The sequence below is a fragment of the Nocardioides sp. WS12 genome (genome assembly GCF_014108865.1).
Lineage (GTDB): Bacteria > Actinomycetota > Actinomycetes > Propionibacteriales > Nocardioidaceae > Nocardioides.
The window spans coordinates 2,544,779-3,457,064 of the sequence record NZ_CP053928.1 but is presented as its reverse complement, the minus strand read 5'-3'; the positions used below and the strand labels follow the sequence as shown (position 1 = coordinate 3,457,064).

900 protein-coding genes, 8 tRNA genes, 3 rRNA genes, 1 pseudogene and 3 riboswitches (2 of these 915 cut by a window edge) are annotated in these 912,286 nt (G+C 68.4%); of the genes and pseudogenes, 422 read left to right on the top strand and 490 right to left on the bottom strand.

The genetic code is table 11. The features are described 5' to 3' along the window. The 12 genes from HRC28_RS16870 to HRC28_RS16815 form a co-directional block, all read left to right on the top strand. A protein-coding gene (locus tag HRC28_RS16870; protein WP_182376613.1) for a DUF389 domain-containing protein crosses the window boundary here: on the top strand, positions 1-631 show its 3' portion. 332 nt of this gene lie to the left of the window's left edge; only the last 631 of its 963 coding nucleotides appear in the window; the start codon falls outside the window, past its left edge; it ends in the stop codon at positions 629-631. Between the two features lie 74 nt (positions 632-705). Continuing rightward, the gene (locus HRC28_RS16865) at positions 706-1,248 is read left to right on the top strand and encodes a DinB family protein (RefSeq protein ID WP_182376612.1); all 543 of its coding nucleotides are present in this window, start codon (positions 706-708) and stop codon (positions 1,246-1,248) included. Positions 1,249-1,255: 7 nt separating this feature from the next. Beyond that, positions 1,256-1,450 (top strand): DUF3046 domain-containing protein, encoded by a 195-nt coding sequence (locus tag HRC28_RS16860; protein ID WP_182376611.1) that lies wholly within the window; start codon positions 1,256-1,258, stop codon positions 1,448-1,450. After that, positions 1,447-2,730: an MFS transporter gene (locus HRC28_RS16855; RefSeq protein ID WP_182376610.1), complete on the top strand. Its 1,284-nt coding sequence runs from the start codon at positions 1,447-1,449 to the stop codon at positions 2,728-2,730. Before HRC28_RS16860 ends, HRC28_RS16855 begins: the two co-directional genes overlap by 4 nt. Positions 2,731-2,916: 186 nt before the next feature. Next, complete coding sequence (gene recA / locus HRC28_RS16850) at positions 2,917-3,963, top strand: recombinase RecA (RefSeq protein WP_182376609.1); 1,047 nt, start codon at positions 2,917-2,919, stop codon at positions 3,961-3,963. Positions 3,964-4,079: 116 nt separating this feature from the next. Beyond that, positions 4,080-4,625 carry a regulatory protein RecX gene (locus HRC28_RS16845; RefSeq protein WP_182376608.1) on the top strand — a complete coding sequence of 182 codons (546 nt, stop codon included), beginning with the start codon at positions 4,080-4,082 and terminating at the stop codon, positions 4,623-4,625. Then, positions 4,612-5,124, top strand: coding sequence for a phosphoribosyltransferase (locus HRC28_RS16840; protein ID WP_237111539.1), 513 nt, complete (start codon positions 4,612-4,614; stop codon positions 5,122-5,124). Before HRC28_RS16845 ends, HRC28_RS16840 begins: the two co-directional genes overlap by 14 nt. A gap of 9 nt (positions 5,125-5,133) precedes the next feature. Beyond that, positions 5,134-5,994, top strand: coding sequence for a PPK2 family polyphosphate kinase (locus tag HRC28_RS16835; protein WP_182376606.1), 861 nt, complete (start codon positions 5,134-5,136; stop codon positions 5,992-5,994). Beyond that, positions 5,991-6,767: a HipA family kinase gene (locus tag HRC28_RS16830; RefSeq protein ID WP_182376605.1), complete on the top strand. Its 777-nt coding sequence runs from the start codon at positions 5,991-5,993 to the stop codon at positions 6,765-6,767. Before HRC28_RS16835 ends, HRC28_RS16830 begins: the two co-directional genes overlap by 4 nt. Next, positions 6,764-7,174 (top strand): DUF3037 domain-containing protein, encoded by a 411-nt coding sequence (locus tag HRC28_RS16825; RefSeq protein WP_182376604.1) that lies wholly within the window; start codon positions 6,764-6,766, stop codon positions 7,172-7,174. The genes HRC28_RS16830 and HRC28_RS16825 overlap by 4 nt, the downstream gene beginning before the upstream one ends. 107 nt (positions 7,175-7,281) lie before the next feature. Continuing rightward, positions 7,282-7,563 (top strand): hypothetical protein, encoded by a 282-nt coding sequence (locus HRC28_RS16820; RefSeq protein ID WP_182376603.1) that lies wholly within the window; start codon positions 7,282-7,284, stop codon positions 7,561-7,563. Continuing rightward, positions 7,560-8,048, top strand: coding sequence for a hypothetical protein (locus tag HRC28_RS16815; protein ID WP_182376602.1), 489 nt, complete (start codon positions 7,560-7,562; stop codon positions 8,046-8,048). The genes HRC28_RS16820 and HRC28_RS16815 overlap by 4 nt, the downstream gene beginning before the upstream one ends. Before the next feature lie 11 nt (positions 8,049-8,059). Here HRC28_RS16815 and HRC28_RS16810 read toward each other — a convergent pair whose 3' ends face one another. From HRC28_RS16810 to HRC28_RS16790, 5 genes are all read right to left on the bottom strand, one after another. After that, positions 8,060-8,533, bottom strand: coding sequence for a hypothetical protein (locus HRC28_RS16810; RefSeq protein ID WP_182376601.1), 474 nt, complete (start codon positions 8,531-8,533; stop codon positions 8,060-8,062). Between the two features lie 91 nt (positions 8,534-8,624). Beyond that, positions 8,625-9,104 carry a group II truncated hemoglobin gene (locus tag HRC28_RS16805; protein ID WP_182376600.1) on the bottom strand — a complete coding sequence of 160 codons (480 nt, stop codon included), beginning with the start codon at positions 9,102-9,104 and terminating at the stop codon, positions 8,625-8,627. Positions 9,105-9,150: 46 nt separating this feature from the next. Beyond that, on the bottom strand, positions 9,151-9,894 hold the full coding sequence (locus HRC28_RS16800) for a sirohydrochlorin chelatase (protein WP_182376599.1): 744 nt from the start codon (positions 9,892-9,894) through the stop codon (positions 9,151-9,153). 37 nt (positions 9,895-9,931) lie between these two features. Continuing rightward, positions 9,932-10,678, bottom strand: a complete 747-nt coding sequence (locus HRC28_RS16795; protein ID WP_182376598.1) for a phosphoadenylyl-sulfate reductase — start codon at positions 10,676-10,678, stop codon at positions 9,932-9,934. Between the two features lie 187 nt (positions 10,679-10,865). After that, positions 10,866-12,584: a nitrite/sulfite reductase gene (locus tag HRC28_RS16790; RefSeq protein WP_182376597.1), complete on the bottom strand. Its 1,719-nt coding sequence runs from the start codon at positions 12,582-12,584 to the stop codon at positions 10,866-10,868. A 381-nt stretch (positions 12,585-12,965) separates the two neighbouring features. Here HRC28_RS16790 and HRC28_RS16785 point away from each other — a divergent pair, with 381 nt between their 5' ends. Continuing rightward, positions 12,966-14,426, top strand: coding sequence for a glycine hydroxymethyltransferase (locus tag HRC28_RS16785; RefSeq protein ID WP_182376596.1), 1,461 nt, complete (start codon positions 12,966-12,968; stop codon positions 14,424-14,426). 9 nt (positions 14,427-14,435) lie between these two features. Here HRC28_RS16785 and HRC28_RS16780 read toward each other — a convergent pair whose 3' ends face one another. Both HRC28_RS16780 and HRC28_RS16775 read right to left on the bottom strand, forming a co-directional pair. Beyond that, positions 14,436-15,128, bottom strand: a complete 693-nt coding sequence (locus HRC28_RS16780; protein WP_182376595.1) for a response regulator — start codon at positions 15,126-15,128, stop codon at positions 14,436-14,438. Beyond that, positions 15,125-16,717: a sensor histidine kinase gene (locus HRC28_RS16775; RefSeq protein ID WP_237111538.1), complete on the bottom strand. Its 1,593-nt coding sequence runs from the start codon at positions 16,715-16,717 to the stop codon at positions 15,125-15,127. Before HRC28_RS16775 ends, HRC28_RS16780 begins: the two co-directional genes overlap by 4 nt. A 137-nt stretch (positions 16,718-16,854) precedes the next feature. Here HRC28_RS16775 and HRC28_RS16770 point away from each other — a divergent pair, with 137 nt between their 5' ends. Further along, entirely contained in the window at positions 16,855-18,219 is a 1,365-nt protein-coding gene (locus HRC28_RS16770) for a cation:dicarboxylase symporter family transporter (protein ID WP_182376593.1), read from the top strand. Here the strand turns inward: HRC28_RS16770 and HRC28_RS16765 are convergent. Then, entirely contained in the window at positions 18,207-19,340 is a 1,134-nt protein-coding gene (locus HRC28_RS16765) for a phosphotransferase (protein ID WP_182376592.1), read from the bottom strand. The genes HRC28_RS16770 and HRC28_RS16765 overlap by 13 nt on opposite strands. A 91-nt stretch (positions 19,341-19,431) precedes the next feature. On the opposite strand from HRC28_RS16765, the gene HRC28_RS16760 reads away from it, so the two are divergent. Beyond that, complete coding sequence (locus HRC28_RS16760) at positions 19,432-20,418, top strand: YihY/virulence factor BrkB family protein (protein WP_237111537.1); 987 nt, start codon at positions 19,432-19,434, stop codon at positions 20,416-20,418. A 40-nt stretch (positions 20,419-20,458) separates the two neighbouring features. Continuing rightward, entirely contained in the window at positions 20,459-21,535 is a 1,077-nt protein-coding gene (locus HRC28_RS16755) for a potassium channel family protein (protein WP_237111536.1), read from the top strand. 508 nt (positions 21,536-22,043) lie between these two features. Here HRC28_RS16755 and HRC28_RS16750 read toward each other — a convergent pair. Continuing rightward, a complete protein-coding gene (locus HRC28_RS16750; protein ID WP_182376591.1) occupies positions 22,044-23,708 on the bottom strand; it encodes a patatin-like phospholipase family protein in 1,665 nt (554 codons plus the stop codon). A gap of 75 nt (positions 23,709-23,783) precedes the next feature. Between HRC28_RS16750 and HRC28_RS16745 the strand changes: the two genes are divergently transcribed. The 5 genes from HRC28_RS16745 to HRC28_RS16725 all read left to right on the top strand — a co-directional run bounded on the left by HRC28_RS16745 (position 23,784) and on the right by HRC28_RS16725 (position 38,653). Next, complete coding sequence (locus HRC28_RS16745; protein ID WP_182376590.1) at positions 23,784-25,391, top strand: AMP-binding protein; 1,608 nt, start codon at positions 23,784-23,786, stop codon at positions 25,389-25,391. 159 nt (positions 25,392-25,550) lie between these two features. Beyond that, positions 25,551-36,185, top strand: coding sequence for a calcium-binding protein (locus HRC28_RS16740; protein WP_182376589.1), 10,635 nt, complete (start codon positions 25,551-25,553; stop codon positions 36,183-36,185). A gap of 122 nt (positions 36,186-36,307) precedes the next feature. Continuing rightward, a complete protein-coding gene (locus tag HRC28_RS16735; protein WP_182376588.1) occupies positions 36,308-36,673 on the top strand; it encodes a helix-turn-helix transcriptional regulator in 366 nt (121 codons plus the stop codon). A 263-nt stretch (positions 36,674-36,936) separates the two neighbouring features. Beyond that, positions 36,937-37,278, top strand: a complete 342-nt coding sequence (locus tag HRC28_RS16730; protein ID WP_182376587.1) for a hypothetical protein — start codon at positions 36,937-36,939, stop codon at positions 37,276-37,278. 181 nt (positions 37,279-37,459) lie between these two features. Next, entirely contained in the window at positions 37,460-38,653 is a 1,194-nt protein-coding gene (locus HRC28_RS16725; protein ID WP_182376586.1) for a hypothetical protein, read from the top strand. A gap of 74 nt (positions 38,654-38,727) precedes the next feature. Here HRC28_RS16725 and HRC28_RS16720 read toward each other — a convergent pair. The 3 genes from HRC28_RS16720 to HRC28_RS16710 all read right to left on the bottom strand — a co-directional run bounded on the left by HRC28_RS16720 (position 38,728) and on the right by HRC28_RS16710 (position 39,036). Next, positions 38,728-38,799 (bottom strand) — tRNA-Val (locus HRC28_RS16720). Between the two features lie 26 nt (positions 38,800-38,825). Further along, positions 38,826-38,899 (bottom strand) — tRNA-Cys (locus tag HRC28_RS16715). Between the two features lie 64 nt (positions 38,900-38,963). Further along, positions 38,964-39,036, bottom strand: a tRNA-Gly gene (locus HRC28_RS16710). A gap of 146 nt (positions 39,037-39,182) precedes the next feature. On the opposite strand from HRC28_RS16710, the gene HRC28_RS16705 reads away from it, so the two are divergent. After that, on the top strand, positions 39,183-40,010 hold the full coding sequence (locus HRC28_RS16705) for an aminotransferase class IV (protein ID WP_182376585.1): 828 nt from the start codon (positions 39,183-39,185) through the stop codon (positions 40,008-40,010). 19 nt (positions 40,011-40,029) lie between these two features. Here HRC28_RS16705 and HRC28_RS16700 read toward each other — a convergent pair whose 3' ends face one another. Next, positions 40,030-41,199: a GAF domain-containing protein gene (locus HRC28_RS16700; protein ID WP_182376584.1), complete on the bottom strand. Its 1,170-nt coding sequence runs from the start codon at positions 41,197-41,199 to the stop codon at positions 40,030-40,032. 92 nt (positions 41,200-41,291) lie between these two features. Here HRC28_RS16700 and HRC28_RS16695 point away from each other — a divergent pair, with 92 nt between their 5' ends. The 28 genes from HRC28_RS16695 (at position 41,292) to HRC28_RS16560 (ending at position 68,299) form a co-directional block, all read left to right on the top strand. Beyond that, the gene (locus HRC28_RS16695; protein ID WP_182376583.1) at positions 41,292-43,127 is read left to right on the top strand and encodes an NAD(P)/FAD-dependent oxidoreductase; all 1,836 of its coding nucleotides are present in this window, start codon (positions 41,292-41,294) and stop codon (positions 43,125-43,127) included. 76 nt (positions 43,128-43,203) lie between these two features. Next, positions 43,204-43,275 (top strand) — tRNA-Val (locus tag HRC28_RS16690). 183 nt (positions 43,276-43,458) lie between these two features. Then, entirely contained in the window at positions 43,459-45,459 is a 2,001-nt protein-coding gene (gene thrS, locus HRC28_RS16685) for a threonine--tRNA ligase (RefSeq protein WP_182376582.1), read from the top strand. 2 nt (positions 45,460-45,461) lie between these two features. Continuing rightward, entirely contained in the window at positions 45,462-46,448 is a 987-nt protein-coding gene (locus HRC28_RS16680; RefSeq protein ID WP_237111535.1) for a hypothetical protein, read from the top strand. 97 nt (positions 46,449-46,545) lie between these two features. Next, the gene (locus HRC28_RS16675) at positions 46,546-47,274 is read left to right on the top strand and encodes a TetR/AcrR family transcriptional regulator (RefSeq protein ID WP_182376581.1); all 729 of its coding nucleotides are present in this window, start codon (positions 46,546-46,548) and stop codon (positions 47,272-47,274) included. A gap of 44 nt (positions 47,275-47,318) precedes the next feature. Continuing rightward, positions 47,319-47,807, top strand: coding sequence for an HIT domain-containing protein (locus HRC28_RS16670; protein WP_182380706.1), 489 nt, complete (start codon positions 47,319-47,321; stop codon positions 47,805-47,807). Positions 47,808-47,834: 27 nt separating this feature from the next. Then, positions 47,835-48,506: a phosphatidylinositol phosphate synthase gene (gene pgsA / locus HRC28_RS16665; RefSeq protein WP_182376580.1), complete on the top strand. Its 672-nt coding sequence runs from the start codon at positions 47,835-47,837 to the stop codon at positions 48,504-48,506. 31 nt (positions 48,507-48,537) lie between these two features. Then, entirely contained in the window at positions 48,538-49,431 is an 894-nt protein-coding gene (pdxS, locus tag HRC28_RS16660; protein ID WP_182376579.1) for a pyridoxal 5'-phosphate synthase lyase subunit PdxS, read from the top strand. A 236-nt stretch (positions 49,432-49,667) separates the two neighbouring features. After that, complete coding sequence (locus HRC28_RS16655; protein ID WP_182376578.1) at positions 49,668-50,252, top strand: alternate-type signal peptide domain-containing protein; 585 nt, start codon at positions 49,668-49,670, stop codon at positions 50,250-50,252. 11 nt (positions 50,253-50,263) lie between these two features. Continuing rightward, complete coding sequence (locus HRC28_RS16650) at positions 50,264-50,968, top strand: signal peptidase I (RefSeq protein WP_182376577.1); 705 nt, start codon at positions 50,264-50,266, stop codon at positions 50,966-50,968. 48 nt (positions 50,969-51,016) lie between these two features. Then, positions 51,017-51,685 (top strand): LPXTG cell wall anchor domain-containing protein, encoded by a 669-nt coding sequence (locus tag HRC28_RS16645; protein ID WP_182376576.1) that lies wholly within the window; start codon positions 51,017-51,019, stop codon positions 51,683-51,685. Continuing rightward, entirely contained in the window at positions 51,672-52,271 is a 600-nt protein-coding gene (locus HRC28_RS16640) for a SipW-dependent-type signal peptide-containing protein (RefSeq protein ID WP_182376575.1), read from the top strand. The genes HRC28_RS16645 and HRC28_RS16640 overlap by 14 nt, the downstream gene beginning before the upstream one ends. Beyond that, positions 52,268-53,293: a signal peptidase I gene (locus HRC28_RS16635; RefSeq protein ID WP_182376574.1), complete on the top strand. Its 1,026-nt coding sequence runs from the start codon at positions 52,268-52,270 to the stop codon at positions 53,291-53,293. Before HRC28_RS16640 ends, HRC28_RS16635 begins: the two co-directional genes overlap by 4 nt. A gap of 73 nt (positions 53,294-53,366) precedes the next feature. Beyond that, positions 53,367-54,050, top strand: a complete 684-nt coding sequence (locus tag HRC28_RS16630) for a hypothetical protein (protein ID WP_182376573.1) — start codon at positions 53,367-53,369, stop codon at positions 54,048-54,050. 1 nt (position 54,051) lies between these two features. Beyond that, the gene (locus HRC28_RS16625; protein WP_182376572.1) at positions 54,052-54,747 is read left to right on the top strand and encodes a hypothetical protein; all 696 of its coding nucleotides are present in this window, start codon (positions 54,052-54,054) and stop codon (positions 54,745-54,747) included. Next, on the top strand, positions 54,744-56,144 hold the full coding sequence (locus HRC28_RS16620) for a LamG-like jellyroll fold domain-containing protein (RefSeq protein WP_182376571.1): 1,401 nt from the start codon (positions 54,744-54,746) through the stop codon (positions 56,142-56,144). The genes HRC28_RS16625 and HRC28_RS16620 overlap by 4 nt, the downstream gene beginning before the upstream one ends. Beyond that, positions 56,141-56,959, top strand: a complete 819-nt coding sequence (locus tag HRC28_RS16615) for a hypothetical protein (protein ID WP_182376570.1) — start codon at positions 56,141-56,143, stop codon at positions 56,957-56,959. Before HRC28_RS16620 ends, HRC28_RS16615 begins: the two co-directional genes overlap by 4 nt. Positions 56,960-56,968: 9 nt before the next feature. Beyond that, positions 56,969-57,544, top strand: coding sequence for a pyridoxal 5'-phosphate synthase glutaminase subunit PdxT (gene pdxT / locus HRC28_RS16610; protein ID WP_182376569.1), 576 nt, complete (start codon positions 56,969-56,971; stop codon positions 57,542-57,544). 44 nt (positions 57,545-57,588) lie between these two features. Beyond that, complete coding sequence (locus HRC28_RS16605) at positions 57,589-58,356, top strand: YebC/PmpR family DNA-binding transcriptional regulator (RefSeq protein ID WP_182376568.1); 768 nt, start codon at positions 57,589-57,591, stop codon at positions 58,354-58,356. An 86-nt stretch (positions 58,357-58,442) separates the two neighbouring features. Then, positions 58,443-58,991, top strand: a complete 549-nt coding sequence (gene ruvC, locus HRC28_RS16600; RefSeq protein WP_182376567.1) for a crossover junction endodeoxyribonuclease RuvC — start codon at positions 58,443-58,445, stop codon at positions 58,989-58,991. Next, entirely contained in the window at positions 58,988-59,590 is a 603-nt protein-coding gene (ruvA, locus tag HRC28_RS16595; protein WP_182376566.1) for a Holliday junction branch migration protein RuvA, read from the top strand. The genes ruvC and ruvA overlap by 4 nt, the downstream gene beginning before the upstream one ends. Before the next feature lie 4 nt (positions 59,591-59,594). Beyond that, positions 59,595-60,674: a Holliday junction branch migration DNA helicase RuvB gene (ruvB, locus tag HRC28_RS16590; RefSeq protein ID WP_182376565.1), complete on the top strand. Its 1,080-nt coding sequence runs from the start codon at positions 59,595-59,597 to the stop codon at positions 60,672-60,674. Positions 60,675-60,815: 141 nt separating this feature from the next. Then, a complete protein-coding gene (yajC, locus tag HRC28_RS16585) occupies positions 60,816-61,193 on the top strand; it encodes a preprotein translocase subunit YajC (protein WP_182376564.1) in 378 nt (125 codons plus the stop codon). A 1-nt stretch (position 61,194) separates the two neighbouring features. Continuing rightward, positions 61,195-62,964, top strand: coding sequence for a protein translocase subunit SecD (gene secD, locus HRC28_RS16580; RefSeq protein WP_182376563.1), 1,770 nt, complete (start codon positions 61,195-61,197; stop codon positions 62,962-62,964). Beyond that, on the top strand, positions 62,964-64,238 hold the full coding sequence (gene secF, locus HRC28_RS16575; protein WP_182376562.1) for a protein translocase subunit SecF: 1,275 nt from the start codon (positions 62,964-62,966) through the stop codon (positions 64,236-64,238). Before secD ends, secF begins: the two co-directional genes overlap by 1 nt. Positions 64,239-64,282: 44 nt before the next feature. Continuing rightward, entirely contained in the window at positions 64,283-64,801 is a 519-nt protein-coding gene (locus tag HRC28_RS16570; RefSeq protein ID WP_202033429.1) for an adenine phosphoribosyltransferase, read from the top strand. 129 nt (positions 64,802-64,930) lie between these two features. Beyond that, on the top strand, positions 64,931-67,159 hold the full coding sequence (locus HRC28_RS16565) for a bifunctional (p)ppGpp synthetase/guanosine-3',5'-bis(diphosphate) 3'-pyrophosphohydrolase (protein WP_237111862.1): 2,229 nt from the start codon (positions 64,931-64,933) through the stop codon (positions 67,157-67,159). 168 nt (positions 67,160-67,327) lie between these two features. Then, positions 67,328-68,299, top strand: a complete 972-nt coding sequence (locus HRC28_RS16560; protein WP_182376559.1) for a type IV toxin-antitoxin system AbiEi family antitoxin domain-containing protein — start codon at positions 67,328-67,330, stop codon at positions 68,297-68,299. A gap of 108 nt (positions 68,300-68,407) precedes the next feature. Here the strand turns inward: HRC28_RS16560 and HRC28_RS16555 are convergent, their stop codons facing one another. Continuing rightward, positions 68,408-69,646: a DUF349 domain-containing protein gene (locus HRC28_RS16555; RefSeq protein ID WP_237111534.1), complete on the bottom strand. Its 1,239-nt coding sequence runs from the start codon at positions 69,644-69,646 to the stop codon at positions 68,408-68,410. Between the two features lie 46 nt (positions 69,647-69,692). On the opposite strand from HRC28_RS16555, the gene HRC28_RS16550 reads away from it, so the two are divergent. The 23 genes from HRC28_RS16550 (at position 69,693) to HRC28_RS16440 (ending at position 94,161) form a co-directional block, all read left to right on the top strand. Beyond that, on the top strand, positions 69,693-70,403 hold the full coding sequence (locus HRC28_RS16550) for an MBL fold metallo-hydrolase (protein ID WP_182376557.1): 711 nt from the start codon (positions 69,693-69,695) through the stop codon (positions 70,401-70,403). Positions 70,404-70,407: 4 nt separating this feature from the next. Beyond that, on the top strand, positions 70,408-71,841 hold the full coding sequence (gene hisS, locus HRC28_RS16545) for a histidine--tRNA ligase (protein ID WP_182376556.1): 1,434 nt from the start codon (positions 70,408-70,410) through the stop codon (positions 71,839-71,841). Continuing rightward, the gene (gene aspS, locus HRC28_RS16540) at positions 71,838-73,610 is read left to right on the top strand and encodes an aspartate--tRNA ligase (RefSeq protein ID WP_182376555.1); all 1,773 of its coding nucleotides are present in this window, start codon (positions 71,838-71,840) and stop codon (positions 73,608-73,610) included. Before hisS ends, aspS begins: the two co-directional genes overlap by 4 nt. A 173-nt stretch (positions 73,611-73,783) precedes the next feature. Continuing rightward, complete coding sequence (locus HRC28_RS16535; RefSeq protein ID WP_182376554.1) at positions 73,784-74,794, top strand: ABC transporter permease; 1,011 nt, start codon at positions 73,784-73,786, stop codon at positions 74,792-74,794. A 71-nt stretch (positions 74,795-74,865) separates the two neighbouring features. Next, complete coding sequence (locus tag HRC28_RS16530) at positions 74,866-76,587, top strand: ABC transporter substrate-binding protein (protein WP_182376553.1); 1,722 nt, start codon at positions 74,866-74,868, stop codon at positions 76,585-76,587. A gap of 191 nt (positions 76,588-76,778) precedes the next feature. Next, on the top strand, positions 76,779-77,828 hold the full coding sequence (locus tag HRC28_RS16525) for an ABC transporter permease (RefSeq protein WP_182376552.1): 1,050 nt from the start codon (positions 76,779-76,781) through the stop codon (positions 77,826-77,828). Positions 77,829-77,840: 12 nt separating this feature from the next. Next, entirely contained in the window at positions 77,841-78,926 is a 1,086-nt protein-coding gene (locus tag HRC28_RS16520; RefSeq protein ID WP_182376551.1) for an ABC transporter ATP-binding protein, read from the top strand. 50 nt (positions 78,927-78,976) lie between these two features. Next, entirely contained in the window at positions 78,977-80,173 is a 1,197-nt protein-coding gene (locus tag HRC28_RS16515; protein ID WP_182380705.1) for a dipeptide ABC transporter ATP-binding protein, read from the top strand. Positions 80,174-80,222: 49 nt separating this feature from the next. Continuing rightward, positions 80,223-81,608: a replication-associated recombination protein A gene (locus tag HRC28_RS16510; protein ID WP_237111533.1), complete on the top strand. Its 1,386-nt coding sequence runs from the start codon at positions 80,223-80,225 to the stop codon at positions 81,606-81,608. Positions 81,609-81,619: 11 nt separating this feature from the next. Then, positions 81,620-82,165 (top strand): hypothetical protein, encoded by a 546-nt coding sequence (locus tag HRC28_RS16505; protein ID WP_182376550.1) that lies wholly within the window; start codon positions 81,620-81,622, stop codon positions 82,163-82,165. Further along, a complete protein-coding gene (locus HRC28_RS16500; protein ID WP_182376549.1) occupies positions 82,162-82,467 on the top strand; it encodes a DUF6167 family protein in 306 nt (101 codons plus the stop codon). Before HRC28_RS16505 ends, HRC28_RS16500 begins: the two co-directional genes overlap by 4 nt. Continuing rightward, complete coding sequence (gene alaS, locus HRC28_RS16495; RefSeq protein WP_237111532.1) at positions 82,464-85,169, top strand: alanine--tRNA ligase; 2,706 nt, start codon at positions 82,464-82,466, stop codon at positions 85,167-85,169. The genes HRC28_RS16500 and alaS overlap by 4 nt, the downstream gene beginning before the upstream one ends. A gap of 7 nt (positions 85,170-85,176) precedes the next feature. Then, positions 85,177-85,674, top strand: coding sequence for a Holliday junction resolvase RuvX (gene ruvX / locus HRC28_RS16490; protein ID WP_182376548.1), 498 nt, complete (start codon positions 85,177-85,179; stop codon positions 85,672-85,674). Continuing rightward, positions 85,671-86,834, top strand: coding sequence for an endolytic transglycosylase MltG (mltG, locus tag HRC28_RS16485; protein ID WP_182376547.1), 1,164 nt, complete (start codon positions 85,671-85,673; stop codon positions 86,832-86,834). Before ruvX ends, mltG begins: the two co-directional genes overlap by 4 nt. After that, positions 86,821-87,669 carry a shikimate dehydrogenase gene (locus tag HRC28_RS16480; RefSeq protein WP_182376546.1) on the top strand — a complete coding sequence of 283 codons (849 nt, stop codon included), beginning with the start codon at positions 86,821-86,823 and terminating at the stop codon, positions 87,667-87,669. The genes mltG and HRC28_RS16480 overlap by 14 nt, the downstream gene beginning before the upstream one ends. A gap of 9 nt (positions 87,670-87,678) precedes the next feature. After that, on the top strand, positions 87,679-88,380 hold the full coding sequence (locus HRC28_RS16475) for an A24 family peptidase (protein ID WP_182376545.1): 702 nt from the start codon (positions 87,679-87,681) through the stop codon (positions 88,378-88,380). 21 nt (positions 88,381-88,401) lie between these two features. Continuing rightward, entirely contained in the window at positions 88,402-89,580 is a 1,179-nt protein-coding gene (aroC, locus tag HRC28_RS16470; RefSeq protein ID WP_182376544.1) for a chorismate synthase, read from the top strand. Then, positions 89,577-90,089, top strand: a complete 513-nt coding sequence (locus HRC28_RS16465) for a shikimate kinase (protein ID WP_237111531.1) — start codon at positions 89,577-89,579, stop codon at positions 90,087-90,089. The genes aroC and HRC28_RS16465 overlap by 4 nt, the downstream gene beginning before the upstream one ends. Continuing rightward, on the top strand, positions 90,086-91,195 hold the full coding sequence (aroB, locus tag HRC28_RS16460; RefSeq protein WP_182376543.1) for a 3-dehydroquinate synthase: 1,110 nt from the start codon (positions 90,086-90,088) through the stop codon (positions 91,193-91,195). The genes HRC28_RS16465 and aroB overlap by 4 nt, the downstream gene beginning before the upstream one ends. A 2-nt stretch (positions 91,196-91,197) precedes the next feature. Further along, positions 91,198-91,647, top strand: coding sequence for a type II 3-dehydroquinate dehydratase (locus HRC28_RS16455; RefSeq protein WP_182376542.1), 450 nt, complete (start codon positions 91,198-91,200; stop codon positions 91,645-91,647). Between the two features lie 74 nt (positions 91,648-91,721). Further along, positions 91,722-92,288, top strand: a complete 567-nt coding sequence (gene efp, locus HRC28_RS16450; RefSeq protein WP_182376541.1) for an elongation factor P — start codon at positions 91,722-91,724, stop codon at positions 92,286-92,288. A gap of 7 nt (positions 92,289-92,295) precedes the next feature. Beyond that, entirely contained in the window at positions 92,296-92,703 is a 408-nt protein-coding gene (gene nusB / locus HRC28_RS16445) for a transcription antitermination factor NusB (protein WP_182376540.1), read from the top strand. 72 nt (positions 92,704-92,775) lie between these two features. Continuing rightward, positions 92,776-94,161, top strand: a complete 1,386-nt coding sequence (locus HRC28_RS16440; protein WP_182376539.1) for an NAD(P)/FAD-dependent oxidoreductase — start codon at positions 92,776-92,778, stop codon at positions 94,159-94,161. 66 nt (positions 94,162-94,227) lie between these two features. Here the strand turns inward: HRC28_RS16440 and HRC28_RS25410 are convergent, their stop codons facing one another. After that, entirely contained in the window at positions 94,228-94,425 is a 198-nt protein-coding gene (locus tag HRC28_RS25410; RefSeq protein ID WP_237111530.1) for a hypothetical protein, read from the bottom strand. Between HRC28_RS25410 and HRC28_RS16435 the strand changes: the two genes are divergently transcribed. Both HRC28_RS16435 and HRC28_RS16430 read left to right on the top strand, forming a co-directional pair. After that, complete coding sequence (locus tag HRC28_RS16435; protein WP_237111529.1) at positions 94,424-95,356, top strand: hypothetical protein; 933 nt, start codon at positions 94,424-94,426, stop codon at positions 95,354-95,356. The two genes, HRC28_RS25410 and HRC28_RS16435, sit on opposite strands and share 2 nt — an antisense overlap. Positions 95,357-95,766: 410 nt before the next feature. Continuing rightward, positions 95,767-96,708, top strand: a complete 942-nt coding sequence (locus HRC28_RS16430) for a hypothetical protein (protein ID WP_182376538.1) — start codon at positions 95,767-95,769, stop codon at positions 96,706-96,708. A gap of 27 nt (positions 96,709-96,735) precedes the next feature. On the opposite strand, the gene HRC28_RS16425 is transcribed toward HRC28_RS16430, so the two are convergent. Continuing rightward, positions 96,736-97,218, bottom strand: coding sequence for a nuclear transport factor 2 family protein (locus HRC28_RS16425; RefSeq protein ID WP_182376537.1), 483 nt, complete (start codon positions 97,216-97,218; stop codon positions 96,736-96,738). Between the two features lie 157 nt (positions 97,219-97,375). On the opposite strand from HRC28_RS16425, the gene pyrR reads away from it, so the two are divergent. The 6 genes from pyrR to HRC28_RS16395 are packed head-to-tail and all read left to right on the top strand — an operon-like array spanning position 97,376 to position 105,787. Next, complete coding sequence (gene pyrR / locus HRC28_RS16420; RefSeq protein WP_182376536.1) at positions 97,376-97,972, top strand: bifunctional pyr operon transcriptional regulator/uracil phosphoribosyltransferase PyrR; 597 nt, start codon at positions 97,376-97,378, stop codon at positions 97,970-97,972. After that, complete coding sequence (locus HRC28_RS16415; protein WP_182376535.1) at positions 97,969-98,928, top strand: aspartate carbamoyltransferase catalytic subunit; 960 nt, start codon at positions 97,969-97,971, stop codon at positions 98,926-98,928. The genes pyrR and HRC28_RS16415 overlap by 4 nt, the downstream gene beginning before the upstream one ends. Then, a complete protein-coding gene (locus tag HRC28_RS16410) occupies positions 98,925-100,238 on the top strand; it encodes a dihydroorotase (protein WP_182376534.1) in 1,314 nt (437 codons plus the stop codon). The genes HRC28_RS16415 and HRC28_RS16410 overlap by 4 nt, the downstream gene beginning before the upstream one ends. Further along, positions 100,235-101,374: a glutamine-hydrolyzing carbamoyl-phosphate synthase small subunit gene (gene carA / locus HRC28_RS16405; protein ID WP_182376533.1), complete on the top strand. Its 1,140-nt coding sequence runs from the start codon at positions 100,235-100,237 to the stop codon at positions 101,372-101,374. Before HRC28_RS16410 ends, carA begins: the two co-directional genes overlap by 4 nt. Next, entirely contained in the window at positions 101,374-104,700 is a 3,327-nt protein-coding gene (gene carB / locus HRC28_RS16400; RefSeq protein ID WP_182376532.1) for a carbamoyl-phosphate synthase large subunit, read from the top strand. Before carA ends, carB begins: the two co-directional genes overlap by 1 nt. A 1-nt stretch (position 104,701) precedes the next feature. Then, a complete protein-coding gene (locus HRC28_RS16395) occupies positions 104,702-105,787 on the top strand; it encodes a quinone-dependent dihydroorotate dehydrogenase (RefSeq protein ID WP_182376531.1) in 1,086 nt (361 codons plus the stop codon). A 7-nt stretch (positions 105,788-105,794) separates the two neighbouring features. Here HRC28_RS16395 and HRC28_RS16390 read toward each other — a convergent pair whose 3' ends face one another. Beyond that, the gene (locus HRC28_RS16390) at positions 105,795-106,922 is read right to left on the bottom strand and encodes a M48 family metallopeptidase (protein ID WP_182376530.1); all 1,128 of its coding nucleotides are present in this window, start codon (positions 106,920-106,922) and stop codon (positions 105,795-105,797) included. Positions 106,923-106,993: 71 nt separating this feature from the next. On the opposite strand from HRC28_RS16390, the gene pyrF reads away from it, so the two are divergent. The 13 genes from pyrF (at position 106,994) to HRC28_RS16325 (ending at position 121,166) form a co-directional block, all read left to right on the top strand. Then, complete coding sequence (gene pyrF / locus HRC28_RS16385; RefSeq protein ID WP_182376529.1) at positions 106,994-107,824, top strand: orotidine-5'-phosphate decarboxylase; 831 nt, start codon at positions 106,994-106,996, stop codon at positions 107,822-107,824. Continuing rightward, positions 107,821-108,288: a hypothetical protein gene (locus HRC28_RS16380; RefSeq protein ID WP_182376528.1), complete on the top strand. Its 468-nt coding sequence runs from the start codon at positions 107,821-107,823 to the stop codon at positions 108,286-108,288. The genes pyrF and HRC28_RS16380 overlap by 4 nt, the downstream gene beginning before the upstream one ends. A 146-nt stretch (positions 108,289-108,434) precedes the next feature. After that, the gene (mihF, locus tag HRC28_RS16375; RefSeq protein ID WP_182376527.1) at positions 108,435-108,755 is read left to right on the top strand and encodes an integration host factor, actinobacterial type; all 321 of its coding nucleotides are present in this window, start codon (positions 108,435-108,437) and stop codon (positions 108,753-108,755) included. Continuing rightward, positions 108,748-109,314, top strand: a complete 567-nt coding sequence (gene gmk / locus HRC28_RS16370; protein ID WP_237111528.1) for a guanylate kinase — start codon at positions 108,748-108,750, stop codon at positions 109,312-109,314. Before mihF ends, gmk begins: the two co-directional genes overlap by 8 nt. Positions 109,315-109,325: 11 nt before the next feature. Beyond that, positions 109,326-109,640: a DNA-directed RNA polymerase subunit omega gene (gene rpoZ, locus HRC28_RS16365; RefSeq protein WP_182376526.1), complete on the top strand. Its 315-nt coding sequence runs from the start codon at positions 109,326-109,328 to the stop codon at positions 109,638-109,640. A 13-nt stretch (positions 109,641-109,653) separates the two neighbouring features. Continuing rightward, entirely contained in the window at positions 109,654-110,889 is a 1,236-nt protein-coding gene (gene coaBC / locus HRC28_RS16360) for a bifunctional phosphopantothenoylcysteine decarboxylase/phosphopantothenate--cysteine ligase CoaBC (protein WP_182376525.1), read from the top strand. A 128-nt stretch (positions 110,890-111,017) separates the two neighbouring features. Continuing rightward, positions 111,018-112,217, top strand: coding sequence for a methionine adenosyltransferase (gene metK, locus HRC28_RS16355; RefSeq protein WP_182376524.1), 1,200 nt, complete (start codon positions 111,018-111,020; stop codon positions 112,215-112,217). 154 nt (positions 112,218-112,371) lie between these two features. After that, positions 112,372-115,164 (top strand): M4 family metallopeptidase, encoded by a 2,793-nt coding sequence (locus HRC28_RS16350; protein WP_182376523.1) that lies wholly within the window; start codon positions 112,372-112,374, stop codon positions 115,162-115,164. A gap of 44 nt (positions 115,165-115,208) precedes the next feature. After that, positions 115,209-117,260: a primosomal protein N' gene (locus tag HRC28_RS16345; RefSeq protein ID WP_182376522.1), complete on the top strand. Its 2,052-nt coding sequence runs from the start codon at positions 115,209-115,211 to the stop codon at positions 117,258-117,260. A gap of 4 nt (positions 117,261-117,264) precedes the next feature. Next, complete coding sequence (gene def, locus HRC28_RS16340) at positions 117,265-117,810, top strand: peptide deformylase (RefSeq protein ID WP_182376521.1); 546 nt, start codon at positions 117,265-117,267, stop codon at positions 117,808-117,810. Continuing rightward, positions 117,807-118,733 (top strand): methionyl-tRNA formyltransferase, encoded by a 927-nt coding sequence (gene fmt / locus HRC28_RS16335; protein ID WP_182376520.1) that lies wholly within the window; start codon positions 117,807-117,809, stop codon positions 118,731-118,733. Before def (HRC28_RS16340) ends, fmt begins: the two co-directional genes overlap by 4 nt. Beyond that, positions 118,730-120,121, top strand: a complete 1,392-nt coding sequence (locus tag HRC28_RS16330) for a transcription antitermination factor NusB (RefSeq protein WP_182376519.1) — start codon at positions 118,730-118,732, stop codon at positions 120,119-120,121. Before fmt ends, HRC28_RS16330 begins: the two co-directional genes overlap by 4 nt. A 28-nt stretch (positions 120,122-120,149) precedes the next feature. Then, positions 120,150-121,166 (top strand): LLM class flavin-dependent oxidoreductase, encoded by a 1,017-nt coding sequence (locus HRC28_RS16325; RefSeq protein ID WP_182376518.1) that lies wholly within the window; start codon positions 120,150-120,152, stop codon positions 121,164-121,166. A gap of 38 nt (positions 121,167-121,204) precedes the next feature. On the opposite strand, the gene HRC28_RS16320 is transcribed toward HRC28_RS16325, so the two are convergent. Continuing rightward, a complete protein-coding gene (locus HRC28_RS16320) occupies positions 121,205-122,152 on the bottom strand; it encodes a hypothetical protein (RefSeq protein ID WP_182376517.1) in 948 nt (315 codons plus the stop codon). 72 nt (positions 122,153-122,224) lie between these two features. Further along, the gene (locus HRC28_RS16315) at positions 122,225-122,596 is read right to left on the bottom strand and encodes a MerR family transcriptional regulator (RefSeq protein ID WP_182376516.1); all 372 of its coding nucleotides are present in this window, start codon (positions 122,594-122,596) and stop codon (positions 122,225-122,227) included. A 70-nt stretch (positions 122,597-122,666) separates the two neighbouring features. Between HRC28_RS16315 and HRC28_RS16310 the strand changes: the two genes are divergently transcribed. Beyond that, entirely contained in the window at positions 122,667-123,863 is a 1,197-nt protein-coding gene (locus tag HRC28_RS16310) for an MFS transporter (protein ID WP_182376515.1), read from the top strand. On the opposite strand, the gene HRC28_RS16305 is transcribed toward HRC28_RS16310, so the two are convergent. The 3 genes from HRC28_RS16305 to HRC28_RS16295 form a co-directional block, all read right to left on the bottom strand. Further along, positions 123,847-124,647, bottom strand: coding sequence for a hypothetical protein (locus HRC28_RS16305; RefSeq protein WP_182376514.1), 801 nt, complete (start codon positions 124,645-124,647; stop codon positions 123,847-123,849). The two genes, HRC28_RS16310 and HRC28_RS16305, sit on opposite strands and share 17 nt — an antisense overlap. Continuing rightward, positions 124,644-125,210 carry a SigE family RNA polymerase sigma factor gene (locus HRC28_RS16300; protein ID WP_237111527.1) on the bottom strand — a complete coding sequence of 189 codons (567 nt, stop codon included), beginning with the start codon at positions 125,208-125,210 and terminating at the stop codon, positions 124,644-124,646. The genes HRC28_RS16305 and HRC28_RS16300 overlap by 4 nt, the downstream gene beginning before the upstream one ends. Positions 125,211-125,272: 62 nt before the next feature. Further along, complete coding sequence (locus HRC28_RS16295; protein WP_237111526.1) at positions 125,273-126,007, bottom strand: AAA family ATPase; 735 nt, start codon at positions 126,005-126,007, stop codon at positions 125,273-125,275. A gap of 104 nt (positions 126,008-126,111) precedes the next feature. Here HRC28_RS16295 and HRC28_RS16290 point away from each other — a divergent pair, with 104 nt between their 5' ends. The 6 genes from HRC28_RS16290 (at position 126,112) to HRC28_RS16265 (ending at position 131,015) form a co-directional block, all read left to right on the top strand. Next, positions 126,112-127,425, top strand: a complete 1,314-nt coding sequence (locus tag HRC28_RS16290) for an HNH endonuclease signature motif containing protein (RefSeq protein WP_182376513.1) — start codon at positions 126,112-126,114, stop codon at positions 127,423-127,425. A 251-nt stretch (positions 127,426-127,676) separates the two neighbouring features. Beyond that, the gene (locus HRC28_RS16285) at positions 127,677-127,925 is read left to right on the top strand and encodes a hypothetical protein (RefSeq protein ID WP_182380995.1); all 249 of its coding nucleotides are present in this window, start codon (positions 127,677-127,679) and stop codon (positions 127,923-127,925) included. Positions 127,926-128,410: 485 nt separating this feature from the next. Beyond that, positions 128,411-129,691, top strand: a complete 1,281-nt coding sequence (locus HRC28_RS16280) for a hypothetical protein (RefSeq protein ID WP_182376512.1) — start codon at positions 128,411-128,413, stop codon at positions 129,689-129,691. 221 nt (positions 129,692-129,912) lie between these two features. Beyond that, complete coding sequence (locus HRC28_RS16275) at positions 129,913-130,212, top strand: hypothetical protein (protein ID WP_182376511.1); 300 nt, start codon at positions 129,913-129,915, stop codon at positions 130,210-130,212. Positions 130,213-130,345: 133 nt separating this feature from the next. After that, complete coding sequence (locus HRC28_RS16270) at positions 130,346-130,501, top strand: hypothetical protein (protein ID WP_182376510.1); 156 nt, start codon at positions 130,346-130,348, stop codon at positions 130,499-130,501. A gap of 235 nt (positions 130,502-130,736) precedes the next feature. Next, on the top strand, positions 130,737-131,015 hold the full coding sequence (locus HRC28_RS16265) for a hypothetical protein (RefSeq protein ID WP_182376509.1): 279 nt from the start codon (positions 130,737-130,739) through the stop codon (positions 131,013-131,015). Between the two features lie 55 nt (positions 131,016-131,070). Here the strand turns inward: HRC28_RS16265 and HRC28_RS16260 are convergent, their stop codons facing one another. Together HRC28_RS16260 and HRC28_RS16255 are read right to left on the bottom strand one after the other, a co-directional pair. Beyond that, positions 131,071-131,601 carry a barstar family protein gene (locus tag HRC28_RS16260; RefSeq protein ID WP_182376508.1) on the bottom strand — a complete coding sequence of 177 codons (531 nt, stop codon included), beginning with the start codon at positions 131,599-131,601 and terminating at the stop codon, positions 131,071-131,073. A gap of 138 nt (positions 131,602-131,739) precedes the next feature. Further along, the gene (locus tag HRC28_RS16255) at positions 131,740-131,943 is read right to left on the bottom strand and encodes a hypothetical protein (protein ID WP_182376507.1); all 204 of its coding nucleotides are present in this window, start codon (positions 131,941-131,943) and stop codon (positions 131,740-131,742) included. Between the two features lie 101 nt (positions 131,944-132,044). Between HRC28_RS16255 and HRC28_RS16250 the strand changes: the two genes are divergently transcribed. Both HRC28_RS16250 and HRC28_RS16245 read left to right on the top strand, forming a co-directional pair. Next, on the top strand, positions 132,045-132,902 hold the full coding sequence (locus HRC28_RS16250) for a hypothetical protein (protein ID WP_182376506.1): 858 nt from the start codon (positions 132,045-132,047) through the stop codon (positions 132,900-132,902). Between the two features lie 1,016 nt (positions 132,903-133,918). Then, complete coding sequence (locus HRC28_RS16245) at positions 133,919-134,224, top strand: hypothetical protein (RefSeq protein WP_182376505.1); 306 nt, start codon at positions 133,919-133,921, stop codon at positions 134,222-134,224. Positions 134,225-134,359: 135 nt separating this feature from the next. Here HRC28_RS16245 and HRC28_RS16240 read toward each other — a convergent pair whose 3' ends face one another. From HRC28_RS16240 to HRC28_RS16230, 3 genes are all read right to left on the bottom strand, one after another. Next, the gene (locus tag HRC28_RS16240; RefSeq protein ID WP_182376504.1) at positions 134,360-134,848 is read right to left on the bottom strand and encodes a hypothetical protein; all 489 of its coding nucleotides are present in this window, start codon (positions 134,846-134,848) and stop codon (positions 134,360-134,362) included. A gap of 145 nt (positions 134,849-134,993) precedes the next feature. Next, positions 134,994-135,311 (bottom strand): hypothetical protein, encoded by a 318-nt coding sequence (locus HRC28_RS16235; RefSeq protein WP_182376503.1) that lies wholly within the window; start codon positions 135,309-135,311, stop codon positions 134,994-134,996. Between the two features lie 206 nt (positions 135,312-135,517). After that, on the bottom strand, positions 135,518-136,249 hold the full coding sequence (locus HRC28_RS16230; RefSeq protein ID WP_182376502.1) for a hypothetical protein: 732 nt from the start codon (positions 136,247-136,249) through the stop codon (positions 135,518-135,520). Between the two features lie 84 nt (positions 136,250-136,333). On the opposite strand from HRC28_RS16230, the gene ligD reads away from it, so the two are divergent. Beyond that, on the top strand, positions 136,334-137,290 hold the full coding sequence (ligD, locus tag HRC28_RS16225; RefSeq protein ID WP_182376501.1) for a non-homologous end-joining DNA ligase: 957 nt from the start codon (positions 136,334-136,336) through the stop codon (positions 137,288-137,290). Beyond that, positions 137,287-138,492: an aminotransferase class V-fold PLP-dependent enzyme gene (locus HRC28_RS16220; protein ID WP_182376500.1), complete on the top strand. Its 1,206-nt coding sequence runs from the start codon at positions 137,287-137,289 to the stop codon at positions 138,490-138,492. The genes ligD and HRC28_RS16220 overlap by 4 nt, the downstream gene beginning before the upstream one ends. Here the strand turns inward: HRC28_RS16220 and HRC28_RS16215 are convergent. The 3 genes from HRC28_RS16215 to HRC28_RS16205 all read right to left on the bottom strand — a co-directional run bounded on the left by HRC28_RS16215 (position 138,482) and on the right by HRC28_RS16205 (position 140,464). Further along, positions 138,482-138,682, bottom strand: a complete 201-nt coding sequence (locus HRC28_RS16215) for a hypothetical protein (protein ID WP_182376499.1) — start codon at positions 138,680-138,682, stop codon at positions 138,482-138,484. The two genes, HRC28_RS16220 and HRC28_RS16215, sit on opposite strands and share 11 nt — an antisense overlap. 70 nt (positions 138,683-138,752) lie before the next feature. Beyond that, entirely contained in the window at positions 138,753-139,937 is a 1,185-nt protein-coding gene (locus tag HRC28_RS16210; protein WP_182376498.1) for a hypothetical protein, read from the bottom strand. Beyond that, a complete protein-coding gene (locus tag HRC28_RS16205; RefSeq protein WP_182376497.1) occupies positions 139,934-140,464 on the bottom strand; it encodes a SigE family RNA polymerase sigma factor in 531 nt (176 codons plus the stop codon). Before HRC28_RS16205 ends, HRC28_RS16210 begins: the two co-directional genes overlap by 4 nt. A 113-nt stretch (positions 140,465-140,577) precedes the next feature. Between HRC28_RS16205 and rpe the strand changes: the two genes are divergently transcribed. Continuing rightward, positions 140,578-141,246, top strand: a complete 669-nt coding sequence (gene rpe, locus HRC28_RS16200; RefSeq protein WP_182376496.1) for a ribulose-phosphate 3-epimerase — start codon at positions 140,578-140,580, stop codon at positions 141,244-141,246. 63 nt (positions 141,247-141,309) lie between these two features. Next, complete coding sequence (locus HRC28_RS25650; protein ID WP_272902632.1) at positions 141,310-141,444, top strand: hypothetical protein; 135 nt, start codon at positions 141,310-141,312, stop codon at positions 141,442-141,444. 55 nt (positions 141,445-141,499) lie between these two features. Here the strand turns inward: HRC28_RS25650 and HRC28_RS16195 are convergent, their stop codons facing one another. Both HRC28_RS16195 and HRC28_RS16190 read right to left on the bottom strand, forming a co-directional pair. Then, positions 141,500-142,123: a hypothetical protein gene (locus HRC28_RS16195; protein WP_182376495.1), complete on the bottom strand. Its 624-nt coding sequence runs from the start codon at positions 142,121-142,123 to the stop codon at positions 141,500-141,502. A gap of 26 nt (positions 142,124-142,149) precedes the next feature. Continuing rightward, complete coding sequence (locus tag HRC28_RS16190) at positions 142,150-142,767, bottom strand: hypothetical protein (RefSeq protein ID WP_182376494.1); 618 nt, start codon at positions 142,765-142,767, stop codon at positions 142,150-142,152. A gap of 41 nt (positions 142,768-142,808) precedes the next feature. Between HRC28_RS16190 and HRC28_RS16185 the strand changes: the two genes are divergently transcribed. Next, on the top strand, positions 142,809-143,273 hold the full coding sequence (locus HRC28_RS16185) for an MOSC domain-containing protein (protein ID WP_202033095.1): 465 nt from the start codon (positions 142,809-142,811) through the stop codon (positions 143,271-143,273). Here the strand turns inward: HRC28_RS16185 and HRC28_RS16180 are convergent. The 3 genes from HRC28_RS16180 to kstD are packed head-to-tail and all read right to left on the bottom strand — an operon-like array spanning position 143,245 to position 146,337. Continuing rightward, positions 143,245-143,688 (bottom strand): OsmC family peroxiredoxin, encoded by a 444-nt coding sequence (locus HRC28_RS16180; RefSeq protein ID WP_182376493.1) that lies wholly within the window; start codon positions 143,686-143,688, stop codon positions 143,245-143,247. The genes HRC28_RS16185 and HRC28_RS16180 overlap by 29 nt on opposite strands. 41 nt (positions 143,689-143,729) lie before the next feature. After that, complete coding sequence (locus tag HRC28_RS16175; protein WP_182376492.1) at positions 143,730-144,611, bottom strand: MaoC/PaaZ C-terminal domain-containing protein; 882 nt, start codon at positions 144,609-144,611, stop codon at positions 143,730-143,732. A 1-nt stretch (position 144,612) separates the two neighbouring features. Continuing rightward, on the bottom strand, positions 144,613-146,337 hold the full coding sequence (gene kstD / locus HRC28_RS16170) for a 3-oxosteroid 1-dehydrogenase (protein WP_182376491.1): 1,725 nt from the start codon (positions 146,335-146,337) through the stop codon (positions 144,613-144,615). A gap of 35 nt (positions 146,338-146,372) precedes the next feature. On the opposite strand from kstD, the gene HRC28_RS16165 reads away from it, so the two are divergent. The 9 genes from HRC28_RS16165 (at position 146,373) to HRC28_RS16125 (ending at position 154,895) form a co-directional block, all read left to right on the top strand. Further along, complete coding sequence (locus HRC28_RS16165; protein WP_237111525.1) at positions 146,373-147,179, top strand: fumarylacetoacetate hydrolase family protein; 807 nt, start codon at positions 146,373-146,375, stop codon at positions 147,177-147,179. Between the two features lie 2 nt (positions 147,180-147,181). Beyond that, positions 147,182-148,084, top strand: a complete 903-nt coding sequence (locus tag HRC28_RS16160; RefSeq protein WP_182376490.1) for an acetaldehyde dehydrogenase (acetylating) — start codon at positions 147,182-147,184, stop codon at positions 148,082-148,084. Between the two features lies 1 nt (position 148,085). After that, positions 148,086-149,174: a 4-hydroxy-2-oxovalerate aldolase gene (gene dmpG, locus HRC28_RS16155; RefSeq protein ID WP_182376489.1), complete on the top strand. Its 1,089-nt coding sequence runs from the start codon at positions 148,086-148,088 to the stop codon at positions 149,172-149,174. A gap of 70 nt (positions 149,175-149,244) precedes the next feature. Continuing rightward, positions 149,245-150,432, top strand: a complete 1,188-nt coding sequence (gene hsaA / locus HRC28_RS16150) for a 3-hydroxy-9,10-secoandrosta-1,3,5(10)-triene-9,17-dione monooxygenase oxygenase subunit (RefSeq protein WP_182376488.1) — start codon at positions 149,245-149,247, stop codon at positions 150,430-150,432. A 2-nt stretch (positions 150,433-150,434) separates the two neighbouring features. Beyond that, positions 150,435-151,346, top strand: a complete 912-nt coding sequence (gene hsaD / locus HRC28_RS16145) for a 4,5:9,10-diseco-3-hydroxy-5,9,17-trioxoandrosta-1(10),2-diene-4-oate hydrolase (RefSeq protein WP_237111524.1) — start codon at positions 150,435-150,437, stop codon at positions 151,344-151,346. Then, positions 151,343-152,242: an iron-dependent extradiol dioxygenase HsaC gene (gene hsaC, locus HRC28_RS16140; RefSeq protein ID WP_237111523.1), complete on the top strand. Its 900-nt coding sequence runs from the start codon at positions 151,343-151,345 to the stop codon at positions 152,240-152,242. Before hsaD ends, hsaC begins: the two co-directional genes overlap by 4 nt. A 35-nt stretch (positions 152,243-152,277) precedes the next feature. Beyond that, a complete protein-coding gene (locus HRC28_RS16135) occupies positions 152,278-152,940 on the top strand; it encodes a flavin reductase family protein (RefSeq protein WP_237111522.1) in 663 nt (220 codons plus the stop codon). Between the two features lie 59 nt (positions 152,941-152,999). Continuing rightward, positions 153,000-154,352 carry a hypothetical protein gene (locus HRC28_RS16130; protein WP_182376487.1) on the top strand — a complete coding sequence of 451 codons (1,353 nt, stop codon included), beginning with the start codon at positions 153,000-153,002 and terminating at the stop codon, positions 154,350-154,352. Positions 154,353-154,388: 36 nt separating this feature from the next. Next, positions 154,389-154,895, top strand: a complete 507-nt coding sequence (locus tag HRC28_RS16125) for a hypothetical protein (RefSeq protein WP_182376486.1) — start codon at positions 154,389-154,391, stop codon at positions 154,893-154,895. Here the strand turns inward: HRC28_RS16125 and HRC28_RS16120 are convergent. Genes HRC28_RS16120 through HRC28_RS16105 form a run of 4 tightly spaced genes read right to left on the bottom strand, consistent with a single transcriptional unit; the run spans position 154,825 to position 159,360 of the window. Beyond that, positions 154,825-155,811: an acyl-CoA dehydrogenase family protein gene (locus HRC28_RS16120; protein ID WP_182376485.1), complete on the bottom strand. Its 987-nt coding sequence runs from the start codon at positions 155,809-155,811 to the stop codon at positions 154,825-154,827. The genes HRC28_RS16125 and HRC28_RS16120 overlap by 71 nt on opposite strands. After that, a complete protein-coding gene (locus tag HRC28_RS16115) occupies positions 155,808-156,719 on the bottom strand; it encodes an acyl-CoA dehydrogenase family protein (RefSeq protein WP_182376484.1) in 912 nt (303 codons plus the stop codon). The genes HRC28_RS16120 and HRC28_RS16115 overlap by 4 nt, the downstream gene beginning before the upstream one ends. Beyond that, entirely contained in the window at positions 156,716-157,891 is a 1,176-nt protein-coding gene (locus HRC28_RS16110) for an acyl-CoA dehydrogenase family protein (RefSeq protein ID WP_182376483.1), read from the bottom strand. Before HRC28_RS16110 ends, HRC28_RS16115 begins: the two co-directional genes overlap by 4 nt. Then, positions 157,891-159,360, bottom strand: coding sequence for a FadD3 family acyl-CoA ligase (locus HRC28_RS16105; protein ID WP_182376482.1), 1,470 nt, complete (start codon positions 159,358-159,360; stop codon positions 157,891-157,893). Before HRC28_RS16105 ends, HRC28_RS16110 begins: the two co-directional genes overlap by 1 nt. A 40-nt stretch (positions 159,361-159,400) precedes the next feature. Between HRC28_RS16105 and HRC28_RS16100 the strand changes: the two genes are divergently transcribed. The 5 genes from HRC28_RS16100 (at position 159,401) to HRC28_RS16080 (ending at position 163,466) form a co-directional block, all read left to right on the top strand. Next, a complete protein-coding gene (locus tag HRC28_RS16100; protein ID WP_237111521.1) occupies positions 159,401-160,615 on the top strand; it encodes an acyl-CoA dehydrogenase family protein in 1,215 nt (404 codons plus the stop codon). Further along, on the top strand, positions 160,612-161,415 hold the full coding sequence (locus HRC28_RS16095) for an SDR family oxidoreductase (RefSeq protein WP_182376480.1): 804 nt from the start codon (positions 160,612-160,614) through the stop codon (positions 161,413-161,415). The genes HRC28_RS16100 and HRC28_RS16095 overlap by 4 nt, the downstream gene beginning before the upstream one ends. Beyond that, positions 161,393-162,016: a TetR/AcrR family transcriptional regulator gene (locus HRC28_RS16090; protein WP_182376479.1), complete on the top strand. Its 624-nt coding sequence runs from the start codon at positions 161,393-161,395 to the stop codon at positions 162,014-162,016. The genes HRC28_RS16095 and HRC28_RS16090 overlap by 23 nt, the downstream gene beginning before the upstream one ends. Further along, the gene (locus HRC28_RS16085; RefSeq protein ID WP_182376478.1) at positions 162,009-163,175 is read left to right on the top strand and encodes an acetyl-CoA C-acetyltransferase; all 1,167 of its coding nucleotides are present in this window, start codon (positions 162,009-162,011) and stop codon (positions 163,173-163,175) included. Before HRC28_RS16090 ends, HRC28_RS16085 begins: the two co-directional genes overlap by 8 nt. A 93-nt stretch (positions 163,176-163,268) precedes the next feature. Further along, positions 163,269-163,466 carry a hypothetical protein gene (locus HRC28_RS16080; RefSeq protein WP_182376477.1) on the top strand — a complete coding sequence of 66 codons (198 nt, stop codon included), beginning with the start codon at positions 163,269-163,271 and terminating at the stop codon, positions 163,464-163,466. A 30-nt stretch (positions 163,467-163,496) separates the two neighbouring features. On the opposite strand, the gene HRC28_RS16075 is transcribed toward HRC28_RS16080, so the two are convergent. Then, the gene (locus HRC28_RS16075; protein ID WP_182376476.1) at positions 163,497-164,282 is read right to left on the bottom strand and encodes a PilZ domain-containing protein; all 786 of its coding nucleotides are present in this window, start codon (positions 164,280-164,282) and stop codon (positions 163,497-163,499) included. On the opposite strand from HRC28_RS16075, the gene HRC28_RS16070 reads away from it, so the two are divergent. After that, complete coding sequence (locus HRC28_RS16070; RefSeq protein WP_182376475.1) at positions 164,271-164,651, top strand: VOC family protein; 381 nt, start codon at positions 164,271-164,273, stop codon at positions 164,649-164,651. The genes HRC28_RS16075 and HRC28_RS16070 overlap by 12 nt on opposite strands. Beyond that, on the top strand, positions 164,648-165,499 hold the full coding sequence (locus HRC28_RS16065) for a hypothetical protein (RefSeq protein ID WP_182376474.1): 852 nt from the start codon (positions 164,648-164,650) through the stop codon (positions 165,497-165,499). Before HRC28_RS16070 ends, HRC28_RS16065 begins: the two co-directional genes overlap by 4 nt. Positions 165,500-165,503: 4 nt before the next feature. Here HRC28_RS16065 and HRC28_RS16060 read toward each other — a convergent pair whose 3' ends face one another. Continuing rightward, entirely contained in the window at positions 165,504-165,869 is a 366-nt protein-coding gene (locus tag HRC28_RS16060; RefSeq protein WP_182376473.1) for a hypothetical protein, read from the bottom strand. A 52-nt stretch (positions 165,870-165,921) separates the two neighbouring features. Here HRC28_RS16060 and HRC28_RS16055 point away from each other — a divergent pair, with 52 nt between their 5' ends. Then, a complete protein-coding gene (locus HRC28_RS16055; protein ID WP_182376472.1) occupies positions 165,922-166,911 on the top strand; it encodes a GNAT family N-acetyltransferase in 990 nt (329 codons plus the stop codon). Here the strand turns inward: HRC28_RS16055 and HRC28_RS16050 are convergent, their stop codons facing one another. Continuing rightward, entirely contained in the window at positions 166,912-167,166 is a 255-nt protein-coding gene (locus tag HRC28_RS16050) for a hypothetical protein (protein ID WP_182376471.1), read from the bottom strand. A gap of 88 nt (positions 167,167-167,254) precedes the next feature. On the opposite strand from HRC28_RS16050, the gene HRC28_RS16045 reads away from it, so the two are divergent. Both HRC28_RS16045 and HRC28_RS16040 read left to right on the top strand, forming a co-directional pair. After that, positions 167,255-167,563: a hypothetical protein gene (locus HRC28_RS16045; protein ID WP_182376470.1), complete on the top strand. Its 309-nt coding sequence runs from the start codon at positions 167,255-167,257 to the stop codon at positions 167,561-167,563. Between the two features lie 47 nt (positions 167,564-167,610). Further along, the gene (locus tag HRC28_RS16040; protein WP_182376469.1) at positions 167,611-168,243 is read left to right on the top strand and encodes a hypothetical protein; all 633 of its coding nucleotides are present in this window, start codon (positions 167,611-167,613) and stop codon (positions 168,241-168,243) included. A 4-nt stretch (positions 168,244-168,247) separates the two neighbouring features. On the opposite strand, the gene HRC28_RS16035 is transcribed toward HRC28_RS16040, so the two are convergent. Beyond that, complete coding sequence (locus HRC28_RS16035; protein WP_182376468.1) at positions 168,248-169,318, bottom strand: dipeptidase; 1,071 nt, start codon at positions 169,316-169,318, stop codon at positions 168,248-168,250. Then, a complete protein-coding gene (locus HRC28_RS16030; protein ID WP_182376467.1) occupies positions 169,315-169,716 on the bottom strand; it encodes a hypothetical protein in 402 nt (133 codons plus the stop codon). Before HRC28_RS16030 ends, HRC28_RS16035 begins: the two co-directional genes overlap by 4 nt. Positions 169,717-169,942: 226 nt before the next feature. On the opposite strand from HRC28_RS16030, the gene HRC28_RS16025 reads away from it, so the two are divergent. Beyond that, positions 169,943-171,427, top strand: coding sequence for an HNH endonuclease signature motif containing protein (locus tag HRC28_RS16025; RefSeq protein WP_182376466.1), 1,485 nt, complete (start codon positions 169,943-169,945; stop codon positions 171,425-171,427). A gap of 90 nt (positions 171,428-171,517) precedes the next feature. Here the strand turns inward: HRC28_RS16025 and HRC28_RS16020 are convergent, their stop codons facing one another. Continuing rightward, positions 171,518-171,817, bottom strand: coding sequence for a hypothetical protein (locus HRC28_RS16020; RefSeq protein ID WP_182376465.1), 300 nt, complete (start codon positions 171,815-171,817; stop codon positions 171,518-171,520). A gap of 691 nt (positions 171,818-172,508) precedes the next feature. Between HRC28_RS16020 and HRC28_RS16015 the strand changes: the two genes are divergently transcribed. Next, on the top strand, positions 172,509-172,910 hold the full coding sequence (locus tag HRC28_RS16015) for a hypothetical protein (protein WP_182376464.1): 402 nt from the start codon (positions 172,509-172,511) through the stop codon (positions 172,908-172,910). A gap of 116 nt (positions 172,911-173,026) precedes the next feature. Here HRC28_RS16015 and HRC28_RS16010 read toward each other — a convergent pair whose 3' ends face one another. Beyond that, a complete protein-coding gene (locus HRC28_RS16010) occupies positions 173,027-173,275 on the bottom strand; it encodes a hypothetical protein (protein WP_182376463.1) in 249 nt (82 codons plus the stop codon). A gap of 245 nt (positions 173,276-173,520) precedes the next feature. On the opposite strand from HRC28_RS16010, the gene HRC28_RS16005 reads away from it, so the two are divergent. Continuing rightward, a complete protein-coding gene (locus HRC28_RS16005; RefSeq protein ID WP_182376462.1) occupies positions 173,521-173,826 on the top strand; it encodes a hypothetical protein in 306 nt (101 codons plus the stop codon). Between the two features lie 21 nt (positions 173,827-173,847). On the opposite strand, the gene HRC28_RS16000 is transcribed toward HRC28_RS16005, so the two are convergent. From HRC28_RS16000 to HRC28_RS15985, 4 genes are read right to left on the bottom strand one after another with little or no spacing between them, the layout of a single operon-like run. Continuing rightward, positions 173,848-174,915 (bottom strand): nitronate monooxygenase, encoded by a 1,068-nt coding sequence (locus tag HRC28_RS16000; RefSeq protein ID WP_182376461.1) that lies wholly within the window; start codon positions 174,913-174,915, stop codon positions 173,848-173,850. After that, on the bottom strand, positions 174,912-175,694 hold the full coding sequence (locus HRC28_RS15995; RefSeq protein WP_182376460.1) for a CoA-transferase: 783 nt from the start codon (positions 175,692-175,694) through the stop codon (positions 174,912-174,914). The genes HRC28_RS16000 and HRC28_RS15995 overlap by 4 nt, the downstream gene beginning before the upstream one ends. Next, positions 175,694-176,593 carry a CoA-transferase gene (locus HRC28_RS15990; protein ID WP_237111520.1) on the bottom strand — a complete coding sequence of 300 codons (900 nt, stop codon included), beginning with the start codon at positions 176,591-176,593 and terminating at the stop codon, positions 175,694-175,696. The genes HRC28_RS15995 and HRC28_RS15990 overlap by 1 nt, the downstream gene beginning before the upstream one ends. Continuing rightward, positions 176,590-177,345 carry an enoyl-CoA hydratase family protein gene (locus tag HRC28_RS15985; protein ID WP_182376459.1) on the bottom strand — a complete coding sequence of 252 codons (756 nt, stop codon included), beginning with the start codon at positions 177,343-177,345 and terminating at the stop codon, positions 176,590-176,592. Before HRC28_RS15985 ends, HRC28_RS15990 begins: the two co-directional genes overlap by 4 nt. A 41-nt stretch (positions 177,346-177,386) precedes the next feature. On the opposite strand from HRC28_RS15985, the gene HRC28_RS15980 reads away from it, so the two are divergent. From HRC28_RS15980 to HRC28_RS15970, 3 genes are read left to right on the top strand one after another with little or no spacing between them, the layout of a single operon-like run. Continuing rightward, positions 177,387-178,157, top strand: a complete 771-nt coding sequence (locus tag HRC28_RS15980; RefSeq protein ID WP_182376458.1) for an SDR family oxidoreductase — start codon at positions 177,387-177,389, stop codon at positions 178,155-178,157. Next, positions 178,154-179,041, top strand: a complete 888-nt coding sequence (locus HRC28_RS15975) for an SDR family oxidoreductase (protein ID WP_182376457.1) — start codon at positions 178,154-178,156, stop codon at positions 179,039-179,041. The genes HRC28_RS15980 and HRC28_RS15975 overlap by 4 nt, the downstream gene beginning before the upstream one ends. Before the next feature lie 53 nt (positions 179,042-179,094). Then, positions 179,095-180,333, top strand: a complete 1,239-nt coding sequence (locus HRC28_RS15970; protein ID WP_182376456.1) for a cytochrome P450 — start codon at positions 179,095-179,097, stop codon at positions 180,331-180,333. A gap of 67 nt (positions 180,334-180,400) precedes the next feature. On the opposite strand, the gene HRC28_RS15965 is transcribed toward HRC28_RS15970, so the two are convergent. Next, positions 180,401-181,564 carry a steroid 3-ketoacyl-CoA thiolase gene (locus HRC28_RS15965; RefSeq protein ID WP_182376455.1) on the bottom strand — a complete coding sequence of 388 codons (1,164 nt, stop codon included), beginning with the start codon at positions 181,562-181,564 and terminating at the stop codon, positions 180,401-180,403. A 143-nt stretch (positions 181,565-181,707) separates the two neighbouring features. Here HRC28_RS15965 and HRC28_RS15960 point away from each other — a divergent pair, with 143 nt between their 5' ends. From HRC28_RS15960 to HRC28_RS15940, 5 genes are all read left to right on the top strand, one after another. Next, complete coding sequence (locus tag HRC28_RS15960) at positions 181,708-182,943, top strand: cytochrome P450 (RefSeq protein WP_182376454.1); 1,236 nt, start codon at positions 181,708-181,710, stop codon at positions 182,941-182,943. A 78-nt stretch (positions 182,944-183,021) separates the two neighbouring features. Next, entirely contained in the window at positions 183,022-183,699 is a 678-nt protein-coding gene (locus HRC28_RS15955) for a response regulator transcription factor (RefSeq protein WP_182376453.1), read from the top strand. Then, positions 183,692-185,068 carry an ATP-binding protein gene (locus HRC28_RS15950; protein ID WP_202033094.1) on the top strand — a complete coding sequence of 459 codons (1,377 nt, stop codon included), beginning with the start codon at positions 183,692-183,694 and terminating at the stop codon, positions 185,066-185,068. Before HRC28_RS15955 ends, HRC28_RS15950 begins: the two co-directional genes overlap by 8 nt. A 98-nt stretch (positions 185,069-185,166) precedes the next feature. Further along, positions 185,167-185,754: a PepSY domain-containing protein gene (locus tag HRC28_RS15945; protein WP_182376452.1), complete on the top strand. Its 588-nt coding sequence runs from the start codon at positions 185,167-185,169 to the stop codon at positions 185,752-185,754. Between the two features lie 48 nt (positions 185,755-185,802). Then, positions 185,803-187,560, top strand: a complete 1,758-nt coding sequence (locus HRC28_RS15940) for a DUF429 domain-containing protein (RefSeq protein WP_182376451.1) — start codon at positions 185,803-185,805, stop codon at positions 187,558-187,560. Positions 187,561-187,581: 21 nt separating this feature from the next. Here the strand turns inward: HRC28_RS15940 and HRC28_RS15935 are convergent, their stop codons facing one another. Genes HRC28_RS15935 through HRC28_RS15920 form a run of 4 tightly spaced genes read right to left on the bottom strand, consistent with a single transcriptional unit; the run spans position 187,582 to position 190,096 of the window. Beyond that, positions 187,582-188,148: an SMI1/KNR4 family protein gene (locus HRC28_RS15935; RefSeq protein WP_182376450.1), complete on the bottom strand. Its 567-nt coding sequence runs from the start codon at positions 188,146-188,148 to the stop codon at positions 187,582-187,584. Between the two features lie 14 nt (positions 188,149-188,162). Next, on the bottom strand, positions 188,163-188,921 hold the full coding sequence (locus HRC28_RS15930; RefSeq protein ID WP_237111519.1) for a GTP pyrophosphokinase family protein: 759 nt from the start codon (positions 188,919-188,921) through the stop codon (positions 188,163-188,165). A gap of 52 nt (positions 188,922-188,973) precedes the next feature. Further along, a complete protein-coding gene (locus tag HRC28_RS15925; protein WP_182376448.1) occupies positions 188,974-189,384 on the bottom strand; it encodes a hypothetical protein in 411 nt (136 codons plus the stop codon). 43 nt (positions 189,385-189,427) lie between these two features. Then, positions 189,428-190,096, bottom strand: coding sequence for a lysophospholipid acyltransferase family protein (locus HRC28_RS15920; protein WP_182376447.1), 669 nt, complete (start codon positions 190,094-190,096; stop codon positions 189,428-189,430). 106 nt (positions 190,097-190,202) lie between these two features. On the opposite strand from HRC28_RS15920, the gene HRC28_RS15915 reads away from it, so the two are divergent. Beyond that, positions 190,203-191,429: an MFS transporter gene (locus tag HRC28_RS15915; RefSeq protein ID WP_237111518.1), complete on the top strand. Its 1,227-nt coding sequence runs from the start codon at positions 190,203-190,205 to the stop codon at positions 191,427-191,429. Positions 191,430-191,442: 13 nt separating this feature from the next. Here HRC28_RS15915 and HRC28_RS15910 read toward each other — a convergent pair whose 3' ends face one another. Next, positions 191,443-192,237: a PIG-L family deacetylase gene (locus HRC28_RS15910; protein WP_182376446.1), complete on the bottom strand. Its 795-nt coding sequence runs from the start codon at positions 192,235-192,237 to the stop codon at positions 191,443-191,445. Positions 192,238-192,286: 49 nt separating this feature from the next. On the opposite strand from HRC28_RS15910, the gene HRC28_RS15905 reads away from it, so the two are divergent. Next, entirely contained in the window at positions 192,287-192,670 is a 384-nt protein-coding gene (locus tag HRC28_RS15905; RefSeq protein ID WP_182376445.1) for a hypothetical protein, read from the top strand. A gap of 12 nt (positions 192,671-192,682) precedes the next feature. On the opposite strand, the gene map is transcribed toward HRC28_RS15905, so the two are convergent. The 6 genes from map to HRC28_RS15875 form a co-directional block, all read right to left on the bottom strand. Further along, entirely contained in the window at positions 192,683-193,450 is a 768-nt protein-coding gene (map, locus tag HRC28_RS15900; RefSeq protein WP_182376444.1) for a type I methionyl aminopeptidase, read from the bottom strand. Positions 193,451-193,512: 62 nt separating this feature from the next. Next, positions 193,513-195,246, bottom strand: a complete 1,734-nt coding sequence (locus HRC28_RS15895; protein WP_182376443.1) for a helicase — start codon at positions 195,244-195,246, stop codon at positions 193,513-193,515. A gap of 54 nt (positions 195,247-195,300) precedes the next feature. Continuing rightward, positions 195,301-195,374 (bottom strand) — tRNA-Gly (locus tag HRC28_RS15890). 70 nt (positions 195,375-195,444) lie between these two features. Further along, the gene (locus tag HRC28_RS15885) at positions 195,445-196,608 is read right to left on the bottom strand and encodes a thiolase domain-containing protein (RefSeq protein ID WP_182376442.1); all 1,164 of its coding nucleotides are present in this window, start codon (positions 196,606-196,608) and stop codon (positions 195,445-195,447) included. After that, the gene (locus tag HRC28_RS15880) at positions 196,608-197,660 is read right to left on the bottom strand and encodes a thiolase domain-containing protein (RefSeq protein ID WP_182376441.1); all 1,053 of its coding nucleotides are present in this window, start codon (positions 197,658-197,660) and stop codon (positions 196,608-196,610) included. The genes HRC28_RS15885 and HRC28_RS15880 overlap by 1 nt, the downstream gene beginning before the upstream one ends. A 17-nt stretch (positions 197,661-197,677) precedes the next feature. After that, on the bottom strand, positions 197,678-198,637 hold the full coding sequence (locus HRC28_RS15875) for an OB-fold nucleic acid binding domain-containing protein (protein ID WP_182376440.1): 960 nt from the start codon (positions 198,635-198,637) through the stop codon (positions 197,678-197,680). 79 nt (positions 198,638-198,716) lie between these two features. Between HRC28_RS15875 and HRC28_RS15870 the strand changes: the two genes are divergently transcribed. From HRC28_RS15870 to HRC28_RS15855, 4 genes are all read left to right on the top strand, one after another. Then, a complete protein-coding gene (locus HRC28_RS15870) occupies positions 198,717-199,760 on the top strand; it encodes an LLM class F420-dependent oxidoreductase (RefSeq protein ID WP_182376439.1) in 1,044 nt (347 codons plus the stop codon). A gap of 51 nt (positions 199,761-199,811) precedes the next feature. Then, on the top strand, positions 199,812-200,198 hold the full coding sequence (locus tag HRC28_RS15865) for a hypothetical protein (RefSeq protein ID WP_182376438.1): 387 nt from the start codon (positions 199,812-199,814) through the stop codon (positions 200,196-200,198). A gap of 38 nt (positions 200,199-200,236) precedes the next feature. Next, positions 200,237-201,838 (top strand): fatty-acid--CoA ligase FadD8, encoded by a 1,602-nt coding sequence (gene fadD8 / locus HRC28_RS15860; protein ID WP_182376437.1) that lies wholly within the window; start codon positions 200,237-200,239, stop codon positions 201,836-201,838. 71 nt (positions 201,839-201,909) lie between these two features. Next, positions 201,910-203,286, top strand: a complete 1,377-nt coding sequence (locus HRC28_RS15855) for a cytochrome P450 (RefSeq protein ID WP_202033093.1) — start codon at positions 201,910-201,912, stop codon at positions 203,284-203,286. Here HRC28_RS15855 and HRC28_RS15850 read toward each other — a convergent pair. From HRC28_RS15850 to HRC28_RS15840, 3 genes are all read right to left on the bottom strand, one after another. Beyond that, on the bottom strand, positions 203,270-203,737 hold the full coding sequence (locus tag HRC28_RS15850; RefSeq protein ID WP_182376436.1) for a hypothetical protein: 468 nt from the start codon (positions 203,735-203,737) through the stop codon (positions 203,270-203,272). The two genes, HRC28_RS15855 and HRC28_RS15850, sit on opposite strands and share 17 nt — an antisense overlap. Beyond that, entirely contained in the window at positions 203,725-207,471 is a 3,747-nt protein-coding gene (locus HRC28_RS15845; RefSeq protein ID WP_182376435.1) for a hypothetical protein, read from the bottom strand. Before HRC28_RS15845 ends, HRC28_RS15850 begins: the two co-directional genes overlap by 13 nt. A gap of 169 nt (positions 207,472-207,640) precedes the next feature. Next, positions 207,641-208,456 carry a crotonase/enoyl-CoA hydratase family protein gene (locus tag HRC28_RS15840; RefSeq protein WP_182376434.1) on the bottom strand — a complete coding sequence of 272 codons (816 nt, stop codon included), beginning with the start codon at positions 208,454-208,456 and terminating at the stop codon, positions 207,641-207,643. Between the two features lie 46 nt (positions 208,457-208,502). Between HRC28_RS15840 and HRC28_RS15835 the strand changes: the two genes are divergently transcribed. The 4 genes from HRC28_RS15835 to HRC28_RS15820 all read left to right on the top strand — a co-directional run bounded on the left by HRC28_RS15835 (position 208,503) and on the right by HRC28_RS15820 (position 213,913). Next, a complete protein-coding gene (locus HRC28_RS15835) occupies positions 208,503-210,131 on the top strand; it encodes an acyl-CoA synthetase (RefSeq protein WP_182376433.1) in 1,629 nt (542 codons plus the stop codon). Further along, positions 210,131-211,237, top strand: coding sequence for a nitronate monooxygenase family protein (locus tag HRC28_RS15830; RefSeq protein WP_182376432.1), 1,107 nt, complete (start codon positions 210,131-210,133; stop codon positions 211,235-211,237). The genes HRC28_RS15835 and HRC28_RS15830 overlap by 1 nt, the downstream gene beginning before the upstream one ends. Positions 211,238-211,251: 14 nt before the next feature. Next, a complete protein-coding gene (locus tag HRC28_RS15825) occupies positions 211,252-212,685 on the top strand; it encodes a hypothetical protein (RefSeq protein WP_182376431.1) in 1,434 nt (477 codons plus the stop codon). A gap of 91 nt (positions 212,686-212,776) precedes the next feature. Further along, complete coding sequence (locus tag HRC28_RS15820) at positions 212,777-213,913, top strand: hypothetical protein (RefSeq protein WP_182376430.1); 1,137 nt, start codon at positions 212,777-212,779, stop codon at positions 213,911-213,913. Here the strand turns inward: HRC28_RS15820 and HRC28_RS15815 are convergent. Beyond that, a complete protein-coding gene (locus HRC28_RS15815; protein WP_182376429.1) occupies positions 213,903-215,330 on the bottom strand; it encodes a hypothetical protein in 1,428 nt (475 codons plus the stop codon). The genes HRC28_RS15820 and HRC28_RS15815 overlap by 11 nt on opposite strands. A gap of 87 nt (positions 215,331-215,417) precedes the next feature. Between HRC28_RS15815 and HRC28_RS15810 the strand changes: the two genes are divergently transcribed. Then, on the top strand, positions 215,418-216,071 hold the full coding sequence (locus tag HRC28_RS15810; protein WP_182376428.1) for an SDR family NAD(P)-dependent oxidoreductase: 654 nt from the start codon (positions 215,418-215,420) through the stop codon (positions 216,069-216,071). Positions 216,072-216,076: 5 nt separating this feature from the next. Continuing rightward, positions 216,077-216,997, top strand: coding sequence for an MBL fold metallo-hydrolase (locus HRC28_RS15805; protein ID WP_182376427.1), 921 nt, complete (start codon positions 216,077-216,079; stop codon positions 216,995-216,997). Here HRC28_RS15805 and HRC28_RS15800 read toward each other — a convergent pair whose 3' ends face one another. Then, a complete protein-coding gene (locus HRC28_RS15800) occupies positions 216,998-218,047 on the bottom strand; it encodes an acyl-CoA dehydrogenase family protein (RefSeq protein ID WP_182376426.1) in 1,050 nt (349 codons plus the stop codon). It lies immediately after the preceding gene. A gap of 9 nt (positions 218,048-218,056) precedes the next feature. Next, a complete protein-coding gene (locus tag HRC28_RS15795) occupies positions 218,057-219,244 on the bottom strand; it encodes an acyl-CoA dehydrogenase family protein (RefSeq protein ID WP_182376425.1) in 1,188 nt (395 codons plus the stop codon). 38 nt (positions 219,245-219,282) lie between these two features. Between HRC28_RS15795 and HRC28_RS15790 the strand changes: the two genes are divergently transcribed. From HRC28_RS15790 to HRC28_RS15780, 3 genes are read left to right on the top strand one after another with little or no spacing between them, the layout of a single operon-like run. Continuing rightward, positions 219,283-220,422, top strand: a complete 1,140-nt coding sequence (locus HRC28_RS15790; protein WP_182376424.1) for a Rieske 2Fe-2S domain-containing protein — start codon at positions 219,283-219,285, stop codon at positions 220,420-220,422. A 6-nt stretch (positions 220,423-220,428) separates the two neighbouring features. After that, positions 220,429-220,731, top strand: coding sequence for a hypothetical protein (locus HRC28_RS15785; protein ID WP_182376423.1), 303 nt, complete (start codon positions 220,429-220,431; stop codon positions 220,729-220,731). A 45-nt stretch (positions 220,732-220,776) separates the two neighbouring features. Continuing rightward, positions 220,777-221,883: a ferredoxin--NADP reductase gene (locus HRC28_RS15780; protein WP_237111517.1), complete on the top strand. Its 1,107-nt coding sequence runs from the start codon at positions 220,777-220,779 to the stop codon at positions 221,881-221,883. Here HRC28_RS15780 and HRC28_RS15775 read toward each other — a convergent pair. After that, positions 221,874-223,820 carry a GMC family oxidoreductase N-terminal domain-containing protein gene (locus HRC28_RS15775; protein ID WP_202033092.1) on the bottom strand — a complete coding sequence of 649 codons (1,947 nt, stop codon included), beginning with the start codon at positions 223,818-223,820 and terminating at the stop codon, positions 221,874-221,876. The genes HRC28_RS15780 and HRC28_RS15775 overlap by 10 nt on opposite strands. Before the next feature lie 245 nt (positions 223,821-224,065). Between HRC28_RS15775 and HRC28_RS15770 the strand changes: the two genes are divergently transcribed. Further along, positions 224,066-224,269: a cold-shock protein gene (locus HRC28_RS15770; RefSeq protein WP_056711996.1), complete on the top strand. Its 204-nt coding sequence runs from the start codon at positions 224,066-224,068 to the stop codon at positions 224,267-224,269. 38 nt (positions 224,270-224,307) lie between these two features. Next, the gene (locus HRC28_RS15765) at positions 224,308-224,922 is read left to right on the top strand and encodes a DNA-3-methyladenine glycosylase I (RefSeq protein WP_182376422.1); all 615 of its coding nucleotides are present in this window, start codon (positions 224,308-224,310) and stop codon (positions 224,920-224,922) included. A 24-nt stretch (positions 224,923-224,946) separates the two neighbouring features. Here the strand turns inward: HRC28_RS15765 and HRC28_RS15760 are convergent, their stop codons facing one another. From HRC28_RS15760 to HRC28_RS15750, 3 genes are all read right to left on the bottom strand, one after another. Then, positions 224,947-225,471 (bottom strand): hypothetical protein, encoded by a 525-nt coding sequence (locus tag HRC28_RS15760; RefSeq protein ID WP_182376421.1) that lies wholly within the window; start codon positions 225,469-225,471, stop codon positions 224,947-224,949. A 288-nt stretch (positions 225,472-225,759) separates the two neighbouring features. Then, positions 225,760-226,431 (bottom strand): MBL fold metallo-hydrolase, encoded by a 672-nt coding sequence (locus HRC28_RS15755; RefSeq protein ID WP_182376420.1) that lies wholly within the window; start codon positions 226,429-226,431, stop codon positions 225,760-225,762. A gap of 7 nt (positions 226,432-226,438) precedes the next feature. Then, on the bottom strand, positions 226,439-227,098 hold the full coding sequence (locus tag HRC28_RS15750) for a maleylpyruvate isomerase family mycothiol-dependent enzyme (protein WP_182376419.1): 660 nt from the start codon (positions 227,096-227,098) through the stop codon (positions 226,439-226,441). A gap of 141 nt (positions 227,099-227,239) precedes the next feature. Here HRC28_RS15750 and uvrA point away from each other — a divergent pair, with 141 nt between their 5' ends. From uvrA to HRC28_RS15680, 14 genes are all read left to right on the top strand, one after another. After that, positions 227,240-230,149 (top strand): excinuclease ABC subunit UvrA, encoded by a 2,910-nt coding sequence (uvrA, locus tag HRC28_RS15745; protein ID WP_182376418.1) that lies wholly within the window; start codon positions 227,240-227,242, stop codon positions 230,147-230,149. A gap of 33 nt (positions 230,150-230,182) precedes the next feature. Further along, positions 230,183-230,665 carry a Rieske (2Fe-2S) protein gene (locus HRC28_RS15740; protein WP_182376417.1) on the top strand — a complete coding sequence of 161 codons (483 nt, stop codon included), beginning with the start codon at positions 230,183-230,185 and terminating at the stop codon, positions 230,663-230,665. Next, entirely contained in the window at positions 230,662-231,066 is a 405-nt protein-coding gene (locus HRC28_RS15735; RefSeq protein ID WP_182376416.1) for a Rieske (2Fe-2S) protein, read from the top strand. The genes HRC28_RS15740 and HRC28_RS15735 overlap by 4 nt, the downstream gene beginning before the upstream one ends. Before the next feature lie 22 nt (positions 231,067-231,088). Beyond that, a complete protein-coding gene (gene nthB, locus HRC28_RS15730) occupies positions 231,089-231,733 on the top strand; it encodes a nitrile hydratase subunit beta (RefSeq protein WP_182376415.1) in 645 nt (214 codons plus the stop codon). Further along, on the top strand, positions 231,730-232,305 hold the full coding sequence (gene nthA / locus HRC28_RS15725) for a nitrile hydratase subunit alpha (RefSeq protein WP_182376414.1): 576 nt from the start codon (positions 231,730-231,732) through the stop codon (positions 232,303-232,305). Before nthB ends, nthA begins: the two co-directional genes overlap by 4 nt. A gap of 57 nt (positions 232,306-232,362) precedes the next feature. After that, the gene (uvrC, locus tag HRC28_RS15720; protein WP_182376413.1) at positions 232,363-234,333 is read left to right on the top strand and encodes an excinuclease ABC subunit UvrC; all 1,971 of its coding nucleotides are present in this window, start codon (positions 232,363-232,365) and stop codon (positions 234,331-234,333) included. Positions 234,334-234,345: 12 nt separating this feature from the next. After that, complete coding sequence (gene rapZ, locus HRC28_RS15715) at positions 234,346-235,215, top strand: RNase adapter RapZ (RefSeq protein WP_182376412.1); 870 nt, start codon at positions 234,346-234,348, stop codon at positions 235,213-235,215. Positions 235,216-235,222: 7 nt separating this feature from the next. After that, a complete protein-coding gene (gene yvcK / locus HRC28_RS15710) occupies positions 235,223-236,209 on the top strand; it encodes a uridine diphosphate-N-acetylglucosamine-binding protein YvcK (protein ID WP_182376411.1) in 987 nt (328 codons plus the stop codon). A 48-nt stretch (positions 236,210-236,257) separates the two neighbouring features. Further along, on the top strand, positions 236,258-237,244 hold the full coding sequence (gene whiA / locus HRC28_RS15705) for a DNA-binding protein WhiA (RefSeq protein ID WP_056712041.1): 987 nt from the start codon (positions 236,258-236,260) through the stop codon (positions 237,242-237,244). A gap of 99 nt (positions 237,245-237,343) precedes the next feature. Next, complete coding sequence (gene gap / locus HRC28_RS15700) at positions 237,344-238,342, top strand: type I glyceraldehyde-3-phosphate dehydrogenase (protein WP_182376410.1); 999 nt, start codon at positions 237,344-237,346, stop codon at positions 238,340-238,342. A 5-nt stretch (positions 238,343-238,347) separates the two neighbouring features. After that, positions 238,348-239,562, top strand: a complete 1,215-nt coding sequence (locus HRC28_RS15695) for a phosphoglycerate kinase (RefSeq protein ID WP_182376409.1) — start codon at positions 238,348-238,350, stop codon at positions 239,560-239,562. A gap of 1 nt (position 239,563) precedes the next feature. Next, entirely contained in the window at positions 239,564-240,376 is an 813-nt protein-coding gene (tpiA, locus tag HRC28_RS15690) for a triose-phosphate isomerase (protein ID WP_182376408.1), read from the top strand. A gap of 30 nt (positions 240,377-240,406) precedes the next feature. After that, positions 240,407-240,643, top strand: a complete 237-nt coding sequence (secG, locus tag HRC28_RS15685; protein WP_182380687.1) for a preprotein translocase subunit SecG — start codon at positions 240,407-240,409, stop codon at positions 240,641-240,643. A gap of 57 nt (positions 240,644-240,700) precedes the next feature. Further along, positions 240,701-241,060 (top strand): RNA polymerase-binding protein RbpA, encoded by a 360-nt coding sequence (locus HRC28_RS15680; protein ID WP_082573556.1) that lies wholly within the window; start codon positions 240,701-240,703, stop codon positions 241,058-241,060. Positions 241,061-241,079: 19 nt separating this feature from the next. Here HRC28_RS15680 and pgl read toward each other — a convergent pair whose 3' ends face one another. The 4 genes from pgl to tkt are packed head-to-tail and all read right to left on the bottom strand — an operon-like array spanning position 241,080 to position 246,793. Continuing rightward, complete coding sequence (gene pgl / locus HRC28_RS15675) at positions 241,080-241,829, bottom strand: 6-phosphogluconolactonase (RefSeq protein ID WP_182376407.1); 750 nt, start codon at positions 241,827-241,829, stop codon at positions 241,080-241,082. Beyond that, positions 241,826-243,523: a glucose-6-phosphate isomerase gene (gene pgi / locus HRC28_RS15670; protein WP_182376406.1), complete on the bottom strand. Its 1,698-nt coding sequence runs from the start codon at positions 243,521-243,523 to the stop codon at positions 241,826-241,828. Before pgi ends, pgl begins: the two co-directional genes overlap by 4 nt. A 3-nt stretch (positions 243,524-243,526) precedes the next feature. After that, a complete protein-coding gene (tal, locus tag HRC28_RS15665; RefSeq protein ID WP_182376405.1) occupies positions 243,527-244,645 on the bottom strand; it encodes a transaldolase in 1,119 nt (372 codons plus the stop codon). A gap of 51 nt (positions 244,646-244,696) precedes the next feature. Beyond that, complete coding sequence (gene tkt / locus HRC28_RS15660; protein WP_202033091.1) at positions 244,697-246,793, bottom strand: transketolase; 2,097 nt, start codon at positions 246,791-246,793, stop codon at positions 244,697-244,699. 142 nt (positions 246,794-246,935) lie between these two features. Between tkt and HRC28_RS15655 the strand changes: the two genes are divergently transcribed. Continuing rightward, positions 246,936-247,865, top strand: coding sequence for a heme o synthase (locus HRC28_RS15655; RefSeq protein WP_237111860.1), 930 nt, complete (start codon positions 246,936-246,938; stop codon positions 247,863-247,865). Position 247,866: 1 nt separating this feature from the next. Here the strand turns inward: HRC28_RS15655 and HRC28_RS15650 are convergent, their stop codons facing one another. Genes HRC28_RS15650 through HRC28_RS15640 form a run of 3 tightly spaced genes read right to left on the bottom strand, consistent with a single transcriptional unit; the run spans position 247,867 to position 250,468 of the window. Further along, the gene (locus HRC28_RS15650) at positions 247,867-248,763 is read right to left on the bottom strand and encodes a COX15/CtaA family protein (protein ID WP_237111516.1); all 897 of its coding nucleotides are present in this window, start codon (positions 248,761-248,763) and stop codon (positions 247,867-247,869) included. Then, the gene (locus HRC28_RS15645) at positions 248,754-249,536 is read right to left on the bottom strand and encodes an ABC transporter permease (RefSeq protein ID WP_237111515.1); all 783 of its coding nucleotides are present in this window, start codon (positions 249,534-249,536) and stop codon (positions 248,754-248,756) included. The genes HRC28_RS15650 and HRC28_RS15645 overlap by 10 nt, the downstream gene beginning before the upstream one ends. Then, entirely contained in the window at positions 249,533-250,468 is a 936-nt protein-coding gene (locus tag HRC28_RS15640; protein ID WP_237111514.1) for an ABC transporter ATP-binding protein, read from the bottom strand. Before HRC28_RS15640 ends, HRC28_RS15645 begins: the two co-directional genes overlap by 4 nt. Before the next feature lie 43 nt (positions 250,469-250,511). Here HRC28_RS15640 and HRC28_RS15635 point away from each other — a divergent pair, with 43 nt between their 5' ends. From HRC28_RS15635 to HRC28_RS15590, 10 genes are all read left to right on the top strand, one after another. Then, complete coding sequence (locus HRC28_RS15635; RefSeq protein ID WP_182376402.1) at positions 250,512-250,877, top strand: hypothetical protein; 366 nt, start codon at positions 250,512-250,514, stop codon at positions 250,875-250,877. Next, positions 250,870-251,280: a hypothetical protein gene (locus HRC28_RS15630; protein ID WP_182376401.1), complete on the top strand. Its 411-nt coding sequence runs from the start codon at positions 250,870-250,872 to the stop codon at positions 251,278-251,280. The genes HRC28_RS15635 and HRC28_RS15630 overlap by 8 nt, the downstream gene beginning before the upstream one ends. A gap of 77 nt (positions 251,281-251,357) precedes the next feature. Next, positions 251,358-252,050: a helix-turn-helix domain-containing protein gene (locus HRC28_RS15625; protein ID WP_182376400.1), complete on the top strand. Its 693-nt coding sequence runs from the start codon at positions 251,358-251,360 to the stop codon at positions 252,048-252,050. Further along, entirely contained in the window at positions 252,047-253,465 is a 1,419-nt protein-coding gene (gene sufB / locus HRC28_RS15620) for a Fe-S cluster assembly protein SufB (protein WP_182376399.1), read from the top strand. Before HRC28_RS15625 ends, sufB begins: the two co-directional genes overlap by 4 nt. Beyond that, positions 253,462-254,628 (top strand): Fe-S cluster assembly protein SufD, encoded by a 1,167-nt coding sequence (gene sufD, locus HRC28_RS15615; RefSeq protein ID WP_182376398.1) that lies wholly within the window; start codon positions 253,462-253,464, stop codon positions 254,626-254,628. Before sufB ends, sufD begins: the two co-directional genes overlap by 4 nt. Next, positions 254,625-254,960: a non-heme iron oxygenase ferredoxin subunit gene (locus HRC28_RS15610; protein WP_182376397.1), complete on the top strand. Its 336-nt coding sequence runs from the start codon at positions 254,625-254,627 to the stop codon at positions 254,958-254,960. The genes sufD and HRC28_RS15610 overlap by 4 nt, the downstream gene beginning before the upstream one ends. Further along, positions 254,957-255,727: a Fe-S cluster assembly ATPase SufC gene (gene sufC, locus HRC28_RS15605; RefSeq protein WP_182376396.1), complete on the top strand. Its 771-nt coding sequence runs from the start codon at positions 254,957-254,959 to the stop codon at positions 255,725-255,727. Before HRC28_RS15610 ends, sufC begins: the two co-directional genes overlap by 4 nt. Before the next feature lie 2 nt (positions 255,728-255,729). After that, positions 255,730-256,974, top strand: coding sequence for a cysteine desulfurase (locus tag HRC28_RS15600; protein WP_182376395.1), 1,245 nt, complete (start codon positions 255,730-255,732; stop codon positions 256,972-256,974). A gap of 2 nt (positions 256,975-256,976) precedes the next feature. Beyond that, the gene (sufU, locus tag HRC28_RS15595; RefSeq protein WP_182380683.1) at positions 256,977-257,456 is read left to right on the top strand and encodes a Fe-S cluster assembly sulfur transfer protein SufU; all 480 of its coding nucleotides are present in this window, start codon (positions 256,977-256,979) and stop codon (positions 257,454-257,456) included. A 122-nt stretch (positions 257,457-257,578) separates the two neighbouring features. After that, the gene (locus HRC28_RS15590; RefSeq protein WP_182380682.1) at positions 257,579-257,911 is read left to right on the top strand and encodes a metal-sulfur cluster assembly factor; all 333 of its coding nucleotides are present in this window, start codon (positions 257,579-257,581) and stop codon (positions 257,909-257,911) included. A 231-nt stretch (positions 257,912-258,142) separates the two neighbouring features. Here HRC28_RS15590 and HRC28_RS15585 read toward each other — a convergent pair whose 3' ends face one another. From HRC28_RS15585 to HRC28_RS15575, 3 genes are all read right to left on the bottom strand, one after another. Further along, positions 258,143-258,481, bottom strand: a complete 339-nt coding sequence (locus HRC28_RS15585) for a hypothetical protein (protein ID WP_182376394.1) — start codon at positions 258,479-258,481, stop codon at positions 258,143-258,145. Between the two features lie 97 nt (positions 258,482-258,578). Next, the gene (locus tag HRC28_RS15580; protein WP_237111859.1) at positions 258,579-259,079 is read right to left on the bottom strand and encodes a DinB family protein; all 501 of its coding nucleotides are present in this window, start codon (positions 259,077-259,079) and stop codon (positions 258,579-258,581) included. 72 nt (positions 259,080-259,151) lie between these two features. Beyond that, positions 259,152-259,649, bottom strand: coding sequence for an SRPBCC family protein (locus HRC28_RS15575; RefSeq protein WP_202033090.1), 498 nt, complete (start codon positions 259,647-259,649; stop codon positions 259,152-259,154). 42 nt (positions 259,650-259,691) lie between these two features. Between HRC28_RS15575 and HRC28_RS15570 the strand changes: the two genes are divergently transcribed. Beyond that, entirely contained in the window at positions 259,692-260,297 is a 606-nt protein-coding gene (locus HRC28_RS15570) for an acVLRF1 family peptidyl-tRNA hydrolase (protein ID WP_182376392.1), read from the top strand. An 11-nt stretch (positions 260,298-260,308) separates the two neighbouring features. Here HRC28_RS15570 and HRC28_RS15565 read toward each other — a convergent pair whose 3' ends face one another. Further along, positions 260,309-260,764, bottom strand: a complete 456-nt coding sequence (locus HRC28_RS15565; RefSeq protein ID WP_182376391.1) for a GNAT family N-acetyltransferase — start codon at positions 260,762-260,764, stop codon at positions 260,309-260,311. 106 nt (positions 260,765-260,870) lie between these two features. Between HRC28_RS15565 and HRC28_RS15560 the strand changes: the two genes are divergently transcribed. Genes HRC28_RS15560 through HRC28_RS15550 form a run of 3 tightly spaced genes read left to right on the top strand, consistent with a single transcriptional unit; the run spans position 260,871 to position 264,275 of the window. Next, positions 260,871-261,788 (top strand): ABC transporter ATP-binding protein, encoded by a 918-nt coding sequence (locus HRC28_RS15560; RefSeq protein ID WP_182376390.1) that lies wholly within the window; start codon positions 260,871-260,873, stop codon positions 261,786-261,788. Further along, entirely contained in the window at positions 261,785-263,359 is a 1,575-nt protein-coding gene (locus HRC28_RS15555) for a hypothetical protein (protein WP_182376389.1), read from the top strand. The genes HRC28_RS15560 and HRC28_RS15555 overlap by 4 nt, the downstream gene beginning before the upstream one ends. A 10-nt stretch (positions 263,360-263,369) precedes the next feature. Next, positions 263,370-264,275: a phosphotransferase gene (locus HRC28_RS15550; RefSeq protein ID WP_182376388.1), complete on the top strand. Its 906-nt coding sequence runs from the start codon at positions 263,370-263,372 to the stop codon at positions 264,273-264,275. A 40-nt stretch (positions 264,276-264,315) separates the two neighbouring features. Here the strand turns inward: HRC28_RS15550 and HRC28_RS15545 are convergent, their stop codons facing one another. Further along, positions 264,316-265,290: a neutral zinc metallopeptidase gene (locus HRC28_RS15545; RefSeq protein WP_237111513.1), complete on the bottom strand. Its 975-nt coding sequence runs from the start codon at positions 265,288-265,290 to the stop codon at positions 264,316-264,318. 77 nt (positions 265,291-265,367) lie between these two features. On the opposite strand from HRC28_RS15545, the gene HRC28_RS15540 reads away from it, so the two are divergent. Next, positions 265,368-266,966, top strand: a complete 1,599-nt coding sequence (locus HRC28_RS15540) for an ABC-F family ATP-binding cassette domain-containing protein (protein WP_182376387.1) — start codon at positions 265,368-265,370, stop codon at positions 266,964-266,966. A 1-nt stretch (position 266,967) separates the two neighbouring features. On the opposite strand, the gene HRC28_RS15535 is transcribed toward HRC28_RS15540, so the two are convergent. Genes HRC28_RS15535 through HRC28_RS15520 form a run of 4 tightly spaced genes read right to left on the bottom strand, consistent with a single transcriptional unit; the run spans position 266,968 to position 272,082 of the window. Next, positions 266,968-269,511, bottom strand: coding sequence for an FtsX-like permease family protein (locus HRC28_RS15535; protein WP_182376386.1), 2,544 nt, complete (start codon positions 269,509-269,511; stop codon positions 266,968-266,970). Between the two features lies 1 nt (position 269,512). Beyond that, positions 269,513-270,292 carry an ABC transporter ATP-binding protein gene (locus tag HRC28_RS15530; protein WP_182376385.1) on the bottom strand — a complete coding sequence of 260 codons (780 nt, stop codon included), beginning with the start codon at positions 270,290-270,292 and terminating at the stop codon, positions 269,513-269,515. Between the two features lie 31 nt (positions 270,293-270,323). Next, positions 270,324-271,397 (bottom strand): S-adenosylmethionine:tRNA ribosyltransferase-isomerase, encoded by a 1,074-nt coding sequence (locus HRC28_RS15525; RefSeq protein WP_182376384.1) that lies wholly within the window; start codon positions 271,395-271,397, stop codon positions 270,324-270,326. Then, positions 271,384-272,082 carry an SDR family oxidoreductase gene (locus tag HRC28_RS15520; RefSeq protein WP_182376383.1) on the bottom strand — a complete coding sequence of 233 codons (699 nt, stop codon included), beginning with the start codon at positions 272,080-272,082 and terminating at the stop codon, positions 271,384-271,386. The genes HRC28_RS15525 and HRC28_RS15520 overlap by 14 nt, the downstream gene beginning before the upstream one ends. 99 nt (positions 272,083-272,181) lie before the next feature. Here HRC28_RS15520 and glpK point away from each other — a divergent pair, with 99 nt between their 5' ends. Genes glpK through HRC28_RS15505 form a run of 3 tightly spaced genes read left to right on the top strand, consistent with a single transcriptional unit; the run spans position 272,182 to position 276,241 of the window. Continuing rightward, the gene (gene glpK / locus HRC28_RS15515) at positions 272,182-273,699 is read left to right on the top strand and encodes a glycerol kinase GlpK (RefSeq protein ID WP_182376382.1); all 1,518 of its coding nucleotides are present in this window, start codon (positions 272,182-272,184) and stop codon (positions 273,697-273,699) included. Then, positions 273,696-275,480 carry a glycerol-3-phosphate dehydrogenase/oxidase gene (locus HRC28_RS15510; protein WP_182376381.1) on the top strand — a complete coding sequence of 595 codons (1,785 nt, stop codon included), beginning with the start codon at positions 273,696-273,698 and terminating at the stop codon, positions 275,478-275,480. Before glpK ends, HRC28_RS15510 begins: the two co-directional genes overlap by 4 nt. Further along, entirely contained in the window at positions 275,480-276,241 is a 762-nt protein-coding gene (locus HRC28_RS15505) for an SDR family oxidoreductase (protein WP_182376380.1), read from the top strand. The genes HRC28_RS15510 and HRC28_RS15505 overlap by 1 nt, the downstream gene beginning before the upstream one ends. Here HRC28_RS15505 and HRC28_RS15500 read toward each other — a convergent pair. Continuing rightward, complete coding sequence (locus tag HRC28_RS15500; RefSeq protein WP_237111512.1) at positions 276,127-277,038, bottom strand: SURF1 family protein; 912 nt, start codon at positions 277,036-277,038, stop codon at positions 276,127-276,129. The genes HRC28_RS15505 and HRC28_RS15500 overlap by 115 nt on opposite strands. Positions 277,039-277,108: 70 nt before the next feature. On the opposite strand from HRC28_RS15500, the gene moaA reads away from it, so the two are divergent. Next, positions 277,109-278,101 (top strand): GTP 3',8-cyclase MoaA, encoded by a 993-nt coding sequence (gene moaA / locus HRC28_RS15495; RefSeq protein ID WP_182376379.1) that lies wholly within the window; start codon positions 277,109-277,111, stop codon positions 278,099-278,101. A gap of 80 nt (positions 278,102-278,181) precedes the next feature. Here moaA and HRC28_RS15490 read toward each other — a convergent pair whose 3' ends face one another. From HRC28_RS15490 to HRC28_RS15480, 3 genes are all read right to left on the bottom strand, one after another. Then, positions 278,182-279,105, bottom strand: coding sequence for a DUF559 domain-containing protein (locus HRC28_RS15490; protein ID WP_182376378.1), 924 nt, complete (start codon positions 279,103-279,105; stop codon positions 278,182-278,184). Between the two features lie 169 nt (positions 279,106-279,274). Next, positions 279,275-279,463, bottom strand: coding sequence for an acetone carboxylase (locus HRC28_RS15485; RefSeq protein ID WP_182376377.1), 189 nt, complete (start codon positions 279,461-279,463; stop codon positions 279,275-279,277). Next, a complete protein-coding gene (locus HRC28_RS15480; protein WP_182376376.1) occupies positions 279,453-279,746 on the bottom strand; it encodes a DUF3099 domain-containing protein in 294 nt (97 codons plus the stop codon). The genes HRC28_RS15485 and HRC28_RS15480 overlap by 11 nt, the downstream gene beginning before the upstream one ends. A gap of 37 nt (positions 279,747-279,783) precedes the next feature. On the opposite strand from HRC28_RS15480, the gene HRC28_RS15475 reads away from it, so the two are divergent. The 3 genes from HRC28_RS15475 to fabI all read left to right on the top strand — a co-directional run bounded on the left by HRC28_RS15475 (position 279,784) and on the right by fabI (position 281,609). Then, complete coding sequence (locus HRC28_RS15475) at positions 279,784-279,999, top strand: dodecin (protein ID WP_182376375.1); 216 nt, start codon at positions 279,784-279,786, stop codon at positions 279,997-279,999. A 94-nt stretch (positions 280,000-280,093) separates the two neighbouring features. Then, entirely contained in the window at positions 280,094-280,804 is a 711-nt protein-coding gene (fabG, locus tag HRC28_RS15470; RefSeq protein ID WP_202033088.1) for a 3-oxoacyl-[acyl-carrier-protein] reductase, read from the top strand. 1 nt (position 280,805) lies between these two features. Next, complete coding sequence (fabI, locus tag HRC28_RS15465) at positions 280,806-281,609, top strand: enoyl-ACP reductase FabI (protein WP_182376373.1); 804 nt, start codon at positions 280,806-280,808, stop codon at positions 281,607-281,609. Here the strand turns inward: fabI and HRC28_RS15460 are convergent. Next, on the bottom strand, positions 281,538-282,287 hold the full coding sequence (locus HRC28_RS15460; protein ID WP_182376372.1) for a TIGR02206 family membrane protein: 750 nt from the start codon (positions 282,285-282,287) through the stop codon (positions 281,538-281,540). The genes fabI and HRC28_RS15460 overlap by 72 nt on opposite strands. 29 nt (positions 282,288-282,316) lie before the next feature. Between HRC28_RS15460 and HRC28_RS15455 the strand changes: the two genes are divergently transcribed. After that, positions 282,317-282,832, top strand: a complete 516-nt coding sequence (locus HRC28_RS15455; RefSeq protein ID WP_237111511.1) for a histidine phosphatase family protein — start codon at positions 282,317-282,319, stop codon at positions 282,830-282,832. Here HRC28_RS15455 and serB read toward each other — a convergent pair. Both serB and HRC28_RS15445 read right to left on the bottom strand, forming a co-directional pair. After that, the gene (serB, locus tag HRC28_RS15450; protein ID WP_182376371.1) at positions 282,829-284,064 is read right to left on the bottom strand and encodes a phosphoserine phosphatase SerB; all 1,236 of its coding nucleotides are present in this window, start codon (positions 284,062-284,064) and stop codon (positions 282,829-282,831) included. The two genes, HRC28_RS15455 and serB, sit on opposite strands and share 4 nt — an antisense overlap. A gap of 29 nt (positions 284,065-284,093) precedes the next feature. Further along, positions 284,094-284,843, bottom strand: coding sequence for a hypothetical protein (locus HRC28_RS15445; RefSeq protein WP_182376370.1), 750 nt, complete (start codon positions 284,841-284,843; stop codon positions 284,094-284,096). A 32-nt stretch (positions 284,844-284,875) separates the two neighbouring features. On the opposite strand from HRC28_RS15445, the gene HRC28_RS15440 reads away from it, so the two are divergent. The 4 genes and pseudogenes from HRC28_RS15440 (at position 284,876) to HRC28_RS15425 (ending at position 287,922) form a co-directional block, all read left to right on the top strand. Next, positions 284,876-285,673: an ABC transporter ATP-binding protein gene (locus tag HRC28_RS15440; protein WP_182376369.1), complete on the top strand. Its 798-nt coding sequence runs from the start codon at positions 284,876-284,878 to the stop codon at positions 285,671-285,673. Between the two features lie 31 nt (positions 285,674-285,704). Further along, on the top strand, positions 285,705-286,169 hold the full coding sequence (locus HRC28_RS15435) for an NfeD family protein (RefSeq protein WP_182376368.1): 465 nt from the start codon (positions 285,705-285,707) through the stop codon (positions 286,167-286,169). A 10-nt stretch (positions 286,170-286,179) separates the two neighbouring features. Then, positions 286,180-287,064 (top strand): annotated as a pseudogene (locus tag HRC28_RS15430) (SPFH domain-containing protein); the annotation flags it as partial. A gap of 45 nt (positions 287,065-287,109) precedes the next feature. Continuing rightward, on the top strand, positions 287,110-287,922 hold the full coding sequence (locus HRC28_RS15425) for a sulfite exporter TauE/SafE family protein (RefSeq protein ID WP_182376366.1): 813 nt from the start codon (positions 287,110-287,112) through the stop codon (positions 287,920-287,922). An 8-nt stretch (positions 287,923-287,930) separates the two neighbouring features. On the opposite strand, the gene HRC28_RS15420 is transcribed toward HRC28_RS15425, so the two are convergent. Beyond that, the gene (locus HRC28_RS15420) at positions 287,931-288,296 is read right to left on the bottom strand and encodes a hypothetical protein (RefSeq protein WP_182376365.1); all 366 of its coding nucleotides are present in this window, start codon (positions 288,294-288,296) and stop codon (positions 287,931-287,933) included. A gap of 36 nt (positions 288,297-288,332) precedes the next feature. Between HRC28_RS15420 and HRC28_RS15415 the strand changes: the two genes are divergently transcribed. Then, on the top strand, positions 288,333-288,785 hold the full coding sequence (locus HRC28_RS15415) for a DUF4190 domain-containing protein (RefSeq protein ID WP_182376364.1): 453 nt from the start codon (positions 288,333-288,335) through the stop codon (positions 288,783-288,785). An 18-nt stretch (positions 288,786-288,803) separates the two neighbouring features. Here the strand turns inward: HRC28_RS15415 and HRC28_RS15410 are convergent, their stop codons facing one another. Next, the gene (locus HRC28_RS15410) at positions 288,804-289,760 is read right to left on the bottom strand and encodes an alpha/beta hydrolase (protein WP_237111510.1); all 957 of its coding nucleotides are present in this window, start codon (positions 289,758-289,760) and stop codon (positions 288,804-288,806) included. A gap of 104 nt (positions 289,761-289,864) precedes the next feature. Between HRC28_RS15410 and HRC28_RS15405 the strand changes: the two genes are divergently transcribed. The 4 genes from HRC28_RS15405 (at position 289,865) to HRC28_RS15390 (ending at position 293,621) form a co-directional block, all read left to right on the top strand. Further along, positions 289,865-290,614, top strand: coding sequence for a PP2C family protein-serine/threonine phosphatase (locus HRC28_RS15405; protein WP_182376363.1), 750 nt, complete (start codon positions 289,865-289,867; stop codon positions 290,612-290,614). A gap of 137 nt (positions 290,615-290,751) precedes the next feature. Continuing rightward, the gene (locus HRC28_RS15400; protein ID WP_182380676.1) at positions 290,752-291,828 is read left to right on the top strand and encodes an LLM class flavin-dependent oxidoreductase; all 1,077 of its coding nucleotides are present in this window, start codon (positions 290,752-290,754) and stop codon (positions 291,826-291,828) included. After that, positions 291,825-292,439, top strand: a complete 615-nt coding sequence (locus tag HRC28_RS15395) for an FMN reductase (RefSeq protein ID WP_182376362.1) — start codon at positions 291,825-291,827, stop codon at positions 292,437-292,439. The genes HRC28_RS15400 and HRC28_RS15395 overlap by 4 nt, the downstream gene beginning before the upstream one ends. A gap of 30 nt (positions 292,440-292,469) precedes the next feature. Then, a complete protein-coding gene (locus tag HRC28_RS15390) occupies positions 292,470-293,621 on the top strand; it encodes an acyl-CoA dehydrogenase family protein (RefSeq protein ID WP_182376361.1) in 1,152 nt (383 codons plus the stop codon). Positions 293,622-293,703: 82 nt separating this feature from the next. Here HRC28_RS15390 and HRC28_RS15385 read toward each other — a convergent pair whose 3' ends face one another. Beyond that, positions 293,704-294,231 (bottom strand): YbhB/YbcL family Raf kinase inhibitor-like protein, encoded by a 528-nt coding sequence (locus tag HRC28_RS15385; RefSeq protein ID WP_182376360.1) that lies wholly within the window; start codon positions 294,229-294,231, stop codon positions 293,704-293,706. Between the two features lie 70 nt (positions 294,232-294,301). Here HRC28_RS15385 and cobA point away from each other — a divergent pair, with 70 nt between their 5' ends. The 4 genes from cobA to HRC28_RS15365 are packed head-to-tail and all read left to right on the top strand — an operon-like array spanning position 294,302 to position 297,997. Continuing rightward, positions 294,302-295,534, top strand: a complete 1,233-nt coding sequence (cobA, locus tag HRC28_RS15380) for a uroporphyrinogen-III C-methyltransferase (RefSeq protein WP_237111509.1) — start codon at positions 294,302-294,304, stop codon at positions 295,532-295,534. A gap of 7 nt (positions 295,535-295,541) precedes the next feature. Then, complete coding sequence (locus tag HRC28_RS15375; protein ID WP_182376358.1) at positions 295,542-296,345, top strand: RNA methyltransferase; 804 nt, start codon at positions 295,542-295,544, stop codon at positions 296,343-296,345. 49 nt (positions 296,346-296,394) lie between these two features. Further along, positions 296,395-297,504, top strand: a complete 1,110-nt coding sequence (locus HRC28_RS15370; RefSeq protein WP_182376357.1) for a dihydrodipicolinate reductase — start codon at positions 296,395-296,397, stop codon at positions 297,502-297,504. After that, positions 297,488-297,997, top strand: a complete 510-nt coding sequence (locus tag HRC28_RS15365) for a carboxymuconolactone decarboxylase family protein (protein ID WP_237111508.1) — start codon at positions 297,488-297,490, stop codon at positions 297,995-297,997. Before HRC28_RS15370 ends, HRC28_RS15365 begins: the two co-directional genes overlap by 17 nt. A 16-nt stretch (positions 297,998-298,013) precedes the next feature. On the opposite strand, the gene HRC28_RS15360 is transcribed toward HRC28_RS15365, so the two are convergent. The 3 genes from HRC28_RS15360 to HRC28_RS15350 are packed head-to-tail and all read right to left on the bottom strand — an operon-like array spanning position 298,014 to position 301,078. Beyond that, positions 298,014-298,928, bottom strand: coding sequence for an alpha/beta hydrolase (locus tag HRC28_RS15360; RefSeq protein WP_182376356.1), 915 nt, complete (start codon positions 298,926-298,928; stop codon positions 298,014-298,016). A gap of 37 nt (positions 298,929-298,965) precedes the next feature. After that, on the bottom strand, positions 298,966-299,583 hold the full coding sequence (gene def, locus HRC28_RS15355) for a peptide deformylase (protein ID WP_182376355.1): 618 nt from the start codon (positions 299,581-299,583) through the stop codon (positions 298,966-298,968). Positions 299,584-299,617: 34 nt separating this feature from the next. After that, positions 299,618-301,078 (bottom strand): hypothetical protein, encoded by a 1,461-nt coding sequence (locus HRC28_RS15350; protein ID WP_182376354.1) that lies wholly within the window; start codon positions 301,076-301,078, stop codon positions 299,618-299,620. A 245-nt stretch (positions 301,079-301,323) separates the two neighbouring features. Between HRC28_RS15350 and HRC28_RS15345 the strand changes: the two genes are divergently transcribed. From HRC28_RS15345 to HRC28_RS15335, 3 genes are all read left to right on the top strand, one after another. Next, positions 301,324-302,904: a hypothetical protein gene (locus tag HRC28_RS15345; RefSeq protein ID WP_182376353.1), complete on the top strand. Its 1,581-nt coding sequence runs from the start codon at positions 301,324-301,326 to the stop codon at positions 302,902-302,904. Between the two features lie 68 nt (positions 302,905-302,972). Beyond that, a complete protein-coding gene (locus HRC28_RS15340; protein ID WP_182376352.1) occupies positions 302,973-304,337 on the top strand; it encodes an acyl-CoA dehydrogenase family protein in 1,365 nt (454 codons plus the stop codon). Beyond that, positions 304,337-305,551: an acyl-CoA dehydrogenase family protein gene (locus HRC28_RS15335; RefSeq protein ID WP_182376351.1), complete on the top strand. Its 1,215-nt coding sequence runs from the start codon at positions 304,337-304,339 to the stop codon at positions 305,549-305,551. The genes HRC28_RS15340 and HRC28_RS15335 overlap by 1 nt, the downstream gene beginning before the upstream one ends. Positions 305,552-305,629: 78 nt before the next feature. Here HRC28_RS15335 and galK read toward each other — a convergent pair whose 3' ends face one another. After that, the gene (galK, locus tag HRC28_RS15330; RefSeq protein ID WP_202033087.1) at positions 305,630-306,769 is read right to left on the bottom strand and encodes a galactokinase; all 1,140 of its coding nucleotides are present in this window, start codon (positions 306,767-306,769) and stop codon (positions 305,630-305,632) included. A gap of 41 nt (positions 306,770-306,810) precedes the next feature. Between galK and HRC28_RS15325 the strand changes: the two genes are divergently transcribed. Continuing rightward, entirely contained in the window at positions 306,811-307,368 is a 558-nt protein-coding gene (locus HRC28_RS15325) for a nucleosidase (RefSeq protein WP_182376350.1), read from the top strand. Further along, the gene (locus tag HRC28_RS15320) at positions 307,368-308,291 is read left to right on the top strand and encodes a hypothetical protein (RefSeq protein WP_182376349.1); all 924 of its coding nucleotides are present in this window, start codon (positions 307,368-307,370) and stop codon (positions 308,289-308,291) included. Before HRC28_RS15325 ends, HRC28_RS15320 begins: the two co-directional genes overlap by 1 nt. 22 nt (positions 308,292-308,313) lie before the next feature. Here HRC28_RS15320 and HRC28_RS15315 read toward each other — a convergent pair whose 3' ends face one another. Further along, on the bottom strand, positions 308,314-308,907 hold the full coding sequence (locus HRC28_RS15315) for a LysR family transcriptional regulator substrate-binding protein (RefSeq protein ID WP_182376348.1): 594 nt from the start codon (positions 308,905-308,907) through the stop codon (positions 308,314-308,316). Between the two features lie 37 nt (positions 308,908-308,944). Then, a complete protein-coding gene (locus HRC28_RS15310; protein WP_182376347.1) occupies positions 308,945-309,220 on the bottom strand; it encodes a Fe-S cluster assembly protein HesB in 276 nt (91 codons plus the stop codon). A 135-nt stretch (positions 309,221-309,355) separates the two neighbouring features. Between HRC28_RS15310 and HRC28_RS15305 the strand changes: the two genes are divergently transcribed. Beyond that, positions 309,356-309,441, top strand: a tRNA-Leu gene (locus HRC28_RS15305). 77 nt (positions 309,442-309,518) lie between these two features. Next, positions 309,519-310,850: an amidase family protein gene (locus HRC28_RS15300; protein WP_182376346.1), complete on the top strand. Its 1,332-nt coding sequence runs from the start codon at positions 309,519-309,521 to the stop codon at positions 310,848-310,850. A gap of 1 nt (position 310,851) precedes the next feature. On the opposite strand, the gene HRC28_RS15295 is transcribed toward HRC28_RS15300, so the two are convergent. Continuing rightward, entirely contained in the window at positions 310,852-311,526 is a 675-nt protein-coding gene (locus HRC28_RS15295; RefSeq protein WP_182376345.1) for a hypothetical protein, read from the bottom strand. Positions 311,527-311,664: 138 nt separating this feature from the next. Here HRC28_RS15295 and HRC28_RS15290 point away from each other — a divergent pair, with 138 nt between their 5' ends. The 4 genes from HRC28_RS15290 to HRC28_RS15275 all read left to right on the top strand — a co-directional run bounded on the left by HRC28_RS15290 (position 311,665) and on the right by HRC28_RS15275 (position 317,844). Next, on the top strand, positions 311,665-314,352 hold the full coding sequence (locus tag HRC28_RS15290) for a LuxR family transcriptional regulator (protein ID WP_182376344.1): 2,688 nt from the start codon (positions 311,665-311,667) through the stop codon (positions 314,350-314,352). An 88-nt stretch (positions 314,353-314,440) separates the two neighbouring features. Continuing rightward, positions 314,441-314,617 (top strand): hypothetical protein, encoded by a 177-nt coding sequence (locus HRC28_RS15285; protein ID WP_182376343.1) that lies wholly within the window; start codon positions 314,441-314,443, stop codon positions 314,615-314,617. After that, on the top strand, positions 314,614-316,497 hold the full coding sequence (locus HRC28_RS25645; protein WP_182376342.1) for a putative metal-binding motif-containing protein: 1,884 nt from the start codon (positions 314,614-314,616) through the stop codon (positions 316,495-316,497). Before HRC28_RS15285 ends, HRC28_RS25645 begins: the two co-directional genes overlap by 4 nt. Positions 316,498-316,515: 18 nt before the next feature. Beyond that, positions 316,516-317,844 (top strand): M20/M25/M40 family metallo-hydrolase, encoded by a 1,329-nt coding sequence (locus HRC28_RS15275; RefSeq protein WP_182376341.1) that lies wholly within the window; start codon positions 316,516-316,518, stop codon positions 317,842-317,844. Here the strand turns inward: HRC28_RS15275 and HRC28_RS15270 are convergent. Further along, positions 317,841-318,023 (bottom strand): DUF5703 family protein, encoded by a 183-nt coding sequence (locus HRC28_RS15270; protein WP_182380673.1) that lies wholly within the window; start codon positions 318,021-318,023, stop codon positions 317,841-317,843. The genes HRC28_RS15275 and HRC28_RS15270 overlap by 4 nt on opposite strands. A 47-nt stretch (positions 318,024-318,070) precedes the next feature. Further along, the gene (locus HRC28_RS15265) at positions 318,071-319,024 is read right to left on the bottom strand and encodes an aldo/keto reductase (RefSeq protein ID WP_182376340.1); all 954 of its coding nucleotides are present in this window, start codon (positions 319,022-319,024) and stop codon (positions 318,071-318,073) included. Positions 319,025-319,096: 72 nt separating this feature from the next. Between HRC28_RS15265 and HRC28_RS15260 the strand changes: the two genes are divergently transcribed. Next, on the top strand, positions 319,097-319,939 hold the full coding sequence (locus HRC28_RS15260; RefSeq protein WP_182376339.1) for an undecaprenyl-diphosphate phosphatase: 843 nt from the start codon (positions 319,097-319,099) through the stop codon (positions 319,937-319,939). Position 319,940: 1 nt separating this feature from the next. Here HRC28_RS15260 and corA read toward each other — a convergent pair whose 3' ends face one another. Beyond that, positions 319,941-320,921 carry a magnesium/cobalt transporter CorA gene (corA, locus tag HRC28_RS15255; RefSeq protein ID WP_182376338.1) on the bottom strand — a complete coding sequence of 327 codons (981 nt, stop codon included), beginning with the start codon at positions 320,919-320,921 and terminating at the stop codon, positions 319,941-319,943. 30 nt (positions 320,922-320,951) lie between these two features. Here corA and HRC28_RS15250 point away from each other — a divergent pair, with 30 nt between their 5' ends. Genes HRC28_RS15250 through mshC form a run of 4 tightly spaced genes read left to right on the top strand, consistent with a single transcriptional unit; the run spans position 320,952 to position 324,256 of the window. Continuing rightward, positions 320,952-321,665, top strand: a complete 714-nt coding sequence (locus HRC28_RS15250) for an MSMEG_4193 family putative phosphomutase (protein WP_182376337.1) — start codon at positions 320,952-320,954, stop codon at positions 321,663-321,665. A gap of 24 nt (positions 321,666-321,689) precedes the next feature. After that, a complete protein-coding gene (locus HRC28_RS15245) occupies positions 321,690-322,244 on the top strand; it encodes a DUF3090 domain-containing protein (RefSeq protein ID WP_182376336.1) in 555 nt (184 codons plus the stop codon). A 9-nt stretch (positions 322,245-322,253) separates the two neighbouring features. Beyond that, a complete protein-coding gene (locus tag HRC28_RS15240; RefSeq protein ID WP_182376335.1) occupies positions 322,254-322,997 on the top strand; it encodes an SCO1664 family protein in 744 nt (247 codons plus the stop codon). 23 nt (positions 322,998-323,020) lie between these two features. After that, positions 323,021-324,256, top strand: a complete 1,236-nt coding sequence (gene mshC, locus HRC28_RS15235; protein WP_182376334.1) for a cysteine--1-D-myo-inosityl 2-amino-2-deoxy-alpha-D-glucopyranoside ligase — start codon at positions 323,021-323,023, stop codon at positions 324,254-324,256. Between the two features lie 17 nt (positions 324,257-324,273). Here the strand turns inward: mshC and HRC28_RS15230 are convergent, their stop codons facing one another. Then, positions 324,274-325,119: a PAC2 family protein gene (locus tag HRC28_RS15230; protein ID WP_182376333.1), complete on the bottom strand. Its 846-nt coding sequence runs from the start codon at positions 325,117-325,119 to the stop codon at positions 324,274-324,276. 134 nt (positions 325,120-325,253) lie between these two features. On the opposite strand from HRC28_RS15230, the gene metH reads away from it, so the two are divergent. The 3 genes from metH to HRC28_RS15215 are packed head-to-tail and all read left to right on the top strand — an operon-like array spanning position 325,254 to position 330,081. Continuing rightward, the gene (metH, locus tag HRC28_RS15225) at positions 325,254-328,979 is read left to right on the top strand and encodes a methionine synthase (protein WP_237111507.1); all 3,726 of its coding nucleotides are present in this window, start codon (positions 325,254-325,256) and stop codon (positions 328,977-328,979) included. A 5-nt stretch (positions 328,980-328,984) separates the two neighbouring features. Further along, positions 328,985-329,434 carry a hypothetical protein gene (locus HRC28_RS15220; RefSeq protein ID WP_182376331.1) on the top strand — a complete coding sequence of 150 codons (450 nt, stop codon included), beginning with the start codon at positions 328,985-328,987 and terminating at the stop codon, positions 329,432-329,434. Beyond that, positions 329,416-330,081, top strand: coding sequence for an HAD family phosphatase (locus HRC28_RS15215; RefSeq protein ID WP_237111506.1), 666 nt, complete (start codon positions 329,416-329,418; stop codon positions 330,079-330,081). Before HRC28_RS15220 ends, HRC28_RS15215 begins: the two co-directional genes overlap by 19 nt. Here the strand turns inward: HRC28_RS15215 and HRC28_RS15210 are convergent. Next, complete coding sequence (locus HRC28_RS15210) at positions 330,050-330,952, bottom strand: RecB family exonuclease (RefSeq protein ID WP_182376330.1); 903 nt, start codon at positions 330,950-330,952, stop codon at positions 330,050-330,052. The genes HRC28_RS15215 and HRC28_RS15210 overlap by 32 nt on opposite strands. A gap of 68 nt (positions 330,953-331,020) precedes the next feature. On the opposite strand from HRC28_RS15210, the gene HRC28_RS15205 reads away from it, so the two are divergent. From HRC28_RS15205 to HRC28_RS15130, 16 genes are all read left to right on the top strand, one after another. After that, positions 331,021-331,764, top strand: coding sequence for a GTPase domain-containing protein (locus tag HRC28_RS15205; RefSeq protein ID WP_182376329.1), 744 nt, complete (start codon positions 331,021-331,023; stop codon positions 331,762-331,764). A 21-nt stretch (positions 331,765-331,785) separates the two neighbouring features. After that, positions 331,786-332,910: a site-2 protease family protein gene (locus HRC28_RS15200; protein ID WP_182376328.1), complete on the top strand. Its 1,125-nt coding sequence runs from the start codon at positions 331,786-331,788 to the stop codon at positions 332,908-332,910. A gap of 9 nt (positions 332,911-332,919) precedes the next feature. Further along, on the top strand, positions 332,920-333,873 hold the full coding sequence (locus tag HRC28_RS15195; RefSeq protein ID WP_182376327.1) for a tRNA (adenine-N1)-methyltransferase: 954 nt from the start codon (positions 332,920-332,922) through the stop codon (positions 333,871-333,873). Between the two features lie 118 nt (positions 333,874-333,991). Continuing rightward, complete coding sequence (gene arc / locus HRC28_RS15190; protein WP_237111858.1) at positions 333,992-335,746, top strand: proteasome ATPase; 1,755 nt, start codon at positions 333,992-333,994, stop codon at positions 335,744-335,746. Between the two features lie 32 nt (positions 335,747-335,778). Continuing rightward, on the top strand, positions 335,779-337,287 hold the full coding sequence (gene dop / locus HRC28_RS15185; protein ID WP_182376325.1) for a depupylase/deamidase Dop: 1,509 nt from the start codon (positions 335,779-335,781) through the stop codon (positions 337,285-337,287). 17 nt (positions 337,288-337,304) lie between these two features. Next, entirely contained in the window at positions 337,305-337,502 is a 198-nt protein-coding gene (locus HRC28_RS15180) for a ubiquitin-like protein Pup (protein WP_182376324.1), read from the top strand. A gap of 7 nt (positions 337,503-337,509) precedes the next feature. After that, complete coding sequence (gene prcB / locus HRC28_RS15175) at positions 337,510-338,379, top strand: proteasome subunit beta (RefSeq protein ID WP_182376323.1); 870 nt, start codon at positions 337,510-337,512, stop codon at positions 338,377-338,379. Position 338,380: 1 nt separating this feature from the next. Continuing rightward, positions 338,381-339,184 carry a proteasome subunit alpha gene (gene prcA, locus HRC28_RS15170; protein ID WP_182376322.1) on the top strand — a complete coding sequence of 268 codons (804 nt, stop codon included), beginning with the start codon at positions 338,381-338,383 and terminating at the stop codon, positions 339,182-339,184. A gap of 9 nt (positions 339,185-339,193) precedes the next feature. Continuing rightward, positions 339,194-340,555: a Pup--protein ligase gene (gene pafA / locus HRC28_RS15165; RefSeq protein ID WP_182376321.1), complete on the top strand. Its 1,362-nt coding sequence runs from the start codon at positions 339,194-339,196 to the stop codon at positions 340,553-340,555. A 58-nt stretch (positions 340,556-340,613) separates the two neighbouring features. Next, entirely contained in the window at positions 340,614-341,741 is a 1,128-nt protein-coding gene (locus HRC28_RS15160) for an FKBP-type peptidyl-prolyl cis-trans isomerase (RefSeq protein WP_182376320.1), read from the top strand. A 23-nt stretch (positions 341,742-341,764) separates the two neighbouring features. Further along, on the top strand, positions 341,765-342,727 hold the full coding sequence (locus HRC28_RS15155) for a WYL domain-containing protein (protein ID WP_182376319.1): 963 nt from the start codon (positions 341,765-341,767) through the stop codon (positions 342,725-342,727). Next, positions 342,724-343,743 carry a WYL domain-containing protein gene (locus HRC28_RS15150; protein WP_182376318.1) on the top strand — a complete coding sequence of 340 codons (1,020 nt, stop codon included), beginning with the start codon at positions 342,724-342,726 and terminating at the stop codon, positions 343,741-343,743. The genes HRC28_RS15155 and HRC28_RS15150 overlap by 4 nt, the downstream gene beginning before the upstream one ends. 58 nt (positions 343,744-343,801) lie before the next feature. Beyond that, the gene (locus tag HRC28_RS15145; protein ID WP_182376317.1) at positions 343,802-344,059 is read left to right on the top strand and encodes a Sec-independent protein translocase subunit TatA; all 258 of its coding nucleotides are present in this window, start codon (positions 343,802-343,804) and stop codon (positions 344,057-344,059) included. Between the two features lies 1 nt (position 344,060). Then, positions 344,061-344,900 (top strand): twin-arginine translocase subunit TatC, encoded by an 840-nt coding sequence (tatC, locus tag HRC28_RS15140; protein ID WP_237111505.1) that lies wholly within the window; start codon positions 344,061-344,063, stop codon positions 344,898-344,900. A 9-nt stretch (positions 344,901-344,909) separates the two neighbouring features. Then, positions 344,910-345,779: a diacylglycerol kinase gene (locus HRC28_RS15135; protein WP_182376315.1), complete on the top strand. Its 870-nt coding sequence runs from the start codon at positions 344,910-344,912 to the stop codon at positions 345,777-345,779. Then, the gene (locus HRC28_RS15130; RefSeq protein ID WP_237111504.1) at positions 345,776-348,511 is read left to right on the top strand and encodes a DEAD/DEAH box helicase; all 2,736 of its coding nucleotides are present in this window, start codon (positions 345,776-345,778) and stop codon (positions 348,509-348,511) included. Before HRC28_RS15135 ends, HRC28_RS15130 begins: the two co-directional genes overlap by 4 nt. A gap of 9 nt (positions 348,512-348,520) precedes the next feature. On the opposite strand, the gene HRC28_RS15125 is transcribed toward HRC28_RS15130, so the two are convergent. Continuing rightward, positions 348,521-348,901 carry a MarR family transcriptional regulator gene (locus HRC28_RS15125; RefSeq protein ID WP_182376313.1) on the bottom strand — a complete coding sequence of 127 codons (381 nt, stop codon included), beginning with the start codon at positions 348,899-348,901 and terminating at the stop codon, positions 348,521-348,523. A 173-nt stretch (positions 348,902-349,074) separates the two neighbouring features. Here HRC28_RS15125 and HRC28_RS15120 point away from each other — a divergent pair, with 173 nt between their 5' ends. Further along, entirely contained in the window at positions 349,075-350,160 is a 1,086-nt protein-coding gene (locus tag HRC28_RS15120) for a substrate-binding domain-containing protein (protein ID WP_237111503.1), read from the top strand. On the opposite strand, the gene HRC28_RS15115 is transcribed toward HRC28_RS15120, so the two are convergent. From HRC28_RS15115 to HRC28_RS15060, 12 genes are all read right to left on the bottom strand, one after another. Further along, entirely contained in the window at positions 350,157-350,891 is a 735-nt protein-coding gene (locus tag HRC28_RS15115) for an urease accessory protein UreD (RefSeq protein WP_182376312.1), read from the bottom strand. The two genes, HRC28_RS15120 and HRC28_RS15115, sit on opposite strands and share 4 nt — an antisense overlap. After that, positions 350,875-351,591 carry an urease accessory protein UreG gene (gene ureG, locus HRC28_RS15110; protein WP_237111502.1) on the bottom strand — a complete coding sequence of 239 codons (717 nt, stop codon included), beginning with the start codon at positions 351,589-351,591 and terminating at the stop codon, positions 350,875-350,877. The genes HRC28_RS15115 and ureG overlap by 17 nt, the downstream gene beginning before the upstream one ends. Then, the gene (locus HRC28_RS15105; RefSeq protein WP_202033086.1) at positions 351,584-352,243 is read right to left on the bottom strand and encodes an urease accessory UreF family protein; all 660 of its coding nucleotides are present in this window, start codon (positions 352,241-352,243) and stop codon (positions 351,584-351,586) included. The genes ureG and HRC28_RS15105 overlap by 8 nt, the downstream gene beginning before the upstream one ends. Before the next feature lie 7 nt (positions 352,244-352,250). Further along, positions 352,251-353,957 carry an urease subunit alpha gene (locus HRC28_RS15100; RefSeq protein WP_182376310.1) on the bottom strand — a complete coding sequence of 569 codons (1,707 nt, stop codon included), beginning with the start codon at positions 353,955-353,957 and terminating at the stop codon, positions 352,251-352,253. Next, positions 353,950-354,237 (bottom strand): urease subunit beta, encoded by a 288-nt coding sequence (gene ureB, locus HRC28_RS15095; RefSeq protein WP_346010505.1) that lies wholly within the window; start codon positions 354,235-354,237, stop codon positions 353,950-353,952. The genes HRC28_RS15100 and ureB overlap by 8 nt, the downstream gene beginning before the upstream one ends. Before the next feature lie 61 nt (positions 354,238-354,298). Continuing rightward, entirely contained in the window at positions 354,299-354,601 is a 303-nt protein-coding gene (locus HRC28_RS15090; protein ID WP_182376309.1) for an urease subunit gamma, read from the bottom strand. A 3-nt stretch (positions 354,602-354,604) separates the two neighbouring features. Continuing rightward, on the bottom strand, positions 354,605-355,285 hold the full coding sequence (locus tag HRC28_RS15085; protein WP_182376308.1) for an ATP-binding cassette domain-containing protein: 681 nt from the start codon (positions 355,283-355,285) through the stop codon (positions 354,605-354,607). After that, positions 355,278-356,033: an urea ABC transporter ATP-binding protein UrtD gene (gene urtD, locus HRC28_RS15080; protein WP_182376307.1), complete on the bottom strand. Its 756-nt coding sequence runs from the start codon at positions 356,031-356,033 to the stop codon at positions 355,278-355,280. The genes HRC28_RS15085 and urtD overlap by 8 nt, the downstream gene beginning before the upstream one ends. Next, positions 356,030-357,109 (bottom strand): urea ABC transporter permease subunit UrtC, encoded by a 1,080-nt coding sequence (urtC, locus tag HRC28_RS15075; RefSeq protein ID WP_182376306.1) that lies wholly within the window; start codon positions 357,107-357,109, stop codon positions 356,030-356,032. Before urtC ends, urtD begins: the two co-directional genes overlap by 4 nt. Next, positions 357,106-357,990, bottom strand: a complete 885-nt coding sequence (gene urtB, locus HRC28_RS15070; RefSeq protein ID WP_182376305.1) for an urea ABC transporter permease subunit UrtB — start codon at positions 357,988-357,990, stop codon at positions 357,106-357,108. Before urtB ends, urtC begins: the two co-directional genes overlap by 4 nt. A gap of 103 nt (positions 357,991-358,093) precedes the next feature. Then, positions 358,094-359,338, bottom strand: a complete 1,245-nt coding sequence (gene urtA, locus HRC28_RS15065; RefSeq protein WP_182376304.1) for an urea ABC transporter substrate-binding protein — start codon at positions 359,336-359,338, stop codon at positions 358,094-358,096. A 138-nt stretch (positions 359,339-359,476) separates the two neighbouring features. Next, positions 359,477-360,406, bottom strand: a complete 930-nt coding sequence (locus tag HRC28_RS15060; RefSeq protein ID WP_237111500.1) for a 5'-3' exonuclease — start codon at positions 360,404-360,406, stop codon at positions 359,477-359,479. Between the two features lie 70 nt (positions 360,407-360,476). Between HRC28_RS15060 and HRC28_RS15055 the strand changes: the two genes are divergently transcribed. The 4 genes from HRC28_RS15055 to HRC28_RS15040 all read left to right on the top strand — a co-directional run bounded on the left by HRC28_RS15055 (position 360,477) and on the right by HRC28_RS15040 (position 364,125). Then, positions 360,477-360,941: an Lrp/AsnC family transcriptional regulator gene (locus HRC28_RS15055; RefSeq protein ID WP_082574222.1), complete on the top strand. Its 465-nt coding sequence runs from the start codon at positions 360,477-360,479 to the stop codon at positions 360,939-360,941. A 425-nt stretch (positions 360,942-361,366) separates the two neighbouring features. Then, a complete protein-coding gene (gene lnt, locus HRC28_RS15050) occupies positions 361,367-362,884 on the top strand; it encodes an apolipoprotein N-acyltransferase (RefSeq protein ID WP_237111499.1) in 1,518 nt (505 codons plus the stop codon). After that, positions 362,877-363,632: a polyprenol monophosphomannose synthase gene (locus HRC28_RS15045; protein WP_237111498.1), complete on the top strand. Its 756-nt coding sequence runs from the start codon at positions 362,877-362,879 to the stop codon at positions 363,630-363,632. Before lnt ends, HRC28_RS15045 begins: the two co-directional genes overlap by 8 nt. Positions 363,633-363,651: 19 nt before the next feature. Next, entirely contained in the window at positions 363,652-364,125 is a 474-nt protein-coding gene (locus HRC28_RS15040; RefSeq protein WP_182376303.1) for an FxsA family protein, read from the top strand. Positions 364,126-364,140: 15 nt separating this feature from the next. Here the strand turns inward: HRC28_RS15040 and HRC28_RS15035 are convergent, their stop codons facing one another. From HRC28_RS15035 to HRC28_RS15020, 4 genes are all read right to left on the bottom strand, one after another. Further along, the gene (locus tag HRC28_RS15035; protein WP_056716677.1) at positions 364,141-364,530 is read right to left on the bottom strand and encodes an RNA polymerase-binding protein RbpA; all 390 of its coding nucleotides are present in this window, start codon (positions 364,528-364,530) and stop codon (positions 364,141-364,143) included. 99 nt (positions 364,531-364,629) lie between these two features. Next, positions 364,630-366,021, bottom strand: a complete 1,392-nt coding sequence (locus HRC28_RS15030) for an MFS transporter (protein WP_182376302.1) — start codon at positions 366,019-366,021, stop codon at positions 364,630-364,632. After that, positions 366,018-366,806, bottom strand: a complete 789-nt coding sequence (locus HRC28_RS15025) for a glycerophosphodiester phosphodiesterase family protein (RefSeq protein WP_182376301.1) — start codon at positions 366,804-366,806, stop codon at positions 366,018-366,020. The genes HRC28_RS15030 and HRC28_RS15025 overlap by 4 nt, the downstream gene beginning before the upstream one ends. 13 nt (positions 366,807-366,819) lie before the next feature. Beyond that, complete coding sequence (locus HRC28_RS15020; RefSeq protein ID WP_182376300.1) at positions 366,820-368,361, bottom strand: UDP-N-acetylglucosamine 1-carboxyvinyltransferase; 1,542 nt, start codon at positions 368,359-368,361, stop codon at positions 366,820-366,822. Positions 368,362-368,450: 89 nt separating this feature from the next. On the opposite strand from HRC28_RS15020, the gene HRC28_RS15015 reads away from it, so the two are divergent. After that, positions 368,451-369,467, top strand: a complete 1,017-nt coding sequence (locus HRC28_RS15015; RefSeq protein ID WP_182376299.1) for a zinc-binding dehydrogenase — start codon at positions 368,451-368,453, stop codon at positions 369,465-369,467. Positions 369,468-369,489: 22 nt separating this feature from the next. Here the strand turns inward: HRC28_RS15015 and HRC28_RS25640 are convergent, their stop codons facing one another. Genes HRC28_RS25640 through HRC28_RS15000 form a run of 4 tightly spaced genes read right to left on the bottom strand, consistent with a single transcriptional unit; the run spans position 369,490 to position 373,670 of the window. Continuing rightward, complete coding sequence (locus HRC28_RS25640; RefSeq protein WP_272902629.1) at positions 369,490-369,618, bottom strand: hypothetical protein; 129 nt, start codon at positions 369,616-369,618, stop codon at positions 369,490-369,492. Between the two features lie 31 nt (positions 369,619-369,649). Then, on the bottom strand, positions 369,650-370,477 hold the full coding sequence (locus HRC28_RS15010; RefSeq protein ID WP_182376298.1) for a methyltransferase domain-containing protein: 828 nt from the start codon (positions 370,475-370,477) through the stop codon (positions 369,650-369,652). 22 nt (positions 370,478-370,499) lie between these two features. Then, a complete protein-coding gene (locus HRC28_RS15005) occupies positions 370,500-371,870 on the bottom strand; it encodes an L-serine ammonia-lyase (protein ID WP_182376297.1) in 1,371 nt (456 codons plus the stop codon). An 18-nt stretch (positions 371,871-371,888) separates the two neighbouring features. Then, entirely contained in the window at positions 371,889-373,670 is a 1,782-nt protein-coding gene (locus tag HRC28_RS15000) for a peroxidase family protein (RefSeq protein WP_202033085.1), read from the bottom strand. Between the two features lie 196 nt (positions 373,671-373,866). On the opposite strand from HRC28_RS15000, the gene HRC28_RS14995 reads away from it, so the two are divergent. From HRC28_RS14995 to HRC28_RS14970, 6 genes are read left to right on the top strand one after another with little or no spacing between them, the layout of a single operon-like run. Next, positions 373,867-375,135, top strand: a complete 1,269-nt coding sequence (locus HRC28_RS14995; RefSeq protein ID WP_182376295.1) for a helix-turn-helix domain-containing protein — start codon at positions 373,867-373,869, stop codon at positions 375,133-375,135. Then, positions 375,135-376,454, top strand: a complete 1,320-nt coding sequence (locus HRC28_RS14990) for a cytochrome P450 (RefSeq protein WP_182376294.1) — start codon at positions 375,135-375,137, stop codon at positions 376,452-376,454. The genes HRC28_RS14995 and HRC28_RS14990 overlap by 1 nt, the downstream gene beginning before the upstream one ends. Then, a complete protein-coding gene (locus HRC28_RS14985) occupies positions 376,451-377,287 on the top strand; it encodes an SDR family oxidoreductase (protein WP_182376293.1) in 837 nt (278 codons plus the stop codon). Before HRC28_RS14990 ends, HRC28_RS14985 begins: the two co-directional genes overlap by 4 nt. A gap of 24 nt (positions 377,288-377,311) precedes the next feature. Further along, positions 377,312-377,812, top strand: coding sequence for a helix-turn-helix transcriptional regulator (locus HRC28_RS14980; protein ID WP_182376292.1), 501 nt, complete (start codon positions 377,312-377,314; stop codon positions 377,810-377,812). A gap of 5 nt (positions 377,813-377,817) precedes the next feature. Then, complete coding sequence (locus HRC28_RS14975) at positions 377,818-378,225, top strand: VOC family protein (protein ID WP_182376291.1); 408 nt, start codon at positions 377,818-377,820, stop codon at positions 378,223-378,225. Positions 378,226-378,258: 33 nt separating this feature from the next. Beyond that, positions 378,259-380,634: an excinuclease ABC subunit UvrA gene (locus tag HRC28_RS14970; protein ID WP_182376290.1), complete on the top strand. Its 2,376-nt coding sequence runs from the start codon at positions 378,259-378,261 to the stop codon at positions 380,632-380,634. A 6-nt stretch (positions 380,635-380,640) separates the two neighbouring features. Here the strand turns inward: HRC28_RS14970 and HRC28_RS14965 are convergent, their stop codons facing one another. Further along, positions 380,641-381,225, bottom strand: a complete 585-nt coding sequence (locus tag HRC28_RS14965) for a hypothetical protein (protein ID WP_182376289.1) — start codon at positions 381,223-381,225, stop codon at positions 380,641-380,643. A 163-nt stretch (positions 381,226-381,388) separates the two neighbouring features. Between HRC28_RS14965 and HRC28_RS14960 the strand changes: the two genes are divergently transcribed. After that, positions 381,389-381,850: a VOC family protein gene (locus HRC28_RS14960; RefSeq protein ID WP_182376288.1), complete on the top strand. Its 462-nt coding sequence runs from the start codon at positions 381,389-381,391 to the stop codon at positions 381,848-381,850. A 3-nt stretch (positions 381,851-381,853) separates the two neighbouring features. Here HRC28_RS14960 and helR read toward each other — a convergent pair whose 3' ends face one another. Then, complete coding sequence (gene helR, locus HRC28_RS14955; protein ID WP_182376287.1) at positions 381,854-384,013, bottom strand: RNA polymerase recycling motor ATPase HelR; 2,160 nt, start codon at positions 384,011-384,013, stop codon at positions 381,854-381,856. A gap of 234 nt (positions 384,014-384,247) precedes the next feature. Between helR and HRC28_RS14950 the strand changes: the two genes are divergently transcribed. The 6 genes from HRC28_RS14950 to HRC28_RS14925 all read left to right on the top strand — a co-directional run bounded on the left by HRC28_RS14950 (position 384,248) and on the right by HRC28_RS14925 (position 387,841). Beyond that, the gene (locus HRC28_RS14950) at positions 384,248-384,745 is read left to right on the top strand and encodes a SigE family RNA polymerase sigma factor (protein WP_182376286.1); all 498 of its coding nucleotides are present in this window, start codon (positions 384,248-384,250) and stop codon (positions 384,743-384,745) included. Further along, on the top strand, positions 384,742-385,641 hold the full coding sequence (locus HRC28_RS14945; RefSeq protein ID WP_182376285.1) for a hypothetical protein: 900 nt from the start codon (positions 384,742-384,744) through the stop codon (positions 385,639-385,641). The genes HRC28_RS14950 and HRC28_RS14945 overlap by 4 nt, the downstream gene beginning before the upstream one ends. A gap of 188 nt (positions 385,642-385,829) precedes the next feature. After that, entirely contained in the window at positions 385,830-386,117 is a 288-nt protein-coding gene (locus HRC28_RS14940; RefSeq protein WP_332643857.1) for a YciI family protein, read from the top strand. Between the two features lie 8 nt (positions 386,118-386,125). Then, positions 386,126-386,506: a TraR/DksA C4-type zinc finger protein gene (locus tag HRC28_RS14935; RefSeq protein ID WP_202033084.1), complete on the top strand. Its 381-nt coding sequence runs from the start codon at positions 386,126-386,128 to the stop codon at positions 386,504-386,506. Then, complete coding sequence (locus HRC28_RS14930) at positions 386,503-387,051, top strand: sigma-70 family RNA polymerase sigma factor (protein WP_202033083.1); 549 nt, start codon at positions 386,503-386,505, stop codon at positions 387,049-387,051. Before HRC28_RS14935 ends, HRC28_RS14930 begins: the two co-directional genes overlap by 4 nt. Next, entirely contained in the window at positions 387,044-387,841 is a 798-nt protein-coding gene (locus tag HRC28_RS14925) for a hypothetical protein (RefSeq protein ID WP_182376283.1), read from the top strand. The genes HRC28_RS14930 and HRC28_RS14925 overlap by 8 nt, the downstream gene beginning before the upstream one ends. Before the next feature lie 65 nt (positions 387,842-387,906). Here the strand turns inward: HRC28_RS14925 and HRC28_RS14920 are convergent, their stop codons facing one another. Genes HRC28_RS14920 through HRC28_RS14910 form a run of 3 tightly spaced genes read right to left on the bottom strand, consistent with a single transcriptional unit; the run spans position 387,907 to position 389,623 of the window. Continuing rightward, positions 387,907-388,209, bottom strand: coding sequence for a type II toxin-antitoxin system PemK/MazF family toxin (locus tag HRC28_RS14920; RefSeq protein ID WP_182376282.1), 303 nt, complete (start codon positions 388,207-388,209; stop codon positions 387,907-387,909). Further along, positions 388,209-388,427, bottom strand: coding sequence for a hypothetical protein (locus HRC28_RS14915; protein WP_182376281.1), 219 nt, complete (start codon positions 388,425-388,427; stop codon positions 388,209-388,211). Before HRC28_RS14915 ends, HRC28_RS14920 begins: the two co-directional genes overlap by 1 nt. 32 nt (positions 388,428-388,459) lie before the next feature. Beyond that, positions 388,460-389,623, bottom strand: a complete 1,164-nt coding sequence (locus HRC28_RS14910) for a sterol desaturase family protein (protein ID WP_182376280.1) — start codon at positions 389,621-389,623, stop codon at positions 388,460-388,462. 77 nt (positions 389,624-389,700) lie between these two features. On the opposite strand from HRC28_RS14910, the gene HRC28_RS14905 reads away from it, so the two are divergent. Then, positions 389,701-390,093 carry a VOC family protein gene (locus HRC28_RS14905; protein WP_182376279.1) on the top strand — a complete coding sequence of 131 codons (393 nt, stop codon included), beginning with the start codon at positions 389,701-389,703 and terminating at the stop codon, positions 390,091-390,093. A 2-nt stretch (positions 390,094-390,095) separates the two neighbouring features. Here HRC28_RS14905 and HRC28_RS14900 read toward each other — a convergent pair whose 3' ends face one another. Both HRC28_RS14900 and HRC28_RS14895 read right to left on the bottom strand, forming a co-directional pair. Further along, positions 390,096-391,739 carry an ABC-F family ATP-binding cassette domain-containing protein gene (locus HRC28_RS14900; protein ID WP_182376278.1) on the bottom strand — a complete coding sequence of 548 codons (1,644 nt, stop codon included), beginning with the start codon at positions 391,737-391,739 and terminating at the stop codon, positions 390,096-390,098. Positions 391,740-391,760: 21 nt separating this feature from the next. After that, positions 391,761-392,630, bottom strand: coding sequence for an LLM class F420-dependent oxidoreductase (locus HRC28_RS14895; RefSeq protein WP_182376277.1), 870 nt, complete (start codon positions 392,628-392,630; stop codon positions 391,761-391,763). Positions 392,631-392,681: 51 nt separating this feature from the next. Here HRC28_RS14895 and HRC28_RS14890 point away from each other — a divergent pair, with 51 nt between their 5' ends. Then, the gene (locus HRC28_RS14890) at positions 392,682-393,452 is read left to right on the top strand and encodes a peptidylprolyl isomerase (RefSeq protein WP_182376276.1); all 771 of its coding nucleotides are present in this window, start codon (positions 392,682-392,684) and stop codon (positions 393,450-393,452) included. On the opposite strand, the gene HRC28_RS14885 is transcribed toward HRC28_RS14890, so the two are convergent. Then, positions 393,439-394,320 (bottom strand): SDR family NAD(P)-dependent oxidoreductase, encoded by an 882-nt coding sequence (locus tag HRC28_RS14885; RefSeq protein WP_182376275.1) that lies wholly within the window; start codon positions 394,318-394,320, stop codon positions 393,439-393,441. The two genes, HRC28_RS14890 and HRC28_RS14885, sit on opposite strands and share 14 nt — an antisense overlap. Before the next feature lie 48 nt (positions 394,321-394,368). On the opposite strand from HRC28_RS14885, the gene pepN reads away from it, so the two are divergent. The 3 genes from pepN to HRC28_RS14870 all read left to right on the top strand — a co-directional run bounded on the left by pepN (position 394,369) and on the right by HRC28_RS14870 (position 398,884). Further along, positions 394,369-396,825 carry an aminopeptidase N gene (pepN, locus tag HRC28_RS14880; RefSeq protein WP_182376274.1) on the top strand — a complete coding sequence of 819 codons (2,457 nt, stop codon included), beginning with the start codon at positions 394,369-394,371 and terminating at the stop codon, positions 396,823-396,825. Positions 396,826-396,876: 51 nt separating this feature from the next. After that, positions 396,877-398,244 (top strand): DNA recombination protein RmuC, encoded by a 1,368-nt coding sequence (gene rmuC / locus HRC28_RS14875; RefSeq protein WP_182376273.1) that lies wholly within the window; start codon positions 396,877-396,879, stop codon positions 398,242-398,244. 73 nt (positions 398,245-398,317) lie between these two features. After that, on the top strand, positions 398,318-398,884 hold the full coding sequence (locus tag HRC28_RS14870) for a hypothetical protein (RefSeq protein ID WP_182376272.1): 567 nt from the start codon (positions 398,318-398,320) through the stop codon (positions 398,882-398,884). 11 nt (positions 398,885-398,895) lie between these two features. Here the strand turns inward: HRC28_RS14870 and HRC28_RS14865 are convergent, their stop codons facing one another. From HRC28_RS14865 to HRC28_RS25635, 16 genes are all read right to left on the bottom strand, one after another. Next, entirely contained in the window at positions 398,896-399,747 is an 852-nt protein-coding gene (locus HRC28_RS14865) for an acyl-CoA thioesterase domain-containing protein (protein WP_237111497.1), read from the bottom strand. Between the two features lie 26 nt (positions 399,748-399,773). Continuing rightward, a complete protein-coding gene (locus HRC28_RS14860) occupies positions 399,774-400,283 on the bottom strand; it encodes a hypothetical protein (RefSeq protein ID WP_182376271.1) in 510 nt (169 codons plus the stop codon). A gap of 38 nt (positions 400,284-400,321) precedes the next feature. Beyond that, entirely contained in the window at positions 400,322-401,608 is a 1,287-nt protein-coding gene (locus tag HRC28_RS14855) for a serine hydrolase domain-containing protein (RefSeq protein WP_182376270.1), read from the bottom strand. Between the two features lie 2 nt (positions 401,609-401,610). After that, on the bottom strand, positions 401,611-404,433 hold the full coding sequence (gcvP, locus tag HRC28_RS14850) for an aminomethyl-transferring glycine dehydrogenase (RefSeq protein ID WP_202033082.1): 2,823 nt from the start codon (positions 404,431-404,433) through the stop codon (positions 401,611-401,613). 83 nt (positions 404,434-404,516) lie between these two features. Continuing rightward, positions 404,517-404,606: riboswitch (glycine riboswitch) on the bottom strand. A 56-nt stretch (positions 404,607-404,662) separates the two neighbouring features. Beyond that, positions 404,663-405,268: a MerR family transcriptional regulator gene (locus HRC28_RS14845; protein ID WP_237111496.1), complete on the bottom strand. Its 606-nt coding sequence runs from the start codon at positions 405,266-405,268 to the stop codon at positions 404,663-404,665. Positions 405,269-405,410: 142 nt separating this feature from the next. Then, positions 405,411-405,899, bottom strand: a complete 489-nt coding sequence (locus HRC28_RS14840) for a bifunctional nuclease family protein (RefSeq protein WP_182376268.1) — start codon at positions 405,897-405,899, stop codon at positions 405,411-405,413. A gap of 19 nt (positions 405,900-405,918) precedes the next feature. Beyond that, positions 405,919-406,656: a MerR family transcriptional regulator gene (locus HRC28_RS14835; protein WP_182376267.1), complete on the bottom strand. Its 738-nt coding sequence runs from the start codon at positions 406,654-406,656 to the stop codon at positions 405,919-405,921. 2 nt (positions 406,657-406,658) lie between these two features. Next, a complete protein-coding gene (locus HRC28_RS14830) occupies positions 406,659-407,183 on the bottom strand; it encodes an FHA domain-containing protein (RefSeq protein WP_182376266.1) in 525 nt (174 codons plus the stop codon). A 49-nt stretch (positions 407,184-407,232) separates the two neighbouring features. Continuing rightward, on the bottom strand, positions 407,233-407,622 hold the full coding sequence (gene gcvH / locus HRC28_RS14825) for a glycine cleavage system protein GcvH (RefSeq protein ID WP_182376265.1): 390 nt from the start codon (positions 407,620-407,622) through the stop codon (positions 407,233-407,235). A gap of 10 nt (positions 407,623-407,632) precedes the next feature. Next, positions 407,633-408,382 carry a DUF881 domain-containing protein gene (locus HRC28_RS14820; protein ID WP_182376264.1) on the bottom strand — a complete coding sequence of 250 codons (750 nt, stop codon included), beginning with the start codon at positions 408,380-408,382 and terminating at the stop codon, positions 407,633-407,635. After that, positions 408,375-408,707, bottom strand: coding sequence for a small basic family protein (locus HRC28_RS14815; RefSeq protein ID WP_056716562.1), 333 nt, complete (start codon positions 408,705-408,707; stop codon positions 408,375-408,377). Before HRC28_RS14815 ends, HRC28_RS14820 begins: the two co-directional genes overlap by 8 nt. Then, entirely contained in the window at positions 408,704-409,549 is an 846-nt protein-coding gene (locus tag HRC28_RS14810; RefSeq protein WP_182376263.1) for a DUF881 domain-containing protein, read from the bottom strand. Before HRC28_RS14810 ends, HRC28_RS14815 begins: the two co-directional genes overlap by 4 nt. Then, the gene (locus HRC28_RS14805; protein ID WP_182376262.1) at positions 409,542-410,165 is read right to left on the bottom strand and encodes a CDP-alcohol phosphatidyltransferase family protein; all 624 of its coding nucleotides are present in this window, start codon (positions 410,163-410,165) and stop codon (positions 409,542-409,544) included. The genes HRC28_RS14810 and HRC28_RS14805 overlap by 8 nt, the downstream gene beginning before the upstream one ends. A 10-nt stretch (positions 410,166-410,175) precedes the next feature. After that, positions 410,176-411,243, bottom strand: a complete 1,068-nt coding sequence (locus HRC28_RS14800; protein ID WP_182376261.1) for a hemolysin family protein — start codon at positions 411,241-411,243, stop codon at positions 410,176-410,178. Continuing rightward, positions 411,236-412,576, bottom strand: a complete 1,341-nt coding sequence (locus HRC28_RS14795; protein WP_182376260.1) for a hemolysin family protein — start codon at positions 412,574-412,576, stop codon at positions 411,236-411,238. Before HRC28_RS14795 ends, HRC28_RS14800 begins: the two co-directional genes overlap by 8 nt. A 9-nt stretch (positions 412,577-412,585) precedes the next feature. Then, positions 412,586-413,254 (bottom strand): acyltransferase, encoded by a 669-nt coding sequence (locus HRC28_RS25635; protein WP_272902628.1) that lies wholly within the window; start codon positions 413,252-413,254, stop codon positions 412,586-412,588. An 80-nt stretch (positions 413,255-413,334) separates the two neighbouring features. Between HRC28_RS25635 and HRC28_RS14785 the strand changes: the two genes are divergently transcribed. Beyond that, positions 413,335-414,465: a CDP-glycerol glycerophosphotransferase family protein gene (locus tag HRC28_RS14785; RefSeq protein WP_182376259.1), complete on the top strand. Its 1,131-nt coding sequence runs from the start codon at positions 413,335-413,337 to the stop codon at positions 414,463-414,465. A 12-nt stretch (positions 414,466-414,477) separates the two neighbouring features. After that, entirely contained in the window at positions 414,478-415,818 is a 1,341-nt protein-coding gene (locus HRC28_RS14780; protein ID WP_182376258.1) for a DUF2786 domain-containing protein, read from the top strand. Here the strand turns inward: HRC28_RS14780 and HRC28_RS14775 are convergent. Next, positions 415,809-416,462: a hypothetical protein gene (locus HRC28_RS14775; RefSeq protein ID WP_182376257.1), complete on the bottom strand. Its 654-nt coding sequence runs from the start codon at positions 416,460-416,462 to the stop codon at positions 415,809-415,811. The genes HRC28_RS14780 and HRC28_RS14775 overlap by 10 nt on opposite strands. A 162-nt stretch (positions 416,463-416,624) precedes the next feature. Here HRC28_RS14775 and HRC28_RS14770 point away from each other — a divergent pair, with 162 nt between their 5' ends. Further along, positions 416,625-418,553 carry a hypothetical protein gene (locus tag HRC28_RS14770; protein ID WP_182376256.1) on the top strand — a complete coding sequence of 643 codons (1,929 nt, stop codon included), beginning with the start codon at positions 416,625-416,627 and terminating at the stop codon, positions 418,551-418,553. Positions 418,554-418,556: 3 nt separating this feature from the next. Here the strand turns inward: HRC28_RS14770 and HRC28_RS14765 are convergent, their stop codons facing one another. Next, entirely contained in the window at positions 418,557-418,934 is a 378-nt protein-coding gene (locus tag HRC28_RS14765) for a hotdog fold thioesterase (RefSeq protein ID WP_182376255.1), read from the bottom strand. Further along, positions 418,931-419,776 (bottom strand): NAD(P)-dependent oxidoreductase, encoded by an 846-nt coding sequence (locus tag HRC28_RS14760; RefSeq protein WP_182376254.1) that lies wholly within the window; start codon positions 419,774-419,776, stop codon positions 418,931-418,933. The genes HRC28_RS14765 and HRC28_RS14760 overlap by 4 nt, the downstream gene beginning before the upstream one ends. Positions 419,777-419,877: 101 nt before the next feature. Between HRC28_RS14760 and HRC28_RS14755 the strand changes: the two genes are divergently transcribed. Beyond that, complete coding sequence (locus tag HRC28_RS14755) at positions 419,878-420,606, top strand: PaaX family transcriptional regulator C-terminal domain-containing protein (RefSeq protein ID WP_182376253.1); 729 nt, start codon at positions 419,878-419,880, stop codon at positions 420,604-420,606. Here HRC28_RS14755 and HRC28_RS14750 read toward each other — a convergent pair whose 3' ends face one another. Together HRC28_RS14750 and HRC28_RS14745 are read right to left on the bottom strand one after the other, a co-directional pair. Next, positions 420,607-422,322, bottom strand: a complete 1,716-nt coding sequence (locus tag HRC28_RS14750) for an aldehyde dehydrogenase family protein (RefSeq protein ID WP_182376252.1) — start codon at positions 422,320-422,322, stop codon at positions 420,607-420,609. 6 nt (positions 422,323-422,328) lie between these two features. Beyond that, positions 422,329-423,903 (bottom strand): GMC family oxidoreductase N-terminal domain-containing protein, encoded by a 1,575-nt coding sequence (locus tag HRC28_RS14745; RefSeq protein WP_182376251.1) that lies wholly within the window; start codon positions 423,901-423,903, stop codon positions 422,329-422,331. 539 nt (positions 423,904-424,442) lie between these two features. Between HRC28_RS14745 and HRC28_RS14740 the strand changes: the two genes are divergently transcribed. Then, positions 424,443-425,156, top strand: a complete 714-nt coding sequence (locus HRC28_RS14740; protein ID WP_237111495.1) for a sigma-70 family RNA polymerase sigma factor — start codon at positions 424,443-424,445, stop codon at positions 425,154-425,156. Positions 425,157-425,602: 446 nt separating this feature from the next. On the opposite strand, the gene HRC28_RS14735 is transcribed toward HRC28_RS14740, so the two are convergent. Together HRC28_RS14735 and HRC28_RS14730 are read right to left on the bottom strand one after the other, a co-directional pair. Further along, positions 425,603-425,806: a hypothetical protein gene (locus HRC28_RS14735; RefSeq protein WP_182376249.1), complete on the bottom strand. Its 204-nt coding sequence runs from the start codon at positions 425,804-425,806 to the stop codon at positions 425,603-425,605. 27 nt (positions 425,807-425,833) lie between these two features. Next, the gene (locus HRC28_RS14730; protein WP_182376248.1) at positions 425,834-425,992 is read right to left on the bottom strand and encodes a hypothetical protein; all 159 of its coding nucleotides are present in this window, start codon (positions 425,990-425,992) and stop codon (positions 425,834-425,836) included. A 163-nt stretch (positions 425,993-426,155) separates the two neighbouring features. Here HRC28_RS14730 and HRC28_RS14725 point away from each other — a divergent pair, with 163 nt between their 5' ends. After that, complete coding sequence (locus tag HRC28_RS14725; RefSeq protein ID WP_182376247.1) at positions 426,156-426,830, top strand: GAF and ANTAR domain-containing protein; 675 nt, start codon at positions 426,156-426,158, stop codon at positions 426,828-426,830. Between the two features lie 45 nt (positions 426,831-426,875). On the opposite strand, the gene HRC28_RS14720 is transcribed toward HRC28_RS14725, so the two are convergent. From HRC28_RS14720 to HRC28_RS14655, 14 genes are all read right to left on the bottom strand, one after another. Continuing rightward, entirely contained in the window at positions 426,876-427,502 is a 627-nt protein-coding gene (locus HRC28_RS14720) for a hypothetical protein (RefSeq protein ID WP_182376246.1), read from the bottom strand. A gap of 5 nt (positions 427,503-427,507) precedes the next feature. Beyond that, positions 427,508-428,584, bottom strand: a complete 1,077-nt coding sequence (locus HRC28_RS14715; protein ID WP_182376245.1) for an MlaD family protein — start codon at positions 428,582-428,584, stop codon at positions 427,508-427,510. Next, the gene (locus tag HRC28_RS14710; RefSeq protein WP_182376244.1) at positions 428,581-429,663 is read right to left on the bottom strand and encodes an MCE family protein; all 1,083 of its coding nucleotides are present in this window, start codon (positions 429,661-429,663) and stop codon (positions 428,581-428,583) included. The genes HRC28_RS14715 and HRC28_RS14710 overlap by 4 nt, the downstream gene beginning before the upstream one ends. After that, the gene (locus tag HRC28_RS14705) at positions 429,663-430,733 is read right to left on the bottom strand and encodes an MCE family protein (protein WP_182376243.1); all 1,071 of its coding nucleotides are present in this window, start codon (positions 430,731-430,733) and stop codon (positions 429,663-429,665) included. The genes HRC28_RS14710 and HRC28_RS14705 overlap by 1 nt, the downstream gene beginning before the upstream one ends. 1 nt (position 430,734) lies before the next feature. Beyond that, positions 430,735-431,709: an MCE family protein gene (locus tag HRC28_RS14700; protein WP_182376242.1), complete on the bottom strand. Its 975-nt coding sequence runs from the start codon at positions 431,707-431,709 to the stop codon at positions 430,735-430,737. Further along, positions 431,706-432,740, bottom strand: coding sequence for an MlaD family protein (locus tag HRC28_RS14695; protein ID WP_182376241.1), 1,035 nt, complete (start codon positions 432,738-432,740; stop codon positions 431,706-431,708). Before HRC28_RS14695 ends, HRC28_RS14700 begins: the two co-directional genes overlap by 4 nt. After that, a complete protein-coding gene (locus tag HRC28_RS14690) occupies positions 432,733-433,782 on the bottom strand; it encodes an MCE family protein (RefSeq protein ID WP_182376240.1) in 1,050 nt (349 codons plus the stop codon). Before HRC28_RS14690 ends, HRC28_RS14695 begins: the two co-directional genes overlap by 8 nt. A 2-nt stretch (positions 433,783-433,784) precedes the next feature. Next, the gene (locus tag HRC28_RS14685; protein WP_182376239.1) at positions 433,785-434,660 is read right to left on the bottom strand and encodes an ABC transporter permease; all 876 of its coding nucleotides are present in this window, start codon (positions 434,658-434,660) and stop codon (positions 433,785-433,787) included. Further along, positions 434,660-435,487, bottom strand: coding sequence for an ABC transporter permease (locus tag HRC28_RS14680; RefSeq protein ID WP_182376238.1), 828 nt, complete (start codon positions 435,485-435,487; stop codon positions 434,660-434,662). The genes HRC28_RS14685 and HRC28_RS14680 overlap by 1 nt, the downstream gene beginning before the upstream one ends. A gap of 161 nt (positions 435,488-435,648) precedes the next feature. After that, positions 435,649-436,422 (bottom strand): hypothetical protein, encoded by a 774-nt coding sequence (locus HRC28_RS14675; RefSeq protein WP_182376237.1) that lies wholly within the window; start codon positions 436,420-436,422, stop codon positions 435,649-435,651. Then, positions 436,419-437,015 (bottom strand): TetR/AcrR family transcriptional regulator, encoded by a 597-nt coding sequence (locus HRC28_RS14670; RefSeq protein ID WP_182376236.1) that lies wholly within the window; start codon positions 437,013-437,015, stop codon positions 436,419-436,421. The genes HRC28_RS14675 and HRC28_RS14670 overlap by 4 nt, the downstream gene beginning before the upstream one ends. A gap of 96 nt (positions 437,016-437,111) precedes the next feature. Then, positions 437,112-438,365: a DUF445 family protein gene (locus HRC28_RS14665; RefSeq protein ID WP_182376235.1), complete on the bottom strand. Its 1,254-nt coding sequence runs from the start codon at positions 438,363-438,365 to the stop codon at positions 437,112-437,114. Beyond that, on the bottom strand, positions 438,362-439,039 hold the full coding sequence (locus HRC28_RS14660; protein WP_182376234.1) for an Abi-alpha family protein: 678 nt from the start codon (positions 439,037-439,039) through the stop codon (positions 438,362-438,364). Before HRC28_RS14660 ends, HRC28_RS14665 begins: the two co-directional genes overlap by 4 nt. A gap of 59 nt (positions 439,040-439,098) precedes the next feature. Next, positions 439,099-439,809: a MerR family transcriptional regulator gene (locus HRC28_RS14655; protein ID WP_182376233.1), complete on the bottom strand. Its 711-nt coding sequence runs from the start codon at positions 439,807-439,809 to the stop codon at positions 439,099-439,101. A gap of 110 nt (positions 439,810-439,919) precedes the next feature. Here HRC28_RS14655 and HRC28_RS14650 point away from each other — a divergent pair, with 110 nt between their 5' ends. Genes HRC28_RS14650 through HRC28_RS14640 form a run of 3 tightly spaced genes read left to right on the top strand, consistent with a single transcriptional unit; the run spans position 439,920 to position 442,906 of the window. After that, the gene (locus HRC28_RS14650; protein WP_182376232.1) at positions 439,920-441,059 is read left to right on the top strand and encodes an acyl-CoA dehydrogenase family protein; all 1,140 of its coding nucleotides are present in this window, start codon (positions 439,920-439,922) and stop codon (positions 441,057-441,059) included. Beyond that, on the top strand, positions 441,059-442,237 hold the full coding sequence (locus HRC28_RS14645) for an acyl-CoA dehydrogenase family protein (RefSeq protein WP_182376231.1): 1,179 nt from the start codon (positions 441,059-441,061) through the stop codon (positions 442,235-442,237). The genes HRC28_RS14650 and HRC28_RS14645 overlap by 1 nt, the downstream gene beginning before the upstream one ends. Positions 442,238-442,276: 39 nt before the next feature. Continuing rightward, positions 442,277-442,906: a hypothetical protein gene (locus HRC28_RS14640; RefSeq protein ID WP_182376230.1), complete on the top strand. Its 630-nt coding sequence runs from the start codon at positions 442,277-442,279 to the stop codon at positions 442,904-442,906. A gap of 19 nt (positions 442,907-442,925) precedes the next feature. Here HRC28_RS14640 and HRC28_RS14635 read toward each other — a convergent pair whose 3' ends face one another. After that, the gene (locus HRC28_RS14635) at positions 442,926-443,747 is read right to left on the bottom strand and encodes an oxygenase MpaB family protein (protein ID WP_182376229.1); all 822 of its coding nucleotides are present in this window, start codon (positions 443,745-443,747) and stop codon (positions 442,926-442,928) included. Positions 443,748-443,845: 98 nt separating this feature from the next. Between HRC28_RS14635 and HRC28_RS14630 the strand changes: the two genes are divergently transcribed. Further along, positions 443,846-444,769 carry an oxygenase MpaB family protein gene (locus tag HRC28_RS14630; RefSeq protein ID WP_182376228.1) on the top strand — a complete coding sequence of 308 codons (924 nt, stop codon included), beginning with the start codon at positions 443,846-443,848 and terminating at the stop codon, positions 444,767-444,769. 21 nt (positions 444,770-444,790) lie between these two features. Here HRC28_RS14630 and HRC28_RS14625 read toward each other — a convergent pair whose 3' ends face one another. From HRC28_RS14625 to HRC28_RS14555, 15 genes are all read right to left on the bottom strand, one after another. Then, positions 444,791-445,333 (bottom strand): hypothetical protein, encoded by a 543-nt coding sequence (locus HRC28_RS14625; RefSeq protein WP_182376227.1) that lies wholly within the window; start codon positions 445,331-445,333, stop codon positions 444,791-444,793. 3 nt (positions 445,334-445,336) lie between these two features. Continuing rightward, a complete protein-coding gene (locus HRC28_RS14620) occupies positions 445,337-445,876 on the bottom strand; it encodes a hypothetical protein (protein WP_182376226.1) in 540 nt (179 codons plus the stop codon). Positions 445,877-445,880: 4 nt separating this feature from the next. Next, positions 445,881-447,269 carry an MlaD family protein gene (locus HRC28_RS14615; protein WP_182376225.1) on the bottom strand — a complete coding sequence of 463 codons (1,389 nt, stop codon included), beginning with the start codon at positions 447,267-447,269 and terminating at the stop codon, positions 445,881-445,883. Beyond that, on the bottom strand, positions 447,266-448,408 hold the full coding sequence (locus tag HRC28_RS14610) for an MCE family protein (RefSeq protein WP_182376224.1): 1,143 nt from the start codon (positions 448,406-448,408) through the stop codon (positions 447,266-447,268). Before HRC28_RS14610 ends, HRC28_RS14615 begins: the two co-directional genes overlap by 4 nt. After that, positions 448,405-449,619, bottom strand: a complete 1,215-nt coding sequence (locus HRC28_RS14605; RefSeq protein ID WP_182376223.1) for an MCE family protein — start codon at positions 449,617-449,619, stop codon at positions 448,405-448,407. The genes HRC28_RS14610 and HRC28_RS14605 overlap by 4 nt, the downstream gene beginning before the upstream one ends. After that, positions 449,616-450,707 carry an MlaD family protein gene (locus HRC28_RS14600; protein ID WP_182376222.1) on the bottom strand — a complete coding sequence of 364 codons (1,092 nt, stop codon included), beginning with the start codon at positions 450,705-450,707 and terminating at the stop codon, positions 449,616-449,618. Before HRC28_RS14600 ends, HRC28_RS14605 begins: the two co-directional genes overlap by 4 nt. Beyond that, a complete protein-coding gene (locus HRC28_RS14595) occupies positions 450,704-451,771 on the bottom strand; it encodes an MCE family protein (RefSeq protein ID WP_182376221.1) in 1,068 nt (355 codons plus the stop codon). The genes HRC28_RS14600 and HRC28_RS14595 overlap by 4 nt, the downstream gene beginning before the upstream one ends. Continuing rightward, on the bottom strand, positions 451,768-453,081 hold the full coding sequence (locus tag HRC28_RS14590; RefSeq protein ID WP_182376220.1) for an MCE family protein: 1,314 nt from the start codon (positions 453,079-453,081) through the stop codon (positions 451,768-451,770). Before HRC28_RS14590 ends, HRC28_RS14595 begins: the two co-directional genes overlap by 4 nt. A gap of 2 nt (positions 453,082-453,083) precedes the next feature. After that, a complete protein-coding gene (locus tag HRC28_RS14585; protein ID WP_182376219.1) occupies positions 453,084-453,926 on the bottom strand; it encodes an ABC transporter permease in 843 nt (280 codons plus the stop codon). Continuing rightward, positions 453,926-454,699 carry an ABC transporter permease gene (locus HRC28_RS14580; protein WP_202033421.1) on the bottom strand — a complete coding sequence of 258 codons (774 nt, stop codon included), beginning with the start codon at positions 454,697-454,699 and terminating at the stop codon, positions 453,926-453,928. The genes HRC28_RS14585 and HRC28_RS14580 overlap by 1 nt, the downstream gene beginning before the upstream one ends. Before the next feature lie 47 nt (positions 454,700-454,746). Continuing rightward, positions 454,747-455,991, bottom strand: a complete 1,245-nt coding sequence (locus HRC28_RS14575; RefSeq protein WP_182376217.1) for an acyl-CoA dehydrogenase family protein — start codon at positions 455,989-455,991, stop codon at positions 454,747-454,749. 4 nt (positions 455,992-455,995) lie between these two features. Then, complete coding sequence (locus tag HRC28_RS14570; RefSeq protein ID WP_182376216.1) at positions 455,996-456,874, bottom strand: SDR family oxidoreductase; 879 nt, start codon at positions 456,872-456,874, stop codon at positions 455,996-455,998. A gap of 4 nt (positions 456,875-456,878) precedes the next feature. Continuing rightward, complete coding sequence (locus tag HRC28_RS14565) at positions 456,879-457,745, bottom strand: MaoC/PaaZ C-terminal domain-containing protein (protein WP_182376215.1); 867 nt, start codon at positions 457,743-457,745, stop codon at positions 456,879-456,881. A gap of 1 nt (position 457,746) precedes the next feature. Beyond that, complete coding sequence (locus HRC28_RS14560; protein ID WP_182376214.1) at positions 457,747-458,178, bottom strand: SRPBCC family protein; 432 nt, start codon at positions 458,176-458,178, stop codon at positions 457,747-457,749. Positions 458,179-458,298: 120 nt separating this feature from the next. After that, positions 458,299-459,501 carry a lipid-transfer protein gene (locus HRC28_RS14555; protein WP_182376213.1) on the bottom strand — a complete coding sequence of 401 codons (1,203 nt, stop codon included), beginning with the start codon at positions 459,499-459,501 and terminating at the stop codon, positions 458,299-458,301. A gap of 73 nt (positions 459,502-459,574) precedes the next feature. Between HRC28_RS14555 and HRC28_RS14550 the strand changes: the two genes are divergently transcribed. After that, positions 459,575-460,588, top strand: a complete 1,014-nt coding sequence (locus HRC28_RS14550; protein ID WP_182376212.1) for an AraC family transcriptional regulator — start codon at positions 459,575-459,577, stop codon at positions 460,586-460,588. A 2-nt stretch (positions 460,589-460,590) separates the two neighbouring features. Here the strand turns inward: HRC28_RS14550 and HRC28_RS14545 are convergent, their stop codons facing one another. The 3 genes from HRC28_RS14545 to HRC28_RS14535 form a co-directional block, all read right to left on the bottom strand. Then, the gene (locus tag HRC28_RS14545; RefSeq protein WP_202033081.1) at positions 460,591-461,427 is read right to left on the bottom strand and encodes an alpha/beta hydrolase; all 837 of its coding nucleotides are present in this window, start codon (positions 461,425-461,427) and stop codon (positions 460,591-460,593) included. Between the two features lie 236 nt (positions 461,428-461,663). Then, positions 461,664-463,169 carry an aldehyde dehydrogenase family protein gene (locus HRC28_RS14540; RefSeq protein ID WP_182376210.1) on the bottom strand — a complete coding sequence of 502 codons (1,506 nt, stop codon included), beginning with the start codon at positions 463,167-463,169 and terminating at the stop codon, positions 461,664-461,666. Beyond that, on the bottom strand, positions 463,166-464,038 hold the full coding sequence (locus tag HRC28_RS14535; protein WP_182376209.1) for an SDR family oxidoreductase: 873 nt from the start codon (positions 464,036-464,038) through the stop codon (positions 463,166-463,168). Before HRC28_RS14535 ends, HRC28_RS14540 begins: the two co-directional genes overlap by 4 nt. 134 nt (positions 464,039-464,172) lie before the next feature. Between HRC28_RS14535 and HRC28_RS14530 the strand changes: the two genes are divergently transcribed. The 4 genes from HRC28_RS14530 (at position 464,173) to HRC28_RS14515 (ending at position 469,338) form a co-directional block, all read left to right on the top strand. Next, on the top strand, positions 464,173-465,429 hold the full coding sequence (locus HRC28_RS14530; protein WP_182376208.1) for a helix-turn-helix domain-containing protein: 1,257 nt from the start codon (positions 464,173-464,175) through the stop codon (positions 465,427-465,429). A gap of 113 nt (positions 465,430-465,542) precedes the next feature. Beyond that, the gene (locus HRC28_RS14525; RefSeq protein WP_182376207.1) at positions 465,543-466,688 is read left to right on the top strand and encodes an acyl-CoA dehydrogenase family protein; all 1,146 of its coding nucleotides are present in this window, start codon (positions 465,543-465,545) and stop codon (positions 466,686-466,688) included. Between the two features lie 32 nt (positions 466,689-466,720). Beyond that, on the top strand, positions 466,721-467,779 hold the full coding sequence (locus tag HRC28_RS14520; protein WP_182376206.1) for a CaiB/BaiF CoA-transferase family protein: 1,059 nt from the start codon (positions 466,721-466,723) through the stop codon (positions 467,777-467,779). Then, complete coding sequence (locus tag HRC28_RS14515; protein ID WP_182376205.1) at positions 467,776-469,338, top strand: acyl-CoA synthetase; 1,563 nt, start codon at positions 467,776-467,778, stop codon at positions 469,336-469,338. Before HRC28_RS14520 ends, HRC28_RS14515 begins: the two co-directional genes overlap by 4 nt. Before the next feature lie 9 nt (positions 469,339-469,347). Here the strand turns inward: HRC28_RS14515 and HRC28_RS14510 are convergent, their stop codons facing one another. Next, a complete protein-coding gene (locus HRC28_RS14510) occupies positions 469,348-470,376 on the bottom strand; it encodes an AraC family transcriptional regulator (protein ID WP_182376204.1) in 1,029 nt (342 codons plus the stop codon). A gap of 122 nt (positions 470,377-470,498) precedes the next feature. Between HRC28_RS14510 and HRC28_RS14505 the strand changes: the two genes are divergently transcribed. Genes HRC28_RS14505 through HRC28_RS14485 form a run of 5 tightly spaced genes read left to right on the top strand, consistent with a single transcriptional unit; the run spans position 470,499 to position 474,824 of the window. Further along, positions 470,499-471,395: a MaoC/PaaZ C-terminal domain-containing protein gene (locus HRC28_RS14505; RefSeq protein WP_182376203.1), complete on the top strand. Its 897-nt coding sequence runs from the start codon at positions 470,499-470,501 to the stop codon at positions 471,393-471,395. Then, complete coding sequence (locus HRC28_RS14500; protein ID WP_182376202.1) at positions 471,395-472,606, top strand: lipid-transfer protein; 1,212 nt, start codon at positions 471,395-471,397, stop codon at positions 472,604-472,606. Before HRC28_RS14505 ends, HRC28_RS14500 begins: the two co-directional genes overlap by 1 nt. Before the next feature lie 25 nt (positions 472,607-472,631). Then, a complete protein-coding gene (locus tag HRC28_RS14495) occupies positions 472,632-473,063 on the top strand; it encodes an SRPBCC family protein (protein WP_182376201.1) in 432 nt (143 codons plus the stop codon). Further along, positions 473,063-473,941, top strand: a complete 879-nt coding sequence (locus HRC28_RS14490; RefSeq protein ID WP_182376200.1) for an SDR family oxidoreductase — start codon at positions 473,063-473,065, stop codon at positions 473,939-473,941. The genes HRC28_RS14495 and HRC28_RS14490 overlap by 1 nt, the downstream gene beginning before the upstream one ends. 4 nt (positions 473,942-473,945) lie before the next feature. Then, positions 473,946-474,824 carry an alpha/beta hydrolase gene (locus HRC28_RS14485; RefSeq protein WP_182376199.1) on the top strand — a complete coding sequence of 293 codons (879 nt, stop codon included), beginning with the start codon at positions 473,946-473,948 and terminating at the stop codon, positions 474,822-474,824. Between the two features lie 27 nt (positions 474,825-474,851). On the opposite strand, the gene HRC28_RS14480 is transcribed toward HRC28_RS14485, so the two are convergent. Beyond that, complete coding sequence (locus HRC28_RS14480) at positions 474,852-475,871, bottom strand: AraC family transcriptional regulator (protein ID WP_182376198.1); 1,020 nt, start codon at positions 475,869-475,871, stop codon at positions 474,852-474,854. A 92-nt stretch (positions 475,872-475,963) separates the two neighbouring features. Here HRC28_RS14480 and HRC28_RS14475 point away from each other — a divergent pair, with 92 nt between their 5' ends. The 3 genes from HRC28_RS14475 to HRC28_RS14465 are packed head-to-tail and all read left to right on the top strand — an operon-like array spanning position 475,964 to position 479,870. After that, positions 475,964-477,475, top strand: coding sequence for an NAD(P)/FAD-dependent oxidoreductase (locus HRC28_RS14475; protein WP_182376197.1), 1,512 nt, complete (start codon positions 475,964-475,966; stop codon positions 477,473-477,475). After that, entirely contained in the window at positions 477,472-478,359 is an 888-nt protein-coding gene (locus tag HRC28_RS14470) for an SDR family oxidoreductase (protein ID WP_182376196.1), read from the top strand. Before HRC28_RS14475 ends, HRC28_RS14470 begins: the two co-directional genes overlap by 4 nt. Then, a complete protein-coding gene (locus HRC28_RS14465) occupies positions 478,356-479,870 on the top strand; it encodes an aldehyde dehydrogenase family protein (RefSeq protein WP_182376195.1) in 1,515 nt (504 codons plus the stop codon). The genes HRC28_RS14470 and HRC28_RS14465 overlap by 4 nt, the downstream gene beginning before the upstream one ends. 81 nt (positions 479,871-479,951) lie before the next feature. Here the strand turns inward: HRC28_RS14465 and HRC28_RS14460 are convergent, their stop codons facing one another. Then, on the bottom strand, positions 479,952-481,319 hold the full coding sequence (locus tag HRC28_RS14460; protein WP_182376194.1) for a discoidin domain-containing protein: 1,368 nt from the start codon (positions 481,317-481,319) through the stop codon (positions 479,952-479,954). A 162-nt stretch (positions 481,320-481,481) separates the two neighbouring features. On the opposite strand from HRC28_RS14460, the gene HRC28_RS14455 reads away from it, so the two are divergent. From HRC28_RS14455 to HRC28_RS14425, 7 genes are all read left to right on the top strand, one after another. After that, positions 481,482-482,492, top strand: coding sequence for an AraC family transcriptional regulator (locus tag HRC28_RS14455; RefSeq protein WP_182376193.1), 1,011 nt, complete (start codon positions 481,482-481,484; stop codon positions 482,490-482,492). Positions 482,493-482,617: 125 nt separating this feature from the next. Beyond that, positions 482,618-483,799 carry a lipid-transfer protein gene (locus HRC28_RS14450; RefSeq protein ID WP_182376192.1) on the top strand — a complete coding sequence of 394 codons (1,182 nt, stop codon included), beginning with the start codon at positions 482,618-482,620 and terminating at the stop codon, positions 483,797-483,799. Between the two features lie 3 nt (positions 483,800-483,802). Next, on the top strand, positions 483,803-484,261 hold the full coding sequence (locus tag HRC28_RS14445) for a MaoC family dehydratase N-terminal domain-containing protein (protein ID WP_182376191.1): 459 nt from the start codon (positions 483,803-483,805) through the stop codon (positions 484,259-484,261). Continuing rightward, positions 484,258-484,656: a MaoC/PaaZ C-terminal domain-containing protein gene (locus HRC28_RS14440; protein WP_182376190.1), complete on the top strand. Its 399-nt coding sequence runs from the start codon at positions 484,258-484,260 to the stop codon at positions 484,654-484,656. The genes HRC28_RS14445 and HRC28_RS14440 overlap by 4 nt, the downstream gene beginning before the upstream one ends. Positions 484,657-484,670: 14 nt before the next feature. After that, complete coding sequence (locus tag HRC28_RS14435; protein WP_182376189.1) at positions 484,671-485,498, top strand: SDR family oxidoreductase; 828 nt, start codon at positions 484,671-484,673, stop codon at positions 485,496-485,498. Positions 485,499-485,509: 11 nt separating this feature from the next. Next, positions 485,510-487,057 carry a long-chain-fatty-acid--CoA ligase gene (locus tag HRC28_RS14430; protein WP_182376188.1) on the top strand — a complete coding sequence of 516 codons (1,548 nt, stop codon included), beginning with the start codon at positions 485,510-485,512 and terminating at the stop codon, positions 487,055-487,057. Between the two features lie 5 nt (positions 487,058-487,062). Continuing rightward, on the top strand, positions 487,063-488,238 hold the full coding sequence (locus HRC28_RS14425) for a TetR/AcrR family transcriptional regulator (RefSeq protein ID WP_182376187.1): 1,176 nt from the start codon (positions 487,063-487,065) through the stop codon (positions 488,236-488,238). Positions 488,239-488,763: 525 nt separating this feature from the next. Here the strand turns inward: HRC28_RS14425 and HRC28_RS14420 are convergent. The 6 genes from HRC28_RS14420 to HRC28_RS14395 are packed head-to-tail and all read right to left on the bottom strand — an operon-like array spanning position 488,764 to position 495,957. Then, positions 488,764-489,612, bottom strand: coding sequence for a PhzF family phenazine biosynthesis isomerase (locus HRC28_RS14420; protein ID WP_182376186.1), 849 nt, complete (start codon positions 489,610-489,612; stop codon positions 488,764-488,766). Positions 489,613-489,661: 49 nt separating this feature from the next. After that, positions 489,662-490,753, bottom strand: a complete 1,092-nt coding sequence (locus tag HRC28_RS14415) for a DUF917 domain-containing protein (protein ID WP_182376185.1) — start codon at positions 490,751-490,753, stop codon at positions 489,662-489,664. Position 490,754: 1 nt separating this feature from the next. Then, complete coding sequence (locus HRC28_RS14410; RefSeq protein ID WP_202033080.1) at positions 490,755-492,317, bottom strand: hydantoinase/oxoprolinase family protein; 1,563 nt, start codon at positions 492,315-492,317, stop codon at positions 490,755-490,757. A gap of 30 nt (positions 492,318-492,347) precedes the next feature. Continuing rightward, complete coding sequence (locus HRC28_RS14405; protein ID WP_182376184.1) at positions 492,348-493,340, bottom strand: ABC transporter permease; 993 nt, start codon at positions 493,338-493,340, stop codon at positions 492,348-492,350. After that, positions 493,337-494,902 carry a sugar ABC transporter ATP-binding protein gene (locus tag HRC28_RS14400; RefSeq protein ID WP_182376183.1) on the bottom strand — a complete coding sequence of 522 codons (1,566 nt, stop codon included), beginning with the start codon at positions 494,900-494,902 and terminating at the stop codon, positions 493,337-493,339. Before HRC28_RS14400 ends, HRC28_RS14405 begins: the two co-directional genes overlap by 4 nt. Positions 494,903-494,904: 2 nt before the next feature. Continuing rightward, positions 494,905-495,957, bottom strand: coding sequence for a sugar ABC transporter substrate-binding protein (locus tag HRC28_RS14395; RefSeq protein WP_182376182.1), 1,053 nt, complete (start codon positions 495,955-495,957; stop codon positions 494,905-494,907). 180 nt (positions 495,958-496,137) lie between these two features. On the opposite strand from HRC28_RS14395, the gene HRC28_RS14390 reads away from it, so the two are divergent. From HRC28_RS14390 to pdxS (HRC28_RS14345), 10 genes are all read left to right on the top strand, one after another. Beyond that, complete coding sequence (locus HRC28_RS14390; RefSeq protein WP_182376181.1) at positions 496,138-496,857, top strand: aspartate/glutamate racemase family protein; 720 nt, start codon at positions 496,138-496,140, stop codon at positions 496,855-496,857. A 22-nt stretch (positions 496,858-496,879) separates the two neighbouring features. Next, on the top strand, positions 496,880-498,454 hold the full coding sequence (locus tag HRC28_RS14385) for a hydantoinase/oxoprolinase family protein (protein WP_237111494.1): 1,575 nt from the start codon (positions 496,880-496,882) through the stop codon (positions 498,452-498,454). Positions 498,455-498,490: 36 nt separating this feature from the next. Beyond that, positions 498,491-499,531 (top strand): DUF917 domain-containing protein, encoded by a 1,041-nt coding sequence (locus HRC28_RS14380; RefSeq protein WP_182376180.1) that lies wholly within the window; start codon positions 498,491-498,493, stop codon positions 499,529-499,531. Continuing rightward, positions 499,528-501,036, top strand: a complete 1,509-nt coding sequence (locus HRC28_RS14375) for a helix-turn-helix domain-containing protein (RefSeq protein WP_182376179.1) — start codon at positions 499,528-499,530, stop codon at positions 501,034-501,036. The genes HRC28_RS14380 and HRC28_RS14375 overlap by 4 nt, the downstream gene beginning before the upstream one ends. A 122-nt stretch (positions 501,037-501,158) precedes the next feature. Next, positions 501,159-501,878: an aspartate/glutamate racemase family protein gene (locus tag HRC28_RS14370; RefSeq protein WP_182376178.1), complete on the top strand. Its 720-nt coding sequence runs from the start codon at positions 501,159-501,161 to the stop codon at positions 501,876-501,878. Continuing rightward, positions 501,875-502,603, top strand: coding sequence for an aldolase/citrate lyase family protein (locus tag HRC28_RS14365; RefSeq protein WP_182376177.1), 729 nt, complete (start codon positions 501,875-501,877; stop codon positions 502,601-502,603). Before HRC28_RS14370 ends, HRC28_RS14365 begins: the two co-directional genes overlap by 4 nt. 23 nt (positions 502,604-502,626) lie before the next feature. Further along, complete coding sequence (locus tag HRC28_RS14360; RefSeq protein ID WP_182376176.1) at positions 502,627-504,009, top strand: dipeptidase; 1,383 nt, start codon at positions 502,627-502,629, stop codon at positions 504,007-504,009. After that, positions 504,006-504,530, top strand: coding sequence for a RidA family protein (locus HRC28_RS14355; RefSeq protein ID WP_182376175.1), 525 nt, complete (start codon positions 504,006-504,008; stop codon positions 504,528-504,530). The genes HRC28_RS14360 and HRC28_RS14355 overlap by 4 nt, the downstream gene beginning before the upstream one ends. Continuing rightward, complete coding sequence (gene ilvA, locus HRC28_RS14350; RefSeq protein ID WP_182376174.1) at positions 504,523-505,491, top strand: threonine ammonia-lyase; 969 nt, start codon at positions 504,523-504,525, stop codon at positions 505,489-505,491. The genes HRC28_RS14355 and ilvA overlap by 8 nt, the downstream gene beginning before the upstream one ends. A 42-nt stretch (positions 505,492-505,533) precedes the next feature. Further along, positions 505,534-506,415 carry a pyridoxal 5'-phosphate synthase lyase subunit PdxS gene (gene pdxS, locus HRC28_RS14345; protein ID WP_182376173.1) on the top strand — a complete coding sequence of 294 codons (882 nt, stop codon included), beginning with the start codon at positions 505,534-505,536 and terminating at the stop codon, positions 506,413-506,415. A 330-nt stretch (positions 506,416-506,745) separates the two neighbouring features. Here the strand turns inward: pdxS (HRC28_RS14345) and HRC28_RS14340 are convergent, their stop codons facing one another. From HRC28_RS14340 to HRC28_RS14300, 9 genes are all read right to left on the bottom strand, one after another. Continuing rightward, the gene (locus tag HRC28_RS14340; RefSeq protein WP_182376172.1) at positions 506,746-507,933 is read right to left on the bottom strand and encodes a hypothetical protein; all 1,188 of its coding nucleotides are present in this window, start codon (positions 507,931-507,933) and stop codon (positions 506,746-506,748) included. A gap of 91 nt (positions 507,934-508,024) precedes the next feature. Beyond that, the gene (locus tag HRC28_RS14335; protein WP_202033079.1) at positions 508,025-508,783 is read right to left on the bottom strand and encodes a hypothetical protein; all 759 of its coding nucleotides are present in this window, start codon (positions 508,781-508,783) and stop codon (positions 508,025-508,027) included. A gap of 143 nt (positions 508,784-508,926) precedes the next feature. Beyond that, the gene (locus tag HRC28_RS14330; RefSeq protein ID WP_182376170.1) at positions 508,927-509,628 is read right to left on the bottom strand and encodes a nucleotidyl transferase AbiEii/AbiGii toxin family protein; all 702 of its coding nucleotides are present in this window, start codon (positions 509,626-509,628) and stop codon (positions 508,927-508,929) included. An 8-nt stretch (positions 509,629-509,636) separates the two neighbouring features. Further along, positions 509,637-510,155 (bottom strand): helix-turn-helix transcriptional regulator, encoded by a 519-nt coding sequence (locus tag HRC28_RS14325; protein ID WP_237111493.1) that lies wholly within the window; start codon positions 510,153-510,155, stop codon positions 509,637-509,639. Positions 510,156-510,307: 152 nt separating this feature from the next. Further along, a tRNA-Pro gene (locus HRC28_RS14320) sits at positions 510,308-510,381 on the bottom strand. 78 nt (positions 510,382-510,459) lie between these two features. After that, entirely contained in the window at positions 510,460-513,765 is a 3,306-nt protein-coding gene (locus tag HRC28_RS14315; protein ID WP_182376169.1) for an error-prone DNA polymerase, read from the bottom strand. A 9-nt stretch (positions 513,766-513,774) separates the two neighbouring features. Then, a complete protein-coding gene (locus tag HRC28_RS14310) occupies positions 513,775-515,115 on the bottom strand; it encodes a DUF222 domain-containing protein (RefSeq protein ID WP_182376168.1) in 1,341 nt (446 codons plus the stop codon). A gap of 389 nt (positions 515,116-515,504) precedes the next feature. Then, complete coding sequence (locus tag HRC28_RS14305; RefSeq protein ID WP_182376167.1) at positions 515,505-515,870, bottom strand: hypothetical protein; 366 nt, start codon at positions 515,868-515,870, stop codon at positions 515,505-515,507. After that, a complete protein-coding gene (locus HRC28_RS14300; RefSeq protein WP_182376166.1) occupies positions 515,867-516,208 on the bottom strand; it encodes a DUF2200 domain-containing protein in 342 nt (113 codons plus the stop codon). Before HRC28_RS14300 ends, HRC28_RS14305 begins: the two co-directional genes overlap by 4 nt. Positions 516,209-516,263: 55 nt before the next feature. Here HRC28_RS14300 and serA point away from each other — a divergent pair, with 55 nt between their 5' ends. After that, entirely contained in the window at positions 516,264-517,457 is a 1,194-nt protein-coding gene (gene serA / locus HRC28_RS14295; RefSeq protein ID WP_182376165.1) for a phosphoglycerate dehydrogenase, read from the top strand. Positions 517,458-517,466: 9 nt separating this feature from the next. On the opposite strand, the gene HRC28_RS14290 is transcribed toward serA, so the two are convergent. Further along, on the bottom strand, positions 517,467-518,081 hold the full coding sequence (locus HRC28_RS14290; protein ID WP_182376164.1) for a GyrI-like domain-containing protein: 615 nt from the start codon (positions 518,079-518,081) through the stop codon (positions 517,467-517,469). Positions 518,082-518,202: 121 nt separating this feature from the next. Here HRC28_RS14290 and HRC28_RS14285 point away from each other — a divergent pair, with 121 nt between their 5' ends. Further along, entirely contained in the window at positions 518,203-519,498 is a 1,296-nt protein-coding gene (locus HRC28_RS14285) for an ATP-binding protein (protein WP_182376163.1), read from the top strand. A 3-nt stretch (positions 519,499-519,501) separates the two neighbouring features. Here HRC28_RS14285 and HRC28_RS14280 read toward each other — a convergent pair whose 3' ends face one another. From HRC28_RS14280 to HRC28_RS14150, 27 genes are all read right to left on the bottom strand, one after another. Continuing rightward, entirely contained in the window at positions 519,502-520,173 is a 672-nt protein-coding gene (locus HRC28_RS14280) for a hypothetical protein (protein WP_182376162.1), read from the bottom strand. A 63-nt stretch (positions 520,174-520,236) separates the two neighbouring features. Beyond that, on the bottom strand, positions 520,237-521,901 hold the full coding sequence (locus HRC28_RS14275) for a DNA polymerase Y family protein (protein WP_182376161.1): 1,665 nt from the start codon (positions 521,899-521,901) through the stop codon (positions 520,237-520,239). Positions 521,902-521,914: 13 nt separating this feature from the next. After that, positions 521,915-522,520, bottom strand: a complete 606-nt coding sequence (locus HRC28_RS14270) for a hypothetical protein (RefSeq protein ID WP_182376160.1) — start codon at positions 522,518-522,520, stop codon at positions 521,915-521,917. A 47-nt stretch (positions 522,521-522,567) separates the two neighbouring features. Further along, on the bottom strand, positions 522,568-523,068 hold the full coding sequence (locus HRC28_RS14265) for a hypothetical protein (protein ID WP_182376159.1): 501 nt from the start codon (positions 523,066-523,068) through the stop codon (positions 522,568-522,570). A 1-nt stretch (position 523,069) separates the two neighbouring features. After that, positions 523,070-524,152 carry a hypothetical protein gene (locus HRC28_RS14260; protein ID WP_182376158.1) on the bottom strand — a complete coding sequence of 361 codons (1,083 nt, stop codon included), beginning with the start codon at positions 524,150-524,152 and terminating at the stop codon, positions 523,070-523,072. Further along, the gene (locus HRC28_RS14255) at positions 524,145-524,492 is read right to left on the bottom strand and encodes a hypothetical protein (protein ID WP_182376157.1); all 348 of its coding nucleotides are present in this window, start codon (positions 524,490-524,492) and stop codon (positions 524,145-524,147) included. The genes HRC28_RS14260 and HRC28_RS14255 overlap by 8 nt, the downstream gene beginning before the upstream one ends. Next, the gene (locus HRC28_RS14250; RefSeq protein WP_182376156.1) at positions 524,492-525,469 is read right to left on the bottom strand and encodes a hypothetical protein; all 978 of its coding nucleotides are present in this window, start codon (positions 525,467-525,469) and stop codon (positions 524,492-524,494) included. Before HRC28_RS14250 ends, HRC28_RS14255 begins: the two co-directional genes overlap by 1 nt. A gap of 92 nt (positions 525,470-525,561) precedes the next feature. Next, positions 525,562-526,941 carry a ribosome biogenesis GTPase Der gene (gene der / locus HRC28_RS14245; RefSeq protein ID WP_182376155.1) on the bottom strand — a complete coding sequence of 460 codons (1,380 nt, stop codon included), beginning with the start codon at positions 526,939-526,941 and terminating at the stop codon, positions 525,562-525,564. Continuing rightward, positions 526,934-527,632, bottom strand: coding sequence for a lysophospholipid acyltransferase family protein (locus tag HRC28_RS14240; protein WP_182376154.1), 699 nt, complete (start codon positions 527,630-527,632; stop codon positions 526,934-526,936). Before HRC28_RS14240 ends, der begins: the two co-directional genes overlap by 8 nt. Beyond that, positions 527,629-528,318: a (d)CMP kinase gene (cmk, locus tag HRC28_RS14235; protein ID WP_237111492.1), complete on the bottom strand. Its 690-nt coding sequence runs from the start codon at positions 528,316-528,318 to the stop codon at positions 527,629-527,631. Before cmk ends, HRC28_RS14240 begins: the two co-directional genes overlap by 4 nt. Before the next feature lie 10 nt (positions 528,319-528,328). Further along, entirely contained in the window at positions 528,329-529,402 is a 1,074-nt protein-coding gene (locus HRC28_RS14230; RefSeq protein ID WP_182376152.1) for a prephenate dehydrogenase, read from the bottom strand. Further along, the gene (locus HRC28_RS14225) at positions 529,402-530,169 is read right to left on the bottom strand and encodes a pseudouridine synthase (RefSeq protein WP_182376151.1); all 768 of its coding nucleotides are present in this window, start codon (positions 530,167-530,169) and stop codon (positions 529,402-529,404) included. The genes HRC28_RS14230 and HRC28_RS14225 overlap by 1 nt, the downstream gene beginning before the upstream one ends. Next, positions 530,159-530,797, bottom strand: coding sequence for an SMC-Scp complex subunit ScpB (gene scpB / locus HRC28_RS14220; RefSeq protein ID WP_182376150.1), 639 nt, complete (start codon positions 530,795-530,797; stop codon positions 530,159-530,161). Before scpB ends, HRC28_RS14225 begins: the two co-directional genes overlap by 11 nt. Continuing rightward, complete coding sequence (locus HRC28_RS14215; RefSeq protein WP_182380656.1) at positions 530,790-531,641, bottom strand: segregation/condensation protein A; 852 nt, start codon at positions 531,639-531,641, stop codon at positions 530,790-530,792. The genes scpB and HRC28_RS14215 overlap by 8 nt, the downstream gene beginning before the upstream one ends. A gap of 31 nt (positions 531,642-531,672) precedes the next feature. After that, on the bottom strand, positions 531,673-532,041 hold the full coding sequence (locus tag HRC28_RS14210; RefSeq protein ID WP_182376149.1) for a hypothetical protein: 369 nt from the start codon (positions 532,039-532,041) through the stop codon (positions 531,673-531,675). Continuing rightward, positions 532,026-532,901, bottom strand: a complete 876-nt coding sequence (locus HRC28_RS14205) for a ParA family protein (RefSeq protein WP_237111856.1) — start codon at positions 532,899-532,901, stop codon at positions 532,026-532,028. Before HRC28_RS14205 ends, HRC28_RS14210 begins: the two co-directional genes overlap by 16 nt. A gap of 300 nt (positions 532,902-533,201) precedes the next feature. Next, positions 533,202-535,760 (bottom strand): DEAD/DEAH box helicase, encoded by a 2,559-nt coding sequence (locus HRC28_RS14200; RefSeq protein WP_182376148.1) that lies wholly within the window; start codon positions 535,758-535,760, stop codon positions 533,202-533,204. Beyond that, positions 535,753-536,688 (bottom strand): site-specific tyrosine recombinase XerD, encoded by a 936-nt coding sequence (gene xerD / locus HRC28_RS14195; protein WP_182376147.1) that lies wholly within the window; start codon positions 536,686-536,688, stop codon positions 535,753-535,755. Before xerD ends, HRC28_RS14200 begins: the two co-directional genes overlap by 8 nt. Positions 536,689-536,692: 4 nt before the next feature. Then, entirely contained in the window at positions 536,693-537,808 is a 1,116-nt protein-coding gene (gene ald, locus HRC28_RS14190) for an alanine dehydrogenase (RefSeq protein WP_182376146.1), read from the bottom strand. Between the two features lie 109 nt (positions 537,809-537,917). After that, complete coding sequence (locus HRC28_RS14185) at positions 537,918-538,418, bottom strand: Lrp/AsnC family transcriptional regulator (protein ID WP_182376145.1); 501 nt, start codon at positions 538,416-538,418, stop codon at positions 537,918-537,920. A 5-nt stretch (positions 538,419-538,423) separates the two neighbouring features. Further along, entirely contained in the window at positions 538,424-539,023 is a 600-nt protein-coding gene (locus HRC28_RS14180; RefSeq protein ID WP_182376144.1) for an NUDIX hydrolase, read from the bottom strand. Then, the gene (locus HRC28_RS14175; RefSeq protein ID WP_182376143.1) at positions 539,020-540,759 is read right to left on the bottom strand and encodes a CTP synthase; all 1,740 of its coding nucleotides are present in this window, start codon (positions 540,757-540,759) and stop codon (positions 539,020-539,022) included. The genes HRC28_RS14180 and HRC28_RS14175 overlap by 4 nt, the downstream gene beginning before the upstream one ends. 32 nt (positions 540,760-540,791) lie before the next feature. Further along, on the bottom strand, positions 540,792-542,543 hold the full coding sequence (recN, locus tag HRC28_RS14170; protein WP_182376142.1) for a DNA repair protein RecN: 1,752 nt from the start codon (positions 542,541-542,543) through the stop codon (positions 540,792-540,794). Then, entirely contained in the window at positions 542,540-543,520 is a 981-nt protein-coding gene (locus tag HRC28_RS14165) for an NAD kinase (protein ID WP_237111491.1), read from the bottom strand. The genes recN and HRC28_RS14165 overlap by 4 nt, the downstream gene beginning before the upstream one ends. Further along, positions 543,517-544,350 (bottom strand): TlyA family RNA methyltransferase, encoded by an 834-nt coding sequence (locus HRC28_RS14160; RefSeq protein ID WP_182376141.1) that lies wholly within the window; start codon positions 544,348-544,350, stop codon positions 543,517-543,519. Before HRC28_RS14160 ends, HRC28_RS14165 begins: the two co-directional genes overlap by 4 nt. A 2-nt stretch (positions 544,351-544,352) precedes the next feature. Beyond that, entirely contained in the window at positions 544,353-544,529 is a 177-nt protein-coding gene (locus HRC28_RS14155) for a hypothetical protein (protein WP_182376140.1), read from the bottom strand. A 9-nt stretch (positions 544,530-544,538) separates the two neighbouring features. Next, positions 544,539-545,561: an HAD-IIA family hydrolase gene (locus HRC28_RS14150; RefSeq protein WP_237111490.1), complete on the bottom strand. Its 1,023-nt coding sequence runs from the start codon at positions 545,559-545,561 to the stop codon at positions 544,539-544,541. A gap of 49 nt (positions 545,562-545,610) precedes the next feature. Between HRC28_RS14150 and HRC28_RS14145 the strand changes: the two genes are divergently transcribed. Then, entirely contained in the window at positions 545,611-546,762 is a 1,152-nt protein-coding gene (locus HRC28_RS14145) for a DUF1015 family protein (RefSeq protein ID WP_182376139.1), read from the top strand. On the opposite strand, the gene HRC28_RS14140 is transcribed toward HRC28_RS14145, so the two are convergent. The 23 genes from HRC28_RS14140 to HRC28_RS14030 form a co-directional block, all read right to left on the bottom strand. Continuing rightward, entirely contained in the window at positions 546,722-547,114 is a 393-nt protein-coding gene (locus HRC28_RS14140) for a single-stranded DNA-binding protein (protein ID WP_237111489.1), read from the bottom strand. The two genes, HRC28_RS14145 and HRC28_RS14140, sit on opposite strands and share 41 nt — an antisense overlap. A 143-nt stretch (positions 547,115-547,257) precedes the next feature. Then, positions 547,258-547,374: ribosomal RNA gene (gene rrf, locus HRC28_RS14135) — 5S ribosomal RNA — on the bottom strand. 152 nt (positions 547,375-547,526) lie between these two features. Then, positions 547,527-550,660: ribosomal RNA gene (locus HRC28_RS14130) — 23S ribosomal RNA — on the bottom strand. Positions 550,661-551,125: 465 nt separating this feature from the next. After that, positions 551,126-552,643 (bottom strand): 16S ribosomal RNA (locus HRC28_RS14125). The 16S, 23S and 5S rRNA genes sit together here, the layout of an rRNA operon. A gap of 445 nt (positions 552,644-553,088) precedes the next feature. Next, on the bottom strand, positions 553,089-554,516 hold the full coding sequence (gene argH / locus HRC28_RS14120) for an argininosuccinate lyase (RefSeq protein WP_182376138.1): 1,428 nt from the start codon (positions 554,514-554,516) through the stop codon (positions 553,089-553,091). Then, the gene (locus HRC28_RS14115) at positions 554,513-554,986 is read right to left on the bottom strand and encodes an NUDIX domain-containing protein (RefSeq protein WP_182376137.1); all 474 of its coding nucleotides are present in this window, start codon (positions 554,984-554,986) and stop codon (positions 554,513-554,515) included. The genes argH and HRC28_RS14115 overlap by 4 nt, the downstream gene beginning before the upstream one ends. Further along, positions 554,986-556,416, bottom strand: a complete 1,431-nt coding sequence (argG, locus tag HRC28_RS14110; protein ID WP_182376136.1) for an argininosuccinate synthase — start codon at positions 556,414-556,416, stop codon at positions 554,986-554,988. Before argG ends, HRC28_RS14115 begins: the two co-directional genes overlap by 1 nt. Then, positions 556,413-556,952, bottom strand: coding sequence for an arginine repressor (locus tag HRC28_RS14105; protein WP_182376135.1), 540 nt, complete (start codon positions 556,950-556,952; stop codon positions 556,413-556,415). Before HRC28_RS14105 ends, argG begins: the two co-directional genes overlap by 4 nt. Further along, a complete protein-coding gene (gene argF, locus HRC28_RS14100) occupies positions 556,945-557,889 on the bottom strand; it encodes an ornithine carbamoyltransferase (RefSeq protein WP_182376134.1) in 945 nt (314 codons plus the stop codon). Before argF ends, HRC28_RS14105 begins: the two co-directional genes overlap by 8 nt. Next, a complete protein-coding gene (locus HRC28_RS14095; RefSeq protein ID WP_182376133.1) occupies positions 557,886-559,121 on the bottom strand; it encodes an acetylornithine transaminase in 1,236 nt (411 codons plus the stop codon). Before HRC28_RS14095 ends, argF begins: the two co-directional genes overlap by 4 nt. Continuing rightward, entirely contained in the window at positions 559,118-560,053 is a 936-nt protein-coding gene (gene argB / locus HRC28_RS14090; RefSeq protein ID WP_237111488.1) for an acetylglutamate kinase, read from the bottom strand. Before argB ends, HRC28_RS14095 begins: the two co-directional genes overlap by 4 nt. Before the next feature lie 14 nt (positions 560,054-560,067). After that, on the bottom strand, positions 560,068-561,225 hold the full coding sequence (gene argJ, locus HRC28_RS14085; protein WP_182376131.1) for a bifunctional glutamate N-acetyltransferase/amino-acid acetyltransferase ArgJ: 1,158 nt from the start codon (positions 561,223-561,225) through the stop codon (positions 560,068-560,070). A 26-nt stretch (positions 561,226-561,251) separates the two neighbouring features. Then, the gene (locus tag HRC28_RS14080) at positions 561,252-561,686 is read right to left on the bottom strand and encodes an ACT domain-containing protein (RefSeq protein WP_182376130.1); all 435 of its coding nucleotides are present in this window, start codon (positions 561,684-561,686) and stop codon (positions 561,252-561,254) included. Next, complete coding sequence (gene argC / locus HRC28_RS14075) at positions 561,683-562,732, bottom strand: N-acetyl-gamma-glutamyl-phosphate reductase (RefSeq protein WP_182376129.1); 1,050 nt, start codon at positions 562,730-562,732, stop codon at positions 561,683-561,685. The genes HRC28_RS14080 and argC overlap by 4 nt, the downstream gene beginning before the upstream one ends. A 51-nt stretch (positions 562,733-562,783) precedes the next feature. Continuing rightward, positions 562,784-565,267 carry a phenylalanine--tRNA ligase subunit beta gene (gene pheT, locus HRC28_RS14070; RefSeq protein ID WP_182376128.1) on the bottom strand — a complete coding sequence of 828 codons (2,484 nt, stop codon included), beginning with the start codon at positions 565,265-565,267 and terminating at the stop codon, positions 562,784-562,786. Next, on the bottom strand, positions 565,264-566,373 hold the full coding sequence (pheS, locus tag HRC28_RS14065) for a phenylalanine--tRNA ligase subunit alpha (RefSeq protein WP_182376127.1): 1,110 nt from the start codon (positions 566,371-566,373) through the stop codon (positions 565,264-565,266). Before pheS ends, pheT begins: the two co-directional genes overlap by 4 nt. A gap of 50 nt (positions 566,374-566,423) precedes the next feature. Beyond that, positions 566,424-567,020 (bottom strand): DinB family protein, encoded by a 597-nt coding sequence (locus tag HRC28_RS14060; protein ID WP_182376126.1) that lies wholly within the window; start codon positions 567,018-567,020, stop codon positions 566,424-566,426. Between the two features lie 15 nt (positions 567,021-567,035). Continuing rightward, positions 567,036-568,079, bottom strand: a complete 1,044-nt coding sequence (locus tag HRC28_RS14055) for a PAS domain-containing sensor histidine kinase (RefSeq protein WP_237111486.1) — start codon at positions 568,077-568,079, stop codon at positions 567,036-567,038. After that, positions 568,076-568,894, bottom strand: coding sequence for an RNA methyltransferase (locus HRC28_RS14050; RefSeq protein ID WP_182376125.1), 819 nt, complete (start codon positions 568,892-568,894; stop codon positions 568,076-568,078). Before HRC28_RS14050 ends, HRC28_RS14055 begins: the two co-directional genes overlap by 4 nt. A gap of 2 nt (positions 568,895-568,896) precedes the next feature. Beyond that, positions 568,897-569,283, bottom strand: coding sequence for a 50S ribosomal protein L20 (rplT, locus tag HRC28_RS14045; protein ID WP_182376124.1), 387 nt, complete (start codon positions 569,281-569,283; stop codon positions 568,897-568,899). Positions 569,284-569,321: 38 nt separating this feature from the next. Beyond that, complete coding sequence (rpmI, locus tag HRC28_RS14040) at positions 569,322-569,516, bottom strand: 50S ribosomal protein L35 (protein ID WP_182376123.1); 195 nt, start codon at positions 569,514-569,516, stop codon at positions 569,322-569,324. A 64-nt stretch (positions 569,517-569,580) separates the two neighbouring features. Continuing rightward, on the bottom strand, positions 569,581-570,300 hold the full coding sequence (infC, locus tag HRC28_RS14035; protein WP_237111485.1) for a translation initiation factor IF-3: 720 nt from the start codon (positions 570,298-570,300) through the stop codon (positions 569,581-569,583). A gap of 250 nt (positions 570,301-570,550) precedes the next feature. After that, on the bottom strand, positions 570,551-571,111 hold the full coding sequence (locus HRC28_RS14030; RefSeq protein ID WP_182376121.1) for an SseB family protein: 561 nt from the start codon (positions 571,109-571,111) through the stop codon (positions 570,551-570,553). Between the two features lie 34 nt (positions 571,112-571,145). Between HRC28_RS14030 and HRC28_RS14025 the strand changes: the two genes are divergently transcribed. Genes HRC28_RS14025 through HRC28_RS14015 form a run of 3 tightly spaced genes read left to right on the top strand, consistent with a single transcriptional unit; the run spans position 571,146 to position 573,877 of the window. Next, entirely contained in the window at positions 571,146-572,381 is a 1,236-nt protein-coding gene (locus tag HRC28_RS14025) for an amino acid deaminase/aldolase (RefSeq protein ID WP_182376120.1), read from the top strand. After that, positions 572,365-572,901 carry a 4-amino-4-deoxy-L-arabinose transferase gene (locus tag HRC28_RS14020; protein WP_182376119.1) on the top strand — a complete coding sequence of 179 codons (537 nt, stop codon included), beginning with the start codon at positions 572,365-572,367 and terminating at the stop codon, positions 572,899-572,901. Before HRC28_RS14025 ends, HRC28_RS14020 begins: the two co-directional genes overlap by 17 nt. Before the next feature lie 22 nt (positions 572,902-572,923). After that, positions 572,924-573,877 carry an aldose 1-epimerase family protein gene (locus HRC28_RS14015; RefSeq protein WP_182376118.1) on the top strand — a complete coding sequence of 318 codons (954 nt, stop codon included), beginning with the start codon at positions 572,924-572,926 and terminating at the stop codon, positions 573,875-573,877. Here HRC28_RS14015 and HRC28_RS14010 read toward each other — a convergent pair. The 7 genes from HRC28_RS14010 to ribD are packed head-to-tail and all read right to left on the bottom strand — an operon-like array spanning position 573,845 to position 578,885. Then, positions 573,845-574,237 (bottom strand): PH domain-containing protein, encoded by a 393-nt coding sequence (locus tag HRC28_RS14010; protein ID WP_182376117.1) that lies wholly within the window; start codon positions 574,235-574,237, stop codon positions 573,845-573,847. The genes HRC28_RS14015 and HRC28_RS14010 overlap by 33 nt on opposite strands. Positions 574,238-574,296: 59 nt before the next feature. Next, positions 574,297-575,139: an ATP phosphoribosyltransferase gene (hisG, locus tag HRC28_RS14005; RefSeq protein ID WP_182376116.1), complete on the bottom strand. Its 843-nt coding sequence runs from the start codon at positions 575,137-575,139 to the stop codon at positions 574,297-574,299. A 10-nt stretch (positions 575,140-575,149) separates the two neighbouring features. Continuing rightward, positions 575,150-575,413: a phosphoribosyl-ATP diphosphatase gene (locus tag HRC28_RS14000; RefSeq protein ID WP_182376115.1), complete on the bottom strand. Its 264-nt coding sequence runs from the start codon at positions 575,411-575,413 to the stop codon at positions 575,150-575,152. A gap of 58 nt (positions 575,414-575,471) precedes the next feature. Continuing rightward, positions 575,472-575,957 carry a 6,7-dimethyl-8-ribityllumazine synthase gene (ribH, locus tag HRC28_RS13995; protein ID WP_182376114.1) on the bottom strand — a complete coding sequence of 162 codons (486 nt, stop codon included), beginning with the start codon at positions 575,955-575,957 and terminating at the stop codon, positions 575,472-575,474. Position 575,958: 1 nt separating this feature from the next. After that, positions 575,959-577,212 (bottom strand): bifunctional 3,4-dihydroxy-2-butanone-4-phosphate synthase/GTP cyclohydrolase II, encoded by a 1,254-nt coding sequence (locus HRC28_RS13990; RefSeq protein ID WP_182376113.1) that lies wholly within the window; start codon positions 577,210-577,212, stop codon positions 575,959-575,961. Between the two features lies 1 nt (position 577,213). Next, on the bottom strand, positions 577,214-577,831 hold the full coding sequence (locus HRC28_RS13985) for a riboflavin synthase (protein WP_182376112.1): 618 nt from the start codon (positions 577,829-577,831) through the stop codon (positions 577,214-577,216). Between the two features lie 4 nt (positions 577,832-577,835). Then, on the bottom strand, positions 577,836-578,885 hold the full coding sequence (ribD, locus tag HRC28_RS13980) for a bifunctional diaminohydroxyphosphoribosylaminopyrimidine deaminase/5-amino-6-(5-phosphoribosylamino)uracil reductase RibD (protein ID WP_346010494.1): 1,050 nt from the start codon (positions 578,883-578,885) through the stop codon (positions 577,836-577,838). Positions 578,886-578,979: 94 nt separating this feature from the next. Beyond that, positions 578,980-579,109: riboswitch (FMN riboswitch) on the bottom strand. Positions 579,110-579,189: 80 nt separating this feature from the next. Here ribD and HRC28_RS13975 point away from each other — a divergent pair. From HRC28_RS13975 to HRC28_RS13960, 4 genes are read left to right on the top strand one after another with little or no spacing between them, the layout of a single operon-like run. After that, positions 579,190-579,330 carry a hypothetical protein gene (locus HRC28_RS13975; protein ID WP_182376111.1) on the top strand — a complete coding sequence of 47 codons (141 nt, stop codon included), beginning with the start codon at positions 579,190-579,192 and terminating at the stop codon, positions 579,328-579,330. A 21-nt stretch (positions 579,331-579,351) separates the two neighbouring features. Beyond that, positions 579,352-579,843 (top strand): cupin domain-containing protein, encoded by a 492-nt coding sequence (locus HRC28_RS13970; protein WP_182376110.1) that lies wholly within the window; start codon positions 579,352-579,354, stop codon positions 579,841-579,843. 3 nt (positions 579,844-579,846) lie between these two features. After that, positions 579,847-580,554 carry a DUF817 domain-containing protein gene (locus HRC28_RS13965; RefSeq protein WP_182376109.1) on the top strand — a complete coding sequence of 236 codons (708 nt, stop codon included), beginning with the start codon at positions 579,847-579,849 and terminating at the stop codon, positions 580,552-580,554. Then, positions 580,551-580,988, top strand: coding sequence for a hypothetical protein (locus tag HRC28_RS13960; protein WP_182376108.1), 438 nt, complete (start codon positions 580,551-580,553; stop codon positions 580,986-580,988). Before HRC28_RS13965 ends, HRC28_RS13960 begins: the two co-directional genes overlap by 4 nt. A 348-nt stretch (positions 580,989-581,336) precedes the next feature. On the opposite strand, the gene HRC28_RS13955 is transcribed toward HRC28_RS13960, so the two are convergent. Continuing rightward, positions 581,337-581,576 carry a hypothetical protein gene (locus tag HRC28_RS13955; RefSeq protein WP_182376107.1) on the bottom strand — a complete coding sequence of 80 codons (240 nt, stop codon included), beginning with the start codon at positions 581,574-581,576 and terminating at the stop codon, positions 581,337-581,339. Between the two features lie 64 nt (positions 581,577-581,640). Between HRC28_RS13955 and HRC28_RS13950 the strand changes: the two genes are divergently transcribed. Continuing rightward, complete coding sequence (locus HRC28_RS13950; RefSeq protein ID WP_182376106.1) at positions 581,641-581,949, top strand: antibiotic biosynthesis monooxygenase; 309 nt, start codon at positions 581,641-581,643, stop codon at positions 581,947-581,949. Between the two features lie 30 nt (positions 581,950-581,979). Here HRC28_RS13950 and HRC28_RS13945 read toward each other — a convergent pair whose 3' ends face one another. From HRC28_RS13945 to HRC28_RS13925, 6 genes are all read right to left on the bottom strand, one after another. Then, positions 581,980-582,534, bottom strand: a complete 555-nt coding sequence (locus HRC28_RS13945; protein WP_182376105.1) for a hypothetical protein — start codon at positions 582,532-582,534, stop codon at positions 581,980-581,982. 115 nt (positions 582,535-582,649) lie between these two features. Then, the gene (locus HRC28_RS13940) at positions 582,650-583,819 is read right to left on the bottom strand and encodes a lipid-transfer protein (protein ID WP_182376104.1); all 1,170 of its coding nucleotides are present in this window, start codon (positions 583,817-583,819) and stop codon (positions 582,650-582,652) included. Further along, complete coding sequence (locus HRC28_RS13935) at positions 583,816-584,202, bottom strand: MaoC family dehydratase (RefSeq protein WP_182376103.1); 387 nt, start codon at positions 584,200-584,202, stop codon at positions 583,816-583,818. The genes HRC28_RS13940 and HRC28_RS13935 overlap by 4 nt, the downstream gene beginning before the upstream one ends. Further along, a complete protein-coding gene (locus HRC28_RS25390) occupies positions 584,199-584,627 on the bottom strand; it encodes an OB-fold domain-containing protein (protein ID WP_237111484.1) in 429 nt (142 codons plus the stop codon). Before HRC28_RS25390 ends, HRC28_RS13935 begins: the two co-directional genes overlap by 4 nt. Continuing rightward, on the bottom strand, positions 584,624-585,109 hold the full coding sequence (locus tag HRC28_RS25385; RefSeq protein WP_237111483.1) for a MaoC family dehydratase N-terminal domain-containing protein: 486 nt from the start codon (positions 585,107-585,109) through the stop codon (positions 584,624-584,626). The genes HRC28_RS25390 and HRC28_RS25385 overlap by 4 nt, the downstream gene beginning before the upstream one ends. Further along, the gene (locus tag HRC28_RS13925; protein WP_182376102.1) at positions 585,106-587,256 is read right to left on the bottom strand and encodes an acyl-CoA dehydrogenase; all 2,151 of its coding nucleotides are present in this window, start codon (positions 587,254-587,256) and stop codon (positions 585,106-585,108) included. The genes HRC28_RS25385 and HRC28_RS13925 overlap by 4 nt, the downstream gene beginning before the upstream one ends. Positions 587,257-587,348: 92 nt before the next feature. Here HRC28_RS13925 and HRC28_RS13920 point away from each other — a divergent pair, with 92 nt between their 5' ends. Together HRC28_RS13920 and HRC28_RS13915 are read left to right on the top strand one after the other, a co-directional pair. Then, a complete protein-coding gene (locus HRC28_RS13920) occupies positions 587,349-588,206 on the top strand; it encodes a GTP-binding protein LepA (RefSeq protein ID WP_182376101.1) in 858 nt (285 codons plus the stop codon). A gap of 43 nt (positions 588,207-588,249) precedes the next feature. Continuing rightward, entirely contained in the window at positions 588,250-589,158 is a 909-nt protein-coding gene (locus HRC28_RS13915; RefSeq protein ID WP_182376100.1) for an alpha/beta fold hydrolase, read from the top strand. On the opposite strand, the gene HRC28_RS13910 is transcribed toward HRC28_RS13915, so the two are convergent. Beyond that, positions 589,124-590,551 (bottom strand): wax ester/triacylglycerol synthase family O-acyltransferase, encoded by a 1,428-nt coding sequence (locus HRC28_RS13910; RefSeq protein ID WP_182376099.1) that lies wholly within the window; start codon positions 590,549-590,551, stop codon positions 589,124-589,126. The genes HRC28_RS13915 and HRC28_RS13910 overlap by 35 nt on opposite strands. Positions 590,552-590,644: 93 nt before the next feature. Between HRC28_RS13910 and HRC28_RS13905 the strand changes: the two genes are divergently transcribed. Further along, the gene (locus tag HRC28_RS13905) at positions 590,645-591,910 is read left to right on the top strand and encodes an alpha/beta hydrolase (protein WP_182376098.1); all 1,266 of its coding nucleotides are present in this window, start codon (positions 590,645-590,647) and stop codon (positions 591,908-591,910) included. A gap of 3 nt (positions 591,911-591,913) precedes the next feature. Here HRC28_RS13905 and HRC28_RS13900 read toward each other — a convergent pair whose 3' ends face one another. Then, positions 591,914-593,956 (bottom strand): acyl-CoA dehydrogenase family protein, encoded by a 2,043-nt coding sequence (locus tag HRC28_RS13900; protein WP_182376097.1) that lies wholly within the window; start codon positions 593,954-593,956, stop codon positions 591,914-591,916. Positions 593,957-594,004: 48 nt separating this feature from the next. On the opposite strand from HRC28_RS13900, the gene HRC28_RS13895 reads away from it, so the two are divergent. Then, on the top strand, positions 594,005-594,679 hold the full coding sequence (locus HRC28_RS13895; protein WP_237111482.1) for a class I SAM-dependent methyltransferase: 675 nt from the start codon (positions 594,005-594,007) through the stop codon (positions 594,677-594,679). On the opposite strand, the gene HRC28_RS13890 is transcribed toward HRC28_RS13895, so the two are convergent. From HRC28_RS13890 to HRC28_RS13880, 3 genes are read right to left on the bottom strand one after another with little or no spacing between them, the layout of a single operon-like run. Beyond that, positions 594,650-595,780 carry a prenyltransferase gene (locus HRC28_RS13890; protein ID WP_237111481.1) on the bottom strand — a complete coding sequence of 377 codons (1,131 nt, stop codon included), beginning with the start codon at positions 595,778-595,780 and terminating at the stop codon, positions 594,650-594,652. The two genes, HRC28_RS13895 and HRC28_RS13890, sit on opposite strands and share 30 nt — an antisense overlap. A gap of 5 nt (positions 595,781-595,785) precedes the next feature. Beyond that, on the bottom strand, positions 595,786-596,535 hold the full coding sequence (locus HRC28_RS13885) for a class I SAM-dependent methyltransferase (protein ID WP_182376095.1): 750 nt from the start codon (positions 596,533-596,535) through the stop codon (positions 595,786-595,788). Between the two features lie 11 nt (positions 596,536-596,546). Further along, the gene (locus HRC28_RS13880) at positions 596,547-597,842 is read right to left on the bottom strand and encodes a glycosyltransferase family 4 protein (protein WP_182376094.1); all 1,296 of its coding nucleotides are present in this window, start codon (positions 597,840-597,842) and stop codon (positions 596,547-596,549) included. Positions 597,843-598,034: 192 nt separating this feature from the next. On the opposite strand from HRC28_RS13880, the gene HRC28_RS13875 reads away from it, so the two are divergent. Continuing rightward, complete coding sequence (locus HRC28_RS13875; RefSeq protein WP_182376093.1) at positions 598,035-598,646, top strand: TetR family transcriptional regulator; 612 nt, start codon at positions 598,035-598,037, stop codon at positions 598,644-598,646. Between the two features lie 16 nt (positions 598,647-598,662). On the opposite strand, the gene HRC28_RS13870 is transcribed toward HRC28_RS13875, so the two are convergent. Genes HRC28_RS13870 through HRC28_RS13800 form a run of 15 tightly spaced genes read right to left on the bottom strand, consistent with a single transcriptional unit; the run spans position 598,663 to position 612,339 of the window. Next, positions 598,663-599,418 carry a glucose 1-dehydrogenase gene (locus tag HRC28_RS13870; protein WP_182376092.1) on the bottom strand — a complete coding sequence of 252 codons (756 nt, stop codon included), beginning with the start codon at positions 599,416-599,418 and terminating at the stop codon, positions 598,663-598,665. A 15-nt stretch (positions 599,419-599,433) separates the two neighbouring features. Continuing rightward, positions 599,434-600,345 carry a 3-oxoacyl-ACP reductase gene (locus HRC28_RS13865; RefSeq protein ID WP_182376091.1) on the bottom strand — a complete coding sequence of 304 codons (912 nt, stop codon included), beginning with the start codon at positions 600,343-600,345 and terminating at the stop codon, positions 599,434-599,436. Next, on the bottom strand, positions 600,342-600,545 hold the full coding sequence (locus HRC28_RS13860; protein ID WP_182376090.1) for a ferredoxin: 204 nt from the start codon (positions 600,543-600,545) through the stop codon (positions 600,342-600,344). The genes HRC28_RS13865 and HRC28_RS13860 overlap by 4 nt, the downstream gene beginning before the upstream one ends. A gap of 5 nt (positions 600,546-600,550) precedes the next feature. Continuing rightward, entirely contained in the window at positions 600,551-601,018 is a 468-nt protein-coding gene (locus tag HRC28_RS13855) for a pyridoxamine 5'-phosphate oxidase family protein (protein WP_182376089.1), read from the bottom strand. A gap of 2 nt (positions 601,019-601,020) precedes the next feature. Next, positions 601,021-602,019 (bottom strand): NAD(P)/FAD-dependent oxidoreductase, encoded by a 999-nt coding sequence (locus HRC28_RS13850; RefSeq protein ID WP_237111480.1) that lies wholly within the window; start codon positions 602,017-602,019, stop codon positions 601,021-601,023. 19 nt (positions 602,020-602,038) lie between these two features. After that, positions 602,039-602,905, bottom strand: coding sequence for a hypothetical protein (locus HRC28_RS13845; RefSeq protein ID WP_182376087.1), 867 nt, complete (start codon positions 602,903-602,905; stop codon positions 602,039-602,041). Positions 602,906-602,916: 11 nt separating this feature from the next. Then, complete coding sequence (locus tag HRC28_RS13840; RefSeq protein WP_182376086.1) at positions 602,917-603,555, bottom strand: hypothetical protein; 639 nt, start codon at positions 603,553-603,555, stop codon at positions 602,917-602,919. Next, on the bottom strand, positions 603,516-604,787 hold the full coding sequence (locus HRC28_RS13835; protein WP_182376085.1) for an MlaD family protein: 1,272 nt from the start codon (positions 604,785-604,787) through the stop codon (positions 603,516-603,518). Before HRC28_RS13835 ends, HRC28_RS13840 begins: the two co-directional genes overlap by 40 nt. After that, positions 604,784-606,127, bottom strand: a complete 1,344-nt coding sequence (locus HRC28_RS13830) for an MCE family protein (protein ID WP_237111479.1) — start codon at positions 606,125-606,127, stop codon at positions 604,784-604,786. Before HRC28_RS13830 ends, HRC28_RS13835 begins: the two co-directional genes overlap by 4 nt. Beyond that, the gene (locus HRC28_RS13825) at positions 606,124-607,359 is read right to left on the bottom strand and encodes an MCE family protein (protein ID WP_182376084.1); all 1,236 of its coding nucleotides are present in this window, start codon (positions 607,357-607,359) and stop codon (positions 606,124-606,126) included. The genes HRC28_RS13830 and HRC28_RS13825 overlap by 4 nt, the downstream gene beginning before the upstream one ends. Next, positions 607,359-608,339: an MlaD family protein gene (locus HRC28_RS13820; RefSeq protein WP_182376083.1), complete on the bottom strand. Its 981-nt coding sequence runs from the start codon at positions 608,337-608,339 to the stop codon at positions 607,359-607,361. The genes HRC28_RS13825 and HRC28_RS13820 overlap by 1 nt, the downstream gene beginning before the upstream one ends. Then, complete coding sequence (locus tag HRC28_RS13815) at positions 608,339-609,445, bottom strand: MCE family protein (RefSeq protein WP_182376082.1); 1,107 nt, start codon at positions 609,443-609,445, stop codon at positions 608,339-608,341. Before HRC28_RS13815 ends, HRC28_RS13820 begins: the two co-directional genes overlap by 1 nt. Then, on the bottom strand, positions 609,442-610,764 hold the full coding sequence (locus tag HRC28_RS13810; protein ID WP_182376081.1) for an MCE family protein: 1,323 nt from the start codon (positions 610,762-610,764) through the stop codon (positions 609,442-609,444). Before HRC28_RS13810 ends, HRC28_RS13815 begins: the two co-directional genes overlap by 4 nt. 13 nt (positions 610,765-610,777) lie before the next feature. Beyond that, positions 610,778-611,617 carry an ABC transporter permease gene (locus HRC28_RS13805; protein WP_182376080.1) on the bottom strand — a complete coding sequence of 280 codons (840 nt, stop codon included), beginning with the start codon at positions 611,615-611,617 and terminating at the stop codon, positions 610,778-610,780. Continuing rightward, complete coding sequence (locus tag HRC28_RS13800; RefSeq protein WP_182380647.1) at positions 611,617-612,339, bottom strand: ABC transporter permease; 723 nt, start codon at positions 612,337-612,339, stop codon at positions 611,617-611,619. Before HRC28_RS13800 ends, HRC28_RS13805 begins: the two co-directional genes overlap by 1 nt. Positions 612,340-612,583: 244 nt before the next feature. Between HRC28_RS13800 and HRC28_RS13795 the strand changes: the two genes are divergently transcribed. Then, a complete protein-coding gene (locus tag HRC28_RS13795) occupies positions 612,584-613,270 on the top strand; it encodes an ion channel (RefSeq protein ID WP_237111478.1) in 687 nt (228 codons plus the stop codon). Positions 613,271-613,280: 10 nt separating this feature from the next. Here the strand turns inward: HRC28_RS13795 and uvrB are convergent, their stop codons facing one another. The 15 genes from uvrB to HRC28_RS13720 form a co-directional block, all read right to left on the bottom strand. Then, entirely contained in the window at positions 613,281-615,410 is a 2,130-nt protein-coding gene (uvrB, locus tag HRC28_RS13790) for an excinuclease ABC subunit UvrB (RefSeq protein WP_182376079.1), read from the bottom strand. Positions 615,411-615,444: 34 nt separating this feature from the next. After that, positions 615,445-615,993: a carboxymuconolactone decarboxylase family protein gene (locus HRC28_RS13785; protein WP_182376078.1), complete on the bottom strand. Its 549-nt coding sequence runs from the start codon at positions 615,991-615,993 to the stop codon at positions 615,445-615,447. Further along, a complete protein-coding gene (locus HRC28_RS13780; protein ID WP_182376077.1) occupies positions 615,990-616,886 on the bottom strand; it encodes an SDR family oxidoreductase in 897 nt (298 codons plus the stop codon). The genes HRC28_RS13785 and HRC28_RS13780 overlap by 4 nt, the downstream gene beginning before the upstream one ends. Before the next feature lie 9 nt (positions 616,887-616,895). After that, positions 616,896-618,158 (bottom strand): phospholipase D-like domain-containing protein, encoded by a 1,263-nt coding sequence (locus HRC28_RS13775; protein ID WP_237111477.1) that lies wholly within the window; start codon positions 618,156-618,158, stop codon positions 616,896-616,898. Positions 618,159-618,197: 39 nt separating this feature from the next. Next, positions 618,198-618,749 carry a hypothetical protein gene (locus tag HRC28_RS13770; RefSeq protein ID WP_182376076.1) on the bottom strand — a complete coding sequence of 184 codons (552 nt, stop codon included), beginning with the start codon at positions 618,747-618,749 and terminating at the stop codon, positions 618,198-618,200. After that, the gene (locus HRC28_RS13765) at positions 618,746-619,837 is read right to left on the bottom strand and encodes an MlaD family protein (RefSeq protein ID WP_182376075.1); all 1,092 of its coding nucleotides are present in this window, start codon (positions 619,835-619,837) and stop codon (positions 618,746-618,748) included. The genes HRC28_RS13770 and HRC28_RS13765 overlap by 4 nt, the downstream gene beginning before the upstream one ends. Next, positions 619,834-621,057 carry an MCE family protein gene (locus HRC28_RS13760; protein WP_182376074.1) on the bottom strand — a complete coding sequence of 408 codons (1,224 nt, stop codon included), beginning with the start codon at positions 621,055-621,057 and terminating at the stop codon, positions 619,834-619,836. The genes HRC28_RS13765 and HRC28_RS13760 overlap by 4 nt, the downstream gene beginning before the upstream one ends. Before the next feature lie 14 nt (positions 621,058-621,071). Continuing rightward, a complete protein-coding gene (locus HRC28_RS13755) occupies positions 621,072-622,109 on the bottom strand; it encodes an MCE family protein (protein WP_182376073.1) in 1,038 nt (345 codons plus the stop codon). Then, the gene (locus HRC28_RS13750) at positions 622,106-623,086 is read right to left on the bottom strand and encodes an MCE family protein (RefSeq protein WP_182376072.1); all 981 of its coding nucleotides are present in this window, start codon (positions 623,084-623,086) and stop codon (positions 622,106-622,108) included. Before HRC28_RS13750 ends, HRC28_RS13755 begins: the two co-directional genes overlap by 4 nt. After that, positions 623,083-624,099, bottom strand: coding sequence for an MlaD family protein (locus HRC28_RS13745; RefSeq protein WP_182376071.1), 1,017 nt, complete (start codon positions 624,097-624,099; stop codon positions 623,083-623,085). The genes HRC28_RS13750 and HRC28_RS13745 overlap by 4 nt, the downstream gene beginning before the upstream one ends. Next, positions 624,096-625,151, bottom strand: coding sequence for an MCE family protein (locus HRC28_RS13740; RefSeq protein ID WP_182376070.1), 1,056 nt, complete (start codon positions 625,149-625,151; stop codon positions 624,096-624,098). Before HRC28_RS13740 ends, HRC28_RS13745 begins: the two co-directional genes overlap by 4 nt. Before the next feature lie 9 nt (positions 625,152-625,160). Further along, complete coding sequence (locus HRC28_RS13735; RefSeq protein WP_237111476.1) at positions 625,161-626,030, bottom strand: ABC transporter permease; 870 nt, start codon at positions 626,028-626,030, stop codon at positions 625,161-625,163. After that, a complete protein-coding gene (locus tag HRC28_RS13730) occupies positions 626,030-626,854 on the bottom strand; it encodes an ABC transporter permease (RefSeq protein ID WP_182376069.1) in 825 nt (274 codons plus the stop codon). Before HRC28_RS13730 ends, HRC28_RS13735 begins: the two co-directional genes overlap by 1 nt. Continuing rightward, positions 626,854-627,810: an alkyl sulfatase C-terminal domain-containing protein gene (locus HRC28_RS13725; RefSeq protein WP_182376068.1), complete on the bottom strand. Its 957-nt coding sequence runs from the start codon at positions 627,808-627,810 to the stop codon at positions 626,854-626,856. Before HRC28_RS13725 ends, HRC28_RS13730 begins: the two co-directional genes overlap by 1 nt. Positions 627,811-627,892: 82 nt before the next feature. Then, positions 627,893-628,831, bottom strand: a complete 939-nt coding sequence (locus HRC28_RS13720) for a DNA-3-methyladenine glycosylase 2 family protein (protein ID WP_182376067.1) — start codon at positions 628,829-628,831, stop codon at positions 627,893-627,895. A 128-nt stretch (positions 628,832-628,959) separates the two neighbouring features. Between HRC28_RS13720 and HRC28_RS13715 the strand changes: the two genes are divergently transcribed. The 5 genes from HRC28_RS13715 to HRC28_RS13695 all read left to right on the top strand — a co-directional run bounded on the left by HRC28_RS13715 (position 628,960) and on the right by HRC28_RS13695 (position 632,042). Beyond that, complete coding sequence (locus HRC28_RS13715; protein WP_182376066.1) at positions 628,960-629,568, top strand: TetR/AcrR family transcriptional regulator; 609 nt, start codon at positions 628,960-628,962, stop codon at positions 629,566-629,568. Positions 629,569-629,580: 12 nt separating this feature from the next. Further along, complete coding sequence (locus tag HRC28_RS13710; protein WP_182376065.1) at positions 629,581-631,158, top strand: ATP-dependent DNA ligase; 1,578 nt, start codon at positions 629,581-629,583, stop codon at positions 631,156-631,158. A gap of 218 nt (positions 631,159-631,376) precedes the next feature. Further along, a complete protein-coding gene (locus tag HRC28_RS13705; RefSeq protein ID WP_202033078.1) occupies positions 631,377-631,649 on the top strand; it encodes a hypothetical protein in 273 nt (90 codons plus the stop codon). Positions 631,650-631,653: 4 nt separating this feature from the next. Further along, positions 631,654-631,818, top strand: coding sequence for a hypothetical protein (locus tag HRC28_RS13700; RefSeq protein WP_182376064.1), 165 nt, complete (start codon positions 631,654-631,656; stop codon positions 631,816-631,818). A 26-nt stretch (positions 631,819-631,844) separates the two neighbouring features. Further along, a complete protein-coding gene (locus tag HRC28_RS13695) occupies positions 631,845-632,042 on the top strand; it encodes a hypothetical protein (protein WP_182380993.1) in 198 nt (65 codons plus the stop codon). Here the strand turns inward: HRC28_RS13695 and HRC28_RS13690 are convergent. Continuing rightward, the gene (locus tag HRC28_RS13690; RefSeq protein ID WP_182376063.1) at positions 632,009-633,121 is read right to left on the bottom strand and encodes a DUF922 domain-containing protein; all 1,113 of its coding nucleotides are present in this window, start codon (positions 633,119-633,121) and stop codon (positions 632,009-632,011) included. The two genes, HRC28_RS13695 and HRC28_RS13690, sit on opposite strands and share 34 nt — an antisense overlap. Positions 633,122-633,248: 127 nt before the next feature. On the opposite strand from HRC28_RS13690, the gene HRC28_RS13685 reads away from it, so the two are divergent. Continuing rightward, positions 633,249-633,950, top strand: a complete 702-nt coding sequence (locus tag HRC28_RS13685; RefSeq protein WP_182376062.1) for a TetR/AcrR family transcriptional regulator — start codon at positions 633,249-633,251, stop codon at positions 633,948-633,950. Positions 633,951-634,028: 78 nt separating this feature from the next. Here HRC28_RS13685 and HRC28_RS13680 read toward each other — a convergent pair whose 3' ends face one another. Continuing rightward, positions 634,029-635,309 carry an acetyl-CoA C-acetyltransferase gene (locus HRC28_RS13680; protein WP_182376061.1) on the bottom strand — a complete coding sequence of 427 codons (1,281 nt, stop codon included), beginning with the start codon at positions 635,307-635,309 and terminating at the stop codon, positions 634,029-634,031. 165 nt (positions 635,310-635,474) lie between these two features. Between HRC28_RS13680 and HRC28_RS13675 the strand changes: the two genes are divergently transcribed. Then, complete coding sequence (locus HRC28_RS13675) at positions 635,475-636,821, top strand: 3-oxoacyl-ACP reductase (protein WP_182376060.1); 1,347 nt, start codon at positions 635,475-635,477, stop codon at positions 636,819-636,821. Between the two features lies 1 nt (position 636,822). After that, positions 636,823-637,668, top strand: coding sequence for a MaoC/PaaZ C-terminal domain-containing protein (locus HRC28_RS13670; protein WP_182380642.1), 846 nt, complete (start codon positions 636,823-636,825; stop codon positions 637,666-637,668). Here HRC28_RS13670 and HRC28_RS13665 read toward each other — a convergent pair whose 3' ends face one another. The 14 genes from HRC28_RS13665 to HRC28_RS13600 all read right to left on the bottom strand — a co-directional run bounded on the left by HRC28_RS13665 (position 637,669) and on the right by HRC28_RS13600 (position 655,996). Next, positions 637,669-638,532, bottom strand: coding sequence for an acyl-CoA thioesterase II (locus HRC28_RS13665; protein ID WP_346010492.1), 864 nt, complete (start codon positions 638,530-638,532; stop codon positions 637,669-637,671). It lies immediately after the preceding gene. Beyond that, positions 638,529-639,500: a PAC2 family protein gene (locus HRC28_RS13660; protein ID WP_182376059.1), complete on the bottom strand. Its 972-nt coding sequence runs from the start codon at positions 639,498-639,500 to the stop codon at positions 638,529-638,531. Before HRC28_RS13660 ends, HRC28_RS13665 begins: the two co-directional genes overlap by 4 nt. A gap of 29 nt (positions 639,501-639,529) precedes the next feature. Then, complete coding sequence (locus HRC28_RS13655; protein WP_182376058.1) at positions 639,530-640,780, bottom strand: hypothetical protein; 1,251 nt, start codon at positions 640,778-640,780, stop codon at positions 639,530-639,532. Between the two features lie 34 nt (positions 640,781-640,814). After that, on the bottom strand, positions 640,815-642,725 hold the full coding sequence (dxs, locus tag HRC28_RS13650) for a 1-deoxy-D-xylulose-5-phosphate synthase (RefSeq protein WP_182376057.1): 1,911 nt from the start codon (positions 642,723-642,725) through the stop codon (positions 640,815-640,817). Positions 642,726-642,734: 9 nt separating this feature from the next. Further along, positions 642,735-643,703: an SMP-30/gluconolactonase/LRE family protein gene (locus HRC28_RS13645; RefSeq protein WP_182376056.1), complete on the bottom strand. Its 969-nt coding sequence runs from the start codon at positions 643,701-643,703 to the stop codon at positions 642,735-642,737. Then, positions 643,700-644,128, bottom strand: coding sequence for an NUDIX hydrolase (locus HRC28_RS13640; protein WP_182376055.1), 429 nt, complete (start codon positions 644,126-644,128; stop codon positions 643,700-643,702). The genes HRC28_RS13645 and HRC28_RS13640 overlap by 4 nt, the downstream gene beginning before the upstream one ends. Positions 644,129-644,151: 23 nt before the next feature. Then, complete coding sequence (locus HRC28_RS13635; RefSeq protein ID WP_182376054.1) at positions 644,152-645,249, bottom strand: class I SAM-dependent methyltransferase; 1,098 nt, start codon at positions 645,247-645,249, stop codon at positions 644,152-644,154. Then, entirely contained in the window at positions 645,246-645,926 is a 681-nt protein-coding gene (locus HRC28_RS13630) for a hypothetical protein (RefSeq protein WP_182376053.1), read from the bottom strand. The genes HRC28_RS13635 and HRC28_RS13630 overlap by 4 nt, the downstream gene beginning before the upstream one ends. A gap of 86 nt (positions 645,927-646,012) precedes the next feature. After that, positions 646,013-649,255, bottom strand: a complete 3,243-nt coding sequence (locus tag HRC28_RS13625; protein ID WP_182376052.1) for an AAA family ATPase — start codon at positions 649,253-649,255, stop codon at positions 646,013-646,015. A gap of 18 nt (positions 649,256-649,273) precedes the next feature. Then, entirely contained in the window at positions 649,274-650,071 is a 798-nt protein-coding gene (locus tag HRC28_RS25630) for a DUF3105 domain-containing protein (RefSeq protein ID WP_182376051.1), read from the bottom strand. Beyond that, positions 650,068-650,367 (bottom strand): thiamine-binding protein, encoded by a 300-nt coding sequence (locus tag HRC28_RS13615; protein WP_182376050.1) that lies wholly within the window; start codon positions 650,365-650,367, stop codon positions 650,068-650,070. The genes HRC28_RS25630 and HRC28_RS13615 overlap by 4 nt, the downstream gene beginning before the upstream one ends. Before the next feature lie 23 nt (positions 650,368-650,390). Further along, complete coding sequence (locus HRC28_RS13610; protein WP_182376049.1) at positions 650,391-651,197, bottom strand: nucleotidyltransferase domain-containing protein; 807 nt, start codon at positions 651,195-651,197, stop codon at positions 650,391-650,393. A 95-nt stretch (positions 651,198-651,292) separates the two neighbouring features. Next, positions 651,293-653,971, bottom strand: a complete 2,679-nt coding sequence (gene acnA, locus HRC28_RS13605) for an aconitate hydratase AcnA (protein ID WP_182376048.1) — start codon at positions 653,969-653,971, stop codon at positions 651,293-651,295. A gap of 132 nt (positions 653,972-654,103) precedes the next feature. Next, positions 654,104-655,996, bottom strand: coding sequence for an ABC transporter ATP-binding protein (locus HRC28_RS13600; RefSeq protein ID WP_182376047.1), 1,893 nt, complete (start codon positions 655,994-655,996; stop codon positions 654,104-654,106). A gap of 148 nt (positions 655,997-656,144) precedes the next feature. Between HRC28_RS13600 and HRC28_RS13595 the strand changes: the two genes are divergently transcribed. Further along, positions 656,145-656,720 (top strand): dihydrofolate reductase family protein, encoded by a 576-nt coding sequence (locus HRC28_RS13595; RefSeq protein WP_182376046.1) that lies wholly within the window; start codon positions 656,145-656,147, stop codon positions 656,718-656,720. Here HRC28_RS13595 and HRC28_RS13590 read toward each other — a convergent pair. Together HRC28_RS13590 and HRC28_RS13585 are read right to left on the bottom strand one after the other, a co-directional pair. Then, complete coding sequence (locus HRC28_RS13590; RefSeq protein ID WP_182376045.1) at positions 656,702-657,856, bottom strand: TRAM domain-containing protein; 1,155 nt, start codon at positions 657,854-657,856, stop codon at positions 656,702-656,704. The two genes, HRC28_RS13595 and HRC28_RS13590, sit on opposite strands and share 19 nt — an antisense overlap. Further along, positions 657,853-659,904: an APC family permease gene (locus HRC28_RS13585; RefSeq protein ID WP_182376044.1), complete on the bottom strand. Its 2,052-nt coding sequence runs from the start codon at positions 659,902-659,904 to the stop codon at positions 657,853-657,855. Before HRC28_RS13585 ends, HRC28_RS13590 begins: the two co-directional genes overlap by 4 nt. Before the next feature lie 44 nt (positions 659,905-659,948). On the opposite strand from HRC28_RS13585, the gene HRC28_RS13580 reads away from it, so the two are divergent. Then, on the top strand, positions 659,949-660,614 hold the full coding sequence (locus HRC28_RS13580) for a TrkA family potassium uptake protein (protein WP_182376043.1): 666 nt from the start codon (positions 659,949-659,951) through the stop codon (positions 660,612-660,614). Positions 660,615-660,628: 14 nt separating this feature from the next. After that, complete coding sequence (locus HRC28_RS13575) at positions 660,629-661,303, top strand: TrkA family potassium uptake protein (protein WP_182376042.1); 675 nt, start codon at positions 660,629-660,631, stop codon at positions 661,301-661,303. A 41-nt stretch (positions 661,304-661,344) separates the two neighbouring features. Here HRC28_RS13575 and HRC28_RS13570 read toward each other — a convergent pair whose 3' ends face one another. The 4 genes from HRC28_RS13570 to dut form a co-directional block, all read right to left on the bottom strand. Next, positions 661,345-662,076: a DUF3159 domain-containing protein gene (locus HRC28_RS13570; protein ID WP_202033077.1), complete on the bottom strand. Its 732-nt coding sequence runs from the start codon at positions 662,074-662,076 to the stop codon at positions 661,345-661,347. Next, positions 662,073-662,360: an OB-fold nucleic acid binding domain-containing protein gene (locus HRC28_RS13565; protein ID WP_237111854.1), complete on the bottom strand. Its 288-nt coding sequence runs from the start codon at positions 662,358-662,360 to the stop codon at positions 662,073-662,075. The genes HRC28_RS13570 and HRC28_RS13565 overlap by 4 nt, the downstream gene beginning before the upstream one ends. 86 nt (positions 662,361-662,446) lie before the next feature. Beyond that, on the bottom strand, positions 662,447-663,091 hold the full coding sequence (locus tag HRC28_RS13560; RefSeq protein WP_182376040.1) for a DUF3710 domain-containing protein: 645 nt from the start codon (positions 663,089-663,091) through the stop codon (positions 662,447-662,449). 54 nt (positions 663,092-663,145) lie between these two features. After that, complete coding sequence (dut, locus tag HRC28_RS13555) at positions 663,146-663,607, bottom strand: dUTP diphosphatase (RefSeq protein WP_182376039.1); 462 nt, start codon at positions 663,605-663,607, stop codon at positions 663,146-663,148. 51 nt (positions 663,608-663,658) lie between these two features. Between dut and HRC28_RS13550 the strand changes: the two genes are divergently transcribed. Together HRC28_RS13550 and HRC28_RS13545 are read left to right on the top strand one after the other, a co-directional pair. Further along, entirely contained in the window at positions 663,659-664,129 is a 471-nt protein-coding gene (locus HRC28_RS13550) for a DUF3093 domain-containing protein (RefSeq protein ID WP_237111475.1), read from the top strand. A gap of 9 nt (positions 664,130-664,138) precedes the next feature. Then, positions 664,139-664,438 carry a DUF4235 domain-containing protein gene (locus HRC28_RS13545; protein WP_182376037.1) on the top strand — a complete coding sequence of 100 codons (300 nt, stop codon included), beginning with the start codon at positions 664,139-664,141 and terminating at the stop codon, positions 664,436-664,438. On the opposite strand, the gene HRC28_RS13540 is transcribed toward HRC28_RS13545, so the two are convergent. The 4 genes from HRC28_RS13540 to HRC28_RS13525 form a co-directional block, all read right to left on the bottom strand. Further along, on the bottom strand, positions 664,428-664,658 hold the full coding sequence (locus tag HRC28_RS13540; protein ID WP_182376036.1) for a hypothetical protein: 231 nt from the start codon (positions 664,656-664,658) through the stop codon (positions 664,428-664,430). The genes HRC28_RS13545 and HRC28_RS13540 overlap by 11 nt on opposite strands. A gap of 44 nt (positions 664,659-664,702) precedes the next feature. Beyond that, on the bottom strand, positions 664,703-664,993 hold the full coding sequence (locus HRC28_RS13535; protein ID WP_182376035.1) for a DUF4193 domain-containing protein: 291 nt from the start codon (positions 664,991-664,993) through the stop codon (positions 664,703-664,705). Between the two features lie 135 nt (positions 664,994-665,128). Further along, complete coding sequence (locus HRC28_RS13530; protein WP_182376034.1) at positions 665,129-665,920, bottom strand: inositol monophosphatase family protein; 792 nt, start codon at positions 665,918-665,920, stop codon at positions 665,129-665,131. Further along, the gene (locus HRC28_RS13525; protein ID WP_182376033.1) at positions 665,917-667,029 is read right to left on the bottom strand and encodes a ferrochelatase; all 1,113 of its coding nucleotides are present in this window, start codon (positions 667,027-667,029) and stop codon (positions 665,917-665,919) included. The genes HRC28_RS13530 and HRC28_RS13525 overlap by 4 nt, the downstream gene beginning before the upstream one ends. A gap of 32 nt (positions 667,030-667,061) precedes the next feature. Between HRC28_RS13525 and HRC28_RS13520 the strand changes: the two genes are divergently transcribed. From HRC28_RS13520 to HRC28_RS13500, 5 genes are all read left to right on the top strand, one after another. Further along, positions 667,062-668,288: an MFS transporter gene (locus tag HRC28_RS13520; RefSeq protein WP_182376032.1), complete on the top strand. Its 1,227-nt coding sequence runs from the start codon at positions 667,062-667,064 to the stop codon at positions 668,286-668,288. Beyond that, positions 668,248-669,576, top strand: a complete 1,329-nt coding sequence (locus HRC28_RS13515; RefSeq protein WP_182376031.1) for a D-arabinono-1,4-lactone oxidase — start codon at positions 668,248-668,250, stop codon at positions 669,574-669,576. The genes HRC28_RS13520 and HRC28_RS13515 overlap by 41 nt, the downstream gene beginning before the upstream one ends. Before the next feature lie 6 nt (positions 669,577-669,582). Further along, positions 669,583-669,984: a YchJ family metal-binding protein gene (locus HRC28_RS13510; RefSeq protein ID WP_182376030.1), complete on the top strand. Its 402-nt coding sequence runs from the start codon at positions 669,583-669,585 to the stop codon at positions 669,982-669,984. 185 nt (positions 669,985-670,169) lie between these two features. Continuing rightward, entirely contained in the window at positions 670,170-671,162 is a 993-nt protein-coding gene (sepH, locus tag HRC28_RS13505; RefSeq protein ID WP_182376029.1) for a septation protein SepH, read from the top strand. Positions 671,163-671,195: 33 nt separating this feature from the next. Next, the gene (locus HRC28_RS13500) at positions 671,196-673,241 is read left to right on the top strand and encodes an SDR family oxidoreductase (protein WP_182376028.1); all 2,046 of its coding nucleotides are present in this window, start codon (positions 671,196-671,198) and stop codon (positions 673,239-673,241) included. Here HRC28_RS13500 and HRC28_RS13495 read toward each other — a convergent pair. Continuing rightward, complete coding sequence (locus HRC28_RS13495; protein ID WP_182376027.1) at positions 673,222-674,052, bottom strand: sulfurtransferase; 831 nt, start codon at positions 674,050-674,052, stop codon at positions 673,222-673,224. The genes HRC28_RS13500 and HRC28_RS13495 overlap by 20 nt on opposite strands. Before the next feature lie 76 nt (positions 674,053-674,128). On the opposite strand from HRC28_RS13495, the gene HRC28_RS13490 reads away from it, so the two are divergent. Beyond that, positions 674,129-674,569, top strand: a complete 441-nt coding sequence (locus HRC28_RS13490; protein ID WP_182376026.1) for a hypothetical protein — start codon at positions 674,129-674,131, stop codon at positions 674,567-674,569. Between the two features lie 13 nt (positions 674,570-674,582). Here HRC28_RS13490 and HRC28_RS13485 read toward each other — a convergent pair whose 3' ends face one another. Next, on the bottom strand, positions 674,583-676,043 hold the full coding sequence (locus HRC28_RS13485; RefSeq protein ID WP_182376025.1) for a glutamate-cysteine ligase family protein: 1,461 nt from the start codon (positions 676,041-676,043) through the stop codon (positions 674,583-674,585). Further along, a complete protein-coding gene (locus HRC28_RS13480; protein ID WP_182376024.1) occupies positions 676,036-677,037 on the bottom strand; it encodes a DUF4192 domain-containing protein in 1,002 nt (333 codons plus the stop codon). The genes HRC28_RS13485 and HRC28_RS13480 overlap by 8 nt, the downstream gene beginning before the upstream one ends. 133 nt (positions 677,038-677,170) lie before the next feature. Here HRC28_RS13480 and HRC28_RS13475 point away from each other — a divergent pair, with 133 nt between their 5' ends. From HRC28_RS13475 to HRC28_RS13465, 3 genes are all read left to right on the top strand, one after another. After that, complete coding sequence (locus tag HRC28_RS13475) at positions 677,171-678,511, top strand: DNA polymerase IV (protein WP_182376023.1); 1,341 nt, start codon at positions 677,171-677,173, stop codon at positions 678,509-678,511. Positions 678,512-678,520: 9 nt separating this feature from the next. Next, the gene (locus HRC28_RS13470) at positions 678,521-680,704 is read left to right on the top strand and encodes a S9 family peptidase (protein WP_182376022.1); all 2,184 of its coding nucleotides are present in this window, start codon (positions 678,521-678,523) and stop codon (positions 680,702-680,704) included. Between the two features lie 187 nt (positions 680,705-680,891). After that, positions 680,892-681,851, top strand: coding sequence for a sigma-70 family RNA polymerase sigma factor (locus tag HRC28_RS13465; protein ID WP_182376021.1), 960 nt, complete (start codon positions 680,892-680,894; stop codon positions 681,849-681,851). 56 nt (positions 681,852-681,907) lie between these two features. Here the strand turns inward: HRC28_RS13465 and coaE are convergent, their stop codons facing one another. Then, on the bottom strand, positions 681,908-682,504 hold the full coding sequence (gene coaE / locus HRC28_RS13460; protein WP_182376020.1) for a dephospho-CoA kinase: 597 nt from the start codon (positions 682,502-682,504) through the stop codon (positions 681,908-681,910). Positions 682,505-682,526: 22 nt separating this feature from the next. Between coaE and HRC28_RS13455 the strand changes: the two genes are divergently transcribed. Then, entirely contained in the window at positions 682,527-683,843 is a 1,317-nt protein-coding gene (locus HRC28_RS13455; protein WP_237111474.1) for a class I adenylate-forming enzyme family protein, read from the top strand. Here the strand turns inward: HRC28_RS13455 and HRC28_RS13450 are convergent. Both HRC28_RS13450 and HRC28_RS13445 read right to left on the bottom strand, forming a co-directional pair. Further along, positions 683,818-685,188 carry a GDSL-type esterase/lipase family protein gene (locus tag HRC28_RS13450; protein ID WP_182376018.1) on the bottom strand — a complete coding sequence of 457 codons (1,371 nt, stop codon included), beginning with the start codon at positions 685,186-685,188 and terminating at the stop codon, positions 683,818-683,820. The genes HRC28_RS13455 and HRC28_RS13450 overlap by 26 nt on opposite strands. A gap of 4 nt (positions 685,189-685,192) precedes the next feature. Continuing rightward, positions 685,193-688,126: a PQQ-dependent sugar dehydrogenase gene (locus tag HRC28_RS13445; protein WP_182376017.1), complete on the bottom strand. Its 2,934-nt coding sequence runs from the start codon at positions 688,124-688,126 to the stop codon at positions 685,193-685,195. Between the two features lie 135 nt (positions 688,127-688,261). Here HRC28_RS13445 and HRC28_RS13440 point away from each other — a divergent pair, with 135 nt between their 5' ends. Further along, complete coding sequence (locus HRC28_RS13440; protein ID WP_182376016.1) at positions 688,262-689,665, top strand: wax ester/triacylglycerol synthase family O-acyltransferase; 1,404 nt, start codon at positions 688,262-688,264, stop codon at positions 689,663-689,665. A 69-nt stretch (positions 689,666-689,734) separates the two neighbouring features. On the opposite strand, the gene HRC28_RS13435 is transcribed toward HRC28_RS13440, so the two are convergent. The 10 genes from HRC28_RS13435 to HRC28_RS13385 form a co-directional block, all read right to left on the bottom strand. Next, positions 689,735-691,087: an IS110 family transposase gene (locus tag HRC28_RS13435; protein WP_202033076.1), complete on the bottom strand. Its 1,353-nt coding sequence runs from the start codon at positions 691,085-691,087 to the stop codon at positions 689,735-689,737. Positions 691,088-691,408: 321 nt separating this feature from the next. After that, a complete protein-coding gene (locus tag HRC28_RS13430) occupies positions 691,409-691,924 on the bottom strand; it encodes a DUF2442 domain-containing protein (protein WP_182376015.1) in 516 nt (171 codons plus the stop codon). A gap of 279 nt (positions 691,925-692,203) precedes the next feature. Further along, entirely contained in the window at positions 692,204-692,680 is a 477-nt protein-coding gene (locus HRC28_RS13420; RefSeq protein WP_182376013.1) for a hypothetical protein, read from the bottom strand. Between the two features lie 747 nt (positions 692,681-693,427). Beyond that, positions 693,428-694,246 (bottom strand): hypothetical protein, encoded by an 819-nt coding sequence (locus HRC28_RS13415; protein ID WP_182376012.1) that lies wholly within the window; start codon positions 694,244-694,246, stop codon positions 693,428-693,430. Positions 694,247-694,248: 2 nt separating this feature from the next. Then, complete coding sequence (locus HRC28_RS13410) at positions 694,249-695,295, bottom strand: DUF262 domain-containing protein (protein ID WP_182376011.1); 1,047 nt, start codon at positions 695,293-695,295, stop codon at positions 694,249-694,251. 533 nt (positions 695,296-695,828) lie between these two features. Further along, positions 695,829-696,653 carry a hypothetical protein gene (locus HRC28_RS13405; protein WP_182376010.1) on the bottom strand — a complete coding sequence of 275 codons (825 nt, stop codon included), beginning with the start codon at positions 696,651-696,653 and terminating at the stop codon, positions 695,829-695,831. A gap of 190 nt (positions 696,654-696,843) precedes the next feature. Then, on the bottom strand, positions 696,844-697,191 hold the full coding sequence (locus HRC28_RS13400; RefSeq protein WP_182376009.1) for a hypothetical protein: 348 nt from the start codon (positions 697,189-697,191) through the stop codon (positions 696,844-696,846). A 330-nt stretch (positions 697,192-697,521) separates the two neighbouring features. Next, positions 697,522-698,430 carry a hypothetical protein gene (locus HRC28_RS13395; protein ID WP_182376008.1) on the bottom strand — a complete coding sequence of 303 codons (909 nt, stop codon included), beginning with the start codon at positions 698,428-698,430 and terminating at the stop codon, positions 697,522-697,524. Between the two features lie 406 nt (positions 698,431-698,836). Then, positions 698,837-699,004, bottom strand: a complete 168-nt coding sequence (locus tag HRC28_RS13390; RefSeq protein WP_182376007.1) for a hypothetical protein — start codon at positions 699,002-699,004, stop codon at positions 698,837-698,839. A gap of 167 nt (positions 699,005-699,171) precedes the next feature. Then, a complete protein-coding gene (locus HRC28_RS13385; protein WP_182376006.1) occupies positions 699,172-700,197 on the bottom strand; it encodes a medium chain dehydrogenase/reductase family protein in 1,026 nt (341 codons plus the stop codon). Between the two features lie 278 nt (positions 700,198-700,475). Here HRC28_RS13385 and HRC28_RS13380 point away from each other — a divergent pair, with 278 nt between their 5' ends. Continuing rightward, positions 700,476-700,883, top strand: a complete 408-nt coding sequence (locus HRC28_RS13380) for a hypothetical protein (protein ID WP_182376005.1) — start codon at positions 700,476-700,478, stop codon at positions 700,881-700,883. Here HRC28_RS13380 and HRC28_RS13375 read toward each other — a convergent pair. From HRC28_RS13375 to HRC28_RS13360, 4 genes are all read right to left on the bottom strand, one after another. Continuing rightward, positions 700,844-701,041, bottom strand: coding sequence for a hypothetical protein (locus HRC28_RS13375; protein WP_202033075.1), 198 nt, complete (start codon positions 701,039-701,041; stop codon positions 700,844-700,846). The two genes, HRC28_RS13380 and HRC28_RS13375, sit on opposite strands and share 40 nt — an antisense overlap. Positions 701,042-701,168: 127 nt before the next feature. After that, positions 701,169-702,038 (bottom strand): IS3 family transposase, encoded by an 870-nt coding sequence (locus HRC28_RS13370; RefSeq protein ID WP_182380638.1) that lies wholly within the window; start codon positions 702,036-702,038, stop codon positions 701,169-701,171. Beyond that, the gene (locus tag HRC28_RS13365) at positions 702,035-702,322 is read right to left on the bottom strand and encodes a transposase (RefSeq protein ID WP_182376004.1); all 288 of its coding nucleotides are present in this window, start codon (positions 702,320-702,322) and stop codon (positions 702,035-702,037) included. The genes HRC28_RS13370 and HRC28_RS13365 overlap by 4 nt, the downstream gene beginning before the upstream one ends. A gap of 70 nt (positions 702,323-702,392) precedes the next feature. Next, entirely contained in the window at positions 702,393-703,451 is a 1,059-nt protein-coding gene (locus tag HRC28_RS13360) for an NADP-dependent oxidoreductase (protein WP_182376003.1), read from the bottom strand. A gap of 241 nt (positions 703,452-703,692) precedes the next feature. Here HRC28_RS13360 and HRC28_RS13355 point away from each other — a divergent pair, with 241 nt between their 5' ends. The 7 genes from HRC28_RS13355 to HRC28_RS13325 all read left to right on the top strand — a co-directional run bounded on the left by HRC28_RS13355 (position 703,693) and on the right by HRC28_RS13325 (position 709,604). Then, entirely contained in the window at positions 703,693-704,661 is a 969-nt protein-coding gene (locus HRC28_RS13355; protein WP_182376002.1) for a polysaccharide deacetylase family protein, read from the top strand. Between the two features lie 54 nt (positions 704,662-704,715). Further along, complete coding sequence (locus HRC28_RS13350; protein WP_182376001.1) at positions 704,716-706,233, top strand: long-chain fatty acid--CoA ligase; 1,518 nt, start codon at positions 704,716-704,718, stop codon at positions 706,231-706,233. Between the two features lie 84 nt (positions 706,234-706,317). Then, complete coding sequence (locus HRC28_RS13345; protein ID WP_182376000.1) at positions 706,318-707,265, top strand: AraC family transcriptional regulator; 948 nt, start codon at positions 706,318-706,320, stop codon at positions 707,263-707,265. A gap of 83 nt (positions 707,266-707,348) precedes the next feature. Continuing rightward, positions 707,349-708,185, top strand: a complete 837-nt coding sequence (locus HRC28_RS13340; RefSeq protein ID WP_182375999.1) for an SDR family oxidoreductase — start codon at positions 707,349-707,351, stop codon at positions 708,183-708,185. 50 nt (positions 708,186-708,235) lie between these two features. Further along, positions 708,236-708,460 (top strand): SDR family oxidoreductase, encoded by a 225-nt coding sequence (locus tag HRC28_RS13335; protein ID WP_237111472.1) that lies wholly within the window; start codon positions 708,236-708,238, stop codon positions 708,458-708,460. After that, positions 708,457-708,909, top strand: a complete 453-nt coding sequence (locus HRC28_RS13330) for a MaoC family dehydratase (RefSeq protein ID WP_182375998.1) — start codon at positions 708,457-708,459, stop codon at positions 708,907-708,909. The genes HRC28_RS13335 and HRC28_RS13330 overlap by 4 nt, the downstream gene beginning before the upstream one ends. Before the next feature lie 224 nt (positions 708,910-709,133). Then, entirely contained in the window at positions 709,134-709,604 is a 471-nt protein-coding gene (locus HRC28_RS13325) for a UPF0158 family protein (RefSeq protein ID WP_182375997.1), read from the top strand. A 116-nt stretch (positions 709,605-709,720) separates the two neighbouring features. On the opposite strand, the gene HRC28_RS13320 is transcribed toward HRC28_RS13325, so the two are convergent. The 12 genes from HRC28_RS13320 to HRC28_RS13265 all read right to left on the bottom strand — a co-directional run bounded on the left by HRC28_RS13320 (position 709,721) and on the right by HRC28_RS13265 (position 721,518). Beyond that, on the bottom strand, positions 709,721-710,248 hold the full coding sequence (locus tag HRC28_RS13320) for a flavin reductase family protein (protein ID WP_182375996.1): 528 nt from the start codon (positions 710,246-710,248) through the stop codon (positions 709,721-709,723). Next, a complete protein-coding gene (locus HRC28_RS13315; RefSeq protein ID WP_182375995.1) occupies positions 710,245-710,961 on the bottom strand; it encodes an alpha/beta hydrolase in 717 nt (238 codons plus the stop codon). Before HRC28_RS13315 ends, HRC28_RS13320 begins: the two co-directional genes overlap by 4 nt. Beyond that, a complete protein-coding gene (locus tag HRC28_RS13310) occupies positions 710,958-711,581 on the bottom strand; it encodes a hypothetical protein (RefSeq protein WP_182375994.1) in 624 nt (207 codons plus the stop codon). Before HRC28_RS13310 ends, HRC28_RS13315 begins: the two co-directional genes overlap by 4 nt. Continuing rightward, complete coding sequence (locus tag HRC28_RS13305; RefSeq protein ID WP_182375993.1) at positions 711,578-712,192, bottom strand: enoyl-CoA hydratase-related protein; 615 nt, start codon at positions 712,190-712,192, stop codon at positions 711,578-711,580. The genes HRC28_RS13310 and HRC28_RS13305 overlap by 4 nt, the downstream gene beginning before the upstream one ends. Then, complete coding sequence (locus HRC28_RS13300; protein ID WP_182375992.1) at positions 712,189-713,337, bottom strand: CoA transferase; 1,149 nt, start codon at positions 713,335-713,337, stop codon at positions 712,189-712,191. Before HRC28_RS13300 ends, HRC28_RS13305 begins: the two co-directional genes overlap by 4 nt. Positions 713,338-713,340: 3 nt before the next feature. Then, positions 713,341-714,489 (bottom strand): LLM class flavin-dependent oxidoreductase, encoded by a 1,149-nt coding sequence (locus HRC28_RS13295; protein WP_182375991.1) that lies wholly within the window; start codon positions 714,487-714,489, stop codon positions 713,341-713,343. Beyond that, complete coding sequence (locus tag HRC28_RS13290) at positions 714,486-715,562, bottom strand: oligopeptide/dipeptide ABC transporter ATP-binding protein (protein ID WP_182375990.1); 1,077 nt, start codon at positions 715,560-715,562, stop codon at positions 714,486-714,488. The genes HRC28_RS13295 and HRC28_RS13290 overlap by 4 nt, the downstream gene beginning before the upstream one ends. Continuing rightward, on the bottom strand, positions 715,559-716,599 hold the full coding sequence (locus HRC28_RS13285; RefSeq protein ID WP_182375989.1) for an ABC transporter ATP-binding protein: 1,041 nt from the start codon (positions 716,597-716,599) through the stop codon (positions 715,559-715,561). Before HRC28_RS13285 ends, HRC28_RS13290 begins: the two co-directional genes overlap by 4 nt. Continuing rightward, positions 716,583-717,476, bottom strand: a complete 894-nt coding sequence (locus tag HRC28_RS13280; protein ID WP_182375988.1) for an ABC transporter permease — start codon at positions 717,474-717,476, stop codon at positions 716,583-716,585. Before HRC28_RS13280 ends, HRC28_RS13285 begins: the two co-directional genes overlap by 17 nt. Beyond that, a complete protein-coding gene (locus HRC28_RS13275; RefSeq protein WP_182375987.1) occupies positions 717,473-718,528 on the bottom strand; it encodes an ABC transporter permease in 1,056 nt (351 codons plus the stop codon). The genes HRC28_RS13280 and HRC28_RS13275 overlap by 4 nt, the downstream gene beginning before the upstream one ends. Next, positions 718,525-720,075 carry an ABC transporter substrate-binding protein gene (locus HRC28_RS13270; protein WP_182375986.1) on the bottom strand — a complete coding sequence of 517 codons (1,551 nt, stop codon included), beginning with the start codon at positions 720,073-720,075 and terminating at the stop codon, positions 718,525-718,527. Before HRC28_RS13270 ends, HRC28_RS13275 begins: the two co-directional genes overlap by 4 nt. A gap of 87 nt (positions 720,076-720,162) precedes the next feature. Next, complete coding sequence (locus HRC28_RS13265) at positions 720,163-721,518, bottom strand: LLM class flavin-dependent oxidoreductase (RefSeq protein ID WP_182375985.1); 1,356 nt, start codon at positions 721,516-721,518, stop codon at positions 720,163-720,165. Between the two features lie 128 nt (positions 721,519-721,646). Between HRC28_RS13265 and HRC28_RS13260 the strand changes: the two genes are divergently transcribed. Further along, a complete protein-coding gene (locus HRC28_RS13260) occupies positions 721,647-722,492 on the top strand; it encodes a LysR family transcriptional regulator (RefSeq protein ID WP_182375984.1) in 846 nt (281 codons plus the stop codon). Between the two features lie 55 nt (positions 722,493-722,547). Here the strand turns inward: HRC28_RS13260 and HRC28_RS13255 are convergent, their stop codons facing one another. Together HRC28_RS13255 and HRC28_RS13250 are read right to left on the bottom strand one after the other, a co-directional pair. Next, the gene (locus HRC28_RS13255) at positions 722,548-723,720 is read right to left on the bottom strand and encodes a PrsW family intramembrane metalloprotease (RefSeq protein WP_182375983.1); all 1,173 of its coding nucleotides are present in this window, start codon (positions 723,718-723,720) and stop codon (positions 722,548-722,550) included. Continuing rightward, entirely contained in the window at positions 723,717-724,349 is a 633-nt protein-coding gene (locus HRC28_RS13250; RefSeq protein WP_182375982.1) for a hypothetical protein, read from the bottom strand. Before HRC28_RS13250 ends, HRC28_RS13255 begins: the two co-directional genes overlap by 4 nt. A gap of 131 nt (positions 724,350-724,480) precedes the next feature. On the opposite strand from HRC28_RS13250, the gene HRC28_RS13245 reads away from it, so the two are divergent. Then, entirely contained in the window at positions 724,481-725,275 is a 795-nt protein-coding gene (locus HRC28_RS13245) for a PIG-L family deacetylase (RefSeq protein ID WP_182375981.1), read from the top strand. Positions 725,276-725,864: 589 nt separating this feature from the next. Here HRC28_RS13245 and HRC28_RS13240 read toward each other — a convergent pair. Continuing rightward, positions 725,865-726,620, bottom strand: a complete 756-nt coding sequence (locus HRC28_RS13240) for a hypothetical protein (protein ID WP_182375980.1) — start codon at positions 726,618-726,620, stop codon at positions 725,865-725,867. 196 nt (positions 726,621-726,816) lie between these two features. On the opposite strand from HRC28_RS13240, the gene HRC28_RS13235 reads away from it, so the two are divergent. Continuing rightward, positions 726,817-727,413, top strand: coding sequence for a VOC family protein (locus tag HRC28_RS13235; protein WP_182375979.1), 597 nt, complete (start codon positions 726,817-726,819; stop codon positions 727,411-727,413). A 48-nt stretch (positions 727,414-727,461) separates the two neighbouring features. On the opposite strand, the gene HRC28_RS13230 is transcribed toward HRC28_RS13235, so the two are convergent. Further along, positions 727,462-728,682, bottom strand: coding sequence for a globin domain-containing protein (locus HRC28_RS13230; protein ID WP_182375978.1), 1,221 nt, complete (start codon positions 728,680-728,682; stop codon positions 727,462-727,464). Positions 728,683-728,801: 119 nt separating this feature from the next. Beyond that, entirely contained in the window at positions 728,802-729,311 is a 510-nt protein-coding gene (locus HRC28_RS13225; RefSeq protein ID WP_182375977.1) for a hypothetical protein, read from the bottom strand. A gap of 122 nt (positions 729,312-729,433) precedes the next feature. Between HRC28_RS13225 and HRC28_RS13220 the strand changes: the two genes are divergently transcribed. Beyond that, the gene (locus HRC28_RS13220) at positions 729,434-729,814 is read left to right on the top strand and encodes a Rieske 2Fe-2S domain-containing protein (RefSeq protein WP_182375976.1); all 381 of its coding nucleotides are present in this window, start codon (positions 729,434-729,436) and stop codon (positions 729,812-729,814) included. Positions 729,815-729,835: 21 nt separating this feature from the next. On the opposite strand, the gene HRC28_RS13215 is transcribed toward HRC28_RS13220, so the two are convergent. Then, positions 729,836-730,699, bottom strand: a complete 864-nt coding sequence (locus HRC28_RS13215; protein WP_182375975.1) for a LysR family transcriptional regulator ArgP — start codon at positions 730,697-730,699, stop codon at positions 729,836-729,838. A gap of 78 nt (positions 730,700-730,777) precedes the next feature. Here HRC28_RS13215 and HRC28_RS13210 point away from each other — a divergent pair, with 78 nt between their 5' ends. Continuing rightward, positions 730,778-731,404 (top strand): LysE/ArgO family amino acid transporter, encoded by a 627-nt coding sequence (locus HRC28_RS13210; RefSeq protein WP_182375974.1) that lies wholly within the window; start codon positions 730,778-730,780, stop codon positions 731,402-731,404. 9 nt (positions 731,405-731,413) lie between these two features. Here the strand turns inward: HRC28_RS13210 and HRC28_RS13205 are convergent, their stop codons facing one another. Together HRC28_RS13205 and HRC28_RS13200 are read right to left on the bottom strand one after the other, a co-directional pair. Beyond that, positions 731,414-731,632, bottom strand: a complete 219-nt coding sequence (locus HRC28_RS13205) for a helix-turn-helix transcriptional regulator (RefSeq protein ID WP_182375973.1) — start codon at positions 731,630-731,632, stop codon at positions 731,414-731,416. Next, positions 731,632-732,390, bottom strand: coding sequence for a DUF2975 domain-containing protein (locus HRC28_RS13200; RefSeq protein WP_182375972.1), 759 nt, complete (start codon positions 732,388-732,390; stop codon positions 731,632-731,634). The genes HRC28_RS13205 and HRC28_RS13200 overlap by 1 nt, the downstream gene beginning before the upstream one ends. Before the next feature lie 155 nt (positions 732,391-732,545). Here HRC28_RS13200 and HRC28_RS13195 point away from each other — a divergent pair, with 155 nt between their 5' ends. Then, on the top strand, positions 732,546-733,109 hold the full coding sequence (locus tag HRC28_RS13195; RefSeq protein WP_182375971.1) for an N-acetyltransferase: 564 nt from the start codon (positions 732,546-732,548) through the stop codon (positions 733,107-733,109). Between the two features lie 11 nt (positions 733,110-733,120). On the opposite strand, the gene HRC28_RS13190 is transcribed toward HRC28_RS13195, so the two are convergent. The 3 genes from HRC28_RS13190 to rpsA form a co-directional block, all read right to left on the bottom strand. Next, on the bottom strand, positions 733,121-734,704 hold the full coding sequence (locus HRC28_RS13190) for a M28 family metallopeptidase (protein ID WP_202033074.1): 1,584 nt from the start codon (positions 734,702-734,704) through the stop codon (positions 733,121-733,123). A 156-nt stretch (positions 734,705-734,860) separates the two neighbouring features. After that, positions 734,861-735,805 carry a helix-turn-helix domain-containing protein gene (locus HRC28_RS13185; protein WP_182375970.1) on the bottom strand — a complete coding sequence of 315 codons (945 nt, stop codon included), beginning with the start codon at positions 735,803-735,805 and terminating at the stop codon, positions 734,861-734,863. A gap of 377 nt (positions 735,806-736,182) precedes the next feature. After that, entirely contained in the window at positions 736,183-737,673 is a 1,491-nt protein-coding gene (rpsA, locus tag HRC28_RS13180) for a 30S ribosomal protein S1 (protein ID WP_182375969.1), read from the bottom strand. Positions 737,674-737,821: 148 nt separating this feature from the next. Here rpsA and HRC28_RS13175 point away from each other — a divergent pair, with 148 nt between their 5' ends. The 4 genes from HRC28_RS13175 to HRC28_RS13160 all read left to right on the top strand — a co-directional run bounded on the left by HRC28_RS13175 (position 737,822) and on the right by HRC28_RS13160 (position 743,776). Beyond that, complete coding sequence (locus HRC28_RS13175) at positions 737,822-738,646, top strand: class I SAM-dependent methyltransferase (RefSeq protein ID WP_237111471.1); 825 nt, start codon at positions 737,822-737,824, stop codon at positions 738,644-738,646. A gap of 114 nt (positions 738,647-738,760) precedes the next feature. Further along, positions 738,761-741,985 carry a binary toxin-like calcium binding domain-containing protein gene (locus HRC28_RS25625; protein ID WP_272902623.1) on the top strand — a complete coding sequence of 1,075 codons (3,225 nt, stop codon included), beginning with the start codon at positions 738,761-738,763 and terminating at the stop codon, positions 741,983-741,985. 35 nt (positions 741,986-742,020) lie between these two features. Further along, positions 742,021-742,719 (top strand): class I SAM-dependent methyltransferase, encoded by a 699-nt coding sequence (locus HRC28_RS13165; RefSeq protein ID WP_182375967.1) that lies wholly within the window; start codon positions 742,021-742,023, stop codon positions 742,717-742,719. Positions 742,720-742,726: 7 nt separating this feature from the next. Then, the gene (locus tag HRC28_RS13160) at positions 742,727-743,776 is read left to right on the top strand and encodes a hypothetical protein (RefSeq protein WP_182375966.1); all 1,050 of its coding nucleotides are present in this window, start codon (positions 742,727-742,729) and stop codon (positions 743,774-743,776) included. Here HRC28_RS13160 and HRC28_RS13155 read toward each other — a convergent pair. From HRC28_RS13155 to HRC28_RS13130, 7 genes are all read right to left on the bottom strand, one after another. Further along, positions 743,770-744,741 carry a DUF3068 domain-containing protein gene (locus HRC28_RS13155; RefSeq protein ID WP_182375965.1) on the bottom strand — a complete coding sequence of 324 codons (972 nt, stop codon included), beginning with the start codon at positions 744,739-744,741 and terminating at the stop codon, positions 743,770-743,772. The two genes, HRC28_RS13160 and HRC28_RS13155, sit on opposite strands and share 7 nt — an antisense overlap. Before the next feature lie 12 nt (positions 744,742-744,753). Continuing rightward, positions 744,754-745,980 (bottom strand): glycosyltransferase family 4 protein, encoded by a 1,227-nt coding sequence (locus HRC28_RS13150; protein ID WP_182375964.1) that lies wholly within the window; start codon positions 745,978-745,980, stop codon positions 744,754-744,756. Further along, a complete protein-coding gene (locus HRC28_RS13145; RefSeq protein WP_182375963.1) occupies positions 745,977-746,786 on the bottom strand; it encodes a glycosyltransferase in 810 nt (269 codons plus the stop codon). Before HRC28_RS13145 ends, HRC28_RS13150 begins: the two co-directional genes overlap by 4 nt. 95 nt (positions 746,787-746,881) lie before the next feature. Further along, positions 746,882-747,013, bottom strand: coding sequence for a hypothetical protein (locus HRC28_RS25620; protein WP_272902622.1), 132 nt, complete (start codon positions 747,011-747,013; stop codon positions 746,882-746,884). Between the two features lie 52 nt (positions 747,014-747,065). Then, positions 747,066-748,754, bottom strand: a complete 1,689-nt coding sequence (locus tag HRC28_RS13140) for a hypothetical protein (protein WP_182375962.1) — start codon at positions 748,752-748,754, stop codon at positions 747,066-747,068. Then, entirely contained in the window at positions 748,754-750,526 is a 1,773-nt protein-coding gene (locus HRC28_RS13135; RefSeq protein ID WP_182375961.1) for a hypothetical protein, read from the bottom strand. The genes HRC28_RS13140 and HRC28_RS13135 overlap by 1 nt, the downstream gene beginning before the upstream one ends. After that, positions 750,523-754,572 carry an alpha-(1->3)-arabinofuranosyltransferase family protein gene (locus HRC28_RS13130; RefSeq protein ID WP_182375960.1) on the bottom strand — a complete coding sequence of 1,350 codons (4,050 nt, stop codon included), beginning with the start codon at positions 754,570-754,572 and terminating at the stop codon, positions 750,523-750,525. Before HRC28_RS13130 ends, HRC28_RS13135 begins: the two co-directional genes overlap by 4 nt. 85 nt (positions 754,573-754,657) lie before the next feature. Here HRC28_RS13130 and HRC28_RS13125 point away from each other — a divergent pair, with 85 nt between their 5' ends. After that, entirely contained in the window at positions 754,658-755,908 is a 1,251-nt protein-coding gene (locus tag HRC28_RS13125; protein WP_182375959.1) for a lipopolysaccharide biosynthesis protein, read from the top strand. A gap of 6 nt (positions 755,909-755,914) precedes the next feature. Here the strand turns inward: HRC28_RS13125 and polA are convergent, their stop codons facing one another. Then, positions 755,915-758,611, bottom strand: coding sequence for a DNA polymerase I (gene polA / locus HRC28_RS13120; RefSeq protein ID WP_182375958.1), 2,697 nt, complete (start codon positions 758,609-758,611; stop codon positions 755,915-755,917). Between the two features lie 64 nt (positions 758,612-758,675). Between polA and HRC28_RS13115 the strand changes: the two genes are divergently transcribed. Next, positions 758,676-759,107: a hotdog fold thioesterase gene (locus HRC28_RS13115; protein ID WP_182375957.1), complete on the top strand. Its 432-nt coding sequence runs from the start codon at positions 758,676-758,678 to the stop codon at positions 759,105-759,107. Between the two features lies 1 nt (position 759,108). Here the strand turns inward: HRC28_RS13115 and HRC28_RS13110 are convergent, their stop codons facing one another. Further along, positions 759,109-759,696: a GNAT family N-acetyltransferase gene (locus tag HRC28_RS13110; RefSeq protein ID WP_182375956.1), complete on the bottom strand. Its 588-nt coding sequence runs from the start codon at positions 759,694-759,696 to the stop codon at positions 759,109-759,111. Between the two features lie 178 nt (positions 759,697-759,874). Between HRC28_RS13110 and HRC28_RS13105 the strand changes: the two genes are divergently transcribed. From HRC28_RS13105 to HRC28_RS13095, 3 genes are read left to right on the top strand one after another with little or no spacing between them, the layout of a single operon-like run. Continuing rightward, positions 759,875-760,663: an ABC transporter substrate-binding protein gene (locus tag HRC28_RS13105; protein ID WP_182375955.1), complete on the top strand. Its 789-nt coding sequence runs from the start codon at positions 759,875-759,877 to the stop codon at positions 760,661-760,663. A 39-nt stretch (positions 760,664-760,702) separates the two neighbouring features. Next, a complete protein-coding gene (locus tag HRC28_RS13100) occupies positions 760,703-761,509 on the top strand; it encodes an amino acid ABC transporter permease (RefSeq protein ID WP_182375954.1) in 807 nt (268 codons plus the stop codon). Beyond that, on the top strand, positions 761,506-762,264 hold the full coding sequence (locus tag HRC28_RS13095) for an amino acid ABC transporter ATP-binding protein (RefSeq protein ID WP_182375953.1): 759 nt from the start codon (positions 761,506-761,508) through the stop codon (positions 762,262-762,264). Before HRC28_RS13100 ends, HRC28_RS13095 begins: the two co-directional genes overlap by 4 nt. On the opposite strand, the gene HRC28_RS13090 is transcribed toward HRC28_RS13095, so the two are convergent. From HRC28_RS13090 to HRC28_RS13065, 6 genes are all read right to left on the bottom strand, one after another. Then, complete coding sequence (locus HRC28_RS13090; protein WP_182375952.1) at positions 762,265-762,984, bottom strand: ABC transporter ATP-binding protein; 720 nt, start codon at positions 762,982-762,984, stop codon at positions 762,265-762,267. Beyond that, complete coding sequence (locus HRC28_RS13085; RefSeq protein WP_182375951.1) at positions 762,974-763,753, bottom strand: ABC transporter ATP-binding protein; 780 nt, start codon at positions 763,751-763,753, stop codon at positions 762,974-762,976. Before HRC28_RS13085 ends, HRC28_RS13090 begins: the two co-directional genes overlap by 11 nt. Beyond that, positions 763,746-764,888: a branched-chain amino acid ABC transporter permease gene (locus tag HRC28_RS13080; RefSeq protein WP_182375950.1), complete on the bottom strand. Its 1,143-nt coding sequence runs from the start codon at positions 764,886-764,888 to the stop codon at positions 763,746-763,748. Before HRC28_RS13080 ends, HRC28_RS13085 begins: the two co-directional genes overlap by 8 nt. Beyond that, a complete protein-coding gene (locus tag HRC28_RS13075) occupies positions 764,885-765,874 on the bottom strand; it encodes a branched-chain amino acid ABC transporter permease (RefSeq protein WP_182375949.1) in 990 nt (329 codons plus the stop codon). The genes HRC28_RS13080 and HRC28_RS13075 overlap by 4 nt, the downstream gene beginning before the upstream one ends. A gap of 99 nt (positions 765,875-765,973) precedes the next feature. After that, complete coding sequence (locus HRC28_RS13070; protein WP_182375948.1) at positions 765,974-767,110, bottom strand: branched-chain amino acid ABC transporter substrate-binding protein; 1,137 nt, start codon at positions 767,108-767,110, stop codon at positions 765,974-765,976. 169 nt (positions 767,111-767,279) lie between these two features. Beyond that, a complete protein-coding gene (locus tag HRC28_RS13065) occupies positions 767,280-767,906 on the bottom strand; it encodes a response regulator (protein ID WP_182375947.1) in 627 nt (208 codons plus the stop codon). 72 nt (positions 767,907-767,978) lie between these two features. Between HRC28_RS13065 and HRC28_RS13060 the strand changes: the two genes are divergently transcribed. Then, positions 767,979-768,051: transfer RNA gene (locus HRC28_RS13060), tRNA-Leu, on the top strand. Positions 768,052-768,150: 99 nt separating this feature from the next. Then, entirely contained in the window at positions 768,151-768,837 is a 687-nt protein-coding gene (locus tag HRC28_RS13055; protein ID WP_237111470.1) for a transcriptional regulator, read from the top strand. Positions 768,838-768,840: 3 nt separating this feature from the next. Here HRC28_RS13055 and pyk read toward each other — a convergent pair whose 3' ends face one another. The 8 genes from pyk to trpC all read right to left on the bottom strand — a co-directional run bounded on the left by pyk (position 768,841) and on the right by trpC (position 781,025). After that, entirely contained in the window at positions 768,841-770,301 is a 1,461-nt protein-coding gene (gene pyk / locus HRC28_RS13050) for a pyruvate kinase (RefSeq protein WP_182375945.1), read from the bottom strand. Between the two features lie 134 nt (positions 770,302-770,435). After that, a complete protein-coding gene (locus HRC28_RS13045; RefSeq protein ID WP_182375944.1) occupies positions 770,436-771,905 on the bottom strand; it encodes a glutamate synthase subunit beta in 1,470 nt (489 codons plus the stop codon). Next, positions 771,898-776,472, bottom strand: coding sequence for a glutamate synthase large subunit (gene gltB, locus HRC28_RS13040; protein ID WP_182375943.1), 4,575 nt, complete (start codon positions 776,470-776,472; stop codon positions 771,898-771,900). Before gltB ends, HRC28_RS13045 begins: the two co-directional genes overlap by 8 nt. A 134-nt stretch (positions 776,473-776,606) precedes the next feature. Beyond that, positions 776,607-777,575 carry a prolipoprotein diacylglyceryl transferase gene (lgt, locus tag HRC28_RS13035; RefSeq protein ID WP_237111469.1) on the bottom strand — a complete coding sequence of 323 codons (969 nt, stop codon included), beginning with the start codon at positions 777,573-777,575 and terminating at the stop codon, positions 776,607-776,609. A gap of 10 nt (positions 777,576-777,585) precedes the next feature. Continuing rightward, positions 777,586-778,194, bottom strand: a complete 609-nt coding sequence (locus tag HRC28_RS13030; protein ID WP_237111468.1) for an SCO family protein — start codon at positions 778,192-778,194, stop codon at positions 777,586-777,588. Further along, positions 778,187-778,996, bottom strand: coding sequence for a tryptophan synthase subunit alpha (trpA, locus tag HRC28_RS13025; protein ID WP_182375942.1), 810 nt, complete (start codon positions 778,994-778,996; stop codon positions 778,187-778,189). Before trpA ends, HRC28_RS13030 begins: the two co-directional genes overlap by 8 nt. Beyond that, positions 778,993-780,207, bottom strand: coding sequence for a tryptophan synthase subunit beta (trpB, locus tag HRC28_RS13020; protein WP_182375941.1), 1,215 nt, complete (start codon positions 780,205-780,207; stop codon positions 778,993-778,995). Before trpB ends, trpA begins: the two co-directional genes overlap by 4 nt. Continuing rightward, positions 780,204-781,025 (bottom strand): indole-3-glycerol phosphate synthase TrpC, encoded by an 822-nt coding sequence (gene trpC / locus HRC28_RS13015; RefSeq protein WP_182375940.1) that lies wholly within the window; start codon positions 781,023-781,025, stop codon positions 780,204-780,206. Before trpC ends, trpB begins: the two co-directional genes overlap by 4 nt. A 179-nt stretch (positions 781,026-781,204) precedes the next feature. Here trpC and HRC28_RS13010 point away from each other — a divergent pair, with 179 nt between their 5' ends. Together HRC28_RS13010 and HRC28_RS13005 are read left to right on the top strand one after the other, a co-directional pair. Then, complete coding sequence (locus tag HRC28_RS13010; protein ID WP_182375939.1) at positions 781,205-781,636, top strand: TM2 domain-containing protein; 432 nt, start codon at positions 781,205-781,207, stop codon at positions 781,634-781,636. Positions 781,637-781,702: 66 nt separating this feature from the next. Beyond that, entirely contained in the window at positions 781,703-782,080 is a 378-nt protein-coding gene (locus HRC28_RS13005) for a DUF4190 domain-containing protein (protein WP_182375938.1), read from the top strand. Between the two features lie 45 nt (positions 782,081-782,125). On the opposite strand, the gene HRC28_RS13000 is transcribed toward HRC28_RS13005, so the two are convergent. The 7 genes from HRC28_RS13000 to HRC28_RS12970 all read right to left on the bottom strand — a co-directional run bounded on the left by HRC28_RS13000 (position 782,126) and on the right by HRC28_RS12970 (position 787,986). Further along, complete coding sequence (locus HRC28_RS13000; protein WP_202033073.1) at positions 782,126-782,563, bottom strand: DUF2752 domain-containing protein; 438 nt, start codon at positions 782,561-782,563, stop codon at positions 782,126-782,128. Positions 782,564-782,567: 4 nt separating this feature from the next. Beyond that, a complete protein-coding gene (locus tag HRC28_RS12995; RefSeq protein WP_056705935.1) occupies positions 782,568-782,768 on the bottom strand; it encodes an HGxxPAAW family protein in 201 nt (66 codons plus the stop codon). A 68-nt stretch (positions 782,769-782,836) separates the two neighbouring features. Beyond that, a complete protein-coding gene (locus HRC28_RS12990; protein WP_182375937.1) occupies positions 782,837-783,442 on the bottom strand; it encodes a Trp biosynthesis-associated membrane protein in 606 nt (201 codons plus the stop codon). Next, positions 783,435-783,776 (bottom strand): phosphoribosyl-AMP cyclohydrolase, encoded by a 342-nt coding sequence (gene hisI, locus HRC28_RS12985; protein WP_237111467.1) that lies wholly within the window; start codon positions 783,774-783,776, stop codon positions 783,435-783,437. Before hisI ends, HRC28_RS12990 begins: the two co-directional genes overlap by 8 nt. 7 nt (positions 783,777-783,783) lie before the next feature. Continuing rightward, the gene (locus HRC28_RS12980) at positions 783,784-785,616 is read right to left on the bottom strand and encodes an ABC transporter ATP-binding protein (RefSeq protein WP_182375935.1); all 1,833 of its coding nucleotides are present in this window, start codon (positions 785,614-785,616) and stop codon (positions 783,784-783,786) included. Continuing rightward, on the bottom strand, positions 785,613-787,424 hold the full coding sequence (locus tag HRC28_RS12975) for an ABC transporter ATP-binding protein (RefSeq protein ID WP_182375934.1): 1,812 nt from the start codon (positions 787,422-787,424) through the stop codon (positions 785,613-785,615). Before HRC28_RS12975 ends, HRC28_RS12980 begins: the two co-directional genes overlap by 4 nt. Before the next feature lie 97 nt (positions 787,425-787,521). Then, positions 787,522-787,986, bottom strand: a complete 465-nt coding sequence (locus HRC28_RS12970; RefSeq protein ID WP_182375933.1) for a hypothetical protein — start codon at positions 787,984-787,986, stop codon at positions 787,522-787,524. 133 nt (positions 787,987-788,119) lie between these two features. On the opposite strand from HRC28_RS12970, the gene HRC28_RS12965 reads away from it, so the two are divergent. The 3 genes from HRC28_RS12965 (at position 788,120) to HRC28_RS12955 (ending at position 789,918) form a co-directional block, all read left to right on the top strand. Further along, positions 788,120-788,485, top strand: a complete 366-nt coding sequence (locus HRC28_RS12965; protein WP_182375932.1) for an MmcQ/YjbR family DNA-binding protein — start codon at positions 788,120-788,122, stop codon at positions 788,483-788,485. A gap of 129 nt (positions 788,486-788,614) precedes the next feature. Then, positions 788,615-789,133: a DUF6318 family protein gene (locus tag HRC28_RS12960; RefSeq protein WP_182375931.1), complete on the top strand. Its 519-nt coding sequence runs from the start codon at positions 788,615-788,617 to the stop codon at positions 789,131-789,133. A gap of 152 nt (positions 789,134-789,285) precedes the next feature. Next, complete coding sequence (locus HRC28_RS12955; protein WP_182375930.1) at positions 789,286-789,918, top strand: PKD domain-containing protein; 633 nt, start codon at positions 789,286-789,288, stop codon at positions 789,916-789,918. Here HRC28_RS12955 and HRC28_RS12950 read toward each other — a convergent pair. After that, a complete protein-coding gene (locus tag HRC28_RS12950; protein ID WP_182375929.1) occupies positions 789,915-791,252 on the bottom strand; it encodes an HNH endonuclease in 1,338 nt (445 codons plus the stop codon). The two genes, HRC28_RS12955 and HRC28_RS12950, sit on opposite strands and share 4 nt — an antisense overlap. 213 nt (positions 791,253-791,465) lie before the next feature. Between HRC28_RS12950 and HRC28_RS12945 the strand changes: the two genes are divergently transcribed. Next, positions 791,466-791,606 (top strand): hypothetical protein, encoded by a 141-nt coding sequence (locus HRC28_RS12945; RefSeq protein ID WP_182375928.1) that lies wholly within the window; start codon positions 791,466-791,468, stop codon positions 791,604-791,606. Here HRC28_RS12945 and HRC28_RS12940 read toward each other — a convergent pair. The 7 genes from HRC28_RS12940 to hisD are packed head-to-tail and all read right to left on the bottom strand — an operon-like array spanning position 791,603 to position 797,179. Continuing rightward, positions 791,603-791,932: a hypothetical protein gene (locus tag HRC28_RS12940; protein WP_182375927.1), complete on the bottom strand. Its 330-nt coding sequence runs from the start codon at positions 791,930-791,932 to the stop codon at positions 791,603-791,605. The genes HRC28_RS12945 and HRC28_RS12940 overlap by 4 nt on opposite strands. A gap of 17 nt (positions 791,933-791,949) precedes the next feature. Then, the gene (hisF, locus tag HRC28_RS12935; protein ID WP_182375926.1) at positions 791,950-792,726 is read right to left on the bottom strand and encodes an imidazole glycerol phosphate synthase subunit HisF; all 777 of its coding nucleotides are present in this window, start codon (positions 792,724-792,726) and stop codon (positions 791,950-791,952) included. Beyond that, positions 792,723-793,442, bottom strand: a complete 720-nt coding sequence (gene priA / locus HRC28_RS12930) for a bifunctional 1-(5-phosphoribosyl)-5-((5-phosphoribosylamino)methylideneamino)imidazole-4-carboxamide isomerase/phosphoribosylanthranilate isomerase PriA (protein WP_182380630.1) — start codon at positions 793,440-793,442, stop codon at positions 792,723-792,725. Before priA ends, hisF begins: the two co-directional genes overlap by 4 nt. Positions 793,443-793,468: 26 nt before the next feature. After that, complete coding sequence (gene hisH / locus HRC28_RS12925) at positions 793,469-794,125, bottom strand: imidazole glycerol phosphate synthase subunit HisH (protein ID WP_182380631.1); 657 nt, start codon at positions 794,123-794,125, stop codon at positions 793,469-793,471. Between the two features lie 2 nt (positions 794,126-794,127). After that, the gene (gene hisB, locus HRC28_RS12920; protein WP_182375925.1) at positions 794,128-794,736 is read right to left on the bottom strand and encodes an imidazoleglycerol-phosphate dehydratase HisB; all 609 of its coding nucleotides are present in this window, start codon (positions 794,734-794,736) and stop codon (positions 794,128-794,130) included. Continuing rightward, positions 794,733-795,866 (bottom strand): histidinol-phosphate transaminase, encoded by a 1,134-nt coding sequence (locus HRC28_RS12915; protein ID WP_182375924.1) that lies wholly within the window; start codon positions 795,864-795,866, stop codon positions 794,733-794,735. Before HRC28_RS12915 ends, hisB begins: the two co-directional genes overlap by 4 nt. Then, on the bottom strand, positions 795,863-797,179 hold the full coding sequence (gene hisD, locus HRC28_RS12910; protein ID WP_202033072.1) for a histidinol dehydrogenase: 1,317 nt from the start codon (positions 797,177-797,179) through the stop codon (positions 795,863-795,865). Before hisD ends, HRC28_RS12915 begins: the two co-directional genes overlap by 4 nt. A 79-nt stretch (positions 797,180-797,258) precedes the next feature. Here hisD and HRC28_RS12905 point away from each other — a divergent pair, with 79 nt between their 5' ends. Then, positions 797,259-797,924 (top strand): LON peptidase substrate-binding domain-containing protein, encoded by a 666-nt coding sequence (locus HRC28_RS12905; RefSeq protein ID WP_182375923.1) that lies wholly within the window; start codon positions 797,259-797,261, stop codon positions 797,922-797,924. On the opposite strand, the gene HRC28_RS12900 is transcribed toward HRC28_RS12905, so the two are convergent. The 25 genes from HRC28_RS12900 to mraZ form a co-directional block, all read right to left on the bottom strand. After that, on the bottom strand, positions 797,872-798,450 hold the full coding sequence (locus tag HRC28_RS12900; RefSeq protein WP_182375922.1) for a hypothetical protein: 579 nt from the start codon (positions 798,448-798,450) through the stop codon (positions 797,872-797,874). The genes HRC28_RS12905 and HRC28_RS12900 overlap by 53 nt on opposite strands. Then, positions 798,438-802,013, bottom strand: coding sequence for a DNA polymerase III subunit alpha (gene dnaE / locus HRC28_RS12895; protein ID WP_182375921.1), 3,576 nt, complete (start codon positions 802,011-802,013; stop codon positions 798,438-798,440). Before dnaE ends, HRC28_RS12900 begins: the two co-directional genes overlap by 13 nt. Before the next feature lie 115 nt (positions 802,014-802,128). Then, positions 802,129-802,572, bottom strand: coding sequence for a GNAT family N-acetyltransferase (locus HRC28_RS12890; RefSeq protein WP_182375920.1), 444 nt, complete (start codon positions 802,570-802,572; stop codon positions 802,129-802,131). 4 nt (positions 802,573-802,576) lie between these two features. Further along, positions 802,577-803,515, bottom strand: a complete 939-nt coding sequence (locus HRC28_RS12885) for an RluA family pseudouridine synthase (RefSeq protein ID WP_182375919.1) — start codon at positions 803,513-803,515, stop codon at positions 802,577-802,579. Beyond that, on the bottom strand, positions 803,512-804,075 hold the full coding sequence (gene lspA, locus HRC28_RS12880; RefSeq protein WP_182375918.1) for a signal peptidase II: 564 nt from the start codon (positions 804,073-804,075) through the stop codon (positions 803,512-803,514). The genes HRC28_RS12885 and lspA overlap by 4 nt, the downstream gene beginning before the upstream one ends. Further along, positions 804,048-804,926, bottom strand: a complete 879-nt coding sequence (locus tag HRC28_RS12875) for a TraR/DksA family transcriptional regulator (protein ID WP_237111466.1) — start codon at positions 804,924-804,926, stop codon at positions 804,048-804,050. Before HRC28_RS12875 ends, lspA begins: the two co-directional genes overlap by 28 nt. A 154-nt stretch (positions 804,927-805,080) precedes the next feature. Continuing rightward, positions 805,081-805,866 (bottom strand): DivIVA domain-containing protein, encoded by a 786-nt coding sequence (locus HRC28_RS12870; RefSeq protein ID WP_182375917.1) that lies wholly within the window; start codon positions 805,864-805,866, stop codon positions 805,081-805,083. Positions 805,867-806,020: 154 nt separating this feature from the next. Continuing rightward, the gene (locus HRC28_RS12865) at positions 806,021-806,314 is read right to left on the bottom strand and encodes a YggT family protein (RefSeq protein WP_182375916.1); all 294 of its coding nucleotides are present in this window, start codon (positions 806,312-806,314) and stop codon (positions 806,021-806,023) included. A 165-nt stretch (positions 806,315-806,479) separates the two neighbouring features. Beyond that, complete coding sequence (sepF, locus tag HRC28_RS12860; RefSeq protein ID WP_182375915.1) at positions 806,480-806,968, bottom strand: cell division protein SepF; 489 nt, start codon at positions 806,966-806,968, stop codon at positions 806,480-806,482. A gap of 61 nt (positions 806,969-807,029) precedes the next feature. Next, positions 807,030-807,737 carry a YggS family pyridoxal phosphate-dependent enzyme gene (locus tag HRC28_RS12855; protein WP_182375914.1) on the bottom strand — a complete coding sequence of 236 codons (708 nt, stop codon included), beginning with the start codon at positions 807,735-807,737 and terminating at the stop codon, positions 807,030-807,032. Further along, positions 807,734-808,468 (bottom strand): peptidoglycan editing factor PgeF, encoded by a 735-nt coding sequence (gene pgeF, locus HRC28_RS12850; protein WP_182375913.1) that lies wholly within the window; start codon positions 808,466-808,468, stop codon positions 807,734-807,736. Before pgeF ends, HRC28_RS12855 begins: the two co-directional genes overlap by 4 nt. Positions 808,469-808,470: 2 nt before the next feature. After that, positions 808,471-809,634, bottom strand: a complete 1,164-nt coding sequence (gene ftsZ, locus HRC28_RS12845) for a cell division protein FtsZ (protein WP_182375912.1) — start codon at positions 809,632-809,634, stop codon at positions 808,471-808,473. 173 nt (positions 809,635-809,807) lie between these two features. After that, positions 809,808-810,563: an FtsQ-type POTRA domain-containing protein gene (locus tag HRC28_RS12840; protein WP_182375911.1), complete on the bottom strand. Its 756-nt coding sequence runs from the start codon at positions 810,561-810,563 to the stop codon at positions 809,808-809,810. 3 nt (positions 810,564-810,566) lie between these two features. Beyond that, positions 810,567-811,967: a UDP-N-acetylmuramate--L-alanine ligase gene (gene murC / locus HRC28_RS12835; RefSeq protein WP_182375910.1), complete on the bottom strand. Its 1,401-nt coding sequence runs from the start codon at positions 811,965-811,967 to the stop codon at positions 810,567-810,569. Then, positions 811,964-813,058 carry an undecaprenyldiphospho-muramoylpentapeptide beta-N-acetylglucosaminyltransferase gene (gene murG, locus HRC28_RS12830; protein ID WP_182375909.1) on the bottom strand — a complete coding sequence of 365 codons (1,095 nt, stop codon included), beginning with the start codon at positions 813,056-813,058 and terminating at the stop codon, positions 811,964-811,966. The genes murC and murG overlap by 4 nt, the downstream gene beginning before the upstream one ends. A gap of 9 nt (positions 813,059-813,067) precedes the next feature. After that, on the bottom strand, positions 813,068-814,186 hold the full coding sequence (gene ftsW / locus HRC28_RS12825; RefSeq protein WP_237111465.1) for a putative lipid II flippase FtsW: 1,119 nt from the start codon (positions 814,184-814,186) through the stop codon (positions 813,068-813,070). A 168-nt stretch (positions 814,187-814,354) separates the two neighbouring features. Beyond that, positions 814,355-815,860: a UDP-N-acetylmuramoyl-L-alanine--D-glutamate ligase gene (gene murD / locus HRC28_RS12820; protein WP_237111464.1), complete on the bottom strand. Its 1,506-nt coding sequence runs from the start codon at positions 815,858-815,860 to the stop codon at positions 814,355-814,357. Then, a complete protein-coding gene (gene mraY, locus HRC28_RS12815) occupies positions 815,842-816,912 on the bottom strand; it encodes a phospho-N-acetylmuramoyl-pentapeptide-transferase (protein ID WP_182375908.1) in 1,071 nt (356 codons plus the stop codon). Before mraY ends, murD begins: the two co-directional genes overlap by 19 nt. Further along, on the bottom strand, positions 816,909-818,291 hold the full coding sequence (gene murF, locus HRC28_RS12810) for a UDP-N-acetylmuramoyl-tripeptide--D-alanyl-D-alanine ligase (RefSeq protein ID WP_182375907.1): 1,383 nt from the start codon (positions 818,289-818,291) through the stop codon (positions 816,909-816,911). Before murF ends, mraY begins: the two co-directional genes overlap by 4 nt. Then, positions 818,288-819,757 (bottom strand): UDP-N-acetylmuramoyl-L-alanyl-D-glutamate--2,6-diaminopimelate ligase, encoded by a 1,470-nt coding sequence (locus HRC28_RS12805; protein ID WP_346010504.1) that lies wholly within the window; start codon positions 819,755-819,757, stop codon positions 818,288-818,290. Before HRC28_RS12805 ends, murF begins: the two co-directional genes overlap by 4 nt. 50 nt (positions 819,758-819,807) lie before the next feature. Next, the gene (locus HRC28_RS12800) at positions 819,808-821,622 is read right to left on the bottom strand and encodes a penicillin-binding protein 2 (protein ID WP_237111463.1); all 1,815 of its coding nucleotides are present in this window, start codon (positions 821,620-821,622) and stop codon (positions 819,808-819,810) included. Between the two features lie 64 nt (positions 821,623-821,686). Next, positions 821,687-822,226, bottom strand: a complete 540-nt coding sequence (locus HRC28_RS12795) for a hypothetical protein (RefSeq protein ID WP_182375905.1) — start codon at positions 822,224-822,226, stop codon at positions 821,687-821,689. Next, entirely contained in the window at positions 822,223-823,206 is a 984-nt protein-coding gene (gene rsmH, locus HRC28_RS12790) for a 16S rRNA (cytosine(1402)-N(4))-methyltransferase RsmH (RefSeq protein ID WP_182375904.1), read from the bottom strand. The genes HRC28_RS12795 and rsmH overlap by 4 nt, the downstream gene beginning before the upstream one ends. Before the next feature lie 6 nt (positions 823,207-823,212). Continuing rightward, a complete protein-coding gene (locus HRC28_RS12785) occupies positions 823,213-823,377 on the bottom strand; it encodes a hypothetical protein (protein ID WP_182375903.1) in 165 nt (54 codons plus the stop codon). A gap of 279 nt (positions 823,378-823,656) precedes the next feature. Beyond that, a complete protein-coding gene (gene mraZ / locus HRC28_RS12780; protein ID WP_346010491.1) occupies positions 823,657-824,070 on the bottom strand; it encodes a division/cell wall cluster transcriptional repressor MraZ in 414 nt (137 codons plus the stop codon). A gap of 327 nt (positions 824,071-824,397) precedes the next feature. Here mraZ and HRC28_RS12775 point away from each other — a divergent pair, with 327 nt between their 5' ends. The 3 genes from HRC28_RS12775 to HRC28_RS12765 are packed head-to-tail and all read left to right on the top strand — an operon-like array spanning position 824,398 to position 828,921. Beyond that, the gene (locus HRC28_RS12775; protein WP_182375901.1) at positions 824,398-825,357 is read left to right on the top strand and encodes a MoxR family ATPase; all 960 of its coding nucleotides are present in this window, start codon (positions 824,398-824,400) and stop codon (positions 825,355-825,357) included. Position 825,358: 1 nt separating this feature from the next. Continuing rightward, positions 825,359-826,588, top strand: a complete 1,230-nt coding sequence (locus HRC28_RS12770) for a DUF58 domain-containing protein (protein ID WP_237111462.1) — start codon at positions 825,359-825,361, stop codon at positions 826,586-826,588. Continuing rightward, positions 826,585-828,921 carry a DUF3488 and transglutaminase-like domain-containing protein gene (locus HRC28_RS12765; protein WP_182375900.1) on the top strand — a complete coding sequence of 779 codons (2,337 nt, stop codon included), beginning with the start codon at positions 826,585-826,587 and terminating at the stop codon, positions 828,919-828,921. The genes HRC28_RS12770 and HRC28_RS12765 overlap by 4 nt, the downstream gene beginning before the upstream one ends. Positions 828,922-829,069: 148 nt before the next feature. Here HRC28_RS12765 and HRC28_RS12760 read toward each other — a convergent pair whose 3' ends face one another. The 5 genes from HRC28_RS12760 to HRC28_RS12740 all read right to left on the bottom strand — a co-directional run bounded on the left by HRC28_RS12760 (position 829,070) and on the right by HRC28_RS12740 (position 832,622). Then, positions 829,070-829,498, bottom strand: a complete 429-nt coding sequence (locus HRC28_RS12760; RefSeq protein ID WP_182375899.1) for a DUF3040 domain-containing protein — start codon at positions 829,496-829,498, stop codon at positions 829,070-829,072. A 109-nt stretch (positions 829,499-829,607) separates the two neighbouring features. Further along, positions 829,608-830,819, bottom strand: a complete 1,212-nt coding sequence (gene dinB, locus HRC28_RS12755; protein WP_182375898.1) for a DNA polymerase IV — start codon at positions 830,817-830,819, stop codon at positions 829,608-829,610. A 21-nt stretch (positions 830,820-830,840) separates the two neighbouring features. After that, entirely contained in the window at positions 830,841-831,554 is a 714-nt protein-coding gene (locus HRC28_RS12750; protein WP_182375897.1) for a methyltransferase domain-containing protein, read from the bottom strand. Between the two features lie 30 nt (positions 831,555-831,584). Beyond that, the gene (locus HRC28_RS12745; RefSeq protein ID WP_182375896.1) at positions 831,585-832,046 is read right to left on the bottom strand and encodes an SAV_6107 family HEPN domain-containing protein; all 462 of its coding nucleotides are present in this window, start codon (positions 832,044-832,046) and stop codon (positions 831,585-831,587) included. Between the two features lie 108 nt (positions 832,047-832,154). Further along, positions 832,155-832,622: a hypothetical protein gene (locus tag HRC28_RS12740; protein WP_182375895.1), complete on the bottom strand. Its 468-nt coding sequence runs from the start codon at positions 832,620-832,622 to the stop codon at positions 832,155-832,157. Between the two features lie 61 nt (positions 832,623-832,683). On the opposite strand from HRC28_RS12740, the gene HRC28_RS12735 reads away from it, so the two are divergent. Both HRC28_RS12735 and HRC28_RS12730 read left to right on the top strand, forming a co-directional pair. Next, a complete protein-coding gene (locus HRC28_RS12735) occupies positions 832,684-833,157 on the top strand; it encodes a YbaK/EbsC family protein (RefSeq protein ID WP_182375894.1) in 474 nt (157 codons plus the stop codon). Between the two features lie 11 nt (positions 833,158-833,168). Next, positions 833,169-834,485: an FAD-dependent oxidoreductase gene (locus HRC28_RS12730; RefSeq protein ID WP_182375893.1), complete on the top strand. Its 1,317-nt coding sequence runs from the start codon at positions 833,169-833,171 to the stop codon at positions 834,483-834,485. Positions 834,486-834,504: 19 nt separating this feature from the next. On the opposite strand, the gene metF is transcribed toward HRC28_RS12730, so the two are convergent. Next, complete coding sequence (gene metF / locus HRC28_RS12725) at positions 834,505-835,395, bottom strand: methylenetetrahydrofolate reductase [NAD(P)H] (RefSeq protein ID WP_182375892.1); 891 nt, start codon at positions 835,393-835,395, stop codon at positions 834,505-834,507. A 76-nt stretch (positions 835,396-835,471) separates the two neighbouring features. Between metF and HRC28_RS12720 the strand changes: the two genes are divergently transcribed. Both HRC28_RS12720 and HRC28_RS12715 read left to right on the top strand, forming a co-directional pair. After that, positions 835,472-836,560, top strand: coding sequence for a polyprenyl synthetase family protein (locus HRC28_RS12720; protein WP_237111461.1), 1,089 nt, complete (start codon positions 835,472-835,474; stop codon positions 836,558-836,560). Between the two features lie 73 nt (positions 836,561-836,633). Beyond that, entirely contained in the window at positions 836,634-838,505 is a 1,872-nt protein-coding gene (locus HRC28_RS12715) for a M48 family metallopeptidase (protein WP_182375890.1), read from the top strand. A gap of 7 nt (positions 838,506-838,512) precedes the next feature. Here HRC28_RS12715 and HRC28_RS12710 read toward each other — a convergent pair whose 3' ends face one another. From HRC28_RS12710 to HRC28_RS12700, 3 genes are read right to left on the bottom strand one after another with little or no spacing between them, the layout of a single operon-like run. Next, the gene (locus tag HRC28_RS12710; RefSeq protein ID WP_182375889.1) at positions 838,513-838,926 is read right to left on the bottom strand and encodes a barstar family protein; all 414 of its coding nucleotides are present in this window, start codon (positions 838,924-838,926) and stop codon (positions 838,513-838,515) included. Then, a complete protein-coding gene (locus tag HRC28_RS12705) occupies positions 838,923-839,378 on the bottom strand; it encodes a ribonuclease domain-containing protein (protein WP_237111460.1) in 456 nt (151 codons plus the stop codon). The genes HRC28_RS12710 and HRC28_RS12705 overlap by 4 nt, the downstream gene beginning before the upstream one ends. Positions 839,379-839,382: 4 nt before the next feature. Next, positions 839,383-839,766, bottom strand: a complete 384-nt coding sequence (locus HRC28_RS12700; RefSeq protein ID WP_182375888.1) for an Rv2175c family DNA-binding protein — start codon at positions 839,764-839,766, stop codon at positions 839,383-839,385. Positions 839,767-839,881: 115 nt separating this feature from the next. Here HRC28_RS12700 and pknB point away from each other — a divergent pair, with 115 nt between their 5' ends. From pknB to HRC28_RS12680, 4 genes are all read left to right on the top strand, one after another. Further along, positions 839,882-841,972, top strand: coding sequence for a Stk1 family PASTA domain-containing Ser/Thr kinase (pknB, locus tag HRC28_RS12695; RefSeq protein ID WP_237111459.1), 2,091 nt, complete (start codon positions 839,882-839,884; stop codon positions 841,970-841,972). A gap of 2 nt (positions 841,973-841,974) precedes the next feature. Next, positions 841,975-842,883, top strand: coding sequence for a DMT family transporter (locus HRC28_RS12690; protein ID WP_237111458.1), 909 nt, complete (start codon positions 841,975-841,977; stop codon positions 842,881-842,883). A gap of 94 nt (positions 842,884-842,977) precedes the next feature. Beyond that, positions 842,978-843,460 carry an SRPBCC family protein gene (locus HRC28_RS12685; protein WP_182375886.1) on the top strand — a complete coding sequence of 161 codons (483 nt, stop codon included), beginning with the start codon at positions 842,978-842,980 and terminating at the stop codon, positions 843,458-843,460. 39 nt (positions 843,461-843,499) lie between these two features. Continuing rightward, positions 843,500-844,549, top strand: coding sequence for a zinc ribbon domain-containing protein (locus tag HRC28_RS12680; protein ID WP_182375885.1), 1,050 nt, complete (start codon positions 843,500-843,502; stop codon positions 844,547-844,549). On the opposite strand, the gene HRC28_RS12675 is transcribed toward HRC28_RS12680, so the two are convergent. From HRC28_RS12675 to HRC28_RS12660, 4 genes are all read right to left on the bottom strand, one after another. After that, entirely contained in the window at positions 844,536-845,537 is a 1,002-nt protein-coding gene (locus HRC28_RS12675; protein ID WP_182375884.1) for a threonine aldolase family protein, read from the bottom strand. The genes HRC28_RS12680 and HRC28_RS12675 overlap by 14 nt on opposite strands. Further along, on the bottom strand, positions 845,534-846,871 hold the full coding sequence (locus tag HRC28_RS12670) for a 3-deoxy-7-phosphoheptulonate synthase class II (RefSeq protein ID WP_182375883.1): 1,338 nt from the start codon (positions 846,869-846,871) through the stop codon (positions 845,534-845,536). Before HRC28_RS12670 ends, HRC28_RS12675 begins: the two co-directional genes overlap by 4 nt. A 33-nt stretch (positions 846,872-846,904) precedes the next feature. After that, the gene (locus HRC28_RS12665; protein WP_237111457.1) at positions 846,905-848,386 is read right to left on the bottom strand and encodes an APC family permease; all 1,482 of its coding nucleotides are present in this window, start codon (positions 848,384-848,386) and stop codon (positions 846,905-846,907) included. A gap of 134 nt (positions 848,387-848,520) precedes the next feature. Continuing rightward, on the bottom strand, positions 848,521-849,549 hold the full coding sequence (locus HRC28_RS12660) for a 6-phosphofructokinase (RefSeq protein WP_182375881.1): 1,029 nt from the start codon (positions 849,547-849,549) through the stop codon (positions 848,521-848,523). A gap of 40 nt (positions 849,550-849,589) precedes the next feature. On the opposite strand from HRC28_RS12660, the gene HRC28_RS12655 reads away from it, so the two are divergent. After that, the gene (locus tag HRC28_RS12655; protein ID WP_182375880.1) at positions 849,590-850,408 is read left to right on the top strand and encodes a DUF1028 domain-containing protein; all 819 of its coding nucleotides are present in this window, start codon (positions 849,590-849,592) and stop codon (positions 850,406-850,408) included. Between the two features lie 2 nt (positions 850,409-850,410). On the opposite strand, the gene HRC28_RS12650 is transcribed toward HRC28_RS12655, so the two are convergent. The 5 genes from HRC28_RS12650 to HRC28_RS12630 are packed head-to-tail and all read right to left on the bottom strand — an operon-like array spanning position 850,411 to position 854,431. After that, complete coding sequence (locus HRC28_RS12650; protein ID WP_182375879.1) at positions 850,411-851,322, bottom strand: hypothetical protein; 912 nt, start codon at positions 851,320-851,322, stop codon at positions 850,411-850,413. Next, positions 851,315-851,959, bottom strand: coding sequence for a response regulator transcription factor (locus HRC28_RS12645; RefSeq protein WP_202033071.1), 645 nt, complete (start codon positions 851,957-851,959; stop codon positions 851,315-851,317). The genes HRC28_RS12650 and HRC28_RS12645 overlap by 8 nt, the downstream gene beginning before the upstream one ends. A gap of 23 nt (positions 851,960-851,982) precedes the next feature. Continuing rightward, a complete protein-coding gene (locus tag HRC28_RS12640) occupies positions 851,983-852,492 on the bottom strand; it encodes a flavin reductase (RefSeq protein WP_182375878.1) in 510 nt (169 codons plus the stop codon). Beyond that, entirely contained in the window at positions 852,489-853,640 is a 1,152-nt protein-coding gene (locus HRC28_RS12635; protein ID WP_237111456.1) for a DUF5931 domain-containing protein, read from the bottom strand. Before HRC28_RS12635 ends, HRC28_RS12640 begins: the two co-directional genes overlap by 4 nt. 11 nt (positions 853,641-853,651) lie before the next feature. Next, positions 853,652-854,431, bottom strand: coding sequence for a lysophospholipid acyltransferase family protein (locus tag HRC28_RS12630; RefSeq protein WP_237111455.1), 780 nt, complete (start codon positions 854,429-854,431; stop codon positions 853,652-853,654). 67 nt (positions 854,432-854,498) lie between these two features. Between HRC28_RS12630 and HRC28_RS12625 the strand changes: the two genes are divergently transcribed. Continuing rightward, a complete protein-coding gene (locus HRC28_RS12625; protein ID WP_182375877.1) occupies positions 854,499-855,272 on the top strand; it encodes an alpha/beta fold hydrolase in 774 nt (257 codons plus the stop codon). A 23-nt stretch (positions 855,273-855,295) separates the two neighbouring features. Beyond that, positions 855,296-855,721: a hypothetical protein gene (locus HRC28_RS12620; protein ID WP_182375876.1), complete on the top strand. Its 426-nt coding sequence runs from the start codon at positions 855,296-855,298 to the stop codon at positions 855,719-855,721. On the opposite strand, the gene HRC28_RS12615 is transcribed toward HRC28_RS12620, so the two are convergent. The 5 genes from HRC28_RS12615 to HRC28_RS12595 are packed head-to-tail and all read right to left on the bottom strand — an operon-like array spanning position 855,718 to position 859,713. After that, on the bottom strand, positions 855,718-856,626 hold the full coding sequence (locus tag HRC28_RS12615; RefSeq protein WP_182375875.1) for an ROK family protein: 909 nt from the start codon (positions 856,624-856,626) through the stop codon (positions 855,718-855,720). The genes HRC28_RS12620 and HRC28_RS12615 overlap by 4 nt on opposite strands. A 10-nt stretch (positions 856,627-856,636) precedes the next feature. After that, positions 856,637-857,584 (bottom strand): ROK family glucokinase, encoded by a 948-nt coding sequence (locus HRC28_RS12610; protein WP_182375874.1) that lies wholly within the window; start codon positions 857,582-857,584, stop codon positions 856,637-856,639. Beyond that, positions 857,581-858,021 carry a hypothetical protein gene (locus tag HRC28_RS12605; protein WP_182375873.1) on the bottom strand — a complete coding sequence of 147 codons (441 nt, stop codon included), beginning with the start codon at positions 858,019-858,021 and terminating at the stop codon, positions 857,581-857,583. Before HRC28_RS12605 ends, HRC28_RS12610 begins: the two co-directional genes overlap by 4 nt. Next, entirely contained in the window at positions 858,018-859,244 is a 1,227-nt protein-coding gene (locus HRC28_RS12600; protein WP_237111454.1) for an ArsA family ATPase, read from the bottom strand. Before HRC28_RS12600 ends, HRC28_RS12605 begins: the two co-directional genes overlap by 4 nt. Before the next feature lie 10 nt (positions 859,245-859,254). Then, positions 859,255-859,713 (bottom strand): SRPBCC family protein, encoded by a 459-nt coding sequence (locus HRC28_RS12595; RefSeq protein WP_182375872.1) that lies wholly within the window; start codon positions 859,711-859,713, stop codon positions 859,255-859,257. A gap of 87 nt (positions 859,714-859,800) precedes the next feature. Between HRC28_RS12595 and HRC28_RS12590 the strand changes: the two genes are divergently transcribed. The 10 genes from HRC28_RS12590 (at position 859,801) to HRC28_RS12545 (ending at position 870,952) form a co-directional block, all read left to right on the top strand. Continuing rightward, positions 859,801-861,591, top strand: a complete 1,791-nt coding sequence (locus HRC28_RS12590; RefSeq protein ID WP_182375871.1) for an AMP-dependent synthetase/ligase — start codon at positions 859,801-859,803, stop codon at positions 861,589-861,591. Positions 861,592-861,855: 264 nt separating this feature from the next. After that, complete coding sequence (locus HRC28_RS12585) at positions 861,856-862,560, top strand: hypothetical protein (RefSeq protein WP_182375870.1); 705 nt, start codon at positions 861,856-861,858, stop codon at positions 862,558-862,560. A gap of 7 nt (positions 862,561-862,567) precedes the next feature. Then, positions 862,568-863,752, top strand: coding sequence for an AAA family ATPase (locus HRC28_RS12580; protein ID WP_182375869.1), 1,185 nt, complete (start codon positions 862,568-862,570; stop codon positions 863,750-863,752). Then, positions 863,752-865,290 carry a CpaF family protein gene (locus HRC28_RS12575; RefSeq protein ID WP_182375868.1) on the top strand — a complete coding sequence of 513 codons (1,539 nt, stop codon included), beginning with the start codon at positions 863,752-863,754 and terminating at the stop codon, positions 865,288-865,290. Before HRC28_RS12580 ends, HRC28_RS12575 begins: the two co-directional genes overlap by 1 nt. After that, the gene (locus HRC28_RS12570; RefSeq protein WP_182375867.1) at positions 865,290-867,218 is read left to right on the top strand and encodes a type II secretion system F family protein; all 1,929 of its coding nucleotides are present in this window, start codon (positions 865,290-865,292) and stop codon (positions 867,216-867,218) included. The genes HRC28_RS12575 and HRC28_RS12570 overlap by 1 nt, the downstream gene beginning before the upstream one ends. Further along, on the top strand, positions 867,218-868,138 hold the full coding sequence (locus HRC28_RS12565) for a type II secretion system F family protein (RefSeq protein ID WP_182375866.1): 921 nt from the start codon (positions 867,218-867,220) through the stop codon (positions 868,136-868,138). Before HRC28_RS12570 ends, HRC28_RS12565 begins: the two co-directional genes overlap by 1 nt. A gap of 19 nt (positions 868,139-868,157) precedes the next feature. Continuing rightward, complete coding sequence (locus tag HRC28_RS12560; RefSeq protein WP_182375865.1) at positions 868,158-869,732, top strand: histidine kinase; 1,575 nt, start codon at positions 868,158-868,160, stop codon at positions 869,730-869,732. After that, positions 869,729-870,379 carry a response regulator transcription factor gene (locus HRC28_RS12555; RefSeq protein ID WP_182375864.1) on the top strand — a complete coding sequence of 217 codons (651 nt, stop codon included), beginning with the start codon at positions 869,729-869,731 and terminating at the stop codon, positions 870,377-870,379. Before HRC28_RS12560 ends, HRC28_RS12555 begins: the two co-directional genes overlap by 4 nt. 152 nt (positions 870,380-870,531) lie before the next feature. Further along, entirely contained in the window at positions 870,532-870,711 is a 180-nt protein-coding gene (locus HRC28_RS12550; protein WP_182375863.1) for a Flp family type IVb pilin, read from the top strand. 82 nt (positions 870,712-870,793) lie between these two features. Next, complete coding sequence (locus HRC28_RS12545; protein WP_237111453.1) at positions 870,794-870,952, top strand: Flp family type IVb pilin; 159 nt, start codon at positions 870,794-870,796, stop codon at positions 870,950-870,952. Positions 870,953-870,962: 10 nt separating this feature from the next. On the opposite strand, the gene HRC28_RS12540 is transcribed toward HRC28_RS12545, so the two are convergent. The 4 genes from HRC28_RS12540 to HRC28_RS12525 all read right to left on the bottom strand — a co-directional run bounded on the left by HRC28_RS12540 (position 870,963) and on the right by HRC28_RS12525 (position 875,024). Then, positions 870,963-872,219: a M48 family metalloprotease gene (locus HRC28_RS12540; RefSeq protein ID WP_237111826.1), complete on the bottom strand. Its 1,257-nt coding sequence runs from the start codon at positions 872,217-872,219 to the stop codon at positions 870,963-870,965. Between the two features lie 4 nt (positions 872,220-872,223). Further along, entirely contained in the window at positions 872,224-873,447 is a 1,224-nt protein-coding gene (locus HRC28_RS12535; RefSeq protein WP_182380379.1) for a hypothetical protein, read from the bottom strand. 12 nt (positions 873,448-873,459) lie between these two features. After that, positions 873,460-874,449, bottom strand: coding sequence for a C40 family peptidase (locus HRC28_RS12530; protein ID WP_182380378.1), 990 nt, complete (start codon positions 874,447-874,449; stop codon positions 873,460-873,462). Between the two features lie 10 nt (positions 874,450-874,459). Beyond that, positions 874,460-874,638: riboswitch (cyclic di-AMP (ydaO/yuaA leader) on the bottom strand. A 179-nt stretch (positions 874,639-874,817) separates the two neighbouring features. Then, positions 874,818-875,024, bottom strand: coding sequence for a hypothetical protein (locus tag HRC28_RS12525; RefSeq protein WP_182380377.1), 207 nt, complete (start codon positions 875,022-875,024; stop codon positions 874,818-874,820). Between the two features lie 84 nt (positions 875,025-875,108). Here HRC28_RS12525 and HRC28_RS12520 point away from each other — a divergent pair, with 84 nt between their 5' ends. Genes HRC28_RS12520 through HRC28_RS12505 form a run of 4 tightly spaced genes read left to right on the top strand, consistent with a single transcriptional unit; the run spans position 875,109 to position 879,976 of the window. Further along, positions 875,109-876,473: a hypothetical protein gene (locus tag HRC28_RS12520; RefSeq protein ID WP_182380376.1), complete on the top strand. Its 1,365-nt coding sequence runs from the start codon at positions 875,109-875,111 to the stop codon at positions 876,471-876,473. Positions 876,474-876,506: 33 nt separating this feature from the next. Next, the gene (locus tag HRC28_RS12515) at positions 876,507-878,237 is read left to right on the top strand and encodes a DEDD exonuclease domain-containing protein (RefSeq protein ID WP_182380375.1); all 1,731 of its coding nucleotides are present in this window, start codon (positions 876,507-876,509) and stop codon (positions 878,235-878,237) included. A 9-nt stretch (positions 878,238-878,246) separates the two neighbouring features. Further along, complete coding sequence (locus HRC28_RS12510; RefSeq protein ID WP_056706115.1) at positions 878,247-878,525, top strand: Lrp/AsnC ligand binding domain-containing protein; 279 nt, start codon at positions 878,247-878,249, stop codon at positions 878,523-878,525. A 2-nt stretch (positions 878,526-878,527) separates the two neighbouring features. Then, the gene (locus HRC28_RS12505) at positions 878,528-879,976 is read left to right on the top strand and encodes a hypothetical protein (protein ID WP_182380374.1); all 1,449 of its coding nucleotides are present in this window, start codon (positions 878,528-878,530) and stop codon (positions 879,974-879,976) included. Between the two features lie 12 nt (positions 879,977-879,988). Here HRC28_RS12505 and trpD read toward each other — a convergent pair whose 3' ends face one another. The 3 genes from trpD to HRC28_RS12490 are packed head-to-tail and all read right to left on the bottom strand — an operon-like array spanning position 879,989 to position 882,351. Next, the gene (gene trpD / locus HRC28_RS12500; RefSeq protein ID WP_182380373.1) at positions 879,989-881,011 is read right to left on the bottom strand and encodes an anthranilate phosphoribosyltransferase; all 1,023 of its coding nucleotides are present in this window, start codon (positions 881,009-881,011) and stop codon (positions 879,989-879,991) included. 1 nt (position 881,012) lies between these two features. Beyond that, on the bottom strand, positions 881,013-881,414 hold the full coding sequence (locus tag HRC28_RS12495) for a response regulator transcription factor (RefSeq protein ID WP_202033325.1): 402 nt from the start codon (positions 881,412-881,414) through the stop codon (positions 881,013-881,015). A gap of 10 nt (positions 881,415-881,424) precedes the next feature. Next, the gene (locus HRC28_RS12490; RefSeq protein WP_237111825.1) at positions 881,425-882,351 is read right to left on the bottom strand and encodes a cytochrome c oxidase assembly protein; all 927 of its coding nucleotides are present in this window, start codon (positions 882,349-882,351) and stop codon (positions 881,425-881,427) included. A 167-nt stretch (positions 882,352-882,518) separates the two neighbouring features. Between HRC28_RS12490 and HRC28_RS12485 the strand changes: the two genes are divergently transcribed. The 5 genes from HRC28_RS12485 to HRC28_RS12465 all read left to right on the top strand — a co-directional run bounded on the left by HRC28_RS12485 (position 882,519) and on the right by HRC28_RS12465 (position 888,527). Continuing rightward, positions 882,519-883,109 carry a heme-copper oxidase subunit III gene (locus tag HRC28_RS12485; protein WP_202033416.1) on the top strand — a complete coding sequence of 197 codons (591 nt, stop codon included), beginning with the start codon at positions 882,519-882,521 and terminating at the stop codon, positions 883,107-883,109. A gap of 70 nt (positions 883,110-883,179) precedes the next feature. Continuing rightward, on the top strand, positions 883,180-884,055 hold the full coding sequence (locus tag HRC28_RS12480; RefSeq protein WP_237111824.1) for a cytochrome c: 876 nt from the start codon (positions 883,180-883,182) through the stop codon (positions 884,053-884,055). After that, positions 884,052-885,152, top strand: coding sequence for a Rieske 2Fe-2S domain-containing protein (locus tag HRC28_RS12475; protein WP_182380370.1), 1,101 nt, complete (start codon positions 884,052-884,054; stop codon positions 885,150-885,152). The genes HRC28_RS12480 and HRC28_RS12475 overlap by 4 nt, the downstream gene beginning before the upstream one ends. A 1-nt stretch (position 885,153) precedes the next feature. Next, positions 885,154-886,860, top strand: coding sequence for a ubiquinol-cytochrome c reductase cytochrome b subunit (locus HRC28_RS12470; RefSeq protein WP_237111823.1), 1,707 nt, complete (start codon positions 885,154-885,156; stop codon positions 886,858-886,860). Positions 886,861-887,060: 200 nt separating this feature from the next. Next, on the top strand, positions 887,061-888,527 hold the full coding sequence (locus HRC28_RS12465; RefSeq protein ID WP_182380368.1) for a sugar transferase: 1,467 nt from the start codon (positions 887,061-887,063) through the stop codon (positions 888,525-888,527). Between the two features lie 9 nt (positions 888,528-888,536). Here HRC28_RS12465 and HRC28_RS12460 read toward each other — a convergent pair whose 3' ends face one another. Genes HRC28_RS12460 through HRC28_RS12445 form a run of 4 tightly spaced genes read right to left on the bottom strand, consistent with a single transcriptional unit; the run spans position 888,537 to position 893,186 of the window. Beyond that, positions 888,537-889,937: an oligosaccharide flippase family protein gene (locus tag HRC28_RS12460; RefSeq protein WP_182380367.1), complete on the bottom strand. Its 1,401-nt coding sequence runs from the start codon at positions 889,935-889,937 to the stop codon at positions 888,537-888,539. After that, a complete protein-coding gene (locus tag HRC28_RS12455; protein WP_182380366.1) occupies positions 889,937-891,262 on the bottom strand; it encodes a hypothetical protein in 1,326 nt (441 codons plus the stop codon). Before HRC28_RS12455 ends, HRC28_RS12460 begins: the two co-directional genes overlap by 1 nt. Then, positions 891,259-892,386 (bottom strand): glycosyltransferase, encoded by a 1,128-nt coding sequence (locus HRC28_RS12450; RefSeq protein WP_182380365.1) that lies wholly within the window; start codon positions 892,384-892,386, stop codon positions 891,259-891,261. Before HRC28_RS12450 ends, HRC28_RS12455 begins: the two co-directional genes overlap by 4 nt. After that, entirely contained in the window at positions 892,383-893,186 is an 804-nt protein-coding gene (locus tag HRC28_RS12445) for a glycosyltransferase (RefSeq protein ID WP_182380364.1), read from the bottom strand. The genes HRC28_RS12450 and HRC28_RS12445 overlap by 4 nt, the downstream gene beginning before the upstream one ends. Positions 893,187-893,260: 74 nt before the next feature. Between HRC28_RS12445 and HRC28_RS12440 the strand changes: the two genes are divergently transcribed. Continuing rightward, positions 893,261-894,394 (top strand): glycosyltransferase, encoded by a 1,134-nt coding sequence (locus HRC28_RS12440; RefSeq protein ID WP_182380363.1) that lies wholly within the window; start codon positions 893,261-893,263, stop codon positions 894,392-894,394. On the opposite strand, the gene HRC28_RS12435 is transcribed toward HRC28_RS12440, so the two are convergent. From HRC28_RS12435 to coxB, 4 genes are all read right to left on the bottom strand, one after another. Further along, positions 894,395-895,603, bottom strand: coding sequence for an Ig-like domain-containing protein (locus HRC28_RS12435; protein WP_237111822.1), 1,209 nt, complete (start codon positions 895,601-895,603; stop codon positions 894,395-894,397). Positions 895,604-895,710: 107 nt separating this feature from the next. Then, entirely contained in the window at positions 895,711-896,142 is a 432-nt protein-coding gene (locus tag HRC28_RS12430) for a cytochrome c oxidase subunit 4 (RefSeq protein WP_182380362.1), read from the bottom strand. Beyond that, the gene (gene ctaD, locus HRC28_RS12425; protein WP_182380361.1) at positions 896,142-897,896 is read right to left on the bottom strand and encodes a cytochrome c oxidase subunit I; all 1,755 of its coding nucleotides are present in this window, start codon (positions 897,894-897,896) and stop codon (positions 896,142-896,144) included. Before ctaD ends, HRC28_RS12430 begins: the two co-directional genes overlap by 1 nt. Continuing rightward, positions 897,893-898,714, bottom strand: coding sequence for a cytochrome c oxidase subunit II (coxB, locus tag HRC28_RS12420; protein ID WP_237111821.1), 822 nt, complete (start codon positions 898,712-898,714; stop codon positions 897,893-897,895). The genes ctaD and coxB overlap by 4 nt, the downstream gene beginning before the upstream one ends. Positions 898,715-898,907: 193 nt before the next feature. Between coxB and HRC28_RS12415 the strand changes: the two genes are divergently transcribed. Together HRC28_RS12415 and HRC28_RS12410 are read left to right on the top strand one after the other, a co-directional pair. After that, positions 898,908-900,023: an aminotransferase class V-fold PLP-dependent enzyme gene (locus tag HRC28_RS12415; protein ID WP_237111820.1), complete on the top strand. Its 1,116-nt coding sequence runs from the start codon at positions 898,908-898,910 to the stop codon at positions 900,021-900,023. A gap of 2 nt (positions 900,024-900,025) precedes the next feature. After that, positions 900,026-900,250 carry a sulfurtransferase TusA family protein gene (locus tag HRC28_RS12410; protein ID WP_182380359.1) on the top strand — a complete coding sequence of 75 codons (225 nt, stop codon included), beginning with the start codon at positions 900,026-900,028 and terminating at the stop codon, positions 900,248-900,250. On the opposite strand, the gene HRC28_RS12405 is transcribed toward HRC28_RS12410, so the two are convergent. Continuing rightward, complete coding sequence (locus HRC28_RS12405) at positions 900,243-901,175, bottom strand: carbohydrate kinase family protein (protein ID WP_182380612.1); 933 nt, start codon at positions 901,173-901,175, stop codon at positions 900,243-900,245. The genes HRC28_RS12410 and HRC28_RS12405 overlap by 8 nt on opposite strands. Before the next feature lie 140 nt (positions 901,176-901,315). Between HRC28_RS12405 and HRC28_RS12400 the strand changes: the two genes are divergently transcribed. Next, complete coding sequence (locus HRC28_RS12400) at positions 901,316-901,528, top strand: hypothetical protein (RefSeq protein WP_182380358.1); 213 nt, start codon at positions 901,316-901,318, stop codon at positions 901,526-901,528. Positions 901,529-901,614: 86 nt separating this feature from the next. Here the strand turns inward: HRC28_RS12400 and HRC28_RS12395 are convergent, their stop codons facing one another. From HRC28_RS12395 to HRC28_RS12380, 4 genes are all read right to left on the bottom strand, one after another. Continuing rightward, a complete protein-coding gene (locus tag HRC28_RS12395; RefSeq protein ID WP_182380611.1) occupies positions 901,615-901,971 on the bottom strand; it encodes an iron-sulfur cluster assembly accessory protein in 357 nt (118 codons plus the stop codon). 142 nt (positions 901,972-902,113) lie between these two features. Next, positions 902,114-903,244, bottom strand: coding sequence for an NAD(P)-dependent alcohol dehydrogenase (locus HRC28_RS12390; protein ID WP_237111819.1), 1,131 nt, complete (start codon positions 903,242-903,244; stop codon positions 902,114-902,116). Between the two features lie 75 nt (positions 903,245-903,319). Next, on the bottom strand, positions 903,320-904,405 hold the full coding sequence (locus HRC28_RS12385; protein WP_182380357.1) for a glycerate kinase: 1,086 nt from the start codon (positions 904,403-904,405) through the stop codon (positions 903,320-903,322). Positions 904,406-904,412: 7 nt separating this feature from the next. Continuing rightward, positions 904,413-906,452 (bottom strand): phospholipase C, phosphocholine-specific, encoded by a 2,040-nt coding sequence (locus tag HRC28_RS12380; RefSeq protein ID WP_182380356.1) that lies wholly within the window; start codon positions 906,450-906,452, stop codon positions 904,413-904,415. 188 nt (positions 906,453-906,640) lie between these two features. Here HRC28_RS12380 and nadA point away from each other — a divergent pair, with 188 nt between their 5' ends. The 4 genes from nadA to HRC28_RS12360 are packed head-to-tail and all read left to right on the top strand — an operon-like array spanning position 906,641 to position 909,425. Beyond that, on the top strand, positions 906,641-907,816 hold the full coding sequence (nadA, locus tag HRC28_RS12375) for a quinolinate synthase NadA (protein ID WP_182380355.1): 1,176 nt from the start codon (positions 906,641-906,643) through the stop codon (positions 907,814-907,816). After that, positions 907,809-908,177, top strand: coding sequence for a zinc ribbon domain-containing protein YjdM (locus HRC28_RS12370; RefSeq protein ID WP_182380354.1), 369 nt, complete (start codon positions 907,809-907,811; stop codon positions 908,175-908,177). The genes nadA and HRC28_RS12370 overlap by 8 nt, the downstream gene beginning before the upstream one ends. 2 nt (positions 908,178-908,179) lie before the next feature. Next, positions 908,180-908,758, top strand: a complete 579-nt coding sequence (locus tag HRC28_RS12365) for a DUF3043 domain-containing protein (protein ID WP_182380353.1) — start codon at positions 908,180-908,182, stop codon at positions 908,756-908,758. Between the two features lies 1 nt (position 908,759). Continuing rightward, positions 908,760-909,425 carry an EthD domain-containing protein gene (locus HRC28_RS12360; RefSeq protein WP_182380352.1) on the top strand — a complete coding sequence of 222 codons (666 nt, stop codon included), beginning with the start codon at positions 908,760-908,762 and terminating at the stop codon, positions 909,423-909,425. A 9-nt stretch (positions 909,426-909,434) separates the two neighbouring features. Here the strand turns inward: HRC28_RS12360 and HRC28_RS12355 are convergent, their stop codons facing one another. Further along, the gene (locus HRC28_RS12355; RefSeq protein ID WP_182380351.1) at positions 909,435-910,445 is read right to left on the bottom strand and encodes an aldo/keto reductase family protein; all 1,011 of its coding nucleotides are present in this window, start codon (positions 910,443-910,445) and stop codon (positions 909,435-909,437) included. A gap of 80 nt (positions 910,446-910,525) precedes the next feature. On the opposite strand from HRC28_RS12355, the gene HRC28_RS12350 reads away from it, so the two are divergent. From HRC28_RS12350 to HRC28_RS12340, 3 genes are read left to right on the top strand one after another with little or no spacing between them, the layout of a single operon-like run. Then, a complete protein-coding gene (locus tag HRC28_RS12350; RefSeq protein ID WP_182380350.1) occupies positions 910,526-911,065 on the top strand; it encodes a GNAT family N-acetyltransferase in 540 nt (179 codons plus the stop codon). A 19-nt stretch (positions 911,066-911,084) separates the two neighbouring features. Continuing rightward, positions 911,085-911,801, top strand: coding sequence for an AzlC family ABC transporter permease (locus HRC28_RS12345; RefSeq protein ID WP_182380349.1), 717 nt, complete (start codon positions 911,085-911,087; stop codon positions 911,799-911,801). Beyond that, positions 911,798-912,103 (top strand): AzlD domain-containing protein, encoded by a 306-nt coding sequence (locus HRC28_RS12340; protein ID WP_182380348.1) that lies wholly within the window; start codon positions 911,798-911,800, stop codon positions 912,101-912,103. The genes HRC28_RS12345 and HRC28_RS12340 overlap by 4 nt, the downstream gene beginning before the upstream one ends. 11 nt (positions 912,104-912,114) lie before the next feature. On the opposite strand, the gene dapB is transcribed toward HRC28_RS12340, so the two are convergent. Continuing rightward, positions 912,115-912,286, bottom strand: the 3' portion of a protein-coding gene (gene dapB, locus HRC28_RS12335) for a 4-hydroxy-tetrahydrodipicolinate reductase (RefSeq protein ID WP_182380347.1). Its footprint extends 611 nt past the window's final position; the window shows 172 of its 783 coding nt (coding positions 612-783); the start codon falls outside the window, past its right edge; its stop codon occupies positions 912,115-912,117.

The following is a 912,286-nucleotide window of genomic DNA, read 5'->3' as shown; positions in this document are numbered from 1 at the left end:
GTCCGAGCTCAACTGGACCTATCTCACCTTCATGACCCTGGCGACGCTGATCGCCAGCATTGCGATCGTGCTCGATTCCCAGATCCTCGTCATTGGCGCCATGGTCCTCGGCCCGGAGTTCATCCCGATCGCGGCCCTGGGCCTTGCCCTCGTACGACGACGCCCGGCGCTGTTCGGCTTCGCAGCCCGCTCGCTGGTGGTCGGGTTCCTCGTCGCCATCGGCATCGTGACCCTCGCTGCGCTGGCGGCGCGCGGTCTCGGCTGGGTCACGGTCGACCAGGTGACCGCGCCCCGTCCCGCGACGGCCTTCATCTACACGCCCGACAAGTGGTCGTTCATCGTTGCCGTCGTGGCCGCGGCCGCCGGTGTCCTCTCGCTGACCTCGGCGAAGGTCGGCGGACTCTCGGGCGTCTTCATCTCGGTGACCACGGTCCCGGCGGCCGGCAATGTCGCCCTGGGGCTGGCTTTCGGTGTCCCGGACGAGATCTGGGGGAGCACGCTGCAACTGGTGGTCAACATCGCGGGCATGGCGGTCGCGGGGTGGTTGACGTTGGCCATCCAGCAGTCGGTGTGGACGCGGATGTCCACGAAGCGGGCGAAGGTGTCACGGCGCCGGCACCACCAGTCCTGACACTGGCAGTCCCTCGACGGAGGATGACCGGATATCGCTCGTGCCGGTACTGACGCAGCCGTGAGGATGGGCGCATGACGACCGCACCGTTGCCCCCGCCGGACACCAAGGACTGGACCTGGGTGCTCGACCAGGCCTGCGCCGAATGCGGCTTCGTTGCTGCGGATGTGGGTCGATCGACGATGGGTACGACGATCCGTGAGAACGCCGCCCACTGGTCTGCGGCGCTCGGCGACCCCCGAGCCCGGCAGCGTCCTGAACCGACGGTCTGGTCGCCCACCGAGTACGCCTGCCACGTCCGCGACGTGCACCGGATCTTCGCCGGGCGACTGGAGCAGATGCTCACGGACGACGACCCCGTCTTCGCGAACTGGGACCAGGACGAGTCCGCCGTTGCAGATCGCTACGACCTGCAGGACCCGGCGGACGTCGTACCCGATCTGGTGGCGGCAGCCGAGGCCACGGCAGTCCTCTACGACGCGGTGACGGCCGACGCCTGGGACCGCCCGGGTCGCCGCAGCAACGGCAGCGTGTTCACCGTGGACACGCTCGGTCGCTATCACCTGCACGACGTGATCCATCACCGATGGGACGTCCGCTGGCTCGACCAGCGATGATGAACGGGTGCGGCACACGGAGTTCTGGGAGCGGATGGAGCGCCACCTCGGGTCGGGCTACGCGCACGTCTGGGCGGATCACTTCGTGATGGCGAGCCTCGGCGGCCGCACGGTTCGCGAGGCGATCGATGCGGGCGACCAGCCCAAGCAGGTGTGGCGCGCGGTCTGGGCGCAGCTCGAGTTGCCGGCGAGCGAGCGGTGACCACGGAGACTTCTGCGCTCTCGGTCGTCGCCGCGCAGCGTCGTACCGTCCGTGTCCTGGTCCTGACCCAGGCGGTCGGTGCCGTCGGCATCACCATCGGCATCGCCACCGCCTCCCTGCTCGCCCGCGAGCTGTCCGGTTCGGAGGCGCAGTCCGGCCTCGCGCAGACCGCGCAGGTCCTCGGCGCGGCCGTGATCTCGTTCCTGCTGGCGCCGCTGATGGCGCGCCGCGGACGGCGGACCGGTCTGATGAGCGGCTACCTCATCGGCGCCTGCGGCGGAGTGCTCGCCGTCGTCGCCGGTGTCGTCGGGTCGATGCTCGTCCTGCTCGTCGGAGCCGTCCTCCTGGGTGCTGGTACGGCGGCCAACAGTGCCGCGCGCTACGCCGCCACCGACCTCGCGACCGATGCGACCCGGGCCCGCTCCTTGTCGCTCGTCGTGTGGGCGACCACCATCGGGGCGGTCGCCGGACCGAACCTGACCGGTCCCGCGGGAGCCTTCGCGGACGCCGTCGACATCCCCGAACTGACGGGACCCTTCGCCCTCGGGGCGATGGGCATGCTGCTCGCCGCCCTGGTCGTCGGCCTGCTCCTGCGGCCCGACCCGCTGTTGCTCGCCCAGCAACTCGAGGGCGAGGCCGACGCCGCCGCAGGGCGCGCCCCACGCGTCGCCGGTGGCCGTTCGTCGTGGGGGCGCGCGATGACGGCGATCAGGGAGCGACCGATCCTCGCCTACGCGATCGCGGCGCTCGCCCTGGCCCACGCGACCATGGTCGGCGTCATGGTGATGACCCCGCTGCACATGGAGCACGGCGGCTCGGGGCTCGAAGTGATCGGCATCGTGATCAGTGTCCACGTGCTCGGCATGTTCGCGTTCTCGCCGCTGGTGGGGATCCTGGCCGACCGCGTCGGGCGACCGGCAGTGCTCGGCGCCGGGGGAGTGACGCTCCTCGTCGCGTTGCTGTTGTGCGCCTCGGCGCCCACCGGCATGTCGTGGCAGGTGACCGCCGGGCTGTTCCTGCTCGGCGTTGGTTGGTCGCTGGTGATGGTCTCGGCGTCGACGCTCGTGGCGGAGCACGCACCGCTCGAGGCACGCACCGACGTGCAGGGCACTTCGGACCTCGTGATGGGCCTGACCGCTGCTGTCACCGGTGCGCTGGCGGGCGTGATCGTCGATCTCGGTGACTACCCGACGCTGGCGCTCGCGAGCCTCGTGCTGGTCGTCGGCGTGCTCGGCGCCTCAGCACGCGCAGCACTCGAGACGACACGCCGGACGGCCTGAACCACTTCGAACACCTGTTCGTCTAGGTTTGGTCCCACTGGACGCTGGCTCGACCGCCAACCGTCCACAGGTACGACGTACAGACGTGTTTGTCCACACCCACGACCCGGCTGATCAGGCTGTGTCGGGACCTCGTCATAACGTCGCCGATGTACCGACCTCACCACGACACCAGGAGCGAACAACATGGCTGGCGATGACCGGATGAAGGCGCTCGACGCAGCGCTGCTCAGCATCGAGAAGAACTACGGCAAGGGCTCGGTGATGCGCCTCGGTGACGACACCCGTGCGCCCCTCGAAGTGATCCCCACCGGCGCGATCGCGCTGGACGTGGCCCTGGGCATTGGCGGGCTGCCGCGCGGCCGGGTCGTGGAGATCTACGGTCCCGAGTCCAGCGGTAAGACGACGGTCGCCCTGCACGCGGTGGCCAACGCCCAGGCGGCCGGCGGCATCGTGGCCTTCATCGACGCCGAGCACGCGCTCGACCCCGATTACGCCAAGGCGCTCGGCGTCGACACCGACTCCCTGCTGGTCTCCCAGCCCGACTCCGGTGAGCAGGCGCTTGAGATCGCCGACATGCTGATCCGCTCCGGCGCGCTCGACCTGATCGTCATCGACTCGGTGGCCGCGCTCGTGCCGCGCGCCGAGATCGAGGGCGAGATGGGTGACAGCCACGTCGGTCTCCAGGCGCGACTGATGAGCCAGGCATTGCGCAAGATGACCGGTGCGCTCAACAACTCGAACACCACGATGATCTTCATCAACCAGCTCCGCGAGAAGATCGGTGTCATGTTCGGCTCGCCCGAGACCACCACGGGTGGTCGGGCGCTGAAGTTCTACTCCTCGGTGCGCCTCGACGTCCGTCGGATCGAGACGCTCAAGGACGGCACCGACATGGTCGGCAACCGGACCCGCGTCAAGGTCGTGAAGAACAAGGTCGCCCCGCCGTTCAAGCAGGCCGAGTTCGACATCATGTACGGCAAGGGCATCAGCCGCGAGGGCGGCCTGATCGACGTCGGTGTCGAAGCGGGTCTCGTCCGCAAGGCCGGCGCCTGGTACACCTACGAAGGCGACCAGCTCGGCCAGGGCAAGGAGAACGCCCGGACCTTCCTCAAGGACAACCCGGACCTCGCCAACGAGCTCGAGAAGCGAATCCTCGAGACGCTGGGTGTGACGCCGACGGTCGACAACGACGCGCTCTCCGACGAGCCCATCGGTGTGGATTCCTTCTGACGCTGGTTTCGAGGCTCGCTGCGCTCACACCTCAACCAGCGGCACCGGTGGTTGAGGTGCGAGGAGCGCCAGCGACGAGCCTCGAAACCCCCGGACCGTCTTCTGGGAGGTAGGCAATGGCGCAGTGGCCCAACCGCAGGGCTGAACCGCCCGACGACCTCGGGTGGACCGAGGACGCCGATCCCGAGTCGGTCGCGCGCAAGATCCTGCTCGACCAGCTGAGCATCACCGCTCGGAGCCGCCATGAACTGGAGGAGCGGCTGGCCCGTCGCAACGTCCCTGAGGACGTGGCGGGCAGGCTGCTCGACCGGTTCGAGGAGGTCGGGCTGATCAACGACGAGGCGTTCGCACGCGCCTGGGTCGACAGTCGGCAACGCACCCGCGGGCTCGCCCGAACGGCCCTGGCCGCCGAGCTGCGCCGCAAGGGCATCGCCGACGAGACCGCCCGCACGGTGCTGGCCGAGGTCGACCCCGGTGACGAGGAGGACGCGGCTGGCGTCCTGGTGCGCAAGAAGCTGCGCAGCATGCGCGGCCTCGACACCCAGGTCGCCACCCGGCGGCTGGTGGGGATGCTCGCTCGCAAGGGGTACTCACCCGGTCTGGCCTATGCCGTGGTCAAGCGCGAGCTCGGTGCCCCAGAATGGTCGGGTGACGACGAGTGAGACGCCGCCCCCCGTTCGCGAGGTCCTGACCTACGACCTGTTCGGCACCGCCGTCCGTGAGCTTGCGCAACAGGTCGTCGATGACGGCTTCGAGCCCGACATCGTGCTCGCGATCGCCCGCGGTGGCCTCGGTCTCGCCATGGGGCTGGGCTATGCGCTGGACGTGAAGAACCTGTCGGCGGTCAACGTCGAGTTCTACACCGGCGTCAACCAGCGCCTCGACGTGCCCATGATGCTGCCGCCCACCCCGGCCGCGATCGACCTCACCGGCATGAAGGTGCTGATCGCCGACGACGTCGCCGACACCGGCAAGACCCTCGAGGTGGTGCGCGACTTCTTCGCCGACCATGTCGCCGAAGCCCGCACGGCCGTGATCTACGAGAAGCCGTGGACCGTGATCAACGCCGAATACGTGTGGCGTCGTACGGACGCCTGGATTGACTTCCCCTGGTCATCGACACCGCCGCTCGTGAACCGCCAGGGCGGCAAGGCGCATTAGGGTCGCCCCATGACAGCGTTCCCGGTTTCGGACCGGACCTCCTCCCTGCGGATCGCGCCCGGTCCGGTCGACCTCGGCTCGATCGACACCGATGCTGCGCCCGGCTACGACGGCAACAAGACGACCGGCGCTGAGGACCTGATCGCCATGGGTCCCGAGCTCGCCGACCTGCAGGAGCGCCTGTGGGCCGACGGCAAGGCCGAGGGCAAGCGCAACATCCTGCTGGTGCTGCAGGGCATGGACACCTCCGGCAAGGGAGGGACGCTGCGTTCCACCGTCGGCCTCGTTGACCCGCAGGGCGTCCGGATCACGTCGTTCAAGGCGCCCACCGAGGAAGAGCGTGCCCACGACTTCCTGTGGCGGATCACCAACGCCCTGCCGCCCGTTGGCGTCATCGGTGTCTTCGACCGGTCGCACTACGAGGACGTCCTGATCGCCCGGGTCCGCTCCTTCGCCGAGCCGGACGAGATCGAGCGACGCTACGGCGCCATCAACGCGTGGGAAGCGGACCTCGCCGCCAACGGCACCACGATCATCAAGTGCATGTTGCACATCTCGGCAGAGGAGCAGAAGCAGCGACTGCTCGATCGCCTCGAGGATCCCGCCAAGCACTGGAAGTTCAACCCGGGCGACCTCGACGAGCGTGCCGAGTGGCCGGCCTACCGGGAGGCCTACGAGATCGCGATCGAGCGGACCAACACGGAGGTCGCGCCCTGGCACGTGATCCCGGCGGACAAGAAGTGGTACCGCAACCTCGCCATCGGCACGCTGCTCCTGGACGCCCTCAAGTCCCTCGACCTCGACTGGCCGAAGGCGGACTTCGACGTCGCTGTCGAGAAGCAGCGCCTCGCCGATGAGAAGCCCCTGTGACCCTTCCGACCGTGCGGGTCACCCGCTACGTCACGCCGTTGCGTGAAGGCGGCAGCCTGCCCGGGATCGTCGAGGCCGAGGACCTGGGCACCTACGTCTGCAAGTTCCGCGGCGCCGGCCAGGGACTCCGTGTCCTCGTCGCCGAGGTGATCGTCGCGGGCCTCGCTCGGCGACTCGAGATCCCGACGCCCGATCAGGTCGTCCTGGACCTCGACCCCGACATCGCCCGGTACGAGGCCGACGAGGAGGTGCAGGACCTGATCAACGCGAGCGCCGGACTGAACCTCGGGATCGACTTCCTGCCCGGCTCCTTCGGCTATGACCCCGGTTCCGAGCCGGATCGCGACCTCGCCGGCCGGGTGCTCTGGCTCGATGCGTTCACGGCCAACGTCGACCGCAGTTGGCGCAACCCGAACCTGCTGGTCTGGCGCGGTGTCCTGCACGCGATCGACCACGGCGCCTCGCTCTACTTCCACCACTCGTGGTCCGGTGGCCCCGGCGATCCGGCGCGCTTCGCGGGCCAGGCGTACGACGCCTCGGAGCACATCCTGCGCGAGTACGCCTCCGAGGCGCGGGCCCAGGACGCCGTACTCGCGGAACGACTGAGTGACGACGCGATCGATGCGGTGCTCGCCGACGTCAGCGACGACTGGCTGGAGGCGACGCCTGGCGCCGATGACCCCACTGCCGTGCGCGCGCACTACGCGGCGTTCCTGCGGGCCCGTCGTGACGGCGGCCGCGCCTGGCTGCCGAGTGCGGGGGAGTCCGCATGAAGCCCTACCAGTACGTCACGTTGCGCTGCGTTCCTCGCGTCGAGCGCGAGGAGTTCGTCAACGTCGGCGTCGTCGTGCACTGCCCGAGCGACAACTTCCTGGGCGTCCGGACGGCCGTCAACGAGGAACGGATCCGGGCACTTGATCCGGGCATCGACCTGGACTCCGTGCGTGCGGCCCTCGCGATGATCGACCGGGTCTGTCGCGGCGAGGCGCACACTGCCTTCGGCGTGGGCGTCCGCGCCACGGCGTACGGCGTCCGGGAGTCCCGCGACGATGCGAGCACCCGGTTCGGCTTCCTCAAGGCGCCGCGAAGCACCGTGATCCAGCCCGGACCAGTGCACGGCGGCGTGAGCGCCGACCCCGCCCGCACCCTCGAGCACCTGCTGGAGTCGTTGGTGCTCTGACCGCTCCGGGCCGATGCAAGTGTGAGTTTCCTGAGGGATGGCGCGAAGCGGTCGGGCGAGGTCGCAGGGGGAGCGCGACACAGCGGCTGCTGGAGGCGCTCCTCCTGATGCCGGTCTTCACGACGTCAGAGGCGGAACTGAAGGTGGGGGGTACGACCAGTGCCGTCTACCGCGCGGTCGACGCACTCGTCGAAGCAGAGGTTCTTCGGCCGCTGACCGACCGCAAGCGCAATCAGGTCTGGGGCGTGGGGGACATGCTCGACGAACTCGACGACCTCAGCGTGCGGATTGGCACAGCCGCCCGGGCCGAGGACCAGACGCGCAGAGTCTTGCCGAGCCCAGTCCTGACTCGGTCCCTTCTCGCTTTCCTTGTTAGCCTCCTCTGGTGAGTACGGTTCTTCTCCAGCGCGAGGTCCCCACCCAGATCCGGGCCGCGGTGACCCTGACCCTCGTGGTGGAGGCGGTGGCGATCCCGACGTTCCTCTACGTGGCGATCGCCTACGGCGGAACGATCGGATACGTGGCGGCCCTGGGCGGCGCGGCCGCTGCCGCTTGCGCGGTCGGGACGCTGGCGGGCAACGAGACGGCCCGCAAGACACTGATGGCCCTCGCGGCTGTCTCGATTGTTCTGGCTGCCCTGCCGCTTCCCTTGATCCTGCTGGTCATGCCCGTGGGCCAGTTGCTGCTCGCGGACGCCCTTGTCATGGGGTCCTCGGCCATCGTCCTCGCGTTGCTGTGGCGCACCCGGCCGACTACGGCGCCCACCAGGCCCGGCCAGGTTGCGCTGGACCTGATGGTGACCGCTGGTCTGGTGTTGCTGTCGATCGTGGTACTGATCAGCGCCGGTCTCGGGCTGGTGTACCTGACCTTCTGATCGCGTCGCGATCAGCAGGGAAGCGTCTCGCCGAGGAACTCGGCGATCTCGTTGTCGCCCTGGACCCAGAACCGCTCGGGAAGACCGCGCCGGTCGAGGAACTCGACGGCGGCTCCGTCAGCCGTGACCCCATAGCCGCCCAGTTCGTCGGGGCCGTCGAGATCCAGCACCTCCCGGTGGCCGGCCACCAGGAGTCGCAACTTCGTACCCTCGGCCTTGGTCAGCCGCCAGGCCGGATTCGGGTTGCCGGACATGATGTTGAGCTCGACGACGAAGCCGGAACCGTTCGCCGACACCTCGTCGGGCCAAGTGCAACTGGCCGATGGCTCCGGCGGCGTCGGGGTGGTGATCGTCGTAGGACTCGGCGTCGCGCTGCTCACGTCCGCGACACCGATCGGCTTCGGCACGGTCGGGGCAACGTCCTCGCCGCCACACGCGCTCAGGAGTACGACGAGCAGGGCTCCGATGACGAGGCGGGAAGACACGACGCAGAGCCTGCCAGTCCGGGGCCGCTCGTGCCCACGGAACGTCCACGATCGAGGCTCGACGCAGGCTTCTTCATCCATCGCACCGCCGTCACCCCTGGTACGGCGGCGCCACACCCCAGCCCCAGCGCGGGGTGGGTGCGTGCTCGACCGGTTCGGCCCCGGGTTGGGAGTTCTCCATGGCCAGGCGGGTGCCCCACTCGAGGTATCCGATGATGGCCGCACGGAACTCCGGGTCGGCGGGCAACTCCGCATCGTCGGCGGCGAGACTCATCGTGCTCGCGAACCGATGCCGTTGCGCCGGCGTGATGGCCAGGTCGAGATGGTGCCTGAGCATGGACTCGTATCCGCCGTGCTGCTCCGTGTACGTGGCCGGCCCGCCGAGCACCTCGGCCCACCAGTCGGCGACATGAGCCCGGTGATGCTCCGAGACTCCGCCCGGGAAGAAACCCGACAGGGCAGCGTCGGCTTCGACCCGGTCGTAGAAATTGTCGATCATCAGGCGCAGCGGAGCCAGGCCGCCTGCCCATTCGTACAACGTCGGCAATCCCGGCTCATCGACTCCACCCATGACGACAGTTCACCGCACTCGCGGGACCGGCGCACCTGATTTCGGGTCAGACGGGTACGAGTTCGACCGCACCCACGGCGTAGCGGGCCAGGATGGTCCGGGCGATCTCCGGGTGGGCACCCAGCGGCTCGGACACGGCAACGGCACCGGCCTCGATCGCCAGTTCAGCGGCGCGGTCCTGCAGGCCACCAGGGGCCAGGAACAGCGACGCGACGGCGATGTGACGGCGACCCTCAGCCCGGAACTGGCGCACGGCTTCACCCGTGGCCGGCGGAGCGCTGGACGCGTACGCAGCGGTCACGGGCAGCTTGTGGTGCGCGCCCCAGAGGCGGGCCAGACGGGCGACGGCCTGGTTGGCCAGCGGGTCCGTGGAACCAGCCGCAGCGAGGACGAGGGCGTCGAGTTCACGCACCCGGGCGCCCTTGAGCGCTTCGCGGAGTCGTTCGTCGAGCACCTCGAGGAAGCGGGGCTCCAGGCCGAGCACCTCGGTCGCGCGGATCTGCAGACCGGGGTGGCGAGCGGTGGCCTCGGCGATCACCGAGGGCACGTCGACGCGGGCGTGGAACGCCTCGACGAGGAGCAACGGCACGACGACGATCTCTTCGAACCCGGCCTTGACCAGCCGGTCGACCACGGTGTGGAAGTTCGGCTTGGCCAGGTCGAGGAAGGCGCGTTCGATGCGCAGGTCGGGGCGCAACTTCTTCGTTGCGTCGACAAGCGCCGTGACAGTCGCGGCAGAGCGAGGGTCGCGACTGCCGTGGGCCAGGGCAATGAGGGCGGGAGCGGCCATCAGTTGGTTCCCTTCTCGGCTGTCATGGGTGCTGCCTTCATGAGTGAATGCCGCATTCGGTCTTGTTGGTGCCGGCCCAGCGCCCGCTGCGCGGGTCCTCGCCGGGGGCGACGCGCCGGGTGCAGGGCGCGCAGCCGATGGACGGGTAGCCGTCGTACACGAGCGGGTTGACGAGCACGCCGTTCTCGGCGATGTAGCGCTCTACCTGCTCGTCGCTCCAGCGGGCCATGGGGGAGACCTTGACCTTCTGCTTCTTGGCGTCCCAGCCGATGACCGGTGCGATCACGCGGTTGTGCGTCTCGGCGCGGCGCAGGCCAGTGGCCCAGGCGTCGTAGTTGGCCAGGGAGTCGGCGAGCGGCTTGACCTTGCGCAATGCGCAGCACAGGTCAGGGTCGCGCTTGTAGAGCTCGGGGCCGTACTCGGCGTCCTGCTCGGCCACCGACTGCACGGGGGTGATCGAGAGCAGGTTGACGTTCATCGTGGCGGCGACCGCGTCGCGGGTGCCGATGGTCTCGACGAAGTGGTATCCGGTGTCGAGGAAGACGACGTCGACGTTGGGCACGACCTTCTGGGCCAGGTGCGCGAGCACCGCGTCACCCATCGAGGAGGTGATGCAGAACCGGTCGCCGAACGTCGCCGCGGCCCACTCGATGATGACCTCGGGCGGGGCGAGCTCGAGCTCGGCGCCCCAGTGGGACACCAGTTCGCGCAGTTGTTCAGGGGAGCGGCCCTCGGTCGAGGCGCCACGGAAGGCCCGCGCGCTGGCGGTGGCCGGAGCGGTCATGAGGCACCTCCTTCAGAAGTGGTGGAGGCCCGGCTGATCATGCCGAGCGAGGTGAGGGTGAAAGCGCGGAGACAGCTGCGGCATTCCCAACCCGCGGGCTCATGGGGCCACAGGTCGGTGTCGCTGCAGAACGGGCAGTGGAACGGCGTCCCACCCCGCCCGCTCGCTGATCCGGCTTCCTCGGACATCAGACCGACTCGAGCGTCTTGTCGCCGCGCAGCAGGTCCTCGTCGGCGCGGTGCACCCAGACGTCGAAGGCTTCGCCCTCGGTGCGGTCGGCAAGGAAGTTGGTGACCACGACGGTGACGTAGTCGTCCAGGCCCTTGCTGGTGACCTTGTGGGCGCGCAGCTTGCGTCCGAAGTTGGCGTTCAGGCCGGTGGCACCACCGAGGTGGACCTGGAAGCCCTCGACCTGGTCGCCGTTCTCGTCGGTGACGAGCTGGCCCTTGAGGCCGATGTCGGCGATCTGCGTCCGGGCGCAGGCGTTCGGGCAACCGTTCACGTTGATCGTGATGGGCGTGTCGAGGTCCGGGAAACGCTTCTCGAGCTCCAGCGTGAGCAGGCGCGAGCGTTCCTTGGTGTCGACGATGGCGAGCTTGCAGAACTCGATGCCGGTGCAGGCCATCGTGTTCTGGCGCCAGTTCGAGGGGCGCGCGGTCAGGCCGATCTCGTCGAGCTTCTCCAGGAGGGCATCGACCTTGTCGCCGTCCACGCCGATCAACACGATCTTCTGGTACGGCGTCAGGCGGGCGCCGGCGACGCCGTACTCCTCGATCAGCTCGGCGAGCTGGACCAGGGCCGTGCCCGAGATCCGGCCGGCGGACGGGGCGAGGCCGACGTAGAACTTGCCATCCTTCTGTGCGTGGACACCGATGTGGTCACGGTGGCCCACGGGCGCCTCGGGGGACGCGTTCGAGACGAGCGACTTGCCGAGGTACTCGTTCTCGAGCACTTCGCGGAACTTCTCCACGCCCCAGTCGGCGACCAGGAACTTCAGGCGGGCGCGCGAGCGCAGACGGCGGTAGCCGTAGTCGCGGAAGATGCCGGCGACGCCGGCCCACACGTCCGCGACCTCGTCGAGCGGGATCCAGACGCCGAGCTTCTGCGCGAGCATCGGGTTGGTGGACAGGCCGCCGCCGACCCAGACGTCGAAGCCGGGGCCGTGCTCGGGGTGCACGGTGCCGACGAACGACACGTCGTTGGTCTCGGGGGAGACGTCGTGGCTGGGGTGACCGGTCAGGGCGGTCTTGAACTTCCGGGGGAAGTTCGAGAAGTCCTTGTTGTTCAGGTAGCGGCGCTCGATCTCCTCGAGAGCAGGGGTGCCGTCGATGATCTCGTCAGCGGCGACGCCGGCGACCGGCGAACCCAGGAAGGGACGCGGCGAGTCACCACAGGCCTCCATCGAGTGCAGGCCGACCGTCTCGAGGCGCTCCCAGATCTCCGGGATGCTCTCGATCTCGATCCAGTGGTACTGGATGTTCTCGCGGTCGGTGACGTCCGCGGTGTCGCGGGCGAAGTCGATGCCGATCTGGCCCAGGGTGCGCACGGCCTCGGCCGAGAGGAGCTTGCCGTCGGAGCGGACCCGGAGCATGAAGAAGCGGTCGTCCAGCTCCTCCTCCTCCATCGAGCCCGTGCGGCCGCCGTCGATGCCGGGCCGGCGCTGGGTGTAGAGGCCGAGCCACCGGAAGCGTCCCCGCAGGTCGGCCGGGTCGATCGAGTCGAAGCCACGCTTGGAGTACGTGTAGAGGATCCGGTCCCGCACGTTGAGCGGGTCGTCGTCCTTCTTGGACTGCTCGTTCTTGTTCAGCGGCTCGGTGTAACCGAATGCCCACTGGCCCTCCGCGCGGCGGGGGCGGGGCACGTCAGTGTGACGAGGAGGCTGGGACTGGAAGCGCAGGTCGGGCATGCGGAGAGGAGGTCCTTCGCTGATGGGCGCCCCGTGGTGAACGGGCGCGCGACTCGAGGGTGACGGGTGGCGTGATCAGCGGGGCCGACACATCATGCTGCCCATGCGCCCGAAGTCCACGTGGCGACGAACCACGAGGTGCGCGTGAGTTGCAGCAGAGACCATGTCAATGAGTCTCATCCCTCGGACGCGTTCCCACCAAATGTCAATCTCATAGTGTGGACCGAGGTCTCACGATGCGAAACGTTTGGAGGTTGAGGCCGCTGGTTTACCCGTGGACTGCGACGCAGGTCACACGAGGCGGTACCTGCCACCTCGCCAGCCATGGTGGTGCACCGGCCCTTGCGCCGGTCGTCGGAGTGCGGCACTAGTCTGTGCGCCATGAGCGACAACTCCGCCCAGATCCCCAACGCCGACCTCGTCAGCAGTGCCTACAGCCAGGCGCTGCAGGTCATTGCCGGTGTCGAGCCCCGCATTGCGGAGGCCACCCGCCAGGAGCTGGCTGACCAGCGGTCGTCGCTCAAGTTGATCGCGAGCGAGAACTACGCCTCGCCCGCCGTGCTCCTCACGATGGGCACCTGGTTCAGCGACAAGTACGCCGAGGGCACCGTCGGGCACCGCTTCTACGCCGCCTGCCAGAACGTCGACACCGTCGAGTCGATCGCCGCTGAGCACGCCCGCGAGCTGTTCGGTGCCGAGTACGCCTACATCCAGCCGCACTCCGGCATCGACGCCAACCTGACGGCGTACTGGGCGATCCTCGCCCACCGCGTCGAAGGGCCGTGGCTGCAGAACGCTGGCGTCAAGAACATGAACGACCTCAGCGACGCCGACTGGGAGAAGCTGCGCCACGAGTTCGGCAACCAGCGCCTGCTCGGCATGAGCCTGGATGCCGGCGGCCACCTCACCCACGGCTTCCGCCCGAACATCAGCGGCAAGATGTTCCACCAGCAGCAGTACGGCACCAACCCCGAGACCGGGCTCATTGACTACGACGCCCTGCGCGCCAAGGCCAAGGAGTTCAAGCCGCTGATCCTGGTGGCCGGTTACTCCGCCTACCCGCGTCGCGTGAACTTCGCCAAGATGCGCGAGATCGCTGACGAGGTCGGCGCCACCCTGATGGTCGACATGGCGCACTTCGCCGGTCTGGTCGCGGGCAAGGTCTTCCAGGGCGAGGAGGACCCGGTTCCTTACGCCCACGTGGTCACCAGCACCTCGCACAAGTCGCTCCGAGGCCCGCGTGGTGGCTTCATCCTCGCGACCGAGGAGTACGCCCCGAGCGTCGACCGCGGTTGCCCGATGGTCCTCGGCGGCCCGCTCTCGCACGTCATGGCGGCCAAGGCTGTCGCGTTCGCCGAGGCCCGCACGCCCGAGTTCCAGACCTACTCGCAGAACGTCGCTGACAACGCGAAGTCGCTCGCCGAAGGCTTCCTGAGCCGCGACGCCAAGCTGGTCACGGGCGGCACCGACAACCACATCGTGCTGCTCGACGTCGCGAAGTACGGCCTCACCGGTCGCCAGGCCGAGTCGGCCCTGCTCGACGCCGGCGTCGTCACCAACCGCAACTCGGTGCCGAACGACCCGAACGGTGCCTGGTACACCACCGGCATCCGTTTCGGTACGCCCGCGCTCACCACCCGCGGCTTCGGCCACGACGAGTTCGACAAGGTGGCCGAGCTGGTCGTCGACGTCCTCAGCAACACCGAGGCCGGCGTCAACAAGGCCGGTGCGCCGTCGAAGGCGACCTACAAGCTGGCCGACGGCATGGCCGACAAGATCCGCGGGATCTCGGCCGAGCTGCTGGACAAGCACCCGCTCTACCCGGGTCTCGACCTGGCGTAAGCCGGGGCGTCAGCGCCAGGTGTAGACGACCTCGGGGCGTCCGCTGCCGCCGCCGTAGCGGGCATTGCGCTGCGCGAGGCCCTGATCGGCCAGGTGCTCGAGGTAGCGCCGCGCCGTGACGCGCGAGATCCCGACGACCCCGGCGGCCGCGCTGGCGGAGAGTCCTTCGCCAGCGTCGCGCAGGGCCGCGGTCACTCCGCGCAGGGTCTCGGTGCTCATGCCCTTGGGCAGTGGCGCGGCCGAGTTCGGACGCAGTGCCCCGAGCAACCGGTCGACCTCGTCCTGCACGACCTCGTCCGGGGTGTCGGCCAACTGGGCACGGTAGGCGGCGTACTGCTCCAGTTTCGACCGGAACGTGGCGAACGTGAACGGCTTCAACAGGTAGAGCACGACGCCCTGACCGACGGCCTGGCGCACGATCGCGGTGTCGCGGGCAGCGGTCACGGCGATCACGTCGCACTGGTGGCCGGCCGTACGCAGGCCCGCGAGCAGGGACAACCCGTGTCCGTCCGGAAGGTTCATGTCGAGCAGGACCAGGTCGACGGGGGTGTCGGCGGCCCGCGCCGTGTCGAGAGCGCGTACGGCGTCCCGGGCGGATCGCGCGACACCGGCGAGTTCGAAGCCGGCCAGTCGGGCGACGTACGACGCATGCGCCTCGGCGGCGAGGGCCTCGTCCTCCACGACGAGGACGCGCACGTTCATGCCGGATCCGAGGGGTGCAGGACGACCGTGAACTCGGCGCCACCGAGGGCGGAGCGCCCGACGTCGACCGTGCCTCCGTGGCGGCGTGCGACCTGGACGACCAGGGCAAGGCCGAGGCCGCGACCCGTGCCCGGTGCGGCCTTGGTGGTCCAGCCGCGTTCGAGCACGTGCGCGACGGCGGATTCCTCGAGCCCCGGCCCGCTGTCGCCGACCCGGATCTCCAGGCGCTCCGGCTCGCCGGACAACCGCACCTCGACCCGTCGTTGGTCCGCATCGGCCACCGCGTCGAAGGCGTTGTCGACGAGGTTGCCGAGCAAGGTGACCAGGTCGCGGGGCGGGATCCCGGAGCCGGCCGGCACCTCGCCGGCGATGACGAACTCGATGCCCTGTTCGGCCGCTTCGGCGGACTTGCCGAGCAGCAGGGCAGCGACCACCGGGTCGTCGACCGCCGCAACCACCTGGTCGGCGAGCACCTGCGCGACCTGGAGTTCCGCGGTGGCGAACTCGACGGCCTCGTCGCTGCGGCCGAGCTCGATGAGGGACACCACGGTGTGCAGGCGGTTGGCGGACTCGTGGTTCTGGGAGCGCAGCGACTCGGTGAGTCGACGCACGATCTCGAGCTCGCCGGTGACCGAACGCAGCTCGGTGTGGTCGCGCAGGGTCACGACCGAGCCGACGTCGCGGCCCTGCCAGCGGGCCGGCGCAGACGAGACCACGAGGATGCGTTCGCCGGCGAGATAGAGCTCGTCGGACTCGGCCGTCTCGCCGCGGGCAGCAGCCACCAGGCCCGGAGCCAGGCCGAGGTCGCCCACCGCGCGCCCGATCACGTCATCGGGCAGGGCGAGCAGACGACGGGCTTCGTCGTTGACCAACTGCACGCGTCCGTCGCCGTCGAGCAGCAGCAGGCCTTCGCGCACCGAGTGCAGGACAGCCGAGTAGTACTCATACATCCGGGCGAGTTCCTTCTCGCCGAGCCCGTGGGTGATCCGCTGCAGACGCCGACCGAGCAACGCCGCTCCGACCAGGCCAGCCAGCAGCACCAGTCCCGCCCACAACAGGATCACGCCGACATCGCGACGCAGGCCGCGGTTGATGTCGCTGACCGTGATCCCGACGGAGACGAACGCAACGACGCGATCGCCGTTCATGACCGGCACCACGGATCGCACGGACGGACCGAGGCTCCCGGTGTACTGCTGGGTGAAGACCTCACCGTCGGGGGCCGTGCCGAGGTCGCCGGCGAACGGGCGCCCGATCTGGTCGGGATCGGGGTGGGTGAAGCGGTTCCGGTTCAGCGACATGATCACGACGAAGTCGGTGTCGGTGTCCTGGCGGACGTCCTCGGCCCACGGCTGCAGTGTCACGGTCGGGTCATCGCTCGCCAGGGCATCGCGGACGGTGGGGGAGTCGGCCACGGTCTGGGCCACGGCCACCGCGCGCTCGGTTGCCCGGCTGCGTGAGTCCCGCCGGGCGTCGTACGCCGCCAGCGCGATCGCGGTGACGACCAGGAGCAGCACGATCGCGACCTGCAGGAGCAGCACCTGGCGCGCGACCGACCGGTCGCGCAGGAGGCGAGGCAGGCGGGGCACGTCTGCAGTCTCTCCCATCGGCCGTTGTTGATTGCGTCGCTCGTCGCGAACACAAAGAACACAACGGTGACGCAGGTCACATCACATCGCAGAGTGGCCGAAGACCCCGATCCGGGGTCCCCGGACCAGGAGGATCGATGAGTACGACGAGCACCAGTGCGACGAAGAGCCAAGGCTCTCGCGCCACCCACTACCTCTATCTCGCGGTGATCGTGGCGGTCATCCTCGGTATCGCCACCGGCCTGGTCTTCCCGGGCTTCGCCGTCGAGCTCAAGCCACTCGGCGAAGGCTTCGTCAACCTGATCAAGATGATGATCCAGCCGATCATCTTCTGCACGATCGTGCTCGGCGTCGGCTCGGTGGCCAGCGCCGCCAAGGTCGGCAAGGTCGGCGGGATGGCGCTGGTCTACTTCCTCGTGATGTCGACCGCCGCGCTGACCATCGGCATGGTCGTCGGCAACCTGCTGCACCCGGGTGACGGCCTGAGCCTCACCGCCGACGCTGCGGCGATCGCACAGGAGAAGGCCGCGGAGGGGCACGCCGACACGACCGCGTTCCTGCTCGGCATCATCCCGACCTCGCTGTTCAGTGCCCTCACCAGTGGCAGCGTGCTGCAGACCCTGCTCGTCGCGCTGCTCGTCGGCTTCGCCCTCCAGCGGATGGGTGCCGCCGGCGCCCCGGTCCTGACCGTCGTCGGCCACGTCCAGCGCCTGGTCTTCCGCCTGCTCGGCATGATCATGTGGGCCGCGCCCGTCGGTGCCTTCGGCGCGATGGCGGCGGTCACCGGCCAGGGTGGCGTCGACGCACTCAAGAGCCTCGGCGTGCTGATGATCGGGTTCTACGTCACCTGCCTGCTCTTCGTGTTCGTGGTCCTGGGCACGCTCCTCAAGGTCGCCGCCGGCGTCAACATCTTCTCGCTGCTGCGCTACCTCGGCCGCGAGTTCCTGCTGATCCTGGCGACGTCGTCCTCCGAGTCGGCTCTCCCGCGGGTGATCGCCAAGCTCGAGCACGCCGGCGTCGACAAGACCACGGTCGGCGTGGTGATCCCCACGGGCTACTCGTTCAACCTCGACGGCACCGCGATCTACCTGACCATGGCCTCGATCTTCATCGCCGAGGCGATCGGTAGCCCGCTCGCCATCGGTGAGCAGATCTCCCTGCTGCTGTTCATGATGATCGCCGCGAAGGGTGCGGCCGGCGTGACCGGTTCCGGCATGGCCGTCCTGGCCGGTGGCCTGCAGTCGCACCGCCCCGAGATGGTCGACGGCGTCGGCCTCATCGTCGGCATCGACCGGTTCATGTCCGAGGCGCGGGCGCTCACGAACTTCGCGGGCAACGCGGTGGGCACGGTCCTCATCGGCCACTGGACCGGCAGCATCGACCGGGCCCAGCTGGACCGGGTGCTCTCCGGCGATGACCCGTTCGACGAGACCACGATGGTCGACGACGACGCCGCGGACCCGGCACAGGTCGACGAGACCAGGGAACCTCAGCCGGTCTGATCGACCAGGTCGAGCGAGTAGCGGGCGATGGCGGCTCTGGTGGCCGCCATCGCCCGCACCTGTTCCGTGGGCTCGGCGCCGAGCAGTTCGAACGGCAGGGCGGACAATCCCGTGAACAGCAGCAGTTGCAGCGCGTGCGCCCGGCGGACCACCTGCTCGTCGATGTCCACGCCCTCCGCCGCCAGCCCGTCGACGTACGACGTCAGGCTGGCGGTGTCGCGTTCGGCCATGTCGTCGGCCGGACGCAGGCCGATCTGCACGTCGCCCACCAGGAGTTGCCCGAGGTCGAACCCGACGGGCAGCGCCGTGAAGAACCCGAAGTCGATCATCGTGAAGTCGTCACCCGTCGTCACCAGCAGGTTGTTCGGGCAGGCGTCGCCGTGGCCCGCGAGCACGGGCAGCGCCATCAACTCGGCCGCCACCGCATCGACCGACGCCGCGGCCTGGTCCAGGCGCGGCCGCAGGTCGGCGAACGCACCGGCGATCAGCGGGTGGTGCCACAGGTCGTCACTCGCCAGCATCGGGAGCACCTGGAACTTGAGCCGGCCGTCGACGTACCGCGAGACGTCCCACTCGTGCCCGCCCACGTTGGCGCGGTCACGCACGGCGCGACTGCCGGCGAAGCGGCCGAGCAGTTTCCCGGCCCGCCGATAGCGGTCGAGGTCCCACGCGACCTCGACGATCGGCACGACCTCCAGCCACACCGAGTAGGAGAGGTCATCGATGTCATGGACCCCGACGGCGCGCGGCATGGCGAGGCCGGGCGGCAGGTGGTCGACGAGGTCGGAGCGGTAGACCGCGCCCTCCGTCCGCCACGGCACCTGCTGGGCGGCCCACGGCTGCATCTCCGCGGGCACGTCGGCGAAGAAGGGGGAGCGGGACCACTCATGGACCTGCTTCACGAACAGTCTGAAGGGACGCGTCTCGCCGTCGACGTGGGCGGTACCACTCACCCACCAGCGGCCTCCGGTCGTGATGGCCGGGATGTCGTAGGACACCGGTTCGGCGGTCGAATCGACCACCGCAACAGAGGAAATGGCGACCCCGAGCAGGGCCGCGACCATGCTGGAGAGGGACTCGTCGGTGACGTCGGCGGAGCCGAGCGCGGCGCGGTCGTGCATGAAGACCTCCGGAGGGAGCGACGCAGATCACCGCAGGATAGGCCGGTCGGGATGCCCGGGTCCGTGGCTTCTGACAGATAGCGTGACTTCCATGAGTGACGATCCGGGGCCCCAGTCCCGGTCGTCGTCCCTCCAGATGGCCTACGCCCGGGTTCCCGCGCCCGTTCGCAACTTTCTCCACATCGTCTGGCGGCTGACCGTCACGACCGTGGGGTCCTGCCTGAAGTACCGCGTGACAGGACTGGCCGCCGAGGGCGCATTCTTCGCGGTTCTCTCCGTGCCGCCGCTGATCTTCGCCATGGCCGGCGGGGTCGGTTACGTGACCGAGCACTTCACGCCGGGCCAGGTCGAGGAGGTACGGCGCGCGGTCACTGACCTCTTCTCGCGCTTCCTCACCGACACCGCCGTCAGCAAGGTGATCACCCCGACGATGGACGACGTCCTGCAGGGCGGCCGCTTCGACGTCATCTCGCTCGGCTTCGTGCTCGCGCTGTGGTCCGGTTCGCGGGCGCTCAACGTCTTCGTCGACACCATCACGATCATGCACGGGCTCGGTGGGGACCGCGGGATCGTGAAGACCCGGGCACTGTCGTTCGTGCTCTACATCCTCGCGGTCATCACCGGCGCGATCACGCTGCCGCTGGTCGTGGCCGGCCCGCGCCTCGTGCGGGAGTGGCTGCCCAACCGTGCGGACTTCCTGATCGAGTTCTACTGGCCGCTGGTCGTCGTGGTCTGCATCTGCTTCCTCGCCACGCTCTACCACGTGTCCGTGCCGGTCCGGACGAAGTGGAGTTTCAACCTCCCCGGCGCGACGTTCTCCCTGATCATGTGGATCGCCGGGTCGTACCTGCTCCGCTGGGTGCTGACCGTGACCGCCCAGGATTCGCACTCCATCTATGGTCCGCTGGCCGCGCCGATCGCCATCCTGATCTGGCTCTACATCGCCGCACTGGCCGTGTTGATCGGCGCCGGAGTCAACGCCGCGTTCGACGAGGTCTTCCCGCAGGAGACGACGCAGCGGGCGCGCCGCGAACTGATGGCACGGCTCCTGCGCCGTACGCCTGAGCCGGTGGACTAGGTTCGGGGCCGTGGGCGTAGAAGCACCAGTGTCGGCGAACGTGGGGCGCATTGCCCTGCCCGAACGAACCCGCTCACCGTGGTGGGAGCTCGGCCGACGAATTCTGATGGCGTTCGGGATCATGGCCGGTACCGTCATGCTCGTCTACTTCGACGGGGAGGGTTACCGCGACGCCGGTGACGCGACCGCGGCCGATCCGCTCGGCACGATCTCGCTCATCGACGCGATCTACTACACGACCGTCACCCTCAGCACGACCGGGTACGGCGACATCGCCCCGGTCAGCGATCCAGCGCGCCTGGTCAACGCGTTCATCATCACCCCGGCCCGTATCGCGTTCCTCGTGCTCTTGATCGGCACCACCCTCGAGGTGTTGGCGCAGCGCGGCCGCGAGATGTTCCGCATCGCTCGATGGAGGAAGAACATGGGACACCACGTCGTGGTGATCGGATACGGCACCAAGGGACGCAGCGCCGTCGAGACCCTGGTCAACAACGGACTGCAACGCGAGCACGTGGTCGTTGTCGACCCGAGCCCCGTCGCGATGGCCGACGCACACGCCGACCAGCTTGCCGTCGTCACCGGCGACGCGACCCGTCGCGGTGTGCTGCACCGCGCAGGCGTCGCGGAGGCCGACCAGGTCATCATCACCACCGGCCGCGACGACTCCAACGTGCTCGCCGCACTGACCGTGCGGCAACTGAACCCGGACGCGTGGATCGTCGCGTCGGTCAGCGAGCAGGAGAACGCTCCGCTGATGCGTCAGTCCGGCGCCGACTCGGTGATCACCTCCTCCGACGCCGTCGGTCGGCTGCTCGGACTGTCCACCCTGTCCCCGACGCTCGGGTCGGTGATGGAGGACCTGCTGACCTACGGCGAGGGCCTCGAGGTCGCCGAACGCGAGTTGCTCGTCAACGAGGTCGGCATGCCGCCGCAGTCACTGCCGGACCAGGTGATCGCCGTTGTCCGCGACGAGAAGGTGTACCGCTACTTCGACCCCGTCGTGACCCTGCTGGCGCGCGGTGACCGGCTCGTCGTCGTACGTCCGGCCAAGGAACTGCCGTGGGCGCCGCGCCCCGGCACCCACAACGAAGACTTCGCCAACGACGAGGACTAGACCAGTTCCCAGGGACTGTTGTCGGGACCACTGGTTCATCGGGACTAGTCCGCTCGTTGCCGATCGTGCAGACCTGCTCCGACGCGCGGGAATTGCCTCGACGGCGCGCGACTTTGGCCCGGCGACAGGGCAGGCTGAGGACGTGGGCAAGAACTACGGACCTTGGGTCAGACACGAGTGGTGCCCGAGTTGCTTTCGGCGCACCGAGCAGACGCGCTGGCATCGCCGACTCTTCGGCGAGCCGGCCGAGAGCGGTGAACACCGCATCCGGTGCAACGAATGCGCCAGCGACGTGGACGTCGTCGCCTAGATCGGGAAGAAGATCGGGAACACGTGTCCCGCCCGACATGAAATCGGGCGGGACACGGCTCGCGCCCGGCGTGTGTGGGGACCGTCGGGCGCGGTTTGGGATCCCGCGGAAGACGCTAGTGGCAACCGTCACTGGTCCGTGGGCAAATGCCAGAGTCTTGACTTTGTTCTCAGCCAGTTCTTGGGACGGACCCCGGATTCAGCTGAAATGACGGTCCCGGAATCGGCGCAGGACGTCGCGTGAGCCCTGCGCCGCGGCGATGATCGGACGCATCGGCGGAGCCAGCGAGACCCGCGCGCGGCGACCCGAGCGGTCGGCGTACGCCGGCGCGTCACCGTCCCACCAGACCGGCTCCAGCATCCGGTTCACGAAGACCATCGCCTCGTCCATCGAGGCATGCCCCCACTCGACCGCCTGGTCCAGCGCAGCCGGCGACGGTGCGAGGGTGACGGGGGAGAGGGTCGGGCTCATCTGGATCAGGTGGTCGGCGTACGGCGCATTGCGGACCATGCCGACCTGCACGGCTCGGGTGATCGGCGTCAGCCACAGGTGCCGCGGATCCCACTGCGGGTGGAAGCAGTCCAGCGCCAGGTAAAGGGCGTTGCGGGTCCCGATCCGGCCGCGCTGCACCTTGATCCACGCCTGCTCGACCGGCACGTTGCTGGCCGCGCCGCCGTCGACCAGGGCCGCCACCTTCTTCTCGGCGACATAGCGATCGAGCAGCGGAATCATCCGCGGGTCCTTGGTCTCGTGGTGGAGTACGCCGGGGATCGCTGCGGAGAACGACATCGCATCGGTCACGTTGAACTGCCGGGTCAGGTCGTCATCGCCGAGGACCAACGGCTTGACGACGCGGGAGTCGATGAACGACGCGGCCTGCCAAAGACGGCTGACGATGGCGGGGCCGAGTCCGATCGGGACGACCGGCAGCGAACGCAGTTTCACCATCGCCATCTGCTGGTGGCGGAACCGGCCGGGCAGCCGGGAGAACAGTTGCTGGTGCACGCCGGCGACCACGGCGTCGTACGGAATGGCAAGGTCCTCCATCCGCATCTGCTCGCCGTCGGGGCGCTCGAACAGCGGCGCGGCGAACTCGTCGAGCCGCAGGGACAGGACGCTGGTCAGGCCGTGCCGACGACGTGCGGGCTCGGGGCCCAGGACCGCGCGATAGGTCAGGGACCGGGCGAATTCCAGGTAGTCGTCGAACGGGATCGGCGTCTGCCGGGCGAACAGTCCGCCCAGGACGGCGCCGATCGAGGAGCCAATGATGTAGTCGGGCTCGACGTCGCTCTCCATGAGGCGCCGCATCGCGCCGATGTAGACGTAACCGGCACCGCCACCGCCGCCAAGAACCAGCGCGAGGCTCTTGTAGCCGACCTCCGCGTCGAGTTCCGCCGCGGTGAAGTCGGCGCCTCGCCGTTCCAGCAAGAGCCGGCGCTGCTCGGTCTGCTGTTCCTCGAGCTCGAGGTAGACCTCGCGAGCGCGGGCCAGCCGTGTCGCCGCCGCCTGTTCTCGACGGAGCGGGCCGGTGAGCTTGTCGATCACGATGTCGCGCCAGGGCGCGAGGTCGGCGGTGACGTCGACGTCGCCGCGGCCGCGGGACCCTTGCGGCCCGGCGGCGCCCGGCTCGAAGACGGTCAGCCGGGCGAAGCTGATCAGGTAGCGGAGTCGTCGTACCTCGACGGCCGCCATTGCGTCCGGGGCGTCCAGGTGCGCGCGAACCAGCGCCCGCTCGAGCCTCTGCAGCGCGAAGGACGGGTCCTTGGCCGGATCCGGCGCCGCGGGTATTCCGGTGATCGGGTCGTCCAGCCCGGGTGGGAAGAGTGGAACCTGTGATCGACCGGCGAGGCGGGGGAGACGCATCCGGACAGCGTTGCGTACCGGCCGGGCCGCGTCGAGCACCATCCGGGAGCGAGTCCTGGGAGTAGGTTTGCCGGCGTGAAGTCGATTGCTGGCGGAGAGACGGACACGGCCCTGTTGGAGGAGACGATCGGGGAGAACTTCGAGCGCACGGTGGCGTCGTACGGCGACCGCGAGGCGCTGGTCGAGGTGGCGACTGGTCGGCGGTGGACCTATGCGGAACTGGACCGGGACGTCGACGCGTTCGCGGTCGGTCTGTTGCGTGCCGGGATCGCGAAGGGTGACCGGGTCGGCATCTGGTCGCCGAACTGCGCGGAATGGACGATCACGCAGTACGCCACGGCGAAGATCGGCGCGATCCTGGTCAACATCAACCCCGCCTACCGCACCCACGAACTGGCCTATGTGCTCAAGCAGGCGGGGGTGAAGCTCCTCGTGTCCGCGACGGACTTCAAGACCAGCGACTACCGGGCGATGGTGGCCGAGGTGGTCGAGGAGACCGCGGTGGAGCAGGTCCTGTTCCTCGGGTCGGCGGAGTGGACCGAACACAACGTCCACGATCCGGGGGTCACGCTGGCTGATCTGGTGACCTGGCAACTCGAGGCCAACGACCCGATCAACATCCAGTACACGTCTGGCACGACGGGTTTTCCGAAGGGTGCGACCCTGTCGCACCGCAACATCTTGAACAACGGGTACTTCGTGACCGAGACGATCAACTTCACCCCTGAGGACCGGTTGTGCATCCCGGTGCCGTTCTATCACTGCTTCGGGATGGTGATGGGCAACCTGGGGTGCACCACCCACGGCGCGACGATGGTGATCCCGGCGCCCGGTTTCGACCCGGCCATCACCCTGCAGACCATTCAGGACGAGAAGTGCACGGGTGTGTATGGCGTGCCGACGATGTTCATCGCGATGCAGAACGCGCCTGGGTTCGCCGACTACGACCTGTCGAGCCTGCGGACCGGGATCATGGCCGGCTCGCCGTGTCCGGTCGAGGTGATGAAGCACTGCATCGAGGACATGCACATGGGCGAGGTGTCGATTGCCTACGGCATGACCGAGACCAGCCCCGTGGCAACGCAGACCCGAGCGGACGACGACCTGGACCGTCGTACGGCGACGATCGGGCGTGCGCACCCGCATGTCGAGGTGAAGATCGTCGACCCCGTGTCGGGGGAGACGGTCGAGCGTGGTGAAGCGGGGGAGTTCTGCACCCGTGGGTATTCGGTGATGCTCGGCTACTGGGAGGACGAGGCGAAGACGGCCGAGGCGATCGATGCTGAGGGGTGGATGCACACCGGTGACCTGGCGGTGATGCGCGAGGACGGGTACTGCGCGATCGTGGGGCGGATCAAGGACATGGTGATCCGTGGTGGGGAGAACATCTATCCCCGCGAGATCGAGGAGTTCCTCTACACCCACCCCGACGTCGAGGACGTCCAGGTGATCGGTGTTCCTGATGAGAAGTACGGCGAGGAGCTGTGCGCCTGGGTCAAGATGAAGCCCGACGCGGTCGCGTTGGATGCGGCTGCCGTCAAGGCGTTCGCGACCGGAAAGCTCGCCCACTACAAGATCCCGCGCTACGTCCTGGTCGTCGATGAATTCCCGATGACCGTCACCGGCAAGGTCCGCAAGATCGAGATGCGCGCGGAAACGACCCGGCGCCTCGGTCTGGGCTGAAGGCAAAATCTGGTGAGGTTGCACCGTTTCGCCTCGGGCGGACGTGGTTGAGGGCCAGACTCAGCGTTGACTAGGCCCGTGGGGGCAGACACCGACCCCCGACGTTCTGACCCGCGGGCTCACGAGGGAACTCTCATGCTGCGTCGCCATCGTTCCGTCATGTCTTCAGCGGTCTCGGTCGCGGTGGTCGCAACCCTCGGAATCGCGGTCTCGCCTCCGGCGCAGGCCGCTGCTCCCGATGACGCCACGACGGCGGTGACGGGGTTCTTCAAGCGGTTCGCCTCGGACTTCCTGCCGCAGGTGGCATCGAGCACGTCGTTGTCCCAGCAGTTGCCGACGCTGGCGGTCACGCCAGCCGAGTCGGTGAAACTGAAGACGGCGTTCTCCGAAGCGCTCGCTGCCGGGGGGCAGTTGGCGGACGCGGACACGCAGGACAGCCTGACCGCTCTGACGACCTACATCGACGGCGCTGACGGTGGTGGCTGGACCTTCGACGCCAGCAAGCCGAACGACCACACCCTGACGGTCGGCTTCACCCGAACCGTCGATCTGGATGCTGGCCTGGACATCCGCGCCCAGGACGGCACCCTGAGCCTGTCCACCGGTGACGGCATCGAGGTCACCGGCACGATGACCGGCTCGTTCACGTTCGTGTACGACGCCACGGACGACCTGACGAGCTTGACCGACCCGTCGCTGACCATCGCGACCACGGCTGACCTGCCGGACGGCAAGGTGCTCGAAGCTGGTCTCGGCATCCTCGGGGTCGAGGTCACCGGCAGCGACGGGGACGACGACTACCACCTCGAGAGCACTGTCACCACGGCGTGGGCCAACCCGGACAACGACGCAGCGGGCGCACTCGCCTTCGACAACCCCGACACGGTCGCCGTCGACGACGGTGAGCTGGCCGCCGACGGTGCGGGCACCGGCCTGGTGACCGCCACACGGAGTGGTGAACTCACCGGCGAGCTCGTCGCCGAGCCGCGGTCGAGCAGCCTGGTCGCAGATCTTCCCAGCGTCGGCGGCACCGTCACGCTGTCGTCCGCGAACCCGGACTCCTTCGAGGCGCCCGGCGTCACTGCCGTCGTACCCGATGAGGCGCAGCCGTTCCTCACCCTGACTCCGCGGGACCTTGCCGCCGGGTTGTCCCAGGCCGCTTCGGCCGTCATCGGCATGCAGGACGCCAAGGACGGCAACCTGCCGCTGATGCGTGGTTCCATCGCGAACGCGATCGACGCCGTGGGCGGCATCAAGAACTTCCTCGCCGAGCACGTGCCGGACGCGGACACCGACGACCAGACACCGGGTCAGCCGACCTTCGCGTCCCTTCAGGACATGCTGGAGGAACTCGACGGCTCCGTGTACGCCGACGCCGGGTGGACGATCGAGGTGCTCGGGGACGGGGACGCCGCCACCTATGACGCGACGGACAAGGTCGTCAACTTCACCATCCAGACCACCCGCGGTGGTGTGGAGGACCTCGAGCTGAACATCCTCGGCGCGGCCACGACGGGCACGGGCAACTACAGCGCGACCGGTCTGACCGCGACGGGCGTGGACTTCAATGGCGCCCCGGGCGCGCCCGGCGCCGACCTCCTCGGCCGCCGTGTGACCGCTGGTACGTCGTACGGAACGGTTGCCTCGTTCACGGAGCACAGCCTGACGCTGACCGCTGCGGGTTGGTCCGAAGGGACCCCGGACGACGGGATCAGCTTCTCGGTCGAGGCCGCCGACCCCAAGACCGGCGCACCGGAGTTCGCCGACGCGCTCAAGGCGAAGACAGGTGTCGCGGCCGCGAACGCACCGCTCTCGACAGCAACCGTGACGCCTGAGGTCACCGTGACGCTGCCGATGGCCCTCGACCTGAGCGATCCGCTGACCTACGTCAACGGCGACCAGGAGGAGGTCCCTGACTGCGACCCGAGCGAAGCCACGGCGCCGTGTCCCTTCCAGCAGGTGGACGCGAGCGGACTGGGCCGGGTGATCACCTCTCTGCCGCTGGCTGCCGACCGAGTCCTGCTGCGCCAGTCGGACCGCACCGTCCTCGACGCCGATGCGTCGATCACCTCGCCGGTGCAGATCAACACCTCGAGCGGCTTCCTCGCGCTCTCGATCGGTGGCGACCTGGACGCGACCGTCGAGCAGACCCTCACGCTGGAGGGCGAAGGCGACATCCCCATTCCTGCGTTCGTCGAGCGGGTCCGCCGGCAGGCCGAGAACACCTCGGACGCGGCCGACGACGTCTTCTCCCAGGAGCTCGGTGGCTCCATGAGTGCCGAGCTCGAGATCAGCGTTGATGACGCCCCGGACGCCTTCGCCGACGGCGAGAACTCCACCAACGTGACGGTGACGGGCAGCGTCGCGGACCTCGCCAACGGAATCGACGCCGACGCCGACCCGGCTGAGGTGACGGTCACCCCCGAGGACGCCGAGCGCGCTGGCCTCCTCCTCGCGCTCAACTTCGAGCCCGACAACCCGACGTCCCTGTTCGGTGGCGTCCAGGCAGCCTTCGAGAACGCCGGCAGTGACCTCACCACCATGACCGGCGGCGGGCTCGATGTCCCGATCCCGTTCGTCGGTTCGTCGGTCGGCCAGCTGATCGGCGCGGGCGCCAGTGGCGCCGCCGGTGTCGACTACAGCCAGCACGCCGCGTCAGGCGAGATTCCGGCCACGACCTGGCTGACCGACGCCGGGGCCGACTTCGACCAAGCCTTCGTCGGACGCCAGATCGTCATCGGGTCGACCCTCTCCACCATCGTCGCCCAGGACGGCGACATCCTCGTGCTGTCGCCCCAACTCGAGAGCGTGCCGGAGGACGGGACGCCGTACCTCGTCGAGAACGAACTCCTCGGTGCCGCGCACACCCTCATGGCCGGTACCCCTGCTTCGCTGCAGGAGACGATCGCCATCGCCCAGGACGCGCTCGGCCACGACTCCACCATCGACTTCGGCCTGATCGATGCGGGCGCGGACGGTGCCCAGTTGCGCCTCGACCTGACCTGGCACCGCGAGTACGGCGTGGCCCGCGAGGTCAACCTCGAGTTCGACGGCCAGCAGTTGATCGGCGTCTCTGGCGGCGGTGAACTCAGCGTCGAAGCGAGCGGCACCGTGAAGCTGCGTCTGCTGCTTCCGCTGAGTGCCGAGGCCATGCTCGACCCGATCGACAACACCCTCGTCGACGAGACCGAGTCCAGCATCGACTTCGGCGTCAACGTCTCTGCCGAAAACGCCCACATCGGGGCCAGCATCGGCCCGATCAGTGTCGACCTGGGCACCGAGGAGGAGCCGGGCAGTTTCCACGCGGGCTTCGGTGTCGAGGTGACCGGCACGACCGGCGAGGACACGCCGTCGATCGTCGACTTCTTCTCGTCCGGATTCGATGTCGCGCTCACCAATGGTGGCGCCGACTGTGGCGACGAAGACGCCGTCATCCTGTGTGCGGACTTCCCGATGTTCGTGAATGACACGGCAGTCCTGGGTGGCAACCTCACCGTCACCAGCACCCTCGGCGACGGAGACGACCTGAGCGACGTCTTCACGGGCACCAGCACAGTGGTCGAGACGCCGGGCGACCTCGAGGGACTCATCAGCGGCAAGCCGTTCGAGTTCGGCACCCTGGCCGAGGGACTCCAGCAGTACCTCTTCTACGCCGAAACGGCGCTGCGCACCGCCTCGAACGGCGGCGAGCTGCCGGTCATCGGCAAGGACCTGCAGGCTGGCGCCGACTTCATGGGCGACACCCGCAAGAAGATCGACGACTTCATCCAGGCGAACGGCGACCCGAGCACGGTCAGCAAGGCCAGGGAGCTGCTCACCACCAAGCTCGGCGAAGCGCTGGACATCAAGATCAACGGGCCCACGGGCATCCAGCTCGATTTCACCTGCAACAGCCCGCTTCTCCCGCCGGCGGCACCGGAAGCGGAAGCCGTCGACGCTGCGGACACCGACACGACGACGTACTTCTACAAGGTGGTCTCGCTCTACAAGGAGAGCGCCACCGTCACGAAGGAATCCGTCCCCTCGGACGCCAGCTCGGTCGTCACGAACGCAAGCGGCCTGTCGGCCACGAAATACAACACCGTGACGTGGGAGGAAGTCGAAGCAGCGACGGCCGGCTACCGGATCCTCCGGTCGAACACCGTTGACGGCGTCTACAAGTCTCTCGGCACGGTTGCCAAGGGTGTGCTGACGTACGCCGACAACAAGACCACGCCGGCACCGGCGACGTACATCGCGACGAAGTACGCGCCCCGCCTGCCGGCCCTGGCCTGCGATGACTTGGCGTCCGTCACGGAGATCGAAGGCGTGACGTTGGGCCTGGTCCTCGGCCAGGGCATCGTCTCGGCCGACAAGGGCTGCGAGGACGACGAAACCGTCGACGGCCTCGGCGAGTGCCTCGGCGGAAAGCTGCCGGTTGACCTGGGTCTGCCGGGTCTCTCGCTCAAGACCGGCGACGGGGGCTCGGTCAGCGGCGGCGTCGGCTGGTCACTCGACGTCAAGATCGGGATGAGCCGCAGTCGCGGGTTCTACATCGACACGAGCAAGGTGAACGAGTTCGCCGTGGGCGCGGCTCTCCAGCTCGACCAGGCCGACGGCACCACGCCGGACCTCCAGGCCCAGCTGTCGATCATCAAGGTCGACGTGAAGAAGAACGCGCCGATCAAGCCGGAGTTCGTCGGGCTGTTCGGCATCGACATCATCGGCCCCGGTGGCGATCTCAGCCTCGCCGAGATCGCCCGGATCCGGGTTGCCGACGCCATCAAGGTGAGCATCAAGGCCAAGGTCGACATCAACTGGCACCTCAAGGCTTCGGTGGATGCCGCCATGCCCGGTGTGTCCACGGACTTCCGGCTGACCTGGGGTTGGGGTGCCAGCTCCGGACCGGCGGTTCCGCCCAGCAACACCGACAACCTGGTCATCAAGTTCAACAACGTGACGTTGAACGCCGGCAAGTTCTTCGGCGACGCACTGGCGCCGTACCTGAAGCAGATCGTCGACGCGGCCAAACCGCTGCAGCCGATCCTGGACACGATCTTCACGCCCATGCCGGTGATCTCCGACCTGTCCAAGGCGGCGGGTGGAGGTGAAGTCACCATCGCGACCCTCGCCGACAAGTTCAACACCCTCCCGGGCGGGGCGAAGATCAAGCCGTTCCTCAACGCGCTCAAGACCGTCCGGGGACTCCTGAACGATGTGAAGTGCACCGAGAACGACTGCGGTGTCAACATCGGCAGCTTCAACCTGCTCGCTTCCAGAACGGCGACGACGAACGTCACAGCAGGCAACTCGACGGCGCTGATCGACAAGACACCGGCAAGTGCGCCGGGCGGCACCTACGATCCGAAGCCGGGCGCGACGAACGCCATCAACGCCAAGGACGCCTCGGGGTCGTTGGCCAACCCCGCCAAGGTCCAGCCGCGCTCCGCACTGACGGCGGGCATCTCGATCCCCGTCATCGAGGACCCGACGATCCTGTTCAACCTGATCAGCGGCGGCGACATCCCGCTGGTCGAGTTCGACAGTGGTCCGCTGAGCCTGGGCTTCCAGTTCCAGAAGTCCTTCGGCCCGATCTACGCCCCGCCGCCGGTGATGATGGTCATCGGTGGAGGTGCCTCGGTCGAGCTCCGGATCGCGGCCGGGTTCGACACCTACGGCATCCGCAAGGCGATCGAGACCGGTGACGCAGCCGAGGTCCTCGACAGCCTCTACTTCAAGACGATCGACAAGAATGGCGTACCGATCCCGGTCGTCAAGTTCACCGGTTACCTGGAAGCGGGCGCCTCGGTGTCCCTCGGGATCCTCGAGGTCGGAGTCGTCGGCGGCATCAAGCTGACCGTCGGCTTCTACTGGAACGACCCCAACAACGACGGCAAGTTCCGGCTGTTCGAGTTCGCCGCTGCGGCAGCCAAGAATCCGATCTGTCTGTTCAACGTCGGGGGAGAGCTCTCTCTCTACATCAAGATCTTCGTCGAGATCGGGATCAGTCCGTTCTCGGTGAGCTTCGACTTCACCCTGGTCAACATCAAGTTGCTCGACTTCAACCTCAAGCCGAACTGCACGCCGCCGCCCCCGAGGCTCGGGGGCACGAAGGGCGACGTCCTGTACGTCTTCGCGGGCAAGTTCGGTGGCGGTGGCCCTCGCGGCGACGCCCTCTGGGACTCCGGCGGCAAGGACGAGACCTGGGTGGTCCGTCAGGTGCCGGCGTACACCGAGGAGGACGGCGAGGTCCACAAGCCGGCCGTCGAGATCCGGGGCCTGGGCCTCACCGAGACCTTCCCGGACGAGGGTGGCAACACGATCAAGACGGTCGTCCTCGACGGCCGTGACTACGACGGGAAGCTGACGGTCTCCTTCACGGGTGGTTCGGCTCCGGTCGCCAACGCCGTGCCCCAGCCCTTCGACAAGACCGCCGTCGTCTTCACCGGTGACGGTGACGACGTCATCCGCACCGGGGTGGGGACGTCCTGGGTGGACTCGGGCGGTGGATCCGACCTCGTCACGACCCTGGATCGCACCGACTTGGCTGACTCGCCCGATGCCGTCGGTGCGGCCAAGGCGATCGTTGCCGGTGGCGCGGGCAACGACTCGATCACCGTGGGCAACGGCAATGACTCGGTGACCGGTGACGGTTCGCTGGTGCCGCTGTCCGCTGCACGCGAGGTCGACCTCGCCCCGGCCAAGGCCGGGAAGGTCACCCTCCTTGACCCGGTCGACGTCGGCAGTCTGGTCGCTCCGACCGACGCCGTCCTGTTCGCTTCCACCGGCTCGGGCAACGACCAGATCGCTGCCGGTCTCGGCAAGGTGAAGCTGGCCGGCAACGGCGGCAACGACACCATCGGTACCGCCAACGACAGCGTCCTGGCGGACTCCGAGGGCATCAAGGCCGGTACCACTGGTGGCTCGGCTGCGGAGGAAGCGCTCTACCGCGGGAGGGACTCCGTCCTCGTGGGCGGTCCCGGCAGCGACGTGATGAAGAGTGGCTCGGCCGACGACGAGATCTACACCGGCAAGTACGACAAGATCGGCGAGAGCGGCACCGGAGCGGACGACGCGGCGACGGACCGGAACACGGTCGACACCGGTATCGGTAACGACACGGTCTACGGCTCCAACGGCCTGGACTTCGTCACCACCGGGTCCCTGTCGAACCAGAAGGCGATCGTGTACGGCGGCGCAGGTGCCGACGTACTGACGGGCGGCCTCGGTTCGGACGAGATCTACGGTGGTCCGGGTGACGACTATGTCGTCGCGGCTCTCTCGACAGTCGGCGAACCCGGCTCCGCGACCGACGTGCTCGGCAGCGCCCGCGAGGTCATCGTGCTCCCGGGTGCGGGCAGCAGCCCGAAGAAGCTCGTGGGCGGCACGGGAAGCGACCGTATCTACGGCTCGGACGGACCGTCGTCGATCTTCGGCGACACCACGGTCGACGCCTGTGCGGTGCAGTCCGACCCGGTCAGCAAGCAGCCCGACGAGACGACCGTCGAAGCGGATGCGGCTGACCTGATCTTCGGCGGCAATGGAGTGGACATCGTCAACGCCGGTGGCGGTGGCGACTGGGCCTACACCGCAGGTGCTGCGGATCGAGTCTGCGGCAACTCCGGCACGGACCACCTCTATGGCGGCGACGACGCCGACCTCGTCTACGGCGGCAGCGGCAACGACCAGGGCTACGGCGAGGCCGGGACCGATCAGGTCTACGGCAACACCGGCGCGGACGCCCTCTATGGCGGCGCAGGCGCCGACCGGCTCCAGGGCAACAAGGGCGACGACTGGATCGATGGTGGCACCGAGGCCGATGTGCTGCTCGGTGGTACGTCGAAGGCCGGCACGGACGATGGCGCCGATACCGTGCTGGGTGCAGGTGGCGAGGATGTCCTCGTCGGTGACAACGCGACGACCGACGAGCTCGCCGGTGCGCCGTACCCGACGGACCTGGGCTCCGACAACGCCGCACTTGGTGGCAACGACTACCTCGTGGGCGGCGACGACGCCGACCGCAGCTATGGCGGTCTGGCCGATGACATCAGTTACGGCGGCAACGCCGACGACTACGCCGAGGGCAACCCCGGTACGGACCAGATCTGGGGCGAGGCTGGCGACGACGACCTCGTCGGTGGCTCCTCCGAGCTCGCCTCGGGCCTGCTCCTGGGATCCGAGCCCGGCCGACCGGATGCGAACGACTCCCTCTACGGCGGGGGAGGGCAAGACGTCATCGCCGGTGACAACGCCTGGGTGGTCCGTGGTGGTACGGCGCACCCGGTGATGGCCGGCCGCGGTCTGACCACGACGCGCGGCGTCGACCTGGCGGACGAGTCCGGCACACAGACGGGCGTCGCCGGTGGCGACGCCATCGAAGGTGGCGACGCCGCCGACGTGGTCTTCGGACAACGTGGCGACGACGACATCTCGCTGCAGGCTGGCGCCGACTACGGCGAAGGCGGCCGGGGAGCGGACACCGTGCGCGGTGGCCAAGGGGACGACGACGTCGTCGGTGGTTCCTTCACACCGGCGAGCGGCGTCCTGCCGAACGCGTCCGGTCAGGCTGATGGCGACGACACCCTGACCGGCGATGCCGGCGAGGACGTCCTGCTCGGTGACAACGGATCCTTGACCCGTCCGATCGCTTCCTTCCCGGTGGCGGGTTCGCTCACGGCGAACCGGGTGGAAGTGCAGCGCGTGATCGCGCCGTACGACCTCGGCGACAGTGCGGCGTCGGACCGATCCGGAGCCGACAAGCTGACCGGCGACGCGGCGAACGACGTGATCCTCGGCCAGGGCGGCAACGACCGGGCCGACGGCGGCTCGGGAGCCGACTACGCCGAAGGTGGCCAGGGCTCCGACCTGGTGCTGGGCGGCACGGAGGACGACGACGTCGTCGGTGGTTCGTCGGCGACGATCTCGACGAACGCTGGGGGCGCTGTCGGTCAGCCGGACGGCGACGACAACGTCTACGGCGGCGAGGGATCTGACCTGGCGATCGGCGACAACGGCATGTTGACGCGGGTCACGTCGGGTCGCGACTGGCGGACGAACCGGGCTGACGCGGACCAGAACGCGCTCGTTCCCGGCAGGGGCGTGGCGGAGTTCGACCTGAACGGTCCGATGACGGCCAGTGCCAACTCGTTGCATTCCGGGGCGGACTCGTTGTCCGGCCAGGCTGGCGTGGACGTGATCCTCGGTCAGGACGGCAACGACCGGATCAGCGGCGGCGGCAACGACGACTACATCGAGGGGCAGGGCGGTGCCGATGTCATCAACGGTGACGTCGCTCTGACGGCGCTCGAGATCGTGTCTGCCCCTGCCGGCGCTGCGTGGGCGACCCCCGGCGTCGACGCCAACACCGTCACCGCCGGTCAGGACGACATCACCGGTGGCTGGAGCCGCCAGGCCTACCGCGACGGCAACGACACGATTCACGGTGACGGTGACGACGACTTCGTGGTCGGTGACAACGGCTCCATCGCCCGCGTCGTCGAGAACGAGCAGAGCGAAGCCATCTACTCGAAGCGCTACGGCAGCTCCCGAACGGGCGACGCCAAGGTCCGGGTGGCCGGCGGCGGCAAGGCGTCGACGCGCTTCTGTCCGGTGAGCGGGTCCGGAGCCAGCGCGACCTGTGAGGTGAGCGGCGCGTCCGGCAACGACATCCTGTTCGGTGACGACGGCCAGGACATCCTCTACGGGCAGGACGGCGCCGACACGATCCGCGGTGGCGCCGACGACGACGACCTCTATGGCGAGCTCGGTGGCGACAACCTGTTCGGCGACGACGGCGAGGACTCCATCCTCGGCGACCGCGGTGGTGTCCAGGATCGTTACGAGGACGGCTCTCGCGCGACCTCGACGACCCTGAGCCAGCCGCCCCAGGTGACGCACAAGACGCGCCTGAGCGGCTCGGTCAGCCGGGAGGCCGACCTGTTGCACGACGTCAACGGGATGGACTTCGTCGGCGGGCCGACCGCTGCCAAGATGCCGCTCGACGGCATCGAGTTCGGTGGCGCCGACCGGATCCGCGGTGGCAACGACCACGACTCCATCCACGGTGGTGCCGGCGACGACCTCGCCAACGGCGACACCGGTGGTGACGCGCTCTTCGGCGGTCGCGGCAACGATGTCCTGTGGGGTGGGCTCGGCAGGCAGTGCGTGGCCACCGATGCGGCGTGCCTGGCCGACCCCGGCGCCAGCGGTGAGTTCATCGACCACCTGGCCGGCGGCAAGAACGACGACATCATCGACTGGCGTCCGCGTGGCGTGTACGGCACCGGCGCCCAGTTCACGGGCCGGACCTGCACCACAGGCTCCGCGCCGGTGACCACGAAGAAGGACGGCACCACCGATCCGTGCTCGTGGTTCGAGATGACCGACCGTGCCGACGACACAGCGGCAGTGGCGACGCAGGCCAACAACCAGCACCGCCAGGGCATCGACTGGATCTACGGCGGCTGGGACCGCGACGTGATGCAGGCCGACCAGGCCATCAACGGTCCGAACGGCGGCGACCGGCTGATCGACTGGAACGGCGTCTACAACCTGTACACGCACTGCAACTCGGCGTACGGCGGCTTCAACGACCTGCGTGCCCCGTCACCTGCGATCCAGTCCTTCCTCCAGGTCTGGGCCACGGGCAACGGTGCCGGTCGACCGGGTGCCAGCGCGGACGTGCTGACGCCGGGGACGTCGGCGTACGACGAACTGGCGCTGGTCAACACCGAGGACGGCAAGGGCCACGGAACCGGCAGCCCGTACCCGTCGACGCCGGGTCACTTCGACGACAGCGCCTGCGCCGGGTTCTGACCACCTGCGGGCCTTCGGTCGAGCGCCCGTCAGCGGCACATCGCTGCTGACGGGGTCGACCTGATCGCATGGCCCGTGTGGGCCATTGACAATGGGAAGATATCTTCCCATAAACTGTGGTCATGCGACGCAAGGCCGGAACCCTGATCCCGATCGAGGCCCAGATCCTCGAGGTCGGACTCGCGCTGAGGCGTTCGGGCGAGGCGGAGTTCCACGGGTTCCGCCTGGCCAAGGCGCTGGCCGGCGACACCGGCAAGCTCACGTCCCACGGGACGCTCTACAAGGCTCTCGGGCGCCTTGAGGCGGCAGGTCTGGTGGCCAGCGTCTGGGAGGACGCCGAGATCGCGGTGCGCGAGGGACGGCCGCGTCGCCGGATGTACGAAGTGACCGGTGCCGCCGCGCAGAGTCTTGCTGCCCATCGGGCGGAACAGGGCGGGCAGCAGTCACGGGTGCGTGCGCCCGGCGTGCCCGGTCTGGAGTTGTCCTGATGGACGCCGCGGCGCGCGTCGCGCGGATGTGGGTGGGCTTCTACACGGGGTGGGTGAGCGCGGAAGCGGCCGAACGCCGACGCGACGAGATCACATCCGACCTGTGGGAGCAGTCCACCGACGCGCACGAGAACGGACATTCATCCGCTGTGGTGAATGCCGTGATCGTGCATCGGGTCGTGACCGGGATCCCGGCCGACCTCAGCTGGGTTCACACGCAACGACGGCTCCGGAGTCGGCCGACCGAAAGGAGGTCGAGTCTGATGACAACAACCAAGGAGTTCGTGCGTACGTCGTGGTGGGTGGTCACCGCCGCGCTGGTGGCCGCTTTCTACGTCTGGGGTGGCGTCCACAACCTGCTCGAGGACGGGCAGCCGTACGTCGACCAGGTGCCCGTTCTGGGCGCGCTGGCGCTGGCCATCGTGATCGGGATCTTCCTGCGGGGGAGTCGCCCCCGCGCAGCAGCGGGACTGATTGCCGTGGCGTCCGCACCTGCGGCGCTCATCATCTGGTTCCCGCTCGTGATGGTGCTGGCCGTGGTGACCATCGTGGGTGCCGTCCTGGAACTGCTCGGCCGGTCGGCCCGGTCACGCGTCAGTCTCTGACGCTCGATCCTGCGCGGAGTGGCCCGAGGGCTGCGACTCCGTCCGCGCCGGCGACGCTGTCGGGTGGGGCCGTTCGGCTCGGCCCCACCCGACAGCGGGCTGCCCGTTGGGGCACCGTGCCTGCCCGCTGGTGCGCGCGCCGACTCTTCTGGATCGCGACAGTCGTCCCTAGCGTTGGCTGATGGCGGATCGCGAGCACGCGCCGGCGGAGGCACTTGCCTCCGCCCGCCCCGCCGCATCCACCGACCTCGCCCCTCAGCCGGGTGTTCCGTCGCTGGGACTGTTCGCTGCCGGTCGTGCCGGCGGTCCCCGGCAGCTGGCTGCCCTCCAGCGACTGGTGGGCAATCACGCGACGTCCGTTGCCGTCCAGCGCGCTGTCGCCGTCCAACGGGACAAGGACAACGAGAAGCCGCTGGCCGACATCCAGGGATTCGCCATGCCGCAACTGCTCGCCGCACTGGCGACCCTGGAGCCAGCCGCGGCACGTACCGACAAGGTGGCCGGCGCATTCGTCGGCGGTCCGCGGCTGGTGGCGGCGATGAACGCGGTCACCATGAAGGGGGACTGGAAGGCGTACGCGACGGCGACGGCGGCAGAGCTCGGATCGCTGCCGATCGATCAGATCACCGACATCATGAAGTACGTCGGAGCGCCGAAGGAGGCGAGAACCTTCGAGCGCGGCGATTTCGACGGACGGTTCGACGCGTTCGTCGAACCGACCACGGGACTCATCTCCTTGATCTTCAAGGCCAAGGTCGTGCCTGGCGGTGACCCGCCCCCGAGCCCGAAGGAGATCGAGACATTCAAGGCGCAGTTCAAGTCGATCGTCGAGTCGACGTGGTCGGGCAAGGGCAACGTCAGGCCCGCGTACGCAGCGGGTCTCAAGGTGGCGTCGTTCAAGACGCAGGTCACTGTGCTGTGGGTCGATGGGGGCGAACACCTGCCGATCGACCTCAAGAACACCACGTATGAATCCGGGGAGATCAGCACCGATTTGAAGACAGGTGAGCGCCGCGGCGGCATGGCTCCCGATGCAGGAGTGGTGAAGAAGCGGGAGCAGTACCAGGGTCAGCCGAAGGACCCGGTGACGGGGAAGATCACCCCACTGGTCTCGGAGCAGTCCACCGCCGCACACGAGTTCGGCCACGCGATCGGCGTCGACCACGTGGCGCACGGGAAGCGCACGGAGTACGGCGAAACCCAGGAGGAATGGGACGACGTCATGGGTGGTGGCTCGAAGGTGCAAGTCGTCAAGGACAAGGCCGGCAAGGTGCTGCACGACGACTTCAAGCCGTTCGAGCGCATCGGGGAGCGCTGGGGCAAGGACTTCTTCCCGGGCGCGCTGCAGTCCAAGAACAAGTGGTCAGCCGGCTGACGCCGGGCCACGTGGACCCAACGCGAAACCGCCCCTGACTCTGCTTGCGCAGCTCAGGGGCGGGTTCGTTTCTGTGGGCGATACTGGGTTTGAACCAGTGACCTCTTCCGTGTCAGGGAAGCGCGCTACCGCTGCGCCAATCGCCCGTGGTGAAGCTTGTGAAGTTGTGTTGTGGAGGTGGGTACGGGATTTGAACCCGTGTACACGGATTTGCAGTCCGTTGCCTCGCCTCTCGGCCAACCCACCGCGAAGGCCACCCAAACCAACAAATCTGGACTGACCTGGTCAGCCAGTGGGTCTGACCTCTCCGAGCGGACAACGAGACTCGAACTCGCGACCTCAACCTTGGCAAGGTTGCGCTCTACCAACTGAGCTATGTCCGCATGCACGCCGTCTCAGGGTTTTTCGACCCTGTTCTGGTGCGCGTCAGAACATTAGCCGATGGGGTGGGTGGTGCCAAAACGGGCCCCACCTTCGGGATGTCGCGGCGGTGCCGTACGCCTGAACATGGTGCTTCTAGGGTGGTCCCATGCGCGTGTGGATCAACGGTCAACTGCTGCCCGATGCGACCGCCCCGGCGGTGCCCGTCACGGACCACGGACTGACCGTGGGCGACGCAGTGTTCGAAGCCGTCAAGGTGGTCGACGGCCAGCCGTTCGCCTTCCAGCGGCACCTCGACCGCCTCGAGCGATCCGCAGCAGGGCTCGGCCTGATCGGTCTCTCGCCCGACGACGTACGACGGGGAGTGGCTGCCGTGCTCGACGGGGACCCGATGCCGCTGGGTCGGCTGAGGATCACCGTGACGGGTGGGAACGCGCCGCTGGGGTCCGGACGGGGAGGCGAGCCGCCGACGCTGATCGTGGTGGCGTCACCGATGGAAGCGGCGGCGGAGACGACGTCCGTGATCACGGTGCCGTGGCCGCGCAACGAGCGCGGCGCCCTCGCGGGCCTGAAGACGACGTCCTACGCCGAGAACGTGGTGGCTCTCGAGGCCGCGCGGGCCAAGGGCGCAACGGAGGCGATCTTCGCCAACCTCGCGGGCAACCTCTGCGAGGGCACGGGCACGAACGTCTTCTACGTGGTCGACGGCGAACTGCGCACCCCGACGCTGGCCAGCGGCTGCCTCGCCGGCGTCACCCGTGACCTGGTCCTCGAGTGGTTCGGTGGCCGCGAGGTCGACGAGCCGCTGGCGGTCGCCGCTGGCGCCGACGAGATCTTCCTCGTCTCCACGACCCGGGACGTCCAGGGCGTACGCCTCTGGGATGACCGGGAGCTCCCGGCGCCGGGACCGGTCACCCGCGCCGCGGCCACCGCCTGGCGTGAGCGGGAGCCGGAGCTGCTGGGGTTCGACCGCTGACCTGCGTCTCGACTCGCGGCTACTCGACGACCTTCAGTTCGACGCCCGCACCAAGCCGGTAGGGGTTCGTCGCGAGCAGCGCGCCGAGTGCCCGCCGCATCCGCGACACCTCGGCCCGGACCGTCACCTGGTGCTCGCCGTCGCCGTACAACCGGTGGCTGAGTGCGGCTGCGGTGACGCCGACGCGACCAGCAGCGCCCAGCGCGGCGACGATCTCGGCGTGCCGGGGCGTCAGCGCAACGCGCCAGGGCGCGTCGCCACCGGTGACCTCGAGCATGGCGGGCGAGGTGCGTAGGTCGAGCGTGGCGTGAAGAACGTGGCCCTCGGCCGATGGCCGGATCAGCCAGCCACCGCGTAGCCGCTCCGGCAGGCAGAGCCCCAGGCCCGGCACGGCCAGTGCCCGGTCGGCGCGGGGTGCCTCCACCCGGTCGCGCACCGCGACGCCCTGGTGGGCTGCCACCCAGCCATGGTCGTCGACCACGAGCAGCGGACCGTTGGCGCCGGACAGCAGCGGTTCTGCCGTACGCCGGAGCAGTTCGAGGCCCTCCTCGTGGTGTCGCCAGAGTCGGGCCTCGGCGAGGCGCACCGATGCCGTCACCAGCGCCTCGATGGCCGGATGCAGCGTGAGGGCGGGACCGCTCACGTCGACGATGCCCAGCAGGGTGCCGTCGATCGGGTCATGGATGGGCGAGGCCGTGCAGTACCAGGGCACCTGCGCGTTCTCGAAGTGCTCGGCGGAGAACAGTTGCACCGGGGCGGACTCGGCCAGCGCCGTCCCGATGGCGTTGGTGCCAACGGCTCCCTCGGTCCAGACCGCGCCCTCGGCGAATCCGAGGTTGTCCGCCTGGCGCTTGACCCGGGGCGAACCGCTGCGCCACAGCACTATCCCGTCGGCGTCGGCCACCACGACGAGGTAGTTCGACGCGTCAGCGGCGCTGAGCAGGAGTTCGCGGATCTCGTCGATGACCAACGCCAGTCGCGACGTACGACGGCGTTCATCCACCTCGAACGGGGCGAGCGGATCGCGGCCGTTGCGACCGTCGGGATCGATGCCGAGCCCGAGCACCCGGTTCCACGAACGGGCGACCACAGGTCGTGGTCGCTCCTGGGGCGCGCCGCCGGACAACACGGCGTCGTGGATCCGGACCAGGTCACGAGCCCGCGTCACCAGATCGGTGGGTGCGGTCATGTCCTCACTGTAGGTCCGTCGATGTGACCGGGACCACATGCAACAACGTGCAACGGTTCCGCCCGACCCGCTGCCGGGAGTGTCCTGACGGCATGACCCAACTCGACGAACGCCCCGTAGACGTCGCCCCCGCCGACGTACCTGATGACCCGGCCACGACCTGGCTCGCCGCCTTCGAGGAGGCACTCGTCGCCCGCGACATCGACCGTGCCGCCGGCCTCTTCGCCGCCACCAGTTTCTGGCGCGACCTGGTCGCCTTCTCCTGGAACCTCACGACGGTCGAAAACCCCGACGGCGTGTCCGATCTCCTCGCCCAGACGCTCGATCGTGTCGAGCCGAGCGGTTTCCGGCTGTCCGAACCGGCGACGACGGCCGACGGCGTCACCACCGCCTGGTTCGAGTTCGAGACGGGAGTCGGCCGCGGTCGCGGGCTCCTCCGGCTGGTCGACGAGGACGGCCCGAAGGCCTGGACCTTCCTCACCACGCTCTACGAGCTCAAGGGCCACGAGGAGCCCCGTGGAGTACGACGTCCGATGGGCGCCGTGCACGGCGCGACCCGCGAGCGCGTGACGTGGGCGGAGAAGCGCGACGCCGAGGAGGCGGCCCTCGGGGTCGACACCCAGCCGTACGTGCTCGTCGTGGGTGGCGGCCAGGGCGGCATCGCCCTCGGTGCCCGGCTGCGCCAGCTCGGTGTCCCCGCACTGGTGATCGACAAGCACCCGCGGCCGGGCGACCAGTGGCGCAACCGCTACAAGTCCCTGTGCCTGCACGACCCGGTCTGGTACGACCACCTGCCGTACCTCAAGTTCCCCGACAACTGGCCGGTGTTCGCGCCGAAGGACAAGGTCGGCGACTGGCTGGAGTTCTACACGCAGGTCATGGAGGTGCCGTACTGGTCGAACACGATCGCCACCAGTGCGTCCTACGACGAGGCCGCAGGGGAGTGGACCGTGCACCTCGAGCGCGAGGGCAAGCCGCTCGTGCTCAAGCCCTCGCAACTGGTGATGGCGACCGGGATGTCGGGCAAGGCCAACATCCCGGCCATCGCGGGCCAGGACGTGTTCGCGGGGGAGCAGCACCACTCGTCGCAGCACCCCGGCCCCGACGCCTACACGGGCAAGAAGGTCGTGGTGATCGGCAGCAACAACTCCGCCTTCGACATCTGCGGCGCGCTGTGGGAGCACGGCGCGGACGTGACGATGGTGCAGCGGTCCTCGACCCACATCGTGAAGAGCGACACGCTCATGGACATCGGACTCGGGGATCTCTACTCCGAGCGGGCGCTCGAGGCGGGGATGACCACCGAGAAGGCGGACCTGGTCTTCGCGTCGCTGCCCTACCGGATCATGCACGAGTTCCAGATCCCGCTGTACGACCAGATGAAGGAGCGGGACAAGGACTTCTATGACCGGATGACCGCCGCCGGATTCGACCTCGACTGGGGCGACGACGGCTCGGGCCTGTTCATGAAGTACCTCCGCCGCGGCTCGGGCTACTACATCGACGTCGGCGCTGCCGAGCTCGTCGCCAGCGGTGACGTGAAGCTGGCCAAGGGCGAGGTCGACCACCTCGGCGAGCACGCCGTCGTACTCGAGAACGGCACGGAACTGCCGGCCGACCTGGTCGTCTACGCGACCGGCTACGGCTCGATGAACGGCTGGGCGGCGGACCTGATCAGCCAGGAAGTTGCTGACCGCGTCGGCAAGGTCTGGGGCCTGGGCTCCGAGACGACCAAGGACCCCGGTCCGTGGGAGGGGGAGCAGCGCAACATGTGGAAGCCCACGCAGCAGGAGAACCTCTGGTTCCACGGCGGCAACCTGCACCAGTCCCGCCACTACTCGCTGTACCTCGCGTTGCAGCTCAAGGCCCGCCACGCCGGCCTCGAGACACCCGTCCACCGGCTCCAGGAGGTGCACCACCTCGGGTGACGGCAGGGGTACGACGACCCCGCCCGATTCCGGTGACGACATCGTGATGCGTTAGAGTCTGCGCCGCATCATGATCGGGCGATTGGCGCAGTGGTAGCGCGCTTCGTTCACACCGAAGAGGTCACTGGTTCGAACCCAGTATCGCCCACCCGATCAGACGAGGCCGGTCCCGCAAGGGGCCGGCCTCGCGGCATTTCGGCAGCCCGTCCGGGCCGACGCGACGAGGTTCCTTACTCGCGCGCGGAGCAGGGGAGCGGGTCGGTACGATCGACACCCGGCCATCCGGCCGCGTTTCAGCATGTCTCGGGAACCACCACCAAGGAGTCATTTCGTGTCCGACATCAAGGTCGCCGTACTGTCCGCCGAAGCGCGCCAGGAACAGACGGTCGCCACGGGCACGAAGGCCTGGGAGTTGTTCCGCGACGACGCTGACGTGATCGCGGCCAGGGTCTCGACAGGCCCGACCAACGAGCCGACGCTCAAGGACCTGTCCTACGAGCTCTCGGACGGTGACGAGGTCGAAGGGGTGGCCATTTCCAGCCCCGACGGCCTCGACATCCTGCGCCACTCGACCGCGCACGTGCTCGCCCAGGCGGTGCAGCAGCTGTTCCCGGCTGCCAAGCTCGGCATCGGCCCGCCGATCACCAACGGCTTCTACTACGACTTCGACGTCGAGACCCCGTTCGTGCCCGAGGATCTTGTCAAGATCGAGACCGCGATGCGCAAGATCATCAAGGAGAACCAGCGGTTCTCCCGTCGCGTGACCACGGACGCCGACGCGCTCGAGGAGCTGAAGGACGAGCCGTACAAGGTCGAGCTGATCGGCCTCAAGGGGTCCGCGGCCGACGCGGCTGAAGGTGCTGGTGCCGAGGTCGGTGCCGGCGAGCTGACCATCTACGACAACCTCAACCGCAACAACGAGGTTGCGTGGAAGGACCTCTGCCGCGGGCCGCACCTGCCGACCACCAAGCGGGTGCCGGCGTTCAAGCTGATGCGCAGTGCCGCGGCGTACTGGCGCGGTGACGAGAAGAACAAGCAGCTCCAGCGGATCTACGGCACCGCGTGGCCGAGCAAGGAGGAGCTCGACGAGCACCTCCACCGCATCGAGGAAGCCGAGCGCCGCGACCACCGCAAGCTCGGTCGTGAGCTCGACCTGTTCAGCTTCCCCGACGAGATCGGTTCCGGCCTCGCGGTCTTCCACCCCAAGGGTGGCGTGATCAAGCGCGTGATGGAGGACTACGTCCGCCAGCGCCACATCGAAGAGGGCTTCGAGTACGTCGGCACCCCGCACATCACCAAGGACCAGCTCTTCTACACCTCGGGCCACCTCCCGTACTACGCGGACACGATGTTCCCACCCATGGAGTTCGAGGGATCGAACTACATGGTCAAGCCGATGAACTGCCCCATGCACAACCTGATCTACAAGTCGCGCGGGCGCTCCTATCGCGAGTTGCCGTTGCGGCTTTTCGAGTTCGGCTCGGTCTACCGCTACGAGAAGTCCGGTGTCGTGCACGGCCTGACCCGCGTTCGCGGGATGACGCAGGACGACTCGCACTCGTACGTCACCGCTGATCAGGCCCCCGGCGAGATCAAGCACCTGCTGGACTTCGTGCTCGGCCTCCTCAAGGACTTCGGTCTCGACGACTTCTACCTCGAGCTGTCGACCCGTGACGACTCCAAGCCGGACAAGTTCGTCGGGTCCGACGAGGACTGGGCGATCGCGACCAAGGTGCTCGAGGACGTCTGCATCGAGTCCGGGCTCGAACTGGTCCCCGACCCTGGCGGTGCCGCGTTCTACGGCCCCAAGGTCTCGGTCCAGTGCCGCGACGCGATCGGCCGCACCTGGCAGATGTCGACGATCCAGTACGACTTCAACCAGCCGGCCCGGTTCGAGCTCGAGTACAACGGCGCCGACGGCCAGAAGCACCAGCCGGTGATGATCCACTCCGCGAAGTTCGGTTCGCTCGAGCGGTTCTTCGGTGTCCTGGTCGAGCACTACGCCGGAGCGTTCCCCCCGTGGCTCGCCCCGATCCAGGTGCAGGCGATCCCGGTCGCCGACACGTTCGCGGACTACCTGTACGACGTGGCGAAGCAGATGAAGGCGGCCGGCCTGCGCGTCGAGGTCGACGACTCCGACGACCGGATGCAGAAGAAGATCCGCAACGCGCAACTGCAGAAGGTGCCGTTCATGCTGATCGCCGGTGCGGACGACGTCGAGGCGGGTGCCGTGAGCTTCCGTTACCGCGACGGACGCCAGGACAACGGCGTACCGATCGCCGACGCCATCGCTCGGGTTCTCGAGGCCGTCGCCACCCGTTCGCAGGTCTGACGATGCGCCGGGGGGCGATGGCGGCGTCGTCGGTCCTGCTGCTCCTGCTCGCAGGTTGCGGCGGAACCGACCCGACCGCCGGCGCGCCGCCGCGCCCGCCGACGAGCACTGCAACGACCGGGTCCACGGCGGCGACCGACACCGGGCGACCCGGTGGCGATGCCGGTGACCCCGGCGCCGATGCGAGCAACCTCGCCGAGGCCGCCGAGAACCTCGCCCGCGAGGGCAACCAACCCACCAGCAACATCGCGCCGCGCGACGGCGAGGTCCTGGGCAGCGACATCAGTTGGCCGCAGTGCCCCAAGGGGATGGGGATTCCCGAGAAGCAGGGGCTGGGCATGCCGATGCCGCTGCCCGAGGCGGAGTACGTCGTACTCGGCCTGACCAACGGTCCCGGGTTCACGCCCAACCCCTGTCTGGCCGACCAGGTGAAATGGGCCAGGGACAACGACGTCCTCGTCGCCGTCTATGCCGTGTCGAGCTATCCCGACAAGGAGACGCTCGACGAGTACGCCGCCGACGGCCCGCATGATGCCTCGACCAAGCTGGGTCGCCTCAAGAACGTCGGCTACCAGATGGCCCGCTACAACATCGGCACGATGGGCCGGGTCGGGCTGCTCAGTCCGATCGTCTGGATCGACGTCGAACCGGTCCCCGTCTTCGAGTGGAGCGACGACCTCCAGGCGAACGCTGCGGTCATCGAGGGCGTCGCCCGTGGGTACGTCGACGCCGGCTTCCGGATCGGTGTGTACTCCACGCCCAGCCTCTACCAGCGCGTCGTCGGCAACCTGAGCCTCGGGGGAGTCCCGGAGTGGCGGGCGGCCGGGCAGACCTCCCGTGCGGAGGCTCGAAACCGCTGCGGCGACGACTGGTCCATCCAGGGCGGGCCTGCGGTGATGGGCCAGTGGGTCGAGCAGCGTCGGGACCAGAACATCACCTGCCCGGGCATCGCACGCGACCTCGGACAGTGGTTCCATCGGTTCACCTGAGCACCGTTGGCTAGTCTGCCCCTTGGTGCCGGACCTCCGGCGAATGGGACCGCACGTGGCGAGCTCACGTGGGGAGCTAGGGACGACGGGAGTGCTGATGTCTTCGGACGACAGCCCGGAACTGCTGGACGGCCGCCGGACCCGGTGGCAGGAGCACAACCAGGTACGCCGCCAGGTGATCATTGACGCTGCCATCACCGTGATGGAGCGACAGGCGCCGGGCGAAGAGGTCCAGGTGCAGTCGGTGGCCGACGAGGCCGGGATGAGCCGCACGGTGATCTACCGCCACTTCGCCGATCGTGGCGACCTCGACATCGCCGTCCAGCGCCAGATCTGTGAAGACATCGGCAACACGTTGCTGCCGTCCCTGATGCGGGACGGCACGACCGAGGAGGTCATTCGCTTCATCGCGTCGGCGTTCGTCGGATGGGCGTCGGCCCACCCGACGCTCTACTGGTTCGCCCAGCGCGACTTCTCCGGCTGGGGTCCCAGTCCGTTGAGCCAGGCGATCCAGCAGGTCGCGGAGACGGTCGAGACGCTCATGGCCACCGTGGTCGACAGCCTCGGTGCGGAGTTGACCGACGATGATCGCGCCGCACTGGACCCCTGGGTGTTCGGACTGATCGGCGGGGTCTTCGCGGGCGTCTGGCGCTGGATCGAGCGCCCGGTGCGTGAACCGAAGCCCGAGGTGTTCGTCGACGTCATCAAGGAGACCATCTGGGTCCAGATCAACGGTCTGGCGTTGTCGCGGGGACTGGACGTCTCCGGCGTGCACATCTCCGCGCTGGTGGAGCCCTTCGCCCTGAATGATCCAGAAGGCGAGTGAGGACCGGCGTGGGGGAGTTGGACCGGCTGTGGACGCCGCACCGGATGGCGTACGTGCGGGGCGAGGCGACCGAGGAGCAGCCGGCACACGCCGAACCGCGGCCCCTGTGTCCGTTCTGCCGGATCACCGATGACCCGGCGACCTCGACGGACGACGACCTGGTCGTCGTACGAGGGGAGACGGCGTACGCCGTCCTCAATCTCTATCCGTACAACCCCGGCCACGTGATGGTGCTGCCGTACCGGCACGTCGCCGACTACGTCGACCTGACCGACGCCGAGACAGCGGAGGTCGCCGCACTGACGAAGGCGGCCCTGCGCGCCATCCGTTCGGTGTCCCAGCCGCACGCCTTCAACGTCGGCCTCAACCTCGGCGAGGCAGCAGGCGGATCGCTCTCGGGCCACCTGCACCAGCACGTCGTGCCGCGGTGGTCCGGTGACTCCAACTTCATGACGGTCATCGGTGGCACCAAGACCCTGCCCCAGTTGCTGGAGCAGACCCGTGACCTGTTGGCCGACGCGTGGCCGACCTGACGGGCGTGCGCTGGTAGGTTCCGACCCGTGTTGGAGCGCTTCAAGGAGTTCTGGGGCGGGACTGTGTTGTACCCGTTCGTCCGCCTGTTCATCCGGTTGGGCATCAGTCCCGACGCGGTGACCCTCGTGGGCACGATCGGGGTGGTCGTCGGCGCCCTCGCGTTCTTCCCGCGCGGCGAGTTGCTCTACGGGGTCCTGTTCATCACCGCGTTCGTCTTCAGCGACCTCATTGACGGCCGGATGGCGCGCGAGATGGGTCGGGCGTCGAAGTTCGGTGCCTTCTGGGACTCCACCCTCGACCGGATCGGTGACGGTGCGATCTTCGGTGGTCTCGCGCTGTACTTCGCCGGCACCGGCGACGGCCAGGGCGACAGCTACCTCTACCTCTGCGTGAGCCTGTGGTGCCTGGTCATGGGCTCGGTGACCTCCTACGCCCGTGCCCGCGCCGAGTCGCTCGGCATGGACGCCAAGGGCGGCATCGCCGAGCGCGCAGACCGGCTCGTCTCGATCCTGGTGATGACCGGACTGGCAGACATCTTCGACCTGCCGATCCTGATGTACGTCACCCTCTGGGCACTCGCAGTCGCCAGCACCTACACGGTCGGGTTCCGCGTCCTGAAGGTACGACGTCAGGCGATCGCGCTCGAGTCGGCTGCGGCTGCACCGGCGGGGGAGTCCAGCGACGCCCCCGGGGCGTGAAGGCGCAGCCCATCGCCGTAGAATCGTTCGCATGAGCGAGCAGCAGGAACAGGGCACCACCCGGGTCAAGCGCGGCATGGCCGAGATGCTGAAGGGTGGCGTCATCATGGACGTCGTCACGGCCGACCAGGCGAAGATCGCCGAGGACGCCGGGGCCGTTGCGGTCATGGCTCTCGAGCGCGTCCCGGCGGACATTCGCGCCCAGGGTGGCGTGTCCCGGATGAGCGACCCCGACATGATCGATTCGATCATCGAGGCCGTCTCGATCCCGGTGATGGCCAAGGCCCGCATCGGCCACTTCGCCGAGGCCCAGATCCTGCAGTCCCTCGGTGTCGACTACATCGACGAGTCCGAAGTCCTCACCCCGGCTGACTACGCCAACCACATCGACAAGTGGAACTTCACCGTTCCCTTCGTGTGCGGTGCGACCAACCTCGGTGAGGCCCTGCGCCGGATCACCGAGGGCGCGGCCATGATCCGCTCCAAGGGCGAGGCCGGTACTGGCGACGTCTCCAACGCGGTGACCCACATGCGCACCATCCGGGGCGAGCTGCGCCGCCTGTCCTCGCTTCCCGAGGACGAGCTGTACGTCGCGGCCAAGGAGCTCCAGGCGCCGTACGAGCTCGTGGCAGAGGTCGCACGCTCCGGCAAGCTGCCCGTCGTGCTCTTCACCGCCGGTGGCATCGCCACCCCGGCTGACGCCGCGATGATGATGCAGCTCGGCGCCGAGGGCGTCTTCGTGGGCTCGGGCATCTTCAAGTCCGGCAACCCCGCCGAGCGGGCCGAGGCGATCGTCAAGGCCACCACGTTCCACGATGACCCCGATGTCGTCGCGAAGGTCTCGCGCGGTCTGGGCGAGGCCATGGTCGGCATCAACGTCGAGGACATTCCGCAGCCGCACCGCCTCGCCGAACGCGGCTGGTGACCCTCTGCCGGTGACCTCCGGCAGGCCTCGCCATCGGTTCCGGGGCACCCTCGGAACCGATGGATTGACATTTCACATGATCCCTTGGCAAAACTTTCGGGACAAAGTCCCGGTTTCCTGAACAGGGCATGCCCAGTCGTGTTCCCCTTCGTTTGACCGGTGAGGCACTCGCCTCCCGGAGAACGGCTCATCAAGTGGACCTGGGGACACAGGTCCAATGGGGACTGGAGATGTCAATGAAGAAGTCAACGAAGGGCGCGCTCGCAGCTGGATCTGCGGCCGTTCTGCTCATGGGTGGTGCGGGCACCCTCGCTTACTGGACCGACAACGCGACGGTCGCAGGGACCGAGATCGCCACCGGTCACCTCAAGCTGATCGAAGCTGACTGTGGCGATGGCTGGGTGCTCGACGCGGGCACGCCGACCGAGGCGCTGTTCGTGGCGCAGTTGCTGGTACCGGGTGACTCGGTGAGCCAGACCTGCACCTACGAGGTCGACTCCGTCGGTGACCACATCGCCGCCGAGATCACCGTCGACCAGGGCGCCGGATTCACTGGCGACGCCGAGCTGCTCGAGGAGCTGGACCTGAGCGCCTCGACGATCGAGGTCGACGGTGCGACGTACGCCGGCGCGGTCTCAGTCGATGACGGCGACGTCGTCGAGGTCACCTTCGTGGCCCAGTGGCCGTTCGATGACGCGGTCGACGACGAGCCGCTGGTCGAGGGCGCAGGCGCGATCGACAACGGTTCGAACGTCTCCGGTGGCCTCCAGGCTGCTCTGGACGCGGTCGGCGTGACGCTGACCCAGGTCGACACCCACTGATCGGTTTCACGATGGGGCGTGGCCGGGCCTCTCTCGGGTGGCTCGGCCAGCTCGTCGCATGGCTCGTGATCCTGGGTGTGGTGGTGGTCCTCGCGGCCGCGGTCGTCGTACCGCGGCTCGCAGGGGCTACGCCGTACACGGTGCTCACAGGGTCCATGCAGCCGGCGTACCCACCGGGAACCCTGGTCGTCATGAAACCAGTCCCGATCGAAGAGATCGGTACCGGCGACGTGATCACTTACCAGCGTCAGTCAGGCAAGTCGACCGTCGTCACCCACCGGGTGGTGGCAGTCGGCACCCGGACCGACGGTCAGCAGTTCTTCACCACTCAAGGTGATGCCAACAACACAGCGGATGCTGAGCCGGTTCGTCCGGTCCAGGTCAAGGGCCGGCTCTGGTACGCGGTGCCTTACCTCGGCTACGTCAACAGTGCCCTGACCGGGCGCCAGCGACAGACGGCGGTGATCGGAGTCTCGACGATCCTGATCGGCTACGCGGCCTTCATGTTCGTCGGTTCGATCCGGGACCGGCGGCGGCGTCCAGTCGAGGCAGATCCGACCGCCAGCACCGATGCGGCCGAGGAGGAGAGCGATCGTGACGAACCAGCAAGGGTCAGCCGCGAAGCGTCGAACCCCTGGCCGGCGGCGTGCGCCGTGGTCGTCGGAGCCGTGGTCGTCGTCATCGTGGTCCGCCGCATTCGCAGTACCGCTCGCTGAACAGCACCGCTGATCCGCACACCCATTCCATTCGAAGGAGAGCCCGACGTGATCCGTCGCCTCGCACCGCTCGTGGCCGCAGCCGTCCTGGCTGTCGGTGCCACGGCCGCGCCGGCGCACGCGGACGACGAAGTCGGACTGAGCGTCGATGGGGTGAGCTGGGCCAACCAGTTGGCCGCTCCGCTGTTCGATGACGACCTCCGGTGGGCGCCCGGCGACACCGACGACGCGTCGTTCCTGGTGCGCAATGACGGACCTTCCGCGGGTGAGGTGACGGTGGACGTCATTGCCACGGACCCGGACGGACTGCTCGCCTCGGACGCCTTCCTGCTCGAGGCCCGCGTCGGCACCGGCCCCTGGGTCGAGGTGCTTGCCGGCAACACCCGGCTGGCCCCCGCGTTGCTCGACATCGCAGAAGGCGCGCGCACCCGGATCACGGTCCGCGGCACCTTCGATCCGGAGACAATCGACCACCAGGACCAGATTGCGCCGTTCCAGGTGCGGGTCACGATGGCTGAGGACGGTGACATCGCCGGCGTCGACGAGGGCGACGATGACGGTGACGTCGGGGGAGCGGACGACGGAATCCTTCCTGACACCGGGTCCGGATTCGGCATCGGCCTGATCTGGCTCGCCGCCGGCCTGATCGGTGCGGGCTTCGCACTGGTCCTCCCGCGACGCCAGCGTCGGGAGGTGATCGCCCGTGGACACGCATGAGTTCAAGCACCGCGCCGCCCGGCGCGGCTGGTTCGGCCGTGGTCGGACCCGGGCGCTGCTGTCCGCAGGCATGCTCGTCGGCATCGGAGCAGTCGCCACGTCGGCGTACTGGACCGACACGGAGCAGGTGCCCGGAACCACGATCAACTCCGGCACGATGCACGTCGACCTTGCGTCCAACTTCCGCCAGCGTCCGGAGTCGTACCCGTGGAACGCGTTCGTGCTGACGGGTCTCACGCCCGGCACCAGCAAGTCCGCCGTGTTGCCGGTGACGAACAACAGCCGCGGTGGGGTGACCTTCTCCTACCGGATCAAGGCGAGCGCTCCGGGAGCACTGGGCGCGGCACTGGAGGTGTCGGTCTACCGCGGCGCGACCTCCAACGGCACGACCTGCACCGGCGGCACGCTGCTCGGCAGTGCCAACACGTCCATCAACACGTTCGACCAGGCGGCTGGCGCCACCCTTGCGCCGACGCAGGCCCACAACATCTGCGTCCGGGTCACACTGCCGCTCGCCGCGATCGTCCCGCCGAGTTCCAGCTCGGCGATCACCTTCACTTTCCCGGCGACCCAGGTGAACTCATGACCAGGACCGTTCAGATTGGCCGCGAGGCGCTGCTGTGGATCGGCGGTGCCCTCGGCTCCTTGTGCCTGCTGTCGCTCGTCGCCGGCTGGGCCTTCAACGTGACCCCGCTGGTGTTCGCCTCCGGGTCGATGAGCCCGACGTACGACGCCGGCGCACTCGGCATTGCCCGCCAGGTCGCCGCTGCCGACCTGGCGGTCGGTGACGTCGTCAGCGTCGTCAACAACAAGGGCGACCGGGTGACTCACCGCATCGTCGCGCTGCAGGACAACGGCGAGTCGGCAACGCTCCGCCTCAAGGGCGACACCAACGATGTCGCGGACGCCGAGGTCTACAACGTCCGCACCGCCGACCGCGTCGTCGCCGGCGTGCCCCTGGCTGGCTACCTCGTCAACGCCGCAGCCAGCCCGTTCGGTCTGTTGGTCGCCGCGCTGGTGGCCGTGGCAGCGCTGTTCATCGGCTTCGGCTCGCGGCGCGACGATGCCAACGGTGCCCAGGGTGCATCGCCTGCGCGCGTTCGACTCCTCGTCCCCGCTGGGCTCGTCTCGGCCGTTGCGCTCGGTGGGGTCATCGGAGCCACTGGCCTGGCGCCGTGGGCCTTCACCTCGGCCTACTGGACCGACACGGCGACTGCCACCACCACAGCGACCACACCGGCCCCAGTCACCCACGCGCAACCCGTCTGTACCTCGGTGCAGGGCAGCGGTCAGAACAAGCAGGAAGCAAAGCTCACCTGGCCGGCGCTGGGCCTGCAGTACGAGTACTACTGGGAGCTCTGGAAGGGCACCAGCCCGGGTGGCACTCTCTACTCGTCCAACACCATCGGCCCTGCGGTTGCGCCGACGCCCATCAACCTGATGTTCGGCATCGTGTCCGGCGGTGGCGGCAACGACAGCTACTACGCCAAGGTGTGGACACGGCTCGTCAGCGACCACTCCAACGTCGGATCACCGACACTGACGCTCCTCCATTCCGGTCCGCGTCCCAACGGGCCCAACTGGTGGATGTACTGCGGAGCATCGTGACTTCGTAGCCCGGTCATGAGCCTGGGCGGGACGAAGTCCTCAGCACTGGTGCAGCCGGGCCGATGGAAGGGGTATGAACCCCGACCTTCCCCGTGACCCACGCCGGCGCCGCGGCTTCGTGCTCGTCGCTGCCGGTGGCGTCTCGGCGGTGGTGTTGGCGCTCGGTATCAGCGGCACCCTGTCGAGCTGGACCGAAGCAGTGCTGGGCAACGACGACAACCATGCCGACAGCGCGACGTCCGTCGTCCTCGAGGAGACCGGTCCCGGCGCGACGACGTGCACGACCAGTGGGACGGCGAGCAACACCGCCACCTGCTCGACCATCAACAAGTACGGCGACGACGGGGCAGCCGCAACGGGTGTGACCGCACTCGAGCCGGGTGACTCCATCTCGACCAGCGTGACGCTGACCAACACGGGCAGCGGCGACGCGGCGACCTTCACGCTGACGCCGGGTTCCTGCGGCGCGACGTACCACTCCGGCACCAACAGCGGTCAGGCGCCGGCGCCCGGCGACGACCTCTGCAGCCAGTTGACTGTCGCGGTCTCCTGCACGGATGGGGCCGCGGCCAACGTCCTCTCGGTGGCGGCCGTCGCACTCGGCAGCTTCAGCGGCGCACAGACCATCACCGGCGGGCTCGCCAGCGGCGACGCCGTCGACTGCACCTTCACCGTGGCACTGCCCGCTGCGACCGCCGCGAACTACGGCGGTCAGACGGTGGCGCAGGACCTCGTCTGGCGGATCAGCGTGGTGTGACGTGGCGACCGACCACCGCGCGCCACGGCCGCGACGTCGCGCGGATCGCCGGCGCAGCGTCGGAGTCATCTGGCTCGCGGGTGGTTGCTCGGCAGCGGTCCTCGTGCTCGGCACGTCCGGTGCCCTCGCGTCCTGGACCAGTGCGGTCGTCGGCAACGACACCAACACCGTGGCCACCGCCAAGGCGGTCATCCTCTCGGAGACCGACGGCATCAGCACGTGTCGCACCAGTGACCAGATCACCAATGTCTCGACCTGCAGCAGCATCAACACCTACGGCGGCACCACCTCGACCCTGATGCCCGGTGGATCCCGCACTGTCGACGTCACGTTCTCCAACATCGGCGCTGCTCATGCGGCGACGTTCGCGTTGGCCCCGGGTGCCTGCAGCCAGACCCCGACGGCCAGTAGCGGAACGCCCGCCGCCACCAACCTTTGTACGGCGGCCAGTGAGCTGACCGTTGCGATCTCCTGTTCGCCCGGCGCGACGTACGCCGGCGGGTCGGCCTGGGTCGACCTTGCCTACGCCGCTGGCGTGCCGCCGACGGCGACGAAGACGCACACCGCGACGGGGGCCGAACTCAACGCCGGTGCCCAGTGGACCTGTCGGTTCACCGTCGCGCTCAACGCCGCCGCGAGCATCGCGAGCCAGAACGTCACTGCTTCCCAACCGCTGACCTGGACCCTCGCGTCATGACAGGGCGGCCGCGCTTCGGGCCGCTGCTTCTCGCCCTGGTGGTCGCCCTGGCGATCCTGGTCCTCGGTGCCGAGGTCACCCGCGCCGGTTGGACCACAGCGCAGGTCGCGACGACCACGAACTCGGTCAAGGTCGGACGCCTTGCCTTCACGCACACCTACGCCAGCACCACCTGCGTCGGCACCGGACCTGCGGACACCGCATGCACCGGCGGCCCCGTCACCAACGCCGCCTCCTCGTCCTCGGCGCAGACGCTCGACACGACACTGAGCAACCAGACGACGGGCGGCGGGTCGTTCACCCAACAGGTCCAGGTCACGTCCTGCGCACCTGCGGCCTTCACCAACGCCACGACGGGCGGTGACCCCCTGCTTCCGCGCAACCGGGTGACCCGCAACGTGGCCGACACGTGGGGAACGACGAGCGCGGCGGCCTTCGACGGTAGTACGCAGTACGCCGCCGACGTGACCTCGACGACGACCGCGGCCGCGGCCTCGACGTCGTACTCGATCGGACTGTGGTTCAAGGCCGCGCCCGGCAGCGCGGGAGGCGGCCTGCTGTCGCTGAACGCGAGTCCGGTCGACACCACCAGCGCCGGTGCCAATCCGAGCGTCTACCTCGATCCGTCCGGGCGGGTCCGGGCGCGCTTCGACGGAGTGCCGATCCTGATCATCCCCGTGATCCTGACGGTCGCGTCGGGTGCGGGGACCGACTACCGCGACGGCCAGTGGCACCACATCGCACTGACGGTCGGCCGGAGCATCCTGACGACCGACCTGCGGCTCTACGTCGATGGTGCCCTCGCGGACTCGGCGCTCGGCGTGACCCTTCTCGTCGGCACGGGATCGGCTGCGTGGTGGCATGTCGGATGGACTGACACCACCGGACTCGTGGGCCTCGGCAATCCCACGCCGTACTTCACGGGCTCCCTGTCGGGCGTCTTCCGTACGACGACCGCCCTGTCCGCCGGGACTGTCTCCTCGCTCGCGGGAGCCTCGTCGGCCTCGGCCTACGCCTCCGCCCTGAGCGGGGGCCAGCATGTCTGGATGCTCGCCGAGGGTCGTACGGCGACGTACACGCCCGCCATCCCCTACGTGACCGGTGGCAACCCGTGCACGCACGTGCGTCTGGGTTGGACCCTGGGCGCGACGTCGGCATTCACGCCGACGGCCATCACCTCCTTGACGAGCTCCGGCTGGCTGCCCGCCAGTCCGGCCGCGGCGCCTGCCGGGGGAGCGGGCCACACCCTCACCACGTCGTACTCCCGGGTCCCTGTGGGATACGACTCCGATGTCGCTGGCCTGGAGCTGGTCACCGCGCTCGGACACCGGGCGAGCCTGTCCGGGACGAGCTGGCGGTTGCTGTTCGAGTGGACGACGGCGGTGTTGCTCGGATGAGCGTGACGAGGTGCGCGCGGATCGGCGCTGCCGTGGCGGTGACGGCGTTGCTGGCGCTGCTGGTGTCGTGGCGGGTCGACGGCGGCCGGTGGGTCCACGTCGAGTCTCCGTCAATGGGACCGGCCGCACCGGTGGGTTCACTGTTGTGGGTCGCACCGGTCGACACCGACACCCTCGTGGAAGGTGACTTCATCACGTTCCGCCCGCCCGGGAGCGACGCGCTCTACAGCCACCGCGTACTGGCGACGTACGACGACGGCTCGTTCACCACCAAGGGCGACATCCCCGGTCCGGACCCGTGGCGGCTGACCGCCGCGGACATTGTCGGCGAGGTCCGGATGACGTGGTGGGGTGTGGGGTGGCTGGTGGTGGCGGCGCCGGTGCTGCTGGGTGGCCTGGCGGTCGTCGCGATGGCGCGCGCATCGGCGCCGCCGAACTGGCGCCTGCCCGTCACGATGGTGCTCGCCTCGACCACCGTCAGCATTGCCGTGGCCGTCTACCACCCCCTGATCGGTGCCGAGCGCATCGCCTTCGCGCCCGACGGTTCGACGGCGCGTGCCACCTACGTCGGCACCGGGCTGTTGCCGGTCCGGCTGTCGACCCGCGAAGGCGAGAGTGTCCTGCTGTCCTCGGGCGAGGTCGGCACCGTCGTCGTGCGCGAGCCGGACGAGGACGGAAGGCTGGAGGTCACCATCGAACCAGCGGTGCCGACGTGGTGGTGGGCCGTGCTCGTGCTCGGATGCCTGGCCCCCGCTGCAGTTCGCACTGTCGCGGACAAACAGCCCCGCGAAGGTGCGCCGGCAGAGTCGCACTAGGCTTTCGGTGTGCCAGCGATCGGAGTCTTCGCCCTCCAGGGCGACGTCCGGGAACACATCCAGACCCTGACGGCGCTGGGCGCCGCCGCGTTCCCGGTACGACGTCCCCGGGAGCTCGACCAGTGCGATGCCCTCGTGCTGCCCGGTGGGGAGTCGACCACCATGGCGAAGCTGGCGCGCACGTTCGAACTGCTCGATCCGCTGCGGGAACGCGTGAAGGCCGGCATGCCGACGTTCGGCACCTGCGCCGGGATGATCCTGTTGGCCGACCGGATCGAGGGCGGGACGTCTGACCAGGAGACGATCGGTGGCCTGGACGTGACGGTGCGACGCAACGCCTTCGGGCGCCAGGTCGACTCCTTCGAGGCGGACCTGGCGTTCGCCGGGCTTCCGGCGCCGGTGCACGCCGTCTTCATCCGTGCACCGTGGGTGGAGCAGACCGGCCCGGACGTCGAGGTGCTCGCCGAGGCACACGGCCACCCGGTCGCCGTACGGCAGGGACACCTGATGGCCACGTCGTTCCACCCGGAGGTCGATGGCGACGGTCGGGTGCACCGCCTCTTCCTCGACCTCGTGCAGGGCTAGACTTCACCGTTGTCGTTTCGCAGAGAGCTGGAAGAGGGACGGAAATGTCGGGCCATTCCAAGTGGGCAACCACGAAGCACAAGAAGGCGGCCATCGACGCCAAGCGCGGCAAGTTGTTCGCCAAGCTGATCAAGAACATCGAGATCGCGGCCAAGATGGGCGGCCCTGACCTGACGGGCAACCCCACGCTCGTCGACGCCGTCCAGAAGGCGAAGAAGCAGTCGGTCCCGAACAAGAACATCGACTCCGCGGTCAAGCGTGGCGGCGGACTCGATGGTGTCGGCGTCAACTACGAGACGATCATGTACGAGGTCTACGGACCCCAGGGCGTGGCCCTTCTCGTCGAGTGCCTGACCGACAACCGCAACCGCGCCGCGATGGAGGTCCGCACCGCGGTCACCCGCAACGGCGGCACCATGGCTGACCCGGGCTCCGTTTCGCGCCTGTTCACCCGCAAGGGCGTGGTCGTCGTGTCGAAGGACCAGGAAGGCAAGTCGGTTTCCGAGGACGACGTCCTCGAGGCGACCCTGGATGCCGGAGCCGAAGACGTGAACGACCACGGTGAGAGCTTCGAGATCCAGTCCGAGCCGGGCGACGTCGTCGCCGTACGCACCTCGCTCCAGGACGCAGGCATCGACTACGAGTCGGCCGACGTGCTGTTCGTCGCGTCGATGGACATTCCCGTCGCGGACCCCGATGCCGCCGGCAAGGTGTTCAAGTTGGTCGACGTGCTCGACGACCTCGACGACGTACAGAACGTCTTCACCAACGCCGACATCCCGGACGACGTGCTCGAGGCGATCGACGCCTGATCGAAACCGGGCGTGTCACCACGACAACTGTCGTGCGAGCGCGTTAACGTTGCGTCCGAACACTTGTTCGGACGAGAGGTGACGACGTGCGCGTGCTCGGGATCGACCCGGGGCTGACCCGCTGCGGTATGGGCGTGGTCGAGGGCTCCGTGGGCCGTCCGCTGTCGCTGGTCGACGTGGGTGTGGTCCGTACGTCGTCCCAGCTGGCCGTTCCCGAACGACTGGTCACGATCGAGCGGGGTGTGGATGCCTGGCTCGACGAGCACCTGCCCGACGCCGTTGCGATCGAACGGATCTTCGCCCGTTCCGATGTCAGCACGATCATGGGTACGGCGCAGGCGGCCGGGATCGCGATGGTCTGTGCTGCCCGGCGCGGTCTCCCGGTCGCGCTCCACACGCCCAGCGAGGTCAAGGCTGCGGTGTCCGGCAACGGTCGTGCCGACAAGGCACAGGTGGGCGCGATGGTCACCCGGATCCTTCGCCTCGACGCGATGCCCAAGCCCGCCGATGCTGCCGACGCCCTCGCGCTGGCCATCACCCACATCTGGCGCGGCGGTAGTCAGGCCCGGCTCGACGCGGCCGTCGCCGCTGCCGGTGCTCGACAGAGCCGCCCCGCCGCAGGAGGAGTTCGATGATCGCCTTTGTGCGCGGCGAAGTTGCCGCCCTGACGCTGAACAGTGCTGTGGTCGAGGTCGGGGGTGTCGGCCTCGAGTTGATGTGCACCCCGGGCACCCTCGCCCAGCTGCGCACCGGTCGCCAGGCGACGCTGCCGACGAGCATGATCGTCCGCGAGGACTCCCTGACCCTCTACGGCTTCGCCGATGAGGACGAGAAGACGATCTTCGAGCTCGTCCAGACGGCCTCCGGTGTCGGGCCGAAGGTCGCGCAGTCGATCATCGCGGTCCTGTCGCCCGACGGCGTCCGCACCGCCATCGCGACCGAGGACGTCAAGACGCTGACCAAGGTGCCCGGCATCGGCCAGAAGGGCGCCCAGCGCATCATTCTCGAACTGAAGGACCGGATCGGTGCACCGACCGGCCCCGCCGGCGCGGGCACGACGACCGGCTCGGCCCCGTGGCGCGACCAGGTCCACCAGGGTCTGATCGGCCTGGGCTACAACACCCGTGACGCAGAGAAGGCGGTCGACGCCGTCGCCGACCAGGCCGGGGGAGACCTCGGCCCGGATGTCGGCGCCCTGCTCCGTGCCGCTCTCCGCGCGCTGTCGAAGGCCTGACGGCATGCCGTTCCACGAGGACGAGCTCGAGGCTGCCGAGGAGGTCCATCTCCGTTCGCTGACCGCGGCCGAGGCCGAGGGCGACGAACGCGCGGTCGAGGCGGCGCTGCGTCCGCGGAGCCTGGACGAGGTCGTCGGGCAGGTGCGGGTCCGCGACCAGCTCGGCCTGGTGCTCGAGGCTGCTCGACAGCGGGGGAGAGCCCCCGACCACGTGCTGCTGTCCGGTCCGCCGGGACTCGGCAAGACCACGCTCGCCATGATCATTGCGCACGAGATGAGCACCCCGCTCCGGATCACCAGCGGTCCGGCGATCACTCACGCGGGCGACCTGGCGTCGATCCTGTCCGGGCTCAACGAGGGTGACGTCCTGTTCGTCGACGAGATCCACCGGATGTCACGACCGGCCGAGGAGATGCTCTACCTCGCCATGGAGGACTTCCGTGTCGACGTGATCATCGGCAAGGGGCCCGGGGCGACTGCGATCCCGCTCGAGATCCCGCCTTTCACGCTGGTCGGCGCCACCACCCGAGCAGGCCTGCTGCCCGGCCCGTTGCGAGACCGCTTCGGCTTCACCGCGCACCTGGAGTTCTACGAAGCCCACGACCTCGATCTCATCGTCCACCGCTCGGCGGGTCTGCTGGGCGTCGACCTGACACCCGAAGGATCCGCCGAGATCGCCGGCCGCTCCCGTGGCACGCCCCGGATCGCCAACCGCTTGCTGCGCCGGGTGCGGGACTTCGCCCAGGTCCGGGCGGACGGCGTGGTCACGCACGAGGTCGCGCAGGCCGCACTCGACCTCTACGAGGTGGACTCGTTGGGACTCGACCGGCTCGACCGGGGCGTTCTCGACGTGTTGTGTCGACGCTTCGGTGGGGGACCGGTCGGCGTCTCGACGCTTGCGGTCGCTGTTGGCGAGGAGCGGGAAACGGTGGAAGAGGTGGCCGAACCCTTCCTGGTGCGCAACGGCTTCCTGGCCCGCACGCCACGCGGCCGGATCGCGACTCCCGCAGCGTGGATCCACCTCGGACTCAGCCCGCCGGTGGCTGTGCCGGACAGTACGGCGCCGACGCTCTTCGAGGAGTGATGTTGCAGCGCGACGGCGCCGCAACACCCGGGTGCGCCACCGATCCTCGATGCCCGAGGGTCCGTGGCTACACTTGCCCGTCGGCCCGCCTCCACTCGTCCTGAGCGGTGGCTTAACCGCGCGTGCTGGAGAGGTTTGTCGGTGAAGGAGCTCTACCCCTGGCTGTGGATTGCCGCGATTGCGGTGGTCTTCTGGCTGCTGATCATCCGTCCAGCGGCGCGACGCCAGCGAGAGGTCAGTGCGCTGCACGCAGCCCTGTCCGTCGGTGACGACGTGATCCTGACGTCCGGTGTCTTCGCGACCATCGTCGGTGCTGCCGATGATCACCTCGAGGTGGAGATCGCGCCCGGCGTGGTCATCCACATCGTGCGTGGCGCGGTTGCCTCGCTGAGGGTCGACACCGCTCACGACGCCGCGGACGACGCCGAGCAGGCGACCGACCCCGACGAGGCCAACGAGGTCGACCCGTCGACCGCCGAAGCCGACGACGCCGTACCCACCGACAACGAGGACCGCTGACATGGCAGCCCGTCGCCCCCGCCCCGGACGCACCCTCATCATCTTCTTCCTCGGCCTCGCCGTCTGTTACGGACTGGTGGCGCTCGCCGGGAGCTGGAAGCCCACCCTGGGTCTCGACCTCCAGGGCGGTACCCGGATCACGCTGACCGCCGAGAAGGCGCCGAGCAGCGAGAACCTCGAAGAGGCCCGCCGGATCATCGACCAGCGTGTCAACGGCTCCGGTGTTGCCGAGGCGGCCGTGACCACGCAGGGCGGCAAGAACATCGTCGTCGAGGTCCCCGGCAAGACGACCAACCGCGCGCAGCTCGAGGAGACCGTCAAGCGGCAGGCGCAGCTCCGGTTCCGCCTCGTTGCGTGCTCCGAGCGCAACCAGAGCGGCCCGTGTGCGCAGGCCAGCGGTCTCCCTGGTGGCTTGGGCCGTGCCCCGCTGTCCCTGGGAGCCGACGAGGAGCCGACGCCGACGCCGACGGCGACGGACACCGCGACCGGCACGGCCGATCCCTCGGCCGACCCGAGTGCGGACCCGTCCGCCGACCCGAGCGCGACGCCGACCGCTCCCACCGCGACCGACCCGGGTGGCGATGGTGAGAAGTGGACCGTCAAGGACGACATCGCGTGGTCCCGCGCTCCTGACGCGGAAGCCACTGCGGCGTACAACAACTACACCTGCGACACCAAGGGTGTGCTGCTCACCCTCGACGGCAAGCCCGCGGACCTGCCGGATGTCTGGGACGAGCCGATCGTTGCCTGCTCGCAGCCGGAGGACGGCCAGTCGATCAAGTACCTCCTCGGCCGCTCGGTCGTCGAAGGCACCGAACTCGACGACGCCAGTGCGACGACGCCCCAGAACGGTGTCGGCTGGGTCGTGGCCATCGAGATGGGCAACGACAAGAAGAAGGCCTTGCCCAAGGGCTCCGCCGGCGCCTCGACCGACTTCGAAGCGGTGTCGCGTGCCTTCGCCGGTACCGACGAGCAGTTCGCCGTCGTCCTCGACAGCCTGGTCCTGACCGACCCGGTCATGAACAGCGTCATCACCGATGGCCGCTCGCAGATCGAGGGCAATTTCACCGAGCAGAGCGCGCTCGACCTGGCCAACAGCCTCAAGTTCGGCGCGCTGCCGATCCTCTTCGACGACGAGCAGACCTCGGTCGAGGAGATCGGGCCCTCCCTCGCGGGCAACCAGCTCAACGCCGGCATGCTGGCCGGTGCCATCGGCCTCGTGCTGGTGATGCTGTACTGCCTCTTCTACTACCGCGGCCTCGGCCTGGTGGTCGTGAGCTCGCTCTTCGTCGCAGCCGGCGTCACCTACGCCATGGTGCTGCTGCTCAGTGAGACGGCCGGCTTCACGCTGACCCTTCCCGGTATCGCCGGTCTGATCATCGCCGTCGGCATCACCGCGGACTCGTTCGTCATCTTCTTCGAACGTATCCGTGACGAGATGCGTGAGGGCAAGTCGATGCGGGTTGCTGTCGAGACCGGATGGGCGCGAGCCCGCGTCACCCGGGTCGCGGCCAACACGGTGCAGTTGCTGTCCGCCTTTGTGCTCTACGTCTTCGCCAGCGGCGCGGTGAAGGGCTTCGGTTTCGCGCTCGGACTGACCACGTTGATCGACCTCGCGGTGCTCTTCTGGTTCACCAAGCCGCTGGTGTCCTGGCTCGCCCAGTTCAAGGCCTTCAACTCCGGACACAAGCTGTCGGGTCTCAGCAAGGAGACGCTCGGTATGGATGTCACGCCCGACCGCAAGGTTGCGACCGTGGGGGGTAAGGCCTGATGGGCAAGATGTCCCGACTGGGCAACGACCTCTACCAGGGTCGCAAGTCCTTCAACTTCGTCGGCAAGCCCTGGCTCTGGTACGCCGTCTCGATCGTCCTGGTGGGCGTCGCCGTGGCCGTGCTGTTCCTCAAGCCCCTCAACATGGGTGTCGAGTTCACCGGCGGTACGACGCTCTCGGTCCCGGTCGGATCCGGCAACGCGACGCAGGACGCTGCCGACGCGCTGCAGGAGGCGGTCGCAGGTTCCGGTATCGAGAACGCCGAGAACCCGACGGTCACCACCGAGGGCAACTCGGCGCTGACCGTTCAGGTGGAGAACCTCAGCGAGCAGCAGCGCACCGAGATGTCGGAACTCATCCACGACAAGTACCCCGACGTCACCGAGGGCGACCTGTCCATCCAGGACATCGGTCCCAGCTGGGGCCAGGAAGTCGCCGAGCGCGCTGCCATCGGCGTCGTGATCTTCCTGATCCTCGTGGTCCTGTTCATCTGGGCGTACTTCCGCGAGTGGCGGATGTCCGTCGCGGCGTTCGTCGCGCTGGTCCACGACGTCGTGCTGACGGTCGGTGTCTATGCGCTGTCCGGCTTCCAGGTCACTCCGGCAGCGGTCACTGGTGTGCTCGCCATCCTCGGCTTCTCGCTCTACGACACGGTCGTGGTGTTCGACAAGATCAAGGAGAACACCCACCAACTCCGCAAGAAGACGCAGTCGTACTCCGACGCGGCGAACCTCGCGGTCAACCAGACGCTGGTCCGGTCGATCAACACCTCGATCGTGGCGCTCATCCCGATCGGCGCGATCCTGTACGTCAGCGCCGTCCAGTTGGGTGCGAGCTCGCTCCAGGACCTGGCTCTCGCCCAGTTCGTCGGTATGGCGATCGGTGTCTACTCCTCGGTGATGCTCGCGCCTCGCGTGCTGGTGCACCTGAAGATGCAGGAGACCGAGGTGCAGCTCCAGGCGCGTCGCGCGAAGGCCAAGCAGCGTGCCCTGGCCGACAAGTACGCCGCGGTGCCCGTGTTCAAGGACGAGACAGCTGTCGTCGGCGGCCGGGCCGTGAGCAACGCCGAAGGTGTCGAGGAGCCGGACGAACTCCGCGAGGTCCACGACGAACCGGGCAGCGCCGAGACGCCGAAGGCGTCGCGACCGCAGACCCAGGGTGCTGTGGGCAAGGGCCGGATCGTTCCGACCGCCACGCGTCCGGTCAGCGAGAGCGGAGCCTCCGGTCGCAAGCAGCCGGTTCGCAAGTCGCGCTCGAAGCGCGGCAAGAAGTAACGACGCCAGTGGGGGAGAGTGCGGGAGCGCGCGCAACCGACGCGTTGACGCGCCTGGTGCGTGATGTCCCGGACTTCCCCGAGCCGGGGATCCTGTTCAAGGACATCACTCCGCTGCTGGCGGACCCGCACGGGTTCGCCGCTGTGGTCGATGCCCTGGCCGGTGCCGGCCGCGGTCCTGACGGACTGCCGAACGTCGACAAGGTCATTGGCATGGAGGCGCGCGGTTTCATTCTCGCCGCCCCGGTCGCCCTGGCCCTCGGCGTCGGCTTCGTGCCGGTCCGCAAGGCGGGCAAGCTGCCGGCCGCGACACACCAGGTCTCCTACGAACTGGAGTACGGCGCCGCCGTACTCGAGTTGCATCAGGATGCTCTGGCCCCGGGGGACCGGGTGCTGCTCATCGACGACGTACTCGCCACCGGTGGGACCGCGCGCGCGACCTGCGAGCTCGTGTCCGCGTGTGGGGCGGAGTCGGTCGGTCTGGCCGTGCTGATGGAGCTGGGATTCCTGTCGGGTCGGGCACAGGTGGGGAGCCTCCCCGTGACGGCACTGCTGGCCGTCTGAGACCCATACACTGGACGCATGACCGAGGAACGCACGCCCGCACGCGTTGAACCGCGTGACGACGCTGCGCCCACGGAACCCGCGAACCCCGCCCCGGCCGTTGCGGAACCCGCCGCCACCGCGCGCAGCATGCGGGCCCGGCTGGCCCGGATGGGCAACCGCAACCAGGGTTCCAATCCCGTCCTGGAGCCGTTGTTCCGCGCCGTACGGACCAATCACCCGAAGGCCGACCTCGCCCTGCTCGAGCGGGCGTACGTTATCGCCGAGCGCCTCCACGCCGACCAGAAGCGCAAGAGCGGCGACCCGTACATCACCCACCCGCTGGCTGTGACCACGATCCTCGCCGGCATCGGCATGACCGAGCCGACGCTCGTCGCGGCGCTGCTCCACGACACGGTCGAGGACACGCCGTACACGCTGGAGGAGTGTCGACGCGACTTCGGCGACGAGGTGGCGGCGCTCGTCGACGGGGTCACGAAGCTCGACAAGGTCGTCTACGGCGACAGCGCCCAGGCCGAGACCATCCGCAAGATGATCGTCGCGATGTCGCGCGACATCCGGGTCCTCGTCATCAAGTTGGCCGACCGTCTGCACAACATGCGCACGCTGCGTTTCGTGCCGCAGAAGAGCCAGGAGCGCACGGCGCGCGAGACGCTCGACATCTATGCGCCGCTGGCCCACCGGCTCGGCATGAACACCATCAAGTGGGAGTTGGAGGATCTCGCGTTCTCCACCCTCCATCCGAAGATCTACGACGAGATCGTGCGCCTGGTTGCCGAGCGAGCGCCGTCGCGCGACTCGTTCCTGGCCGAGGTGATCACCCAGGTCGAGAAGGACCTGCGGGAAGCGAAGATCAAGGCGACCGTGACCGGACGCCCGAAGCACTACTACTCGATCTACCAGAAGATGATCGTCGGCGGTCGCGACTTCTCCGACATCTACGACCTGGTCGGCATCCGCATCCTCGTCGAGGAGGACCGCGACTGCTACGGCGTCCTCGGTGTCCTGCACTCGCGCTGGAACCCCGTGCTCGGGCGGTTCAAGGACTACGTCGCGATGCCGAAGTTCAACATGTACCAGTCGTTGCACACCTCGGTGATCGGCCCGATGGGCAAGCCGGTGGAGATGCAGATCCGGACCTTCGCCCAGCACCGGCGGGCCGAGTACGGCGTCGCGGCCCACTGGAAGTACAAGGAAGACGGCCGCACCGGCACGGACACCGACAAGCGCGCCGACATGGACGACATGTCGTGGGTGCGCCAGCTCCTGGACTGGCAGAGCGAGGTCGAGGACCCGGGCGAGTTCCTGGAGTCGTTGCGCTTCGAGATCAACCAGACCGAGACCTACGTCTTCACCCCGCGTGGCGACGTCATCGCGCTGCCGTCGGGCGCGACGCCCGTCGACTTCGCGTACGCCGTCCACACCGAGGTCGGCCACCGCACCATCGGTGCGCGCGTCAATGGGCGCCTGGTGCCCTTGGAGTCGACCCTCGAGAACGGCGACGTGATCGAGGTCTTCACCTCCAAGGCCGAAGGCGCCGGACCCTCACGTGACTGGCTGAACTTCGTCCGCTCGCCGCGTGCGAAGTCCAAGATCCGCCAGTGGTTCACGAAGGAACGTCGCGAAGAGGCGATCGAGCGCGGCAAGGACGAGATCGGCAAGTTGATGCGCAAGGAGGGCCTGCCCCTCAAGCGCCTGCTGACGCACGACTCGCTCTCGCTGGTTGCCGACGCCTTCCGTCTCGCCGACGTGACGGCGCTCTACGCCGCCGTGGGGGAGAGCAACCTCAGCGCCCAGGCGGTCGTCCGGCGGGTGATCGAACTGCACGGTGGTGACGAAGGCGCCCAGGAGGACCTCGCCGAGGCCGTCACCATCACCGGTCGCAGCCGGTCCCGTCGACCCGCCAGCGGTGACGCCGGCGTCATGGTCACCGGGGCCCCCGACGTGTGGGTGAAGCTCGCCAAGTGCTGCACCCCGGTGCCGCCCGACTCGATTCTCGGCTTCGTCACCAAGGGCGGGGGAGTCTCGGTCCACCGCAAGGACTGTACGAACGCCGCCGACCTGCTCGGCCAGCCTGAGAAGGTCGTCGATGTCGAATGGGCCCCGACCGGCCAGTCGACGTTCCTGGTCAACATCCAGGTCGAAGCCCTCGACCGCTCACGCCTGCTGTCCGACATCACCATGGCGCTCTCCGACGCCCACGTGAACATCCTGTCCGCGAACCTCACCACCTCCCGCGACCGGGTCGCCAAGTCCCGGTTCACCTTCGAGATGGCCGACGCCAAGCACCTGGACACGGTCCTGAACAACGTGCGCACCGTTCCTGGCGTCTTCGACGCCTACCGCGTCACCCAGTAGGGCCGCCCGCTGCAGGAATACCCGCTTCAGCGGGGATTCCTGCGCTTCCCGACTGTTGCAACGGCCAAGATGCGCAGGTAAACGTCAGGAAGTGCGGCGGCGCCGGCGATTTCCACAGGCTCGAATCTGGGTGCCTGTCAGGCAGCGGACGGGGGAAGTCTGTGAAGCATGTTCCTGCCACCGGAAGACCCGCGACTCACACCCATCGGCCTACGCCGTGATCTGATCGCGCGCGGTGACCACTCCGATCGCTCCCTGGCGCGAGCTGTTCGATCTGGTGCACTGGCCCGACCGCGGCGCGGGGCCTACGTCACCGGCGAGGCATGGCGAGCGATGACGGCCGAGCAGCGCTACGCGGTCACGTGCCGAGCGGCCTACCTGCAGGCAAGAACGGGCGTGATTCTCAGCCACGCGTCGGCCGTGCCGTTCCATTGCGGACCGGTGTGGGGATTCGATCAGAGCGTCGTGCACCTGACTCGCGAAGATGGTTTCTCGGGCCGCAGGGAGGCGGGGATCCAACGACACTGCGGCCGGCTTCTCGCGGGCGATGTCGTCGAGACGCACGGTTTGCTGGTCATGTCGGCTCTGCGGGCGACCCTGGAGGCGACAATCCTGGGCTCCGCAGAAGCGGGACTGGTCGTTGCCAATCACTTCTTGCACCGAGGGGACATTGATGCAGCGAACCTCGTGGCCCGCTATGAGATGTCGATGGAGCATTGGCCGTACTCATTGACGACCGACACCGTGCTGCGGTTGGCGGATCCACGAATCGAGTCCGTTGGCGAGTCGCGCACGTCGTACTTCTTCTTTGCGCGCAGTCTGCCGAAGCCCGTTCCGCAGTTCGAGGTGTACGACGGCGCGGTGCTTGTCGCGCGGCTCGACTTTGCGCTCCCAGAGCACGGGATCTGGATCGAGTTTGATGGCCGCGTGAAGTACGAGCAGTACTTGCGCCCAGGAGAGACGCCTGCTGACGCAGTCCTGAGGGAGAAGCGACGCGAGGAGTTGATTGCCGAACTCACCGGATGGCGGTGCCTGCGCATCACGTGGGCCGACCTCGCCGACCCCGGCAACCTGGAGGTTCGTGTGCGGCGACTGATCGCGTCCGTGGCCGCGGCTCGCGCACGTCGTACCGCATCGTGAAAGGCTTCAGGTGTCGGACTCCCTGACGCTTTCTTGCGCTTCCTGCCCGTTGCAACGGCCAAGGAGTGCAGGAATACCCGCTTCAGCGGGTATACCTGCAGCACCCCGTCAGCGGTAGTCCGCAGACGCCTTCTTCGCCATGTCCAGGAACGACCGGCGGCCTTCGAGGTTCTCTTCGAGGTCGCGGATCTTCTTGGCGTCACCCTTGGCGCGGGCGGCTTCGAGTTTGGCCTCGGCTTCGGCGATGGCGGCTTCGAGCTTGGACACCATGTCGTCGGCGCGGGCCGACTTCTCGGGGTCGGACTTGCGCCACTGGTCGTCCTCGGCCTTGCGGATGGTCTGCTCGACGGCGCGCATGCGGCCTTCGAGGTCCTTGATCCGGTCGCGCGGAACCTTTCCGGCTTCGTCCCAGCGGTCGGCGACGAGACGGAACGCGGCCTTGGCGGCGACGACGTCGCCGGTTTCGGCGAGTGGGCCGAGGACGGCTTCGGCCTCGACGATCAAGCTTTCCTTGACCTCGGCGTTGGCGGCGAACTCGGTGTCGAGGGCGGCGTTGGCGGCGTCACGAGCTCCGAAGAACGAGTCCTGGGCGCCGCGGAAGCGCTGCCAGAGCTTGTCGTCGACGTTCTTCGGCGCGGGGCCGGCGGCCTTCCAGTCGCGCATCAGGTCGCGGTACTTGCCCGAGGTCGGGCCCCAGTCGGTGGAACTGGAGAGGGCCTCGGCCTCGGTGGCCAGGCGCTCCTTGATGATGCGAGCGCCCTCGCGCTTCTCGTCCTGTTCGGCGAAGTGCCCCTTGCGGGCCTTCGTGTACGCCGACCGGGCGGTCGAGAAACGCTTCCAGAGCGCGTCGTCGGCGGCCTTGTCGATGCGGGGCAGTTGCTTCCACTGGTCGAGGAGCTCGCGCAGCCGGTTGGCGCCGTTGCGCCAGTCGCGGCCGCCGGCGATCTTCTCGGCCTCGACGGCGAGCTTCTCCTTCTGCTCGCGCGCCTCGGTGGCCTTCTGCGCCTTGATGGCCTTGCGGGCCTCGCGCTGGATGGCGATGACCGGGCCGAGTTCGTCGAGCTTGCGCCCGAGGATGGCCAGGTCGCCCACCGCATGGATGTCGGCGAGTTGGTCGCGTACGAGCTTCACCGAGGAGACAGCCTCTTCGGGGGACAGGACCCCCGAAATCACTCTCTTGTGGAGCAGGTCCACTTCGAGCGCGATGTTGTCGTAGCGCTTCGTGTAGAAGGCCAGGGCTTCCTCGGGAGGCACGTCGGGGACCTGCCCAACCGCGCGTTCGCCATCGGATGTCTTCACATAGACGGTGCCGTCATCAGCTACGCGGCCCCAGTCGGAGGTAGTCACAGTGGGCCATGCTAGTGCCGAACCCTCAGGCCGATAGGCTGGGTCGGTGCTCATCGCTGCCTTCCCCGCTGGACCGTGGGGCACCAATTGCTATGTCGCGGCCACCGGAGCGGGTTCTGAGTGCATCGTGATCGACCCGGGCAAGGACGCAGCCAGCGGCGTCGCCGACGTCGTCCGGGAGCACAACCTCAAGCCGGTCGCCGTGTTGTTGACGCACGGCCACATCGATCACATGTGGTCGGTGACCCCTGTCGCGGGCGCGTACGACGCGACTGCGTGGATCCACCCCGATGACCGGCACCTGTTGGCCAATCCCATGGCTGGCATGTCCGCCGAGACTGCAGGCATGCTCCTCGGCGGCAAGTACGAGTTCACGGAGCCCGACCGCGTCGAGGAGCTCGCCGACGGCGCCGCCCTCGAGCTCGCCGGGCTGCAGGTCGTCGTGGACCACACGCCCGGCCACACGCCCGGCTCGGTGACGTTCCGGACGCCGTACGGCGACCAAGACATCTCGGAGCTGATGTTCTCCGGTGACCTGCTGTTCCAGGGCTCGATCGGTCGCACCGATCTGCCCGGCGGCGATCATGCCGCCATGCTTCGCTCGCTCACCTCGAAGGTGTTGCCGCTGGCCGACGACATCGTCGTGCTGCCCGGCCACGGCGAACAGACGTCCATCGGTCGCGAGCGTGCGTCCAACCCCTTCCTGCTGGATCTGCTCGACTCGGGTTCCGCAGGCCGAGTGACCAGAGGTCTGTAGTTCCATGGCCAAGCCCACCCCGCTCAGCGGGTTTCCCGAGTTCCTGCCTGCGCAGCGTCACGTCGAGCAGGAGGTCGTGGCGACCCTGGCGCGCACCTTCGAACTGCACGGCTTCGCCAACATCGAGACCCGTGCGGTCGAGCCTCTCGACCAGTTGCTGCGCAAGGGCGACACCTCCAAGGAGGTCTACGTCCTCAAGCGCCTGCACGACGAGTCGGGCAAGGACGCCGGGATCGGGCTGCACTTCGACCTCACGGTGCCCTTTGCGCGCTACGTCCTGGAGAACGCCGGAAAGCTGGAGTTCCCCTTCCGCCGCTACCAGATCCAGAAGGTCTGGCGCGGTGAACGACCCCAGGAAGGGCGCTTCCGCGAGTTCACGCAGGCCGACATCGACATCGTCGGCCGCGACGACCTGCCCTTCCACCACGACGTGGAGGTCGCCCGGGTCATGCTCGAGGCCCTCTCGCGCCTCGCCAACCCAGAATCGATCGGGCTCCCGGGGTTCCGGCTCCAGGTCAACAACCGCAAGTTGATCCAGGGCTTCTACGCCGGCCTCGGCATCTCCGTCGCCGGGATCGACGAGGTGATGCGCCTCGTCGACAAGCTCGACAAGCTCGACCCCGCAAAGGTTCGCGAGTTGCTGCTCACTGAAGCGGGCGTCACGGAGGACCAGGCCGACAAGGCCCTTGCCCTGGCGACGATCCGCACGACTGACGACACCTTTGTCGACCAGGTCCGCGCCCTCGGGGTCAAGGACGAACTCCTCGACGAGGGCCTCGACGAGCTCGCGACCCTGGTCCGTGCGTGCAGTCCGTTCGCCACCGACACGGTTCGGATCGAGGCGGACCTGTCGATCGCGCGCGGCCTGGACTACTACACCGGCACGGTGTTCGAGACCCGCCTCGACGGCTACGAGTCGCTGGGCTCGATCTGCTCGGGCGGTCGCTACGACGCCCTCGCCAGCGACGGTCGTACGACGTACCCCGGCGTGGGCATCTCGCTCGGCGTCAGCCGCGTGCTGGTGCCTCTCGTCCAGCGCGGCCTGCTCACCTCGAACCGCTCGGTCCCGAGCGTGGTTCTGGTTGCCCTCACCAACGAGGACGCCCGCGCCGAGGCAGACGCGACCGCGACCGCGCTGCGTGCGCGGGGCATTCCCTGCGAGGTGGCACCGACCGCTGCGAAGTTCGGCAAGCAGATCCGTCACGCTGAGCGGCGTGGCATTCCGTACGTCTGGTTCTCCTCGCTCGCTGAGGGCGGCGCTGAGGGCGGCGCTGAGGACGGCACCGTGAACCACGAGGTCAAGGACATCCGCGACGGAAACCAGGTCGCAGCAGACCCGGCGACGTGGCAGCCTCCGAGCCAGGACCTGCGCCCGCGGGTTCTGGCCATCTCCACCACTGAAATCACCACCGACTCCACCGAAAAGGAACTCTCGTGATCCGCACCCAGGACGCCGGCGCACTCCGCGCCGAGCACGTCGGCCAGACCGTCACCCTTGCCGGGTGGGTGGCCAACCGGCGCGACCACGGCGGTGTGGCCTTCATCGACCTCCGCGAGTCCAGCGGGATCGTCCAGGTCGTCATCCGTGACGAGGCCGTCGCGCACAGCCTGCGTGCAGAGTTCTGCCTCAAGGTGACCGGCGAGGTCGTCGCCCGCATCGAGGGCAACGAGAACCCCAACCTGCCCACCGGTGCGATCGAGGTCGTGGCGACCGAGGTCGAGGTGCTGAACCCCGCTGCTCCGCTGCCGTTCCCGATCAGCGACCACGTCGACGTCGGCGAGGAGGTGCGCCTCAAGCACCGCTACCTCGACCTGCGCCGCAGCGGCCCTGCGCACGCCCTCCGGCTGCGCAGCAAGGTCAACAAGGCCGCCCGCGACGTGCTGGACCAGCACGGCTTCGTCGAGGTGGAGACGCCGACCCTGACCCGGTCGACGCCCGAAGGCGCACGCGACTTCCTGGTGCCTGCTCGTCTCGCGCCGGGCAGCTGGTACGCCCTGCCCCAGAGCCCGCAGCTGTTCAAGCAGTTGCTCATGGTCGGCGGCCTCGAGCGGTACTACCAGATCGCGCGCTGCTACCGCGACGAGGACTTCCGTGCCGACCGCCAGCCCGAGTTCACCCAGCTCGACATCGAGCTGAGCTTCGCCGACCAGGAGGACGTCATTGCCCTCATGGAGGACGTGCTCGCCGCGATGTGGGACCAGATCGGTTACGACATCCCGCGTCCGATCCCGCGCATGACGTACGCCGACGCGATGGCTCGCTTCGGGTCCGACAAGCCGGACCTCCGCATGGGCAACGAGCTCGTCGACTGCACCGAGTACTTCAAGGAAACGACGTTCCGCGTCTTCCAGGCCGAGTACGTCGGCGCGGTGGTGATGCCCGGTGGCGCCAGCCAGCCGCGCAAGAAGCTCGACGCCTGGCAGGAGTGGGCCAAGCAGCGCGGCGCCAAGGGACTGGCGTATGTGCTCGTCACCGAGGACGGCTCGCTCGGCGGTCCGGTGGCCAAGAACCTTTCCGAGACCGAACAGGCCGGCCTGGCTGCCCACGTCGGTGCCGAGCCGGGGGACTGCATCTTCTTCGGTGCCGGCGCCACCAAGTCCAGCCGTGCCCTCCTGGGTGCTGCCCGACTGGAGATCGGCCGTCGCTGCGACCTCATCGACGAGGACGCCTTTGCGTTCACGTGGGTGGTCGACGCCCCGATGTTCGAGCCCGCCTCCGACGCTGTCGCGTCCGGTGACGTGGCCGTGGGCGCCGGCGCATGGACCGCCGTGCACCACGCGTTCACCGGCCCCAAGCCCGAGTTCGCCGACACCTTCGACACCGACCCCGGCAGCGCCCTGGCCTACGCCTACGACATCGTCTGCAATGGCAGCGAACTCGGCGGTGGCTCGATCCGGATCCACCGTGAGGACGTCCAGAAGCGCGTCTTCTCGGTGATGGGCATCAGCGAGGAGGACGCCCAGGAGAAGTTCGGGTTCCTTCTCGACGCCTTCAAGTTCGGCGCGCCGCCGCACGGCGGCATCGCTGTCGGCATGGACCGCATCGTCGCGATGCTGGCCAAGGTGGACTCGATTCGTGAGGTGATCGCGTTCCCGAAGTCCGGTGGCGGCTACGACCCGTTGACGGCTGCTCCTGCGCCCATCACGGCCGATCAGCGCAAGGAAGCCGGTGTGGACGCCCGTCCGGAGGACGAAACCAAGTCCTGACCGTTCGGGCCGGAAGGATTTTCCGGTAGGTCGAGACCAAACCGTTACCGCGTCGCTATCGCTTTGGCGCAACCGGAGCACCTAATGTCGCTCGCGGTGCCGACATCGGACGGCACTGAACGGGACGGCTCACAACGTCCCGTTGGCGGCGAGCAACGGGACGTAGAGGTGACATGACCACCACGGTGAGCAACCTCGAGAGCGAGGGTCTGCCCGACCCCACCGGTCATCCGGACGACATGGATCGCGGCAAGGTCGAGGGCAAGTCACCGACACGACTCGCGATGGAGCGGTTCCGCAAGGACAAGCTCTCGATGGTGTCGTTCATCATCGTGGCGCTCTACATCATCGGCGGGATCCTGGCGCCGTTGCTGGTGAAGTTCGGTGTGCTCGACCCGACCAGCTACCACCAGAACCTGCTCAACGAGTTCACCCTTCCTGACGGTCCGCTCGGCGGCATCAGCTGGAGCCATCCGCTGGGTGTGGAGCCCGGCACCGGCCGCGACGTCATGGCCCGGGTGTGGCTCGGTACGACGCTGTCGCTCACGATCGCCCTCATCGCGAGCCTCCTCGCGATGGCCATCGGCACGGTCCTCGGCATCATTGCGGGCTTCACCGGGGGCTTCACGGACGGCATCATCGGCCGACTGATCGACCTGACCCTTTCGTTCCCCTCGACGCTGATGCTGCTGGCCCTGTCGGCGCCGATGTATGCACTGCTCACCAAGAACTTGAATGTGCCCGAGGGTGACCTGGCCTGGGCGACGTACGTCGTCGTCTTCCTGGCGCTCTTCGGTTGGCCGCCCATTGCGCGGCTGATCCGCGGACAGGTGCTGTCGATCCGCGAACGCGAGTTCGTGCACGCGGCGACCCTGTTCGGCGCTTCGCGGTTCCGGATGTACTTCAAGGAGATCCTGCCGAACCTGTGGGCGCCGCTGCTGGTGTCGTTCACGCTCCTGCTGCCGGCGTACATCTCGGCGGAGGCTGCCCTGAGCTATCTCGGCGTCAGCATCAAGCCGCCGACGCCGACCCTGGGCAACGTGCTGCGCGACTCGCTCAACTACGCGCAGTTCGACTTCGTCTACTTCTTCTCGCCCGCTTTCGCCATCGCGTTGATCGTCGTCTGCTTCAACCTCCTCGGCGACGGCATGCGTGATGCCCTCGACCCGAAGTCCAACCGATAACCCAAGATCTTCGACGGCAGGTCGCCGCCGAATGTGCCGCCGTCAGGCGCGTACACACTGAAGGAGAATTCATGGCCAACACTCGAAAGCGGCTGCTCGCGGCGTCCGCTACGGCTGCCTTGGTGGTCTCTCTCGCCGCCTGTGGCGGTGGAAGCAGCGACGATGACGACTCGTCGAACCCGACGAAAGCCACGAAGGGCGGGACGCTGACCTACCTGCTCGCCAGCCCGATGGGCCACACGGACCCGCACCGGGTCTACGTCGGCCGTGACATCAGCAACCTCAGTCGCACCGTCTACCGCCAGCTCGTCACCTTCCCGACCGCGACCGACATCGAGACCGCCAACACGCCGGTCGCCGACCTCGCAACCGACACGGGTACGTCCAGCGACGACGGCAAGGTGTGGAAGTTCACCGTCAAGGACGGCGTCACCTGGCAGGACGGCAAGGACATCACGTGTGAGGACTTCAAGTACGGAGCCTCGCGTGCCTTCGCCAACGACGTCATCACCGGTGGCCCGAACTACCTCCTGAGCTACCTCGACATCCCCTCGGATGCCGACGGCGCTCCGGTCTACAAGGGCCCCTACACCGACAAGGGCCAGGCGGACTTCGACAAGGCCGTCACCTGCGACGGCAAGACCATCACGTACAACTTCAAGAAGGCGTGGCCGGACTTCCCGCTCGCCATCGCGGCGTTGCACATGCTGGACCCGTACCGCGCCGACCTCGACAAGGGTGAGGGCTCCAACTTCGAGATCTTCTCGAACGGCCCGTACATGCTCGAGGGCAAGTGGGACGAGAACAAGGGCGGCACGCTCGTTCGCAACCCGGAGTACGACGCTTCGACGGACTCCCCGGAGAACCGTCAGGCCAACCCGGAGAAGATCATCTTCGACATTGGCAAGACGCCGGAGACGATCAACGACCTGCTGATCCAGGACAACGCCGAGGTTCAGGCTGCTGTCACCGGTACGCGCGTCCTGCCGCAGTACATCGCCCAGGCTTCGGCCCTCAAGGACCGTTACCAGAACGTCGAGTCGCCGTACGTCGACTACCTGGTGCCGAACACCAAGCGGCTCTCGCTGGAGGTTCGTGAGGCGCTTGCCGTCGCCACGAACGTCGAGGCGTGGATCACCGCCGGTGGTGGCGAGAAGTTCTACAAGAAGGCCGACTCGATCGTGAACCCGGTTGTTCCGGGCTACCAGCCGGTCGAGCAGTTCAAGGACCTGGGCGCCGGCGACCCCGACGCCGCCAAGAAGATCCTTGAAGATGCGGGTGTCAAGCTGCCGTACAAGCTCAAGTTCACGTACGACGGTGCGTCGGAGACTGCTGACAAGCAGGCTGCTGCGCTGAAGGAGACGTGGGACAAGTCGGGCTTCGAGACGACGCTCAACCCGCTGACCGACGCCTACTACCCGACCATCCAGGACCCCAACGCTGACTCGGACGTCACGTGGGCCGGTTGGGGTGCGGACTGGCCGTCGGCACTGACGGTCACCGCTCCGCTGTTCGACAGCCGCATCAACCTCACGCCGTCCTCCAACAACCAGGACTACGGCAACTACAAGAGCGACGAGTTCAACAAGCTCGTCGACGAGGCGCAGGCTGCCGGCACGCTCGAAGAGCAGACGAAGGCCCTCCAGGCCGCTGACGCGGTTCTTGGTAAGGACTACGCCTACGTCCCGCTCGAGATCTCGCTGTTCAACTGGGTGCACGGGTCGAAGGTCAACTTCGCCACCACCCCGGCGTCCAACGGGTTCGCGGACCTGGGGCTGATCAGCGTCAAGTGATTCATCCCGGTGGGTGAGGAGTCCAGGTGGCGCCTCACCCACCACCGGGGTGCTCGTTCCTGAGCACACCCACACCACCGCGCAGCCGGATGGACCCGGACTCAGTCCGTGTCCATCCGGCCGCCGGAGTGGCCCAGGTGTCTCGGGCCCTCCCCTTTTCCGTCGCCATCGACCCCTGAGGTGATTCCCGCATGCTGGCCTACGTCATCCGCCGCATCTTCGTCGGCGCCGCGATGCTTCTGGCGATGAGCCTGGTGACGTTCACGCTGTTCTTCGCCTCGCCCGTCGACCCGGCGCAGTACGCCTGTGGCAAGAACTGCTCGCCCGTCCAGCGCGAGCAGGCCCGCAAGGCACTCGGCTACCCGTCGCGCGATGGCGGCGTCTGGGAGAGCAACATCAAGGGCCCCGCCGAGATGTGGGGCACCTTCGCCAAGGGCATCGTGAACGGCCGTCAGTTCCCGGCAGACGAAGAGCTCCGCAAGGCTGCCCCGGAGAACGTCGTCGACTGTGCGGCACCCTGCTTCGGCTACTCGACCTACAGCGTCAAGACCGTCAACGAGATGGTGGGCGAGGCTCTGCCCGTCACCTTCTCCATCGCTCTGGCAGCCGTGATCATCTGGATCTTCTTCGGCGTGCTGATCGGTGTCCTGGCGGCAGTGACCAAGGGATCGTTCCTCGATCGCGGCATCGTCGGCACGTCCCTGTTCCTCTACGCGTTCCCCTCGTTCTTCATCGGTACGTTCCTGCTGCGCTACATCTCCATCAAGTGGGAGATCTATCCGCTGCCGACGTACACATCGATCGCTGACGGCGGAGTCCTCGAATGGGCCTCCAACCTGCTGCTCCCGGCGGTGACCCTGGCCATGCTCTACATGGCCGGCTACGTCCGGATGACGCGTGCCTTCGTCCTCGAGTCGCAGGCAGAGGACTACGTCCGGACGGCGCGGGCCAAGGGCCTCGCGACGCGGAAGGTCCTGTTCAAGCACGCGCTCCGGGCCGCGCTGACGCCGCTGGTCACCATGGCCGGTCTCGACTTCGCCAGCGTCCTGGGCGGCGCGATCATCACCGAGTCGATCTTCAACTTCAACGGTCTCGGCAAGCTCGCGGTCTCGGCGAACACCAACTACGACCTGCCTGTCCTGATCGGGATCGTGCTCATCGCGGGTGCCTTCGTGATCACCGCCAACATCATCGTCGACATCCTCTATGCATTCATCGACCCGCGGGTGCGGGTCGGCTAGGAGACGCCTCCATTGAGCACCGCGCCCACGCCGTACCTGTCGGTCCAGGACCTCAAGGTCCACTTCCCGACACCTGACGGCATCGTCAAGGCGACCGACGGCCTTTCCTTCGACCTCGAGCGGGGAAAAACTCTCGGCATCGTTGGTGAATCCGGTTCTGGCAAGTCGGTCTCCAGTTCGGCGATCCTCGGTCTGCACCGGGGAAGCAGCGCCCAGGTCAGCGGGCACATCCTGCTCGACGGCGTCGACCTGCTGGAGTTGAGCAACGAGGACATGCGCAAGATGCGTGGCCGCGACGTCTCGATGATCTTCCAGGACCCGCTGTCGGCGATGCACCCGTACTACACGGTCGGCAACCAGCTGGTCGAGGCGTACCGCGTGCACAACCAGGTGACGAAGAAGGAGGCGCGGGCCCGCGCCATCGAGATGCTCGACCGGGTCGGCATCTCCAACCCGGACAAGCGCATCAGCGACTACCCGCACCAGTTCTCGGGCGGTATGCGGCAGCGCGCGATGATCGCGATGGGCCTGATCAACGACCCCGGTCTGCTGATCGCCGACGAGCCGACCACCGCGCTCGACGTGACGGTGCAGGCTCAGATCCTCGACCTGCTCCAGGACCTCCAGCGGGAGTTCAACTCCGCGGTCATGATCATCACTCACGACCTGGGCGTGGTGGCCGAGATGGCCGACGACGTCCTGGTCATGTACGCCGGCCGCGCGGTCGAGCACGGTCCCTGCAAGGAGATCCTGACGCACCCGGAGATGCCCTACACGTGGGGACTGCTCTCCAGCGTGCCGGACGTGACGGGTGACACTGACGCGCGGTTGGTGCCGATCCCCGGCAGCCCGCCGAGTCTCCTGAATCCGCCGTCTGGTTGCGCCTTCCACCCGCGCTGCCTGCACCGTGACAAGGTGCCCGGCGATCTCTGCCGTACGGAGCTGCCGCCGCTGGTCGCTGGCGCTCGTGGGGGCACGCACCTCAAGAGGTGCCACCTGAGCGATCCGGACAGCATCTACGAGACCGAAGTGCTCCCGGAGATTGCCCCGGACCTGGTGAACGAAATCGTTGCTGACAGTGCAGAAGGTGCCCGATGACGTTCGAGGAATATGTGCCGGGTGCGCCGGACGACCATGAGCCGGCCGCGATGGCCGACGTACTGACCACTGCGGGCAACGCCGCGGCGGTGGCGCCCGTGGGGGCGGCGCCGATCCTCGAGGTCGACAACCTGCGGATGTACTTCCCGGTCAAGTCGCCCGGGCTTCTTCGTCGCACGGTCGGCCACGTGCAGGCGGTCGATGGCGTCTCATTCCAGGTGGTCGAGGGTGGATCGCTCGGTCTGGTCGGCGAATCCGGTTGCGGCAAGTCCACGACCGGCCGCCTGATCACGCGCCTCTACACGCCCACCTCGGGGGCGATCCGGTTCGAGGGCGAAGACATCGCCCACGCCAAGGCGCGCCAGTTGAAGCCGCTGCGTCGCGACATCCAGATGATCTTCCAGGACCCGTACACCTCGCTGAACCCGCGCCACACGGTCGGCTCGATCATCGGTGCGCCCCTGGCGATCCACAAGATCCTTCCGAAGAAGCAGATCCTCGGACGTGTCCAGGAACTGCTCGAGATCGTGGGTCTCAACCCCGAGCACTACAACCGCTACCCGCACGAGTTCTCGGGTGGGCAGCGCCAGCGCATCGGCATCGCCCGTTCGTTGACGCTCCAGCCGAAGTTGCTCGTCGCCGACGAGCCGGTGTCGGCCCTGGACGTCTCGATCCAGGCGCAGGTGGTGAACCTGCTCCAGGACATCCAGCGTGAGTTCGGCGTTGCGTTCCTCTTCATCGCGCACGACCTCGCCGTGGTTCGGCACTTCTGCCCCGAGGTCGCGGTGATGTACCTCGGGAAGATCGTCGAGATCGGCGATCGTGAGTCGATCTACAACAACGCGCACCACCCGTACACGCAGGCGCTTCTGTCCGCAGTGCCCGACGTCCGGCAGGCCGCGACCGGTGGGCGGCGCGAGCGGATCCGCCTCGAAGGTGACGTCCCCAGCCCGATCGACCCGCCGTCGGGTTGCCGGTTCCGGACCCGTTGCCCGATCGCCCAGGAGATCTGCGCCCGGCACGAGCCGCCGCTGCTCCAGATCGGCCAGCGCCACAAGGTGGCCTGCCACTTCCCGGGGCGCCTCGGTGAGGCGCCGCGTGAGCCGCTCACCTCGGGCCTGCTCGGTGTGGACCGCGAAGGCCGTCCGGACCCGGGCGCCAGCCCGAGCACCGACCTGGTCGAGCAGCCCGGCTTCGCCGACACCTGGTTCGACCTCGACAAGAAGACCATCGGCCGGTCCGTCTGATTGCGCTGCCACCCAGCGACCTGTCGGCGCTGCGACGTAGGCTGCTCACGTGAGTGAGCCGGGTCTGTTCGACGTGCCCGGATCCCGTACGACGTCCGGTGGGTCGCTCTCGGACGCGACCCATGCCGCGGCGCCGTTGGCGGTGCGGATGCGCCCGCGCGACCTGGACGAACTGGTCGGGCAGGCGCACCTGCGCGCACCGGGGTCGCCGCTGCGGCAACTGGTCGAGGGTGACCAGTCGCTGTCGCTGCTGTTGTGGGGTCCGCCCGGCACGGGCAAGACCACGATCGCCTCGATCATCAGCCAGCAGACAGGCCGCCGGTTCGTGGAGGTCTCTGCGGTGTCGGCAGGCGTGAAGGACGTGCGCGAGGCGATCTCCGCGGCCCGGTCGAGCCTGGTGGCGACGGGGGAGGAGACCGTCCTCTTCGTCGACGAGGTGCACCGGTTCAGCAAGGCCCAGCAGGACGCCCTGCTGCCGGGGGTCGAGAACCGCTGGGTGACCCTGGTCGCTGCGACGACCGAGAACCCGTCGTTCAGCGTGATCTCACCGCTGCTCTCGCGCAGCCTGTTGCTGCGTCTCCAGCCGTTGACCGATGACGACATCGTGGCGGTCATCGACGCGGCGGTGAAGGACGAGCGTGGCCTCGCGGGGCGGTTCGTGCTCGACGAGGATGCGCGCGCCCACATCGTGCGGCTTGCCGGGGGAGATGCTCGACGGTCGCTGACCTATCTGGAGGCGGCCGCCGGCGCAGCGGTTTCGAGGCTCGCTGGCGCTCGCACCTCAACCACCGGCGACAGTTTCACCATCGACCTGGCGACCGCTGAGACCGCTGCCGACCAGGCAGCCGTGCGTTATGACCGTGACGGCGATCAGCACTACGACGTGATCAGTGCCTTCATCAAGTCGATCCGTGGTTCCGACGCCGACGCCGCGCTGCACTACCTCGCCCGGATGATGGAGGCGGGCGAGGACCCGCGGTTCATTGCCCGGCGGCTGATCATCCTGGCCAGCGAGGACATCGGGCTCGCGGATCCGACGGCGTTGCCCACCGCCGTGGCCGCGGCGCAGGCCGTCCAGTTGATCGGGATGCCCGAGGCGCGGCTGAACCTGGCGCAGGCGGTGATCGCGCTCGCGGTCGCCCCCAAGTCCAACGCGGTCATCGTGGCCGTCGATGAAGCGATCAGCGACGTCCGGCGCGGCAAGATCGGCGCCGTACCGCCCCACCTGCGCGACGCCCACTACGCCGGCGCGGAGCGTCTGGGCCACGGCAAGGGCTACAAGTACAGCCACGACGCCCCGTTCGGAGTGGCCGAGCAGCAGTACGCCCCGGACGTGATCGGTGATGCTCGTTACTACCGTCCGACGGAGCTGGGAGCCGAGGCCACCGTGAAACAACGGTGGGAGCGGGTCCGCCGACTCATTCGCGGCAAGTAGGCTTGTCCGTCGTGACCAACGAGCTCGCCGTACCCGTCTGGCTGGCCGTGGCGACCCTTGTCGCCCTGGTGGCCCTGGCGTGGTTTGCCTGGAACCTGAGCCAGTCATTGCACAGGGTTCGCCAGGAGACCGACGAACTGCTGGCCTCGACGGCCCATGACGCCGAGGAATTGCGCGTCCAGTTGGCCGACCTCGACGAGGCCCTCAAGCGGCAGGCGGCGATGTCGGTGGCCTCCACCCTGCCCGACCGGGTGCCGGTGGCGGTGGTCGACGACCGCGAGTACCTCATCACCGACCTGCACCGCGGCCGCGGCCCGCAGGTGCCCGCCCGCATCGTCCCTGCGCCGATGTTCGCCGACATCCTGCTGCGTGAGAGCGTCATCAAGACGGCCGCCCTGGCGTCCGGACTGCGCCGGGCGCTGTCGCCCGAGGTCCGCAACCGGATCCGGTTCGAGATGAAGCGCGAGATCAAGCGCTCGCGCAAGGACCGCAAGCTGATGCTCAGGGCCGCACGTCGTGACTGGGAGACCCGTCAGCGTTCCGAGGACCGTTCATGAAGAGCGGCCTCTGGTTCGCCGCCGGCGCAGGTGTCGGTGTCTACAGCATGGTGAAGGTCCGCCGCCTTGCGGAGGCGCTGACGCCCGACGGCATGCGGGACCGCGTCAACGCGGCCTTCGTCGGCGCCCGCATCTTCCGTGACGAGGTCGCCCAGGGACAGGTCGACGCCGAAACCCAATTGCGCGAGCACTTCCGTGCTGTGGAGGCTGGTCAGCGACGGGCCAGCCAGACCCACGAACTCCCACTCCGAACCACCACGACGGCCGTACCGGCCGCCCACACCCTGGAAGGCCCCTCATGACGGCGACACCGGACGGCTACCTGACCAGCGCCGAGATCCGCAACCGGTTCCTCGCCCACTTCGCGGGCCAGGGCCACACCGTGGTGCCCTCCGCCTCGCTGCTGCTGGACGACCCGAACCTGCTGTTCGTCAACGCCGGCATGGTGCCCTTCAAGCCGTACTTCCTCGGCCAGGAGACGCCGCCCTATGCGCGCGCCGCGAGTGTGCAGAAGTGCATCCGGACGCCCGACATCGAGGAGGTCGGGAAGACCACCCGCCACGGCACGTTCTTCGAGATGTGCGGCAACTTCAGCTTCGGCGACTACTTCAAGGAAGGCGCCATCGAGCTCGCCTGGGACCTGGTCACCAAGTCACAGGCCGACGGTGGCTTCGGCCTGGACGAGTCGCTGCTCTACCCGTCGGTGCTCGACGGCGACGAGGAGGCGACCAGCCTCTGGAAGAAGGTCACGGGCCTGCCCGACGACCGCATCGTCCGGCTGCCCCCCAAGGAGAACTACTGGTCCATGGGCATTCCCGGGCCGGGTGGACCCTGCTCGGAGCTCCTGATCGACCGTGGCCCCGAGTTCGGTGCCGACCGCGACTGGGACGCGGGTGATCGCTACCTCGAGTTCTGGAACCTCGTGTTCATGCAGGACGAGTTGTCCGCGGTCCGCAGCAAGTCGGACTTCGACATCGCCGGCCAGCTGCCCAACAAGAACATCGACACCGGCATGGGCCTGGAGCGGGTCGCGTACCTGCTCCAGGGCAAGAGCAACATGTACGAGATCGACGTCGTCTTCCCGGTGATCGAGAAGACGATGGCGTTGACCGGCAAGACCTACGGCGCCGGGTACGACGACGATGTCCGCTTCCGCGTCGTGGCCGACCACATTCGCTCGTCCATGATGCTGATCAGCGATGGCGTCACGCCGGGCAACGAGGGCCGTGGTTACGTCCTGCGCCGCCTGCTCCGGCGCGCGGTCCGCAACGTCCGCCTGCTCGGCTACGAGGACCCGGCGCTGCCGGAGCTGATGCCGGTTTCGCGTGACCTGATGGGGGAGAGCTACTCCGAACTGATCACCGACTGGGGCCGGATTGCCCAGGTCGCGTTCGCCGAGGAAGAGGCGTTCCGCAAGACGCTGCAGGCGGGCACCCAGATCTTCGATCTCGCGGCAGGACAGGTGAAGGGCGCGGGCGCCACGACCATCCCGGGCGACAAGGCGTTCGCCCTGCACGACACCTACGGCTTCCCGATCGACCTCACGCTCGAGATGGCGTCCGAAGCCGGCCTGCATGTCGACGAGGACGGCTTCCGCCAACTGATGGCCGAGCAGCGCAACCGGGCCAAGGCGGACGCGCGGTCCAAGAAGGGCCAGCACGCCGACACCGGTGTCTACCGCGGCATCCTCGACGCCAACGGCCCGACCGAGTGGCTCGCCTACGAGACGCTCGAGACCGAGTCGCGCGCACTCGCCGTCCTCAAGGAGGGAGCGGCTGTGCAGTCGCTCGCCGCCGGCGAGGTCGGTGAGGTCGTCCTCGACCGCACCCCCTTCTACGCAGAGTCCGGTGGCCAGGTCGCCGACGCCGGCGTCATCGAGTTCGAGGGCGGCAAGCTCGAGGTGCTCGACGTGCAGCGGCCGGTGCGCGGTCTCGTCGTCCACCAGGTGCGGGTGCTCGAGGGTGAGTTGGTTTCGACAGGCTCGACCACCGGTTCGGCCCTGCACGCCAAGGTCGACCCCGACTGGCGCACCGGTGCCCGTCAGGCCCACTCCGGCACCCACGTCGTGCACGCGGCGCTGCGTGAGGTGCTCGGGCCCACGGCGCTGCAGTCCGGTTCCTACAACCGCCCGGGCTACCTCCGGCTCGACTTCGGCTGGTTGAGCGCGCTGTCGCCCGACCAGGTGCAGCAGATCGAACTGGTCTCCAACAACGCGCTGCGTGCGGACCTGCCCGTCGGTTGGGAGTACATGACCCTCGGCCAGGCCCGCGACTGGGGAGCGCTCGCGCTCTTCGGGGAGACCTACAACAACGAGAAGGTCCGCGTCGTCGAGATCGGCGGCCCGTGGTCGCGTGAACTCTGTGGCGGCACGCACGTCGATCACTCCAGCCAGATCGGCACCATCGTGGTGACGGGCGAAGCCAGCGTCGGATCCGGCAACCGACGGATCGAGGCCTTCACCGGCGTCGAGGGCTTCTCCTACCTCGCCCGCGAACGCGACGTGGTCAGCCAGCTCTCCACCCTGCTCAAGATCCAGCCCGACGACATCGTCGGTCGCGTCGGTGACCTCCTGGACCGCCTCAAGCAGTCCGAGAAGGAGATCGAGAAGGCCCGACTCACGCAGTTGCTGTCGGGCGGCGCCGCGCTGGCCGACGGTGCGGCGGACGTCAACGGCGTGCGCCTGGTCGTCCAGCGACTCGATGGCGCCAGCGGCGGTGACGTGCGCACGCTCGCCACGGACGTGCGGGCCCGGCTCGCGGGTGACGCCCCGGCGGTCGTCGTACTCATCGGGGCCGCGGACGGCAAGGTCGCCATCGTGGCCGCGCTCAACGACGCCGCGCAGGCACGGGGCCTCGCGGCCGGTGAACTGGTCCGGGCGGCCGCGCCGCTGCTCGGCGGCAAGGGCGGCGGCAAGGCAGACCTCGCGCAGGGCGGCGGCACGGACGTGTCCCGGATCGACGAGGCGCTGGCGGCCGTGACCGCCACGGTGGCGCAAGCCCCGTGAGCGCCCCATGAGAAGGGGTGTCCGCCTCGGCATCGATCCGGGGGATGCGCGGATCGGCGTCGCTCGCAGCGATCCGTCGGGAGTCCTGGCGACGCCGGTCGAAACGGTGCGGCGCGGCAAGGGAGACCTGCGCCGGATCCACCAGATCCTGACCGAGGAAGAAGCCGTCGAGGTGATCGTCGGGTTGCCGCGATCGATGTCGGGGTCCGAAGGACCGGCGGCAGTCAAGGCACGCGAGTTCGCGGTCCGACTGTCCCGCCGGATCGCCCCGGTGCCGGTGCGGCTGGTCGACGAGCGCCTCACCACTGTGACGGCGACGGCTATGCTGCGCGACCAGCGCAAGGGCGCGAAACAGCGCGCCGTGATCGACCAGGTTGCGGCCGTTGTGATCCTGCAGCAAGCGCTGGAGGTCGAACGGACCACGGGCCTGCCTCCGGGCGAGGTCGTGGACCACGAGGTCACAGCGGTTGTCGCGGAGGACACCGCAGGACAAGGAGACGCATGAGCCAGTCGGATCTGCCGGAAGTGGGCCTCGACGCCGTCGCTCCCGTCCAGCACGCCCTGCACCCGGCGCACGACCCGGGGCACCGTCGCGCTGAGCGCAAGCCCCGCTCCGGCTGCCTTCCGATCCTGCTAGTGATCGTCCTGTTCTGCGCCATCATCGCCTGGTTCGCACGCGGTGCGATCAGTGACGTCAAGGACATGTTCTCAGGGCCCGAGGACTACCCGGGGCCCGGCACGGGCGAGGTCGAGGTCGTCATCGATCCGGGCCAGAGCATCCGGTCGATGGGCAACGAGCTCAAGGAGCTCGACGTGGTCGCCTCCTCGGACGCGTTCGTGGACGCCGCGTCGGCGAACACCGATGCGCAGATGATCCAGGCCGCGACCTACGTCATGAAGCTCCAGATGAAGGCGGCCGACGCGGTCACCTTCCTCGCCAACCCGGCCAACGCCGGATCGGGCAACACGGTGACGGTCCCCGAGGGTGCTCGGGTTGGCCAGGTCGTCGAGACCATCGTCAAGAAGACCGACTTCACCGAGAAGCAGCTGACCGCTCTCCTCGACAAGCCGTCGAAGATCGGACTGCCGGCCGAAGCGGGCGGCAACCCGGAGGGCTACCTCTTCCCGGCGACGTACGAGATCACCGATTCGACCACCGCCCAGAGCCTGCTCAGCCAGATGGTCTCCCAGACCGAGGCTGCCGAGAAGGACCTCCAGATCGCCGCCGGCGCCGAGCGCCTCGGGCTGACCGCGCACGAGATCATCACGGTCGCGAGCATCCTGGAGTACGAAGCCAACCGCGGGCCGGACTACCCCAAGGTCGCCCGGGTCATCTACAACCGGCTCGACGACGGCCAGGCGCTGCAGCTGGACTCGACGGTCTCCTACGCCAGCAAGCGCAAGGGCGACGTCTGGACGACGGCCGACGAGCGCGACAGCGAGTCGCTCTACAACACCTACAAGCACACCGGACTGCCGCCGGGCCCGATCGGTTCGCCCGGCAAGGAGACCATCGAGGCGGCGCTCAACCCGGCCGAGGGCAACTGGCTGTACTTCGTCCCCGACTTCGAGAAGGGCACGACGCTCTTCACGGACAGCTATGACGAGCACCTCCGCAACGCCGAGAAGGCGAAGGAGTACTGCCGCACCCATGACGAGTGCTGATCGGGCGGCAAGGGTGCAGCCGGGCACGGGGCTGCGCTGTGCGGTCCTGGGTGATCCCATCGCGCACTCGCTCTCCCCGGTCCTGCACCGGGCGGGGTACGACGCCCTGGGGCTCGGTTTCGCCTACGACGCCGTCCAGGTGCCGGCCGGTGGGCTCGCGTCCTTCGTCGGTTCGCTCGGCGAGGAGTGGCGCGGCCTGTCGGTCACGGCGCCGCTGAAGCGGGAGGCGCTCGACTTCGCGACCCTGGTGACGGACCGGGCGGAGTTGGCCGGCGGAGCCAACACCCTGGTGCGCACCGAGGACGGCTGGTCCGCGGACAACACGGACCTGCCGGGCGCAGTCGCCGCCATCCGGGAGCGGTACGACGGCCCGGTGGCCTCGGCGACGATCCTGGGCGCCGGAGCCACGGCTGCCTCGGTCGGCCTCGCCCTGGCCGAACTGGGCGCCCACACCATTCGCCTGCTGGCCCGCGACCCCTCCCGAGCCCGGGAAACGGCAGCGGCGCTGGCCCGGCACCCCGGCCTCGAGGTCGACGTGGTGGCGCTCGACGGCGCGGCCATGGTGGGGGAGGTCGTCGTCTCGACCGTCCCGGCCGACGCACAGTCCGATCAACTCCTGGCCGCCGCGTCGCAGGCTGCGGTCGTGTTCGAGGTCGTCTACGACCCGTGGCCCACTCCGCTGGCGGCTGCCGCGATGGAACGTGGCCAGGCGCTGGTCTCCGGCCTGGACCTGCTCGTGCACCAGGCCGTGCTGCAGTTCGCGATGTTCACTGGTCACAACGGACCACTCGGCGCGATGCGCTCGGCGGGTCTGCGGGCCCTCGCCGACCGATAGGTTCCGCACATGGAACTGCTGCCGGCCCTCGTGGGGGCCCTCGTCGGCCTGCTCGGCGGACTCCTCGTCCCGCGCCTGATTGCGCTGTGCCCGGAGCCCGAGCACAACCCGGCGGAGAACCCGGAGGAGTTCCCGGACCACGTCCGCTTCGCTGATCTCGCGGCCCGGCCGCGGCTCGCGCTGCGCACCGCGGTGGCTGGCGCGGTCGCCGGTGGCGTGCTGGGTGCCACGGTCGGCTGGGGCTGGTCCCTGCCGTGGCTGCTGTACCTCGTGCCGATCTGCATCGCGCTGTCCGTCATCGACTACGTCACCTGGTACCTCCCGAACCGCCTGATCCTGCCGTCGTACGGCGTCGTGGTGGCGCTCGAGGTGGTTGCTGCGGTGGTGCTGAAGGAACCGGCCGTGCTCGTGCTGGCCGCCATCGGCGGGGCGGTCCTGGGTGCCTACTACGGGCTGATCTGGTTCATCAGCCCTCGCACGATGGCCTTCGGGGACGTCCGACTCGGCGCCCTGCTGGGCCTGGCAATGGGCCCTCTGGGCCTGGCCACGGTCGTGGTGTCCGTCGCAACGGCGGCCGTCCTGGCCGTGATGGCGCTGGTGCCGCTGCGCCGCGGCGGCAACATGATCAAGCGCAAGGTGCCCTACGGACCGTTCCTTGCGGGCGGGGCGCTGGTCGCGGTCGTCGTGGGACGGGTCCTCGCCGGCGCCTGACCCCGTGGGAGACTGGTGCTCATGTTGCGCTGGCTGACTGCAGGGGAGTCCCACGGCCCCTCACTGGTGGCGATCCTCGAGGGCCTGCCGGCCCACGTCGAGGTCACCACTGATGACATTTCCGATGCTCTCGCTCGTCGACGCCTTGGCTACGGCCGTGGCGCGCGGATGAAGTTCGAGGCCGACGAGGTCACCATCACCGGTGGCATCCGGCACGGTCGCTCCCAGGGCGGTCCGGTGGCGATCCAGGTGGGCAACACCGAGTGGCCCAAGTGGGAGACCGTGATGGCGGCCGACCCGGTCGACGCTGACGTGCTCGCCGCGCAGGCCCGCAACGCCCCGCTGACCCGTCCGCGGCCCGGCCACGCCGACCTCGCGGGCATGCAGAAGTACGACTTCGACGACGCCCGTCCGATCCTCGAGCGTGCCTCGGCGCGCGAGACGGCTGCCCGGGTGGCGCTCGGTCGCGTCGCCAGCAACTTCATCGAGCAGGCCACCGGCGCCCGGATCGTCAGCCACGTGCTGGAGATCGGCGGCGTCCGCACACCTTCTCGTGAGGTCCCTGCTCCCGACGACGTCACTCGCCTCGACGAGGACCCGGTGCGCTGCCTGGACCCCGACGGCTCGAAGCTGATGATCGAACGGATCGACCAGGCCCACAAGGACGGCGACACGCTCGGTGGCGTCGTCGAGGTCGTCGTGCACGGCCTCCCGCCGGGCCTCGGCTCTCACGTCCACTGGGACCGTCGCCTCGACTCGCGTCTGGCCGGCGCCCTCATGGGCATCCAGGCCATCAAGGGTGTCGAGGTCGGAGACGGCTTCGAGCTCGCTGCGACGCCCGGCTCGCTGGCCCATGACGAGATCGTGTCGACGGACGAGGGTTTGCGCCGCGTCTCCGGCCGCTCGGGTGGCACCGAGGGCGGGATGTCGACCGGCGAGGTCCTCCGCGTCCGCGCGGCGATGAAGCCGATCGCGACCGTCCCGCGGGCACTGCGCACCGTCGACCTGGCCACCGGCGAAGAAGCCGTCGCCCACCACCAGCGCTCCGACGTCTGCGCCGTTCCGGCCGCCGGCATCGTTGCCGAAGCCATGGTGGCGCTCGTCGTCGCTGACGCGATCCTCGAGAAGTTCGGCGGAGATGCGGTGAGCGAGACCCGCCGCAACGTCCAGACCTACCTCGACTCGCTGAGGTTCAAGTGACTCCTCGGGCTGTCCTGATCGGCACCATGGGTGCCGGCAAGACGACCGTCGGCGAACTGGTGGCAGCCGAACTGGGCGTCGCCTTCGCTGACAGCGACCACCTCGTCGAGGACCGGGTCGGCAAGTCCGTCCAGGACATCTTCGTCGACGAGGGCGAGGCGGCCTTCCGCGCCGAGGAACGCGCGGCGGTCGCGTGGGCGCTGGAGAACCACGACGGCGTGCTGTCGCTCGGCGGCGGCGCGGTGCTCGACCCGGCGACCCAGGCGCTGCTCGCAGCGCACCAGGTGGTCTTCCTCCGGGTCGGCCTCGCCGACGCGGTCAAGCGGGTTGGCCTCGGCGTCGGTCGACCGCTGCTGCTCGGCAATGTCCGCTCCCGCATCAAGCAGTTGCTCGATGAGCGCACCCCCGTCTACCAGGGCCTCGCCCGGATCACGGTCGACACCGACGACCGCGCGCCCGCGGAGGTCGCCGCCGAGATCCTGGCCGCCATCAACGGGGGAGCCGCGTGAGCGCCCCCACCGTCATCCGCGTGGCCACCGCTTCGCCGTACGACGTCGTGGTCGGCCGCGGCGTCCTGGGCCGCCTCCGCGGCCTGCTGCCCGCGGGCGTGCAGCGCGTCGCGATCGTGTGCCCCGAGTCGCTCGAAGAGATGCTCGTCCCGTTCGAGGACCTGCTCGAAGGCCTCGACGTCGTGGTCCTGCAGGTGCCCGACGGCGAGGAAGCAAAGAACTGGGAAGTCGCCGCCGCGTGCTGGGAAGCGCTCGGCGAGGACGGCTTCACCCGCTCCGACGCCATCGTCACCGTCGGCGGCGGTGCGACCACCGACCTGGGCGGCTTCGTCGCAGCGACCTGGCTCCGCGGCGTCGCCGTCGTGCACGTCCCGACCACGCTGCTCGCCATGGTCGACGCGGCCGTGGGCGGCAAGACCGGCATCAACAGCCCGGCCGGAAAGAACCTGATCGGCTCGTTCCACGAACCTGCCGGCGTGCTCTGCGACCTCCAGTTGCTCGAGACGCTGCCGCGCGAGGAACTGGTGGCCGGCCTCGGTGAGGTCATCAAGTGCGGGTTCATTGCCGACCCTCGCATCCTCGAGTTGGTCGAAGAGACCGAACCGGCGGCGCTGACCGCCGACTCGCCGGTCCTGCGCGAACTCGTCGAGCGCTCGATCGTGGTCAAGGCGGACGTCGTCGCCGGTGACCTCAAGGAGACCGGGGTCTCGACAGGCTCGACCAGCGGGAATTCGATCGGCCGCGAGGCGCTCAACTACGGCCACACGCTTGCCCACGCGATCGAGAAGGCCACCGACTACTCCATCCGCCACGGTGAAGCCGTCGCCATCGGCTGCGTCTTCGTCGCCGAACTGGCTGCACGCGAAGGTGGCCTGCCCGCCGGCCTCGTCGAACGGCACCGGTCGGCGTTCGGGCGCGTGGGCCTGCCGACCACGTGGGACGGAGCCGACTTCGCAACGCTGCTCGCGACCATGCGGGTGGACAAGAAGTCCCGCGGCAACCAGCTCCGTTTCGTCGTACTCGACGACCTGGCGAAGCCGGTCGTGCTGGCCGGTCCGTCCGAGGAGAACCTGCGGGCGGCGTACGACGCACTGGCAGGATCCTGAGCATGGCGAAGCAAGAGGTCTACGTCCTCAACGGCCCCAACCTGGGCCGGCTCGGGCGCCGGCAGCCCGAGATCTACGGCACCACCACCCACTTCGATCTCCAGGACCGCCTGATTCCGGCGTGGGGCAAGGAGTTCGGCTTCAAGATCCACTTCTCGCAGACCAATCACGAAGGCGAGATGCTCGACTGGCTCAACCACGCCGCCGACAAGGAATGGCCCGTGGTGCTCAATGCCGGTGCGTGGACCCACTACTCCTACGCGTTGTACGACGCGTGCGCCCAGCTCACCGCGCCCCTCGTCGAGGTGCACATCAGCGCCCCGTCGCAGCGTGCGGAGGAGTTCCGGCACACCTCGCTGGTCACGCCGCACGCCGCGAAGGTGATCGAGGGTCAGGGCATCGACGGCTACCGCCAGGCGCTCGAATTCATCGCTGACCGTTCGGCGCACTAGACTTCACTGCCGGTCCTGAGCACCCTGGGGACCACTCGAACCGCTTTGACATCTGCATCGGAGAACACGCGCGCATGGCATCGACCAATGACCTCAAAAACGGCATGGTTCTCAACATCGACGGCCAGCTCTGGGCCGTGGTGGAGTTCCAGCACGTGAAGCCCGGCAAGGGCCCGGCGTTCGTCCGTACCAAGCTCAAGAACGTCGAGTCGGGCAAGAACGTCGACCGCACCTTCAACGCCGGCACCAAGGTCGAGACCGCCACGGTCGACCGCCGCACGATGCAGTACCTCTACAACGACGGCGTCAGCTACGTCTTCATGGACACTGGCACGTTCGAGCAGACCGAGGTCGCCCCCGAGATCGTCGGCGACGCCGCAGGCTTCATGCTCGAGAACCAGGAGGCGATCGTCGCCACCAACGAAGGCCGCGTGCTCTTCATCGAGCTGCCCGCCTCGGTCGAGCTCGTCGTCAGCTACACCGAGCCGGGTGTCGTCGGTGACTCCGCGACCGGTCGCACCAAGCCGGCCACGATGGAGACCGGCGCCGAGATCCAGGTGCCGCTGTTCATCGAGCAGGGCGAGAAGATCAAGGTGGACACCCGCGAGGGTGGCTCGTACCTCTCCCGCGTGAAGGGCTGACCAGCAGGTGGGAGCCCGGACCAAGGCGCGCAAGCGAGCACTCGACGTCCTCTACGCCGCGGACATGCGGGGCGAGTCGGGACTCGAGGCGCTCGAGCGCGTCACGGCCGACGGCGAACAGCTGACCAACCCGTACACCGCTGTCCTGGTACGCGCGGTGTCCGAGCACCAGGTGCGGATTGACGAGATCCTCGTACAGTTCTCCACCGACTGGAGCCTGTCCCGCATGCCCGCCGTGGACCGCAACGTCCTGCGCATCGGTGTCTGGGAGTTGCTCTGGGCCGATGACGTGCCTGACACGGTGGCCGTCACCGAGGCGATGGGTCTGGTGCGCGAGCTCTCGACCGATGAGTCGCCTTCGTTCGTCAACGGTGTCCTTGGCGCCATCCAGCGGAGCAAAGCCACTCTGGTTTAGGCGTCTCGATACGCCGCTCGCTGGCGCTCGCGGCTACTCGACGACCTTGTTGGGGCGTGCCAGTGTGGTGGCATGCCGGAATCAACTGAGGTCGACGTCGTCGTCATCGGACTCGGACCGGGTGGCGAGCACGTCGCCGCCTCCCTGGCCAAGGCCGGACTCTCCGTGGTCGGGGTCGACCGCCGCCTCGTGGGCGGTGAGTGTCCCTACTACGGCTGCGTGCCGTCGAAGATGATGATCCGTGCCGCCGATGCGCTCCAGGAGGCCCGGCGGGTCTCCTCGCTGGGTGGCTCGGCCGAGGTCACCCCCGACTGGACGCCTGTCGCGGACCGGATCCGCGACGAGGCGACCGATGACTGGGACGACATCGTCGCGGTCGAGCGCCTGGAGCGCGCGGGCGCGCAGTTCGTGCGCGGTACCGGCCGGCTCGCCGGGCCGGGGCGCATGCAGGTCGAGACCGCCGACGGCGTGCGGGACTTCGTCGTACGACGGGGCGTGGTGCTGAACACCGGCACCGAGCCCGCGGTGCCTCCGATCGACGGTTTGGCCGGGACGCCGTACTGGACCAATCGCGACGTGGTGCAGGTCCGTGAACTGCCCGCGAGCCTGGTTGTCCTGGGTGGGGGAGCGATCGGCTGCGAGCTCGCGCAGGCGTTCTCGCGGTTCGGCGTCGACGTCACCGTCGTCGAGGCGGCCGAACGGATCCTCGGACCAGAAGAGCCGGAGGCCAGTGCCGTGGTCGCCGATGCGCTCGAGGCCGAGGGAATCGAGGTCCGTGCCGGCGTCGGCATCACCGCGGTCAGCCACGAGGGTGGTGGGTTCACGATCGGCCTGGCCGACGGTACGTCGATCGGTGCCGCCGCGCTGCTGGTGGCGGCCGGGCGGCGCAACAACGTGGGCGACATCGGACTGGAGACGCACGGGCTCGATCCGGCCGTCCGGATCCTCGACACCGACGAGCGGATGCGGGTCACTGGATCCGTGGGCGGGCTCTGGGCGATCGGTGACATCACCGGCAAGGGCGCGTTCACGCACATGTCGATGTACCAGGCGAACGTCGTGATCAGGGACCTGACGGGGGAGGACGGCCCGTGGGCGGACTACCGCGCTGTCGCCCGCGCGACCTTCACCGATCCGGAAGTCGGCTCGGTCGGGCTGACCGAGCAGCAGGCCCGCGACGCCGGTCTGAACGTCGGCGTCGGACTGGCGAAGCTGCCCGACTCGAGCCGGGGCTGGTTGCACAAGGTCGGCAACCACGGCGTGATCAAGGTCGTCGCCGACCTCGACCGGGGCGTGCTCGTCGGCGCCACGGCGGTCGGGCCGTCGGGCGGGGAGATCATCGGCATGCTCGTCACGGCGGTGCATGCGGAGGTCCCGGTGACCACGCTGAAGGGGATGCACTTCGCGTATCCGACCTTCCATCGGGCGATCGAGACTGCACTCTCCGACATCGGGTAGAGGCCTCGGGGTAGGTTGGCCACGCCTTTAGGCCATCTGACTGCCTATCTCGGAGGTTCTCGTGAGTCAGCCCTTGACCGACCCGTTCAGCGACCCGCTCAGTGATCCCCTCAGGGACCCGATGCCGGATCCGATCTCTGCGCACACCGCGCCACGGCCGACGACAGCGCCACCGGCTGCGCCACCGGCCGCGCGGCCGGCCGCTCCGCCGCCGTCGAGCCCGCCGGTGGGCCCGCCGGTGCCGCCCGACCCGCGGCGCTTCATGACGGCGACCGACTTCCTGGACCGTCGGGACAGTGACAAGAAGCTCGGACCGGCGACCTGGGGCTGGCGGGGACGCACGCGCCGCTGGAGCGGCGGTCTGATCAAGCCCGCGATGGGCGCCCGCGAGCAGGCGTTCGAGGGCGACCGGTCTCAGATCCAGAAGGACTTCGACGGTCCACGAACGATCGTGTTCGTGAACCCCAAGGGCGGGGCGGCCAAGACGACCGGCGTGCTGGCCGCCGGCCACACCTTCGGCACCGTGCGCGGGGGCGGCGTCATCGCCTGGGACAACAACGAGACCCGCGGCACCCTCGGCATCCGCGGTGCCCGCAGCACCCACCGCAACACCACGCGGGAACTGCTGGAGGATCTCGGCCGGTTCAAGGACGTCTACCAGTCCCGGATCGGTGACCTCGGCGCATTCGTCCGCTCCCAGGGCGACGCCCACTTCGACGTACTTGCCTCCGACGAGCGCCCGGACGTCACCGGCGTGATCCACGCGAAGGACTTCGGTGAGGTCCACGCGCTGCTCGAGCGGTTCTACCGCATCATCCTGGTCGACACCGGCAACAACCTCCGGGCCGAGAACTGGCTCGCAGCCGCCGAGAAGGCAGACCTCCTGGTCGTCACCAGCACCATCCGCGAGGACACCGGGTACAGCGGCCTGTGGATGCTCGACGCCCTGCAGGACGCCGGCTACGAGAACCTCAAGTACAAGACGATCACCGTGCTCTCCGACCCGAGCCCCAAGGTCGACGAGAACCTCGCCCGCGACCTGGTCGCCGTGTACGAACAGCGCACCCGCGGCGTCTATCGGGTGCCGTATGACCCGGCACTCGTCTCCGGGTCGGTCGTTCCCTACGACCAGCTCTCCGAGGAGACGAAGCGTTCCTGGCTGCGGGCGTGCGCGGGGATGGCCGCGGCGCTGTAGGACTTGGAGTCGTTTACCCGCGCTCAGCACTCACGTGGTGCGTGCTGAGCGCAGGCAAGACGGCGCATCTGGAGGGTTCGTCTGTGTAACGCTGTGGTTGGCCGAGCCAAGATCGTGCGGTCACAGGACCCACGGTGGAAGGTAGAGGCAAGTTGGCAGTCTTCAGCTGGATCGAGTTCTGGCCGTCGGGCGGCTGGGAGAACCAACTGTGGACCGACGATCCCGCTACGGACGCCTTGGTGAAGTCGGCGTGCCGGGTGTCTCAGGCCTACAGCGACGCTCTCCGCGTCGAGCGTTTCGAGGGTCCCTGTTCGAGCTTGCGGTTCTCCTCCCACTTGCATGACGACGACGCGGTACAGCTTCAGGTCTCCACAGGCAGACACCGTGACTGGGAGCATGGCGTCGTCTTCGTGCCAGAGGTGGTAGCCGAACTCACAGCGCACGACCGGGCTCGCCTCGTGCTGGACCTGATCCATGGCGCCGTCGTTGAGTTGGCTCCGCATCGCGGCTGGTCGCTGGAGGCGGTCGAGCGAGTACGTGCCCGAGTACTTGCACAGGACATGGAGTTCGTCTGGACCTCGCCCTGGAAGGCGAACCCCAACAGGTCGATGACCGCGCGAGCCACTTTCCGGGTCGCCGATGACGGATTCGGCCGAGCCGTGATCGAGGTCAGGGAGAGGACGACCGAGGAGCTCATTGCACGGTCAGCGCCAGCGGTCGCCTACAACTCGTTGAGCAACTTCAGAGCCAGCGCGAAGACGCTTCGTTGGGTCGACGGCACCGTCCAGCTCGTTCCTCGGCCGGGCACCCCTCACGGCCAGGTGTTCGTCTCACTGGATCCGGTCCTTCGCGAGATCCATTCAGAACCACTGGTCGGCCGTACTGACGGGGCACGGGTGAGCGCCGCGAGACCGGAGATCGTCCGGGCGCCGTACGGCTCCCACGTACAGGACAGCACGCCCGGGATCACCGTGTTCCACGGCTTCGGGGTCGGACTCCGCGCCGGGTGCATCCCAGACATTGACGGCGTCGGCTTCGCCGAGAAGATTGCGCTCGAGATGTTCGACCGCCTCGGGTCGGATGAAGGCGGGATCAACAAGTGGGTCGACGGGCTCCCGATCGAGATCGTTCTGGAGCACCACCTGCCGGACCAGGTTGAAGACTTTGGGACGTACGGAATCCGAATGCGTCGGACCCCGAAGCGCGTTGACATCGTCGTCCTCCGCAATGCGTCGTGGTGCGCGCGCGGGGGAGTTGAGGAGCCGTTGGTTCGTCGCGAGATGACACAAGTGGTCGAACAGGTCATGGAGGCGCTGACGACCCGAACCATGAAGCGCGAGAAGAGGCGCTGACGTGCACCCGCGGCTCGGCCTGCACCCTCAGTGCTTGAGCGACGGGTCCCAGCGGTTGGCGATCAGCTTGAAGCTCGGGGTGTCGTCGAGGGAGGTCATCGCCTCGTAGATGCGCTCGTACTTCGTCGACGCGATCCGCCAGGCGCCGTCGGCGTGCTTGCGGTAGGTGTCGACGTAGTAGCCGGCGCCGCGGATCTGCACCTTGAAGTCGGGCACGATCACGGTGTCCTCGAAGGCCCACGACCCCGTGGCGGTGTCGCCGTCGACGTCGATCTCGGGGTGGTTGGCGATGTGGACGGTGACGATCCCGGGGCCGAGGTTCTCGGTCATGAAGGCCACCACGTCGGCACGGTTGTCGTAATGCAGCGGCTTGTCCATCGCCTGGGTGCCGTACTGCGCGTCGACGTCCTCGGCCAGGCAGTCCCCGAACTCGTCCCACAACTTCAGGTCGAGGGTGCGGAAGTAGCGGTGCTTGAGGCGCTTGATCTGTTCGACGGCGGCAAGGTCCATTCGCCGAGCCTAGAACGTGTTCTAGTTTCTGTCGACCGGTGTCGTGCGGCACACCGATCCCGGTTCGTCCAGAGTCCCGGGCGACCGGTAGGGTGGCACCCGATCGACATCCTTTAACGAGCCGTCCTGTGAGGCGGAGAAGGAAGGTCAGCCAACCTTGCCTGCGCACGCCACATCCGGGTCCCACCACGGGGCCGAAGGCCGCGTCGTTCTCGACGCCAGCGACATCAACCGGGCCGTGACCCGCATTTCCCACGAGATCCTCGAGCGCAACAAGGGCGCCGAGGATCTTTTGCTTCTCGGACTGCAGACCCGCGGGGTCCCGCTGGCCGAGCGCATCGCGGCGAGCATCGCCAAGGTCGAAGGTACGACGGTCGCGACCGGGTCCCTCGACGTCACGATGTACCGCGACGACCTGCGCAGCCATCCCACGCGGGTGGCGAGCCGCACCCAGGTGCCTGCCGGTGGCATCGACGGCAAGACCGTCGTGCTGGTCGACGACGTGCTCTACAGCGGCCGGACGATCCGCGCCGCGCTCGATGCCCTCTCCGATCTTGGTCGACCTGCCGTCGTACGACTGGCGGTACTGGTCGACCGCGGCCACCGCGAGCTCCCGATCCGCGCCGACCACGTCGGCAAGAACCTCCCCACCGCACGCAGCGAACGAGTCAGCCTGCGCCTGGTAGAGACCGACGGTGAGGACGAGGTCCGGATCGTCGACAGCACCGGCCCGATTGATGGAGGTGAGGCATGACCCGCCACCTGCTCAGCATCGATGACCTCGAGGTCAGCGACATCGAGGACATCTTCACGACGGCTGCCGAGATGCACGACGTGCAGAAGCGCTCGGTCAAGAAGTTGCCGGCCCTGCGCGGCCGCACCGTCATCAACCTGTTCTTCGAGGACTCCACCCGGACCCGCTCGAGCTTCGAGATCGCCGGCAAGTGGCTCTCGGCCGACGTGATCAACCTGTCTGCCAAGGGCAGCAGCGCCAGCAAGGGGGAGTCGCTGCGCGACACCGTGCTGACGGTGACCGCCATGGGCATCGACGGACTGGTCGTCCGGCACGGCGCCAGCGGCGCTGCCGAGCAGATCAGCCGCTGGGTCGACGTACCGGTCATCAACGCCGGTGACGGCACCCACGAGCACCCCACGCAGGCGCTGCTCGACGGCTACACGCTGACCCGCCGCCTCGGCACCCTCGAGGGCAAGCACGTCGCGATCGTCGGCGACCTGACCCACAGCCGGGTGTTCCGCAGCAATGTGAAGAGCCTGATCAAGCTCGGCGCAACGGTCACGGTCGTCGCTCCGCCGACGCTGATGCCGGCTGGCGTTGCCGACTGGTCGAAGGAAGCCGGGTTCGCCACCTCCTATGACCTCGACGGGGTGCTGACTGATTCGCGGGGGGTCGACGCGGTGATGATGCTGCGCGTCCAGCGCGAGCGGATGAGCGGTGGGTTCTTCCCGACCGCGCGTGAGTACACCGTCGGCTACGGCCTGACCCGTGACCGGCTCTCCCTGCTCAAGCCCGGCACGCCGATCCTGCACCCGGGCCCGATGAACCGCGGGCTGGAGATCTCTGCCGACGCGGCCGACGCGATCGACTCGGCCGTGCTCGACCAGGTCTCCGCGGGCGTCGCCGTCCGCATGTCCGTGCTCTACCACCTGCTGACTGGGGAACCCCAGGGCAACGAAGGAGTGGGCGAATGAGCTCGATCCTGATCAAGGGCGCTGCCCTTGCCGACGGTACGACGACCGATGTCCTCGTCGCGGACGGCGTCATCCAGGAGCTCGGGGTTTCGACAGGCTCAACCAACCTGGCTGGCGCAACGACGACGGTGATTGACGCCGCGGGCCTGGTCCTGCTGCCCGGCTTCGTCGACCTCCACACCCACCTGCGCGAGCCCGGCCGCGAGGACGCGGAAACCGTCCTGACCGGTTCCCGTGCGGCGGCCGTCGGTGGCTTCACCGCAGTGCTCGCCATGGCCAACACGAACCCCGTCACCGACACCGCCGAAGCGGCTGAGCGGGTGTTCGACCTCGGCAGGACCGCCGGCCTGGTGGACGTCCAGCCGGTCGGCGCGGTGACCAAGGCGCTCGGTGGCGAAGAGCTCGCCGAGCTCGGCCTGATGGCGCGCTCGCGCGCGAAGGTCCGGGTGTTCTCCGACGACGGCAAGTGCGTGGCCGACCCGCGGGTGATGCGCCGCGCGCTGGAGTACGTCAAGGCGTTCGGTGGCGTGATCAGCCAGCACAGCCAGGACCCGTCCCTCGCCGGCTCCACCGCGTGCTGCCACGAGGGCGAACTGTCCGGTCGGCTCGGCCTTCCCGGCTGGCCCGGCGTCGCCGAGGAGATCATCGTCGCGCGCGACGTGATGCTGGCTCGCCACACCGGCAGCCGGGTCCACGTCGCGCACGTCTCGACGGCCGGCAGCGTCGAGGTGATCCGCTGGGCGAAGGCTCAGGGCATCGACGTCACCGCGGAGGTCACCCCGCACCACCTGCTGCTGACGACTGACCTGCTCGGCACCTACGACCCGACGTTCAAGGTCAACCCGCCGCTGCGACCCAACGAGGACGTTGAGGCACTCCGCGCAGCGCTGGCCGACGGCACGATCGACGCCGTTGCGACCGACCACGCTCCGCACGCGCGCCACGACAAGGAGCACGCCTTCGTTGACGCGGCGTTCGGCATGCTCGGTCTGGAGACCGCCCTGTCGGTCGTCAGCACCGTCATGGTCGAGGGCGGCCTGCTCGACTGGGCGGGCGTCGCCCGTGTGATGAGCACCAACCCGGCCCGGATCGCCGGACTGGACGGCCACGGCCGCCCGGTTGCCGTCGGCGAACCGGCCAACCTGACCCTGATCGACCCGGCAGCGCAGGTCGTCGTCGACCGCGACGCCAGCGTCTCGCTGAGCCGCAACAACCCCTGGCACGACCGCAAGCTGACGGGCTCCGTTGTCGCCACGCTCCTGCGTGGCACGGTGACATACGGAGCCACGCCGGAAGGAGCACTCCTGTGACCACCCCCGCCCTGCTCGTCCTCGAGGACGGCCGCACCTTCCATGGGGAGGCGTACGGCGCCGAAGGCGAAACCTTCGGCGAAGCGGTCTTCAACACCGGCATGACCGGCTACCAGGAGACGCTGACCGACCCGTCGTACCACCGCCAGGTCGTCGTGATGACGGCCCCGCACATCGGCAACACGGGCATGAACGACGAGGACCCGGAGTCGAAGCGGATCTGGGTGGCCGGGTACGTCGTCCGCGACCCCGCCCGCGTGCCCAGCAACTTCCGCTCGCAGCGCTCGCTCGACGACGACCTGCGCGCGCAGGGAGTCGTCGGCATCTCGGGCATCGACACCCGGGCGCTGACCCGCCACCTGCGTGAGCGGGGCGCCATGCGCGTCGGCATCTCCACGACGGAGACCGACCCGGCCGTGCTGCTGGAGAAGGTCAAGGCGTCCGCCGAGATGGGCGGCTCCAACCTGTCCGAGGCCGTCTCCACCAGCGAGGCCTACGTCGTCCCCGCGGTCGGCGAGAAGCGGTTCACCGTGGCGGCTCTCGACCTCGGCATCAAGGACATGACCCCCCAGCGGATGAGCGAGCGCGGCATCGAGGTGCACGTGCTGCCGTCGACCTCCACGCTGGAAGACGTTCTGGCCGTCAACCCCGACGGGCTCTTCTACTCCAACGGCCCGGGCGACCCGGCCGCCACGACCGGTCAGGTCGAGCTGCTCAAGGAGGCGCTGGGTCGCGACCTGCCGTACTTCGGGATCTGCTTCGGCAACCAGCTGTTCGGTCGCGCGCTCGGCTTCGACACCTACAAGCTGAAGTACGGCCACCGCGGCATCAACCAGCCGGTGATGGACCTGACGACCCGCAAGGTGGAGGTCACCGCGCACAACCACGGCTTCGCCGTGGACGCCCCGCGCGACACCGCCACGGAGACGCCGTACGGCTCCGCGACGGTGAGCCACGTCTGCCTCAACGACGACGTCGTCGAGGGCCTCGAGCTCCGGGTTTCGACAGGCTCAACCACCGAAACAGGCAAGCTCAAGGCGTTCTCCGTCCAGTACCACCCCGAGGCCGCCGCCGGTCCGCACGACGCGGCGTACCTCTTCGACCGATTCGTACAGCTGCTGGAGGGCAACGCCTGATGCCGAAGCGTGAAGACATCAAGTCCGTCCTGGTCATCGGGTCCGGCCCGATCGTGATCGGCCAGGCCTGCGAGTTCGACTACTCGGGCACCCAGGCGTGCCGGGTGCTCAAGGAGGAGGGCCTGCGGGTCGTCCTCGTGAACTCCAACCCGGCCACGATCATGACCGACCCCGAGTTCGCCGACGCCACGTACGTCGAGCCGTTGACCCCCGAGTTCGTCGAGAAGGTCATCGCGCGAGAGGCCGACCGCGGCTTCCCGATCGATGCCGTGCTGCCGACACTCGGCGGCCAGACCGCGCTCAACGTCGCGATCGCGCTGCACGAGAACGGTGTGTTCGAGAAGTACGGCGTCGAGATGATCGGTGCCAGCTTCGACGCCATCCACCGCGGCGAGAACCGCGAGCTGTTCAACGCGATCGTCGACAAGGTCGGCGGCGAGACCTGCCGCAGCTACGTGTGCCACACGATGGACGAGGTCGAGGCAGCCACCGTCGAACTGGGCTACCCCGTCGTCGTACGTCCGTCGTTCACGATGGGCGGCCTCGGCTCCGGCATTGCGTACGACGCCACGGACCTGGCCCGGATCGCCGGCGCCGGCCTGTCCGCCAGCCCGACCACCGAGGTCCTGATCGAGGAATCGATCATCGGCTGGAAGGAGTACGAGCTGGAGGTGATGCGCGACAAGGCTGACAACGTCGTGATCATCTGCTCCATCGAGAACTTCGACCCGATGGGCGTCCACACCGGAGACTCCATCACCGTCGCCCCGGCGATGACGCTGACCGACCGCGAGTACCAGCACCTGCGCGACCTGGCGATCGGCATCATCCGTGAGGTCGGCGTTGACACCGGCGGCTGCAACATCCAGTACGCCGTGAACCCCGACGACGGCCGCGTCATCGTCATCGAGATGAACCCGCGCGTGTCCCGGTCGAGCGCGCTGGCGTCGAAGGCGACCGGCTTCCCGATCGCGAAGATCGCCGCCAAGGTCGCCATCGGCTACACGCTCGACGAGATTCCCAACGACATCACCAAGGAGACCCCGGCCTCCTTCGAGCCTTCGCTCGACTACGTGGTCGTGAAGGTCCCGCGGTTCGCGTTCGAGAAGTTCCCGACCGCCGACACGACGCTGACCACCCACATGAAGTCCGTGGGCGAGGCGATGTCGATCGGCCGCAACTTCAGCGAGGCGTTCAACAAGGCCCTGCGGTCGCTCGAGGACAAGAAGGCGCCCTTCGACTGGGCCTCCCCGCTCGGCGACAAGGCGGAACTGCTCGAAGCGATCAAGGTGCCCCACGACGGTCGCGTGCAGAAGCTGATGCAGGCGATCCGCGCTGGTGCCACCCAGGCCGAGGTGCACGACGCCACCAAGATCGACCCGTGGTTCGTCGACCAGATGTTCCTCATCAACGAGGTCGCGGACGAGGTTGCTGCCACCGAGCAGCTTGACGCCGGTGCGCTCCGGGTCGCCAAGCGGCACGGCTTCTCGGACGCCCAGATCGCGGGCATCCGCGGTCTCAAGGAGTCCGAGGTCCGGATCGCGCGGCAGACCCTTGGTGTCCGCCCGGTCTACAAGACCGTCGACACCTGCGCGGCCGAGTTCGCTGCCGCCACGCCGTACTACTACTCGTCGTACGACGAGGAGACCGAGGTGCAGCCGCGGGCCGAGGGCAAGCAGGCCGTGATCATCCTCGGCTCCGGCCCGAACCGGATCGGCCAGGGCATCGAGTTCGACTACTCGTGCGTGCACGCTTCGCTCGCGCTGAGCGAAGCCGGCTACGAGACGATCATGGTCAACTGCAACCCGGAGACCGTCTCCACCGACTACGACACCTCCGACCGGCTCTACTTCGAGCCGCTCACCCTCGAGGACGTGCTCGAGATCTACGAGGCCGAGAAGGCCGCCGGCCCGATCGCCGGCGTCATCGCGACTCTCGGCGGCCAGACCCCGCTCGGACTCGCGCAGGGCCTGCAGGACGCGGGCGTTCCGATCGTCGGCACCAGCCCCGAGGCGATCGACCTCGCCGAAGAGCGTGGCGCGTTCGGTCGGGTCCTCGCCGAGGCCGGCCTGGTTGCGCCCAAGCACGGCACCGCGGTCTCCTTCGAGGACGCCCAGGCGATCGCCCACACCATCGGCTACCCGGTGCTGGTGCGGCCGTCGTACGTCCTCGGCGGACGCGGCATGCAGATCGTCTACAGCGACACGGCCCTGAAGGCCTACATCGAGGCGGCCACCGAGATCAGCCCCGACCGGCCCGTGCTGGTCGACCGGTTCATCGACGACGCCGTCGAGATCGACGTCGATGCCCTGTACGACGGCACGGACCTCTTCCTGGGTGGCGTGATGGAGCACATCGAGGAGGCCGGCATCCACTCCGGTGACTCGTCGTGCGCCTTGCCGCCGATCACCCTGGGCGCTGCCGAGATCACCCGGATCCGCGAGGCGACCGAGGGCATTGCCCGCGGCGTGGGAGTGAAGGGCCTGATCAACATCCAGTTCGCCCTGGGGTCTGACGTCCTGTACGTCCTGGAGGCCAACCCGCGCGCGTCGCGGACGGTGCCCTTCGTCTCGAAGGCCACGGGCACCCAGTTGGCCAAGGCCGCCGCTCGGCTGATGCTCGGCGAGTCGATCGCCGAGCTGCGCGCCGCCGGTGTGCTGCCCGCCGTGGGTGACGGCGGCACGCTGCCGGCCGACTCCCCGATCGCGGTCAAGGAAGCGGTGCTGCCGTTCAACCGGTTCCGCACCAAGGAAGGCAACTTCGTCGACACGGTCCTCGGCCCGGAGATGAAGTCGACCGGAGAGGTCATGGGCTTCGACGCCGACTTCGGCACCGCGTTCAGCAAGTCGCAGGCTGCGGCCTACGGTTCACTGCCGACCTCGGGCAAGGTCTTCATCTCGATCGCCAACCGCGACAAGCGGACGATGATCTTCCCGGCCCGCGTGCTGGTCGACTACGGCTTCGAGATCCTCGCCACCCAGGGCACCGCCGAGGTGCTGCGCCGCAACGGCATCCAGGCCACGATCGTGCGCAAGCACTTCGAGGGCACCGGACCGGCGGGGGAGAAGACGACCGTCCAGATGATCCTCGATGGCGAGATCGACCTGATCGTCAACACGCCCCACGGTGCGACTGGCGGCGGTGACTCGCGCGTCGACGGCTACGAGATCCGCTCTGCCGCGGTGCTGACCGGCACGCCCTGCATCACCACCGTGCAGGGACTGGCGGCCGCCGTACAAGGCATCGCAGCGATCCGTTCCGGCACGGTCGGCGTGCGCTCGCTGCAGGAGTGGAACGCCGCCGGGGCCGCGAAGTCCGGTGATTGAGGTGCGAGCGAAGCGAGCCTCGAAATCCGTCTACGACCGGGTCTTCGAGAACTGCCTGGTCAAGATGGACGCCGAGAAGGCGCACCACCTGACCTTCGATGCGCTGAAGGCCGGGGGAGTCGTCCTGGGCCGGGCACCGATCCCGGGCCAGGCTCCCGTCGAGGCGATGGGGCTCACCTTCCCCAACCGGCTCGGCATGGCTGCCGGCTTCGACAAGACCGGTGAGGTCTTCGATCAGCTCGCCGCGTTCGGATTCGGGCACGTTGAGATCGGCACGATCACGGCGATCGCACAGCCGGGCAACCCGCAGCCGCGGCTGTTCCGGCTGCCGCAGGACCGCGCGATCATCAACCGGATGGGCTTCAACAACGACGGTGCCGGCACCGTCGCGGCCCGGCTCGCCAAGGGCGGCCTGGGCAAGCCCGGTCACCGTCGCACGAAGCGCGGCCTCGTCCTGGGTGTGAACATCGGCAAGTCGAAGGTCGTCCCGGACGACGACCAGGCCGCTGTCGAGGCGGACTACGAGACCTCGACCCGGCTGTTGTCGCCGTACGCCGACTACCTCGTCGTGAACGTCAGTTCCCCGAACACCCCGGGCCTTCGCAACCTGCAGGCGGTCGAGAAGCTCGCCCCGTTGCTGGCCCACGTGCGCCGTACCGCGGACGAGGCGACCGATGCGGTCAGCCGCGACCGGGTGCCACTGCTCGTGAAGATCGCCCCGGACCTGTCCGACGAGGACGTGCTCGCCGTCGCGGACATGGCGCTGGCCCTCGGTCTGCACGGAATCATCGCAACCAACACGACGATCGCCCGCGACGGCCTGTCCACGCCGGTGGAGACCATCGAGGCCGCCGGTGCCGGCGGACTGTCCGGTGCTCCGCTGCGCGAGCGTTCGACCGAGGTCGTGCGCCTGCTGCGTGGCCGCGTCGGCCCGAACTTCACGCTCATCGGCGTCGGCGGGATCAGCACGCCCGCGGACGCTCGCGAGCGGATTGCTGCTGGTGCTGACCTGGTCCAGGTCTACAGCGGCCTCATCTACGGTGGCCCGATGTGGCCGCGCCGAATCCTGAAGGGCCTGTCGGACTGAGCCTCGGTCAGTAGACGTGACGGTAGGAGTCACCGAGCCGTTTGAAGGCCCGGTCCAGTGCCGGCGCAAGTTCCTGGTCGATACGGCGGCTCTGCGCGGCCTCGAGCACGATGCTTGCCGTGAAACGGTCGACCGATTCGATCAGACGCAGTCGATCGACAGTCGGGGGGTGCGAGTCGTCGACGCTGCGTCGGTCGTCGGCTGCCGCACGACGGGCGGCCGCGCGTTGGCTCGCGTCGTACTCGGCGACCCGGGCGATGATCGCCTCGCCCAGGTGCGGTCGGTTCGAATCGACGGCGGCGCGGTTCGCAACGACCTCGATGCCCTCGGCCAGAAGACTGATCTCGTGGTCTGCGATCGCGGCGGCGGTGCCTGCAGCCATCGCCGCGGCGAGGTCCGCGTAGAGCTCCTGACGGCGGGACGCGGTGGAGTTCACGGACCCGAGGAGCCGCAGGTAGCCGAGGACCACCCAGCGTGGAGGAGCCATGAGCGAACGAACGAGGATCGGGGTGTCGTTCTCGAAGACCTCGGTGCCGTCGGGGTCCAGCAGATCGACCCATCGGAGAAGGGTCCGGCGAGCAGTGGCGACGTACCGCGAGCTCAGGAGGTCACCGTGCACCAGGTGCCCGATTTCGTGGCCCAGGAGTGCCACCCGTTCCTGGGGGCCGAGGGCCACCCACAGAGGAGCGCCGAGCACGAGCTGCCTCCCCCGGAGCCCACGGGGAGCCACATAGGCGTTGAAGTCGCTGTCGATCCGGATCTCGGTGGGTGGCCGCGTGTCCAGAAGCTGTGCCACCTGGGCGACCAGAGACGTGATCCCGGCGGCGCGCTCCGGGTCGACCAGGACGCTGTCCGGGTCCGCCCCAAAAAGGATGTGAGGTCGGGTCAGCCACGCGACCCCCAGGATGACGGCGGCCATCAGCCACTGCCACCAGCCGTCACCGCGAACCAGGAGGAAGATGCCGCCGACGGCCAGCGCGATGCTGACGAGGTGAACCGGGGTGACCAGGGCAAAGGCCAGTGCGCGGGCGAAACCAGGGCTCCGGCCAGTGCTCAAGCGATCGACGAGACGCCTGTCGAGAGCCTCGGCCACTCGGGCGTCGAGCCGCTGGGGGAATGTTGATGCCGTCTGCACCACCGGATGATAGGCGTGCGAGCGGCGACCTGCTCCCGAAACGGGCGCCTGCCTCAACTACGGTTGTGCCCATGTTCGGTCCCCGCCTTTCCCACGCCATCGCCGAGCGCGGCCAGTTCTGTGTCGGCATCGACCCGCACAGCGCGCTCCTGCACGAGTGGGGCTACGACGACGACATCTCCGGGCTCGAGCGGTTCGCCCTCGGTGCCGTGGAGGCAGTGGCGCCGTACTGCAGCGTGGTGAAGCCGCAATCGGCCTTCTATGAGCGCTTCGGCAGCAAGGGTGTCGCCGTCCTCGAGCGTGTCATCGCCGACTCCCGGGCCGCCGGCGCGCTGGTCCTGCTCGACGTGAAGCGCGGCGACATCGGTTCGACCTCCCAGGCGTACGCCGACGCGTACCTCGACCCGTCCTCGCCCCTCGCGAGCGACGCGATCACGATCAGCCCGTACCTCGGGTTCGGCTCGCTGGTGCCCTTCGTCGACACCGCGCGACGCTTCGACGCCGGCCTGTTCGTCCTCGCGGCCACCTCCAACAAGGAGGGTCCCGAGATCCAGGAAGCCGTGACGAGTGAGGAGTTCGGCGGCCGCACGGTCGCCGCAGCGATGCTCGACCACCTGCGCGAACTGAACGCCGGCGCGGCACCGCTCGGCTCCTTCGGCGCGGTTGTCGGCGCGACGATCGACGGCTCCGGTCTCGACTTCGCGCTGAACGGCCCCATTCTCGCTCCCGGGTACGGTGAGCAGGGGGGCACCAGCGCCGACATCCTGCGGATCTTCGGGGCGAGTGCCGCCCACGTGCTGGCGTCCTCCTCGCGAGGCGTCCTGCGCCTGGGCCCTGACCCGATCGCGATGCGTGACGCCGTACAGCGGGGCAATGACGAGTTGCGGGGCCTGCTCGGGTGAACCTGCAACGTGTCGTGGCGCTCTTGGTCATCGTGGCCATGGCGGCGGGTGCCGGAGCCCTGCTGCTGCAGTCCACGGACGACGACGACCCGTTCGCGACGTACTGCGCCGAGGTCGAGGCACGCCGGGGCGAGCTCGGCGCGGCCCTGGCGGCGGGGCAGCGGCTCGGGCTGATCCGCGCGCTGCCGACCTTCGAGTTGCTGGCCGAGAAGGCGCCCGAAGATCTTCGCGACGAGTGGACGATCGTGATCGACCGGGTGACCGAGGTCCGCGATGCGTTCGCCGACGCGGACGTGGATCCGGCGACCTACGACCCCGAGAAGCCCCCGAAGGACCTGCCCGAGGCCGATCGCGATGCGATCGAGGCTGCTGCGGTCCGGCTCGGGTCGCAGGAGACGAAACTGGCGTTCGCCGGTGTCAGCCAGCAGGCACGCGATGTCTGCAAGACGCCCTTGTCGCTGTAGTTGTCGCCGTAGTTGTGGCTCTGACTGGCGTGTGAGCATCCGTACCGCGGCGCCGCATTGCCCCGGCCGAACGTGAATGGCTAGATTGACCGCGGCGGCCCCATCCGCCCGATGACCGCCCTGTTGAAGACCGAAGGATGCCTTTCGTGGCCCTGCCCCCCTTGACACCCGAACAGCGCCAGGCTGCCCTCGCGAAGGCGGCGGCCGCACGGCGTGAACGGGCCGAGGTGAAGAACCGGCTGAAGAACTCGGGCGGTTCGATCAGCGAGGTCCTGGCCCAGGGTCAGGTCAACGACGTCGTCGGCAAGATGAAGGTCCTCGACCTGCTGCAGGCCGTCCCCGGACTCGGCAAGGTGCGCGCGCGGCAGGTGATGGAGCGCCTCGGCATTGCCGAGTCCCGTCGTGTTCGCGGGCTTGGTACGAAGCAGATCGCCGCTCTGGAGCGCGAGTTCGCGCCCGGTGAGTAGTCGTCTCTTCGTCCTTGCCGGACCCACTGCGGTCGGCAAGGGCACGGTTGCGGCCGCCATGCGCGACCAGCACCCCGAAGTCTTCCTCTCCGTTTCGGCGACGACGCGCACCCCGCGCCCGGGCGAGATCGACGGCGTCCACTACCACTTCGTGGACGACGCGACCTTCGACGCGATGATTGCCGACGGCCAGATGCTGGAGTGGGCCGTCGTCCACGGGGTCAACCGCTACGGCACGCCGCGCGGCCCCGTCGAGGAGGCCCTGGCCGCCAATAGGCCGGCGATGCTGGAGATCGATCTGCAGGGGGCGCGGCAGGTCCGCCAGACCATGCCCGACGCCGTGTTCGTGTTCCTGAAGCCGCCGTCGTGGGACGAACTGGTCCGCCGTCTGGTGGGTCGCGGGACCGAGGGCGAGGAGGAACGCGAGCGCCGGCTCGCGACCGCCCGGCTCGAACTCGCGGCCGAAGAAGAGTTCGACGTCACCATCGTGAACGTGGAAGTTAACGCTGCGGTCCAGGACTTGGTAGCCTTAATGGTTGATTCCACCCACGAACTGTGAGGCTCTAACACGTGTCTGCCCCGAACATCGCCGCCGAGGGTGTCACCAACCCCCCGATCGACGACCTGCTGTCCAAGACCGACAGCAAGTACAAGCTGGTTCTCTACAGTGCCAAGCGCGCCCGGCAGATCAACGCCTACTACTCGCAGCTCGGCGAAGGCCTGCTCGAGTACGTCGGCCCGCTGGTGGAGACCCACGTCCAGGAGAAGCCGCTCTCGATCGCTCTGCGCGAGATCAGCCAGGACCTGCTGACCTGCGAGGACATCGACCCGGCTGAGCTCGCTGCCGCCGAGGCCGCTGCTGCTGCGCCGGCCGCTGCTGAGTGAACTGACTCCAGCCATGCCCCGCGTCGTGCTCGGTGTGTCCGGCGGTATCGCGGCCTACAAGGCCTGCGAGTTGCTCCGCCGGTTCACCGAGTCCGGACATGACGTGACGGTCGTTCCGACCGCTGCGGCGCTGGAGTTCGTCGGCGCGCCCACCTGGGCTGCGCTGTCGGGCAAGCCAGTGTCCGCCGACGTGTGGTCAGCGGTCCACGAGGTGCCTCATGTGCGCCTCGGACAGACCGCTGACCTCGTCGTGGTGGCCCCGGCCACCGCAGACCTGCTGGCCAAGGCCGCCCACGGGCTGGCCGATGACCTGCTCACGAACACCCTGCTCACCGCGCGGTGCCCGGTCGTGCTGGCCCCGGCCATGCACACCGAGATGTGGGAGCACCCGGCCACCGCTGCCAATGTCGCCACGCTCCGCGCTCGCGGCGTCGTGGTGATCGAGCCCGCTGAGGGGCGCCTGACCGGAGCAGACACCGGCAAGGGCCGGCTCCCCGAGCCGTCCGAGATCTTCGAGATCGCCCGTGACGTCCTGGCCCGCGTCTCCACCGGAGCCTCCGGCAGCCAGTCGCTCACCGACCTCGCCGGACGCAGCGTCGTCGTGTCCGCCGGTGGCACCCGCGAGCGGCTCGACCCGGTCCGTTTCCTCGGCAACCGCTCCTCGGGACTGCAGGGCTACGCCCTGGCCCGTGCTGCGGCCGCCCGAGGCGCGGAAGTCACGCTGATCGCTGCGAACGTGACGCTGCCCGACCCGGCCGGAGTGAAGGTCGTTCGGGTTGAGTCGACCGCAGAACTGCGCGACGCCGTACTCACAGCCAGCGCCACCGCTGACGCCGTGGTGATGGCCGCTGCGCCCGCCGACTTCCGCCCGCTGAACCAGTCGGACGTGAAGATCAAGAAGGCTGATGACGGCTCGGCGCCGTCGATCACGCTGGAACAGAATCCCGACATCCTCAAGGAGATCTCGACGCACCGGGTCCGCCCGGACGCTGTGATCGTCGGGTTTGCGGCCGAGACGGGCGATGCCACCGGCAGCGTCCTGGACCTGGCCCGCGCCAAACTGGTCCGCAAGGGCTGCGACCTGCTCGTCGTCAACGACGTCAGCGGCGGCGCGGTCTTCGGGAGTGCCGACAACGAAGCGGTGATCCTGGGCTCCGACGGCTCGGCCGTCGAGGTCCCGCACGGATCGAAGTCAGCCCTCGCACACCTCATCTGGGACAACGTCGTCTCTCGTCTCAGCCAGCGATAGTGAGACGACCGGCCATGACTCCGGCCGGTCCGTATCGTTGGAGCGACGACAACATCTGTCACAACGTCATTGCCGAGCGGGTTCGGGGGATCCCGTACTCGGTCTGAGAACCAGGAGCTTCCACCAACATGACCGGACGTCTGTTTACGTCGGAGTCGGTGACCGAGGGTCACCCGGACAAGATTGCCGACCAGATCAGCGACACGATCCTCGACTACCTCCTCGAGCACGACCCCTCGAGCCGGGTCGCCGTGGAGACGCTGCTGACCACCGGCCTGGTCGTTGTTGCGGGCGAGGTCACCACCTCGGCCTACGCGCCCGTCGCCCAGCTCGTGCGCGCGAAGATCCTCGAGATCGGCTACGACTCCTCCGAGAAGGGCTTCGACGGCAACTCCTGTGGCGTCCAGGTCGCCATCGGTGCGCAGTCGGCTGACATCGCGCAGGGCGTCGACGACGCCTTCGAAGAGCGCGTGGACGGTTCGGGCGACGAGCTCGACCGCCAGGGCGCCGGCGACCAGGGCCTGATGTTCGGCTACGCCTGCGACGACACCCCGGAGCTCTTCCCGCTGCCGATCAAGATCGCGCAGACCCTCGCCGAGAAGCTCACCGCGGTGCGCAAGGACGGCACGCTGCCGTACCTCCGTCCCGACGGCAAGACCCAGGTCACCATCGAGTACGACGAGGACGACCGTCCCGTTCGTATCGACACCGTGGTGCTCTCGACGCAGCACGCCGAGGACATCGACCAGGAGCAGCTCGCCAAGGACATCCTGGTCAACGTCATCGAGCCCGTGCTCGAGGCCTTCCAGGCCATCGTTCCGTCCGAGGGCTACCAGCTCTTCATCAACCCGACCGGCCGCTTCGTCGTCGGTGGGCCGATGGGTGACGCCGGTCTGACCGGCCGCAAGATCATCGTCGACACCTACGGCGGCATGGCTCGCCACGGTGGCGGCGCGTTCTCCGGCAAGGACCCGTCGAAGGTCGACCGCTCGGCTGCCTACGCCATGCGTTGGGTTGCCAAGAACATCGTTGCTGCGGGCTTGGCCCGTCGCGCCGAGGTCCAGGTTGCCTACGCGATCGGTGTCGCCAAGCCCGTCGGTGTCTTCGTGGAGACCTTCGGCACCGGCATCGTCCCGGACGAGAAGATCCAGGAGGCCGTGCTCTCGGTCTTCGACCTGCGTCCGGGTGCGATCGTTCGCGACCTCGACCTGCTGCGTCCGATCTACGCCAAGACGGCGGCCTACGGCCACTTCGGTCGCGAGCTGCCCGAGTTCACCTGGGAGCGCACCGACCGCGCCGAGGCGCTCAAGGCTGCTGCCGGGATCTGATCCCAACTTTCTTCATCTCACGCCCGTGGTCCCTGGAAAGGGGCCGCGGGCGTCGGGCTTTTGTCCCGAATTGCCGAATGTCCGGTAGTTCTTCGGCGGAAACAACCGCGGCGTGAAACCATTCCCTGTTTGCCCCCGTCACGAAGGATCCTGAATGCGTCGCGCCCTGTCGTCCCTGTGTGCTGCCACTGTGGTGGCCACGTTGCTCGCTCTGGCGCCGGCCCAGCCCGCCCAGTCGGCTCCGGACCCCGATGACGCGGAGGCTGCTCTGCGTTCTGACGCTGACGGCTCGGTCGTCGTACGCAAGGACGGCGACGTGGTCACCTTCGCCGGCGCGTCGGCGGGAACCGACGTCGACAACCCTTCGGTCGATCGTGGGGACTCGGTCTCGGCTGCAGCCCGTGCACACCTCCAGCGCTACGGTCCCGCCTTCGGTACGGCTCGCCCGGGCACGACCCTCATCGAGGCGCGGCGCGACCTCGCTGTCGCCGGTGCCGGCGTCGTGCACTACCAGCAGCACGTGGGTGGCATCCCTGTCATCGGCGGCGACGCCGTCGTGGTGCTCGCCGACGACAAGGACCTGAGTTCGGTCAACGCCAACCTCTCCGAGGTACAGGCGGTACCGGCTGCGACCATCGCGGAGCCGGATGCACGCCGGACCGCGATCGCGAAGGTCCGGCGGTCAGCGGGCGGCAGCCCGACCGCTGCGGCGGGAGAGCGCTGGCTGTGGGATCCCGCAGCACTCGGGCGTACCGACGCGACCGGTCCGCGCGGCGTGTGGCGTTTTGAGGTTCGCGGTGATGGTGCCGTACGGCACCAGGTCCTCGTCGACGATCGCGCCGGCGCCGTACTGCTGGACCTCGACCTCGTGCAGGACATCGACCGGGTCGTCTGCGACCAGGAGAACGCGTCCCTCGTAGACCCACCGGCCTGCACCGCCGGTTTCGACCGCACCGAGGCGTCCTCCCCCTCGGCGGTGGGTGACGTCGAGCAGGCGTTCCACAACGCCGGTGCGACCGCGGAGCTCTACGAGGCCATCGTCGACGTTGATCTCACCGACTTCATCGGGCTGGACACGGCCAGTGGTCGCAAACTCGCGTCGACCGTCCGGGTCTGCGTCACTGGCGACCCCTGCCCGTACAGCAACGCCTATTGGGACGGCCGACAGATGTTTTACGGCGCCGGATACGCCGCGGCTGACGACGTGGTCGGGCACGAGATGACCCACGGCGTGATCGAGCGGACCTCCGGGCTGCTCTACCTCGACCAGCCGGGAGCGATCAACGAGTCGATTGCGGACATCATCGGCGAGATCGTCGATCACCGGAACATGGCCGACGGCGAGAGCGTGACCTGGACGACGGGCGAGGACCTGCCCGGCGGAGCGCTGCGTGACATGGCGAACCCGACGGCGTCCGACCAGCCGGACCGGATGACCAGCACGGAGTGGGACAGCGACCCGACGTACTGGGACAACGGAGGCGTCCACACGAACTCCGGGGTCGGCAACAAGGCCTTCCACCTGATCTCCCAGGGTGGCGAGTTCAACGGACAGACAATCACGGGCATCGACGCCGGCGACCCGACGCTCGACCGGTCGGCGCGGCTGTGGATCCAGGTGCTGGGTTCGCTCACCGCCTTCACTGAGTACACCGATCTGGCCGACGTACTTGAGCAGTCCTGCGCGGCGCTGGTCGGCAGCTTCGGCTTCACGACCGCCGATTGTGCGGCAGTTCAGCAGGCGGTCACGGCCACCGAGATGCGCCTTGATCCGCTCAGCGATCCGATGCAGGACGCCGATCGGACCTGCCCGACCGGAACCCACGCCACCACTCTGTTCGACTCCGAGCGCGGTGCGACGGCCACCCAGGCGGGCATGTTCCAGGCCGACGCCGGCTGGGGCCGCACGCCGGGGACCGAGGTCAACGAGGAATGGGGCGTCCACGCCTACTCGGGGGACACCGCGTGGGTGGCCGAGGACCCGGGGAGCAACCCGACCAATCTGCCCCGTTCGTTGACAGCGACCAACGAAATCCCGTTGCCGTACGACCAACCGTCGTACCTGGCTTTCCGTCAATGGCACGTCACGGATTTCGATGTCACGCCGACCAACGTGGTGCGCTACTGGGACGGCGGCACCGTGGAAGCAATCATCGGCGACAATTGGGCAAAGGCCCTCGCGTCGGAGCCGTGGGTCAACGGGCCGACCCGAACCCTTCAGACGCCGAACCATGGCGTGAAGGCGTTTGCCGGGAGCAGCCGGGGATGGGTCGGCAGCCGTGTCGACCTCTCCTCCATCGCAGGCCAGAGGATCAAGCCGCGATTCACGATGCGGAGCGACGACTCCCTCGGTGCCCCGGGCTGGTACATCGATGACGTCGTCGTCTACACCTGTTTCGCCTCGATCTACATGAACATGCCACCGGAGATCGTGGACACGTATCCGATAGTGGGTGGCAGGCTCACCGCGACCCCGGGTCAGTGGGACGTCCCTGACGCTGTCGTCAGCTACCAATGGCTCCGCAACGGGGTGCCGATCAGCGGTGCGACCTCGCGCATCTACACCCTCACCGCTGCCGACAGGGGTCGCTACATGAGCGTGCGCAGGACGCTGACTGCGCTTCCCCTCGTGGCATCAGAGATCGCCAAACTCCACTACGAAGTGGATTTTGGCCAGATCCGACCGCCACGTGCCGTCGGCATCGCGGGAACGGCACGGGTCGGCCGGGTGCTTACCGCCCGGCCGGGAACGTGGAGTCCGAGCCCTGTGACTCTGCGATACCAGTGGTTACGCGACAACCGCTGGATTCCTCGTGCCACCAGCTCGCGCTACAAACTGCGCCGCATTGACCGAGGGCATCGGATCAGCGTGATCGTCACGGGGTCCCGCCCCGGCTACATGATCGAGGTGAAGCGTTCACCGAAGACGGCCAGGGTGCGGCGGTAGGTGGCGCGACCGACGCGTCGGGGGCCGCTGGTAGAACTGCGCCCATGACCCCGACCCCCGACGAACCGGCGCTGGAACTGCCCGGCCTCGTGCGGGACCGGGCAGCGGAAGGTCGCGCCAAGGCGGCTGCGACGCGCGCCCGGAAGGTGGCGGAGACGGAGTTGGCGACGGTGGATCCGGTCGCCCGCGTCGTACTCGAGGTGCCGCTGGCGCATCTGGACCGGGTGTTCGACTACCTCGTTCCTGCGGCGATGGCCGAAGACGCCGTTCCGGGGACGCGGGTCAAGGTCCGCTTCGCAGGCCAGGCGGTCGACGGTTTCGTGGTGGAGCGCACTGCAGCGTCCGGGCACGACGGCGTGTTGTCGCCGCTGCGACGACTCGTGAGTGCCGAGCCGGTGCTGAGTCCGGCTGTCGAGGCCCTGTGTCGCCGGGTGGCCGAGCGCTATGCCGGCGTCTCTGCCGATGTACGACGCCTCGCGGTCCCGCCACGCCATGCGACCACCGAGCGGGAGCCCTCGCCGGCATCTCCGCCGGTGCCGGTCCTGACGGGCTGTGACGAGGCCTGGTCGCCGTACCCGGCCGCAGGAGCGTTCCTCGAGCACCTGCGCAGTGGCCATGCGCCACGAGCCGTCTGGGGCGCGGGCCCGGGGGAGGACTGGCCGGCCCTGCTCGCCCACCTGGCCGGTGCTGCGCTGGCGGCCGGACGCGGGACGATCATCTGTCTGCCCGACCACCGCGACATCACGCGCGTCGACGCTGCGCTGACGGCGTTGCTGGGCGAGGGGCACCACGTCACGTTGCAGGCTGAGCCCGGTCCGGCGGCTCGCTACCGCGATTTCCTGGCGGTGAGTCGGGGCACCCGCAAGATCGTGGTCGGTCCGCGCTCCGCTGCGTTCGCCCCAGTGCGCGACCTCGGACTCGTGGTGATCTGGGACGACGGCGACGACCTGCATGCCGAGCCCCGGGCGCCGTACCCCCACACGCGGGAAGTCCTGCTCCTGCGAGCGGACGAGGAGAAGGCGGCTGCCCTGGTGGGGGCCTTCTCCCGCACGGTTGAGGCCGACCAGTTGCTCCGCTCCGGATGGGCGCGCGAGATCGCGTTGCCCCGGACCGAGGTGCGCGCGCGTGCCCTCGTCGCTGTGTCTGGCGCGACCGAGCAGTCGCTCGAACGCGACCCGGACAGTGCCGGAGCCCGGATCCCGCGCGAGGCCCACCAGGCCATGAAGTGGGGCCTCGAACGCGGCCCCGTGCTCGTCCAGACCCCGCGTGCGGGTTACGCCCTGCGCCTGGCGTGCGAGCGCTGTCGTACTCCTGCCCGCTGTACCGTGTGCGCCGGGCCCCTGGGCCTGACCGGCCCCACGACGCCGCCGCGCTGCCGTCTGTGCGCCACCGAGGCCACGGCGTGGGCCTGTCCCGAGTGCGGTGCCGCTGGTCTGCGGTCACCGATGCTCGGCGATGCCCGCACGGCCGACGAGTTGGGCCGTTCCTTCCCGAAGATCCCGGTGCTGGCTTCGTCGGGCGAGCGGATCCGGGCCACGGTCGACGGCGCACCCCGACTCGTGGTGGCCACGCCCGGCGCCGAGCCCGTGGCGGAGGGTGGGTACGCGGTCGTCGTACTCCTGGACACGTGGTGGGTGCTCGGTCGCGACAGCATGCGCGCGGCCGAGGAAGCGTTGCGGCGCTGGTGCAACGCGGTCGGCCTGGTGCGGCCCGGTGGACGTGCGCTGGCGGTGGGCGACGCTGGCCAGCCGGCGCTGCAGGCCCTCGTGCGGTGGGACCCGGCCGGTTTCGCTGCCCGCGAAGCCGAGGAGCGGCGCGAGGCACGGCTGCCTCCGGCTGCGCGGGTGGCCTCGCTCACCGGCGCACCGGGTGCGCTCGACGACATGCGCGCCCTCCTGCACCTCCCGGAGGCCGCCGACGTCCTCGGCCCGGTGCCCGTCGAAGGCAAGCCCGACGAGGAACGCCTGATCGTGCGGGTGCCCCGCAGCCACGGGCCGGCACTGTCGCGGGCGCTGGTCGAGGCACAACGACTGCGGTCGGCCCGCAAGCTCGAACCAGTGAGGATTCAGGTCGATCCATCCGAACTCCTAGGATGAGCCGGTGGCCATTCGACCCATCCGCCTGTTCGGCGATCCGATCCTGCGCAAGCCTGCGATCGAGGTCGTCGATTTCGACACCGACTTGCGGCAACTGGTCACCGACCTGACCGACACGATGCTGGAGGCCCCGGGCGCCGGCCTGGCTGCGCCGCAGATCGGGGTCGGGCTCCGCGTCTTCACCTGGTACGTCGACGGGGAGGTCGGCCACCTGGTCAACCCGTCGCTGCAGCTGTCCGCCGACACCCAGGACGGCGCCGAAGGCTGCCTCTCCCTGCCCGAGCTCACCTACGACTGCCTGCGGGCGATGTCGGTCGTCGCCTCCGGCTTCAACATGTACGGCGACCCGGTCCGCATCGAGGGATCCGAACTGCTGGCTCGGGCGATCCAGCACGAGACCGATCACCTCGACGGCATCTTGTTCATCGACCGCCTCGACGCGGCCGCCCGCAAGGCTGCGATGCGCGAGATCCGCGAGTCGGAGTGGTTCGGGCTCGAGAAGCCGACCGTGAAACTGTCCCCCCACGCGACGGGAGGCTTCGGCCTGTGAGAGTTGTCTTTGCCGGTACCCCCGAGGTCGCTGTCCCCGCGCTCGACGCGATCGTTGCGTCCCCGCACGAGCTCGTCGGCGTGATCACCCGACCCGACGCGCCCTCGGGTCGTGGTCGCAAGCTGACGCCGAGCCCCGTGGGCCTGCGCGCCGAGGAGTTGGGTGTTCCGGTGCTCAAGCCGACGCACCCTCGCGACCCGGAGTTCCAGGCCGCACTGAAGGCGCTCGAACCCGACTGCTGCCCGGTCGTCGCCTACGGTGCCCTGATCCCGCGCAGTGCCCTCGACATCCCGAAGCACGGTTGGGTCAACCTGCACTTCTCGGTGCTTCCCGCCTGGCGCGGCGCGGCACCGGTGCAGCACTCGATCTGGGCGGGCGACGAATACACCGGCGCCACGACGTTCCAGATCGTGGAGGCGCTGGACGCCGGCCCGATGTTCGGCGTGATGACCGAGCGGATCAAGCCGACCGACACGGCCGGTGACTTGCTGGAGCGTCTGGCCGAGGGTGGATCGAGCCTGCTGGTCGCGACTCTCGACGGCATCGCTGACGGAGCCCTCGAGGCCCGCACCCAGCCGCTCGAAGGCGTCACCCTCGCACCCAAGATCACGGTCGAGAATGCCCGGATCAGCTGGACCGACCCGGCTGTCGGCATCGACCGCCTGATCCGTGCCTGCACCCCCGGTCCCGGCGCGTGGACGACCCTCGACGGCGAGCGGGTGAAGGTTGGACCGGTGTCCCTCGAGGAGGACGCACCGGAGCTGGCCCCCGGCGCGATCAGTGTCGGCAAGAACCACGTCCTCGTCGGTACGGCGTCCGGCGCCGTGCGTCTTGGCGAGGTCAAGGCGTTCGGCAAGAAGCAGATGGCTGCTGCCGACTGGGCGCGCGGCGTGCGCTTGCCCGAGACCGCGACGTTCGAGTGAGCGAGCCTCGGGGCGGCCGTCGCCGACCCAGCGGCCCGAAGCGGCCGCCCAAGCCGAAGAGCGATCCGGTCCGGGCTGCGGCACTCGACGTGCTGCGCGTCGTCCGGGTCGACGGCGGCTACACGAACCTCGTGCTGCCGTCGGTCATTGCGCACCACGGCCTCGTCGGGCGCGACGCCGCGTTCGTCACCGAGCTCGCTGCCGGCACGATCCGCCGGCAGGGCACGTACGATGCCATCCTCGCCACCTGCATCGACCGCCCCCTGCGCAAGGTGGAGGTCGCTGTCCTCGACGCGCTCCGCCTCGGCGCCCACCAGTTGCTGGCGATGCGGGTGCCCTCGCACGCCGCGATCAGCACGACGGTCGACCTGGTCCGCGACAAGGTCAGCGTCGGTGCGAGCGGCTTCGCCAACGCCGTCCTGCGCAAGGTCAGCAACCGCGACCTGGAGGCCTGGATCGCCGAGGTCGCGCCGGATCTCGCGACGAATCCGAACGGCCACCTCGCCATCGCGCACAGCCACCCGGCCTGGGTTGTTGAAGCGCTTGGTCAGGCCGTCGGCACTGACGAACTTCCGGCCCTGTTGGCCGCCGACAACGTCCCGCCGCGGGTGACCCTGGTGGCCCGCCCCGGACGCTCGAGCCGCGACGAACTCCCGGGTACGCCGACGCCGTACTCACCGTTCGGGACGGTGCTCTCCAGTGGCGGGGACCCGTCCGCGATCGAGGCAGTGGTCGAGGGGCGTGCCGGAGTACAGGACGAGGGCTCGCAACTGGTCGCGCTCGCGCTGGCCGAGGCCAGTGTCGAAGGCCGTGACGAGCGGTGGCTCGACCTGTGCGCTGGTCCTGGCGGCAAGGCTGCGCTGCTCGCTGCGATTGCCAGCGAGCGTGGCGCGTTGCTGATCGGCACCGAACTGCACCACCACCGCGCAGGACTGGTGGCGAAGGCGGCGGGCGCGGACCTCGCGGGCGTGCTCCAGGCCGACGCGACCCGTGCGCCGTTCGCTGACGACAGCATCGACCGGATCCTGCTCGACGCCCCGTGCACCGGCCTCGGCGCGCTGCGTCGCCGCCCGGAAGCCCGCTGGCGTCGTACTCCTGGCGACTTGGCCGATCTGGTCGCGCTCCAGCAGGCCCTGCTGACCGAGGCTGCGCGCATCCTCCGGCCCGGGGGAGCGTTGCTGTACGCGACCTGTTCGCCGGTGCTCGCGGAGACGTCCGAGGTCGTGACCGCGGTGACGAACGCAGTCGCGGGCCTCCGGGTGGACGACGTGCGCCCGTTGCTGCCCGGCGTCACCGACGCCGACGGTCCGTTGCCGGGCACGGCCCAGTTGTGGCCGCACCGGCACGGCACCGACGCGATGTTCCTGGCGCTGCTGCGCAAGGAATGATCCAGACTGGTTGAAGGTTGAACGACCTGTGAAGAAGATCGGATTCCTTTCCTTCGGACACTGGGCGGACAGCCCCGGCTCGCTGACCCGTACCGCCTCCGACACCTTGCTCCAGTCGATCGACCTCGCGGTCGCGGCGGAGGAACTGGGCGCTGACGGCGCGTACTTCCGGGTCCACCACTTCGCCCGGCAACTCGGCAGCCCGTTCCCCCTGCTCGCCGCGATCGGCGCCCGGACCAGCCGGATCGAGATCGGCACCGGCGTGATCGACATGCGGTACGAGAACCCGCTCTACTTCGCGGAAGACGGGGGAGCAGCCGACCTGATCTCCGGCGGCCGACTGCAGCTCGGCATCTCCCGAGGGTCACCGGAGCAGGTGATCGACGGCTGGCGTCTCTTCGGGTACGCCCCGGCCGAGGGGGAGACGGAGGCCGACATGGCCCGTCGCCACACCGAGGTGTTGCTGGAGGTCCTGCGTGGCGAGGGCTTTGCGCAGCCGAACCCGCGCCCGATGTTCGCCAACCCGCCGGGACTGTTGCGGCTCGAGCCGTTCTCGGAGGGGCTTCGTGACCGGATCTGGTGGGGCGCGGCGTCGAACGGTACGGCGCGCTGGGCCGCTGGCCTGGGCATGAACCTGATGAGCTCGACGCTCAAGGAGGACGAGGGCGGCCAGCCGTTCCACGTCCAGCAGGCCGAGCAGATCCGAGTGTTCCGCGACGCCTGGGCCGAAGCCGGCCACGCACACCAGCCACGGGTGTCGGTCAGCCGGTCGATCTTCCCGCTCGTCAACGAGCAGGATCGGATGTACTTCGGCGGTCGCCCGGACAGCGACCAGGTCGGCCAGATCGACAACATGCGCGCGATCTTCGGTCGCTCCTACGCGGCCGAGCCGGACGCCCTCATTGAGCAGTTGCGCGAGGACGAGGCCATCGCCGAGGCGGACACGTTGCTGCTCACGGTGCCGAACCAGTTGGGCGTCGACTACAACGCCCACGTGATCGAATCGATCCTGACCGAGGTCGCGCCGGCGCTCGGCTGGCGCTGACCGGCGGGTCGAGCCTCGTCCTGACCGTCGCCTCCGGGTCAGTCACTCGCCACGTCGCTCAGGTCGAGGCCCCCGTTGGCGAGGCCGTTGGGGAGGACCACGTACCGGCCGGCCGTGTCCGCGACCTCGGAGCAGGCTCCCGAGGGGACCTCACACGTCATCACCGCCGCCGGCGCGCCGTCGAGGACGCCGTACGCCGTGGTGTCGTCGGCCCATCCGTAGAGTTCCAGACGCGCACGCTCCGCGTCCGGCGCCAGCTGGACGCCGCCGGGTCCGAGCAGGACCTGCGGCTTGCCGCGTTGATCGATGCGCCAGGTGCCATCCGGGCTGACGAGGGGCGCGGGGGCCTCGCCCGTGTCGTCGGCGAGCCGTTCGCCCTCACCGGTGACGAAGTCGAAGGACCACGTCCCGACGGCGTCGAGGCGGAGCCCGTCGTCATCGATGCTCGAGATGTTCATCTCAAGCTCGGGGTAGAGAGCCGCGAAGTCGTCCTCGGCCGGGTCCCCGGTCGCGGACGACGAGCGAATGATCTCCTCGCCTGTCCGGAGGTCCCAGACCACCAGGGCGGCCTGTGGGGTGCCGAACGCGTCCTCCTCGCCCGAGGCCATGTCGATCGCCGCGAGGTACCGGCCGTCGGGCGACGCGCGCAGCGTCTCGACCAGGACGTCCACGCCGGTGTCGACCACCTCGCCGTCGGCGGCGGAGAACCGCAGCTCGCGCGTGCCCCGTGACGGGCGGTTGCCGTCGTCGGGATCGTCGTCCTCGATGAAGTAGACGCCGTCGCCCGCGACCACGAACGCCGCGATCGCGATGCCGGCGTCGACTGCGCGGTCGGCCAGGTGGACCGTGTCGCCGACCGCGAAGGGCAGGCCCGACGTGGGGACGGGGTCGTCACTGTGTTGCCACGACGTGTCTTCGGTGGCTTGCGGGTCACTGCACCCGGCGCTCAGTGCCACCAGCGCGACGGCAACGACGAGGGCACGCATGAGGTCATGTTGCCACCCGTCGCGTACCCGAAACGCGGGGCCGTCCCGGGCCTTGAGGGCGGCGCTGATCGTTCAGGTGGTCCCGGACGCGTTGGACCGGGTCTGCGCCAGGTAGCGACGGATCGTGTCGCGGCTGCGGGTCAGGCACGTGATCCGCTGGTCGAGCCCGTCGAGTTCGGTCGCGAGCAACTGGGACACCTCGTCCGGGCAGGTGGGTTCTTCGCGGGCGCAGGCGTCCTCGGCCTCGAGGAGCACCTTGACCAACCGGGTCGGGATGCCGGCCTGGATGAGTCCTGCGGCGCGCTCGACGCGATCGACGTGGGCCTCGGTGTAGCTGCGATAGCCGTTGTCGGCACGGTCTGCGCTGACGAGACCCTGCTGCTCGTAGTACCGGATGAGCCGGGCCGCGACGCCGGTACGTTCGGCGACTTCACCGATCTTCATGTCTGCTGCCTCACATTCTCCGCACCACACCTTGACATTGACATCAGTGTAAACCTTTAGCGTCGCTTTCATGAGTACGACGACCCGCCCCGATGCCCCTGACCAGACCCACGACACAGCTCACCAGTTGCCCTGGCCCGCGCTGCTCGTCCTCGGCGCGGCCACCCTCGTGATGGTCACGGGGGAGATGCTGCCGACAGCCGTGCTGCCCCAGATGAGCGCCGGGCTGGGGGTGAGCGAATCGGCCGCCGGCCTGCTGGTGAGCATCTGGGCCGCGGTGGTCGTGGTGGCGAGCTTCCCGCTGGTGCGGCTGACCCGCGGCGTCCGACGGACGTCGGTCGTCGCCGCCAGCCTGCTGGTCTTCGCGGTCGCCGCCGCAGCGACCGCACTGGCACCGACCTACGCAGTGGTGCTGGTCGCCCGCACCATCGGCGCGGCATCCGTCGGCCTGCTGTGGTCGACCGTGAACGCGCAGGTCGCCGACCTGGTGCCCGACCGGCTCCTCGGCCGCGCGACCGCCGTCGTGCTGGGCGGCGCCACGCTCGGCATGGTGCTGGGTACCCCGATCGGCAGGTTCGTCGCGGACCTCGCCGGCTGGCGCGCGTCCTTCTGGGTGCTCGCCGCGCTGAGCCTCGTCGGCGCGGGACTCGTTCGCGCGGTGGTGCCGGACGCCGACCCGCAGGCGCGGTCCGCCGCAGATGCGGGGAGCGGCGGGCGTCGTACCGTCCGACCGATGGTGGTGGTCACCGTCCTGGTCGGCCTGATCCTGGTCGGCCACTACGGCGCGTACACGTTCATCACGCGGCTGGGGGAGCCTGCCGCCGAGATCGTGCCCGGTGGGATGGGCAGCCTGCTGCTGGCCTTCGGACTGTCCTCGGCCGTCGGGGTCGCCCTGGCCGGGCGGGTGCTCGAACGGACGGCTCCGGCTCTGGTCACTGCGACCGTGGCCACGGCTGTTGCGGTCGTCGGCTTCCAGGTCTCTGGACAGAGCGGACTGGCCGGCGTGGCCGTGATCGTGTTCTGGGGGGTCGCCTCTGGAGCACTGCCGCCGTTGGCGCAGACGATGATCCTGCGGCTCGCCGGCCCGGAGCACCGTTCCCTGGCCGGGGCGTTGATCCCGGTGGTGTTCAACGGCGGAATTGCGATCGGCGCCGCCTTCGCGTCGGGCGTGGTCGCGCGCGGCGGCGCAGAGGGTCTGCCTGTCCCGGCCGCGGTCCTGATCGGGCTGGCCGCGGCCGGGTTGGCGGTGTTCAGTCGACCCAGGTGAGGGACTCGCCCAGCTCCTGGATCTCGGCGTTGGTGGTGCCCTGGCCACCCTGGACGGAGATGAAGATTCCGTCGTGCGCCTCGGTGGTGAAGACCCCGGGGTCGTCGCCCTTGTCGGGCGAACCGAGCCAGGCGGCGCGGTCGGCGGCGTCCCGGATCACGAGGCTGGCCACGCCACCGTCGGCGGACTCGCAGTCCGCCTTGTCGTCGACCAGGTACCACTCGCAGGTCCAGCCGGCGGCGACGCTGACGGGCGCCTTGTCGACCTTGCCGAGCATCCCGAGGTCGTCAGCCTTGGCCATGGACACGGCCACGGTGATGCCGGGCCAGTCCTGGGTCAGCGTGCCGAAACCCTCCGACCACCAGTCCTCGATGTCGCCGGTGAGGCCGTCGACGACAAGGACGAACCCGGTGCCTGCTCCGGTACGCGAGTCGCCGCCAAGTTCGTAGAGGCCGTCGGCGTCGGTGCGCACGGTGCCCTTGAGCCCGTACTCCAGATCGAGGACCTGTCCCACGTGGAGCGTGGGGGCAGCGGGCGAGACCGAGGATGACGCTGCGACATCGGGGTCGGTGGCCGTCGTACCGCCTCCCAACTGGGAGGTGGCGAGGGCGATGGCGGCCACGCCAGCGACGGCACCAGCGGTGATGCCGATACGGCGGCGTCGACGCAGCCGGGTGCCGGCCTTGAGCGACGCGGTGGCGAGCTGTTCGAGGTCGGGCTGTTCGCCCCGCACGCGGTCGCGGAGGGCGATGCCCAGGTAGGGGTCGTGGTCGAGGTCGTTCATGACGAGGTCCTCTCGGGTTGGACGGCGGTCAGCGTGGTCGGTGGGTCGATCAGGGGGCGTAGGCGCTGCAACGCACGCCGCGCTCGTGTCCTGATGACCGTTTCCGTGAGTCCCAGATCGGTCGCTGTCTCGGCGACGCTGCGGTCCTCCCAGTAGCGGAGGACGACGATCGCCCGATCCAGCGGTGGCAGATCGGCGAGGGCAGCGAGCAGGTCGATCCGGGCGCCGGGGTCGACATCGCGGATCGCCGTCTTCGCTACCTGCACTCCGTCGTCGGCGCCGGGGGTGAGGTCGGTCGGACGCTCGGAGTTGCGACGAAGACGGCGGTGGGACAGGAACGTGTTGAGCAAGGTGGTGCGTGTGTACGCGAGCGGGCTGTCGGAGGCAGACACCCGTCGCCAGTGGACGAACACCTTGGCGTACGTCGCCTGGGTGAGATCCTCTGCGAGGTGGTGGTCGCCGGTGAGCAGCATCGCTGCGTGATGCAGTTGCGTGCCGGTCTCGCGGACGAAGGCGGTGAACTCCTCCGCCTGTCTGCCCGGGTTGTTTGCCTTCACACCCACTTGACGCTCCGATGGACCGGGCGCGTGACACCCGATTGGTCACGCGTTGTCATCGAGTGTCCTCAGTCGAGCACGTGGCGCAAGTAGCGCTGCGGGTCGTCGAGGTAGCGGCGCCAGTGCTGGACCAGGTCGAGGTCTTCCCAACGGGCCGGCCGCAGCCCCCAGTCACCCACCTCGAGGATGGTCGCGCCCGGCATCGAGGCGAGCACCGGCGAATGGGTGGCACAGAGCACCTGACCGCCGGCCTGGACGAGGTCGTGCAGGACGGCGATCAAGCTCAGGGTCGACGAGAAGGACAGCGCGGCCTCGGGTTCGTCCAGGCAGTAGAAGCCGGGTGAGTCGAACCGGGTCCGGAGCACCTCGAGGAATGACTCGCCGTGACTGAGCTCGTGGAACCGGGAATCCTGCTCCGGGGCGGTGGGGCTGCGCGGGTTCTTCTCGAGGTACGTGTACCAGCCGTGCATGGTCTCGGCGCGGAGGAAGAAGCCCCATCGGCCAGAGCCGAGGCCGCGTTTCAGGACCAGGGCCGTGTGCAGCGGGGATTCGGTGGGGCGGGTCGAGTGTCGACTCTGCCCGCTCCCACCTTCGGGCGACAAGCCGTAGGCAACGGCGATGCCCTCGACCAGCGTCGACTTCCCGGAGCCGTTCTCGCCGACGAGGAACGTCACGCCCTTGGGCAGGTCGAGGCCCTTGCGCACCACCTGCGCCACCGCTGGAACGGTCATCGGCCACGCGCGCGGATCGAGACCGCCACGCTCGGCGGTGACGCGCACGACGGGCGGCTGGTCGAAGTCCACGAGGTCACGCTATCCGTGGCCTGCACATCGCGTCGTTTCTGGCGGCTGTGGAGAACTCGGCCTGATCTGGGTCGGGTGTCGGTCCTCGGTGATCCAATACTCGTATGGCAATCGGGTGCGAGCAGGGCGAGCTGGTGGAGATGTCGCCTGCTGCTGTTCTGGCGTTCGCCGAGGCTGAGCATGCCAAGCGCCAGAAGGCTGAGCGGAACCTGTTGAAGGCCGCCTACCAGTGGGCTGTCCTGCACAACCCGGACCGGTTGCCACCGACGGACAAGCGTGGTCGGGAACGGGCCAAGCCGGCCGGTGGGGCGGGGACGCCGTTGATCACTGAGTACGCCGCTGCGGCGTTCGGTGCCCGGATCCAGACCTCGCCGTTCGGTGCGAAGAAGTTGATCGCGGACGCGGTCGACATCGTGCTGCGGTTGCCGCGGATCCAGGGGCTGATCGACACGGGTGAGGCCAGCAGCCGCCACGCCCGCCACGTCGCTGAGGCGACCCGTGAGTTGTCGGAGTCTGAGGCGGCGTGGGTCGATGGCGAGGTTGCCGAGTCCTGTGATGGGCGCCTGTCGTGGGCCCGGTTCGAGGCGTTGGTGGAGGGCAAGGTCGCTGCCGCGGCACCTGAGCTGGCGCGGTTGAAGGAAGAAGCCGCTGCGCGTGAGGTGTTCGCGCGGATGTCGCGGGTCAGCAAGCACGGCATGGCCACCTACACGGTCCACGGTGATGCGATGACGATCGCCGGGATCAACGCCGCCGCGAACGCGGTCGCCGACTCCGAGGACCTGAAGGAGTCGATGCCTGGCGCGACGGCCAACGAGCGTCGCGTCGCCGCGGTCGCTCGGCTGATGAACCCGGCTGCCCACCTCGACCCCGCCGTTGGTCCGGTCAAGGTCAGGGTGAAGGTCTACCTGCACCTGTACGGCGATTCGCCCATCGCGCGGATGGAGGGCCACGGGCCGGTCACTACCGACTGGGTGCGGCACCGACTTGGCATCGACGGAAACGTGCGGGTGACGCGGGTGGCGGATCTGAACAACCAGGTCCCGGTCGATGCCTACGAGATCCCGGCCCGGATGCGTGAAGCGGTGCGGTTGATCCATCCCGGCGACGTGTTCCCGTTCGCGGCGAACACCGGTCGGCGGCTGGACCTGGACCACGCGATCCCGTACTCCGAGGGCGGGGAGACCGCCGTGGGGAATCTGGGCCCGCTCACGAGAACCCATCACCGGATCAAGACCCATGCGGGTTGGGAAGTACGACAACCCTTCCCCGGGATCGTCGTGTGGCGAGATCCCTACGGGGCGCACTACCTGGTCGATGCGACCGGCACACGGAGAGTCACCGGCACCCCCGGCGGCCAGTCCCTCACGCCCGCAGAGCTCCACTTCACCCAGACACTCGTCAACTACCTCGCCGCCTGACCCTGGACGAAGGGTGTGCCCCACGTTGGTTCGAAGCGCCCGGATCTGTCGATTTCCGCGCAGTTCCAGCCGAGCGTCGGTCCGCGTGGGCGTCCGTCATCGGGGTGGTTTGCTGCCACTGAGTGACACCAAACCACCCCGCTAACAGGGATCGCATCGCTCGCACCCAGGCGCACTGACATGCCGCGAACCGCTCGGTGCTGCCGATAGGCGGGTCGTCATGCGTCGCCTTTGATCCGTAGCCTGTCCAGGTGCTGCATGAGTTGTGGGAAGACCCCGAGCCCGACGCGGGCGGCTACCTGACGTTCTGTCTCGCGGGTCCGATGGGCGACGACGCGCGACGCGGCCTCTCGCTGAGCGCCCAACTCGTCTGGTCCGTCGAAGCAGAGAGTCACTTCGAGGCGATGACTCTCTACTGGGAGCGCCAAGGTTGGGGCGCCTATACGACGGACTTTCCCGAAGTCGACCGTCAGTCCTACGCCTCGCGTGGGTGGGAGTAACTCGACCTCCTCTGCCGCCGAGCGGGCTACTCGGCAGGCTCCAAATATCGCTGGAGGACCTGTGACTCTCGGTACGGGCCGTCGCCGTCTACGTCGAGTTGTGGCTCGTCAAAGACCACCCACCACGAGCGTTCCGGACCTGAAACAGTCGTGACCTCGGCGAAGCTTGCACCGTCCGGATGGGCGACGATCCGCCCCGTGGGCTCGGAAGGCCACGGGCCAGGACCGTAGTCGGGGTCCTGCCGGACGATCACTCGGGATCCCACGTCGAACTCGGAGGGTCGTCTGTTGCCACGCCCAAACCACGACTTCATCGGGCAATGGTGCCCCAACAACTGCATCAGTGCGGACGGCAGCACACTCATGCCGCTGTTGGGGCGCAGCCCTGCTGCAGTTTGCCCGCTGCTGATCAGCTGGTCCGGATAGCCTTGGGTGGGACGTAATCGCAATGGCCGAACGTGGATGCGGAGCTGGGACGTAGTGCTGTGACCGAACGTGATGAAGCAGGCCGGACCTCGGCAGGTGTCACGTACACGGCGCGGGCGTTCAAGCGTGGGTTCGGCAGCGGGAAGCAGCCACTTCAACTTCAGGCCGCCGGCGACGCTTCGACGCTTGCCGCATTCCAAGACGTACTCGGCGACTGCCGACAACGCTGGCGCGCGTTGGAGGGTGTCGGTTACGCCCGCGGATGGATCTCCGAGGCCATCGCGGCTCCGAACGGCCCCCTCTGCCGACTCCAACCGTTCGGTTTCAAGGGGCCGATCGAGGCCGTCCTCGACGAAATCTCAACCGGCCTCACTGACCGCGGAATAGTCGGAGTCCTGCGCCCGGCCAGGGCAAAGTTGCACCCAGTCTTCAAAGGCGGAACGAACGGGTACTTCTCGACATTGAGCGCCGTCGTCACCCTTCCGGTCGATCTTGACCGGCTTTACGCCGACACCGACTCTTATGCCCGCCCGCGCTACGGCTGGTTGGTGGAGGCCGAGCTCACTCGCCACGTGCTGAAGACCGCAATCGAATGGTGCCTCGACGGCGAGGGCGATACCTATTTGTCCGGAGTGATTGAATCCACCCCGGTGGCTGCTTCCGCCGAGAGCGTCCTCGGCTTCTTGGCAGACGCACCCGAGCAGCCCGAAAGGCTCTCGTACATGTTCGGAGTGAAGCAGGCTTCACCGCACCGAATGCGGTATGTCGGGACAGACCGCTACGGCCTTCTCACCCTCCAAGAGGTCGACCTTCGCGCCGACCAGCGCCCTGCGTTGGCCGACCTGGTCACGATCACCGATGCCCTTGCGCCTCACGGGTGGACCACCAGCATTCGTCAGAGCGCGACGGGATTGACCGGATGGGAAGCTCAGCCAGCTCAGCAGAACCACCGCTCCCCAATTGATGCCGCTGGCACCGACCGGTGGCGGGTCCTTCACCTCCTGCCGGACTACGTCCTCGACGCCTACGTCCATCAGGTCCTCACAACTAATCAACTCGCCAAGACGATCCTGCCGCCTGAACGCTGGACGATCACACCACTCGGCAACGATCGACACGCGGTGTCCGCCGTCGATCCAGAACCGTGGCTCAACCACAGCGACCTCACGCAACCCATCTCTGCCGACAATCGCCCTACCGGAGTCAACCCTGCAACCCTCGAACAGGCGCGCCTCGACTTCGGCGGAGCGATCATCAACCCCGCCACCCTGGCACTTCACCCGCCGCCCATGCCTGACCAGCTGTATGCGACTTACCTGAACCATCAGCAACACAGCTGAACGGGAACGGCTGGTGATACCCAAGGACGCGGAACGACTCGTCGAGCAGCTGAGCGAGCCAGGTCGCAGCCCGAACTGCGGAGAACCATTGGGCACCCGCCCCCACCTCTCGCTCGGATTGGTGGCGGCTGACGAACGCCCATGTCCCAGACAGCGCGCTGCGGCAGTGCGGATGTCTATCGCGGATGGCGCGGAACAGACGCGGCTGCGATGCTGCCGACGTGAATGAAGACGAGGCCTACCGCGAGGTGTCTCGCCAAGGAGCGGCCTACCCGATGATGTCGATCTCGACTGCCGATGACCTAGCCGTCGTGCACCTCTTCCGGGATGCGGATTCATGCTTCCTGCTTGACGGCGACTGGGTTGTAGACGAGGACACGTCACGTGACTTTCGGATCTTCGACACCGATGTTCCTTTCGGTGGAGCATTCGTCTGCACTGCGATCCGTGCCCAGACGGTCGTTGAAGCATTCGCGCGCGGTACCGACCCTGACGAACTGGGAAGTTGGACGCTGCTCTGATCCGTCCGACCGTGCCGCTGTCGGAGCGGGACGCCCGACCATTCCGCTGTCGGGGCAGCAGGGTTCCGGGGGGTTATCCAGGCGAGTCGATCTCCGCGAGGTCGTACTTGGCGCTGAATCCAGTGAGACTCATGTGAGCCAGATCGACCTGCACCTGGGCAAGCTTCATCGCAATGGTCCGCTGTCTCACCGCGGATGCAACTCCTACGGCACGGCCGTCGTCGAGACGAGTGACCAAGACCGTGAAACGGTCATCAAACAGGATGTCAGGAAGAAAGAAGAGGACTGAGACGAGCCAACTCCACCAGGGCGCGCCTCCTACTTTGAAGATTGACGCTGAGTACACGTCCGCCGCGCGCTGATCTTCGATCACGTACCTCGCCCTTCCTGTCTGCCCGGTTCAGAACCTAATGCTCTTTCCCGGATCCCTCTCCGCCGGAGGGTCATGCCGATCTCGGGGCGAAGCGTCGTTCAAGCCGCCGATCGGTCGTGCCGCCAAGCGCTGGGAGTCCTAGGCTGCGTTTGTGGCCGCCACCCTTGTCGAGGAGATGCGTCTCCACGCAGCCGAGCCGTTCCCCAATTCCGTGGAGAAGGGCCTCGACTACGGAGAAGTGGATGCGGTCATGGTCGGTGCCGACATCTACGGCTGGGCAAAGCGGGCGGGTTCGCGCTCCGACCTGGACCGGTCTCGGTCGTTGCAAGCCGCCGAAGAACTCCAACGATCCATCGGGGCGTTTCCGGCAGAAGCTCAGACGTACTACGAGCGCATCCTCCGGATCGCCCGACTGGCTCTCGCCGCTTGACGAAACGCCCTCAACTGCCGCGTCGGGCGTAGAGGACTCCGGGCGGCGGTTGCCATCAACCGCGAGAGGAGTCCATGGCCTCGGCGTCATTCCAAATGATTCGCTCGGCGCCTACCCCTTCGAATCTCTGTCGAGGATCGGCTGTTTGGACGAGGCAAAGTAGTCGGTTGCCGAACAGCATCCCGTACCGCGCTTGCGCGGTGAACGTGTCGAGAATGCTGTGCGCGACGCTGGGTTCCAGAAGTGCAAACTTACGGAAGTGCTTGAGTACTAGGACAAGTCCAGCGTCAGAGCGATCCCATCCGTACTCGCCACTGGCCACATCGCCCATGCAGTCGTTGAAGGCCTCCAGGCTGCGTCCGAAGTAGTTTGGAAACTCAAGACGCCTACCGATCTCGACGAGGAGTTCCACCTTGCTGGTAGTGCTGGATACGTCGATCTCCACCACTCGGTAGCCGTGTTGCCTGAGCCACTGAACGGTGTCTTCGAGGATCGACTCCCGCCAAAAGAGCGTCACGGGACCGTTGAGAGCCAATCTGAAGTCAACCGGATGCTCGACCGCAACGGCACGGTCCCAACTCGTCATGACGTAACGCTAGCCGCGGCCGGCCTTGACCTCTCGAACGTCGCGCTAATGGACGGTTCATCACCCGCGACCTTCCTAGATGCCGCTGTCGCGGCGGGACGCCCGGCTATGTCGCTGTCTGAGCGGATGCCGCCTCGACTATGAGGGAAAGAGTCGGCGGTTCAGCACTGACGCAATCTGCAGTCCTGCGACGATGCCGACGGCCCAGGCAACGATGACTGTCCAGGCGGGAGCGTTTAGCAACTCGGCGAAGGCCGCAAAGGCGGCACCACAAAGAAACGCAATGACGACGCCGACGAAGTGCAGTGCTTTCGGTCCTTCCGGGCGGCGCGCGTTGAACATGAGCCGACTGTAGTGGCGATCCGCGACCGCCCGACCATGGCGCTGAGTGCTGGCCTGCCAAAGGGAATGCGGTTGCTGCAACGCACGTGACAAGGTGCCGCATGAGTGAAAGTGATCCCGCAGTCGACTCCAGCGCGGTGAACTCTGCTCTCATAAGGCTGCAGGACCTGACGCGAGAAGAGTTCGGCCGGTGGTCTGCCGAGGCTGGGCGCGCAGAACTCGCAACCATCCTGCTCTTTCGCTGGGATCCCGATCAAGCCGCCAATGAATACCCCGAGAGCTCGACGGCGTATGAAAGCGAAGCACACTCGATCGTGCTGGGACTGTGGATGAACGACGACCGCGAGACATTCGGCCGCCGCTTGCGAGGCAATAGTCGCCTCCGTGCCGAAGCATGCGTCGCCGATGAGGTCCTCGATGATCTGTGGCGTCTCGTCGACAACTGGTTGCCGCGCTCGATCGGACACTGGTGGCGGAATACGTCCATGCAGCGGCTGCGCTCACTTCCCTTTCACTGCCACCTGATCAAGTACGACGTCGAGCACGCGATCACCCACTTCGACGACGGGACCTGGACCTCTATCAGCGACGTCGGCGACTCTTTCAACGGCGTGGTCCTGACGATGGCCAGCTACCTGATGGCCGAACAAGCCCATCTCGACTCCCTTCGCGCGATGGCAGTCGAGTCTGGAGCTTCCCGGTTTCGGGTCGAGGTCGATCGCAGCGCAACCATGGGACTCGACGAGCTGATGGATCAAGTGCGTTCAGCTCTTCGAGAAGAGCCAGCCTGTGGTTACTGGTGGACCTCTGAGGACTTCGACTTCGCAATCATCGTGGGCTACGACTACCACTTGTACGTAGCGAGCCACGTCGAGTGCAGTCACGGACTGGAAGTCGCAAGGGCTGCGGGTCTGCATCCTCGCGTACAAGATGGACCCAGCCCGTACCTCTTCCCGTAAGTGCGCAGCCATGACATCCAGACACCGGTCCCGAGGTCTATGAAACAAGTAGCCGCAGCCGGAGCGGGACCGCCCGACTGCCCGAGCGCCCGCCGGCACCCTGCAGCGCGAAGCTCGGAACGGCGCCGTCTACGCGCTTGGCCAGATAGTGTGAGTGCGTGACCCCTTCCGACACTCGCGCGCCGCGCTCCCACCGAGGGATCGTTGAGCCGAAGTCGGTCTGGGCCCGGCTGACTGAGCGACGAACCCCATTCGCCTGGATCTCCGATATCGCTGGCGGCATCTCAATCGCGGCTGCCCTCATCGGTCTTCTGAGCCTTTGGGCTGATGCGCCGAGTCCCGTGTATCTCACGGCTGTGCCAACCATGATTGCGGGGATGTTGATCAGTCGCGCAGCGCACTGGGCGGATCGCCGGTACATCTTGCTCAGGCGCTAGTTCGCGCGGCCGCACTCAGATGCCGCGACGAGGTCAGTTACGTTCGCCCAGGCCTGGCGCTGTCAGGGTCGAATACCCACTCTTGCCGTGTTCGCCAGAGAGTCCACAGCATGCCGGGTATCAGGGAACTAATCGCGACGCCCAGGAGCTCAGCGCCGCTCGCGAAAAAGGCAATAGAGAGACCCAAAATCACCACGAGAATGGCGACCACGAGAAGGAACCCGCCCCTCGCGGGGTTCTCACGGCTGAGTTGGTGACCCCACATACCCCGTCACTTTAGTACTTGCGTCCCATCGCGACTCGGCTTCAATGCCGACCGCCCGGGACACGCGGCACCTGTACCGAGAAGGCGACTGGTTCTGCCCCGGTGAACCGCCCGACTCTGCCGCGGACCGGTTGTGTCGGGCTTCGGAGGGGCGTGTTCAGAGAACGCCGACCTGCCACCTGCTGACCCCTTAGGCTCGACAGGTGGAGCATAGGAGCGAGTCCTTCGACGGTTCGCGAGATGACACTCAGCCGTCCGAAGATCCACCCTGGACTGTGCGTAAACACCTGTGCTGGGCAGGAGCTCTGCTCAGCATGGGCTTGCTCGCAGTGCCGGTGGACGGCGTTGAGGGACTTCACTCCGCGCCAATACTGTTCGGGCTCGGCATTCTCGTACACGGGATCATCGTGGCGACGATCCAACGGGACCGGGTGGAGAAGGTCTTCCAGCCATTCTTAGTGCTACTCGGGGTCGGTTGGCTCGTCAGTCAGTACCTCATCGGTATCACCAAGTTGCACATCCTCGGGTACAGCATCGGCGTAGTCCTCGTTGCCGCATTCTGGGTTTGGGATCGGCGCAATCGCGCAGGCGTGACCGCGGCCCAGACTGAAACGCCGTAGTAGGACGTCCGGATCTGGCGCCTGAGCGGTCGTGCGAAAGTGCGGTTATTGCACCATTGTTGGTAGGTGAGGGCGTACGAAGCGACCTGAGCGCAACAACTACTACGACGCCAACCCCGCACGCGAGAGCAAGACTCAGCTGCGGTCTCGGTCAGCTGCGTCGTCTACGGCACTGGTGTCCGGGTCGGGACCGGTGGTCTCGGGTTCACCGGGGCGGCTGCGTCGCCAAGCTCGGAAGTACCAGACCACGTAGGCAAGACATCCCACATCGGCGAACAGCCAGAACAACCAGAAACGGCTGTTCGGCGCGTAGACCGACTCGTCGCCGGCGACGCCTTTCTGGGCCCGAACCTTGTCGCCAGCTCTTTCGATGTTCTCGCTCGAGAAATCCGCGTGCTCGTCGCGTATCCGGCCGTCGTCACTCACGAATACTCCGGTCCAACTGCAGGCGTAGCGGTCGCAGTCTCTCTCCACTGCGGTGAAAGTGCCGGGGGTTCCTTCGTTCCTGCTGGCGGCGAGGGCAAACGGGAGGCCGACGACGCTGGCCGCCAGCAGAACAAGGCACAAAAGCAGCAGGATAAAGGCATCGGCGTCTGGCTCTCGTGGCACAGCGACAGTATTCATCCAGGCGTGCTGGGGTCAGGCGCCGAGTGGTCCAGGCGCGTGCCGCGGAAAACGCTTGTACCGCTGACGGAGTGGAACGTCCGACCATTTCGCTGTCGGATCCGGAACGCTCACAGGTCCAACGCGACTGTGCCTTGCGTAATGTTCAGACGCTTGCGTCGCTGTGAAGCTCAAGATGAGAAGACCGCTTCCACGCGGTTCGATCTTGCCATCGCTGGTATTGCTCGGTGTAGATCAAGCCAAGAAGGACGCCGATCGCGAGCAAGCCAACCGTGTTCATGTCGTTCCAGCGGAGTTCCTGACGAGTCGTGAGCGCCGCTACGACCCCGACGGCGACAACGACCGACATAGGGGTCAGCCGCGATGCGAGATCACGGCGATACAGGAGTTGCCAGATCACCCCTGCCGCGAGCCCGGTAAGAAAGAAGCTCACGCGTTCGGTGCGCGTGACGTCGGCGATCACGGACGCGACGCCACTAGACAACCAAGGAACAAGCCAAGCCCATTGTTTGCGAGGCTCCCGGTTCAGAGCGCGTCCCTCCATGCCGGTGATGGTCTCACGGAGGCGATGGAAGCGGCGTTCATTGCCGAAGAACCGCCGTCAACTGCGACCACATCCGGGGCTCGCTCATGTAGTCGCGATCCGATCAGCACGCTGAGCGCGGTGCCCTAGATGACGACCCCCGGACCAGAGTGCGCATAGACCTCAAGGTCATCGAACGAGGCGCCGCTTAGATCTGCCTCAAGCCAGGGAGGCTCTTCAGACCACGGGCCGGTCCAACCGAAGCACACGGTCTTGAACGATCCGGAAAATACGCAACGACGAACGTCCGCGCCCCGAAACCACATTGCGCTGGGAAACCTTGTGTCGGAGAAGCGACACTCCTCAAAGGTGGCGCGCCCGAAACTGCCGTACGGCCCTATGCGTGTTCGCTGGAAATGGCAGCGCCAGTACGTCGAACTGGGGTTCGGAATCGGACGGTCCTGGAGACCTGAGTTGTAGCCGTCGAAGTTCGCGTCTCGCAGGTCAGAGCCTGTGAAGGAACAAAGTCGAAACGTGGACGATGTGGCTCTCCAGTGCTGCCAACCGACGTTGGCGAAGCGAACGTTCTCCACCTGCGCGTCCTGTAGATCGATGCGGAAGGTTGAGTGAGACAGGTCGAGGTCTCGCCATGTCACTTCACGCGCAGTTGGCACCGTCGCAAGCGGATCACCGGGCGTCAGGCCGGGTAGATCCTTGGATGACACGAGCCATAGTCCGCGAAGGTCGACGCGCCCGTCGATCTCGGCTAGGTCCAGCCCAGCCAGCGCACTGCCTGTCACGAGCCGTACGACCGTCTCGCGCGCCAACTTCTGTCGGTCTCCGCGCCAACGGTCACGAAGTTCACGGATGGGCGGCATGAAATGAGTCTGTCAGCACTCACGGCGGCTATGCGGCCCAAAAGCGCGGATCTGCAGCTGCCAGAGACCGGTAAGGTCGCCGACATGGCGTCCCCGGCGATCGAGATCGAGGTCGAGAGCCGCGTCGTGCGGGTGAGCAATCCGGAGCGCGTGTACTTCCCGGAGATCGGTGCCACCAAGCTGGACCTGGTCGAGTACTACCTCTCCGTTGGCGAGGGCATCGTCAACGCCCTGCGCGAACGGCCCTGCATGCTGCACCGCTTTCCCAAGGGATTGGCGGGGGAGAAGGTGCATCAGAAACGGCTTCCCGCTGGTGCGCCGCCGTGGGTGGAGACGGTCGAACTGTTCTTCCCGCGCTGGAAGCGGACGGCCGACGAGTTGTGCGTGACCGAACTGGCGTCGGTGATCTGGGCGGTGCAGATGTCGACCGTCGAGTTCCATCCGTGGAACAGCCGTCGCGGTGCGGTCGAACAGCCGGACGAATGGCGGATCGATCTCGACCCCGGTCCCGAGTCGTCGTACGACACCATCCGGAAGGTGGCCCACATCGCCCACGAGGTCCTCGACGAACTCGGTGCCGTCGGCTACCCGAAGACCAGTGGCAGCAAGGGTCTGCACATCTATGTGCGGATCCGTCCCGACCACGAGCACAAGGCGGTACGACGGGCGGCGCTCGCCTTCGCGCGCGAGGTCGAACGGCGGGCGCCCGATCTGGTGACCACGACGTGGTGGACGAAGGACCGCGACCCGGCAGCGGTGTTCGTCGACTACAACCAGAACGCCAGAGATCACACGATCGCGGCCGCCTACTCGGTCCGCGGCCTGCCCGATGCGCGGGTATCGACGCCGATCCGGTGGGACGAGATCGATGACGCCGACCCGAAGGACTTCACGATCCTCACCGTGCCGAAGCGCTTCGCCGAGATCGGCGACCTGCACCATGACATCGACGACCACGTCTTCGACATTGCACCGTTGCTGGAGTGGGCAGATCGGGACGAGGCGGACGGCAAGCCCGTCCCGGACGAGGAGACGACGTGACACTCGACGCGACCGCGCTGGACGCGGCCGACCCATTGGCCACGCTCCGCGATCTCTTTGTCGGTGCCGACACGTCGCTGGTCTACCTGGACGGCAACTCCCTCGGCCGGCCGCTACGTGCGACCGCCGACCGGATCGGTGCGTTCGTCGCGGAGGAGTGGGGCGGACGACTGATCCGTGGCTGGGACGAGCGCTGGTTCGACCTGCCCCTCGTGCTCGGCGACCGGCTTGCTGCGGTGGCCCTGGGCGCGGCACCGGGCCAGACCGCTGTCGGGGACTCGACCACCGTGCTGCTCTACAAACTGGTCCGCGCTGCTGTGGCGGCGCATCCGGGCCGGAGCGAGATCGTCGTCGACCGCGACAACTTCCCGACGGATCGGTACATCGTCGAGGGCGTCGCTCACGAATGCGGGCTCACCGTGCGCTGGCTCGACGTCGACCCGGACGGCGGTGTCACACTGGACGGGCTGGCAGCGGTTCTTGGTCCGCAGACCGCGCTGGTCGTGGTCAGCCACGTCGCCTACAAGTCCGGCTGGATGGCGGACATCGAAGCGCTGACCCGGCTCACCCACGACGCGGGCGCGTGGATCCTGGTCGACCTCTGCCACTCCTCGGGCGTCGTACCGGTGGAACTCGATGAGTGGCAGGTCGACCTGGCCGTCGGCTGTACCTACAAGTACCTCAACGGGGGACCTGGCTCGCCGGCCTTCGGCTACGTCGCGCAGCGGCACCTGACGGCCGATGCCTTCGTGCAACCGATCCAGGGCTGGATGGGGGCCGCCGACCCCTTCACGATGGGGCCGACCTACGCGCCGGCCACCGGTATCCGACGCCTGATCAGCGGAACGCCGCCCATCATCGGAATGCTCGGGCTGGAAGACATGGTCGACCTGCTGGAGGTTGTCGGCATCCCGGCCCTCCGCGACAAGTCGGTTGCGCTGACGGAGTACGCCGCCGCCCTGATCGACCGCGACCTGCCCGATGTCCGTTTCGCGTCACCGAGGGATCCCGCACAACGCGGCGGGCACGTGACGATCGCCCACCCGCAGATGCGTGCGGTCACAGCGGAGTTGTGGGCCGAGGACGTGCTGCCCGACTTCCGGGAGCCCGACGGCCTGCGCCTGGGCTTGTCGCCGCTCTCGACGTCCTTCGCGGAGGTCGAGGCCGGGATCAGTGCGATCGCGGCGGCGCTCAGGCGCTGAGTTGCTCCGAGAGCGCTGCGCGTAGTTCGCGCGCCTGCGCATGGAGGACCGCAGCGGCGAAGCCGTTGCCGCATGCGTCCTCGTGGTCGGCCTTCTCGTCCCAGACATCGGCGAGGTGGGCGACGGCAGCCAACGGCTGGGCGTTGGCCTGTTCCTGGGCCCTCTTGCGGGCCTCACTGTTCATCATCATGCGGGCCTCCTTGGGCCGATAACGAGATCGTAGGCTTCCCATCGGTCTCTTCGTGGCCGATCGGAGAAGTTCAGATCCGGTGCCACGTCCGGCCATCGTCGGTCGACTCGAGGAGCCCTTCGGTCGTGGCCAGGTAGAGGCGGTCGCCGACCTGGGCGGCGTCCCAGATCGACGCGTCGGCAGTCAGGCCGGTGTCACTCGGTACGACACCTGTCGGGGTCATCAAGCCGTGTCTTCCCGGTACCGGTTGTTCGATGTCCGTGGGCAGGGTGAAGAGGACGAGATGGTCCGTCAGGGGTGTGAAACCGGACAGGTCGCCGCCTCCGCTGTACCCGACGAACTGTCCGCCTCCGGTTGAAGAGAACTGGTACAAGGTGGCCTCCGGTTCGCTCGCACCTTGGCACCCCACGTAGATCGAATCCCGACTGGCACGCATCCGGTTCTCGCCTGAGCACGGCCGGGGGAGCTCACGCCACGAGTCGCCGCCGTCGGTACTCATGCGAGGGACGGACGTGGTGTTGCCTTCGCCGGTCGGCCGGGGGTCAACCACGACGACTTCGCCGAGCACGCTGTGCGCGAAGACGGCGATGTCCTGGATCCCGTCGGTGTCGGGCACGTCGAACCGGGTGAAGTCGTCGGCTCCCACAGGCGAGCGCCAGAGACTGCCGCTACCGAGGTTGACGATCCAGACGTGGGTGTCGGACGAGTCCACGACGTAGCTGTCGCCGATGTCCTCGGGTGCTTCCGGCGGGAGATCGACACGGCCCCAGGTCTGGCCGGCGTCGTGCGTCGACCACACCTGACCCGCGGCGGCCGCCCAGCCGTTCTCGGCATCCGGCGCGAACGACAGGCGATCCACGAAGGGCACGGGGAACCGGTGCAACTCCGCCCACTCGTCCGCACCGCGCGTGTAGAGGACCGAGCAGCTGCACGCCACCTCGTCGACGGTCACGTAGAGGATGTCGCCTGCGGCCTCCACCGCGAGAGCCGAGCCGAGTGCGTCTGCCGGAGCTGGGTCGGTGACCGTCTCCGTCGGCTTCGGCGCCGGGGACGGACGCGAACTGTCGTCGGACAGCAGCGAGCCACCGAACGCGATGCCGCCGACCAGGAGAGCCGACGCCGCCACGGCACCCAGGGTGGTCCGCGTCGTACGACGCCGCCGGGCGCCGCGTCGTACGTCGGTGAGCATCCGGTCGGTGGCACCGTCGACAACCGCGCCGAAGGTCTGACGCAGCGCGTCCTCAAGACTGGTCATGACAACTCCTCCCGGTCGGCGAAGGTGGGCAACTGGACACGGAGCGCGGCCATCGCGCGGTGGGCCTGGCTCTTGACCGTCCCGACCGAGCACCCGAGCACTTCGGCGGTCTGGGCCTCGGTGAGGTCCTCGTAGTACCGCAGCGCGATCACGGCCCGCTGCCGCGGTGGCAGCCGTCGTACGGCGGCGAGGAGTTCGTGATCGAAGGGCCGGTCCGCAGCGGACGGTCCACCATCGCCCCGGTCGGTCAAGGGGCGTTCCCGGCGTACCTTGCGCCAGACCGACACGCTGCGGTTGACCATCGCGCGTCGTACGAACGCCTCAGGGTCATCGACCCGCTTCCAACGGAGCAGCGTGCGTTCGAGGGCGTCCTGCACGAGGTCTGCTCCGCGCTGGTCGTCGCCGGTCAGTGCCCGGCCGAGCTTGAGCAGGTGGGGGAGTCGGGCCGCGACGAAGGCCGCGAACGCGGCGTCGTCCCGTTCGTCCGCGGAGCGGTCGGCCGCGCCCCTCCGGGGCCGCGCTGTCATCGCGCCTCCACCAGGCTCATGTTGCCGCTCCATGTCCCTAGGACGCGCGAGCCACGCAAAGGGTTGTACGCGAGTTTCCCGGCCGGTGCGCAGGCTCCCTAGACTGGCCGATCGTGGGCCACATCCAGATCACGCCGTCGATCCTCAACTCCGACTTCGCGAAGCTCGGGGAGGAAGTCGCACGGATCCCCGGCGCCGACTGGGTGCATGTCGACGTGATGGACAACCACTTCGTGCCGAACCTGACCTTCGGTCCGACGATGGTCGAGGCGCTGGCCCGGGCCAGCTCGGTGCCCCTGGACGCGCACCTGATGATCGACGACGCGGATCGCAACGCCCTCGCCTATGTGGAGGCCGGTTGTGGCTCGGTCACCTTCCACGTCGAGGCTGCCAAGGCTCCGGTGCGACTGGCGCGGGAGATCCGCAAGGCGGGTGCCCGAGCGAGCATGGCCCTCAAGCCTGCCACGCCGATCGAGCCCTACGAGGACATGCTCGCCGAGCTCGACATGCTGCTGATCATGACCGTGGAGCCCGGCTTCGGCGGCCAGAAGTTCCTCGACATGTGCCTGCCCAAGATTCGCCGGGCCCGCGCCCTGATGGACAAGCACGGCGTCGAGACCTGGCTGCAGGTCGACGGTGGCGTCTCCCTGGAGACCATCGAGCGCTGCGCCGAAGCAGGGGCCGACGTGTTCGTCGCCGGCTCGGCGGTCTATTCCGCCGAGGACCCGGACAAGATGATCGCGTCCTTGCGCGAGGCGGCTGCCGCCGTACAGGCGAAGTAGCTCCGCACCCCACGCGTACTGTCGGTGGGGAAGCCGTTCAGGCTTCCACTCAAAGGAGCAGTCATGGCCGACAAGTCACCCCGTCAGAACCTGTCCAAGAAAGCGGGCAAGTCTCTGAAGGAGAAGCGCGCGGACAAGCACGCCAAGGCCGATGCGAAGAGCACGTCGTCGATCGTTCCCCCGGGCAAGGGTCGCTGACGATCCTTGAGCGCACCCGTGGCTCCGCCTGGTGGCGGGGTCATGGGGACGTCCCTCAGTGCACGGGGTTGCTGGCCGCCTGGAACAGCACAGCGGGTCGGTTCCTGGTGAGCCAATCCTCGATCAAGCGAATCTGATCCGGGCCGTGAGTGGCCACGATCATGGCGAGGACCGCAGCCACGGGGCTGATGCCCAGGACGAGAGCCTTGGTGGCGTCGTACGACGTGATCCTGTCGACCTTGATGGCTGCCTCGTCCCGGGCGACGAAGAACATGACCGGCCTCTCGGTCTCGGCCCCGAAGAGCGGCGGCCCGAGGGTGCGCGTTCGTACGACGATGGCGCTGAGGTCCGTCCAGGCAAGACGGCCCCAACCGGCCTTGTCCGCGAAGAGTCCGTGGCGCACTGAGATGCCCTCGTCGCTGAGCCGAAGAATCACTTCCCGGTTCAGCAGTCCGGGATTGCGGAGCAGCCCACGCAGCCCGAACGTCATCAACTGGACTCCGATGACGCCGAACATCACCGCGTTGAACTGCTGGAATCTCGTCATGTCTCCCGTGCTGGCGGCAACCAGCGCGCTGACCAGAAGAAGTCCGCCGCCGAGCGCCAAGGCGCACTCGATGGCGAAGAACCGCCAAGCTGCGGGCGGGACGAATCGGCGAATCTCCAACGGCGTACTCATCCCGAGATCTCCTGCATGCGGGAATCCTAGGGGAGGTCAGGCGGCGCGCCGATTTCGACCGGGACCTCGTGCTGGTGCTCGCCGAGCCATGCTCCGAGTTGCCACAGTGCGTCCTGCGACGAACAGCCGAGGACAGCGATCAGGGCCGCCGACGCGGGCTCCACCTGGAACGCTCCGGCCAGCGCGCGTGACTGCACGTGGTCTCCGGTGGCCTGGATGTACGTGTCGTCGCGGCTGATGAATCGCAGCACAGGAAGGTGTTCCGGGTCCTCGACGAACGGCGGCACGATCTCCCACCAGTGCACTTCGACGCGTTCCAGGTCGTGCCAGGCGAGGTGCGCCCACCCGCCCTCACGGGCCGACCCGGTGTGCAGGGCCAGGCCATCGGGGTCGAGGCGGAGGACGCCGTCGTACCGGAGGCGCGCGTTGTTGCCGATCAGGCCGACGACGCCCCAGCCGAGGATCAGCAGACCGGCTGCGGCGAGCAGGATCGCGTCGACGCGGTCCAGTGAGGCGAGGTCCTGAGTGAGGAGCGCGATCACCACGCTCACCGACAGGACGGCGCCCACCACAACGGCGACGAGACGCATCACGGACACCTGGCCGGCGGGCGCTGGCAGCCGAACTTCCAGTACGTCACTCATTCCGTTTGTCCTGCCATGGGCTGCACCCTAACCTCGGGGACGTGGAGTTGCCGCCCGTTGTCGAGTCCATCCACCTCGCCAAGGCGACGCGGCTGCCCATGCAGGCGAAGGCCACCGTCGAAGTGGAGGCCGGCAAGGGCATCGTGGGCGATCGGTACCACGGCACGCGGCACCGTCACGTCACCGTGCAGAGCCGGGAGTCGCTCAACGAGGCCGCCGCGGTCTACGGGCGTGAGGTGCCCTCGCACCTGACCCGACGGAACCTCACCGTCAGCCACGGCATCATCCCGCGGGACCCCGGCTCGCTGCTGAGGATCGGCGACGTACTGCTGGAAGCCGTACGGGTCGCCGCACCGTGCAAGCTGCTTGACGACACGATCGGCGCCGGCGCCCAAGAGGCGCTGCGCCGTCGTGCCGGCACCGTGTTCCGGGTGCTCGAGGGCGGGACGATCAGCGTCGGGGACGCTGTCGTCGGAGTCAGCTCTCCAGCGCCGCGTCCAGGATGATGCTGTCGACGCCGGCGAGCGCCTTGCTGATGATGCAACCGGCCTTCGCCTTCTCCGCTGCTGCGACGAAGCCGTCGTTGTCGAGACCTTCAGCTTCACCGCGGACGGTCAGCTTGATGAGGGTGATCCGGAAGCCTCCGGCCGGGTCGGGACCGAGCGTCACGTCGGCGGTGACGTCCAGCGCGATCGGAGTGCCGCCGGCGTCCGCGATCGCCTTCGACAGCGACATGGCGAAGCACGCGGAGTGGGCCGCGCCCACGAGTTCCTCGGGGCTCGTCGTACCGTCGGCCTCGTCGGCGGCGCGCTTCGGGAACGACACGTCGTAGGTGCCGACACCGGACGAGGTCAGCTCGACCTGTCCGGAACCATCCATGAGTCCGCCGTTCCAGGCGGTGCGTGCGGTGCGAATCGGCATGGGGAGACCTCTCGACGGGGATGAGGTCCCCACCGTACGACTCAACCGGTGGTGTCGACCACGCAGTCAGCGAGCACGGGGGAGCCGTTGCGGTCCCCGCCGTCGATCGCACCGGTGGCGACGATCCGGTCGCCCTCGCGCCAACCGGTGACCTTGATGGCCTCGCCGGGGAACACGACGCCGGCGAACCGGGCCGTGAAGCCGGCCACGGCGGCGGCGTCGCCACCGAGCAGGCCGTCGGTGAGCTCGCGCAGCACGATGCCGTAGGAGCACAGGCCGTGCAGGATCGGTGCGGGGAATCCGGCCGCCTTCGCGAAGTCCGGGTCGGCGTGCAGCGGGTTGCGGTCGCCGCAGAGGCGGTAGAGCAGGGCCTGCTGCGGTGTCACCGTGTACGACGACACGTGGTCGGGTGCACGCTCGGGCACCACGACGGGCTCACTCGTGCCACGGTCGCCGCCCCAGCCACCCTCGCCCTTGACGAAGATCGACGAGCGGACGCGCCACAGTTCCTCACCGGCGTCGGACGTCGCAACGGCCTCCTGCCAGATGACTGCGGCCTTGCCCTTGTCCCAGATGTCGGTGAGCGTGGTGCGGATCGTCGCCGTACCCGAGGTCGGCAGCGGCCCGGACACGGAGATCGACTGGGAGCCGTGGACGACCTGGGCCAGGTTGATGTCGCACCCCGGGAGGTCCAGCGGCGGCGGGTCGGTCTCGTGGAAGGTCGGTGCGACGACGCCGAACGACGGCAGCACCTGGAGCGCCGCGTTGTCGAGTGTGTAGCGGAGTGCAGCGGGTGCGAGGTTGTCGCCCGCGCGGGTGCCGGCGCCGATGCCGAGGTGGTACAGCAGGACGTCGGACTCGGTCCAGGAGAACGTGCGGGCGCCGAGGTCGGCTCCGATCGCGACGGACGGGTCGATGGGCATGTCAGTCGCTCCCGATGGTCGAGTCTGTCGAGACGATGTCTTCGACGGCGAGATAGCCGAACACGAGGGCGGGACCGATGGTGCCGCCCGGGCCCGGGTAGGTGTTGCCCATGACGGCAGACGAGACGTTGCCGGCGGCGTACAGGCCACCGATGACCGAGCCGTCCTCACGCAGCACGCGGGCGTGCTCGTCGGTGACCAGACCGCCCTTGGTGCCGAGGTCGCCCGGGACGATCTTGACCGCGTAGAACGGGCCCTTCTCGATCGGGGCGAGTGAGCAGTTCGGCTTCACCTTCGGGTCGGAGTAGTACTTGTCGTACGCGCTCTCGCCGCGGTGGAAGTCCTCGTCGACGCCGGTGCGGGCGAAGCCGTTGAAGCGCTCGACGGTTGAGCCCAGCGTGTCCGCCGGGACGCCGACCAGTTCGGCCAGTTCGGCGAGCGAGTCGGCGCGAGCGACGATCTTGTCCTTGTACCAACGGCCGGGGAACGGCTGCCGTCCGGGCACACCGGCGAAGAGGTACCGGTTGCGGTAGGTCTGGTCGAAGACCATGTAGGACGGCACGTGCGGGACGCCGGTGGCCTCGCCCTTGTAGATCTCGTGCGTGGCCTCGACGTAGGGGAGTGCTTCGTTCATGTACCGCTTGCCAGCGGAGTTCACGATGATCGATCCGGGCAGGTTGCGCTCGGCGAGGCAGAACCACGCGCGCCCCGGGAGCGGGATGGTCGGTCCCCACCAGGCGTCGTCGAGCAGGTCGGTGGCCGCGCCGGCGGTCATGCCGGCCAACAGGCCGCCACCGGTGTTGGACTTGGCTCCGGTCGACCAGTCCGTGGTGGTCGGCTGGGGGAGGAACTTCTCACGGAGTTCCTGGTTGTGCTCGAACCCGCCGGAGCCGAGGATCACGCCGCGCCGGGCCCGGATCTCGCGCCTTTCGGTGGTCGATCCTGTCGCGACCTCGACGACGACGCCGACCACGCGACCGTTCTCGACCAGGAGGTCCTGCAGCGCGGTCTCGTAGGCGACGGGCACGCCCGCGTCGGTGAGGCCCTTGCGCAGGCCGATCGCGATGGCGTTGCCCATCGCGAACATCTTCTTGCCGGTGGCGATCGCCAGCAGTCGCATCAGCATGACCCGGAACATCGTGAGCGGACCCTTGATCGAGCGCAGGCCGAGGTTGATCTTGCGGTAGTCGGCCTGGGTGACGATCAGGTTCGCGGGCGCCTTCGTGTACGCCGGGTGCAGGCGACGGAGTTCGTCGCCGAGGAAGCGTGCGTCCATGGGCACCGGCTCGACGCTGCGGCCGCGCGGGCGGCCTCCGGGCTGCTCGGGCAGGTAGTCGGCGTACTCCGGGACCCAGCGGAAGCGGACGGGGGTCTGCTCCTTGATGAAGTCCATGACCTCGGGGCCGCGGTCGATGTACGTGTCGCGGCGGATCTTCGGGACGGTGTCTCCGACGATCGAGTCGAGGTAGGTCTTGGACCTGTCGAGGTCATCGGGATCGTCCTGCCCGGCGGCCTTGAGCGCGTAGTTGCCCGGAATCCAGACACCTCCGCCGCTGCGGGCCGTGGAGCCACCGAAGTAGGCGCTCTTCTCGATGAGAATCGTGTCAAGGCCGTGGCGGCCGGCGCGCAGTGCTGCGCTCATGCCCGCGCCACCGGCGCCTACGACGACAACGTCGACCTCGGTCGGCAGGACGTCGCTCGTGGCGGCTGAGTGGGATCCCGTCATGGCACAAAACTGTAACAGGTTCTAGTATCTCCATCGTGACTACTCCCACTGCCGTCGAGGCCGCCGTGGCCCGCCTGGCGGATGCCCAGAAAACGCGGGTGCCCTGTGCGGCCGTTCGCGACCTGATCGGCACCGATGACCTCCCGACGGCGTACGCCGTCCAGCAGGGTCTGGTGCAGGCCCGGCTCGCCGGTGGCGTGACCGTCGTGGGCCGCAAGATCGGCGCGACCTCCGAGGCCGTTCAGCGCCAGCTCGGCGTGGACCAGCCCGACTTCGGCTACCTGCTCAGCGACATGGACGTCAGCTACGGCGTCGACGGCCGCCCGATTTCCATGAGCACGCTCGTCCAGCCGCGGGTGGAGGCGGAGGTCGCCTTCATCCTGGCCGCCGACATCAACCCTGCCAGCGAGGACGAGATCACCCTCGACCTGGTGCGCGCCGCCGTCGACGTGGCCATCCCGGCCCTGGAGATCGTCGACTCCCGGATCGAGAACTGGGACATCGGCTTCACCGACACCGTGGCCGACAACGCGTCCAGCGGTCTCTACGTCGTCGGGAATGAAGGCCGTCGCCTCGAGGAGTTCGAGCCGCGTGACGTCGTCATGTCGCTCACCATCAACGGCGAGGAACGCTCTGCGGGCACCGGTGCCGCCTGCCTGGGCGACCCGCTCGAGGCCCTGCGCTGGCTCGCCGTCCAGGCGTACCGCTTCGGAGACCCGCTGCGCGCCGGCCACCTGATCCTGTCCGGGGCCCTGGGCCCCTTCGTGCCGTTCGCCCCGGGTGACCGGGTGTCGGCATCCATCAGCGGCTTCGCGCCCCTGACTGTTGAGTTCGAGGAGTAGAGATGGCAAGGAAACTGACCGCCGCAATCGTTGGGCCGGGCAACATCGGCACCGACCTGCTCTTCAAGCTGCTGCGAAGCGATGTGGTCGAGCCGCGCTGGATGATCGGTGTCGACGCCGCCAGTGAGGGCCTGCGGATCGCGTCCGACAAGGGCCTTGAGGTCAGCCACGAGGGTGTGGACTGGCTGCTGAAGCAGGACGAGTTGCCCGACCTGTTGTTCGAAGCGACGTCTGCGTATGTGCACCGCGAGTACGCGCCGCGGTATGCCGAGGCCGGCATCCGTGCGATCGACCTGACCCCGGCCGCGGTGGGCCCGGCAGTCATCCCGCCGGTCAACGGTCTCGAACACGTCGGTGCGATGAACGTCAACATGATCACCTGCGGTGGCCAGGCCACGATCCCGATGGTCAACGCCGTCTCCCGGATCACCCCGGTGCCGTACGCGGAGATCGTGGCATCGGTGTCGAGTGTCTCGGCTGGTCCGGGTACCCGCGCCAACATTGATGAGTTCACCAGCACCACGTCGGCCGGCGTCGTGAGCATCGGTGGTGCCGAGCGCGGCAAGGCGATCATCATCCTCAATCCCGCCGAGCCGCCGATGATCATGCGCGACACGATCTTCTGCGCCGTCGACCCCGACGCCGACGAGGACGCCATCGCCGAGTCGGTGCACCGCATGGAGAAGGCCGTCCAGGAGTACGTCCCCGGCTACCGGTTGCTGCAGGAGCCCCAGTTCGACGGGCCCTCGGAGGCGACCCAGGGTCGCAAGCGGGTCTCCATCTTCGTGGAGGTCGAGGGCGCGGGCGACTTCTTGCCGCCGTACTCGGGAAACCTGGACATCATGACCGCCGCTGCTGCGCAGGTCGGCGAGAACATCGCCCGTCACATCATCGGGAGCAACTGACATGACCGACCTCAACACCCTCCAGCGCACCTGGTCCGGCACCCACGGCGACGAGCCGTTCGGCAAGCTCGACCTCCGCCTGACCGACACCTGTTTGCGCGATGGTTCGCACCACAAGCGGCACCAGTTCACGGCGACCGAGGTGCACGACATCGTCGAAGCCCTCGACAACTCGGGCGTCCCGGTCATCGAGGTGACCCACGGCGACGGTCTCGGCGGGTCGAGTTTCAACTACGGCTTCTCCCGTACCCCGGAGCAGGAACTCATCAAGATCGCCGCCGAGACGGCCAAGCGGGCCAAGATCGCCTTCCTGATGCTCCCCGGCCTCGGCACCAAGGACGACATCCGGGCTGCGCAGGACAACGGCGGCCAGATCTGCCGCGTCGCCACGCACTGCACCGAAGCCGACGTCTCCATCCAGCACTTCGGCCTGGCCCGCGACCTCGGTCTCGAGACCGTCGGGTTCTTGATGATGTCCCACACCCAGTCGCCGGAAGTGCTGGCGAAGCAGGCGCGGATCATGGTCGACGCCGGCTGCCAGTGCGTGTACGTCGTCGACTCGGCCGGTGCGCTCATCATGGAACAGACCGCCGACCGCGTCTCCGCGGTCGTCGCCGAGATCGGCCACCAGGCCGACGTCGGCTTCCACGGCCACGAGAACCTCGGCCTCGGGGTCTCCAACACCGTGATCGCCGCCCGGGCAGGTGCCACCCAGATCGACGGCTCGGTCCGGCGCTTCGGTGCCGGCGCTGGGAACACGCCGCTCGAGGCGTTCGTCGGGGTCGCCGACAAGCTCGGCTGGACCACCGGGGTCGACTTCCTCAAGATCGTCGACGCCTCCGAGGACGTCATCAAGCCGGCCATGCCCGAGGAGTGCCAGCTCGACCGGATGACGCTGATGATGGGCTACGCCGGCGTCTACTCCTCCTTCCTCAAGCACGCCGGGAACGCGGCCGAACGCTACGGCGTCTCGGGTGCCCAGATCCTCCTCGAGGCCGGCCGACGCAAGCTGATCGGCGGCCAGGAAGACCAACTCATCGACATCGCGCTGATGCTCAAGGCTCGCGATGCAGAGGTCGTTGGCGTGTAGTACTTGCCAAAACTAGAACGTGTTCTATTATTGACCTTGACGGACTGTCGCAGAAATCAGGAGCTCCCCAATGAACCAGGACTTCGCCCCCGAGGTGAACGCCGTACTTGACGGCGTGCGTGACCTGCTTCCCACCATTCGCGAGCGAGCCGAAGAGGGCGAGCGTCTGCGCGTCATTCCGGACGCCTCCATCAAGGAGCTCGAGGAGACCGGCTTCTTCCGGCTCCTCCAGCCGAAGCGGTACGGCGGCATGGAAGCCGACCCCGTTGCCTTCTACACCGCCGTGCGCGACATCGCCTCGGCCGACGGCGCGACCGGCTGGGTCTCCAGCGTCGTGGGTGTCCACCCGTGGCAGGTCGGCCTGTTCGCCGACGAGGCACAGCAGGCCGTGTGGGGTGACGACCAGACGGTGCGTCTCTCGTCGTCGTACGCCCCGACCGGCAAGGCGATCCTGACCGAGGGTGGCTTCACGCTCTCGGGCAAGTGGAGCTTCTCCTCCGGCAGCGACCACTGCACGTGGGTGCTGCTCGGTGGACTCGTCTTCAACGAGGACGGCCAGATCGTCGACTTCCGCACGTTCATGATCCCGCGGGACAAGTACCAGATCGTCGACGTCTGGAACGTCGTCGGTCTGCGCGGCACCGGCTCCAACGACATCGTCGTCGACGAGGTCTTCGTCCCCGAGGCATTCACGCTCTCGATGGGGGAGACCGGCGCGTGCAAGGGTCCCGGCCAGGCCGTGAACACCAGTGACCTCTACAAGCTGCCGTTCCACTCGATCTTCACCTCGACCATCGCCACGCCGATCATCGGCATGGCCAAGGGTGCGTACGCCGAGCACGTCGAGATGCAGCAGAAGCGCGTCCGCGCGGCGTACCTCGGTGAGAAGGCCTCGCTCGACCCGTTCGCTGCGGTCCGCGTCGCGCGTTCCTCCTCGGAGATCGACGCAGCCTGGGCACTGCTGATCAGCAACATCCGCGAGGAGCAGGCCCACGTCGCGCGTGGCGAGCAGATCCCGCTCGAACTGCGCCTGCGTGTCCGTCGCGACCAGGTGCTCGGCACCTCCCGCGCCATCGAGGCGATCGACTCGCTCTTCGAGGCATCGGGTGGCCGTGCGCTCGCCGAGGGCACCTACCTGCAGCGTGCCTGGCGCGACGCGCACGCCGGTCGCGTGCACGCTGCCAACGACCCCGAGCGGGCGCTCCAGATGTACGGCGCCCAGCAGTTCGGTCACAAGGTCGACCCGGGGATGTACTGACCGTGGCCAGCCAGGAATTGGATTGCTCCAAAGAGGCGACCCGCCGCTCGGCCAAGGCCGGCGACATCACGCTGAACTACTACGAGGCCGGGGTCTCGACGAGCTCGACCAACGGTGAGCTCGTGGGTGGAGGGCTGCCGTTCGTCCTGCTGCACGGCGGCGGTCCGGGCGCCTCGGCGTGGAGCAACTTCGGCTCCGCGCTGCCCCGCTTCGCCGCGACGTTCCGGACCCTGCTGGTCGACCAGCCGGGCTTCGGCTCCTCGGACAAGCCGGAGGTCACGGCGAACTACTTCCGGCACTCGGCGTCGTACCTGCTCAAGCTGCTCGACGAGCTGCAGATCGAGAAGATCCACCTGCTCGGCAACTCGCTGGGTGGCGGCACCGCCATGCGTTTCGCGCTGGAGAACCCCGACCGCGTCGGTCGGCTCGTGCTGATGGGCCCCGGTGGCCTGTCGGTGAACCTGTTCCACGCCGACCCCACCGAGGGTGTCCAGCGTTTGATGGACTTCTCCATGAACCCGAGCCGCGAGGCGCTGCGGGCGTTCATCTCGACGATGGTCGTCAACCAGAAGCTGGTGACCGACGAGCTGGTCGAGGAGCGGTTCGCCGACGCCACCGCGCCGGGCTCGCTCGAGGCGATGCGATCGATGGGCATGTCCTTCTGGAACCCGGAGTGGGCCGAGGACGGCATGCTGTGGCGCGAAGCGCACCGGCTGCGCAAGCACACCCTGCTCACCTGGGGCCGCGAGGACCGGGTCAACCCGCTCGACGGCGCCCTGGTCGCGCTCAAGCAGATCCCCAAGGCCCAGCTCCACGTCTTCCCGAACTGCGGCCACTGGGCGCAGATCGAGGCGGCCGAGGAGTTCGCGGAGATCACCACGGCCTTCCTGGCCCGTCACAAGGAGCGCGCATGACCATCGACATCAAGTCCATGGGCTACATCCGCGTGGCCAGCACCGACCTCGCCGCCTGGTCGAAGTTCGCGGGCAAGGTTCTCGGCCTGGCCGAGGGCCGCGGCCCGAACCCGGACCACCAGTACTGGCGCATCGACGAGGTGTCGGCGCGAATTGTCGTCTTCCCCTCCGACGTCGACCAGCTCGACTGCACCGGCTGGGAGCTCGCTGACCACCAGGCGCTGCAGGCGGCGAGGGAGCACCTGCAGAAGGCCGGCGTGGAGTTCGAGGAGGGCACTCGCGAGGAGCTCGCCGAACGCCGCGTGCAGGAGCTCCTCCGGTTCCGCGACCCGTGGGACAACGTCTTCGAGCTCTACCACGGCATCACCTACGAATCGCGACCCGTCGTCACGCCGTACGCCGCGAAGTTCGTCACCGGCGACCAGGGCCTCGGTCACATCGTGGTCCCGGTGCTGGACGACGTGGAAGCGCTCCGCTTCTACACCGAGGTGCTCGGCTTCCGGCTGCGCGACTCGATGAGCATGCCGGGCGAGTTCGTCGGCAAGGAGCCGGGCAGCAAGGTCTGGCTCCGGTTCCTGGGCGTCAACCCGCGCCACCACTCTCTCGCGTTCCTGCCGATGCCGAACCCGAGCAAGTGCGTGCACGTCATGCTCGAGGTCGACGAACTCGACCACGTCGGCCGCGCCCTCGAGCGGGTCCGCAAGCACGGCTCGCCCCTGTCGGCGACGCTCGGTCGCCACATGAACGACGAGATGATCTCGTTCTACGTCAAGTCGCCCGGTGGCTTCGACATCGAGTTCGGCACCGACGGCATGACCGTCGATGACGGCCGCTGGGTCGCCCGTGAATCGACCGCAGTCTCGTACTGGGGTCACGTCTTCGGTGGCGGACACTGAGCGCCGACGGGACCGGGATCGCTACCGTGGAAGCCGTGCCGGCACCGAATGAGACCCCGCGGGGAGATGGCATCCCCGAGGGCATCAGCCTCGACGCGCGCGCCACCTGGCCGCCTCCCGAGCTGATCCAGTCCTTCCTTGGTGACGCCGACGTCGACTTCGAACTGCGACCCGGCGAAGAAGTTGCCGTCCACGACGACCCGGAGGCGCAGGCTGCTGCCCGCCAGTTCCGGGACGTCCTCGGCTGCTTCGCGTCTGGCATCACCGTGATCACCACGATGAGCGGCGGCGAACCGGTCGGCATGACCTGCCAGTCGTTCTCGAGCGTCTCGCTCGACCCGCCGCTGGTCATGTTCGTCCCGGCGCGGTCCTCGCGGGCCTGGCCCCTGATCCAGCGTTCGGGTCGGTTCTGCGTCAACGTGCTCGCCGCTGACCAGGAGCACGTCTCGGGCCAGATGGCCGCGAAGGGCGCCGACAAGTTCGCCGGCATCGGCTGGACGCCGGCCACCTCGACCGGCTCGCCGGTGATCGACGGTGCACTGGCGCACCTCGACTGCACGATCCACGCGGTCTACGAGGGCGGCGATCACTACGTCGTCATCGGCAAGGTCGAGCACCTCGAGGCGAACATCGCCGAGGCCGCGGTCGCCGAGCCCCTCCTCTATTTCAAGGGTCGGTACCGCACCACCGATTCGTGACCTGAGCACCTGCCCGCGCGTTACTCCCATGTAGTCCAGGGGGAACCGGGGGAAATGGCGTGCCAAGAACGTCTGTTGTGCGGTGGTCGGCTGCGGCCATCGGGTGCGTGCTCGCTCTCGGCTTCCTGTTGGCGACGCCCGCGGAGGGGCGCGTCCGGAGCGAGGGCCAGGGCCCCGTCGCGCTGGCCAACACCGCCGTCGCAGCTTCACTCGATCCCACGGGTGTCGAGTCCTACTGGACCGCCGACCGGATGAAGGCGGCGCGACCGCTCGGTCTCGATGAACTCGGCGACGTGATCCGGCCCCGCCCTGCCACGCCCCGGTCGACGAGCCGCGCCGCTGCGCTGGCGGCGCCGCGCAGCGTCGGCAAACTGTTCTTCACCACGCCCGAGGGCAACGCCGTGTGTTCTGCGGCCTCCGTCAACACAGCCGCGAAGAATCTCATCATCACCGCGGCGCACTGCGCGCACAGCGGCATGCCGAAGCGGTGCGGGTTCCTGGGCGGCCAGACCTGTCCCGGTGCGTACTACACCAACTTCCTCTTCGTCCCGCGGTACGCCGACGGCAGCGCGCCCGACGGCAAGTGGGTCGGTACGCGGGCCTACACCCACAGTCAGTGGGTCAGCGAGGAGGACCTGGCGTTCGACCAAGCCCTGATTGCCGTGGCGCCGCGCGCCGGGCGCAACCTCGTCAATGTCGTCGGCGGCAACGCCGTGGCGTGGAACTACCCGATTCGCGAGGACCGCGTCGGTGTGTGGGGTTGGCCCGCCGAGTCGCCGTACGACGGCGAGAAGGTCCAGAAGTGTGCCGGCAGTACGACGCTCTACGCCGGAAGCGACGCAAGGATTGCCTGCCCGATGAACGGCGGTGCGAGCGGCGGTCCCTGGTTCATCTCGATGACCAACGCCAATGTCGGGTACATCTGGGCCGTCACGTCCCGTCGAACCACCAGCGGCACGCCGTACCTGATCGCAGACCCGTTCGGGAACGAGATCAAGACCCTCTTCAGCTCCGCGCGGACGAACACGCCTGCCCGGGTGGCGGCACCGACGCCGGCGCCGCGGGTGTCGACGCGCGCAGCCCTGATTCCGCTGGTGGCAACCCCGAACCTGGTCCAGCGTGGACAACTGGTGCGACTGAGGGCCCGGACGTCGGCCCGGACCCGGACCTACCTGTCCGTGAAGTACTCGGCTGCCGGGGCCTGGCACCGGATCGGCAGCAAGCGAACGGACAGCAACGGCGTGGTGGTCTACAGCGTCCGGCCGACGCGGGTCGGGGTGCAGTGGTTCCGTGTCCGCACCGCAACGCGGAAGAGCGGAGCGGTCGGGGTGCGGGTGGTGGCGTGCCCGCTGCCGCTCGATCGGTCGCTGGCTGTGGTGAGCGCCACGGGTTGTACGCAGCCCGTGGGCTGACGAAATCCCCTGCTGCTAGGGCACCATCGAAGCGACATGCACAGCCTTGACCCCACCGAAGACTTCGCGATCCGCCTGCTGCGGCGTTTTTTGCTGCTCTGTGAGCACCCGCGCACGCGTCAGCGGATGCTGGGCCTGGTCAGGAACTCCACGCGCTTTGGTCCGGGTGCGCCCAAGCTCTATGGCTGGATCAACAAGGCCGTCCTGAATCCGCGCTTCATGCCCATCTCGGAGCGTCGCCAGATGTCGGCGATGAAGGCCGAACTGGTGGCGTCGCAGTTGATCGGGCTGGCCATGGCTCGCTACGTCCTGAAACTGGAACCGCTGGCCTCCGCGACGGTCGACGAGGTCGTGCGTCTGGCCGCGCCCTCGATCCGTGCGGCGCTCCAGGGCGAGGACGGCTTCACGGCCGTCGTCCATCCGGAGACCAATTCGCTGGTGCCCCCGCCGTCCCGGAGCAGCCGGCGCGTGATCAGAGCGCCACGGATTCCCGGTGTCGGTGCGGTGCGCCGAAGAGGTGACTCAGCGAATGAGCTCGCTTGAAGACCAGGTGCGCGTCGTGTTCCCAGGTGATCGCGATGCCCCCGTGCAGCTGGATGCACTCGCTCGCCGCCAGCTGAGCCGTCTCGAGCGCGTACGACGCCGCTGAGTGGGTCAGGAACGCCGCGTCGCCGGGGTCTTCGCCCTCGGCCAGTGCGTACGACGCCGCCCAGCTCGCTGAGCGCGCCAGCTCGGTCCGGGCGAACACCTCGGCCAGGCGGTGCTTGATCGCCTGGAAGGAGCCGATCGGGCGGCCGAACTGGACCCGTTCCTTCGTGTAGTCGGTGGTCATCTGCAGGGCTCGGTCGCACAGGCCGACAGCGAGCGCGGAAACGGCCGCTGCGCCAATGAGTTCGGCGCGCTTGCGTGCCGCCGCGCCGTCGCCGACGACGGTCGTCTGCGCGCCGTCGAGGTCCAGGCGGCCGAGCCGGACGGACTGGTCCATCGACTCGGTCCACGTGGTGGTGGCGCCGGCGACCTCGACGAGGTCGTTCCCGACGACGGCCAGCACGATGGCGGCGCGGTCGGCATCCATCACCGGACCGTCGAGCACGATCGTCGCGATCTCGCCGGCCGCGATGCGGGGGAGCAGGCGCTGCTTCGCGTCCTCCATGCCTGCTGCGAGCAGGGCTTCGGCTGCCACGACCGTGGCGAGCAGCGGAGAGGGCGCGAGTGAGCGGCCGAGCTCCTCCAGGACCACGGCGGTCTCGAAGAACGTGGCGCCCACGCCGTCGTACTGCTCGGGGATGTTGAGGGCCGCGACACCGATCTGTTCACACAGGGTCGCCCAGAGCGCTTCGTCGTGGCCGGTGGGCGACGTCGAGGCGGCACGCACGGCGGTGGAGTCGGCCCGCTTCTCCAGCACGCTCCGGATGGTGGAGGCGAGTTCGGCCTGCTCCTCGCTGAGTGCGAACCTCATCGCGCCGCCAGCAGCGAGTCGAGAATGCGCGCACGGTGGAACGCCGGCGTTCCCCAGGCGGTGACCAGGGCCCGGATCTTCGTGATCCAGATGCTGAGGTCGAACTCCTGGGTGTAGCCGATCGCTCCGTGGACCTGGAGGCCCACCCGCGAGGCGAGGTAGGCCGCGTCTCCGCAGGCGACCTTGGCGGCCGACACCGACCGCGGCGTCGGGTCGAGGGCGGCGCCGAAGACCAGTGGCCGCGCGAAGTCCAGCGCGATCCGCACGTCGGCCAGCTGGTGCTTGATCGCCTGGTAGGAACCGATCTCGCGCCCGAACTGCTTGCGCTGCTTCACGTAGGTGACCGAGTCCGCGAGCACCCGTTCGCCCGCGCCGAGGAGTTGGGCGGCGGTGGCGAGGACAGCCAGGTCGAACGCCTCGGTGGTTGAGGTGCGAGCGTCAGCGAGCCTCGAAACCTCCGGGCTGACGTCGAAGAGGCGCCGCGCCCGATCCACGGAGACGTGCAGCTCACCGGCCGTTGCCTCGGACAAACCGTCCGGCCCGGCGACGTACACCTCGTCAGCGACATCCGCGTCGAGCGCGTAGGGCACGTGCGGAGGGACCGCCACCGTGGCCACACCCTCGATCTCGCGACCCAGGGCGAGCGGCAGGTAGGCCGCCGACTCGACCCACGGCCCGGGGACCGCATGCCGCCCGAGCGCCTCGAACGCGACGCAGATCTCGACGGGCGTCGCCTCGGTGGCGAGCATCGTGAGGCCCTGCTCGGCGAGCCGCTGCCAGAGCTTGAGTCCGGCGTCGTGGTTGCCCTCGGCCCACGCGCGGGCGGCTCCGACGGTGTCGGAGGCGGACAGCAAGGACTCGAGGGATGCCGCGAAGTCCTGCTGGTCGGTGGTGAGTTCGAATCTCACTTCTGGACTCCCTTCGGCTCGCGCGGCAGACCGAGGATCCGCTCGGCGATGATGTTGCGCTGGATCTCGTTGGTGCCCGCGTAGATCGGACCGGACAGCGAGAAGGTGTAGCCGTCGAGCCAGCGCGACTCGAGCTCAGCCGAGGAGCCGAGCAGGTCGAGGGCGGTCTCGTGCAGGGCGATGTCGAGCTCGCTCCACCACACCTTGTTGACCGAGCCAGCGGCGCCGATGTCGCCGCCGTCCTTGAGCTTCGTGACCGTGCCCCACGTGTAGAGGCGGTAGGCCTCGGCCTTGATCCATGCGTCGACGGCCGCGTCCGCCGCCGCTGGTTGAGGTGCGAGCTCGCGAGCCTCGAAACCAAGGCGCTCCTCGTACAAGGTGACGAGCCGGTCGGCCGCGGCAGTGAACCGGCCAGGGGAGCGCAGCGAGAGACCGCGCTCGTTGCCCGCCGTACTCATGGCCACGCGCCAGCCGTCACCGGGGGCGCCGAGGACGTCGGCGTCAGGGACGAAGACGTCGTCGAAGAACACCTCTGCGAAGCCGGCTTCACCGTCGAGTTGGGCGATCGGGCGCACCGTGACGCCGTCGGCGTCGAGGGGGAACAGGAAGTAGGTGAGCCCGGAGTGCTTCTGTGCCTCCGGGTCGCTGCGGAACAGGCCGAAGCCCCAATGGGCGAGGGCGGCGCGCGAGCACCAGATCTTCTGGCCGTTGAGCACCCAGCCCCCGCGGTCGTCGTCCCGGCGGGCGGTCGAGCGCAGCGAGGCGAGGTCGGAGCCGGCCTCGGGCTCGCTCCAGCACTGGGCCCAGACCTTCTCGCCGGTCGCCATCGACGGCAGGAACCGGTCCTGCTGGTCCTTGGTGCCGTGCTCGAACAGGATCGGAGACAGCAGGAAGATTCCGTTCTGGCCCACCCGCAGGGGTGCGTCGGCTCGGTAGTACTCCTCTTCGAAGATGACCCACTCGACCAGTGAAGCGCCGCGGCCGTGGTACTCCTCGGGCCAGGACACGACGGACCACCGTGCCTCCGACAGCCTTGCTTCCCACTGGCGGTGCAGTTCGAAGCCCTCGGCGGTGTCCAGCGACGGCAGCGGCTCAGCCGGGACGTTCGCGGCCAGCCAGGCGCGTGCCTCGGCCTGGAAGGCCAGTTCGGACTCGCTCAGTTCGAGATCCATCAGTTTCTGTTCCTCAACTCTGTCTTCAGGACTTTCCCGCCCAGATTGCGGGGGAGTGCGTCGACGGTCTCCACCGATCGGGGCACCTTGAAGTTGGCGAGGCGGTCCTTCGCGAACGCGATGACTTCCTCGGCCGACGGCGTACCGACGAGAAAGGCCTTGCCCACCTCGCCCATCCGCTCGTCGGGGACGCCGATGACGGCGACGTCGGTGACGCCGTCCATCCGCATCAGCGCCTGTTCGACTTCGGCCGGGTAGACGTTGAATCCGCCGGAGATGTACATGTCCTTGAGGCGGTCGGTGATCTTCAGGTTGCCCTGTTCGTCCATCACGCCGATGTCGCCGGTGTGCAGCCAGCCGTCGGTGTCGATCGCCTCGGCGGTCGCCTCGGGGTTGTCGAGGTAGCCGAGCATCACGAAGTCGCCGCGGACGAGGAGTTCGCCGGATTCGTCGATCCGGGTCTCCATCCGCGGGATCGCGCGTCCACAGGTCGTGGCGACCAATTCGGTCGGGTCGCCGTCGCGGGCCATCGTCACGACAACCGCCTCGGTCATGCCGAAGGCCGTGACCACGGTGTCGATGCCGAGTTCCGCACGCATTCGCTCGATGAGTACGACGGGCACGACCGCGGCACCGGTCACTGCGAGTCGCAACGAGGTGAGGTCATGGTCGGCGCGGCTCGGGGCGGCCAGGATCGACTGGTAGATCGCGGGCGCTCCCGGCAGCACGGTGATCTGCGCCGACTCGATGAGCGCCAACGTCTTGTCGAGGTCGAAGGTGGCGAGCGGGTACAGCGTCGCGCCGGTGGTCAGCCCGGTGACGATGCCGACCTTGTAACCGAACGCGTGGAAGAACGGGTTGACCACGAGGTAGCGGTCGTCAGCGGTCACTCCGCCGAGTTCGCCCCACGCCCGCGCGACACCGACGGTCTGGCGGTGAGCGCTCATCGCGCCCTTCGGCTGCCCCGTCGTGCCGGAGGTGAAGAGGATGTCGGCGACGTCGTCGGGGGTGACGGCTTCAGCGGTCTCGTCGATCGCGCCGGGGTCCACGGCGAGGTCCGCCAGTGCAGCGATGTCGATGACCTCGCGGACGTTGCTCAGGCTGGAGGCATTCCGCAGTTCGTCGATCTGGTGGCGGCCCAGGAAGCCGTCGGCCACGATCACCAGGCTGGCCCCCGACCGGTCGATGATGTCGGCGGCCTCGTGGCCGGTGTAGCGGGAGTTCAGGGGCACCAGGGTGCCGCCGGCGTAGGAGACAGCAAGGGCGGCGACGACCCAGTCGATGCTGTTCGGCGCCCAGATCGCGGCGCGTTCACCGGGCAGGAAGCCACGCTCCCGGTAACCGGCGGCGGTGCGTCGTACGGCCTCGAGGATCCCGGTGAATGAGACGGTGCGGTCACCGTCGACGTACGCCGGCTTCGCGCCGTACTGGTCCGCGGCCCTGCGCAAGACGGCGGGAATCGTGTCCATGCCTGCACCCTACCAAGCATTTGCTTGGTATGGTGGCGACGTGGACCTGACCGAGAGCGCCGAGGACCGTGCCTTCCGCGCGGAGATCCGTTCCTGGCTCGCCGAGCACCTGACCGGCGAGTGGGCCGACCTGCGCGGCCGCGGTGGTCCGGGGCGCGAGCACGAGGCGCACGAAGAACGACTGGCCTGGAACCGACTCCTTGCCGAGCACGGCTGGACCGCCGTCGGCTGGCCGAAGGAGTACGGCGGTCGGGGGCTCTCGTTGTGGCAACAGGTGATCTTCCACGAGGAGTACGCCCGGGCCGACGCGCCTGCCGGCGTGAACCACCTGGGTGAGCAACTGCTCGGCCCCACTCTCATTGCTTTCGGCACCGAGGAGCAGAAGAAGCGCTTCCTGCCCGAGATCGTTGCGGTCCGTGAACTCTGGTCGCAGGGCTACTCCGAACCGGGCGCTGGTTCCGACCTGGCGAACGTGCAGACGAAGGCGCGGCTCGATGACTCCACGGGCGAGTGGGTGATCGACGGCCAGAAGGTGTGGACGTCGCTGGCCCACCTGTCCGACTGGTGCTTCGTCGTGGCCCGCACCGAGCCCGGATCGGTCCGCCACCAGGGCCTGTCCTTCCTGCTCGTCCCGCTCGATCAGCCCGGCGTCGAGATCCGGCCGATCGAGCAACTCACCAGTGGCTCGGAGTTCAACGAGGTCTTCTTCACCGGCGCCCGCACGGCGGCCGACATGGTCGTCGGCGATCCCGGACGAGGCTGGGGCGTGGCGATGGGCCTGCTCGGCTTCGAGCGCGGCGTGTCGACGCTCGGCCAGACCGTCGGGTTCGAGCGCGAACTCGACACCGTCATCGCTCGCGCCCAGGCCAACGGCTCGATCGACGACCCGATCGTCAGGGACCGGCTGGCGCGGTCGAAGACCGAGCTCGCCGTGATCCGCAGCTTCGCGCTGCGCTCGCTGGCGCTGGTCGAGGGCGGCCAGGACTCGGCTGCCGGCGGCGGTGCCGGATCGATCTTCAAACTGGCCTGGGCCACCTGGCACCGCACTCTTGGTGAGGTCGCCATGGACGTCGCCGGTGCCGACGGGCTGCTGTCCCGCCCCTCTGCGGCGGCGTCGGGGTCCTACGACCTCGACGAACACCAGCGGCTCTTCCTCTTCTCCCGTGCCGACACCCTCTACGGCGGCAGCGACGAGATTCAGAAGAACATCCTCGCTGAGCGAGTACTGGGACTACCGAAGGAGCCACGCGGATGACGATCACTCGCGAAGAACAGCCCACCCCCGACTACGTTCCGGGGCACAACCTGCTGGCCGGCAAGGTCATCGTGGTGACGGCAGCCGCCGGTGCCGGGATCGGAGCGGCCGTCGTACGACGGGCACTGGAGGAGGGCGCGAAGGCGGTCGTCTTCAGCGACACGCACGAGCGTCGCCTCAAGGAGGCCGAGGAGGCGCTGGGCGCCGAGTTCGGCGCGGACCGGGTCCGCCAACTCGTCTGCAACGTGACCCTGGAGGAGGACATCCAGGCCCTCCTCGACGCGGCCGACGAGTTCGGCGGCGTCGACGTCCTCATCAACAACGCGGGACTGGGTGGCACTGACTCGATCCTCGAGGTGACTGACGAGACCTGGAACCGGGTCATCGACATCACGCTGACTGGCACCATGCGCGCCACGCGCGCGGCCGGGCAGCGCTTCGTCGCCGCCGGCAAGAAGGGCATCATCATCAACAACGCCTCGGTGATCGGATGGCGCGCGCAGGAGGGCCAGGCCCACTACGCCGCCGCCAAGGCCGGCGTGATGGCGCTGACCCGCTGCTCCGCGCTCGACCTCGCGCCGCACGGCATCCGGGTCAACGCGGTCTCGCCCAGCCTGGCGATGCACCCCTTCCTGGAGAAGGTGACGTCGCCCGAACTGCTCCACGAACTCAAGCAGCGCGAAGCATTCGGGCGCGCCGCGGCCCCGTGGGAGGTGGCCAACGTGATGGTGTTCCTCGCAAGCGACTACTCGTCGTACCTGACCGGTGAGGTGATCAGTGTCAGCAGTCAGCACGCCTGAATCCAACGGCGCCGGACCCAGCCGCCGCGAGCAGCTGCTCGCGATCGCGGCCGGCGTCTTCGCGAACAAGGGCTTCCGGGCCACGACGGTGCGCGACATCGCCGACGCTGCGGGCATCCAGAACGGCAGCCTTTACCACCACTTCGACTCCAAGGAGTCGATGGTCGACGAGATCCTGTCGACCTTCCAGGAGGAGCTCTTCGGGCAGTACGACGCCATCCTGGCCAGCAGCGACGACGCCCGCACCAAGCTCGAGGCCGCCGTCCGGGTCTCGTTCGAGGCGATCGACAAGCACCCGCACGAGGTGGCGATCTTCCAGAACGATGCCGACCACCTCGGCACGTTCGAGCGCTTCGGCTATCTCGCCGACCGCAACGCCCAGTCCCGCCAGGTCTGGGTCACGCTGATCGAGGAGGGCGTGCGCACCGGTGTCCTGCGCTCCGACCTCGACGTGACCCTCACCTACCGCTTCATCCGCGACACGGTGTGGGTGGCCGTGCGCTGGTACCGCCCCGGGCGCGACCTCACCCACACCGACATCGCTGACCAGTACGTCCGGATCCTGCTCGACGGGATCGCTGAGAGGAACACCCATGCCTGAGGCCTACATCATCGACGCTGCCCGCACCGCGGTCGGCAAGCGCGGGGGAGCGCTCGCCGCTGTCCACTCCGCCGACCTTGCCGCGCACACGCTCGCGGCCCTGGTCGAGCGCACCGGGATCGACCCCGGCGCCGTGGACGACGTGATCCTCGGTTGTTGCGACACCATCGGCTCCCAGGCCGGCGACGTGGCCCGTACGGCGTGGCTGGTCGCTGGGCTTCCGGACCACGTGCCCGGTGTGACGATCGACCGTCAGTGCGGCTCGTCCCAGCAGGCCGTGCACTTCGCTGCTCAGGGCGTCATGTCCGGCACCCAGGATCTGGTCATCGCCGGTGGCGTGCAGAACATGAGTGCCATCCCGATCTCCGCCGCAATGCTGGTCGGCCAGCAGTACGGCTTCACCACGCCGTTCGCCGAGTCGCCCGGCTGGGCCAAGCGCTACGGCGACGTCGAGGTCAGCCAGTTCAACTCCGCCGAGATGATCGCCGCCAAGTGGGACATCTCCCGCCTGGACATGGAGCAGTACGCCCTCGCGTCGCACACCCGCGCGCGGACGGCGATCGCCGAAGGCCGCTTTGCCCGCGAGATCGTGCCGTTCACGTTGGAGGACGGCACCGTCTTCGACGTCGACCAGTGCCCCCGCGAGACGTCGCTGGAGAAGATGGCGGGCCTCGAACCGCTGGCTCCCGGCGGCCGGATCACGGCCGCTGTCGCGTCGCAGATCTGCGACGCCTCGTCCGCGATGTTGATCGCCTCCGAGCAGGCCGTGAAGGACCACGACCTGACGCCGCGGGCTCGCGTCGTGCACCTGTCGGTGCGTGGCGACGACCCGGTCTGGATGCTCACGGGTCCGATCGAGGCGACCAAGCACGCCCTCGCGAAGTCCGGACTCTCGATCGACGACATCGACCTCTTCGAGTGCAACGAGGCCTTCGCCTCGGTCGTGCTGGCCTGGATGAAGGAGACCGGCGCGCCGCACGAGAAGGTCAACGTCAACGGCGGCGGCATCGCCCTCGGTCACCCGATCGGCGCGACCGGGACCCGCCTGATGACCACGATGCTCAACGAACTCGAGCGCACCGGGGGCCGCTACGCCCTGCAGACGATGTGCGAGGGCGGCGGTCAGGCCAACGTGACGATCATCGAGCGCCTGGGCTGAACCCCGCGCACGTGTGAGAGCCCCCTTTCCGGGGCATGTTGCTCAACGTCAGCGAGCCGCTGCCGATGAGTTGCACAAGGGAAAGGGGGCATCATGAGCCACCGTCGTACTGAGATTCCGGTCTACGTCCTCGCTACGTATGCGCTGGGCTGCATTGCCGGACGATCCATTGCTGTCCTCTGGGCGCGTGGTCGCGTGGATGAGCGCGGCGTGCGCCGTCTGGCGAGCGGCGCGGCTGAGCTCGCCCACCGCCTTCCGCACGGCGTCGCTGATCAGCAGCACGCTGCCTGACGACGTACCCGGTGCCGGTCACCGGACTGTTCATCGGACGCGGCGCCGGCGTCGCTCGGACTCGAACACCAGCTTGCGGAACCGGTCACCGTGGAGCTTGGGGTCCAGGAAGGCAACGGCGACTCCGAGGCCTCCGCTGATGAAGTCGACGTGCCGGATCACCCGGGCGGGTTGGGTGTAGTTGGTGCCCTCGACACGGACGGTGGCATCGACCAGAGTCCCGGCGGTGGGCGGTTCGGTGCGGACGACGGCCAGCAAGCCCCCTTCGCCGAGGTCGACGGCGACGGCCACCAGTTCGGCCGGTTGCGGCCGATCGAACTCGTCGGTGCCATCGGTCCAGGTCAGCAGGACCGGCACCGAGACACGTGCCCGGAAGTAGTTGCGTGCCTGGACTCGCATCGCCGGCGCGCTCAGGCGCAGCAGCCAGACCCGGCCGTACGCGCGCTTGGCTGGCTGCGAACTCACCAGGCACTCCATCCGGCCCAGGGGATAGGTCCAGGACACGGTTGCTTCGAAGTGGTGCTCCAGCGGGTCGTGGCCGTCAGGGCACGCGACGACGAGGTTGGTCCCGCCGTCGGGTTGCGGCTCCAGGTCCAGAACGCGTGTGGTGAGCGCGATCGGCTCTCCCGCAGTCGGGCGCAGTGTCAGAGCGACCGTCTGAAGGATCCCTGGGTGGACTTCCGGACCTGATGGGTCCGGGCTGGGGACCGACATGTTCTTCTCGTCGGCTCCGCGATGGTCGACCTGAGCACTCCGCCAGAACGTGCGGGTCGCGATGTCGGTGGGACCTGCTTCGATGAAGGCATGATCGATCACCTCGGCATCAACTGTGCAGATCTTGACGCCTCGAAGGCGTTCTACGACGCGGTCCTCGCGCCCCTCGGTTTCGCCCGCGTGCTCGACTACGACGTCGCCTGTGGCTACGGCACGCCGGAGGATCCGGCCTTCTGGCTCAGCCGGTACGACGACATGCCGGCCAATCGCGAAGTCCATGTCGCCTTCCAGGCGGCCGACGTCGCCGCCGTCCACGCCTTCCACGACGCCGCGGTGGCCGCGGGTGCCGAGGTCCTGCACGCTCCGCGCCCGTTCCCGGAGTACCACCCGGGCTACTACGGCGCCTTCGTGCGCGACCTCGATGGCAACAACATCGAGGCGGTGACGCACCGGTACGCTCCGGCCCCATGAGCGCTTCTCCGGACCTGTTGGCCCTGCTCGCGCAGGGTGGCTGGGAACTCGTCGATCCGCGGCCGACGGCCGCCCAGCATCCGGACACGTTCGGGATGCCGACAGCGGCCGAGCTCGACGCGCTGGTGCCCGGCAGCATGGTGCGCGCGATGTTCCAGGTCGTCACGATCGCCGACGTCGTACGCGACGGGGTGGCGCCGTACGACGACGCGGGACAGCCGAACCTGGTCACGCAGGTCGAGCGGATGTGGGCCATCGTGCTGGGAGTCCATGGCGACACGGTCGAGTGCGCCCTCGACAACCTCCCGTTCGGCACCCACACGCGCCTGCTGCCCAACGACCGGCTGCACCTGCCGTTGTCCCACCTGATCGCGACCGGGGCGCAGGTGCCGGACTACGACGACTTCTTGGCGTTCCTCGCGAAGTGGGAGGCCGATCCGGACAACCCGGGGACCGACCCGACCTCACCGGTGGACCCGCTCGCGCCGCCGCGCATCCGTGGTGACCAGCAGGAGGTCTGCGATCGCATGGGTGCCCGCCCGGAGCCGCCGTGGCCGATGGGCAGCGGCCTGCTCGCCAAGAACGTCACACCGCAGTCGTTGCTCGTCTACGGCGCCCGGTTCCCCGCCGACGCCGAGCGGCGGGACACGGGCTGGGTGGTGTTCGCCGAGAACGACGACTTCGACACCGTCAGCAAGACGGTGGGCTTCACCGTGGCGACGCTGCAGGACATGTACCAGGCGCACCCGGCCATCTGGCCCTATATCGCCCTGCCGACGGGCTGGGGCTTCACGCTTGCTGCAGGCACCGAGCACGACGTCTATCAGGTCGAGATCAGCGACGACTGACAGGTCAGAGCACGATCCACCAGAGGCCGACGACGCCGGGGAGCAGTCCGAGCAGTAGCCAGGGCGACAGCCACTTGCGGTGGTTGATCACCAGCGTCGCTGCGATGCCGCCGACCATGAACACCGTCGCGATGGTGAGCAGCGTGAGTTGTGCGTCGAGCCGGTCCTCGCCCACGTGCCGGGCCGCGATCACCAGCCCGGCGGACAGGTGCAGGACGGTGGTGATGGCCAGCACCGAGACCACCCGGCGCTGCACACGGGCGAGCCGCTCGAGGTCCTTGGGGTCGGGGGCCTTGCGTGGGGCGTTCGGGTCCATCAGGTGCTTGCGACGCGGAGCGCTCGGGCTGGGTGTCGGCGTCGGCTGGTTCACCTCTCGACAATATCCAGTGGCGGAGCACGACCTGTCACCGCATGCTGCTGCCATGGAGATTCATCCGTTTGGCCCCGATGACGTGGCCGAAATCGATGCGTGGGTCGACCTGACCAACGCCACGAACAGCGTCGACAGCCCCTGGAACCGGCCGCAGACGCGAGCGATGGCCGTCGGTCGTTTCCGGCACGGCTGGGACGGCGAGGTCGACACGCCCTACCTTGCGCGCGTCGACGACGTCGTGGTCGGCAGCGGCGCGATCAGCGCCAGCGAGTACGACAACCTCGAGCTGGCCTGGATTCGGGTCGAGGTGCACCCGGAGCATCGCCGCCAGGGCCATGGAGCCGGGATCCTCGAGGTCCTGCTTGACGAGGCGCGCCGCCGCGGACGGAAGATCATCGCGGGTGAGGGCTGGGACTCGGCCGCGGCCGATGGCTTCGCTGCCCGGCACGGCTTCGAGAAGAAGCTTGCCTCGATCAACCGGCGACAGGTGCTGGCGGACATCGACTGGCCCGAGCTGGACAAGCGGTACGACGCCGCCCTGCCTCACGCGACGGACTACGTCCTCGAGCGTTGGAGCGTCCCGACGCCGGTCGAACGTCTCGACTCGCTTGCCGTGATGGCGTCGGCCATCAACGATGCGCCGACCGATGACCTGGACTACGAGGACGAGGTCTTCACGGCCGAGCGGATGGCTGCCTACGAGACGGCCATGGCCGGTCGCGGGGAGCGCCTCTATCGCGTGGTGGCGCGCCACGTCCCGTCCGGCGAACTCGCCGCGCAGACGGTGATCGTCGTCTCGGAGGAGGACCCGACCTGGGGTGACCAGCACGACACCTCGGTGATGCGCGCCCATCGGGGCCACCGGCTCGGCCTGCTACTCAAGGCGGACATGCTGCGCTGGCTGCGCGATGACGAGCCGCAACTGAAGACAGTCGACACGTGGAACGCGGAATCCAACGACCACATGATCGGCGTCAACGAGATCCTGGGCTACCAGGTGTTGGGCCGGGAGTGGGCCTACCAGCGCAACCTGGGGTGATCAGGAGTAGCGGTGGCTCTTTGCGCTGTGCCCGCGCTCGCGGGTGCAGGTGCGCCCGCTCATGTTGCGGTGACCGCACAGGGCCTCGTCGGTCTCGCCGTCGGCGACCGGGGCGCTGGCCGCGGCCTTGGCCGCCGGCTTGGCGGTCGCCTTCTTCGGCGCGGCTTTGGCGGTCGTCGCGGGCGTCCCGGTCCGGGCGTTTGCTGCTGCGTAGCGGGCTTCGCGCATCGCGCGCAGTCCATCCATCTTGCTCATCGGCACTTCACGTCCCTGACCCTAGGCGACAGCACCGACAGAACGGCGGCCGGTAGGCTCGACAGGCCGAACACCCGAGGGGGACGACATGGTTGCGAGCCGCTCCGCTCGTGAGAGGAAGGCCGCCGTACAGGCCGGTCCGCTCTCCAAGGTGAAGATCGACGTCGACGCGAACGACCAGTTCGTCTACAAGATCAACTGCGCGGAATGCACGGTCCGTGGCCACATCCACTGGTCGACACTGCGCCCCGGCGAGGACAACGGCTTCATGGCCGCGATGGACCGCTGGATCTTCCATCTTCGCGAGAAGCACCCCGCGAGCGACGCGCCGTGCCTGGAGTTCCTCGAGGCCGCGCAGCAGCGCCTGCAGGAGCGTCGCGAGTCCAGGGACGGATGAGCCCACGGGCTCAGGGAGGCAGAGCGATTCCGACCTACGGTCGCGACATGCGTAACAAGAGCGCCTTCGCCTTCGCCCTCAGCCTGCTGCTCCTCAGTGGCTGCGGCACCGAACCCAGTGGCGCAGAGGGTGGCCCGGCCCCTCTGCCCGACGACACGTACCAGCGGGTGTTGAGCCAGGGTGTCGACCCAGACCTGGTGCACACCATCGAGTTGCCCGGATTCGAACTGGCGGAGCAGTCCGCTGCCGTGTTCGGCGACTCCGACTACGGCGCGGTGTACGTGCCCACGAAACAACCGTTCACCGTCCACGTCCGTTTCGACGTCAAGGGCGGCTCCTACGACGAGGCACGTTGCGAGCGTGACCCCCTGAGCGGCTCGAGCGGCGGCGAGGCGGCCGCCGTCGAGTCGTGTGAGCCGGACGCCGACGGGTGGTACCGCACCGGCGGCGGTTGGCAGGAGTACGTCGTACGCCATGACGGCTTCCATCTGACCGTTGGCGCCCCTTCAACGGCGGTGGACCGGGATTCCCTGACCAAGGCCGCGCTCGACGCTCGGCGCCAGGACGGGTCATCCGCGTCGCCTGCGTCGCCGTCGTCCCCGGTCACGCGCGGCGACCTGCCGACGACCGGGGATGGTGCACCCGTCGACCCGTACGGAACGAGCCCGCCGGGCGGGTAGTGGGCTACGCGTGGGTGACGGTTGCTTCGGCTGTGTCGTCAAGGACACGGAGGATGTTTCCGCCCATGAGCTTCGCGAGTTCGCGCGCGCTCCAGCCGCGCTCGGCCAGGCGGTCGATGAGGACAGCGAACCCGCTGACGTCGCCCATGTCGTCAGGGAAGTCGCCGCCGCCGTCGTAGTCGGACCCGAGGCCGACGTGGTCGATCCCGGCAACCTCCCGGGCGTGCTCGATGTGATCGGCGACCTGGTCGACCGTCACCGGTGGACGGGCGCCGTGCTTGCCCTGGTCGTGCCAGTACCAGTAGTCCGCGCTGACGAATTCGGGCACGAACGCCACCATCAGAATGCCTCCGTTGGTGGAGAGCCGACCGAGTACGTCGTCAGGGACGTTCCGCGGGTGCGGACAGACCTGATGGGACGACGAGTGACTGAAGATGACGGGGGCGGAACTGACGTCGAGGGTCTGTCGCATGGTGTCGAACGAGGCGTGCGAGAGGTCGGCCAACACGCCGAGCCGGTTCATCTCGGCCACCACTTCGCGGCCGAAGCCAGTGAGCCCTCCGTGGGCCCGAACGTCCGTGGCCGAGTCGGCCCAAGGGGTGTTGTGGTTGTGGGTGAGCGTCAGGTACTTGACCCCCAGACCCGCCAGGACGCGCAGCACCGCGAGGGACCCGCCGATGCTGTTCCCGCCTTCGGCACCCAGCAGCGATGCGATCTGTCCACGTTCCCATGCGGTTCGGATCTCGGATCCGGTGCGCGCAAGGACGAAGGTGTCGGGGTAACGGCGGACCAGGCGGTGGATGAAGTCGATCTGTTCCAGGGTGTACTGGACCGCTTCGGACGGCGGAAGGCCGCCCTGGGAGTACACGGACCAGAACTGTGCGCCGACCCCACCGGCACGCAGTCGGTTGATGTCGGTCTTGAACGGGTGCTCGGGCCCGTCGAGTCCGTCGACGGTGTAGCCGGCCACTGTCCGCGAGGACCAGGCCAGGTCGTTGTGCCCGTCGATGATCTGTGACAGGTCGTGTGCCTGCTGTGCAACGGGATGGGTGTAGGCCGGTCGGGTCGATGTCATGTCGGTTCGCCGGACGCATTGATCAAGGCATCGGGGTCCAGACGCGGCGGAACGCTCGCGAGTGCGGTCTGCACCAGCGACGTCCGGGCCTTGATCACCACTGCTCGGCGCAACTTGCCCAGTTCGTCACCGACGAGCCCGGTGATCGTCTCGGTCACCTGGCTGTTCGTGTACGACGGCCGCGTCCCCGGCTCGACCTCAACGTCCGGGAGTGCGACCAGTACCGGCAGGATCTGGTCGCCGAGGGCGTCGAGCACCTTGTACCGCTGGTGGCGGTCCATCTCGTTCCACACGGTGTCGATGTCCTTGCCGCCCTTGCGCACCTTGCGGTTCGCAGCGACCACGGTCTTGGCTGCCCCGGTCAGGGCAACGGTCAGCTCGTGCTCGGTGAATCGCATGGGCCCAGCATGACGGATGGGGGAGTCTGGCAGCAGTGGCGAGGGGTACCCGGTGGTTGAGGTGCGAGCCAACTCGGCGAGCCCGGTGGTTGAGGTGCGAGCGAAGCGAGCCTCGAAACCCCCGGCCAGTCCATCAACTCTCCACAGGCTTGGTGGGGACTTTCCCCTGTCCACAGGCGGGTTTCCGCCGCTTCGCGATGTCGGTGGTCGGTGATCTAATACATGTATGGATCTCGGAACCGACACCCGCTCTGACCGGGCGCTGCTGTCCGATCTCAGCAAGGGCGTCAAGGTCCGCCAGGCTGCGCTGGTCAAGGAATGGATCGACATCGCGACCTGGGCCAGGCGCAACATCGTCACGAGCCCCGAGCATGCCGCGACCATCGTCGACGGTGTCATCGACACCGGTGTCCCGATCGCCGGCGCCGGTGCACCGTTGGTGTCCGAGTTCAACCTGATGGAACTCGTCGCCGTGCTCGGCAGGTCCCCTGACGGTGGTCGTGGGTACGTCGGGCGGATCATCGAGTGCGCCTGGCGCCTCCCCGGGATCTACACCTCGGTCATCGAGGGCCGGTTGGAGCCGTGGCGGGCCGAACGCATCGCCGACCTCACCCGGCCCCTCAACGCCGAAGCGGCTGCGTTCGTGGACCGCCAACTCGCTGCGGTCGGTGGCGTGGGGTGGGCACAGCTCGAACGGCTGGTTCAGGAAGCGGTGATCAGGTTCGACCCCGAACGCGCCGAAGCCGAGCGCCAGGCCGCCGCCGATGCCCGCCGGGTCGACGTCGGTGAGGTCGACGCGAACGGGCAGGTCGAGTCCCACTCGGTTCTGGATGCCGCGGATGCCCATGACTTCGACCTCGCGTTGTCGCGTCGAGCCAAGATCCGGGGACAGCTCGGTGACACCGACTCCTTCGACGTCCGCCGCTCCAAGTCCGTTGGCGACATGGCCCGTCAGGACCTGTCCCTGGACCTGCTGTTCGCCGACGAAGAGACCGGTGAAGTCGTGGCCGAGTCACACGGCCGCAAGGTCGAACTGAGCGTCCACATCACCGACACCGCGCTCACCTCTGACGATGAGGACGACCCGTTCGCGAACCCGGTCGGCCGCTGGGACCAAGGCCGCACCCCGATCTCCACCGCGCAGATCAAGGAATGGCTCCGCGCCCGCGACACCACCGTGATCGTGCGGCCGGTGATCGATCTCGCCGACTGCGTCCCGGTCGACTCCTACGAGATCCCCGACCGGATCCGCAGGCGGGTCGAGCTCCGCGACCATTCGTGCCGGTTCCCTTGGTGCGGCAGGCCAGCGGCGAAGTGCGATCTCGATCATGTGGTCCCGCACAACAAGGGCGGCCCGACCTGCACCTGCAACCTCGCGCCCGGATGCCGACGACATCACCGCGCCAAGACCTTCTCCAACTGGCGCTACGTGATCGTCCTACCCGGGCATTACCTGTGGATCAGCCCGAACGGCCACCACTTCCTCGTCGGACCCGACGGCACCCAAGCCCCTCGACCCACCCCGCCTCGTCGACCCCGCCGATTAAATCCCCGTCCCGCACCCGCCCACCAGCTGGGCCAGTGGCATGCCAGGAGCGCATTGGTGCGCGCACACCGGGCACGCGCGTACATGTCGATGTGCGCGCAGTTCCAACCGAGCGTCGGTCCGCGTGATCGTCCGTCATTGGGGTGGCTTGCTGCCACTGAGTGACACCAAACCACCCCGCTCACAGGGATCGCATCGCTCGCCTCCAGGCGCACTGACATGCCGCTGGTGGGGCGGGGATCTGCGCTGCCTGCGCTAGTCGATCTCGGCCAGGTCGTACTTGGTGCTGAACCCAGCGGGACTCATGTGATCCAGATCGGTCCGCACCTGAGCCAGCTTGGCCGCTATCGTCCGCCGTCTCGCCGCGGACGCAACTCCGACTGTTCCGCCACTGCCGCGTCTCGTGACGACAACGGTGAACCGGTCAGTCATCGCTTCCTCAAGCAAGTCGGGCAGAAAGAACAGGAACGCGTCGAGCCAACTCCACCAGGGCGGGCCTCCGAGCTTGAAGATTGACGCCGCGTACACGTCCGCTGCGCGTTGATCCTCGCTCATCCTCTTGGCCTGTCTTCGTCGTCCGGGCTAGAGCTCTAGGTTCCCACGCGGGCTTCTTCAGAAGCGCCCGACTCTGCCGCCGAGCGCGCGGCCGTGCCGAGGAGCGCGCATTCGGCCGAAGCGGCAGACTGCAAGTTGTGGACTCCCAACGTTGGTCCGATCTGGTGTCGGAGATGTACTGCCTCGTGCGGGAGCAAGCCTTCCTGCACGAGGTGACCCATCAAGTCACCGACCTTCACGGTGACGGGCGCGACGTCGTGCACGGCCCTTGGCTGCCACGCGAGTGCCAGGCCGCCCTGACACCTTGGCACCGAGCGGGCTGGATCGACCTGATCGCGGATGCAGACCCTCCTCTCCTGCTATCCGATGCCACGTGGCGCGCAGGTGCGACTCGAAAGGACTCCTACCTGGTCCTGGCGGCAGTGGACGCGAGCGCTCTCCTGCGCGAACCCTCGCGCTGGAGCGCTCATGCCGCCGACGGGCACGTCATGTTGTGCCTCAGTGACGAGGGAGACCGCCACGACTACCCCGAGTGGCTGGCACTGGCGGACCAAGGCGGGTCTGCAGTTTAGGAAGTGTCGGACGTTGCCGCAGCGAGGCGAACGGCCCGTACATTCCGCTGTCGGGACGGTGCGGACCACCCGTGATGCGAACACGGTTGGAGCGCATTCAGACAACCTATGATGGTCGGGTGGCCGACGGTGAAGTGAGCAGCATTGCTCGCTGCGACGAGGACGGTGGTGTCGTGAACGCTCCATCGACGGGCGTGACCGCATCGCGGTGGTTCGGCATCCGCGCCGAATACGAGTACGTCTCTCCGTGGCGCAAATTCGCAGTAGCTCTACGCCAGTTCTTCGTTGGCCTCGCCAGTCTCGGGTTGACCCTCATCGTGTACAACCCGAAGCGCTGGTGCAACGTGATCGTTTACGACCGTCTTGATGGCCGGCCAGTACAGGTGTTCGCACACTCTCATCTGGGCCCGGCCGATTCTCACGCAGTCAATCTCCTGGAGCGCGCGCGAACCATGGACGTCGTTGACTTCTGTAGAGAACTTTCGCATCGCGCCGGAGAAGGTGCTCGGCGACGGCCTTGAGCCTCCCCAGCAACACCTGATCGATTGGGTAGAGGTCAAGCCTGACGGCTCTCGTACCTCGCGAACGCACTAGGGCTGTCGCCACAACCTCGACGCACTCACATGCCGCTGTCAGATCACAGGTCGATTGGCCAGATCTCGAAGCAGGAAGGTCTCACGGCAACTTCGGAACCCAAGACCCCGAGTGGCGGAACTCCTTGGACCTCAAGCAACAACAGCCCTTCTCCAACCCTTAAGACCACCGACTCGCCCTCGATGTCCTCGACGATGCCAACAAGCAACTGACCGTCCTCACTGACACCGTCTGGACTGGTGATGGAAGCCCCTGCCTCCCATACAAGGTCGCCGTGTGCATCGAGTTCCACGTGTTGCGCCTCCCCAATGAGAGGTGGTTTCACGCCTCGCCAACGTCCGATCAACAGTCCGACTGACGTCTCGCAGGTCACTGTTCGATGCGTAGCTTCCGTCGACTCGCGCACGGTGATCAGCATGGAACCGATCATGTCGCATGAGGCCGCACCCGCACGCACATGCCGCCCTGCGAGCGCAACGGACGTATGGCGCGACCAACAAGCAACCAAGGGATCCGCTTCGCTCCTAGACTTCAGGTGTGGCGCTCGCTCTCGAGGTACTCATCGCTCTCTTGGTGTGGCTCGCCATTTTCGGAATCATTCTGTTCTGGCGCTCACGGCTGCACACGCCTCGTGGTCCAGAAGACGCGCGGTTGCCAAGAGCAGGGAGCACACAACTCATCTGGCTTGTGCTGGGCCTGGTGTTCGTCGCGCTCGCGGGCCTCAACATCGCAGTCAGCGACGCGACGTGGCTTGGTGTGGCACAGCTAGGAATGGGGATCGCCTTCATTGCCCGGCACATCGGGATCCGCGCTGACCGGGCTCGCGTTCCGACGAACAGGTAGACCCGTCGGCGCCTGCGAATCTCAGACCAGGTACGACGACCCCCGCCGCAGTTCTGCCGCCGCCTGCACGACGATCCGCTCGATCAGTTCCTGACACGTGGGCAGGTCGTCGATGACGCCGACGACCTGGCCGCTGGCCAGCACGCCCGCGGACGTGTCGCCCTCGACGAGGCCGGCGCGCAGCATGGTGGGGGTGTTGGCGGCGAGGGCCATCTGGCCAAGGGTGCGGCCCTGGGCCTTCTTCATGGCCCGGCCGTCCTTGAGCAGCTCGGTCCAGGACATGCCTGACGACTTCTTGAACTCCAGGGTGCGACGCGCGGTCGGGCCGAGGCGGCGTACGGCCGAGGTCTCCTCGAGCGACTCGACCAACTCGGTGCGCAGCATCCGGTGCGGCATGCCGTCGACCTTGGCGGTGACGACGGTGTCGGTCAGGCCCTTCTCCAGGTAGAGGTGCTTGACCGCATCCGGCACCGCGCTGTCCTGGGTGAGCAGGAAGCGGGTGCCCATGCCGACGCCGGCGGCGCCGTACGACAACGCGGCGGCGAGGCCGCGGCCGTCGAAGAAGCCACCGGCCGCGATGACGGGGATGTCGACCGCGTCCAGCACCGTCGGCAACAGGAGCGTCGTCGGGATGGCTCCGGTGTGGCCCCCACCCTCGCCGCCCTGCACCATGACGGCGTCCGCACCCCACGCGGCGACCTTCTTGGCGTGCTTCGCCGCGCCGATCGACGGCATCACGACGATGTCGTGTTCCTTCAGCTTTGCGATCAGCTCGGGCTTCGGCGCAAGGGCGAACGAGGCGACCTTGACGCCGTACTCGATGAGGAGCTGGCAGCGCGCAGGCGCATCGCCGGCGTCGGCGCGGAGGTTCACGCCGAAAGGCTTGTCCGTGCGGTTCTTGGTCTCGACGATCGCCTTCTCGAGCTCCTCGAAGGTCATCGTTGCCGAAGCGAGAATGCCGAGACCGCCGGCCTCGGCGGTGCCGGAGACAAGACGCGGGCCGGACACCCAACCCATGCCGGTCTGCACGATCGGGTGCGGTACGCCGACCAGGTCGGTGAACGGCGTCCGGATCTGTTGCGCGATCACGTCGCGGCTCCATCCGTTGTGACCGGCTCCGGCACCTCGCGGAAGCGCAGACCCTTGGGGTCGAGCACCTCGCGGATGATGATCAGTTCCTCGAGGGACGGCTCGCGCGTCGTCGGTACGTCGGCCGGGATGTCCAGCACGAAACCGGTCGCCTCGACGATCTCCTCGACGTTCACACCCGGGTGGACGGAGAGCAGTCGGACGGTGTCGTCGGCACCCTTGACGTCGAACACGCCCAGGTTGGTGACGATCCGGTGGATGTCGTTGTACTTCGAGGCACCCGGACCGGCGGCCTTCGCACGAGAGGGCCCGACGCCGGAGACGATGTCGACGTTCTCCACGAAGACCCGGGTGTTGTGCTTCGGGACCCAGTACGACGTCCGGTTGTTCACCGTGTTGCCGGGCGCACCGCGGGAGCCGAGCAGTTGGCGCTTCGGCTGGGCGAAGTCACCGATCGCAGAAATGTTCTGGTTGCCCTGGCGGTCGACCTGGGTCGCGCCCATCATCACGTGGCGCTTGCCGTAGGCGACGACGTCGAAGACGCGGCGGAACGGGATCCAGCCCTCGACGACATCGGCCTTCGCGAACAGCGGGGGAGTCCCGCCGAGGAAGAGTGACTCGCCGTCGGAGATCACCAGATCGGGATTGGACGTGAGCCGGGCGAGCCGGACACCCAGCATCGGCAACATGCCCATGGGGGAGGCGAAGATCTCGCCGTCGTCCTTGAATGCGTCGGCGATGGCGGCAGCGCACACATCTGCGCGAGAGAACTCGGTCATCACTTTGCTCCTTCGAGCTCGGCGTGGAAGGCAGCAACCGCTGCCTGGTAGGCGTCTTCGTCGCCGGACAGGAATCGCTCCTCGAACGCGGCCCAGTCCTCATCGGACCCGCCCGCCGCGGCGGCGTACGCCTTCTGGAACTTCTCGTCGCGCTCGTAGTCCGGGGTGCAGACCGTGAAGTGAGCGCCGTTGGGCGTCTCGACGACACCGTCGACCATCATCCGGCTGATCAGGAGGCGCTGGACCGGGGTGTCGACCGTGAGGCCGGCCGTGTCGACGATCTGCTCGACCGATACGAACGCCTTGTCGGCGGCCTGCACGAACAGGTCGTCGAAGTACGGGTCGGGCCCGAGGTAGGTCGCGTTGCCGTGGACGTCCGCGCGGTTCAGGTGCACCAGGGCGACGTCGAGCTTGAGCGCCGGGACGGCGGTGAGCTCCTCGAAGTCGCCGTTCTCGTCGGCGTACGGCGACGCGACGGTCTTGATCCACGCGTTGTTGACCAGCACGTCGGAGCCGAGGCCGGCGCGCATCGGCAGGAACGGGAGGCGCTGGGCTGCGGCGTACAGGCCGGTCTGGAACATGCCTTCGTCGAGCTCGACGATCTCGGGGATCGTGCCGTTCTGGCGCGCGCGCTGGAAGTTGGGCTCCAGCGGGATCGAGTCCAGCGAGACGAACGCGTACACGAGCTTGCGGATCTTGCCGGCCCGGGCGAGCAGGCCGACGTCGGCGCCGCCCCAGCTGACGATGGTCAGGTCCTTGAGGTCGGAGCGCAGGATCGCGCGGACCAGGGCCATCGGCTTGCGCCGCGGACCCCAACCGCCGATGCCGATCGTCATTCCGTCGGAGAGCTGGGCGACGACCTCGTCGATCGTCATCTGCTTGTCGCGAGGCTTGGTCACTTCTTGGCCTTTTCCGTTCCCGCGAACTCGTCGCGAAGCTCGTCACTGACACCGGCGAGGTTGAGCTCGAAGGTGAACCCCTGCTCGAACCGGTAGCTCTTGTTCACGTCGACGGGCTCGATCCCGTTCAACGCTTCCTTCGCGGCCCGGATGACCCGGGTGTCCTTGTCGGCGATCGACGCGGCGACCTCGAGTGCGACGGCATCGAGCTCGTCGCGGGGAGCCAGCCGGTAGACCGAGCCAAAGCGGTGCAGCTCGGTGGCGGGGATGGTCGCCGCGGTGAAGTACAGCGCGCGCATCATCTGCTGCGGGACCAGCCGCGCCATGTGGGTGGCCGCGCCCAGCGCACCCTGCTTGACCTCCGGGACACCGAAGTAGGCGTCATCGCTGGCCACCACGATGTCGGCGTTGCCGACCAGGCCGACCCCGCCACCCACGCAGAAACCGTTGACGACCGCGATGACGGGGACCGCGCACTCGTAGACAGCCTTGAACGCAGCGAAGCAGCCCTTGTTGGCGCCGATCAGTGCGTCGAACCCGGTGGTGTTCTGCATCTCCTTGATGTCGACGCCGGCGTTGAAGCCCTTGCCCTCGGCGCGCAGGACCACGACCTTGGTCGCCAGGTCCGCGCTCGCCTCGTCGAGAGCCGCCGCCACGTCGAACCAGCCCTGCACGGTGAGGGCGTTGACCGGGGGCGCGTTCATGGTGACGACGCGGATGCCGTCGTCGCGCAGTTCACTGGAAACCGTCATGGGAAGCACCCTACCAAGCATTTGCTTGGTAGGGTGCCAGCATGTCACTCCAACTCGATCTCGCCGGGCGGGTCGCCCTCGTCACCGGCGGCGCGAAGGGCATCGGCCGCGGCATCACCGAGGTGCTGCTCGAAGCTGGCGCCACGGTCGTCACCTGCGGCCGGTCCGAAGCGACGCCGCCGGTCGGAGCCACGCACCGGATCTGCGACGTGCGCGATCCCGAGTCCGTCGATGCGCTCGTGGCAGGCATTGCCGAGGAGTTCGGGCGCCTCGATGTCGTCGTGAACAACGCCGGCGGGGCGCCGTACGCGCTCGCGGCGGAGGCGTCGCCGCGCTTCCACGACAAGATCATCGGCCTCAACCTGATGTCCGCGCTCCTGGTCAGCCAGGCGGCCAACCGCGTGATGCAGGACCAGCCCACCGGTGGCTCGATCATCAACATCTCGTCCGTGTCCGGACTCCGTCCGTCCCCGGGGACGGCGGCGTACGGCGCTGCGAAGGCCGGGCTCGACTCGCTCACGACCTCGCTGGCCCAGGAGTGGGGTCCCAAGGTCCGGGTCAACGCGATCGACGTCGGGCTGGTCCGTACGCCCGACACCGCCGACCACTACGGCGGCGACGAGACCGTTGTCCTCATTGAACGCACGATCCCGCTCGGTCGGATGGCCGATGTCGCGGAGATCGGACGGGTGGCAGCCTTCCTGGCCAGCGACCTGTCGTCGTACGTCTCCGGTGCCCAGCTCGCCTGCCATGGCGGGGGAGAGCAGCCGGTCTTCCTTCACATCGCCCAGAACAAGGAGAACAACAAGTGAGCAGGTTGCTGGAAGGTCGCGTCGCAATCGTGACGGGTGCGGGACGCGGGATCGGTCGCGCTCACGCGCTGGAGTTGGCGCGTCACGGCGCGAAGGTCGTCGTCAACGACTACGGCGTCTCGGCTGCGGGCGAGGGTACGCAGGAGTCGCCGGCCCATGAGGTCGTCGCCGAGATCGAGGCCATGGGCGGCGAGGCTGTGGTCAACGGCGCCGACGTCGCCGACTTCGCGGCCGCCGAGGCGATGGTGCGCCAGGCGATCGACACCTTCGGTGGACTCGACATCCTGGTCAACAATGCCGGCTTCCTGCGCGACCGGATGCTGATCAACACCTCCGAGGAGGAGTGGGACTCGGTGGTCCGGGTGCACCTCAAGGGGCACTTCGCGCCGTTGCGCCACGCCGGTGCGTACTGGCGGGCCGAGGCCAAGGAGGGCCGCCAGCGTGCGGCCCGGGTCATCAACACCTCGTCGGGTGCGGGCCTCCAGGGCTCGCTCGGCCAGACGACGTACTCCGCAGCCAAGGCCGGCATTGCCGGCATGACGCTGGTGGCAGCTGTCGAGATGAGCCGGTACGGCGTCACGGTCAACGCCATCGCACCGGTCGCCAAGACGCGGATGACTGAGGGTGCTTTCGACACGTCAGCCATGGCGCTTCCCGAGGACAACTCGCCGGTCGTGGCCTGGCTCGCGTCCGAGGAGGCCGGCGACGTCACCGGTCGCGTCATCGAGATCGACGGCAGCGTCGTCACGGTCGAGAACGGCTGGTCGCACGGCCCGTCCCGCGACAACGGACAGCGCTGGGAGGCGACCTCTGTCGGCCCCGTCCTGCGTCAACTGCTGGCCGAGGCGCCGGTGCCGGAGCCGGTCTACGGAACGGGTAGCTAGCCACGTTTACGAAAGGCTTTCGTTTCTGCACGAAAGTGTGTAGCGTCGGGGTCATGACTGCTGTTGAGGCCCCGATGCTGACGAACTTCGATCCGACGGACCCGGACATCCTGCGTCAGCGGATGCCGCACGAGGAGCTCCTGGCGCTCCGTCAGACGGCTCCGGTGAGCTGGATCGAGCAGGCCGACCCGGGTGCGCGGGCCGGGTTCCTCGACACCGGCTACTGGGCGCTCAGCAAGCATGCCGACGTCGCCGCGGTCTCGAAGAACCAGGCCGACTTCTCGACGTACGAGAACGGCGTGATCATTCGTTTCGCGCCCGACATGACGCGCGAGGAGCTCGAGCAGACCCGCTTCCTGCTGATCAACCACGACTCGGCCGAGCACACGAAGCTGCGCCAGATCATCTCCCGCGCCTTCACGCCGCGCGCCGTCAGCAGCCTCCACGAATGGCTCAAGGAGCGCGCCGAGAAGATCGTGGACGAGGCGCTCGCGAAGGAGTCCGGGAACTTCGTCACGGACATTGCCGCCGAGCTCCCGCTCCAGGCCATTGCCCAGCTCCTCGGCGTCCCACAAGAGGACCGCGGAAAGCTCTTCGAGTGGTCCAACCAGATGCTGTCGTACGACGACCCGGAGCTCGGCGGCGACCAGATGACCGCGTTCATGGAGATCCTCGCGTACTCCATGGCGCTCGCCGACGACCGTCGTCGAAACCCCCAGGACGACATCGTCACCAAGCTGGTCTCGGCGGACGTCGACGGCAACGGCCTCACGGACGACGAGTTCGGCTTCTTCATGATCCTGCTGGCGGTGGCCGGCAACGAGACCACGCGCAACGCCATCACGCTCGGCATGAAGGCGTTCATCGACAACCCGGACCAGTGGGAGCTCTACCGGAGCCAGCGCCCTGACACCGCTGTCGACGAGATCATCCGCTGGGCCACGCCGGTCACGGTCTTCCAGCGCACCGCCAAGCGGGACCTCGAGATCAGCGGTCGGCAGATCAAGGAGGGCGACCGCGTCGGCCTGTTCTATGCGTCGGCCAACTACGACGAGGACGTCTTCGAGGACCCGTTCACGTTCAACATCCTGCGGGAGACCAACCCGCACCAGGCGTTCGGTGGCCACGGTGCGCACTACTGCATCGGCGCCAATCTGGCCCGGCTCGAAGTCAAGCTGATCTTCGATGCCCTTGCCGACCGCGACGCGAAGGTCAGCCTGACTGGCGAGCCCACGAAGCTGCGGAGCGGCTGGATCAACGGCGTCAAGGACATGCCGGTCAGCTACCGCTGATCAAACAAAGAGGCGGTGTCCCCCTGGGGGGACACCGCCTCTTGTTCTGTCTCCGGATGGGGCCGGATCAGATCCGCTCGATGATCGTGCCTGTCGCCATCGCGCCGCCCGCGCACATCGAGATCAGTGCGGTGGACTGGTCGCGGCGCTCCAGTTCGTGCAGCGCGGTGGTGATGAGCCGGACGCCGGTCGCGCCCACGGGGTGGCCCAGGGCGATCGCGCCGCCGTTGACGTTGACCTTGTCCATGTCGACGCCGTGCACGCCGGCCCACGACAGGACGACCGACGCGAAGGCCTCGTTGACCTCGAACAGGTCGAAGTCGCTGATCGACATCCCGGTGCGGTCGAGCAGGCGCTGGGTCGCGTCGACCGGGCCGTCGAGGTGGAAGTAGGGGTCGGATCCGATGAGGGTCTGCGACACGATCCGGGCGCGCGGGGTCAGGCCGAGGGAGCGGGCCTTGTCCTCGTCCATGATCAGCAGGGCCGCGGCGCCGTCGGAGATCTGCGACGACGTACCGGCCGTGTGCAGGCCGTCGGGCAGGACGGACCTGAGGCTCGCCAGGCCCTCGAGCGTGGTGTCGCGCAGGCCCTGATCGGTGTCGATCAGTCGGGTCTCGCCGGTCGGGTTGCCCTCGGCGTCCAGCACGGGCGCCTCGATGGCCGCGATCTCGCGCTTGAAGCGGCCCTCGTCGACGGCGGCGCGTGCCTTGGCCTGCGAAGCGAGGCCGAGGGCCTCGAGGTCGGCCCGCGAGATGCCACGGTGCTTCGCGATCCGGTCGGCGGCTTCGAACTGGTTGGGCATGTCGATCGACCAGTCGGCGGGACGCGGGTCGCCCATGCCCGGAGGCACGTTGGCGCCCAGCGGGATGCGGGACATCATCTCCACGCCGCAGGCGATGCCGACGTCGATGGACCCGGCGGCGACCATGTCGTTGATCAGGTGCGTGGCCTGCTGCCCCGAGCCGCACTGGGCGTCGAGCGACGTACCGGCGGTGGCCTGCGCGAGGCCGGCGTACAGCCAGGCGCGGCGCACCATGCCGTTGGACTGTTCGCCCGCCTGAGTGACACAGCCGCCGATGACCTGCTCGACGAGCGCCGGGTCGACCCCGGCGCGACGGAGCACTTCGGCCTGGATGAAACCGAGGGTCTGGGCGGGATGGAGGCCGGCGAGCCAGCCCTTTCGCTTGCCCAGGGGAGTGCGGACGGCATCGACGATGACAGGGGTACCCATGGGGGCAGGCTACCACCGAACTAGAACAGGTTCTCGTTTCGTCCCGATGGTCAAACACGCTTCGCGAAACCCTTTCGTTCCCGGGCAACGCTTTGTACTGTGGGCGGAACTAGAACGTGTTCCATTACTGAAAGGTCCGGCGCGTGACCGAGCTTCTCCTTCCGGCGGGTTGGGACCCGACCAACCCTGACATCAACGCGGTCGCACTGCCGCACGAGGAGTTCCGCTCGTTGCGTGCGAACGAGCCGATCCGGTGGATCGAACAACCGCCCGAAGCCCGCGCGGGCTTCCTGGACACCGGCTACTGGGCTTGCACCCGGCACCAGGAGGTTCGGGAGATCTCCAAGGACAACGAGAACTGGTCCACCGCCGAGAATGGCGTGATCATCAGGTTCGCCGAGGACATGACGCGCGACCAGGTCGAGGTCCAGCGGGCGATGCTGATCCACCACGACCCGCCGGACCACACCAAGATGCGCGGCATCGTGTCCCGCGGCTTCACGCCGCGTGCGATCGCCAGCCTCAAGGAGAACCTGCGCGCCCGCGCGTACGAGATCGTGCAGGAGTCCGTGGATCGCGGCGCAGGCGACTTCGTCGAGGACCTCGCCGCCGAGCTGCCGCTCCAGGCCATCGCCGACTTCCTGGGAGTCCCGCACGAGGACCGCAAGAAGATCTTCGAGTGGTCCAACTCGATGATGGGTTACGACGACCCGGACAACACCTCCGACCCGGCCACCGCGTCGATGGAGCTCCTCGTCTACTTCGACGCACTCGCCAACGAGCGCCGCGCCAACCCGCAGGACGACATCGTCACCAAGCTCGTCAGTGTCGGCCAGGACGACGACCACGGTGCGCTCACCAACGACGAGTTCGGGTTCTTCGTCATCCTGCTGGCCGTGGCCGGCAACGAGACGACCCGCAACGCGATCAGCCACGGCATGCACGCGTTCTTCCAGCACCCCGACCAGTGGGAGCTGTGGAAGAAGGAGCGCCCCGACACGATGATCGACGAGATCATCCGCTGGTCGACGCCGGTCACGGTGTTCCAGCGCACGGCCAAGAACGACGTCGTCGTCGCCGGCCAGGAGGTCAAGAAGGGTGCCCGCGTGGGCATCTTCTACGCCTCGGCCAACTTCGACGAGACCGTCTTCGACGACCCGTTCACCTTCGACATCACCCGCGAGAAGAACCCGCACGTCGCGTTCGGTGGCCACGGTGCCCACTACTGCATCGGCGCCAACCTGGCCCGGATGGAGATCAAGCTGATCTTCGATGCGCTCGCCGACCTGGCGCCCGACATCCAGTTGGCCGAGGAGCCGAAGCGGCTGCGCTCCGGCTGGCTCAACGCGATCAAGGAGATGCAGGTCAAGTACGCCTGATCTCCCTTCAGCGCAGGTTCAGGGTGGTTCCACGACAATGGGACCGCCCTGAACTGTTTCCAGCACCGGAGGTCTGCCATGCGCGTTCTCGTCGTCGATGACGAGCAACGGCTCGCGCGTTCCCTCAAGCTGGGGTTGGAGGCGGAGGGCTTCGCCGTCGATGTCGCCCATGACGGCACCGACGGGCTCTGGATGGCCCGCGAGAACGAGTACGACGCGATCGTGCTCGACCTGATGCTGCCCGGGATCAACGGCTACAAGGTCTGCGAGACCCTACGCGCCGAGAAGAACTGGACGCCGATCCTGATGCTGACGGCCAAGGACGGCGAGTGGGACCAGGTCGAGGGACTCGACACCGGTGCCGATGACTACCTCACCAAGCCGTTCTCGTTCCCGGTACTGGTGGCGCGCCTGCGTGCGGTGGCCCGGCGCGGTGCGCGGGAGCGGCCGACCGAACTCGCTGTCGGTGACCTCCGGGTCGACCCCGCTGCTCGGCGCGTCTGGCGCGGCGAGACCGAGGTCGAGCTGACGGCCCGCGAGTTCTCGTTGCTGGCCTTCCTCGCCCGCCATCAGGGTGACGTCGTGTCGAAGCGGCAGATCCTCGAGGCTGTGTGGGACGTCGACTTCGAGGGGGATCCCAATATCGTCGAGGTCTACGTCCGCCACCTGCGCAACAAGATCGACCGCCCCTTCGAGCGCGACGCGATCCAGACCATCCGCGGAGCCGGCTACCGCCTGGCGAGCGACGGTGGCTGACGTGTTCTGGCGCCGGGCCTCGGTGCGGATGCGTACGACGGCAGCAGCCGTGCTCGTCGTGGCGGTCGTGCTGCTCCTGGGCGGCATGGCGCTCGTCGCGCTGGTCCGCGGGTCATTGCGCGACGGCGTCGAGACGACAGCCGACCAGCGGGTGTCGGAGTTGGTGGACCAGATCGAGTTCGGTGGACTGCCGGAGTCCGGGACCGCCGAGGTCGGCGACGGCGACGACGAACCGGACGACGATGACGAGGTCGAGCCCGACGAACTCGTGTGGCAGGTGCTCGGTGCCGACGGCGCTGTGGTGCGCAGTTCGCAGCCGCTCCTTCCTGCCCTGCCACGGGAAGACGGCGACGCCGTGGACCTGCCCGAGGGAGACCACCGCTACCTGGTGGTGAGCGAGAAGGCAGACCTCTCCGGCACCGAGTACGACGTCGTGGTGGCCGTGTCACTGGAGGACGTCGACGAATCGACCGCTGCGCTCATCGGCCCGCTCGCGATCGGGCTCCCGCTGCTGCTCCTGCTGCTGGGCGGGACAACCTGGATCGTGGTCACGCGCGCGTTGGCTCCAGTCGAGCGGATCCGGCGGGAGGTCGAGCAGATCACCGGTGACCGGCTGGACCGGCGCGTCCCCGAACCGCCTGCACAGGACGAGATCCACCGTCTCGCGCAGACGATGAACCAGATGCTCGGTCGTCTGGAGGACTCCCGCACGAAGCAACAGCAGTTCGTGGCGGATGCGTCCCACGAGCTGCGTTCTCCTCTCGCGAGCATCCGGCAGACGGCCGAGGTGGCCAGGACGCATCCCGGTGCGCTGCCCGAAGGTGAGCTCGCGGACGCCGTACTCGAGGAGGGCGCGCGGATGCAGCGCCTCGTCGAGCAGCTCCTGTTGCTGACCCGTGCGGACGAGGGCGCCCCACGGCGCTCCCAGGAGGTCGATCTCGATGACCTGGCACTGTCTGAGGCGCGCCGGATCCGTCGGACGGGACTGGCCGTCGACACCTCGGCCATCGGCGCAGGACGGGTGCGCGGCGACCAGGTGGCCCTGGCCCAGGTGGTCCGCAACCTCGTCGACAACGCGGCGCGGCACGCCGACGCAGCGATCGCCATCGCCGTGCGCGAGGTGGACGGCGGAGTCGAGCTCGTCGTCGAGGATGACGGCATCGGCATCCCCGAGGCAGACCGCCAGCGGGTGTTCGAACGCTTCGTGCGGCTCGACGAGGCGCGTGCTCGCGACGCTGGAGGCAGTGGCCTCGGTCTGGCGATCGTCAGCGAGATCGTGGCGACCCACGGCGGAACCGTGCAGGTGGCGACGTCGCCCCTCGGCGGGGCCTGCTTCGGGGTGCGCCTTCCGGCCGAATCCGCTTCCTGAACGGGCTTTCAGGCACGTTCAGGCTGGCTTCAGCGAGGTCGGGAGAGGCTGGGTTCATCCAGTCAGGACCCCGAGAAAACAGCCCGAAAGGCACCCTCATGAAGACCAGCACCCTCCGCCGCAAGCGCATCGTCCTCCCCGCCATCGCCGCCATCGCGGTCCTGGCCGTGGGCGGAACGATCTGGACCGCCACCGCTGACAACGACGTCAAGGGCGACGAGCGCAACCGGGTCGCCAGCGCGGCCACCAGCGCCGTCGGCGGCGGCGAGGCTGTCGACGTCGAGACCAGCGACGACCTCGGCGAGGCCTACGAGGTCGAGGTCCGTCGCGCCGATGGCAGCGAGATCGACGTGACGCTCGACGAGAACCTCAAGGTTGTCGGCAAGGACGTCGATGACGTTGACGACGACCGTGATGACCGCGCCGGCGACCGCGACAACGACGTCGACGCGGATGACGTCAATGACACCCCGGACGCTGACGACCGCGTTCTCAGCGCCACCGAGCGGGCGTCCGCCGAGAAGGCTGCCCTCGCTGCGGTCGGTGGCGGAACGGTCCGTGACGTCGAGGCGAGCGACGACCGCGGTGCGGCCTACGACGTCGAGGTGCTCGACAAGAACAACGTCGAATGGGACGTCGACCTGGACGTCAACTTCAAGGTGCTGAACAAGATCGCCGACAACTGATCCATGTCCACCACGCATGGGGGCAGCCGGTAGGGCAGGCTGCCCCTTATGCATTTCGTCGGAGTCGACCTCGCGTGGGGCGACCGCAAGCCCACCGGCCTGGCCGTCCTTGATGCGGACGGCCAGTTGGTGTCGGTGGCCACGGTGACCAGTGACGACGAGATCGTCGAGGCGCTGTCGTCGTACGTCGACGGGGACTGCCTCGTCGCCATCGACGCGCCGCTGATCGTGGTCAACAAGACCGGCAACCGCCCCGCGGAGGCCGAACTGAACAAGGACTTCGCCCGCTTCGATGCCGGTGCGCACCCCTCGAACACCGGCAAACCGGAGTTCAGCAGTCAGCCGCGAGGAGCGCGCATCGCGGGCCGTCTAGGCCTCGACATGAACCCCCGGTCGGGTCGCGCGCGTCGTGCGATCGAGGTCTATCCGCATCCAGCGACCGTCGCGTTGTTCCGCCTGGGCCGGACGCTCAAGTACAAGAACAAGCCCGGCCGCGACTTCGAGCAGCTCCGGGCGGAGCTGCTCGTGCTGGTCGGTCTGGTCGAGGGACTCGTCGCTGCCGAGCCGCCCATGACCGTCTCGAATGCCGCCTGGGCCGCTCTGCGGCAGGAGGTCGAGACGGCTGAGCGCAAGAGTGAGTTGCGGGTCGTCGAGGACCAGGTCGACGCGGTCATCTGCGCCTACGTCGCGCTGTACGCCACGCGGCGGCCCGAGCAGACCGTCACCTATGGCGACTTCGAGACCGGCTACATCGTCACGCCCGCGCTCCCGGCGGACCTGGTGCCGGCCCCCAGGACCGCCACGGTGGTGGCGAGCGGAGCGGGCGCTGCGATCCGTGAGTACGCCGAGGTCCAGCCCCAGTTGCGTCAGGCGACCGACCAGTTCGTCCAGCTCGTCACGTCGATCCTCGACGAAGCGGGCATCAACTACCTGACCGTCACCGGCCGCGCGAAGTCCGTGTCCTCCTTCGCTGCGAAGGCGGCGCGGATGGCCGACGGCAAGCCGGTCTTCGATGATCCGTTGCGCCAGATCACCGACCAGATCGGCATCCGCGTCATCACCTACGTGCACAGCGACGTCCAGGCCGTGGCTGACCTCATGGAGGACCAGGTGGTCGTCCACGATGACCGCGACATGGGCCGTGAGACGGCCAGCGAAGGGCGCTGGGGCTACGCCAGCCGGCACCTGCTGGTCGGCCTCGACCCGGCGCGGGAGGGCCACGACGAGTTCGAGGTGCTGAGGGGGAGGCAGGCGCAGATCCAGGTGCGCACCGTCCTCCAGCACGCGTGGGCGGAGTTCGAGCACGACATCCGCTACAAGGGCACCATCCCCGACGAGTACGTCCCCGACCTCGACCGCCGGTTCACCCTGGCCGCCGGCCTGCTCGAGCTTGCCGACCGTGAGTTCTCCACGATCCGCGACCGACTGCAGTCCGGGATGACCGGACCGAGCGACGAACCAGAGGACGACGACCCACGGATCAGCCCGCGCGAACTGGCGGCCTTCCTGGCCGGGCAGTACTCCGACTCCGGCTGGTCACGTACCGACCACTACACGTGGATCTCCGCACTGGTGCTGGAGCTGGGCATCACCTCGCTCAATGAACTCGGCGAGACGCTGCGGTCCGTGGACGGTGAGGCGCTCAAGGAGCGGATGGACTACCGCTACCCGCCGGGCGCCGTACGGCGGCTCGATGACGCGCTGCTGTGGGTGTACGGCGACACGTACGTCGACCTGCGTGCCAACGCGGACCGGGTGCCGGCGCTGCGCGCCCGGCTGGTGAAGATGCGGCCCTCCTCGGCCTGATTCGAGGGTGGCCGCTCCTGCTCAGAACTCGATGGACCGGTTGTGCCGACGCCAGATCTCGTCTTCGTTGGGTGTCGGAACGTACGGAGCCCAGTGGGGCTGCGAGACCCAGGCGATCGCGGTCTCGACCATCGACTCGATCGAGTCGTAGTAGACATCAATGCCGTGGAAGAAGCAGATGACCGGGTGCTCGGCGAGCGGCGTGAGAGCTTGGGGGCCACAGGCCACGGCGAGGGTCGAGCCTTCGAAGGTGGCAAGGGGCACCACCGTGCGGACGTCGACCCCCTCGAACCAGCCATAGACCTCGACCAGGCTGTCCCGCTCCTCACGCACCCGCGAAAGCGGGAGAAGGCCCTCGTCGCGGAAGCGAAGGCGAGGGGCCGTTCCCCACTCGTCAGCCGTCCCGGCCCTCCATCGGTAGAGGTCGCGGTACGCCGCCGGCAGGGTCACGTCGAGGCTGGTCTCCAGCGCGTCGAGTTCGTCCGTCGTTGCTCCCGGAAGAAGGTTGCTGCGGACGTCGTACCCGTGGTGCCCGAAGGCATCGGCCAGGGCATCGAGGCGTGCAGCCAGTTCTGCAGCTTCAGCCATGGAGCCAGTCTGGCTCAGGCGCCGAGCTCGCGCACCTCGGTCCGCAGCCGGCCCATGGTCTGGTCGAGGGACGAGGCGGTGTCGGCGGCCTTGTGCAGTTCGTCGAGCAGCGACGCGGGGACGATGCCGTCGTACTTGTAGTAGATCGAGTGCTCGACGCTGGCCCAGAAGTCCATCGCGATGGTGCGGATCTGCAGTTCGACCGGCACGTGCTCGGTGCGGTCGGACAGGAACACCGGCACCCGGATGATCAGGTGCAGGCTGCGGTACCCGTTGGGCTTGGGGGAGCGGATGTAGTCCTCGACCTCGAGCACCGTGACGTCCGGCTGACCGGTGAGCATGTCGCTGATCCAGTAGACGTCCGAGACGAACGGGCAGACGACCCGGATCCCGGCGATGTCGCGGATCTTGACCTCGATGTCCTCGAGGGTTGGCTCGCAGTCGATCCTGGCGACCTTCGCGAACAGGCTCTCCACGGACTTGAGCCGCGTGCGCACGTGCTCGATGGGGCTGTGGTCGTGCGACTGCTCGAACTCCTCCCGAAGGATCGAGATCTTCGTCGTCACCTCGTCCAGCGCGAACTGGTAGCGCATCCGGAACCGCGCCATCCCGACCTGGAGGTCGCGCAACTGGGCAGCGAGGTCATCGGTCTGTGCATCGGTGGCTTCGTTGCCGAGCAGTCCGACGAAGAGTTCGCGGAGCAGGTCGGACCCGGTGCGTGCGGGCGGCAGCAGGGGTACGGCGTCGGTCGGGGTGGTCTCGATGGCGCTCACGTGACGGTCCTCCTGGAAGGTCAGCGTCCAGCATCCCTGATCACCCAAGCCGTCAGCGGCCGGGCCAACGGAATGGGACATGCTCCGGCTTGCGGGCTCGCACCACGACCAGCCACCACCCGCCGGAGTCTGTCCGGGCGACGTACTCCTTGCCATGGAGGCGCACGGAGACCTCTCCGTTGGGCTGCCCACGCCCAACGGACCAGGCACGGCCACCCCGAAGGGCGTTCACCCAACCGCTGTTGGACCACTCGCCTTGCTCCGGGAGACCGCAGTCGTCGTCGGAGGTGACCTCGGCCCAGTCGCCCTTGTGCCACTCGAGGATCGTGAGGCAGACCTCGCGGTAATCGCTGTTGAGGTCGTCGAACTGGGCGGCGAAGTCGCCCCGCGAGAACACGTGGCGGACGACGCCGTAGGCAGGGACGTAGGAGGTCCACAGGCTCGCCAGGCGGGGATCGGTCACGCGCTCATCCTGTCGCAGGATCGCAGTGAGCGCCGAAGGATTGTCAGGCGTCGATGGGGCGCTCGTTGTACGCCTCGACCCGCTCCTGGCCGGTGAGGGCGTGGATCGCGTCCATGATCTCGTCGGTGACCTGGCGGCGCGCCCGGCCCGCCGGTACGCCGTCGAATCGGCCCTTGAAGTCGAGCGGCTTGCCGAAGCGGACCGTCACCTTCGCGCGCTTCGGCAGGGCACCATCCACCGGCTGCAGGTTCTCGGTGCCGATCAAACCGACGGGCACCACCGGGACACCCGCCGTCAGGGCGAGCTGTGCGATGCCGGTGCGGCCGCGGTAGAGCTTGCCGTCGCGCGAACGGGTGCCCTCCGGATAGATCCCGAATGCCTCGCCTCGGCCGAGCACCTCAAGAGCGATGTCGAGGGACTTGAGGGCAGCCTGGGTGTCGCTGCGGTCGACGGGCACCATCCCGAGGCCCTCGAACCAGATCTTGCTCGCCCGGCCCTTGATCCCCGCCCCGGTGAAGTACTCCGCCTTCGCCAGGAACACCACCTTGCGGGGCGCCACGATCGGGATCACCACGCTGTCCGCGAAGCTGAGGTGGTTGCTCGCGATGAGAACCGGTCCCGACATCGGGACGTGCTCGATGCCCTCGATCGTCGGCCGCCAGACCGCGCGCGCGACGGGAGGGACGATGGTGTGGAGAACCTCGTAGAGCACGGGTCCAGAGTAGAAGGCCTGCCGGACGTCGTACGACCGGCGCCGAGGGGTGGGCTCGGTAAGTGGTGGTGGTCACCTGTGCATCGGGGACTGGCATGATCCACGCGTGACCGAGGCACCCGCGCAAGGCTGGAGCACGTGGCGCACGATCGTGGCCTTCGGGTTCGTCAGCCTGCTGGCCGACATGGTCTACGAGGGGATGCGGTCCATCTCGGGCCCGTTCCTCGGCACGCTCGGCGCCTCGGCACTGGTCGTGGGCATCGTCACCGGTGCCGGCGAAGCCATGGCGCTGCTGCTGCGCCTCGGGACCGGACCGTGGGCGGACCGAAGCGGCCGCCACTGGCGCCTGACGGTCGTCGGGTACGCCCTCACCGCCGTGTGCGTGCCCCTGCTCGCCATCGCTCCGGCATTGGGTACGGCGGGCGTGGCCGTGGCAGCGGCGCTGATCCTGTGCGAACGGGCCGGCAAGGCGATCCGGAGTCCCTCGAAGTCCGCTCTCCTGGCCAGGGTCGCCTCGAGCGGCAACATGGGTAAGGCCTTCGGCGTCCACAAGGCGCTCGACCAGGTGGGCGCTTTCGCCGGCCCGTTGGTCGTCGCCGGTGTCGCTGCGGCGACCGGAGTGCTCTGGCCGGGCTTCGCGGTGCTGGCCATCCCCGGCGCGCTCTCACTTCTGGTGCTCGCGCAACTGGCCCGACGGGTGCCAACGCTCACGGTGTCCGAGGAACCGCCCGTCGACGCTGCCGAGAACTCGCACCGGTCCGGCCTCGCTGGTGCACTGGGGATCGACCTACCGCCACGCTTCCACCTGTTCGCGTGCGCTTCCGCCCTGGCGACCGCCGGCCTGATGACCTTCGGCGTCATCTCATACCGGTTCGTCGAAGAAGGCCTGGTGCCGCTCGCCGCCGCGCCACTGGTCTACGCGCTCGCCATGTTGACTGCAGCCGTCGCGGCCCTCGGCACAGGTTTCCTGTTCGACCGCTGGGGCGCCCGTGTCCTGTACGTCGTCCCGTTGCTGGTCGCCGTCGTACCGGCTCTCGCGTTCGCCGACCGCCTCGCCCTCGTCCTCGGTGGCGTGGCGCTGTGGGGTGTGGCGACCGGTGTTCTCGACTCGACGGTCAAGGCGCAGGTCGCGGCCGTCGTACCGTCCCATCGCCGCGCGACCGGCTATGGCGTGTTCGCGGCCGTGCAGGGGATCGGTGCCCTGGCCGGTGGCGTCGTGGCAGGTGCCCTCGTCACCCGTCATCTGGACGCACTGGTGGTGATCGTCGCTGGGGCACAGGTCGTGGCGATGGTGCTGTTCGCCCGAAGTCGACTCAGCGGGCTCTCGACCTGAACGACAGGACTCGTCAGGCGAGACCGTCGAAGAGGTCAGTGAGCGTGGGTGCGTCGGGCTCGATCTCGGGCCAGGCAACGGCGTACCACTCGCGCCCGACCCGCCGCTCCCACTGCTTGGTGTTGGTCGGGTCGTCGGACATCACGTGCAACTGGCTCCTGTGCTCGCGGAGGCCGGCCACGATCTGGCTGGCGTGCTGGCGGCAATTCACGGTGATCCGGATCTGCTCGTCCGGAACGCCGCGCATGTGGAAGGTCTGCGTCGGGTCGAAGGTGTACAGCCCGAGCTCGGCACGCTGGCGGTTCCAGCGCTCGAACACCGACTGCGGAACGGCCCCGTGCGCCAGGCGCTGGAAGCCGGAGCGGTCCTCGGAACGCAGGCGTGCGAAGGCCTCGTCTGTCGCTGCGCCGATCGCAATGTGGTCGGGGTGGCCGAAGATCCCGTCCGGTCCGAACGTCACGACGACAGCGGGATCCTCCTCGTCGAGGATTCGCGCGACCGCACCGACGACGTCCTCGAACGGAACGTCCGCGAGTGCGCCATCGGGCAGGCCCAGCCACTCGTGGCGGTCCGGCACCCGGCCGTGCGCCCGCCACGCGGCTTCGTCCTCGGCTCGGCGGACGGCGCCCAGCGTCTCGCGGGTGGCCGGGAACCCGTCGCGGATCTCGCCCTGCTCGCCGTACGTCGCGTGGATCAGGACGAACCTGAAGTCCGGGTCATCGGCGTGCAGCGCGACGCTGCCGGCGACGCCGTAAGCGTCGTCATCGGGATGGGCGAAGACGCAGGCAAGGGTCCGGTTGCGAGCCATGGCCCCAAGTTAGCCACCTGCGTCCCGCGGTACGCCGCACAATGGGTGCGTGATCAACGTGTCCCGCCTTGGACTGCGTGCTGCCGACGGGTTCGAGTTCACTTGCTCGGCCTGCGGAGCCGTCGCAGCGACCCTTTCCACGCAGGGCGCAGGGCACCCGGTCTACGACGGCCCGTCGTACCGGCTGGTGTTCCTTGGCGAGAACACCGGCATCGCGCCCGCTGGTCTCGTCGAGCTCGTCTCCGGACGGGATCAGATCGATCCGCTAGACGTCGCCCGGCTGACCGGAGACCTCGGTGCGTTCTGCTGCACTGTGTGCGAACTCAACTACTGCGCGAAGTGCTGGTCGACGTGGATCGACTTCGACGAAGGGTTCTACGACTGCACGCGCGGACGGTGCCCGAGCGGGCACGAGCAACTGCTGGACGACTGACCCGCCGACTCGTCAGTCGCGCGCGGTGAGCACCAACGGGTCGCCGTCGGTGATCGCGACCGTGTGCTCGGTGTGAGCGCCCCGCGAACCGTCAGCCGACCGGATGGTCCAGCCGTCGGGGTCGAAGGTGATCTCGTCGGTCGTGTGCAGGAACCACGGCTCGATCGCGATGACCAGGCCGGGACGCAGCTTGAGACCGCGGCCGGGGCGGCCGTCATTGGAGATGTGCGGCTCGCCGTGCATGGTCCGGCCGACGCCGTGGCCGCCGAACTGCAGGTTCACCTTGAGGCCCTCGGCGTGCGCGACGCTGCCGATGGCGAACGAGATGTCGCCGAGCTTGTTGCCCGCGCGGGCGGCGTCGATGCCGGCGTCCAGCGCGCGCTGCGTGACGTCGATGAGCCACTGGTCCTTCTCGTTCGGGGTACCGACGATCACGGACAGGGCCGAGTCGGCCACCCAGCCGTCAACGGAGGCGGCGAAGTCGACGGAGAGCAGGTCACCGTCCTGGAGGACGTAGTCGAACGGCAGGCCGTGCAGGACGGCGTCGTTGACCGAGGTGCAGAGCACCTTGCCGAACGGGCTCGCGCCGAAGGACGGGTGGTAGTCGATGTAGCAGGACTCCGCACCGGCGTCCTTGATCATCTTGTGAGCCAGGGCATCGAGCTCGAGCAGGTTCACACCCACGGCGGCCTTCTCGGAGAGGGCCTTGATCACCGAGGCGACGAAACGCCCGGCGGGACGCATCTGCTCGATCTGGGCGGGGGTGCGGAGCTCAATCACGAAACGAGCCTAACGGGGGAGTGCCGTGACCCTCGACTTCGCGTGGCCTGTGCGGCACGCGGTCAGGCGCCGTCGTCGGTCAGCGTCGTGGTCGGCAGCCAGTCGGCGCCGAGGAGTTGGGCGAGGTCGGCGAGACCGGTGGTGTCGCTTCCCACCGTGTCGGAGGCCGCGGCGATCCGCTCCACCATCACCTTGCCGACCTGCTCCTCGACGGTGTCCTCGGCGTACGCGATGTGCCACGGCGAGACCTGGTGGTCGCGGTGGGTGCGCCCCGTCACCTGCCGTCCGGCGATGCCCGAGAAGCGGGCCTGGTGGAAGACGCCGACCCGGGGATCGGTGCTCGCCTGGCTGCCGTCGGCGAGGGTTTCGCCGGCATGGAGGCTGATCGATGCGACGGTGGTGAAGACGCAGACCTTCGCCTGTCCGGTCTGGAATCGGAGCCGCTCGGCCTCGACGTCGAACCGGTCGCGGCCGTAGATCGAGGCGACCTCGATGCCGGAGTCACGCAGTCGGTCGGCGATCGGGTCGGCGGCCGTCCCGACGAACTCGACCGAGCACGCCACCTGCCGTTCGGCCTCGACCTGCTGGGCGATCCAGGCAACCGTCGAGTCGACCCGGATCAGCCCGGCCTTCTGCCGGAAGCGCATCAGCGCGGCCCGGCCCTTCGCGACATTGCGGCCGCTCCGCGCGATGTCCATCTCCCGGCAGAACTCTCCCCATTGGGCTTCGTACGCCGACCGCTCCGCCGGCGTGAGCGCCACCGGCATGCCGGAGATCGGCACCGGGCCCCACGGCGCGGCGCGGTGCAGCATCGCCGGAGGACGCTCCTCGTCGAGCCAGCCGCGCACCAGCTTGAGATCCGCAGCGCGTCGCGCAGGATCGGTGGTCCAGGTCGCGCCGTAGCGTCCCCGCTCGACCCCCACTCCGTGGCGCTCGAGCGCGGTCGCGAACGCAGCCCCGGGCTGCGTCGCCGAGGTCCACTCCCTCATCGGCTCGCCGAGCACCTGTGCATAGGCCGGAGCCAGGTACGGCAGTTCAAGCGGCGTGTGTCCGGGCGTCGCGGTCGTCGCGATGACGAACGGCGCCTTGTCGTGCGCCTTCCCGTGTCCCGAGATTCGCGCCCAGAGCTTCCACCGCTTCGTCGTCGTACGTCGCAGTGCGTGGGCCTCGTCCGCGATGATCACGTCCCACGTGTGGTCCTTGACCTTCTCCAGCCGGTCCCACGTGATCACGACCCATTCGAGTCCGCCGTGACCCAGCGCCGTGATCGTGCGGCACCAGTGGCCGATGGTGATCGCGGCAGGCCGGTCGGCGACGACGAGCACACGTCGCGCACCACGGAGGTCGCCCACTGCCGTCGCTCCGAGCACCGCGGCGATCGTCTTGCCCACGCCGGGTTCGTCAGCGAGCAGGAACTGCCGTCCGCCCGCTGCGGCGCGCGCCGCGATCGCATCGGCCGCTTCGAACTGGATCCTCCGGGGCTCGAGGGCATCGGTCGGCTCCGGGCTGGGCGTCGGAGTCTCCGGATTGAGGGTGTTCTCGATGAACCGGCCGAGCGTGTACGGCCCGGGAGAGTACGGCGCGAGGTGCGCGGGCAGGGCGCGGCCGACGTACAGGTGGGTCTTGACGGTCGGGTGCCAGGTGGCACCGTCGACCTGTGTCCCGTAGGGGACGTCGAGCACCCACACACGCTCGCCCGGACCGGCAGCCGGCAAGGGCTGCGGCGACTTCCGCGCCGCAGCACGGCGCGGTGACGCGCTGCGTCGACGAACGCTGGAGCGACGAGAACTGGCCACCCCCGGACGCTATCGGGGCCGGAGCCACGATCAGGGCCGCCTCGCCCACCGGCCTGGAGCGGACGCGAGGATTTGAACCTCGACCCCTTTCCTGGAAGGAAAGCGTGCTGCAACTACACCACGTCCGCGAAGCCGGCCCCCGTCGGGGCTGACACGTTCCCAGTATGGGGCCGTGGTGGTCGCGGCCCCGTCACGGGGTCAGTTGGTCGGCTTCTCCGACCCGACGACCCACATCGCGAAGAACTGCGAGCCGCCGCCGTAGGCGTGGCCGAGCGCTCGTCGTACGCCGTCGACCTGGTGCTCGCCGGCCGCGCCGCGGACCTGCAGGGCAGCCTCGCCGAAGCGGAGCATGCCGGACGCGCCGATCGGGTTCGAGGACAGCACGCCGCCGGAGCAGTTGACCGGGATCTTGCCGGTCATGGCCGTCTCGCCGGACTCGGTCAGCTTCCAGCCGCCGCCCTCGGCAGCGAAGCCGAGGTTCTCCAGCCACATCGGCTCGAACCAGGAGAACGGCACGTAGATCTCGGCCATGTCGATCTCGTCGATCGGGCTCGTGATGCCGGCCTGCTTCCAGAGCGCGGCCGCAGCGTCACGTCCGGCCTGCGGGTTGACCTGGTCGCGCTCGGCGGCCGTGGTGGCCTCCGACCGCATCACCGTGCCGTGGATCCAGGCCGGGTTCGGCGACGACTTGGCGGTGTCTTCGTCGACGATGACCAGTGCACAGGCGCCGTCGCTCGACGGGCAGGTCTCGTCGTACCGGATCGGGTCCCAGAGCATCTGCGACGCGAGCACGGTCTCGACCGTGGTGCCCTCGTTGTGCAGGTGGGCGTACGGGTTCTTGAGCGCGTTGTTGCGGTCCTTGGCAGCGACGATCGCGCCGATGTGCGACGGAGCGCCCGAGCGACGGATGTAGGACCGCACGTGCGGCGCGAAGTAGCCGCCGGCACCCGCGTGGACGGGCATGTTGAACGGGAGCGGGACGGACAGCGCCCACATCGCGTTGGACTCGGACTGCTTCTCGTAGGCGACGGTCAGCACGCGCTTGTGGACGCCGGCCTGGACCAGCGACGACGCGACGATGGCGGTCGAGCCGCCGACCGAGCCGGCCGTGTGGACGCGCAGGAGCGGTTTGCCGGCCGCGCCGAGCGCCTCGGCGAGGAACAGTTCGGGCATCATCACGCCCTCGAACAGGTCCGGCGCCTTGCCGACGACGATCGCGTCGATGTCGTCGAGCGTCAGGTTGGCGTCGAGGAGCGCACGGTCGATGGCCTCACGGCACAGGCCGGCCATGGAGACGTCCTCGCGCTTCGCGCGGTGGTGCGTCTGCCCGACGCCGATGATCGCTGCAGGCTGCTTGCCCATCAGAGGTTTCCTTCCAGGGTGCAGACGAGGTTCTGCTGCAGGGCGGGGCCGCTGGTGGCGTGGGCAAGGGACTTGTCGGCGTCGCCGGACCAGATCCTCTTCGCGGCCTCGCCGACGCGGATGCCACCTCCGGAGAACATCGGGTTGCTCGCCAGCGCGCCGCCGGACGGGTTGATGACGACGTCGTCGCCGAGCCCGAGCTCCTTGCGCAGGATGAGCTCCTGGTGGCTGAACGGTGCGTGCAGCTCGGCCACCTCGACGCCGCTGAGGTCGAGCGCGGCACCGGCCCGCTGGGCAGACGGCGACCGCGTGAGGTCGCGGACGCCCATGCCCATCGGGTCGACATTGTGGGCGATGCCGGTGAGCCAGGCGGGACGGTCGCGGACCTCGCGGGCCCTGTCGCCGGCGGCGAGCACCAGAGCCGCCACCCCGTCGGTGACGGGGGAGCAGTCGTGCTTGCGCAACGGGTCGGCGTACATCGGGCGAGCGAGGAGCTCGTCGACCGATGAGCCGCCCTTGCGGATGGCGTACTCATTCTTCTCGGCGTCGGTGAGCGACCGATTCGCGACCTCGGCCATGGCCCGCTCGTCCCAGACGCCGGCGTCGATACCGGCGCGGGCCTGGAGGCCGGCGAGGGACACGGTGTCGGGCCACAGGGGTGTCATCGTGTACGGCTCGAGCTGGAGCGCGAGAGTGCGGCGCAGGACTCCCGCCGAGCTCTTGCCGAAAGCGTAGACGAGGGCGGTGTCGACCTCGCCCGTCTGGATCTTGATCCACGCCTCGTACATGGCCCAGGCGAGGTCCATCTCCACGTGCGACTCGTTGACCGGCGGGATGACGCCGATGGCGTCCACCGCCTGGACGAACGAGAACGAACGACCGGCGAGGTAGTCCGAGGAGCCGGAGCACCAGAATCCGACGTCCCTGCGGGTCCAGCCGGTCTGCTCGTAGAGCTCCTTGAACACGGGAACGAGGAGCTCGACACAGGTCGGGGACCCGTCGAACTCGGGCATCTGTCGCTGGGCGAACCCGACGACGGCGACGTCACGCATCTGTCTTGTCTCCCGTCTCAGAGGTGCTGCTGGTAGGTGGCGAACTCGGCGTCCGGATCGCCGGTCGGCGCGAAGTGGTCGATGTTCTCCAGGGAGTACGCCCACTCGTCCTTCGGCTTCCAGACCGCCTTGACCCGCATGCCCATCCGCACCTCGTCGGCGGGGACGCCGAGGATGAGGTGCAGCACCGCGATGTCGGCGCCGTCGAGGAGGACGTACGCCGAGACGTACGGCGGGGTGATCTTCTGGCCGAGGAAGGGGACGTTGACGATGCAGAACGTCGTGATGGTGCCGGTCTGCGAGAGCTCGACCTCCTCCGCGGTGGGCGTTCCGTCGGAGGGGCACGCGCTGCGCGGTGGGACATAGACCTTCTGGCAGGTGGGGCAGCGCTGGCCCATGATCCGGCCCTCGTTGAGGCCGCGGTAGAACAGGGACTCCTCGGGGGAGGCCGCGTAGTTGTAGTCGAGGGAGACCGTCGTGACGACGCCGGTGACCGGCGCGTCGGACGCCGCCGGCGACGCAACGAGCTCGGTCTCGCCGGGGGCCAACGGTTCGAAGCATGCGATGTCGTTGATGTGGCCCACCCGCTCGGCAGCCCAGCGCACGCGCACCCTCAGGCCGGTGGTCACCTCGGCGGGCGACGAGACGTCGAGCGCGTGCAGGAACGGGACGTCGGCGCCGTCGAGGGTGACGAGGGCGAAGGCGAACGGCCGGTCGAACGGCTGGCCCTTGACCGGCTCGGGGACCCAGGTCCAGGACGTGACCGTGCCGACGGAGGAGACCTCCACGAACTCGGTCGTTGCCTCGTGGGTGACGGGGTCGAACTCGAGCGGCGGTACGACGACCTGACCGGCCGAGGTCCGTCCGCCGACGACCACCCCGTCGCGGAGTCCGGAGAGGAAGCGACCGACGACAGGGCCGGTCGATCGCGTGTAGTCGAAGGCGACCGTGACGGGCGCCTGCAAGGTGCGGCTCATGGGCCAAAGTGAAACATGTTCTGCTCAAAAGTGAAACACGTTCTAGAAATGCGTTCGCTCGACGGGCATGATGCAGGACATGAAGCTGGGACTGCAGTTGGGCTACTGGGGCGCGCAGCCCCCGCAAGGTGTCGGCGAGCTCGTCGCCGCGGCAGAGGACGCGGGGTTCGACGCGATCTTCACCGCCGAGGCGTGGGGGAGTGACGCGTTCACGCCGCTCGCGTGGTGGGGTCGCGAAACCAGTCGGGTCCGCCTCGGCACCTCGATCGTGCAGATGTCCGGCCGCACGCCGACGTCGATCGCGATGCATGCGCTCACGCTGGATCACCTGACCAACGGCCGCGTCATCCTCGGCATGGGCGTGAGCGGTCCGCAGGTCGTCGAGGGCTGGTACGGCCAGCCGTTCTCGAAGCCGCTGGCTCGGACCCGCGAGGTCGTCGAAATCATTCGCAAGGTCCTGGCCCGCGAAGAACCGGTCATCAACGCCGGCCCGCACCACCCGTTGCCCTACAACGGTCCCGGTGCCGTGCACCTGGGCAAGCCGCTCAAGCCAATCGTGCACCCGCTCCGCGCCGACCTGCCGATCTGGCTGGGCGCCGAGGGCCCGAAGAATGTCGCCCAGACCGCGGAGATCGCTGACGGCTGGATCCCGATCTTCTACACACCGAAGAGCGCTGGCATGTACCAGCCGTGGCTCGACGAGGGCTTCGCCCGACCCGGCGCGCGTCGTACTCGTGCCGACTTCGAGATCTCGGCCACCTGCCACCTCCAGATCGTGAAGGACGCCGCCGAGAAGCAGGCCGTCATCGATTTCATGAAGCCGTTCGTCAGCCTCTACATGGGCGGCATGGGCGCCAAGGAGCAGAACTTCCACACGCAGGTCTTCGCCCGGATGGGCTACGAGGCCCTGGCGGACGAGGTGCAGAACCTCTACCTGGCGGGGGAGAAGGACAAGGCGACGGCGCTGATCCCCGACGAACTCGTCGACGACATGCACATCATCGGCACCGCTGGCGAGGTCCGTGAGCGAGTGGCGCAATGGGAGGGGACCGGGGTGACGACGCTGCTCTTGTCCTGTCACAGCGCGGCGGAGATCCGTCAGGTCGCCGAACTGTTGGCCTGAGTTCGCCCGGAACGCTGGCCGCTGTCGGCGACGGCGGTTAGCGTTCCGGTCATGAGGCGGGAGCCGCACGAGAACGTCGCCACGGTGCTGGTGGATCCTGCGCTGCTCCGGGACCTGGAGCTCGAGCTGATGGAGCTCGACCTGTGGGTCTGGCCCGTGCGCACGGCACCGATCTGCGTCGACGGGCCGCGCACCGCGTTCCAGGTGCGGCGGCGACTCGTCGAGTCGAAGCAGGGGGCGTGGGACTGCGCGGCGAACTGGATCCCGGTGTGGATCAGCTTCGGTGAGCGTTGGCACTCCTCGGAGGATCCACTGCCGTGGTCCGCGCACCGGGCACTCTGGGACGCCCTCGACGCGCATGCCGACCAGGTGCGGTTCCAGCGCCGGCTGGGTGGCGTGGCGCCGCTCGTCGCACCGGTCGAGCGCCGCGCCGGCTGAACCTTGCCCCTAACTAGAACAGGTTCTAGTCTGGCGGGGTGACTGACACGCTTCGCACGCCCGCCCACAACGGCCACCTCATGGTGGCCGCACTCAAGCGGCACGCACGCCGCCCGATCGTCCACCTCGGCGACGTCACGTTGACGGGTGCCGAAACGGCTGACCGGATCTCGCAGTACATCCAGGCCTTCGAATCCCTCGGTGCCGGCCGCGGCACGCCCGGGGCGCTTCTCGCGCTCAACCGACCCGAGGTGCTCTTCATCCTCGGCGCCGGCCAGACCCAGGGTTTCCAGCGCACGTCGCTGCACCCGCTCGGTTCGGCCGATGACCACGCGTACGTCATCAACGATGCAGGGATCACGACCCTGGTCATTGATCCGTACTTCGCTGCGCGGGCCGTGGAGTTGCTCGGCAAGTGCCCCGGGCTGAAGCAGGTGCTCACGATCGGCCCCGTACCGCCCGAGCTCGTCGAGGTCGGCACCGACCTGAACGAAGTCGCTGCGTCCTTCACCCCGAAGCCGGTCCAGGCAGCCGTGCTCGAGCCGGACCACATCACGTCGATCACCTACACCGGCGGCACCACCGGCAAGCCCAAGGGCGTCATCGGTACTGTCCGCGCCTTCTCGACGATGGCGCAGATCCAGATGGCCGAATGGGAATGGCCGGCCGAACCGCGCTTCCTGATGTGCACCCCGCTGTCCCACGCCGGCGCTGCGTTCTTCGTCCCGGTGGTGCTCCAGGGCGGCACCCTCTTCGTGTCCTCGCGGTTCGACCCGGCCGAGGTGCTGGCGACCATCGAGGAGAAGAAGATCAACTCCCTGATGCTGGTACCGACCATGCTCTACGCGCTGATGGACCACCCCGACTCGCGCACCCGCGACCTGTCCTCGCTCGAGACCGTCTACTACGGCGCCTCGGCCATCAACCCGGTGCGCCTGAAGGAGGCCATCGAGCGGTTCGGTCCGATCTTCGCGCAGTACTACGGGCAGTCCGAGGCGCCGATGGTGATCACCTACTTCCCCAAGGGCGACCACGTGGACGCCGACGGCAAGCCGGCCGAGGAGCGACTGACGTCCTGCGGGCGCCCGTCGGCGTACCTCCGGACGGCCCTGCTGGGAGAAGACGGCAACCCCGTGCCGCAGGGCGAGCCGGGCGAGATCTGCGTCGCCGGGCCGCTCCTGTCGGCCGGCTACTGGCAACTGCCCGACGAGACAGCCGCGACCTTCCGGGATGGCTGGATGCACACCGGTGACGTGGCGCGGGAGGACGAGAACGGCCTCTGGTACATCGTCGACCGGACCAAGGACATGATCGTCACCGGAGGCTTCAACGTGTTCCCGCGCGAAGTCGAGGATGTCATCGCCGAACACCCGGCCATCGCGCAGGTGGGCGTGATCGGCACGCCGCACGAGAAGTTCGGCGAGGCCGTGACGGCCGTCGTGGTCCTGCGGGAAGGCTTCGAACTCACCGACGACGTGGTCGCCGAGATCAAGGACGCCGTCAAGGAGCGCAAGGGCTCGGTGCAGGCGCCGAAGGACATCATCGCTGTCGACGCGCTGCCGCTCACCGCGCTGGGCAAGCCCGACAAGAAGGCGCTGCGTGCCCGCTTCTGGGACGGCCAGGGTCGCAGCATCGGCTGACTCACGTCACCCACTCTCGATGGCCCGATCGGGCCATTGAGGGGTGGGGCGGCCTGTGGCACCGTGGACGGATGGCCGCTCCCGCCATCAAGGAGCTCGGGGCGCTGCCGGTTGCCCCGGACGTACCGATGGGGCTCGTTGAGCGCTTGCACCACGTTCGCAAGTTCGACAGCGGGCTGGGGGTGATCGGTGCAGCCGGCGGACCGGTCACGACCGTCCGGGTCGGGCCCCGGGGGCTGGTGCCGCCGTTCGTCGTGGTGACCTCGCCGCAGGGTGCCCACGACGTCCTGGCTGCCTCCGATGGTGCGTTCGACAAGGAGATGATCGTCCACGTCCAGAACCGCGTGCTGGGCGACAACGTCTTCAACCTCGCGCACGCACGCTGGCTGGCCCGGCGCCGTACGCTCCAGCCGATCTTCACCAAGAAGCACGTCGTGGCCTTCGCGGGGCACATGGCCGCTGCGGCGCAGGCCCATGCGGACGACATGTCACAACGCGGCCAGGTCGATCTCGATCAGGAGATGCGGCACCTGACCCTGGAAGTGGTCGGGAAGTCGGTCTTCGGCCTCGATCTGGGCAAGGACGCCCGTGCAATGGGACCGCATGTGCGCCGCGTGCTGCAGTGGGTCACGAACAGGTCGTTGCGCCCCGTGCGCTCGCCGATGTGGCTGCCCACGCCAGCGCGCTTCCGGATGCGCCATTCGATGGCGGTTCTCCACGCGCTGGTCGACAGCGCGATCGACGCTGCGGTTGCGCAACCCGACGGAGATGCGGAACTGGTGCGGCTCCTGTTGGACGCGACCGACCCCGAGACCGGCAAGCCGCTGACCCGCAAGGCGGTCCGGGCGGAGTTGCTCGTCTTCATGCTGGCCGGTCACGACACGACGGCCACGACCCTCGCCTACAGCCTGTGGGCGCTCGGGCGGCACCCCGACGTCCAGGAACGGCTCGTGGCGGAGGTGGCCGCACTCGGCGACCGAACGCTGACCGTCGGGGACGTGCCGTCGCTGCCGTTCACCGTGCAGGTCATCCATGAGGCGTTGCGGATGTGTCCGCCAGCACCGGCGATCGGTCGCATGGCGATGCGGGACGTCGCTGTGGACGGATTCCGGATTCCCGCAGGGACCAACGTGGTGGTGGGGGCGTACGCAATCCAGCACGACGCCCGGTACTGGGACGAACCCGAGCGGTTCGACCCCGACCGCTTCTCGGTCGAGCAGTCCGCCGGGCGGAGCCGCTGGCAGTTCTTCCCGTTCGGTGCCGGTCCGCGATCGTGCATCGGAGACCACTTCGCGATGCTGGAGGCGACCCTCGCCCTGGCCACTGTCGTCAGGGCGGCTGACATCGAATCGCTCGACGACGTGTTCCCGACGGCCCTGCCGTTCACGATGACGGCTGGTGGCCCGATCCCGGCGCGCGTCCGGAAACGGGTCAATCGCACTGGCTGAGGATCCAGGTGGTGACCGTCTGGCTGTCCTCGGACAGTCCGGGTGCCAGCTCGGCCAACGCTGCACCGTCGGCCGCGCTCGGGTCCGCCAGGAGTTCCTGGGCCGACCGGAAGCCCTCGCCGAGGTCCGTGAGTGCGGTGTCCACGTCGTCGGGAGCGTCGTCCTTCAGGGCGTCGAGTTCAGCGACCAGCGTGTCGACGGCCTCGGCGTCCGCGGGGGAGTCCTTGCCGTCGTACAGCGCCGTCTGGGCGTCGGTGATCCGCTGGGCCGTGTCCTCGAACCGGTCGCACTCGACCGTGATGTCCGTGACGGGTGCCGACGGGTCGGCATCTGACTCATCGGGGTCGTCGCTGCAGCCGCCGCACAGCAGCGCGAGGACGGCCAGTGCGGCCGGCAGCCCGAGGAACCGGGCTGCCGGACCACGCCGGTCGCTGGGATCTAGACCAGCCACTGACACTCCGGGTACGGGTGAATGTTGTTGCCGTACGGCGACAGGAAGTAGGCGATGATGTCCAGCCCGAAGTCGGGCAGCGAGAACCCGAGCAGGTTGATGTCGGGCGTGATCAGCCAGGCGGGCGTGTTCGTCCCGTCATCGGTCGGCTGGCCGAGCGTGAACGTGTTGCCCGGCGTCGTGTATCCCGGCGCCGGACGGACGTCGAAGGACACACCGCAGTCCGCGATCCCGAAGTGGATGATCGGGAGGTGGAACGCACGTTCCTGGATGTTCTGGTTGATGTGCCAGCGCGGCGCCACGTTGCCGAACGGGATGACCAGGTGCGGGATGTTGACGATCGTGATGGTGTCCGAGCCCAGCGGGTCGGGCCAGTCGATGAACACCGAGAACTTGTCCTCGAGGTCGACCGTCAGGTCGCTGTCCTGACCGAACGTGAAGGTCCCGAAGGTCCCGTCGAGGCCGGTGGTGAAGCCCAGTCGCAGGTTCACGTCGGAGAAGTCGGTCAGGCCCAACGTGACCCGCTTGATCTTCAGGTCGACGCCCAGGTTGCCTCGGTTCTGGAAGAACCCCGTCACGCCGTCCTCGCCGCTGCCCCAGTCGAGCGAGATGTCCTTCTGTATGCGGCCCGCCGCCTCGAGCGCGAAGGCCTCGGTCGCCGGGCTCGAGGTGATGTGGAGCCGGGACCCCGTCAGGTCGCCGGTGACGACCTGACCGAGGTCGGTGACGGTGAGCTTCACTGCCGCGTTGGCGTCGACCGGGTCGGCGATCCGCGCGGAGGCGAAGGCGTCGATGTCGAGGCCGGGAGCGAAGGACGTCATCGTGAACACGGGTGCGTCGACCGTCGTACCGCCGCCGGCGGAGGTGTCCTTGCCGATCAGGATGTCGACGGTCTTCGGGACGTCGTGCAGGTGCACGGAGGCAGCGAAGTCCGCGTCGCCCACGTGTTTGTACGCCGCCGTGATGTCGCTGATGCCCTGGTTCATCGCGATACCGACCGTCTTCGTGTCCGCGCCGAAGGCGACGTCCACGCTGATGGTCTTCGGGATCGCGCTGATGGTCAGCTGCGCCTCGTCGGTGTTGTCGTACTGCGCGTTCGCCGTGAACGCCCCCAGCGCCTCGCTGGCGACGTAGTCGAGTCCGGTGGTGTGGCTGCCGTCGGGCTCGGTGCGCGTGACGATCGGGCCGAAGGTGAAGTCCACCGGGTTGGCCGTCGGGATGCCCTGCGTCAGGTAGAGGCTGAGCGGCTTGGGCGCGAGCGCCTGCAGCTTGGCGTCGACCACCAGGGTGCCGTCGGTTGGGTGGAAGCCCGTGACCGTGTAGACGCCGTTGGTGGAGTCGAGGTCGAGGCCCGTCGGCAGTCCGGTCAGGTAGAGCTTGGCCCGGACGGCCTTGTCGGAACCGCTCGCCCCGTCACGGACAGCGACACCGTGGACCTGTGGCGGTGTCGGCGTGGCGGCCAGCGCTGCGGACTTACCTGCCGCGACCGAGAGCGTCAGGTCGGGGTTGGTGTTGCCGTCATAGGTGATCCGGCCGCCCTCGCTGCGCAGGGTGATCTCGGAAGGCAGATTGCTCAGCTTGCCGGACGCCTCGAGGTCGCCCTCGTCCAGATGGGCCTCCGCAGCGAACGAGAAGGTGCTGTTGTCGCCCATGTTCAGACCGGCCTCGAAGCCGCCGCCGTCCCCGTCGTCGGGCAACTTGGTGAAGGAAGCCCGGCGCAGGTTGCTGATCTTGAGGCTGGCGTCGAGGTCGCCCGAGGCCTCGTCGTAGTAGGCCGTCAGGTGGTCGCCCGGTAGCGTCGAGTAGTCCTCGTGGTTCGTGACGTTCGCGACGATCGAGCCGATGCCCGCCGCGGGTGCGTCGAAGAGGACGTTGCCGTCCGCCCAGGTCGCGTTCCACTCGGCCGGGATCGAACTGATGGTCAGGCCCGCGTCGAAGTCGCGGTCCAGGCCGAGGGTGGCCGCTGTCAGGTGCGCGGTCGCCGAGGCGCTGGTGGTCGCGGCGTCCGCATCCCAGTCCAGGACCGAGTTCTTGCCGTCGAAGAGCACCTTGGCGTGCGCGGGGATGTCCAGCACCTCGGCCGTGATCCGGTCGCCGCCCATCCGCTCGACACCGGCGTAGACCTTGTCGATTGAGTCGCTGGCGTCGTACGTGATCAGGTTGCCGTTCAGGTCGACCTGCATGTTCTTCGGGACACCGTGGACCTGGTAGACGGCGTGGTCGACCTCGGTCGGCTTGGTCACGTCCGGCGTGGTGGTGTCGGTCGCCTCGACGAGGTCGATCTCGTCGTTCGCGGTGTACTTGATGTTCTGGTGAGTGCCCTGGCGAACCAGGTCGACCTGGACCGACGACGGCAACTTGTCGACCGTCGCAGTGAAGCGGCGGTTGCTGTCGACCGGACCGGACGTGGTGGCCTGGTCGATCACCGCGTCCACGCGAGTGGCGGTCGGGGTGTCGACCGTGATCGTGTCCTTGCTGCCGGTGTTGCTGTGTGTCATCCGGGCGCCGACGTTGAGGGTGGTCGGGAACGGGCTCAGTTGCACGGAGCCGGTCAGCGGGTCCTGCTCGGTCAGCGGTACGCCGCCGCTGCCACCGGTCAGCGACTTCACGCCGAACGTGATCGCCTCCTTGAGGCCCGGGTTGGTCGAGATGACGTCCGCGGCGATCCGGATGTCGCCGGTGATCGCGTCGACGATGTTCTTGAGCAGCACCCGAGCAGTGCTGTTGCCTCCGAGGGTCGACGCTCGGCCGTCGATGCCGACCGCCACCCGCTTCTTCACGACCGGGGTGTCGTAGACGGCGAACACGTGTGCGGGGAGGGGACCGCTGTTGGGCGCGATCCGTTGCACCGCGAACCGGGCGCCGACGTCGATCAGGTTGGTGACCGGGTTGAGCTGCGCCAGCACGTCGGGCAGGTTGTCGCCCGTGACGTCGGCCGGCACCGGGACGCCGACCGGCAGCGAGATGCTGCACGACAGCGGCATGGTCGGCGACTCGGCGCAGATCTTGTAGAACAGCGGGGACAGCAGGTTGACGACGGGCAGCGTGAACAGCTTGCCCTGGATCTTGCTGACCTCCTGCAGGACCGCGTCCAGCGCGTCCAGCACCAGGGGGACGAGCGGCAGCGAGGTGAGGGTGTCGTTGAAGGTGGGCGGCAGGCCGGCCGTGATGTTGCTCGACGTATGGGCGGTCGGTGCGGTCACCGACGTACGCGGGAGCTGTGCCGAGGTCAGCCTCGGCGCCTCCGCCAACTCCTCCGCGACGGCGTCCAGCGCCTCGCCCGTCTGGTCACGGTTGACCGGCGGCGTGTCGGCCGGCGGGGGAGTCGGCGTCGTGTCGTTGAGCTCCTCCTTGAGCTCCTCGGTGCCCTCCTTGCCGAAGATCACCATCGCGACGCCGGCCAGGTAGGTCTCGCGTTCCTGAGCCGTCGGCGTCGTGTGCGTGGTGGCGAGCAGGTCCTCGAGGAGACACACGCTCAGCCACAACTGCGTCGGCTCGGGGAGCCCGTGGAACCCCTCGGCGAGGATGTCCGCCGGCACCGCTTTGAGAGCGACGAAGTCCTTGCGCCAGGCGTTGTCGGTGAACCTTTTGGCCCAGAGGTCGACGAAGCGGTCGCGGTTCTCCGCGGTCGCACCCTCGGTGGTCGGTGGGCTGGCGCACCGCACCGTCGAGGATGATCCCGGCGGCGCGGGATCGGCCTGGGCGATGGTGGGGCTGACGAGGACCGACACCATGGCGGTCACCGAGAGAGCAGCAAAAAGTTTCCGAGGGCGCACGGGAGTCCACCTGCCGATAGGGGGATGGGAGCACAAGCAGGAGTGCGGTGCTCACTATCTTCCTGCAGTCAGGTCGACGCCAGAGAGATCGGAAAGTCTTTACCTTTCTCTGCCCTGAAGGGCGGCGTCAGCGTCCCTTGAAGTCCGGCTTGCGCTTCTCCAGGAACGCCCGCGGGCCTTCCTTGGCGTCCTCGGAGGAGAAGACGGGTGCACCGACCTTCGCGTCGTCGGCCCAGCAGTCCTCCTCGTGCTTGCCCTCGGAGTCGCGCATCGTCTTCAGGATCGCCTGGACGGCAATTGGTCCGTTGGCGGCGACCATGTCAGCGAGTTCGTGGGCCTTGGCCAGCGCCTGCCCGTCCGGAACGACGTGGCCGATCAGGCCCAGTTCCTTCGCTTCCGGGGCGAGCAGCGTGCGTCCGGTCAGGAGAAGCTCCGCTGCCACGGTGTACGGGATCTGGCGGGGGAGTCGGACCGCCGAGCCGCCCATCGGGTACAGGCTCCAGCGCGCTTCCGAGACGCCGAACTTCGCGGATTCACCGGCGACCCGGATGTCGGTGCCCTGCAGGATCTCGGTGCCACCGGCGATCGCCGGACCCTCCACGGCCGCGATCAGCGGCTTGGTCAGCCGGAAGCCCTTGAGCAGGCCCTTGATGACGGTCGGGTCATACGCGCCGGACTCGAAGGCCTCCGACGGCGGCTTCTTCTCGGCTGCCTGCAGGTCCATGCCGGCGCAGAAGTAGCCGCCGGCGCCGGTGAGGATGCAGACGCGGATCTCGGGGTCTTCGTTCACCCGGTCCCAGGCCGCTTCCATGATGCGCAACATGTCGCCGGAGAGCGCATTGCGGCGCTCGGGACGGTTCATCGTGACGATCAGCTTGTGACCGTCCTGCTCGACCAGGCAGTCGGGTCCACGGTCGTTGGCAGCGTCTTCGGTGGGGGACATGTGAACCACGCTAGCGAAAAAGTGAAACGTGTTCTAGTCTCGGATCGTGGCCTTGAATATCGCCGATCTCTTCGAACATGCCGTCGACGTCGTCCCTCAGAAGCCCGCCGTACAGGTGGGCGATCGCGTCATCTCCTTCGCCGAGCTGGAAGCCGAGTCCAACAAGCTCGCGCACTACCTGCAGGCCCAGGGCATCGGGCAGGGCGACCACGTCGGCCTCTATGCCAAGAACAGCATCGAGCACGTGGTCGCCCTGATCGCGATCCTCAAGGTGCGGGCCGTGGCGATCAACGTGAACTTCCGGTACGTCGCCGGCGAGCTCGAGTACCTCTTCGACAACGCGGACCTCGTCGGTCTCGTCCACGACCGGGTCTACGCGCCGCTGGTCGCCGAGGTGGCTCCGAAGTTCGACAAGCTGCAGACGATCGTCGTCGTACCGAACCCGCTGGAGCCGGGTGACACGAGCGAGGTGTCGTCGTACGGCGGCGTCCTGGTCGAAGAGGCAGTTGCCGGCCAGTCCGACGCTCGTGACTTCGGCGAGCGCAGCGCCGACGACATCCACATCATCTACACCGGCGGCACGACCGGCTTCCCCAAGGGCGTCATGTGGCGCCACGAGGACTTCTGGCGCGTGCTCGGTGGTGGTATCGACTTCATGACGGCCGAGCCGCTCGAGGAGTACGACCAGTCCCAGAAGGCGCTGCAGGACAGCCTGGTCACCCTGCCGCTGAGCCCGCTGATGCACGGCGGCGCGCAGGCGTCGCTCCTGATGCACCTCTTCGCCGGTCAGGTGACCATCCTCGAGCCGAAGTTCGATCCGATCCGCACCTGGGAGCTGGTCGACCAGCACGGCGTGCAGTTGATGTTCATGACCGGCGACGCCATGGCGGTGCCACTGATCGACGCCTTCGAAGCCGGCGACTACTCCGGCCAGACGCTCTTCGCGATCGCGTCCAGCGCAGCGATCTTCTCCAAGTCGGTGAAGGAGCGCTGGATGAAGCACTTCCCGAACGCGGTCTTCACCGACTCCATCGGCTCCTCGGAGACCGGTTTCCAGGGCACGGGACTGCAGGACGCCAGCGCCCTGTCCACTGACGGACCGGTCGTCTCGATTCCTCCGACCACGGTGATCCTCGGCGACGACAACCAGATCCTCGACCCCGTGACCGACGTCGGCAAGGTGGGCCGGACGGCTCGTTCGGGCAACGTGCCCGTCGGTTACTACAAGGACCCCGAGAAGTCGGCCAAGACGTTCATCGAGATCGATGGTGTCCGCTACTCCATCCCCGGCGACAACGCCCGGATCGAGGAGGGCAACCGGATCACGCTGCTCGGCCGCGGCTCGAACTGCATCAACACCGGCGGCGAGAAGGTCTACCCCGAAGAGGTCGAGCAGGCGATCAAGGCACACCCCGGCGTGTACGACGTCCTGGTGGTCGGTCTCCCCGACGACAAGTACGGCCAGACCGTGGCTGCTGTCGTCGAGCCCCGCGCCGGAGCGACCGTCGAACTGGAGGAGCTGCGGACCTTCCTGCGCTCGCACCTGTCCGGCTACAAGCTGCCGCGTGTGCTGACCCTTGTCGCGGAGGTCCCGCGCAACGCCACCGGCAAGGCCCAATACCCACGCGCCAAGGAATTGGCGCTCGAGAGCCGCACCGAGGAGGTGTCGGTCTGATGCGGACCGCACTGTGTGATGCCTTCGGCATCGAGTACCCGATCTTCGCCTTCACCCCTTCGGAGCACGTCGCTGCGGCCGTTTCGCGCGCCGGCGGCCTCGGCGTCCTGGGCTGTGTGCGCTTCAACGACACCGAGGAACTCGAGCGGGTCCTCACGTGGATGGACGAGAACACCGACGGCAAGCCGTACGGCGTCGACGTCGTGATGCCGATGAAGATTCCCACCGAGGGCACGTCGACCGACTTGTCGGCGTACATCCCGGACGAGCACAAGAAGTTCGTCGATGAAACGCTCCTCAAGCTCGGTGTCCCGCCGTTGCCCGAGGGTGAAGGTCGCGAGGGTGTTCTCGGCTGGCTGCACTCGATGGCGCGCTCGCACGTCGACGTCGCGCTGCAGCACCGCCCGGTCCTGATCGCCAACGCGCTGGGCTCGCCGCCGGTCGACGTCATCGAGCAGTGCCACGCTGCCGGCCTCAAGGTCGCGGCACTGGCAGGTGCGCCGAAGCACGCGCTCAGCCACGTCACCAACGGCGTGGACATCATCATCGCCCAGGGCTACGAAGCAGGCGGCCACACCGGCGAGATCGCCAGCATGGTGCTGACGCCCGACATCGTCGACGCCGTCGGTCCCGATGTCCCGGTGCTCGGCGCGGGTGGCATCGGCTCGGGTCGCCAGATCGCGGCGTCCCTGGCGCTCGGCGCCCAGGGTGTGTGGACCGGTTCCATCTGGCTCGGCACGGAGGAGTACCGGAACCTGTCCGGCAACAAGGGCTGGGAGACCGCGTTCCTGCGTGCGACGTCGTCCGACACCGTGCGCACCCGGATCTACACCGGCAAGCCGGCCCGTCTGCTCAAGACGAAGTGGACCGAGTCATGGAACGAAGAGGGTGCTCCCGCGCCGCTTCCGATGCCGCTGCAGAACCTGCTGGTCGCGGACGCCCACAACCGCATCAACGCCTCCGGGGACCCGGACGTCATCTCGATGCCGATCGGTCAGATCGTGGGCCGGATGAATGAGGTGCGGCCGGTGGCCGAGGTCGTCGCCGACCTGGTCGCGGAGTTCGAGTCGACGGTCAAGAAGCTGGACGGCATCGCCGGAATATGAGGAGGGCAACGGGCATGGGGGCTCTCCAACGTCGGATCGCCATTGCGGCTGCTGTCGCCGGACTCACGGTGGGAGGGAGCCTCGCTGCGGCCGACGACCAGGTGTCTCCCACCGCTGTGCCCGAAGCCGATTGCGGTCCGGGGTCGCGTCCGGAGACCACGGATCTCCAGGGCCGTGTGCCGAAGGCGGACTACGACTCCGGGCGGGTGCTGGCCGGTTACACCTGCAACACCGAGCAGGTCGGCCGCCACGGCACGACCGGCGGGTTCAAGGCCCTTCGCTACACCGACGCCCAGGGACACACCTGTGCGTTCTACGACTCCACCCGGATCCTCGGGATGGACGTGGTCGGCAACCTGCTCAACGGCACCGGGCTCGGCGTCGTGGTGCTGGACATGACGAACCCGGCGTTGCCGCGCAAGACCGCGAACCTGGTCACTCCGGCCATGTTGAGCCCGCACGAGTCGTTGCTGGTCAACGCCGAACGGGGACTGCTGGTGGGCGTGATGGGCACCCTCGCCACCGCACCGGGCATCCTCGACGTCTACGACGTCCGTACCGACTGCCGTAAACCGAAGCTCCTCTCGACCACACTCTCCGGCGTACTCGGGCACGAGAGTGGATTCACGCCCGACGGCCAGACGTTCTGGACCGCCGGCGCAGCGGGCTTCACCATGACCGCCGTGGACATGGCAGACCCGCGGCGGCCGCGGGTGGTCCTCGTCAAGTCGGGGGTCATTGCCCACGGCCTCCGGTTCTCCGACAACGGCAACACCATGTACGTCGCGAACATGGGCACCCCGTCGTCCAACTCCATCCTCGACAAGCCGAGCCTCCAGATCTACGACGTGTCGCAGGTCCAGGACCGGGTCACGAAGCCACAGGTCAGTCTCCTGTCGGAGATCGACTGGCCGGGGATCTCCATCCCGCAGGTCGCGGAGCCGTTCCACCGAGACGGCCGCAATTACGTGCTCGAGGTCGATGAGTTCACCGACTGGTTCGGTGACGGATGGACGGTCGACTTCAAGAACAGCCCGGTCGGTGGTGCCCGGATCATCGATGTCACGGACCCGGAGAGCCCGGCCCTGGTCTCGGACATCCGACTCGAGGTGCACCAGGCCGTGAACCGGACGCCTGAGGTGCTCAAGGATCCGGGCAGTGGCTTGCCGATCGGTGGCTACTCGGCGCACTACTGCTCGGTCCCGCGCCGGGACGCGCCGAACCTGGCAGCGTGCTCGATGGTCGGGTCCGGGTTGCGGATCTTCGACATCAGTGACGTGGAGAACCCACGCGAAGTCGCCTACTTCAACAAGCCTTCGAAGGGCGGCGCGAGCGCCCTTTCCCAACCCGCGTGGGATCCGGTCGGGCGCAGTGTCTGGTACACCGACGGCACCAGTGGCTTCCACGTCGTGCGACTGACCAACGGAGTCGAGGACCTGATCGACTGACGACGGACCCTTCCGCATTGCCGGCAACAGGCCGACGATGGGAGGGATGCGTACCAGATCGCCCGCTGAGCCTCGCCGTACCCGCGGCGGGGTGAGTGAGCCGCGCACCGCGGCTCAGGTTCCGACGGTCTTGCGGGCGCCGACGATGCCCAACCGTTCTCCGGGCACGTGGCCGGCCGACGTCCACCACGTCACCACGCTGCAGCGCTGGGCCGGCAACCAGGCCACGGTGCAGCGGTTCGGGGAGAGCGTCCGCGCGATGATCCTCGGCACCGTCGGTGCCGTCCGGGTCGATGCGCTGGACAAGGCCGGTCACAAGCGTGCCGCGGCTGCGTTGAAGAAGATGCTCGCCTACGCCACCCTGCATGGGTCTGCCGGTCCACACGGCGACGACTCGGGCTTCCACGTCCGACTGCTCGCGGCGGTCAACGACCTCGCAGGCGAGATCGCCGCGGTGAAGAGCTTCGACAAGCTGCCCGCTCGACTGCAGGCGATCGTGTTCTCGGCGGAGAAGCTCAACATGGAGAAGGTCGCCGGGACCCCGAGCGCGCAGAACAAGTCGTGGATGAAGACCGACACCGACTCCGGCACCGAAGGGGCGAAGAATCCAGGTGTCGCCGGAAGCACGGGCGCCTTCGGAGAGAACGCGTGGAAGTGCAACAAGTTGGTCGCCGACGCGTACCTGGCCAAGTCAGGCGGAGCGATCGGGAAGTCGAAGTACCCGTTCTACGGGTCCGACAAGACCTGGTCCTACAAGGCGAACGACCTGGCCGCGGACGTCGACAAGGGCACGGCCCGGCTCGAACCTGGCAAGGAGCTCAAGCACTTCCCGTACTCGCAACTGATCCATCTCGCCGCGGACGGCAAGTCAGTGGCGGAGATCTTCGAGTTCGACGGACGCGGCAAGGTGATCGCCAAGTACCTCCTGGCCGGCGGCATCTTCGAGAAACACATCAAGAACGCGAAGGGACAGTGGGAGAAGACGAAGGAGACGAAGAATCCCGAGGAACTGCAGCCGGGTGTCTTCGCCCAGACCGGTGACCTGGTCTCGTTCCACAACCAGGTGAAGGGCGCGTCCGGCCACACCGGGCTCAACGTCGGCCACGACCTCTTCATCAGTGCGATGAACGCGACCGAGGGCGTCGGAATCCTGTCGATCTCGCTCCACATGGACGCCAGCAAGTGGGACCACTACGACTACGTCGGCTTCCGCTCGTTCAAGAAGTAGCCATCCGGGGTCGGGCCTCGGCCGCAGCATCACGCAAGCGGCCCTCGAGCGATTCCCTCCACGCCGGTGGGCACCAGTCGCCCAGTGAAGCGACGTCCAGGTACCGGGCCAGCAGGGCGTCGACGTCCACCGGCGGCACCTCACGCTCGAAGACATCCATCGCCACGCCACGAAGGCCACGGCGTTGGCACAACGCGAAGGCGAGCCGCGTCTCCTCGATCCCGCCGACGCACTCGAACGGCGTGTGCTCGGACAGGCCGAGCAGTTGCCGGAACCACACCTGGTTGGCGGGATGGTCGAACAGGTTGCCGTGTCCGTGGAATGTCCGGGTGACGACGTCGGCAGGGAGGTAAGCGCTGTAGCCGAGCCAGACGTACGCGCACTTCGCGCAGCGGCCGCACCATGGCTTCTCCACATTGCAGGAGTGCGTGAACGGGATGGCGTCCGGTTCGGCGGCCAGCAGGGTGAAGATCAGCGGGTCGTGGACCGCCTTCAACGGGCTGAAGTAGTGACAGTTGTCGACGAGGTGGGTGCGCAGATAGTCAGCGAGGACCTGCTCGCACTCCGCGGACTTGCCCCACTGGTGATTGACTTCGTCTCCGGTCGGCGACCACACCGCGTTGCCCTGGTCGGCGCTGCGCTCGTGTCCCAGGGACAGACCGCGATACCCGTGCGCGAGCACCAGGGGTACGGCGGCGAACACCGATGCGGGGGTCTCCGCTGCGGTGAGGGGCAGCAGGTCGCGCTGCGGCATGAGTCGCGCGACCGGACTGTCGACCAGGTCGTCGTACGACCAGATGCGGCGACGCTGGTCGGCAGGCAGGTCGAGGGCGTCGAGGAGGGTGCTGCACAGGGCGTGCTGCTTCTCGGCGCAGCCGTAGGTGGAACTGGAGTAGACGAGGGTGTCGCACGGCATGCCGGCCTGCTGGAGCAAGCGGAGGGAGACGACGCTGTCCTTGCCGCCACCGAAGAACGCCAGGATTCTCGGTACGCCCGCGTCACTGATGGAGGTGGGGTTCGGGACGGCTTCGGCGGGCGACCGGAGCAGGTCCGGCCCTTCGTAGTCAGACAGGTCGTGTTCGAAGCGCCACTGCGCCCACACGCCGTGGATGACCTGCCGCCACAGCGACCAGAACTCCGGTGTGCAGTGGCGCTGGTAGGGGCCCGGGTCGAAGGACGCGGGCTGCAGGCTGACCAGGGTGTTCGCGGTGAACGCTGCGAGGTGGAAGTAGACCCTGTCCAGCAGTTCCGGTCCGTACCGGTGCTCGAGGTCGATCAGATCGACGTCCTCGTACCAGTAGGACGCGGTGAACCTCAGGTCGTCGAGACCGAACTGCAGGGACAACTGATGCTCGGAGCGCGCGTGCGCCCCGAGCCACAAGGTGCCGGCTCCCGAGCGCCGTGATTGGTCCGGCAATGCGGCCTCCGTGGTCGTGCGGCAGCCTCCCTCAAGGAAACGCTGGCCCGGGTCACGCGGCAAGTGCGATGGGGCAAGAATGGGGGCATGACGCGCAATGTGCTGATCGCCGGTGCCGGTCCGGGTGTGAGTGGCTCGCTGGCCAGGCTGTACGCCGCCGAGGGCTTCGGCGTCGGACTCCTCGGCGCCGAGGACGGCGTCCTGGCAACGCTGGGTGCCGAGGTCGAGGCGGCCGGGGGCACCGCCGGTACGGCGGTCGTCGACCTCACCGACGACGCCGCCACCCGTGCGGCGGTGACCCGGATGGGGGAGCACGTCGGCCAGTTCGACGTCATCCACTTCAACCCGTCGGCGTACCGGGAGAAGGACCCGCTGACGCTGACCCCGGACGAACTGCTCGAGGACGTCCGCCTCGGCGTGGGTGCTCTGCTCACCTTCGTGCAGGCGGCGCGCCCCTACCTCAACAGCGGCGCCCGGATCTCCGTCACCGGCAGCATGGCCGCCGACTCTCCGTGGTTCGGTGCCGCTTCGCTCGGCGTGCAGAAGGCCGGCGTCCAGAACCTCGTCCGCAGCATCGACGCGACCCTCAAGGACGACGGCATTCGCGCTGTCTCGGTGACGGTGCGCGGCATGCTGGCGAAGGAGGGCGCGTTCACGCCCGACAACGTCGCCCTCGCACTGCGTGCCGCGGTGGAGCAGGACGAGTCCGGCTGGCAGACCGAGCTTCCCTACACGGGCTGACCGGAATGCGCCTCAAACTCGGCCGCCCTGACCTCGCCGACTACGCGGACCGGTTCGACGTACCCGAGGCCGAAGGCGCGTTCGGGGTGACCTTCCTCGGCGTCGCGAGCCTGCTGCTCGATGACGGTTCCTCGGCGGTGATGACTGACGGGTTCTTCTCGCGTCCGCCGTTGCTCAGGACGGCGGTCGGCAAGATGGCGCCGGACCGGCACCGGATCGCCCGGTGTCTGGCCCGCGCCGGCGTGGACCAGCTCGATGCCGTACTGCCCGTCCACACGCACTACGACCACGCCCTGGACTCGGCGGTCGTGGCCGACCGGACCGGTGCAGTCCTGGTCGGCGGCGAGTCGACGGCCAACATCGGCCGGGGTCATGGCCTCGCTGCGGACCGGATCAAAGTGGCGATTCCGGGCCAACCGATGACGTACGGCGCCTTCACACTCACCCTGGTCGAGTCGCACCACTGCCCGCCGGACCGCTTCCCGGGCGTCGTGACCGAACCGCTGGTTCCCCCGGTGAAGACCGGCGCCTACAAGTGCGGCGAGGCGTGGTCGATCCTCGTTGAGCACACGAGCGGTCGTACCGCATTGCTCCAGGGTAGTGCCGGGTACGTCGCCGGGTCGCTCGCCGGACGGCAGGCAGATGTCGCCTACCTCGGGGTCGGCCAACTCGGGATCCAGAACGAGGACTACATCCGGACGTATTGGGCCGAGACGGTCGAGACCGTCGGTGCGCGACGAGTCGTCCTCACCCACTGGGACGACTTCTTCCGTCCCCTTGACCAGCCGCTGCGCGCGCTTCCCTACGCGGGCGACGACCTCGACGTCACGATGCGGGTACTCGACGAACTCGCGACCGCGCAGGGGGTCGCGCTGCACTTCCCGAAGGTCTGGCAGCGCGAGGACCCCTGGCGCGGTCTCGTGTGACTAGTTGGCCGCGAAAGCACGGCCGATCAGCAGCGCCTGCTCGGTGGCTCCGCCGAACAGGAACTCGAACCGCTTGCCGCTGGTGAAGTAGCGGTGCGCCTCGCCGTCCATGTCGATGCCGACGCCGCCGTGCACGTGGACAGTGGTGTGGGCGATCCGGTGACCAGCGTCGGCGGCCCAGAGCTTCGCGGTGGCGACCTCGGTCGCGGCCGGCAGGCCCTCCTGGAGGCGCCACACCGCCTGCCACAGCGTCAGCCGCTGGCCGAGTACGTCGATGAAGCCGTCGGCCAGGCGCTGCGAGACCGCCTGGAAGGTGCCGATCGGACGGCCGAACTGCTCCCGTGTCTTCGCGTACGACGCCGTCAGCTTCAACGCGCCCTCGGTGACACCGAGCTGCTCGGCCGCCGCCAGGGTGATGAGCAACTCGCCGAGACGTGTCGCGGTCGACGCGTCGCCGACCCGGGTCGCTGACGCGCCCGTGAAGGTGACCTGGGCCGCGAGGTCGCCATCGCTCGTCTTCTGCGCGACCCGTTCGATGCCGGGCGCGGTCGCATCGACGACGTACACGCCCGGCCCGTCAGGGCCGGCGGCGGTGACCAGGTAGGTGTCGGCCGCCATGCCGGCGCGGACGAGCGTCTTGGTGCCGGTCAGGGCGCCCGCACCATCGGCGGTGACGACCGGGACAGCAGGCAGGTGCGCGCGCTCTTCGGCCACCGCAGCGGCGTGGAGCTTCGTGCCGGGGTCGACGCCCAATTCGGACAGCAGTGCGGTGCAGGCTCCGTGCACGGCCAGCGGAACGGGTGCCACGCGCTGGCCGACCTCGACCAGGACCCGGGCCAGTTCGATCAGGCCCAGGCCGGCGCCGCCGTACTGCTCCGGGACGTGCAGGGTCAGCAGGCCGGCGGTGTCCAGGTCTGCCCACAGGTCGCGGTCGAAGCGGTCGCCGCCGGCCTCGACCTGCTTGAGGCGGTCGTTGGTCGTCTTGTCAGCGAGGATCTGCGCCGCGAGCTCGGCGGCTTCATCCTGCTCGGGGGTGAAGAGGAAGTCCATGGTCGCCTCTCAGCGCTTCGCGGCCGGCAGGCCGAGTCCGATGTAGCCGATGATGTCGCGCTGGATCTCGTTGGTGCCGCCACCGAACGTCATCACCAGTGAGGAACGGTGGAAGCGCTCGAGCCGCCCGGCCAGGGCAGCCCCGGGGGAGTCGCCCGTGATGCCGGCGTGCGGGCCGACGACCTCCATCAGCGCGCGATAGACCTCGGTGGCGAGCTCGGAGCCGTAGATCTTGGTCGCCGACGCTTCCGCGGGAGACAGCGCAACGCCGTGATCGGCGTCGGCGGCGAGCTTCCAGTTGATCAGCGTCAGCGCCTCGATCCGGGCGTGCGCCCGGCCGAGCGCGATCTGCACCCATTCGGTGTCGATCACGCGAGAGCCGTCGGGGTTGCGGGTTTCGCGCGCCCAGTCCTTGACCAACGTCAGCGAGTGCTGGAGGGGAGCGGCCGACGTGAGCGCCACCCGCTCGTGGTTGAGCTGATTGGTCATCAGAGCCCAGCCGCCGCCGCGTTCGCCGACGACGTTCTCGGCAGGGACGCGGACGTCGGAGTAATAGGTCGCAGAGGTGCCGACGCTCGCCACGGTGTGGACCGGCGTGTAGGAGACACCTTCGGCCTGCGCAGGCACGAGGATCATCGACAGGCCCTTGTGGCGCGACGCGTCGGGCTCGGTGCGGCAAGCCAGCCAGAGCCAGTCGGCGTACTGGATGAGGGACGTCCACATCTTCTGGCCGTTGATCACCCACTCGTCGCCCTCGAGCGTGGCCTTCGTCTGCAGCGAGGCGAGGTCGGTGCCCGAGCCGGGTTCGGAGTAGCCGATCGAGAAGTGCAGGTCGCCGGCCAGGATCTTCGGGAGGAAGTACTCCTTCTGCTCGTCGCTGCCGAATCGCATGATCGTGGGCCCGACGGTGTTGAGGGTCAGGTAGGGGATCGGTACGCCGGCGATGGCGGCCACGTCGGTGAAGATGAGTTGTTCGACCATGGAGCGGGCCTGGCCGCCGTACTCCTTGGGCCAACCGATGCCCAGCCAGCCGTCGGTGCCGATCTGGCGGATGACGTCGCGATAGACGCCCGCTTCGCCGAACTCGCCCGTCGCGGATGCCAGGCCGGCGCGGATCTCGGGGGTGACCAACTGTGCGAAGTACTCGCGGAGCTCTTCGCGCAGGGCAATCTGCTGCGGCTCCAGATCGATGTGCATGTTGCTAGGGTAACCACAAAACTGTAACGTGTTCTAGTATGACGGACACTCGCCTTCTGGATCAGGGAACCGCACCGCTGCGCTTCGCGCGCGGCTGGCACTGCCTCGGCCTCGCTGCCGACTTCCGTGACGGCAAGCCGCACGCGATTGAGGGCTTCGGTACCAAGCTCGTCGTCTGGCAGGACTCGAAGGGCGAGCTCAACGTCCTCGACGGCTATTGCCGCCACATGGGCGGGGATCTTACCCAGGGCGAGGTCAAGGGTGACGAGGTCGCCTGCCCGTTCCACGACTGGCGCTGGGGCGGCGATGGCAAGTGCAAGCAGATCCCCTACGCCCGTCGAGTGCCGCTGCGTGCGCGCACGCAGCGCTACGAGACGGCTGTGCGCAACGGGCAGCTGCTGATCTGGAACGACCCCGAGGGCTCCGCCGCGGACCACGATCTGCTGCCGCCTGAGCTGCCCGACGTGATGACGGAGAAGTACACGCCGTGGTCGTGGCACGTCCGGCAGATCAACGGATCGCACTGTCGCGAGCTCATCGACAACGTCGCGGACATGGCGCACTTCTACTACGTGCACTTCGCGTTCCCCACGAGCTTCCGCAACGTCTTCGACGGCAATACCGCCACCCAGTTCATGGAGTCGAAGGGCCGTCCCGACATGTCGGGCGGGTACGGCGACGAGGACTCGATGCTCAAGTCGGTGGCGACCTACTACGGGCCGTCGTACATGATCAACTGGCTCGAGGTCGACTACAAGGGCTTCGTCACCGAGGTCATCCTGATCAACTGCCACATCCCGACGGGACCGGAGTCCTTCACGCTCCAGTACGGCATCGCGGTGCGCAAACCCGAAGGTCTCGACGAGAAGACCGTCAACTACATCGCTGAGAAGTACACCGAGTCCTTCGGCGACGGCTTCCTCCAGGACGTCGCCATCTGGGAGAACAAGGTCGCCGTCCAGAACCCGCTGCTGTGCGAGGAGGACGGCCCGGTCTACCAGTTGCGCCGCTGGTACGAGCAGTTCTACGTCGACGTCGCGGACATCAAGCCCGAGATGGTCGACCGGTTCGAGTTCGAGGTCGACACGACGAAGGCCAACGAGTTCTGGCACGCCGAGGTCGCCGAGAACCTCGCCAAGGTGGCGGCCGAAACGGCCGGGACACCGGCGGACGCGTAGCCCACCATGTCCTCCTTCGTACCAGCGAGCCCGGACACCCTCGAGGAGCAGAAGCTCTACACCGAGGCGCGGCTCGTCGACGTCGCCTGCCTCGACTGCCTGGCCACGGTCAGGGTCAAGAAGAACAGCGACCACCAGACCTCGGTCCAGTGGAGCACCGAGGCCCGGGCGAATTGTCAAGAGTTTGCGCGACAGGATCAGGGGACCGGCAGGCGGGACGTGCACAAGCCCTGCTCCCGGATGATGACTAGCATCGATGACGCTGTTCGGGCCGGAGATGTCCCGATCGGTGCGATCGACGGCTACTGAGCCGGGCATTCGAATCGCCATCAAGTCGCTTCAACAGAATCAGGTGTGGGGAGTTCCGTGGACATCGAGTCCTTTGTGCTGGACGTCGTCGGTGTGGTCGAGGAGACCGCCGACGCCAAGTCGATCAGCTTTGCCGTGCCGGCTGGCTCGGAGGAGAAGTTCGCCTACAAGCCGGGCCAGTTCCTCACCGTTGCCGTGCCGAGCGACCAGACCGGCATCGCCGCCCGCTGCTACTCGCTCTCCAGCAGCCCACACGACGGCGGCCCACTGACGGTCACGGTCAAGCGCACGGCCGAGGGCTTCGCGTCCAACTGGATCTGCGACAACCTCGCCGTCGGTGACACGCTGCGCGTGTTGCCGCCGTCCGGCATCTTCACGCCGGCGTCCATCGACAACGACCTCCTGCTGTTCGGCGGCGGATCCGGCGTGACGCCGATCATGTCGATCACCCGTACGGCGCTGGCCGAGGGCACCGGCAAGATCGTCGTGTTCTACGCCAACCGCGACGAGAAGTCGGTCATCTTCGCAGACGAGTTCTCGCGTCTCGCGGCCGAGAACCCCGAGCGCCTCCAGGTGATCCACTGGCTCGAGTCCGTCCAGGGCCTGCCGACGGCCGAGCAGATGAAGGCGTTCTGCTCCGACTACCTCGACCGCGAGGCGTTCGTCTGTGGTCCCGCGCCCTTCATGAAGATGGTCACGACCGTCCTCAAGGAGCTCGAGGTCCCGCGCTCCCAGCGCCACCAGGAGAAGTTCGTCTCCCTCGGCGGCAACCCGTTCGGCGACATCGAAGAGATGCGGCAGCAGGCCGCGGCCGAGATCGCCCTCGCCGACGGGAATGACGACGGTGCCGACGACTTCGCCGATGCGCCTGCCGGTCCGGTCAAGGTCGAGGTCGAACTGGACGGCGAGGAGTTCACGTTCGACGACTGGAACCCCCGAACGACGTTGCTCGACTTCCTCGAGAGCAAGGGCGTCAAGGCGCCGTACTCCTGCCGTGAGGGGGAGTGCTCGGCGTGCGCGATCCGGTTGCTGGCGGGCGACGTCCGGATGCTCCACAACGACGTGCTCGACAAGGAGGACCTCGACGACGGGATCCGCCTCGGGTGCCAGTCGGTGCCGACCACGGACACCGTGAAGGTCACCTACAGCTGAGACAACCGTGCGGCCAGCCGGGTCGCGGTCATGTGGGCGATCGACTCGATGGAGATCATCGGGTTGACGCCTGATGCCGTGGGGAAGCTCGAGCCGTCGGCGACGTACAGGCCCTCGATGTCCCAGGTCTGTCCGTCGGGATCGGTTGCGGAGGTCTCGGCGGAGCCACCCATCCGTGCGCTGCCCATGATGTGCAGGGCGGCGAGGGCGATGGTCGCGGGCGCGGCTCCAGCGGTACGGAGGTCGGCCTCGAAACTGGTGATGGTTCCGCGGACGCCGGGCTCGTAGCTGACGGTCTTGTGGTGGGGCGAGGCGATCCACTTCGCGCCCGCGGCCTCGGCGATCTTCGCGGCACCGACCATGCCCTGCATCAGGTGCTCGGTGTCGCGCGGCGACAGCTCGTAGCGGACCACCGGCTCGCCGTCCTTGCCGGTCGTGACGGTGCCACCGGGGTCACGGTCGCGCACGATCATCGCGATGCCGACCGTTGACCTGAGCTCGTTCATCCGGCGGCGGAAGTCGTCGGATCCGCGCCAGTTGACGAACCCGGTGCTGAGCGCCGGGGTCATCGGCGCGGTCTCGAAGAGGACGCCGTAGCCGTTGCCGTCGAGGTCCGTCATCTTGTCGACGTACCGACTCTGCATGGCGCCGACCCAGCCGTCGACCGGTTCTTCCATCCGGCCCCACAGTGCGGTGGCGGGGTGCAGGCGCAGGTGACGGCCGATGTTCGGGTTGGCGAGACCGGAGCGCTGCAACAGCGCCGGCGTCTGGATCGCGCCGGCAGCGACGACCACGGCCCGGGCCCGTACCTGCACGCGATGCCCGTCTGTCGTGGTGCCTTCGACACCCGTTGCCCGGCCGAAGCTGGTCGTGACTGTGCGCACGATGACACCGGTACAGATTCTGGCGCCGTCCGCCGCAGCGTCCTCCAGCCAGGTCGTCGCAGTCGACTGCTTCGCCCCGAGGCGACAGCCCATGCCGCAGCGTCCGCACTCGACGTCCTGGTCGCAGCCGAGCACGTTGCGCGGCATCGCCGCGACGTCCCAGCCGAGAGCTCGCGCGCCGCGCTCCAGGATCGCGTCGCGCGGGGCCGCCTTGTCGTGGTCGGTGTTGACGCCGAGCCGGGCGCACACGGCGTCCAGCGAGGCGGCGTACTCGCTGGTCGCGAACTGGCTGGCGCCGTGGGAGGCCCATTCCTCACGGACGTGATCCGGGGTGCGGAACGAGGTCGTGTAGTTGACGACCGTGCCGCCGCCGAGGCCCTTGCCCGCCATCAGCGCCACCTGCCCTTCGGCGGTGCTCTGCGGGGCGAGGGCGTAGAGGTTCATGAAGCCCGACTCCTCGCCGCCGTCGAAGTCCCGTTGGTCGTGCTGCCCACCCGCCTCGAGTACGACGACATCGAGCCCTGCTGCGGCCAGGACGCCGGCCGCCGTACCACCGCCGGCGCCGGAGCCGACCACCACGACGTCGCAACTCATGGCCGTGTCGCGGTCGATCGTGAGCGGCGTGATGGGGGAGGCGGGCGCGTCGGGTACCAGTCCGAGCGGCCCCGGGTAACCCATCCGGTCCCACAGCGGTGCGCCGGCGCTCATGTAGTACGGCAGGAGCGAGGCGCCCTTCAGGCCCTGGAACAGCACCCGCTTGGCGCCGACCCGCGAGTCCGAGAGCGACAGGAGTACCTGCTCGCGCTCGCCCTGGCTCAACTGCGAGAACCGGCGCGGCTTCCCGGTCAGAGCCAGGCCGAGCGACCGGGTGTCCCACAGGTCCAGCAGGCCCTTCAGCTGGCGCACTTCACCGAGCCGCGGATTGGCGGCAGCGATGGAAAGCGCGAGCTCGTGCGAACCGACGTCGGTCGGGGACGGAATGCCGTCACTTCGGGCGGCGAACGTGTCGGCGATCAGGCCCATGGCCCGGACCTGACGCGGAGTGAAGGTCACGGGTGGACTCTAGGCGCGTTGATGCCATGTGATAAGCGCTCCGGTGATAAACTCTGCGGTGTTGAAGGGGAGCGGTAAAACGTCCCTCCCGCATTCCGGTCGTCCCAGCAATGGGGTCGGCTGGTTACACGGTTCACTGTTGTAGCTCCATCTGGGTTTCCACGAGGTAGCGGTGCAGTTGGTTTCAGCCCGCGCCGGCACCATGCCGAAGCGGCCTCGTAGGAAAAGACACAAGGAGTAAGACAATGGCAGTTGGCACCGTGAAGTGGTTCAACGACACCAAGGGCTTCGGCTTCATCGCGCAGGACGGTGGCGACGGCGACGTCTTCGTGCACCACTCCGGCATCTCGGGCAACGGCTTCAAGTCGCTCGCCGAAGAGCAGCGCGTCGAGTTCGACGTCACCCGCGGCCCCAAGGGCCTGCAGGCGGAGAACGTTCGCGCGATCTGATCTGATCACTGTCGGGGCCGGGTGGCAGGGTTCGTCTCATGACGAACCCTCTGCCCGGCCCTGACGGCATTTTTCGCTGCCCCTGGGCTGTGTCGGCGCCGGAGTTCCCGGCCTATCACGACACCGAGTGGGGCTTCCCGGTCGTCGATGACCGGCGGTTGTTCGAGAAGGTGTGCCTGGAGGGCTTCCAGTCCGGCCTGAGCTGGCGCACGATCCTGGTCAAACGCCCCGCCTTCCGAGCCGCCTTCGCCGACTTCGACCTCGCCACGGTCGCTGCGTACGACGACAGCGACGTGACCCGACTGCTCGGGGACGCCGGCATCGTGCGGCACCGCGGCAAGATCGAGGCGACCATCAACAACGCCGGACGGGCCCTCGAACTGATCTCGGAGCGGGGTTCGCTGGCGGCCTTCTTCTGGGGCTACGAGCCGTCGCTGGCCGAACTGGGGGAGCCCCAGTCGCTGACCACCTCGCCCTCCTCGATTGCCCTGTCGAAGGACCTGAAGAAGCGCGGCTGGAAGTTCGTCGGCCCGACCACGATGTTCGCGCTGATGGAGGCGATGGGGTTGATCAACAACCATGTCGCCGGGTGCGTCACGCGTGACGAGGTGGTCCGGGCCAGGGCAGCATTCGTGCCGCCGTTGACGGACTGACAGCGGGGGCCTGACGCACCGGCGTCAGGCGACGGCCAGGTCGGCTGCCGCTTCCCGGGCAAGGACCTCGATCGCGGCTGCGGTCGCCTCGATCTCGACCTCGGATTGCTCGTCTAGGGAGCGTCGGCTCGCTGCGACCAGTTCAGCCCGCAGCGCGACGGCATTCGCCACCGCCAGTGCCAGTGCAGCATTCGCGCTGGCGACGGCAACGGCTGCTGCCTGTACACGTGCGGCCATGGCTGACGCGCGCTGCAGGGCGGCCGGACCGATCGGGTCGGGCTCGGTCCCCAGCACCATCTGGTCGGCCACCTCGGCCGCGTTGTGGACCTCGGTGGCTGCTGCGTCCTCCCGGTAGCGGGTGGCCGTCGCGTCCTGCGCTGCCTGGTCCGCTGCCAGATCAGCCGCAACCTCGTGTCGGTTTGCGCGCCCGTCGCGAGCGATGTCGGCGGCGTCGGCGATGAGCAGTCGTGCGGCAGTGACAGCCGTTTCGACGGTGATCGCAGCTCGGGCGACGGAGTCGTGAGGTACTGCGGGTTCGATGGAGTTCATCGGCAGGTCCCTCCCAAGACCGGCGGCCCTTCGGCGTTTCTCCGGAGCCCTCGCGACGGCGAGGACGGAGAGTCACTCTTGGCGACCGCGTACCAACCAAGGTACGCCTCAATTGGCCACTCAGAGCGCTCGAACCAGAACCTTTGCATTGTGGTGCCGGACCTTCGCGAAAGCAGGGGCGAGCCGGCTAGCGGTCAAGAATCGCGCCAAGGAGCGATTTCGAAGCCGATTGAGCCAAGATCGGCGCGCAAAGTCCCACCCTGGCGCGGTCCTTGACCTGGACTGCAGTCACCAGCCGCGTTCGCGCCACTCGGCCACGTGCGGCCGCTGCTCGCCCAAGGTCGAGTCGGAGCCGTGGCCCGGGTAGAACCAGGTGTCGTCCGGCAGGGTGCCGAACAGTTTGGTGTCGACGTCCTCGACCAGTGTCTTGAAGGCTTCGGCGTCGCCGAATGTGCCGCCGACGCCACCGGGGAAGAGGGAGTCACCCGTGAACAGGTGAGGGTGGCCCTCGGGGTCGCGGTAGAGCAGGCAGATCGAGCCGGGCGTGTGGCCGGTGATCCGGATGACCTCGAGCGTGCAGTCGCCCACCGCGACGCTGTCTCCGTCGGTCACGCGCCGAGCCACCGCAACGCCGGTCTGCTCGGTGATGGCGTCCGCGTCGGGCTCGCCGGCAACGACCTCGGCCCCGGTTGCCTCCACGACGGTGGCCAGTGCCCGGTGGTGGTCCCAGTGCTGGTGCGTCGTGACCACGGTCGTCAGTCCGGCGTCGCCGATGACAGTGAGCAAGGTGTCGGCGGCGTCGGCCGCGTCGACCAGCACCTGGTCGCCCGTTGCCTTGCAGGTCAGGAAGTAGGCGTTGTTCGCCATCTTCTCGTCGACGGCGACCTTCGTGATCGTGAGGCCAGACAGTTCGCGGACCTGGGGTGCGCCCCCGACGGTCACGTCTCCGGTGTAGGTCATGAGTCCATCATGCCGGGGTGACCAGGTCGCCGGCATCGCGGCCGGAGGCCCACCAGGCCAGGGCGGAGACGGGCCCGCGGTACGACAGCGCGTCGGGACCGGGGGAGCCGAGCTCCCAGGTGCCGGTGCCGTCGGTGGCGACCACCCGGCAGTCGGGCCGCATTCCCCCATGCCTCGCGAGGTCGAGGAACTTGACGGAGTTCTCACGTGGCCAGTCGGCGTGGGCGTAGCCGGCCGCCAGATCGGCGTGGTGGATCTCGACCTCCCGCAGGCGCAACAGCGGTACGACGCCCGCCCGCAGCAGTGGGCCCCCGGGAGTCCGCTCGAAGCGGGCGTCATCGGGGGCAGTGATGCCCGCCAGTGCCGCACCGAAGGCCGCCGCCGAGGACCGAAGGCGTTCGCGGATCTCGGTCGGTGAAGCCGTCGCCAGTTCTGCGATGTCGAAGTCACGTTGCTCGTTCGAGACGTACATCGTGGTCGGCACGCCTTCGGTGAGCCCGCGGAGCGCGCCGGCGAGACCTTCCGCGTTGAGCGCCACGTGGCCGAGAACGTGGGCGCGACTCCAGTCCTCGCAGATGCTGGGTGCTGTCCACTCGTCGTCGGGCAGCGCATCGGCCGTGGCGAGCAGGCGGGCAGTGGCGGACTCGATCCCGCGGACAATCGACATGGTCACCTCCCCATCATGCCCGCGAAACGGTGGCTGTCGGTGCCGGGTGAGAAGGTGGTTCCTTGGCGTGGCGGCTTGCCCCGACGCCGTACCATGGCGAACACTTGTTCGAACGAACCGTACGACACCCGAGGACCGGTAGTGACCGATCAGCTGATCATTCGCGGCGCCCGCGAGCACAACCTGAAGGACGTCTCCCTCGACCTTCCGCGCGACTCGCTGATCGTGTTCACGGGCCTCTCCGGTTCCGGCAAGTCGAGCCTGGCGTTCGACACGATCTTCGCCGAGGGCCAGCGTCGCTACGTCGAGTCGCTCTCGGCGTACGCCCGTCAGTTCCTCGGCCAGATGGACAAGCCGGACGTCGACTTCATTGAGGGGTTGTCCCCGGCGGTCTCGATCGACCAGAAGTCCACGTCGAAGAACCCGCGCTCGACCGTCGGCACCATCACCGAGGTCTACGACTACCTCCGCCTCCTCTACGCCCGCGCCGGCCGCGCGCACTGCCCCACCTGCGGTGCGCCGATCGAGCGGCAGACGCCGCAGCAGATCGTCGACCGGATGATGGCGCTCGAGGAGGGCACCCGGTTCCAGGTCCTCGCCCCGGTCATCAGCGGCCGCAAGGGTGAGTACGTCGAACTCTTCAAGCAACTGCAGGCGCAGGGCTTCTCGCGGGCCCGGGTCGACGGGACGATCCACAACCTCGACGACCCGCCTGCCCTGGACAAGAAGCTCAAGCACACGATCGAGGTCGTGGTCGACCGCTTGGCGGTCAAGGAAACGTCCAAGCGCCGGCTGACGGACTCCGTCGAAACGGCCCTCGGACTGGCCGGCGGGCTCGTCGTGTTCGACATGGTCGATGCAGCCAAGGGCGAGCAGCAGGAGATGAAGTTCTCCGAGAAGATGGCGTGCCCCAACGAGCACGCGATCGAGACCGACGACCTCGAGCCGCGTTCGTTCTCGTTCAACTCGCCGTTCGGCGCCTGCCCGGCCTGCGTCGGTCTCGGCACCCGGATGGAGGTGGACCCCGAACTGGTCGTGCCCGACCCGACGGCAACCCTCGCGGAGAACGCCCTCCAGCCCTGGAGCCACGCGCACGTCGCCGACTACTTCGGTCGCCTGTTGATCGCGCTCGGCGAGGAGCTCGGCTTCGACGTCGACACCCCCTGGGAGAAGTTGTCGGCCAAGGCCCAGAAGGCGGTCCTCGAGGGACACCCGACCAAGGTCCACGTCGTCACCAAGAACCGCTACGGCCGCGAGCGTTCCTACTACGCCGAGTTCGAGGGCGTGCGGAGGTACGTCGAGCGCCGCCACCGCGAAGCCGAGAGCGACACGAGCCGCGAGCGGTTCGAGGGCTTCATGCGCGAGGTGCCGTGCCCGACCTGCGCGGGCAGCCGGCTCAAGCCGGTCTCGATGTCGGTCACGCTCGGCGCCCGCGAATCAGGTGGCAAGAACATCGCCGAGGTCTGCGCCCTGCCGATCAACGAGGCCGCCGCCTACCTCTCCGACCTCGACCTGTCGACGCGCGAGCGCCAGATCGGTGAGCGGGTCCTCAAGGAGATCCAGGAACGCCTCAACTTCCTGCTCGACGTCGGACTCGACTACCTCTCGCTCAACCGGCCCTCGGGCTCGTTGTCGGGTGGCGAGGCCCAGCGGATCCGGTTGGCCACGCAGATCGGTGCCGGCCTGGTCGGTGTCCTCTACGTGCTCGACGAGCCTTCCATCGGCCTGCACCAGCGCGACAACCAGAAGCTCATCGAGACCCTGGTCCGGCTCAAGGACCTCGGCAACACGCTGATCGTCGTCGAGCACGACGAGGACACCATCCGGGTCGCCGACTGGGTCGTCGACATCGGGCCCGGCGCCGGCGAGCACGGGGGACAGGTCGTCCACTCCGGCACGGTCAAGGGACTCCTCGAGCACCCGGACTCGATGACCGGGCAGTACCTCTCCGGTCGTCGCGAGATCCCCGTTCCCGCCGTACGACGTCCGCGGACCGTGGGGCGCGAACTCAAGGTCCACGGGGCGCGCGAGCACAACCTGCAGAACGTCGACGTCAGCTTCCCGCTCGGCGTCTTCTGCGCCGTCACCGGCGTGTCCGGCTCGGGCAAGTCCACGCTGGTCAACGACATCCTCTACACGTCGCTGGCCAAGCAGATCTACAACGCCCGCGCCATCCCGGGGCGCCACCAGAAGATCACCGGCCTCGAGCACGTCGACAAGGTGATCCACGTCGACCAGTCGCCCATCGGTCGCACGCCGCGGTCCAACCCGGCGACGTACACGGGGGTCTTCGACCACGTCCGCAAACTGTTCTCGCAGACACCCGAAGCCAAGATGCGGGGCTACCAGCAGGGCCGTTTCTCGTTCAACGTCAAGGGCGGACGCTGCGAGGCGTGCTCCGGCGACGGCACGATCAAGATCGAGATGAACTTCCTGCCGGACGTCTACGTCCCGTGCGAGGTCTGCCACGGCGCCCGCTACAACCGCGAGACGCTCGAGGTCCACTACAAGGGCAAGACCATCGCCGAGGTCCTCGACATGCCGATCGAGGAGGCCGCGGAATTCTTCGCCGCGGTGCCTGCGATCGCGCGGCACATGAAGACGCTCTGCGAGGTCGGCCTCGGCTACGTTCGCCTCGGCCAACCGGCGACCACGCTGTCCGGTGGTGAGGCGCAGCGGGTGAAGTTGTCCTCCGAGCTGCAGAAACGGTCGACCGGGCGCACCGTCTACGTCCTCGACGAACCGACCACGGGCCTGCACTTCGAGGACATCCGCAAGCTGCTGGGTGTGCTGTCGAGCCTGGTCGACAAGGGCAACACGGTGCTGGTGATCGAGCACAACCTCGATGTCATCAAGACCGCCGACTGGATCGTCGACATGGGTCCCGAAGGTGGCTCCCGAGGAGGCACCGTCGTCGCGGAGGGCACCCCCGAGGACATCGCGGCGGTCCGGGCCAGCTACACCGGCCAGTTCCTCAAGCCGATGCTGGCGGGACGGGCAGCGGCCCAGCCCAAGGGGCGGGTCCGCGCCAAGGCCACAGCGAAGTCATAGCCCTGGCTCAGGTTGTGGTCGTAGCCTGACGCCATGACAGCCCCCTTCAGCAGGAGACGAGCCCTGACGAGCGCTGCCACTCTCGGAGTCAGCATGCCCTTGTTGGCTGCGTGTGGCGACGACGGTGGAGACACGGCAAGCGACGACGCGACGACTCAGCAGACGACGTCGAGCCCTCCCGCCGATGCGGCAACCACCGAGACCGCGGACGGAGCGACCAGCGCTGCGGCCGGCGGACTGGTGGCTGCGGCCGACGTCCCGGTCGGTGGCGGCGTCGTGATCGCTGACGAATCGCTGGTCGTCACCCAGCCGACTGCGGGGAAGTTCCAGGGTTACTCCGCGATCTGCACCCACCAGAGCTGTCTGGTCACCAAGGTGGCTGACGGCAAGATCCAGTGCCCGTGCCACGGGAGCAGCTTCAACGTGTCCGACGGGTCGGTCGCCGGCGGGCCGGCCCCTTCGCCGTTGTCCAAGGTCACGCTCACCGTCGACGGCGACCAGGTCGTGCGCGGGTGACCCAGGTCAGCCGTCGCATTGTCTTCTCCGGGCTCGGCGCACTCGGCGTTGCGGCGGCGCTCGCCGGTTGCGCAGGAAGCGGCGACGACACCTCCGAGCCGAAGGTTTCCTCCGGCGCCGAACTGGCCACCACTGCCGAGGTGCCTGTCGGCGGCGGCATCATCCTGACCGACGAGAAGATCGTCATCACCCAGCCGACCGAGGGCGACTTCCTGGCGTTCACCGCCGTCTGCACGCACCAGGGCCTGCTCGTGACCTCGGTCGAGGACGGCACCATTCACTGCGCCAACCACGGGTCGTCGTACGACGCCGCGAATGGGGACGCGACAGGTGGCCCGGCCTCGGGTCCGCTCGCATCAGTCGACATCACAGTGGAGGACGGCAAGATCCTCGCCGGGTGATCCCGCACAAGTAGGAGGCAACATGGAGGGCGTTCACGACATGGGCGGCCTGCACGGCTTTGGCGCCGTGCCGGTCGATGACCTGGAACTGCCCTTCGACGAGGCGTGGGAAGGGCGAACCTTCGGCCTGTACATCGCAGCCGGGGCAGCCGGTGCCCGATCCGGTTCGATTCGGCCCGGGATCGAGGCGATTGCGCCGGCGGACTACCTGGCCATGGGCTACTTCGAGCGGTGGGCCCGGTCCCTCGAGGCCGGTCTGGTGGCCGCTGGCACCCTCACGGTCGCGGACATCGACGCCCGGGTGCGCCATCCGCAGCCGCCGAGTCGGCATGCCGATGACACGAACCCGAGGATGGCGGCCGGACTGGCCGCTGCGCTCGTCAATCGTCCGGGACGACCGAGCGGCGACGACGTTCCGGCACGCTTCCAGGTCGGTGACACTGTCACCGTGAAGCGGATGGCGCCGGAAGGTCACCACCGGTGCCCGCGCTACGTCCGCGGCGTCAGCGGCACGGTGACTCACCGGCCCGGGGGCTGGCCCCACGCAAGCGGGGACGGTCCGCCCGAGGCCACCTACACCGTTCGTTTCGAGATGGCTGACCTCTGGGGCGAAGACGCCGAGGCCGGCTTCCTCCACCTCGACCTGTGGGAGCGGTACCTCGCATGAACGACCGGACGGAACGCCCTGCCTCGCTGCGCATCGAGGCCATCGAAGCCCTGCTCGTCGAGCGCGGGGTGATCACCTCGGACGTGGTGGACGCCATCATCGAGACCTACGAACACCATGTCGGGCCGTTGAACGGCGCCCGGGTGGTGGCTCGGGCCTGGCTCGATCCTGACTACCGTGCGCGGTTGCTCGAGGACGGGACCGGCGCCGTGGGGGAGCTCGGCTTCGGTGGCGCGGAGGGCGAGCACCTGGTGGTGCTCGAGAACACCGAGGCTGTTCACAACGTGGTCGTGTGCACGCTCTGCTCCTGCTATCCGTGGCCGGTCCTCGGGCTGCCCCCGCGGTGGTACAAGAGTTCTGCCTACCGATCGCGGATGGTCCGCGAACCGCGCGCCGTGCTGGCTGAGTTCGGAACCTCGCTCCCCGCAGACGTGGAACTCCGCGTCTGGGACTCGAGTGCCGAGGTTCGCTACCTGGTCCTGCCGCTGGCCCCGGCTGATGTCGAAGCGCGGACCGAGGACGAACTGGCTGGTCTGGTCACCCGTGACCACATGATCGGTGTGGTGCGCTGACCGACGCCCACGAGCGGTCGCGCCCCGGTTGTCGGTCCACCCTCGTAGGGTTGGGGTGTGCCCGATCCGCTGAGCTATCGCCCCAAGGCCGGGGAGATCCCGACTGAGCCGGGCGTCTATCGGTTCCGCGACAAGAGCCGCCGGGTGATCTACGTCGGCAAGGCGAAGAACCTCCGCGCCCGCCTGTCGTCGTACTTCCAGGACATCGGGAACCTCCACCAGCGCACGGCGTCGATGGTGACCACCGCGACGTCGGTCGAATGGACTGTGGTGACGACCGAGGTCGAGGCGCTCCAGTTGGAGTACTCCTGGATCAAGGAGTTCGACCCGCGGTTCAACGTGAAGTACCGCGACGACAAGTCGTACCCGTGGTTGGCCGTAACGATGTCCGACGAGTTCCCGCGGGTGATGGTGGGCCGCGGCGCCAAGCGGAAGGGCACGCGTTACTTCGGACCCTACGGCCACGCCTGGGCGATCCGCGAGACCGTCGACATCCTGCTGAGGGTCTTCCCGATGCGCTCGTGCAGCAACGGGGTCTTCAAGCGGTCCGGCCAGATCGGGCGACCGTGCCTGCTCGGCTACATCGACAAGTGCGCGGCTCCCTGCGTCGGCAATGTGTCGGCCGATGAGCACCGCGCGATCGTCGAAGACTTCTGCGACTTCATGGCGGGGCGCACCAAGCAGTTCACCAAGCGCATCGAGAACGAGATGTACGCCGCCTCGGAGGCGCTCGACTTCGAGAAGGCTGCTCGTCTGCGTGACGACCTCGGCGCGATGCAGAAGGCGCTGGAGAAGCAGTCCGTGGTGTTCGGCGACGGTTCGGACGCCGACGTGATCGCGCTCGCCGAGGACCCGCTCGAGGTGGCGGTCCAGGTCTTCTATGTCCGGGGTGGCCGGATTCGCGGCCAGCGCGGCTGGGTGGCCGACCGCACCGACGACGGCGACACCTCCGCCCTGGTCGAGGACTTCCTGCTCCAGTTGTACGCCGGCGTGTCGCCCGAGGACGCCAAGGATGCGGTGCCGCGGGAGATCCTCGTGCCCGAACTCCCGCCCGAGAGCGCGACCTTCGAGCAACTGCTGTCGGACCTCCGCGGCTCCCGCGTGGAGATCCGCGTCCCGCAGCGCGGGGACAAGAAGACCCTCCAGGAGACGGTGGAGCGGAACGCCAAGGAGTCGCTGATCCTCCACAAGACCAAGCGGGCGAGCGACCTGACGACCCGCAACCGGGCGCTGGCCGAGATCGCCGAGGCGCTCGAGCTGGACGAGGCACCGCTGCGCATCGAGTGCTACGACGTCTCCCACATCCAGGGCACCGAGATCGTGGCGTCGATGGTCGTGTTCGAGGACGGCCTGGCCCGCAAGGGCGAGTACCGCCGCTTCGTGATTCGCGACCAGGAGGGTTCGGACGACGTCGCGGCGATGCACGAGGTGATCACCCGTCGGTTCCGCAGGTTGCTGGACGAGCAGGCGCGTTCCGAGTTGCGTCCCGGTGACGAGACCAGCGGACCGCTGCTGGTGGACCCGGACACCGGACGGCCGCGAAAGTTTGCCTATGCGCCCGGTCTGGTGGTGGTCGACGGCGGCGCCCCGCAGGTCGCGGCGGCCCAACGCGCACTCGACGAGCTCGGCATCGACGACATCCCGGTCTGCGGCCTGGCCAAGCGACTCGAGGAGGTGTGGTTGCCCGGCCAGGAGGATCCGGTCATCCTCGCTCGATCCTCCGAGAGCCTCTATCTCCTGCAGCGAGTGCGCGACGAGGCGCACCGGTTCGCCATCACGCACCACCGCAACCGCCGGTCGAAGTCGATGGTGGAGAGCCTGCTGGACGACGTTCCCGGGCTGGGGGAGGTGCGTCGCAAGACGCTGCTGCGCCACTTCGGTTCGCTCCGCAAGCTGCGGGTGGCCACCACCGAGGAGATCGCCATGGTTCCGGGCATCGGCCCGCGCACGGCGGCTGCCATCAAGGAAGCGCTGGACGGCGGGGACGTTGTGCCTCCGACCACCGCCTCGACCACAATGGCTCCATGAGCAAGGCGCACCATGACTGAACACAGCCCCGGGCCCCTCGTCGTCGTCACCGGCATGACCGGCGCCGGTCGCAGCACCGCGGCCAAGGAGCTCGAGGACCTCGGGTTCTACGTCGTCGACAATCTGCCCCCGAACCTGCTGCCCGACGTCGTCCGCCTCGTCGACGAGAGCCACGGTCCCGCGCAGCCGATCGCCGTCGTGGTCGACGTCCGGTCCGGCTCGTTCTTCCTCGGTCTGCGCAGCGCGCTGGCCCACGGCGTGGCCGGTCGTGACGCCACCCTCGTCTTCCTCGACGCGTCCGACGAGGTCCTCGTCCGCCGGCAGGAGGCCGCGCGCCGACCGCACCCGCTGCAGCAGGGCGGCCGACTGCTCGACGGGCTCCAACGCGAGCGAGTCGCCCTGGCCGACCTGCGCTCCGAGGCCGACCTGGTGATCGAGACCAGCAACCTCAACGTGCACCAGTTGACCGACCGGATCGCGGAAGCGTTCGGTACGCCGGACTCGACCCGGTTGCGGGTGACGGTCATCAGCTTCGGCTTCAAGTACGGCAGCCCGGTCGACGCGGACTACCTCGCTGACATGAGGTTCCTGCCCAATCCGCACTGGGTGCCTGAGCTCCGACCACGCACCGGCCAGGACCCCGAGGTCGCCGGCTACGTCCTGGCGCGCCCCGGGGCGGCAGAGTTCCTCGACGCCTACGTCCCGCTCCTCACGGTCGTGGCCGAGGGGTACCTCCGCGAGGGCAAGCGCTTCATGCGGGTCGCCATCGGCTGCACCGGGGGCAAGCACCGCAGCGTCGCGATGAGCGAAGAGATTGCACGCCGCCTCCAGGAGCAGGGCTACCTCGCGCGTGTGATCCACCGTGACGTCGGCCGGGAGTGATCGATCGATGATCTCGGACTTCGGAGCGGTTCAGCGCGCCCAATCGGTGGTCGCCCTGGGCGGCGGCCACGGGCTGCACGCCTCGCTCAACGCACTGCGCCACCTGCTCGACGACCTCACCCTCGACAAGCTCACGGCCGTCGTCACGGTCGCCGACAACGGCGGATCCTCGGGACGTCTCCGCGGGGAGTTCGGTGTACTGCCACCCGGTGACCTGCGCATGGCCCTGGCCGCGCTGTGCGGCGACGACGAATGGGGCGACACCTGGGCCAGGGTGCTCCAGCACCGCTTCGAGGGCGACGGTGAGATGCGCGGCCACGTCGTCGGCAACCTGCTGATCGTTGGGCTCTGGGAACTCCTCGGCGACCACATCGACGCGCTCGACTGGGTCGGCCGACTGCTCGGCGCCCGCGGACGCGTGCTGCCGATGGCCCAGACGCCGATGGACATCACCGCCGAAGTGCGGGGACTCGTCGACGGACAGCCCGATGCGCTCACCACCGTCCGCGGCCAGGTCGAGGTCGCCACGACCGAGGGCGTGATCAGCACGATCTCCCTCGAACCGGCGGACCCCGAGGTCAGTCCGGCGGTCATCGACGCCATCACCGAAGCGGACTGGGCCGTCCTCGGCCCGGGGTCCTGGTTCAGCTCGGTGCTGCCGCACCTGCTGGTGCCGGCGGTGCGTGATGCGCTGGTCCGCACGAAGGCTCGTCTTGTCGTCGTACTCAACCTGGCGGAGCAGGCGGGGGAGACCGGCGGCTTCGGCCCCGCCGACCACCTGGCCGTCCTGGCCGAGCACGCACCGGATCTCGGGATCGACGTGGTCCTCGCGGACCAAACGGTTCTGGAGTCCGGTCTTGCCGAGCTCGAGGAGACGGTGGCAGCGCTCGGCGCCCGCTTGGTGATCGCCGACGTGGCAGCCGACGACGGGTCGCCGCGTCACGATCCCGTCAAGTTGGCCGCGGCCTACACCCGGATCTTTGCCACCGACTGACCCGGGCACCCGCGCAGGGTTGTTGACCAACATGGCAGGATCGGCCCCATGGCGATGACGGCACAGGTCAAGGCGGAACTGGCCAGTACTCCGGTCACCAAGGCGTGTTGCCGCAAGGCCGAGGTCGCCTCCACTCTCCGGTTCGCGGGCGGCATCCACATCGTGGCCGGTCGAATCGTCGTCGAGGCCGAGCTCGACACCGGCGCTGCGGCGCGTCGGTTGCGCAAGGACATCTCCGAGATCTACGGCCAGACCTCCGACGTCGTCATGGTCCAGGGCAACGGCCTGCGCAAGGGCAGCCGCTACATCGTGCGGGTCGCGAAGGACGGCGAGGCGCTGGCCCGCCAGACCGGCTTGCTCGACCAGCGTGGCCGCCCGGTACGGGGCCTGCCCCCGGCTGTCGTGTCCGGCGGCGCCTGCGATGCCGTCGCTGCCTGGCGGGGCGCGTTCCTCGCCCACGGGTCGCTGACCGAACCCGGTCGCTCATCGTCCCTCGAAGTGACCTGCCCGGGCTCCGAGGCCGCGCTGGCACTCGTCGGCGTCGCTCGCCGGCTCGGCATCCAGGCCAAGGCCCGCGAGGTCCGTGGAGTCGACCGCGTCGTCATCCGCGACGGTGACGCGATCGGCCAGTTGCTGACGCGGCTCGGCGCGCACGAAACGCTGATGGCCTGGGAAGAACGCCGGATGCGGCGCGAGGTTCGCGCCACCGCCAACCGGCTCGCCAACTTCGATGACGCCAACCTGCGTCGTTCGGCCCGCGCGGCCGTGACGGCCGGAGCCCGCGTCGAGCGCGCGATGGAGATCCTCGGCGACGAGGTTCCCGACCATCTCAAGATGGCGGGAGAGTTGCGTCTCGAGCACAAGCAGGCCTCGCTCGAGGAGCTCGGCCAGTTGCACGAACCGGTGCTCACGAAGGATGCGATTGCCGGACGCATAAGGCGTCTTCTGGCCATGGCCGACAAGCGCGCCGAGGACCTGGGCGTTCCGGACACCGAGGCGTCGCTGACGCCCGAGATGCTCGCTGGCGACGCCTGAGCGTCCAGAATGTGATGCGGGTCACCCCGGCCCACCGCGGGCGCGGGGGTGCGGGATAGGGTCGGAATTGACCGCTCCGCAACTCCCTGGAGGCACGCAGTGACCGTTCGTGTAGGCATCAACGGATTCGGCCGGATCGGCCGCAATTTCTTCCGCGCGGTGCGAGCGAGCGGAGCCGACATAGAGATCGTCGGCGTCAACGACCTCACCGGGAACGCCACGCTGGCGCACCTGCTGAAGTACGACTCGATCCTCGGCCGTCTGGACGCCGACGTGTCCTCGACCGATGACGCGATCATCGTCGGCGACCAGCAGATCCGGGCGTTCGCGGAGCGCGACCCGGCGGCCCTCGGTTGGGGCGACCTCGGTGTCGACGTCGTCGTCGAGTCCACCGGCTTCTTCACCGACGCCACCAAGGCACGCGCCCACGTCGACGGCGGCGGCGCGCGGAAGGTGATCATCTCCGCCCCGGCGACCAACGACGACATCACCATCGTGATGGGCGTGAACCACGAGTTGTACGACCCGGCCGCGCACACGGTCATCTCCAACGCCTCGTGCACCACCAACTGCCTGGCGCCGATGGCCAAGGCCCTCAACGACGGCCTCGGCATCGTCAAGGGCCTGATGACCACGGTGCACGCCTACACCGCGGACCAGAACCTGCAGGACAACATCCACTCCGACCTCCGTCGGGCGCGCGCCGCTGCGATCAACATCGTGCCGACGTCGACGGGGGCGGCGAAGGCGATCGGACTGGTCCTGCCGGAGCTCAAGGGCAAGCTCGACGGCTACGCCCTTCGGGTCCCGACCCCGACGGGCTCGCTGACCGACCTGACCTTCGAGGCAGCGCGGGAAACGACCGTCGACGAAGTCAACGCGATCGTGAAGGCGGCCGCTGACGGCCGTTACCTCCGCTACTCCACGGACCCCATCGTGTCGTCGGACATCGTGACCGACCCGGCGTCGTGCATCTTCGACGCTCCGCTCACCAAGGTCATCGGCAACCAGGTCAAGGTCGCGGGCTGGTACGACAACGAGTGGGGCTACTCCAACCGGCTCGCGGACCTCATCGTCCACGTCGGCGCTACGCTCTGACGCTTGTGACTGACTTCAAGGGGCTTGACCCGGACTTCCTCGCGACCGTTTCCGGCAAGCGGGTGCTGGTCCGCTCGGACCTGAACGTCCCGCTCGACGGCGACCGGATCACCGATGACGGCCGGATCCGCGCCAGCGTCCCGACCATCAAGGCGCTCGCCGACGCGGGCGCCCGCGTGGTCGTCACCGCCCACCTCGGGCGTCCTGACGGCGCTCCCGACCCGGCGTACTCCCTGGCCCCGGTGGCCGCACGCCTCGGCGAGCTGCTGGGCGCCGACGTCGCCTTCGCGAGTGACACGGTGGGGGCCTCGGCGCAGGAGACCGTCGCTGGACTCCCTGACGGCGCTGTCGCGCTGCTGGAGAACGTCCGCTTCAACGCGGGAGAGACCAGCAAGGACGACGCCGTTCGCGGTGCCTTCGCCGACGAACTCGCCGCCCTCGCCGACGCCTTCGTGTCCGACGGCTTCGGTGTCGTCCACCGCAAGCAGGCCAGCGTGTACGACGTCGCCCTGCGACTCCCGCACACGATGGGCGGCCTCGTCGCCACCGAGATCGACGTGATGCGTCGCCTGACAGTGAACCCCGAACGGCCCTATGTCGTGGTCCTGGGTGGTTCGAAGGTGTCCGACAAGCTCGGTGTCATCGACAACCTGCTCGACAAGGCCGACAAGCTGCTGATCGGCGGCGGCATGGTGTTCACCTTCCTCAAGGCCGACGGCCTCGAGGTCGGCAAGAGCCTGCTCGAGGAGGACCAGCTCGACACGGTCCGCGAGTACCAGGCTCGCGCGAAGGAACTCGGCGTCGAGATCGTGCTGCCGACCGACATCGTCGTCGCGGACAGCTTTGGCGACGAAGCCTCCGCCCGTGTCGTTGCGGCCAACGAGATCCCCGCTGAGGCGCTGGGTCTCGACATCGGTCCCGCCTCGGGCACGGCCTTCGCTGCGGCCCTCGCCGACGCGAAGACGGTCTTCTGGAACGGCCCGATGGGCGTGTTCGAGCAGGCCGCATTCGCGGAAGGCACCCGTGCGGTTGCCGACGCGCTCACACGGGTCGACGGCCTCTCGGTCGTCGGCGGTGGTGACTCCGCGGCCGCCGTACGCACCCTCGGGTTCGACGAGGCGGCTTTCGGCCACATCTCCACCGGAGGTGGCGCAAGCCTGGAGTACCTCGAGGGCAAGGAGCTCCCGGGCATCACGGTTCTGGAAGAGGAAGGTGCCTGAGATGGCCAACAATGCAGCGCAGGCCGGTCGCACCCCCTTGATGGCGGGCAACTGGAAGATGAACCTCAACCACGCCGAGGCCGTGAACCTGCTGCAGAAGCTCGCCTGGACGCTCTCGGACAAGCGCCACGACTACGCCAAGGCCGAGGTCGCACTCCTTCCGCCCTTCACGGACATCCGTTCGGTGCAGACCGTGGTCGACGGCGACCGCCTCTCCATCAAGTACGGCGCCCAGGACGTCTCCGCGCACGTCAGCGGCGCGTACACCGGCGAGATCTCCGCGGGCATGCTCGCGAAGCTCGGTTGCTCCTACGTCGTGGTCGGACACTCCGAGCGCCGGCAGTACCACGCGGAGACCGACGAACTGGTGAACGCCAAGGCCAAGGCCGCGCTCGACGCGTCGATCATCCCGATCGTGTGTGTCGGCGAGGGCCTCGAGGTTCGCCAGGCCGGGGAGCACGTCCCGTACACGATGGCGCAGGTCGAGGGATCCCTTGCCGGCCTGTCGAAGAAGCAGGTCGCCAGCCTCGTCATCGCCTACGAACCCGTGTGGGCCATCGGTACCGGCGAGGTGGCCACCCCGGAGGACGCACAGGAGGTCTGTGCGGCCATTCGCGGGCAGGTGCGGGAATCCTTCGGCGACGAGGCTGCCGACGCCGTACGCGTCCTCTACGGGGGATCGGTGAAGGCTGCCAACATCGCCGGCATCATGGCGAAGGCCGATGTCGACGGTGCCCTGGTGGGTGGCGCGAGCCTCGAAGTGGACGAGTTTGGCGGCATCTGCCGGTTTTATGACATGCCAGTGCTGTCCTGATCCCGGCCCTGACGTAGGATTCCCCGCGTGTTGATCAACCTGCTCACCGTTCTGCTCGTCACCGCGAGCCTGCTGCTCATCCTCCTGGTGTTGCTGCACAAGGGACGCGGTGGCGGACTCTCGGACATGTTCGGTGGCGGTGTGTCGAGCTCGCTCGGCGGATCGTCCATCGCTGAACGAAACCTCGACCGCTTCACGGTCGGCATCGGCGTCATCTGGTTCGCGTGTGTCATCGCGCTGGGCCTCTTGCTCGCCTATCAGAACTGACCGAACAACAGGCCTGCCCGACTAGCGGGCTGTCCGAAGGCTTGAGGAGAAAATCCGTTGGCTGGTGGTGGAAACGCGATTCGCGGGAGTCGCGTCGGTGCAGGTCCGATGGGCGAAGCCGAGCGCGGAGAGGCCGCACCGCGGCAGGCAGTGACGTACTTCTGTACGAACAGCCACCGCTCGGTGATCACCTTCTCCGTCGAGGCGAACGTCCCTGAGTCCTGGGACTGCCCGAAGTGTGGCCTGCCGGCCGGTCTGGACTCGGAGAACGCTCCGCCGCCCAACAAGATCGAGCCGTACAAGACGCACTTGGCCTACGTGAAGGAGCGCCGCTCCGACAAGGAGGCCGAGGTCATCCTCGACGAGGCGATCCAGTTGCTGCGTTCGCGCCGCAAGTCGGGCGAGATCATTTTCTGATCGCCCCGAACAGCCTCACTCAGATGAGTGAGGCTGCGGCGGTGTCCAGGAACCACACGGTTTCTGTGTTGCCGCTGACGCCGCGGGCGGGCGTCTCCTCGACGGAACCGTCCTCGGCCAGTCCCCGTCGTACGGCGTCGGCCTTGGCGTCACCACTGGCGAGGAACCAGACGGACTGGGCGCGGTTCAGTGCCTCGAACGTCAGCGTCACCCGGTCGGACGGCGGCTTGGGGGAGTCGTGCACGGCCGAGGCGATCGCGTCGGTGACGGCCAGCCCCGGGTGCGCCGGGAAGAGCGACGCGACGTGGCCGTCCGGCCCGATGCCCAGCATCAGTACGTCGAAGTCTCCGTTGCCCTCCGCCCGCACCGTTTCGCTGTACGACGTCGCGGCCGCCTCGGCGTTGTCGGACTGGTCTGACGCCGGGATCTCGTGGACGCGCATGGCGCGAACCTCGTCAAGGAATGCCGCACGGGCCTGACCAGCGTTGCGTTCAGGGGAGTCGGCGGGCACGAACCGTTCGTCGCCGAACCAGAACTGCACGGCACCCCAGTCGACGCCGGAGGCGGGCGCCAGACGAGCGACCTCGTGGTGGATCGCGTCGGCGATGGTGCCGCCGGTCAGCCCGATGTCCGGCACGTGGCCGGCCGCCTGGGCATCGGCGATCCGGTTCAGCAGTTCGCCGGCGACGGCGGTCGCGAGCGCCTCGGCATCGGCGTGGACTTCGATGAGCGGGCTCGGTCGGGCAGATGTCTCAGATGTCTCAGTCATCGCGCACGGTGCTTCCGGTAGTAGTGGATCAGGGCCCGTGTCGAGGGGTCCTGCTCGGCAAGAACGGTTTCGTCACCGGCAAGCGCGGGCGCGATCTGCAGTGCCAGTTGCTTGCCGAGTTCGACGCCCCACTGGTCGAAGCTGTCGATGCCCCACACGACACCCTGGACGAAGGTGATGTGCTCGTAGAGGGCGATCAGCTGGCCCAGGACCGACGGCGTCAGGGCCGGGGCCATGATCGACGTGGTGGGCCGGTTGCCGGAGAAGACCCGGGCGGGGACGATCTGTTCGGCCGTTCCCTCGGCGCGCACCTCGTCGGCCGTCTTGCCGAACGCCAGTGCCTGGGTCTGGGCGAAGAAGTTGGCGAGCAGGAGTTCGTGGACGTCCGTCGTACCGTCCACCAGGGCAGAGGTGGGGGTCGCAAAGGCGATGAAGTCTGCCGGGATCAGCCGGGTGCCCTGGTGGATCAGTTGGTAGAACGCGTGCTGGCCGTTCGTGCCGGGCTCGCCCCAGAAAACCTCACCGGTCTCGGTCGTGACCGGGGAACCGTCCCACCGCACGCTCTTGCCGTTGGACTCCATGGTGAGTTGCTGGAGATAGGCCGGGAACCGGTGCAGGGACTGGGCGTACGGCAGCACGGCGTGGGTCTCGGCGCCGAGGAAGTTGACGTACCAGACGTTCATCAGGCCCATCAGGACCGGGATGTTCGCCTCGAGAGGTGCGTTCTGGAAGTGCTCGTCGACGGCGTGGAAACCCGCGAGGAAGTCCTCGAACCCTTCCGGTCCGATGGCGATGACGAGGGACGTCCCGATCGCGGAGTCGACGGAGTAGCGTCCACCGACCCAGTCCCAGAAGCCGAAGGCGTTCGCGGGATCGATGCCGAACGCAGCCACCTTCTCCAGCGCGGTGGACACCGCGACGAAGTGGCGGGCGACCACGTCGGAGCTCAACGGCTCCGTGGTGCTCACGTCGCGGATGCCGTCGATCAGCCAGGTGCGGCAGAGCCGGGCGTTGGTGAGGGTCTCCAGCGTCCCGAAGGTCTTGCTCGACACCACGAAGAGAGTCGTCTCCGGGTCCAGGCCGGCCAGTGTCTCTGCGGCATCGGTGGGATCGATGTTGCTGATGAAGCGGCACTCGAGCCCGGCCTGGACGTACGGCTTCAGGGCCTCGTAGGCCATTACCGGCCCGAGGTCGGATCCGCCGATGCCGATGTTCACGACCGTCCGGACGGGCTTGTCGGTGTACCCCCGCCAGGCGCCTGACCGGACGTCGTTCGCGAACGCGTAGACGCGGCTCAACACCTCGTGGACGTCGTCCACGACGTCGTGGCCACCGATCTCGAGGTCTGCGTCGACCGGCTGGCGCAGTGCGGTGTGCAGGACCGCGCGGTCCTCGGACACGTTGATGTGGTCGCCGCGGAACATCGCCTCGCGTCGGGCCGGCAGACCGACCTCGTTCGCCAGGGCCAGCAGCGCTGACAGGACGCCATCGTCGACCAGGTTCTTCGACAGGTCGACGAGGAGGTCACCGGCCGTATGGGTCAGCGACGGAACCCGGTCGGGGTCGGTGAAGAGCTCCCGAAGCGAGGTGTTCCACGAACCGTCGTCCGCGCGATGCGCGTCCGCCAGTTTCTGCAGCCGCGCCCAGGCGTCCGTGGCGGTCGGGTCGAGAGCAGCGTTCTGCGCCTCAGCCACCGGTCAGGCTCCCGCCTTGGCCATCTGCGCCTCGACGGTCTCGATCAGTTCGGTCCACGACACCTTGAACTTGTCGACGCCCTCGGTCTCGAGCACGGTGAAGACGTCGTCCAGGTCGATGCCCACGGCAGCCAACTGGTCGAACACGGACTGGGCTTCGGCAGCCTTGCCGGTCACCGCGTCGCCGCCGTTGTCGTTGACCAGTTCACCGTGGTCGGCGAACGCGAGGAGCGTCTTCTCGGGCATCGTGTTCACGGTGTTCGCGACGACGAGGTCGGTGACGTAGAGGGTGTCGGAGTAGTTCGGGTTCTTGACACCGGTGGAGGCCCACAGCGGCCGTTGGGCGTTGGCCCCGACTGCGGCAAGCGCCTGCCAGCGCTCCGAGGCAATGACGCCCTCGAAGGCGGCGTAGGCCAGACGGGCGTTCGCGACCGCGGCCTTGCCGCGCAGGGCGAGGGCCTCGTCGGTGCCGATCTTGTCGAGGCGTGCGTCGATCTCGGTGTCGACGCGGGAGACGAAGAACGACGCCACCGACCGGATGGTCGACAGGTCGATGCCCGCGGCCTGCGCCTGCTCGAGACCGGCGACATAGGCGTCCATGACGGCCTGGTAGCGCTCGGTCGAGAAGATGAGGGTGACGTTGACGCTGATCCCGGCGGCGATGACCTCCGTGATGGCCGGCAAGCCCTCGAGGGTCGCGGGAATCTTGATCAGCGCGTTGGGCCGGTCCACGGCGGCCCAGAGGGCCTTCGCGGACGTGACCGTCGCGGCGGTGTCGTTGGCGAGGGTCGGCTCGACCTCGATCGACACGCGGCCGTCGTCAGCCGTCGCTGCGGCAACGGGAGCGAGCACGTCGCACGCGTTGCGGACGTCGTCGGTGGTCAGCGCGAAGATCACGGCGTCGGCCGTTGCACCTTCGGCGACGAGCGCGCGGACCTGGTCGTCGTACCGCTCACCGTTGGCGATCGCGCCGGCGAAGATGGTGGGGTTGGTGGTGACACCAACCACCGACTTCTCGGCGACGAGCGCCGCGAGGTTGCCGGTCTCGATCCGCTCGCGGGACAGGTCGTCCAGCCAGATGGACACCCCCGCGTCAGCGAGGGCCTTCAGTCGTTCACTCATGAATCCTCCTCGAGAGGTGCTGGGGTGTGCTGGTGTACGACGAACGGCGCGTCAGGCTCCGGCCGCGGCGATGCTGTCCCGGGCGGCCGCGACGACCGCTTCGGGAGTGAAGCCGAACTCACGGAACAGCGTGCCCGCGTCGGCGCTGGCGCCGTAGTGGTCGATGCTGACGATCCGACCGGCATCGCCGACGTACTCGCGCCAGCCCTGCTTCACGCCGGCCTCGACGGAGACGCGGGCCTTCACCGACGGCGGGATGACCGAGTCGCGGTAGGCCTGGTCCTGGGCCTCGAACCACTCGAGACAGGGGAGCGAGACGACCCGCGCCTTGATGCCGTCAGCAGCGAGGGTCTCGCGGGCGGCAACGGCGTACTGCACCTCGGAACCCGTCGCCAGCAGTACGACGTCCGGTTGGCCACCTTCGGCGTCGATCAGGACGTAGCCGCCCTTGGCCACGCCCTCGGTCGTCGCAAAGCCTTGCTCGCCCCGCGGGAAGGTCGGCACGTTCTGGCGGGTGAGCACCAGACCGGCGGGCCGGTCGGTGTTCTGGAGCACCGCGAGCCAGGCCGCAGCCGTCTCGTTGGCGTCGGCCGGGCGGACGATGTCGATGCCGGGCATTGCACGCATGGCGGCGAGGTGTTCGATCGGCTGGTGGGTCGGGCCGTCCTCGCCGAGGCCGACGGAGTCGTGCGTCCAGACGTAGATCACGGGCGTCTTCGTCAGGGCCGCGACGCGGACTGCACCGCGCATGTAGTCGGAGAACGTGAAGAACGTGCCGCCGAAGACGCGGGTCCGTCCGCCGGCAGCGATGCCGTTCATGATCGCGCCCATGCCGTGCTCACGGATGCCGAAGTGCAGCACCCGGCCGTTGACCGGGTCGCCCTTCCACTCGTGCGACGAGCGGTCCTCGGGGATGAAGGACGGCGCCGAGGTGATGGTCGTGTTGTTGGAACCGGCCAGGTCGGCAGAGCCGCCCCAGAGTTCGGGGAGCAGAGGAGCGATCGCGTTGATGATCTTGCCGGACGCAGCGCGGGTGGCGACACCCTTGGCGTCGGCCTCGAACGTCGGAAGGGCGTCGGCGAGGCCGTCGGGCAGGTCGTGGTTCTTCGTGCGCTGGAGGAGAGCGTCGGCCTCGGGGTGCGCGGCGCTCCAGGTGGCGTAGGCCTCGTCCCACTCGGCGCCCCAGACCTTGCCCCGGGCAACCAGTTCACGGGTGTGCTCGAGCACCTCGGCGGGAACCTCGAAGTGCTGGTCGGGGTCGAAGCCGAGGACCTTCTTCGTGGCGGCCACCTCTTCGGCGCCGAGTGCCGAGCCGTGGGCGGCCTCGGTGTTCTGCGCGTTGGGCGCGGGCCACGCGATGATCGTCTTCAGCACGATCAGAGACGGCTTGTCGGTGACGGCGTCCGCGGCGGCGAGCGCAGCGTGCAGCGCGGGGACGTCCTCGACGTACTCGGTGCCGCCGTTGGTCCAGTCGACCTCCTGGACGTGCCAGCCGTAGGCCTCGTAGCGTCCGGCGACGTCCTCGGTGAAGGCGATGTTGGTGTCGCCCTCGATCGAGATCCGGTTGCTGTCGTAGATCATCGTGAGGTTGCCGAGCTTCTGCGTGCCGGCGATGGAGGAGGCCTCGCCGCTCACGCCCTCCTGCAGGTCGCCGTCGCCGGCGAGGCAGTAGACGTGGTGGTCGAACAAGCTCTCTCCGGCCGGCGCCTCAGGGTCGAACATGCCGCGTTCGCGGCGGGCGGCCATCGCCATGCCGACGGCGTTCGCGACGCCCTGGCCCAGCGGGCCGGTCGTGACCTCGACGCCGCGGGTGTGTCCGAGCTCGGGGTGACCGGGGGTGAGGCTGCCCCAGGTGCGCAGCGCCTTGAGGTCGTCGAGCTCCAGCCCGAAGCCACCGAGGAAGAGCTGGGTGTAGAGGGTGATCGAGCTGTGCCCGATGCTCAGCACGAAGCGGTCACGGTTGATCCAGTCGGGGTCCGACGGGTCGTGCCGCATGACCTTCTGGAACAGCAGGTACGCCGCAGGCGCCAGACTCATGGCGGTGCCGGGGTGGCCGTTGCCGACCTTCTGGACGGAGTCCATTGCCAGCACCCGTGCCGTGTCGACGGCCTTGCGGTCGAGATCGGTCCACACCAACTCCGGGATCATGGGTCCGAGCCTACCCAGCCCGAGCGGACGGCCGACACTGGCTCGGTGCCAATACATCGGCCGGCTCGGGCTACACTCAGACCGCTTTCGATCCCTGCCCGCGAGGATTTCCGTGACCTACGTCGACCCGACCAGCCCCGAGCTGCTCGCTGACGACGGACGGCCCGTGGCCGCTGAGGCGAAGGCCACAGCGCGCGACGTGCTGATGGCGTACGTCGGCCTGACCAAGCCGCGCGTGATCGAACTGCTGCTCCTGACGACCGTGCCGATGATGTTCTTCGCCGCCGGTGGAGTCCCCCCGCTGGGCCTCGTCGTCGCGACGGTCATCGGCGGCACGCTGTCGGCCGGGTCGGCCTCGGTCTTCAACTGCGTCTACGACCGCGACATCGACGAGCAGATGCGACGCACCCGTCGTCGGGCGCTCCCGCGCCACATCGTGACGCCGCGTGCAGCGCTCGTGTTCGGCATCGTCCTGGGTGTCCTGTCGACCGTCGTCCTCGCCTGGCAGGTCAACACGCTCTCGGCCGTGCTCTCGGTCAGCGCCATTGCGTTCTACGTCTTCATCTACACGATGCTCCTGAAGCGCCGTACGGCCCAGAACATCGTGTGGGGCGGCATCGCTGGTTGCTTCCCGACCCTGATCGGCTGGACCGCGGTCACGAACGAACTGTCGTGGATCCCGATCGTGCTCTTTGCGGTCGTGTTCTTCTGGACGCCGCCGCACACCTGGGCGCTTGCCCTGCGCTACCGCGAGGACTACGCGCAGGTCGACGTCCCGATGCTCCCGGTCGTGAAGCCGGCCCGCAACGTCGCCTTCCAGATCGTCCTCTACAGCTGGGTCATGGTCGCCACTTCCCTGCTGCTGTGGCCGGTCGCATCGACCGGCCTGTTCTACCCGATCGTTGCTGCCGTCCTGGGTGCCGTGTTCCTGACCCAGGCGCACGCGCTGCACCGTCGCGCGAAGACCTCCGACGAACTGAGCATCCTCCAGCCGATGCACCTGTTCCACTCGTCGAATCTCTACCTCAGCCTGCTGTTCGTCGCTGTCGCGATCGACCCTCTGCTCAAGTAGTTCAGCGGCGGCGGGTCGCGAGTACGACCCAGGTCAGTGCGGCCGAGGTCAGGCCGGCACCGAGCATGTGGAAGGCGACGAGAACCTCGGGCAGGTCGGTGAAGTACTGCCAGAAGCCGATCGTGCCCTGCAGCAGTTCGACGCCGAGGAGCACGGCTGCGGCGCGGAACAGGGCGGGGTTGCTCGTGCGGTGGGCGGTCCAGAGCAGCGCGACCGTCAGCGCCACGAGGGCGTAGACCGCCCAGGCGTGCACGTGCGACAGGACCTGCGGGTCCAGCCCGGTGCGGTGGGACTTCTCATCGCCAGAGTGGGGGCCGGAGCCCGTGACGACCGTGCCGAGGTAGAGCACCACCCAGCCCACAATGAACAGCAACCACGCGAGTCGGCCGATGGTCTGCGCGGCGCCCGCGCGTGCTGGTCCGCGCAGTTGGTCGAGGAGAACGACGCATACGCCGATGATCGCCATCGAGACGATCAGATGGAGACCGACGATCCAGGGGTTCAGGTCCGTCAGCACGGTGACGCCGCCCAGCAGAGCCTGTGCAGGGATGCCGAGGGCGATGATCGTCGACAGCCGCACCGCAAGCGGGTGCTCCGCGGCGCGGTTGCGGGCCGCCAGCCAGCAGGACACGGCGATGACCACGAGGACGTAGGTCAGCATCCGGTTGCCGAACTCGATGACGCCGTGGATGCCGAGCTCGTTGACGTCGACCGTGTACGACTCCTCGGTGCATTTCGGCCAGGTCGGGCAGCCGAGGCCGGAGCCGGTCAGCCGCACCGCACCGCCGGTGACGACGATCCCGATGTTCGCGACCAGGTTGGCCCAGGCGAGGGGAACGAGCCGGGCACCCAGCGCCTGCTGGACGCCTGCCCATCGCGTCGTCACGGTCATTCCCATTGGAAGGTCCTCGCTGTCAGGACGGCGCCGATGGCGGCCCAGGCGAGCAGCACGAGCAGGTCGCGGATCGCCACGGACGCTTCGCAGGCCGAGCGGACCGCCTCACCGAGTGCCCCTGACGGCAGCCAGCGAACGACATCTCCCAGGCCGCCGTACGCCGCGGCAGGGAGGACGACGGCGCCGCCGGCGAGCAGCAGCAGGTAGACGAGGTTCGCGACGGCGAGTGTCGCCTCCGCACGCAGCGAGCCGGCCAGGAACATCCCGAGAGCGGCGAACGCTGCCGTGCCGAACACGGCGGCCAGGATCAGGGCGAGGTAGCCGCCGGGGCCGTCCGGCCCGGACCAGCCCATCGCGAAGCCGACGCCGCCGATGACCACGAACTGGAGGATCTCCACGAGCAACAGGGCGATCACCTTGCCGCCCAGCAGGGTGGCGCGGGACAGGGGAGCGGTGCCCAGTCGCTTGAGGACGCCGTAGCGCCGCTCGAAGCCGGTCGCGATGGCCAGCGAGGTGAAGGCCGTCGACATCACGGCGAGAGCGAGCACGCCGGGCGTCAGCACATCGATCGGGCGACCGTCGAGGTCGAGCCCGACCCGGTCGGCGCCCCGGACTGCTCCGATGAGCACGATCACGGGGATCACGACCGCGATGAGCAACTGCTCACCGTTGCGCAGCATCAGTCGCGCTTCCATGCCCGCCTGCGTCACGAGCTGGCGCAGCACGGGGGCCGCGCCGGGGGCCGGAGTGAAGGTGCCGGTACTGGGGGTGCTCAAGCGAAGTCGTCCCGTCCGGTCAGTTCGAGGAAGACGTCCTCGAGGTTGCGCTGCCCCAGCGACAGCGACTCGGGGAGCACGTCGTGGTCAGTGCACCAGGCGGCGACCTTGCCCAGCGTGGAGCCATCGGCGGGTCCGGAGACCTGGAGGCTGAGCGGGTCGAGCACGGTGAGTTCGGTGCCGGCGCCGAGGGCCGCGGCGAGTGCTTCAGGCGAACCCGGTGGGAACGGCTGCGTCACGACCAACCGGATCGTGGCGACGGTGCCACCACGGGTGAGTTCGAGCGGGGAGCCACTCGCCACGAGCTTGCCGTGGTCGAGGATGTGCACCTTGTCCGCCAGCCGCTCGGCCTCTTCGAGGTAGTGCGTCGTGAGGACGACGGTCACCCCGTCACCGCGCAACTCCTCGAGGAGTTCCCAGACGGCCCGGCGGATCTGGGGGTCCAGCCCCGCGGTCGGTTCGTCGACGAAGACCAGTTCGGGGCGCCCGACGAGGGCGAGGGCCAGTCCGAGGCGTTGCTGCTGGCCGCCCGAGAGCCGTCGGTACGGCGTCCGGCCGCACTCGTGCAGGGCGAGCCGGTCCATCAGCAGGGCGGTGTCGAGTGGGTTCGCGTGCAGCTTCGCGAAGTGCCGCAGCATCTCGTCGGCGCGGGCGCCGCTCCAGGCGCCGCCCGACTGCAGCATCACGCCAATCCGGGGGAGCAGTTCCCGACGCTCATGCACGGGGTCGAGGCCGAGGACCCGCACCGTGCCCGACTGCGCGCGGCGATAGCCCTCGCAGGTCTCGAGCGTCGTCGTCTTGCCGGCGCCATTGGGCCCGAGGACAGCTGTGATCGTGTGTGCCTCGACCTCGAAGGACAGGCCGTCGACAGCAGTGCGGTCGCCGTACCTCATCACCAGGCCGTCGACGAGGACAGCAGGACCAGCGGGCACCCGGGGAGTCTAGAGCGCGGCCTGCGGGCCTACGCTGGCGGCCGTGACTGTCTGGTTGTACGGCGTCGTTCTCGCCGTCGCGTGCGCGGCTGCGGTACTGCTCGTGGTGGACCTGATTCGTGACCGGGCCGCCCAGGACTCGCACTTCATCACGCTCGCGGTGCTGGACCTGATCCTGCTGGGGCAGCTGGTCGGGGGAGCGGTGGCGCTCGCCCGCACCGAACGCGACGTCGAGGGTGCGGTCTTCGTGAGCTACCTGGTCACGGTGTTCCTGATCCCGGTCGTGGGTGCGTTCTTCTCGCTGGCCGAGCGCTCCCGGGTCGGCACGACGATCCTGTTGCTCGCTGTCGCCACCGTGGCCGGGCTGGAGCTCCGGCTCTGGGACATCTGGGCAGGTCGCCATGTCTGAGTTGCAGCAGCCGCTCGCCGAGGGCTGGGGGCGCGCACTGGTGTTCGTCTACGGCCTGTTCGCGGTGGCCGCGACGGGTCGCTCTGCCGTCCAGTTGGGCATGGAGCCGGACCGGGCGCCACTGGCCTACTCCTTGTCGCTGCTCGCCGCCGTGATCTACCTCATCGCCACGACCTGCCTGCTCCTCGGCGGGACCACCGGGTGGCGGGTGGCCGGCATCGCTGTCTCGATCGAGCTCCTCGGGGTCCTGTCCGTGGGGGCGCTGAGCTATCTGGCGACCGACCTGTTCCCCGACAAGACAGTCTGGTCCCACTTCGGCCAGGGCTACGGATTCCTGCCTCTCGTCCTCCCGTTCGCAGGCCTGGCGTGGCTCCGCCACACGCGAAATGTCCCCGTTGGTTGAGGTGCGAGCGGAGCGAGCCTCGAAACTAAGGCTCACCTTGCTTGAAAGCGCCGGGGCATTATCGGCACACTGATGTTGTGGAATTGCCGACCGAGTGCGACCAGCCGACGCGCCAGCGCGTGGCTCAGTCGATCCTGGTCAACGGCGCCTCCACTGCTGTGGCCCTCGCGGAGCGGCTCGACCTGACCCCCGCAGCGGTCCGCCGGCACCTCGACCAGATGGTCGCCGACGGCGCTCTCGTGGCGCGTGACCCGCGTCCCGTGGGCTCGCGGGGACGTGGTCGACCGGCCAAGGTCTTCGTGCTCACCGAGCGTGGCCGCGACGCCTTCGACCAGCAGTACGACGACCTCGCCACCGAGGCGCTGCGCTTCCTCGCCGAGACGGGTGGTGACGCCGCCGTCCGCGCCTTCGCCGACCGCCGGGCGTCGTTCATCGAGAAGCGCTTCCCCGAGGTCCAGGCCGCCCACCCGGAGGCCTCGCCGGCCCAGGTGCTCGCCACCATCTTCACCGCTGAGGGCTACGCCGCAGCGGTGCACCAGATCCCCGTGGGGGAGGAGCTGTGCCAGCAGCACTGCCCCGTCTCCCACGTGGCCCATGAATTCCCGCAGTTGTGCGAAGCCGAGACCGAGGCGATCAGCCGCGTCCTCGGCACGCACGTCCAGCGTCTGGCCACCATCGCCCACGGCGACGGGGTGTGCACCACGTGCATCCCGACCGTCCATCAGATCCACTCGCTCGACGAGAAGAAGAAGGAGCAGGTCACGTCATGACCTCGATCGAAGAACTGAACCCGGAGCTCAAGGGCATCGGCCGCTACGAGTTCGGCTGGTCCGACAAGAACGACGTCGGTGCCGACGCGAAGCGTGGCCTGAGTGAGGACGTTGTCCGCAACATCTCCGCGCTCAAGTCCGAGCCGCAGTGGATGCTCGACCTGCGCCTGAAGGGCCTCAAGCTCTTCCACCGCAAGCCCATGCCCACGTGGGGTTCGGACCTGTCGTCGATCGACTTCGACAACATCAAGTACTTCGTCCGGTCGAGCGAGAAGCAGGCCGCGACCTGGGACGACCTCCCCGAGGACATCAAGAACACCTACGACAAGCTCGGCATCCCCGAGGCGGAGAAGCAGCGCCTCGTCTCCGGCGTCGCGGCGCAGTACGAGTCCGAGGTCGTCTACCACTCGATCCGCGAGGACCTCGAGGCCCAGGGCGTGCTCTTCCTCGACACCGACACGGCGCTCAAGGAGCAGCCGGAGCTGTTCCAGGAGTACTTCGGCACGGTCATCCCGGTCGGCGACAACAAGTTTGCCGCGCTCAACACCTCGGTGTGGTCGGGCGGCTCGTTCATCTACGTGCCCAAGGGTGTCCACGTCGACATCCCGCTGCAGGCCTACTTCCGGATCAACACCGAGAACATGGGTCAGTTCGAGCGCACCCTGATCATCGTCGACGAGGGTGCCTACGTGCACTACGTCGAGGGCTGCACCGCGCCGATCTACTCGTCCGACTCGCTGCACTCCGCGGTCGTGGAGATCATCGTCAAGAAGGGTGGTCGCTGCCGCTACACGACCATCCAGAACTGGTCGAACAACGTCTACAACCTGGTGACCAAGCGCGCGGTCTGCGAGGCCGGCGCCACCATGGAGTGGGTCGACGGCAACATCGGCTCCAAGGTCACGATGAAGTACCCCGCCGTCTACCTCATGGGCGAGCACGCCAAGGGCGAGACGCTGTCCATCGCGTTCGCCGGCGAGGGCCAGCACCAGGACGCCGGCGCCAAGATGGTGCACGCTGCGCCGAACACCTCGAGCTCGATCCTGAGCAAGTCGGTGGCGCGCGGCGGTGGCCGGACGTCGTACCGCGGCCTCATCCAGATCAACGAGGGTGCCCACGGCTCGAAGTCCAATGTGCTCTGTGACGCGCTGCTGGTCGACCAGATCAGCCGCTCGGACACCTACCCGTACGTCGACATCCGCGAGGACGACGTCTCCATGGGCCACGAGGCGAGCGTCTCCAAGGTCTCCGACGACCAGCTGTTCTACCTCATGTCGCGAGGCATGCAGCAGGACGAGGCGATGGCGATGATCGTGCGCGGCTTCATCGAGCCGATCGCCAAGGAGCTCCCCATGGAATACGCCCTGGAACTCAACCGGCTCATCGAGCTGCAGATGGAAGGGGCGGTCGGTTGAGCGCGGGAGTCATCAGCGAGGCACTCGAGCAGGAGCACGTCGAGTCCCACCTCCACCCGGAGCCCACCTTCGACCTCGCGGCACACCCCGTGCCGACCGGTCGTGAGGAGGTCTGGCGGTTCACCCCGCTCAAGCGCCTGCGCGGCCTGCTGGAGGACGTCCCGTCCGTCGAGACCCTGGAGTGGAAGGAATCCCTTCCCGCCGGTGTCACGCTGACCCGTTTCACCACCGAGGATGCCATCGCCCTTGGCGGTACGGCGCCGTTCGACCGCCTCGGTGCGCTTGCGGTGAAGAACGCCGGTGGCGCCCTGGTGCTCGACATTCCGTCGGACACCGAGGTCGAGGAGCCGGTGCGGCTGCTGCTGCACGGCACCGCGCTGGACGCCACGGTCTGGGGTCACCTCGTGGTCCGGATCGGCACCCACGCCAAGGCCACCGTCGTCGTGGAGCACTCGGGCAGCACGACGTACAACGCTTTCACGACGGTTCTCGTCGGTGACGGCGCGCACCTCGACCTGGTGCACGTCAACGACTGGGCCGACGACGCCGTGCACGCCGAGCAGATCAACGCCCGAGTGGGCCGCGACGCAACGCTGCGCCAGTTCGAGTTCACCCTCGGTGGCGACCTGGTGCGCACCAGCACCAACGTCGACTACGCCGGGCCGGGTGGCACGGCCGAGCTCTTCGGTCTCTACTTCGCCGATGCGGGTCAGCACTTCGAGCACCGCCTCTTCGTCGACCACACCGCTCCCAAGACGGTCTCCAATGTCGTCTACAAGGGCGCGCTGCAGGGCGAGAAGGCGCACACCGTGTGGGTCGGCAACGTGCTGATCCGCAAGGTCGCCGAGGGCATCGAGACCTACGAGGAGAACCGCAACCTGATCCTCACCGAGGGCTGCCACGCCGACTCGATCCCGAACCTGGAGATCGAGACCGGAGAGATCGCCGGCGCGGGCCACGCGTCGGCCGTCGGCCGCTTCGATGATGAGCAGCTCTTCTACCTGCGCTCGCGCGGCATCGAGGAGAAGGAAGCCCGCAAGCTCGTCGTGCGCGGCTTCTTCGACGACCTGATCCGCAAGGTGACGATCCCCGATCTTGCCGCGAAGTTGAGCGGTCAGGTCGAGGAGGAGCTCAAGCGCCACGTCCTCGCGGACCTCGCATGAGTTTCGAACGCGCCTGCGCGCTGGACGACATCCCGACCGACGAGGCCCTGGCCGTGACGATCGACCGCTACGACGTGGCGATCGCACGCAACGGCGACGAGGTGTACGCGCTGCAGGACCTGTGCTCGCACGCAGCGGTCGCGCTCAGCGAGGGCGAAGTCGCCGACTGCACGATCGAGTGCTGGCTGCATGGGTCGACGTTCGACCTGCGCACCGGCAAGCCCACCACTTTCCCGGCGACCGAACCGGTTGCCACCTTCCCAGTAGAAGTCCGCGACGGCGACGTGTACGTCGACGTGGAATCCACCCTGAACGGAGTCACCCCCGCATGAGCACCCTCGAGATCAAGGACCTTCAGGTCCAGGTCAACACCGAAGACGGTCCGATTGAGATCCTCAAGGGCGTCACGCTGACCATCAACTCCGGCGAGACGCACGCGATCATGGGCCCGAACGGCTCCGGCAAGTCGACCCTGGCGTACTCCATCGCCGGCCACCCGCGCTACGAGGTCACCGGCGGTACGGTCACCCTGGACGGCGAGGACGTGCTCAGCATGTCCGTCGACGAGCGGGCGCGCGCAGGGCTGTTCCTCGCGATGCAGTACCCCGTCGAGGTTCCCGGCGTGTCGGTCTCCAACTTCCTGCGCACCGCGAAGACCGCGATCGACGGCGAAGCGCCCAAGCTCCGTACGTGGGTCAAGGACGTCAACGGCGCCCTCGAGAAGATGAACCTCGACACGACGTTCTCGCAGCGTTCGGTCAACGAGGGCTTCTCCGGCGGCGAGAAGAAGCGTCACGAGATCGCCCAGCTCGAACTGCTCGACCCGAAGGTCGCGATCCTCGACGAGACCGACTCCGGCCTCGACATCGACGCACTCAAGGTCGTCTCGGACGGCGTCAACCGGTTCCGTGAGCGCGACAACAAGGGCGTCCTGCTGATCACGCACTACACGCGGATCCTGCGCTACATCAAGCCCGACCACGTGCACGTGTTCGTCGCCGGCAGGGTTGCCGAATCCGGCGGTCCCGAGCTTGCCGAAGAGCTCGAGGCCAACGGCTACGACCGCTTCCTCAAGGCATCCGTGGAGTCTGGGGCCTGACCATGACAGCCCTCAATGGTCTGCTCCCCGAGCTGGAAGTCATCCGTAAGGACTTCCCCATCCTGGAGCGCACGCTCGCGGGCGGACTGCCGCTGGTCTATCTCGACAGCGCGAACACCTCGCAGAAGCCCCAGGTCGTCATCGACACGATGGTCGACCACCTGGAGCGGCACAACGCGAACATCGCGCGCGCCATGCACCAGCTCGGCTCCGAGTCGACCGAGGCCTACGAGGCGGCGCGCGACAAGGTCGCCGCCTTCCTCAACGCCCCGTCGCGCAACGAGATCATCTTCACCAAGAACGCCACCGAGGCGCTCAACCTGCTGGCTCGCACCATCGAGCTCGCGCCGGGCGACAACGTCGTGATCACGGAGATGGAGCACCACTCCAACATCGTGTCGTGGCAGCTCGCCTGCGAGCGTTCGGGTGCCGAGCTGCGCTGGTTCGGCCTGACCGACGACGGTCAGCTCGACTTCAGCAATGCCGACCAGTTGCTGGACGAGAACACCAAGGTCGTCGCGTTCACCTGGGTGTCGAACATGCTCGGCACCATCAACCCGGTCGCCGACCTGGCAGCGCGGGCCAAGGCGGTCGGCGCGGTGTCGGTCATCGACGCCTCGCAGGCGGCACCCCAGTTGCCCGTGGACGTCCAGGCCGTCGACTGTGACTTCCTCGTCTTCACCGGCCACAAGGTCTGCGGCCCGACCGGCATCGGCGTGCTCTGGGGTCGGGAAGAGTTGCTCAACGAGCTGCCCCCGTTCCACGGCGGCGGCGAGATGATCGAGACCGTGACCATGGCGCGTTCGACGTACGCCAAGGTTCCGCACCGCTTCGAGGCCGGCACGCCGCCGATTGCCGAGGCCATCGGCCTCGGCGCTGCGGTCGAGTACCTCGGCCACATCGGCCTGGACGCGATCCACGAGCACGAGCAGGCGATCACCGGCTACGCGCTGCAGGGGCTGCAGACGGTCAAGGGCCTCACCGTCCTCGGGCCGCTCGATGCCGCGGCCCGCGGTGGAGCGATCTCCTTCGAACTCGACGGCGTCCACCCGCACGACATCGCCCAGGTGCTCGACAGTCGCGGCATCGCCGTACGCGCCGGGCACCACTGCGCGAAGCCGGCACACGCGCGGTTCGGCGTGCAGAGCTCCACCCGGATGTCGTCGTACCTCTACACCGAGCCGCGGGAGATCGACGCGCTCATCGAGGCGCTCAACTACACCCGCTCCTACTTCAAGCTGGACTGATGATGACGGCGAACAGCCAGGATCTGGATGCGCTCTACCAGGAGATCATCCTCGATCATTACAAGAAGCCCCATGGCAAGGGACTGCGTGACCCGCACGAGGCCGAGGTCCACCACGTCAACCCGACGTGCGGTGACGAGGTGACCCTGCGGGTGCACCTGGACGGCGACGTCGTCAGCGATGTGTCGTACGACTCGGTCGGCTGCTCGATCTCGCAGGCGTCGGCCTCGGTGCTCTACGACCTCGTGGTCGGCAAGAGCGTCGACGAAGCGCTGGCGATCCACCAGGAGTTCCTGACCCTGATGCAGGGCAAGGGCACCGTCGTGCCCGATGAAGACATTCTCGAGGACGGGATCGCGTTCGCCGGGGTGGCGAAGTTCCCCGCCCGGGTGAAGTGCGCGCTGCTGTCCTGGATGGCGTGGAAGGACGCGACGACACAGGTCGTCGCCTCAGCAGTTGACGTAGACGGAGGCAAGGCATGACCGAGCACAACCATGACCACGACCACAGCCACGACGGGCACGACCACGGGCACGGACATGGCCATGCGGGCTCCGTCGACCACGGCGACCTCCCCGAGGTGCCCGAGGCGGCCGCCCACAAGATGGTCGGCTCTTCGGCGTCCTCGAACGTGGCGATTGCCGACGTCGAAGAGGCCATGAAGGACGTCGTCGACCCCGAGCTCGGGATCAACGTCGTCGACCTCGGTCTGGTCTACGGCATTCACGTCGACGAGGGCGCGAACCTGGTCCTCGACATGACGCTGACGTCCGCGGCTTGCCCGCTGACCGACGTGATCACCGACCAGACCAACTCCGCCCTCGAGGGCCTCGTCAACGACGTCGCGATCAACTGGGTCTGGATGCCGCCGTGGGGCCCGGACAAGATCACCCCCGACGGCCGCGAGCAGTTGCGGGCGCTCGGCTTCAACGTCTGAGCGACATCGCGGGGGAGCGCGGCGTCAGGCCGCGTGAGTACGAACGCCAAGACGTCGCCGGCGGACATCTCCACCAGCTCGTCCTGCTCGTCGACCTCGCACCTGATTGCCATACGAGTATTGGATCATCGACCACCGACATTGCCCCTGGCTGACGCCGAGTTGTCCACAGGTAGGAGCTGAGACCGCTTCAGCCATGCCGGGGTCGGGGCGGGGCGATGGTGCGCGCTATCAGCGGCGAACCGAGCGCGTGACCTTCTTCAGGGCGGCAGCGCTCGCGCCGATACCACGACCGATGACACGATGCGGCTTGCGGTTCGCCAGATCGACGAGCGAGTCGGCGATCCCCCAGGTGAGCTTGCCCTCGGACAGCTCAACCAGGGTCTCCAGCGGAAAACTGAGGGTGAGGTCCTCCAGCTCCTGACGCTCCTTCTCGGTGGCCGTCGGAGGGAGCTGGCGCACGATCATCGCCTTGAACGCGCGCCCGGGCATCGTCGAGGCCAGTTCGAGCACGGTGGACTGGCGCGTGAAGGGCCGGAGGATCTTCGACGGGCTCGGGTTGTGGGTCATGGGGTCTCCTGTCAGGGCATGGGGCCGCGGCGCGGCATCGCGCAACGTACCGCGGATCTTGCTTGGCGGAGCGGCGCGGTCAGACTCTGTGGGATGGCTATTCGCCGGTGGTTCCATCGATGGACTCGCGAAGCAGGTCGGCGTGACCGTTGTGGCGGGCGTACTCCTCGATCAGGTGGCACACGATCCAGCGCAGTGAGATCCGGTTCCCGTCGTCCGCCTCGGCGGACAGGGCGGCCAAGCCTTCCGGGCCCGCCATAGCATCTGCGATGACTCGGTCGGAGACCGCGATCGACTCGTCGAACCAGGCGAACAGCTGGTCGGGTGTGGCACCGGTGGCGGAGGTGAACGACCAGTTTCGGTCATCCGGGTCCAGTTCGTCGAACCAGGAGGGCTTGGTGACGCCGCCCGCGAAGAACTGGTTCAGCCACCCCGACTCGACGACGGCCAGGTGCTTCACCAGGCCCGCCAGTGTCATTGTCGTTGGCGCCATGGAGGTCGAAAGCTGTTCGATGGTCAACCCCGAGCACTTCCACCGAAGCGTGTCCCGCTGGTAGTTCAGGAACCCCAGTAGCGTCGCTGCTTCGTCGGAATTCACGGGTGGGTCGGTGCGGTCCTCAGCGCGAAAGGTCGTCACCCACCCGAGGCTACCCACGGCCGATTGCTTGGGTCAGTTGAACCGCTGATCGGTGTAGCGCCTCAGGTTGGCCAGGAACCGCCGGAAGGTCGCGTTCATCACCGGCTTGCCGAGGGGCATCCCGAGCCGCGACGGGCCACGCACGTCGAGGGCCAGCGTCCAGGTGAGACGGCAACCGTCGGCGGTCGGGACGACGTCGTACCGCTCGGCGAAGGCCTTCACGGTCCGGGTCGACGACTCGTTGAACCGGAACGACATCGACAGGGGTGGCTCCCAGGTGAGGAACTCCTCGTCGCCGATCAGACCGCCCCGCATCGTGACCGTGCGGCGGGTCCCGACGTCGATCGGCTCGGGCGTGGTCCACACCACGCCGGTGATGACGCTCGCCCAACGCGGCCATGCGCTGGCATCCGCGAGCACCTCGAACAGTTGGGACGGGGAGATCGCGAGGTCGACGCTGTTCGTGTAGCGGTGCGGAGCCGTGTCGACGAAGTCGATCCCGACCTGCGTGCTCGGATACATCGCGGGCATGCCCTGAGACTAGAACACGTTCTCGTCGGTAGCGTCACCTTTGTGCCCGACGTTTTCGTACCCGTTGCCCGGTGGCCGCGCTGGGTCTCGAACTTCGCGGCCTCTCACGGCGATCCGGTGTTGAGTGTCGTCGACGGCGCCCTGCTCGGAAACGCGCCGGACGGTTCCCACTTCTCGGCGCATCTCCCGTTCTCCATCGCGTACGACGACCTGCCGGATGCAGGTGCGTTGGCCGACTCCGTTGCCGTGCCCGAGCGCTGGGGCGTGCTCCTGGTCCGCAAGGGCGGATTCGCCATCGCTCGACTCGAGGACCGTGCGCTGGCGGAGTCGAAGGTCGGGCAGCGTCACGTGCAGGGCCGGACGAAGGCCGGCGGTCAGTCGCAGCAGCGGTTCGCGCGCCGCCGCGACAACCAGGCCCGCGCCGCGTATGAAGCGGCGGCGGACCATGCTGCGCGGATCCTTCCCGGTGTCGACGTGGTCGTCGCGGGTGGCGACCACACTGCCGTCACCGAGGTGCTCACCGATGCCCGACTCGGCAAGGTACAGATCGTCGGGGCGTGGCACGCCGTACCCGATCCTCGCCGGGGCGTGCTCGAGAAGGTGGTCGCCGACGCGCAGGCGCTCATGGTCCAGGTCGAGAACGCCTGACCAGGGCCCGGTCAGAGTGCCAGGGTCAGGAACACACTGTTCGGATCGAGGACGTAGCCCTCGAACGGATCGCACAGGACGAATCCGCGCGTGGCGTACAACGTCCGGGCTGGTGCGAAGTAGTCCTCGACTCCCGTCTCGAGACTCATCCGCACGTGCCCGCGGCGGCGCGCTTCTAGCAGGACGTGGTCGAGCAGGCGTCCGGCCACGCCGCGGCGGCGGGCCTCGGTTGCGGTGCGCATGGACTTCAGTTCGACGTGGTCGTCGGACAGTCGGTTGAGGGCGACGCAACCCAGCAGAAGCCCCTCCTCGCGCGCAGTCCAGAAGGAGATCGCAGGTGCGGCCAGGGCATCCGGGTCCAGGGCGTGGACGCTCTCGGGCGGCGACGTCGCGAACATGTCGGCCAGGTGTTCCTCGAGCAGTGCGAGCACGTCGCTGCGGCGGGGGTCGTCGAACTGGATCTCCACGCCCCCAGTCTGCCCGTTGACCCAGGTCCCCCTGCGGGGGAGTCCTTGGTCCTGAACGGGTGGAAACTCCCGGGCCCCGCCGGAGTGCGGGGCTAGCCTCAGACACGTGGACAGCCGACAGACAGTTCCGGTCATCGAGATCCGCGGTCTGGTCAAGACGTTCGGATCCTTCCGGGCGCTGGACGAACTGGACCTGACGGTCACCGCCGGCGAGGTGCACGGTTTCCTCGGGCCCAACGGGGCCGGGAAGTCCACCGCGCTCCGGGTCCTGCTCGGCCTGCTGCGTAGGGACTCTGGTGAGGTCCGGTTGCTCGGCGGCGATCCGTGGGCCGACGCGGCCGACCTGCACCGGCGTCTGGCCTACGTACCCGGCGACGTCAGCCTGTGGCCGAACCTCAGCGGCGGGGAGACCATCGACCTCCTGATCCGGATGCGGGGTGCCGATCCCGCCACGTCCCGTCGCGAAGAACTGATCGAACGCTTCTCCCTCGACCCGACCAAACGTGGCCGGGCGTACTCGAAGGGGAACCGTCAGAAGGTGGCCCTGGTGGCGGCCTTCGCCACCGATCCCGACCTGCTGCTCCTCGACGAACCGACCTCAGGCCTCGATCCGCTGATGGAGCAGGTCTTCAACGACTGCGTCGCCGAGCACACGGCTCGCGGCGCCACGGTGCTGCTGTCCAGTCACATCCTCTCCGAGGTCGACCGCCTCGCTGACCGGGTCACGATCATCCGCGAGGGAAGGGTGGTGGAGACCGGTCGTCTCAGCGACCTGCGTCATCTCAGCCGGAGCAAGATCGTGGCCACGCTCAGCGGCGCTGTCCCGGACCTCGCAGGGACGCCGGGTGTCCATGACCTCGCCGTGGACGGCCGTCAGTTCAGTTGCACGGTGGATCCGGAGGGTCTGCCCGTCGTACTCACCGCTCTCACCGGCGCCGGCGTCGAAGCCCTCACCAGCAGCCCTCCGACACTGGAGGAGTTGTTCCTGGACGCGTATCGGGACCGGACGGGCGCAGGGCGGTGACCACGGCGTCCCGTTCCGTCACGGCCGGCTGGCCGCTGCTGCTCCGTCTTGCACTACGGCAGGATCGTGTCGTCGCACCCGTTTCGATCGGCGTCCTCGTGCTGATGAGTGTCGCGTCGGCAGCAGCAACGCCCGGCCTGTACGCCGACGAAGCCGCTCGAGTGCGCGCCGCCGACGCCCTCAACAACAGCCCGGCCATTGTCGCGCTGTACGGCCCGGTCCTCGATGTCACCAGTGCCGGCGAGCTGGCGATGACCAAGATGACCGTGCTCTACGCGGTGTTCGTGGCCGTGTTGTTCGTGGTGCTCGTGCGGCGCCACACGCGCGTGGACGAGGAGAGCGGGCGGACCGAACTGGTCGGAGGAACCGCAGTCGGCCGGGACGCACCGCTCGCCGCTGCATTGGTGGAGGCCGTCCTGCTGGCATCTGCTCTGGGACTCCTGGTCGCTGCCGGCAATGCGGTGTCCGGCCTCGATGGCACGGGATCGCTTGCCTTCGGTGCGGTCTGGACCGGTACGGCGCTCGTGGCCTCCGGGATCGCCGCAGTGGCCGTCCAGTTGTCTGCGAGCGCTCGGACCTGTGCCGCCTTCGCCGCAGGAGCGATCGGGGTCGTGTTCGTGATGCGCGCCGTCGGCGACACGGGTCCGCAGTGGCTGAGTTGGCTCTCGCCGCTCGGGTGGAACACGCAGGTCCGTGCGTACAGCGACCAGCGCTGGTGGCTCCTGCTCCTGTATCCGGCGCTGGCTTCCCTGTTGGTCATCGCAGCCGTGGTCCTGCGCGGTCGGCGGGATCTCGGTTCCGGACTGGTGCCTGCTCGCCCGGGTCCGGCGACTGGATCGCCCCGCCTCGCCGACGTGCTCGCGCTCACCATCAAGGTGCACGCGACCACGCTGGTGCTGTGGAGTGTGGCCGCTGGTGCGCTGGGTGTGGTCTTCGGGATGATCGCCCCCGGCATCGGGGATCTCCTGGACTCCGCGACCGCCCAGTCGATCATCGATGAACTCGGCGGTGCCCTGGTCGCCGCGATCCTCTCCGTCGTGGCCGTGGTGCTGACCTACTTCGCGGTGGCGGTCATCAGTCATGCCGGCCGTGACGAGGCCGACGGGCGCACGGAGATCGTGTTGGCCACTGCCACCAGCCGCACCGGTTGGTTCGCAGCTTCCGCCGCCGTCGCGCTGGTCGGCACCGCATGGCTGCTGGTGGTCACCGGCGTCGGCCTCTGGATCGGGTACGTCGCCGCCGACGGCCCCGGCATCGGCAACCTGCTGGTCGCGGCGCTCGCTTGGGCACCCGCCGCGTGGGTCGTCGGTTCCCTGGCCGTCCTCACGTTGTCCCTCGGCGTGCGGTGGTCAGCACTGGTCTGGGCGTGGCCGGCAGGGTTCCTGACCCTCACCCTGGTCGGGGATCTCGTCGATCTGCCCGGGTGGGTGACGGGCCTCTCGCCGTACTCGCACGTGCCCTCGGTGCCTGCCGACAACTGGAGTTGGGGGAGTGCCGGTGGCTTGACCGCCGTCGCTGCCGGACTGCTCGTTGTGGCGTGGTGGCGGTTCCGCGAGCGCGACATCGGCTAGTTTGCCGCTCATGTGGCAGCCGGAGTCGGACTGGGTGGCGCTGCCGGGTGGATCCGGTACGTCGACGGTCGGCGTGTGGCGGACGGCGCTCGGTGGGCGCCCGGTCGTGATCAAGCGCCTCGGCTCGCCGCAGCCCGGTGATCCGGCCGTGCTCTCCGACCGGTCCCACATCGGGTACTGGCGCCGCGAGGCTGACGTGCTGTTCACCGGCCTCACCAACGAGACTCCCGGGCTCCAGGCGGCGAGCGGTTCGGTGGAGGAGGACGACGAGGGCGTCACGATCATCCGCGACTGGGTTGAGGACGCCGCGTCCAGCGGACTCTTCCTGGCGCTGTCGATCGGTCGGTTCGCTGGTGCCCACCTGGGTCATCCGCAGTTCCTCGCCCACAACCTGATGCGGGACCGCCTGGCCCGGGTCGAACGGAAGGGCGGTTGGCCGACGTTGGCGCGGACGACGGTCGCGGACGTGGCCGACCATCTGTGGACGCACCGCGCAAAGATGCTCACGTTGCTCGAGGGCGTCCCGCAGGTCGCGCAGCATGGCGATCCCACGGCGCTGAACCTGCCCGGCCGTTCCGGCGACGACGCACTGGCGATCGACTGGGGAACCCTCGGCCACGGTCCGGTCGGCGGGGATCTGGGCTACCTGTCGCTGTCGGCGCGCGAGGAGTTCGAACCGCTCCTGGACGCCTACCTGCTCGGTCTGCCCGAGGGCGTCGCGGACCACGACGCCGTCGTACTCGGGGCCAGGATCGTTGCCGTCTACACCGCGCTCAGCCGTGCCGAATGGGCGCTGGCCCGTGTCGCCGGGGGAGAGGGCGCCCTTGCGGGCAAGTACCGCCACCCCGCGGTCGCGCCCCACCTCCGCGCGCTGCAGCGCACGTTCGGGCACATGGAAGCGCTGCTCGAACTCTGAGCAACGCCGCGTCGGACGCGGTCGGCCAGGACGGGTTCGGTCAGACCTTGTCGGCGCTGAAGGTGTCGCAGGACTTCACGGTGCCGCCCTCGTAGCCCTCACGGAACCAGCTCATCCGCTGCGCGGAGGAACCGTGGTTCCAGGTCTCCGGATTGGTCTGGCCCTGTGTCTTCTTCTGGATGTGGTCGTCGCCGACAGCGGCAGCCGCTTCCAGGGCGAGCCGGATGTCGTCGTCGGTCAGGTCGAGGATCAGGACCTCACCGCTGGCGTCCTCGGTCGTCGTCGCGTGCTGCGCCCACAACCCGGCGTAGCAGTCAGCCTGGAGCTCGAGGCGGGTCGCGAGGCTCTGCGGACCGGTGCGCTGGTTGGTCACCTTGTCCATGAAGCCGAGCAGGTTCGAGATGTGGTGGCCGTACTCGTGCGCCAGCACGTAGAACTCGACGAAGCCGCCGTCGGGGCCGCCGAGCTGTGCCTCCAGGACGTCGTCGAAGAAGGTCGTGTCGAGGAAGATGCCACCGTCACCGGGGCAGTAGAACGGTCCGACCTGGGAGGTCGCCTGACCGCACGCGGTGTTGACGCTGCCGCTGAAGGTGGTCAGCGTCGAGATGGGCTGCCAATTGTTGATGCCCTGCCCGGACCAGAACTCGGTGAGCGAGTTCTCGATGGCCACGCGGGCGCAGTCCTGGGACTTGTTGGCGTCGTCGCCGGTCTTGCAGTTCGCGTAGCGGCCACTGCCTTCGTCCGCATCGCTCAACCGCGTCGGCGAATAGACCTGGCTCCCGAGGCCGCCGGTGCCGCCCGTACCGCCACCGAGGCCGAGATCGACACCGGCGCACTTCGCGACGATGAAGAGGAGCACGAGGATCAAGATGGTGCTCAGTCCGCCGCGGCCCGTCGGGATCGGCAGGCGCATTCCGCCACCGCCGACGCCACCGCCGAAGCCACCACCACCCCCACCGCCGCCATCGCGCATACGGGACTGGTCAAGGCGGGCCTTCGGATTGAATCGCACCACGGCAGCACCCTAGGGCAAAGACTGGGCCTGTCGACGTTTTCAGTGCCGTCGTCGCGTCGTGGGACACTGAAGACCTCATGATCACGGTGCACCAGGTCGAGGTCCGCGTCGGTGCACGGCTCCTCATGGAGAACGTCAGCTTCCGCGTCGGACCCGGCGACAAGATTGGCCTCGTCGGCCGCAACGGCGCAGGCAAGACGACCCTCACGAAGGTCCTTGCCGGCGACGTCCTGCCTGCTGCCGGCAGTGTCGGCAACAAGGGCGAACTCGGCTACCTGCCCCAGGACCCCCGTGTGGGAGACCCTGAGGTCGTCACGCGTGACCGGATCCTCTCCGCGCGTGGACTCGATGACGCCGTACGACGGCTGCGGGCTGCCGAGGTCGACATGGCTTCCGAGGACCCGGACGTGCTGGAGAAGGCGATGCGCCGGTTCCAGCGGGCCCAGGACGAACTCGACGCCGGTGGCGGCTACGCCGCCGAGACCGAGGCCCTCCAGATCGCCCAGAGTCTCGGCATCCCCGACCGTCTGATGGACCAGCCGCTCGGCACCCTGTCCGGTGGCCAGCGACGCCGGGTCGAACTCGCGCGGATCCTCTTCTCGAGCGCCGAGGTACTGATCCTCGATGAGCCGACGAACCACCTCGACGCCGACTCGATCAACTGGCTGCGCGAGTGGATGAAGACGTACAAGGGCGGCTTCATCGTGATCTCGCACGACAACGCCCTGCTCGAGGAGACCGTCAACAAGGTCTTCCACCTCGACGCGAACCGCGGCGTCATCGACATCTACAACATGGGCTGGAAGAACTACCTCATCCAGCGCGAGACCGACGAGGCCCGCCGCAAGCGCGAGTTGATGAGTGCGCAGAACAAGGCCAAGACGCTCACCGACCAGGCCAACAAGATGCGCGCCCGGGCCTCCGGTGCCAGCGCCGCCCAGCAGATGCTCAAGCGCGCCGAGAAGTTGCTCGGCGGCGTCGAGGGCGAGCGGCAGTCGGACAAGATCGCGGCCATCAAGTTCCCCACGCCGGCCGCCTGCGGCAAGACGCCGCTCATGGCCAAGGACCTGTCCCGGTCCTACGGCGCCCTGGAGATCTTCACCGCCGTCGACCTGGCCATCGACCGGGGTTCGCGCGTGGTCATCCTCGGCCTCAACGGTGCCGGCAAGACCACGATGCTGCGGATCCTCGCCGGTGTCGACAAGCCCGACACGGGTGAGGTCATCGCGGGCCACGGGCTCAAGGTCGGCTACTACGCGCAGGAGCACGAGACCCTCGACGTCCGTCGTACGGTGCTCGAGAACATGCAATCGGCGGCCCCTGCCCTGACCGACACCGAGGCACGCTCGGTGCTCGGATCGTTCCTCTTCAGCGGCGACGACGTGCACAAGCCCGCCGGGGTGCTCTCCGGTGGCGAGAAGACCCGTCTGGCCCTGGCCTCACTCGTCGTCTCGCAGGCCAACGTGCTCCTGCTCGACGAACCCACGAACAACCTGGACCCCGCGTCGCGCGAAGAGGTCCTCAACGCGATCCGTCGCTACGAGGGCGCGGTCGTCCTGGTCACCCACGACGAGGGCGCGGTCCACGCCCTTGAACCCGACCGGGTGCTGATCCTCCCGGACGGTGTCGAGGACCTGTGGAGCCAGGACTACGCCGACCTCGTCGAACTCGCCTGACCTACTCCGTCGATATCGCGTCCAGGACATTGAGCCGGGACGCCCGGATCGCGGGGATCACTGCGGCGAGTACGCCGACGATGACCGAGATGACCAGGAACGCCACGAGCTGACCGAGCGGTAGGCCGAGACTCGTGAGGTCCTCGGACAGGGCGTGTTGCAGCAGCACGCCGATGGCCAGGCCCAGCGCCATGCCGAGCACAGCACCCAGTACGGCGATCGCGATGGACTCCAGGGTGATCATCCGTCGCAGCCGGACGCGACTCATGCCGATCGCACGGAGGAGTCCGATCTCCCGGGTCCTCTCGATCACGCTGAGCCCCAGGGTGTTGATGATGCCGATCACCGCAATCACGATCGCCAGCGTCAGCAGGCCATAGATCATGTAGAGCAACTGGTTCACCTGGCCGCGGATCTCGTCGGAGAAGCCGTCCTTGTCGAAGACGCCGACGATCGGGGCAGACTTGGCGGCGTCGTCGACGTCGTCCCTCACCGTGTTCGCATCAGCACCGGGGGAGAACAGGATGCTGATCGTCGTGTCCTGGCGCAGGACCCCGGCCGCAGCGAGCTGGTCCAGTGGCACGTTGACGGAACCGATGACCTCGGAGTCGTCGACGATGCCGACGACCGTGGGAGTCAGGGTCCGGCCGCCCTGGAACCCCAGGTCAACGGTCTCACCGACCTTGACGTCGTTCTGGGTGGCGAAGTCCTTCGAGACGAAGGCCTCGGCCCCCGAGACCTTCTGGCGGCCCTCGATGACCTTGAGCTGGTAGATCTCATCGAAGTTGGCGTCGTTGCCAGTCAGGTAGATCGACTTGTCGTCGTACTGGGCAGTGGTGAACTGCTGGCGGCTCATCGACCCGACGCCGTCGACCTCGGCGATCCGGTCGCCGACCTCGGTCGAGAACGGCAGGAAGTTGGTGCTCTGCACCAGCAGGTCGGCAGTGAACTGCTCATCGACGACGTCGTCGACGGACTTGTTCAGGGACGCAGCCAGGACTCCGATGGTCGAGACCAGCGCCAGGCCGATCATCAGGGCCGAGGCGGTGGCGCCGGTACGACGCGGGTCGCGCAGGGCGTTCTCGCCGGCGAGTTGCCCGGCAGCGCCGAACAGCCGGGCGAACACCGTGCGGCACAACGCGAGAACCGGCTTGCCCACGACGGAACTGATCGCGGCAACGGTGAGGATCCAGAGCACCGCGCCCACGCCGATCCATGCGGCATCCGAACCCGGTGCGCCGACGACGCCGGCAACCGCGAAGCCGGCACCGATGACCAGGACGACCGCGCCGATGACGGTACGACGGCGCAGGGACGCTCGTTCGACGCTGGTGTCGGCCCGCATCGCCGCCACAGGTGAGATCTTGCTGCCGCGTCGAGCGGGTAGATAAGCCGCAGCCATCGTCATGCCGACGCCGACGACGTAGCTGGTGATGACCGTGCCGGAGGTGAGGTCCAGCGCGTTGCTCGCGATGTCGAGTCCGACCGAACGGAAGATCCCGGCGAGCCCCCTGGCCAGGAGCAGTCCGAGTCCGATACCAAGCGTCGAAGCGACGACGGCCAGGACGAACGCCTCGAGGAGCACGGAGCGGGTGACCTGGGCGCGCCCGGCGCCGAGCGCACGGAGTAGGGCCAGTTCGCGGCTACGCTGCGCGACCAGGATCGAGAACGTGTTGACGATGATGAACCCGCCGACGATGACCGCGATGATCGCGAACACCAGCAGGAAGGTCTTGATCACACCCAGGAATCCCCCGACGGCGTCCTGCGATTCCTCGGCCACCTGGTTTCCGGTGACCGCCTCGAATCCCTGCGGGACGACCTTGCTGGCCGCCTTCGCGAGGTCCTCCTGGGTCACGCCGTCCGCGGCAGTGAGACTGATCCGGTTGAAGACGTCCTTGCCGCCGAGAAACAGGTCCTGGGCGGCCTCGGTTGAGAAGATCAGCAGGGTGGCGCCCGCCGTACCGCCTCCGTTGAACTCGGCGGTGCCGACCAGCCTGGCCGTCCGCTCGAGTGTTCCGAAGGGAGCGAGGAGCTTGACCTCGTCGCCGACCTCGTAGTCACCGGCCTTGACCGCCGCCTCGTCAAGGACGATTTCGTCGGTCCCGCTGGGCCACTGGCCTTCCTGGAGGACCAGTGCCGAGTCGCCCTCCATGTTCGGGCCGTCGTGGTAGTTGAACGCCAGCGTGGGGGCTCCCGTCCCTCCGACGAGGGTGCCGTCGCTCGCCAGCAGGCTCATCCCGAAGCCGACGACGTCGCCGTCGGCCCGCGCCACCTCGGGCAGGGCATTCAGGTCGTCCACGACGCCCGGGTCGAGCACCTGGTCGGTCTGACCGGAGAACCCGCCGTCGAACTCCTCGGTGTCCTGCGCCCGGACGGCGCCGTCGGGCGTCGAGCCGTAGATGATCGTGTCGAACGTCGAGGACAGGCCGTTGCTGAAGACCAGGACACCGGACAGGAACGCGACGCCGAGCACGATGGCGAGTCCGCTCATGAGGAGCCGGACCTTGCGAGCAAAGATGTTGCGCAGCGTGAGCCGCAACATGTCAGGCCTTTCCGCGCGCAGCAGCGGCCTGCAGGGCCGACATGTGCTCGAGAATCGCTTCGCGATCGGGGTTGTTGATCTCGTCGACCACTCGGCCGTCTGCGAGGAACACCACCCGGTCGCAGTACGACGCCGCGACGGCGTCGTGCGTGACCATCACGATGGTCTGGCCGAACTCGTCGACGCTGCGCCGCAGGAACGACAGCACCTCGGCGCCCGAGGTGCTGTCGAGGTTGCCGGTTGGTTCGTCAGCGAACACGATCGAGGGCTTGCTGACCAGCGCTCGGGCACAGGCCACGCGCTGTTGCTGGCCGCCGGACATCTCGGCCGGCCGGTGCTTGAGTCGATCGCGCAGACCGACCGTGTCGACGACCGTGTCGAACCAGGCCTGATCGGGCTTCCGACCGGCCAGGCTGAGCGGCAGCAGGATGTTCTCCTGGGCGGTCAACGTCGGGATCAGGTTGAAGGCCTGGAACACGAAGCCGACCTCCTCACGCCGCAGTGTGGTGAGTGCCTTGTCCTTGAGCCGGGACAGTTGCGTCTCGCCGACCATCACCTCGCCCGCGGTGGGGGTGTCCAGTGCCGCAAGGCAGTGCATGAGGGTCGACTTGCCCGAACCGGACGGGCCCATGATCGCGGTGAACTGGCCCTGGGCCAGGGCGATCGTCACGCCGTCAAGGGCGCGGACCTCGGAGTCACCCGACCCGTAGGTCTTGTGGAGGTCGATCGCGCGGGCCGCGGCGGGACGGTGGGGGGAGACCTGATGGGGGGCGGTCGTCATGAGAACACCCTGCCCGATGAACGTTCATGGGTCATCGGGATTTGCCCTGACCCCTCCCTGACTTCGGCAACAGGAGACAGGAGTCGCCGAACTCGTGCCACAGGTAGCCCGACGCCGACGCAGCCGTGTAGGCCCGTCGGGTGAGCTCTGCGCCCGCGACGGCCTCGACCAGCATCAGGTGGGACGCCTCGGGATCGTGCCAGCCCGTCACCAGTCCGTCGGTCACGCGCGGAGGATCCGCCGGGCTGATGATCCGCGTGGTCCATCCGGCCTTCGGGACCACCTCCGGCCCGCCGTCGCGCACCTCCACCGACGACTCCAGCGCCCGCGTGGCGGTCGTCCCCACGGCGATCACCCGTCCCCCGGCTGCGCGCGCAGCGTTCACTGCAGCGGCCGTCGACAACGACACCTCGAAGCGTTCCGCCTGCGGCGTCTCGCTCGCCTCCTGCGAGGAGACCCCGGTGTGCAGGGTGATCGGGGTGATCAGCACACCCTTCGCGACCAGCCTGGTCACGAGCTCCGGACTGAACGGACGACCGGCCGAGGGCATCTCCGCGCTGCCGGGACGCCGACCGAAAACGGTCTGGTAGTCCGTCAGCGGGTAGCGCGCATCGAGGTAGCCATAGGCGATCGGTCGACCGATTCGCCGAGCCACCGCGGCGACGTCGCCGGTCGCGGTCGCTCGCCACAACCGGTTCCCGGTGCCGGTGGGGGATGAGCCTGGTGCCGGGTACGGCTCGATCAGGTGCAGGTGGGCAGCCCCGCCCACGAGGTCGATCCGGTCACCGGCCCGGGCGTCGAGTACGGAGCGGGCGGCATCCGGCGGACGTCGTACCTCGACCACCCAGGTGGCGTCGTCGAGCGGCGTTGCGAGGTGCAGGACGACCGGTCCGTGCCGGTCGGAGACCGCGTCGACAGCTGCCGCAACGGTGGCCGAGTCGTTCACGACGACGATGTCGCCCGGTTTGAGGTGCTCGTCGAGTCGGTGGAAGCGCGTGTGTTTGATCCCGCGGTCCGTCGCGACGAGGAGTTGGACCTGGTCACGGGCGAGTCCACGCCGCTCGGCGGGTGCGGGCGCGAACTCCTGTGCCTCAAGCTGCGACATCGCTGGCCCGGTATCGGCCCGACGGAGCATCGCCGTCCAGCAGCGCCAACAGATGGGGTACGACGACCTCGGGCAGCGGACGGTCGGAGATGTCATCGCCGGGGAACCAGTCCTGGTGCATCTGGGTGCGCATGTCGCCGGGGTCCACGGCGTACGCGGTGATGGTGGGGTTCTCGGCCGCGACGGTGAGCGTGAGGTGGTCGAGAGCGGCCTTGGACGCGCTGTACATGCCCCAGCCGGCGTAGTGCTCCAGCGCTGCGTCCGAGGAGATCGACAGCAAGGTGCCGCCGGTCTTCGCGAGGTGAGGGATGGCGAGGCTGGTGAGCACGAGCGGTGCGCCGACGTTCTGCCGCCAGACATAGCCGACGTCGTCGATGGTGAGGTCGGCGAGGAACCGGTGCGGGTTGTCGCCGGAGATCGGGCCGAGGATTCCGGCGTTGTTGACGAGCAGGTCCAGGCGGCCGTGCGCATCGACGGCGGCCATGAGTTCGCTCCGGTGGTCCTCCTCTGAGGTGTCGCCGACGATGGCGGTCACCACGCCCAGCGGGGCGGCCGACACGGTGGCAGCGAGTCGTTCGGGGTTCCGGCCGTTGGTGATGACGTGCCAGTCCTGGTGGGCGAGGGCGAGCGTCAAAGCCCGGCCGAGGCCGGCGCTTCCGCCCGTGACGAGTGCGATCCTGTTCATGCCCCCATCGTGGAACCTCAACTTCGGTTGAGGTCAAGCACTCGGTCACAACGCGCGTGTTCCCAGCACCTGCGAGGCGGGACGTGTCAGAGTTGGTGCATGGCGAGGTACGTGGGGGCGATCGACCAGGGCACCACCAGCACGCGCTTCATGGTGTTCGACCACGCCGGGCGCGAAGTGGCCCGGCACCAGCTCGAGCACCAGCAGATCCTGCCGCGTGCCGGCTGGGTCGAGCACAACCCCGTGGAGATCTGGGAACGAACCTCGGCGGTCGTGCAGACCGCTCTCGGCAAGGCCCGCCTCGATGCGAGCGATCTGGCCGCGGTCGGGATCACGAACCAGCGCGAGACCACGATCGTGTGGAACCGCCGCACCGGCCGGCCGCTGCACAACGCGATCGTCTGGCAGGACACCCGCACGGACGCGATCGCCGCCGCGCTGGATCGCGACGGCCGCGGTGACGTGATCCGGCACAGGGCCGGCCTGCCTCCGGCGACGTACTTCTCCGGCGGCAAGCTGCAATGGATCCTCGACACGGTCCCGGGCGCGCGCGAGCTGGCCGAGAAGGGCGACGCTCTCTTCGGGACCCCGGAAACCTGGGTGCTCTGGAACCTCACCGGCGGACCCGATGGCGGCGTGCACATCACTGACGTGACCAACGCCAGCCGGACCATGATGATGGACCTCGAGACGCTGGACTGGGACGACGAACTCCTCGGGTTCTTCGGAGTCCCGCGGGCGATGCTGCCCGAGATCCGCGAGTCGTCGGCCACGACGCCGTACGGAATGACGCGATCGCACGGGCCCTTTGGCGGCGAGGTCCCGATCACCGGCATCCTCGGCGACCAGCAGGCCGCGACCGTCGGGCAGGTCTGCTTCGCGCCGGGCGAGGCCAAGAACACTTACGGCACCGGCAACTTCATGCTGCTCAACACCGGCACCGAGATCGTGCGTTCCAAGGCGGGGCTGCTCACGACGCCGGCCTACAAGTTCGGCGACGAGCCCTGCGTCTACGCGCTCGAGGGATCGATTGCGGTCACCGGGTCCGCCGTCCAGTGGCTGCGTGACCAGTTGGGCATCATCAGCGGCGCGTCGGAGTCCGAGTCGCTCGCCGCCCAGGTCGAGGACAACGGCGGCGTGTACTTCGTGCCCGCGTTCTCGGGGCTGTTCGCGCCGTACTGGCGTTCGGACGCCCGCGGTGCCATCGTCGGCCTGTCCCGCTTCAACACCAACGCGCACGTCGCCCGGGCCACGCTCGAGGCGATCTGTTACCAGTCGCGCGACGTGATCGAGGCGATGTCGTCCGACTCGGGCGTGACGCTGGAGGTACTGAAGGTCGACGGCGGGGTGACCGCCAACAGCCTCTGCATGCAGATCCAGGCCGACGTGCTCGGCGTCCCCGTGAGTCGGCCCGTCGTCCCGGAGACCACGGCTCTCGGCGCGGCGTATGCCGCCGGACTTTCGGTCGGCTACTGGGCCAACACGGACGAGCTGCGCGAGAACTGGCAGGAAGACACCCGGTGGGAACCCCACTGGAGCGAAGACCAACGTGCCGCGGGCTACGCCCAGTGGCAGAAGGCAGTACAACGAACCCTTGACTGGGTGGAGGTCCCATGAACCCCGCTCCACTGTCGCCGCGCGGCCGCACTTCGGCCCTCAAGCGGATGGCCAATCAGCACCTCGACGTCCTGGTGATCGGCGGGGGAGTCGTGGGCGGCGGGATTGCACTCGACGCAGCCACCCGCGGCCTGGCCGTCGGCCTCGTCGAGGCCCGTGACTTCGCGTCCGGCACCTCCAGCCGGAGTTCCAAACTCATCCACGGTGGCCTGCGCTACCTCGAGATGATGGATTTCCGACTCGTCGCTGAGGCGCTCAAGGAGCGCGGCCTGCTGATGCAGCGGCTCGCACCGCACCTCGTGCGCCCGGTGCCGTTCCTCTACCCGCTCACCGGCCGCGGTTGGGAGCGCTGGTACGCCGGCTCCGGAGTCGCGCTGTACGACGCCATGTCCAAGGCCAGTGGGTACGGCGACGGCGTGCCGGTGCACAAGCACCTCACCCGCCGCGGGGCACGCAAGGCGTTCCCGTCGTTGCGCAAGGACGCCCTCATCGGGGCGATCCGCTACTACGACGCCCAGGTCGACGATGCCCGCCACACCATGTTCCTCTCCCGAACCGCGGCGACCTACGGCGCCGCCGTGGCGTCCCGTACCCGTGTCCTCGGTCTGATCAAGGAGAGCGAACGTGTCGTCGGCGCCGAGGTGATCGACCTCGAGACCGGCCACCGGTTCGAGATCCGTGCGTCCCAGGTCATCAACGCCACGGGTGTGTGGACCGACGAGACCCAGGGCATGGCCCGCGAGCGCGGGCAGTTCAAGGTGCGGGCCAGCAAGGGCATCCACCTCGTCGTACCCCGCGACCGGATCCGCGGCGAAGCGGGCCTGATCCTGCGGACCGAGACGTCCGTGCTCTTCGTGATCCCGTGGAAGCGGCATTGGATCATCGGCACCACCGACACGGACTGGGAACTGTCCAAGGACCACCCGGCGGCCAGCTCCAGCGACATCGACTACCTGCTCACCAACGTCAACAAGGTTCTCGAGGTGCCGTTGACCCGCGACGACGTCGAGGGAGTGTTCGCGGGCCTGCGGCCGCTGCTGGCAGGGGAGTCGGCGGCGACGTCGAAGCTGTCCCGCGAACATGCCGTTGCGCACAGCGTGCCCGGACTCGTGGTCGTGGCCGGCGGGAAGTACACCACCTACCGGGTGATGGCCGCCGATGCCGTCGACGAGGCAGTGCACGGGCTCGAAAGCGTGCTGGGTCGCAAGGTCGGCGAGTGCGTGACCGAGCGGATCCCGCTGGTCGGGGCCGACGGCTACCAGGCCCTCTGGAACCAGCGCCGCACCCTGGCAACGCAGTCGGGCCTCGCGGTCAACCGGATCGAACACCTCCTGGAGCGGTACGGCTCGCTCGTGCTCGAGGTGCTGGACCTGATCGCGGCCGAGCCGGACCTGGCCGAGCCGCTGCCCGGTGCCGAGGACTACCTCCAGGTCGAGGCGGTCTACGCCGTGACGCATGAAGGTGCGCGGCACCTCGACGACGTGCTCACGCGCCGGATGCGGATCTCCTTCGAAACCTTCGATCGCGGGGTCGCTGCCGCGCCGCATGTCGCCGACCTGGTCGGCGGGTACCTCGGCTGGGACGCCAACCAGCGGGAGCGGGAGGTCCAGCACTACCTCAAGCGGGTCGAAGCCGAACGGGAGAGCCAGCGCCAGCCGGACGATCACACGGCGGACGCGGCGCGCAAGGGCGCGCCGGACGTCGTACCGGTGTCCCGGATTGCGGAGTCCCTCGAACCCCTGGAGTCGTTCGACGAGACCGAAGTGCTGGAGACGCCCTGATGGATCTGTCCCTTCAGGGCCGCGTGTACGTCGTCACGGGCGCCACCCGCGGACTGGGCCGTGCCACGGTCGAAGCGCTGCTGGCCGACGGAGCACGCGTGGTGCTGTCCGGCCGTGAGAGTGCCGGTGTGGAGCGCGCGCTCGGCGAGATCGACGTACCCGACGCCCTCGTTGGCGTGGTGGCCGACAACGCGGACCCGAAGACTCCGGCGCGCCTCATTGCCGCGGCGCAGGAGCGGTGGGGTCGGCTGGATGGCGCGCTGATCAGCGTGGGCGGTCCGCCGTCCGGCACCGTCTCGGCGATCACCGATGAGCAATGGACCCAGGCGTTCGGGTCAGTCTTCCTCGGCGGCGTACGGCTGGCCCGGGAAATCGGCGCGGCCCTCGGGGAAGGCGGCAGCCTGGCGTTCGTTCTCTCGACCAGCGTGCGGCAGCCGATCGCCAATCTCGCGGTCTCCAACGGCCTCCGACCCGGGCTCGCGATGGTCGCCAAGACCCTGGCCGACGAACTGGGTCCGCGCGGCATCCGGGTGAACGGTCTGCTGCCCGGCCGGATCGGCACGGAGCGGGTCGCCGAACTGGACGCATCCACGGGCGACGCAGCGGCCGCCCGCGCGGCCGCTCTCAGCCAGATTCCGCTCGGGCGTTACGGGGATCCCGAGGAGTTCGGACGGGTGGCGGCGTTCCTGTTGTCGCCGGCGTCGTCCTTCGTCTCGGGCGTGATGGTTCCGGTCGACGGCGGGATGGCCCGCGGCCTCTGACGCTCCCGCCCGGAGAACGGCCCCCCGGACCGCTTCTTGGCGCGGGTGCGCTGGCCACGCGCGCCGTGCACGCGCTCGTCCCAGGCGAGGTAGCCGAAGCCGCCGAGCGCCAGCACGCCGAAGAACCACCACTGCAGGCCGTAGAAGAAGTGCGGTCCCTCGCCCAGTTCGGGGAGCTCGACCGGTTCGAGGGCCTCGGTCGGTTCCGGGCTCTCGGTCTTGAGCGCGACGAAGCCCGTGAACACCTCGCGGTCGATGGCCTTGCCGATCGGCCCGCTTGCGATCGCGCGCGTCGAGTGACCGTTGACCTGGGTGCTGTCGCCGGTGCCGTCGCTGCGTACCCAGCCGGTGATCGTGACCTCGCCCTCCGGCGGGGCAGGGAGCTCGGTGTGCGTGATCTCGGGATTGTCGGTGGCGAACCAGCCGCGGTCGATCAGGGCGGTGGTGCCGTCCGGGGTCACCAGCGGTACGACGACCTCGACCCCCGGAGCGGACTTGCGGGTGCGGTACCGGACGACGACGGTGTCGTCGACGTCGTACTCGCCGGTGACGGTGATGAGCCGCCACTCGTCGGCCTCCTGCACAGCACGTCCGGGAGCGAGAACCTCGGCGAGTGGCACCGGGTCACGGTTCTCGTTGGCGCTGACGATCGTGTTGCGTTCCTTGCGGTCCTCGAGGCGGCCGAACTGCCATTCGCCCAGCCACCACGTGGCGTACCCCACGAGCAGGATCGCCAGGAAGAACAGCACCCAGCGACGGCTCAGCAGGAAGCGCCAGGAGGCCAGCCACGATCGCACGGGTCAACGGTAGGTCCCGCCGGTCGTTGCCGGAGCGTCGCCCCTGAGGTGGCGACCCTATGCTGGAGGTATGCAGCCACTCATCGATCGCCACGGAAGGGTCGCGACCGACCTCCGGGTCTCGCTGACCGATCGCTGCAATCTGCGCTGCACCTACTGCATGCCACCCGAGGGTCTCGAGTGGTTGCCGGCCGATGACCAGCTCAGCGATGACGAGATCGTCCGTCTGATCGGGATTGCCGTGCAGCGCCTCGGCGTCAAGGAAGTGCGGTTCACCGGCGGTGAACCGTTGGTGCGCCGTGGGCTCGTCGACATCGTGGGCCGAGTGCGTGCGCTCGACGCCGACGTCGAGATGTCGATCACCACCAATGCGCTCGGCTTGGCGAAGACTGCGGGCGCGCTCGCCTCGGCAGGGCTCAACCGGGTGAACGTCAGCCTCGACACCGTTCGGAGCGACACCTTCCAGGAGATCACCCGCCGCGACCGGTTCACCGACGTGGTCGAGGGCCTGGCCGCCGCCGAGGCTGCCGGACTCGGTCCCGTCAAGGTCAACGCGGTACTGCTCCGTGGCGTCAATGACGACCAGGGGCCGGAACTCCTCCAGTGGTGTCTCGACCGCGGCTATCACCTGCGCTTCATCGAGCAGATGCCGCTCGACGCCCAGCACGGCTGGACCCGCGAATCGATGGTCACCGCCGACGACATCTTCGCCTCGCTGGCCACGAAGTTCGCGCTGACGCCCGCCCGCGAACCCCGCGGCAGCGCACCCGCCGAACTCTTCCTCGTCGACGGCGGCCCGGCCACCGTGGGCGTGATCGCCTCGGTGACCCGCCCGTTCTGCGGCGACTGCGACCGGGTCCGACTGACGGCCGACGGCCAGGTGCGCAACTGCCTCTTCGCTCGCTCGGAATCTGACCTGAGGGTCGCGATGCGGGCCGGTGCGACCGATGACGAACTGGCCGATCGCTGGCTCACCGCGATGCTCGGCAAGGCCCCCGGCCACGGCATCGACGACCCGACCTTCCTCCAGCCGGACCGCCCCATGTCCGCCATCGGCGGCTGACCCCGACTTGGCGTTTGTCGCGCGCGAGTTGGGGTTTGTGACGGCCGACTTGGGGTTTGTGACGCCCGACTTGGGGTTTGTCACCACCGGCGATTCGTGTACGACGGCGCGAGCGCCGCGCGGAGTTCGCGAATCCAGCGATCCGACGCTCCGCCCATGAAGTCACCGCGCTTCACGACGATGACAGTCCAGCCGTTGTCACGCAGCCAACGACGGCGCTCCCGGTCGTCGTCGCGCTGCTCCGGCGTTCGGTCGTGGAAGTCCGCGCCGTCGTACTCGACGCAGACCTTGGCGTTCACGTAGGCGAAGTCGAGACGGTACGTCGGTACGCCGTCGATCTCGATCCACCACTGCGGCTCAGGCGCGGGGAGCGCAGCGTCGTTGATTTCGATCAGCACCCACGCCTCGCGGGGAGACTCGATCCGCGGGTCGACCAACGGCACCAGGCCTCGGCACTGAATCACGCCGCGGCGCCCACGGAACCGCGGCAACTCGCGGGCCAGGTCGCGTGCCGTGAAGCCGTGGAGGCGTGCGAGCGACGTCATCGCCGCGAACGCATCGCGCCGGCGTAGGTGGCATCCCAGGTCCATCGCAGTGCGAATCGGGGACGTGACCCTGAGGCCGTGAACGTTGATCACGTCTGTTGGTGAGAGGTCGCGTGTGCGGCCGTCCGCCTCGGGCCTTCGAGTTGGATTGCGACCGCGGAGCGCACACGATTCGACCGGCGGCAGGAGATCGTGCTCGCTCATCACGTGCATGTCCACGCCGAGCAGCCACGCGGCGGTCCGATCGCGGATCACATGATGCTCCGACGTGGCCAGCCCGATGACCTGTGCCCGCAACTCCACCGAATCCGGCAGGTCGGCGCGGGCGTAGATCCCGCGAGTCCAGCGGCGCAGGAGGCCGTTCACGGTGTCGAGTCGGAGGCGGCGTTGAGTAACGCCCAGAGCGGCGGCGTCAGCGGCCGCGAAAGGATGGTCGGGGTAAGGGTTGGGCTCGGTCATGGGTACGACGATCGGCTCAGACCGAGCGCCTTCCCACCGGCTGGGTTGGCCCTGTGGAAACGCCCCCTCGCCGACGTACCTGTGGAGAGTTGGCGGACACAACGGTGACGACAAACCCCAAGTCGACCGTCACAAACCCCAACTCGGCGGCGACAAACCCCAACTCGCGCTACTCGTGGGGGACGGTGTCCTTCAGGAACCCGCGGGCACCGAGGAAGAGCTCCAGGGATTCGCGGTGCTCCGGGCAGGCGAGCCAGATCTTGCGACGCTCCGGCGTGTGGAGCTTCGGGTTGTTCCAGAGCAGTTGCCACACCGCGGGCTCGCGGCAACCGCGGGCCGAGCAGAGATCAGGCTCCATGCGTACCGGGTCCGAGCTGGCGCTGGGCGTCGCCGCCACCGGTGAGCGGGAGTTCGGTCGAACGGCTGTCACCGGCGTTGGCGAGCACCACGGCGACGTACGGAAGGAAGACGGCACCGACGATCAGGATCGGCCAGAGCCAGCCCACGCCGGCCACGCCGGCGAACACGGCACCGATGAAGCAGAGCGTACGGATCGTCATCGCGATGGCGTACTTGCGCTGCCGACGGGCCAGGTCTGCCTGGGGGCTGTCACCGGCGGTGGTGATCCGGATGGCATCCATACCCCGCAGCCTACGGCCCCGTGAGTAGTCTTCACCCATGTCCAACCGCACCTATCGAGTCAGCGAGATCGTCGGCACGTCGCCCGACGGGATCGACCAGGCCGTCCGCAACGGCGTCGACCGCGCCGGCAAGACCCTTCGTCACCTCGACTGGTTCGAGGTCACCCAGGTTCGTGGACAGATCAAGGACGGCCAGGTGGAGCACTTCCAGGTCTCGATGAAGGTCGGTTTCCGCCTCGAGGACGACGAGTAACCACGCACTTTGTGGGCTTCCCACAAAGTAGGTCGGTGATCTTGGTGCCCGCTGGGCACGAGCCGGACGGTGCGGCGCCCGTAGCGTCGTGCACGTGAACTCACCACGCTCGGTCCTCGTCACCGGAGGTAATCGCGGCATCGGCCGCGCCATTGCCGAAGCCTTCATTGCTGAGGGCGACAACGTCGCCGTCACGACCCGCAGCGGCGGTGCGCCAGAAGGCGCGCTCGAGCTGAAGGCCGACGTCACGGACGCTGCGGCGCTCGAGGCTGCCTTCAAGGCCGCCGAAGAAGCGCACGGCCCGATCGAGATCCTGATCGCGAACGCCGGCATCACCGCCGACACGCTGCTGCTCCGGATGTCGGACGAGGACTGGGACTCGGTCATCGCGACCAACCTCACCGGCTCGTTCCGTCTGGCCCGCCGCGCTGCCAAGGGCATGATGCGCCAGCGCAAGGGCCGGATCATCTTCATCTCCAGCGTCGTCGGCCTGCTGGGCTCGCCCGGCCAGGTCAACTACGCCGCGTCCAAGTCCGGCCTCGTCGGCATGGCACGCTCGCTGGCCCGCGAACTGGGCCCGCGCAACATCACCGCGAACGTCGTTGCTCCGGGGTACGTCGACACCGACATGACCTCCGTACTGAGCGACGAGCAGAAGGAAGGCATTCGCAGCCAGATCCCGCTCGGTCGGTACGCCGACCCGGCGGAGGTCGCGGGTGCGGTGCTGTGGTTGGCCAGCCCGTCGGCGGCGTACGTCACCGGTGCTGTGATCCCTGTAGACGGCGGACTTGGAATGGGGCACTGACATGAGCGAGACAAGCATCAACCCGAACGGCATCCTGGCCGGCAAGAACATCCTGGTCGCGGGGGTCACCCTCGACACCTCGATCGGCTTCGCGGTCGCGAAGTTCGCCCAGGAGCAGGGCGCCACGGTGCTCATCTCCAACTTCGGCCAGGCGCTGCGGATCACGCGCCGGATCGCCAAGCGGCTCCCTGAGCTCCCCCCGGTCCTCGAACTGGACGTGACGGACGAGGAACACCTCGCCGGCCTCGCGGACCAGGTCCGCGAGCACCTCGGCGCTGACGCCGTCCTCCACGGCGTCGTGCACTCGATCGCCTACGGCAACCCGGAGACGCTCCTCGGCGGCAAGTTCCTCACCGGCCCGTCGAAGGACGTCGCCCAGGCAGTCGAGGTGTCGGCCTTCTCGCTGAAGTCCCTCGCCGTGGCGTGCCAGCCGCTGATGACCGAGGGCGGTTCGGTCGTCGGGCTCACCTTCGACGCGTCGGTCGCCTGGCCGGTCTACGACTGGATGGGTGTGGCCAAGGCTGCGCTCGAGTCCTGCTCGCGCTACCTCGCCCGCGACCTCGGTGCCGAGGGCATCCGGGTCAACCTGGTCTCCGCCGGCCCGCTGCGCACGCTCGCCGCCAAGGCCATCCCCGGCTTCGGTGACCTCGAGGCCATGTGGTCCACCCGGGCACCGCTCGGTTGGGACAACGTCGACCAGGAGCCGACGGCCAAGGCCGTCTGCGCGCTCCTGTCAGACCTGTTCCCGGCCACCACGGGCGAGATCATCCACGTCGACGGCGGCTTCCACGCCATGGGTGCGTGACGGACCGCTGTCGGTCCCGAACGCGCGCTGGGCGGCCAGCGTCATCAGCGCCCAGGCCAGGAACACGATCGCGATCTCCTCGACGACGTACCACGGCCACGGCCCGAGCAGGTCGAGCACGGACGTGCGCGGCTTGCGCAGCAGGTAGCCGTAGTTGGTGTCCGCGAGCACGTTGAAGGTGTACGTCGACGCGGCCCACACCAGCGTGGTCGCGACCGCTGCGCCGAAGTCGCGCCAGCGTGGTGCCTTCTTCAACCCGATGACCAGGTAGATCGCCGCCCAGACCACGAGCAGGTGCAGCGCCCAGAACGCGAAGTAGCGCGGATGGGGGAGGTCCTCGTTGAGCGACGGGGTGACGACGCCCTGGATGGTCAGGGTCAGGCCCCAGAAGAACGTCAGCGCCACCGGGAACCGGCGGTGCGTCCACAACGCCCACGTGGCGGCGATCCACGCGAGGTCGCACAGGTGCAGCGGCAGCGTGACGTCGATGTCGAAGTTGTAGACCAGATCGATGATCTGGAACGGGACGGTTGTCGCCGGGATGAGCAGCGCGCAGGTCCGGCTGAACCTGGTCGGGCCGTCGACGCCAGCGTGCCGCCGTCCCAGGAGTACGGCGGCCACGACCCCCACGAAGAACAGGGCCAGCGGGATCAGGTGGGTCGGTCCGTACTGGGTCACGGTTCCAGCATGGGGCCTACGATGCTGGTGTGAACAGCATCCGGCGGCTGGTGGTCGTGCGCCACTCGAAGGCAGAACAGTTCGCGCCGAGTGACGTGGAGCGAGTGCTGAGTCCCCGCGGCCGTGCCGACGGCAAGGTCCTGGGCGAGTGGTTGGCAGCTCAGGGCGTGGTCCCCGGGACCGCCTACGTCTCCTACGCCGCCCGCACCCGCGAGACCTGGGAGGTCGTCGCCGACGGCGCTGGCTGGGAGATCGAACCGCACATCGACGGCTCCCTCTACGGCACCGACGAGTTCGGCGTCCTCGAACTGGTCCACACCACGCCCGCGGACGTCGAGACGGTCGTCGTGGTCGGCCACAACCCGACCATGGAGATGCTCGCGCAGCAACTCGACAACGGCGAGGGCACCGCCACCGGTTCGGTGGAGATGGGGACGTTCCCGACCAGCACCGCCGCGGTGTTCGAGGTTGATGGGCAGTGGTCCGACATGGCGCCGATGCAGGCGCGCCTCCAGGCCTTCCACGTGGGCCGCGCTGGCGACTAACCCAGCGGGGGAGCCGGCGTGATGATGCCGTCGGCGGCGTCGGCCGCCACGATCTCCTCGCGGCTGATGCCGAGCAGATACATGATCGTGTCGAGGTAGGGCACGTTCAGCGAGGTGTCCGCCGCCTCGCGCACCACGGGCCGGGCGTTGTAGGCGATACCGAGTCCGGCCGCGTCGAGCATGTCCAGGTCGTTGGCGCCGTCGCCGATCGCGATCGTGGCGGCCTCGGGGACACCGAGGTCGGCAGCGAACTCCCGCAACGCACGCGCCTTGCCGGCCCGGTCGACGACGTCACCCACGACCTCGCCGGTGAGCTTCCCGTCGATGATCTCCAGGGTGTTGGCGCGGGCGCGGTGGATGCCGAGATCGGCGGCCAGGCGGTCGGTGATCTGGCTGAACCCGCCGGACACGATGGCGAACCGGTACCCGAGGCGGCGGAGTGTGCGCACCATGGTGCGGGCACCGGGGTTGACCACGATGGCGTCGTACACCTGGTCCAGCGCGGTGGCATCGAGGCCCGCGAGCAGCTTCACCCGGGCGCGCAGGGACTGCTCGAAGTCGAGCTCGCCCCGCATCGCCTGCTCGGTGATCTCGGCGACCTCGGCCCGGTGCCCGGCGTGCTCGGCGAGCATCTCGATCACCTCGCCCTGGATCAGCGTGGAGTCGACGTCCATGACGATCAGGCGCATGCCGTGGCGCAGCAGGTTGGCGGGCTGGACGGCGACGTCGATCCCGTGGGCGGCCGCCTCCGTCGCGAGCAGGGTGCGCAGTCGGTCCGGCGCGGCGCCCGACACGTGGATCTCGATGGCGGTGACGGGGTACCGCGCCATCCGCTCGATGCGGTCGATGTTGCCGCCACAGTCGGCGATCCGGCCGGCAATGGCAGCCATGGCCGAGGCCTTCAACGGTCCGCCGATCACCGTCACGTGTGCGCGGTGGTGGGCACGCGAGCGGTTGTCGCCGGAGCCCTTCTCGAACTCGACGCTCATGCCGAGGCCCTCAACGGTCGCCGTGACCGCCTTGCGGAGCTTCTTGCCATCCCGCGGAGCACTGACCAGGACGCCCAGGACGAGCCGCCCGCGCATCAGGATCTGTTCGAGGTCGACGACCGCGACAGCGGACTGCGACAGGGTCTCGAGGACCGCCGACGTCACGCCGGGCCGGTCGGTACCGGTGACCGTGATCAGGAGCGTGTCGTCGGCCGCAGGGTGGGCACTGTCGTGTGGGCTCATCGCGGCTGAAGGTTATCGCTCCACGGTCCTCAGGACGCTGGAGGCCAGCCATCCGGCGAGCAGGCGGCCGTCAGGGCACGCCGTACGGCGCGGTCCAGGGGCTCCAGTGCCGCCCGCCGCGCGGCCGCTTCACCGGCACTGACGGCCCCGCCGTCGTCCTCAAGGGCCAGTTCGACCACGGCTCCCAGGTGCAGTGCCCGGCCGGCGAGATCGACGGCTCGGGCGGGCGTGCCTGCGGGCGCCTTCAGGGGTACGCCGGCGCGCAGGTCGTGCAGCTCATCGGCCACCTCGGGCCGCCACCGGGCGACGTCGAGGTCGGCGAGCGCACCTGCGGCGGTCAACAGGGTCGTGCGCAGTTCCCGGTCGGCCTCGCCGAGATCGGGCGGAGGTCGTCGTTCGGCGGGGTAGGGCGTCCATTCGATCGCCCGACCCACCCGGTAGGGGACCAGACCGAGGTCGGTGCCGAGCAGCAGCACCGCTTCGGCCTGCTCGATGGCCGCACCGGTGAAGTCGGCCGGCCCCCGCAGGCCGACCGGGTCTCCCGGAGCCGGAAACGCGGCAGCGATCTGTTGCGCACCCCGGTTGCGCGCGGAGGCGAGTTCGAGGAGGAGCGGCGCCGGAGCGTCTCCGCCGACCACGACGTGCGCGACATCGCGGTCGGCGTCGTCGGGTTCCGCCCCGCCGAGGACACCATCGAGACACTCGTCCGGTCCGATGCGTCCCTGAAGCCAGGCCGTACCCCACCACGCGACGCGCGCGGATGCCGGCAGGTAGGTCACTGCACCAGCCTAGGGCTGGTTAGGGTTGCCCCATGTCCGCTGTGCTCGAGCTCGCCGAGGTGAGCGTGCGCCGTGGCCAGGCCACGCTCCTGGACCGGGTCAGCTGGGTCGTGCGGGACGGTGAACGCTGGGTCATCCTCGGTGCCAACGGCGCCGGCAAGACCACGTTGATGCAGGTCGCCGCCGCCCAGATGTACCCGACCTCCGGCGCCCTCGGGATCCTCGGTGAACTGGTCGGCACCATCGACGTGTTTGAGCTGCGCCCCCGCATCGGCGTCTCCAGCGCTGCCATCGCCGAGCGGATCCCGCGCGGCGAGACCGTCCGCGACATCGTGATCTCTGCGTCGTACGCCGTCCTGGGCCGGTGGCGTGAGGAGTACGACGACGTCGACCACTCCCGCGCGGACGCGCTGCTGCGCGAGGTCGGAGTGATGCACCTTGCCGACCGCACGTTCGGGACGCTCAGCGAGGGGGAGCGCAAGCGCGTCCAGATCGCCCGCGCCCTGATGACCGACCCCGAGTTGCTGCTCCTCGACGAGCCGGCTGCAGGTCTCGACCTCGGTGGGCGCGAAGACCTCGTCTCGACACTGTCGGTCCTGGCGTACGACCCGTCGTCGCCCGCGACCGTGCTCGTCTCCCATCACGTGGAGGAGATCCCTCCTGGCTTCACCCACGTGCTGATGTTGCGCAATGGCGGTGTGGTCGCCGAGGGTCCGCTCGCCACGACACTCACCGCCGAAGCACTGTCCGCGACGTTCGGCATGCCGCTGGTGCTCGAGGAACACGAGGGTCGTTACGCCGCCAGGCGCAAGCAGCGCCACCGCGGGTAAACCCCTAGGCAGGGTGGCCTAGAGTTTCGCCATGGACTGGCTGCGTGATCATCTCTGGGAGACGTGGCTGGTCGTCGCGATCCTCCTGGGCATCGCCGAGACGCTCACGCTTGATCTCTTCCTGCTGATGCTGGCCGGCGGCGCGCTCGCGGGCATGGGTACGGCGCTCGCGACGGACAACGTGATCCTTTCCGTGCTGGTTTCGGCCGGCGCCGCGCTGCTGCTCCTCGTCGGGGTACGCCCGCCGCTCGTCAAGCGCCTGCACGGTGGTCCCGAACTCGTGCTCGGCCACGCCAACCTGATCGGCACCCGCGGCGTCATCACCGAATCCGTTCAGGCGCACCACCCCGGCCGCGTGAAGCTCGGTGGGGAGAACTGGCTCGCCGTCTCCACCGGCGCCGAGACCGGCATCGAGGTGGGGCGCACCGTCGAGGTCGTCCAGATCACCGGCGCCACCGCACACGTTCGCCCTGTGTCAGACCCGGAACTCGGCTGAAGGAGACACCATGGAAATCCTGTTCGTCCTCATCGCACTACTCCTCTTCGTGATCATCGTGATCGCGAAGTCGATCCGCGTGGTGCCGCAGGCGTACGCCGGTGTCGTGGAGCGCTTCGGCAAGTACAAGGAAACGCTGCCGGCGGGCCTCAACTTCGTGGTGCCGTTCGTCGACAAGGTCCGCTACATGATCGACCTGCGCGAGCAGGTCGTGAGCTTCCCGCCGCAGGGCGCGATCACCGAGGACAACCTGACGGTCGACATCGACACGGTCATCTTCTTCCAGATCACCGACCCGATCGCCGCCACGTACGAGATCTCGAACCACATCCAGGCGATCGAGCAGCTCACCATGACCACCCTGCGCAATGTCGTCGGTGGCATGGACCTCGAGCAGACGCTGACCAGTCGCGAGTCGATCAACAGCGGTCTCTCCGCCGTCCTCGACGAGACCACGGGCCGATGGGGCATCAAGGTCAAGCGCGTCGAGATCAAGGGCATCGACCCGCCGCCGTCCATCAAGGACGCGATGGAGAAGCAGATGCGCGCCGACCGCGACAAGCGAGCGTTCATCCTGACGGCCGAAGGCCAGCGCCAGTCCGCCATCCTCACCGCCGAGGGCAACAAGCAGTCCGCCATCCTCAACGCCGAAGGTGAGCGCGAGGCCGCGATCCTGCGCGCCCAGGCTGACCGCGAGTCCGCCATCCTGCGTGCCGAGGGTGAGGGTGCCGCCATCACGACGGTCTTCTCGGCAATCCACCAGGGCGAGCCGGACCAGGGGCTGCTGGCCTACCAGTACCTCCAGATGCTGCCGAAGATCGCGGACGGTCAGAGCAACAAACTGTGGATCATCCCGAGCGAGGTCGGCAAGGCCCTCGAGGGCCTCGGCTCCGTGCTGAACCCGGCAGACGCCGACGCGTTGCCGCCCACCGCGCCGTAAGTGAGTGCGCTGGAGATCGCCGCGGTCCTGATCGCCGGCGTGGGTGCCGGGACGATCAACGCGGTGGTCGGTTCCGGCACGCTGATCACGTTCCCGACGCTGCTCGCCATCGGCATTCCGCCGGTGACGGCGAACATGTCCAACAGCCTCGGCCTCGTGCCGGGATCGGTGGCGGGTGCGGTCGGGTACCGCCGCGAGCTCGCAGGCCAGCGCGCGCGGGTGCTGCGGCTGCTGGTGTGGTCGACCTCCGGGGGCGTGCTCGGCGCGGTGCTGCTCCTGGTGCTGCCACCTGACGCCTTCGAGGCCGTCGTACCCGTGCTGATCCTGTTGGGCGTCACGCTCGTCGCCCTGCAGCCACGTCTGTCAGCCATGGTGGCCGCCCGTGCCGAACGTCGAGGCACCACCGACGGCGACTCCGACGCGGAGTTGATCACCGGCGCCTGGTGGGTGTCGGTCGCCGTCTTCGGGACCGGTGTCTACGGCGGCTACTTCGGCGCCGCGCAGGGCGTGATCCTGATGGGCATCCTGGGCATTGGCGTCACCGACGCCCTGCAGCGCCTCAACGGCGTCAAGAACGTCCTGGTTGCCGTGGTCAACGGCGTCGCCGGACTGATATTCGTGGCCGTCGCCGAGCTCGGCCTGTTCGGCATCGAAGCCGACGTCGACTGGCTCGTGGTCGCCGTGATCGCCGTGGGTGCGGTGATCGGCGGATTCCTCGGTGCCGCGGTCGGGCGCAAACTGCCGTCCGTCGCGCTGCGGGGGATCATCGTCGTGGTCGGCCTCGTGGCCGTCACGGTCATCGTCCTGCAGTGACCGGAGGACTACTTCCCGCGGTTCAGCACCAGTCCCGCAGCGCCGGCTCCGACCGCGCCGACAGCGGCACCGATCAGCATGGCGCCGCTGAGCTTCGAGACCGTCCGTGAGGTCAGTTCGACGGCGCCGCTGGCTGCGTCCGAACCGTCGACCGCGATGCCGACCAGGGTGAGGTTGCGGCGCAGGGCGCCCTTCGACACGAGCGTGACCGCGCCCAGCGCGATCTCGCGGGCCCCGAACATCCGGCCGAAGTAGCCCAGTTGCGGGTTGTTGGCGGGGTCGAGACCGAAGGCCTTGGCCGTCGGCGCCGGGGCGACGAGAGCGCCCACGCCGATCGCGATGCGGCCGAGGGACAGTCCAGTGACGGGATCCATGCCACCGAGACTAGAGCAGCATGAAAGAGTTGGGCCATGACGACTCCGACGTGGGGCCAGCAGCCCGACGAGCAGCCCCCGCCGCCGCCGACGCAGCCCTATGGCCAGTACGGGCAGTACGGCCAGCCTGTCGGCCAGCCGGTGGCCCCGCCGTACGGCCAGCCCGTCGGCCCGCCGCAGCCGTACGTCTTCACGCCGCCGGCGCCGACCAACGGCATGGCGATCGCCTCGCTGATCGTCAGCATCCTGTCGCTCACGGCCTGCGTGGGCGCGACCGGTTTCATCGGCGCGATCCTCGGTCACATGGCGAAGGGTCAGATCCGACGCAACAACGAGCAGGGTGGCGGCATCGCCACCGCCGGTGTCATCGTCGGGTGGGCCGGGTTCGCGCTGTTCGTGATCGGCGTCGGCATCATCGTGGCGATCGCGATCTTCGCGGGCGAGTCGTACGACGACTGCTACAACGACTACGGCGCCTACACCTGCTGACGGATCGGCATCTGCCGGTCAGCTGACGTAGGTGCGCAGCCAGCGGTCGATCTCGGCGTAGGCAGCGGCACGGGCAGTGCTGCGCGACAGGACGACGTCGTGCAGCGCCCCGGGCACGGCCACGTAGGTCACGTGCGTCCCGATCGCTGTCGACCAGCGCCTGATCTGCCGGACGTCGAGCACGATGTCGGTGCTGAAGACATCGCCCGCCATCTCCGACGCCGGTCCACTGCGGTCCGAGGACAGCACGAGCACCGGGGCCGCCACGGACAACCCGGCCTGAACCCGTGCGTGCCCCTGCCGAATCGCCCGCAGCCAGCCGAACCGGAGCGGGAACGACTCGACCGGCTTCCAGGTGAGATTGAAGTCCCACTCGCCCTCGTGATCACGATGCAGGCTGCGCACGTAGAAGCCGTTGACGTCGCGAGGCAGTTCGCGCAGCGGCTGGCGCTGGCCGACCCGGTCCAGGACAGCATTCGCGACGGGGGTGCGCAGCAGCGCCTTGCCCTGCAAGTCCAGCCACGGCGAGTTGAGCAGCAGGCCAGCGAGCTCCTTCGGCTGCCGCGCATCGGCCCACAACGCGACGATCAGCCCGCCCGTTGAGTGGCCGGACAGGACGACACGGGTGTGGCCGTCGCGCACCGTGATCCGTTCCCAGGCCGCGTCGAGCTCCTCGAAGTACTCGTCGAGGCTCGCGACGAAGGTCACCGACTGGTGGGGGCGGATCGACCGGCCGTACTTGCGCAGGTCCAGGCCGTACATGTCGTGACCGCGCTCGAGCCACCATTCGGCGTACTCGGTGTGGAAGAAGTAGTCAGAGAATCCGTGCACGTGCAGCGTGGCCAGCTCGGTGGGGGAGTCGACCCGTCGGCTCACCAGCGTGGCGACGACCTCACCCTCGAAGTCATCGGCGAGAGGGATCGTCTCGGCCTGCCACGGCTCTCCGAGGATGTCGCTCGCCAGCTCGGTGCCCAATGAATTCTCCTCGGTCAATGTCACGAGTAGGTGGACCCGGTCCGGCCAAGGGGGGTTGGTCGGACCGGGCCCGCGGACAGGCTACCCCTGCGTAGTCTGGGGAGATGGAGCCACCGGTGTCGGGCGTGCCGTCCGCCGCGGACGGCGAACAGATCCTGCTCGCGGAACTCCGGGCCCGCCTGCAGGTTCGTGGCAAGGTCCCGCCGCTGCCTGAGGGGTGGCGACACCAGTCGGCCATGCTCGCCGCGGAGGGCTTCGAGTACGGCGGCGACTTCATCGTGGCCGACCTCGACCCGAAGCGCCGAGTGCTCCAGATGGTCCTCGTCGACGTGTGCGGGCACGGCGTCACCGCGGTGCCGGTCGCCCTCCAGTTCGCCGGGGCGCTGCAGAGCCTGATCACGGTCGTGCACCCGGAAGAGTTGCTCGGAGCCGCCAACGCCTACCTGCTGCGGCAGCCGTCGGACGAGAGCTTCGCTACCGCCGTACACGTGGAAGTGGAACTGGACTCAGGGCGCTACTGGATCCGCAGCGCTGGACATCCACCTGCGTTGCGTTGGGTGCCGGCCGAGAAGGGCTGGGAGATCGACAACGCCCGCGGGACCGCGCTGGGCGTCTCGGAGACCCCGGAGGTCCACGACAGCGTGGGTCAGCTGGCACCGGGGGAGGCGCTGTTGTTCTACACCGACGGTGTCGTCGAGTCCCGCTCGGCGGACATCGGTGACGGCATCGACTGGCTCCGGGAGACCGCTCGGGACGCGGTCATGGCCGCGTGGGACGGTGCCGCGCGGCGGATCATCGACCTGGTGCAGCGCGGCGAGGACGACCGCGCCGTCCTCATCCTGCAGCGCGCCTGACCAGCGCCTGACCTGCGCCTGACCCGTCCGGGAACAGGCGCGGAGTGTGCTGCGGAATACCCATGTGGCACGCTTCGTTGGAGATAGGTGACACGGCAACTGACCGTGGTCACCGGGAAAGGACAGGCGTCATGGGCATCCAGATCGGGATCTTCAGCGTCGGGGACCTCACCGAGGACCCGACGACCGGCCGCACCCCGAGCGAGTACCAGCGGATCAAGGACACCGTCGCGATCGCGAAGAAGGCCGAGGACATCGGCCTCGACGTCTTCGCCACCGGCGAGCACCACAACCCGCCGTTCATCGCGTCCAACCCGACCGCGACGCTCGCCTACATCGGCGCCCAGACCTCGAAGCTCCTGCTCTCGACCGCCACCACGCTGATCACGACGACCGACCCGGTGCTGATCGCCGAGGACTACGCAAAGATCCAGCACCTCACGGACGGTCGGGTCGACCTGATGCTCGGCCGCGGCAACACCGGCCCGGTCTACCCGTGGTTCGGCAAGGACATCCGCCAGGGCATCAACCTCGCCGTCGAGAACTACGCGCTCCTGCGGCGCCTGTGGAGCGAGGACGTCGTCGACTGGGAGGGCCGCTTCCGCACGCCTCTCCAGGGCTACACCTCGACCCCGCGGCCGCTCGACGGCGTCGCGCCCTTCGTGTGGCACGGCTCGATCCGCAGCCCCGAGATCGCCGAGCAGGCCGCCTATTACGGCGACGGCTACTTCCACAACCACATCTTCTGGCCCGCGTCCCACGCGGCGCAGATGGTGCGGCTCTATCGCGACCGCTTCGCGCACTACGGCCACGGCACCGCGGAGCAGGCGATCGTCGGCCTCGGCGGCCAGTTCTTCATGCGAAAGAACAGCCAGGACGCCATCAACGAGTTCCGGCCCTACTTCGACAACGCCCCCGTCTACGGCCACGGCCCGTCCCTGGAGGACTTCTCGGCGCAGACCCCGCTGACCGTGGGCTCGCCGCAGCAGGTGCTCGAGCGGACCCTGTCCTTCCGGGAGTACGCCGGCGACTACCAGCGCCAGCTGTTCCTGGTCGACCACGCCGGACTGCCCCTCAAGACGGTCCTCGAGCAACTCGACCTGCTGGGCGAGATCCTGCCCGCGATGCGCGCCGGGTTCGCCGAAGGCCGACCGGGCGACGTACCGGATGCACCGACCCACCCCGCAACTGTCCGTCAGGAGGAGACCCCGTGAAGAAGATCGTCGTCGTGTCGGCCGGCTTGTCCGTGCCGTCCTCGACCCGGCTCCTCGCCGACCAGATCGGCGCAGCCACGGAGCGGGCGATCCGGGCGCGCGGCGAAGAGGTCGAGATCCAGCACGTCGAACTCCGCCCGCTCGCGCACGCGCTGGCCGACCACCTGCTGACGGGCTTCCCGACCGGCGACCTGGCCACCGCGCTCGACGCGGTGCACCACGCGGACGGCGTCATCGTCGTCACGCCGGTGTTCTCGGCGTCGTACTCGGGTCTGTTCAAGACGTTCTTCGACGTCCTCGAGCCGGGTGCGCTCGACGGGACTCCGGTGCTCGTCGCGGCCACCGCGGGGACATCGCGCCACAGCCTGGTGCTGGACCACGCGCTGCGGCCGCTGTTCGCCTACCTTCGGGCCGTTGTGGTGCCGACGGGTGTGTTTGCCGCGAGCGAGGACTTCGGTTCGACCGCTGACGGCTCGCTGGGCAAGCGCATCGAGCGCGCGTCGTCCGAGCTGGCCACCCTGGTCGGCGGCGCCGCGTCGGCTCCGGCCACGACCGGTCCCGTGTCGTTCGAGGATCTGCTCCGCGAACCTGGGGGCCATACGGCACGATGAAGGTCCCAGCACCGTCGTGACAGGAGCGTCATGCGCCGTACCGTGTTCAACGAGGACCACGAAGCCTTCCGCAAGACCTTGCGGTCGTTCATCGAGGCAGAGGTCGCTCCGCACTACCAGGAGTGGTACGACGCCGGCATCGTGCCGCGCGAGTTCTACCTGAAGCTCGCCGAGCTGGGGCTGTTCGGCATCGAGGTGCCCGAGGAGTACGGCGGCGCGGGGATCAACTCGTTCAAGTTCGCCGCGGTGCAGTACGAAGAGACCTCGCGGGCCGCGGTCAGCTTCGGCGGCTCCGGTGTGCACGTCGCGCTGTGCCTGCCGTACCTGCTCAAGCTCGGCACCCCGGAGCAGCTCGCGCGCTGGATGCCGGGCTTCGTCTCCGGTGAGGAGATGTACGCGATCGCGATGACCGAGCCGGGCGCGGGCTCCGACCTCGCGGGCATGCGCACGACCGCGCGCAAGGACGGCGACGGCTACGTCCTCAACGGCGCCAAGACGTTCATCACCGGCGGCGTGAACGCCGACCGGATGATCGTGTGTGCGCGCACCGCGCCGGCAGAGGAGAACGACCGGCGCTTCGGCATCTCGCTGTTCGTGGTCGACACCAAGGCCGAGGGGTACTCCGTCGGTCGCAAGCTCGACAAGATCGGCCTGCGGACCTCCGACACCGCCGAGCTGGCGTTCAGCGACGTCTTCATCCCGGCCAATCAGTTGCTCGGCGAGGAGCACCAGGGCTTCAAGTACCTCGGCCAGAATCTCCCTCAGGAGCGGCTCGGCATCGCGTACGGCGCCTACGCCCAGGCCGCGGCGGCCGTCCGGTTCGCCCAGCAGTACGTCGAGGAGCGGATCGTCTTCGGCACGCCGGTCGCGCACTTCCAAAACACCAAGTTCGAGCTCGCGGCCTGCCAGGCCGAGGTCGACGCTGCCCAGGCCGTTGCCGACCGGGCACTGGAGGCACTCGACGCCGACGAGCTCACGCCCGCCGACGCCGCGTCCGCCAAGTTGTTCTGCACCGAGGTCGCCAGCCGGGTCATCGACCGCTGCCTGCAGCTCCACGGTGGCTACGGCTACATGAACGAGTACCCGATTGCCCGGTTGTACGCCGACAACCGGGTCAACCGGATCTACGGAGGCACGTCCGAGGTGATGAAGTTGATCATCGCCAAGCAGATGGGCCTGTAACCATTGGCCGAGCGCGTCTCCGGCGCAGAATTAGGGGCAGCAAGCTGCCATCGGCGCCTCCCGCCGCGCTGCCGGCCCGAACTCAGAACGCGTAGGTCCCCGTCAGGATCGCGCGGCCGAGCGTCTTGAACGCCAGGTTGAAGCTCACGACGGCCGGCGTGGCTGTGGAATCGACACCCAGGTTCGATTCCTTCACGGCGTGCACCACGAAGAAGTAGCGGTGCACCTGGTCGCCCTCGGGCGGTGCCGCGCCGCCGAACTCGGCGGTGCCGAAGTCGTTGCGGATGTGGAACGCGCCGTCCGGGAGCGTGTCGTCGGAGTCGCCCGCACCGGTGGGCAGGCTGGTCACGTCAGCCGGGATGTCGACGACGACCCAGTGCCAGAACCCGCTGGGAGTGGGCGCATCGGGGTCGAAGCAGGTGACGACATAGCTCTGGGTGCCTTCCGGGCCGGGCTCCCAGCTCAGTTCGGGTGAGGTGTTGCCGGCGGCGTGGACCTGCGCCTCCGTGAGGGGTTGTCCGTCGATGACGTCGTTGCTCGTCACCGTGAAGGACGCAACGGCAGGAAGCAGGGGATACGGGTCCGGACTGACCGGGCGCTCGAGGCTCATGCAGTCGAAGTTAGTCCGGAAACTGGCCCCATGTCACCGAGGGGTACGGGCGTGGCGGGAGAATGCTCCCGTGAGCGACTTTCCCCCGTACCCGTCCGGCCTTCGTCTTGCCGGACGCCGCGTCCTCGTCGTGGGCGGCGGCCACGTCGCCCAACGCCGAGTTCCGCAACTGATTGCCGTGGGCGCGGACGTCCACGTCGTGTCTCCTGACGTCACGATGGCGATCGAGGGACTGGTCGGCTCCGACGAAATCACCTGGCACCAGCGGCCGTTCGCGGACACGGACCTCGAGGGCGCCTGGTACGTCATCGCGGTGACGGACGACCGCGAGGTCAACGACCACGTCTCGGCCCTGTGCGAAGCCCATCGGATCTTCTGCGTCCGCTCCGACGACGCCACCCTCGGCACGGCGTGGACGCCCGCCGTGGGCCGCGAGGCCGGCATCACCATCGCCGTGGTCGGCAACCGCGACCCGCGCCGTTCCGTTGCCGTACGCGACGAGATCCTGGCCGGACTTCGCGACGGCACCATTGCTGCTCCGCACCACCGCGAGGGACTTCCCGAGCGCACCCCCGGAGTGACCCTCGTCGGCGGCGGACCCGGCGACCCCGAGCTGATCTCCATCGCGGGCCGCAAGGCCCTGATGGCCGCGGATGTCGTGGTGGCCGACCGGCTCGCGCCCCGGGAACTGCTGGGTGACCTGCCGTCCGACGTCGAGCTGATCGACGTCTCCAAACTGCCCCGCGGCCGCTCGGCCCAGCAGGAGGAGATCAACCGCGTGATCGTCGAGCGCGCCCTCGCGGGCAAGCGGGTGGTGCGCTTCAAGGGTGGCGACAACTTCGTCTTCGGTCGCGGCTATGAGGAGATCCTTGCCTGCCGTGAGGCCGGTGTGCCGGTCACGGTGATCCCCGGCCTGACCTCACCCGTTGCCGTTCCGGCGATTGCGGGCATCCCGGTGACCCACCGCGGCATCACCCACGAGTTCAGTGTCGTCTCCGGCCACCTGCCGCCCGGCCACCCCGAGTCACTCGTCAACTACGACGCGCTCGGCAAGATGCAGGGCACGGTCGTCGTGATGATGGGTGTCGAGAACGCCCCCAAGATCGCCGAGGCCCTGATCGCCGGCGGTCGGGCGGCAACCCTTCCGGTCGCGGTGATCTGCGACGGCACGATGCCGACCCAGCGCACCGTCCTCGCGACCCTCGCCACCCTCGGCACCCGCCTCCAGGAGGAGTCGGTCAAGCCACCCGCGATCATCGTGATCGGCGAGGTCGTCGCAATCGCCCATCCCGACGCGTACTGAGGTCCGCGTGGCTGACCTGGTCGAGATCGCCGACGCCGCCGATCCGCGGCTCGCTGACTACCGCGACCTGCGCGACGTCGAACTGCGCAAGAACCTCGAAGCCGAACACGGACTGTTCCTCGCCGAGGGCGAGAAGGTCGTACGACGCGCGATCGAGGCCGGATTCACCGCGCGGTCCTTCCTGATGGCACCGCGCTGGCTCGACGGACTGGCCGACGTCCTCGATCGGTCCGACGCGCCGTGCTTCGTCGTCGCCGAAGACATGGCGGAGGAGGTGACCGGGTTCCACGTGCACCGTGGCGCCCTGGCCTCGCTCGAACGCCGACCGCTGCCACCGGTCGAGGACGTGCTCGCGGGGGCGCGCTCGGTCCTGGTGCTCGAGGACATCGTTGACCACACCAACGTCGGAGCGATCCTCCGTTCGGGAGCGGCTTTCGAGTTCGACGCGGTGTTGCTGGCTCCACGGTGTGCCGATCCGCTGTATCGCCGCTCGATCAAGGTCGCGATGGGCGCGGTGTTCACGATGCCGTGGACGCGCGTTCCCGATTGGTACGACGCCCTGCCGGCCTTGAGTCGCGCCGGCTTCACCACCGTGGCGATGACTCTCGCGCCGGACGCCGTACCGATTGAGGAAGCGGTGCAGGGACTCGACAAGGTCGCCCTGGTCCTCGGGTCGGAAGGCCACGGTCTGTCCCCGCGGTGGGAGGAATCGGCGGATCGGCGGGCGATCATCCCCATGGCTCCCGGCATCGATTCACTCAACGTCGCGGCCGCCACAGCGGTGGCTTGCTACGTGACTGCTCGACGCTGACAGCGTGTAGCACTTTCTTCCGCGGCCGCGGGGGCCTAACCTCCCTTTCATGGCAAACGAGAACACGTTCTACCCGCCCGTCCCGGTCGTGGTCTGGGGCACCGGCAACATGGGACGGGCGTCCATTCGCGCGGTGGCGGCCCATCCTGACCTGGTGCTGGCAGCGGTCATCGTGGCCGACGAGGCCAAGGTCGGCCGCGACGCAGGCGACCTGGCCGACCTCGGCCGGACTCTCGACGTGGCGGCGACGAACGACATCGATGCCGCGCTCGCCACCCTGAGCGGCGGGGGAGCGGTCGCCTACGCGGCCTCCGGTGAACTGCGCCCGGACGAGGCGGCCGTCGACATCGCGCGTGCGCTCAGCGGGGGCGCCGTCGTCGTCACTCCGTCGATCTACGCGCTCTACGACCACCGCAGCGCACCCGACGAGCTCCGCGAGCCGCTGGAGAAGGCCTGCGCCGAAGGCGGCTCCGCACTGTTCGTGAGCGGCATCGACCCGGGCTGGGGCAACGACCTCCTGCCCGCACTCATCAGTGGCCTGTCCTCGGAGATCGAGCAGGTCCGCTGCCAGGAGATCTTCGACTACTCGACGTACGACGCGGAGGACTCGGTCCGCTATATCGTCGGCATGGGCCAGCCGATGGACTACGAGCCGATGATGGTGGCGGCCGGCATCCCGTCGATGGTGTGGGGCGGCCAGATCCGGATGATCGCCCGCGCCCTCGGTGTCGAGGTCGACGAACTTCGCGAGACCGTCGAGCGGCGGGCGCTCGACGCCACCGTGACCACCGCACTCGGCGACTTTGAGGCCGGCACGCAAGGCGGATTGCGCTTCGAGGTGCAGGGCATCGTCGACGGCGAACCGCTGATCGTGATCGAGCACGTCACGCGGATCACCGCGGCGTGCGCCTACGACTGGCCGATGCCGCCCGATGGTGGCGACGGCGCGCACCGCGTGATCATCGAAGGGCGCCCGCGCATCGAGATCAACGTGGAGGCAACCGACGAGGGCGGCAACCGGGCCGCGGGCGGCAATGCCACGGCGGCCAACCGGCTCGTGAACTCCATTCCGTGGCTGCGTTCCGCAGCACCCGGCCTGTACGACGGCCTGGACGTGCCGCTGCAGCCGAGCGTCTACCTCCGTGGAAAGGGCAAGTGACGTGTTCATCGACATCCCCGAGGGCAAGGACCCGATCCTCTACGTGTGGGGCGAGCTGGTGCCCGGCATCGGCCCGGCCGCATCGGCCTTCGCCATGAGCATCTACGAACACAGCACGCTCGGCCTGCGTGAGTTCGAGGCCGCGCGCCTGCGCATCGCGCAGATCAACGGCTGCCTGTTCTGCCAGGACTGGCGCACCGAACGCGACGGCGCCAAGGTCGAGGACACCTTCGACGACGCGGTCGGCGAGTGGCGCACGACGCGCGACTTCGACGACCGGACCCGGATCGCCGCGGAGTACGCCGAGCGGTTCGCGCTCGATCACCACGGACTCGACGAGGGCTTCTGGCAGCGGATGCGGGTGCACTACAGCGACCGTGAGATCGCGGAGCTCTCGATGTGCCTGGGTTCGTGGATCGGCTTCGGCCGGCTCAACCGGGTCCTGGGGCTCGACGCTGCCTGCGTCCTGCCCAGCCACGCCGGCCAGGCGTGAGCTCGGTCCGGGACGGCTAGGGGCGCAACAGCGTCGCGAACTTCGCGATCGACTCGTCGATGGCCTGCTGGCAGTGGGTCGACCACGTCCCCATGTCGAAGAACCCGTGGATCAGGCCGGGGTACGTGTGGTGCTCGACCTGGACGCCGGCCGCCACCAGCGCCTCGGCGTAGGCGATTCCTTCGTCGCGAAGGGGGTCGAACTCGGCCGTGATCACGACGGCCGGCGGCTGACCTGTGAGGTCACCGCGCAGCGGGGCAGCCAACGGGTCCTCGAAGTCCATGCCCGCCGCGGCGAAGTGACCCAGGAACCACAGCAGCGTGTCCGCCTCGAGGAACAGGCCCTTCGCGTTCTCCTCACGCGACGGGAAGTCACCGACGATGGCCGTGGTCGGGTAGATCAGCAACTGAGCAGCAATTCCGGGCACGTGTTGCGCGGCGACCGCTGAGAGGTTGCCACCGGCCGAGTCGCCCGCGACCGCGAGCACCTCGCTGCCGCCGTACTCGTCGAGACGGGACTGGATGTCGCGCACGGACGCGATCGCATCCCTGGGGGCGCTGGGGAACTTCGCCTCAGGAGCGAGGCGGTAGTCGACCGCCACCACGACGGACTGCGTGTCGCGGCAGATCGATCGGGCCATCGCCTCGTGGGTGTCGAGGTCGCCGAACACGAAGCCCCCGCCATGGAACAGGACGACCGTCGGAACCGGCCCGTCCGTCTCGGGGCGGAAGACCCGTGCGGTCAGCGGACCGTCGCCGCCGGCGACCTTGTCGTCCGTGACGGAAGCGACCTCGGCCATCGTTCCCGCCGGCCGGAGATCGACGGTGAGCTTGCGGTACGCGTCACGCGCATCGACAGGAGACATCGCGTGAACCGGGGTCCCCGCCGAGATCAGGGACAGGAGCGGGACGAGCTGGCGGTCGACAGGCATGTCCGGAAAGGTAACCCAGACGCCGCCCGAACTGGTCTCAGGTCGGCCAGTTGGCCGGAAAGTCGTCCGCTGCCGCTTCCTGCTGCTTGCGCAGCTTCTTCATCGCCTTCGCCGAGACCCGGTCACCGAAAACCGTGCCCAGGGTGTGGTCCGTCTCGTGCTGGAGGCACTTGGCCAGGAGCCCGTCGCCCTCGAAGCGAACCGGTTCACCGTCCAGCCCCTGGCCCTCCACAGCCGCGAAGTCCGGTCGTGCGCAGGGAACGAACGCCCCGGGGAACGACAGACACCCTTCCGCACTGTCGTCGAGGTAGCGGTCGTTGCCCTCAGGCAGGATCAGCGTCGGGTTGCACACCACGCCGATGACACGCTCGTCCTCGTCGTTGGGACAGTCGAAGACGAACATCGCCACGTCCTCGCCGATCTGGCAGGCAGCCAGGCCGACACCGTCGGCGGCGTACATCGTCGCAACCATGTCGGCCGCCAGCGCCCTCAGTTGGTCGTCGAAGACGGTGACGCGTTGCTGGGGACGATGCATGACCGGTGTGCCCCACCTGGTCATCGGCCGGATGGTGCCACCCCGGGGCAGTGGGCCGTACGGCGCCACCACGGTCTCGACCACTTCTTCGTTGCTGTCATCGCCCTTGCCCCACGCCATGGGGCAATCCTAGGAGCAGCGAGAACCGCGAACGTCAGTCCCCTCCGTGCGCCTCGCGCAGGTTCTGCGGCCATGGGAGGACCGGAAGTGCAGAACCAGCAGCGCCCGCGAGGGGCGACAGGGCGAGGCGATGGCCGTCGTGGGGCGCCCCGTCGTCGATCTTGATGTCCGGTTCGTGTGTTGGCGGAATGGGGTTGACGACGGAGACCGACCGGGTGGCCGGGGGGCGGTACCGGAGGACGGTGACCACCAGGCTCGGGGAGACGTTGCCCAAGTTGCCCTTGGCGGTGACGACACTGACCCGGAGCACCCTCTTGCCGGCAGTGCTGGCCAGAGTGCTCAACTTGTAGTAGCCCCCGCTCGCGGTTCGAGACGAGGACAGGTTGTACCACTTGCCGTCGACCCGCTTCTGCAATCGCACGATGACGTCCCGGTCGGCGGGAGCGATCCGACCCGTGACCACGATCTGCCGACCACGCCGCACCCTGTCCCTGGCGAGGGTGGCGCTGATCCTGCGCTTGACGGTGACCACCAGCGTCTTCGAGGTACTGCCCGCAAACGTCTCTCCCGGCAGAGTTCGGACCTGGTAAAGGGTCTGCTTCGCTGGGGTGATGCGGAACTGCCCATAGGTCGTCTTCAGGAAGGTACGGGCCGTGACATACCTGAAACTCGGGGTGCCGTACAAGCGCCGATAGAGGTGCACCGTCCCCGCTGTCCAGTCCGAGGCAACGACGCCGTCGGAGAAGCCGTAGCCGTCACCGAGCAGGTAGTGGTCCTGGCCGTGGATCAGGTTGATGCGGGTGACGTCGCGAATCACCGGCGCGTCGGTCTTGTGCTCCAGGGTGGCCGAGATGTAGGCCCCGGACCGAGCACCCTCGAAGTCGTAGATCCGGTCGCTGCCCGCGCTCGTGACCCGCATGTTGTCCATGGAGAAGGTGCGCCCGGTGCAGCCGTACGCGAAGCCGACGTAGGCGCCGTACCCGTCGGAGTCGTAGTCCAGTGCCAGGTCCGCGACAGTGCCCTGATAGCCCCTGTTCGGATCGACCTCATCCGTTTCAATGTCGAGGAATGCCCAACTGAACTCGATGTCAGCGAGGTCCCCGCTGCCTTGCCACCCTGAACTCCCGGCGAAGAGAGGGCTGAGGGCGAACCAGTATCCGTCCTCGTCGCCGAAGTTGTTGGGGTAGTACTGGGCGAGGGCGTAGCCGTCGGCGTTCGCATTCACCGGCGCATCGGGATGGAGCGTCGACCAGGTCACTGAGGCCAGTGCTGTCGGGTCCTGGACACGGGCGGTGAGCCCGGCCATCACGCCCGTGCCGTCGAACTGGAATCCCGTCGCCTGGTGACCGCGGGCGCCGCCAAGGCGATAGTCGTAGTAGTAGTTCGATGCTGGCTGACCGGGGCAACCGAAGGCCTCGTAGTAGATGTCGTCGTGGTCCTCGAAGCCGTGAATCGTCACGACCTCGAGCCCGACCGCGGCGCGAGTCGCTGCCACGGGGACAAGGGCAAGAAGTGAACTGGCGGTGACAGCTGCCAGGATCCGGCGAACGGTCCGCTGCATGATCCCCCCACGGGAGTTGGCAATGACGGCCACCCGAGGGCTCTTCTCTCGCAGCGTAGCCACGTGCCTTCCGGGCGTCTGCCCCTTCCTCTCCGACCATCGGAATCGTGGACATCGGCCCCACCCCGGTCCCTTTGGAAACGGGGACGAGCAACCTTCCGGTCTGCGAATGTGAAGACGTGTCGATCCACCGCGAACTCTCCGCGCTGGTCCGCCAGGCGGGCGTCGCCGTACTCGCGGACGCGAGCGAGTTCCGGGCCGCGTTCGACGACTTCGTGCTCGAGGGATCGGCCACTGAGGGCGACGCCAATCTGCTGACCGATGCGATTCGCCTGGGCGCGCTCGGACGCGTGATCGACCAGATCAGGCAGGGGGCAGATCCCAGCCTCGCGATCGAGGCCCAAGGGGTACGCCTGGCCCAGCAGCGCGGCACGCAGGAAGCGGCCGGCGCTCAATGGGCGCTGGCGGTGCTGACCCATGCCCGCGGCGACCTGGACGAGCAGACGCTCCTCGCGCGCTACCGGGCACCGTCGGATTCGATTCCGCGTCCCACGTTCCTGGAGACCCCACCGACACTCCAGCCGACCCGACCTCCGCCGACCATGGCGCCCCCTGTCACGCCCACTCCTGCGCCGACCATCGCGCCCACCATCGCGCCCACCGTTCCGCCGCCAGCCACGGCGGCCCAGCGCACCGAACAGTCCGCGCCCCGCGTGGAAGTGCCGCTGCCCACAACCACATCAGCTCGAAGGAAGAAGTCGGGGCGCCGCTTCGCCGTGGCCGCGGTGATCGGTGTCCTGGGTGTTGGTGGCGCCGCCGCGGCCGTGCTCTTGAATGTCGGCGACGAACCGCGAGTTGAGGCAGATCCTCCGACCGACGGACCAACGGAGCCCGACGTCAGCAGCGTCCCGTCGGGAACCCTGATGGCGCGCACCGATGTAGTGCCTGCGAAGACATCGGGCCAGGTCCTTCTGGCTGGCCGCCTGGGGGGCGTCACGGTGACCGCCCTGGGGCCGGTGGACAGCGTGGGTTCCGGTGACTCGGCCGAGGTTGCCGCGCAGGGGGAGCGGCTCGTCGCCTTCACCCTGGCCAAGGGGCCGTGCCAGAACAGCGGGAAGTGCCTTCCTTGGCAGGAACTCGGTCTGATGGTCGTGGTCGAGGGGAAGGCCCGGCCTGTACCCACCGGTGGTCCCACCTTCCTCGCCTCGGTCCCGGAAGATGCTGCCGTCGAGCTGCAGTACGACGCCGGAGACGGCTTCGACCAGCGCGTCTCGCTGATCGACGGAACCGCCACCGGCGAGAACATCGAGGTGCTGGCCCGCGCGAAACGGACTGTCACCGTGGGCAAGACCAAACCGCTCCGGGCCGGCGTCGAGACCGGTGGTTCCCGCTCGAGCGTCCAGTGGGAGGTGGAAGTCGACGAGGCGGAGTTGTTCTTCTTCGAGAAGAAGCTGGCAGTTGGTCGCCCCGACCTTGCCTATCTCCGGATCGGGGTGACCTATCGGGACCCTGACGGCAAGGTCCACGGCTTCTTCGCGCCGGAGCTGCACCTGCTGGGCCCGGGCGGCAAGGAGCTCGAGCGCCGCAACCTCGGCACCGCGGATGAGCCGAACGTCCTGTTCGTCGTTCCCGCCGACTACACCACCGGCGTCCTGGAGGTCCGGGGGACGCGAACCACGGGCTGCAGCGTCGGCGGGCTCAGGACCAGCTGCACGGTCACGCTGCCGAGGACGCCCTTCCGCGTCACCTTCCCGGACTGAAGCGCGGATCACACGCCGATTCGGCCGAAGGTGTAGCGCAATGTGTAACTCACAGTTACATTTACGGCATGTCCCTGATCAGCAACCTCAAGCCGGGCGGCAAGCACGGGGTTCCGAGCAACGAGAACCGAGACCCCATCGGTTACCTCGTCGCCGGCCTCAACAGGCTCGCCCAGAGCGATCTCCTCGACAAGGTCGGCCTGCGCAAGCAGACCGAGCAGGTCGTCTTCAATGTCACCCGCACCGGGTTCAAGGCCGCGACGAGCGCCAGCCGGACCTTCTCGAAGGCCGGCAAGAAGGGTCAGCCGGGCACCCGGCCGGCCTCTGCTCCGTCGACTGGCGTCTTCGACCTGACGCCCACCGAGGACGAGCAGATGCTCGTCGACCTGGTGTCCGAGTTCGCCGAGGAGGTCGTGCGCCCCGCTGCGTCGGCCGCTGACGCAGCGTGCGCCGCCCCCGAGGAGCTGCTCAAGTCGAGCCTCGAGATCGGCCTGCCGATCCTCGGCCTGCCCGAGGAGTTGGGTGGCGTCTCCGAGGAGCGCTCGGCCATGGCCGGCACCCTCGTCGCCGAGGCCCTCGCCAAGGGCGACATGGGCCTTGCGGTCGCGACCCTCGCGCCCGGCTCGGTCGCCACGGCCCTCGGCCTGTGGGGCACTGACGCCCAGCAGCAGACCTACCTCCCCGCCTTCACCGGCGACGAGGTCCCGGCCGCTGCCCTCGCACTCAACGAGGCGACCGTCCTGTTCGACGTCCTCAGCCCGGCGACCACCGCCACCAAGAGCGGCGACGGCTACGTCCTCAACGGCACCAAGAGCCTCGTGGTCCGCGGTGAGAGCGCCGAGCTCTTCATCGTCGGCGCCTCGCTCGACGGCAAGCCGGTGCTGTTCCTCGTCGAGTCCTCGACCGAGGGCCTCACCGTCGGTGGCGACCCCGCCATGGGTGTGCGCGCTGCGTCGATGACCACGCTGAACCTCGAGAACGTCAAGGTCCCCGCGGACGCCGTCCTCGGCGCCACCGACGGTACGACGTACACCGAGTGTGTGCGCCTCTCGCGCCTCGCCTGGTGTGCGCTCGCCGTGGGCACCGCGCAGGCCGTGCTCGACTACGTCGGCCCGTACGTCAAGGGACGCGAAGCGTTCGGCGAGCCGATCGCGCACCGCCAGTCGGTCGCCTTCATGGTCGCCAACATCGCGATCGAACTGCAGGCCATGCGCCTGCTGACCTACCGCGCCGCCTCGCGGGCCGCCGCCGGCAAGGACTTCTCCAAGGAGGTCGCGCTCGCGCGGCGCCTCTGCAGCGAGAAGGGCATGCAGATCGGTAACGACGGCGTGCAGTTGCTCGGTGGACACGGATTCGTCAAGGAGCACCCGGTCGAGCGTTGGTACCGCGACCTGCGTGCCATCGGCATCATGGAAGGAACGGTGCTGGTCTGATGGCCATCAACCTGGAAGTTCCCCGGAAGCACCGGGCGCTCATCGATCAGGCCCACCAGGTCGCGATGAACATGCTGCGGCCGATCTCCCGCAAGTACGACCTCGCCGAGCACGAGTACCCCAAGGAACTCGATGTCCTCGCCGCAATGATCGACGGCCTGTCGGAGTCCGGTGCCAGCGAAGGTGCCGGCGCGACCGGTGTCCGTCGCGACGACATCGCCGACGACAAGACCGTGAAGAACGGCGCCAACATGGCGTCGGTGACCTCGATCGCCGAGATGTGCTGGGGCGACGTCGGCCTCATGCTGTCGTTCCCGCGCCAGGGCCTCGGCAACTCCGCCATCGCCTCGGTCGCGGACGACGAGCAGCTCAAGCGGTTCGAAGGCAAGTGGGCCTCGATGGCCATCACCGAGCCGTCCTTCGGGTCCGACTCGGCGCAGGTCTCGACGACCGCGGTCCTCGACGGCGACGAATACGTCATCAACGGCGAGAAGATCTTCGTCACCTCCGGCGAGCGCTCCGACTGCGTCGTCGTGTGGGCCACCCTCGACAAGTCGCTCGGTCGCGCCGCGATCAAGTCCTTCGTCGTCGAGAAGGGCACGCCCGGCCTGAAGGTCGAGCGGCTCGAGGAGAAGCTCGGCATCCGTGCCTCCGACACCGCGGTGATCACCTTCACCGACTGCCGTGTGCCGAAGGCGAACCTGATGGGTTCCCCCGAGGTCAACGTCGAACAGGGCTTCGCCGGCGCCATGGCGACCTTCGACAACACCCGTCCGCTGGTGGCCGCGATGGCCGTCGGCACGGCGCGTGCGTCGCTCGACCTGACGCGTGACCTGCTCAAGCAGGCCGGCGTCGAGATCGACTACGACCGTCCGGCGTACCTCCAGCACGCTGCCGCTGCGAAGTTCCTGCAGCTCGAGGCAGACCTCGAGGGTGCGCGCCTGCTCACCCTCCAGGCCGCGTGGATGGCGGACAACCGCAAGCCGAACTCGCTCGAGGCCTCCATGGCCAAGGCGAAGGCCGGCCGCGTCGGTTCGGACGTGACGCTGTCCTGTGTCGAGCTGTGCGCCTCCATCGGCTACAGCGAGACCGAGCTGCTCGAGAAGTGGGCCCGCGACTCGAAGATCCTCGACATTTTCGAGGGCACCCAGCAGATCCAGCAGCTGATCGTGGCTCGCCGGGTGCTGAACCTCTCGAGCTCCGAGCTCAAGTGATCCGAAGCAGTTCCTGGTCGGTCCGTCCCGCGGTAGCGGGGCGGACCTTCCACATTTTTCGGATCGGGTCGTTCTGCCTCATTCCGGAGCCGAGTCGCCAGGGATGAGATCGGCACCGGCTGAAGGCGCCAACTCGTGTTGGCGAGGAGTTGACCAACCCCTGGCTGTGTAGGCGGCATCGATCGCGGCGGTGACCTGCGGGGCTTCGTCACGGCGGACCAGAGCGATGGTGCAACCGCCGAAGCCACCGCCGGTCATCCGGGCGCCGAGGGCTCCGGCATCCACAGCGGCGGCAACGGAGACGTCGAGTTCGGGGCAGGACACGGCGAAGTCATCGCGCAGCGACGTGTGGGAAGCAGTCAGCAGGGTGCCAGCGTCCGCCCACCGGTCCTCCTCCAGCGCGGCGACCGTCTCGACCACGCGGGCGTTCTCGCTCACCACGTGCCGGGCGCGCGCCAGCAGGACCGGATCGGACAGCGCGCCGAGATCGTCGATGCCTGCGTCCCGCAGCGAGGCGACACCGAGTGCGGCTGCGGCCGCCTCGCACTGCTCCCGCCGCTGGGCGTACCCACCGTCCCCGTCGGCAAGGGAATGCCGGACGCCGGTGTCGGTCACGACGATCGTCAGGTCAGCGGCGCTGAACGCGACCCGGACCAGGTCGGTGACCGGCGCGGCGTCAGCGAAGTCGATGAAGACCGCGTGGTCTGCAGCACCGAGCAGGCTGGCGAGCTGGTCCATGCCACCGGTGGGTGCGCCGACGTACTCCGTCTCGGCACGACGGCAGGCCTCCGCGAGGTGCAGCCGGCTCGCCCTGTCCAGATCTTGTCCGAGGAGGCCGGCCAGCCCGACGGCGACCGCGCACTCCAGGGCGGCGGAACTGGACAACCCGCCCCCGAGCGGGATCGTCGAGGAGATCGAGATGTCGAGACCGGGGACCTGCCACCCGTCCTGGCCCAGCGCCCAGATCACCCCGGCGACGTACGACGGCCAGCCGGTCACGACGCGCGCCTCCACATCATCCAGCGACCCCGACCACGGCTCACCCTTGTCGCTGGCGATCGTGAGCCCGCGGTCGTCGCGAACCGTCAACGTCGCGGTGCACGCGAGCGGAATGGCGTAGGGAAGGCAGAGGCCGTGGTTGTAGTCCGTGTGCTCGCCGATCAGGTTCACCCGGCCGGGAGCGACGGCGGTCACGGTGGTCGGCGTCGAGGAGGTCACGTGTCCATCCTGCCCGTCGCGGTGTCGCTAGATTGGGTGCCGTGCCGCGCCCCCTGATCGTTGCCGCGACCGCGGCCGAAGCTGTCCATGTGCCTGCCGGGTTCGAGCTCCTGGTGACCGGACTCGGCAAGACCGCCGCGGCCACGTCGCTCGCTCGGCACCTGGCCGGCCGAACCGACCTGGCTGACGTCGAGGTCGTGAACATCGGCACCGCCGGTGCGTTGCGCGACGGCCTCCTCGACGAAAGTGGCGGGCTGTTCGAGATCGGAACGGTCTTCAACCACGACATCAACGCCGACGCGATCCGCGCCCTCGGGTACGACCCGCGTGAACGCCTGGTCGTGGGGGAGAGCCCGACGGTACTGGCGACGGGGGACGTGTTCGTGACTGACCCGATCGTTCGGACGCGCCTCGCGGAGCAGGCGCACCTGGTGGACATGGAGGGCTACGCGTTCGCTTACGTGGCGCAGGAGTTCGGCGTCCCTGTCCGGTTGATCAAGCACGTGTCCGACAACGCCGACGAGTCCGCGCTCGAATGGGTGGCGATGGTGGACCGGAGCGCGCAGGTGCTGGGCGCCTGGGTGGCCGACCACCTCTGATGGGCGAGGACATCGTCGAGGCCACCCCCGAGCGGGTGATGGCCGTGATCCAGGAGATGCGCTCCCTCCGGAAGTGGCCCGAGTCCCCGGACGACCGGATCGACTGGGTGATCGACGGACTGGAGGGACACACGTCGTTCTTCGGGCACTGCCTCGTGCTGGGAGCCACCTCCGACGCAACGGAGTTGGCTGCCCTGACCGGCCCGTTGGTCGACATGGGCGATGCACGCTGGCGGGCGCACCAACAGTTCGACGCGTCGCTGTTCACTGACGACGCCGACACCGACCCGACGGCGTACGACCGCCGCAGCGCGCTGGCGGACGTCATCCGCGCGCTCGATTCCGATGCAGCGGTGTACTGGCCACTCGGGTCCAATGCTGTCGTCCTCGTCGACAACTCGGGTACAGCGCCCGACACTGCCAAGGCTGCCGTGTTCGTGCTCCCGATCGAGTGGGTGACGGCACCGACCCAGGAGGAGAAGGCGCTCCAGGCGCCGATCGTCCAGGACTTCCTGTCGGGCGACAGCGATCGCGTCCGGTCAGCGCTGTGGACGGTCGTGAGGACCCGCGACCCGAAGGTCCTGATGCCGCTGGTGGCCGCTGTGCCCTCGATCAAGCGGGAAACTGCGGATGCCGACCTCGGCGGAATGCTCGCGTCCAACAACGCCCACCTGGATCATGCGCTGGCCCGTGTCGAACTCTTCCGCAAGGGCGTCTGCCTCTGCGCCGCGTACCTCTCGCACCAGTTCTACGATCCCGCGAAGGAGGAGCACAAGCGCTACGTGCGGATCGTGGGGACCGTCCCCAACTACCGGCAGTGGGAGCCGGACCGGATCTGTGAGTGCGCTGACTGCGGCAAGCGGTTCCAGGTCGAGCAGGGGGAGTACCACTACACCTGGTGGAAGTGGACCGAACTCCGCTAGAGGTCAGACCAGAGTGAGGGTGTCAACGGCTGCTGCTGGGGCGACGACCTCGGGACACACCCACGAAGTCCTGATGGACGTCGCTGTCGGCCGAACGCAGCCACAGCAGGGCCACGCTCGTCGGTTCCAGTTCGACCGGCCGCTGGACCACGTCCTTGCGGTGGTGGAGTCGCGCCACCGACATCGGCACGATCACGATTCCCGTGCCTGAAGCAGCGACCTCGATCGCGTCCTTCACCGACATCGGTGGGAACGCGAGCTGGTCGACGCTCGGCGTCCAGCCGGACGGGTGCGGCAGGACCAGTTGCTCCTCGGCCAGATCCTCCATCGGGATCGTGGAGTCCTGGTCGGCAGCCGCCACGAAGTGGTCCAGTCCTGCGACCACGACCGGCACTTCGTCGTACAACTTCACACAGTGGAGGGGCGTGGGGGACTCAAGGTCGACGGGCAGCCGCGCGATGACCATGTCGGCCGTGCCGTCATCGAGTACGACGCGCTGCTGGTCCTGCTCGATCGGCTGCAACTCGAGCCGGATCTTCGGGTTGCGCTCGCGCCAGGCGCGGGCCCACTTGTCGGGGGTCACGCCGGAGACGAAGGCGACACGCAACTGCTGCATGCCCCCACGATCCCAGACGTGACCCCGTGGGGTCGGATCAGGCCTGAGCGACCAGCCCGAACTGCACCGCGCCGGTGTCGTCCCTCCCGGCGTCGAGCACCATCGCATCGAGTTGATCGGCGGCCTTCGGGTCGAGGAAGACGGTGGCACCGTCCTGTTCGACGATGCGATCCCCGGTGTCGGGCTCGTTGCTGGCCATCACGGTGAAGCCCGTGTCGGCCGCGGTGATGCGGAGTCCAGCGGTGTCCGGCACTGCGGACACTTCGGTCATCTGCTTGACGATCGTGCAGGCGTTCTCAGTCAGGGTGAGCATGATTGCCTTCCCGGTTCGAGGTCAGAGACCTGTCCCAAGGTTGCACGCAGGTGGGCACGGTTCAAGGCAACGTCCCCGGAGAGGGGTCCCGATGCGGTGCTTGGGGCCACCCTTTGCTAACGTTTCCACGCACTCGTCCGGGTGGCGGAATTGGCAGACGCGCTAGCTTGAGGTGCTAGTGCCCGTATTAGGGCGTGGGGGTTCAAGTCCCCCCTCGGACACTCTGGAAGGCCCCACGTTGTGGGGCCTTCCGGCATTTCCCGGCTCGTCCGGTCCGCTCGGGGGCTAGCCTGCCGAGATGACGATGACCGCCAGCCAGATCGCGGCTTCCGTCCGCGGTGGCGAGAGCTCCGCTCGCGAACACACCCAGGCAGCGCTCGACCGCATCGCTGACCTCGATGGTCCCGTTGGCGCCTTCCAGGTCGTACGCCGCGAACGCGCACTCGACGAGGCCGACGCCGTGGACCGCCTGGCCGATCGATCGCTCCTTCCCCTCGCGGGGGTCCCGATCGCGATCAAGGACAACGTCCAGGTCGCTGGAGAACCGATGCGCGACGGCTCGACGGGCAGCGATCCGGCTCCACAGGACTCCGACCACGAAGTCGTCCGTCGCCTGCGTGCGGCGGGTGCCGTGGTGGTGGGCCTGACGCGCGTACCCGAACTCTGCGTCTTCGGCGCCACCGACTCGAGCTTCGGCGTGACCCGCAACCCGTTGGACCTCAACCGCACGCCCGGCGGCTCCTCCGGCGGGTCTGCGGCGGCAGTCGCTGCCGGGATGGTGCCCGTCGCCCACGGCAATGACGGCATGGGGTCGATCCGGATCCCTGCCGCCTGCTGCGGTCTCGTGGGCATCAAACCCGGCCTCGGCGTCGTACCGGCTGATCTCGGCAACGGTTCCTGGTTCGACATGTCGGAGAACGGACCGCTGGCCACCACCGTGGCCGACGCCGCCCTCGTGCTCTCGGTGATGGCCGACCAACCGGACCTCGCAGAGGTGCGGGAACCGCGCGCCCTGCGCGTCGCCCTCTCGACCAAGGTGCCGATGCCGCTCAACCCGCTGCACAAGGACTGGCGTGGAGCCGCACTCTCCACCACCGAACTGTTGCGGACCGCGGGGCACACCGTCGGGGAGGCCGATCCGAACTACGGCCAGGCCCTCGCTGCACGCGAGATTGCGCGCTGGACTGCGGGGACGGAACTCGATGCGCAGTGGCTGCAGGATCGCGACCAGATGGCCAAGCGCACGCGGCGCCATGCCGCCCTGGGGCGGATGGTCCTCAAGGCCGGCTTCCCGAAGGACAAGGGTCGCGCGGCCTGGATCGCTCGCGCGGAGCAGCTCTTTGCTGACCACGACGTCTTGCTGACCCCGGCACTGGCGCGGTATCCGAAGTCGTCCGCCGCCTGGTCCGAGCGGGGGTGGCTCGCCAACTCCTTCTCGGACGCGCGCCACGCACCGTTCGCCGCTCCGTGGAACCTCGCGGGGTGGCCCGCGATCGTCGTACCAGCGGGAACGGGGTCCGGGAGCACGCCGCTTGCGATCCAGCTCGTCGCCCGACCCGGTGGAGAGGCTCTCCTGCTCGGCCTGGCTGCCCAACTCGAGGCAACCCGGCCCTGGCGCAGGCACCGGTAGATCAGTTGTCGCTGCGGTCGACCTCGTTGCCCTCGAGGTCGTAGTTGATCGAGGCGCTCTGGCTGAACTCGTTCGAGACGTACGCCGAGATCCAGGCGTCGGCGCGATCGGGGAACGTGTCGTCGGGCTTGCGGATGATCAGGTAGCAGTTGCCCGGGTCGTCGATCAAGGCCGACACCTCGTCGCACATCCGGGCGAAGTGCGCCGGATCGACGTCGGCCAGGTCGAACGGCTCTGCGTCGTCGGTGCCCTTGATCTCCATGCCGAAGCTGCCATCCCAGCGGTAACTGATCTCGCGCTCGTCGTTCGGCGCCAGCGGCAAGTCGACACGTGCGTAGCCGGGGTAGATCACGGCCTCGAAGACTTCGGTCGATCCGTTCTTCTCCTCGATGTCCTCGAGCAGGCTCGTGAATCCCTCCACGGTCTGCGGCTCGGCAGTGCCGAACGCGGACCTGGCGATCGACACGGCGCCCCACCCGATCCCGCCGATCACCACGGCACCGATCAGCAGCGGCACAGCCGGGCTCCGGCGTCGTACGGTGCGCTCCTTGATGGTCCGCGGCTTCTTCGGCCTGGTCGGCGGAGAAGGCGGCTGGTACGGCTCGATCTTCCCGGCGGGCTCAGCGTCGGGGGACGGGTCCGGGTTGTAGGTCTTCCACTCATCGGGCGGCGTCACGGGCCCACGGTATCGCCGGAAGGACCGTCGTGAAACGGGGCCGTCACCGGAACTTGGCCGAGAGATCACCCGACCATCCGGAGGACGGATTCCGCGGTTCCGACCGAACTCCCGTCCGGATCCGGCATCATCGGTGCCGTGCCGGCCGATCTGCTCTTCGAGCGTGAGCGCTCGCTGGAGGCCTTGCAAGCGGTCCTGGTCGCCGCACGCGCCGGCACCGGACGCGCCGCCCTGGTGACCGGTGCGCCGGGCATCGGCAAGACCCGGCTCCTCGGCGCCTTGATGGCCGAAGCCTCCGCCGGCGGGGTGGTCTGCCTGTCCGCCACCGGGCACACCATGGAACAGGACTACGGCTTCGGCGTCGTCCGTGCACTCTTCGCCCAGCTCCCCGAGGCCCTGCGTGACGAACTGGTCGACGAGGGCGGTCGTGCCTCCGCGGACGCACCGGCCGGAGCGCTCTTCGCGTTGCTCGACGCCCTGCTCGACGCCCTGACCCGCGCCGCGGCCCAGCGGCCGTTGCTGGTCGTGGTCGACGACCTCCAGTGGGTCGACGAGCCATCCCTGCGGTTCCTGCACTTCCTCGCCCGCCGCCTGTCCGGCACCGGCATCGGACTGGTGCTCGCGGTCCGGAGCGGCCAGCAGCACGGCTCGATCCTGGCCGAGCTCGGCCACACCGTGAGCGGAACCGAGGTCGCCCTTGGGCCACTGACCCGCGACGCCGTCGGCGCCGTCCTTCGGGAGCGCCTCGGCGACGTCGCCGAGGTCTTCATCGACGCCTGCATGACCTGGACCCGCGGCAATCCGCTCTTCCTCTCCGAGCTGTCGGCGACGATGGCCACCGAGGGCATCGAACCCACGGCTGACGGCGCAGCCCGGCTCGCCGAACTCGCCCCCGGCACCATCGGCCGACTGGTGTTCGTGCGGATTGCGCGGGCCGGGGATGCCGCCGTGTCGCTCGCCCAGGCGGTCGCCGTGCTCGGCGACGCACCCACGGTGGCCGCAGCCGCCCGCCTTGCCGACCTCAGCGTCGCCGCGGCCGGAGAGGCGGCCGTCGCGCTGATCGGGCTCGACATCCTGGACCAGTCCCTCGCGTTCACCCATCCCGTCGTCCGTGAGGCCGTGTACGACGACCTGGCGGCTCCGCTGCGCGCAACCAGACACTTCGCAGCGGCGGAGGTGTTGCATGAGCTGTCGGCGCCGGTCGAGGCCATCGCTGCTCAACTCCTGCTCGCGCCCGCTGTCGACGCGCCGTGGGTCCGACCTGCGCTGCAACGCGCGGCGCGGGCGGCCGTGGCCCGCGGCGCGCCTGACGCCGCCGCTCGGTTCCTGGGTCGCGCCCTGGGCGCCGACGCAGAGCGGGCCGACGCCGCCGACGTCGCGACGCTCGGTGGGATCGACGCCCATGGGTCGGGCGATCAGGCGCAGGTGGCACTGGACGTCACTCGCACCCACCTGTTGTGGATTGCCGGCCGCTCGACCGCGGCGATCGAGCTTGCAGACCGGACGGTCGACGTACGCTCGGGCGAGGACAGCCGACCGGACGCCATGCTTGCCATGAAGCTGATGCTGCAGTGCGTCACGCCCGGGGCTGAACGACCTTCACCCGAGCTGCTGGACCGGTTCGCCAGCCTGACGGGCCAGACCCAGGTCGAGCGGGACTGCCTGCTCCCCGTGATCCTGTACCGGCTGGCACGAGGCACCCCGGCTGCAGAGATCCGGCCCCTGATCGCGAAGGTGACGTCCGGACAGAACACCCACTCCGCCAAGCGACGGTCGCCGGCCACGTGGCTCTTCCTGCTGCTGCACCTCGGCGACCTGGACCGGACGCTCGACTTCGTCGACCGCTATCGGGCAGCAGCGGAGGACACGGATTCGCCGATGTGGCGGGCCGAGGCACTCACCGTGCGCTCGCAGACGCTCTATCGGTTGGGTCGGATCGCCGAGGCCGAGCACGACGCCAACGAAGCCCTGGCCATCACCGACGGCACCTTCGCACTGACCGGTCCGGTCGCCGCGGCGACGCTGATGCAGAGTCGTCTGGAACTGGGCGATCAGGCGGGCGCGATCGCGGCGGCCGAGGGCTTCAAGTTCCCCTCGCAGCGCGAGGACACTGCGTTCGCCGCCCTCGCCGAGGCCGCGACCGGCCGGGTCCGCACTCGGACGGGCGACCCGGAAGGTGGCCTGTCTCTCCTGCGGAGCGCGGGGGAGAAGCTCGACTCGGTCGAGTGGATCATCACCGAACTGTCCCCGTGGCGGATCGACGCCGCCCAGGCACTCGTCGGGCTGGGGAGGAAGGACGAGGCGATCGAGACCATCGCGCCGGCGTACGACGCCGCCGTCCGCTTCGGCGCCCCGAACGGGCTCGGCCGCGTCCTCAGGGTGCGGGCCCTGCTCGAGGAACCGGTCTCCATCGACCTGCTCCGCGAGGCCGTTGCCGTGTACGACGACGGGGGACTCCCGCTCAAGCGGGCTCACGCGCTCGTCGAACTGGGCGCCGCGTTGCGCCGGGCCGGACACCGAACGGATGCCCGCGAACCCCTCGCGGAGGCCATGGACCTCGCCCATCGGTGTGGGGCCCGGCCGCTGGTGGACCGCGCCACCGATGAGCTCACCGCCGCGGGATCCCGCCCCCGCACGACCGCCCGGACCGGGGTGGAAGCGCTGACCGCCTCCGAGCTCCGGGTCGCCCGGCTCGCCGCCTCGGGACTGCGCAACGCCGACATCGCGCGGGAGCTGTTCGTCCAGCCGACGACGGTCGAGAAGCACCTGGCATCCGTGTTCCGGAAGCTCGGCATCGAGTCCCGAACGGACCTCCCCACCCTCTGACCCCCCACCTGACGGTGGGGTGTGCCCACGCAAAGGGTGGGGTCCGTCCTCAATGTGCGGGTGGGGTCGTTCCCGCGACGCTCATCTCGTGGAACTGGACAACCCGATCACCCTGCGGCTCGTCATCGACGCCGGCAGCACCCCCCTTCGCGGGCTGGTCACCTCAGGTGACCAGGAGCCCCGCGAGTTCAACGGGATGCTCCAGTTCCTCGAACTCATCGATCGCCTCAACGTCTCTCCTCTCGACTCAAGGAACCCCTCATGAAAATGCTTCGTCCGATCGCCTTCGCCGTTGCCCCGGTGGCCGCTGTCGCTGCGTTGGGTGCGACTCCCGCGCCGGCCGCACACGCTGCCAACGTCGCGCCGAAGATTGTCGCTGCGTCGATGCTCGACACCGACAAGGACAACAAGGCGGACCGCGTCCAGCTGACCTACTCCGAGCCGATCAAGCACCTGCTCGACACCAGCGGCTTCCCGTTCGTGGTCTCCGGCTACACCGTGACCAGGGTCGCCGCAGCGTCCGGGGTGAAGACGCTCCTCATCCACATCACCGAGCGGAGCACGACGGACATCTCGGCCAAGCCGTCCATCAAGTACACGCGCACGTCGTCACAGCCGGTCAAGGACGTTGCCGGCCTGCAGGCCGTGGCGCAGACCTTCACTGGCACCCGGGCCCTTGACCTGGACGCTGACGGCTCGGCTGTCGGGGACTGCGCCCCGCTGAGCGCGTCGATCAACCCGACGGCGCTGGACCGCCCCGACCTGGCCTTCGTCGACGCCAACTGCGACGGCATCGACGGGGACGCGAAGACCGCGATTTTCGTGTCTCCCGACTCCGGCCAGGAGGTCAACCCGGGCACCAAGGCCCTGCCGGTGCGGACGATGGCGCAGGCGATCAACCTGCGTTCGGCCACCCGCAACACGATGCTGGTGACCGGCATCTGGTCGCCCAACGCGCCGGGCGTGACCGTCCCCGACGGGATGAGCATCTTTGGCGGCTACGACCTCACCTGGAAGCGGAGCCACACCCCCACCGGGTCGAACGGACTGCCGTTCCTGATCCAGGGCACCAGCGAACTCCAGTTGCTGAACCTGATCGTGGCCGGCGACGCTGTCGCGCTCAAGGTGGCGGGCGGCAACGCCACCCTCGGGGAGGTCAGCCTCGAGAACGCGCTCTCCGAGACCAACTCGATCGCGCTCAGCGTCGTCAACGGCGGCAAGGTCACCGCGACCCGCGGCAAGATCACGTCGGGCAGGGCGCAGTTCAACAGGAACGCCATCACCGAGATCGGCGGCGGCAACGGCCCGTGGGGTGCCGCCGGCGACAAGGGTGGCGCGGGATCCTGTGACCACTGGAGCGGTGGCGACAGCGGTGACGGCGGCGGCTACGGCGACCCCGACGCCGAGGCGTTGGGCGGCAACGGCGGGTTCGGCGGGAACGACGCCAATGACAGCATCGCCAACGGCCTCAGCGGCGGATCGGGATCCGGCGGCGCGGTGGGCGGCGCCGGCGGCCTCGAGGGCAACCCCGGCAAGGCAGGCACCAACGGCGCCAGCGGTGGGCCGGGCGTCAATGGCGCTCCGGGTGCGGTCCGCACCGGAACCTTCAGCCTCGGCGGCTACGCGCCGGCGACGTCCCTCGCGGGTAACGACGGCACCAACGGCGGCGGCGGCGCCGGTGGTGGCGGTGGCGGCGGCCAGGTCGGCCTGACCGTTCTCAGTGGTAGCGGCAACGGCGGCGGTGGCGGTGGCCAGGGCGGCATGCGTGGCCGGGGCGGACGCGGCGCCAAGGGCGGCTACGCCTCGATCGCGATCTACGTCCCGCTGGGCTCGGTCACGCTGAACGGCACTCAGGTCGTCACCGGCAGCGGTGGCAACGGCGACCTCGGTGGCCAGGGCGGGACCGGTGGCCAGGGCGGCACGGGCGGCGTGGGTGGCAGCACCTGCCTGACCGAGGTCGGTCGGGGCGGCGACGGCGGAAGTGGGGGTCGTGGCGGCAACGGAGGCAAGGGTGGCGACGGCCAGGGCGGTCCGAGCATCGGGATCTACACCGGGCCCTACGCGGCAGCGACCACCACCGGTGTCACCTACACGATCGGCGCGGCTGGTACCGGCCCGCAGGCGATCCGGGCCACGATCTACTGACCGTGCAACGATGGCCGCATGGCTGATGTGGCACCCGACGACCTCTCCGTGACCGGAGAGGTCGTCGCGTTGTGTCGTGAGCTGATCCGGATCGACACCTCGAACTACGGCACCGACGAGGGGCCGGGGGAGCGCAAGGCGGCGGAGTACGTCGCCGGGTTGCTCGACGAGGTCGGGATCGCTGCGGAGGTCATCGAAACGGCGCCCGGGCGAGCCAACGTCGTGGCACGCTGGGGCGGGACAGGCTCGACCAATGGGCGAACCGATGCGCTCCTGCTGCACGGCCACCTCGACGTCGTACCCGCGGCTGCCGAGGACTGGCAGATCCACCCGTTCAGCGGCGAGGTGCAGGATGGGTACGTCTGGGGCCGCGGCGCCGTCGACATGAAGGACTTCGACGCGATGCTGCTGTCCGTGGTCCGGGCCCGCCAACTCTCCGGCCGCGTGCCCGAACGCCCCGTCGTTCTCTGCTTCACCGCCGATGAGGAAGCCGGCGGCCATCAGGGCGCTGAAGTCCTGATCCGTGACCACCGCGAGTGGTTCGAGGGCTGCACCGAAGCCGTCGGCGAGGTCGGTGGCTTCAGCACCACGGTCCGGGGCCAGCGGCTCTACCTGATCGAGGCCGCTGAGAAGGGCATGGCGTGGATGCGGCTCACCGCCCGCGGCCGAGCCGGACACGGCTCGATGATCAACCACGACAACGCCGTCACCCGGCTCGCTGCCGCCGTCGCCCGCATCGGTGCCCACGACTGGCCCGTGCGCCTCACGCCGACGATGAAGACCTTGCTCGCCACCGTCGCCGACATTGCCGGCACGGAAGCCACACCCGAGAACGCGCAAGCCCTCGTCGAGGAATTCGGCGGCGCTGCCCGGATGCTCGGCGCCGTCCTGCGGAACTCGACCAACCCGACCATGCTCGACGCGGGTTACAAGGTCAACGTCATCCCGACCGAAGCGACCGCCCACGTCGACGGGCGCTTCCTGCCCGGGTTCGAGGACGAGTTCTTCGCGACCCTCGCCGAACTGACCGGCGAGGGCATCGAGATCGACTACCTCTCGAAGCAGCCCCCCTGGGAGATGCCGTACGACGGCCCGCTGGTCGACGCCATGACCAGGAGCCTGCTCGCTGAGGATCCCGGCGCGATCGTGGCGCCGTACCTGATGAGCGGCGGCACCGATGCCAAGCACTTCACCAAGCTCGGGATGCGTTCCTACGGGTTCGCCCCGCTGCGGCTGCCCGAGGACCTCGACTTCACCGCGCTGTTTCACGGGGTCGACGAACGGGTCCCGGTCGACGCGCTCGAGTTCGGTGCGCGCGTGATGGACCGGTTCCTCGGCGAGATCTAGGCGGTTCGCACGGCCCGGATGATCTTGCGACGCAGCACGATCCGGCGCTTGCCGTCCGGCCCGATCTGCACGCGGTCCAGCTCCCAGCCGCCTTGTTCGGCGCGCTCGACGAGCAACTTCGCCACCACGTTGCGGGAGAAGTCGCGGTCGAAGACGACCCGGTCGAACTCCCACTCCACCCCACGTCCCAGCCCGCGCATCAGCCCGGGACGGAGCAGGGTGTTGCTCATGCGGCCGATCCGGAGACGTCGTCCAGGGCTGCGCGGATCTCCGGCGGCAGTGTCTTGGCCTCGGCGTCCAGCGCCACCTTGAGTTGCGCAGCCGTTCGGGCGCCGACGATCGGCGCGGTGACGCCGGGGGAGTCGCGCACCCAGACGAGGGCCACCTCGAGCGGGGCCCACCCCAGGCCGTCGGCTGCGCGGACCACGGCTTCCACGATGCCGCGGCTCCGGTCGTCCATGTAGGCCTCGACGAATCCGGCGAAGACGGGGGAGGCGGCGCGGGAGTCCGACGGGGTGCCGGTGCGGTACTTGCCGGTCAGCACACCGCGACCAAGCGGGGACCACGGGAAGACGCCAAGTCCGAGCGCCTCGACGGCCGGAAGGACCTCGCGTTCGATGCGCCGGTTCACCAGGGAGTACTCCACCTGGGTCGACGTGATCCGGGCGCGCCCCGGGATGGCTTCCTGCAGGGTCGCCGCCCGGGCGGTCTGCCAGCCGTTGTAGTTCGAGATCCCGACGTACGACGCCCGCCCGCTCGCGACCGCGTGGTCGAGCGCGCCCAGGGTCTCCTCGAGCGGGACGATGTCGGTCCAGACGTGGACCTGCCACAGGTCGACGTGGTCGGTGCGCAGCCGCTTGAGCGACATGTCCAGCGCGCGCAGCAGCGAACCGCGCGACGTGTCGGTGATCCGCTCGTTGGCACGACGCGAGATGCCGGCCTTGGTGGCCAGCACCACCTCGTCGCGCCGTACGACGTCACCGAGGAGGGAGCCGATCAGTTCTTCCGAGCGCCCGTCGGTGTAGCCGGCCGCTGTGTCGATCGTGGTGCCACCGGCTTCGACGTACGCCGCCAACTGGTCCCGCGCTTCGTGCTCGTCCGTGTCCTTGCCCCACGTCATCGAGCCCAGGGCGAGCCGCGACACCTGGAGTCCGCTGGCGCCGACGTACCGCTGCTGCATGACGGACAAGGTATCCGGCAACCCGAGGGTCGCGTGCTCGGGCACGCCGAGAGATACCTAGGATGCTGCGTTGTGGCGGACTTCCTGCAAGCGGTGTTCCTCGGTGTTCTCCAGGGCCTGACCGAATTCCTGCCCATCTCGAGCAGCGCGCACCTGCGCTTCTTCCCGGAACTCTTCGGCTGGGGAGACCCGGGGGCGGCCTTCACGGCCGTGATCCAGATCGGCACCGAGCTGGCCGTGCTGCTCTACTTCCGCAAGGACATCTGGCGGATCGCGAAGGCGTGGACACTGTCGCTGTTCAAGCCGGAGTACCGCGGCGCGCTCGACGCGCGGATGGGCTGGTACATCATCGTCGGCTCGATGCCGATCGTGATTCTCGGGATCCTGCTCAAGGACATCATCGAGAAGGACTTCCGCAACCTCTGGATCATCGGCACCGCGCTGATCGTGATGGGCCTTGTGCTCGGGTTCGCCGACCGGATCGGCAAGACCGATCGCCAGGTCAAGCAGATGACGCTGCGGGACGCAGGCCTGATGGGTGGCGCGCAGGCGCTCGCCCTCATCCCGGGTGTCTCCCGCTCCGGCGCCACGCTCTCGATGGGTCGCCTGCTCGGCTACGACCGCGAAGCGGCCACCCGGTTCGCGTTCCTGCTCGCCATCCCGGCCGTCGTGGGCGCCGGTTTGTTCGAACTCAAGGAGATCTCCGACGTCGGCAAGGCCCACCCGGGCGAGGCCGACTACGGCTGGGGTCCGACCCTCACCGCGCTGGTCGTCTCCTTCATCGTCGGGTACGCCGCCATCGCGTGGCTGCTGCGCTACGTCAGCAAGAACTCCTACACGCCGTTCGTGGTCTACCGCGTCCTGCTCGGTACGGCGGTCCTCGTCCTGCTCGGCGCGGGCGTCGTCAACGCCTGAGTCAGAGCCAGCCGGAGCGCTTGAAGAACAGGAACAGCGCGAACGACGTTCCGAACATCAGGAACATCGCGAACGGGTACCCCAGCAGCCAGTGCAGTTCAGGCATGTGGTCGAAGTTCATGCCGTAGACACCGGCGATCAGGGTCGGTACGGCGGCCAGGCCGATCCCGGCGGAGATCTTGCGCATGTCGTCGTTCTGCTGGACGGCGACCCGGGCCAGGTGGGCGTCGAACGCCGTTGACAGCAACCCGTCGAGCGTGTCGATCTCGTCGGCCGCCTGCTGTAGGTGGTCGCTGACGTCACGGAAGAACGGCGCGGATTCCGCCTCGATCAGGGCCACCGCTCCGGCCGTGAAGCGCCGCATCGGTTCGCGCAGCGGGAGTACCGCCCGTCGTACCTCGGAGAGCTCACGCTTGAGGATGTAGATCCGGTTCGCGTCGCTGGTGCGGCTGTCCGAGAAGACCGAGGTCTCGACCTCGTCGACATCGGTCTGCAGTTCGTTGACCACACCCGTGTAGCCGTCGACGACGGCGTCGCACACCGCGTACACGACCGCGGAAGGGCCGTGGTCGAGCACCGCCTGCTTCTGCTCGAGGGCGTGCCGGGCGTCGCTGAGGGAGGATCCACGCCCGTGTCGGACGGTGATCACGAAGTCCTGGCCGATGAACATGTTGATCTCGCCGGTCTCGACGGCGTCGTCCTCGTCGACGTACCAGAGGGTCTTGAGCACGAGGAACAGACTGGTGTCGTACTGCTCGAGCTTCGGGCGCTGGTGCGCGACGACCGCGTCCTCCACGGCGAGGGGGTGCAGGCCGAACGCGTCGGCGATCTCGGACAGTTCGATGTGGCTGGGCTCGTAGAGCCCGACCCAGACGAAGTCGTGATGGTCGCGGGCAGCCTCGCGCAGTGCCACGTAGTCGTGCAGGGTGCAGTCGACGGGCACCCGCTGCCCGTGGCGGTAGACGGCGCTGTCGACGATCACGGGGCAACGGTAGTGGCTAGGCTCGCCGGCATGGCCACCTTGCTGCTCGTCCGCCACGGGCGCACCACCGCGAATGCGTCAGGAGTGCTCGCCGGCCGCACGCCGGGCGTCGTCCTGGACGACAAGGGCATCGAGCAGGTGGCCGCTGCCGGCGCCCGGATCGGCGCCGTGCCGATCGCGCGCCTCATCACGAGCCCCCAGGAACGCTGCCGGCAGACCGCCGCGGCAGTCGGCGCGGCGCAGAAGGCCTCCGGACACCCGACGACCCGCGCGCGCACCGAGCGGGCGCTGGCCGAGTGCGACTACGGCGACTGGCAGGGTCAGGCGATCAAGGTGCTCCTCAAGGAGCCGCTGTGGCGCACCGTCCAGCAGCAACCGTCCGCGGTGACCTTCCCCGGCGGCGAGTCGATGGTCGCGATGCAGCACCGCGCCGTTGCCGCCGTACGACGACTGGACGCCGAAGTGACCGAACAGCACGGAGCTGACGCGGTCTGGGTGGCCGTCAGCCACGGCGACATCATCAAGTCCGTGCTCGCGGACGCCCTGGGCATGCACCTGGACCTCTTCCAGCGGATCAACGTCGATCCCGCTTCTGTCTCGGTCATCCGTTACGGCATCGACCGGCCGTACGTGGTCGCAACCAACACGCACGCCGGCGACCTCTCGTGGCTGGCCGGGAAGCCGGGCAAGTCCGCTGGCGGTGCGTCTGGTGCGGTCGTGGGCGGCGGCGCGGGTCCGTCTTGACCGGGCCTCGCTAGGGTTCTTCTCATGCCGATCGTTCACTCCTTCGACCCGCCCGAGCGGTTCATCGCCGGCACCGTGGGCGAGCCCGGCAGCCGCACCTTCTTCATCCAGGCCGTCGACGGGAAGCAGATCGTCTCCGTCGCGCTGGAGAAGCAGCAGGTGGAGGCGTTGGCGCAGCGCGTCGACGAACTGCTCGACGAGGTGATCGCGGACGGCACGGCCCGGGTCGTCGTACCGGCTGTGGCGCCGTTGGCCCTCGTGGACGACGCGCCGCTGGCCCTGCCCATCGAGGAGGAGTTCCGCGCCGGGACCATGACGCTCTCGTGGGACCCCGAGGACGAGCGTGTGGTGATCGAGGTGTTCCCGATCGGGGAGGAGCCCGCCGAGCTCGCCGACGGCGAGGACCCCGTCGAGATGCTGCTGGTCCGCCTCGAACCCGGCCAGGCGCGGGCCTTCGTGCAGCGCGCCGAGTCGATCATCGGCGCGGGCCGTCCCTCGTGCCCGTTCTGCGGCCACCCGATCGACCCCGACGGCCACCTGTGTGTGCGGGCCAACGGGTTCAAGCGACGCGACCCCTGATCCAGCGCCGTGGGTGACCTGACGATCAAGGGCCGGATCATGCCGGCCTCCAACGCGACCTTCCTTGGGGAACTCGACGGCCAGGAGGTCGTCTACAAGCCCGTCGCGGGGGAACGCCCGCTCTGGGACTTCCCCGACGAGTCCCTGGCGCACCGGGAAATCGCTGCCCACCTGGTCTCGGTGGCCAGCGGCTGGGACATCGTGCCGCGCACCTGGTGGGACGAGGGACCGCACGGTCCCGGCATGTTCCAGGAGTGGCAGGAGGTCGACCCCGAGCAGGACGCCGTCACCCTGGTAGCCGCGGGGGAGACCCCTGAGGGCTGGATCGCGGTGATGGACGGTCTCGACGACCGCGACCGGCCGATCTCCCTCGTCCACGAGAACACTGCCGCACTGCGCCGGATGGCCGTCTACGACGTCATCATCAACAACGCCGACCGCAAGGGCGGACACGTTCTGGCGATGGCCGACGGCCGCCGCCTCGGTGTCGACCACGGAGTCGCCTTCCACCATGATCCGAAACTCCGCACGGTCCTGTGGGGCTGGGCCGGGTCCGCTTTGACCGTGGAGGAGGCGGCCGTCGTCCGCGCCTTGTTGGCCGACATCCGCGGTGACCTCGGCGAACGGTTGGGGTTCCACCTCGCCGAGCACGAGATCGAGGCGCTCGAGCGTCGTACCCGACGACTCCTCGCAACGGGTGAGCTGCCCGGGCCGTCCCGTCACGGGCCTGCCATCCCGTGGCCGCCCTTTTAGTTCAAGCAACTAGCATCAGCGTCATGCGCGCATGGAACGCACCGGGCATCCCGGTCCTCCCGGTCACCGGTCCTCCGGTCGTCCTCCACGACACGTCCACGGGCGGCAAGGTGGAGACCAGTCCCGAGGGTCCCGCGCGTCTCTACGTCTGCGGCATCACGCCGTACGACGCCACGCACATCGGTCACGCCAACACCTACATCGCGTTCGACCTGCTCAACCGGGCCTGGCGCAGCGCCGGGCACGACGTCCGGTACGTCCAGAACGTCACCGACGTCGACGACCCGCTGCTCGAGCGCGCCACCAAGGTCGGCGTCGACTGGGTCGAGCTCGCGGAGCGTGAGACCGAGCTCTTCCGCCACGACATGGAGGCCCTGCGGGTCCTGCCTCCGGCCGAGTACGTCGGCGCGGTCGAGTCCATCCCGCTCGTGATCGAGTTGATCCAGCGCCTGGACGCCGGCGGCTCGCTCTACCGCGTGGACACCGATCTCTACTTCTCGGTGGCAGCCGACCCCGCCTTCGGCGAGGAGTCCCGCTACGACCGCGAGACCATGCTCCGCTTCTTCGCCGAGCGCGGCGGAGACCCTGACCGCCCGGGCAAGAAGGACCCGCTCGACTGTGTCGTGTGGCGCGGCGAGCGCGAGGACGAGCCGTCGTGGGACAGCCCGTTCGGCAAGGGCCGACCCGGCTGGCACATCGAGTGCGCCGCCATCGCGCTGCAGCACCTCGGCACCGGCTTCGACGTCCAGGGCGGGGGCAGCGACCTCGTCTTCCCGCACCACGAGATGTGCGCCGGCCACGTCCAGGTGGCCACGGGTGAGCCGTTCGCCAAGGCCTACAGCCACGCCGGGATGGTCGCGTACGACGGCCAGAAGATGTCGAAGTCGCTGGGCAACCTGGTCTTCGTGTCCGCGCTGCGCAACAGCGACATCGACCCGATGGCCATCCGCCTCGCCCTGCTGCGCCACCACTACCGCACCGACTGGGAGTGGACCGACGACCTGCTCTGGACGGCCGTCGACGACATCGCCAACCTGCGCCGCGCACTCGCCCTGGGCGACGGTGCCCCGGCAGCGCCCGTCGTACAAGAGGTCCTGGCCGCGCTGGCCGACGACCTCGACGCACCGCGGGCGACCGCCGCGATCGATGCGTGGGTCAAGGCGACCCTGGGCACCGATGGGCTCGCTGACAACAGCGACACCGAGGCGTCGATGACCCTGCTGCCCGTCCTCGACGCAGCGCTCGGGCTGTCCCTCTAGCCGCTCGGCCAATCGGCTCAGTCGTCGTCGCGGCGCTTGAGGTAGCGCTCGAACTCCCGCGCGATCGCCTCACCCGAGGCTTCGGGCAGGTCGACGGTGTCGCGCGACTCCTCGAGTTCGCGGACGTAGTCGGCGATGTCCTCGTCCTCTTCGGCGAGCTCGTCGACGCCGCGTTCCCAGGCCCGGGCCTCCTCGGGCAGGTCACCCAACGGGATCGGCGTCTCGAAGAGGTCTTCCAGTCGCACCAGCAGCGCCAGCGTGGCCTTCGGGCACGGCGGCTGGGCGACGTAGTGGGGGACCGCCGCCCAGAACGACACGGCGGGGAGGTCGATCCGCGCGCAGGCGTCCTGCAACACGCCCACGATGCCCGTCGGGCCCTCGTAGGTGGACTGCTCCAGGGAGAGCTGGTCCATCAGGTCCGGCTCGGTCGAGGACCCCGACACGGGAATGGGTCGCGTGTGCGGGCTGTCGGAGAGCAGGGCGCCGAGCGTGATCAGGAGCTCGCCGCCGAGGTCGTCGATCGTCGAGAGCAGTTCGGCGGTGAACTGGCGCCAGCGCATGTTGGGCTCGATGCCGCGGATCAGGATGACGTCACGGTCCAGGTCTGGCGGCGAGGCCACCGCGACGTGCGTGCTCGGCCAGTTGAGCTTGCGGAACCCGTTGTCGTCGATGCCGACGACCGGCCGATTGACCTGGAAGTCGTAGTACTCATCGGGGTCGATCACGGCCACCACCCGCGCGTCCCACACCTTCATCAGGTGGTCGACCACGGCTGTTGCGGACTCTGCGGCGTCGTTCCAACCCTCGAACGCAGCGATGACCACCGGCCGTACGAGGTCGGGGACCGTCTCGATCTCCATCACAATGCCGAGCCTAGTGCCCGGTTCCCGGTAGCATTCACAGAAGTCGAGAGGCGTTGCAACGGATGCAGATCACCAGGTCTGGTCCGCCACGCTCGGCCAGAGCAAGGACGCCTTCCGTCATGGAAGGAATGTACGTGGACGCCTGGGAGCAGAACATCCGCCCCGATTGCACCGATGAGCTCACGCGCGCGCTCGGCGAGCGGATCCTGGTCATCGACGGCGCCATGGGCACGGCGATCCAGCGGGACCGGCCCGACGAGGCCGGCTACCGCGGCGAGCGGTTCAAGGACTGGCCCAGCGACGTCCAGGGCAACAACGACCTGTTGACGATCACCCAGCCGCAGATCATCGCGGGCATTCACCGCGAGTACCTCGAGGCCGGCGCGGACATCCTCGAGACCAACACGTTCAACGCCAACGCGGTCTCCCTCGCCGACTACGACATGGCCGACCTCGCCTACGAGCTCAACTACGCCGGCGCCGCACTGGCCCGGGTCGAGTGCGACAAGCTGAGCACGCCGGAGAAGCCGCGCTATGTCGCCGGCGCCCTCGGACCGACGACGCGTACGGCGTCGATCTCCCCGGACGTCAACGACCCCGGCGCCCGCAACGTCTCCTACGACCAGCTCGTGGCGGCGTACCTCGAGGCTGCCAACGGTCTCGTCGACGGCGGCTCCGACCTCATCTTCATCGAGACGATCTTCGACTCGCTCAACGCCAAGGCCGCGATCTTCGCGGTCGAGACGCTCTTCGAGGAGCGTGGCCGCCGCTGGCCCGTCGTCATCTCGGGCACCATCACCGACGCCTCTGGCCGGACGCTCTCGGGCCAGGTCACCGAGGCCTTCTGGAACGCCATGCGGCACGCCAAGCCGCTCGCGATCGGCCTGAACTGTGCCCTCGGTGCCCCCGAGATGAGGCCGTACATGGCCGAGATCTCGCGGATCGCCGACACCTTCGTGTCGAGCTACCCGAACGCCGGCCTGCCGAACGCCTTCGGTGAGTACGACGAGTCGCCCGAGCGCCAGGCCGGCTACATCGAGGAGTTCGCCTCCGCTGGTCTCGTGAACCTGGTCGGTGGTTGCTGTGGCACGACGCCCGCGCACATCGCCGAGATCGCCAGGGTCGTCGAAGGCAAGACCCCCCGCGTCCTCCCGACGATCGACGTCGCGACCCGGCTGTCCGGGCTGGAGCCGCTGAACATCACCGAGGACTCGCTGTTCGTCAACATCGGTGAGCGCACCAACATCACCGGCTCCGCCCGTTTCCGCAACCTGATCAAGGCCGAGGACTACGACACGGCCCTGTCGGTTGCGCTCCAGCAGGTCGAGGTCGGTGCGCAGGTCATCGACATCAACATGGACGAAGGCATGATCGACGGCGTCGCCGCGATGGACCGGTTCACGAAGCTGATCGCAGCCGAGCCCGACATCAGCCGCGTCCCCGTGATGATCGACTCCTCCAAGTGGGAGGTCATCGAGGCCGGCCTGAAGAACGTCCAGGGCAAGCCGATCGTCAACTCGATCTCCATGAAGGAGGGCGAGGAGAAGTTCGTCCGCGAGGCCCGACTGTGCCGGAAGTACGGCGCCGCGGTCGTCGTGATGGCCTTCGACGAGCAGGGCCAGGCCGACAACCTGGAGCGCCGCAAGGAGATCTGTGGTCGCGCCTACCGGATCCTGACCGAAGAGGTTGGCTTCCCGGCCGAGGACATCATTTTCGACCCGAACTGCTTCGCGCTGGCCACGGGCATCGAGGAGCACGCGACGTACGGGATCGACTTCATCGAGGCGTGCGCCTGGATCAAGGAGAACCTGCCGGGCGTCCACATCTCCGGTGGCATCTCGAACGTCTCCTTCTCGTTCCGGGGCAACAACCCGGTCCGCGAAGCCATCCACGCGGTCTTCCTGTTCCACGCCATCAAGGCGGGCCTGGACATGGGCATCGTGAACGCCGGCGCCCTCGTGCCGTACGACTCGATCGACCCGGAGCTCCGCGAGCGGATCGAGGACGTCGTCCTGAACCGCCGCGAGGACGCTGCCGAGCGCCTGCTGGAGATTGCCGAGCGCTTCAACAACTCCGGTGACCCCAAGGAGGAAGCGGCCGCCGCCGAGTGGCGCAGCCTGCCCGTCCGCGAGCGGATCACGCACGCCCTGGTGAAGGGCATCGACGCGGACGTCGAGGCCGACACCGAGGAACTTCGCGCCGAGATCTCCGCGGCCGGAGGTCGTCCGATCGAGGTCATCGAAGGTCCGCTGATGGACGGCATGAACGTCGTCGGTGACCTGTTCGGTGCCGGCAAGATGTTCCTGCCCCAGGTCGTGAAGTCGGCCCGGGTCATGAAGAAGGCCGTCGCCTACCTGCTGCCGTTCATCGAGGCGGAGAAGCAGCCCGGCGACGTCGAGACGACCAACGGCACCATCGTGATGGCGACCGTGAAGGGCGACGTCCACGACATCGGCAAGAACATCGTCGGCGTCGTGCTGCAGTGCAACAACTACACCGTGATCGACCTCGGTGTGATGGTGCCTGCCCAGAAGATCCTGGACGCCGCCAAGGAGCACAACGCGGATATCATCGGGCTCTCCGGCCTGATCACGCCCTCGCTCGACGAGATGGTCAACTTCGCCGTCGAGATGGAGCGCCAGGGCCTCGAGATCCCGCTGCTGATCGGCGGAGCGACCACGTCGCGCGCCCACACCGCGGTCAAGGTGTCGCCTCGTCGTACCGGCCCGGTGGTCTGGGTGAAGGACGCGTCACGTTCCGTCCCGGTCGCCGCTGCCCTGCTCGACGACAAGCAGCGCCCTGCGCTGCTCGAGGCGACCGAGAAGGACTACGCCAGCCTGCGCGAACGGCACGCCCAGAAGCACGAGCGGCCGACCGTCACGCTCGAGAAGGCCCGGGTCAACCGGACCCCGATCGAGTGGGAGGGCTACGTCCCGCCCGTCCCGCAGCAGCAGGGTGTCCGCGTCTTCAACGACTACGACATCTCCGAACTGCGCGAATACATCGACTGGCAGCCGTTCTTCAACGCCTGGGAGATGAAGGGCAAGTTCCCCGACATCCTCAACAACCCGGCGTCGGGCGAGGCTGCTCGCCGGTTGTACGACGACGGCCAGGACATGCTCGACCGGCTGATCAAGGAGAAGTGGCTGACCGCCAACGGCGTCATCGGCTTCTTCCCGGCCAACGCCGTCGGTGACGACGTCGAGGTGTACGCCGACGAGGAGCGCACCCAGGTCATCCAGGTGCTCCGCAACCTGCGCCAGCAGGGCGAGCACCGCGAGGGCATCCCGAACCGGTCGCTCGGCGACTTCGTCGCGCCCAGGTCGACCGGCCTCGACGACTACGTCGGTGCATTCGCCGTGACGGCGGGGCTGGGCAGCCAGGCCAAGATCATGGAGTTCAAGGAAGCCCTCGACGACTACAGCGCCATCCTGCTGGAGTCCCTCGCCGACCGTCTCGCGGAAGCCTTCGCGGAGCGGATGCACGAGCGGGTACGCAAGGAGTTCTGGGGCTACCAGCCCGACGAGGAGCTCTCCAACGAGGCCCTGATCGGCGAGAAGTACGTCGGCATCCGCCCCGCGCCCGGCTACCCCGCCTGCCCGGAGCACACCGAGAAGCAGACCCTGTGGGACCTGCTCGACGTCACCACCAACACCGGCATTGAGCTCACCGAGTCGATGGCGATGTGGCCCGGTGCCGCGGTCAGCGGTTGGTACTTCTCCCACCCGCAGTCGCAGTACTTCGTCGTGGGCCGCCTCGCCCAGGACCAGGTCGCCGACTACGCCACCCGCAAGGGCTGGACGCTCAAGGAAGCCGAGCGCTGGCTCGGCCCCAACCTCGGCTACAACCCGGAGGACTGAGCCGCTTGAGCAACAGGGATCGTTGGGCGCAGGCGGCGTACGAAATCCTCGTCAGCCAGGCCGGGCACTATCACTCGGTCATCGACGACAGCGAGCTCGGCCGTCAGATCCAGGAACGCACCGGCGTCACGACCAGGGAGGGTGTCCAGACCTGGATCGGGCCTGTCCTCGAACTCCTGGTCCAGCGGTGCAGCCGCGAAGGGCTTCCTGCACTCACGGCCCTCGTCGTGAGCAAGGACAGCGGCATGGTCGGAGATGGCTACGACATGGTGCTCAAGGCTGCGGGCATCCCTCGGATCGAAGACCCTGCTCTGCGCGAGGTGCATGCTGCCCAGGCTCGGCTGGACTGCCACCGATGGGCGGGCGCCCGGGACCTTCCGGCTGACGGCGGCTCCCCGGCGATGTCCCCGGTGTACGCCTCCGCGCTGGAGACCCGATGCGACCCGAATCAGTGAAGGGCCTGCCGGCCGCCGTCCTGTGGGACATGGACGGCACCCTCGTCGACACCGAGCCGTACTGGATGGCCACGGAGTCGGAGATCGCCGAGAAGCACGGCGGGACCTGGACCCACGAGGACGCGATGCAGTTGGTCGGCAACGACCTGCTCGTGTCGGGGGAGTACATCAAGGCGAAGCTCGGCCTGGAGCAAACGGCCGAGGAAGTGGTGGAGATGCTGCTCGACGGGGTCGTCGAGCAGGTCCGCCACGCCGTGCCGTGGTGCGACGGCGCCCGGGAACTGCTGCTCGCGCTGCGTGACGCCGGGGTGCCCTGCGGACTGGTGACGATGTCGTACCAGCGGTTCGTGGCGCCGATCCTCGAGCACCTGCCGCCGGAGACCTTCCGGGTGATCGTCACCGGCGACATGGTCAGTCAGGGCAAGCCCCACCCGGAGGCCTACCTCACGGCAGCGGCCGCGCTCGGGGTTGACCCTGCGGACTGCATCGCGATCGAGGACTCACCGACCGGCGCACGGTCGGCCGAGGCAGCCGGCTGCCGCGTGCTCGTCGTCCCGAACCATGTGCCGGTTCCCGAAGGCTCCGGTCGGACGTTACTGGAAACCCTCGACGGACTCACGCCGGAGGCGTTGAGCTCACTGCTGTGAGGGGAAGTGTCGGGAACGGCGGAGGCGTGCCGTCGTACGACGGGCAGAGCGACTGGTGCGCACACCAGCGGCAGCCGTACCCGGGGCGTGACTCGAACTCGCGCTTCTCGGTGGCCAACTGGATCGCCTGCCACACCGCCTGGACCTTGCGCTCGGTCGCGAGCAGGTCTTGCTCGTCGGGTTCGTAACGCAGCACCTCGCTGTTGCCGAGGTAGACCAGTTGCAGCATCTTCGGGATGACACCGCGCATCCGCCATAGGACCAGACCATAGAACTTGAGCTGGAAGAGGGCCTTGCCCTCGAACATCTCGCTCGGCGATGGGCCGGTCTTGTAGTCGACCACGCGAATTGCGCCGTCGGGCGCAATGTCGACCCGGTCAACCACACCACGCAGCAGCAGCTTCGTGTCCGTCAGCGACTCGACGTACAACTCGCGCTCGGCCGGCTCCAGGACCGTCGGGTCCTCGAGGTCGAAGTACTTCACCAGCGTCTCGCGGCACGACACCAGCCACTCGGCGATCTCGGGTCCGTCGACCGGGAACATCGAGGTGACCGCGGGCTCGGCTTCCTGGAGGTCGGCCCACGCCGGCGCCAGCATCGACTCGGCCTGCACCGGAGTGCGCTCCGCAGCAGGCAGGTCGAACAGTCGCTCCAGGACGGTGTGGATCACCGTGCCGCGCACGGCGGCGGGCGACGGCGGCTCGGGCAACCGGTCGATCGTGCGGAATCGATAGAGCAGCGGACACGACAGGAAGTCGCCCACCCGCGACGGCGACAGCGCACCGAGCACGTCGACGCCGTCGACGCGCGTGCCGCCGCGTTCGGACGGGTCCGCCGGCTCGAGGCCGGTCGGTGCTGGTTGCGTGGTCATGCGTCCGACCCTAGGTGAGACCTCCGACACCCCACGGGCGCGGTTCGCCTGACACATAGGCTGGCGTCATGAGTCGATCCCCCGAAAGCCTCCGGCGGCGCATCGCGTCCACCCCGGAACGGATTGGTCACGTCGTCCGTAAGCGGTTCCCGATCGTCGCGGTCACGGGGATGACCGGGGTCGGCAAGACGCAGCTGACCGATCGACTCACAGGTAGCACCGGCGAAGTGGTCGCCGAGGTGGGATCCGCCGTCATGGAGCGCCGGACCCGGCGGTCCTCCGGTCTGCGGGGCTTCCGGTTCCGCGTGGTGCCGGGCGACAACGCAGCGACCCGGCTCGGTGCACTCGACGAGGTGTTCCACGACGAGCCCGTCGACGGCGTCCTGCACGTGGTGGCCAACGGCTACGCCACGCCCCGACGCGCGGCGGGAACCAGTGGAACGGCCGTGGCGAGCCGCGAAGACCAGCTGGCCGTGGAGCTGGAGGACTGGGCGATCACGTCGCACCGGATCGCGTCGATGGCCGTACGCCGCGATCGGCCGATCTGGTTGGTCATCGTCGTCACCAAGGCCGACCTCTACGCCGACGACCTGGACGAGGTCGTCCGCTACTACTCCCCGGGCAGCGGATCACCCTTCGGCGACAAGGTCGACGAGCTCCGTGCACTGGCCGGCGGCGCCAAGCTCTCCATCGACGTCCTGCCCGTCAGCAGTCAGGGTGGCGACCGCAAGTCGGCGATGCCGGCCAAGCGCAGCACACAGTTGATCGAGGCCCTGGCCACCCGGTTGGCCCAGCTGAGCGGTCACGCCTGACCCCACCGGTAGCCTCGGAGTATGGCCGAGCCCGAGGTTCCTGCACGACCCCCCGCACCGCGGGGCATGGTCCGGATCGGGCGGATCGCGGGCAGTGACGTCCTCGTCGCGAACTCCTGGTTCCTGGTCGCCGCCCTGATCGCCTACATCATGGGTCCGCGCGTGGATCAGGTGCAGTCCGGACTCGGCGGCTGGAAGTACGTCGTCGGGCTGGCCTTCGCGATCGCGCTCTACCTCGCGATCCTGCTCCACGAGGCGTCCCACGCTGTCGTGGCCAAGCGATTCGGCTTCCGCGTCGAGTCGATCACCCTCCATTTCCTCGGGGGAGCGACCGCCATCGTCGGTGAAGCCCGCCGCCCGCGCCAGGAGTTCTGGATCGCGGTGGTCGGGCCGATCACGTCCCTCGCCGTCGGTGTCGTGGCGCTGGCCCTGTGGTTCGTCACGCCGGACGGCGTCGGTCGGCTGGTCATCGAGGGCCTCGCCGGCGCGAACCTGATGATCGGCGTCCTGAACCTGGTGCCCGGCCTGCCGCTCGACGGCGGCCGGGTCCTCAAGGCCGGCGTCTGGGCCGCCACCGGGAAGGTGCACACCGGCACGATCGCAGCCGCGTGGGGTGGCCGCGTGACGGCCGTCCTGGTCGTGGTCTGGGCCGTCTTCAGTGCCCTGAACGGCAGCTTCATCAACCCCGTGATCCTCGCCATCGTGGCCATCTTCCTCTGGACGGGGGCCAGCCAGTCGCTGGCCGCCGCGAAGATCGTTCGGCGTCTGAGCGAGGTCGTGCCACGTGACCTCGCGCGTCGTACCCTCTCGGTCCCTGACGACCTCCCGTTGGCCGAGGCCGTACGCCGCGCGAAGGAAGCCGGGGCGACCAGCATCGTGACCGTCACTTCCGACGGGCGCCCGATCGGCGTGGTCGACGAGCAGGCCGTCAACGCGATGCCGGATGACCGCAAGCCCTGGGTCGCCGTCTCGACGGTCGCCCGCAGCCTGGCCGGTGGTCGGGCCCTTCCGGCATCGGTCAGCGGTGCCGAACTGCTCGCCGCGCTGCGCAACAATCCCGCGTCCGAGTACGTCTTGATGGCCGAGGACGGCAGTGTGTACGGCGTTCTGTCGGCCGCCGACGTCGCTCGGGAAGTGCAGCGATAGATTGCGCCGGTGAGTGACGCAACTTCCGACGTGCCCCCGGAGGCCTGGTCCGGTGTCCATCGCGGTCCCCTTCGCGAGGGCGAATGGGTCCGTCTGGTCGACGGCAAGGGCCGGCGCCACAACTTCGCGCTCGAGGCCGGGAAGCGGTTCTTCTCCAACAAGGGCCATCTGGAACACGACGAACTGATCGGCCGTGAAGAAGGCTTCACCGTCGGGTCGTCGGTCGGTGGCGAGTACCTCGTCTTCCGCCCCCTGCTGTCCGAGTACGTCGTCTCGATGCCCCGTGGCGCGGCCGTGGTCTACCCGAAGGACTCGGCCCAGATCATCGCGATGGCCGACATCTTCCCGGGCGCCCACGTGGTCGAGGCCGGCGTCGGATCCGGTGCGCTGACCTGCTCGCTGCTGCGCGCCGTCGGTCCGTACGGCCGGGTGTCGTCGTTCGAGCGCCGTGAGGAGTTCGCGGACGTCGCCCGCCGCAACGTCACCCAGTTCTTCGGCGCACCCGACGGCGAGACGCACCCCGCCTGGCGCCTCACCCTCGGCGACCTCGCCGAGGCCCTTCCGGCGTCGGGGGAGCGGTGCGACCGGATCATCCTGGACATGCTTGCCCCCTGGGAGTGCCTGGACGCCGCGGCCGACGCCCTTCTTCCCGGTGGGATCGTGTGTGCGTACGTCGCCACGACCACCCAGCTCTCGAAGTTCGTCGAGGCCGTCCGGATGCACGGCGGCTTCACCGAACCGGCTCCGTGGGAGTCACTGGTCCGCGACTGGCACGTCGAGGGCCTGGCCGTTCGCCCCGGTCACAAGATGATCGGCCACACGGCCTTCTTGGTCACGGCGCGCCGGATGGCACCGGGGGAGCGGGCCCCGCTCAAGAAGCGCCGCCCGGCACCGGGTGCCTACGGCCCCGACTACGACGGCCCGCGCCCTCCCGGGGTGCCGGAACTTCCGATCGACGACTGACCGGCGACTGACCGGTTCCACGGCCGTTACAGAAACGTCGCGTGCCACGTGTCCTGAACCACTTCCTCGCTGCACCGGTCCGAGTAGGGTCGGATTCAGGAGGTGTGCCATGACAAACATGGGAGAAGGCACTTCGGGAAGCCACCGGTCCCCGAGCCAACAGGAGCTCGAAGACCAGGTCCGTTTCCTCGAGGACGAGATCAACGAACTGCGCCGGCGACTGCTCGACACGCCCGGAAGCGGAGCTCGCTCCGTGGACATGCGCCTCGCCGACACCCAGCGTTCGCTGGCTGCGGTGACCGCGCAGAACGAGCGTCTCGCCAGCACGCTGCGTGACGCCCGGGACCAGATTCTCAAGCTCAAGGAGGAGGTCGACCGGCTCGCCCAACCTCCCGCGGGCTTCGGCACCTTCCTCCAGCGCAACGAGGACGACTCCGTCGACGTGTTCACCGGCGGTCGGAAGTTGCGCGTGAGCGTCAGCCCGAATGTCGAGCTCGACTCCCTGCGCCGTGGCCAGGAAGTCATGCTCAACGAGGCGCTGAACGTCGTCGCCGCGTTCGAGTACGAAACGGTCGGCGAGGTCGTCATGTTCAAGGAACTGCTCGCTGATGGCGAGCGGGTCCTGGTCATCGCGAACGCCGACGAGGAACGCGTCGTCCGCCTGGCCGACCCCTTGTTCAACGAGACCCTGCGCGCCGGCGACTCCCTGTTGCTGGACTCCCGGGCCGGCTACGTCTACGAGAAGGTTCCGAAGTCCGAGGTCGAGGAGCTCGTCCTCGAAGAGGTCCCGGACATCTCCTATGACTCCATCGGTGGCCTCGGCAACCAGATCGAGATGATCCAGGACGCCGTCGAGCTGCCGTATCTCTATCCCGAGCTGTTTGCCGAGCACGAGCTCAAGCCCCCGAAGGGCATCCTGCTCTACGGGCCTCCCGGCTGTGGCAAGACGCTGATCGCCAAGGCGGTCGCGAACTCGCTCGCCAAGAAGGTGGCCGAGAAGACCGGTGCCTCGGGGAAGTCGTACTTCCTCAACATCAAGGGCCCCGAACTCCTCAACAAGTACGTCGGTGAGACCGAGCGACACATTCGTCTGGTCTTCCAGCGGGCGCGGGAGAAGGCGAGCACCGGTACGCCCGTCATCGTGTTCTTCGACGAGATGGACTCCTTGTTCCGCACCCGCGGTTCCGGTGTCTCCTCCGATGTCGAGAACACCATCGTTCCGCAGTTGCTGAGCGAGATCGACGGTGTGGAACTGCTCGAGAACGTCCTGGTCATCGGTGCCTCCAACCGCGAGGACATGATCGACCCCGCGATCCTGCGGCCCGGTCGCCTCGACGTGAAGATCAAGATCGAGCGTCCCGACGCCGAGTCGGCGCGCGACATCTTCAGCAAGTACCTCACCACCACGTTGCCGCTGCACGCCGAGGACGTCGCCGAGTTCGGCGGCGACCGTCAGGCCACCATCGGCGGCATGATCCGGGCCACCGTCGAGCGGATGTACACCGAGACCGAGGAGAACCGCTTCCTCGAGGTGACCTACGCGAACGGTGACAAGGAAGTCCTCTACTTCAAGGACTTCAACTCCGGCGCCATGATCCAGAACATCGTCGACCGGGCGAAGAAGATGGCGATCAAGGACTTCATCGACCACAGCCAGAAGGGTCTGCGGGTCTCGCACCTGCTCCAGGCGTGCGTCGACGAGTTCAAGGAGAACGAGGACCTGCCGAACACGACCAACCCCGACGACTGGGCGCGGATCTCCGGCAAGAAGGGCGAGCGGATCGTCTTCATCCGCACGCTCATCACCGGCAAGCACGGCACGGAACCGGGCCGTTCGATCGACACCGTGAACGACACAGGGCAATACCTCTGATTGCGGTCCCGTCCCCGGCGTAGGCTCGAAGCATGAGCGTACGTCGGGTGATGGGCACCGAGATCGAGTACGGCATCTCGGTACAGGGACAGCCGACGGCCAACCCCATGGTCGCCTCGTCCCAGATCGTGAACGCCTATGCCTCGGCAACGGTGCGGGCCAGGCGCGCCCGGTGGGACTTCGAGGAGGAGTCGCCGCTGCGTGACGCCCGCGGGTTCGACATGGCGCGCCAGATCGCCGACCCCTCCCAGCTCACCGACGAGGACCTCGGCCTCGCCAACGTGATCCTGACCAACGGTGCGCGGTTGTACGTCGACCACGCCCACCCCGAGTACTCCACGCCCGAGGTGATCACCCCGCTCGACATCGTGCGCTGGGACAAGGCGGGGGAGCAGGTCATGCTCGACGCCGCCCGCCTGGCCCACCAGTTGCCGGGCAGTCCGACGATCGCGCTCTACAAGAACAACACCGACAACAAGGGGGCGTCGTACGGCGCCCACGAGAACTACCTGATGCGGCGCTCGACGCCGTTCGCCGACATCGTCCGGCACCTCACGCCGTTCTTCGTCAGCCGCCAGGTGTTCTGCGGCGCCGGGCGCGTGGGCATCGGCCAGGACGGCCGCGGCACCGGGTTCCAGATCAGCCAGCGCGCCGACTTCTTCGAGGTCGAGGTCGGCCTCGAGACCACCCTGAAGCGCCCGATCATCAACACCCGCGACGAGCCGCACGCCGACCCGGAGAAGTACCGCCGGCTCCACGTCATCATCGGCGACGCGAACCTGTCCGAGATCGCGACCTACCTCAAGGTCGGCACCACGTCGCTGGTCCTGGCCATGATCGAGGACCGCTTCATCACCCGTGACCTCACCGTCCGGACGCCGGTCTCCGCCCTGCGCGCCGTCTCCCACGACCCGGCTCTGGCCCACCAGGTCACGCTGGCCGACGGCCGCACCCTGACCGGCATCCAGCTCCAGCTGGAGTACCTCGACCTCGCCAAGAAGTACGTCGAGGACCGCTACGGCGCGGACGCCGACGCGCAGACCGTCGACGTCCTCGCCCGCTGGGAGGACGTGCTGAACCGGCTCGAAACGGACCCGATGTCGCTGTCCGACCAACTCGACTGGGTCGCCAAGTTGAAACTGATCGAGCAGTACCGCTCCCGCGACGGCCTCGACTGGGACGACGCGAAGCTCCAGTTGATCGATCTCCAGTACTCCGACATCCGTCCGGACAAGGGTCTGTACCACCGTCTCGTGAAAGCCGGTCGGATCCAGCGGCTGCTCACCGATGCCGAGGTGGACGCAGCCATGACGAACCCGCCCGAGGAGACGCGTGCCTACTTCCGGGGCCGGTGCCTGGAGAAGTACGCGCCCGACATCGCTGCCGCTTCGTGGGATTCGGTCATCTTCGACCTGCCTGGCCGGGAGTCGCTGCAGCGCGTTCCAACCATCGATCCGCTCCGCGGCAGCAAGGCACATGTCGGTGAACTGATCGACAAGTGTGAAACAGCAGAGGCATTGGTCCGCGCACTCAGCCGGTAAGTGGCTAGGGTTGAGGTATGGCCCAGGAGCAGAAGCAACCGCGCAAGTCGGAAGACGCCGAAGAGACCACTGAGGTCGCTGCGGAGTCCGATGTTGCCGAGCGCAAGGACGCGATGGACGACGACGTCGACGCGATCCTCGACGAGATCGACGAGGTCCTCGAATCCAACGCCGAGGACTTCGTGAAGTCGTTCATCCAGAAGGGCGGGGAGTAACCCGCACATGACTGGTGACGCACGGATTCCGGCTGCCTTCCTGCGCCCCGGGACCTCCTCCTTCAGCGACTTCATCGGCGTGAACGCGCCGGACCTGCTGCCTGCGCGACGCTCCTTGCCAGCCGGTACGGCGGCGGACCTCGCCCCGCACGGCACGACCATCGTCGCCGCGACCTTCCCCGGTGGCGTCGTCATGGCTGGTGACCGTCGCGCCACGATGGGCAACGTCATCGCGCAGCGCGACATCCAGAAGGTCTTCCCTGCGGACGAGTACTCCGTCGTCGGCATCGCCGGCACCGCCGGGCTGGCCGTCGAGATGGTCCGGCTCTTCCAGGTCGAACTCGAGCACTACGAGAAGATCGAGGGCACGGTCCTCTCCCTCGACGGCAAGGCCAACCGGCTCTCCGCGCTGATCCGCGCCAACCTCGGGATGGCCATGCAGGGCCTGGCCGTCGTCCCCATGTTCGCGGGCTTCGACCTCGACAGTGAGGTCGGCCGGATTTTCGGCTACGACGTCACCGGCGGGCGCCACGAGGAAGCCTCGTTCTTCACCGTCGGCTCCGGTTCACTGTTCGCCCGCGGTGCGCTCAAGAAGCTCTATCGCGAGGACCTCAGCCAGGACGACACGGTCCGCGTCTGCCTCCAGGCCCTGTACGACGCCGCGGACGACGACTCCGCCACGGGTGGGCCGGACATGGCGCGCCGGATCTTCCCGATCGTCTGGGTGGTGACCGCCGAGGGCGCCGCGGAACTCACGCAGGAGGACATCGGCGCACTGGCCGACGAGGTCGTCGCGGCCCGCTTCACCCGCCCCGACGGCCCGCTCGCCCCGCTGCCCGGCGGCGACGGAGCCGGCAACCAGGGACAGGAGGCCTGAGATGAGTACCCCGTTCTACGTCTCACCCGAGCAGTTGATGAAGGACCGTGCCGACTTCGCCCGCAAGGGCATCGCGCGCGGCCGCTCTCTCGCCGCCGTGCAGTTCGCCGACGGCGTCCTGCTGGTGACCGAGAACCCGTCCAAGGCCCTGCACAAGGTCTCGGAGTTGTACGACCGGCTCGCCTTCGCGGCGGTCGGCCGCTACAACGAGTTCGAGAACCTGCGCATCGCGGGCGTCCGGCTCGCCGACATGCGCGGCTTCGCCTACGACCGGCGTGACGTCACCGGGCGCGGCCTGGCCAACGCCTACGCCCAGACTCTCGGCACGATCTTCTCCTCGGGCGGCGAGAAGCCCTACGAGGTCGAGATCTTCGTGGCCGAGGTCGGCAAGACCGCGGCCGACGACCAGATCTATCGCCTGACCTATGAGGGTCGCGTCGCCGACGAGCACGGCTACGCGGTGATGGGTGGCGACGCCGACACCGTGGCGGCGTACCTCAAGGAGCACTACACCGACGGCGCGAGCCTGGATGCAGCGCTGGCGGTCGCCGTGGCCGCCCTGGGGCACTCGAACGACGAACGTGGCGAGGTGCAGGACCGGGTGATCCCGGTCGAGGACCTCGAGGTCGCCGTCCTCGACCGCACCCGGTCGCAGCCGCGCAAGTTCCGCCGCATCCTGCCGGCGAAGCTTGCCGAACTGCTCGGGGACCGCGGACCGGCCGAGGCCGCCCCCGAAGCCCACGTCTCCGAGACTCCGACGAACGGCGGCCCCGAAGAGCCACCGGTGGCGCCTCCGCTCGCGTAGGGTTCCATCATGGACCGCCGAATCTTCGGTATCGAGAACGAGTACGGCGTCACCTGCACGTTCCGGGGACAACGCCGACTGAGTCCGGACGAGGTCGCGCGCTACCTGTTCCGCAAGGTCGTGAGCTGGGGTCGCTCCAGCAACGTGTTCCTGCGCAACGGGGCGCGGCTGTACCTCGATGTGGGGAGCCACCCGGAGTACGCCACGCCCGAGTGCGACGACATCGGTGAGCTCGTCACGCACGACAAGGCGGGGGAGCGGGTCCTCGAGGGACTGCTGCTCGACGCCGAGCAGCGGTTGCACGACGAGGGCATCGCCGGCGAGATCTACCTCTTCAAGAACAACACCGACTCCGCGGGCAACTCCTACGGTTGTCACGAGAACTACCTCGTCGGCCGCGCCGGCGAGTTCAGCCGCCTCGCCGACATCCTGATCCCGTTCCTGGTGACCCGGCAGATCATCGTGGGCGCCGGGAAGGTCACACAGACGCCTCGCGGGACGTCGTACTCGGTCAGCCAGCGGGCCGAGCACATCTGGGAGGGCGTCTCCAGCGCGACCACCCGCAGCCGTCCGATCATCAACACTCGCGACGAGCCGCATGCCGACGCGGAGAAGTACCGCCGCCTCCACGTCATCGTCGGCGACTCCAACATGAGCGAGACGACCACCATGCTCAAGGTCGCCTCCTGCGACCTGGTGCTGCGGATGATCGAAGAGGGCGTCGTGATGCGCGACCTCACGATGGAGAACCCGATCCGTGCGATCCGCGAGATCTCGCACGACGTCACCGGACGACGCAAGATCCGCCTCGCCAATGGCCGCGAAGCCAGCGCACTCGACATCCAGGGCGAGTACCTCGCCAAGGCCCGCGACTTCGTGGACCGCCGGGGCATCAGCACGCCGATCATCGAACGTTCGCTGGACCTGTGGGAGCGCGGCCTGAAGGCCGTGGAGTCCGACGACTGGGGTCTGGTCGACCGCGAGATCGACTGGGTCATCAAGTGGAAGGTCATCGATCGCTACCGCGCCAAGCACGGTCTGCCGATGAGCCACCCGCGCGTTGCGCAACTGGACCTCGCCTACCACGACATCCACCGTGGCAGGGGCCTCTACTACCTGCTCGAGAAGCGCGGTTCGGTCGCTCGCGTCACCACGGACCTGAAGATCTTCGAAGCCAAGTCGGTGCCGCCGCAGAACACCCGCGCGCGGCTTCGTGGGGAGTTCATCCGTCGCGCCCAGGAGCGCCGTCGCGACTTCACCGTCGACTGGGTGCACCTCAAGTTGAATGACCAGGCGCAGCGCACGGTGCTGTGCAAGGACCCCTTCCGGGCGTACGACGAGCGGGTCCAGCGACTCATCGACGGGATGTAGGCGCGCCACCCGCCGTGGGGGTGCCGTTCCTCCATGGGCGAATGGGTAAGGTTTGCGCGTGCTCGACCGCCTGCGCCCTGTGATTGCGCGTCCCACCGCCCTGCTGCTGACCGCCCTGCTTCCGGCGAGCCTCGCGCTGACCGCCTGCGGAGGCGACGGCGACGACCTCAAGGGCCTCGACGCGGTCGCTGTCAGCGGCGCCGTCGGCTCCACGCCGAAGCTCGACTGGAAGGGCACTCTCGACGCCGACAAGGTCGACACCAAGGTCCTCACCGAGGGTGACGGCCCGGCGATCGCCAAGGACGACGTGGTGCGGGTCGACTTCACCCTCGCCAACGGCTACACGCACAAGATCACCTATGACACGTACGACGACTACACCGTCGGCACGCTGCTGAAGATCGGCGCCAAGAAGGAGCCGGCCAGCGTGTCCGACGTCCTCGTCGCGGGCCTTGCCGACCACATCAAGGCGGGCCAGAAGATCGGCAGCCGGATCGCGGTGACGATCAACAGCAAGGACGTCATCGGCGACTACCTCGGCAACGCACAGGCCGCGACGGCCTTCGCCAGCCTCGACATCGGCAACGAGGACGGCCTGCTCTACGTCGCCGACCTCACCGCCATCGCCGGCCCCGAGGGCGCCGAGCAGCCGGCCCCGGCCTGGGCTCCGGCCATCGTCGAGAAGGACGGACTTCCCTCCAGCCTCGACTTCAAGAACGCGCCCGCACCGTCGGGCAAGCTCGAGGTCGCCACCCTCATCAAGGGCACCGGCCCGGTCGTGAAGAGCGGCCAGAAGGTCCTCGCGAGCTACCTCGGCCAGATCCCGAAGGGCAAGGCGCCCTTCGACCAGAGCTACACCGACGGCCGCGGCCTCGAGGCGACGCTTGGCGGCGACCTCGCCTCCGTCGTCGAGGGCTGGTCCAAGGGTCTGGTCGGCCTGCCGGTCGGCAGCCGGGTCCTGCTGCAGATCCCGCCGAGCCTGGGCTACGGCAAGGAAGCACAGGGCGAGGAGATCCCCGCGAACTCCACGCTCTACTTCATCGTCGACCTCCTCGATGTCGCCGACCCGGAGCCCGTGCCCGAGCCGAGCGAAACGGCGTCGCCGAGCGGATCGCCGAGCGCCACCCCGAGCGGTTCCGCAACTGGCACCGCCTCCACCGAGCCGACCGACGGGGCGTCGGAGTAGCCCCACCGGGCACAATTGATCCCATGCCTGCTCCGAAGAGCGAGCGCCTGCTCAACCTCCTGATCATGCTCCTGGTCCAGCGGCGTCCCATCGCCAAGGACCGGATCCGCGAGTTGCTGTACCCCGACTCGCGTCCGGACGCCTTTGAGAAGATGTTCGAGCGCGACAAGGATGAGTTGCGGAGTCTCGGCGTGCCCGTCGAGGTCGCCTCGATCGACCCGCTGTTCGAGGACGAGGTCGGCTACCGCATTCCGCCCGAGGCCTTCGCCCTGCCCGACATCGAGCTCACGCCCGAAGAGGCGGCCGTCGTGGGCATTGCCTCGCGGGTCTGGCAGCACGCCACGATGGCCCAGGCGACGACCGACGCCGTGCGCAAGCTCTCTGCTGCCGGCATCGACGTGGACCTCGACGCCCTCGAGATCGCCCAGCCGCTCCTGACCGCCGAGGAGCCTGCCTTCGAGACCTGCTGGATCGCGGTGTGCGAGCGGATGGCCATCGAGTTCGACTACAAGCGTCCCGGCGCCGACAACGCCCTCACCCGCCACGTCCAGCCGTGGGGAGTGGTCCGCTACTCCGGGCGCTGGTACGTCGTCGGCCACGACTCCGACCGCGGCGCGGAGCGCGTCTTCCGCCTCTCCCGCGTGCAGGGCCCCGTCCGGACCGTCGGCCCTCCGGGTGCGTACGACGTCCCGCCGGACACCGACGTACGCGAGATCGCCCGGCGGCTGGCTCCGCCAACGGGCACTGAGCACGCCGTGCTGCTCGTGCGCCACGGCGCCGGCCATGTCTTCCGACGCAACGCCGACCGGATCGAGACGGGCGTCGCCGGACCCGACCATCACTCTGCGTGGGACCGCGTCGAGATCACCCGCCCCGCGATCGGTCTGGCCGACGACGTGCTCGCCCAGGGATCCGATGTGGTGCTCCTCGAACCGGTGGCCGTGCGCCAGCGGATCATCGACCGACTCGAACTGGTCGCCCGATGACGACGACCCGCGCGACGGGCGCCGGAGCCCGCGACCAGGTCGCCCGACTGCTGATGCTGGTGCCGTTCCTGCACCACCGCGACGGCGTACGCCTCGAGGAGGCGGCGGCGCTGCTCGGCACGTCCTCGGAGCAGGTGTTGCGCGACCTGAAGGTGCTCTTCATGTGTGGGTTGCCCGGCGGCCTGCCCGGTGACCTGATCGACGTGGACCTCGATGCCATCGAGACCTCGGAGGGCAGCCCCGTCACCGAGGGTGTGATCCGGGTCGAGAACGCCGACTACCTCGCCCGTCCGCTACGCCTGAGCGCCACCGAGGCGTCGGCCGTGATCGTGGCGCTGCGCATGTTGCGCGACACGTCGACGGGGGAGACCCGCGCCCTGGTCAAACAGGTCCTGCGCAAGATCGAGAAGGCAGTCACCACGGCCGGCGCCAACCACGTCGACGTGACCCCCTCGCCCCACGACGCCGCCCAGGTCGCCCAGGTGGAGATGACCCGGGTGCTCAACGAGGCTGCCGTCGCGGGACGACAGGTGCGACTGGCGTACTTCGTTCCCTCGCGAGGCGAGGAGACCGAGCGCGTCGTCGACCCGCACGGGGTCGTCAGCCACGGTGTCTTCGCCTACCTCGACGCGTGGTGCCACCGCGCCGAGGGTGACCGGCTGTTCCGGCTCGACCGGATCGCCAAGGCCGAAGTCCTGGAGAGCGCGATCAGCACCCCGCGCCGGGCGCCGCGCGACCTCAACGACGGACTGTTCCGGGACGCCAACCAGCCCGGCAGCACCGTGGTGACCCTCCACCTCGGCCCCGAGGCACGCTGGGCCACCGAGTACTACCCGATGCGCGACGTCCGACCGCAACCCGACGGGTCGGCCATCGTGGACCTCGTCGTGGTGGATCGACGATGGCTCACCAGGTTGCTCATGCGATTGGCTCCACATGCCACCGTGACAGGACCTCAGGAGTTCACCGAATCTTTCACTGCCGCCGCACAGGAGACCCTCAGCCTCTACCGCTGAGGTACGCGTAGCATGGAGTCCGTCCCCCGAGTCTGAGATGTGAGAGTTGGTCGCCGAAATGAACCCCCTGATCGGAATGCCCCAGGGAGCCGAGTGGCTCATCATCCTGGCGATCGTGATCCTCGTGTTCGGTGCTGCCAAGCTTCCCGACCTCGCCCGCGGTACGGGCCAGGCGCTGCGCATCTTCAAGGCCGAGACCAAGGGCCTGCGCGACGACGACGAGAAGAAGCCGGCCGCGCCGAAGGCTGAACTGAACCCCGCCGACGATGTCGCCGAGGGCGAGATCGTCGACGAGCGCCGCGAGAACAACGCCTGAGTTGTCCCTGTTCGGAGTTGCAAAGCTGCTCGTCGGCACCCCGGTCCACCCGGTCGGTGCAGACGGGCGAATGGCCCTGTCGGACCATTTACGGGAGTTGCGCGCCCGCCTGCTGAAGGCAGCGTTCGCGATCGTCGTCGCCTTCGCCATCGCGCTGTTCTTCTACGATCCGCTGCTCCATCTCGTCCTCGACCCCTACCTCGAGGCGCAGAAGGCACTTCCGGACGGCGCCACCGAGGCCACGACCTCGGGCGCAGCCGGCGGTTTCCTGCTCTACCTCAAGCTCTGTGGACTGGCCGCGCTCGTCGGCTCCAGTCCTGTGTGGCTCTACCAGATCTGGGCATTCATCCTCCCGGGCCTGCACCGCAACGAGAAGAAGTGGACCGCGATCTTCGCGGTCATCGCCGGGCCCCTCTTCTTCGTGGGCATCGTGCTGGGCTATGTCACCCTGCCCAAGGGCCTCGAAATCCTGATCGGGTTGAACCCGGACGAACTGACCAACCTCGTCGAGTTCAACGAGTACCTCACCTTCTTCAGCCGCACCCTGCTCGGGTTCGGCATCGCGTTCGAGATCCCCGTGTTCGTCGTGCTGCTCAACTTCGCCGGCGTGATCAAGGGCAAGACTCTCGGCGCGCACCGTCCCTGGATCGTGGTTGGCTCCTTCATCTTCGCCGCCGTGATGACGCCCTCGGGTGACCCGTTCACGATGAGCTTCATGGCCGTCCCGATGGTCCTTCTGTTCTTTGTCTCAGAGATCATCGCGCGGCTCAACGACCGTCGCCGCGGCAAGAAGGCCATCAACGCGGGCCTGTCGCCCGACGAAGCCAGCCCGCTGCCCTAACCTTCACCTGTGCCTCGCGCGGTCGTCCTCACCAACCCCACGTCGGGGAAGGGACGCGGCGCGCGCATGCGTGACGAGGCGCTTCCGCGCTTCCACGGGGCCGGATGGCGTACGACGGCGCTCTACGGCCGTGACGCGGAGGAGTCCCTCGATCTGGCCCGCGCGGCAGTCGCCGAGGAACCCGACGTACTCGTCGTGTGCGGTGGCGACGGCATGGTGAACCTCGGTCTCCAGGCGGTCGCCGGTACCGACGTCCCGATCGGCATCCTCCCGGGCGGCACGGGCAACGACATCGCCCGCTCCCTCGACATCCCGCAACGCGACGGCGCCGCGGCCGCCGCGCGGATCATCAACGGCAGCCCCCGGCCGATCGACCTCGCCCGCGTCGGCGACCGCTGGTACGGCGGGGTTCTGGCTGCCGGGTTCGATTCGGTGGCCAACGAGCGGGCCAACCGGATGCGTTGGCCCAAGGGCCAGATGCGCTACAACCTGGCGACCCTGGCCGAATTGCGGGTCTTCGAGCCCCTCCACTACGTGCTCGACCTCGACGGCGAGGAGCGCCAGGTCGAAGCGATGCTGGTCGCCGTCGGGAACGGGCCGTCGTACGGCGGCGGACTGCGGATCACGCACGGCGCCGTGCTCGACGACGGCCTGCTCGACGTCGTCCTGATCAAGCCGATGGGCCGCGTCGAACTGGCCCGAACCTTCCCGAAACTCTTCAACGGGACGCACGTGAACCATCCCCAGTACGAGCGGCACCTGGTGCGCCGGGTGACGGTGGCGAGCGCCGGAATCGTCGGCTACGCGGACGGCGAGCGGTTCGGTCCGCTACCCCTGACCGTCGAGTGCGTACCCGGAGCCGTCAAGGTATGGGCATGAGCAGTCATCCCGTCTTCGACGCGTTCGCGGGCACCTTCCCCTTCCCGCTCGACGAGTTCCAGGTCGAAGGCTGCAAGGCGGTCGAGGACGGCGACGGCGTCCTGGTGGCGGCGCCGACAGGTGCCGGCAAGACGGTCGTGGGGGAGTTCGCGGTCCACCTCGCACTCGAGACCGGCCGCAAGTGCTTTTACACGACTCCGATCAAGGCGCTGTCGAACCAGAAGTACAACGACCTCGTCGCCCGACACGGCGCCGACCAGGTCGGCCTGCTGACCGGCGACACCTCCATCAACGGCGAAGCGCCGGTGGTCGTGATGACCACCGAGGTGCTGCGCAACATGCTCTACGCGCGCTCGCGCACCCTCGTCGGACTCGGCTTCGTGGTCATGGACGAGGTGCACTACCTCGCCGACCGTGCTCGGGGCGCGGTCTGGGAAGAGGTCATCATCCACCTGCCCGAGTCGGTGTCGGTGGTGTCGCTCTCCGCCACGGTCTCCAACGCCGAGGAGTTCGGCGAATGGCTCGAGACGGTCCGCGGTGCGACGCGCACCATCGTGGCGGAACGGCGCCCGGTGCCGTTGTTCCAGCACGTGATGGCCGGGCGGCAACTCCACGACCTGTTCGCGTCCTCGGACGTTGACGCCGCCGCCGGCTTCGTGCGCGAAGGTGCGCCCGTCAACGAGGAACTGGTCAAGCTCGCCCGCGACGACTTTGCGTCATCTCGCCTCAAGGGTCACCGCACGCCGAAGTCCGGCGGCAAGGGTGGGCGTCCCGGTGGCCCGGGCAGCCGCCCCGTCGGCAACGGCCGCCGCATCTGGATTCCCGGTCGCCTCGACGTCCTCGAGCAACTGCAGCGCAAGAACCTGCTCCCCGCGATCGACTTCATCTTCAGCCGCGCGGGATGCGACGCCGCCGTCCAGCAGTGCCTGGACGCGAACGTCCGCCTCACGACCGCGGCGGAGCGCGACGAGGCGATCGCCTACGTCAAGAGCACCCTCGGCACGATGCCCCCCGACGACCTCGACGTGCTCGGGTACGACGACTTCCTCGATGCCGCGTCTCGAGGGGTGGCCTCCCACCACGCCGGGATGCTGCCGGCGTTCAAGGAGTGCGTCGAGGAGCTCTATCTGCGCGGGCTCGTGAAGATCGTGTTCGCGACCGAGACCCTGGCCCTCGGCATCAACATGCCGGCGCGGACCGTTGTCCTCGAGAAGCTGAGCAAGTGGAACGGCGAGACGCACGCCGACATCACGCCGGGGGAGTACACCCAGTTGACCGGCCGCGCCGGTCGCCGCGGCCTCGACATCGAGGGCCACGCCGTCGTGCTGTGGCAGCCCGGCATGAACCCGCGCGACCTGGCGGGTCTGGCGTCCACCCGGACCTATCCGCTGCGTTCATCCTTCCGGCCGTCGTACAACATGGCGGTCAACCTGGTGCACGCCTTCGGCCGGCACCGCGCGCGCGAGCTGCTCGAAATGTCCTTCGCCCAGTTCCAGGCCGACCGGGCCGTCGTCGGGCTCGCGCGGCAACTCCGCAAGGCCGAGGACGCCCTGGCGGGTTACGCGGAGTCGGCGCACTGCCACCTCGGTGACTACATGGAGTACGCCGGCCTGCGCCAGCAGATCTCCGAGCTGGAGAAGCAGTCCAGCAAGGTACGACGACACGACCGCCGCAGCGAGGCGGCTGCGTCGCTCGAGACCCTCGTCCCCGGTGACGTGATCGTGGTGCCGGTCGGGAAGTTCGCCGGCCCCGCGGTGGTCGTCGAACCCGGACTGTCGGAGCAGGGACACCGGCCGCTGGTGATCACCGCCGAACGCCAGGGCCGTCGGCTGGCGATGATCGACTTCCCGGTGCCCGTCGAGCCGGTCGCGAAGATCCGGCTCCCCAAGCGCGTCGACACCCGCAACCCGCAGCAGCGCAAGGACATCGCGCAGGCAGTCCGGGCTGCCGTGCGCGCGCTTCCTGCCTCCGTGACGCGCCCGCGGTCGGAGCGCGGACCGGTCGACGAGGGTGTCGCGCAGCAGATCGCCGAGATCCGCCAACAGATTCGTGCGCATCCCTGCCACGGCTGCGACGACCGCGAGGACCATGCCCGGTGGGCCGAGCGGCACGCGAAGCTCGGCAAGGACGCGCAGATGTTGTCGGAACGCATCGAGCGGCGCACGAACACGGTGGCGCGCACCTTTGACCGGGTGTGCGAGGTGCTCACGGCCCTCGGCTATCTCGAGGAGGACGCGGTCACGGAGCGCGGCCGCGCGCTGATGCGGATCTACTCCGATCTCGACCTCGTCGCCGCCGAATCCCTGCGGCTGGGCCTGTGGGACGGGCTGACGCCCCAGCAGCTCGGTGCGGTGCTCTCCTCACTCGTCTACGAGGCCCGCCGTCCCGAGGAGGGTCCGGGCAACGTGCCCGGCGGGGCGATTTCGGAGACCATCGACGCCATGACCCGGCTCTGGTCCGAGCTCGAGCAACTCGAACGCACCCATCGCCTGGACTTCCTGCGCAAGCCCGACCCGGGCTTCGCCTGGACCGCGTTCCGGTGGGCGGGCGGTCAGGACCTCGACGAGGTGATCACGCGCAACGATCAGACGGCGGGCGACTTCGTGCGCCAGATGAAGCAGCTGATCGACTTCGCCGGGCAGATCGCCAACGCGGCAGCCGGCACACCGGTGCGCGACACCGCACGCGACCTGGTGAAGCTGTTGCGCCGTGGCATCGTTGCGGGCGGCTGAGCCAACCCATCAGTCCCGCGGGGGCTCCGGCAGCGTCAGCGACTGCTCGACGTCGCGCAGCTGCGCTGCGTAGGTCTGGCCGCGGGGGGACAACGCCACGACGGCCCGGCGACCGTCCTCGGGGTCGGCTCGCCGCACCACCAGGCCCCGCTCGACCAGTCGGTCCATGTGGCGGGTCAGGCTGGCCGCGGGAACGACGGCCGCGACGGCCACCTCGCTCATCCCCAGTCCGGGCTCGTCGTCGATGACGGCGATGATCCGCCAGTGCTCGAGCGTCAGGCCGTGCTCGTCGAGGAGCGGCTGGAGCGCGTCACGAACGGTGGCCTCGACCTGGCGTACCTGCACCGCGATGCTCGACGAAACCCGGTGATGGGTGGTGACCCGGCCCACGGCGGTCTCCTTCGGGCTGGCGGTGCCTTGAGACGTCTTCGTGACAATCGCGTTAACGACGCCGCTACGCCGCGGAGTCGGCTCTATCGTAGGCATGGCCCCACCAATTCTGGTTGCACCACGTGCCCGCAATGTCGCCGGCCGGGACAGCCCACGTCCCGCACGGAGGTCCCGTGCCCGACCTGCCCCGCGACCCGACGGTCGACGTCTTGTCGATCGCCTTCGTCGTACCGCTCCAGGGACCGACGGGCATCTACGGGCCGTCCTGCCTGGCGTGCGGCGAGCTCGCGGTCGAGCAACTCAACGCGCGGCGCGGCATTGCCGGCCGGCAGGTCGAGCTGGTCGTGGTCGATGCCGGCCGCGAGCCCGCGCTCGTGGCGGACGAGGTCGGGCGCCTGGTCGACAGCGGACGGGTCCAGGCGGTGGCCGGCTGGCACATCTCGGCGGTCCGCCAGGCCATCACAGCTCGCGTCGGCGGGCGCGTGCTCTACGCGTTCGCGGCCATGCACGAGGGCGGTGACGCGACGCCGGGCGTCTTCATGCTCGGTGAGCGTCCGATCAACCAGCTGCTTCCGGCGGCGCACTGGATGCGCGAGGAGCTCGGCATCGGTCGCTGGGCGATCGTCGGCAACGACTACGTCTTCCCGCGCGTCACCGGCACCACGGCACGCCTCGCCCTGGAGGACACGTCGTCGGAGATCGTCAGCGAGACCTACGTGCCGCTCGGGACGAGCGACTTCAGCACCGTGCTCTCCGATCTCGCCCGGCAGCCGATCGACGGCGTCATCATGCTGTTGATGGGTCAGGACGCGGTCCACTTCAATCGCCAGTTCGCCCGCTCCGGCCTGTCGGTCGACCTGCCCCGGCTCAGTCCGGCCGTCGAGGAGAACACCCTGCTGGCTGGAGGAGCCGCGGCCAACCACGGCCTCTACGCCGCGGCGGCGTACTTCGACGGCCTCGGTACAGCGGAGAGCACTGAACTGGCCCGCGCCTACTACGCCCGCTGGGGCCGCTGGGCGCCGGCACTGAACGCGGTCGGGGAGTCCTGCTACGAAGCGCTGTTCTTCCTCGCCCGCGTGGGTGAGGTGTGCGGCTCGCTCGACGTCCGGGCGTTGTCCAGCCTGGAGTCCGGCCACTTCTACGCCAGCCCGCGCGGCCTGATGCGCCTCGACGGCAACCTGCTCGACCAGGACGTCTATCTCGCCGCGGCCGACGGCCTCGGGTTCCGCATCGAACAGCAGATCGCGCGCGCCCACTAGGAGCCCGCCGCCCAGGCCGCGACCAGGCCCGTCTCGTGGGCATGGACCCCGAGTCGCCGCCACAGTGTGCCGCCACCGTCCAGGTCGTACCGATCCTCGGCCGGCCCCTCCGCCGGCCCGGTACCGCCGACGGCGAGCACCGACGAGAGCACCCGGTGCCCACCCAACAGCGCGGGCGTCGTCGTGGGATCCAGTGGCAGGTCCTCGATCAACAACGGGAGCCGGTCGACGGTCACCTCGGTGCGCTGGCGGACGGCGCCCGGGAGCTCGCCGTACCGACCGAGGACCAGGGTCTCGCGCAGCAGCATCGACGCACCCGGCGCCAACCGGGCGACCGTACGGCGCTCCACGTCGGCGCCCGCCGAGACCACGAACGGCTCACCGGCCCAGGTCAGGACCGCACCGGGACCGAGCGTGACCAGCACCGACCAGGACGCCGCACCACCGCGCATGTCGAAGGCGACCGTGCCACCGGGCTCGATGAGGTCCAGCCGGGCGCCGGCGTCGACCGTCACGTCGATCTCGATGGCGTCGCCGGCGAGCAGCAGTGCACCCTCCGGCACGAGGGAGACGCGAGCGCCCTCCCGGTCGTGGTCGACGAGCATCGGTCGGATCGATGCGGCGGTGGAATCGGAGAGCGTCACGGCGCTGCGCACGCGGCAGCGCGCCAGACCCTCGCCCCGAGTGACCCGGATCCGGGTCCGCGCCGATCGCTCAGTGCTCGTGAGCATGCCCGTGCGCATGTGCGTGGGAGTGAACCGCCATCGGGCCGGGATCGATCGGCACGAGCGCGCCAGACAGGTGGTGCGCGCGAACGCCGTCCAGCCACGACACGAGGGCGTCGATGCTGGCCCGGTCGAGGCGTGACAGCCCGATGACGGGACGCTCCTCGCGCGCCACGGTCGCGTCGGCCAGCATCTGCACCACGTCGACCCCGACGTACGGCGCCAGGTCGGTCTTGTTGACGACCAGCAGGTCGGCCCGCTCGATGCCCGGCCCGCCCTTGCGCGCCACGTCGCCCCCACCGGCGACGTCGAGCACGAAGATCTGGACGTCCACGAGGGCAGGGGAGAAGGTCGCCGTGAGGTTGTCGCCACCGGACTCGATCAGCACGACGTCCAGCTCCGGGTAGTCGAACTCCAGGTCCTCGACCATCATCAGGTTCGCGCTGATGTCGTCGCGGATCGCCGTGTGCGGGCACGCCCCGGTCTCCACCGCGCGGATCCGGTCGGTCTCCAGCACGCCGGCCGACCGCAGGAAGCGTGCGTCCTCGTCGGTGTAGATGTCGTTCGTGACGACCGCGAGTTCCAGCCGCTCGGCGAGCTCCCGGCACAGGAGTGCGATCAACGAACTCTTGCCGGTGCCCACAGGGCCGCAGACGCCGAGTCGCAACGGTCGGGCCGGATGGGGGAGAGCGGCGAGTTCAGGCACGGAACAACCTCCTTGATGAACCGGCATGGGCCTGTGCCCATGCCTCGATCTGGGGTGAGGCAACGGCGGGGATCTGATCGGGCGTTCGTACGTCGGCGACGGCATCGACCACGTCGTCGGCACTGTCGAGCGCGTGATGCACCCAGCCCGTCACGACCACCGGGTCGAGCGGCAGGAGCTTCAGCGCTGCCGCGCAGACGGTCTGCACGTCGTCGTACACGACGAGACGCGCGAGCGAAGCGGCGCCGAGGTCGAGATGGGCCGCCAGTGACCCGAGCACGGTCGACCTGCTCGGTCGCACCACCTCGCCCAGCACGCCGACCGATGCCGGCCAGACGCGGGTCGCGAGGCGCAACAGGGCCTGGCCCTGCAGCCGCGCTGCGTCGCGCAGCGCGGGGGAGACGGTGCGTGCGGCCCAGGCACGATCGACGACCGCGAGGTCCGAACCGGTTCGCACCGCATGGCGGGCGGCAACGGCCGTGCCCGCCTCGACCCGGGTCACTCCGAGCATCCGGCTGCGCAGGTAGCCGGGCACATCGGCCGGGTCCAGACCGTTGGTCAGGGCGCCCTCGAGCGTTCCGGACTGCGTGTGCCCGGCGACGGGCAGACGCGCGTCGGCCAGCAGCAGCATCAGGAGTTCGGGGTGCGGCACGGGCTGCTCAGAACATCGAGTAGAGCTGCGCGAGCGGCAGCTCCTCGGCTGGAGCGGGGACGACGCGTTCGCCGTCGACGTCGATGGCAAAGGTCTCCGGGTCGATGTCGATCCGCGGCAGCGCCGAGTTGTTGATCATCGACGCCTTGCTCACCTCCCTGGTCGGTCGTACGGCGGCGAGTCGGCGCCGCAGCCCCAGCCGGTCCGCCAACCCGTCGGCCAGCGCGGCCGGAGACACGAAGCTGACTCCATAAGGGCTGCCGTCGTCCACGAGGGTGGGTCGCATCAGCACTGGTTGCGGCGTCGGGATCGACGCGTTCGGATCGCCGAGCGCACCCCACACGAGCGCTCCCGACTTCATCACCACGTCCGGCCGGATCCCGAAGAAGCGCGGGTCCCAGAGGACGAGGTCCGCCAGCTTCCCGGGCTCGATCGACCCGACCTCGTGGTCGATGCCGTGGGCGATGGCCGGGTTGATCGTGTACTTGGCGACGTACCGCTTCGCCCGCGTGTTGTCGGCCGGTCCCGTGCCGAGATCGGCGTGGTTGCCGAACTGCCGTTTCATCACGTGAGCCACCTGCCAGGTCCGGCAGATCACCTCTCCGATGCGCCCCATGGCTTGCGCATCGGAGGAGGTGATCGACAGCGCTCCGATGTCGTGCAGCAGGTCCTCGGCCGCGATCGTGGTGGCCCGGATACGCGACTCCGCGAAAGCCAGGTCCTCGGGCACCTGCGGGTTCAGGTGATGGCAGACCATCAGCATGTCGAGGTGCTCGGCGACCGTGTTGACGGTGTGCGGAAGGGTCGGGTTCGTCGACCCCGGAATGATGTGGGGGAGCGAGGCCACGGTCAGGATGTCCGGTGCGTGGCCACCCCCCGCGCCCTCGGCATGGAAGGCGTGGATCCCACGACCGGCAATCGCGCCGACCGTCGACTCGACATAGCCCGCCTCGTTGAGGCTGTCGGAGTGCAAGGCCACCTGGAGGCCGAACTCGTCGGCCGCACGCAGCGAGGCATCGATGGCCGCCGGGGTCGAACCCCAGTCCTCGTGGACCTTGTAGCCGGCTGCACCGACCAGTGCCTGCTCGGCGAGTCCCGCAGCGCTGACCGTGTTGCCCTTGCCGAACAGCAGCACGTTGAGCGGAACCGTGTCGAGGGCGCGGTGGATGGCGGCGAGGTGCCAGGCGCCCGGCGTCACCGTGGTGGCCTTGGAACCCTCGGACGGGCCGGTACCACCGCCCGCAACCGTGGTGATGCCGGTGGCGAGCGCCTCGACCAGTTGCGAGCGGGACAGCAGGTGGACGTGGACGTCGATGGCCCCCGCCGTCAGGATCCGCCCCTCGCCGGCGATCACGTCCGTTCCCGGCCCGATCACGAGGTCCGGGTGCACGCCGTCGGCGATGTCCGGGTTGCCGGACCGGCCCAGCGCGACGATCCGCCCGGCGCGGATGCCGACGTCCGCCTTGACGATGCCCCAGTGGTCGAGGACGAGCGCGTTGGTGATGACGGTGTCGAGCGCGCCCTCGGCCGACGACCGGATCGACTGAGCCATCGATTCCCGGATCGACTTGCCGCCCCCGAAGACCGCTTCCTCACCGCCGACGACGTGGTCGTGCTCCACCTCGATCCACAGGTCCGTGTCACCGAGCCGGACCTGGTCGCCCACCGTCGGCCCGTAGAGGGCCGCGTACGACGCCCGGCTGATCTCAACCATCGAGGGACCCGCCTTCGGGCTTGATCTGGATGCCCGGCACGCGTCGAAGCCCGCCGAGCGCCACGATCGCGACCTCCTGCGAAGCTCCCGGCTCGAAGCGACGCGACGTCCCCGACGGGATGTCGAGCCGGAACCCGAGGGCCGCGGATCGGTCGAAGGACAGCGCGCTGTTGACGTCCGGGAGGTGCACGTGGGACCCGATCTGGATCGGACGGTCACCGGTGTTGGTGAACACGACCACGGCCCGCTGCGGGGCGGCGCGGTCGCCATTGAGCACCACGGTCCCGGCGCCGGTCCGGGTGGCGCCCGGCCCCTCGGTCACGATGCCCACAACAGTCTCCTCACGCGATCGGGTGGTGCAGGGTGACGAGCTTGCGCCCGTCCGGAAAGGTGGCTTCGACCTGGACGTCGCGGATCATGTCGGCGACACCGACCATCACCTGGTCACGTGCGAGCACGTCCCGGCCGCGTTCCATGAGATCGGCGACCCGCGCCCCGGCACGTGCTTCCTCGATCACCCAGCACGAGAGCAGGGCGACCGACTCGGGATAGTTGAGGCGGACGCCGCGCGACAGGCGGTCGCGGGCGACCATGCCGGCAACGCTGAGCAGGAGCTTCTCCGTGTCGGACGGAGTCAGATGCATGCCTCAGACCGCCATCGCTGCTCGGACGGCTTCCAGGGCACCCGCTCCGCCGACGCCGCTGGACGTGATCCGTCCCGATTCCAGGACGTAGTACGAGTCCGTACTCCGCAGCGCGAAGCCGACGTGCTGCTCGACCAGCAGCACCGAGAGATCGCCCCGCTTCGTCAGGTCGGCGATCACGGACTCGATCTCGGCGACCACATTGGGCTGGATGCCTTCGGTCGGCTCGTCGAGGATCAGCAGTCGTGGCTTGGTGAGCAGCGTCCGGGCGATCGCCAGTTGCTGGCGCTGTCCGCCGGACAGCAGCCCGGCCCGCCGGGGGAGCAGGTCCACCAGCGCGGGGAAGGTGCCCAGGACACCGTCGATCTCGGCCCGGTCGGCGCTGACCAGTTGCAGGTTCTCCAGCGTCGTCATCTGCGGGAAGCAGAGCTGGCCCTGGGGCACGTAGCCGACCCCTCGTCGTACCCGCTTGTTGGGACGCAGTCGCGTCACGTCCTCGCCGTCGAGGAGCACCTGGCCGCTCATCACGGGCAACAGCCCCACGGCGACCCGCAACAGGGTCGTCTTGCCGGCACCGTTGTGGCCCATGATGGCCACCGCGCCACCATCGGGGACCTCGATCGAGACGTTCTCCAGGACCCTGGTCCGGCCATAACCGGCGGTCACGTCACGCAGTTCAAGCACGGTTGACCTCCGCTTCGACGGTGCGGCCCAGGTAGACCTCCTGGACCCGGGCGTTGGCCTGGATCTCGGCAACGCTGCCCTCGGCGAGGACCTTCCCTGCGTGCATCACGGTGACGAGCTGGGCGTAGTTCCGGACGAAGTCCATGTCGTGCTCGATGACGACGATGGTTCGTTCCTTGCCGATCCTGAGGAGCAGCTCACCGGTGGCGTCTCGTTCCTCGGCGCTCATGCCGGCGACGGGCTCGTCGAGCAACATCACCCGGGCGTCCTGGACGAGCAGCATGCCGATCTCCAGCCATTGCTTCTGCCCGTGGGCCAGGACCCCGGCCGGCTTGTCCCGCAGCGCGCTCAGGCCGATCGTCTCGAGTGCCTCCTCGACGTACGACGGCGTCCCGCGGCGGGCCCGGATCATGCCCCAGGCGGAGCGGTGGATGCCGCCGGCGATGTCCAGGTTCTGCAGCACCGAGAGTTCCTCGAACACGGACGCGGTCTGGAAGGTGCGCCCGATGCCCGCTCGCACGATGCGGTGGGACTTCATCCGCAACAGGTCCTGGTGGCGGTACCGGGCCAACCCGGTGCCCGCAACGAGGCCGGTCACGGCGTCGACGAGGGTGGTCTTGCCGGCTCCGTTCGGACCGATCAGGAAGTGGAGCTGGCCCTGCAGCAGGGTCAGGTCCACCCCGTCGATGGCCTTGAATCCGTCGAAGTCGACCGTGAGGCCGCGGATCTCCAGATAGTCGTCGTTCATGACGCCACCTCGCTCTTTCGGAACCGGGCCGTCACCTGCGACCACGCGTTGCCGAGGCCCGCGGGGAAGCACAGGATGACGATGATGAACAGCAGGCCGAGGAAGTAGGTCCACTGGTCGGGGAAGGACTCCGACAAGGTGGTCTGGCCGAACCCGACCGCGATGGCACCGAGCGCCGGTCCCAGGAGGAGGGCCCTACCGCCCAGTGCGACGCCGGCGATCAGGAAGATCGAGGCGGTGGCGTCGACGTCCGACGGCGAGATGATGCCGGTGATCGGGGTGAACAACGCCCCACCGATGCTCGCCATCACGGCTGCCACCACGAAGGCGGCGAGCTTGATGTTGGCCGGGTCGTGGCCCAGGAAGCGCACCCGTTCCTCGGCATCGCGGGTCGCGACCAGCAGCTCACCGAACCGGCTGCGGTACAGCTGCCACACGATGAGCAGGCACACGACGAGCACCCCGGCGGCGATGGAGTAGATCATCTTCTTGTTCACCGGGTCGTACAGGTTGTAGCCGAAGAACAACGTGAACTGGTTGAGCCCGTTGAACCCGCCGGTCTGCTGGATGGTCGCGATCAGCAGGGTCGCGAACGCGACGGCCAGCGCCTGCGTGAGGATCGCGAAGTACGCGCCCTTCACCCTGCGCTTGAAGATCGCGAACCCGAGGATCGCCGCCACGACAGCGGGCACGACCACGATCGCGAAGAGCGTGAACGGGCCGCTGCGGAACGGCTCCCACCAGCCCGGCATCGTCCCGTCGCCGTACAGGACCATGAAGTCCGGTACGGCGTCCGGTCCGCCCGTCGCCATCGCGGCCTCGAGCTTGAGGTGCATCGCCATGGCGTAGCCACCGAGGCCGAAGAAGACACCCTGGCCCATGACGAGCATGCCGCCACGGCCCCAGGCCAGTCCGATGCCGACGCCGGCGATCGCCCAGCAGACGTACTTGCCGAGGTTGTTGAGCCGGAACGGGCTCAGCACGGCCGGAGCGATGACCAGCAGCGCCACAGCGACCAGTGCGATGGCGATGAGCGGACCCCACGTCCGCCCCCACTTCTGCAGGTTGGTCCTCATGCCAGCCCCCTCGTGCGCACGGTGAACAGGCCCTGGGGCTTGAGCTGGAGGAAGATCACGACGAGCGCGAACGTGAACACCTGCGCCATGCTCGAGCTGAACCAGTCGGTGAAGAACGCCGTCACGATCCCGACGGCGAACGCCGCGATGACGGTGCCCTTGAGCTGTCCGAGTCCTCCGGCCACCACGACGAGGAACGCCGAGATGATGTACGTCGTCCCGAGGTTCGGGTTCGTTCCGGAGATCAGCGAGACCGCGACTCCGCCCACACCCGCGAGTCCGGAGCCGACGAAGAACGTGACCCGGTCGATGGTGCGGGTCGAAACCCCCATCGTCTCCGCGAGGTCGCGGTTCTGCACGGTCGCGCGGATCTGGCGACCGTAGGCGGTGTACTTCAACAGGAGCCCGAGCGCGCCGAGGGCGGCGAGCGCGAGCAGGATCGTGAACATCTGCCGGTACGGCCAGTGATAGCCGAAGACGTTGATGAACCCGTCGAGCCACCCCGGTGTCTGCACGGGGTCGCCCTGCGCTCCGAAGATGTCCTTCGCGAGCTGCTGCAGCAGGAGGCTGACCCCCACGGTCACCAGCAGCGTGTCGAGGGGGCGCCGGTACATCCACGAGATGATCGCGACCTCGAGCAGGAGGCCGAGTGCACCTGCCACCAGGAAGGCCATGGGCAGGGCGACCAGGATCGAGAGGTCGGTGTTCGTGACGACCTGCTGCGTGAGGAAGGTCGTGTAGGCGCCGGCCATGAGGAACTCACCGTGCGCCATGTTGATGACGCCCATCTGGCCGAAGGTGAGGGCCAGGCCGAGCGCGGCGATGAGGAGGAGCGCGCCGGTCGCAGTGCCGGCGAGCAGGGGAGTGGTGAACGCGTCCAAGACGGGGTCTCCTGGCTGGGGGGAGAGCCCCGGGGCGCCGTACCGCGTAGGCACGACACCCCGGGTGGTGTGGGAGGAACGGGTCGGGGTGAACCGACTCAGGTCAGCCCTTGCTCGGGTCCCACCAGGCGTAGCCCTTGAGGAACGGGTCGGGCTCGATCGGCTTCTCGGAGTCCCACACCACGTCGAACTGGTTGTCGGCGTTGATCTGGCCGATCAGACCGGTCTTGGCGATGTGGTGGTTCTCGCCGTCGATCACGACCGTGCCTTCCGGCGCGTCGAAGGACACCCCGTCTGCGGACTCGTTGATCTTGTCCACGTCGAAGGACTCGGCCTTCTCGACCAGGTTCTTGTAGAGGTAGAGCGAGGTGTACGCCGCCTCCATCGGGTCGGACGTCGGACGGTCCTTGCCGTACTTGTCCTGGAACGCCTTGATGAAGGCGTCATTGGCCGGGCTCTTCACGGACTGGAAGTAGTTCCATGCGGCGTACTGCCCGGTGACGTCCTTGCCCATCGCCGGCGCCTCTTCCTCGGCGATCGACACCGAGATGATCGGCGTCTTTTCCGCCGTCAGGCCCTGCTCGTAGTACGCCTTGATGAAGCCGACATTCGAGGATCCGTTGATCGTGTTGAACACGAAGTCCGGCTTGGCCGCGACGATCTTGGCGACCTGCGTGGTCCAGTCGTCGTCATCCAGCGGGACGTACTCCTCGCCCACGATCTCGATGCCGAGTTCGGCGGCGTACTGCTTGATGATCTTGTTGGCCGTGCGCGGGAAGACGTAGTCCGAGCCCGCCAGGAACAGCGTCTTGACGCCCTTGGTCTTGAGGAAGTCCATCGCCGGGATGATCTGCTGGTTGGTCGTGGCGCCGGTGTAGTAGATGTTCTTCGACGCCTCGAGGCCCTCGTACTGGACGGGGTAGAACAGCAGGCCGTTGTTGGCTTCGACCACCGGGAGCATCGCCTTGCGCGATGCCGAGGTCCAGCCACCGAAGACGGCAGCGACACAGTCGCCGGTCAGCAGCTTCTCGATCTTCTCGGCGAAGATGGCGGGGTCGCTGGCGCCGTCCTCCTCGACGAACTTGATCTCCTTGCCGAGGATGCCGCCGTCGGCGTTGATCTCCTCAGCGGCCATCGAGAGCGAGTCGCGAACGGTCTGCTCGCTGATCGCCATCGCACCGGAGGTGGAGTTGAGGAACCCGAGCTCGATGGTGTCACCGGAGGTGTCGACGCAGCTCTCGACCGCGCTCTCCTCTCCGGACTTGGTGCCACCACAGGCGCTCAGGCTGAGCGCTGCGGTGAGCGCGAGGACGGTGCCTGTCGCAAGGCGGGTGCGGGAATGCAACACGTGGGTGGACCCTCTCGGTCATCGGCCTGCAGTCTCGGGCTGCAGGCTCGGAGCCATGGGGCACGGCGTCGTGCCCCGGTGGCGATGAACCTAGGAAGGGCTGATTTCCAACTACTACCAAATGGAATGAAATCGGTGTTACGAAGTAGTCCCGGAAAGAACATTCGTGAGTCGCGTGACCGGCGAGGCCAGCGACCACCGCTCCGCGAGCGCCACCAGGGCGTCCGGATCGACGGGCGTGCGGGGGAGTGCCAGGGCATCGCCGCGGGGGAGATCGATGTCGCGAGCGACCGCGACGACCTTCGGGGCCACGTCGAGGTACGACGACGCTTCCCGGATCTTGAGCCGCGGGCCGGGGCCGAGATCGCTGCCCGGGTCGTCGACCGCCGCGCGGACACCGGCGACGTCGTCGTACTTCTGGAGCAGCGAGGCGGCCGTCTTGTCGCCGACACCCTTCACACCGGGCAGTCCGTCGGACGCGTCCCCGCGCAACGTGGCGAAGTCCGCGTACTGGTCGGCGCGGACGCCGTACTTCTCCAGGACCCAGGCCTCGTCGACGCGCTCGTGCCGCCCGACGCCCTTGCCGATGTACAGAATCCGGACCCCGGCGGCGTCGTCGACCAACTGGAAGAGGTCGCGGTCGCCGGTCACCGCGTCCACGGGCATGCCTGCACCGGTGGCCAGGGTCCCGATGACGTCGTCGGCCTCGTAACCGGGCGCTCCGATCACGGCGATACCGAACGCCGCGAGCACCTCGCGGATGATCGGCACCTGCAACCCGAGCGGGTCGGGCACCTCTTCGACATCCGGAGCATCCGCGACCTCGGTGACGACGCGGTGCGCCTTGTAGGTGGGGATGAGGTCGACGCGCCACTGCGGACGCCAGTCGTCGTCCCAGCAGCAGACGAGATGGGTGGGCTCGTACTGCTCCACCAGGCTCGAGATGTAGCCCAGCAGGCCACGCACCGCATTCACGTTCGTGCCGTCGGGCGCGAGGATCTCGGGCGATCCGAAGTAGGCGCGGAAGTACATGCTGGCGGTGTCGAGGAGCATCAGTCGATCGGTCATCGCGGCCCAGCCTAGGGCCCCACAGCGAGATGTGGCCGGTGCCGACGCCGGCCTGCCCTAGGCTGACCCCGTGAGCCAGAGCATCAATCCAGCGGTCGAGGTCATCGATCGGCAGATCCTGGAGCTCCTGGCCAAGGACGGGCGGATGTCCTACACCGATCTCGGACGGACCACGGGCCTCTCCACCTCAGCCGTGCACCAGCGCGTCAAGCGCCTCGAACAGCGCGGTCTCATCCTCGGCTACGGCGCGACGGTCAACTACGCCGAGATCGGCCTGCCCCTCACGGCGTTCATCGCCATCCGCCCGATCGACCCGTCCCAGCCGGACGACTGCCCCGAGCGACTGGTGGGCATGCCGGAGATCGAGTCGTGCTGGTCGGTGGCCGGCGAGGAGTCCTACATCCTCAAGGTGCGGACGACGTCGCCCGCCCAGATGGAAGGGCTGCTGGGGCGGATCCGCACGGTGGCCAACGTCTCGACGCACACGACGATCGTGCTCTCGACGTACTACGAGAACCGTCCGGTTTCCGGCTGAGCGTCACCGTTCGGAAGTGCCCTCGGCGCGCCGCTCGCGACACGCCGGTGTCTCCGATGTTTTTTGGAGTTTTTTCCGGGCCAGTGATCCCGCGCTGACCTGCGAGAACACGTATCAGTGCAGGTCAGCAGGCGGTTGACAGGCAAGGCGTGGCTGACCAGAGTACGGATTCGTTCGCTCGTGCAGGTCGTGGCAGGCGGACCGACGTCCGAGTGGCCGGGCGTCGGGGGAGTAGCACCAACTCCACCCGACATCGGTTCGCGGAGGTCGGTTCGCTCCTCGAGAGCGAACCGGAAGGGTCCGGACCTCCCTAGACAACGTCGCGCACATCGGCCGCCAGTCGAAAGTCGCGATGGCCCGAAGGAGACCCGGCCCCTTCCGAGCCTGATGCCATGGCTCGTGAAGGTGCCGACTAGGCTCGGCGAGTGCTGCAGCGCTCCTTCTTCGCGGTGTTCGGCGGGGTCCTGCTGGCCGCCTCGTTCGAACCGCTCGCGCTCGCCTGGCTGCTGCCCTTCGGCGTCGCCTGCTTCGCCCTCGTGATGCGCGATCTCACGGTGCGCCGGTCCGGCGTGCTGGGTGTGTTGTTCGGTGCCGGGTTCATGTTCACCCACCTCGCGTGGATGCGGACGTCGGTCGGGCCGGACGCCTGGGTGGTGCTGTCGGCCTTCGAAGCGCTCTTCTACGGCCTGCTCGGCCTCGCCGTACCCGTGCTCCGCCGCCTGCCAGCCGCTCCCGTGTGGCTGGCCGCGGCGTGGACCACGATGGAGACGTTCCGCGGCGGCTGGCCGTTCAGCGGCCTGCCCTGGGGCCGGTTGGCGTTCGCTGCCATCGACACCCCGACCGCGCCCGCCGTCGCCTACGTCGGGATGACCGGGCTGTCCTTCCTGCTGGCACTCACGGGCTTCCTGCTGGCCCATCTCGTCGAGTCCGACACAGGGGAGCGGCGGGTGCGTGCGGGCGCCCTGGTGGGCGTCCTGGCGCTCCTCATCACCCCTGCTGTCCTGTCGTACGACGTCCAGGAGACGGGCACCACGACGGTGGCCGTGGTGCAGGGCGACGTGCCCGGTCCGGGCAACGACATCCTGTTCGATCCGCGGGGGGTCACGGAGAACCACGTCGACGCGACGCTGCAGCTCGCGGCGGACGTTGCAGCCGGCACCCGCCCGAAGCCCGACTTCGTGCTGTGGCCCGAGAACTCGACGGCGGTCGACCCGTTCCTCGACGCCCCGGTCAACCGGGGGATCCACGACGCCGTGACCAGCATCGGGGTGCCGGTGATCGTCGGCGGCATCGTCGACGACGGCGAGGAGCACATCCTCAACCAGGGCATCGTGTGGGACCCAGTGAGCGGCCCGGGTGACCGCTACACCAAGCAGCACCCGGTGCCGTACGGCGAATACATCCCGTTCCGTCGCTACTGGGACCCGAAGTTCGGGCAACTCGCCCTGGTCTCGCGCGACATGAAGAGCGGCACCCGCCAGACACCGCTCCGCGTCGCGGGCGTCGACCTCGCCGACGCCATCTGCTTCGACGTCGCGTACGACGACGTCATGCCCGCCCAGGTGCGGGACGGCGCCGAGTTGCTGACCGTCCAGACGAGCAACGCGAGCTTCATCTTCACCCACCAGATCGAGCAGCAGTTCGCGATCACCCGGATGCGGGCGATCGAGGCCGGTCGATGGCTCGCGGTCGCCTCGACGAACGGGCGCAGCGGCGTGATCGGGCCCGACGGCGCGGTCGTTGCGTCGGCGGAGCCGCGCACCACCACCGTTCTGGTCCAGGAGGTCGGTCTGAGCACCGACCTGACCCCGGCGATGCGCTGGGGAGCGTGGCCGTCCCGGTTGTTCACCGTGATGACCCTTGCTGCTCTCGTGTGTGGCGCTTTCGCGTACCGTCGTAGGCAAGAGTCGGCCGGGTTCACGGAGGAGGAAACCGTTGCCTGATCACATCCCAGACCTGGGCCGCACTGTCATGGTCGTTCCGACGTTCAACGAGGCAGAGAACCTCGCCTGGATCGTCGGCCGGCTCCGTCTCGCCCAGCCCAGCCTCGACGTCCTCGTCGTCGACGACGGATCCCCGGACGGCACCGGCCGTGTTGCGGACGAGTTGGCCGCCGAGGACCCGCAGATCCACGTGCTGCACCGCACCGCCAAGGGCGGGCTCGGGGCGGCGTACCTCGCCGGCTTCGACTGGGCGATCACCGCCGGCTACGACGTCATCGGCGAGATGGACGCCGACGGCTCGCACCAGCCCGAACAGCTGCACCGCCTGCTGGCGGGCCTGGCCGACGCCGACCTGGTCATCGGATCGCGCTGGATTCCCGGTGGCTCGGTCGTCAACTGGCCGTGGCAGCGCGAGGTGCTGTCCCGCGGCGGGAATCTCTACGTCCGCATCCTGCTCGGCATCTCGGTCCGCGACGCCACGGCCGGCTACCGGCTGTTCCGGCGGACCACCCTGGAGAAGATCCGTCTCCAGGAGGTCAAGTCGACCGGCTACGTCTTCCAGACCGACATGGTCACCCGCACCCTGCGCGGCGGTATGACGGTGCGCGAGGTTCCGATCGAGTTCGTCGAGCGGGTGCGCGGCGAGTCGAAGATGAGCGGCCAGGTCGCCATCGAATCCCTCAAGCGGATCACCGCGTGGGGCCTGCGTGAGCGCTGGAGCAAGTTCAAGGCGCGGCTGCGTCGATGAGGTGGGGCATGGGGTCGACATGGTGAGACGAGGCGGGCGCCGGGCAGCGCTGGTGCTGTTCCTGGCGTTCGTCGTGATGCCGATCCTGGAGATCTTCGTGCTCATCCAGGTCGGTCAGGCGATCGGTCCCTGGTGGACGATCCTGCTGCTGGTGCTCGACAGCATCATCGGCGCCTGGCTGATCAAGCGGGAGGGTCGGCGCGCCTGGCAGGCGCTCCAGGCGCGACTGCAGACCGGTCAGATGCCCGCCCGTGAACTCGCCGACGGCGTGCTGGTGGTGCTGGGCGGAGCCTTCATGCTCAGCCCCGGGTTCGTGACCGACATCCTCGGCATCCTGCTGATCCTGCCGATCACCCGCCCGCTGTTCCGCGGGTTGCTGACGTCGTACGCCGTCAACCGGATCACGATTCGAACGGGGCCCGGAACGCGAACAAGCCCCGGAACACCGCCGCAGGGCGACGTGGTCCGGGGCGAGGTCGTCGATCCCGAGTAGGGCCTGACGACAGCGTCAGGCCTTGGCGGCCTTCCGCTTGCGAGCGTTGGCCCGGTGCAGGTGCGCCGGACCGATCTCGCCGCCACGCAGCAACTCCAGCCGCTCGGTGAGGATCTCTTCGAGCTCCTTCTCCGAGCGCCGCTCCAGCAACATGTCCCAGTGGGTGCGCTGGGGCTTCTCGACCTTCACTTCACGCTCGATGCCCGAGGTGCTCTCGCCCTCGGCTCCGCAGCGCGGGCACTCCCACACCGCGGGCACGTCGGCCTCGATCGACATGGTGATCTCGAACTCGTGTCCCTGGGTGCAGCGATAACCCACCTGCTGGCGAGCCGCAAACTCAATTCCGCGCTCGTCCTCGAACGACTGGCCCCCCAGTCGGGCGCCCCGCAATGTCCGCTCAGCCATGAGAACTCCACCTCCCGTGTTTCGTCTCTGATCTGTCAACGCTACCCGCCGGTAAAAGGTTCCAGCCTTTCGCAAACCGGGCGGGTGTCCGCCGTCACGTCAGATCACGGGCGGTGGGGTGTTGCCAGCCTCTCGGATGCCCCGCTCGGTGTCCACCCGGAGGAGCAGCAGGGCCCCGATCACGAAGAACGCGATCAGCGCGAAGATCGCCGGCCGGTAGGAGCCGGAGAACTGGTAGACCAGCCCGAACGTGAGCGTTCCGAACCAGGACGTCCCGCGGTCCATGGCGTGGTAGAGGCTGAAGTACTCGGCCTCCTTGCCCTTCGGGATGAACAGGGAGAAGTAGGACCGGGCAAGCGCCTGGGTGCCACCGAGGACCACGCCGATCGCGACGGCCAGCAGCAGGAAGGGCCACAGCGTCTCGTCCGGGATGAAGAAGGCGGCGCTGACGATGACCATCCAGATGCACAGGCCCCAGAGGATGACCTTCTTCGCGCCATGGCGCCGTGCCAGGCGGCCGAACCCGACGGCACCGAAGACGGCCACGAACTGAACGAGCAGGTACGTGCCGAGGACAGTTCCGGTCGCGAAGCCGAGCTCCTTCTCGCCGAAGATGGCGGCCGACCCGATGACCGTCTGGATGCCGTCGTTGAAGAACAGGTAGGCGACCAGGAAGGTCAGCGCGACGGGGTAGTTGCGCAGGTCCTTCAGCGTCGCGAACAGCTGGCCGAACGAGCGGGCGACGATGCCGCCCTCCACGTGCTCGACGGCTGCCGGGGGATGGTGCTTGATGCCGCGCCACGGGATGACCGTCCACGCTGCCCACCAGATGGCACCGGAGAGCATGCAGAGCCGGACCGCGGTCGCCGTACTCAGGCCAAGGGAGTCATGGAAGGTGACGACGCCGAAGTTCACTGCCAACAGCAGTCCACCGCCGGCGTACCCGTAGGCCCAGCCGATGGAGGAGACGCGATCTCGCTCCCACTCCTCGGAGATGATCGGCAAGATCGCGTCATTGATGACGGTCGAGGCGCCGAACGCCAGGTTGGCCACGATGAAGACGATGCTGCCGAACAGCCAGTTGTCATCGACCAGGAAGAACAGCAGGCCGGCCGCAGCAGCGCCGGTCCAGGCGAAGCCGGCGAGCAGTGTGGGCTTGCGGGCGGTGCGGTCGGCGAGGGCGCCGATCAATGGGTAGAGCAGCGCTCCGAGCACGGTGGAGAGGGTGATGACGTACGACGGCAGGGAGCCAGGCGAGATCGAGAGCCCGAGCAACTCGAGGCTCTGACGGCACTTGTGGTCGTCCTCGCTGACGAAGCCACAGGCGGCCTTCTCCGCGATCGAGATGAGGTACGGCGCGAACAGGACGCCGGCGATCGTGGTGGCGAACGCCGAGTTGGCCCAGTCGTAGAAGAACCAGGCGCGCTGTTCCTTGGCCCGGTTCAGTGGTGTGAGATCGGCGATGCCCGCAGGCCCGTCGGTCGACTTCATGTGGTTGTCCCTCCCTGCGCGGACAGCCATTGGCCGCGCCCCTGGAGGACATCCTTGAGCACGTCGGTGCGGTCCGTGAAGAGGCCGTCGACTCCGCGGTCGAGGAGCTCGGTCATTTCAGTGCGGTCGTCGATCGTCCACACGTGCACCTGGTGCCCCGCGGCATGGGCCCTGCGTACGAACCCGGGCGTCACCACGGTCAGCCGCCCTCGCCGGTGCGGGACCTGGAAGGCAGCGAACTCGTCGCCGGCGAGACGATGTGCGATCGCAGCGCTGGGGGAGAACCGGAAGACGACGATCTGCCACAGGCCGGCGGCGGTCGGGACCCGGCCGTCGGTCAACCTGCGGAAGCGGCTGGTGCGTCGTCGCGAGAAGGAACCGACCATCACCCGGTCCCAGAGGTCCCGGTCACGGATCAGCGTGGCCAGGGGGGCCACCGCGTCCTCGGACTTGATGTCGATGTTGAACCGGGCCGACGGGAAGGCGTCGAGCAGGTCGACGAGTGTCGGCACCTCTTCGCGGCCGCCGATCCGGGCCTTGCGGACCTCGGCCAGGGTGAGGTCGCGAACCGCGCCCTTCTGGTCGGTGACCCGGTCCAGGACGTCGTCGTGGAAGGCGAGGAGCACGCCGTCCGCGGTCAGGTGGACATCGGTCTCGAGGTAGTCGTAGCCGAGGGCAGCCGCGTGCCGAAAGGCCGCCATCGTGTTCTCGAGACCCTCGATCTCGGGGTGGTAGGCCCCGCCGCGGTGTGCGAACGCCAGGACCTTGCCGGGCTGGAGGTACATCGCCGGCCGCCGATCAGATGTCGCGGAACGTTTCGATGTCGGCGCCGAGTGAACTCAGCCTCTCGGCGAGGTCCTCGTAGCCACGGTGGATGACGTAGGTCCCGCGCAGGACCGACGTGCCCTTGCTGGCCAGCATTGCCAGCAGTACGACGACCGCGGGCCGCAGCGCCGGGGGGCAGATCAGTTCGGCGCCGGTCCACGAGGTCGGTCCCTCGATCTGCACGCGGTGCGGGTCCAGGAGGGTCACCCGGCCACCGAGCTTGTTGAGCTCGGTGAGGTAGATCGCCCGGTTGTCGTAGACCCAGTCGTGCAGGTAGGTCGTGCCCTCGGCCACGGCACCGATCACCGCGAAGAACGGCAGGTTGTCGATGTTGAGGCCCGGGAACGGCATCGGGTGGATCTTGTCGCGGGGCGCAACCAGGTCCGAGGGGTGCGTGGTGATGTCCACGAGCCGGGTCCGGCCGTTGGCGGCGAGGTACTCCTCGGTCAGGGTGTAGCGGAAACCCATCTCCTCGAGCACGGCGAGCTCGATCTCGAGGAACTCGATCGGCGCACGCTCGATGGTGATCTCCGAGCGGGTCACGATCGCCGCGGCGAGCAGCGACATCGCCTCGATCGGGTCCTCGCTGGGGGAGTAGTCGACGTCGACGTCGATGGACTCACAGCCCGTCACGGTCAGGGTCGTCGTACCGATGCCGTCGACCTGGACGCCGAGCGCCTGCAGGAAGAAGCAGAGGTCCTGGACCATGTAGTTCGAGGACGCGTTGCGGATGACCGTGGTGCCCGGGTGGAGCGCGGCAGCCATCAGCGCGTTCTCGGTGACCGTGTCGCCGCGCTCGGTCAGCACGATCGGTCGGGTCGGGACGATCGCGCGGTTCAGTTGCGCGTGGTACCAGCCGTCGGTGGCCTTGACCTCGAGGCCGAAGGGCCGCAGGGCCGACATGTGCGGCTCCACCGTGCGGGTACCGAGGTTGCAGCCACCGGCGTACGGCAGGTCGAAGTCCTCGGAGCGGTGCATCAGCGGGCCCAGGAACATGATCACCGAGCGGGTACGGCGGGCCGCCTCCTCGTCGATCTTGGTGAGGTCGAGCTCCTTGGGCGGGATGATCTCGAGGTCGTTCTCCGCGTTGATCCAGCGGGTCTGGACCCCGAGGCTGTCGAGCACCTCGAGCAGGCGGTTGACCTCCTCGATCCGGGCGACCTTGCGCAGGGTGGTCCGACCGCGGTTGAGCAGCGAGGCGCACAGCAGCGCGACACCGGCGTTCTTCGAGGTCTTCACGTCGATGCTGCCGACCAGCGTCGTCGGGCCCTTGACCCGCAGGTGCGTGGGGCCGGCGCCGACCGCGACGATCTCCGAATCGACTGCGCTGCCGATGCGGGCCAGCATCTCGAGGGACAGGTTCTGATGGCCCTTCTCGATGCGGTTGATCGCACTCTGGCTGGTGCCGAGCCGGTCGGCGAGCTGGGCCTGGGTGAGGCCGCGGTGCTTGCGCGCGTCACGGATCAGGTTGCCGATGCGACCCTTGTAGTCGTCGCCGGAGTCCTCAGAAGTCATTCCACGACGGTAACTCATATATGAGATAACCGGTACCCGCGACGCACCGTCACGCTTCAACGGTTCGGCCGCCATGGCAGGATCACGCCATGCGCGCGACGACGATTCACGGTGCCGGGGACATTCGGGTCGAAGAGGTTCCGGACCCCGTGATCAAGAAGCCCACCGACGCCATCATCAAGGTCACGGCGGGCTGCATCTGCGGCTCGGACCTGTGGCCCTACCGCGGCGAGAACCCGATCCGTCCGGGTTCGACGATCGGCCACGAGTGCATCGGCATCGTCGAGGAGGTGGGCAGCGAGGTCGCATCGTTCAAGCCGGGTGACTTCGTGGTCGTCCCGTTCTGCCACTGCGACAACACCTGCGCCCACTGCCTCGCGGGCGCCCAGTCCGCCTGCGTGAACCTCGGCATGACCTCCAGTGGGCAGGCGGAGTACGCCCGCGTGGTCCAGGCCGACGGCAGCCTGGTCTCCACCAACGGCGTCCCGGACGCTGATCTGGTTGCTTCGATCCTCGCCCTGAGCGACGTGATGCCGACCGGGTGGCACGCCGCGGTCGCCGCAGGCGTCAAGGCGGGGGACACGGTGGTGGTCGTCGGCGACGGCGCGGTCGGCCTGTGCGGCGTGCTCGCCGCGTCGGTTCTCGGCGCGGAGAAGATCATTGCGATGTCTCGACACGAACCGCGACAGGCCATTGCGCGCGCCTTCGGCGCCACCCACGTCGTTGCTGCGCGCGGCAAGGAGGGTGTCGCCGAGGTCATGGAGATCTCTGGTGGCATCGGCGTCGACGCGGCGCTGGAGTGCGTCGGCACCAACGACGCGATGACCACGGCCATCAATGTCACCCGCCCCGGTGGCGGCGTCGGCTTCGTGGGCGTCCCGCACGGGGTCGACCTGCCCGTGGGCACCCTGTTCGCCAAGAACGTCGGCCTGCGCGGCGGCATCGCGCCGGTCCGGCAGTACCTGCCCCACCTGCTCGACCTGGTCGTCGAGCGGAAGATCGACCCGGGTCAGGTGTTTGACCTGACCCTGCCGCTCGACCAGTCGCCCGACGGCTACCGGGCGATGGACGAGCGTCGCGCGGTCAAGGTGTTGCTGCAGCCCTGACCCCGTCCGACCCCGGAACGGTTCAGGAGCGGTGCTGCTGGGCCCTGCGACCCGACTTGCCAGCAAAGAAGACCACCGCGAAGAGCACGGCGATGAACGCGATGACTGCAAGGACGGACGCGAGAAGGATCACCAGTGCCAGGCCGCTCATGGGCACAGCGTGACATGACCTGCGTCACAAATCACGGATGTCCTGTCCGTGGAACGGACGCGTCAGGCTTCTCGGCCACCAGTTGCCACATACCGCCCATGCGCAGGAACGGCTCACGGTCGCAGAGCGCCAACTCCAGTCGGGCGAGGTCGGCGAAGTAGGTCGCGTCCTGCTTCAACCGGTCATCAGCGAGGAAGTCGTTCGCGATCCGGGCGCCGTAGCGATGGACGACGCGGAGGCCTGCTGAGGCCAGTTCCGCGGCCATGTCCTCGGCGTCGATCTTGCGGGCCGTGTGGTCGAAGGCGTGCGATGGCATGGTGTCGGCCTCGAGCTCGGCGAGAGCGGCGGCCGGGCCTCGCCGGGTCAGGGCCATGACCACGCGCCCCTCGGGGTTCGGCGCCATCACCGACACCCGACCGCCGGGTCGGACCCGGGCGGCGAGGCGCACGAGATCAGCCGGACCGGGGGAGCGGTAGTGCAGGACGAAGTGGCACAGCACGAGGTCGAAGTCGCTCGCCAGGCCATCTGTTGCGGCCAGGTCGTCCAGCGACCCACTGACCGTCTCGATCCGGTCGGTGACGCCGGCCTCGGTGGCCCGTCGCTGCGCCTCCGCCAGCCAGCCAGGTGCCGGATCGACGATCGTCACGTGATGGCCTGCCACGGCCAGCGGTACGGCGTCGCGCCCGTCCCCACCGCCCACGTCGAGGATGCGGAGCGGGCCACCGCCGAGTTCGGCGACCTGGCGCCGCAACGTCTCCTCGACGACCGCGAACCGGATCTGCCCCCAGGGCGCCTCGGCCCAGGCCCGCCAGTCGGCAAGCTTGTCCTCGAACACGTCGGCAGCACTCTGGTGAGTCATCTCTTCGACCCTAGCCACGGGCTCAACACTCGATGACGTTCACGGCGAGGCCGCCGCGCGAGGTCTCCTTGTACTTGGTGTGCATGTCGCGCCCGGTGTCGCGCATCGTCTTGATGGCTCGGTCGAGGCTCACGGTGTGGAGCCCGGTGCCGACGAGCGCCAGCCGGGCAGCGTTGATGGCCTTCACCGAGGCGATGGCGTTGCGTTCGATGCACGGGATCTGGACGAGGCCGCCGACCGGGTCGCAGGTCAGGCCGAGGTTGTGCTCGATCCCGATCTCGGCAGCGTTCTCGACCTGCTGGGGGCTCCCGCCGATCACCTCGCAGAACGCACCGGCCGCCATCGAGCAAGCCGAGCCCACCTCGCCCTGGCAGCCGACCTCGGCGCCGGAGATCGAGGCGTTCTGCTTGAACAAGGCACCGATGGCGCCGGCCGTCAGCAGGAACCTCACGATCCCGTCGTCGGTGGCGCCCGGGACGAAACGAACGTAATAGTGCAGCACCGCGGGGATGATTCCGGCTGCTCCGTTGGTCGGGGCGGTCACCATCCGGCCGCCGGCGGCGTTCTCCTCGTTGACGGCCAGGGCGAACAGGTTCACCCAGTCCATGGCGCGCAGCGGGTCGTGGTCGTCGGGTGACTCGGTGAGTCGGGCGAGCAGCGCCGGAGCACGACGCGGCACCTTGAGGCCACCGGGCAGCACGCCCTCGCTCGCACAACCCGCGCGCACGCACGCGGCCATCGCCTCCCAGATCTCGAGCAGCCCGGCCCGTACCTCGTCCTCGGTGCGCCACGACAGTTCGTTGGCCAGCATCACGTCACTGACGCTCAAACCGTTCTCCGCACACGCCGCCAGCAGCTCGCCCGCGTTGTTGAACGGGAAGCGGACTGGCGTCTCGTCGGCCACCACGCGGTCGGCTCCGATCGCGTCCTCGTCCACCACGAAGCCGCCACCGACGGAGTAGTAGATCCGTTCGCGCAGCACCGCCCCGCTGGCGTCGTACGCAATGAAGAGCATGCCGTTGGGGTGACCTGGCAACGACCGGCGTCGGTGCATGACGAGGTCGTCCTCACCGAAGTCGACCTCGTGCTGGCCGGCCAGGGACAACCGCTTCGCAGTCCGTACGGCGGCCGCCCGGTCGTCGTACGTCGCGATGTCGACGGTCGCCGGCTCAGCCCCCTCGAGGCCGAGGATCACCGCCTTCTCGGACCCGTGCCCGTGCCCGGTCGCGCCGAGGGAACCGAACAACTCGGCCCGCACCCGGCCCACGGACGCGATCAAGCCGTCGGCAGCGAGCCCGTCCGCGAACTGTTTCGCGGCCCGCATGGGGCCGACAGTGTGCGACGAGGACGGGCCGATGCCGACCGAGTAGAGATCAAAGACGCTCAGCGCCATACGGCCACACTAGTCACGTCACCCGAGCGGGACGTATCCCTTGACGGTGTCGGCGAGGCGACCGACCGGGTTCTTCTTGTTCGGCTCGGATTCGCCGACGGCGTGCCACGGCGCGAAGACCCGTTCGATGTCGCCAATGACTGGGGTGAGCTCGGGGTAGTGCCGCTCCATGACGTCCTTCATGGTGGTGTTGTTCACCCAGTCCAGGCCCACCTGCGTGTAGATCTCGGGGCGGTAGTCCTCGGTGAAGAACCGGTCGCTCTTGAGCCGCCGCGAGGCCATCAGGACGAAGATCCGGAACGCGGTGTCAGAGAAGCCGAAGCCCTTCGGCGGCTTCTCGGCCTGCATGCCGATCTGGAGGTCGACGGCGTTGACGTCGCCCTTGTAGATCTCGGCCATCTCCTTGGCCCAGGCCTTGTTCGGAGTGATGTCGTCGAACGACTTGCGCCGCGGCATCCGGAGCATCTCGCGGAAGTCGTTGTAGCGAGGCACGCCACGTTCGCGGTCGCGGACGATGTCGAGGGTGGCCAGGTCGGTGATCTGGCCGTCGACGCGGGTCAGTTTGCGCAGCGCATTGGGGTAGTTCTTCAGGCTCACGGCGCCGGCAGAGGCGCGGCCGAAGGAGTACCACATGTCGCCCATCTCCATGCTGTCCATGAAGTCGCGCGTGTGCATGCCCTGGAGCTCGGTGAAGTCGCGGTGCTCGAGGAACTCACCGGACTCGAGGGAGTAGAAGTCCCAGTCATCGGCGATGAGCGGGTGCATCCGGTAGACCGCGACGAACTCCTCGGTCAGTGAGAACGGTGCCGAGTGATGGTCCGCCTTCGAGCCGATGATGCCGGAGATGGCCTCGCTGTCGCCGATTCGCCCGAACTTGTCCTTGAAGGACTCGCCCAGGGCGCCGTACCAGTTGGCCGACATGGCGATCTGGAGCGCCGGGTGGCGCAACACGCAGGGAGTCCACTCGACCGTGTGGATCTTCGCGATGAGGGCGGAGACGACGAGGACACCGAGTTCGAAGAGGCGCTGGTCGCTGAGCGACGGATAGGCCTTCTTGAGTTCGTCGCAGACCGCGTTGTGCTCGCGGGAGAACATCGTGTGGAGCAGGCCGACGCCCACCCAGTAGTTCTCCTGCATGCCGGTCAGGTCGACGCCGGGGACGTCGCTCTTGAGCAGGCGACCGTCCTCGCCGACCTTGATCTTGCCGTCGACGTAGGTGCGCATCTTGTTCTGCTTCTCGCTGCCGCTGCCGTAGACCTGCGAGCCGTCCCACCAGTGCGCCTGCTGGTTGGCGAACGCCGGCGCCGGGCATCCGCCGGTGATCTCTTCACCGTCCATCGGCACCGTGGACCGGATCCGCATCGGGTTCTCGGGGAAGTCGTCCCCGTCCTGCAACGGGATGTCGATGGTGCGGTCGGCGAGACCGTCGCCGTGGAAGAACCAGTTGTGGTTCTCGAACTGCAGCCAGGCAGCGGCGAGGCCGTTGATGATCCCGGCCGGCTTGAACGTGTCGCGCGCCATCAGCCGCGAACTGATCACCCGCGGGTCGGGGTCGAGCAGTCGCTTCACGTCGGGCACGGTCTTGTCGAGCGGGGCGTTGCGACCGAATCCGGTGCCCTTGGCACCCATGTGCTTGCAGCCGAGGTCGTTCCAGGTGCCGTCCGGCGTGCGCGCACGGACTGCTTCCTCCGGTGGCGTCTCCTTCGGATCCACTTCGGGACGGACGCTGTCGGCCTCGAAGAGGTTCTTGGCTCGCAAGTCGTCTCGAGTGCCCGAGAGAGCCTTGATCTGAAGGATCAAGGAAGGATTCTGGTGCCACTGGACCATCGGTTCCTGCTTTCTCGAGTACAGGTCGTGCCCCCATCGGCACCCACTCAAGCGCTCAGTGTGACGAGCGCCATGCGCTCGCGTCTATGTGTCCCGACACTGTCATTGCCCGGTAAGACAGTGTTTGAACACACCGACGTGAGCGCCCGGCGGCCCTACTATCAGGTCCATGCGCGTCGACGAGGACGACCGGATCCACGATCCGGAGGCAGACGTCCCGACGGACGTCGCCGCCCTCGGGCGCGCGCTCCTGCTGCGGGTCGAGGAGCTCGGCGCAGACCTCGCCGACGCGGTCGTCAGCCAGGTCCCCTTCTATGACGGGTCGGCCACGGTCCCGATCACGGAGCTACGGGCCAACTGCGTGGACCATCTCCGCTTCGTCTTCACTGCCTTGACCGGGGATGAACAGCTCGACCTGTCCGCGGCCGACGCGACAGGTCGTCAACGTGCAGACGACGGCGTTCCGCTCGCAACCCTCCTGGCCGCCTACCGCGTGGGCTTCCGGCACATCTGGGAGCACGTGCTGGGGGAGAGCCGCGCAGCACAGGTCGACACCGAAACGATGCTCGCAGCCACCGAGGTGGCGGTGGTCGCACATGACTCCTTCGCCCACGCAGCGACGGCCGCCCATGGTGAGGTCGTCGCGGCGCAACTGGTCCGCCACGGCGAGCGGCGAGCGGCCCTGGTCGACGCCTTGCTCAGCGGACGGATCGGTGAACGGGCCACCGTGTGGGAACTCGCGGGGATCCTCGGTCTGGGCGTCACCGGTCCGTACGTCGCCGTGTCCATGTCCGTCGCGACGCTCGGCCAACCGGCGATCGCGGGTATCGAGGAACAGTTGATGTCCCGTGATCTTGCGTCCGTGTGGTTGCTGCGGCCCGAACGCCAGATCGGCATCGTCGAGATCCGCCAGCCCGATCGGCTGGCAGTCCTGACGGACAGGCTTCGCACACTGGCGACAGCCCCGGTCGGTGTCAGCGCACCGTTCGACGACCTGAACGATGCCCACGACGCCGTTGTCATGGCGGAGGTCGCCTTGCAGAGCGCCCGTGCGGGCACCGGAATGCTCGTCCGGGTCTTCGAGGACTCGCCGCTCGCGCTCGCGGCTTCCGGGTCACCGGAAATGCTGCAGCGCGTCGCCCGCAATGTGTTCGCACGGCTCGACGAGCAGCGGCCGGCAGATCGTGACCTGCTGATCGAGACCCTCAGTGCGTGGCTGGACGCCGGTGGATCCACCGCGCAGACAGCGGAGGCACTGTTCCTCCACCCGAACACGGTGCGCCAACGCCTGCACCGACTCGAGGAGTACACCGGGCGGTCGATCTCCGATCCCCGCCAGGTCGCTGAACTGTGCCTCGCTCTGGAAGTACGTCGGCGCTGGGCCGTCGACTCCACCATGAATCAACCGATGAAGGACCAACACCGTGGAGGACTGTGATGGGTAGTACGACGGACTTTCCGCGCGCATCTGTGATCGAGGGCGTGCGCTTCACCGCGCAGGTCGGAGTCCCGAACGTGATCCAGGGACTGTTCAAGAAGCGCGAGCTCCCCACGAAGGTGGCCGGCGTGGCCCGCGCCGACCTGTTCGGATTCATGTTGATCCAGGGCCTCGTCCGGAAGTACGGTCCCGGACCGTTCTACGTCCGCGTCGCCACCGACGAGACGCTGTTCCTGAGTGATCCCGCGGACATCGAGTTCGTGCTCGGTGGTTCGCCCGAGCCGTTCGCCTCGGACCCGCCGGCCAAGAAGGCCGGGATGAGCGCCTTCCAGCCCGACGCCCTGACATTGTCGCGCGCGGACCTGTGGCACAACCGCCGCGCCTTCGCGGTGAGCGTGCTCCAGACCGGCAAGCCCCTGCACTCGCTCGGCGCCCGGATGACGAAGGTGGCCGGAGAGGAAGCAGCCGGCCTCAAGGGCGAGATCGGGTACGACGAACTCAACGCCGCCTTCCAGCGGATCACCCGGCGCGTGGTGTTCGGTGACGCCGCGGCCGACGACACCGAGCTCACTGCCCTGCTCGGCACGCTGATGTCGGCGGGCAACAAGACGCCCGGCAAGCCCGCGAAGGGGTACGACGAGCTCGTGGAGCGGATTTCGGCGTACATCGACGCAGCGGAGAAGGGCTCGCTCGTCGCACTGGTCGCCAAGGCTCCGCATGATGAGAAGACCGCCGTCCCCGGTCAGCTGATCCACTGGCTGTTCGCGATGGGCGACACCCTCCCGGCCAACCTGGCGCGTGCGCTGGCCCTGATCGGCAGCCACCCGGAGCAGCGCCGCGAGGTGTACGCCGAACTGGAAGGCGTGGACGTCAGCGCGGCCAAGTCGGTCGCGCAGCTCGACTACCTCGGCGGCGTCATCCAGGAAGCCATGCGCCTGTGGCCGACCACTCCCATGTTCGGTCGCGTCGCGACGGAGGACATCACCTTCCCCGACGGGCGCGTGCTGCCGGCCGGCACCCAGGTCCTGATGTCGAACCTGTTCAACCACCGTGACACCGACCGGGTCAAGTACGCCGACCGGTTCGCGCCGGGCGAATGGGCCACCGGCGATGCGGGTGCATCCTGGTCGTTCAACTTCTTCAGTCACGGCCCCCAGGGGTGCCCGGGTGCAGGGATGTCGGTGTTCCTGGGACAGGCGTTCCTCGCTGCCTTGCTCCGCCGAGCCACGCCGGCCCTGGTCAGCCCGTCGCTCAACCCGGGGAAGCCGCTTCCGCATGGGCTCGACCTGTTCGCGATCCGGATCGGCCTGACTGCGTGAGCGACCTGGCTGGCCGCACCTTCCTGGTCACCGGTGCCAACACGGGCATCGGCAAGGAAACTGTGCGCGCGCTCGCAGGCCGGGGCGCCCGTGTCGTCCTGGCGGGGCGCTCGGAGGACAAGACGAAGGCAGCGATCGATGAGATCGCGGGGGAGACGGGCAACACCGACCTCGACTTCCTGGCGCTCGACCTGGGTGACCTGTCGTCGGTCCGCAAGGCCGCCACGACGTTCCTCGAATCCGGCGAACCGCTGCACGTGCTGATCAACAACGCCGGTCTCGCCGGCGCGAAGGGGCTGACGGCCAGCGGGTTCGAGCTCGCCTTCGGCACCAACCACGTCGGCCCGTTCCTGTTCACGGAGTTGCTGCGCGAGCACCTGATCGAGAGCGGCCCCGGCCGCATCGTCAACGTCGCCAGCACCGGGCACTACCGCGCCAAGGGCATCGACTGGGACGCCGTGCGGCAGCCGGCTGTGTCGCGTACCGCCTTCGACGAGTACTGCGTGTCCAAGCTCGCCAACGTGCTCCACGCCCAGGAGCTCGCGCGCCGCCTGCAGGGGACCGGCGTGGCGACGTACTCCCTCCACCCGGGAGCGATCGCCTCCGACGTGTGGCGTGAGGTGCCGTTCGGGCTGCGGCACGTACTCAAGTTGTTCATGAAGTCGACGGCCGACGGCGCGAAGACGTCGTTGTACTGCGCCACGTCACCCGATGTCGCCGGCGACTCGGGTCTCTACTACGACAACAGTCGCGAGAAGACGCCGTCGAAGTACGCAACCGACGAGCTCGCCGACGAGTTGTGGCGACGCAGTGAAGCCTGGGTCATGGGCTGAGCGTTCGTTGATCGACATGGGAACATGGCGGACGTGACCAGCGGACCGGACACCGAGTACCTGCGCCAACTGGCCCGGCTGCGGCGGGTTCGCGACCGGATCGACCGGGAGTACGCGAGGCCGCTCGACGTCGAGGCGCTGGCCCGCGACGTCCACATGTCGGCCGGGCATCTCAGCCGGGAGTTCAAGCGGGCGTACGGCGAACCGCCGTACTCCTACCTGATGACACGTCGGATCGAGCGCGCGATGGCGTTGCTGCGCCGTGGCGACGTCAGCGTCACCGACGTCTGCTTCGAGGTCGGGTTCTCCTCGCTCGGCACGTTCAGCACACGGTTCACCGAGCTCGTCGGCGTGGCTCCGAGCATCTACCGCGAACAGACCGACGCGGCCGGAGAGCAGCCGGCCGAGCCGCCGTCGTGCGTGACGAAGAAGGCCACCCGGCCGATGCGCAGGGGAGGGGCGCAGACGAGTCCGGATGTGATCAGGAATCAAGAAGCGCCACGGTTCGAGGCGCCGCTAGCGTGAGCGACATGAACCTCAGCCTCCAGCACAGCTTCCTTCCGCACACCGACGCCGAGGCCTCGGTGGCGTTCTACCGCGACGTCCTCGGCTTCGAGATCCTCAACGACGTCGGCTACGGCGACATGCGTTGGGTGACCGTCGCGCCGGCCGGCCAGACCAGCCCGTCGATCGTGCTCACCCCACCGGCGGCCGACCCGGGCATCACCGACGAGGAGCGCACCACCATCGCCGAGATGATGGCCAAGGGCACCTACGCGACGGTGGTCCTCAGCTCGCCCGACCTCGACGCCACGTTCGAGAAGATCCAGGCCACGGGCGCCGAGGTCATCCAGGAGCCCATCGACCAGCCGTACGGCGTCCGCGACTGCGCATTCCGTGACCCGGCCGGCAACCACGTCCGCATCAACCAGGCCTGAGCCGCACCCCCCTCGCCCTGATCCACCCAACTGATGGAGACACCAGTGAGCACCACCCCCCACGCAGCGGACAGCCACGACCTGATCCGGGTCCAGGGCGCACGGGAGAACAACCTGAAGGACGTCAGCGTCGAGTTGCCGAAGCGACGGCTGACCGTGTTCACCGGCGTCTCGGGCTCCGGCAAGAGTTCACTGGTGTTCGCGACCATCGCTGCCGAGTCGCAGCGGATGATCAACGAGACCTACAGCACCTTCGTCCAGGGCTTCATGCCGAACCTCGCGCGCCCGGAAGTCGACAACATCGAGGGTGTCACCACCGCGATCCTCGTGGACCAGGAGCGGATGGGGGCCAACGCCCGTTCCACCGTCGGCACCGCCACCGACGCCAATGCGATGCTGCGCGTGCTGTTCAGCCGGATCGGTGACCCGTTCATCGGTCCGCCCACGGCGTTCTCCTTCAACGTCCCGACCCGCAAGGCCAGCGGCGTGATGAGCACCGAGAAGGCCGGCGGCAAGGTCGAGAAGAATGTCGTCCGCCAGGCTGTCTACCTCGGTGGCATGTGCGCCGAGTGCGAGGGCCGGGGGAGTGTGTCCGACCTGGACCTCACCCAGATCTTCGACGAGAGCAAGTCACTGGTCGAGGGCGCCATCCTGGTGCCGGGCTACACCGCGGACGGCTGGATGGTCGCGGCCTTCAAGGAGGCCGTGCCGGCCGAGATCCCGATCAAGAAGTTCACGGCCGCGCAGCGCGAGGACTTCCTCTACGCCGAACCGCGCAAGGTGAAGGTCGACAAGATCAACATCACCTACGAAGGCCTGATCCCCAAGATCCGCAAGTCGATGTTCAGCAAGGACGTCGACTCACTGCAGCCACACATCAAGGCCTTCGTCGAGAAGGCGGCCGTCTTCGCGGCCTGTCCCGCGTGCCAGGGCACCCGCCTCAACGAGGCCGCTCGTTCTTCGAAGGTGAACGGTCTCGGCATTGCGGACGTGTGTGCGATGCAGATCACCGATGCCGCTGACTGGGTCCGCAAGATCAAGGACCCCTCGGTCGCCCCCCTGCTGGCCAACCTGCTGCACCTGTTCGACTCGTTCGTCGAGATCGGACTCGGCTACCTCTCGCTGGACCGGCCCGCCGGGACGCTGTCGGGGGGAGAGGCCCAGCGCACCAAGATGATCCGCCACCTCGGGTCGGCGCTCACCGATGTCACCTACGTCTTCGACGAACCCACCATTGGGCTGCACCCGCACGACATCCAGCGGATGAACAACCTCCTGCTCGAACTGCGGGACAAGGGCAACACCGTGCTGGTCGTCGAGCACAAGCCCGAGACCATCGTGATCGCCGACCACGTCGTCGACCTCGGGCCGGGCGCTGGTTCAGCCGGCGGGATGGTGACCTTCGAGGGCGATGTTGCTGCGCTGCACGATTCCGACACCGTCACCGGTCGGCACCTCAGCTACCGGGCAGAACTCAAGACCGACGTGCGCAAGGCCTCCGACAAGCTCGAGATCCGCGGCGCGTCCACCCACAACCTGCAGGACGTGTCGGTCGACATCCCGCTCGGCGTGCTGTGTGTCGTCACCGGTGTCGCCGGCTCGGGCAAGAGCTCGCTGATCCACGGTTCCGTCGCAGGCGGTGAGGGCGTCGTGGTCGTGGACCAGGGCGCCATCAAGGGCTCGCGACGGAGCAACCCGGCGACGTACACGGGGTTGCTGGAGCCGATCCGCAAGGCGTTCGCGAAGGCGAACAACGTGAAGCCCGCGTTGTTCAGTGCCAACTCCGAAGGCGCCTGCGGGAGCTGCAACGGCAACGGGATGATCTACACCGAGCTGAGCTTCATGGAGACCGTCGCGACGCTGTGCGACGAATGTGGCGGCAAGCGGTTCCAGGCGTCGGTCCTGGAGCTCACCTTCGGTGGCCTCAACATCGCCGAGGTGCTCGACCTCCCGATCACCGACGCGCACGCCTTCTTCGCCGAGGGTGACGCAAAGACGCCGGCTGCGGCCACGATCCTCGGACGCCTGGAGGACGTCGGCCTCGGCTACCTCAAGCTCGGCCAGCCGCTCAACACGCTGTCCGGCGGCGAACGCCAGCGGATCAAGCTCGCCATGCGGATGGGGGAGAAGGGCGGGATCTACGTCCTGGACGAACCGACCACCGGGCTGCACCTGGCCGACGTCGCCAACCTGCTGGGCCTGCTCGACCGCCTCGTCGACTCCGGCAAGTCGGTCATCGTGATCGAGCACCACCAAGCCGTCATGGCGCACGCCGACTGGATCATCGACCTCGGTCCGGGTGCCGGCCACGACGGCGGCAAGGTTGTGTTCGAGGGCACGCCTGCGGAGCTGGTCGGCAAGGCCAAGACCCTCACCGGCCAGCACCTCAAGGAGTACGTCGGGAGCTGAGGGCGCTCAGGCGAACCACGGGTTGCGGAGGTCGTAGAACTTCGCGTCCTTCATGGCGTACTCGAGCTCCTGGCGTACTTCGGCCGGCGGCTCGACCTGCTCGCCCGCACGTGCGGCGTCCTCGCTGGCGAACGCGACGGTCTCGGTGAAGGTGCCGTCGGGCTCGATCGCCAACGTCGCGCCGAGGATGTCCGGCCGCATCTCGTGGAGGCTCGTGGCATCGGCCAGCATCGCCTTGAGCCGGTCCGGGTCGTCGACCCGGCCGCGGATGACCTGCACGAAGCCTGCCTGGTCCGAGCCGCCGTCCATGAGCAGGGTGACGTCGTCACAGTCGTGGAACTCGAGCGGGCCGTCCATGAGGGCGTTGAGCCGCGCGGCCCACGCGCCCTGTTCGGGGCGGTCCGAATTGGCCGCCGCGGCCTCGCGCGACTCGAAACGGACGATCGCCATCAACTGGTCGTCGTCGGTGAATCCGTAGGTGCCCCCGAGCCAGCCGGTGGCGCTCGGGGAGAAGTCGCTCCGCCACTCGTCGAGCAGCGCGTGGACCTCGTCCTGCCGTGTGCACGCGCCCTGGATGATCTGGATGAACACTGTTGCCTCCTCGGTCGATGGGTGTGTTCAAGACCGGTCGAGGCGTTCGGACCCCGGCCGGGCCCATCTCGCAACGTACGCCGATCGGTCGGCGTACGCCATGGCCGGATCGGGGCATCTGGGCGCATTCCGGATGTCGGTGCTCCCGGGTAGAACAGGTCGCATGAGCCGCAACGTGCAGATCACCTTCGATGCCTGCGACCCGCGAGCGCTGTCGACCTTCTGGCGCGACGTCCTCGGCTACGTGCATCCGGGCCCACCCGGCGTCGTCGTCCCGGAGGGTGGCGACCCGTTGGCTGCCTGGGACGTGTTCCTGGAGCAGATCGGGGTCCCGGAGGACCAGCGGAACTCCCGATCGGCGCTCGATGACCCCGACGGCGCCGGACCACGGCTGTTCTTCCAGCAGGTCCCGGAGGACAAGGTCGCCAAGAACCGGGTCCACCTCGACGTCCGGGTCGCTCCGGGCCTGCTGGGAGACGAGCGGATGGCCGTGCTCGAGGCCGAATGCGAGCGACTGGCGGCGCTGGGCGCGACCAGGGTCCGACGTCACGAGCCGGCTCCGCCCATGGAGACCGGCTTCATCGTGATGACCGACCCCGAGGGCAACGAGTTCTGCCTCGACTGAGGGCTACGAACCCGTGAGCACGACGAGCCGTTGCGTAGCTCGTGTCATCGCGACATACCGGTCCACCGCACCCTCGATCCCGTCGCCGAAGGACTCCGGATCGATCAGGACCACGAGGTCGAACTCAAGGCCCTTGGAGTGCTCGGGCGACAGGGAGCGGACGCGCCTGCGGCCGTCGTACGATCCGTCCTCGCGACCGGCGCCGATGACGCAGGCGGTCCCGTCGGTGTGGTCCGCGAGCCAAGCGTCGAGGATCTGGTCGATGTCGGTGGTGGCCCCGTGCAGGACCGGAATGCCGCTCTGGCGGATCGACGTCGGCACGTTCGCGTCAGGAAGGACGGCTCGAATCACGGGCTCGGCCTCGTTCATGACCTCCTCGGGCGTCCGGTAGTTGATGCTCAGCGACGCCATCTCGATCCGGTCGAGACCCACGGTCTTGAGCCGTTCCTCCCACGTGTCGGTGAAGCCGTGCCGGGCCTGGGCGCGGTCCCCGACGATCGTGAAGCTGCGCGACGGGCACCGGACGAGCAGCATCTGCCACTCCGCGTCGGTCAGTTCCTGCGCTTCGTCGACGACGACATGCGCGAACGGACCGGCGAGGAGGTCGCTGTCGGCCTGGGGGAGTGCTCCGTCGTCGACGAGGGCGTCGCGGATGCCGTCCTGCCGGAGTTGGGCCATCATCCCGTCCTCGTCGTCGAGCTGGAGCAGGTCCTCGACGACGTCGTCCATCCGCTTGCGTTCGGCGGCGACGGCCGCTTCGTGCCGGCGACGGCGGCGCGATTCCTCCGGGTCGCCGAGGCGCAACCGGGCGGCGTCGAGGAGCGGCAAGTCGGACGTTGTCCATGCCTTCGGGTCGCCACGTCGCAACATCTTGACTTCATCGGGCTCGAGCCACGGCGCGCACATGCGCAGGTAGGCGGGAACCTCCCAGAGGTCGCCGACGAGGTCTTCGGGATCGATGAGCGGCCAGGCCTTGTTGAACGTGGTCACCAGGTCGCGGTTCTGCACGAGCGCCCGGCGGATCATCTCGGGGGTGACGTCGTCGTCGCCCTCGAACTTGTCGACCAGGATGGTGAGCAACTCCTCCCACACCTCGTCGCGCGCCTCGTTGTGCGGCGTACCGGGGTCGGGGGACTCGAACGCCTCGGCCCAGTCGTGCTTGCTCAACCACAGGTCGGCCCACGGGGTCTCGACCTCGCTGCCCACCGTGGGCGGCTCCTCGTACATCCGCACGGCCGGCTCGATCGCCGCCACCATCGCGGCGCTCGACTTGAGCCGCGCCACCTCCTGGCTGCCTTCCGGCTTGACCTGGTGACCGCCGGGCACGAGGTCCTTGAGGGTGCAGGTCTGCACCCCGTCCTCACCCAGGCTGGGGAGCACGTCGGCGACGTAGGCGAGATACGGCTCGTGCGGACCGACGAACAGCACGCCGCCGCGGCCGTCGCCGAGGTGCGGGTCGGAATAGAGCAGGTACGCCGCCCGGTGCAGCGCCACGACGGTCTTGCCCGTGCCGGGGCCGCCGTCGACGACGAGCGCGCCCCGCGACGAGGCACGGATGATGGCGTCCTGGTCAGCCTGGATGGTGCCGAGCACGTCACGCATCTGGGGCGATCGGCTACTGCCGAGACTCGCGACGAAGGCGGACTGGTCGTCGAGGGCGGCGTTGCCCTCCAGCCCGTCGGGAGTGAACACCTCGTCCCAGTAGTCGCTGATGCGGCCCAGCGTCCAGCGGTACCGCCGCCGGCTGATCAGCCCCATCGGATTGGCATGCGTCGCGCCGAAGAACGGCTCAGCGGCGGGGGAGCGCCAGTCGACCAGCAGGCGCCGGCTGTCCCTGTCCGTGAGGCCGAGGCGGCCGACGTACACGGCCTCGCCGTCTTCTCCCACCATCCGTCCCAGGCAGAGGTCCAGCGTGTAGCGCCTGAGGGTGCGCAGTCGCGCCGCGAGCCGGTGGATCTCCAGGTCGCGGTCCATCGCCTCCTGGCCGGTTCCGCCGGGCGCCTTCCGTTCCTGGTCGAGTCGCTCCGAGAGGTCGGCGATCGACTCGTCGAGGGTGGACTGGATGGCGAGGAAGTGGCGCTCGTCGTCGGAGATCAGGTCCGGGGACGCCTTGGCGGCAAGGTGGTCGGGCAGTGCGAACGCAGTGGTGATTGCGTCGGTCAAGTGATCAGCTCCGGGGCAGTTTCGTGCGGTTTCTTGGGGTGGAATCGGGGATTCTGCCCTGACCAGAGGGCCTTGCCGCAAGCCCCCATCTGCGTTATATCTTGGATACGGAGGCACTGTTCGGCGCCCATCGTCGAGATGGTTGAGCCGGTCACGCAGGATTCATTCACCCACACTGCGAACCTGGCGGTCGACTCGCGTCGTACATAGGGCAACCGACCAGAAGAGGTGCCCATGACAGGCCCGTCCCCGGAAGCCGAGTTCGAGGAGTTCTTCCTCGCTCGCGGCCCAGCGCTGCGACGCATCGCCTACGTGGTCGTCCGCGACTGGCACGTTGCCGACGACGTCACTCAGTCCGCGATGACCAAGCTGTATCGCGCGTGGCCGAGGATTCGGAGAGAGTCGCTGGAGGCGTACGCCCGACGAACGGTCGTCAACGAGGCGATCTCGGCGATCCGCCGACCGCGTCGGGAATGGCCGTCGGCCGACGTACCGGACACTCCGGCCCCGGAGATCGCCGACCACGGTCTCGATCTCGACCGGGCACTCGGCCTGCTCGCACCCCAGCAACGCGCGATCGTCGCGTTGCGGTTCCTTGACGACCTGTCGGTTGCCGAGGTCGCCGCGGCGCTCGGTGTCGCCGAGGGCACCGTCAAGAGCCAGACCTCGCGCGGGCTCGCCACCCTGCGCTCCCACCTTCCCCACCTCGTCCTGACGGAGGACCTGCGATGACCGAGCACGACCTGCGCACCCTGTTGCGTGACCACGTCGAGACCACCGAACCAGCGTTCACCCTGCGGCCTGTGGACAGCATGGGGGAGGGGCGCCGCGCCCGACGTCGCCGCCAGTTCTCCGTTCGGTTCGCGGCACTGACCGCCGTTGGGGGACTGGCGGCCGTCGCCATCGGCGTCGTCGGGCGAGGCCAGACCGACGACATCAAGGCGCTCGACAACATCCATCCGATGACGCGGGTTGCGCTCGCGAAGTACGACCCGGCGAAGCTGCCCGGGCTGATGGAATCCCACGTCCAGTCAGCCGTCGGTTCCTACCTCGCCCTCGGACCGATGGACTTCTCCGCGAGCGACAGCCAACGCGATGATCTGCCGCGAGAGCGATGGAACGAGGCCACGTCCGTGTCGGCCACGTACGGCGGGACGGGGGACCACCGGTTCGCCGTACGACTCGGCCACAGCCGCGGCGAGGCGGAGGGGGACCGGGACACTCGCTGCGCGGAGGCCACCCGGGGACCTGACGCCTATCTCCTCTCGTGTGAGGCGACCACCTTGCCCGACGGGTCCGTCGCAGTCGTCGAGGTGTCGGCGGCGTTCCCGGATCCGACCGACCCCACCGGTTTCTGGATCTCACTGACCCGCGAGAACCTGGAGAAGGGCACCAAGCCACGGTGGACCATCGACCCGTCCGTCAACACCAGCCGGCGGCTGGATCCAGCGGAGATCTTCTTCATCCGCTCTGTGGAGGTCGTCCACTCCGAGACCTTCCTGACCAGCGCACGCGAGATGGTCCGGGCGCCGTCGTACGAGGCAGCGTTGGGGGAGTTCGACGTACCCACGTCTGCCCTGCAGGAGGTCGCGACGGACCCGGAACTGGTCATTCCGCCGCCCGACTGACCCGCTCGGCAACCTTTCTTCTCGCCCACTGTCGTATCGACGTGGTGCCATACGCGGTGAAGGTGGACGGCGGTCATCGGGACCGCCGCGAACTGAGGAGCAGTCAGATGACGAACTACCTGCTGAGCGTCCACGGCCCGACCGACCTGGACGAGTCGAACAACTACGGCTACGCCTCCAAGGAGGACATGGAGTTGTCGTTCGCCGAAACGGGAGCCTTCAACGAGAAGCTCAAGGCCGACGGCTACTGGGTGTTCGCCGGCGGTCTCGCGCCGGTGGAGACGGCCACGGTGGTCGACGGCCAGGGGGAGAAGCCCGTCATGACCGACGGCCCGTACCTCGAGACCAAGGAGGTCATCGCCGGTTTCTGGGTGATCGACGTTCCCGACCTGGACGTCGCCATCAAGCTCGCCGCCGAGGGCTCCCGTGCCTGCCGCGGCACGGTCGAGGTCCGTCCGTTCGACGGCCTGGCCTGAGCGTCCTCGTGTCAGGTACGGCGGGCGAACGGGACGTGCTGGAGTCGAAACTGGCCTCTGCACGCACCCGGCTCGCCCGCCTGACCGAGGACTTCGACGGCGTGGTGGCCGCCTCACGCGACACCAACGCGGACGACGAGCACGACCCCGAGGGCGCGACGATTGCCTTCGAACGCTCGCAGCTCCACGCGCTCATCCAGCAGGCACGCAGCCAGGTCGCCGAGTCCGAGGCGGCGCTGACCCGCTGGGAGGCCAACACGTACGGAACCTGCGAGACCTGCGGGGGAGACATCGGTACCGCTCGGCTCGAGGCCCGGCCCACCGCGTCCATGTGCATCGTGTGCGCGCGTGCAACAGTTCGCTCTCCGAACGCGTGGAAAGGGTTGTGAGAACGATCAGCACGCCGAGCTCGGCCGATCAGGCAAGCCTTAAGGCCTTTGCGAGGGAGCAGGGGCAGCGCCTCCTGCGTTGCGCTTTTCTTCTCACCGGAGGGAACGGCGCGGCGGCCGAGGACCTCGTCCAGACCGTACTCATGCGTTTGTCTGCCCGGGGGATCGACGACCTCGACGACCCGTTCACCTATGCGCGACGAGCATTGCTCAATGAACAGATCAGCGGCGCAAGGCGAGCCTCGACGCTGCGACGCGGTCTGACCCGGATCGGGCCACTCCATGAGGCAGTCTCAGGCCCATCCGACGACCGGCTGTCGATCCTGGGCGCGCTGGAAACACTGTCAGCCCGTGAGCGTGCGGTGATCGTGCTGCGCTACTACGAGGACCTCCCCGATCCCGAGATCGCCGCAGTCCTTGGTTGTTCGCGCGTCACCGTGCGGTCGTTGGCCCACCGTGCCAACAAGAAGCTTCGGAACGAGCTCGCCTCGACCTACGAACGCCCCACCAAACACTCAGAGGCCGAAGGAGACCACGATGACTGACTTCGAGACCCGGCTCAAGGAGGACCTCGCCCGGGCCGCGGAGCTCGCGCCGACCTTTCGTGGTGTCCAGTCCAGCACGGCCGCATCTTCGTCCGAAAGTGTGCGGCGCGGGCACGCGCCCCGGTGGCGTCTGGCGGCGATCGCGGCTGCCGCAGCCGTGGCTGTGGGCGCCACCGCGCCCTGGTGGTTGCTGGAGGACGAAGGCGGCTCCGACGGACAGGCGTCGTGCGCTGCCATCCTGGAGGTCGGGACGACTCGCTACGTCGGCCATGGCGAGCTCCTGCGCGTGCCCCGCCCGGGTCGCAGTCTCGGCTCCGGCACGATGCTTGGCTGTGGCGACGTCGAGGACCGCAGCACGATGGCATCCACGCTTCCCGGCGTCGACCCGGCCACAGCCGTCTTCGCCGAGGGCTCAGTCTGGTTGGCCGATGGACAACCGGCCGTACCCGCTGAGCTGAGGGTGTTGTCCGAACCGGTTGCGTGCACCCAGAGCGGCGCCCAGAGCCTGGTCGGCGACTGGGTGTCAGTGGACGGCGCCATGCCCGAGAGCGACGGGGCCCTGCGGCCGCCGTACGTCGTGATGCTCCAGGCCGACACCAACGATGCGCTGCCGTTCAAGGAGTGGTCCAGCGTGCGCGTCGAGATCCGCGTCAACGATCAGATCAGCGGCGCCAGCGATCCCGACATCGTGACTCAGGCGCTTCAGGGCGACACTCCGGTGCGGATCGACGTCACCTGCATCGATGGCGAATTCATCGCCAGCCGGATCATCCTGGAGCGGGGTCAGTAAACCGCCGATAAGTGACATTATGTCACATTACATCGACGGAAGGCCCTCTCCCGAGCCTCGGTGGCCTACGACCGCAGAGCAAAAGCGCTCACGATCGCTGCTGCGAGATCGGCTTCCTGACGATCGAAGAAGAAACCGACGTGCCGGCCGAGCGAACGCTTGTCGATCGTGATGATGTTGTCGCAGCTGACGACACACGATTCCTCGAGGCCGTTGGCGGGACCGACCGGCACCTCGGTGCTCAGTCCCTTGGCCGTCGAGGTGATAAGCGCAACCGTGACCCGGCGCATGGCGCCGCGGACCGGTTCCCGTGTCAGCACCAGAACCGGGCGCGCCTTGTCGAGGTGGGCGATGTGGATGTCGCGCATCAGTCGCCAACGGCGACATGGCTGACCAGGTCATCGAAGTCGTCGTAGTCCCCCGACGACTCCAGGATCTGCGCGTCGCGCTCGGCGCTGAGTTGCTGCTGATAGAGGCCCAGCGCACGCGCCACCACCGCAGCACGGGAGCCGGCACCGTCCGTGACGAGGGCGTCGACGTACGCAACAAGTTCCTCGGGCAGTCGCACGGCGATCTGGACACTCATCCCAAGATGGTACCACTTTGGGATTCAGGGTGCTACGACACGTAGTCGCTGTACTCCTTGGTGCCCCGGAACGGCATCAGGTGCTGAGCAACGAATCCGTTGGGCACCGTCTCCGGCTTGAGGACGCCGTACTCCTCGGGCCAGCTTCCGTCGCGCGGGAGCTTGAACGAGCCCATCAGCATGTCGACCACGGGCAGGTGGATCGCATAGTTGCGATCCCAGTAGTCGATGTGGCGGGCGTGGTGCCAGTGGTGGTAGCGCGGCAGCGTGATGACGTACTCGAGCCAGCCGAACTTGATGCCGATGTTGGCGTGCGCGATCACGGCCTGGAGGCCCACGAGGACGGCGTACGCGTTGACGGCCTCCTGGGAAAATCCTAGAAGGAGCAGCGGAAGCAGCACGGTCGAGCGGGTCAGGATGGTTTCGATGAGGTGCACCCGCGACCCAGCCAGCCAGTCGAGCTCCGGGCTCGAGTGGTGGACCGCGTGGAAACGCCACAGGACCATCACCCGGTGGTAGACGCGGTGCAGACCGGCCTGGGCGACATCGGCGGCGAACACAGCGAGGAAGAACTGTCCAACGAAGGGCAGCCCGCCCACCCAGTCCTGGACTCCCCCGATCTCCACCGATTCGACGACCACGCTGGTGGATGCGGTGACCGTGATCAGGATGAACTGCACCAGCACGTGCGACATGAAGAAGTACGCCGCGTCAGTCCGCCAACCGGGACGCAACACCGGGAGCGGCCGTCGAGCGAAGTGGTGCTCGAGCGGAATGAAGACCAATGCGGAGAAGAACAGCGACAGGACGAACCAGTCGAGACCAAGCGAGTACGGCGTCTTGCCGATGGTTTCGAACTGGACGTCCGATCCCCCAGCCAGTACGGCGATGGTGGCCGACCCGACACCGATGAAGGCCAGGCGCTTGTGCTGGTCGCGCAGGATCGCCAGGGTTCCTGCGATGAACGCGAACGACAGCGCGACGAGCAGCAGTCGTCGCGCGAAACCTTCGCTGTAGACCGCGCGGAACTCCTGGCTGGTCAGCAGTTCCGGGAAGTGGAAGCAGAGGACCGCAACGAGGCTCCCGAGCCCAAGGATCATCGATGCGGCCGGCGCCAGCAGCGGGTGCCGGTACAGCGGGATGCGACGGTACTTCTCGGGAGTCGGGGTCTCCCCCACGCTGGCGCCAGAGTTCATGTTCCGAGTATCGGCTCGGCGCCCGGTTTCCAAACGAGCACCTGTGCTCAATCCGCGCCGAAGAATACGGTGGACCCATGAACGCTCCGGAGAATCTCGTCAGCGTGCGGTACCTCGTGGACGACGTCGACGCCTCCATCACGTTCTACACCGAGCATCTGGGTTTCACGCTCGCCATGAGCGCTGCACCGGCATTTGCTGACGTCAGGCGCGGCGTCCTGCGGCTGCTGCTGTCCGGCGCGGCCAGTTCAGGAGCCCGAGCCACTCCCCCGGACCTCGCGGCCTCCCCTGGTCGCAACCGGATCCATCTCGTCGTCGATGACCTCGAGGCCGAGATCGTTCGTCTCGGCGAAGCCGGGCTGTCCTTCGTGAGCGACCTGGTCTCCGGTCCTGGCGGCAGCCAGATCCTCCTGGCCGATCCATCCGGCAACCTCGTCGAACTGTTCCAGGGCGCACAGCGAGCGACCTGACGTCAGGATCGCTCTGACACGCGGCCGTTCTCGACGCGTAGTTCACGGGTGGTCGCCACCGCTGACAGCATCCGCCGGTCGTGAGTGACCAACAGCAGCGTGCCGGGGTAGTCGGCGAGGGCGGACTCGAGTTGCTCGATCGCGGGCAGATCGAGGTGGTTGGTCGGCTCGTCGAGGACCAGCAGGTTCACTCCCCTGGCCTGCAGCAGTGCGAGCGCCGCACGGGTCCGCTCCCCCGGCGACAGGGTCGCGGCCGACCGCACGACATGGTCCGTCTTCAGACCGAACTTCGCGAGGAGGGTGCGCACCGGCTCCGGTGCAAGGTCTGGCACGTGCCGCTGGAACGCATCGACCAGTGGCTCATCGCCTTCGAACAGTCGCCGAGCCTGGTCCACTTCGCCCACGACGACACCGGGACCGAGGTGTGACTGACCCTCGTCCAGCGGGATCCGGCCGAGCAGCGCAGCGAGCAGTGTCGACTTGCCAGAGCCATTGGCGCCGGTGATGGCGACCTTCTCGGCCCAGCCGATCTCCAGCGTCACCGGTCCGAACGTGAAGTCGCCTCGTCGTACGACGGCGTCCCGCAGGGCCGCAGTGACGGCACCGGAGCGGGGCGCCGCGGCGATCTCCATCCGCAGGTCCCACTCCTTGCGGGGCTCCTCGACCTCTTCGAGTCGTTCGAGCGCCTTCTCGGACTGGCGAACCTTCGACGCCTGCTTCTCGCTGGAGTTGACGCGGTACTTGCGGACCGACTTGTCGGGCTCGTTGTTGATGTTGCGTCGAGCGTTGCGCACGCCCTGCGCCGCCCAGTTCCGCTGCATGTTGGCGCGCGCCTGCAGGCCGGAGACGGTGTCGGCGTACTCGTCGTAGGCCTCCCGGGCGTGGCGGCGGGCGATCTCGCGCTCCTGGAGCCACGCGTCGTAACCGCCGCCGTAGATGTTGATCGCTCGCTGGTGGAGGTCGAGCTCGACGATCCGGTTCACGGTGCGGGCGAGGAACTCGCGGTCGTGGCTCACGATGACCGCCGCCTCGCCCAGGTCGGCGACGAAGCGCTCCAGCCGGTCGAGGCCGTCGAGGTCGAGGTCGTTGGTCGGCTCGTCGAGCAGGAACACGTCGTACCGCGACAACAACAGACTGGCGAGTCCCGCTCGCGCGGCCTGTCCACCCGAGAGCGAGGTCATCAACTGGTCCAGGTCGACGGCAAGGCCGACATCCGCTGCAATGGCGTCAGCCCGTTCGTCCAGGTCTGGTGCACCGAGGGCGAGCCAGCGCTCGAGGGCATCGGCGTACTCGTCATCGGCTCCCGCGTCCCCTGCTTCCAGCCGCGCCGTCGCGGCATCGAACGCGGCCTGCGCCTCCGCGACGCCGGTACGACGGGCGAGGAACCCGCGCACGGTCTCGCCCTCGCGGCGCTCCGTCTCCTGGGGCAGGTAGCCGATGAGGGCGGAGGCGGGTGTGACCGTGACGGTGCCCTCCTCGGGCGGGATCTCGCCCGCCAGGGTGCGCAGCAACGTCGACTTGCCCGCGCCGTTGGGGCCGACCAGACCCACCACGTCGCGCGGTCCGATCACCAGGTCCAGCCCCGAGAAGAGCGCCGTGGCGCCATGTCCTGCGGCCAGTCCTGCAGCCTTGATCGTCGCGCTCACCCGGTGAGGTTAGCCGGGCCGTCAGAGGTCCTTCACTCGAGGCAGTGCCTGTTCGACGACCGCGGTCGCCCATGCCGCCGGATCGGCCGCCGGCGCCATCATCGCGGCGAGGGTGACCCCCAGGGCGGCGTACTCCTCCATGTCGCGGACGAAGGTGTCGGGTTCGGCGACCGGGTCACCGAAGTAGAGGATGGTCTTGCGGATCGCGTCGTAGTCGCGATCCAGCTCGTCGCAGTGGCGGCGAAGCACCTCGAGCTTCTTCGCGACGCCGGGCACGCCCTCCCCCGTGAACAGGTTGCAGGCGTCGGCGTACTGGGCGACCATCCGCAGGGTCTTGCGCTCGCCCTGGCCGCCGATCATCAGCGGCACCCGCCCCCGCACCGGCTTCGGGAGGCAGATCGTCTCGGCCAGTTGGTAGTGGGCTCCCTCGAACGGACCGTCGTTGTCGCTCCACATCTGCTCGACGATCCGGATCGTCTCCTCGAGCCGCTCGAAGCGCTCCGCCAGCGGCGGGAAGGGTACGCCGAGCCCGTCGTGCTCGCGGTCGTACCAGGCAGCGCCGATACCGAGCTGCGCTCGACCGCGCGAGAGCACATCCAGGCTCGACACGATCTTCGCCAGGAGGCCGGGACGGCGGTACGTCACGCCGGTCACCAACAGGCTGAGGTTCACCCGCTCGGTGACTCCCGCCAGATAGCCGAGCGTCGTGTAGCCCTCGAGCATCGGCTCGAACGGACCGCCGAAGTCGACCATCTGGAAGTAGTGGTCCATGACCGTGAAGAGCGAGATCCCGCCCTCGTCGGCGACCTTCGCCGTGGCGATCAGGTGGTCGACCAGTGTGGTCTCCCATGCGGGTGTCGTGAACGTCGCGTAGTGGATGCCCAGGTCCATGCTGCCAACCTACGCCGCGCGGGCTCAGGTCGTCTGCGTACGATTCCGCCCATGCGTTCCCGCCTGCTCGCCGGAGTCCCGGCCCTGCTCCTGCTCGCCAGCCTCACCGCCTGCGGTGACGACGACACGAAGGCGAGTGACGACACCAGTCCGACCGAGGCCACGTCCGAGTCGGACCCGACCTCGGACCCGACCTCGCCCGCCGCCACGGAGACGTCCGGCGCCGGCACTCCTTGCGCGTGGGAGGTCGCCGGCGCGCCTGCGCGTGACGTCAAGCCGCCCGCCGCGACGTCGCCGTACAAGGGACAGGTCCCGGCGGTCCTGAAGACGTCCGTGGGTGACCTGACGCTGATCCTCGACGCCGACAAGGCGCCGTGCACCGTGGCGTCGTTCGCGTCGCTGGCCGAGCAGGGCTACTACGACAACACCTCGTGCCACCGCCAGGGCAACGACCCGGGCTTCGAGTTCCTGCAGTGCGGTGACCCGTTCTTCGACCCGAAGGCGGCTACGCCCGACTCGCAGACCGGCTCCAGCAGCCCCGGTTACACGATCCCCGACGAGGTCGACGGCACCGAGACCTACCCCGCCGGCACCCTCGCGATGGCGAACACCGGCGCCCCGAACTCCGGCGGCGGCCAGTTCTTCATCGTCTTCGGCGACTCGAGCTTCCCGCCGTCCTACACGGTGTGGGGCAAGCTCGACGACGCGTCCCTCAAGACCCTGCTCAAGGCCACCGCGTCGGGCAACGACGGCTTCTGGGCCGACAGCGGCGGCGGCCGGCCGAACACCCCGGTCACCTTCCAGAGCATCAAGGTCGGCTGAGATCGACCGACTTCTCCCACAGGGCGGCGGCGAGGACCTCGTCGCCGGCCTTGGGTGACATCCGCGCGGGCGCGGGCCAGCCCCAGAGCTCGGTCAGCCCGTGCGGACCGATGTACGTGCCACCGGGGATGTCCATCGTGGCGGCGTAGACCGAGCACAGAGCGCCGCGCCACGCAGGCATGCCGACCAGCCGCTGGCCGTAGTGACCGATCGCCGTGACGACCGGGTTGCCGGAACCGCTCGTGATCGACGTGGCCGATGCTCCGGGATGCGCGCCCACCGAGCGCACCGGGGACCCCTCGGCCTGCAGGCGACGGTCCAGTTCCCTCATGAAGAGCAGGTCGGCCAGCTTCGACGCGCCATAGGCCCCGAATGCGCGATACGGGCGCCGCTCCCACGCCAGGTCGTCGAGATCGATCTCCCCTGACCGGTGTTCGCGTGAACTGATAACCACGACCCGGTCGGTCAACAGCGGCAGCAACCCCTGCGTCAGCGCGAAGTGGCCGAGATAATTGGTCGCGAAGTGCATCTCGACCCCCTCGGCCGACAACGCGTGCGGGACACCGAGCACCCCCGCGTTGTTGATGAGTACGTCGACCGGTCGGCCCTCATCCGTCAGGCCGGCCACGAACGCCCGCACCGACGCGAGGTCACTGACGTCGATCTGGCGCACCTGCACCCGGCCCTTGTCGTGGCCGGGAACGGTCCGAGCGGCCGCCTCACCCTTCTCGATGCTGCGGCACGCCATCACGACCTCCGCACCGCGGGAGCCGAGGATCCGGGCGGTCTCCAGACCGAGGCCCCCGTTGGAGCCGGTGATCACGAAACGGCGCCCCGACTGGGGCGGAACCTGGGTCCACGGACGCATGGCCGAAGGTTGCCACATCGTCGTTGGCCGGCTCACTACGCTGGCCCGATGAGCACCGAATCCGGGTCGATCAGCCTGACGCGCACCGAAGCAGAGCACCGTGCGAGCGTGCTCACCGTGACGTCGTACGACGTCGAACTGGACCTGTCCGGCGGCGACGAGATGTTCGCCTCCCGCACAGTCATCCGGTTCGCCAGCACCACCGCCGACACCTTCCTCGACGTGAAGCCGAAGGCGCTGCACGCCGTCACCCTCGACGGCGCTTCGATCGACGTCGCGACCCTCGATCGCGGCCGGGTCGCGCTGGCCCTGACCGCCGGCGAACACGAACTCGTCGTCTCCGCGACGATGCCGTTCCGCAACGACGGCGAAGGCCTGCACCGGTCGGTCGACCCGGCCGACGGGCTCGCCTACGTCTACGGCATGTCCTTCATGGACGCGGCGCCGACGATCTTTGCCTGCTTCGACCAGCCGGACCTCAAGGCGCCGTACACGATGCGGGTGACCGCCCCGGCCGACTGGATGGTCGTCGGCAATGCCCCGGCGCGCGAGGTCGGTGGTGATGCCCGGTCACGTCGGTGGGAACTCGGCCCCACTCCCCCGCTCTCGACGTACTTCGTCACCCTCGTCGCCGGGCCGTACCACCGCCTCGCCGACGACCACGACGGCATTCCGCTCGGACTCAGCTCGCGCCGGAGCCTGGCTGCGACGCTCGATCGCGAAGCCGACGAACTGTTCACGCTGACCAAGCAGTCATTCGACGAGTACCACCGGTTGTTCGGGGTGCGCTACCCGTTCGGCGACTACCACCAGGCATTCGTTCCAGAGTTCAACGCGGGCGCAATGGAGAACCCGGGGTGCGTCACGATCCGGGACCCGCTGCTGTTCGAGGGCGCCAGCACCCGCGCCGATCGCAGCTTCCGCGCAGCCCTGATCGCCCACGAAATGGCGCACCAGTGGTTCGGCAACATCGTCACGCCGCGTTGGTGGGACGACTTGTGGCTCAACGAGTCGTTCGCCGAATACATGGGCTACCGCGTCATCGCCGATGCCACGCAGTACGACGACGGGTGGCTGCACCAGTCCTATGCGCGCCGGACGTGGGGCATCACCGCCGACTCCCGCCCGACGACACACCCCGTCGCCGGCAACGCCGCTGAGGACGCGCTCGCAGCGCTCCAGAACTTCGACGGCATCTCGTACGCCCGCGGATCGAACGTGTTGCGCCAGCTCGCCACGCTCCTCGGCGACGACGCGTTCTTCGGCGGCGTCCGCGAACACTTCGCGCTGCACCGCTTCGGCAACGCCACGATGCACGACCTCTTCGCCAGTTGGTCGAAGGCCGCCGGCGGGGCCGACCTCGACGGGTTCGTCAACGACTGGCTCCTCACGCCCGGCCCGGATGCACTCACCGTCGATCGCGTCGCGGGCGTCGTCCTGCGGACCTCCCCCGTCGACCACCCCGCCGACCGCCGCCACCTGCTCGATGTCGCGGTGTACGGCGACGCGGGCTGGCGCACCGAGCCGTTCGTGATCGACGGACCGACGACTCCGTTCGCTGCGGATCAGGCGCCCGTCCTGCTCGACGCCAGCGAGAGCACCTGGGCGGTCTGCCCTCCCGACGCCGTCACGATGGCGGCGTTGCCCGCGCTCGCGCCGCAGATCGAGGACCCGCAACTCCGGGCGACGATGTGGAACAGCGTCCGGCTCGGGTTGTTCAACGCATCCGTCTCCCCGGCCTCCGTGGCCGACCTGCTCGCCGCGGATCCTCCGGTCGAGGACACCGCGGACGGCATCCGCAGCCTGATCCAGTGGGCCCTCGACACGGCACTTCCGCTGGCTCCCGACGGTTCCATGGCCCGTTTCCACGCGGCGGTTCGGGACGCCGCTGATCGCGCCGACGATGGATCCGAACTCCAATTGTCCGCCTTCCGGGCGACGGTGCTGTCGGCTGCCGACCCTGCTGAGCTGGAGCGCTGGGCTGCCGGAGAGGGCTTGCCGGCCGGGATCACGGCCGACCTCGACCTGCGCTGGAAGGCACGCCGCCGACTCGCCGAGCTCGGGGCCACCGACTGGAGCACGCTCGACGCGGCCCTGGCCGCCGAGCCCGGCGGCACCGCCACGGTGCACCACACCCGCGCCGTCGCCTCGCTCCCCCTGCTCGAGGCCAAGGAGTTCGCCTGGGCGCGCGCGACCGGAGAGGTGTCCGTGCCCAACTACGAGATCGAGGCCGCCGGCAAGGGGTTGTGGCGACCGGACCAGTTGAGCCTGACCGAGCCGTTTGCCGTCGCGTACTTCACCCGCCTCGACGAGTTGATGTCCGCGCACCAGGGCTGGGTCCAGGGCGTCGTGATCTCTGCCTTCTTCCCCATCACCCACCGCGACGACGCCACGGTTGCTGCCGCGAAGGCCGCCCTCGAACTGGATCTCCCGGGCGCCGTACGACGACGCCTGGCGGACTCCCTGGACGAACTCGAGCGCCGTCGGGCCGCGGTTGTCGCCTGAGCGCGGCGTGCCCAGCGGAGTTCTGTCGCCCCCCGCTGTTTGACTGTCTCCATGGTCATCTTCCTCGCTCTGCTCCTCGGTCTCCTGCTCGGTGCGGGAGTCGGCTGGCTCGTGCGCGAGAAGACCTTCACGCCGGCGGCAGCCCCTGAGGACCCGGCCCTGGTCCAGGCCCGCCACGATCTCGCTGTCGCCGAGCTGCGGCAGCAGGAGGCGTCGGCTCGCGGCGCGATTCAGGAGGAACTGGCTGCCACGGGTGCCCAGGTCGATGCCCTCCAGACGGCGCTGGAGGATGCGCGTGAGCAGTACCGCGCCCTCATCGACCAGCAGCGGCAGACACAGCGCGAGCGTGAGCAGGCGCAACGCGACAAGGAAGTCAGCGAGAGCGGGCACACCCAGGTCCTCAAGACCCTGTCCCCCGTGGTCGAGCACCTGCGCTCGATGCAGCGCAAGGTCGACGACCTGGAGAAGTCGCGGGTCCAGCAGCACACCGAGCTCGCCGAGCAGATCCGGCACACCCAGCGTTCTGTCGAGGACTCCCGCAAGGCGGCCGACACGCTGTCGTCGGTGCTCAAGAACAACGCGGTCCGCGGCGCGTGGGGCGAGACCCAGCTGCGCACTCTGGTCGAGACGGCGGGCCTGCTCAACCGGGTCGACTTCGAGCTGCAGCACTCCATGGACGCCGACTCCGGCGCTCGTCGCCCCGACATGGTGATCAACCTGCCCGGCGGCAAGCAGATGGCGATCGACGCCAAGGCGCCGTACAACTCGTTCATGGACGCCCACCGCGAGGGCATCGACCCCGAGGCGCGCCAGCGCCTGCTGGAGGACCACGCACGCAGGGTCCGCGGACACGTCGACGCGCTGTCCCGCAAGGGCTACTGGACCGGGCTGAAGACCAGCCCGGAGTTCACGGTCGCGTTCATCCCCAACGAGCAGCTCCTCAACGCGGCCCTCGAGGTCGACCCGTCGCTGCAGGAGCACGCGTTCAAGCAGGGCATCGTGCTGGCCACGCCGACCAACCTGTGGGGCCTGCTCAAGACGCTCGCCTTCACGTGGAAGCAGGAAGCGCTGACCGAGGACGCACAGGCGCTCTTCGAGCTCGGCCAGATCCTCTACCGCCGGATCCTCAAGCTCGCCGAGCACGTCGACAAGCTCGGCCGTTCGCTGCAGCGCAGCGTGAAGGACTACAACGCCTTCACCGGTTCGCTCGAGCGCTCCGTGCTGCCGGCAGCCCGCAAGCTCAACGCGGCGGACCCGCTCGCAACCATTCCCGCTCCGGCGGAGATCGAGGACGCTCCCCGTGCCCTGGCCAGTGGCGAGTTCGCGGCCCTGGCCGACCTGGATCGTCCCGACCTGACCTTCGACTTCGACATCACGGACGCCGACGTCATCGACGAGGGCGACACCCTCGCGGGCTGAGCAGAACCTTTACCATCCGCGGATCCTTCCGCTCCGAAGCACGTGTGACAGATCACTCCCATCGGAGGTTCACATGCGTGTCCACAAGCCCACCCCGTCCTTCTACGTCGCGACAGCAGCACTCGCTCTCTCCCTCGGCGGCACTTCCTGGGCGGTCGCCCAGGCTGGCCCCGGCAACTCAGGCGAGGACGGCAGGCCCGGCCAGGAGCGCTGGCTGCTGATCGACGCCAACGGTCAGATCGAGGCCCAGTCCGGCGGCTTCACCGTCGCCGCGGCGTACCCCACCCTGGCCAACACGGCCGCCACGGGCGACAACTCACTCCGCGCCGCGGGCAATGTCTACATCAACTCGGGTGAGGACCTGTCCGACAACGGCATCGTGACGACCATCGCCCTGCAGAACCAGGTCGACCAGAACGCCGACGGCATCACCAACGGTCGCGCCCCCACTGCGAACGCGAACCCCGAGTTCAGCGGCGAGATCTCCGCGACGCTCTGTGGCGTCGCCGGCGTGGTCGCCTGCGCACCCGCGGGCACGAACAACTCCGACCACTTCGTGGTCAGCCCGCGCAACAGCGACGGCACCGTCACCCAGCCCGGGGCACGCAAACGGTTCTACGTGGTCATCACCAGCAACTGAGGTCCGTCAGTTCACGCGCCCGGCGACCCGTGGTGACTCTCTGCGTCGAATGCGGAGAAGTCCACGGTGCGCCGGGTGTTGGCGAGGGAACTGACGGTCGCCGTACCGATCGAACCGTGCCGGTCGAACACCTCGGCGGTGCCGGCACCGATGCCGTCGACAGCCAGGTGGTCGGTGCTGCGCAGACCCAGGACCACCCCGTCGGGGAGGCGGGACAGTACGACGCTGATGTCGGTGTTGATGAACTGCACGCCCCCGCTCCCCCAGTTCGTCACCATGCTGGTGGCGTCGGCAACCGACGCGACCGCCTGGAAGGGCGTGCACGCCTCGTCGAGCACGATCGGGACAGCGGTCTGCCAGGTCTGGTGGCGGCCTGCGTTCTGATGCGCGCCGAAGTCGTCCGACCAGGGCGTGTCACTCGCGAAGAACGGGGTGTCGGGGTGACCGGATTCCGGCATCAGTTCCACCGGCGGAGCAACCGGTCGGTCCTGCGCTGACCAGATTCCTCCGTCCGGGTTCACCGTTGGCCGCAGGAAGGTGGCGCTGCCCCTCGCAACGACCTCGCCCTCCTGGCGGACGACCGCGTCCACCAGCATCAGGCGCGTCCCCTCCCGGACCACCGTTGCTTCGGTCGTGGTGGCGATCATCGCGGCCGGGCGGAACAGGTCGACGTGGTAGCGCGCCGGCACCAGGTCCGCGCGTCCGGCAGCCGTGACGGCCTCCTCCAGTGCGCGCGCGAGCAGGCCGCTGATGGCCACGCCGTGCATCTGCTCGGCCTTCCAGAGACTCTGGGCGAGGGGCAGGGGCAGGTACGTCTCACCGTCGCGCTGGAACCAGGCAAACTGCAACGTGTTCTCGTTCACCCGCTCATCATGACGTACGACGAGTGTCAGCCCGCGCCCTGGCACTGCTTCGCGTAGGCAAGGACGATGGTGTTCTTGAGCTTCAGTGCTTCGACCGGGTCGGTGCCGATCAGGTCGGCGAGCTTCGCCGTGGCTGCGGTGTCGCCACCCAGCCCGGCCTCGATGATCGGCGGGATCTGCTCGTAGATGGCGATCGCTGCCTCGACGTCAGCGCCCTCGAGGCTGCTCAGGGCCGCGACCTCTTCATCGAGGTCATCAAGGTTTCCGAGCGTGGTGCTCCAACGTTCGGTGGGCAGGTTGGCGAACTGGGAGACGATCTGGCCGTTGATGGAGAACTGGGCGGCCTGCTCGGGCGTCGCGCAGTCGCCCGATCCTCCGTCGGAATCGTCGGAATCGTCGGGCGCATCGGTCGACCCGCCGTCCGAGGACGTCGCGCCGCGGCTGGGGTCGGCATCACCTGGGTCGTCGTCGCTGCCACATCCGGCGAGACCGACCAGGAGTGCCACGACCGCGCCGACCTTGACCAATGTGTGCATGGCCCGAGGCTAGGGCAGATCGCACCTCGTTGGGGCGATCACGATGCCGGGTGGCCGCCGGGAATCGTGACGTTCGGGTCATAGGGCACCCGCGTGTAGATGAACGTCGCGCACTCGAGGTGGTCGACGGTGCCGTCGGTACGGCGGCGCACCTCGAGGCGCTCGCCCTCGTGGTACCCGTCGATGCCGATCAGTTCGCCCTCGATGACCGCGAACCGGTCGCTGACGTCCGCGGTCCGCAGGTCGCGGACCAGCAACGTGTCGTGGGCCCACTCCACGCCGAAGGCGGTGTTGCCCCAGAACCAGATGCCGAGCATCGGAGCCACCGGCTCCGGAACCTGCGTCGTCGGTTCCCAGCGGCCGCCGGGGTTCGGACACGGAGCACCGTCGAGCAGGATCGCCGGCACCTGTTCGGGACGCAGACCCGTGGTGGCGTTCGTGAGCGCCACCACGGCGTCCCGCGACTCCCGGTCCACGAACAGGGACGCCTGGAACCCGGGCATCGAGCCGGTGTGACCGACCAGGACCCGGTTCCCGACGCGAAGGACGCGCAGTCCGAGTCCGTAGGCCGCGGCCGGCGGGACCGCTCCGGCCATCTCTGCGAGCGTCGAGGGCGGGACCACGTCCGCGTGCCCGACGGCCAGGAAGTCGGCCCACCGCAACAGGTCGGCCACCGTGCTCCACGCCTGTCCTGCCGGCGCCATCGCACCGGTGTCGGTATGCGGTTCAGGGGTGAGCGTGTGGGCGAAATGATCGACGCTGCGGCCCGGCGCGTGGTCCGTGGGGGCGTGGTACGACGTCTCCGCCATGCCGAGCGGCGCCAGCAACCGGGTCTGCACCGCGGTCCACCAGTCCGTGCCGCGCAGTCGGGCGATGGCTTCGCCGAGCAGCCCGAACCCGAGGTTCGAGTAGTGGAAGTACTCCCCCGCCGCGGCAACCCGACCCGAGCCGTCGTTCGCTGCGATCAGGGAGTCCGCGTCACCGCCGGTGGAGCGCTCCCACCACGGTCCGACGGGTTCGCTCTGCATCCCGCTGGTGTGGGACAGCAACGCACGGATCGTGGCGTCGGCGTAGCCCGTCTCCGGCACCACCGATCCGATCGGGTCGTCCAGTGCCAGCAGACCCTCGTCCCGCAACTGCAGGACGAGAACGGCCGTCATGGTCTTCGTGATCGACCCGATCCGGTACGACGACCCACTCGTCACGCCGTCGTCGACCGAGACGCAGCCACTCCACACCGGCACCCCGGCACGAGCGACCGCTGCCGCCACCGAAGGCAGCCGACCGGCCCCCTGCAGCGCGGCCAGCGCGTCGTCGTACCCCATGATCAGTCGGTGTAGGCGTCCATCGGCGGGCACGCGCACACCAGGTTGCGGTCGCCGTAGGCCTGGTCGATGCGGGCAACCGGCGGCCAGTACTTGTCGGGCGTGATGCCGGCCGGGAAGACGGCGACCTCGCGGGAGTAGGAGCGATCCCATTCGCCGACCAGCGCCCGTGCCGTGTGCGGCGCGTTGTGCAGCGGCGACGCGTCGACGTCCCACTCGCCCGCGACGACGCGGTCGATCTCGCCCTTGATGGCGATCATCGCGTCGCAGAAGCGGTCGATCTCGGCGAGGTCCTCGGACTCGGTGGGCTCGACCATCAGCGTTCCCGCGACGGGGAACGACATGGTCGGCGCATGGAAGCCGTAGTCGATGAGGCGCTTGGCGACGTCGTCGACCGAGACGCCTGTGTCCGCGCTGATCTTGCGGAGATCGAGGATGCACTCGTGCGCGACCAGTCCGGTCTCGCCGCGGTAGAGCACCGGGAAGTGCTCGCCGAGCCGAGCAGCGATGTAGTTGGCCGACAGCACGGCGACCGCGGTCGCGCGAGTCAGTCCCTCGGCACCCATCATCCGAACGTAGGCCCACGAGATCGGCAGGATCCCGGCCGAACCGAAGGGCGCGGCGCTGATCGCCCCGGTGCCCTCACGGCGGCTGCCGTCGGGGTGCAGCGGGTGCGTGGGGAGGTACGGCGCCAGGTGCTCGCGCACCGCGACCGGGCCGACGCCCGGGCCACCGCCGCCGTGCGGGATGCAGAACGTCTTGTGCAGGTTGAGGTGCGAGACGTCGCCGCCGAACTTGCCGGGCTGGCCGTACCCGAGCAGCGCGTTGAAGTTGGCGCCGTCGATGTAGACCTGGCCGCCGTGCTCGTGCACGAGGTCGCAGAGCTCGGTGATGGTCTCCTCGTAGACGCCGTGCGTCGACGGGTAGGTGACCATGATCGCGGCGAGGGTCTCGGAGTGCTGCTCGCACTTCGCGCGCAGGTCGTCGAGGTCGACGGTCCCGTCGTCGTGGGACTTCACGACGACGACCTTCATGCCGACCATCACCGCGGACGCGGGGTTGGTGCCATGCGCCGAGGACGGGATCAGGCAGACGTCGCGCTGGCCCTGGCCGTTGGCGCGGTGGTAGTTGCGGATCGCGAGCATCCCGGCGAACTCACCCTGGGCGCCGGCGTTCGGCTGGATGGAGACCCGGTCGTAGCCGGTGACTTCGGCCAGCCAGCTCTCCAGCTCCTCGATCATGTGCACGTAGCCGGCGGCGTCGTCGACCGGGACGAACGGGTGCAGGTTGGCGAACCCGGCCAGTGAGATCGGCTCCATCTCGGTGGTCGCGTTGAGCTTCATCGTGCAGGAGCCCAACGGAATCATGCCGCGGTCGAGCGCGTAGTCCCGGCTGCTGAGCCGGTGCAGGTAGCGCAGCATCGAGGTCTCGTTGTGGTGCGTGGTGAACACCGGGTGCGTGAGGTACTCCGTGGTCCGGTGGTGCGCTGCGGGCAGTCCCTCGAGCGGCTCGGCGGACTGCGGGGTGATTTCGAAGGCGGTGTGCAGGGCGCGCAGGGTCGCGGCACTTGCCGTCTCCCCGAACGCGATGCCGACCGTGTCCTCGTCGACCAGGCGCAGGTGCAGGCCCTCGGCGCGCGCGGCCTTCACCGTCGCGGCGGCCTTGCCGGGCGTACGCACCTGGAGGGTGTCGAAGAAGGTGTCGTTGACCAGCGAGAAGCCGGCGCCCTGGAGCGAGGCCGCGGCGCGGCCGGCGAGCTCGTGGATCTCGCTCGCGATCGCCTTGAGGCCCTCGGGGCCGTGGTAGACGGCGTACATCGCCGCAGTCACGGCGAGCAGGACCTGGGCGGTGCAGATGTTGGACGTCGCCTTGTCGCGACGGATGTGCTGCTCACGGGTCTGCAGCGCGAGGCGGTAGGCCTGCCGTCCTTCGGCGTCGACCGAGACACCCACGAGTCGGCCCGGGAGCTGGCGCTCCAGGCCCTCGCGGACACTGATGAAGCCGGCGTGCGGGCCGCCGTAGAACAGCGGGACACCGAAGCGCTGCGCCGACCCGACGACGACGTCGGCGCCGAGCGTGCCCGGTGCCTCCAGCAGGGTCAGGGCCAGCAGGTCGGCGGCGACGACGGCCAGGCCACCCCGCTCGTGGACCTCGTCGATGACCGGCTTGATGTCGGCGATCCGGCCGGACGCGCCGGGGTACTGCACGAGCACACCGGACACCTCGCCCTCGGGCAGGCCGTGGGTCAGGTCGGCAACGAGGATCTCGATGCCGATGCCCTCGGCGCGGGTGCGCACCACATTGATCGTCTGCGGCAAGGCGTCGACGTCGATGACGAACGGTCCGGAGGCCTTTCGGTTGGCGCGGAACGCGAGCGCCACGGCCTCCGCGGCCGCCGTACCTTCGTCGAGGAGGGAGGAGCCTGACGTGGCGAGACCGGTCAGGTCCGACACCATCGTCTGGAAGTTGATGAGGGCCTCGAGCCGGCCCTGCGAGATCTCCGGCTGGTACGGCGTGTACGCGGTGTACCAGCTCGGGTCCTCCAGCACGTTGCGCCGGATCACCGCGGGGGTCACCGTCGCGTGGTAGCCCAGACCGATCATCGGTTCGCCGGGGACGTTGCTCGCAGCGAGAGCGCGGAGCTCCGCAGCAGCGGTCTCCTCGTCGACTGCGTCCGGCAGGGCGAGGGCGTCGGTCGACCGGATCGACTTCGGCACGGCCGCGTCCATCAGTTCATCGATCGAGGCGAAGCCGAGCCGCTCGAGCATGGTCTGGACCTGGGCAGCGTCCGGTCCGATGTGGCGGTTGACGAAGGGGGTGCTCATGAGCAGGCGGGTCCTTGGGGATCGACAAAGAGAGATCGAATCCCTCCCCCTCTGTCACTGCACCGGTGCAGCTCCACAGTTGCCTGCTCCGCACGGTCCGGGCGCCTGAGAGGTTCCGGGGAGGAATTGCCCCTTCGGCGCAGGCTCGGGCCTGACTCTCCCGTGCAGCATCAACAGCAAGAGCCACCCTACAGCGCAGGGTGGCTCTTGTTGGAAAGACTGGCTCAGTTCAGCTGACGATCCTGGCCGCGCGTCGTGCGGCGAGCTCGTCACCCTCGAGTGCCTCGCCGACCTCGGCGTCGGCGTGCTCGCTCGGCAACTGGGCGAGGGTGCCCTCGATCTCGCGCCAGACGCCGCCGATCGCGATGCCGAACACGCCCTGGCCGCCCTGGAGGAGGTCGATGACCTCGTCGTTGCTCGTGCACTCGTAGACCGAGGCGCCGTCACTCATCAAGGTGACCTGGGTCAGGTCGTCGGTGCCGCGCTCGCGCAGGTGGCTCACCGCGGTGCGGATCTGCTGCAGCGAGATTCCGGCGTCGAGCAGGCGCTTGATGATCTTGAGGATCAGGATGTCGCGGAAGCTGTAGAGCCGCTGCGAGCCGGAGCCCTTGGCGCCGCGAACGCTGGGCTCGATCAGCCCGGTGCGCGCCCAGTAGTCCAGCTGGCGGTAGGTGATGCCCGCGGCGTTGCACGCCGTCGGACCGCGGTACCCGAGGTCACTCGGCACCGGGGAAACGTCGTCGGAGAAGAGGAGCCCTTGCTCCTCCGCGGCGGCGGCCGCCTCAGCATCACGCTGTGCGGACTGCTGTGCCGTCTCCGGCTGCTGCTCGTTCACTGGTCCTCCACGGGATCCAACATTCATGCGTGTCATTCGACACTTCAAGGTACGGCGGCAGTCCGGGTCGGTCAAAGACGTCACTGGGCGTGTCGTGGAAAACCCTCAGCCTCAAGGTGAGGTTGAGGCTGAGGCTTCTAAATCAACCCTCGCTGGGGCCGAGGTCTTCGGCCTCGAAGTCGTCGGCAGAGACGTGGTCAAGGAACTCGCGGAACCGCTCGACCTCGTCCTCCTCCTCCGCCGGCGCTGCGATGCCGGCTTCGGCGAGAACGGCGTCCTCGCAGTAGATGGTGGTGCCGGTGCGCAACGCGAGCGCGATCGAGTCCGACGGACGCGCGCTGACCTCCACCCCGGAGGCGAAGACCAGCGTCGCGAAGAAGACGCCGTCCTTCACGTCGGTGATCCGGACCTGGTCGAGATCGGTCCCGGTGGCGGTGAGGATGTCGCGCATCAGGTCGTGGGTCAGCGGCCGCGGCGGTGTCACGCCCTGCTGGGCGAATGCGATCGCGGTCGCCTCGACGGCGCCGATCCAGATCGGCAGGTACCGCTCGCCGCTGGACTCGCGGAGCAGGACGATGGGCTGGTTGGACGGCATCTCCACCCGGACTCCCAGGACCTCGACCTCGCGCATGCCCCCAGCGTACTCAGGTCTAGATGCGGCGGAGCCCAGCCTTGACCAGAGTTGCGTGCAATCTCACCGAGAGCGCCGCGAGTTCGACCACGGCCTCGTCGGCGCGGGCACTTGCTCCGGCGTCGCGACTGCCGCGCACGGGAGCAACGACCTGCTGGATCAACCCGACCTCGCGGTCGGCGGCAGTGCGGAAGGCGCGCAGGTGCCGCGGCTCGATGCCGAAGTCGGCGAGCTCACGGGCCGTCTGGGCAATCACCAGTGCATCGGTGTCGTAGTGCCCGGTGGCAGAAGGGGTGATCAGCGCGAAGTCCTCGAGCTGTCCGAGCAACTTCTCGTCGATCTCTGCCACCTTGATGAGCTCCTTGCGCGAGAGTCGCAGCTTGTCGGTACGACGGAACGACTCGGGCGCGGGCAGGCCGTCCACGCCGATGGCCACCTTGGGCACCGTGGGCACGACGGGGTCGGGTGCGGGGGGCTCGAGGCCACGGTCCATGGCGTCGAGGTGTTCGCGGATCACGCGTCGGGGCAGGTAGTGGTCGCGCTGCATCCGCAGGATGTAGCGCAACCGCTCCACGTCGGCGTGGGAGAACTTGCGGTACCCCGCGGCGGTGCGATCGGGCTTGATCAGCCCGTCGTCCTCGAGGCCACGCAACTTCGAAATGCTGATCAGCCCGCCGAAGTCGGGCTCCAGCATGTCCAGGACCTGTCCGATGTTGAGCAGGGGCTCCCGCTCGCCGCGGGCAAAGGCCACGGCCATGCTCAGAGGCTCTCGTGACCGGAGAAGAAGACCAGCCGGTACTTCCCGACCTGGACCTCGTCGCTGTCCGTGAGTTGCGTCTTCTCGATCCGGTCGCGGTTGACGTAGGTGCCGTTGAGGCTGCCTGCGTCCTCGACCGTGAAGGTGCCGCCGTCACGACGGAACACGGCGTGGCGACGGGAGACGGTGACGTCGTCGAGGAAGATCCCGCTCTCCGGGTGGCGTCCGGCCGTCACCTCGTCGGCGTCCAGCAGGAAACGGCTCCCGGAACCGGGGCCCTTCTGGACGACCAGCAGGGCGTGTCCGGTCGGCAGCGCATCGACCGCAGCAGCATCCACGGGGCTGAGCGCGCGGTCAGAGGTCTCCACGCGGTCACCGGCGGAGGCACCGGCACCGAACTGGATGGTGGCGGTCGCGTCGCTGACGGCGGGCGTCGACGCGTCCTGCTCCACCAGGCGGTTGCCGCACTGGGAGCAGAACCGCGCATCATCGGGGTTCTGCCGACCACAGGCGGTGCAGAACGGCATCAGGGGGCTCCTTGAAGGGTCCGGATTGGTCGTTGACGAACGTACCCGATCAGGTGTCGAGCTGGGCCTCATATGCGGACGCGTCGAGCAATCCGTCCACCTGGGTGCCGTCTGCGGGCACGACTTCGAACAGCCAGCCGGCACCGTAGGGGTCGTTGTTGACCAGTTCGGGGGTGGCATCGAGCGCCTCGTTGACGGCAACGATCTCGCCGGTGACCGGCGCGTAGACGTCGCTGACCGACTTGGTCGACTCGAGCTCACCGCAAGGGGTGCCGGCGCTGACGGCGGCACCGACCTCGGGGAGCGAGACGTAGACGATGTCGCCGAGGGCTTCCTGCGCGAAGTCGGTGATGCCGACCCGGACGGACCCGGCGACCTCCCCGGGCTCACGCAGCCACTCGTGCTCGACGGTGTACTTCAGCTCGGCGGGGTTCGTCATGGCCAGAAGATTACTGCCCCTGGTCAGGGGCGGCGTACCGAGGCCGGTCGCGTCGCGCAACAGCTTCGATGTCGATCGCTTTCAGTTCGCGCGCTTCGATGCGGGCGCCGTCCTCCTCGATCTGTTTCTTCGGCCCCAGCGCGAACGTCAGCGCACCCCCGAGCACACCCGGTTCGCCGATGACATCGATGACGTACGGCGCCTCGACCTGCTCGCCGTCGACGGTGAAGCCGCCCTCGGTCTCCGCGAAGGAGGTCTGGGCGACGACGCGCACGGTGCCGTTGATCGCGATCGCCTCGGCACCGACCGTGCGCAACTCCTGGATCGTGTCGAGCAGGGATGCCAGGGTCAGTCGGCCGTCGATCTCGGTGATCGTGACCCGGATGCCGGGGCCGGTCACGGGCACGAGCCCCGCGAGGATGTTGAGGTTGTCGACCGACTTCTGCGCCTGTTCGAGCGCGGTCTGCCGTTTGGTCGAGTCGTCACGGAGGCCGGCGGCGACGTCTTCGAGGCGATCGACTTCGGCTTCCGCACGCTGGCGCGTGCCGGCAAGTCCGTCGAGCAGGTCGATGAGGTCCTGTTGCCGCAGGCCGGCGTAGGTCTCGTCGGTGCCCGTCACCCGCACCTGGGTGACCGCGGCGAACCCGAGCAACGCCAGCAGCAGGCCGGCAACGACCTGCTTGCGAGAGGGCCGCAGGAGCGCCTGCATGAGGCGGTCGGTGGCCGTGTTCGCGGGGCTGGTGGGGCTCTCCTCAGGCATGGAACAAGTGCCTCCGGATGGCGGCTGCGTTGGTGAAGATCCGGATCCCGAGGACGACGATGACACCGGTCGAGAGCTGGCCACCGACGCCGAGGCGGTCACCGAGGTAGACGATGCCGGCCGCGATCACCACGTTGCTGAGGAACGAGACGACGAAGACCTTGTCGTCGAAGATGCCGTCCAGATACGCACGCAGCGCGCCGAACACCGCGTCGAGCGCAGCGACCACCGCGATGGGCAGGTAGAACTCCAGCGACTGCGGGACATCGGGAGACAGCACGAATCCGAGAGTCACGCCCACGAGCAGACCGAGAACGGCGATCACGGTGCCTCACCTCCTTCGATCTTGGGATTGCTCAGGACCGTGGCCGACCGTAGCTGTCGGGTCGACGCGGGTGCCGCCGGCAGGTGCAGGTCGTCCTCGTTGTCCGCCCGGTACGGGAAGCCGTACTGGTCCTTCAGCGCGAGGAACTGGAGACCACTGGAGGTGTCGATGAAGTTGGCCGACAAGGTCCGCTGGTTGCCGACCACCAGAATCGTGTACGGCGGCGCGATGCCGATGCCGTTGACCTCGACGGGCTCGCCGGAGTTGCGGATGCCGCTCATCGGAGACAGTCGCTGGCCGTTGATGGAGATCGCTTCGGCACCGGCGGCCCAGAACCCGTTGGCCAGCAGGGCCAGGTCGGTGTCGCGCACGACGGCGTCGTCCTCGCCGGCGTTGGGCGGATTGTCGAGAGTGGCGCGGATGCCGTCACCGGTGACCGGCTCGAAGCCGGTGAGTGCGCCGATCGCCGTGGCGTCGGCCTGGGTGTCGCCGTACCGAGAACCCAGGGACCGGAGGGTCGCCTCCGCAGCGGTGTTGGCCGCGCGCTGGTCAGCGATGTCGGCCTGCAGGTCTCCGACCACGGCGCGCCGCGACTCGATCCGCGAGATCAGGCTGGCCCGACTCGCGTCGTCGACGTCGGCATTCTGCGAAGTCTGTACAGCGGCGACGGTCACGAGCATCGCGAAGGCAGCCATGACGAGGACGACCGCAACCCGTGAGCCGGCTCCTTCACGGGTGTCGACACCGCGTCGGGACGCAGCCGCCTGGTAGTCGCGGTCGAGCGCCTCCAGCGTGATCAGGGTCAGCAGCGGAGTCCTGGTCCGGTCGATCGTGTCACTCACGCGAACCCGCTCCCCGGGGGCGGCGTTCGGTGGTGGCGAGGAGCTTGCGCACCTGCCACGCGTAGAGGACGCCGGCCCACCAGTAGAGACCGATCCCCCACAACGCGAGCGACCACCCGAAGATCTGCGCGAGCGTGGCGACGGTGCCTTCTCCGTCGCCGAGGAACAGCAACGGGAAGGCGTAGAGCAGGTTGAAGGTCGCGGCCTTGCCCAGGAAGTGCACGGGCAACGCGCTGTAACCACGGGTCCGCAGCAGCGGCACGAGCCCCCACAGCAGCAGGTCGCGCAACGGCAGTGAGGCCGCGACCCACCACGGGATGACGTCGCGCATCGCGAGACCGATCACCACGGCGAGGATGTAGAACCGGTCGGCGACCGGGTCGAGCAGTCGACCCAACTCGGACTGCTGGTTGAGCTTGCGTGCCAACCAGCCGTCGAGGAAGTCGGTCCCGCCGGCGACCATCAGGACGACCAGTGCCCAGACGTCGGCCTCCGGGCCGAGCACCAGCCACAGGAAAAGGGGAACGCCGAGCAGTCGCGAGGCACTGATCACGTTGGGAACGGTCAGCACCTGACGGCCCGCGGCAGGTTCGTCGCGCGTCTCGGGTGCACCCACGATCGCCACCCTAGTTGGCCGCCTGCTCGTCCGAGTGCGCCGCGTCGCGGATGACGCCGACGAGTTCTTCGATCACGTCCTCGAGTGCGGCGACGCCGAGCGTCGTACCGTCGGCCTCCACGACCCGGGCCATGTGAGCGCCGCGGCGCTGGAGGACTTCGAGGGCATCGTGCAAGGGGGTGTCCGGGGTGACGGTTGCGAACGGACGGATCCAGCGGTCCCCCACCGGGCGCATCCGCCGCTCCTCGTCGGGCTCGAGGACGTCCTTGATGTGCAGGTAGCCGATCAGTTCGCTCGGTCCCTCCGTGCCGTCCGACACCACCGGGAAGCGGCTGAAGCCGGTCGCTGCACAGATCGCCTCGACGTCGGCCCCGGTCGAACCGCGCACCACCGTTGCCAGGGAGTCCTGGCGCATCGTCACCGACGCGATCGTCTTCTCGGTGAAGCCGAGGGCACCGGAGAGGCGGCCGTACTCGTCCTCGGCGAGCAGGCCCTCGCCGTGGGACTCCTCCACCAGCGCGGCGACCTCCTCGCGGGTGTACGTACTGCCGATCTCGTCCTTGGGCTCGATGTTGAGCAGCCGCAGGATGCCGTTCGCGAAAGCGTTGATCACCACGATGATCGGGCGCAGCACCAGCACGATGCCGTACATCGGTGGCCCGAGGACCAGGGCCGCACGGTCCGGGCCGGCGATGGCGAGGTTCTTGGGCACCATCTCGCCGAGGACGACGTGCAGGAACACCACGATCGTCATCGCGATCACGAAGGCGACCGGGTGCAGCCATGCGTCAGGCATGTGGAGCTCGTGGAAGACCGGCTCGATCAGGTGGGCCAGGGCCGGCTCCCCCACCGCACCGAGGCCCAGCGAACAGATGGTGATGCCCAGTTGGGCGCCCGCCATCATCTGCGAGACGCGCTCCATGGCCGCGAGGGTGATCTTGGCCATCCGGGAACCGGCCTGGGCACGGGGTTCGATCTGGCTGCGGCGTGCGGAGATCAGGGCGAACTCGGCACCGACGAAGAACGCGTTGGCGGCGAGCAGGAAGACCGCGAGCAGGATGGCAGCGACGTCACTCATCGACGACCTCCACGCGCATCGAGATCCGGTCGATCCGCAAACCGTCCATGTGGTCGACGGTCAGCACGGCCTGACGGGCCGGCTCCTCGTCGTCCTCACCCTCATGTCCCAGCGGTACGACGGCCTGGTCGCCCGAGGACGGGATCCGGCCGAGCACCTGCAGCACGAGGCCGGCGACGGTGTCGTAGTCCTCGCCCTCCGGCAGTTCGACGCCGGTGAGGTCCTCGACCTCGTCGGGGCGCAGCAGGCCAGAGAGTGACCAGGTGCCGTCGCGGCGCAGGCGGCCACGACTACCGAGGCGATCGTGCTCGTCGGCGATGTCGCCGACGATCTCCTCGATCACGTCCTCCAGCGTCACGATCCCGGCGTGGTCGCCGTACTCGTCGAGGACAATGGCCATCTGGAAGCCGTCGGCGCGCAGCAGGGCCATCAACGGGTCCAGGCGCAGGGAATCGGGCACGACGATCGGTCGGACCATCAGGTGCTTGACCTTGGTGGTCGCGCGTTCGTGCAGCGGCAGGGCGACGGCGTTCTTGACGTGCACGGTGCCGACGACGGCATCGGACTCGTCGAGCACAGGGAACCGGGAGTTGCCGGACTCGCGGGCCAGCGCGATGACGGCGCTGGCGCGATCGTTGGCCTCCAGCGAGCGGGTGCGCACCCTGGGCGTCATGATCTCGCCGGCCGTACGCGTGCCGAACTCGACCGAGCGCTCCATCAGTTCGGCAGTGTCGGCGTCGAGGGTGCCTTCGTGAGCGGAACGCTGGATCAGCGAGGCGAGCTCGGTCGAACTGCGGGCGGAGCGCAACTCCTCCTGCGGTTCGACGCCGAGCCGGCGGACGATGGCGTTGGCGCTGCCGTTGAGGACCCTGATCGGACCGCCGGCCGCGGCAGTGAAGGCCCGCATCGGGCGCTGGGTCAGCCGGGCGGTGGTCATCGGCAGTGCGATCGCGACGTTCTTCGGGACCAGTTCACCGATGAGCATCGTGAAGAAGGTGCTGAGCACGAGCGCCGTGCCGACGGCAACCGGACGCACGGCACCGTCAGAGACTCCTGCACTCTCCAGTGGCCCGCGCAGGAGTTCGGCAATGGCTGGCTCAGCCAGGAATCCGATGGCGAGGTTGGTGATCGTGATGCCGACCTGCGCGCCGGACAACTGCGTCGACAGCGAGCGCAGCGCCTTCTGCACGCCGATGGCCGAGTGGTCGCCCTCGTCGGCAGCGCGGTCGACCTGGCTGCGGTCCACGGTCACGAACGCGAACTCGGCGGCAACGAAGAGGCCGCACGCCACGATCAGGAGGATGGCAAGTCCCAGCAACAGCCAGGCGGTCATCAGGGTCCTTCACGGAGCGGGGCGGGAAGCCTCCACCTTAGCGGTCGGCGTGACCCAGCCAACGCCCGGCTCGAGTCGCCTGATGACGCGGGCAGGCACGCCACCCACCACGGTGTGGTCCTCGACGATGCCGCGGACCACCGAACCGGCCGCCACGACGCAGTTCCGTCCGATGGTGGCGCCGGGAAGAATGATCGCGCCGTGCCCGATCCAGGACCCGGAGCCAATGCTGACGGGCTGGTGCGCGCCGAACTGCTGGCCCACCGGGACGTCGGGGTCCTGGTAGCCGTGGCTGGCGTCCGAGATGAACACGTCCTGTCCGAACCAGACGTCGTCGCCGATCGTGATCGACTCGTGCGCCGTGACGCAGATCCGGGCACCGAGGACGCAGCGGTCGCCGACCACCAGGGCCCGGTGGGGCAACACGGTCTGGGTCGGTCCGTAGCCGACCGAGAGGGTGGCGAACCGGCCGACCAGGGTGTCCTCGCCGATGTGGATCGCGCTGGCGCCGTACAGGGTCGCGATGGGGAACCCGAGGCAACTTCCGCGGCCGAAACGCCCGAAGCCATCGGCCAGATCGGTGCCCGGCGCGACGTCGCCGACCTGCTCGACCCACCGCCAGACAGCGTGGACGGAACGGTTCAGGAGGCGGCGCGAAGGCAACCGGACGAGAGGCACCGGGCGAGGTTACCCAAACGCAACATTGAGGAGGGGTCGCCGGTTCGTTCCAGCACCGTTTCGGGCCGTAACATCGGCTGGTGCAGCAACCCCACGTCATCGCCTACTTCGCCGACGACCCGACCCGGGTCTACCAGCTCCTGCAGTGGATTCCCGTGCTGGAGCGGCTCGATGCGTCCCACCCGGTCGGCATCCTGACCCGGAATGCGGAGACCCAGGCGATCGTGGAGGAGCGGACCTCGCTCCCGGTGTACTTCGCGCCGGGCTTTGCCGACCTCGCCCAGTTGTACGACGACCTGGACGCCAAGGTCGTCGTGTACTGCAACAACTCGATGTGGAACTTCAACTCGCTGCTCGATGGTCGGATGCTGCACGTCCACATCAACCACGGCGAGAGCGACAAGCACTCGATGGTCTCGAACAACGCGAAGGCCTATGACCGCGTCTTCGTCGCCGGCGAAGCCGCCGTTCAGCGCCACCGCGCCGCCCTGATGGAGCTCGACGAGTCCCGCTTGGTCCGGATCGGCCGGCCGCAGCTCGACCTGCGCCCCGCTCCCCTGCTCCCCCGCAGCGAGCGGCGCACCGTCCTCTACGCCCCGACGTGGGAGGGCGACGCGGAGTACAACGACTACACGTCGGTCGACGTCTTCGGTGCCGAGATCGTCGCGTCCGCGCTGGCTGTTGACGACGTGCGGCTGGTCTACAAGCCGCACCCGAAGATCACCTCGAGTCTGACCCCGGCCATCCGCGAGGGACACCAGGCGATCCTCGACCTGATCGAGCGGGCCAACGAGAACGACCCGGAGGCCGGCCACGCCGCCATCTGGCAGGGCGACATCCTGGCCGTCTTCCCCGGCTGCGACGCGATGATCACCGACGTGTCCTCGGTCGGCCTCGACTGGCTGTACCTCCAGACCGACAAGCCGATCATGATCACCGACCGGCACCACGACGCCGAGCGGTTGCGCCAGGAAGTGCCGGTCAGCCGGTGCGCCGACGTCCTCGACGTCGACAACCTGGCCGAGCTGACCGACCTGCTCACCGACCGTCTCGACCACGACGAGCACCGGATCGCACGTGCCGCGATGCGCCACCACTACTTCGACGACAACGGCGTCGGCGACAGCACGGTGCGCTTCGTCGAGTCCATCACCGAGCTCGTCCACATCCGCGACACCCACCAGGGATCGGCGGTTGTCGGCGCCGCCTGACAACCTTGCTCCATGCCTGACACCCGGGACGTCTACGCCGCGGAAGACCTGTTCGCGAGCTGGCTCGATGAAGCGAGTCGTCGCCCCGGCGAGCCGTTGCGGATCCAGGTCGGCAGCGCGCCCAGGGAGTTCGAGCCCGAGACCGAGCCCCGGTTCACCGACCCCGGCCATGTCCAGGAGTTCGTCGACCGGGTGCTCGCGCACCTGCGTACCGCCGAGAGCCGGTACGACGACGGTTCCGGGCTCGATCTCGCCGGAGTGCCGATCGCGGTCCGCGCCCGGCGCGGTCACCGGCAGGCCCACTACGAACGCGATGAGCTGCCCCTGCGGGGAGTGATGGCCATTCCGCCGCGCGAGGTCGGCGGCGCGTGGTCGCTCCGGGCTGCCGTCGTACTCCATGAAGTGGCGCACCACCTCCGCGGCGGCGCCGGCCACGACAAGGACTTCCGGACGACCTTCCTGCGCCTGCTCGAGGACATCGGGATGCCAGTGCTGGCCGACCTGCTGCACACGGCCTACCGGCTCAACGGGCTCGACACCGGGGTCGATGACGAGGACCGCACCCTGCTGCGGATCGGTCGGTTGTTGCGCCAGGCCGAGCGGACGTCCAACACCGCCGAGCGCGACGCGTTCTTCACCAAGGCGCAGGCGCTGGCCACCCGCCACCAGATCGCGCTGGCCGTGGCCCGCGCGACCGCGAGCATCGAGGAACGGCGCGAGGACCCCTCGTGGGAAACGGTGCTCATCGGCGAGACCGGCAAGCGCTCACTCGCCCGCTATGTCCGGTTGATGCTGGAGATCGCCCAGGCCAACGATGTGCGCGTCGCGATCTACACGAGCAATACCCGGGTCACGCTCTACGGCTTCCCGTCTGACATCTCGATCGTGAAGGCGCTCTACGCCTCCCTCGTCACCCAGATGGTCACCGACGGCGACGCCCACCTGCGTTCGGGCGCGCACAAGGCCGACACCCGTGAGGTCTGGAACGGCCGTCGACGACGCTGGGAGCTCCAGCCCGTACACGGTTCGACCGCGCGTGCGGCGTTCTACGAAGCGTGGGCCGACCACGTCGGCGAGCGCCTGAAGGCAGCTCGCGACCTCGCCCGCGCGGCCGCGATCAAGGCCGACGTCGCGGCTCCCGTAGCGTCCACCTCCACCGAACTCGCGCTGCGTGCCAAGGAGGTCGAGGTCGTCGACTATTTCGCGTTGATGCGGCGCGACCACGGCATCCGCGGTACGTGGAAGGGCACCGCGTCGGCGGTGCACGCCGCACCGGGCTCTCGCGACGCCGGCATCAAGGCGGCGGCGAGAGCCCGGCTCGGAACCGAGCGAGCGCTCGAGAATCAGCTGTAGTCGTTCTCGACCAGGCTGTGATTCTGGACGTACTTGGTTCCGTTGACCCAGTACTCGGTGGTGAGCGTCGTGGTGAGCTGGACCCAGTCGACCACGCCCGTTTCGTCGTCAGCCGTGAGGGTGATCCCGCTCGTACGAGCAACGATCTGGCTGGCACTGGTGCTGCAGGTTGCGGTCTTGGCGACAGTCAGGGTGAGGGTGTCGTACGTCGCGCTGTACGAGTAGCTCACCCCCGCGGAACTCTTCGAGACCGAGCCACCGAGGGTCCAGGAGGTCGAACTCTCAATTCCGGTCATGTGTGCCTTGACGGTCTGCTTGACGCAGAACTTGGTATAGGTCCCGTTCTTGAAGACCCAGCTCTCGAACGGGTAGGAGTCGCTCGGGTAGCCGATGAGCGCCCGCCTGTTCTCATCGTTGTTGAAGGTGTCGTCATCAGTGCAGAAACGCACCTTGCCCGAGTGGTAGATCCAGGCGTTGTGGGAGCCAGTGCCCTGCCAGGGGTCGTCCTTCTCCAGATAGCCGTCCGACTGCTTGAACCAGCCTTCCCCGCAACCGTCGGCCGCATACGCCGCCTGCGCCGGCACAAGAAGTGTTGCCAGAATCATCGCCGCAGCGATGCCGATCTGCTTCGCCTTTCGAACCACGAGACATCCCTTCCTAAGGCTCCCCGAGATGGGAGTTCCCGGAAGTTAGCAGCGACACGTCGACGGCCACCATGACCCGGAAGGCAAAATGTCTCCGGCCATCAGGGGCAGGTCTTTACCCAATCGGCCGTGGGGCAAGGGCGAATCCCTTAGGTTCGCCCGGTGAGCCTTGCCGATGCCGTCCCCGTTCCCCCGGCCGTCGAGAAGAAGCCGCGCCGTCGCGCTGCTGCTGTCGCGGGCGTCGTGGGAGTCGGCTCCGTCGTCGGCGTCGGCGCCTGGGCGTTGCAGGTCTGGGCCGCACAAGGACCGCAGCCCGCGGAGGCGCTGCCGGGCAACACCCTCGCCTACGTCGCGGTCGACCTGGACCCGCCCGGCGGTCAGAAGGTCGCCGCCTTCGACGCGCTGCGCAAGTTCCCCGGCCTGAAGAAGGAGCTGAAGCTCGGCGGCCAGGAAGACCTGCGGCGATCGATCGTCGACGAAGCCGCGAGCGGGAGTGGCTGCGACATCGACTTCGACGAGATCGAGGACTGGGCCGGCAACCGGGCCGCGTTGGCCGTCGTACCGCTCGACGAGCCGGAGGTCGTTGCCGTCGTACAGATTGGCGACTCCGGGAAGGCCGAGGCCGGGCTCAAGAAGATCGCCGATAGTTGCGACGAGTTCGGCTTCGCCGTCTCCGACGGCTGGGCCGTGCTGGCCGAGTCCGATGACATCGCGCGGGAGGTCAAGGCGGGCGCAGCACGGACGACGCTGGCCGGCGACGAGGACTACAACGAACTCGTTGGCGCTGCAGGTGAGGCCGGCGTGGTCACCCTGTTTGCAGCCCCGGAGGCCGGACCGGCCCTGCTCGAGGCAGTCGACGAAGATCCCTTCATCGGCTTCATCCTTCTCGGGTTTCCCCTGGGCGCGACCGATCCGGTCAGTGGCCTCATTTCGTTCACGAACGTCCTGGGACTCGACCACTCCTACGCCGTGGCGGACTCCGACGACGGTTCCGATGAGGGCTTCCCTGAGCCGTCCCCGGAGGAGGAGGCGCTCTTCGAGCGCATGGAGAAGTATGACGACCTGACCCCCGCAGAGCAGAAGAAGCTCGACGACGAGATGGAAGCGTTCTTCGCCGCGCGGCGCCCCGAGGTCTCGCCGGAGGAGAAGGCGCTCAACGAGCGGATGGAGCACTACGACGACCTGACCCCCGCAGAGCAGAAGAAGCTCGACGACGAGATGGAAGCGTTCTACGAGGAGAAGTACGACGAGGAGATCGAGGAAGAGCTCGAGGAGGAGTTCAACTTCGACGGCCCCGAACTACCGGACGACCTGAGGAAGGCGCTCCGGGACTTCTCCGGTCTGGGCGGGGTGCTGCGCTTCAACGACGGCTCCCTCGAACTGGAAGCGATCGCCGACCCCCTGATCAGTGGATTCTCCGGACGGTACGACGGCGCCGACGCCCAGCGTGTGATCACCGCTCTTCCGGCGAACACCGCGCTGGCCTTCGGTGGCGGGTTCGCCGAAGGTTGGGCCGAGAAGGCCGTCACGGACTCCAGTGGCTTCTTCGCGATGGGCGAAACCGAAGCGGACCTGTTGGCCAACTTCAAGAAGGCCACGGGCCTCACGCCGAAGGACCTGGCAGCCCTCGGCGGCGACGCGATTGCCTTCGCCGGGAAGGACGGCTTCGGCAAGGCGCTCGACTCGGAGAAGACCGAGACCTTCCCGATCGCCGCTCGCGTCACCGGCGATCCGGCGGCCATCGAGGCCGCCTTGGCCAAGCTCCGCGCGACGCTGGACCCCGACACGGCCAAGTTCCTCGAGTCGCGGCGCACCACCGACGGCGTCGCGATCGGCCCCAACGCGACCTACCTCGAAGAACTGGTCGATCCGGAGGAGACCCTCGGCGACGCGGACCGCTTCACGAACGTCGTGCCCGATGCCGACAACGCGCTCACGGTGGCGTTCGTGGACTTCGACGCAGGCAACTGGCTGGATTACCTCGCCGGACCGTCTGACAGCAAGGAACTGACGTCGCTCGACTCGGCCGGCCTCACGGTCACCCAGGACGGCGACCAGCATCGCTTCCTGTTGCGGCTCAACCTGGACTGAGGATCAGGCGCGCGTGCGCCGGTTCGCGCGTCCGGTGGCCCGCGCGACCAGTTCGTCGCCATCGGTGACCCGGATGACGAAGAGGTCCTCCTTGGTCAGTCGCTCGGCCAGCTCGGCACGGGCAACCAGGGCGTCTCCCGGTCGAGCCGGTCGCAGGTAGTCGATCTGCACCGCGCTGACGACGCCCGAATGCTCGTCGTCGTTCGCCGCAGCGGCCAGTGCAATGCCGGCGAGGGAGAACAGGAACGACCCGTGCGCCGTACCGTGCGGGTTGAGGTGGTCCTCCGACACGACGACCGTGGCCTCGGCACGACCACCGCCGTGGCCGATCACGTCGACCCCGAGGAAGGCCGCGTAGGCATCGGTGCGGGGCGTGCTCATCGGGGCGCGTCCACGAAGATGTCGTACTCCAGATCACCCGTGCCGCCGTACGCGGCAAAGTCGGAGACGCCGGCTGCCCGCAGGACGTCCACGTCGAGCAGTGTCTGTCCGGTGTACTCCCGCGAGGGACGAGTGAGCACCTCGATGGCCGCGTCAGCAACGATCTGGGGCGAACGCGCCTTCTCGATCGCGGCGTCACCGCCGAGCAGGTTCTGGACCGCGGCCGTGGCGATCAACGTCTCGGGCCACAGGCAGTTGGCGGCAATCCCGGCGTCGGCGTACTCGCCTGCCCAGCCGAGGGTCAGCAGCGACATGCCGTACTTCGCGAGCATGTAGGCCGGGTGCTTGCCGAGCCACGCGGGGTCCATGTTCAGGGGCGGTGACAGCGACAGGATGTGCGGGTTGGTGCCTGCGCGCAGGTGCGGCAGGCAGGCGCGGGTCAGCAGGTAGGTGCCCCGCAACTGGATCTGCGTCATCAGGTCGAAGCGCTTGACGGGCAGTTGCTCGGTGCTGTCCAGCGCGATCGCCGAGGCGTTGTTCAGGCAGATGTCGATCCCCCCGAAGCGCTCGACGGCTTGGGCCACAGCGGCCTCCACCGACGCCTCGTCACGAACGTCGCCGACCACTGCCAGCGCCTGTCCCCCGGCCTCCTCGATCTCGGCGGCCGCGGTGTGCACAGTTCCCGGAAGACGCGGATCCGGGACGTCGGTCTTCGCCAGCAGGACGACGTTGGCCCCTTCGCGAGCGGCCGCTAGGCCGATGGCCAGACCGATGCCGCGGCTTCCGCCCGACATCATCAGGGTGCGTCCGGCAAGCCGCTGACCGGTGCTGTTCTCGCTCATGGCGCCACCGTTACACACAGAGGACACCTGAGCCAAGAGTGTTAGACATAGGTCACAACGGATTCACGTCAACCGTCGCACACTTGTAAGGTCGGCTCACGATGCCTGCCCTCAAGCCCGTCTCCACCCGCTCGGCGCTCCTCACCCTGTTGCTCGGCGCCGAGGTGTCCGCCCTGACGACCCGCGAGCTGATCGCGGCGGCGTCGGTGGTCGGCTTCGCCGAGCCGACCGTGCGCGTCGCGCTCTCCCGGATGACGGCGGCGGGCGACATCACCCGCGACGCCGACGGGCGGTACCGACTGTCCGTGCGACTGGCCGAGCGCCAGCAGCGACAGGAACGAGCCACCCACCCCCGACGGCAGGACTGGGACGGAACGTGGCATCTGGTCGCGATCACCACCGTTGGCCGTACGGCGACAGATCGCGCCGACCTGCGCGCCAACCTCACCGACCTGCGTCTCGCCGAACTCCGGGAGGGCGTGTGGACGCGCCCGACCAATCTGGAGGTCGGCTGGACCGACGAAGTCACCGCCGTCTGCGAAAGGTTCGTCGGCTCGTCCATGGCAGACCCAGCAGAGCTGGCCGCGCGGCTGTGGGACCTGGGCGACTGGAGCGCGACGGCGCGCGACATCCTCGACGCAACTGACACCACCGACCCCGTACTCCGCTTCACCGCGTGCGCCACGGCCGGCCGACACCTGTTGACCGACCCCGTCCTCCCGGCACCCCTGCTGCCGACGGACTGGCCCGGAGACGAACTCCGGGCGTCGCACGTCGCCTACAAGCAGTGGGTCGTCGAGATGCGCCAGAGCCTGGTGACCAGCGGCTGATCAGCCGCGCAGCGCCGAGGCGAAGATCGCCGGCAGCGCCCGCCAGCGGGGTCGCGCCGCGAAACCCGACAACCGTCGGCCCGTGGTGGCGGACGTCTTGTTGTTGACGAACCACGGCGGCTTCGGGGTGATCGACGCCTCGCCGTGGAGGATCGAGCGCGGGAACGGCCGGAACGGGCCGGTGACGACGGTGCGCTCGGTCTGGTCCAACAGCAGCGCGTTGTGGACGACGCCGCGTCCACTCTGGATGTCGTCGAGCGGGTGGCCGGGGAAGGCTCCCCAAGTCGCGTGCGGGGTCAGGTAGCCCACGGCAGTCCAGACGTTGACGCCGATGGTGCCGTAACGCAGCCGGGCGACCTGCTCCTCGAGCGCCTTGCCGAGCATCTTCTTCGTCCGCGGGTCCACGATGATGTTCGCGCCGAGCGTGCCGCGCAGCGTGTCGTTTGCGACGTTCACCGCCTTCGCCAGGAACGCCTCGCCCGTGCCCGGAAGCTCCGCAACCCCCAGGACGGGTCCGAAGTACTCGGTGTGGAACGCGGTCTCGTTGCTGTCGGACACGTCGAGCCCCGGGATCAGCGTGCGCACCGCAGAGCCAGCCACGGCCTCCGCGGCGGGGTGCTTGCCGCGGGCGTCGGCGACACGAAGAGCGCAACCCGGATACCAGGCGGGACGCTCCGGGGCGTCGGCCAGCGCCGACCGCAGCTCGTCGAGGAACGCGTCCTTCTGAGCCCAGTCACTGCTGAGGATCAACACCTGCGCGGCAACGCAGTTGTGCCCACTGTTGTGCAGTCGCTGCGTCGCGACGTGCTGCGCCTGGAAGCGGAGGTCCGCCGCGGACCACTTCCCGGGTACGACGATGACGGGCGCCACTCCCCCGAGCTCACTGCTGATCGGCTTGGTCAGCAGGGGTGTTCCGGCAAGCTTGTTGGCCAGACCGAGCTCGCCCGTTCCCCAGGTGATCGCGTCGTGCGTCTGCTCGCTGCCGGTCATGTGAACCGCCGCCACCTCCGCGTGGTGGGCCAGCGCGTTCCCGGTCTCGAGGTCGCAGGTCAGGATCTCGACCACGCCGAGTTCGATGAACGGCGCGAAGACCTTCACGAACAGGTCCTTCAGCGGGTTCATGATCGGGTTCAGCTTGAGCGCGACGACCCGGTTGTCGGCGTACAGGACGTAGAGCACGTCAAGCGGCGCAATCGAGGTGATGTTGCCGGCGCCGAGGACGAGAGCGGTGCCCTGCGTCTCGTACGGCGTGAGCTGACCGAGGCCAGCGGTGCGACTGGTCTCCTCGAGGGTCACGCCCGGCTGCAGCCACACCTCGGCCTTGAAGCCGTTGAGCAGGAGGCGGTCGAAGGTGCTGTGCGGCAGCACCTGGACGGCCAGCCGATCCCCCGGCGCCGTCCGGTACTGGAAGCCGGCGAGGACGTCACCACCGGCGTCGAGTTGCTGGATCGTCGCGGCCAGCGCGCCGACGTACGACAGGACGGCCCAGGGGCCGCTGGTCCACTCCTCGCCCAGCAAGGGCGATCCGGCCGGCAGTTGCTTGATCCGGGCGGCGATCTCAACCCACTCGTCGGCGTTCTTGTTCACCAGCGTCGCGAACTCCGCGAGGAGCTCACGGCGTCGGGAGAGCGAGGTCCGCGCCCAGGCGGTCTGTCCCTCGAGGAGCCGTCCGGCGATCTGGTCCGCTTCGGAGTGTGCGGTCGTCAGCTCGGTCATGTCGCCTCAGTTCGTCGCGCGGATCAGGTCCGCGGCCTTCTCGCCAACGAGCACGGTGGGCGCGTGGGTGTTGCCGTGCGGGATGGTCGGGAACACGGATGCATCGGCGACCCGGAGGCCGGTCACGCCGTGGACACGAAGGTCAGCGTCGACGACGCCGTCGGACTCCGTACCGATCCGGGCCGTGCACGCCGGGTGGTAGGTGTGCGCGACGTTGCGGCGGACCTCTGCTTCGAGTTCGGCCCGGGTGGCAACACCCGCACCCGGGTGCAGTTCCTTGACCGTCGCCGCGCGAAGGGGTCCGTACGCCGCGACCTCACGAGCCCGTTCGATACCCGCGACCATCGAGTCCATGTCCGCGCGTTCGGCGAAGTAGTTGAACGTGGCGCCGATCTTGACCGAGGGGTCCGCACTCTTGAGTCGGAGCTGGCCCCGGCTCTTCGAGCCCACCAGGGACAGCGCCAGCGCGTAGGCCGGCTTGTCGTGCTTCGCGAACCCGTTGTCCCAGAAGTACGCCGGTGCGGCGAACATCTGTACGTCGGGCGCCGCCTCGTCCGATCGCGTGTGGAAGAAGCCACCGGCCTCGGCGATGTTCGACGTCAGCATGCCGCGGCGCGCGGCGAGGTACTTCACCAACTGGATCGGCGACTCGGCCTCGGCCAGCGTGCCCTTCATCGTGGTCTCGTGGTTGGTGAGGTACAGCGGGTGATCCATCAGGTGCGCGCCGACATTGGGGTTGTCGACCACGGGGGCGATGCCGTGTTCGGCCAGATGATCCGCCGGGCCGATGCCGGAGAGCATCAGCAGGTGCGGGGTGTTGAAGGCACCGGCGGAGAGCACGACCTCGCGGTCCGCACGAATGAAGTCCTCCCTGCCTCCGTGCTTGACCTCGACGCCCATGACCCGTCCACCCTCGATCCGGAGGCGCTGTACGTGCGCCTCGGACAGCACAGTGAAGTTAGGCCGCTTCATCGCCGGGACGACGTACCCGTCAGCGGTGGTCCAGCGCATGCCCTTCTTGTGGGTGACCTGGTTGTACCCGGCGCCGACCTGATCCGCGCCATTGAAGTCGTCGTTGCGCGGCATGCCGGTCGAGCACATGGCGTCGATGAGGGTCTCGGTGAAGGGAGTCGGCGAGCGGAGGTCCTCGATGTGCAGCGGACCTGACGCACCGTGGAACTCGTTGGCTCCGCGGGCGTTGTTCTCGGATCGCTTGAAGAGGGGCAGCACCTCGTCGTACGACCACCCGGTCGCGCCGCCCTTGGCCCAGTCGTCGTAGTCGTGCCGGCTGCCGCGCATGTAGATCATCGCGTTCATGCCGGTGCAGCCGCCGAGGTACTTGGCGCGCGGCTGGTAGAGCACCCGGCCGTCCAGGTGGGGCTCGGGCTCGGTGTAGAACTCCCAGTCCAGATCGGTCTTGAACTGGGTCGGGAACGCCGCCGGGATCTTGACGCTCATCGGCTTCTTGGTCCCGCCCGCCTCGATGAGCAGGACGCTCGTCGAGGGGTTCTCGGAGAGGCGGCCAGCGACCACCGCCCCCGCCGAACCGGAACCCACCACGATGTAGTCGTACGAAGCCACGTCACACTCCTCTGCCTGTCGGACCAGTCCCTACCAGTCCCTGCAGCGTCGCATCGTGGCGCGCTCGAGCGCTTGGCGTTTGCCGACAGGTTCGAGGTGCCGCATTGTGGCCCCAGTCCAACGAGCGGGATCAGTTGCAGGGAGCGCCTTCGCAGCAGGGCCGGATGTAGCCACAGCCGTCGCAGCGCTCGTGGGAGGTTTCCCAGCGCATCATGGTGTCGCAATTCGGACAGGGTTCGGTCAGATCAGCCACCCGTCGAGCATAGGGGCCCGGGTTCGTGGCTGCAGGGACCCGAGCGGTGGTCTAGTCCTTACTGACCATGACTTTACTTGTCCGAGTAGTTCGTTGGAACTATGTTGGAGGTGAGCCCGGGCCGTTTCGGCGGTTGGCTCCCCGATGACCCGCTTGAGCAAACAGGCAGGTTCAACGCAACCCTTTGAGGGGGTGCGTCATGTCGATCAGACAACTCTCCAGTGCACGACTTCACCAGCGCCGACAGACCGCAACACTGTTGCGGACTGCAGACACATGTGAAGACGTGCTCCAACGTCAGGAACTGCGCCACGAGGCGATCCTGCTGAATCTTGAGGTCGCGCGTTCGATCGCGGCTCGCTATGCCGGCCGTGGCATCCCCACCGACGACCTCGAACAAGTCGCCTGCGCAGCGCTGGTCAGGGCGGCCGCGGACTTCGACCCGAAGCTGTCCAACGAGTTCATCGCGTACGCCGTCCCCACCATCAGGGGTGAGGTGAAGAAGCACTTCCGGGACTGCGGGTGGACCATTCGGCCACCGCGTCGTGTCCAGGAGTTGCAGGCCTCGGTTGCCCATGCGCGGGCCCTCCTCCAGCAGTCGCTGGGTCGCGAGCCGACGCTGGAGGAGGTTGCCGACGACATCGGGGCGGACCTCGATCAGGTGATCGAGGCTGCCGCGGCGGACGGCTGCTTCACCCCGACGTCGCTGGACCGTCCGGTCACCCAGTTGTCAGATCTGACCATCGGCGATCTCCTCCCGGCATCGTCCAGCGGATTCGACGCGGCCGAAGCCAGGGTCCTGCTCGGCCCGGCCATCCGTCACCTGCCGCCGAGGGACCGGCGCATCCTGCGCCTGCGTTTCTTCGAGGGACGGACACAGCAGGAAATCGGCGACGAACTCGGGGTGACTCAGATGCAGGTGTCCCGGCTCCTCACCCGGATCCTTCGCGATCTGCGGCGTGCACTGGGCCCGGAGTCCCTCGATGCCCTTGGGGCCTGATGTCATCGGAGCTCGGACGAGGCTCGTCGGCCTTGCGGCGTGACTTCACCACGTACGCCGCCAGGCCGACGACGCCGACAAGGACGATGGTGTTGCGAACGCGGTGACGCTGCGGCGCTGGACTGTGCACGGCGAACTTGTCCTGCACGTGATCTGCCACCTCGGCGGCCACTTCGCGCAGGCGCTCACCGGCCCGCGCCCCCACATCGGCGGACCGGTGAGCTGCATCGTTCGCCAACTCGGCCGCTCTCGCGGTGGCGTGGTTGGCCGCCTGACTCCAGTCGGGTTCCGAGACCACGTCCCTCATCCGATCGGCGACGTCGTGCACGAGTGCAGTGTTCATGTGAGCCAACTGCATGGGTCGTCCTTCCTGTGAGGCCTGAATCTGTGGTCGCACGCCCGGTACCCAACAACATCAGGCACATGCGGGTCAGGGCGTCGAACGATCACGCATCGCTCCGGCCCCTCCTCGAGTGCTTGATGATGCGTACCGCCTCCGATGCGACACCCGTCAAAGCCGTCGCTTCCTCATCGCTGATGCTTCCGTCCACGTCGACCAGCGTCTGCTTGAGCTCGGCCAGGGCGGAGGCGCGCTCGGCATCGGCCGCCCTGAGCCGGGCACCCGCTGCCCGCAGGCGTCGCGTCGCCACGTGATCCGCCACTGAAGTTCGCTTCCTTCAGCGATCGGGCGGGCCGTCGTCGGCCTCCACGTGCGTCGCCGGGCCGTGTTCGGTGGCGCCCCCTTCGGAGGCCCAGTCCGACGCACTGTCGTCGTCCTTCGCCGGGTCTGCTCCCGCGTCGCGAATGTCTGTGGGTTCGGGGTTCCTGGTGCTCATCGCCGTGTCCTTCCATCGACAACCGGTCGTGTCCGCCGTACCCCGGAAGCCGAAGGGGAAACGGGTTCCACCGGGGTCATTGCCCCATGGGACCTGCGGTGATATCACTGTCTCCACCGGGCTGTCGGCCCGCTGATTCGCGGCTTGAGGGGTGGTGGTCACGATGGCAGGGGATCCCGACGAATTCGCCGAGATCGCTTTGAAGATGCATGACGAGGACAGCCTCGACGAGACCGCTGAACGTCTCCTCGAGTACAGCCTCAAGGCGGTCAGTTGCTCGTATGCCGGCGTCATCTTCGTCCACGGCGGGAAACGGGTCGAGACCGTTGTTGCCACCCATCCGATCGTCGAGGTGCTGGATCAGATCCAGCTCGACCACGGCGAGGGACCGGACATCGACGTGCTCTCTGACGTGGTCAGCATCATGGTCAGCGACACGACGACGGAATCCCGCTGGCCCGACTGGGGAAAGCGCGTGGCGGAGGTCGGTATCCGCAGCCTGCTCAGCGTGCGCCTGTACACCAGCACAGACACCGTCGGGACTCTCAATCTGTACGACGTCGAGCCGAACCACTTCGACGTCGACGACCAGGCCGTCGCCCACATCCTGGCGCGCCACGCTGCCATTGCCCTGGCCAACGCCCGCAGCAACGAACAGCTCCGCCAGGCGATCGACGCGCGCAAGCTGATCGGGCAAGCCCAGGGCATCCTGATGGAACGCTTCGATCTCAATGCCGACCAGGCCTTCGCCGTACTGCTGCGCTATTCGCAGGACTACAACGTGAAACTGCGCCTCGTCGCCGAGCGCCTGATCGCGACGCGGGTCCTGCCGTCCTGACCGCCGCGGGTTCTCGGGAACGAAACAGGTCACCGTCGCCGCGCGTCACTGGAACTGGAGTTGGACCATCTCGTCGACCAGCCACTTGCCATCGACCTGCACCATCGCCAATTCCACGCCGCTACGGGCGTGAAGCGGATCCGTCCCGCCCGCGCGGATGTCCTTGTCCGTGAGGGTCTGGTCGGTGAAGACCAGGACCCGCACGTGCTCGGTGTCCTTCACCGTGGCTGCTGAGTTGACGACCCGCCCGCGGCTGACCAGTTCCTGCGGACCGACCATCTTCTCGCGGAGTCCCTCGAGCGCCTCTGGCGAGTACTCGTCCTGGAACTTCTCGGTGCTGCTCGTCTTCACCCACGCCATGTCGTCCGCGTAGGTCCGGTAGTCATAGGTCAGCCAAGCGACGACGATGCGCTCTGCCTCCTCGGTGGCCGCACTCTCCGCGCCGACACGATCCTTGAGGTCGGACCGGTCCTGGGCAAGGTAGAAACACCCGACGGCCGCAGCGATCAGGAGCAGTGCCAGCACGGCGCACAGGATCGGCCAACGCCGGTCGGCGCTCGGCGCGGCATCAGCTTCAACAGCTTCAACAGCGCTCGCGTCGGCGTCGGCGTCGGTGTCCGCGACATCCGGGTCCACGGCTGGTTCGGCGGTTCGTTCCACGTCGTCTGTCATCTCTTTCATCGTAGGGGCTCGGGTGCCCATTGGGCGCCGCGCTGGGAGGCCGGGTAGCCCTTCGCACACTGGCCGTCGTCCTGGAGGGGATGGCGCTTCAGCTCACGGGCACTGCGCTCGACGTGGCCGTAGCCGCAGTAGGTGTAGTACTCGAAGAAGGCATCAAGGTGGACCGCTCCGCCGTGGACGGCGTTGCCGAGCGCCCGGAACCCGCGTGGGTAGTCACGCAACAGCGCGCGCAGGTGCGGATCACGCGCGGCCACGACGTCCGCGAGGGTGATGTAAGGGTCGAGGTACGCCGGCAGGATGTCCTCGACGTCGCGGACCAGGCTGCGCATCTCCTCGATCTGTCCAGGCGCTCGTTCGAGCAGCCGGACAAACACCGGGTCGATCTTGCGCAGCCAGTCGGCGAAGACCTTCGCGTTGCGGGTGATCGTGTCGAAGTCCGGCACCAGGTCCGCACCCAGGCGCAGCAACCGGTCGCCGTTGTCGAGGAGCCGTTCGGTCAGGTCCGAACGGGCGTCGAACTCCTGGAGAATCGATGCCCCCTGCACGACCATCCGCTGCAGGTCGTCCTCGGTCCCCTTCAGTCCCTCGGCCGTCTCGGTCAGCACCGTTCGCAAGGCCTTGACGTCGATCTGCTCGATCAGGTTGTTCAGGTTGGTCGCGGCCGTTGCCAGGCTCGTCGGCAGGTCCCCGGCCTTGCCTTCGACGGTGTCGCCGCTCTTGAGGAAGGGCGGCTTGTCCGTGATGGGCTGGAAGTCGATGTACTGCTCGCCGACCGGCGACAGGCTCCGTACCTTCGGGCGGGCATCCACGGGAATGTCGGCTGAAGCGTCGAGCCGCACCGATGCCTCGACGCCGGTGTCCGAGAGGTTGAGATCGGTCACCTTGCCGACGCGAACACCCCGATACGCAACCTCGGAACCCGCGTACAGGCCACCGCTGCTCGGAAAAGTGACGGTCACCAGGACCGGTCGTTCCGTCAACGGCGTCCTGAGCGCGACGCCGAACAGGTAGAGCAGGCAGAGCACGAACGACACGACGATGCCGACGACACTGGCGATGTACTTGCGCTTCATCGACTTCCCCCCAGGAGGTCGAGACCCGGAAGCAGTGACGCTCCAGCGTCGCCGGGAACCGTTGCGCGTGGTGCGCTTGCGATGGAACCGAGGAGGTTGAGCTGGGTCTTGGTCAGGTTGAGCTTGGCGCGCAGCGGCAGCACTTCGCTGGGCACCGTCTTCTCGAGCTGCGAGGCCACCGCGATCAGGTTGTCCAGGCCCGAGCGGAGCGACGAGCGGGTCGACAGCACGGCGTCGGCGATCGGCCCGAGGTCCCTGAGGATGGTGAGGAGCGGGTCGTCGACCTTGAGCGCGAGACGCTTGGCAGTCGCGGCGAGGTCCTTGGCTCCAGCGAGGAGAGCGATGATCTTGTCGGTGTCCTCGCCGAGGGTCTCGACGGCAGGTCCCACTTCACGCAGCGCTCGCTTGATCGTGCTCTGCCGCTTGGCGAGGACGTCCGAAACGGACCGCAAGGCGGTGAGGGCACGGGAGATGTCCCCACGGCTGGCGTTGGCCTGGCGCAGGAACTCGGTCACCCGCTGGACACTGGCCCGGATCTCGTCCTCCCGACCGCCCAACGCGGCGTTGAGTTCCTCGGCGATCACCTGCAGCTCGCCCAGACGACCACCGTTGATGAGGGTCGACGCCGATGCCAGCGCGTCCTCGACAGACGGGGCAGTGGCCGTGTTGGCCACGGGGAACTGGTCGTCGCCGGCGAGGTTCCTCGGTGACTTCCCCGGCGTGACCTGGATGAAGAGCTCACCCAGTGGCGTGTCGTAACGCAGCCGGGCCGAGGAGTCGTCCGGAATCTCGACGGACGACTTGATGTCCATCGTGACGTGCGCCTTGAAGTCCTTGGCCTCCACCGTCTGGACCCGCCCGACAGACACGCCGTTGACCTTCACCTGAGCGCCCTGAGCCAGGTTGAGGGCCTGCTCGAACACCGCTGACACCTGGTAGGTCTCGCCACCCACCGCTGACCCGGGCAGCGGAAGGTCCTTGTAACCGGTCGAGCATCCCGCCAGTCCCACGACCAGCAGGAACACCGACACCACGGCCAGCACCCGGCCCCCCGGGCCGGCCATGACTCCCGGCCTCATCAGTTGCCTCCCTGGCGGCCGCCGCCGAGCAGCGGACCCAGGACGCTGTCCAGGATGCCAGAGAGGTCCGGGATGCTGGCCAGGTTGCAGACGGGACCGAGGAGCTGGCAGACCTGTTCGAAGAGCGGGCCGAGCGGTGTCAGCTGCGTGGGAATGGCGCGGACCAGGACGTGTCCCGAGGGTGTCGCCGTGTTGGCGACGTTCTGTGTCGCCAGGGGCAACACCTCGATCGTCTCCTCCAGGTCCCGGCGACTCGCCAGGATGTTGCGGAAGAGCTTCTGCACGTCGGTGAGACTGGCCTTGACCGTGCCCCTGTTCTCCTTGCTGAACTTGGCGATCCGGTCGGCCGTCGCCGACACACCCTCGAGGGCATCGGCGATCGTTTCCCGCTCGGAGTTGAGCAGCTCGATCGCGCCGCCGAGGTTGGCGACAAACGTGCGCACCAGCTCCTCGTTGCTGACCAGGCCGCTTGCAAGCGTGTCGAGCGACTCCATCGTGGCGAAGATGTCCGAGCGCTGGCCGTGCACCGTGTCCACCAGACTGGCGAGCCCGCTGACAGCTCCCCGCAGCTCGTCGCTGTTGCCACTGAACGCTGCGGCGGTCACCTGGAGCATTTCGCGCAGCCCGTTGGCGACCTTCGGCGAGCTCAGTGATTCCGCCAGGTCCGAAATCGAGCCGAGCACCCGGTCGAAGTCGACGGGCGTCCGGGTCCGTTCCATCGGGATCGTCGCACCGGAAGCCATCTCCGCACCTCCGGAGTAGGCCGGCGTGAGCTCGACATAACGGTCGGTGGCCACCGAGCGTGACACCACCACGGCCGCAGCATCGGCAGGGACCTTGATGTCGTCGTCGGTGACCGCCAGGGTCACCTCGACGACGCCGCCACTCGGCTCGATCGCGGTGATCGTCCCGACCGGGACACCCATGACACCGACGTCATTGCCGACGTAGAGACCAGCGGCGTCGGCCAGGACCACGGTGATCTCACGGTCCTCGCTGCCGAACGGCACACATCCAGCGAGCGGGACGGCGGTCAGCACGACCAGGGCCGAGGTGAGTAGACGTCTCATTTCAGCATCCCCCTGCCGGCCCGCAGCGAACCTTGTCGGGCAACGGGTCGATCAACAGCAGGTTGACGAACGGTCCGTCGCCGGTCGCATTGGCGAAGTAGCGGGCGGTCACCGCGAGGTTGTGCAGGGCCGAGCGCAGCGCCTCGTCCCGATTCACCAACACGCTGACCACCGTGTCCAGGTCACGCAGCATCGGCTTCAGGTCCGTCTCGTTGTCGTCCATGATCCCGTTGATCGATGCCGTCACCGCAGTGATGTCGCCCAGCAGGTCACGGATCGCCTCGCGGCGCCGGACCAGCTCGCCGATGACCAGGTTCGACTGCTCCATCAGCTTCACCAGGTCGGCCGTCCCGCTCGAGAGCTGGTCGGAGATCTGCCGGGACGCCTCCAACAGGTCGCCGATCTGCTCGTCGCGGGCGGTGATCATCTCGGAGATCCGGGCCACGCCCTCGAACGCGGGACCCAGCTGCGGTCCGGCCACCTTCAAGGTGTCGGCGACCACGCTGAGGGCCTCGCTGATCTTCGTGGCGTCGATCTCGTCGACCGCCCCGGTGCCCTTGTCGATCACGTCCTGGAGGTTGAACGGCACCGAGGTGTGGGCGAGTGGGATCGTGTCAGCGGACAGCTCACCGCTCCCGCCGGGGACGATGTCGAGGAAGTGGGTGCCGAGCAGGGTGCCCACCTTGATCGATGCCTCGGTCTGGGAGCCGAGGTCGATGTCGTTGGACACCGTGAACTCCACGATCACGTGATCACCATCGACGCGCACCTTGCGCACCTCACCGACCTCGACGCCCGCGATCTGGACGCCTTCGGTGGCACGCAGACCGGCCGTGTGGCTGAACTCGGCTTGATAGGTGCGGGCGCCGAACGGGACCACACTGATGGCGATCACGACGAGACCGAAGATTCCGAGGGCGACGAACGCGGCGATCCCGATCCGGAAGGGTTCGTCCCGACTGAAGATCTTCTTCATCGACACGCCTCCGAGTTGGTTCCCGGCAGAGCCGTGGTGTTGACGGAGATGGCGCCGAGGTCGAGATCGAGGTCGCAGAAGTAGAAGGTCAGTGCGTTCCGGTAGGACAGCACCCGCGAGAGGGTGCCCATGAGCGATCCGAAGCCGTCGATGGCTCCTCCGAACCGGACCTTCTCGGACGCGAACATGTCCAGCAGCGCCTTGGCCTTCTCGACGTCGGCGTTCAGCGGCCCCCGGACGTTGCGCAGGAAGCTCTCGCTGGTGTCGAGGAGCTGGGAGATGTCGTCGATGGTGCTGCCGAAGTCCTTGCGGTGCTTGGCGAGACCGGTCATGAAGGTCGTCAGCTGCCGGATGGTGCCCCGCAGCTCATCCCCCTGGCCCGCGAGATCGACGAGCACCGGGGTCAACCCGTCCATCACCTGACCGAAGAGCTCGTCACGGTCAGCGAGGTAGTTGGTCAGCTGCGCGGTCTGGGTGAGGAGGTCCGACACGGTGCCGCCCTCGCCCTGGAGCACCTTGATGACCGACTCGGAGAGCTTGTTGACGTCCTCCGGCTTGAGGACGTCGAACAACGGCCGGAAGCCGTTGAGCAGGGCGGTCAGGTCGAAGCCGGGACTCGTGCGAGCGATCGGCACACCGTCGCCCTCTGCCATCTCCGAGCCGCGCTCGGCCGGCTGCACGATCGAGACGTACCGCTGCCCCAGGAGGTTCTGGTAGCGCATGACCAGGGTCGAGTTCGACAGGAGCGGCTGGTCGGCGCGCAAGGTGAAGTGCACGAGCGCAGTGGTCTTCGTGTCCTTGTCGACCTCGATACCGGTGATCTTTCCGACCTGGACGCCCGCGACCCGGACGTCGTCGCCCGAACGCAGGCCACTCACGTTGGCGAACTCCGCGGTGTACTCGCGGACGTCACCGTCGACCTCGTCGGCCATCGTGTTGGCGAGCAGGAGCAGCAACATCGCGGACATCGCGAAGAACGCGATCACCTTGACGTAGACCGCCTTGACCCGGAACTTGGGTGCGTCAACCACAGTTGCCTCCGCGAGCTGAGCCGTAGCGCGGGCAGTCGGAGCGGGCGTAGTCGCCCGGACCGGTCAACTGGACGTAGCCCTCGACGCGTGCGTAGCCGTCCTCGAGGACCGAGGAGAGCTTCTTGGACACCGTGCCGGTCTCCAGCAGCGTGTCGCGCAGGCCCCCACGCTCGTCGTACAGCGCGTCGACCAGGGTCACCGACAGCGACAGCGCGCGGAGGTAATCGCGCTCGAGGGTGACGAGGAGCTTGTTGGCCTCCTGTGTCAGGGCCAGTCCAGTGTCGAGCACGGTGGTGAGCTGCTCGCGCCGATCGACGAGGTTGTCGAGGCTGAACAGGGCATCATCTGTCGCGTCCAGCAGCTCCGGGGCGTTGCGGGCCACGGCATCGAGGTTCACCGCCAGCAGGCGCAGGTCCCCACGAAGGCGCGGGATCAGGGGCGCGAACCTGGTCGTGTAGTCGTTCAGCGTGTCGAACGCGACCCCCAGATCGTCTCCGCGCCCGTCGAGCACCGTCGACAGCGTGTGCAGGGCCGTCGCGAGCTCGGCCGGGCCGAGCGCGTCGACGAGGGTGTCGATGCTGTCGAGTGCCGTCTGGAGTTCGAGGGTCTTCGCTGAGGTGTCCTGCACGATGGTGCTGTCCGCCTTGATCGGGTCGCCGGCCTGCTCGCCCTGGGGCACGACGAGGTCGACGTACGACGTCCCGAACACCGAAGCGGGAAGGACCCGGACGCGCACTCCGCCCGGGATCTTGTCGACCTGGTCCTTGTCGAGCTCCAGCCCGAGGCGCACCTGCCGGGCATCGCCATCGACGGAGATCACCTTGCCGACCACCATGCCGCGCATCTTGACGTCGACACCGCCGCGGATGGCGCCGCCGGCGGACTCGAGCTGGGCGGTGACGGGCACCCGGTCGGAGAACGAACCGTTGAGCTTCAGGTTCAGCACGACCACCATGGCGACCATGACACCCAGCACGACGGCACCCTGGAGCGCGAGCTCGTGCCGGGACGGCTCTCCCTGGTGGGAACGAAAGATCGCCACGACTACCCCGAGATCCTGATGCCGGGGTCGGTGCCGTAGAAGAACAACGTGAACAGCATGTCGATCAGGATCACGGTGACGATGCTGGCCCGGATGGCACGTCCGGTCGCCTCACCGACGCCGGCCGGTCCGGGTGGGGCGGTCATGCCGTACCAGCAGTGGATGAGCGCCACCATCAGGGTGAAGACGAGGATCTTGACCGTCGAGATGAGCAGGTCACGACTCGACAGGAACTGTCCGAAGTAGTGGTCATAGGTCCCGCCAGACTGGCCGAACAGGATCGTCACCACGGACCTCGATGCGATCCACGAGCCGATCAGCCCGATGAAGTACAACGGCAGGATGGCAGTCATGGTCGCGGTCACGCGGGTGGCGACCAGGTACTGGATCGGCGGCACCGCCATCACTTCGAGGGCGTCGATCTCCTCGTGGAGCTTCATCGAGCCCAACTGCGAGGTGAAGCGACAGCCCACCTGTGAGGCGAGCGCAAGCGACGCGATCAGCGGCGCCAGCTCGCGGGTGCTGACGCCGGCGTTGATGGCTCCGGTGAGCGGACCGAGGCTCAGCAGTTCGAGGCCGCTGAAGCCCTCGATGCCGAGCGAGGTGCCGGCGGCGACCGACAGGAGGACCATGATGCCGATCGTGCCCCCGCCGACCAGGAGCGCACCGGTCCCCCAGGCGATGTCGGTCAGCTGCCGGAGGTACTCCGTCGGATAGCGCTTGAGCGTGGCCGGGACGGATGCGAGGACCCGAGCGCTGAAGAATCCGAACGAGCCCAGCCGGGCCAGGATGTCGAGCGTGCCGTCGACGACACCGACGACGCGGTCCCCGATGACGCGGCCGACGCCACCGCGCCCCAAGCCGGTGACGGTGGCCATCAGACCAGCCTCTGCGGAACGAGCATCACGTAGACCTGCGTGACACCCACGTTGACCAGCGCGAGCAGGATCACGCTGAGCACCACGGACTGGTTGACCGCGTCCGAGACACCCTTCGGACCACCGCGCGCGTTCAGCCCCTTGTGGGCGGAGACCATGACCGCGATGAAGCCGAAGATCGCGGACTTGAGGACTGCCATCACCAGGTCGAGGGTCTGTCCGAACGAGATGAAGGCGCCGAGGTAGGTGCCGGAGCTGACGGCGCCCGAACCCACGACGAGGATGTAGCCCGTCATGATGGCGGTGGTCGCCACCACCGCGCTGAGACAGACGCCGACGAGCACAGCGGCGACCAGGCGCGGGGCAACCAGTCGCTCGACCGGCGAGATGCCCATGACCATCAGGGCGTCGATCTCCTCGCGAACGGTACGAGCGCCCAGGTCGGCCGTGACCGCGGCGCCGACCACGCCCGCGATCATGATGGCCGCGACGAGCGGGGCCGCCTGGCGCATGACACCGATCGCATTGACGGCGCCGATGAAGGAGTTGGCCCCGATCTGGCCGGCGACTCCACCGACCTGGACCGACACGATCACCCCGAAGGGCACGGAGACCAGGATCGTGGGCAGCAGGGAGACGCGCGCCATGAACCAGGCCTGGAGGAAGAACTCGTCCCACGAGAACGTGCGCCCCAGGATGCCGGTGATCGCGGCGATCGTGGAGTCCCAGCCAAGCACGACGATCTCACCGGCGGTGTTGATGCCAGTCGTCGCGTGGTCGACGAGGAAATCGACCACGTCCCGGGCGCCCGTCACCGCACTCGTCACGACGACACCTGCCTGATCTCGCGCGCCACTGGCCGCCCCCATGAGTACGTCTTAACAGATGCTAAGACCAGGACAGGACCATAGCCGACGCGGGACCGCCTGTGACCGGTCTCACCAAAAAATCCCACGGACGGCGATCCGCCGGGGAAGTCACCGAGACGTCACTTGCCCTGCTGGCGCCGCAACTGCTCGAGCTTGTCCAGCGTGATCAACTGCCGGGCCGGGGGCGGCTCGATCTCGACCGCCGCATCCCAATCGAGCCAGGTGAACTGGGCACCGCCGGTGTCGAGGTCGTTGGAGCGGCGAACGATCCGACCGGCTTCGTCGAACCAGAATTCAGTGACATCGACGCCGTCGCTTCCCTCGGTCGCGCTCACCTTCGGTTCCGCCACCACCTGATAGCGCCGCGTCGGCACGTCGCCGACCGTGTCCTCGCCGCTGAACCGGACCTCGGTGATCGCCTCGCGCAACAGGTCCGTCTGCCCGCGCGGGTCCGCATCCTGCATCACCGTGCCGGCCAGGTCGGTGTCCTCCGCCCCGATGTCGACCCAGAGCCCACCCGACTCCGGGACCGACATGTAGGCGGTGTCCCCCACCGTGCGCAGCTTGATCCAGCCGCCTTTGACCTGCCAGTCGGCGATCTTGACGTCGACGTTCATCCCGCTGTCGACGTACTCGACGACGCCACTTCCGTTCAGGGGGGACGGGCCGTCCACCTCGAACGCAACCCGGGCGGAGGCGTCCTGGTCGAAGCTCGCCTCGATCAGGTCGACGAAGGCGTCGATGTCGACGCGCTCCCCCTTTCCGGCATCCTCGGGTGCAGACAGACCCGGTTCCGGATCGTCCTTCCCGCAGCCCGCGAGACCGGAGACCGCCACGATGGCCGCGGCCAGCGCGACACCGATCCGCATGACCGGCCGCGCCTGCCGCGTCACTGCGCGACCTCCGGCACCAGTTCGATCAGATGCATGAGTGCCCTGGAGAGCACGAGGTGCACGCGGTCGCGATCCAGACGTCCGCTCTCCAGCCACTCCCAGAGCGCCTGCCAGGCGAGCTCGCCGAAACACGCAACGAGCGCACGGGTGGCCGGCATCACCTGTGCCGGGTCGCGCACGACCGAGGCCAGCACGGTGTCGATCGTGGTTTCGTTCATCTCGCGAAGGATGCCGCGAATGACGGGATCGCTGTGCGATCCGGCATGGACCGGCTGCAGCGCCAGGTAGGAATCGCGGTTGGCCTCGATCCTCTTCAGCCAGTCGTCGATCACCACGGCGATCGACGAGCGGAGGTCCGGGGAATCCAGGATGCCCGTCATCATCGGCAGGGTCGGCGTGAGCACGGTCCGGTTCAGGACGGCGAGGTAGAGGTCCCTCTTCGAACCGAACTCGTGATAGATCCAGCCCCGGTTGACGTCCGCCTCGACGGCGATCGCCACCGTCGACACCTTGTCGTAGTCAGTGCTGGCGAAGTGGCGCGACGCGGCCTGCAGGATGCGCTCGCGCCTGTCGGGGCCGACATCGGTGGACATGGGCACAAGGTACAGGCTGACCGAACAGGTGCTAACGCCGTGCCGAGCCCCAGAACTCGCTCCCGATCGGGAGCGCCACGCAACGACACACCGGGTTCAGCGTGCGTAATGCTCGATGACGAGTACCTGGATCTCGCCGACGATCCCTCCGAGGACGGCGCCGACCGAGATCATCAGCCACTCGTCATCCTTGAACACCGGTCGCATGATCGACTCGTACTGCTCGGGCGTGAGCTGGCTCATCTTGTCCACGATGAGGTTCTCGACGTCGAACGTTCGCTCGGCGTAGCCGGTGGCCTGTGCCATGGTGTCCGGGATGAGCGCGATGACCCTCTCGACCACCGCGTCCTTGGCTGCTCGGTAGCGCTGCGTGCCGACAGCGAGACGCACGAGCGGCTGCGCGAACCCGGACTGGGCATCAATGCTCCGTGAGATCTCCCGCTCGATGGCCGAGAAGAGCCGGTCGGCGGTGGGGCCGTGGAGAACCGCTTCGAAGATCACCTCGGGAGCAAAGATGTCGGTAGCCAGGATGCGGGCATAGCCGCGGGTGATCTTGTCCCGCTTGGCGTGCAACACGCCCTGGAACGGGAAGAGTCCGAGGAACCGCTTCTGCTCCATGGGCCGGAACAGCATGTTGAGGGCGACGTAGTCGCTGACGAACCCGACGAGGAAGCCGAACGCCGGCATGATCCAGGGGTTGTGGAAGTAGGCCCAGCACGCCAGTTGGACGAAGCCGATCGCGAAGCCGAAGACGATCCCACTGCGGCGCACGAAGGTCATCGCGTCGGAGGCAACCGACCTGATCAGGTCGTTGAGCTGGTCCTTGTTCTTCACCAGGATCGTGACGGCGAGGAACTGCAGGTCCAGGAACTGGCTCAGGTCCGCGCGCATCTCGGCGAGCAGGTTGTCCACGATCTTGGGGGCCTGCTGGTGCACCCGGGCGGTGATCGCCCGGCGACCCGCCTCTGGCAGGGAGTCCCACAGACCAGGACGGAGCTGCTCAGCCAGGTCACGTACGACGATGTCGATGGCGTCGGTCAGCGGCCCACGGAGCTCCTCGACCGCCTCCGCGGCGTCGACCTTGTCCAGCAGCTCCTCGGGCTTGAGCAGGTTCTCGGTCAGCAGCTCGATCGTGGTGGCAGCGACCTTGCCTGCGCGCCGCGGCACCAGTCCCTGCCATCCGAGGAACCCGATGCCCCGGAATTCCAGGGGCCGGTACAGCATCTGCAGCGCCAGCAGCTTGGTGACGTAGCCAATGAACGCTGCAACAAGGGGCATCGACGCATAGATGATCCAGTTCGCGGAGAAGTCCGCCTGGATCTCCGGCCAGGTCTGGACCAAGCTGGTCATCCGTTCTCACCCGAGGTCGCCGCGGACCAGAGGTCGCGACCGAACGCGGAGAGCCTGATCGTGTGCCGCTCGACCTTCGCCTCCATCGGACCGCGCTTGCCCGCCTTGAGCGCCCGCAGGACCGCGGCGTCGGCGCCGAGGATCTGGTAGTCGTTCTTGAGCTGCGGATCCTCCGGACCGGTCTCGACCAGACCGAGGGAAAGCAGGTGGCTGACGTAGACCGGCGTCATGTGCGGGAGCGACACGTTGGCCATCTTGCCGACGAGCGAGGCGTTCTCCAGGATCGGTTCGCCACCGATCCCGCTGATGGTCCGTGCGAACACGTGCACCATCGGCGAGGCAGACCCATCGGAAAGGGCGCCGACGATCCGCGCTTCGTCGGGCACCAGCTGGTCGATCATCTTGTGGAACAGCTCCTGCCGGCCACCACTGCTGTTCTGCTCCAGCGCCCGATCCAGCAATCGGTCCATCTTGCTGCGCAGGGGCGTGCCGCCACGGCTCTCGGCCCCGGCAGAGATCTCTCGGGGCGGGCGCGGCGGGGCGGCGATGTCCAGGCGCGAGCGGAGCGCACCCAGGACCTGGCGTTCGGTCCAGATGGCCACCTGCGTGCCGGTCGCCACGACCGCGCGGGTCGTGGGTCCCCAGAGGCCGAACGGGTCCAGTAGCGAGGCCATGGGCCGAAACGTATCGGCAAGTCGCGGTGGGTGCCACGAATCATCGTGCGGGAGCATGCTCATCCTCCGGCGCCCCGTAGGGAGCGGTTGATCACCTGGTTGGCGGCACGCTGGAAACCACTGACGACGGCCTCGAGCGCGAGCTGGCGGAGTTGGACGATGGTGGACTGGAACGACGCAACTTCTTCTGGCGTGTGGTGACTTCGTGCCCGGTAGGGGCCGACCACGTGCTGCGCGAAGATCTCGGTCAGCTCCTCGGCGAGCGCCTCGGTGTGGCGCCTGACCGCGAGACCCGCGGCAGTGATCCCTTCGATGCCGACGTCGAGGGACAGCAGCTTCACGTAGACGTCGAACCCGGGCTGGAGCTCGAACTGGTCGTCGACGTGGTCGACCAGACCGACGGCTGCCAGCACGTCGAGCGTCTGCTCGTCGAGCGCTCGACCTGCCCGATGCTCGAGCTCGGCGCGACTCACGACCTCGGGAGGCTGCGGCGACCAGGTGGTGAGTGCGAGCGCACGTACGGCGACCTCGTCCGCGTCCCCACCGGCGGGGATCCGCGCGAGGTAGTCCTCGATCGCGGTGAGGCTCAGGCCGTGCTCCTGGAGCGCGCGGACCAGATTGAGGCGCGCGAGGTGCAGGTCGGCGTAGTAGGCCTGTCGTCCCCGGCGCTCGGGAGGCGGGATCAGGCCGAGGCCGGCGTAGTAGCGCACCGTGCGGACGGACATGCCCGCCGCTGCGGCCAGCTCGTCAACGGTCAGCCGTGCGCCCACGTTGGTTCCCCGATCTCGTCACCCAGCATTGTGACAGTGATACTGTAACAGTTGATTGACGGCACAACTGTCACCGTCAGCACTGCACCCTAACGTCAGGAGCCCTTTCCATGCGCGAGCTCTTCCTTCCCGAGCACGAGGACTTCCGCGACTCCGTGCGGACCTTCTTCGCCAAGGAGGTCGTCCCCAACAACGAGGAGTGGGAGCGCAACGGCATCGTTCCGCGCGAGTTGTGGCTGAAGGCCGGCGCTGCGGGCCTGCTCTGCTTCGACGTCCCCGAGGAGTACGGCGGCCCCGGGATCGACGACTTCCGCTTCAACGTGGTGCTGTCCGAGGAGCAGACCCGGGCCGGCGCGAGCGGACCCGGCTTCTCCGTGCACACCGACATCATCGTTCCGTACCTGATCTCCCTCGGCACCGAAGCGCAGAAGCGGCGCTGGCTCCCCGGCTGCGTCACCGGCGAGACCATCACGGCGATCGCCATGACCGAGCCCGGCGCGGGCTCCGACCTGCAGGGCATCCGCACCAACGCCGTCGACCATGGCGACCACTACCTGCTCAACGGGTCCAAGACCTTCATCAGCAACGGCATCAACGCCGACCTGGTGATCGTCGTGGCACGCACCAACCCGGAAGCCGGCCACCAGGGCATCAGCCTGCTCGTCGTCGAGCGCGGCATGGAGGGCTTCGAGCGCGGCCGCAACCTCGACAAGATCGGCATGCACGCCCAGGACACCGCCGAGCTGAGCTTCACCGACGTCCGGGTCCCCAAGGAGAACCTGCTCGGCGCGGAGGGCAGCGGCTTCATCTCACTGATGATGAACCTGCCCCAGGAACGACTCATCATCGCCGCCCAGGCCGCCGCGGCCTGCGAGAGCGTCGTGGAGATGTGCCTCGACTATGCCAAAACCCGTGAGGCCTTCGGCAAGCCGATCGGCAAGTTCCAGCACAACCGGTTCCTGATCGCGGAGATGGCGACCGAAGCGAAGATCACCCGCGTGTTCGTCGACGAGTGCATCAAGAAGCACGTCGCCGGCACACTCGACGCCGTCGAGGCATCGCAGGCGAAGTACTGGGCGACCGAGCTCCAGAACAAGATGGTCAACCAGGGCGTCCAGCTCCACGGCGGCTACGGCTACATGATGGAGTACCCGATCGCCCGTGCCTATCTCGACAGCCGGATCTCGACGATCTACGGCGGCACCACAGAGATCCAGAAGGAAATCATCGGAAGGAGCCTGGGGCTCTGATGGACTTCAACCTGCCCGAGACCGCGCTCGCCGTCCAGGACGGTGTGCGAGCCGTGGCCGCCAGGTACGACAACGCCTACTGGTCCGAGTGCGAGGAAGCCCACCGCTTCCCGATCGAGGTCTTCAACGACCTCGGCAAGGGCGGCTGGTTCGGGCTCAACATCCCCGAGGAGTACGGCGGCGGCGGACAGGGCCTGCTCGAGGTGGCGATCGCCAACGAGGCGCTGTGCGCGTCGGGCGGCGGTGCTGGCACGTTCTTCTACGTGACGACCCCCGGCTTCGGTGCGACCACCCTCGTGCGCCACGGCACGGATGAACAGAAAGCCGAGATCCTGCCCGGCATCGCCTCGGGTGACGTCCAGTTCTGCTTCGCGCTCACCGAGCCCGACGCCGGCAGCAACGCCCTCGAGATCAAGACGTCGGCCCGACGCGACGGCGACGACTTCGTGATCAAGGGCCAGAAGGTCTGGATCTCCAACGTCGAGAACGCCGACTGGATGGTCGCGGTGACCCGGACCATTCCGGCCACCGACGCGAAGCCACGCACCAACGGGTTCACGCTCTTCTTGATCGACGTGAAGGAAGCGCTCGCCGCCGGCACGCTGACCTACACGCCGATCCCCAAGATGGGCAGCAACATCCTGTTCTCCAGCCAGGTGTATTTCGACGACGTGCGGGTACCGGCGCGCAACGTGATCGGCGAGGTCGACTCCGGGTTCATGGTCCTGTGGGACGTGCTGAACCCGGAGCGGATCCTGGCTGCCGCGGGTGGCGTCGGCGCCGCGGACGCCGCACTGGCGTACGCCGCGAAGTACGCCTGCGAGCGTGAGGTCTTCGGACGTCCGATCGGGGCCAACCAGGGCATTCAGTTCCCGCTGGCCCAGATCAAGGCGAAGACCGAGCTCGGCCGACTGATGGCCTACAAGGCAGCCTGGCTCTTCGACCAGGGCCTGCCCTGCGGCAACGAGGCCAACGTGGCCAAGCTGACGGGAGCACAGGTGGCGTGGGAAGCCGCGGACCAGGCGTTCCAGACGCTGGGCGGGATGGCGTACTCCAAGGAGTTCCCGGTGGAGCGCTGGCTGCGCGATGCCCGGATCGGGAAGAACATCCCGGTCGCCGAGCAGTTGGTGCTCGCCCACATCGGTACGTCGATGCTCGGGCTGCCGAAGTCCTACTGACGCACGGCGACCGCGGGCGAGTCGTCTAGGCTCGCCCGCGTGTCGGTGAGTCGTTCGTATCGCGGGGTCACCGCCGACGAGCGACGGAGCCGTCGCCGGGCGGCACTACTCGAGGCCGCCCTCGACCTGCTGGGGAGCGACGAGGGCGACCTCGGCGTGCGCTCCGTCTGCGCGCAGGCGCGGCTGACGCAGCGCTACTTCTACGAGAGCTTCGCGAGCCTCGACGAGCTCCAGGTGGCCCTGTTCACCGAGATCGCCGACGAAGTGGCACGGCAAGGAGCGGCAGCGGTGCGCGGCAGCGCACCGGCAGACCTGTTCGACGCCTGCCGCACCGCCTTCGAGGGCGCCTACTCGGTGTTCCAGCAGGACCCGCGCAAGGCACGCGCGGCAATGATCGTGTCCGCCAACGCTGAAGGCCTGACGAGAGCCCGCCGCACCGTGGTGACCTCCTATGCCGACGCAATGCGGGCCTTCCTGGGCCCGGCGCTCGGACAGGGCGCGGACTCGCCACGAGGCCGGGTCACCCTCCTGTACGCCGTTGGGGGTGCGCTGGAGGTGACCCAGGGCGTCCTGAGCGGCGAGGTGGAGATGACCCACGCCGAGCTCTGCGACACGGTGGGGCACCTCCTGGCGTCCTCGGTGCAGCAGCTGATCGAGCAGCCCTCCTGACCCACGGGCCGGGCCAGGATCAGGTCAGGGACCGACCCCGACGGATCCGCAGCCGGACCTCGGCGAGCTGCAGTTGGATCGGCAGCATCCGCACCCAGCGAGGGAGCAACCGTGAACCGAACCGCACGACCGTCACGAACCTGTCGAACCTCTTCTGGTCGGCCGCGGTCCAGGTCAGACCCAACGCCTCACGGAACTCCGGGGGGAGGAAGCCGACCGTCGCGAACCGGTTCATCGCGCGGTTGCCCGGTCGCATCCAGCGCGGGACCATCTGCAGGTCCACGATGGCCAGCAGATGCTGCCGCACGGGCTCGTCGTACCGGACGCGCCGGAGGCCCTCGGCCCAGTACACCTCGAATGCCTCCCGGTCGGCGGGCCACATGACGAGGGGCACCTGGAGCGAGGTGCCGAGCCGACTGCAGTAGACGTAGAGCGCCTCGGCATCCGCCTCGGTCATCGGCCCCAGGAACGCCAGGCGCATGTCCCGGAAGCCAATGTAGAGGCAGGCCGCGACCCACAACTGGAGGGCGGGGTCGAAGGCGTTGTACTTCACCGGGCTGTCCGGGCCGGACCGCACGGGAACATGCGAGCGGTTGACGGCCTCCCGGTACGTCGCGCGGTCGGCCTCCGTGCCGAAGAGTGCGACGACGAGGTAGCTGATCGTGGTTCGCAGCCGCTTCCACGGATGCAACATCACGTTGCCGCTGTCCACCTTGCTCTCGACGACGCCGTACCCCACCTCGCGCCAACCGAGCTGCATGATCACGTTGGCGGCCGACCCCAGAAGGCCTGCCGGCCCGGCGATGTGGTCGCGGATGTCGAACGGGCGAGCCTGTGTCATGGCGCCATCTTGCGTGTTCTCTCCGTGGGCCGCACACCTCGCCCGGCATTCGGACATCAGCCGTTGTCAGTTTCGCTGGATCCGGGTACTTTGCCGAAGTGGCCACTGACAACCGCGCACGACCGGTCCAGATCCATCAGTCCGTCGCCGATCCCGAGTCGGGCGAGGAGGCGGCGCCGTTCATCCGTGCCAGCCAGAAGGCGCTGCGAGCCGAGGAGCTCAGGCTGCTCCGGCGCAAGCTCGACGGCGTGGTCGTCTTCACGTCGGGCACGGCGAACGTCGTCCTCCAGTTGTCGTGGCCCGAGGTCGGTTACGGCGTCGTGGAGAGCCGGGTCGAGAGCGGTCAGGTGACCCGCCACCCCCTCAAGCGGTTCCGGACCACCATCGGTTACATCGGCGTCGCCCTCCTGGGCAACCACGAGTTGCGCCTCGCCTACCGGCAGGCCATCAACGGCCAGCACCGCCAGGTCCGTTCGACCCCCGACAGCCCGGTCAAGTACAACGCGTTCAACCGGGAACTGCAGCTCTGGGTCGCCAGCTGCATCCACTACGGACTCGTGGATGCCATCACGCGGATGCACGGCCCGCCAACCAGACATGAGGAGGTGGTCCTGCTCCGCGCGAGTGCCCGACTCGGCACCACCCTCCAGGTCCCTGCCGACATGTGGCACCGCACTCCGGAGGAGTTCTGGGCCTACTGGGAAGAGGGCCTGGAGCGCGCCGAGATCGACGAGCGGGTCGGCGACTACCTGCGCGGCCTGCTTCGCGCGGATCTTCTCCCGGCTCCATTCGGCCGCATCGCCGCGATGCTCGAGTGGCTGAACACCGGATTCCTACCCGAGCCGATCCGCAAGCAACTCGACCTCACGTGGACCGACAGGGACGAACGGCACCACGCAAAGTTGATGCACATCCTCGGGGCGCTCTCACGTCCGCTGCCGCACACGCTCCGGTCGTTCCCCACCAACGCCATGATGTGGGACCTCGAGCTCCGCCGCCGACTCGGGCGACCGATGGTCTGATGGAGGTCCGCAACCGAGCCCTCAGAGTGGCTCGATCGAGTCGACGAGCCACCTGCCATCGGTGCGTTCGAGACCGACGAGCACCCGGTTCTGGCTCACGGTCAACGGCTGTTCCTTGTTCTTCATGGTCGTCGAGTCGACCAGCACCTGGTCGACGTACACCAGGGAAACCGCGTGGTCGTCGTCCTCGGCGCGGACCAGCCCGCCGCCCCGCACGAGCGTGCGGGTCACCGCCTTGTTCTCCAGCGCACTCGGTCGCGCGGTGGCCTCGAAAACCTCACTGAACTCGGCGGCGAAGTCGTCGGTCATGAGCTCCGTGGCATCAGCGAGAACCTCGTCCAGCGTTCGGTAGTCGTAGGACAGTGACTTCTGCGCCGCGAGGACCGCAGCCTGTACGGCGTCCTCGGCGACTTCATCGGGAAGCGAACCCGGGCGGTAGACACCGTCGGCATCGACCTCGGGACGCACGGAGGCCGGTTCCGGCCTGGTGGCGAGGTAGATGGTGAAGGCACCGGCGACGACCACCAGGGCGACCAGTGCGGCCATCAACTTGCGTCGTGTCATTGGTCAGCCCACCTGGTTGATTGCGGAGACGAGCCATGCACCGTTCACCCGCGACAACTCGACCCGGGCGCGATAGCGCTGGTCGTCGGAGCCCTGGGATCGCGATGCGGTCGTGACGTTGACCGCCACCAGGACCTCGGCACGCTCCTCATCGAGGAACTCGATGGCCGCGCCGTCCTCGGGGACGCTCGCGGTGACGACGACCTCCTTCTCCTTCAGCTGTGCGACCACCTGGTCCCGGCGGGCCTCATAGCTCTTCTGGAAGTCGGCAGTCGACAGCGCCAGCATGGTGTCGTTGCTCCGGTCCGGGTCGCGGTGGTCCAGGCTGAAGAAGGACTCGGCGTGCTCGCGGGCCACCTCGACGACACCCTGGTCCAGGTCGGTCTGTCGGTCCTGCCAGAGGTACGCCGACGTACCGAGCAACGCGATCAGCAAGGTGACCAGCAACGCGATCACCAGGTTCACCGGCTCTCGCCAGGCACGGACCCTCGAAGCGGTCGGCTCGACCTCGTCGTCCGTCTCGATCTCGTCGATGGCCATCATCGAATCACTCCTCTCCTGCGAGCGGCTGGACGAGCAACCACGCCAGCCCCTCGCGTCCGGCCGGCGGCGGGCCGGCGGTCAGGTTCGTCAGGCGGTAGGACCCGTCGGGCGTTGCGAGGACGCCACTGGTCGGGTTGAGCAGGGCAGTCCCCGGACGATTGAGACCGTCGCCGGCGCGCTGGTGTGCGTTCTGTGCACCACGCACGTTGGGGCTGAACGGGTCCGTCGGAGAAGCACGACAGCCGGCGTCCGGGTTCGGCTCGCTGTCCATGCCCTGGCGCGCTCCCCCGCCCAGCTTCGTTCCGTCCGGCAGGTAGCGCTGCGTTCCCCCGTAGCCCTTCGTGCAGGTCTGGTACGGAGGCGAGCCCGGAAGCTCGGGCAGCTGGAGCGCAAGGTAGGCCGCGTAGATGGGGTCGCCGTTCTCGTCGTAGTGGCACGTGCTCTCGACGGCGACACCGGTGCGCTCGTCGTACTCGTCGCAGTACCGGACTCCGTTGGCTCCGATCTCCAGTACCCAGGGGAAGACGGCGAGTGTCTTGCGGAGTGCAGGGACCCGGTCCGAGGCGACCGCGGTGATCGTGAGCAGGTTGTTGAGGAGCAGCGGGATCGCGTCCTGGTTGGCGCTGAGCAGGTTCGTCACCTCGGTGCCGGCGGTGATCCCGTTGGCGAAGACCTGCTCGAAGGTCGGGTCGAGGTCGCGGAGCCGGTCGGTGAGTCCGGCCAGTTCCTGCAGGTAGACCGTGGTCTCGGGTCCGACCTCGACCTGGGTGTCGAGCACGGTCCGGGCATTGTCGATCAGGCTGATCAGGCTCTCGACGTTGTCGAGGCTGGCTTCGGTGATCGTCTGGGAGCTGTCGATGAGCCGGCCGAGATCAGGCCCCACGCCGTTGACGGCGAGCGCCAGCTCGTCCAGTGTCGTGGCCAGGTCGCGGAGCGGGATCGACTCGGCGAGGCCGGCGACGTTCGTGAGCAGCTCCGCGAAGTCGGGCGGCGCTGTCGTCCGATCCAACGAGATGGTGTCGCCGTCGGCGAGCATCGGTCCGTCCTCGGAGCGCGGCGTCAGCGCGACGTAGGGTTCGCCGATCGCGGACTTGCTGCTGATCGTCGCGTCGACGTCGGTCGAGATCCTGACGTCCTGGTCGATCGCGACCACCACGGTGGTCGCGCTGTCCGGCCCCGGACGGACCTCGACGACCTTGCCGACGCGGGTTCCGAGCAGATCGACGTCGGCTCTCGGATGGATCCCGCCGGGCGCGGTGAACTGCACCTCGACCTGGTACGGCGGGCGCACGATGGAGCCGAAGTCGAACAACGTGATCGCCCCGTAGACCAGGGCGGACACCGTGACGACCACGAACGCGAACAACTGCGCCTTGGTGAGGTTCGACATCATCGGGCCCCACCGCCCAGCGGGAGGAGCGAGGCCAGGCCGGGAAGCAGGGTCTGGCCGAGCAGGTTGCCGAGCAGGCCGTCGAGCAGCGGTGGCGTCGATGCGTCTCCCGCCAGTGCCGGCGGGGGCGATCCGGGCTCCGTTCCCCTCGGGACGAGCAGCGGGGCCAGCGACTCCAGGTCGAGGGTGATGCTGGCGTACATGCCGGCGTAGTCGCCCTTCGCCGTCGCGAGGAACGTGTTGGGGAACGGGAAACTCACGAACCTCTCGAGCGACAGTGCGAGCTCGTCCCCCACGGTCGAGAGCTGCCTGAGAACCGGCTCCAGGTGTTCGAGGTCCGCCACCGTGTTGGCCTTGCTGCGCTCGATGAGCGGTACCGCGACCCGGGAGAGGCGGTCGAGGGCTTTGAGGGTCCGTGTCAGTTGGGGTCGTTGCCGATCCAGCACGGCGAGCCCGTCCGGGACCGAGTCGAGCGCCGCGGCCAGCACCGTGCGCTGATCAGCCAGGCGGCCGGCCAACCGGTCGATCGCGTCCAGGGATGCCGTGATGTCGCTGCGACGACCGTTGAGGCGGCCGACGAGGACCCTCAACTGGCGGGTCGTCTCGGCGAAGTCGGACCCCTCGAGGGCGGTGCTCAGCTCCTGACTGATCGTCTGGACCGTGCCCAGGCTGCCGCCGTTGAGGAGCTGTGACAGCGCGCCCAGCACCATCTCGGCATTGGGGTCCACCCGCGTCGACGACTGGGGTACGACGGCGCCGGCGCGCAGGGCTCCGTGCCCCTCCTCCCCCGTGGGCGGGTCGAGGGACACGAATCGTTCGCCGAGCAGGCTGGTCTCGCGCAGGGTCGCAACGGTGTTGGCCGGCAACGTGACGGTGTCGCGGATGACGCACACCACCTCGGCGCGCAAATCCTCGTCGAGCTCGACGGACTCGACGCTGCCGACAATCGTGTCGTTGGTCCGGCAGGTCTCCTTCGGTACCAGGTTCGTCGCGTCGGTGAAGATCATCGACACCCGATAGGTGTCGTCCCCACTGACCGCACCCGGCAGCGGCAGGTCGTTGGCTCCGGAGAAGCCACACCCTCCGAGCAGGAGGGTCCCGACGGCGAGGCCACCCAGGGAACGCCGGATCGAGTTCCTCATCGAGCACCCCCCAGCAGCCCGGCGAGCGAGTCGCCTCCGGGAACTGCCGCGACGGGCGTCGTACCGCGTTCGAGGATGGCCATCAACAGACTGCCGATGTTGCCGCCCGCAGAATTGAGCGCCTGACAGAGCCCCACGAGCTGGGCGGCCTGTCCGGTCGGGAGGCTTGCGCACAGGGCCCCAAAGGTGTGGGCCAGCTGGACGTCGAGGTCGTTGAACAAGGCACCGCGCAGCGACGCCGACCCCGTGCGGCCGTCCGCCACGGTGAGCTCGGGGTGCGTGGGGTCCCAGTTGACCGGTTCGTAGATGTTCAGCAGGTTCACCAGACCGACCGGTGCCAGGTCGATGATCTCGGCGAGGTCCGCCTGCCGTCCGGCCAGCACGGTCGTCACGTCCTGCAGTCCGGCGATGGTGGTGGTGAGGTCCTCGCGGTGGGTGCGGGTGAACCTGCCCACCGTCTTGAGCGCGCGGGCCAGGTCCTTCGATGCTGCTGCGATGTCGTCGCGCTGGCCGTTGAGCTGGGTGCTCACCAGCGCCAGGTTCCGCACCAGCGCGGCGACCTGTTCGTCGTTCCCTGCAAGCGTGCCGGCGAGCTTGTCGGCGTTGGTCACCGTCGACTGGATGTCGCCCTGGCCGGCGGCGAGGGTGGACAGGGCACTGGCCAGATCGCGGATGGTGGCGTTGACCAGGCGACCGTTGCCGTCGAGGGCCGTGGACGACGCCCGGATGAGCCGCGAGAGGGCGCCGTCCTTGTTGGCTCCCTTCGGCCCGAGGGCGCCGGTGAGCTCGTTGAGCCCCCGGTAGACGTCGTCGAGCTCGAGCGGTACGGCGGTACGCGTGCGGTCGAGCTGCGCGTCGTCGGCCAGCACGGCCTCTCCCCTGTTCCAAACCGGCGCGAGCTGCACGAAGCGGTCGCCGACGATCGACGGGGGAACGACGAGCGCGTGCACGTCGTCAGGCAGCTTCACCTCCGCGTCATAGGAGATCGCGACCTCGACCTCGGTCCCGCGGACCGCGATGGCATCGACGGTGCCGACCCTGACGCCCAGCACCTTGACCTGCGCACCCTCGTAGAGACTGGTCGTGCTGGGGAAGATGGCGGTCAGGTGCCTCTTCTCGTCGCCGTCCCCCGTCGACACGAACGCGACGACGGCAGCGACAGCGGCGAGCACCAGCAATGCCCCCGTGCGGCGGTTGCGGTGGGTCATCATGGCGCTCCGTCCTCGGACTTCTCACCCGTAGCAGGTCCCAGCGGCAGGCAGGGAGTCGTGCTCCCGTTGATCGCCTGGTTGGTCTGGCTGAGCGCCGCACCCAGCAGTCGGCCGAGGGGGCTGGTGTCGTTGTTGCAGACCGCGAACCCGCGCGGCACCTTGATGCTCGCGTCGAACCAGTGCCCACTGCCGCCGACGTTCGTGAACTCTCGGGCGTAGACCGCGGTCCACTTGAGGGTCTCGTCCAGCTCGTCACGGTTCTTCCGCAACACAGCGAGCACCTTGTTGAGGTCCTTCAACGCCGGCCCCAAGGCCGCCTCGTTGTCGGCCACGAGCCCCCGCAGCTGGCGGGCCAGGCTCGACGTGCCGTCGATGATCTTCGCTATCTCAACCCGGCGCCGGGACAGGACACCGAGCACGCTGTTCGAGGCGCGCAGCAGCTGCCCGATCTCCTCGTCGCGCGAGGCCACGACCCCGGTGACCAGATCCGCACGGGCGAAGAGCGTCCGCAGCTCCTCGTCCCGACTGGAGATGACCCGCGAGAGTCGCGAGAGACCCGTCAGTGTCCCGGTCAGCTCCGGCGCCGTCTCCTCCAGGACCGCCGAGATGGCGTCGAAGGCATCGGCCACCTGGTCGCTGTCTATCTCCTGGGTCTTCTCGGTGAGCTCCTGGAACACCGGCACGATGTCGAGCGGGGTGGTCGTGCGGGCGAGGGGGATCACGTCGCCGTCAGCCAGGGGACGGGAGCCGGCCGGGTCGAGACTGAGGTGGTGCTGCCCGAGAAGGGTCTTGATCTCGATCGCTGCGGTGGTCCGGTCTCCCAGCTCGACGCCGTCGACCTGGAACTCGACCTCGACGTGCGACTCGACGAGGGTGATCGCGGTGACCGCCCCCACCTTGATCCCGGCTACACGCACCTCCTCGCCCTTCACCAGCCCTGAGGCATCGGCGAACTCCGCGCGGTAGGTCGCGCCTCCGCCCACCAGTGGCAGGCGCTGGAAGTTCATCGCCAGAGCCATCAGGACCACGATCGCGGTCAGCCCCAGGACGGCGACGATCACCGGGTTCTGTTCGGTTGCGGGTTTCATCGGACGTCTCCTCCCGCACAGGCGGTGTCACGCTCGTTGGCGACGATGCTCGGGGTGCGCAACGACGTCGTACCGCCCAGGAGCTGCAGCTGGATGTCGAGACCACACACGTAGAAGTTGAAGAACGAGCCGTACGACCCGGTCCGGGCCTGGGTCCGCATCGTCCGCGGCAGGCGCTTGAGCGAGGCATCCAGGTCGCCGCGATCCGCGGCCAGCTGCTCGGCGATCGAGCCCAGCGCACGGACGTCGGCCCGCAGCGGTCCGCGGACGTCCTTGATGAACCCGGAGGTCGCGTCCAGCAGACCGGCCAGGTCGGGGAGGCTGGCCTCGATCTCGGCCTTGTCCGACGCCAGGCCCTGCATCAGGTTGCGGAACTGGACGATCAGCCCCGTGAGCTTCTTGTCGCGGAGTGCGACGGTCTCGAGCACGACGTTGAGGTTGTCGACGACGCTGCCGATCACCTTCTCCTTGTTCGCGATCGTGGTCGTGAGCTGGGCGGTGTCCCTCATCAGGGAACCCAGGTTCGCCGACTCTCCCTGGAAGGCGCGGACCAGCTCGAACGACAGCTTGTTGACGTCGGCGGGCTCGAGTGCCCGGAAGAGCGGCTGGAACCCGTTGAAGAGCTGGGTGAGGTTGAGAGCGGGTGTGGTCTGCTCGACCGGGAAGGTCTCCCCCGCGCCCATCTGAGGACGACGACCCGGCTCCTCGATGACGGCGAGGTAACGCTGCCCGACGATGTTCTCGTAGCGCAGCTGCAGCTTCGCGTCTGGGTAGATCGGGACGGAATCCTCGACAGAGAACGTGACCTTCGCCAGCGAACGGCCGTCATCGACGACCAGTTCGAGCGACTCGACTCGCCCCACCGCCACCCCGGAGAGCCGAACCCGGTCACCGGCGTAGACGCCCGTGGCATCGGTGAACAGCGCGGTGTAGGACCGGGACGGCACGAACGAGATGTTGCCGATCAGAGTGGCCAGCAGCCCGATCACCAGCACGGTGACGGCGGTGAAGACCGTGACCTTGTAGAACGAGGAGGGGATCCGGCTGCGGGTGGTCGCACTCATCGGACGTCCACCTGTCCGCCGTGCAGCAGCGGCGCCATCAACAACGGCACGTAGCCCGGCACTTCGTCCTGCGGCAGCCGCAGCGACTGCGCCGCCAGCATCCTGGCGAGGGCGTCCCGCGCCTCCTGGACGGCGGGGTCGGGGCCGCCCTCGTCGGTGAGTGCGGCCGGTGCCGGCGGCACGACGGCCGGGCCTGGCTGGCTGAACAGCTCTACTGGTTCCAGTCCGTCCAGCCGGTTCGGGAGGTCCGGGCAGTGCGGTTTCCACGAGGGCACGTAACGGTGCAGGTTGCCCACATGTGCGTCACTTCCCGGATTGCCTGGAAGGTCCTCGGGATATCGGTAGGGCTCCCGCTTGGTGACGAGGTCGACGCGCAGGTTGACGAACGGGCCGCGGGCACCTGTGGTGTGGGTTCCGAGGTCACCGATCACGTGCAGCGCCTGCAACGTGCAGGGCAGCGCAGCGGAGTAGGCGTCCAGCAGCGCGAGCACTGGCCGCGCACGTCCGGAAAGCGTCACGAGGCGCTCGGTGTTCTCCCGCAGGACCGCGGTGCCGATCGTCGCCGTGCCGATGACCGTGTCGAGGAACTCGGCGAACTCCTTCTCCCTGGGGATCAGCAGGTCGCGGCTGATCGTCGTCACGTTGTCCAGAACACGCAGCAGTTCCGGGGCGCTGTCGGCATAGCGATCAGCCGTCGCCGCGAGCTGGACGAGATCGTGGGTGAGCGTGTCGAGACTCGGGTTCACGCGGCTGAGGAGTTGCTCGAGCTGCACCGCACTCACAGCCAGGTCGTCACCCCTGCCCTGGAGCGCCTCGGCGAGCGAGCCGAGAACGAGCGACACCTTCTCGGGGGCGAGGGTGCGCAGGATCGGCACCAGCCGCCCGAAGAGCTCGCCGAGCTCAACGGACGTACGGGACTGGATGATCCGGTCGCCCTCGGCAATCCGAGCGGCACTCGCGTCGGACGGCACCACGAGGTCGACGTACTTCTCCCCGAACAGGGTCTTCGGGACGATCCGGGCATCGACGTTGGCGGGAATCAGGTCGATGGTCTCCGGGTCGAGGGCGAGCTCCACGACCGCGTTGTCGCCGTCGCTGGTGATGCTGCGCACCTCGCCAACCCGGGCACCTTGCAGCTTGACGTCAGAGAGTGGGTTCAGCTCGAGCCCGGCACTCTGCGTCGTCAGCTCGACCGCGACGCTGCCCTGCCAGGGCATGGCCTTGCGATAGATCAGGATGCTGCTCAGGACGAGCAAGCCGATCACCACGAGATAGCCGACGCCCAGGAGCGGTTTGACGTGTCTGCGCATGGTCACCCCGCTATCCGGACCGTCGTGGTGGACCCCCACAAGGCCAGGCTCAGGAAGAAGTCGGCGATCACGATCATCACCAGCGACATGCGAACGGCGCGTCCGACGGCCGTGCCGACGCCCGCCGGCCCGCCCGAAGCCGAGTAGCCGTAGTAGCAGCAGACCAGCGTCAGGATCACCGCGAAGACGAGCACCTTGCCGAAGGAGTAGAGGACGTCGATGGGCGGCAGGAACAACGTGAAGTAGTGGTCGTACGTGCCACCGGTCAGTCCGTAGTAGTGGATCGACACCGCCTGGGTCGCCGCGTACGTGCCGATCAGCCCGATCAGGTAGAGCGGGATGACGGCAATGAACGCCGCCACGACGCGGGTGCTGACCAGGTAGGGCACCGACGGAATGGCCATCACCTCGACGGCGTCGATCTCCTCACTGATCCGCATCGCACCGAGCTGGGCGGTGAACCCGGCTCCGACGGTCGCCACCAGCGCGTTCGACGCGATGAGCGGCGCCACTTCACGGGTGTTGAAGTACGCAGAGAGGAAGCCGACGTACGGCTCGATGCCGACCTGGCGAAGGCCCTGGTAGCCGACCAGACCCACCACGCTGCCGACCGCCAGCACCTCGAAGATCATGATCCCGAAGGTCCCGGCCACCAGGACCAGTGCTCCGCGACCGAACGCCACTTCGGCCAGCAGCCGCATGACCTCCTTGCGGTAGTGGACCAGGGCGTACGGAACCGACTTGAGGCTTCGGCCGTAGAACGTCACCTGGTCGCCGAGCTCGGAGAGGCCGCTGTACGTCGAGCGCCCTGAACGCTTCGCTTGCTCGATCAGTTGGTTGGCCATCACAGCCCCTTCGGAGGAACGAGCTGGAAGTAGACGAGGGTCAGGACGGTGTTCGCGACGAAGAGCAGCACGAAGGCGATCACCACGGACTGGTTGACGGCGTTGCCGACCCCTTGAGGGCCGCCCTTGGCGCGCATGCCCTGGTGGCACGCGACGATGCCAGCGAGAGCACCGAAGATGAACGCCTTGATCTCGCCGATCCACAGGTCGGGCAGCTGCGCCAGCGCGGTGAAGGCCTGCAGATAGGCACCGGGTGAGCCGCCCTGTACCAGGACGTTGAAGCCGTACCCGCCGGCCGTGCCGACGGCGGTGGCGATCCCGTTCAGCAGGGTCGCCACGAAGGCCATCGCCAGCACGCGGGGGACGACGAGCCGCTGGATGGGCGAGATGCCCAGCACCTCGAGCGCGTCCAGCTCCTCGCGGATCTTGCGTGAGCCGAGGTCTGCGGCGACGGCGGTCCCGGCGGCACCAGCGATGATCACGACGGTGGCGATCGGTGCCGCCTGCTGGACGATGCCGGTGACCGCAACCGCACCGGTGAAGGACTTGGCGCCGAGTTGGTTGAACAAGGACCCGATCTGCATCGAGAGGACCGCTCCGAAGGGGATCGTGATCGCGCAGGTCGGAAGCAGCGACACCCGGGTGACGAACCAGGCCTGGTCGAAGAACTCCCGCACCTGGAAGGGCCGGTCGAACATGGCGCGCAGAACCTGGAGTGTGAAGGCGAAGAACTCCCCCACCGGAACCAGCGGACGCCCCAGCGTCCCTGCCATCGCGATGGGTCGTATTGCTGCCATGGTTACCCCTTCGCGCCGGCCGGTCAGCGACCGGCGAGCAGTCCCTTGGCGACGTGGGTGACCTGGATCTCGTTGCTGCCGGCGTAGATCATCAGCGACTTCGCGTCCCGGGCCAGCTGCTCGACGCGGTACTCGGCCATGTAGCCGTTGCCACCGAAGAGCTGGACCGCCTCCATCGCGACCTCGCACGCCGCCTCGGACGAGTAGAGCTTCATCGCGGACGCCTCGGTGAGGGTCGGCGTCTTGCCTGCCCGGACGTGCTCGAGTGCGGAGAACACCATGTTCTGCACGTTGATCCGCGCGACCTCCATCTTCGCCAGCTTCAGCTGAATCAGCTGGAGATCACCGATCGGCTTGCCCCACAGCTCGCGAGATCGCGCATAGTCGACGGACAACCGCTGGCACTCGTTGATGATGCCCAGCGAGAGGATCGCGACGCCCATCCGCTCGTGCGCGAAGCTCGACTTGACGCTTTCGCGATTGTCGCTGCCGCCCTCCGAGGGAATGCCACCGAGCAACCGCTCGGGGCCGAGCCGGACGTTGTCGAAGAAGAGCTCGCCCGTCGGGGACGACATCATCCCCATCTTCTTGAATGCCTTGCCCTGGTGGAGACCCTCCATGCCCTTGTCGAGCACGAAGCTCAGCACCGGTCGGGAGCGCTTGTCGTCAGCGCCTTCTTCGAGCTTGGCGTAGACCACGATCACGTCCGCGTCGGGACCGTTCGTGATGAACGTCTTCTGCCCGTTGAGGATGTAGTCGTCGCCGTCTCGGCGGACGTAGGTCTTCATGCCGCCGAGGGCGTCCGAACCGGAGTCCGGCTCGGTGATCGCCCAGGCGCCGACATCCTCGAACGTGACGAGCTTGGGGAGCCAGCGCTCCTTCTGCTCCAGGGTGCCCTTGCTCGCGATCGTCGCCACGGTGAGCCCGAGCGAGACCCCGATCGACGCCACCGTGCCGAGCGTGACGCCGGCGAGCTCGCTGATGACGATGGCAGCCATCGACTCGACGCCCTCGAGGCCGCCTCCATCGGACTTCGCCGCGGCCGGCCGCTCCTCGCCGGCGGCCTTGCTCCGCTCTTTGGCGAGCATCGTGGCCACGGCATCGCTGGCCATCGCGTCGACACCGAAGGCCGCGAACAGCTTGCGGATCACGTCGTACGGCGGCAGCTGACCGGTCTCGAGCTGGTCAATGTGCGGCCGGACCTCCTTGTCGATGAAGTCCCGCACAGCCTCGCGGATCGCGAGATCCGTCTCGGACCAGGCGATCACCTCGTCACGCCCACTCGTCGAGGCGACCGCGCACGGCGTCGATCGTCCACGGGTCGTCGGTCTCGGTCGTCTTGGTGACTGTCCAGCCGGCGAGTTCCTGGATGCTGCCACCCTGCACGGCGTAGACCTGCCCCGTCTGCGGGCAGTCCGCAGCGGCGAGGTAGGCGACCAGCGGCGAAATGTTGGCCGGGTGGAACGGGTCCACCACGCCCTCCTCGATGGTCGAGCGCATGATGTCGCCGAAGCCGGGCGTGGCCTCGGTGAGCCGGGTGCGCGCCACCGGTGCGATCGCGTTGACCCGGACGCCATACCGGGCCAGCTCCTCGGCAGCGACCAGGGTCAGCGCCGCGATGGCGGCCTTGGCTGCGCCGTAGTTGGCCTGACCAGCGTTCGGGAGCGTGATGCCCGATCCGGAGGCGGTGTTGATCACCGACGCCAGCGGCTGCCGGCCGCCCTTGCTCTCGGCCTTCCAGTACTCGGCGGCGTGACGCAGCACCGAGAAGTGCCCCTTCAGGTGCACCTGGACGACCGAGTCCCACTGGACCTCCTCCATCGTCGGGATGAACCCGTCGCGCAGGATGCCGGCGTTGTTGACGACGACGTCGAGTCGACCGAACTCCGCGACCGCCTGGTCGATGAGGCCCTTGGCGCCGTCCCAGCTCGCCACGTTGTCGGTGTTGGCGACGGCCTTGCCGCCGGCGGCCTCGATCTCGTCGACGACCTGCTGGGCCGGACCGGTGTCCGCGCCACCGCCCTCGTTGCTGCCGCCGAGGTCGTTGACCACGACGAAGGCACCTTCGCGGGCGAACAGCAGCGCGTGCTCGCGGCCGATGCCGCGGCCTGCTCCTGTGATGACGGCAACGCGTCCATCCAGTGATCCCATGGTTCTACTCCTTGTTGTCGAACTCGGCGAGGCCGTCAGTGAGAACGACGTCGTCGCCGACGCTGGTTTCGAAGGCGTACGACGTGACGCCGTCCGCCGTGCCCGTCTCCCACATGCGCGTCGTCAGGTCGTCGCCGGGGCGGACCATCTTCGAGAAGCGCACCGCGAGCCGACGCAGTCGTGTGGTGTCGGACTCACCGACCTCGCTGAGCACGGCCCACGAGGCGAATGCCATCGTGCACAGGCCGTGGGCGATGATCCCCGGAAGGCCGCTGTCGAGGGCCACCTGCTCGTCGAGGTGGATCGGCATCGGGTCGCCGGACGCCGGTGAGTAGCGGAACGTCTGGTCGTCGTCGACGTGCCCACCAATGGCTCCGGCGGGCTCCTTGTCGCGCAGAGCCGCGTCGAACTTGTGGGCGGGCGTGAGGTCACCGACCGCTTCCCCGGCATCGATGCCACGGAAGAAGACGGTCGCGAACTGCTCGTTGACGAGCTCGCCGCCCTCGTTGCGGCACTCCAGGTGGATCGCGGCGCGGGTCCCGTTGGGCAATCCCTCGTAGCCAGTCATCCGGGCGCGGGACACCAACACGTCGCCCGGCCGGATCGGCCGGTGGAAGTGGAAGTCCTGCTCGCCGTGCACCGCGAGCCCGAAGTAGCGGGTCGGGACCACGTCCAGCACCGGCGCGAGCATCGACTCGAAGACCGGGACGATCGCGAAGACCGGGCTGGCGACCTCGCCTGCACGGTGAGCCGGGATCGGATCGTTGGTGGCCTCGGCGTACGCCGCGATCCGCTCGGCTGTGACCTCGAAAGTCTCAGGATCAGTCCAGACGCCGAGGCCGGCGTCATCGAACTCGACGCTGTCACTCATGTCAGGCCGCCGCCGCGACGAGCTTCTCGAGGCTGTCGGACAGGTTCTGGTTGGCGTCCTTCTCGACGGCCTTGCCGAGCGCACCGACGATGAGCGAACCCTGGAACTCGGCGTCGATCGAGACCTTGGTGCTCTCGCCGTTCGGCTCGAGCGTGAAGACGAAGCTGCTCGTCACACCGGCCATGCCAGTGCCGTTGATCGCCAGTTCGCGGCCGGCATCGACCTTCGTGACGGTCCACTCCAGCTTGTTGGCCATGCCGAGCATCACGACCTTCTCGACGAGCTTGGCGCCCTCGGCGAGGGTGGCCGGCGGCTCCTCCAGCCAGCCCGCGTGAATGGTCAGCCATGCTTCCCACGTCTGCGGGTCAGAGATGGTGGCCCAGAGCTTGTCCGAGGCGACGGGCAGGTCCTGCGTGACAGTGATGTGTCCCATGAGAATGCTCCCTGTTGGTTTCGGTGGTTGAGGTGCGAACGAAGCTTCTGCTCGGTGGTTGAGGTGCGAGCGAAGCTTCTGCTCGGTGGTTGAGGTGCGAGCGAAGCGAGCCTCGAAACCTCAGCGGTTGGCACGCTGGTAGATGGAGACCACAGCGGTACCGCCGAGGCCGATGTTGTGCTGGAGAGCGGCGGTGACGTTGTCGACCTGGCGCTTGTCCGCGGTCCCGCGCAGCTGCCAGGTGAGCTCGGCGCACTGCGCCAGCCCGGTGGCGCCGAGCGGGTGCCCCTTCGAGATCAGGCCACCGGACGGGTTCACGACCCAGCGACCGCCGTACGTCGTGTCGTCGTTGTCGAGGAGCTTTCCGGCTTCACCCTCGCCGCACAGGCCGAGCGCTTCGTAGAGAAGCAGCTCGTTGGCCGAGAAACAGTCGTGCAGCTCGATGACCTGGATGTCATCGGCGCCGAGGCCGGCCTGCTCGTAGGCCTGCTTGGCGGCCTGGACGTTCATGTCGTAACCGATGATGTTCTTCGCCGTGCCGTCGAACGTCGAAGCGAAGTCGGTGGTGAGCGCCTGCCCCACGATCTCGACCGCCTGGTCGGCCAGGCCGTGCTTGTCGACGTACTCCTCCGAGGCGAGCACCGCAGCGCCTGACCCGTCCGAGGTGGGCGAGCACTGCAGCTTCGTCAGCGGCTCGTAGATCATCGGCGCGTCCATGATCTCTTGCAGGCTGTACTCCTGCTGGAACTGCGCGTACGGGTTGTTCACCGAGTGCTTGTGGTTCTTGTGACCGATCTTGGCGAAGTGTTCCAGCGTGGTGCCGTAGGCCTCCATGTGCTCACGGCCGGCCGCGCCGAACATCCACGGCGCCGGCGGGAACCGCACCTCGGAGATCTCGGCCAGGGCCTGCATGTGGTTGGCCATCGGCTGCTCGCGGTCCTCGAACGTCGTGCCCAGCGAGCCGGGCTGCATCTTCTCGAAGCCCAGCGCGAGCGTCAGGTCCGACTGCCCGTAGCGGATCGCCTGGGCAGCCAAGTAGAGCGCGCTCGAGCCGGTCGAGCAGTTGCTGTTGACGTTGAAGATCGGGATCCCGGTGAGGCCGAGCTCGTACGCCGCACGGTGGCCGGCCGTTGACTCGCCGTAGACGTAACCGACGAAGGCCTGCTCGATCTGGTCGTAGTCGACGCCCGCGTCCTCGAGGGCGCGAGTCCCGGACTCCTTCGCCATCTGGGGGTAGTCCCACCCCTCGCGTCGACCGGGCTTCTCGAACTTGGTCATGCCGACGCCGATGACGAAGACCCGGCCGCTCGTTGTTCTGCTCATGTCGACAACGTTAGGCAGCGCAGGACAGGATCATCAGGACACAACAGCCCTGCTTGATTGACCCAACCGCTCAATGCCCGAGGAGTCCCCACTGAACGACCGGACCGTCCCGATCGAACTGGTTCAGGCCTCGGTCGCCCACGCAGCGCGGCGCGGGATCGACGTGAACCAGATGCTCGCCGACGCCGGGGTCTCGCCGATGCTTCTCGGTGCCGATCGCTCCCGCGTCACCGAGTCCCAGTTGACTCGGATCGTGCAGACCCTGTGGCGGGTCACCGATGACGAGTTGTTCGGCCTGGGGCGCCACCGGCTGCCACGTGGCACCTTCCGATTGCTCTGCTTCGGACTCCTGTCCGCCCCCGACCTGGCGGGAGCACTGGACAGGCTGGAGGGCTTTGCCAGGGCGATCCCGGCGATGCCCGAGTTCTCCGTCGTCCAGGGCCCGGAGACCACACGGATCGCGATGCGTGTCGAACCCGACCTCGATCTCGAGGGCTTCCTGACCGGGATCGGGGTGGGCGCCCTGCACCGGTTCCTGGCCTGGTCGATCGGACGCACCATCGCGCTCGACCGCCTCGAACTCCCGCATCCGTTCCCTCCCGACCTCACCCGCTTCGCGTTCGGCATCGAGGCGTCAAAGTCGGAGGAAGCCGCACTGAGCTTCAAGAGCACGCTGCTGACGACACCGATCGTGCGCACTGATGCAGAGGTCGAGAGCTTCGTCGCGGGCTCTCCCCACGGACTGCTCACGCGGCCGCACGACACCGCTTCGGTCAGCGAACAGGTCCGCAGGATGTTCGAGTTGGCGCTGAGGTCGACGGAATGGCCCGGATCCGAACAAGTGGCGAAGAAGCTGGTGATGAGTCCGCAGACCCTGCGCCGCAAGCTGGCCGAGGAGGGCTCCGGCCTGCGCGAGATCAGGGAGGAAGTGCTGCGCGACGCAGCCGTCTCCAGTTTGGTACGCGGCGAGGAGTCCGTTGCCGCGCTCTCCGAGCGGCTGGGATTCTCCGAACCGAGCGCCTTCACTCGTGCTTTCCGACGCTGGACCGGGAGCAGCCCGGCGGCGTACCGACGCTCGGTGGGGTGAGCTCAGGCCGTCGACGAAAGGCCGTGCACCGCGTCGAGGCCCTCGACGAACAATGCGATCTCGTCCAGGGCAGCTCGGGCCGCCGGCTGTTGGCGGTGGCTCATCTGGAAGACGTGGAACTGCTCCGGCCACACCTGGAGCTCAACCTGGCCACCGGCCGCACGCTGTGCCTTGACGAAGGCATCCGCGTCGGCCTTGAGGATCTCGTGCTCGCCCACCTGGATCAGCAGCGGCGCGAGATCAGGACCGACGATCCGAAGGACGTCGAAACGCGGGTCCGTGACGTCCGCGCCGCGGGTGTAGAGAGCAGTGATCCGACGGCCTGCCCGCGCCGTCGCGAAGGGGTCGGACACCGTCCGCTCAAGCGCAGCGGACAGCGTGTAGGACGGGTCCACGAGGGGCGACATCAGCACGCCTCCCTTCGGTTGCGGAAGGCCGAGCTTTCGCAGCTCACCGCACAGCCCCAGCACCAGGTGTCCCCCCGCCGAGTCCCCGGCAACGACGATGTCCTCGGGCCGGTGTCCACGTGCGACCAACCAGAGGTAGCCGTTGAGGACGTCCACCGAGGCAGCGGGGAACCGGTGTTCAGGCCCCAGCCTGTAGCGCACCGAGAACGCCGGTCGGTCGATCCGGTCAGCCAAGGCGGTGACGAGGCCACGATGCGTGGCCTCGCTACCCACGACGTAGCCGCCACCGTGGACGAAGTACAGGACCTGCCCGCCGGCCTCCGGCACGGTGCCGACCCACTCGCCCAGGACGCGACCCTGCGGACCCTCGTCGTTCACGGGGGTGGCCGACAGCGAGCGATCGGCACTCAGTCGACAGAGGGTCGCGATCACGGCCCGTCCTACCTGCGTACCCACCTGGTTCGCCGGCAGCACCCCCGTCGCCGGCCGCAGCACAGCGCGAAGAGCCAGTCGGATCCCTCGGTTCGCGATCACGGCGCGCCGACCCACGGGTGCATCAACGTTGACCATTCCGGAATTACAGCACCGATCCGGGTCTCCACACCGCCATGAGCGGAAAGGTCAAGCAGACAGAGCGGAAGTGTCGCAGGCGCCAGGTCCGGGCCGGGTCACCCACCCAACCTGCGACGCAGGTCGCGCGCACCGAGGAAGCGCGTCGCGCGCCGGATGACGGTGCCCCGCGCGCGGGTGTAGGGATACCACTGCAGCTCCCGCTTCGGGGCGAGCCGGGCCGAGACGATCGCCTGGGTGCGACAGAACTTCAACAAGCCGTGCTCGCCGTACCGCGCTCCGATCCCGGACTGTTTCCAGCCCGACATCGGTAGCGGGAGCGTGAAGAGGTTGGCGAAGACGTCGTTGATGTTGACCGCCCCCGCATCGAGGCGCCGAGCGACGGACTCGGCCCGTTCGGCGTCACGCGAGAAGACCACCGCGGAGAGTCCGTACGGCGAGTCGTTGGCACGCCGTACGGCCTCATCGGCATCGGCGACCTTCATGATCGGCAGCGTCGGGCCGAAGGTCTCCTCGCGAACGCACGCCATCGTTTCGTCGACGTCGACCAGCACGGTCGGCTCGAAGAAGTTGCCCGGCCCCTCCCCGCGGTTGCCGCCGACCAGTGCCTTCGCACCTGCTGCGAGGGCCTCCTGCACGTGGCGGCCCACGATGTCCACCTGGCCCGAAGCGACGAGCGGGCCGACGTCCGAGGTGTAGTCCCCGGCGTCGTCACCGACACGCAACTCCCGGGTCTTGTCCGCCACCAGGCCGACGAACTCCTCGTAGACAGGCGCCTCGACGTAGACCCGCTCGACCGAGGTGCACATCTGGCCGGCGTTCGCGAAGCCACCCCAGACGGCGGCATTCGCTGCGCGCTCGAGGTCCGCGTCGGCGAGCACGAGCATGGCGTCCTTGCCGCCGAGCTCGAGGCTGTACGGCACCAGTCGCTCGCCGGCCCGCTGAGCGATCAACTTCCCGGTGCGGGTGGATCCGGTGAACTGCACGTAGTCGACCGCGTCGACCACAGCCGCCCCGGTGGCGCCGAGGCCGGTGACGCAGGCGAACACCGGCGGGGCACCGATCTCGTCCCAACCGCCGATGGCGGCGGCCACCGTGAGCGGGGTCAGCTCCGACGGTTTCACCACGACGGCGGCGCCGGCGATCAGCGCGGGAAGGCTGTCGGCCAGCGAGAGGGCGAGAGGGAAGTTCCAGGGCGTGATGTTCCCGACGACGGCATGGGGCCGGCGCACGAGGAGCTGCCGCTTTGTGGCGGTGAGCAGGCCGTGCGGGCGAGGTCGCTCGTCCTTGAGCAACCCGGGCGCGATCGCGAGGTAGTAATTGAGCTGGTCGATGATCGCGGGCAGTTCGAGGCTCGCCTCGGCCCAGGGCTTCCCGGTCTCGGACTGAAGGATGCGGTTCAGTTCGTCGCCATGATCCAACAGCCACGCGCGGTAGGAGACGAGCCAGCGAGTGCGCCCGGCCACGTCGAGCGCCTCCCACGCGGGCTGCGCACCACGGAGTCCGGCGACGACATCGGCAACCTGGGTCGATGGCTGGTCGGGCACGGTGCCGACCAGCCGCCCGTCGACAGGCGACGTGACCTCGACCGACGTCCCCGTCATTTGCCTGCTCCGGTGATCCGGGCGTGGTACTTCGCCCTCGCGGCCGGGTCTGCAGACGTGAAGGCCTGGTCGAAACGGGTCATCCGCTCGAAGCGGAGACGCCCTCGTTCGGGAAGGAGCGCAGCGACCTTGATGGTGCGTCCGAGCGCCTTGGGGCAGATCGCCCGCATCTTCCCCGTACCGACGACATCGACGATGGTCTCGGCGATGTCCTCGGGGTCGACCGTGGAGAGGCCCTCGGCCCAGCCGGGCACCTTGGCGCCGGCCGACAGTTCGGTGCGTACGACGCCCGGCAGTACCGCGGTGACACCGACGCCGTGCTCGGCGAGCTCGCGGTGGAGGGACTCGGTGAACCCGAGGACGAAGTGCTTGGTCCCGCAGTAGGTCGCCAGTGCCGGGGCAGGGTTGATCCCTGCCAGGGACGCGACGTTGACGAGGTGACCCTCACCGCGAGCCACGAACCGCTGCGCAGCGAGCTTCGAGCCGTTCAGGACGCCGTGCACGTTGATGTCGATCATCCGGTCCGTCATCGCGTCGGACTCCTCGGCGTAGAGGCCCGTCGGCATGATGCCGGCGTTGTTGACCAGCACGTCGAGTGGGCCGAAGAGCACTTCGGCCTCGTCGAGGAAGGCGGCGAACGACGAGCGGTCGGTCACGTCGAGCGGGAGTCCGACGATCTCCGCGCCGACGGGTGCTCCGAGCTCGGCGGCAGTCTTCTCGACCAGCTCGAGGTCGACGTCGCCGATCACGACCTTCGCGCCCCGCGCAACGAATGCCGCAGCGGTTGAGCGACCGATCCCCCGGGCGCCGCCGGTGATCGCGACGACCTTCCCGGTCAGGTCGGTGCGCGTCTTCAACGTGTGGGCCATGAAAGCTCCTCGGTGTGCGAATGTGTCTTCTGCACGAGTGTTGCCCCTGAAGCCGACCCACGTCTTGGGGTGGAAGGCCAGCGTTTGACCGAGCAACTTGTGCCGGTTGCCCAGTTCCTGCTTGAGGAGGCTCCATGACCGTCCCGCGTGACCTGCACGCCGAGGTGCTCGCGTGGGTCGAGCGCCGCTCCACCGAAATCCTGACCTCCGACGGGTTCGGCGACCTCGTCCGGCTCGTCGATGACGAGATCAGTGCCTGCGTTCCCGAGGTTGGCACTGTGCCCGCTCTCCGAGAGATCCTCGACGTGAGTACCAGCGCAGCCCTGCTGCTCTATCTCGAGGCGATCACCCGCGAGCTACCCGGAACGATCGGCGCCTCGACGGAGATGCGGGAGCTCGCCCGCGGGCTCGCTGCGCGAGGCGTCGACCTCGCCGTCCTACTGCGCCTGTATCGCGTCGGGCAGCGAGTGATCTGGCAGGAGTTCATGCGGCAGGTGCATCATTCCGGGCTCGACGAACAGCTCCAGGTCGCCGTACTGGAGTTCCTGTGGGACAGCCTGAGCCGCAACCTCGAACGCATCGTGGACGACGTCGTCGCGGCCCACACGGCCGAGTCCGAGCAGCGGCTGCGCGGGTCGTTCGCTCGCCGCGCAGAGACGGTCGAGGCGATCTTGGCCGGCGACGCGATCGACCCGTCGACCGCCGAGACCCTGCTGGGGTACCCCGTCCAGCGCCACCAGGTGGCCGCGATCCTCTGGCTGCCCGCCGAGGTGGAGCATGCCGATGCAACGGGCCGACTGGAACGGCTGGCGCGCAGCGTAGGCGAGAGTGTCGAGGCAGACCAGGTGCTCACCATTCAGTCCGGCGCTCGGACCTTGTGGGCCTGGCTGACGACCGGGCGTCGCCCGGACCTCGACTCTGCAGCGCACGCTAGCGGGGTTCTCACCTCGCCGGACATCCGCATCGCGCTGGGCGAACCCGCCCCGGGACTCGTCGGCTTCCGGTCCAGCCACCGCCAGGCGGTGCGGGCGCAACAGGTCGCGGCGTCGGCAGCGCACCCCACCCAGGTCACGAGGTACGCCGATGTGGAGCTGGTCAGTCTGCTCGCTGAGGACCAGGAGGCGATGGCCTCTCTGGTGGCCCGGACTCTCGGCCGGCTCGCGGAGGACGACGCAACCTGCGCCCGGCTGCGCGAGACGCTTCTCGCCTACCTCCACGAGGGCAGCAGCGCCAAGGCAGCTGGTGCGCTGACCGTGCACAAGAACACCGTGCTCTACCGCCTCCAGCAAGCCGAACAGCTGCTCGGCCATCCGATCGACGAGCGGCAGTTCGAGGTCGAGGCAGCACTGCGGCTGGTGGCGGCGTACGGAATCTCCCTGCTGGTGAGGTGACCCGGCGGGCGCGCCGGCAGCGAGCGGTTTGGTCAACGACCGCGGCGATTGGGGTCATTCAGCAAGCCCCGACGTCGACCTACGTTGAGGTGACCCCGAACCAGGAGCTGCACATGACCCGCCATCGTTCCCGCTGGATGGACGACGACCTCGACGCCCTCGCCGACCTCGCCCGCACCTTCTTCGAGAAGGAATGCGCTCCCCATGAGGAGCGGTGGGCCGAGCAGCAGCACGTGGACCGCGAGGTCTGGAACAGGGCCGGCGATCTCGGCCTGCTCAGCCTCAGCCTCCCCGAGGAGTACGGCGGCGGCGGTGGCAGCTTCCGCCACGACGCCGTCGTGGGTATCGAGCAGGTGCGCGCGCTCGCGCCCAGCCTCGGCGTGCTCCTGCACGCCGGCATCGTGTCGCACTACGTCGCGGCGTTCGGGACCGATGCCCAGAAGAAGGGCTGGCTGCCCAAGATGGCGTCCGGCGAGATCGTCAGCGCGATCGCGATGACGGAGCCGGGCACGGGCTCGGACCTGCAGGGCATCACGACCCGGGCGGTCAAGGATGGTGACGACTACGTCATCACCGGCGCAAAGACGTTCATCTCCAACGGCCTGCTGGCCGACCTGGTGCTCGTCGTGTGCCGCACGGACCCCGAGGGCGGCTTCACCGGTTTCTCGATCATTGCCGTCGAGACCGACCGCCCCGGCTTCAGCCGCGGGCGCAACCTCAAGAAGATCGGCCAGCACGGCCAGGACACCTGCGAGCTCTCCTTCGACAACGTCCGGGTCCCGCAGTCGAACCTGATCGGCGACGGGGAGGGCCAGGGCTTCCTCCAGCTCATCCAGCAACTGCCGCGCGAACGGCTCCTGCTCGGCGTCGCCGCCACGGCGTCGATGGAGCGCACCGTGGAGCTCACGGTTGAGTACGCCAAGGAGCGCAAGGCGTTCGACAAGCCGATCATGGCCTTCCAGAACACGCGGTTCGTGCTCGCCGAGTGCGCCACACTCGCGACCGTCGGATGGAGCTTCCTCGACGACTGCATCGAGAAGGCCGACCTGGGCACGCTCGACGTACCCACTGCCGCGAAGGCGAAGTGGTGGCTCACCGAGCAGCAGAACATCGTGGCCGACCGATGCCTCCAGGTCTTCGGTGGCTACGGGTACATGGCGGAATATCCGATCTCACGACTCTTCGTCGACGCGCGCATCCAGAAGGTGTACGGCGGGACGAGCGAGATCATGAAGGACATCATCGGGAAGTCCCTGTGAACGGCCGGCCCGGGAACGGTACGGGCCCAAAGGTGGGCCCGCTGACTGGCGTCACGGTCATCGAGATGGCCGGCCTTGCGCCGGCTCCGTTCGGCTGCATGATCCTGGCAGACCTGGGTGCCGACGTGCTCCGCATCGACCGGCGTACGTCAGGCGGGGGCCTCACGCCACCCTCGGGTCCGCTGGACCGTGGCAAGACCAGCATCGAGCTCGACATCAAGGATCCGTCCGACCTGGCGCGCCTGCTGGAGCTCGTCGACGGCGCCGACGTCTTCGTCGAGGGCTATCGCCCCGGCGTCGCCGAGCGTCTGGGCCTGGGGCCCGACGTGCTCCTCGAGCGGAACCCGCGGTTGGTCTACGGCCGGATGACCGGTTGGGGCCAGGAGGGACCGCTCGCGCCCCGCGCCGGACACGACATCAACTACATCGCGCTGGCCGGCGCACTCGAACCGATCGGCCGGGCTGGGGAACGCCCGCACGCCCCGCTGAACGTGATCGGCGACTTCGCCGGCGGCGGGATGCTGCTGGCTCTCGGCGTGGTCGCGGCCCTGCACGAGCGCAACGCCTCGGGAGCCGGCCAGGTCGTCGATGCGGCCATGGTCGACGGCGCCAACCTGCTCATGTCCTTCTTGCACGGCATGCACGCCGCCGGAATGTGGGAGGGCGAGCGCGGCACCAACCTGCTCGACGGCGCGGCGCCGTTCTACGACACCTACGAGTGTGCCGACGGCGGCTACGTCGCGGTGGGCTGCGTGGAGCCGCAGTTCTACCAGCAGCTCCTCGCGGTGCTCGACATCGACGAGGAAGCCGAGGAGCTCGCTTTCCAGATCGATCCGAGCGGCTTCGACAAGACCCGCACGCTGATCGCTGCCCGGTTCAAGGAGCGCACCAGGGACGAGTGGGGCGTGGTCTTCGCTGACTCCGATGCCTGCGTCACTCCTGTGCTCTCCCCCTGGGAAGCGCACGAGCACCCGCACAACGTCGCTCGAGGAGCGTTCATCGAGGTCGACGGGCTGCTTCAACCCGCGCCTGCCCCCCGCTTCAGCCGTACGCCGACGGCGACTCCGCAGCCGCTGAAGGTCCAGCAATGAAACTCGGCCAGGTGCCCGACGAGCTGGCATCGCTGCGCGACTGCGTGCGTGCCGGTTTCCTCGGACCGATGTCTCCGCCAGCGCTGCTCGCCGCGGCTCGCGGGATCCGCGCCTATGGCCCGATGGGCGGTCTCGTCGGCCTCTCGGCCGCTCGGTTCCCCGGCCGCAACGCGGTGCTCGACGAGCAGGGACCAGTGACCTTCGCCGAGCTGGATGCGCAGAGCAACGCGCTCGCCAACAGCTGGCGGACCCTGGGCCTCAACGCCGGCGACGGCGTGGCGATCCTGGCCCGCAACCACCGCGGGTTCCTGCAGGCCACCTTTGCCGCCGCCAAGTGCGGCGCGCGCGTCGTGCTGCTCAACAGCGACTTCTCCGGCCCGCAGATCCGCGAGGTGGCCGGACGGGAGGGTGTCGACCTCCTGGCCTTCGACGAGGAGTACGCCGACGCGCTCGAGGGCGTCGCTCCGCGCCACGGGCGGTGGCGCACGGACGAGCCCGTCGGAGACGACACGACGGCGCCACCGGCGCCGGCAACGCGGGCCAAGATCGTGGTGCTGACCAGCGGCACCACGGGATCCCCCAAAGGCGCGCCGCGCTCGGAGCCACCGGGTCTCACGCCGGTGGGCGCGATCCTCGACAAGGTGCCGTTCCGTTCGGGTCGCACTGTCGAGCTGTGCGCTCCGATGTTCCACTCGCTGGGCTTCGCCCAGGCCATGCTCCAGATCGGGCTGGGGAACACACTGGTCCTGCGGCGCCGCTTCGATCCGCTGGCAACCCTGCGAAGCCTGGACACGAACGCCGTCGACGCCATGATCGTGGTCCCGGTGATGCTGCAACGGATGCTCGACCTCGGCGATGAGGCGCGCGCCGATCTCGACCTCTCACGACTGCGCATCGTGTTCGTGGCCGGCTCCCAACTCGGCGCCGAGCTCGCCACCCGGGCGGCCGCTGTCCTGGGCCCGGTGCTGCACAACCTCTACGGGTCGACCGAGGTCGCCTACGCGACCATGGCCACACCCGAGGACCTGGCAGCCGAGCCGGCCTGCGTCGGCCGCGTCATGCGCGGAGCGGTCGTGCGGCTGCTCGACGCAGACGGCCACGAGGTCGCTCTCGGTGAGACCGGCCGGATCTTCGTGGCCAACACGATGCAGTTCGATGGCTACACCTCGGGCGAGACCAAGACCGTCATCGGCGGACTGATGTCATCGGGCGACGTCGGCCACTTCGATGCCCACGGCCGACTCTTCGTCGACGGTCGCGACGACGAGATGATCGTCTCCGGCGGTGAGAACGTCTTCCCCCGAGAGATCGAAGAGTTGCTCGAACTGCACCCAGGCGTCGTCGAGGTGGCCGCGATCGGCGTACCCGACGAGACCTTCGGCCAACGCCTGCGGGTCTTCGTCGTACGACGCGACTCGGCGCTGACGGAGGACGACGTGAAGGCGCACGTCAAGGAGAACCTCGCTCGCTACAAGGTGCCGCGCGACGTGCTCTTCCTCGACGAACTTCCCCGCAATCCGACGGGCAAGGTCCTCAAACGTGAACTCGCCGGGCGCTGAGACCGTCGCTCAGGATTCGCCGCCTTCGCGGCGATAGGCACCGGGACTGCTTCCGGTCCAGCGCCGGAAGGCACGACTGAACGCGCTCGGTTCCGAGAACCCCAGTCGCTCCGCCAGTTCTGCCACCGTCTCGTCGCCACGCACCAAGCTGGTCACGGCGGCGTCGCGGAGGACCTCCTCGCGGATCACCCGCAGTGAGGTGCCGTCCTCGGCAAGCTTCCGGCGCAGCGTCTGGGGACTGACCGCCAGCCGGCGTGCAATGCCGTCCCCGGTCGGCGGATCGCCCTTCAGGCCGAGCTCGTACATGCGCCGTACCTGGTCACTCAGCATGGTCGCCTGGGTGTCACGCGTGAGCAGACCAGCCGGAGCGCTCGCGACGAACTCCTCGACCTCGGCATCGGTCCGCATCATCGGCGCCCGCAGGAAGTCCGCGTCGAAGGTCAGTGCAGCCTCCTCAGCGCCGAACGTCATCGGTGCCCCGAAGACCAGCTGGTGGAACTCAAGGTTCTCGGGTCGCGCGTAGGGCAGCTCGACGAGGTGCAGCCTGAGACGCCGCCCCACCGCCCACGCGAGCAACCGGTGGGAGATCGCCAGGCCGGCGAGCGGGACCAGGTGGTCGGGATGGTGCCGGGTCTGTGGCGCATACGTCGTCCCGAGCCGGGCACGGCCGTCGACGACGTCGAGGTGGGCGACGGGAAGGGCAGGCATCGCACGGGCGAACCCGGCCGTCCGCTTCAGTGCGTCGCCGAGATCCTTGGCACCCAGGAGCCCGTAGCAGAGCAGCCGGAACGACCCGCGTGGCAAGGGGTGCTCTCCGAGACCGAACATCTCGTCGTCGGTGTACGTCCACAGGGCCTGCACCAGGCCGATCATCTGCTCGTCGGTCAACCGCGAGCGCCCCTCTGCGAGAAGCATCGGGGACACCCCGACCCCGCTGAGCAGCTGGTTGACGTCCCAGCCGCGGCGGACTGCGAACGAGACGACCGTCTGCGCCAGGTCGATGGGAAGGGTGCGCTGCGGCGCGGTCGATTCGGCCACAGCCGGAACGTACCTCAAACCTTCCGGCCCGGTGGCAGCCCACGGGCCACAAGCGGATCTGTCATGAATCGCGTCGGCAGATGTCATCGTGGCGAACGTCGCGACTTCCTAGCGTCGTACCCATGAACAACACCCAGTCCGAGTCCCCGGTCGAGAACCCGGGCTACAACGTGTCCCTCGTGGGCGTGTGGGGCGACGAGATCGAGTTCAAGGTGGAGGGCGAGCGCACGATCGCGTACGCCGCCGCCACCAACGACCCGATCGCAGCCCACCTCGACGGCACCGTCGCACCGCCGGTCTTCGCGGTCGTCCCGATCACGATGCTGATGGCGGAGACCACGATGTCCGTGGTCCCCGACGAGCTGATCATGAAGATCCTGCACGGCGAGCACGACTTCCGCTTCCACCGCCCGATCGTGCCGGGCGACGTCCTGACCGTGCGCGGCAAGGTGGTCGGCATCGAGGGCAAGTCGTCCGGCACCGTGGTGACCACCCTCCTGGAGAGCCGCGATGCCACCGGCGCATTGGTCAACGAGCAGTACTTCACCGGCTTCTTCCGCGGAGGTGTCTTCCACGGAACCGTCGGCGAGCCCAGTCCGGCACACGCCTTCGACGTCGCCCTGCTCGAGCGCGAGCCGGATGCCGTGTCGGTCCAGAAGATCGACGCCGACCAGACCTTCCGGTACGCCGAACCGGCCGGCGACCCGATGCCGATCCACCTCGATGCCGACTTCGCCCGCGAGATGGGACTGCCGGGGATCATCGTCCACGGCCTCTGCACGATCGCGTTCGTCTCGCACGCGCTGATCAACGAGTTCGCCGACGGCGACTCCTCGCGGCTGAAGCGGCTGGCGGTGCGACTGAGCTCGCCGGCCCTGCCCGAGCAGACGCTGACCACATCCACCTGGGCTCACGGCACGACGGCCTCCGGCCGCGCGTCGTACGCCTTCGAGACCGAGAGCGACGGCGGCAAGTACGTCGTCCGCGACGGTCTCGCCGAGTTCACCCAAGGAGCATGATGAGCAAGCGAACGAACCACCGCGTCTTCGTCGTCGGCGTCGGTATGACCAAGTTCGAGAAGCCAGGTCGCCGCGAGGGCTGGGACTACCCCGACATGGCCCTCGAGTCGGGTACGGCGGCCCTCCAGGACGCCGGGATCGACTACGACCTGGTCGAGCAGGCCTACACCGGCTACTGCTACGGCGAGTCGTGCGCCGGCCACCGAGCTGTCTACGGGCTGGGCCTGACCGGAATCCCGGTCTTCAACGTCAACAGCAACTGCTCCACCGGTTCCAGTGCCCTCTTCCTCGCTGCCCAGGCAATCCGGGGCGGCCTGGCCGACTGCACGCTCGCTCTCGGCTTCGAGAAGATGCAGCCCGGCTCGCTGGGCTCGACGTACGAAGACCGCGAACAGCCGATGATGCGGCACATGATGGCGATGGCCGAGCTCCAGGAGATCTCCTTTCCTCCCGCGCCGTGGATGTTCGGGGCCGCCGGGCTCGAGCACAACCGGCAGTACGGCTCCACGCCCGAGCACTTCGCGAAGATCGCGGTCAAGAACCACCAGCACTCCGTCCACAATCCGTACTCGCAGTTCCATGACGTCTACACGCTCGAGGAGATGCAGTCCGCGAAGATGGTGTACGCCGAGGGCGGCATCACCCGGCCGATGTGCTCGCCCACGTCCGACGGCTCCGCCGCAGCCATCGTCGCGAGCGAGGACTTCGTCGACCGGTTCGGCCTGGCCGACCAGGCCGTCGAGATCGTCGGGCAGAGCCTGGTCACCGATGTCCCGGGCACCTTCGACATGTCGAGCCTCCGGACGTTGGTCGGCGCCGACATGAGCGCCGTGGCCGCCCGCAACGTCTACGAGCAGGCGGGCATCGGTCCGGACGACGTCGACGTGATCGAGTTGCACGACTGCTTCGCTCCCAACGAGCTGCTCACCTACGAGGCACTCGGCCTCTGCGCCGAGGGCGAGGGGCACAAGATCGTCGACAACAGCGACGCGACGTACGGCGGCCGCTGGGTGGTCAACCCGTCCGGAGGACTGGAGTCCAAGGGCCACCCCCTCGGCGCGACCGGGCTGGCGCAGTGCGCCGAGCTGACCTGGCAACTGCGCGGCACTGCCGACCAGCGCCAGGTTCCCGGAGCAAGCACCGCCCTGCAACACAACATCGGCCTCGGCGGCAGCGCCGTCGTCACGGCCTACCGACCCGCCAACCGCTGATCACCACACCACAAGGAGCACGAACATGGCACAGACCAACGCATCACTCGAGATCCCGGCCGCGAAGACCGACATCTGGGGCATCATCTCCGACCCCAGCAGTTACGAGAAGTGGCTGACCCTCCACACGAAGTGGAAGGACGAGCCGCCGACCGAGCTGGCCCTGGGCACCCAGATGACCGAGGTCGTCTCGATCATGGGCATGCCCAACACGATCACCTGGAACGTCGATGCCTACGAGGCACCGAAGTCGCTGACGATCTCCGGCACCGGGATGGCCGGCGCGAAGGTGACATTCACTCTCTCCGTCGAGGGCGGCAATGACTCCTCCGTGGCCACCATCGATGCCGAGTTCATCAGCCAGATGATGGTCGGCGCGATCGGCGCTGCCGTCGAGCGTACGGCGGCCAAGGAGCTCGACCAGTCGCTGGCGAACCTCTCCGCCCTGGTCGCCTGATGGGGACGCTGGACGGTCGCGTCGCCCTCGTCACCGGTGCCGGTCGCGGCATCGGGCGCGCGCACGCGCTCCTGCTCGCCGCTGAAGGCGCCCGCGTCGTGGTCAATGACCTGGGCGGCAGCAACTCGGGCGACGGGGCCGACGCCGGCCCCGCCCAGGAGGTCGTCGAGGAGATCCGGGCGGCCGGCGGCAGCGCTGTGGCCAACACCGACAACGTCGCCAGCTGGACCGGCGCCAAGTCGCTGGTCGACCAGGCGGTCGCCGAGTTCGGCCGGCTCGACATCGTCGTCAACAACGCCGGCATCCTGCGCGACGCCTTCGTGGCTGCCATGGACGAGTCCGAGTTCGACTCCGTCATCGCTGTGCACCTCAAGGGCCACTTCGCGGTGCTGCACCATGCCGCGGAGTACTGGAAGGAGCGGTCGAAGGCCGGCGAGCAGGTGGCCGGTTCCGTGATCAACACGGCGTCCGCCTCAGGCACCTTCGCGGTCAATGCAGGCCAGGCCAATTATGGCGCGGCCAAGGCCGGGATTGCAGCGATGACACTCGTCGCCGCCGAGGAGCTGGAGCGGTACGGCGTGCGGGTCAATGCGATCGCGCCCGTCGCCCGCACCCGGCTCACCCTGGCCACCCCGGGCATGGGGGCGATCTTCGCCGCCGAGGTGCCGGCGGGCGAGTTCGATGCGTTCGATCCGGCCGCCATCGCTCCGGTCGTTGCCTACCTGGCCCAGGAGAAGTGCCCCCTCAACGGTCAGGTGCTCGCGGTCCAGGGAGGCGCGATCCAGCGGCTCGGCGGTTGGACCATCGACGAGACGATCGAGACCGACGGCCCCTGGTTGCTCGCCGACCTGGAGGACCGACTGGGCGACTGGGGCTGACCGGGTGACGACCCCACGGGTCAGCGTGCCCAGTCATGCGGGGCTCCGTACCCGGATGCTCGAAGTGGAGGGCTCGCCCCCGACGTTCGTGCTCCTGCACGGGTACCTCGACTCCGCCAACACGTGGGACAGCGCGCTCCGTGAGCTGGCAGCGCGCGGACACTCCGCCGTCGCCGTCGACCTGCCGGGGTTCGGGAGCGCTGACCTGCTTGAGCCCGGGCTGATGATGCCCCAGCTCGACGCGTTCGTCGCTGACCTCGTCGAGGTCAGAGCGCGGCGCGGACCGGTGGTGCTGGTCGGGAACTCACTCGGCGGCACCCTGGCGGTCCGCGCCGCGGCGGCTGGGGCACCGCTGCTCGGAGTGGTCACCATCGGCGATCCGTCGGCCGGACCTTGGCGCCTCCGGACCTGGGCCGGCGCTCCGCGCACTCCGCTGCTGCTCCGGCTCGCCGCCGCCCCGCTGCCGGTCCCTCCCTCGGTGCTGCGCTTCGTCGCCACGCCCGTGCTCCGCCGCCTCGTGTACGCCGACCACCGGACCGCTGACCCCGCCGTGGTGGCACGGTTCACCGAATTCGTGCGTGCCAGGGGCGGACTCCCCTGGCTGGCGGCCAACATGGCAGCGGTGACCAGGGAGTTGCACCAGGGGCACGGCGACCTTCGGATCAGCTGCGGTCTCCACATCATTCACGGCAAGAAGGACCGGGTGGTTCCGCTTGTCGGCAGCCGCACGTTGCACGAAGCGCTGCCGGACAGCGACCTGACGATCGGACCGGACTGGGGCCACTGTCCCCAACTCGACGACCCTGCCGCCCTGGCAGAACTCGTGACCAATGCTGCGAACGGATGGCTCGGCGCATTGCCTCAGGCCGGCGACCTTGCGTGACCGACCGCACGCTCGAAGCCGGCCGCGTCACCGACCTGCGCGAACAGTGCGTGCGTACTGGCCAGGCGTGATCCCTCGCCAGCGCCGGTAGGCGTGCGTCAAGGATGAGGCGGTGGCGTAGCCGAGACGATGAGCCACGTCCTCGACTGCGAGCCCGGCGCCGAGCAGTTCTTCGGCAAGCAGGCAGTTCACCTCGCCGGCCAACTCACGGAACGAGGTGCCCTCCTCGGCGAGCTGTCGCTGCAGCGTCCGGACGCTGACGCCGATCTCACGGGCGACATCGTCCTGGTCGGTGATCTCGGCACGGCGCACGAGGAGGTCGCGCACCTGGCCGGCCAGGCCCAGCCGGGCGTGTCGCCGCTGCAGGACCTCAGCGCACTGTCGCTCACACAGGAGTGCGGTTTGCGGGTTCGACTGCGGGAGCGGGAGGTCGAGCACCTCGCCGGCGAGCACGAGGGTGGTCCGCTTGGCACCGAAGATCGGAGTTGCCGCGCAGAGCTGTTGGAAACGCTCACCGTACCCGCGGTCGCTCGAGGCGAGGTGCAACTCCTTCATGGGGAGATTCACCCCGAGCAGGTCCCGGGCGATCGTGACGGTGGCCGCCAGGTCACGTTCCATGAGGAAACCCCGGACCTCGGTGGGAGTCTCGGAATCGTCCAGGGTCAGGTGGACGTCGCGGCCCACGTCGTCGAGTCGAAAGTCGGCAAAAGAGAACGACAACTCGGAGTACCTGACGCCGACATCCAGAGCACGACGGGCCGTCGGGCTGCTGATCACGGCCCAGCCCCACACCCCGTGGGTGGACGCGTGGTAGCGAGTGCCTGCATCCAGACCGAGGGCACGGACGTGCCCCAGCCGGGCGACGAGCTCCTGGACCAGGAGCAGCTCCTGGCCGGCCTTGATCTCGCCCTCCGGATCGACGAGCTGATCGAGCTCGATCCCCGTGCCCGCCAGGAGCGACCCGGCGGGAACGCCGTACTCGCCCGCGAGCTCCACGAAGATCGCAGCACTGGCAGTCGACCGCGGCAGGCTCCACCGATCGCTCACCTCTGGATCATTCCAGAGGCCTGGCGCAAAAGAGCAAGTATGCGGCGGGAAGTCGTTTAGTGGCATCCCCGCGCGCCAGCGAGCCTTGAAGCATGAGCAAACGACCTTCGGTGGCCATCGTCGGCAGCGGCTTCAGCGGCTTGGCCACGGCCATCGGCCTCAAGCAAGCCGGCTACACCGACTTCACGATCTTCGAACGCACCACGGGCGTGGGCGGGGTGTGGCGGCACAACACCTATCCCGGTGCCGCTTGCGACGTGGCCTCATCCCTCTACTCCTTCTCGTTCGAGCCGAACCCGCGCTGGTCGCGGCCCTTCGCGCCACAGCCGGAGATCCAGGCTTACCTCGAGCACTGTGTCGAGAAGTACGGCCTGGCCGAACACCTGCGCTTCGAGACCGAGATCGCAAGCGCGGTCTTTGACGAGGAGTCGGGCTCGTGGTGCCTGACCGACACCGACGGCGCCACCTACGACGCGGACGTGTTCGTGCCGGCGTGTGGCCAGCTGACACGCCCGTCGGTGCCTGACCTGCCAGGGCTGGAGAGCTTCGCCGGCACCGCGTTCCACTCGGCGGAGTGGGACCACGACGTCGACCTGACCGGCAAGCGGGTGGCCGTGATCGGCAGCGGCGCCAGCGCCGTACAACTGGTGCCCGAGGTCGCCAAGGTGGCCGGCCAACTGACCGTCTTCCAGCGCAGCGCGGAGTACCTCATTCCCAAGCCCGACTACGGGCACCTGGCCGCCGAGCACTGGGCCTACCGCAGGATCCCGGGCGTGCTGAAGGCTTTCCGCGGCGCCTGGTGGGCCATCGGCGAGGCCGTGAATCCGGCCCTCGTCGGCAACTGGAGCAACCGGGCGCGCGAGGCCTACCTGGCGCCCGTCCTGCTGGCGACCAAGGCGCAGCTGCGACTCCAGGTCAAGGACCCGGAGCTGCGCCGGAGGCTGACCCCCGACTACACGATCGGCTGCAAACGCATCCTGCTGTCGTCGAGCTACTACCCCGCCGTCGCGAAGGACCACGTGGACGTCGTCCGCGATGGCATCACCGAAGTCACGCCCGGGGGCATCGTCACTGCCGACGGTGTCAAGCACGAGGTCGACGTGATCATCTTCGCGACCGGCTTCCAGGCAAAGAACTTCGTGACGCCGATGACCGTGTCAGGGCTGGGCGGCGTCGACCTGAACGCCCAGTGGGCCGACGGCCCGGCGGCGTACCTGGGGATGGCGATCAGCTCGTTCCCCAACATGTTCCTGATGTACGGCCCCAACACCAACTTCGGTGGTGGCTCCATCGTCTACGTCCTGGAGAGCCAGGCCCGCTACATCGTCGACGCGGTCCACAAGCTCGACCGCACCGGTGCCACCTACCTCGACGTCAGGCCCGAGGTGTACGACGCCTTCAGCCAGGAGGTGCAGGGACGGCTGTCGAACTCGGTGTGGGCCAAGGGTGGCTGCACGAGCTGGTACGTCAACAGCCAGGGCCGCGTCACCAACAACTGGCCCGGTCTCATGAGCGAGTACCGCCGACGCACCAAGCACGTCGCACTCACCGACTACACCGTGGTCGGCCAGTCCCGGAACACGAACCAGAAGGAAGCATCATGAAGCGCATTGCGATCACCGGCGGCGCCCAGGGCATCGGCGCTGCGACCGCCCGCGAGTTCGCCGCCAAGGGACACTCAGTCGTCATCGGCGACATCGACGCCAAACTGGTCGCCGAGACCGCAGGCGCGATCGCGTCGGACACCGGCGCGACGGTGGTCGGACTGCCGCTGGACGTGACCGACGCGGCGGCCTTCGCCACCTTCCTCGACAAGGTGGAGGCCGAGCTGGGCGGCCTGGACGTCCTCGTCAACAACGCTGGAATCATGCCGACCGGGCCGTTCCTCGACGAGACCGACGGCGTCTCCGACCGGCAGATCGACATCAACGTGCGCGCAGTCGTCGTTGGTTCCAAACTGGCTGGACGCCGCTTCGCAGAGCGCGGGCATGGCCAGATCGTGAACGTGGCTTCCGCGGCAGGGCTCGTTGCAGCACCGGGGGTGGCGGTCTACTGCGCCACCAAGTTTGCCGTCGTCGGGCTCGGTGACGCGCTCGACCAGGAGCTCTCTCCGCTGGGCGTGACGGTGACGACGATCTGCCCGGGCTACGTCAACACCCAGTTGATCGCTGGAGTCAAGCAGCCGTGGCTGGTCCGCAAGATCGCCTTCGTGGAGCCCGAGGCCATCTCGAACGCGATCGTGTCATCCGTTGAGAAGAACCACGGCGGCCTGCGCTTGGTGCCGTTCCGCGCCAACGCGATGGTGGCCCCGATGCGACTGCTCCCGGCCGCTGTCCGGCATCTCGTCGCGCACGCCACCGGTGTCCACGACGCAGGGATCAACACCGACGAGTCCGCTCGCCAGGCCTACCGTGACCGCACCGAGCACCTCGACCTCGCCACTACGCGGAGCCGACAGACGGCGACGAAGAAGCAGTCGACGAAATGAGCACCCCCACCGCGAGCCGGTCCAGGTCGAAGCTCCGCGTCGACGTACGCGACGTTGTCGCCGAGCTTCGCGCCGCCCAACCTGCCTGGGAGGAGCTGGGGGTCGAGGGCCGCGTCAGGATCGTGCAGCGCTACCGCGACTGGCTGCTCGACCACGCCGACGAGTTGTCGACTCTCGTGCAGCAGGACACCGGTAAGCCGGCCGCAGAAGCACCCCTGGAGACGATGCTCGCCGTCGACATGGCGAACTACTACACCGCCAACGCCCCACGATTCCTCGCCCCCGGGCGCCCGCGGCCCCACGGGCTGCTCACGGCGACGAAGGCGCTGGAGGTCGAGTACAAGCCCTACCCCGTGGTCGGCGTGATCTCCCCGTGGAACTACCCGCTCGCGCTGTCCCTCTTCGACGCCATCCCCGCGCTCCTGGCCGGCGCGACCGTGTTGGTGAAGCCGTCCGAGGTCACCGAGTCCGCAGTGGAAGCGGCGGTGGCCGGCTGGTCCGCGATCGGCGCACCACCGGTGTTCCGTGTCGTCCTGGGTGCTGGGGACGTGGGGAGTGCCGTTGTCGACGAGGTCGACTTCGTCCAGTTCACGGGTTCCGAGCGCACCGGCAGGATCGTGGCGCAGCAGGCGGCAGGCAGGCTGGTCCCGTTCAGTCTCGAACTGGGCGGCAAGGATCCGGCCATCGTCCTTGCCGATGCGGACCTCGACCACGCAGCCGCAGGCATCGCCTTCGGCGCCCTGTCCAACACGGGACAGATGTGCACGTCGGTCGAAAGGGTGTACGTCGAGGACTCCGTTCACGACGCCTTCGTCGACAAGTTGGTCGCCGTCGTCGAGAGCCTGCGTCAGAACGCGGAACCGGGCTTCGACACCGAACTCGGCCCGATGATCGTGCCGGCACAGGCCGACATCGTCGAGCAGCACGTCCAGGACGCGCTGACCAAGGGAGCGCGCCTGCGCAGCGGGGGCAAGCGGGTGCTCGACGGACGCTTCTTCCAACCCACCGTACTCACCCACGTCGACCACACCATGGACGTGATGACCGACGAGACCTTCGGGCCGGTCATACCGGTGATGCGCGTCCGGGACGCCGACGAAGCGGTCCGGCTCGCCAATGACTCGCGCTACGGTCTGTCAGCCAGCGTGTGGACTGCCGACAAGGGCCGCGGCAAGGACCTCGCCCGTCGGCTCGAAGTCGGCGCGATCGACGTCAACGACGTCCAGGCCCACCTCGCCTGCTTCCCGGTCCCCCAGGCCGGGTGGAAGAACTCCGGTATCGGCGCGCGCCTGGGTGGTGAGTACGCCGTCTTCAAGTACTGCCGACCGCGAGCCGTGGTCAGCAACCGCGTCGAACTCTCCCTGATCCAGGCGATGGCGTGGTACCCGTACTCGGCCACCAAGTCGCGGGCCGTCGCGGCGATCTTCCAGGCAGTCGCTGGCCGTGACATCCGCCGGAAGCTGCAGGGCGTCTCGCGCGTCCTGCCGCGGCGGGGCCACACCGACCAGTGACGACGTTCTACGACCGGACGGGCAGCGGCCCGCCCGTCGTCCTGGTCCACGGCATTCGACGTAAACCGTCGCGCACCGAACTCAGTGACCGGCGACCGTCATCTCCCACAACGAGTAGTTTCCGTAGCCGGAGCCGCGGTACGTCATCTGCACCATGATGAAGCGGGTGCTGACGTCGGCGAGCGGGATGAAGTCATTTCCGCCGTCACCGGACCCGGTGGAGTAGATCGTCCGCCATGCGGTCCCGTCCCACACCTGGACCGAGTAGTCGTTGGCGTAGGCCTTCTCCCAACCCAGTTGCACGCCCGTGACCGTCTTCGTTGCACCGAGGTCCACGTAGATCCAGTTCAGGGCCTGGTAGGGAGCGCTGGACCAGCGCGTGCCATGGCTCCCGTCGACCGCCTTGCTGCCGACGTACGACGACGACTGGTTGCTGGAGGTGGTGACCGGCTTGTTCAGTGACAAGTTCGTGTCGCCGACCAGTCCGATGGCGTAGTCGCGCAGCGGCGGTTCCGCCGGAACCCAGGCTGCATCGAAGAGCGCGTCAATCACGTCACCGATCAGGTCGAGATAGGAGGTCTTCGCGGCTGCGTCGATGCCGGGGAAGAAGGTCCTGGAGCAGGCTGTACCGGAGACGCGCGACCAACTGGCTGGCCCCGTGTGCGTCAACGCGTCCATCGTGAGTTCGTACGCGACGTTGTCGCCGAGCATGTCGAGGTGGGAGACGTAGCGGCCAGGGCAGAGGTTTCCGACGACGAAGTTGGTGGCGCCGTTCAGCTTCGTCGCGGCCCCACCCGGCACGATGAGGTCGGTGTTGCCAGCGCCGACCGTGGTCACCGAGGTGGACACCGACAGTGGCGAGCGGGTCAGGGCCCTGGTCCAGTTCGAACCGGGCACGATGTCCCAGGCAAGCGCGGGGCAGGAGTGGGTGAAGTCGCAGACGCGCCCGAGATCGGATCCATTCACGGGAGCGTCGAGGAGCACGGCGTCGTCGACGTAGTCGGCGAGGTCCGGCCAGTACTTCAGCCCCCACGCCGGCAGCAGGCCGCCCTGGCTGTGACCGACCAGGGAGATCTTGCGCCCGGCGGTCGTGTGCACGGAACGGATCGCGTTGACGACGTACTCGACCGTGGTCTGCATGTCGCCGGTTCCGCCGTTCGGCAGGGACACCGTGCAGACGGGGTAGCCCTGCTCGCGCAACACCTTCTGGTAACCCCAGCTCCAGGACTGCAGCGGGCTCTCGATCGTGCCCGTGATGAGCAGGATCGGCGTCTTCGTCGCGGTCGCGACGTCCGAGGAGCAGTTCAACGCCGACTGGAGGGTGGCGGTCGGCGTCACCAGGGCAGGCCCCGGCAGCGGAGTGGTCTCGGCGGCGACAGCCGGGGCCGCCGTCATCATCGGAAGCGCGGCCAGCAGGGCAAGTGCTCGACGTCGGATCGTCGTACTCATGGGGGCGGGGTCCTCTCCAGACGCGCGGCGTGGCACATCCACCCGCCTGCACAGGGTCGCCTCGCGAGACGTCCCTCCGACAGGTGGGAAGCGGCCGGAATGTTGTGCGATTCGGCCAACTGCTTGTGCACGATTGCGCGGTGGCCCTAGCGTCTGTGACCTGTGAGGCATTGGGAGCTGCCCCGCGCAGCCACTGGCGTACGCCACATGGTCGCGGCCGGGCTGGAGCACGGGATCGATCCGGTCGAGGTACTGGCCGGCACCGACCTGGTGGCCGCCGATCTCGAGCGTCCCGCAGCCCTCGTGGCGACCTGGATGGAAGCCAGGGTCGCCGGCAACCTCGCCGGGTCCGTGGCCGATCCAGCAACAGTGGGCCTGCGCCTGGGCAGCCGCCTCCACCTCTCGACGTACGGCGTCGCAGGGCTCGCGCTGCTCTCGAGCCCGTCCCTCCAGGCCGCGATGCAGTTTGCGAAGACCTACGCTCCGCTGATGCCCGCGCTGTGCCAGATACGTCAGTCGCTGCGCTCAGGTGGCGCCACCGTCGAGGTTGATGGCAGCCGTCTCATGGACGAGGGTCGCCCCCTGCTCCTGGCTCGCGACCTCAGCGCCACGCTCCTCGCCGTCCGTGAGGTGATCGGGAGCCGCCTGTGCGTCACGTCGTTGGACCTCTCCATCGACACCACAGGTCCGGAGGTCTGGCAATCGACGTTCGGGATTGCCCCTCGGCTCGGGGCCTCCCGAACGGCTTACACCTTCGCCTGCCCATGGTCTGCCGACCCACTCCCCCAGTCCGACACCCACGTCTGGGAGTCGGCCACGGCAGAGTGCCGCGAGCTCGTCTCGGCGCGCCGGGCCAGCAGCACGGTCGCGAACCGGGTGCTCGATCGGCTCTGGAGCGCCGCTCCTGACCTGCCCGGCATTCGAGAACTCGCGACGGCGCTGCTCACCACGGAGCGGACGCTGCGCCGCAGGTTGGCCGAGGAGGGCACGACCTTTCGCACGCTGAGCGACCACGTCCGGTTCAGCATCGCGATCGACCTGCTGGAGGCGGGCGGAGCCAGCGTCCAACAGGTCGCTGGCCACCTCAGGTACGGCGACACGTCAGCATTCACCCACGCCTTCCGAAGGTGGGCGGGCGTCAGTCCCCGAGCCTTCAGGCGCGCGCAGGGTTGAGGGTGGCCGGCCACCAGGACCCGTAAGTGAATAGCCACGTGGTTCACAAGTTCCCCGTATTGCGCTCTGCGGGACCTCATGCCTATCGTATGTGAATCATCACTTACATCGTTAGGAGCGAGCGCATGGCTTCTCCACGCATCGCCGGAGTCGGGATGGTGCCGTTCAGCACCCCCAGCAAGAGCCAGTCGTACGACGTCATGGGCGAGGCCGCGGCGCGCGCCGCCCTCGCTGACGCCGGCATTGACTACCACCTCGTCCAGCAGGCCTACGTCGGCTATGTGTACGGCGACTCGACCTGCGGCCAGGCGGCTCTCTATGGCTTGGGCCAGACCGGCATCCCGATCGTCAACGTGAACAACAACTGCTCGACCGGGTCTTCGGCACTGTTCCTGGCTCGCCAGGCCGTCGAGAGCGGGATGGCTGACTGCGTCCTCGCTCTCGGCTTCGAGCAGATGCAGCGCGGCGCTCTCGGCAGCGCCTGGAGCGACCGACCGACGCCGTTCGATCGGTTCGACGAGGTCCGTGACCGAATCCAGGGCGTCAGCGAGGCACCGATGGCTGCCCAGTACTTCGGCGGCGCCGGAGCGGCCTACGCCGAGAAGTACGGCCTGGCCCACGACACGTTCGCCAAGATCGCGGTGAAGGCCCGCAAGCACGCCGCCAACAACCCGTACGCCGTCTTCCGCGACGCGATCACCGTCGAGGAAGTGCTCGCTTCCCCGCAGATCTACGGCCCCCTCACCCGGCTCCAGTGCTGCCCGCCCACGGGCGGAGCAGCGGCAGCGGTGATCTGCTCCCCCGAGTTCGCCGCCCGGCATGGACTCACGGCCGACGTCGCCATCAAGGCGCAGGCGATGACCACCGACTTCGCGTCGACCTTCGACACCACGGACATGACCCGGGTCATCGGATACGACATGGCGCAAGCAGCCGCTGACCAGGTCTACGCGCAGGCCGGCGTCGGGCCCGAGGACATCCGGGTCGTCGAACTGCACGACTGCTTCACCACCAACGAGCTGCTGACCTACGAATCGCTACGGCTCACCCCGGAAGGCACGGCCGAGAAGTTCATCGCCGAAGGGGACAACACCTACGGCGGCCGCGTGGTCACCAACCCGTCCGGCGGGCTCCTGTCCAAGGGCCACCCCCTCGGAGCGACTGGCCTCGCCCAGTGCGCCGAGCTTGTCTGGCAGCTCCGCGGCCGGGCAGAGGCGCGCCAGGTCGACGGCGTCAACCTCGCCCTGCAGCACAACCTCGGTCTCGGCGGCGCCTGCGTCGTGACCCTCTACGAGAAGGTGGGCTGACAGATGGCTCTCGACACCTCAGTCATCGGCACCGAGATGCCGCCGATCAGCGCAACGATGGAGCGCGGCCGGCTGCGCGCCTTCGCCAAGGCCACCGGCCAGAGCGACCCGACGTACGTCGACCTCGACGCCGCAACCGCCGCTGGCCACCGCGACCTCCCGGTCCCGCCGTCCTTCCTCTTCGGCATCGAGCTCGAGGCACCCGACCCGTTCGAGTGGCTTGCCAAGCTCGACGTCGACCTGAGGTTCGTGCTCCACGGCGAGCAGCGATTCGAGTACCACCGCATGGCCTACGCCGGCGAGGAGCTCACCGCCACGTCACGGATCGAGGACGTCTACAGCAAGCGCGGCGGCGCTCTCGACTTCATCGTCAAGAAGACGGCAGTGACCGACACCGACGGTGGTCCCGTCGCCGACCTCACGACCGTGATCGTCGTACGCAACCCGGAGGTGACCGCATGACCGCCACCACGCTCGAGGTCGGCACTGAACTGCCGGCTCTGCAGCTCCCGCCGATCTCCCGCACCACGCTGGCGCTCTTCGCCGGTGCATCGGGAGACCACAACCCGATCCACGTCGACCTCGACGTCGCCAGGTCGGCCGGGCTGGACGACGTGTTCGCCCACGGAATGCTGTCGATGGCCTTCCTCGGCCGCGCGCTGACGGGCTGGTTCCCGCAACGGCAGGTCCGGTCCTTCGGCGTCCGCTTCGCCGCGATCACCCCGGTGCACGGTCAGCCGACCTGCACCGGCAAGGTCACCGCCGTCGAGGACGGCCTGGCCACGCTCGAGCTCGGCGTCACTCTCGCCGACGGCACCACCACCCTCGTGGGCGACGCCGTCGTCTCACTCGACTGAAGGACTGACTCATCATGGGAACTCTTGACGGCAAGGTAGCGATCGTCTCCGGCTCCGGCCGCGGCATCGGGCGCGAGATCGCGCTCAAGCTCGCGTCCGAAGGCGCCAGCGTCGTGGTGAACGACCTCGACGCCGAACCCGCGAAGGAGACCATCGCAGCGATCGAAGCAGCGGGCGGCAAGGCCACCAGCTGCATCGGCAGCGTCACCGACGACGACTTCGCCGAGCGCTTCGTCGCGACGGCGGTCGACAACTTCGGCGGCCTCGACATCATCATCAACAACGCCGGCTACACCTGGGACACCGTGATCCAGAAGATGACCGACGAGCAGTGGGACGCCATCCTCGATGTCCACCTCAAGGCTCCGTTCCGGATCCTGCGCGCAGCGCAGCCAGTCATCGCGGCCCAGGTCAAGGCTGCCAAGGAGGCCGGCGAGCCGGTCCCGTGCCGCAAGGTCGTCAACATCTCCTCAGTCGCCGGCCTCGGCGGCAACGCCGGCCAGGCCAACTACGCCGCAGCCAAGGCCGGCATCACCGGTCTCACGAAGACGATGGCCAAGGAGTGGGGCCGCTACAACGTCACGGTCAACACCGTCGCCTTCGGCCTCATCAAGACCCGCCTCACCGACGCTCCCGCGGGCGACGGCACCATCGACGTCCAGGGCAAGGAGATCAAGGTCGGCGTCAACCCGCAGCTGATCGCCGCCATGGAGACGATGATTCCGCTCGGTCGTGGCGGCACGCCGCAGGAAGCGGCCGGCTCGGTCTACCTGCTGTGCACCCCCGAGTCCGACTACGTCTCCGCCCAGACCCTGGTCTGCGGCGGCGGCTTCATGATCTGAGGTCGGTCCCCATGCAGATGACGATGTCGCTCCACCGCGAGGTGCAGCAGTGCCCGGGCCGGCCGTTCACGGTGTACGGCGACCGGGTGCGCACCGTTGCCGAGTCGGTCGACCGGATCGCACGGGTGGCCGGCGCCCTCCAGAGCCTCGGCGTCGCGGAGGGCGACCGCGTCGGCATGCTGGCGCTCAACTCCGACCGGTTCCACGAGTACCTCTTCGCCGTACCGTGGGCCGGTGCCGCGGTGAACCCGGTCAACATCCGGTGGAGTCCCGCCGAGATCGCCTACTCGCTCATCGACTGCGACACCCGCGTGCTGCTCGTCGACGACGCGTTCCTCCCGATGCTTCCGGCCCTGCGTGAGCAGATGCCCGACCTGCAGACCGTCGTCTACTGCGGCGAGGGGTCCGCACCCGAGGGGACCGTCGACTACGAGCAGCTGGTCGCCCGCACCGAGCCGGTCGAGGACGCTCGCCGTTCGGGCGACGATCTGTACGGCGTCTTCTACACCGGTGGGACGACTGGCTTCCCCAAGGGCGTGATGATCAGCCATCGCAACCTGCTCACGTCGGCGTACGCCATCGGCGGATCCGGTCACATCCTCAACGGCGAGCCCCGGCTCTTGACGGCCGCGCCGATGTTCCACCTCGCTGCGATCGGCGCGTGGTCCACCGGCAACCTCCGCCACACGACGAACGTCATCATTCCGATGTTCACGCCCGCGGGCGTCGTCGAGGCCATCGAGCGGCACGAGGTCACGGACATGCTGTTGGTGCCGACCATGATCCAGATGGTCGTGGACGCACCTGAGACGGCGACCGCGAACCTGTCCAGTCTGCGTGGCATCCTCTACGGCGCATCGCCGATCTCGGAGGCGCTGCTTGAGCGCGCCCGCAAGACATTCGTGTCGGCCGGTTTCACCCAGGCCTATGGCATGACCGAACTGGCGCCGCTTGCCTGCATCCTCACCCCCACCGACCACGAGGACCCGACGCTGACTCGCGCAGCAGGTCGGGCCGGATCGTGCGTCGAGGTCAAGATCGTCGACCCGGTCGGGGGCGAGGTTCCGCGCGGTGAGGTGGGCGAGATCGCCGTACGCGGCGACAACGTGATGCAGGGCTACTGGGGCAAGCCGGAAGCGACTGCCGAGGCGATCCGAGACGGCTGGATGCACACCGGCGACGGCGGCCGCATGGACGAGCGCGGCTACGTCTTCATCGTCGACCGGATCAAGGACATGATCATCTCCGGCGGCGAGAACGTGTACTCCGCCGAGGTGGAGAACGCGCTGGCCAAGCACGACGCGGTCGCGTCCTGCGCGGTCATCGGCATCCCCGACGACCAGTGGGGCGAGCGCGTGCACGCGGTCGTCGTCCTCCACCCAGACGTCCCGCTGAATGCCGACGAGCTCACCGACTTCTGCCGGACCCACATCGCCAACTACAAGGTCCCGCGCAGCGTCGCCTTCGTCGATTCGCTCCCGATGTCCGGCGCGGGAAAGATCCTCAAGCGCGAACTGCGCGCCATGCACTGGGGTGAGAACGGACGGCAGGTTAACTAGTCCTCATGAGCACCGCCAGCTACGACGTGCCGGCCCGGGGGACGCGACCGCGCAACCGCCGCCAGATGATCGTCAAGGCGGCGGCGGGGCTCTTCGCCGAGCAAGGCTTCCCGCACGTGTCCATGAGCGACATCGCGGGAGCCGTGGCCGTCGGCCCGTCCGCCCTCTACCGGCACTTTCCCGGGAAGCAGGAGCTGCTGGTCGAGGTCATGGTGACGCGGGTGGCGTCCTTCGCCTCACACGTCGCAGACGCTGCCCGGGACAACGACCCGCTCCGGGCGCTGGCCGAAGCCGCCCTCGAGCACCGAGACTTCGGGGCGCTCTGGGAGCGGGAGTCCCGTCATCTCGATCCATCGGCGCTGAGGGAGATCAACCAGAGCGTCCTCGGTGTCCTCGCGTCCCTGGAAGCAATCCTCAAGACCCAGCAACCGGGGTTGAGCGCGCCGGCCGCGGAGCTGCGCACCTGGACCACGATCGGCGTGCTGATGAGCCCGTCGTTCCACCACATCGAGCTGCCGGGCACTGGTCTCCGCGACCTGCTGGCCGAGATGGCCGGAGCGGCGATACGGACCCCGCCGACGTCTGACCTCGCGACCGGACCTGACCGGGTTGCTCAGGTCGGCGGGCAGTCGCGCCGCGAGCAGTTGCTTGCCTCCGCCATCGCGCTCTTTGCCGAACGGGGCTACCAGAGCGTCGGGATCGAAGACATCGCTGCCGAGGCCGGTCTCACCGGCACCAGCATCTACCGCCACTTCGAGGCCAAGAACGACCTGCTGGTCGCGGCCATGACGCGGGGAGCAGAGTGGCTGCGACTCGACCTCAATCGCGCCTTGTCCCGGGCATCCACGCCAGACTCGGCGCTGAGCGAGCTCGTCGCGTCGTACGCCGGTCTGGTGCTCGACCAACCCGATCTGATCAGCGTGATGCTCAGCGAGACGGGCAACCTGCCCGACGGCGATCTGCGCCGGATCGTCAAGGAGCAGCGCGGCTACATCGGCGAGTGGATCCACCTGATGGCTGACGTACACCCGGATGAGCCCGAGGACATCGCACGAGTTCGCGTCCAGGCCGCGCTTTCGGTGACGACCACCTGTGCCCGCAATGCGCGACTCAGAAAGCTGCCCAGCTTGGCCGCTGAGCTTCAGGCAGCCGGCGCCGCCGTGCTGGGGCTGCCCGCCTGACCCATTGCGCCGGGCAATCTGACAGTCCCGCCCACGGGATCAGCATGCCCACGATCACCAACCGCGCAGCGCTCACTGTGCGCCCATGCGAAATGGATCTCGGTCCATGAACGTGCCATGAGGCGAAGTGAGTCGAAAACCCAAGCAGCCCCCGACCTGTGTTTCCGCAGGTCAGAGGCTACTTTTCGGTCGGGCTGACAGGATTTGAACCTGCGACCCCCTGGCAGACCGCTGGAGAGCGAAACCACTCCCCCAGTTCTTGCTCTGGCATGCGAATTCGTGCTCTGACCTGCACGAACGCGACACACGACTCGAGCGCCATGTCTTCGCTCTTGCGCGGACGTGACCTCAAAAGCCTCGGTGGGATCAGGTTTACGGTACATAAACGTGACACGACTCAAATCACCCGAAGTACCAACGGCTGGGGTGCCCCGCTCTGAACTGCTCGCCTGGTGACCCAAGAGGCGGCGATTGCGAGTTCGTAGGCGAGGACGTTCACCGCACCGGAACGTTGCGGCAGTGGTGTCAGGGTATGACCGCTGCAGGGCCGGAGATGAGTGCAGCTGTCGCGAGAACCTCTACTTCTATGCGGCTCGGGCGGCCCATCTCGACCCCTTGAAGGATGGTGAACCAGTCTCCGGCGACGACTTGCCCGAGTGCTCGAAGATAACCGGCGAACGCCGCGGCCGCCGAGCCCGTGGCAGGGTCTTCCACTACTCCGCCCCATGGGAAGGGGTTGCGCGAGCGCCAAGAGCCCTGCCCATCGGCGGCGAGGAGTTGGATCGTTACCCAGCCGCGCGCGCGGCACATGCTCCGCAGGCCATCGAAGTCGTATTCGAGGTCGGCGAGCCGGCTCACGTCCTTGGCCACGAGGACCGGGTGGTGGTTGCCGCCGAATGCGACAGCTGGAGGGAAATCGGGATGCAGGTCCTCGCGGGACCATCTCAGTTCCCGCAGGAGGCCGTCGAGGTCCTCCGTCGTGATCGGGGAACTTGAGACGGCCGCGCTTCGGAACGCTCCCATGGTGCGCCGACCGTCACGCCAGGCGGAGACGTGGATGTCTCCGACGCGCGTGCGCAGGATGTAGTCCCCGGGTCCCAGCAGGTCGCCCAGCGCGACTGCCGTCGCTACGGATGCGTGGCCGCAGAAGTCGACCTCCGAGTCCGGGGCGAAGTACCGCACGTCTATGTACTCCGGCCCCGGCTCCACGAATGAGGTCACGAACGCGGTCTCGCTGTATCCGGTGTCCGTGGCGATGCGCTGCATTTCGGCATCGGTCAAGGCCTGCGCATCGAGCACGACACCAGCCGGGTTGCCGAGTTCGGGATCGTCGGCGAAGGCCGCGTAGCGCGCGACCGTCGGGGACGCGGTCATGGTCGGCTCGACTCGTTGCAGGGTGCGATGTCGGACAGCAGGAAAGGGATCACCCGACGGTCTCGCGGGCACCTGCTTCGACCGGGACGTAGTCGACGTCGTATCCGAACCGCCGAGGCCCCGCCAGCTCGAGGCCGGCTTCGGTCCGCCACAGCGGGTCGGCGGGCATGCCGACGACGGCGACGCGGTAGCCGTACCGGATCTCCTCCGCGGGGATCGGGACGCCGGAATCGATCTCCATTGCCATGAGCAGGTCGGGGGTCGTCGCGACAATCCGTCCGTCCCGCTCGGCCGCCAGGTTCTCGTTCTGGAAGTGAAGGGTGAACGTGTGGCCGTCGTCCTCGCCCAGACCGCTCAGCTTGGCCGTCCCCAGCGTCCAGCCCCGCTCGTTGCGGCGGTCGACCTCCTCGACCTTGCCTGTGAAGAGCAGGACGCCCTCGTGACCCGCCACGAGTGCATCGACCGGAGCCCGGTGGTTCTCCCGGGCCTCCCGCAGCGTGCGACCGATCGCGGTGGCCGTGCTGAGTGCGCCGCGGACCAGCGAGCGCTTCGCGTCTGCCCCGGTCATCGGGTAGAGAGCGATGGTGGCGTTGGCGCCGCTGGCCAGGACACCGGCCCGGGCATAGGCCTCGCCCCACGCGTTGGTGAGGGACTCGAGGAACATCGAGTTGCCATGCTCGTCGACCATGACGAACGGTGTGGCCTGCTGGCCGAACAGGGTGGGCGTGACCATGTCCAGGTGGGGAAAGGCCCGTCCCATCCCGTCGGCGTCGATGACCGGTACGCCGCACGCGGCCGCCGTTGCGAACGGCGTGACCGCGTTCAGGCCCCCGGCCTCGATCGGGCAGACGTAGTCGAAGGTCTTGCCCGTGAAGCGCTCGAGCTGCTGCAGGACGCGCTCGTACTCGTGGGCGCGCGGCACCTTCTCGATGATGACGCCGGGAGCGCCGATGCCGGCGATGAAGACGAGATTTGCGTCGTCGGGGACCTCGTCGAGGTCCACTAGGGGCACCGGACCGAAGCGCCGGATGGCGTCGCGGGCGAGCAGCATGCCGATGTAGGGGTCACCGCCACCGCCCGAGCCGAGCACCGTGGAGCCCAGGGTCATGTCATCGAGGGCGGCTTCGTCGATCAAACGCATGTCAGCGTCCTTCCTTGTCGGTGGTGGTGAAGTCGTGGAACGGACCGGCTGCCTTGACGCGTACCCGAACGGCCTGACCTCCACCGAGGTGGGTGAGCGGGATGTCCTCGGCGTCGACGATGCGTACGTCGCCTGCCCGGGCGCCGGCCTTGACCGCCAGAGCGATCGCCTCCTCGCGAGCAGCGGTGAGAATCTCGGAGCGGGTGGTGCCAGCCAGGTTGTAGACCCGGTCGACCTCGCCGCCCGCTTCGGCGTATGCCGCGCCCACGGCGTTGGCCACGCCCGCATGGGCGGGGATGATGACGTCCTCGAGGCCCGGCAACACGGCCAACAACGGGCCTCCGCCCCCGACGACGATGACCTTGGTGTCGGTCGAGGTGAGCTTGGTCTTCTCGACGGCTTCGATGACGCGTTCAGCCGCGATGCGTAGTGCGGTGTCGCGGACGCTCGCGGAGACGTCGGCTACCAGGACGGGGTCGCCGATCGACTCGGCACCAGCCGCGACCGCGATATCGGTGAAGGTGAGGATGTCGCCGCCGAAGACCTTGGCCTCCTCGGTGATGCGGAAGCCGACACTGGCCGGGCCGACGACAGCACCGTTCTCCTCGATGACGGTCCCGCCGCCGAGGGCGATCGACAAGACGTCGGGGATCCGGAAGTTGCTGCGCACGCCGGCCAGGCTCATTGCGACGGTCGATTCGCGGGGGAAGCCGCGCTGCAGCAGTCCGATGTCGCAGGTGGTGCCGCCGACGTCGACCACGACGGCGTCATCGATGCCGGTGAGGAGTGCGGCGCCGCGCATGGAGTTGGTCGGGCCGGAGGCGATCGTGAAGATCGGGTACTCCCGCGCGCGGTCGAGCGTCATCACGGTGCCGTCGTTCTGCGACAGCAGGATGGGGGCGCTGATCCCGGCCCTTGCGACCACCTGTTCCAGGCCGTCGATCACCCGCCCGGCGAGTGTGCGCAGGGCGGCGTTGAGGATCGTCGCGTTCTCCCGCTCCAACAGGCCCACCCGGCCGACTGCGGCGGACCGGGTGACCGTGATGTCGGGCAGCTCCTCGAGGAGCAGCGTGGCGGCCAGCTCCTCGTGCTCGGGGTTGACGGTGGAGAACACTCCGCTCAGCGCTACGTGCTGGATCCCTGCCTCCGCGATCTGCTTGGCGATGCCGCGGAGGCGGACCTCGTCCACGTCGTCCATCTGTGCACCGTCGAACTGCGCGCCGCCGGGGCAGACGTAGAAGTGCTCGCCGACGATCCCCGTGAGATGGTCCGGCCAGTCGAGCATCGGCAGCAGGCTCTGCGGTGGCGTTGCGAGCCGCACCACGGCGACCTGCTCCAGTCCACGGGCCTGCGCGATGGCGTTGATGAAGTGGGTCGTGCCGATGAAGACCGAGGAGACCTCCGCCGGATCGACGTCGGTGAGCACCACCTCGAGAGCGTTGAGGATGCCCAGGGTGACGTCCTCGGTGGTTGAGCTCTTGGTGGCGGCGACCACGTCGCGGCCGTCGAGCAGGACGGCGTCGGTGTTGGTCCCGCCGACATCGATTCCCAGGCGCAGTGACATTGGAGAACTCCTTGTTTGGGGGTGTGTGGGTCAGGCGTCGCGGCGCGCCCGGTCGATGCCGACCGCGATGAGGAGGACGACTCCCTGCACGGCACCGATCCAGAACTGGGGCATCCCGCTGAGCAGGAGCACGTTGGCGAGCACCACCAGGAAGAGCAGGCCGAGCAACGTGCCGAACAGCGAACCCTGGCCCCCGGAGAAGCGGGTCCCGCCCAGCAGCACGGCGGTCAGGGCGAAGAACTCGTTGCCGAGACCCGCGGACGGATCAGCCGCCCCGAGGGTGCCGATCAGCAGCAGGCCCGCGATGCCGGCGCACAGCGCGCAGATCCCGTAGCAGGTCATCGTGACGCGGTCGACGTGGACGCCGGCCAGCCGTGCGGCCTCGCGATTGCTACCGGTGGCATAGACGTTGCGTCCGAAGACGGTCCGGTTGAGAACCACCCACAGCAGGGCGAAGACGACTGCCGCGACGATGACGGGGGTCCGGATGCCGAGGACGGAGCCGTTGGCCAGCGAGTCGAGTGTCGGGCTGCTGACCGGCTTGCTGGAGCCGTCGAGAAAGACCCGCAGCAAGCTGGGAAGAATGGTGTAGCTGGCGAGGGTGACGATGAAGAAGTTCATCTTTGCCTTCGCGATCAGTACGCCGTGCACCAGCGCGCCGATGGCCACTGCGATCGCCAGCGACAGCACGATGACCAGGCCGTCACTGATCCGCCAGGTGACCATCACGAAGACCAGTCCCCCCACGAATCCCTGCATGGCGCCGGTGGACAGGTCGAAGCCGACCTGGATCACGACGAAGGTCTGGCCCAGCGCCATGATCAGTACGGCGGAATAGGTCGCCAGCTGCACCATGACGTACGGGCCGTTGCGGAGCTGCTCGAGGAACGGGAGCGCACCCAGGAACATCACGACGGTGATCGCCGCGAACAGTCCCTGTTGGCGCAAGGAGCTGCTGATCCGCGGCGTGGGCACCGGGGTCTCAGTGGTCGTGGGCACGGGAGGTGCGGTGATCGCGGTCATCGTGCTTCATCCCTTTCATCGATGGACGTTGTGTCTGAGCCGAGCGAGGCGGCGAGCACCTCGTCGGCGTTGGTCTCGTGGAGGGGCCGGTCGAGCACGAGCGCGCCGTCGCGCATGACCACGACGCGGTCCGCGATCTCGAAGAGCTCCTCGAACTCGCTGCAGACAGCGACGACGGCGCAGCCGCCGGCAGCCGCGGCCGCGAGCGAGGCGTGGATCGCACCTCGCGCACTGGCGTCGACGCCCTGGGTGGGTTCGTCGGCGATCACCACCTTGGTGCCCGACTGGGACAGAGCGCGACCCACGACCAGCTTCTGCTGGTTGCCGCCGGAGAGGAGGGCCGCGGGGCGGTCCGGGTCAGCGGGGCGAACCTCGAAGCGGTCGATCAGCTCGCGGGTGATCGCCCGCTCCCCCGCACGGCGCCGCAGCGGCCCTCGTCGTACGGCCGCGTCCTCGCGACCGACGACGAGGTTGGCGCTGACCGGCAGGTTGCCGAGGATCGCGGTCTCCTGGCGGTCCTCGGGGATGTAGGCCACGCCGGCGGCCCGTGCTGCCCGGATGTTCCCGAACCGGTACGACCGGCCCTCGACCCGGGCGGTGCCGGCCGCGGGATGGGCCCCGGCGAGCACTGCTGCCAACCGGGACCGTCCGCTGCCGCTCTGCCCGGCGATCCCGAGCACCTCGCCGGCCCGGACCTCGAGGCGATCGACGCGGAGTCCGCGCCAGCCGACGATGTCTTGTGCCTCGAGCACGACGTGGGACGCATCGGGGGTGTGGCGGGCGCAGTCCGGGCGCTCGTCGGCGGTGAGCAGCTGGACGATGGAGCGTTCCGTGGCCGCGGACACCGGTGCCGCGAGGCCGACCTTGCCGTTGCGCAGCACCACGACGTCGTCGGCGAGTTCGAGGATGTCTCGCAGCCGGTGGGACACGATGATGACGGATCCGCCGTCTGCGACGAACCGCCGGATCAGGCCGTCGAGGGCCGTGACACCGTCCTCGTCGAGCACTGCTGTCGGTTCGTCGAGCATCAGCACTCGCGGCTTCTTGGCCGTCGCCGCGGCCAGTTGGACCAGTTGTCGGCTGGACTTGCTGAGCGTGGAGGTGGTGCGATCGAGAACGTCGCCCGGCAGCATCCCGGCAAGGTGTTCGCGGGCCAGCGCCCGTCCGGCGCGGTTGTCCAGGAATGGCCCGCGCCGGGCCTCAGGGCGGCCCAGGCACACGTTCTGCCAGACCGGCAGGTGTCCGGCGAGCGTCGGTTCCTGGGGGACCAGAACGACGCCGGCTCCCTGGGCCGCCTGCAGGTTGCGGATCTCGTGGCCCTCCGGCCCAGTGACCGTGCCTTCGGACGAGTCGATGAGCCCGGACACGACCTTGAGCAGGGTCGTCTTCCCCGATCCGTTGGCGCCGACCACAGCGGTCACTGCACCCTCGCGGAAGTCGACGTCGACGCCGTCCAGCGCACGGGTGGCACCGTAGATCTTGGTGATCCCACGGACTGCGACGATCGGGTTCACGACCGGATCTCGGTCGGTCGGTTCGAGGCCCACATCGGTGGTCGACATGATCAGTAGGAGGAGGGGATCTTGACGTACGTGAGCCGCTCGGTCCACGGCACGTAGTCGGCGGCGTTGTCCTCGTTGTAGACGTCGGCCAGTGGGGCGTCGACGACCTCGTTGTCGAGCTTCTCGCCGCTGAGGGCGCGGATGACGAGCTCGCTCATCACCTTCCCGTAGGCCGGGCCGTCGAAGTCGAAGTTGACGGCGAGCTTGCCGTCCTTGACCTGGCTGATGTTCACGTCCTCGCCGGACATGTTGCCGATCTTCACCTTGCCCTCCAGACCGGCCTGTTTGGCGGCGGCGATTGCGCCGGTCGCCGAGGCGGAGTTGTAGACCAAGAGCGCCGAGAGGTCCGGGTACTTCTGGAAGATCGCCTGGGCGATTCGCTGCGCCTCCGGTGCGTCGTCCTTGAGGTTGCGCTGGTTGTTCGGATCGCCGACGATCTTCATTCCGCCCTCTTCGAGGCCGTCGATCGCGCCGGCAACGGCCTTCTCGATGTTGTCGGTGGGCACACCGGAGAGAACCGTCGCGGTGCCTTCCCCGCCAGCCACCTCGGCGAGTGCCAGGCCGGTCTCCTTGCCGCGGGCCTGGTCAGGGAAGGCGACCTTCCCGGTGACGTCGAGACCGGCCAGGTCCTGGAAGATGAAGATCGGGATGCCGGCCTCGTTGGCGGCCTTGACGCCCGGGCGGAAGGCGTTCACGTCGAGCGGGAAGGCGATGATGGCGTCGACGTCCTGAGCGATGCCCTCGTTGACCCGCTGGGCGCCAGCGGCGAGGTCCAGGGTGTTCTGGGCGTTGATCTGGAACACCCGGACCATCTCGGCGCCTTCGGCGTTCAGCTCGTTGGCGAGTCCCTGGGCGATGCCGTCGAGGATGGCGTTGCCGGGCACCGCGTCGACGTAGAGCACGCGCTTGCCGGCCAGGTCACCGGACTTGTCGATCGTGGCGTCGACCACGTCGGGCCTGCTCCCCGAGGAGTCTCCGGTGGTGCCGGTGCTGCAGGCAGCGAGGGCGACGATAGAGCAGAGCGCCAAGGCCGCTCGGCCAAGGTGTCGGTTCATGGTGGGACTCCCGGTCGTGGATGGAGGTGGGTTGCCCCGATCTCATCAGCGAATGTGTTCCACAACACTGGGCGACCTGCACACTTCCGCCACCGGAGCTGGGCATCCAGCCACCTCGACGCCCACCGCGCCGCTCCTAGGGTCAGGACTCCCACCAGCACCCCACCCTGGAGACCTGCCATGCATCTGCGCGTGATCCTGCCCGTCATCGGCGACACCTTCCGCGACGCGACCCTGCGGGAGGTGACGGAGTGGGCGGGCCCCGGCACGGAGGTGGACCTGGTCACGCTCCGTCACGGGCCGGCCAGTATCGAAAGCGAGTACGACGAGGCGCTCGCCGGACCCGGCATCCTCGAGCGGGTGCACGAAGCTGACGCACAGGGTGTCGACGCCATCTTCATCAGCTGCGGAGCCGATCCAGCCGTGGCAGCGGCCCGAGAGATTGCCTCCGTCCCCGTGGTCGGCGGCTTCGAGCCCGCGCTGATGACCGCGCTCGGCCTCGGGGAACGGGTCGGCCTGCTGCAGGTCCTGCCGAACGTGACTCCGATGCTGCGCTCACTCGCGCGCCGGTACGCCTTGGCGGAACGATTTGGGCCGATTCGGGTGATCGACGTCCCCGTGCTGTCCCTGGAGGAGCATGATGTTGTCGGCGACGCCCTCCATGCCCAGGCGAGCGCCGCGCTCGAGGCCCGGGAGGTCGACGTGTTCGTGCTGGGGTGCACCGGCATGATCGGCATGGCCGCACGGCTCCAGGAGCAGATCGCGGCCAGCGGCACCTTCGTGCCCGTCGTCGACCCGACCGCGGCCGCCATCACCTGGCTCGAGAGCCAGGTCCGCATGGGCCTTCGTCCGAGCCGCACGACGTACCCGATCCCTCCCGCGAAGCTGCGCATCGGCTGACCCCATGCCGTCAGGACCAGACATGTTGCGACTCGGCATCGACGTCGGTGGCACCAACACCGATGCGGTGGTCCTCGACGGCACACGCATCCTCGGTGTCGCGAAGACTGCAACCACCGACGACGTCACCCACGGAATCACCACCGCGATCGCGACGCTGCAGGCGCTCGGAACCGTCGAGACCGCCCACATCGGGGCCGTCATGATCGGGACCACACACTTCATCAACGCCCTCATCGAAGCGGACCGGTTGGCCCCGACGGCGGCGATCCGGTTCGGCCTACCGGCAACCGCGGCGTTGCCGCCCCTGACCGACTGGCCCGAGCGGCTCGTCACCGCGCTCGGCGGGCACAGCTTCCAGTGCCACGGCGGGCACGAGTACGACGGCACCGCCATCGCCGACCTCGACGAGACGGAGTTCCGGGCCGTTGTCCATGCTGCCCTCGAGGCGGGTGCGCGTTCCTTCGCGATCTCCTCCGTCTTCTCACCGGTCAACGCGGAGCTCGAGCTGCGTGCCGCCGAGATCATCGCCGAGCAGGTGCCCGGTGCCCAGGTCAGCCTGTCCCACGAGATCGGCCGGATGGGCATCCTGGGTCGGGAGAACGCCACGATCATCAACGCAGCGCTGCGCGAGCTGGCCGATACGGTCACCAGCGGCCTGACGAACGCGGTCGCCTCGGCGGGGATCTCGGCTCCGGTGTTCCTCAGCCAGAACGACGGCATGCTGATGGATGTCGACCACGCCCGCCGCTTCCCGGTCGCGACCTTCGCTTCCGGGCCGACCAACTCGATGCGCGGCGCCGCATTCCTCTCAGGTGTCCAGGACTGCGCCGTCGTCGATGTGGGCGGGACCAGCACCGACGTCGGGATCCTGCAGGGCGGCCTGCCCCGCCAGGCATCCGCCGAGGTCAATGTCGCCGGCGTCCAGACCAGCTTCCGGATGCCCGATGTCCTTTCGGTGGCCATCGGCGGCGGCAGCTTGGTCGAACGCGGCGGGAAGGGCGTGTCGATCGGGCCGAACAGCGTTGGGCATCGACTCGCCGAACGGGCGCTCGTCTTCGGCGGCGAGACGCTGACCGCCTCCGACGTCGCCGTCGCGGCCGGCCTGGTCGATCTGGGCGACGCCCGGCTGGTGGCCGGCTTGGACCGGGCGATGGTGCGCGAAGCGCTCGCAGAGGTCGGCAACCGGATCGCAGGCGCGGTGTCCCGGATGCGGATCTCCCGCGACCCGATACCCCTCGTCGCAGTGGGGGGCGGGAGCATTCTGGTGCCCAAGGTCGTCGACGGCACGTCATCGGTCACGCGGCCCGAAAACTACGCCGTGGCCAATGCGATCGGGGCCGCGATCGCCGAGGTGGGTGGTGACGTCGACCGCGTGTTCACCGTGGCACCCGGCGGTCGCGAAGCAGCCATGGACCAAGCGCGCCAAGAGGCTGTCGATCGCGCCATTGCTGCGGGGGCGGCACCGGCGTCGATCCGGATCGTGGAAGTCGAGGAAGTCCCACTGGCCTACCTCCCCGGCAACGCGACGCGGATCCGCGTCAAGGCGATCGGCGACCTCACCCTCGAGTCCACAGGCGTTCTCGACCGTGACTGACGTCCCGCTCGCAACGAGACTGCAAGGATGCTGCTCGTGAGGGCACACCTGGCTGCCGGGCTGACGAGCATCACCGCGGACGACGTGCCCGCGCTGACAGCCGGCGCCTCCCTGCTCGGATCCGGGGGCGGCGGTCTGGTTGCGGTGGTCGACGCCCTGCTTCGACACCGGCTCGGGCGGGTCCCCGTCATCGCCGCGGCGGACCTGCCGACCGACGCCCTCGTGGTCCATGTCGGGGTGGTCGGCTCCCCCGACGTTCACGACGAGCGCCTGATCAATCCTGCGGACCTGGCTGCGGCTGCTCGTGCGGTCGTCGAGCATCTCTCCGGCGAACTGGCTGCCGTCGGCATCATCGAGATCGGTGGCATGAACGGACCCGCCGCCGTGGTCGGCGCCCTGGAGCTCGGTGTTCCCGTGGTCGACGGCGACCTGATGGGGCGAGCCTTCCCGAGCATCGAGATGACGACGCTCGCCGTTGCCGGTCACGCCGCCGCACCGCTCGCCCTGGTGAGCCCCAACGGCGACACAGTCGTCGTGACCCGGGCGTCCCCGCGGATGACGCTGTCGGTCATGAACGGCACCGTCCGAGCCATGGGCGGCGCCGCGGCGCTGGCGCTGTACCCAACGACGGCCGGAACCCTCGTCGAGTCGGGCGTCGCGGGCAGCTTGTCCACCTGCGTGCAACTGGGCCGCGCGCTGCTCGGTGCGCGCGGAAGTGACGCACACACGATCGTCGACGCGCTCGGCGGCCGGCTGCTCGCCGAGGGCACCGTCGACGACATCCATGTCCGAACGGACCGGGCTCCCGGCAGCATCACGCTGAGCCTGCTGGACGGCTCGGTGGCCCGGATCGACCACCTGGACGAAATCCTGGCAGTCAGCCACGACGGCCGGATGCTCGCCAGCACGCCGGCCGTGCTCAACGCACTCGACGCCAGCACGTTGTTGCCGGTGCGACTGGACCAGATCCGGGCCGGACAGGTAATGGTGGTCTTCATGCTCCCCGCACTGCACTCCTGGCCACCGGGTGCCGTCGACCCGGCCGCCTTCGGCCTCGATCTCGAGTCCGCTCCGTGAACCGCCCGCTCACCGTCGCCGGTCTGCTCGCCGACCCGGTCCTGGCCGGCGCCCAGGTGATCGCCGGCAGCGCGGGCACCGCCAACGTCGTCGAGGACGTGCGCTTCCTGGGGCCTGCGGACGGCGAGCTCCGCGGGCAACTCGTGGTGTGTGTCGAATCGGCCGTCAGCCCGCCGTACCGCCTCGACGCTCTGGTCCGGCTCGCCGGAACCGCCGAGGCCGCCGCGCTCCTCGTCGTCGGCGACAGCATCACCCCTCTCTTGTCGGGCATCCGGCTCGCGGACAGGCTCGGCCTTCCGGTGATCGGCATCGCGTGCCCCGACCCGATCAGCTTGGTGCAGGAGCTCACCGTCCAGGTACGGGCTCCCGAGCTGGCACGCGCCCGCACCATCGACCGCGCGCTGCGCCAGCTCAGCGCCAAACGGACCGGCCAGGAGATCCTCCGGACGGCCGAGGGTGTGCTCTCCACGTCCCTTTCCCTGGTCGCAGTCGACGGAGCGCGCATCCTCGGCGAGCCCTTCCCCGGGGAGCCGGGACTGCACCTGGACCAGCCCGTCCCCCAGGTGGGCAGGGGCGTGCTCCTCCATCCAGTGCTCGACCCGCAGGTCAACCGCCTCGCCGCTTGGCTCGTCTGCCCGGTCGACCACTCCTCGGACCTGCGCACCGACGTGCTGTCGACAGGTCTCGCCATCATCGAGCCCTTCCTGCGCTCGTGGCTGTCCGGGCAGCGCGCTGAGATCGAGAAGGACACGGCCGTCAAGTCGCAGGTGCTCGCGGAGATCATCTCGGGACGCGACTCCGTCAGTCGCGACGTCGTCGAGCACGCGACCTCCTTGGGGTGGCGGCTCTCGGGCTGGCACATCGGCATGCACGTGCTCGCCACCGCCAACCGGCCGGTGACGGATCGACGCGGTACCGGTGAGCAGCTCGCCCAGGCCCTGACCGAGCGCGGGGTCAGCATCGCTGCGGCCATCAAGCGAGGCCGCGGGTGGGCCCTGTGGACCAGCAGCGAGACGGAGCCCAACACCAGCTCCGCACGGCAGCTGCTGCGCACCGTGCGCCTGGTCGTCGCCGACCTGCCCAACGAGTGGGGACTAGCTGTCGGCATCGGTCGACCGGGCAGCGGCGCTGCGGGACTCGCCGACACGCTCAGCGAGGCACGCGACGCCGCCGACCTCGCCCGCAGCCATGACTTCCGTCCCGCTGTCGAGCACGCCGACGAGCTCGGCGTGGCTCGCCTCCTGGCCACGTGGCAGCGATCCGAGGTGACCAGGGCGTTTGCCGAGAGTGCACTGGCGCCGCTGCGGGAGTCAGAGGCACTGATGACCACCTTGCGCGCCTACCTGGAGAGCGGCTGTTCGGTGGTTCTCACCGCAGAGGCGCTGGGCGTGCACCGCAACACGGTGACGACGCGGGTGCAGCAGATCCGTGAGCGGCTCGGGCTCGACCTCGACGAACCGAGCCAACGCCTCGCTCTGCAGGTCGCCTGCCGCGCGATCGAGTGACGCCCTCGCGCTCCAGCGCGTCGTTCTGCACACTCCTGCGGCCTCAGGGTGGCGCTGTGCACAGGGCGCCGAGGAGCCGCCGACCCTAGCGTGACGGGCACCACACCTCCGAAGGAGCCCCCATGCACCTCCGCGTCATCCTTCCCACCATCGGCACGGCCCTGCTCGACCACATTCGTGGCGAGGTCGAGGAGTGGGCGGCACCTGGCACCACCGTCGACGTTATCGAGCTCGAGCGCGGCACCGCGAGCATCGAGTCCGAGTACGACGAGGCGCTGGCCGCCCCCGGCATCCTGCAGCGCATCGAGCAGGCGGCAGCGGACGAGGTGGACGCCGTGTTCATCACCTGCTTCGGAGACCCCGGCGTCCATGCCGCCCGGGAAATCATCGATGCCCCCGTGGTCGGCGGCTTCGAGCCCGCCATGCTCACCGCGATGAGCCTCGGCGAGCGGATCGGCATCATCACCGTGTTGCCGAACGTGCTGCCGATGCTCCACTCACTCGCCCGCCGCTACAGCATCGATCGACGCATCGGGTGCATCCGCGTCGTCGACCTCCCGGTGCTCGGGCTGGAGGACCGCGAGGTGCTGCTCACGCGGCTCCTCATCCAAGCGACCGAAGCCGTCACCGCCGGCGAGGCCGACGTCATCGTGCTCGGGTGCACCGGCATGCTCGGTGTGGCCACCGAGCTGCGCGACCGCCTCGCCGCCAAAGGCCTGGCAGTACCCGTCATCGACCCGACCGGCGCTGCCGTGACCTGGCTCGAGAGTGCCGTCCGTCTCGGCGTGCGGCCGAGCCGGACGACGTACATGTCGCCGCCGGCCAAGGAGCGGACGGCGTGACGCTGGACGGCCGTCGACTCCTCGGGTCGGCGGACACCCGCCGGGGCCTGTGGCTCACCTTCCTGTCTCCCTTCGGGCTCGAGGTGGCCGAACGGGCGGCGCCGATCGACTGGATCGGGGTGGACCTGCAGCATGGCGACATCGACCTGACGGACCTGTCGTCCCTCGTCCGGGCGAGCAGGCTGCCGGTCTATGCCCGGGCGGCGTCCCAGGAAGCCACCGCACTGACCCGGATCGTCGACACCGGCGTGCACGGACTCATCGTCCCAGGCGTCGACAGTGCCGACCAGGCACGAGTCATCGTCGACGCCGTTCGGCTCCCGCCAGTCGGCCGACGCAGCAGCGGACTGGCCCGGGCTACGGTGCTCGGCACCGACGCCCCGGTAGTGCTCGCCATGATCGAAACTCGAGCTGGTCTGGACGCCGTGCACGAGATCGCGGAGGTCGCCGGCATCGACGGCCTGTTCGTCGGTCCCTACGACCTGTCGCTCTCGCTCGGTGAGTCCTCCCTCACCTCGGAGCCGATGCTCTCCGCCATAACGACCGCGGTCGAAGAGGCAAGGAGACACGAGAAGCTTGCCGCCGCGTTCGCGGGCGATCCGGAGCTCGCGGGACTGCTGCCACCGCTGGACCTGCTCGGTGTGGACAGCGACGCCACGGCATTGCGCCTGGGCCTCGCCGAACTCTTCGCCGCATCGTCCCTGGACCTCGCGAGGACCTCATGAAACCGGCACTCGCAACCTCCGCCATGACGGGGCACGACCACTACCCGGCGCAGCGTGCCGCCGAGCTCACGGCCCGAGTCGAGCAGCAGCACCCGCAGGTCATCGACGCGCTCCGCGACCTGATCCGCATCCCCTCGGTCAGCGCGGGAATCGAGCACCGAACCGAGGTCGTCGCGAGCGCAGAACTCGTCGCCGCCCAGTTCCGGGCCGCTGGCTGCGAGGTCGACATAGTCGAGGCCGGTGGACATCCTTCCGTCATCGCACACCGCGCCGGCCCCGAGGGCGCACCTACCGTCCTTCTCTATGCGCACCACGACGTGCAGCCGACCGGCGATCCCCATGAATGGGACAGTCCACCCTTCGAGCCGACACAGCGCGAAGACCGACTCTTCGCCCGCGGCGCCGCCGATGACAAGGCCGGCGTCGCCGTCCACCTCGCCGCACTGCTCGCACACGGCGACTCCCTGCCCGTCTCCGTCACCGTGCTGATCGACGGAGAGGAGGAGATCGGATCGCCCACGCTCGCCGACCTGATCGAGACACACCACGACCGGCTGACGGCCGACGTCATCGTGATCGCCGACGCCCTGAACTGGGCGGTCGGCACTCCTGCACTCACCCGCTCGCTACGCGGACTGCTGGACGTCGTCGTCGACGTCGCCACTCTGGACCACCCCCTGCACTCCGGCGCCTGGGGAGGCCCGGTCCCAGACGCTCTCGGCGCCCTGATCACCACACTCGCCTCCTTGTGGAACACCGACGGTTCGGTCGCCGTCGCCGGCGTCAGCACCTCCACCCAGGCGTCACCTGTGGAGTACGACGACACGCGCTTTCGCACCGAGGCGGGTCTCCTCGACGGGGTCGCCCTTGTCGGCGACGGTCCGCTGACCGACCGGCTCTGGCACCAGACGTCACTGACGGTCACCACGGTCGAGGGCCCACCCGTCGCAGAGGCCGCGAACTCGCTCACCGCGACCGCACGCGCCAAGATCTCGGTGCGCCTCTCGCCGGGCGACGAAGTCGAGCGCACCTACACCGCGCTGGTCGATCACTTGCAACGCCACGTGCCGCACGGGGCGCACCTCACGGTGACCCGCGGAGCGACCGCCGAACCCGCCCAGGTCCCGACCAACCCGACGGTGCAGACCGCCGCAATGAACGCGCTTCGTCTGGCCTGGGACGGCGCTGAGCCGGTCGAGATCGGCTGCGGCGGCACACTGCCGCTGATCAGCCTCTTCAAGCAGGCCTGTCCGGACGCTGCCGTCCTCGTCACCGGCGTGGAAGACCCGGACACCCGCGCACACGGCACCAACGAGAGTCTCCACCTCGACGACTTCCGCCGCGCCTGCATCGCGGAGGCCCTCCTGCTCCAACTGCTCAGCACTCCGGAAGGAACCGCCCCATGATCACCACGACCACTCCGTCCACCACCACGGCCGCGGAACGGCTTCAGGAGCTCGACCTGGTCCTGCCGAAGGCTCCCCCGGCCGCTGCCCAGTACCTACCCTGGACCCGGCACGAGTCGCTCCTCTTCGTCGCGGGCCAGTTGCCGTTCGTGGACGGCGAGCTGGCCGCCACCGGCCTGGTCGGACGCGATCTCGACGTCGACCAGGCCAACCAACTGGCCCGACTGTGCGCGCTGAACGCGCTCGCAGTCGCTCACGATGCCCTCGGGTCGCTGGATGACGGGCTCTGTCTGCGTCAGCTGGTCGTGTTCGTCGCAAGCGATCCGTCGTTCGCCTCCCAACACCTGGTTGCGGACGGCGCCAGCACCCTGATGGTCGACGTGCTGGGCGATCGCGGGCGCCACGCGCGCACCGCAGTGGCCACCCCGATCCTCCCCCTCAACAGCCCCGTCGAGATCCAGGCCACCTTCGGCTTGGACCCGGCCCGGCAACTCGATGAAAGGAATGTGAACCATGGCTGAGAACCGCGTGACCAAGGCGATGTTGGAAGAGGCACGGACGGCGGTGACCAAGCACGCGTACCACACGCCGCTGGTCACCTCTCGGCTCCTCAGCGAGCACACCGGCCTCCAGGTGTGGCTGAAGGCCGAGCCCTTCCAGCGCACCGGGTCCTACAAGTTTCGTGGTCCCCTGAACAAGTTCAGCAAGCTCTCGGACGAGCAGCGCAACCGCGGGGTGGTGTGCTCCTCCGCGGGCAACCATGCTCAGGGCGTGGCGCTGGCCGCCCAGCTCGAGGGGATCCGGGCCGTCGTGGTGATGGCCGAGAACGCCACCCCCTCCAAGATCGAGGCGACCAAGGCGTACGGCGCCGAGGTCATCCTGCACGGCCAGATCTGGGACGAAGCGAACGAGATGGCCCTGAAGCTGGTCGAGGAACAGGGCTTGACCTACATCCACCCCTTCGACGACCTGGAGCTCATCTCGGGCCAAGGGACGCTCGGCATGGAGATCATGGACGACCTGCCCGACGTCGACGTGGTCATCGCGCCGATCGGCGGCGGCGGCCTCATCTCCGGAGTTGCCTCGGCGGTCAAGCATGCGAACCCCGCCACCCGGGTCATCGGAGTCGAGTCGAGCGAAGGCCCAGCCATGCTCACCAGCGTTCGAGCCGGAGAACTGGTCACCCTCGACAAGGTCGACACCATCATCGACGGCCTGCGTGTCAAACGGGTCGGGGAGAACAACCTGGCGATCGTCCGCGAGCTGGTCGACGAGATCGTGACGGTTCCTGACGCGGACATCTTCGCAGCCATGGTGTGGGTGATGAACCACGCCAAGATCGTGGTCGAGGGCGCCGCAGCCGCACCTGTCGCTGCCCTCCTCCAGGGCATCCACGGCATCCCCGCCGGATCCAAGGTCGTCTGCGTGTTGAGCGGCGGCAACCTCGACCTCTCCCAGCTCAACGGACGGCGCTGGAACTGACCCAGCGTCTCAGCAACCCCATCAACAAGGAAGGAGAACGACGTGGAGCACGGCAGTTCACGCGTGAAACGCGGCATGGCCGAGATGCTGAAGGGTGGCGTCATCATGGACGTCGTCACGGCTGATCAGGCGAAGATCGCCGAGGACGCCGGAGCCGTTGCAGTGATGGCGCTGGAGCGCGTTCCTGCCGACATCCGCGCGCAGGGTGGCGTGTCGCGGATGAGCGACCCGGACATGATCGATTCGATCATCGCCGCGGTGTCGATCCCGGTGATGGCCAAGGCCCGGATCGGTCACTTCGCCGAGGCTCAGGTCCTGCAGTCCCTGGGTGTCGATTATATCGACGAGTCCGAGGTGCTGACCCCGGCCGACTACGCCAACCACATCGACAAGCTGGCCTTCACGGTTCCGTTCGTGTGCGGTGCGACCAACCTGGGTGAGGCGCTGCGGCGGATCACCGAGGGCGCGGCCATGATCCGTTCCAAGGGCGAGGCCGGCACCGGTGACGTGTCGAACGCGGTCACGCACATGCGCACCATCGGACGCCAGATCCGCGAACTCTCCTGCCTGCTGGAGGACGAGCTGTACGTCGCGGCCAAAGAGCTCCAGGCGCCGTACGAGCTAGTCGCCGAGGTCGCGACCGCCGGCCGCCTGCCGGTGGTGCTGTTCACTGCCGGTGGCATCGCCACCCCCGCGGACGCGGCGATGATGATGCAGCTCGGTGCCGAGGGCGTGTTCGTCGGCTCGGGCATCTTCAAGTCCGGCAACCCCGCAGAGCGGGCCGAGGCCATCGTCAAGGCCACCACGTTCTACGACGACCCCGGCATGGTTGCGAAGGTCTCGCGCGGTCTGGGCGAGGCCATGGTCGGCATCAACGTCGAAGACATCCCCAAGCCGCACCGCCTCGCCGAACGCGGCTGGTGATTGCTCCTAGACCAAGACCGGCACCATCCAGGCGCCGATCACGTCGCGAGGGTCTGCTGCACGAAAAGTCACATTGACACCAATTTGTGCAGCAGACCGGCTCGCTATCTCCCCGATGACGCAGAATTCATTGGCATCGGCCAAACGAAGAAAATGTTGTCGCTCGGCCCCCTCGCCAGATTTGAGAGCCTGCAGGCCCCTTTGCGCGGATGAGACCTCAAAGGCCACTTCTGTTCGGGTTTCCGGTACATCAACGTGACACGACTCAAGTCCCAGGCGAGTCTCTCTCGTCCTGATCAAAGACCAGACGAGGGGTCAGACCCTTTCGGATCACCCGCGTGCACCCTTGAGGCGTTTGTCGACGGCATACAGGTAGAACAGTTCTCGTCGTTGGGTTGCTCGTTGGCCTGCGAGGTGTGTTTGTGCCCCGCGAACGGTGGCTGTGGCGGCTGGCACGGTGGCTGTGGCAGCTGAGCCAGCCACAACGGCCGCGAGGCCTTGCAGTCCAAGGTGTGAGTGAACACCAACGAAGATCCCCGCTGAGGCGATGGTTTGCGCGAGGTCGAGTGACAAGGATCGTCCGATTTCTCTGGCCAGTCCTTGTTCTCGAATTGTCTCGTGAATCTCATCGAGCGCCGGCTCGACCTGAGTCGACCAGAGCGACTGAACGTGCGCGTCGAAGGATGGCTTAGGGACACCTGGCATCTCTCGCGCGAAGGCAGCCACACCGCTTCGGTATCGCAGCATCGGACTGCGCAGCGATGCTCGAAGTTCGAGGAGTTCGTCAGGTCGAGCTGTGGGAAAAGCTGGAAGTCGTGCAACCAGGCCAGCACCAACGGCTGCCTCGCCTGCGCGTCTCACTCCGAGGCCGTCTTCGGCGACCAGTCCTTCGGCGACCATGGCGCGCAGGAAGTCCTCGGTCGGTTCGTCGAACAGCAAACTCGAGCGTGCAGATTCGATGCGCTTGCGGATCAGATTGCTCCACTCAGCGGCCGTAGTATCGGCGTCCTGGCGCTGAGATGACCCTGCCGCTGCCGCAACCACGTCTGTCACACCAACACTCGCTAGCTGCGAGATCGTCAACACGCCTGCCTCGATGAACGGACTCAACTGATCGGCTCCAGCGGCAGCGATCATTCCCTGCGCTATGTATGCAAAGTCTGCCGACGACGAAGCAACCTTGACTCTCATCTCTTCCATTACCGGTGCAATGCCTGCGGCCGTCGCCAGTTCAGGCGAAGCAAGCGCGATGCGAAGCATGTCGCGCCACCCGGCCGGGAACTGAGTCTTTCCGCCAGCGCCGAGGCGGGCGATGGTGGTGTCGTCCATGGTGAGCAGCAACTCCAGCATCCCCTCAGAACCGCCTGCTGCAATCGAACCAGCGGCTGACAGCAGACCAGCAACGGGGCTCACCAACTCAATCTCATCAGCGTAGAGCGATGCCGCCTTGACCAGATCCACATCGCCATGAACCGAGACCTGTCCATCGCGCAGGGTTGGGTAGGTCACGATCGTCACCCGGAGCGGTCGTGGTGGGGCTTCCTTCACCGTGGGCATGGTGCGGCGCCGCTCACGTCGTGGCTCCGACTGCCGTCGGTTCGGCCGGCCCTTAACCATCTGCTTCACCCTCCGGACCTTCTTGAGCCTCGGTCAGGTCGGACTCGACCTGTGCCTTGATGATCTCGAAGATGTTGTCGCGGTAACGCCGAGGCACCCGGTGTTTTGTCCCAGCCTTGATCTCCGTGACGAGCTTCTTGACCGACGCGGCATGCCTGAAGGTACCGCCGGCAGCGAAGTAGGCGCCAAGCCAGTTATCGGCATCAGGCGGATAGCCCGCGACTCGGAAGGCGCAGACGAGTTCGACAACTACGGTTTTGCCGATCCCCGAGCTCAGCCCGTTGTACTCCTCATTGACCATCAATTTGGCCGCAGCGACCATCAACGGATCTTGCCCTGCGGTGGCGCCGGTGTGGAGGTTTACCGCTCCACGTCCGTCGAGCCAGGTTCGGACCATGTCGATTGGAGCCCAGGCCAGTACAAACAGACGCGCCACCGAGTCGGCGTCGACGGCTCGGCGCAGGACGTCCAGATCAGGTTCGTCAAAGGGGTGGAGCACCACCACGGCATGGTCGATGACCTTGTCTTCGCGTTCGAGCCGGGCCAGGTCAGCGATGTCGAACACCTTGCGCGTCGCGGTCTCGGGAGCGATGTACCGCGCGGCATCGACGTCTGCCGAGCGGTGCTTGTCCGAGAACTTCGTAAGGTCCGGCACAGCGAAGAGGTACGGAGGATCGCCGATCCAGGCCCGTATCACCGCACTCTGAGGGACCATCGTCATCCCGTTCTGTGCCCAGTCTTCGCGAATCATGTAAGCAAGGTCAGTCACAGACGCATCATCGCCCTCAGCACCGACACATCGACCGAAACGAAACCTGAGGTCCGCCGGACGCGCTGGGTGACAGGTGTCGCGTAGCCAGCCAGCTGGCCGACACCCGGCCTGGTTCGAATGGTTCAGAGTTTGGTGTTGCTGAGTTGGTTTGCCCAGTCGTCGAAGTAGGCCCGTAGCGCGGCGGTGTTCACCCCGGCGGGTGGGAAGTCTTGGTCTGATAGTCGGCGATGTGATCGGAGCATGTCGATGAACACGTCCAGGTCGAAGCCGGGATCGGCTAGAGCGGCCGCGCGGAGGATTTCGTCTCGGTCGAATCGCTGGTGCAGTGCGTGGACGTCAGTGAAGTCGCGTGGCTCGGCGCGGCTGAACAGGGCGAGGGTCTTACGGGTAGCGAGCTCGAAGGGCCCAAACGCTGGGCCGGCGACGGTGATGGTGGGTGCACCAGTCGGTGGGCTGTCCAGAGCGAGGTCGACATACATCGTCTCGGTTTCATTGCCGAGGATCCGGGTCACTTTGATGCGTCGGAATTCTGGGCCGCTGCGGATCACCTCGGCGTCCCAGCCGCGTTCATCAACGGCTACGAGAAAAGCTTCGCCAGCGGCGGGCACATCACCTGCCCTTCGGTCGGCGAAGAAGTCCAGGTCATCGGTTTCACGCGACACCAGTTCTTGAGCGATCAGCGCTCCACCGCCTGCCAAAAGGAACCCAACGGACTGTGGCAAGGCGAAGAACACGGCTGCCAGATCCAGTTGGAACTGGCTGAGCCGACCCCCGGACTCCTCCCCCGACCCGCCACTCACAGCGCCACTCACAGCGTCACTCACGGCGTCATTCACGTTGTCGTGCTCCGGTGCATGGCGATCACCGGCGCCCACGCCTTGCGTAGGACTGGCGGTATGACCAGGTCGTCGAACAGGTCGAGCAATAGAGCCCCATCGAGATACGTCAGCAGGTCAGAAGCGGCGCCCTCGCGTAGGACGATCTCATAGACCCGGGCCCGATCAGCCCGGTCAGCGAGTCGATAGGTACGCGAGGGGCCAGACCAGTGCAGATGCCCCGGGAGGGCCACCTCAGCGAAAGCGGTCTCGAGGTCCAGGCGCCACAGCCGGTCCGGGACCACGTAGGGCTCACCGCGCGATCCCAGGTGGTTGGTGAACGTGACCCGTGGGGTCAGGTCGAGGTCGTAACCGGATGTGTGGACGATCCGTTCGAGGACCGAGAGGGTGGGCGACTTCGTGCCCCGCTCATAGGTCGACAGCGTCGGTTGTGAGGTCCCCGAACGATGCGCCAGCGCGCGTTGGGACAGCCCGCTCCCCCGGCGAGCTCGCGCGATGATCGTCTCTTCGGCCACCCCCAGATGATATCTGTTCGAATATCAGTCGCCAAGTATTTTGAACCATCACCAATAGTTTTTGGTTCATAAAGCGTGCCATAAGCCGAAATGGTTCAAAACGACAAGCAGCCTCCGAACTGCGTTTCCGCAGGTCAGAGGCTACTTTTCGGTCGGGCTGACAGGATTTGAACCTGCGACCCCCTGACCCCCAGTCAGGTGCGCTACCAAGCTGCGCTACAGCCCGAACACTTCGTACGGGATCGCCGTTCGAAGCGCTGGGAACCTTACCGCAGCGGGATCCTCGCCCCCGAATCGCCCTCCCTCAGCGGAAGTCGCGCGAGGACTGGCGGGCCTGAAGCGCGGCACCCGCGCCGGGCAGGACGGTGTCGATCGACTCGATCCGGTCGGCCAACAGGTTGGTGACACCGTCTTCGCGTTCGAGGCGGCCGCGGATCACGACGGCCACCTTGTTGCGAGCGGCCTGGCGGTGCACCCGCATCACGCCCGGAGAGCAGACCACGTTGAGCATCCCGGTCTCGTCCTCGAGGTTGAGGAACGTGATCCCGCTGGCGGTGCCGGGGCGCTGGCGGTGGGTGATCAGCCCAGCCACGTGCACCCGTCGGCCGGCCTCGGCGGTGGGCAACTCCCCCACTGCCCTGATCCCGGCGGCCGTGAGGATCTCCCGGTAGTGCTGGATCGGGTGGACGTCAGTGGAGATCCGGGTCGCCCACAGGTCGGCGAGAGTCACCTCCATCGGGCTCATCCCCGGCAGCGTCGGCGGTCCGGGGGTGGGCGTGCTGCCCGGCAACTGGGCTTCGGTCTCCGAGTAGCCGGCCATCCACAGTGCCTGACGGCGATCCAGCCCGAACCCGTCGAAGGCACCTGCCGTGGCGAGCGCCTCGAGTTGGGCGGCTGTCAGACCCGCACGGCGCGAGAGATCCCTCAGGTCGTCGTACGGCGCCTCCTCACGCACCGCAACGATGCGAGCCGCGACCTCGCTCCCGATCCCCTTCACGGCATCCAGCCCCAGCCGCACGGCCAGCGCGTCGTCGTACCGGAACTCGTCCTTGTCACCGGGCTCGCAGGGCTCCATGCCGGCCTGGGCGCCGGAGAGCGCGATGTCGGGGCGACGTACCTCCACGCCGTGGCGGCGGGCGTCGGCGACCAGTGACTGCGGTGAGTAGAAGCCCATCGGCTGGTTGCGGAGCAGACCGGCGAGGAACACCGCGGGATAGCGCAGCTTGAACCACGAGGAGGCGTAGACGAGCAGCGCGAAACTGAGGGCGTGTGACTCGGCGAACCCGAAGCCGGCGAAGGACAGGATCTTCACGTAGATCCCGTCAGCCACATCGCCGACCAGACCCTTGCGTTCCATGCCGGCGTAGAGGGTGTCCTTGACCCGTTCGATCCGCTCGATGCCGCGCTTGGAGCCCATCGCACGACGCAGCAGGTCAGCGTCGTCGCGGGTGCAATCGCCGAGGACCACCGCCATCTGCATCAACTGTTCCTGGAACAGGGGTACGCCGAGGGTGCGCTCCAGCACGGGAATCAGCAGCGGGTGTTCGTAGGTCACCGGCTCGCGCCCGGTCTTGCGGCGGATGAAGGGATGGACGGCACCGCCCTGGATCGGTCCCGGCCGGATCAGGGCGATCTCGATCGCGAGGTCGTAGAAGGAACGCGGCTTGAGTCGCGGCAGGGTGCCGATCTGGGCACGGGACTCCACCTGGAAGACACCGATCGAGTCGGCACGACCGAGCATGTCGTAGACCTCGGGCTCCTCCTTCGGGATCGTCTCGAAGGTCCAGCGCGTGCCGAGGTGCTCCTCGACCAGACGCATCATGTGGTCGAGCGCACCGAGCATCCCGAGGCCGAGCAGGTCGAACTTCACCAGCCCCATCGACTCGCAGCCGTCCTTGTCCCACTGCAGCACGGTGCGGTTCGGCATCCGCGCCTTCTCGATCGGACACACCTCGCCGATCGGCCGCTCGGTCAGCACCATCCCGCCCGAGTGGATACCGAGGTGGCGGGGCGCGCCCATCAACTCCTCGGCCAGCGAGGCCACCTGGACAGGGATGCCGAGGCCCTTCTCGACCTCGCTCCCCCAGCCGTCGATCGACTTCGACCAGGCGTCCTGCTGGCCGGCCGAGAACCCGAGCGCCTTCGCGGCATCGCGCACCGCCATCCGCGGGCGATACGTGATGACATTGCAGACCTGCGCAGCATTACGACGTCCGTAGGTCTCGTAGACCCACTGGATGACCTCTTCGCGCCGGTCGGAGTCGAAGTCCACGTCGATGTCGGGCTCCTCCTCGCGGTGCTCGGAGATGAACCGCTCGAACGGCAGGTTGTAGTAGACCGAGTCGATGGCGGTGATCCCCAGCGCGTAACAGACCGCGGAACTCGCCGCCGATCCCCTGCCCTGGCAGAGGATTCGCTCATGACGGGCGAACGCGACGATGTCGTGGACGATGATGAAGTAGCCCGCGAAGTCCTTGCGGTTGATGACGTCGAGTTCCTTCTCGATCCGCTCCCGGGCCGCCGCTGCATGCGGCAGATGCGCGTAGCGGTTCGCGAACCCGCGCTCGGTCAGCTCCCGCAGCCACGTGCTCTGCGTGTGCCCCTCCGGAATCCCCTGCTTCGGCAGCCGGGGCGAGGCCTTCCGGAGGTCGAAGGCCAGTTCCTCAGCGAGTACGACGGAACGGTGCACCGCGTCCGGACGGTGGGCGAAGCGGCGAAGCATCTCCTCACCGCTGCGCAGGTGGGCACCACCGGAGAGGTCCAGCCAACCGTCGAGCTCGGCGATGCTCCGCCGGGCACGGACCGCTGCCATCGCCGCAGCCAGGCGCCGCTTCTCCGGGGTCGCGTGGTGCACGTTGCCGGTCGCCACGACCGGGATGCCCCGGTGGTCGGCAATCTTGGCCAGCAGGTCGTTGGTCTCGTCGGCGCCGGGGTGGTCACTGACGATCAGTTCCATCACGACGTGCTCGCGGCCGAAGCGGTCGACGAGGTCATCGAGCGCGGCGGCCGCCAGTGTCGGACCACCGGCGGCGAGCGCCTTCCTGACCGTGCCCTTGCGGCATCCGGTCAGGATCATCCAGTGGCCGCGGCCTCGTTCGGCGAGCTCGTCGAGATCATGCGCCGGGCTGCCCTTCTCCGGCGCACGCAGTCCTGCCTCGGTGATCGCACCGGAAAGTCGGTGGTAGCCCTCCACGCCGCGCGCGAGAACCAGCAGGTGGCTGCCAGCCGGATCGGGTACGCCGTTCTGCGTCGCGTGGATGTCGAGGGTGAGCTCGGCGCCGTACACGGTCGGGAGGGAGTAGTCCGTGCCTGCCTCGGCGAACAGTGGCGCACCCGCGAACCCGTCGTGGTCGGTGAGGGCGAGGCCGGACAGGCCCAGACGGGTGGCTTCCTTGACCAGGTCGCCCGGCGAGCTTGCCCCGTCCAGGAAGCTGAAATGGCTGTGGCAATGAAGTTCGGCGTACGGCGTCGCCTGCTCGGGTCGTGTGATCCGCTCGGGTTCGACGCGCGGCTGCTTGCGCCGTGAGACCGGTGCTTCCATCGCCGGCGCACGGCCAGACAACCGACGCTCGAGCTCGCTCCACGGGACGGGTGGGTTGTTCCAGCCCATGACCGGCTCTCAGGCCACGAGGCCGTAGCGGCCGGGGCCGACCTGGACGTAGCGGGGTTCGCGCCAACCGGGCGGCGCCGGGGCGGTCGAGGTGTAGCGGTGGCCGGTCGGGGTGATGGTCTCGACCTGTTGTCGATCCCGTCGATGCCCGACCACGTGTTGTCGCCACCCGGGTGCCTGTTTCGCGTGGTTGCAGGCCTCACACAGGCCCTGCCCGTTGCCGGTGGAAGTTTCACCGCCGTGATCGGCGGGGTGGATGTGGTCGTTGTGCCGGATCGGGGCATCGCAGTACGGCGACGCGCAGATCCCCGCACCCCGGATGGCCAGGAACTCCCCCATCGCCCGCGAATGCAGACGCTGTTTGCTACTCATCGCGACCAACCGGCCCAGACGATTGCGGTACAGGCACCGGAACCAGGCGATCACCCCAGCATCGGCCGCACCTGCGATCAGGTGCCGGGCGACCTCGGCCGGGATCACCTCGGCAGCGACACCGTCGGCAGAAGCCTCGGCCGGTGCATGCCCACCAGCGAGGGTCTCGTCCGACATCGTGATGTTCACCGTGACCGGCACCGCTGGCGCCGACTCGGGGGTGCCGGTGTCGGGGACACCGGTGACCCGAGCCAGGAGCAGGTCCGACATCAACTGCCCCAGGGACCGCGGGTCACCAGCGGCGCGTGCTGCCTCGGCGTCCTTACGCAACGACGCGTAGGCAGCGACCGCTTGGGCCACCGGCATCAGTCCACTGAGGTAGGCCATCGCGTCCGGCGCCGGGCGCACAGTGACATTGCGATCAGCCTCAGCCTGACGGGCACGCTTCACCACGGCAGCGGGGTCGAGCTCGGCAACCAGGCGCTTCACCCTGCCGACCAACTCCCGGGTCCCCACACCTTCCAGTCCGGCGGGGTCGGCGCAGATTTCCTCGTCGACGAACATCCGGTGCTCGACCTCAAGACACGCGGTCTCCCGGGCGATCAACATCGCCCGGAACTCACTCAGCCGCCCGCCACGCAGACGAGCCAACGTGTGCGGCATCTCGGTGCGCAGCACCTTCGCCAGACCCAGCAGCACCTGCCCCCGGTGGGGCGACTCGCGCCGGGCCAACGCGATCTCCGCCGCCACCCCACGACCCCGCCGAGCTACCGGCACACCCACCGCCGCCTGCACAGAACGCCGCGCCGCGTCGTACGCCACCGCCGCCTCGGCCTGCACCGCACACGCAGCCGACTTCAGATCCTCCAACGCAGCAATCAGGTCGATCAGCTTCGCCGGGTCCTTCGGACAGGCAGCACCCCGCAACCGGTCGACGAAAGCGTCGACCTCTGCTTGCGTGAGTTCGGGGGCCACCATGGATTCACTTTACTCGAACACTTGTTCGAAGACAAGATCGAATGCAGCACCAGTAACTCTTCAGAAGAAGATCGTCGATCATGCCTTGCCTGCTTGGCCGCGACTCGAACCAGACGTCACAGACCACGAACTCGCGCAGCGCGAGGCGCACGACCGCCTCGCGCGTCACCGCTGGTTGCCACCCCGTCCGTGATCGAGAAGCCCGCAGGTCCTCCAGCGTCGGACCCAACGGATGTCGCGACGGACCTACCGGATGCGTGTTTGATGACATGTTCCGGACGTTAGAAATCCACGCCGACACCCGGGTGCCGCGTTCCCCTCACCTTTGGACGACCACTGCCCGAAGCACTCCCTGTGGACGGAACATGGACATAGGAGGGAGCGCGCGGTCAGCCCGACCACTTGCCGAGCGACACGTACCCGCGAACCACGTCGCCCTGCTGTCGAAAGCCCACACAGAGCGGCCGACGATCCACCAGCGAGTGCGCAGAGCACTCCTCCGCAGGCAGCCGATCGAGGATGGACTCGGCCGTCTCGTCGGCCGACCCCACGACATCGAACTCGCGATAGCAGTTGCCCGAGCCGCAGCCCTCAGACTCGTTGTCGATGGAGAGCCCGGCGGGCAGATCAGGCAGGTCGTTCCGCGACGGGACCGACGCCTCGACGTACAGCGTCAGGTTCAGGAGGCCGACGACGATCACCGCCCCCACCAACACACCGACGACACCAACGACCGCGAGAACGACCCGCTTCACCTCCGCAGGACCTTCTCCATCGCCTTGCCCTTCGCCAGCTCGTCGACCAACTTGTCGAGGTAGCGGATCTTCTGCATCAACGGGTCCTCGATGTCCTGGACCTTGATCCCGCACACCACACCGGTGATCAACGACGCGGCAGGGTTCAGCCGAGCGGCAGCGAAGAAGTCCTCGAAAGACGTCTCAGCAGCCAGGTGCGCCTGCAACTCCGCCTCGTCGAAACCGGTCAGCCACTCGATCACCTGGTGCAGTTCGGCGACGGTACGGCCCTTCTTCTCCACCTTGGTGACGTAGTGGGGATGGACCGACGCGAAGCTGATCGTGAAGATCCTGTGCATCCACAGGAGGCTAGCGCTTCGCGCAACAGCACCTCGGCGCCGTACGGTGTGCACCGTGAAGGCTCTGCTGCTCGAAAACATCCACCCCGCCGCCGTTGAGGTCCTCCAGGCCCGCGGCTACCAGGTGGAGGTGCAGTCCGGGGCCATGTCGGAGGACGAACTGCTCGCCGCGCTGGTCGACGTCGACCTGCTGGGCATCCGCTCCAACACGACCGTCACGACTCGCGTGCTCAAGGAAGCCCAGGGGCTCCGGGCCATCGGTTGCTTCTGCATCGGCACCTCCCAGGTCGACCTGGTGACGGCCGCCGAGCTCGGCATCGGCGTTTTCAACGCGCCGTACTCCAATACGCGCAGCGTCGTGGAGCTCGTCATCGGCGAGATCATCGCCCTGGCCCGCCGCCTGCCCGAGAAGATCCAGCGGATGCACGACGGCCAGTGGGACAAGTCGGCCCGTGGCAGCCACGAGGTCCGCGGCCGCACGATCGGCATCGTCGGGTACGGCAACATCGGTACCCAGCTCTCGACCGTGGCCGAAGCGCTCGGGATGAGCGTCGTCTTCTACGACAACGCCGACCGCCCGGCCCATGGCAACGCCCGCCGCGTCCGGACGCTGAACGAACTGCTCCAGGTCGCCGACGTCGTCAGCCTTCACGTCGACGGACGCCCCGGAAACGCCGGCTTCTTCGGCGCCGACGAGTTCGCCGCCATGAAGCCGCGTGCCCTGTTCATCAACGCCTCGCGCGGCATGGTCGTGGACTACGACTCCCTGCGCGACCACCTCCAGTCCGGCCACATCGCCGGTGCGGCCGTCGACGTCTTCCCCACTGAACCGAAGGCCCAGGGCGACCCGTTCGACTCCGTGTTGCGCGGCCTCGACAACGTGATCCTGACGCCGCACATCGGCGGCTCCACGCAGGAGGCGCAGGAGGAGATCGGCTGGTTCGTCGCCGAGAAGCTCAGCAAGTTCGCGCTCGAGGGCAGCACCGCACTGTCGGTCAACCTGCCCCTGGTCCAGCCTCCGGCGCTCACCGCCGGCCACCGCCTCGGCTTCCTGCACCACAACGTCGCCGGCGTGCTCGCCGAGCTGAACGCGGCGTTCGCCGCCGCTGGCGCCAACGTCATCGACCAGCACCTCTCGACCAGGGACCATCTCGGGTACGTCGTCAGCGACACCTCGGAGCCACTGTCGGCCGAGACGCTGGAGATCCTCAGCCGCTCCGAGCACTGCGTGTGGGCACGCACCTGGTAGCTCCGGGCATCAGCCCTGCTGCACCGGTTGGCGAAGGATCGTTCGCAACTTCGCCGGCTCCACCCGCCGCGGATCGCTCAGGTAGATCTCGTGGTGCTTGCCCGTCATCGCGTACCCGGCCCCGGGGATGAACTCGTCGTGCATCGCGGCGAGGACCGGAGCCTCGTCGTCGTACGACCCGACATGGAGGGTCTGCACGCACGTCCCCTCCTTCAGCGTCTCCAGCCGCACCTTGTCCAGCGCGTCCGGGTTGCCCTTGCGGCGCACCTTCCCCACCGCGGCGTCGAACAACTCAGCGGTGATCCATTCGGGTGTCAGGATCATCGCGGTCCAGTCCCACTGCGACTTGTCCCGCACTGAGGTGAACGACGCCATGTCGTCTGCCCACCACAAGGCCTCGAGCGGCATCACGACGTAGTCCTTGTCGAGGTCCACCTTGCTGGCGAACTTGAGCGTGTAGGCGACGGGGTACAGGGCCGCGATCGCGTCGGCGTACTCCGGCGATGTGTTCGGGTCTCCGTGGCCGTCCACCATCAGGTACTGCAGCGCCGGGACATCGACGACGCGAAACTGTCCGGCCCGCGCCCGGTACGCATCGAGCTCCCGCTTCAGGTCGAGCTTCATGTCGGACCCCCGGATAACCATTGGCATGTGACAGCGACTCGGACGCACACTAGCCAACTGTGCCGCGGCGACCTGGCCGCACACGACAACCCCGTTCCGACGCACTCAAAGGTGGTGACACATGACTGACATCGACGCAATCGACCTCCTCACGGAGGCTCCGAAGCCTGCCCTTCGACTCCTGGCTGACGCCATCGACCGCGAGTTCAAGCGGCGCGACCCGGTCCTGCCCACCCCTTACGAGTACGCCGCCAGGGCGCTCGGCGTCGACACCACCGAGCTGATCGTGCTCAGCGAGATGCCGGCGCCGCCGATCGCGCACTCCGTCGGCCACTGGCTGCACAACGCACAGTCGCGGTGGACCCTCGACCACGTCGGCGCCCTCCCGAGCCGCCCGGCCATCACGGAGACCGTGCCGGCCGCCGGTGGGGACGTGCAGGCCTTCTCTGCAGCGATGGTCGTGCTGCCGGCTGGGACCCTGGCCGCCGTGCCCGTCGTGATCCGGATTGCCCCGGACCGCTACGGGCCCGACGTGGAGCTGATGGGACGCGCCCAGGACAGTGGGCTGCTGCCCGACCTCTTCGAGGGATTCCTGCGGACCTGCCGCACCACCGAGTCGCCGTACCGCCGCGGTGCCTACCGGGTCAGCTCGAACAACGCAGGACTGGTGCTCCAGCGGTGGACCACTCCCCCGGCGTCGCGCGACCTGCTGAAGCTGGACGACTCCGTCTGGCACACCGTCGACCGCCGCGTTCATCGCGTCCTCGAACTCGCCGACGACTTGAAGGCACGCGGACTCGGCACCAGCACGGGCCTGCTCCTGGTGGGTCCGCCGGGCACCGGAAAGACCCAGCTCGGCACGGTCGTGGCCAGCGAACTCCTCGGTACGACGTCCGTGCTGGTCCCCGGCACCTACGTCACCGAGCACTACCTGACCGAGCTGTTCGACCTCGCCGCCGACCTGTCACCCTGCCTCATCCTGATGGACGACCTCGACCTGATCGCCGGCGAGCGCGGGCAGACCAACCCGCACCGGCTGCGGGAATTCCTCAACGTCATGGACGGCGGACTGGCCGACCGCACGGGCGTTGTGGTGATCGCCTCGACCAACGACCACCGCAAGATCGACAAGGCGGCCCGACGTTCCTCGCGCTTCGACACCATCATCCGGATGGAGGCGCCCAACCTCGACGGACGTCGGGCAATCCTCGAGCGCTACCTCGTCTGGTGCGACACCGCACTGGACCTGGACGCCGTCGCCCGGGCGACCGACGGTGCGACCGGCGCCGACCTCAAGGAACTCGTGCGCGCGGCCGTGCTCGAGACCGCGGACGACGTGACGACCTCAGCGCTCCTCACGCAGGCAGCGTCGGGGCCGTGGCGCACGTCTGCTCCGGCGGCGGGCCACTACCTCTGAGACCTAGCCCTTCAGGGAACGATCGATCTCGGCGATCAGGCTGACGCGTGCCTTGCCGGCCGCTTCCTGGCCACGGACCTGATTCAACTCGGCGGGAGTGAGGCCAGCGAGCAGGGGACGGATCTTGGCGATGCTCAGGTCGGCGAGGTTCGGAATCGGGTCCTGCTGCACCAGCGCGAGCTTGGGCTCCTTCACTGCCTGGGCCTGCGTCTTGGCCACCGGTTTGGGCTTGACCGTCGGAAGCTTGACCCTGACCGCCGGAACCTTGATGGCAGCCTTGACCTTCGCGGACTTCCCGCCCGTCTTGCCAGCCTTCTTGCCCTTGGACTTCTTGCCGTTCTCCTTGGGCTTGCCCGTGACCTTGCCCTTGAGCTTCTTGGCCGTGGCCTTCACCGGAGCGGTGGCGGACGTGAGACCTGCCTCGATGTTCTTGCGGGTCTCGACACTGACCGTCTCCACGACCTCGAGCAGCGCATGGGTGTACGCCTTGCTGGTGCTCACCAGTTGATCGATCAGCTTGTCAGCCTCGGCACGGGTCAGCGATCCTCGCGTGACGAGGTCGTCGATGACCTCCTGCAACCGGGTCATCTGAATGGTGACGCTGTGCTCGAGCGCGCCGCGAAGCGCCTTGAGATTCTTGGCACCGGGGATCAGGTCCGAGTTCTTCTTCGCCATGGGGAGAGCCTCCTGGGTTCGATTGCTCCGCAGCGTAGACCCGTCGGCGTGAGACGCGCGAGGTCAGTCGTACGCCGCCTCGACCTCCCAGACGCCCCTGCCCTCCGGCGCCGCCGAGCTCCACTTCAACAACCACGCGCGCCCGTCGACCCCGACGACCTGGAAACGGGCAGCCCGCCCACCGGCGGCCACACCCAGCCACCAGGACTCGTCCACCGGCCAGGGGCCAGCCCAGGACGCCACGGGCATCCGCGGAAAGGCGCGTCGACCCGAGGACGGGCCGATCCGGAACTGCCACGGCTCGCCGGTCACCACGCCCCGACCGGTCACCGCGACCAGCACTCCGGCTTCGTCGACCACCTCGGCCTCGAGCGGCTCGGCGAACACCCGGGTCGGCGCCGGTCCGGGGATCCGTCCCGGCCACGGCCGGTCCACCGGTCGCAACCCGGTCGCCCGCTCTCCCCACGGCACCATCGCCTGGCGGTCGGCCGCACCGCGGCCGCCCTGGAGGACGGGGACCCGGACGGCGTCGTACCCGACCATGGCCTGGACGCGCGCGACCCCGCGGACAACCTGGTCATCGGCGCCACCACCCCACAGGCCGTCGGCGTGGTCACCGGCCGGTTCGACGACCTCGGGCAGGAAGCGCACCAACATGACCGGCGCGCTGATCGCCTCTCCGAGGGACTTGCGACTGCGCAGGCCAGAACTGGCCATCCCGGCCTGGAGTTGCCAGTGCACCCGGTCGACGAGATCGCGTGAAGTGAAGCAGCGCGGGTGCAGCCAGGTCCGGGCGGACACGGCGACGCCGACCGACCCGACCGGTTCGAACTCCGCTTCGATCCGCACCCCCGTCGCCACGAGTTGCCGGCTCGCCAATCCGGCAATGAACCGCTCGGCCGTCGTCCGGGCGCTGAAGGTGACCGCCTCTGCCGAATCGAGCGGCGGCTCGAAGGAGATCTCGCACGCCAGTTCGGGCGGCGGGGTGCGTGAGGCAAGCCGGACGACTTCGACCCCCTGCACCCGACGCCAGACCTCCACGCCGTAGACGCCGAAGCGGTTGCTGATCTCGCCGGCGGCGAGCGCCGCGAAGTCACCCAGCAGCACCAGTCCCAGTCGACGCAACAGATCGGCGAGCTCGGCACCTTCGGGACCGTCGTCGGCCAGCACCGTCACCGGCTGGCCCCGAAGGAACGCCGCCGACTCACCCGGCGGGACAGCGACACAGTCCTGGGGTGTGGCCAGTCGGGCCGCGCGTTCAGCGGTGTAGAGATCATCGGCGACCCCGAACCGGCAGTCCCACACCCCCACGCCCACCAGGTGCTCGGCCAGCAGCGCCGCAGCCGCCTGCTCGCCCCCCACCCCGGACCGGGCGAAGTAACGCCCCGGCGCCGGCACGGCCAGCAGCCCCGGACGGATCGGCGCGACTCCCGGTCGTACCTCCTCCACGGCGACCAGCACCGGCTCGAACCAGCGGGCGTCCCGGTCCGGATTGGCTGCGAGGAGCACCACGTCGGGGCACCGCGCCTGGGCATCCCGTCGCCGCTGACCGCGTCGTACTCCTTCTGCGCGAGCGGCGGCGTTGCAGACGACCACCTTGTTGTTCGCGAGTACGACGGCCGGTGCATGGGTCTCGACCGGCTCGACCGACGGGGACTTCCCGTCGGCGAGCTCGAGCATCCCGGCCGTCACCGACCAGTCGGGGCACCAGACCACCATGGTCCGCATCAGGCCGACCCCATCAGGACAGCACCACCGCAGAGCGCGCGGAGACACCTGCCCCGCGGCGCGCGACGATCTCGACCCGGCGTTCACGTAGTCGGCCGCGACCCTGACCGATGCCTTCCCAGGTGGTGTTCTCGGACGAGAGCCGCGCCTCACAGCGTGGCCAGTCCCCCTGGACCACCAGCACCCCGGAACGAGCCCGGAGCCGGGCGTCGAGGATCGAGGCGGACTTGGCATCGACCACACCCGTCGGGCGCAGCACGACCACCTTCAGCACGTCGACGAGCGCGGCGGTGACCTCCAGCCAGTGCTCGCCGGGCGAGGGCACCAGCACGGTGCGGGTCAACGCGATCCCGTGCTGGTGCGCGGCCTCGACCCCGAAGTCGTCCCAGCCGGCAAACCCGACCCATTCACCGGCCTGTGAGGCCCCTGCGGCCAGTGCCATCCCGAGGGTGGCGGAGTCGACGCCGTAGACCCCACCCGTGCGCAACTGCACCAGCCCGTCGAACATCGCCAGGGTCGGGACCGTCAGTCGCGTCGGAGCGCCCTGCAGCGCCTGGATCCGCCCACGCAACTGCTCGATCTGCGCAAGTGGGTCGGCTTCGAGCGGGCGGGCGGTCACTCACCCATGATCGAACATGTGTTCGAACATGGCAAGTGGAGGCGAGCTCAGGTCGCCCGCGCCCAGACCGAGGAGAGCTGGTTCTCGTGCTGCTCGATCAGCCGGGAGGCCGCCTCGCCGAGAGCGGCGGACAGCGTCTCCTCCGGAACCGCCGGGACGGTGCCGGGCGCGATCAGCACGGTCCAGTGGAACAGGCCGACCGCCTCGATCCGCACCAGCCCCCCGCTGGACTCCCCCACCGCGTGGATCCGGGCGCGCGCCTCGCGCCGCTCCTCCTGCCGAGGCGTCTGCGGCGTGCCCTCACCCCGCACGGTCCGACCCAGTTGCTCGCTCTTGAACCGGTAGTACTCCTTGGTCCGGGCGACCCAGAGCAACCGGGCGGCCAGGACGAGCTTCGCCGCGACCCGCTCGTCCGTCGACCGGGCGTAGTAACCCGGAGCGAACCAGACGTCCACCTTGCGGCGTCCCGTCAGCCGGGCGAAGGTCGTTTCATCCGGCGTGGCGACATCCACCACCATCGTGTCGAGATGTTCCTGCATCGTCACCATGTCAGACCTCCGGCTGTCCGAAGCCACCACGAACATTGCCCGGACCCAGGTCAGCCAGTGACGGACGCGGGAGCACGAAGCCGTGCACGGTGTCCTCGCTGTACGTGTGGTCCGAGGTGTAGCCGCCGTAGTACGGGTAACGCGGCCGCGGCTCTCCATCGGACCCGCTCGGCGAGGAGTAGCCGCTGATCGTGTCGGAGAGGCGGTAGAGCTGGTCCCGGATGAACGCCTCGTCCTCGATCCACTGGATCTTCATGTCGGAGATGCCCTCGCGCAGCGACTGGCAGATCTCGGCCGGGCTGTCGCCCTTGATGTCCAGTTCCTTCTTGGGCTCGGGCGGGTTGCCCACCACAGCACCGGTGACCGTCAACGCCGATCCGGCCAGGGTCCAGTACAGGACCGCCGACGAGCCGCCGGTGAACGGCACCGCTGCGACAGCGACGATGGCCCCGATGATGCCCAGCGCCATCACGGCGTCGGCCGAGTCCTTGCCTCCGTCGTAGTCATCGAGGGCCGAGTTGCACTCGTCGATGATGTTGCTGACATCCAGTCGCGCCTGCTTCCACATCTCCGCGGCGGCCAGGAGTGCCGACTTGAGGCTCGCCACCGCATGGAACTCATGGTGTGCAACGGCAGCGAACTTCGGCAGGTAGTTGGACTTGAAGTTGTCTGCGGCGACACCGTTCCAGTCGACCAGGTAGTTCTCCATGCTGGGCAGCCGTGAGAAGTTCGGCTGCGGCGGGTACTGGACGCCGTTGCCGAGGTCGACCTGGCCGATGGGTCCGGCCAACTGCACCAACGCGGGTTCCAGGCCCTCGGCAGCGCTGATCAGCGACGCCGGGTCGGGAAGATCGGCAAGGTCCGCGAACATCTCATCGAGGTCGGCGAACCACGAGGCGATCTCGTCGCGGTACTCATTGGTGTAGCTGGAGAGCTGCTGGAGCTTCTCCTCATCCGTCCACTTGTACTCGTCGTAGTTGCCGTAGTTGTAGGCCTGCATCGCCTGGTACTCGATCTCCAGCTCGATGAAGCGCTCCTTCAACGACTTGCCCTCGGAGACGATGTCGCCGTAGTTGTCACTCATCGTAGGGAATCTCCTGCTTGCGCTTGTTCAGCTCCTGCTTGACCGCATCGTCGGTGGCAGTGAAGTCCGCGATGCACAAGCGCATGGCCGCCGCGGAATCCTTCAGGTTGGTGTGGTTCGTGTTCAGGACGTCGTTGATCTGACCCTTGAGCGCTTCGAAGGCGTCGTTGAACCCCGTTGCACCCAGACCGATCGAGGCGGGTCGGGTCAGCGCGTAGCTCGCCTCGGTGAGCGCCACCGTGAGGGAGGCGTTGAAGTGGGACGAAGCAATCAGATCCAGGGTCTGCTCCGCGAACCACAGGTCGTGGAGATCGACCGCGAGTTCTTCAGGGGTCGGCATCAGTTGTCCTTTCCCGGCAGGGCCGGCAGTTGAAGTGAAGCGGTGTATTCGGCACGCGACGTGGCGGGACCCGAACCCGATCCGGACCGGGTCAGGTCGTAGGTGCGGGTCAACGAGAGGGTGGTCGGCGCGCCCACCTTCGCCGGTACGGCGATGGTCGCGGCGTAGCCGTCAGCAGGCAGGTCCGAGGAGGCCAGCACCTGGGCCGCACCCAGGTCGCCTCGCTGCGCCTCGACGGTGAAGCGTCCGGAGTCGTTCCCGTTGCTCCACTGGAAGCCGGAGGGTTGCAGGGTGAGGTCGAGGACCAGCCAGCCCTCGCCCTCGGAGGCCCAGCCCAGGTCCGCGACGTACGGCGTCGGGGTGGCCGCGCTGGTCGTGCAGTCGATGGCGTAGCGCAGGGTCGCCCCCGTCTCCCGTGCGTCCGGGCAGTCGGTGGGCAACGTCGCGATGTCGTAGAGGCCGGCGGCCGCGCCCTGTTCGACGACGGCGTCGGCAAGATCGAGGGTCTGGACCTGGCCGTCGTAGGCGATCTCGGCCACGACGTCGGCAAGGTCCTCGGGAACCAGCACCCAGGCGCCTTCGCCCGAACTCTTCTGGGTGTCCACCGTCAGTGCATCCAGGACATCGTCGCCCGAACGCACGCGAACGGTGCCCTTCTGGGGCGTGGTGCCGTGGAGGATCGGTCCGAACGCCGGCGCCGTACCGGACTGCGCCCAGCCCAGCCCGACGTAGGCCTGGCCCTCGGGTGCCTCGTGCTCCGCGTCGTCCCCCGCGTCCTCAGCCGGGACGACGTCGCGCGGCTCGGTGATCGTGAAGGTGAAGACGCCGCTGGGCAGCACCACCTCGACTTCGGTGCCGCTCAGGTCCACCGTTCCGGCGACCGCGACGACATCGTCGCTGGACCCCTCACCCTCCGTACTGCAACCGGCAGCACCGACGACGGTCAGTACGACCAGGAACACGAGCAAGCGATTCACAACAACGACCCTTTCCGAGAAGCTCGGAAAGGACCCTTCCACGCGGCGCGGGGACCAAACCCCCCACCCCAAAGCGACGACCAGGACTTGCCCTAGGTGCGCTTGCGCTTCTCCCGGGCCTGCACCTTCATCTCGATCGGCGTTCCGACGAAGCCGAACTCCTCGCGCAACCGGCGCTCGATGAAGCGCAGGTAGCCCGCGTCGAGCTGGCCAGAGGTGAACAGCTTGAAGGTCGGCGGCGCGGACTGCACCTGGCTGCCGAACAGGATGCGCGGCTGCTTGCCGCCACGCACCGGGTGCGGGTGCTCGGCGACGATCCGGCCGAGGAACGCGTTGAACGCTCCGGTGGTGATCCGGGTCTCCCAGCCCTCGATGGCCTTCTCCAGCGCCGGCACCAGACGGTCGATGTGCCACCCCGTCAGCGCGGTGAGGTTGATCCGCGGTGCCCACAGCACCTGGACCAGGTCGCGCTCGATCTCGCGGTCGAGGAAGTAGCGACGCTCGGCGTCGACCTTGTCCCACTTGTTGAAGGCGATCACGAGCGCCTTGCCGGCCTCGCGCACCTCCTGGAGGATCCGCATGTCCTGCTCGGCGACCGATTCACTGCCGTCGAGGACCAGCACGCAGACCTCGGCCCGCTCAATCGCCGTCGAGGTGCGCAGCCAGGCGTAGTACTCGTGGCCCGAGGCCTCCTTGACGCGCTTGCGGATGCCGGCAGTGTCGATGAAGCGCCAGGACTTGCCGCCCATGTCCACGATCTCGTCAACGGGGTCGACGGTCGTGCCGGCGACGTTGTCGACGACGGAGCGCTCCTCCCCTGCAAGCTTGTTCAGCAGCGAGGACTTGCCGACGTTCGGGCGACCCACGATCGCGATCCGGCGTGGCCCGCCGATCACCGCGTCGCCGGCTTCCGGCGCGGGAGGAAGCACGTCGAGTACGGCGTCCAGCAGGTCGCCCGAACCACGACCGTGCAGCGCCGAAACCATGTGCGGCTCGCCGAGGCCGAGGTTCCACAGACCGAACGCCTGGGCCTCCGCCCGCTCGTCATCGACCTTGTTGGCCACCAGGACGACCTTCTTGTCGGCTCGGCGGAGCACGCGCACCACGGCCTCGTCAGCGTCGGTGATGCCGATCGTCGCGTCGACGACGAACAGCACGGCGTCCGCGAGGCCGACGGCGATCTCGGCCTGCGCGCGGATCCGCTCGGCCATGCCGCGGGCGTCGGGGTCCCAGCCACCGGTGTCGACGAGCGTGAACGCTCGGCCATTCCACTCGGCGTCGTAGGACACCCGGTCACGGGTCACCCCGGGGATGTCCTGCACGACCGCCTCGCGGCGGCCGATGATCCGGTTGACCAGCGTGGACTTGCCGACGTTCGGCCGGCCGACGACGGCGAGAACGGGGACGGTGCCCACCGATGGGGCAGCCTCGCCCGTCAGTTCACCCTCAGGCGTCAGGTCGTCTTCACTCATCACGGTCTCCTTGCGGGAGCGGACCGGGCAAGGTCCGCCCTGTTTCGTCGAGGGCATCGGCGAGCCCGCTGCGCATGTGCGCACGCAGAGCGGCCGACGTCAGACGTACATGGTCTCGCGTCCGGGGCCAAGGCACAGCATCGACGACCATCGGCTTTCCCACGACGATGTCGATCCGAGTGCCCTTCGCGGGCAGCGAGCCGCTGGAACCACCCGGTTCCCGGGTCCCCAGGAACGTCAGGGGTACGACGGGAGCGCCCGTGACGAGCGCGAGGTACGCCGCCCCGGAGTGGAAGTGCGCGTCGAATTTGCCGGTCCCACGGGTGCCTTCGGGGAAGACACCGACGGTGTGCCCACTCCGCAACACGTTGATCGCGGTCCGGATGGCGGCCGGGTCGTAGTTGAAGCGGTCCAGCCTGATCTGGCCGGCGCGGCGCAGGAACCCGCCGAGGGGTCCCTTGAACATCTCCCGTTTCGTCAGTGCATGCACCGGCCGGGGCGCGAAGATCGACATCAGCGGACCGTCGATCAGGCCCACGTGGTTGCCCGCCACGACCACCGGCCCCGTGGCGGGGAAGCGCTCGGGGTGGTGCACGCGGACGTCGTACCGACGGCGGATCAGCCAGGCCGACGCGGGCCTGGCCCGCACCAGCAGCCAGCGCGGCGGAGTCTGGGCGACGTCGCTGTTCAAACTCGCTCCATCACCAGCCCCACCACCAGGTCGACGACCTCGTCGAGCGTCAGGTCGGTGGAGTCGACGTGGATGGCGCCGTCGGCCATGGTCAGCGGGGCAACTGCCCGGCCGGAGTCGATCTTGTCGCGCGCGAGCAGCGACTCCTGGGTCGCAGCGACGTCGGCCCCGCCCGCTTCGAGGGCACGTCGGGCGGCCCGCGCGGCCGGGTCGGCGGTGAGATAGATCTTGACCTCGGCCTCGGGCCAGACGACCGATCCGATGTCGCGTCCTTCGACGACGATGCCGCCTGCGCCGACGATCTCGCGCTGCAAGTCGACCAGGCGCGCGCGCACCTCCGGGACGGTGCTGACCGGCGAGACAGCGCCGTTGACCGCGTCGCTGCGGATCTCGACCGACACGTCGACACCGTCGATCGTGATGGTCGGGTCGAGCGGGTCGGTGCCGGACACGAGGACCGGCGTCAGCGCTGCTGCCGCCACGGCGACTGCATCGTGGACGTCCACGCCGTTGTCGAGCATCCACCAGGTGATGGCGCGGTACTGGGCGCCGGTGTCGAGGTAGCGCAGGCCGAGGCGGTCGGCAACGGCCCGGCAGGTGCTGGACTTCCCCGAACCCGAGGTGCCGTCAACCGCGACAACCACGGTCTGGTTGGCGGCAAGGTCTGCATCAATGGGGACGTTCACGGCCCGCAGACTACCGGTGAGTCGTCCACCCATTCGACTCCAGAGCGACCCTCAACTCCTCTGCGCGGGTCTCGATGACGTCGAGTTCCACCAGTCCCACCGGGCGACCGGGGTCGTGGTCGATCCGGACGTCCTCGATGTTGACCCCGCTCGCGCCCGCGTCGGCGAAGAGCCGGGCGAGCTCGCCCGGGTGGTCGGGAACCGCGACCCGAACCGCTTCCATGGGTTGCGGTGCGGCGCCGTGCTTGCCCGGAATTGCGCGCGTTCCCGCCTGGCCGTAGGCCAGCAGCGACTCGAGTCCGACCCGGTCCTTGCCGGCGACTGCTTCCAGCACCAGGTCGAGGCGCTCGCGCACCTCACCGAGCAGTGCAGCCACCGCTTCCGCGTTGCCGCCGATGATCTGGCTGTACAGGCGTGGGTCGCCGCCGGCGACGCGGGTGACATCGCGCACACCGGTGCCGGAGAGGGCCAGATGAGCCGGTGTCGCGCCGGCCAGGGTGCCGGCAACGAGGGCCGCCATCAGGTGCGGGACGTGCGACGTACGGGCCACCGCCCGATCGTGCTCTCCTGGCGGCAGGTGCACCGGAACGGCCCCACACACCCTCACGAGCGCCTCGACGACGTGGACGGCGGCCGGCGTCGCGTCCGGACCCGGCGTGATCGCCCACGGGCGCCCGTCGAACATGGCCGCGCTCGCTGACAACGGCCCGGAGTGTTCGGTGCCCGCCATCGGGTGGCTGCCGACGTAGCGGCTGACGGCGGGATGGCTCGCGACGGCGTCGAGCGGCGCCCCCTTCACGCTGCCGACATCGGTGACGAACGTCTCGGGCCCGGCAGCGTCGAGCGTCTGCCGAATCGCAGCACCCAGGGCGTCCGGCGGTACGGCGACCACGACCAGTTGCGGGACATCGACCGCCTCGCGGGGACGCCCGGCACCCAGCCCCGACGCGGTGCGGACGTGGTCGGGGGCGGCATCGGTCAGCAGCACCTCGAGTCCCGCACGGCGACAGGCCAGCGCGATCGAGGTGCCGATCAGGCCGGTGCCGATGATCTCGACCGGCCCGGTCAGGGCGGACGCACCCATCACAGACCAACCAGGTCGAGGAGCTCTCCGAGCTCGTCGTCGCTGAGTTCTCGGGTCGTGCCGCTCGCCAGGGTGCCGAGCTCGATCGGCCCGAACTTGGTCCGGCTGAGCTGCCGCACGGGGTGTCCGACCTGGTCGAGCAGGCGACGCACGATCCGGTTGCGCCCCTCGTGGATCACCAGTTCGATGATGGAACGGTCCGCGGTCGCGCCGAGGATCCGGGCTCGTCGCACCTCCACGGGACCGTCGTCGAGGGTCACACCGGCCAGCAGGTCGGCGACCGTGTTCTTCGAGATCCGCCCGGTCACCTCTGCGACATAGGTCTTCTCCACCTCGAACGACGGATGCGCCATCCGGTGGGCGAAATCGCCGTCATTGGTCAACATCAGCAAGCCGGACGTGTCCGTGTCGAGCCGACCGACGTGGAACAGCCGCAGGGCAGGGTCAGCAGCGAGGATCTCGCTGAGCACGTCGGTGAGCGTCGTACGGCCCTGCGGGTCCGACATCGTCGAGACGACGCCACGCGGCTTGTTCAGGACGAGGTACATCTGGTCGGACACGGGAGGCAGCCGCCTGCCCGACACCTTGATCACCGCGGTGCGCGGGTCGACCTTGGTGCCGAGGCGGGTGACGACCTCGCCATCGACCTCGACCTCACCATCGAGCATCAGTTCCTCGCACTTGCGGCGCGAGGCGACCCCGGACGTGGCGAGCAACTTCTGCAGGCGGATCAGGCCGTCCTCGTCGACTGCGATGTCACGCGCCATCGGGATCCACCTCCACAGGCTCGGGCTCCACCGGCTGCGGCGCACCCTGCGCCGAGGCCAGCTCCTCCTCCATCTCGGAGAGGTCAGGCAGGTGCGGGGCCAGATCGGGGAGTTCGTCGATCGAGACGATGCCGATCCGCTCCAGGAAGTACGACGTCGTGCGGTACAGCGTCGCGCCGTGCTCGCCGTCCTGGCCGGCCTCCTCGACCAGCCCGCGGCTGATCAGGGTTCGCATCACGCCGTCCACGTTCACGCCACGCACCGCCGAGACGCGGGCGCGCGACACGGGCTGCTGGTAGGCCACGACCGCGAGGGTCTCCAGCGCCGCCTGCGTCAGGCGGGCCTGCTGGCCCTCGAGCACGAAGCCCTCGACGACCTGCGCGAACTCCTCGCGCGTGTAGAACCGCCAGCCACCCGCGACATTGCGCAGCTCGAAGCCACGACCCTGGTCGTCGTACTCGGTAGCGAGGGCGGTCAGTGCGGCGGCGACCTCAGGAGCCGGGTAGCTCACTGCGGTGGCGAGGGTCAGCTCGTCCAGCGGCTGGTCGGCCACCATGAGCACGGCCTCCAGCGCGGGGCGCAGCGCCGCGAACGGCACGGGCAGTGCTTCTTCGACCTGGTCAGTCATCAGTCTTCTCCTCGGGGCCCTGATCGTCCGGGGCCTGCTCTTCGGGTGGAATCACGCCGTCGAACTCGTCGGTGATCACGTCATCCACGTCGACTGTTTCGTCGCCGGTCCAGCGCACCGTGAGCTCGCCCAGGGGTGTCATCTGGTCGAACGCGACGACACCTTCACGGAACAACTCCAGCAACGACAGGAACCGGGCCACCGTGGTGAGGGTGTCGGGCGAATCGCCGCACAGAGCGCGGAAGGTCATCGTTCCACTGCGCCGCAGCCGGTCCATGACGACCGCAGCCTGTTCGCGAACGCTGACCGTCGGAGCGTGGATGTGCTGCAGGTTCAGTTGCAGTTCGGGCCGCGGCTGCATCGCTTTCGCCGCGAGGGCGGCGAACTGGTCGAGGCCGATCCCGATCAACACTTCGGGCAGCAGGCTCGCGAACCGGTCCTCCATGCCGACGGCGCGGGGATAGCGGCGCGACTCCTCCAGCAACCGGCTCCCCATCAACGCAGCCACCTGCTTGTAGGCCCGGTACTGCAACAACCGGGCGAACAGCAGGTCGCGGGCCTCGAGCAGCGCGAGGTCCTCCTCGTCCTCGACGTCGCCCTGCGGAAGCAGGCGCGCCGCCTTGAGATCGAGGAGGGTGGCGGCAACGAGCAGGAAGGAGGTGGTCTCCTCCAGGTCGCCGTCGTCGGGCAGTCGCTTGATGTGCGCGATGAACTCGACGGTGACCTCGGCCAGCGCGATCTCGGTGACGTCGAGCTTGTGCTTCGAGATCAGGCTGAGCAGCAGGTCGAACGGTCCCTCGAAGTTCGACAGGCGAAGTTCGAACCCTCCGCCCGTCTCGCTCATCTCGGGCGACTCTGCCTCACTCACACCTGCATCATGACTCACGCAGGCGCCTGACCAGCGCGGAGTCCTCTCCCCCGGACTCGAGCTCGGCCAGGACCAGGTGCAGGGCCTCGCGGACGATCCGCCCACGATCCACGGCCAGGCCGTGGTCGCCGCGAAGCGTCAGTCGGGCCTTCTCGAGGTCCATCAGCTCGGTCGCGGTGACGTAGACGGTGATCTTCTCGTCGTGCCGGACCCGGCCGCTGGGTGCCTTCTGCGGCGCCGTGTCAGTGGTCCCCGTGATCGATTGGGGTGCGTCGGGGACAGCGCGAACCTTGCCGCGTCCAGGTCGTGTGTCCTCCTCGCCGGCAGTCGGACGGAAGAGGTCGTCGGCCGTCGGCAGGCTCACACGTCGAGACACCGCAGCGCCACCTCCTTCGCCAGTTGGCGATAGGCCTCGGCACCTGAGGATGCCGAGGCGTAGGAGGTGATCGGCTCACCGGCGACGGTCGAGTCGGAGAACTTCACGGTACGACGGATGACGGTGTGGAACACCTGGTCACCCCAGGCCGACACCAGGCGCTCGAGGACCTCGCGCCCGTGCAGGGTGCGGCCGTCAAACATCGTGCCGAGTACACCGTCGACCTCGAGGGCCGGGTTGAGGCGCTCCTTGACCTTGTCGATCGTCTGCTTGAGCAACGCGACACCACGCAACGCGAAGTATTCGCACTCCAGCGGCACGATCACGCCGTGCGAAGCCGTGAGTGCGTTGACGGTGAGCAGGCCGAGCGAGGGCTGACAGTCGATGAGGATGACGTCGTACCGCTCCAGGGCAGGGGCCAGCACGCGCTGCAGGGTCTGCTCGCGGGCAACCTCGTGCACCAACTGCACCTCGGCAGCCGACAGGTCGATGTTGGAAGGCAGCAGATCCATGCCCGGGACGCCCGAGGGCACCACGACGTCGTCGATGGTGGTCTGGCGGTCCATCAGCAGGTTGTAGACCGTGTGGTCCATCTCGTGCGGGTTGAGCCCGAGACCCACCGACAGCGAGCCCTGCGGGTCGAAGTCGACGAGCAGCACCTTGCGGCCGAACTCGGCCAGCGCGGCACCCAGGTTGATCGTGGTCGTCGTCTTGCCGACGCCACCCTTCTGGTTGCACATCGCGATCACGCGGGCCGGGCCGTGCTCGGTGACCGGCTTGGGCGTCGGCAGCACCGGCATCATCCGACCAGTGGGGCCGAGCTTGCCCGTGGACTCCATCACCGGGGACACGCGCGTCATCGCGGTCTCCACGGGGAAATCGACGGGGAACTGCAAAGTCGTGGCCTCGACGTCGTCGTTGCCTGTACCGAGCGGGATGTCACTTCCCGACGCCGGGATGCGCGTCCTCGGCGGCATGTCGGGTGCACTGGAACCTCCGTAGAAACCGACCATTGCCCTCACCTTTGTGTCATCTGCGGTTGCGGGCCCCTTCCCCAGGGCCCGGGACTCTGCCAGTCAACAATGTCGACACGGCGACATTGGGGAGACTCGCCGCAGCGAGCGGCGCCAGTCCGCCGCCAGTCAGATCAGCCGGTCGGATCAGCCGGTCAGGCAGTGCGCCTCGAGGGTGCGTACGACGGCCTCGCCGGCCTCGTCGCTGGCAGCAAGGTCGACCTCGGCGACGATCACCCAGTCGTGATTACCCTCCGGGTCGTGCAGCGTCTGCGTGACCTCCCAGCGACCGGCCTGCTTGTCGACGGACAGCAGTGCAGGTCCGCGTGCATCACCGTCGGTGAGGAGGCGCCGGTGCTCACCGAAGTAGGCCTCGAGCGCCTCGTCCCACGCGGCCTCGCTGAAGTCGCCCTCCGCAGCAACCTCCAGGGCCACCAGTCCGGGTACGTCGTCGCGGGCGAACAGCTCGACCCGACGCCACATCGCGTTGCGCACCATCACGTCGAAGACCCGGCCCTGCTGGCTCAGTGGTCGCGGCGGCGGAGGCGGCTCGCCGTGCGCGACCGTCGAGGGGATGTGGTCGGGGTCGTTCAGCGCCTCCCACTCGTCGAGCAGCGAGGAGTCGACCTGGCGGATCGTCTCCCCCAGCCACTCGACCAGCAACTCGAACTCGTCGGTTCGAACCGCGTCGGGGACGCTGTGGCGCAGGGCGCGGTAGGCGTCGGTGAGGTAGCGCAGGATCAGGCCCTCGGAGCGGGCGATCTGGTAGCGGGAGACCAGATCGGTGAAGCCCATCCCCTGTTCCCACATCTCGCGGACGACCGACTTGGGGGCCAGCGCGTCGGGCGGGAGCCAGGGGTGCCGCTCGCGGTAGGTCTCGAAGAGTGGCTCGAGCAACTCGCCGAGCGGCTCGGGCCAGGTGATCTGTTCGACCAGGACCATCCGTTCGTCGTACTCGACACCGTCGGCCTTGAGGGCCGCGATCGCCTCGCCTCGGGCGGCATGGCGCTGCGCGAACAGCAACGGCCGCGGCGCCTCGAGCGTCGACTCCATCACCGAGATGACGTCGAGCATGAAGGTCTCACTGTCCGGGTCGAGGACGTCGAGCACGGCGAGGGCGAAGTGCGACAACGGCTGGTTGAGGGCGAAGTCCTCGGGCAGCGCCTCGGTCAGCACGTAGCGGCGACCGAATCCGTCGACCTCGTCGAGCCGGGTCAGCACCTCGGACGTGACCAGGCTGCGGGCCAGCCGGACGGCGCGCTTGGCCAGGCGCAACTGGGTGCGCCGGTCCTCGTGGTTGTCCATCAGCAGCCGCCGCAGGACGACGAACGCGTCCTCCTCGCGGGAAAGGACGTTGACGAGCATCCCGTTGTCGACCTTCATCTGCGACTTGAGCGGCTCGGGCTTGCCCTCGACCAGGCGGGTGAAGGTCTGTTCGCTCCAAACCACGGTGCCTTCGGGCGGCTTGCGCAACTGCGCCTTGGACTTGCGCTTGGCCTGCTTCTCGACGCTCATCGCAGCGTTCTTCGCAGCGGCCTTGGCCTTGGCCTTCTCGTTCTCGATCACGTGCTCAGGAGCCTGTACGACGACGTAGCCCGCCGTGTCGTACCCGGCTCGCCCTGCCCGGCCGGCGATCTGCAGGAACTCACGCGTCCGCAACACCCGCTGACGGGTGCCGTCGAACTTGGCCAACCCGGTGAAGAGCACCGTGCGGATCGGCACGTTGATGCCGACGCCGAGGGTGTCGGTGCCGCAGATGACGGTGAGCAGACCGGCCTGCGCGAGTTGTTCGACGAGGCGGCGGTAGCGCGGCAGCATCCCCGCGTGGTGGACGCCGATCCCCTGCCGCAGCAACTTGTTGAGGATCTTGCCGAAGCCCGCGGCGAACCGGACACCCGCGATCCGCTCGGCGATCTGCTCCTTGCGGTCCTTGGGCAGCACCGTGTCGAGGCGACCGGGCCCGGCCAGCAGGGAGACGGCATGCTCGACGGCCGCAGCCTGGGTGAAGTGCACGACGTACACCGGTCCCTGGCCTGTGGTGACCAGTTCCTCGAGAGCTTCGCCCATCGGGTCGAGGGACCAACTGAAGTTCAGCGGCACCGGGCGTTCGGCCTCGTCGACGACGGCGGTCTCGCGGCCGTTGCGTCGGGTGATGTCGGCGGCGAGTTCGGTGACGTCACCGAGGGTGGCGGACATGAGCAGGAACTGCGCCCGCGGGAGTTCGATCAGCGGCACCTGCCACGCCCAGCCGCGGCCGGGTTCGCCGTAGAAGTGGAACTCGTCCATCACGACCATGCCGACGTCGGCGGCCTCGCCCTCGCGCAGCGCGATGTTCGCGAGCACCTCCGCGGTGCAGCAGATGATCGGTGCGTCCGCGTTGACGGACACGTCGCCGGTCAGCATCCCGACGTCCGCGGCGCCGAAGATCTCGACCAGGTCGAAGAACTTCTCGCTCACCAGCGCCTTGATCGGCGCGGTGTAGAACGTCACCCGGTCGTCGGCGAGGGCGGCCATGGCGGCACCCATCGCCACGAGCGATTTCCCCGATCCGGTGGGCGTCGCAAGGATGACGTTCTCGCCCGACAGCAGGGAGAGGAGCGCCTCCTCCTGGTGCGGGTAGAGCGTCAGGCCCTGCCCTTCGGCGTACGCAAGGATCCGGTCGTACGCCGCATCGGTGCCGCCTGCGACACCTGGGGACTCAGCCATGCCGGGCCCGGGGGTGCGCCGTCGCGAAGACTTCACGCAGGTTGTCGACGGTGACCAGCGTGTAGACCTGCGTCGTGGTCACCGACGCGTGGCCGAGGAGCTCCTGGACGACACGTACGTCGGCACCGCCGTCGAGCAGATGGGTCGCGAACGAGTGGCGCAGCGTGTGCGGCGAGACGTCGCGGGTGACGCCGGCCCGCTCGGCGGCCTTCACCAACACCGTCCACGCCGACTGGCGTGACAGGCGCCCGCCGCGGGAGTTGAGGAAGAGCGCCGCGTTCGAGGCAGACGAGACCAGGTCCGGTCGCCCCCGAACGAGGTAGTTGTCCATCGCCACTCGCGCATAGGAGCCGATCGGGACCAACCGTTCCTTGCCGCCCTTGCCGCGCAGCAGGAGTGCGTCGGTCTCACCCCCGCTGATGTCGTCGACATCCAGGCCCACGGCCTCCGATATCCGGGCCCCGGTGCCGTAGAGCAGTTCGAGCAGCGCCCGGTCCCGCAACGCCAGCGGGGTGTCCGGTGCCCCGGCCGCTTCGAGGATCGCCTCGACGTCGGAGAGCGACAGCGCCTTGGGCAGGCGTTTTGCGGGCGTCGGCGGTTTCACCGCTGCTGCCGGGTCGAGGGTGGCCAACCCGTCGGCCACGGCGAACTTGTGGAAGCCGCGCACCGCGACGACGGTGCGCGCGGCAGACGACGCGCTCAGAGGCGGGTGATCGGCGCTGCCTTCACGCAGCCGGATGAGGAACTCCGACACGGTCGACTCCGAGATCTGGTCCAGCTGGTCGATCCCCGCACCTGCCAGGTGCTCGCGGTAACGCCGCAGGTCGCGGCGATAGGAGGTCAGCGTGTTGAGCGCCAGACCCTTCTCGACCGTGAGGTGGTCCAGATAGGTGCGGACCGCCCGGTCCACCGCATCCGCCGCACTCACCCGGTCAGGCTAGCGCGTCCTCCAGCGGGACCGACGCGATGCCGACGGCCTCGGCCACGGGGGCGTTCGTCAGGTTGCCGGCATGGGTGTTCAGACCGAGCGCGAGACTGTGGTCGTCGCGGCACGCCTGGACCCAGCCCTTGTTCGCCAGCGCGACCGCGTAGGGCAGCGTCGCGTTGGTCAGCGCGTACGTCGACGTGTTCGGCACCGCGCCCGGCATGTTCGCCACGCAGTAGAACGTCGAGTTGTGCACCTGGTAGGTCGGATCGGCGTGCGTGGTGGGGCGGGTGTCCTCGAAGCAGCCCCCCTGGTCGACCGCGATGTCGACCAGGACCGAACCCGGCTTCATTCGCGAGACCAGTTCATTGCTGACCAGCTTCGGGGCCGCCGCGCCGGGGATGAGCACCGCGCCGATCACCAGATCGGCGGCGATCACCTGCTGCTCGAGGGCCAGCTTCGACGACGCCAGTCCGTGCACCTGGTTGCTGTAGCGCCAGAACGACATCCGGAGCTTGTCGAGGTCGGTGTCGAGGAGGGTGACGTCGGCACCCATGCCGAGCGCGATGTTGGCGGCGTTCTGGCCGGACACCCCGGCACCGATGATCACGACCTTCGCGTTGGCGACACCGCCGACGCCGCCCATCAGCACGCCGCGGCCGCCCTGGGCCTTCATCAGGTTGTAGGCACCGACCTGGGGCGCGAGGCAGCCGGCGACCTCGGACATCGGGTAGAGCAGCGGCAGCGCGCCCGTCGGGAGCTGCACGGTCTCGTAGGCGATGCCAGTGACCTTGCGCTTCAACAACTCCTCGGTCAACGGCTTGTCCGCCGCGAGGTGCAGGTAGGTGAAGAGCACCTGGCCCTCCCGCATCCGGGCGTACTCCTCCGCGATGGGCTCCTTGACCTTGAGCACCATGTCGGCGGTCCCCCACACCGTGTCGGCGTCCGGCAGGATCTGCGCGCCCGCGGCGACGTAGTCGGCATCCTCGATCGAGGAACCCAGTCCCGCGCCGGTCTGGATCAGGACGTCGTGGCCGTGCGCGACCAGTTCGTGCACCCCGATCGGCGTGATCGCCACCCGGTACTCGTGGTTCTTGACTTCCTTCGGCACGCCGACGCGCATGGGACCCTCCTGATCGTTGGCCAGATCGTTGACCTGATCGAAGTCTGAAGATTCGTCGACCCAACCGCTAGTGCCTGTAGCGATTATTCGGCAGGAGCCGCAAGAACGATCAGATCGTCGGCGTGGGCGCGCCGCCGGACCGGCGTGCCGAACCGGATTCGGTACGACGTCCCCGGAGGTGCTCGAAGATCAGGCTGGTCTCGGTCATCGCCACGTCACGGGTACCGCTGAGGTGGACCAGGACGAACTCGCGCAGCTCCTCGGAGTCCGCGGTGGCGACGTGGATCAGGAAGTCGTCCGCGCCGGCGAGGAAGTAGACGTTGAGGACCTCGGGCAGGTCGGCCATGGCCTGGGCGAAGGCGCTGAGTTCACTGCGCGCATGCGGGCGCAACCGGACGGAGATGATGGCCTGCAGGGGTCGACCGACGCTGGCCTGGTCGACCTCGACGTGGGCGCCCAGCAGGACACCGCGCTCGAACAGGGACCGGACCCGGCCGTGGCAGGTCGAGGGCGCTATCCCGACCCGCGCTGCCAGGACGTTGTTCGCCAGCCGGGCATCACGCTGCAACTCGCGAACGATCGCGGCGTCGATGGCATCCAGCTCAGGCATGCTGGTCAGGCTCCCGGTCGCCCCGCGCGGTCGCGCAGCACCTGGACCGCGAGCACGGCCTGGACCACGGGCCCGTCGGCAACGTCGCCGCTGAGGATCGCGTCGACCAGTTCCGGGAACGGGACCCACAACATCTCCAGGTCTGCCTCTTCGTGCTGGAGCACGAAGTCGCCCCGGTCGGCCACAGAGAGCCCCTCCGCCAGGTAGTAGTGGATCCGCTCTGCTGAGTAGCCCGGCGAGCTGAAGGTCGACAGCAGGTGCGTCCACCGCTCGGCCTGCATTGCGGCTTCCTCGCGCAGTTCGCGCCGCGCGACCTCGATCGGGTCCTCTCCCGGGTGATCGCACACGCCCGCCGGAAGCTCGATCAGCCGGTGCTGCGCGGGATGCCGGTACTGGCGCAGGCAGAGCACCCGGTCGTCTTCGTCGATCGCCAGGATGACCGCGGCGCCGGGGTGTTCGACGACCAGGCGCCGGAATGCGCCCTCAGCGACCGCACCCGGCCGCGTGACCTGGTCCGAACGCAGCGCGAGCACCCAGCCGTCGCGGTGCAGGTCCGCACGGGACTCGACCGGCCACGATTCGGGTACGTCGCGCAGTTCGCTCATTCGCCGACCGGCTCCGGGTGCAGGCCGGTCTCGTCGATCTCCAGGCGCGTCTCGCGCTGACGGACCAGCGCAGCGCCGACCAGACCAGCGAAGAGCGGGTGCGGCCGGGTCGGGCGCGAGCGGAGCTCGGGGTGCGCCTGGGTGCCGATGTAGTACGGGTGCACGTCGCGCGGGAGCTCGACGAACTCGACCAGGTCGAGGTCGGTGTTCAGCCCGGAGAACACCAGGCCGGCCTTCGCGAGCCGGTCGCGGTAGGAGTTGTTGACCTCGTAGCGGTGACGGTGGCGCTCCTCGATCACGTCGGCGCCGTAGACCTCACGGGCGATGGAGCCCGCCGAGAGCGTCGCGGGGTACAGCCCCAGGCGCATCGTGCCGCCCAGGTCGCCGGCGCCTTCGACGATGTTCTTCTGCTCCTCCATCGTCGCGATCACCGGCTCCGGGGTGTCGACGTCGAACTCCGTCGAGCCCGCCTTGGTCAGGCCGAGCTCGGTACGGGCGTACTCGATGACCATGCACTGCAAGCCCAGGCACAGGCCGAGCGTGGGGATCGCGTGGGCGCGGGCGTAGGTGAGCGCGCCGAGCTTGCCCTCGAGGCCACGGATGCCGAACCCACCGGGCACACAGATCGCGTCGACGTCGGACAACTGCTTGGCGGCACCCGCCTGCGTCTCGCACTCGTCCGAGGCGACCCAGCGCAGGTGCACCTTGGCCTCGTGGGCGAACCCGCCGGCCCGCAGCGCCTCGGCGACCGACAGGTACGCGTCGTGCAGGTCGACGTACTTGCCGACCAGCGCGATGGTGACGTCTTCCTTGGGGTGGTGCACCCGGCGGAGCAGGTCGTCCCACAGTGTCCAGTCGACATCGCGGAACGGCAGGTTGAGACGTCGTACGACGTAGGCGTCGAGACCCTGACGGTGCAGGACCTTCGGGATGTCGTAGATCGACGGCGCGTCGGCCGCGGTGACCACTGCGTCCTGCTCGACGTCGCACATCAGCGAGATCTTGGCCTTGATGCTGTCGGGCAGCTCGCGGTCCGCGCGGCACACCACGGCATCGGGCTGGATACCGACCTGGCGCAACGCAGCCACGGAGTGCTGGGTCGGCTTGGTCTTCAGCTCTCCCGAGGGACCGATGAACGGAACCAGGGAGACGTGCAGGAAGAAGACGTTGTCGCGACCGATGTCGTGGCGGACCTGGCGCGCGGCCTCCAGGAACGGCAGCGACTCGATGTCGCCCACTGTGCCGCCGACCTCGGTGATCACCACGTCGACCGGGCCGCCCTCGCCGGCGTCGTTCAGAACGGTCTGCCGGCCCATGGCCAGGATCCGTTCCTTGATCTCGTTGGTGATGTGCGGGATCACCTGGACCGTGTCGCCGAGGTACTCGCCCTTGCGCTCCTTGGCGATGACCGACGAATAGACCTGCCCGGTCGTCACATTGGCGATCTGGTTGAGGTTCGTGTCGAGGAAGCGCTCGTAGTGGCCGATGTCGAGGTCGGTCTCGGCGCCGTCGTCGGTGACGAAGACCTCGCCGTGCTGGAACGGGTTCATCGTTCCGGGGTCGACATTGAGGTACGGGTCGAGCTTCTGCATGGTGACCCGAAGGCCCCGGGAACGCAGCAAGCGACCCAGGCTCGAGGCGGTGAGGCCCTTGCCAAGAGAGGAGGCGACCCCTCCGGTGACGAAGAGATGCTTTGCCTGATGTCCGCGCTGCGTCAAGCCACTAAGGGGCGCCATGTTCACGGGATTCCATCCTACGTGTTCCAGCCTCAGCCTGCACGTCGACGCGCCACGTCCAGCAGTTCGCGGGCGTGGGCAAGGGCGGTGTCGGACTCGGCGAGGCCGGCCAACATTCGGGACAGTTCGCGTTCGCGACCCGCGTCATCGAGGGTCACGAGACCGGAGCTGGTGATCAAACCGTTGCTGGCCTTCTCGACCAGGACGTGACGATCGGCGAAGGCCGCGACCTGCGGCAGGTGGGTGACGACGAGGACCTGGGCGCCGAGGGCGAGTGTCGCGAGACGTCGTCCGATCTCGACGGCTGCCGCTCCTCCGACGCCCGCATCGACCTCGTCGAACACGAAGGTCGGGACCGGACTGGTGCCGGCCAGGCAGACCTCGACGGCCAGCATCACGCGGGAGAGCTCACCGCCGGAGGCGCCCTTGTGCAGGGCGCGCGGGTCGGAGCCACTGTTGGCGGCCAACAGGAACTCGACGTCGTCCAGCCCGCTGCGCCCGAACCGCACCCAGGTGTCATCGACGAGCAACAGGTCGGCCGGCGGGTGCTCCTGGTCCACCGGTACGTCGGCGACGGCTCGGGTCGCGACCCGGATCGTCATCCGGGCGTGCGGCATGGCCAGCAGGGTCAGTTCGTCGCTGACGGCCGAGCCCAGCTTCTTGGCTGCGGCGGACCGTGCCTTGCTCAACCGTGCGCCCGCGGCGGCCAGTTCGGCCCGGAGCGCGGCCGAGGCGGCAGCCAGCGCATTGATCTGGTCGTCGGTCGAATCGAGGTCCATCAGTCGCATCGACGCCTGCTCGGCCCAGGCCAGGACGTCGTCGACCGTGTCGCCGTACTTCCGGGTGAGCGCGAGAAGAGCAGCGCGTCGTTCGGATGCGGCGGCCAGGCGGTTCGGGTCGGTGTCGATGCCCGACGCGTAGGACGCGACGTCGGCCGCCACGTCGGAGAGCAGGTAACTGACTTCGGCGACCCGGTCCGCAAGCGCTCCGGCCTCGGGGTCGTGGCCGCGGACGCCTTCGAGCAGTCCTCGGGCTGCGGAGACGGCGCCCAGTGCGTCCGGGGAGCCGTGATCGCTGGACAGGGCCTCGCGGGCCTGCTCGGCCGCCCCCCGCAACGTGTCGGCATGGCCGAGCCGGGACTCCTCGGCCGCCAGGTCGACGTCCTCACCCGACTGCGGGGCAACCGCGGCGACCTCGTCGACGCCGAACCGGAGCACGTCTGCTTCACGCGCTCGTTCGCGAGCGGTCGCGCGCACGTCGGCGAGTTCCCGCTCGGTGGCGATCAGGCGGTCGTGCAGGTCGATGTAGGTGGCGTGCAGCGCCTCGTGGCCGCCGAAGCGGTCGAGCGCGTGCCGTTGGGTCTGCGGCTTCAGCAACCGGTGCTGGTCGGACTGGCCGTGGACCGCGACGAGCGGCTCGGCGATCGCAGCGAGGGTGGCCACCGGCACGCCCGCTCCCCCAGCGAACGCCCGGGAACGGCCCTCCGCGCTGACGTTGCGCGCCAGGACGACACTGCCGTCCTCGACTTCGCCGCCCGCTTCCTCGACCGCAGCAACCAGGCCGGGCAGGGCATCTGCGCGCACCAGTCCCTCGACGCGGGCCTGCTTCGCACCAGCGCGCACGGCGCCGGTGTCGGAACGCCCGCCGAGCAACAAGCCCAGGGCGGTGACGACCATGGTCTTGCCGGCGCCGGTCTCACCCGTGATGACGGTCAGGCCGGGGCCGAGTTCGAGGACCGAGGAGTCGATGACGCCGAGTGAGGTGATCCGCAGTTCTTCGATCACGTCCGGTCACCGCGCTCCCATGCCTGGCGGCGCTCGGCCGCGCCGCGCCAGCCCTCGACCGACAAGCCGAACTTCGCGACCAGCCGATCGGTGAACGGGGCCTGGTGGAGGCGGACCAACCGAACCGGACGCAAGCCGCGGCTGACCTCGATCCGAGCACCGGGCGGGAGGTCGACGCTGCGCCGACCGTCGCACCACAACACACCCGAGCCCTGGTTGCCTTCGAGCACCTCGATCGCGATGACCGAGGACGGCGCGACCACCATCGGCCGGGCAAAGAGTGCGTGGGCGCTGAGCGGAACGATGCAGAGTGCTTCGACCTGCGGCCACACGATGGGCCCACCGGCACTGAAGTTGTACGCCGTCGAGCCGGTCGGAGTCGCACAGACGACGCCGTCGCAGCCCCAGCGCGACAGCGGGCGGCTGTCGATCTCGACGACGACCTCGAGCATCCGCTCACGGGCCGCCTTCTCCACGCTCGCCTCGTTGAGGGCGAACGTCGCGTAGACCAGTTCGCCGTCGACGAAGGCCCGCACATCGAGCGTCAGGCGATCCTCGGTCGTGTAGCGCTGGTGGACGATCGCATCGATCGTGGCAGCGACGTCCTCGTGCTCGGCTTCGGCCAGGAAGCCCACGTGGCCCAGATTGACCCCGAGGACGGGCGTCAGCCGTTTGTGGGTGACCTCCGCGGCCCGCAGGATGCTGCCGTCGCCGCCGATCACCACGGTGAGTTCGCAACCGCGGCTGGCGTCGGTCTCCGAGTCGGTCAGTTCCACGGCCGGCACGTAGCCGGCCGGGTCGAGTTCGAGGTCGTCGGCCTCGACGCGCAGCAACCGGACGATGATCCCGTTGCCAGTGAGTTCCTTGACGAAGGAGCGGGCGACCTCGCGGGCCTCCGGGCGGCGCGTGTGCGCCAGCACCAGGACGCGACGGGGCGTGTCGCTGCTCGTGCCCACCCCCATGTCGCTGCTCGTCATGGAGTCACCATCTCATCCGGGGCCGACGTACCGCGCCGTACAACCTCTGCGATGGACTCATCATCGACTTCGGGCGCTCCGTGGCGCAGCCACAGGAAGAACTCGACATTGCCCGAAGGCCCCGGCAGGGGGCTCACGGTGACGGCCTTCGCGCCCCACCCACGCACGGCAGCAGCGTGGGCCACCCCGAGGACGGCCTCAGCGCGCAACTCCGGGTCCCTGACCACGCCGCCCTTGCCGACGCGGTCCTTGCCGACCTCGAACTGTGGCTTGACCATCAGCGCCAGGTCGCCGTCGGGTCGCGTCACACCCAGGAGCGCATCCAGGACCAGGACGAGGGAGATGAAGGAGAGATCCCCGACGACCAGGTCGACCGGGCCACCGATGTCGTCGACCGTCAGGGTCCGCACGTTGGTGCGGTCGTGGACACGCACCTTCTCGTGCTGCTGCAGCGACCAGTCGAGTTGTCCGTACCCGACGTCGACGGCCACGACCTCATCAGCGCCGGCGCGCAGCAGTACGTCGGTGAACCCGCCCGTCGAAGCGCCGGCGTCCAGGCAACGACGGCCGGTGACGGTCAGGCCGTCAGCGCCGAAGACGGTCAGTGCTCCGAGCAGCTTGTGGGCGCCGCGCGAGACGTAGTCCGGGCCGTGCTCTCCCTCGAGCACGAGGATCGCGAGGTCGGTCGTGACACCGGTCGCGGGCTTGGTCGCCACGACGCCGGACACCTTCACCCGTCCGTCAGCAATCAGTTGGGCAGCACGCTCGCGGGACGGCGCCAGACCTCGGCGAACCAGTTCCGCGTCGAGTCGGAGTCGGCGCGGTGGCACGGTCAGGCGCTGGCGGCGGGCGGATTGTCGAGGGTCTGGCGCAGATCAGCGTGCGCTGCCTCGAAGACGGCTGCGTGCTCTCCCAGCGGCCGGGCGTCGAGCCCTGCCACGAGGTCGAGCACCCGGTCGACAGCATCGATCCCGGTGGGCGTGGGCGCCGGAACAGGTACCTCGGTCATGCGGTGAGGCTACCGCGCCACACGGGTGACTCCGGGGACCCGGGCCGCGGTGAGGTCCACCACCGTCCCGGTGGCGTCGAGATGGCGCCACGCCGCATCGGCCGCGACGCGCCACCAGTCGGCTGGATCCGCGTCGGGCGCCACCTGGTCGAGCTCGAGCCGGCCGTCGCGCGCGTGGGCGCGCCAGCCTCCGAGCACCCAGAGGTCGCCGTCACGCTCCGGGATCCGATGGGCCCTCCCGAGACCGCCGAGATCGGGAGAGATGTAGGACGGCCGGAGCGAAGGCGGCGCGGCAACGAGTTCCTCGATCCCGGTGACTCCGGTCAGCACCAGCAGCGAGTCGACACCTGCGTTGTGGGCACCTTCGATGTCGGTGTCGAGGCGGTCGCCGACCATGAGCGGGCGGTCGCCGCCGACGCGCCGTACCGTCTCGTCCAGGAGCGGCCGCTCCGGCTTGCCGGCCACCACCGGTGAGATTCCGGCGAACCGCTCGACCATCTCGACCAGCACGCCGTGACCAGGCGCGACCCCGAACGACGTCGGGATCGTGGTGTCGGTGTTGCTGGCCACCCACGGGACGCCGTCCTTGATCCGTACGGCGGCCCGCATGATCTCCTTCCACCGCAGCTCCGGCCCGTAGCCGGAAGCCACGGCGTCGGCATCGTCGTCGACGTCCACCGGAACCAGGCCGATCTCTTCCAGTGCTGCGCGCAAGCCCGGCCCGCCCAGACACACGATCCGTGCGCCGACCCCGAAGCGCTCGACCAGCAGATGGGCGGCCGCCTGCGCGCTGGTCACCACATCGGTCGTGCTCGCGGGAACCCCCAACTCGGTCAGGTGCTCGGCCACCGCCGTGGGCGGACGGGAGGCGTTGTTGGTGATGAAGGCAACGCGCATGCCGGCAGTCCGGACGTCGGCAATGTGACCGGCCGCGCCCGGCACCGCCGCAGCCCCGATGTAGACCACACCGTCCAGGTCGAGCATCGCCAGGTCATAAGCAGCCGAGAGCGGCCGACTGGAGGTGAGCAACACAGGTCCACCTTGCCAGTGCTGGCCACCGAATGCTCCGTACGATGCCCAGATGGACGCAACCGCCCTGGTGACACCGCCGTACGTCGCCGGACCGCTGCGCCTCGAGCCGTTCGCGGGCCTGATGCTCGCGCCCGGCCGGGTGGGCAACCCGTCGACCGGCCGCGCCTTCGCCCGGCCCTACAAGGACGTGTCCGCCCGTCTGCTGCGGTGGCAGGCCAAGGGTTACGTGAGTCGCGACGCCGAGGCAGCGCTCTATCTTCACGAGTACACCTCGGCCGGGATGACCGTGCGCGGCCTCGTCGGCGCCCTCGATGTGTCACGGCGCGCCAAGCGTCCCGCGGACCGGGCGGTGCTCCCCCACGAGGGCATCCATCCGGCTCAGGCCGATGACCTCGCCGACCGGATGGCCGAGATGCAGTTGAACCCGGCGCCGATCCTGCTGGTCCACCGCGGCACCGACGTTCTGCGTACGACACTGGCCAAAGTGATGACCAACGCGCCCGATCACGCCTTCACCGACCGCGGCGAGCAGCAGCACCGGATCTGGGCCATCCGCGACCCTGCCACGTTGACGACGATTGCCATCGAGCTGGCCGGCAGTCGTGCCCTCATCGCCGACGGGCACCACCGGTACGCCGCCTACCTCCGGCTGCAACGACGCCACGCCGGCGCACACGGCGGCCGGGCGGCGACCGACTTCGGCCTCGCCATGCTGGTCGACCAGGAAGCGACGCCGCTGTTCCTCGGCCCCATCCACCGGACCTTGGCCGGCGCCTCACTGGCTGACCTTCGTGACGCGGTGGAAAGCGTCGGCCTCCATTACAAGGAACACAGCCAGAGTGAGGCTGTCGGAGCGCTCTGTGCCACGCGCTTGGCCGCGACCGACGGCACCACTTGGGCGGTGCTCGACCTCGATCCCGGCAGCGGTGAAGCCGCCGTGGAAACGCTGCACCGCCGTATCGTCCCGGCGCTTCCCCACGGCCCGACGGCCGTCACCTATCACCACAGCGTCGACGAGGCATTGGCACGCGCGCGTCCCGACCAGGTCGCGGTGCTGATGCCCGCACCGTCCGTGGACCTGGTGCTCCGGATCGCCGAGGCGGATCGCCTCCTGCCTGAGAAGGCGACCTCGTTCCAGCCCAAGCCCAGTCTCGGCGTCCTCATTCGGTCCTTGCGCGACGCACCATCCGACCCGAGCTGACCTCGACTTCGACCCGGGAGTTCGTCGCTCCGCCGGCGCGATAGAACCGCCGCCTCAGGGCGCCCTCGATCGCCACCTCGTCGCCTGCACGCCATCGCCCCATCGCGCGACGTGCCCTGGGCGTCCACGCCGCCAGGTCCACCACGTCGACGGAGGCGCTCTTGCGTCCCGTCGGAAGCACCTTCACTTCCTCACGGTCAACGATCAAGCGGCACACGCCGAGCAGATCGCCACTCGGCAGTTCGCGTTGTTCTGCATCGGCGGCAAGCCGGCCGACCAGGGTCACTTCATTCACCACTTTCGGTTCCTCCTCCTTTGGGGATGAACCGAGCATCCGGAACACGACCGACACCGGGCCGTACCGTGGCGGGATGCGGTGGAGAAACTCCCGACGAATCGAGCCATGTGGACAACTCATGGACCCACGCCTCGCCCAATGGGGACACAAAAGCACGAAAGGCCAGCACCATAGGTGCTGGCCTTTCGGCAATGTATGTCCGGCGGCGTCCTACTCTCCCACAGCCTCTCGGTTGCAGTACCATCGGCGCTGGCAGGCTTAACTTCCGGGTTCGGGATGGGACCGGGTGTTTCCCTGCCGCTATGGCCGCCGTAACTCTATTAACCCTCTGTTCGGGGTGCCCGTGTGGTGAGAGTTGTCCCCGTGTTGGTGGGGGTTCTGACCTGGGTCCCGTGTCGGGGTTGGTCTTCATAGTGGACGCGTGTTTGTGTGTGATGCGTGTTTGTTAAGTGTGTTGGGGATTTGTTGTGGCAAGTCTTCGGCCTATTAGTACCGGTCGGCTGGGCATTGCTGCTGTACACCTCCGGCCTATCAACCCAATAATCTTTTGGGGGCCTTAACCCCACAAGGGGGTGGGAAACCTCATCTTGAAACGTGCTTCCCGCTTAGATGCGTTCAGCGGTTATCACTTCCGAACGTAGCCAACCAGCCATGCACCTGGCGGTACAACTGGCACACCAGAGGTTCGTCCATCCCGGTCCTCTCGTACTAGGGACAGCCTTTCTCAAGTTTCCTACGCGCGCGGCGGATAGGGACCGAACTGTCTCACGACGTTCTAAACCCAGCTCGCGTGCCGCTTTAATGGGCGAACAGCCCAACCCTTGGGACCTACTCCAGCCCCAGGATGCGACGAGCCGACATCGAGGTGCCAAACCATCCCGTCGATATGGACTCTTGGGGAAGATCAGCCTGTTATCCCCGGGGTACCTTTTATCCGTTGAGCGACAACGCTTCCACTCGCAGTTGCCGGATCACTAGTTCCGACTTTCGTCCCTGCTCGACATGTCTGTCTCACAGTCAAGCTCCCTTGTGCACTTACACTCAACACCTGATTGCCAACCAGGCTGAGGGAACCTTTGAGCGCCTCCGTTACTCTTTAGGAGGCAACCGCCCCAGTTAAACTACCCATCAGGCACTGTCCCTGAACCAGATCATGGCCCTAGGTTAGACATCTAGTACGACCAGAGTGGTATTTCAACGTTGACTCCACAACCACTGGCGTGGCCGCTTCAAAGTCTCCCACCTATCCTACACAAGCCGAACCAAACACCAATGCCAAACTATAGTAAAGGTCCCGGGGTCTTTCCGTCCTGCCGCGCGTAACGAGCATCTTTACTCGTAGTGCAATTTCGCCGAGTCCATGGTTGAGACAGCGCCCAAGTCGTTACTCCATTCGTGCAGGTCGGAACTTACCCGACAAGGAATTTCGCTACCTTAGGATGGTTATAGTTACCACCGCCGTTTACTGGGGCTTAAATTCTGAGCTTCGACTTGCGTCTAACCCGTCCTCTTAACCTTCCAGCACCGGGCAGGAGTCAGTCCGTATACATCGTCTTACAACTTCGCACGGACCTGTGTTTTTAGTAAACAGTCGCTTGGGCCTGGTCTCTGCGGCCCTTCACGCTCCCCCAGCAAGTGGGTTCACGATCCGGGCCCCCCTTCTCCCGAAGTTACGGGGGCATTTTGCCGAGTTCCTTAACCATGGTTGTCTCGATCGCCTTAGTATTCTCTACTTGATCACCTGAGTCGGTTTGGGGTACGGGCGGCTCATGGCTCGCTAGAGGTTTTTCTCGGCAGCATAGGATCACCCACTTCCCCCATACGGGGTCGGCATCACGTCTCAAGGTCACCGATCAAACGGCTACGTGGCGGATTTGCCTACCACGTCCCCTACACGCTTACCCGCCGTCTACCATCGCGGCGGTTGGGCTACCTTCCTGCGTCACCCCATCGCTTGACTACTACCGGTTCGGGTTCCACGCTCCGCTCCAACCCCTCGGCCCGAAGGCTCTGGTAGATGAAGTTTCGGGTGGTTAGCATTACCGGGCTCATCATGGGCGCCATTTCGCCGGTACGGGAATATCAACCCGTTGTCCATCGACTACGCCTGTCGGCCTCGCCTTAGGTCCCGACTTACCCAGGGCAGATTAGCTTGACCCTGGAACCCTTGATCATTCGGCGCACGGGTTTCTCGCCCGTGATTCGCTACTCATGCCTGCATTCTCACTCGTGTGGCGTCCACGGCTGGATCACTCCGCCGCTTCACTCGCCACACGACGCTCCCCTACCCATCGACGCCCCTGAACCAACTGATCAAGTCAGCGGCTTGGGTTAATACGTCGATGCCATGGCTTCGGCGGGCGGCTTGAGCCCCGCTACATTGTCGGCGCGGAATCACTTGACCAGTGAGCTATTACGCACTCTTTCAAGGGTGGCTGCTTCCAAGCCAACCTCCTGGTTGTCACTGCGACTCCACATCCTTTTCCACTTAGCCGCCTCTTAGGGGCCTTAGCCGATGGTCTGGGCTGTTTCCCTCTCGACTACGAACCTTATCGCCCGCAGTCTCACTGCCACGCTTACACTTACCGGCATTCGGAGTTTGGCTAACGTCAGTAACCTGGTCGGGCCCATCGGCTATCCAGTGCTCTACCTCCGGCAAGAAACACGCAACGCTGCACCTAAATGCATTTCGGGGAGAACCAGCTATCACGGAGTTTGATTGGCCTTTCACCCCTACCCACAGGTCATCCCCTCAGTTTTCAACCTAAGTGGGTTCGGTCCTCCACGCCGTCTTACCGGCGCTTCAACCTGCCCATGGGTAGATCACTCCGCTTCGGGTCTTGAGCGTGCGACTAAAGCGCCCTATTCAGACTCGCTTTCGCTACGGCTTCCCCACACGGGTTAACCTCGCCACACACCGCAAACTCGCAGGCTCATTCTTCAAAAGGCACGCTATCACCCAAACAAGTTCAGGCTCTAACGGATTGTAGGCACATGGTTTCAGGTACTATTTCACTCCCCGCCAGGGGTACTTTTCACCTTTCCCTCACGGTACTTGTCCGCTATCGGTCATCGAGGAGTATTTAGGCTTAACGGGTGGTCCCGCCAGATTCACACACCATTCCAGGAGTGGCGTGTTACTTGGGAGATATCGAACACAGCCAGCATCTATCGTCTACGGGGCTATCACCCGCTACGGCACCGCTTTCCAACGGACTTCGACCTCAACACTGGTTTCTGACTGTGCGCTGAACCGGCAGGCCCAACAACGACATTCCCACGACCCCTACACCGCAACGTCTGCCGACTATCACACGATATAGGTTTAGCCTCATCCGATTTCGCTCGCCACTACTCTCGGAATCACGGTTGTTTTCTCTTCCTGTGGGTACTGAGATGTTTCACTTCCCCACGTTCCCTCCACACACCCTATTTTATTCAGATGTGGGTAACTGGACATAACTCCAGCTGGGTTTCCCCATTCGGACATCCCCGGATCAACGCTCGGTTGCCAACTCCCCAGGGCATTTCGCAGGCTCCCACGTCCTTCATCGGCTCTCGATGCCAAGGCATCCACCATGTGCCCTTAATAACTTGCCCACAACAAACCACCAACACACACAACAACCACCAAACAACAGTGCATCATGCGCATCGGATCGTCCTCGTGGTAACTCAAATTCTCAAGAACACTAAAACAATCACGAAACAACACAAACAAAAACCGCCCACCACCAGATGCCGTCCACCCCCTCTAACAACAAGGAGCCTGAACAACACATCGTGCGGGCGGATGCTCGCGTCCACTATGAATAAATCAAACAACCAAGAAGCCCAACCAGCTCACCTGAACCCACCCCCCAACCCAAGCCGAAGCTCAAGCAGGAAGACGTACCAGTCCAGGCTCGTCTGATGCCTCAGATACCCAACAGCGTGTCAGCACACCCACACCAACCAACAACCAAGAGGCTGTCGACCAGGCAAGTAAGAAATGTTGTGTTCCACTAGTGAACAACCCAAAGTTTCAATGACACATTCGGCCACCGAGCAGGGTGTGCTCCTTAGAAAGGAGGTGATCCAGCCGCACCTTCCGGTACGGCTACCTTGTTACGACTTCGTCCCAATCGCCAGCCCCACCTTCGACGGCTCCTTCCACAAGGGTTAGGCCACCGGCTTCGGGTGTTGCCGACTTTCGTGACGTGACGGGCGGTGTGTACAAGGCCCGGGAACGTATTCACCGCAGCGTTGCTGATCTGCGATTACTAGCGACTCCGACTTCATGGGGTCGAGTTGCAGACCCCAATCCGAACTGAGACCGGCTTTTTGGGATTCGCTCCCCCTCACGGGATCGCAGCCCTTTGTACCGGCCATTGTAGCATGCGTGAAGCCCTGGACATAAGGGGCATGATGACTTGACGTCATCCCCACCTTCCTCCGAGTTGACCCCGGCAGTCTCCTATGAGTCCCCACCATTACGTGCTGGCAACATAGAACGAGGGTTGCGCTCGTTGCGGGACTTAACCCAACATCTCACGACACGAGCTGACGACAGCCATGCACCACCTGTATACGAGTATCAATGAGACCCACATCTCTGCAGGCTTCCCGTATATGTCAAACCCAGGTAAGGTTCTTCGCGTTGCATCGAATTAATCCGCATGCTCCGCCGCTTGTGCGGGCCCCCGTCAATTCCTTTGAGTTTTAGCCTTGCGGCCGTACTCCCCAGGCGGGGCGCTTAATGCGTTAGCTACGGCACGGAACCCATGGAATAGGTCCCACACCTAGCGCCCAACGTTTACGGTGTGGACTACCAGGGTATCTAATCCTGTTCGCTCCCCACACTTTCGCTCCTCAGCGTCAGGTAATGCCCAGAGAACCGCCTTCGCCACCGGTGTTCCTCCTGATATCTGCGCATTTCACCGCTACACCAGGAATTCCATTCTCCCCTGCATACCTCTAGTCTGCCCGTATCGAAAGCAAGCCATGAGTTAAGCCCATGGTTTTCACTCCCGACGCGACAAACCGCCTACGAGCCCTTTACGCCCAATAATTCCGGACAACGCTCGGACCCTACGTATTACCGCGGCTGCTGGCACGTAGTTGGCCGGTCCTTCTTCTGTACCTACCGTCACTTTCGCTTCGTCGGTACTGAAAGAGGTTTACAACCCGAAGGCCGTCATCCCTCACGCGGCGTTGCTGGATCAGGCTTCCGCCCATTGTCCAATATTCCCCACTGCTGCCTCCCGTAGGAGTCTGGGCCGTGTCTCAGTCCCAGTGTGACCGGTCACCCTCTCAGGCCGGTTACCCGTCAAAGCCTTGGTGAGCCATTACCTCACCAACAAGCTGATAGGCCGCGAGCACATCCTGCGCCGAAAAACTTTCCACACACCCCCATGCAGGGACATGTCATATCCGGTATTAATCACCGTTTCCGGTGGCTATCCCAGAGCGCAGGGCAGATTACTCACGTGTTACTCACCCGTTCGCCGCTCGAGTACCCCCGAAGGAGCCTTTCCGCTCGACTTGCATGTGTTAAGCACGCCGCCAGCGTTCGTCCTGAGCCAGGATCAAACTCTCCATAAGAAAATCCAATACTGACAAACAACAAACCCTGACAAGTATCACTACTAATCAGAATCAATCATATTGCCGAAACCACACACCAACCACCCCCGAAGAGGCGACCAGCGCAAAACAGTCACAACAATCTATATGCATGACACACTGTTGAGTTCTCAAGAATCAGACGCTCTCGCGCTTCGCCAGCCTCTCGGCCAGGTCTGTCGCGGGGCAACCTGTGAAACCTTACCCGTGCTGTTTCCCCTCGTCAACTCGGCGTGACCGCCATGTCTTGAAGCTGTTCAACACTGGTGCCCGGACGTAGATCTACCCCGTTTTTGCGTCCGATCCGTGTGGATCCTCAGCTGAGGTTTTCCGCGTCCTGCGGCGAAACGGAACATTACCCCCATGGGTCCCCCGGGTTGCAAATCGGGGGGGCCTTTGAGCTTCCTGGAGGGTGGTTTCACGCTCAAATGAGCGTGAAACGGAGCTCCTGGGACCTCGCGCGGAGGTCGGTCAACTGCTCGCGAACCCGGGCCGGCGCCGTACCGCCGCGGCCATCGCGGGACGCCACGGAACCTTCGACAGTCAGCACATTGCGGACTGTGGGCGTCAACGACGGCGAGATGGCGGCGAACTGGTCGTCCGTCAACTCGTCGAGTTCGATGCCGAGTTCTTCGCAACGCCGCACACACGCGCCGGCAACCTCGTGGGCGATCCGGAACGCAACGCCCTCCCGCACCAGCCACTCGGCGATGTCGGTCGCCAGCGAGAAACCCTGCGGGGCGAGGGCAGCCATCCGCTCGGTGTTGAACACCAGGGTCGCGATCTGGCCGGTGAACGCCGGCAGCAGGACCTCGAGGGTGTCGACCGAGTCGAACACCGGCTCCTTGTCCTCCTGGAGGTCGCGGTTGTAGGCCAGCGGCAGTGCCTTGAGTGTGGTCAGCAACCCCGTGAGGTTTCCGACCAGCCGCCCTGCCTTGCCCCGTGCCAACTCCGAGATGTCGGGGTTCTTCTTCTGCGGCATGATGCTCGACCCCGTGGACCAGGAGTCGTGCAAGGTCACGAAGTCGAACTCCCTGGTGGCCCAGAGGATCACTTCCTCGGCGATCCGGCTGACGTCGATGCCGGTCTGCGCGGTCACGTAGGCGAACTCCGCAACGAAGTCGCGAGAGGCCGTCCCGTCGATCGAGTTGGCCGTGGAGCTGGTGAACCCGAGTTCACGCGCCACGAGCTCGGGGTCGAGTCCGAGGCTCTGCCCAGCCAACGCTCCGGATCCGTACGGCGAGTCCCCCGCCGTACGACGACGCCAGTCCCCCAGACGTTCGACATCGCGCAGTAGGGCCCAGGCGTGGGCCAGCAGGTGGTGCGACAAGAGCACCGGTTGGGCGTGCTGCAGGTGCGTCCGCCCCGGCATGATCGCCGGGACCTCGCCGAGGTGGGCGTCGGCCTGCGTCGCGAGAGCATCGACCAGGTCGAGGATCAGGCGACCGACCGCGACCGAGTGGTCGAGCAGATAACACCGGAAGAGTGTGGCGATCTGGTCGTTGCGCGAGCGGCCGGCACGGAGCCGACCACCGACGTCGGCGCCGACCTCGTCGATCAGCAGCCGTTCGAGCGCACCATGCACGTCCTCATCGGACGGATCGGGCTGCAACGAGCCGTCAGAGAAGCGGGCAGCGAGTGCGTCCAGTCCGCGATGCAGCTCAGCCTCGTCGTCCGGCGTCAGCAAGCCCGCAGCGCCCAGTGCCTTGGCGTGCGCGTGCGAGCCGGCAATGTCGTAGAGCCCGAGCCGCCAGTCGAAGTGCGTCGAGCGCGACAGCGCGTCGAGCTCCGGCGAGGGGCCGCCGGCAAACCGGCCACCCCAGAGCTTGCCCGTGTTGGTCTCGCCGCTCATGTGGTTCCTCCCCGGACGTGCGCGATCGCCGTCCGCATCTGCTCCATCAGCCGCGGGTCAACCGCGCGGCCGTCGTCTGCCAGGTCCTCCGGTGTCCACCAACGCGCCTCGAAGATCGATTGCGACTCGAGCACGTCGAGTCCCTCAAAGCTGACCGGCGTCTCGTCGAGGGCGACGGCAAACAGGGTGGAGTCGTTCACGTAGTCGCGCCCGTCCCAGGCAAACTCCACCTCGAAGGTGCCGAAGGGTTCGCCGAGATCCGCCGCCGGGACGTCGATACCCGTCTCCTCACGCAGCTCGCGCGCACCGGCCTCCGCGAGGGACTCCCCCGAGTCGACCGCGCCACCGATGGTGAACCAGTAGCGGACGTCCGGAAGCGCAGGGTCGCAGCCGAGCAGCAACAGCACCTTGCTGTCGCTGCTCACCGGCAGCACTCGCGCCACCGTGCGACGAGTCGGTTCCGCGTGCATCAGTCGGTTCCGGACTCCATCGCGACATCCTCGAGGATCGCTTCCGCTTCCAGGCCACCGTCGGGGTTCGCGGTGATCTGGTCGTAGCCGCCGGGCGGCAGCTCGCCGAAGAGCGTGCCGTTCTCGACCAGTACCTGGCCCTGATCCAGCGGCTGTGCGGCGTACAACTCCAGCTTGGCGCGGGAGTCGGCGATGTCGAGATTGCGCATCGTCAGCTGGCCGATCCGGTCCGTCGGACCGAACGCGGCGTTCTCGACACGTTCCATCGACAGCTTCTCGGGGTGGTACGAGAAGTTCGAACCCTCGGTCTTGACGATCGTGTAGTCGTCGCCACGGCGCAGGCGCAGCGTGACCGTGCCGTTGACCAGCGAGGCGATCCAGCGCTGGATGGATTCCCGGAGCATGAGGGCCTGCGGGTCGAGCCAGCGGCCTTCGTAGAGCAGGCGACCGAGCTTGCGGCCCTCGAGGTGGTAGTTGGACAGCGTGTCCTCGTTGTGGACCGCGTTCAGCAGGCGCTCGTAGGCAGCGAACAGCAACGCCATGCCGGGGGCTTCGTAGATGCCCCGCGACTTGGCCTCGATGATCCGGTTCTCGATCTGGTCGGACATGCCGAGGCCGTGGCGGCCACCAATGACATTCGCTTCCATGACGAGGGCCACCGGGTCGTCGTGCCGACGGCCGTTGAGGGCCACCGGGCGTCCGGCCTCGAAGGTGACCGCGACGTCCTCGGTCTCGATGGCGACGGACGGGTCCCAGAACTTCACGCCCATGATCGGCTCGACGATCTCGAGCGAGACGTCGAGGTGCTCGAGAGTCTTGGCCTCGTGGGTGGCGCCCCAGATGTTGGCGTCGGTGGAGTACGCCTTCTCGGTCGAGTCGCGGTAGGGCAGGCCGTGGGCGACCAGCCACTCACTCATCTCGTGGCGACCGCCGAGTTCGGTGACGAAGTCAGCGTCGAGCCACGGCTTGTAGATCCGCAGTTCGGGGTTCGCCAACAGGCCGTAGCGGTAGAACCGCTCGATGTCGTTGCCCTTGTACGTCGACCCGTCGCCCCAGATGTTGACGTCGTCGGCCTGCATCGCCCGCACCAGCATGGTGCCGGTCACGGCACGGCCGAGCGGCGTCGTGTTGAAGTACGCCTTCGCACCGGAGCGGATGTGGAACGCACCGCAGGCAAGAGCGGCGAGACCTTCCTCGACCAGTTGCGACTTGATGTCGACGATGCGGGCGATCTCGGCGCCGTACTGCCGGGCACGGTCCGGCACACCGGCGATGTCCGGCTCGTCCGGCTGCCCGATGTCAGCGGTGTAGGTGCAGGGCACGGCGCCCTTGTCGCGCATCCACGCAACGGCGACGGAGGTGTCGAGGCCGCCGGAGAAGGCGATGCCGACGCGCTCTCCCACGGGGAGGGAGGTCAGGACCTTGCTCAACTGTCGTTCCTTTCGGGCTCCGTGCGCTCTGCAAGGGAGGTGAATCGGTGAGCCAGTGCTGCTCCCCCGGCGGGGTCGCGGCCGATGACCAGGACGGTGTCGTCGCCGGCGATCGTGCCGAGCACGTCGTGGTCGGCGCCGACTTCGGCCTTGTCGATGGCACTGGCGAGGAACTGCGCGGCCCCGGGAGGGGTGCGCAGGACAACAAGATTGGCGCTGGCCTCGGCACTGACGAGGAGCTCGGCGCACAGGCGGGAGAGGCGCTGGTGGGCTGCCCCGCTCTCGGCGGACACCGGTGTCCGGTCGCCGCCCTCCGCCGGTACGGCGTACACGAGGTTGCCGGACGCGGCCCGGACCTTGATCGCATCGACCTCCACGAGGTCGCGGCTCAGCGTCGCCTGCGTGACGTGCACGCCACGACCACCGAGCAGGTCGGCGAGTTCGGGTTGCGAACGCACCTCGCGGCTCTCCAACAGCTCGACGATCAACGCCAGCCGAGCGTTCTTGGTCAGCGGGGTCAGGGCGTGCTCACTCATGGGACGCTCCCAGCCGGGCGGGGTCCTGGAGCCAGGCCATCACGGCCTTCTGCGCGTGACGGCGGTTCTCCGCCTCGTCCCACACCACGCTCTGTGGTCCGTCGATGACGTCGGCGGCGATCTCGGAACCGCGGTACGCCGGCAGGCAGTGCAGCACGATCGCGTCCGCGCTGGCATGGGCGACGAGTTCGGGGGTGACGGCGTAGGGACCGAACACCGCCCGCCGGGCGTCCGCCTCGGCCTCCTTGCCCATCGAGATCCACGTGTCGGTGACGACCACATCCGCTCCAGCGACTGCCTTCACGGGATCGGTCTCTGCCGTTGCCGAGCCACCCGTGGTCGCTGCGATCTCGTTCGCGCGGGCGAACATCGCCTCGTCGGGGACGTAGCCGTCGGGTCCGCTGATCCGGACGTGCATCCCCGCCGTCGCGCCGGCGAGCAACCAGGAGTTGCCCATGTTGCAGGCGCCGTCGCCGAGGAAGGCGACGGTCAGGCCGGCCAGTGCTCCCTTGTGTTCCTGCACGGTCAGCAGGTCGGCGAGCAACTGGCAGGGGTGGAAGTCGTCGGTCAGCGCGTTGATGACGGGCACGTCGGACATCGCCGCCATCTCGTCGAGGCTCGACTGCGCGTAGGTGCGCCACACGATCTGCGAAGCCTGGCGGCCGAGCACCCGGGCCACGTCAGCGATCGACTCCCGCTTGCCGATCCCCGCGAGACCCCCGTCGACGAGCATCGGGTTGCCGCCGAGTTCGGCGATGCCTGCGGAGAAGGAGGCCTGCGTGCGCAGCGTGGCCTTGTCGAAGATCATCGCCACCGTGCGCGGACCGGCGAGCGGCTTGTGGTCGTACGGCGCCGCCTTGAGCGTCGCCGCGAGGGCCAGCACCTCGGCCTGCTCGGCCGGGGTCAGGTCGTCGTCACGCAGGAAGGAACGGGTCACAGCGAGACCCCCGCGGTGTCGACGCCAGCGTTGTTCAAGATGGCAGCCCAGGCAGCGAGGAACGAATCGGCGTCGGCCTCGGTGAGCACCAGCGGCGGAGCCATCCGGATCCGCTCGGGCGTTGCCGCGTTGATGATGAAGCCGGCGTCCTGCGCGGCCGCGGCCACCTCTGCTGCCTTGGGCTCGACGAGGGTCAGTCCCACGAGCAGGCCGGCGCCGCGGGTCTCGATGACCCGGGCATCGGTGGCCAGTCCCTCGCGCAGTCGGGCACCCATGGCCCTCGCATGCGCGAGCAGGCCGTCGGACTCGATCACGTCGAGCACCGCCAGGGCGGCTGCTGCGGCGACCGGGTTGCCACCGAACGTGGTGCCGTGGTTGCCCGGGTCGAACAGCTTGGCCGAGCCGTGCGTGGCGATGCAGGCGCCGATCGGGATGCCGCCGGCCAGGCCCTTGGCCAGCGTGACGATGTCGGGCACGACGGGTGCGTCCACGAGGTCGGGGTGCTGGTGGGCGAACCAGGCGCCTGTCCGGCCGACACCGGTCTGGATCTCGTCGAGCCAGAGCAGTGCGCCGTTCTCGTGCGCGATCCGCTGCGCAGAGGGCAGGTAGTCACGGGACGGCACCATCACGCCGGCTTCGCCCTGGATCGGCTCGATCAGGACAGCGGCGGTCTGGTCATCGACCACCGCTTCGAGGGCGGCCACGTCGCCGTACTCGACGAAGACGACGTCGCCGGGCAACGGCTCGAAGGGCTCGCGGTAGGCAGCCTTCGACGTGAGGGCGAGCGCGCCCATCGTGCGGCCGTGGAAGGAACCGGTGGTCGCGACGATCTTGGTCCGGCCGGTGCGACGGGTCAGCTTGAAGGCCGCCTCGTTCGCCTCGGCACCGGAGTTGGTGAAGAAGACGCGGGTCTCGACAGGCTCGACCAGCGGGTTCTGCAACAGGGCGCCGAGCCGTTCGGCGAGGGTGATCTGCGGGCCGCTCGCGAAGAAGTTGGAGATGTGGCCGAGCGTCTGGAGTTGCTCGGTGACGGCGGCGACCAGCCGCGGGTGGGCGTGGCCGAGGGCGTTGACGGCGATGCCGCCGAGCAGGTCGACGTACTCCCTGCCGTCGGCGTCCCAGACATGCGCACCTTCACCGCGGGTGAGGACGAGTTTCGGCGGGCCGAAGGTGTTCATCAGCGCGCCGGCGTACCGCTCGGTCCACTCGGCCTGACTCTGGGGCGTGCTCATGACTGGTTCTCCCGGGCCTTGCGAGTCTTGGTGGTCACGCCGGGCAGCACCTGGGTGCCGATGCCTTCGTCGGTGAACAGTTCGAGGAGTACGGCGTGCGCCTGGCGCCCGTCGACGACGGTGGCCCGCTTCACTCCCCCACGCACGGCCTGCAGGCAGGCGTCCATCTTCGGGATCATCCCGCTCGCCAGCGTCGGCAGCAGTTCCTCGAGGGCTTCGGGGCTGATCTCGCCGATCACCTCGTCGGGGTTGGGCCAGTTCAGGTACAGCCCCTCGACGTCGGTGAGGACGAGCAGCTTCTCGGCACCGAGCGCAGCAGCCAGCGCGGCCGCGGCCGAGTCGGCGTTGACGTTGTGGATGACACCGTCGATGTCGGGCGCGACGCTGGAGACCACGGGAATCCGCCCAGCCTCGATCAGGTCGAGGACGGCCTCGGGCCGCACCTTCGCGACCTCACCGACCAGGCCGAGGTCGACCTCTTCGCCATCGACGATCGTGCCGGTCTGTTCGGCCGTGAAGAGGCCGGCGTCCTCGCCGGACAGGCCGACGGCCAGCGGACCGTGCTCGTTGATCAGGCCGACCAGCTCGCGCTGGACCTGGCCGACGAGGACCATCCGGACGACGTCCATCGCCTCGGGCGTGGTGACCCGCAGGCCGCCGCGGAACTCGGACTTGATGCCGAGCCGGTCGAGCATCAGCGAGATCTGCGGCCCGCCGCCGTGGACGACGACGGGGCGGAACCCGGCGAAGCGCAGGAACGCGATGTCCTCGGCGAAGGCACGCTTGAGGGTGTCGTCGGTCATGGCGTTGCCGCCGTACTTCACCACGACGATCTTGCCGTGGTACGCCTTCAGCCACGGGAGGGCACCCGCGAGCGTGGCGGCCTTGAACGGATCGGCGGCCGGGGGCCGCACCTCGTCGGTGTTCGACATCTTCTGGTCCTCGGTCATGAGCTGTACGCGCTGTTCTCGTGGACGTAGGCGTGGGTGAGGTCGTTGGTCCACACCGTCGCTTCGGCGTCGCCGAACTTCAGGTCGATCGTGACGGTGACCGCCCGGGGCGCGAGGTCGACGAGGTCGCGACTCTCGCCGGGGCCGCTGTTGCGGCACACCCACACGTCGTTGATCGCGACGTCGAGGTTGGCCGGGTCGAAGGCCGCGGTCGTCGTACCGACGGACGCGAGGACGCGCCCCCAGTTGGCGTCCTTGCCGAAAACGGCCGCCTTGAACAGGTTGCTCCGGGCCACGCTCCGGCCGACCTCGACGGCTTCGTCCTCGGTCGCGGCGCCGAGCGTCGTGATCGTGATCTCGTGGTCCGCGCCCTCGGCGTCGGCCAGCAACTGCTTCGCGAGCGACGTGCACACCTCGGTGAGCGCGGCAGTGAAGACATCGAGCGACGGCGTGACGCCGGAGGCACCGCTGGCCATCACGGTCACGGTGTCGTTGGTGGACTGGCAACCGTCGGAGTCGAGCCGGTCGAAGCTCACCCGGGCGGCCGCACGGAGAGCAGCGTCCAGATCCGCAGCCGGTACGACGGCATCGGTCGTGATGACGACGAGCATCGTCGCGAGCGCGGGAGCGAGCATCCCGGCACCCTTCGCCATGCCACCGATCGACCAGGCAGCGTCAGGCCCCTGGACCACGACCTGCTTGCTGACGGTGTCGGTCGTCATGATCGCCTCGGCCGCATCGTTGCCACCCTCGGCCGAGAGTTGGCCGTGGATGGTGTTGACGCCAGCGAGAAGCACGTCGCGGTCGTTGGCCAGACCGATCAGGCCGGTCGAGCAGACGACGACGTCGATCGCGCCGATGCCCAGCAGGGTGCCGACTTCCTCAGCAACCCGGTGGGTGGTGACGAAACCCTCCGGGCCGGTGTAGCAGTTGGCGCCACCGGAGTTCAGGACCACCGCGCGAACGGTGCCGTCCTGGACGGCCTGTTCACTCCACAGGACCGGGTTGGCCTTGCAGCGGTTGCTGGTGAAGACAGAGGCGGAGTCGAAGGTGGGGCCCTGGTTGACGACGAGGGCGAGGTCCTTCTTGCCGGTGGACTTGATGCCGACGGCAGCACCGGCGGCAACGAAGCCGGCGGGGTGGGTGACGCTCATGGTGATGACCTTTGCAGGATGTGCGATTACTTGGCAGGGACGGCGAGGGCAACGGTGTGCCCCGATCGTCGCCACGCCTCTTCGGCGCGGTTGGCCTGCGAGGCCGGCACGAGGATCCAGTCGGTGTCGAACGTCGAGAGGGTGAAGACGCTGATGCCGTCTTCGGCGAGCGGCGTCAGGAGCGCGACCAGGACGCCGGCGAGGCCGAAGTCGAGCGGACCGTTGACGCTGAACGCGGTGAACGGCTTCTCGTGCCGCGCCTTCTTCGGGACGCTGCGCCCCGCGCAGACCAGCGAGGTCTCCGACGCGGTCGCAGTGATGGAGAAGATCGAGGACGACTCGGCCCACTCCGGGATCTCGGCTCCGGCGGGAAGGCGGACGACCGCGAGGGTCTCGGGGAACCTCGAGATGCCGTACGACGTCGCGGGGGTCGGCTCGGTCGCTTCGGTCTGCTCGGTCATGGTGCCAGTCCTACCGTCGTGAGGCCCGTGGTCTCGTCGAGTCCGAGGGCGAGGTTCATGCACTGCACGGCGGCGCCGGCAGTGCCCTTCGCAAGATTGTCGATCGCACCGACGGCCACGAGCCGGCCGGCCACCGGATCAACGGTGACCTGGATGTGGACGGCGTTGGAGCCGAGCACCGACTGGGTCTGCGGCCACTGGCCGGCGGGCAGGACGTGGACGAAGGGCTCGTCGGCGTACGCCTTCAGATACGTCGCATGGGCCTCTTCGGCGCTGACCTCGCGCGCCAGCGGCGCCGAACAGGTGGCGAGGATGCCCCGCGACATCGGAACCAGGAGCGGCGTGAAGCTCACCTTGACCGCAGCCGGTCCACCGGGGATCAACTTGCCGAGGTTCTGCGTGATCTCCGGGGTGTGCCGGTGGACACCGCCGACGCCGTACGCACTGGCGTTGCCCATCACCTCGCTGCCGAGCAGGTGCGTCTTCGCGGCCTTGCCGGCACCACTGGTTCCGGAGGCAGCCACGACGACCACGTCGGGAGTCACCAACCCTGCGGCAACTGCCGGGGCGAGCGTCAGGGACGAAATGGTCGGGTAGCAGCCGGGTACGGCGACCCGCCGTGCGCCACGGAGGGCGTCACGGTTGCCGGGGATCTCCGGCAATCCGTAGGGCCAGGTGCCCGCGTGCGGGGAGCCGTAGAACCGCTCCCAGTCCGCGGCGTCCTCGAGCCGGAAGTCGGCTCCGCAGTCGACCACCACGACGTCGGCGTCAGCGGCCGAGAGTTCTTCGGCGATCGCGCCGGACTGGCCGTGGGGCAGGCCGAGGAAGACGACGTCGTGGCCGGCCAGCACCTCGGCGGTCGTCGGTTCCAGGATCCGGTCGGCCAGGGGCAGCAGGTGCGGCTGCAACGAGCCGAGGGTCTCCCCCGCGTTGCTGCCCGCGGTGAGCGCGCCGATCTCGACGTCGGGGTGGCCGAGCAGGAGGCGCAAGACCTCGCCGCCGGCGTACCCACTGGCGCCTGCAACGGCGACCCGTACCTTCGTCATGTGCATGAATATACACAGTCATGCATGAAAAGGTGCATGGGGCGCGTCAGTTCACCGCTGGACTGCTCCGGTGCGCTCGTTCGCGGCAGTCACCGCGGCCGTGCGGGCGGCGCTGGTCTCGGCCTCGGTCAAGGTGCGGTCAGGAGCGCGGAACCGCAGCGCGAAGGCCAGCGACTTGTGACCCGCACCGATCTGCTCGCCGGTGTAGACGTCGAAGAGCCGAACCGACTCGAGCAGCTCTCCCGCACCCTCGCGCAGGGCTGCCTCGACCTCCGCGACGGTCACCGATTCCTCGACGACCAGGGCGACGTCTTCCTTGGCGACCGGCATGGTCGAGAACGTCGGACCGGGCGTGACGTCCGGGGCCGCGGCCATGAGCGCATCCAGGTCGATCTCCAGGGCCGCGCTCCGCGGCGGCAGTCCGAAGGCCTTGCAGACCGAGGGGTGCAGTTCGCCGGCGTGGCCGAGTTCGACCTCGTCGATCGTGATCAGGGCGCATCGCCCCGGGTGCCACGGCATCCGGGCGGCTGCGTTGACGTCGATGCAGACACCGATCTCGTCGGCGAGGCGGCGGACCACGGCCAGGGCATCGGCCCAGGTGGCCTCAACTCCGGCACCCCACCAGCCCGAACGCGTCCGCTCCCCCGCGAGGACGACGGCGAGGTGCTGCGGTTGCACCGGCAGGGCCTCGAGGAGCTTCTCGAGCTCGGCCTCGGACGGACGGGCGTGCACGCCGTAGATCGGCGCGGGGCCGTTGTCGGAGGGGAACGCGACGGTGCCGGTCTCGAAGAGCGCAACGCTCGACGATCCACGGCCCACGTTGCGGCCGGCCGCGTCGAGCAGGCCGGGCAGCAGGGTGGTGGTGTAGCCCGGCTCCTCGCTGGAGATGGGGTTCGCGAGCCCGACGGTCGCGCGCAGCGGGTCGTCGGACGACAGCCCCAACTTGTCGAAGGTGGCCTCCCCGACGAACGGGAAGCTCACCACCTCCACGCAGCCGGCACCGGCGAGGGTGCGGCCGACCTGGCGGCGCAGGCGCTGGGTGCGGGTCAGGCCACGGCCCGTTGCCCGGCGCGGCAGCACGCTGGGCACCTGGTCGTAGCCGACGATCCGGACGACTTCCTCGACCAGGTCGTAGGGCTCGTTGACGTCGGGGCGCCAACTGGGGCCGGTGACCTCGATGGTGTCCGCGCCGTGCTCGGTGACCACGGCGCCGATGGCACGGAGGTGCTCAACGGTGGTCATCGCCGAGATGTCGATGCCGCTGAGACGAGCCGGCAGATCGGTGGCGATCTGGATGCTGGGACGCTCCGGGGCCGAGCCGACGAGGGTGAAGCCGGGCTCGGCCGTCGCGCCGCCGTACTCGACGAGGAGCTCGACGACCCGGTCGGCAGCTGCAGCCGGGAGCAACGGGTCGACGCCGCGCTCGAAGCGCTTGGACGCCTCGGACGGGAGCTTGTGCCGCTTCTGCGCCCGGAAGATCGTGGTCGGGTCGAAGTGGGCGGCCTCGATCACGATCGCAGTGGTCGTGTCGCTGATCTCGGAGTCCGCGCCGCCCATGACGCCGGCGATGCCGATCGGTCCGTTGTCGTCGGCGATGACCAGGTCCTCGACGGTCAGCTCCCGCACGACGTCATCGAGGGTGGTGATCTTCTCGCCGGCGTTCGCGCGGCGGGCCCGGATCGGACCGGCCAGCTTCTCCCGGTCGTAGCAGTGGGTCGGCTGTCCGAGCTCGACCATGACGTAGTTGGAGACGTCGACCGCGAGGGAGATCGAACGCATGCCGTACTGCTCAAGGCGACGCTTGATGAAGTCCGGCGACGCAGCAGCCGGGTCGAATCCAGTGACCACACGGGTCGTGAACACGGGGCACCCGGCCGGGTCTTCGATGACGACCGGGTAGGCCTTGCCGTCGACCTCGGGCACCGCACGCTCGGCCGGATCGGTGAACGGCAGGCCGAAGCCCAGGGCGGCCTCGCGAGCGACGCCGCGCAGGGAGAGCGCGTAGGCACGGTCGGGGTTGATCTCGAACTCGATGACCTCTTCGCCGAGGCCGAGCAGGTCGAAGGCGTTGTCACCGGGAGCACCGGCGTCGGCGGGCAGCACGATGATGCCGTCGTGGTCGTCGGACAGTCCGAGCTCGGCAGCGGAGCAGATCATGCCGGCCGAGAGGTGCCCGTAGGTCTTGCGCTCGCTGATCGCGAAACCGCCGGGCAGCACGCCGCCGGGCAGTACGACGACCACGAGGTCGCCGGGCTCGAAGTTGTGGGCGCCGCAGACAATTCCTTGTGGCTCACCCGAGCCGTTGGCGGCACCGACGTCGACGGTGCACCAGTTGATGACCTTGCCGTTCTTCTGCGGCTCGGGGTCACGGGTCAGCACGCGGCCGATCACCAGCGGACCCTGGATGTCCGCGCCCGCGGCGTGGATGCCTTCGAGCTTGAGCCCGAGGGCCGTCAGGCGGTCGGTGAGGATCTCCGTCGTGACGTCGGCCGGCAGGTCGACGAGTTCGCGGATCCAGGAGACAGGCGCCTTCACAATTCGCTCCCAAAAGCAGTGGTGAACCGGATGTCGCCCTCGAAGAGGGTGCGCAGGTCCTCGAGACCGTGACGGAACATCAGGGTGCGGTCGATGCCCATGCCGAACGCGAAGCCGGAGTACTTGCTCGAGTCGATGCCGCAGGCCTGCAGCACCTTGGGGTTGACGATGCCGCAGCCGCCCCACTCGATCCAGCCCTCGCCGCGACAGGTGCGGCAAGCGTCGGAATCGACACCCCTGCACACGAAACAGATCAGGTCGACCTCGGCCGACGGCTCGGTGAAGGGGAAGTACGACGGCCGGAACCGGGTCGTGATCCCGTCGCCGAACATCTGGGCGGCGAAGTGATCGAGCGTGCCCTTGAGGTGCGCCATCGAGATGTCCTTGTCGATGGCGAGGCCCTCGACCTGGTGGAACATCGGCGAGTGCGTGGCGTCGTACTCATCGGTGCGGAAGACCCGGCCCGGACACACGACGTAGATCGGCGCCTCGTCGGTCACACCGCGAGTGAGCATGGTGCGTGCCTGGACAGGACTGGTGTGGGTGCGCAGCACGAGGTGGTTGTCGGCGGGCGACGTCCAGAACGTGTCCTGCATGGTGCGGGCCGGGTGGTCCGGGCCGAGGTTGAGGGCATCGAAGTTGAGCCACTCGGCCTCGATGACCGGGCCTTCAGCGACCTCCCAGCCCATCGCGACGAAGATGTCGGCGATCAGTTCGGCACCGGTCGTCAGAGGGTGTCGGGCGCCCACAGGGTCACGATCGGTCGGAAGCGTGACGTCGACGGCCTCGTCGACGAGGATGCGGGCTTCGTTCTCGACCTCGAGCACGCCCTGGCGCGCAGCAAGGGCCTGGTTGACCGCGCCGCGCGCCTGGCCGATCCGCTGGCCGGCCTCCTTGCGGGCCTGGGGCGGCAGCGCACCGATCTCCCGGTTGGCGAGGGCCAGCGGCGAACGGTCACCGGCGTGCTCGCTGCGCACCACCTTCAACGCCTCGAGATCAGGGGCAGCAGCGATCGCGGCGAGAGCGGCGTCGCGCGCAGCCTCGAGCTCGGCAGGGCTCACGGCGGCGACCTCCACGGGGTCAAAGTCAGTGTTCGGTCCAGACATCAGGGGGCAAGTCTAGGAACCGGGGGTGCTCCACCGCGAACCGGTAACGCTTATGGGAACTGATCGGCGATGGCGGTGAGGCGTGCGACGTAGCCCGGCCAGTCGAACTCGCCCGGGATGTTGGTCGCCCCGGGGAGCATTCCGGCGGCCCCGTCGATCCCTTCACGCAGCACGTCGGCCTGGCCGGCATGGCGGGCGATGTCGCTCATCACGTGGATCGCGATCCGGTGCAGCGACGTGGTCGCCCGCTCCTCGGGCCACCACGGCACCCGGCCCAGTGTGTCGAGAGCCAACTCGTCGAAGGCCGCGTCAGCGAAGTCCCCGACGCGGCGGTGGAAGTCGAGAAGATCGGCCGTGCTGATCTCGGCGGGGACCCACCAGTCGGCCTGCGGATCGTCGTCGTAGACGTCGAGGGTGAGGTACGCGGGGTCGTCGGTGTCCGGCCATGCGCGTCCGAAGGTGGGACCGAAGTAGCCGATCTCGACATTGGCGCAATGCAGGACGATGCCGAGCAGGTTGGTGCCGGTCGGCGTGCGCGGCAGCCGCACCTCTCGTTCGGTGAGGCCCTCCAGCTTCCAGACCAGGCTCTCCCGGGCCCGACCCAGATAGGTCCGCAACGCGTCGGCAGGCTGACTCAGATCGACCATTCCGTCATTGTGCCCTCACGCGTGGACAACCACCGGCCACGCCGTCAGCACGCTGGCGCCGCCACCCGGACGGTCGTCGACGACGACGGTGCCGCCGTGCGCCTTCACCAGTCCGGCGACGATGTAGAGGCCGAGGCCGGAGCCACCGCCGGTTGCGGCCGTCCAGAACTTGGTGAAGATCCGCTTGCGGAGGTCGAGCGGGATCCCGTCACCCTCGTCGGTCACCGTGACGGCGACGTACGACGGATCGACTGACCAGACGCCGACATGGACCCGCACCGTGCCGCTGCCATGGCGCACGGCGTTCTCGATGACGTTCGTGAGGACCTGCAGCACCTTGTCGGGGTCGGCATCGACCGGTGGGAGGTCCTCGTCGGCCACGACCTCGATCGGCGTCGAGGTGACCACCGCGAGCGATCGGTGCACCTGCTCGGTCTTGGCCGCCAGGTCCGTGGGGCGGCGATGCAGTTGCAGCCGCCCGGTGTCGATGCGGGCCACGTCGAGAAGTTCGGTGATCAACCGGCTCAGCCGGTCGGCGTCGGCGCCGGCCGTGGTGAGCATCAGCAGCTTCTGCTCGTCGGTCAGCTTGTCCCACCGGTTGAGGAGCGCGTGCACGAAGCCCTTGACGCCGGTCAGAGGCGAGCGCAGTTCATGGGCCAGCGTCGCGACCAGGTCGGACCGGTCGCGGTCCAGGCGCGCGCGACCGCGGCCCGAGCGCAGCGAGATGGCCACCGACTCCACGGACCGGATCGGGCTCGCGCCTGAGCGCGCGGGGCGATGGAGTCGCGCCGCCACGAGGACTTCGGTGCCGTTGGGCAGCAGCCAGGTCTGCTCCGGGATCCCGGTGCGGGTCGGCAGGCCGCCGTACGGCGCGTTGGCATCAGTCCAGGCGAGACCATCGTGATCGGTCAGCGCGAGGACGTCGTCGAGCGGCTGGCCGATGGCCTTGTCGGCATCTGCGTCGAGCATCTGGGCCGCGACCACGTTGAGCGAGGTGACACGTCCCGACCCGTCGGCAATGACGACACCATCGGGGAGCAGGTCGAGCGGATCTGTCACGCCCTCATCATGGCGCGCGTGCTGGCATAGAGACAGACCGCCGCGGCGGTCGCGAGATTGAGGGACTCGGCGCGGCCCAGGATCGGGATGCTCACCCGGTGGTCGGCCAGCGCCGCCAGTTCGTCGGGGAGTCCCCAGGCTTCGTTGCCGAACAGCCACGCGGTCGGCTTCGCCAGGACGTCGTCGGCAGCGAAGAGATCGAGCTCTCCCCCGCCGACGGCCGCGAGAACCTGGTACCCGGCAGCACGGGCCGCGGCAACCGCTGCTGCGGGATCACGCTCGAGCGCGACCGGCAGGTGGAAGGCGCTGCCCACCGACGCCCGGATGGTCTTGGGGTTGTGCAGGTCGACCGCGTCACCGGCGAGGACGACGCCCGCTGCACCGGCTGCGTCGGCGCACCGGATGACGGTGCCGGCATTGCCGGGGTCGCGGACGTCAGCACAGATGGCGAGCAGCGGCAGTGCGGAAGTTTCGAGGCTCGTCGCTGGCGCTCCTCGCACCTCGACCACCGTCTCCAGCGGGACGTCGAGGAGGTTGCAGACGGCGACGAGCCCGGCCGGGCTGACGCTGTCGCTGAGCGCACTCATGGCGCGGTCGTCGACGAGAGTGACGGGAGCGGCGCCGAGCAGGTCGGCGTACTCCTCGGCTGCAGTCGCGGTCGCGAAGACCTCGATGACGCAGTCGGGGACGCTGAGCGCCCCCTCGACGGCCTTGGGACCGTCGGCAAGGAAACACCGCCGCTCGGATCTCTCCGAACGGCGGTGCAATTTCCGTGCGTCCTTGACCCTGGTGTTACCCGCGGTCAGGGGTGCCATCGTCAGGCAGAGACCTTGGGCGCGTTGACGTCCTCGGGCAGTGCCGCCTTCGCCTGGGCGACCAGGGCGTTGAAGGTGGCGGGCTCGTTGACGGCCAGGTCGGCAAGGATCTTGCGGTCGACCTCGATGCCGGCCAGGTTCAGGCCCTGGATGAAGCGGTTGTAGGTCAGACCCTCCGCGCGGGCAGCGGCGTTGATGCGCTGGATCCACAGGCGGCGGAAGTCGCCCTTGCGCTTCTTGCGGTCGTTGTAGCTGTAGACCAGGGAGTGGGTGACCTGCTCCTTGGCCTTGCGGTAAAGCCGCGAGCGCTGGCCGCGGTAACCGCTGGCCCGCTCGAGGGTGGTACGACGCTTCTTCGCCGCGTTCACTGCGCGCTTGACGCGTGCCATCTTGTGCTCCTTGTTTCAGTGATCAGTGCGAAGGGCGGTCAGAGACCGAGCATCTTCTTCGCGCGCGGGACGTCGTTCTTGGAAACCTCAACGGTTCCGCTGAGGCGGCGGGTGACCTTGGAGGCCTTCTTCTCCAGGTTGTGGCGCATGCCGGCCTTCTGACGAAGGATCTTGCCGCTGCCCGTCACCTTGAACCGCTTCTTGGCACCGGAGTGCGTCTTGTTCTTCGGCATGTCTCTCGTCTCCTTGTTGCGAAGTTCGTGGAGCCTGACGTGAAGTCGGGCCCTGGGGTGTTGCTCAGGCTTCGATCTCGGGATCGAGGTTCTCCGAGCGACCCCGTTCCTTCTTCTGAGCAGCAGGCTTGATGGCCGTGCGTTCCGCCTGAGCGGCGCGGTCTTCGGCCTCTTCGGCCTCCCGCTCGGCGCGACGTTCTTCCTTGGCCGCCTTGACCTCGGCCTTGGCCTCGGCCTTCTTCTTGTGCGGACCCAGGACCATGACCATGTTGCGGCCGTCCTGCTTCGGGTTGGACTCGATGAAACCGAGCTCCCCGATGTCTTCGGCCAGTCGCTGCAGCAGGCGGTACCCCAGCTCGGGGCGGTGCTGCTCGCGACCGCGGAACATGATCGTGATCTTGACCTTGTCGCCAGCCTTGAGGAAGCGCACGACGTGACCCTTTTTGGTCTCGTAGTCGTGGGCGTCGATCTTCGGCCGGAGCTTCATCTCCTTGATGATGACGTTGGTCTGGTTCCGTCGTGCTTCACGGGCCTTCTGGGCGTTCTCGTACTTGAACTTCCCGTAGTCCATGAGCTTGCAGACGGGGGGCTTGCCCATGGGGGCGATCTCCACCAGGTCCAGGTCGGCCTCTTGCGCAAGCTTGAGTGCCTGGTCGGTGGAAACGATGCCCACGGTCTCGCCGTTGGGTCCAACAAGCCGGACCTCGGGAACCCGGATCCGCTCGTTGATGCGCAGCTCGGTGCTGATGTGTCCTCCAAACTCGTTCGGTCGGGAGTCCGTCACCGCTCTTCCCCAGTGGAACTGGGAAAACGAAAAGGCTCCCGCTAAAAACAAGCGGAAGCCAGTAGCGAACCCCGTCGTGCCACTCCGCTGTCGTGACAGCGGAGAAGGGCTCTCCATGGACCGGACCCGACGACCTGGCGGTCGTGCGGGTGGGAGACGATGGTGCTGGTCCCCGCTTGTGGATCTGCCGACTCTTGCGAGCCAACTGATCGGTCAACGCCCGATGGTATCGGAGATGTTCCGCTGGCGGCTAATCCGCAACGTGGTCGGCCGGAGCAGTGCCGAGCCAGCCCCAGCCACCGTCCTCGAGCTGGACCGTGGTCCATCCCGAAGCGACCCGATGGAGGTCGTCGTCGGCCAGGGCAAAGGCGTGCGGTCCAGCGACGTCGATGACCACGGCCGCGGCTCCCTCCTGCACGGCGGTCGCCGCCGCGAGGTGAGCGGCAACCGGCACCGGTCGGGCTTGCGGGTCCCAGCGCGCGAGTGCGTCGAGGTCGGTGAAGGCAAGCAGCGCGAGCCGGCCGTCAGCCCCGGTCAGGAGTACGGCGGCCATGTCGCTGGACTTGTCGGTGACGAGTGCGGTGCCGTCGGCCCCCACGGCGCCTTCTCCGGTCTCACCGAGGAGGGCAATCACCGGGACGATCAGCCGCGCGGGGGCGATCGCAGCGATGACGGCGGGGTACGGCGCCGACCCTTCGTCGTACTGCTGGAGGGCGGTGGCGAGTGCTGCATCGGCGCTGCCGTCGTCATCGACGTAGGCCGATCCTTCGAGGCGGCGCGCATCCGGGCGCTCGTTCGGCGGTTCGGTCACCGGAGGATCATGGCACTCGTGGAAACATGACGACGTGCATCACACGTCTGTCGCGCGCAACCGCCTGGCTGCGCGCCTCGCCACGGCCGTCCAGGCCTGGCCCGACCCGCTTTCCACCCCCACGTTCGTGGTCGATCTCGACGCGTTCGACGCCAGCGCCGCGGACCTGGTCCGCCGGGCGGGCGGGACGCCGATCCGGGTGGCCTCGAAGTCGCTGCGGGTCCCCGCGCTGATCACCCGCGCGCTGGCGATCGACGGCTTCGCCGGCGTGCTCGCCTATACGCTGGCCGAGGCGCTGTGGCTCGCGGAGCAGGACATCAGCGACGACGTCGTGGTCGCGTATCCCAGCGTCGACCGACGTGCGCTGGCGTCGCTGGTCGCCTCGCCCCGTGCGGCGTCGCGGATCACGATCATGATCGACGACGTCGCCCACCTCGATGCGGTCGACGCCCTCCGCGCGTCCACGGCGGTCCCGATCCGGGTCGCCATCGACATCGACGCCGGCCTGCGCTGGGGCGGCCAACTGGTCGGTCCCAAGCGCTCCCCCTTGTACGACGTCGGGTCGGTCAGCGAACTTGCCCGCACCGTGATCGAGCGACCGGGCTTCCAGTTCGTCGGCGTGATGACCTACGAGGGCCAGGTGGCCGGCGTTCCCGACGCGGTGCCGACCCAGCGCGCGAAGTCCGCGATCGTCCGCAAGCTCAAGCAACTGTCGGTCGCCCAACTCGAGGTGCGCCGGACCGCGATCACCGAGGGGCTGAGCGCGCTCGAGGGGCACCGCGGCCACACCGGCCCGATCTTCTGGAACGCCGGCGGCTCAGGTTCGCTGGAATCCTCGGCCGCCGACCCGGTCGTCACCGAGGTCACCGCGGGCTCCGGCCTCCTGGGGCCGACGCTGTTCGACCACTACCAGTCGTTCCAGCCCGCACCCGCTGCGTTCTTCGGGTTGCCGGTCACCCGCAAGCCAACCCACGAGATCGCAACCGTGCACGGCGGTGGCCTGATCGCGTCGGGCCCCACGGGCGCCGACCGAGCGCCGACGCCGTGGGCCCCGGCCGGGCTGAGCCTGACGGGTCTCGAGGGTGCAGGCGAGGTCCAGACGCCGCTCGTCGGAACCAACGCTCCGGCGCTCGCGATCGGCGACCTCGTGTGGTTCCGGCACGCGAAGTCCGGTGAGCCGTTCGAGCACGGCAACACCGTGCTGTTGGCCGACGGCGAACGCTTCGTCGACGAAGTGCCGACCTACCGGGGACATGGCCTCGCCTTCTGAGGTCCTGGCTGCCGCCCTTGCCCGCCCGGCAACGCTGGGCGTCGGTCGGCTGATCTGCATCGACGGGCTGGCCGGCTCCGGCAAGACCACCCTTGCTGCGGCGATCGCGGCTCTCGCGCCCGAGGCCGTCGTGATCGGCACCGACGAGATGCTCGAGGGCTGGCGCGGACTTCCGGGGCTCGGCGCGAGCATCGAGGCGCTGCTCCGTCCGCTGGCGGCCGGGCAGCCCGGCCATTGGTGGCGCTGGGACTGGCACTCCGACGACTGGGCGGAAGCCCACGTGGTCGCACCCGGCCCGTTGCTCATCCTCGAGGGCGTCGGCTCCGCCGCGTCGTCGTACGACGACCTGGTGACGTTGCTCGTCTGGGTGGAGGCCGATCGGGAGACCCGGCTGGCGCGTGGCCTGGCTCGCGACGGCGAGGACCAGCGCGGCCACTGGCTGACCTGGCTCGACGACGAAACCGCCCTGCACGAGCGGGAGAACACGCGGGCCCGTGCAGATCTGGTGATCGCGACCTGATCCGCGGCTAGGGTGCGGTGTCGTGAAGCCACCGAGCGGAACCCAGCACGTCATCGAGTCCGCGGGCTATCGCGCCGTGGTGACCGAGAGCGGCGGCGCGCTGCGTGACCTCACGTTCGAGGGACGTCCGCTGATCGAGGGATTCGCCGAGGACGCGATGGCCGACGGTGGCCGGGGGCAACTGCTGATGCCGTGGCCGAACCGGATCCGCGACGGTCGCTACTCGTTCGGCGGGAAGACCCAACAACTCGCGCTGACCGAGCCGTCTCGACAGAACGCGTCGCACGGACTGGTGCGGTGGGTAGCCTGGACAGTCGTTGCCCACGAGGCCAATCGACTGGAGCTCAACTACTTCCTGCCCGCCCAGACCGGCTATCCGTGGGCGCTTGACCTCCGGGTCACCTATGCCGTCGGGTCGGATGGGCTCCACGTGACCCAGGCCGCGACGAACCTGGCGACCACCGCAGCGCCGTACGCCTCGGGGGCGCACCCGTACCTCGTGGCGGGCGAGGGTGAATGCGGCCTGTGGGAACTCACGTTGCAGGCCCAGACCTACCTGAAGACGGACCCGGACCGGCTGCTCCCGACTGGACGCGGCCCGGCTGCGGAGATCCTCTACGACGACGACCCGGACCCGATCGGGATGATGGTGCTCAACCACGCCGTGACCGACCTGCGGCGCGACGAAGCCGGCATTGCGACAGTGACACTGGTCAGCGACCAGGGCGACGGCCACGGCGTTGCCCTCTGGGTCGACGAGCACCACAAGTGGCTGCAGGTCTACACCGGCGAGGACACGAAGACGCCGCGCGCATCCGTCGCCGTGGAGCCGATGACGGCTCCCCCGGACGCTTTCAACTCCGGCGACGACCTCGTCACCCTCGACCCCGGCGCGACCTTCGCCGCCACCTGGGGCATTCGCGCCCTGCCGAAGAACCGACGCTCAGGCCTTGCGGTCGGCCACGACGGCGCGTAGTTCGCGGATCGCGATCGCGGCCCGCTGACCGTCGGACGCGTGGATGCCCATCAGGGACAGCTTCTCGTCCTCGGACTGCAGCAGGTGCGGCCACGGTGCCCCCTGCGGGAACTTCACCGCACCCACTTCGGACCACGCCAGTTCGTGCTTGCGGTAACCGTTGATGATCGTCAGGCCGCTCTCGCGAGCGGTCACGCGGGACCGGGCCAAGGCGTTCATCAGGATCAGGCCCAGCAGGATGAAGCCAATGACGGTGGCCTTCTGCAGGAACCCGACCGAATCCTTGGTGCCCTGGTCGAAGCCGACCCACAGCCAGGCGAAGGCACCGACGAGCACGATCCCGAAGATGGCCGCAGCCATCCGCGGACCGAACGGGCGCCAGGTCCGAGGAAGCTGAGGGGCTCCTTGCGGATCCGCCATCAGAGCCGGCAGGCGTGGATGTCGGTCGTGAGGATGGCTCGTGCGCCGAGCGCCCACAGGTCGTCCATCACTCGCTGCGCCGAGGCCCGCTGCACCATCGAGCGGACCGCGACCCAGCCTTCGCGATGAAGCGGGCTGACGGTCGGGCTCTCGATCCCGGGAGTCAGCGCGATGGCCTGCTCGACCTTCTGGACCGGGATGTCGTAGTCCATCATCACGTAAGCGCGAGCCACCAGGACGCCCTGGAGGCGCCGGGTGAAGATCTCCAGGGCGCCGGCGTCGGCGCCCACACGGGTGATCATCACGGCCTCGGACTCGAGGATGACGTCGCCGAACACTTCGAGACCGGCGGCCCGCAGGGTGCTGCCCGTCTCGACGACGTCCGCGATCACGTCGGCCACGCCGAGCTGGATGCTGGTCTCCACCGCACCGTCGAGGCGCACGACACTGGCGTCGACGCCGAGGTCGGCGAGGTACCGCTTCAGGACACCGTCGTACGACGTCGCAACCCGGAGGCCCGTGAGGTCGGAGACGGTCTTCGCCGTCCCGGGCACCGCGGCGAAACGGAACTTCGAGCGACCGAAGCCGAGCTGCAGCGCCTCGGTGGCGTGCGCGTGGGAGTCGAGGAGCAGGTCGCGCCCGGTGATACCGGCGTCGAGCGTGCCCTCACCGACGTACAGCGCGATGTCGCGCGGACGCAGGTAGAAGAACTCGACGCCGTTGTCCGGGTCGAGCTTGGTGAGCTGCTTGGAGTCCGTGCGCTGGGCGTAGCCCGCTTCGCGCAACATCGTCGAGGCGGCCTCGGACAGGGCCCCCTTGTTGGGGACGGCGATCTTCAGCATTGGTGATTCCTCAGAGGTGGGTGTAGACGTCCTCGAGCGACAGTCCGCTCGCGATCATGAGGACCTGGGCGTGGTAGAGCAACTGGCTGATCTCCAGCGCGGTGGCCTCACGGCCCTCATGCTCTGCGGCCATCCATGACTCGGCGGCTTCCTCGATCAGCTTCTTGCCGATCGCATGGACGCCGGCATCGAGGGCCGCCACGGTGCCCGAGCCCTCGGGCCGGGTCTGGGCCTTCTCGCTGAGCTCAGCGAACAGCTCGTCGAACGTCTTCACGGGGGTTGAGCCTACGGCGTCAGGACCAGTGGTCCTGCGCCGGTCTCACCCCCAGCGATCAGCCGGCGTAGCCGCGACGGATGCGCTTGAGCGTGGCCGCGGTCTGCAAGGCAGCCGATGCGGCCTCGTAGCCCTTGTCCTCCGACGAGCCCGGCAGGCCGGCCCGATCGAGCGCCTGGGCATCGTCGTCACAGGTCAGGACACCGAAACCGATGGGCGTCGTGTGGTCGAGCGAGACGCGGGTCAACCCATCGGTCGCGGCGTTGCAGACGAAGTCGAAGTGCGGCGTCCCACCGCGGATGACCACACCGAGCGCGATCACGGCGTCGTACGACGGCGCGAGGGCCGCCGCAGCAACGGGCAGCTCGAACGTGCCGGGCACCCGCACCACGACGGGTGCTTCGAGCTTGTGGTCCGCGAAGGCCCGGTGGGCGCCGGCGATCAGGCCGTCCATCACCTCGGTGTGCCAACTTGCGGCGACGACGGCGACCCGCAGGTCGTGGCAGTCGATGGGCGCGATCTCGGGGGCGCCGTGTCCGGCCATGTCAGATGCTTCCTTCGCGGTCGGTCTCGGCGAGTGCGAGATGGGGCAGGTCGTGGCCCATGCGATCCCGCTTGGTCAGCAGGTAGGCCAGGTTGTGGTCGTTGGGGTGCGGGGTGAGCTGGACCCGCTCGGCAACCTTGATGCCGTAGTCCTCGAGGTCGTTGACCTTCTCGGGGTTGTTCGTCAGCAGGCGCACCTCGGCGACGCCGAGGTCCTTGAGGATCTGCGTGGCAGCACCGTAGTGGCGCGCGTCGGCGGGCAGGCCCAGGTCGAGGTTGGCGTCCACGGTGTCGCGGCCGCCGTCCTGCAACTGGTAGGCCTGCAGCTTCGCGACCAGGCCGATCCCCCGGCCCTCGTGGCCACGCAGGTAGACCAGCACACCGCGCCCCTCGTCGACGATGCGGTCGAGCGCCTCGTTGAGCTGGGGACCGCAGTCGCAGCGGCTGCTGCCGAACACGTCACCGGTGAGGCACTCGGAGTGGACCCGCGTCAGCACGGGGCCTTCGTCGTTCAGGGTGTCCAGGTCGCCGTACACGAGGGCGACGTGCTCGCTGCCGTCGACGGTGATCGTGTAGCCGATCGCGGTGAACTCGCCGTGACTGGTGGGCAGCCGGGTCTCGGCCTCGCGCACGACGTGGCGCTCGACGCGACGGCGGTAGCGGACGAGGTCCTCGATCGAGATCATTGCGACGCCGTGCTCGTCGGCGAACTCACGCAGTTCGGGGGCGCGCTTCATGGTGCCGTCGTCGTTGACGACCTCGACCAGGACACCGGCAGGGGTCAGGCCAGCCAGGCGGCACAGGTCGACGGCCGACTCGGTGTGACCGCGACGAACCAGCACGCCACCCTCGCGGTAACGCAACGGGAAGACGTGGCCCGGTCGCGTCAGCTCCCAGGACTCGGTCGCCGAGTCGGCCAGCACCCGCGCGGTGTGCGCGCGGTCGGCAGCGGAGATGCCGGTCGAGACACCGTCGCGGGCGTCCACCGAGAGCGTGTACGCCGTCCGGTAGGCGTCCTTGTTGTGCGGCGTCATGAGCGGGATCTCGAGACGGTCGAGCATGTCGCCGGGCATCGGCACGCAGATCACACCGCTGGAGTGGCGGATCGTCCATGCCATCAACTCGGGCGTGGCCTTGCTCGCGGCGAAGATGATGTCGCCCTCGTTCTCGCGGTCCTCGTCGTCGACGACGATGACCGCCTTGCCGGCGGCAATGTCGGCGATGGCTCGCTCGATGGAATCCAGTCTGACGGACATGTCAGTTCTCCTTGGATGTTGCGGGGGCTGTGTACGCGCGCACGAGCTTCTCCACGTGCTTGGCGATGACGTCGACCTCGAGGTTCACCCGGCTGCCAGGAGCCCGGAATCCGAGGGTGGTGCGCGCGAGGGTCTCGGGAATGAGGCTCACGGTGAAGGTGGTCTCCCCCGCCTCCACGACGGTGAGAGAGGTGCCGTCGACGGTGATGGACCCCTTGTCGACGAGGTAGCGGCCGAGCTCGACGGGCATCGCGATCTCCACCACCTCCCAGTGCTCGCTGGGGGTGCGCGCGACGACTTCGCCGACCGCGTCGACGTGGCCCTGGACGATGTGGCCGCCGAGGCGCTTCTCCGCCGTGACGGCGCGCTCCAGGTTGACCTGCTCGCCCACGACGAGGCCACCAAGGCTGGTCTTGTCGAGCGTCTCGGCCATCACGTCGGCCGTCCACGTGGTGTCGGTGCGCTCGGCGACGGTCAGGCAACAGCCGTTGACCGCGATCGAGTCACCGAGGCCCGCGTCGGACAGGGTGATGTCGGACGTGATGGTGAGCCGGATCGCGTCGCCCTGGTCCTCGATGGCGGCGACGGTGCCGAACTCCTCGACGATGCCGGTGAACATCTGGTCAGTTCCTCTCGGTGGTGGCGGGTCGCAGGGTGAGACGGACGTTCGCCTCGGCTCCCTCGCCGATGACGGCGGTGTCGACCAACTCGAACCGCAACGCCTTCGTGATGGTGCCGATTCCCAGCCGCCCAATGGCGGCCTTGCCGGCGCCCAGCAGGAGCGGTGCGACATAGGTGACGATCTCGTCGACCAGGCCCGCCTTGACGAAGGCGGCAGCCACGGTCGGGCCACCCTCGAGGAAGACGTGGTGGCGGTCGTGCTCGGCGTACAGGGTCTGCAGCGCCTCGAGCGGATCGCGCGTGCGCAGGTGCACCGTCTCGGCGGCGTCATCCAGGATCCGGCGGTCTGGGGCCAGGTCACGGCGACCGAGCACCACCCGGAGCGGTTGTACGGCGACCGGCTGGTCGTCCTCGTCGCGCACCGTCAGCTGCGGGTCATCGACCTCGACGGTGTTGGTGCCGACGAGCATCGTGTCGCAGAGCGCGCGGAGCAGGTGGGTGTCGTGCCGCGCCGGAACAGAAGAGACCCAGCGGGAGGTGCCGTCACTGGCGGCCGACCGACCGTCGAGGGTCGTTGCGAACTTCCAGGTGACGAACGGGCGGCCGTGGACGTGGGCGAAGGTCCAGGCCGGGTTCAGCGCAATCGCGGCGTCCTCGAGCGTCCCGGAGTCGATCTCGATCCCGGCGGCGGCGAGCGTCTCCATACCGCCGCCGGCGACCGGGTTCGGGTCGCGCTGGGCAACCACCACCCGTCGTACTCCGGCAGCGATGAGGGCCTCGGCACACGGGCCGGTCCGGCCGGTGTGGTTGCACGGCTCGAGGGTGACGACTGCGGTGGCACCAGCCGCGAGCTCGCCGGCGACGGTCAGGGCCTCGATCTCGGCGTGCGGGTTGCCGGCGCCGCGGTGGAAGCCCTCGCCAACGATGGTGCCGTCGGGGGCGAGCAGTACACAGCCGACGCGGGGATTGGGATGGAGCGGCACGCCGGGACTCGCGGCCAGCGCGAGCGCGCGACGCATCGCGTCGTACTCGCGGGTGAAGGTCTCTGCCACTGCTGCCTCTTCGTCATCCGTGTTGTTGCTTGACGGACTCCGGGGTCTGGCAGGGCGTTCGACTGCGGCAAACCTGCTCCGCTGTCGGACACTCGTGCGTGCACTTCCCATCCGGACTTTAACCGTCGGTCCAGGAATCACACCTGGTCAACCGATCACTGGCTGCGATCGGGTCGCGGACTTTTACCGCCGGCTCGGATTTTCACCGACCCCAGAGCACGCGAGCTCTTGGATACATGGTCGCACAGCAGGGATCTGTGCAGGTTGTGGGTCCCGTCACGCGGAACCGGCTACCGTCGATCGGGTGAACCGCCTCGCGCTCGGTCTCGGTTGTCTCGGCGGCGTGCTGCTGTGGTTCGCCACCGACCGGATCATCCTGCTGATCCTCGGCGTGCTCCTCGGCCTGGCCCTCGGCATCGGCCTCGGCGGCCCAAAAAAGGGGTGACACCGCAGGTAGCGTGGCGCCATGTCGTATCCCCCACCTCTGTACGACGGCGACGGCGAGGTCTCGGCCCGCGTCCGCCCCAACGACGCAACGCCCGACGTGGTCTATCCGAACGGGAACCGCGTCCACTACCTCGCTCGCGGCGAGAGCACCGGCGGCCTCTTCGGGCTCTACCGCTGGGAGTTCTCCGAAGCCGTGAGCGGCCCGGGACCGCACTTCCACCAGAGGATCGCCGAGTCGTTCTACATCCTCGGCGGCGAGATCGAGATCCACAACGGCGAGGGCTGGAGCCCGTACCGGTCCGGCGACTTCATCCACGTGCCACCGGGCGGACTGCACGGCTTCCGCAACGCGTCCGGCGCCACGGCGTCGATGCTGCTGCACTTCTCTCCCGGCGCTCCCCGCGAGCCGTACTTCGAGGGGCTCGGTCGCCTGGCTGCCGGCGAACAGTGGACGCCCGAGGAGTACGAAGCCTTCATGGTCGAGCACGACAACTTCTGGGTCCCTGAGTAGTCGTTGCGCCGTTTCCTCACGCAGTTGGTCCGCTTCGGCTGGCTGGAGTTCCAGTCCTGCGCGTTCGCCATCGGAGTCTTCCTGGGACTCGCGGTGGCCTATCTGGTCCCGTTGCCGATCGAGCGGTACGACGCCCTGCTGATCTGGTGCCTCGCGCTGACCTTCGGCTTCTGGGCGATCGGCCTGGAGACCTGGCGCGAGGTGCTGGTGATCTTCGCGTTCCATGCGCTGGGGCTCGGCCTCGAACTGTTCAAGGTCGCCGAGGGCCCCTGGGCGTATCCCGGTGACGCGTGGACGAAGGTCGGCGGTGTCCCGTTGTTCTCGGGATTCATGTACGCCGCCGTCGGCTCCTACATCTGTCAGGCCTGGCGCCGGTTCGATCTGCGGGTGTCGCACTACCCGGCCGCGCTGACGACAGTGCTCCGGCGCTGCCGGGTGCACTTCACCGTCGGCGACGCCCGCTACCGGATGCCGCTCTCCCTGTCGTTCCTGCTGATCGGGTTCTTCCTCTGGCTCGCCGAGAACATGGCGACCTTCCTCAACGCCTGGCGCTACCCCGGACAGGCCGACGTCTGGGAGGCCGTGCACACGTCGAAGCTCGGCGCCTGGGCGCTCCTGGTCACGATGAGCTTCGTCCTCGTGGCGACGATCAAGGCCCAGGAGGGCCGGCTCGCGGGAACGCCTCGCAACAAGGGAGGATGCCACGCATGACCGGAACCGGGATGTCCGACCACCCGGCGGAACCCTTCAGTCTTCGAGTGGCCGAACTCCTCGATGAATCGGGTCAGGTGTCCGGCCACCTCTGGGTGGAGACAGATTGGGTACAGCACTCCACCGGCCATCTCTGGTGGCGTCGCCGTTTGGCTCCGATCCCGGTGTTCCAGTTCTACGAGAGCATCGGCGACCACTTCACGGACCGATGGCTCCTCCAACAGTTCGAGGTCGACGCCTTCTCCGAGCTCGTCGCCGACCTTTCGTCGGGAAGCTGGCGGCCTTCGTACGACAAGGCCCCCGAGGACGTTCGCTACGAGGTTCGTTGGGCATCGGCGGATCACGAGCAGGGACTCGCACTGGAGATCTTCGGCATGGATCTGCGCGAACGGCGAGCGATGCGCCGCAGTCGGCGGGCGCGCGGGTTGCTGTGACCGGCGCGGGCGCTCTGTCCTCCGCGCGAATGTCGCGGTGACCGAGACGTCCCTCTAGGACCGGCTGCGATCCGCACTGGGCAACTCGGCCCTTCGCTTGCCGCGACTCCAGAGGAGTGCGCTACACACGCCGGCGAGCCCGATCAGCGTGGCCAACACGCCAACCCACCGAAGGACACCTGACAGGTTCGAAACGGCCGTCGCGAACCCTGCCCCAGCCAGTCCCCAAGACAGCATCTAAATGTGCCACCGCAGTGTGTACCAATGGTCGGCAAAGATTCGGCGGGCGCTCGTGTCATTCCCGATCCTGACAGACATGAGGGACGCCCGGGACGGATCCAACCACGGTCAGCGGCGAGCGCGCCTGGCCATGCTCCGCGCCTGGGCGGACATACCGATGATCAGGGCAGCGGGTGCGAACGCCACCCACTGCAGCACTCCTGCGAGATCACTGCCGGACCGAGCCATTGCTCCCAGCACGACCCCGGCCACGGCAAGGGCGATGCCGACCAGCAGGGCCGCGGTGGAGTGCTCCATCACCCAGCGGTCGAACCTGCTCGGTTGGCGCTGCTTGCCTTCGGGAGTCACCGAACCAGCGTAGTTCGTTGTTCGTGGAGGGCGACTGTCGGTGGCCGCTGACAGCATCGCCTGCATGACGCAACTCGCTCTGATCATCCGCCACCAGACGCAGCCTGGACGTCGGGACGACGTACGCAAGGTCTGGGAGGCACACATGGCGCCCGCCGTCGCCGACAACCCCGGCCACGTCGCCTACTTCTACTGCTTCGACAACGCCGACCCCGACGCCATCAGCGCCTTCCAGGTCTACGACAGCGCCGAGTCCTCGCAACAGTTTCTGGAAACCGACGCCTACGCCGCGTACCTGCGCGACGTCGAGCCGCTGCTGTCCGGTCCGCCGCAGGTCACGTCGTTGACGCCGATGTGGGCCAAGCGCGCGTAGCGACGACCGATCTTGCGTTGAAGCGCGTACTCATGGAGTCGGCGGATACGGTCCCCGACCGGACGTCACGACGAACTGGGGCGCCGGCGGTCCGTGCCACACCAACACCCGCTGACCTTCCGCGAGGGCAGTCCGTGCAGTGCCCAGGCGCACCAGGCGATTCTGCAGTCCAACGACTTCACGTGGCCACCGGCCTGCGCGCAGCCAGGCCTCGCTGACGCGCCTTTGGTGTTCCATGAACGACGGCAATGAGTCCTCGCCCCGGGCCTCGTCTTCATCTGCCAGGCGCAGCGACTCTTCGCTGCTGGCAGCCATCGCTTCGACGAAGGCACCCGACAACTGCGACAGCCTGCCCCCGCCGACCTGGTCGAGGAGCAACAACGAGTTCTTGGGACGCCCTCCCGTGAGTGCCACGTGAAGTGCTGCCGTGAGTTCCGGTGTCTCGCCGCCGTGTTGGGTGAGCGGCGACGCCAGCGGTCTCCCGCCCTCGTGCAATGCGACGCACGGACCTGTCTCAACCAGGAACCGCGACAGATCTCCCTCATCGCAGGAGAACACCACCGCCGCAATGTCCCGCCGGAGCATGTGACGCCTCAACGAACCCATCGCGGCAGTATGACTGTCGACCGCGTCGTGAGGTCGACTCCGGAGGTTTCGAGGCTCGTCGCTGACGCTCCTCGCACCTCAACCACCGGGCGGTTCAGGCGCTGAGGATCAACCCGCTCGTCGGCACGCCGGTGCCCGCGGTGACCAGCACGTGCTGCACGTCGTCGACCGGGTTGACCGAGGTGCCCCGGACCTGACGGACACCTTCGGCGATGCCGTTCATGCCGTGGATGTAGGCCTCGCCCAACTGACCGCCGTGGGTGTTGATCGGCAGACGACCGCCGATCTCGATCGCGCCGTCCTTGACGAAGTCCTTGGCCTCGCCGCGGCCACAGAAGCCGAGCTCCTCCAGCTGCATGAGGACGTACGGCGTGAAGTGGTCGTAGAGGATCGCCATCGGCAGGTCCTCGGGCGTCAGGTCGGACTGGCGCCAGAGTTCACGGCCGACGACACCCATCTCGGGGATGCCGATGTCGTCGCGGTAGTACGACGTCATCACGAACTGGTCGCGGCCCGAGCCCTGGGCTGCGGCGGTGATGAAGGCAGGCTTCTGCTTCAGGTCGCGGGCCCGTTCGGCCGAGACGACCACCAGCGCGACCGCGCCGTCGGACTCCTGGCAGCAGTCGAGCAGGTGCAGCGGGTCCGCGATCATCCGGGATGCCTGGTGCTGCTCGAGCGTGATCGGCTTGCCGTAGAAGAACGCCGCCGGGTTGGTGGCCGCGTGCTTGCGGTCGGCAACAGCGACACGGCCGAAGTCCTCGGACGTGGCGCCGTACTCGTGCATGTAGCGACGAGCCTGCATCGCGACCGTGGCGGCGGGAGTGCTCAGGCCGAGCGGGTAGGTCCAGGCGTTGTCGAGCCCGTTGGTGTTGACCTGGGCGGCGGCCCACGCCGAGACCTGCCCGAAGCGATCACCGGAGCGCTCGTTGAAGCCGCGATAGACGACCACGACGTCGGCCACGCCGGTCGCGACGGCCATGGCTGCCTGCTGGACAGTGGCACACCCTGCGCCGCCGCCGTAGTTGATCCTGCTGAAGAAGCGCAGTTCGGGAATCCCGAGTTCACGAGCCACCGCGATCTCCGAGGAGGAGTCCATGCTGAAGGTGACCAGACCGTCGACGTCCGCAGGGTTGAGCCCGCAGTCGGCGAGCGCGTGCCGGATCGCCTCGATCGAGAGTTGGAGTTCGGAGCGGCCCGATTCCTTCGAGAACTCCGTGGCGCCGATGCCGACAACGGCCGCCTTGCCGCTCAACGTGCGCGTCATGCCACGACCTTGACGGTGCCGGTGACGTGGTCGCCCAGCGACACCCGACCCACGACGGCGATCGTCGCAACGCCATCGGTCACGTCGGTGATCGTCCCGGAGAAGGTCATCGTGTCGTAGGGATGCGCGGGCGCACCGAGACGGATTGCGATGCCCTTGAGCTGGCAGTCGTGACCAACCCAGTCGGCCACGAACTTCTCGACCAACGCGTTGGTGGTCAGGATGTTCATGAAGATGTCCTTCGACCCGGCCGCCTGGGCGACATCACGGTCGTGGTGCACGTCCTGCCAGTCACGGGTGGCGATCGCCGTGCTGACGATGGTCGTCGGGGTCATCGGCAGGCTCCACTCGGGAAGGACCTGTCCGGCCTCGAGGGCTCTCATACGTTCCTCTTTCCGACAGCCTCGGTACGACGCCAGATCGGTAGGGTCAGGTCGTCGTCGATGACATTCCAGTCCACGGTCAGCCGGTCGCCGATGGCCAGACCGTCGGGACCCTCTGGCGGCACGCCGATCACCTCGGCGACCATCCGAACGCCTTCGTCGAGATCGACGAGCGCGATCACCAGCGGCAGTTGCTTGCCCGGGACCTGGGGCGCGTGGTGGACGAGGTAGGAGAACACCGTGCCGGTACCGGCGGCGACCACCCAGCCCCGATCGAACGCACCGCAGTCCGGGCAGGACGGCCCGGGCGGGTGCCGTAGTTCACCGCACGCGTTGCACTTCTGGATCCGGAGCTCACCGATCGCCGTCCCGGCGAAGAAATAGGCATTGTCCCGGGCAATCACCGGGCGCACGGGACCGCTCACGGCTTTGCCTTCGGGATGAACTTGAGGACCCGGAACAGCATGGTGGAGACCAGTTCGTCACCGACGTACCAGCGGTTGCGCGAGGTCACGAAGTACCCCAGGCCCATCCCTGTGTTCTTGGGGCCCACCACGGAGTCGAGCGAGGTGGTGACACGCAGCTGCTCGTCGACACGGAGGTACCGCTCGTAGGTCTGCTCGCAGTTCGTGCCGAGTACGGCGGTGAAGCCGGCCTCGGTGAGGATGCCCATCATCGAGTGCAGCGGGTCGTCGTCGGCGCGCTTGCGACCGAGGCCGGGCATGGTCCAGACCTGGGCCATCGACGGCGGCGCCTCGCCGGTCCGGAATCGCTCGTTGTCGTACTGCATCGCGTCGAGCCAGGCGCTGATCGTCGGCTGGTTCACCGGGTGCGGGGCGAGCGTCTCCGAGGCCTCGCCGAGCGCGATGATCCGGTCGGCCTCGGCCATGATCTGGTCGTGGGTCATCGGGGCACCCGCGGCAGCCCCAGCCCGAACATCGAGATCAGCTCGCGCTGCACTTCCTGCACGCCGCCTCCGAAGGTGATGACGAGGTTCCGCTTGGCCTGGGCGTCGAGGTAGTCGAGCAGGCGCCGGGTCTCCGGCTCCCCCGCGTCTCCGTGGCGGTGCACCAGGGAGATCAGGTCGGCCAGCAGGTGCTGGACCTGGTCGGCGGCAAAGACCTTGGACGACGACGCATCGGCGACCTTGATCTCGCCGGTGGCGGCCGCGCGGGCGACCTCCCAGTTGAGGAGCTCGTTGATGCGGAACACCGCGGTGGTCTTGCCGAGCAGGTCGACGACGTCGGGCAGTTCGCGCACACCGGCCGCGTCGGCCCAGCGCACGATCCGGTCGCGCAATCCTTCGATCCGGCCGGCCGGGCCGAGCATGACGCGCTCGTGGTTGAGCTGGGTGGTGATGAGCTTCCAGCCCTGGTTCTCCTCGCCGACCAGCATGTCGACGGGGACACGGACGTCATTGAAGTACGTCGCGTTGACGTGGTGCGAACCGTCGGCCGTGATGATCGGCGTCCAGCTGTAGCCGGGGTCGGTGGTGTCGACAATCAGGATCGAGATGCCCTTGTGCTTCGGGGCGTCCGGGTCGGTCCGGACCGCGAGCCACAGGTAGTCGGCCTGGTGGCCTCCAGTGGTCCACATCTTCTGACCGTTGACGATGTAGTGGTCACCGTCGCGCTTCGCCGTCGTGCGCAGCGACGCAAGGTCCGTGCCGGCATCCGGCTCGCTGTAGCCGATCGCGAAGTGCACGTCACCGGCGAGGATCCGCGAGAGGAACATGTCCTTCTGCTTCTCGGTGCCGTACTTGATGAGGGTCGGCCCGACGGTCTGCAGCGTCACCGCAGGCAGGTGGACGTCGGCGTACTGCGCCTCGTTGGCGAAGATCGTCTGCTCGATCTCGCCGAGCCCGTGGCCGCCGTACTCCTTGGGCCAGCCGATCCCCATCCAGCCGTCGATGCCGAGCTGGCGGATCTGCTTCTGGTACGACGGACCGTGCCGGTCCCACGCGCCATCAGGGCCGGGGTCGGACGGCTCGTCGTGGGCGATGCCCGCGAAGTAGGCGCGGACCTCGGCCTTGAGCGCCCGCTGCTCCTCGGTGAGTTCGAGGTTCTTGGCTCCGGCCGTCTCGACCGGCACCTGGGCGGCGGTCGTGTCGAGCGCGTGCGCCAGGTCGGTGCCCCAGGTCGTGTAGCCGACCAGTGGGTAGGTGATGTCGACGCCCATGCCGCCGTGCAGGTGGTGACAGGTCCGGAAGGCGTACGGCGCGACCTGGCTCACCCAGTAGCCGGCGACCAGGAGGTCGTCGCCCGCCGGGAGGCCCGAGGCGACACGCCACACGGCGTTGTCGGCAGCAAGGTCGAGGGTGCGGGAGGTGACGTAGACGTCGGCCATCTGCAGCGACACGGCCTGGAACTCCGCCAGGGAGCGACCGAACTGTTCGCGGCCCTTGACGTAGGTGGCGGTCAGGTCGCGGGCACCGGCGAGCACGCCCGCAGCGGTGACCGCGAGGCCGGCGCGGGCGACATCGGTGAGGTAGGCGGCGGCGCCGTCCTCGAGCACCTCGGCGGGCGCGTTCTCGAGAACGACCGTGTGCCGGGGGGTGGCACTGGACGCGCTGGACCCCAGCAGCGAGACGCCCGGCCCCGACGGGTCGACGAGGACGACGACGTCGCGGTCGCCCTCGCGGGCGATGACGAGCAGACGGGCGGCGTTCCAGGCGTAGGTCACCGACAGCGCGCGGCCACTGACCGTGCCGTCGGCGTACGTCGACGTGCCGCGCAACGCGGGCGTCAGGATCACGTCACCGGCGACCACGCCCGGCAGGAGCTCCTTGCGCTGCGCTTCGGTGCCGTACGACGCCAGGGTCAGCGCGCCACAGCAGAGGGTCTCCCACGCGGGGACCTGCACGGCAGCGTGCCCGGCTTCGCGCAGCAGCACAGCAACTTCGGTGAGTCCGAGTCCCTCGCCGCCGTACTCCTCGGGGACCGGGAGCGACGTCAGGCCGGCAGCGGCCCAGGCCGCCCACTCCCGGGCGTCCGACTCGCGCTCCAGCACCTCGCCGACGACGGCGCGGACAGCATTGATCGCCTCAACATCCACAACCAAACTGTAACGTGTTCTAGTCCGCGGCGCACGGATCGTCCCATCCGACGGCTACCCATCCAACCGACCATGGGCTACGAATACCGGTGATGAGTCCGGACACCGAGTTGCGCCTGCGCGATCACGTCGCCCGCCTGGCCGATGAGCATCCGCCCCTGCGCCCCGACACCGTCGACTACACCGTGCGGGACCCGCAGCTCCTCGAGGAGCGGTACGGCCACGTCCTGGACTACATGGCCCGGGTCGAACTCGAGGTCGATCGCAACGTCCTCGAACTGATGACGATGCTGCCGGACCCGCCGGACATCGACCGGCACTTCTACGCCGACGTGTGGCAGCCCCAGGAGATCCAGCACGGGTTGATCCTCGACCGCCTCCAGGTCGAACTCGGACGGGAACCGGCCGTCACCGACACCACCACGGTGAGCGCGAAGCTGCACATCCTGGGCGCCCTCTCCCACGTCAACGGGTTCCAGGACGTCTGCCGAATGATCTACTACCTGACCGGCATGTCCACGGAACGTTCGGCCGTCCTCGCCTACAACCTGCTCCACGACGGAGTCCGCGACCTCGGCGAGATGGCGATTGCAGAGTCGGTCATCGCGCCGATCAGGCGCCAGGAACCCGGCCACTACGCCTTCTACCGGATGTCGGCCACCGCTCACTGGGCCCGGCTCAGCGGCTGGCAGCGCTGGCTGGTCCGTCGGATGCGCACGGTTTCCTTCGGGCCCGTCGGGGTCAACAACTTGGAACAGCACGCCGACTTCGGCGACGTGATGAAGGCCCTCGGCATCACCGACCAGTTCGAGTCCTTCGCCGAGCAGGGCACCCGGATCGAGCGCGACCTGCTCTGGGCCCACCGGCAGGGGCTGAAGGTGCCGGACTACGTGCTGCGGGCCTTCCACGACGCCGTGTCCCTGGCCGCGGAACGCCACGCCGCAATCTGACGGGTCCGCGCCACCGCACTGGAACCTGTTCTAGCGTGGGCCCATGGCGGTCTCCTTCACCGATGTCACACGCCGTCGGGTCCACCTTCCGGAGATCGACGTGCCGGTCGGCCGGATGGTCGAGCTGCCGGGCCGCGGTGGGTCGACCTACGTCACCGACACGCCGGGACCGACACCCGACGCACCGGCCATCGTGTTGCTGCACGCCCTCGGCACGACGGGGTTGCTGACGTTCTTCCCGGTCATCCATCCGCTGGCGAAGCGGTTCCGGGTGATCACCCTCGACCAGCGCTGGCACGGGCGCGGCATCCAGAGCGCGGAGTTCTCGCTCGTGGACTGCGCGGATGATGTGGCTGCGCTGCTCGACGTGCTCGGCCTCGAGAAGGTGATCGTCGGCGGCTACTCGATGGGGTCGATCATCGCCCAGCGGGTGTGGCGCCAGCATCCCGACAAGGTGGCCGGACTCGTCCTCGGTGCGACCACCGACCGGTTCCAGCTCAACCCCGCCGAGCGCGGGTTCTTCCTCGGCATGGGCACCACGATGCTCGCCCTGCGCGGGCTGTCGCGCTCACGTACCGCCATCAAGGCGACGCGCGCCGCCGGCCGCAGCGTCGACCTCGTTCCCTCGGACATGCACGAGTGGGCGCTGCGCGAGTTCCGCTCCACCAGCCCCTGGGCCGTCGGCCAGGCCGTCGCCGCCCTCGGCCAGCACCATTCGCGTCCCTGGCTCGGCCGCATTGACGTCCCGACCGCGGTCGTGGTGATGATGCGCGACCGGGTGATCCCTACGTCGCGCCAGATCGCCTTGGCCCGCTCGATCCCCGGAGCCACCATCCACGAGGTCGACGACGGTCACGCCGGCTGCGTGCTCGGGTCGAACAAGTTCGTGCCGCGCTTCGTCGAAGCGGCCGCCACCGTCAACGCACGGAGCCGGGACTTCCGTCAGCGCTGACCAAGCGGTTCTGCAGGCGCTCGAGTTCCAGCGGGAAGTGCCGGACCAGTGCGTCCGCGTCGGGCATCGACTCGCGGCAAGCGATCGCGCCGACGTGCATCTGCCCGGCGTTCGACATCACCGTGATGTTCAGGCCGGCTCCGTGGAACACCGGTCCCAGCGGGCACAGCGCATCGATCCGGGCACCCATGAAGTAGAGCGGGATCGGCGGGCCCGGGACGTTGGAGATGACCAGGTTGTGCACGACGGGGTGCTTCTCGGCGAGCCGCAGGTTCGCGTAGGTCCGCACCGCGAGCCCGAAAGTGCGCGGCGCCGCGAACTCAGCCCAGTCCTGGAGCGCGTCGGCGCTGATCGCGTTGTGGTGCGCCTTGGCGAGCAGGTTGCGGTGGGCCAGCATCTCCAGCCGCTCCAACGGATCGGCGATGTCGGTGCCGAGCTTCGTGAACATGGCCGAGACCTTGTTCGCGCCGGTGGAACGTCGAGAGCTGTCGCGCACGCTCACCGGCACTGTCGCCAGCAGCGAGGACGTGGGCAGTTCGTCGCGCTCGTCGAGGTACGCGCGCAGCGCTCCCCCGGCAATGGTGAGGACCACGTCGTTGACCGTCGTGCCCGTGTCCTTCTTGATCGCCCGGATGTCGTCGAGCGGCAGGTCCACCATTGCGATCGAGCGGTGCGAGGTGATCGTGCCGTTGAAGGATGTCCGCGGCGCGGAGAACGGCGCCGCCATCGCCGTGCCCTGACGCGCGCGGCCGATCGTCTTGGTCACCAGTTGCGCCGAGGGTCCGATCACCTTCGCGAGCGTGATGGGGCGGGTCGCCGTACCCAGGACGGCACGGCCGAACAGTTCCCGGCGTCCCGGACTGCGCGAGTGGGCCTGGCGCTCGGGCAGCGTCGGCGCGATGTCGGCGTCGATCGTGCACAGGTGGGACAGCAGGCTCGCACCGGAGACGCCGTCGACGGTGGCGTGGTGCATCTTGGTGAAGACCACGACCTTCTCGTCCTCGCCCTCGGGGCGGTAGCCCTCGATGACCCACATCTCCCAGAGCGGCCGGGAGCGGTCCAGCGGCAGCGAAGCCAGATGGGCGCAGTGATCCATCAGTTCGCGGTAGCCACCCGGCTTGGGCAGCGCCTGACGGTGGACGTGCCGCTCGATGTCGAAGGAGGTGTCGCGGACCCACACCGGGTGGTCCAGGCCGAGGGGCACGCCGCGCACCTTGCGGGTGAACTCCGGGACGTCACGCACGCTCCGATTGATCCCTCCCTGCAGCGCGGCGAAGGAGTACGGCTCGGTCATCGTCGCCGGATCCAGCACCATCACGGCGCAGACGTGCATCAACTGGTCCGGCGTCTCCAGGTAGAGGAAGCTCGCATCCAGTCCTGACAGCCGGTCCATGCCATCCCCATTCGTCGCGGTCCGCGTGCGCGGCACGTGCCGCAAATGTAGAACACGTACCAGTCTTCACAACGACATGGATACGATCGGGTCATGGGATTCGTACGGCGCCAGGCCATCACCGCAGCGCTGACCGCCAACGCCATCCGTCCTCTCCCCGGCTTCCGGGCCGGCATCCCGGCGTTCTTCGCCGGATGGATCACCGGTGAGCTCGCGCCCCATGTGCTCGGCCTGACCGTCGCCGACGCGGCTGCGCACGCCGTCGGGCCGCGCCGGAACCTTCGCGGACTCGCGCTCGCCGGACTGTCGTCGGCAGGTCTCGTGTACCTGGTCCAGCAGAGCCGCCAGGCCGTGACCGAAGCCGAGAACGCGCTGGTCGAGGGCCTCGGCGTCGACTACGTCGAACAACTCGACGCCAAGCCGTCCCCGGCAGACCTCGCCACCCCCTGGGGCCGAATCGCGAACCCGTTCGCCTTCGGCCGCGCCGCCCGCAAGGCCGGCGTGGAGGTCCAGCGCGACATCCCGTTCGCGCCGTACGGCAAGCGCGGCCTGCTCGACGTCTACACGTCCGAGGTCACTCCCGCCTCCGGCGCTCCCGTGCTGCTCCAGGTCCACGGCGGCGGCTGGACGATCGGCAACAAGGACCAGCAGGGCCTCCCCCTGATGCAGCACCTCGCCGCCCGCGGCTGGGTGTGCGTGGCGATCAACTACCGTCTCTCCCCCCGCGACCCGTGGCCGGCGCACATCGTCGACGTCAAGGCCGCCATCGCCTGGATCCGCGAGAACATCGAGACCTACGGCGGCGACCCGAACTACATCGCCATCACTGGCGGATCCGCCGGTGGCCATCTCTCCGCGCTCGCTGCGGTCACACCGAACGCGCCGGAGTTCCAGCCCGGCTTCGAGGACGCGGACACCACGGTCCAGGCCGCGGTGCCGTACTACGGCGTCTACGACATGGCGGGCGTGACGGGCCTGCCCAACGCCCGACTGATGCGCGACCACTTCCTGGGCCCCCGCGTCTTCAAGAAGCGCTTCGCCGAGCAGCCGGACATCTATGAACAGGCGTCACCGTTGCTGCGGATCACTGCGGACGCCCCGGACTTCTTCGTCATCCACGGTGAGCACGACACCCTGGTCGACGTACGACAGGCGCGCGCCTTCGTCGAAGCACTGCGGACCACCTCGAAGCGCACCGTCACCTACGCCGAGTTGCCGGGTGCCCAGCACGCGTTCGACGTCTTCCCGTCGATCCGGTCGCAGCACCTGGTGCGCGCCACCGAGCGTTTCCTGAACTGGCACTGGAACCTGTGGCGGCGCGAACAGTCCGCGCCCGCCGAGGTCACCTCAGCGCAGTAGACCTCAGCGCGGCAGCCCGAGAATCCGCTCGCCGGCCACGTTGCGCAGGATCTGCGTCGTACCCCCGGCGATCGAGAGGCAGCGCGTGTTGAGCTGCTCCCAGAGGTCGGCTGCCAGCGGGTCCCCGGACGTCTTGCTGATCGACCCGAGCACCGCGAGATCGTCGCCCTGGAGCTTCACGACCAGTTCCGAGGAGTCCTGACGGCTGCGGACGCCGAGCAGCTTGGCCACGCTCGACTCCGCGCCCGGGCCGTGCCCGCCGAGGGCGCGCAGCGTGGTGCGGACACCGAGCAGCGCGCACACGGTGGCGAGCGCCACCTGGTGACCGATCTGGACCCGGGCGACCGGTCCGAGGTCGCGGGAAGCGGCGATCTCGACCACGCGCTCCACACTCTTGGTGAGACGAGCACTGGCCATCGCCACCCGCTCGTTGGCCAGCGTCGTGCGGGCCAGCTTCCAGCCGTCGCCGGGCTCGGCCACGACGCAGTCGTCGGGCACGAACACGTCGTCGAGGAACACCTCGTTGAACAGCGCCTCGCCCGTGATCTCGCGCAGCGGCCGGACCTCGATCCCCGCGGACTTCATGTCCACGAGGAAGTAGGTGATGCCCTTGTGCTGCGGGACGTCCGGATCGGTCCGGGCCAGGCAGATGCCCCAGTCGGCACGCTCGGCCATCGAGTTCCACACCTTCTGGCCCGTCAGCCGCCAGCCGCCATCGACCCGCTCGGCGCGCATGCGCAGCGACGCCAGGTCGGAGCCCGAGCCCGGCTCGGAGAACAACTGGCACCAGACAAGGTCGCCCAGCAGGGACGGCAACGCGAAACGCTCACGCTGCGCGTCGGTGCCGTGGGCGAGGATCGTCGGGACCGCCCACCCGGCAATCACCAGGTCCGGTCGTACGACGCCCGCCCGGCCGAGCTCCTGGTCGATCACGATCTGCGTGGTGGGATCGGCGCCGAGCCCGTAGGGCGTGGGCCAGTGCGGCGTCAGGTAGCCCGTCTCCACGAGAGCCGCGCGCTGGTCGCCCGCCGGCAGGGCAGCGATGCGTTCGACAGCGGCTCGCACGTCAGGGCGGATCGCCTCGTCGCGCCCTTCGAGGTCGACGTCCACCTGACGTCGTACTCCGGCAACGGCGGCAGCGGTGAGGCGTTCGGCCGCGGCGTCGGCCGAGCCGACGAGGGCGCGCAGGCTCAGGGCGCGGCGGAAGTAGAGGTGAGCGTCGTGCTCGTGGGTGAAGCCGATGCCGCCGAGAACCTGGATGCAGCCCTTGGCCACCTCGACGGCTCCGTCGAAGCAGGTCGCCTGCGCGACGTCGACCGCGAACGCCCATTGCTCGGTGTCGTCGCCGTCGGCCGACGCTGCGGCGTCCCACGCAGCAGCCGTGACGGCCTCAGCGGTCTCGAGCATCTGGGCACAGAGGTGCTTGATGGCCTGGAAGGCGCCGATCTTCTGTCCGAACTGCTCGCGCACCTTGGCGTAGTCGACCGCGGTCTCCAGGCACCAGCGGGCGACCCCGGCAGCCTCAGCCGCGGCGAGGGTGACGGCGACCAGGCGCCGGTGGTCGTCGGGTTTCGAGGCTCGCTGTGCTCGCTCCTCAACCACCGGGGCGACGCGTGCGTGCCGTGCGGACAGGTCGATGCCCGCCTCGGTCGTCGCCTCGGCACTCTCGTCGAGCAGCAAGCGCTCGGCGCCCGTGCCGCCGTCCCACACCACGCCACCCGGGTGGACCTGGACGCCGTAGCGTCCGGGGTGGCCTTCCAACAGGCCACCGATGGCCGCACCGAGGAGGCCACCGGGAACGAGTTCGTGGGCGCACGCCTCGAGCGCGACCGCCTGGTCGAGGACCGTCCCTCCCCCGCCGCCGGCCGACTCGGGCACGGCGATCGTGGTCACGCCCATGACTTCGGCGGCCGACCAGACCTCGTCGAACCGGGCAGCGGCGTCGCCCTCGGCGGCGCGGGCCGCTGCGATCGGGTCGAGACTGGCCGCCCACTTGCGCAGGCTGTCGGCCAGTTCGACCTGGTCGTCGGTGATGCCGAGGGACATGGTGCTCCTTAGAACTAGAACCTGTTCTAACTCTACTAGAATGCGCCTGTGCCCGACACCATGCCGTCCGACCTGCTGGAACACGCGCGCCTCGCCAAGGGCTTCATGCCCGAGGACGAGGGCGATCTGCTCTACCGCGTGGCCCGCGAACGCCTCCCCCACGGCCCGGCCCTCGAGGTCGGCACCTACTGCGGGAAGTCCGGCATCTACCTCGGCGCGGCCGCGCGCGAGGTTGCGGCGACCGGAACGCCCGCCACGGTCTTCACCGTCGACCACCACCGCGGCTCGGAGGAGAACCAGGCCGGCTGGGAGCACCACGACACCACGGTGGTCGACCAGGAGTTCGGGCTGATGGACACCCTGGGCCAGTTCCGCAAGAACATCGCCCGCGCCGGCCTCGAGGACCACGTGGTCGCCATCGTCGGCCAGTCAACGACCGTCGCCGCGCACTGGCGCACGCCGCTCTCGCTGCTCTTCATCGACGGCGGGCACGGCGAGCAGCCCGCCCGCGACGACTTCCTTGGTTGGCCGCGCTGGGTCGACGCAGGTGGCTACCTCGCCATCCACGACGTCTTCCCCGACCCGGCCGAAGGCGGTCGCCCGCCCTACGAGCTGATCTACCTGCCCGCCCTGGCCAGCGGCCAGTTCACCGAGATCGACGTCGTCGGCTCGATGCGCATCCTCCAGCGCACGTCAGGCGTGGCTGGAGACCCTGTCGGGTGAGGGGCAGTCGCACTCGAGGGCAATCTCCTCGAAGTGCGGCGCCAGCGACGTCCCGCGCATGATCCCCGAGCCCGGCGTCGAGTGCCCGAAGGTCTCCCCGAGGGCATCGACGGCGAGCAGCACCGCCGCAGCGGTGTACGTCGTGTGTTCGACCGGCCAGTGCACGTTGCGGGGTTCGCCGTCGGAAGGACGCTTCGGGTCGTCGTACACCCAACCGGTCCAGTAGCGGCCGTCGTCCTCGCGCAGGTGCTGCATCTCGGTGAGCAGCGTCAACGCGCGGGCGTGGTCGCCGATGACGTCGAGCGCCATCGCGAGCTCGCAGGTCTCCGCGCCCGTGACCCAGGGGTTGGTGTCGACGCAGTGGATGCCGAGACCGGGCACGACGAAGTCGTTCCAGCGCCGGGCCAGCAGTTCGCGGGCGGCGTCGCCACGGACAGGACCGCCGAGGACCGGGTAGTACCAGTCCATGGAGTACGTCGACTTGTCCTCGAACAGGTCCGGGTGGGTACGCACGGCGTGACCGAGACGACCACCCGCCAGCTCCCACTCGGGCTGCGGGTCGTCCATCAGGTCCGCGAGGGCGACGCCCGCACGCAGTGAGTGATAGATGCTCGAGTTGCCCGTGAGCAGGCAGAAGTCATCGACCGGGGTCCAGCGAATGCCGCCGAAGCTCGTCTGGAGCGACACGACGAAGTCCAGGCCGGCTCGCACGGAGGGCCAGTACTTCCGGACGAAGGCGAGGTCGCGGCGCACCAGCCAGTGGTGCCACAGGCCGACGGCGAAGTACGCCGACATGTTGACCTCGCCGCGCTCGTCGTCGGCCACGCCGCCGACCAGCTTCATCGGCCACGAACCGTCGGCACGCTGGACAGTCGGGATCCAGGCGTAGGCGCGCTCGGCGGCCTCCACCTGTCCACCGATCAGCATCGCCATGGCGGCTTCGACGTGGTTCCAGATGTCGACGTGCTCGCCCGTGGTCCACGGAACGGCACCCCACGGCTCCTGCATCGCCGCGATCGCCGCAGCGGTGTCAGCAACCTGCTGCGCGCTGATCACGCCGTCGACGTACGGAAGGCGGCTCAGCGGAACCTCGGAGGTCACGCCCGTCATCCGGCGTCCGGCTTCCTGAAGTACAGGACCATGCTCTTGCCGATCACCGGGTCGAGCACCTTGCCGGCGACCTGCAGGGCCTTGGGCTGCTTCATGATCTCCCAGACCAGCAGCTTGTGGTACGCCTTCGCGAGCGGGTGGTTGTCGTTCTCGACGCCGACCGCGCACTTGATCCACCAGTACGGCGAGTGCAGGCCGTGGGTGTAGCTCTTGCCCTCGAAGAGCATCGCCTCACCGGGCGTGCCGTCGTTGAACCTGCCGCCCTTGGTGACCTTGTCGACCAGTTCGTGGTCGGTGTAGATCCTGATGTGGCCGCCCTCAGCGTTGTGATAGTCGGCCGAGAGGGTCCAGTTGATGACCTCGGGCAGCCACCGGGGCACGGTCACGGCCAGCGTTCCGCCTGGCCGCAGGACGCGGATCAGTTCGCGGATCGCCGCAACGTCTTCGTGGATGTGCTCGAGCACTTCGGAGCACACGATCCGGTCGAACTCACCGTCAGCGAAGGGCAGCGCGAGTGCGTCGCCCTGCTTGACGTCGGCCTCGGCGCCCTCGGGCACCTCGCCGGCTTCCTTCATCGCGACGAACAGGTCACGCACGCCCTCGAGCTCATCGGCGTCGAGGTCGAACGCGATCACGTCCGCACCGCGGCGGTACATCTCGAAGCTGTGGCGGCCGGCGCCGGCACCCATGTCGAGGACGCGGTCACCCGCCTTGAGGCCCAAGCGGTCGAAGTCAACGGTCAGCATGTCAGTTCTCCTCAAGCCTTCTTCTCGGCCATCTCGGCCTTGTATTCAGCGATCACGTCTTCGAGGACGGCCGCAGTGCTCACTGCGACAGCGGTCCAGCTGAACAGCTCCTTGACGCGGCGGCGTCCCGCGGCGCCCATCTCGGCGCGGCGTGTCGGGTCGTCCAGCAACCCGGCGAGCGCGGTGGTCAGCGCTCCCACGTCTCCGGGCTCCACCACATCCGCGCAGAGGCCGTCGGGGCCGACGACCTCGGGGATGGCGCCGGCACGCGAGACCACGAGCGGCGTCTCGCAGGCCATCAACTCGGCGGTCGGAAGCGAGAAACCCTCGTAGAGCGAGGGGACACAGGCCAACTCGGCCGAGCCCATCAGCGCGACCAGTTCGTCGTCGGTGAGACCGCTCGCGAACGAGACCCGATCGGCGATGCCGAGGCGGTCGATCAACTTCTCGGTGACGCCACCCTCCTTGGGCTTGGTCACGAGCACGAGCTCGAGGTCGCGTTCGACGACCAGCTTGGCAAAGGCCTCGAGCAGGACCGAGATGCCCTTCAGGGGCGCGTCGGCGCTGGCCATCGCGAGAACACGGCCCGGCACGCGTGGCTCGGTCGGCGGCACGAAGCGATCGTCGACGCCCAGCAGGATCGTCTCGATCCGGGCCGGGTCGACCTTGAACTCACGCACGATGTCGCGCTTGGACGACTCGGACGGCACCATCACCCGGCGCAGGCGGGGCGCAGTCCGCTTCTGCTGCGCGAGGAAGTGGTACCAACGCCACACGCCGATCTTCGGCAACTCGAAGCGCCACCTCGAACCGGCCTTGCGCTTGGCCCAGACGGCAGCGGCGAGCTCGATGCGGCGGTCCATGGTGATGGGGTGGTGGATGGTCGCCGCAAGCGGGAGACCGACCACCTCGGGGTCCTCGATGCCGAGCAGAGGCATGGCCAGGGTCTGGTTGTCGAAGACGATGTCGAAGTCGTCACGACGGCCCTTGAGCACCTTCACCACGCGCTTGCTGAAGGTCAGCGGCTCCGGGAAGGCGCCGCTGCGCATCGTGAGCCACTCCTCGACGTCGATCAGGTCGCGGTACTCGCTCGGTCGCGGGTTGCGGAACTCGTCGCCGGGCCGGTAGAGGTCGAGGCTCGGCACCTTCGTGAGCGTCACCCCCTCGTCGAGCTCCGGGTAGGGCTGACCGGAGAAAACCTCGACCGTGTGACCCAGGGCAGCGAGCTCCCGGGTCAGCCGGCGAATGTAGATCCCCTGACCGCCCACGTGCGGCTTGCTGCGGTAGGACAGCATTGCGATCCTCATCCGGATCTCCTATCTCATCTCACTGGGTACTGCTCAGGCGCTGGCTCATTTGCGCTGAGTCACGGCGCCGAGCTCCCGGTGGAGGCAGGGCCGAACAAAACTGGAACGTGTTTCTAATTATGCGCTACCTGCCAGTAGCCTATATCTGTGGTCCCCAGCGGACCGCAACGTCAGACCCACACAGGAGACACGGTGACCATCGCGAACTCGACGTCGACAGACGACCTTGGTTCTGCCGCGCAGCGTGATCGCCGCAAGCGGATCCTCGACGCCACCTACGAACTTGCCGCAGCCGGCGGCTTCGACGCGGTCCAGATGCGGGCGGTGGCCGAGCAGGCCGACGTCGCTCTGGGCACGCTGTACCGCTACTTCCCCTCGAAGATCCACCTGCTGGTCTCGGCCCTCGGCCGCCAGTTCGAGGAGACGGCTGTCCGCCTCAACGAGCGCGAGATCCCGGGCGACACCCAGGCCGACCGCGTGCTGTACGTCCTCAAGCGGATGGCTCGAGGCATGCAGGGTGACCCGAAGCTCACCGAGGCACTGACCCGGGCGTTCATGTTCGCCGACAGCAGCGTCGCCAACGAGATCCACGTCGTCGGCATGTCGATGACCTCGATCGTCACCCACGCCATGCACGGCGGCGTGCCGGTCGAGGGCTCGATCACCGACGAGGACGTCGCCGTGGCGCGCGTCCTCGGTGACGTGTGGCTCTCGGCGCTGGTCGCCTGGGTGACCGGCCGCTCCACCGCCGCGGAGACCGCTGCTCACATGGACACGGCCATTCACCTGATCCTCCGGGACTGACATCACGAAGCCTGGATCAGGCACCAAAGGCGTGCGTGCTCGTCACGCCGCCGTCGACTGCGATCTCGGCGCCGTTGATGTACGACGACTCTTCGCTGGCCAGGAACACGTAGACCGGCGCGATGTCCTCCGGGACACCGACCCGGCGCAGCGGCACCTTGCTGGCGCCGTACTCCATGGCGGCGTCGCCGCCGTGGACACGCGTCATCGGGGTGTCGATCATGCCGGGGTGCACCGAGTTGACCCGGATCCCCTTGGGGCCGAGCTCCATCGCAGCGCACTTGGTCATGCCCCGGATGGCCCATTTGGTGGCGGCGTACGCGGTGCAGGACGGCATGCCCGCGAGACCTTCGACCGACGACGCGTTGATGATCGAGCCGCCGCCGTTCTTGCGCATGGTGCGCGTGACGGCCTGCATGCCGAGGAAGACGCCGAGCTGGTTGACCCGCCACACGAGCTCGACCTCTTCGGCGGGCATCCGCTCGATGTCACCGAAGCGGAGGATGCCGGCGTTGTTGGCGAGCACGTTGACCGGGCCGAACCGGGTGTTGGCGTCCTCGACGAGCGCGGTCCACGACGCTGCGTCACTCACGTCGTGGTGCATGAAGTGGGCGCTGTCGCCCAGTTCGTCAGCGAGGGCCTGGCCCTCCTCCTTCGCCACATCGGCGATGACGACCTTGGCACCCTCGGCGACGTAGGCGCGCGCAATGGCAGCGCCCTGGCCCTGTGCGCCACCAGTGACGATGGCGATCTTGTTCTCCAGACGACCCATGGTGTTTCCCTGCCTTCAGACGGTCAGTTGCATGATCGAGTCGGCCGCGAATCCGACGGCCGGGTCGCGGTCGGCGAAGAAGTCGCCGAGCTGCTTGTCGAGGTCCTCACCGGTCCACATGTCACCGGACTTGTCGAAGCGCTGCTCGACGACGGGGGCTGCCACGAGGGCGACCATGCCGCCGTACACGACGAAGACCTGGCCGGTGATCCTCTCGGCGGCCGGCGAGGCGAGGTACGCCACGACCGGCGCGACGTGGTCCGGCGAGTACGGGTCGACCTGGAGGCCGGACTGGTCCTCTCCGAAGACCTGGGCCGTCATCGCGGTGCGCGCCCGGGGGCAGATCACGTTCGCGCGGACGCCGATCCGGCTCAGTCCGCGGGCCGTGGACAACGTCAGCGCAGTGATGCCCGCCTTCGCTGCCGCGTAGTTGGCCTGCCCGGGTGAGCCACCCAGGAACGCCTCCGACGCCGTGTTGACGATGCTGCCGTACGTCGTGCCGGACTCGCTCTCCTTCGCCCGTCCACGCCAGTACGACGCCGCGTTGCGCGAGAGCAGGAAGTGACCACGCAGGTGGACGGCGATGACCGCGTCCCACTCGTCGTCGGCCAGGTTGAACAGCATCCGGTCGCGCGTCATGCCGGCGTTGTTGACGACGATGTCGAGACTGCCGAAGCCCTCGACTGCTGCGGTCATCAAGGCGTCAGCCGTGCTGCGCTGACTGATGTCGCCCTCGACGACGACAGCTTCACCCCCGAGCGAACGGATCTCGTCGACGGCGTCGTCGCCCGCTCCGGCGAGGTCGTTGATGACGACCTTCGCACCCGCTGCGGCCAGGGCCAGCGCCTCGGCGCGGCCAAGACCGGCACCTGCTCCGGTGACGACAGCGACCTTGCCCTCGAGCGACGTGCCCTCCGCCGTGCTCATTCCTCCACCAACGTGATGGCAGCGCGCGGGCAGGCCGCAACAGCCTTCCGGACGTTGTCGATGTTCTCGTCCGTGGTCTGCTCGGTGTGCATCTGGAGGAAGTCGTCGTCGTCCAGCTCGAACACCTCAGGCGCCATGGCCTCGCACAGTCCGTTGGACTCGCAGAGGTCGAAGTCGACCTTGATCTTCATCTCTGTCATGCCTTTCAGGTCATCTTCCGGTGGTCCCAGGAGGCGACCTTGTCGGGGTGGATGATCACGCCCACCCGCTTGGTCGCCTGCTTCTCGACGGTCTCGCGACCAAAATCTCCGAGCGCCTCGAACGACTCCGCGTTGAGCATCCGGGTCGCCACGGCAGAGCCGATGTCGAAAATCGTTTCGTAGTCGCGCACGATCTCGGCCCGGCCCTCGATCGACACCCCGCGCAGCTCGAAGTAGTCGACGCCGTCCTCCACGAGGGCGGTCACCCGCGGGTCCCGCTCCAGGTTGAGGATCTTCTGGCTGCGTCCGTAGGTCCAGAACGCGATCTTGCCCTCGCGCACGACATAGAACAGCGTGGTCAGGTGCGGGTGTCCGTCGTGGCCATTGGCCGCGACCTGGACCTTGAGGTTCTCCCCCAGCAGGCCCGCAACCTCGTCCTCGGTCAACTGCACCTTGGTGCGTCCAGCGCTCATGATCAGCTTCCTTCCGAGGAGTGGCCCGGGAACACGTGGGCACTCGGGTCGATGACGACGGCGGCGTTGTTGACCGCGGTGGCTGCCTCACCGAAGCCCACGGCGATCAGGCGGACCTTGCCGTCGTACTCGGTGATGTCGCCGGCGGCGAACACCCGCGGCAGGCTCGTGCGCATGGCTGCGTTGACCACGATGTGACGTCGGTGGGTCTCGAGACCCCACTGCTGGAGGGGACCGAGGTCGGCGACGAAGCCCAGGGCCGCGACGACGGCCTGCGCCGGCCGGATCTCCGCCACACCGTCGACGGCGATCTCGACCTCGGCAAGTTCACCGTCCGCGCCGCCCGCGGCGTCGCGGAGCGCAGTGACCTCGGCTTTGGTGACGAACTGGGTCGACGATGCGCGGACCTGCTCGACGGTGCGTTCGTGGGCGCGGAACGCGTCACGGCGGTGCACCAGCGTCACGGAGCGCGCGATCGGCTCCAGGTGCAGAGCCCAGTCGAAGGCGCTGTCTCCCCCGCCGACGATGACGACGTCCTTGTCGGCGTACGGCGCAAAGCTGGGCACGAAGAACTCGACACCTCGCCCGATCCAGCCTTCGGCTGCCGGGAGCGGGCGCGGGCTGAACTTGCCGATTCCGGCGGTGATGATCAGCGCCTTGGCGTGCACAACGGTGCCGTCGTCGAGGGTCAGACGGACACCAGTCTCCTCGTCGGTCACGAGCTCGAGCGCGGTCCGGCCCAGCAACTGGATCGGGTCGGCCGTCAGCGCCTGGGCGACGAGCCCGTCCACGAGGTCACGACCCTTGACGTTGGGGAAGCCCGCGACGTCCAGGATCGCCTTCTCCGGGTACATCGCGGTGATCTGGCCACCGAGCTCCGGGAGCGAGTCGATCAGCGCGACCCGCAGCCCACGGAAGCCGGCGTAGTAGGTCGCGAACAGCCCCGTGGGGCCGGCGCCGACGATGACGACGTCGCACTCGACGTTCTCAGAGGTGGCCACCACAGAACTGTAACGTGTTCTAGTTGGTCTTGTCTCGCCGCTGATCCGTGTCGAGACCATCGACGAGCCAGCCCTGATCGGTGTGCACCATCGTGACCAGCACCTTGAAGGGCGTCACCACGGTCTCCGGCTTCCCGTCGCGTTCCCGCGACACCACCTGGTTGAGGAAGACCAGCGCCTGCAGCCGGGTCCGGTTGGCCCGGACGACACCCTGCGCCACGACGTTGGCCTGGACCACCGTCTTCTGGAGGACGAACTGCTCCTTGATGTCGCTGGCGGTGGTGCGGTACTGCCCCTCGAACTTCGAGGTCATCACCTTGGCGGCAGCGTCGATCTCGGCGTCGTACTTCTGGTAGTCGACCGCGACGATGTCCTGGGCAGCCTTGGCGGCCGCCTCGACACCTTCGAGCGTGGAGATCTCGGAGGCCACGACCGGTCGACCGTCGGGCACGGTGATCTCACCTGCGGTGTCGGTGACCTTGGGCGCCGGGTCGTCCTCGGTCAACTTCAGGATCCCGAACCACACGGCCTGGGCGAAGAGGATCACGGCGACGACGACAAGAGCAATGACGAGGCGCCGGGTGGTCCGTGGCCGAGCCAGCAGACCGGGCTCACCGGAGTCGTCACTGGACTCGTCATCAGCCTTGTCGGCGACTTCGGGAGTCGACTTCTCGGACGCGGTGACGCGCTCGGACTTGCGGACGCTGAGCCGGGGCTCGCGGGCGGCCTTGGTCTCGGCGGCCGGGGCGGCTTCCTCGGTCTCGACGACCTCGTCGGTCGCGACGACCTCGTCCGGGCGAGCGTTGGCGGCCTGGCCGGCCAGCTTGCGCGGTCGGGGCGTGGTGCCCCGCGAACTCGCGGGGCGTCGGGGTGTGGGGCGACTCATGGGGAAACTCCTCAGCCCAACTGCACGTACTGGAGATCACGGGTGAGCCAGCGATCCTTGACCAGTTCCAGTTCGACCTGGATCCGGTAGTTGCGCGCCTCTTCCTTGAACTCCGTTGTCTTGTTGGTGACCGTGCCGCTGGTGGCAACGATCACGGTGGCCGAGTCGTTGTCACCGGCCACGAGTCCGGACCAGACGACCTCAGCGACCATGCTGGACTGGGCCTCGCTGGCCAACTTCTTCAGACCCGAGACGCCCTTGTTGTACTCCGTGAGGAAGTCGCCGGTCGACATCGACTGCACCGACTTGATGGTGGCGTCAGGCTCCTTGTAGCTGAAGTTCACGAACGCGTTGACCATCTTCGTCGCGGCCTCGAGTTGCGCGGCGACCCGCTCCTGCTCGGTGTCCTTGGCCAGCGGGACCGCCTGGACGATGCCGCGGCCGACGTCCTGGCCGGCACCGGGCACCACGTCGACACCGTCGACGCGCGAGTCCAGCTCCGACTTCAACGCGAGCCCGACCAGAACGGCCATGCAGGCGAAGATGACGATCGCGGCATACAGCGCGATGTTGAGACGTGCGCGGCTGCGTTCCTCGGTCAGAGCCGGGATCACCGGCTCGCCACCGGACCCACCAACAGCCACTTCCACGCATCCCCTCCCAGGACGGACAGGTTCTCCGGCTGCATCAACTTCACCGGGTTCCCTGCTGTGTCGACCAGTCCGGGCACAGCGCCGGTGGACGGGTCGTAGGTGCCACTGTAGACGCGGCCCGGGGACGCCCGGTTCTTGCGGTTCGCCGGGGCGTACTTGCTGCCCCGCATGGCGTACGGCGCGGGCGCCGTACAGCTCACGTCGGCTGCCTCCACATCGGTCAGGTCCTGCGTGGAACGCCAGTCCGCGGGCGGCACATAGCCCTTGGTGCAGGGCGGGACGCTGTAGTCGAACTGCAGGTTGACGTGGCCGTAGCCGTCGGCCGTACTGCCGGTCGGACCACCCGAGATCAGGGCCGGGTAGGTGACGAGCAACTGCTCGAGCCCGTCGATCTCCGTCACCAGGATCTGGTCGATCGTGACGAGGTCGCCGAAGAGGATCGGCAGGGTCGGCTCCAGCTCCTTCAGCAGACTGGTCAGCTCGCGCGCGGCACCCGGGGTGGCGCTGAGGACGGTGCGCAGGCTGCCGTCGTTCTCGCGCAGCATCGTCGTCACCGTGTTCAGGTCGGCGGCGAACTTGCGAATGTTCTCCTTCTGGCCCTGCTGCGTGCGCAGGACCGTCAGGCCGTCGTTCAGCAGCGCAATCGTCTCGTCGGTGTGCTCGCTGGCCTCGGCGATGAACTTCGAACCGCCGTCGAGCAGACGCTGCAGGTCTGCCCCGGTGTCGTTGAACATCACGCCGAGTTCCTCGACGACCTTCTGCAGGCTGTCCTTGTCGACCGACTGGACGAACTGGTTGAGGTCGACCAGCAGGTCGCCCTCGTCTACCGGCAGCGAGTCGTCGTTGCCGATGAACTTCGACCCGTCCTTCGCGTACGGGCCCTTGTCGTCAGCAGGCTGGAAGTCGAAGTACTGCTCACCGACGGCGGAGAGGTTGTGCACCGAGATCGCCGAGTCGAGCGGGACCTTGGCGTCGTGTTCCAGGGCAAGGGTCAGGTCGATGCCCTCCTCGGTCGGCACAACCCTGGAGACCTTGCCGATCTTGACGCCCCGGTAGGTCACCTCGCTGCCCTCGAAGATGCCGCCCGAGCCGGGCAGGGTGGCCGTGACCGTGAGGCCCCGACCGGTCACCTTGTCGACGAGACCGAGGTAACTAGCCGTGATGTAGGTGATGCCCACCGCGCTCAGCACGACGAAGGCCATCAGCCGGATCCGTACGCCGCGCGTCATGCGGTCGCTCCCAACAGGCTCTCGGTGCTGCTGTTGTTGTACGACGGTTCGACGCCGGCCAGGCCGCGGGTCAGTCCGCCCAGTGGGCCGTCCGCGCCGAGCAGACCGTTCTTGAGCAGGTCGTTCAGGTCCAGGGTCGGCAGCGAGTTCAGCAACTTGCAGACCGGGCTGGTCTTCAGGGCCGCCGTCTTGCACTGGTCCTGCAGGTCCTTGAGCAGGTTGACGTCGTTGAGCACCTTCGCGCACGCGGTACCGAGAAGGTTCCCGCTCCGCAGGCACCGGGTCACCTGGTCCAGCACTTCCCCGAGGTCGGGCAACTGGATCTCCGGGAGCCCCAGCGTCTTGTAGAGGTTCGCGATGTCGAGGTCGGCACGGATGATCGTGTCGGCGTAGTCGCCCTCGACGATCTTGTTGGCCGACTGGGGGAACGGGAAGCTCACCAGCAGGTTGAGGCCGGGCGCGAGCTGCTCGTCGGCCTCGGTCAGCTTGCGCAGGACGGGGCTGAGGTCCTTGAGGATGCTCAGCACGTCCTCCTTGCTCGCGTTGATGACGCGGGTGCCCACCTTGCCCAGCTTGTCGAGCGCGTCGAGCATCGCGATGAGTTCCTCGTGCTGCGCGGCGAGCACCTTGATCGCGGGGCCGGTGGCGTCGAGCGCTTCGCCGATGGTGTCCTTCTCGGCATTGAGCTTGGTGGTCAGGTTGTTCATCGACTGGAGCGCGTTGATGATGTCGACCTTCTGCTGGTCGATGGTTCCCACCACCGAGTCCAGGGACGACAGCAGGTTGCGCAACCGGTCCTCGCGACCGGACATGACCTGGTTGGCCTCGTGCACGATCGTGCCGAGTTGGGCCACGCCGCCGCCGCTGAGCAGGAACGAGAGGGCGCCGAGCACTTCCTCGACCTCCGGGTTGCGGCCGGTCTGCGCGAGCTGGATGGTGTCGCCCTCGGCCAGGCGACCGGTGGCCGCCTGCTCCTTCGGGGCTTCCAGGGCGACGTACTTCTCACCCAGGAGGGAGACCTGCCGGATGTCGGCGATCACGTTGTCGGGGAGCTTCACGTCCTTGCGCAGGATCAGGGTCACCTTGGCATTCCAGCCAGCCCGTTCGACCTCGGTCACCTCGCCGACGACGACGTCGTCGACCATGACCGGGGACCTCGGGACCACGTTCAGGACGTCCTTGAAGTAGGCCGTGATCTCGAAGGCGTCGTCGGCATCGACCGGGTGCCCGGGCAGGGGCAGGTCGTAGGCGCCGTCGAAGTCACAGCCGGTGAGCAGCACCGTGCCGGCCAGGAGTGCAGCTGCACCCCGGGCCCAGCCGCGCAGGCGTGGGGTCCTCACTGTCCACCTCCCAGCAGGTTCTCGACGGAGGCGTTGTCGCCGGTCGAGTAGGAGACCTCGGTGACCTCGGGGCGCCGGATGCCCTGCTTGGTGTCGACCTGCTTGGGCAGGTACGACTTGTACTCGGGCGGCAGCCACGGCAGCTGGCTGACGATCGGCTCGAGCAGCTTCTCGATCAGATCGCAGGTGGTGTCCTTGAGCGCGGCGGGCATGCCCGGCTGCTGCTGGATCACCGCGCAGAGGAAGCCGTCGGCGTCCCAGATCTGCCCGCCGATGCCGATCCGCGAGTTCTGCGAACCGCTGACGTGGTCGAAGCCCATGTGCAGGTTGCCCATGGCCACGGGTGCGACCTCCATCGCCTTCTTCAGGTTGTCCTTCTCCGACACGATGGTGCTCAGCACTTCGGTGAGCTTCTCGACGTCGGTGACGAAGGCGTCGCGGTTGTTCTTCACGAAGGACTCGACGCTGCCGACGGCCTGGGCGACCGCAGTCACGGCCTGCTCGAGTTCGTCGCTCTCCTCGGCGAGCATCGCCGAGACACCGGTGAGGTCCTGCATGAACGCACGCACCAGCGTGTCGTTCTCCGCGAGGGTCCGGGTGAACTCCGCGAGGTAGGTCACCGTCTCGAACAACGGGCCGGCGCCGTCACCGAAGGTCTCGGCTGCCTGCGCGAGGTCACGGATCATCTGGTTGCCCTTGGTGCCCTGCCCCGAGAAGGCCTTCTCCCCCGCCGCCAGCAGGTGGTCGAGAGTGCCGTCGGCGTTGACCCCGTTGGGGCCGAGCGCCTGGGTCAGGGACTGGAGGCTGGCGTAGATGCGGTCGAGCTCGACCGGCACCCCGGTCTGCGGCAGCGCGATGTCGGCACCATCCGCCATCACGTCGCCGCCGACGTACACGGGCGTGAGCTGGACGAACCGGTCAGCGACCAGGGTGGGGGTCACGATGACGGCTTGCGCTCCCGCCGGGATCTTGTACGACGCGTCGTACTCCATCTCGACCCGGACCGAGTTGCCGGCGGGGATCACCGCAGTCACCTTGCCGACGTTGACACCGAGGACCCGGACGTCGGTGCCCTTGTAGACGCTGACAGCACGCGGGAAGTTCGCCGTGACCGTCTTCATCTCCTTCGGCGAGTTGAAGACGTTGATCATGACGCCGACGAGAAGGACCACCCCGACGAGGATCAACACCCGTCGGTCGATGCGCTTGAAGATCGAGGAAACCATCGTCATCACTCCGGGAATCCAGGCAGGAACTCACCGGTGGGCAACGCCAGCAGGTTGGCCGCATAGGCGTCGAACCACGGGCCGGTGCCGATGATGTTGGACAGGATGGAGACGTACGGACCGAGGGCCGCGAGCGTCTCCTTGAGCTTGTTCTTCTTGCCGGTCAGGAAGGTCACCAGACCATTGACCTCCTTGAGGGCCGGTCCGATCTGCTTCTCGTTGTCCTTGACCAGGCCCCGGAGTTCCTGGGCCAGGAGGCGCGCGTTGACGAGCAGGTCGTGGACGGCGGCCTGGCGCTTGGTGAGTTCCTGGAAGACCAGATCACTGCTCTTCATCAGCTGGACGATGTCGTCGCTGCGCTCGGACAGGACCTTGGTGACCTCCTTCGAGCTCGCAAAGAGGGTCTGGATCTCCTCGTCCCGCGAGGCGACGCTGCGCGAGAGGCGTGCGATGCCGTCGAAGGACGCCTGGATCTCGGGGGCGGAGACGTCGAGGGTGTCGGCGACGGTGTCCAGCGCTTCGGAGAGCTGCTGGGTGTCGATCTCCTCGGTCGTGTTCGTCAGGTCGCTGAACACGCCGACGATGTCGTAGGCCGACTCGGTGCGCTCGACCGGAATGGTGCCGCCCTCAGCGAGCTGACCCTTGCCGACCGGCTGCACGTCGAGGTACTTCTCCCCGAGCAGGTTGAGGACCTCGATCGAGGCGGTGCTGTCCTTGCCGAAGTCGACGTCACCGTCGAGGTCGAACTTCACCAGGACCTTGTCGCCGTCGAGCGTGACGTCACTGACGCGGCCGACCCGGATCCCGCCCACCTGGACGATGTTGCCCTTGTGGATCCCGCTGGCGTCACTGAACTCGGCGTAGTACGTGGTGCCCCGGAAGCCCGGGAACTTGCCCAGGTTGAAGGTCGCCGCGGAGATCAACGTCATCAACACGAGGGTGATCACGCCGAGGCGCAGAACGCGTGCATCGCTTGCCCGGGCCATCAGTTCTGACACCTCGGTGCGCTGGAGTGGAAGTTGATGTCGCCGATGTACTTCTGGATCTCCTTGAGGATCGGCAGATCCGCAATCACAGGGAGCCTGATCTTCGCCGAGAAGCCGCAGACGTAGTACTGGTACCAGGAGCCGTAGGTACCGGTTCGCGTCTGGTCCTGCATCGTCTCGGGCATCCGGTCCAGGAGTTGCGAGAGGTTCGCGCGGTTCTCCGGCTTGTTGAGGAGCTTGGACAGCGCGCGCAGGGCGGCGATGTCCTCCTTGAGCAGCGGACGGCCGCGGCGCAACAGGTCGGCCACCGTCACGGTGAGCTGGGAGATGTTGTCCAGGGAGGACCCGATGGTGTTGCGGTCCTTCGCCAGGTCGGTCATCCAGTCCTTGAGTTCGATCACCAGGGTGCTGAGCTGGTCGTGGCGCTCGTCGACGGTCTTCAGCGTCTGGCTCAGGTTCGTGACCACGTCACCGATCAGCGCGTCGCGATCCGCAAGCGTGCCCGTGAGCGACGCGGTGTGGGCCAGCAGGCTCTTCACCGTGCCGCCCTCCCCCTGCAGGACCTGCACCAGGTTCATGCTGAGCTCGTTGACCTGGTCGGGGCTGAGCGCGGCGAACAGGGGCTTGAACCCGTCGAAGAGCACGGTCAGGTCGAGGGCCGGCTTCGTGTGGTCGACCGGGATCGTGGCTCCGGACTCCAGCGGACGCGCGTCCTCGGAACCGGTGCCCGCCTCGAGCGCCATGTAGCGGTCGCCGACGAGGTTGAGGAACCGGATCTCGGCCCGCGAGGCGGTCGTCATCTTCACGCCGGTGTCGACCTTGAACGTCACGATCGCCTGCGACCGGTTGTGGTGCTCGACCTTCTTGACCTCGCCGACGTTGACGCCCGCGACGCGTACGTCGTCGCCCTTCGACAGCGACGTCGCATTGGTGAAGATGGCCCGGAACTCGTTGCGGTCACCGAAACCGATGTTGCCCATGATCACAGCCAGCAGGCCGGTCACGAAGATGGACACCAGGGTGAAGATGCCGAGCTTGATCGCAGCGGCGTACGTCGGGGCGTTCCGCTGACGGCGCAGGTTCGCCTCGGTGGGAAGACTGCTCATCCGGCCGCCTGCCCTTCACGGACAACAGGCCCGTACAGCAGGGAGCCCAGGGCGCCGTACGCCTCGGGGGTACGGCCGCTGTCACCAGCGAGCATCGCGTTGAGGACCTCCTGCTCGCCGGCGCTGCCGGCGTAGCCACTGTCGATGTGTGCGGCGGGGTTCGGGTTGGGCAGGCCGGGGATCGGGAACGGGAGGTACCCGCCCTTCTCGTCGATGTCGGAGCCCTGGTCGAGCGTCTTCTGGTCGGCCGGAACCTTGAACGACGGCAGGCCCGCACACCACGGTCCGTGCCCGACCTCGCCGTACTCCGGGAGGTCGCGCTCGTCGTAGGGCCGGAACTGCGGCGTGAAGAACTCCATGTACTGCTTGACGACGTTGCCCTCGAACGTCTTGGAGAGGATCGGCTCGTAGTTGGCCGCACCGCGGATCAGGCAGGGGAACTCGGGTGAGTACCGCGCCAGGAGTGCGATGACCGGCGCAGTGACCTGGCCCATCCGGATCAGGTTCTGCTCGTTGTCACCGAGGATGCGGCGCGAGGTGTTCGCCAGACCGGTGAGGTCGGAGAAGAAGACGTCGAGGTCGGCGGCCTTCTCCGTCACCGTCTTGCTGCTCACGGTGACGTTGTCGAGCACGTCGAGCAGGTCAGGCGCCGCGAGGTCGTAGGCGTCGGCCACTTCGGCGAGCGCGATCAGGTCCTTGCGCAGGGTCGGCAGGGATTCGTCGATCGCACCGATGTACTGGCCGAGCTGGTCCATCGTCTCTCCGATGTCCTCGCCACGGCCCTCAAGCGCGGTCAACAGCGCGTTGAGGGTGGCGTTGAGGTCAGCAGGACGCACCGCACGCAGCAGCGGGAACAGGTCAGCGAGGATCTGGCTGAGCTCGACGTTGGTCTCGACCCGGTCCGACGGGATCACGTCGCCGTCCTTGAGCGGGGTCTCCGACGCAGCCTCCGGCCGGATCAGCGCCACGAACTTCTGGCCGAACAACGTCGTGGGCAGGATCTGCACCTCGACGTTCGCCGGGATCTTCGTGGCCGCATCGGGCTCGATGGCCAGGGTGATCTCGGCCTCTTCGCCGTCCTGGGAGATCTTGTCGACCCGTCCGACGAGCGCACCGTTGAGACGCACGTCGCCGAACTTCGCCAACTGCAGGCCGGCGCGGTCCGCCTTCACGGTGACGATGGTGCTGTTGTCGAACGTCTTGTTGTAGATCGCGATCGACAGCCAGAGCAGCAGCGCGATGACGCTGAGGAAGACGACACCAGCGACCAGGAGCCGGTTGTGCTCCTTCGCGCTGTCGTGGTGGATGTTCACCAGCACGGCAGGACCCCCCTCATCCGGTGATCCTGACGGTCGTTGTGGAGCCCCAGATGGCGAAACTCAAGAAGAAGTCGGCCACCACGATGGTCACGATGCTGGTCCGGATGGCGGTACCGACGGCACGCCCCACGCCGGCGGGTCCGCCGGACGCGGTGTAGCCGTAGTAGCAGTGGATCAGGATCACCGCGACCGCCAGGAACAACAGCTTGAAGAAGGACCAGAGCATGTCGATCGGCGGCAGGAACTGCAGGAAGTAGTGGTCATAGGTGCCGGCGGACTGGCCGTAGATCATCGTGACGATGAGCCGAGGCGAGAGGTACGACGCGCACAGGGCGACGATGTAGAGCGGGATGACCGCAATGAAGGCCGCGATCATCCGGGTGGTCACCAGGAACGGCAGGGACGGGATGCCCATCACCTCGAGCGCGTCGATCTCCTCCGAGATCCGCATCGCACCGAGCCGCGCGGTGTAGCCGCAGCCGACCGTCGCGGCGAGCGCGATCGACGACACCAACGGGGCGACCTCACGCGTGTTGAAGTAGGCCGAGATGAAGGCGCTGAACTTCGCGACGCCGATCTGGCTGAGCGAGGCGTAGCCCTGGATACCGACCTCGGTGCCAGCGAAGAACGCCATGAACGCGATGACGCCGACCGACCCGGCGATCAGGCTCAATCCCCCGGCACCGAAGGCGACCTCGGCGAGGGTGTTCGAGATCTCGCGGGGGTAGCGCCGGATGGCACGCGGCGCCCAGGCGAGCGCCTTGACATAGAAGAGCAGCTGGTCGCCGTACCCCTCGAGGGAGGCACGACGTGCCTTGACGGCGCCTCCGAAGAACTCGCTGGCCGCTGACATCACAGACCCACCGGCGGTGCGACCTGGAAGTAGATGGCGGTGATCACGGCGTTCAGGAAGAACAACGCCATGAACGCGATGATGACCGCTTCGTTCACAGCGCGGCCGACACCACTCGGGCCGCCGCCCGCGTTGAGGCCCTTGTAGGCGCCGATGATCGCCGCCAGCCAACCGAAGATGGCGGCCTTGATCATGGCGATGTAGAGGTCAGGCAGCGACGCGAGCTGAGCGAAGGTCGACAGGAAGGCCCCGGCGGACCCGCCCTGGACGATGACCGTGAAGAAGTAGCCGCCACCGATGCCTGCGGCGATCACGATGCCGTTGATCATCAGGGCCACGAAGACCGTTGCCACCACGCGCGGCGCCACCAGGCGTTCGAGCGGGTCGATGCCCAGCACTTCCATGGCATCGATCTCTTCGCGGATCTTGCGGGCACCGAGGTCCGAACAGATGGCGGACCCGGCGGCGCCGGCGATGATCATGGCGGCCGCCATCGGCGCCGCCTCGCGCACCGTGGCGAGCACGGCGGTGGCGCCCGCGAACGACTGCGCACCGAGCTGGCCGGTCAGGTTGCCGACCTGGAGCGAGATGACCGCGCCGAACGGGATCGACACCATGATCGTGGGCATCAACGTCACGGTGGTGACGAACCAGGCCTGCTCGAGGAACTCCCGGAGCTGGAACTTGCGAGTGAAGATGATCTTGGTGACCTCGACCACCATGACCGCGATTTCACCGGGGCCGCGTACGACCGAAACGGCGTTGAACGCCACGCCCCGTCTCCTCTTCCCGTCATGTCCCTGAGCGGCCTGAACCGCACTGCTCGGCAATAGTAGAACACGTTCTCGTTGTGACCAACGCTACAACGCCGCTACTGACCCAACGCGCCGCCCCGCACCGGGGTCACGGTGGGCCACCGCGCCCCGCCTCCCCTGCCGTACCCGACCCGTTCCCTAGGATCGGGACGTGCCCACCGCAGACAGCCGAATCGCGACCGCCGCGCAGGCCGCCGGGCGCCATCCGTCGGCGTGTCTGCTGTTCGCCCAACTCATCGTCGTGCTGGCCTATCCGAGCCTCGACGGCTCCACCGTTGGGCGGGCAGTCCTGGGCGTGGTGCAGATGCTGGTGGTCCTCACCGCGGTCTGGGCGGTACGACGCACGCCCGTCCTCGCCTGGGTCGCAGGACTGCTCGGCATCCCGGCGATGCTGCTGAGCGTCGCCGAGGCGATCAGCCCGGACACCGAATGGGTCGTGCTGGCCTCAGCGGCCTTCCACGTGCCCTTCTACTTCTTCGTGTCCTACGCGATGCTCCGGTACCTGTTCCACGACGACGAAGTGACCCGCGACGAGATCTTCGCGACCGGCGCGGCGTTCACCGTGGTCGCCTGGGGATTCGCCTACCTCTACGCCGCGGCCCAGGTGCTCTGGCCCGGATCCTTCATCGGCTTCAACAGCCCGGACGGCGCCGACGCGCTGCCGTGGTTCGAGTTGCTCTACCTGTCCTTCACCACACTGACCAGCGTCGGCCTGTCCGACGTCTACCCGGTGATGGACCAGGCGCGATCGTTCGTGATGGTCGAGCAGGTGGCCGGGGTGTTCTACATCGCGCTGGTCGTCGCCCGGATGGTCGGGCTGGCCGCGCGCCGCCACTGAGTGGCAGACGTCATTTCGTTGCTTCCATCATCTGACGGAGTTCACGCTTCAGGTCGCTGATCTCGTCACGCAACCGCGCCGCGAGCTCGAATTGGAGCTCCGCTGCGGCACCCTTCATCTGGTCGGTGAGGTCCTGGATCAGCTGGGCGAGGTCGGCACTCGGCAGGCCCGCCAGGGCGGCAGCGTGCCCGCCGATGTCGGTGCTCCGCAGTTGCGGGGTCGGCGACTTCTTGGGCCGGACTCCCCCGGCGCGCCCCTTCACGCCGGCATCGGCCCAGGACTGGAGCAACTCCTGGGTGGTCTCGTCCTCGCGGGCCAGCATCTCGGTGATGTCGGCGATCTTCTTGCGCAGCGGCTGGGGGTCGACACCGTGGGCCACGTTGTAGGCGACCTGCTTCTCGCGGCGCCGGTTGGTCTCCTCGATCGCCGACTCCATCGACCGGGTGATCCGGTCGGCGTACATGTGGACCTCGCCCGACACGTTGCGCGCGGCCCGGCCGATCGTCTGGATCAGGGACTTGTCCGAGCGCAGGAAGCCTTCCTTGTCGGCGTCCAGGATCGCGACGAGTGAGACCTCCGGCAGGTCGAGGCCCTCACGCAGCAGGTTGATGCCGACGAGGACGTCGTACAGGCCCAGCCGGAGGTCACGCAGCAGCTCGATGCGCTTGAGGGTGTCGACCTCGGAGTGCAGATAACGGGTCCGGATGCCGGCGTCGAGGAGGTAGTCGGTGAGGTCCTCGGACATCTTCTTGGTCAACGTGGTGACCAAGATCCGCTCCTGCTTCTCGGTGCGCACCCGGATCTCGTGGATCAGGTCGTCGATCTGGCCCTTGGTCGGCTTCACGACCACCTGCGGGTCGACCAGGCCCGTCGGGCGGATGATCTGCTCGACGACGTCACCCTGAACCTTGTCGAGCTCGTAGTTTCCCGGGGTCGCCGACAGGTAGATCGTCTGACCGATCCGCTCGAGGAACTCCTCCCAGCGCAGCGGCCGGTTGTCCATCGCACTCGGCAGCCGGAAACCGTGATCGACGAGATTCCGCTTGCGCGACATGTCGCCCTCGTACATGCCACCGATCTGCGGGATCGCCACGTGCGATTCGTCGACCACCATGAGGAAGTCCTCGGGGAAGTAGTCCAGGAGCGTGTTGGGTGCCGTGCCGCGCCCACGGCCATCCATGTGCATCGAGTAGTTCTCGATGCCCGAACAGGAACCGACCTGCCGCATCATCTCGACGTCGTACGTCGTGCGCATCCGCAGCCGCTGCGCCTCGAGCATCTTGCCCTGCCGCTCGAAGGTCGCGAGCTGGTCGGCGAGCTCGAGCTCGATGCCGTTGATCGCCTTCTCCATCCGCTCCGGGCCGGCGATGTAGTGGCTGGCCGGGAAGACGTGGAGCTCGGTGTCCTCGGTGAGCACTTCACCGGTCACCGGGTGCAGCGTCATCAGCCGCTCGATCTCGTCGCCGAAGAATTCGATGCGCACGGCGAGCTCTTCGTAGACGGGGAAGATCTCCAGGGTGTCCCCCCGGACCCGGAAGGTGCCGCGGGTGAACGCCATGTCGTTGCGGGTGTACTGGATCTCGACGAGGCGGCGCAGCACCGAGTCGCGGTCGTGCTCCTCGCCCACACGCAACCGGAGCATCCGGTCGACGTACTCCTGCGGGGTGCCGAGGCCGTAGATGCACGACACCGTCGACACCACGATCACGTCGCGACGGGTCAGCAGGCTGTTGGTGGCCGAGTGACGCAGCCGCTCGACCTCCTCGTTGATCGAGGAGTCCTTCTCGATGTAGGTGTCGGTCTGCGGGACGTACGCCTCGGGTTGGTAGTAGTCGTAGTACGACACGAAGTACTCGATGGCGTTGTTCGGGAAGAGTTGGCGCAGTTCGTTCGCGAACTGGGCGGCCAGCGTCTTGTTGGGCTGCAGCACGAGCAGGGGGCGCTGGACCTGCTCGGCGACCCAGGCCACCGTGGCCGTCTTGCCCGTGCCGGTGGCACCGAGGAGTACGACGTCCTTGGCCCCCGCGTTCAGGCGCTTGGTGATCTCCGCGATGGCCGCAGGCTGGTCGCCCGAGGGAACGTAGTCCGACTCGACATGGAAAGGGGCGACTCGACGCTCGAGATCAGTGACCGGACGCATGGATTCAGCGTACGGGCGGGCACCGACAGCCCCGTCAGCGTGCCTTGTCCGGTTGCACCCGCAGGGCGTGCAACGCGGTCGCCAGCATCGCGTAGTGCCCGACGAGCATCACGATCTCGATCTTCTCGCGCTCATCGAACTCCTGGCCCAGGTCGGCCCAGAGGGCGTCGGACAGGTCCTGGTCGGCGACCAGTTCGTCGGTGGCACGCAGCAGCAGCCGTTCACGGGCGGAGAAGCCAGCAGACTCCTCGGCCGTCTCGATGGCCGCGATCTCGTCACGGCTGAGCCCGGCGCGGCGACCGAGCCTGCGGTGCTGTTCCAGCTCGTAGGCCGACCCACGCCGGCTCGCGACCCGAAGGATCACCAACTCCGATTCCCGACGCGCCAGTCGGCCTCCCGGCATCAGGCGACCCGCGAAGTGCAGCCAGCCCCAGAACAACCGACGGTGGCGACCCAGGGTGAGGAACACGGCAGGCGGTTCGGTGCCCTGCACCCGACCGGCGACCCGGGCGAACCCGGCGACAAGCGGACCGACGTCACGCCACCCGCCGGGAGCGACACGCGCTCCGGACTCGGTCGTCATGCCGACTCCGCCGGGTCGGGACGGCGCGCCTTCTCCACGGACGGGAGCACCCGGTTGGCCCCGTAGTTGAAGACCCGCATCGCGACGGCGTAGCCGGGCGGGAAGTACCGCTGCAGCCAGTGGACCAGCCGGATGTCGGCTGAGGTGTAGACCCAGTAGCGGTTGCGCAACGCGCCCCGCCAGATCGCCTCAGCGGCCTTCTCCGGAGTCACCGCCCGCTTCTGGAAGTGCCCGCGGGCACGGACGAAGGCCTTGTTCTGCTGGTCGATCCCGGCGATCCGGATGGTCGCCACCAGTCCGGTGTCGACACCGCCCGGGCACACCAGGCTGACGCCGATCCGGTGCTTGCGCAGGTCATAGCGAAGCACCTCCGACACCCCGCGCAGGCCGAACTTCGTGGCGCTGTACGCCGCATGCCAGGGCATGGCAATGATGCCGGCCGCGGACGACACGTTGACCAGTTGGCCACCACGTCCGGCGTCGATCATCGGCGGGAGGAACTCCTCGATGACATGGATCGGGCCCATCAGGTTCACGTCGACGAGTCGTTGCCAGTGTTCGGGTTCCAGGCTGCGTACCGTCCCCCAGATCGCGATGCCGGCGACATTGAGGACGACGTCCATCGGACCGGACCGTTGCGTGACGTGGGCCGCCAGGCGTCGTACCTGGGCGTGGTCGGAGACGTCCGCCGGTTCCGCGGTGGCGACCTGGCCACCGCCGGCCCGGATGTCGTCGGCCACGGCCGCCAGGGCATCGGCCTGGAGATCGGTCAGGTGCAGGACGGCGCCCCGTTCGGCGGCGTACTCGGCCACGGCGCGGCCGATACCGCTCGCTGCGCCGGTGACGAAGACCTGCTTGCCGGCGAGGTCACGCACCGGGGCTCGGAACCACATGGGGCCTCCTCAGAGGAGCGGGCGAAGGGGGGTGAGCAGCATCTCGGTGAACTTGCGGTGCACGTCGCGCGCCTCCCACTCACCGCTGGTGAGCTCGAGGCAGTGGGACTGGTCGACCTCGAAGATCGCCTCCAGATCGCGGGCGAAGCCCTCGTCGATGATCTCGACGTTGATCTCGAAGTTGCCCTGCAGGCTGAGCCGGTCGATGTTGGCCGTGCCGACCGTGGCCCAGTTCCCGTCGACGGTGGCCGTCTTGGCGTGCACCATCGCGTCGCGATAGCGAAGGATCCGCACACCGGAGTCGAGCAACTGGCTGAAGTACCCGCGGGAAATCCAGTCGGCCACGATGTGGTTCGACTTCAGCGGCAGGAGCAGGCGTACGTCGACACCGCGTCGCGCCGCGGCCTTGACTGCGTCGATGAAGTCCTCGTCGGGGAGGAAGTACGCCTGGGTCATCCACACGTTGTGGCTGGCCCGGTTGATCGCCTCGATGTACATCGAGCGGATCGGGAACATCCACAGGCGCGGGACGTTGCGCTGCACCCGGACCCGCGGCTCCCAGGTCGAGGCCGTCTCCAGCAGCAGGGGCCGCTCGGAGGTGCGAATGCGGCGACGGCGGTTGAGGTTCCAGAAGTCGGCAAACGCCCGTTTGAGGTCCCACACCGCTGGCCCGGTGATCCGGACGTGGGTGTCGCGCCACTCGGTCTCGTAACTGGAGCCGATGTTGTAGCCACCGATGAATCCGACGTTGTCGTCGACGACGAGGATCTTGCGGTGGTCCCGGCCGTAGCGACGCAGGTCGAAGAAGCGCCAGCCTGCGGAGTAAACGGGGTACTTGAGTACCTTCACATGGGCCGGGAACCGCTTGAACGCGGGCGAGACCACGAGGTTCGCGAACGCGTCGTAGATGCAGTAGACGTCGACGCCCCGGTCGGCGGCAGCGATGAGGGCCCGCTTGAACCGCTCCCCCGTCGCGTCGCCCTTCCAGATGTAGGTCTCGAAGAGGATCTGCCGCTCAGCACCCTCGATCGCGGCCAGCATGTCGTCGTACAGGTCACGACCGAAGGTGTACGTCGTGATCTGTCCGTCGCCCACGGTGACCGTGTGGGGCTCCCTCGTCGGGAACGGCTTGGGGCGCTTGCCGCGCCGGCGGTAGGAGTCGACCACGGACATGGCGAAGGCCACCACGAACGGCACACCGATCACCGTGAGCAGGACCCGCCGCAGCACCGTCCTCAGCCCGGCGAGCGGGTCCCTGTCACCATGCGCCACGCGCGTCAATCTAGAGCATCGGGTTGGAGGGCTGACGCACTACTGCACGGGCTCGTTGTTGGTGCCACTGAGAAGCTCGAGCCGATCGACCAGCCACTCGTCGTCGACGAGCTTCATGGTCATGCTGACCCGCTGCTCCTCGATCTTGATGTCCTTGTTGGTCTCGTCCGTGATCGCCTGGTCCACGAACGCCAACACCTCGACCTGCGTGTCATCGACCACGCGGGCCGCAGAGTCGACGACCTGGCCCTTGGCGGTGACCTTGCCCTTGACGATCTGCTCCTGGAGGAGAGGGACGTTGGGAGCGAGCTTCTCCTTCAGCTCGGTGCCCGCGATCTTCTCGAGCCACGCGAACTCGTGGTCACCCTCCTTCCAGGAGTACGTCGTGATCTCGGCGAGCAGGACCTTGGCCGCAGCCAGCGCCTCGTCGGCGGCGGTGTCCTCTGCCGTCAACTCCTGCACCTTCGCGCGGGCCTCCTTGAGGTCCTTCGCCTGCTGGTCGTCGGCTCCGCAGCCCGACAGCACGGCACCCGCGAGCACCAGGGCTACGAGTGGGCCGGCGGCCCGGTGCAGGCTGTTCCTGATCTTCACCGAACGGGCCCGGGCGCCTTGTCGGCACCGCGCTGGAGGTTGGCGAACGACGCTTCACAGCGAGCGTCCTTCTGGAGCGGCCGACGCTCTGTGTTCACCGGGTTGAGGCGCGTGGTGCCGTAGTCCTTGCAGCGCGGGCTCTTGTCGCCGATGATCTGGATGCGCAACTCGCCGCCCTTGACCTTCGCGATCAGCGACCGCAGCCCGGGCTCGTAGGACTGGAGCAGGGCGCGCAGGTGCGGCTCGTAGGATCGGAACACGTCAGTGAAACTAACCCCCGTGGCCAAGAAGCCCGGCAGCACCGTGTCTGCGTCGTTGATCAGCCGCACCAGCTCCTGGAGCTGCGCCGGGGTGCGCTTGAGGATGTCACGCAACTCGGGGTCGTACTCGCGGAGGAACTGAGCGAACTGCTTCGAGGACTGTGCGAGCACCTTCAGCGAGTCCGCGTTGTCGGTCACGATCGGCAGCACCGTACCGGCGTTGGTGATCAGGCGGTCGGTCTCGGGCCACACCTCGTTCAGGGTGGCCAGGATCGCCGTGCCCTGGTCGAGGATCTGCCCCAGGTCGGTGCCGGTGCCCTTGAGGCCCGTGCTCAGTTCACCGAGGACGATGCGCAGCTTCTTGTCATCGATCTGGCGCAGCACGCTGTTCACCGCGATGACCGTCGAGCTCAGGCTCTTGGGGATGTCGGTGGACTCCGCGGGAATCACGTCGCCCGACGCGAGGAATGGTCCCTTGGTGGACTTCGGCTGGAAGTCGACGTACTGCTCGCCGACCGGGGACAGACTGCGGACCCGGACCACGGAATCCTTGGGGATGTCCGTTTCCGTGGTGATCGCGATCTCCGCCACCACGCCGTCCTGCGAGGGGACGATCTTCTCGACCTTGCCGATCTTCACGCCGCGGTAGGTCACCGCCGATCCCTCGAACAACCCGCCGGTCTGGGCGAGCTCGACGTCGATCTTGACCGGCCGCTTCGTCAGCGGCTGGTCGAGCACCTCCGCGAAGATGTAGGCAGTGGCGAACACCAGGACCAGCCCGATGCCGATGAGGCTCAGGTACAGACGATCACTCAGGATCTTCATCATCGCGATCCTCCTCCGAGCAGGCCCTGCAGGAGGCCGTTGAGTCCCAGCGGATCGGGCTTGCTGCCCGAGCCGGTCGTGCTGCCGGACGTCCCGGACTTGGTCGTGGAGCCCGATTGCGTCGACTTGCTGGCCGGAGCCAGTCCGCCGAGGTTCAGCAGGCCACCGAGGTCGAGCAGGTCGCCGAGCCCGGGCGTGTTCGGATTGAGTCCGAGCAGACCGAGCAGACCAGCAATGGTGCCCTCCACCACGCCCGTGGCATCGATGCCATTGAGGTGGAGTTCGAGGCTGATGTTGAGGTAGTCGGTCGCCGCGACCTCGTCAACCGCCCTGGCACCTGCGATCAGCAGCTTGAGCGAGGACTCGAAGGTCCCGTTGTTCTTGGCGAACTCGGCCAGGACCGGTTCCAGCTCCGTCAGCATGCTGAGCAACTGGGACCGGGTTGCGTTCACCGTGCTGTTCGCGGCACTGGTGAAGTTCTCGATCTCGGCAAGCAGCCGCGTGAAGTCGGGCGTCTTCTCACGCAGGACCTTCGCGGCCGGCCTGATGTCCTGGACCGCCCGGTTGATCGTGCCCTGTCGTGCTGCCAGCGTCGTCGAGAGCCCGTTCAGGGAGTTCAGGACCTGGTCGATGCTCTGGGTCGTGGCGTTGGCCTGGGTCAGGAACACCGATGCACGATCCAGCAGGGTGCGGTAGTCGCCCTCGTTTCCGACGAGCGCGGTGTTGAGCTCCTCGGTGACGGTCTGGAGCTGTTCCAGACCACCACCGTTGATCAGGAGGGAGGCCTGCGCCAGCGCGTCCTCGACCGTCGGAGCGGTCTCGGTGTCCTTCAGCGCGAGCGTCGCGTCGTCGCCGAGCTCTGCCCCCGTGGCGGGGTTGGTGACGTCCACGAAGAGCTCGCCCAGCGGGGTGGTGTAGCGCAGGCGTGCGTGCGCGCCCTCCCGGAGCTCGGCGTCGGTCTTCAGCGTCATCGTGGCCTCGGCGACGAAGTCGTCCACCGTCACCGACTTGACCTTGCCCATGTCGACGCCGTTGACCTTGACCGGTGCACCGACGGCGAGGTTCAGCGCCTCGGAGAACTGTGCCTTGACCTCGATCGTGTCTCCGGAGACCCCGGTGCCCGGGATCGGGAGGTCACGCATCGTCGTACCGCAGGCGGACAGTGAGCCGACCGTGAGCGCCAGCGCTGCAGCCGCGACGGCGCGGGCAGAGGTCGAGCGCATGGTCATCGTCCCTTTCACTGGCCCAGTCCTGTCCCGATGAGTGCATCGCAGAGGGTGCCCTGCAGCAGTCCGTCACAGATGTCCTGCAACACGTCGCCGAGCGGCACCAGGATCAGTGGATCGATCCGGACCGGCAGACGATCACCCTTGATCAGTGCGAGGTTCTGCAGGGCGAGCGGCATCACGCGGAGGATCTCCTCGAGCCTGCCCTGCTTCGACAGCACGGTGTTCATCAACTCGGTCGAACCATCGAGGGTGTCGACGATCTCCTGACGGTTGTCGACCGCGAACTTGGCCACGGTGGTGACTGCCTCATCAAGGGACCGCAGGGCCGAACGGAAGTTCTCCCGCTCATCAGCCAGGATCTTCGAGGCCCGGGACACCTGCTGGATGAAGGTCCTGGCCGTGGACTCGTTGGTCGCGATGCTGCTGAGCAGCACGTCCAGGGACTTCAACGTCGCCGCGATGTCCTCCCGCTGGGAGGAGATCCCGCTGACGCCGTCGGCCAGGGAGTGGATGGTCTGGTTCAACAACGGGCCGCGGCCCTGGAGGGCACTGGTGCCTGCATCGATGAATCGCTGGACGGCCTTCGTCGTCTCGACGTTGCCGCCGATACCGGTCGCGAACTCGTTGAGCGAGTCGAGAACCTGGTCGAAGTCGACAGGCGACTGGGTGCGATCGACATCGATGGTGGCGCCGTCGGCCATCTTCGCGCCTTCGCGGTACACCGGGGTGAGTTCGATGTAGCGGTCCGTCGCCACTGAGCGGGCCACGACCACCGCACCGGCGTCTGCCGGCACCGGCTGGTCGCCGTCGATCTCCATCGTGACCAGGACCTTGTCGCCGGCCGGCTCGATCGAGGTGATCGAGCCGACGTTGACGCCCAGGACGCCCACGTCGTTGCCGACGAACAGACCGGCCGAGTCGACCAGGTAGGCCTTCACCGTCATCTTGTCCGAGCCGGGGCCGACACCACACCCGGAGGTGGCCAGGACCGCGCCCGTCACGACGAGGGCCCCCAGGGCGCGGAGCAGACTTCTGGAGCTGGTCACTGGCAGTCACCCCGCAGCTTGCAGGTCGTGTCGTCCGCCGGAACGGCGGGCGGCTTGAGGTAGAGCGGCACGAACGGACCGCTGCCGGTCGCGTTGGCGACGTACCGGACCGAGGGGCCCATCACCTCGAGCAGGTGAGTCAACTGCTTGTCCTGCCTGTTGAGGGTGTCCAACACCGCGTTCAGGTCAGTCAGGGCCGGCTTCAACTTGCCGTTGGTCGCCTTGACGATCGCAGTCAGCGCCTTCGAGAGCTCGGTGGTCTCCACGAGGAGCGTGTGGATGGCGTCCTTGCGGCTGGTGATCTCGCTGACCACGAGGTTGGCCTGCTTCATCAGGCCGACGATGTCCTCGCTGCTCGCGGACAGTTGGTCGGTCACGCTGCGCGTCGAGACCAGCAGGTCCCCGACCTGGTCGGAGCGCTTCGAGATGACCTCGGAGAGTCGGGCGACGCCCTCGAGCGCCGGCCCGATCTCGTCCTCGCTCGCGCCCAGCGTTCCGGCCATGGCGGTCAGTGCCTTGGCCAGGATGTCGGGGTCGAGCTTGTCGAGCGCCTTGGTGCCCTCCTCGATGACGTCTTGGAGGTTGTAGGGCACCGACGTGCGGTCCATCGGGATCTGGCCGTTCGCGAGCGAGCCCGTTCCGTTGGGATCCACCTCGAGATAGTGGCTGCCCAGCAGGGTGGCCACCTTGACCGTGGCGGTGGTCTGGTTGCCGAGTTCGATGTCGCTGTCGAGTACGAAGCTGACCAGCACGTGGTCATCCTCGAGCTCGACGCCCGTGATCTTGCCGGAGTTGACGCCGTGAACCTGGACGTCCTCACCGGACCGCAGACCCGCGGTGTGCTCGACGATCGCGGTGTACTTCTTCGTACCGAACGACGTGACACTCAGGACGACGACCACAGCACCGATGAGGCCGAGGATCGCGATCGTGATGATGCCGACCTTCATGGGGTCGCGCTCATTCATGGGCTTCATCGACACACCGCCGACCAGGGTCCGTTGTTGCCGACCGGGTTGATCCCGCCGGCGTTCTCGGTCAGGGCGATCGACAACGAACACACGTAGACGTTCAACGCGTTCTCGTACGACGTCGCTCTACCGAGCGATTCGAAGATGGTCCCGAATGCGGGCACCGCGTCCTCCAGACTTCCTCGCGACTTCTCGAGCATGTCGGCAACCGTCACGAAGCGATCCGTCGCCTTCACCAGGGGAACCTTGACCTCCTTGAGGAGCGAACTCGTCGCTCCGACCAGGCGGCTGACCCCGTCGATCGACGCACCGATCGACTCGCGGTCCTGGGCAAGGCCTGTCATCAGACCCCGCAGTTCCCGAACGGTGGCGGTGAGCTCGTCGCCCTGGCCGGCCAGGTTGTCGAGCACCGGCTTGAGGTTCGTCATGACCTGACCGATGACGGCGTCCTTGTCGGCCAGGAAGTTGCTCAGCTCGCCGGTCTGCTTGAGGAGCTGCTCGATGGTGCCGCCCTCCCCCTGCAGGACCTTGACGAGTGACGTGGCCAGCGTGTTCACGTCGGCCGGCTGCAGCACCTTGAACAGCGGACGGAAACCGTTGAGCAACTCGGTCAGGTCGAAGCCCGGGTCTGTCTGTGTCACCGGCACCTTGGCTCCGTCCTCGACCTCGGCGCCTCGCTTGGAGCCCTGCACCATGCCGATGTAACGCTGGCCGAGGAGGTTCTGGTAGCGCATCACGAGCTTGGTGTTGTCGAGGACTGCCTGCTCACGGGCAACCTCCAGGGTGATCTCAGCGCCTTCGTCGGTGGCCTCGATCTTCTTGACCTGACCGACCCGGACACCGGCCGCCTTCACGTCGTCACCGATCCGCAGACCGCTGACGTCACTGAACTCGGCGACGACCTCCCGGGTGTCGCCGGACACCCCGTTGGTCATCGTGTTGATCAACAACATGAGCAGCAGGCCGCTGAGGGTGGCAAAGGCCGCGAACTTGATCGCGATCGTCCGGAGCCCGGTCATCGGCCCGACCCCAACAATCCGCCGATGCCCGCCTGATCGGTGCTGCCGGTGCGGTACGTCGGCCGCTGGCTGTAGTAGCGCGGCACACCGAGCTTGATCGTGCCGTCGGTCTTCACGAATCCTTCTCTCACGGTCGTCGGGATGACCTTGCCGAGGGCGATGTTCACGGCGATCGCGTCCGTGATGCCGGCCCTGCGGTTGTCGTACACCGCATCGAGCAGCACGGCCGACCCGTTGATGAATCGAACCAGCGCCTTCTCGTTCTTGCTGAGGAAGCCACGTGCGGTGCGGGCCAGGGTGGTGCCGCCGGAGATCAGCGCCGTCAGGGACGCCTCTTGCGTGACGATGGTGTTCAACGTGACCAGCACGTCGTCCGTCGCGTCGAGCAGGTCAGGAGCGATCTCGTCGAGCAGCTTCGTCGTGGACGCCAGTGCCGTCAGGTCGGCACGCACCTGGGGCATCCTCGGGTTGAGCCTGTCGAGGTACGAGTTGAGCACCCGGACCTGCTCACCGATCTGGCCGCCTCGGCCGTCGAGGGCCTCGGCTGCCGATCCGATCGCCGACGCGAGCTCGGCCGGCCCGAGGGCCTTGACCAGTCGGTCGATGTCGTCCAGCGCCTGCTGCAGTTCCAGCGTGCCCTGGCTGGAGTCGGCCTTGACCACCGACCCGGCCTTCAGCTTTCCGGAACCCTTTCCGTAGAGCACGAGGTCCACGAACGTCGTACCGAACACCGTCGCGGGCAGCACCCGGGCCACCGCGTTGGCCGGCACGGAGTCGATGTCGTCCTCGGACATCTCGATGTCGATGGTCACACCGCCGCCGGACTTCGCCCGGTCGATGGAGGAGACCTTGCCGACGATGGCGCCGTTCATCTTCACGTCGGAGCCAGCACGCAGCGAGCCGCCGGCGTTGGCGACCTCTGCGGTGACGTGCGGCTTGGAGCCGAAGGTGCCATTGCTGCGCAACGTGATGAGCGCACCGATGACCGCCAGGGCGACCAGCGCGATCAGCCCCCGTCGGGCGAGCTGCTGCCGAGTTTCTTCGCGAGCCATTTCTTCACCTCACCCCGAGATCCGGAAGCCTGGGTCCCCGCCCCAGAACACCAGGGTGAGGATCATGTCGAGAACGACGATGGACACGATGGACGCACGAATGGCGGTGCCGGTGGCCTCGCCGACGGCCTGCGGGCCGCCGCCAACCCTCATCCCGTACCAGCAGTGGATGAGCGCCACCGTGAGCGCGAAGATCAGGATCTTGATGATCGAGAAGACGATGTCGCGGCCCTGCACGAAGGAAGAGAAGTAGTGGTCGTACTGACCCGGTGACTGTCCGAACAGGAAGACGACCGACGCCTGGGAGGCGGCGTAGCTGCCGATCAGACCGATCAGGTAGAGCGGCAGGATCGCGACCATGCAGGCGATGACGCGGGTGGTCACGACGTAACGCATCGCGCTCACCGCCATCACCTCGATCGCGTCGATCTCCTCATGGATCTTCATCGACCCGATCTGCGCCGTGAACCGACATCCGACCTGGGCGCCGAGCGCGAGCGCCGCGATCAGGGGCGCCAGTTCACGAGTGTTCACGCTGGCGGAGATGAAGCCGGTCAGCGGTGCCAGGCCGACGATCTCGAGACCGTTGAAGCCCTCGATGCCGATCGACGTTCCGGCCGCGACCGACAACAGGATCATGACGCCGACGGTGCCGCCACCGACCAGGAGTGCGCCGCTGCCCCAGGCGATGTCCTTGATCTGACGCAGCACCTCCTTCGGGTACATGGCGATCGTCGAAGGGATGTTGACGAAGACCTTGCCCGCGAAGGTGACGAACGACCCGAGTTGGGCGAGCGTCGACATGAAGCCGTCGGTCAGGCCGACCAAGGCATCGGAGAACCGCGACCCGAGGGTGCGTCCTAGCTGGACCTGGGACATCAGGCACCTCCGGGGAAGAGCATGACGTAGGCCTGGGTCAGACCGACGTTGATGACGGCCAACAGGATCACGCTGAGGACGACGGCCTGGTTGACCGCGTCAGCAACTGCCTTCGGACCACCGAACGCGTGCAGGCCCTTGTGCGCCGCGACGATGACCGCCACGAATCCGAAGATGAAGGCCTTGAGCTCCGCCAGCACGAGGTCAGCTGGCTGCGCGAGCCCGACGAAGGAGTCGAGGTAGGTGCCCGATGAGATCTGGCCGGTTCCGACGACGATGGCGAACGCCGTGGTCATGGCGGTCATGGCGACGATGACCGTCAGCAGGATCGACACGAGGAGCCCGGCAAGGATGCGGGGCGCCACCAGGCGCTGGATCGGCGAGATGCCCATCACCTTGAGCGCATCGATCTCTTCGCGGACCGTGCGCGCACCCAGGTCAGCGCAGATGGCCGACCCGACAGCGCCCGCGATCATCAACGACGTCACCAGTGGCGCGCCCTGCCGGAGCACGCCGATGCCGTTGACCGCTCCGATGAAGGACTGCGCACCGATCTGATTGGCGGCCGCACCGATCTGCACCGACGTGATGACGCCGAACGGGATCGACACCAGGATCGTCGGCAACAGCGACACGCGGGTCATGAACCAGCACTGGAGCAGGAACTCGCTCCAGGAGAAGCGGCGGGCCAGGATGTCGGAGAAACCCCACTGCAACGACTCGACCGACAACTTGACCAGGTCACCCGTGGTCTCGACGCCGTCCTTGAACCGGCCGATGAAGCTGCTCGCGAACGAACGGCCACCTGCAACGACCGCGGCCATCAGGCTGCCGCCGTCGGGATGTCGAAAGCGGAGTTGAGGCGCAGCGCAGCGACCTTGTCACCGCGCACCTTCAGTTGTCCTCGCAGCACACCTGTCACGGCGCTGAGGTGACCGGTCGCCAGGCGCAGGAAGTCCTGCGCCTCACAGGTGACGGTCGCATCGCGATCGTCCCGGCCGACGGCATCAGCCGCCTCCCCTGCGAGAACGGTCGCTTGACCGTCTCTGAGTCGGAGCACGTAACGGTCCACCTCTCCGTCGGGGCGCCCGGTCAACCTGAAGCCGACCGTGATCTGGACGCCTGCTGCCTTTCGGCCGTTCACGTAGGCCGGCATCCGGTCGAAGATCTCTTCGAGGATGACCGGCCGGAAGCCCGACGCCATGACCGACCGGAGATGGTCGGCGCTGACGCCGGAGAGTGCCCGGGCAACCTGCACCGGGTCGATGTCGCGAGGGTTGACGGGCTGCCCCGTCAGTGGAGTGGCGCCGTCGACGGCGAAGAGTGCGGCGAGGGCGAGCGCAGCGGCGCTCGAGCCCTCGAGGCTGATCGAGTCGCCGAGGTAGGCGACCGCGACATCGAGTTGACCGGCAACCAGGCGCAGGAGCTGGAGGGCCGTCCCGTGCACCACCAGGTCGGTCGCGTGGCCTTCGGCAACCACCGTCGTCGTACCGTCGTGGAGACGGAGGACGTGGTGCACATCGGGAAGGTCCGTGGTCTCCCACCGCACGTGGCAGTCCAGGTCCACGAGCTGCCCGGGGACGGCGAACTCGCCGATGCGCTGCATCACACCTTCGACAACGGCGAACCCCCGTTGTGCGTCATGGGTCACAGCCAGCAGATCTGCATCAGATGCTGAACGGATCGCGACGATGAACGCGGCCGGGTCGACCTCGGCGAGGAGTCGCGTGACGTCCTGCGCGGAAGCGTGCGCGTAGGCACCCATCCCGACGACTCCCATGCGCACCCCTTGCCTTCGATCGCGGGCGAATTCCCGCCAGTCGCGGAGCATCGCGACTGCCTGTTGCTCGGTGTAACAGATATCACGCAAATTGGTCACGCGTCCTGAGGTGTTCACGTGGCGTCATGCGTGGACCCCGTCGCGGGCGCGTCAATCCGGCCGCGGCGACGAGGAAAGGAACCCGTCCCCGGTGTCCACGCCAGGGCGCAAGGTACGCGGCGAGGCCGCCGTCATCGAACTCCGCACCCGTCAGCGCCCAACCGACGTCCTTGGCCACGTGGTAGTCGCCGTACGACACGGCATCCGGGTCTCCGAAGGCGCGCTGCCGCACCTCGGCACTGGTCCACACACCGATACCGGGGAGGCTCCGCAGACGCCGCTCCACCTCCTCGCCCGGCAGATCGACAATCCGCTCGAGCGCTTCGGCGTGTCGTGCCGCCGTGACGACGGCCCGCGATCGAGCAGGGTCGATGTGGAGGGCCAGCCACTCCCACGACGGGATGGACCGCAGGGTCGCCGCGTCGGGCTGGACCATCAGATGGTGGTCGGCACCGGCACCCGGCGCGGGAGTGCCGTGACGTCGTACCAACGCACGGAAGCCGGCGAAGGCCTCCTGGCCGGTGACCTTCTGCTCGATGATCGCGGGTACGACGGCCTCCAGCACCCGATCGGTCCGTCCCAGCCGAAGGTTCGGGTGACGACGCAGCGCGTCCTCGAGGAGCGGATGCTGCGGCACGAACCCGGTCCAGTCGTCGAGGTCCCCCAGCAGCGCAGGCATCTGGGCCAGTGCCCACGCACTGCCCTCTCCCCACGCCCGGGCCTCGATGTCACCGTCGGCGTCCTGGTTCGAGATGGCCAGACAGACAGGGCCCTCGGGCGTGCGACTCGCTCGCCAATGGCACCCCGCCACATCCAGACGATGGGTCGGATCGCCACCACCGCGACGCTGCTGGCGAAGCATCGCGGCCACCGGGACCGGTCGGCCCGGGTGCCACACGCGGACTCCGTCCGGGGAGGTCATCGCAGCACTGTAAGGCCATTCACCCATGGCTCACAGGCGTTGTCAGTCGCCGGATTCGGTCCGCGACGACTACGCTCTCTCACAATCGTACGAACCCATTTCACCCACCTCACGCTCCCGGAGGGCAGTTGACCATCGACGCGACCCGCGCTCGCCGCGGCCGGCTCGACCAAGAGGCCGTGCTCCAGGCAGCGGAGGTTCTCGTCGATCGTGACGGGTACGACGCCCTGACCATGACCTCGCTCGCTGCCGAGCTCGAGGCACGGGTGTCCTCGCTCTACAACCACGTGGCGAACCTCGAGGACCTGCGGGCCCTCGTTCAGGTGCGGGCCATGCGGATGCTCGGCGAGCACGTCCGCGCCGCGGCCATGGGCCACGCCGGCGCCGACGGCCTGCGCGCCCTCAGCCACGAACTGCGGGTGTTCGCCCGGACCCACCCGCAGCGCTACGCCGCACTGACCCGACCGCCGATCGACCGCGAAGGCTTCTACACCGCCGCCCTCGAGGCGATCGAAGCCCTCGCCGTGATGGTGCGATCCGCGGGGCTGCCCGAGGACCGGCTCATCCAGACGGGCATGGCGCTTTTCGCCGCGCTGCACGGCTTCGTGTCCCTCGAGGTGGCCGGATACTTCGGCGATCTCTCGCTGACGAGCGCGTCCGCAGTGAGCCTCGACGAGGTCTACGAGCAGGTCATCCAGGGCGCCGTGTCTGCCGCGGTCCTCGAGGCCACTCACTGATCGGACGCCGTTGTGCTGCTGCGCGATCTCGTCGACGTCTCGGCCGCGGTGGGTGCGACTCGGTCACGCAAGGACAAGACCCGGTTCCTCGCTGACCTGCTGCTCGCCGCCGCGCCGGACGAGCGCTCCCTCGTTGCGCACTACCTGAGCGGGCGCCTACGGCAACGTCGCACGGGACTGGGCTGGCGCAGCCTCCAGGCGCTTCCCTCCCCCGCCGATGCGCCCTCCCTGGCGGTGGGACAGGTCGACGCCGCCTTCGCGGCGATGTCCGAGCTCGGCGGCCCCGGATCCCAGGCAGCGCGGGCCACCCTGACCGATGACCTGTTCGGCGCCGCGACAGCGCCCGAACAGGAATGGCTGCGTGCCGTCGCCGTCGGCGAGGTACGCCAGGGCGCGCTGGAAGCCGTGGTCACCGACGCGATCGCCCTGGCTGCCAGAGTGCCCCTGGTCGTCGTACGACGGGCAGCGATGCTGGCCGGCGGGGCGACGTACGTCGTCGACGCGGCCTTCGAGGGACCGGAAGCGCTCGCTGCGGTGGGTCTGAGCGTGGGCCGTCCGGTGCTGCCGATGCTGGCGTCGTCGGCCCCTGACGTCGCGGCCGCCATCGAGAAGGCCGCACCGGCCGGTGAGGTCTTCGGCGTGGATGCGAAGCTCGACGGCATCCGGATCCAGGTGCACCGCGACGGCGACGAGGTGGTCGTCGCGACCCGCAGCCTCGACGACATCACAGCGCGACTTCCCGAGGTCGTCGCGATCGTCCGGGCCTTGCCCGCTGACAGGATCGTCCTCGATGGCGAGGCACTCGCGCTCGCCCACGACGGCCGCCCCCGCCCGTTCCAGGAGACCGCGTCACGGACAGCCACGCAGGGCGAGGCAAACAGCGGCACCGTTGTGACGCCGTACTTCTTCGACCTGCTGCACCTCGACGGCACCGATCTCCTCGACCAGCCCGCGACCGAACGCTGGGCTGCGCTCGAACATCTCGTGCCCGAGCAACATCGCGTACGACGATGGGTCGGCGCCGATCCGGACCAGGCTCAAGCGTTCGCCTCCGCAGCACTCGCCGACGGTCACGAGGGCGTCGTCGTGAAGTCCGCGTCGGCGCCGTATGACGCGGGACGCCGCGGCGCTGCGTGGATCAAGGTGAAGCCGGTCCACACCCTCGACCTGGTCGTGCTCGCTGTCGAGCGCGGTTCCGGGCGACGCAAGGGCTGGCTCTCCAACATCCACCTGGGCGCGCGCGATCCCTCACAACCCGGCGGCTTCGTGATGCTCGGCAAGACGACGGAGGAAACCGGTTACGAACCTGGCTGGGTGATGGTCGGGAAGACTTTCAAAGGGATGTCGGACGAGATCCTTACTTGGCAGACCGAGCGCTTCCGCGAGCTTCAGGTCACGGATGACGGCTGGGTGGTCAGGGTTCGACCGGAGCAGGTGGTCGAGATCGCTTTCGACGGCGTTCAGCGATCGAGCCGCTATCCAGGAGGCGTCGCACTCCGCTTCGCGAGAGTCGTCCGTTACCGGGACGACAAGACAGCGGCGGAGACCGACACAATCGACTCGTTGCGAGCATTCCTCAGTGCTGAGTGACGGCCTGTTCCAGGTCGTCCACTGCCGCGCGAAGCTCTTCGATGGATCCAGTCCCTTCGCGACCTGTTGGACTGATTGAGCGGCCAAGACCGTGCACGTGCGCGGTCTTGGCCGGCCAGGAGGCAGCACAATGCGCAATAACCGCGCACATGCACGATCTTGAACGCCGGAGCTGAACTCAGTCGACGACGGTTCACTCGGCGCGACACCATGGTCCCGTGGACAAGCGAGAGGCCAAGCGGCAGATGGCTGAAGTGCGCCGCCTGCTTCTGGCGTGGGACGCCATCGGGGTTGCCGACGAGGTCGAGTGTCAGGACGAATACGACTGCATGATCGGTCCGCTTCTCGATCACCTCCGCGATGGAGCAGGCGCTGGGTTCCTTCACGGCTGGATAGCTCGCGAGCGGGTCGAGCACTTCGGGCTCGACGCCGATCCCGGCCGTGACCGCGTGCTGGCAGACGCGCTCGTTGCCTGGCGCGGCGACGAGTAGCGCGATGAGCTACTTCATTGCCGACGACTACGACTCCATCGACCGCGCGGGCCGCGAACTCCACGCTCGGGGTTGGCGCAAGGCTTTCACGTTGAACGAGATGTTCGAGTGGCGTCGTCGGCCGATCAAGGCTGCCGGAGAGTTTGCAGCAGACCTGGCCGCTGGCTGACCGTATTCCGGAACACCTTCAAGGGCATGACCGACGAGATACTGCGTTGGCAGACCGAGCGGATCGAGGAGCTCGCCGTCGAGGACAACGGCTGGGTGGTCACCGTCCGCCCGGAGCAGGTGGTCGAGATCGCCTTCGACGGTCTGCAGCGGTCAAGGCCTTCCTCGGCTGAGTGCACCCAGCAGCCCGGTCAGAAGCCGGCGGATGCGCCCGACGAGGAGTAGGAGAACTTCCCGCACGCGGCGACCACCTTCTGCGCGCCGGGGACCTCCTCCTGGTTGAACGCCGGCCCATCGCCGATGCCCTCGAGGCCCTTCGTCAGCTCTCCCGACGTGATGAAGTCCCTGGCCGCTGCCTGCGCGCTGCTGACCAGCGCGCTGAACTCCGCGTTGAACTGCACACGCGCCAGCTCGGCCGCGCTCAACGCCCCGGCCGCCGCTTCGACCCTGGCCGCAGCGCCGGCAGTGACGCCGGACGCCGCCATGCCGCGAGCCTTGTGCATGGCGCCGGGGACGGACTTCAGGACCTTGGCCGCTGCGGCGATACCGGGCGAGGTCCTCGTCAGTTCGGCGAGCGGCGCCTTGATGCCCCGGTAGCGATCGGACATCACCTTGTACTCGGCGTCGTCGAAGGCCTGCGACGCGGCCTTCTCCGCCGCCTTGGCCTCGTCCATCGCCTTGTGGATCATGGCTTTGATGACGTTGAGGTCGCGCGCGTCCTCCAAGCCTTCGATCTTTGCCTTCAGCGAGACCTCGAACGCCTCCTTGGCCTTGCGCTTGGCGATCTCCACGTGACCGAGTTCGTGCTGCTTGAGCATCTCGACCTTGGCAGCGTCGTAGTCCGAGGGCAGCTCGATCAAGAACGCGAGCTCATACGAGAGCTTGAGGACGGACAGGTCGTTCGCCATGTAGACGCCGTTGAACTCCCAGTTCGGCGTCGTCCACGCCGCCACGTTGTGACCGCCCTTCTTGATGGCGATCTCTGCCGACTTGGTCATTGCGTACGACGGCTCCACTGAACGCCCCGTGACCTGGATCGAGTCGGGCTTCTTCTTGTCCTTGTCGCGCTGGACCGTCGGCGTCCCGATGATCCGCTGGACGGCCCTGTTGCCGGCCGCCCGTTGGAGCGAGAGCACCCGCTTGGGCGTCATCGAGGGGTTCGGATCGCCGGCGGCGGCGAGCTTGGAGTGCGCGCGCAGGCCCACTTCGACGTCGGGACCGGGCGACTCCAGTACCTCCGGGACGGTCTCCGGGGTGTGGGCGCGGTCGGGTGCAGCGACCTTGCTGTCCTGTTCAGCCCCCACGCGCGGAGCGTACAAGTCACCGGCTGCAGAAATCAGCCCTTGTGGGCAGCCGACGGGGCCGACACCATCGAGACGGTCCGGTCACACATGTTGCAACACCGAGTTGCACACGCCGTACACTCAGGCCATGGCAAGCCAGGCACCCGCGAGCGACGGTCGACGCAAGGCCGCTGCCGCGCGCCGGCGCGAACGCGAAGCACAGATCATCGCAGCGACCCGCGAGCTCTTCGACTCCAAGGGCGTCCGCGATGCGCAGATCGAGGAGATCGCCAGCGCCGTCGGCATCAACCGCGCGATCGTCTACCGCCACTTCACGGGCAAGGAAGAACTGTTCTCGCTGACCCTCGTCGGCTACCTCGACGAGTTGAAGGCGGCCATGGTCGCGGCGGCGACTCCCCAGACGACCCACTCCGGCCGCCTGGCCGCCATCGTCGGCGCCTTCGTGGACTTCGGGGTCACCCATCCGGCCTTCGTCGACTGCGCCCAGTCCCTGATGACCCGTCCGGCGGGCGAACTGTTCGACGACCTGTCCGAGAGTGCGCTCCTGCGTCTCGGTCGCGGGATGACCTCCTGCCTGACCATCTTCTCCGACGAACTCCGCGACGGGGCCGAAGCAGGTGCCTTCACCCTGACCGAGGACCCGGTCCTGCTGGCCAACACGCTGTACGCCAGCGGTCTCGGCGCCCTGCACCTGGCACGACTCGGCATCCTGGTGAGCGAGGTCGCGCCCGGCATCCCGGCGGTCAACCGGGTGACCGCCGAACAGGTCCGCTCCTACATGGTCACCTCGGCGCTCGCCCTGGTGTCCCCCAACCGCGCAACTGCCTGAGCAGCCAGCCGCCGCAGACAACGCAACTGCCCGCCACGGATGATCCGTGGCGGGCAGTTGTGCGATGAAGTGAGGTGCTCAGCGCTCCATGATCGCGACGACGCCCTGGCCGCCGGCAGCACAGACGGAGATCAGCGCGCGGCCGCCTCCGTTGGCCTTGAGCAGCTTGGCGGTGTTGGCCACGATCCGACCGCCGGTGGCGGAGAACGGGTGACCGGCCGCCAGCGAGGAGCCCTTGACGTTGAGCTTGCTGCGGTCGATCGAGCCCAGCGGCGCGTCGAGGCCGAGGCGCTCCTTGCAGAACACCGGGCTCTCCCAGGCAGCGAGCGTCGAGAGGACCTGCGAAGCGAACGCCTCGTGGATCTCGTAGAAGTCGAAGTCCTGCAGGGACAGGCCGTTGCGCTCGAGCATCCGCGGGACGGCGTACGCCGGAGCCATCAGCAGGCCCTCGGCACCGTTCACGAAGTCAACGGCAGCGACCTCGGAGTCGACGAAGTACGCGAGCACTTCGAGGCCGTGCTCCTTGGCCCACTCGTCCGAACCGAGCAGCACCGCAGAGGCGCCGTCGGTCAGCGGGGTCGAGTTGGCGGCCGTCATGGTCGCGGCCTCGCCCTTGCCGAACACCGGCTTGAGGGTCGCGAGCTTCTCCAGCTTGGAGTCGCCGCGCAGGTTGTTGTCGCGCTCCAGACCACGGAACGGGGTGATCAGGTCGTCCTGCCAGCCCTCGTCGTACGACGCCGCGAGGTTGTGGTGCGACGTGACGGCCAGGACGTCCTGGTCCTCACGGGTGATCTGCCACTCGAGAGCGGTCAGTGCCTGGTGGTCGCCCATGGAGAGCTTGGTGCGCGGCTCGCCGTTCGACGGGATCGCGAGACCCACGTCGCCGGGACGGATGGTCGCGAGGATCGCGAGGCGGTCCTTGGTGGTGCGCGCGTTGTTGAGCTGGATCAGCTTCTTGCGGAGCTTCTCGGAGATCGCGATCGGCGCGTCGGACGTGGTGTCCACGCCGCCGCCGATGCCCGAGTCGATCTGACCGAGCTTGATCTTGTTGGCGATGTAGTTGATCGCCTGGAGCCCGGTGCCACACGCCTGCTGGAGGTCGATGGCAGCGGTCTCGGGGGCGAGGCGGGTGCTGAGCACCGACTCGCGCACGAGGTTGAAGTCGCGGCTGTGCTTGAGCACGGCACCACCGGCCACTTCACCGATACGCTCGCCCTCGAGCCCGAACCGGGCGACGAGGCCGTCGAGCGCGGCGGTCAGCATCTCCTGATTGGAAGCGGTGGCGTAAGCGCCGTTGGACCGAGCGAAGGGAATGCGGTTACCGCCGATGACGGCAGCCCGACGAACTGTGTTGGCCATGTTTCCTATCCTCACGCGCAGAGGCCCCCAAGAGAACGATTTGAGGGGCAGATCACGAAATGTGGACTCAGAGTTACACATCTAGTTACATATGCTCCGAGCGGGCTCGGCCCGTGGACCAACCTTCCCGCACTTCCACCCTTGCAGAAAGCAGGCGGACGCACCATGAGTGACAAGTACCAGGGCTTCGTGACCTCCCCGATCGGCAAGCTGCTCGTGAAGAACCTCGGTCTTCCCAACCCGACCGAGCTCGACCGCTACTCCGACGGTGACCCGCTCGTCCAGGGCACCGTCCTCGTGGGTGGCACCGGCCGGCTGGCCGAGTCGCTCCCGGGCCTGCTCGACCTGCTCGGCATCGCGTCCACCACCACCCCCGTCGACGGCGAGAAGCTCAAGGGCCTCGTCTTCGACGCCACCGGCCTCAAGACCGCCGCCGACCTGGTTGCCCTCCGCGACTTCTTCACCCCGCTGCTGCGCAGCCTCGAGTCCTGCGCGCGCGTGGTCGTGATCGGTACGCCGCCGGAGCAGACCAAGGGCAGCGAGCGCGTCGCCCAGCGTGCGCTCGAGGGCTTCACCCGTTCGCTCGGCAAGGAGATCGGCCGCGGCGGCACGGTCCAGCTGGTCTACGTGGCCGACGGCCAGGAGGCCGCGATCACCAGCAGCCTCGCGTTCTTCCTCTCCCCCAAGTCGGCCTATGTCTCCGCCCAGGTCGTCCGGGTCGGTGCGCACGGCAAGGCCACCACCACGAGCGTCGAGGACTGGACCAAGCCGCTGGCCGGCAAGATCGCCCTCGTCACCGGCGCGAGCCGCGGCATCGGCGAGTCGATCGCCCGCGTGCTGCACCGTGACGGCGCCACCATCGTCGGTGTCGACGTGCCGCAGGCCGCCAGCGAACTGCAGAGCCTGATGACCGAACTGGACGGCGACTGGCTGACCATCGACATCACGGCCAAGGACGCGCCGCAGCGGATCGCGCACCACCTCAAGGAGAAGCACGGCGGCGTCGACGTCGTCGTCCACAACGCCGGCATCACCCGCGACCGCAAGCTCGCGAACATGGCGCCCAACGACAAGGGCGACCGCTGGACCTCGGTCATCGGCGTCAACCTGACCGCGCCCGAGCTGATCACCCGTGAGCTGCTCGACCAGAAGGTCATCAACAAGGGTGGCTCGGTCATCGGTGTCGCGTCGATCGCCGGCATCGCGGGCAACGTGGGCCAGACCAACTACGCCGCCTCCAAGGCCGGCGTCATCGGTTTCGTCGACAGCCTCGCCGATGAGCTCAAGGACGGCATCACCATCAACGCCGTCGCGCCGGGCTTCATCATCACGGCCATGACCGCTGCCGTTCCGTTCGCCACCCGCGAGGTCGGCCAGCGCCTGAACGCCATGTCGCAGGGTGGTCTTCCGGTCGACGTCGCCGAGACGATCGCCTGGTACGCCAACCCCGCCTCGTCTGCCGTCAACGGCAACGTGGTCCGGGTCTGCGGCCAGATGATGCTGGGTGCCTGAGATGGCTCTGCCCGTGATGCTCAAGGCGGCCCTGCCTGCAGTGCCCGGCGTGAACCAACTGCCGGGTGTCAAGAAGACCAGCACGACGCTGCCGGACCTGACCCTCGAACGCAACGACGTCGTCGTCGAGCGTTCGGCGGTCAACCGGTACGCCGCGGTGTGCGGGTTCCCGGAGCGCGACGTCGCGCCGGTCCCGTACCTGCACATGCTGGCCTTCCCGCTGCACATGCAGCTGATGACCGACGTGAAGTTCCCGTTCCCGGCCATCGGCTCGGTGCATCTGGAGAACTCCATCACCCAGCACCGACCGGTCGCGATCGGCGAGACCGTGTCCCTGTCCCTCGTTGCCGCCAACCTGCGGAACAGCACCAAGGGCCGCGCGTGGGACATGAACGTCACCGGCGTCGTCGGCGACGAGGTCGTGTGGGAGTCCACGTCGACGTACCTGCGCATCGGCAAGGGCGACAAGGAGAACGGCGACCCCGGCACGGAGTTCGCCGCGGTGGACGCCAAGGGCCCCGTGTGGAGCGTTCCGGACAACCAGGGCCGCGTCTACGGCGCCGTCTCCGGTGACCGGAACCCGATCCACCTCTACCCGCTGACCGCGAAGGCGCTGGGGTTCCCCCGGCACATCGCCCACGGCATGTGGAGCAAGGCCCGCTGCATCGCGGCCCTCGAGAACCGGTTGCCCGACGCGGTCAAGGTGTCGGTGGCGTTCAAGAAGCCGATCTTCCTCCCGGGGAAGGTGCAGTTCGGTGCCGAGCGCAACGCGTCCGGCTACGACTTCACGCTGGTGAACCCGAAGACCGGTGCACCGCACCTGCTCGGGCGCACGACGGCGCTGTAGTCACTTCTGGGGGCGAATGAGCCCCTCTTGCGCAACCGTGGCGACGAGGGTTCCGTCCTGGGTGAAGATCCTGCCCAGGGCGAGCCCTCGTCCGCCGCTGGCCGACGGGGACTGCTGGTCGTAGAGCCACCACTCGTCGGCCCGGAACGGTCGGTGGAACCAGATCGTGTGGTCCAGTGAGGCCATCTGCACCTTGTCCGGCCCGTTGTCGGGATGCGCAGACAGGGTGGCACCGAGCAGCGAAACGTCACTGGCGTAGGTGAACGTCGCCAGGTGCTCCATGGGGTCGTCGCTCAGCCGGCCGTCGACCCGGATCCACACCTGGGTCCGCGACGGGTGCATCGGGTCGGGTTCCAGGCCGTACGCCGAGTTGCCGAGCCAACGCACGTCCAGAGCAGCCCATTCGGTGCTCAGGCCGTCGTCGTGTCCGCGGTCGACGATCAATTGGATCATGTCCAGGCCGTCCTCCGGGGGCTTGACCTCCGGCATGACGTCCTGGTGCTCCAGGCCCTCCTCCGACTTCTGGAAGCTCAGCGACTGGTAGTAGATCGGCCGGCCGTGCTGGCGCGCGAGGACGCGACGAGTGGCGAACGACTTGCCGTCCCTGATCCGCTCGACGTCGTAGATGATCGGGACGTTGTAGTCGCCGGCCAGCAGGAAGTACGAGTGCAGCGAGTGCACCTGGAAGCCCTCGGGCACCGTGCGGGAGGCGGCGATCAACGCTTGCGCGGCCACCTGGCCGCCGTACACGCGCTGACGGATCGTCTCGGGCTGGGTGCCGCGGAACAGGTCGGTGTCGAGCTGTTCGAGGTCGAGAAGGGCCACCAGCTTGCGGGTCGCCTCACCCATGGTGCGCTCGGTCACGCCTGTCCTCCGGTCTCATCGGGACCTTCGAGTCCGGCCAGGAACTGTTCGAACTGCTGGCCGATCTCCTCGCCGGTCGGTAGTGGCTGATCGCTGGCGAGCAGGCTGTTGCCCTCGTCCTCAGCGCGGGCGAAGGTGTCGTACTGCTGCTCCAGGGCAGAGACGACGTCGGCCACCTCCGCGTTGGCGGAGAGGTAGCGACCGATCTCGCCCTCGCGCTCGTCGGCGAGTTCGCGCAGCGCGGTGAGGTCGATGGTGAGCCGTGCCGCCAGCTCGACCTGCTCGAGCAGCGCGATCGATGCAGGCGGGTATTCCAGCTGGGCAAGGTAGTGCGGCACGTGCGCCACGAATCCCTGCCCGTCATGGCTCCACTCGCCGAGGCGGACCTCCAGCAACGCCTGGGCACTGCTCGGAACGCGCAGCTCACCGCGCCAGGGACTGGTGCCCTTGAGCAGGTCCGGGTTGTTCGCGTGGTGGGTGATCGCGATCGGTCGCGTGTGCGGCACCGCCATCGGGACCGAGCCGATCGACACCACGAGCGCGACCTCGAACCGCTCGACGACCTCCAGCACCGCGCGGCAGAACGCCTCCCAGCGGATGTCCGGCTCCGAACCGTGCAGGAGGAGGTACGGCGACCCGCCGGTGTCGTGCAGCAGGCGCACCACCAGGCGGGGGGCGTCGTAGCCCTCGTAGTGATCGCGGGCGAAGGTCATCGGGGGCCGGCGGGCGCGGTAGTCGTGCAATTGGTCGACGTCGAACGTCGCGACCACGACTCCCCCACCCTCCGGTGACGAAGCGCCGGTCCGGACGAGGTGGCGGCAGGCCAAGGCGCCAGCACTGCCGGCGTCGAGGAATCCCTCGAGCGCCACGAGCAGCGGTAGCCCGCTCACGCCCTCGAGCTCGGGCACCTCGTCCACGATGTGCACCACGCGCGGAGACGGGCCGGTGGGCTGCGCAGGAGAGGTCACGAGCCCAGCCTAGTGGCGGGGAATCAGCGTCAGCGGTCGTAGGTGGTGGTCATCAACGCCACACCACGCTGGGCGAGCTGGCTGGACGTGATACCCAACACAGCCTGGAGTGCCTCGGCCTGGTCCGCGCCGCCCTCGAGTCGGTCGAGAAGGAGCAACAACAGGTCCTCGCCGTAGGCGCTGGCGATGTACTCGCAAACCCACCACGAGACGGCGTACCACCCCTCGGCGTCGGGCCCGGCGAACTCGGCTTCACCCGGAAGGTCGAGCGCGGTGGCCCCGACGGACAGGGCGCTCGCCGGCAGTCGGCGCTTGGCCGGCGGCATCGGCCGGACGGAGACGTATTCGGCCAGGCCCTCGTTGAGCCACAGCGGCGCACCGCGTCCGCGGGCCCCGAGCAGGGCATGGGTGAGTTCGTGCCGCACGAGCCGCCCGAGGACCACGGGCGCCTGGTCCAGCACCCGCGGGTTGAGGAACATCCGGAAGGACGCCGCCCCCTTCGACGGGGTCCCGGCATCCACCGGTACCGCGATGGTCAGGCCATCGGCACGGTCCGGGTCACCGACGGTCTGGTTCGCCAACCCGCGCAGGAAGGTCGGGTCCTGGAGCGAATAGACGACGACACCGTCGACAGGTTTCCCGTTGTCGTCGCCGATGACAGCCCGCACGTCATCGCGTCCGCCGCTCATGGCGTCGAGCACGTCGTCGGCCGAGTCCTCCGTGTAGTCGTCGAACACGCCCAGTACGCCGGAACGCTCCTCGACCTGGACCTCACCCAGGTCCCAGGGCTGGACGTTGCCCGGGTGGTCTGCTTCCCACTCGTAGTCGGTGGTGGAGGAGATCAGCATGTGCCGGCCGTCCTCGGACGGGGTGAACAGGAACCGGTCGCGGGAGCGCACGGGCGCGGCGTCGTACCCGTTCAGCTTCAGGGCAAGAACGACCTCGGCCCAGTAGTCGTCGGAGCCCTCGACCAGGGTGATCGTGTCGGTCAGCACGCGGTAACGCAGCACCTCGATCGGCAACTGCGCGAGGTTGTCGTAGTAGACCTGCTGGTCGCCGATCAGGCCCGTGTCGGCGTGGTCGAGGGTGAGCCGGAAGCGGGTGATGTCGTGCTTCTGCAGCGCCACGGCGCGCGCGTTGACCGTGGTCTGCATGAGCTCCCCGACGTTGATGAAGGGGTCACCGGAGTACGTCGGCGGGGGCAGGTCCTCCGAGCAGGCAGTGAGCGACAGCAGGCCACCACAGGTCAGGAACAGCACCGACCGCAGGGCACCGCGCACCGAACCCCCTCGGTGCGACGGACTGCGGTCGGGGTCAGCGCTTCCCGTCCACATCGAGCAGCGTCCGGCCTTCCGCTACTGGCTCGGCAGTGATGTCGTGGAGCACGTCGAGCGCGATCGTGGACGCGGTCAGGCCGATCCGCTCGAGGATCGCGGCACGCTTCGCGTGGGTGAGGAAGTCCTGCGGGATGCCGTGCAGACGCACCGGCGTCCGCACGCCCGCGTCGTTGAGTGTCTGCAGCAGCACCGAGCCGACGCCGCCGATCCGGCCGTTGTCCTCGATGGTGACGACCCGGCGGTGCTTGCGTGCCAGGTCGATCAGGGCCGGGTCGACCGGCTTGACCCAGCGCGGGTCGACGACGGTGACACCGATGCCCTGCGCCACCAGGCGGGCCGCGACGTCAACGGCGATCGTGGCCATCGAGCCGACCGAGACGATCAGGACGTCGCGGGCACCTTCGCGCACCAGGACATCGCCCTCACCGGCCTTGCCGATGGCAGGGATGTCGTCGGGCGGCGGGCCCTTCGGGAAGCGCACGACCGTGGGCGCGTCGGCAACCTCGACGGCCTCGTCCAGCAACTCGCGCATCCGGGTGATGTCGCGGGGCGCCGCCAGTCGCAGCCCGGGAACGACCTGCAGGATCGACATGTCCCACATACCGTTGTGGCTCGCACCATCGTCGCCGGTCACACCGGAGCGGTCGAGCACGAACGTGACGCCGCACTTGTGCAGCGCAACGTCCATCAGGACCTGGTCGAAGGCGCGGTTGAGGAAGGTCGCGTAGACCGCGAAGACCGGGTGCAGGCCGCCCATGGCGAGCCCGGCGGCCGAGGTCGCGGCGTGCTGCTCGGCGATGCCGACGTCGAAGAACCGGTCCGGGAAGCGGGTCTGGAACTGGTCGAGCCCGACCGGGTGCGTCATCGCAGCCGTGATGGCAACGATGTCCGGGCGGCGCTCGCCGATGCCGACGATGTGGTCGGCGAAGTGGTCGGTCCAGATCCGGCCCTTCGGCTTCTCGATGCCGGTCTGGACGTCGAACGGCCCGGGCGCGTGGAACTGGTCGGCTTCGTGCCGTTCCGCGGGGTCGTAGCCGAAACCCTTGCGGGTGATGGCGTGCACGATGACCGGACCGCCGAAGCGCTTCGCCTGGCTCAGCGCCTGCTCCATGGCTCCGCGGTCGTGACCGTCGACCGGGCCGACGTACTTCAGGCCGAGGTCCTCGAACAGGCCCTGAGGTGCGAGCGCGTCCTTGAGGCCCTTCTTCACCGCGTGCAGGGCGTCGTACGCCGCCGGGCCGACGCCAGGCAGCGCGGTGAGGCGGCGCTTGGCGACGTCGAGGACCTGCTCGTAGCGCGGGTTCGTGCGCAGGCTGGTCAGGGCGGTCGCCAGGCCACCGATGGTCGGCGTGTAGGAACGGCCGTTGTCGTTGACGACGATCACGAGCTTGCTGCGGTGCTGGATGGCGATGTTGTTGAGTGCTTCCCACGCCATGCCGCCGGTGAGCGCGCCGTCACCGATCACGGCAACGACGTGGCGGTCCTCGCCACGGATGGCGTAGGCCTTGGCCAGGCCGTCGGCGTAGCTCAGGGCAGTCGATGCGTGGGAGTTCTCGACGAGGTCGTGCTCGGACTCGTCCTTGCTCGGGTAGCCGCTGAGGCCACCCTCGCGCCGCAGCGTGTCGAACGTCGCGGCACGGCCGGTGACGAGCTTGTGCACGTAGGACTGGTGACCGGTGTCGAAGACGACCTTGTCGCGCGGGGAGTCGAAGACACGGTGGATCGCCAGGGTGAGCTCGACGACGCCGAGGTTGGGGCCGAGGTGTCCCGTGTTGGTCGCAACCGTCCGGATGAGGACGTCGCGGATCTCGGCGGCCAGCTGGGTCAGCTCGTCCTCGGAGAGGGTCCGCAGGTCGCGGGGACCGGAGATCTTGTCGAGGACAGGCATGGGTCGAGTCTAGGCGGTCGTCGTTGTGATTGCGGAAAGGTCGAAGCACGCGACCGCGGCCTCGTGCAGGCTGCCCATCCAGAGCATTCCGTCGTGCTCCCGCACCCCCGTCACCATGTGGTACGACGCCCCGTGGTCGCCCGGGCGGAGGTCCACGTCGTGCACGAGGCGACCGCGGTCGTCGTACGCAACGACCCGGACGGTCTGCTTGGGCTTGGGTTGCAGGGCATCGGGCAGCAGGGTGACCAACTTGCGCAAACCCATCGGGCCGCGCTGAACCCGCTCGACGAGAGGATCGACCGGGCTGGCGATCGTGATCCAGATCAGCCCGTCGGAGCCGCGCGCGATGTTGTCGGGGTAGCCGGGCAGGTCGGTGCAGAGCAGGTCCTGCTTGCCCTTGTCGGGGCCGCTGAGCCAGTACCGGACCACGGTGCGGGCGCCCGTCTCGGCAACGCACACGAAGTCCTCGGCCGTCGAGAGGGCGACGCCGTTGGCGAAGGCGAGACCGGTGACGACCGTGGTGATCGTGCCGTCGGGGTCGCGCCGGAACAGTCGGCCGGTGCGGGTGTTGCGGACGAAGTCGTGCTTCCACTGGTGGATGCCGAACTGCGTGGAGGAGTCGGACCACCACAGGGTGCCGTCGGAGGCGATGGCGGCGTTGTTGCAGAACTTCATCGGCACGCCGTCGACGTCAGCGGTGATCGGGTCGATCGCGCCGGTCGCCGGGTCGACCCACAGCAGTCCGCGGGCGGCGTCGCAGACCAGGAGGCGCCCGTCGGGCGACCACTCCAGTCCGAGCGGGCGTCCGCCCGTGTTGGCGATGCGGTCGATCCGCGCACCGTCCGGGGAGAGCCGGAAGATCGCGCCGTCCTCGGTGCCAGTGAACACGCTGCCCGCGTCAGGGCCCGACGTCGCGACGACGACGTCCTCTGCTCCCGGGCCGGGGACGGGAATGACGGTGAACGCGGGACCGGTCATGGCAGCAGCTCCTGGTAGAAGTTCGAGTTGAAGAAGTCGGGGAGGATCTGCGCCGCCCCCGCGCCCAGTGGCAGGTTCGGGATCTGCGCAGGGTCAACGAACACGATCTGGCGTCCCTCACCGACGGTGATGTCGGCATCGGTCGCAGCGGTCAGGCCGATGTAGACCCAGACGGTGTCATGGGTGCCGTAGCCCTCGTGGAAGACCGTGGTCTCGCGCCACAGCTGCAGGTTGGGCACGACCATGCGCAGTCCGGTCTCCTCCTCGAGCTCGCGATAGGCGGCCGCCTCAGGGTCTTCCCCCTCGTCGACGTGGCCACCCACGAACCCCCAGCGTTCGGGGTCGATCACCGGATGCTCGTCGCGCTCCTGCAGCAGGATCCAGCCACGGGGATCGACCAGGATGATCGAGGCAAACTGACGCACGCGCGTCACCGTATCCGGTCGGCTCAGGGCACCAGCACGTAGAACCTCATGAAGTCGTGCTCGATCGGAGCCATCCGCACCTCCGCATACCCGGCAGCCTCCGCGTAGGCCCGCAGGATCGAGGGTCGGAACACCGCGCCCGTTCCCGTGGAACCGGGCTCGGCCAGGCTCACGGGCAGGCAGTGCAGGACGCTGCAGGCAGCGAGCAACCGCTCGAGCGGCGAGCCGTCGGGAGCGAACGCCTCCTCCGCGCGCTCGTCCATGACGACCACCAATCCGCCGGGTCGCAGCGCTCGTCGTACGGCGGCCAAGGCCTCGATGGGGCGGCCCATGTCGTGCAGGCTCTCGAGGAAGAAGGCGACGTCGTACGCCGACGTGCCGTGGTCGGTATCGGAGGTGGCCACCTCGAACCGGGCCCGGTCCCCGAGCCCTGCGTCCACCGCATTCGCGCGAGCGTCCATGATCGACGCCTCGTCTAGGTCGACGCCGACGGCGGTCAGCCCGGGACGCGCCCCGGCCAGCGCGAGGGTCGACCACCCGACACCGCAACCGAGGTCGAGCGCGCAGGCGCCCTCGCGGCTGAGCAGTGCATCCACCTCGGGGAGGACCGGGAGCCAGTCCTGGACGAGCCGTTCGTCGTAGTCCCCCTTGTTGAACAGCCCCTGTCCTTCGCGCACGTCGTCGCCGTACGCACCGAAGGAAACGCCCGTGCCGGCGCGCCAGGCGTCCAGCACCTGCGGCAGCGCCGCACCGAAGCCACCGGCCAGCAGGGCGAGTGCGCTGGCAGAGAACGGGCTGCTGACATCGGCGAGGACGAGTCGCTGGGCATCGGAGAGCCCGAACCTCCGGATGCCCGGGTCGGCGTGGGCCTCCACGACCGTGACCAGGCCCGCGATGGCCTGCTGCTCGAGCCATTCGCGGACGTAGCGCTCCCGGACACCCGAGCGCAGCGCGACCTCGGCGACCGTCCCCGGCGTGGCCAGGGCGTCGTAGAGGCGGAGGCGGGTCCCGAGCCAGACCGTCGACAGCTCGAGCGTGGCGATCGTGTGGTCGAAGAGTCGCTCGACGAGTGCGCCGGCCAGTTCCTCGGTCTGGTCGGCCTTGGCCTCCACGGCGGTCACGACACGGACCCGGAGGTGACGGCGCCCATGACGGCGGCCTCGGTGGCCTGGTCCCACGAACCGGCGCAGGTGCACAGGATCCGGCTGATCCGGCCGTCAGTGACGGTCGCGAGCACCGCGCCCACGGAGAAGTAGGACGTCTCGCCGGTCGTGCGCCAGGAGTACTCGAGCACGAAGCCGGTCGGCGTGGGCTGGACCTCCCAGGTCTCGATCGTCCGTCCAGGAGCGTCCTCGACGAGCAGCGCCGTCACGGCCTCCGGACCGGTGGCCCGGACCAGCGCCTGCGGGAACATGCCCTCGAACAACACGTCGTCCGCGTACGCCGACGACGTGAGTGCGGAGCGCTCGACGTCGCGACGGAAGACGTCGGCCAGTTCGGTCCGCGCGTCGTGCGCCGCGACGAGGTCGAGGTCGAGGTAGGCGACGTCCCCGGTCACCAGCGCGGCGAATCGTGCGGCGATGGCGTCGGTCTCGGGCAGGGCCGAGTTGACCATCGCGGACTCGTAGGAGGCGAACTCGTTGATGGCGACGTAGTGCGTCGGGTCGTTGCGGTCGACGTACACGCGATCGCCGAGGAGGGTACGGCGGCCGGCGGTGTCGCGGCGCCACTGGTCGCCGAGGTCGCTGATCTCGGCAATGTGGTCGGTGTGCAGGTCTTCGATCTGGATGAAGCTCATGACGGACTCCTGAGGGTCTCGGGGTGGAAAGTGCTGTCACCCCGAAGGCGAGAGGTTTCACCTCACACCGGAAGTTGTCCTCGTCGTCAGAGGAGCCAGGTGACCGGCCGCTCGGGTTCGTACCGGCAGAAGGTGCCGGTCTGCACGGCGTGCCGCAGGTGCGTTCCGATCCCCGGCTCGGCAGCCTCGAGTCGCCGGATCGCGTCGCGGATCCGCCACGTCACGGCGCTGCGCGCCCGCTCCGCGGTGGCACCGGTTCGGCGCGCTCGACCGCCGAGCCCGAAGGCGGCGCTGAGCTCCGCCATCAGGAAGGACCGCTCCTCCTCGGCACGACGGCGCCGTTCCTCGTCGCCCACCACCACCGCGTCGTCGAGTTCGTCGTCGAGGGCATCCAGTCGTTGCTTGTAGGCGGCTCGGGCTTGTTCGTCGAGTGCGGGTCCGGTGTCCCCCTCGACCATGCCCGCGCCGGGCGCGCCGGCGAGATCCAGCACGTGTACCTCGACGCCGGGGCGGCCGAGCAGGACCGCGAGATCGGTCATACCCTTCACGTGCCGGACCACCGCGCTCACTCCCCCGTACGAGACGCGCCACACGTCCCCGTCCCGCTGGAAGGAGCCGGCTTCCGCGTCGGCCGGTGGCGCGGCAGCAGTCGCAGGAGCCTGACCCGCACAACGTCGCGCGGCCTCATCGGCCCGGGCGTCCAGCCCCAGGGCCCGATAGGAGGCCTCGGTCTCGGCGAGGAGTTGTCGGCCCCGGTCCATGTCACCCGGAGCAGCCCGTAGCAGGCACACCTCGGCCTGGTGACGCAGCGTGTGGATCCCGCAGAGCACGGCCCCGGACGCGGCGGACAGGTCCCGGGCCCGGACGAGATGCTCCTCGGCAGCGGCCAGGTCGCCCATCAGGATGGCCAGCATCCCGAGGAAGCGGTCGACCGGACCGATCGCTCCAGCGGCGATGCCGTCGACGCCGAAGCGTCCGGCCCAGGGCGCGAGGGCCCGGTGCAGCACGGCGGCCGCGGTTGGCGGGTCGTGCGCGTCCCAGGCCGCGATGGCGACCAGGCAGAGGTTCGACAACTGCTCCGCGTCGTCGCTGAGTCCGGCGACGGCCGCCTCGATCCCGGGCAGGGCTGCAGCTCTCGCCTCGCGCGACTGTCCGGGGAACAGCGCCATCATCTGGATGCCGTCCGGTGCCGTCTCCGCGAGGTCCTCGACGAGCCTACTCAGTTCCGCGAAGATCGCGTCCGTCTGCATCTCCTCGATGGCCGTCCAGCTGCGCTGGACGGCCGACAGGATCACGGCGTTGTGGCTTCCGGCCCGACGGCCGAGCTCCTCGGCCTCGTTCGCACACCGCCTCTGCAGCGCGATGTCCCCGTCGAGGTGGGCGATGAAGCCACGGAACAACGGGACATACCAGCTGTAGAGAGGCTGGCGCAGGGCAGCCGCCGCAGCCTCGAACGCCGTCATGTCGACGCGAGCGGCGGCGACGTTGCCCTGTTCCAACAGCGCCAGGATTCGGAGTCTGAGCCCCAGCAACTCCAGTCCACGGTCCCCGACCCGGCGCGCGCAGGCGATCACCTCGCCGGCGTCGGCCGCACGTCGCTCGGAATGGGACGGCCCCGCCATCGTGTCGCAGCGCGCCGCGAGCGCATGGGCGATCGCCCGCGGATCATCCAGCTTTCGAGCGAGTACGACGGCGTCCTCCGCCATCGCGGACCGGCGCTCCGGGTCGTCGGCGAACGACATGGCCACCGACAGGCGCGCCATGACGTCAGCACGGGCGACCGTCTCCTGGTCACCGAGCAGCGTCAACGCCTCCTCGAGCAGGTCGATCTGCGTGCGATCCCAGAGCCTGACCTCGAAACCTGACAAGCCCGCTGCGAATCCGAGCGCGGCCTCCGCCATGCCGTCGGCGTCACTCCGCACGCGGGCCAGGGCCGCGGCCTGCAGGAAGTCGGCGCGCGCGGACTCAAGGTTGTCGAAGGTGAGACGTGCCGCCCCGCGTTCGAGGAGCACCTGGCGTCGTACCTCGCTGCCGGGCTCGCTGACCTCGAGCGCTGCGGTGAGGTGTTCGGCCGCCTCCTCGTAGGCGTGAACGGCGAGCGCGGCCACCGCTGCACGACGACTCATGGCGACCGCCGCGGCTGCATCGGACAACGGGATCGCGCGATGCAGGTGCTGGGCGACTTCGGCCGCAGCGCTGGGATCGACCTCCACCCGTTGCGCGATCAGGGTCGCGGCCGCGAGGTGGAGCTCGCGCACCCGACTGGCCGGCACCGAGGCGACGACGGCTGCACGGATCAGTGGGTGCGGGAGCTCGACGCGACCGGGCACATCGCGGGCCAGCCCGGCAGCAATCGCCTCGTCGAGCAACCCGGCCACCGCGGCCGCCGATTGGTCCGTCAGCCGCGCGACCGTCTCGACCGAGCTCGCGGTACCGGCGACCGCTCCCGCCACCAGCAGTTCGTGGCAGGCCTGGGACACCCGACCGAGCCGGCGCCTGATGATCGCGGTCGCCGATTCGGGCACCGCCGAGTCGATGACGTCGGTGCCGCGGTCCACGGCCAGGCGGGCGAGTTCGCCGACGAAGAGCGGGTTGCCCCCGGTGCGTTCGTGCAGCAGGCGGGCGGCCGCGTCGCTGAGCACGCCGCCGGTTTCGGCCGCCACCAGCTGGCCGACGGCCTCGGCGTCCAGGCCCTGCAGCGGGACGCGATCGGCTCGGGACGCGAGTTCGTCGGCGAGGCCGGCCACGGTGTCGTCCAGCAGTGATTCGTGGTCGCGCCAGGCCGCGGCCACCAGCACCGGCCACCGGCCCAGCGATCGCTCGACGAACCGGAGCAGCCGCAGCGACCCGGCATCGGTCCAGTGCAGGTCGTCCAGCACCAGGAGCAACGGGCGGTCCCGGGACAGCGTCTCGAGCACTCCCGTGACGGAGTCGAACAGGGCGAAGCGGTTCGTCCCCGGAGCGCTCGCATCCGTGGCGCGGTCCACTCGGACACCCGGCAGCAGGGCCAACGCCTCCTGGGAGCGCGGGCCCCAGGTTTGCATCAGGGCAGCGGGTTCGACGCCGTCCCCCGCGTCCCGCAGGACCTGCGCCCACAGCCAGAGCGGCGGCGTCCCGGGGTCGTCCCACGCGGCACCGTGCAGGACGCGGAAGCCGCGTGCCTCAGCCAGCCGACACGCCTCGCTGAGGAGAGTCGTCTTGCCGATCCCCGCTTCGCCGCTGATCCACACCAGACCACCCGCGCCTCGTGCAGCCCGGGCGAGCCTCTCCGAAAGGCGCTCACACACGGCGTCACGGCCCAGGAGCAGCGGCTCCGCCGCGGTCGCCATGGGAGCAGGCTACTCAGATCAGGCGGCCGTGCCACCGATGTTGTCAAGGTCGTCGGGGTCCACCCCGCCGTGGCAGGAGGCGAACGGCTCGGGCGCGGTGTCACCGGCCGCGAACTTCGTGATGAAGAGCTTGATCCGCGGATCCTCGGGTCCAGTGAGCTCGAGCTGACGTCCCCAGACCGTGATCACCACCGGCGCGTCCTGGTCCGGGTACGGCGACATGATCCCGTTGGACGGCAGGAGCCCCGCGAGCTCGTCCACGCCGTCCTCGTCGACGAGGTCCTCGCGATAGGTGAGCCACGTGGTGCCGTGCTCCAGGTCGTGCACGACGTTGACCTCGGGGACCGGTTCGTCGTACACACCGCACTCGAGCCAGACCGGTGCATGGTCGCCACCGACCGACGGCGACTGCGGGTAATCCTTCGACTCCCCCAGCGCCAGGTGCTGGTTGGTCAGCCCCTCGAACTCCTGGACCGCGCTGAGGTTGCTGGTGTCCACGCCCGAACCGTCCGTGTCCCCCCTGGCGACGGCGTCGTCATCGTCGCCACGGGTCAACAGCACCGGGACGAGCACGGCGACCGAGAGCACCACGATCGCCAGGAGCACCGCGACCACGACGGGCAGCGCGCGGCTCTTGCGCGGCGGAAGGCCCGGCGAACCGAAGGCGGGCTGGTACTGCGCCGGCGGCCAGTTCGGCGGCGGCGCGTATCCCGGCGGTGCGTACGGCGGCGGAGCCTGCGGAGGCGCAGCCTGGGTCGGCGGCTGCCAGTTAGGCGGTTCCGTGGGTGGCGGGCCGTACGGCGGCGGCTGGGTCACTGCTCGAGCGCCTTCTCGACGCGCTCGACCTTGGCCGTCATCTCGCCGGTGAAGCCGGGACGGATGTCCGCCTTGAGCACGAGGCCGACCCGCGGCGAAACAGCAGCCACGACGTCGACGGCCTTCTTGACCACGGCCATCACCTCGTCCCACTCCCCTTCGATGTTCGTGAACATCGCGTTGGTCTCGTTCGGCAGCCCGGACTCCCGGACCACGCGTACCGCGGCAGCGACGGCCTCCGACACACTTCCGGTGTCATCGGCGGTCGTGGGGCTGATGCTGAAGGCGACGAGCATGGCTCCACGCTAGCCAAGGGCCGTCAGGAACCGTCGGGCGCCCATCGGTCGACCAGCGCCAGGAAACCGTCCGTTGCCCGGTCCTTCAGCCCGTCGTCGGGCGCGTGGAACGCGTCATCCACCGCAGCGAAGGTGGACTCTGCCCACTGTGCGATGGCCCGCGGAGCAGGCGCACTTCCCAGTTCCCGCGTACGGGACTTGAGATCACGCACGCCTGCGATCTCGGCACGAACGTCATCAGGAACATCCGTCTCGGCGAGCAGTTCGTCGAGGTTCATCGGCGGGACGCCCGAGTTCGTGTCGAGCCAGTGCAGCGTGACCGCGGGCCGGATCGCGTAGAAGACCCGCTTCAGCCGGACACTTCCGGCACCTTCGTCCGCGTGCGCCCACTGCGCCCGGCCGACGTGCAGGTGGTGGCGTCGCACCCGGACGGGATCGGTCACGGCGACGACCAGGTCCAGCAGGTCATCGCGGAATTGCTCGTCGCCGGTGTAGACCCAGGGCGAGCGCAGCCACTCCCCAACCGTCGCGTTGCCGGCGACGGCCAGCCGAACGGCTTTGCGCAGATCCCAGCCATTGACGTCCAGGAGCCCCTCGAGCGGCGTCTCGATCACGTCACGCGACGGCCACAGGTCGGCGTACGCCTTGCGGGACCGGACATAGAAGAACCGGCAGTCGTAGTCACTGTCCGGCGAGGCGAATCCCCAGGCACGACTGCCGCTCTCGATCGCCCACGGGACGCGGACACCGTGCTCCACCGCGACGGCCGCCAGGCGGGCGTCGATGTCGGCGACCACGGTTGCATCGAAGTCGGTGGGGATGGAGCGCATCCGCGAACGCTACGGCGCTCCCCTGCGTGGCCGCGACCGGATTGAAAAAGCCGACGGCCCGCCCCTCACGAGGAGGGACGGGCCGGTCGAACAGGTCAGGCCTTCAGCAGGTTCCGCAGGACGTACTGCATGATGCCGCCGTTGCGGTAGTAGTTCGCCTCACCGGGGGTGTCGATCCGGACGACGGCGTCGAACTCGACACCGGTGTCCGTGCTGACCTTGACGGTGCCGGGGGTGACGCCGTCGTTGAGCGCCGTGATGCCGGTGAAGGAGAAGGTCTCCTCGCCGGTCAGGCCCAGCGACTCGGCGTTCTGGCCCGCGGGGTACTGCAGCGGGATGACGCCCATGCCGATCAGGTTCGAGCGGTGGATCCGCTCGTACGACTCCGCGATGACGGCCTTGACACCCAGGAGCGAGGTGCCCTTGGCCGCCCAGTCACGCGACGAGCCCGAGCCGTACTCCTTGCCAGCGAGGACCACCAGCGGGATGCCCGCTGCGATGTAGTTCTCGGAGGCTTCGTAGACCGAGGTGACGGGGCCGCCCTCGACCGTGAGGTCGCGGGTGACACCACCCTCGGTGCCCGGAGCCAGCTGGTTGCGGAGACGGATGTTCGCGAAGGTGCCGCGAATCATGATCTCGTGGTTGCCGCGACGCGAACCGTAGGAGTTGAAGTCGCGCGACTCCACACCGTGCTCGGCGAGGTAGCGACCGGCCGGCGACTCCTTCTTGATCGCACCGGCAGGGCTGATGTGGTCGGTGGTGACCGAGTCGCCCAGCTTCAGCAGGACGCGCGCACCGGCGATGTCGGTGACCGGGCTCGGCTGGTCCGACATGCCGTCGAAGTACGGCGCCTTGCGGACGTACGTCGAGTTCTCGTCCCACTCGAAGATCGCACCCTCAGGCGTCTGCAGGGCACGCCAGCGGTCGTCGCCGGCGAACACGTCGGCGTACGAATCACCGAACATGTCGGAGTTGATCGCCATCGCGATCGTCTCCTCGACCTCGGCCGGGCTCGGCCAGATGTCGCGCATGTAGACGTCGTTGCCGTCCTGGTCCTGGCCCAGCGGGTCCTTGAACAGGTCGACCTTCATCGAGCCGGCGAGCGCGTACGCGACCACCAGCGGCGGCGAGGCCAGGTAGTTCATCTTGATGTCGGGGCTGATCCGGCCCTCGAAGTTCCGGTTGCCCGAGAGCACCGACACGACGGCGAGGTCGTTGTCGTTGATCGCCTGCGAGACCTCGGGGATGAGCGGACCGGAGTTGCCGATGCAGGTGACGCAGCCGTAGCCGACGAGGTTGAACCCGAGCTTGTCGAGGTACGGCGTCAGGCCGGCCTTCTCGTAGTAGTCGCTGACGACCTTCGAGCCGGGCGCGAGGGTGGTCTTGACCCACGGCTTGCGGGTCAGGCCCTTCTCGACGGCCTTCTTGGCGAGCAGCGCTGCACCGATCATCACCGACGGGTTCGAGGTGTTGGTGCAGGAGGTGATCGAGGCGATCGTCACCGCACCGTTCTCGAGGTCGAAGCTGGTGCCGTCGGCAAGCGTGACGGGGATCTTCGCGTCGACGTTCGAGCTGTAGCCCGGGAGCTCACCGGCGAAGGCGGCCGCGGCGTTGGACAGCTCGACGCGGTCCTGCGGGCGCTTCGGACCGGCCAGGCTCGGGACGATGCTGGCGAGGTCGAGCTCCAGCTTCTCGGAGTAACGGGGCTCGGCCGACGGGTCGTGCCAGAGGCCCTGCTCCTTGGCGTAGCTCTCGACCAGCGCGAGCTGCTCGTCGGAGCGGCCGGTCAGCTTGAGGTACTTGATGGTCTCCTCGTCGATCGGGAAGACCGCGATCGTGGAGCCGAACTCGGGGCTCATGTTGCCGATCGTGGCGCGGTTGGCCAGCGGCAGCGCGGAGACGCCGGGTCCGTAGAACTCGACGAACTTGCCGACGACGCCGTGCTTGCGCACCATCTCGGTGATCGTGAGCACGAGGTCGGTGGCGGTGGTGCCTTCGGGCAGGTCGCCGCTGAGCTTGAAGCCGACGACGCGCGGGATGAGCATGGAGACCGGCTGGCCGAGCATGGCGGCCTCGGCCTCGATGCCGCCGACACCCCAGCCGACCACGCCGATGCCGTTGACCATCGTGGTGTGGGAGTCGGTGCCGACGCAGGTGTCCGGGTAAGCCTGGAGCACGCCGTCGACCTCCCGGGTGAACGCGACGCGGGCGAGGTGCTCGATGTTGACCTGGTGCACGATGCCGGTGCCCGGCGGGACGACCTTGAAGTCGGAGAACGCGGTCTGGCCCCAGCGAAGGAACTGGTACCGCTCGCGGTTGCGCTCGTACTCGATCTCGACGTTGCGCTCGAACGCCTCGGGCGTACCGAACACGTCGGCCATCACGGAGTGGTCGATGACCATCTCGGCGGGCGCCAGCGGGTTGATCTTGGTGGCGTCGCCGCCGAGGTCTGCCATCGCCTCGCGCATGGTGGCGAGGTCAACGATGCAGGGCACGCCGGTGAAGTCCTGCATGATCACGCGCGCCGGCGTGAACTGGATCTCCTTGTCGGGCTCTGCCGTCTCGTCCCAACCGGCCAGGGCCTTGATGTCCTCGGCGGTGATGTCGGCACCGTCCTCGGTGCGCAGGAGGTTCTCCAGCAGGACCTTCAGCGAGAACGGCAGGCTGGCAACATCCAGGCCCTCACCGGTCACCGCATCGAGACGGAAGATCTCGTAGGACTTGCCGTCCACATCCAAATTGCTCTTGGCGCCGAAGCTGTCCTTGCTGGGCATCCGGGTCTCCGTCCTCATCGACTTCGCGGTGTGGGGTACGTCTTCCCTGCATCCTGCCGCCGCCATGCGGGGCGCGGATAGTGAGGCTGACCTAACTTCCCACGGACATCGGTTCTTCGATATCTCTTGACGTCAAGATACATCAGGAAGGGCCGGAATTCCATCCGTCTCAGCAAATTGGGTGCGGTAGAGCTCGCCGTAGCGCCCGTCCTGCGCGAGCAGTTCGGTGTGGGTGCCGCGCTCCACGATCTCGCCGTCCTCGACGACCAGGATCTGATCGGCCGCGCGGATCGTCGAGAGGCGGTGCGCGATGACCAGCGCCGTCCGACCGGCCAGTGCTTCAGCCAGGGCAGCCTGCACCGCCGCCTCGGACGTCGAGTCCAGCGACGCCGTCGCCTCGTCGAGGATCACGACCCGCGGCTGCTTCATCAGCAGCCGGGCGATCGTCAGCCGCTGGCGCTCGCCACCGGAGAGCCGGTAGCCGCGCTCCCCCACCACCGTCTCGAGTCCGTCGGGCAACGAACCGACCAGATCGGCCAGCCGGGCACGGGTCAACGCGTCCCAGATCTCGGCCTCCGTGGCCTCGGGACGGGCGAGCAGCAGGTTCCCGCGGATCGAGTCGTGGAACAGGTGCCCGTCCTGGGTCACCATCCCGACCGCTCCCCGGATCGACTCCGCCGTCAGGTCGCGTACGTCGACGCCGGCAAGCCGCACGGAGCCGGAATCGACGTCGTACAAACGGGAGACGAGCTGCGCGATCGTCGACTTTCCCGCGCCCGAGGAGCCCACGAGGGCCACGACCTGACCGGGTTCGGCACGCAGCGAGATGCCGTGCAGGACCTCTTCGCCGCCGCGCGTGTCGAGGGTGGCCACCGCTTCGAGCGAGGCGAGCGAGACCTTGTCGGCCGACGGGTAGGCGAAGCGGACGTCGACCAGTTCGACGGCCACCGGCCCGTCCGCGACCTTGCCGGCACCCGGGCGGTCGGTGATCAGCGGCGCAAGGTCGAGGACCTCGAAGACCCGCTCGAAGCTGACCAGGGCGCTCATCACCTCGACCCGCGCGCTGGCGAGTGCGGTCAACGGGGCATAGAGGCGGGTCAGCAGCAGCGACAGCGCCACCACGTCACCGGCGTCCAGGGTGCCCTGCAGCGCCAGGCTGCCGCCCAGGCCGTATACGACGGCCACGGCCAGTGCCGACACGAGCGTCAGAGCGGTGATGAAGGTCGTCTGGACCATGGCGGTGCGGACGCCGATCTCGGCGACCCGGCGGGCGCGGGCCGCGAACTCGACCGACTCCTGCTCCGGACGTCCGAAGAGCTTCACCAGGGTCGCCCCCGGGGCGGAGAAGCGCTCGGTCATCTGGTTGCCCATGGCAGCGTTGTGGTCCGCCGCCTCCCGCTGGATCCCGGCCAGGCGCTTGCCCATCCGTCGGGCCGGGACCACGAAGACCGGCAGCAGTACCAACGCCAGCAGGGTGACCTGCCAGGAGATCCCGATCATGACCACCAGGGTCAGCGCGAGGGTGACCAGGTTGCCCACGACGCCCGACAGGGTCGAGCTGAAGGCCCGCTGGGCCCCGATCACGTCGTTGTTCAGCCGGCTGACCAGGGCGCCGGTACGGGTCCGGCTGAAGAACGCGATCGGCATCCGCTGGACGTGGTCGAAGACCGCCGTGCGCAGGTTGAGGATCAGACCCTCTCCGATCCGCGACGACAACCATCGCGACCACAGCCCCATCGCGGCGTCCAGCACGGCGATGCCGGCGATGGCCAGCGCCAGCCGGACCACGACGTCCCGAGGGTCGCTCGCAACGATCGCGTTCACGACCTTGCCTGCGAGGACCGGCGTCGCGACCGCGAGAGCGGAGCTCGCGACACTCAGCACCACGAAGCCGATCAGCTGGCGCCGTTGCGGCCGTGCGAAGCGGAAGATCCGGCGGGCGGTCTCCCAGCTGAAGTCCCGTCGCTCGTCCGACGCGTGCATCGCTCGGAACATCTGGCCCATCGCGACTGATTCCATGCTCATGCACCTGACGGTAGGACCTCAAGTCGACTTGAGGACAAGTCGGGTGCACCCGAATCGTTGGAAAGATTTTCCGCGTGTCTGTCGTATCGACCGCCACCGGTTCGTGGAGAGGATGGAAGCGCCCCCCAACCGACCCCAGGAGGTCACCATGCGCACCCTGATCTACACCGCCTTCGTCTCTGTCGACGGCGTCGTCCAGGCACCCGGCCCGGAGGCCGACTACCCCAACGGCGGCTGGACCTTCCAGGGCATCGACTTCCTCGAAGAGGTCTACGAACTGAAGTCCCGCGAGCAGGAAGAGGCGAGCGCGCTGATGCTCGGACGGGTCAGCTACCAGGCGTTCTCACCGGTCTGGCCGAAGATGACGGTCGAGTTCCCGAAGTACAACGCCATGCCCAAGTACGTCGTCTCGTCGACGTTGCAGGACGAGGACCTCGTCGACAACTGGGGCGACACCACCATCCTGCGTACGTTCGCGGACGTCGCCGCCCTCAAGGAGACCGACGGCGGCCCGATCTCGATCCACGGTTCGGCCAGCCTGGCGCGCGGCCTCGCGGACGCCGGACTCCTCGACCGCTACCACCTGCTCGTGTTCCCGTGGGTCCTCGGCGAGGGCAAGCGGATGTGGAGCGAGACCGCCAAGGACCGTCAGAAGCTGGCACTGGTCGAGAGCGCGACCTATGCCAACGGCGTGCAGAAGCTCTGCTACGACGTCGTGCGCTGATCCGGTTCGACGGGCTCCAGCAGGGCCACGCACTCCACGTGGTGCGTCATCGGGAACAGGTCGAAGGCCCGCACGCTCGTGAGCCGGTAGCCGTGCTCGGCGAAGATCGCGACGTCACGGGCCAGCGCAGCCGGGTCACAGGCGACATAGGCGACAGCGCGGGGCGCCCGGCGCACGACCTCCTCGACGACCGCTCGCTTCGCTCCAGCGCGCGGAGGGTCGAGGACCACGACGTCTGTGCTGTCCCACACCTGCGGGAGACCACCGGACAGGACGGCGCCGACGTCACCCGCCGTCGCCTGTAGCCCGGGGCAGTTGACGAGCGAGAGGCTCGATGCCGCAGCGTCGCCCTCGACCGCGGCGACCCGACCGTCGGGACCCACGGCTTCGAGGAGAAACCGGCTGAACAGGCCGACGCCCGCATAGAGGTCGAGGGCCGACTCCCCCGGCTGTGGCGCCAGGGCCGTCAGTACGGCGTCGACCAGCGCTTCGGGGGCACCGGGGTGGACCTGCCAGAAGCCACCGTCCGCCACTTCGAACGCACGCCCCCGGACGTCGTACGACGGCCCGGAGGGTGCGGCGAGCAGGCATTCCTCGACGGGGATGACGTCATGGGAGCGGTGCTTGCGCATCCCCAGGACACCGCCGGCCAGAGGGACGTAGCGCTGGCGGGTCCGCCACCTGAGTCCGTCGGTGTCGCCGGGGACGGCCTCGACGGTCAGTTCGACGTCGAGGCCGGCGAGCCGGCGCAACTGCTCGCGGACGACGTCGCCCTTGAGTCGGCGCTGCGCATCGAGTGCGACGTGCTGGAAGTCGCAACCACCGCAGAGTCCGGGGCCGGCGTACCGGCAGGGTGCCTCGACCCGGTCGGGCGAGGGCGTGGTCACCTCGACCGCGTCACCGCGCCAGAACCGGTCGCCCTCGGTGCCTTCGGTGATCTCGATGACCACCTGTTCGCCCGGGAGCGCATGGCGGACGAAGACGACGCGGGTCTGCTCCTCGCCGGCGATCCGGACACGGGCGACACAGTGCCCGCCGTGGGCGACCGGGCCGATCTCGGCCTCGAACCGCTCACCGACCGCCGACGCACCGCGCGCCTTGCGGACGCGGGTACGTCGTGCCGGCGGCCGGCTCACTTGCGGGTCTTACGGGTCTGTCGGTCCGAGCGGTCGCTGACGCGACCACGACGCAGGTCGCCGGGACGGACCCGCTGGTCCTCGCGCTGCTCGCGCTCCAGCGCGATCTCGGAGGACCGCAACTGGTAGGGCACCGAGATGACCATGACGCCAGGGCTGAACAGCAGGCGGCCCTTGAGCCGCAGCGCGGTCTGGTTGTGCAGGAACTGCTCCCACCAGCGACCGACGACGTACTCGGGGATGTAGACCGCAACCACTCCGCGGGGGTTCGCACGGCGGATCGCGGCGGCGTACTCGACGATCGGCTTGACCACTTCGCGGTACGGCGAATGGAGCACCTTGAGCGGGATGCCGGTGTTGCGGTCGTCCCACTCCTCCAGCAGCCGCGCCGTGTCCTTCTGGTCGACCGAGACGTAGACACCCTCGAGCGCGTTCGGACGGGTCGCCTTGGCGAAGGCCAGTGCCCGCAGGGTCGGCTTGTGCAGCTTGGAGACCAAGACGATCGCGTGCACCCGGGTGGGCAGGATGCTGTCCTCGTCGTCGGCTGCGAGTTCACCGGCGACCTTGTCGTAGTGGCCCTTGATGCCCTTCATCACGGCGAAGAAGAACGCCATCGCAAGGATGGCGATCCAGGCGCCCGCGAGGAACTTGGTCAGCAGCACGACGACCAGCACGACAGCGGTGAAGGACAGGCCGATCGCGTTGATGATGCGGGAACGCATCATCCGGCGCCGCTCCGCCGGGTCGCGCTCGGTCTCGAGGTGTCGGGTCCAGTGCCGGATCATCCCGAGCTGACTCAGGTTGAACGACACGAACACGCCGACGATGTAGAGCTGGATCAGCTTGGTCACCTCTGCGTCGAAGGCGACGATCAGCGCGATCGCCATCAGCGCGAGGAAGACGATGCCGTTGCTGTAGGCGAGCCGGTCTCCACGGGCACCGAGCGCGCGTGGGGCCAGCCCGTCCTGGGCGAGGATCGAGCCGAGCACCGGGAAGCCGTTGAAGGCAGTGTTGGCCGCGAGCACCAGGATGATCCCGGTGACTGTCACCACGAAGTAGAAGCCCGGGCTGAAGTCCTGGAAGATCGCCCGCGCGATCTGGGCGATCACGGTGTGCTGGTCGAAGTTGTCAGGCAGCGCCTCCCCGTTGCGGGTGAGCCGCTCGAGCTCATGCGGGTCGACGTACTTCAACCCCATCTGCTTGGCCAGCACGATGACGCTGACGATCATCGTGATCGCGATCATGCCGAGCAGCAGCAGCGTCGTGGCGGCATTCTGCGACTTGGGCCGCTTGAAGGCCGGCACCCCGTTCGAGATCGCCTCGACGCCGGTCAGCGCAGCACAACCCGACGAGAACGCGCGGGCGAGCAGGATCATCAGCCCGAAGGTGGTGAGCGGTTCGTCCCAGCCCTCCTTCGGCGCGATCTCGAGATCCGCGCTCTCGACGAGGGGCAGGGTGCCGTAGGCCATCTCGATGAAGCCGTAGGCGCACATGCCCAGGATCGCGAACATGAACAGGTAGGTCGGTACGGCGAAGAACGAGCCGGACTCGCGGATGCCGCGCAGGTTCATCGCCATCAGCAGCAGGACCAGCACGCTGGCCACCGTGGCCTCGTGGTGCTGGAACGCAGGAATCGCCGCGGCGGCGTACTGCGCACCCGAGGAGATCGACACGGCCACCGTCAGGACGTAGTCCACCAGAAGGGCACTGGCGACCGTCATGCCCGCCGTACGACCGAGGTTGACCGTGGCGACCTCGTAGTCGCCGCCACCGGAGGGGTAGGCGTGCACGTTCTGGCGGTACGACGCGATCACCGCCATCATCACCAGCGCCACCGCGATCGCGATCTTCCAGGACCAGACGTACTGGGTCGCGCCGGCGATCGCCAGCATGATGAAGACCTCGTCCGGGGCGTACGCCACCGAGGAGAGCGCATCGCTCGCGAAGACGGGAAGCGCAATGCGCTTGGGAAGAAGGGTCTCCCCCAACTGTGCGCTGCGGAGCTTGCGACCCAACAGAATGCGCTTCGAGACGTCTCCGACACCCACGATCGACAACCGTAGGGCATGCCCGGTGCTATAGCGTGCTCACCGTGCACGTCGTGATCATGGGATGTGGCCGCGTCGGCTCGACATTGGCGCGCAGCCTCGAGGACAGAAACCACACGGTGTCGATCATCGACACCGAGCCTGACGCGTTCCGACGCCTCGGGCCCGGGTTCAATGGCGACAAGATCCCCGGCATCGGGTTCGACCAGGAAGTGTTGGAGAAGGCCGGTATCCGCCGCGCCGACGCGTTCGCCGCGGTGTCCAGCGGCGACAACTCCAACATCATCGCGGCGCGCGTTGCCCGCGAGACCTTCGGAATCCAGCAGGTCGTTGCCCGGATCTACGACCCCGGCCGCGCCGAGGTCTACCAGCGGCTCGGCATCACGACGGTCGCCACGGTCAAGTGGACGGCCGACCAGGTGCTGCGCCGGATCCTTCCGGTCGGCGCCGAACCGGACTTCCGTGACCCCTCGGGCACCGTCCGGGTCGACCACATCCCCGTGACCGAGGTCTGGGTCGGCGCGCGCGTCGGCCAGCTCCAGGAGCAGGGCCGCTGCCGCGTCGCGTGGATCGACCGGCTCGGCGAGGGCATGCTCCCCGACCGCGAGAGCGTCATCCAGGAGGGCGACATGCTCCACCTGGTCACCCGCGAAGACAACGCACAACACGCTTACGACGTGCTCAGCCGCGGCCCCGAGCACGAAGGCTAGGGAGAACAGACACCATGAGGGTCGCCATCGCAGGTGCAGGTGCCGTCGGTCGTTCGATCGCGCGCGAGTTGATCGAGAACGGTCACGAGGTGCTGCTCATCGACAAGTCGCCGAGCTCCATCCGGCCCGAACGCGTACCGGACGCGGAGTGGCTGCTGGCCGACTCGTGCGAGCTGTCCTCGCTCGAGGAGGCGCGCCTCGACAAGTGCGACGTCGTCATCGCCGCGACGGGCGACGACAAGGCCAACCTGGTCACCTCGCTGCTGGCCAAGGCCGAGTTCGGCGTGCCCCGCACGGTCGGTCGGGTGAACCACCCGAACAACGAGTGGCTCTTCACCGAGGCCTGGGGCGTCGACGTCAACGTGTCGACCCCGCGCATCATCACCGCGCTCGTCGAGGAAGCCGTGACGGTCGGCGACCTGGTCCGGCTGTTCACCTTCCGCCAGGGCAACGCCAACCTGGTCGAGATGACACTGCCGTCCGATTCGCCGTACGTCGGCAAGGCCGCGGGTCTGATCCCGCTGCCGGACAACTGCGCCCTGGTCACCATCCTGCGCGACGGACAGGTCTACGTGCCGGCTCCCGAGCAGCCGGTGGAGGCAGGCGACGAACTGCTGTTCGTGGTTCCCGCCGAGGCCGAGGACGAGCTCGAGCGGATGCTCGCGCCGTCGGCGCACCCGGCGAAGTAGGGTTTCGAGGCTCGCTGCGCTCGCACCTCAACCACCGGCAGCTACTCGACGACCTTGGCGTCCGCGGCAGGCTCCGAAGCCTGCTCCAGCGGCGTCGCATTGCGCGCCAGCAGCCAGATCATGGCCGACCACGAGCCGATCCGGAGCACCCAGCCGAGCCCGGTGCGCAGCACCAGGATCGCCACGACGGCGTGGTCGGCGTCGATCGTGCCGTTGCGGCCCAGCAACCACACCGGGCCCTGCAGCAGGACGCCGAACGCGCCCGGCAGCAACATCACCCAGGTGAGCCGGTTGCACAGCTTCACGATCTGCTTGTCCTTGTGCCACGCCGTCGCATCGCCGGTGACGCTGCCGAGCATGAAGCCCAGCATTGGCCAGCCCGCCAGACAGCTCGCGCCGAGCACGACGGTGTAGCCGAGGCTGATCAGGATCCCGGGCAGGAAGAACGCCAGCGCCTGGTCGGACTCCGAGCCACCGGAGTTCTCTGCCAGGCGAACGAAGACCCAGCCGATGCCGATGCCGAAGATCGCGTTCAGGACGTACTGGGGACTGCTGCGCTGCACGATCCGCGCCAGCAGTGCCGCACCGGCGACAACGAGGCTCGCGATCAGCGCCCACTGGAGTTCCTTGGTCGTCAGCCACAGGACGGTGAACACGATGCCCGGAACGGCCGCCTCGATCAGGCCACGCCGGCCACCCAACGCGGCAGCCAACTGGCGGCGCACCAGCGCTTCGACCGTGTCCACCCCGAGGTGGTCGGGTACGGCGCTCACAGCAACTCGTAGCGCGGGTTGTAGAGGATGCGGGCGCCGTCCTGGGTGCTGACGCGTCCGGAGACCTCCAGGCCGCGGCCCGGGCCGATGCCGGCGATCCGGCGTCGACCCAGCCAGATCACGGTCACGGTGCCCGTGCCGTCGTACAACTCGGCCTCGAGGGCGGGCACGCCACCACGCGGTCGGAGCGTGACGGTGCGCAACGTGCCGCGCAGTCGCACCTTCTCCCGGTCCGGGGCGTCACCGATGCAGACCACCCCGTCGCCGGTGTAGGTCTTGCGCAGGTCGCGGGCGTCGGCCTCTTCGGGGTTCGCCCACTTGCTGATCGTCCGGCGCAACCGGCTCTTGTTGGTGCCCACGGGAGTCGTCCTCAGCTCGCGGGGACAGCCTTCGGCTGCGCACCCTCGGGCAGCGTCAGCGGGAGTTGCTCACCGACGGGCATGGCGTGCGCACCACGGCGCACGGCGACCTGGGCGATCGCGGACTCCCAGTCAGCGGCCTCGTCGGGTGTGCGGGCGGGGTCGCCGAGAAGCGTCGCGCGCAGCAGCCACCGCGGGCCGTTGACGCCGATGACGCGAGAGGTCTGGGTGCCGGCAGCGCCGTCGGCGCGGGTCATCTTGACCTCGCACACGAGCTCGGTGCCGAAACGGCCCTCGCGCTCGGTGGCCGTGCCACCACGGCGCGCGGTGTCGGCAGCGATCTGGGGGCGGATCTCACTCCAGAGGTCGCCGTTGCGGGGGGCAGCGAAGGCACGCAACTCCAGCGCACCGGAATCGGTGGCGAGCAGAACGGCACGGACCGCGCCGGACTTCTCGTCGACCTGGACCCGCACCTCACGGTCGGCCAGCGGCGCCACGAGCAGGGCGCCCAGGTCCAGCCTGTCCACCCCGTCCTCGGGCAGTTCGTCGACGTCGTAGGGGCCTGCAGCCTCGTTCTCTTCCGTCGTCTCGACGGATGAGTCGTCAGCGGTCGCCTCGTCGGCGATCGCGTCGGCATCCTTGCGCCGCAACCTCACTGTGTCCTCCTCTTCGGGTCCACCGGAATGGACCGTGCGTTCGACCGGCGGGTCTTACGCACCGAACCCTCCAGTAGAACCGTAGCCTCCGCTCCCACGAACGCTGTCGGGAAGGGCATCAACTGCCTGGAATCGCGCTCGCTCGAAGCGCTGGATGACCAGTTGGGCGATTCGGTCACCACGCTTGAGAACGATGGTGTCGACCAGGTCGTGGTTGATCAGGAGCACCTTGATCTCGCCGCGGTAGCCCGCGTCGACGGTGCCCGGGGTGTTCACGATCGACAGTCCGTGGCGCGCGGCCAGACCCGAACGCGGGTGCACCAGCGCGACGAAACCGTCGGGCAACGCGATCGCGATCCCGGTCGGGACCAGGGCGCGCTCCCCCGGTGCGAGGGTCACGTCGACGGTCGACAACAGGTCGGCGCCGGCGTCGCCGGGGTGGGCGTAGCCGGGCAGCGGCAGGTCGGGATCGAGTTGCTGGACCGCGATCACGAGGTCGGTGTCGTCATGGGGCACGGGGAGACCCTAACGATCGAGTGCCCGCACCCGGATGGAATCATCCTCGGCGTGAGCGAGACAGCCCCGAGGGCGTACCACGAGCGGCTGCGCGTGCCGCTGCGCTGGTGGGCGCAGGGCACGATGCTGGTCGCCACCCTGTGGCTGACCGTGGTCGTGGCCGTTCCCGGCCCCGCTCCCTGGATCATCACGGGCGTCGCGCTGGGCCTGCTCGCCGTCTGCCTGTTCTGGTACGGCGACGCGCGGCTCGTCGTGGGTGAGGGCTCGTTCCGCGCGGGCCGGGCCCGGATCGAGGCGACGTACATCGGGGCCGCGGAGCCGCTGGACGCCGAGGAGACCCGCCGGGTGTCCGGTCGGGACGCCGATGCCCGGGCCTATCTGCTGCTGCGCCCGTACCTGAAGCGCTCGGTCAAGGTGGAGATCACCGATCCGGCCGACCCGGCGCCGTACTGGCTCGTGAGCTCGCGCCACCCGAAGGCGCTCGCTGGTGCCCTCAACTCATTGGCCCGCTCGGGCCAGTAGGCTCGCGGCATGGCAAAGGACAGCTCGAAGATCTGGTCGACGTTCTCGCTCGTCTCCGCACTCGGTGCGGCGGCAGTGGCGAAGAAGGGACTCGACACCGGCTGGAAGGCTGCGACCGGCAAGAACCCGCCGGCCAATCCGGCCGACCCGGACGTCAACGTCTGGGAAGCAGTTGCCTGGGCCGCCGCGAGCGGGACGTTCGTCGCCCTGGCGAAGATGCTCGCCCAGCGCCGCGCCGCCGGCTACTACGCCCGGTCGACCGGCCACCTGCCCAAGCCGCTCCAGAAGGATGCCGACGTCAAGGCCTGATCGAACCTCGACGGACGGCGCAGGTCTGCGCCAGGCCCAGCGCCCAGCAGGTCGGGCAACCGCGCAGCAGGAAGGCGCTGGGCAGCACGAGGAGCAACGCCCACGGCCCGACCCACGGGATCAACACGAAGGCCGCCACCATCATCGGTAGGCCGACCGCGCCCCGGACCAGATGCCGGGGCACGCTGCTGCTTGCGAACAGGGTGTCGGGATCGCTCACGTCGATGATTCGACGCGGCGGCCCCGACGGATTGCCCTACGCCATCAGGCGCAATCGCGGCAGATCATCTTCTTTGCGTCAGCCAGCTGGCTGCGGTGGTGCACGAGGAAGCAGTTCATGCAGGTGAACTCGTCATCCTGCTTGGGCTTGACCTCGACAGCGAGCTCTTCGTGCGACAGGTCAGCACCGGGCAGCTCGAATGATTCGGCGGCCTCGGTCTCGTCCTCGTCGACCTTGCCGGAGTTCTTGTCGTGGCGGCGAGCCTTGAGCTCCTCGATGCTCTCTTCGGACTGTTCGTCCTCGTTCTTGCGTGGTGCGTCGTAGTCAGTCGCCATGACGGATCCCCTCTCCCCTTGACTGGCCGGCTTCCGCACTGGTCGTGCGGTGCAGCGCGGCAGATTGTGCACCATCGGGATCGGTTTGCGATACCCGGGTGGATGCGAGTCGCCAGAACAGCCAATTGCTGCTGACTATTCCCGAAGGAACCCCGCCGATCGTACGGCCACCAGCAACTCCCTGAACCCGTGACGAGGGCCACACACCATGGCCTCGGTTCCGGCGGCTCCCACGGTCACCAGGGTCTCTGCTCCGGCGAGCCGGGCGATCAGTCCGCCGGCGGCGTGATCCCACGCGTGGACGCCCTCCTCGACGTACCCGTCGAGCGCTCCTTCGGCGACCCGGCAGAGGTCCAGCGCACAGGAACCGGTGCGTCGGATGTCACGTACTTCGGGCAGCAGACGGGCCGCTGCAGCTGCCTGGATCTCGCGGACCGGACGCGTGTAGTTGAACCCGGTGGCGATCAGGCGATGTGCCAGCAGTGCCGGAGGTCGTACGACGACCGGCACCCCGTTGCGCGCCGCGACTCCCCCGACGTGGCCGGTATAGACCACTTCCTTGGCAACGTCGATGACGACGCCAGCGACGACCTCCCCGTCGACCTCGGCGGCGATGGAGACGGCGTACTCCGGGATGCCGTAGAGGAAGTTCACGGTGCCGTCGATCGGATCGACGATCCACCGCACGCCCGAGGTGCCCGCGAGGTCATCGCCCTCCTCACCGAGGAAGGCGTCATCGGGTCGGGCGTGGTGGATGAGCCGGCGGATCAGTTCCTCGGTGGCCCGGTCGGCTGCGGTGACCACGTCGATGTCGCTCGTCTTGGTCGCGGCGACCTCGACCTTGCGGGTCGCGTGGTCACGCACGAGGGCGGCGGCCTGGTGGCCGACGGACAACGCGAGCTCGAGGAGCTCCTCGGCGGAGCTCACGGCCGCCCGGCCGGTGCCGGGGCCGCGAGGCAGCAGTCCACGGGGCAGACGTCCGCCACCGGTCCCCGGGTGCCGACACAGGCGCGAGTGACGTCGGCTCCTCGTTCGGCGGCGGCTCGCTCGAGGACCAGGTCGCGCAGGGCGCTCACGAAGGCAGGGTGGGTGCCGGCCGACGGGGAGCGCCGGGCAGCGATGCCGAGCTTCTCTGCCGTGGCGAGAGCCTCGGTGTCGAGGTCGTAGACGACCTCCATGTGGTCCGAGACGAAGCCGACGGGGATGAGCACGACAGAAGACGGGGTGTCGGGCCCGCCTGCCAGCTCCTCGAGCCGGTCGTTGACGTCGGGCTCCAGCCACGGCGTGTGCGGGGAGCCCGAGCGGGAGCAGTAGACCAGCTCGTGGTCGTGCCGGACCCCGGTGCTCTCCGCGACGAGCTGCGCGACGACCGCGGCGACGTCGAGGTGCTGGGCCGTGTACGCGCCCTGTCCTCCCGGACCGCTGTTGTCATTCATGGACAGCGGGATCGAGTGGGTCACGAAGAGTAGCCGCGCTCCGTCGCGGACCTCCGCGGGCAGGTCGGCCAGGGAGGCCAGGATCCCGTCGACAGTCGCCTGCACAAAGCCCGGGTGGTTGTAGTAGGCCCGCACCTTGTCGAGCCGCGGTGCGGTGAGACCGTCCGGCACTGCCTCGATGGCGGCCGCGATGTTGTCGCGGTACTGCCGACAACTGGACCACGACGAGTAGGCGGAGGTGAGGACGCAGAGCGCTCGCTGCACCCCGTCGGACGCCATCTGCGCGACCGTGTCGCCGAGGTAGGGCGCCCAGTTGCGGTTGCCCCAGTAGACCGGCAGGTCGATCCCGTGTTCGGCGAAGTCGGCCTCGAGGGCGGCGATCAGCGCCTTGTTCTGGTCGTTGATCGGCGATTTCCCGCCGAAGCCGAAGTAGTGCTGGCCGACGACCTCGAGTCGTTCGCGCGGGATGCCGCGGCCACGGGTGACGTTCTCGAGGAACGGGACGACGTCCTCCGGTTGCTCGGGTCCGCCGAAGGACACCAGCAGCACTGCGTCGTACGGATCGGTCGGGCGCTGGACGTCGGGCTCCGGATTCGGCACGCCCCCATCGTAGGGAGCAGGATGCAGGGGCGATGCTTGAGTCCTACCGTCAGATCTTCACGCCCTCCACGGCGCTGTTCAGCGTGACCGGCCTGGTCGCGCGACTGCCGATCTCCATGGTCGGCCTCGGGATCGTCCTGCTCGCCGAGCACGAGACCGGGTCCTACGGGTTCGCCGGCTCGGTGTCTGCGGTGGCGCTGATCGCCAACGCCCTGTTCGCGATCCCGCAGGGCCGCCTGCTCGACCGCATCGGGCAGAGCCGGGTGTTGCCCGCCGTGATCACCGTGTGGGGCATCGGACTGGTCCTGGCGATGGGCTCGTTGCGCTGGGACTGGCCGGTCTGGACCACCTATGCCTGCGCCGCCGTCGCGGGCGCGGCTCTGCCGTCCGTCGGCACCTGCGTCCGGGCCCGCTGGTCGCACACGCTCGCGGACCGGCCCGAGCGCCTGCACACCGCGTTCTCCTTCGAGGCGGTCGCCGACGAGACCGTGTTCCTCGTCGGCCCGATCGCCGTGACCATGCTGGCGACCGCTGTCCACCCCCTGGCCGGACTCGGGGCAGCGCTGATCGCCGGCGTGCTCGGGACCTACGCCTTCGCCGCACAGCGGGGCACCGAGCCGCCCGCGCACCCACCGACGGCCGCCGACGGCGTCCGTCCGCCGATCCCGTGGGCCGCGATCGCGCCGCTCACCGTCGTCGCCGCGGCACTCGGCATCCTGTTCGGTGCAGCCGAAGTCGTCACCGTTGCCTTCGCTGACGAGAACGGCCGCAAGTCCGCCGCCGGCTTCCTGTTGGCGATCTGGGCGTTCGGCAGCCTCGTGGCCGGTGTCGTGTCCGGCGCCATCGTGTGGCGCCACGGACCGCTCGTGCGGCTACGGGTGGGCGCGTTCGGCATGCTCCTGGCCATGGCTCCCCTGCCGCTGGTGCCGTCCATCCCGGTGATGGGCGTGGTGCTGCTCGTCGGCGGCTTCGCCATCTCACCGACCCTGATCGCCACCATGTCGCTCGCCGAGCAGGTGCTGCCGCCCGCCCGGCTGACCGAGGGCATGGCCATCATCGGCACCGGTCTCGCCGCGGGGCTGGCTCCCGGTGCCGCTGTCGCGGGAGTGCTGATCGACGCCGAAGGAGCCTCGCCGGCGTACCTCGTCTGCGCCGTCGGCGGTGCCCTTGCCCTGGTCGGCGCACTGGCCACCCGGGTTCCGGCTACGGTGCCGTCCCATGAGCACGCGGCACCGGACCCCTCCGAACACCTGGCGTAACTGGTCCGGCCTCGAGTCGGCCTCCGGCCTGCAGGTGATCACGCCCGCCAGCGCCGAGGAGGTTCGCGCGGCCGTCGTCGAGGCGCGCGCGGCCGGCCGGACCGTCAAGGCCGCCGGCACCGGGCACAGCTTCACCGCGATCGCGAAGCCCGAGCATGTCCACCTCCTGCCCGACCGGATGCGCGGGATCCTCTCCGTCGATCGTGACGCGATGACCGTCACGGCGCTGGCCGGGACCCAGCTCAAGGTCCTCAATGCCGAGCTGGAACGCCTCGGGCTGAGCCTGCACAACATGGGTGACATCGCCGAGCAGACCCTCGCGGGTGCGATCTCGACCGGCACCCACGGGACCGGCGGGCGGGCCTCGGGACTGGCCGCCCAGGTGGTCGGACTGGAACTGGTGACAGGCACGGGCGAGGTGCTGCAGGCCTCGGCCTCCGAGAACCCCGACGTCCTCGACCTGGCCAGGGTGAGCCTGGGAGCGCTCGGCGTCCTGACCTCGATCACCTTCGCCGTCGAGCCGCTCTTCGTGCTCCGTGCCGAGGAGAAGCCGATGTCGTGGGACGAGGGCATGGCCGGCTTCGACGACCTGACCGCCGCGAACGACCACGTCGACATGTACTGGTTCCCGCACGCGGACCGGCTGCTGACCAAGAGCTACACCCGCAGCGGCACCGACCTCTCGGTCGCCGAACCGTTGCCCCGCTGGCGGTCCTGGCTCGACGACGACCTGCTCGCCAACACGGTGTTCGGTGCGCAAACCGCGGCCCTCAACGTCGCACCGCGCGCGATCCCCGCCGCCAACCGCTTCGCCGCACGCATGATCGGAGCGCGCAGTTACTCGAATGTCGCCCACCGGGTCTTCACCACCGAGCGGCGCGTGGTCTTCCGTGAGATGGAGTACGCCGTGCCCCGCGAGGCCGGCCTGACCGCGCTGCGCGAGTGCCGCGCAGCCTTCGAGCGGTCCGGGCTCTCCGTGTCGTTCCCGGTGGAGATCCGGGTGGCGCCCGCGGACGACGTACCGCTGTCGACGTCGTACGGTCGCGACTCGTTCTACCTCGCGTTCCACACCCACCACCGCGCCGACCACACGGCGTACTTCGCGCTGATGGAGGCCGTCATGCGCGACCACGGGGGCCGGCCGCACTGGGGCAAGCTGCACTCGCTGGACGCTGGCGACCTCGCGCCCCTCTATCCCCGCTTCGGCGACTTCCTCGCGGTGCGGGACCGCCTCGACCCGGACCGGGTGTTCACCAATCCCTACCTCGACCGCGTCCTCGGCGCCTGATCAGGCGTGAGTACGACGAAGGCCTGTCCCTGCGGGTCCAGCAAGGCGTACGACGTCTGCTGCCGCCCGTTCCACCGGGGCGCCGCGACGCCGGCAACGGCCGAGGAACTGATGCGCTCGCGGTACTCCGCGTTCGTGGTCGGTGGGCCCGACAGCGCCACGTACCTGCTCGCGACCTGGCACCCGGCGACCCGACCGGAGTCACTCGACTTCGACGATGCGCTGCGCTGGACCGGCCTCGAGGTGCTCGCGACCGAGGCCGGCGGGCCGACCGATCGACGCGGTGTGGTCGAGTTCCGGGCGCACTACCTCCGCGACGGGGTGCCGGGCAACCTGCACGAGACCAGCCGGTTCCGGCGTGACAACGAGGGCTGGCAGTACGTCCGCGGCCGGGCCGTGTGGTCGTGACCGCCGCCTCGACCGGCCCGAAGCGCTCCACACTGACTCGATCGACGCCGGGGCAAAATGTCGACACGTCGCCACACGCCGGGGCAGCAACCCGATCCGGGGGTTCCCCGGGCGTAGGCTCGTCCGAACCGGAGCACCATCCCGGCACCAGGCAGGACTCCCCCAGGCAGACAACCGAGGAAACGATGGCGGACAAGGCGGACCAGGCCGGCAACGGCTCGTCCCGACTTGATCTCGCCGGCATCAGTCCCGACCGTCAGCGCCTGCTGCTGGTGGACGACCAGGGCGCCGAGTTCACGCTCGGCATCACGCCCGACCTCCGCGCAGCGGTGCGCGGTGAGACCACCCGTCTCGGCCAGTTGGAGATCAAGATGAGCAGCAGCATCCGTCCCCGCGAGATCCAGATCCGCATCCGCGCAGGCGAGACCGCGGAGACCGTCGCGCAGGCAGCCGGCACCACGGTGGACGCGATCATGCCCTACATCGCGCCGGTCCTCGCCGAGCGCGAGCACGTCGCCGAGCGTGCGCAGAAGGCGTCGATCCGTCGTACTCCGGGTGAGACAACGGCCCACACGCAGAGCCGGGTGCTCGGGGATGCCGTGGCTGCGCAGTTGCGTGCCATCGGTGCCGACCCGACCGGCGTGACGTGGGACGCCTACCGCCGCGAGACCGGCCGGTGGGTGCTCACTGGCACCTACACGTCCGGCGAGCGCAATGGCACCGCCCGCTTCACCTATGACGCACCGGGCAACTACGTCCTCACCGACAACGACGACGCCCGCTGGCTCATCGGCGAGGTCCTCGAGACCCCCGAGGTGCCCGCTGCGCGCGACGAACTGCGCCAGGTCCGCGAACGCCGACTCTCCTCGGTGCCGGCCGAGGAACTGCCCCTCGGCGGCGACCTGAACGCCACCCTCCCGCTCGGCGACGATGCCCTCGACCTGGTCGCCAGCGAGGCCGCAGAGGTCGCCGTGGAGGCACCTGCCGCTGCCGCCGTCGAGTACGACGAACCAATTCGTGCGACGGCCGACCAGCCACTCGTGGTCGACTCTGCCCCCACCGAGGCCGAGCGCGAGGCGGAGGCTGCCCGCCACCGCCGTGCGGTGCAGAAGAAGCGCGGCCGCGCGTCGGTTCCGAGTTGGGACGAAATCATGTTCGGCGGCTCGGACCAAGCCTGACCATCTGGGCCTACCGGGGCGTAACCTGCGCGCATGGCTTATTTCGTCACCGGCGCGACCGGTTTCATCGGTCGCCACCTCGTCGCTGACCTGCTCGACCAACGCGAGGGGCCGATCTACGTACTGGTCCGCCCCTCCTCCCTCAAGAAGATGGAGGCGTTGATCCGCACGTCGGGTTCGACCCGGGTCCGCCCGGTCCTGGGCGACCTGAGCAAGGACAACCTCGGCGTCGACCCCGAGTGGATCAGCGAACACATCGGCTCGATCAAGCACTTCTTCCACCTCGCCGCGATCTACGACATCACCGCGGACGACGCGACGAACGACGCCATGAACATCGATGGCACCCGCCACGCGCTCGGGCTCGCGGAGCGCCTGGAGGCCGGCTGCTTCCACCAGGTGTCCTCGGTCGCCGCGGCCGGCGACTACCACGGCCGGTTCGACGAGACGATGTTCGAAGAGGGCCAGCCCTTCCCGTCGCCGTACCACCGCACGAAGTACGCCTCCGAGAAGCTGGTCCGCGACGAAGCCACCATCCCGTGGCGGATCTACCGGCCCGCGATCGTGGTCGGGCACTCCGAGACCGGCGCGATGGACAAGATCGACGGCCCGTACTACATGTTCCCGCTGATCAAGCGCCTGCGGGACAACCTGCCGTCGTGGTTGCCCCTGGTCGGCGTCGACCTCGGTGACACCAACATCGTCCCCGTCGACTACGTCGCCAAGGCGATGGACCACCTCGCCCACCTCCCCGACCGCGACGGCGAGGCGTTCCACCTGGTCTACCCGGAGCCGCAGCCGGTCGCCGAGATGATCAACGCCTTCTGTACGGCGGCCGGTGCGCCCCGTTTCGCGACGCCGATCGACCGCAATGTCACCAGCGCGGGCCCGCTGGGCCTGATCCCCCGCCAGCTGCGCCCGAGCAACATGATCAAGGCCGTGGTCCGCTCAGCTCCGGGCCAGATGGCGCTGGACCAGACGCTCGGTCGCCTCGGGCTGCCCGCCGAGGCGCTGGCACACACGTCGTTCCCGTCGGTCTTCGACTCGCGGATCACCGAGAAGGCGCTGGCCGGCTCCGGCATCAGCGTGCCACCGCTCGAGACCTACGCCCGGGCCCTGTGGGCGCACTGGGAGGAGAACCTTGACGACACGCTCGCGCGTGACCCGAAGGCGATCGCCGCGCTGAAGGACAAGTACGTCGTCATCACCGGCGCCTCCTCGGGCATCGGCAAGGTCGTGGCGTTCAAGGTCGCCCAGGCTGGCGGCATCCCGGTGCTGGTGGCCCGGGGCAAGGAGAAGCTCGAGGACATCAAGTCCGCGATCGAGAGCCGCGGCGGCCAGGCCCACGTGTTCCCCTGCGACCTGTCCGACCTCGAGGCCATCGACCGCCTGTGCGAGCAGATCGTCCGCGACCTGCCGAGCGTGGACTTCGTCATCAACAACGCCGGCCGCTCGATCCGCCGGTCCCTGAAGCTCTCACAGGACCGCTTCCACGACTTCGAGCGCACGATGCAGCTGAACTACTTCGGAGCCATCCGGCTGCTGATCGGCCTGATGCCGCAACTGCACACCCAGCGGTCCGGCCACATCGTCAACATCTCCTCGATCGGCGTGCAGACCAACCCGCCCCGGTTCTCGGCCTACGTCGCCTCGAAGGCAGCGCTCGACGCCTGGAGCAACGTGGTGTCCTCCGAGGTCGTCGGCCACGGCATCACCTTCACCAACGTGCACATGCCGCTGGTGCGGACGCCGATGATCGCGCCGACGAAGATGTACGACAAGTTCCCCACCATCTCGCCGTCCCAGGCCGCCGACGTGGTGATCCGGGCCATGGTCGAGAAGCCGCACGAGATCAACACGTCGTTCGGTACGGCGGGTGCACTCGCACACACCCTCGCTCCGAAGACGGCGTTCCGGGTGCTGAACCTGGCCTACCAGGTGTTCCCGGACTCGGCTGCCGCCAAGGGCAAGGAGACCACCTCACCGGCCGCAGCCGCAGCCGAGGAGGCTCCGGAGTCGAACCGCCGCGAGACCGAGCAGATGCTGCTCGCCCAGTTGTTCAGGGGCGTGCACTGGTAGCCACGGGTCGGCCGGGATCGGCCACCCATTCGCTCCAGCTGCCGGGGTAGAGCGCCGCGGCCACCCCGGCGACCTCCAGCGCGAGGACGTCGTGGGCCGCGGTGACCCCGGACCCGCAGTAGACCGCGATGTCGGCACCCGCCACCGCGCCGACCTCGGCATAGGTCGCCTTCAGGTCGGCTGCAGGCAGGAACCGTCCGTCGGGCCCGAGGTTGCGGGCCGTCGGGACGTTCACCGCGCCCGGGATGTGGCCGGCGACGGGATCGATCGGCTCGACCTCGCCGCGGTAGCGCTCCGGTGCACGGGCGTCGATGACGATCGACACACCCTGCACGTTCCCGGCCGTCACCGTCGTCAGGTCGCCCGTATGGGCAGTGAAGTTGCCAGGCGCCGCTTCCGCCTCCCCACCAGTCGCGACCGGCAGGCCGGCCGCCGTCCAGGCTGCCCAGCCGCCATCGAGGACCCGCACGTCGCGGTGGCCGTGGTGGCGCAGCAGCCACCAGCAGCGCGCCGCGGCATGGGCCGACCAGTCGTCGTACACGACCACGGGGCGGCCGTTGCTGACCCCCACCCGGCGCATGGCGGCCTCGAAGGCGGCCGAGTCCGGCAGCGGGTGGCGCCCCCGCAGTCCCGGTGGGGACGCGAGGTCGGTGTCGAGGTCGACGTACGACGCCCCGGGGACGTGGCCCGCGGCAAACTCCTCCGGTCCGGGCGGTCCGCCCATCCGGTAGCGGACGTCGAGGATCGTCACCGGATCACCCCGCTCGACCAGGTCGGCGAGGTCGGCAACATCGATCAGAGGGCGGGCCATGACCGCAATCTACGAGCCACCGGCGGCCTGTGGAGGACGGACGCGCAGAGCAGTGCGATCCGGCACGCTGATCCCCATGTCGAGGGGCACGGGACTCCAGGAGCCACTGCCGCTCCTGCTGCAACGGGTGTTGCGCGGAGCGGTGATCAGCCACGCCCGCACCGAGCGGCGCCGCGTGCATCCGCCTGTCCTGCACGTCGGCGTCCCCGGCGGGGAGGTGTGCACCTTCGAGATCGGTCCCGACGACCACCTCGACCTGGCTCTGCGCGTCGAGGTGCTGGAGGCGATGGCGCGCTCCAGTCTGGAGCGCGACGTCGTGCCGTTGACCTGGCTGACGCGGGCGGACTCCGGGCCGGACACCGAGGACCTCGCCTGGGCGGCCGCCGTGGGCGCGGCGTCGGGCGAGCTCAACGTGCGCCTGGACCTGGTCGTCGTGACTCGCCGGTCGTGGCGCGACCCCCGGTCCGGCGCCGGTCGGGTGTGGTCCCGCCTGCGCGCGGCCGAGCCAGCGGGCTAGTTGTAGTTCTGGTTCACCAGGTGTGTACGGGCTGGTTGTCGTGCATCCGCGCGCGGTAGTCACCGAGCACCGCACGCAGCACGTCCGCACGGTCGTCGCTCTCCCGCTGCTGCACCTGGCGGACGAACCAGTCGGCCCCGTTGGTCGCCGTGAGGCAACGCTGCTCGATGACGTCGAGGTACTTGTGGGCCTCGGCCGAGCCAACGCCCCAGGCGGCGAGTCCGTCATGTGCCAGCGGCAGCAGGCGTCGTACGACGAGCTCGGTGGCGCGCACCCGGCCCAGGCCCGGCCAGTAGACCTCGGCATCGATGCCGTGCCGGGCCGCGGTGTGGAAGTTCTCCTCGGCAGCACTGAACGACATCTGTGACCACAGCGGACGCTCGTTCTCCGCGAGGGCCCGGACCAGCCCGAAGTAGAACGCGGCATTGGCGACGGTGTCGACGACCGTCGGGCCCGCGGCGAGGATCCGGTTCTCGACGCGCAGGTGTGGGAGGCCGCCGCTGATGTCGTAGACCGGCCGGTTCCAGCGGTAGATCGTGCCGTTGTGGAGGCGGAGCTCGGACAGGTTGGGCGTTCCGCCGGCCTCCAGGACGGTCAGCGGATCTTCCTCGTCAATGACCGGAAGGAGCGCCGGGAAGTAGCGGACGTTCTCCTCGAAGAGGTCGAAAACCGACGTGATCCACCGTTCGCCGAACCACACGCGCGGCCGCACGCCCTGCGCCTTGAGTTCCTCGCCGCGGGTGTCGGTGGCCTGCTCGAACAGCGGGATCCGGGTCTCGGACCACAGGTGCTTGCCGAGGAGGTACGGCGCATTGGCGCCCACCGCGAGCTGGATGCCGGCGATCGCCTGCGAGGCGTTCCAGTACGACGCAAACCGCTCCGGGCTGACCTGCACGTGCAGCTGGGTGCTGGTGCACGCCGCCTCGGGGACGATCGTGTCCACCGTGGTCGCCAGGCGCTCCACGCCCTGGATGTCGATGCTGATGTCCTCGCCCCGGGCGCGCAGCACCTGCTCACTGAGCAGCTGGTACCGCGGGTTGGCGCTGATGGCCTCGGCCTGCAGGTGCTCGGGGCGCAGCGTCGGCAGGATGCCGATCATCACGAGGTGCGCACCCAGCGGTGCCGCCTTCTCCTCGGCCGCGTTCAGGCTCGCGCGCAGCTGCGCCTCGTAGGCCTCCAGTCCCCCGCCGGCCAGTGGGCCCGGCGCCAGGTTGAGCTCGATGTTGAACTGGCCGAGCTCGGTCTGGAAGTCGGGATCGGCGATGGCATCGAGTACCTCGGCGTTGCGCAACGCCGGGTCGCCCGCGTCGTCGACCAGGTTGAGCTCGACCTCCAGCCCGGTCCAGGGATCATCGGTGTCGAACGCAGACTCGCGCAGCATCCGTTCGAACACGTCGAGGCAGCGCCGAACCTTCTCCCGGTAGCGGGTCCGGTCAGCGGGCGTGAACTCCTGTGCAGCGACGGCGTCACCCATGCACCGACCCTAGACCCAGCGACCAGTCGAATCCCCCTTCCCAGAAGTCGGGCGGCACCGCCTGCTGCAGGAGCGAGCCGAGGTACGCCGCCATCGCGTAGTCGGGCGCCACCTCCCCGCAGCGGTCCAGCGCCACCCACGCCTTCGCGCCGTCGCCGGCCTGCCACGCCGCCCACGCCAGCAGCGCAGCGGGCGCCGGGACGAGCGGAGTCGGCGCGCGGCGCACGAGGTCGGACCAGAACCGGACATGCGCCTCGGCCGTGCGTCGCGTGATCAGCGACCACGCCGCGTCCCGGACCCGGGTCGCCTGCATCACCCACAGGAGTCGCGCGGCCACGTCGTCGGACGGCTCCGCACCAGCGGCGACCAACTCGGCGACGTGGCGCTCGACCCATCTGCCCTTACGCCGGATGGCACGCCCGTCGGTCGGCATGTCCTCGTCAGCGAAGCCGCCGGACACGAGGGCCCGCTGCACCCGGGTGACCGCCGGCAGGTCCGGGTCGAGCGATGCCGCGAGATCGGCCCTGCTGCGGTGGCTGAGGCGGCCGCTCACCAGCGCCTCGACGACGAACGGGTGCGCCGAGACGTCGTACGGCGTCCCGGGCGATGGCCGTGCCGGGCTGTCGAGGTCGACCCACCGCTCCCCGTCGGCGAACAGCCCGGCCACGACCGCGATCCCCGACCGGCGGCACCCACGGCGCAGGACCCGGTGAGCGGCCATCGCGGCGGCACGGTCGGCGCCGAAGTAGAGCAGCACCACCTGTTGCGCGTGGTGACGTCGGGCCGGGCCCAACAGCAGTTCGTCGAGCTCGCGGCGCACGACCAGCGTCTGTGCGTCCAGTGGCGGCAGGTCGACCCGGGCGTGGAAGGGGCGATCGGCACCGAAGGTCATCATCACGACGGAGTCCTCGGGCCAGAAACCCAGCAGGACCGGGGCGATGGCCAGCAGGTCCTCGGGGCTTCGAACGGTCAGGGTGGCGGGTGTTGTTGTCATGCCGGAACGGTCCCGGCGGACTCCGACCGCGGACCCCTCACCGCCAGCAGGCTGTGCACGCGCGGCCACCGGGAACGCCGCTGTGGACAGTTCAGGGACAGGACCGTCCCCGGTGACGACTAACGTGACGCGCGTGCGCGCCCAGGCCTCGGTCCTCCATCTGGACCTCGATGCCTTCTTCGCCGCCGTCGAACAACGCGACAAGCCCTCCCTGCGCGGCAAGCCGGTGATCGTCGGCGGGGTCGGCGGGCGGGGAGTGGTGTCGACCGCCTCCTACGAGGCCCGCGTGTACGGCGTCCGGTCGGCCATGTCGACCCGGGAAGCCCGCGCACGCTGTCCCCAGGCTGCCTTCCTCTCCGGTCGCTTCGAGGCCTACCGCGCCGCGAGCACCGCCGTGATGACCCTGCTCCGGTCGTGCTCGCCGCTGGTCGAGCCGTTGTCCCTCGACGAGGCGTTCGTCGATCTCGAACGAGCCGACCTGCCCGACCTCGAGGTGCCGACGGTGACCGCGTTCGCCGAGGACCTGCGGGCGCGGGTGCAGGACGTCACCGACGGGCTCACCGCGTCGGTCGGTGTCGCGTCGTCGAAGTTCCTCGCCAAGATCGCCAGCGAGTTGCGCAAGCCCGACGGCCTCACCGTGATCACTCCGGGGACCGAGATCGCGCTGCTCCACCCGATGCGGGTCTCGGTCATCCCCGGCGTCGGGCCAGCCACCGTCGAGCGGTTGCGGCGCATCGGCGTGCACACCGTCGCCGAGCTCGCAGCGATCGGCCAGGAGGAACTGGTCAGCATCGTCGGCAAGGCCCAGGGCGCCTCGCTGCACCAGTTGGCGCGCGCAGAGGACAGCCGCTCCGTCGTACCCGACCGCGAGACGAAGTCGGTCAGCGTCGAGAGCACCTACGAGCACGACCTCACCGATCGGCGGCAGATGGAGTCCATCGTCGTCCGGCAGGCCGGGGAGGTCGCGCGCCGGATGCGGAGCAGCGGGTTGTCGGGACGAACCGTGTCGCTCAAGGTCCGGCTCTACGACTTCACCACCCTCAGCCGCTCCTCGACGCTCCCGGCGCCGACCGAGGAGACCGCCACCATCGCCCGGCTCGCCCGCTCCCTGCTCGCCGACCTCGACACCTCCGGCGGCGTCCGGTTGCTCGGTGTCGGGGTGTCCGGGCTCGCCGACTGGGTCCAGGAGGACCTGTTCGCCGACGACTCCGAGGCCGCCGAGATCGACCCCGAACCCGCTCCCGAACCCGAGGAGTCGGGCTCCCGCCCCTCCGAGGTGCACTGGTCTCCGGGGATGGACGTCGTCCACACCACCGACGGCCGCGGCTGGGTCTGGGGCTCCGGGAAGGGTGTCGTGACGGTGCGCTTCGAGACGGCCGACACACCCCCGGGGCCGGTTCGCTCGTTCCGGGTCGACGACCCCGATCTGACCCGATGGCGCCCACCCGCTCCGGAGCCACCAGAGGGCCAGTAGCGTTCCTGCATGTCCGTCGAGCAGTCCGATCAGTCTGAGCAGTCCCGTCCCCCGCGTACCGACCAGCGTCCGGTCACCACCACGCTGCACGGTCACCCGCGCACCGACGAGTACGAATGGCTGCGGGCCAAGGACGACCCGGCCGTGATCGCCCACCTCGAGGCCGAGAACGCGTACACCCAGGCGCGGACCGCGCACCTCGCCGACCTGCGCGGGCGGATCTTCGAGGAGATCAAGGCCCGCACCCTCGAGACCGACCTGTCGGTGCCCACCCGGGTGCGTGGCCACTGGTACTACGGCCGTTCCTTCGAGGGACGGCAGTACGGCGCCAGCTGCCGCGTCCCGGTCACGGACCCGGACGACTGGACTCCCCCGCAGCCGGCGGCCGACGCCGATCCGGACCAGCCGGCGCTACCCGGCGAAGAGGTGCTGCTCGACCTCGATGCCCTCGCTGAGGGCCACGAATTCTTCTCGCTCGGCGGCTCCGCGGTCAGCCCCGATGACAACCTGCTGGCCTACGCCACCGACGTGGTCGGCGACGAGCGGTACACCGTGCGGGTGCTGGACCTGACCACCCGCGAACTCCTCGACGACGTCCTCACCGACGTGCTCGGGGGCGTGACCTGGGGCGGGTCGGCCGACCACTTCTACTACACGACCGTCGACGACGCCTGGCGTCCGGACAAGGTCTGGCGCCACCGTCTCGGCACCGCCCAGGCCGACGACGAACTGGTCTTCCACGAGCCCGACGGTCGGTACTTCGTGGGCGTCGGGCGCACCCGCAGCCGCCGCTACGTGATGATCGCCGCCAGTTCCAAGACCACGTCGGAGTTCCACGTCCTCGACGCGACGGACCCGACGGCCCAGCCGCTCTGCTTCGCGCCCCGCACCGACGGTGTCGAGTACTCGCTGGAGCACGCCGTCATCGGAGGCCAGGACCACTTCCTGGTGCTGCACAACGCGAGCGGCCCCGAGTTCGAACTCGCGGTCGCGCCCGCCGTACCCACCGCCCTGGCGGACTGGAAGCCCCTCCTCGCCCACGACCCGGCCGTGCGTCTGGAGGACGTCGACGCGTTCGCCGACCACCTCGTCGTACAGCAGCGCAGCGACGGCAGCACCCAGGTGCGCGTCCTCGACCTCGGCCCGGACCCGACCGCTCCGATCACGGCGGACCGGTTCGTGGAGTTTCCCGGTGAGCTGGCGACCGTGGGCGCCGGCAGCAACCCGGCCTTCGAACAGCCGACGATCCGCGTCGGCATGACCAGCATGAGCCGTCCGTCGGCGGTCTACGACCACGACCTGCGCACCGGCGAACTGGTGCTGCGCAAGCAGGCACCCGTCCTCGGCGGCTACGACGCTGACGACTACGAGGAGCACCGGCTCTGGGCGACCTCGGTCGACGGCGTCCAGGTGCCGATCTCGCTGGTGGTCCGTCGCGGCGTACGCGGTCCGGACGGCACCGCACCGGTCCCGGTCCTCCTCTACGGCTACGGCGCCTACGAAGCGTCGATCGACCCGTACTTCGCGGTCGGGCGCCTTTCCCTGCTGGACCGGGGCGGCGCCTTCGCCATCGCCCACATCCGGGGCGGCGGCGAGATGGGTCGCAACTGGTACGACGACGGCAAGCTCGAGCACAAGCAGCACACCTTCGACGACTTCATCGCCTGCGCCCGCCACCTCGTGGAGAGCGGCTGGACGACGGCCGACCGGATCGTGGGCGAGGGCGCGAGCGCCGGTGGCCTGCTCATCGGGGCCGTCGCCAACCAGGCCCCCGAAGCGTTCGGCGGCTTCGTCGCCGGGGTGCCGTTCGTCGACACCCTCACCACGATGCTCGACGCCTCGCTCCCCCTGACCGTCCCGGAGTACGACGAGTGGGGCAACCCGACCGACGACCCGGTCGCCTACGAACGGATCGCCGGGTACGCGCCGTACGAGAACGTCGCCGACCTCACCTACCCGCCGATCCTCGCCGAGACCTCCCTCAACGACACCCGGGTGCTCTACGTGGAGCCGGCCAAGTGGGTCGCGCGACTGCGGGACCGGGCTCCGCAGGCCGACGTCCTGCTGCGGACCGAGATGGCGGCCGGTCACGGCGGCGTCTCGGGGCGTTATCGCGCCTGGGAGGACCGCGCGTTCAGCCTTGCGTGGATCCTGGACCGCCTCGGACTGGCCGAAAAGGAGCCTGTTTCCTGAGGGCTTGGGTCCTCAGACTGAGAAGTCCCTGAGATTTCGGATCCTTCGCAACTTCTTGCGGGTCCCGCACGTCATTCCGGGTAACAACACCGTCGGTGACACCCCATTTGGGGAATCACGGACACACGGGACGTGTTGGGACCAACGTGCGGACCTCACCCGGTTCGCTCAGCGAAGGAGAACCGCGATGGCCACCGCAACCGCGAGGCGCAACACCGGACGTGAGATCGAGGGACGCGACAGCGTCGGGCTGTACCTCGACGAGATCGCCCGTACTCCCCTGCTCGACGCCGCCCGTGAGGTCGAGCTCGCCAAGGCCATCGAAGCTGGCCTGTACGCCGAGAGCCTGCTCGCCGAGGGTCGGGTGGGCCGCCGCAAGGGCGGCGCCCCGAAGCTCGCGAACCAGGCCGAGCTGGAATGGATCGCCGAAGAGGGCCAGAAGGCCGTCACGGAGTTCATCAACGCCAACCTCCGTCTCGTCGTCTCCATCGCGCGCAAGTACGGCCGCGCGCAGATGCCGATGCTCGACCTGATCCAGGAGGGCAACACCGGCCTGATCCGCGCGGTCGAGAAGTTCGACTACGCCAAGGGCTACAAGTTCTCCACCTACGCCACCTGGTGGGTGCGCCAGGCCATCACGCGCGGCATCGCGCAGCAGGCCCGCGTGGTGCGGCTGCCCGTGCACGTGGTCGAGGAGCTCAACCAGGTCGGCGGCGCCCGCCGCACGCTCGAGCGCCAGCTCGGCCGCGATCCCGACCCCACCGAGATCGCTGCCGAGCTCGGCCTGCCGGTCGACCGGGTCCTGGACCTGATGGCCTGGGGCCGTGAGCACGTCAGCCTCGACACCCCGATCGACGAGGACGGCGACACCTCGCTGGGCGACCTGATGGCCCAGGAGACCACCCCCGGCCCCGACCTGACGGTGCTCGACACCGAGGCCCGCGACCGGCTCAACACCCTGGTCGACCAGCTCGACGAGCGTGCGGCCGACATCATCCGCTCGCGCTACGGTCTCGTGGACGGTCGCCAGCACAAGCTGGCCGACATCGGCGTGAAGCACGGCATCTCCGCCGAGCGGGTGCGCCAGCTCGAGCGGGAGGCGCTGCAGAAGTTGCGTCGCCTCGGCGACCCGGACCTGGCTGCCTAGGTTTCGAGGCTCGCTGGCGCTCGCACCTCAACCACCGGCGCGGTCGTGCGTCGCTGCTACTCGACGACCTTGGCCTGAAGCTCCGCGAAGACCTCCGTGACCCGCATACGGAGGTCTTCGTGCGTTCCGGTGTTGTCGATCAAGTACGTCGCGACGGCGCGCCGTTCCTCGCGGGTCGCCTGAGCGGCGATCCGCGCGAGCGCGTCCTGCTCGGTCCAGCCCCGGTCGCGCACCATCCGCTCGATCTGGACCTCGGTGGGTGCGTCGACGACGATCACCGCGTCGAACTCCGTGGCACGACCCGACTCGACGAGGAGCGGGATGTCGTGCACCACGATGCCGTCAGCGGGCGCGGACGCCTCCAGTTCGGCGTACCGCTGGAAGACCAGCGGATGCACGATCGCCTCGAGGCGCCGCCGCTGCTCCTCGTCACCGAAGACCAGGGCGCCCATCTTGGGGCGATCGAGGTCACCGTCCTCGGTGAGGAGTTCCGGGCCGAAGGCCTCGACGACGGCGGCGAGCCCGGGTGTCCCCCGGGCCACCACCTCGCGCGCGAGCTGGTCGGCGTCGATGATCACCGCACCGAGCTCGCGCAGGATCGTCGAGACAGTGCTCTTCCCCGAGGCGATCCCCCCGGTCAGTCCAACGCGCACGGGGAGACCCTACTGTGGCCCCGTGGAGGCACTCGTGGAGCAACGGCCACTGAGCGCAGGCGACCGGGTGGCGCTGCTGGTGCCCGGTTCGCACGAGTACGTCGACGCGGTGCTGCGGTTGCTCACCGCCGGTGTCTTTCCCATCCCGCTGGACCCGCGGCTGACGGACAGCGAACAGGAGCGGATCCTGGCGGGCCTGGCACCGACCCGAATCGTGCGGTCGGCTGCGGACCTGGCCGACCTCGTCGACGTACTGCCGGAGGCCGGGTTGCCGCTGGGGCGGCCGATGCACTGCACGAGTGGCACGACCGGTGTCCCGAAGGGCGTGTTCTCGGGGGTCCTGAGTGAGCCGGACGCACGGGCGCTGCTCGCCGACGAGCGCGACCTGTGGGGATTCTCGGCCGACGACGTCAACCTCGTGCTCAGCCCGCTGTACCACTCGGCGCCGCTGCGCTTCGCGATGGGAACGCTGCTGGCCGGCGGCCGGATCGTGGGTCTCGACGAGCTCGACCAACGGAGTGGATTCGATCCGGCCAGGATCACCGAGACGATCGCGCGGGAGCGACCGACCACGATGTTCTGCGTACCGACCCACCTGCAGCGGCTCTTCGAGCACTGGGACACCCACGGCGCCCCTGACCTGTCGTGCTTCCGGCTCGTCGCCCACGCCGGCGCCCCGTGCCCCACGGATCTCAAGCGCCGCCTGATCGAAGCCTTCCCCGAGGGGTCGACCTGGGAGTTCTACGGATCGACCGAGGGCCAGTTCACGGCCTGCCGCAGCGAGGAGTGGGTCGAGCGGCCCGGGACCGTCGGGCGGGCGCGACCCGGCAGGTCACTGAGCCTCGACGCCGACGGCACCATCTGGTGCACCGTGCCCGACTTCGCCCGGTTCACCTACTTCAACGAGCCCGCCAAGACCGCCGCCACCTGGCGCACCACTGCGGAGGGACCCGCCTTCACCGTCGGCGACGTCGGTCGGATCGACGACGACGGCTACCTCTTCCTCGACGGCCGCCGCGAGGACCTCGTCATCAGTGGCGGCGTGAACGTCTACCCGACCGAGGTCGAGCAGGTGCTCGGCACCTGCCCGGGCGTCGCCGACATCGCGGTCTACGGCGTCGACGACTCCCGCTGGGGGCAGCGTGTGTGCGCGGCCGTCGTCGGGACAGCCGATGCCGACGCCCTGGACCGTTTCGCGCGCGAGCACCTGGCGCCGCCGAAACGCCCCAAGGACTACGTCCTCCTCGACGCGCTCCCCCGCACGTTGACGGGCAAGGTCCGCCGCAACGAACTCGTCGCGGGCCATCCCGCCGTCAGCAGCGACCCGAGCGACGCCTGACCGTGATGGTGGCCTGGGGGCCGACCGCCGATCCACGGACGGCGCGGATCCGGAAGCGCCACGAGTACCGGAGCGGCAACTGCCGCAGGGTCACCCGCGTCCCCGCCGTCCGCACCCCCCGGGTCCAGCGACCGTCGACCCGGCGCTGGATCCAGTACGACGTCGCGCCCCTCACCGGCCGCCAGGCCAGTCGTGCACAGCGCCGGCCGGCGACCGAGCGCACGTCGGTCGGCGCGGTCAGGGCGACGGGTGCAGGCGGTGGGGACGGCAGAGGTGGTGGGGCGACGGGCACGACGTCGACCACGGGCGAGAAGACCGCACCCTCGGGCGCGTCGTCGCCCTTCACCGGCTGCAACCGGTACTGGTACCGATGGCCGTTCACCAGCGAGGTGATGCCCAGCGATCCGTCGGGAGGCAGGCCTTCGGCGAGGACGCCCCACGGCTGGCCCAGCGTGCTGTCACGGCCCCACAGCAACTGGGTGGTGGCACCCGCGGCTCCCTGCCAGGTCAACGTCCCCGCTCCGTTGCCGGCCGACGACGTCAACGTGGCACCGGACCTCGGACCGACCGGAGGCATCACCAACGGCCGCGCAGCAGGAGGTCCGATCCCGAGCTCGTGCAAGGCGTCCGCGACGGCAGCAGCGATCTTGACCTCGCCGCGGGCGTTGGCGTGCGCGTGGTCCCAGGTGTCCTGCAGTTCGTCGTACCCGCTCGACGTGGTGGCGACCGCGACGGGCGACGCAGGGCTCGTGAGGCCGGCGACGACCGCCGGCAGTGCGTCATTGAGCGTGTCCACGCCGGTGAACCAGTGCTGGGTCGCCTCAGCGAAGACGAACGCGAGATCCGGGTCGACCGCGCGGGCCGCCTCGACGATGGCGGTGGTGTCCGCGGCCACCGCTTCGGGCGCGCGGCCGTACAGGAGGTCGTTGACGCCCAGCATGCTCACCACGACGTCGGGGTGGTGATCGGCGACGAGGGTCGCGATCGGCGTGTCCGGGAACCCGCTCCACATCCCCCATCGAGCGGCGTGGTCGCGGTCGAAGCCCGGATCGACGTACGACGTCGCGCCGGGACCGCTCGGACGCAGGTTCCACAGGTCATCACGGGGGCCGACGAAGTCGACGGCGACACCGGCGTCCTGGAAGTGGCGCCACAAGCGGTACCGCCAGGTCCAGTCGCCCGACGAGCCCTGGGTGACCGAGTCACCGACGAGCAGCACCCGAACGACGTCACTGGGCGCAGGCGGTTCATCGTCGGCGCCGTGGGCGGTGGCTGGCAGGGACAGGCCACTCGCCAGGGCCAGCAGTCCGCACGACGCACCGAGGAAGGACCTGCGACGACTCACGCCGTCACCCCGCGCACGGACCGGCCGTCGTACCGGGCAGGCAGATGTAGACGGGCGCACTCGTCGTCCGCGCACCACTCGCGTCCGTGACGGTCGCTTTCAGTCGGATGACGACCGAACCGGGCGCGTGCACGTCGTCGATCTGGACAGTCCCGGAGGTCTGGCCCGTGATCCGGCTCGAGGGGTGGGCGTGGAAGGACGTGCCCGTGTAGTGCAGCGAGTCCACTGCCAGCACGACGGTGGACGCGAGTGCTGCGGGGTCGTCGCCGTCAGGGTCACTGACCTCGACGCTCCACGGCACGGCACCACCGGTCGGGACGTAGCCGTTGGCCGGAGCCGTCAGCGCCACCGTCGGCGGCCCACCGACCCGGGTCCACGTGACGTCAGCAGCGGCCACGTCCTGGTCGCCGTGGAGGTGCTCGACCTGGATCAGGTGCTGTCCCTTGGCCAGCGCCACGTCGTGCACCCGGTTGTCACCCCAGAACGCGTTGGCATAGAAGTCGTGCACGGGCTGGTTGTCGACCCACAGCCGGATCCACTCGGTGCCGTCGACCTGGAACCGCCACGTGCCGGCGTCGACGTCGACGCGCCCTCGCCACGACGTCGCGAACCGCGTCCCTCCGGTCTCGGGGAGGTGCACGGTCGGCTCGCACGTGGGATCTGCGATGGCGGCGGAGGGAACCTGGACGGCGGCGTAGGGGAACAACCACGCGTACTCCCCCTCGTACTCCTGGTCGAACGCCGAGTCCGGACCGTCGAGGTCGTGGAACGTACGACGGAAGGTGCCGACCTCGCAGCGATCGGCGAGCGCCTCACCGGTCCACCGGATCCGGCGCAGTGACCCGGTCGTGATCGACACCGACCACACCAGGCCGTCCGGCCCCGTGAAGAACTTGACCGGCCCTTCGGCTGCCGTGGCGTCGGCCAGCCCGGCCACGCCCGTCGCCTCTCCGTCGTGGTCGACGTCAGCGGTGCGGATGAAGGCCTGGGCGTAGTCGCCGAAGACGTAGCGGCCGCGCATCGAGGCGGGGTAGGCGGTGGAGTCGAGGAAGACGCCGCCGCTGATGGAGCCGCCGTTCCCGTTGTGTGGATAGGAGTACGACGGCGCGCTGGCCCCGTCCTCGCCGCGCACCGCGCCGCAAGCGACCCACGGGCTGTCCGGGTCCGTCACGTCCCCGAGGTCGGTGTCGTTCTCACCCTCCAGGCACGGCCACCCGAAGTTGGCCGGCTCGTCGGGCGCGTCCGACTCGTCGAGGTGCCGGACGTTGATCTCCTCCCAGTCCCCTTCGCCGACGTCCCCGATGACCAGCTGGTCGCCGTGCATCGTGAAGCGGAACGGGTTGCGCAGTCCGAGGGCGAGCACTCGCGACGCGTTGCTGGAGCCGTCGCCGTCGTACAGCGGATTGTCCGGAACGCCACGACCCGTGACCGGGTCGATGCGCAGCACCTTGCCGGCCAGGACATCGGGATCCTGGGCGCGCCAGGTCTCCAGGCGCCCCTGGAGGCCACCCTCGGCCAGGTAGAGCGCACCGTCGCCGATGCCCACCAGCAACCGGCCGTCGTCATCGAAGCCGAGGTCGCCGATCGTGTGCGAGAGCCCGATCAGCGGCACACAGTCAGGGGTGCGGATCGCCGCGTCCTCCCAGCACTCCGGACCGGTGACCGAGCCGAGCACGACGTGGCGGGAAGCCTCAGCCAGATCCGTGCCGTCCCAGGTGAACCGCACGACCTGCTGGGCGTGCCGGTCCACTCCGCCTTCGCGGACGTAGCTGACGTAGACGTAGCCGTTGGCGGCGAAGTCGGGGTCGACGGCGAGACCGGTCAGGCCGGAGTCGCCCTCGTCGAGCACGTCGTCGCTGAGATCGAGCACCGTGTGGGGCACCGACCAGCCGTCGTCGTTGGGTTCGACGACCTTGACCCGTCCACCCTTCTCCGCGACGAAGACGATTCCCTCAGGAGTGCTCCCGGCGCTGGTCGGCAGTTCCAGTCCGCTCTGGACGGTGTCGATCGCGAAGTTCTCGGCGATCCCGGAGTCCGCGCCGAGCGGGGACGTTGCCCGCTCGAAGGCGGTGACCGGGCTGATCACGCTCTCCACCGGACCGATCGCGCGAGCGACGACGTCATGGGTGCCGGCCGCAGGGTCGGCACTGAGGCCCCAGGGCGCTGCGGTGTCCTCCCCGAGGAGCTTGCCGTCGAGGTAGAAGCGCACCGATCGCACGGTCCCGGTCGTGCCCACGGTCAGCTGCGCCGGATCACCGTCGACGGCGGGCACGCCGACCGTGGGAGGAAGAAGCATCGAGGAGGCCGTTGCGGCGGCGCCGCGGTAGGCAGCCGTCCACACACGGAGTCGCTTGCCGGCCACCGAGGCCGCCGGGACCGCGTCGTCGATCAGGAAGGTGCGTGACGTGCCGAGCCGTCGGGTCGCCACGACCTTCCATGTCGCGTCGGCCTGCTGCGCGAGCACCTCGACGACCCGGCCCGAACGAGCGTGCGACACCGTGACCCGGGCATCGACCCGTGCGCCGGCGTCGCGCGCGAACACGACCCCGACGGTCTGCGGCGTGCCGCGTACGGCGGCCACTCCGGAGACCCGGGTCGCGTACCGCCGGCCGTGGATACGAGTGGCCGGTGCGAGGACCCGCAGCACGGTGCGGGTGGCAGTGGCGCGGTAGGCCAGGGCCACGGCGCCGCGGCGCGTGCTGGATCCACGCGTCACCGTGATCCAGCGGGTCCCGGACAGCCGCTGGAGCCGGACGGGACGCACGACCCGCGTGGCGAACTGGGTGCGCGCCGTCACGGACTCACCGACCATGGGCGGCGTGGGCGACGCGGTCAGGGTCGGGCGGGTGGCGGCCTCTGCGCCCGAAACGGCGAGCGTGAGCGACCCCGTGAGCGCCGTCGCCAGGACAAGCAACGACCCGAGCACCCCACGCAGCATGACCTCAGTCTGTGGCGCCGCCAGCCGGCATTCAGCCGAACGCGACCACCCGGGACCAAGGTCCCGGGGATGTCACCCGACCGGCGTACGAGCAAGACCGCCGCGCGCCCGGATCCGGTGGGCTAGTTTGACCCGATGAAGAGGCAAGCGATCAGCCTGAACGACTCGGGCTGGCTCCGCATGGAGACCGTGGCCACGCCGATGCAGGTGGGCATGCTGGCGACTTTCTCGAAGCCCGAGGATGCCGGTCCGTCGTACCTCTCGGACCTGGTCGACCGATGGCGAGCCCATCGCGAGTTCCAGCCGCCGTTCAACTACATCCTGCACGGGTCGGCGATCCCCCGGTGGGAGCCGCTGCCCGACGACGCCATCGACATCGACTACCACTTCCGTCACTCGGCGCTTCCCGCTCCCGGGGGTGAGCGCGAGCTCGGCATCCTGGTCTCGCGCCTGCACTCGGCCCGGATGGACCGGCGCTACCCGCTGTGGGAGTGCCACGTCATCGAGGGCCTCGAGGGCGACCGCTGGTCGATGTACATGAAGGTGCACCACAGCCAGATCGACGGCGTGGGCGGCGTCCGGCTGCTTCGTCGTACGTTCTCGGTCGACGGCGACCAGCGCGACATGCTCCCCCCGTGGGCGATCGGCGTCCGCGGCCCCGACCAGTCAGGCGTGGCGTCCGCGCCGCGTCCGAAGATCCCGGCCGTCGCCGGCCGCGCCCGCCTGAAGAGCGTCCGCGCCGTGGCGGGTTCCCTGACCCGCACCTACAAGGAGTCGTTCTTCGGAACGAAGGACGAGTTGCGGGCGGCGCCGTACCGCGCCCCGAAGTCGATCTTCAACGGCAAGATCAGCACGCCCCGCCGCTTCGCGACCCAGCAGTACCCGATCGACCGGCTCCGGGCCGTCGGCACCGCAGCAGGCGGCAGCCTCAACGACGTGTTCCTTGCGATCTGCGGTGGCGCGATCCGCCGCTACCTGCAGGACGTCGATGCCCTGCCCGCGCAGAGCCTGATCGCCAACGTGCCCGTCTCGGTCCGCACCGGCGAGGGAGCGTCCGTCGGCAACGCCATCACGTTCCTCTACACGCAGCTCGGCACCGACGTCGAGGACCCGCTCGAGCGGATCGCCCGCATCAAGGCCTCCACGCAGCTCGGCAAGGAACGCCTGCCCCAGGTCTCCGGCGCCGCCATGGACGCCTACACCGCGGGCCTGATGGCCCCGTTCCTCGGCCAGGCGATGGCGCACATCGGCGGCCGCGGCCGCCCCGCGTCCAACCTGGTCCTCTCCAACGTCCCGGGCCCGGCCGAGCCGCGGTACGTCGACGGTTCCCGCCTCGAGGAGTATTACCCCCTCAGCCTGCTGTTCCACGGCCAGGCCCTGAACATCACCGCGATCAGCTACGCCGGCCAGTTCAACATCGGCTTCACCGGCTGCCGCGACAACCTCCCCCACCTGCAGCGCATCGCCGTCTACGCCGGCGAGGCGCTGGAGGAACTCGAGGCGGCGCTCGACATCAGTGCGGCGTCCTCAGCGGGGTAGTTCGCTGAAGCACGGCGGCGGGCACCCGCCGCCGTGGGCGGGCCGCTGCATTCCGGCTCCCTTCTGTTGTCAACCAGTCGCTGCGAGGTCCTCGCCGCGGGTCTTCCGAGACGTCGATGCCGGGCGTAGCGTCTGACCTGCGGGTCCGGGAAGTGGCTGATCCGAAGTGCCGATGTGCGGGGGCAGGTCGGCCGCGCTGGATTCCTGAGACGCCCCGCAGTGCCCTCCCGGACCCGCCCCAGCAACGCGCTCAGCGTCAGCAACGAGCTGTCGGTAGATGACGTCGGAGATCCTGCGCTTGAGACAGCGGAGTGCCTCGAGTGATTTCTTGCCCTCGGTTCGCTTGCGTCGGTAGTAGGTCCGGCCGTCGGTATCAACCCGAAGTTGCGTGACCGCAGCGATGTGAATCATGTGATTCATCCGGCGGTTGCCGGCTCGCGAAAGCCGATGCCGGTTCTGTTCGCCTGAGGATGCGTCCAGGGGCGCGGTGCCGGTCCAGGATGCGAATCGGTTGCGGTCGGCGAAGCGAGCGATGTCGCCGACATCGGCGAGGATCCGGGCGGCCACGACTGGCCCGACACCGTGGATGTCCATCAGCGTAGAACCGCGGGCGAGCACGATGGCTTTGAGTTCGGCGGTGGCCTTCTTGATCTTCGCCTCGACGTTGATCAGCTCGGCGAGCTCGTCGGCCGCGATGCGCCGACAGGTCTTGCCTGCGATGTCACGCGGGCGCACGGAAGCCAGCATTGCTTTGGCCTGGCCGGTGGTGATGTCGCGTTTGGCCTGTCCCGGAAGGAGTTCTGCGAGCAAGGCTTGAAGGCGGTCGACCGTCTGGACGCGGCGTCGGGTCAGTGCTTCTCGTCGGTCGGTGAGCATCCGTAGCGCTTCAAGTTGGCCGTCGACCTGCAGCACTCGCAAGGTCTTGGTGCGGACTGCGACGATCGCGATCGAGTGGGCGTCCCGGGCGTCCGTCTTGCGGTTGTGGCCGGTGTCGAACAGCCGGATACGGGCCGCGAGCTTGGCTGGGACATCGACGACATGTTCGCCGGACTCGAGCAGCCGTTGCGCCAGCGGACGTCCGACACCGTTGGCGCCCTCGACTGCCCAGACCCGATTCGGCCATGACTTCGCGTAGGTCCGCATTGCCTTGTAGCCAGCGTGGTCAGTGGTGAAGCGACCAGAACCAAGTAGCTGTTCTTGCTGGTCTACGACCTCGATCGTCGCTGACAGCTTGTGGGGATCGACCCCGATGATGACGTGCTCCATGTGCTTCTCCCGCCTGTGGCTCAGACCGATGTGGACGGCGAGGTGGGCATTGCTACTACGAGCAGGGCAGTCCCTTCTTGAGCCACGCCTCGTCAGCGGCGCCCGGCGGGCTGCAGACCGAAAGTGAGCCACACCCGCGAAGGGTGGGCAGCCCAATAGAGAGCCAACCCGCCGAGCACCTAGACCGAGTCTGGCCAGACACCGGCCCTACGAGGAAGTCTCTAGTAGCCCAGAATGGGCTGCCCGCGGATTGCGCATCATCTTCAGTGGCGGTGCCGGCCAGCAGTTCCGGATCCATTACGACATCTGATCAGCGTGAAGCCGTCCTAGCCATTGCGGGCTAGCCAGATCACTTGGACATACCGCTGGGCGCGATCGAAAGTCGCTCACACTCCACGCAAGCAACCGCCGTCGACGAGCGAGGTCGACCCAATGCAGTTTGAGGGTGCTGTGCTACCAGAGCGCGCATCCTTGCGGTCAGGCAGGAAGCTTGACCTTCTCGCTGTCTTCGACGAACTTGCGAGTGGTGGCTGTCAGCTTCCGGTTCGGGACGACGAGTGTGAACTGCTCGGTCCTTTGCCCAGACGCAAATGAAATCTTGCGGGTCATCGACCGAACCGAAATCGCGGGCGCCGAGACCTTAACCTGGCGCTTCGCAACGCCCGCCTCGCGGAGCAGGACCATCGTGTCCGCCCAAACGGCAGAGGGGTGGGAGACGTGTGATCCGCCAGTCTCTGCGAGGGTCGGTGCTTCAAAACGCAGCCGAGCGGGCGGTAGATCCGCGCCGTTAGGCCACACGATCGTCCCGAGCTCTGTATCCACCCGAAACTTCGTCGTCCAGCCCATGCGCCTGACTTCATCGAAAACCTGACCGGTCATCAGCGGCGACAAATCGACGACTTTCGCGACTCCATCGTCGAATCGTAGGGACGCAACTGTTCCAAAAAGTGACCTAGCCGAGACAACCTCGACCAACGCTGTGGCGTCAATCATTTGCCTCTCCTCTCAGGACCACTCGTAGCTCGGAATCGCTGAACCCTTTGATGCATGTTCCCACGCGTCCATCAGGTTGTCCTCGTTTGCTGTTACCCGCGCGACGACCGCACGACGACCCCCGCGACTCAAACCGACCTCGCCGTATACGAACTCACGGTTCCCAATCTCGATCTTAGCTCGGTGGCCAGCCGCGAACAGATGAACGTGGGGCGGATCATGATCGTTGGTGTACATGAAGACGAGTTGCCCCGCGACCTGCGCGAGTCGAGGCACAAGTCACTCCACCTGGTCGCCGTAGTTACCCATCGACCATCCACTGACGTTACTTAGCCGACCGCGCCAGAGGCCGACTTGCAGTGGCTCGGCGCCCGTCCCGTGCAGGACCGCCTGGTCGAGGTGAATGTGCCGAACGTCGTCGTCAGGCTCATTGCTTTCGATGTTCTTACGTCGAGCTTCGCTAATGGAGTCATAAGACTTAGCCAGGGCATCAGCGACTGGGTTGCTTCCATCGTCAGAGTTGCCGTGCAAGACGCCTGCCACCCGCGAAAAATAGGCTGGCATGGCAATCAGGTAGCCCGACAGCACGCCAGACGGTATGAAGATCCGCATCGGAAGCTCGAACTCGAGCTTGTTAACGAGGCCCACGAGAAGCTGAAGGTCGGGATCAGCGCCTGACCACCAGTCCCGGACTGGCAGCTCCTCGCCCTGATGCTGATCGCGTGAACCCGAGTCGTCTTTGGAAACCTCCACCATGGCGCCAAACTACATCCCCAAGGCCGGAGATTTGTGCTCCTCCGCGGGGGTCGGAGCGCCCCTCCACCCGCCGCTTCGCCGCGCGGAGCCTCTGCACCCCGAGAGCTCCCACCCACCCCGCTGGGTTTGTCAGTCCAGATATGCCAGGCCGGCCGCGCCGCAGCCGTGGCCTTGTCACGCCACGGCTTTGCGCACGAAAGCGTCTTCCTCGTGTGGCCGCGTTCCCCACTCGAGCTTCGAGTCGCAATGCGGGCAAGTCCCGCTACTAGATCGGACGAGGCCGCGACCACCGGCGAGAGGACCGAGAAGGCGCTCGTCGACTGTCCGCAGCCAAGACAGCGCGTCCCGTGGCCGCAGTTGAACCAGCCGATCGCTGAACCATTCGAGGCTCCCAGTTGCCTCGAGCTCCTCCTTGAACGCCTCAGGCACCACATTCCGATGGAGAGCGCAATAGCCACGAACTACAGGCGAAGCTGGGCCTCCCCGCCGAGCGTGGTCACTCCTCCAGCCATCCCCCACAGCAGGCCAAGTGCGACTGAACCACAGCCTCCTCGATGCCTCCTCAGCGATCGATTGGTCCCGGTCCTGTACGGACTTTGTCGCCGACTTCTGCGAAGTAGCCGTGAACCACTTCCAACACGTTGGCAACGTTGCTCGCAAACGCACTGAGCAGATCGAGCAGTACGCGAATCGCGGATGTAAGGCATTCGCCCTAAGGTGACCGATCGCAGTGAGACGGCGCCCGGCTCAAACAACTTGCCGCAGCCACGTTGTTGACGACGCCTTGGACCGCCCGCATTCCGTACACCTCTCGATCAAACCGCAATCGCGACAGTTTCCGAGCTTGGCCTTCACCGTGAGCCCCTCTTCTCGCCCGCAATGGGAGCAGAAATAGGTGCCAGGAGGTGCCTTTCTAGCAGCTTGAAAAGGCGGCTCCGGTTGGAACAGGGCATCCGCGGCGAGCTCCGATGCCTCCGCCAGGCCACTGGCGATCACCGTCACCTGCGTGAGCATGTGCATTACCTCCCAAGCTCCTGTCCGGAGACTCTTCAAGTAGTCCGCCGGTCGCACCACCTGGTAGCCCTTTCCCAACGCCAACTCCGAAAGGAGTGTCGCTGCATACGCACTCGGGTGCGCGACCGCGTTTCTTACTATGGTCAGTTCCTTCAGGGTCGCCAGCTCAACGTCGCGGTATCGCAACCACGAAAAGGGCTGCCCGCCCACGAGGTAAGAGTCAGCGCGGTCAGCGGCCACGTCATAAGGCAGCCATGTCAGGTAGTTCTCGCGTCGCCTGCCATCCGAGAAAATCAACAGCTCGATTTCCGACCGGTTCGAAACGGGCAGTACCGGGCCGATGCCTGCACAGTCGTGCTGCGCCAGCATGCTCAGGTAGAAGACCTCCTCGAGGTACGTCTCCAGCAATGAGAATGCCCGGAGAGCCACGAGCTCGACGACGCTTTCAACTGTCGCTTCTTGGATCTTCGATGCCTGGGCATCGAGCACGACGTTCTTGAGCGCCTCGATCCCAACAGTCAGTCGAGTCCTGACATCGTCCAGTTCGGACATCGTCAGATGCTCAGAAGGAAGTCCACCCGGAGCTGGCGACTCCGGCGATCGGCGGTAGCCCCGCGCAGAACCTTGACGAGTTGCTCGTCGAGGTCCTGCGGCCTTCGCAGTTGGACTTCGGCCGACTCAAGCCGGTCGACCAATGCCTCGGGGACAAGATCCAGCTCTCCACGAACGACCGCCGCTGCGACGGCGAACGCCGCATAGAACCAGGCAGACGACCTGAAGCGTTTGAGACCAGATCTGCTCGCGCCAGGCGAGTAGACACGGTCGAGGTAGTCGAAAGCGGCCCTCAATTGGTCGGCAACAACAATCCTGTCGGGGAACCCCTCATCGTTGGCCTTGTAAAGGCCATTCAGCGTTGCCTTTGTCCTCGCCTGGATGCCCCTCATCAGGAACCCCATCAGGTCGGAGGTGAGCTCGACCTCGCGCATCTGGGCAATCTCCTGCGCGTTGAAAATGTCCCATCTGAGCCACCGCTGATACTGCTCGTAGGCAAGCTCATAGGCGGCATCCTTGAACTCGCCGAAGTACGTGGCATTTCGGATCTCTTGATCGTTCAGCTTGTGACCAGTCGAGTTCATTCGCTGAAAGATCGTCAGAACAGTCACGTCATCGACTCCAGCGGGCAGAACGTTCACCGACAGAGGAGTCTGCAGTATTTGAGTTTGAGTGTCGTCTGGAAGCTGAGCAAAAGACAGCCCCGCGAACTCACGATTGTGCGATCGGAGCACAGTAAAGTCGTCCCACTCGTCGCGGTCGTTGATCGACTCGATGTCCACGAAGCTCAAGATCGATCGAAGCCGCTGCTGCCCATCGACGACTTGTCGGACAGTCTTTGAGGTTGCGACATCGAGTCGGCTGTGGAGAAAGATCAGCGGAAGAGGGAACCCACGCAGCAAGGAGTCGATCAGAAGGCTCTTTACCCGCGGATTCCATACCGAACGCCGCTGGTAGTACGGCTGCAGCTCGAGGGATCCCTGACGCTGCCACTCCAGAAAGTCGATGACGGTATAGGTCGTCCGGGTTACGGATAGTGGCTCAAGCACTGCCGCAGGCTATCGAACTAGGCCCGCGACTGGCACGTGTTCACTCCCGCTCCCGTCCCACGGGGTGGGTGGGAGCGCCCCTCCACCCGCCGCTGCGGGCCGCGCGGAGCCTCTGCGCACCCGAGAAACCCCCACCCACCCCGCTCAGTTGATTGGTCAATCCAGGTAAGGCAAGCCCATTGCGCCGCAGCCGTGGCATTGCCACGCCACGGTCTTGCGCACTAACGCGTCTTCCTCGTGCGGTCCGGTTCCCCACTCGAGCTCCGAATCGCAATCAGGGCAAGTTCCGCTGGTAGATCGGACGAGGCCGCGGCCGCCAGTAGGAGGAGCGAGAAGTCGCTCGTGGACCGTCAGAAGCCAGGACAGCGCGTCACGTGGCCGCAGTCGAACCGTCGGATGGTCTGCTGCACCCTCGGTGTCAGCACCGACCTACGCGGGTCGTAGCGCCGCGAGGTGCCCACCTTGACTCGAGTCCGCGGGCAACAGACCTCCGAGGTCGGCGTGGAAGAACTATCGCCGCAGGCGACAGCGTTTCACGATGCCTTGCTGATCTTGCGACTCGCGTCGAGCGGAGCAGGCACGAAGTCGTCGAAGCCGATTGTCCATGTTGCTCCGTCGCGAGTTCGGTGCGGACCGTCGTGACGATCGTGCAGGGTGCAGTCCTGAACCTCCCCCGTGCCGTCGACTCGGACCCGCAGGAAGGACTCGCAGAAGTACGTGCGCTCGACGCGCTCGTGCGGCGGCGTACGAAAGCCCTGGCCTTCAGCGACAGCCGTCGCGCAGTGGCGGCACTGCCGGCGAAACGCGGCCGGAGCACGCCGACCTATACCGATCAGGTCGGCAGATGGTTCCTCCTCCGGCACGAACTCATCGCTTAGAACTGCTCGCACAGACACGCCGCAAGCAGCGGGCGGACCGGTATTCATGCCACCGCTGTAGAAGTGAACAGCACCTTGCAGAACCTCACCGTTCCACGGATCGCCATCCCAAGTCCCAGCCGCGTCGATCGCATGGATCGGACCGGGGTCGTCCAGCAGTCGCTTCACGCGGTTGCCTTGTCCATCACGTCCGCCGGTCACCCTGGAGTGAGCCACGCGCATGACGTGGGGCTTGTCCTTGCGGGCTGTGCGAGCGACGACCGGCGCGACATCGGTTTCAGCAGTGAACGTGGCCACGACCGACGACTTCGGTCGAACGGCCCGTATCTTCTCCCCAAAGCGATCGACGAACCGAGCCAACGCCCAGTCGGGCACCGGCGATTCTGGCCCCCCTGCATTGTGCCCAATCGTCTCGAGTGCGCGGACTGCGAAAGTCACGGTCGTACCAAAGCGATCTGCCAGTTCTCGAACAGTGAGCACTGCGCCTCCTCGAACGTGTGTTCTGTACGGTACCCGAGGCCGCCGACGAAACCGGGCCGCGAAGCGGCCGGGCAGCAATCGGTCCAGCCGCCCTAGCGCATTCCGCCGCAACTGAGGTCGCGTCGAACCGCCGCCTTGACTGAATCCTCCCGTATAGAGACTCCCAGGGGAGAGACACTTGGCGCTCTCGCTATCCGTTTCTCAAGTGCTCCATTGCGGCTCCAAGAGCTCGCACGATCTCGGTCGGCGGAGATACCACCGTTCCGCCGCGCCCACTCATGACCGCCAGATCCCCTTGTCGGGTGATGCCTGACTCGCAGGTTTCCCGCTCGCTCTCGTGGTAACCGAGGTCGAACTCCCAAACGAGTTTGCCGATCGCAACCACGTCGCCGAGGTCCTCCACGAACGGGATCTGCTTGTACTTTCTCACTGACAACGGGGGAGCAAGTCTGCTGCCCAAAGTTTCCCTGCTGCGGAATGCCTCGCGTCTGCGTGGGATCCAGATTGCGCTAGGAGATGACGTGATCTCCGTGATCATCCTGGGAAGTTGTTGGCGCGCGGCGCTTTCCTCGGTGGCCTGGGTTCGACGCAGAGCCTCGGCCGCCGCGATGTAGCACGCAATGCAGCGAGCAGGGTCTGGAACGAGAGGATTTCCTCGAGCTTGGTGGCTCGGACAAAAGGGCCGCCCACACTCGCTGCATCTGCCCACCGCTAAAATCCCGCACACGGCGCCGGCTTCGATCAGAGTTGCGCATTCCTGAGCCACGGGAAGGCAGCCTACAAGCAGAGGTTGACCGACACGCAGGCTTCATCGCGAGGCTGGGCCCCGGACGGATGCGTCACTTCGCCGCGAGCAGCGTCCGGGGCATCAGGGTCGGATGTCTTCGAAGAACGAGTCGCCCTCGGGATAGATAAGCCCGACGTCGTAGTGATCGAGCAGGCGCAACACGTCTTCCCGGGGACGACCTGGAACTAGCACGGCGACCTTCGTCTCGATCGGAAGATCGTCCAGAATGCGGTAGTACATCGCTTGACCCATCGCGTGGGCCACTAGCACGTCGTCTAGGTGATAGGCCTTCGCTTCGATGATCAGGTCTCGGGCGTGGTCGTACAGGTCAGCCTCACGGCCATTGCTGAACCGCTTCTTGAGTACCCGTCGGCCCAACCAGTCCACGTATCGAGCGACCAAGTCGGCTTCGAACTGCCGCTCGAGCTCGACGCGCTCCTCTGCGCTGATCTCCGGATCGGCGAGCATCGCCGGCATGTCGTCTTGGAGCATCCAATTAGCGCGGACCATGCGAAGCTTGTGATTCTTCAGGTGCTTGTGCATCGCCCAGTAAACGTCGCAGTGCCGGTAGCGCCCGCCGAGCTCGACGAAGCATTCCCAGATGGTGCGACTGCGCTTATGCCCGGGGTTGGGCCACCCCAGCCGGAGCACCTCGTTGGCGACTGCTCGAAGTCCGGCTTCGTCGACAGGCTGTGGGACGCCGGTAGCGGGAAGTCGTTCGAAGACCCCGTCGGTGCGGTAGAGGATTTCGCCTGTCCACTCCAGGTCCATCTCGGCGGCCAGTAGGGCGTCGGCCACCTTCGGCTTCTCAACGGGGTCGTTCAAGTCCATACGCAACCTGGCCGCGATCCGGTCCAGAAGGACGAACCATGTGGGACTTTCGTCAATCGAGTCGAGGATGACCTGGGTTGCGAGCCCGATGCGATGGTCTCGGTCTTGGCCGGCGCTCGACCAGCTGGTGGCGCGGTCGGTGGGATACGGGACGGCCAAGTCGGTCTCCTGAAGGGTTGCGGGGAGGAAGACGCCCTCTCGGGTCGCATCATGGCAGTGAGCGTGGACGGTTCGCAGCGTCGCGGTGCGGCGGTGACCGCCAAGGCTGGGCCAGGGACATCACCGACGCAGATCGCCGAGCGGTGCCGGTTGGGCGTGCGGACCCTGGGAGCCCCCCGGCCAGTGGATTCAGAACACGCGGATTCACTTCCGCAGGTGCCATGCCGGGCGAGCACGCCGCTACGTCATGTCGCCGCCTTCATGTGGTTCGCCAACCACCACGAGGCGAACGCCATCAACTTCGATGCGACAAGCTCCGCCAGGTGCAACACCGACCTGACGACGCTGGGGCCGTGATGAGCAGTTGATCAACCGGCCAATCCCTACTCGTCGTGCCCGCAGGGCATTAGACGACGCGCGCGTCGATCCACCGATCGGGCGAGTAGATCGCGATCGTTGGATCGCCAGCGCCGTCCCACAGGGTCACGAGCAAGTGACCATCCGTCACGCCGATCCCAGTTGCGGGATCGTGCGTCTGCGTTTCTCCATCCGCCGTGAATACCTCGACTGCCATGGTGCCGCCTTTCGATCGAGAGGGCGATTGCCTTCGCTTCGAACCGTAGGCCAACCCTCCGACGAATCAAGCGAGGCAACCGGGTAACTAGGCAATGTCCCGCCCGAGTCATATCGCCGCGACATCCCCGCGCGAATCGCGGCCTCAGCGGGCGAGGGCACTACAGATCAGGGTTCCAGTACGACCTTGCCGGTGCTGCGGCGAGCCTCAATGTGCTCGTGGGCTCGGCTCGCGTCGGCCAGGGGGTACGAGGAGTCGACGTGCGGACGCACCCAACCGGACCCGACGCCCTTGAGCACCTGCTCCATCCATCGACGCAGCCTGTCGACCTCGTCCCACATGTGCCCGAGGTTGACCCCGAAGGCACCTTGATTGGCGTTCATGAGCGGCACGGGGTGGAACAGAGGCATCAACGCCGCGGTCTTGGCCAACTGCAGCTTGCCGCGCAGACCTTGGTTGCTGGAGGCGGCGGACACGCCGTACATCCCGAGCCGGCCGGTGGGGCGCAGGACGCTGCGGGACCGGCGGAAGCTCTCTCCGCCGAGCGGGTCGATGACCAGCTCTACGCCCCGGTCGTCGGTGAGGGCGCGGACCTCGGCGGCCCAGTCGCCGGTGCGGTAGTCGATGGCGTGGTCCAGGCCGCGAGCCGTGAGGAAGTCGTGCTTGCCCGCGCTGGCGGTACCGATGGTGCGCGCCCCCACGTGGCGAGCGATGTCGAGAGCAGCGAGGCCGACCCCGGACCCAGCGTTCTGGATGAGCACGGTGTCCCCTTCGCGGAGACCGCCCTGCACCACGAGGAGCTGCCAGGCGGTGAGGTAGGCGACCGGGATCGACGCGGCCTCCGCGTGGCTCAGCGCCGCCGGCTTGGCGAAGACCTGGGTCACTGGGACGTTCAGAGCGCTGCTGTAGCCGCCGAAACGGGTCAGCGCGAGGACGTCCTGCCCGACCAGGGACTCATCGACCCCCGTTCCCACGGCACGCACCGTGCCCGAGACCTCGTAACCGACCACCAGCGGCAGCGGCGGCGCGTCGGGGTAGAGGCCTTGACGGGCGAGGATGTCGGCGAAGTTGATGCCCGCGGCGACCACCTCCACCTGCGCCTCACCAGGGGCCGGTGGGTTGAGTCGAGACGTCTGAAGCCTCAGCTGCTCCGGGCCGCCTGCGCGGGTGATGACGACCTGTCGGATGTCCATCCATCCATTGTCGCCCCGACCTCAGTCCCATCAGCGCGGGACTCCTTGTTGAGCGGGCTGTTTCTTGCCCATCGCTCGGCCCGGCCTGTTCTGCCGGAGCTGGCTTTCAAGGGCGGGGCCGACCGCTCATCGGATGGAAGCGCTGCTTTGCCTCCTCCGGCGGTGACCCAGTCCGCCGCGAACAAGCCGGCTCGCAGCGACTATCCGGACGGGAGCGGGACCAGAACTCGCATCGCAAGCTCTGCGCTGCGGCCGGCAGCGGAACCTAGAGTCTGAGCATGGATGCAGCTCATGCGGAGATTGCCGATGCGTACATGCGTTGGGTCGCTGACGGCGATCTCTCGATCAAAGATCATTGCGCGCCCGAGTTTCACGACAACGTAAGCGGGCAGGACGTGAACGTTTTCGACATCGTCGGCGGTTGGTTCGCAGCAAGTTTTTCGGATCGGACGATCGAGCATCACGCGACCATGGCTGACAGAGATCGCATCATCGTCTGGTTCACGTTCCGCGGAGTGCATATCGGCAACGGATTCCCTCGCATGGTCGACCTGGAAGTGCAGGGCGCGCAGGTCGTATGGCCGCAGGTCCACATCTTGCGGGTCGAGAACTGTGATCTCGCAAGAGATAGGAAAGATCCGAACCCTCATTGGGGGTTCGGGTCTTTCTGGTTTTTGGGTTGGTAGTCGCGGTTGGTGTTGATGGTGAGTTCGCGGAGTAGTTCGCCGGTGATGGCGTTGACGACGCGGACTTCGAGGTCCTGGATGATCAGGATGACGTGGGTTCCGGCGTGGGTTCGGCCGATGCCGATGTGGCGGAGTTTCCCGGCTGCGCGCAGTGTCACGGTGCCGGACTTGTCGATCTTGTCGTGACGGATGCGGTCGTGGGTGTCGGCTTCGCGGCTCTCGCCGGGCAGGGCTTTGGGGATTGTTGACCTGTAACCGGTTCTCCGGACGGTTTGGGTGTGTTGATCATGCCGCCGGGTTGGCGGTCTTGTGAAGGCGTTCGAACTCGACTGGTGACCGGTAGCCGAGTCCTGAGTGGCGTCGGACGGGGTTGTAGAACGCTTCGATCCACTCGAACATCGCGTTGGCCAACTCGGCCCGGGTGGTCCAGTAGCGGCGGTCGAGGAGTTCGATCTGCATCGAACCCCAGAACGACTCCATGAGCGCGTTGTCATAGGCGCAGGCGACCTTGCCCATCGAACCCAGCAGACCGGCCTCGCGCAGCCGGTGACCGAAAAGCCACGACGTGTACTGGGATCCGCGGTCCGAGTGCAGGATCGTCCCGACCGGCTTGCGACGCATCCGGGCCATCTCCAGGGCATCGACAACGAGCTCGGTGCGCAGGTGGTCAGCGATGGACCAGCCCACGACCCGACGACTGAAGACGTCGAGCACTGCCGCGCAGTAGACCCACCCCTCACTCGTACGGTGCTGGGTGATGTCGGTGACCCACAGCCGGTCCGGTGAGTCGGCGGTGAAGTCCCGTTGGACGTGGTCGGGCCAGGTCGCCTCCGAGCGCTGTCCGTGGCGCCACTTGCGCCGGTGGACCCCAGCCAGGCCGTGAGTGGCCATCAACCGGGCCACCTTCCTGCGCCCGACGTGGTGTGAGCGGCCCAGCACGAGCTCGGCATGAACGCGCCGGACGCCGTAGGTCGCCCGCGCCGCAGTGTGGACCTCGATGATCACGTCGAGCAGGTAGGCATCGGCGACATCGCGGTCCGATGGTGGCCGCTTGATCCACTCGTAGTAGCCCGACGTCGAGACTCCCAGGACCCGGCACGCCACCGCGACGGGGAACCCGTCAGCGGCAAGCTCACGAACGAACCGGAACCCTATTTTGGGAGCACGTTCTCCCGAGCGAAGTAGGCCGAGGCCCGCTTCAAGATCTCGATCTCCATCGCCTGGGTGCGGTTCTCGCGACGAAGGCGGACCAGTTCGGCCTTCTCGTCACTCGAGAGACCTTCTCGCTTGCCCTCGTCGACATCGGCCTGGTTCATCCAGCGACGAAGACCAGACTCTGCGATCCCGAGCTCCTTCGCGATCTGGGCGATTGGCTTCTCCCGCAGCCGTGCGAGCGCGACAGCTCGACGACGGAACTCCGGGTCCTTGGGTGCCGGCATAGCGGACTCCTCTCCGAGACGATTCTCGCCTCAGCATCGGTGTCCGGGAAACCGGTTACAGGTCAACCCGTCATTTCTGATTTGCGGCCGATTCCGTCATCGAACGCTCGGACGCGGTCTTCCCTTGGAGGTCCACGATGAGCTTCCCCGGGTGACCGTTGGTGAAGCTTTCGATGAAGGCGTCAGGAAGTTGGTCGAGGCTGGACAGGACGGTCTGGACGGCCCGCATTTGTCCTGAGGCTATGAGGTTCGCAAGGTAGGCCTCGACCTCGTTGGCGCGGTCCATGTAGTCGAGGACGATGAAGCCCTGGGTGAGGACGCGTTTGGTGAGGAGCATGCCGAAGTTGCTGGGTCCGGCTGGTCGCTGTTCGAGGTTGTAGCCGTCAATGAGTCCGCAAAGCGCAATGCGTGCGTGGTCATTGAGAAGGTTGATTGCTGATTCGAACATCGGGCCGCCGGCGTTTTCGAACAGTCGGTCGATCCCGTTTGGCGCGGCCCGCTTCAACTGTGTGGGCCAGTCACGGTCCTTGCGGTCGATCACGGCATCAGCCCCAAGGCTTGTGACCATGGCGCACTTTTCCGCGCCGCCAGCGATCCCGATGACGTAGGCACCAGCGTGCTTCGCGAGCTGTACGGCCACGGTGCCTACGGCACCTGAGGCACCGGAGACGAGCACAGTGTGCCCAAGTTGGGGCTGCAGGATGTCGTTGACGCCCGCCCATGCGGTCAGACCGGTCATGCCGAGGATTCCAAGGTGGTGTTCGAGCGGCACGTCCTGCGCGGGGTCGAGTTTCTGCCAGGTGCCGGCAGGCGTGGCGATAACTTGGCGCTGCTGCCAGCCAACGAACCCTCGCACGATGGTTCCCGGGGGGAACTCGTCATTCCGCGACGCGGTGACGCGCGCGATGCCCAACGCTCGGATGGGGGCGCCGATCGCGACCGGAGGTAGGTAGCTCGGGCGGTCGTCGAGCCAGCCGCGGATCGCCGGGTCGATCGAGATGAGGAGGCTCTCGATCTCGATACCGCCTTCTTCGACCGGTGGCACGGGCGCTTCCTCATGACGGAAATCGGCGCTATTGACGTGGCCGTGTGGGCGCGCGGCGAGGACGATCTGCTGGCTCGTATTCATTGCTCTCCTTTGGGTCACTAGGACGCTAAGGCGAGGTGGCGATTGCCGGCTTGGCTTGGTGCGCACGCGGTTCGACACCGGCGCACATCCCTTTGCGGAGCTCTCGTGATGATCGGTCGGCCGTCGTGCGCGGAGGAAAACTCGAGCAGCGCGCACGGCCAAGACGTGGTGGCCGTCACATTCCTACGGTGGCCTCAGGCGGGCCGCATTAGAGAAGCCCCACAAGCACACCGGAGTCGACATGACCGAGACCACATCCGAGCGGGCACTCAAGATTGCCGTCACCATCGACGACTTCGTCCTGTGGGACGGCGTGCCGATGCCGGCCAACACCACACCCACGATGATCACGCACTCGGTGGCGAAGACTTTGAACGATTACGGACTCACCGGAACCTACGGGTTCTCGCACACCTTCCGACTCGACAACGAACCCGAGCTCCTCGAGGCTTTCGACACCTGGGTCGATGCGGGTCACCACGTCGGCAACCACACCCATGAGCACGCACCCCTGCGGTGGATGTCAGATGCGGCGTTCCGGCGCGACTTCGAGACAGCCGAGAAGCACATCGGGGACCTGATCGAGGCTGCCCCCCACAAGTACTTCCGCTACCCGATGGACATGTGTTCGGGCTCGGAGCAACGTCGCGGCGAGGTGGAGCAGTACCTCGCCGACAACGGTTACACCAACGCCCCGATCACCAGCTGGTTCAGCGACTTCGCATTCATCGTGCCGCACTTCCGCGCCCTCACCTCAGGCGACGCCGAGGTGCAAAGGCAGGTGCGTGACATGCACGTCGCGACCGCGGTCGCGATGCTCCAGAAGCACGCGGACACCGCCCATGCTCTCTTCGGGGCGGACGCGCCGCTGATCTGGCTGGTCCACGGGACCACCCTCGCGCGGGACACCCTGCCGGCAATCTTCGAAGCATTCCTCGCGCAGGGAGTCGAGTTCGTGACGCTCGACGAAGCGATGCGCCATCCAGTGAACTTCGCGATGCCGCCAGCGATCGAGAGTTTCAGCAATCACCTGCAGAGGTTCGCGGTCGCTGCTGGTCTGTCAGTGCCGGAGCTCGAATACGAGCGGCTCGGGGAGATCCTGCACCTGGCTCCGATGCCCGGCAGCGACACCATGGCCATCTACGAAAACGAGGTGTTCAAGCCGATGGCGGAGCGTCTCGGCGTCGCCTACGACTGGGACTGGTCCTGATCGCTGGAACAGCCCGCCAACCCACGACTACACACTGAATCCGAGAGAGACACGATGCTCAACCTGGCCGTCATGCTGTCCGATACCGCGCGCACCGAACCTGACCGGGTTGCCATCATCGACGGGGAGCGCATCTTCAGCTACGGCGAGGTTTATGCGGCAGCTCAGAAGGTTGCCCGGTTCCTCGTTTCGCATGGGGTGCGGCCCGGGGACCGCGTCGCAATGACGGTCCCGAACGTCGCCGAGTTCCCTATCGTCTACTACGGCATCCTCCATGCCGGGGCTACCGTCGTACCGCTCAATGTCATGCTCAGGCGAGACGAAGTGGCCTATCACCTCCAGGACTCGGGCGCGAAGGTCTACCTCTGCGCCATTCCAGACGGCGACGACGCCTGGCAGGGTTTCGATTCCGCAGAGTCCTGCGAGCACCTCGTCGTGTTCGGTTCCGGAGGAGCCCAGGTGGAGACCGGGACCTCGCTCGCCCACGTGCTCGCAGCCCAGGACGCCGATGACATCGAGGACAGCTTCAGTCCCACCGAGGCGACCGACACCGCCGTCGTCCTGTACACCAGCGGAACCACAGGCAAGCCCAAAGGCGCCGAGCTCACCCACGCCAACATGGTCCTCAACGCCTTCGCGCAGAATCGGCTCCTCGACGCACGCCATGACGACGTCCACCTGGTCACGCTGCCGCTGTTCCACTCCTTCGGCCAGACCGTCCAGATGAACGCCGGCTTCAGCATGGGAGCCACCCTCGTCCTGCTACCCCGTTTCGACCCGGCGGCCGCACTCGAGTTGATGGCGCGGCACCGAGTATCGGTGTTCGCCGGCGTACCCACGATGTACTGGGCGCTGCTGACGGCAGCCGACTCGGGCGTGGACCTCGCCGGGATACTGCGTCTTGCTATCTCCGGCGGCGCCGCAATGCCGGTGGAGGTCCTCACTCGATTCGAGAAGACCTTTCGTGTGTCGGTGCGCGAGGGGTACGGGCTGTCGGAGACCAGCCCCACTGTCACCTTCAACCCGCCGGAGCACCCCAACAAACCCGGGTCGATCGGGCGGCCGATCTGGGGCATCGAGGTCAAGCTGATCGGCCCTGACTGGAACGAGGTGCCCGGCGGTGAAGCCGGCGAGATCGCGATCCGCGGTCACAACGTCATGAAGGGTTACCTGGGTCGGCCGGAGGCCAGTGCAGAGGTGATTCGCGACGGGTGGTTCCGCACAGGCGATATCGCCACGCGCGACGCGGACGGCTACTACTTCATCATCGACCGTGCGAAGGACCTGATCGTGAGAGGTGGGTTCAACGTCTACCCTCGCGAAGTTGAGGAAACCGTCATCGCCCATCCAGACGTCAGTCTGGTCGCGGTCATCGGCGTCCCCCACGAGCGCGTCGGCGAAGAGGTGAAGGCGTTCGTCATCCGCCGACCCGGCTCCGAACTCACACCCGAGGCCCTCATGGCGTGGTGCCGCGAACGGTTGGCGACCTACAAGTGCCCCCGCTTGGTCGAATTCCGGGACTCGCTGCCGATGAACGCAACCGGGAAGTTGCTCAAAAGGGAGTTGCGCTGAGCTCGTTGCCCGGGGCAGATCCGGGACGTTACCGTGGAGGCAGGCCGGACCCGGTGGATGGCTCGGCGAGGAAGAGGGTGCGTGGTGTACACCGTTGACACGCTGCAAACCACCGATCGCGACCCTCGCGACCGCGGCGAATGGTGGCGTCACCAAGTCTCGTCCATTCATTGCCCCATGTCGTTCAAGCTCCCCGACAACTATCACGGCCGCCTCCAACACCAACGGTCCGACACCTACCAGTTGGTGCGGTGGTGGGGTGATGCGGAAGACATCTCGCGGGACCAGAAGCAGATCCGCACGGACCCCCACGACGCGTATGAGCTGCTCATCCCGGTTGAAGGAGTCCTGGCGCTCCGCCAGAGCGACGAAACGCTGCGCGTCGCACCCACCCAGATGGCGCTGACTTCGCTGGACCAGTCCATGGACCTACGTCACGGCGATGGATTCTCCTCGATCGCGTTCGTCGTACCGCGCGAACGACTTGACCTACGGCTGCTGCGGCGGCCCCACTCTGGTGTCATCCTGAACGCGACGAGTGGACTCGGCCGCATCGTCGTGGACCTGATCTCGAGCGTGCGCGAGAACGGCGCCTCGCTCGAAGGCAGCCAGTTCGATGCCCTGTGCGACCGAATCGTCGATCTGCTCGCGCTCGCCTACAACGCGGACACCGCGGCACCCTCGCTCGACGTGCAGGATGGCCTCGTGGCGAGCATCCGGCGCTTCGTGCGCGAGAACGCCCACGATCCCGGGCTGACCGGCGCTGTCGTCGCAGCTCGCCTCGGGTGGTCCCTGCGTAACATCCAGACCCAACTTCAGCGCGTCGATACCACCCCCTCGGACCTCATCCGGGCAGAGCGACTCGCCCTTGCACGCGTGAGGCTCCAGGACCCTGCCTGGCACCGACAGAGCGTCACCCAGGTGGCGTATGCGTCGGGCTTCGGTGACCTCAGCACATTTAGCAACGCCTACCGTCGTCATTTCGGCGAACGGCCGTCCGACACACGATCCTCAGCGCTGGCCGAGGACTAACAGCGCGGACTCGTGCGCACTGCACAACGAGTCGGCGCCCAGACCCAAGCCCGCCGACGCGCCCTGTCCCTAGCGTCAGGGACATGAGCATTACGGATTCCCAAGACAGCCAACGACGTCACGACTCTCTCTTCACCATTCGCGGTCGCACTGCGCTCGTGACCGGCGGCTCTCGCGGGATCGGCGCCATGATCGCCAGAGGCATGGTCTTCGACGGAGCCCACGTGGTGATCACCAGCCGCAATGCGGACACGTGTCAGGCCACGGCTGAGAGCATCAACGCAGCAGCCGGCGCAGCCGGAACCACTGGCCGCTGCACCGCTGTGGCCAGTGACCTGTCCTCCGTCGACGGCGTGGCGACCCTGGTCTCCTGGCTCGAGGAACACCTCGAGTCCATCGACATCTTGGTCAACAACGCCGGTGCGACCTGGGGAGCGCCACTCGAGCATTTTCCCGTCAAAGGCTGGACCAAGGTGCTCAACACCAACCTGGTGGCACCGTTCTACCTCACCACCGGACTCCTTCCTCTCCTCCGGAACGCTGCCACTCCCGAGAAGCCAGCTCGCGTCATCAACATCGGCAGCGTCGACGCCCTCGTCGCGCCCCACTGGGAGAACTTCTCCTACAGCGCGAGCAAGGCCGGACTGCACATGATGACCCGCCAGCTCGCGAAGCACCTCGCCCCCGAAAGCATTACCGTCAACGCCATCGCTCCCGGCCCCATCCTCACCGACATGCTCGGTCATATCGCCGCAGACTCGAATGCCGAAGCGCAGATCCTGGACCGGGTGCCGCTCGGACGCTACGGCAACGCCGACGACCTGACCGGCGCCGTGCGCTTCCTCGCCTCAAGTGCCGGTAGCTACCTCACTGGAGTCGTCATCCCGCTCGACGGCGGGCTTTCCGGCTGCGCCGGCTGACCCGAGCGAACCAACGCACCGGACACGCCCACCACTCAAGGAGATCCCGATTGAACACCCCAGTCATCGTGGCCACCGCCCGATCGCCCATCGGCCGCGCCGGGCGCGGCAGCTTCACTTCGATGCGCGCTGACGATCTGGCGGCCTGCCCAGACCCCGCTCCGACGGTGGGCGCCCCGCGCGAGATGGCCGACGCGGCCGCCTTCTTCGCCAGCGACGAAGCCGCCTACATCACCGGAGTCATCCTGCCAATCGACGGAGGAATCGCAATATGAGCACGTTTGCCAGTCTTGAGGCCCTACGAGCCGCTGCGGGTAGCGAGCTCGGATCCAGTCGCTGGATCGACGTGACCCAAGAGCGCATCGACGGGTTCGCCCGCTACACCGAAGATGATCAGTGGATCCACACAGACCCAGACCGAGCACGATCCGGTCCGTTCGGAACCACCATCGCCCACGGATACCTCACCGTGTCGTTGATTGCCCCACTGCTCACAGAGTTGCTTCTGGTCGACGGCATCTCGATGGCAGTGAACTACGGCTTCAACAAGGTCCGTTTTCCGGCCGCACTCCCTTCAGGAACGCCGGTGCGCGCCACAGGACGACTCGACAGCGTCGAGGACATCCAGGGCGGCGTCCAGACATCCACTACCATCACGATCGAGACCCCAGACGGCACCCGTCCCGTGTGCGTCGCCGAAGTGCTCAGCCGCCTCCTCGCATAACCAAGCTGCGGCTGCGCCCTGAAGATCAGGCGTCGTCGTCCACCTCGGCGACGACATCGTGCTCGGTTCCGGGCCGCAAAGATGACCGAAGTCGTCGCCGAGGAAGTGACCTCACGGCTTGAGGGTTCAACCGGGAGGTAGCGTCCTTCCGCCGTGAGCCGCCCATAGCCAAGACTCCGCTCTCACCCTTCCGAAGTGCCCGGCGCGGGATCTAGCCTGAGTGGGTGCTCCGACTGGATCGCGTCGACATTGAGGACCTCGCCACCGCTCTCGCTGATCAGACCGACTACGAACATCGATGGCTGATCGATCCCCGAACCGGCGAGATCGCGTTCTGGACCAGCGACACCGGCATCGATGGTGAGAACCCCGTCGAACTCGACGAGTTGGACCTCATCCCCATCGTTCCGATCCCGTCGCACGTGTGGTTCCAGGACATGGTCGACTTCGCCGAAGGCATTAGTGACCCGGAGGTCGGCCGCCGACTTGCTCAGGCACTCCACGGGCGCGGCGCCTTTCGCCGGTTCAAGAACCACGTCCATGAGCACCATCCCGACCTGATCTCAGTCTGGCACGCCTTCCGGGATGCTCGGGCCGAGCGCCGGGCGGTCGAGTGGCTCCAGGACCAAGGGCTCATCGATGAGGAGTCTGCACAACAGTTCGCCGCCGACCGACCAGATCCCGCCCTTCCTTGACGTCGGCGATGGCCTAAGGGCGTCGACACCTGACCCTTATCACCGCGATTTCGCGCAGCGTCGACGGCTTTGCCGGTCATCAGGTTGCGCGGCCCCAACCTGGTCAGGATGGCCGGTCAGTCCCTGTGCAGTCGTTCGAATCCGCTGCGGTGGAACACCAGCGGTCCCTGGCCAGTCGATCGATCGACGTGGTCGACGGCCTGCAGTTCGAGCAGGATCAGGACGTGGTCGCCCGCATCGACCTCGCGGTAGACAGTGCAGTCGAACTGGGCGAGGCCGTCGTCCACGGTGATACCGCCCTCCGCCGTCACGGTGTAGGCGACGCCGGTGAACCGGTCGTCGACGGGTCCGGCGAGCTGACGGCACACGGCCGCGTGATGGTCGGCCAGGACGGTGACGCCGAGTCGAGGTGCTCGCCGCAGGTCTGGCCAGGTCCTCGATGCGACGGCGAGATTCACGGAGACGAGAGGTGGGTCGAGGCTCACGGAGGTGAAGGAGCTGGCGGCGAGCCCGATCGGGCGCCCGTCGATCTGTGCCGCAACGGCGACCACGCCGCTCGGGAAGAACCCGAATGCCTCCCGGAGCCGATCCGGGTCGAGATCCTGGTTGGTGGTCAGGTTCGGATTCGTGGCGAGGGTGCTCATCGGGCGGCGCTCGAGACCGGCTCGCTGACCACGTCGGGCAGCTCGGGGCCGAGCTTCAACGACTCGAGGAAGAGCACGATCGTGGCGGCCACCGAACGGTGCGACGCATCGTTGAGTACGTCGTGCCGACCACCACTGACCAGCCTGACGCGGACGCCCGGCGCGCCGCCGTACACGGCGAGAGCCTCGGTGGGCGAGGTGACCGGATCGGATGATCCGTGCAGCACGAGCACGGGCTTGCCCGGCGCAGCCACCTCAACAGAGGTCCAGGGCAGGGGCTGGTTCAGCCCTCCTCGGGTGAACCCGTCGTCCTCCGCAATGACCCGGCGGTGCACGGGACACGCCGTTCGCGCCTCGACCTCCTCCTCCCACGTGTCGACACCCGTCGATCCGGGGAGTGCGATGCCGGCCACGACGACGCCGTCCACCGGCAGCACCGGCGCCAGCACTGCGGCCAGGGCTGCGCCGGAATCGGCACCCACGAGCACCTTCGGTGCAGGCAACGACTCGTCGACGAGCAGCTTCTCGACCTGCACCCGCGCGCTGTCGAGATCATCGAGGTCGACAGGGACCAGGCGCACCCGCCAGGCATCGGCGGACAGCCGGCGTCCGAATCGTTCGTACGACGCGGCGGTCTCGCCGCGGCCGGGCAGCACGATCAGGGTGCCGCGGGGTGTCCCGCCGGCAGGTTCGTTCCAGGCAGTCACGGTCATTGGTCTCTCTCCTCGGGGCGGGCCCACGTGGACGTGAACCAGTGGACGGCGCCGGTGGCGGGGTCATAGGAACGACGGGGCAGGGTGCCGATGTCCGCGCCGTAGACGTGGATGCCGACCACCGGCTCGTCACCACCGCAGCGGACCTGGTGCACGTCGTCGTCGGTGGTGCAGCACACCGTCACCTGGCCGGCGGTCCACTCATCGGTGCCCTCCTCGACGAGGGGCAGGTCGGGTGCGATCGGTTTCTGGAAACGGGTCTCGACCTCGACACCGCGGTGGATCCCGACCACTCCCCACGTCTCGTGCCCGTGCACCGGGGTGCCCTGGCCCACGTTCCAGACCGCACTGGCGATGGAGAACGAGCCATCGGCCGCCACGTGGAGCGGATACATCACGTAGCGATCAGGGTCCGGTGCGGTCACCTCCGACGACAGTTCGAAGCCTGTGGCGAGAGTGCGTTCGAGGTCGTCGCGCACCGCGGCAGTCAGGGCCTGCTCGTCGAGCCCTTGGGCGATCAGCTGTTCGACCCGTTGCGCGAACGCCGCCAACTCAGGGACGTCGGTGGCGACGGGCACGATCTGCTGGGCCTGCTGCTGGGGCTGCTGCTGGGTGGTCATGCGTTCTCCTTGGTGAGTGCGGGGGCGGCGTACGCCGCGATCCGGTCGCGCAATCCGGGTACGGCGATCGAACGGGCCAGCGCCGCGAGCTCGGCGTCAGTGTCGTGGGGCGGCCGGGTCGGCCGCTCGTCGCGGAGCACATCAGCGAGCGACGCCGGGACACCGGTGGTGAGGGCGGAGCCGAGCTCGGCCCGGCGCACGGTGCCCAACGCGACGCCGAAGGCGGCGCCGGGAAAGCGCAGTGCGACCGCGGGGTCCACGAGCCGGTGGTCGCAGGCGAGCACGAGGTCGGCCCCGGCCCCGACGGCAGCACCGTCGGCAACGGCGACCGTGCGGTACGGCGCCGCGATCAGCCGCTCGAGCAGCAGCCCGATCCGCAGGAACCGGTGCGCGAGCGATGCGTCGGTCTCGCCGTCGAGATCGCCGAGGTCGAGGCCGGCCGCGAAGTGGCGGTCGTTGCCTCGCAGCACCAGCGCTTCGGGTCGCGCATCCGCGGCCTCGTCGAGGACGCCGTGCAGCGCCTCGACCAGGTCGGCCGAGAGGGCGTTGGCCCGCTCCGGGCGGTCGAGGGTGACCGTCCAGACGTCGCCGCGCACGATCTGGATGCTCATCGGGCCGACCATTCGTCGTACACGTCGGCGTCGGCACCGAGACGTGGTGCACCGCGGTCGAGGCGTGGTGCCAGGCCCTCGACCCGGACCGGGAACACGACGGTCGGCGTCGGCCCGGCGACAGGGACGTCGACGGTGCCGACCAGTCCGGTCGCCTCGACATGCGGGTCGGCGAGGATCTCCCCGAACGCGTTGACCGGTCCGCAGGGCACGCCGCGCGCCCGCAGTGCAGTGATCCAGTGGTCCCGCTTCTCCTCGGCGAACCGCGCCTGGAGGAGCCCCTCGAGGTCACCCTGGTGGCGCACCCGGTCCACCTGATGGAGGAAGCGCGGATCCTCGACGAGCTCGGGAAGTCCGACCACCTCGGCGACTGCCGCCCACAGCCGGTCGTTGCCGGCGGCGACCGTGAACGCAGCGTCTGCGGCCGCGAAGCCCTGATAGGGAGCGTTGCGCGGGTGCGCCGTCCCGAGCCGGCGAGGTTCGACACCGCTCCCCCAGTACTCGCTGGTCTGCAGCGCAGAGACGCCGAGCAGGCAGTCGAGCATCGGGCAGTCGATCCGTGTCGACGTAGCGCTGTCACGGATCTGGGGCAACAGTGCGGCAATCGTGTAGGCGGCGTAGAGACCGGCGGTGAAGTCGCCGACCGGGACGCCCGCCTTGACGGGGTCGCCACCCGCCTCGCCAGTCACGCTCATCAGCCCCGACATGCCCTGGATGACGACGTCGTAGGCGCCGTGGTCGACGTACGGACTGGTCAGGCCGTAGCCCGAGATGGAGCAGTAGACCAGGCCCTTGTGTCCTGCACGGACGGTGTCGTAGCCGAGCCCGAGGCGATCCAGGACGCCCGGACGATAGTTCTCCACCACCACGTCGGCCGCCGCGACCAGCGCGCGCACCCTGACCACGTCGGCCGGGTCCTTGAGGTCGGCGACCACTGATCGCTTGTTGCGGTTGACCGAGGCGAAGTTGTGGCTGAAGGTCTCCACGCCGTCGTCGGCGAAGGGCGGCCAGGCTCGCATCTGGTCACCGCTCGGGGGCTCGACCTTGACCACGTCGGCGCCGAGGTCCGCGAGCAGCATGCCCGTGAACGGTCCGGCGGCGACGTGCGCCAGCTCGACGACCCGCACTCCTTCCAGGGGCCTCATGGCTCAGACGGCCGCCCGTTCGGTGTCGGTACGACGGGTGGCAGCGCGGTGCGCGAGTTCCTGCCGGACCAGCGGCAGCAGGTCGCGGCCGTAGTCGATCGCGTCCTGCAGCGGGTCGTACCCGCGGATCAGCACCGTGTCGACGCCGATCTCGACGTAGTCGAGGATCGCGGCGGCGACCGTCTCCGGCGAACCGACCAGTGCGGTGGAGTTGCCACCGCCGCCGACGGCCTTGGACGTCGGCGTCCACAGGCAGCGATCGTGCAGTTCGCCCTTCTCGGCCACGGCCAGCAAGCGCTGCGAGCCGGCGTTCTCGGGCGCCCGGCCGGCGGGGTGGATCTGCCCGACCTTCTGCTTGAACTGCGCCCCGACGGCACCATTGATCGTGTCCAGGATGCCGTGCGCCCGCTCCCATGCGGCCGCGTCGGTCGCGCCGAGGATCGGCCGGAACGACACCGAGACCCGCGGCCGCTCGCGACCAGCCTCGGCGGCACGCTCGGTGACGGTGGCGATCTGCTCACCGGTCTCCTTGAGGGGCTCGCCCCACAACATGTAGGTGTCTGCATGCTTGCCCCCGACGACGTACGCCGCCGGGGAACTGCCGCCGAAGAACAACTCGAGATGACGGTCCTGGTGGGGGAAGACCTGCGGCGTCGCGCCCTCGAACCGGTAGTAGCGGCCTTCGAAGTCGCGCGGTCCCTTGGTGTCCCACGTCGAACGCAGCACCTGGAGGTACTCGTCGGTGCGGTCGTAGCGCTCGTCGTGCGGCAGGTAGTCGCCCTCTCTCCGCTGCTCGACGTCGCTGCTGCCGGTGACGATGTTGAGCGCGACCCGACCCTTGCTGAACTGGTCGAGCGTGCTGAACGTGCGCGCCGCCAGCGTGGGGTGTACGACGCCGGGCCGGTGCGCGACGAGCAGTCCGAGCCGTTCGGTGTGAGCGGCGGCGAACGCGGCGACCTGGCTGCCCTCGGCCCAGCCGGACCCGTAGCCGATGAGGACCCGGTCGAAGCCGCCGTCCTCGTGCGCTCTGGCGAATCGGGCGGTGTAGTCGGCGTCGACGACCGCGGCGTTGCCGGGGCGGATCTCCGAGGCGTCGGCGGTGCCGATCATGCCGAGGATCTCGATGTCGTGGTAGCGGGGGTCGTGAGTCATGGGGTGGCCTTTCGTTCTTGGAGGGTGCGTGGGGGGAGGTGGTCGCGCCAGGTGACGGCGTCGTGGCAGGCCGCGTACCTCTCCGGCGCCTGTGGCAGCGGCGCTGCCGCTGGCTGCTCGGCGCAGGCGTCGTGGGCGAACGGGCAACGTTGGGCGAACACGCAGACCCCGTTGGCCGGCCAGGCGCGCGCATCCGGCCCCGGCTTCAGCTGCTCGGGCCGCAGCCGGTCTTCCTGGCCGATGCTGGGCGCCGAGGCCGTGAGGAGCGCGGTGTAGGGGTGCGCCGGGTGCTCGAGCACGTCACGGATCGGACCCTGTTCGACGATCCGGCCGCGGTAGAAGACGGCGACGCGGTCGGCGATGCCGGCCAGCGAGCTGAGGTCGTGGGCAATGATCACGACCGCCAGGTCGAGGTCGGTGCGGAGCTGTTCGAGCAGGTTGAGCACGAGGTTGCGGTTGGAGACGTCCAGCGCGGACACCGGCTCGTCGCAGTAGAGGAGGCGCGGACGGGTCGCGATCGCGCGGGCGAGGGAGACCCGCTGGCGCTGCCCACCGGAGAGTTGCCGAGGCCGGCGGAACAGCACCTCCTCCGGCTCCAGGCCGACCAGCCGCAGTGACTCGCGCACGCGTTGGTCGCGCTCGGCTCGTGAGAGGGACCCGGCAATGTCGAGCGGCTCCCGCACGATCCGGGCGACCGTCAGGTCAGGGTCGAGGGAACGCAACGGGTCCTGGAAGACCAGCTGCACCTGCCCGGATCGCCGGAAGGCCCGGCGGGCCCGACCCCGCAGTCCGCCGATGTCCTGACCGGCGAACTCGATGGTCCCGGCGGAAGGTGCGACCAGACCGACGGTTGCCCGGGCGAGGGTGGTCTTGCCTGATCCGGTCTCACCGACGATGCCGATGATCTCCCCGGGCCGCACGTCGAGGTCTGCCTCGATGAGTGCGGCGCCGGTGCCGAGGTGGGTGCCCTTGCGTGGCGGTGCGTAGGACACCGACAGGCCGCGGACGCTCAGCAGGGGTGTCGGGTCCGGCGTCGTCGCCGTCGTCAGCGGCCGTTCCTGGGTGGTCGTCATGCCGGCACCTCCTGTCCTGTGGTCAGTCGTGGGCCGAGGGCAAGGTGTTCGGCGAGGACACACCGGCTGGTCCGGTCGCCCCCGAGATCGGCGACCGGCACAGGGCCGCTCTCGCACACGGCCGTGGCGTGGGCGCACCGTGGCGCGAAGCGGCAACCGGGCATGTCCTCGCCGGCCGCAGGCGGCTGGCCGGGGATCACGTCGAGCCGACGTCGGTGCCAGTTGCCGATCGTTGCGACCCCCATCAACGCCTGCGTGTAGGGATGCCGAGGATCACGCAGCACCTGGTCCGTCGGTCCGCTCTCGACCACCTGACCGCCGTACATGACGAGGATGCGGTCGCAGCTCTCGGCCACGACAGCGAGGTCGTGGGTGACCAGGAGCAGGGAGAGTCCGTGGGTGTCGCGCAGCCGGCGCAGCAGGGCGAGGATCTCGGCCTGGATCACGACGTCCAGTGCGGTCGTCGCTTCGTCGGCGATCAGCAGTTCGGGTTCGCACGACACCGCGATCGCGATCAGGACGCGTTGCAGCATGCCACCCGAGAGCTGGTGCGGGTACTGGTGGAAGACGCCGGCCGGGTCGTGCAGCCCGACCTCGTCGAAGAGTTCGACGGAGCGGCTGTGCGCAGCGCGACGCGACAGGCCGCCCTTGACCCGCAGTTGCTCGGCCAGTTGGTGACCGACGGTGAGCGACGGGTTGAGGTACGACGCCGGGTCCTGGAACACGGCACCGATCCGCACGGCACGGACCTGGTCCCAGGTCGAACGCCGGGCACCGGTCAGTTCCACCGCATCGGTGCCGTCGCCCAGAACGATCCGGCCGGCGTCGATCCGACCGGTGGCGGGCAGCAGGCCGAGCACGGCCCGGCAGGTGAGGGTCTTGCCGCTTCCGGACTCACCGACCAGGCCGACCGACTCGCCGCGGCGGATCTCGAAGGACACGTCCTGGACGGCGACCAGCCCGTCGGCCACCGAGACCTGGAGGTCGTTGACTGCCAGCGTGGTGGGCACGCGGCTCTCCTCACGCAGGGACGACATCAGGGCGCTCCTCTCGGGCAGGGGCGGCCGCGATCGGCCGGGTACGACGACGCGGGGCCGCCGTGGCGCCGGTGGCGTCGCGGATCGCGTCGGCCAGCAGGTTGAGGGACCCGACGGTCGCCATCATGAGCAGCGCCGGGAACACGGGAGCCCAGGGCTGCTGGGCCAGGTAGCCGAGGTCGGACGAGAGCATCCCGCCCCACGTGGGTGCTGGCGGGGTCACACCGAGGCCGAGGAACGCCAGGGACGCCACGACGAGCAGCGCCGAACCGGTGGCATGGGCCGCGGTGACGGCGACGTTCGGCAGCACCTTGCTCCAGATGTGCCGGCGCAGGGTCCACCACTCCGTGGCGCCCATCAGTTCGGCCGCTTCGACGTACTGCACCTTGCGCAGTCCCAGCGTTGCGGCACGCGTCACGCGGTAGAAGATGGGACTGATCAGGACGCCGATCGCGACCATCGCCTGCTGCAGCCCGTTGCCGAGCGTGCCCGCGACGGCGATCGCGAAGACGGTGAAGGGCAGCACGACCAGGGTGTCGCTGGTGCGGAGAGTGATCCACTCCAGTCGCGGTCCCAGCCAGGCCGACGCCAGTCCGGCCGGCACGCCGAGGAGTCCCCCGATGAGCACCGCTTCGACGGCACCGATCACCGAGAGGCGGGTGCCTTCCATCAGTCGGCTGAGCACGTCGCGGCCGACGTAGTCGGTCCCGAGCAGGTGGCTCGCGCTCGGGCCCTGCAGCACCTCGTCGGTGTACTGGTGCAACGGGTCGTGGGGGGCGAGCGCGCCGCCGAAGAGTGCAAGGAAGCCGACACCGAGCAGGACGACGAGGGCCAGTCGTGCGCTCGGTACGCGCCACAGGGCAGTGAGCGTCTTCATCGCGCCACCCGCGCGGTCCCGTCGCCACGGCGGGCGACCGGGTTGAGCAGGGTCTGCAGAACGTTGATCACGAGGCTGGCGATGACGACCACGACGGCCGTGACCAGCAGGGTGCCGAGGACGACCGGGACGTCACCGCGCTCGGCGGACTGGAGGGCGAGCTGGGCGACACCGGGGAGCCCGAAGAGCTTCTCCGTCATCACCGCACCGCCGATGATCAGCGGGATGGCGAGCCCGATCACAGCCAGCGTCGGCCCGGCCGCATTGCGCAGCACGTGGCCGAAGAGCACCCGACGACGGCCGAATCCGCGCATCTCGGCGCCGACCGCGTAGTTCTCCAGCAGCTCGCCAGTCAGTGAAGTGCGCAGCTGACGGGCGATCGATGCCGCGACGTCGAGGCTGAGCGCCAGGCCCGGCAGGATCGAGAACCGCAGCCACTCCACGGGATCGACCTGGATCGGCACGTACCCCCCGGCAGGCAGCAACTGCAGCTTGACGGAGAACACGACGATCAGCCCCATGCCGATCACGAAGGGCGGCAGCGTGCCCAGCAGCGAGCACACGAGGGTGACCGCGCGGTCGAAGACGCCACCGTTGCTGAGAGCGGCGCCGATACCGGCACCACCACCGATGGCGAGGGCCAGGACGAGCGCCAGGGCTGCGATGGACAGGTCCACCGGCAGCGCGGCACGAATGCTGTCGGCAACGGGGATCGTCGTGAACCACGACCGGCCGAGGTCGCCGGTGAGCGCGTTGCCCACCCAGCTGAAGTACTGCACGACCAGAGGGCGATCCAGGCCGAACTCGTGGTTGAGCCGGTTGATGTCGTCCTGGGTCGCGGTCTCCCCCAGCGCCGCCGCAGCCGGGTTGCTGTCGCTGAGCGCACCGAGCGCGAAGGTGATCACCGACGCCAGGAACAGCACCGTGATCGTGACGGCGAGGACGCTGACCAGGGACCGCAGCCACGGCACGCTTCGTCGTACGACGGCGGGCGCGGCCCCGCGGCCGGCGACCGTGACGGTCACCGGCCTGGCGGGAGCAGCCACGCTCACGACGTGGACACCCCCTCGAAGCGGCGCAGGCTCGGGGACTTCGGCAGTGCGGAGACGCCCTTGCGCGCGATGATCGAGGGAGTCAGGTAGAGGAAGGTGTTCGGGTAGGTGGTGACCGCGATCCGGGTCGCCTCCTGGAGCAGCGCCGGGTAGCCCGCGTCATCGGTAGGCGTCTCCTTGACCTTCTTCAGCTGGGCCTCGAGGTCCGGGTTCGACTGCCGGCTCGGGTTCATCAGGCCCTCGGCCCCGAACAACACCTGGAAGGCCTGCACCGGCGACTCGCGACCCGCGAAGCCGTCGTAGGCCAAGGCCTTCGAATGCTCGATGTAGACGAGTTGCGTGTGCTGCGTCTGCGGGATCGTCTCGATGGTGACCTCGATCCCGACCTCCTTGAGCTGGGCCTGGATCAACTCGACCGCGGCGGGCGCGAACCCCGAACTGGTCAGCTTCGCCGGGACCGGCTTGGTGTACCCGGCATCGGCCAGGAGCTGGCGCGCCTTGTCCGGGTTGTGGGCGTAGACGTCAGCCAGGGCGGGGTTGTAGCCGACGTACCCCGGCGGGAAGGGCTGGTAGTTGACGTCGCCGATGCCGAAGTTGGCGACCTCCTTGATCTTCTCGCGGTCCAGCGCGAACTTGAGTGCCTCCACGACGGCGGGGTCGTTGAACGGCGCCTTGCCGGCGTGGACGTCGAGCACGCTGACGAACATCGACTCGAGGATCTGTACGTCGAGGCCCGCGTCCTTCGCCTGCTTCACCTGGGCGCCGCCGATCCGGGCGAGGTTGTACTGGCCCGACTGCACCGCGGCGACCGCGGTGGCCGGGTCCGCCTGCGGATAGAGCTCGAAGGCATCCACCTTGATCTCGTCGGCCGCGAAGAAGTTCGCGTTCTTCTTCGCCGAGGCGTGGTCGTTCTGGGTGTACTTGGTGACCTGGAACGGGCCGGAACCGGCGGGCTGGGTGGCCAGCGTTGCGGCGTCCTTCTCGAACACCGCGGGGTTGACGACCATGCCGGTCTTGCCTGCGAACAGCAGCGGATACTGGTAGTCGACCTCCTTCAACTCCACGACGACGTCGAGGGCACCCGAGGCGGAGACCTTCTGGATCGTCTTCATCTGCGGCGCGATGAGAGAGCCGTCCTGGCTGCGGCCGCGTTCGATCGACTTCGCCACGGCCGTGGCGTCGAGGGGGCTGCCGTCGCTGAACTTCAGACCCGGGCGCAGGGTGAAGGTGACCTTCTTGCCCGAGGAGTCGTACTTCCACGACTCGGCCAGCCACGGAATCGCGTTGCCCTGCTGGTCCAGCGCGGTGATCGGGTCATAGGCCAGCGCGAGCATCTGCACGTCGGAGCCCGCCGAGGAGGTGACCGGGTCCCAGGTCGTCGGCAGTTGCCACGCCCACTTGATGGCGCCGGAGCCGCCGGCGGACCCGGTACCGGACGACGTACCGCCGCAGGCTTCGAGCGCGACGATCAGGCCCGCGCCCAGGCTGGCGCCCAGGAAGGTACGGCGGTTCAGGTTCGAGGCAGGCGGGCGGGAACGGAAGGACATCGGGATCTGCTTTCGGGATGGGGTGTGTCGGATGGTTGGTACATGCGGCAGCCGGGCGCCCGGCGGGTGCGGCCGGACGCCCGGGGTTCAGGCCGTCTCGCCGGCCGCGCGAGCCGCGGCGTGACGGTTGACCGGGTGGGGCAGCCCGAGATGCCCCCGCAAGGTCGTTGCTTCGTAGTCCGCGCGGAAGACACCGCGCTCCTGGAGGATCGGTACGACGTCGTCGACGAAGCGACGGAAGTTGGCCGGGTGGTCGACGCCGACGTTGAAGCCGTCACAGGCGCGTGCGTCCCACCACTCGATGAGCTTGTCGGCGACGGTCGTGGGCGAACCGACGAACTCACTCTTGCGGAAGTAGCGCGTGGCTTCGACGGTCTGGCGCAAGGTCCAGCCGTTCTCGACGGCCCGGTCGGTGACCGCCTTCGCCTGGGTGAAGAACGACCGGCGCCCGTGCTCGAGGGTCTGCGCCGGGAACGGCGCGTCCAGGTCGTACTGCGTGAAGTCATGCCAGCCGAACGCTCGCCCGAACTCCGCGAGCGCGGCAGAGAACGTGTGGTCGCGGTCGTTGTTGAACGCCTCGATCTCACGGGCCTCCTCGTCGGTGTCGCCGACGACGACCTTGATGCCGGGCATCACCACGAGGTGGTCCGGGTTGCGCCCGAACCTGTCCCTGGCGCGGGTCTTGATGTCGTCGTAGAACGCCTGGCCCGCGGGGATGTCGGGCGCGTGGGTGAAGATGCCCTCGCCGACGCTGGCACCGAGGTCGCGGCCCTGGTCGGAGTCGCCGGCCTGGAACACGACCGGGTGGCCCTGCGCCGAGCGCTGCAGGTTGAGCGGGCCACGGACCTTGAAGTGCTCACCCTCGTGGTTCAGCACGTGCTGCTTGCTGCGGTCGAGGAAGACCCCGCTCTCGCGGTCACGGACGAAGGCGTCGTCCTCGTAGGAGTCCCACAGCGCCCGCGCCAGCTCGACGAACTCCTGGGCCCGGCCGTAGCGGGTGTCGTAGTCGTAGTGCTCCTCGAGCCCGTAGTTGGTGGCCGTCCCCGCGTCGCCCGTGGTGACCACGTTCCAGCCGGCGCGACCACGGCTGATCAGGTCGAGCGAGCCGAGTCGTCGTACCAGGTTGAAGGGGCTGTTGAAGCTGGTCGTCGCGGTGCCCACCAGACCGATGCGGCTGGTCTGGGTGGCGAGAGCACTCAGCAGGGTCAACGGTTCGAGCCGGTTGAGGTAGTGAGGCGGCGAGTACGGCGTGATGAACTGGCTGTCGACGATGAACAGCAGGTCGAAGCGGCCCCGCTCAGCCAGCTGGGCGATCTCGGTGAACCACGCGACATCGACGCTCGCATCGCCCGGGATCTCCGGGTCCAGCCACAGGGTGTGGCTGCCCGGACCGCCGGTGCCGTAGGGCACCGCGCCCAGGTGGATCTCCCGCTTCGACGCCATGTCGGCCTGCTCCCTCGGTTGAGTTGATGTTTGTCTATTAAACTACTGGAGTTTGAGGGACGGGTCCAAGGAGGGTTCATGATCCGAACCGATCACGCGCCGTGATCAAACACGGTTACTCTTGTTCTATGACCAAGTTGCTTGACATTGGGCCGCTGCGCAGCCTCGTCGCCATTGCCGACTGCGGCGGATTCCAGCGCGCAGCCACCCACCTGCACCTCAGCCAGGGCGCCGTGAGCCAGCACGTACGACGCCTCGAGGCCGTCGTCGGCACCCGGCTCGTCGAGAAGAACGGTCGCGGTTCCCGGTTCACCGCCAGCGGCGAGCAGCTCGTTGGCCACGCCCGCCAGATCCTCGCCGCTCACGACGACACGCTGCGCGCGTTCTCGGTCGAACGGACAGAGCAGGTGACCATCGGCTCGACCGAGCACGCCGCCGCCCAACTCCTCCCCTCGCTCGCCGCCGCGCTCGAGGAGAAGGGCGCCTTCGGCTTCCGGTTCCGCATCGACCGCGGCAACCGGCTCCGCGAGGGACTGGCCGCCGGATCGATCGACCTCGCCCTGATGCTCAACGCGAACGACCCGCACGCGCTGCCCGTCGGAGACCTCGAGCTCGCGTGGTACTCCTCCCCCACGTGGACCCCACCCGCCGCACCGCACCCGCTGCCCGTGGTGGCCTTCGACAGCCCCTGCGCCCTGCGCAGCCGCGCCCTCGAGACACTCGCTGACCATGGCGTGCCCGCGATCATCGGGTCTGAGGCGACGCAGCTCGCCGGCGTCCAGGCGGCCGTCGGCGCGGGCGTCGGCGTCGCCCTCATGGCCACCCTCGGCCAGACCCCCGCCGGCCTGGTCCGTCGTGACGACCTGCCCGCGCCCCGACCGATCCGTCTCTACGTCTGCTCGCGACCCGGCCTACCTACCGGGGTAACTCGGACCACAGCCGACGCCATCCGACCACTGCTCGACCGGTGCTGACGCGCTCTCTGCGTGAACTGTGGGGATCCTGCGCGCCGCTGACCACCGCGACCTGTCAGGAGGATGCGCCTGCAGCGGAGGCCCGCAGTCGGGTGACCTCCGCGCGCGCACGCGCAACATCGTCGGTGTCGGCGCCCCGCGAGGCTCCGATTTCGTGGGCCAGGTCGAGGATGGCGCGCCTCAGGTGCTTGTGCGCTCGCTTCGCCTTCCGATGGGGCGAGGACTTCCGGTACGCCTTGCGGGCAGCCTTGTCGAGGATGCTGTCGAGTTCGTTGTCGTTGATGACTCCGGCCGCGACCTCGGGGGCGAGGATGTCGCGGACGAACTGGTGCTCACAGGGTGCGGCCTGCCGGAACGCGTACCGGAGAGTGCTGAGGCCGAGGATGGCGGATGCCGCCATCACCAGGATGAGCACGGCACCGTTCCCACCGCCGAGGCCGGCCGCGTCGTCCCAGGTGAAGTGGAAGAACATGCCGAGGAGGACGAGGCCTGCTCCGAATGCTCGCCGGCGAGGCTGCGCAGTCGTGCCGATCAGGTAGATCACGCCGCAGCACACGAGGGCACTGAAGAACGGATGGGAGACGAAGCTGACGCCGATCCGGGTGGCGGAGATCCGGGCAGCGTTGCCAACGGGGTCGGTGCCGAAGGCGTTGGCGGTCGAGTTGGCGGCGTAGAGAAAGTTCTCGAACGTGGCGAACCCGAGACCGATGAAGGCGCCGATCACGAGGCCGTCGTTGGCGGTGCGCACCAGGCGCGGCGCCAGGCCCATCAGGAGGAGGAAACCGCAGAGCTTTGCGGACTCCTCAGTGAAGGGCGCGGTCAGGCCGGCCGCCCAATTGGCCGCCCAGTCCTGACCGAAGAGCTTCGCGTAGATGCTCAGCATCGCGGTGTTGACCGTCATGGCGAACCCGAACGTCGAGGCGACGGCACCCCAGACGAGTGCGGCGGTCACCAGGCCGGCGGGTTGCCGTTCCCACCGGTCGATGTGTCGTAGCCAGAGCCACCATGCTGCACCGCATGCGGTGCACAGGACGGCGCCGACGGCGAAGGCGTCGGCGTAGAACCCGACCGAGGGGCCGAAGAACGACCAGGCCTGGAACAGCCCGACTCCAGTCAGGGCGAGGTAGACCCAGAAGTTGAGGTTGCGCGGTTGGACGAGTTGGAACTTCTCGCCCCAGCCGGAGGTCTCGAGCGCTTCGCGCTGTCGGGTGGCGGCGTCGGTGCTCACGCTGCACCACCCTTCGTGGAGATGCTGGCGATCATCGCCCGGATCTCGTCACTCGCGGCGGTCATCTGATCGGGCGGCCCATAGGCCTTGACCTGCAGGCCGGTCCCGTCGATCACGAAGGCCGCGATGATGCCGTCCCCGAGGACGCTGCTGTAGGTCTGGAGCACCCCGACCTCGCCGGCATCGGTCGAGATCGTCGTCGGATCCCCGGAGACCTTGAAGGTGTCGTCGTGGCCGGTCGAGCTGGTCACCTTGTCGATCTGCTTCAGCAGCTCCGTCGGGCTGCCGGAGAACGCTCCGGGCAGGACGGAGAAGGTGACGCCGTCGTCGTTGAGTACGGCGGCGCCGTAGCTCACGGCAGCGGCGCTACCGGTGCGGAACCCTTTCTCCACGTTCCAGCCCGTTGCCGGTGCGAACGTCAGCCCGTCGGCGAGCTGGAGCTGGTCACCGGCCCTGGCCGGGTCGTCCCAGGAGATCGCATGGTCGATCCGGGGCACCACGACCGTGGCGACCAGGAACACCGCGATCACCACCCACGCAAAGGGCGCCGTACGACGATCCATCCCGAACCACCGGTGTTCGACCGGGACCCTGTTCGGGGCACTCCCGGCAACATCTTCAACGATCATTTGACTTCCCATCGGGACGCGCGAGCCGGCCGAGTCATCCGAAACGCTACCGGCCCGACTCCTGCCGGACCATCATCAATACGCCGCGTATCTGCCGGGCAGGCACAGCAGCTTCATTCATACTGGCGAGCGTGCCTCGCAACCGAACCCTCGTGTGTGTAGTCGCGCACCCGGACGACGACGCACACGCCATCGCCGGAACCATCGCTCTCCATGCAGACGAGCCAGACTTCCGCTTCGTCCTGGTCCACGCGACACGTGGCGAGTTGGGCGACATCCGGGAGGGTTTTGCAGCTACGCGCGAAACGCTGGCCTCGGTGCGCCAAGCCGAGGATGAGGCGGCATGGGCTGCTCTCGGCCGGGTCCCGGACCGGCACGAGTGGCTGGGCCTGCCGGACGGCGGGGTGTCTTCGGTCCCGTTGGACGATGTCGTGGCGGCGCTCGAGCAGGTCCTTCTCGAAGAGCAGCCGTCTGTCGTTGTCACGTTCGGACCCGACGGAATATCGGGTCACCCCGATCACGTGACGATCGGCGCCGCGACTGACGCGGCGTTCTTCCGGGTGCAAGCCCGGGGGAAGTTCGGGCTCCGACGGTTGGCGCACACGGCGGTCCCGCAGTCTGTCGTCGACCGCTGGAACGAGCGGCGCCGCGAACTCGGGCTCTTCGCGTTCGATCCGACCGAGGTCTACCACCTGCGCGGCGTCCCCGACGAGCGCATCGGGATCACCATCGACTGCCGTACCGTCGCGGATCGCATCGGCGCCGGATTGCGTGAGCACCGGAGCCAGCACCACGTCATGTCCGATGACCCAGACAATCCGGAGCAGTGGAACAAGCGGATCAAGTACGAATGGCATGTCATCGCCTGGCCGCCCCCCGAGGCCGAAACGCCGGCGCTGACAGACCTCTTCGACGGCCTCTCCTGACGGGCCGGGCGTCGCTGCTGTCGTCGGACCGAGAGCGTCGCTCAGCCGCGAACGACCAAATGACTCCGGTTGCGGGTCATTGCCGGCTATTCGGGAAGGTCGACAGCCCATGCACCGAGGGTGGAATCAATCCCGGGAAGTTCGATTGGTACGAATCCGAAAGAGGAAACAAGTCGCTGGCTCGGCAGGTTCGGTTGCGCAATGAGCCCCATGACGCGCCCACCCGGTGACTCGGCAGCGAGCAACGCAAGAGTCCGTTCCAAGCAATCGCGCGCCACAACGCTGCCTTGGCCGCGGTGCGCCGTCGAAACGCCAATGAGGCGAATCTTGTGGACTCCGGGGAGGTCGACCAACGGGCACCAGAGCGAAACCGCGGACAGGTCGCCGCCTTCCTCGAAGCCAAGCAGGCAAGTTCCGTCGAGGCCCGCCACAGGCGGAGCAAGAAGGTGGATCGCCTTCTGAACTTCCAGCTCCCAGGGCTTTGGATGCGGGCTCGGCCGCCGGCCCGGCACTTTCGGTTCTGGCGTCGTGCACTGGAAGCGGCGGAGTGCATCGCGGTCCTGCTTGGCCGCTTCGCGCCAAACCAGCCTCAACCGGCAAGCCGCTTGATCTTTGCCACCGGTATTGCGCCCTTAGGAATGCGCGCCAGCGCTGCAAGCGCGTCCGCCGGCAGACTCGTGCCGCCGGCGCCGCGTTCCAGGTAGTCACTGCCAGACGGCGACGTCGCGTCCACCCAGTCCATGTCCACCGCGTCGATCATCTCCACCGTCGCTCGCCGGCCGGTCAGACTACGAAGCACCCACACTTTGCCTCCTACATCTAGTCCCTGGATACGGGCCAGGTCGGCGGGAAGCGCCAGTTCGACCTCTTCGCCCTTCTTGTTAGTTACGTCGATGCGGACGTCATCTTCGGTGATCGCCAGAATCACTCCGGCCCCGTAGTAGAAGTCGACCCGATTGGGCCACCGGTCGATTGCGTCGTCCGTTGCTTGCACCAAGCGCCTATAGAAGGCGGCGTGCGGTAGGTCGGCCGCTGGCCTGTCGACGAGGAACTGGACGACCTCATCACCAAAGAGCTCTTCGAGCCTCCGGGCTTCCGCACCTAGGTATGACGCGCTCGACTCGTCTCCAGCACTCAGCGCCTTTACTGCGAGCGTCGATAGAACACTGTGAAATTTTCGGGATCCACTGAGACCGCGTCCGGTACGCAATGGGACCTGCCAACCAGCCGAGACGATGCCTTTGGAAACGAGCGTGCGATACCTACTACGAGTCGGCACGTCGCCCTCGAGATCAGATTTTTCGACAATTGGAGCAGGTGTCAAGTGATGCGTCTTGGTACTCATGATCGCTCTCCTTTGACAAGAGGGTACTCCTGACTGGTTATTTTCGCCACTCACAATCAGGTGGAGCCAGCACTCAGCCGGCGACAGCCAAGGGCCAGCGTCATGCCGCCGCGTCTGGGACGTCCGGATCCCCGGCAGCGCGGTCGAGTGGATCATGTGCCGGCCGGTCTAGGCTTTCGGCAGGAAGGGGACTGCCATGGCCGATCCAGTGGGCGCGATCATCGGAGATTACCGAGGGTTCGCAGCCAAGCAGGAGCGAGGTTTGCTCGACCGGGGCATCGACATCAGTTCTTGTGCTCTCAGCCACCTCGCCGTCCGCGTGGCCGAGTGGGACGACTACCTCCGAGTGCGTGGCCAGCTCGAGAACCTTGCGGTCATGAACAGCGAGAACGTCTGGAACGGCCGGCCGATCTCCTTGATGGTTCTCGCCGAGCCACTCGAGGTTCTCGATGGCAAGGAGGTCTCGCTCATCGAGCTCATCCCTCCGGTGCACCAGCGGGTGTACAAGATGGGCTTGGAACACCTCGGGGTCGTGGTCGGAGATTCCTTCGACGAGTTCATCGCGGTCAACAAGCCGGTGCTGACCGGGCAGCAGTTCCAAGGCCCCAGCAGCAACCCTGACCCCGTCTACATCCTGTTCGAGGACTTCACCCACGTGAAGTTCTACCGGCACTCACTGCGAGCATCGGTCGAGCAGGACGCCGGACCGTTCAAGCCAGGCTTTCGTCATGTCGAGGACTGGGTTCCTCAGCGACTGGTGACAGCGACCGGACCGAACCCCCTGCCGCGCTGAGCCGCGCCAAGGCGCTGCCCGTTCTGATCGTGCAGCACAGCCGCTGATTCAGGCCGAGGCCAGCCACTTGTCCGGTCCGAAGACCTCGTAGTGGATGTCGGCTTCGGCAATGTGCCGCTCGATCAGAGTGCGGCGTACGGACTCCATGAAGGGCAGTGGACCGCACAGGTACACCTGCGCGTCTGCCGGAATCTCCACCAGTCCGAGGTCGACCCGACCGGCGCTGAGGACGTCTCGGGGCGGCCGTACGCCGAGGTCCTCGTACCAGCGGTGCAGTGTGGCGGACGGCAACGCAGCCACGAGTTCCTTCAACTCCTGGCGGTGCGCGTGCCGGGCCGGCGAACGGTCGGCATGCAGGACCAGCACCCGGCGCTTCGAACCGGTGCCGGCCAGGTAGTGCAGGATCCCGATGATCGGAGTGATACCGATGCCGGCGGAGATCAGCACCAACGGATCCTCGGAGTCCTGCAGGACCAGGTCACCGAAGGGCGCCGACACCGAGATCTCGTCGCCCTCGAAGAGCTCCCGGTGCAGAAAGTTGGACACCTCACCAGCCGGCAGGGTGGTTGCATCGTCACCGGGCCGCGCGGGGAGTGCCTTGACCGAGATCCGCCATTCGCTCACCTCCGGAGCGTGGGTGAGGCTGTACTGCCGGATCTGGCGGGCGCCGTCGGGCAGGGCCACCTGCACCGAGACGTACTGGCCCGGACGGGACTCCGGCAGCGCGCTGCCATCAGCCGTGCCGAGGACGAAGGACACGGTGTCGGGTGACTCCTGAAGACGACTCCGTAGAACCAACGTGCGCCAGACAGCACCGTCTGCCACGCCCGTCTCGGCGTACAACCGCTTCTCGATCGTGACCAGAGCGCCGGCCATGTGCCAGTAGACCTCGTCCCAGGCGGAGGCGACCTCAGGGGTGACGGCGTCGCCGAGTACCTCCACGATGGCGGCGAAGAGGTGTTCATGGACGATCGGGTACTGGTCCTCGGTGATGCCGAGGGAGGCGTGTTTGTGCGCGATACGCCCCAGCACGTCGAGCGGGTCGCGTCCGTCATCGGCCACCAGGAGAGTCGCGTAGGCGGCAATCGCACCCGCGAGCGCGCTCTGTTGATCACCCTGGGCCTGGTTGCCCCGATTGAACAGGTCGCGCTCGAGCTCAGGATGGGCGGCGAACATTCGCTGGTAGAAGACCGGCGTGATGTCGCCGATGGCGGCACCGATGACAGGCAGTGTGGCCTTGACGACCTGGGCGGACTTGGTGGACAGCATGGGACTCCGTGGGGTGTCGGGAAGCGTGAACGGATGCGCGATCTCCAAGGGACGGCGTCATCTCGCTCCACTGGAACACCGGCCGTCGGGCCACGGCAGTGCCAAAGGTCCCTAACACCTCAGGCGCGCTCGGGCCAGGGCCACTGAACCGACATCGACCCGCCGACGTCGACGGCACGCCACTGGCCGGACAGTACGTCGATGCGCCTGATCGCCCGGTCGAGGTCAGCGTCGCGGAGGTCGGTCGGCGGAGGGTCCTGGAGCACATAGTGGCTGCCGGGAAGATGGCCGCTGTGTCGCAGCCAGCGCGGGTAGACCTGGGCAACAAGGTCCTCCGATCGCCCCATGTCGGCGCCAGTGGACCGGTTGCGTCGCTCGACCTGGCGCGCCCACGCCTTGGTGCGGAGCTCCTCAGTCGGCACGAACGTCCCGGCGTTCCCGCCCGCAGCGAGCTGGCCGAAGATCCCGTCCCGCAGGCCGAACTCCTCCTCGACCACCCAGTGCACGAGGTCATGAGGGATCAGCTCTGAGTACCCGGGCGCCGGGTCCATGCGGAGGTCACCGTGCTGGCTGCGGACGACGGCAACCGCATATCGACGTTGCCCGGTGCGCTCGAATCTCACCTGCATGCCGGTCAACGTAAACCGCTCGGCGCTCAGACGCGACACCATTGCGGTGCCGCGAGCGACAGTGACGCCAACGACAGCGCGCTGGTAGAACGGAGCCAGACACCGGAACGAGGAGATGTGACATGTCAGGTCGAATCAGGGTCGGAAGCGTCGCGGACTTCGCCGACGGGAAACTGCACGCCGTGGATGCTGCAGGCACGTCCATCGTCGTTGGTCTCGCCGGGGACTCGTTGTGCGCAGCGCGCAACCGCTGTCCGCACCTGGGCCTCTCCCTCACCAAGGGGCCAGGAGGCCTGAGGTACGCCGACGGCCAGGTCGTCTGCCCATGGCACAACTCCGCGTTCGACCTCGCGTCAGGGGACAACCTCGACTGGGCGCCCGGCTTTGCTGGTAAGGACATGCCCCGCTGGTCACGCAAGTTGATCGCACTGGGCAAGAAGCCATCTCCGCTCACGACCTACGACGTCATCGTCGAGGGGGACGACGTCTACGTCGAGCTCTGAACCGCCGCGAAAGCGGGCGTGTCACTGCGCCGCGTGCATGTTGCGTCCAGCGGCTTTCACATCGCGGGTGAGTAGTTCAAGGCCGGGGCTCTCGAGCCGCCACCGTTGCCAGTAGAGCGGCACGCTGAGCGGCTTCGCCCCAGGTAGGCGGACAAGGTCATCGGAGACGAACTGCGGGACGGGGACCATCCCCCACCCCAAGCCCCCTGAGATGGCAGCGAGAAAGTCGGCCGACGTGGGCACTCGGTGCACAACAGCGGGGCGCTGGGCGCCGTGGGTGGCAAGGACCACGTCCTGGAGCTGGTCCTTCTCGTTGAACACCACCATCGGCATCGCACTCCAGTCGACGCCGCGACCCTTACGGTGACGCTCCAGGAGCTCAGGAGCAGCGGCCGGTAGGTAACGAAGGTTCCCGAGATGCTCGACCGAACATCCCTGAACGGGTGTGGGCTCGCTGGTGATCGCCGCGAGGACCTCGCCTCGGCGGAGCAGCGCGTGCGAGTGGGCCTCGTCCTCCACCTGGAGGCGCAGAACAGTCCCGGGCCGCCGGGCAACCTGCCCGAGGACCGGGCGGAACCACGTGGCCAGCGAGTCCGCATTGATCGCGACGGTGAGCTCGACGACTCCATCATCCGACAGCAGGGATTCCGCCTCGGCCGCGAGAACGTGAACCTGACGGGCCAACCGAAGGAGCGGCTCGCCTGCCGCGGTGACCTCGGCTGGCGACGTACGCCGAACGAGCACTTGCCCGGCGGACACCTCGAGGGCACGCACGCGCTGGCTGACCGCGCTGGGAGTGAGATGAAGCTTGCGCGCTGCGGCCTCAAAGGATCCTTCGTCCGCGATCAGTCGCAACGTCTCCAGTTGGGCAGCGTCGTACCTCATCCTCGCAGTGAAGCACGACTACACCCGCTGTAGAAACATTCGCTGGTCTTCACGCCACCACAGACCTACGTTCATTGCGTGCTCTCCACTGCTGCTGCCGGGTTCTTCACAGGCGGCTCCCTGATCGTGGCGATCGGCGCCCAGAACGCCTACGTCCTCCGCCAAGGCGTGATCCGCCACCACATCGGCGCGGTCGTCGCTGTCTGCGCCGCTTCTGACGCCGTCCTCATCCTCGCCGGCGTGGGCGGCATCGGTTCGGTGGTCGACCACGCCAGCTGGGTCATCGACGTCGTCCGCTGGGCAGGCGTGGCCTTCCTGCTCTGGTACGCCGCCAGTTCGCTCCGCCGCGCATTCCGGACCGAGTCGCTCGGCGACCCGGGAGCGTCAGCGGTGGCCGAGCCTCGAGGAAGGGTCATCGGCCGCGCAGTCGCCCTCACCTGGCTCAACCCCCACGTCTACCTCGACACCGTTCTGCTCATCGGCGCCATCGCAGCAACCCACAACGACGACGCCACCAGCGTCATGGGCGGTCAATGGTGGTTTGGCGTCGGAGCGATCGTCGCCAGCATCATCTGGTTCGCCGCTCTCGGCTTCGGCGCACGGACCCTCGCACCACTGCTTGCCCGACCTGCCGCATGGAAGGTCCTCGAGTTTCTCATCGCCGCCACGATGATCCTCGTGGCACTCAAACTCGCCTTCGAGTGAGCGACAGGTTCACGACCTGCTGGCCTCGTCCACCCGGACGATGATGTCGCCGGGTTGGCACTGAAGCTCGCGACACACTGCGTCCAGCGTGGACAGGCGCACCGCCTTCGCCTTGCCGGTCTTGAGGATCGAGAGATTCGCGACCGTGATGCCGACGCGCTCTGCGAGTTCGGTCAGGGTCATCTTGCGCTCGAGCAGCATGTGGTCGAGACGGATCTCGATCGCCATCAGACCGTCAGCCTCTGCTCCTCAGCCAGGTCAGCGCCATGGCGGAAGAGTTCGGCGAGCAGGAGCAACAGCAGTCCGAACGAGACGACCGTCCAACTCGGCCCGCCGGGCTCCATTGAGGCAAAGGAGAGATGCGGCCACGGCCCGATGGTGATCTCGCGGTAGTCGTTGGCCTTGGGACTGAAGAAGAGCCACAGGAACGGTTCGAGGAACTCCCAGCCGACGATCGTCCCGCCGATGATGCGCAGCCGACGGACCATGGGGCCGGAGAACGTCTCGCCCTGAGAAGCCGTGCGCAGCAGCAGCCACAGTTGCGCGAGGAGGAAGGCCAGGACCAGCATCGCCAGCACCTGCATCCCGTACAGGGAGGCCATGAGCGAATCCCAACCGGGTTCGGCGTCCAGGAAGAGCCGACCGGACAGGGCAGCATCGACCGGCTGCACGTCGCCTTGCAGGATCACGTCGCCGTCCATCCGCTGCTCCCCCTGTGCGAGCACGAGGTTGTAGCAGTCCTGCGCCGGTTCGCGAATGTTGACCTGGTCGCACACGTCGCCGAACTGCACCACCTCCCAGGACGGCTGGAAATCCAGGTCCAGCGACAGGAGGGGTAGGGGCACATCGACGTGGTACCGGTAGTCACCCCATCCCGCGAGCCCGATGACCCCGAAAGCGGCCACCAGCAGGCCAGCGAGGGTCGTACCCACCCACGCGACGAGGGCGACCCCGCTCGCGATCCGGAAAGCCTTCTGTCGTGGCATGACTCCACTCTCCTTCTTGCAAGCAGCCGTGCATATCGCGAAACGATATGAGCATATCGTGAAGCGATGTCGATGGGGAGGCCCGGCGCCGAGCAGCCTTCCGTACCGAAAATCGGTCGAGTCGGGTGGGCAAGACGACTAGCCTGCGTCGCACCATGACTCCTGCCGACCCCGCGCCCACCTCGTTCGAGATCCGCCGAGAGCTCGCCAGCGACGTCGACGAGATCGCATCGGTCGTGGCCGCTGCCTTCTCGCTCGCCGAGCACTCGGCGCCACCAACCCGGCCCGGCGGGCCGCCAGGCGAGGTCGACCTGCTGACCTGGCTGCGCGACGACGACGGTTGGCTGCCTGGCTTCTCGCTGGTCGCGACCTCCGGGGACCAGATCGTCGGCCATGTCGTGGCCACCCGGGCGCACGTCGATGGCGCGCCGGCGCTCGGCCTGGGACCACTCAGCGTGCGCCCCGACCACCAGCGCGCGGGCGTCGGAGGGATGCTGGTGCGCGACCTGCTGGCCCGCGCCGAGGCGGCCGGCGACACTCTCGTCGCCCTCCTCGGGGACCCGGCCTACTACGCGAGGTTCGGTTTCGTGCCGGCGCGGGAGCGTGGTGTCACATCACCCGACCCGGCCTGGGGCGACTACTTCCAGGTGCGAGCGCTCGGCGTGGGCGAGCACCCTGTCGGGCAATTCGCCTACGCCGAGCCGTTCAATCGCCTCTGAGGTCCTGACTTCTACGACGACGGCAGGTGCTTGTCCTCGGCACCCCCGCCGCCGCTCCCGACCGTCCCCTGGGGTCCGGCCGGCGGCGGGATGACGAGGTCGCCGGGCACCGGCTCGCCCGGTACGCCGTTCACCGCTTCGGTCGAGAACGCGTACGTCAATACGGCGAAGGCGACCGCGTCGGAGTTGATCGCGAGGGCGTCGGTGCTCACGTTCGCGAAGGTGTCGCAGGCGGCGTGGTAGCACGGGTCGTACTGCGCTCCGGCCGTTCCGCCCCAGATCGACTGCTGTTCGGCGGTCTTGGGCACCTCGGCCCCGGTGAAGAGTCCACCGGCCGGGATCCCGTTGTTGATGAACGCCTGGTAGTCGCTGCGACCGCTGAACTCCGCGTCGTCGTACGGCTCACTCCGCAAGGTGTAGAACGACTCGAAGAGGTCCTCGATCGCGACCGACCCCGGCGGCACCGTGACCGGAGCGGCGAACCCGGACTCGTCGCTGTCGTAAACCATCTGGATGTAATTCGGCGAGCCGATCATGTCGAAGTTGAGGTAGAGCGCGATCCGGTCCTTCTCCTCCGCGCTGAGCCCGTTGACGTAGTTCGTCGAACCGACGAGCCCGCTCTCCTCGGCTCCCCACCAGGCGAACCGGAGGGTGTTGACGGGCTTCAGCTTCGCGATCTGGACCGCAGTCTCGAGTACGGCCGCGCTTCCGGAACCGTTGTCGTTGATGCCCGGCCCCGCGAGGACGGAGTCGAGGTGGGCGCCGGCCATGACGACGTTGTCGGTGTTGATGCCCTTCTTCTCGGCCAGCACATTGGCCGTCGGCAGGATCTGGCGCAACGTGTTCGCGAAGACCCGCATCTCCAGGGCCGGGGTCGCAGCCAACTCCGCGCCCAGCGCGTAGGTGGTGCCGATGACCGGGATGCCACTGGTGTTGTTGGCCGAGAGGGTCACCGCCGGGATGCCCTGCCGGTCGGCAGCATCGGTGTTGCCCTGGTTGAAGATCACGATCCCGACCGCACCAGCAGCCGCGGCGTTCTCGGCCTTGATCTCGAACGTGCAGGTCCCCCGTTGCAGCAGCGCGATGTCCCCCGCAGGGAAGCCGGCGAAGTCGCCTACGTCGCAGCCGCTCGTCGAGGCGTTGCCGAGGCCGAGCGCCAGGTCCACGGGCGTGACCGAAGCCGTGATGTCGCCGGGATCGGACTGGGTGATGGCACCGAAGTCGACGCCCTCCACGTAGGTCGTCGGGTTCGGCTGGGTCTGCTGCAGCGACGAGGGGCCGGCAACCTCGAACGCGAGGTAGTCGAACTCCTGGACGACCGGGGTGTAGCCGGCCGCGCGCAGGGTGCTGACGACATAGTCGACCGAACCGTCGTAGCCGGCGAGCCCGGAGAAGCGGTTGCCGCCGTTGGCGTCAGCGACGGCCTGCAGCGCTGCCTGGTGCTTGCGCACGCCCGCCACGCCCACGCACTCCAGCAACTTTGCGTAGGTGTTGTTCTGTCGACGCTCACAGACCGGACCCGCCGCCGTCGGAGCCGCCGTGCTGCCCGTCGTCGGCGCCATCACCGTCACGACGGCCACGGCTGCCAGTCCCACCGCCCAGGAGCGCCTACTTCGTCGGGCTCGATCCATGAAACGGGACATCGGCACACCGCTCTCCTGCAGGGCGAACCCGAGTGATTCGCCTCCGAAGCAACCGAACCTACGCCCGCACCATCGACCGGGCAATGCCCGAAAACGATACCTCCGGCGTCAGCAGGCGAACTGGCGCCGGTACGCCTGCGGGCTCACCCCGCGCACCCGCACGAAGTGGTGGCGCAGGGTGGCCGCGTTGCCGAAACCGACCTCCCCGGCGATCCACTCGACCGGGTGGTCGGTGCGCTCGAGGAGCTCCTCGGCCGCCGAGACTCGCTGCCGCGTCACCCAGTGGTGCGGCGTCGTACCCGTCTCGTCGCGGAAGCGGCGCGCGAAGGTGCGCGGCGACATCACCGCGCGCTTCGCCAGTGCCTCCACCCCGTGGTCCTCCTCGAGGTTCTCGAGGATCCAGGTCAACAACGGCCGCAGGGTGTCGGCGTCGCAGTCCGGGACGGCACGCGCGATGAACTGCGCCTGTCCCCCGTCGCGATACGGCGGTACGACGGCTCGACGCGCCACGACGTTGGCGACCGCCGCGCCGTACTCCTGGCGCCAGATGTGCAACGCAGCATCCAGACCGGCGGCGCTCCCGGCGCTGGTGACGATCTGGCCCGTGTCGACGTAGAGCACCTCGGGCACGACGATCGCGTCCGGGAACCGGCGCTGCAGTTCGTCGGTGTACATCCAGTGCGTCGTGCACTCACGGCCGTCCAGCAAGCCGGCCGCGCCGAGCGCGAAGGCGCCACTGCAGGCGGACATGATGCGCGCGCCGCGGTCATAGGCCGCGCGGATCGCCTCGATGACGGCGTCGGACGGCACTCCCCCGCGCGGGATCGCCGGAATACCGATCAGGTCGGCTTCCGCGACGCGATCCAGCCCGAAGTCTGTCTGCAGGTTGAAGCCCATCGAGGTGCGCATCGGGAGGTTGTTCTCAGCGCAGACAGCGAAGTCGAGGGCGGGCACTCCGTCGGCGGTGCGGTCGATCCCGAAGGCCTCGCACAGGATGCCGAGCTCGAACGGAGCCACCCCGTCGAAGGCCAGGACGGCGACATTGGTCAGCATCCCGCCAGCGTGCCACGAAGGTGGCAGTAAATCAACGCAAAGCGGCTTTTCTGCCACTGGTGGCAGGAATCAGACAAGAGCATGATTACTGCCATGAACCTCTTCCTGATCCTCCTCCTGGCCCTGGCCCTTCGATCCCTCGTCGTCTGGGTACGCCACGACGACTTCTCCACCCGTCGCCCGACTCCCTGGTTCGCGTGAAGCACGGCCGGCAGCGCGGCGAGAGGCGTCGTGACTGGCAGCTTGCTGCCCGCATCAGCGCCGAAGACGCGCTCGGCCCAAAAACAAGCCGAAGGCCCCGACCGTGAGGTCGGGGCCTTCGTTGCTTGCGTCTCGATACGCCTCGCCTGGCGGCTCGGCTACTCGACGACCTTGGATCAGGCCTGGCCGCCGGTGAGCTTCTCGCGAAGCGCCTGCAGCGCCTCGTCGGAAGCCAGCGAGCCGCCGGTCTCCTCGGCCTGCTCGTCGTCCGAACCACCAGAGGAGTACGACGTCGCCTCGCCAGCCTCGGCTTCGGCAACCTTCGCCTCGGCCTGCTGCTTGACGTGCGCCTCCCAGCGAGCGTGCGCCTTGGCGTACTGCTCTTCCCAGATGCCGCGCTGGTCGTCGAAGCCCTCGAGCCATTCGCCCGTCTCGGGGTCGAAGCCCTCCGGGTAGATGTAGTTGCCGGCCTCGTCGTACGTGGCGGGCATGCCGTAGAGCGTCGGGTCGAACTCTTCGACGTCGACAGCCGCGGTGGTCTCGTTCGCCTGCTTCAGCGAGAGCGAGATCCGGCGACGCTCGAGGTCGATGTCGATGATCTTGACCATGACGTCGTCGTTGACCTGGACGACCTGCTCGGGGATCTCCACGTGGCGCTCGGCCAGCTCGGAGATGTGCACGAGGCCCTCGATGCCCTCTTCGACACGGACGAACGAACCGAAGGGCACCAGCTTGGTGACCTTACCGGGAACGATCTGACCGATCTGGTGGGTGCGGGCGAAGTGCTGCCACGGGTCTTCCTGCGTCGCCTTGAGCGACAGCGACACGCGCTCGCGCTCCATGTCGACGTCGAGCACCTCGACGGTGACCTCGTCGCCGACGGTGACGACCTCGGACGGGTGGTCGATGTGCTTCCAGGACAGCTCCGAGACGTGGACGAGACCGTCAACGCCGCCGAGGTCCACGAACGCACCGAAGTTGACGATCGAGGACACGACACCCTTGCGGATCTGGCCCTTCTGGAGCTGGGTGAGGAAGCCGTGGCGAACCTCGGACTGGGTCTGCTCGAGCCAGGCACGGCGCGACAGGACCACGTTGTTGCGGTTCTTGTCGAGCTCGATGATCTTGGCCTCGAGGGTCTGACCCACGTAGGGCTGCAGGTCGCGGACGCGACGCATCTCGACCAGCGAGGCGGGCAGGAAGCCGCGCAGGCCGATGTCGATGATGAGGCCGCCCTTGACGACCTCGATGACGGTGCCTTCGACGACGCCGTCGGCTTCCTTGATCTCCTCGATCGTGCCCCAGGCGCGCTCGTACTGGGCGCGCTTCTTGGACAGGATCAGGCGACCCTCCTTGTCCTCCTTCTGGAGAACGAGAGCCTCGACCTTGTCACCGACCTTGACGACCTCGGAGGGGTCAACGTCGTGCTTGATCGACAGCTCGCGCGAGGGGATGACGCCCTCGGTCTTGTAGCCGATGTCGAGGAGGACCTCGTCGCGGTCGACCTTGACGATGGTGCCGTCGACGATGTCGCCGTCGTTGAAGTACTTGATCGTCAGATCGATGGCGGCCAGGAAGTCCGCCTCGGAGCCAATGTCGTTGATCGCGACCTGGGGCGCGTTGTCGTCGTAGTGGCTCGAGATCGGAGTCGAGAGGGTGCTCGTCATAAGTAAGGACAGTCCTTGGGTGGGCAGATGTAGTTGGGCCATGACCACCCTTTGGGCGGCACGGGACCACCTCCCGAGGGGAAGCGGACATTCAAGAGTACGCGCCGCGCTGCACGCACGTCCAACCGGCGGCACTATCCTCTTCTTCGTGCAACAGGAGTGGCTCCACCCGCCGGTCACGGCCCACCGCCGACCCGCCGACGAACAGGAGTCCCGCAGCGCCAATGGTGCCGACTGGGACCGCTACGCCGACGAGTACCAGGCGACGCACGGGGAGTTCCTCGGCGACGCCGGTTTCCTCTGGGGCCCCGAGGGCCTGACCGAGGCCGACGCCGGGATCCTGGGTGAGGTCAAGGACCGCGACGTCCTCGAAGTCGGCTCCGGCGCCGGGCAGTGCTCACGATGGATCCGCAGTCGCGGCGGACGCGCTTTCGGGCTCGACCTGTCCCACCGCCAACTCCAGCACTCGCGCCGCGTCGACGAGATCACCGGTGTGGCCGTGCCGAGCGTCCGGGGTACGGCGACCGACCTCCCGTTCGCCGACAACAGCTTCGACGTCGTGTTCTCCTCCTTCGGCGCCCTCCAGTTCGTCGCCGACATCGACACCGCCGTCGCCGAGACCGCCCGCGTCCTGCGCCCCGGCGGCCGGTTCGCGTTCTCCATCACCCACCCGACCCGGTGGATGTTCCCCGACGACCCCACCGAGGACGGGCTCACCGCGACCCAGTCCTACTGGGACCGCACGCCCTACGTCGAGGTCGACGACGAGACCGGCCAGACGTCGTACGTCGAACACCACCGCACGCTCGGTGACTGGGTCCAGTTGCTGGCCGGCGCCGGCTTCCACCTGACCACCTTGCTCGAGCCGGAATGGCCCGTCGAGCACGACCGGCTCTGGGGTGGCTGGTCCCGGGTGCGGGGCACCCTGACCCCCGGAACGGCGCTCTTCGGGGCCGACCTTGGTCATTCGTGAGGAGACCGATCGGGACTTCGTCCTGATTTCGGTTTGAGGCCTCACCGCGCGGCATCTGCGGGTCAATAGTGGGTGGATCCGATCAGGTTCCACCGCTGTCAGGAGTTCCACACAATGGCCGCAGTCTCCAACCCTGGTCGGCTGCGTGCCGCTCTTCTGATCGGCACGTCACTTGCCACGGCAGCTGTGTTCACCGTGGCGATACCCTCGGGAACGGCCCACGCAGACCCGCTGCCGGCGTCGTACCAGGCCAACGCACATGCGGACCTGGTCAGCCTGCAGTCAGATCTGGCGAGCGCTCCCCTCGCCAATGTCTTCGTGGGCCACTCCGAGGTGACCGTCGACAGTGACGGTGGCATTCCGCCCGAGGAAGGCGGTACGCCGGTCCCCGCGGGCGCCCGGGTGCACGCCATCAGTTCCAACGTCGACGCCCAGTTGCTCGAGGACGGCTCGACGATCCAGACCGACGAGGTGGAACGGACGGCGCCGCCCACGCTGGCTCCGCTCTCGGGCGACCTGCTCGACGTCGACCTCTCCCCCGTTGCCGACATCGGGACCCTCCACGGCGACGTCACCGCGAACTACGTGTCGGACCTCGAGTGCCCGACAGCGACCGGCGGAGTCCGCCTGCTCGGTAGTTCGCAGACCGACGCCCTCGGGGTCTCGCTGCTCGGCGTCCCCGACCTCCCGGTGGCGAACGTCGGCCAGATCGACGCTTCCGACGTCACCACGAAGACCGAGTTGATCGACGTGGCGGGCGACGGCGACGCCGTCCGCTCGACGTCCACCCTCACCCTCGGCGACGTCAACCTGCTCGGCGGCCTCGTCACGGTGAGTGTCACCAGTCCCGTGGTCATCACCGCCCAGTCCGACGGAACCAACACACCCACCACGACGGTCAGCAACACCACCGCGGAAGTCGCGGTCGCCGGCATCCCCGTGGTCACCCTGCAGCCCGACGGCATCGCCGTCCCGGTGAACGTCCCGCTGGGCCTCGCGTCCGTCACGCTGAATCTCGCGCTCTTCGACGCCAACCCGGTGATCAGCGGTCAGACCGCGACCCTCGACCTGGGCGCGGTCCTCTCCGTCGACCTGTCCGTGTCCCTGCTCGGCAACCCGCTGGTGGACCTGGATCTCGGCGTCGGCGCGATGAGCGTCACCGCCACCGCTCCGGCCGGCGGGGTCGAGTGCGGTGCCCTCGACGACACCGACGGTGACGGCCTCACCGACATCGAAGAGGACGGCCTGGGCACCGACCCCAACGACACCGACAGCGACGACGACGGCCTCACCGACGGCGCCGAGGTCGACACCGACGGCGGCGGCCCCGACACCGGAACCGGCACCGACCCCCTGGTCGCGGACACCGACGGCGGCGGCGTGAACGACGGCACCGAGGTGAACACCGACCTCACCGATCCGCTCAACCCGGCGGACGACGTACAGACTGACAGTGACGGTGACGGCCTCACCGACTCCGAGGAAGGCGGCCTGGGCACCGACCCGGATGACGCCGACTCCGACGACGACGGCATCGAGGACGGAGCCGAGGTCGACACCGACGGGCCGGGACCTGACACCGGCACGGGTACCGACCCCACGGATGCCGACAGCGACGACGACGGTCTGACCGACGGTGAGGAGCTCGACACCGACGGCGTCGGCCCTGACACCGGGACGGGCACCAATCCGCTCGTGGCGGACACGGACGGCGGCGGGGTGAACGACGGCACCGAGGTCGACAACGGCACCAACCCGGTCGACAACCCGGCCGACGACAACGACCGCGACCTCGACGGCCTCACCGACGCCGAGGAGGATGCCCTCGGCACCGACCCGGCAGACGCCGACAGTGACGACGACGGCCTCGACGACGGTGTCGAGGTCGACACCGATGCAGGCGGACCCGACACCGGGACCGGCACCGACCCCAACGACGCCGACACCGACAACGACGGCCTGAACGACGGTGCCGAGGTCAACACCCACGACACCGACCCCCTGGACCCCGACACCGACGACGGTGGCGTCACCGACGGAGCCGAGATCGACAACGGCACCAACCCCGTCGACAACCCTGCCGACGACCTGCCGTCCACGGACACCGACGGCGACGGCCTCACCGACGTCGAGGAAGGCGCGCTGGGCACCGACCCGGGCGATGCCGACACCGACAACGACGGCCTCAGCGACGGCGCCGAAGTCAACACCCACGACACCGACCCTCTGGACCCCGACACCGACGCCGGTGGCGTGAACGACGGCACCGAAGTCGACAACGGCACCGACCCCGTCGCGACCCCGGGCGACGACCTTGCCGCGACGGGTGACACCGACGGCGACGGCCTCACCGACGTCGATGAGGACGCCGCCGGCACCGACCCGGGCGATGCCGACACCGACGGCGACGGGCTCAGCGACGGCGCCGAGGTCAACACGCACCAGACCGACCCGCTGGACCCCGACACCGACGACGGTGGCGTGACCGATGGCGCCGAAGTCGCGAACGGCACGAACCCGGTGGATGCCCCCGCCGACGACGTACCGAGCAACGACCGGGACGGTGACGGCCTCACCAACGACGAGGAGACGACGCTCGGCACCGACCCGGACGACTCGGACACCGACAACGACGGCCTGACCGACGGCGCTGAGGTGAACACCCACGACACCGACCCGCTGGACACCGACACCGACAACGACGGCGTCCAGGACGGCCAGGAGATCACGGACGGCACCATGCCGACGGACAGCGACTCGGACAACGACGGCTTGAACGACGGCGCCGAGAAGGCCGCCGGCACCAACCCGCTCCGCGCCGACACCGACCGGGACGGTCTCAGCGACCAGCGGGAGCTCGCCGGTCCGACCGGCTGCACCACGGGGCACACCAACCCGCTGCGCGCCGACACCGACGGCGACACCCTGTCGGACGGCAAGGAGGTCGTCGGCATGAGCATCCGGCAGACCTACTTCACGAACAGCGGGCGGCCGCGCAACGGCAAGAACATCGGCATCGTGCGGACCAACCCGTGTGTGCGGGACACCGACCGGGACGGACTGACCGACGGCGCCGAGGTCGCGGGCCTCGCCATCAACCAGGTGGTGGTGCGATCCCGGGCCAACGGCGGCAAGTACAAGATCACCATCCGCAAGACGAACCCGACGCGGAAGGACACCGACGGCGACGGCCTGAGCGACAAGCAGGAAGTCACCGGAAGCGCGAACTGGCGGTTCAAGAAGCGCAAGACGGACCCGACCGTCGCCGACACCGACTGGGGTGGCGGAAAGGACGGCGCCGAGGTGAAGAACCGCTCGGATCCGTCCCGGCACGGGTGAGTCGCCCGTCGCGGATGAGCCACTAGGCTCGGCGCGTGGATGCCGAGGAGATCGCCAAGTCCGCCGCTCTCGAGCGGCGGCACTGGTGGTACGCCGCGCGTCGGGCCCTGGTCCGTCGTACCGTCAAGGACTGGCCGGCCGGACGGGCCGTCGACGTCGGATGCGGCATGGGTGGCAACACCGTCGTGCTCCGTGAGCTCGGCTGGAAGGCCGTCGGCGTCGAGTACACAGAGACCGGGGCCGAGATCGCAGCATCCCGCGGAATCCCCGTCATCCGTGGCGACGGTCGCCGACTTCCCATCGCCAGCGAGTCGGTCGACCTGGTGATGTCGACCGACGCCTGGGAGCACATCGACGACGACGTCGCCGTTGCCGAGGAGACCACGCGCGTCCTGCGCCCGGGTGGACGCGCACTGATCGCCGTCCCCGCCAGCATGGCGCTGTGGAGCGGCCACGACGTGGCGCTCGGCCATGTCCGCCGCTATGAACGCGACGAGCTCGCCCAGCGGGTGATCGGCGCCGGCCTGGTGATCGAGGACCTGCGCTCGTGGAACGTCCTGCTCCGGCCGGTCGTGAAGGCCCGACGCCGCAGCCGCCAGGAGTCCGAGAGCGAGATGGAAGCGGTGCACCCCGTGCTCAACGCCGGCCTCCGCGCCGCCGTCGGCCTCGAGCGGGTGCTGCCGGTCCGCCGCCTGCCGGGCGTGAGCCTCGTGGTCGTCGCACGCAAGCCGTGATCCACCCATGACCACTGCCGGGTCGGCCTGGGTGGCTGACCCTCGCATCGGCTGGCGGATCCTGTTGACCGCCGAACTCCCCGAACCGGCGGATCCGGCCGTGCTCACCACCCACCTTGCGGACCTTGCGTCCGCCCAGGGATGGCCGGCACTCCCCCCGCCGCTGATCGACGACTCGCTCGAACGGTTGCGAGCCGCCGTACTGGCTCCGAACCCGGCGCCGGTGCTGGTCGGCCTGTCGGGCCGCCACCTGGTGGTCTCGGCCCACCACAGCGCGGTCGACGGGCTCAGCCTGCTGGCGGTGCTTGCCCGACTCGGCCTCGCGCCCGTCACGTCGGCCGCCCGCGGAGTCGGAGACCGTACGACGACCGGGAGCGTCGCGCGCACCGTGGGCCGCCGTCTCGGCGAAGTCGCCTTCCGGCCGCCGGCCGAGGTGACTCCCCCGTCCCGCCCGGTCCCTGAACCCGGCGACGTCCTCGTCGAGCGCACCGTCCCCGGCAGTCATCGCACAGCGGCCATCGTCGCCGCGGCAACCCGGGCGATCGTGGCGCACCAGGCCGCGCGGGGGCGCACCGCTCGTCACGTCGCGGTGGCCGTCGGAGCCGTGCGCGCCCAGCCCGGTGACGGGGCCATCGGCGACCACAGCGTCCTGCTGCGCCTGCGCGATGTCGAACGCCTCGATGCCGCAGGGATCACCCGGGCCCTCGCGGAGGCTCCGGTGCAGACCCCGCCGGTCGCCACCGAACCGCGTCCGTGGACGCCGCTGTCGGTGCGCGCCACCACGACCGGCCTGCGCGTCCTGGCCTCGAGGCTGGGCTCCACCCTGCTGGTGTCCCACCTCGGCGAGGTGACCGCACCGCACGTGGACCGCCTGGCCTTCCACCCGGTGACGGGCGGCGGCAGCGGACTCTCGCTGGGTGCGGTGGGCTTCCGCGGCGAAACGGTACTGACCCTGCGGGCCCGCGCTGCGTCGTGGAATGACGATGGCCTCGAGCAATTGCTCGAGGCCATCATCTCCCTCCTCAGAGAGGAGTCAGGTGCGTCGGACGGTCAGTGACCGGCTCCGACGAGCGGCTTGTCGTTGGCGTCCGCACGGAGCGGGCGGTGCGACTTGCGCGAGAGGAACAGACCGCCGGCGACGAACGCAGCGCCGAGCAGCAGGAGCAGCAGCGGGAACGCGACGCGCATGCCGCCGAGCAGGCTCGCGTTCGACTTGGTGTCCTTGACCGACTTGTCCACCTGCGCGTCGGTGTACTGGACCGTGCCGGTGAAGGCCGGCACGCTCACTCCGTCGTAGCGCAGTTCCTGGACGCGCTCCTCGACCCGGTCGACCGGCGATCCGGTCTGCGGCTCGATGAAGAACGTGCGGGTCATGCCGTACCACATCTCGGCGTCGACGGACGGCTCGCTCGCGCCGAACACCTTGCCCGGGACCTCACGGGTCTCGACCACCTGGGGCTCGATGCGCTGCACGAACTTGTAGACGGTCAGGCCCTGGACGGTCTCCTCGCCCTCGAACGTCGCCTTGGTGGCCGCACCGACGGTGCCGTCCCAGACGTCGTAGTCACGCTTCTCGGTCGCGAACGGGAACTTGAAGACCTGGCCCCTGCGGGTCACGTCGACACGCTCGCCCTCGGCAACCTCTTCCCACGAACCGCAGGCGTCGCACGTGACGCCGGCGCCGCTGACGGCGTCGAACGGCGCGCGCTCCCGCGTCTGCTGGAACACGGAGCCGTCGGACCGCTTGACCGTCGTGGAGCTGACCCACGTCGCGACGCCGTCGGGCTCCTTGGCCCCGCTGTCAGCGATCGTGAAGGCGGAGATGTCCAGGTCCCAGGTCTCGGTCTTGAGCACGTTGGGGTCCGAGTTGAAGATCTGGGCGCCCGAGGACTCCAGTTCGGTCGTGCCGTCATAGGTGGCCGGGACGGTGGCCAGGGTCGGGTAAGCGTAGAAGCGCACCAGGATCGCGGCAACGATCATGAACACCCCGACCCCGACGGATACGGACGCAAACTTGCGCATGGCATGGACCTCTCAGACGGCCACGCGAAGATCGCGTGGGTTGTGACAGTCGGGCAGCGCAGGAGCGCGCCCGAGGAGCATTTCGGTGGTCAGGTCGCGCGCGTTGCTGCGCATCTGCGACCAGTCGAACTTGTGGGCCCACTTGAGGCAGGCCTCCGCACGATGTACGCGCGTCGTGGGATCGGCAGCCTCGATGAGGGCGTTGGACAGCGCGTCGGCGAGGCGACCCGTGACCACCCCGGGGCTGATGTCGTCGGGGACGAGCCAACCGCTCTTGCCGTCGCGAATCGAGTCACGCAGGCCGGGCACGTCGCGGGCGACGGTCGGCACACCTGACGCAGCGGCGTCGATGACGGCCTGTCCCCAGCCCTCGGCGTCGGAGCCGCAGACGTGGACGGCGGCCCGACCGAGCAGGTCGTTCTTCTCCTCGCTCGACACGTAGCCGTGGAAGACGACGCGATCAGCGAGGCCCAGTTCGGCGGCGTGGGCAGCCAGGCGCTCTCCCTCTGGGCCCTGGCCGATCACGTCGACGAGCAGGTCGCGGTCCGCGAACGCAGGACGGGCGCGCAGCGCGGCGACGGCGTCGAGAACAAGGTCGACCCGCTTGTGGGCGACGAGACGGCCGAGCACGACGATCCGGTCGGCGTCCTTGTTCTGGGCGTCCGCGGCGTCGTACGGCGGCAGGTCGGCGCCGTTCTCTAGGAGCCGGACGGTGCCGTTCCAGCCGAGCTGTTCACGCATCTCGGTCGCTGTCGACTCCGAGACCGCGGCCGTCAGCTGCCGGCGGTAGACGCGACGCATGGCGACGCGCTCCATCCAGCGCCCGAAGGCAGCGACGGGCGCCGGGAAATGCACGGCGAACTGGGCCTGGTGCACGTGGTGCACGATCAGGAAGGCAGGGGTGCTGCGGCGCAGGACCAGCGGCGAGTAGGACGGCAGTCCGCACGCGGGGTCGATGACCGCATCGATGTCGTTGCGGTGCCGGAGCATCCACAGCAGGGCGAAGAGGTAGAACCCGAGTGCCCCACCACCGCGGCGTACGTCGATACCGTCGCGCGTCTCGCGAGCCGCCTGGCCCTCGTCGCGTGCGGTGATGAACCGAACCTTGGCGCCGCCCTCTTGAAGCGCGCGGGCGTACTGCCAGGCGTAGATCTCTGCGCCACCAGCGAGGGAATGGTCCAGGTCACGCCAGTTGACGACGACGATCTGCTTGCCCTCGAGACCTGTCGCGCCGCTCATCGGGAGCTCCAGGTCCCGGCCGACAGGGCAGCAGAAGCCGGGAGCGGCATGGGGGACCGCACTCCGACGACCGCCACCCTGCCGGGTACCGGACGCACGAACTCGCGGTGCCGCCAGGCGATCCGCGCGAGTTCGGCGAAAGCCGCAGCGCCGTGGCGCGCGGGAACGAAAGTGGAACCGGGTACGTCGACCCAGGTCACCGGCATCTCCTCGATGTGCGCACCGGCAGCGCGCAACAGGACGAGGAGTTCGACGTCGAAGGAGAAGCCCGAGGTCTGCAGGTTGTCGATGACGCCGCGGACAACCTCACCCCGGAAGAACTTGAAGCCGCACTGGGTGTCGAGGATCCCGGGGGTCAGGCGACCCGCGAAACGACGGTAGGCGGCGGCGCCGGTCGACCGGGTCCGGGTGTGCCGGGCCTCGGTGTCGCTCTCGGCAAGACCCCGCGAGCCGATGACGACGTCGGCACCCTGGAGCACCCGACGCCACGCGTCCTCGATCGCGTCGAGGCCGGTGGCCCCGTCGGCGTCCATGAAGCAGACCAGGTCGGCGTCGGTCGCGAGCAGTCCGGCACGGACGGCAGCGCCCTTGCCCCGGCGGTCGCAACGCACCACGCGCACGGGCAGCGCGGCGGAGTCGGCCTCGCGGGCGACTTCAGCCGTGCGGTCGGTGCTCGCGTTGTCGACGACGAGAACCTCGACGCGACCGAGGACCCCGCGATGCGTGGCGACGTGGCGACGCAAGTCGCGCAAGGTGCGCGGCAAGCGGCGCTCCTCGTTGTACGCCGGAATGACAATCTGCAGCATCTGACCCTCCCAAGCCGTCTGCTCATACGTCCCCCTCCCAGAAGACGTGTGACCGGAGAACCGCGTCGCCCCAGGGCAGGACGCGGCGTTGGGACCTACTGGTCCGAGTAGCTGTAAAGCTTCTCGTTGCTCACAGGCTTGTGCTCACCCTGGGCGGCGTTGACGCCACCAACAAGGACGACGGTCGAGGCCAATGCTCCGACGACAGTTGCAATAATCGTGTTCATGCGCAGGCCCCCTCCCAAAGGCCGGCACTGAGCATCCACTACCCCATGACGATCATGTCGTGTGACGCCCGTTACTCCCTGCACGAAGTATCACGGTCGCCCCAACGAAAAGCAAAAGAAACGCGCACAAGTGACCGATCGCCACGAGGATCTCTCGCGGCATAGTCATTTCGGGCCATGCGGATCGGGATTTTCCGGCGCCCGGTCCCTGATCTGACACGTCGATCAGTTGGAGGCCCGAGGCGTCGTACACGGTCTTTCCAGTGGGTGGGGCGACCTGTCCCATTCCGTGCTCGACCAGCACCCAGCGCACGCCGAGGTCCCGGAGCGCGGCGGCGGGGTCGTCCTGGTCGAGCGCTTCGTCCACCGCACGGACGCGCGGATCCTCGGCCGGAACCTCACGGCCCTCGAGTCGCACGGTGTCGTCAACGAGCACCTGGCCCGGCAGCAGTCGTGGCGCCGGGTCGAGGACGGCGCGGCGATGGTTCCAGTCGAAGCCGCGGTAGGAACCGGCCCACGGCAGCACCACCGTGGTCTCGTCGGAGTCGATCAGGGCCGCCACCTCCGTCCAGGCCTTCGGGTACGACGACCGTTCCAGCTCCCCCGCGGCACCCCAGGCCAGGCTCGGCAGCAGGAGGAGCGGGGCCACCACCAGCAGCGCGACCACGCTCCACAGCGCCTGCGTACCGGGCTTGATCCGCGCACGAAGAGCCGTGACGGCGTACGCAATGCCCACCGCGAGGACCAGGCCGAACGGCGCGAGGTAGCGATGGGAGTCGCGCAACAGTGCGAGCCCGGGGAGCCGCGCCCCAAGGGACTCCATCACGTCGGCGCCGACAGGAATCGCCGGAGCCAGGGCAAGGCCGAGGGACACGGCGCCGATCAGTACCCAGCGCGAACGGTCCGCGCCCATCCGCCACAGTCCGGCCAGGGCCGCCAGCGAGAGCAGGCAGGCGAGCAGCACGAGCAGCGCGCTGGTCCGTTCGCCCGGCAGGATCGAGGTCTTCCAGATGCCGCCGAGCGAGAACACGCTCGCCACGACACCGGCACCGGATTCGGCGCGAGCCGCGAAGGCAGCGAACACGCCGTCGGTGGTCACGCGGGCGGCGTCGGCGGTCAGCGCCGGGATCGCCCAGGTCAGGTTGGCCACCACGGCGATGGCGACGGCCCGCCACCAGCCACGCCGGTCACGGCCAACACCCAGCGCCAGCAGCACGCCTGCGGCCATGACACCGCTGGACGGGCTGCAGATCGCCGACAGGACCAGCGCCACCGCAGCGGGCGCCCAGTCCCCCGGGCCCCCGCGGCGCAGGCGTACGGCGGCCAGCGCGACCCACGGCAGCACGAAGTATCCGACCAGGATCGCCCACTGGCCGATCAGGAGACGCTCGTAGACCCACGGGTTCCAGCAGAACAGCGTGATCGCAGCGGCGCGTGCGAACCACGCCTGCTGGGCCACCAACCGGGCGACGCCGAGGCCACCAGCCAGGAATCCCCCCACCAGCAAGGCCTTCTGCACGAAGTCACCCGGCACGACCTGGGTGATCAGGGAGATCAGGGCATCCATGGGAACGGCCCGCGGCAGCGCCCCGTCCATACCGAGCCAGGCTGCCTTCCAGGGCTGCTGCGGCACGAACACCATGTCCCCGACGAGCCAGAAGCCGCGACCTGCCAGCAGCGGACCGAGCACCAGGAGCGTGACGGCCAGGACGCAGAGGAGGTCGCGGCGCCGTTCCCTCATCACCGCTCCGGCAGTCCGGCGTCGACGCCAGTGACACACACGATCGACCGACCGTCGGACCGGAGATCGAGTGCCGCCACAGGACCGGGCACGTCGGGAAGGACCAGCCACATCTCGTTGGGGCCGCGACGCGCAAGGAACGAGGCCTCCCAGTCCCCCGCCGCCACAGCGACGGTCGATTCGTTCGACGCGAAGTACGCGATCCGAATCAGGACCCGACCTTCCACGGGCAACCGGAACGGCACGGCAACGTCGCGAGCTCCGACCTCGTGCCCGCATTCCCCGTCCGGCCCGGGTACGGCCGGCACCGACCCGGCAAAGACGGTCGGCTTCAGGTGTCCGTCCTCACCGACCACACGCATCCGCGCCGACGGCTCGTCGAACGCCGGGTGCTCAGGCAACTGTCCGAAGACGCGGGACAACCGTGAATCGTCCCCGACCAACGGCAGGACGACGTCCGCCGGTGCCAGGTCGTCGAAAATCACCTGCGTCGGGTCCGCGGCAAGATCGGCGCGCAGGTTGGCGACGAAGGAGCGATCTTCGGTGTTCTGGAAGTGCGGCACGAGCAGTGCAGTTCCCAGGCAGGCTGCGACGCCATAGGCGCCGATCAGCGCGGTGACGGCGATCGTCTGCCGCCTCGTGCTCTGCGCCGCCCAGCGCAACGCCAGCCAGTCCGGCCCGCCTCGCAGCGCGAGCGCGGCACACAGCACTGCCGCGTGGATCACGTCGGAGGAGTAGCGCGGGTCGAGTCCGATGATGGCTCCGAAGCCCGCGCGCCCCGAGATGAGCAGAGCCAGGTCGGCGACGACGTAGCCGGACAGCACGACCAGGGCCCAGCGGCGGGCGGGCCCACCTCGCAGCACGAGGAGGGCGGCCACCACCAGAGCCAGGCCTGCCGACATCACGACCACCCAGGTTGCGGGACGGACGGCCCCGCCTTCGAGCTCGCCGGCCCACGGGCCGCCGAAGAAGCCGGGCACGACGTTCTTCCCGAGGAACGACCAGGTGACGCCCGCTTGTTCGCGGAACGTGCTCTCGCCGCCCTCCACGTCGGTCAGGAGTCCATGGGCGACCAGGAACCCGGCCAGGAGCAGCACCAGCCAGGCCCACAACCAGCGGTATCTGATCGTGGCTGCGCGAAGACGCCGCCAACCGATGCTTTCGTCGCAAAGACAGACAGCGACACCGAACAGCACCGGGACGATCAGCACCGCACGCTCATGCCAGAGCAGGCCGACGGTGGTGGTGAGGACGATCGCCAAGACAGAGGTGACCCCTCGGGCGTCCCCCTGGTGCCAACGGACCAGGAACCACACGGCAAGCAGCGAACACAGCAGGTGGGGCCACAGGCCCATCGCCGCGCTCCACCACAGGGTGGTCGCCAGGGTGATCGGGGCCCAGGCGAACACCGCAAGGAGCACCACCCTGCTCCACCGCTCGCCGAGCAAACGGGTCAACAACAGCCACATCACGACCGTCGTGGCCGTTTGCAGGACCAACACGAAGGCCGCGACCAGGCCCCAGTCGTACGGCGCCAGATGGGCGAGCAGCCAGTAGGCCAGTTGCTGGAGTGGGTTCACGTGACCGGCGGTGTCGCGCACCAAGAACTCAAGGGTGAGGTCGGCGTCGTAGGCGCGACCCGACAAGTAGAAGTCGTCCTGGTTGAAGAACGACTCACCCAACAGGATCCATCGGGAGACGACCATCGTGAGGAGAACCGCGAGAGCGGCGGCCCCCTGTTGGCCGCGCCAGGCGGCGAACCGCGCGCTCACGACGCCACCTGCCGACGGCGCCCGGGTCGCTCCGGGGCTCCCAGCACGACGCCCGCCAGAGCGCCGACAGCCAGGGCCGCGAAGAGTTCGGCAGCCCCCGCGACCGGTCGGGACACGCTGAGCGCGTCGAGGGCACCCGACGTGGCGATGAGCGCGACGGCGCCCACGACGATCGGGGTTCCCCGACCTCGGCGTGACGCAAGGATCGCGAGGAGCAGACCGGCAGCGGCCACGGGCCCCAGCAACAGCAGCGTCACGACCACCGCGGCGATCGCCCCGGCGCGACCCGGCGGCCCGGTGACCGGCCAGACGCGCGGCTCTTCCACCACGGCCCGGCCACGGCGGCCGAACAGCAGCAGGAGCAGGCTCACGATGCCGCCGATCAGCACCAGACCACTCACGGCGAGGCCGACGGGCAGGACGACGTCGTACGTCCGCTCGGGGGTGTACCGCAACTGCACGGAGGTCTCCTCCCCTGCCGGCAGCACCCAACCCTGTTGCCAGCCGTCGACCCGCACCGCCGTCAGCGCTTTCCCGTCGACCTCTGCGCGCCAGCCCGGGTTGAAGTTCTCCGGGAGGTACAGCAGCGAGGCGGGGCCGCCGGCCACCGACAGGGTGCGTTGGCTGCTCCCCCAGCGCTCGATGCGGACCGTCCGGGAGGCGGCCGATGCGCTGTCGGCCTGCGTGGGCAGCACAGCGAGGTCGAGCAGTTCGAACTCTGCGTTGGGCGTCGCCACCAGGTGGTGGTCACCACCCGCGAGGTCCAGCGCCGGCGAATCGCCATTGACGTCGTCGACCTTGCAGGCCTCGAAGGCGAGCGGGCTGCCGTTGACGACGTCGGCCATCGTGCCGGTGACCCGCGTCGGAACGACCCGTCCGTCGATGCGCAGTGGTGGGCCGAACCCGCACACTGCTCCGGTCGGGGTCTCGGCGAAGAACGGCCGGGTGACGTCTGCACCGGTCAGCTCGATCTCGGGCACGACGACGTGTGCGGCTCCCGGTGCCTTCTCGAAACGCACGCGCAGGGTGCGGGTGCGCACCGGTTCGATCGCCACAGCGTCGTCGTTGACGAGCGGCACTCGTCGCTCACCGTCGCCGCCGTCGACCAGCGCAGCCACCGGCGCGTCGCTGGTGCCGCCCGATCGCACGGTGAGCCCGGTGATCGTGCGGGGTTCGGGCCACTCGAACACGAGGGTCGGATAGAGGTCCGTGTTGTCGGACTCCCAGGCCGTGGTCGGTTGCCCGTCGTACGCGAAACGTCCGGCGACCTTCGGGTCCTGGCCGTACGACGACGTCGCGGTGACCGTCTGCTGCTCGATCGGGTCGAGCAGGCGAGCAGCCTCCGGCGTACCGCGGGCCACGACATGGCCGGAGAACCGCACCTGCTGGTCGTCCTCGGTGGCGAACGTCCGGTCGAGCCCGCCTTCCTCTTCGGCCGTACGCACACGCGCCACGTCGCAGTCCGGCGCGGCGAGGGCGATGTTGCAGGCCCGTCGACCCGGCGTCACCGAGAACTGCAGCGGGGCACCGAACGGCGCGACGCCCGGCAGGAGCGCCGTACGACGGGGCACGAGACCACTGACGGAGACCTCACGCAGTCCGACGCGAGCCGAGCGGGCATCCGTCGCCGCCTCGACGACCCGGATCTCGACCCCATCGACCCTGCTGCCGTCCAGCGCGACGATGACGGGGGCGCCGCTCGGAGTGACCTTCGCCCGGACCCGCTGGTCCCCCGCCACGACCTCGATCGTGCGGATCGGGACGACCCGGGGATCGTCGGCGACGGGCGTGACGGTGACTTCGCGGATCGCTCGTTCGCCGTCGAACCGGAGCCGGAACCACTGCTCGTCCGCGGCTCCGACGATCGAGCTGACCCACTGGGTGTCGAGGTTGCCGTCGATCGCGGCGTACGGCGCGGACTGGAGCGTCACCGGACCGTAGTTGTCGGCGTACCCCTGGGCCGTCGAGGCGGTGACCGAGGTGAGCCCGCTGTACTTCGCCACCACCTGGTCGCGGCCGGGCCCGGCCGGGAAGTCGTGGGTCGCGCGGGCCAGGCGCCACGGCTCGTCCTGCGTCATCAGGGCCGAGATGCCCTCGTCGTTGTTGCCGAACGCGCGCTCACGGCGCTGGTTGGTGTCGGTGACCACGTCAGCAGGCGCCTTCCACCCGGGCTCGCCCTCGAGGACGGTCGGACGCGTCGGGTCGACGAGACCTGCCGACTGCAGCCCCAGCACGCTCTCGGGCGCTCCCCGAACGGTCGCGACATCGTCCAGAGCCGCCGCGCGGACGGCCGGAAGCCGCCGCGGCACCTCGAAGATCTCGACGGCCGCCTCGCCGCCACCCGCACTGCCGAACCCGGCAACCCGCTCGAGACCGGCCCTCGCCAGCGAGACCGCGGTGCCGCCCGGGTGCGGCGAACGCGTGTTGTTCCGCAACAGGTCGCGGCGCAGTACGACGTACCGGATGTCGACGCGCGCGAGCTGGTCGACCAGCGCTTCGGTCGCCCGGCCGGTGGCGATCATCTGGTCCAGCGCCGAGAGGTACCGGATGGACTCGCCGGGGATGAGCGGGATCTGGCTCCGGGTCACGGTGCTGGTGCCGCCGAGGATCACGAGGGGCTCGTCGATCGTCCATCCCCAGTCCTGCTGGGCGAAACTCGATCCGGGAACGATCAGGGCGCGACTGGCCGGGCCGGGCTCGTCCGCGGCGTCCGCGGCCTCGAGGTAGTCGCGCGCCTGCTCCCATGGCGTCGCAATGGAGTCCCACCCGGGCGTGCGGGTGTCGTTGGCGAGGTACGGCTGGCCGAGCACCAGCACGAGCAGCAACGGCGAGAGCAGCAGCAGGTCGCGACCTGAATCCAGCTGCGGACGCCAGGTCAGCAGCCGCTCGACTGCCCAGGCCACCGCACATCCGAAGCCCAATGCCAGCGGGAGGCGGACGAGTGGATCGATCTTGTGGACGTTGCGGAAGATCTGGAGGGCACCGTCCAGCAGGCTGCGCACGAACTCGGCCGACGGTGCCCCGGCGACGCCTCCGTGGGCGACAGTGATGCACGTGAGCCCGAGGACCGCCGCGAACATCAGGGGACGCTTGATGTCGCCCGGCACCTGCGTGAGGCCCGCGAGCCCGATGCCGGCCACCACCGCTGCCACCACGATCAGCACCGGCTCGGTCGTCAACTGGTACATCGCCGGCCACCACGGCTGATCGCCGGAGAGCAGGTACCCGAGCCACGACGAGTCCCCGCGCGCCGCCTCGGACCAGCCAATGAGCGAGGTCGTGTCCCCTGCGCTCTCGACGTACTCGTAGAACGGTGGGGTGTAGCGCGCCAGCACCAGCAACGGCAGCGCCCACCAGAGGCATGCAGCGCCCACGGCCGCGAACCACCCGACCACGAACCGGCGGTCGGTCAGGCCGTGGCGCGCGCCCCACAGGACCAGGATCACCGCCAGCGGGAGACAGGCCGCCGTCTCGACCGCGTTCACGCCACCCATGCAGACGACCGCGGCCCCGCTGAGCAGGGCCGTCGACCAGGGCCCGAGTCGACCCCGCAGGTGCAGGACCACCGGGAGGACGAGCCACGGCATCACCGCCCCCGGCAACGATTCGGCGGTCTGGACGGAGACGGTCCCGAGCAGGCGCGGAGAGAAGGCGAAGACGGCTCCTGCGAGCATCGCGGGAAGGTCCGCCATCCCGATCGCGCGGGCCACACGGCGGGCGCCTTCGCAGGCGATGATCAGGATCAGCGCGGACCACAGGCGCTGGCTGATCCAGTCCGGCATCCCGAGCAGGTCGGTGAGCACGAACCAGGTGCCCTGCGGGAAGAGGTAGCCGTAGGCCTGGTTCTGGAACTCACCGAAGTTCGACTCCGGGTGCCAGAGCGTGAAGGCACCGGACAGGAAGTCGCCCGGCCGCTGGGTCAACTCGGCGCGGGTGTCGTAGGTCGTCGACCCGGGCTGCTGCAGCAGCATGAAGAAGGTGATGACGGCATAGAGCACGCCCACCACGGCGGCTCCCCTGACCGACTGCTCCGGCCTGTCCCTCATCCCACCTCCTCCGTGGCGGAAGTCACTGTATGCGGGGAGGGGTCCGGTTCCTCGGCAAGGGCAGGCCACGCCCTAATCTGCTCACGTGACGACTACCGCCGAGGTCTCGGGCTCTCGACTGGGCCGACTGCTCCGCAGCACCGCTGGCATCGCGATCGCGATGGCCGTGATGAACGTCGGCACCTACGCCTTCCAGATGGTCGCTGCCCGCATGCTCGGCCCCAGTCAGTACGGCGCCGTGGCGAGCATGATGGCGCTGCTCATGGTGCTGTCGGTGGTCCAGCTCGGCCTGCAGGCCACGGCGGCCCGGCGGATCTCCGCGGAACCCGACGACGTCGGCGCGATCGAACACACGGTGCTGCTCACCACCTGGCGTGCCGCCGGCATCCTCGGCATCCTGGCCGTGGGAGCCTCGCCGGCCGTCTGGCAACTGCTGCGCCTGGACGGCCTGGCTCCCGCGATCCTGCTCGGCCTCTGCGTCATCCCGATCACGGTGATGGGCGGCCAGGCCGGCGTCCTCCAGGGCGAGCGCCGCTGGCTCCCGCTGAGCCTCGTGTACCTCTGCGCCGGTGTTCCCCGCTTCGTCCTCGGCGGCGCCTTCATGCTGGTGTCCCCCACGGAGACCAGCGCGATGCTCGGCGTCTTCGTGGCGTCGTGGGTTCCGGTCGCGGTCGGTTCCTGGGCGTTGCGGCACCGACCGGACGACGACATCGACCACCACGACACCCACGTACGACGCGACGTCCTGCGCGAGACGCTCGGCAGTTCGGTCGCGCTCCTGGCCTTCGTCGCGCTGTCCAACCTCGACGTCGTGGTCGCCCGCAGCATGCTCGACGAACACGACGCGGGGCTGTACGCCGGTGGCCTGATCGTGACCAAGGCCGTGCTCTTCCTGCCGCAGTTCGCCGTGGTGATCCTGTTCCCGTCGATGTCGACCGCGCACGAGAGTCGCAGCGCCGTGCTCAAGGGGCTGGCATTCCTGACCGGCCTGGGCGTGGCCGGCTCCGCGGCGACGTACCTGCTCTCGAGCCTGGCGCTGGTCTTCATCGGCGGTGACGACTACGCCGCCGTCCAGGACAAGTTGTGGCTGTTCGCGGTCCTCGGCGGACTGCTGTCGGTGCTCCAGCTGCTGGTCTACGCCGGCCTGGCCAAGCGTGGGCGCGCGACGAAGTACCTCATCGCCGCCGGCGTCGTCGCCCTCGTCGGGGTCGGCTCCACCGCCGACAGCGTCACGGCGCTGGCCGTGACCGTCGCGGTCGTCGACGGCTCCGTGGTCGCCCTGCTCGCAGTGCTGCAGATGTTCCGGCACCGGCGCGAGAACACCCCAGCCGCCTGACCCCGCCTAGTGAGCGGCTTCGTGCCAGGAGCGACCGGTGCCGACCGAGACGTCGAGCGGGACCGTGAGGTCCGCCGCGCCGGCCATCTGCGCCCGCACCAGTGCGTCGAGGGCCTCGCGCTCTCCCTCGGCGACCTCGAACACCAACTCGTCGTGGACCTGCAGCAGCATCCGTGACTTCAGTCCGGCATCCGCGATGGCCTCCTGGGTGCGCAGCATCGCGACCTTGATCAGGTCCGCGGCCGAGCCCTGGATCGGAGCGTTGAGCGCCATCCGCTCGGCCGACTCCCGGCGCATCCGGTTGTCGCTGGTCAGGTCGGGCAGGAACCGGCGACGGCCCATGATCGTCTCGGTGAAACCGGTACGTCGGGCCTCCTCGACCACGCCGCCGAGGTAGTCGCGGATGCCGCCGAAGGTCTCGAAGTAGTCGTCCATCAGGCCCCGTGCCTCGCTGGGCTCGATGCCCAGTTGCTGCGACAGGCCGAAGGCGGACAGGCCATAGGCGAGGCCGTAGTTCATCGCCTTGATCTTGGCCCGCATCTCGGGCGTGACGTCCTCGGGCGCGACCTCGAAGACCCGGGACGCCGTCGCGGCATGGAAGTCGTGACCGGACCGGAACGCCTCGATGAGCAGCGCGTCCTCGGAGAGGTGCGCCATGATCCGCATCTCGATCTGGCTGTAGTCGGCGGTCAGCAGGCACTCGTAGCCGCTGCCGACGACGAAGCCCTCACGGATCCGGCGACCCTCCTCGGTACGGACCGGGATGTTCTGCAGGTTCGGCTCGGTGCTCGACAGCCGACCGGTGGCCGCGATCGTCTGGTGGAAGGTGGTGTGGATCCGGCCGTCGGGCTGGACAGTCTTGAGCAGGCCCTCGATCGTCTGGCGCAGCCGGATCACCTCGCGGTGCCGCAACAGGTGGGCGAGGAACGGGTGCTCGGTGGTGGCGAACAGGCCCTGCAACGCGTCCGCGTCGGTCGTGTAGCCGGTCTTGGTGCGCTTGGTCTTCGGCATGTTGAGTTCGTCGAACAGGACGACCTGCAACTGCTTGGGCGACCCGAGGTTGATCTCGCGGCCGATCACCTCGTAGGCCGCCTCGGCCTCCTTGCGCACCTCTTCGGCGAAGTACTGCTCGAGTCCCTCGAGCTGCTCGATGTCGACGGCGATGCCCGTCTGCTCCATGGCGGCGAGCACCGCGACGAGGGGCTGCTCGACGTCGGTGAGCAGCCGCTCTCCCCCGGCTCGCTCGACCTCGTCGGCCAGTTCGACCGACAGGTCGAGGGCCGCGCGGGCGTGGACCATCGCGCTGCGGGCGATCCCGCCCTGGCCGGAGTCCTCCTCGAAGAGGACGCCCTGGTCCGCGTCGGTGGACTGCTCGAGCTCGCGATGGAGGTAGCGCAGGGTGAGGTCGGCGAGGTCGTAGGACCGCTGGTCGGGGGCGACGAGGTACGCCGCCAGTGCGGTGTCCTCGGCCACCCCGGCGAGCTGCCAGCCCTGGGCCGCGAGGGCCAGGCCCTGACCCTTCGCGTCGTGGAGCACCTTCGGACGGCTGGCGTCGGCGAGCCACGCAGCGACGGCAGCATCGTCGGCCGGCGTCAGCGCCTCCACGTCGACGTACGCCGCCCGGCCGTCGCCGAGCGCGAGGCCGATGCCGTCGACGCGACCGGTGCCGCTGCCCCAAGCACCGCGGACCGAGACGCCGACCGTCTCGCTGGCCACGGCGTCGAACCAGCCCGCGACCGCATCGGGCGCCAGGGTGGTGCCGTCCAGCGCGACGCCGGCCTCGACGACCACGTCCTCGGCCGGTGCCACCACGTCGAGGATCCGGGTGCGCAGCTCGCCGCGGATCTCGAGTTCGTCGAGGAGCGCGAGGGCCGCGGTGCGGTCCCACTCCTTGCGGACCAGGTCGTCGGTGGTGACGCCGAGGTCGAGGTCGCGCACCAGCGCGTTGAGCCGACGGTTGCGGATGACGTCGCCGATGTGTTCGCGGAACGCCTCGCCCTTCTTGCCCGTGATCTTGTCGGCCTCGGCGATCACGTTGTCGAGGCCGTCGTAGGTGTTGATCCACTTCGCCGCGAAACCGGCACCCACCCCGGGCACGCCGGGCAGGTTGTCGGAGACCTCGCCGACGATCGCGGCCAGCTCGGGATAGCGGTGCGGCGGGACGCCGTACTTCGCCTCGACCGCAGCCGGGGTCATCCGGGCCAGGTCGGACACGCCCCGCATCGGATAGAGCACCGTGGACCGGTCCGTGACCAGCTGCAGCGAGTCGCGGTCACCGGTCAGGATCAGCACGTCGAGGTCACTGTCGGCCAGCGTCTGGGTGACGAGCGTGGCGATCAGGTCGTCGGCCTCGAACCCGTCGAGCTTGAGGAACGGGATCGAGAAGGTCGTCAGCATCTGCTCGATGAGGGAGAGCTGGCTGCGGAACTCGTCCGGCGTCTTGTTGCGCTTCGCCTTGTACTCGGAGTACTCCTCGAGGCGGAACGTCTGGCGCGAGACGTCGAAGGCCACCGCCACGTGGGTCGGCTGCTCGTCACGCAACACGTTGACCAGCATCGAGGTGAATCCGTAGACGGCATTCGTGTGCTGCCCGGTGGCGGTCGAGAAGTTCTCGACGGGCAGCGCGAAGAACGCGCGATAGGCCAGCGAGTGGCCGTCGAGGAGGAGCAGGCGCGGACGACCCTGATGACTTGTCTCTGGCACCCGGCGACTCTACCGAGGTCGACCGACAGGGGCAGGCCTCGGTCACCGTCGCTAGGGTCAGAGCATGACGAACGACCAGGACCTGACTCAGCTGATGCGCGACAACATGGGCGCGCTCAACATTCGCATGGGTGTCGAACTCGTCGAGGTCAGCCCCGAGCGAGTGGTCGGCACGATGCCCGTCGAGGGCAACACCCAGCCCTACGGCCTGCTGCACGGTGGCGCCTCGGTCGTCCTCGCCGAGACCCTCGGGTCGGTGGCTGCGGCCCTCAACGCCGGCCCTGACCGGTTCGCCGTCGGCATCGACATCAACGCGACACACCACCGCTCGGCCCGTCAGGGTCTGGTGACCGGAGTAGCCACCCCGCTGCACGTCGGTCGCACCATGTCGAGCTTCGAGATCGTCCTCACCGATGAGGACGGCAAGCGGGTGTGCACCTCGCGGATCACCTGCGCCGTGCTGGACCGCGACCCGGGCCCGAAGGCCTCAGCCTGATTCAGGGCTGGTCGGTCCCGGCGACGGCGAGCCGCTCCGCACGGGTCCGACGCATCGAGCGCCGTGCGGCCAGGACCTTGCTGCGACCGTCCATCCCGGGCTGCACGCGCTGGGGCGTCAGCCGCGAACGCAGGACCGCGGCCGGGGCGATCCGGTACATCGCGGCCGGCGCCAGGCCGAGACGCGCCATGAACCGGTTGTCGTCGCGCGAAGCGTGCGGGATCGCGGCGACGACGTGCAGGATGCCGTTCTCCTCTGCGAACGCGGTCGCTGCCTCCATCAACGTGTGACCGACGCCGTGTCCGCTGAACTGCTCGACCACCCGCGGCTGGATGGCCTGGACGCACGGCTCCAGGTTGAGCGGCGTCAGCGTCGTCATCCGCAGGTGGACGGCGCCCGCGAGCTGGCCGTCGTAGTCGACGACCACCACGCGGTGCTCGGGCGAGATCAGGCAGTTCTTGATGATCTGCTCGATGTCGGCGACTTGCTCGGAGCGGTCGGCCCGTCGCACGACATCGCTCCACAACTCGGCAAGCGCCACTGCGTCCTCACGGGTCGCGCTGCGTGTCGTCAGCGAATATCGGCTCACCTGTGGCTCCTGCCTTCCTCACCCAAGACGGGAACCGCGCTGCGAACGTGCGGTCCGGGGCCCAAGAGTACGCCCCCCGGATTGCGGCCGACAGGGCAATGGTCACGATCGTGGAACAACCGCGTTTCAAGACGCTCTGGCCAGTGCGCCGACGGAAGTAAAGTCCTACAGTGCGGCCATGCACAAGTCACGACTTTCCGCCCTGGCCCTGACGACCTTTGCCGCCCTCGCGCTCGGCGCGTGCGGCTCCGACGACAGCGGCACGACCGACACCGGCGCCGACGTGGTCAAGGCCGGCACCCTCACCGTGTGCTCCGACGTCCCCTACCCGCCCTTCGAGGACTTCGACACGACCAGCGACAGCGGATTCAAGGGATACGACGTCGAGATCGTCAACGAGGTGGCCGAGCGCCTCGACCTCGACCTGGCGATCAAGGACCTGGGCTTCGACGGCCTGCAGAGCGGCCAGGCGCTCAACGCCGGCACCTGCGACCTCGTGGCGTCGGCGATGACCATCACCGACGACCGCAAGAAGAACCTCGACTTCTCCGACGGCTACTACGTCTCGAAGCAATCGCTCCTCGTCCCCGCCGACAGCAAGATCGCGGGCATCGGGGACCTCGACGGCGTCAAGATCGGCGTCCAGCAGGGCACCACCGGCAAGACGTACGCCGAAGCGAACGCCAAGGGCGCGAAGATCGTGTCCTTCCCGGGTGACGCCGAGATGTTCCAGGCCATCAAGGCCGGTCAGGTCGACGCGATCCTCCAGGACCTGCCCGTCAACCTCGACCACGCCACCGACGGCGAGTTCGAGGTCGTCGAGACCTACGAGACCGACGAGAACTACGGCCTCGCCATCAAGAAGGGCAACTCCCAGCTCGTCGAGGACGTCAATGGCGCACTGGAAGAGATGCGCAGCGACGGCACCTACGACGAGATCTACAACAAGTACTTCGAGGTCGAGTGATGACGCCGGCTCCGGCCGGATGTGCGTGACCGGGCGACGATGAAGCAGACCACCAAGGCTCGCCTCTGGCGCTACGGCGTCAACGGCGCGATCATCCTCGCCCTCATTGCGCTGACCTTCGCCGCTGACTGGGGCATCATCCGGCACAACTTCTGGAACCCGCTCGGTGTCGCGCTGTCCGACGGCAACTGGGGCGACCTGATCACGATCGGTGCCATCAACACCGTCAAGTACACCGTGATCGCCTTCGCGGGTGGTCTGGCGCTGGCGGTCGTGCTCGCCCTGATGCGGATGTCACCGATCGCGACGCTCCGCGTGATCGCGACGGCGTACGTCGAGTTCTTCCGTGGACTGCCGGCCCTGGTCGTCATCTTGTTCATGGGCTTCGGCGTGCCGATCGCGTTCCAGTGGTCGCCGCCCGGCGGGCTCGTCGGCGCCGGTCTGCTCGCCCTCATCATGGTCGCCGGCGCCTACATGGCCGAGACCCTGCGCGCCGGCATCCAGGCCGTGCCGAAGGGCCAGACGGAGGCTGCTCGATCCCTCGGCATGGGACCGATGTCCACGATGTTCAAGGTGGTCCTCCCCCAGGCCTTCCGGGTGGTGATCCCCCCGCTGACCAACGAGTTCGTGCTGCTCATCAAGGACACCGCACTGCTGTCGGTCATCGGCGCCGAGTTCGGTGACCGCGAACTCACCACGGTCGCGCGCGACTTCCAGTCCTCGGGCGTGACCGCAGGAACGGCCACCAGCCTGGTCCAGGCGGCGCTCCTCTACCTGGTCATCACCATCCCGCTCACCCAACTCGTGGCCTGGCTGGAACGCCGCCAGAGGAAGGCAACTCGATGACATCCGAGCTGTTGCCGGAGTTCACGACCCCCGCAATCGACGTGCGCGGCCTGCACAAGTCCTTCGGTAACAACGAGGTGCTCAAGGGCATCGACTTCCACGTCGATCCCGGTCAGGTGGTGTGCGTCATCGGCCCGTCCGGATCGGGCAAGTCCACGCTGCTCCGGTGCGTGAACCGGCTCGAGGAACCGACCTCGGGCGAGATCCTCATCGAGGGCATCGACATCTGCGACCCCGAGGTCGACCTGGACGACGTGCGCTCCCGAATCGGCATGGTGTTCCAGCAGTTCAACCTGTTCCCGCACCTGTCCGTGCTGAAGAACCTCACCCTCGCCCAGCGCACCGTCCGCGGCCGCAGCAAGGGCGAGGCCGTCGAGATCGCGCGCCAGAACCTCGCCAAGGTCGGGCTGTCGGAGAAGGAGACTGCCTACCCGGCGCACCTCTCCGGCGGACAACAGCAGCGCGTCGCCATCGCGCGGGCGCTCTCCATGAATCCGGACATGATGCTGTTCGACGAGCCCACCAGCGCGCTCGACCCCGAGCTCGTCGGCGACGTGCTGGCTGTGATGAAGGATCTCGCCAGCGAGGGCATGACGATGATGGTCGTGACCCACGAGATGGGCTTCGCCCGCGAAGTCGGCAACAAGCTCGTCTTCATGGACGGCGGAGTCGTCGTCGAGGAAGGCCTGCCCGCCGACGTACTGTCGAACCCGCAGCACGAGCGGACGCAGGCCTTCCTCTCGAAGGTGCTCTAGCTAGACGTCGCCACCGAGGTAGGCGGCCTTGACGGCGGGGTCGCCGGCCAGTTCCTTGCCGGTGCCCGTCCGCACGATGGAGCCCGTCTCGAGGATGTGGGCGTCGTGCGAGCGCTTGAGCGCCTGCGCAGCGTTCTGCTCGACCAGCAGCACCGTGGTGCCCTGCTGGTTGATCTCGGTGATGATCGAGAAGATCTGCTGGATCAACTTGGGCGCCAGCCCCATGGACGGCTCGTCGAGCAGCAACAGGCGCGGGCGCGACATCAGGGCGCGTCCCATCGCCAACATCTGCTGTTCGCCACCCGACATGGTGCCGGCGATCTGGTCGATCCGCTCGTCCAGGCGCGGGAACAGTCCCAGCACCCGGTCGAGGTCCTCGCGATAGGCCGCAGTCTTGCGGTCCTTGCGCGTGAACGCACCCATCTCGAGGTTCTCGCGCACCGTCATGCCGATGAAGCAGCGCCGCCCTTCCGGGGACTGGCTGATGCCCAGCTTCACCCGGTTGTAGGGCTCGATCGTGGTGATGTCCTTGCCCTCGAACCTGATGGACCCGGCCCGCACCTTCCGCAACCCCGACACCGTCTTCAGGGTCGTGGTCTTCCCGGCGCCGTTGGCGCCGATCAGGGTGGTGACGGTGCCTTCCGGCACGCCGAAACTGATGTCACGGATTGCCTCGATGTGCCCGTAGTTGACACAGAGGCCTTCGACCTCAAGAAGCATCTTCTTCGTCCACTCCCAGATAGGCGGCGATGACCGCCGGGTTGTCACGGATCTCGGACGGGCTGCCCTCGGCGATCTTGCGACCGAACTCCAGCACCACGATCCGGTCGGTCACGCCCATGACCAGACGCATGTCGTGTTCGATCAGCAGCACGGTGAAGCCCTGGTCCCGCACCTTGCGGATCAGGTCCATCAACTCGACCTTCTCGGCCGGGTTGAAGCCGGCGGCCGGCTCGTCGAGGCAGATCAGCTTCGGCCCCGTGGCCATCGCCCGCGCGATCTCCAGGCGCCGCTGGTCACCGTAGGACAGGTTGGCCGCGAGCTCATCGGCCTTGCGGTGGATGCCCATGAAGCGGAGCAACTCCATCGCGCGGTCGTGACCCTGCTTCTCCTCGCGCCGGTGCTTGGGCAACCGGAACAAGGCGGTGAGCATGCCCGTGCTGTGCTGGGCATCGGCCCCCACGAGCACGTTCTCGAGCGCCGTCATCGTCGGGAACAGCCGGATGTTCTGGAACGTCCGGGCGATCCCCTGCTTGGTGATCTGGTGCTTCTTCATCCCGACGATCGACTTGTCCTGGAACAGGATGTCGCCGCTCGTGGGTGCATAGACACCGGTGATCGCGTTGAAGCAGGTGGTCTTGCCGGCGCCGTTGGGGCCGATCAGGCCGAGGATCTCGCCCTCGTTGATGTGGAGCGAGACGTCGTCGAGAGCGGTCAGACCACCGAACTTCAACGTCAGGCTCTGGACATCCAGGATGCGTTCAGACACGGGCTGCCTCCTCTCCCTCGTCGGTTCCTTGTTCGAGCTCCTCGAGCTCTTGTTCCAGTTGCTTGGCGCGGACCGTCCGTTTCGGCGGCAGCAGGCCCTCGGGACGCAAGGTCGCGAGCAGCACGAGCGCCGCGCCGAAGGCGAGCACCCGGAAGTCGTCGAACTCCCGGAAACGCTGTGGCAGGTAGGCAACCAGGATCGCGCCCAGCAGGACGCCCCACCTGTTGCCTTGACCACCAACGACCACGGCCGCGAGGAACAGGATCGAGTAGAGCAGCAGGAACGACAACGGGTTGATGAACCCCTGGCGGCTGGCGTACAGCGCTCCGGCCAGACCACCGACAAAGGCACCGGTGGAGAAGGCCAGCAGCTTGAACTTGAAGGTGGGGACACCCATCAGCTCCGCGGCGTCCTCGTCCTCACGCGTGGCTTCCCACGCACGACCGACCCGGCTGCTCTTGATGAGGATGTCGGCGATCAGCACGATGATGACCGCGGTCAGGCCCATCCAGTAGTACGGCACCTGGTCGATGTAGCCGAACACCAGGAACTTCGTCGGGTGTTCGGTGTCGATCAGCACGGTGCCGTCGCCCCAGAGCAGGTGCGGAATCTCGAACAGGCCGGTCTTCTCGTCACCGATGTTCGGCGGCTTGGCGATGTTCTTGATGCCGCGGGCGTCGCCGAGCCATTCGAGGTTGACCGCGGTGAGGCGGATGATCTCGCCGAACCCGAGGGTCACGATGGCGAGGTAGTCACCACGGACCCGCAGCGTCGGTGCGCCGAGAATGACGCCCGAGATCATGGCTGCCACCACCGCGACCGGGATCGCGAGGAGCAACGGCCAGTTGGCGTGGAACGACGTCAGGATGCCGACCGTGTACGCGCCGATCGCGTAGAAGCCGACGTACCCGAGGTCGAGCAGGCCGGCGTAACCGACGACGATGTTCAGGCCGAGCGCCACGAGGCAGTAGATCGTGACCGTGAACAGCACGCCGCCGAAGTCGACGCCGGGTGTGGAGATGATCGGCAACTCGAGCAACGGCAATGCGTACGCGAAGAGCGCCAGCAGGATCCAGAGCAGGATCCGGACGGGCTTCGGGAGCCCGGTCAACTTGTCCTTGAAACCGATGTTCATGCTCGCGCCTTTCCGAGCGACTCGCCCAGGAGGCCGGTGGGCCGGACGAGCAGGATGAGGACCAGCAGGACGAAAGCGATCACGTCGCGCCACTCACCGCCGAACAGCGCCTGTCCCCAGTTCTCCGCGACACCGAGCACCAGGCCGCCGAGCAGAGCCCCGCGCAGGTTGCCGATGCCTCCGAGTACGGCGGCCGTGAAGGCCTTGACGCCGAGGAGGAAGCCGACGTCGTACTTGGTCGTGTCGATCTTCAGCATGTAGAGGAAGGCCGCGACGCCAGCCATCAGACCACCGATGAGGAAGGTGACCTGGATGGTGCGGGTCGGGTTCACGCCCATCAACGACGCGGTCTCGGGATCCTGCGCGGTGGCGCGGATGCCCTTGCCGAGTCGGGACCGGCGGACGAACTGGTCCAGCAGGACCATCATGCCGATGGCCGCGACGATCACGATGATGTCGATGCTGGAGATGGAGACGCCGCCGACATCGAAGCGGGGCTTCTCGAGCGTTCCGGCCATGCTGTTGTTGATGCGGGCCTTGCCGACGTACTCGCTGAGGTCGTCATCGAGGCCGAACCAGCCGGCGATCCGGTCGCGCAGGCCCATCAGCTCGGCGAGGACGAACGAGGCGCCGATCGCGGAGATCAGCGCGATCAGCCGAGGTGCGTCCCGCTCGATCAGGCGGCGATACGCCACCCGTTCGAGAGCCAGCGCAATCAACGCGGACAACGCCATCGAGGCGAACAACGCCACGATGAGGATCGCGATCAGCTTCACGCCGTTCGCGTCAGCGGCATTGAGCGCAATGACTGTCCAGAGCGTGGCGAACGTGCCGTACATGAACACTTCGGAGTGAGCGAAGTTGATCAGTTGGAGAACGCCGTAGACCATCGTGTAGCCCAGCGCGATCAGCGCGTAGATGGCACCAAACGCGAGCCCGGTGATGGTGAGCTCGGGAAGGTTGTTGAAGAAGAATTCGAAGTTCACCCAGGCCTCCTGGCCCCTGGTTGTGGACAGAGAGGCGGTCGGGGACGCAGGTCCCCGACCGCCGCACTGTCATGGTTGTGAAACAGGTTCAGCCGTCGATCACTTGATCTCGCTCTCGGGCACGATCGCGCCGCCCTTGACCGTGTACGCGTACACGTGGACGTCGGCCGGCTCACCGGTCTTGTCGAACTTCAACTGCTTGGTGATGCCCTTCTCGTCGTACTCGTTGACGAAGGTGAGCAGGTCCTCGCGGTTGTCGATGCCCGACTCGATGCCGTCGAGGAAGATGTTCGCGGCGTCGAACGCCTCAGCGGCGTAGGTGCCCGGCGCTTCGCTGAACTTCTCCTCGTAGTCCGCGGCGAACTCGGCCACGGCCGGGTCGGTGTCCGGGATGCACGGGCAGGTGATGATGGTGCCCTCAGCCGCGTCCTTCGCGTCGAGGAACGCCGGGTCCTTCACACCGTCGGCAACAACGAACTTGCCTTCGTATCCACCGTCGCGGAGCTGTCCGACCAGGATGGTCGCCTCGGCGTAGTAACCGCCGAAGAAGACCGCGTCCGGCTTCGCGTCGTTGACCTTGGTGACCGTCGTGGAGAAGTCGGTCTGGCCGGCCTGGATCGTGTCGGTGCCCTTGACTGCGTCGCCGAGGTCCTTCTCGACGATGCCGGCAAGACCGGCGCCGTACTCGGAGGCGTCATCGATGACGAAGACCGAGGCGGCCTTCAGGGTGTCCTTGATGTACTTGGCAGCGGCGGGACCCTGGGTCGCGTCGTTGCCGAGGGCACGGTGGAAGGTGTCCCAGCCGTTGGTGGACAGCCCGGGGTTGGTGCCCGACGGGGTGATCGTCGGAACGCCCGCTTCGGCGAAGATGGGGCCAGCAGCGGCCGACTCACCGGAGAACGCCGGACCCACGACACCGACGATGGACTCCTCGCCTGCGACCTCGGTGGCCAGCGACGGAGCTTCGTCCGGGCTGCCCTGCGAGTCGAACTTGACGAGCTCGACGTCGCAGTCGGCGTCGTCGTTGTACTGGTCAACAGCCAGCTCAATACCCTGGATGATCGGCTTGCCGAGACCAGCCGCCGGGCCGGTCTCCGGACCGAAGAAGGCAAGCTTGAGGTCGCAGGCCGCGTCGCTTCCGCCGCCGTCGCCGTCCTCAGTCGTGCCACATGCCGTCAGTGAAAGGCCGAGGGTCAGTACAACCGCACCGAGCCCGACTACCTTGTTACGCCTCAAGACAATCCCGCTTCCTATGTCGTTCCAGCGTGCAGCGGTCGCTGCATACGGAGGACGTGTCCTGCCGCGGGAACCTACACCCGGTTCTGGGTGGGGTGGAAGCAACTCAGCGGCTCTGAGGTCGAATCCTGATGAATCTGTTACCTGAGAGCCCCATCACACGGATTATTTACGAGGAAGTGCCGCCCGGGACACCGTGCGTGACAATTCCGTCGGCAACCTCGCGCATCGACATCCGCAGGTCCATCGCGGTCTTCTGGATCCATCGGAACGCGTCTCCCTCGGACAGCGAGAGCTGCTCCTGGAGGATCCCCTTGGCACGATCCACGGCCTTGCGGGTCTCGAGTCGTTCCTTGAGGTCGGTGACCTCACTCTCCAGCTGGGTGATCTCGGCGAAGCGGCTGACCGCCATCTCGATGGCCGGCACCAGGTCGGTCTGCGAGAACGGCTTGACGAGGTAGGACATCGCCCCGGCCTCGCGTGCCCGCTCCACCAGGTCGCGTTGCGAGAACGCCGTCAGCATCACGACCGGCGCGATCCGCTTGCCGGCAATCGCCTCCGCAGCCGCGATGCCGTCGAGCACCGGCATCTTCACGTCCAGGATGACCAGGTCGGGCCGGTGCTCCTCGGCCAGCTCGATTGCACGCTGCCCGTCGCCGGCCTGGCCGACGACGTCGTACCCCTCGTCGGCGAGCATCTCGGCAAGGTCCATCCGGATCAGGGTCTCGTCCTCGGCGATCACCACGGTGCGCTGCCGTGGGGTCGAGGGCGAAGGGGTCGCGGCGGTCTCGGTCACGAGGCAAGGCTATCGGGGCGGGGCGATGCGGCACTGCAGCGGCGTCTCGGCTACGGTTTTCGACGGTTGCCGGCCCCGGTAGTCCAACGGCAGAGACAATGTGCTCAAACCACATACAGTGTGAGTTCGAATCTCACCCGGGGCACTTGAAGTGTCGGACGCTCCGGCGAGCATCGACACCGTGCACTCGGAACACACTCGCAACCGAGCCGTGTCGCTTCGGCGGTCCGGCGCGACGTGGGCAATGGTGTCTTCGGAGCTCGGCGTCAGCGTCTCGACGTTGATCGGATGGTCCAAGGATCCCGACGCCTTTGAGCGACGTCGAGCGTCTTGCGCCCGCTGTGGTTCAGCTCGACTCCCGGCCAGCGCCTACGCCGCACTGCTCGGCTTCTACCTCGGCGACGGACACATCGCTCGCGGCCCGAGGTACTTCGCGCTGCGTGTCAGCTGTGACAACACGTACCTGTCGATCATTGAGGACGTCGCCGCATGCATGGCGGCCGTCCACCCGAACGGCCGGATCGCCCAACTCCGCCGACCGGGCTGCATCAACGTGCAGTCCACGTGGCAGCACTGGCCGTGTCTGTTCCCGCAACACGGTCCTGGCCCCAAGCACAAACGGCCGATCGTCCTCGACGACTGGCAACGCACGATCGTCGAGGACCACCCCGGACCGTTCCTGCGCGGGCTGTTCCACTCGGACGGCAGCCGCGTGAAGAACTGGGCACGCAGGCCGGTGGCGGGACAGCCCAAGACCTACGAATACCCGCGTTGGCAGTTCGTGAATGCGTCACAGGACATTCGGGAGCTCTGCTGCTGGGCGCTCGATCTCGTCGACATCCCGTGGCGTCAGTCCAACGTCCGGGTGATCAGCGTGTCCCGCCGCGAGGCCGTGGCTCGACTCGACGAGCTGATCGGCTTGAAGAGCTGACGCTCAGCGCCTTCTGTACGCCGGCGCGGCTTCGTTAATGGCGTCACCCATCCGGTGGATGCGCAGCGCGTTCGTGGAGCCGGGGATGCCGGGCGGGCTGCCGGCGACGATCACGACCAGGTCGCCTTCCTGGACGCGACCGATCTTCAGCAGCTCCTCGTCGACCTGGCGGACCATCTCGTCGGTGTGCTCGACGGTCTTGGTCTGGAAGGCTTCGACGCCCCAGGTGACAGCGAGCTGCGAACGGCAGCGCGCCTCGGGGGTGAAGGCCAACACCGGGATGGAGCTGCGCAGGCGCGCGAGGCGACGGGCCGAGTCACCGGACTGCGTGAACGCGACGACGTACTTCGCACCCACGCGCTGGGCCACCTCTTCGGCGGCCTTGGTGATCACGCCGGCACGGGTGTGCGGGTCCCATTCGATCCGTCCGAAGCGGCTGAACGTGTCGTCCACGAGCGCGTGGGACTCGGTCGCCGCAATGATCCGGGCCATCGTCTCCACCGTGTGAATGGGGTGCTCCCCCACGCCGGTCTCGCCGGACAGCATCACAGCATCGGCGCCGTCGAGCACCGCATTGGCCACATCACTGGCCTCGGCCCGGGTCGGGGCCGGGCTGGTGATCATCGACTCGAGCATCTGGGTGGCCACGATGACAGGCTTCGCGTTGCGCCGCGCCGCCACGATGATCTTCTTCTGGAGGAACGGGACTTCTTCCAGCGGGCACTCCACACCGAGGTCGCCGCGGGCCACCATGAAGGCATCGAAGGCGTCGACGACCTCGTCGAGGTTCTCGACGGCCTGGGGCTTCTCGATCTTCGCGATGATCGGGAGCATGATGCCCTCTTCACGCATGATCACCCGCACGTCTTCGGCGTCCTGCGCGTTGCGGACAAAGCTCAAGGCGATGAAGTCGACACCGAGGTGCAGCGCGAACCGCAGGTCGGTGATGTCCTTCTCCGACAGCGCTGGCACCGAGACAGCGACACCGGGGAGGTTGATCCCCTTGTTGTTGCTGACGGTCCCGGCGACCAGGACCTCGGTGATGACATCGGTGTCGGTGACCTCGACGACCCGCAGGCGCACCTTGCCGTCGTCGATCAGGATCGGGTCACCCGGTGCGACGTCCCCCGGCAGTCCCTTGTACGTCGTCCCGCTGACCTCGGCGTTGCCGTCGACGTCGCGCGTGGTGATGGTCCATCGCTGACCGCGCGCGAGCCGCACCGGCCCGCCGGAGAACCGCTCGAGGCGGATCTTCGGGCCCTGCAGGTCGGCGAGGATGCCGACGCCGTGGCCGCTGGCGTCCGAGGCCTCGCGGACCAGCCGATAGGCCTCCGCGTGCTGCTCGTGACTGCCGTGGCTCATGTTGAGGCGGGCCACGTCCATCCCGGCGTAGACCAACTCGCGGATCCGCCGTTCGGAACTGGTGGCCGGCCCCAGGGTGCACACGATCTTGGCTCTCCGCACCTGCCCACCCTAGCGGGGCCGGAGGGGCGAAAAACGCCGCATCGGCGCAAACTCCGGGTGAAGTCTGCGCCGATGCGTGTGATACGTCTCGATACGCGGTTCGCTGGTGCTCACCGCTACTCGACGACCTTGAGTCAGACGACCAGCGGTCGCGCGGTCGGCGGAATCGGCGCGGGCAACTGCGTGCTGCCGGTGAGGAACTCGTCCACACCTGCGGCGGCCGCACGGCCCTCGGCGATGGCCCACACGATCAGCGACTGGCCACGACCGGCGTCACCAGCGACGAACACACCCTCGACCGAGGTCGCGTAGTTGTTCGACCGCTTGACGTTGCCGCGCTCGTCGAGCTCGACACCGAGCTGCTCGATGAGGCCGGGCTGCTCGGGTCCGACGAAGCCCATCGCGAACAGGACGAGGTCGGCCGGGATCTCCCGCTCCGAACCCTCCTTCTCGACGAGCTTGCCGCCCTCGAAGGCGACCTCGACGATCCGCAGCGCGCGGACGTTGCCGTCCTCGTCGCCCACGAACTCCTTGGTCGACACCGAGTAGACCCGGTCACCGGCCTCTTCGTGCGCCGAGGAGATCCGGAACGTCATCGGGTACGTCGGCCACGGCTGCCCCGCGGGACGGTCGCCCGGAGGCTCCGGCAGGATCTCGAGCTGCGTGATCGACGCCGCGCCCTGGCGCACCGAGGTGCCGAGGCAGTCGGCTCCGGTGTCACCGCCACCGATGATGACGACGTGCTTGCCGTCGGCACGGATCTGGCCTTCGACGGTCTCCCCCAGCGCGACACGGTTGGCCTGCGGGAGGAACTCCATCGCCTGGTGGATGCCGTTGAACTCGCGTCCGGGCACCGGCAGGTCACGCGCAACGGTCGAGCCGATCGCGATCACGACGGCGTCGTACCGGTCCTTGAGGGCCTGTCCGGTGAGGGCGCCACTGCCGACCTCGACACCCGAACGGAACACGGTGCCCTCGCGCTTCATCTGCTCGAGGCGCTGGTCGACGTGCTTCTTCTCCATCTTGAACTCGGGGATGCCGTAGCGCAGCAGCCCACCGGGCTTGTCGGCCCGTTCGTAGACGGCGACGGTGTGACCCGCACGCGTCAACTGCTGGGCAGCGGCGAGTCCGGCCGGACCCGAGCCGACGACCGCGATCGTCTTGCCCGACAACCACTCCGGCGGCTGAGGCCGCACGAAGCCGGAGTCGAAGGCCTTGTCGATGATCGAGACCTCGATGTTCTTGATCGTCACGGCCGGCTGGTTGATACCGAGCACGCAAGCGGTCTCGCACGGGGCCGGGCAGAGGCGACCGGTGAACTCCGGGAAGTTGTTGGTCGCGTGCAGGCGCTCGATGGCGCCCTCCCAGTCGTTGCGGAACACCAGGTCGTTCCACTCGGGAATGATGTTCCCGAGGGGGCAGCCCTGGTGGCAGAACGGGATGCCGCAGTCCATGCAACGGCTGGCCTGCACGTTGATGATCGGCAGCAGTGCGCGGCCGATCCCTCCCGGGTAGACCTCGTTCCAGTCCTGGATCCGCTCCTCGACGGGACGGCGGGTCGCGACCTCACGGTCCGCCTTGAGAAAGCCCTTCGGGTCAGCCATGGAGGGCTCCCATCATCGCGTGGGCCACGCCATCCTCGTCGAGTCCCTCGGCTTCGGCCTTCGCCTTGGCTTCGAGCACGATCCGGTAGTCGCGCGGCATGACTTCGGTGAACCGCGTCAGTGCGGTGGTCCAGTCGGCGAGCAGCTCTGCGGCCACCTCCGAACCGGTCTCTTCGTGGTGGGTGCGGACGATCTGCTCAAGCTCCTCAGCGTGCGCACCGGTCACCGGGCCGAGTTCGACGAGCTCACCGTTGACGCGGTTCTGCTTGAGGTCGAGCACCCAGGCGACACCGCCCGACATGCCGGCCGCGAAGTTGCGCCCGGTCTTGCCGAGGACGACCACACGACCACCGGTCATGTACTCACACCCGTGGTCGCCGACACCTTCGGTGACGACCGTGGCGCCGGAGTTGCGCACGCAGCAGCGCTCGCCCACTCCACCACGGATGTAGATCTCGCCCGACGTGGCGCCGTACGCGATCGTGTTGCCCGCGATGATGTGCTCGTTGGCACGGAACGACGCGTTGCGGTCCGGCCGGATCGCGATCCGGCCGCCCGAGAGGCCCTTGCCGACGTAGTCGTTGGCGTCGCCCTCGAGGCGCAGCGTGATGCCCTTCGGCACGAACGCACCGAGCGACTGACCGGCCGAGCCGAGGAACGTCAGGTCGATCGTTCCGTCGGGCAGGCCTGCGCCGCCGTACTTCTTGGTGACTTCGTGGCCCAGGATCGTGCCGACGGTCCGGTTGACGTTGCGGATGCTCAGCTGAGCCCGCACCGGTTCACCGGACTCCAGCGCCGGCTGCGCCAGCGGAAGGATCTCCGTGACGTCGAGCGACCGGTCGAGACCGTGGTCCTGGGTGCCGGTGTTGCGGAGGTCCTGGTCGGGGAAGTGAGTGCCCGCGACGTCGACCTTGTGCAGGATCGGCGCCAGGTCAAGACCTGCTGCCTTCCAGTGCGTGACGGCACCGACCGTGTCGAGCGTCTGCACCTGGCCGACGGCCTCCTCGATGCTGCGGAAGCCGAGCTCGGCGAGCAGTTCGCGCACTTCCTGAGCGATGAACTCGAAGAAGTTGACGACGTACTCCGCCTTGCCGCTGAAGCGCTCGCGCAGGACCGGGTTCTGCGTCGCGACGCCCACAGGGCAGGTGTCGAGGTGGCACACGCGCATCAGGATGCAGCCCGACACCACCAGCGGAGCGGTCGCGAAACCGAACTCCTCGGCACCGAGCAGCGCGGCGATGACGACGTCACGACCGGTCTTGAGCTGGCCGTCGGTCTGCACGACGATGCGGTCGCGCAGGCCGTTGAGCAGCAGGGTCTGCTGGGCCTCGGCGAGGCCGAGCTCCCAGGGACCACCCGCGTGCTTGAGCGAGGTAAGCGGCGAAGCGCCCGTTCCGCCGTCGTGGCCGGAGATCAGGACGACATCGGCGTGCGCCTTCGACACACCTGCAGCGACCGTGCCGACGCCGACCTCGGAGACCAGCTTCACGTGGACGCGGGCCGACGGGTTGGCGTTCTTGAGGTCGTGGATCAGCTGAGCCAGGTCCTCGATCGAGTAGATGTCGTGGTGCGGCGGCGGGCTGATCAGGCCCACACCCGGCGTGGAGTGCCGGGTCTTGGCCACCCACGGGTAGACCTTGTTGCCGGGCAGCTGTCCACCCTCGCCGGGCTTGGCGCCTTGCGCCATCTTGATCTGGATGTCGTCGGCGTTGGTGAGGTACTCGCTCGTGACGCCGAAGCGACCCGAGGCGACCTGCTTGATCGAACTGCGCCGCTCGGGGTCGTAGAGACGGTCGGCGTCCTCGCCACCTTCACCGGTGTTGGACTTCGCGCCCAACCGGTTCATGGCGATGGCCAGCGTCTCGTGGGCCTCACGGGAGATCGAGCCGTACGACATGGCGCCGGTCGAGAACCGCTTCACGATCGAGGAGATCGACTCGACCTCGTCGACGGAGATCGGCGCGCGGCCGGACTCCTCGGCGTCCTTGAACCGGAACAGGCCGCGCAGCGTCATCAGCTTCTCGGACTGCTCGTCGACCGCAGCGGTGTACTGCTTGAAGATGTCGAAGCGGCCCGTACGGGTGGAGTGCTGGAGGCGGAAGACCGTCTCCGGGTTGAACAGGTGCGGCTCCCCCTCACGACGCCACTGGTACTCGCCACCGATCTCGAGCTCGCGGTGTGCGGGCGCGATGCCGGCCGGCGGGTACGCCTTGGCGTGCCGCGCAGCGACCTCCTGGGCGATGACGTCGAGCTCGATGCCGCCGAGCTTGGACGTGGTGCCCGTGAAGTAGCGGTCGACGACAGCCTGCGAGAGGCCGATGCACTCGAAGATCTGGGCACCGGTGTACGACGCAACGGTCGAGACACCGATCTTGCTCATGACCTTGAGGACACCCTTGCCGAGACCCTTGATCAGGTTCTTGACCGCCTGCTCGGGCTCCGTCTTGACGTAGTAGCCCTCACGAGCGAGGTCCTCGACGGACTCCATGGCGAGGTACGGGTTGACGGCGGCCGCGCCGTAGCCGACGAGGAGCGCCACGTGGTGGACCTCGCGGACGTCGCCGGCCTCGACCAGCAGGCCGACCTGGGTGCGGGTCTTCTCGCGGACCAGGTGGTGGTGCACCGCACCGGTGAGCAGGAGCGACGGGATCGGCGCGAGCTCGGCAGTGGAGTGACGGTCGGACAGCACGATGATGCGCGCGCCATCGGCGATCGCCTGGCTGACCTCGGCGCAGATCTCGTCGAGACGGGCGGCCATGGCCGCACCGCCACCCTCGACGGCGTACAGACCACGGGACACGTGGGTCACGAAGCCGGGGTGGTCACCGTCGCGGTTGATGTGCCGGATCTTGGCCAGGTCGTCGTTGGAGATGACCGGGAACGGCAGGGAGACCTGACGACACGAGGCCGGGCTCGGCTCCAGGACGTTCGACTCCGGGCCGATGCTGCCGTTGAGCGAGGTGACGAGCTCCTCGCGGATCGCGTCCAGCGGCGGGTTCGTGACCTGCGCGAACAGCTGGCTGAAGTAGTCGAACAGCAGCCGCGGCTTCTCACTGAGGGCTGCGATCGGGGTGTCGGTGCCCATCGAGCCGAGCGCCTCACCACCGGTGTTGGCCATCGGGGTGAGCAGGATCCGCAGTTCTTCCTCGGTGTAGCCGAAGACCTGCTGACGACGCGTCACCGAGGCGTGGGTGTGCACGATGTGCTCACGCTCGGGGATGTCGTCGAGGTGGATCATGCCGGCGTGCAGCCATTCGCCGTACGGGCGCTCGGAGGCGAGCTGGTCCTTGACCTCTTCGTCCTCGATGATCCGGTGCTCCTCGGTGTCGACGAGGAACATCCGGCCCGGCTGCAGGCGGCCCTTGCGGACCACGGTGGCCGGGTCGAGGTCGAGGACGCCGACCTCGGAAGCGAGGACGACGAGGCCGTCCTCGGTGACCCAGTAACGGGCCGGACGCAGGCCGTTGCGGTCCAGGACCGCACCGATCTGAGTGCCGTCGGTGAAGACGACACAGGCGGGGCCGTCCCAGGGCTCCATCATCGTGGAGTGGAAGCGGTAGAAGTCGCGCCGCAGCTCCGACATCTCGGTGTGGTTCTCCCACGCCTCCGGGATCATCATCAGCACGGCGTGCGGCAGGCTGCGTCCACCCATGTGTAGCAGCTCGAGCACCTCGTCGAACGATGCGGAGTCCGAGGCACCGGGGGTGCAGATCGGGAACAGGCGCTCGAGGTCGCCCGGGATCGCGTCGGAGTCGAGCAGCGCCTCGCGCGCCCGCATCCAGTTGCGGTTGCCCATGACGGTGTTGATCTCGCCGTTGTGGGCGATGAACCGGAACGGGTGCGACAGCGGCCAGCTCGGGAACGTGTTCGTCGAGAACCGCGAGTGGACGACGGCCAGGGCCGAGGCCATCCGCTCGTCGACCAGGTCGGGGAAGAAGTTGTCGAGCTGGTCGGTCGTCAACATGCCCTTGTAGGCGAGGGTGCGCGCCGACAGCGACGGGAAGTACACGTCCGTCTCACGCTCGGCCCGCTTGCGCAGGCAGAAGGCCAGCCGCTCGAGGTCGAGGCCACTGACGGGCTCGCCACCGAAGGGGTTCGCCTGCACGAAGAGCTGGCTGAACGTCGGCATGACGCTGAGCGCCATGGTGCCGAGGATCGAGGGGTTGATCGGGACCTCACGCCAGCCGAGAAGGGTCAGGCCCTCTTCAACGGCGATCTCCTCGATGCGGGCACGGGTCTTGGCGACCTGACCCTCATCGCCCGGCAGGAAGGCCGTGCCGACGGCGTACCGACCAGCGGCCGGAAGGGTGAAGCCGGCCTCGACGGCGGCGTCACGCAAGAAGGCGTCCGGAACCTGCATCAGGATGCCGGCGCCGTCGCCCGAGTTGATCTCGGCGCCGGCGGCGCCGCGGTGGTCCAGGTTGCGGAGGGCCGTGAGGGCCTTCACCACGATGTCGTGGCTGGCGATACCGGTGAGCGTCGCAACGAAAGCGACGCCGCAGGCGTCCTTTTCGTGACGCGGGTCGTAAAGACCCTCCGGCGGCGGGAACGCGTGCGTATAAGGCACCAGGGTTCTCCCGTCGACTACGTCTGTGGGCACTCCACTTGAAGGGGCCACAGAAGGTGAGGCGCAAGGGACGTCACTGGCCCACGCGGCGGAAGTCCCAGATTACCACCGTGTGAACCGCACCTGCCCAATCGTTAGTCGCTGGTGGATGCCTCGTCCGTCACATCGGAATCGTCCGTGGCCGTCTTCTCGGCCGTTGAGACGTCAGTCTCGACCTCCGAGATGCGCTCGTCGACGTACACCGATTCCTCGCGCCCGGGACGATGCCGCAGCGACCACAGGAAGTACGCCGCAGCCGCCACGAAGAGCACGATCGAGGTCCACACGTTGAAGCGGAGGCCCAGGACGTTGTCGAGCTGGACGTCGTCGATGCGGAGGTACTCGATCCAGCCACGTCCTGCCGTGTAGGCCATGACGTAGACGGCCATCACGCGGCCGTGGCCGAGGCGGTAGCGGCGCTCGAGCCAGATGATCACCGCGAACGCGGCGAGGTTCCAGAAGAACTCGTAGAGGTACGTCGGGTGGAACGTCGCCATGTCGGGCAGCGGCGTGCCCGCTTCGTAGAGCTGCTGCTCGTAGGAACTGCTGAAGTGGGCCTTGTCGATCTCCAGGCCCCAGGGCAGGTCGGTGGGCTTGCCGTAGAGCTCCTGGTTGAACCAGTTGCCCCAGCGTCCGATCGCCTGGGCGACGAGCACGCCGGGCGCCAGGGCGTCGAGCATGGGGAGCACCTTGATGCCCTTGCGCCGGGCTCCGATCCAGGCGCCCACAGCGCCGAGTGCCACGCCGCCCCAGATGCCGAGGCCGCCGTGCCAGACGTAGAGCGCCGACACCGGGTCGCCGCCCTCGCCGAAGTAGTTCTTCCAGTCGGTGGCGACGTGGTAGAGCCGGGCGCCGACCAGGCCGAAGGGGACCGCCCAGATCGCGACGTCCTGCATCTCGCCGATGGTGCCGCCGCGAGCAGCCCACCGCTTCTCGCCGATCCAGATGGCGACGACGATGCCGAGGATGATGCACAGCGCGTAGCCGCGCAGCGGGAACGGCCCGAGGTGCCAGACCCCGTTGGCCGGGCTCGGAATGGAGGCGGTGATCAGCTGGGTCAACACGTCGTTGGTCCTAGTCCTCGTCCTGGTTCAGCAGGGTGTGGATGTCGGCGGCGAACTCGGTGTTCGACGTCTCCTGGTTCCACAGTGCGATGGCCTCGTTGTTGCTGTCGATCGCGAGCGTGAAGGTCGAGTGCCCCCCGAGGTCATATCCCCCGGTGGGCAACAACTTGCCGTCGTTGACGTAGACCGCCATCGGGTCGCCGACGGCGATGATGGTGTCCAGGTCGCCGGTCAGGCCGATGAAGTCCTTGTTGAAGCGATCGAGGTATTCACGCATCACCTGGGGGGTGTCGCGCGCGGGATCGGTGGTCACGAGCACCACGTCGACCTTCTTGCGATCGGCGTCGTCGACGCGATTGAGCGCCGCCGCGATGTTGTTGAGCACCATGGGACAGAAGTCCGGGCACTCGGTGTAACCGAAGAACACGAGCGTGAGCGGCTTGTCGGTGTCCGCGGCGAGCGAGTACGGCTCGCCGGCGGTGTCGGTGAGCTCGATGTCGGGAGCGGCATAGGGATTCTCGAGCCGGGTCCCGGTGAACTCCTCCGGGCTGCTCCCGCAGGCCGTGCCCACGAGCCCCAGGGCCATCAGCAGTACGACGAGGCGGAACGTCCTACGCACGCACGCCCCCGGCCACGCCGTTCGCCAGGTCCTCGGTGAGGGCCGAGAGGGCGGCCAGTCCGGCCGCGCGGTCGCCGGCGTTGTCCAGCAGGACGCGGACGAAGGCCGAGCCGACGATCACGCCGTCGGCGTACGACGCCACCTCGGCGGCCTGCGCGCCGTTGCTCACGCCCAGGCCGACCCCGACGGGGAGGCTCGTGGACGCCTTGGTCCGCGCGACGAGGGGGCCCGCGAGGTCACTCGTCGATGTCCGGGCACCGGTGACGCCCATGACGGCCGTCGCGTAGACGAAGCCGCGACAGGCGGCCGTCGTCATGGCGATCCGCTCGTCGGTGGACGAAGGGGCGACGAGGAACACCTTGTCGAGGTCGTGCTGGTCCGCGGCCGCGATCCACTCGGGTGCGAAGTCGGGCGTCAGGTCGGGGGTGATCAGACCAGCCCCGCCAGCACTGGCGAGATCGCGCGCGAACCGCTCGACGCCGTACCGCTCGACGGGGTTCCAGTAGGTCATCACCAGGGTGGGCGTGCCCGTGGCGGCGACGGCCTCGACGGTGCGGAGCACGTCGGTGGTGCGCACACCGCCCTCGAGGGCCTGCTGGGCGGCGGCCTGGATCGTCGGGCCGTCCATCACCGGGTCGCTGTAGGGCAGGCCGATCTCGATGACGTCACAGCCGGCGTCGACCATCGCCTTGAGCGCGGCAATGCTGCCGTCGACGTCGGGGTAGCCGGCCGGGAGGTAACCGACGAGCGCGGCCCGGTTCTCGGCGCGGGCGAAGGCGAAGGCCTCGCTACTGCTGGTCACTTCGCTTCTCCTGCGGTGCCGAGGTTGAAGTACTCCAGGGCGGTGCCCATGTCCTTGTCGCCACGACCGGACAGGTTGATGAGCAGGGTCTCGCCCTGGCGTTCCTTCGCGATCTTGAGCGTGCCCGCGACGGCGTGCGCCGACTCGATCGCCGGAATGATCCCCTCGGTGCGAGCGAGCAGGGACATCGCGTCCATCGCCTCCGCATCGGTCACCGGGAGGTACGTCGCCCGGCGGGCCTCGGCCAGCGCGGCATGCTGCGGCCCGACCCCGGGGTAGTCCAGGCCGGCCGAGATCGAGTGCGACTCGATGGTCTGGCCGTCCTCGTCCTGAAGCACGAAGGTCCGCGCACCGTGCAGCACCCCGATGGAGCCAGCGAAGATTGTCGCAGCGTGCCGTCCGGTCTCCACGCCGTCGCCCCCGGCCTCGAAGCCGTAGATGTCCACGTCGGCGTCATCGAGGAAGCCGGCGAACAGGCCGATCGCGTTGGATCCGCCACCGACGCAGGCGGTGATCGCGTCGGGCAGGCCGCCCGTCAGGTCCAGGCACTGCTGGCGCGCTTCGTCGCCGATTCCACGCACGAACGACAGCACCAGGCTGGGGAACGGGTGCGGACCCGCGGCGGTGCCGAAGAGGTAGGCGGTGTGGTCGACGCTGGCGACCCAGTCGCGCAGCGCCTCGTTGATCGCGTCCTTGAGGGTGCGCGAACCGCTCTTCACCGGGATGACCTCGGCGCCGAGCAGCTGCATGCGGGCGACGTTGAGCGCCTGGCGCTCCGTGTCGACCTCACCCATGTAGACGGTGCAGTCCAGGCCGAGGTACGCAGCGGCGGTAGCCGAGGCGACGCCGTGCTGCCCCGCGCCGGTCTCGGCGATCACGCGCGTCTTGCCCATCCGCTTGGTCAGCAGGGCCTGGCCCAGGACGTTGCGGATCTTGTGCGCGCCGGTGTGGTTGAGGTCCTCGCGCTTGAGCAGGATCCGGGCGCCCGCGTGCTCCGAGAGCCGGTGGGCGTCGTACAACATGCTCGGCACGCCGGCGTAGTTGGTCAGCAGGCCCTCGAACTCCGCGACGAAGGTCGGGTCGACCATCGCCTTCTGCCAGGCGATGTCCAGTTCGTCCAGTGCTGCGATCAGTGCCTCGGGCATGAAGCGGCCGCCGAAGGCGCCCGCTCCCCCGAACCAGCCGAAGTCATCGGCGCCGTACGTGCTCATCCAGCAATCCCCGTCATCTGCAGGCCTGTCATCTCAGCGACCGCCTCACGCGGCGCACCGTTCTTCACCAGGGCCTCGCCCACGAGCACCGCGCGGGCGCCTTCGTCGACGAAACGCTGGACGTCTTGCGCGCCGGTGATGCCGGACTCCGCCACGAGCACCCGGTCGGCCGGCACGTGCGGCGCGAGGCGCCCGAAGGTGTCGGGGTCGACGGCGAGCGTCTTGAGGTTGCGGGCATTGACGCCGATCAGTTCGGCGCCGAGGTCAACGGCCCGCGCCGTCTCGATCTCGTCGTGCACCTCGACGAGCACGGTCAGTCCGAGCTCGCGGGCGTAGTCGTGGAGGCGGGACAGCATCTCGCCGGGCAACGAAGCCACGATCAGCAGCGCCAGGTCGGCGCCCGCCGCCCGCGCCTCGAGGAGCTGGTACTCCGTGACGATGAAATCCTTGCGGAGGATCGGGGTGTTGACCGCGGCCCGTACGGCCCGCAGGTCGGCAAGGCTGCCGTTGAAACGGCGCTGCTCCGTGAGCACGCTGATCGCGGCGGCACCGCCGGCGGCGTACTCCCGGGCCAGCGCAGCGGGATCGGCGATCTCGGCCAGCTCGCCCTTGCTCGGGCTCTTGCGCTTGACCTCGGCGATCACGCTCGAACCCGCGCCACGCAGATGGGGCATCGGGTCGCGCGGTGCATCGACATCGGCAAGAGCGGCGCGGAGATCGGCTTCCGACACGGACGCCTGACGGACCGCGAGGTCCTCGAGCACTCCGGCGACGATCCCGTCGAGCACCGTGGGCTGGGAGGCCTGGGGGGCCGACATGTCGCCTCCGTTGAGTCGGTGAGACCTCGGGCGGCTCTCGCCCAAGGGGTGTGTCGAGTGTGTCACGCGGCCCTCAACGCCCCACACACAGTCCGACCATTGTTCCGCCTCGACAGCGTCGCCCGAACGGCGCCGGCGTTCCGTGCGCAGGTGACCTGCGATTGCCCTAGCCTCGGCTCGTGAGTGACGCCTACCCGCCGCCGGAGGAACCGTCCGGCCCGTACCCGCCGTACCAACAGCCCTACCAGCCGGGGTTCCAGCAGCCGTTTCCGCCTCCGTACGGCGCGCCGGCACCCTACGGGTACGCGATGGTTCCGGGGTACGGCGTCGACCCGGTCACCGGTCAGCCGATGTCCGACAAGTCGAAACTCGCCGCCGGCCTGCTGAACCTGCTGCTCCCCTTCGTCGGCGTCTGTGGCGTCGGGCGCCTGTACCAGGGGCAGATCGGAATCGGCCTGACGCAGTTGCTCGGATCGCTCATCAGTTGGGTACTGCTCTGCGCGATCATCGGATTCGTCACCCTGCCGGCCTTCTGCCTGTGGTCGATCATCGACGGGATCGTGCTCCTGACCGGCCGCCCGACGGACCAGCACGGGCGCCTGCTGCGGTAGATCGACGCGGCCGTTAGGGTTCCCACCACAGCCCGACCCTCGGCCGTACCCATGAAAGGCAGACACGTGAGCTACAACGAACCGCCCTACGGAACTCCCCCGCCCCCGCCCGGTGGTGGCTACGGTGGCCCCGGCCAGCCCTACGGCCAGCCTGCCTTCGGCGCCGGCGGCGGACAGCCCACCCAGACCTCGGTGCTGGCGATCGTCTCGCTCGTCACCGGCATCCTCGGCCTGCTCTGCTGCACGTACTTCGTGCTCGGCATCGCCGCAACGGTCACCGGCTTCCTCGCGAAGAAGGAGATCGACGAAGGCAAGAAGACCGGCAAGGGCCTGGCCATCGCCGGCCTGAGCCTCGGTATCGCGAGCATCGTCATCGGTGTGATCGTCTGGATCCTGATCATCGCGACCGACAGCTTCTCCGGAAGCCTCTACAGCGACTTCTGAGGTCTCTCTTCACCACGCACCATCACGGCGGGGTTCAGGTGAGCGCTACGGCGCGAGCCAGGACCCCGCCGTTGTGTTGCGCAGGATCGTGAAGATCGCAGCAGAGACGGCCAGGGCCAGCCCCGCGTTGCGCAGCCAGCGATCCGACGGGTCCCAGCCACGGCCGGACCAGCGCCCCGAGGTCCAGAGCCAGAAGATGTAGCCCAGCACCGGGATCGACAAGAGGAACAGCAAGTTGCTGCTGGCCGCGTCAGCGATCCGGAAGTTGCCGAGGTCGTTGACGGCACGCAGACCGCCACAGCCCGGGCAGTGGATCCCGAGCGCCGCGAGGGGGCACATGCCCCAGGACCCCTGCTCGTGCGGATCCCGCATGTGCAGCGCCGTCACCGCAGCGGCGAGGCCACCGGCGACGAGAACAGGCGGCACCATCCGGCGCCAGCGAGCCTGCCCGCTGGTGAGGACCGGAGGCGCCGTGAGCGTCATACGCTCAGTGGCTCGACTCGTGCAGGCCCATCTTGACCAGCACGAAGAACAGTGGCAGGGCGGCGACCGCGATGACGGTGCCGACCCAGAAGAGCGGCCAGTTCAGCGGCGTCACGGACATGCCCACGGCACCGATCGTGAATCCCACGAGGGAGACCAGGACCGCAGTCCAGGCTGCCGGGGTGTTGCCGTGATCGTCGGCCATGTGGAGTCTCCTCGTTTCGGGATTGCTGGTGTTCCGGATTGCTGGTGGAACGCGACGATTCTAGGGGGTCACGCGTCCGTCGGGTCGGTGCCCTCGTCCAGTGACTTCCACAAGTCGATGTTCGTCTGCTCCTCGGGGTCACTGGCCGCCGGCACGTGATCGGTTCCGGGAGCGTCGTACCGCGTGCCCATCTCGGGCCACGAACCCACGTATCGAACGGCCACCACGGCAGCGATCAGGGCGAGGAGGGCAGAGGCCAGCGCGACCCACAACCACGGGCTGCGCTCAAGCGGCACCGTCGCACCACCGAGACCGAGTCGAGTGCTCAGGTCGGCCGCCGCGTCGTCGTCCTGGACGAACCCGCCGATGACCACCACCGCGAGGATCCCTGCGGCGGCCACCGCCGCAAGGGCGGCCACGATCCGTCGTACGACGCCCCGGGTGACCAGCAGCACGCCCCAGCACGCGAGGGCGACCAGTGCCAGTGCACCGGCGAGCGGGAACTCGACGACGCTGTCGTCCTGTCCCGTGAAGCCGACCAGCCCGGCCGTCTTGAGGAACTCGTCGGGAACGGCGAGCAGCGCCCGATGACCGGCCACCGCAGCGAAACCGCTGCCGGCCAGGCCGAGCAGGACCGTCGGCCCGAACGTCTTGCGCAGGTCGTGGTCAGGCACTGAGCAACCCGTCGTCGAAGCAGGTGCGGGCGCCCGTGTGGCAGGCGACGCCCACCTGGTCGACCTTGAGCAGGAGGGTGTCGCCGTCGCAGTCGAGGCGCACCTCGTGCACGTGCTGCGGGTTGCCCGAGGTCTCGCCCTTGACCCAGTACTCGTTGCGCGAACGGCTCCAGTACGTCGCCCGGCCGGTCGTGAGCGTGCGGTGCAGCGCCTCGTTGTCCATCCACGCCATCATCAACACCTCGCCGGTGTCGTACTGCTGCACGATCGCAGGCACCAGGCCGTCGTCGGTGCGCTTCAGGCGGTCGGCAATCGCCGGGTCGAGGGAGGTCACGGCTCCATTATCGCGGTTGGCTGGAGCCGGACGACCGCACCCACGATGCGTGGAGTCGTGCGTACGGCGTGCCGGGCTGTGCTGCGAGCTCGGCATGCGTCCCGTGCTGGACGATCCGGCCCCGGTCGACGACGACCACGACGTCGGCGGCCTCGGCCGTCGACAGGCGGTGCGCGATGGTGACCGAGGTGCGTCCGCTCAACAGTCTTTCGAGCGCGCGGCCGATGCGGGTCTCCAGTTCCGGGTCGACCGAGCTGGTCGCCTCGTCGAGCACGAGGAGGTCGGGATCGGCGAGCTGCGCGCGCAGGAGCGCGACGAGTTGCCGCTCCCCCGCCGACAGCGACTCACCGCGCTGGCCGACGCGGGTCTCGACGCCGTCGGGCAGGCCCGCCAGCCAATCGCCCAGGCCGATGGCCTCGGCGGCATCGACGATGTCTTCCGTGGTGGCGCCCAGACGGCCATAGCGGACGTTGGCGGCCAGCGTGTCGTCGAAGAGGAAGCCCTCCTGCGGCACGAGGACGACGCTGCTGCGCAGCGCACTCTCCGCGATCCGGCGCAAGTCGATGCCGTCGAGCAGGACTTGCCCACGGGACGGGTCCATCAGTCGCGTCAGCAGCTTCGCGATCGTCGACTTGCCCGAACCGGTCTCCCCGACCACGGCGACCCGCTGGCCGGCAGGGACCACCAGATCGATGTCGGTCAGCACCTCGGAGCCGCCCGGGTAGGAGAAGGCGACCTGCTCGAACCGGACGTCGATCGCGCCCCTGGGCAGTGATTGACCGTCGGGACCGGCATCGACGAGGTCGGCTGGAGTGTCGAGGATGCCGATCACCCGCCGCCACCCGGCGATGGCGTTCTGCGCATCGGTCAGGATCTGCGTGCCCATCTGGACCGGGCCCACGAACAGGGTGACCAGGAACGCGAACGCCAGCACCTCACCGGCGCTGATGCCCTCGCCCCAGGCGAAGCCCTGGCCGAGCCAGATGCCGACGATGAGCACCGCCGCGTTGGCGAAACCGGCCGAGATGCCACCCAGGCTGAAGGAGAACGCCGTGAACCCCTGTGCCCGCGTACTGGCAGCCTTGTGCGCCTCGACGGCCGTGTCGATGCGCTCCTGCGTGCGAGCCTCGATCGCGTACGACTTCACGACCGTGGCGCCGACCACCGGCTCCGACACTGCCGAGAGCAGCGCGCCGACCTGGCGTCGTACCGTCCCGTAAGCGGTGGCGAGCTTGCGCTGGAAGAACCGCAGGCTCAAGAACAGCGGCGCGAAGCAGACCCACACCACCAGCGCGAGTTGCCAGCTGTAGACGACCATCACGACCGTGGCGATCAGCATCTGACCCACACTCACCACGAACAGCAGGCCACCGAACACGAGGAATTGGCTGACCTGGTCGACGTCGCTGGTGACACGGGAGACCAGCGACCCGCGACGCTCGGTGTTCTGGGTGAGCAACGGCAGGTCGTGGACGTGGCGGAACGCCTTGACCCGCAACGTGGCGAGCCCGTGCTCTGCGGTCGAGAACAGCCGGGCCGTCATGGCGTACGACGCCCAGCTGGTCACCACGATCGCGAGGCCCGCAGCCAGGGCGAGCCAGGTGGTGAACGTCGGGTCGGGCCCGTCCGGTCCGCGCAGTCCCTTGTCGATGGTCTGCTGGACCGCGATCGGCACGATCACCTGACCGACGGACGCGAGGACAGCAAGCGCAAGCGTCCAGCCGATGCCCTCCTTGAGCTCGGGCGAGTGGTGGATGCCGCGACGGATCGTTGCCCAGGCACCGATGTCCTCACCGGTACTGAGGTGCGTCTGCTCGGGTGCGCGCTCGGTGGTGCTCATCGGACAACCTCCGCCGACTCGGTCTCGTAGGCGTTGACGAGGCGCCCGTAGTCGGCGTTGCGGGCGACGAGTTCGTCATGGGTACCGCGGTCCGCGATCGCGCCGTCAGCGAGGAAGAGCACCTCGTCGGCGAGGCCGATGGTGGCCTTGCGGTAGGCGACCACCACGAGCGTCATCCCGGTGGTTGAGGTGCGAGCGTCAGCGAGCCGCGAAACCCCACCGAGTCCGGCGAGGATACGGGCTTCGACCTCCGGGTCAACGGCTGAGGTCGCGTCGTCCAGCACCATCAGGCGCGGTCGACGCACCAGTGCACGGGCCAGGGCGAGCCGCTGTCGCTGGCCGCCCGACAGGGTGGTGCCCCGCTCCCCCAACCTGGCGTCGAGGCTGTCGGGCAGGGCAGCGACGAACCCGTCCGCCTGGGCGGTGCGCAGGGCCTCCCAGACGTCGTCGTCGGAGACGTCGAGGCCGAGCGTCACGTTGCCGCGGACCGTGTCGTCGAAGAGGAACGCCGACTGCGGGACAACCGCGAGAACGCTGGCCAGACCGCCCTGTTCGAAGTCGCGGAGGTCGATCCCGTCCACACGGATCGCGCCCGCGTCGACATCGACGAGGCGGGCGAACAACGTGGTGAGGGTGCTCTTGCCCGATGCCGTCGCGCCAACGAGAGCGACCGTCCGGCCGGGTGGTACGTCGAAGGTGATGTCGCGCAGCAGCGGGCGATCGGGCTCGTATCCGAAGGCGGCGTGCTCGACCTCGAGTCGCGCACCGCCCGTCGTTTGCGGCGCCGGCCGGTCGCCGTACTCCATGGCGCCGGAGGCGTTCAGCACGGCCGCGACGCGGCGGTAGCCGACGACGCTGCGGGGGAAGTCGCCCAGGAGCCAGCCGATCGAGCGGATCGGGAAGGACACGACGGTGAGCAGGTACGCGATGGTGATGACGTCACCCGCGCCGGTCGAACCGCCGATGACACGGTGCACGCCGATGACGAGCACGAACAGCACCGCGATGTTCGGGAGTGCGGCCAGCGTCGGATCGAAGGCCGCGCGGATCCGGCCGACCCGGATGTTGGCCTCGCGGAGCTCATGGGCCTTGGCGCGGAAGCGCTCGGTCTCCTCCGGTTCGCGGCCCAACGTCTTGACGACCAGGGCGCCGTCGAAGGACTCGTGCGCGATCTCGGAGAGTTCGGCGCGCAACTGCTGCGCACGGGTGGCCCAGCCCTGGGCGAGGCGCTGGTAGACGATGTTGGTGCCGATGACGAGCGGGAACACCAGCAAGCCGATCACCGCGAGCACCAGGTCGGTCAGCAGCATCTGTACGACGGCGATCACCATCATCGCCACCGTGCCGACGGCCATCGGCAGCGGCGCGATCGGCCCCCACGCCGCCTCGACATCCGAGTTGGCGTTGGACAGCAACTCCCCCGTCGGGTGCTTCTGGTGCCACGCGAGCGGGAGCTTGAGGTACTGCCGGGTGACCGCACGGCGACTGTGCGCCTGCATCCGGTACTGCATGATGCCCGCACCGAGACGCCGCGCCACAATGCCCACTGCGCGCAGGATCGCGACCCCGACGAACAGGCCCAGCACCGCCCACAGCAGCCCGGAGCCGATCTCGCCGTCGCGGAACGCCGGCAGCACCACGTGGTCCGTGGACCAACCGAGCACCCACGCGTCCGCAACGGTCAGGGCGCCGAAGAGCAGGCTCCCAACAGTCGAGAGGGCGAAGATCCAGGGTTCGCGCTTGATGGCGACCCACAGGACGGCGAACCCGGCCGACGTCGTACCCGCACCGCTGTTCGCCGTCGCCACCCGCTCCTGCTCCCCACCTCGTCCTGCGCCTCGCAGACTGCGAGGTGCAACCAGTCACAACCTCTGGTGGGTCGGAGACTATTCCGCCTCGGGGACGCTAGACACTTCGGATCTGGGGCAAGGCGGTTGTTCCGGCACGACTGCGGCGTGCAGGCTCGTGCTGGAGAACCGCACGACGTCGTACCCGAGTCCCGTCCACGGTCAACGCCGTGAAGGTGCGATCAGCGCAATCCCAGAGCATGAGCGAGCCAGCCAAGGCATGATCGGCGAGCAGCGTCCCGGCGATGAACGCCAGCCACGGTTCGATGGCGTCGACCTTGACGTAGCCGCGCTCGTCGATCTCGAGGCAACATCCGTCCTCGCACGAGAGCCAACCGCTCGGCCCCTCAGGATGGCCGGGGGCGAGTTTCGCGAGGAATGCTGACGGTGCGTCCTCGATGGCCGAGCGGAAGCTGACCATGCTGATGGCCTGCAACAGGTCCGCTTCGTCGTTGTCCAGAGGTGGCGTGATGGCGATCGAACCGCTGATCACGAATCCGTCGGTGGCGTGGCGTGGATGCATGTGGATCTCCCGAGATCGAGCCTGTGTGGGCCAACAGACTGCATCTCGGATCCGCGGTTCGCCAGTGCCGCACGATGGCCTGTGGACAACCTCGTCGATCCAGTCGAATCGCGATCTCGATAGCGTCGGAGCCATGGACGTCGAAGAGCTCCAGTCGTACTGCCTGACCAAGCCCGGCGCCTGGCCCGACAACCCGTGGGACCACGAGTTCCCGGTGATCAAGGTCGGCGACGGCGAGCGGGCAAAGATCTTTGCCTTCCTCGGGCGCGACTCCGTCGGCGTGAAGGCGGGCGCAACCCGCGACGTCGCCGACGAATGGCTCCAGCGCTATCCCGAGGACGCATCCGTGATGGCCTACATCGGCCGCTCGGGCTGGAACGACCTCGTGCTCGCGGGCGCGATCCCCGACGACGACCTGCTCGAGGCCGTCGACGAGTCCTACCGAATGGTCGTGTCGAAGCTGCCGAAGTCGCGACGCCCCGAGGGTTGGGACGCCTGAGCCGTTCCTCCACAGGCCTCCGGGCCAAGGTGGCGAATCTCGATCGGATCGGGATAGCGTCACTCCGCGCCCTGGTCCGGGCGCGTTCCATCTCGGGAGGACCCATTGCGTACGCCTCGCACCGCCCTCGTGGCACTTCTTGCTGCCCTCACCCTGACCGGGTGCAACGGGGGCGACGATCCCGCCGATCCGATGTCCACCTGGACGCCGTCGGGAACGATCGATACGCCGAGCAGCGCTGCACCCACCGTTGATCCGCTGACCGAAGCGCCGAAGGGCGAGACGGCCAAACAGTTCATTCGGCGCTGGGTGGCTCTCAGCAATCGGATGCAGGAAACCGGCCAGACCGAAGCGTTTCTGGCTGTCGCAGGGCCCGATTGCGATTCGTGTCATGAGTACGCCGACCAGGTAGCGAAAATCTACGAGAACGACGGATACCTCACGGGCGGTACTGAGCAGATCCTGTCTCTACGCGCCGAGTCGGCAACGCAGTGGGTCGTCGTAATGAACGCTGAGCCGACCGAGTACGCGGAAGCCAAGGGAGCGGAGCCAAAGTCCTTGGCCGGCGGCAAGTACAAATCCCGCCTCTATCTGGCGCACGTCGACGGAAAGTGGATCGTTGGCGCAACAGAAGGCCTACCGCTATGAATCCCGCGGTGCGCATCGCACTGGCTTTCGCCTTGATGCCCTTCGTTGTTCTGGGGCTCCAAACACCCGCTGCAGCTGGATGCAACGGGGCCGTCAGCCTCAAGAACGTCAAACAGACGTGTTTCAAGGGCGGAGCCGCGGCTCTCCCCGCCGTGGCTGGCACCAAGGGGCCGAAGGTGTTCCTGTACCCGATGTGCGCCGTCAAAGTAGGTGCCGTGTGCGGGCGCAACCTGACGTGCACGACGGAAGCGGGCAAGCCCGGCGTCTTCTACCAGGTCACCGTCAACGGCGAGCCGTCTGGTCGCCGCTGTATCGGCGCGGCGGAGGCCAACGCTGCCGGCGCCATTACTCCCGGCCAGGTCCTCGAGGCCATGCGCCGACTCAAGTGGCCCGCTTCCCCGCTGGTCGTCCAACCGCCTAACGGGCTGACCCTCGTCAACTTCGACACGATCTTCTACACGACGGGGACTGCCCCTGTGACGCGTTCCGTCACGCTGCTGGGACAGCGGATCACGATCGAGGCGACTCCCAGCGAGTACCACTGGACCTTTGGCGACCAGGAGTCACTCAAGACAACCGACCCGGGTGCGCCGTACCCGGCCCTCGCCATCACCCACAACTACCTGCGGACCGGCACCTACGCCGTCAGTCTCGACACCACCTACTCCGGCCGCTTCCGTGTCGGCAACGGCGCGTGGCAGGACATTGCCGGCACCGTCACCGTCCAGGGCACGCCCGAGACGCTGCGCGCCATCGAGGCGACACCCAAGCTCGTCGGGTACTAAGCAATGAGGCCGTAGCGGCCGGGGCCGACCTGGACGTAGCGGGGTTCGCGCCAACCGGGTGGTGCCGGGGCGGTCGAGGTGTAGCGGTGGCCGGTCGGGGTGATGGTCTCGACCTGTTGTCGATCCCGTCGATGCCCGACCACGTGTTGTCGCCACCCGGGTGCCTGTTTCGCGTGGTTGCAGGCCTCGCACAGGCCCTGCCCGTTGTCCGTCGACGTCGCACCGCCGTGATCGGCGGGGTGGATGTGGTCGTTGTGCCTGATCGGGGCATCGCAATAGGGCGAGGCGCAGATCCCGGCACCCCGGATGGCCAGGAACTCCCCCATCGCCCGCGAATGCAGACGCTGCTTGCTGCTCATCGCGACCAACCGGCCCAGGTGGTTGCGGTACAGGCACCGGAACCACGCGATCACCTCTGCATCGGCCGCACTGGCGATCAGGTGCCGGGCGACCTCGGCCGGGATCACCTCACCGGCGACACCGTCCGCGGAGGCTTCGGCCGGGCCATGGCCACCGGCCAGCGACTCGTCGGACATCGTGATGTTCACCGTGACCGGCACCGCAGGCGCCGACTCGGGGGTGCCGGTGTCCGGCACCCCGGTGACCCGAGCCAACAACAGGTCCGACATCAGTTGTCCCAGTGACCGCGGGTCACCCGCCGCACGCGCTGCTTCGGCGTCCTTGCGCAGCGAAGCGTAGGCCGCGACGGCCTGGGCGACGGGCATCAGTCCACTGAGGTAGGCCATCGTGTCCGGCGCCGGGCGCACGGTGACGTTGCGATCAGCCTCAGCCTGACGGGCACGCTTGACCACGGCAGCGGGGTCGAGCTCGGCGACCAGGCGCTTGACCCGACCGATCAGTTCCCGGGTCCCCACACCTTCCAGCCCGGCGGGGTCGGCGCAGATCTCCTCATCGACGAACATCCGGTGCTCGACCTCCAGACACGCGGTCTCCCGGGCGATCAACATGGCCCGGAACTCACTCAGACCACCGTCACGCAGACGAGCGAGGGTGTGGGGCATCTCCGAATGCAGCACCTTCGCCAGACCCAGCAGCACCTGCCCGCGGTGGGGCGACTCGCGGCGCGCCAACGCGATCTCCGCCGCCACCCCACGACCCCGCCGAGCCACCGGCACACCCACCGCCGCCTGCGCAGAACGCCGCGTCGCGTCGTACGCCACCGCCGTCTCAGCCTGCACCGCACACGCGGCCGACTTCAGATCCTCGAGAGCACCGATCACATCGATCTGTCCCTGGGCATCCGCAGGGCCCCGCGCATCGGAGAGCCGGTCGATGAACGACCTGATCTCCTGCTCCGTGACCCGAGATGTCATGGACTCATTTTACTCGAACACCAGTTCTATTTCAATGCAGATCGCCAGATTCTGCTCTCAGCCGAGCGCTCGAATCTGCTGCGCATTCTCCCTCGACGGACCGACATCCGACACCCACGCGACATGGCCTGTGGACAACCCTCCGTTGTCCACAGGCAGAGCTCTTCGCGGTTGCGAATAGGCGATCGACCGACGCTCAGCAGGATCGTCGCGGTGCCAACGGAACACTTCACGAGGCCGGACGACGCCATGCTCTGGGGCGACCGACTGGTCGTCACGATGACCGAAGGCAGTGGCCCCCATGTCCACATCCTCGAGAACCTGGCCGAGGTCCTCAGCGTCGCGAGGTCCTAGACCTTGCCGACGTACTCGACGAGCCGCACGCTCATGTGGAACGTCGCGGTTGCGCCCTCGATGACCACGAGGAACCCGTCGGGGCCGTCACGGAAGACATTGCGGCCCTGCGGTGACCACGGGTCCGGCGGGTTGTACTCGAAGGCCGTCCGCTGGGCCGTGGCGAGGGCGAAGGCGTGATCCTCGAACTCCGTGTTGCCGATCTGGACGATCGTGGACGGCTTGGCCTGGCCCTGGTTGGAGTACTCGACGGCGACGCGCCAAGGGCCCCGTTCAGCACCGGCAGGGGACGGTGCCGAGGAAGGCTGATAGGTCTCGTAGGTCATGGCTCGACCTTGCCCGATCAGCGGACGGGTACACCCGCGTCGGCGAGCGCGCCCTTGACGTCGCTGATGCGCAGGGTGCCGAAGTGGAAGACGGTTGCCGCAAGTACGGCGTCGGCGCCGGCCTCGACGGCGGGAGCGAAGTGCTCGACGGCGCCGGCACCTCCCGAGGCGATGACAGGGATCGACACCTCCGCGCGCACGCGGCGGATCAGGTCGAGGTCGAAGCCGTCGGTGGTGCCGTCGGCGTCCATGGCGTTGAGCAGGATCTCCCCCGCGCCCAACTCGGCAGCGCGAACGGCCCACTCGATGGCGTCCAGGCCGGCGGACTTGCGGCCCCCGTGCGTGGTGACCTCGAAGCCCGAGTCGGTGCGGGTGTCGGCTCCGGAGAGGACCCGGCGCGCGTCGACGGAGAGCACCAGCACCTGGTTGCCGAAGCGCTGGGCGATCTCCTCGATCAACTGCGGCCGCTGGATCGCGGCGGTGTTGACGGCGATCTTGTCAGCGCCCGCTCGCAGCAGCCGGTCGACGTCCTCGACGGAAGAGACTCCCCCGCCGACGGTGAGCGGGATGAAGACCTGCTCGGCGGTCGCCGAGACGATCTCCATCGTCGTGGCGCGACCCTCGTGGGATGCCGAGATGTCGAGGAAGGTCAACTCGTCGGCGCCCTCCGCGTCGTACAACCGGGCGAGCTCGACGGGGTCGCCGGCGTCGCGCAACTCCTGGAAGTTCACGCCCTTGACCACACGACCCGCGTCCACGTCCAGGCACGGGATCACGCGGACGGCCAAGGTCATACGAGGCCACCCCGGGTCAGCGCGAGCGCGTCCTCGAGGGTGAACTGGCCGGTGTAGAGCGCGGTTCCTGCGATGGCGCCCTCGACGCCGATCGGCACCAACTGCATCAGGGCCGCGATGTCCTCGAGCGTGGTGACACCGCCGGAGGCAACGACCGGCTTGTCGGTCGCCGCACAGACATCCTTGAGCAACTGGAGGTTCGGCCCCTGGAGCATGCCGTCCTTGTTGACGTCGGTGACGACGTAACGGGCACAGCCCTCGGAGTCGAGGCGGGCGAGCGTCTCGTAGAGGTCTCCGCCCTCCTGCGTCCAGCCGCGGGCGGCCAGCGTGGTGCCGCGGACGTCGAGACCGATGGCCACGCGGTCGCCGTACTTCGCGATGGCCTTCGCGCACCACTCGGGCTGCTCCAGCGCGGCGGTGCCGATGTTGACCCGACGGCAGCCCGTGGCCATCGCGGCCTCGAGCGACTCGTCGTCGCGGATGCCACCACTCATCTCGACCTTGATGTCGAGCTTGCCGACGATCTCGGCCTGGAGCGCGCGGTTGTTGCCGTGACCGAACGCCGCGTCGAGGTCGACGAGGTGGATCCACTCGGCGCCGGCTTCCTGCCAGCGCAATGCGGCCTGGATCGGGTCACCGAAGGCCTTCTCCGAACCGTCGATGCCCTGCACCAACTGGACCGCCTGACCGCCCTTGATGTCGACGGCGGGAAGCATTTCCAGGTACCTGCTCTTGGCCACGCTCACAGTGATTCCACCCAGTTCCTCAGTAGTTGTGCGCCCGCATCCCCCGACTTCTCCGGGTGGAACTGCGTCGCGCACAGCGGTCCGTTCTCGACGGCCGCAACGAATCGATCAGTGGCACCGGCCGGGCCGTGCTCGGCCCAGGTCACGCGCGGCTGGTGGCTCTCGGGAGTCCGGTCGTTGGTGACCAGGGTCCAGTCCCGTACGCCGTAGGAGTGCACGAAGTAGAAGCGCTCGTCCTCGACGCCGGCGAACAATCGTGACTCTGCCGGTACGTCGACGGTGTTCCAGCCCATGTGCGGGACGATCGGCGCCTGCAACCGCTCGACGACACCGGGCCACTCACCGCAGCCCTCGGTCTCGACACCGTGCTCGATGCCGCGTGCGAAGAGGATCTGCATGCCGACACAGATGCCCAGCACCGGTCGGCCGCCGGACAGCCGCTGGCCGATGATCCGTTCGCCCCGGATCGCCCGGAGCCCGCGCATGCAGGCCTCGTAGGCCCCGACTCCGGGCACCAGCAGGCCGTCGGCCGCGAGCGCCGCGTCCACGTCGGCGGTCAGGGTGACCTCCGCGCCGGCGCGCTCGATCGCGCGCACAGCGGAACGGAGGTTGCCCGACCCGTAGTCCAGGACGACGACCGACGGTTTGCCCAGCGTCACAGAGCGCCCTTGGTCGACGGAATGCCCGTCTCCCGCGGGTCGATCGCGACGGCGTCACGGAACGCACGCGCGAACGCCTTGAACTGCGTCTCCACGATGTGGTGCGGCTCGCGGCCCGCGAGCACTCGCACGTGCAGGGCGAAGTGGCCGTGGAAGGCGATCGACTCGAAGACGTGCTGGGTCAGCGACCCGAGGTACGACACCCCGGAGCCACCGAGGGCGACGTACTGCTGGCCCTCGGGCTCGCCGGTGTGCACGCAGTACGGGCGACCGGAGACGTCGACGACGGCGTGCACGAGTGCCTCGTCGAGCGGAACGGTGGCGTCGCCGAAGCGACGGATGCCGACCTTGTCGCCGAGCGCCTCGCGCAGGGCCTGACCCAGGGCGATGGCCGTGTCCTCGACCGTGTGGTGGGCGTCGATGTGGACGTCGCCGGAGGTCTGCACCGTGAGGTCGACCAGCGCGTGCCGCGCGAACGCAGTGAGCATGTGGTCGTAGAAGCCGACGCCCGTGGAGATGTCGTGGCGGCCGGACCCGTCGAGGTTGACCTCGACGACGACCTTCGACTCGCTCGTCTGGCGCTCGATGCGCGCGATACGACTCATGACTCCACCTTCTGGATTTTCTTGGGGGTTCGATCTTCAGCCGTGCTGCTCAGGGCCTGCTTGAACGCATCCATCTCCGCCGGCGTCCCGACGGACACCCGGAGCCAGCCGTCCGGTCCGGTTTCCCGGATCAGGACACCCTGATCCAGAAGACCCTGCCAGACAGCATGACGGTCGGCGAATCGTCCGAACAACACGAAATTCGCATCCGAGTCGGCGACGTCGTACCCCTCGGCACGCAGCCAGGCGACCAACGCGTCGCGTTCGACCCGCAGTTCGTCGACCTTGCCGAGCAGTTCGGGGGCGTGGCGCAGGGCCGCCAGCGCGACGGCCTGGGTGACGGCAGAGAGGTGGTACGGCAGGCGCACCACCCGGATCGCATCGCAGATGGCCGGGTCCGCTGCGAGGTAGCCCAGTCGCAGTCCGGCGCCCGCGAAGGCCTTGCTCATCGTCCGGGTCACCACGAGATTGCGGTACGACGGCAGCAGTTCGAGCGCGCTCGGGACGCCCGTGCGGCGGAACTCGCCGTACGCCTCGTCGACGACGACGATCCCGTCATCCCCGGCGGCCTCGCACAACATGGAAACAGCCTCGGGCGGCAGGGCGGTGCCGGTCGGGTTGTTCGGGCTCGGCAGCAGGATCACGCTCGGCTGCTCGGTCTTGACCAGGTCGCGCGCGGCGTCGAGGTCGAGGGAGAAGTCCTCGGCCCGGTGTCCGGCGACCCAGCGGGTGTTGGTGTCCCGGGCGTACTCTGGATACATCGAGTACGTCGGCGCGAAGCTCACCGCCGTGCGGCCGGGCCCACCGAAGGCCTGCAGGAGCTGAAGCATGACCTCGTTGGAGCCGTTGGCCGCCCAGACCTGCTCCGGCACGATCCCGGCCGGCGTGTCCTTCGAGAGGTACGACGCCAGCGCGGTGCGCAGGTCGACGAACTCCCGGTCGGGGTACCGGTTCAGGGTCACCGACGCCTCGGCGACCGACGTCGCGATGTCGGCGATGCAGAGGGCAGACGGCCCATAGGGGTTCTCGTTGACGTTGAGCTGGACCGGCACGTCGAGCTGCGGGGCGCCGTACGGCTCGATGCCGCGGAGCTCCTCGCGCAGGGGCGGCCAGCTGGCCGGACCGGTCACGACTGCGTCCGGGCCGTGATGGCCGCACCGTGGCCCGGCAGGTCCTCGGCCTCGGCGAGGGTGACGACGTGGTCGGCGACCTCGGCCAGGCCCTCGCGGGAGTACTCGATGACGTGCATGGACTTGGTGAAGGCGCGCACCGAGAGGCCCGAGGAGTGGCAGGCGCAGCCGGCCGTCGGCAGCACGTGGTTGGAGCCGGCGCAGTAGTCGCCGAGGCTGACGGGCGAGTGCGGTCCGACGAAGATCGCGCCGGCGTTGCGGACGCGAGCGGCCCAGTCCGCGGCATTCTCGGTGTGGATCTCGAGGTGCTCGGCGGCGTAGGCGTTGACGACGTCGAGGCCCTGCTCCAGGTCGCGCACCAGCACGATGCCCGACTGCTGGCCGCGCAGCGAGGTCGTGATCCGGTCGGTGTGCTTGGTGGCCGCCACCTGCACGTCGAGCTCGGCCTCGACCTCGGCGGCGAGCCGCTCGGACGTCGTCACCAGCACGGAGGCAGCGAGCGGGTCGTGCTCGGCCTGGCTGATCAGGTCAGCCGCGACGTAGGAAGCGTCACCCGTGTCGTCCGCGAGGATCGCGATCTCGGTCGGACCGGCCTCGGAGTCGATGCCGATCTTGCCCTTGAGGATGCGCTTGGCCGTGACCACGTAGATGTTGCCGGGCCCCGTGACCAGGTCCACGCGGTCACACACGCTGGTCGAGCCTGTCGAGAGCCCGTAGGCGAACATCGCGATCGCCTGGGCGCCGCCGACGGCGTACACCTCCTCGACCCCGAGCAGGGCACACGCCGCAAGGATCGTCGGGTGCACGGATCCGCCGAACTCACGTTGCGGCGGGCTCGACAACGCGATGGACTGCACGCCGGCAATCTGCGCGGGTACGACGTTCATCAGAACACTCGAGACCAGCGGCGCCAGGCCACCGGGGACGTAGAGGCCGACCCGGCCGACCGGCACCTTGCGGTGCGTCACCCGCGCACCGGGACCGAGGTCGGTGACGGCGTCCTGCTCGAGTTCGTTCGCGCAGGTCAGGCGGAGCCGACGGATCGACTCCTCGAGCCCGGCCCGGATGTCGGGGTCGAGCTGCTCCAGCGCCGCCTTCAACGCTTCGGGCGCGACGCGGATGTCGTCGACGACCACGCCGTCGAACTTCTCGCCGAACTCGCGGATCGCGTCGAGGCCGCGGGTACGGACCTCCTCACAGATCGCATGCACCGCCGGCACGGCTGCTTCGATGTCGAAGTCGGCGCGGGGTACAGCTGCGCGATAGTCGACGTTGTCGACGTCACGCAGGTCGATGCGACGGATCAAAGACATGTGGCGATTCTACGGGCGCGGCCGCCCGCTCCCGGCCACGTCCCGGTGGTTGAGGCACTCCGGCACTAGTGTCGGGACCGTGGCCGACGAGCTTCCGATGTTCCCGCTCAACGCGGTGCTGTATCCGGGAGTCAGCATGCCGCTGCACATCTTCGAGGACCGGTACCGCGCCCTGGTGCACCACCTGCTGCGGATCGAGGACCCCGCCGAGCGTGTCTTCGGCACTGTCGCAATCCGTGAGGGCTACGAGGTCGGCGACCACGGCGCCCAGTCCCTGTTCCGGGTCGGCGTGCGCGTCCAGCTGACCGAGGTCGAGGCACACCCGGACGGAACCTTCGACATCGTCGCGGTCGGCCGGGACCGGATCCAGCTCAACCGCCTGCGCACCACCGACGCGTTCCCGCTCGGCGAGGTGACCGAACTCCCCGAGGTCGCCTCCAAGGTGCCGGGCGACATCGTGATGCAGGCCCGCGCCGTCTTCGCGGCCTACCGGCACGTGCTCCAGGACATTGCGACGGATCCGCTCGAGGGCAACCTGCCCCGTGACCCCGTCTTCCTCTCCTGGACCCTCGCGGCGTGCACGCCACTCCCCCTCGCCGAGCGTCAGGAGTTGCTGGAAGCGACCGACGCTGCGGAGCGCCTGCTGCTGGTGACCAACCTGCTTCGCTCGGAACTGCGGGTGATGAACGTGATCAGGTCGCTGCCGGCGACGGAGGTCGCGCGGACTCGTTGGTCTCCGAACTGACCGCCGCGGGCGGGCGCGAAGGCGTGAGGATGCTGACCATCACCACGAAGTAGCCGAGCAGCGCACCCACCGGCCAGATGAGGTACGGCGTCCAGCCCGCGACATGGAGGTGTCCGGGCAGGGCGTCGCCGACCTGGTGGCTCGCGACCAGGGTTGCCGGATCGGGCGGGCTGAAACTGGTGCCGACCAGGACCATCAGCGCTGCGCCGGCGGCCGCGCCCAGGACGACGGCAACCAGCCCTCCGACGGCCGTGCGGCGACACAGGATGGCGGCCACGATGCCGAGCAGCAGGGCCAGGCCGAGCCCGAGGACGACGTACGTCGCCGTACCGCCGAAGTCGCGCGCGATGCCCGGATCGAACGGGTCGGGGTACCACTTGGCACCCACCCGGGTGTCGTAGATCTTGCCCTCGGGCGCCGGCCCCCACCACGTCCACCAGAGCCAGCCACCGAGCGGGCCGAGGGCGGCGCCGAGGACGACCGGGATCACGAGGATCGGTCGCAGCGATGCCCTCAACTCAGGCACCCCGGTCCGAGGAGTTGCTTGAGGTCCGCGAAGAGGGACGGGCTGGGAGTCACTCTGAGATTGTCCCCCAGGCGCATGAGCTTGGTGGAGTCGCGGCTCAACAACTGCAGCCGCACCTCGGTCAGGCCCGGGTACGTCGCCAGGACATCCCGCAGGGACTGGACCACCGGACCGGTGCAGCGGGTGGACGGCAGGCTGATCACGACCGGCCCGTCACTGCCCTTGTCGAGATCGGGCAGGGTGACTTCCTGGCCGCGCAGTTGCGGAGTGTCGCGCTCCTTGTCGAGCTGGCCGCGGACGCGAATGATCGCGTCGTCGGTGAGGTACGGCGCGGCGAGCCGGTAGGAACTCGGGAAGAGCAGCACGTCAATGCCACCTTCGAGGTCCTCGAGGGTCACCGTGGCCCACGGGTCACCGTTCTTGGTGATCTTGCGCTGCACCGAGGTGATCAGACCAGCAACCGTCACCGTCGAGTTGTGGGGGCGGTCCTCGTCGGTGACCAGCTGGCCGATCGTGCAGTCGGTGCCCTGGGAGAGCACGTGCTCGAGGCCGAGCAGGGGGTGGTCGGAGACGTAGAGCCCCAGCATTTCGCGCTCGTGGCCGAGCAGCGTCATTTTGTCCCACTCGTCGAGGTCCGGAATCGCCACGCTGACCCCGAACCCGCCGTCACCACCGTCGTCGTCGCCCAGTCCCCCGAAGAGGGAGTCCTGGCCGATCGCCTCGTTGCGCTTGATGTCGACGTACTGGTCAACGGCCGTCTCGTGGATCGCGACCAGCGCCCGGCGCTTGTGCTTCATGTCGTCGAAGGCACCCGCCTTGATCAGCGAGTCGACGACACGCTTGTTGCACACCTGGGCGGGCGCCTTGGAAAGGAACTCGTTGAAGTCGCCGTAGCGCCCGTTCTCCTTGCGACCGGAGACGACCCCGTCGACGACGTGGGAGCCGACGTTGCGGACGGCGGTCAGACCGAACCGGATGTCACGGTCGACAGCGGTGAAGTCGTGCGCGGACTCGTTGACGTCAGGCGGCAGCACCTGGATCTTCATTCGGCGGCACTCGTTGAGGTAGATCGCCATCTTGTCCTTGTCGTCCTTCACGGACGTCAGGAGCGCTGCCATGTACTCGGTCGGGTAGTTCGCCTTGAGGTACGCAGTCCAGTACGTGATGACGCCGTACGCCGCAGAGTGCGACTTGTTGAAGGCGTAGTCAGCGAAGGGGACGAGGATCTCCCACAGCGTCTTGACGGCGGCCTGCGGGTAGCCGCGCTCGAGCATGCCGGCCTCGAAGCCGGCGTACTGCTTGTCGAGCTCTTCCTTCTTCTTCTTGCCCATGGCGCGGCGCATGTTGTCGGCGGCTCCCAGGGAGAAGCCGGCGAGCACCTGCGCGATCGCCATCACCTGCTCCTGGTAGACGATCAGGCCGTAGGTCTCCCCCAGCACCGGCTCGAGGGCCTCGGCGAGCGCAGGGTGGATCGGCTCGATCGGCTGGCGGCCGTTCTTGCGGTGCGCGTACTTGTTGTGGGAGTCCGCACCCATCGGGCCCGGACGGTAGAGCGCGCTGACGGCCGTGATGTCGGCGAACTTGTCGGGCTGCATCGAACGCAGCAGCGCGCGCATGCCGGAACCATCGAGCTGGAACACACCCAGCGTGTCGCCGCGACCCATCAGCTCATAGGTCGCCCGATCGTCGAACGGAAGCTCCTCCAGGACGACCGTCTCGTCGCGGTTGGCCTTGATGTTGATCAGGGCGTCCTCGAGCGTGCGGAGGTTGGAGAGACCCAGGAAGTCCATCTTGACCAGGCCCAGCGACTCACACATCGGGTAGTCGAACTGGGTGATCACCGCGCCGTCCTGCGGGCGAGCCATGATCGGCACGATGTCGATCAACGGCTCGCTCGACATGATCACGCCGGCCGCGTGCACGCCCCAGTTGCGGATCTGACCCTCGAGCCCGAGGGCCGTCTGGTAGATCGTGCGGACCTCGGCGTCCTGCTCGTAGAGGGCGCGGAACTCACCGGCGTCGTTGTAGCGCTTGTGGTCGGGGTTGAAGATGTCCTTCAGCGGGACGCCCTTGCCCATGACGTCGGCGGGCAGGGCCTTGGTGATCTTGTCGCCGATCGCGAATCCGTGGTCGAGCACCCGGGCCGCGTCCTTGATCGCAGCCTTCGACTTCAGCCGGCCGAAGGTGGCGATCTGGGCGACCCGCTCGGCGCCGTACTTGTCGCTGACGTAGTTGATCACCTCGCCGCGGCGGGCATCGTCGAAGTCGATGTCGAAGTCGGGCATCGAGGGGCGCTCGGGGTTGAGGAAGCGCTCGAAGAACAGGCCGTGCTCCAGGGGGCACAGGTCGGTGATTCGCAGGGCGTACGCCGCGATGGACCCCGCACCCGAACCACGACCGGGACCCACCCGGATGCCGTTGTCCTTGGACCAGCCGATGAAGTCGGCGACCACGAGGTAGTAGCCGCAGTAACCCTTGTCGGCGATGATCTGCAGCTCGAAGTTGACCCGGTCCTTGACCGCCTGGTCCAGCTTGTCCCCGGGATAACGGGCCTCGATGCCGCGCCAGACCTCCTTGCGGAACCAGGACTCCTCGGTCTCGCCGGCCGGCACGTCCGCCCGGGCCATGTAGCCGCCCGTGGACTCGGCGAACTCGACCGAGCAGCGCTCGGCGATCGCCACGGTGTTGTCGCACGCCTCGGGCATCCCGAACCGGTCGGCCCACAGTTCGCGCATCTCGGCAGCGGACTTGATGTAGTAGCCGCCGCCGTCGAACTTCAGCCGGTTGGTGTCCGAGAGACGCTTGCCCGACGCGACGCAGATCAGCGCGTCGTGGGCGTCGGCGTCGTCGGGGTTGTTGTAGTGCGAGTCGTTGGTCGCGATCGGCGGGAGGCCCAGCTCCTTGCCCAGGCGCAGCAGGTCGTCCCGAACCCGCTTCTCGATGTCGATGCCGTGATCCATCAACTCCAGGAAGACGCTGTCCTTGCCGTAGATGTCCTGCAGCTCGGCCGCCTCGCGCACGGCCTCGTCCCACTGCCCGAGCCGCAGCCGGGTCTGGATCGCGCCGCTGGGGCAGCCGGTGCTGACCATGAGGCCCTTGCTGTGCTCAGCGAGGATCTCCTTGTCCATCCGGGGCTTGAAGTAGTAGCCCTCGAGACTGGAGCGCGACGAGAGCCGGAAGAGGTTGTGCATCCCCTCGGTGTTCTCGGCCCACATCGTCATGTGGGTGTAGGCGCCGCCACCAGCGACGTCGTTGCCGCCCTCTTCGGTGCCGTCGCCCGATCTGCCCTTGCCCCACTTCACCCGGCGTCGCTCGCCGCGAGCGGTGCCCGGCGTGACGTAGGCCTCGATGCCGATGATCGGCTTGACGCCGTACTTCTTCGCCTTGGAGTAGAAGTCGTAGGCCCCGTGCAGGTTGCCGTGATCGGTCATCGCGATCGAGGTCATGCCGAGGTCGTTGACGCGCGTGAAGAGGCCGTCCAGAAGCGAGGCTCCATCCAGCATGGAGTACTCGGTGTGGACGTGCAGGTGGACGAAGTCCGATCCCCCGGAACCGACTGCCATCGGGTGTACTGACTCCTCGCGGGTCGCTTGCGGACGGGTGGTCGGGGAAGAGGATCAGACTACGCGACCCGACAACGTGATGATGACAGGCACCACCGACATGAACCCGGCGCGATCAGCCGGGCCATTCCATCCGGATGTCCGGAGCCCGTTCCTCGTTGGCCGAGCCGTCGGTGTGCTCGCGCTCGACCAGTCCCTGCGCGCCGTAGAAGTCCCGGGCGGGCAGGTTCGAGGTGAACACCCACAACCCGAAGCCGTCCGGGTGCCGTGCCTTCACGACGTCCAGCAGGGCCAGCCCGATGCCCTCGCGGGCGTGCTCGGGGTCGACGTACAGGTCATCGAGCCAGGTACGGGTGAACCGGGCGTAGCCGACCACCCGGTCACCGATCTCGGCCACCCAGATCTCGTCCACTCCGAACCGCGAGGCGAGCCAGGTGCGCACGTCGGCGTCGGGGTGCACCGAAGCCGGCATGGGCGCTGCCGCCCGCGCGGCCAGGTGCACATCCGCGATCGCTGGAGCGTCGTCCGGCACTGCCGGACGCAACAGCAGGTCGTTCATGCCCTCAGTCGCTGTCCCGGATGACCTCGAGCGCGTGCGCGAGGTCGTCGGGGTACGTCGACTTGAACGTGACGTACTCGCCACCGTCGGGGTGCTCGAAACCGAGCTCGACAGCGTGCAGCCACTGCCGCGTCAGCTTGAGTCGCTTGGCCAGCGTCGGGTCGGCGCCGTAGGTGATGTCACCGACACACGGGTGCTTGAGCGCGGCCATGTGGACCCGGATCTGGTGCGTACGTCCTGTTTCGAGGTGCACCTCGAGCAGGCTCGCGAAGCGGTGCGCCTCGAGCGTCTCGTAGTGGGTGACGCTGGCGCGTCCCCCCTCGAGTACGGCGAACTTGTAGTCGGCACCCGGGTGGCGGCCGATCGGCGCGTCCACGGTGCCCGCAAGCGGATCCGCGTGCCCCTGGACGAGCGCGTGGTACGTCTTGTCGACCGTGCGGTGCCGGAAGGCGTTCTTGAGGATCGAATACGCGTGCTCGGACTTCGCGATCACCATCACGCCGGACGTGCCGACATCGAGACGCTGGACGATGCCCTCGCGCTCCTTGGCACCCGAGGTCGAGATCCGGAAGCCGGCGCCGGCGAGGTGCCCGACGACCGTCGGGCCCTTCCAGCCGGGAGAGGGGTGGACGGCGACGCCGACGGGCTTGTCGATCACGACGATCGCGTCGTCGTCGTGAATGATCTTGATGCCCTCGACGATCTCGGGGACGATCTCCAGCTGGTTCACCTCGGCCGGGATCGACACGTCGAGGACCGAGCCGGCCAGGACGCGCTCGCTCTTGCCGCTGACTCCAGCGCCGTCGAGACGGACGTGGTTCAGGGAGATCAGCTCGGCGGCACGGGTCCGGGACACCCCGAACAACTGGGACATGGCCACGTCGATCCGCTCGCCCTCGAGCGAATCGGGGACGGGAAGACTGCGGTGGTCGAGGTTGGTCATGCGTTCTCCTGGCGGGTGCCGTCGATGGCGATGCCACGGAGTACCTGGATCAGGATCAGGCCGACCCCGACGTTGATGCAGATGTCAGCGACGTTGAAGATCGGCCAGTTCGGCAGCATCAGGAAGTCGACGACGTGACCGCGGAACACTCCGGGCTCGCGGAAGAGGCGGTCGATGAGGTTGCCGTCGATACCGGCGAGGAGCAGGCCGAGGCCGACCGCCCAGACCCGGTTGGCGACGTTGCGGCTCAGCCACAGCACGACCACGGTCGCCGTACACGCCAACAGGGCCAGGGCCACCGTGAAGCGGGTACCCAGACTGAAGGCGGCACCCGGGTTGTACGTCAGGTGCAGTTGCAGCAGGTCACCGACGAGCTGCTTGTCGGGCGCGTCCGTCAAGTGACGGACGGCAAGAACCTTGGTGATCTGGTCGATGACGACCAGGACCACGGCCACCGAGATGAACAGGATCCAGGTACGGGGTGCGGCGAGACGGGACGGCCGAACCGGCTGGGATCCGTCGTCGCGGTCGTCTACCGGCGTTCCTCGCGCTGCTTGCATGTCATGCACAGTGTGGCACGCGGAAACGCCATGAGCCGCATCTTCCCGATGGGGTTGCCGCACGACTCACACACCCCGTAGGTGCCGTCATCGATGCGTGCGAGCGCCCGGTCGATCTGGGCCAGCTTCTCGCGTTCGTGGTTCAGAACCGTGAGCTCGTGGTCGCGTTCGAAGCTGGTCGCACCGAGGTCGGCCTGATCCTGTCCGGCACCGTCTCCGGAGTCGCGGAGCAAGCCGGTGAGGTCGGCTTCCTGGGCCTCGAGGATCTCCGTGCTGTGCACCCGCTGCTCGTGCAGCTCGGCCAGCACCTCGGCGAGCTCGGCCTTGGACCAGGCGTCCTCGTGCTCGAGGACGACCAGAGCTGCCGGGGCGGACTTCTTCACTGCGGCCTTCTTTGCGGGCGCGGCCTTCTTGGCCGGGGCGGGGGTTGCCTTCTTCGCGGGAGCCGGTGCTGCCTTCTTCGCGGGAGCGAGAACTGCCTTCTTCGCGGGAGCGGGAGCTGCCTTCTTCGCCGGAGCCGCCTTCTTGGCGGACGCGGGCGCTGCCTTCTTGGCCGGAGCCGCCTTCTTGGCGGACGCGGGCGCTGCCTTCTTGGCCGGAGCCGCCTTCTTGGCCGGGGCCGCCTTCTTGGCGGGAGCAGCCTTTTTCGTCGGAGCCGCCTTCTTGGCGGGCGCGGGCGCTGCCTTCTTCGCCGGCGCCGCCTTCTTCGCCGGAGCGGCCGTCTTTGCCGCAGCCTTCTTGGCTGGCGAGGTGGGTGCCGCGACCGCTGCGGCGGCCTTCCGCGGACGGATCATCTTCCGCGCTGCAGATGCGGCCTGACCGGCCAGAGACTTCTTCGTGCTGCGGGCCATCACGGACTCCTTGGAACGGGCACCACGCGACCGGAAGGCTACGGGCGTGATGCGGAGGGTAACGACATCCGGCAACCTCGCCAAACAGGCGCACCGCACAACGACAAACCGGCCGGTCCGCATGATGCGGACCGGCCGGTTGATGTTGTCGTGCTCAGGCCTCTTCTTCGCCGAGGATGGAACGCAGGCGCTTGGGCGCCGGAGCCTCCTCGACGGGGGCGAGGGTGTCGCCCGGGGTCTGCAGCGACTCGAGCTGCTGCGTGAAGTAGCTCTTGAGCCGCGAGCGGTACTCGCGCTCGAAGGAACGCAGCGTCTCGACCTCGGCCGAGAGCTTGTCACGCTCCTTCTCCAGGTCACCGAACAGCTGCGTACGACGCTCGGCGGTCTCGCCGTCGAGCATCTCGGCGCGCGTGCGGGCGTCGGACTCGAGGCGGTCGGACTTGACCTTGGCCTCGGACTCCAGACGCTCGGACTTGGTGCGTGCCTCGCCGACGATCTTGTCGGCTTCGTTCTTGGCGTCCTCGACGAGCTCGTCGGCGTTGCGCGTGGCGATCTCGAGGAGTCGCGCCGCGGCGTTGGACGCCTCGGGAACGGTCTCGACGCGGATCGTCTGGATCTTCTGGTCACCGGACGGCACCACGTTGGGCGCAGCCACGGGCTGGATCGGCGCGGGAGCAACGACCTCGACCGGAGCGGGTGCGGGCGGCTCGGGAGCAACCTCGGCAACGGGCGCGAGCTGCGTCGGAGCATCAAACGCAGAAGACGATCCGGACTGTGCGGCAGCGAGCTTGGTGCGGAGGTCGTCGTTCTCCTGGGTCAGGCGAGCCAGCTCGGCCTCAACCTCATCCAGGAACTGGTCGACCTCGCCCATGTCGTAGCCCTCGCGCAGCCGGACCGGCGTAAAGCGCTTGTTGCTCACGTCCTCAGGCGTCAGCGGCATGACCTCACCTATCTTCGAAGTACAAGGACAAACTGTCTCCACCCACGCGGGGCAGACTGTCTGATCAAACTATCTGGATGGAACCTTAGCGCTTGCAGCCGAGAAGGCCGCATCACCCGTCACACAGAGCGCACGAAGGGCGTGTCGCCCCACGTCAGGTCAGCAGGGTCGACCGGTTCACCGACAACAACACGTAGGCCAGGATCATGACCAGGATGAAGCTGATGTCGAGGGCGAAGTTCCCGATCCGGATCGGCTTGATCACCTTCCGCAGGGCGTTGATCGGCGGATCCGTCACCGAGTAGGCGGTCTCCAGGAAGACCAGCACGGGACCGCGCGGCTCCCACGTGCGGGCGAAGACCTGCACCCAGTCGGTCATGAAGCGGACCCACAGGAACGCGATGAAGGCGAACAGAAGGCCTTCGATGATCCACCCAGCGATACTCACGTTCTCAATCTATCGGGTGATGCGAGCACGACCGCCGAAGGCTTGCCGCCAGGCCAACCCGGCCCCGTACGAAAGCCAACTGCGCGCGCGGCAGCGCGTCGAGAGGCGTCGACGGGCAGCTTGCTGCCCCGGATCTACGCCGAAGACGAGCTCGCGCAGTCCAACTCAGCTCTGGTTGAAGAAACCGTTGTCGGCGATCCGCGCCTTGTCTTCAGCCGCAACCGTGACGTTCGGCGGGGACAGCAGGAACACCTTGTTGGTGACGCGCTCGATCGTGCCGCGGGTGGCGAAGATCAGGCCGGCCGCGAAGTCGACGAGACGCTTGGCGTCCTGGTCGTTCATCTCGGTGAGGTTCATGATCACCGGAATGCCCTCGCGGTACTCCTCGCCCACCGTGCGGGCTTCGTTGTACGTCGTCGGGTGCAGGGTCGTGATCCGGGACAACTCGGCCACGACGGGCTGCGGGGCAACCGCGACGGGACGGCGGCGCTCTTCGAGGTCGGCGACGGTGTTCGACGGCACGGCGCGGACGGGACGTGCAGTGCGCGCCTCGCGTGCGGGAGCCTGCTCGTTCACCTCGTCGTCGTACTCGTCATAGCCGGTGTCTTCCAGCAGGCCGAGGTATTCACCGATCCTGCGCATCGCACCGCTCATGACAGTTGCCTCCGTGATTCGTGCCCCAGGGTTGATGGGACATCTGGTGGTGTTCTGGACATTACTGGACTCCAGGCCTCGATCCGAGGACCGCAGTGCCGACGCGCACGTGTGTCGCGCCAGCGGAAATCGCCGCCTCGAGGTCGCCGCTCATGCCGGCGGAGAGGACGGACGCTTCGGGGTGGTGTTCGAGGAACTCGGCGCGGATGTGCGCGAGCCGCGCGAAGGCCTCGGCGGGGTCTTCGCCGAGGGGTGCGACGGCCATCAGGCCACGCAGCACGAGCTGGGGCGCCAGGTCGACGGAGGCGGCGAGTTCGAGGAGGAGATCGGGGTCAGCGCCTGCGCGATGTTCGCTCCCGGGCGCATCCAGGCTCACCTGCAGGAGTACGTCGACCGGCCGGCCCCGCTCGTCGGCGCCCCGTGCGATCCGGTCGATCAGCCCGGGCCGGTCGACCGACTCGATCACGTCGGCGTACCGCGCGACGGCGGCAGCCTTGTTGGACTGCAGGCCGCCGATGTAGTGCCAGCGCACGGCGAGATCGGCGAGATCGGCGCACTCGGCGGCCTTCGCCTCGGCCTCCTGATGGCGGTTCTCCCCCACGTCGGTGACGCCGAGCTCGGCCAGCAGTCGCACGTCGGAGGCCGGGAAGAACTTGGTGACCACGACCAGGTGCACGTCACCCGCCGGTCGGCCGGCGGCCGCGCACGCTGCGTCGATGCGGGCGTGGACCGTGGCGAGGTTGGCCGCGAGCTCCTCGCGCCGGGTCATCGGTGACCGCCGAGCCGGATGATGCCGGCGTGCCGGCCGGCACCGGCGCCGTCGCGTCGATAGGAGTAGAGGTCCGGGGACTCACGGGTGCACCGGCCGGCGTCGACGACCTCGACCCCGATGGCGGCGAGTTGGGCGCGCACGCCCGCGCCGATGTCGAGCGCCGAGGTGCCCCAGGACGTGGTCGCACGGCTCTCCGGGACGATCGCCGCGACCTCTTCCTGCAGGGCGGCAGGGACTTCGTAGCAGGCCCCGCAGATGTGCGGGCCCACCCACGCGGTGATCCGGTCGCCGCCGAGTTCGCGCATCCGGGCCACGGTTGCCGGGACGACGCCGAGCGCCATGCCGAGGCGGCCGGCGTGCGCGGCACCGATGACCTGGGCGTCCGGGTCCGCCAGCAACACCGGGACGCAGTCGGCTGCGCGCACCATCAGCGTGATGCCCGGGGCGGCGGCGACGATGCCGTCCGCCTCCGGCGCTTCGTCGTACGACGAAAGGTGGGCAGCGTCCGCGACCAGCACGTCGTTGCCGTGCACCTGGTGCAGCTCGGCGAGGTCGTCGCCGGGCGCGAAGTCGTCGAGCAGCAGGCGCAGGTTCTCCGCACGGGCAGATTCCGCATCGTCGCCGTCGCGGGCGAGGTTCAACTCGCCGAAGGGCGCAGCACTGACCCCGCCGACCCGGTCTGTGAAGGCCAGGTCAACGGGGCCCGTGGTGATGCGGAACGAATACATCCCTACTTCAGGAAGTCGGGGACGTCCAGGTCGTCACCATCGTCGAACTGGATGGGCGCCGGGGTGGTGCGGGCACCGACGGGCTGCGGCTCGGGAGCCGACTCCCGCGCGGGGGTCTCTTCGCGGCGGCTGGCGACGGCACCGGCGGCGGCGCGGGTCTCGGCCTGCGTCTGCTGGGGGCGGGCGTCACGACGGGCGGCGGAGTCCTGGCGCTTCGGGAGTCCACCGTCGAAGCCGGCGGCGATGACCGTCACCCGCACCTCGTCGCCGAGGGCGTCGTCGATGATCGTGCCGAAGATGATGTTGGCGTCCTCGTGCACCGCGTCGGCCACCATCGCGGCGGCTTCGTTGATCTCGAAGATGCCGAGGTCCGAACCACCGGCGATCGAGAGCAGGACGCCGTGGGCGCCGTCGATGGACGCCTCGAGCAACGGGCTGCTGATCGCCATCTCGGCGGCGGCCAGCGCACGGTCCTCACCGCGGGCCGAGCCGATGCCCATCAGCGCGGAACCGGCGTTGCTCATGACGGCCTTGACGTCGGCGAAGTCGACGTTGATCAGACCGGGGGTCGTGATCAGGTCGGTGATGCCGGAGACGCCCTGGAGCAGGACCTGGTCGGCCTGCTTGAACGCGTCGAGCATCGAGACGTTGCGGTCGGAGATCTGCAGCAGTCGGTCGTTCGGGATCACGATGAGGGTGTCGACCTCTTCGCGGAGCCGCTCGATGCCGTCGTCGGCGGACTTCTTGCGACGCGCACCTTCGAAACTGAACGGGCGGGTGACGACACCGATGGTCAGCGCGCCGAGCGAACGGGCGATGCGGGCCACGACCGGAGCACCGCCGGTGCCCGTGCCGCCGCCCTCGCCGGCGGTCACGAAGACCATGTCGGCGCCCTTGATGACCTCTTCGATCTCTTCCGCGTGGTCCTCGGCTGCCTTGCCACCCACGTCGGGGTTGGCGCCGGCGCCCAGGCCGCGGGTGAGCTCGCGACCGATGTCGAGCTTGACGTCGGCGTCGCTCATCAGCAACGCCTGCGCGTCGGTGTTGATGGCGATGAACTCGACGCCCTTGAGGCCGACTTCGATCATCCGGTTGACGGCGTTCACGCCGCCGCCACCGATGCCGACGACCTTGATGATGGCCAGGTAGTTCTGTGCAGCTGCCACGGCGGCTTCACCTCTCCAGGTGTGTGATCGGAATCGACGGTGCGCTTCGGAAACTGTCACCCTCAGGTAGAGGGTTATAGTTATGTCAACCTCGTCGTGTCCATGACAGTAGGTACGCGGTCGACCCTCACGCCGCAGACACGCCGCGCCTGCACGGGATCGCGGAAAAAAGATCAGCGGGTGGTCGGGGAACCGGGCACCGAGACGTCATAGGTCTGGGCCTTGCGGTTGAGCAGTTCCAGCAGCACCGCGGCCTTGTCGTCGGACTGGTCCGCACTCCCCCAGCGGACCAGGCGACCGTCGCGCAGGTGGAGCAGGATCTCGTCGACGGTGCGCACTTCGGCGTACTCCACGAGGGCGGAGACCTCGGGGTCCAGTGAGGCGACGACCTCGGCGCCCTCCTGCAGGGCGTCCTTGTTGGCGCCGGCCCCCACCTTCACGCGGGGCAGACCCTTGCGGGCGCGGGCCGGTGCAGGGAACGCCGTGCCGTCGGCGTCGAGTGCCGCCTCGCGCTTGCCGAGGTCGAGGACAGCGATCGGGGTGCGCTCCACGATCTCGATGCGGACTTCGTGCGGCCACTTGCGCGAGACGTCGACGCTCTTGACCGTGGCGAGGGACCTCATCCGCTTCTCGATCGCCTCGAGGTCGACCTGGACGAGTGGCCCGCCGGTCCGCACCTCGGCGGCGGCCAGCACCTGCTTCTCGGTCAGCAGGTCGTTGCCGACCACCTGGACGCCATCGGCCCGCAACCACGAGGAGAAGTAGAGGGCGTAGACGCCGAAGCCGACCAGGACCACGAGGGCCACCGCAGCAGCGAGGTAGCGCCAGGTCAGCCAGCGCCGCGAGCGTTGGCGGCGCGCGAAGGCCTTGCGGGCACGCGCCTGGGCGTCACCGCGCCGAAGTCGGGGCGCTGATCCCCTCCCGGGCATTCCTCAGCCCCGTTCGGCGAGGACGGCGAGAAGTTCGGGAGCAAGAGTGGTGACGTCCCCGGCGCCGAGGGTGAGCACCAGGTCGCCCGGGCGCGCGATGCCGTCGAGCGTCGTCACGACCTGGCCGCGGTCCGGCGCGAACCGGACCTGCGCGGCAGGCAAGGGAATGGCATCGGCGACCAGGGCGCCGGTGACCGCCGGATCGGGGTCCTCGCGGGCGACGTAGACGTCGAGGACGACGACCTCGTCGGCAGCACCCAGGGCCTCGCCCATCTCGACGCCGAAGATCCGGGTACGCGAGACGAGGTGCGGCTGGAAGCAGACCACCAGTCGCTCATCGCTGCCGACCAGCGACCGGGCGGCCTGGAGGTCGCCGCGGATCTCGCTGGGGTGGTGGGCATAGGAGTCGTAGACCCGCACGCCTGCGGCCTCTCCGACGAACTCCATCCGGCGCTTGGCGCCGCGGTGGCGGGCGAGTCCGCGGATGAGGAGGGCCGGGTCGGCGCCGAGGTCAATGCCGGCTGCCAGCGCAAGCAGGGCGTCCTGCGCGTAGTGCGTGCCGGGCACAGCGAGGCTGACCGCACCGAGGTCGGTGTCGCCGGACCGGACCTCGAAGGTCGCTCCGCCACCCACGACCGCGAGGGCGCTGCCCTGGATGTCGGCGCCGTCGACGAAACCGGCCGTGGCGACGCCCTCGGTCGCGATGGCGAGTGCTGCCGAGCCGGGGTCGTCGGCGTTGACGACGGCCGATGACGACGCGCCCGCGACGAAGGTGGCGAACGCCGCGGCGTATGCCTCGGGCGTGCCCCAGTGGTCGAGGTGGTCGGCGTCGACGTTGGTCACGACGGCGATCTCGGGCGTGTAGACGAGGAACGCACCGTCGGACTCGTCGGCCTCCACGACAGCGATGTCGCCCGTGCCGAGACGTGCGTTCGTGCCGAGGGTCGCGACCTCCGCACCGATCACGAAGGTCGGGTCGAGGCCGGCTTCCTGGAGCGCGACGGTGAGCATCGCGGTCGTCGTGGTCTTGCCGTGCGTGCCGGCGATCGCGACGACGCGCTTGCCGATCAACACCGACTGCAGCCCGGCCGAACGCGGCCAGAGCCGCAGCCCCTTCGCCTGGGCCGCCACGATTTCCGGGTTGTCCTCCCGGGCCGCCGTCGTGGCGACGACGGTGTCGACACCGTCGACGTGCGCAGCGTCGTGGCCGACGTGGACGGTGATGCCTTCGGCCCGCAGGGCCCGCACGACGACCGAGTCGTTGGCGTCGCTACCGCTGACCGCGATGCCCTGCTGGTGCATGAGGCGGGCAATGCCGGACAGACCGGCGCCACCGATGCCGACGAAGTGGACCCGCCCGAGCTGCGCGGCGGGCAGGATCTCGGCGGGAACGGGGATCTTCACCGGGCGGCCCCGGCGACGTCGCGGATGATCCGCGCGAGCTTGTCGTCGGCGTCGCGCGGCACCAGGTCGGCAGCGGCTGCCCCCATCCGGGCCAGTCGCTCGGTGTCGAGGACCAGCGCCGGCACCATGTCGGCGACGTAGTCGGCGGTGAAGGAGGAGTCCTCGACGAGGAGCGCTCCCCCGGCCTCGACGACAGGGCGGGCGTTGAGCGCCTGTTCGCCGTTGCCGATCGGCAGCGGCACGAAGATCGCAGGGACGCCGCTCGCGGACGCTTCGACGACGCTGGAGGCGCCGGAGCGACAGACCATCAGGTCGGCTGCTGCGAGGGCGAGGTCCATCCGTTCCACGAACGGGAGGACGACGTACGGCACGCCCGTTGCGACGGGGGTGGTCCAGCTCGGGTCGCTCGCACCGTTCGGTCCGATCACGTGCAGCACCTGCACACCGGCCGAGCCGAGCGCCGCGGATGCACCGCTGATGGCCTGGTTGACACGACGCGCACCCTGCGAGCCGCCGGTGACGACCAGGGTCGGGCGATCGGCGTCCAGGCCGAAGAACGCGCGTGCCTCCGCGCGCAGGGCCGGACGGTCGAGAGTCGAGATCATGCGCCGGATGGGCAGGCCGACGTACTCACCCTTCTTCAGGGGGGTGCCGGGGAAGCTGACCGCGACGCGGGTGGCGAGACGCGAGCCGACCTTGTTCGCGATACCGGGCAGGGCGTTCTGCTCGTGGACGACCAACGGGATCTTGCGGCGACGGGCGGCGACGTACGCGGGCATGGAGACGTAGCCGCCGTAGCCGACGATCACGTCGGGCTGCACCTCGTCGATGATCTCGAGCGCTGCCTTCACCGCCGCACGGAGGCGCTTCGGCACCAGGAACAGGTCCTTGCCGGGCTTGCGCGGCAGTGGCACGGGCGGCACGAGGCGCAGCGTGTAGCCGGCCGCGGGGACCACCTTGTTCTCCAGCCCACGGGGCGTGCCGAGACAGGTGATCTCGACGTCAGGATCGAGGCGACGAAGGGCATCTGCCGTCGCGAGCAGGGGCGAGGTGTGACCCGCCGTTCCACCACCGGCCAACAGAACGCGCACGCGAGAAACCTACCCGCGCGCCGAGAGTCCGGCCGACCTGGCCCGACGACGCTGGGCGAGCGCCCGCGCGGCAGCAGGCTCGCGCCGTGCGAATCCGATGATCAGGCCCAGGGCGCTCAGCGTGGGCAGCAGGCTCGAGCCGCCGTAGGAGACCAGCGGCAGCGGGATTCCGATGACGGGAAGCAGGGCCAGGACCATGCCGACGTTGATGATCATCTGGCCGAGCAGCCACACCACGATGCCGAAGGTGCAGTACCGGACGAACGGGTCCTTGGTCTCGCGCGCGACCCGCAGGCCGGCGTACGCGATGACGAGGAACAGGCCGATGACCAGCAGCGTGCCGACCAGGCCGAGCTCTTCGCCGAGGACGGCGAAGATGAAGTCGGTGTAGGCCTCGGGCAGCTGGCCCCACTTCTGCTGACTGGCGCCGATGCCCTCACCGAAGATGCCACCGCTGGCCATGGCGTACAGGCCGTGGGCGGGCTGCCAGCCGTTGCCGTGGAAGTCCTTGAACGGGTCGGTGAAGTTCGCCAGCCGCTGGAGGCGTTCACCGTCGGTGGCAGCGAGTCCGAGCGCCAGCACGCTGACGCCGGCCAGGGCCAGGGCGAACAGCTTGTTGGGGGCGCCGACCACCCAGAGCATGCCGATCAGCAACGCGAAGAAGACCAGCGCGGTGCCGAGGTCGCGGCCGACGACCACGAGGGTCGTCGCCAGCACCATGCCCGGGACGACGGGCACCAGCATCTGGTGCAGGCTCTTGAGTCGGCGTTCCTTGTTGGCGTAGATGTGCGCCGCCCAGATCACCAGCGAGAGCTTGGCCAGCTCCGAGGGCTGGATCTGGATCGGGCCGAGGGCCAGCCAGTTGGTGTTGCCGTTCGCCTCGACGCCGAGCTTTGCGGTCAGCGCGAGCAGGAGCAGCGAGATCGAGAACGCCGGGTAGGCAAGGCCGCGCACCCAACTGGTCGACACCCGGGACGCGATGAACGCACACGGGACGCCGATGGCCACCCACATCAACTGGCGCTTGACGACGGCGTAGGAGTCACCGGTCTCGCTGAACGCCCGGACGCTCGAGGCGCTCAGCACCATGATCAGGCCGATGGTGAGCAGGAGTGCGGTGGCGCCCAACAACAGGTAGTACGTCGTCAGGGGGCGGTCGAGCGCATCCTTCAGCGCACGGGTCCAGCTGGGCCGCTGAGCAACCAGTCGGGGACGACGCCGGACCAGGCCCTGGAACGAGAGGCGCGTGCTCTCGGGGTTCGCGGTGGTGATGACGACCCCCTTCAGTCCCTCGTGTCAGTCCCTGGTGATGAACTCCCTGACCGCCTCGGCAAACGCATTGCCGCGGGCGGCGTAGTCGGTGAACTGGTCCATCGACGCGCATCCCGGCGCCAGCAGCACGGTGTCGCCCGACTGGGCCATCCCGGCAGCCAGCACAACGACACGCCTCATCAGGTCGTCACTTGACTCACCAACTACCCCACCAGTTTCAGGGCTGTTGGCATCGATCACGGGCACATCGGGTGCGTGTCGCGAAAGCGCCTCCGCGATGACCTGGCGGTCCTGGCCGATCAGGACGACTCCGCGCAGGCGTGATCCGACGGACTTCACCAGGTCGTCGAAGCTCGCGCCCTTCGCCAGACCGCCGGCCACCCACACCACCGGTGCGAACGCCGCGAGCGACGAGGCGGCCGCGTGGGGGTTGGTGGCCTTGGAGTCGTTGACCCACTTCAGGTCGTCGTGCTCGGCCACGACGGCGATCCGGTGGCCATCGGGCCGGAACGACATCAACCCGTCGCGTACGGCGGTCCGGCTGACGCCGTGGGCGAGAGCGAGGGCCGCGGCGGCGAGTGCGTTCGCGATGTAGTGCGGAGCGTCGGAGGCGAGGTCGTCGATGGTGCACAACTCGGCCGCACTGCTCGAACGCTCCGCGATGAACGCACGGTCGACGAGGAACTCGTCGACGACGCCGAGCATCCCGACGCTCGGCAGTCCGAGGGTGAAGCCGATCGCACGCGCGCCCTCTTCGACATCGGCATCGCGCACGAGTTGTTCGGTGACCGGGTCGCTGGCGTTGTAGACGCACGCCCGCTGCACCCCGGCGTAGACCCGCCCCTTGTCACGGGCGTAACCGTCCATGCCGCCCGTGCCGTCGTACCAGTCGAGGTGGTCCTCGGCGACGTTGAGCACCACGGCGCTCTCGGCCGCCATCGTGTCGGTGGTGTGGAGCTGGAAGCTCGACAGTTCGACCGCGATGACGTCGTAGGGCTCGGGATCCATGACGGCTTCGGTCAGCGGCAGGCCGACGTTGCCGGCAGCGACGCTGCGCAGACCAGCGGCGCGCAGGATGCTGTCGAGCATCTGCACGGTGGTCGTCTTGCCGTTGGTGCCGGTGACGCACAGCCACGGCGCCGGGGAGTCGGGGTCACGGAGTCGCCAGGCCAGCTCGACCTCGCCCCAGACCGGGACATTGCGTTCGCGGGCGGCGAGGACGATCGGAGCGTCGGGCCGGAAGCCCGGCGACACGACGAGCAGGTCGACCTCGCCCTCGGGCAGGGTCGCGGTCGCGCCCTCGTGGATGTCGATGCGGGCGCCGAGGACCTCGAGGAGTTCGGCGCGCTCGAGGATCGTCGGCCGGGCGACCTCCGCCACCGCGTGGACGTCGGCACCGAGGTGGAGCAGGTTGTCGACCGCAGCCGCCCCGCTCGCGCCGAAGCCGGCCACGACGACGCGGACCCCGTCCCACGCGTCCTTGCGGCCCAGGGTGGACACGTCGCGGGTCGTCACAGTCTTGAGACCCACTCGGCGTAGAAGATGCCGAGGCCGATGGCGACGAACAGGCCCGTGATGATCCAGAACCGGATCACCACGGTGACCTGCTCCCAGCCGAGCATCTCGAAGTGGTGGTGGATGGGTGCCATTCGGAAGATGCGTTTGCCCTTGGTGAGCTTGAAGAAGCCGACCTGCATCATCACCGAGGCCGTCTCGAGGACGAAGAGCCCACCGAGGACGACCAGCAGCAGTTCGGTGCGGCTCAGGATCGCGAAACCGGCAAGGGCGCTACCGAGCGCCAGCGAGCCGGTGTCGCCCATGAAGATCGCCGCTGGCGAGGCGTTCCACCACAGGAAGCCGAAGCAGGCGCCGGTGATCGCCGCCGCGATGATCGCCAGGTCGAGCGGATCCCGGACGTTGTAACAGGTCGCGCTCGGCTCGTCCTGGCAGAACTGGTTGTTCTGCCAGATGTTGACGAGCATGTAGGCGCCGAACACCATCACGCAGGCGCCGGCCGCGAGGCCGTCGAGCCCGTCGGTGAGGTTCACCGCGTTGCTGAAACCGGCCACGAGGAGCCAGATCAGCACCAGGGCCAGGACCGTGGGAAGCACGAACCAGTCCAGCTCGCGCAGGAACGAGACCTTCTCGCTGGCCGGGGTGCGGCCGTTCTCGTCCTCGAGCCACGACGAGAGCGCCAACCAGCCGAAGACCACCGCGATCACGGTCTGCCCGGCCATCTTGGCCTTGCTGCGCAAGCCGAGGCTGCGCTGCTTGGAGATCTTGATGAAGTCGTCGAGGAAGCCGACCAGGCCCATGCCGACGAAGAGGAAGAGGAGCAGCAACGCCGACGCGCTGGGCGTGGTGAGCGTGATCAGCTTCGCCGCGAAGTAACCGATGACCGCGGCCAGGATGATGACGACGCCGCCCATCGTGGGCGTGCCGCGCTTGGTGTGGTGGCTCGTCGGGCCGTCGTCGCGGATCTCCTGCCCGTAGCCCCACTGGGTGAACAGATTGATCACCACACGTGTGCCGAGCAGCGAGATCAGCAGCGAAATGCCGCCTCCGAGAAGGATCGCTCTCACTGCGCTGTCTCCTCCAGGATGCTCTCGGCCACCAGCTCCAAGGCGGCGCCGCGCGACGCCTTGACGAGGACGACGTCCTCCGGTCCGGCATTCTGCCGCACCCAGTCCACTGCGTCGTCCCGGCCCGCCGTGACGATGACCTCATCGACCGTGTTACCGGACACCGGCTGGGCGCCGTCCGCGATGCCGCGAGCGGCTGCGGTGACCACCACGAGCACGTCGACGCCGAGGTCGGCGGCGGCACGGCCGACCGCGCGGTGGCCGGCTTCGTGCTCGTCGCCGAGTTCCTTCATCTCTCCCAGGATCGCGACGGTACGACGGCGCGGACCCCCGTCGCCCCGGCCGATGGCGACCAGCGCCTCCAGCGCGGCGCGCATCGACTCGGGGTTCGCGTTGTAGGAGTCGTTGATCACGACGAGTCCGTCGGCGCGCTCGGTGACCTCCATCCGCCAGCGGGATGCGGCAGCGGCCGTGCCAAGGGCGGCGGCCACGTCAGCCGGAGCGAACCCGGCCCCGATCGCCATCGCTGCGGCAGCGGCGGCGTTGAGCACCTGGTGCGCGCCGGACTGCAGGAGCGTGACGGCATGCCACTGGTCGTCGTACCCGAGCTCGAAGGTGGGGCGGCCCAGCGCGTCGAGCGTGAGGTTGCGCCAGGTGACCGCGCCCGTCGTCCCGAACGAGACGATGCGGGCCGACGTACGGGCGGCCATCGACGCCACGAGGGGGTCGTCGGCATTGAGGACGGCGACGCCGTCGTCCGGCAGGGCGGCGATGATCTCGCCCTTGGCCTGCGCGATGACCTCCTGGCCGCCGAACTCGCCGACGTGGGCGCTGCCGACGTTGAGGGCAGCCGCGATCTGCGGGGGCGCGATCTCGCACAGGTAGGCGATGTGGCCGACCCCGCGAGCCCCCATCTCCACGACGACGTGACTCGTGGTCGCGTCCGCCCGGAGGACGGTGAGCGGCACGCCGAGTTCGTTGTTGTTGTTCGCGGTGGTGGCCACCACGGCCTGCTCGGAGGTGAGAATCCGCAGGACCGCGGCGAGGTAGTCCTTGGTGCCGGTCTTGCCCTGCGAGCCGGTGAGCGCGATGACCGTGGTGTCGAGCCGGTCGAGGAGATGACGCGCCAGCAGACCCAGCGCGACGACGGGGTCCTGGACGACGACGGTCGGCGCTGACGTGGGGCGGCTGCCGAGTACGGCGTGCGCGCCGTCGGCGTAGGCGTGGCCGTCGGCCCGCTCCCCCACGATCGCGACGAAGAGCCCGTCGGGAACCGGCGAGCGGCTGTCGACGTACGCGGGACCGGCGACGACGACGTCGTGACCGTGCAGCACTCCGCCGACCACGCGAGCGATCTCGGAGAGCCGGAGGGGAATCATGCGGGGCCGTCCAGTGCGGCGAGCACGTCGCGCACCACCTGGCGGTCGTCGAACGGGTGCACCACGCCGGCGACCTCCTGGCCGGTCTCGTGTCCCTTGCCGGCCACCAGGACCACGTCACCGTCGCCCGCGCCGGCCAGGGCTTCGGCGATCGCGGCGCGTCGGTCGGCGATCTCCACGATCTCGGCGGCGGAGCCGACGTCGCGGGCACCGGCGAGCACCTCGGCGCGGATGGCGGCGGGATCCTCGGACCGCGGATTGTCGTCGGTGACGATCACGACGTCGGCGAGCTCGGCGGCGATCGCGCCCATCACGGGACGCTTGCCACGGTCCCGGTCGCCGCCGGCGCCGATGACCACGACGAGGCGGCCGCGGGTCACCGGCCGCAGCGTACGGAGGACGGCGTCGACCGCATCAGGCTTGTGCGCGTAGTCGACGACGACGGTGAGGTCGCGGTCGGTGTCGATCCGCTCCAGACGGCCAGGAACCCCACCAGAACGGGCAATCCCGTCCGCCACGGCCTGTGCGTCGAGGCCCGCTTCCGCCGCGGACGCAATGGCCGCGAGCGCGTTGGCGACGTTGAACTCCCCCGGAAGCGGTACGACGCCGGCGACCGTGAGGCCGTCCGGCCCGTGCACCGTGAAGCGGGATCCGTCGGCACCGAGAGCGACGTCACTGACCGTCCAGTCCGCAGCAGCGGCCGCCGGGCTGACGCCGTAGGTACGGACCGGGATGGGGGCCTCGCGGGCCAGACGTTGCCCGTACTCGTCATCGATGCAGACCAGTCCGCGCACGGCGTGCTCGGGCGTGAACAGCAGCGCCTTCGCGGAGAAGTAGTCCTCGACGTCGGCGTGGAAGTCGAGATGGTCGCGCCCGAGGTTGGTGAAGACGGCGACGTCGAAGCGGACGCCGTCGACGCGGCCCATCACCAGCGCGTGGCTGGACACCTCCATGGTGCAGGCCGTCACGTCGAGTTCCAGCATCCGGGCGAAGAGGCCGTGCAGGTCGGGCGCCTCCGGGGTCGTGAGGGAGGTCTTGACCTCCTCCCCCGCGATCCGGGTGCCGACCGTGCCGACCACCGCGCTGCGGATCCCGCTGGCGAGCAGGCCGCCGTCGAGGAGCCGGGTCACGGTGGTCTTGCCCTGGGTGCCCGTCACGCCGATGGTGGTGAGGGCGGCAGCAGGTTCGCCGTAGACGAGCGCGGCCACCGCACCCAGGACGGCCCGCGGATCGTCCACGACCAGCAGCGGCAGGTCCCAGCCCGACGCAGCGGCGACGCCGGACGGGTCGGTGAGGACGGCAGCGGCGCCGCCGGTCGATGCCTGCTCGGTGAACGAGGCGCCGTGCGCGCGGCTGCCCGGCAGCGCGGCGTACAGGTCACCCGGCTGCACGCGGCGCGAGTCGAGGGTCATCCCGAGAAGGTTCACCCCGGGAAAGACCGGCGCCAGCCCGAGCGCCCGGGCGATGGCGTCGAGGGACGTCAGCGGCGGGTCGATGGGGCGGGTGGACGGACCGCTCACCACTCGACCGGAGTCTGGTTGGGCTTGGCGCCCGTCGGCGGAACGCCGTACCGACGCAGGGTGTAGCTCATCAGCTTCGAGAAGGCCGGACCAGCCACGCTGCCACCGCCACTGCCCTTGCGCGGGCTGTGGACGACGACATAGATCGTGAACCGCGGGTCGTCAGCGGGGGCGAAGCCGGCGAACGACACCGACGTGCTGCCGTCGTAACGGCCCTCGTCGCCAACCCGCTGCGCCGTGCCGGTCTTGCCTGCGACGCGGTAGCCGGGGACAGCCGCGCGAGGCGCCACACCAGCATCCGGGTCGACGACGCGCTCCATCATCAGCATGGTCTCGCGGGCCGCTTCGGCGCTGATGACCCGGCGACTGCCAGCGGCCTCGCTGCCGACCTTCGCGCCCTCATCGGTCGTCGCCTCACCCTGGATCAGGCTGGGGTCGAGCCGGACACCACCGTTGGCGATCACGTTGATCGCCGTGACCATCTGGACCGCGTTGACCGACAGGGACTGGCCAAAGGCGATGCGGTCGCCGACCTGTGACGTCCAGGCGGCGCCCTTCGGGAGCAGGCCCTTGGTCTCGCCGCCGAGACCGACGCCGGTCTGCTGACCGAGGCCGAACTGCTCGAGGTAGGACCGCAACTGGCCCTTCTTGAACTGGTCGGCGGCCAGCACCGTGCCGATGTTGGACGACTTCGCGATGATGCCGGCCAGGGTCAACTTGATCAGCCCGTGTTCCCAGTAGTCGCCGATCGGCCGGTCCTGGCGATTCAACTGCCCGGGGACGCGGAACTTCTGCTCCTTGAACGCCAGCCCCGCGTCGACCAGCGAGCTGATCGTCAGCACCTTCTCGACCGAGCCGGGCTCATAGACGTCGGTCAGAGCCGAGGACTTGTAGAGCTCCTCGGCGTACTCGTAGGGATCCGAGGCGTCGTACGTCGGGTAGTCGGCCAGCGCGAGCAACTGGCCGGTGCGGCTGTCCATGATGATCGCGATGCCCGACTTGGCGGCCGCGCGGACGACGGTCTGCTGCAGGACGCGCTGGGCGTAGAACTGCAGGTCGCGGTCGATCGTGGTGCGCAGGTCCTTGCCGTTGACGGCCGGCTTCACCGTGTTGTCGCCGAGCGGGATCTGGTTGCCGGCGCCGACCTGGTAGCGCGCCTCGCCGTCCTTGCCCGAGAGGTAGCGGTCGAACGAGTCCTCGAGTCCGGCGAGCGCCTGCGCGGACCCGTCGTTCTTCGGCGTGCCCAGGAAGCCGAGCACGTTGGCCGCGACCTCGTCGTTGGGGTAGATCCGCAGCGGGTCCCGCTCGGTCATCAGTCCGGCGAACGGGCGGCCCTTGTCGTCCTTGAACTTCGCGGCGACATCCGCCACGACCTTCTCGGCCTTGCTGGCCGGGACCTGGCGGGCGACGTACTGGAAACGACTGCCCTTGGTGCGGAGTCGCTCCAGGGTTTCGAAGTAGTCGACACCGAGCCGGTCGGAGAGGAGGGTCGCCAGTTCGGGCGCCACCGCGGCGGTCACCGCCGGGTCGGCCACGATCATCCGGCCGTCGACCGTCTCGGCGAGTGCCTCGCCGTTGCGGTCCAGGATCTCACCACGCGTGGCCGGCAACGCAACGATCTGCGACCCCTCGGCGGCGGCCATCTGGGCGTAGTCCTGCGGGTCGATTCCCTGCAGTTGCACCAACCGGGCAGCGAAGACCGACAACACCATCGCGATCAGCAGGAAGCCGATCTGCATGCGGCGCTGGGGCGATCCGCGACGCACCGCACCGGTGGTGCGGTTCTGGCGGAGGGGATTCGTTCGGCTCAACGCTCTCGTCCTGGTCGCTGACGTCTTCTAGGGGCCCGGGGAGTGTCCAACCTAGGCGGACGGATCAACGATTCCGGGCGGGCGCGCCGTCGGTGCCGGCGTTGACCTTGCCGGCCTTCACCTTGACCGTCCTGGCCTTGAGGGATGCCGGCTTGCGCGGACCGGGCGTGGCCAGCGGAATGCTGTCGTCCGCGGAGGCGGGCGTCGGGTTTCCGGAGATCTTGCCGCTGCCGAGGTGCAGCACGCCGGCGGGGGTCGACGGGATGACCATCCCGAGCTTCTGGGCGGCCTGGGCGACTCGCTGGGGCCCGCGCAGTTCCTGGAGATCCATCTCCAGTGCCTCCTGCTGGGCGCTGAGGTCGGTCGCCTGCTTCTCGAGCGCCGTCGCACGGAACGACGCCTGCTGCATGGAGGTGTTGAAGAGCAGCAGCCCGATGACTCCGGCGAGCAGGATGATGCTCACGAACGTCACGAACGGCACCCGGGGCGCCGTCGTACGACGACGCGGGACCACGGTCAGCCGGGCACGTTCCAGCGCGGCCTGGGCCAGCCGGGGCGCGGCGTGCGGCAAGCGACTGCGAAGGGCGGATGCGTTGCTGCTCATGATGCGGCTCCCTTGCCGGACGACGAGATGGTGCGTGGACGGGTGCGCTCGATCGCGCGTAGTCGGACGGAGGCGGCGCGAGGGTTCTCCTCGATCTCCGCTTCGTTGGCCTGCTCCGCGCCCCGCGTGACCAGGCGGTACGACGGCTCGGACCCCTCGGGCAGGAACGGCAGGTCGTCGGGGACGGTCGAGCGGGTGGCGTCGGCGAACGTCCGCTTCACGAGCCGGTCCTCGAGCGAGTGGTAGGACTCGACCACCACACGGCCACCGAGCCCGATCGCCTCGACCGCGGCCGGCATCGCCCGCTCGAGCACCCGGAGCTCGTCGTTGACTTCCATCCGCAGCGCCTGGAAGGTGCGCTTCGCGGGGTGCCCACCGGTGCGGCGGGCCGGCGCGGGGATGGACGCGTAGAGCAGTTCCACCAGGCGGGCCGAGTTGGTGAACGGCTCGATCTCCCGCTCCCGCACCACCGCAGAAGCGATCCGCTTCGCCATCTTCTCCTCGCCGTACTTCTGGAGGATGCGGGTCAGGTCACCGGCGCTGTAGGTGTTGAGGACGTCGGCGGCGGTCGGACCGGTCGTGCCGTCCATCCGCATGTCGAGCGGCGCGTCGATGGAGTAGGCAAAGCCCCGTTCGGGCAGGTCGAGCTGCATCGAGGAGACGCCGAGGTCGAAGAGCACGCCGGCGACCTCACGGAGTCCGAGGTCGGCGATCACGTCGGGGATCTCGTCGTACACCGCGTGCACGCCGGTGAACCGGTCGCCGTACGACGCCAGCCGCTCGCGGCTCATGGCCAGGGCCTGCGGGTCGCGGTCGACGCCGATCACCCGCGCCTGCGGGCACCGCTCCAGCACGGCTTCGCTGTGACCACCGAGCCCGAGGGTCGCGTCGATGAGGACCGCGTCGGGGTGATCGAGCGCGGGCGCGAGAAGGGCGACGACCCGGTCGAGGAGGACGGGGACGTGGCGCGGAGCGTTCATCTCGCGTCAGCGCCCTGCGACGTGGGTGGCGAGAAGGAGCAGGGAACACGCCAGCGAGACCGCCAGCGAGAAGGCCATCAGGACCAGCACCTCGCGCGCCTGCTCCCGGACGCGCGGCGGCACCGAACGCTCACCGGAGACATCCGGTGCGTGCGTGCGCATCACGCTCATGGTTTCGACCCTTTGAGTACTTGGTGCTGGAAATGAAGCGGATCCGCAGAGCCAGGTCCCTGCCCGCTCCCGTGCCGGCGTGTGTTCGGGTGCCGTCTGGTGCCGGGGAAGTGCCCCAGAAGGCCGGGTGTTCCGGTGTCGCCGTGACCGCCTGGTACCGGGGAAGGTGTCCCAGGTGGGGGTCGACATTCGGAGCGTCGGGAGCGGGAGCGGGCTGAGACCTCGTCCTGCGGATCCGCGATTGAGTTGTGAACGGCGCCACCGGGCGCCGGCTGCTGCTTAGTCGTCGTCCTCGTCGAGGTCGGCGAACTCCTCCAGCGCTTCGAGCTGGAACTCGCGCCATGCGGTCGGGTTCCAGATCTCGAGCCGGTCACGCACACCGATCACGACGACGTCGCGCTCGAGCGCGGCGTACTCACGCAGGAGGGCCGGGATACCGATCCGCCCCTGCTTGTCCGGGGTGCTCTCGTCGCCACCGGCGAAGAGGACACGTGCGTAGCGCCGTGCGGCGCGGTTGGTCATCGGCCGGGCGGAGGCCCGCTCGGCTTCATCGGCGAAGACATCGGTCGGCCAGACGACCAGGCACTTGTCCTGTCCCTGTGTGACCACGATGCCCCCCGCCAGTCGATCCCTGAACTTCGCCGGGAGGAACAGGCGGCCCTTGTCATCGAGCTTCGGGGTGTAGGTGCCCATGAAGAGCATCCGGCACCCCCAGCCAGTCAACGTGAGTGGTCTGTCCCTCCACTTTCCCCCACAGTACTCCACTTTGCCCCACCGTCAACCACCATTCACCACGAAATCCGGCCCGGCGCGGTCCTGGGCGTGCCGGCGCGCGCAAAGAACCGCAGGTCAGAGGCCTGCGGAGCGTGGTGGAGCGAAGTGGAGGAGAAGTGGAGGGAAATCGCCGCCACGGTGGAACGGGGTGGAGGAGGGCGCTCACAGCCAGTGGCGCCGTAGGGTGACTCCACCGATCCACAGCAGGCAGAGGGAGACGACGTGGAGTCCCAGATCAGCCCAGCCATGACCGAGAGCGACGTCGAGTCCGTCGCTCGGGTCGCCGGCCGGATCCGCGCCAACGTGGAGAAGGTCATCGAGGGCAAGAGCGACGTGGTGACCGCCTCGATCATCGTGATGCTCGCCGAGGGACACCTGCTGATCGAGGACGTGCCGGGTGTCGGGAAGACGATGCTGAGCAAGGCCCTGGCCCGCAGCATCGACTCGACGGTTCGCCGGATCCAGTTCACGCCCGACCTGCTGCCCTCGGACATCACCGGCGTGTCGGTCTACAACCAGTCGACCCGCGAGTTCGAGTTCCGCCCGGGCGGCGTCTTCGCCAACGTCGTCATCGGTGACGAGATCAACCGCGCCTCACCCAAGACCCAGTCCGCACTGCTCGAGTGCATGGCCGAACGCCAGGTGACGGTGGACAACGTCACCTACCAGCTCGAGTCGCCGTTCATGGTGATCGCGACCCAGAACCCCGTCGAGATGGAGGGCACCTACCCGCTGCCCGAAGCACAGCGCGACCGCTTCCTCGCCCGGGTCTCGGTCGGCTACCCCGTGCCCGCCGCGGAGATCGCGATGCTGGAGAGCCACGGCACCACGAACCCGCTCGACGACCTCGGTCCGGTCACCGACAGCGCCGAGATCCGCCGGCTGTGCGCGATCGTCGCCCGCGTGCACGTGTCGCCGGCCGTCCAGCGCTACGCCGTCGCCCTGACGGCCGCGACCCGGGAGAGCCCCGAACTGCTGCTCGGCGCATCACCGCGCGCCACCTTGCACCTGGTCCGGGCCGCGAAGGCCCGCGCCGCCGTGCACCACCGCGACTACGTCCTCCCCGACGACGTACGCGCCCTCCTGCAGCCGGTCCTGGCCCACCGCCTGCTCCCGAGCGCCGAGGCCGCCGTCGGCGGTCGGGGCGCCTCGTCCATCCTCGAGGCCATCGCCGCACAGGTTCCGGTGCCGGACTCCCCTGCCTGACATGGTGCGCCCGAGCCTGTCCTCCCTGACCCTCCGCGGACGTGCGTTCGTCGCGGCGGGTCTCACCGCCGTGGCCTGCGCCCTGGTGTTCGGGCAGCCCGCGCTGACCCGCGTGGGAGTACTGGTCCTGAGCCTGCCGCTCATCGCTGCACTGGTCGTGAGCCGCCGCAAGCACGACCCGTCCGTCACCCGATCGGTGTGGCCCCGACTTCTCCGGGCCGGTGAGTCCGCGCGGATCGACCTCACCATCGCCAGCGACCGTGGGCGATCCGACGGCGCACTGCTGGTCGAGGATGCCCTCCCCTATGCGCTCGGCAACCGTCCGCGCTTCGTCCTCCAGGGCCTGGGCCAGCGCTGGGAACGCACCGTGAGCTACCCCGTCCGCGCCGACCTGCGCGGGCAGTACGTCGTCGGCCCCCTGAGCCTCCGGATCACCGATCCCTTCGGTCTGGTCGAGCGCCGCCGCTCCATCGCCGGTACGGCGGAACTGATCGTGACGCCGCGGGTACTCCCCCTGCGTCCGATCCCCCTGACCGGTGGCTGGCAGGGCGCCGGCGAGCACCGGCCCCAGGCCTTCGCATCGGGGTCGGCCGAGGACGTCAGCGTGCGCGAGTACCGCAGGGGCGACGACCTTCGTCGCGTCCACTGGCGCAGCTCGGCCCGGGTGGGTGAGCTGATGGTGCGGCGCGAGGAGCAGCCGTGGGAGGCCCACGCCACGGTGCTGATCGACAACCGCAACTACGCCCACCGCGGTCAGGGACCCGCCTCCAGCTTCGAGGCCGCCGTGGTGGTGGCCGCGTCGCTGGTCGTCCACCTCGAGCAGCACGGGTACGCCGTCCAGCTCGCCACCGCCGCCGGCACCGAGGCGTCCGGCGCCGAGGAGTCGCTGCGGAAACTCGCCGTCCTCGCCACGACCACCCGCGGCGCCCTGGACGTGAGCTGGTGCGGTGACCAGTCCCGCGGCGGCGTCGTCGCGGCCGTCTTCGGCGCGATGATCACGGGCGACACCGCGTCGCTGCGGCGGATCCGCCACGACGCGGGGGTTGCCCTGGGCGTCGTACTCGATGTCGAACAGTGGTCGGCGACCCGCGGCAGCGCGGGTCCGGCAGCCGCCGCGTCGGTGCTGAGTGCGCTCGGTTGGCGGGCCGCCGGGATGGGCCCGCGCGATCGACTCGATGCCGCATGGCGGGATCTGGGCCGGGCACCTGCACGGGGCGGAGCCGGCCGATGAGTGGTCCTCGCCCCACCCTCTCCGCCACGATGCTCATCGGAGCGGTGGCCGCCATCACGACGTGGGCAGCGCTCACCGCCTGGACCGGCTTCCTGACCGAGCCCAGCACGTATCTCCGCCGCCTGGCGGCCGTCGCCCTCGTGGTGGCCGTCCTCGGCGCCCTGCTGCGTTGGCGCAGCGCGCCGCGATGGGCGATCGCGCTGGTGCAGACCATGGCCGCCGCCGCGCTGGTGACCTACCAGATCACCGGTTCTCCCTTGTTCTTCGGTGCTCCCGGCGTCGAGGCCCTCGACGCGCTGGGGCGGGCCATGGACGCCGCGCGCACCTACGCCGCGCCGATCAGCCCGAAGGTCGGCCCGGTGTGGCCACTCCTGGTCGCAAGCGGCGCGGCGTTCATCGTGATCGTCGACGTGGTCGCCTGCACCTATCGCAGGGTTCCCGGCGCCGGACTGGCCCTGCTGGCCGTCTACTCGGTGCCGAGCGGCCTGCTCGACGGCGGCCCCGGGTGGGGCAGTTTCGTCGTCGCGGCCCTCGGCTTCCTCGCCCTGCTCCACTTCGACTCCCGGGACCAGTTGCAGCGGTGGGGCCGGGCGATCGGCCCGGATGACAACTCGATGTGGGGCCACGGCAACCCGGTCCGCGAGGCGGCCAGGGCGGGCGCTGGCCGGATCGGGATCACTGCGACGGCGCTGGCCCTCATCGTTCCCGCCTTCATGCCCGCCCTCGGCGTCGATCTCTTCGACTTCGGCACCGGGCAGGGCAACGGCGACATCCGGATCCGCAAGCCTGTCGCCGACATGCGGCGCGACCTCGAACGCGAGCAGGACGTGCCGCTGATCGAGTTCGAGACCAATGACCCCGACCCCGAGTACCTCCGGGTCGGCGTACTCAATCGCTTCACCGGACAGGAATGGAGCAGCGGCGACCGCGACGTCGACCGCCAGGACACCGCGAGCGGTGCCCTGCCCTCGCCGCCCGGTCTGGCGGACTCCGTCCCGCGCACCGAGTACGACTACGAACTCGAGATCTCCGATCGGTTCGACTCCACCTGGCTGCCGACCCAGTTCCCGGCCGCGGCCGTCGATGCCGAAGGCGACTGGCGCTTCGATCCGGCAACCATGGACTTCCTCGCCTCGAAGGACGACCTCGACACCCGGGGCCTGTCCTACTCGATGACGTCGCTCGAACCGGACTACGGCACCGACGGCCAGTACTTCCTCAACTCCCGGACCGGCGACGTGTCCGAGGAGGCCCTCGAACTCCCCCGCGGCGTGCCCGCCATCGTTCGGGACCTGGCCCGCAGCGTCACCGCGCCCGCCTCGAACGACTACGAGAGCGCCCTCCTCCTGCAGCGCTGGTTCCGGCGCGACGGCGGCTTCCTGTACGACGTGAGCCGCGCCCCGGACGGCACCGGCAACGGCACCTTCGAGGCGTTCCTCTCCACGCAGGGCCGGGTCGGCTACTGCGAGCAGTTCGCCTCGGCCATGGCCGTGATGGCCCGCACGCTCGGCATCCCTGCGCGTGTCGCGGTGGGCTTCCTCGAACCGACCCCGCTGGGCGATGGCCGCTGGGAGTACAGCAGCCACGACCTGCACGCATGGCCCGAGTTGTACTTCTCCGGCACCGGATGGGTGCGCTTCGAGCCCACACCGTCCGAACGCGTGGAGGATGTTCCGGCCTACTCCCGGGTGCCGGTCAACGGGATCGGCGAGGAACCGTCGATCCCCACCAACAGCACCGCCCAGAGCGCGAGCGGTACGACGACCGTCGCGCCGACGACGCGGCCCAGCGACGCCGCTGCCGAGGACCCGAATGCCGGAGAAGGCCAGGACGACGGCCGCAGCACGCTCCAGACGATCCTCATCGTCCTCGCGGTCCTGGCGCTGGTCCTGCTGGTCATCGCGGGTCTGGTGCTCGCCCCGCGGTCGTTGCGTCATCAGGCGCGGCGCAGCCGACTGGACGGCGGGCCCGACGAGGTCTGGTCCGAGTTGCGCGCCACGTCGCTCGATCTCGGCGTGCCCTGGCCCGATGGCCGTTCACCCCGCGAGGTCGGGGCGGTCCTGGTCGACCATCTGGCCGACCCCGACGGACCTGCCGAGGAGCGACCCCGCACCGGCCCCGAGGTGGCCCCCGACGCGGCCGAGGCCCTCGAGCGCCTCGTGCTGCACGTCGAGCGCGCCCGCTACGCGCGGCCGGGAGCGGTCGCGACCCTGGAGCGGTCCACGCTGAGCGCCGACGCCGAACTGGTGGCGGCCTCGATCACCGCGGGTGTGACACCACGGGAACGCCGCCGGGCGCAGTGGTTGCCGCGCTCGGTGTGGAAGCGGACGTAGGTCCGCTGCCACCCCACCCTGTTGGCTTGCCGCCAGACCAAGGGGGCCAGCGTCAAGGCAACCGCGCGCGCGGCAGCGCGTCGAGAGGCGTTCGCCGGCAGCTTGCTGCCCCGAGGGCAACGCCGGAGACGCGCTCGCGCCGATGAACTCAGAAGCCGCCGCGTTCCTTGCGGCGGCGCCAGCGCGCCTGGAGCGTGTCCATGAAACCGGACGACGACTTGCTCGAGCGGCCGCCCTTGTTGCTCCGGCCGCCGTGGACGACACCGAAACCGGAGGGGTGGGCCGAGACCTGTGCGTCCGTGCCGCCGCGATGGCCGCCGAGCGCCGTGAGGAGCACCGTGGCCGAGGCGAGCATGATCACGAAACCGGCGACGCCGACCGGCCAGTAGCCGCTGACGGCACCAGTCATCATCACGGTGACACCGACCGCGAAGACCACTCCAGCCAGGATGGCGCGCCGACGAGCTGCTTGACGCAGTGAAGTGCCGCGCAACGTCGAGGCGAACTTGGGGTCCTCCTCGCTGAGGGCGCGCTCCATCTGCTCCAGCAGTCGCAACTCCTCGTCTGAGAGTGGCACCGATTCCTCCGACACATGCGGGGCAGCAAGATCCGCCCATTGGCTCTCCGGCAAGTGTAGGCGGGCATCCCCGGCCGGGGTAGGGCGTCCTGCGAAATTGTGCGATCGGTCAGAGAAGACTGGCCCGTCGGACGGCGCTCGAGCCGAAGCGAAGGGCCGCCCGATCGACCGCCCGGTCGGCGTCGGGCCAGCCCGGATCGCGCTCCCCCAGCACCAACTGACGCGAGTCGCCCTCCTGCCGGGCCCGCAGTCCTTCGACCCGGACGCCGACCAGTCGGACCGCCGGCCGGCGCGGGGCCAGGCCGTCGAGCAGGACGTCGAGCAGGGCCACCGCGACGTCGTACACCTCCTGGGTGACGTCGGTGGGCTCACGCAGGGTGCGCGAACGGTTGACCGTGGTGAAGTCACTGAAACGAACGGTGATCGCGACCGTCCGCCCGTCCTTGCCTGCGGAACGCACGCGCGCTGCGACCCGACTGACCAGACGCAGCAGTTCGCGATGCAGGGACCGGCGATCGCGGATGTCGATGGCGAGCGTGTGCTGGGCGCCCATGCTCCCCTCGGGCTCGCCCTCACCGAAGCCGAACACCCCGGCGCCACCGGGCACCAGTTCGGTGCGGTCGGTGCCCCACACCAGCGTGTGCAGGTGGTGGCCGAGGTGGCCGCCCACCATCCGCTGCAACTGGTCCACGGGAAGGGCGGCGACGTCACCCACGGTTTCGAGGCCCAGCCGCAACAGCCGCTGTCGGGTCGCCTCGCCGACGCCGTAGAGGACGCCGACGTCGAGGGGGTGCACCTCGGCAACGAACCGGTCCGGGGAGATCACCCGGACTCCGTCGGGCTTGGCCTGGCGGCTCGCGAGCTTGGCCACGGAGATGGACGCGGCGATGCCGACCGAGCAGGTGATCTGGTGCTGGGCGTGGATCCGCGCCCGGATCAGCTCGGCAATGTCCTCCGGCGGACCGAACAAGCGCACGGCACCCCGCACGTCGAGGAACGCCTCGTCGAGCGAAGTCACCTCCACGAGCGGCGTGACGGTGCGGAAGGTCTCCATGATCGCCCGCGACACCGGGGTCAGGACCGAGAAGTCGGGCGGCATCGTGACCGCCTGCGGGCACAGCCGTCGGGCCTCGGTGCCGGACATCCCCGACCTGATCCCGAAGCGGCGCGCGGGGTAGTTCGCGGACAGGACCACACCGCGGTGGCCACCGCCGACGACCACGGGGACGTCGTGCAGTTCGGGGCGGTCGCGGATCATCACGGCCGCGTAGAACGCGTCCATGTCGACGTGCAGGATCGGGCACAGCGGCGGCGCAGTCATCGACCGGCCGCCCGGCAGGGGTCAGCGCAAGCGGGCGAGGACGTGCAACTGCGCCGCGAGGTGGAAGTACTCCGGGCGCTCGGCGACCGCACGCTCCAGGTCAATGAGGGCCGCGACCGCGCCGGGCTCGATGTCGACCAGGGCAGCGGGCACCAGGTCGGTGAAGACCCGCACGCCGTGCATCGTGGTGGTCGCGAAGCCGGCGCCGTCGAGCAACTCCTCGATCTCACCCACGGCGAACCGGCGACCGGTGCGGTTGTCGACGTTTTCGACGCCGTCGAGCAGGGCCCGGGCCTGCCCGAAGTTCCCGGACATCGCCCGCGCGAGGACGGCGGCATGGCGCTGTCCGACGACGACGCTGAGCAGTCCGCCGGGCCGCAGTACCTGGGCGACGTGGTCCAGGGCCAGCACCGGATCGACGACCTCGAGAACGCCGTGGCAGAGCACGACGTCGGCGCTGCCGGCGCCGACGACGTCGACCAGGTCGGTGACGTCACCCTGCAGGCCGGAGACCTCCAGGTCGGCCTCCTGGGCGCGTCGCGCCAGGGCCGCGAGGGCATCGGGACTCGGGTCGACGACACGCACCCGGTGGCCCGACTCGGCCAGGCGTACGGCGAAGCCGCCGGTGCCGCCGCCGAGGTCGACCACGTCGCGGGGCCCGTCAGCCAGGGCCGCTTCGAGCGCATCCCAGACGACGGCAGTCCGCACCGAACCACGCTGCTCGCGAGAGGCCATGCAGGAAACACTAGTGGGCCGCAGGGCGGATCAGCCGACGGCCCGGACAACCAGTTGCTCACCGACGGTGGCGTGCGGGGTCAGGCCCAGGGATTGCTCGACCAGGGCGAGGAAGCGGTCGGCGTCGCGGACCAGGTCGTCGGCCTCACGCGGCGAGGCTGCCCGGGAGGACCCTGCCTCGGCAGCAGCGCGCTTGGCGGCGCCGGCGGCGAAGAAGGTGGCCCACTCCCCCATCTCGGGCGCCACCTCGGTCAGCAGTACCCACGCGTTCTTCTGGTGCCGCATCCGCCCCGTGGCGGGGCGAGCCCGCGCCGACAGCAGGGCGGCGGCCGCCCGGAGCGCCGCGACATGGGCGCAGGCATAGCGCGTGGCCACGTCGGTGGCCGTCACGGCCTCGCTGAGCGACTGCGCCGCGCGAAGGAGGTAGTTGTGGGTGGTCGCCGGCAGGGTGTGCGGGCTGACCTGGAACGAGGGGGCGAACTGCTGGTCCACGGAGCGGTCTCCTTCGAACGGAGTTCGAACACTTGTTCGAACGATTCGAAGGTACACCCCCGCTCCGACACGACGTCAAGAGTCGATCAGGAGTCGATCAGGAGTCGATCAGGAGTCGGCCGGGGCCGAGTCCTTCCGCAAGAGCCCACGGCCCGCGTCGCGCACGAACTGATGGCTCTGGGGGTGCCAGATGAAGACGAGCGTCACCGCGCTGAGCACCGCGGCCGCGATCGCGGACCACTCGACGAGCGTCGGCGGATCGGTCCGCACCGTCGCGACGGTGACCACGAAGATGCTGACGACGATGCAGGCCAGGGAGTGGCGCGCCCAGTTGTTGCCGGTGCGGAAGAGCGCGATCAGCGTGGCCGCGAGGACAGCCGTGACGCCGTACAGGACCAGGATGACGGGCACGAACTCGACCGGCTGGACGGTGCTGTCGCCGACCTGCATGGGCGACCACACGGCCCCCAGGTCGTCGCTCTTGACCACGACCATCACGCACACGAGCGCTCCGGCCACCAGCAGGAGCCACAGCAGCCAGCACGCGAGCTCGACTGCCGGTGGTCTCTTGGTCATCGTTCCTCCTGCATCAGCGGGCTGGCCATCGGCAGGCGGGCCCGGTCGATAGGGTCTCCCCATGTCGGCCGACCACCCCTCGATCGCCCGGTTCCGCGAGGAGCACGAGCGCCTCGGCGGGAGCGGGGAGATTGTCATTCTGCCCGACTCGGTCCACACGGCCGCACTCGCGGCCGAGGCGCTCGGCTGCGAGGTCGGTGCGATCGCGAACAGTCTGCTCTTCGATGCCGACGGATCTCCCGTGCTGATCCTGACCTCAGGCGCCCACCGGGTCGACACGGCCCTCACGCGCGAGCGGATCGGTGGCGCAGAACTCAAACGCGCGAAGCCGGAGTTCGTGAAGCAGCACACCGGCCAGGTGATCGGCGGGGTGTCCCCCATCGCCCACCCGGCGCCGATTGCGACGTACCTCGACTCGTGGCTCCAGAAGTACGACGTCGTCTGGGCAGCCGCCGGTCACCCCGCCGCGGTCTTCTCGACGTCGTACGACGAACTCCTGGCGCTGACCGGCGCCACCCCGATCGACGTCGACTAGAACGGACACACATGGCACGCATCGTCGTCATCGGAGGCGGACTCGGTGGCATGGCCACCGCCGCCCGACTCGCCAAGCAGGGCCACGAGGTGGCGCTGCTGGAAGCGGCCGGGCACCTCGGCGGCGCACTCGCGCCCGTCCACCAGGACGGCTTCACGTGGGACGCCGGCCCCACCTCCACACTGGTACCGGCCGCGCTGCGCGACCTGTTCCGCAAGACCGGTCGGCCGCTCGAGACCGAGCTCGGCAGCGACCTCGAGCCGCTCGCCGTCCTGCGTGAGCACCGCTTCGCCGACAAGACGTCGGTGCAGATCCCCGGCGGCTCGCGGGCCGGCCAGATGACCGCGATGGACACCCTGGGTCCCGGCCTCGGCGAGAAGTGGGCCCGTCACGTCGACGTCTACGGTCCGGTGTGGGACGTGCTGCGCAAACACTACGTCGAGACGCCCTGGGATCCGCGCACCAAGGGCGCCGTCCCCAAGGACCTCGACGACCTGTTCGACATCCGCGAGACGCTCTACAAGCGCCTGCGCCACGACTTCCGCGACGAGCGCCTGGCGCTGATCGCCGGACACCTGGCCATCGCCGAGGGCCACGACCTCCGCAACACCCCCTCCTGGGTGGGCGTGACGTCGTACCTCGAACAGACCTTCGGCGGCTGGCGTGTCCCCGGTGGCATGCGTCGCCTGCTGGAGCTGCTCGAAGCGCGCCTGACGCTGCGTGAGGTCACCGTGCGCACCAGCACCGAGGTCCTTGACCTCGTCATCAGGGAAGGGCGCGTCGTCGGCGTACGCACGGCCGACGGCGACGCGGACGCCGATGCGGTCGTCGTCGCGATCGACCCGCGCCGCCTGCCGTCCCTGAGGTCGTACGTCGAGCGCACGATGCCAGCCATCCCGCCGGTGGTGGCGCACCTGGGCCTGGAGGGCGACGTACCGGACCTGCCGCACGAGATCGTGTTCCACGCCGAGCCGCTGATCACCGTGCGCCCCGGAGGGGTGGCCCCCGAGGGCGGCGCTGCGTGGACGCTGCACGGTCGCGGCAAGATCGCCGAGGACATGGTCGATGCCCTCGTCCGGCACGGCATGGACATCCGGGAGAACATCGTCACCCGCGTCGACCTGTCGCCGCGCGACCTCGTCGAGCAGTGGCGGGGCTCCCCGCTCGGCGTGCTGTGGCAGGGCCGCGGCACGGTCCGTCACCGCCTCGGCCCGACCACCCCGGTCCAGGGCGTGTACGTCGCCGGCGCGCACGGCGCACCGGGTGCCGGCGTGCCGTTCGTGACGCAGTCGGCCGCGCTCGTGGCAGGCCTGATCGGCCCCGCCTGACCTGCCTGACCCCGTGGGGTCAGACCGTGATCTGCAGCGCCTCGAAGATCTCGAGCGTCGCCTTGGACCGGTTGAGCGTGTAGAAGTGCAGGCCCGGCGCCCCGCCGGCCAGCAGTTCGTGGCAGAGCTCGGCGGCGACCTTGATGCCCTCGGCGCGCACGGCGGCAGGGTCGCCCTCGAACGCGGCGATCCGGGCGACGATGTCGTCGGGGACGCTGGTGCCGATCAGTTCACCCTGGCGACGGATCGCGCTGAGGTTCAGGATCGGCATGATGCCGGGCAGGATCGGGATGTCCGCGCCGCGCGCACGGACCCGCTCGACGAGACCGAAGTAGTCCTCGGCACGGAAGAACATCTGGGTGACGGCGAACTCGGCGCCGGCCTCGGCCTTCGCGACGAGGACGTCGGCGTCGTGGTCGAGCGACGCCGCCGAGGGGTGGCCCTCGGGGAACGCGGCGACACCGACGCGGAAGTCACCGCGCGAGCGGGCCAGGTCGACGAGGTCCACGGCGTAGTTGAGGCCACCGTCGGTGGGCGTCCAGTCGGCGCGCGGGCCTTCCTGCGGGTCGCCCCGCAGCGCCATCACGTGGCTGACGCCTTCGGCGACGTACGAGTCGAGGATGCCCTCGAGTTCTGCGCGGGTGTGCCCGACACAGGTCAGGTGGGCCATCGGGACGAGCTCGGTCTCGCGGGCGATCCGGCCGGTGATGGACACCGTCTTGTCGCGGGTGGCGCCGCCGGCGCCGTACGTCACGGAGACGAAGGTCGGGCGGTAGGGCTCGAGGGCCCGGATCGCGTCCCACAACTGGGCTTCGCCCGCGTCGTCCTTGGGGGGAAAGAACTCGAACGAGAAGGACCGTCCGCCATTGCGGAGGATCTCGCCGAGGGAGCGCCCAGCACCGGTAGTCATGCGCCGAAGTCTAGATGTGGCGGGCTCTTCGGGGGGCATCGTCTCGACTTCCCGACACCTCACTAGGCTCGGGCAGGTGAGCGAGCAGGCGTGGGACCCGACCAGTTTTCGCACGACGGTCCAGACCACAGTGGATGCGTTCCTCTCCGAGCAGGAAGTCCGCCTCGCTCCCCTGGGCACCGACGCCACCCGGCTGATGGCCGAGGCCCGGGCACTGGTGTCCGGCGGCAAGCGGTTCCGTGCGGCGTTCTGCCACTGGGGCTTCGCCGCGATCGCCGGCATCCCGCAGGGTGCGGAGGCCGAGGCCGTCGGCCGAGCCTCCGCTTCGTTGGAGTTGCTGCACGCGAGCGCCCTCGTCCACGACGACCTGATGGACGCCTCGGACACCCGGCGGGGACGGCCGGCCACGCACCGCGGCTTCGAGGCCGAGCACCGCGCCGACGGCTGGCGTGGCGACGCGGAGCAGTACGGCGCCGCGGCCGCCATCCTGCTCGGCGACCTGCTGCTCTCGTGGGCCGACGAACTGCTGCGCCGTTGCGGCCTGGACCGCGACCGGGTCAGCCCGGCGCTGGACGTGTTCGACCTCTGCCGCTCCGAGGTGATCGCCGGTCAGTTCCTCGACGTGTCCGTCCAGGCCCGGGGGCGCGCCAGCGTCGAGCAGGCGATGACGGTGCTGCGCTACAAGTCCGCGAAGTACTCCATCGAGCGCCCGCTGCACGTCGGCGCCGCACTCGCCGGCGCGAACACCGCCACCCTCGACCTGCTCACCGCCTTCGGACTGCCGCTCGGTGAGGCCTTCCAGCTCCGCGATGACCTGCTCGGCGTCTTCGGCGACCCGGCCACCACCGGCAAGCCGGCCGGCGACGACCTGGTCGAGGGCAAGCGGACCGTGCTGGTCGCGCTGGCACTCGACGCCGCTGCCCCAGCCGACGCCGCGCGCCTGGACGCTGCCCTCGGGACCGCCCTCACCGAGGCAGAGGTCTCCGAACTGCGCGTCATCATCGACGGCTGCGGCGCCCGCGAGCAGGTCGAGACGATGATCGAGGACCTCACCACCCGGGCCGTGGCGGCGCTCGACGCCGGCCAGGCCACTGGCGGCTGGGACGCCGACGCCTGCGTAGTGCTGCGGCAACTGGCCGCTGCGGCGACCAGCCGCGCCTACTGACCGACTGAAGCGTTTCGCTGACAATCAGCAACGGCTCACCGATCATGGGACCTTCGCGAAAATCGGAGGACTGATGCGCTACACCTCTCGGGCGCTGCTGGCGGTCGGCCTGCTCGTCGGGTTCTACGTCCTGGCAGTGGCGGTCGTCGTCGCCCTGGCGACATGTGTGGTCCTCGTGGCCAGGTCCGGCCTCAACGTGAGCTCCGCGGCGGCCCTCGCTCTCGGCCTGTTCACGCTGGGCGTCTGCGTGGCACTTGTCCGCGCGCTGTTCTTCCGCCAGGCCAGCGGTACCCCACCCGGACTCGCCGTCTCCGAGACCGACCAACCGGCCCTGTGGCACGAGGTGCGGACCCTTGCCGACGAGGTCGGGACGAGCGCTCCTGACGAGATCCGGCTGGTGGGCAGCCTCAATGCCGCCGTCTCCGAGGACAGCCGCTTCCTCGGCCTGGTCCCGGGCAGGAGGCGTCTCTATCTGGGTCTTCCGTTCCTGCTCGGTCTCAGCCCGCTCGAGGTCCGAGCGGTCCTCGCCCATGAACTCGGCCACTACAGCGCCCGGCACGTGGCTCTCGGCCCCGTGACCTATCGAGGGAAGGAAGCCATCGGCAAGGCGATGCTCGAGCTCGGTCCCGAGTCGGTCATGGGAAAGCTCGTCGGCCTCTACGGACGTCTGTACCTGGCCGTGTCCCGAAGCGTGTCTCGCCGCCAGGAACTGGAAGCAGACGTCTTCAGCGCGCGCCTCGCAGGCCCCGACGCAAGCGCCGCGGCCCTGCGTCTGCTTCCGCCGCTGGATGCCGCGTGGCGGCGATTCAGCAACGACTACGCCGGACTCGGCGAGGACCTCGGCCTGCGACCCGCGCCCCTCATCGAAGGATTCGCAGCCATGCTGGAGGATCCCGAGGTCCTGCTGCAGCTCGTCGCCATCGCGGACGCCCCGCTCAAGGAGACCACCTCCCTGTACGACACGCATCCACCTCTGGCCGATCGCATCGCACGGTTCGAGGCACTCCCGAAACAGGTGGCGCCGACCACCGCGGGTTCCCTCCTCGTCCGCCCGGCAGAGACGTTTGCGGCCTTCGAGGAGATGGCGTACCAGGACACCCACCTCGAGCCAGCGACCTGGGCGGAGACGGTGGCAGCGAGCGGGGCAGCTCGTGCGCGCCGCAACCGGCATGCCCTCGGAGGGCTCGCCGGATCCGCCGCCACGCTGGAATCGTTCACGACCCGGATCTGCCACCGCGGCCCCGTTGGCCTGCTGTCGGGGCACAGCACCGAAGACGAACGCGGGATCCTCGCCGCGCTGCTCGGGGATTCGATCAGCGACATGCTCATCCAGCGCGGCAGCGCCCATTTCGCACTGGACTGGTCGGGCCCAGCGAAGTTGACGAGCACCGACGGCACGACGATCGATCTGTCCAGGTCTCTTCAGGCGCTGGCGGAGTCCGGCGACGGCGCACCGCTCCGAGCCCAGGTGTCCGACCTCGGCCTCGACACCTCCGAGCCCCTGCCGATCGCGGAGGTCGACGTACCGAAGCGCACCGGCCCTTCGATCCTCGGCGCGACGGGCGCCATGTGGGCCTGGCCTGCCTCGGTGCTGGTCGTGACGCCGGACGGCATCCTGCTCGCTCCGCTCAGCCCGCGGGAGCGGGTGGCCTGGTACTCCCGCGCCATCCTGAGTCGATCCGCTTCGCGCCGCGCCAACCAGGTCGCGGTCGAACGGGTACTGGCCCGCCCGCTGGCCGAACTGCGGGCGGGAGACAGCCGGTTCCACGCCTGGGACGACATCACCGCAGCGCAGGTCACCCGCGGCCGCACGGTGTCGAAGGCAGAGGTGCACTTGAAGGACGGCACCCGACGGAAGATGAGCTTCAACGAGTTGAGAGAAACGGCCGGCGACCCGTGGCGCGCGATCGCCCACCACCTGGGTGACCGCTGGACGGTTCGCTGAGCCCCACCTAGTCCAGAAGCGGTACGACGTCCTCGGGGCCGGGCCCGCGCAGCAGGACCTGCAGCACGGGGTCGGTGTGGTCCCGCTCGCGGAGCACCCGGGTCACCCGGGCGAAGTCGGCCGGAACACCGCGGGCGAACCCGGACCAGGCGTCCCACAGCAGGACGGTCGAGCCGGGCAGGTCGCGCAGGCAGTCGTTGAGCGCGTCGAGGTTGGTGCCGTAGTGCGGCGGGAACGCCAGCGCCTCGCCGATCGCGCGCAGGACGTCGGCCCGGGACTCGAGGCCCACGCCGTCGACGTACCCGAAGGTCCAGCCGGCGTGCTCCACGGCATGCTTCACGTCCGCGACGTCGAGACCGGATTCCCAGCGGTGCACGCCGGGGGTGTGGCGTCCGGCGAGGACGGCGGCCAGTCCGCTCATCGGGAAATCCTCTCGAAGGACTCGTAGTGGTCCTCGGTCCAGTAGAACTCTCCCCCGTCGCCGGCGATGATCCGCCGGGCACCGCGGTGCGAGAGTCCGGGCGTCTCCACGGTGTACTCCGCGTAGTAGCCGCGCTGCCGGTCGGGCAGGACGCCCTCGAAGTTGCCGAAGGTCGAACCGTCCTTGCCGGGGTACGGGTAGGGGCCGCCGTCGTCGATCAGTTCGAGCGTCTCCCCCGCTTCGGGCGGCAACTGGTCAACCGCGACGTAGCGGAAGCCGTCGCTGTCCGTGTCCGGCGTCGAGGCCGAGGACACGTCGTCGCGACCTCGCGCAGCGCTGTCGTCGTCAGCACCGCGGTTCTGGAGCCACCAGACCGCCAGCAGCAGGGCGACGGTGGCGACCGTCGAGACGATCTGCCGGGTTCGCCGGCTCAGTTGCGGCATCTGCACCATCGGGTCAGAGCAGCAGGGCCTGGGCCCGACGCTTGACCTCGGCGCCGCGGTTCTCGCGCAGCGCGTCGATCGGACGGCCGGGCAGGTCGGCGTCGAGGAAGATCCAGGCGATGCACTCGCGGTCGTCGAAACCGTTGTCGTGCAGCACCGTGAGCAGCCCCGGGAGGCCCTTGACCGGCTCGCCGTCGACGATGAAGAGCGAGGGAATCCCCTGCTTCACGCCGGTCGCCGGCACGAGGGCAGGAACGGCTGCGGCGAGCTGGTGGTCGCGGACCATCGTGCGCGCCTTCGCGGGCGTCACGCCGAGCAGTTCGGCCGCCTCGTCCCACGTCAACCAGTCGGAGACGAGGGCGGCAAGGTCCTGTTCGGCCAGTCGCGGTTCACTCATGCGCCCATCTTCCCCTACGGCGTGCCCGATCGGTGAGCGTGGCCTGTCGCCGTACGATGTCCCTCCCGGTCAACTTCCCCGACCGGTCCAGAAGAACCTGCACAGGAGGGTCGCTGTGCGAGACGACCAGCGCGCCCGCGGCGACAACGCCGCGCGGCCCGGCGACCCCCGCCGCACCCAGGACCACCAGAGCGGACGCCTGCTCGACAACCGCTACCGGATCGGCCTGCGGATCGCTCGCGGTGGCATGGCCAGCGTCTACGAAGCCGTCGACACCCGCCTGGACCGCACCGTCGCCGTCAAGATCATGCATCCCGGACTGGGCGATGCGACGTCGCACGACGACGACTCCTTCGCGCGGCGCTTCGTCCGGGAGGCCCGCTCGGCCGCACGCCTCTCGCACTCCAACGTGGTCGCCGTCTACGACCAGGGCCGCGACGAGACTGGCGACGGCACCATCTACCTGGTCATGGAGTACGTCCCCGGCCACACGCTGCGCGACACGATCACCAAGGAAGCGCCGATGTCGCCCGAACGGGCGCTGGCGATCATCGACCCGGTGCTCTCCGCGCTCGCCGCGGCCCACCGGGCCGGCCTGATCCACCGTGACGTGAAGCCCGAGAACGTCCTCATCGCCGACGACGGACGGATCAAGGTCGCCGACTTCGGACTCGCCAAGGCGGTGAGCTCGGAGACCCAGCACACCGCAACCAACGGCGTGCTGATCGGAACCGTGTCGTACCTCGCTCCCGAGCTCGTCATCGAGCAGCGCGCCGACGCACGCGCCGACGTGTACGCCGTCGGCGTGATCCTGTTCGAACTGCTCACCGGCACCAAGCCGCACACCGGGGAGAGCCCGATCGCCGTGGCCTACCGCCACGTCCACCACGACGTGCCCGCCCCGTCGAGCGTCGTCCCCGGTCTTCCGGCGTACGTCGACGCGCTGGTCGCGCGCGCCACGACCCGCGACCCGAGCCTGCGCCCCTCCGACGCGACCGTGCTGCTGCACCACGTGCACCGCGTCAGCCACGCCCTGCAGAGCGGGGTCCGCGACGATCCCGAACTGGTCGACGACCTGCTTCCCAACGCGCGGGTGCCCGAGTCCGACGAACTGCAGGACAACGACACGACTCCCGAGCCCGTGAGCTCGTTGTGGGAGAGCACTCCCGACCTGATCCCCTCCCGATCCGCTGGGCGGCGCGACGCGGACGACCGCGAGTCGACGACGGTGATCCCGGCGCCGATGCCGCCCCCGCCACGCTCGCTCCCCCCGGCCCGCCCGCAGCAGCAGGCACCCCGGGAGCGCCGTGGCCGGCGCGGCGTCGTACTCGCCCTCCTGGTGGCGCTACTCGTCGCCGCCCTCAGCGCCGGCGGCTACTGGTTCGGCTGGGGCCGTTACACGTCGACGCCGAGTGTGGTGAGCCTCGACCAGGCCGCCGCCGAGGTGAAGCTCGACGAGGCCGGTCTCGAGTTCAGCGTCGAGCAGGAGGTCTACTCCGAGAGCGTCGCCGCCGGCATCGTGATCGCCACCGATCCCAAGCCCGGCGAGCGGATCCTGCCCGGCGACACGGTCGAGTTGACCGTCTCGCGCGGCAAGGAACGCTACGACGTCCCCGACCTGCGCGGGATGACCGCCGACGAGGCGGAGAGTGCCCTCAGCGAGGTCAAGATGGTCCTCGGCCGGACCACTGAGGCCTTCTCCGACACCGTGCCGACGGGCAAGGTCATCGCCACCAAGCCGGCCTTCGGGACCCCGGCCGCCACCCTGCAGCCGCCGAACACCACGGTCGACCTGGTCGTCAGCAAGGGCAAGAAGCCGATCACGATCAGCGACTGGACCGGACGCGACGCCAAGGAGATCGAGACGGCCCTGGAGCGGCGCGGCCTCCAGGTCAAGGTGACCGACTCGGAGTTCAGCGATGACGTCGCCAAGGGCGCGATCATCAGCCAGAACCCGAAGACCGGCGTTCTCTACAAGGGCGACACCATTGAACTGGTGGTCTCCAAGGGCCCGGAACTGGTGGCCGTCCCGCCCGTTCGCTACCTCTCCACCAAGGACGCCGTCGACCGGCTCAAGGACCTCGGCTTCAAGGTCCGCAAGGAACACGCCTCCATCTTCCTGAGTGGTCAGGTGGCGTGGGCCACCGATCCGGAGGCCGGCGAACGGGTGAAGAAGGGCAGCACGATCGTCCTCTATATCGTCTGAGGGTGACTCAGCACGACGGCCGCCGCACCACCCTGCTGGCAACGCTCGCGTTGCTGGCGATGACGGCCTGCTGGGGCTCGACGTTCTTCCTGATCAAGGACCTGCTCGAACGGGTCCCGACGGTCGACTTCCTTGCCGTCCGGTTCCTCATCGCCGGCGCCGCCATGCTGCTGGTCGCCCCGCGTGCCATCAGCCGCCTCTCCCCCGAGGTCCGGCGCCGCGCACTCGTCCTCGGCAGCCTGTACGGCGTCGCCCAGATTCTGCAGACCGCCGGTCTGGCGCACACGCCCGCGAGCGTGTCCGGCTTCATCACCGGCCTGTACGTCGTCGCGACCCCCCTGTTCGCGGCCGTGATCCTGCGCAGCCGGATCTCGGGAGCCACCTGGGCCGCCGTCGTGCTCGCAACGGTCGGACTCGGCGTGCTCTCGCTCGAGGGCTTCTCGATCGGGTACGGCGAAGCGATCACCCTCGTGGCCGCCCTGCTCTACGCCGCCCACATCGTCGGCCTCGGCGCATGGTCGAAGCCGGCCGACGCCCTGGGCATGTCGATCCTGCAGGTGCTGGTCATCGCGGCCATCTGCACGACGGCAGCCCTCGTGACGGGCGAGCCGGGCGTCGTACTGCCGGAACGCGGAGCGGACTGGGTCTCGGTCGTCTACATGGCGCTCGTGGCCGGTGCCGCTGCGTTGCTGGCGCAGACGTGGGCGCAGGCGCACCTGCCGCCGACGCGCAGCGCGATCATCATGAGCATGGAGCCGGTGTTCGCCGCGTTCTTCGCGGTCCTGCTCGGCGGTGAGTCCCTGACCGGCCGGATGGCGATCGGTGGGGCGATGGTGCTGACGGCGATGCTGGTCGTCGAAGCGATCCCCCGCCGCAAGATCGAGGCGGAAGTACCCCACATCGCCGTCTGACCTCCCCGCGCCGACCACCCCATCGACAGGGGTGGCATTCCGCGGCGACCGGGCGCACCATGGGGATCTGGGGGAACCATCAAGGAGTGAGTCCATGGCTGGTCACGTCATTCATGTCCACGGCACGATCCCCGCTCCGCCGGAGCAGGTGTGGGACGTCATCACCGATGTCGCCCATGCCAACGACGTGCTCCGCAGCGTCAGCGAGACCGAACTCCTGACCGAGGGTGAGTACGACGTCGGCACCGCTTGGCGCGAACGACGCACCCTCTTCGGCCATCACGGCCCCGAGGAGATCCAGGTCGTCGAGTCGCAGCCGCCCCTGCGCACCGTCGTCGAGGCCGAAGTCGGCAACGACATCATCCGGACGGCGTACCGACTCACGCCGACGGGCCAGGACCGCGGCCAGACGCGGCTGGCGATGACCACGACGGTGGAGATGAGCCATCGCTCACCGCTGTCGCGCGCGATCTGGGCAGCCTTCGGCGGCTTCAGCTACGAGCGCACCCGCAAGGTCCTGGAGCACGACCTGGAGGACATCGAGGCCGAGGCCAGACGGCGCACCTTGGCTGATTGAGAAGGCCAGCGGGCTGGCTCGCGGTAGCGTTGCCCCGCGATGACCACCCCGACCTTTTGCACCGACTGCGGGCACGAACTCGGGATCGGCCGGTTCTGCACGAATTGTGGCAGGCCCGTCCCCGGCCGACACCCCGAGGCGACGCCCACTGTCAGCGCGCCCGCAGCCGCGTCGGCACCGGCGTCACCGGGGTCACCGCAGCCGAGGTCGGCCCCCGTCGTACCGCCGTCGGCCGACCAGGTGCCGCCCTCGGCGCGCTATCCGATGTACGCCGACTCCCCGCCGACCGTCACGAGTCCGGCGACGATGCCGGCGCCCCGGCCCGAGCAGCACCTGCCCCTGGCTCCCGTGCCGCCACCGTCGTACCCCACGGCTCCGAACGTCACGCGCTCCTGGCTGCCCTGGCTGATCGCGCTCGTCGTACTCGCCCTCGTGGCCGCCCTCGGGGCGTTCCTGCTGCTCGGCGGCGACGACGGTGAGCAGGCGGCCGACGACAGTCGCGATGACCAGAGCCAGACGAGCGATCCGTCCGACGAGGGCTCCGACACGGGTGAGCCCGAGCAGCCCGACGCCACCGGCACCGGTGGGCCCGTCGATGCGCCCGACCCCGACGACGTCGAGGACCTGACCAGCGACGTCACGGCCACGGTGCCGTCGATCGCGGCGCCCAGCCGTGACCGCAAGGGCAAGCCGGTGAGGTTCGTCGCCGCGAACATGTGGGACGGCAAGCCCCGCACCGCGTGGCGGATGGCCGGCGACGGCACCGGCGAGACGATCACCTTCGACCTGGGCACCGACGTCGTGATCACCGACGTCGGCATGATCAACGGCTACGCCAAGGTCGACGGCCCGATCAACTGGTACCGCAGCAACCGTCGCGTCCGCGCGGTCCAGTGGGAGTTCGACGACGGCACCCGGGTCACCCAGGAGTTCGGCGACAAGCAGGCCATGCAGATGGCCGCCATCGGCCCGCTGGCGACGCGGACGATCAAGGTCCACCTGCTGACCGTCACTGCCCCCGGCAAGACGGACGGGCGCGACTTCACCGCGATCAGCGAAGTCCGCTTCCTGGGAGCTACCGCAGACTGAGTCCGGCGAGTGCCGCGGCCGCGCGCTCTGCGTCCGCGCGGGTGACATCCAGGTGGGTGACCATGCGGACGGTGCGGGCACCGACCGCGCTGATCAGGACGCCGGCCTCCCGCGCAGCGGCCACGAACCCGGCAGCGTCGGCGCTGTCGAAGGCGACGATATTGGTGTCGACCATGGCCGGATCGACACCGCACGCCTCGGCCAGGATTCGGGCGTTCTCGTGGTCGCCGATCAGTCGGTCGAGGTGGTGGTCGAGGGCGTGCAGCCCGGCCGCAGCAAGGATCCCCACCTGCCGCATTCCTGCCCCGAGCCGCTTGCGACGCACCCGGGCCTCGAACATCTGCTCACGGCTACCGAGCAGCAGGGACCCGGCCGGCGCACCCAGGCCCTTGGACAGGCAGACCGCCATCACATCGGCCACCGCGCCGTACTCGGCGAGCGGCGTGCCGGTCGCGACGTGGGCGTTCCAGATCCGGGCACCGTCGAGATGGACGGCCACCCCGCGCTCGTCAGCGAAGGCGCGCAGGGCCTTGAGGTCGGCGAGCGGCAGGACGGTGCCGCCGGCGAAGTTGTGGGTGTTCTCCACCGAGATCGCGGCTGTCCTGACGAAGAACGGACCGAGATCGGGCGCGAAGAGATCGTCGAGGGCCGTCAGGTCCAGCTGGCCGCGCGGGTGGGACCAGGTGCGCATGGTGAGTCCGCTGACGGCACCGTGGGCGCCGAGCTCGGCGCGAGCGATGTGGGCGCGCGCCTCGCAGAGGATTTCCTGTCCGGGCGCCACCACCAGGGAGACGGCCAGCACGTTGGCCAGCGAACCGGTCGGCGTGAACAGGGCGTCCTCGTGGCCGAACAGTCCGGCCACGCGCTCCTCGAGGGCGCGGACCGTGGGGTCCTCGCCGTAGACGTCGTCGCCCACCTCGGCCGCGGCCATGGCCGCACGCATCGCGTCCGTCGGACGCGAGACCGTGTCGGAGCGGAGGTCGATCACGCCTTGCGAAGCATTTCTGCCACCAGGAACGAAAGCTCCAGGGACTGCACGCGGTTCAGGCGCGGGTCGACGACCGACTCATAGCGGTGCGCGAGACCGAGCTCATCGAGCTCCTCGCCGCCACCGATGATCTCCGTGACGTCGTCGCCGGTGTTCTCCACCAGGATGCCGGCCGGGACCGTGCCGAGTGCGCGGTGCACGTCGAAGAAGCCCTGGACCTCATCGATGACGTCCTCGAAGCGGCGGGTCTTGTAGCCGTTGGAGGCCTCGAAGGTGTTGCCGTGCATGGCATCACAGACCCACGCGGCGTCGACGCCCTCGGCGGTGACCTTCTCGACCAGCGACGGCAGGCCGTCGCGAATCTTGCTGGCACCGAAGCGGGTGATGAAGGTCAGGCGACCCGGTTCGTTGGTCGGGTTCAGCTTCGCGGCCAGCGACAGCGCGTCGTCGGCGGTCGCGGACGGGCCGAGCTTGCAACCGATCGGGTTGCGGATGTGGCTGAAGTACTCCACGTGCGCGCCGTCGAGCTGGCGGGTGCGCTCGCCGATCCAGACCATGTGTCCCGAGACGTTGTACGGCGCGTCCGTGCGCGAGTCGATCCGCGTCATGGCGTGTTCGTACTCGAGCAGCAGCGCCTCGTGCGAGGAGTAGAAGTCGACCCGGTGGAACTCGTCGGGGTCGGCGCCGATCGCCTGCATGAAGTTCAGCGCGCGGTCGATCTCGGCGGCCATCGCCTCGTAGTGCTGGCCGACGGGGCTGTTGCGGACGAACTCGGAGTTCCAGGTGTGCACCTGGCGGAGGTCGGCGTACCCACCGGTGGTGAAGGCGCGCACGAGGTTCAGCGTCGAGGCGGACGCGTGGTAGACGTCCAGCAGCCGCTGCGGGTCGTGGCGCCGTGAGTCGGGGGTGAAGTCGAAGCCGTTGACCGCGTCGCCGCGGTACGCCGGCAAGGTGATGCCGTCGCGGGTCTCGGAGTCCGAGGAACGCGGCTTGGCGTACTGGCCGGCGAGGCGGCCGACCTTCACGACCGGGACAGACGCGGCGTACGTCAGCACGACCGCCATCTGCAGCAACACGCGCAGCTTGTTGCGGGTGTTGTCGGCCGTTGCGTCGACGAACGTCTCCGCGCAGTCACCGCCCCACAGCAGGAAAGCATCGCCCTTGCTCGCGGCCGCGATCTTGGACTTCAGCTCGTCGCACTCGCCCGCAAAAACCAGCGGAGGAAGCGTGCGCAGTCGTTCGACGGTCGCAGCCAGGGCAGCGGGGTCGTCGTACGACGGCTGCTGCTTCGCGCCGATGGCGTGCAACTGCTCGAGGGACGGGAGATTGGTCACCCCCCAAGGGTACGGCTCAACACCCCGGTCGGGTCAGCGTGGGTCATCCGTTGGATCGATGTCCATGTGCTCGATGTCCGCGAAGTGTCCACCCTCGGGCTTGTAGAAGATCCGGGTGACACCCCACAGCACGACGCCGAGCAGCAGCATGAAGCCCGCAATGACGTACTGGATGCGGTCGGGCGCCAGCCGCGCCCAGGGGCCGAGGAGGTAGAGACAGAAGGCCGCACCGAGGATCGGCACCACGGTCGGCGCCTTGAAGTGGCCGCTGTCCGGCTCGCGACGCAGCACCAAGCAGGAGACGTTGACGATCGAGAAGACCGCCAGCAGCAGCAGTCCGGTGGTGCCGGACAGGGCGCTGACGACCGAGACCTCGGTGCCCTCGGCGGCGTCGCCGAGCTTCGCGTCACGCAGCCGCACCACGGCGATGATCAGGGCCATGGCCAGCAGGGTGGTGAAGGCGATGGCGGCGTACGGCGTCCGGCGGCCCGGGAGGACCTTGCCGAGCACCGGCGGCAGCACCTTCTGCTGGGACATGCCGTAGAGCAACCGGCTGGCCATCAGCATGTTGATCAGCGCCGTGTTCGCCACCGCGAACACCGTCAGGAACGGGAAGAAGTCGTCGATCGGTATGTCCGGTGCCCCCAACTTGACGACGTCGATCAGGATGCCCGCATCGGCGTTGGTGGGCTTCGCGATGTCGCCCGGCGGAATCACCACGATCACCGAGATCGCCACCAGCATGTAGATCACGACGGCGATCCCGAGGCCGGTCAGCATCATCTTCGGGAAGATCCGCTCCGGTTCCTTCGTCTCCTCGACCATGTTCACGGAGTCCTCGAAGCCCACCATCGAGAAGAACGCGATGGCGGTGGCGATGGTGACCGCCATGAACATGCCCTTGTCGGACGGGCTCTCGAAGACGGTGATCCGGCCGAGGTCGCCGTCGCCCTTGGCGATCACCGAGAACCCGATGGCGATCACGATCGCGAGCGCGGTCATCTCGATGAGGGTCAGGATCACGTTGAACTTCACGCTCTCCCCGACGCCGCGCAGGTTGATCAGCGCCAGCAGGGCCATGAAGACCAGGGCGACGAACAGTGCCCAGCCGGGCGTGGTCGGCACGTCCGACCAGATCTCGTTCAGCCCGAGCAGCAGGTTGTTGGCCAGCAGGTTCGCCGACGTCGAGGCACTGGTGATGCCGGAGCAGATCACCGTGAACGCCACGAGGAAGGTGATGAAGTGGATGCCGAAGGCCTTGTGCGTGTACAGCGCAGCACCCGCCGCCTGGGGGTACTTCGTGACCAGTTCGAGGTAGGAGAAGGCGGTCAGGGTCGCGACCGCGAAGGCCACGAGGAACGGCAGCCACGCGATGCCGCCGACCTGTCCGGCGAGGCGGCCCGTGACGGCGTAGACGCCGGCGCCGAGGATGTCACCGACGATGAAGAGCAGCAGCAGTCCGGGACCGAGTACCCGCTTCAGTTCCGGCTGGCCGTGGCCATCCTGTGTCGTCACGCCGGACGTATCAGTCGCCATGTGTGTGCCTTCCCTTCCCGAGGTGGAGCCTGCTCCGTGACCTCACCCTCGCGCAGCGTGATCGGAAAGGGAAGCACCCTTTGCCCTAGCGCGACACGGCCTGGCGCCCCTTCCTAGCCGAAGAAGACCTGCGCCTCGGCGTACTCCGCAGGGCTGACGACCTTGAGTGCACCCGTGCCCTCGATGAGCGGGACGCGCACGATGTTCGTGCCCCGCAGGGCCACCATGACGCCGTACTCGCCGTCGGCGACGGCACCGATGGCCTGCAGCCCGAACCGGGTGGCCAGCCACCGGTCGAAGGCCGAGGGCGTGCCACCCCGCTGGACGTGACCGAGTACGACGGCCCGGGCCTCCTTGCCTGTCCGGTGCTCGATCTCGCTGGCGAGCCGGTCACCGATCCCGCCGAGGCGGACGTGGCCGAACGCGTCCTTCTCGCCGCTGGCCAGGGTCATCCCGCTGCCGTCGGCCGGCAGGGCACCCTCGGACACCACGATGATCGGGGCGTACTCGCTCTTGAAGCGCGTCATCACGTGGGCACAGACGGCGTCGATGTCGAAGGGGATCTCCGGGATCAGCACGGCGCTGGCGCCACCGGCGATGCCGGCGTGCAGGGCGATCCAGCCGGCGTGGCGGCCCATGACCTCGACGACCAGCACGCGGTGGTGCGACTCGGCCGTCGTGTGCAGCCGGTCGATCGCCTCGGTCGCGATGTTGACCGCAGTGTCGAACCCGAAGGTGAAGTCGGTGCCGGAGAGGTCGTTGTCGATCGTCTTCGGGACACCGACGACGTTGACGCCGAGTTCGGCCAGCTTCGTGGCCACGCCGAGGGTGTCCTCGCCGCCGATCGCCACCAGCGCCTCGACCCCGGCGGCCGCGAGGTTGTCGGTGATCCGCTCGACGCCGCCCTCGACGGCGAACGGGTTGGTCCGCGACGAGCCGAGGATCGTGCCGCCGCGCGGAAGGATGCCGCGGCACTGCTCGATACCCAGCGGCATGGTGATCCCTTCGAGGGGACCACGCCAGCCGTCACGGAACCCGACGAACTCGAACCCGTGCTCGTTGACGCCCTTGCGGACGACAGCACGAATCACTGCGTTCAGACCAGGACAGTCGCCACCACCGGTGAGCACTCCTACGCGCATGTCTCGACCCTACGTCGCCCCCGGGCCCTACGGTTGTGCCATGACCTTCTCGATCGTGGCCAGGTCCGCTGACGGTGACACGTGGGGCGTGGCTGTTGCCTCGAAGTTCCTGGCGGTCGGCTCCGCCGTTCCAGCGGCCGTCGCCGGTGTCGGCGCGGTCGCCACCCAGGCCGACGCCAACGTCGCCTACAAGGGCCTCGCGCTCTCCCACCTCGACGAGGGCGCCACCGCGTCGGTCGCACTGCAGCGCCTGATCGAGGAGGACGACGGCCGGGCCCACCGCCAGGTCGGCATCGTCGACCTCGACGGCGGAGCCGCGTCCCACACCGGCGCCGAATGCATCCCGTGGGCCGGCAGCCGCACGGGCGACGGCTGGGCGATCCAGGGCAACTGCCTCGCCGGCGTCGAGGTCGTCGACGCCATGGAGCAGGCCTGGCTCGAGAGTGACGCCGAGGCGGCTTTGCAGGACCGACTGCTCGCGGCGCTCGCCGCGGGTGACGCAGCGGGCGGCGACCGCCGTGGCCGCCAGTCGGCCGCGATGCTGGTGGTCCGCGACGGCGCCGGATACGGCGGACTCGACGACGTCGCCGTCGACCTTCGGGTCGACGACCACGAAGCCCCGATCGACGAACTGGCGCGCCTCCTGGACCTGCACGAGCTCTACCTCACGGCATCCACCGAGGACGAGAAGGTCGTCGTCGACGACGCGCTGCGGACCGAACTGGAGGCCTTCGCCGCCAGCGAGGGCCACCGCGACTTCGCGGCGTGGGTCGGCACCGAGAACTACGAGATGCGGGTCGCGCCCGACCTCTCGTGGATCGACGAGCGCGTTCTCGCTGTGGTCCGCGGCGACGGCTGACGTCAGCGGCTCTCCGCGCGCTCCAGTGCCTTCTGCGCCGCATCGCGCTCGGCGGTCGCCGTCCTGAGGTCGGCGGCCGCTGCGTCGCGGACCTCCTCGGCCTCGCCGATCTCCTCCTCGAGCCCGTCGGACTGCTCCTCGAGGTCGGCGAGCCGGCGGCGGAGTTCGTCGATCTCCGCCTGCACCTGCAGCGACCGCGCCGACAGTCGCTCGACCTCGGCGAGTGCATCGTCGTGCGTGGAGTTCGCGTCGTCGTACTCATCGACGGCGGCAGCGAGCCGCTCCTCGGCGGCCGCGAGGGCCTTGGCCGCGCGGTCGGGGTCGGGTACGACGTGCAGGTCGGGTGGTCCGGGCAGCACCGCCTCCCGCGCACTCGCCTCGAAGCCGAGCGCTTCCGGTACGGCGATCGCACCGGCGAGGTCGGCGGGGTTCATCGGCTCCACGCCGGTCGTGTGCAGCGGCGTGACCAGCAGGCCGCTGCGCACCGCGCGTCCGCAGGCCTCGTCCACCATCGCTGCCGTGAGGGTCGCCTCGACCTGCTCGGCCACCGCCTCGGTCACCCGGAAGCCTTCGTCGCCGGCGAGACGCCGGGCCTGGGTCGTGACGGCCGCGGTGACCTGACGACGTTGCCTGGTCAGTGCGCGCAACTCCCCTGCCGACATCGCCTGCTGCGCCTCGCGGAGCGCTGCTCCGACGCTGAGCACCTGGTCGACCTGGGCTGCTTCGCGTCGGACGAGCAGGTTGACGACCCAGGCCGCCGTCGCCGGCTTGCGCAGTGCCTTGACCCGGGGCGCCAACGGCGTGCCCTTGAGTTCCTTGACGCGGGCATCGCGCGCAGGGGTGAACTCCGCGAGCGGCAGGGCGTAGAGCTCGTCAGCGATCTCCAGCAGCTCGTCCGTCAACCCGTCAGTCATCGAGCCCCTGCTCGATCGCGTAGCGGGTGAGCTCGACGCGGTTGTGCATCTGCAGCTTGCGCAGGGTGTTCTGCACGTGGTTCTGCACCGTGCGGTGCGAGAGCACCAGCCGCTCAGCGATCTGCTTGTAGGACATCCCCTTCGCGACCATCTTGAGGATCTCGGTCTCGCGTTCGGTCAGCTTCTCGCCCGGCGGAGTGCTCGGCTCGTTCATCCGGCGGAACTCCCCCAGCACCAGCGCAGCCAGTCCCGGGGTGAAGACGCTGTCGCCTTCGGCGACCCGTTGTACGGCGGCCACCAACTCCGCACCCGAGGCCGACTTGACGAGGTACCCGGTGGCGCCTGCCTTCACCGCCGCCAGTACGTCGTCCTGTTCCCCCGACGCCGACAGGATGAGCACCCGCGACGACGGATCGGTGGCCAGCACGCTGGCGGTCACCTCGACGCCGCTGGGCTCCGGGATCTGCAGGTCGAGGACGACGACCTGGGGCCTCGTGGCCTGGAACCGGTTGATCGCCTCGGTGCCGGTGGCGGCCGTGGCCACGACGACGAACCCGGCTGCGGTCAGGTCGCGCTCGACCGCATCACGCCACATCGGGTGGTCATCGACGACCATCACCCGGATCTGATCGGACATGGGTCGACCCTAGACCGGGACCCTCATGCCTTGTGGAAGCGCCCACGCCGGTGCAACAACGCGTCGTCGGGGCCGTCCTCGTCGATCTCGACGTGCTCGATCACGACCTGGACCTCGACCGACCAGCCCACTGCGCGCTCACCGACCAGCCGCACAGCAGCCCAGGTGCCGGCCGAGGCGAGTCGGGGGCCGTGGTCGGTGTCGACGAATTCGGCCTGGCGGAACGGGCCGCCGGGCGCCGGGGCGGTGCCCGCGAATGCCTCGGCCAGGTCACGATCGGCCCACGAGAGCAACTGCACCACGGCGACACCGTCGTCGCGGAGCGCGTCGAGCAGGTCGGCGTCAGGGTCGAGGAGCGCGAGGATCGAGGGTTCCGGGCCGAGCGCCACCATCAGCGACGACACGGTCAGACCGGCACGCGATCGATCCTTCCCCGTGGTCCACAGCGTGACGGCGCCACCGACGCGGCCCCGGAAGCGACGGGCCGGGTCGGGATCGCCGGCGGCGAACGGGTGGGTGGTGTGGATCGTCATCGTTCTCCTCGTTGTGGGGCAACGCGCGGGACGGCGAACGTCCACTCCGTGCCGTAGGAGCCGGAGTCCAGGGTCGCTTCCCCGCCGAGGTCGCGGATCCGGCCCCGGATCGATTCGAGCACGCCGAGGCGGCCCTGCTGCGCGGCCTGCTCGAGCCGTCCGTCTGGAATGCCCGGCCCCTCGTCGCGGACGGTGACCTCGACGCGGTCCCCGAGGTCCTCGAGCAGGATCCACGCCGGAGCGTCCTCGCCGACGTGCCGGGAGACGTTGTCGAGGCAGGCCTGCGCGACGGCAGTGATCTCGGCAACCGCGTGCGCACCCAACTCGACCGCGCCGGCCGGCAGCGCCACCTCGGTGTGCGGCCGCGCGCCGAGGCGGTCGAGCGCGGCCGCCAGGTCCGCGTTGGCACCGGTGCCGCGGAAAGGCGTGACCGCGTCCTGGGAACGGATCAGTGTGCGCAGCGCCTGTTCCTGCGCGCCGGCCAATCTGCCCAGCTCGGCAGCCTCCCCGCCGAGTTCGCCGCCGCGACGCTGGACGAGGGCCAGCACCTGCAGCACGCCGTCGTGGACCACCCGGGCCAGGCGAGCCCGTTCGGCGGCTGCCGCGGCCTCGCTCTGCGCGCGGTCACGATCAGCAGCCATCGCCGTGAGCGACTCGCACACGAACCCGACCATCGAGCCCCCGAGCAGGATCAGGAAGACGTTTCCCCAGTCCTGCTGGCGGATCTCGGCGCGGCTGAGCAGGTCGATCGCCCCGAGCAGCACCGCAGCAACAGTGCCACCGCGCCAGCCGTAACGAACGGCCCACGCCAGCAGGGCCCCGACGATCCAATAGCCGGGGATGGTCGCGTGGAACCACTCCCCCTTGACGAACGGCGTCGCGAGCAACAGGCCCACAGCCAGGGCAAGGTCGGCGACGAGCACCGCCGGAACCCGTCGCTCCGGTGCGGCGTAGACGATGATCGCCGCGACCGTGCCGACCGCCATCACCCCGAGGCACGCCCAGCCGAGAGCGGGCCGCTCGAAGTTGTTGCGGATGATGTTGAGCGAGACTGCGTAGACCAGGACGACCACCCGCAGCACCGCGAGCGCCCGGAACATCCGGTTCTCGACGGCGACCGCGGCCCGGGTCGTCGTACCGCTGGCCACGACGGAGTCGGTCAGGACGCGATCTTCCGCTCGTCGCCGTCGCCGTCGCCGCGTTCGGCCCGCTCGGCGCGCTCGGCCTTCTTCGACTCTTCCTTGGCGCGACCGGCGTACATGTCGACGTACTCCTGGCCGGAGAGCCGCATGATCTCGTACATGATCTCGTCGGTGATCGAGCGCAGGATGAAGCGGTCGTTCTCCAGGCCGGCGTAGCGCGAGAAGTCCATCGGCTTGCCGAAACGCACGGTCGGACGGGTGATCCGGCCGAACTTCTTGCCCGGAGGTGCCACCACGTCGGTGCCGACGACGGCCACCGGGATCACGGGGACGCCGGTCTCCAGCGTGAGGCGCGCGATGCCCGTCTTGCCGCGGTAGAGCCGGCCGTCGTGGGAGCGCGTGCCCTCGGGGTAGATGCCGAAGAGCTCGTTCTCGGCCAGCACCCGCTTCGCCGAGACCAGGGCTCCGGACGCGGCGTCGCCACTGGTGCGGTCGATCGGGATGTTGCCCGTGCCGCTGAAGAAGTTCTTCTGCAGCCAGCCCTTGACGCCCGGCGAGGTGAAGTACTCCGCCTTGGCAACGAAACGCACCATCCGCGGGATGACGAGAGGCATGAACAGCCAGTCGGCGTACGACAGGTGGTTGCTGGCGAGAATCGCCGGACCCGTCGACGGGACGTTCTCCAGACCCTCGGAGCGCGGCCGGAAGATCAACTTCAACAGCGGCCCGAGCGCGATGAACTTGAGGAACCAGTAGAACAACCGACCGACCTTCCGCTTGGACTTCCCTGCGGGCAAGACTAGTGCCTCCACCGCGATCCGCGGACACCCGCGCGTGCCTGCGTTCGTACGGCACAATCGCGCCATGCCGCCGAGCCCTGCGTCCCTCACCGCACCCCTGACGATCGCCGCCCGACCGGAGCTGACCGGAGGTCGCCGGATCGGCGTCCTCCTGAGCCACGGTTTCACCGGCTCGCCCGCCTCGATGCGGCCGTGGGGCGAGTACCTCGGCGACCTCGGGTACGGCGTCGTCGTACCCCGCCTGCCCGGGCACGGCACCACCTGGCAGGACCTCAACCAGCGCACCTGGTCGGACTGGCACGCGGAGATCACCTCGACCTTCGACGCACTCCGGGCCGACCACGACGCCGTCGTCATCGGCGGGCTGTCGATGGGTGGCGCCCAGGTCCTCCAGTTGGCTGCCGCCCGCAACAGCGAGATCGCGGGCCTCATGCTGGTCAACCCGGCCGTGTCGACCAAGCGGCTCGACGTGAAGTTGCTGCCCGTCCTCAAGCACCTCGTCGGCTCGTTCCCCGCGATCGGGAACGACATCAAGAAGCCCGACACGGACGAACTCGGCTACGACCGGACGCCCCTCAAGGCGGCCCACTCGATGATGCAGGCGTGGCCCGGCATCATCCGGGACCTGCCGAAGATCACCGTGCCCGTCCTCTACTTCCGCGCCGACGACGACCACGTCGTGGATGCCTCCTCCGAGAAGATCATCCGCAAGCAGATCTCCTCCGACGACGTGACCCGCGTGCCGCTGCCGGAGAGCTATCACGTCGCGACGATCGACAACGACGCCCCGACCATCTTCGAGCAGTCGGCGGCGTTCATCGCCCGCGTCACCGGGTGAGGGCGCTGGCGTAGGCTGGCGCCGTGAAACGGGAGAACCCCGAGGAGCAGGACTCCGCGTGGCAGAAGATCGTCGAGAACTACGGCGAACGTGCCGAACTCGACGCTGCCGACGACCCCGTCGAGGTGGTCATCGAACGTGAACCGGACCTGCGCGACGAGGACCCGGTGGGATCGAGCCTCTTCGACGACGACGCCATCGACGAGATCGACCGCTTCGTCCCCGACAGCCCGCCTCCGGTGCCGATGCCGCCGCCCGACCGGTTCCTGGCCTGGCTCGGCGTCTTCGGTTCGCCGACCGTGCTGCTGGTCTTCCTCGTTTTGGGGATCGGCATGCCGCAGATCCTCGGCTGGATCCTCGTCGGCGGCTTCGTCCTCGGCTTCTGCTACCTCGTCTTCACGCTCCCGCGGTCGCCGCGCGATCCGTGGGACGACGGCGCGGTCGTCTAGCGCCGATCCCGCGCCAGCAACGCAGCGCCGACCGCTCCGGCCTCGGGTCCGCTGCGGGCCGGCACCAGCGGCGGCACGGGCCGATAGGCCGTGCCCTGCAACGAATCGGCGAGAGCGGCGCGCGCCGGCGCGAGCAGCAGGTCACCGACAGCCGAGACGCCTCCGCCGACGACGACGAGTTGCGGGTCGAAGGCCGACACCAGCCCTGCGACACCCACGCCCAGCCAGGTACCGATCGACGCGAAGGCCTGCCGGGCGACCTCGTCACCGGCGAACGCCATGGCCGCAACCTCTGGCCCGTCGAGGTGCCGACCCAGGGCCACGCGCGTGACGCGCTCGAGCGCCCGGCCGCTGCAGTACTGCTCCCAGCACCCGCTCAGCCCGCACTCGCACGCCAGGCCGTCCGGGACGACCTGCATGTGGCCGAACTCGCCCGCCAGCCCGTGGGCTCCGCGGACCACCCGCCCACCCAGCACCAGCGCACCACCGATACCGGTGCCGATGGTGATCATCAGCATCGAGTCGGCACCCTGTCCCGCACCCACCACCAGTTCGGCGTGGGCCGCACAGTTCGCATCGTTGTCGAGTACGACGACAAGGCCGGTCCGTTCGGCAATCCGGTCCCGCACGGGAGCATTGCGCCAGGGCAGGTGCGCGCCGAACAGGTACCGCTCGCCGGCACCGTCGACCAGCCCCGCGGCGGAGATGCCGAGCGCGACCGGCTCCTGGTCGTCGTACACGTCACGAGCGGCGAGCTCGACGGCGTCCTCGACGGCCGACTCGTCGGCGTTCCGACCGGGCATCGGGCGGGTCGCCATGGCTTCGACCTCGCCGTCAGCCGACACTCGCACGGCCAGCACCTTGGTGCCGCCGACGTCGACGCCGACCCACGTCTCCCTGGCCATCAGCGTGGCCTCAGATGCGCGCCAGGTCGGCCGCGCCGATGACTCCAGCGCGGTTTCCCAGCGACGCGAGGCGGATCTCGGCGCGGGGCCGGAACCCGCGGCCGGCCAGCTCCCGCTCGAACGTCGCCCGCAACGGGTCGACGAGGATGTCGCCGGCGGCGCTGACGCCGCCGCCGATGACGATCACCGCCGGGTCCAGCACCGCCACGAGCGAGGCGATGCCGTGGCCGAGCCAGTGGCCGAGACGCTCGAGCTGCTCGACCGCGAACTGGTCGCCCGCGCGCGCGGCATCGGTGATCATCGGGCCGGTGATGGCCGCCGGGTCACCACCTGCACGCTCCAGGAGGTCGCGCGCGAGCAACGAGCTCGCCGCGACCGCCTCTCGGGTCGCTCGCACCAGCGCGGTGCCGCTTCCGTATTGCTCGAGGCAGCCGTGGTTCCCGCATCCGCACACACGCCCCTCGGGGACAACGCACAGGTGGCCGATCTCGGCCGCGACACCGAAGGCCCCGCGCAGCAGGTGCCCGTCGGTGACGATGCCGCCTCCGACACCGGTGCCGACAGTGACCATCAGCTGGTCGTCGACGTCCCGGCCCGCGCCGTAGCGGAACTCGCCCCACGCCGCGGCGTTGGCGTCGTTCTCGACCACCACCGGCAGACCAGTGAGTCGAGCCAGGTCGACGCCGAGCGGCTCATTGCGCCAGGCGATGTTGGGGGCGAAGAGGACCGTCGACCGATCCGCCGCGACGTAGCCGGCCGCACCGACGCCGATCGCCGTCACGGGGTGCTGGGCGACGAGTTCCGCGACCAGCGCTGCCGCTGCCGCCTCCATCGCCGCGGGGTCCGTCGCCGGCGACTCCACGCGCGACTCCACGAGGATCGTTCCATCGGCGTCGACCACCGCACCGGCCATCTTCGTGCCGCCGATGTCGATGCCACAGGTCAGGTCGGCCGTCACGGTGTCGATCCCGGGGTGCGGTCCGTTTCGTCATCGGCGTCATCGAGGTCGATGTGCTCGACCTCGGCGCCCCGCGCGTTGGCGCCGTCGGATCCGGGCGGCGGTGGCAGCGTCTCCATCAGCCCGGCCGCGGCCTGGAGCAGCGAGGATGCAGCGACCATGAGGTGGGTCTTGACCTCCGGGGACGTCTGGCGCACGGCGTGCACGACGCGGCAGACCGGGCAGTAGCGGCACTCGGCCTCGCCGGTCGCAATGTGCTCGCTCACCTCGTGGGCCATGGCGGCGGCCTGGGCTGCGAAGCCACCGGCGCTGCCAGCGGCCTCGCCTGCCTGCTGTCGCGCGGCATCGGCCAGTGCGCCGAAGAGCTTCATGGCTTCCTCGCCGACGCTCCCGATGTCAGGGCTGGCGCCGGAGCCGGGGTCCTTCTCGTCGGTCATCGCTTCACCGTGCCCGTCCCGGCCGAAGCCGGTGCCGGTTCGGCGAAGCGCACGCGCAGCTCGCCGTCGACAACCTTCGCGCCAGCAACCTTCAACCGAGCCAGTCCGGACGGCAGCGTGAGCAGCCGGCGATAGGAACCGACCGTCATCACGAGTTCGTCTCCGTTGCGGGCGAGGTCCACCTCCGACCGGGTGACGAAGGGCAGGGACAAGTGGACCACGGCACCACCTTCGTCAGGTCGGGACACCCGGAACGGGCCCTCCCCGACGGGCGGCGCGAGCGGGTCGGCACCGTCGTACAGGGCTGCAGCGAGAGCGGCGACCGCCTCGACCCCGACCGGTTCGGCCGGTTGGTACTCGGACGTGAAGATCGGCAGGCCCGTGAAGGACTCGGCCACCTCGGTCAGGACGCCCTGCTGGGCGGCGACCCAGCCGGCGCGCCACTCATCGGCAGCGTCAGCGGGAAAGACCCGGTTGGCGACCACCCCGTCGACCCGGTAACCGAACAGGCACAGGCTGGTGAAGGCCCGTCGGGCCTCGGCCAGCACCATCTTCTCGGGGGTGAGGACGAGCCGGACGCTGGCGTCGGGCCCCGACAGCAGGGCATGCACGTCGTCGAGCTCGGCGTGGAGGCGCGTGATCGCGTCGAAGACGTCGTCGCCCGGCATGGGCACGCCCGCCGCACGGTTGAGGATCGGTCGCAGCGCCTTGACCAGGCGGCGCTGGATCGGGAGGAGTCGTTCGAGGTACCAGCCGAGGGCTTCGGGCAGGGCCAGCAGTCGCAGCGTCTCGGCCGTCGGTGCACAGTCGACGACGATGACGTCCCAGTTGCCGGAACGTGCGTGCTGGCGCAGTTCCAGCAGCGCGAGCACCTCCTCGGCCCCGGGAATGACCGTCATCTCCTCGGCAGCCACCGGGTCCATGCCGACCGCGTCCAGCACGGTCAGCAGGTAGCGCTGGATGTCGGCCCAGGACTGCTCGAACCGCAACTGGGCGTCGACCTGCTGGAGGAACAGATTCGGTGCCACCTCGGTCGGTTCGGACGGACGGGCGTCACCCGGAGCGCCGTACGCGTCCGCCAGGGAGTGCGCCGCATCCGTCGAGATCACCAGGGTGCGCAGGCCGCGGGCCGCTGCGAGCGCGGCTGTACCGGCGGAGACGGTCGACTTGCCGACGCCACCCTTACCGGTGAACAGAATGATCCGCACGGACTGGTCCTGCATCCGCGGCGCCTCAGGCGCCGTACTCGACGCGCTTCTTCAGGCCCTTGAGCGCGGTGTCGATGAGGATCTTCTCGCCCTTGCGCTTGAGCATGCCGATCAGGGGGATCGAGACGTCCAGGGACAGTCGGTAGGTCACCTGGGTCGTGTTCGGCGCGGTCTCGCGCAGCACGTAGGCACCCTCGAGGGCCTTGAGCATCTTGCCCTCGACGAGGGTCCAGGTGACCTGGTTGTCGCCGTCCCACTCGTAGGCGAGCGTGTACTCGTCCTTGATCGGGGACACATCTAGCGCGAAGAACACCTCACGCGCCCGGCCACGCTGCGCGTCGTCGTCAGCGTCGAAGGAGGCCGTGACCTCCGCAACGGTGACGCCCTTGGCCCACGCGGGATACGCCGGGAAGTCCGCGATGACGGCCATCACATCCGCTGCGGGGGCGTCGACAACGATCGACGAAGACGTCTGTTCGGCCATGGCGGCAGGCTACCGGACTTCGTCCCTGGGGATGGCAGCGGTCGGGCCGCGGAGTACCCTTCGTGCGGCCCCACAGCAGGAGGAACGGTGCGCGAGTACTCCACCCCGCAGACGATCACGATCCCCACGTCAGGGAACCTGACCGACGACGTCGTCAGGAACGCCGAACAGGCTCCTGACGAGGCACAATTCAGCCGTCCGGACGGTGACGGCGGGTGGTACGACGTCTCGTGCGCCCAGTTCCTGGCCGACGTCACGGCCGTCGCGAAGGGCCTGATGGCGGCCGGCGTCGAGCCCGGCGACCGCGTCGCCGTGATCTCGCGCACACGCTACGAATGGACGCTGTTCGACTACGCGATCTGGTTCGCCGGCGCAGCCACCGTGCCGATCTACGAGAGCTCGTCGGAAGAGCAGATCCGCTGGATCCTCTCCGACTCCGGCGCCCGCGCGATCGTCGTGGAGGACAAGGGACACGCGGACCGGGTCCGGCCCTCGCGCCCGGACCTGCCCGACCTCGAGTACCAGTGGACCATCGACGGCGACGCCGTCGCTGAACTCACCGGCCTCGGTTCCGGCGTCAGCGACAAGGAACTCGAAGCCCGTCGTACGACGGCCGGCCCGGGCGACCTGGCCACCCTCATCTACACGTCCGGGACCACGGGCCGCCCGAAGGGCTGCATGCTGACCCACGGGAACTTCCAGACCGAGCTGACGACGGCGGTGGCCGAACTCGACCGGCTCTTCGACACCGAGGACGCCTCGACCCTGCTGTTCCTGCCGTTGGCGCACGTCTTCGCACGGATCATCCAGGTCGGCTGCATCAAGTCGCGGACCCGGCTCGGTCACAGTTCCGACATCAAGACCCTGCTCCCCCAGCTCGCGACGTTCCAGCCGACGTTCATCCTCGCCGTCCCGCGGGTCTTCGAGAAGGTGTTCAACACCGCGTCGCAGAACGCCACCGCCGACGGCAAGGGAAAGATCTTCGATCGCGCTGCCGAGGCGGCCATCGCCTACTCCCGGGCGCAGGACAATGGGCGCGTCCCCTTGCGGATCCGCGCCCAGCACGCCCTGTTCTCGCGACTCGTCTACGGACGCCTCCGGGCCGCCCTCGGCGGGCAGTGCGAGTACGCCGTGTCGGGAGGCGCGCCGCTGGGAGACCGGCTCGGGCACTTCTACCGGGGTGTGGGCATCACGGTCCTGGAGGGCTACGGGCTCACCGAGACCACCGCCGCCCTCACCGTGAACCTGCCCGACGCCCAGAAGGTGGGCACGGTCGGCCGCCCGCTGCCGGGTGCCGCCGTCCGCATCGCCGACGACGGCGAACTGCTGTTCCGCGGTGGCCAGGTGTTCGCCGGCTACTGGAACAACGATGCGGCCACGGCCGGGGCACTGGATGCCGACGGCTGGTTCCGCACCGGTGACGTCGGGGAGGTCGACGACGAAGGCTTCGTCCGGATCACCGGCCGCAAGAAGGAGATCCTCGTGACCGCGGGCGGCAAGAACGTCGCCCCTGCGGTGCTCGAGGACCGGGTCCGCTCGGCCGCGCTGGTGAGCCAGTGCCTGGTCGTCGGCGACGGACAGCCCTTCATCGGGGCGCTCGTCACGATCGACGAGGAGGCCTTTCCTGCGTGGGCCGACCAGCACGGCAAGTCGGGCACGATCGCGGACCTGGTCGAGGACGACGACCTGCGCGCCGCGATCCAGACTGCGGTCGACGAGGCGAACAAGGCCGTCTCGAAGGCGGAATCGATCCGCAAGTTCACGATCCTGCCCTACGACTGGACCGAGGAAGCCGGTCAGGTGACCCCGAGCCTGAAGCTCAAGCGCAACGTCGTGATGCGCGAAAGTCGCGACGAGATCGCGGCCCTCTACTCCTGACCTCAACCGATCGGTCAGAGCTCAACCATCCGATCTGACCAGGGGGTCCCGGGTCTGGTCTCGGTCCGGTCTCGAATCGTGATGATTTTGCGATTTCGGTCACTTCCAGGGGGCGTCTTCGCTAACCTCGCGATGCGTCACAGCCGGGGAGGGCGGGCGCACTGACATTTTCTTTCGGAGTGGTTGTTGACGAGGTCCTGGGAGGGATCGCCTCGGACAACACATGGGGAGCGGGAGGGCTCTGAAGTGGACCGTCGCAGGTTGATGCTTGTTGTTGCTGCAGTGATTGCAGCCCTCGGTGTCGGACTCGTCTTCATCTTTGCGCGCGGCGCAGAGTCGAGGGCGGCCGAGAAGTACGAGACGACCAAGGTCGTCACCGTCGCTGCCGGAAAGACCGTGCTGCCGGGTGAGAGCATCAAGTCGGCGCTCGACTCCGGCAAGCTCAGCGAGACCGATGTCCCCAAGGGCAGCGTCCTGGCGAGCGCACTTCGCCAGTCCGAGCTGACCAGCCTGGACGACAAGGTCGCGCTGACCACCCTGTACGCCGGCGAGCAGCTCCTGTCGACCAAGTTCGGCGGCGTGGGCGACACGATCGACGTGGCCACGCTGCCGCTGCCAGCCGGCATGATCGCCAAGCCGCAGTCCTTCGACCTGCCGGTGGGCTCGTTCATCCTGCCGGGCTCGCAGCTCGCGGTCTTCCTGACCACCGATGCCAGCACCCCGACCTGTCTCCTCATCGACCGGGTCTCGGTCATCTCCGTCGGCGCGACGACCACCGTCGTCCCCGAGGGTGAAGCCCCCGTGGTCGGCGCATCGCCCGCTCTGCACCTTGCGGTCACGCAGGAGCAGTTCGAGCAGATCGAGGACGGCAAGAAGCGCGGCGTGCTGTCCGTCGCCCTGCTGAACTCGGCAAGTGACGTCAAGGTCGACAAGACCGGTCCTTGCGCCTCCATCCGCGACGCTCGGTGAGGTCATCATGCCGGTTCTCGTAGAACAGGATCCCTCGCTCGTCGACCAGCTCCTCGTTGGCATGCCGCCGGGATCGCAGGCCGTCGGGACGAGTGAACGCGGGCTTGCCTGGCTCGACCAGCACGCCGACGAGTACGTCGTCGCGTTCGGACCGTCCGTGGACTTCGCCGTGGCACTCGCCACGGCCGAGGACCTGCGGATCAAGCGTCCGACCGTCAGCGTCGTCCTCGTCCGCGACCAGTACGACACCGATCTCCTCACGCGTGCCATGCACGCCGGGGTCCGCGATGTCGTGGTCGCTGCCGACCAGAAGTCACTCACCGGGGCCATCGAACGCGCGCACCAGCTGCACCAGGCGCTGCGCGGCCCCGGCGGCGCACGCCAACTGGGCCGGATTGTCACCGTCTTCTCCCCCAAGGGAGGCGTGGGCAAGACGACCTCATCGGTGAACCTGGCGCTCGCGCTGACCGACGGTGGCGCACGCAAGGTGTGCCTCGTTGACCTGGACCTCGCCTTCGGTGACGTCGCGATCACCATGCAGCTGTTCCCGACGCACTCGATCGAGCAGGCCGTCGGTGCCGAGGACTCGATCGACCTCGGCATGATCGAGGGCCTGCTGACACGGGCCCAGGACTCCCTGGTCGTGCTCGCTGCGCCAGCCCATCCCGATGTTCGGGAGCGGATCACGCCGCTGTTGATCTCACGGATCCTGCGCACCCTGCGCGACGGTTTCGACTACATCGTGGTCGACACCTCGCCGTCCTTCGACGACGCGACCCTCACCGCCCTCGACGAGACCGACGAGTGCGTCATCATCGCCACGCTCGACGTTCCGACGTTGAAGAACGTCAAGGTCGCCCTCGAGACGATGGACATGTTGAACATCGCTCGCGGCCACCGGCACCTGTTGCTCAACCGTGCCGACGACGAGGTCGGGATCAGCGTCGAGAAGGTGGAGAGCATCTTGTCGATGCCCGTCTCGGCTCAGGTTGCCACCGCGGTCGACATCGCGGCAGCCACCAACGCCGGCACGCCAATCATCACGCACAAGCCCGGCCACGCGGCCAGCATCGCGTACGCGCAGCTCGCTGCATCCGTGACCGGCGAACCGGTCTCGACACCCCAGTCCAGAACCACTGACCAGGCCGATCACACTCGGTCGCGCGGACTCTTCCGCCGCGGGAGGAATTGATGTCCAGCCTCTCCGATCGCCTCGCCGCGGCCCGCCAGGAAGCCGCCGCCCAGGGCAAGCACGCTGCCCCCTCCACCGACGACGACTTCGCGGTCGAGGTGGAGGGTCTCCGGCCCGGCAACGCGGCCACGCCGCCCGCGCCGGCCGCGCCGGCCGCGCCCGCCGAGCCGGAGGCCAAGCTTGCGGGCCCCCTGTCCTCACGGACCGCCGTCGCTGCCAGTGAAGGACGCCCCGGGGCCCGCCGGACCATGGCCGCCCAGGAGGCCGACCGCATCGAGGAGCTGAAGACCAGCGTCCACTCGGAGCTCCTCAAGCAGCTCGGTCCGCACCTGTACGACGCGGAAATGGACCAGGAAGAGCTCGACCAGAAGGTCCGCTCGGTCCTGTCCGAGGTGCTCGGCGCCCAGGACCGTCCGCTGAGCGCGAGCGACCGCAGCCGGGTGACCCAGGAGATCACCGACGACATCCTCGGCTACGGACCGATCGACCCGCACCTGCGCGACCCGGAGGTCTCGGAGGTCATGGTCAACGGCTACGACAGCGTGTGGCTGGAGAAGAACGGCCGCCTCACGAAGTCGGATGCCCACTTCGCCGACGAGGCCCACCTGCGTCGCACGATCGACAAGATCGTGTCGCGTATCGGCCGTCGCGTCGACGAGTCGTCACCGATGGTGGACGCACGCCTCCCTGACGGCAGCCGCGTCAACGCCATCGTGCCGCCCCTGGCCGTGGACGGCTCTGCCCTCACGATCCGGAAGTTCGCGACCGACGCGCTCACCGTGCAGGACCTGATCAACTTCGGGTCGCTCACCCCGCAGACCGCTGACTTCCTCGACGCGTGTGTGCGGGGGCGCCTGAACGTCATCGTCTCGGGTGGTACCGGTGCCGGCAAGACCACGACGCTCAACGTGCTGTCCTCGTTCATCCCCACCGACGAACGCATCGTCACGATCGAGGATGCTGCCGAGCTCCAGCTCAAGCAGGACCACGTCGTGCGCCTGGAGTCGCGGCCCTCGAACATCGAAGGCAAGGGCGCGGTCACCATCCGCGACCTCGTCAAGAACAGCCTTCGCATGCGGCCCGACCGCATCGTCGTCGGTGAGGTCCGCGACGCGTCGGCGCTCGACATGCTGCAGGCCATGAACACCGGTCACGACGGATCGATCTGCACCCTGCACTCCAACGGCCCGCGCGACACGCTGGCCCGCATGGAGACGATGGTGCTGATGGCGGGCATGGACCTGCCGATCCGCGCCATCCGTGAGCAGGTGGCCTCGGCCGTCGACCTGATCGTGCACCAGACCCGGTTCAAGGACGGATCGCGCCGGATCACGCACATCACCGAGGTGGAACGGATGGAGGGCGACATCATCACCCTCCAGGACGTCTTCGTCTTCGACAACTCGGCCGGGTTCGACGAGAACGGCCGGATCCTCGGGCGCCTGCGCTCGACGGGCCTTCGGCCGAAGTTCCTCGAGAAGCTCGCCTACGCCAACGTCGCCGTCGACCCGACGATCTTCCGAACGGAACGCATCTGATGTCCGGGCGTCGGGCACTCCGCCGCCTGGCGGCCCTGCTCGTCGTCCTGGTCGCCGCCCTGCTGATCCCTGCAGTCCCGGCGTCCGCGGAGGACGGCACCATCGCCCACGTCGAGTCCACCAGCGACGGCCTGCGCATCCTGGTCGACGTACCGGCCGGAGTCGAGGTCAACCTCGACGGCGTCAGCGCCACCCTCGAGGGCACAGACCTGGACGCGACGGCGTCGGCCACCAGCGACGGTTCGGTGATCAAGCGGACCACGGTGATCGCCATCGACACCAGCCGGTCCATGCGGGAGGCGGGGCGTTTCACGGCCGCCAAGCAGGCGGCAACGACGTACCTGGAGACCGTGCCGCCGGATGTCGAGGTCGGCATCGTCACGTTCGACTCCTCGGTCAACGTGGCCCTGGCGCCGACGACCGACCGCGGCGCTGCTGAAACCGTCATCGATGGCCTCACCCTGCGCCAGGACACCCTTCTGTACGACGGCCTGGTGGCCGCCGTCACCGCCGCCGGCACCTCGGGCCAGCGGACCATGCTCGTCCTCTCGGACGGGGCCGACACCGGCAGCAAGGCGAGCCTGGACGACGTCGTGGCGGCAGTGAAGGAGAACGGCACCAGCGTCCACATCGTCGGCCTCGACCTGGCCGCGCAGCAGTTGACGCCGCTGCGCACCATCGCGCTCGCCGGCCAGGGTGACGTCATCACCTCCACCGGCAGCGCTCTCGCCGAGGAATTCGCCAGCCAGGCACAGGCGATCGCCAACCAGGTGCTGGTGACCGCTCCCCTGCCGGCCAACTTCGACGCCGATGTCGCCAACGTCGTCGTGACACTGCCGACGTCCGGCGAGCCCGTCGTCGCCCGGGCACTCGCCCCGATCGAGGCAGCCAGCACTCCGGAGCTTCCGGCTGCCCTGCCCACCCTGCCCAACGACAGTGGCTGGAATGCGCCGGACTGGCTGCTCTGGGTCGGACTCGCCGTTCTCGGGCTCGGCCTCGTCACGGCGGCGATGCTGCTGGTGCCCCGGCCGGCCGGCCCCATGAGCATCGCCGACCGGGTGACCGCCTACAGCACCCGCACGTCGGGCCTCGACATGACACAGGCGGCCAAGCCTGCCTCCGAACCCATGTTGGACCAGGCCAAGGCGGCGGCCGCAGGTGTCCTGGAGCGCAACAGCGGACTCAACGACCGGCTGACCCGCAAGCTCGGCGCAGCCGGTAGCGAGTTCAAGCCGTCCGAGTGGCTGCTCGTCCACGTCGGGGTCGTCTTCGCCGCGGGTCTCCTCGGCCTGCTCGTCGGCAAGGGCAACATCATCGTGGGCCTCGTGTTCATGATCATCGGCATCTTCCTGCCGCCGCTCTACCTGCGGTTCATGGCGGGTCGCCGGCGGCGTGCCTTCGACAATGGACTGCCCGAGGTTCTGCAGTTGATCTCGGGGGCCCTGAGCGCCGGGCTCTCCCTCGCGCAGGCAGTCGACACGGTCGTCCGCGAAGGACCCGAGCCGATCGCCTCCGAGTTCAAGCGCGTCCTGGTCGAAGCCCGCATCGGGGTGGCCCTCGAAGATGCCTTCGACGGAGTCGCAGCGCGGTTCAACAGCAAGGACTTCGCCTGGGCCGTGATGGCCATCCGGATCCAGCGCCAGGTCGGCGGCAACCTCGCGGAACTCCTGACCACCGTCGCGGCGACCATGCGCGAGCGCCAGTATCTTCGGCGCCACGTGCGCGGACTCTCGGCCGAGGGCCGGTTGTCCGCGATGATCCTCTGCGGGCTTCCGCCGGTCTTCGCGCTCTACCTGTTCGTGACCAACCCGACGTTCCTCGAACCGCTGTACTCCGACCTGCGCGGCATCATCGTCAGCAGTGCGGGCGTGCTGTGGCTCGCGATCGGCGTGTTCTGGATGTCTCGCATGGTGAAGGTGGAAGTCTGATGTTGCTGATCCTTGCCTTCGTCCTGCTCGTCCTGGCCATCGCCGCTGTGGGCACTGCCTTCGCGAAGGAACAACCGCAAGGCCTCGCCCGTGCCCTCGAGGCCCTCGAACGGTCCGGGCAGGCCGGCCACGAACTGGCCGAGGAGGCCGACCGCTCCTTCGCCGACCGCATCATCGACCCGATGCAGGAGCGTGCCCTGATCCTCGGGCGCCGCATGACGGGCGCTGACAAGGCCGACCGAATCCGTCGCAAGCTGGACTTCGCCGGCAACCCGCGCGGCTGGTCGGTGGACCGGGTCGTCTCCCTCAAGGTGCTGTTCGCCGTCGTCCTGCCGATCTGCCTGCTGGCCTATGGCCTGTTGTTGAGCCTCGCGCCTGCCTGGCTCGTCGTCCTGGCGATCGGCGGCACGGTCCTCGGCTTCTTCGTGCCCGACCTGTACCTGTACCAGGCCGCCGCCAAACGTGCCGACAAGATCAAGCGCGGCCTGGCCGACGCGGTCGACCTGCTGACCATCAGCGTCGAGGCCGGCCTCGGCTTCGACGCCGCGGTCCAGCAGGTCGCGCGCAACACCGACGGTCCCATCGCCGAGGAGTTCTCCCGGGTCCTGCGCGAGATGCAACTCGGGCTCGGACGCTCCGAGGCGCTGCGATCGATGGGCGCCCGGAGCAACGTGGAGGACCTCCACACCTTCGTCGGCTCGATGGTGCAGGCGGACGCCTTCGGCATCCCGATCGGCCAGGTGCTGCGGGTGCAAGCCACCGAGATCCGGACCAAGCGCCGGCAGTACGCAGAGGAGAAGGCGCAGCAGGTTCCGGTCAAGATCATGATCCCGCTGATCCTGTTCATCCTGCCCTGCCTGTTCGTCGTGGTCATGGGACCGGCGGTCTTGACGGCGATGGACAACTTCAATGCGCAGTAGTTGGGCCTAGGCTGAGGTCATGCCCAGCAGCCAGACCTACGCGGTCGTCGGGGCGTCCCGGTTTTTTGCGCTGCTCGCCATCGGTGGTCCCATCCTCTGGTTCCACCAGGAGCAGGGTCTCCTCGTGCTCGCGGCGCTCACGGCCATCTGGGTCTACCAGGGCGTCACAGCGATCCGGCGGGACCTCGGGTTCTCGCTGAGCCCGACCACCGAGGCCGTCGCGCTGGGCGTCGTGGCTGCGATCGGGATGAACTACGCGCCCTCGGTGCTGGCGTCGCTGGTCGTCCCTCCCCTGTATGCCACCGCGGTCGCGGGCATCCGCACCATGGTGCGCACGGTCCTCGTCGAACTCATCGCCGTCGTCGCACTCGGTCTGATGTGGTGGGAGAAGATCACTTCGGAACAGGCGGTGGCGATCTTCACGTGGATCATGGCCGGCCTGGGTCTGAGCCTGATCGCAGCGGTCACCTTCTCCTCCGACCGGGTGCCCGACCCGCTGGCGCCCTATCGCGACGCCCAGGAGCACCTCAAGCAACTCCTGGACCTGGCTGGCAGTCTCAGTTCCGGGCTCGACGTCGGAGCGCTCGGCGGGGAGCTCCTGAGCGAGGTCAGCGACCAGATCCCGAACCGTGGCCTGGTGTTGTACGTCGCCCGCGGTGATGCACTGACTCCCGTCGCCTCGACCGTCGAACTCGAATCGGGTGATGCGGTCGCCAGCGAGACCCTGGCGAACGACGTTCGCCAGAGCACCGGCAATCGCTCCGGCCCGGTCGAGATCGGCCAGGGCTTCGCGTTCCGGGTCAGCGACCAGGCGATCGTCGCCGGCCTGCGCCCCTCCGGCTCGGACTCGACGGAGCCGCTTCCCCTCGCAGCCGTCGCGGACCAGCTCACCAGCAACGCCGTCAAGCTGGACGCCGCGCTGCTCTTCGCCCAGTTCCGCGACGCCGCAACGGCCGACGAACGGAACCGGCTCGCCCGTGAGATGCACGACGGGGTCGCTCAGGACATCGCCTCCCTCGGCTACATCATCGACGCCCTCGCGGCCAGGCCGGCCGACGAACAACAGGCCAAGGCGCTCGCGATGCTGCGGGAGCGGGTCACGAAGGTCGTGGCCGAGGTCCGCCAGTCGGTGATGAACCTCCGGACCAGCATCGGCGAGAACGAGAGCCTCGGCGGCGCGATCAGCAGCGTGGCCCGGCATCTCTCGGAGTCCTCCGGCATTCCGATCCGGGTACGTCTCGACGAGCAGCCGACCCGGCTGCGCCCCGAGGTCGAGGCCGAACTCTTCCGGATCGCCCAGGAAGCCATCAACAACGCCGTCAAGCACGCACGGGCGACGGCCATCGACGTGCGCTGCCAGGTGTACGCCCCGGAAGCGATCATCACCATCACGGACAACGGAGTCGGACTCCAGTCTGCGCGCAGCGACTCGCATGGCCTCAAGATCATGCGCGAGCGTGCGAGACTGATCGGCGCGGAGCTCGTAGTTCGCGACAATGCCAGCAGGGGCCTCACCGTCTCGGTGTCGGTGAAGATCTCACGGAATCCTGTCGGCGCCGTACCGGCCTCGGCCACCACAGAGGAGACGCGATGAGCGAGAAGATCACGGTCCTGCTGATTGACGATCACGAGTTGATCCGCAACGGTCTCGGCGCGGTGCTCGACCTCGAGGAGGACCTCGACGTCGTGGCCACCGCGGGCTCGGTCATCGAGGGCATCGAGCGGTGGCGCCAGTACCAGCCCGACGTCGTGATCACCGACCTCCAGATGCAGGACGGAACGGGCCTCGACGTCGTCCGCACCATTCGCAAGGAGAGCGACAAGGTCGGCCTCATCGTCCTCACGATGCACTCGGGCGACGAGCAGATCTTCGCAGCGATGCAGGCCGGCGCGTCCGGCTTCGTCGGCAAGGACGCGCCGTCGACCGAGGTGATCAAGACCGCCCGTCACGCGGCAGTCTCGCCCAAGGCCTTCGTGTGCGCGGGCCTGGTGGGCGCCATGATGCGCCGTCAGTCGGCCGAATCGACCGCACTGACCGAACGTGAGCACGATGTCCTGCTCCTCCTCGCAGAAGGCCTCAACGCCGCCGCCATCGGCCAGAAGCTCTACCTGTCCGAGTCGACCACCAAGTCACACATCGCCCGGATCTACCAGAAGTTGGGCGCTTCCAACCGCGCGCAGGCCCTGGTGACGGCGATGCGGATCGGACTGCTCTCGACGGTCCAGCCGTCGGCCCGCTGAGGGGGTTCCGGAACGCGTCGAGCGGTAGTCAGAAGTGACTAGGAGCGACAAGACGAACTCCCGATCCGTGGCCCGCTGAACTCGGGCAGAGTTCTCTTCATCGGGGAACACTCCCCGGGGACACCGAAGCAAAAAGTTCAAGGGAGAACCCCATGGTCCAGTACCTCAGCATCCTCATCAACGCCCGCCTCGCCAAGATGGACGAGCGTGGCGCCACCGCCGTCGAGTACGGCCTGCTCGTCGCCCTGATCGCCGCCGTCATCGTCGGTGTCGTCTTCACCCTCGGCGGCAAGATCAAGGGTGCTTTCACCGACGTCAACAGCAGCCTCTGATCTTCAGGGACAGCCTTTGAACGGCCGCGTCACCTTGCGGTGACGCGGCCGTTCGACTTTGTTCGACAACCAGGGGGAAATCGTGGCAACACCAGTCGCTCGTCGCTCTGACCGCGGTGCAACAGCGGTCGAGTACGCGCTCCTGGTTGCGTTGATCGCCGGTGTCATCATCGGCGTGGTCATCCTTCTCGGTGACAGCGTCTTCGGCTTGTTCACGTTGACGAACGACAGCAACTGGTGAGCCAGACTCGCTAGTACTCCCGGCCCAGACCGATGCGTTCCAGCACGGTGGGATGGGAACCGAACCACCATTGTGACCATGCCGGAGGTGTGGGGTCGGCATGGGACCGCAGTGCCAGACGGCGCTGGAGGTCGACGAACGCCTGCGGGGCGAGCGTCACCTCCAGCGCCGTTTGGTCTGCCCGGGTCTCGAGCTTGCGGCTGATGCCGTTCTGCAGCGGTGCAGCGAGCACCGTCGCCAGTGCGGCCAGCGCGAGGATCGTCGGAACCGCGTTCATCGCGATTCCGGACGGTACGACGTCCGGTGGGCCTGCGGCTTCTCCGACCAGGCGCCGCCGCGGCAACAGCAGCCCCAACAGGCCGACACCCACCAACGCGCCCGCGGCGCCCAGCAGCGTTCCAGTCATCACGTCGTCGTACTTCGCATGGGCGAGCTCATGGGCAACGACGGACAACGTCTCGCCCTGGGGCGTGTCCTCGACGAGGGTGTCGTACAGGACAACGCGGCGCGTGTGCCCGAACCCAGACACGTACGCGTTGAGCGTCGTCGTACGACGTGACGCATCGGCGACGAGCACGTCGTCGACGTCGACGCCCTCCTTGTCCGCGAGCGCCAGGATCTCCGTACGCAGCGCACCATCGGGCAGCGAGTCGAACTGGTTGAACAGCGGCTCCACGACCAGCGGGTAGACGAACGATCCCGCGACGACCAACGCCGCTGCGAGCACTCCCCCGATGGCCGGCCACATGCGCGGCCAGCGGCGCGCGCAACCGACCAGCGCGATCAGCGCGATCGACGTCGAGATGATGGTGACCAGTTCACCCTTCGCGAGGTCCAGCGCCCACGCGGACCAGGTGCCGGCCGCGAGCCCCTCGTCGAGGCGGAGCCGACGCAGTGCGATCCCGAAGGGCAGGGTGACCAACCGGCCGATGAGGGCCAGCGCCCCGACGACCAGCACGACGCGCACCCACCACCAGCCCGGCATCCGGTCGGCCCAGAGGCGCCCCCGCCGGCTGAAGCCGAACCAGGCCGCGACGGCGAGCGACACGACCAGCGAGGACCAACTCCAGACCCGGCCCCACATCGCAAAGTTCTCGGCGCGCGCGATCTGCTCGGGCGAGAACACCGATGAAGCCGCCACCGGTGAGGGCATTCCGCCGGGGACGGGCTCCCAGGGCACTCGTTGGGCAGCGATCAGCAGGAAGGCAGCTACACCGAGGAGGGCAGTGCCGAGCGCCACCCGATCGGCAGCAGGGCGTGGATCCACGGCCCTACTCTGGCACGCCCGCCAATGCGGCCAACTGTGCCTGCCAGGCCGTGGTGAGGTCGGCAACCGACCAGTCGAAGGCCGCGCGCAACGTCGGGGCGATCTTCTTGCCTGCCAGCATCGCTCGGTAGAAGTCGACCAGGGCCCGCTCGCCACGGCGCTCGGCGAGGGTGACCGTCACCTGCCACGCCGCTTCGTACACCGCGCCGAGGTGGGTTCCGGCAGGATTGAACTCAGCGTCCTCAGGCAGTGCCTTCGGTACGCCGTTCTTGCGCACCTGCGCGCGGATCTGACCGGCCGTCTTCGACAGCGGCAGCCCGACATCGCGCAGCGCGACGTAGTCGGCGAAGCCCTCCACCAGCCAGAGCGGCACGTTCCGGGCGAGCACCGCCCCGGTGAGGGCGTGCACGGCCTCGTGGGTCATCACGACCTGGGCGGCAACGGGATCGAGGTCGTCGTAGACGGCAGGGTTGACGAAGACGTGGATCGGACTGCCGGTGACTCGTGACCCGTCCACCGGTGCGGTGACAGCGGCAATCGAACCGTAGGAGCCCGGATCTGCCCCCAATGCCCGGTGCAGGGCAGCGGCGTCACGTGGAACCTCCACGACGAGACCCGTCCGGCCGCCCACGACGGCACGAGCCTCCGCCACGGCCTTCCGCACCCATCGGGCGTACGACGTCCGGTCGGCCGGTGCGCCCGACGTGCTGTCGGACACGAGCACGAGCCCGCCCGGGACCCGCTCGACCGTCACCGGTCCGGTGAGCCACACGGGCAGACGACCGCTCTGGTCACCAATGGCGGCGATCTGGCGGCCCCCGTCGGCGAAGGACAGCGGGATCTCCGCCCGGGCCGAGGCCTCGTCGAAGCCCTCGATCCGCCAGGTCACGGCGACCAGTCCGTCCCACCCGTCGGTCCCGGACGTGCGCCCGGTCTCGGTGACGTAGCGGAAGGTGACGTCGGTGAGGTCGATCGCCTGCGCGTTGGCGGCGAGGGACTCGAGGAGCGGACGTGCGTCGTCGGTCGCCAGGTCTCCGGCGGCCGCAGCATCACCGGCCACGACGGCGTCCTGCAGGGACGCCAGCGTGTTCGCCGCGGTCGCCGGATCGGCGACCTCGCTGCCCTGCGCCGGTGGCGGGGCGACGTACTCGTCCGGCGAACAGCCCACCGTTGCCAGGGCAACGACAAGGAGGACCGCCGGGAGAGCCCGGCGCTTCCTCCCGGTCATCCGGTCACCCGGTCAGCCAGGACGAACGGCTCCGGAGTAGGGCATCTCGTCGACGCTGGAGACCTTGACGCCCGCGCCGGGGTTGGCCGCGTGCACGATCATGCCGTTGCCGATGTACATGCCGACGTGGCTGATCGGGCTGTAGTAGAAGACGAGGTCGCCGGGCTTCAGGTCGCTCTTCGACACCCGTGCGCCGGAACCGGCCTGGGCTCGCGAGGAGTGCGGCAGGCCGACGCCGGCCTGGCCCCACGCAACCATCATCAGGCCCGAGCAGTCCCAGGCGTTGGGGCCGGCGGCACCGTAGACGTAGGAGTCGCCGACCTGGGCGAGGGCGTACTTGATCGCAACCGCGGCCCGGCCCGAGGCGGGGATCGACGACGCAGCCGGGGCGCGGACGCCACCGTCGCGGGACAGGATCTGCGCGCGCTCCTCTTCCTCGAGGCGGGAGAGCAGCGACTCGGCCTTGGCCAGCTTGGAGTCGGCGGACTTCTTCTCGGCGGCCAACTCGGACTTGAGGTCGGCGATGTCGTTGCGGCGCTTGGCCGTCTGGCTCTCGCGGATCGAGTAGGCCTCGAGCTCGTTGTCGTAGTCCGACAGCAGCCCGTCCTGGAGGCCGGTGATCGTCGACAACGTCGAGAGCTCGTCGAGGAAGGCCTCGGAGTCGGAGGACAGCAGCTCACCGGTGGGGCCGAGGCCGCCGGTCTGGTAGCGCTGGATGATCGAGTCGCGCACATCGGAGCGAACGCCGTCCAGCGCGTCGCCCTGACGGGACTGGTCGGCCTTGAGGGAGTCCAGTTCGCGGCTGAGTTCGGTGAGCTCGAGCTTGGCATCGTTGTAGCGCTCCGAGGCCTGCTCGGCCTGGTGCAGCAACTTCTCGACACGATCACGCACGGTGTCGATGTCGGGCTCCGCCTGGGCGGGGGTGCTCACAGAGAGAGCAAGGGTTCCGGTGAGTGCGAGCGCAGCGAGCGCAGCGGTGGTGCGGTTACGGCCGTTCAGCACGAGCTGGCGGTCCCCTTCGTGTCGTACGCCTACCGGGTGAGCTGACGGATTCGGGCACGACTTGCCCTACCCGCACTCCTCGCGTCCTCAGCAATCCGGTCGGGATTGTCGAGGTCGCACCTCGTGCGGGATTCACCCCAGATGTGGTTGGTTCCCCGGTTCCAGAGCCGCACGCGGCTCCGGATTCAACGCGGCGTTCGCGCGGGTCGGTCGACCCACTTCCTCGAACACCTGAGGTGGCAGCCTAATCGGGGTGCGCGGGGACGCCAAACCCCTGCTGGCGTGTTGGGGACGCAACGCGTGAGGTGCACATCACACCTGCCACAACCGTCACACGCGTCCCCCGCGCACCGCGCCGGTCCACGGCGTCAGGCCGACTCGACGTGGGGGCCGTCGACGGGGAGCACCAACCGCAGCGGCGGCACCAGCCCGCCCTCGGCAAGCACGTCCAGGGCGCGCAGTTCGTCGTCGTCGATGAGCAACTCGGGCGGCGGCCCGAGCAGCACCGTGATCACGCAGTCGTGGCACGCGAGCCCGCGCACCACGCACGTGTCGCAATCGATCCTCGTTGTCATGTTTGGGAGGGTGGCAGGGAGGTCCGACACTTCGGGTCCCACAAAGAGCGCCGACGGCGCACGCCGCACTGCGAGAATCCCTGCGTGCCCGAGAACCAGCAGCAGCCGAACCGACCCTCGTGGCAGATCGGGGTCGCCCTCTTCCTGGTCGCCGCGACCCTGTACGTCGCGACAGCGGGCTACAGCAGAGTCCACATCGACGTCCTGTCCGCGAACATCGGTGCCTGGCGGATCGCCTCCACCGGCGAGCCGTGGATCGACGGCGTCGACGTCGAGCAGATCAACCGGACGAAGGCCACGGTCTTCACGACCACCCATGACGGTCACCGCGTGATTGCGCGCTCACCGGGCGTCATCGCCGTGAGCGTGCCGGCGTATGCCGTTCGCGAGCTGGTGACCGACAGCGGGACCTCGGCCGACGACTACAGCAGCGCGCCGGGTGCGGTCACGGCGGCGTTGATCACCGCCGCGAGCGTCCTGCTCATGTGGGGCGCGCTCCTCCGCCTGACCAGTCGAAGATCAGCCACCGTCGCAGCAGTCGTGTTCGCCTTCGCCACCCCGGTGTGGTCGGTCGCCGCGGACGGCCTGTGGACCCACACGCTCACCGTCCTGGGGATCAGCGGCATGGCCTACGCCGCGTCGCGCGAACGATGGCTCCTGGTCGGCGCCTTCGGCGGCGTGGCGACCTGGGGCCGCCTGCACACGGTGGTGATCGCCGCCGCCATTGCCCTGGCCTGCGCCTGGTTCCAGCGCAAGCCGGCGATCGCCGTACGGGTCGGCGCCCTGGGTGCGGTGATGGTGGCTGGAGCAAGCCTCTGGTCCCACTGGCTGTACGGCAAGTGGATTCCTTCCGGGGGTTACGCGCCGAGCAACTACGTCTCCCGGACGACGGGCTCGGACTACGACTTCAACACCTCCCCCGTGGACCTGCTGCGCAACGAGGCCGCGCTCTGGATCGCCGGCGACCGGGGGATCCTGGTCTGGACGCCCCTCGTACTGCTCCTCGTCCCCTTGCTCATCCGGACCTGGAAGTCGCAGCCCCTCTGGTGTCGCGCGATGTTCCTCAGCGGCGTCGCCTACACGCTGTTCCAGGGCTGGGCCGCGCCCTTCCACGGGGGCGACGGCATCTACGGCTACCGCCACGGACTGGAGTTCCTGGCGTGTGCGACCCCTTCGCTCGTCCTGGCCGCCGTGCAGGCCGGGCCACGGCTCCGGCTCGCGATGACCGCGGTCATCGGGGTGCAACTCACCGCCTTCGGCCTGGGCGGCATCCTCAATCGTCCGACGCTGACGTTCGGGTCCCACTGGGACAACAACGCGTTCATCCAGGCGTTCCGGGACGTGCCCGCGCTCCTGGTGCTGCTCGCTCTCGTCGTCGCTGCCACCTTCCTCGTCACCCGGATGTTCCTCAGCGATCCCGAACCTGAGGCTGTACCGGCGCGGGAGTGACGACGTGTCGGAGGTCCTGCCTACCGTGAGGTCATGACCGTCAGCGCCACCACCTCACCGCAGAGCCGGTGGGAGGCGCAGCGTTCGTTCGACGAACTCGGGCAGCCCCTTCGCGACGTCACCTTCTGCGTCGTCGACCTGGAGACCACCGGCGGTTCGGTGGGTGACGGGGACCGGATCACCGAGATCGGTGCGGTCAAGGTGCGCGGCGGCGAGGTGCTGGGCGAGTTCCAGACACTGGTCAATCCCGACGCCGCCATTCCGGCGTTCATCGCCGTCCTCACCGGCATCACCAACCGGATGGTCGCCGACGCACCGCGGATCACCTCGGCACTGCCCGCCTTCCTCGAGTTCGCCGGCGGCTCCGTCCTGGTCGCGCACAACGCCCGCTTCGACGTCGGATTCCTCAAGCACTTCTGCCGCGAGCAGGACCTCGTCTGGCCCGACTTCGAGGTGCTCGACACCGTCAAGCTCGCGCGCCACGTCGTCACCCGCGACGAGGCGCCCAACCACAAGCTGTCCTCGCTCGCCCGGGTCTTCCGGGCCGGGACCACCCCGAACCACCGGGCCCTCGAGGACGCGCGAGCGACGGTCGACGTACTCCACGGACTGATGGAACGACTCGGTGGCCTCGGCGTGCACACCCTGGAGGAACTGCAGGGCTACTCCTCGAAGGTTGCGCCGGCTGCGCGACGCAAGCGGCACCTCGCCGACCGACTCCCCCACGCCCCCGGTGTCTACCTCTTTCGCGACGCACAGGAGCACGTGCTCTACGTCGGTACGTCGAAGGACCTGCGGCGCCGGGTGCGGTCGTACTTCACGGCGTCGGAGAAACGGACCCGGATCGGCGAGATGGTGCAGATCGCCACCTCCGTGACCGGAGTCGAGTGCGCGACCCCGCTCGAGGCCGAGGTCCGCGAACTGCGACTGATCGCCGAACACAAGCCGCGCTACAACAGACGCTCCCGCTTTCCGGAGAAGGTCACCTATCTCAAGCTCACCCGCGAGCCGTGGCCGCGACTGTCCCTGGTCAAGCGGGTGCTGGACGACGACGCCGACTACATCGGCCCGTTCTCCTCGAAGGCGTCAGCCGAGAGCGCGCTCGCGGCCCTGCACGAGGTGTTCCCCATCCGGCAGTGCAACGACCGCTTCGGCGTGCAGCCCTCGCGATCGGCCTGCGTCCTCGCCGAGATGGCGCGGTGCCTGGCGCCCTGCGACGGGAGTACGGACGCGCAGACGTACGCCGCCGTCGTACGCCAGTTGCGCGACACGCTGTTGCGTCGCCCCGACGACGTCGTCGACCTGGTGCAGGCGAAGATGACGGCCCTCGCCGACCAGGAACGTTTCGAGGAAGCCGCGCACCATCGCGACCGCCTGGCCGACTTCATCCGCGGTGCGGCGCGATCGCAACGACTGACCGCGCTGACGGGCTGTCCCGAGGTCGTCGCCGCACGGCGCGACGACGACGGTCGCTGGTCGGTGCACGTCGTACGACACGGCCGACTGGCCGCCGCCGGCGTGATTCCGACCGGTGGCGACGCCCTCGCCTACGTCGCCGGCCTCCGGGCCTCCGCAGAGACAGTGGTGCCGAGCATCGGCCCGGCACCTGCCGCGACGGCTGAGGAGTCCGAGCGCATCCTGCGCTGGCTCGAGGCGCCCGGCATCCGGCTCGTGGACGTCGTCGGCGAATGGGTGTGTCCGGTGGCCGGAGCGGGCCGGCACCGCGAGTCGCTCCTGCGCACGCCGACGGTTGTCGTCTCCTAGAGTGGGCGCATGATCACCGCCATCGTGTTCGTGCAGGCCGAGACCGCGCGGATTCCCGAGGTCGCCGAGGCGATCGCCGCCCTCGAGGGAGTGAGCGAGGTCTACTCCGTCACCGGCCAGATCGACCTGATCGCGCTGATCCGTGTCGCGAGCCATGACGACATCGCGACGGTCGTCGCGGACCGCCTGAACAAGGTGGACGGCGTCGTCGACACGGAGACGCACATCGCCTACCGGGCCTACTCGCGCCACGACCTCGAGGCCGCGTTCTCCATCGGACTCGACTGACGGTGGCGACGGCGCCCGATCCGGGGCTGACCCACCCGAAGCAGACCGCCGGCCGCTTCCCGCTGCTCGCCGTCGTATGGCCCCCGCTGGCGGGGGTACTGGTGGCCGCGGTGTTGGCGACGCTGGCGAGCCGGCCGTTCCGCGCCTTCGACACGTACTTCCACCTCCGCTTCGGCGACGAGTTCCGCAACGGCTGGTCGCTGGCCCATCCCGGCCAGGTGAGCACCGCCTCCACCAACGACTGGGCGCCGACCCAGTGGCTCCCCCAGATCGGGATGTCCTGGCTGGCCGACGTGTTCGGTGACCCCGGACTCGTCGTCCTGTTCGCCGCGCTCGTCAGCGGGTTCACGGCGGCGGTCTACCTGCTGGTCCGCCGCCACGCGAAGCCCGGCACGGCCGTCACCCTCACGGCAGTGGTCCTGCTCGGTTGCCTGCCCAGCCTCTCGCTGCGCCCCCAGGTCCTCAGTTACGTCTTCCTCGTCGCCGTGCTCGCGTCCTGGGACCTGGCCCGCCGCACCGGACGTCTCCCGTGGTGGCTGGTGCCCCTCGCCTGGCTCTGGGCCGCCAGCCATGGCATGTGGATCCTCGGCGTCGGCGCCAGTGCCGTGCTGGCCGTGGCCGTGTGCCTGGAGCGCCGCAGCACCCGCCCCGAGGTGCTGCGCCTGGTGGCCATCCCGGCAGGCATGCTGCTCGCCGCCTGCGTCACCCCGGTCGGGCCGCGACTGGTGTCGGCGATCCTCCTGGTCAATGCGCGCGGCGACCACTTCGTTGAGTGGCGCGCCCCGGAACTTGTGACGCTTGCCGCAGCGCCGGTCACCGTCCTGCTGGCCCTCTCCGTCCTGCTCCTGGTCCGCCGCGACGGAGTGCGCCCCTATGACATCGCCCTGCTCGGCCTCGGCTGCGTGTTCGCGATCTACTCGAACCGCACCCTGCCGCTGGCCCTGGTCGTCCTTGCCCTCGTCGTCGCCCGCGAACTGACCGCCCTGCGCCAGGAGCGCGGAACAAGGGCCGATACCCGCCCGGCGGGCCGGCGCGAACTGGCAGTCGTGGCCGCCCTGGCGGTCGGGGTCGTCGTACTGGCTCCGGCACTGCCGCTGCGCGACGTCCCGGCCGACGAGGTACGGCCCTTCGCGGGCCTCCTCGACGACCTTCCCGACGAAACCGTCGTGCTGACCGATCGCACCATCGGAGCCGTCCTGCTCTGGACGGACCCGGGCCTCGACATCCCGATGCACGGGTACGGCGACGTCTACACCGACGCAGAACTCAACGCGTACGACGACCTGTTCCTGCTCGAGCCGGGCTGGGAGGACACGCTGGGCGATCTCGACACCCACGTCGCCCTGCTGCCCGACGACATCCCGCTCGCCGCAGCGCTTGAGGAGCGCGGGTGGAGCGCGGTCAAGAAGACCAACGACCTCGTCTACCTGACCGAGCCCCGAACGGGCTGACCCGGCTGGACCTCAACCGGCTGCGGCAGCAACCCAACGGTCGAGCGTGGCCTGGGCGGCACCGGAGTCGATGGCCTCGGCAGCACGGACGATGCCGGCCGCCAGGGCCTCCTGCACGGGCTCACCGGGCGCGTCGTACACGGCGAGCGCCGCTCCGGCGTTGAGCAGTACGGCGTCCCGGACGGGTCCCTGGACACCCTCCAGCAGTCGTCGTACGACGTCCGCGTTGTGTGCTGCGTCGCCGCCCCGCAGGTCCTCGGGAGTGGCCGGAGCCAGGCCGAGCGAACTGGGGTCGACGGTCGCGTGAACGACCTCGCCACCGTGGACGACCCAGACCTGCGAGGTCGTGGTGGTGGTCAGTTCGTCGAGGCCGTCGTCCCCGCGGAACACCCAGGCGTCGACACCACGGCCGGCGAACACGCCGGCCATCACCGGCGCCAGGCGCAGGTCGGCGCAGCCGATGGCCTGGGCGGCAGGGCGGGCCGGGTTGGCCAGCGGCCCGATCACGTTGAACGCAGTCGCGATACCCAACTCCTTGCGGGGCACCGCGGCGTGCCGCATCGCCGGGTGGAAGGACGCCGCGAAGCAGAAGGTGATGCCGGCCTCGATCGCCACCTCGGCGACCCGGTCGGCCGGCAGGTCGAGGCGGACACCGAGGGCCTCGAGCACGTCGGCGGTACCGGCCTGCGAGGAGGCCGAACGGTTTCCGTGCTTGACGACGCGCGCTCCTGCACCGGCCGCCACGATGGCCGACATGGTCGAGATGTTCACGGAGAACGACCGGTCGCCACCGGTGCCGACCACGTCGAGCAGTCGGCCGGGCACCGAGATCGGCGTCATCACGCCGTACATCGCGTCGACGAGGCCGGTGAGTTCCTCGGTGGTCTCGCCCTTGGCGCGCAGCGCCACGACGAAGCCGGCGATCTGCGCGGGCGTCGCCGCGCCGTCGAGGATCTCGCCCATGGCCCAGGTCGACTGGGCAGGCGTCAGGTTCTCCCCGGCAACGAGCGTGCCGAGGACGTCAGGCCAGGTCATCTCAGGCAGGCACGCGAGCGCGCAGCAGCGAGACGACGGCCTCGGCCAGCACGATCGGGTCGATCGGGTGCGAGACCGCGGCGTCTGCGCGGGACCAGGTGGCGAGCCACGCGTCCTGCGGCCGGCCGGTGAGCACCAGCAGCGGCGGGCAGTTGTAGATCTCGTCCTTGAGCTGCTTGGCGATGCCCATCCCACCGGCGGGCACGGCCTCGCCGTCGAGGATCGCCAGCGCGAGCTGTCCGGCATCCATGTGCTGGATCACGACCGGCTCGGTCGCGACCTCGACGTACTCGAGCTCGGGGAGATCGGGGTGCGGACGGCGACCCAGCGCCAGGATGACCTGCTCGCGGGTGTGCACGTCGTCGCTGTAGACAAGCACCTTCAGGGTCTTCGGTGAGGTCACCCGCGCGATGCTACTCGGTCCGCGCCCGCTCCTGCCGTTCGAGTCGGTCCAGGCGACGGTCTTCGCGCTCGGCCTCCTTCATCGACGCCCGCACCCACTGGATGAACAGCACCAGGAAGAACCCGATGCCGACGAGGTCACCCGCGGCCCAGAGGATTCCGCCGGCGAGGTTCTGGTCGTCGAACGGGTCCGGCAGCCAGGCCCCCATCGGTCCGTCGTGCAGCGACGGGTAGTGGTCGCCGCCGAGCAGGGTGTTCTGGCCCATGATCGTCACGCCGAGGAACGCGTGGAACGGCAGTGTCATCACGGTCAGCAGCACGCGGAATGGGTGCTGGACCCGTCCGGGCAGCGGATCGATCCCGACGATCGGCCAGAAGAACAGGGCTCCGACCGCCACGAGGTGCACATGCATCATCTCGTGGACGTAGACCGACTCGAGCGAGGCGTCGTACCAACCGGTGAAGTAGAGCGCCCACGGCGAGAGCACGTAGAGCGCGAACGCGAGGGGTGGGAAACCGAGGACCTTCGCCACCGGCGAGTGCAAGAAGGCCAGCAGCCATCCGCGGGGCATCTTCGGCAGCGTGCGCAGCGCCAGCGTCACCGGCGCCCCCAGGGCCAGGGACAGCGGGACGACCATCGACAGCACCATGTGCTGGACCATGTGCACGCTCACCAGGACGGTGTCGTACGCCGCCAGGCCCGATGAGGTCGCGAAGTAGAAGGCGAACATCCCGATGCCCCACGCGATCGAGCGTCCGACCGGCCACGCGTCGCCGCGGCGACGCATCGCCACCACCCCGAGCGCGTAGAGCCCGACACCCCAGACCGTCGCGATCAGCGGAAGCGGGGCCAGGGACCACTCGGACCAGACGGCACCGAGGTCAAACCGGGGCAGCGTCTCCACTGCTGTTGCCGCTGCTGTCACGACCAACCCCACGGGCACCTCCTCGACTGGATCGAGCGTAGGTCGTGGCTCCGGAAGCGTTAGTTCGGGGGGTCGGGATGCCGATGAGGTCAGGAACCGCCATAATGACGCCCGTGGCGACCACAGCAACGGCATCTCTCCCGGCCTCGCGCCTTCACGGCCAGCACGACCGACCCAGCATGGTCGCCGTCGGCACCATCATCTGGCTGTCCAGCGAGCTCATGTTCTTCGCGGCGCTCTTCGCGTCGTACTTCACGATTCGATCGGTTTCGTCCGAGATGTGGGCGGACAACACCGCCCTGCTCAACGTTCCGTTCGCGGCGATCAACACCACGATCCTCGTGTTGTCGTCGTTCTCGTGCCAGTGGGGCGTCTTCGCCGCCGAGCGCGGACAGGTCGGCCGTGGCGGCCCGATCTGGAAGTTCTGGGGCGGCAAGACCGGCTGGGGCCTGCGTGAGTGGTTCATCCTCACGTACGTCATGGGCGCGATCTTCATCGGCGGCCAGGCGCTCGAGTACGCCGAACTGATCCACGAAGGCGTGACGATCCCGCACGACGGCTACGGCACGATGTTCTACCTCACCACCGGCTTCCACGGGATCCACGTGACCGGCGGCCTCATTGCCTTCCTCTTCGTCCTCGGGCGCACGTACGTCGCACGACGCTTCACCCACGAGCAGGCGGTCAGCGCGATCGTCGTCTCCTATTACTGGCACTTCGTCGACGTCGTGTGGATCGGGCTGTTCGCGACGATCTACCTGGTCAAGTGACGCCAGGAGCCGCTGCGATGAAGAACTGTTGTACGCCCACCGATCCGACCCGGACCCGCAAGGACTGATTGTGCGCCTTCTGAACCGCTCCGCCGGTCGCCTCTCCCGGCACCGCCGCGGCCCGATCGCCGGCCTGATGGTGCTGGTGTGCGGCTTGCTGCTCACCGGTGGCCTGTACGCCGCGTTCGCCCCGGCCCAGGCCGACTCCACCCAGGGCCAGGAAGAACTGGTCAAGGAGGGCCGCGAGCTCTTCCTCGTGGGTTGTGCCTTCTGCCACGGCCAGAACGGCGAAGGCGTCCTGACCCAGGGCGGCTCGCAGTACGGCCCGGCGCTCACCGATGTGGGCGAGGCCGCCGTCGACTTCCAGGTCGGCACCGGCCGGATGCCGATGGCCCAGCCCGGTGCGCAGGCCCCCCGCAAGGAGGTCGTCTACAACAAGGAAGAGATCGAGGCGCTGTCGGCGTACGTCGGCTCCCTCGGTACCGGTCCGGAGATCCCCGACACCGAGCTGTACTCCACCGAGGGCATGAGCGACAAGCAGCTCGAAGAGCTCGTCGTCCGCGGCGGCCAGATCTTCCTCGCCAACTGCACCGCCTGCCACAACTTCGAGGGCTCCGGCGGCGCCATGCCCCGCGGCGGCTACGCCCCCAAGATCCGCGGCGTCGACTCCAAGCACATCTACGAGGCGATGCTGACCGGGCCGCAGACGATGGACACGTTCTCCGACGGCAACATCCCGCCGGAGGACAAGAAGGCCGTCATCGCCTACCTCGAGACCCTCGACAAGGCGCCCAGCTACGGCGGACTCACCCTCGGTGGCCTCGGTCCGGTGAGCGAGGGCATCATCGCCTGGCTCGTCGGCATCGGCGCCCTGGTCGGTTTCGCGGTCTGGATTGCGGCCCACACCACCCGCTCGAGCGACAAGAAGGACGAGGCGGCAGCGTGAGCGACGCACACAACACCGACCCCCACGGAGGGGAACTGGCGGTCGCTGACCCGATCGCCGACCCGGGTCTGCCCGCCCACACGTGGCGGCCGACGGACATCGACCCCGCGAAGGAGAAGCGGGCCGAGCGACAGGTCGCCGGCTTCTTCGGACTCTCCGCAATCTGCACCGTCCTGTTCCTGGTGGCCTACTTCACCCTCGACGTCGGCGACAACTGGCACGTCTTCGCCGGCTTCGGTGCCTCGACGCTGGCGCTCGGCGCCAGCCTCGGCATGTCGCTGCTGTTCATCGGCATCGGGATCATCCACTGGTCACGCAAGTTGATGGCCGACCAGGAGATCTCCGAACTGCGTCACCCGGCCAACTCCCCCGAGGAGGACCGGGTCGCGACGCTCGAGGCGCTCAACGTCGGCATCGAGGAGTCCGGCATCGGCCGGCGTCCGCTGATCCGCAACTCGCTGCTCGGCGCGATGGGCCTGGTCGGTCTCCCGGCCGTTGTCCTCCTGCGCGACCTCGGCCCGCTGCCCGGCGACAAGCTCGAGCACACGATCTGGGGCCAGGGCCTCAAGGACAAGCCGATGCGCGTCGTGCGCGACGGCATCTGGACCCCGATCCTCGCCTCGGACCTGGAGATCGGTGACCTGGTCAACTGCCAGCCCGACGCCCTGCACAACCCGGAGCGCTACGAGATCGACCCGACCGAGGTCGAGGGCATCGCCGCGCAGGTCCACAAGTCCAAGGCCTCGCTGGTCCTGCTCCGGATGAACCCGGACGACATCAAGCCGGGCAAGGACAAGGACGGCAACAGCCGCGAGAACTGGACCGTCAACGGCATCGTCGCCTACTCCAAGATCTGCACCCACGTGGGTTGCCCGATCTCGCTGAACGAGCGCACGACGCACCACCTGCTGTGCCCCTGCCACCAGTCGACCTTCGACCTCGCCGATTCGGGCAAGGTCGTGTTCGGTCCCGCTGGACGTCCGCTCCCCCAGCTCCCGCTGGGCGTGGACGCCGAGGGCTACCTCGTCGCGACCCGCGACTTCGACGAACCGGTCGGCCCGAGCTACTGGGAGCGTGACTACTATGACCGTTGGTGACATGAGCAAGGTCGCAACGACCAACGGCACCGAGCCCGCTGCCGCTCCGAAGGGGGCCAAGGCCGCCGGAGCCATCGCGAACTGGGCAGACGAGCGCCTCGGCCTCGGCACCGCCATGAAGAAGAACCTGCGCAAGGTCTTCCCGGACCACTGGTCCTTCATGCTCGGCGAGATCGCCCTGTGGAGCTTCGTCGTCCTGCTGCTGACCGGTGTGTTCCTGACGCTGTGGTTCGACCCGAGCATGACCGAGATCCAGTACAACGGCTCCTACGACCCGCTGCGCGGCGTGCACATGTCCTCGGCCATGGCCTCCACCCTGGACATCTCGTTCGATGTCCGCGGCGGTCTGCTCATGCGGCAGATGCACCACTGGGCCGCGATGATCTTCATCGCCTCGATGATGATCCACATGATGCGCGTGTACTTCACGGGCGCGTTCCGCAAGCCGCGCGAGCTCAACTGGGTCATCGGCTGCCTGCTGCTGCTCCTGGGCACGCTCGAGGGCTTCACCGGTTACTCCCTGCCCGACGACCTGCTCTCGGGCACCGGCGTCCGGGCGGCGGACGGCTTCATGAAGGCCTCCCCCGTGGTCGGCACCTACATGTCGTTCTTCCTCTTCGGAGGAGAGTTCCCGGGTGACTCGATCATCCCGCGGTTCTACGCCATGCACATCCTGCTGATCCCGGGCATCCTGCTGGCCCTGGTCGCCGCGCACATGCTGCTGCTCGTCTACCACAAGCACACGCAGTGGGCCGGTCCCGGCCGCACCGAGGAGAACGTCGTCGGGTACCCGATGCTCCCCGTCTACGCCGCGAAGGCCGGTGGCTTCTTCTTCATCGTGTTCGGCGTGATCACCCTGCTGGGTGGGCTCTTCTCGCTCAACCCGGTGTGGAAGTTCGGCCCCTACGACCCGTCCAAGGTGACCGCGGGCTCACAGCCCGACTGGTACATGGGCTGGCCCGACGGCCTGCTCCGGATCATCCCTGCCTGGGAGACCCACATCTTCGGGATCACCCTGTCGTGGAACGTCATGCTGCCGATCCTCGTGATGCCGCCGCTGATGCTGATGCTCCTGATCGCGCTGCCGTTCCTGGAATCCTGGATCACCGGCGACAAGCGGGAGCACCACCTGCTGCAGCGCCCGCGCAACGCCCCGACCCGTACGGCGATCATGGTGGCGCTGATGACCTTCTACGGCCTCTCATGGGCCGCGGGCGGTAACGACATCATCGCGATCAAGATGCACCTCAGCATCAACCAGATCACCTACTTCATGCGTGCCGCGGTCTTCATCGGGCCGGTCATCGCCTTCATCATCACCAAGCGCTGGTGCATCTCGCTCCAGCGTCACGACGAGGGCAAGCTCCTGCACGGCTACGAGTCGGGTGTCCTGGTCCGCTCCCCCGAGGGCGGCTACGCCGAGAAGCACCTGCCGCTCCCCGAGGGCGAGGCCTACCGCCTCAGCGCCCGCGACAACGACCCGACGCCGGAGACGGTGGAGGAGATCGAGTCGTCCGGCCTGGCCGGTCGCCAGGTCAAGCTGCGGCGCCTGCGGGCCAAGCTGTCGGCGATCTTCTTCGCGGACAACGTGCAGAAGCCGACGGCCGAGGAGCTGCACGACGCGCAGCACCACGCCGAGCACGAGTTGCACGAGCTGGAGGCGCAGATCGCCGCCGGCCCGAACAAGCACGGCCCGGCGGATCACTGATCCAGCCATCGAACGCCGTCCCCGGATTCTCCGGGGGCGGCGTTCGGCATTTCCGGGCCGCCCGGAACTGACCTCGCGCACCGGACTAGTCCGAAAGGACTAGTCGTGGCGCAAGATTTGACCGAAACGACGGATCCCCTGCACCAGCGGCTGGAATAGCGTTGCATTGGCTCAGCAACCGACGCGAAAGGGGCTCGGCGATGACGACGACTGCACTCGCCGCCGATGCCTCGACCCGCATCTCCGCCCGGCCCGTCGGCATCCGCAACAGGATGGCCCGGCTGATCCTGATCACCGCACTGCTCGACCTCATGACCGTCGCTCTCGCGGCCGTCGCCGCGGTCGGCCTCAAGTTCGGCTTCGGGACCTGGCCGCCGACCGGCATCGAGTGGCGTACGGGCGTTCCGCTCATCGACTTCGGCTGGATCGTGCCGGTCTGGATGCTGTCACTGGGGCTGACCGACGCCTACTCGCGCCGCCAGTTCGCCCAGGGCACCGACGAGTTCAAGTGTGTCGTGCGCGGCTCAGTGGCCGCCGCCGGCGCCATTGCGATGCTCGCCTACCTGATCAACTACGACATGTCCCGCGGGTACTTCGCGATCGCGTGGGCCCTCGGCACGGCCGGCCTGCTGCTCGAGCGCTTCGCCGTGCGCGCGGTGGTGACCCGCCTGCGGGTGAGCCACCAGTTGCTGCACCGCGTCGTCGTCGTCGGCGACGCCCAGTCGGTGGCGGAGTTGCATTCGGCCCTGGCCCGCCAGCCCGAACTCGGGTACGGCGTCATGGGCGCCTGCGTGCCCGAGCCGGCCCCCGACCTGCCGGTGCCCGTGCTGGGCAGTCCCCAACACGCCGCGCGCCTGTGCCGCGAGCACGAGGCGGACACGCTGCTGATCGCCAGCGGCTCCTACGGGTCCTCCGTCGACCTCCGCCAGGTCGGCTGGGATCTCGAGGGCACCGACATCGACCTGATTGTCGTCCCGAACCTGATCGACGTGGCCGGTCCGCGTATCCACATGCGCCCGGTTGCCGGCCTTCCGTTCCTCCACGTCGAGCCGCCGCAGGTGGCCCGTGCGATGCGCTGGGGCAAGGCTGCGTTCGACCGACTAGGGTCACTGGGCCTGATCCTGGCCCTGCTCCCGGTGTTCGTCGCCGTGGCCGTGGCCATCAAGCTCGACGACCGTGGCCCGCTGTTCTACCGGCACCGCCGGATCGGCCTCAACGGCCAGGAGTTCGGCGTGTGGAAGTTCCGCAGCATGGGCGTCGGCTCGGACACCGCCCACGCGTCCCTGATGGATGCCCACGGCAAGGATGCCCTGCTCTTCAAGCTCGCCGACGACCCGCGGGTCACCCGCGTCGGCAGCTTCCTGCGCCGCTACTCGCTCGACGAGCTCCCCCAGCTGTTCAACGTGCTGGCCGGACAGATGAGCCTGGTCGGCCCGCGCCCGCAGGTCGCGGCCGAGGTGGCGTCGTACACCGACTCGATGCACCACCGGCTCAAGGTGCGCCCGGGCCTCACCGGTCTGTGGCAGGTCTCGGGGCGCTCGAACCTCAGCCAACCGGAGTCCGCGCGCCTCGACCTGTACTACGTCGAGAACTGGACCATGGCCGGCGACCTGGCGATCCTCGCGCGCACCGCGCGTGCGGTGCTGAAGCACGACGGCGCGTACTGAGCCACCCGGTCACTGCGAACGGCTGAGCTCCTTCGGTCGCACCAGCCTGGTGGCCAGCGCGATGACGGGGACCACCGCGATCGCCCCCAAGCTCGCCACGGGGCCCGCCTCCCGAACATCCTGCGCCGCCACGCAGATCCCCACGGTCACGATGGCGAGAACGCCGAGCCCGAGCCACGCATGCGGAGCGGGCCACAGGCGCTGACTGACGAGGATGTAGGCCAGCAAGGTGGCCCCGCTCGAGATCAGGGCCGCCCACCCTGCACCGGTGGCGCCTTCGCTGGGAACCAGGGCCACCACGAGACCGGCCGCGACGCAGGCGCCGAAGGCGTTGATGGCCAGGACCAGACCGGTCCGCCGGGCGACGAACGGCCCCGGAAAGAACACGTACAGCTGGGCCATCACGACACCGGGAGCGAGCACCCCCACCAGCTGGGCTGACCGGGCGTAGGCGTCGGTGCCCACGACGTCCAGCAGTTCCGGGGCAAACAAGGCAAAGGTCACCACCACCGACGCCATGACGGTCGCGAAGTAGCGCAGCAGCGTGGCGACCTCGGTCCGCGCTGCCGCCTCGCCGTGCCGGGCATAGACGAGCGGGGTCAAGGCTGCCTGCGCTGCGCCGGTGATGAGCAGCAGGACGCCGCTCACACGGAAGGCCAGCGCGTAGATGCCCACCTCGTCGAGGTCCTGCCATGCGTTCAGGCCGTAGCGTCCGATCGAGGCCGTGACGAAGACGGCCACGCCCGACGGAACCAGGGGCAGGGAGAAGCGGAGCATCCGGCGGAGTTGGGCCCGCGAGAAGGTGCCTCTCAGGCTCGTGCGCAACAGGACCGTCGCCATCACGACACCCGAGGCCATGCCAGCGGTCATGCCACCGATGAAACCCAGGAGCCCCAGGTCCAGGCCCCACGCCAGGATCGCGGCTCCGCACAGTTGCGCGAAGGTCTGGGCGACACTGACCAGAGCACAGGCGCGGGCCCGCAGTTCGAAGCGCAGCTGACTCTGCTGGAAGTAGAAGAGCCCTCCCAGCGCGATGTAGACGATCCCGACCATGAACTCGGTAACCAGCCCGTCCCTGCCCATGACGATCCGGCTCAGCGGCACCGCAGCAAGGCCGGCGACCACGACGAAGCCGACGTAGACGGCACAGGTGAAGCGCCACGCCGACGCGGTCAGGACATCGCGGTCCGCGGGCGTGGCGTCGCCCCTGAACAGGGCGACAGCCTGGGTCACCTCCAGCGGCAGAGTGAGCCGCACGATGGAGCTGAAGAGGACCAGCAGGTCCAGGGAGCCGAAGTCCCCGGGATTCAGGAGGCGGGTGTAGAGCGGGAGCATGACGAACCCGACGCCAGCGGTCAGGACCGTGGGAATGAAGTAGACCGCTCCGTCACGGAGGAAGCGCCGGATCATCAAGGCTCACCATCGGCGAACGCGACCGCGTCGCCTTCGAGGGCCTTGTCATGGTCGAGGGCAAGACCGGCAACGCCGAGCGCGGCGATGATCTCGCGCATCGTTGCCCTGGTCACCTCCGGCGGTCGGCCGTAGCCCTCGAAGTAGCGCACGTCGCCCGGATCGAAGTACCACTCGTCGGGCGCCCCGTCCGTCAGGAGCCGCACGTGGTGGGCCGCGACCTTCTCGGCCAGCAGGTGGGAACGGACGAACGCCTGAGCACGGGAACCGAGCTCCCGTCGTGCCGCGGCGTCGGCCACGAGATCTTCCATGGCCTCGATCAGGCGATCGGGGTGGGTGAGCTTGAGCGGCGGCAGGGTGTCGGGGTCCATGAACGCTTCCAGCCGGTCCCATCCGTAGCCGCCCATGACGCAGGGCGTGCCGAACCAGGCTGCTTCGACATAGGTACGCGTCAGCGGGTAGTCGGAGAAGACCTGGTCCACCACCAGGTCACAGGACGCGAACTCGGCGAGGACTTCGGCGTTGGGCCTGCCGATCAGTTCGACGAACTCGATGTCGTGACCGCGCGCCCGCAGCTCCGCAATCGCGGCCCGGATCTGGGGAGTTCCCTTCGGCACGGGTGAAGAGGGCGAGTGCGCGATGCGCACCGGGCCGCCCGGCGGCCGGATCGCGCCCGGCGCTGGCTCCTGCAGTGGGGCAATGGGCGGACCGATCGTCAACCAGTTCACCTGGGGCCGAACACCGAACATGCTGGAGCTCAACGGTTGGCCGATGACGTAGTCGGCGTGGCGCTCGATCCGCCGGAGCTGTCGACGCGCACGGTGCGCCCGCGAGGAGAGCCGGCGCGAGCTCGGACGAAGATCCCCCGAAGGACCCCACAGCCCTCCGTCGATGTACGGCGGTCGCATCTCCGACCCCAGACCCACGTTGACGATGATCCGCGCGCCGAGCAGCTTGAGCACCGGCAGGTCCAGGTTCCACGGCAGGAAGGAACGGCCCCACAAGAACACGAAGTTCCGGCTACGGCAGATGGCTGTCGACATCAGCCACACCTTCAGGGGCAGGGTTGCCGAGCTCCCGAGAACGTGGCGCAGGCGACCTCGCAGGGTGCCGCGGCGGCCTGCAGCGCCCCAGGCATGGAGCGCCTGGATGGATCCGATCACGCGACCAGGTGCGTCCGTCCCGTAGCCGAACGGATGCCGCTCATAGGTGACCGCGTGGACCTCCAGCCCGAGGGAACGGAGTCCCAGCGTGAGGTCACGACAGATCCCTGCGATCTCCACGGTGCCGACGAACCACGCATCGCGCCTCGAACCCGCCTTCATGCGATGCCACCCTGGGGCGTCGTGCGACATTCGATCAGCGTGGCCCACAGCCGAAGGTGTTCGGCGGCGCACACGCTGCCGGAGAAGAGTTCCACGGCCCGCTGTCGCGCGACGCCGCCGAACGCCTCGCGCTCCGCCGGCGCATCGAGGGCTCGTCGGACGACCGATGCCAGAGCACCTGCCATCTCCTCCTCCGGAGCGTCGACCACCCAGCCCGCGCCTTCGAGGACGCCGCTCGCGCCGGCGCTCGTCGCCACCACGGGCGCTGCGGTGGCCATCGCTTCCAGGAGGGCAAGGGACAGGCCCTCCCAACGCGACGGTACGACGACGAGGGTCGCCGAGCGGAGGTGCTCCAGGGGCGATGAAGTCCCCAGGAACCGCACGCGCTCCGCTACGCCGAGTTCGGCGGCGAGCGATTCCAGTTCCGTGCGAGCGGGTCCGTCGCCGACCAGATCCAGGCGGACGTCATCGAGTTCGGCCAGCGCCCGGAGAAGGACGTCCTGACCCTTCTGCCGCGCCAGCCGGCCGACGACGAGAAGCGTCGCCGGATCGCGCGGCTCCGCGGCGGGAGCGAACCGGTCGGTGTCGACCCCGTTCGCGATCACCTCGATCCGACCGCGCCCCCGGAGTACGGCTCCCCCGTCGCGGGCCTCGGCATCGGACACGGCAACGATGCAGTCGGTCGCCGGAGCCAGGATCCGTTCCATCCAGCGATAGACCCCACCCAGGCGTCCACCTGTGTGCCAGGACCAGCCGTGGGGCACGAACACCGACGCCGGGCGTCGCCGCCGGGGCAGGCTGATCAGGGCCAGTCGTCCGAGCAGGCCGGCCTTGCTGGAATGGAGGACGACGACGTCGTACGCGACCAGGAGGCGGCGCAAGCGCCACCAGTGGGCGAGGTCTGCCGGGTTGGGCAGTCGCGTCATCGGTACGTCGATCCAGCCACCGCCTGCGGCCCCGGCATCACTGGCCAGGTGCCCGGTCGGCCCCGACGCAACGTCGGCGACCTGGTCGTTCCGAACCCCGGTGGCCACCAGGTTCGCCACGACGACAGCCGTTCCTTCACTGGTGGGCTGGCTGACGTGGAGCACGCGCAGGGCACCGGGGCCGGGCCGGTCGGTCATCGATCATTCCGCAGCAACGGAGCCAGCGCGCGTCGTACCTGGACGACGGCGCGACGCGGGGACAGGTAGAGCACGGCTGAGCGAACCAGTCCCCACACTGCGCCGGGAGTGAGGTCGAAGTTGTCCCGCATCACCTGGATCCGGCTCCGGATCTGGCGCCGGCGATGCAGGGACGAGATGGCATCCGGGTCGATCTCGTAGCGCAGGACCACGTCGCGAAGGCTCCGTGCCTCCCCCACCTTCGCGATCGACCAGAACCAGGCGTAGTCCTCGGCCGCGGGCCGGTCCACGGGGTACAGCCCGACGCGATCGATCACCGCGGACCGGAAGACGACGGACGGATGGAGGAACGCCGAGTTGACCCGGAGTCGGCGCAACACGCCCGCCCAGGTGGTCGGAAAGTACTCGAGGTGGGTCCGCCCTTCCGGCGTCGCGAACTCGGCTGCTCCCCCCAGCAACAACAGGTCCGGGTGTTGGTCCAGTTCGTCGAGCTGGAGGCGAAACCGATTCGGCAGGCAGGTGTCGCCGCAGTCAAGGCGAGCGACATAGGTGTACGGCGCGGCGTACCCCAGTCCGTGGTTCAGGGCCTCGGCGATGCCGACGTTGCGGGGCAGCGTCTCGATCCGCACGGGGAAGGGCCAGGAGCGCCCGTCGACGGATGCCGTCGCGGGCAAACGCCTGCTGCCGTCGTCCACCACCAGCACCTCGAGCCGCTGGCCCGGGTCGACGATGGAATCGAGGGACGCCAGCAACTTCTCGCCGGCCTCGTGGTACGGAATCAGGACGAGACAGTCAGGCACCCCATCCGTCCTTCCCGCTGTCGGCAACCGCGCTGCGCCGCAGTCTAACGACGGGCGCTCACTAGGGTGGGCAAGTGCGAGTCCTCCACGTGACACCGGTGCGCGACCCGGAGGATCCCCTGCTGACCGGTCTCCTGGAGCAGGTCCGCGCCGAACAGGCCGCAGCCGACGACCACGACCTCGACTGGCATGCACGCATCTTCACGCGCGGACACCTCCCGCCCGCACTCGAGCCGCTGCGCGCGAGCCAGGATGCGGCCGCGCCACGCGGCGGCTCCCTCCTGCGTCGGGCCCTGGATCGGCAGGCCCACCTCACCGCTCTCTACGGCTGGCTCGTCGCGATCCAGGACGAGTACGACGTCGTCCTGCTCCGGCACCTGCAGTACGACACCCATCGACCGGCTGCGGCCCGCAAGATGCACGTTCCGCTGCTGTCGGTCCACCACACGCTGGAGGTGCCCGAGATCCAGCTCTCTCCCGGGTTGGGTGGGCGACTGCGCGAGGTCGCCGAACGAACCGTCGGGGTGCGGGCGATCCGTGCGGGCGACGGCATCGTCGGAGTCACCGCGGAGATCACCGAGTACGAACGGCGACGCGCTGGGGTGGACCTGCCGACCTTCGTACTTCCGAACGGCATCGACCCCCACACCGTCGACCTGCTGGACGACGACCGGAACGAGGTGCCAGAACTCCTGTTCGTTGCCAGCACCTTCGCCCCCTGGCAAGGGATCGACCTTCTGGTCGACGCCGTTCAGAGGTCCACCGACGACTTCGTCCTGCACCTGGTCGGCACCGTGCCGGACGACGCGCTGCCCCCGGGCCCGCTGGATCCGCGCGTCCGACTGCACGGCCCCCGCTCGCGAGCCGAGATCAACCAGATCGCCTCCGCAGCCTGGGTCGGCCTCTCCGCCTTCGCCCTCGAACGCAAGCAGATGGCAGAGGCCTGCAGTCTCAAGGTGCGCGAATACCTCGCGTCCGGACTACCGACCTATGCCGGTCATCGCGACGTGTTCCCACCGAGTGAGTTCTTCTTCAGGAAGGGTCCGGTGTCGATGGACGCCATCCTTTCCTACGCCTACGAGATGCGTGGACGGTCCAGGGAAGAGGTCCGGCGAGCGAGCCTGCCCTCCATCACGAAGGCGACGATCCTGTCCACCATCAGCGCTCAACTCGCTCAGACGTTCCAGGCCGACGCGACGCAGTGTTGATCAGTTGAGCGCGGAACCTGCCGCGTAGTCGGGCCACGTGATGTTCCAGTCGCCGTAGCCGTTCCAGGACTCCATCGGACGGTTCGTGCCGACGTACTCGACGACATCGCCGCGGCGGGTCATGTCGTAGAGCCAGGCAGCGTTGGCGGTGCTCATGCCGGTGCAGCCGTGGGAGACGTTGGCGTTGCCCTGCGAGCCGACCGACCAGGGAGCGGCGTGGATGAACTCACCGGAGTTCGTCAGGCGCATCGCCCACTTCACGTCGTCGAGGTCGTAGGCCTCGGCCGAGCCCGCCGGGATGCCGACGGTCTCGGAGTTCATCCGGCGGGTGGCGAACTTCTCCATGATCACCTTCGTGCCCGACCGGGTGATGAAGCCCGCCTTGCCCGTCGTGATCGGGATGGTGCGCAGCAGCTTGCCGTTGGAGATGACCTTCATCTGGTGGGTCTTCGCGTTGACCTTGTAGACATGAGCGTCGCCGACCGTGAAGGAGAGATCGCGGTCTTCCTGGCCGTAGACGCCGCCACCGGCCGGCACGCTGTTGATGTCGATGTTGACGTCGACCTTCGAGCCGGCCTTCCAGTAGGCGCGCGGGCGCCAGTGTGCTTCCTTGTCGCCGACCCAGCGCCACGAACCGGCCTGGGTGGGGACCGCGGTGACCTTCATCTTCTTCTCGAACGCGACCTTGTCGATCACGGGGAGGTCGAAGGTGACCACGACGGGCATACCGATGCCGACCTTCTCGCCGTCGAGCGGCGAGACGGACGGATAGGTCTGCTGCGACAGCGAGAGCGCCTGGGTCGTGAAAACCGTGTCGCTGGTGGCTTCGGTGCCTTCGGCGTTCGTGGCCGTCGCGAGCACGCGGTAGCGCACACCGGGCTCGAGTCGGTCGCTGGCGATCCAGCGTCCGCTCGCCGCGTCGACCTTGCCCTTGAGCGGGCCGGCGGCCGATCGGACCTTGACGGTCTTCAGGGTGCCGTCCACCGCTGCGACGCGCAGGATCTTGTCGACAGGGACCCTGGTCGCACCGGGCTTGATGTTGGTGTGCACCGTCGCCTGGACCGCGGCCGCTGCCGTCGTTTCGGCGCTCCCGTCGTCACCTGCTCCCGGAAGGACCCCCGAGCCGTCGCAACCAGCCGCGACCACCGCAACGATGGACAGGACGGCAAGAGCACGCACCAGATGAGTGCGACGGGACGTAATGGACACCCGAGAAGGGTACCTGCCATCACCTCACCAGAACGGCTGGAAACACGTTGGCGGTGTCACACCGTGAGGTGCGACACCGCCAACGAAATCTGGCCCGAAAGGGTCTGTCAGTGGGCGTATTCGCCGCGGTAGTACTCGTAGATCCAGCCCGGGACGGCGAGCGCGCCGAGGACGAATCCGATGATCACGAGCCACCAGGCCAGCACGGCCACGGCGAACACGATCACACCGAGAGCGGCGGCGCACCACAGCGGCCACCACGAGTACGGCGGGAAGAACCCGAGCTCTCCCGCGCCATCAGCGATCTCGCCGTCCTTGCGGTCCTCCGGCCGGGCATCCATGCGCTTGGCGTGGAAACCCAGGTAGAGGGTCATCATCGCGCACAGCAGCGTGGTCATGACCAGGGCGGACGTGCCGGTCCAGTCGGCGCAGTTCTCCTGGCCGCACTGAGTGCCGGCGTCGGTGATGAACCAGTAGGCGGGCGAGACCAGGACCAGGAAGATCGTGGTCAGGCCGAAGATCCAGGCTTCGATCTTCATCAGGCGTCCCCGTCCTTGTTCTTCTTGATCTGCTCCTCGAGGTGCTCGGCACGGCCCTCGGTGTCCGGCAGGTCGCCCTTGCCGGCACCGTCGAACTCCGCCGGGTTGTCATACATCTCGATCGCGGCGATCTCCGGGTGGTGCAGGTCGAACGCCGGAGATTCCGACCGGATCCGCGGCAAGGTGTGGAAGTTGTGACGCGGCGGCGGGCAGCTCGTGGCCCACTCCAGCGACCGGCCCCAACCCCACGGGTCGTCGGTGTTGACCAGCGGGCTCTTGCGGGAGACGTAGACGTTGTAGAAGAACGGCAGCATCGAGGACGCGAGCACGAAGGCACCGATCGTCGACACCTGGTTCAGGACCTCCCAGTCATCGCCGGGCAGGTAGTCCGCGTAACGACGCGGCATGCCCTCGATGCCCAGCCAGTGCTGGATGAGGAAGGTCGTGTGGAAGCCGATGAACAACAGCCAGAAGTGAATCTTGCCGAGTCGTTCGTCGAGCATTCGTCCGGTGAGCTTTGGCCACCAGAAGTAGAAGCCCGCGAACATGGCGAACACGACGGTTCCGAACACCGTGTAGTGGAAGTGCGCCACCACGAAGTACGAGTCGGACACGTGGAAGTCCAGCGGCGGGCTGGCCAGGATGATGCCGGTCAGGCCACCGAAGAGGAACGTCGTGAGGAAGCCGATCGACCAGAGCATGGGTGTGTCCATGCGTACTGATCCGCCCCACATCGTGCCGATCCAGTTGAAGAACTTCACGCCGGTCGGGACCGCGATCAGGAACGTCATGCCGGAGAAGAACGCGAGGTTCACCGCACCCGTGACGAACATGTGGTGTGCCCACACCGCCACCGACAGGATCGCGATGCCGAGCGTGGCGCCGACCAGGCCGACGTAGCCGAAGATCGGCTTGCGACTGAAGACCGGCAGGATCTCGGAAATGATGCCGAAGAACGGCAGGGCGATGATGTAGACCTCTGGGTGCCCGAAGAACCAGAACAGGTGTTGCCAGAGGATCGCGCCACCTGTCGAGGTGTCGAAGACGTGGGCACCGAGTTGTCGATCAGCCTCGAGCGAGAGCAGCGCACCGGCGAGGATCGGGAAGGCGATCAGCACGAGGATCGCCGTGATCAGCACGGTCCACACGAAGATCGGCATCCGGAACATCGTCATGCCGGGCGCGCGCATGCAGATGATCGTGGTGATGAAGTTGACCGCACCCAGGATCGTTCCCAGACCGGCCATCCACAGGCCCATGATCCACAGGTCGCCACCGACGCCGGGGCTATTGACCGAGTCGGACAGCGGCGTGTAGGCGAACCAGCCGAAGGACGCGGCACCCTGCGGGGTGAGGAAGCCGGCACCGGCGATGAGGCCACCGAACAGGTACAGCCAGTAGCTGAACATGTTCAGGCGCGGGAACGCGACGTCGGGCGCGCCGATCTGCAGCGGCATGATCGCGTTACCGAAGCCGAAGAACAGCGGCGTCGCGAACAGCAGCAGCATGATCGTGCCGTGCATCGTGAAGAGCTGGTTGTAGAGCTCCTCGTTGACGAGCTGGCTGCCCGGGTAGGCGAGCTCGGACCGGATGAGCAGCGCCATGATGCCGCCAGCGATGAACCAGCCCATGGCGGTGACGAAGTACAGGTTGCCGATCAGCTTGTGGTCGGTCGTGGTCAGCACCCGCACAACCTGCTGTCCGAGCGGCTTGCGCTCGGTGAGGTCTGCGGAGCGAGCGGCAGTCGCGGTCACTCGTGCCCTCCCTCTTCGTCGTCAATGAGGTTCTCGGAGTAGACGCCGCCGTCGACGGGCTCCTCGGAGACGTGCTCGGGGTCAGCAGCCAGCTCGGCCAGGTACGCGTCGTACTCCGCGTCGGTGACGACCTTGACGGTGAACAGCATCCGCGAGTGGTAAGCGCCGCACAGTTCGTAGCACTTGCCGTCGTAGACGCCGGTCTCGGTCGGGGTCACCTGGTAGGAGTTGTCGTTGCCGGGAACGACGTCCATGCGCATGGCGAAGGCCGGGATACCGAAGTTGTGGATCACGTCGGGGCTGTACAGCTGGAACTCGACGGTCTTGTGGACCGGAATGACCAACTGCGGGATGTCCTCACCCGTGCCGGAGACGAAGACGTTCTTGCCGCCCGCGGCCTCGGTGTCGGGGTAGTTGAAGGTCCACGACCACTTCTGGCCGACGACCTTGACCACGACATCGGGGTTCGCGACGTGCTCGAGCGCGATGTTCTGCACCCGGACCGTCTGCGCGAAGAACGCGACGACCATCACGATCGGGAAGATCGTGTAGAAGATCTCGATCGGCAGGTTGTAGCGGGTCTGGACCGGGACCTCGTCGTCACTACGACGACGGAACCAGATCGGGACACCGATGATGAGCGCCCACGTGATCACACCGGTGACGAGCGCAGCGATCCACGCGCCCTGCCACAACAGGAGGATGTGTTCACCCTGTTCGGACTTGATCTCCGGCATGCCGAACCGTTCCCACTGGGTATCGGTCGAACATCCGGACAACGCGAACGCGAGTACGACGATGCCGGCGAGCGGAATCACGCGACGCAAATGCCGTCGGGATCCACGCGTGCGCTCGGGTAGCCACCAGCCCACGAACGAGCCTTCCTCTCGAGGGTCAGAACAATTGCGAACACTAGCGGAGACGGGACCCGTGCGGGGCGTGGGGTCAGTGGTTCGGACCAGCGCGCCGTGCTCGCCACCGCTCCCCTGTCCCTCATCTATCGTCGCCCCTGTGAGCAGCACACCTGAGGTGTACCTCGACGCGGCATCGTCGCAGCGCCTGCACCCCGCCGCGCGTGACACGCTGCTCGCTGCGCTCGAGCGGGGGTACGGCGACCCGCGCCGGCTGCACGGACCGGGCCGGGACGCACGCCTGCTCCTCGACAACGCCCGCGCCGTGATCGCCGAGTGCATCGGCGCCCAACCGGACGAAGTCGGCTTCGCTGCCTCGGGGACCGATGCGGTCCACCGCGGACTGTTGGGTCTCACCTCGGCCACCGGACGGCTCGGCATCGTCCACAGCGCAGTCGAGCACTCCTCGGTGCTCCACGCGGTCCAGTGGCGCGACTCCCCCGCGCATGCGTCCATTGCCGTCGACGCCTTCGGGCATGTCGACCTCACCTCGATGGCCGCGGCCGCGCGGGAGCCCGGTGTCGGTGCCGTCGCCCTCCAGGCCGCCAATCAGGAAGTCGGCACCCTGCAACGCGTCGATGAACTCGAGTTGCCCGCCGGCGTGCCCCTGCTGGTCGACGGTGCCGCCGCGCTCGGCCACGTCGCGCTGCCCGAGCGCTGGGACGCACTCACCGCCTCGGCGCACAAGTGGGGCGGCCCGGCAGGCGTCGGACTCCTGGCGGTACGCCGGGGCACTCGGTGGACCAATCCGTTCCCGGGCGACGACGGCCTGGACCAGCCGGGGTTCCCGAACATCCCGGCGGTCCTCGCCGCTGCTGCGGCACTCCAGGCCTGCGTTGCCGAGCAGGTCGACGTCGGAAACCGACTGTTCGGTCATGTGGCGCGCATCCGCGCCGCTGCCGCGGCCCTGCCGGACGTCGAGGTGGTCGGCGACACGACCGCGCGGCTGCCGCAGCTGGTGACCTTCTCGGCGCTGTACGTCGGTGGCGACGAAATCGTCTCCGACCTCGCGCAGCGCGGCTACGGCGTCGCCAGCGGGTCGGCCTGCACCGCGTCCACATTGGAGCCCAGCCACGTGCTGGCCGCGATGGGCGCCCTGACTCACGGCAACGTCCGGGTGTCCCTGGAGCGCGACACCACCGACGACCAGGTCGACGGGTTCTGCGCCGCCCTGGTCGAGTCGGTCACCGCCATCCGCGCCCGGGCAGGGATGTAGCCGTGCTGGAACTCGACTGCCGGGACTTCCCGTGCCCCCGCCCGATCATCGAACTGGCCAAGGCGTTGCCCTCTGTCGCCGTCGGCGACCTGCTGGCCGTCGTCGCGCGCGACCCGGCCGCCCGTTACGACGTACCGGCGTGGTGCCGGATGCGGGGTCAGGAGTACGTCGGCGAGGACCTCGCCGACGACAACCTGCCCCGCTACACCGTGCGCCGGCTCAGATGAGGAACTTGCCGACCTCGTCGGCGGCGTCGTCGCCGTAGGAGTCACGGACCCGGTCCACGAACTGCGGCAGGGTGAAGTCGTACTCCTGGGTGCCGACCGTCTCGACGACGTACGCAGCGAGCACGCAGCCGACCTGAGCGGCCCGCTCGAGCGAGGAGCCCCACGACAGGGCAGCCAGGAAGCCGGCGCGGAAGGCGTCACCGACACCGGTGGGCTCGAGCGCGGCGACATCCTTGGCGGCCGGGATCTCGAACGACGTGCCGTCGTTGGTGGTGACCCGGACGCCGTCCTTGCCGAGGGTGGTGACCTGGATGTCGACCTTCGAGAGCACCTCCTCGGCGCTCCAGCCCGTCTTCTTCTCGATGACGTGCGACTCGTACTCGTTGGAGAACAGGATCGCGGCGCCTTCGATGAGGTCGCGAATGAGATCGCCCTCGGCGAAGGCGAGCTGCTGGGAGCAGTCGGCGATGAAGGGGTAGCCGCGCTGGCGGCACTCCTCGGTGTGACGCTTCATCGCGTCGGGGTCGTCCGCGCCGATCAGGACGTACGACGGCGCACCGACGCGGTCGACGATCGGGGCGAGCTCGATCAGGCTGGCCTCACTCATCGCCCCCGGGTAGAACGACGCGAACTGGGCCATCGTCGTGTCCGTGGTGCACACGAAGCGCGCCGTGTGCTTGCTGTCGGAGATGTGGACGGAGTCGCAGTCGACGCCATTGCGCTCCAGCCAGGAGCGGTAGTCGGCGAAGTCCTCGCCGGCAGCGCCGACCAGGACCGGTCGCAGGCCGAGGCGGGCGAGGCCGAAGCACATGTTCGGCGCCACACCGCCGCGGCGGATCTCGAGGTCGTTGACCAGGAAGGACACCGAGAGCTTGTCGAGCTGATCGACCACCAGCGAGTCCGAGAACTTGCCGGCAAACGTCATCAGATGGTCGGTCGCGATCGAGCCAGCGATCAGGAGGGAGCCCGTGGGTGCAGTCACGACACGGAAGGTTATCGGAGACGTAACACGAAGTTGGGGCGGTCCCACTGGGTCTACCCAGGAGTAACGCTTAACGTCGAAGCATGAGCCCGTACGAAGAGATCGCCGCCCCCAGCGACCTGCACGCCGACTGCGAGGCAGTCAACCGCCAGCTCGCCCGGGCGGCCGTCAAGGCCACGCGTCCTGCGCCGAGCATTCACTTCGACGAATTCCCCCGCGAGATGCCCAAGCGCGGCATCGAGATCTCCGAGGCCGCCCAGCGCCTCGCGAACGCTCTCCAGCTGCACCTGGACTGAGGGTCTCGAGACGGTCGCAGAGCGACCTCCTCGACCACCGACGCAAGAAAGCCCCCGCCGAGGCGGGGGCTTTCTTCATTGGATGCTCAGTTGAACGAGTCACCGCACGCGCAGGAACCCGTGGCGTTCGGGTTGTCGATGGTGAAGCCCTGCTTCTCGATGGTGTCGACGAAGTCGATCACCGCACCGTTGAGGTAGGGCACGCTCATCCGGTCGACGACCACGCCGACGCCGTCGAAGTCGGTCACGACGTCGCCGTCGAGGGTCCGCTCGTCGAAGAAGAGCTGGTAGCGCAGGCCGCTGCAGCCACCGGGCTGCACCGAGATCCGCAGCTGCAGGTCGGTGCGACCCTCCTGCTCGAGGAGGCTGGCCACCTTCGCGGCAGCAACGGGGCTGATGTTGATCTGGTCTTCACGGCGGTCGAAGGAGACCGGCTCGGCGATGGTCGTCGTCGTACCGGTGGCCTCGGCCTCGTGGCTGTGGCCGCCACCGCAGCAACTGTCGCTCATGCTCACTCCAGGGTGTTGTCCATGCTTGGCATGTCAGAAAGGGGTTCTACTGGACCCAATGGTCGCACAGTTGTGGTTATTCCCCCCAGACGAGGACGGGCTTCACCACGAGACCCGATTTCGTGTCCGCGATGGCGTCGGCGATCCGCTCGAAGGGGTACGTCGTCACGAGGTGGTCGACGTCGAACTTCCCGGCTTCGCGCAGCGCGATCAGTTCGGGAATGGTCACCAGCGGGTCCGACTCCCCCTCCACCGAGGACCGGACGGTCTTGCCGGTCGACAGCAGGTCGATCGCGTCGATCGTGTACTCCGGTGCGCCCAGGCCGAGCGCGACGAGCATGCCGCGGTTGCGCAGCGACCGCTGGGCCTGGAGCACGACCGCGGGCAGCGCCGTCGTGTCGATCGCGTATGACGCCCCGCCACCCGTGAGCGACCGGACCTGTTCCTCGACGGCCGGGGCACCGTCCACCGTGGGGTCGATCGCCGTGGCGCCGTACTCCTCGGCGATGGCCCGACGGGCGGCGAGCGGGTCGACGACGACGACCGTCTCGACGCCACGACCGCGCGCGGCCGCAACCGCGGCGAGGCCGACTCCGCCGGCACCGAAGACCACGAGCGAGTCTCCGGGCGCGGGGTCCAGCAGGTTGAGCACGGTGCCAGCGCCGGTCTGGAACCCGCAGGCGAAGGGGGCCAGCCGGGTCAGGTCGAGCGACTTGTCGACGACGACGCAGTTGTCGGCGTACGCGAGGGCGTGGCGGGCGAAGCTGGACTGGCCGAAGAAATTGCCGAAGACCGTCTGGCCGGCGCGATCACCCTCCGCTGCCGTCATCGTCGTCGAGCCGTCGGCACGCATGCCCATGTAGTTGAGCAGCAGCGCCTGCTCGCAGTAGCCGACGTGGCCTTCCTCGCAGGGGCCGCAGGCCCGGCACGACCGGAAGCTGATCACCACGTGGTCGCCGACCTCGATCCCCGCGACATCGGCGCCGACCTGCTCGACGACGCCGGTGCCTTCGTGGCCCATCACCGTGGGCATCATCTCGGCGGGCAGCATCGTGGGCACGGTCAGGTCGGTGTGGCACAGACCGGTCGCGACAATCCGTACCAGCACCTCGTCGGCACGGGGCGCCTCGAGATGCACGTCAGTGAAGACGAAGTCGCCGCCGGGTTCGTTGACGACGAGGGCAGTGGTGCACAGGGGTTCGGTCACCCGAGCAATCTAGAACATGTTCCAGAAAGCGTCTCGATATGCCTCGCCTGGCGGCTCGGCTACTCGACGACCATCTCAGCTGGACCACGTTCGTGCGACGCGTGCGGCCAGTTCCGTGAGTGCGCCGGCCGGATCGGCGAAGGCGCGCTCCTCCCCCACAGCGTCCACGAGGGAGTAGGCCGCATCCATGCCGAGCGCGCGCATCTCCCGCGAGCCGACCAGCACCTGGCCAGCCAGCGCCACGCACGGGCGCAGGGCTTCCGCAGCGATGGCGGCGACCCCGGCCGGGACCTTGCCCGCGCGGCTGCTGAAGTCGAAGGCGCCTTCGCCCGTGATGACCAGGTCGGCCGTCCGCGCCTGCTCGGCCAGGCGCACGGCGTCCGCGACCAGGCCGATGCCGCTGACCCGCGTGCCTCCGAGCAACATCAGGGCGAAGCCCAGGCCGCCGGCAGCACCGGCGCCGGGTGCGAGAGCGAGGCGACGCTCGGTCGCGACCGCGAACTCCTCGAGGTAGCCGTCCATGACGACCTGCATCTCCTCGTCGAGCCCCTTCTGCGCGCCGAAGGTCTTGCTCGCGCCGAACAGTCCGGTCAGCGGGTTGTCGACGTCGGTCGCCGCGATGATCTCCACCCCGTCGACGAGCCCGCGGGCGATGCTCAGGTCGACGCTGGTGACACCGTTGAGGAAGACGCCGCCGACATCGAGGGCGACGTCGGCCGACGCCCCGAGGGCGGCCAGCATCCCGGCTCCCCCGTCGATGGTCCCGGAACCGCCGAGCCCGACCACGACCCGCTCGGCTCCGGCGTTGATGGCTTCCAGGACGAGCGAGCCGACGCCCACCGTCGTACCGAACTCGCCGAGCTTGCCGCCAGTGAGGTGGATGCCGCAGGCCTGGGCGCTCTCGACGTACGCCGTCGTCCCGACCATCAACAGCGTCGCCGGGACCTCGTGGCCCGGAGGCGCTTCGACGGTGACGGCCAGCAGGTCACCCCCGAGCGAGGCATGGAGCACGTCCACGAAGCCCGGGCCGCCGTCCGACATGGGCGCCAGCACGATCTCGTCGTCCGGGGCGTGGCGTCGCCAGCCGGCCGCGATCGCTTCGGCCGCCTCGACCGCGGTCAGCGTGCCGGCGAACTTGTCAGGGGCCACCAGCACGCGCATGGCGCCATCATGGCGTAGAGCCGAGCGCGGGGTCGCTGGTGCTCGGCTGACCGGTCTCGAGGTGGCCCGCGAGAGTCCGGACGAAGGTCGTGCCGGGGATGGTGACCGTGACGTCGTACCAACCGCCGGAGCCGGTGGTGTCGAAGTCGACCTTGCCGCCGCGCAGCACCAGAGCGCCGGCGTAGGCGTCGCTGACCTCGACACCTGAACCACCCTCGACATCGCCCTCGACCCGCAAGCGGACCTGGCCTGCACCCCGACGACGGGGTTCGAGGCTCACCAGCACCCGTTCCGCGGTCGTGTCGCCGGCATAGCGGCGGAAGAAGCCGTTCGGGCCGTGCAGGTGCACGTCGTACGCGCCGCTCACCGGCAGGTCCACGGCCAGTCGCTTGCCGCCCTCGACGGTGTAGCTGTGCGGTTCACCGGCGGGGGTGATGAGGCGCGCCTGGAGGTGTGCCCCCAGAGTCCCCTCGTTCACCACCTGCAGGCGCAACGGCGCCGCGCCCTTCTCCACGACCTCGAGGTCGTAGTCGATCGGACGGGCCGGACGGACGCCCGCTTCCTGGGTCGGCATCGTGCCGGTGGCAGGCGTGGTCGGGAAGTACGTCGGGTGCCGGCGGCGGTCGGTCGGCGCCATCGCCGCGGTGGACGGCAGCGCAGGGAACGAAGTGTGCTTGCGGGAGAAGTCGAAGGCCGAGGTCAGGTCGCCGGCGACCGCCCGGCGCCACGGCGTGATCTGGGGCTCGCGGACCCCGAAGCGCTGCTCGAGGAAGCGCAGCACCGACGTGTGGTCGAACGTCTCCGAGCACACCCAGCCGCCCTTGCTCCACGGCGACACCACGAACATCGGCACCCGCGGCCCCATGCCGTACGGACCGGGGTTCGCTCGCGGGTCGCCGCCGGCGTAGTGCTCGTTCTCGGTCGAGACCGTGGAGGCACCCGGGATCAGCGGGCTGTTCGGGATCGGCGGGACCAGATGGTCGAAGAAGCCGTCGTTCTCGTCGTAGGTGATGAACAGGGCGGTCTTGGCCCAGACGTCCGGATTGGACGTCAACGTGTCGAGCACCTTCGAGAGGTACCAGGCACCGAAGTTCGTCGGCCAGTTCGAGTGCTCGGTGAATGCTTCGGGCGCCGAGATCCACGAGACCTGGGGCAGACGGTCGGCGGCCACGTCGGCGGCCAGGAGCGCGAAGTAGTCCTCGCCGTCACGGTTGCGCGTGCCGACCCGGGCCTTGTCGTACAGCGGGTCGCCGGGCTGCGCGTTGCGGTACTTGTTGAAGTAGAGCAGCGACGTGTCGCCGTAGTTGCCGATGAACGGGTCGGAGGTCCACCCCCACGACCCAGCGGCATCGAGTCCCGTGCCCTCGTCCTGGTAGACCTTCCAGGACACCCCGGCCTGCTCCAGTCGCTCGGGATACGTCGCCCAGTCGTAGCCGATCTCGTCGTTGTAGAGGACGGGTCCCCCACCGCGACCGTCGTTGCCCGTCCACCCGGTCCACAGGTAGTACCGGTTCGGGTCGGTGTTGCCGATGAACGAGCAGTAGTACGCGTCGCAGACCGTGAACGCGTCGGCGAGGGCGTAGTGGAACAGGGCGTCCGATCGCTCCAGGTAGGACATCGTGGCCGCACCCTTCGCCGGAACCCACTGGTCGTAGTGGCCGCGGTTGACCGCCTTCTGCCCGTCGGGCCACGAGTGCGGCAGGCCCTGGAGGAAGGCGCCACCCAGGTCATCCACGTCGGGGTGGAACGGCAACAGGTCCCGGCCGTCCCGGCGTGGTTGGTGCCAGACCGACTTGCCGGACGGCAACTGCACCGGGTGCGGGTCCCCGAACCCGCGCACGCCGCGCAGGCCACCGAGGTAGTGATCGAAGGAGCGGTTCTCCTGCATCAGGACCACGACGTGCTCGATGTCGCGGATGGTCCCGGTACGACGAGCGGGCTCCACCGCTGCGGCCCGCTCGACGCTGCCGAGCAAGGTCGCGGTCAGCCCCGAGAGGGACGTCGCGCCGGTGATCTGGAGGAAGCGGCGGCGGTCGAATTCAGCCATGGCGAAACCTTTCCGAGAGGTCGATGCGCTCCACCGGGAACGGGGCGCCGGCTCATGCTCACAACGCTTGCCGAACCGCGGTGAAGGCTGAGGCGTCCGGTCCGTGAACGTCTCGGGTCCCTGCCGTACTTCCTGTTCCTTCGGGCCGCGATCGACGCACCCGTGACCGACCAAACTAGGATGGGGCCATGACCACTGTGGACCTTCCACTGCTGCCGCTCGGCCGTGGCACCGACCCGCTCTCCGAGCGTGGCGTCGACTGCCCCGGTGACCTGCCGGCCGCCTCCGATCCCGACCTGGTCGAGCGCGCACGCGCCGCCCGGGAGAAGCTGGGCGAGCGGCTGTTCGTGCTCGGGCACCACTACCAGCGCGACGAGGTCATCCAGTTCGCCGATGTCACCGGCGACTCCTTCAAGCTCGCCCGCGACGCGGCTGCCCGGCCGGAGGCCGAGTTCATCGTCTTCTGCGGCGTGCACTTCATGGCCGAGTCCGCCGACATCCTCACCGGCCCCGACCAGCGGGTGATCCTGCCCGACCTCGCGGCTGGCTGCTCGATGGCCGACATGGCGCGCATCGCACAGGTCGAGAAGGCATGGGCCGCGCTCGCCACTGCCGGGGTCCAGGACGTCGTCGTCCCGGTCACCTACATGAACTCCAGCGCCGACATCAAGGCGTTCTGCGGTCGCAACGGCGGTGTCGTGTGCACCTCGTCGAACGCCGAGGTCGCGCTCGAGTGGGCCTACGCGCAGAAGGGCGAGAACACCAAGGTCCTCTTCCTGCCCGACCAGCACCTCGGTCGCAACACGGCGGTTCTCCAGCTCGGCATCGAGCTCGACGAGTGCGTCGTGTGGAACCCGCACAAGGCCGACGGCGGGCTGACCGCCGAGGAACTGGCCAAGGCGAAGATCATCCTGTGGAAGGGCCACTGCTCGGTCCACGGCCGCTTCACCGCCGACGTGATCGACGAACTGCGCGCCAAGGTCCCCGACCTCAACGTGCTCGTCCACCCCGAGTGCCAGCACGAGGTCGTGCTCAAGGCAGACCAGGTGGGTTCGACCGAATACATCATCAAGACGATCGAGGCCGCGCCCGCCGGCTCCGCGTGGGCGATCGGCACCGAGCTCAATCTGGTGCAGCGCCTCAAGAACGCCCACCCGGACAAGAACATCATGTTCCTGGACCGCAACGTCTGCTACTGCTCGACGATGAACCGGATCGACCTGCCGCACCTCGTGTGGACGCTCGAGAACCTCGTCGAGGGCGTCGTCGTCAACCAGATCACCGTCGACCCGCAGACCGAGGCGGACGCGCTCGTCGCACTGCAGCGGATGCTCGACCTGCCCGGGAAGTCCCACCGTGACTGACACCCTGCCCGCCTGTCCCGCGTGTGCGAGCGAGTACACCTACGAGATGGGCGACCTGCTCGTCTGCCCCGAGTGCGCCCACGAATGGTCGCCCGCGGAAGCTGCCGCCGAAGCCCGGGCCGAGGCCGAAGCGGACCTCGTGCGCGACGCCAACGGCAACCCGCTGGCAGACGGTGACGACGTGATCATCATCAAGATCCTCCCCGTCAAGGGAGCACCGAAGCCGATCAAGGCCGGAACCAAGGTCCGCAACATCCGGCTGGTCGACCCGACCAAGCGGGTGGGCGATCACGACATCGACGCCAAGGTCGACGGCTTCGGCCCCATGCAACTCAAGTCCAGTGTGGTCAGGAAGGCCTGAGCGTGTTCAAGCGCACCAAGTCCCCCGTCGAAGAGACGACCGTCGCGAAGCCGGGCGGCAAGGGTCGTCCGACCCCGACCCGCAAGGAGGCTGAGGCCGCCGCGAAGGCGCGTGCGAAGGCGCCGACCGACCGCAAGGCGAACTCCCGCAAGGAGCGCGAGTTCCGGGCCGAGCAGAGCAAGCGGATCCGCCAGGGCATGAAGGAGGGCGACGAGAAGTACATGCTGCCCCGTGACCGCGGTCCGGTGCGCCGCTTCATCCGCGACTACGTCGACGCCCGGTTCTCCATCGTGGAGATGGTGATCCCGCTGATGATCGTCGGGCTGATCCTCGGCTACACCGGCAACTCGGCGCTCGTGCAGGCCAGCAGCCTGGTCCTGCTCGCCACGGTGCTGTTCGTCGTCACCGACATGTTGGTGCTGCGCTTCCGGATCCGTCGCGAGCTCAAGCGGCGCTTCCCCGAGGAGCCGCTCAAGGGCACCACGTACTACACGCTCACCCGCGCCATGCAGATGAAGTTCATGCGGATGCCGAAGGCGAAGGTCAAGATCGGGCAGGCCCTGCCGGACGACTACCGCTGACGTGAAGGTCATTGCCGCGCTGCACGCGCCTGCCCTCGGGGGCGTGCTCCTCGGGTCAGCCTTCCGCGGCGACGTCGCCGGATGCGGCGCGACCCGGCTCCAGGTCAACCTGGACGACGACGCGGTTGCCCCCGCCATGCGGTTCGGACCCGGCGCGCCGATCACGGCAGTCGTCAGCGTCTGGACCAGCGGTTCCGTGGGTTCGCTCGTGGACGTCGTACGACGGCTCGACGCGAGCGCCGACCTGTGGCGGGTCGAGGAGCGCGAACCCCTCCCCCCGCCCGCCGTTGCGGACGGCGAGCGAGCCGATGCCCTCGCGAACTTCGCCTTCCTCCGGCGGCCGGACTCCCTGTCGAAGGAGGCATGGCGGGCCGACTGGCTCGACCGGCACACGCAGGTCGCGATCGACACCCAGGGAACGTTCGGCTACGTGCAGAATCCCGTGCTCGAGGCGCTCACCAGTGAAGCACCAGGGGTCGCCGGCATCGTCGAGGAACTGTTCCCGATGGCCGGCATGTCGGACCACCACGCGTTCTACGGCAGCGGTGGCGACGAGGCCGAGTTCCAGCGGCGGTTCGCGGCCCTGATGGAGAGCTGCGAGCGGTTCGGTGCCGCGCAGGGCCTCGACCTCGTGCCGACCAGTCGTTACACGTTCACGCTGGCCTGACCGGCGAGATCAGCCCAGCACTTCGGACCGTCGCGGCGACCGGGTCAGCTTCGGGTCGGTCGTCACCACGCCGTCGAGCACCCGGTCGATCGCCGCGAGCGTGTCGGCGTCCAGCTTCACGCCGGCGGCCTTGACGTTCTCGGTGACCTGCTCGGGACGGCTGGCGCCGATGATCGCGGCGGAGACGTTGTCGTTCTGCAACACCCAGGCGACCGCGAGCTGCGCGAGCGAGAGCCCGGCCGCCTCGGCGATGGGCGTCAGCTGCTGGACCCGCTCGAGGACGTCGTCCTTGAGCCAGCGTCCGATGTTGTCGGCTCCGCCCTTGGTGTCGGTCGCACGCGACCCGGCGGGCGGCGGCTGGCCGGGGAGGTACTTGCCGGTCAGCACGCCCTGCGCGATGGGCGACCAGACGATCTGGCCGAGCCCGAGCTCGCGGCTCGCGGGGACCACTTCCTCCTCGATGACCCGCCAGAGCATGGAGTACTGCGGCTGGTTGGAGATCAACGGCACGCGCAGCTCGCGGGCGAGCTCGGCCGCCGCGCGGATCTCCTCGGCCCGCCACTCCGAGACACCGATGTAGAGCGCCTTGCCGGACCGGACGACGTCGGCAAACGCGAGCATCGTCTCCTCCAGCGGCGTCTCGTGGTCGAACCGGTGCGCCTGGTACAGGTCGACGTAGTCGGTGCCGAGGCGCCTCAGCGACCCGTCGATCGACTCGAGGATGTGCTTGCGGGAGAGGCCGTGGTCGTTGTGCTTGCCCGGACCCGTCGGCCAGAAGACCTTCGTGAAGATCTCCAGTCCCTCGCGGCGCTCGCCGACGAGCGCCTTGCCGAGGACGGTCTCGGCTGCTGTGTTGGCGTAGACGTCGGCGGTGTCGAAGGTGGTGATGCCGTCGGTGAGGGCCTGCCGGACGCACGCCAGGGCGGCCTCCTCCTCGACCTGCGAACCGTGGGTGAGCCAGTTGCCGTAGGCGATGGCCGAGATCCTGAGGCCGCTCGCTCCGAGGTTGCGAATTTCCATGTCTCGACCCTAGTGGCGACAAGCAAGGCGACGGCGACGCCGACGGACGGCCCTGCCACGCACCCTGCGAGGATGACTGCATGGTCTCTGCTGACGTCTCCGTCCGGGTCGGCTGGCCGGCCGACGCCCCCGGGATCGCCGCCGTCCAGCTCCGCACCTGGCAGCAGCGGTACGACGACGAGCTGGCCGCGCTGCTCAAGGAACGCGGCATCGGGCCGGATGCCCTCACCGAGTCCTGGCGCGCGTCGCTCTCCCGACCCCCCGAGGCCCGGCACCGCGCCCTGGTGGCGCTGACGCACGACGTGGTGGTCGGCTTCGCGCTCACGGTGCCCGCGAGCGACCCCGACGTGGACCCCGCGGTGGACGGCGAGATCGTCGAGTTCACGATCGACCCGGACAAGACCCGCGCCGGCCACGGGTCACGGCTGCTGCAGGCCTGTGCCGACACCCTGGAAGCCGACCGGTTCACGCGGGCGGTGTGCTGGGTGTCGACCACCGACGACGCGCTGCGCGCGTTCCTCACGAGCGCGGGCTGGGGTCCCGACGGTGCGAGCCGCGAGCTCGCTGACGAGTCCGGCGGCACGATCAAGCAACTCCGGCTGCACACCTCACTCGTCTGAGCGACCACTCGACGTCGCCATGGAGAGTCCCACCCGTCGTACCGTCGTTCGCGACAGCTTGGGCGTCGCGATCGCGACGGGCACCTACGGCCTGGGCTTCGGCGCCGTGGGCGTCGCGTCCGGTCTCGATGTGGCGCAGACGTGTGTGCTGTCACTGCTGATGTTCACCGGAGCCTCCCAGTTCGCGTTGGCGGGCGTACTGGGCTCCGGGGGCACTCCGCTGGCCGGAGCCCTCGCTGCACTGCTCCTGGGCACCCGCAACACCCTCTACGGCCTCCGTCTGGCTCCGCTGCTCGGCTACCGCGGGTGGCGACGCGCCCTGGCGGCCCACGTCCTCATCGACGAGTCCACCGCGATGGCCGTGACCCGCCCCGACCGCGATCTGGCCCGCACCGGCTTCCTCGTCACCGGCGGCACCATCTTCGTGCTCTGGAACCTCACCACCCTGGTCGGCGCGGTCGCGGGTGAACAGCTCGGCGACCCGCGCGACCTCGGACTGGACGCAGCGGTCGGCGCGGCCTTCCTCGCCCTGCTGTGGCCACGCCTGACGACGCCCGTGACGCGAACCGTCGCCCTCCTGGCCGCGCTGGTGGCCGCGGGCGCGGTCACGGTGACCCCGGCGGGCGTGCCCGTGCTGGTGGCCGCGGGCGTGGCGGTCCTTGTCGGCGCGCTCACTGCGCGCTCGAGCACCGAGCCCGACGAGCCTGGCCACACCGACGAGGAGGTGCCCGCATGATCTGGTGGGCCGTCCTCGGCGCAGGCCTCGGTTGCTACCTGCTCAAGCTCGCGGGCCTCGCGGTGCCGGCGCGGGTGCTGAGCAACCGTGTGGTCGCACGGATCGCCGACCTGATCCCGGTGGCCCTGCTGGCCGGACTCGTCACCGTGCAGGTCTTCGCCGCGCCCGAGGGACGCGCCCTGGCCCTTGACGCACGTGCGGCAGCCCTCGGGCTCGCCGTACTGCTCCTGATGGCGCGAGCACCGTTCCTGGTCGTCGTGTTCGGCTCAGCCGCCTGTGCGGCCCTGCTCCGCCTGCTCTGAAGCACTTCGCGCTATTCGAGGTCGAGGAAGTGCTCGAGTCCCACCGTGAGCCCGGGGAAGTCGCCGATCCGTCGTACACCGGTCAACACGCCCGGGGTGAACGAAACTCGGTCCAGTGAGTCGTGGCGGATGGTGAGGGTCTCCCCCACGCCACCGAGCACGACCTCCTGGTGGGCCACCAGG

Excerpts from the sequence above, each read along its gene's own strand:
- HRC28_RS16760 (WP_237111537.1), top strand. The coding sequence starts at position 19,432 with ATGAGTGACGATCCGGGGCCCCAGTCCCGGTCGTCGTCCCTCCAGATG.
- HRC28_RS14605 (WP_182376223.1), bottom strand. The coding sequence starts at position 449,619 with ATGATGACCCACCGCAACCGCCGCACGGGGGCATTGCTGGTGCTCGCC.
- HRC28_RS14095 (WP_182376133.1), bottom strand. The coding sequence starts at position 559,121 with ATGAGCACGCCCCAGAGTCAGGCCGAGTGGACCGAGCGGTACGCCGGC.
- HRC28_RS12940 (WP_182375927.1), bottom strand. The coding sequence starts at position 791,932 with ATGACCTACGAGACCTATCAGCCTTCCTCGGCACCGTCCCCTGCCGGT.
- HRC28_RS14515 (WP_182376205.1), top strand. The coding sequence starts at position 467,776 with ATGAAACTCGGCCAGGTGCCCGACGAGCTGGCATCGCTGCGCGACTGC.
- HRC28_RS15520 (WP_182376383.1), bottom strand. The coding sequence starts at position 272,082 with ATGAACAGGATCGCACTCGTCACGGGCGGAAGCGCCGGCCTCGGCCGG.
- HRC28_RS16025 (WP_182376466.1), top strand. The coding sequence starts at position 169,943 with ATGGATCTCGGAACCGACACCCGCTCTGACCGGGCGCTGCTGTCCGAT.
- tkt (WP_202033091.1), bottom strand. The coding sequence starts at position 246,793 with ATGATCCCGGAGTTGGTGTGGACCGATCTCGACCGCAAGGCCGTCGAC.
- HRC28_RS13575 (WP_182376042.1), top strand. The coding sequence starts at position 660,629 with ATGAGGGTCGCCATCGCAGGTGCAGGTGCCGTCGGTCGTTCGATCGCG.
- HRC28_RS16240 (WP_182376504.1), bottom strand. The coding sequence starts at position 134,848 with ATGAATACTGTCGCTGTGCCACGAGAGCCAGACGCCGATGCCTTTATC.
- serB (WP_182376371.1), bottom strand. The coding sequence starts at position 284,064 with ATGAGCCCACACGACAGTGCCCACCCTGCGGCCGACGACACGCTCCTG.
- HRC28_RS13390 (WP_182376007.1), bottom strand. The coding sequence starts at position 699,004 with ATGGCAGTCGAGGTATTCACGGCGGATGGAGAAACGCAGACGCACGAT.
- argB (WP_237111488.1), bottom strand. The coding sequence starts at position 560,053 with ATGTCGAACACCGACGAGGTGCGGCCCCCGGCCGCCGATCCGTTCAAG.
- HRC28_RS14020 (WP_182376119.1), top strand. The coding sequence starts at position 572,365 with ATGGCCTCGCCTTCTGAGGTCCTGGCTGCCGCCCTTGCCCGCCCGGCA.
- HRC28_RS14460 (WP_182376194.1), bottom strand. The coding sequence starts at position 481,319 with ATGAGTACGACGATCCGACGTCGAGCACTTGCCCTGCTGGCCGCGCTT.
- HRC28_RS15385 (WP_182376360.1), bottom strand. The coding sequence starts at position 294,231 with ATGAGCCTCGAGCGCCCGGTCAGTCCGGACCCGTATCCCCTGCTTCCT.
- HRC28_RS15035 (WP_056716677.1), bottom strand. The coding sequence starts at position 364,530 with ATGGCTGAGCGGACATTGCGGGGCGCCCGACTGGGGGGCCAGTCGTTC.
- HRC28_RS16560 (WP_182376559.1), top strand. The coding sequence starts at position 67,328 with ATGTTCCTGCCACCGGAAGACCCGCGACTCACACCCATCGGCCTACGC.
- kstD (WP_182376491.1), bottom strand. The coding sequence starts at position 146,337 with ATGACGGGATCCCACTCAGCCGCCACGAGCGACGTCCTGCCGACCGAG.
- HRC28_RS12875 (WP_237111466.1), bottom strand. The coding sequence starts at position 804,926 with ATGGCCCGCAGCACGAAGAAGTCTCTGGCCGGTCAGGCCGCATCTGCA.
- HRC28_RS14855 (WP_182376270.1), bottom strand. The coding sequence starts at position 401,608 with ATGGGGTACGACGACGCGCTGGCCGCGCTGCAGGGGGCCGGTCGGCTG.
- HRC28_RS12385 (WP_182380357.1), bottom strand. The coding sequence starts at position 904,405 with ATGCGCGTGCTGGTGGCCCCTGACAAGTTCGCCGGCACGCTGACCGCG.
- HRC28_RS13090 (WP_182375952.1), bottom strand. The coding sequence starts at position 762,984 with ATGCTTCTTGAGGTCGAAGGCCTCTGTGTCAACTACGGGCACATCGAG.
- sepH (WP_182376029.1), top strand. The coding sequence starts at position 670,170 with ATGGCGGACAAGGCGGACCAGGCCGGCAACGGCTCGTCCCGACTTGAT.
- trpB (WP_182375941.1), bottom strand. The coding sequence starts at position 780,207 with ATGAGCACGTACGGCGCCGATGACTTCGGCTGGTTCGGGGGAGCGGGC.
- HRC28_RS14275 (WP_182376161.1), bottom strand. The coding sequence starts at position 521,901 with ATGCGGACCATGGTGGTCTGGTGCCCCGACTGGTCGGTGACGGCCGGG.
- HRC28_RS13960 (WP_182376108.1), top strand. The coding sequence starts at position 580,551 with ATGACCGGAACCGGGATGTCCGACCACCCGGCGGAACCCTTCAGTCTT.
- HRC28_RS16085 (WP_182376478.1), top strand. The coding sequence starts at position 162,009 with ATGCCTGAGGCCTACATCATCGACGCTGCCCGCACCGCGGTCGGCAAG.
- HRC28_RS16750 (WP_182376591.1), bottom strand. The coding sequence starts at position 23,708 with ATGCGTCTCCCCCGCCTCGCCGGTCGATCACAGGTTCCACTCTTCCCA.
- HRC28_RS12570 (WP_182375867.1), top strand. The coding sequence starts at position 865,290 with ATGTCCGGGCGTCGGGCACTCCGCCGCCTGGCGGCCCTGCTCGTCGTC.
- rpmI (WP_182376123.1), bottom strand. The coding sequence starts at position 569,516 with ATGCCGAAGAACAAGACGCACTCCGGTGCCAAGAAGCGGTTCAAGGTG.
- HRC28_RS14755 (WP_182376253.1), top strand. The coding sequence starts at position 419,878 with ATGCCTGCCCTCAAGCCCGTCTCCACCCGCTCGGCGCTCCTCACCCTG.
- HRC28_RS14820 (WP_182376264.1), bottom strand. The coding sequence starts at position 408,382 with ATGCCTGAGGAGAGCCCCACCAGCCCCGCGAACACGGCCACCGACCGC.
- ald (WP_182376146.1), bottom strand. The coding sequence starts at position 537,808 with ATGCGCGTCGGCGTGCCGAAGGAAGTCAAGAACCACGAGTACCGGGTG.
- HRC28_RS13865 (WP_182376091.1), bottom strand. The coding sequence starts at position 600,345 with ATGAGCACGGCGGAGGGCACGTCGCTCGAGGGCAAGGTCGCTGTCGTC.
- HRC28_RS13920 (WP_182376101.1), top strand. The coding sequence starts at position 587,349 with ATGAGTCCGGACACCGAGTTGCGCCTGCGCGATCACGTCGCCCGCCTG.
- HRC28_RS13905 (WP_182376098.1), top strand. The coding sequence starts at position 590,645 with ATGGGATTCGTACGGCGCCAGGCCATCACCGCAGCGCTGACCGCCAAC.
- HRC28_RS13860 (WP_182376090.1), bottom strand. The coding sequence starts at position 600,545 with ATGACAGAGATGAAGATCAAGGTCGACTTCGACCTCTGCGAGTCCAAC.
- HRC28_RS15875 (WP_182376440.1), bottom strand. The coding sequence starts at position 198,637 with ATGAGCCGCACCTTGCAGGCGCCCGTCACGGTCGCCTTCGACTACACG.
- HRC28_RS16530 (WP_182376553.1), top strand. The coding sequence starts at position 74,866 with ATGGCCAACACTCGAAAGCGGCTGCTCGCGGCGTCCGCTACGGCTGCC.
- hisG (WP_182376116.1), bottom strand. The coding sequence starts at position 575,139 with ATGCTGAAGATCGCCGTCCCCAACAAGGGGGCCCTGTCCGAGGCCGCC.
- prcA (WP_182376322.1), top strand. The coding sequence starts at position 338,381 with ATGAGTACCCCGTTCTACGTCTCACCCGAGCAGTTGATGAAGGACCGT.
- HRC28_RS13105 (WP_182375955.1), top strand. The coding sequence starts at position 759,875 with ATGCACAAGTCACGACTTTCCGCCCTGGCCCTGACGACCTTTGCCGCC.
- HRC28_RS13535 (WP_182376035.1), bottom strand. The coding sequence starts at position 664,993 with ATGGCGACTGACTACGACGCACCACGCAAGAACGAGGACGAACAGTCC.
- HRC28_RS12625 (WP_182375877.1), top strand. The coding sequence starts at position 854,499 with ATGCCGCCGAGCCCTGCGTCCCTCACCGCACCCCTGACGATCGCCGCC.
- HRC28_RS13280 (WP_182375988.1), bottom strand. The coding sequence starts at position 717,476 with ATGAAGACGCTCACTGCCCTGTGGCGCGTACCGAGCGCACGACTGGCC.
- HRC28_RS16515 (WP_182380705.1), top strand. The coding sequence starts at position 78,977 with ATGGCCGACGTACTGACCACTGCGGGCAACGCCGCGGCGGTGGCGCCC.
- HRC28_RS13760 (WP_182376074.1), bottom strand. The coding sequence starts at position 621,057 with ATGCGCTCGACCTCTGCCCGCGCCGTCGCGGCTGCAGCGCTGGCGCTC.
- gcvP (WP_202033082.1), bottom strand. The coding sequence starts at position 404,433 with ATGAGCACCCCCTTCGTCAACCGCCACATCGGACCGGACGCTGCCCAG.
- HRC28_RS14540 (WP_182376210.1), bottom strand. The coding sequence starts at position 463,169 with ATGACGGGGACGTCGGTCGAGGTCACGTCGCCTGTCGACGGGCGGCTG.
- HRC28_RS16415 (WP_182376535.1), top strand. The coding sequence starts at position 97,969 with ATGACCCGCCACCTGCTCAGCATCGATGACCTCGAGGTCAGCGACATC.
- HRC28_RS14650 (WP_182376232.1), top strand. The coding sequence starts at position 439,920 with ATGCGCGAGCTCTTCCTTCCCGAGCACGAGGACTTCCGCGACTCCGTG.
- HRC28_RS12730 (WP_182375893.1), top strand. The coding sequence starts at position 833,169 with ATGGCACGCATCGTCGTCATCGGAGGCGGACTCGGTGGCATGGCCACC.
- HRC28_RS13420 (WP_182376013.1), bottom strand. The coding sequence starts at position 692,680 with ATGGTGGAGGTTTCCAAAGACGACTCGGGTTCACGCGATCAGCATCAG.
- HRC28_RS13330 (WP_182375998.1), top strand. The coding sequence starts at position 708,457 with ATGAGCACGTTTGCCAGTCTTGAGGCCCTACGAGCCGCTGCGGGTAGC.
- HRC28_RS14590 (WP_182376220.1), bottom strand. The coding sequence starts at position 453,081 with ATGCGCAGACACGTCAAACCGCTCCTGGGCGTCGGCTATCTCGTGGTG.
- HRC28_RS12840 (WP_182375911.1), bottom strand. The coding sequence starts at position 810,563 with ATGCCCGGGAGGGGATCAGCGCCCCGACTTCGGCGCGGTGACGCCCAG.
- HRC28_RS13805 (WP_182376080.1), bottom strand. The coding sequence starts at position 611,617 with ATGTCAGCGGCCAGCGAGTTCTTCGGAGGCGCCGTCAAGGCACGTCGT.
- HRC28_RS13150 (WP_182375964.1), bottom strand. The coding sequence starts at position 745,980 with ATGAGCGGCGCGACAGGTCTCGAGGGCAAGCAGATCGTCGTCGTCAAC.
- HRC28_RS16865 (WP_182376612.1), top strand. The coding sequence starts at position 706 with ATGACGACCGCACCGTTGCCCCCGCCGGACACCAAGGACTGGACCTGG.
- HRC28_RS14920 (WP_182376282.1), bottom strand. The coding sequence starts at position 388,209 with ATGCGCGACATCCACATCGCCCACCTCGACAAGGCGCGCCCGGTTCTG.
- HRC28_RS13220 (WP_182375976.1), top strand. The coding sequence starts at position 729,434 with ATGTCAGGTCGAATCAGGGTCGGAAGCGTCGCGGACTTCGCCGACGGG.
- HRC28_RS14780 (WP_182376258.1), top strand. The coding sequence starts at position 414,478 with ATGCCTGACACCCGGGACGTCTACGCCGCGGAAGACCTGTTCGCGAGC.
- HRC28_RS13835 (WP_182376085.1), bottom strand. The coding sequence starts at position 604,787 with ATGACGCGCGGCGTACGGATCCGGCTGATGGCCTTCGTCGTGCTGAGC.
- HRC28_RS12890 (WP_182375920.1), bottom strand. The coding sequence starts at position 802,572 with ATGAACGACCTGCTGTTGCGTCCGGCAGTGCCGGACGACGCTCCAGCG.
- HRC28_RS16190 (WP_182376494.1), bottom strand. The coding sequence starts at position 142,767 with ATGAGTGACGTACTGGAAGTTCGGCTGCCAGCGCCCGCCGGCCAGGTG.
- HRC28_RS15145 (WP_182376317.1), top strand. The coding sequence starts at position 343,802 with ATGAACCCCCTGATCGGAATGCCCCAGGGAGCCGAGTGGCTCATCATC.
- ribH (WP_182376114.1), bottom strand. The coding sequence starts at position 575,957 with ATGGCCGGACACGGCGCCCCCGAGATCGCGCCCATCGACTGCCACGAC.
- HRC28_RS16835 (WP_182376606.1), top strand. The coding sequence starts at position 5,134 with ATGACAGCGTTCCCGGTTTCGGACCGGACCTCCTCCCTGCGGATCGCG.
- pheS (WP_182376127.1), bottom strand. The coding sequence starts at position 566,373 with ATGTCTGGACCGAACACTGACTTTGACCCCGTGGAGGTCGCCGCCGTG.
- HRC28_RS12535 (WP_182380379.1), bottom strand. The coding sequence starts at position 873,447 with ATGACCGGGAGGAAGCGCCGGGCTCTCCCGGCGGTCCTCCTTGTCGTT.
- HRC28_RS14560 (WP_182376214.1), bottom strand. The coding sequence starts at position 458,178 with ATGGGACACATCACTGTCACGCAGGACCTGCCCGTCGCCTCGGACAAG.
- HRC28_RS16695 (WP_182376583.1), top strand. The coding sequence starts at position 41,292 with ATGACCCAACTCGACGAACGCCCCGTAGACGTCGCCCCCGCCGACGTA.
- HRC28_RS16500 (WP_182376549.1), top strand. The coding sequence starts at position 82,162 with ATGAAGAGCGGCCTCTGGTTCGCCGCCGGCGCAGGTGTCGGTGTCTAC.
- HRC28_RS13095 (WP_182375953.1), top strand. The coding sequence starts at position 761,506 with ATGACATCCGAGCTGTTGCCGGAGTTCACGACCCCCGCAATCGACGTG.
- HRC28_RS14950 (WP_182376286.1), top strand. The coding sequence starts at position 384,248 with ATGACAGGCCCGTCCCCGGAAGCCGAGTTCGAGGAGTTCTTCCTCGCT.
- HRC28_RS15785 (WP_182376423.1), top strand. The coding sequence starts at position 220,429 with ATGTCCTCCTTCGTACCAGCGAGCCCGGACACCCTCGAGGAGCAGAAG.
- HRC28_RS16820 (WP_182376603.1), top strand. The coding sequence starts at position 7,282 with ATGCCGGTCTTCACGACGTCAGAGGCGGAACTGAAGGTGGGGGGTACG.
- HRC28_RS12700 (WP_182375888.1), bottom strand. The coding sequence starts at position 839,766 with ATGAGTGAACCGCGACTGGCCGAACAGGACCTTGCCGCCCTCGTCTCC.
- HRC28_RS16795 (WP_182376598.1), bottom strand. The coding sequence starts at position 10,678 with ATGACCGCTCCGGCCACCGCCAGCGCGCGGGCCTTCCGTGGCGCCTCG.
- HRC28_RS14915 (WP_182376281.1), bottom strand. The coding sequence starts at position 388,427 with ATGAGTGTCCAGATCGCCGTGCGACTGCCCGAGGAACTTGTTGCGTAC.
- HRC28_RS14715 (WP_182376245.1), bottom strand. The coding sequence starts at position 428,584 with ATGAAGCGCAAGTACATCGCCAGTGTCGTCGGCATCGTCGTGTCGTTC.
- HRC28_RS16125 (WP_182376486.1), top strand. The coding sequence starts at position 154,389 with ATGCACAGCCTTGACCCCACCGAAGACTTCGCGATCCGCCTGCTGCGG.
- HRC28_RS14355 (WP_182376175.1), top strand. The coding sequence starts at position 504,006 with ATGATCACCACGACCACTCCGTCCACCACCACGGCCGCGGAACGGCTT.
- HRC28_RS16055 (WP_182376472.1), top strand. The coding sequence starts at position 165,922 with ATGGAGATTCATCCGTTTGGCCCCGATGACGTGGCCGAAATCGATGCG.
- HRC28_RS14990 (WP_182376294.1), top strand. The coding sequence starts at position 375,135 with ATGGGTAGTACGACGGACTTTCCGCGCGCATCTGTGATCGAGGGCGTG.
- HRC28_RS25620 (WP_272902622.1), bottom strand. The coding sequence starts at position 747,013 with ATGAACACGATTATTGCAACTGTCGTCGGAGCATTGGCCTCGACCGTC.
- metK (WP_182376524.1), top strand. The coding sequence starts at position 111,018 with ATGACCGGACGTCTGTTTACGTCGGAGTCGGTGACCGAGGGTCACCCG.
- HRC28_RS14470 (WP_182376196.1), top strand. The coding sequence starts at position 477,472 with ATGAAGCGCATTGCGATCACCGGCGGCGCCCAGGGCATCGGCGCTGCG.
- HRC28_RS15155 (WP_182376319.1), top strand. The coding sequence starts at position 341,765 with ATGCCTGCTCCGAAGAGCGAGCGCCTGCTCAACCTCCTGATCATGCTC.
- HRC28_RS12555 (WP_182375864.1), top strand. The coding sequence starts at position 869,729 with ATGAGCGAGAAGATCACGGTCCTGCTGATTGACGATCACGAGTTGATC.
- HRC28_RS16205 (WP_182376497.1), bottom strand. The coding sequence starts at position 140,464 with ATGACAGCGCGGCCCCGGAGGGGCGCGGCCGACCGCTCCGCGGACGAA.
- HRC28_RS13115 (WP_182375957.1), top strand. The coding sequence starts at position 758,676 with ATGACGAACGACCAGGACCTGACTCAGCTGATGCGCGACAACATGGGC.
- uvrB (WP_182376079.1), bottom strand. The coding sequence starts at position 615,410 with ATGCGTCCGGTCACTGATCTCGAGCGTCGAGTCGCCCCTTTCCATGTC.
- HRC28_RS16680 (WP_237111535.1), top strand. The coding sequence starts at position 45,462 with ATGCGCCGGGGGGCGATGGCGGCGTCGTCGGTCCTGCTGCTCCTGCTC.
- HRC28_RS13945 (WP_182376105.1), bottom strand. The coding sequence starts at position 582,534 with ATGCTCCGGCGGGACATTGCGGCGGTGGTGTTCTCCTGCGATGAGGGA.
- HRC28_RS15390 (WP_182376361.1), top strand. The coding sequence starts at position 292,470 with ATGCGCCGTACCGTGTTCAACGAGGACCACGAAGCCTTCCGCAAGACC.
- dinB (WP_182375898.1), bottom strand. The coding sequence starts at position 830,819 with ATGACTGCGCCGCCGCTGTGCCCGATCCTGCACGTCGACATGGACGCG.
- HRC28_RS14445 (WP_182376191.1), top strand. The coding sequence starts at position 483,803 with ATGGCTCTCGACACCTCAGTCATCGGCACCGAGATGCCGCCGATCAGC.
- dmpG (WP_182376489.1), top strand. The coding sequence starts at position 148,086 with ATGACCGACCTCAACACCCTCCAGCGCACCTGGTCCGGCACCCACGGC.
- HRC28_RS15490 (WP_182376378.1), bottom strand. The coding sequence starts at position 279,105 with ATGACCGAGCCCAACCCTTACCCCGACCATCCTTTCGCGGCCGCTGAC.
- urtC (WP_182376306.1), bottom strand. The coding sequence starts at position 357,109 with ATGAGGACCAACCTGCAGAAGTGGGGGCGGACGTGGGGTCCGCTCATC.
- HRC28_RS15830 (WP_182376432.1), top strand. The coding sequence starts at position 210,131 with ATGCGGACCGCACTGTGTGATGCCTTCGGCATCGAGTACCCGATCTTC.
- HRC28_RS13915 (WP_182376100.1), top strand. The coding sequence starts at position 588,250 with ATGGCGGTCTCCTTCACCGATGTCACACGCCGTCGGGTCCACCTTCCG.
- HRC28_RS14580 (WP_202033421.1), bottom strand. The coding sequence starts at position 454,699 with ATGGCAGGGACGCTGGGGCGTCCGCTGGTTCCGGTGGGGGAGTTCTTC.
- glpK (WP_182376382.1), top strand. The coding sequence starts at position 272,182 with ATGGCGAGGTACGTGGGGGCGATCGACCAGGGCACCACCAGCACGCGC.
- scpB (WP_182376150.1), bottom strand. The coding sequence starts at position 530,797 with ATGACTGACCAGGTCGAAGAAGCACTGCCCGTGCCGTTCGCGGCGCTG.
- HRC28_RS15825 (WP_182376431.1), top strand. The coding sequence starts at position 211,252 with ATGGGGGCTCTCCAACGTCGGATCGCCATTGCGGCTGCTGTCGCCGGA.
- HRC28_RS15480 (WP_182376376.1), bottom strand. The coding sequence starts at position 279,746 with ATGGATGCCATCCGGATCACCACCGCCGGTGACAGCCCCCAGGCAGAC.
- HRC28_RS16535 (WP_182376554.1), top strand. The coding sequence starts at position 73,784 with ATGACCACCACGGTGAGCAACCTCGAGAGCGAGGGTCTGCCCGACCCC.
- moaA (WP_182376379.1), top strand. The coding sequence starts at position 277,109 with ATGCAGCCACTCATCGATCGCCACGGAAGGGTCGCGACCGACCTCCGG.
- HRC28_RS16120 (WP_182376485.1), bottom strand. The coding sequence starts at position 155,811 with ATGAGGTTCGCACTCAGCGAGGAGCAGGCCGAACTCGCCTCCACCATC.
- HRC28_RS15505 (WP_182376380.1), top strand. The coding sequence starts at position 275,480 with ATGGATCTGTCCCTTCAGGGCCGCGTGTACGTCGTCACGGGCGCCACC.
- HRC28_RS13615 (WP_182376050.1), bottom strand. The coding sequence starts at position 650,367 with ATGCTCGTCGCCTTCAGCATCAGCCCCACGACCGCCGATGACACCGGA.
- HRC28_RS12775 (WP_182375901.1), top strand. The coding sequence starts at position 824,398 with ATGACCGAGAGCGACGTCGAGTCCGTCGCTCGGGTCGCCGGCCGGATC.
- HRC28_RS15650 (WP_237111516.1), bottom strand. The coding sequence starts at position 248,763 with ATGGGAATGACCGTGACGACGCGATGGGCAGGCGTCCAGCAGGCGCTG.
- HRC28_RS13365 (WP_182376004.1), bottom strand. The coding sequence starts at position 702,322 with ATGCCGGCACCCAAGGACCCGGAGTTCCGTCGTCGAGCTGTCGCGCTC.
- HRC28_RS15770 (WP_056711996.1), top strand. The coding sequence starts at position 224,066 with ATGGCAGTTGGCACCGTGAAGTGGTTCAACGACACCAAGGGCTTCGGC.
- HRC28_RS15575 (WP_202033090.1), bottom strand. The coding sequence starts at position 259,649 with ATGCCCGCGATGTATCCGAGCACGCAGGTCGGGATCGACTTCGTCGAC.
- HRC28_RS13200 (WP_182375972.1), bottom strand. The coding sequence starts at position 732,390 with ATGCCACGACAGAAGGCTTTCCGGATCGCGAGCGGGGTCGCCCTCGTC.
- HRC28_RS16310 (WP_182376515.1), top strand. The coding sequence starts at position 122,667 with ATGAGTACGACGACCCGCCCCGATGCCCCTGACCAGACCCACGACACA.
- HRC28_RS16195 (WP_182376495.1), bottom strand. The coding sequence starts at position 142,123 with ATGAGTACGCCGTTGGAGATTCGCCGATTCGTCCCGCCCGCAGCTTGG.
- HRC28_RS16770 (WP_182376593.1), top strand. The coding sequence starts at position 16,855 with ATGAGTACGACGAGCACCAGTGCGACGAAGAGCCAAGGCTCTCGCGCC.
- HRC28_RS14465 (WP_182376195.1), top strand. The coding sequence starts at position 478,356 with ATGAGCACCCCCACCGCGAGCCGGTCCAGGTCGAAGCTCCGCGTCGAC.
- trpC (WP_182375940.1), bottom strand. The coding sequence starts at position 781,025 with ATGTCGGCCCCCCAGGCCTCCCAGCCCACGGTGCTCGACGGGATCGTC.
- HRC28_RS14060 (WP_182376126.1), bottom strand. The coding sequence starts at position 567,020 with ATGGTCGATCTGAGTCAGCCTGCCGACGCGTTGCGGACCTATCTGGGT.
- rplT (WP_182376124.1), bottom strand. The coding sequence starts at position 569,283 with ATGGCACGCGTCAAGCGCGCAGTGAACGCGGCGAAGAAGCGTCGTACC.
- HRC28_RS14720 (WP_182376246.1), bottom strand. The coding sequence starts at position 427,502 with ATGACAGACGACGTGGAACGAACCGCCGAACCAGCCGTGGACCCGGAT.
- HRC28_RS14610 (WP_182376224.1), bottom strand. The coding sequence starts at position 448,408 with ATGAGGAACTCGATCCGGCGTTCCCTGGGTGGCCTCGCCGTCGGGACC.
- HRC28_RS15885 (WP_182376442.1), bottom strand. The coding sequence starts at position 196,608 with ATGGGCAAGCAGCCTGCAGCGATCATCGGCGTCGGGCAGACGCACCAC.
- HRC28_RS13100 (WP_182375954.1), top strand. The coding sequence starts at position 760,703 with ATGAAGCAGACCACCAAGGCTCGCCTCTGGCGCTACGGCGTCAACGGC.
- HRC28_RS15540 (WP_182376387.1), top strand. The coding sequence starts at position 265,368 with ATGATCACGGTGCACCAGGTCGAGGTCCGCGTCGGTGCACGGCTCCTC.
- argH (WP_182376138.1), bottom strand. The coding sequence starts at position 554,516 with ATGAGCGGCGAGACCAACACGGGCAAGCTCTGGGGTGGCCGGTTTGCC.
- HRC28_RS15060 (WP_237111500.1), bottom strand. The coding sequence starts at position 360,406 with ATGACCGATCGACTGATGCTCCTCGACACCGCCAGCATGTACTTCCGC.
- HRC28_RS12465 (WP_182380368.1), top strand. The coding sequence starts at position 887,061 with ATGACGACGACTGCACTCGCCGCCGATGCCTCGACCCGCATCTCCGCC.
- HRC28_RS15215 (WP_237111506.1), top strand. The coding sequence starts at position 329,416 with ATGCGACCCGAATCAGTGAAGGGCCTGCCGGCCGCCGTCCTGTGGGAC.
- HRC28_RS13700 (WP_182376064.1), top strand. The coding sequence starts at position 631,654 with ATGAGCTACTTCATTGCCGACGACTACGACTCCATCGACCGCGCGGGC.
- ilvA (WP_182376174.1), top strand. The coding sequence starts at position 504,523 with ATGGCTGAGAACCGCGTGACCAAGGCGATGTTGGAAGAGGCACGGACG.
- HRC28_RS15995 (WP_182376460.1), bottom strand. The coding sequence starts at position 175,694 with ATGACCGAGTTCTCTCGCGCAGATGTGTGCGCTGCCGCCATCGCCGAC.
- HRC28_RS14595 (WP_182376221.1), bottom strand. The coding sequence starts at position 451,771 with ATGAGTGCGACCACCCGCAGCCGGATCCCCTCCTCGTTCTACAAGGTC.
- HRC28_RS16065 (WP_182376474.1), top strand. The coding sequence starts at position 164,648 with ATGAGCGCTTCTCCGGACCTGTTGGCCCTGCTCGCGCAGGGTGGCTGG.
- HRC28_RS14725 (WP_182376247.1), top strand. The coding sequence starts at position 426,156 with ATGGCAGGGGATCCCGACGAATTCGCCGAGATCGCTTTGAAGATGCAT.
- HRC28_RS14840 (WP_182376268.1), bottom strand. The coding sequence starts at position 405,899 with ATGCGCGAGGTCGAGGTCCTGGGAGTCCGGGTGGAGATGCCGTCCAAC.
- HRC28_RS15010 (WP_182376298.1), bottom strand. The coding sequence starts at position 370,477 with ATGACTCACCAGAGTGCTGCCGACGTGTTCGAGGACAAGCTTGCCGAC.
- HRC28_RS15025 (WP_182376301.1), bottom strand. The coding sequence starts at position 366,806 with ATGTACCTCCAGCCCGGCAAGGTCCTGGCGTTCGCACACCGCGGCGGG.
- HRC28_RS15600 (WP_182376395.1), top strand. The coding sequence starts at position 255,730 with ATGACAGCCCTCAATGGTCTGCTCCCCGAGCTGGAAGTCATCCGTAAG.
- HRC28_RS13785 (WP_182376078.1), bottom strand. The coding sequence starts at position 615,993 with ATGACGACCGAGTCCGGAGCGCGTGTCGCTCCCGGCGGGTGGCGTGAC.
- HRC28_RS14995 (WP_182376295.1), top strand. The coding sequence starts at position 373,867 with ATGCGCGTCGACGAGGACGACCGGATCCACGATCCGGAGGCAGACGTC.
- HRC28_RS14760 (WP_182376254.1), bottom strand. The coding sequence starts at position 419,776 with ATGAGCGAGAACAGCACCGGTCAGCGGCTTGCCGGACGCACCCTGATG.
- mltG (WP_182376547.1), top strand. The coding sequence starts at position 85,671 with ATGAGCCAGTCGGATCTGCCGGAAGTGGGCCTCGACGCCGTCGCTCCC.
- HRC28_RS13415 (WP_182376012.1), bottom strand. The coding sequence starts at position 694,246 with ATGTCCGAACTGGACGATGTCAGGACTCGACTGACTGTTGGGATCGAG.
- recA (WP_182376609.1), top strand. The coding sequence starts at position 2,917 with ATGGCTGGCGATGACCGGATGAAGGCGCTCGACGCAGCGCTGCTCAGC.
- HRC28_RS12970 (WP_182375933.1), bottom strand. The coding sequence starts at position 787,986 with ATGCATCCACGCCACGCCACCGACGGATTCGTGATCAGCGGTTCGATC.
- HRC28_RS12770 (WP_237111462.1), top strand. The coding sequence starts at position 825,359 with ATGGTGCGCCCGAGCCTGTCCTCCCTGACCCTCCGCGGACGTGCGTTC.
- HRC28_RS14440 (WP_182376190.1), top strand. The coding sequence starts at position 484,258 with ATGACCGCCACCACGCTCGAGGTCGGCACTGAACTGCCGGCTCTGCAG.
- HRC28_RS13155 (WP_182375965.1), bottom strand. The coding sequence starts at position 744,741 with ATGCGCAAGTTTGCGTCCGTATCCGTCGGGGTCGGGGTGTTCATGATC.
- HRC28_RS14940 (WP_332643857.1), top strand. The coding sequence starts at position 385,830 with ATGGAGTTGTCGTTCGCCGAAACGGGAGCCTTCAACGAGAAGCTCAAG.
- pepN (WP_182376274.1), top strand. The coding sequence starts at position 394,369 with ATGAGCACCGAATCCGGGTCGATCAGCCTGACGCGCACCGAAGCAGAG.
- HRC28_RS13465 (WP_182376021.1), top strand. The coding sequence starts at position 680,892 with ATGGCCACCGCAACCGCGAGGCGCAACACCGGACGTGAGATCGAGGGA.
- HRC28_RS14570 (WP_182376216.1), bottom strand. The coding sequence starts at position 456,874 with ATGGGATCACTGGATGGACGCGTTGCCGTCATCACAGGAGCAGGCCGC.
- HRC28_RS12795 (WP_182375905.1), bottom strand. The coding sequence starts at position 822,226 with ATGAGCAGCAACGCATCCGCCCTTCGCAGTCGCTTGCCGCACGCCGCG.
- HRC28_RS13935 (WP_182376103.1), bottom strand. The coding sequence starts at position 584,202 with ATGAGAGCCCTCGAGGCCGGACAGGTCCTTCCCGAGTGGAGCCTGCCG.
- HRC28_RS15320 (WP_182376349.1), top strand. The coding sequence starts at position 307,368 with ATGGGCGAGGACATCGTCGAGGCCACCCCCGAGCGGGTGATGGCCGTG.
- HRC28_RS14265 (WP_182376159.1), bottom strand. The coding sequence starts at position 523,068 with ATGGTGACGATGCAGGAACATCTCGACACGATGGTGGTGGATGTCGCC.
- HRC28_RS15630 (WP_182376401.1), top strand. The coding sequence starts at position 250,870 with ATGTCTGAGTTGCAGCAGCCGCTCGCCGAGGGCTGGGGGCGCGCACTG.
- HRC28_RS16050 (WP_182376471.1), bottom strand. The coding sequence starts at position 167,166 with ATGAGCAAGATGGATGGACTGCGCGCGATGCGCGAAGCCCGCTACGCA.
- HRC28_RS12560 (WP_182375865.1), top strand. The coding sequence starts at position 868,158 with ATGCCCAGCAGCCAGACCTACGCGGTCGTCGGGGCGTCCCGGTTTTTT.
- HRC28_RS13670 (WP_182380642.1), top strand. The coding sequence starts at position 636,823 with ATGGCTCTGCCCGTGATGCTCAAGGCGGCCCTGCCTGCAGTGCCCGGC.
- HRC28_RS25650 (WP_272902632.1), top strand. The coding sequence starts at position 141,310 with ATGGCCGACAAGTCACCCCGTCAGAACCTGTCCAAGAAAGCGGGCAAG.
- HRC28_RS12350 (WP_182380350.1), top strand. The coding sequence starts at position 910,526 with ATGGTCTCTGCTGACGTCTCCGTCCGGGTCGGCTGGCCGGCCGACGCC.
- HRC28_RS13215 (WP_182375975.1), bottom strand. The coding sequence starts at position 730,699 with ATGAGGTACGACGCTGCCCAACTGGAGACGTTGCGACTGATCGCGGAC.
- HRC28_RS15760 (WP_182376421.1), bottom strand. The coding sequence starts at position 225,471 with ATGAACTCCATCGAACCCGCAGTACCTCACGACTCCGTCGCCCGAGCT.
- HRC28_RS13815 (WP_182376082.1), bottom strand. The coding sequence starts at position 609,445 with ATGAGCAGTCTTCCCACCGAGGCGAACCTGCGCCGTCAGCGGAACGCC.
- HRC28_RS15800 (WP_182376426.1), bottom strand. The coding sequence starts at position 218,047 with ATGGACTTCCTCTTCACCCCCGAGCAGGATGAAGCCGCCGAGCTCGCG.
- HRC28_RS13305 (WP_182375993.1), bottom strand. The coding sequence starts at position 712,192 with ATGAGCATCCAGATCGTGCGCGGCGACGTCTGGACGGTCACCCTCGAC.
- HRC28_RS14390 (WP_182376181.1), top strand. The coding sequence starts at position 496,138 with ATGCATCTGCGCGTGATCCTGCCCGTCATCGGCGACACCTTCCGCGAC.
- HRC28_RS15405 (WP_182376363.1), top strand. The coding sequence starts at position 289,865 with ATGGAGCCACCGGTGTCGGGCGTGCCGTCCGCCGCGGACGGCGAACAG.
- HRC28_RS13485 (WP_182376025.1), bottom strand. The coding sequence starts at position 676,043 with ATGGGTGACGCCGTCGCTGCACAGGAGTTCACGCCCGCTGACCGGACC.
- ruvA (WP_182376566.1), top strand. The coding sequence starts at position 58,988 with ATGATCGCCTTTGTGCGCGGCGAAGTTGCCGCCCTGACGCTGAACAGT.
- HRC28_RS14800 (WP_182376261.1), bottom strand. The coding sequence starts at position 411,243 with ATGAGTGACGTCGCTGCCATCCTGCTCGCGGTCTTCCTGCTCGCCGCC.
- hisS (WP_182376556.1), top strand. The coding sequence starts at position 70,408 with ATGGCCAAGCCCACCCCGCTCAGCGGGTTTCCCGAGTTCCTGCCTGCG.
- HRC28_RS14105 (WP_182376135.1), bottom strand. The coding sequence starts at position 556,952 with ATGAGTGAGCACGCCCTGACCCCGCTGACCAAGAACGCTCGGCTGGCG.
- HRC28_RS13545 (WP_182376037.1), top strand. The coding sequence starts at position 664,139 with ATGGCAAAGGACAGCTCGAAGATCTGGTCGACGTTCTCGCTCGTCTCC.
- HRC28_RS13270 (WP_182375986.1), bottom strand. The coding sequence starts at position 720,075 with ATGTCCTTCCGTTCCCGCCCGCCTGCCTCGAACCTGAACCGCCGTACC.
- HRC28_RS13940 (WP_182376104.1), bottom strand. The coding sequence starts at position 583,819 with ATGACGCGCACGTTGAGCGGCAAGGCGGCCGTTGTCGGCATCGGCGCC.
- HRC28_RS14225 (WP_182376151.1), bottom strand. The coding sequence starts at position 530,169 with ATGGCGCGTGACATCGCAGTCGACGAGGACGGCCTGATCCGCCTGCAG.
- HRC28_RS14185 (WP_182376145.1), bottom strand. The coding sequence starts at position 538,418 with ATGCCTGAGCTGGATGCCATCGACGCCGCGATCGTTCGCGAGTTGCAG.
- HRC28_RS16315 (WP_182376516.1), bottom strand. The coding sequence starts at position 122,596 with ATGAAGATCGGTGAAGTCGCCGAACGTACCGGCGTCGCGGCCCGGCTC.
- HRC28_RS12710 (WP_182375889.1), bottom strand. The coding sequence starts at position 838,926 with ATGAGCGGACTGGCCGCCGTCCTCGCCGGACGCCACACCCCCGGCGTG.
- HRC28_RS14765 (WP_182376255.1), bottom strand. The coding sequence starts at position 418,934 with ATGAGCACGCCCCGCACCGATGCCTACGCGGCCTTCCTCGGGGTCGAC.
- HRC28_RS15485 (WP_182376377.1), bottom strand. The coding sequence starts at position 279,463 with ATGGAGCCTGATCTCTGCTCGGCCCGCGGTTGCCGCGAGCCCGCGGTG.
- HRC28_RS16630 (WP_182376573.1), top strand. The coding sequence starts at position 53,367 with ATGAACCCCGACCTTCCCCGTGACCCACGCCGGCGCCGCGGCTTCGTG.
- HRC28_RS15535 (WP_182376386.1), bottom strand. The coding sequence starts at position 269,511 with ATGTTGCGGCTCACGCTGCGCAACATCTTTGCTCGCAAGGTCCGGCTC.
- sufC (WP_182376396.1), top strand. The coding sequence starts at position 254,957 with ATGAGCACCCTCGAGATCAAGGACCTTCAGGTCCAGGTCAACACCGAA.
- HRC28_RS13870 (WP_182376092.1), bottom strand. The coding sequence starts at position 599,418 with ATGGGTCGTCTGGAGAACAAGATCGCCATCGTCACTGGTGGCGCACAG.
- HRC28_RS13900 (WP_182376097.1), bottom strand. The coding sequence starts at position 593,956 with ATGTCCCTCGGCATCACCGACGACCAGGTCGAACTGGCCGACAGCCTG.
- HRC28_RS14895 (WP_182376277.1), bottom strand. The coding sequence starts at position 392,630 with ATGGACCTGGGCATCCACTACGCGACGTTCACGACACCCGCATGGGAG.
- HRC28_RS15790 (WP_182376424.1), top strand. The coding sequence starts at position 219,283 with ATGACGGACACTCGCCTTCTGGATCAGGGAACCGCACCGCTGCGCTTC.
- acnA (WP_182376048.1), bottom strand. The coding sequence starts at position 653,971 with ATGCCCAGCAAGGACAGCTTCGGCGCCAAGAGCAATTTGGATGTGGAC.
- HRC28_RS15610 (WP_182376397.1), top strand. The coding sequence starts at position 254,625 with ATGAGTTTCGAACGCGCCTGCGCGCTGGACGACATCCCGACCGACGAG.
- HRC28_RS16635 (WP_182376574.1), top strand. The coding sequence starts at position 52,268 with ATGACCAGGACCGTTCAGATTGGCCGCGAGGCGCTGCTGTGGATCGGC.
- HRC28_RS14080 (WP_182376130.1), bottom strand. The coding sequence starts at position 561,686 with ATGACCGAGCAGACCGAAGCGACCGAGCCGACCCCCGCGACGTCGTAC.
- HRC28_RS14335 (WP_202033079.1), bottom strand. The coding sequence starts at position 508,783 with ATGATTCGCGAAGACTGGGCACAGAACGGGATGACGATGGTCCCTCAG.
- HRC28_RS13645 (WP_182376056.1), bottom strand. The coding sequence starts at position 643,703 with ATGACCGGTCCCGCGTTCACCGTCATTCCCGTCCCCGGCCCGGGAGCA.
- HRC28_RS16230 (WP_182376502.1), bottom strand. The coding sequence starts at position 136,249 with ATGCCGCCCATCCGTGAACTTCGTGACCGTTGGCGCGGAGACCGACAG.
- HRC28_RS25640 (WP_272902629.1), bottom strand. The coding sequence starts at position 369,618 with ATGAGCGGCCTGGCACTGGTGATCCTTCTCGCGTCCGTCCTTGCAGTC.
- HRC28_RS14660 (WP_182376234.1), bottom strand. The coding sequence starts at position 439,039 with ATGGCCTCGCTACTGGACCCGTTCGGCCTCTGGGGACCCACGACCCGC.
- HRC28_RS16780 (WP_182376595.1), bottom strand. The coding sequence starts at position 15,128 with ATGAACGTGCGCGTCCTCGTCGTGGAGGACGAGGCCCTCGCCGCCGAG.
- HRC28_RS15845 (WP_182376435.1), bottom strand. The coding sequence starts at position 207,471 with ATGGTGTCGGTCCTCGTCAGCCCCACCATCGCCCAGGCCGATCCCGCG.
- HRC28_RS13735 (WP_237111476.1), bottom strand. The coding sequence starts at position 626,030 with ATGTCCCAGGTCCAGCTAGGACGCACCCTCGGGTCGCGGTTCTCCGAT.
- HRC28_RS13515 (WP_182376031.1), top strand. The coding sequence starts at position 668,248 with ATGAGCACGCGGCACCGGACCCCTCCGAACACCTGGCGTAACTGGTCC.
- HRC28_RS14835 (WP_182376267.1), bottom strand. The coding sequence starts at position 406,656 with ATGGCCGTGGCCTTTGCCCGCGGCGAGCGGGAGCCCCTGCTCAACATC.
- HRC28_RS13350 (WP_182376001.1), top strand. The coding sequence starts at position 704,716 with ATGCTCAACCTGGCCGTCATGCTGTCCGATACCGCGCGCACCGAACCT.
- HRC28_RS12400 (WP_182380358.1), top strand. The coding sequence starts at position 901,316 with ATGAGCCCGTACGAAGAGATCGCCGCCCCCAGCGACCTGCACGCCGAC.
- HRC28_RS16725 (WP_182376586.1), top strand. The coding sequence starts at position 37,460 with ATGGCGGATCGCGAGCACGCGCCGGCGGAGGCACTTGCCTCCGCCCGC.
- HRC28_RS16180 (WP_182376493.1), bottom strand. The coding sequence starts at position 143,688 with ATGCCGATTCGCACCGCACGCACCGCCTGGAACGGCGGACTCATGGAT.
- HRC28_RS12660 (WP_182375881.1), bottom strand. The coding sequence starts at position 849,549 with ATGCGCGTAGGAGTGCTCACCGGTGGTGGCGACTGTCCTGGTCTGAAC.
- HRC28_RS13520 (WP_182376032.1), top strand. The coding sequence starts at position 667,062 with ATGCTTGAGTCCTACCGTCAGATCTTCACGCCCTCCACGGCGCTGTTC.
- HRC28_RS15525 (WP_182376384.1), bottom strand. The coding sequence starts at position 271,397 with ATGTCGCAGCTTGAGGCACAGGAGTTCGCGCCCGCACCCGCCGAGCGG.
- HRC28_RS13825 (WP_182376084.1), bottom strand. The coding sequence starts at position 607,359 with ATGACGATGGTTTCCTCGATCTTCAAGCGCATCGACCGACGGGTGTTG.
- HRC28_RS16700 (WP_182376584.1), bottom strand. The coding sequence starts at position 41,199 with ATGACCGCACCCACCGATCTGGTGACGCGGGCTCGTGACCTGGTCCGG.
- hisD (WP_202033072.1), bottom strand. The coding sequence starts at position 797,179 with ATGTCTTTGATCCGTCGCATCGACCTGCGTGACGTCGACAACGTCGAC.
- def (WP_182376355.1), bottom strand. The coding sequence starts at position 299,583 with ATGGCGTGGGGCAAGGGCGATGACAGCAACGAAGAAGTGGTCGAGACC.
- HRC28_RS14960 (WP_182376288.1), top strand. The coding sequence starts at position 381,389 with ATGAGCCGCAACGTGCAGATCACCTTCGATGCCTGCGACCCGCGAGCG.
- HRC28_RS13720 (WP_182376067.1), bottom strand. The coding sequence starts at position 628,831 with ATGACCTCCCCGGACGGAGTCCGCGTGTGGCACCCGGGCCGACCGGTC.
- HRC28_RS16730 (WP_182376587.1), top strand. The coding sequence starts at position 36,937 with ATGACAACAACCAAGGAGTTCGTGCGTACGTCGTGGTGGGTGGTCACC.
- HRC28_RS14010 (WP_182376117.1), bottom strand. The coding sequence starts at position 574,237 with ATGGCTGCGGCCATCTTCGGGATCGTGCTCGTCGGTGCCTTCGCCTGG.
- HRC28_RS15965 (WP_182376455.1), bottom strand. The coding sequence starts at position 181,564 with ATGGGTACCCCTGTCATCGTCGATGCCGTCCGCACTCCCCTGGGCAAG.
- nthB (WP_182376415.1), top strand. The coding sequence starts at position 231,089 with ATGGAGGGCGTTCACGACATGGGCGGCCTGCACGGCTTTGGCGCCGTG.
- HRC28_RS13340 (WP_182375999.1), top strand. The coding sequence starts at position 707,349 with ATGAGCATTACGGATTCCCAAGACAGCCAACGACGTCACGACTCTCTC.
- HRC28_RS14230 (WP_182376152.1), bottom strand. The coding sequence starts at position 529,402 with ATGGGTGCGTCCGCCCTGACCGGGCCGGTCGAGATCATCGGCACCGGC.
- mshC (WP_182376334.1), top strand. The coding sequence starts at position 323,021 with ATGCGCGCATGGAACGCACCGGGCATCCCGGTCCTCCCGGTCACCGGT.
- HRC28_RS13910 (WP_182376099.1), bottom strand. The coding sequence starts at position 590,551 with ATGGACCGGCTGTCAGGACTGGATGCGAGCTTCCTCTACCTGGAGACG.
- HRC28_RS12605 (WP_182375873.1), bottom strand. The coding sequence starts at position 858,021 with ATGACCGACGAGAAGGACCCCGGCTCCGGCGCCAGCCCTGACATCGGG.
- efp (WP_182376541.1), top strand. The coding sequence starts at position 91,722 with ATGGCATCGACCAATGACCTCAAAAACGGCATGGTTCTCAACATCGAC.
- HRC28_RS14885 (WP_182376275.1), bottom strand. The coding sequence starts at position 394,320 with ATGCGTCCGTGGACCCAGGTTCCGCCCCAGTCGGGGCGCCGTTTCGTG.
- HRC28_RS15755 (WP_182376420.1), bottom strand. The coding sequence starts at position 226,431 with ATGACCTACACCGGAGACGTGACCGTCGGGGGCGCACCCCAGGTCCGC.
- priA (WP_182380630.1), bottom strand. The coding sequence starts at position 793,442 with ATGCTTCCCGCCGTCGACATCAAGGGCGGTCAGGCGGTCCAGTTGGTG.
- HRC28_RS15265 (WP_182376340.1), bottom strand. The coding sequence starts at position 319,024 with ATGCAGCAGCGGTACGTCGGCGCCAGCGGACTCCAGGTGTCGCGGCTC.
- pyrF (WP_182376529.1), top strand. The coding sequence starts at position 106,994 with ATGTTCGGTCCCCGCCTTTCCCACGCCATCGCCGAGCGCGGCCAGTTC.
- HRC28_RS13800 (WP_182380647.1), bottom strand. The coding sequence starts at position 612,339 with ATGGTGGTCGAGGTCACCAAGATCATCTTCACTCGCAAGTTCCAGCTC.
- HRC28_RS13495 (WP_182376027.1), bottom strand. The coding sequence starts at position 674,052 with ATGGCCCGCCCTCTGATCGATGTTGCCGACCTCGCCGACCTGGTCGAG.
- HRC28_RS13000 (WP_202033073.1), bottom strand. The coding sequence starts at position 782,563 with ATGACGCTCACGGCGCCTCCGGTCCTCACCAGCGGGCAGGCTCGCTGG.
- HRC28_RS16320 (WP_182376517.1), bottom strand. The coding sequence starts at position 122,152 with ATGCGTGCCCTCGTCGTTGCCGTCGCGCTGGTGGCACTGAGCGCCGGG.
- HRC28_RS14205 (WP_237111856.1), bottom strand. The coding sequence starts at position 532,901 with ATGACGCGCGTGTCCCCGGTGATGGAGTCCACGGGCAAGCTCGGCCCC.
- HRC28_RS13630 (WP_182376053.1), bottom strand. The coding sequence starts at position 645,926 with ATGAGCTTCATCCAGATCGAAGACCTGCACACCGACCACATTGCCGAG.
- HRC28_RS13315 (WP_182375995.1), bottom strand. The coding sequence starts at position 710,961 with ATGACCGTGACTGCCTGGAACGAACCTGCCGGCGGGACACCCCGCGGC.
- rpsA (WP_182375969.1), bottom strand. The coding sequence starts at position 737,673 with ATGACGAGCACCCTCTCGACTCCGATCTCGAGCCACTACGACGACAAC.
- HRC28_RS14710 (WP_182376244.1), bottom strand. The coding sequence starts at position 429,663 with ATGAGGCCGGGAGTCATGGCCGGCCCGGGGGGCCGGGTGCTGGCCGTG.
- HRC28_RS14615 (WP_182376225.1), bottom strand. The coding sequence starts at position 447,269 with ATGATGTCGAACCTCACCAAGGCGCAGTTGTTCGCGTTCGTGGTCGTC.
- HRC28_RS12470 (WP_237111823.1), top strand. The coding sequence starts at position 885,154 with ATGAGCAAGGTCGCAACGACCAACGGCACCGAGCCCGCTGCCGCTCCG.
- HRC28_RS14945 (WP_182376285.1), top strand. The coding sequence starts at position 384,742 with ATGACCGAGCACGACCTGCGCACCCTGTTGCGTGACCACGTCGAGACC.
- HRC28_RS12340 (WP_182380348.1), top strand. The coding sequence starts at position 911,798 with ATGATCTGGTGGGCCGTCCTCGGCGCAGGCCTCGGTTGCTACCTGCTC.
- coaBC (WP_182376525.1), top strand. The coding sequence starts at position 109,654 with ATGCCCCGCGTCGTGCTCGGTGTGTCCGGCGGTATCGCGGCCTACAAG.
- HRC28_RS13445 (WP_182376017.1), bottom strand. The coding sequence starts at position 688,126 with ATGCTGCGTGGGGTGCTCGGGTCGTTGCTTGTCCTGGCGACGGCGCTC.
- HRC28_RS16095 (WP_182376480.1), top strand. The coding sequence starts at position 160,612 with ATGACGATCACTCGCGAAGAACAGCCCACCCCCGACTACGTTCCGGGG.
- HRC28_RS13145 (WP_182375963.1), bottom strand. The coding sequence starts at position 746,786 with ATGCTGCAGATTGTCATTCCGGCGTACAACGAGGAGCGCCGCTTGCCG.
- ruvX (WP_182376548.1), top strand. The coding sequence starts at position 85,177 with ATGAGAAGGGGTGTCCGCCTCGGCATCGATCCGGGGGATGCGCGGATC.
- HRC28_RS15955 (WP_182376453.1), top strand. The coding sequence starts at position 183,022 with ATGCGCGTTCTCGTCGTCGATGACGAGCAACGGCTCGCGCGTTCCCTC.
- HRC28_RS13260 (WP_182375984.1), top strand. The coding sequence starts at position 721,647 with ATGACCAAGTTGCTTGACATTGGGCCGCTGCGCAGCCTCGTCGCCATT.
- HRC28_RS13250 (WP_182375982.1), bottom strand. The coding sequence starts at position 724,349 with ATGATCGTTGAAGATGTTGCCGGGAGTGCCCCGAACAGGGTCCCGGTC.
- HRC28_RS16345 (WP_182376522.1), top strand. The coding sequence starts at position 115,209 with ATGACCCCGACCCCCGACGAACCGGCGCTGGAACTGCCCGGCCTCGTG.
- HRC28_RS15210 (WP_182376330.1), bottom strand. The coding sequence starts at position 330,952 with ATGACCACGCAACCAGCACCGACCGGCCTCGAGCCGGCGGACCCGTCC.
- HRC28_RS16790 (WP_182376597.1), bottom strand. The coding sequence starts at position 12,584 with ATGCCCGACCTGCGCTTCCAGTCCCAGCCTCCTCGTCACACTGACGTG.
- carB (WP_182376532.1), top strand. The coding sequence starts at position 101,374 with ATGCCGAAGCGTGAAGACATCAAGTCCGTCCTGGTCATCGGGTCCGGC.
- HRC28_RS12575 (WP_182375868.1), top strand. The coding sequence starts at position 863,752 with ATGTCCAGCCTCTCCGATCGCCTCGCCGCGGCCCGCCAGGAAGCCGCC.
- HRC28_RS15415 (WP_182376364.1), top strand. The coding sequence starts at position 288,333 with ATGACGACTCCGACGTGGGGCCAGCAGCCCGACGAGCAGCCCCCGCCG.
- HRC28_RS14175 (WP_182376143.1), bottom strand. The coding sequence starts at position 540,759 with ATGGCGCCCCTTAGTGGCTTGACGCAGCGCGGACATCAGGCAAAGCAT.
- HRC28_RS13205 (WP_182375973.1), bottom strand. The coding sequence starts at position 731,632 with ATGGCGATCGAGATCCGTCTCGACCACATGCTGCTCGAGCGCAAGATG.
- HRC28_RS14620 (WP_182376226.1), bottom strand. The coding sequence starts at position 445,876 with ATGATGGCCATCGACGAGATCGAGACGGACGACGAGGTCGAGCCGACC.
- HRC28_RS16290 (WP_182376513.1), top strand. The coding sequence starts at position 126,112 with ATGGCAATCGGGTGCGAGCAGGGCGAGCTGGTGGAGATGTCGCCTGCT.
- dnaE (WP_182375921.1), bottom strand. The coding sequence starts at position 802,013 with ATGGCAGTCGGTTCCGGGGGATCGGACTTCGTCCACCTGCACGTCCAC.
- HRC28_RS16605 (WP_182376568.1), top strand. The coding sequence starts at position 57,589 with ATGTCGGGCCATTCCAAGTGGGCAACCACGAAGCACAAGAAGGCGGCC.
- sepF (WP_182375915.1), bottom strand. The coding sequence starts at position 806,968 with ATGAGCGGTGCGATGCGCAGGATCGGTGAATACCTCGGCCTGCTGGAA.
- HRC28_RS16210 (WP_182376498.1), bottom strand. The coding sequence starts at position 139,937 with ATGACCAGTCTTGAGGACGCGCTGCGTCAGACCTTCGGCGCGGTTGTC.
- HRC28_RS13880 (WP_182376094.1), bottom strand. The coding sequence starts at position 597,842 with ATGAGGATCGCAATGCTGTCCTACCGCAGCAAGCCGCACGTGGGCGGT.
- hisF (WP_182375926.1), bottom strand. The coding sequence starts at position 792,726 with ATGACCTTGGCCGTCCGCGTGATCCCGTGCCTGGACGTGGACGCGGGT.
- HRC28_RS15970 (WP_182376456.1), top strand. The coding sequence starts at position 179,095 with ATGACTGCTGTTGAGGCCCCGATGCTGACGAACTTCGATCCGACGGAC.
- HRC28_RS14395 (WP_182376182.1), bottom strand. The coding sequence starts at position 495,957 with ATGAACCGACACCTTGGCCGAGCGGCCTTGGCGCTCTGCTCTATCGTC.
- HRC28_RS15550 (WP_182376388.1), top strand. The coding sequence starts at position 263,370 with ATGTGGCAGCCGGAGTCGGACTGGGTGGCGCTGCCGGGTGGATCCGGT.
- HRC28_RS13235 (WP_182375979.1), top strand. The coding sequence starts at position 726,817 with ATGGCCGATCCAGTGGGCGCGATCATCGGAGATTACCGAGGGTTCGCA.
- HRC28_RS13610 (WP_182376049.1), bottom strand. The coding sequence starts at position 651,197 with ATGCGCTCCATCCCCACCGACTTCGATGCAACCGTGGTCGCCGACATC.
- HRC28_RS16030 (WP_182376467.1), bottom strand. The coding sequence starts at position 169,716 with ATGCGATTCACCGAGCACGAGCTGACCGTTGCCCTGACCGGGGCAGCC.
- HRC28_RS16305 (WP_182376514.1), bottom strand. The coding sequence starts at position 124,647 with ATGAACGACCTCGACCACGACCCCTACCTGGGCATCGCCCTCCGCGAC.
- HRC28_RS14410 (WP_202033080.1), bottom strand. The coding sequence starts at position 492,317 with ATGTCACTGCGCCTGGGAATCGATGTCGGCGGGACCAACACCGACGCC.
- HRC28_RS12855 (WP_182375914.1), bottom strand. The coding sequence starts at position 807,737 with ATGACCCGGCGCGAGGAGCTCGCGGCCAACCTCGCCACGGTCCACGCC.
- HRC28_RS14300 (WP_182376166.1), bottom strand. The coding sequence starts at position 516,208 with ATGCACAGGATCTTCACGATCAGCTTCGCGTCGGTCCATCCCCACTAC.
- rsmH (WP_182375904.1), bottom strand. The coding sequence starts at position 823,206 with ATGAACGCTCCGCGCCACGTCCCCGTCCTCCTCGACCGGGTCGTCGCC.
- HRC28_RS14050 (WP_182376125.1), bottom strand. The coding sequence starts at position 568,894 with ATGGCACCCCTGACCGCGGGTAACACCAGGGTCAAGGACGCACGGAAA.
- HRC28_RS15795 (WP_182376425.1), bottom strand. The coding sequence starts at position 219,244 with ATGCACATCGATCTGGAGCCGCAGCAGATTGCCCTGCGCGAAGAGCTC.
- HRC28_RS13490 (WP_182376026.1), top strand. The coding sequence starts at position 674,129 with ATGTCGAGGGGCACGGGACTCCAGGAGCCACTGCCGCTCCTGCTGCAA.
- HRC28_RS16160 (WP_182376490.1), top strand. The coding sequence starts at position 147,182 with ATGGCAAGGAAACTGACCGCCGCAATCGTTGGGCCGGGCAACATCGGC.
- HRC28_RS14525 (WP_182376207.1), top strand. The coding sequence starts at position 465,543 with ATGACCCGCCATCGTTCCCGCTGGATGGACGACGACCTCGACGCCCTC.
- trpD (WP_182380373.1), bottom strand. The coding sequence starts at position 881,011 with ATGACCTGGCCTGACGTCCTCGGCACGCTCGTTGCCGGGGAGAACCTG.
- gcvH (WP_182376265.1), bottom strand. The coding sequence starts at position 407,622 with ATGACGAACCCCGCCGAGCTGAAGTACACCGTCGAGCACGAGTGGCTG.
- HRC28_RS14535 (WP_182376209.1), bottom strand. The coding sequence starts at position 464,038 with ATGGCCCACACGTTGAAGACGCGCACCGACCTGACCGGGAAGGTCGTC.
- HRC28_RS15315 (WP_182376348.1), bottom strand. The coding sequence starts at position 308,907 with ATGCAGCAGTTGCGTGTCGCCTTCGTCTCCGGCGTGACCCCCGACAAG.
- HRC28_RS12485 (WP_202033416.1), top strand. The coding sequence starts at position 882,519 with ATGGTCGCCGTCGGCACCATCATCTGGCTGTCCAGCGAGCTCATGTTC.
- HRC28_RS13080 (WP_182375950.1), bottom strand. The coding sequence starts at position 764,888 with ATGAACATCGGTTTCAAGGACAAGTTGACCGGGCTCCCGAAGCCCGTC.
- HRC28_RS14550 (WP_182376212.1), top strand. The coding sequence starts at position 459,575 with ATGCCCGAGGAGTCCCCACTGAACGACCGGACCGTCCCGATCGAACTG.
- HRC28_RS13600 (WP_182376047.1), bottom strand. The coding sequence starts at position 655,996 with ATGAGCATGGAATCAGTCGCGATGGGCCAGATGTTCCGAGCGATGCAC.
- HRC28_RS12650 (WP_182375879.1), bottom strand. The coding sequence starts at position 851,322 with ATGACTGACGGGTTGACGGACGAGCTGCTGGAGATCGCTGACGAGCTC.
- HRC28_RS15765 (WP_182376422.1), top strand. The coding sequence starts at position 224,308 with ATGACGAACCCTCTGCCCGGCCCTGACGGCATTTTTCGCTGCCCCTGG.
- HRC28_RS16705 (WP_182376585.1), top strand. The coding sequence starts at position 39,183 with ATGCGCGTGTGGATCAACGGTCAACTGCTGCCCGATGCGACCGCCCCG.
- HRC28_RS16020 (WP_182376465.1), bottom strand. The coding sequence starts at position 171,817 with ATGAGCGAGGATCAACGCGCAGCGGACGTGTACGCGGCGTCAATCTTC.
- HRC28_RS12640 (WP_182375878.1), bottom strand. The coding sequence starts at position 852,492 with ATGACGATCCACACCACCCACCCGTTCGCCGCCGGCGATCCCGACCCG.
- HRC28_RS14430 (WP_182376188.1), top strand. The coding sequence starts at position 485,510 with ATGCAGATGACGATGTCGCTCCACCGCGAGGTGCAGCAGTGCCCGGGC.
- HRC28_RS13595 (WP_182376046.1), top strand. The coding sequence starts at position 656,145 with ATGCGCACCCTGATCTACACCGCCTTCGTCTCTGTCGACGGCGTCGTC.
- HRC28_RS12565 (WP_182375866.1), top strand. The coding sequence starts at position 867,218 with ATGTTGCTGATCCTTGCCTTCGTCCTGCTCGTCCTGGCCATCGCCGCT.
- HRC28_RS15015 (WP_182376299.1), top strand. The coding sequence starts at position 368,451 with ATGCGCGCGACGACGATTCACGGTGCCGGGGACATTCGGGTCGAAGAG.
- HRC28_RS12705 (WP_237111460.1), bottom strand. The coding sequence starts at position 839,378 with ATGGTGCAGATGCCGCAACTGAGCCGGCGAACCCGGCAGATCGTCTCG.
- HRC28_RS16740 (WP_182376589.1), top strand. The coding sequence starts at position 25,551 with ATGTCTTCAGCGGTCTCGGTCGCGGTGGTCGCAACCCTCGGAATCGCG.
- HRC28_RS14280 (WP_182376162.1), bottom strand. The coding sequence starts at position 520,173 with ATGGCGAAGAAGAACTCGGACCTGATCCCCGGTGCCAAGAATCTCAAG.
- HRC28_RS14565 (WP_182376215.1), bottom strand. The coding sequence starts at position 457,745 with ATGAGTGACAGCGTCGAGTTCGATGACGCCGGCCTCGGCGTCTGGACT.
- HRC28_RS15335 (WP_182376351.1), top strand. The coding sequence starts at position 304,337 with ATGGCCATCAACCTGGAAGTTCCCCGGAAGCACCGGGCGCTCATCGAT.
- HRC28_RS13310 (WP_182375994.1), bottom strand. The coding sequence starts at position 711,581 with ATGACCACCCAGCAGCAGCCCCAGCAGCAGGCCCAGCAGATCGTGCCC.
- HRC28_RS13745 (WP_182376071.1), bottom strand. The coding sequence starts at position 624,099 with ATGACCGGGCTCCGGACGATCGCGATCAAGTTCGCGGCCTTTGCCACC.
- HRC28_RS15205 (WP_182376329.1), top strand. The coding sequence starts at position 331,021 with ATGAGTCGATCCCCCGAAAGCCTCCGGCGGCGCATCGCGTCCACCCCG.
- HRC28_RS16620 (WP_182376571.1), top strand. The coding sequence starts at position 54,744 with ATGACAGGGCGGCCGCGCTTCGGGCCGCTGCTTCTCGCCCTGGTGGTC.
- HRC28_RS15275 (WP_182376341.1), top strand. The coding sequence starts at position 316,516 with ATGGCTGATGTGGCACCCGACGACCTCTCCGTGACCGGAGAGGTCGTC.
- HRC28_RS15420 (WP_182376365.1), bottom strand. The coding sequence starts at position 288,296 with ATGGATCCCGTCACTGGACTGTCCCTCGGCCGCATCGCGATCGGCGTG.
- HRC28_RS13500 (WP_182376028.1), top strand. The coding sequence starts at position 671,196 with ATGGCTTATTTCGTCACCGGCGCGACCGGTTTCATCGGTCGCCACCTC.
- HRC28_RS14450 (WP_182376192.1), top strand. The coding sequence starts at position 482,618 with ATGGCTTCTCCACGCATCGCCGGAGTCGGGATGGTGCCGTTCAGCACC.
- alaS (WP_237111532.1), top strand. The coding sequence starts at position 82,464 with ATGACGGCGACACCGGACGGCTACCTGACCAGCGCCGAGATCCGCAAC.
- HRC28_RS14385 (WP_237111494.1), top strand. The coding sequence starts at position 496,880 with ATGTTGCGACTCGGCATCGACGTCGGTGGCACCAACACCGATGCGGTG.
- HRC28_RS14600 (WP_182376222.1), bottom strand. The coding sequence starts at position 450,707 with ATGAAACCCGCAACCGAACAGAACCCGGTGATCGTCGCCGTCCTGGGG.
- HRC28_RS15475 (WP_182376375.1), top strand. The coding sequence starts at position 279,784 with ATGTCCAACCGCACCTATCGAGTCAGCGAGATCGTCGGCACGTCGCCC.
- HRC28_RS14705 (WP_182376243.1), bottom strand. The coding sequence starts at position 430,733 with ATGAGACGTCTACTCACCTCGGCCCTGGTCGTGCTGACCGCCGTCCCG.
- HRC28_RS15985 (WP_182376459.1), bottom strand. The coding sequence starts at position 177,345 with ATGACGGTTTCCAGTGAACTGCGCGACGACGGCATCCGCGTCGTCACC.
- HRC28_RS16260 (WP_182376508.1), bottom strand. The coding sequence starts at position 131,601 with ATGACGAGTTGGGACCGTGCCGTTGCGGTCGAGCATCCGGTTGACTTC.
- HRC28_RS12600 (WP_237111454.1), bottom strand. The coding sequence starts at position 859,244 with ATGCAGGACCAGTCCGTGCGGATCATTCTGTTCACCGGTAAGGGTGGC.
- HRC28_RS12430 (WP_182380362.1), bottom strand. The coding sequence starts at position 896,142 with ATGAAGATCGAAGCCTGGATCTTCGGCCTGACCACGATCTTCCTGGTC.
- nthA (WP_182376414.1), top strand. The coding sequence starts at position 231,730 with ATGAACGACCGGACGGAACGCCCTGCCTCGCTGCGCATCGAGGCCATC.
- HRC28_RS16735 (WP_182376588.1), top strand. The coding sequence starts at position 36,308 with ATGCGACGCAAGGCCGGAACCCTGATCCCGATCGAGGCCCAGATCCTC.
- HRC28_RS14165 (WP_237111491.1), bottom strand. The coding sequence starts at position 543,520 with ATGACGAGCAGCGACATGGGGGTGGGCACGAGCAGCGACACGCCCCGT.
- HRC28_RS25385 (WP_237111483.1), bottom strand. The coding sequence starts at position 585,109 with ATGACCCACGACCAGATCATGGCCGAGGCCGACCGGATCATCGCGCTC.
- HRC28_RS14255 (WP_182376157.1), bottom strand. The coding sequence starts at position 524,492 with ATGCCGACCCCTGAAGAACTCGCGGTCGATCTCCACGACCTGTGGTTC.
- HRC28_RS16455 (WP_182376542.1), top strand. The coding sequence starts at position 91,198 with ATGGCGAAGCAAGAGGTCTACGTCCTCAACGGCCCCAACCTGGGCCGG.
- HRC28_RS16350 (WP_182376523.1), top strand. The coding sequence starts at position 112,372 with ATGCGTCGCGCCCTGTCGTCCCTGTGTGCTGCCACTGTGGTGGCCACG.
- metF (WP_182375892.1), bottom strand. The coding sequence starts at position 835,395 with ATGACTACCGGTGCTGGGCGCTCCCTCGGCGAGATCCTCCGCAATGGC.
- HRC28_RS15090 (WP_182376309.1), bottom strand. The coding sequence starts at position 354,601 with ATGCATCTGACTCCGTCCGACACGGAGAAGCTCCTGCTCAGCGTTGCC.
- HRC28_RS14505 (WP_182376203.1), top strand. The coding sequence starts at position 470,499 with ATGAACAACACCCAGTCCGAGTCCCCGGTCGAGAACCCGGGCTACAAC.
- HRC28_RS14530 (WP_182376208.1), top strand. The coding sequence starts at position 464,173 with ATGACCGTCCCGCGTGACCTGCACGCCGAGGTGCTCGCGTGGGTCGAG.
- HRC28_RS14495 (WP_182376201.1), top strand. The coding sequence starts at position 472,632 with ATGGCACAGACCAACGCATCACTCGAGATCCCGGCCGCGAAGACCGAC.
- HRC28_RS12595 (WP_182375872.1), bottom strand. The coding sequence starts at position 859,713 with ATGGCCGAACAGACGTCTTCGTCGATCGTTGTCGACGCCCCCGCAGCG.
- HRC28_RS16215 (WP_182376499.1), bottom strand. The coding sequence starts at position 138,682 with ATGATGATGAACAGTGAGGCCCGCAAGAGGGCCCAGGAACAGGCCAAC.
- HRC28_RS13400 (WP_182376009.1), bottom strand. The coding sequence starts at position 697,191 with ATGATCACGGAGATCACGTCATCTCCTAGCGCAATCTGGATCCCACGC.
- HRC28_RS15245 (WP_182376336.1), top strand. The coding sequence starts at position 321,690 with ATGCCGATCGTTCACTCCTTCGACCCGCCCGAGCGGTTCATCGCCGGC.
- HRC28_RS14215 (WP_182380656.1), bottom strand. The coding sequence starts at position 531,641 with ATGAGCGAGACGGGCGGAGGGTTCGAACTTCGCCTGTCGAACTTCGAG.
- HRC28_RS15510 (WP_182376381.1), top strand. The coding sequence starts at position 273,696 with ATGAACCCCGCTCCACTGTCGCCGCGCGGCCGCACTTCGGCCCTCAAG.
- HRC28_RS16650 (WP_182376577.1), top strand. The coding sequence starts at position 50,264 with ATGGGGCGTGGCCGGGCCTCTCTCGGGTGGCTCGGCCAGCTCGTCGCA.
- HRC28_RS14315 (WP_182376169.1), bottom strand. The coding sequence starts at position 513,765 with ATGGGCTGGAACAACCCACCCGTCCCGTGGAGCGAGCTCGAGCGTCGG.
- HRC28_RS13780 (WP_182376077.1), bottom strand. The coding sequence starts at position 616,886 with ATGTGGTTCCGAGCCCCGGTGCGTGACCTCGCCGGCAAGCAGGTCTTC.
- HRC28_RS12645 (WP_202033071.1), bottom strand. The coding sequence starts at position 851,959 with ATGTCCGATCAGATCCGGGTGATGGTCGTCGATGACCACCCGATGTGG.
- HRC28_RS13230 (WP_182375978.1), bottom strand. The coding sequence starts at position 728,682 with ATGCTGTCCACCAAGTCCGCCCAGGTCGTCAAGGCCACACTGCCTGTC.
- HRC28_RS13360 (WP_182376003.1), bottom strand. The coding sequence starts at position 703,451 with ATGAATACGAGCCAGCAGATCGTCCTCGCCGCGCGCCCACACGGCCAC.
- HRC28_RS12380 (WP_182380356.1), bottom strand. The coding sequence starts at position 906,452 with ATGGCTGAATTCGACCGCCGCCGCTTCCTCCAGATCACCGGCGCGACG.
- HRC28_RS12685 (WP_182375886.1), top strand. The coding sequence starts at position 842,978 with ATGGCTGGTCACGTCATTCATGTCCACGGCACGATCCCCGCTCCGCCG.
- HRC28_RS15340 (WP_182376352.1), top strand. The coding sequence starts at position 302,973 with ATGTCCCTGATCAGCAACCTCAAGCCGGGCGGCAAGCACGGGGTTCCG.
- HRC28_RS15810 (WP_182376428.1), top strand. The coding sequence starts at position 215,418 with ATGACGCGCAATGTGCTGATCGCCGGTGCCGGTCCGGGTGTGAGTGGC.
- HRC28_RS12550 (WP_182375863.1), top strand. The coding sequence starts at position 870,532 with ATGGTCCAGTACCTCAGCATCCTCATCAACGCCCGCCTCGCCAAGATG.
- HRC28_RS12450 (WP_182380365.1), bottom strand. The coding sequence starts at position 892,386 with ATGACCGACCGGCCCGGCCCCGGTGCCCTGCGCGTGCTCCACGTCAGC.
- HRC28_RS13765 (WP_182376075.1), bottom strand. The coding sequence starts at position 619,837 with ATGATGAAGATCCTGAGTGATCGTCTGTACCTGAGCCTCATCGGCATC.
- whiA (WP_056712041.1), top strand. The coding sequence starts at position 236,258 with ATGGCGATGACGGCACAGGTCAAGGCGGAACTGGCCAGTACTCCGGTC.
- HRC28_RS14975 (WP_182376291.1), top strand. The coding sequence starts at position 377,818 with ATGAACCTCAGCCTCCAGCACAGCTTCCTTCCGCACACCGACGCCGAG.
- HRC28_RS14925 (WP_182376283.1), top strand. The coding sequence starts at position 387,044 with ATGACTGACTTCGAGACCCGGCTCAAGGAGGACCTCGCCCGGGCCGCG.
- HRC28_RS12515 (WP_182380375.1), top strand. The coding sequence starts at position 876,507 with ATGACCGTCAGCGCCACCACCTCACCGCAGAGCCGGTGGGAGGCGCAG.
- HRC28_RS12785 (WP_182375903.1), bottom strand. The coding sequence starts at position 823,377 with ATGAGCGTGATGCGCACGCACGCACCGGATGTCTCCGGTGAGCGTTCG.
- HRC28_RS15440 (WP_182376369.1), top strand. The coding sequence starts at position 284,876 with ATGTCCGCTGTGCTCGAGCTCGCCGAGGTGAGCGTGCGCCGTGGCCAG.
- HRC28_RS16800 (WP_182376599.1), bottom strand. The coding sequence starts at position 9,894 with ATGGCCGCTCCCGCCCTCATTGCCCTGGCCCACGGCAGTCGCGACCCT.
- HRC28_RS14585 (WP_182376219.1), bottom strand. The coding sequence starts at position 453,926 with ATGGCCAACCAACTGATCGAGCAAGCGAAGCGTTCAGGGCGCTCGACG.
- HRC28_RS14360 (WP_182376176.1), top strand. The coding sequence starts at position 502,627 with ATGACGGGGCACGACCACTACCCGGCGCAGCGTGCCGCCGAGCTCACG.
- HRC28_RS14180 (WP_182376144.1), bottom strand. The coding sequence starts at position 539,023 with ATGAGCGAACTGCGCGACGTACCCGAATCGTGGCCGGTCGAGTCCCGT.
- HRC28_RS13970 (WP_182376110.1), top strand. The coding sequence starts at position 579,352 with ATGTCGTATCCCCCACCTCTGTACGACGGCGACGGCGAGGTCTCGGCC.
- HRC28_RS12735 (WP_182375894.1), top strand. The coding sequence starts at position 832,684 with ATGTCGGCCGACCACCCCTCGATCGCCCGGTTCCGCGAGGAGCACGAG.
- HRC28_RS12345 (WP_182380349.1), top strand. The coding sequence starts at position 911,085 with ATGGAGAGTCCCACCCGTCGTACCGTCGTTCGCGACAGCTTGGGCGTC.
- ruvB (WP_182376565.1), top strand. The coding sequence starts at position 59,595 with ATGCCGTTCCACGAGGACGAGCTCGAGGCTGCCGAGGAGGTCCATCTC.
- HRC28_RS15530 (WP_182376385.1), bottom strand. The coding sequence starts at position 270,292 with ATGACGACCGCCCCCCATCAGGTCTCCCCCCACCGTCCCGCCGCGGCC.
- HRC28_RS16825 (WP_182376604.1), top strand. The coding sequence starts at position 6,764 with ATGAAGCCCTACCAGTACGTCACGTTGCGCTGCGTTCCTCGCGTCGAG.
- pdxS (WP_182376579.1), top strand. The coding sequence starts at position 48,538 with ATGAGCGAGCAGCAGGAACAGGGCACCACCCGGGTCAAGCGCGGCATG.
- HRC28_RS16480 (WP_182376546.1), top strand. The coding sequence starts at position 86,821 with ATGACGAGTGCTGATCGGGCGGCAAGGGTGCAGCCGGGCACGGGGCTG.
- HRC28_RS13625 (WP_182376052.1), bottom strand. The coding sequence starts at position 649,255 with ATGGCGACCGCGGCGGAGCCGCTGCTCCTGGGCCGTGACGCCGTGTGT.
- der (WP_182376155.1), bottom strand. The coding sequence starts at position 526,941 with ATGAGTGAAGACGACCTGACGCCTGAGGGTGAACTGACGGGCGAGGCT.
- HRC28_RS13855 (WP_182376089.1), bottom strand. The coding sequence starts at position 601,018 with ATGAGCGCTGGACGCACCAAGGTGCAGTTGACCGAGGACGAGGTTGCG.
- HRC28_RS25645 (WP_182376342.1), top strand. The coding sequence starts at position 314,614 with ATGAAAATGCTTCGTCCGATCGCCTTCGCCGTTGCCCCGGTGGCCGCT.
- HRC28_RS15030 (WP_182376302.1), bottom strand. The coding sequence starts at position 366,021 with ATGAAGTCGACCGACGGGCCTGCGGGCATCGCCGATCTCACACCACTG.
- HRC28_RS13320 (WP_182375996.1), bottom strand. The coding sequence starts at position 710,248 with ATGAGCACCCTCGCCACGAATCCGAACCTGACCACCAACCAGGATCTC.
- HRC28_RS13285 (WP_182375989.1), bottom strand. The coding sequence starts at position 716,599 with ATGTCGTCCCTGCGTGAGGAGAGCCGCGTGCCCACCACGCTGGCAGTC.
- HRC28_RS15370 (WP_182376357.1), top strand. The coding sequence starts at position 296,395 with ATGGCAAACGAGAACACGTTCTACCCGCCCGTCCCGGTCGTGGTCTGG.
- HRC28_RS14435 (WP_182376189.1), top strand. The coding sequence starts at position 484,671 with ATGGGAACTCTTGACGGCAAGGTAGCGATCGTCTCCGGCTCCGGCCGC.
- HRC28_RS12615 (WP_182375875.1), bottom strand. The coding sequence starts at position 856,626 with ATGGCCAGGGAGACGTGGGTCGGCGTCGACGTCGGCGGCACCAAGGTG.
- HRC28_RS15300 (WP_182376346.1), top strand. The coding sequence starts at position 309,519 with ATGACGATGACCGCCAGCCAGATCGCGGCTTCCGTCCGCGGTGGCGAG.
- HRC28_RS14115 (WP_182376137.1), bottom strand. The coding sequence starts at position 554,986 with ATGCACGCGGAACCGACTCGTCGCACGGTGGCGCGAGTGCTGCCGGTG.
- HRC28_RS15040 (WP_182376303.1), top strand. The coding sequence starts at position 363,652 with ATGGTGAGACGAGGCGGGCGCCGGGCAGCGCTGGTGCTGTTCCTGGCG.
- HRC28_RS14155 (WP_182376140.1), bottom strand. The coding sequence starts at position 544,529 with ATGACCGAGGTACCTGTTCCGGCGCCCACGCCCACCGGGATCGATGCT.
- HRC28_RS13240 (WP_182375980.1), bottom strand. The coding sequence starts at position 726,620 with ATGAGTACCAAGACGCATCACTTGACACCTGCTCCAATTGTCGAAAAA.
- HRC28_RS14665 (WP_182376235.1), bottom strand. The coding sequence starts at position 438,365 with ATGACCAGCTTGGTCCAGACCTGGCCGGAGATCCAGGCGGACTTCTCC.
- HRC28_RS15360 (WP_182376356.1), bottom strand. The coding sequence starts at position 298,928 with ATGCCTGTCGACCGCCAGCTCGTCCCGCTCCTGTCCCTGATCTCGGCG.
- HRC28_RS15840 (WP_182376434.1), bottom strand. The coding sequence starts at position 208,456 with ATGTCCCCCACCGAAGACGCTGCCAACGACCGTGGACCCGACTGCCTG.
- HRC28_RS15590 (WP_182380682.1), top strand. The coding sequence starts at position 257,579 with ATGGTCGGCTCTTCGGCGTCCTCGAACGTGGCGATTGCCGACGTCGAA.
- dop (WP_182376325.1), top strand. The coding sequence starts at position 335,779 with ATGAGCGTACGTCGGGTGATGGGCACCGAGATCGAGTACGGCATCTCG.
- HRC28_RS12740 (WP_182375895.1), bottom strand. The coding sequence starts at position 832,622 with ATGACCAAGAGACCACCGGCAGTCGAGCTCGCGTGCTGGCTGCTGTGG.
- hsaC (WP_237111523.1), top strand. The coding sequence starts at position 151,343 with ATGACCATCGACATCAAGTCCATGGGCTACATCCGCGTGGCCAGCACC.
- tal (WP_182376405.1), bottom strand. The coding sequence starts at position 244,645 with ATGAGTGAACGACTGAAGGCCCTCGCTGACGCGGGGGTGTCCATCTGG.
- HRC28_RS16435 (WP_237111529.1), top strand. The coding sequence starts at position 94,424 with ATGACGGCGACCGACTTCCTGGACCGTCGGGACAGTGACAAGAAGCTC.
- HRC28_RS14980 (WP_182376292.1), top strand. The coding sequence starts at position 377,312 with ATGGCGGACGTGACCAGCGGACCGGACACCGAGTACCTGCGCCAACTG.
- HRC28_RS16040 (WP_182376469.1), top strand. The coding sequence starts at position 167,611 with ATGCGTAACAAGAGCGCCTTCGCCTTCGCCCTCAGCCTGCTGCTCCTC.
- HRC28_RS14905 (WP_182376279.1), top strand. The coding sequence starts at position 389,701 with ATGAACGCTCCGGAGAATCTCGTCAGCGTGCGGTACCTCGTGGACGAC.
- rapZ (WP_182376412.1), top strand. The coding sequence starts at position 234,346 with ATGACTGAACACAGCCCCGGGCCCCTCGTCGTCGTCACCGGCATGACC.
- HRC28_RS13295 (WP_182375991.1), bottom strand. The coding sequence starts at position 714,489 with ATGACTCACGACCCCCGCTACCACGACATCGAGATCCTCGGCATGATC.
- HRC28_RS14750 (WP_182376252.1), bottom strand. The coding sequence starts at position 422,322 with ATGACCGAGCTGACGACCGCACACTCCGAAGCGGACCAGATCGCCGGA.
- HRC28_RS15935 (WP_182376450.1), bottom strand. The coding sequence starts at position 188,148 with ATGGCTGAAGCTGCAGAACTGGCTGCACGCCTCGATGCCCTGGCCGAT.
- HRC28_RS14635 (WP_182376229.1), bottom strand. The coding sequence starts at position 443,747 with ATGACACAGGCTCGCCCGTTCGACATCCGCGACCACATCGCCGGGCCG.
- HRC28_RS16655 (WP_182376578.1), top strand. The coding sequence starts at position 49,668 with ATGAAGAAGTCAACGAAGGGCGCGCTCGCAGCTGGATCTGCGGCCGTT.
- pgl (WP_182376407.1), bottom strand. The coding sequence starts at position 241,829 with ATGACTGAGACATCTGAGACATCTGCCCGACCGAGCCCGCTCATCGAA.
- HRC28_RS15880 (WP_182376441.1), bottom strand. The coding sequence starts at position 197,660 with ATGCGTGACGTCGCCGTCGTCGGGTTCGCCCAGCGACAGATGCCCGAG.
- HRC28_RS14425 (WP_182376187.1), top strand. The coding sequence starts at position 487,063 with ATGAGCACCGCCAGCTACGACGTGCCGGCCCGGGGGACGCGACCGCGC.
- HRC28_RS15585 (WP_182376394.1), bottom strand. The coding sequence starts at position 258,481 with ATGACCCACAACCCGAGCCCGTCGAAGATCCTCCGGCCCTTCACGCGC.
- HRC28_RS14400 (WP_182376183.1), bottom strand. The coding sequence starts at position 494,902 with ATGTCGACCACCGATGTGGGCCTCGAACCGACCGACCGAGATCCGGTC.
- urtD (WP_182376307.1), bottom strand. The coding sequence starts at position 356,033 with ATGAACGACGACTATCTGGAGATCCGCGGCCTCACGGTCGACTTCGAC.
- HRC28_RS14890 (WP_182376276.1), top strand. The coding sequence starts at position 392,682 with ATGCGTTCCCGCCTGCTCGCCGGAGTCCCGGCCCTGCTCCTGCTCGCC.
- HRC28_RS12715 (WP_182375890.1), top strand. The coding sequence starts at position 836,634 with ATGCGCTACACCTCTCGGGCGCTGCTGGCGGTCGGCCTGCTCGTCGGG.
- HRC28_RS13680 (WP_182376061.1), bottom strand. The coding sequence starts at position 635,309 with ATGGCCAACACAGTTCGTCGGGCTGCCGTCATCGGCGGTAACCGCATT.
- HRC28_RS16080 (WP_182376477.1), top strand. The coding sequence starts at position 163,269 with ATGAGCCACCGTCGTACTGAGATTCCGGTCTACGTCCTCGCTACGTAT.
- HRC28_RS16440 (WP_182376539.1), top strand. The coding sequence starts at position 92,776 with ATGCCGGAATCAACTGAGGTCGACGTCGTCGTCATCGGACTCGGACCG.
- HRC28_RS16670 (WP_182380706.1), top strand. The coding sequence starts at position 47,319 with ATGGCGTACGTGCGGGGCGAGGCGACCGAGGAGCAGCCGGCACACGCC.
- HRC28_RS15805 (WP_182376427.1), top strand. The coding sequence starts at position 216,077 with ATGCGCCTCAAACTCGGCCGCCCTGACCTCGCCGACTACGCGGACCGG.
- HRC28_RS14200 (WP_182376148.1), bottom strand. The coding sequence starts at position 535,760 with ATGGCTGAGTCCCCAGGTGTCGCAGGCGGCACCGATGCGGCGTACGAC.
- HRC28_RS12585 (WP_182375870.1), top strand. The coding sequence starts at position 861,856 with ATGCTTGTTGTTGCTGCAGTGATTGCAGCCCTCGGTGTCGGACTCGTC.
- HRC28_RS16425 (WP_182376537.1), bottom strand. The coding sequence starts at position 97,218 with ATGGACCTTGCCGCCGTCGAACAGATCAAGCGCCTCAAGCACCGCTAC.
- nadA (WP_182380355.1), top strand. The coding sequence starts at position 906,641 with ATGACCACTGTGGACCTTCCACTGCTGCCGCTCGGCCGTGGCACCGAC.
- HRC28_RS13140 (WP_182375962.1), bottom strand. The coding sequence starts at position 748,754 with ATGAGGGAACGGCGCCGCGACCTCCTCTGCGTCCTGGCCGTCACGCTC.
- HRC28_RS13480 (WP_182376024.1), bottom strand. The coding sequence starts at position 677,037 with ATGACAACAACACCCGCCACCCTGACCGTTCGAAGCCCCGAGGACCTG.
- HRC28_RS13845 (WP_182376087.1), bottom strand. The coding sequence starts at position 602,905 with ATGAGTCGCCCCACACCCCGACGCCCCGCGAGTTCGCGGGGCACCACG.
- HRC28_RS14475 (WP_182376197.1), top strand. The coding sequence starts at position 475,964 with ATGAGCAAACGACCTTCGGTGGCCATCGTCGGCAGCGGCTTCAGCGGC.
- HRC28_RS12525 (WP_182380377.1), bottom strand. The coding sequence starts at position 875,024 with ATGACAACGAGGATCGATTGCGACACGTGCGTGGTGCGCGGGCTCGCG.
- HRC28_RS14730 (WP_182376248.1), bottom strand. The coding sequence starts at position 425,992 with ATGAGCACCAGGAACCCCGAACCCACAGACATTCGCGACGCGGGAGCA.
- HRC28_RS12950 (WP_182375929.1), bottom strand. The coding sequence starts at position 791,252 with ATGACATCTCGGGTCACGGAGCAGGAGATCAGGTCGTTCATCGACCGG.
- HRC28_RS13195 (WP_182375971.1), top strand. The coding sequence starts at position 732,546 with ATGACTCCTGCCGACCCCGCGCCCACCTCGTTCGAGATCCGCCGAGAG.
- HRC28_RS14555 (WP_182376213.1), bottom strand. The coding sequence starts at position 459,501 with ATGAGCAGAACAACGAGCGGCCGGGTCTTCGTCATCGGCGTCGGCATG.
- HRC28_RS13300 (WP_182375992.1), bottom strand. The coding sequence starts at position 713,337 with ATGAGGCCCCTGGAAGGAGTGCGGGTCGTCGAGCTGGCGCACGTCGCC.
- HRC28_RS16250 (WP_182376506.1), top strand. The coding sequence starts at position 132,045 with ATGAGTGAAAGTGATCCCGCAGTCGACTCCAGCGCGGTGAACTCTGCT.
- HRC28_RS12510 (WP_056706115.1), top strand. The coding sequence starts at position 878,247 with ATGATCACCGCCATCGTGTTCGTGCAGGCCGAGACCGCGCGGATTCCC.
- HRC28_RS16765 (WP_182376592.1), bottom strand. The coding sequence starts at position 19,340 with ATGCACGACCGCGCCGCGCTCGGCTCCGCCGACGTCACCGACGAGTCC.
- HRC28_RS14260 (WP_182376158.1), bottom strand. The coding sequence starts at position 524,152 with ATGAGTGACAACTACGGCGACATCGTCTCCGAGGGCAAGTCGTTGAAG.
- HRC28_RS12580 (WP_182375869.1), top strand. The coding sequence starts at position 862,568 with ATGCCGGTTCTCGTAGAACAGGATCCCTCGCTCGTCGACCAGCTCCTC.
- HRC28_RS14290 (WP_182376164.1), bottom strand. The coding sequence starts at position 518,081 with ATGAAGCTCGACCTGAAGCGGGAGCTCGATGCGTACCGGGCGCGGGCC.
- rmuC (WP_182376273.1), top strand. The coding sequence starts at position 396,877 with ATGGTCATCTTCCTCGCTCTGCTCCTCGGTCTCCTGCTCGGTGCGGGA.
- HRC28_RS16565 (WP_237111862.1), top strand. The coding sequence starts at position 64,931 with ATGCGGGCCCGGCTGGCCCGGATGGGCAACCGCAACCAGGGTTCCAAT.
- HRC28_RS12355 (WP_182380351.1), bottom strand. The coding sequence starts at position 910,445 with ATGGAAATTCGCAACCTCGGAGCGAGCGGCCTCAGGATCTCGGCCATC.
- HRC28_RS14370 (WP_182376178.1), top strand. The coding sequence starts at position 501,159 with ATGCACCTCCGCGTCATCCTTCCCACCATCGGCACGGCCCTGCTCGAC.
- HRC28_RS16525 (WP_182376552.1), top strand. The coding sequence starts at position 76,779 with ATGCTGGCCTACGTCATCCGCCGCATCTTCGTCGGCGCCGCGATGCTT.
- HRC28_RS12765 (WP_182375900.1), top strand. The coding sequence starts at position 826,585 with ATGAGTGGTCCTCGCCCCACCCTCTCCGCCACGATGCTCATCGGAGCG.
- HRC28_RS13725 (WP_182376068.1), bottom strand. The coding sequence starts at position 627,810 with ATGGGAGTCGTCGGGATGGGTGCCTACGCGCACGCTTCCGCGCAGGAC.
- HRC28_RS16035 (WP_182376468.1), bottom strand. The coding sequence starts at position 169,318 with ATGACATCGACCCGACCGGCCTACACCCATCCCGTTGCACAGCAGGCA.
- HRC28_RS14625 (WP_182376227.1), bottom strand. The coding sequence starts at position 445,333 with ATGACACGACGCAAGTTGATGGCCGCACTGGTCGCCCTGGTGGTCGTC.
- ligD (WP_182376501.1), top strand. The coding sequence starts at position 136,334 with ATGGCGTCCCCGGCGATCGAGATCGAGGTCGAGAGCCGCGTCGTGCGG.
- HRC28_RS16785 (WP_182376596.1), top strand. The coding sequence starts at position 12,966 with ATGAGCGACAACTCCGCCCAGATCCCCAACGCCGACCTCGTCAGCAGT.
- arc (WP_237111858.1), top strand. The coding sequence starts at position 333,992 with ATGGGAGAAGGCACTTCGGGAAGCCACCGGTCCCCGAGCCAACAGGAG.
- dxs (WP_182376057.1), bottom strand. The coding sequence starts at position 642,725 with ATGCCTGTCCTCGACAAGATCTCCGGTCCCCGCGACCTGCGGACCCTC.
- HRC28_RS15865 (WP_182376438.1), top strand. The coding sequence starts at position 199,812 with ATGAGGCGGGAGCCGCACGAGAACGTCGCCACGGTGCTGGTGGATCCT.
- HRC28_RS14860 (WP_182376271.1), bottom strand. The coding sequence starts at position 400,283 with ATGCACACATTGGTCAAGGTCGGCGCGGTCGTGGCACTCCTGGTCGGT.
- HRC28_RS12870 (WP_182375917.1), bottom strand. The coding sequence starts at position 805,866 with ATGCCGCTGACGCCTGAGGACGTGAGCAACAAGCGCTTTACGCCGGTC.
- hsaA (WP_182376488.1), top strand. The coding sequence starts at position 149,245 with ATGAACCAGGACTTCGCCCCCGAGGTGAACGCCGTACTTGACGGCGTG.
- HRC28_RS16045 (WP_182376470.1), top strand. The coding sequence starts at position 167,255 with ATGGTTGCGAGCCGCTCCGCTCGTGAGAGGAAGGCCGCCGTACAGGCC.
- argJ (WP_182376131.1), bottom strand. The coding sequence starts at position 561,225 with ATGAGCGTCACCCACCCCGCCGGCTTCGTTGCCGCCGGTGCTGCCGTC.
- HRC28_RS13675 (WP_182376060.1), top strand. The coding sequence starts at position 635,475 with ATGAGTGACAAGTACCAGGGCTTCGTGACCTCCCCGATCGGCAAGCTG.
- HRC28_RS15150 (WP_182376318.1), top strand. The coding sequence starts at position 342,724 with ATGACGACGACCCGCGCGACGGGCGCCGGAGCCCGCGACCAGGTCGCC.
- HRC28_RS13950 (WP_182376106.1), top strand. The coding sequence starts at position 581,641 with ATGACGCAACTCGCTCTGATCATCCGCCACCAGACGCAGCCTGGACGT.
- HRC28_RS15910 (WP_182376446.1), bottom strand. The coding sequence starts at position 192,237 with ATGGCTCGCAACCGGACCCTTGCCTGCGTCTTCGCCCATCCCGATGAC.
- HRC28_RS16070 (WP_182376475.1), top strand. The coding sequence starts at position 164,271 with ATGATCGATCACCTCGGCATCAACTGTGCAGATCTTGACGCCTCGAAG.
- HRC28_RS12405 (WP_182380612.1), bottom strand. The coding sequence starts at position 901,175 with ATGACGTTTGCCGGCAAGTTCTCGGACTCGCTGGTGGTCGATCAGCTC.
- HRC28_RS14970 (WP_182376290.1), top strand. The coding sequence starts at position 378,259 with ATGGAGACACCAGTGAGCACCACCCCCCACGCAGCGGACAGCCACGAC.
- HRC28_RS13440 (WP_182376016.1), top strand. The coding sequence starts at position 688,262 with ATGAAGAGGCAAGCGATCAGCCTGAACGACTCGGGCTGGCTCCGCATG.
- HRC28_RS12680 (WP_182375885.1), top strand. The coding sequence starts at position 843,500 with ATGACCACCCCGACCTTTTGCACCGACTGCGGGCACGAACTCGGGATC.
- tpiA (WP_182376408.1), top strand. The coding sequence starts at position 239,564 with ATGGCCAACAATGCAGCGCAGGCCGGTCGCACCCCCTTGATGGCGGGC.
- HRC28_RS13055 (WP_237111470.1), top strand. The coding sequence starts at position 768,151 with ATGGTGTCTTCGGAGCTCGGCGTCAGCGTCTCGACGTTGATCGGATGG.
- HRC28_RS14490 (WP_182376200.1), top strand. The coding sequence starts at position 473,063 with ATGGGGACGCTGGACGGTCGCGTCGCCCTCGTCACCGGTGCCGGTCGC.
- HRC28_RS14285 (WP_182376163.1), top strand. The coding sequence starts at position 518,203 with ATGACTGACATCGACGCAATCGACCTCCTCACGGAGGCTCCGAAGCCT.
- prcB (WP_182376323.1), top strand. The coding sequence starts at position 337,510 with ATGACTGGTGACGCACGGATTCCGGCTGCCTTCCTGCGCCCCGGGACC.
- HRC28_RS13430 (WP_182376015.1), bottom strand. The coding sequence starts at position 691,924 with ATGATTGACGCCACAGCGTTGGTCGAGGTTGTCTCGGCTAGGTCACTT.
- hisB (WP_182375925.1), bottom strand. The coding sequence starts at position 794,736 with ATGAGTCGTATCGCGCGCATCGAGCGCCAGACGAGCGAGTCGAAGGTC.
- HRC28_RS14415 (WP_182376185.1), bottom strand. The coding sequence starts at position 490,753 with ATGCGTTTGATCGACGAAGCCGCCCTCGATGACATGACCCTGGGCTCC.
- HRC28_RS13985 (WP_182376112.1), bottom strand. The coding sequence starts at position 577,831 with ATGTTCACCGGCATCGTCGAGGAGTTCGGCACCGTCGCCGCCATCGAG.
- HRC28_RS13730 (WP_182376069.1), bottom strand. The coding sequence starts at position 626,854 with ATGGCCGCGGTCGTTGCAGGTGGCCGTTCGTTCGCGAGCAGCTTCATC.
- HRC28_RS16615 (WP_182376570.1), top strand. The coding sequence starts at position 56,141 with ATGAGCGTGACGAGGTGCGCGCGGATCGGCGCTGCCGTGGCGGTGACG.
- HRC28_RS16255 (WP_182376507.1), bottom strand. The coding sequence starts at position 131,943 with ATGTTCAACGCGCGCCGCCCGGAAGGACCGAAAGCACTGCACTTCGTC.
- HRC28_RS16175 (WP_182376492.1), bottom strand. The coding sequence starts at position 144,611 with ATGCCCATCGACCCGTCCGTCGCGATCGGAGCCGACCTCGGCGCCCGC.
- HRC28_RS15180 (WP_182376324.1), top strand. The coding sequence starts at position 337,305 with ATGGCCCAGGAGCAGAAGCAACCGCGCAAGTCGGAAGACGCCGAAGAG.
- HRC28_RS13750 (WP_182376072.1), bottom strand. The coding sequence starts at position 623,086 with ATGAAGCCCATGAATGAGCGCGACCCCATGAAGGTCGGCATCATCACG.
- HRC28_RS16245 (WP_182376505.1), top strand. The coding sequence starts at position 133,919 with ATGGGCTTGCTCGCAGTGCCGGTGGACGGCGTTGAGGGACTTCACTCC.
- HRC28_RS15100 (WP_182376310.1), bottom strand. The coding sequence starts at position 353,957 with ATGGTTGAGATCAGCCGGGCGTCGTACGCGGCCCTCTACGGGCCGACG.
- HRC28_RS15115 (WP_182376312.1), bottom strand. The coding sequence starts at position 350,891 with ATGCTCACGAGCACTGAGCGATCGGCGCGGACCCGGATCCGGGTCACT.
- HRC28_RS15740 (WP_182376417.1), top strand. The coding sequence starts at position 230,183 with ATGACAGCCCCCTTCAGCAGGAGACGAGCCCTGACGAGCGCTGCCACT.
- HRC28_RS16410 (WP_182376534.1), top strand. The coding sequence starts at position 98,925 with ATGAGCTCGATCCTGATCAAGGGCGCTGCCCTTGCCGACGGTACGACG.
- HRC28_RS13185 (WP_182375970.1), bottom strand. The coding sequence starts at position 735,805 with ATGCTGACCAATGTCGCCGTCCTGGCCTTCGACGGGGTGGCTCCGTTC.
- HRC28_RS15200 (WP_182376328.1), top strand. The coding sequence starts at position 331,786 with ATGGCCGAGCCCGAGGTTCCTGCACGACCCCCCGCACCGCGGGGCATG.
- HRC28_RS13990 (WP_182376113.1), bottom strand. The coding sequence starts at position 577,212 with ATGTCCGTCAGACTGGATTCCATCGAGCGAGCCATCGCCGACATTGCC.
- HRC28_RS16675 (WP_182376581.1), top strand. The coding sequence starts at position 46,546 with ATGTCTTCGGACGACAGCCCGGAACTGCTGGACGGCCGCCGGACCCGG.
- HRC28_RS13265 (WP_182375985.1), bottom strand. The coding sequence starts at position 721,518 with ATGGCGTCGAAGCGGGAGATCCACCTGGGCGCGGTGCCCTACGGCACC.
- HRC28_RS13820 (WP_182376083.1), bottom strand. The coding sequence starts at position 608,339 with ATGGCCCGGGCAAGCGATGCACGCGTTCTGCGCCTCGGCGTGATCACC.
- HRC28_RS15855 (WP_202033093.1), top strand. The coding sequence starts at position 201,910 with ATGGCCGCTCCCGCCATCAAGGAGCTCGGGGCGCTGCCGGTTGCCCCG.
- HRC28_RS15005 (WP_182376297.1), bottom strand. The coding sequence starts at position 371,870 with ATGGCGCTGAGCGTCTTTGATCTCTACTCGGTCGGCATCGGCCCGTCC.
- HRC28_RS16805 (WP_182376600.1), bottom strand. The coding sequence starts at position 9,104 with ATGGGTGGAGTCGATGAGCCGGGATTGCCGACGTTGTACGAATGGGCA.
- HRC28_RS12455 (WP_182380366.1), bottom strand. The coding sequence starts at position 891,262 with ATGAAGGCGGGTTCGAGGCGCGATGCGTGGTTCGTCGGCACCGTGGAG.
- murF (WP_182375907.1), bottom strand. The coding sequence starts at position 818,291 with ATGATTCCCCTCCGGCTCTCCGAGATCGCTCGCGTGGTCGGCGGAGTG.
- HRC28_RS13290 (WP_182375990.1), bottom strand. The coding sequence starts at position 715,562 with ATGACGACCACCCAGGAACGGCCGCTGACGACGGCGACGACGCCGGAC.
- HRC28_RS14910 (WP_182376280.1), bottom strand. The coding sequence starts at position 389,623 with ATGAACTCTGGCGCCAGCGTGGGGGAGACCCCGACTCCCGAGAAGTAC.
- aroC (WP_182376544.1), top strand. The coding sequence starts at position 88,402 with ATGTTGCGCTGGCTGACTGCAGGGGAGTCCCACGGCCCCTCACTGGTG.
- HRC28_RS13380 (WP_182376005.1), top strand. The coding sequence starts at position 700,476 with ATGGATGCAGCTCATGCGGAGATTGCCGATGCGTACATGCGTTGGGTC.
- HRC28_RS14145 (WP_182376139.1), top strand. The coding sequence starts at position 545,611 with ATGGACGCAACCGCCCTGGTGACACCGCCGTACGTCGCCGGACCGCTG.
- secD (WP_182376563.1), top strand. The coding sequence starts at position 61,195 with ATGGCAGCCCGTCGCCCCCGCCCCGGACGCACCCTCATCATCTTCTTC.
- HRC28_RS13225 (WP_182375977.1), bottom strand. The coding sequence starts at position 729,311 with ATGCAGGTGAGATTCGAGCGCACCGGGCAACGTCGATATGCGGTTGCC.
- HRC28_RS13695 (WP_182380993.1), top strand. The coding sequence starts at position 631,845 with ATGACCGACGAGATACTGCGTTGGCAGACCGAGCGGATCGAGGAGCTC.
- HRC28_RS14870 (WP_182376272.1), top strand. The coding sequence starts at position 398,318 with ATGCGTGTCCACAAGCCCACCCCGTCCTTCTACGTCGCGACAGCAGCA.
- HRC28_RS13355 (WP_182376002.1), top strand. The coding sequence starts at position 703,693 with ATGACCGAGACCACATCCGAGCGGGCACTCAAGATTGCCGTCACCATC.
- HRC28_RS16105 (WP_182376482.1), bottom strand. The coding sequence starts at position 159,360 with ATGGACACGATTCCCGCCGTCTTGCGCAGGGCCGCGGACCAGTACGGC.
- HRC28_RS15945 (WP_182376452.1), top strand. The coding sequence starts at position 185,167 with ATGAAGACCAGCACCCTCCGCCGCAAGCGCATCGTCCTCCCCGCCATC.
- HRC28_RS15940 (WP_182376451.1), top strand. The coding sequence starts at position 185,803 with ATGCATTTCGTCGGAGTCGACCTCGCGTGGGGCGACCGCAAGCCCACC.
- lspA (WP_182375918.1), bottom strand. The coding sequence starts at position 804,075 with ATGCAAGCAGCGCGAGGAACGCCGGTAGACGACCGCGACGACGGATCC.
- HRC28_RS14700 (WP_182376242.1), bottom strand. The coding sequence starts at position 431,709 with ATGAAGAAGATCTTCAGTCGGGACGAACCCTTCCGGATCGGGATCGCC.
- HRC28_RS14310 (WP_182376168.1), bottom strand. The coding sequence starts at position 515,115 with ATGGTGGCCCCCGAACTCACGCAAGCAGAGGTCGACGCTTTCGTCGAC.
- HRC28_RS13385 (WP_182376006.1), bottom strand. The coding sequence starts at position 700,197 with ATGGACATCCGACAGGTCGTCATCACCCGCGCAGGCGGCCCGGAGCAG.
- HRC28_RS12885 (WP_182375919.1), bottom strand. The coding sequence starts at position 803,515 with ATGACCAACCTCGACCACCGCAGTCTTCCCGTCCCCGATTCGCTCGAG.
- HRC28_RS15130 (WP_237111504.1), top strand. The coding sequence starts at position 345,776 with ATGAGCAGTCATCCCGTCTTCGACGCGTTCGCGGGCACCTTCCCCTTC.
- HRC28_RS15435 (WP_182376368.1), top strand. The coding sequence starts at position 285,705 with ATGGACTGGCTGCGTGATCATCTCTGGGAGACGTGGCTGGTCGTCGCG.
- HRC28_RS14670 (WP_182376236.1), bottom strand. The coding sequence starts at position 437,015 with ATGTCCACCGATGTCGGCCCCGACAGGCGCGAGCGCATCCTGCAGGCC.
- HRC28_RS12750 (WP_182375897.1), bottom strand. The coding sequence starts at position 831,554 with ATGGCCTCTCGCGAGCAGCGTGGTTCGGTGCGGACTGCCGTCGTCTGG.
- HRC28_RS12995 (WP_056705935.1), bottom strand. The coding sequence starts at position 782,768 with ATGGCCGACGATCACGGCAACACCCCGGCAGCCTGGACTGCGGTCCTG.
- HRC28_RS16475 (WP_182376545.1), top strand. The coding sequence starts at position 87,679 with ATGGAACTGCTGCCGGCCCTCGTGGGGGCCCTCGTCGGCCTGCTCGGC.
- mraZ (WP_346010491.1), bottom strand. The coding sequence starts at position 824,070 with ATGGGCACCTACACCCCGAAGCTCGATGACAAGGGCCGCCTGTTCCTC.
- sufB (WP_182376399.1), top strand. The coding sequence starts at position 252,047 with ATGACCTCGATCGAAGAACTGAACCCGGAGCTCAAGGGCATCGGCCGC.
- HRC28_RS13470 (WP_182376022.1), top strand. The coding sequence starts at position 678,521 with ATGTCCGTCGAGCAGTCCGATCAGTCTGAGCAGTCCCGTCCCCCGCGT.
- HRC28_RS15020 (WP_182376300.1), bottom strand. The coding sequence starts at position 368,361 with ATGACTTCTGAGGACTCCGGCGACGACTACAAGGGTCGCATCGGCAAC.
- HRC28_RS13885 (WP_182376095.1), bottom strand. The coding sequence starts at position 596,535 with ATGCTGACCGTTGACTTCGACCGCTTGGGCCTCAAGGCGGGTGACCGC.
- HRC28_RS14405 (WP_182376184.1), bottom strand. The coding sequence starts at position 493,340 with ATGACCGCGATCACCGCACCTCCCGTGCCCACGACCACTGAGACCCCG.
- HRC28_RS13740 (WP_182376070.1), bottom strand. The coding sequence starts at position 625,151 with ATGGCTCGCGAAGAAACTCGGCAGCAGCTCGCCCGACGGGGGCTGATC.
- HRC28_RS16845 (WP_182376608.1), top strand. The coding sequence starts at position 4,080 with ATGGCGCAGTGGCCCAACCGCAGGGCTGAACCGCCCGACGACCTCGGG.
- HRC28_RS13685 (WP_182376062.1), top strand. The coding sequence starts at position 633,249 with ATGGCAAGCCAGGCACCCGCGAGCGACGGTCGACGCAAGGCCGCTGCC.
- HRC28_RS15750 (WP_182376419.1), bottom strand. The coding sequence starts at position 227,098 with ATGTCGATTGTCCGCGGGATCGAGTCCGCCACTGCCCGCCTGCTCGCC.
- yvcK (WP_182376411.1), top strand. The coding sequence starts at position 235,223 with ATGATCTCGGACTTCGGAGCGGTTCAGCGCGCCCAATCGGTGGTCGCC.
- secF (WP_182376562.1), top strand. The coding sequence starts at position 62,964 with ATGGGCAAGATGTCCCGACTGGGCAACGACCTCTACCAGGGTCGCAAG.
- HRC28_RS15870 (WP_182376439.1), top strand. The coding sequence starts at position 198,717 with ATGAAGCTGGGACTGCAGTTGGGCTACTGGGGCGCGCAGCCCCCGCAA.
- HRC28_RS25410 (WP_237111530.1), bottom strand. The coding sequence starts at position 94,425 with ATGAAGCGCCGCGGGTCGGGCGGCACCGGCGGGCCCACCGGCGGGCTC.
- HRC28_RS16110 (WP_182376483.1), bottom strand. The coding sequence starts at position 157,891 with ATGGATCTCGAACTGAGCGAGTCCGAACTGGCCTTCCAGGCCGAGGCA.
- HRC28_RS12965 (WP_182375932.1), top strand. The coding sequence starts at position 788,120 with ATGGACGTCGAAGAGCTCCAGTCGTACTGCCTGACCAAGCCCGGCGCC.
- HRC28_RS14830 (WP_182376266.1), bottom strand. The coding sequence starts at position 407,183 with ATGCCGTTCTGCACCGCCTGTGGTCGGCAGAACCCCGATGATGCGCGG.
- HRC28_RS14420 (WP_182376186.1), bottom strand. The coding sequence starts at position 489,612 with ATGACCGCGTCCCCGACGGTCGCGCGCTACGCGGCCTTCGCCGACGAT.
- HRC28_RS12460 (WP_182380367.1), bottom strand. The coding sequence starts at position 889,937 with ATGATCCGGCGCTTCCTCCGTGACGGAGCGGTCTACTTCATTCCCACG.
- HRC28_RS15980 (WP_182376458.1), top strand. The coding sequence starts at position 177,387 with ATGTCACTCCAACTCGATCTCGCCGGGCGGGTCGCCCTCGTCACCGGC.
- HRC28_RS14500 (WP_182376202.1), top strand. The coding sequence starts at position 471,395 with ATGAGCAAGCGAACGAACCACCGCGTCTTCGTCGTCGGCGTCGGTATG.
- HRC28_RS15310 (WP_182376347.1), bottom strand. The coding sequence starts at position 309,220 with ATGCTCACCCTGACTGAGAACGCCTGCACGATCGTCAAGCAGATGACC.
- HRC28_RS13160 (WP_182375966.1), top strand. The coding sequence starts at position 742,727 with ATGACCACTGCCGGGTCGGCCTGGGTGGCTGACCCTCGCATCGGCTGG.
- argC (WP_182376129.1), bottom strand. The coding sequence starts at position 562,732 with ATGACGAAGGTACGGGTCGCCGTTGCAGGCGCCAGTGGGTACGCCGGC.
- HRC28_RS14795 (WP_182376260.1), bottom strand. The coding sequence starts at position 412,576 with ATGACCGCCTGGCTGTTGCTGGGACTTGCCATCCTCCTGATCGTGGCG.
- HRC28_RS13130 (WP_182375960.1), bottom strand. The coding sequence starts at position 754,572 with ATGAGGGACAGGCCGGAGCAGTCGGTCAGGGGAGCCGCCGTGGTGGGC.
- sufU (WP_182380683.1), top strand. The coding sequence starts at position 256,977 with ATGACGGCGAACAGCCAGGATCTGGATGCGCTCTACCAGGAGATCATC.
- HRC28_RS14685 (WP_182376239.1), bottom strand. The coding sequence starts at position 434,660 with ATGGCCACCGTCACCGGCTTGGGGCGCGGTGGCGTCGGCCGCGTCATC.
- HRC28_RS12655 (WP_182375880.1), top strand. The coding sequence starts at position 849,590 with ATGACCTTCTCGATCGTGGCCAGGTCCGCTGACGGTGACACGTGGGGC.
- HRC28_RS14645 (WP_182376231.1), top strand. The coding sequence starts at position 441,059 with ATGGACTTCAACCTGCCCGAGACCGCGCTCGCCGTCCAGGACGGTGTG.
- pafA (WP_182376321.1), top strand. The coding sequence starts at position 339,194 with ATGGACCGCCGAATCTTCGGTATCGAGAACGAGTACGGCGTCACCTGC.
- HRC28_RS13045 (WP_182375944.1), bottom strand. The coding sequence starts at position 771,905 with ATGGCTGACCCGAAGGGCTTTCTCAAGGCGGACCGTGAGGTCGCGACC.
- HRC28_RS25625 (WP_272902623.1), top strand. The coding sequence starts at position 738,761 with ATGGCCGCAGTCTCCAACCCTGGTCGGCTGCGTGCCGCTCTTCTGATC.
- pgeF (WP_182375913.1), bottom strand. The coding sequence starts at position 808,468 with ATGTATTCGTTCCGCATCACCACGGGCCCCGTTGACCTGGCCTTCACA.
- fabI (WP_182376373.1), top strand. The coding sequence starts at position 280,806 with ATGAGCGAGACAAGCATCAACCCGAACGGCATCCTGGCCGGCAAGAAC.
- HRC28_RS12980 (WP_182375935.1), bottom strand. The coding sequence starts at position 785,616 with ATGAGCACCACCGAGCGCGCACCCGAGCAGACGCACCTCAGTACCGGT.
- HRC28_RS15250 (WP_182376337.1), top strand. The coding sequence starts at position 320,952 with ATGGCCACCTTGCTGCTCGTCCGCCACGGGCGCACCACCGCGAATGCG.